This window comes from Bifidobacterium sp. ESL0728, from assembly GCF_029392015.1.
GTDB lineage: Bacteria > Actinomycetota > Actinomycetes > Actinomycetales > Bifidobacteriaceae > Bifidobacterium.
Genome location: NZ_CP113925.1, coordinates 1,092,411 through 2,015,156, shown reverse-complemented (window position 1 = coordinate 2,015,156; position 922,746 = coordinate 1,092,411). Strand labels below are relative to the sequence as shown.

Annotated in this window: 667 protein-coding genes, 16 tRNA genes, 2 other RNA genes, 16 pseudogenes and 3 riboswitches (2 of these 704 running past the window's edge); of the genes and pseudogenes, 430 read left to right on the top strand and 271 right to left on the bottom strand. The window is 55.9% G+C overall.

From position 1 onward, the window contains the following. The 7 genes from OZX67_RS07650 to OZX67_RS07620 all read left to right on the top strand — a co-directional run. Positions 1–398 carry the 3' end of a sugar ABC transporter permease gene (locus OZX67_RS07650; RefSeq protein ID WP_277145037.1) on the top strand. The gene continues 532 nt to the left of window position 1, outside the view, so 398 of the gene's 930 nt are visible here — the last part of the coding sequence; its start codon lies beyond the left edge, outside the window; the stop codon is at positions 396–398. Then, positions 395–1,417: a carbohydrate ABC transporter permease gene (locus OZX67_RS07645; RefSeq protein ID WP_277142253.1), complete on the top strand. Its 1,023-nt coding sequence runs from the start codon at positions 395–397 to the stop codon at positions 1,415–1,417. The genes OZX67_RS07650 and OZX67_RS07645 overlap by 4 nt, the downstream gene beginning before the upstream one ends. A 198-nt stretch (positions 1,418–1,615) precedes the next feature. Beyond that, positions 1,616–3,838 (top strand): beta-galactosidase, encoded by a 2,223-nt coding sequence (locus OZX67_RS07640; RefSeq protein WP_277142251.1) that lies wholly within the window; start codon positions 1,616–1,618, stop codon positions 3,836–3,838. A gap of 35 nt (positions 3,839–3,873) precedes the next feature. After that, complete coding sequence (locus OZX67_RS07635; protein WP_277142249.1) at positions 3,874–4,947, top strand: LacI family DNA-binding transcriptional regulator; 1,074 nt, start codon at positions 3,874–3,876, stop codon at positions 4,945–4,947. Between the two features lie 213 nt (positions 4,948–5,160). Next, positions 5,161–9,153, top strand: a complete 3,993-nt coding sequence (locus tag OZX67_RS07630) for an ATP-binding cassette domain-containing protein (protein ID WP_277142247.1) — start codon at positions 5,161–5,163, stop codon at positions 9,151–9,153. Positions 9,154–9,514: 361 nt separating this feature from the next. After that, positions 9,515–10,396 (top strand): aldo/keto reductase, encoded by an 882-nt coding sequence (locus tag OZX67_RS07625; protein WP_277142245.1) that lies wholly within the window; start codon positions 9,515–9,517, stop codon positions 10,394–10,396. 407 nt (positions 10,397–10,803) lie between these two features. After that, on the top strand, positions 10,804–11,919 hold the full coding sequence (locus OZX67_RS07620) for a Zn-dependent alcohol dehydrogenase (RefSeq protein WP_277142244.1): 1,116 nt from the start codon (positions 10,804–10,806) through the stop codon (positions 11,917–11,919). 114 nt (positions 11,920–12,033) lie between these two features. Here the strand turns inward: OZX67_RS07620 and OZX67_RS07615 are convergent, their stop codons facing one another. Beyond that, positions 12,034–12,510 carry a DUF4143 domain-containing protein gene (locus OZX67_RS07615; protein WP_277142242.1) on the bottom strand — a complete coding sequence of 159 codons (477 nt, stop codon included), beginning with the start codon at positions 12,508–12,510 and terminating at the stop codon, positions 12,034–12,036. 412 nt (positions 12,511–12,922) lie between these two features. Here OZX67_RS07615 and dcm point away from each other — a divergent pair, with 412 nt between their 5' ends. Together dcm and OZX67_RS07605 are read left to right on the top strand one after the other, a co-directional pair. Beyond that, a complete protein-coding gene (dcm, locus tag OZX67_RS07610; protein WP_277142240.1) occupies positions 12,923–14,206 on the top strand; it encodes a DNA (cytosine-5-)-methyltransferase in 1,284 nt (427 codons plus the stop codon). A gap of 56 nt (positions 14,207–14,262) precedes the next feature. Beyond that, the gene (locus OZX67_RS07605) at positions 14,263–15,744 is read left to right on the top strand and encodes a MutH/Sau3AI family endonuclease (RefSeq protein ID WP_277142238.1); all 1,482 of its coding nucleotides are present in this window, start codon (positions 14,263–14,265) and stop codon (positions 15,742–15,744) included. A gap of 77 nt (positions 15,745–15,821) precedes the next feature. Here OZX67_RS07605 and OZX67_RS07600 read toward each other — a convergent pair whose 3' ends face one another. Together OZX67_RS07600 and OZX67_RS07595 are read right to left on the bottom strand one after the other, a co-directional pair. Next, positions 15,822–16,163 carry an ATP-binding protein gene (locus OZX67_RS07600; protein WP_277145035.1) on the bottom strand — a complete coding sequence of 114 codons (342 nt, stop codon included), beginning with the start codon at positions 16,161–16,163 and terminating at the stop codon, positions 15,822–15,824. Positions 16,164–16,418: 255 nt separating this feature from the next. Further along, a complete protein-coding gene (locus OZX67_RS07595) occupies positions 16,419–17,474 on the bottom strand; it encodes a Gfo/Idh/MocA family oxidoreductase (protein ID WP_277142236.1) in 1,056 nt (351 codons plus the stop codon). A 334-nt stretch (positions 17,475–17,808) separates the two neighbouring features. Between OZX67_RS07595 and vsr the strand changes: the two genes are divergently transcribed. Continuing rightward, the gene (gene vsr, locus OZX67_RS07590; RefSeq protein ID WP_277145033.1) at positions 17,809–18,318 is read left to right on the top strand and encodes a DNA mismatch endonuclease Vsr; all 510 of its coding nucleotides are present in this window, start codon (positions 17,809–17,811) and stop codon (positions 18,316–18,318) included. Positions 18,319–18,570: 252 nt separating this feature from the next. Here the strand turns inward: vsr and OZX67_RS07585 are convergent, their stop codons facing one another. Further along, the gene (locus OZX67_RS07585; protein WP_277142233.1) at positions 18,571–19,335 is read right to left on the bottom strand and encodes a DUF4391 domain-containing protein; all 765 of its coding nucleotides are present in this window, start codon (positions 19,333–19,335) and stop codon (positions 18,571–18,573) included. 162 nt (positions 19,336–19,497) lie between these two features. Then, positions 19,498–20,421 carry an AraC family transcriptional regulator gene (locus OZX67_RS07580; RefSeq protein WP_277142231.1) on the bottom strand — a complete coding sequence of 308 codons (924 nt, stop codon included), beginning with the start codon at positions 20,419–20,421 and terminating at the stop codon, positions 19,498–19,500. A gap of 167 nt (positions 20,422–20,588) precedes the next feature. Between OZX67_RS07580 and OZX67_RS07575 the strand changes: the two genes are divergently transcribed. The 4 genes from OZX67_RS07575 to OZX67_RS07560 all read left to right on the top strand — a co-directional run bounded on the left by OZX67_RS07575 (position 20,589) and on the right by OZX67_RS07560 (position 25,376). After that, complete coding sequence (locus OZX67_RS07575; RefSeq protein ID WP_277142229.1) at positions 20,589–22,040, top strand: sugar porter family MFS transporter; 1,452 nt, start codon at positions 20,589–20,591, stop codon at positions 22,038–22,040. Between the two features lie 5 nt (positions 22,041–22,045). Next, a complete protein-coding gene (locus OZX67_RS07570; protein ID WP_277145030.1) occupies positions 22,046–23,068 on the top strand; it encodes an alpha/beta hydrolase in 1,023 nt (340 codons plus the stop codon). A 280-nt stretch (positions 23,069–23,348) separates the two neighbouring features. Then, a tRNA-Arg gene (locus OZX67_RS07565) sits at positions 23,349–23,421 on the top strand. Between the two features lie 299 nt (positions 23,422–23,720). After that, positions 23,721–25,376: an ABC transporter substrate-binding protein gene (locus tag OZX67_RS07560; protein WP_277142226.1), complete on the top strand. Its 1,656-nt coding sequence runs from the start codon at positions 23,721–23,723 to the stop codon at positions 25,374–25,376. Between the two features lie 327 nt (positions 25,377–25,703). On the opposite strand, the gene OZX67_RS07555 is transcribed toward OZX67_RS07560, so the two are convergent. Next, positions 25,704–26,633, bottom strand: a complete 930-nt coding sequence (locus tag OZX67_RS07555) for an isoaspartyl peptidase/L-asparaginase (RefSeq protein ID WP_277142224.1) — start codon at positions 26,631–26,633, stop codon at positions 25,704–25,706. Between the two features lie 379 nt (positions 26,634–27,012). On the opposite strand from OZX67_RS07555, the gene OZX67_RS07550 reads away from it, so the two are divergent. Together OZX67_RS07550 and OZX67_RS07545 are read left to right on the top strand one after the other, a co-directional pair. Then, entirely contained in the window at positions 27,013–28,164 is a 1,152-nt protein-coding gene (locus tag OZX67_RS07550; protein ID WP_277142222.1) for an endonuclease/exonuclease/phosphatase family protein, read from the top strand. A 181-nt stretch (positions 28,165–28,345) separates the two neighbouring features. Continuing rightward, a complete protein-coding gene (locus OZX67_RS07545; RefSeq protein ID WP_277142220.1) occupies positions 28,346–28,546 on the top strand; it encodes a hypothetical protein in 201 nt (66 codons plus the stop codon). Between the two features lie 87 nt (positions 28,547–28,633). On the opposite strand, the gene pntB is transcribed toward OZX67_RS07545, so the two are convergent. The 4 genes from pntB to xseA all read right to left on the bottom strand — a co-directional run bounded on the left by pntB (position 28,634) and on the right by xseA (position 33,707). Then, positions 28,634–30,022 carry a Re/Si-specific NAD(P)(+) transhydrogenase subunit beta gene (gene pntB / locus OZX67_RS07540; RefSeq protein WP_277142218.1) on the bottom strand — a complete coding sequence of 463 codons (1,389 nt, stop codon included), beginning with the start codon at positions 30,020–30,022 and terminating at the stop codon, positions 28,634–28,636. A gap of 4 nt (positions 30,023–30,026) precedes the next feature. After that, the gene (locus OZX67_RS07535) at positions 30,027–31,598 is read right to left on the bottom strand and encodes a Re/Si-specific NAD(P)(+) transhydrogenase subunit alpha (RefSeq protein ID WP_277142217.1); all 1,572 of its coding nucleotides are present in this window, start codon (positions 31,596–31,598) and stop codon (positions 30,027–30,029) included. A gap of 350 nt (positions 31,599–31,948) precedes the next feature. Continuing rightward, a complete protein-coding gene (locus tag OZX67_RS07530) occupies positions 31,949–32,275 on the bottom strand; it encodes an exodeoxyribonuclease VII small subunit (RefSeq protein WP_277142215.1) in 327 nt (108 codons plus the stop codon). 106 nt (positions 32,276–32,381) lie between these two features. Further along, positions 32,382–33,707, bottom strand: a complete 1,326-nt coding sequence (gene xseA / locus OZX67_RS07525; RefSeq protein ID WP_277142213.1) for an exodeoxyribonuclease VII large subunit — start codon at positions 33,705–33,707, stop codon at positions 32,382–32,384. A 325-nt stretch (positions 33,708–34,032) separates the two neighbouring features. On the opposite strand from xseA, the gene nrdD reads away from it, so the two are divergent. The 3 genes from nrdD to OZX67_RS07510 all read left to right on the top strand — a co-directional run bounded on the left by nrdD (position 34,033) and on the right by OZX67_RS07510 (position 42,680). Beyond that, positions 34,033–36,429 (top strand): anaerobic ribonucleoside-triphosphate reductase, encoded by a 2,397-nt coding sequence (gene nrdD / locus OZX67_RS07520; RefSeq protein WP_277142212.1) that lies wholly within the window; start codon positions 34,033–34,035, stop codon positions 36,427–36,429. Positions 36,430–36,626: 197 nt separating this feature from the next. After that, positions 36,627–37,355, top strand: coding sequence for an anaerobic ribonucleoside-triphosphate reductase activating protein (gene nrdG, locus OZX67_RS07515; protein WP_277142210.1), 729 nt, complete (start codon positions 36,627–36,629; stop codon positions 37,353–37,355). 303 nt (positions 37,356–37,658) lie between these two features. Beyond that, a complete protein-coding gene (locus OZX67_RS07510) occupies positions 37,659–42,680 on the top strand; it encodes an acyl-CoA dehydratase activase-related protein (RefSeq protein WP_277142208.1) in 5,022 nt (1,673 codons plus the stop codon). Between the two features lie 431 nt (positions 42,681–43,111). On the opposite strand, the gene OZX67_RS07505 is transcribed toward OZX67_RS07510, so the two are convergent. Beyond that, positions 43,112–44,239, bottom strand: a complete 1,128-nt coding sequence (locus tag OZX67_RS07505) for a tRNA-dihydrouridine synthase (protein ID WP_277142205.1) — start codon at positions 44,237–44,239, stop codon at positions 43,112–43,114. 320 nt (positions 44,240–44,559) lie between these two features. On the opposite strand from OZX67_RS07505, the gene OZX67_RS07500 reads away from it, so the two are divergent. The 4 genes from OZX67_RS07500 (at position 44,560) to OZX67_RS07485 (ending at position 49,486) form a co-directional block, all read left to right on the top strand. Beyond that, on the top strand, positions 44,560–46,920 hold the full coding sequence (locus OZX67_RS07500) for a glycoside hydrolase family 3 N-terminal domain-containing protein (RefSeq protein ID WP_277142203.1): 2,361 nt from the start codon (positions 44,560–44,562) through the stop codon (positions 46,918–46,920). 195 nt (positions 46,921–47,115) lie between these two features. After that, complete coding sequence (locus OZX67_RS07495) at positions 47,116–47,724, top strand: hypothetical protein (protein ID WP_277142201.1); 609 nt, start codon at positions 47,116–47,118, stop codon at positions 47,722–47,724. A gap of 58 nt (positions 47,725–47,782) precedes the next feature. Beyond that, the gene (locus OZX67_RS07490; RefSeq protein WP_277142199.1) at positions 47,783–48,145 is read left to right on the top strand and encodes a helix-turn-helix transcriptional regulator; all 363 of its coding nucleotides are present in this window, start codon (positions 47,783–47,785) and stop codon (positions 48,143–48,145) included. Between the two features lie 66 nt (positions 48,146–48,211). Then, positions 48,212–49,486 carry a glutamate-cysteine ligase family protein gene (locus tag OZX67_RS07485; RefSeq protein WP_277142197.1) on the top strand — a complete coding sequence of 425 codons (1,275 nt, stop codon included), beginning with the start codon at positions 48,212–48,214 and terminating at the stop codon, positions 49,484–49,486. A gap of 169 nt (positions 49,487–49,655) precedes the next feature. Here OZX67_RS07485 and OZX67_RS07480 read toward each other — a convergent pair whose 3' ends face one another. The 3 genes from OZX67_RS07480 to OZX67_RS07470 all read right to left on the bottom strand — a co-directional run bounded on the left by OZX67_RS07480 (position 49,656) and on the right by OZX67_RS07470 (position 53,289). Further along, positions 49,656–50,258 carry a TetR/AcrR family transcriptional regulator gene (locus OZX67_RS07480; protein WP_277142195.1) on the bottom strand — a complete coding sequence of 201 codons (603 nt, stop codon included), beginning with the start codon at positions 50,256–50,258 and terminating at the stop codon, positions 49,656–49,658. Between the two features lie 171 nt (positions 50,259–50,429). Next, positions 50,430–51,710, bottom strand: coding sequence for an MFS transporter (locus OZX67_RS07475; protein ID WP_277142193.1), 1,281 nt, complete (start codon positions 51,708–51,710; stop codon positions 50,430–50,432). Between the two features lie 310 nt (positions 51,711–52,020). Continuing rightward, positions 52,021–53,289, bottom strand: coding sequence for an MFS transporter (locus tag OZX67_RS07470; RefSeq protein WP_277142191.1), 1,269 nt, complete (start codon positions 53,287–53,289; stop codon positions 52,021–52,023). Between the two features lie 414 nt (positions 53,290–53,703). Here OZX67_RS07470 and OZX67_RS07465 point away from each other — a divergent pair, with 414 nt between their 5' ends. The 9 genes and pseudogenes from OZX67_RS07465 (at position 53,704) to OZX67_RS07430 (ending at position 64,771) form a co-directional block, all read left to right on the top strand. Continuing rightward, positions 53,704–55,536, top strand: a complete 1,833-nt coding sequence (locus tag OZX67_RS07465; RefSeq protein WP_277142189.1) for an ABC transporter ATP-binding protein — start codon at positions 53,704–53,706, stop codon at positions 55,534–55,536. Between the two features lie 76 nt (positions 55,537–55,612). Further along, the gene (locus tag OZX67_RS07460) at positions 55,613–57,628 is read left to right on the top strand and encodes an ABC transporter ATP-binding protein (RefSeq protein WP_277145028.1); all 2,016 of its coding nucleotides are present in this window, start codon (positions 55,613–55,615) and stop codon (positions 57,626–57,628) included. A 470-nt stretch (positions 57,629–58,098) separates the two neighbouring features. Then, positions 58,099–58,716 (top strand): annotated as a pseudogene (locus OZX67_RS09665) (ECF transporter S component); the annotation flags it as partial. A gap of 120 nt (positions 58,717–58,836) precedes the next feature. Beyond that, the gene (locus OZX67_RS09660; protein WP_348519625.1) at positions 58,837–59,667 is read left to right on the top strand and encodes an energy-coupling factor transporter transmembrane component T; all 831 of its coding nucleotides are present in this window, start codon (positions 58,837–58,839) and stop codon (positions 59,665–59,667) included. Beyond that, positions 59,664–60,515, top strand: coding sequence for an ATP-binding cassette domain-containing protein (locus tag OZX67_RS07450; protein WP_277142185.1), 852 nt, complete (start codon positions 59,664–59,666; stop codon positions 60,513–60,515). Before OZX67_RS09660 ends, OZX67_RS07450 begins: the two co-directional genes overlap by 4 nt. Next, the gene (locus OZX67_RS07445) at positions 60,512–61,336 is read left to right on the top strand and encodes an ATP-binding cassette domain-containing protein (RefSeq protein WP_277142183.1); all 825 of its coding nucleotides are present in this window, start codon (positions 60,512–60,514) and stop codon (positions 61,334–61,336) included. The genes OZX67_RS07450 and OZX67_RS07445 overlap by 4 nt, the downstream gene beginning before the upstream one ends. Before the next feature lie 96 nt (positions 61,337–61,432). After that, positions 61,433–62,347 (top strand): ribokinase, encoded by a 915-nt coding sequence (locus OZX67_RS07440; protein ID WP_277142181.1) that lies wholly within the window; start codon positions 61,433–61,435, stop codon positions 62,345–62,347. Between the two features lie 3 nt (positions 62,348–62,350). Continuing rightward, on the top strand, positions 62,351–63,292 hold the full coding sequence (locus OZX67_RS07435; RefSeq protein WP_277142178.1) for a nucleoside hydrolase: 942 nt from the start codon (positions 62,351–62,353) through the stop codon (positions 63,290–63,292). Between the two features lie 33 nt (positions 63,293–63,325). Continuing rightward, complete coding sequence (locus OZX67_RS07430; protein WP_277142175.1) at positions 63,326–64,771, top strand: MFS transporter; 1,446 nt, start codon at positions 63,326–63,328, stop codon at positions 64,769–64,771. Positions 64,772–64,911: 140 nt separating this feature from the next. Here the strand turns inward: OZX67_RS07430 and OZX67_RS07425 are convergent, their stop codons facing one another. After that, the gene (locus tag OZX67_RS07425) at positions 64,912–65,163 is read right to left on the bottom strand and encodes a metal-sensitive transcriptional regulator (protein WP_277145026.1); all 252 of its coding nucleotides are present in this window, start codon (positions 65,161–65,163) and stop codon (positions 64,912–64,914) included. A gap of 307 nt (positions 65,164–65,470) precedes the next feature. Here OZX67_RS07425 and OZX67_RS07420 point away from each other — a divergent pair, with 307 nt between their 5' ends. The 8 genes from OZX67_RS07420 to OZX67_RS07385 all read left to right on the top strand — a co-directional run bounded on the left by OZX67_RS07420 (position 65,471) and on the right by OZX67_RS07385 (position 77,623). Next, a complete protein-coding gene (locus OZX67_RS07420; RefSeq protein WP_277142173.1) occupies positions 65,471–65,863 on the top strand; it encodes a cupredoxin domain-containing protein in 393 nt (130 codons plus the stop codon). 162 nt (positions 65,864–66,025) lie between these two features. Next, entirely contained in the window at positions 66,026–68,725 is a 2,700-nt protein-coding gene (locus OZX67_RS07415; protein WP_277142171.1) for a heavy metal translocating P-type ATPase, read from the top strand. Positions 68,726–69,327: 602 nt separating this feature from the next. Beyond that, on the top strand, positions 69,328–70,269 hold the full coding sequence (locus OZX67_RS07410; RefSeq protein WP_277142168.1) for a chlorite dismutase family protein: 942 nt from the start codon (positions 69,328–69,330) through the stop codon (positions 70,267–70,269). Positions 70,270–70,273: 4 nt separating this feature from the next. Next, the gene (locus OZX67_RS07405) at positions 70,274–71,698 is read left to right on the top strand and encodes an MFS transporter (protein ID WP_277142166.1); all 1,425 of its coding nucleotides are present in this window, start codon (positions 70,274–70,276) and stop codon (positions 71,696–71,698) included. Beyond that, positions 71,688–72,635 (top strand): ferrochelatase, encoded by a 948-nt coding sequence (gene hemH, locus OZX67_RS07400; RefSeq protein WP_277142165.1) that lies wholly within the window; start codon positions 71,688–71,690, stop codon positions 72,633–72,635. The genes OZX67_RS07405 and hemH (OZX67_RS07400) overlap by 11 nt, the downstream gene beginning before the upstream one ends. Before the next feature lie 29 nt (positions 72,636–72,664). Further along, positions 72,665–73,645, top strand: coding sequence for a ferrochelatase (gene hemH, locus OZX67_RS07395; RefSeq protein WP_277142162.1), 981 nt, complete (start codon positions 72,665–72,667; stop codon positions 73,643–73,645). Positions 73,646–73,830: 185 nt separating this feature from the next. Beyond that, positions 73,831–74,742: a ferrochelatase gene (gene hemH, locus OZX67_RS07390; protein WP_277142161.1), complete on the top strand. Its 912-nt coding sequence runs from the start codon at positions 73,831–73,833 to the stop codon at positions 74,740–74,742. Between the two features lie 529 nt (positions 74,743–75,271). Next, the gene (locus OZX67_RS07385) at positions 75,272–77,623 is read left to right on the top strand and encodes a TetM/TetW/TetO/TetS family tetracycline resistance ribosomal protection protein (protein ID WP_277142159.1); all 2,352 of its coding nucleotides are present in this window, start codon (positions 75,272–75,274) and stop codon (positions 77,621–77,623) included. A 67-nt stretch (positions 77,624–77,690) separates the two neighbouring features. Here OZX67_RS07385 and OZX67_RS07380 read toward each other — a convergent pair whose 3' ends face one another. Together OZX67_RS07380 and OZX67_RS07375 are read right to left on the bottom strand one after the other, a co-directional pair. Further along, positions 77,691–77,972 carry a type II toxin-antitoxin system YafQ family toxin gene (locus OZX67_RS07380; RefSeq protein WP_277142157.1) on the bottom strand — a complete coding sequence of 94 codons (282 nt, stop codon included), beginning with the start codon at positions 77,970–77,972 and terminating at the stop codon, positions 77,691–77,693. Beyond that, positions 77,965–78,234: a type II toxin-antitoxin system RelB/DinJ family antitoxin gene (locus tag OZX67_RS07375; RefSeq protein WP_277142155.1), complete on the bottom strand. Its 270-nt coding sequence runs from the start codon at positions 78,232–78,234 to the stop codon at positions 77,965–77,967. The genes OZX67_RS07380 and OZX67_RS07375 overlap by 8 nt, the downstream gene beginning before the upstream one ends. Before the next feature lie 290 nt (positions 78,235–78,524). On the opposite strand from OZX67_RS07375, the gene OZX67_RS07370 reads away from it, so the two are divergent. Then, positions 78,525–79,226 carry an ABC transporter ATP-binding protein gene (locus OZX67_RS07370; RefSeq protein WP_277142153.1) on the top strand — a complete coding sequence of 234 codons (702 nt, stop codon included), beginning with the start codon at positions 78,525–78,527 and terminating at the stop codon, positions 79,224–79,226. 5 nt (positions 79,227–79,231) lie between these two features. After that, positions 79,232–82,813, top strand: a complete 3,582-nt coding sequence (locus OZX67_RS07365) for an FtsX-like permease family protein (protein WP_277142151.1) — start codon at positions 79,232–79,234, stop codon at positions 82,811–82,813. A 288-nt stretch (positions 82,814–83,101) separates the two neighbouring features. Here the strand turns inward: OZX67_RS07365 and OZX67_RS07360 are convergent, their stop codons facing one another. The 4 genes from OZX67_RS07360 to OZX67_RS07345 all read right to left on the bottom strand — a co-directional run bounded on the left by OZX67_RS07360 (position 83,102) and on the right by OZX67_RS07345 (position 88,332). Then, on the bottom strand, positions 83,102–85,036 hold the full coding sequence (locus tag OZX67_RS07360) for a bifunctional hydroxymethylpyrimidine kinase/phosphomethylpyrimidine kinase (protein WP_277142149.1): 1,935 nt from the start codon (positions 85,034–85,036) through the stop codon (positions 83,102–83,104). Positions 85,037–85,140: 104 nt separating this feature from the next. After that, positions 85,141–86,166, bottom strand: a complete 1,026-nt coding sequence (gene thiD, locus OZX67_RS07355; protein WP_277142147.1) for a bifunctional hydroxymethylpyrimidine kinase/phosphomethylpyrimidine kinase — start codon at positions 86,164–86,166, stop codon at positions 85,141–85,143. Between the two features lie 192 nt (positions 86,167–86,358). Beyond that, positions 86,359–87,099 (bottom strand): thiamine phosphate synthase, encoded by a 741-nt coding sequence (thiE, locus tag OZX67_RS07350; RefSeq protein WP_277142145.1) that lies wholly within the window; start codon positions 87,097–87,099, stop codon positions 86,359–86,361. Positions 87,100–87,396: 297 nt separating this feature from the next. After that, positions 87,397–88,332 carry a hydroxyethylthiazole kinase gene (locus OZX67_RS07345; RefSeq protein ID WP_277142142.1) on the bottom strand — a complete coding sequence of 312 codons (936 nt, stop codon included), beginning with the start codon at positions 88,330–88,332 and terminating at the stop codon, positions 87,397–87,399. Beyond that, positions 88,324–88,445: riboswitch (TPP riboswitch) on the bottom strand. It overlaps the preceding gene by 9 nt. Positions 88,446–88,576: 131 nt before the next feature. Here OZX67_RS07345 and OZX67_RS07340 point away from each other — a divergent pair. Then, positions 88,577–89,632, top strand: coding sequence for an acyltransferase family protein (locus OZX67_RS07340; RefSeq protein WP_277142140.1), 1,056 nt, complete (start codon positions 88,577–88,579; stop codon positions 89,630–89,632). A 142-nt stretch (positions 89,633–89,774) separates the two neighbouring features. Here OZX67_RS07340 and OZX67_RS07335 read toward each other — a convergent pair whose 3' ends face one another. Continuing rightward, positions 89,775–90,404 (bottom strand): NAD(P)H-binding protein, encoded by a 630-nt coding sequence (locus tag OZX67_RS07335; RefSeq protein ID WP_277142138.1) that lies wholly within the window; start codon positions 90,402–90,404, stop codon positions 89,775–89,777. Between the two features lie 242 nt (positions 90,405–90,646). Next, positions 90,647–91,261: an NAD(P)-binding domain-containing protein gene (locus OZX67_RS07330; RefSeq protein ID WP_277142136.1), complete on the bottom strand. Its 615-nt coding sequence runs from the start codon at positions 91,259–91,261 to the stop codon at positions 90,647–90,649. 568 nt (positions 91,262–91,829) lie between these two features. On the opposite strand from OZX67_RS07330, the gene OZX67_RS07325 reads away from it, so the two are divergent. Together OZX67_RS07325 and OZX67_RS07320 are read left to right on the top strand one after the other, a co-directional pair. Then, positions 91,830–92,192, top strand: a complete 363-nt coding sequence (locus tag OZX67_RS07325; RefSeq protein WP_348519624.1) for a helix-turn-helix domain-containing protein — start codon at positions 91,830–91,832, stop codon at positions 92,190–92,192. A 223-nt stretch (positions 92,193–92,415) separates the two neighbouring features. Beyond that, on the top strand, positions 92,416–95,298 hold the full coding sequence (locus OZX67_RS07320) for an ABC transporter ATP-binding protein/permease (protein WP_277142132.1): 2,883 nt from the start codon (positions 92,416–92,418) through the stop codon (positions 95,296–95,298). 459 nt (positions 95,299–95,757) lie between these two features. On the opposite strand, the gene OZX67_RS07315 is transcribed toward OZX67_RS07320, so the two are convergent. Then, on the bottom strand, positions 95,758–97,170 hold the full coding sequence (locus tag OZX67_RS07315) for an FAD-dependent oxidoreductase (protein ID WP_277142130.1): 1,413 nt from the start codon (positions 97,168–97,170) through the stop codon (positions 95,758–95,760). Between the two features lie 403 nt (positions 97,171–97,573). Here OZX67_RS07315 and OZX67_RS07310 point away from each other — a divergent pair, with 403 nt between their 5' ends. Both OZX67_RS07310 and OZX67_RS07305 read left to right on the top strand, forming a co-directional pair. Beyond that, positions 97,574–98,650, top strand: a complete 1,077-nt coding sequence (locus tag OZX67_RS07310; RefSeq protein WP_277142127.1) for a CrcB family protein — start codon at positions 97,574–97,576, stop codon at positions 98,648–98,650. A 285-nt stretch (positions 98,651–98,935) separates the two neighbouring features. Next, positions 98,936–99,832 (top strand): SPFH domain-containing protein, encoded by an 897-nt coding sequence (locus OZX67_RS07305; RefSeq protein WP_277142125.1) that lies wholly within the window; start codon positions 98,936–98,938, stop codon positions 99,830–99,832. Positions 99,833–100,093: 261 nt separating this feature from the next. Here the strand turns inward: OZX67_RS07305 and OZX67_RS07300 are convergent, their stop codons facing one another. Next, a complete protein-coding gene (locus OZX67_RS07300) occupies positions 100,094–100,939 on the bottom strand; it encodes a patatin family protein (protein WP_277142122.1) in 846 nt (281 codons plus the stop codon). Between the two features lie 169 nt (positions 100,940–101,108). Then, positions 101,109–101,885 (bottom strand): glutamate racemase, encoded by a 777-nt coding sequence (murI, locus tag OZX67_RS07295; protein WP_277142120.1) that lies wholly within the window; start codon positions 101,883–101,885, stop codon positions 101,109–101,111. 249 nt (positions 101,886–102,134) lie between these two features. Here murI and dapF point away from each other — a divergent pair, with 249 nt between their 5' ends. After that, the gene (dapF, locus tag OZX67_RS07290) at positions 102,135–103,034 is read left to right on the top strand and encodes a diaminopimelate epimerase (RefSeq protein WP_277142118.1); all 900 of its coding nucleotides are present in this window, start codon (positions 102,135–102,137) and stop codon (positions 103,032–103,034) included. A 185-nt stretch (positions 103,035–103,219) separates the two neighbouring features. On the opposite strand, the gene OZX67_RS07285 is transcribed toward dapF, so the two are convergent. Beyond that, the gene (locus OZX67_RS07285) at positions 103,220–103,792 is read right to left on the bottom strand and encodes a vitamin K epoxide reductase family protein (RefSeq protein WP_277145024.1); all 573 of its coding nucleotides are present in this window, start codon (positions 103,790–103,792) and stop codon (positions 103,220–103,222) included. A 205-nt stretch (positions 103,793–103,997) separates the two neighbouring features. On the opposite strand from OZX67_RS07285, the gene OZX67_RS07280 reads away from it, so the two are divergent. After that, positions 103,998–104,882 carry a PHP domain-containing protein gene (locus tag OZX67_RS07280; protein WP_277142115.1) on the top strand — a complete coding sequence of 295 codons (885 nt, stop codon included), beginning with the start codon at positions 103,998–104,000 and terminating at the stop codon, positions 104,880–104,882. 194 nt (positions 104,883–105,076) lie between these two features. On the opposite strand, the gene OZX67_RS07275 is transcribed toward OZX67_RS07280, so the two are convergent. Continuing rightward, positions 105,077–105,301, bottom strand: coding sequence for a DUF3107 domain-containing protein (locus OZX67_RS07275; protein ID WP_277142113.1), 225 nt, complete (start codon positions 105,299–105,301; stop codon positions 105,077–105,079). Positions 105,302–105,460: 159 nt separating this feature from the next. Further along, the gene (locus tag OZX67_RS07270; protein ID WP_277142111.1) at positions 105,461–107,332 is read right to left on the bottom strand and encodes a phosphotransferase; all 1,872 of its coding nucleotides are present in this window, start codon (positions 107,330–107,332) and stop codon (positions 105,461–105,463) included. 113 nt (positions 107,333–107,445) lie between these two features. Between OZX67_RS07270 and OZX67_RS07265 the strand changes: the two genes are divergently transcribed. Continuing rightward, complete coding sequence (locus OZX67_RS07265; protein WP_277142109.1) at positions 107,446–108,948, top strand: ATP-dependent helicase; 1,503 nt, start codon at positions 107,446–107,448, stop codon at positions 108,946–108,948. A gap of 163 nt (positions 108,949–109,111) precedes the next feature. Here the strand turns inward: OZX67_RS07265 and OZX67_RS07260 are convergent, their stop codons facing one another. After that, positions 109,112–110,773: a zinc-dependent metalloprotease gene (locus OZX67_RS07260; protein WP_277142107.1), complete on the bottom strand. Its 1,662-nt coding sequence runs from the start codon at positions 110,771–110,773 to the stop codon at positions 109,112–109,114. Between the two features lie 588 nt (positions 110,774–111,361). On the opposite strand from OZX67_RS07260, the gene OZX67_RS07255 reads away from it, so the two are divergent. Together OZX67_RS07255 and OZX67_RS07250 are read left to right on the top strand one after the other, a co-directional pair. Beyond that, entirely contained in the window at positions 111,362–112,204 is an 843-nt protein-coding gene (locus OZX67_RS07255) for a S16 family serine protease (RefSeq protein WP_277145022.1), read from the top strand. Between the two features lie 356 nt (positions 112,205–112,560). Next, positions 112,561–112,977 carry a DUF3052 domain-containing protein gene (locus OZX67_RS07250; protein ID WP_277142105.1) on the top strand — a complete coding sequence of 139 codons (417 nt, stop codon included), beginning with the start codon at positions 112,561–112,563 and terminating at the stop codon, positions 112,975–112,977. A gap of 230 nt (positions 112,978–113,207) precedes the next feature. On the opposite strand, the gene glyA is transcribed toward OZX67_RS07250, so the two are convergent. Together glyA and OZX67_RS07240 are read right to left on the bottom strand one after the other, a co-directional pair. Then, complete coding sequence (gene glyA / locus OZX67_RS07245; RefSeq protein WP_277142102.1) at positions 113,208–114,527, bottom strand: serine hydroxymethyltransferase; 1,320 nt, start codon at positions 114,525–114,527, stop codon at positions 113,208–113,210. Positions 114,528–114,859: 332 nt separating this feature from the next. After that, positions 114,860–114,933 (bottom strand) — tRNA-Val (locus OZX67_RS07240). 216 nt (positions 114,934–115,149) lie between these two features. On the opposite strand from OZX67_RS07240, the gene OZX67_RS07235 reads away from it, so the two are divergent. The 29 genes from OZX67_RS07235 to OZX67_RS07095 all read left to right on the top strand — a co-directional run bounded on the left by OZX67_RS07235 (position 115,150) and on the right by OZX67_RS07095 (position 150,775). Then, positions 115,150–116,922 carry a serine/threonine-protein kinase gene (locus tag OZX67_RS07235; protein ID WP_277142100.1) on the top strand — a complete coding sequence of 591 codons (1,773 nt, stop codon included), beginning with the start codon at positions 115,150–115,152 and terminating at the stop codon, positions 116,920–116,922. After that, entirely contained in the window at positions 116,919–117,692 is a 774-nt protein-coding gene (locus OZX67_RS07230) for a hypothetical protein (RefSeq protein WP_277142098.1), read from the top strand. The genes OZX67_RS07235 and OZX67_RS07230 overlap by 4 nt, the downstream gene beginning before the upstream one ends. 134 nt (positions 117,693–117,826) lie before the next feature. Beyond that, a complete protein-coding gene (locus OZX67_RS07225; protein WP_277142096.1) occupies positions 117,827–119,002 on the top strand; it encodes a hypothetical protein in 1,176 nt (391 codons plus the stop codon). Positions 119,003–120,740: 1,738 nt separating this feature from the next. Then, positions 120,741–125,093 carry a hypothetical protein gene (locus OZX67_RS07220; protein ID WP_277142094.1) on the top strand — a complete coding sequence of 1,451 codons (4,353 nt, stop codon included), beginning with the start codon at positions 120,741–120,743 and terminating at the stop codon, positions 125,091–125,093. Between the two features lie 153 nt (positions 125,094–125,246). Next, positions 125,247–125,540 carry a WXG100 family type VII secretion target gene (locus tag OZX67_RS07215; protein ID WP_277142092.1) on the top strand — a complete coding sequence of 98 codons (294 nt, stop codon included), beginning with the start codon at positions 125,247–125,249 and terminating at the stop codon, positions 125,538–125,540. A gap of 151 nt (positions 125,541–125,691) precedes the next feature. Further along, positions 125,692–130,338, top strand: coding sequence for a type VII secretion protein EssC (gene essC / locus OZX67_RS07210; protein ID WP_277142090.1), 4,647 nt, complete (start codon positions 125,692–125,694; stop codon positions 130,336–130,338). Positions 130,339–130,637: 299 nt separating this feature from the next. Continuing rightward, a complete protein-coding gene (locus OZX67_RS07205) occupies positions 130,638–131,951 on the top strand; it encodes a hypothetical protein (RefSeq protein ID WP_277142088.1) in 1,314 nt (437 codons plus the stop codon). Positions 131,952–132,042: 91 nt separating this feature from the next. Continuing rightward, positions 132,043–132,807, top strand: a complete 765-nt coding sequence (locus tag OZX67_RS07200) for a hypothetical protein (RefSeq protein WP_277142086.1) — start codon at positions 132,043–132,045, stop codon at positions 132,805–132,807. Between the two features lie 49 nt (positions 132,808–132,856). Continuing rightward, positions 132,857–133,828 carry a hypothetical protein gene (locus OZX67_RS07195; protein WP_277142083.1) on the top strand — a complete coding sequence of 324 codons (972 nt, stop codon included), beginning with the start codon at positions 132,857–132,859 and terminating at the stop codon, positions 133,826–133,828. 25 nt (positions 133,829–133,853) lie between these two features. After that, positions 133,854–134,339: a hypothetical protein gene (locus OZX67_RS07190; protein WP_277142081.1), complete on the top strand. Its 486-nt coding sequence runs from the start codon at positions 133,854–133,856 to the stop codon at positions 134,337–134,339. Between the two features lie 83 nt (positions 134,340–134,422). Continuing rightward, entirely contained in the window at positions 134,423–134,791 is a 369-nt protein-coding gene (locus tag OZX67_RS07185; RefSeq protein ID WP_277142078.1) for a DUF4176 domain-containing protein, read from the top strand. Between the two features lie 79 nt (positions 134,792–134,870). Next, positions 134,871–135,164 carry a hypothetical protein gene (locus OZX67_RS07180; RefSeq protein WP_277142076.1) on the top strand — a complete coding sequence of 98 codons (294 nt, stop codon included), beginning with the start codon at positions 134,871–134,873 and terminating at the stop codon, positions 135,162–135,164. Between the two features lie 15 nt (positions 135,165–135,179). Next, on the top strand, positions 135,180–135,674 hold the full coding sequence (locus tag OZX67_RS07175) for a hypothetical protein (protein ID WP_277142074.1): 495 nt from the start codon (positions 135,180–135,182) through the stop codon (positions 135,672–135,674). Between the two features lie 311 nt (positions 135,675–135,985). Beyond that, positions 135,986–136,495, top strand: coding sequence for a hypothetical protein (locus tag OZX67_RS07170; protein WP_277142073.1), 510 nt, complete (start codon positions 135,986–135,988; stop codon positions 136,493–136,495). Next, entirely contained in the window at positions 136,485–136,646 is a 162-nt protein-coding gene (locus OZX67_RS07165; RefSeq protein WP_277142071.1) for a hypothetical protein, read from the top strand. Before OZX67_RS07170 ends, OZX67_RS07165 begins: the two co-directional genes overlap by 11 nt. A 195-nt stretch (positions 136,647–136,841) precedes the next feature. Continuing rightward, complete coding sequence (locus tag OZX67_RS07160) at positions 136,842–137,783, top strand: hypothetical protein (RefSeq protein ID WP_277142069.1); 942 nt, start codon at positions 136,842–136,844, stop codon at positions 137,781–137,783. Further along, a complete protein-coding gene (locus OZX67_RS07155; protein ID WP_277142066.1) occupies positions 137,780–138,205 on the top strand; it encodes a hypothetical protein in 426 nt (141 codons plus the stop codon). Before OZX67_RS07160 ends, OZX67_RS07155 begins: the two co-directional genes overlap by 4 nt. 264 nt (positions 138,206–138,469) lie before the next feature. Continuing rightward, the gene (locus OZX67_RS07150) at positions 138,470–138,943 is read left to right on the top strand and encodes a hypothetical protein (protein WP_277142064.1); all 474 of its coding nucleotides are present in this window, start codon (positions 138,470–138,472) and stop codon (positions 138,941–138,943) included. A 449-nt stretch (positions 138,944–139,392) separates the two neighbouring features. Next, positions 139,393–140,151, top strand: coding sequence for a hypothetical protein (locus OZX67_RS07145; RefSeq protein WP_277142062.1), 759 nt, complete (start codon positions 139,393–139,395; stop codon positions 140,149–140,151). A gap of 236 nt (positions 140,152–140,387) precedes the next feature. After that, a complete protein-coding gene (locus tag OZX67_RS07140; RefSeq protein WP_277142060.1) occupies positions 140,388–140,918 on the top strand; it encodes a hypothetical protein in 531 nt (176 codons plus the stop codon). A 52-nt stretch (positions 140,919–140,970) separates the two neighbouring features. After that, positions 140,971–141,387, top strand: coding sequence for a DUF5082 family protein (locus OZX67_RS07135; protein ID WP_277142058.1), 417 nt, complete (start codon positions 140,971–140,973; stop codon positions 141,385–141,387). Between the two features lie 174 nt (positions 141,388–141,561). Next, a complete protein-coding gene (locus tag OZX67_RS07130; RefSeq protein ID WP_277142056.1) occupies positions 141,562–141,741 on the top strand; it encodes a hypothetical protein in 180 nt (59 codons plus the stop codon). Positions 141,742–141,964: 223 nt separating this feature from the next. Continuing rightward, a complete protein-coding gene (locus OZX67_RS07125; RefSeq protein WP_277142054.1) occupies positions 141,965–142,597 on the top strand; it encodes a hypothetical protein in 633 nt (210 codons plus the stop codon). A gap of 60 nt (positions 142,598–142,657) precedes the next feature. Continuing rightward, positions 142,658–143,248, top strand: a complete 591-nt coding sequence (locus OZX67_RS07120) for a hypothetical protein (protein ID WP_277142052.1) — start codon at positions 142,658–142,660, stop codon at positions 143,246–143,248. Positions 143,249–143,885: 637 nt separating this feature from the next. Further along, a complete protein-coding gene (locus tag OZX67_RS07115; RefSeq protein ID WP_277142050.1) occupies positions 143,886–145,430 on the top strand; it encodes an FHA domain-containing protein in 1,545 nt (514 codons plus the stop codon). 429 nt (positions 145,431–145,859) lie between these two features. Next, positions 145,860–147,098 carry a DivIVA domain-containing protein gene (locus OZX67_RS07110; RefSeq protein ID WP_277142048.1) on the top strand — a complete coding sequence of 413 codons (1,239 nt, stop codon included), beginning with the start codon at positions 145,860–145,862 and terminating at the stop codon, positions 147,096–147,098. A 273-nt stretch (positions 147,099–147,371) separates the two neighbouring features. Beyond that, the gene (locus OZX67_RS07105) at positions 147,372–149,009 is read left to right on the top strand and encodes an alpha/beta hydrolase (protein WP_277145021.1); all 1,638 of its coding nucleotides are present in this window, start codon (positions 147,372–147,374) and stop codon (positions 149,007–149,009) included. A 240-nt stretch (positions 149,010–149,249) separates the two neighbouring features. Continuing rightward, positions 149,250–149,972 (top strand): DNA repair protein RecO, encoded by a 723-nt coding sequence (gene recO / locus OZX67_RS07100; protein WP_277142046.1) that lies wholly within the window; start codon positions 149,250–149,252, stop codon positions 149,970–149,972. A 2-nt stretch (positions 149,973–149,974) separates the two neighbouring features. Then, positions 149,975–150,775 carry an isoprenyl transferase gene (locus tag OZX67_RS07095; protein WP_277142045.1) on the top strand — a complete coding sequence of 267 codons (801 nt, stop codon included), beginning with the start codon at positions 149,975–149,977 and terminating at the stop codon, positions 150,773–150,775. Positions 150,776–150,974: 199 nt separating this feature from the next. On the opposite strand, the gene OZX67_RS07090 is transcribed toward OZX67_RS07095, so the two are convergent. Both OZX67_RS07090 and OZX67_RS07085 read right to left on the bottom strand, forming a co-directional pair. Next, on the bottom strand, positions 150,975–152,024 hold the full coding sequence (locus tag OZX67_RS07090; RefSeq protein ID WP_277142042.1) for a LacI family DNA-binding transcriptional regulator: 1,050 nt from the start codon (positions 152,022–152,024) through the stop codon (positions 150,975–150,977). A gap of 85 nt (positions 152,025–152,109) precedes the next feature. Next, a complete protein-coding gene (locus tag OZX67_RS07085; RefSeq protein WP_277142040.1) occupies positions 152,110–152,487 on the bottom strand; it encodes a thiamine-binding protein in 378 nt (125 codons plus the stop codon). A gap of 153 nt (positions 152,488–152,640) precedes the next feature. On the opposite strand from OZX67_RS07085, the gene OZX67_RS07080 reads away from it, so the two are divergent. From OZX67_RS07080 to OZX67_RS06980, 21 genes are all read left to right on the top strand, one after another. Further along, positions 152,641–154,161 (top strand): glycine--tRNA ligase, encoded by a 1,521-nt coding sequence (locus OZX67_RS07080; protein ID WP_277142038.1) that lies wholly within the window; start codon positions 152,641–152,643, stop codon positions 154,159–154,161. A 602-nt stretch (positions 154,162–154,763) separates the two neighbouring features. Continuing rightward, positions 154,764–156,077 carry a tRNA dihydrouridine synthase DusB gene (gene dusB / locus OZX67_RS07075; RefSeq protein WP_277142036.1) on the top strand — a complete coding sequence of 438 codons (1,314 nt, stop codon included), beginning with the start codon at positions 154,764–154,766 and terminating at the stop codon, positions 156,075–156,077. Between the two features lie 453 nt (positions 156,078–156,530). After that, positions 156,531–157,724: a cell division protein FtsZ gene (gene ftsZ / locus OZX67_RS07070; protein WP_277145019.1), complete on the top strand. Its 1,194-nt coding sequence runs from the start codon at positions 156,531–156,533 to the stop codon at positions 157,722–157,724. A 21-nt stretch (positions 157,725–157,745) separates the two neighbouring features. Continuing rightward, the gene (locus OZX67_RS07065) at positions 157,746–158,234 is read left to right on the top strand and encodes a cell division protein SepF (RefSeq protein ID WP_277142034.1); all 489 of its coding nucleotides are present in this window, start codon (positions 157,746–157,748) and stop codon (positions 158,232–158,234) included. Positions 158,235–158,240: 6 nt separating this feature from the next. Further along, positions 158,241–158,519 (top strand): YggT family protein, encoded by a 279-nt coding sequence (locus tag OZX67_RS07060; RefSeq protein WP_277142032.1) that lies wholly within the window; start codon positions 158,241–158,243, stop codon positions 158,517–158,519. 49 nt (positions 158,520–158,568) lie between these two features. Next, a complete protein-coding gene (locus OZX67_RS07055; protein WP_277142031.1) occupies positions 158,569–158,895 on the top strand; it encodes a DivIVA domain-containing protein in 327 nt (108 codons plus the stop codon). Positions 158,896–159,015: 120 nt separating this feature from the next. After that, positions 159,016–160,284 carry a DivIVA domain-containing protein gene (locus OZX67_RS07050; RefSeq protein WP_277142029.1) on the top strand — a complete coding sequence of 423 codons (1,269 nt, stop codon included), beginning with the start codon at positions 159,016–159,018 and terminating at the stop codon, positions 160,282–160,284. A 13-nt stretch (positions 160,285–160,297) separates the two neighbouring features. Further along, positions 160,298–160,870 (top strand): signal peptidase II, encoded by a 573-nt coding sequence (locus tag OZX67_RS07045; protein WP_277142027.1) that lies wholly within the window; start codon positions 160,298–160,300, stop codon positions 160,868–160,870. After that, complete coding sequence (locus tag OZX67_RS07040; protein ID WP_277142025.1) at positions 160,867–161,787, top strand: RluA family pseudouridine synthase; 921 nt, start codon at positions 160,867–160,869, stop codon at positions 161,785–161,787. The genes OZX67_RS07045 and OZX67_RS07040 overlap by 4 nt, the downstream gene beginning before the upstream one ends. Positions 161,788–162,114: 327 nt before the next feature. Then, positions 162,115–165,690, top strand: a complete 3,576-nt coding sequence (dnaE, locus tag OZX67_RS07035) for a DNA polymerase III subunit alpha (RefSeq protein ID WP_277142023.1) — start codon at positions 162,115–162,117, stop codon at positions 165,688–165,690. Between the two features lie 309 nt (positions 165,691–165,999). Then, positions 166,000–167,397, top strand: a complete 1,398-nt coding sequence (hisD, locus tag OZX67_RS07030; protein ID WP_277142021.1) for a histidinol dehydrogenase — start codon at positions 166,000–166,002, stop codon at positions 167,395–167,397. An 81-nt stretch (positions 167,398–167,478) separates the two neighbouring features. Next, positions 167,479–167,877 (top strand): GNAT family N-acetyltransferase, encoded by a 399-nt coding sequence (locus OZX67_RS07025; RefSeq protein ID WP_277142020.1) that lies wholly within the window; start codon positions 167,479–167,481, stop codon positions 167,875–167,877. 205 nt (positions 167,878–168,082) lie between these two features. Beyond that, complete coding sequence (locus tag OZX67_RS07020) at positions 168,083–169,246, top strand: histidinol-phosphate transaminase (protein WP_277142018.1); 1,164 nt, start codon at positions 168,083–168,085, stop codon at positions 169,244–169,246. A 167-nt stretch (positions 169,247–169,413) separates the two neighbouring features. Continuing rightward, on the top strand, positions 169,414–170,016 hold the full coding sequence (gene hisB / locus OZX67_RS07015) for an imidazoleglycerol-phosphate dehydratase HisB (RefSeq protein WP_277142016.1): 603 nt from the start codon (positions 169,414–169,416) through the stop codon (positions 170,014–170,016). Between the two features lie 146 nt (positions 170,017–170,162). After that, positions 170,163–170,972 (top strand): hypothetical protein, encoded by an 810-nt coding sequence (locus tag OZX67_RS07010; RefSeq protein ID WP_277145017.1) that lies wholly within the window; start codon positions 170,163–170,165, stop codon positions 170,970–170,972. A gap of 316 nt (positions 170,973–171,288) precedes the next feature. Next, the gene (gene hisH, locus OZX67_RS07005) at positions 171,289–171,987 is read left to right on the top strand and encodes an imidazole glycerol phosphate synthase subunit HisH (RefSeq protein ID WP_277142014.1); all 699 of its coding nucleotides are present in this window, start codon (positions 171,289–171,291) and stop codon (positions 171,985–171,987) included. A gap of 144 nt (positions 171,988–172,131) precedes the next feature. After that, positions 172,132–172,860, top strand: coding sequence for a bifunctional 1-(5-phosphoribosyl)-5-((5-phosphoribosylamino)methylideneamino)imidazole-4-carboxamide isomerase/phosphoribosylanthranilate isomerase PriA (gene priA, locus OZX67_RS07000; RefSeq protein WP_277142013.1), 729 nt, complete (start codon positions 172,132–172,134; stop codon positions 172,858–172,860). Between the two features lie 240 nt (positions 172,861–173,100). Further along, complete coding sequence (gene pgmB, locus OZX67_RS06995) at positions 173,101–173,757, top strand: beta-phosphoglucomutase (RefSeq protein WP_277142011.1); 657 nt, start codon at positions 173,101–173,103, stop codon at positions 173,755–173,757. A gap of 154 nt (positions 173,758–173,911) precedes the next feature. Next, a complete protein-coding gene (locus OZX67_RS06990; protein WP_277142009.1) occupies positions 173,912–175,249 on the top strand; it encodes a glutamine synthetase family protein in 1,338 nt (445 codons plus the stop codon). A 45-nt stretch (positions 175,250–175,294) separates the two neighbouring features. Continuing rightward, entirely contained in the window at positions 175,295–175,459 is a 165-nt protein-coding gene (locus tag OZX67_RS06985; RefSeq protein WP_277142008.1) for a hypothetical protein, read from the top strand. A gap of 378 nt (positions 175,460–175,837) precedes the next feature. Further along, on the top strand, positions 175,838–176,971 hold the full coding sequence (locus OZX67_RS06980; RefSeq protein ID WP_277145015.1) for an MFS transporter: 1,134 nt from the start codon (positions 175,838–175,840) through the stop codon (positions 176,969–176,971). A 184-nt stretch (positions 176,972–177,155) separates the two neighbouring features. On the opposite strand, the gene OZX67_RS06975 is transcribed toward OZX67_RS06980, so the two are convergent. The 3 genes from OZX67_RS06975 to OZX67_RS06965 form a co-directional block, all read right to left on the bottom strand. Beyond that, positions 177,156–177,929, bottom strand: a complete 774-nt coding sequence (locus OZX67_RS06975) for a hemagglutinin (RefSeq protein WP_277145012.1) — start codon at positions 177,927–177,929, stop codon at positions 177,156–177,158. Positions 177,930–178,303: 374 nt separating this feature from the next. Next, the gene (locus OZX67_RS06970) at positions 178,304–182,584 is read right to left on the bottom strand and encodes a DUF3418 domain-containing protein (RefSeq protein WP_277142005.1); all 4,281 of its coding nucleotides are present in this window, start codon (positions 182,582–182,584) and stop codon (positions 178,304–178,306) included. Between the two features lie 211 nt (positions 182,585–182,795). Next, complete coding sequence (locus OZX67_RS06965; protein ID WP_277145010.1) at positions 182,796–183,473, bottom strand: methyltransferase; 678 nt, start codon at positions 183,471–183,473, stop codon at positions 182,796–182,798. A 217-nt stretch (positions 183,474–183,690) separates the two neighbouring features. Here OZX67_RS06965 and hflX point away from each other — a divergent pair, with 217 nt between their 5' ends. From hflX to OZX67_RS06950, 3 genes are all read left to right on the top strand, one after another. Then, the gene (gene hflX, locus OZX67_RS06960; protein ID WP_277145008.1) at positions 183,691–185,127 is read left to right on the top strand and encodes a GTPase HflX; all 1,437 of its coding nucleotides are present in this window, start codon (positions 183,691–183,693) and stop codon (positions 185,125–185,127) included. A gap of 373 nt (positions 185,128–185,500) precedes the next feature. Continuing rightward, the gene (locus tag OZX67_RS06955; protein ID WP_277142003.1) at positions 185,501–186,460 is read left to right on the top strand and encodes an L-lactate dehydrogenase; all 960 of its coding nucleotides are present in this window, start codon (positions 185,501–185,503) and stop codon (positions 186,458–186,460) included. A gap of 576 nt (positions 186,461–187,036) precedes the next feature. Then, positions 187,037–187,909: a cation diffusion facilitator family transporter gene (locus OZX67_RS06950; protein ID WP_277145007.1), complete on the top strand. Its 873-nt coding sequence runs from the start codon at positions 187,037–187,039 to the stop codon at positions 187,907–187,909. A gap of 211 nt (positions 187,910–188,120) precedes the next feature. Here the strand turns inward: OZX67_RS06950 and lexA are convergent, their stop codons facing one another. Next, on the bottom strand, positions 188,121–188,885 hold the full coding sequence (lexA, locus tag OZX67_RS06945) for a transcriptional repressor LexA (RefSeq protein WP_277142001.1): 765 nt from the start codon (positions 188,883–188,885) through the stop codon (positions 188,121–188,123). Positions 188,886–188,993: 108 nt separating this feature from the next. Here lexA and OZX67_RS06940 point away from each other — a divergent pair, with 108 nt between their 5' ends. Next, positions 188,994–189,329, top strand: a complete 336-nt coding sequence (locus OZX67_RS06940) for a LysM peptidoglycan-binding domain-containing protein (protein WP_277141999.1) — start codon at positions 188,994–188,996, stop codon at positions 189,327–189,329. Between the two features lie 235 nt (positions 189,330–189,564). Next, entirely contained in the window at positions 189,565–190,026 is a 462-nt protein-coding gene (nrdR, locus tag OZX67_RS06935; protein WP_277141997.1) for a transcriptional regulator NrdR, read from the top strand. 207 nt (positions 190,027–190,233) lie between these two features. Here the strand turns inward: nrdR and OZX67_RS06930 are convergent, their stop codons facing one another. After that, on the bottom strand, positions 190,234–192,570 hold the full coding sequence (locus OZX67_RS06930) for an AAA family ATPase (RefSeq protein WP_277141995.1): 2,337 nt from the start codon (positions 192,568–192,570) through the stop codon (positions 190,234–190,236). 543 nt (positions 192,571–193,113) lie between these two features. Between OZX67_RS06930 and mraZ the strand changes: the two genes are divergently transcribed. The 12 genes from mraZ to OZX67_RS06870 all read left to right on the top strand — a co-directional run bounded on the left by mraZ (position 193,114) and on the right by OZX67_RS06870 (position 208,605). Then, positions 193,114–193,605: a division/cell wall cluster transcriptional repressor MraZ gene (mraZ, locus tag OZX67_RS06925; protein ID WP_277145005.1), complete on the top strand. Its 492-nt coding sequence runs from the start codon at positions 193,114–193,116 to the stop codon at positions 193,603–193,605. After that, a complete protein-coding gene (gene rsmH / locus OZX67_RS06920) occupies positions 193,605–194,735 on the top strand; it encodes a 16S rRNA (cytosine(1402)-N(4))-methyltransferase RsmH (RefSeq protein ID WP_277141993.1) in 1,131 nt (376 codons plus the stop codon). The genes mraZ and rsmH overlap by 1 nt, the downstream gene beginning before the upstream one ends. Continuing rightward, entirely contained in the window at positions 194,735–195,181 is a 447-nt protein-coding gene (locus OZX67_RS06915; protein ID WP_277145002.1) for a hypothetical protein, read from the top strand. The genes rsmH and OZX67_RS06915 overlap by 1 nt, the downstream gene beginning before the upstream one ends. Before the next feature lies 1 nt (position 195,182). After that, positions 195,183–196,982: a penicillin-binding protein 2 gene (locus tag OZX67_RS06910; RefSeq protein ID WP_277141991.1), complete on the top strand. Its 1,800-nt coding sequence runs from the start codon at positions 195,183–195,185 to the stop codon at positions 196,980–196,982. Positions 196,983–197,073: 91 nt separating this feature from the next. After that, positions 197,074–197,961, top strand: coding sequence for a UDP-N-acetylmuramyl peptide synthase (locus OZX67_RS06905; RefSeq protein WP_277141989.1), 888 nt, complete (start codon positions 197,074–197,076; stop codon positions 197,959–197,961). Between the two features lie 142 nt (positions 197,962–198,103). After that, positions 198,104–199,690, top strand: coding sequence for a UDP-N-acetylmuramoyl-tripeptide--D-alanyl-D-alanine ligase (gene murF, locus OZX67_RS06900; RefSeq protein ID WP_277145000.1), 1,587 nt, complete (start codon positions 198,104–198,106; stop codon positions 199,688–199,690). After that, on the top strand, positions 199,687–200,790 hold the full coding sequence (gene mraY, locus OZX67_RS06895) for a phospho-N-acetylmuramoyl-pentapeptide-transferase (RefSeq protein ID WP_277141987.1): 1,104 nt from the start codon (positions 199,687–199,689) through the stop codon (positions 200,788–200,790). Before murF ends, mraY begins: the two co-directional genes overlap by 4 nt. Before the next feature lie 125 nt (positions 200,791–200,915). Next, a complete protein-coding gene (gene murD / locus OZX67_RS06890) occupies positions 200,916–202,349 on the top strand; it encodes a UDP-N-acetylmuramoyl-L-alanine--D-glutamate ligase (protein ID WP_277144999.1) in 1,434 nt (477 codons plus the stop codon). Then, positions 202,342–203,757, top strand: coding sequence for a putative peptidoglycan glycosyltransferase FtsW (locus OZX67_RS06885; RefSeq protein WP_277141984.1), 1,416 nt, complete (start codon positions 202,342–202,344; stop codon positions 203,755–203,757). Before murD ends, OZX67_RS06885 begins: the two co-directional genes overlap by 8 nt. 65 nt (positions 203,758–203,822) lie before the next feature. After that, positions 203,823–204,992: a UDP-N-acetylglucosamine--N-acetylmuramyl-(pentapeptide) pyrophosphoryl-undecaprenol N-acetylglucosamine transferase gene (locus tag OZX67_RS06880; protein ID WP_277141982.1), complete on the top strand. Its 1,170-nt coding sequence runs from the start codon at positions 203,823–203,825 to the stop codon at positions 204,990–204,992. A 311-nt stretch (positions 204,993–205,303) separates the two neighbouring features. After that, the gene (locus OZX67_RS06875) at positions 205,304–207,217 is read left to right on the top strand and encodes a Mur ligase domain-containing protein (protein WP_277141981.1); all 1,914 of its coding nucleotides are present in this window, start codon (positions 205,304–205,306) and stop codon (positions 207,215–207,217) included. Further along, complete coding sequence (locus OZX67_RS06870; protein ID WP_277141979.1) at positions 207,217–208,605, top strand: FtsQ-type POTRA domain-containing protein; 1,389 nt, start codon at positions 207,217–207,219, stop codon at positions 208,603–208,605. Before OZX67_RS06875 ends, OZX67_RS06870 begins: the two co-directional genes overlap by 1 nt. Positions 208,606–208,761: 156 nt before the next feature. On the opposite strand, the gene dtd is transcribed toward OZX67_RS06870, so the two are convergent. Continuing rightward, on the bottom strand, positions 208,762–209,247 hold the full coding sequence (gene dtd / locus OZX67_RS06865) for a D-aminoacyl-tRNA deacylase (RefSeq protein WP_277141977.1): 486 nt from the start codon (positions 209,245–209,247) through the stop codon (positions 208,762–208,764). Between the two features lie 150 nt (positions 209,248–209,397). On the opposite strand from dtd, the gene OZX67_RS06860 reads away from it, so the two are divergent. After that, positions 209,398–209,922, top strand: a complete 525-nt coding sequence (locus OZX67_RS06860; protein WP_277141975.1) for a type II toxin-antitoxin system antitoxin SocA domain-containing protein — start codon at positions 209,398–209,400, stop codon at positions 209,920–209,922. 18 nt (positions 209,923–209,940) lie between these two features. Continuing rightward, entirely contained in the window at positions 209,941–210,399 is a 459-nt protein-coding gene (locus OZX67_RS06855; RefSeq protein WP_277141973.1) for a Fic family protein, read from the top strand. Between the two features lie 96 nt (positions 210,400–210,495). Here OZX67_RS06855 and ssrA read toward each other — a convergent pair. Continuing rightward, positions 210,496–210,890: a transfer-messenger RNA gene (gene ssrA / locus OZX67_RS06850) on the bottom strand. 226 nt (positions 210,891–211,116) lie between these two features. On the opposite strand from ssrA, the gene OZX67_RS06845 reads away from it, so the two are divergent. The 10 genes from OZX67_RS06845 (at position 211,117) to OZX67_RS06800 (ending at position 227,446) form a co-directional block, all read left to right on the top strand. Further along, positions 211,117–211,914 carry a copper homeostasis protein CutC gene (locus tag OZX67_RS06845; protein ID WP_277141971.1) on the top strand — a complete coding sequence of 266 codons (798 nt, stop codon included), beginning with the start codon at positions 211,117–211,119 and terminating at the stop codon, positions 211,912–211,914. A 155-nt stretch (positions 211,915–212,069) separates the two neighbouring features. Then, entirely contained in the window at positions 212,070–215,249 is a 3,180-nt protein-coding gene (locus OZX67_RS06840) for an alpha-mannosidase (RefSeq protein ID WP_277141970.1), read from the top strand. A gap of 112 nt (positions 215,250–215,361) precedes the next feature. Continuing rightward, positions 215,362–218,682, top strand: a complete 3,321-nt coding sequence (locus OZX67_RS06835) for an alpha-mannosidase (protein WP_277141968.1) — start codon at positions 215,362–215,364, stop codon at positions 218,680–218,682. A gap of 250 nt (positions 218,683–218,932) precedes the next feature. After that, positions 218,933–220,225, top strand: coding sequence for a sugar ABC transporter substrate-binding protein (locus OZX67_RS06830; RefSeq protein ID WP_277141966.1), 1,293 nt, complete (start codon positions 218,933–218,935; stop codon positions 220,223–220,225). A 19-nt stretch (positions 220,226–220,244) separates the two neighbouring features. Then, complete coding sequence (locus OZX67_RS06825; protein ID WP_277141963.1) at positions 220,245–221,204, top strand: sugar ABC transporter permease; 960 nt, start codon at positions 220,245–220,247, stop codon at positions 221,202–221,204. Continuing rightward, positions 221,204–222,043 carry a carbohydrate ABC transporter permease gene (locus OZX67_RS06820; protein ID WP_277141961.1) on the top strand — a complete coding sequence of 280 codons (840 nt, stop codon included), beginning with the start codon at positions 221,204–221,206 and terminating at the stop codon, positions 222,041–222,043. The genes OZX67_RS06825 and OZX67_RS06820 overlap by 1 nt, the downstream gene beginning before the upstream one ends. A gap of 5 nt (positions 222,044–222,048) precedes the next feature. Then, complete coding sequence (locus tag OZX67_RS06815) at positions 222,049–223,347, top strand: glycosyl hydrolase (protein WP_277141959.1); 1,299 nt, start codon at positions 222,049–222,051, stop codon at positions 223,345–223,347. Positions 223,348–223,490: 143 nt separating this feature from the next. Continuing rightward, a complete protein-coding gene (locus OZX67_RS06810; protein WP_277141957.1) occupies positions 223,491–225,908 on the top strand; it encodes a glycoside hydrolase family 3 N-terminal domain-containing protein in 2,418 nt (805 codons plus the stop codon). An 8-nt stretch (positions 225,909–225,916) separates the two neighbouring features. Further along, the gene (locus tag OZX67_RS06805; RefSeq protein WP_277141955.1) at positions 225,917–226,111 is read left to right on the top strand and encodes a hypothetical protein; all 195 of its coding nucleotides are present in this window, start codon (positions 225,917–225,919) and stop codon (positions 226,109–226,111) included. Between the two features lie 225 nt (positions 226,112–226,336). Continuing rightward, positions 226,337–227,446: a LacI family DNA-binding transcriptional regulator gene (locus tag OZX67_RS06800; RefSeq protein ID WP_277144997.1), complete on the top strand. Its 1,110-nt coding sequence runs from the start codon at positions 226,337–226,339 to the stop codon at positions 227,444–227,446. A gap of 152 nt (positions 227,447–227,598) precedes the next feature. Here the strand turns inward: OZX67_RS06800 and OZX67_RS06795 are convergent, their stop codons facing one another. Both OZX67_RS06795 and OZX67_RS06790 read right to left on the bottom strand, forming a co-directional pair. Next, on the bottom strand, positions 227,599–228,831 hold the full coding sequence (locus OZX67_RS06795) for an AGE family epimerase/isomerase (RefSeq protein WP_277141954.1): 1,233 nt from the start codon (positions 228,829–228,831) through the stop codon (positions 227,599–227,601). Between the two features lie 192 nt (positions 228,832–229,023). Further along, the gene (locus tag OZX67_RS06790) at positions 229,024–230,349 is read right to left on the bottom strand and encodes a glycoside hydrolase family 125 protein (RefSeq protein ID WP_277141952.1); all 1,326 of its coding nucleotides are present in this window, start codon (positions 230,347–230,349) and stop codon (positions 229,024–229,026) included. A gap of 338 nt (positions 230,350–230,687) precedes the next feature. Between OZX67_RS06790 and OZX67_RS06785 the strand changes: the two genes are divergently transcribed. The 5 genes from OZX67_RS06785 to nagA all read left to right on the top strand — a co-directional run bounded on the left by OZX67_RS06785 (position 230,688) and on the right by nagA (position 237,471). After that, the gene (locus tag OZX67_RS06785) at positions 230,688–232,676 is read left to right on the top strand and encodes a family 20 glycosylhydrolase (protein ID WP_277141950.1); all 1,989 of its coding nucleotides are present in this window, start codon (positions 230,688–230,690) and stop codon (positions 232,674–232,676) included. A gap of 215 nt (positions 232,677–232,891) precedes the next feature. Continuing rightward, entirely contained in the window at positions 232,892–234,139 is a 1,248-nt protein-coding gene (locus tag OZX67_RS06780; protein ID WP_277141948.1) for an ROK family protein, read from the top strand. Further along, positions 234,136–235,236 carry an ROK family protein gene (locus OZX67_RS06775; protein WP_277141946.1) on the top strand — a complete coding sequence of 367 codons (1,101 nt, stop codon included), beginning with the start codon at positions 234,136–234,138 and terminating at the stop codon, positions 235,234–235,236. The genes OZX67_RS06780 and OZX67_RS06775 overlap by 4 nt, the downstream gene beginning before the upstream one ends. An 87-nt stretch (positions 235,237–235,323) precedes the next feature. After that, entirely contained in the window at positions 235,324–236,112 is a 789-nt protein-coding gene (nagB, locus tag OZX67_RS06770; protein WP_277141944.1) for a glucosamine-6-phosphate deaminase, read from the top strand. Between the two features lie 12 nt (positions 236,113–236,124). Then, on the top strand, positions 236,125–237,471 hold the full coding sequence (nagA, locus tag OZX67_RS06765) for an N-acetylglucosamine-6-phosphate deacetylase (protein WP_277141942.1): 1,347 nt from the start codon (positions 236,125–236,127) through the stop codon (positions 237,469–237,471). Between the two features lie 226 nt (positions 237,472–237,697). On the opposite strand, the gene OZX67_RS06760 is transcribed toward nagA, so the two are convergent. The 4 genes from OZX67_RS06760 to OZX67_RS06745 form a co-directional block, all read right to left on the bottom strand. Beyond that, the gene (locus OZX67_RS06760) at positions 237,698–238,594 is read right to left on the bottom strand and encodes a carbohydrate kinase (RefSeq protein ID WP_277141938.1); all 897 of its coding nucleotides are present in this window, start codon (positions 238,592–238,594) and stop codon (positions 237,698–237,700) included. Positions 238,595–238,709: 115 nt separating this feature from the next. Next, the gene (locus OZX67_RS06755) at positions 238,710–240,095 is read right to left on the bottom strand and encodes an ROK family transcriptional regulator (RefSeq protein WP_277144996.1); all 1,386 of its coding nucleotides are present in this window, start codon (positions 240,093–240,095) and stop codon (positions 238,710–238,712) included. 1,094 nt (positions 240,096–241,189) lie between these two features. After that, complete coding sequence (locus OZX67_RS06750; protein WP_277141936.1) at positions 241,190–241,711, bottom strand: NUDIX domain-containing protein; 522 nt, start codon at positions 241,709–241,711, stop codon at positions 241,190–241,192. A gap of 411 nt (positions 241,712–242,122) precedes the next feature. Then, positions 242,123–243,721 carry an aminopeptidase P family protein gene (locus tag OZX67_RS06745; RefSeq protein ID WP_277141934.1) on the bottom strand — a complete coding sequence of 533 codons (1,599 nt, stop codon included), beginning with the start codon at positions 243,719–243,721 and terminating at the stop codon, positions 242,123–242,125. Positions 243,722–244,032: 311 nt separating this feature from the next. Here OZX67_RS06745 and OZX67_RS06740 point away from each other — a divergent pair, with 311 nt between their 5' ends. The 5 genes from OZX67_RS06740 (at position 244,033) to OZX67_RS06720 (ending at position 252,204) form a co-directional block, all read left to right on the top strand. Further along, positions 244,033–245,727: a folylpolyglutamate synthase/dihydrofolate synthase family protein gene (locus OZX67_RS06740; protein WP_277141932.1), complete on the top strand. Its 1,695-nt coding sequence runs from the start codon at positions 244,033–244,035 to the stop codon at positions 245,725–245,727. Between the two features lie 406 nt (positions 245,728–246,133). Next, positions 246,134–250,072, top strand: a complete 3,939-nt coding sequence (locus OZX67_RS06735) for an AAA family ATPase (protein WP_277141930.1) — start codon at positions 246,134–246,136, stop codon at positions 250,070–250,072. A gap of 214 nt (positions 250,073–250,286) precedes the next feature. Then, positions 250,287–251,453 carry a glycerate kinase gene (locus OZX67_RS06730; RefSeq protein WP_277141928.1) on the top strand — a complete coding sequence of 389 codons (1,167 nt, stop codon included), beginning with the start codon at positions 250,287–250,289 and terminating at the stop codon, positions 251,451–251,453. A gap of 177 nt (positions 251,454–251,630) precedes the next feature. Further along, the gene (locus tag OZX67_RS06725) at positions 251,631–251,888 is read left to right on the top strand and encodes a hypothetical protein (RefSeq protein ID WP_277141926.1); all 258 of its coding nucleotides are present in this window, start codon (positions 251,631–251,633) and stop codon (positions 251,886–251,888) included. 13 nt (positions 251,889–251,901) lie between these two features. After that, positions 251,902–252,204, top strand: a complete 303-nt coding sequence (locus OZX67_RS06720; protein ID WP_277141924.1) for a hypothetical protein — start codon at positions 251,902–251,904, stop codon at positions 252,202–252,204. 19 nt (positions 252,205–252,223) lie between these two features. Here OZX67_RS06720 and OZX67_RS06715 read toward each other — a convergent pair whose 3' ends face one another. From OZX67_RS06715 to OZX67_RS06695, 5 genes are all read right to left on the bottom strand, one after another. Continuing rightward, complete coding sequence (locus OZX67_RS06715; RefSeq protein ID WP_277141923.1) at positions 252,224–252,955, bottom strand: amino acid racemase; 732 nt, start codon at positions 252,953–252,955, stop codon at positions 252,224–252,226. Positions 252,956–253,083: 128 nt separating this feature from the next. Continuing rightward, complete coding sequence (locus tag OZX67_RS06710; protein WP_277141922.1) at positions 253,084–254,367, bottom strand: ATP-grasp domain-containing protein; 1,284 nt, start codon at positions 254,365–254,367, stop codon at positions 253,084–253,086. A gap of 12 nt (positions 254,368–254,379) precedes the next feature. Next, positions 254,380–255,372 (bottom strand): GNAT family N-acetyltransferase, encoded by a 993-nt coding sequence (locus OZX67_RS06705; RefSeq protein ID WP_277141921.1) that lies wholly within the window; start codon positions 255,370–255,372, stop codon positions 254,380–254,382. Positions 255,373–255,470: 98 nt separating this feature from the next. Next, on the bottom strand, positions 255,471–257,021 hold the full coding sequence (locus OZX67_RS06700) for a UDP-N-acetylmuramoyl-L-alanyl-D-glutamate--2,6-diaminopimelate ligase (RefSeq protein WP_277141920.1): 1,551 nt from the start codon (positions 257,019–257,021) through the stop codon (positions 255,471–255,473). A gap of 231 nt (positions 257,022–257,252) precedes the next feature. Next, positions 257,253–258,017, bottom strand: coding sequence for an exonuclease domain-containing protein (locus OZX67_RS06695; protein ID WP_277141919.1), 765 nt, complete (start codon positions 258,015–258,017; stop codon positions 257,253–257,255). Positions 258,018–258,250: 233 nt separating this feature from the next. Between OZX67_RS06695 and OZX67_RS06690 the strand changes: the two genes are divergently transcribed. Further along, on the top strand, positions 258,251–259,075 hold the full coding sequence (locus tag OZX67_RS06690) for a sigma-70 family RNA polymerase sigma factor (RefSeq protein ID WP_348519601.1): 825 nt from the start codon (positions 258,251–258,253) through the stop codon (positions 259,073–259,075). 2 nt (positions 259,076–259,077) lie between these two features. After that, entirely contained in the window at positions 259,078–259,371 is a 294-nt protein-coding gene (locus tag OZX67_RS06685; RefSeq protein WP_277141918.1) for a hypothetical protein, read from the top strand. 619 nt (positions 259,372–259,990) lie between these two features. Here the strand turns inward: OZX67_RS06685 and OZX67_RS06680 are convergent. Then, entirely contained in the window at positions 259,991–260,941 is a 951-nt protein-coding gene (locus OZX67_RS06680; RefSeq protein ID WP_277141917.1) for an aldose 1-epimerase family protein, read from the bottom strand. A gap of 893 nt (positions 260,942–261,834) precedes the next feature. Between OZX67_RS06680 and OZX67_RS06675 the strand changes: the two genes are divergently transcribed. Beyond that, the gene (locus tag OZX67_RS06675; protein ID WP_277141916.1) at positions 261,835–300,177 is read left to right on the top strand and encodes an InlB B-repeat-containing protein; all 38,343 of its coding nucleotides are present in this window, start codon (positions 261,835–261,837) and stop codon (positions 300,175–300,177) included. Positions 300,178–300,345: 168 nt separating this feature from the next. Here OZX67_RS06675 and ybaK read toward each other — a convergent pair whose 3' ends face one another. The 4 genes from ybaK to OZX67_RS06655 all read right to left on the bottom strand — a co-directional run bounded on the left by ybaK (position 300,346) and on the right by OZX67_RS06655 (position 303,818). Then, on the bottom strand, positions 300,346–300,858 hold the full coding sequence (ybaK, locus tag OZX67_RS06670; RefSeq protein WP_277141915.1) for a Cys-tRNA(Pro) deacylase: 513 nt from the start codon (positions 300,856–300,858) through the stop codon (positions 300,346–300,348). A 252-nt stretch (positions 300,859–301,110) separates the two neighbouring features. Continuing rightward, positions 301,111–302,166: a type I glyceraldehyde-3-phosphate dehydrogenase gene (gene gap / locus OZX67_RS06665; RefSeq protein ID WP_277141914.1), complete on the bottom strand. Its 1,056-nt coding sequence runs from the start codon at positions 302,164–302,166 to the stop codon at positions 301,111–301,113. Between the two features lie 70 nt (positions 302,167–302,236). Beyond that, positions 302,237–302,608, bottom strand: coding sequence for an arsenate reductase family protein (locus tag OZX67_RS06660; protein ID WP_348519623.1), 372 nt, complete (start codon positions 302,606–302,608; stop codon positions 302,237–302,239). 352 nt (positions 302,609–302,960) lie between these two features. Continuing rightward, the gene (locus tag OZX67_RS06655; protein WP_277141912.1) at positions 302,961–303,818 is read right to left on the bottom strand and encodes a thiamine diphosphokinase; all 858 of its coding nucleotides are present in this window, start codon (positions 303,816–303,818) and stop codon (positions 302,961–302,963) included. Between the two features lie 335 nt (positions 303,819–304,153). Between OZX67_RS06655 and infC the strand changes: the two are divergent. From infC to OZX67_RS06575, 17 genes and pseudogenes are all read left to right on the top strand, one after another. Next, positions 304,154–304,816, top strand: a pseudogene (gene infC, locus OZX67_RS06650) (translation initiation factor IF-3); the annotation flags it as partial. A 343-nt stretch (positions 304,817–305,159) separates the two neighbouring features. After that, the gene (rpmI, locus tag OZX67_RS06645) at positions 305,160–305,354 is read left to right on the top strand and encodes a 50S ribosomal protein L35 (RefSeq protein WP_277141911.1); all 195 of its coding nucleotides are present in this window, start codon (positions 305,160–305,162) and stop codon (positions 305,352–305,354) included. A gap of 54 nt (positions 305,355–305,408) precedes the next feature. Beyond that, entirely contained in the window at positions 305,409–305,792 is a 384-nt protein-coding gene (gene rplT, locus OZX67_RS06640; protein ID WP_277141910.1) for a 50S ribosomal protein L20, read from the top strand. A 257-nt stretch (positions 305,793–306,049) separates the two neighbouring features. Beyond that, a complete protein-coding gene (locus OZX67_RS06635) occupies positions 306,050–307,096 on the top strand; it encodes a class C sortase (protein ID WP_277141909.1) in 1,047 nt (348 codons plus the stop codon). Positions 307,097–307,438: 342 nt separating this feature from the next. Next, positions 307,439–310,018 carry a hypothetical protein gene (locus tag OZX67_RS06630; protein WP_277141908.1) on the top strand — a complete coding sequence of 860 codons (2,580 nt, stop codon included), beginning with the start codon at positions 307,439–307,441 and terminating at the stop codon, positions 310,016–310,018. Positions 310,019–310,175: 157 nt separating this feature from the next. After that, complete coding sequence (locus OZX67_RS06625; protein ID WP_277141907.1) at positions 310,176–312,077, top strand: isopeptide-forming domain-containing fimbrial protein; 1,902 nt, start codon at positions 310,176–310,178, stop codon at positions 312,075–312,077. A gap of 374 nt (positions 312,078–312,451) precedes the next feature. Further along, a complete protein-coding gene (gene xerD, locus OZX67_RS06620; RefSeq protein WP_277141906.1) occupies positions 312,452–313,459 on the top strand; it encodes a site-specific tyrosine recombinase XerD in 1,008 nt (335 codons plus the stop codon). 498 nt (positions 313,460–313,957) lie between these two features. Beyond that, on the top strand, positions 313,958–314,797 hold the full coding sequence (locus OZX67_RS06615) for an AAA family ATPase (RefSeq protein ID WP_277144993.1): 840 nt from the start codon (positions 313,958–313,960) through the stop codon (positions 314,795–314,797). 231 nt (positions 314,798–315,028) lie between these two features. Beyond that, positions 315,029–315,880, top strand: a complete 852-nt coding sequence (locus OZX67_RS06610) for a ScpA family protein (protein ID WP_277144991.1) — start codon at positions 315,029–315,031, stop codon at positions 315,878–315,880. Positions 315,881–316,095: 215 nt separating this feature from the next. Then, positions 316,096–316,701, top strand: a complete 606-nt coding sequence (gene scpB, locus OZX67_RS06605) for an SMC-Scp complex subunit ScpB (RefSeq protein WP_277144989.1) — start codon at positions 316,096–316,098, stop codon at positions 316,699–316,701. Between the two features lie 160 nt (positions 316,702–316,861). Next, positions 316,862–318,232, top strand: coding sequence for an MFS transporter (locus tag OZX67_RS06600; protein WP_277141905.1), 1,371 nt, complete (start codon positions 316,862–316,864; stop codon positions 318,230–318,232). 176 nt (positions 318,233–318,408) lie between these two features. Beyond that, a complete protein-coding gene (locus tag OZX67_RS06595) occupies positions 318,409–319,227 on the top strand; it encodes an NUDIX hydrolase (RefSeq protein WP_277144987.1) in 819 nt (272 codons plus the stop codon). 197 nt (positions 319,228–319,424) lie between these two features. Beyond that, positions 319,425–321,353 (top strand): translational GTPase TypA, encoded by a 1,929-nt coding sequence (typA, locus tag OZX67_RS06590; protein WP_277141904.1) that lies wholly within the window; start codon positions 319,425–319,427, stop codon positions 321,351–321,353. Between the two features lie 261 nt (positions 321,354–321,614). Continuing rightward, the gene (locus OZX67_RS06585; protein WP_277141903.1) at positions 321,615–322,187 is read left to right on the top strand and encodes an alcohol dehydrogenase; all 573 of its coding nucleotides are present in this window, start codon (positions 321,615–321,617) and stop codon (positions 322,185–322,187) included. Beyond that, a pseudogene (locus tag OZX67_RS09655) lies at positions 322,184–322,537 on the top strand (prephenate dehydratase domain-containing protein); the annotation flags it as partial. The gene OZX67_RS06585 and the pseudogene OZX67_RS09655, both read left to right, overlap by 4 nt. Positions 322,538–322,750: 213 nt before the next feature. Beyond that, positions 322,751–323,344: pseudogene (locus tag OZX67_RS09650) on the top strand (prephenate dehydratase domain-containing protein); the annotation flags it as partial. A 197-nt stretch (positions 323,345–323,541) separates the two neighbouring features. Then, positions 323,542–324,381: pseudogene (locus OZX67_RS06575) on the top strand (prephenate dehydrogenase/arogenate dehydrogenase family protein); the annotation flags it as partial. Positions 324,382–324,854: 473 nt separating this feature from the next. Here OZX67_RS06575 and OZX67_RS06570 read toward each other — a convergent pair. Continuing rightward, entirely contained in the window at positions 324,855–325,130 is a 276-nt protein-coding gene (locus OZX67_RS06570; protein ID WP_277141902.1) for a DUF6725 family protein, read from the bottom strand. A gap of 233 nt (positions 325,131–325,363) precedes the next feature. Between OZX67_RS06570 and OZX67_RS06565 the strand changes: the two genes are divergently transcribed. The 13 genes from OZX67_RS06565 to acnA all read left to right on the top strand — a co-directional run bounded on the left by OZX67_RS06565 (position 325,364) and on the right by acnA (position 345,729). Next, positions 325,364–326,530, top strand: coding sequence for a tyrosine recombinase XerC (locus OZX67_RS06565; protein WP_277141901.1), 1,167 nt, complete (start codon positions 325,364–325,366; stop codon positions 326,528–326,530). Positions 326,531–326,724: 194 nt separating this feature from the next. Continuing rightward, entirely contained in the window at positions 326,725–328,374 is a 1,650-nt protein-coding gene (locus OZX67_RS06560; RefSeq protein WP_277141900.1) for an ABC transporter substrate-binding protein, read from the top strand. Between the two features lie 370 nt (positions 328,375–328,744). Continuing rightward, positions 328,745–330,382, top strand: a complete 1,638-nt coding sequence (locus OZX67_RS06555; RefSeq protein ID WP_277141899.1) for an ABC transporter substrate-binding protein — start codon at positions 328,745–328,747, stop codon at positions 330,380–330,382. Positions 330,383–330,583: 201 nt separating this feature from the next. Next, positions 330,584–331,510 (top strand): ABC transporter permease, encoded by a 927-nt coding sequence (locus OZX67_RS06550; protein ID WP_277141898.1) that lies wholly within the window; start codon positions 330,584–330,586, stop codon positions 331,508–331,510. A 28-nt stretch (positions 331,511–331,538) separates the two neighbouring features. Continuing rightward, positions 331,539–332,504 (top strand): ABC transporter permease, encoded by a 966-nt coding sequence (locus tag OZX67_RS06545; RefSeq protein ID WP_277144985.1) that lies wholly within the window; start codon positions 331,539–331,541, stop codon positions 332,502–332,504. A gap of 17 nt (positions 332,505–332,521) precedes the next feature. Continuing rightward, positions 332,522–334,546, top strand: a complete 2,025-nt coding sequence (locus tag OZX67_RS06540) for an ABC transporter ATP-binding protein (protein WP_277141897.1) — start codon at positions 332,522–332,524, stop codon at positions 334,544–334,546. Positions 334,547–334,682: 136 nt separating this feature from the next. After that, complete coding sequence (locus tag OZX67_RS06535) at positions 334,683–335,549, top strand: exodeoxyribonuclease III (RefSeq protein ID WP_277141896.1); 867 nt, start codon at positions 334,683–334,685, stop codon at positions 335,547–335,549. A 96-nt stretch (positions 335,550–335,645) separates the two neighbouring features. Continuing rightward, entirely contained in the window at positions 335,646–336,587 is a 942-nt protein-coding gene (locus tag OZX67_RS06530; RefSeq protein WP_277141895.1) for a DUF3710 domain-containing protein, read from the top strand. Between the two features lie 154 nt (positions 336,588–336,741). After that, the gene (locus OZX67_RS06525) at positions 336,742–337,536 is read left to right on the top strand and encodes a DUF3159 domain-containing protein (RefSeq protein ID WP_277141894.1); all 795 of its coding nucleotides are present in this window, start codon (positions 336,742–336,744) and stop codon (positions 337,534–337,536) included. A gap of 277 nt (positions 337,537–337,813) precedes the next feature. Next, entirely contained in the window at positions 337,814–339,112 is a 1,299-nt protein-coding gene (locus OZX67_RS06520) for a TRAM domain-containing protein (RefSeq protein WP_277141893.1), read from the top strand. Positions 339,113–339,125: 13 nt separating this feature from the next. Further along, on the top strand, positions 339,126–339,701 hold the full coding sequence (locus OZX67_RS06515) for a hypothetical protein (protein WP_277141892.1): 576 nt from the start codon (positions 339,126–339,128) through the stop codon (positions 339,699–339,701). 176 nt (positions 339,702–339,877) lie between these two features. Continuing rightward, positions 339,878–342,562, top strand: coding sequence for an HAD-IC family P-type ATPase (locus OZX67_RS06510; protein WP_277141891.1), 2,685 nt, complete (start codon positions 339,878–339,880; stop codon positions 342,560–342,562). 374 nt (positions 342,563–342,936) lie between these two features. Next, positions 342,937–345,729, top strand: a complete 2,793-nt coding sequence (gene acnA, locus OZX67_RS06505; RefSeq protein WP_277141890.1) for an aconitate hydratase AcnA — start codon at positions 342,937–342,939, stop codon at positions 345,727–345,729. A gap of 84 nt (positions 345,730–345,813) precedes the next feature. Here acnA and OZX67_RS06500 read toward each other — a convergent pair whose 3' ends face one another. Continuing rightward, complete coding sequence (locus tag OZX67_RS06500) at positions 345,814–346,503, bottom strand: response regulator transcription factor (RefSeq protein WP_277141889.1); 690 nt, start codon at positions 346,501–346,503, stop codon at positions 345,814–345,816. 182 nt (positions 346,504–346,685) lie between these two features. Further along, positions 346,686–348,077 (bottom strand): sensor histidine kinase, encoded by a 1,392-nt coding sequence (locus tag OZX67_RS06495; protein ID WP_277141888.1) that lies wholly within the window; start codon positions 348,075–348,077, stop codon positions 346,686–346,688. Positions 348,078–348,290: 213 nt separating this feature from the next. On the opposite strand from OZX67_RS06495, the gene OZX67_RS06490 reads away from it, so the two are divergent. Beyond that, the gene (locus OZX67_RS06490; protein ID WP_277141887.1) at positions 348,291–349,175 is read left to right on the top strand and encodes an Ltp family lipoprotein; all 885 of its coding nucleotides are present in this window, start codon (positions 348,291–348,293) and stop codon (positions 349,173–349,175) included. A 178-nt stretch (positions 349,176–349,353) separates the two neighbouring features. Here OZX67_RS06490 and OZX67_RS06485 read toward each other — a convergent pair whose 3' ends face one another. Next, a complete protein-coding gene (locus OZX67_RS06485; RefSeq protein WP_277141886.1) occupies positions 349,354–350,304 on the bottom strand; it encodes a Bax inhibitor-1 family protein in 951 nt (316 codons plus the stop codon). A gap of 174 nt (positions 350,305–350,478) precedes the next feature. Further along, on the bottom strand, positions 350,479–351,243 hold the full coding sequence (locus tag OZX67_RS06480) for a GTP pyrophosphokinase family protein (protein WP_277141885.1): 765 nt from the start codon (positions 351,241–351,243) through the stop codon (positions 350,479–350,481). Between the two features lie 131 nt (positions 351,244–351,374). On the opposite strand from OZX67_RS06480, the gene miaA reads away from it, so the two are divergent. Then, positions 351,375–352,382, top strand: coding sequence for a tRNA (adenosine(37)-N6)-dimethylallyltransferase MiaA (miaA, locus tag OZX67_RS06475; RefSeq protein WP_277144983.1), 1,008 nt, complete (start codon positions 351,375–351,377; stop codon positions 352,380–352,382). A gap of 165 nt (positions 352,383–352,547) precedes the next feature. On the opposite strand, the gene OZX67_RS06470 is transcribed toward miaA, so the two are convergent. Continuing rightward, complete coding sequence (locus OZX67_RS06470) at positions 352,548–353,543, bottom strand: Fic family protein (RefSeq protein ID WP_277141884.1); 996 nt, start codon at positions 353,541–353,543, stop codon at positions 352,548–352,550. Positions 353,544–353,821: 278 nt separating this feature from the next. On the opposite strand from OZX67_RS06470, the gene OZX67_RS06465 reads away from it, so the two are divergent. From OZX67_RS06465 to OZX67_RS06435, 7 genes are all read left to right on the top strand, one after another. Then, entirely contained in the window at positions 353,822–356,716 is a 2,895-nt protein-coding gene (locus tag OZX67_RS06465) for a DNA translocase FtsK (protein WP_277141883.1), read from the top strand. Positions 356,717–356,805: 89 nt separating this feature from the next. Next, the gene (gene pgsA, locus OZX67_RS06460) at positions 356,806–357,495 is read left to right on the top strand and encodes a CDP-diacylglycerol--glycerol-3-phosphate 3-phosphatidyltransferase (protein WP_277141882.1); all 690 of its coding nucleotides are present in this window, start codon (positions 356,806–356,808) and stop codon (positions 357,493–357,495) included. Positions 357,496–357,703: 208 nt separating this feature from the next. Continuing rightward, on the top strand, positions 357,704–358,234 hold the full coding sequence (locus tag OZX67_RS06455; protein ID WP_277144980.1) for a CinA family protein: 531 nt from the start codon (positions 357,704–357,706) through the stop codon (positions 358,232–358,234). Between the two features lie 66 nt (positions 358,235–358,300). Continuing rightward, positions 358,301–358,813, top strand: coding sequence for a helix-turn-helix transcriptional regulator (locus tag OZX67_RS06450; protein ID WP_277144977.1), 513 nt, complete (start codon positions 358,301–358,303; stop codon positions 358,811–358,813). 220 nt (positions 358,814–359,033) lie between these two features. Next, positions 359,034–359,267: a DUF3046 domain-containing protein gene (locus OZX67_RS06445; RefSeq protein WP_277141881.1), complete on the top strand. Its 234-nt coding sequence runs from the start codon at positions 359,034–359,036 to the stop codon at positions 359,265–359,267. Between the two features lie 232 nt (positions 359,268–359,499). Beyond that, positions 359,500–360,696, top strand: coding sequence for a recombinase RecA (recA, locus tag OZX67_RS06440; RefSeq protein WP_277141880.1), 1,197 nt, complete (start codon positions 359,500–359,502; stop codon positions 360,694–360,696). Positions 360,697–361,221: 525 nt separating this feature from the next. Then, positions 361,222–361,716, top strand: coding sequence for a regulatory protein RecX (locus tag OZX67_RS06435; RefSeq protein ID WP_348519622.1), 495 nt, complete (start codon positions 361,222–361,224; stop codon positions 361,714–361,716). A gap of 217 nt (positions 361,717–361,933) precedes the next feature. Here the strand turns inward: OZX67_RS06435 and rnpB are convergent. Beyond that, positions 361,934–362,318: RNase P RNA component class A (gene rnpB, locus OZX67_RS06430), an RNA gene on the bottom strand. Between the two features lie 182 nt (positions 362,319–362,500). Between rnpB and raiA the strand changes: the two genes are divergently transcribed. Both raiA and secA read left to right on the top strand, forming a co-directional pair. Continuing rightward, complete coding sequence (gene raiA / locus OZX67_RS06425; RefSeq protein ID WP_277141879.1) at positions 362,501–363,193, top strand: ribosome-associated translation inhibitor RaiA; 693 nt, start codon at positions 362,501–362,503, stop codon at positions 363,191–363,193. Between the two features lie 257 nt (positions 363,194–363,450). Further along, positions 363,451–366,420 (top strand): preprotein translocase subunit SecA, encoded by a 2,970-nt coding sequence (gene secA, locus OZX67_RS06420; RefSeq protein WP_277141878.1) that lies wholly within the window; start codon positions 363,451–363,453, stop codon positions 366,418–366,420. A gap of 237 nt (positions 366,421–366,657) precedes the next feature. Here secA and OZX67_RS06415 read toward each other — a convergent pair whose 3' ends face one another. Beyond that, positions 366,658–367,263, bottom strand: a complete 606-nt coding sequence (locus tag OZX67_RS06415) for a DUF308 domain-containing protein (RefSeq protein ID WP_277141877.1) — start codon at positions 367,261–367,263, stop codon at positions 366,658–366,660. A gap of 85 nt (positions 367,264–367,348) precedes the next feature. Here OZX67_RS06415 and OZX67_RS06410 point away from each other — a divergent pair, with 85 nt between their 5' ends. Next, positions 367,349–368,062 (top strand): lysophospholipid acyltransferase family protein, encoded by a 714-nt coding sequence (locus OZX67_RS06410; RefSeq protein WP_277144974.1) that lies wholly within the window; start codon positions 367,349–367,351, stop codon positions 368,060–368,062. Positions 368,063–368,296: 234 nt separating this feature from the next. On the opposite strand, the gene OZX67_RS06405 is transcribed toward OZX67_RS06410, so the two are convergent. Then, positions 368,297–370,807 (bottom strand): Stk1 family PASTA domain-containing Ser/Thr kinase, encoded by a 2,511-nt coding sequence (locus OZX67_RS06405; protein WP_277141876.1) that lies wholly within the window; start codon positions 370,805–370,807, stop codon positions 368,297–368,299. A 361-nt stretch (positions 370,808–371,168) separates the two neighbouring features. Further along, positions 371,169–372,338: a polyprenyl synthetase family protein gene (locus OZX67_RS06400; protein ID WP_277141875.1), complete on the bottom strand. Its 1,170-nt coding sequence runs from the start codon at positions 372,336–372,338 to the stop codon at positions 371,169–371,171. Between the two features lie 213 nt (positions 372,339–372,551). On the opposite strand from OZX67_RS06400, the gene OZX67_RS06395 reads away from it, so the two are divergent. From OZX67_RS06395 to OZX67_RS06365, 7 genes and pseudogenes are all read left to right on the top strand, one after another. Next, positions 372,552–373,484 (top strand): hypothetical protein, encoded by a 933-nt coding sequence (locus tag OZX67_RS06395; RefSeq protein ID WP_277141874.1) that lies wholly within the window; start codon positions 372,552–372,554, stop codon positions 373,482–373,484. Positions 373,485–373,707: 223 nt separating this feature from the next. Next, on the top strand, positions 373,708–375,171 hold the full coding sequence (locus OZX67_RS06390; RefSeq protein ID WP_277141873.1) for an RNA polymerase sigma factor: 1,464 nt from the start codon (positions 373,708–373,710) through the stop codon (positions 375,169–375,171). Between the two features lie 244 nt (positions 375,172–375,415). Next, the gene (locus tag OZX67_RS06385; protein ID WP_277141872.1) at positions 375,416–377,902 is read left to right on the top strand and encodes a DNA topoisomerase IV subunit B; all 2,487 of its coding nucleotides are present in this window, start codon (positions 375,416–375,418) and stop codon (positions 377,900–377,902) included. Between the two features lie 240 nt (positions 377,903–378,142). Further along, on the top strand, positions 378,143–379,420 hold the full coding sequence (locus tag OZX67_RS06380; protein WP_277141871.1) for an MFS transporter: 1,278 nt from the start codon (positions 378,143–378,145) through the stop codon (positions 379,418–379,420). 43 nt (positions 379,421–379,463) lie between these two features. After that, positions 379,464–383,033, top strand: a pseudogene (locus tag OZX67_RS06375) (DEAD/DEAH box helicase); the annotation flags it as partial. A 1,805-nt stretch (positions 383,034–384,838) separates the two neighbouring features. Next, positions 384,839–385,075 (top strand): hypothetical protein, encoded by a 237-nt coding sequence (locus OZX67_RS06370; protein ID WP_277141870.1) that lies wholly within the window; start codon positions 384,839–384,841, stop codon positions 385,073–385,075. Continuing rightward, positions 385,065–386,249 (top strand): MFS transporter, encoded by a 1,185-nt coding sequence (locus tag OZX67_RS06365; RefSeq protein WP_277141869.1) that lies wholly within the window; start codon positions 385,065–385,067, stop codon positions 386,247–386,249. The genes OZX67_RS06370 and OZX67_RS06365 overlap by 11 nt, the downstream gene beginning before the upstream one ends. Before the next feature lie 126 nt (positions 386,250–386,375). Here the strand turns inward: OZX67_RS06365 and OZX67_RS06360 are convergent, their stop codons facing one another. After that, positions 386,376–389,120, bottom strand: a complete 2,745-nt coding sequence (locus tag OZX67_RS06360; RefSeq protein WP_277141868.1) for a DNA topoisomerase IV subunit A — start codon at positions 389,118–389,120, stop codon at positions 386,376–386,378. A 270-nt stretch (positions 389,121–389,390) separates the two neighbouring features. Here OZX67_RS06360 and OZX67_RS06355 point away from each other — a divergent pair, with 270 nt between their 5' ends. Further along, the gene (locus OZX67_RS06355) at positions 389,391–390,587 is read left to right on the top strand and encodes a nucleotide pyrophosphatase/phosphodiesterase family protein (protein ID WP_277141867.1); all 1,197 of its coding nucleotides are present in this window, start codon (positions 389,391–389,393) and stop codon (positions 390,585–390,587) included. 148 nt (positions 390,588–390,735) lie between these two features. Here OZX67_RS06355 and sepH read toward each other — a convergent pair whose 3' ends face one another. Continuing rightward, a complete protein-coding gene (gene sepH, locus OZX67_RS06350) occupies positions 390,736–391,998 on the bottom strand; it encodes a septation protein SepH (protein ID WP_277141866.1) in 1,263 nt (420 codons plus the stop codon). Between the two features lie 178 nt (positions 391,999–392,176). On the opposite strand from sepH, the gene OZX67_RS06345 reads away from it, so the two are divergent. Genes OZX67_RS06345 through OZX67_RS06335 form a run of 3 tightly spaced genes read left to right on the top strand, consistent with a single transcriptional unit; the run spans position 392,177 to position 395,327 of the window. After that, entirely contained in the window at positions 392,177–392,467 is a 291-nt protein-coding gene (locus tag OZX67_RS06345; RefSeq protein WP_277141865.1) for a DUF4193 domain-containing protein, read from the top strand. Next, positions 392,467–392,946 carry a dUTP diphosphatase gene (gene dut / locus OZX67_RS06340; protein ID WP_277141864.1) on the top strand — a complete coding sequence of 160 codons (480 nt, stop codon included), beginning with the start codon at positions 392,467–392,469 and terminating at the stop codon, positions 392,944–392,946. Before OZX67_RS06345 ends, dut begins: the two co-directional genes overlap by 1 nt. 56 nt (positions 392,947–393,002) lie before the next feature. Then, positions 393,003–395,327, top strand: a complete 2,325-nt coding sequence (locus tag OZX67_RS06335) for a bifunctional (p)ppGpp synthetase/guanosine-3',5'-bis(diphosphate) 3'-pyrophosphohydrolase (RefSeq protein ID WP_277144972.1) — start codon at positions 393,003–393,005, stop codon at positions 395,325–395,327. A gap of 82 nt (positions 395,328–395,409) precedes the next feature. On the opposite strand, the gene OZX67_RS06330 is transcribed toward OZX67_RS06335, so the two are convergent. Next, positions 395,410–395,949 carry a peptidylprolyl isomerase gene (locus OZX67_RS06330; RefSeq protein WP_277141863.1) on the bottom strand — a complete coding sequence of 180 codons (540 nt, stop codon included), beginning with the start codon at positions 395,947–395,949 and terminating at the stop codon, positions 395,410–395,412. A 196-nt stretch (positions 395,950–396,145) separates the two neighbouring features. On the opposite strand from OZX67_RS06330, the gene OZX67_RS06325 reads away from it, so the two are divergent. The 10 genes from OZX67_RS06325 (at position 396,146) to ileS (ending at position 411,655) form a co-directional block, all read left to right on the top strand. Beyond that, complete coding sequence (locus tag OZX67_RS06325; RefSeq protein ID WP_277141862.1) at positions 396,146–397,162, top strand: MetQ/NlpA family ABC transporter substrate-binding protein; 1,017 nt, start codon at positions 396,146–396,148, stop codon at positions 397,160–397,162. Positions 397,163–397,275: 113 nt separating this feature from the next. Further along, on the top strand, positions 397,276–398,550 hold the full coding sequence (locus OZX67_RS06320; RefSeq protein WP_277141861.1) for a methionine ABC transporter ATP-binding protein: 1,275 nt from the start codon (positions 397,276–397,278) through the stop codon (positions 398,548–398,550). Positions 398,551–398,642: 92 nt separating this feature from the next. Further along, complete coding sequence (locus OZX67_RS06315; protein WP_277144970.1) at positions 398,643–399,281, top strand: methionine ABC transporter permease; 639 nt, start codon at positions 398,643–398,645, stop codon at positions 399,279–399,281. A gap of 258 nt (positions 399,282–399,539) precedes the next feature. Next, positions 399,540–400,553: a MetQ/NlpA family ABC transporter substrate-binding protein gene (locus tag OZX67_RS06310; RefSeq protein WP_277141860.1), complete on the top strand. Its 1,014-nt coding sequence runs from the start codon at positions 399,540–399,542 to the stop codon at positions 400,551–400,553. 184 nt (positions 400,554–400,737) lie between these two features. Next, on the top strand, positions 400,738–401,886 hold the full coding sequence (locus OZX67_RS06305) for an amidohydrolase (protein WP_277141859.1): 1,149 nt from the start codon (positions 400,738–400,740) through the stop codon (positions 401,884–401,886). A gap of 157 nt (positions 401,887–402,043) precedes the next feature. After that, positions 402,044–403,750: an NAD+ synthase gene (locus tag OZX67_RS06300; RefSeq protein WP_277141858.1), complete on the top strand. Its 1,707-nt coding sequence runs from the start codon at positions 402,044–402,046 to the stop codon at positions 403,748–403,750. A 130-nt stretch (positions 403,751–403,880) separates the two neighbouring features. Then, positions 403,881–404,117 (top strand): hypothetical protein, encoded by a 237-nt coding sequence (locus OZX67_RS06295; protein ID WP_277141857.1) that lies wholly within the window; start codon positions 403,881–403,883, stop codon positions 404,115–404,117. 345 nt (positions 404,118–404,462) lie between these two features. Then, on the top strand, positions 404,463–406,838 hold the full coding sequence (gene pflB / locus OZX67_RS06290; protein ID WP_277141856.1) for a formate C-acetyltransferase: 2,376 nt from the start codon (positions 404,463–404,465) through the stop codon (positions 406,836–406,838). A 231-nt stretch (positions 406,839–407,069) separates the two neighbouring features. Further along, entirely contained in the window at positions 407,070–407,951 is an 882-nt protein-coding gene (gene pflA, locus OZX67_RS06285) for a pyruvate formate-lyase-activating protein (protein ID WP_277141855.1), read from the top strand. 323 nt (positions 407,952–408,274) lie between these two features. Beyond that, a complete protein-coding gene (gene ileS / locus OZX67_RS06280; RefSeq protein ID WP_277141854.1) occupies positions 408,275–411,655 on the top strand; it encodes a mupirocin-resistant isoleucine--tRNA ligase in 3,381 nt (1,126 codons plus the stop codon). A 182-nt stretch (positions 411,656–411,837) separates the two neighbouring features. On the opposite strand, the gene OZX67_RS06275 is transcribed toward ileS, so the two are convergent. The 3 genes from OZX67_RS06275 to OZX67_RS06265 all read right to left on the bottom strand — a co-directional run bounded on the left by OZX67_RS06275 (position 411,838) and on the right by OZX67_RS06265 (position 415,448). Beyond that, positions 411,838–412,794 carry a thioredoxin domain-containing protein gene (locus tag OZX67_RS06275; RefSeq protein ID WP_277141853.1) on the bottom strand — a complete coding sequence of 319 codons (957 nt, stop codon included), beginning with the start codon at positions 412,792–412,794 and terminating at the stop codon, positions 411,838–411,840. 400 nt (positions 412,795–413,194) lie between these two features. Beyond that, complete coding sequence (locus OZX67_RS06270) at positions 413,195–414,157, bottom strand: thioredoxin domain-containing protein (protein WP_277141852.1); 963 nt, start codon at positions 414,155–414,157, stop codon at positions 413,195–413,197. A 310-nt stretch (positions 414,158–414,467) separates the two neighbouring features. Then, positions 414,468–415,448 (bottom strand): disulfide bond formation protein DsbA, encoded by a 981-nt coding sequence (locus tag OZX67_RS06265; RefSeq protein WP_277141851.1) that lies wholly within the window; start codon positions 415,446–415,448, stop codon positions 414,468–414,470. A 122-nt stretch (positions 415,449–415,570) separates the two neighbouring features. Between OZX67_RS06265 and OZX67_RS06260 the strand changes: the two genes are divergently transcribed. After that, positions 415,571–417,868 carry an excinuclease ABC subunit UvrA gene (locus OZX67_RS06260; RefSeq protein ID WP_277141850.1) on the top strand — a complete coding sequence of 766 codons (2,298 nt, stop codon included), beginning with the start codon at positions 415,571–415,573 and terminating at the stop codon, positions 417,866–417,868. 310 nt (positions 417,869–418,178) lie between these two features. Next, a complete protein-coding gene (locus OZX67_RS06255; protein ID WP_277141849.1) occupies positions 418,179–419,447 on the top strand; it encodes a TraX family protein in 1,269 nt (422 codons plus the stop codon). Positions 419,448–419,759: 312 nt separating this feature from the next. On the opposite strand, the gene OZX67_RS06250 is transcribed toward OZX67_RS06255, so the two are convergent. Together OZX67_RS06250 and OZX67_RS06245 are read right to left on the bottom strand one after the other, a co-directional pair. Next, positions 419,760–420,734: a thioredoxin domain-containing protein gene (locus OZX67_RS06250; protein WP_277141848.1), complete on the bottom strand. Its 975-nt coding sequence runs from the start codon at positions 420,732–420,734 to the stop codon at positions 419,760–419,762. A 328-nt stretch (positions 420,735–421,062) separates the two neighbouring features. Continuing rightward, the gene (locus OZX67_RS06245) at positions 421,063–422,121 is read right to left on the bottom strand and encodes a thioredoxin domain-containing protein (RefSeq protein WP_277141847.1); all 1,059 of its coding nucleotides are present in this window, start codon (positions 422,119–422,121) and stop codon (positions 421,063–421,065) included. A 393-nt stretch (positions 422,122–422,514) separates the two neighbouring features. Between OZX67_RS06245 and OZX67_RS06240 the strand changes: the two genes are divergently transcribed. The 3 genes from OZX67_RS06240 (at position 422,515) to OZX67_RS06230 (ending at position 429,398) form a co-directional block, all read left to right on the top strand. Continuing rightward, on the top strand, positions 422,515–427,437 hold the full coding sequence (locus tag OZX67_RS06240; RefSeq protein WP_277141846.1) for a type ISP restriction/modification enzyme: 4,923 nt from the start codon (positions 422,515–422,517) through the stop codon (positions 427,435–427,437). 84 nt (positions 427,438–427,521) lie between these two features. Continuing rightward, on the top strand, positions 427,522–428,241 hold the full coding sequence (locus OZX67_RS06235) for a hypothetical protein (RefSeq protein WP_277141845.1): 720 nt from the start codon (positions 427,522–427,524) through the stop codon (positions 428,239–428,241). A 50-nt stretch (positions 428,242–428,291) separates the two neighbouring features. After that, complete coding sequence (locus OZX67_RS06230) at positions 428,292–429,398, top strand: XRE family transcriptional regulator (RefSeq protein ID WP_277141844.1); 1,107 nt, start codon at positions 428,292–428,294, stop codon at positions 429,396–429,398. 124 nt (positions 429,399–429,522) lie between these two features. Here the strand turns inward: OZX67_RS06230 and OZX67_RS06225 are convergent, their stop codons facing one another. Beyond that, positions 429,523–430,812, bottom strand: coding sequence for an AbiH family protein (locus OZX67_RS06225; protein WP_277141843.1), 1,290 nt, complete (start codon positions 430,810–430,812; stop codon positions 429,523–429,525). A gap of 127 nt (positions 430,813–430,939) precedes the next feature. Between OZX67_RS06225 and OZX67_RS06220 the strand changes: the two genes are divergently transcribed. From OZX67_RS06220 to OZX67_RS06195, 6 genes are all read left to right on the top strand, one after another. After that, on the top strand, positions 430,940–431,428 hold the full coding sequence (locus tag OZX67_RS06220) for an S-ribosylhomocysteine lyase (protein ID WP_277141842.1): 489 nt from the start codon (positions 430,940–430,942) through the stop codon (positions 431,426–431,428). A 244-nt stretch (positions 431,429–431,672) separates the two neighbouring features. After that, a complete protein-coding gene (locus OZX67_RS06215; protein ID WP_277141841.1) occupies positions 431,673–432,209 on the top strand; it encodes an N-acetyltransferase in 537 nt (178 codons plus the stop codon). 307 nt (positions 432,210–432,516) lie between these two features. Beyond that, positions 432,517–433,875 (top strand): alanine racemase, encoded by a 1,359-nt coding sequence (gene alr, locus OZX67_RS06210; protein WP_277141840.1) that lies wholly within the window; start codon positions 432,517–432,519, stop codon positions 433,873–433,875. A gap of 214 nt (positions 433,876–434,089) precedes the next feature. Continuing rightward, positions 434,090–435,373, top strand: a complete 1,284-nt coding sequence (locus OZX67_RS06205; RefSeq protein ID WP_277141839.1) for a deoxyguanosinetriphosphate triphosphohydrolase — start codon at positions 434,090–434,092, stop codon at positions 435,371–435,373. Positions 435,374–435,541: 168 nt separating this feature from the next. Further along, positions 435,542–437,659, top strand: coding sequence for a DNA primase (dnaG, locus tag OZX67_RS06200; RefSeq protein WP_277141838.1), 2,118 nt, complete (start codon positions 435,542–435,544; stop codon positions 437,657–437,659). A 414-nt stretch (positions 437,660–438,073) separates the two neighbouring features. After that, complete coding sequence (locus OZX67_RS06195; RefSeq protein ID WP_277141837.1) at positions 438,074–439,267, top strand: SLC13 family permease; 1,194 nt, start codon at positions 438,074–438,076, stop codon at positions 439,265–439,267. A gap of 172 nt (positions 439,268–439,439) precedes the next feature. Here OZX67_RS06195 and OZX67_RS06190 read toward each other — a convergent pair whose 3' ends face one another. Beyond that, the gene (locus OZX67_RS06190; RefSeq protein WP_277141836.1) at positions 439,440–440,699 is read right to left on the bottom strand and encodes an ATP-binding protein; all 1,260 of its coding nucleotides are present in this window, start codon (positions 440,697–440,699) and stop codon (positions 439,440–439,442) included. Positions 440,700–440,936: 237 nt separating this feature from the next. Here OZX67_RS06190 and OZX67_RS06185 point away from each other — a divergent pair, with 237 nt between their 5' ends. Beyond that, on the top strand, positions 440,937–441,716 hold the full coding sequence (locus tag OZX67_RS06185) for an ABC transporter ATP-binding protein (RefSeq protein WP_277141835.1): 780 nt from the start codon (positions 440,937–440,939) through the stop codon (positions 441,714–441,716). Next, complete coding sequence (locus OZX67_RS06180; RefSeq protein ID WP_277141834.1) at positions 441,709–443,754, top strand: hypothetical protein; 2,046 nt, start codon at positions 441,709–441,711, stop codon at positions 443,752–443,754. Before OZX67_RS06185 ends, OZX67_RS06180 begins: the two co-directional genes overlap by 8 nt. A gap of 9 nt (positions 443,755–443,763) precedes the next feature. Here the strand turns inward: OZX67_RS06180 and OZX67_RS06175 are convergent, their stop codons facing one another. The 5 genes from OZX67_RS06175 to OZX67_RS06155 all read right to left on the bottom strand — a co-directional run bounded on the left by OZX67_RS06175 (position 443,764) and on the right by OZX67_RS06155 (position 447,714). Further along, complete coding sequence (locus OZX67_RS06175; RefSeq protein ID WP_277141833.1) at positions 443,764–444,654, bottom strand: response regulator transcription factor; 891 nt, start codon at positions 444,652–444,654, stop codon at positions 443,764–443,766. Beyond that, positions 444,651–445,964 (bottom strand): sensor histidine kinase, encoded by a 1,314-nt coding sequence (locus OZX67_RS06170; RefSeq protein WP_277141832.1) that lies wholly within the window; start codon positions 445,962–445,964, stop codon positions 444,651–444,653. Before OZX67_RS06170 ends, OZX67_RS06175 begins: the two co-directional genes overlap by 4 nt. Before the next feature lie 45 nt (positions 445,965–446,009). Continuing rightward, a tRNA-Arg gene (locus OZX67_RS06165) sits at positions 446,010–446,083 on the bottom strand. A 70-nt stretch (positions 446,084–446,153) separates the two neighbouring features. Then, on the bottom strand, positions 446,154–446,717 hold the full coding sequence (locus tag OZX67_RS06160; protein WP_277141831.1) for a DUF4411 family protein: 564 nt from the start codon (positions 446,715–446,717) through the stop codon (positions 446,154–446,156). Beyond that, entirely contained in the window at positions 446,692–447,714 is a 1,023-nt protein-coding gene (locus OZX67_RS06155; RefSeq protein ID WP_277141830.1) for an ImmA/IrrE family metallo-endopeptidase, read from the bottom strand. The genes OZX67_RS06160 and OZX67_RS06155 overlap by 26 nt, the downstream gene beginning before the upstream one ends. Before the next feature lie 403 nt (positions 447,715–448,117). Here OZX67_RS06155 and OZX67_RS06150 point away from each other — a divergent pair, with 403 nt between their 5' ends. The 4 genes from OZX67_RS06150 to OZX67_RS06135 all read left to right on the top strand — a co-directional run bounded on the left by OZX67_RS06150 (position 448,118) and on the right by OZX67_RS06135 (position 451,250). Continuing rightward, the gene (locus tag OZX67_RS06150; protein ID WP_277141829.1) at positions 448,118–448,426 is read left to right on the top strand and encodes a YhbY family RNA-binding protein; all 309 of its coding nucleotides are present in this window, start codon (positions 448,118–448,120) and stop codon (positions 448,424–448,426) included. Positions 448,427–448,903: 477 nt separating this feature from the next. Beyond that, on the top strand, positions 448,904–449,401 hold the full coding sequence (gene purE, locus OZX67_RS06145; protein WP_277141828.1) for a 5-(carboxyamino)imidazole ribonucleotide mutase: 498 nt from the start codon (positions 448,904–448,906) through the stop codon (positions 449,399–449,401). Further along, a complete protein-coding gene (gene purK / locus OZX67_RS06140) occupies positions 449,385–450,554 on the top strand; it encodes a 5-(carboxyamino)imidazole ribonucleotide synthase (protein WP_277141827.1) in 1,170 nt (389 codons plus the stop codon). Before purE ends, purK begins: the two co-directional genes overlap by 17 nt. Before the next feature lie 264 nt (positions 450,555–450,818). Further along, positions 450,819–451,250 (top strand): transcriptional repressor, encoded by a 432-nt coding sequence (locus tag OZX67_RS06135; protein ID WP_277144968.1) that lies wholly within the window; start codon positions 450,819–450,821, stop codon positions 451,248–451,250. A 122-nt stretch (positions 451,251–451,372) separates the two neighbouring features. Here OZX67_RS06135 and OZX67_RS06130 read toward each other — a convergent pair whose 3' ends face one another. Then, complete coding sequence (locus OZX67_RS06130) at positions 451,373–454,495, bottom strand: DUF2156 domain-containing protein (protein ID WP_277141826.1); 3,123 nt, start codon at positions 454,493–454,495, stop codon at positions 451,373–451,375. Positions 454,496–454,592: 97 nt separating this feature from the next. Continuing rightward, positions 454,593–455,987: an alpha/beta hydrolase-fold protein gene (locus tag OZX67_RS06125; protein WP_277141825.1), complete on the bottom strand. Its 1,395-nt coding sequence runs from the start codon at positions 455,985–455,987 to the stop codon at positions 454,593–454,595. 290 nt (positions 455,988–456,277) lie between these two features. On the opposite strand from OZX67_RS06125, the gene OZX67_RS06120 reads away from it, so the two are divergent. The 3 genes from OZX67_RS06120 to OZX67_RS06110 all read left to right on the top strand — a co-directional run bounded on the left by OZX67_RS06120 (position 456,278) and on the right by OZX67_RS06110 (position 461,041). Then, positions 456,278–458,521 carry an LTA synthase family protein gene (locus OZX67_RS06120; protein ID WP_277141824.1) on the top strand — a complete coding sequence of 748 codons (2,244 nt, stop codon included), beginning with the start codon at positions 456,278–456,280 and terminating at the stop codon, positions 458,519–458,521. Positions 458,522–458,708: 187 nt separating this feature from the next. Then, positions 458,709–459,374 carry a response regulator transcription factor gene (locus tag OZX67_RS06115; protein WP_277141823.1) on the top strand — a complete coding sequence of 222 codons (666 nt, stop codon included), beginning with the start codon at positions 458,709–458,711 and terminating at the stop codon, positions 459,372–459,374. A 176-nt stretch (positions 459,375–459,550) separates the two neighbouring features. Then, entirely contained in the window at positions 459,551–461,041 is a 1,491-nt protein-coding gene (locus OZX67_RS06110; protein WP_277141822.1) for a hypothetical protein, read from the top strand. A 95-nt stretch (positions 461,042–461,136) separates the two neighbouring features. Here OZX67_RS06110 and OZX67_RS06105 read toward each other — a convergent pair whose 3' ends face one another. Together OZX67_RS06105 and OZX67_RS06100 are read right to left on the bottom strand one after the other, a co-directional pair. After that, positions 461,137–461,490, bottom strand: a complete 354-nt coding sequence (locus tag OZX67_RS06105) for a toxin-antitoxin system protein (RefSeq protein WP_277141821.1) — start codon at positions 461,488–461,490, stop codon at positions 461,137–461,139. Between the two features lie 51 nt (positions 461,491–461,541). Then, a complete protein-coding gene (locus tag OZX67_RS06100; protein ID WP_277141820.1) occupies positions 461,542–461,892 on the bottom strand; it encodes a hypothetical protein in 351 nt (116 codons plus the stop codon). A 278-nt stretch (positions 461,893–462,170) separates the two neighbouring features. Between OZX67_RS06100 and OZX67_RS06095 the strand changes: the two genes are divergently transcribed. Together OZX67_RS06095 and OZX67_RS06090 are read left to right on the top strand one after the other, a co-directional pair. Next, entirely contained in the window at positions 462,171–464,615 is a 2,445-nt protein-coding gene (locus OZX67_RS06095) for an AAA family ATPase (RefSeq protein ID WP_277141819.1), read from the top strand. 2 nt (positions 464,616–464,617) lie between these two features. After that, entirely contained in the window at positions 464,618–465,670 is a 1,053-nt protein-coding gene (locus OZX67_RS06090; protein ID WP_277141818.1) for a hypothetical protein, read from the top strand. 182 nt (positions 465,671–465,852) lie between these two features. Here OZX67_RS06090 and purD read toward each other — a convergent pair whose 3' ends face one another. The 7 genes and pseudogenes from purD to purT all read right to left on the bottom strand — a co-directional run bounded on the left by purD (position 465,853) and on the right by purT (position 476,641). Continuing rightward, on the bottom strand, positions 465,853–467,193 hold the full coding sequence (gene purD / locus OZX67_RS06085) for a phosphoribosylamine--glycine ligase (protein WP_277141817.1): 1,341 nt from the start codon (positions 467,191–467,193) through the stop codon (positions 465,853–465,855). Between the two features lie 236 nt (positions 467,194–467,429). After that, positions 467,430–468,470 carry a phosphoribosylformylglycinamidine cyclo-ligase gene (gene purM / locus OZX67_RS06080; protein ID WP_277141816.1) on the bottom strand — a complete coding sequence of 347 codons (1,041 nt, stop codon included), beginning with the start codon at positions 468,468–468,470 and terminating at the stop codon, positions 467,430–467,432. Between the two features lies 1 nt (position 468,471). Beyond that, a complete protein-coding gene (gene purF, locus OZX67_RS06075; RefSeq protein WP_277141815.1) occupies positions 468,472–470,034 on the bottom strand; it encodes an amidophosphoribosyltransferase in 1,563 nt (520 codons plus the stop codon). Between the two features lie 76 nt (positions 470,035–470,110). Then, a pseudogene (locus OZX67_RS09645) lies at positions 470,111–471,445 on the bottom strand (phosphoribosylformylglycinamidine synthase subunit PurQ); the annotation flags it as partial. 159 nt (positions 471,446–471,604) lie between these two features. Continuing rightward, positions 471,605–474,085, bottom strand: a pseudogene (locus tag OZX67_RS09640) (phosphoribosylformylglycinamidine synthase); the annotation flags it as partial. Positions 474,086–474,224: 139 nt separating this feature from the next. Beyond that, positions 474,225–474,974, bottom strand: a complete 750-nt coding sequence (gene purC, locus OZX67_RS06065; RefSeq protein WP_277141814.1) for a phosphoribosylaminoimidazolesuccinocarboxamide synthase — start codon at positions 474,972–474,974, stop codon at positions 474,225–474,227. A gap of 395 nt (positions 474,975–475,369) precedes the next feature. After that, on the bottom strand, positions 475,370–476,641 hold the full coding sequence (gene purT / locus OZX67_RS06060) for a formate-dependent phosphoribosylglycinamide formyltransferase (RefSeq protein ID WP_277141813.1): 1,272 nt from the start codon (positions 476,639–476,641) through the stop codon (positions 475,370–475,372). A 232-nt stretch (positions 476,642–476,873) separates the two neighbouring features. On the opposite strand from purT, the gene OZX67_RS06055 reads away from it, so the two are divergent. Further along, a complete protein-coding gene (locus OZX67_RS06055) occupies positions 476,874–478,085 on the top strand; it encodes a glycosyltransferase (RefSeq protein ID WP_277141812.1) in 1,212 nt (403 codons plus the stop codon). Positions 478,086–478,285: 200 nt separating this feature from the next. On the opposite strand, the gene OZX67_RS06050 is transcribed toward OZX67_RS06055, so the two are convergent. Next, the gene (locus OZX67_RS06050) at positions 478,286–479,311 is read right to left on the bottom strand and encodes a beta-eliminating lyase-related protein (protein ID WP_277141811.1); all 1,026 of its coding nucleotides are present in this window, start codon (positions 479,309–479,311) and stop codon (positions 478,286–478,288) included. Between the two features lie 263 nt (positions 479,312–479,574). Next, complete coding sequence (locus tag OZX67_RS06045) at positions 479,575–480,465, bottom strand: formate/nitrite transporter family protein (protein WP_277141810.1); 891 nt, start codon at positions 480,463–480,465, stop codon at positions 479,575–479,577. A gap of 270 nt (positions 480,466–480,735) precedes the next feature. Between OZX67_RS06045 and OZX67_RS06040 the strand changes: the two genes are divergently transcribed. Continuing rightward, positions 480,736–480,811: transfer RNA gene (locus OZX67_RS06040), tRNA-His, on the top strand. Between the two features lie 150 nt (positions 480,812–480,961). Here the strand turns inward: OZX67_RS06040 and OZX67_RS06035 are convergent. Next, positions 480,962–482,353 carry an aldehyde dehydrogenase family protein gene (locus OZX67_RS06035; RefSeq protein WP_277144966.1) on the bottom strand — a complete coding sequence of 464 codons (1,392 nt, stop codon included), beginning with the start codon at positions 482,351–482,353 and terminating at the stop codon, positions 480,962–480,964. A gap of 207 nt (positions 482,354–482,560) precedes the next feature. Between OZX67_RS06035 and OZX67_RS06030 the strand changes: the two genes are divergently transcribed. From OZX67_RS06030 to gmk, 15 genes and pseudogenes are all read left to right on the top strand, one after another. Further along, positions 482,561–483,577, top strand: coding sequence for an adenosine deaminase (locus OZX67_RS06030; RefSeq protein ID WP_277141809.1), 1,017 nt, complete (start codon positions 482,561–482,563; stop codon positions 483,575–483,577). A 454-nt stretch (positions 483,578–484,031) separates the two neighbouring features. Then, positions 484,032–484,403 (top strand): 30S ribosomal protein S12, encoded by a 372-nt coding sequence (gene rpsL, locus OZX67_RS06025; protein ID WP_277141808.1) that lies wholly within the window; start codon positions 484,032–484,034, stop codon positions 484,401–484,403. A 5-nt stretch (positions 484,404–484,408) separates the two neighbouring features. Beyond that, positions 484,409–484,879 (top strand): 30S ribosomal protein S7, encoded by a 471-nt coding sequence (gene rpsG, locus OZX67_RS06020; RefSeq protein WP_277141807.1) that lies wholly within the window; start codon positions 484,409–484,411, stop codon positions 484,877–484,879. Positions 484,880–484,912: 33 nt separating this feature from the next. After that, entirely contained in the window at positions 484,913–487,042 is a 2,130-nt protein-coding gene (gene fusA, locus OZX67_RS06015; RefSeq protein WP_277141806.1) for an elongation factor G, read from the top strand. A gap of 168 nt (positions 487,043–487,210) precedes the next feature. Next, complete coding sequence (tuf, locus tag OZX67_RS06010) at positions 487,211–488,413, top strand: elongation factor Tu (protein ID WP_277141805.1); 1,203 nt, start codon at positions 487,211–487,213, stop codon at positions 488,411–488,413. A 643-nt stretch (positions 488,414–489,056) separates the two neighbouring features. Beyond that, on the top strand, positions 489,057–490,478 hold the full coding sequence (locus OZX67_RS06005; protein ID WP_277141804.1) for a sugar porter family MFS transporter: 1,422 nt from the start codon (positions 489,057–489,059) through the stop codon (positions 490,476–490,478). 134 nt (positions 490,479–490,612) lie between these two features. Next, positions 490,613–491,311: an SGNH/GDSL hydrolase family protein gene (locus OZX67_RS06000; RefSeq protein WP_277141803.1), complete on the top strand. Its 699-nt coding sequence runs from the start codon at positions 490,613–490,615 to the stop codon at positions 491,309–491,311. Between the two features lie 288 nt (positions 491,312–491,599). After that, the gene (gene efp / locus OZX67_RS05995) at positions 491,600–492,166 is read left to right on the top strand and encodes an elongation factor P (RefSeq protein ID WP_277141802.1); all 567 of its coding nucleotides are present in this window, start codon (positions 491,600–491,602) and stop codon (positions 492,164–492,166) included. A gap of 101 nt (positions 492,167–492,267) precedes the next feature. Beyond that, positions 492,268–492,669: pseudogene (gene nusB / locus OZX67_RS05990) on the top strand (transcription antitermination factor NusB); the annotation flags it as partial. 740 nt (positions 492,670–493,409) lie between these two features. Next, positions 493,410–494,711, top strand: a complete 1,302-nt coding sequence (gene carA, locus OZX67_RS05985) for a glutamine-hydrolyzing carbamoyl-phosphate synthase small subunit (RefSeq protein ID WP_277141801.1) — start codon at positions 493,410–493,412, stop codon at positions 494,709–494,711. Then, on the top strand, positions 494,711–498,082 hold the full coding sequence (gene carB, locus OZX67_RS05980; protein WP_277141800.1) for a carbamoyl-phosphate synthase large subunit: 3,372 nt from the start codon (positions 494,711–494,713) through the stop codon (positions 498,080–498,082). The genes carA and carB overlap by 1 nt, the downstream gene beginning before the upstream one ends. 412 nt (positions 498,083–498,494) lie before the next feature. Then, a complete protein-coding gene (locus tag OZX67_RS05975) occupies positions 498,495–499,235 on the top strand; it encodes a PAS domain-containing protein (protein WP_277141799.1) in 741 nt (246 codons plus the stop codon). Between the two features lie 112 nt (positions 499,236–499,347). After that, the gene (locus OZX67_RS05970) at positions 499,348–500,499 is read left to right on the top strand and encodes an aminotransferase class I/II-fold pyridoxal phosphate-dependent enzyme (protein WP_277141798.1); all 1,152 of its coding nucleotides are present in this window, start codon (positions 499,348–499,350) and stop codon (positions 500,497–500,499) included. Between the two features lie 71 nt (positions 500,500–500,570). Next, positions 500,571–502,091: a Na+/H+ antiporter NhaC gene (gene nhaC, locus OZX67_RS05965; protein WP_277141797.1), complete on the top strand. Its 1,521-nt coding sequence runs from the start codon at positions 500,571–500,573 to the stop codon at positions 502,089–502,091. A gap of 219 nt (positions 502,092–502,310) precedes the next feature. Further along, positions 502,311–502,922 carry a guanylate kinase gene (gene gmk, locus OZX67_RS05960; RefSeq protein ID WP_277141796.1) on the top strand — a complete coding sequence of 204 codons (612 nt, stop codon included), beginning with the start codon at positions 502,311–502,313 and terminating at the stop codon, positions 502,920–502,922. A 121-nt stretch (positions 502,923–503,043) separates the two neighbouring features. Here the strand turns inward: gmk and ilvD are convergent, their stop codons facing one another. After that, positions 503,044–504,906, bottom strand: coding sequence for a dihydroxy-acid dehydratase (gene ilvD / locus OZX67_RS05955; RefSeq protein ID WP_277144964.1), 1,863 nt, complete (start codon positions 504,904–504,906; stop codon positions 503,044–503,046). A gap of 163 nt (positions 504,907–505,069) precedes the next feature. Between ilvD and rpoZ the strand changes: the two genes are divergently transcribed. From rpoZ to dop, 9 genes are all read left to right on the top strand, one after another. Next, the gene (rpoZ, locus tag OZX67_RS05950) at positions 505,070–505,363 is read left to right on the top strand and encodes a DNA-directed RNA polymerase subunit omega (protein WP_277141794.1); all 294 of its coding nucleotides are present in this window, start codon (positions 505,070–505,072) and stop codon (positions 505,361–505,363) included. Positions 505,364–505,860: 497 nt separating this feature from the next. Continuing rightward, positions 505,861–507,084, top strand: coding sequence for a methionine adenosyltransferase (metK, locus tag OZX67_RS05945; protein ID WP_277144962.1), 1,224 nt, complete (start codon positions 505,861–505,863; stop codon positions 507,082–507,084). Between the two features lie 215 nt (positions 507,085–507,299). After that, positions 507,300–508,610 (top strand): class I SAM-dependent methyltransferase, encoded by a 1,311-nt coding sequence (locus OZX67_RS05940; RefSeq protein WP_277141792.1) that lies wholly within the window; start codon positions 507,300–507,302, stop codon positions 508,608–508,610. 219 nt (positions 508,611–508,829) lie between these two features. Then, on the top strand, positions 508,830–511,520 hold the full coding sequence (locus OZX67_RS05935; protein WP_277141790.1) for a primosomal protein N': 2,691 nt from the start codon (positions 508,830–508,832) through the stop codon (positions 511,518–511,520). A gap of 91 nt (positions 511,521–511,611) precedes the next feature. Then, entirely contained in the window at positions 511,612–512,319 is a 708-nt protein-coding gene (locus OZX67_RS05930) for an HAD family phosphatase (RefSeq protein WP_277141788.1), read from the top strand. An 11-nt stretch (positions 512,320–512,330) separates the two neighbouring features. Next, positions 512,331–513,365, top strand: coding sequence for a methionyl-tRNA formyltransferase (gene fmt / locus OZX67_RS05925; protein ID WP_277141786.1), 1,035 nt, complete (start codon positions 512,331–512,333; stop codon positions 513,363–513,365). 98 nt (positions 513,366–513,463) lie between these two features. Next, entirely contained in the window at positions 513,464–514,318 is an 855-nt protein-coding gene (locus tag OZX67_RS05920; RefSeq protein ID WP_277141784.1) for an aldo/keto reductase, read from the top strand. A 35-nt stretch (positions 514,319–514,353) separates the two neighbouring features. Next, on the top strand, positions 514,354–515,997 hold the full coding sequence (gene arc, locus OZX67_RS05915; protein ID WP_277141782.1) for a proteasome ATPase: 1,644 nt from the start codon (positions 514,354–514,356) through the stop codon (positions 515,995–515,997). A gap of 30 nt (positions 515,998–516,027) precedes the next feature. Continuing rightward, a complete protein-coding gene (gene dop, locus OZX67_RS05910; protein ID WP_277141780.1) occupies positions 516,028–517,707 on the top strand; it encodes a depupylase/deamidase Dop in 1,680 nt (559 codons plus the stop codon). Between the two features lie 484 nt (positions 517,708–518,191). Here dop and OZX67_RS05905 read toward each other — a convergent pair whose 3' ends face one another. From OZX67_RS05905 to OZX67_RS05845, 13 genes are all read right to left on the bottom strand, one after another. Beyond that, positions 518,192–519,706 carry a proteasome accessory factor PafA2 family protein gene (locus OZX67_RS05905; RefSeq protein ID WP_277141777.1) on the bottom strand — a complete coding sequence of 505 codons (1,515 nt, stop codon included), beginning with the start codon at positions 519,704–519,706 and terminating at the stop codon, positions 518,192–518,194. After that, positions 519,706–519,900 (bottom strand): ubiquitin-like protein Pup, encoded by a 195-nt coding sequence (locus OZX67_RS05900; protein ID WP_277141775.1) that lies wholly within the window; start codon positions 519,898–519,900, stop codon positions 519,706–519,708. The genes OZX67_RS05905 and OZX67_RS05900 overlap by 1 nt, the downstream gene beginning before the upstream one ends. A 271-nt stretch (positions 519,901–520,171) precedes the next feature. Beyond that, positions 520,172–521,029 carry an inositol monophosphatase family protein gene (locus OZX67_RS05895; RefSeq protein WP_277141773.1) on the bottom strand — a complete coding sequence of 286 codons (858 nt, stop codon included), beginning with the start codon at positions 521,027–521,029 and terminating at the stop codon, positions 520,172–520,174. Between the two features lie 132 nt (positions 521,030–521,161). Next, a complete protein-coding gene (locus OZX67_RS05890; protein ID WP_033521170.1) occupies positions 521,162–521,446 on the bottom strand; it encodes an HU family DNA-binding protein in 285 nt (94 codons plus the stop codon). A 258-nt stretch (positions 521,447–521,704) separates the two neighbouring features. Beyond that, the gene (locus tag OZX67_RS05885) at positions 521,705–524,236 is read right to left on the bottom strand and encodes a lysylphosphatidylglycerol synthase transmembrane domain-containing protein (RefSeq protein ID WP_277141764.1); all 2,532 of its coding nucleotides are present in this window, start codon (positions 524,234–524,236) and stop codon (positions 521,705–521,707) included. After that, positions 524,233–525,678: an adenylosuccinate lyase gene (purB, locus tag OZX67_RS05880; protein WP_277141762.1), complete on the bottom strand. Its 1,446-nt coding sequence runs from the start codon at positions 525,676–525,678 to the stop codon at positions 524,233–524,235. The genes OZX67_RS05885 and purB overlap by 4 nt, the downstream gene beginning before the upstream one ends. A 43-nt stretch (positions 525,679–525,721) precedes the next feature. Then, positions 525,722–526,393 carry a DUF6466 family protein gene (locus OZX67_RS05875; RefSeq protein ID WP_277141760.1) on the bottom strand — a complete coding sequence of 224 codons (672 nt, stop codon included), beginning with the start codon at positions 526,391–526,393 and terminating at the stop codon, positions 525,722–525,724. Further along, positions 526,390–527,448 (bottom strand): VWA domain-containing protein, encoded by a 1,059-nt coding sequence (locus tag OZX67_RS05870; RefSeq protein ID WP_277141758.1) that lies wholly within the window; start codon positions 527,446–527,448, stop codon positions 526,390–526,392. The genes OZX67_RS05875 and OZX67_RS05870 overlap by 4 nt, the downstream gene beginning before the upstream one ends. Continuing rightward, positions 527,445–528,503: a VWA domain-containing protein gene (locus tag OZX67_RS05865; protein WP_277141756.1), complete on the bottom strand. Its 1,059-nt coding sequence runs from the start codon at positions 528,501–528,503 to the stop codon at positions 527,445–527,447. The genes OZX67_RS05870 and OZX67_RS05865 overlap by 4 nt, the downstream gene beginning before the upstream one ends. Beyond that, positions 528,500–529,078 (bottom strand): hypothetical protein, encoded by a 579-nt coding sequence (locus OZX67_RS05860; protein WP_277141754.1) that lies wholly within the window; start codon positions 529,076–529,078, stop codon positions 528,500–528,502. Before OZX67_RS05860 ends, OZX67_RS05865 begins: the two co-directional genes overlap by 4 nt. 38 nt (positions 529,079–529,116) lie before the next feature. After that, complete coding sequence (locus OZX67_RS05855) at positions 529,117–530,079, bottom strand: DUF58 domain-containing protein (RefSeq protein WP_277141752.1); 963 nt, start codon at positions 530,077–530,079, stop codon at positions 529,117–529,119. Continuing rightward, the gene (locus OZX67_RS05850) at positions 530,076–531,155 is read right to left on the bottom strand and encodes a MoxR family ATPase (RefSeq protein ID WP_277141750.1); all 1,080 of its coding nucleotides are present in this window, start codon (positions 531,153–531,155) and stop codon (positions 530,076–530,078) included. Before OZX67_RS05850 ends, OZX67_RS05855 begins: the two co-directional genes overlap by 4 nt. A 34-nt stretch (positions 531,156–531,189) precedes the next feature. Further along, positions 531,190–531,939: a uracil-DNA glycosylase gene (locus OZX67_RS05845; protein ID WP_277141748.1), complete on the bottom strand. Its 750-nt coding sequence runs from the start codon at positions 531,937–531,939 to the stop codon at positions 531,190–531,192. Positions 531,940–532,066: 127 nt separating this feature from the next. On the opposite strand from OZX67_RS05845, the gene OZX67_RS05840 reads away from it, so the two are divergent. The 10 genes and pseudogenes from OZX67_RS05840 (at position 532,067) to OZX67_RS05795 (ending at position 544,964) form a co-directional block, all read left to right on the top strand. After that, a complete protein-coding gene (locus tag OZX67_RS05840) occupies positions 532,067–532,696 on the top strand; it encodes a LytR C-terminal domain-containing protein (RefSeq protein WP_277141746.1) in 630 nt (209 codons plus the stop codon). A gap of 209 nt (positions 532,697–532,905) precedes the next feature. Next, positions 532,906–533,109 carry a cold-shock protein gene (locus OZX67_RS05835; protein ID WP_277141744.1) on the top strand — a complete coding sequence of 68 codons (204 nt, stop codon included), beginning with the start codon at positions 532,906–532,908 and terminating at the stop codon, positions 533,107–533,109. A 234-nt stretch (positions 533,110–533,343) separates the two neighbouring features. Further along, positions 533,344–534,972, top strand: a complete 1,629-nt coding sequence (groL, locus tag OZX67_RS05830; protein WP_277141741.1) for a chaperonin GroEL — start codon at positions 533,344–533,346, stop codon at positions 534,970–534,972. A 492-nt stretch (positions 534,973–535,464) separates the two neighbouring features. Beyond that, positions 535,465–536,121: a hypothetical protein gene (locus OZX67_RS05825; RefSeq protein WP_277141739.1), complete on the top strand. Its 657-nt coding sequence runs from the start codon at positions 535,465–535,467 to the stop codon at positions 536,119–536,121. Positions 536,122–536,260: 139 nt separating this feature from the next. Further along, positions 536,261–536,995 (top strand): response regulator transcription factor, encoded by a 735-nt coding sequence (locus OZX67_RS05820; protein ID WP_277141737.1) that lies wholly within the window; start codon positions 536,261–536,263, stop codon positions 536,993–536,995. A 5-nt stretch (positions 536,996–537,000) separates the two neighbouring features. Continuing rightward, complete coding sequence (locus OZX67_RS05815) at positions 537,001–539,058, top strand: HAMP domain-containing sensor histidine kinase (protein WP_277141734.1); 2,058 nt, start codon at positions 537,001–537,003, stop codon at positions 539,056–539,058. Positions 539,059–539,159: 101 nt separating this feature from the next. Then, positions 539,160–539,549 carry a cold-shock protein gene (locus tag OZX67_RS05810; protein WP_277141732.1) on the top strand — a complete coding sequence of 130 codons (390 nt, stop codon included), beginning with the start codon at positions 539,160–539,162 and terminating at the stop codon, positions 539,547–539,549. A gap of 34 nt (positions 539,550–539,583) precedes the next feature. After that, the gene (locus OZX67_RS05805) at positions 539,584–541,287 is read left to right on the top strand and encodes a DUF3027 domain-containing protein (RefSeq protein ID WP_277141730.1); all 1,704 of its coding nucleotides are present in this window, start codon (positions 539,584–539,586) and stop codon (positions 541,285–541,287) included. A gap of 154 nt (positions 541,288–541,441) precedes the next feature. Continuing rightward, positions 541,442–544,036: pseudogene (locus tag OZX67_RS05800) on the top strand (ATP-dependent Clp protease ATP-binding subunit); the annotation flags it as partial. A 454-nt stretch (positions 544,037–544,490) separates the two neighbouring features. Then, positions 544,491–544,964, top strand: coding sequence for a hypothetical protein (locus OZX67_RS05795; protein ID WP_277141728.1), 474 nt, complete (start codon positions 544,491–544,493; stop codon positions 544,962–544,964). A 176-nt stretch (positions 544,965–545,140) separates the two neighbouring features. On the opposite strand, the gene OZX67_RS05790 is transcribed toward OZX67_RS05795, so the two are convergent. Then, positions 545,141–545,707, bottom strand: a complete 567-nt coding sequence (locus OZX67_RS05790; RefSeq protein ID WP_277141726.1) for a hypothetical protein — start codon at positions 545,705–545,707, stop codon at positions 545,141–545,143. Positions 545,708–546,007: 300 nt separating this feature from the next. On the opposite strand from OZX67_RS05790, the gene OZX67_RS05785 reads away from it, so the two are divergent. After that, positions 546,008–546,430 (top strand): hypothetical protein, encoded by a 423-nt coding sequence (locus OZX67_RS05785; RefSeq protein ID WP_277141724.1) that lies wholly within the window; start codon positions 546,008–546,010, stop codon positions 546,428–546,430. A 144-nt stretch (positions 546,431–546,574) separates the two neighbouring features. Here OZX67_RS05785 and OZX67_RS05780 read toward each other — a convergent pair whose 3' ends face one another. After that, positions 546,575–547,240 (bottom strand): response regulator transcription factor, encoded by a 666-nt coding sequence (locus OZX67_RS05780; protein WP_277141722.1) that lies wholly within the window; start codon positions 547,238–547,240, stop codon positions 546,575–546,577. A 424-nt stretch (positions 547,241–547,664) separates the two neighbouring features. Between OZX67_RS05780 and OZX67_RS05775 the strand changes: the two genes are divergently transcribed. The 3 genes from OZX67_RS05775 to OZX67_RS05765 all read left to right on the top strand — a co-directional run bounded on the left by OZX67_RS05775 (position 547,665) and on the right by OZX67_RS05765 (position 550,428). After that, entirely contained in the window at positions 547,665–548,609 is a 945-nt protein-coding gene (locus tag OZX67_RS05775; protein WP_277141720.1) for a histidine kinase, read from the top strand. 184 nt (positions 548,610–548,793) lie between these two features. Continuing rightward, entirely contained in the window at positions 548,794–549,675 is an 882-nt protein-coding gene (locus OZX67_RS05770) for an ABC transporter ATP-binding protein (protein ID WP_277141719.1), read from the top strand. A gap of 3 nt (positions 549,676–549,678) precedes the next feature. Further along, on the top strand, positions 549,679–550,428 hold the full coding sequence (locus OZX67_RS05765) for a hypothetical protein (protein ID WP_277141717.1): 750 nt from the start codon (positions 549,679–549,681) through the stop codon (positions 550,426–550,428). A 184-nt stretch (positions 550,429–550,612) separates the two neighbouring features. On the opposite strand, the gene OZX67_RS05760 is transcribed toward OZX67_RS05765, so the two are convergent. After that, positions 550,613–552,211 (bottom strand): DUF349 domain-containing protein, encoded by a 1,599-nt coding sequence (locus OZX67_RS05760; RefSeq protein ID WP_277141715.1) that lies wholly within the window; start codon positions 552,209–552,211, stop codon positions 550,613–550,615. A gap of 92 nt (positions 552,212–552,303) precedes the next feature. Between OZX67_RS05760 and hisS the strand changes: the two genes are divergently transcribed. The 9 genes from hisS (at position 552,304) to OZX67_RS05715 (ending at position 564,998) form a co-directional block, all read left to right on the top strand. After that, positions 552,304–553,704: a histidine--tRNA ligase gene (hisS, locus tag OZX67_RS05755; RefSeq protein ID WP_277141713.1), complete on the top strand. Its 1,401-nt coding sequence runs from the start codon at positions 552,304–552,306 to the stop codon at positions 553,702–553,704. A 56-nt stretch (positions 553,705–553,760) separates the two neighbouring features. Continuing rightward, the gene (gene aspS / locus OZX67_RS05750; protein ID WP_277141711.1) at positions 553,761–555,560 is read left to right on the top strand and encodes an aspartate--tRNA ligase; all 1,800 of its coding nucleotides are present in this window, start codon (positions 553,761–553,763) and stop codon (positions 555,558–555,560) included. 317 nt (positions 555,561–555,877) lie between these two features. Continuing rightward, on the top strand, positions 555,878–556,660 hold the full coding sequence (locus tag OZX67_RS05745; protein ID WP_277141709.1) for an amino acid ABC transporter ATP-binding protein: 783 nt from the start codon (positions 555,878–555,880) through the stop codon (positions 556,658–556,660). A gap of 149 nt (positions 556,661–556,809) precedes the next feature. Next, positions 556,810–557,664, top strand: coding sequence for a glutamate ABC transporter substrate-binding protein (locus OZX67_RS05740; RefSeq protein WP_277141706.1), 855 nt, complete (start codon positions 556,810–556,812; stop codon positions 557,662–557,664). Further along, positions 557,661–558,338 carry an ABC transporter permease subunit gene (locus tag OZX67_RS05735; RefSeq protein WP_277141704.1) on the top strand — a complete coding sequence of 226 codons (678 nt, stop codon included), beginning with the start codon at positions 557,661–557,663 and terminating at the stop codon, positions 558,336–558,338. The genes OZX67_RS05740 and OZX67_RS05735 overlap by 4 nt, the downstream gene beginning before the upstream one ends. Positions 558,339–558,342: 4 nt before the next feature. Next, entirely contained in the window at positions 558,343–559,482 is a 1,140-nt protein-coding gene (locus OZX67_RS05730; RefSeq protein WP_277141701.1) for an amino acid ABC transporter permease, read from the top strand. 271 nt (positions 559,483–559,753) lie between these two features. Further along, positions 559,754–562,324, top strand: coding sequence for a DEAD/DEAH box helicase (locus OZX67_RS05725; protein ID WP_277141699.1), 2,571 nt, complete (start codon positions 559,754–559,756; stop codon positions 562,322–562,324). Positions 562,325–562,530: 206 nt separating this feature from the next. Next, positions 562,531–563,931, top strand: a complete 1,401-nt coding sequence (locus OZX67_RS05720; RefSeq protein WP_277141697.1) for a replication-associated recombination protein A — start codon at positions 562,531–562,533, stop codon at positions 563,929–563,931. Between the two features lie 74 nt (positions 563,932–564,005). Further along, positions 564,006–564,998, top strand: coding sequence for a D-2-hydroxyacid dehydrogenase (locus OZX67_RS05715; RefSeq protein ID WP_277141696.1), 993 nt, complete (start codon positions 564,006–564,008; stop codon positions 564,996–564,998). Positions 564,999–565,187: 189 nt separating this feature from the next. Here the strand turns inward: OZX67_RS05715 and OZX67_RS05710 are convergent, their stop codons facing one another. From OZX67_RS05710 to OZX67_RS05700, 3 genes are all read right to left on the bottom strand, one after another. Then, positions 565,188–566,534, bottom strand: a complete 1,347-nt coding sequence (locus OZX67_RS05710; protein ID WP_277141694.1) for an amidohydrolase family protein — start codon at positions 566,532–566,534, stop codon at positions 565,188–565,190. Positions 566,535–566,670: 136 nt separating this feature from the next. After that, positions 566,671–569,550: an energy-coupling factor transporter ATPase gene (locus tag OZX67_RS05705; protein WP_277141692.1), complete on the bottom strand. Its 2,880-nt coding sequence runs from the start codon at positions 569,548–569,550 to the stop codon at positions 566,671–566,673. Between the two features lie 13 nt (positions 569,551–569,563). Next, positions 569,564–570,232, bottom strand: a complete 669-nt coding sequence (locus OZX67_RS05700; RefSeq protein WP_277141690.1) for an ECF transporter S component — start codon at positions 570,230–570,232, stop codon at positions 569,564–569,566. Positions 570,233–570,237: 5 nt separating this feature from the next. After that, positions 570,238–570,390, bottom strand: a riboswitch (FMN riboswitch). Positions 570,391–570,562: 172 nt separating this feature from the next. Between OZX67_RS05700 and OZX67_RS05695 the strand changes: the two genes are divergently transcribed. From OZX67_RS05695 to OZX67_RS05685, 3 genes are all read left to right on the top strand, one after another. Continuing rightward, positions 570,563–571,612, top strand: coding sequence for a glycosyltransferase (locus OZX67_RS05695; protein ID WP_277141688.1), 1,050 nt, complete (start codon positions 570,563–570,565; stop codon positions 571,610–571,612). 110 nt (positions 571,613–571,722) lie between these two features. Further along, positions 571,723–572,490 carry a polyphosphate--glucose phosphotransferase gene (gene ppgK, locus OZX67_RS05690; protein ID WP_277141686.1) on the top strand — a complete coding sequence of 256 codons (768 nt, stop codon included), beginning with the start codon at positions 571,723–571,725 and terminating at the stop codon, positions 572,488–572,490. Between the two features lie 211 nt (positions 572,491–572,701). Then, positions 572,702–574,012: a pyridoxal phosphate-dependent aminotransferase gene (locus tag OZX67_RS05685; RefSeq protein ID WP_277141684.1), complete on the top strand. Its 1,311-nt coding sequence runs from the start codon at positions 572,702–572,704 to the stop codon at positions 574,010–574,012. Positions 574,013–574,112: 100 nt separating this feature from the next. On the opposite strand, the gene OZX67_RS05680 is transcribed toward OZX67_RS05685, so the two are convergent. Beyond that, positions 574,113–576,575 carry a glycosyltransferase gene (locus OZX67_RS05680; RefSeq protein ID WP_277141682.1) on the bottom strand — a complete coding sequence of 821 codons (2,463 nt, stop codon included), beginning with the start codon at positions 576,573–576,575 and terminating at the stop codon, positions 574,113–574,115. A 50-nt stretch (positions 576,576–576,625) separates the two neighbouring features. Between OZX67_RS05680 and OZX67_RS05675 the strand changes: the two genes are divergently transcribed. The 4 genes from OZX67_RS05675 (at position 576,626) to OZX67_RS05660 (ending at position 585,465) form a co-directional block, all read left to right on the top strand. Next, the gene (locus OZX67_RS05675; protein WP_277141681.1) at positions 576,626–580,363 is read left to right on the top strand and encodes a tetratricopeptide repeat protein; all 3,738 of its coding nucleotides are present in this window, start codon (positions 576,626–576,628) and stop codon (positions 580,361–580,363) included. Positions 580,364–580,560: 197 nt separating this feature from the next. Next, complete coding sequence (gene ligA, locus OZX67_RS05670) at positions 580,561–583,380, top strand: NAD-dependent DNA ligase LigA (protein ID WP_277141678.1); 2,820 nt, start codon at positions 580,561–580,563, stop codon at positions 583,378–583,380. Positions 583,381–583,633: 253 nt separating this feature from the next. After that, the gene (locus OZX67_RS05665) at positions 583,634–584,767 is read left to right on the top strand and encodes a P-loop NTPase (protein WP_277141676.1); all 1,134 of its coding nucleotides are present in this window, start codon (positions 583,634–583,636) and stop codon (positions 584,765–584,767) included. Between the two features lie 23 nt (positions 584,768–584,790). After that, positions 584,791–585,465 carry a GrpB family protein gene (locus tag OZX67_RS05660; RefSeq protein WP_277141674.1) on the top strand — a complete coding sequence of 225 codons (675 nt, stop codon included), beginning with the start codon at positions 584,791–584,793 and terminating at the stop codon, positions 585,463–585,465. A gap of 11 nt (positions 585,466–585,476) precedes the next feature. On the opposite strand, the gene OZX67_RS05655 is transcribed toward OZX67_RS05660, so the two are convergent. The 5 genes from OZX67_RS05655 to OZX67_RS05635 all read right to left on the bottom strand — a co-directional run bounded on the left by OZX67_RS05655 (position 585,477) and on the right by OZX67_RS05635 (position 591,410). Further along, a complete protein-coding gene (locus tag OZX67_RS05655) occupies positions 585,477–586,424 on the bottom strand; it encodes a zinc ribbon domain-containing protein (protein WP_277141671.1) in 948 nt (315 codons plus the stop codon). 203 nt (positions 586,425–586,627) lie between these two features. Continuing rightward, the gene (gene glnA / locus OZX67_RS05650) at positions 586,628–588,064 is read right to left on the bottom strand and encodes a type I glutamate--ammonia ligase (RefSeq protein WP_277141669.1); all 1,437 of its coding nucleotides are present in this window, start codon (positions 588,062–588,064) and stop codon (positions 586,628–586,630) included. 175 nt (positions 588,065–588,239) lie between these two features. Next, positions 588,240–589,034 carry a DUF4191 domain-containing protein gene (locus tag OZX67_RS05645; RefSeq protein WP_277141667.1) on the bottom strand — a complete coding sequence of 265 codons (795 nt, stop codon included), beginning with the start codon at positions 589,032–589,034 and terminating at the stop codon, positions 588,240–588,242. Positions 589,035–589,154: 120 nt separating this feature from the next. Next, positions 589,155–590,684 carry an FAD-dependent oxidoreductase gene (locus tag OZX67_RS05640; RefSeq protein WP_277141665.1) on the bottom strand — a complete coding sequence of 510 codons (1,530 nt, stop codon included), beginning with the start codon at positions 590,682–590,684 and terminating at the stop codon, positions 589,155–589,157. Between the two features lie 105 nt (positions 590,685–590,789). Beyond that, complete coding sequence (locus tag OZX67_RS05635; protein WP_277141663.1) at positions 590,790–591,410, bottom strand: DUF3043 domain-containing protein; 621 nt, start codon at positions 591,408–591,410, stop codon at positions 590,790–590,792. A gap of 143 nt (positions 591,411–591,553) precedes the next feature. On the opposite strand from OZX67_RS05635, the gene OZX67_RS05630 reads away from it, so the two are divergent. The 22 genes and pseudogenes from OZX67_RS05630 to OZX67_RS05530 all read left to right on the top strand — a co-directional run bounded on the left by OZX67_RS05630 (position 591,554) and on the right by OZX67_RS05530 (position 620,406). After that, positions 591,554–592,921 carry a dipeptidase gene (locus OZX67_RS05630; protein WP_277141661.1) on the top strand — a complete coding sequence of 456 codons (1,368 nt, stop codon included), beginning with the start codon at positions 591,554–591,556 and terminating at the stop codon, positions 592,919–592,921. A 473-nt stretch (positions 592,922–593,394) separates the two neighbouring features. Continuing rightward, positions 593,395–593,505, top strand: a riboswitch (TPP riboswitch). Positions 593,506–593,555: 50 nt separating this feature from the next. Beyond that, positions 593,556–594,185 (top strand): ECF transporter S component, encoded by a 630-nt coding sequence (locus OZX67_RS05625; RefSeq protein WP_277141658.1) that lies wholly within the window; start codon positions 593,556–593,558, stop codon positions 594,183–594,185. 42 nt (positions 594,186–594,227) lie between these two features. Beyond that, entirely contained in the window at positions 594,228–597,056 is a 2,829-nt protein-coding gene (locus OZX67_RS05620) for an ATP-binding cassette domain-containing protein (protein WP_277141656.1), read from the top strand. A gap of 159 nt (positions 597,057–597,215) precedes the next feature. Continuing rightward, positions 597,216–597,524: pseudogene (locus tag OZX67_RS09635) on the top strand (RNA methyltransferase); the annotation flags it as partial. 213 nt (positions 597,525–597,737) lie between these two features. Further along, positions 597,738–598,340: pseudogene (locus tag OZX67_RS09630) on the top strand (RNA methyltransferase); the annotation flags it as partial. A gap of 163 nt (positions 598,341–598,503) precedes the next feature. Further along, entirely contained in the window at positions 598,504–599,571 is a 1,068-nt protein-coding gene (gene pheS / locus OZX67_RS05610) for a phenylalanine--tRNA ligase subunit alpha (RefSeq protein ID WP_277141652.1), read from the top strand. Between the two features lie 7 nt (positions 599,572–599,578). Then, on the top strand, positions 599,579–602,182 hold the full coding sequence (gene pheT / locus OZX67_RS05605) for a phenylalanine--tRNA ligase subunit beta (RefSeq protein WP_277141650.1): 2,604 nt from the start codon (positions 599,579–599,581) through the stop codon (positions 602,180–602,182). Between the two features lie 101 nt (positions 602,183–602,283). Further along, entirely contained in the window at positions 602,284–603,147 is an 864-nt protein-coding gene (locus OZX67_RS05600) for a hypothetical protein (protein ID WP_277141648.1), read from the top strand. Between the two features lie 306 nt (positions 603,148–603,453). Further along, the gene (argC, locus tag OZX67_RS05595; protein WP_277141645.1) at positions 603,454–604,587 is read left to right on the top strand and encodes an N-acetyl-gamma-glutamyl-phosphate reductase; all 1,134 of its coding nucleotides are present in this window, start codon (positions 603,454–603,456) and stop codon (positions 604,585–604,587) included. Continuing rightward, a complete protein-coding gene (gene argJ / locus OZX67_RS05590; protein ID WP_277141643.1) occupies positions 604,584–605,765 on the top strand; it encodes a bifunctional glutamate N-acetyltransferase/amino-acid acetyltransferase ArgJ in 1,182 nt (393 codons plus the stop codon). Before argC ends, argJ begins: the two co-directional genes overlap by 4 nt. A 115-nt stretch (positions 605,766–605,880) precedes the next feature. Continuing rightward, positions 605,881–606,882, top strand: coding sequence for an acetylglutamate kinase (argB, locus tag OZX67_RS05585; protein WP_348519600.1), 1,002 nt, complete (start codon positions 605,881–605,883; stop codon positions 606,880–606,882). Between the two features lie 124 nt (positions 606,883–607,006). Continuing rightward, complete coding sequence (locus tag OZX67_RS05580) at positions 607,007–608,323, top strand: acetylornithine transaminase (RefSeq protein ID WP_277144958.1); 1,317 nt, start codon at positions 607,007–607,009, stop codon at positions 608,321–608,323. A 216-nt stretch (positions 608,324–608,539) separates the two neighbouring features. Further along, positions 608,540–609,505 (top strand): ornithine carbamoyltransferase, encoded by a 966-nt coding sequence (gene argF, locus OZX67_RS05575; RefSeq protein WP_277141641.1) that lies wholly within the window; start codon positions 608,540–608,542, stop codon positions 609,503–609,505. After that, positions 609,502–610,110: an arginine repressor gene (gene argR, locus OZX67_RS05570; RefSeq protein ID WP_277141639.1), complete on the top strand. Its 609-nt coding sequence runs from the start codon at positions 609,502–609,504 to the stop codon at positions 610,108–610,110. The genes argF and argR overlap by 4 nt, the downstream gene beginning before the upstream one ends. A 364-nt stretch (positions 610,111–610,474) precedes the next feature. Then, positions 610,475–611,713 carry an argininosuccinate synthase gene (locus OZX67_RS05565; RefSeq protein WP_277141636.1) on the top strand — a complete coding sequence of 413 codons (1,239 nt, stop codon included), beginning with the start codon at positions 610,475–610,477 and terminating at the stop codon, positions 611,711–611,713. A 442-nt stretch (positions 611,714–612,155) separates the two neighbouring features. Next, positions 612,156–613,643, top strand: coding sequence for an argininosuccinate lyase (gene argH / locus OZX67_RS05560; RefSeq protein WP_277141634.1), 1,488 nt, complete (start codon positions 612,156–612,158; stop codon positions 613,641–613,643). Positions 613,644–613,716: 73 nt separating this feature from the next. Further along, the gene (locus OZX67_RS05555; protein ID WP_277141632.1) at positions 613,717–614,466 is read left to right on the top strand and encodes a GDSL-type esterase/lipase family protein; all 750 of its coding nucleotides are present in this window, start codon (positions 613,717–613,719) and stop codon (positions 614,464–614,466) included. A gap of 207 nt (positions 614,467–614,673) precedes the next feature. Then, the gene (gene tyrS, locus OZX67_RS05550; protein ID WP_277141630.1) at positions 614,674–615,996 is read left to right on the top strand and encodes a tyrosine--tRNA ligase; all 1,323 of its coding nucleotides are present in this window, start codon (positions 614,674–614,676) and stop codon (positions 615,994–615,996) included. A gap of 123 nt (positions 615,997–616,119) precedes the next feature. Continuing rightward, positions 616,120–618,045, top strand: a pseudogene (locus tag OZX67_RS05545) (helicase); the annotation flags it as partial. Between the two features lie 356 nt (positions 618,046–618,401). Next, positions 618,402–619,439: an HAD-IIA family hydrolase gene (locus OZX67_RS05540; RefSeq protein WP_277144956.1), complete on the top strand. Its 1,038-nt coding sequence runs from the start codon at positions 618,402–618,404 to the stop codon at positions 619,437–619,439. 8 nt (positions 619,440–619,447) lie between these two features. Continuing rightward, positions 619,448–619,651 carry a hypothetical protein gene (locus OZX67_RS05535; RefSeq protein ID WP_277141627.1) on the top strand — a complete coding sequence of 68 codons (204 nt, stop codon included), beginning with the start codon at positions 619,448–619,450 and terminating at the stop codon, positions 619,649–619,651. Continuing rightward, a complete protein-coding gene (locus tag OZX67_RS05530) occupies positions 619,648–620,406 on the top strand; it encodes a TlyA family RNA methyltransferase (RefSeq protein ID WP_277141625.1) in 759 nt (252 codons plus the stop codon). The genes OZX67_RS05535 and OZX67_RS05530 overlap by 4 nt, the downstream gene beginning before the upstream one ends. Here the strand turns inward: OZX67_RS05530 and OZX67_RS05525 are convergent. Further along, entirely contained in the window at positions 620,388–621,077 is a 690-nt protein-coding gene (locus OZX67_RS05525) for a hypothetical protein (protein WP_277141623.1), read from the bottom strand. The two genes, OZX67_RS05530 and OZX67_RS05525, sit on opposite strands and share 19 nt — an antisense overlap. Positions 621,078–621,408: 331 nt before the next feature. On the opposite strand from OZX67_RS05525, the gene OZX67_RS05520 reads away from it, so the two are divergent. The 4 genes from OZX67_RS05520 to OZX67_RS05505 all read left to right on the top strand — a co-directional run bounded on the left by OZX67_RS05520 (position 621,409) and on the right by OZX67_RS05505 (position 625,864). Continuing rightward, the gene (locus OZX67_RS05520; RefSeq protein WP_277141621.1) at positions 621,409–622,449 is read left to right on the top strand and encodes an NAD kinase; all 1,041 of its coding nucleotides are present in this window, start codon (positions 621,409–621,411) and stop codon (positions 622,447–622,449) included. Between the two features lie 6 nt (positions 622,450–622,455). After that, positions 622,456–624,264 (top strand): DNA repair protein RecN, encoded by a 1,809-nt coding sequence (gene recN, locus OZX67_RS05515; RefSeq protein WP_277141619.1) that lies wholly within the window; start codon positions 622,456–622,458, stop codon positions 624,262–624,264. A 353-nt stretch (positions 624,265–624,617) separates the two neighbouring features. Further along, positions 624,618–625,277 (top strand): HAD family phosphatase, encoded by a 660-nt coding sequence (locus OZX67_RS05510; protein ID WP_277141617.1) that lies wholly within the window; start codon positions 624,618–624,620, stop codon positions 625,275–625,277. 209 nt (positions 625,278–625,486) lie between these two features. After that, positions 625,487–625,864 carry a GntR family transcriptional regulator gene (locus OZX67_RS05505; protein WP_277141615.1) on the top strand — a complete coding sequence of 126 codons (378 nt, stop codon included), beginning with the start codon at positions 625,487–625,489 and terminating at the stop codon, positions 625,862–625,864. Between the two features lie 178 nt (positions 625,865–626,042). On the opposite strand, the gene thrC is transcribed toward OZX67_RS05505, so the two are convergent. Further along, positions 626,043–627,617, bottom strand: coding sequence for a threonine synthase (thrC, locus tag OZX67_RS05500; RefSeq protein ID WP_277144954.1), 1,575 nt, complete (start codon positions 627,615–627,617; stop codon positions 626,043–626,045). A gap of 232 nt (positions 627,618–627,849) precedes the next feature. On the opposite strand from thrC, the gene OZX67_RS05495 reads away from it, so the two are divergent. From OZX67_RS05495 to OZX67_RS05445, 11 genes are all read left to right on the top strand, one after another. Further along, entirely contained in the window at positions 627,850–629,166 is a 1,317-nt protein-coding gene (locus OZX67_RS05495) for a glutamate-5-semialdehyde dehydrogenase (protein ID WP_277141613.1), read from the top strand. A gap of 214 nt (positions 629,167–629,380) precedes the next feature. After that, positions 629,381–629,956 carry a phosphoribosylglycinamide synthetase gene (locus OZX67_RS05490; protein ID WP_277144951.1) on the top strand — a complete coding sequence of 192 codons (576 nt, stop codon included), beginning with the start codon at positions 629,381–629,383 and terminating at the stop codon, positions 629,954–629,956. Between the two features lie 131 nt (positions 629,957–630,087). After that, positions 630,088–630,756 (top strand): nicotinate-nucleotide adenylyltransferase, encoded by a 669-nt coding sequence (gene nadD, locus OZX67_RS05485; protein ID WP_277144949.1) that lies wholly within the window; start codon positions 630,088–630,090, stop codon positions 630,754–630,756. 63 nt (positions 630,757–630,819) lie between these two features. Further along, complete coding sequence (locus OZX67_RS05480; protein WP_277141611.1) at positions 630,820–631,074, top strand: hypothetical protein; 255 nt, start codon at positions 630,820–630,822, stop codon at positions 631,072–631,074. 46 nt (positions 631,075–631,120) lie between these two features. Beyond that, on the top strand, positions 631,121–632,143 hold the full coding sequence (locus tag OZX67_RS05475) for a ribose-phosphate diphosphokinase (RefSeq protein WP_277141609.1): 1,023 nt from the start codon (positions 631,121–631,123) through the stop codon (positions 632,141–632,143). 135 nt (positions 632,144–632,278) lie between these two features. After that, positions 632,279–632,349, top strand: a tRNA-Gln gene (locus OZX67_RS05470). A 98-nt stretch (positions 632,350–632,447) separates the two neighbouring features. Then, on the top strand, positions 632,448–633,830 hold the full coding sequence (gene glmU / locus OZX67_RS05465) for a bifunctional UDP-N-acetylglucosamine diphosphorylase/glucosamine-1-phosphate N-acetyltransferase GlmU (protein ID WP_277141607.1): 1,383 nt from the start codon (positions 632,448–632,450) through the stop codon (positions 633,828–633,830). 3 nt (positions 633,831–633,833) lie between these two features. Then, entirely contained in the window at positions 633,834–634,229 is a 396-nt protein-coding gene (gene rsfS / locus OZX67_RS05460; RefSeq protein ID WP_277141605.1) for a ribosome silencing factor, read from the top strand. Between the two features lie 97 nt (positions 634,230–634,326). Next, a complete protein-coding gene (locus OZX67_RS05455; protein WP_277141603.1) occupies positions 634,327–635,052 on the top strand; it encodes a histidine phosphatase family protein in 726 nt (241 codons plus the stop codon). Positions 635,053–635,261: 209 nt separating this feature from the next. Then, on the top strand, positions 635,262–635,516 hold the full coding sequence (locus OZX67_RS05450; protein ID WP_277141601.1) for a hypothetical protein: 255 nt from the start codon (positions 635,262–635,264) through the stop codon (positions 635,514–635,516). 330 nt (positions 635,517–635,846) lie between these two features. After that, the gene (locus OZX67_RS05445) at positions 635,847–637,142 is read left to right on the top strand and encodes an alpha-amylase family protein (RefSeq protein WP_277141599.1); all 1,296 of its coding nucleotides are present in this window, start codon (positions 635,847–635,849) and stop codon (positions 637,140–637,142) included. A gap of 224 nt (positions 637,143–637,366) precedes the next feature. On the opposite strand, the gene OZX67_RS05440 is transcribed toward OZX67_RS05445, so the two are convergent. From OZX67_RS05440 to OZX67_RS05430, 3 genes are all read right to left on the bottom strand, one after another. Further along, positions 637,367–638,326, bottom strand: a complete 960-nt coding sequence (locus OZX67_RS05440) for an aldo/keto reductase (RefSeq protein WP_277141597.1) — start codon at positions 638,324–638,326, stop codon at positions 637,367–637,369. Positions 638,327–638,654: 328 nt separating this feature from the next. After that, positions 638,655–639,371: an SOS response-associated peptidase gene (locus OZX67_RS05435; protein WP_277141595.1), complete on the bottom strand. Its 717-nt coding sequence runs from the start codon at positions 639,369–639,371 to the stop codon at positions 638,655–638,657. A gap of 109 nt (positions 639,372–639,480) precedes the next feature. Then, positions 639,481–639,885, bottom strand: a complete 405-nt coding sequence (locus OZX67_RS05430) for a pyridoxamine 5'-phosphate oxidase family protein (protein WP_277141594.1) — start codon at positions 639,883–639,885, stop codon at positions 639,481–639,483. A gap of 586 nt (positions 639,886–640,471) precedes the next feature. Here OZX67_RS05430 and OZX67_RS05425 point away from each other — a divergent pair. The 5 genes from OZX67_RS05425 to OZX67_RS05405 all read left to right on the top strand — a co-directional run bounded on the left by OZX67_RS05425 (position 640,472) and on the right by OZX67_RS05405 (position 644,828). Continuing rightward, positions 640,472–641,368, top strand: coding sequence for a DMT family transporter (locus OZX67_RS05425; RefSeq protein ID WP_348519621.1), 897 nt, complete (start codon positions 640,472–640,474; stop codon positions 641,366–641,368). 243 nt (positions 641,369–641,611) lie between these two features. Beyond that, a complete protein-coding gene (locus OZX67_RS05420; RefSeq protein WP_277141589.1) occupies positions 641,612–642,955 on the top strand; it encodes a hypothetical protein in 1,344 nt (447 codons plus the stop codon). A 268-nt stretch (positions 642,956–643,223) separates the two neighbouring features. Then, a tRNA-Ala gene (locus OZX67_RS05415) sits at positions 643,224–643,296 on the top strand. A 202-nt stretch (positions 643,297–643,498) separates the two neighbouring features. Next, on the top strand, positions 643,499–643,660 hold the full coding sequence (locus OZX67_RS05410; protein ID WP_277141587.1) for a hypothetical protein: 162 nt from the start codon (positions 643,499–643,501) through the stop codon (positions 643,658–643,660). After that, a complete protein-coding gene (locus OZX67_RS05405; protein WP_277141585.1) occupies positions 643,635–644,828 on the top strand; it encodes a site-specific integrase in 1,194 nt (397 codons plus the stop codon). The genes OZX67_RS05410 and OZX67_RS05405 overlap by 26 nt, the downstream gene beginning before the upstream one ends. A 579-nt stretch (positions 644,829–645,407) precedes the next feature. Here OZX67_RS05405 and OZX67_RS05400 read toward each other — a convergent pair. The 3 genes from OZX67_RS05400 to OZX67_RS05390 form a co-directional block, all read right to left on the bottom strand. Beyond that, on the bottom strand, positions 645,408–646,607 hold the full coding sequence (locus OZX67_RS05400) for a hypothetical protein (RefSeq protein ID WP_277141583.1): 1,200 nt from the start codon (positions 646,605–646,607) through the stop codon (positions 645,408–645,410). A gap of 986 nt (positions 646,608–647,593) precedes the next feature. Further along, positions 647,594–648,097 carry a hypothetical protein gene (locus OZX67_RS05395; protein ID WP_277141581.1) on the bottom strand — a complete coding sequence of 168 codons (504 nt, stop codon included), beginning with the start codon at positions 648,095–648,097 and terminating at the stop codon, positions 647,594–647,596. A gap of 243 nt (positions 648,098–648,340) precedes the next feature. Then, entirely contained in the window at positions 648,341–648,463 is a 123-nt protein-coding gene (locus tag OZX67_RS05390) for a hypothetical protein (protein ID WP_277141579.1), read from the bottom strand. Positions 648,464–648,613: 150 nt separating this feature from the next. Between OZX67_RS05390 and OZX67_RS05385 the strand changes: the two genes are divergently transcribed. The 15 genes from OZX67_RS05385 (at position 648,614) to OZX67_RS05315 (ending at position 668,257) form a co-directional block, all read left to right on the top strand. Continuing rightward, a complete protein-coding gene (locus OZX67_RS05385; protein WP_277141577.1) occupies positions 648,614–650,185 on the top strand; it encodes a carboxypeptidase in 1,572 nt (523 codons plus the stop codon). A 144-nt stretch (positions 650,186–650,329) separates the two neighbouring features. Further along, positions 650,330–651,475, top strand: a complete 1,146-nt coding sequence (locus OZX67_RS05380) for a YdcF family protein (protein ID WP_277141575.1) — start codon at positions 650,330–650,332, stop codon at positions 651,473–651,475. 208 nt (positions 651,476–651,683) lie between these two features. After that, entirely contained in the window at positions 651,684–652,523 is an 840-nt protein-coding gene (locus OZX67_RS05375; RefSeq protein WP_277141572.1) for a histidine phosphatase family protein, read from the top strand. A 237-nt stretch (positions 652,524–652,760) separates the two neighbouring features. Next, complete coding sequence (locus OZX67_RS05370) at positions 652,761–653,729, top strand: magnesium transporter CorA family protein (RefSeq protein WP_277141570.1); 969 nt, start codon at positions 652,761–652,763, stop codon at positions 653,727–653,729. A gap of 17 nt (positions 653,730–653,746) precedes the next feature. Then, positions 653,747–654,691: a transporter substrate-binding domain-containing protein gene (locus OZX67_RS05365; protein WP_277141568.1), complete on the top strand. Its 945-nt coding sequence runs from the start codon at positions 653,747–653,749 to the stop codon at positions 654,689–654,691. A 238-nt stretch (positions 654,692–654,929) separates the two neighbouring features. Then, positions 654,930–657,908 (top strand): leucine--tRNA ligase, encoded by a 2,979-nt coding sequence (gene leuS / locus OZX67_RS05360; RefSeq protein ID WP_277141566.1) that lies wholly within the window; start codon positions 654,930–654,932, stop codon positions 657,906–657,908. A 369-nt stretch (positions 657,909–658,277) separates the two neighbouring features. Continuing rightward, the gene (locus OZX67_RS05355; RefSeq protein WP_277141565.1) at positions 658,278–659,171 is read left to right on the top strand and encodes a helix-hairpin-helix domain-containing protein; all 894 of its coding nucleotides are present in this window, start codon (positions 658,278–658,280) and stop codon (positions 659,169–659,171) included. Further along, positions 659,171–661,231: a ComEC/Rec2 family competence protein gene (locus OZX67_RS05350; protein WP_277141563.1), complete on the top strand. Its 2,061-nt coding sequence runs from the start codon at positions 659,171–659,173 to the stop codon at positions 661,229–661,231. Before OZX67_RS05355 ends, OZX67_RS05350 begins: the two co-directional genes overlap by 1 nt. A gap of 118 nt (positions 661,232–661,349) precedes the next feature. Then, a complete protein-coding gene (gene holA, locus OZX67_RS05345) occupies positions 661,350–662,339 on the top strand; it encodes a DNA polymerase III subunit delta (protein ID WP_277141561.1) in 990 nt (329 codons plus the stop codon). Beyond that, positions 662,336–662,932 (top strand): tRNA (adenosine(37)-N6)-threonylcarbamoyltransferase complex ATPase subunit type 1 TsaE, encoded by a 597-nt coding sequence (tsaE, locus tag OZX67_RS05340; protein ID WP_277141558.1) that lies wholly within the window; start codon positions 662,336–662,338, stop codon positions 662,930–662,932. Before holA ends, tsaE begins: the two co-directional genes overlap by 4 nt. A gap of 185 nt (positions 662,933–663,117) precedes the next feature. Continuing rightward, positions 663,118–664,050: a tRNA (adenosine(37)-N6)-threonylcarbamoyltransferase complex dimerization subunit type 1 TsaB gene (gene tsaB / locus OZX67_RS05335; protein WP_277141556.1), complete on the top strand. Its 933-nt coding sequence runs from the start codon at positions 663,118–663,120 to the stop codon at positions 664,048–664,050. Continuing rightward, positions 664,028–664,687 carry a ribosomal protein S18-alanine N-acetyltransferase gene (gene rimI / locus OZX67_RS05330; protein WP_277141554.1) on the top strand — a complete coding sequence of 220 codons (660 nt, stop codon included), beginning with the start codon at positions 664,028–664,030 and terminating at the stop codon, positions 664,685–664,687. Before tsaB ends, rimI begins: the two co-directional genes overlap by 23 nt. Next, positions 664,684–665,727, top strand: a complete 1,044-nt coding sequence (gene tsaD, locus OZX67_RS05325) for a tRNA (adenosine(37)-N6)-threonylcarbamoyltransferase complex transferase subunit TsaD (protein WP_277141552.1) — start codon at positions 664,684–664,686, stop codon at positions 665,725–665,727. The genes rimI and tsaD overlap by 4 nt, the downstream gene beginning before the upstream one ends. A gap of 121 nt (positions 665,728–665,848) precedes the next feature. Further along, positions 665,849–665,921 (top strand) — tRNA-Asn (locus OZX67_RS05320). A 236-nt stretch (positions 665,922–666,157) separates the two neighbouring features. Next, positions 666,158–668,257 (top strand): acyltransferase family protein, encoded by a 2,100-nt coding sequence (locus OZX67_RS05315; protein ID WP_277141550.1) that lies wholly within the window; start codon positions 666,158–666,160, stop codon positions 668,255–668,257. Positions 668,258–668,487: 230 nt separating this feature from the next. On the opposite strand, the gene OZX67_RS05310 is transcribed toward OZX67_RS05315, so the two are convergent. Further along, positions 668,488–669,123 carry a DNA-3-methyladenine glycosylase I gene (locus tag OZX67_RS05310; RefSeq protein WP_277141548.1) on the bottom strand — a complete coding sequence of 212 codons (636 nt, stop codon included), beginning with the start codon at positions 669,121–669,123 and terminating at the stop codon, positions 668,488–668,490. A 216-nt stretch (positions 669,124–669,339) separates the two neighbouring features. Between OZX67_RS05310 and OZX67_RS05305 the strand changes: the two genes are divergently transcribed. Continuing rightward, a complete protein-coding gene (locus OZX67_RS05305; RefSeq protein WP_277141547.1) occupies positions 669,340–670,077 on the top strand; it encodes a M23 family metallopeptidase in 738 nt (245 codons plus the stop codon). Positions 670,078–670,242: 165 nt separating this feature from the next. Here OZX67_RS05305 and OZX67_RS05300 read toward each other — a convergent pair whose 3' ends face one another. Further along, the gene (locus OZX67_RS05300; protein ID WP_277141545.1) at positions 670,243–671,880 is read right to left on the bottom strand and encodes a hypothetical protein; all 1,638 of its coding nucleotides are present in this window, start codon (positions 671,878–671,880) and stop codon (positions 670,243–670,245) included. A 124-nt stretch (positions 671,881–672,004) separates the two neighbouring features. Beyond that, positions 672,005–673,228, bottom strand: a complete 1,224-nt coding sequence (locus OZX67_RS05295; RefSeq protein ID WP_277141543.1) for an NADP-dependent isocitrate dehydrogenase — start codon at positions 673,226–673,228, stop codon at positions 672,005–672,007. Between the two features lie 146 nt (positions 673,229–673,374). On the opposite strand from OZX67_RS05295, the gene OZX67_RS05290 reads away from it, so the two are divergent. From OZX67_RS05290 to OZX67_RS05180, 23 genes are all read left to right on the top strand, one after another. After that, a complete protein-coding gene (locus OZX67_RS05290; protein ID WP_277141541.1) occupies positions 673,375–674,499 on the top strand; it encodes a GuaB3 family IMP dehydrogenase-related protein in 1,125 nt (374 codons plus the stop codon). Between the two features lie 227 nt (positions 674,500–674,726). Continuing rightward, positions 674,727–675,230: an Rv3235 family protein gene (locus tag OZX67_RS05285; RefSeq protein WP_277141539.1), complete on the top strand. Its 504-nt coding sequence runs from the start codon at positions 674,727–674,729 to the stop codon at positions 675,228–675,230. 82 nt (positions 675,231–675,312) lie between these two features. Further along, on the top strand, positions 675,313–677,358 hold the full coding sequence (locus OZX67_RS05280) for an AMP-binding protein (RefSeq protein WP_277141537.1): 2,046 nt from the start codon (positions 675,313–675,315) through the stop codon (positions 677,356–677,358). Between the two features lie 34 nt (positions 677,359–677,392). Continuing rightward, positions 677,393–677,875 (top strand): peptide deformylase, encoded by a 483-nt coding sequence (gene def / locus OZX67_RS05275; protein WP_277141533.1) that lies wholly within the window; start codon positions 677,393–677,395, stop codon positions 677,873–677,875. A 377-nt stretch (positions 677,876–678,252) separates the two neighbouring features. Then, on the top strand, positions 678,253–679,113 hold the full coding sequence (gene rpsB, locus OZX67_RS05270) for a 30S ribosomal protein S2 (RefSeq protein ID WP_277141531.1): 861 nt from the start codon (positions 678,253–678,255) through the stop codon (positions 679,111–679,113). Positions 679,114–679,208: 95 nt separating this feature from the next. Beyond that, entirely contained in the window at positions 679,209–680,060 is an 852-nt protein-coding gene (gene tsf, locus OZX67_RS05265; protein ID WP_277141529.1) for a translation elongation factor Ts, read from the top strand. A 280-nt stretch (positions 680,061–680,340) separates the two neighbouring features. Further along, on the top strand, positions 680,341–681,090 hold the full coding sequence (pyrH, locus tag OZX67_RS05260) for a UMP kinase (protein ID WP_277141527.1): 750 nt from the start codon (positions 680,341–680,343) through the stop codon (positions 681,088–681,090). Between the two features lie 102 nt (positions 681,091–681,192). Then, positions 681,193–681,747, top strand: coding sequence for a ribosome recycling factor (gene frr / locus OZX67_RS05255; protein WP_277141525.1), 555 nt, complete (start codon positions 681,193–681,195; stop codon positions 681,745–681,747). An 80-nt stretch (positions 681,748–681,827) separates the two neighbouring features. Continuing rightward, positions 681,828–682,814, top strand: a complete 987-nt coding sequence (locus tag OZX67_RS05250; protein ID WP_277141523.1) for a phosphatidate cytidylyltransferase — start codon at positions 681,828–681,830, stop codon at positions 682,812–682,814. 231 nt (positions 682,815–683,045) lie between these two features. Continuing rightward, the gene (rlmN, locus tag OZX67_RS05245) at positions 683,046–684,224 is read left to right on the top strand and encodes a 23S rRNA (adenine(2503)-C(2))-methyltransferase RlmN (protein ID WP_277144947.1); all 1,179 of its coding nucleotides are present in this window, start codon (positions 683,046–683,048) and stop codon (positions 684,222–684,224) included. 186 nt (positions 684,225–684,410) lie between these two features. Next, the gene (hisF, locus tag OZX67_RS05240) at positions 684,411–685,196 is read left to right on the top strand and encodes an imidazole glycerol phosphate synthase subunit HisF (protein WP_277141521.1); all 786 of its coding nucleotides are present in this window, start codon (positions 684,411–684,413) and stop codon (positions 685,194–685,196) included. 97 nt (positions 685,197–685,293) lie between these two features. Then, entirely contained in the window at positions 685,294–685,722 is a 429-nt protein-coding gene (hisI, locus tag OZX67_RS05235; protein ID WP_277141519.1) for a phosphoribosyl-AMP cyclohydrolase, read from the top strand. 215 nt (positions 685,723–685,937) lie between these two features. Then, positions 685,938–686,936, top strand: a complete 999-nt coding sequence (lgt, locus tag OZX67_RS05230) for a prolipoprotein diacylglyceryl transferase (protein WP_277141517.1) — start codon at positions 685,938–685,940, stop codon at positions 686,934–686,936. A 134-nt stretch (positions 686,937–687,070) separates the two neighbouring features. Beyond that, positions 687,071–687,736 carry a ribulose-phosphate 3-epimerase gene (gene rpe / locus OZX67_RS05225; RefSeq protein WP_277141515.1) on the top strand — a complete coding sequence of 222 codons (666 nt, stop codon included), beginning with the start codon at positions 687,071–687,073 and terminating at the stop codon, positions 687,734–687,736. A gap of 52 nt (positions 687,737–687,788) precedes the next feature. After that, complete coding sequence (locus OZX67_RS05220) at positions 687,789–688,052, top strand: phosphoribosyl-ATP diphosphatase (RefSeq protein ID WP_277141513.1); 264 nt, start codon at positions 687,789–687,791, stop codon at positions 688,050–688,052. Between the two features lie 63 nt (positions 688,053–688,115). Continuing rightward, a complete protein-coding gene (gene hisG / locus OZX67_RS05215; protein WP_277141512.1) occupies positions 688,116–688,967 on the top strand; it encodes an ATP phosphoribosyltransferase in 852 nt (283 codons plus the stop codon). Positions 688,968–688,975: 8 nt separating this feature from the next. Further along, positions 688,976–689,584, top strand: coding sequence for a CDP-alcohol phosphatidyltransferase family protein (locus OZX67_RS05210; RefSeq protein ID WP_277141510.1), 609 nt, complete (start codon positions 688,976–688,978; stop codon positions 689,582–689,584). Continuing rightward, positions 689,585–690,562, top strand: a complete 978-nt coding sequence (locus OZX67_RS05205) for a DUF881 domain-containing protein (RefSeq protein WP_277141508.1) — start codon at positions 689,585–689,587, stop codon at positions 690,560–690,562. Then, on the top strand, positions 690,562–690,894 hold the full coding sequence (locus OZX67_RS05200) for a small basic family protein (protein ID WP_277144945.1): 333 nt from the start codon (positions 690,562–690,564) through the stop codon (positions 690,892–690,894). The genes OZX67_RS05205 and OZX67_RS05200 overlap by 1 nt, the downstream gene beginning before the upstream one ends. Positions 690,895–690,900: 6 nt before the next feature. Further along, positions 690,901–691,710, top strand: a complete 810-nt coding sequence (locus tag OZX67_RS05195; RefSeq protein WP_277141506.1) for a DUF881 domain-containing protein — start codon at positions 690,901–690,903, stop codon at positions 691,708–691,710. Between the two features lie 5 nt (positions 691,711–691,715). Continuing rightward, positions 691,716–692,156 carry an FHA domain-containing protein gene (locus OZX67_RS05190; RefSeq protein ID WP_277141504.1) on the top strand — a complete coding sequence of 147 codons (441 nt, stop codon included), beginning with the start codon at positions 691,716–691,718 and terminating at the stop codon, positions 692,154–692,156. A gap of 146 nt (positions 692,157–692,302) precedes the next feature. Further along, positions 692,303–692,881, top strand: a complete 579-nt coding sequence (locus OZX67_RS05185) for a MerR family transcriptional regulator (RefSeq protein WP_277144941.1) — start codon at positions 692,303–692,305, stop codon at positions 692,879–692,881. A 118-nt stretch (positions 692,882–692,999) separates the two neighbouring features. Then, on the top strand, positions 693,000–693,380 hold the full coding sequence (locus OZX67_RS05180; protein ID WP_277141502.1) for a hypothetical protein: 381 nt from the start codon (positions 693,000–693,002) through the stop codon (positions 693,378–693,380). Between the two features lie 809 nt (positions 693,381–694,189). Here OZX67_RS05180 and OZX67_RS05175 read toward each other — a convergent pair. The 6 genes from OZX67_RS05175 to OZX67_RS05150 all read right to left on the bottom strand — a co-directional run bounded on the left by OZX67_RS05175 (position 694,190) and on the right by OZX67_RS05150 (position 702,482). After that, positions 694,190–694,537 carry an RNA polymerase-binding protein RbpA gene (locus tag OZX67_RS05175; protein ID WP_277141500.1) on the bottom strand — a complete coding sequence of 116 codons (348 nt, stop codon included), beginning with the start codon at positions 694,535–694,537 and terminating at the stop codon, positions 694,190–694,192. Positions 694,538–694,622: 85 nt separating this feature from the next. Beyond that, complete coding sequence (locus OZX67_RS05170) at positions 694,623–697,361, bottom strand: DEAD/DEAH box helicase (protein WP_277141499.1); 2,739 nt, start codon at positions 697,359–697,361, stop codon at positions 694,623–694,625. A gap of 83 nt (positions 697,362–697,444) precedes the next feature. Continuing rightward, a complete protein-coding gene (locus OZX67_RS05165; protein WP_277141497.1) occupies positions 697,445–697,909 on the bottom strand; it encodes a hypothetical protein in 465 nt (154 codons plus the stop codon). Between the two features lie 75 nt (positions 697,910–697,984). Continuing rightward, positions 697,985–699,907, bottom strand: a complete 1,923-nt coding sequence (locus tag OZX67_RS05160) for a WYL domain-containing protein (protein WP_277141495.1) — start codon at positions 699,905–699,907, stop codon at positions 697,985–697,987. 278 nt (positions 699,908–700,185) lie between these two features. Continuing rightward, positions 700,186–701,583, bottom strand: coding sequence for a UTP--glucose-1-phosphate uridylyltransferase (locus tag OZX67_RS05155; protein ID WP_277144939.1), 1,398 nt, complete (start codon positions 701,581–701,583; stop codon positions 700,186–700,188). 683 nt (positions 701,584–702,266) lie between these two features. Beyond that, the gene (locus OZX67_RS05150) at positions 702,267–702,482 is read right to left on the bottom strand and encodes a hypothetical protein (RefSeq protein WP_277141493.1); all 216 of its coding nucleotides are present in this window, start codon (positions 702,480–702,482) and stop codon (positions 702,267–702,269) included. 62 nt (positions 702,483–702,544) lie between these two features. On the opposite strand from OZX67_RS05150, the gene OZX67_RS05145 reads away from it, so the two are divergent. From OZX67_RS05145 to OZX67_RS05125, 5 genes are all read left to right on the top strand, one after another. Continuing rightward, positions 702,545–702,964, top strand: a complete 420-nt coding sequence (locus OZX67_RS05145; RefSeq protein WP_277141491.1) for a hypothetical protein — start codon at positions 702,545–702,547, stop codon at positions 702,962–702,964. A gap of 164 nt (positions 702,965–703,128) precedes the next feature. After that, positions 703,129–703,512, top strand: a complete 384-nt coding sequence (locus OZX67_RS05140; RefSeq protein WP_277141489.1) for a hypothetical protein — start codon at positions 703,129–703,131, stop codon at positions 703,510–703,512. After that, positions 703,509–704,069, top strand: a complete 561-nt coding sequence (locus OZX67_RS05135) for a hypothetical protein (protein ID WP_277141487.1) — start codon at positions 703,509–703,511, stop codon at positions 704,067–704,069. Before OZX67_RS05140 ends, OZX67_RS05135 begins: the two co-directional genes overlap by 4 nt. A gap of 320 nt (positions 704,070–704,389) precedes the next feature. Next, complete coding sequence (locus tag OZX67_RS05130) at positions 704,390–704,980, top strand: hypothetical protein (RefSeq protein ID WP_277141485.1); 591 nt, start codon at positions 704,390–704,392, stop codon at positions 704,978–704,980. A 371-nt stretch (positions 704,981–705,351) separates the two neighbouring features. Further along, a complete protein-coding gene (locus OZX67_RS05125; protein ID WP_277141483.1) occupies positions 705,352–705,819 on the top strand; it encodes a hypothetical protein in 468 nt (155 codons plus the stop codon). Positions 705,820–706,153: 334 nt separating this feature from the next. Here the strand turns inward: OZX67_RS05125 and OZX67_RS05120 are convergent, their stop codons facing one another. Continuing rightward, positions 706,154–706,516, bottom strand: coding sequence for an SdpI family protein (locus OZX67_RS05120; protein ID WP_277141481.1), 363 nt, complete (start codon positions 706,514–706,516; stop codon positions 706,154–706,156). Between the two features lie 385 nt (positions 706,517–706,901). Here OZX67_RS05120 and OZX67_RS05115 point away from each other — a divergent pair. After that, positions 706,902–706,975 (top strand) — tRNA-Pro (locus OZX67_RS05115). Between the two features lie 190 nt (positions 706,976–707,165). Here the strand turns inward: OZX67_RS05115 and der are convergent. Both der and OZX67_RS05105 read right to left on the bottom strand, forming a co-directional pair. Beyond that, complete coding sequence (gene der, locus OZX67_RS05110; RefSeq protein WP_277141479.1) at positions 707,166–709,301, bottom strand: bifunctional cytidylate kinase/GTPase Der; 2,136 nt, start codon at positions 709,299–709,301, stop codon at positions 707,166–707,168. Then, positions 709,298–710,074: a pseudouridine synthase gene (locus tag OZX67_RS05105; protein WP_277141477.1), complete on the bottom strand. Its 777-nt coding sequence runs from the start codon at positions 710,072–710,074 to the stop codon at positions 709,298–709,300. Before OZX67_RS05105 ends, der begins: the two co-directional genes overlap by 4 nt. Before the next feature lie 180 nt (positions 710,075–710,254). Here OZX67_RS05105 and OZX67_RS05100 point away from each other — a divergent pair, with 180 nt between their 5' ends. Beyond that, entirely contained in the window at positions 710,255–711,271 is a 1,017-nt protein-coding gene (locus OZX67_RS05100) for an aquaporin (RefSeq protein ID WP_277141475.1), read from the top strand. 15 nt (positions 711,272–711,286) lie between these two features. Here the strand turns inward: OZX67_RS05100 and OZX67_RS05095 are convergent, their stop codons facing one another. From OZX67_RS05095 to OZX67_RS04990, 22 genes are all read right to left on the bottom strand, one after another. Continuing rightward, on the bottom strand, positions 711,287–711,574 hold the full coding sequence (locus tag OZX67_RS05095) for a DUF3017 domain-containing protein (protein WP_277141473.1): 288 nt from the start codon (positions 711,572–711,574) through the stop codon (positions 711,287–711,289). A 110-nt stretch (positions 711,575–711,684) separates the two neighbouring features. Further along, positions 711,685–713,355 (bottom strand): bifunctional phosphoribosylaminoimidazolecarboxamide formyltransferase/IMP cyclohydrolase, encoded by a 1,671-nt coding sequence (gene purH / locus OZX67_RS05090; RefSeq protein ID WP_277141471.1) that lies wholly within the window; start codon positions 713,353–713,355, stop codon positions 711,685–711,687. Between the two features lie 26 nt (positions 713,356–713,381). Beyond that, positions 713,382–714,662, bottom strand: coding sequence for a DUF6350 family protein (locus OZX67_RS05085; RefSeq protein WP_277141469.1), 1,281 nt, complete (start codon positions 714,660–714,662; stop codon positions 713,382–713,384). A gap of 83 nt (positions 714,663–714,745) precedes the next feature. Continuing rightward, complete coding sequence (gene sucD, locus OZX67_RS05080; RefSeq protein ID WP_277141467.1) at positions 714,746–715,681, bottom strand: succinate--CoA ligase subunit alpha; 936 nt, start codon at positions 715,679–715,681, stop codon at positions 714,746–714,748. Beyond that, the gene (gene sucC / locus OZX67_RS05075; RefSeq protein WP_277141466.1) at positions 715,678–716,874 is read right to left on the bottom strand and encodes an ADP-forming succinate--CoA ligase subunit beta; all 1,197 of its coding nucleotides are present in this window, start codon (positions 716,872–716,874) and stop codon (positions 715,678–715,680) included. Before sucC ends, sucD begins: the two co-directional genes overlap by 4 nt. A gap of 63 nt (positions 716,875–716,937) precedes the next feature. Then, positions 716,938–717,519, bottom strand: a complete 582-nt coding sequence (locus tag OZX67_RS05070) for an adenine phosphoribosyltransferase (protein ID WP_277141464.1) — start codon at positions 717,517–717,519, stop codon at positions 716,938–716,940. 87 nt (positions 717,520–717,606) lie between these two features. Then, complete coding sequence (locus tag OZX67_RS05065; protein ID WP_277144936.1) at positions 717,607–718,131, bottom strand: preprotein translocase subunit YajC; 525 nt, start codon at positions 718,129–718,131, stop codon at positions 717,607–717,609. Between the two features lie 105 nt (positions 718,132–718,236). Next, positions 718,237–719,298, bottom strand: a complete 1,062-nt coding sequence (gene ruvB / locus OZX67_RS05060) for a Holliday junction branch migration DNA helicase RuvB (RefSeq protein ID WP_277141462.1) — start codon at positions 719,296–719,298, stop codon at positions 718,237–718,239. Positions 719,299–719,304: 6 nt separating this feature from the next. Then, complete coding sequence (ruvA, locus tag OZX67_RS05055; protein ID WP_277144801.1) at positions 719,305–719,922, bottom strand: Holliday junction branch migration protein RuvA; 618 nt, start codon at positions 719,920–719,922, stop codon at positions 719,305–719,307. Between the two features lie 141 nt (positions 719,923–720,063). After that, positions 720,064–720,645, bottom strand: a complete 582-nt coding sequence (ruvC, locus tag OZX67_RS05050; protein ID WP_277144799.1) for a crossover junction endodeoxyribonuclease RuvC — start codon at positions 720,643–720,645, stop codon at positions 720,064–720,066. 6 nt (positions 720,646–720,651) lie between these two features. Then, positions 720,652–721,410 (bottom strand): YebC/PmpR family DNA-binding transcriptional regulator, encoded by a 759-nt coding sequence (locus tag OZX67_RS05045; protein WP_277144797.1) that lies wholly within the window; start codon positions 721,408–721,410, stop codon positions 720,652–720,654. Between the two features lie 53 nt (positions 721,411–721,463). Beyond that, positions 721,464–722,654 (bottom strand): glycosyltransferase family 4 protein, encoded by a 1,191-nt coding sequence (locus OZX67_RS05040; RefSeq protein WP_277144795.1) that lies wholly within the window; start codon positions 722,652–722,654, stop codon positions 721,464–721,466. Positions 722,655–722,753: 99 nt separating this feature from the next. Then, positions 722,754–723,767, bottom strand: coding sequence for a phosphatidylinositol mannoside acyltransferase (locus tag OZX67_RS05035; RefSeq protein ID WP_277144793.1), 1,014 nt, complete (start codon positions 723,765–723,767; stop codon positions 722,754–722,756). Positions 723,768–723,850: 83 nt separating this feature from the next. After that, on the bottom strand, positions 723,851–724,507 hold the full coding sequence (locus OZX67_RS05030) for a CDP-alcohol phosphatidyltransferase family protein (protein WP_277144791.1): 657 nt from the start codon (positions 724,505–724,507) through the stop codon (positions 723,851–723,853). A 31-nt stretch (positions 724,508–724,538) separates the two neighbouring features. Further along, positions 724,539–726,572, bottom strand: a complete 2,034-nt coding sequence (gene thrS, locus OZX67_RS05025; RefSeq protein WP_277144788.1) for a threonine--tRNA ligase — start codon at positions 726,570–726,572, stop codon at positions 724,539–724,541. A gap of 381 nt (positions 726,573–726,953) precedes the next feature. Then, positions 726,954–727,029 (bottom strand) — tRNA-Gly (locus OZX67_RS05020). Positions 727,030–727,250: 221 nt separating this feature from the next. Beyond that, complete coding sequence (locus OZX67_RS05015) at positions 727,251–728,057, bottom strand: class II glutamine amidotransferase (protein ID WP_277144786.1); 807 nt, start codon at positions 728,055–728,057, stop codon at positions 727,251–727,253. Positions 728,058–728,336: 279 nt separating this feature from the next. Continuing rightward, positions 728,337–729,293, bottom strand: coding sequence for a cation diffusion facilitator family transporter (locus OZX67_RS05010; protein WP_277144784.1), 957 nt, complete (start codon positions 729,291–729,293; stop codon positions 728,337–728,339). Between the two features lie 114 nt (positions 729,294–729,407). Further along, a tRNA-Val gene (locus OZX67_RS05005) sits at positions 729,408–729,480 on the bottom strand. 89 nt (positions 729,481–729,569) lie between these two features. Further along, positions 729,570–729,642 (bottom strand) — tRNA-Val (locus OZX67_RS05000). 36 nt (positions 729,643–729,678) lie between these two features. Next, positions 729,679–729,749: transfer RNA gene (locus tag OZX67_RS04995), tRNA-Cys, on the bottom strand. Between the two features lie 29 nt (positions 729,750–729,778). After that, a tRNA-Gly gene (locus OZX67_RS04990) sits at positions 729,779–729,851 on the bottom strand. Positions 729,852–730,079: 228 nt separating this feature from the next. On the opposite strand from OZX67_RS04990, the gene OZX67_RS04985 reads away from it, so the two are divergent. Further along, complete coding sequence (locus tag OZX67_RS04985) at positions 730,080–730,958, top strand: PAC2 family protein (RefSeq protein ID WP_277144782.1); 879 nt, start codon at positions 730,080–730,082, stop codon at positions 730,956–730,958. A gap of 124 nt (positions 730,959–731,082) precedes the next feature. Here the strand turns inward: OZX67_RS04985 and uppP are convergent, their stop codons facing one another. Beyond that, on the bottom strand, positions 731,083–731,997 hold the full coding sequence (gene uppP, locus OZX67_RS04980; RefSeq protein ID WP_277144780.1) for an undecaprenyl-diphosphatase UppP: 915 nt from the start codon (positions 731,995–731,997) through the stop codon (positions 731,083–731,085). Positions 731,998–732,276: 279 nt separating this feature from the next. Here uppP and OZX67_RS04975 point away from each other — a divergent pair, with 279 nt between their 5' ends. Further along, the gene (locus tag OZX67_RS04975; RefSeq protein WP_277144778.1) at positions 732,277–733,068 is read left to right on the top strand and encodes a fructosamine kinase family protein; all 792 of its coding nucleotides are present in this window, start codon (positions 732,277–732,279) and stop codon (positions 733,066–733,068) included. A gap of 200 nt (positions 733,069–733,268) precedes the next feature. Here the strand turns inward: OZX67_RS04975 and dnaJ are convergent, their stop codons facing one another. Further along, positions 733,269–734,414: a molecular chaperone DnaJ gene (gene dnaJ / locus OZX67_RS04970; RefSeq protein ID WP_277144776.1), complete on the bottom strand. Its 1,146-nt coding sequence runs from the start codon at positions 734,412–734,414 to the stop codon at positions 733,269–733,271. Positions 734,415–734,496: 82 nt separating this feature from the next. Continuing rightward, positions 734,497–735,597, bottom strand: coding sequence for a heat-inducible transcriptional repressor HrcA (gene hrcA, locus OZX67_RS04965; RefSeq protein WP_277144773.1), 1,101 nt, complete (start codon positions 735,595–735,597; stop codon positions 734,497–734,499). A 285-nt stretch (positions 735,598–735,882) separates the two neighbouring features. Between hrcA and tkt the strand changes: the two genes are divergently transcribed. Beyond that, positions 735,883–737,985: a transketolase gene (gene tkt / locus OZX67_RS04960; RefSeq protein WP_277144771.1), complete on the top strand. Its 2,103-nt coding sequence runs from the start codon at positions 735,883–735,885 to the stop codon at positions 737,983–737,985. A 115-nt stretch (positions 737,986–738,100) separates the two neighbouring features. Continuing rightward, positions 738,101–739,204, top strand: a complete 1,104-nt coding sequence (tal, locus tag OZX67_RS04955) for a transaldolase (RefSeq protein ID WP_277144769.1) — start codon at positions 738,101–738,103, stop codon at positions 739,202–739,204. 436 nt (positions 739,205–739,640) lie between these two features. Here the strand turns inward: tal and OZX67_RS04950 are convergent, their stop codons facing one another. The 10 genes and pseudogenes from OZX67_RS04950 to uvrA form a co-directional block, all read right to left on the bottom strand. Continuing rightward, positions 739,641–740,438 carry an alpha/beta hydrolase gene (locus OZX67_RS04950; RefSeq protein WP_277144767.1) on the bottom strand — a complete coding sequence of 266 codons (798 nt, stop codon included), beginning with the start codon at positions 740,436–740,438 and terminating at the stop codon, positions 739,641–739,643. A gap of 193 nt (positions 740,439–740,631) precedes the next feature. Next, positions 740,632–741,471, bottom strand: a complete 840-nt coding sequence (locus tag OZX67_RS04945; RefSeq protein ID WP_277144765.1) for an HAD hydrolase family protein — start codon at positions 741,469–741,471, stop codon at positions 740,632–740,634. 111 nt (positions 741,472–741,582) lie between these two features. After that, positions 741,583–741,834 (bottom strand): preprotein translocase subunit SecG, encoded by a 252-nt coding sequence (gene secG / locus OZX67_RS04940; RefSeq protein ID WP_277144763.1) that lies wholly within the window; start codon positions 741,832–741,834, stop codon positions 741,583–741,585. Positions 741,835–741,922: 88 nt separating this feature from the next. After that, positions 741,923–742,726: a triose-phosphate isomerase gene (tpiA, locus tag OZX67_RS04935; RefSeq protein WP_277144761.1), complete on the bottom strand. Its 804-nt coding sequence runs from the start codon at positions 742,724–742,726 to the stop codon at positions 741,923–741,925. A 200-nt stretch (positions 742,727–742,926) separates the two neighbouring features. Continuing rightward, the gene (locus OZX67_RS04930; protein WP_277144758.1) at positions 742,927–744,132 is read right to left on the bottom strand and encodes a phosphoglycerate kinase; all 1,206 of its coding nucleotides are present in this window, start codon (positions 744,130–744,132) and stop codon (positions 742,927–742,929) included. A 278-nt stretch (positions 744,133–744,410) separates the two neighbouring features. Continuing rightward, the gene (gene whiA, locus OZX67_RS04925; RefSeq protein WP_277144756.1) at positions 744,411–745,364 is read right to left on the bottom strand and encodes a DNA-binding protein WhiA; all 954 of its coding nucleotides are present in this window, start codon (positions 745,362–745,364) and stop codon (positions 744,411–744,413) included. A gap of 205 nt (positions 745,365–745,569) precedes the next feature. After that, positions 745,570–746,433: pseudogene (gene rapZ, locus OZX67_RS04920) on the bottom strand (RNase adapter RapZ); the annotation flags it as partial. 131 nt (positions 746,434–746,564) lie between these two features. Then, on the bottom strand, positions 746,565–747,557 hold the full coding sequence (locus OZX67_RS04915) for a shikimate dehydrogenase (RefSeq protein WP_277144754.1): 993 nt from the start codon (positions 747,555–747,557) through the stop codon (positions 746,565–746,567). Positions 747,558–747,645: 88 nt separating this feature from the next. Next, complete coding sequence (gene uvrC / locus OZX67_RS04910) at positions 747,646–750,342, bottom strand: excinuclease ABC subunit UvrC (protein WP_277144752.1); 2,697 nt, start codon at positions 750,340–750,342, stop codon at positions 747,646–747,648. Between the two features lie 164 nt (positions 750,343–750,506). Continuing rightward, on the bottom strand, positions 750,507–753,443 hold the full coding sequence (gene uvrA, locus OZX67_RS04905) for an excinuclease ABC subunit UvrA (RefSeq protein WP_277144932.1): 2,937 nt from the start codon (positions 753,441–753,443) through the stop codon (positions 750,507–750,509). A 372-nt stretch (positions 753,444–753,815) separates the two neighbouring features. Here uvrA and OZX67_RS04900 point away from each other — a divergent pair, with 372 nt between their 5' ends. The 4 genes from OZX67_RS04900 (at position 753,816) to OZX67_RS04885 (ending at position 759,538) form a co-directional block, all read left to right on the top strand. Further along, complete coding sequence (locus OZX67_RS04900) at positions 753,816–755,417, top strand: ABC-F family ATP-binding cassette domain-containing protein (RefSeq protein WP_277144750.1); 1,602 nt, start codon at positions 753,816–753,818, stop codon at positions 755,415–755,417. Positions 755,418–755,698: 281 nt separating this feature from the next. Beyond that, positions 755,699–757,690 carry a bifunctional ADP-dependent NAD(P)H-hydrate dehydratase/NAD(P)H-hydrate epimerase gene (locus tag OZX67_RS04895; RefSeq protein WP_277144748.1) on the top strand — a complete coding sequence of 664 codons (1,992 nt, stop codon included), beginning with the start codon at positions 755,699–755,701 and terminating at the stop codon, positions 757,688–757,690. A 56-nt stretch (positions 757,691–757,746) separates the two neighbouring features. Beyond that, positions 757,747–758,490 (top strand): HAD family phosphatase, encoded by a 744-nt coding sequence (locus OZX67_RS04890; RefSeq protein ID WP_277144746.1) that lies wholly within the window; start codon positions 757,747–757,749, stop codon positions 758,488–758,490. 124 nt (positions 758,491–758,614) lie between these two features. Next, on the top strand, positions 758,615–759,538 hold the full coding sequence (locus tag OZX67_RS04885) for a LysR family transcriptional regulator (protein WP_277144745.1): 924 nt from the start codon (positions 758,615–758,617) through the stop codon (positions 759,536–759,538). 35 nt (positions 759,539–759,573) lie between these two features. Here the strand turns inward: OZX67_RS04885 and OZX67_RS04880 are convergent, their stop codons facing one another. The 3 genes from OZX67_RS04880 to OZX67_RS04870 all read right to left on the bottom strand — a co-directional run bounded on the left by OZX67_RS04880 (position 759,574) and on the right by OZX67_RS04870 (position 761,287). Further along, complete coding sequence (locus tag OZX67_RS04880; protein WP_277144743.1) at positions 759,574–759,978, bottom strand: hypothetical protein; 405 nt, start codon at positions 759,976–759,978, stop codon at positions 759,574–759,576. 141 nt (positions 759,979–760,119) lie between these two features. Continuing rightward, positions 760,120–760,929 (bottom strand): SdpI family protein, encoded by an 810-nt coding sequence (locus OZX67_RS04875; RefSeq protein WP_277144741.1) that lies wholly within the window; start codon positions 760,927–760,929, stop codon positions 760,120–760,122. Then, positions 760,910–761,287 (bottom strand): metalloregulator ArsR/SmtB family transcription factor, encoded by a 378-nt coding sequence (locus OZX67_RS04870; RefSeq protein WP_277144739.1) that lies wholly within the window; start codon positions 761,285–761,287, stop codon positions 760,910–760,912. The genes OZX67_RS04875 and OZX67_RS04870 overlap by 20 nt, the downstream gene beginning before the upstream one ends. A gap of 215 nt (positions 761,288–761,502) precedes the next feature. Here OZX67_RS04870 and OZX67_RS04865 point away from each other — a divergent pair, with 215 nt between their 5' ends. The 3 genes from OZX67_RS04865 to OZX67_RS04855 are packed head-to-tail and all read left to right on the top strand — an operon-like array spanning position 761,503 to position 762,876. Beyond that, on the top strand, positions 761,503–762,072 hold the full coding sequence (locus OZX67_RS04865) for a hypothetical protein (RefSeq protein WP_277144737.1): 570 nt from the start codon (positions 761,503–761,505) through the stop codon (positions 762,070–762,072). Between the two features lie 46 nt (positions 762,073–762,118). Further along, complete coding sequence (locus OZX67_RS04860; RefSeq protein ID WP_277144735.1) at positions 762,119–762,679, top strand: hypothetical protein; 561 nt, start codon at positions 762,119–762,121, stop codon at positions 762,677–762,679. Next, entirely contained in the window at positions 762,676–762,876 is a 201-nt protein-coding gene (locus tag OZX67_RS04855; RefSeq protein WP_277144733.1) for a helix-turn-helix transcriptional regulator, read from the top strand. The genes OZX67_RS04860 and OZX67_RS04855 overlap by 4 nt, the downstream gene beginning before the upstream one ends. 27 nt (positions 762,877–762,903) lie before the next feature. On the opposite strand, the gene OZX67_RS04850 is transcribed toward OZX67_RS04855, so the two are convergent. The 8 genes from OZX67_RS04850 to pyrB all read right to left on the bottom strand — a co-directional run bounded on the left by OZX67_RS04850 (position 762,904) and on the right by pyrB (position 771,886). After that, positions 762,904–764,718 carry an AMP-dependent synthetase/ligase gene (locus OZX67_RS04850; protein WP_277144731.1) on the bottom strand — a complete coding sequence of 605 codons (1,815 nt, stop codon included), beginning with the start codon at positions 764,716–764,718 and terminating at the stop codon, positions 762,904–762,906. Between the two features lie 97 nt (positions 764,719–764,815). Beyond that, positions 764,816–765,508, bottom strand: coding sequence for an orotate phosphoribosyltransferase (gene pyrE / locus OZX67_RS04845; RefSeq protein WP_277144930.1), 693 nt, complete (start codon positions 765,506–765,508; stop codon positions 764,816–764,818). Positions 765,509–765,625: 117 nt separating this feature from the next. After that, complete coding sequence (locus tag OZX67_RS04840; protein ID WP_277144728.1) at positions 765,626–766,582, bottom strand: dihydroorotate dehydrogenase; 957 nt, start codon at positions 766,580–766,582, stop codon at positions 765,626–765,628. 53 nt (positions 766,583–766,635) lie between these two features. Then, positions 766,636–767,454: a dihydroorotate dehydrogenase electron transfer subunit gene (locus OZX67_RS04835; protein ID WP_277144929.1), complete on the bottom strand. Its 819-nt coding sequence runs from the start codon at positions 767,452–767,454 to the stop codon at positions 766,636–766,638. A gap of 238 nt (positions 767,455–767,692) precedes the next feature. Further along, positions 767,693–768,778 (bottom strand): orotidine-5'-phosphate decarboxylase, encoded by a 1,086-nt coding sequence (gene pyrF / locus OZX67_RS04830; RefSeq protein ID WP_277144726.1) that lies wholly within the window; start codon positions 768,776–768,778, stop codon positions 767,693–767,695. Positions 768,779–768,877: 99 nt separating this feature from the next. After that, a complete protein-coding gene (locus OZX67_RS04825) occupies positions 768,878–770,386 on the bottom strand; it encodes a dihydroorotase (protein ID WP_277144724.1) in 1,509 nt (502 codons plus the stop codon). Between the two features lie 124 nt (positions 770,387–770,510). Beyond that, the gene (locus tag OZX67_RS04820; protein WP_277144722.1) at positions 770,511–770,930 is read right to left on the bottom strand and encodes an aspartate carbamoyltransferase regulatory subunit; all 420 of its coding nucleotides are present in this window, start codon (positions 770,928–770,930) and stop codon (positions 770,511–770,513) included. Continuing rightward, the gene (pyrB, locus tag OZX67_RS04815) at positions 770,930–771,886 is read right to left on the bottom strand and encodes an aspartate carbamoyltransferase (RefSeq protein WP_277144927.1); all 957 of its coding nucleotides are present in this window, start codon (positions 771,884–771,886) and stop codon (positions 770,930–770,932) included. Before pyrB ends, OZX67_RS04820 begins: the two co-directional genes overlap by 1 nt. A gap of 369 nt (positions 771,887–772,255) precedes the next feature. On the opposite strand from pyrB, the gene OZX67_RS04810 reads away from it, so the two are divergent. From OZX67_RS04810 to menC, 4 genes are read left to right on the top strand one after another with little or no spacing between them, the layout of a single operon-like run. Continuing rightward, a complete protein-coding gene (locus tag OZX67_RS04810) occupies positions 772,256–773,539 on the top strand; it encodes an isochorismate synthase (RefSeq protein ID WP_277144720.1) in 1,284 nt (427 codons plus the stop codon). 7 nt (positions 773,540–773,546) lie between these two features. Then, positions 773,547–775,274 carry a 2-succinyl-5-enolpyruvyl-6-hydroxy-3-cyclohexene-1-carboxylic-acid synthase gene (gene menD / locus OZX67_RS04805; RefSeq protein ID WP_277144718.1) on the top strand — a complete coding sequence of 576 codons (1,728 nt, stop codon included), beginning with the start codon at positions 773,547–773,549 and terminating at the stop codon, positions 775,272–775,274. Further along, positions 775,264–776,073: a 2-succinyl-6-hydroxy-2,4-cyclohexadiene-1-carboxylate synthase gene (menH, locus tag OZX67_RS04800; protein ID WP_277144713.1), complete on the top strand. Its 810-nt coding sequence runs from the start codon at positions 775,264–775,266 to the stop codon at positions 776,071–776,073. The genes menD and menH overlap by 11 nt, the downstream gene beginning before the upstream one ends. After that, positions 776,064–777,161, top strand: coding sequence for an o-succinylbenzoate synthase (gene menC / locus OZX67_RS04795; protein ID WP_277144711.1), 1,098 nt, complete (start codon positions 776,064–776,066; stop codon positions 777,159–777,161). The genes menH and menC overlap by 10 nt, the downstream gene beginning before the upstream one ends. Positions 777,162–777,328: 167 nt before the next feature. Here the strand turns inward: menC and OZX67_RS04790 are convergent, their stop codons facing one another. The 15 genes from OZX67_RS04790 to OZX67_RS04720 all read right to left on the bottom strand — a co-directional run bounded on the left by OZX67_RS04790 (position 777,329) and on the right by OZX67_RS04720 (position 801,497). Further along, complete coding sequence (locus OZX67_RS04790) at positions 777,329–780,619, bottom strand: bifunctional [glutamine synthetase] adenylyltransferase/[glutamine synthetase]-adenylyl-L-tyrosine phosphorylase (protein ID WP_277144707.1); 3,291 nt, start codon at positions 780,617–780,619, stop codon at positions 777,329–777,331. A 56-nt stretch (positions 780,620–780,675) separates the two neighbouring features. Further along, positions 780,676–781,527 carry a methylenetetrahydrofolate reductase [NAD(P)H] gene (gene metF, locus OZX67_RS04785; RefSeq protein WP_277144705.1) on the bottom strand — a complete coding sequence of 284 codons (852 nt, stop codon included), beginning with the start codon at positions 781,525–781,527 and terminating at the stop codon, positions 780,676–780,678. A 78-nt stretch (positions 781,528–781,605) separates the two neighbouring features. Beyond that, positions 781,606–783,945, bottom strand: a complete 2,340-nt coding sequence (gene metE / locus OZX67_RS04780) for a 5-methyltetrahydropteroyltriglutamate--homocysteine S-methyltransferase (protein WP_277144703.1) — start codon at positions 783,943–783,945, stop codon at positions 781,606–781,608. 248 nt (positions 783,946–784,193) lie between these two features. After that, positions 784,194–785,411, bottom strand: a complete 1,218-nt coding sequence (locus tag OZX67_RS04775) for a tRNA (adenine-N1)-methyltransferase (protein WP_277144701.1) — start codon at positions 785,409–785,411, stop codon at positions 784,194–784,196. A gap of 235 nt (positions 785,412–785,646) precedes the next feature. After that, a complete protein-coding gene (locus tag OZX67_RS04770) occupies positions 785,647–786,651 on the bottom strand; it encodes a D-2-hydroxyacid dehydrogenase (RefSeq protein WP_277144699.1) in 1,005 nt (334 codons plus the stop codon). A 52-nt stretch (positions 786,652–786,703) separates the two neighbouring features. Beyond that, positions 786,704–787,564, bottom strand: coding sequence for an ATP-binding cassette domain-containing protein (locus tag OZX67_RS04765; protein ID WP_277144697.1), 861 nt, complete (start codon positions 787,562–787,564; stop codon positions 786,704–786,706). Between the two features lie 131 nt (positions 787,565–787,695). Continuing rightward, a complete protein-coding gene (locus OZX67_RS04760) occupies positions 787,696–787,869 on the bottom strand; it encodes a hypothetical protein (RefSeq protein ID WP_277144694.1) in 174 nt (57 codons plus the stop codon). A gap of 112 nt (positions 787,870–787,981) precedes the next feature. Continuing rightward, positions 787,982–789,205, bottom strand: a complete 1,224-nt coding sequence (gene glgA / locus OZX67_RS04755) for a glycogen synthase (RefSeq protein WP_277144692.1) — start codon at positions 789,203–789,205, stop codon at positions 787,982–787,984. 65 nt (positions 789,206–789,270) lie between these two features. Next, positions 789,271–789,723 carry a Yip1 family protein gene (locus OZX67_RS04750; protein WP_277144690.1) on the bottom strand — a complete coding sequence of 151 codons (453 nt, stop codon included), beginning with the start codon at positions 789,721–789,723 and terminating at the stop codon, positions 789,271–789,273. A gap of 146 nt (positions 789,724–789,869) precedes the next feature. Next, positions 789,870–791,411: a glutamate synthase subunit beta gene (locus OZX67_RS04745; protein WP_277144688.1), complete on the bottom strand. Its 1,542-nt coding sequence runs from the start codon at positions 791,409–791,411 to the stop codon at positions 789,870–789,872. Then, a complete protein-coding gene (gene gltB / locus OZX67_RS04740) occupies positions 791,411–795,997 on the bottom strand; it encodes a glutamate synthase large subunit (protein ID WP_277144686.1) in 4,587 nt (1,528 codons plus the stop codon). The genes OZX67_RS04745 and gltB overlap by 1 nt, the downstream gene beginning before the upstream one ends. A gap of 295 nt (positions 795,998–796,292) precedes the next feature. After that, entirely contained in the window at positions 796,293–797,789 is a 1,497-nt protein-coding gene (gene hemW, locus OZX67_RS04735) for a radical SAM family heme chaperone HemW (protein ID WP_277144684.1), read from the bottom strand. A gap of 95 nt (positions 797,790–797,884) precedes the next feature. Continuing rightward, positions 797,885–799,303 (bottom strand): ABC transporter permease, encoded by a 1,419-nt coding sequence (locus OZX67_RS04730; RefSeq protein WP_277144682.1) that lies wholly within the window; start codon positions 799,301–799,303, stop codon positions 797,885–797,887. Beyond that, a complete protein-coding gene (locus OZX67_RS04725; protein WP_277144680.1) occupies positions 799,290–800,516 on the bottom strand; it encodes an ABC transporter permease in 1,227 nt (408 codons plus the stop codon). Before OZX67_RS04725 ends, OZX67_RS04730 begins: the two co-directional genes overlap by 14 nt. Before the next feature lie 9 nt (positions 800,517–800,525). Then, the gene (locus tag OZX67_RS04720) at positions 800,526–801,497 is read right to left on the bottom strand and encodes an ABC transporter ATP-binding protein (RefSeq protein ID WP_277144678.1); all 972 of its coding nucleotides are present in this window, start codon (positions 801,495–801,497) and stop codon (positions 800,526–800,528) included. Between the two features lie 266 nt (positions 801,498–801,763). Here OZX67_RS04720 and OZX67_RS04715 point away from each other — a divergent pair, with 266 nt between their 5' ends. The 4 genes from OZX67_RS04715 to OZX67_RS04700 all read left to right on the top strand — a co-directional run bounded on the left by OZX67_RS04715 (position 801,764) and on the right by OZX67_RS04700 (position 804,652). Next, the gene (locus OZX67_RS04715; RefSeq protein WP_277144676.1) at positions 801,764–803,056 is read left to right on the top strand and encodes a histidine kinase; all 1,293 of its coding nucleotides are present in this window, start codon (positions 801,764–801,766) and stop codon (positions 803,054–803,056) included. Then, positions 803,053–803,799, top strand: a complete 747-nt coding sequence (locus tag OZX67_RS04710) for a response regulator transcription factor (RefSeq protein ID WP_277144674.1) — start codon at positions 803,053–803,055, stop codon at positions 803,797–803,799. The genes OZX67_RS04715 and OZX67_RS04710 overlap by 4 nt, the downstream gene beginning before the upstream one ends. Before the next feature lie 354 nt (positions 803,800–804,153). Further along, positions 804,154–804,387 carry a hypothetical protein gene (locus OZX67_RS04705; RefSeq protein ID WP_277144671.1) on the top strand — a complete coding sequence of 78 codons (234 nt, stop codon included), beginning with the start codon at positions 804,154–804,156 and terminating at the stop codon, positions 804,385–804,387. After that, on the top strand, positions 804,380–804,652 hold the full coding sequence (locus tag OZX67_RS04700; protein ID WP_277144670.1) for a DUF4160 domain-containing protein: 273 nt from the start codon (positions 804,380–804,382) through the stop codon (positions 804,650–804,652). Before OZX67_RS04705 ends, OZX67_RS04700 begins: the two co-directional genes overlap by 8 nt. 40 nt (positions 804,653–804,692) lie before the next feature. On the opposite strand, the gene OZX67_RS04695 is transcribed toward OZX67_RS04700, so the two are convergent. Both OZX67_RS04695 and lepA read right to left on the bottom strand, forming a co-directional pair. Then, positions 804,693–805,376 carry a nitroreductase family protein gene (locus tag OZX67_RS04695; RefSeq protein ID WP_277144668.1) on the bottom strand — a complete coding sequence of 228 codons (684 nt, stop codon included), beginning with the start codon at positions 805,374–805,376 and terminating at the stop codon, positions 804,693–804,695. A 6-nt stretch (positions 805,377–805,382) separates the two neighbouring features. Next, a complete protein-coding gene (lepA, locus tag OZX67_RS04690; RefSeq protein ID WP_277144665.1) occupies positions 805,383–807,275 on the bottom strand; it encodes a translation elongation factor 4 in 1,893 nt (630 codons plus the stop codon). 261 nt (positions 807,276–807,536) lie between these two features. Between lepA and rpsT the strand changes: the two genes are divergently transcribed. Beyond that, on the top strand, positions 807,537–807,797 hold the full coding sequence (gene rpsT, locus OZX67_RS04685) for a 30S ribosomal protein S20 (RefSeq protein WP_277144664.1): 261 nt from the start codon (positions 807,537–807,539) through the stop codon (positions 807,795–807,797). Between the two features lie 113 nt (positions 807,798–807,910). Here rpsT and OZX67_RS04680 read toward each other — a convergent pair whose 3' ends face one another. Next, positions 807,911–809,002 (bottom strand): type II CAAX endopeptidase family protein, encoded by a 1,092-nt coding sequence (locus tag OZX67_RS04680; protein WP_277144662.1) that lies wholly within the window; start codon positions 809,000–809,002, stop codon positions 807,911–807,913. 153 nt (positions 809,003–809,155) lie between these two features. Here OZX67_RS04680 and OZX67_RS04675 point away from each other — a divergent pair, with 153 nt between their 5' ends. Beyond that, the gene (locus OZX67_RS04675) at positions 809,156–809,773 is read left to right on the top strand and encodes a DUF2975 domain-containing protein (RefSeq protein WP_277144660.1); all 618 of its coding nucleotides are present in this window, start codon (positions 809,156–809,158) and stop codon (positions 809,771–809,773) included. A 290-nt stretch (positions 809,774–810,063) separates the two neighbouring features. Next, entirely contained in the window at positions 810,064–810,249 is a 186-nt protein-coding gene (locus OZX67_RS04670) for a helix-turn-helix transcriptional regulator (RefSeq protein WP_277144925.1), read from the top strand. A 159-nt stretch (positions 810,250–810,408) separates the two neighbouring features. On the opposite strand, the gene OZX67_RS04665 is transcribed toward OZX67_RS04670, so the two are convergent. The 4 genes from OZX67_RS04665 to OZX67_RS04650 all read right to left on the bottom strand — a co-directional run bounded on the left by OZX67_RS04665 (position 810,409) and on the right by OZX67_RS04650 (position 815,773). After that, on the bottom strand, positions 810,409–812,292 hold the full coding sequence (locus OZX67_RS04665) for an ABC transporter ATP-binding protein (RefSeq protein WP_277144658.1): 1,884 nt from the start codon (positions 812,290–812,292) through the stop codon (positions 810,409–810,411). A gap of 416 nt (positions 812,293–812,708) precedes the next feature. After that, on the bottom strand, positions 812,709–813,419 hold the full coding sequence (locus tag OZX67_RS04660; RefSeq protein ID WP_277144656.1) for a TRIC cation channel family protein: 711 nt from the start codon (positions 813,417–813,419) through the stop codon (positions 812,709–812,711). A gap of 265 nt (positions 813,420–813,684) precedes the next feature. Next, complete coding sequence (locus OZX67_RS04655) at positions 813,685–814,812, bottom strand: branched-chain amino acid aminotransferase (protein WP_277144654.1); 1,128 nt, start codon at positions 814,810–814,812, stop codon at positions 813,685–813,687. Positions 814,813–815,089: 277 nt separating this feature from the next. Further along, positions 815,090–815,773, bottom strand: a complete 684-nt coding sequence (locus OZX67_RS04650) for a 50S ribosomal protein L25/general stress protein Ctc (RefSeq protein ID WP_277144652.1) — start codon at positions 815,771–815,773, stop codon at positions 815,090–815,092. A 278-nt stretch (positions 815,774–816,051) separates the two neighbouring features. Between OZX67_RS04650 and OZX67_RS04645 the strand changes: the two genes are divergently transcribed. Beyond that, positions 816,052–817,089 (top strand): alpha/beta hydrolase, encoded by a 1,038-nt coding sequence (locus OZX67_RS04645; RefSeq protein WP_277144650.1) that lies wholly within the window; start codon positions 816,052–816,054, stop codon positions 817,087–817,089. Between the two features lie 256 nt (positions 817,090–817,345). Continuing rightward, on the top strand, positions 817,346–819,388 hold the full coding sequence (locus tag OZX67_RS04640) for a long-chain fatty acid--CoA ligase (RefSeq protein ID WP_277144648.1): 2,043 nt from the start codon (positions 817,346–817,348) through the stop codon (positions 819,386–819,388). Between the two features lie 273 nt (positions 819,389–819,661). On the opposite strand, the gene OZX67_RS04635 is transcribed toward OZX67_RS04640, so the two are convergent. Next, on the bottom strand, positions 819,662–820,360 hold the full coding sequence (locus OZX67_RS04635; protein WP_277144646.1) for a hypothetical protein: 699 nt from the start codon (positions 820,358–820,360) through the stop codon (positions 819,662–819,664). A gap of 407 nt (positions 820,361–820,767) precedes the next feature. On the opposite strand from OZX67_RS04635, the gene OZX67_RS04630 reads away from it, so the two are divergent. Both OZX67_RS04630 and OZX67_RS04625 read left to right on the top strand, forming a co-directional pair. Continuing rightward, positions 820,768–820,962, top strand: coding sequence for a hypothetical protein (locus OZX67_RS04630; RefSeq protein ID WP_277144644.1), 195 nt, complete (start codon positions 820,768–820,770; stop codon positions 820,960–820,962). 9 nt (positions 820,963–820,971) lie between these two features. Continuing rightward, entirely contained in the window at positions 820,972–821,577 is a 606-nt protein-coding gene (locus OZX67_RS04625) for a hypothetical protein (protein WP_277144642.1), read from the top strand. Between the two features lie 100 nt (positions 821,578–821,677). On the opposite strand, the pseudogene OZX67_RS04620 reads toward OZX67_RS04625, so the two are convergent. The 7 genes and pseudogenes from OZX67_RS04620 to OZX67_RS04590 form a co-directional block, all read right to left on the bottom strand. Then, a pseudogene (locus OZX67_RS04620) lies at positions 821,678–821,899 on the bottom strand (KH domain-containing protein); the annotation flags it as partial. A 148-nt stretch (positions 821,900–822,047) separates the two neighbouring features. Further along, positions 822,048–822,689 carry a hypothetical protein gene (locus tag OZX67_RS04615; RefSeq protein ID WP_277144640.1) on the bottom strand — a complete coding sequence of 214 codons (642 nt, stop codon included), beginning with the start codon at positions 822,687–822,689 and terminating at the stop codon, positions 822,048–822,050. Beyond that, positions 822,682–824,175, bottom strand: coding sequence for a xylulokinase (xylB, locus tag OZX67_RS04610; protein ID WP_277144638.1), 1,494 nt, complete (start codon positions 824,173–824,175; stop codon positions 822,682–822,684). The genes OZX67_RS04615 and xylB overlap by 8 nt, the downstream gene beginning before the upstream one ends. Before the next feature lie 79 nt (positions 824,176–824,254). After that, the gene (locus OZX67_RS04605) at positions 824,255–824,857 is read right to left on the bottom strand and encodes an SIS domain-containing protein (RefSeq protein WP_277144636.1); all 603 of its coding nucleotides are present in this window, start codon (positions 824,855–824,857) and stop codon (positions 824,255–824,257) included. Beyond that, positions 824,857–826,389, bottom strand: coding sequence for a sugar ABC transporter ATP-binding protein (locus OZX67_RS04600; protein WP_277144634.1), 1,533 nt, complete (start codon positions 826,387–826,389; stop codon positions 824,857–824,859). The genes OZX67_RS04605 and OZX67_RS04600 overlap by 1 nt, the downstream gene beginning before the upstream one ends. A gap of 33 nt (positions 826,390–826,422) precedes the next feature. Further along, entirely contained in the window at positions 826,423–827,427 is a 1,005-nt protein-coding gene (locus tag OZX67_RS04595; RefSeq protein WP_277144632.1) for a substrate-binding domain-containing protein, read from the bottom strand. 53 nt (positions 827,428–827,480) lie between these two features. After that, the gene (locus tag OZX67_RS04590; protein WP_277144630.1) at positions 827,481–828,500 is read right to left on the bottom strand and encodes an ABC transporter permease; all 1,020 of its coding nucleotides are present in this window, start codon (positions 828,498–828,500) and stop codon (positions 827,481–827,483) included. Between the two features lie 183 nt (positions 828,501–828,683). Between OZX67_RS04590 and OZX67_RS04585 the strand changes: the two genes are divergently transcribed. Further along, entirely contained in the window at positions 828,684–829,649 is a 966-nt protein-coding gene (locus OZX67_RS04585; RefSeq protein ID WP_277144628.1) for a sugar-binding domain-containing protein, read from the top strand. A 31-nt stretch (positions 829,650–829,680) separates the two neighbouring features. Here the strand turns inward: OZX67_RS04585 and era are convergent, their stop codons facing one another. The 7 genes from era to OZX67_RS04550 all read right to left on the bottom strand — a co-directional run bounded on the left by era (position 829,681) and on the right by OZX67_RS04550 (position 836,994). Beyond that, positions 829,681–830,718, bottom strand: a complete 1,038-nt coding sequence (gene era / locus OZX67_RS04580) for a GTPase Era (RefSeq protein ID WP_277144626.1) — start codon at positions 830,716–830,718, stop codon at positions 829,681–829,683. Beyond that, positions 830,711–832,132 (bottom strand): CBS domain-containing protein, encoded by a 1,422-nt coding sequence (locus tag OZX67_RS04575; protein ID WP_277144624.1) that lies wholly within the window; start codon positions 832,130–832,132, stop codon positions 830,711–830,713. Before OZX67_RS04575 ends, era begins: the two co-directional genes overlap by 8 nt. A gap of 183 nt (positions 832,133–832,315) precedes the next feature. Beyond that, a complete protein-coding gene (gene ybeY, locus OZX67_RS04570) occupies positions 832,316–832,861 on the bottom strand; it encodes an rRNA maturation RNase YbeY (protein ID WP_277144622.1) in 546 nt (181 codons plus the stop codon). Next, complete coding sequence (locus OZX67_RS04565; RefSeq protein ID WP_277144619.1) at positions 832,858–834,144, bottom strand: PhoH family protein; 1,287 nt, start codon at positions 834,142–834,144, stop codon at positions 832,858–832,860. The genes ybeY and OZX67_RS04565 overlap by 4 nt, the downstream gene beginning before the upstream one ends. 7 nt (positions 834,145–834,151) lie before the next feature. Then, positions 834,152–834,484, bottom strand: coding sequence for a histidine triad nucleotide-binding protein (locus tag OZX67_RS04560; protein WP_277144618.1), 333 nt, complete (start codon positions 834,482–834,484; stop codon positions 834,152–834,154). Between the two features lie 190 nt (positions 834,485–834,674). Beyond that, positions 834,675–835,472, bottom strand: coding sequence for a 16S rRNA (uracil(1498)-N(3))-methyltransferase (locus tag OZX67_RS04555; protein ID WP_277144616.1), 798 nt, complete (start codon positions 835,470–835,472; stop codon positions 834,675–834,677). 136 nt (positions 835,473–835,608) lie between these two features. Beyond that, positions 835,609–836,994 carry a polysaccharide deacetylase family protein gene (locus OZX67_RS04550; protein ID WP_277144615.1) on the bottom strand — a complete coding sequence of 462 codons (1,386 nt, stop codon included), beginning with the start codon at positions 836,992–836,994 and terminating at the stop codon, positions 835,609–835,611. 234 nt (positions 836,995–837,228) lie between these two features. Here OZX67_RS04550 and OZX67_RS04545 point away from each other — a divergent pair. The 3 genes from OZX67_RS04545 (at position 837,229) to glgC (ending at position 839,995) form a co-directional block, all read left to right on the top strand. Then, positions 837,229–837,317: transfer RNA gene (locus OZX67_RS04545), tRNA-Leu, on the top strand. A gap of 151 nt (positions 837,318–837,468) precedes the next feature. Continuing rightward, positions 837,469–838,563 (top strand): RNA methyltransferase, encoded by a 1,095-nt coding sequence (locus tag OZX67_RS09625; RefSeq protein ID WP_348519614.1) that lies wholly within the window; start codon positions 837,469–837,471, stop codon positions 838,561–838,563. A 190-nt stretch (positions 838,564–838,753) separates the two neighbouring features. After that, positions 838,754–839,995 (top strand): glucose-1-phosphate adenylyltransferase, encoded by a 1,242-nt coding sequence (glgC, locus tag OZX67_RS04530; protein WP_277144613.1) that lies wholly within the window; start codon positions 838,754–838,756, stop codon positions 839,993–839,995. A gap of 245 nt (positions 839,996–840,240) precedes the next feature. Here the strand turns inward: glgC and OZX67_RS04525 are convergent, their stop codons facing one another. From OZX67_RS04525 to aroC, 10 genes are all read right to left on the bottom strand, one after another. Next, positions 840,241–840,816, bottom strand: coding sequence for a metal-sulfur cluster assembly factor (locus tag OZX67_RS04525; RefSeq protein ID WP_277144610.1), 576 nt, complete (start codon positions 840,814–840,816; stop codon positions 840,241–840,243). 196 nt (positions 840,817–841,012) lie between these two features. Beyond that, positions 841,013–841,570 (bottom strand): Fe-S cluster assembly sulfur transfer protein SufU, encoded by a 558-nt coding sequence (gene sufU, locus OZX67_RS04520; protein WP_277144608.1) that lies wholly within the window; start codon positions 841,568–841,570, stop codon positions 841,013–841,015. Positions 841,571–841,572: 2 nt separating this feature from the next. Beyond that, on the bottom strand, positions 841,573–842,844 hold the full coding sequence (locus OZX67_RS04515; protein ID WP_277144923.1) for a SufS family cysteine desulfurase: 1,272 nt from the start codon (positions 842,842–842,844) through the stop codon (positions 841,573–841,575). A 467-nt stretch (positions 842,845–843,311) separates the two neighbouring features. Continuing rightward, positions 843,312–844,088, bottom strand: a complete 777-nt coding sequence (gene sufC / locus OZX67_RS04510; RefSeq protein WP_277144606.1) for a Fe-S cluster assembly ATPase SufC — start codon at positions 844,086–844,088, stop codon at positions 843,312–843,314. Continuing rightward, positions 844,088–845,311 carry a Fe-S cluster assembly protein SufD gene (sufD, locus tag OZX67_RS04505; RefSeq protein ID WP_277144604.1) on the bottom strand — a complete coding sequence of 408 codons (1,224 nt, stop codon included), beginning with the start codon at positions 845,309–845,311 and terminating at the stop codon, positions 844,088–844,090. Before sufD ends, sufC begins: the two co-directional genes overlap by 1 nt. 3 nt (positions 845,312–845,314) lie before the next feature. Further along, on the bottom strand, positions 845,315–846,769 hold the full coding sequence (sufB, locus tag OZX67_RS04500) for a Fe-S cluster assembly protein SufB (RefSeq protein ID WP_277144921.1): 1,455 nt from the start codon (positions 846,767–846,769) through the stop codon (positions 845,315–845,317). Positions 846,770–847,117: 348 nt separating this feature from the next. Next, the gene (locus OZX67_RS04495; protein WP_277144603.1) at positions 847,118–848,797 is read right to left on the bottom strand and encodes a CTP synthase; all 1,680 of its coding nucleotides are present in this window, start codon (positions 848,795–848,797) and stop codon (positions 847,118–847,120) included. Positions 848,798–848,905: 108 nt separating this feature from the next. Then, positions 848,906–849,352 carry a type II 3-dehydroquinate dehydratase gene (locus tag OZX67_RS04490; RefSeq protein WP_277144601.1) on the bottom strand — a complete coding sequence of 149 codons (447 nt, stop codon included), beginning with the start codon at positions 849,350–849,352 and terminating at the stop codon, positions 848,906–848,908. 119 nt (positions 849,353–849,471) lie between these two features. Further along, positions 849,472–851,097, bottom strand: a complete 1,626-nt coding sequence (locus OZX67_RS04485; protein WP_277144599.1) for a bifunctional shikimate kinase/3-dehydroquinate synthase — start codon at positions 851,095–851,097, stop codon at positions 849,472–849,474. Positions 851,098–851,198: 101 nt separating this feature from the next. Beyond that, positions 851,199–852,383, bottom strand: coding sequence for a chorismate synthase (gene aroC / locus OZX67_RS04480; RefSeq protein WP_277144595.1), 1,185 nt, complete (start codon positions 852,381–852,383; stop codon positions 851,199–851,201). A gap of 91 nt (positions 852,384–852,474) precedes the next feature. On the opposite strand from aroC, the gene OZX67_RS04475 reads away from it, so the two are divergent. Then, positions 852,475–852,957: a prepilin peptidase gene (locus OZX67_RS04475; RefSeq protein ID WP_277144593.1), complete on the top strand. Its 483-nt coding sequence runs from the start codon at positions 852,475–852,477 to the stop codon at positions 852,955–852,957. Between the two features lie 598 nt (positions 852,958–853,555). On the opposite strand, the gene mltG is transcribed toward OZX67_RS04475, so the two are convergent. The 6 genes from mltG to OZX67_RS04445 form a co-directional block, all read right to left on the bottom strand. Next, complete coding sequence (gene mltG, locus OZX67_RS04470) at positions 853,556–854,737, bottom strand: endolytic transglycosylase MltG (RefSeq protein ID WP_277144591.1); 1,182 nt, start codon at positions 854,735–854,737, stop codon at positions 853,556–853,558. Between the two features lie 24 nt (positions 854,738–854,761). Continuing rightward, positions 854,762–855,217, bottom strand: coding sequence for a Holliday junction resolvase RuvX (ruvX, locus tag OZX67_RS04465; protein WP_277144589.1), 456 nt, complete (start codon positions 855,215–855,217; stop codon positions 854,762–854,764). 9 nt (positions 855,218–855,226) lie between these two features. Continuing rightward, positions 855,227–857,908 (bottom strand): alanine--tRNA ligase, encoded by a 2,682-nt coding sequence (gene alaS, locus OZX67_RS04460; RefSeq protein WP_277144587.1) that lies wholly within the window; start codon positions 857,906–857,908, stop codon positions 855,227–855,229. Positions 857,909–858,122: 214 nt separating this feature from the next. Beyond that, positions 858,123–858,359 carry a hypothetical protein gene (locus tag OZX67_RS04455; RefSeq protein ID WP_277144585.1) on the bottom strand — a complete coding sequence of 79 codons (237 nt, stop codon included), beginning with the start codon at positions 858,357–858,359 and terminating at the stop codon, positions 858,123–858,125. Positions 858,360–858,361: 2 nt separating this feature from the next. Further along, the gene (locus OZX67_RS04450) at positions 858,362–858,787 is read right to left on the bottom strand and encodes a DUF948 domain-containing protein (protein WP_277144583.1); all 426 of its coding nucleotides are present in this window, start codon (positions 858,785–858,787) and stop codon (positions 858,362–858,364) included. 87 nt (positions 858,788–858,874) lie between these two features. After that, positions 858,875–859,549, bottom strand: a complete 675-nt coding sequence (locus tag OZX67_RS04445) for a histidine phosphatase family protein (protein WP_277144919.1) — start codon at positions 859,547–859,549, stop codon at positions 858,875–858,877. A gap of 372 nt (positions 859,550–859,921) precedes the next feature. On the opposite strand from OZX67_RS04445, the gene trpX (OZX67_RS04440) reads away from it, so the two are divergent. The 5 genes from trpX (OZX67_RS04440) to OZX67_RS04420 all read left to right on the top strand — a co-directional run bounded on the left by trpX (OZX67_RS04440) (position 859,922) and on the right by OZX67_RS04420 (position 864,666). Beyond that, on the top strand, positions 859,922–860,983 hold the full coding sequence (trpX, locus tag OZX67_RS04440; RefSeq protein ID WP_277144581.1) for a tryptophan ABC transporter substrate-binding protein: 1,062 nt from the start codon (positions 859,922–859,924) through the stop codon (positions 860,981–860,983). A gap of 94 nt (positions 860,984–861,077) precedes the next feature. Further along, complete coding sequence (trpX, locus tag OZX67_RS04435) at positions 861,078–862,142, top strand: tryptophan ABC transporter substrate-binding protein (RefSeq protein WP_277144579.1); 1,065 nt, start codon at positions 861,078–861,080, stop codon at positions 862,140–862,142. Then, on the top strand, positions 862,139–863,062 hold the full coding sequence (locus OZX67_RS04430; protein ID WP_277144577.1) for an ABC transporter permease: 924 nt from the start codon (positions 862,139–862,141) through the stop codon (positions 863,060–863,062). The genes trpX (OZX67_RS04435) and OZX67_RS04430 overlap by 4 nt, the downstream gene beginning before the upstream one ends. Next, positions 863,059–863,913, top strand: coding sequence for an ATP-binding cassette domain-containing protein (locus OZX67_RS04425; RefSeq protein ID WP_277144574.1), 855 nt, complete (start codon positions 863,059–863,061; stop codon positions 863,911–863,913). The genes OZX67_RS04430 and OZX67_RS04425 overlap by 4 nt, the downstream gene beginning before the upstream one ends. 363 nt (positions 863,914–864,276) lie before the next feature. Then, positions 864,277–864,666: a phage holin family protein gene (locus OZX67_RS04420; protein ID WP_277144572.1), complete on the top strand. Its 390-nt coding sequence runs from the start codon at positions 864,277–864,279 to the stop codon at positions 864,664–864,666. Positions 864,667–864,829: 163 nt separating this feature from the next. Here the strand turns inward: OZX67_RS04420 and rpsD are convergent, their stop codons facing one another. Both rpsD and OZX67_RS04410 read right to left on the bottom strand, forming a co-directional pair. After that, complete coding sequence (gene rpsD / locus OZX67_RS04415; RefSeq protein WP_277144570.1) at positions 864,830–865,456, bottom strand: 30S ribosomal protein S4; 627 nt, start codon at positions 865,454–865,456, stop codon at positions 864,830–864,832. A gap of 395 nt (positions 865,457–865,851) precedes the next feature. Next, positions 865,852–868,623: a UvrD-helicase domain-containing protein gene (locus OZX67_RS04410; protein ID WP_277144567.1), complete on the bottom strand. Its 2,772-nt coding sequence runs from the start codon at positions 868,621–868,623 to the stop codon at positions 865,852–865,854. Positions 868,624–869,104: 481 nt separating this feature from the next. Between OZX67_RS04410 and OZX67_RS04405 the strand changes: the two genes are divergently transcribed. Together OZX67_RS04405 and OZX67_RS04400 are read left to right on the top strand one after the other, a co-directional pair. Beyond that, the gene (locus OZX67_RS04405) at positions 869,105–869,683 is read left to right on the top strand and encodes a xanthine phosphoribosyltransferase (protein WP_277144565.1); all 579 of its coding nucleotides are present in this window, start codon (positions 869,105–869,107) and stop codon (positions 869,681–869,683) included. A 295-nt stretch (positions 869,684–869,978) separates the two neighbouring features. Beyond that, a complete protein-coding gene (locus tag OZX67_RS04400) occupies positions 869,979–871,652 on the top strand; it encodes a nucleobase:cation symporter-2 family protein (RefSeq protein WP_277144564.1) in 1,674 nt (557 codons plus the stop codon). A gap of 315 nt (positions 871,653–871,967) precedes the next feature. Here the strand turns inward: OZX67_RS04400 and OZX67_RS04395 are convergent, their stop codons facing one another. After that, positions 871,968–873,140, bottom strand: coding sequence for an ArgE/DapE family deacylase (locus OZX67_RS04395; RefSeq protein ID WP_277144561.1), 1,173 nt, complete (start codon positions 873,138–873,140; stop codon positions 871,968–871,970). Between the two features lie 191 nt (positions 873,141–873,331). On the opposite strand from OZX67_RS04395, the gene OZX67_RS04390 reads away from it, so the two are divergent. Then, positions 873,332–873,676, top strand: coding sequence for a hypothetical protein (locus tag OZX67_RS04390; RefSeq protein WP_277144559.1), 345 nt, complete (start codon positions 873,332–873,334; stop codon positions 873,674–873,676). A gap of 145 nt (positions 873,677–873,821) precedes the next feature. On the opposite strand, the gene OZX67_RS04385 is transcribed toward OZX67_RS04390, so the two are convergent. From OZX67_RS04385 to guaA, 3 genes are all read right to left on the bottom strand, one after another. Further along, entirely contained in the window at positions 873,822–874,670 is an 849-nt protein-coding gene (locus OZX67_RS04385) for an aldo/keto reductase (RefSeq protein WP_277144557.1), read from the bottom strand. Positions 874,671–874,709: 39 nt separating this feature from the next. Then, positions 874,710–875,909 (bottom strand): MFS transporter, encoded by a 1,200-nt coding sequence (locus OZX67_RS04380; protein ID WP_277144555.1) that lies wholly within the window; start codon positions 875,907–875,909, stop codon positions 874,710–874,712. Between the two features lie 317 nt (positions 875,910–876,226). After that, positions 876,227–877,789 (bottom strand): glutamine-hydrolyzing GMP synthase, encoded by a 1,563-nt coding sequence (gene guaA / locus OZX67_RS04375; protein ID WP_277144553.1) that lies wholly within the window; start codon positions 877,787–877,789, stop codon positions 876,227–876,229. Between the two features lie 446 nt (positions 877,790–878,235). Between guaA and OZX67_RS04370 the strand changes: the two genes are divergently transcribed. The 3 genes from OZX67_RS04370 (at position 878,236) to OZX67_RS04360 (ending at position 884,063) form a co-directional block, all read left to right on the top strand. Next, a complete protein-coding gene (locus OZX67_RS04370) occupies positions 878,236–880,716 on the top strand; it encodes a phosphoketolase (protein WP_277144551.1) in 2,481 nt (826 codons plus the stop codon). 200 nt (positions 880,717–880,916) lie between these two features. After that, positions 880,917–882,599: a phosphate acetyltransferase gene (pta, locus tag OZX67_RS04365; RefSeq protein ID WP_277144549.1), complete on the top strand. Its 1,683-nt coding sequence runs from the start codon at positions 880,917–880,919 to the stop codon at positions 882,597–882,599. Between the two features lie 234 nt (positions 882,600–882,833). After that, entirely contained in the window at positions 882,834–884,063 is a 1,230-nt protein-coding gene (locus OZX67_RS04360; protein WP_277144547.1) for an acetate kinase, read from the top strand. A 277-nt stretch (positions 884,064–884,340) separates the two neighbouring features. On the opposite strand, the gene OZX67_RS04355 is transcribed toward OZX67_RS04360, so the two are convergent. The 5 genes from OZX67_RS04355 to OZX67_RS04335 all read right to left on the bottom strand — a co-directional run bounded on the left by OZX67_RS04355 (position 884,341) and on the right by OZX67_RS04335 (position 890,582). Further along, positions 884,341–885,645 carry a hypothetical protein gene (locus OZX67_RS04355; protein ID WP_277144545.1) on the bottom strand — a complete coding sequence of 435 codons (1,305 nt, stop codon included), beginning with the start codon at positions 885,643–885,645 and terminating at the stop codon, positions 884,341–884,343. 265 nt (positions 885,646–885,910) lie between these two features. Beyond that, positions 885,911–887,389 carry a 3-phosphoshikimate 1-carboxyvinyltransferase gene (locus tag OZX67_RS04350; RefSeq protein WP_277144917.1) on the bottom strand — a complete coding sequence of 493 codons (1,479 nt, stop codon included), beginning with the start codon at positions 887,387–887,389 and terminating at the stop codon, positions 885,911–885,913. 244 nt (positions 887,390–887,633) lie between these two features. After that, positions 887,634–888,827, bottom strand: a complete 1,194-nt coding sequence (locus OZX67_RS04345) for a hypothetical protein (RefSeq protein WP_277144543.1) — start codon at positions 888,825–888,827, stop codon at positions 887,634–887,636. Positions 888,828–888,854: 27 nt separating this feature from the next. After that, a complete protein-coding gene (locus OZX67_RS04340) occupies positions 888,855–889,454 on the bottom strand; it encodes a hypothetical protein (RefSeq protein ID WP_277144541.1) in 600 nt (199 codons plus the stop codon). A 57-nt stretch (positions 889,455–889,511) separates the two neighbouring features. Then, positions 889,512–890,582 carry a hypothetical protein gene (locus OZX67_RS04335; protein ID WP_277144539.1) on the bottom strand — a complete coding sequence of 357 codons (1,071 nt, stop codon included), beginning with the start codon at positions 890,580–890,582 and terminating at the stop codon, positions 889,512–889,514. A gap of 241 nt (positions 890,583–890,823) precedes the next feature. Here OZX67_RS04335 and OZX67_RS04330 point away from each other — a divergent pair, with 241 nt between their 5' ends. Beyond that, positions 890,824–891,624, top strand: coding sequence for a MerR family transcriptional regulator (locus OZX67_RS04330; protein WP_277144537.1), 801 nt, complete (start codon positions 890,824–890,826; stop codon positions 891,622–891,624). Positions 891,625–891,683: 59 nt separating this feature from the next. On the opposite strand, the gene OZX67_RS04325 is transcribed toward OZX67_RS04330, so the two are convergent. After that, positions 891,684–892,361: an EcsC family protein gene (locus tag OZX67_RS04325; RefSeq protein ID WP_277144535.1), complete on the bottom strand. Its 678-nt coding sequence runs from the start codon at positions 892,359–892,361 to the stop codon at positions 891,684–891,686. 210 nt (positions 892,362–892,571) lie between these two features. Here OZX67_RS04325 and OZX67_RS04320 point away from each other — a divergent pair, with 210 nt between their 5' ends. Both OZX67_RS04320 and OZX67_RS04315 read left to right on the top strand, forming a co-directional pair. After that, positions 892,572–892,847 (top strand): BrnT family toxin, encoded by a 276-nt coding sequence (locus tag OZX67_RS04320; protein WP_277144533.1) that lies wholly within the window; start codon positions 892,572–892,574, stop codon positions 892,845–892,847. After that, positions 892,822–893,085: a hypothetical protein gene (locus tag OZX67_RS04315; protein WP_277144530.1), complete on the top strand. Its 264-nt coding sequence runs from the start codon at positions 892,822–892,824 to the stop codon at positions 893,083–893,085. Before OZX67_RS04320 ends, OZX67_RS04315 begins: the two co-directional genes overlap by 26 nt. Positions 893,086–893,140: 55 nt before the next feature. Here the strand turns inward: OZX67_RS04315 and yaaA are convergent, their stop codons facing one another. Further along, positions 893,141–893,950: a peroxide stress protein YaaA gene (gene yaaA, locus OZX67_RS04310; protein ID WP_277144528.1), complete on the bottom strand. Its 810-nt coding sequence runs from the start codon at positions 893,948–893,950 to the stop codon at positions 893,141–893,143. 143 nt (positions 893,951–894,093) lie between these two features. Here yaaA and OZX67_RS04305 point away from each other — a divergent pair, with 143 nt between their 5' ends. The 6 genes from OZX67_RS04305 to OZX67_RS04280 all read left to right on the top strand — a co-directional run bounded on the left by OZX67_RS04305 (position 894,094) and on the right by OZX67_RS04280 (position 900,081). Continuing rightward, complete coding sequence (locus OZX67_RS04305; protein WP_277144525.1) at positions 894,094–895,551, top strand: catalase; 1,458 nt, start codon at positions 894,094–894,096, stop codon at positions 895,549–895,551. 258 nt (positions 895,552–895,809) lie between these two features. Beyond that, on the top strand, positions 895,810–896,355 hold the full coding sequence (locus OZX67_RS04300) for a DUF2975 domain-containing protein (protein WP_277144523.1): 546 nt from the start codon (positions 895,810–895,812) through the stop codon (positions 896,353–896,355). 1 nt (position 896,356) lies between these two features. After that, entirely contained in the window at positions 896,357–896,569 is a 213-nt protein-coding gene (locus OZX67_RS04295) for a helix-turn-helix transcriptional regulator (protein ID WP_277144521.1), read from the top strand. An 81-nt stretch (positions 896,570–896,650) separates the two neighbouring features. Further along, entirely contained in the window at positions 896,651–898,357 is a 1,707-nt protein-coding gene (locus OZX67_RS04290) for a DUF4173 domain-containing protein (protein WP_277144519.1), read from the top strand. Positions 898,358–898,519: 162 nt separating this feature from the next. Then, complete coding sequence (locus OZX67_RS04285; protein ID WP_277144517.1) at positions 898,520–899,464, top strand: class I SAM-dependent methyltransferase; 945 nt, start codon at positions 898,520–898,522, stop codon at positions 899,462–899,464. A gap of 176 nt (positions 899,465–899,640) precedes the next feature. Next, complete coding sequence (locus OZX67_RS04280) at positions 899,641–900,081, top strand: GNAT family N-acetyltransferase (RefSeq protein WP_277144515.1); 441 nt, start codon at positions 899,641–899,643, stop codon at positions 900,079–900,081. 10 nt (positions 900,082–900,091) lie between these two features. On the opposite strand, the gene OZX67_RS04275 is transcribed toward OZX67_RS04280, so the two are convergent. The 6 genes from OZX67_RS04275 to OZX67_RS04250 form a co-directional block, all read right to left on the bottom strand. Beyond that, on the bottom strand, positions 900,092–900,502 hold the full coding sequence (locus tag OZX67_RS04275; RefSeq protein ID WP_277144512.1) for a cupin domain-containing protein: 411 nt from the start codon (positions 900,500–900,502) through the stop codon (positions 900,092–900,094). 191 nt (positions 900,503–900,693) lie between these two features. Continuing rightward, positions 900,694–901,557 carry an aldo/keto reductase gene (locus OZX67_RS04270; protein ID WP_277144510.1) on the bottom strand — a complete coding sequence of 288 codons (864 nt, stop codon included), beginning with the start codon at positions 901,555–901,557 and terminating at the stop codon, positions 900,694–900,696. A gap of 233 nt (positions 901,558–901,790) precedes the next feature. Beyond that, on the bottom strand, positions 901,791–902,714 hold the full coding sequence (locus OZX67_RS04265; protein WP_277144508.1) for an alpha/beta hydrolase-fold protein: 924 nt from the start codon (positions 902,712–902,714) through the stop codon (positions 901,791–901,793). Positions 902,715–902,921: 207 nt separating this feature from the next. Beyond that, positions 902,922–903,383, bottom strand: a complete 462-nt coding sequence (locus tag OZX67_RS04260) for a YbhB/YbcL family Raf kinase inhibitor-like protein (RefSeq protein WP_277144506.1) — start codon at positions 903,381–903,383, stop codon at positions 902,922–902,924. A gap of 105 nt (positions 903,384–903,488) precedes the next feature. Further along, positions 903,489–904,229 carry a Fic family protein gene (locus tag OZX67_RS04255; RefSeq protein ID WP_277144504.1) on the bottom strand — a complete coding sequence of 247 codons (741 nt, stop codon included), beginning with the start codon at positions 904,227–904,229 and terminating at the stop codon, positions 903,489–903,491. Beyond that, positions 904,222–904,407, bottom strand: coding sequence for a hypothetical protein (locus OZX67_RS04250; RefSeq protein ID WP_277144502.1), 186 nt, complete (start codon positions 904,405–904,407; stop codon positions 904,222–904,224). The genes OZX67_RS04255 and OZX67_RS04250 overlap by 8 nt, the downstream gene beginning before the upstream one ends. Positions 904,408–904,921: 514 nt before the next feature. Here OZX67_RS04250 and OZX67_RS04245 point away from each other — a divergent pair. From OZX67_RS04245 to OZX67_RS04225, 5 genes and pseudogenes are all read left to right on the top strand, one after another. Continuing rightward, entirely contained in the window at positions 904,922–905,812 is an 891-nt protein-coding gene (locus OZX67_RS04245) for a CPBP family intramembrane glutamic endopeptidase (RefSeq protein WP_277144500.1), read from the top strand. Positions 905,813–905,958: 146 nt separating this feature from the next. Then, positions 905,959–906,234, top strand: coding sequence for a type II toxin-antitoxin system prevent-host-death family antitoxin (locus OZX67_RS04240; RefSeq protein WP_277144499.1), 276 nt, complete (start codon positions 905,959–905,961; stop codon positions 906,232–906,234). A gap of 24 nt (positions 906,235–906,258) precedes the next feature. Beyond that, positions 906,259–906,579: pseudogene (locus tag OZX67_RS04235) on the top strand (type II toxin-antitoxin system YafQ family toxin); the annotation flags it as partial. A gap of 563 nt (positions 906,580–907,142) precedes the next feature. Beyond that, entirely contained in the window at positions 907,143–907,943 is an 801-nt protein-coding gene (locus OZX67_RS04230) for an AzlC family ABC transporter permease (RefSeq protein ID WP_277144915.1), read from the top strand. Beyond that, a complete protein-coding gene (locus tag OZX67_RS04225; RefSeq protein WP_277144913.1) occupies positions 907,943–908,278 on the top strand; it encodes a branched-chain amino acid transporter permease in 336 nt (111 codons plus the stop codon). The genes OZX67_RS04230 and OZX67_RS04225 overlap by 1 nt, the downstream gene beginning before the upstream one ends. Before the next feature lie 48 nt (positions 908,279–908,326). Here OZX67_RS04225 and OZX67_RS04220 read toward each other — a convergent pair whose 3' ends face one another. Both OZX67_RS04220 and OZX67_RS04215 read right to left on the bottom strand, forming a co-directional pair. Further along, positions 908,327–908,812: a hypothetical protein gene (locus OZX67_RS04220; RefSeq protein ID WP_277144497.1), complete on the bottom strand. Its 486-nt coding sequence runs from the start codon at positions 908,810–908,812 to the stop codon at positions 908,327–908,329. A gap of 278 nt (positions 908,813–909,090) precedes the next feature. Further along, a tRNA-Pro gene (locus OZX67_RS04215) sits at positions 909,091–909,164 on the bottom strand. 115 nt (positions 909,165–909,279) lie between these two features. Here OZX67_RS04215 and OZX67_RS04210 point away from each other — a divergent pair. Next, positions 909,280–910,473, top strand: a complete 1,194-nt coding sequence (locus tag OZX67_RS04210; protein WP_277144495.1) for an ABC transporter permease — start codon at positions 909,280–909,282, stop codon at positions 910,471–910,473. Positions 910,474–910,733: 260 nt separating this feature from the next. On the opposite strand, the gene OZX67_RS04205 is transcribed toward OZX67_RS04210, so the two are convergent. From OZX67_RS04205 to coaE, 9 genes are all read right to left on the bottom strand, one after another. After that, complete coding sequence (locus OZX67_RS04205) at positions 910,734–911,390, bottom strand: NUDIX hydrolase (RefSeq protein ID WP_277144493.1); 657 nt, start codon at positions 911,388–911,390, stop codon at positions 910,734–910,736. A 127-nt stretch (positions 911,391–911,517) separates the two neighbouring features. After that, positions 911,518–912,396 carry a Nif3-like dinuclear metal center hexameric protein gene (locus OZX67_RS04200; RefSeq protein WP_277144490.1) on the bottom strand — a complete coding sequence of 293 codons (879 nt, stop codon included), beginning with the start codon at positions 912,394–912,396 and terminating at the stop codon, positions 911,518–911,520. 338 nt (positions 912,397–912,734) lie between these two features. After that, positions 912,735–915,926: a DNA polymerase I gene (gene polA, locus OZX67_RS04195; protein ID WP_277144488.1), complete on the bottom strand. Its 3,192-nt coding sequence runs from the start codon at positions 915,924–915,926 to the stop codon at positions 912,735–912,737. A gap of 118 nt (positions 915,927–916,044) precedes the next feature. Further along, complete coding sequence (locus OZX67_RS04190) at positions 916,045–916,824, bottom strand: response regulator (RefSeq protein WP_277144486.1); 780 nt, start codon at positions 916,822–916,824, stop codon at positions 916,045–916,047. Between the two features lie 124 nt (positions 916,825–916,948). Then, positions 916,949–917,022 (bottom strand) — tRNA-Leu (locus tag OZX67_RS04185). Positions 917,023–917,265: 243 nt separating this feature from the next. Then, positions 917,266–918,714, bottom strand: a complete 1,449-nt coding sequence (pyk, locus tag OZX67_RS04180; RefSeq protein ID WP_277144484.1) for a pyruvate kinase — start codon at positions 918,712–918,714, stop codon at positions 917,266–917,268. A gap of 139 nt (positions 918,715–918,853) precedes the next feature. Then, positions 918,854–919,837, bottom strand: a complete 984-nt coding sequence (locus OZX67_RS04175) for a TerC family protein (RefSeq protein ID WP_277144482.1) — start codon at positions 919,835–919,837, stop codon at positions 918,854–918,856. Between the two features lie 267 nt (positions 919,838–920,104). Beyond that, positions 920,105–922,219, bottom strand: coding sequence for an excinuclease ABC subunit UvrB (gene uvrB, locus OZX67_RS04170; RefSeq protein WP_277144480.1), 2,115 nt, complete (start codon positions 922,217–922,219; stop codon positions 920,105–920,107). A gap of 148 nt (positions 922,220–922,367) precedes the next feature. Further along, a protein-coding gene (gene coaE / locus OZX67_RS04165) for a dephospho-CoA kinase (RefSeq protein ID WP_277144478.1) crosses the window boundary here: on the bottom strand, positions 922,368–922,746 show its 3' portion. It continues 335 nt past the right edge of the window; the window shows 379 of its 714 coding nt (coding positions 336–714); its start codon lies off the right edge, out of view; it ends in the stop codon at positions 922,368–922,370.

The window sequence follows — 922,746 nt, the reverse complement described above, 5'->3', positions numbered from 1 at the left end:
TCACCTGGGAGTTCACGGGCTACAACATGCTGATCTTCTATTCGTCGCTGTCCACGATCCCGCATTCCCTGTATGAGGCGGCGGCGATCGACGGCGCGAGCGAGTGGCAGATCGTGCGGAGGATCAAGATGCCCGAATTGAAGGGGTCGCTGGCGATCACGGTGATCTTCAGCATCATCGGCAGCTTCCAGCTGTTCAACGAGCCGAGCATCATGCAGAACATGGTGCCGGGCAACGCGATCACGACGTACTACACGCCCAACATGTACGCGTACAACCTGAGCTTCACGGGCGGCCAGTCGAACTATGCGGCCGCTTTGGCGATCGTGATGGCCGTGATCACCATGGCGGTGGCGTACGCGGTGCAGCTCAACAGCATGAAGGAGCAGATGAAATGAGCGGGACGAGCATGCAAGCCAGGACAACGTCCGGACCCGACCGTCTCTCCGCGTCCGGGCTGAAGGCGCGGGAGAGGGCGGCCCGGAGGGCGGAGAAGGCGCGCCGGCGCCGGGTGGCGAAGGATGAGGCGGCGGAGCGGAGGCGGAGCGCGCGCAGCGGGTTCGGCAACCCGGAGAACCCGCGCCGCAGCTGGCCTTTGACCCTGGTGGTGGCGGTGTTCGCGGCGTACTGCCTGTTCCCGTTCGTCTACCTTTTGGTCAACGCCACGAAGACGCAGGCGGACTTCACCTCGACGTTCGGTCTCGGCTTCGGCCGCACGTTCGCCCTGTGGGACAACCTCACGGAGGTGTTTTCCTACCAGGACGGGATCTTCGGCCGGTGGTTTTTGAACACGCTGCTCTACGTGGTCGTGGGCGCGGGCGGGGCGACGCTGCTGGCGATCATGGGCGGCTACGCGCTGGCCAAGTTCCGCTTCCCGGGAAGGAAGGCGGTGTTCGCGGTGGTGATCGGCGCGATCAGCGTGCCGGGCATCGCCCTGGCCGTCCCCCAGTTCCTCCTGTTCGCGAAACTGGGCCTGACGAACACGCCGTGGGCGATGATCCTGCCGAGCCTGATCAGCCCGTTCGGTTTGTACCTGATGTGGATCTTCAGCGAGCAGGCCGTCCCGACCGAGCTGCTGGAGGCGGCGCACGTGGACGGGGCGGGCGAGTTCCGCACCTTCTTCACCATCGCCCTCCCATTGCTCGCCCCGGGCATCGTCACCACGGCCCTGTTCACGATCGTGGCGACGTGGAACAACTACTTCCTGCCCCTGATCATGCTCAAGGACGCGGACTGGTACCCGCTCACGATCGGCCTGAACCAGTGGAAGGACCAGGCCTCGACCGCGGGCGGGCAGGCCATCCAGAACCTCGTGATCACCGGCAGCCTCGTCACCATCATCCCCCTGGTGATCGCGTTCCTGCTCCTGCAGAAGTACTGGCAGTCCGGCCTCGCCGCAGGCGCCGTCAAAGAATAAACAACGACCAATGGGTTTGGAAAAATACTTCCAGCGTTCGTTCGTCAGATTTTAGCTCTGGTCGCTTCGACTAGATGGTTTCTTGAAATCGTCTAGTCGAAGATACGAGGCATACCGGGCAAATGGCGCTGGAAGTATTTATTGTCACAATCCGCTATAGTTTTATCTGTTTTAGTTATCAATAAGGATTAATCCAACATGTCTGTCTCTAAAACGCCAACATTTGGCTGTAATGGCCAGAGCCCGCGTCGTGCATTTCGATGGCCGAACCTGTTGACGCCTGACAGACGTGGGATCGCTTACGGCGGCGACTACAATCCCGACCAATGGCCGGAAGAGATTTGGGATGACGACATCCGCCTTATGAAGAAGGCCCGGGTCAATGTTGTGGCTTTGGGCATTTTTAGCTGGGGTCGTATCCAGCCGAAAATGAAGACTTGGGATTTTGATTGGCTCGACCGCATCGTCGGCAAGCTCGGCAAGGCCGGAATCGCGGTGGACATGGCCTCCGCCACGGCGACCGCTCCGATGTGGCTTTATGAGGCGCATCCGGAGGTGCTTCCGGTGGAATCCGACGGCACGATCGTCCACCCCGGTTCGAGGCAGTCGTGGAGTCCGTCGAGCCCGGTTTTCCGTGAGTATGCGCTTTCGATGTGCCGTAAAATGGCGGAACATTATAAGGACAACCCTTATGTGGTCTCCTGGCATGTCGGCAACGAATACGGCTGGAACAATCGCCATGATTATTCGCCGGATTCCCTACGTGCCTTCCGCAAATGGTGCAAGGCGCGCTACGGCACCATCGACGCCGTCAACGACGCCTGGGGCACGTCATTCTGGTCCCAGCAGGTGCGTTCGTTCGACGAGATCGAGTTGCCGATGCATCCTGGTGACGACGCGATGATCAATCCAAGTCTCCAGTTGGATTTCGAGCGTTTCTGTTCCGATGCCCTGAAGGATTTCTACAAGGCGGAACGCGATGCCATCGCTGAAATCTGCCCCGACAAGCCGTTGACCACGAACTTCATGGTGGCTGCCGACCAATGCGTGATGGATTATGCCGATTGGGGCGGCGAGGTCGACTTCGTCTCCAATGACCAATACTTTGAAGCCGGCAGTGGGCATCTGGATAATCTGTTGTGCGGCGACGCGTTCGTGGATTCCATCTCACTGCGAAAGCCGTGGTATCTGATGGAGCATTCGACCTCGGCGGTTCAATGGAAACCGGTCAATGCCCGTAAACGAGGCGGCGAATTGGTGCGTGACGCCCTGGCACATGTGGCCATGGGCGCGGATGCCGTCAACTTCTTCCAGTGGAGAGCGTCCGAAGTCGGTTCCGAGGCGTTCCACTCCGCGATGGTTCCGCACGCCGGTGAGCACACCAAGGTTTTCCGTGAAGTGTGCGAGCTGGGCCGGGTCTTGGAAACCCTGTCGAAGGCCGGCCTTCAGGGCAGCGAGCTCGAACAATCGGATACGGCGATTCTTTTCGATGCGCCATCCGAATGGGCCACCGAATGCGAAACATTGCCGACCAGGAAGCTCAGCCATCTTGATGATGTCGCCGCTTGGTACAGCGCTTTTCTGGATGCCGGGCATCGCGCCGATGTCGTGTCGCTGCGTGCCGATTTCAGCGGATACTCCACCATTGTTCTGCCGACTGTTTTGTCGCTTTCCGACGAACAAACACAACGTATCGAACGGTTTGTCTCGCTTGGCGGAACGGTGATCGCCGATTATGCAACCGGCCTTGTCGACGAACATTTCCACGTAGGTCTCGGCGGCTATCCGGGGGCCGGCAACGGGCTGCTGCGCAAGGTCTTGGGGGTGTCTGGGGAAGAATTCAACATCCTTGGGGCGCTTGACGGCGAGCCGGATTCAGTGCGACTTTCGAACGGTGCCGTCTCAAGACTTTGGCAGACTGTTGTGGGCTCGGTCGCCGATTCCGCCACGGTACTTGCCAGTTACGAAGGGGACGAAGCCCGTGACTGGGAGCTTGAAGGCACACCGGCGATCGCTTGTAATGCGTACGGCAAGGGTAGGGCCTATTATGTCGGTTGCGATTTGGATCGCGAAGCGCTGGTGCCTCTGTTGAGGCGATGCCTGGATTCGGTTGCACCGCAAAGGGATTCTCGTAGAGTTGCGGAGGCTGTCGGGGGCGCCCGGACCTCCAACCCCGATTTGGTTCATATCCGCCGGCAGAACGGCAAACAGGCTTTCGATTTTTACTTCACGCGGAATCGTAATACAGTTAGCGTCGAACATGTCGAGGGGGAAATCCTGTTCCTCAATCGCGGGCATATTGAAGATGCTGAAGGCAATTTGCCAACGGACAACCAGGTTGCAAACGCTGGGTGTAAGGTCGATGACGTCACGTGTATTCTCGAGCGCAATGGAATATTGATAACCAGACAAACGTATTGATGCTGTATTGAAAATCAAGGCAAAGGAGGCTGAACATGATAGATGATACGCTCCATGACGTCAACGCCGATCACAGGCATGTCACGCTGAGGAATGTCGCCCAAGCCGCCGGAGTGTCGCTCAAAACGGCATCCAATGTCATCAACGGAACCGGCCGGATGACCGATGCCACCCGTCAACGCGTCAAATCCGTCATCGCCGACCTTGGCTATCGGGTCAATGTGGCCGCCCGCAACCTGAACCGCGGGCTCACCGGGTTCATCACACTTGCCGTCCCTTCGCTGACCCCGCCCTATCTTGCCGAATTGGCGAACCGGGTGATCGACGAGGCCCGCAAGCACGATTACTCGGTCTATGTCACCACCTACGCGGAGGGATCGGCGAAAGGCGCACGCGATATATTGCAATCGTTCAACCCGACGGTATCGGATGGCATTATTCTCTCGATGAGCGAGCTGGAGGACATTTCGCCTGAGGATTTCGATGTCGATTATCCTCTTGTGGTTGTGGGCTCGCGAACCACTTGGGGGCGTGCGGACCATGTGACCCCCGATGATGTGGAGGCTGCAGCGAAAGCGACCGAATATCTGATCAAACATGGCAGTTCGAGGCTTGCGGTGGTCGGGGCTCGCAAACCGTTTGATAAGCATGCACTGTTGAATGCCACGGAAGGCAATGACCAGTTGCGCATGAAAGGCGTTATTGAAGGATGCAGGCGGTATCATAAGCAACTAGATCCCGCGCTTATCGGTATTACTGCCCAGAATTGGACCATAGGCGAGGGAGCCCGTGCGACGCAGCGGCTGGTTGACGGCGGTGTCCCGTTCGATGGTCTGATCGCCCTCAACGACCAGCTTGCCATCGGCGCGCTTTCAGTGCTTGCGACGAGCGGCATCAGAGTTCCTGGCCAAGTGCAGGTGATCGGTTTCGACAATATCGAGGAGTCCGGGTACCTGCAGACTCCGCTGACCACTATGGATTCGCGCCTGGATTGGACGGCTCCTACGGCCGTGGAGCGCATTATCGGCAGAATCCACGGGACGATTACGACTCCGGAATTGCTCAAGGTCAAGTCGAAGATCATCGTGCGACAGACCACGCGGCCGTAGGGGTTTTGCTCGGCATGGTGGCTTTCGTTGACTAGGCAGCGCACTCTGTCCGGCTCGGCCATTCGCATAAATTTAGTGCTTTTGTAATGAATTTCGCTTCCCGATAGCATCGTATTCGGCCTACAGTATTGTGTAATAGGCGTTCTTATGGAATGCATCGTCCCGTTTCCTTTCGATGTATGGGCCATGGATTGCCGCTGGAAAGGTGCTTTTATGTTCGATCGTCGGCTCTTCACCCTCGTTCCGCGCAGTGGCGCGTTCGTCGCCGCAAAAGTGCTGAGCCTTTGGGTCTCTCTGCTGGCGGATATCGGATTCGCGTTCATCGCCGTAGGCCTTCTCGGTAATCTTTTTCCTGTGCTCACCTCCGCCAATGACCATGTCAAGCCGGCGATCCTCAAAAAGCTGTTGAAGGATTTCCAGGCGGTGCCGCAGGGTTATTCGGCCTTCATCTTTGCGCTGGTAGTGGTTGCGATCATCAAATACCTGGCCATACGTGCCTCGCATTTCTTCGGTACCGAAGCCTCTGAGCGGGTCAAGATAGCGCTGCGCGAACGTCTCTACGACAAAATGCTGGACTTGGGACCGACCTATTCGGAACATGTGAAAACCGCCGACGTGGTGCAATCGCTGGGTGAAGGCGTCGACCATATCCAGAGTTTCTTCGAAACCTATCTGCCGCAGCTCATTTTCGCCGTTCTTGCGCCTCTGACGCTCTTCGTCGCGATCCTGCCGCTGAACGCACCCACTGCGGGTCTGCTTCTGGTTTGTGTCCCGATTATCGTCGCGATTGTCTGGTGGGTGTCTGTGGCGACGACACGAGCATTCGGTAAATACTGGGAAACATATACTGATATGGGTGCCACGTTCCTTGACAACGTCCAAGGGTTGGAAACGTTGAAGACTTTCGACGCCGATGAAGCCGCAGCGAGTCGCATGGATCGGAAATCCGAGGGTTTCCGCAAGACATCCATGAAAGTTCTTCACCTCGAACTGCGTGCGCGTCTGGCTCTGGATTTGGTTTCGTACGGAGCCACCGCCGGTGCCATCGCCATTGTCATCTGGCAGGTGGCAAGCGGACATCTGAAGCTTCCTGCAGCATTGGTGGCCATCCTGCTTTCGGTGAGCTTCTTCGTGCCGCTGCGTAAGCTTTCCTCCTGCTCCGACACTGCGATGAATGGGCTGGCTTCGATTAAACGGATTTATGCCATGCTGGACGTCCCGGCAATCGGTGACGGGCAGTCTGCATTGCCGCAAGGTGTCGAGGATTGCTCGATTACTTTCCGAAATGTCGATTACACATACAAACCGATTGATCCGGCGGTTGATAAAGCGGTGTCTGACAATAAAGGTGTCGTTGATAACGACACTGCCGCAAAGAACACGGCCGGGCGCGGAAAGAAAAACGATTCGACCGGTCACAAAGCTTTGGAAGGTGTCAGTTTCACCGCACGGGCGAACGGTTTTACCGCCATTGTCGGGGTGAGCGGTTCGGGCAAATCCACCATCGGTGCGTTGATTGCCGGCACACGCAACGATTATCAGGGTTCCATCCGCTTGGGTTACCGGGTGCTGGGAAGCGTGGGTAGCTGCGAGCTGCACAGCCTCAAGAACAGATCACTGTGCGACGCGGTGACGATGGTCGATTCCCGAAGTCATCTATTCACCGGTTCCCTCCGAGAGAATCTGTTGATGGCGAAGCCGGACGCCACGGCCAACGAGATGTGGCTGGCCCTCGAAGGCGCCCATATCGACGATTTCGTCTATTCCCAGCCCCAGCGTCTTGATATGCGTATCGAACCGGAAGCCGACAATCTTTCCGGTGGCCAGCGCCAGCGTCTCGCCATCGCCAGGGCTCTGCTGCGTGACAGCCCGATCTACGTTTTCGACGAAGCCACGAGCAGCGTTGACGCCGAAAGCGAGCAGCTCATTGATGTGGCGATTCGCGACTTGGCCAGAACCCGTACGGTCATCGTCATCACCCATCGCCTGACCCAGGCCAGAGATGCCAGCAATATCGTGGTGCTTGACTCCGGTCGGGTCGTTGAAACCGGAACCCACGACGAGCTCATGGAAAGCCGTGGCCGTTACGCCACGATGTTCGCGACCCAGGCGTCGATCGAGCATGTCTCGCATCGAAACAGCTGGGGAAGCGCCTATGCCAGGCCGCAGTCCGCGAATCCCAAGGTGCGCAGGCCATTTGATTTCGCCTTGCTTGATTATCAGGGCCACGATGATTTTGACGATTATGGCCGTCGGTCCGGGGCCAGAGACGCCGAACAATCCAAGGTGGATACGCGGCAGGTGCGTCACCTATCGGCCTCTGATTCCACCGGAAAACCCATGAAAGGCAAACTCAAGAAAACGGAAGCGGCGCGTGCTCACACACCTTTGGCGAAGGCTATGGCAAATTCCGCTTCCGCCACTGCCGGGAGCAGACATTCCGATGGAACGCGTTCTCACGAACCGGCAAAACGTCGTGATGAAACCGATGCGATACTCGATGTCGCCAATCGTCCCCACGGTGAGAACAAAGAAATGGGGACATTCCATCTTACGTTGAGGCTGCTTGGTTGTGTCGGACGGCTGACTCCATTCATCGTCGGCGCGTGCCTGTGCGGGACCATCGCGAGACTTGCGGAAACCTTCCTGCCCGTGTTTGGGGTGCTGGCGTTGATGGCGATCCTTGGCCATCCTGTTTGGAATGTGAGCATCGCCTTCGCACTTGTTGCCGTCGTGGTGTGTGCCATTGCGAAAAGCCTGATGCATTATGCCGAGGAATACATGAACCACGAGATGAGTTTCCGTGTGGTTTCGCTCTTCCGCTCGAAGGCCTTCGAAGCACTCCGCCGTCTTGCCCCGGCAAAACTGGCCGGGCGAGGCAAAGGTGGGCTCACCACTTTGGTGACCTCCGACGTCGAGTTGCTTGAGACTTTCTTTGCCCACGCCATTTCTCCGGTGATCATCGCAGTGACCACTTCGGTGGTGTTCGCGGTGGCGCTGTTCACCCTCGATCCATGGTTCGCGCTCTTGCTGATTGTCGCCCACCTCTTCGTCGGACTCGTTCTGCCGCGTCTGTATGCCGGCAATGTGCGCGGAATCGGCGCGCGAATTCGCTCCGATTCCGGCAAACTCGGCGACAGACTCGTTGACGATATGCACGGCATGGATGAAATCATCAGGTTCAACCAAGGCCGCCGGCGTCTTGCCGACATCATCGCCGAAGACAAGAATCTATGGCTTTTCGAAAGCAGGCTGAGCCGCAAGGACGGCGTATTCGGAGGTCTCGGTGCGGTTTCGGTCGTCGTTGCCACTTTCATTGCGGTGAGGATCATGTTCGGCATCGTTCAGGCCGATTCTGTTTCGATGGCCATGTGTGTGGTCGCGGTGATGCTCGTTTTCAGTTCCTTCGGGCCCACCCTCGCGTTGAGCGATTTGCCGGGTAGCTTGAACCAGCCATTGGCGGCTGCCAGGCGCATGTTTGCGCTGTTCGACGAAACGCCGGCAGTGCAGGAGACCGGAAAGGACAAGCCGAAATTCGAAACCGTCTCGCTGAAGGATGTGACCTTTGGCTACCCGCTTTCCTCGGCAGGCTCGACTTCGGTTCCCGCTTCCGCGTTGGTGTTGAAGGACTTCGACTTCACGACGTTGCATTCCGGGATTCTTGGCGTGCAGGGCCCGTCAGGACATGGCAAATCCACGATTCTGAAGCTTATGATGCGCTATTGGGACCCCCAGGTCGGTTCGGTTGAGTTCTCAGGTGAGCCGTTGCCGAAGGTCGAAGCGCATTATCGCCGTCGGGTCGAGACGATGATGGATCAGGATACGTATCTTTTCGACGGTACGATTCGTGACAATCTCTTGGTCGCCGACCCGCATGCCAAAGATTCGGACATGCATCAGGCGCTTCAACGTGCTTCGATCGACAACGTCATCAATGCGCTGCCGGATGGTTTGGATACGCAGGTAGGCGAGCTTGGCTCCAGACTTTCCGAAGGCGAACGACAGCGCATCAGCCTCGCCAGGATTTTCCTCACCGGAGCGTCGTTGGTGCTTTTTGATGAGCCCACGAGCCGTGTCGACGCCCTGAATGAATCGGTCATCCTCCATTCGATCAATACGCTCGCCAACGAACGTCCGGTTTCCATCGTGCTGGTCTCGCATCGCGCCTCCACGATGCAGATTGCCGACCGTGTCATCACGCTCTAGGCACATAGAAGCGAGGCGGTGTTCGATTCCGCCGGTTCCGTCCGCGTCGGTTCTTTGTTTGCCGTTGGTTGATTACGCAAAACCATGAGTGGATATTCATGAGTGGATATTCATGAGTGGATATTTCTCAGTGACCGTTTTTGCTTGGGCGTTGCTGGATGCTGGAAACTGGCCGTTTAGTGCCTGTCAGCGGCCGTTTTCTTCCTTGGGTGTTCTGGATGCAAGAAATTGGTCGTTTAGCGTCCATCAGTGATTATTCTTCGGTATGGGCGTTTGCAGATGCCGGAAACCGTTCATTCCCATTGGTTGGCTGGACTGGGTCGGCTAGTAGTCTGGATATCAGTTGACAACAAAAGGAGCGATGACGGTGAACGCTGAAGAAACCGTTGGAACGGTAACGAAAATCCCAGATATTACGTTAAGCGACGGCAACCGGATTCCGCAGATTGGCCTCGGCATGCTGCGTATCGGCGATGATGAGGTGACCGGCGTCGTCAAGTCTGGGCTTGAGGTCGGATATCGCCATATCGATGCCGCTGCAGGCTACAACAACGAACCGGGCGTTGGGCGTGCGCTCGCGGAAACCGGTTTCAATACCGGCCAGCCTCGTAAAACACTGTGGGTGACCACCAAACTCAAGGATTCCGAGCAGGGCTACGACAGCGCTCTTAAAGCCTTCGATCGCCAATTAGGGGATTTACGTCTTGACTATGTCGACATGTACATGCTGCATTGGCCGACGCCGTTCAACTGGCGTTCCGGGGAAACATGGAAGGCGTTCACAAAGCTGCGCGACGAGGGACGTGTGCGTACGCTCGGCGTTTGCAATTTCCTGCCCGAACATCTCGAGCGTCTGCATCGCGAAACAGGGGAGTGGCCAACGGTTGATCAGATCGAGCTGCATCCGACCTGGCAGCAGCGTGAGGTGGTCGCTTTTTGCCGTGAACATGGAATTGCGGTGGAAGCCTATTCGCCTATGGCCCGCGGAGCCGACCTCAACGCCGGCGACGGTACCATCGCTCGCATCGCTGCAGCGCACAACGTTTCGCCCGCCCAAGTCATCCTGCGTTGGCATATCGAAAACGGTACGATTGTCATCCCCAAGTCTGTCCACGCGGCCCGCCAGCGCGAAAACCTCGACCTCTTTGGCTTTGCTCTGAGCCCAGATGAGCATGCGCAGATTGATGCGCTCGACGGCCCTACTCGTGCTGGTCACGATCCGATGACCTTCACCTATGCCTGATGACGTCCGGCAGAAGAGCGTGACAATCGTTTTGATACGCTGCAGCCTTTGTTGAGAAAGACAGCAACAATGATTGCATTGCATTACGCGTATTCTGCATATATGTTGCGTTTTTCGGTACTTTTCAATTTACCTGATGGGCATCTTTGTGTTCCTGAAATGCCAACAATAAAGCCTGAAATGCCGCTAATGGTATGGGTTTGTTGAATAAAAATTCAGGAAAAGTGATGGAGGTCACTTATTCGTGGTGCCGATAATGGCCGAAGAGGATACAATTCAGATATTGTTATTTGATTTCGTAATCGGTTGCCGGTGAACAATGACCGCTCGCGCATCCTTCGATTTCAGGAATCATGACAATAGTCAGGTTACAACCGTTTCCTGCAAATATCGCAAAGGAGCATATTATGCCACAAACAATCAAAGCGTCAGTTGCCTATGGAATTGGCAAGGGATTCGCCCAGCCGGAAGATATCGTTATCGACGATCCTATCGGGGCTGAGGTGCTGGTGGATGTTCAGGCATCCGGTCTGTGCCATTCGGATTTGCATCTGGTGGAGGACGATGACCAGTTCTTCCCGTTCCCGGCCGTGATCGGCCATGAGGTCGCCGGCATTGTGGAAGCTGTAGGTCCCGAAGTCGAAGGCATTAAGGTCGGCGATCACGTCGTCGCTTCTCTTGAGCAGGTGTGCGGCCATTGCGCCGACTGTCTGAACGGTCATCCGCAGTCCTGCTCGCAGCAGCAGGAGTGCGTGCGCAAGCCTGGCGAGAAGCCGCGTCTGTCGTTCCCTGATGGTCGTCCGATCACCCAGGCGTTTGGCACCGGCGGTTTCGCCGAGAAAGCATTGATTCACGAGAATCAATTGGCTGTGGTCAACAATGAGGTGCCGTGGGATCAGGCTGCCTGCATCGGCTGCGCCACCATTACCGGCGCTGGTGCCGCGATCAACACCGCGCACGTCCGTCCTGGCGACACGGTTGCCGTCGTCGGTACCGGCGGTATTGGCCTCAACATGATTTCCGGCGCTCGTATCTGCGGCGCCAAGAGGATCATCGCCATCGACGTGTTTGATAACAAGCTGGAGTTCGCGAAGAAGTTCGGTGCGACTGATGTCATCAATTCGAGGAACGAGGATCCGGTCGCCAAGGTACGCGAGCTGACGAACGGCGGCGTTGATGAGGCGTTCGAGGCCATCGGTATGGCTCCGACGATGAAGCAGTGCTGGGATATGCTCGGAGTGGACGGCAACGCCTACTGCATCGGCCTGGCCAAGCCCGACGCAACGATCACTCTCGAGATCAACCCGGCCGACCTCTTGGTTCACCAGCGTGGCCTGAAGGGCGTTTGGATGGGTTCGACCAACATCAAGCATGATATCCCGATGTATGCCGACCTTGCCGTCGACGGCCGTCTGAACGTTCATGACCTGATTAGCCAGCACATCAACCTGAGCCAGATCGATGATGCCTATGTCCAGCTCAAGAACGGCGAGGTCATCCGCTCGGTCATCACTGAGTTCTGATTGCTTGCTTCGGCGCTGGTGTCAGACGCAACCAGCACCGAAGCGTGATTGCAATAATCGGCATTGGCCGGCCTTGTCTATGCGGCAAGGCCGGCCATGTTGGTTAAAATTCGGTTAGCCGAGCTGATTGATGGCGTCGTCAGTGATGAACATGGTCATGTACCACGGCATGTCCGCAATGACTTTCTGTTCGGTTTCATACTCGACTGAAGTGTTGTCGCCGCAAAGTACAAGGGCTTTTGGCAGTTTCCACTCCTTTTGTGACATGAGCTTATCGAGGGAAGTGTGAGTGGTGTAATTCTTGCCTGATTTTGCTTCAAGAGGCAAGACGCCGTCGTCAAATTGTAGAAGGAAATCGATTTCGCTGATTCTGGCTTTGTCGTAATAATATAGATCGAAACCATGCGCGGTGAGTTCCTGTGCAATGAAATTCTCCAGAAAACTGCCCCAGTTGACGCTTAGATCGCCTGTGAGAATTTTTTGTTGCGCCGTGCCCATGCTTGAAGCGGCGAGCAAGCCTACGTCACATAGGAACACTTTCATCAGATTATGCTGCTCATTGATTTTCAGCGGTGTCACCGGTTGTGTCACGTTGCGGCATGGCTTTAGATTCGGTCCTGCGACGTTTTAGCACCTAAAATAAGATTTTTTGCGACGCTTTTTGTATGGCAAATCTCATTTTATGATTTTTCGATAGATGATTCGATACAGAAGCGGAGTGTGCTGACTTCGCCGCTGACTGGCGGGCTCCATCTGGTGCCAGTCATGACCCGCTGACCTTCACTTACGCGTGAGGGTGCTAATGGGAATATATCTATCGGTGTACCGCACTTTCGTCCGCACGCCCGTAAGATTTGGCATCTCCGTTGTCTGCGAGTGCTAGAGTTTTGCATTTTGCTGTCCGCAATGTCGGCTCCTATCGTGATAGGAGCTTGATCTTTTGTCGGGATTGGCATATAATTTAAAATGTAAATAGAACAAATGTTCGGATCGAAAGGGTGCCATGACCAAGGAAATTAAGGTCGCCGAGATGTTTGCAGGCGTTGGTGGTTTTAGACTTGGCCTTGATGGCTATGACAATCCGGAGCATAAGGAATTCCACCTCGATTCAGCTGGGCCTTTCAAAACCATTTGGGCTAATCAATGGGAACCTATGGGCTCACCGACAAAACAGTTTGCATGGAGATGTTATGAGAGCCGATTTGGTGCAGGAAGTTGCATCAACGAAGACATCACTAGAGTGCTGGATGAAGTGGAAGCAGGAAAGCGCGAAATTCCTGATTTTGATATGTTGGTTGGTGGTTTTCCTTGCCAGGATTATTCCGTGGCAAGAACTCTGTCTCAGGCGGATGGCATCGAGGGCAAGAAGGGTGTGCTCTGGTGGCAGATTCGGCGAATGCTGCAGCTGAAGCATCCTAAGTACGTTCTTTTGGAGAACGTCGATCGTCTGCTGAAATCGCCGGCTTCTCAACGTGGTCGCGATTTCGCGATTATTCTTTCGTGTTTATCGGCTCTTGGCTATTCGGTTGAGTGGCGAGTCATCAATGCTGCGGATTATGGCATGCCACAGAAGCGGCGTCGCACTTACATCTATGCACAGGCATCTGCCGGGAAGTGGAATCTCAAATCACGGATTTTTGACTCCGGTGTAATGCGTAGGGCATTTCCGATTGTCGCCGGCGATGAACTGTCAACCGAAGAGAAGGATATATCCTCCGATTTAGTTGAGGTTAGTGAGAACTTTGGTGTTGGGGATAAGACATCGTTCTTCCAGAATGCCGGCGCTATGCAGGATGGACATGTCGTTACCAGTAAGGTAACACCTGATTTTGAAGGACATCGAACCACACTAAGGGAAATTTTGGTTCCTGATAAAGAAGTTCCTGAAAGTTACTATATCGATTCCGGTTCCATTGCTCAATGGACATACCTCAAAGGTGCCAAGCACGAAGAACGGGTCACATCGAAAGGTTTCAAATACAATTATTCAGAAGGGGCTATGGGTTTTCCAGATGATTTGGACAAGCCTTCCAGAACGATTCTCACGAGTGAAGGTGGTTCCGGTCCAAGCCGCATGAAGCACGTAGTGATGGCACAGAATGGAAGTTTGAGGCGTCTAGTTCCTGATGAGTTGGACCAGTTGCAGATGTTCCCCAAAGGTTGGACCAATGATGGCATGAGCGACGGTCACCGTGCCTTCTGCATGGGCAACGCTTTAGTTGTCGGCATACCTCACAGAATTGGGAAGATTATTGCTGAGGATATTTCGAAAGAGACTAAACGATAAATCGTGGCATAGGTTTTTTTAAGAGAGTGCTTCCCATTTGAGCTTATAATGTTGTTATGGGAACTGTAGAAAGTCATAAATTCAGCAGGAAAGAGCTTGAAAGTCTCTTAGACGATTGTATCGAGAAGACTTTAGCTGAGGTCGATGTTAAGCACGTGTTGGCAACTGCGAAAAAGAACAAGGGATATGCCGGTGCTGTGATTGAACAATCTGTGTTAGGCTATCCCGCTGATAGTGCACAAAGGCCGGATTTGATTGTTGATGGTTCCATTCCAACAGAATTGAAGACTACTGGCATTAAATCGTCTAAGAACTCTGGCTCGGTTTATGAGGCTAAAGAGCCTGTGAGCGTTACGGCAGTAAGCCCTGAAACAATTGCGAAAGAGAATTTTGAGAATTCCAAATTCTGGGAAAAGACAGCACACATGTTGTTTGTTTTTTACCTATATTCGCACAAAGCATCATCACCTGTTGAATATGCTGATTTTCCAATTAAAGGTTATGAATTCACGGATTTTGATGGTGATGATAAGGTAAGGCTTCAAAGAGACTGGACAATTGTCCATGATTTCATTCAGATGCTGCAGGAAAGATATCCTAATGAGGTCGAATCGCATTATCCAGAAATCTCTTCAGTGATTAATTCCAGGTTGTCAGTGATTGACACTGCTCCAAAGTGGCCTAATCGACCACGATTCCGTTTAAAGCGTTCATTTGTAGATGTCATAGTGCAGGAATGGTATAAGAAGAGCCTTGGTCGCAAATCGAACTATGAAAAACTTCCTGGAAGGTACTTGGGCTATCAAGAAATTGATAGCAAATGTCATGAGCTGTCGAAGATGTATAAAGGTAAAACAGTAAGAGAGCTTTTTGATATTCTTGGAATTAAGAAGGCTAACGGGCCTACAAAACAAGATGCTGAACGTATCGTTGTTAAAATGTTCGGTGGCGAAGCATCCTCAATGAGTAAAATTGATGTTTTCAGCAAAATTGGTTTGGTAGGAAGGTCTTTTGTCCTGACTCGTTCGAGGAAAGGAACTGAGGATACTAAACTGTTCCCGATTGATTTTGATGAGCTTCAAGACGTGAATATGCCTTTTGAAGAGTCTTCATTCGCCGCGAATTTCATTGACCAGCAAATTTTGTTTGTAATTTTCTCTGAGCCTAGCCATGATGCTGCATTTTCTGAAAATGTTTTTGAAGGCTTCAAGAGATTCCATTTTGATGATGATTTTATACAGTCTCAAGTAAAGTCTGTTTGGGATACGATGAGGAATTTAATCTTTAAGCAAGAGCTGAAAAATGTACAAAAAATAGGGAAGAATGGCAAGCCTATAAAAAACAAGAATGGAATTATTCAAGAGGCTTCAAATTGGCCAAAGGCAAAAGACGGAAATGTGTTTGTCCGTGGTACGGGTGCTGATTCTTCTTCTAGGAACAAGCCAATCTGTATCAATGGAGTACGTATGTATCGACAGAATATATGGGTGAGGAGAGTTTACCTTGTCGAGGCTTTAAAGACGATTGAATATTTGTAATGTGTTATTTCCAGACATGTTGTATATCCTAAACAGTGTCGGTTTTTTAAATTTGCACGAGTTAGAAGGGATTGACTTTATTCTTTCATCAGCCAATCTAGCGCGTAGATTTGTTGAATGCCGTTGTGACTGGTGGGAAGCTCGTCATCGAGGGTGATGAGGGTTTTGGGGTAATTGTCGTCGAGATTGTGGAATGACGAGGGCTTGCGTTCCAAGGTCTTGGGGTCGCGTACCGATTCAGCGACCTGATAGTAGGCCGGGCCGCTTGCGCCGTTGGTGACGAAATCGATTTCGCCGTCTGTGCCTTTTCCGGCGTATACCGTTTCTGCTCGGCGTTTGAGTTCAAGAAACACGATGTTTTCCAGGATTCTGCCAGTGTCGCGTACGTTTCCTGAAACGAGTATGCGACGCAGGCCCATATCCACGGCGTAATACTTTCGTTCCTGCTTGAGGAGGCGCCTCAAATAAGTTTGGACAAGTGTGTCTAAAGTTTTGTGGATGCCGAAGGTGTTCAGCGGCTTGCGGATTATTGTGGCTGGAATACGTAAGTTAAAAAATACTTTTTAACTTACGTAAAAATCGGCCAAGTTAAAAAATACTTTTCAGCTTGGTAAAAAATACGGTAAGTTTAAAAGTATTTTTAAACTTACTGTGTTGTAACGAATCGGACAGATTTACTCAAACGGATACTTGAGGCCCCACTTGGCGCGAATCTGATCCATGAGTTTCATGATGCGCAGGGTGTCGGCGTGGGGCATTTCGGTGCATTCCGTCTTGCCGTCGAGGATGGCGTTGGCAGAGGCGGCGACCTCGTACTCGTAGCCGGTGAGCTCAACGGGGACGTCGACGTGGCGGGTCAGTCTGTGATCGAGGCCGTAGAGGTCGATGCCTTCGATGTTGTTGATGTTCTGGCAGACCATATAGCCCTTCGTGCCCCAGATGGCGCCGGAGCGGTCGGAAGCACACAGCATCGAGGCGGTGGCTGTGGCCATTACGCCGTCGTTGTAGTGCAGAGCGATGGAATCGGTGGCATCCACACCGGTTTTGTAAGGAACCATCGAAGTCGAAATGTCGGAAATCGTGCGCTCGCTGGTATCGGCTCCCAGCGCCATGTCAAAGAAATTCAGTGGGTAGACGCCTACATCGAGTAGCGCGCCGCCGGCCATATTCGGGTCGGTCATGCGAGGTTTGTTCGTGGTCGGGTAGCAGAGGTTCGCCGTGGCTGCCTGCACTTCGCCGATTTCGCCCGACTTGATGATTTCGGCGACGATGCCACGCGAGGGCATGTAGCGTGTCCAGATGGCCTCAGTGCACAGCAATCCGGTTTCCTTGGCGACCTTAAGCAACTCCTGTGCCTGCGCGGTATTGGCAGTGAACGACTTCTCGACCAAAATGTTCTTGCCGGCTTTGAGGCACGCGATGCCTTGTTCGGCGTGCAGCGCGTGCGGCGTGGCGATATAAATGAGATCGACTTTCGGGTCGGCCAGCAGTTCGTCATATGAACCGTAAGAAATGTCAAATCCGTACTTTTGCGCGAAATCAGCGGCGCGACCACCGTCGCGCGCGGCCACGGCGTAAGGCTCGATCAGGCTGCTATAGCGAGAATCGCCGGCCATTTCCACTAATGTATTGGCCATCGATTTGGCGATTCTGCCAGCTCCAAGAATGGCGACGTTGACCTTGAGACCTTGCTCTTTCGCTTCGGCGCGTTTGCCGTTGAGATTGCTCATGAAAGTCCTTTCTTGCATGAAAATGTATTTGATGTTTCCATTCTAGAGTCGGACACGCCATAGGAGTCAATCGAATGTTGCGTCATTTGTCGCAGACTCAAAGTGGAATGGAGACGTGACACGGCAATCGGTAACGGCAGATAACAAGTCTTCCTCAACTAGGGATGAGATGGCCATAGGAACTGCTGCGACTTCTGCTTCCGTAACTTCCGCTTCTGCGATTTCAGTTTCTGCGCCGCTCGGTTCTGAAACTTCCGTTTTTGCGACTTCAGCTTCCGTGCCATCCGCTTCTCTGGTGCCTGATTCTGCGATTTCCGAGAAACCGGCAAAGCAGCTGAAAAACGGCGGCAAAGTCAGCCACAGAAACGCGGAGAAGTCCCGAAAATCAGCCAAAACCCCCGAAAAATACGAACGTGGTACCCGCAGCTATACCATGTCGCATATTCGTGGCAAGAACACGAAAATCGAGGTTTTGGTCCGATCCTATCTTTTCCGGCGTGGCCTGCGTTTTCGCAAAAACGACAAGCGCTACCCGGGTCACCCAGATATAGTGCTGCCTAAGTGGCGCACGATGGTGTTCGTCAACGGCTGTTTTTGGCACATGCACGAAGGCTGCACGAAATTCTCGATGCCGAAATCCAACGTCGAATTCTGGACGGCCAAACTCGTCCGCAATCATGACCGCGACATCACTCAGCATGCCGAACTCGAAAAAGCCGGTTGGAAGGTTCTCGTCGTTTGGGAATGCGAGCTCACCAAGGCCCGCCGCGAGGAAACGTTGAAACGGCTGTATCGCCAGATTATTGGTGCGGATGAGTGCGGCGAATCTTCCGATGAATCATGAGTTTTCAAGTGAAGTTGGCTTGTGGGTTGCAGTACCGAAGCAGTAAATTGCGATTTCTCAAGTTCTCTGCTACTTCAGTTGTGATTGGGATTTTCTTCAGTGTTGGTGTTTCAACGATTTTGTAATGGAGCAGCCTGTGATTTCAGGTTTGATGCAGCAGGGAAGACACTTATATTGATGGTTTTCGTTCCCTGCTGTGCCGCGTTGAAGATGCCGCGCATATAAACCGCGTGAGTAAGTGAGGTCAGCCAATCAGCTTTGCAACTCCTCCAGTTGCTTCTTGGCCTTGTGGAGCTTGACGTAAATTTCGTTACGCTTGGTGCTGTCTTTGGCGCGGGCGTGGTCGCCTTCCAGCTTGGTAATTTGGGCGGTGAGTTCGGCGATCGTCGACTGCTTTGCCAGTCGTGCGTCAAGGTCGTTTCCGTCGCTGTCGCCGAAAATGACTTGGGCACACAGATTTTGCCACACTTCGTCAAGCGTCCCGCCGTTGAGTGGCAAAGATGCAGTTTTGGCATCCTGCCAAGTGCCGATGTAACTTTGCATCTGCGCCTCGCCCTGATGCCCGGCGCGAACCGGGAGGATACGTTGCACGGCTAAAGCGCATTGCAAATCCGTGTTACCGGATTGATCGCCGACGCTGGCATCCTTGGAGGCGTCGCTATTTTCGTCAAGTCTTGCATCGCGTACGCAGACAAAGAGAATGTTGGAAGCCGAACGCAACTTCGCGATATGCTCCATCACCTCGACGGGTGCGTCCCTGCAATTTTGGTTGATGCCCATCACCAGAATCTCGCGGGTCTTCTTTCCTGCGGCCACGTTGATGGTGTTCGGCCGCAGCAGGGCAAGCATGGTGATCGATTCGACGTCGCCGACGAAGCGTTGTTTGAGCCGTGCGGAAACCGGCGGCTTCAAGTAGAACATCTGCTTGGGAATCACGCTTTTCGCTTCGGGGATGGCGCAGGTTTGAGGTAATCCCAACGAAACTGCGCTTACAGTGTTGCAGTGTGCGACGGTCATTGTCGGCCTTTCTCTTTGACGTCGATGCCTCGGACATGTTGTTGCGTATGCGTTGCCGCTGGCTATGTCGGTTATATCGGCTATTCCCCGACAGGCGCTCGCTTACCTTACAGTATAGAGGTGCAGCCAAAGCGAAACGGCGCCTTATCCAGATTCATCGCATCACGCGTTGCGCCGTTGCCGCGTCGATTGCGCCGAGCCACTCACGCCCGCTGCATTTTTTGTATGATGCATGGCGCGATATTCGCGCGGGGATATCCCGTAGCGCTTCCGGAAAGCGTCGTTGAGACTTTTGGCGCTGGGGAAGCCTGTGGCCTGGCTGATTTCAGCGACGCTGCTTTTCGAATTGAGGAGTTTGGCGTGGGCGTCCTCGCAGCGCAATTCGGTCAGATATTCCTTGAAGCTGTTGCCTGTGGCGCGTTTGAAAAGCCGGCTGAAATGTTCGCGGCTGTAGCTGAATTGCTGGGCGACGAACGTTTCGGTAAGCGGCTCGGTGTAATGCTTGTTCAAGTAACCGATGATTTCCATGATGATGTTGCGGCCGCGGCGGATTTCCTCGGGTCGGCGGATACCGCAGGTGAACCGGGTGTATAGCAGACTCAGCATCTCGTAAAGCGCCGCATTGATCAGAAAGCTGCGGTCCCGGGCTTGATGATTGGACAGTTCCATGATTCTGGTCAGCAAAGCGACCAAAGATGCCCGGTCATTGTCGCTTGCGTTGGGTGCCGTCCATGAAAAACGATAACGGTCGGCAAACGGATAGAGTTTGGCGATGGTGTCACCGTTGAACGTCACTGAGATTCCCCGGTAAGGTGAGTCGATCAACGCGTGGTGCAGATCGTAGGGGCTGATGATCAGGGTGTCGCCGGATTCGATGTCGTAGACTTTATTGTCCACGGTGAAGCGCGCGGGGCCGGTGTCCGAATGGACGATTTCCAGCCCACGATGCCAATGCGGATGCACGTATTCGTGATTGCTGTCGTGGATGATCACCAATGCGGGGCTTTCCTCCGGATACACGTCTTCTTCGAGGTAATCGGAAGTGATGACGGTATTGTATGTCGGTTTGGACGATGAAAGCGTCATGTTTCCTCCTTCATTGAGCATAATGGATTGATGAGTCCAAAACAACCATGTTTTACAAAAAATAATCACAAAATATCTTTTTGATATCACAAAATACTATCATTTGTATTTTTCCGGTTGATACATTCGGTCTTGTACATCATTGTCAATAAAAACGAAGGAGTACAATGTCACAAAGCAATGATAGCTCGCCTTCTAAAGATGAAGCCGTCGAAGTCCTCGACCCCAAGATTCGCAGAAGGATTATTCTGGTATGCCTGGCAGGAGCCATGGGAGGCTTGCTGTTCGGCTACGATACTTCGGTGATCAACGGAGCCGTTGACGCCATCGCCGGCAAGGTTTCCGGCTTCAATCTGAACAGCCTGATGAGCGGTATCTCGGTTTCGGGTGCGCTGCTCGGCTGCGTGCTCGGCGCATGGTTCGCCGGCAAACTGGCCGACCGCTATGGCAGGGTCAGAATCATGCTGGTCGCCGCCATTCTCTTCCTCTTGAGCGCCATCGGCTCGGGCTTCGCTCCCGGCGTCTGGATTTTCGTCCTCTTCCGTATCGCCGGCGGCGTAGGTGTCGGCTTCGCCTCGGTGGTTGGCCCGGCCTATATCTCCGAGGTCGCGCCCACCAAGATGCGCGGCTTCCTCACCAGCTTCCAGCAGTTCGGCGTGGCCATCGGCATGTTCCTCTCCACCATCGTCAACAATTTGCTGGCCAAGGGTTCCGGCAGCGCCGATAAGCCGTTCTGGTTCGGTATCTCGACCTGGCGCTGGATGCTCTTGATGATGGTCGTTCCCGCGGTATTGATGCTGATTGCCTGCTTCAAGCTCCCCGAGTCCCCGCGTTACCTGGTGATGAAGGGCCGTGACAGCGAAGCGATGGATCTGCTTCGCCGCCTCAACGGTTCCAGCAATCCGAAGGCCAAGGTCGCGCAGATCCGCGCCTCGCTGGGCAACGACACCACCCCGCGTCTTTCCGATCTTCGAGGACACACCTTCGGTCTGAAGAAAGTGGTGTGGATTGCCATCGCCATTGCGCTCTTCCAGCAGTTCAACGGCGTGAACATCATCCTTTACTATGATTCCAGCCTCTGGCGTTCGGTCGGTTTCAGCGAACAGCAGGCACTCAACATCTCCGTGATCCGCAGTATCGTCGCCTTCATCCCGACGATTCTCGCCATGGTCCTGGTCGATCGCGTCGGCCGTCGTAAGATGCTGTCCTTCGGTTCCGCCGGCATGACCATCTTCCTGCTCATCGCCACCTTCGGCTTCTACCATGCCACCATCACTCCGAACGGCGTCTCCCTGAGCGGTTTCTGGGCTCCGTTGACGCTTGTTGCGGTCTACCTCTTCTACCTCATCTTCTGCGGCACTTGGGGTCCGGCCATGTGGGTGGTCATCAGTGAGATCTTCCCGAACAACATCCGTGCCATGGGCGTCGCCGTCGCCACCGCCTTCAACTGGATCGGCAACTTCGTGGTAAGCACCACCTTCCCGCCGATGCGTGACGGCTGGGGCATCGGCAATGCCTATCTGTTCTATGCTGTTTTCGCGGCGTTGAGCTGGATCTTCGTGGTCAAGGCTCTGCCGGAGACCAATGGCGTCGAACTTGAGGATATGAAAGCCGAGTGAACGCCATGGATGTGAAGATCGAAGACGACGAGCGCAAGCTCTTTTCGACATGGACCGAACTTGATGGCGACCTTGCCGGTTGCGACGAACATATCGCCCAGACCGTTCTGGCCTCGCGCCTGATGTTCGCCCGCGGCGACCGCTCCCGCACTCCCTATTGGCAGGTGCCGGAGGATATCGACGTCATCGCCGACATTCCTTACATCGACGATGGGACTCGTGCGCACAAGCTCGACGTGTATCTGCCGCACGATGTGGTGGTGCGCGGCGGGAAAACCGCGCCGGTCTACATCGATATCCATGGTGGTGGCTTCATGTATGGCCACAAGGAGCTGAACCGCAACTTCAATGTCCATCTGGCTCAGCTCGGTTTCGTCGTGTTCTCCCTCAACTACCGGGTGATGCCGGAAGGTGATTTCCTGGATCAGCTTGCCGACGTGGAATCGGGATTCGCTTGGATTCGCAACCATATCGGCGATTATCCGGTCGATCCGCGTTCGATCTTCCTGACCGGAGATTCCGCGGGTGGCACCTTGGCGTTGTATGCCACGGCTGTCGAACGTAGTGCGGAGATGGCGGATGCTTTGGGGCTGAAGCGTTCCGGGCTCAATCTCAAAGGTTCCGCCCTGGTTTCCGGCCTGTTCGACCTGAAGCCGTATCTTGATGCGGTGGATGGTCTGGGTGATATCGATGAAAGTTCACCGACCGGATCGATGAAGGTCATTGCGCCGTTCTTCTTCAAAACACTGAAGGAGCGAGGCGCGCAGTGGGCTGACCTTGGGTTTATGGCCGCGCACGTCGACCTGCCGCCGCTGTTCCTCAACACCAGCAACGACGATTTCCTGCAAGGTGATGCCATGCGGCTTGGTGCGGCGCTCTGCGATGCCGGTCGCGACTTCGAACTGCACGATCGCCACGCGTCCAAGGGCGTGACTCTGGGTCACGTCTATCCGGTCTGCATGAGCTGGTTGCCGGAAAGCCAGGAGACCTTGCGCCAGATACGCGATTTCTCCTACAATCTGCTCTGATTGTGTTGTCGATTGGCTGCTGGGCCAGTCGATAGATCGCAATTTACTTCAATGCCTCGTCGTTGCCGTTGCAATGGCGGGGCATTGTGTTATTACACTTCAGCGTTATTGCACTTCAGTGAGGTGTTCGCATTTTGTATTGAGCAGAACATTTGAGTTGCGGAGGTCGCTGCTTCAGGCTGTTTTACGTGCAATCGTTCGTTGGATTCAGAGTCGATTCACTTCCAGACTTCCTCACCGTGGCAGACGGGTCAGGTTTCCGTGTACAATACAATATGTTGCCCGGGTAGCTCAGGGGATAGAGCACCGCTCTCCTAAAGCGGGTGTCGTCAGTTCGAATCTGATTCCGGGCACAAATTCCTTTTGGAGGCTATGCATTACAGCATTTTCTGATGGTTGAGTCTGTCTTTCTTGGTATTCGGAATATCTCACTGGTGGCTTGGGCGTTGTGTTCGCACGGTTTTGATACGCGGTATAAGTTTTTCCTTTAACCGCTGCATGCGGGATTTGTCTCAATTTGGTCGTTGCGCGGGCTTGAACATTGCGACGGTGGCATATAATCCAAAAGTAATTGTCCATAGAATTATGCGTATTTTCAAAATATTTTGTATGCGAATAACGAATGATGATTGGTAACAAGAAAGAGAGAAGCATGGTTTCGAGAAAATGGGGTGTCCGCCTCATCGCAGGGCTCGCGGCGGCAGCGTCATTGGTGTCGGTGGCAGGTTGCGGCAATTCCGGCAACAGCGGTGACAAGAAGGATTCGGCGAAGGCGTCTGGAGATGCCATTATCAAAGTAGACAACACCGAGCCGCAAAGCCCGCTGGTGCCTGCGAACACCAATGAGATGGGTGGAGGCAAGGTCATCCGTTACCTTTTCGAAGGTCTGGTGAGCTATGACGCCAAGGGCAAGCAGCATATGGAAGTTGCCAAGTCCATCACGCCGAATGCCGATGCCACGCAATATACCATCAAACTCAATGATGGATGGAAATTCACCAACGGTGAGAAGGTGACGGCTTCTTCCTTCGCCGATGCGTGGAGCTATGCGGCGAATGTCAAGAACGCGCAGAAGCAGGGCAGCCGTATGTCCATCATCAAGGGCTACGACGAGATGCAGGACCCCAACACCCCTGCGGATGCGAAGCTTTCCGGTCTTGAGGTCATCGATCCGCTGACGCTTCAGGTCACCTTGAAGAGTCCTGATTCGGTATTTCCCATCCAGCTCGCGCATCAGTCCTTCTTCCCGTTGCCGAGTGCTGCGTTCAAGGACATGAAGGCGTTCGGCAAGGCGCCCATCGGTGATGGCCCGTACAAGTTCAAGTCATGGCAGCCCAACACGGACATCATGGTCGTGAAGAATCCCGATTATCGGGGAAGCCGCAAGGCCGCGAACGCCGGTATCGACTATCGTGTCTATACCAACGAGGATGCCGCTTACGCCGACCTGCAATCCGGCAATCTCGACGTCATGGAGGAAGTGCCGCAGTCGGCGCTGAAGACCTTCCGCACCGATTCTTCGGTGAAGGCGTTCGTGCAGCCCGGTTCATCCTATCAAGGGTTCATCATTCCCGAAAGCCTGCCGCACTTCGCGCTCGGCAAGGAAGGCAACTTGCGCCGCCAGGCCATTTCCATGGCCATCAACCGCAAGCAGATCGTCAGCAAAATTTATCAGAACACGAAGACCCCGTCCACCGATTTCACTTCGCCGCTGGTTCCCGAACATTCGGCGAAGCTGAAGAATTCCGGCAACCTGCAATACAATCCCACGAAGGCCAAGGAGCTGTGGAAGCAGGCCGACGAAATCTCGAAGTTCACCGGTTCCTTCAAGATCGCTTACAATTCCGACGCTGCTCACAAGCCTTGGGTCGACGCGGTGAGCAACAGTCTCAAGAACACCTTGGGCATCGACGCGTCCGGCGACCCGTACCCCACCTTCAGCGATATCCGCAACCGCGTGACCGACCGGTCCATCAAGACCGCGTTCCGTTCCGGCTGGATGCTTGACTATCCGACCGCCGAGGATTATATGACGCCGTTGTATGCCTCCTCTTCGGCCGACGGGCATGGCTCCAACGATGGCGACTATAAGAATCCGCAGTTCGACGCGGCTTTGGACAAAGCATTGAGCCAAACCGACGTCGCCAAGCGCACCGCCGATTTCCAAGCTGCTCAGGAGATCCTGCTCGACGATCTGCCTTCGATCCCGTTGTGGAACGAGGACGTGGCCGCTGCGGCTTCCACCAAGGTCAGCAACGTGCATTTCGATTACACGAATCTGCCTACCTACAACACCGTCACCAAGTAACGCGTGCGTTGAGGCTGATTGAGAAGTTAGCAGTTGTCTCATAAAAGTGAATACAAGTGAATAAAAGGTCGGGCGACCGTTGATAATGCGGTGCCCGACCTTTTCATATATGAGTTATTCCGCTCAGTACGAGTTACTTCTTGTATGGTTTACCGGTTTTCTTTTTTCGCAGTCGCTTTTGGCTCTTGCTGCCTGTGATACACGGCGTATTTGCACCGGTAAAAACAGACGCGGGCCCGGTGCCGTAATCTGTCAGACTGCAGATTGGTCGGCACTGGGCCCGCTTAAAAATCGCCTATGATTCAGCAGCGGAATCAGTGAGTGTAATCAGCCCTGCACGTAGCTCGCGGTAGGGGACTTGTAGCCGCAGTTCATCATCTCGCTGTTGTAGGCGATCACGCCTTCGCCCTTGGCTGGCAGCACGATCAGACCGCCGTCGCCACGATGTGCGTCGATGTCGTCAAGCGTGGCGCTCGCCGATTCGAGTGGCGTCTGGCCGGCGAACTTGACGCGGTCGGAAACCTGGTGGCATGCGACCGTGCGCATGAATGCCTCGCCGATGCCGGTGCCGGAAACGGCCACCGTCTCGTCGTTGGCATATGTTCCGCAGCCGGGAAGCGGGGTGTCGCCGACGCGACCGTGCATCTGGTTGGTGATGCCGCCGGTTGAGGTGGCCGCAGCGAGATGGCCCTTTTCATCGCGGGCGACGGCGCCGATGGTGCCGTGCTTTTCCCACTCGTCGCCGTTGGTCTGCGCTTCGATAAGCGATTGCTTGCGCTGCTCGGTGATGAAATAGCTCGGGTCGCGGGTCTCGACGCCCCAATCTTTGAGTTCCTTGTCCTGCGGGTCGGCGAAGAGGACGTGCTTGGTCTGCTCCTTGACGGCGCGTGCGGCGTCAATGGGGTTCTTGACCGTATGTACGCCGGCTACCGCCCCGACTTCGCCGTCCCCGCCCATCAGGCAGGCGTCCATCTGAGCGATGCCGTCGCTGGTCAGCGCGGCCCCGTGCCCGGCGTTGAATTCGGTGGCGTCCTCCATGACGTGGATGGCGGCGACAACGGCGTCTTCGGCGCTGGCTCCGGCTTCGAGTTTGGCATATCCCGCATCAAGCGCCCGCTGCAGATCCTTCTCGACCTGTGCCTGGCGTTCCGGGGTGCTGTGCTTGCCCCGGCTTCCGGCACCGCCGTGGACGACAAGCAGGATACCGTTTTCGGCGCCTTTGGTAACGATTGATTTGACTGGGCTACTTGATGCCATTGGTATGTTTCCTTTCGATTGAATCATGATTTGCATTGATAGCATTTGTTCCGTCATCTGTTATGGTACGCCGAAAATGGGCATACTTTTGTTGTTTCTCCAATAAACTACCGATAGCAGAATAAAACATACGACACGATACGTTATTGCCTATTGACAATGCGCTAATGTAATACTTATCTAGTATCTAGTACCGTTCCCGTACCTTCCGTTTCGTTACTTATGTCTTGATGCAATAAACCAATAATTGCCGGTTTCTCCAGCCGCGTCATCTTCAGACATCGTATATCCTGTTATCGTGATGAGCTTGTCGTAAGTTGCCGAACCCGGACTTTGGATTATAATCAAGCGGAGTTTCGCGGTCCAAGGGGTAAAGGTAATGGCAAGAACCCGACAAGACAGGTCGCGAGCAGCTTCTGTGAAGAAAGGCAATGTGAAAAGCAAAACCAAGGCGAAAACCGTACCAAAAGGCAAGTCGAAGTCAAAAGCAAAGCCGAAACCAATTCCGAAAACCAAGAAACGGGGAGGGTTTCTGCGCAAGGTTCTCGCACTGCTGGCGTGGATTTTCCTGTTGGCTGCGTTGCTCGGCACACTGAGCCGTGAGTTGCCAGAGGAGTTGCAGTCATTGCCTTATGTGCCAGCGGTTGCGGCGTTCACCCCGTGGTTCGCGTTGCTTGCTTTGGTGGCGCTGCTGCTTGCTCTTGCGTCCCGCAGGTGGTTTGCGGCATTGTTGGCATTGGCGTGCCTTGGGCTTCAGGGATGGCGGCAATACCCGTATTTTGTCTCGCAGACGCACCTTGACAATGCTGCGGTTTCGGCGGTCGGGGAAAACCATGCGGATACCCACGATTCGTATGCGCGCGTGATGACGGCCAATGTCTATAAAGGCCATGCTTCGGCCGAGGCGATTGTCGAAGCGGTGCGTGACCAGCGTGTGGAAGTGCTGGCGATGCAGGAGACGACCAAGCCCTTTATCCGCGCGCTCAAGGCGGAAGGCATCAACGATTATCTGCCATATTCCCAGATTTCCTCTTCGGACGGCAAGTATGGCAACGCGCTGTTTTCGGCAACCGCATTGGACTCGCCGGCGGACGATGATGTCGATTCCAGCGCCTCCTTCATGCCGGGCGGCACGGTCTCGTTTGGTTCAGGCAAGACGCCCATTCGCTTTGTTTCAGTGCATACCACGTCTCCCAAGCCGGGGTATTGGACCAAATGGCGGACCTCGCTTGATGAGGTGGCGGCCATGCGCTCGCATAAAAACACCAGGTACGTGCTGATGGGGGATTTCAACGCGACCACCGACCACACGCCGTTCCGTAATATTCTGGGTTCCCGGTTCCATGACGCCGCGCAAAGCTCGGGGAGCGGGTTCGTCTTCACTTGGCCGGCGAACAAGCCCGGGGTTCCGAAATTCGCGGGTATCGATCATATCGTCCTCGATCAGGGGATTGTCGCCGGGCAGGTCGGCACGGTGCCGATACCCGGGTCCGACCATGCGGCTTTGCTGGCGACCATCGCAGTGGAATAATTCTTGTATGGCAAGTTTTTTTGAAGACACCTGATCAGATAAAAATTGTGCGTCCTGATTTGTTTTCATTACATTACGATATAAATTGTGACATGGTATACATTCATCTACATGGGTGGCTAAGATAGGTGGCAGGCAGAGAATGCCGAACGTACAAGTGAGATTACAACGAGGAGTGCTCATGGACGAAAAAACATTGGTAGACAAGCTTTCGAAGGTTACTACCATCACTGATTTGCAGGCGGTTGCCAAAGAGGCCGGAAAGCCTATGACCGTCGAACAGGCCGACAAGGCGCTGAACCGTCTCTTCGGTGCGGAGAACGACACCGGCGAACTGATGGGTGATTCCGTGGCCAAGGCCGCGAAAGACATCTTCGGCTGAGTTATCGTTCCGTTTGTTTTTAAAAGGTTGGGGCCTATCCGTTGATAACAACGGATAGGCCCCAACCTTTATTTATTTGTTTTACGCTCACACCGCGTTGGAAATGGCCTCCACGCTGGCCTTCGCGTCGCCGAAGAGCATCGACGTGTTGTCGTTGAAGAACAGCGGGTTCTGTACGCCGGCGTAACCAGTGCCCATCGACCGCTTCAGCACGACGACCTGCTTGGCCTCCCAGACGCGCAGCACAGGCATGCCGGCGATGGGGGAGCCGGGGTCTTCGGCGGCGGCAGGGTTGACGGTGTCGTTGGCGCCGATGACGAGGACGACGTCGGTGTTGGCGAAGTCGTCATTGATTTCATCCATTTCCATGACGATATCGTAGGGCACCTTCGCTTCGGCCAGCAGCACGTTCATATGGCCGGGCAAACGACCGGCGACAGGATGGACGGCGAAGCGAACCTCGACGCCCTGTGCGCGCAGCTTCTCGACCAGGCCGGCCACGGCTTGCTGGGCCTTGGCCACAGCCATGCCATAACCAGGGGCGATGATGACCGAGTTGGCGTTCTTGAGCATTTCCGCCACATCCGAGGCCGTGGTCTCGTGCACCTCACCGGTGATTTCCTTGGCGTCGCTCGCCTTGGTCGGCTTCTCGCCGAAACCGCCGAGAATGACGGACATGAACTTGCGGTTCATGGCCTTGCACATCAGGTAGGAGAGGATCGCGCCGGAAGCGCCGACCAACGAGCCGGTGATAATCAGCAGGTTGTTGTCGAGCATGAAGCCGGAAGCGGCCGCAGCCCAGCCCGAGTAGGAATTGAGCATCGAGATGACCACGGGCATATCGCCGCCGCCGATGGCCGCGACCAGATGCAGACCGAGGAGCAGAGACAGAACGGTCATAATGGCCAGAGGCCAGATCGAATGCGTCGGGATGAACCAGCCGATCATCGCTAGCATCACGATCAGCACAATCAGATTGATGATGTTATGGCCGGGGATGATCAGCGGCTTCGACTTCATCTTGCCTGCCAGCTTCAAGTAGGCGATGATGGAGCCGGTGAAGGTCACGGCGCCGATCAGGACGCCGATGTAGATTTCAGCCAGATGTGCCCCGTTCGGGTTCGTCTCGGTGAGCCACGAATTGTAGCCGATCAAAACCGCCGAAATGCCCACGAAGCTGTGGAGCATGGCAATCAGTTCCGGCATCTGCGTCATCTCGACCGTGCGGGCCTTCCAGATACCGAAGGACGCGCCGACGATGAAGACCAGGGCGATCAGGAGAGCCGTCACCCATACCGGACGCTGGGAATCAACGAGCGCCAAGGCAATGGTGGCGACGATGGCGATGAACATGCCGATCATGCCGAGGATGTTGCCGCGACGGGCGGTCTCCTGCTTGGAAAGTCCGGCCAGAGAGAGGATGAAAAGCACTGCCGCCAGCAAGTAGGCGGATTGAGCAATGGATTCGAGTGTCATGATTTCACGCATCCTTCCTGAACATGCTGAGCATTCGGTAGGTCACAAGGAACCCGCCGAACACGTTGATCGAGGCGATGGCCGCTGAGACCACGGCGAGCACCGTCACCAACGTGTTCGGCGACCCGATCTGCAAGAGCGAACCGATGAGGATAATGCCTGAAATGGCGTTCGTCTGGCTCATCAGCGGTGTGTGCAGCGAGTGGGTGACGTTGAAGACCACGTAATAGCCCACGAAAATCGCCAGGATGAAGATCGAGAACGTCATCAGGAGCTTCATGTCGGCGAAGGCCAGCGCGATGGCGAGCAGAATGGCCGCAATGGCCATGAGCACGGTGTTGCGCTTGCTCTTCTGCGCCTTGATGGCCGCTTCCTTGGCCTTGGCGGCTTCCTCCTGAGCCTTCTTTTCCTCAGGTGTGAGCTTCGGCTTGTTGTCGCTCTTGGCAGCGGCAGACACCGCGACCTTTGGCGGCGGCCAAAGAATCTGGTCCTCCTTGGTCACGGTCATGCCGCGTTGCACCTGATCGTCGAGGTCGAGTGTGACGCGGCCGTCCTTCTTCGGGGTCAGGAGCTTCATCAGATTGACCACGTTGGTGCCGTAAAGCTGCGAGGTCTGCTGTGGCATGCGACTGGCGAGGTCGGTGTAGCCGATGATGGTCACGCCGTTGTCGGTGGTGATCTTCTTGCCGGGCTGGGTGAGCTCGCAATCGCCGCCGCCGCTTGCCGCGAGGTCGACGATCACCGAACCGGGCTTCATGCCCTTCACTGCGTCCTCGGTGATGGTCAGGACGCCCGCACCGCGCACCAAAGCGGTGGTGATGACGATATCGGCGTTCGCAGCCTCTTTGGTGTAAAGCGCCAGCGTCGCCTTCTCCTGGTCGTCGCTCAGTGCCTTGGCGTAACCGGTGTCGGATTTCTCCTGCTGGGCACCTTCGGCACGCACGAACGTGGCACCCAAGGATTCAATCTGCTCAGCGGCTTCGGGACGTACGTCGAAAGCGCGAACTTCGGCGCCCATCGACGCGGCCGCACCGATGGCGGCCAACCCTGCCACGCCGCCGCCGATGACGAAGACCTTGGCCGGGGCCGTCTTGCCGGCTGCGGTGACCTGTCCGGCGAACATGCCTCCGTAGGACTCCGCGGCCTCGATTACGGCGCGGTATCCGGAGACGTTCGACATGGTCGAAAGCACGTCCAGCGACTGCGCTCGCGAAATGCGCGGCACGGCGTCGAGCGCCAAAGCCGTGATATTGCGATGTGCCAGAATGTCCAGCAACTTGGCGTTGCTGTGCGGCGCGAGGCGCGAAATGAGCATGGCGCCCGACTTCATCTTTGCGATTTCATCAGGGGTCGGAGTGTCGACGGTTACTACAATGTCGGCGCTCCAGGCATCCGCAGCCTCGCAGATGGCTGCGCCCGCCTCGCGGTAATCATCGTCGGAGAAGCTTGCCTCTTCTCCGGCTGAAGTTTCGATAGAGATATCGTAACCGAGCTTTTTGAGCTGGCCGACGGTTTTTGGCGTCGCCGCAACCAGCCTTTCGCCCGGAGACATCTCCTTGGGTATTCCGATAATCACAGTCGCTCCTTTCGTTAGGGTAGTGACATCGATACATCACTTTCGTGATACAACTTCACTGTTGTCACATGTATCAACTTTGATGGCCAACAGTTTCAAGTATAGTCCGGTTATTACACAATTTTGGTCAGAAACAATATTTTATGAATGGTAAATAATGTGATTCATTGTTTGTTTCTTGTTCGATATTGTTTTATATGAAGAGTAAATTCTCATATCGTCCCATTGAATGTTGAGTCGTCAAGCGTGGAGTTCGGCAGACTTGCGGCAGTCTTGGAGGCCGAAAGTCTCGAGCGCGAAATAGCGAGTTGTCTTGAATGGATTCAGCGAAAGCTTAGTCTATCCTCGTGCTACTCAAGATTAGATTGCGTCCCAGCCGTCGCAGCCGTGGACTGCTGTTCGGCTTCAGCGTTCTCGAGTTTGGCGCGTACCTCGTTTAAGAGGCTTTGTGCGCGTTTGGCCAGAGCCTCGCCGACTTCCCACTGATGCATCGACTGGTCGAGGTTGAGGCCGCCGGCTTCGAGCGCCTGCACGGCCTTGATGAGGTTGTCGCGCGCTTCCTCATATGGCATTTGGGCGATCTGGTCGCGTTCTTTGTCGGTGAGGCTTGAAGCGGGGGCCGAGGCCTGCTGGGTCTTGGCTTTGTTGTTGGTTTCCGAATCCTTGGTTGCTGCCATGTTGAGTCCTTACATAATCTGTGTGGTTGATTTTACTGTTGCTGTTGTTGTATTCGAAGTGAAGGAAGTTCCTTTATATCGGATATCGAATGGGTGCCGCCTGCCTCTATGCCGGATTGACGGTTTTCGCCTCGGTGACCACCTCGCCCTTCTTCAAGGTCAAGGTCAGTATGTCACCGGGAGAAACCTCCGTTGCGTCGTCGAGCACGTGCCCGTTGGCCGCCTGCACCACTGCGTACCCGCGATCGAGCGTGGATTGCGGGCTCAAGGCGTTCAGGCTGGCGTGCAGCTTCTCGATAGTCAGGCTGGCATCGTCGACGAGTCTGGTGAGTCCAAGTTGCATGCGCTGCCTCGATTCGTCGAGGAAACGCTGGTGTGGTTCGAGCATCGTCTGCGGGCGGGTGAGACTCGGTCGGCTCGCGTAGCCTTCGATGACACGGATCTCGTTGTTGACCCGGGCGCGCACTCGCATGTTCATCTGCGCACGGGCATTGGCGATGAGCTGCCACTGCTCACGCACGTCCGGCACCGCTTTCTTCGCGGCGTCGGTGGGGGTGGAGGCGCGCAGGTCGGCCGCAAGGTCGATCAACGTCCAATCGTCCTCGTGGCCCACGGCCGAAATAATAGGGGTCTCGCACGCTGCAGTGGCACGCACCACGCCTTCGTCGGAGAAGCCGATCAGGTCCTCGAAACTCCCGCCGCCGCGGGCGACGATGATGACATCGACCTCGGGGTCGGCGTCAAGCTTCTGGATGGCAGCAATCACGTCAGATGGGCATTGCACGCCTTGGACGTGGGCGTGAACGACCTTGAACTTCACGGCCGGCCAGCGCAGATTGACGTTGGTGATGACATCGCCTTCCGCACGTGCCTGCGGGGCGCAGATGAGGCCTATGCATTTCGGGAATTCCGGCAGCTCGACCTTATTGTCTTGGTCGAACAGGCCTTCGCCCTTGAGCTTTTTGCGCAGTTCATCAATCTGCGCCTTGAGGTCGCCTGCACCGATGCGACGGATATCGTCGGCCACAAAACTCAGGCGCGTGGCTTTGACCCAGACGTCGGGCTTGCCGTGGATGACCACACGGTCGCCTTGGCGGAAATTCGAGGCCATCGCCACGAAATTGCGAAAGCCCATCACCGATATCGAGATATCCTCGAAATTATCGCGCAGGGTGATATAGCCGGAACTGGCGCGGCGCATGTTGATTTCGACGATCTGTCCTTCGACCCACGAACCCGGCCAGCGCTTCACGGCGTCGTGGTATTTCTGGCTGACTACGCTGACCGGCCACGGGTTCTCCGGCGTGGTGTCGCGAGCCAAACGCGGCAGCTGATCCAAAGGTTTCAGGCCTTGCCCGTTCGCCCCTGAGCCCTGCACGGGTGCGCCGGCTTGGGTTGATGCCGAATACCCGTAACTCGTATTGAATGTCATGATTCCACAATCCTCTTTGTGAAGGACAAGATACGATTTCCTTGATATCGGTATCAAGATTCCTTGATACCGCCACTGGACAAATTAATGTGGTTTTCTGTTCGACATTCCGAGACGAAGACAAATGTGAAATTTTTGTACTGTTAATTTTCGCACCATTCCGCCATTGTTACTAAATCTGGGGGCGAAACGCCGTGTGAGTCCCTACATATAGTATTTAGGTCGTGTATAGTGGTGAAAAGCACAGAAAGTTACACGCGTGTGATTTCAACCATGTGATTTGTAGATTTCTGTTTTATTTTTCATCAACAAAGGTAGGTAAGTGATGCAGGCTCAGGTTCTGGATGCGCCCACGAAGCCGACGACGGCGACGAAAACCGTGTTGGTCGAAAAGCGTGATGGACGGATTGTTGATTTTGACCCGGTGAATATCATCGCAGCTGTCAAGTCTGCTTTCAAGGACCTCAACAAGGAAGTTGGTCCCGAAGAGGAGCAGATGATCCGCGATCTTGCCAACGGCATCGAAGGCGAGGTCAAGGAACGTTACAGCGGACCGGCCAAAATCGAGGATATCCAGAACCTCGTCGAGCACGGCCTGGTGGAAAATCACCTCTATGAGGTGGCTCGCAACTACACCAACTATCGCCTGAACAAAGACATCGACCGTGCCAAGGCCACCGATATCAACGCCGCCGTCGACCGCTTGGTCAACAAGGATGAGACGCTGGTGCGCGAGAACGCCAACAAGGATTCCAACGTCTACGCCACCCAGCGCGATCTGCTTGCCGGCGCCGTCTCCAAGGCCTCGGCTTTCTCGATGCTCCCGAAGCGCGTCGCCAACGCCCACATGAAGGGCGACATTCACTTCCACGACGCCGATTATTCGCCGTTCACCGCCGAGACCAACTGCAGCCTGCCGAATTTCGCCGACATGCTCCACAACGGTTTCGAGCTGGGCAACGCGATGATGGACACCCCGAAGTCCATCGGCACCGCCGCCACGCAGATCACACAGATCATCAAGGACATCGCGGGCGACCAGTACGGCGGCCAGACCGTCAACCGCGCCGACGAGATGCTTGACGAATACGCCCGCAAGGATTACCAGAAGTTCCTCGACCAGGCCCACACCATGATTCCGGATTCCATGCCGGAAGAGGTTGCCCAGCAAATCGTCGACGGACTCAAGGCCAACGAGCCCAAGACCCTGCACTTCGACGCCGACCGCAAGCCGATTCCGCAGGACACCCCGTTCCACGCCGATGCACCGCGCATGGAGCAGATTCGCGAGATCTACGCCAAGATCATGACCCGCAAGGCCATCTACGACGCCATGCAGACCATGGAATATCAGATCAATTCCAACCGCGTCTCCAACGGCCAGACCCCGTTCGTCACCGTCGGCTTCGGTCTCGGCACCTCATGGTTCTCCCGCGAAATCACCCGCTGCATCTTCCTGGTGCGTATCCTCGGCCTCGGCCGCGACCACCACACCGCGATCTTCCCGAAGCTCACCTATGCCATCAAGCACGGCATCAACTCCGAGCCTGGCGACCCGAACTACGACTTGAAGCAGCTCGCGCTCGAGTGCTCCACCAAGCGTATGTACCCCGACATTCTCTTCTACGAGAACCTCGTCAAGATCACCGGCTCCTTCAAGGCGCCGATGGGTTGCCGTTCGTTCCTGCCCAACTGGACCAACCCGGACACCGGCAAGGACGAAGAGGAGGGCCGTATGAACCTTGGAGTCGTTACCGTCAACATTCCGCGCATCGCGCTGGAATCGCGCGGCGACAGGGACCGTTTCTGGAAGATCTTCGACGAGCGCATGGATGTCGCTCACGAAGCCATGCAGTTCCGCATCATGCGCTGCAAGCAGGCCAAGCCTATCAACGCCCCGACGCTCTATCGCTATGGTGCCTTCGGCCGCTTGGATGCCAACGACAACGTCGACCAGCTTTTCAACCGTGATCGCGCCACCGTATCTCTCGGCTATATCGGCCTGTACGAAGCGACCAGCGTCTTCTATGGCAAGGATTGGATGACCGATCACAGCTGGGATCCGGAAGGCAAGGAGTTCGCGCTTTCTATCGTCAAGAAGATGCACGATCTGTGCGCCAAGTGGGCCAAGGAAGAGGGCTATCACTATTCGCTCTATTCCACGCCCGCCGAATCGCTGACCGACCGCTTCAACCGCATGGATCGCGAGAAGTTCGGCCGCGTGCCGGGAGTCACCGACCACGACTTCTACACCAACTCCTTCCATTATCCGGTCTGGCTTTCGCCGACCCCGATGGAGAAGCTCGACTACGAGAAGGACTTCCCGTATTACGCTTCCGGCGGGTTCATCAACTACTGCGAGTTCCCGACCCTGCAGACCAATCCGAAGGCGCTCGAAGCCGTGTGGGATTACGCCCACAACATCGGCATCGGCTACCTCGGCACCAACACCCCGATCGATCACTGCTATGTCTGTGGTTTCGAAGGCGACTTCGAGCCGACCGAAGAGGGCTTCAAGTGCCCCGAGTGCGGCAATGCCGACCCCGACAAGTGCAACGTCACCAAGCGCACCTGCGGTTACCTCGGCAACCCGGTGCAGCGCCCGATGGTGCACGGCCGCCACGAGGAGATCACCCATCGCGCCAAGCACATGAGCGGCGAGACCGGCCACGTGATCCTGAAGGACGGCACCGAGCGCGAATGGTACGAAGAAGCCAAGTAGTTCGGTAGTTTTGTAACGTAAAAAGTAAGGCGGTTCATCGTTCGGTGTACCGCCTTTACTATTGCCAGGTGAGTCGGCCTGTGGCAGTATTCCAAAATGATATCGTCATAATCCGCGTAAGCAATGAATGATTTTTTGCGAGAGAGAAACCACATCCTAGGGTTGTGATGGATTGTTCTATTTGAAAGAGGAAGTAAATGGGAAAGCTGGTAGGCGGCAAGCTGCATGATTTCGCGGCGGACGAGCAGAACCGTGGGCCGTGGATTCCCACGAAGTATGCCAACAACCCGAAGGCGGGGCAGTGGACCAGCGACAAGCTGAGCCACGACATGATCGCCGACTACAAGCCGCTGGTGATGACCGACGGCGAAGGGATCCGCTGCTCCGTTTACGTTTCCGGCTGCCCGTTCCATTGCGTCGAATGCTTCAACGAATCCATCTGGGATTTTCAGGCCGGCCACCCTTATGCGCAGGATTTTGAGGACAAGGTCATCAAAGATCTGTCGCAGGGCGTCGTTCAAGGTATTACGTATCTCGGTGGCGAACCCTTGCTCAATACCGGTGTATTGCTGAAACTCTCCAAGCGTATCCGCGAGGAATTCGGAGGCGACAAAGACATCTGGTGCTGGACCGGCTATACGTGGGAAGAGCTCATGCGTACCGGCGAAAGCTCCGATAAGCTGGAACTTTTGCGTTATGTCGACGTACTGGTGGACGGCCGCTATATGAAGGACCATCACGATTCCCTGCTGCAATTTCGTGGTTCGAGCAACCAGCGCATTATCGATGTGCCGGCATCGTTGCGTGCGCACGATGAGACAGGCACGCTGGCACCCGTGATCTGGCCCAAGCTGCACGACCAGCACCGTTTCATTCCAGAGGTCTACGGTAAGGACCGCTCGGCCGGTGAAGGCGCTGCCAGCTGAAGCCGTTTCAATCGTTTTTATTTTCTGTGCGATGATTCAAATATCGTGGAGGATTCCTTGGTCTCTGAAATTATATTGTGATAACACTTATGTAAAATGAATGCGACAATATGGACATGCATGAATCATTCGTATTGTCAAGAGATGTAAGTCACAATGGTTGTTTCTTTTAGCTGAATCGTTGCAATCTATCTGGCTGATGGGTTGTGCCGCGACTAATCTTGCTATGTATATGTGTGTAAACTCACGGTGGCAGATTGCGCAAAACGCGGTGGGTTTACGGAAACGGTAAAGGATTCAGGCATGGCTGACGTGATGGAAACCAAGACGACGGAGCATGAAGTTACGCCCCTGCGAGTCGGGCTCGATATCGGTTCAACTACGGTCAAGGCCGTTGTGCTCGACAAAAGCAACGACCTGAAGGACGTGCTGTTCGCGGATTATCGGCGGCACAACGCCAATGTACGCGCCACGGTGGCAGGGCTGCTGCGTGACATCAAGAAACAGCTTGAAGAGGAAGGCCGCGGCTGCCAGCCGATCAATCTTGCCATCACCGGCTCCGGCGGACTGGGGCTGGCCGACGATATGCACGTTCCGTTCGTCCAGGAGGTCATCGCCGAGACCAAGGCCATCGACCAGGTCTATCCCGAAGCCGACGTGATCATCGAACTCGGTGGCGAGGATGCGAAGATTACGTACTTGAAGCCGACCCCCGAGCAGCGTATGAACGGCTCCTGCGCTGGCGGCACCGGTGCGTTCATCGACCAGATGGCCACATTGCTCGATACGGATGCCAGCGGCCTCAACGATATGGCCAAGGACTACAAGCTGCTTTACCCGATTGCTTCGCGTTGCGGTGTGTTCGCCAAGTCCGACTTGCAGCCGCTGATCAACGACGGCGCCGACAAGCCCGATCTGGCCGCCTCCATCTTCTCGGCCGTCGCCACACAGACCATCGCAGGCTTGGCCTCCGGTCGCCCGATTCATGGCAACGTCGTTTTCCTTGGCGGGCCGCTTTTCTTCCTTTCAGAGCTACGCGAAGCCTTTGCCAGAGCGCTGGAAGGCAAGGTCGACAAGTTCATCGTTCCCGAGAACGCCCACCTTTACGTGGCCTACGGCTCCGCGCTGATGTGCGGTGACGACAACGAGCTCGATTCCGGCCAACATTTCGAGCCGCATAGCTGCCAAGAGATCATCGACGACCTCGAAGCCCTCAAGAACAAGCCGGTCGACACCGCCACAATGCCGCCGCTCTTCCCGACCGAAGAGGACCGTCGCAAGTTCAACGAACGCCACGGCAAGGAACAAGTCAAGGTCGGCACGCTCGAAGGTGCCAAAGGCCCGCATTTCCTCGGCATCGACGCCGGTTCCACCACCATCAAGGCGACATTGATCAACGACGACCGTGAGATTGTATGGTCGTCTTATGGCACCAACGACGGCAGCCCGCTCGATGCGGCCGTCGAAATCGTGCGCAAGATCGAAAACGCGCTACCCCCCGAGGCTTGGATTGCCCGCAGCTGCGCCACCGGATACGGCGAAGGGCTGATCACCACCGGCCTGCACTTGGATGAAGGCGTGGTGGAGACCATGGCGCACTATCGCGGCGCCGAAATGGTAAGCCCCGGCGTCACCGCTGTGATCGACATCGGCGGACAGGACATGAAGTACTTGGCCATCGCCGACGGCGTCATCGATTCGATTTCCGTCAACGAAGCGTGCTCGTCAGGCTGCGGCTCGTTCCTGCAGACCTTTGCGTATTCCATGGGTCTGACCATCGAGGAATTCACTCAGGCCGCGCTCAATTCCGACCACCCGGTCGACCTGGGCTCGCGCTGCACCGTGTTCATGAACTCGTCGGTCAAGCAGGCGCAGAAGGAAGGCGCGAGCGTCGAGAACATCGCGGCCGGCCTCTGCTATTCCGTGGTGCGCAACGCGCTCTACAAGGTCATCAAGCTGCGCGATTCCGGCCAGCTCGGCGACACCATCGAGGTGCAGGGCGGCACATTCCTGAACGACGCCGTGTTGCGTGCTTTCGAGCTGTTGACCGGCAAAGAGGTCACCCGGCCGAATATCGCAGGTCTGATGGGTGCGTTTGGTGCGGCGCTGACCGCGCGTATGCATTACGAAGATGCGCACGATACCGATGAAACCGCGGAACATACCAAGTCGACCATCGTGCAGGGCGAGGAACTCGACCATCTCTCGATGACCTCCGAGCGTGACGTGTGCAAGCGTTGCCAGAACCGCTGCAAGCTCACCATCACCACGTTCCAGGACGGCTCGCGCTACGTCACCGGCAACCGCTGCGAACGCGGCGCCGACGCCAAAGCGGAGCGCAGCGACAGGCCGAACCTTTACGATTACAAGTACAAGCGCGTCTTCGCCTACCGTAGGCTTACCGACAAGAAGGCATACCGCGGCGAAATCGGCATTCCGCGAGTGCTCAACATGTACGAGAACTATCCGTTCTGGTTCACCCTTTTGACCAACCTCGGTTTCAAGGTACGGCTTTCCGGCCGAAGCAGCCATGAGCTTTTCCAGTCCGGCATCGAATCCATTGCTTCCGAGAACATCTGTTATCCGGCGAAGATGGTGCATGGACATATCAAGTGGCTGCTCGACCGCGGCGTCAAGACCATTTTCTATCCCTGCGTTTCCTATGAAGAGAACCTGGTCGAGGGCAACACCGACAACCATTACAATTGCCCGATTGTCGCCAATTATCCGGTTGTAATAGAAGCGAATATGGCCGAGCTGCGTGAACCCGGCATCCGCTACATGCGTCCTTACTTCAATCTTGCCGACCATGAGTTGATGGTCGACCGCATCGTTGAGGAATTCGCGTGGACCAACGTCACGCGCGAAGAGGCCGAGAAGGCCGTCAAGGCCGCATACGCCGAAGACAAGATCTTCAAGCACGACGTGCAGCAGGAAGGCCTGCGCGCGCTCGCCTATATGAAGGAGCACAACTGCCGCGGCATCGTGCTCGCCGGCCGTCCCTACCATATCGACCCCGAAATCAACCACGGCATCCCCGAAACCATCTGCTCGCTTGGAATGGCGGTGCTTTCCGAGGATTCCATCTGCGAGCTGCAGCCGGGCGAAAACCTGCATTTGAGCGAATACCTGAGCAAGGGCGAGAAGGACCCCAAGGCCAAGGATGAAGGCGGGTTCCGTGAGGTCGGCGACCGCAAGGTCATCAATATGCCGTTGCGCGTGGCCAATCAGTGGGCCTACCATTCCAGGCTCTATGCGGCGGCGAATTTCGTCGCATCCTACCCGGGGCTTGAGCTTGTGCAGCTCAACTCCTTCGGTTGCGGCATCGACGCCATCACCACCGACCAGGTCAGCGAAATCCTCGCCGACAAGGCCGATGTCTACACATTGCTCAAGATCGACGAGGTCAGCAACCTCGGCGCGGCGAAGATTCGTCTGCGTTCGCTCAAAGCGGCCGTCGAAGAGCGCGAGGCCAACAAGGCCAAGCTTGAAGCGAAGTCCGTTGCAAATGCCCCCAATAAAGAAGGTGCTATGGAACCTGCCCAAATGACCGCCGAAGATACGACCAAGAAGGCCGCCGAGGCGAAGGCTCGCGAAGAGGCCGCCGCCAAGCGCGAAGCCGAGCTGAAGGATGCCGAAAGCAAGCTCGAAGCAGCCAAGGCGCAATTGGCCGCTGCCCAAGCCGCCGTCGATGCTGCTCAGAACAAGGCGGAAACCGCCAAGCAAGATGCCGAAGCTTCTTCCGATACCTCTGAAGATTCCGATAACGCGGAAGTCCCCGCCGACAAGCAGGGCGAGTTCCGCAAGACCGGTTCCGCAGCCCCGACCCCGGGCCGTCAGGTGCTGCTTGACAGCGTCATGAAGGCGAACCCGAAGCTCACCGAGTCGATGAAGGAAGCCTCGCGTCGCGCCAACGGCGAGACGGTTGCGATCGGCACCGCCAAGACCGACAGGGCCAATGTCACCTCCAAGACGGGCAACAAGCCCGCCGACGGCAAGATCGGCAAGCGTAACAAGGGCACGATTACCGCCTACGCCCACAAGGTGCGTTTCCAGAAGGATATGCGCCGCGACTACACCATTGTCGCCCCGCAGATGAGCCCGGTGCACATGAGCTTGGTGGAGGCAGTGATTCGTTCCGGCGGCTACAAGTTCGACGTGCTCAAGATGGCCGACCAGCAGGACGTGGAGACCGGCCTCAAGTACGTCAACAATGACGCCTGCTACCCGGCCATCATGGTTGTCGGCCAGCTGGTCGATTCGATCATCAAGGGCAAGTACGACCCCGACAAGGTCTGTCTGGCCATCACCCAGACCGGCGGCATGTGCCGTGCGACCAACTACTACGGCCTGATCCGCAAGGCGCTGGTCGACGCGGGCTATCCGCAGGTGCCGGTCATCGCGCTTTCCACCCAAGGCATTGAGGACAACCCCGGTTTCACCGCGACTCCGACACTGCTGTGGCGTGCGATCAAGGCGCTGGTCATCGGCGATTTGCTGATGAAATGCCATTACCGCGTGCGTCCTTATGAAAAGGTCAAGGGCAGCGCCAACAGGCTTTACGAGATGTGGGACAAGATCGTGCGCGAGACCATCGAGCACCATGGCCATTCCACGACCGCAAAAAGGAAGATCGGCAAGGGCTATCTGCCGTATCAGACGTTGCTCAAGGAGATCGTCAAGAGCTTCGACTCCCTACCGTTGCGCAACATCCCGCGCAAGCCGCGCGTCGGCGTGGTCGGCGAGATTTTGGTCAAGTATCATCCCGATGCCAACAACCACTTGGTCGACGTCATCGAGTCCCAGGATTGCGAGGCCGTGGTGCCCGGCATCATGGAGTTCATGACCACCGGTCCGTACATCACGGATTGGAAGGAAAGGAACCTTGGCATGGGCGGCAACCAGAAGGCGTACGCCGTGATGCGCTGGGGGCTCGACCGGATCATGAACCCGGTGCGTCGCGCGATTGATACGGCGCATGGCAAATTCAGCCAGGACACTCCGATGCCGGAACTGGTTCAGCTCGCCTCCACCGTCACGTCGATTGGTGTGCAGGCCGGCGAAGGCTGGCTTTTGACCGGCGAGATTCTGGAACTCATCAAGTCCGGTTGCCCGAACGTCGTGTGCGCCCAGCCGTTCGCCTGCCTGCCCAACCACGTCACCGGACGCGGTATGTTCGGCAAGATCCGCAGGCTGCATCCCGAGGCCAACATCGTCTCGATCGACTACGATCCCGGCGCTTCAGCCGCCAACCAGTTGAACCGCATCAAGCTGATGATCGCCGCCGCCAAGAAGAACGAGCAAAAGCTGGAAAAGGCCGACTGAGACCGAGCTGATCCTGTCTGCATAGCGATAGGGCAAAACAAAAGTCGGGCGATACCTGTTCGTAAGGTTTCGCCCAACTTTTGATATGCGATACATCGTGCTCGTGTTGCTCGTATTGGAATTGTGCCGCCAACTGTCGCGGTTTTTGAATCCGGGAACGTCGATTCCATGTTAAGCAGGGTTGGATGGTATGCCGATGCGAATAGCGATGTCAGCTAAAATCGAGGATCTCGTATTGCTAAAGGTGTCGGCAAAACAGATATGTGGCAGAAAGCCAAAGAAAAATTCATGGTCCGCTGGACGAATCGCATCGAGTGCATGGCCAAGGTGACCAATGACACGTGCCTGTTTTTGTCTGAGACTTGGCGATAAGCGTTGCATATCGAATTGTATGAATATCTATCAATAGTAATGAATTGCAAGAACCGCTTTCACCATTCGGCACGCCAGTATTGTGGCGCGGCAGGATTGGCCTCGCGCGGAACACCGAGGCGGGCGGCGGCCATCGCGGGCCAGTGCGGGTTGCGCATGGCGGCGCGGCCGATGGAAACGGCGTCGACTTGATGGGTGCGCAGCATGGTTTCGGCCTGTTCCGGGCTGGAAATGCCGCCGACCACACTCACGACCGCATCGGTGTCGGCCAGCGCCCGCTTCATCTGCGCGCCGAGAATGGCGTGGAAGCCGGGGCCCGAAGGTTGCAGCGGGGTGTTGACCAGGCCGCCGGAAGAAACGTCGACCCAGTTGATGCCGTGGTTGACGACCAAATCGTGCATCAGTCGCGAAGTGACGTCGATATCCAGCCCGCCTTCGACCCAGTCGGTGGCGGAAATGCGGATGCCGAGCGGTTTGGAAGCCGGCCAAGCGGCGCGCACGGCGTCAACGACCTCACGGGTCAGACGGGACCGGTTCTCCTCGCTGCCGCCGTATTCGTCGGTTCGCGTGTTGGTCAGCGGCGAAAGCGATTGATGGAGCAGATAGCCGTGCGCGGCATGAATCTGGATGGCGTCGTATCCTGCGGCGTCGGCCCGGCGAGCGGCTTGCGCGAAGTCGGAGACAATCTGCGAAATTCCGCCTTTGTCCAGTTTCGTGGTGGGACGGTAGCCTTTGGCGATGGATTGGTCGGTCATTCCGACCGTTTGCCATCCGCCGTCTTCGAGCGGTGCCGAGCCACCGTGCGAGCCGGGAAGCCAGGGCTTGCCGGAAGCGCGACCCCCGGCGTGATTGAGCTGTAGGGCCACCGCAGCGCCCTGTGAATGGATAAACGAAACCAGATGCCGGTGTGCGTCTACTTGCTCGTCGCTATACATCCCGAGGTCATAGGGTGAGATCCGGCCAACCGGAGATACGCCGGTCGATTCGACGGTGAGCAGCCCGAACCCGCCGGCAGCGATGGCCCCGTAATGCTGCAGGTGCCAGTCAGTGGCCACTCCGTCCTGCCGATCCACGGCGTACTGGCACATGGGGGAGAGGATGGTCCGGTTGCGCATCTTGAGTCCCGTCCCGTCCGGTGTGGCGATGGTCAACGGCGAAAACAACGTGCTGCGATTATCCGTGGTCATAACGACGCTCCTCATCAAGTAGTGATGGTTCAATAACAGTTATTTTAGGTAAACGCGCGAATTTCGGCAGTGGTTTATTGGAATATCATATGACCAGCGGTTTTATGGATATTGCCTATCAATGTGTGTTGCTGATATCTATTATCTATCTCGAATTGGTTGGGATAGAATCAGCATGGTTCTGCTATCTATATGTTTGTGCTTTGATAGATATTGATACAAAGGAAGTGTGAATCAATTTGTGCTTTCCGGCCAGGATTGCCGTCATAGTAGTCGATGAGCAAAGTGTTCGGTAATAAGGGAATATCAAGGATAATAAAATGCAAGAAAACAAAGAATTACCGTATCGGAACCCACAACTTTCCGATGAAGAGCGTATCGCCGATCTTTTGGGGCGCATGACGCTTGAGGAGAAAGTCGGGCAGATGCTCCAGCTTGACGCCCGTGGAGGTGATCTGGAACATCTCATCGTCGAGCGGCATGTTGGCTCGATTTTGCACACCAGCCCGAGCGATTTGCCCAAGGCTGCGGAAATGGTGCGCACACGGACCAGGCTCGGCATTCCGCTGGTAGTCGGCGACGATTGCATTCACGGCTATTCGTTCTGGCCCGGTGCCACGATCTATCCGGAAGAGTTGGGCATGGCCTCCTCGTGGGACCCGGCCAAGGTGGAGAAGGCTGCGCGTGCCACGGCCGAGGAGGTTTCGACGACCGGCGTGCATTGGACGTTCTCTCCGGTACTTTGCATCGCCCGCGACACCCGTTGGGGCCGCGTTGGCGAGACCTTTGGCGAGGATCCTACGCTGATCGGTGAATTCGGTTCCGCGATGGTTCGCGGTTATCAAGGCGGCGCCAAAGCGGGGGAGCCGCTGGCCAAAGACGCCATTCTGGCCTGCGCCAAGCATTTCGCCGGGTATTCGGAGACACAGGGAGGACGCGACGCCAGCGAGGCCGACCTTTCGCACCGCAAGCTGACCTCCTGGTTCCTGCCGCCGTTCGAACGGGTCGCCCGTGAAGGTGTCGGCACGTTCATGCTCGGCTACGAATCCATCGAAGGCGTGCCCGTGACCTTCAATCACTGGCTTTTGAGCAAGAAGCTGCGCGGCGACTGGGGCTACAAGGGCATGCTGGTCACCGATTGGGACAACGTCGGCCGTTCGGTCTGGGAGCAGAAGATCAAGCCTGATTTCGTCCACGCCTCAGCCGACGCCGTCAAGGCCGGCAACGATTTGGTGATGACCACCGAGCAGTTCTACGACGGTGCCATTGAGGCCGTCAAGACCGGACTGTTGAAAGAAAGCGAACTCGACGAAGCCGTTTCGAGGATTCTTGCGGTGAAGTTCCGTCTGGGGCTTTTCGAGGATCCACGTCTGCCCGACCAGAAGCGCATCGATGCAGTCATCGGCAGTGACGCGCATCGCCAGACCAATCTTGAACTGACCCGTGAGTCGGTGGTGCTCTTGCGCAATGGTTCATTCTCCTGGAAATCCACTGATAAGACAAACAATGCGGAAGATTGTGATGATTCCGCGAAGGACGCCAAGCCGGTACTGCCTCTTGACGGCAAGGCTATACACAACCTCGCGGTCGTTGGGCCGCTCGCCGACGATGCCCAGACGCAGCTGGGTGACTGGGCCGGCAACTCCGGCCAGGTCTCGTGGATGCCGGAAGGGCAGCCCCGCGAGATGATCACGACGGTGCTCGATGGCTTGCGTGCCATCGGCGAGGACGACGGTTTTGAGGTCACCTATGCCAAAGGTTCCGAAGTGGTGGTGCTCGTCGACGATCCGTTCGGTCCGGTATTCCCGGACAATCAGCCCCGTCCGAAGGTTGCCCAATCCGCGCCGATCGATCAGGCTCAGCTCGACGAAGCCGTTGATGCGGCCAAGGCGGCCGATGCCGTGGTCGCCGTCGTAGGTGACACCATTCCTCTGATCGGCGAAGGCCGTTCCACCGCAACGCTCAAGTTGCAGGGTGGTCAGGTGGCGCTGCTCGATGCGCTCGCAGACGTTGCCAAAACCGAAAGCAAGCCGTTCGTCGTCGTGCTGATGAGCTCGAAACCGCAGGTGTTGCCGGACAGCGCGTTGAACGCCGATGCCCTGATTTGGGCACCGAGCCCAGGCATGGAAGGCGGCCGTGCCATCGCCGAAATCATCATGGGCATCACCGCCCCGAGCGGTCGCTTGCCCATCACTTTCCCTCGCGATGCTGGCCAGCTGCCAGTCTACTACAACCAGATTCGCGGCCAGCACGGCTGGCGTTATGCCGACCTGACGCAGGACCCGGCCTTCGCGTTCGGCGAGGGATTGGGCTACACCACCTTCTCTTACGGCAAGCCGCAAATCGAAGGTGGCGACACGCCGTTCGGCACCGATGATACCTTGCATGTTTCGATAGATGTCACCAACACCGGCAGCCGTTCTGGAACTGAAGTGGTGCAGGCCTATGTCGGCGATTTGGTGACGTCGGTGAGCTGGACGGACCGCGAGCTGAAGACCTTCCGCAGGGTTGATCTCGAACCAGGCGAGACCAAGGCGGTCACGCTCGATATCCCGATCGAAGCCTGCTCCATCGTCGACGCCGATGCCAACCGCATCGTCGAGCCCGGCGAGTTCGAGCTCTTGGTCGGCCATTCCTCCCGTCGTCGTGATTTGAAGCGAGTCACATTCACGGTCAAGTAGCCGTTTGAATTAGTCATCAGGGAGTGTACGCGAATCCGTCTGAGTGCCTGACGGGTTCGCGTTTTTTGTATCCGGAAGGCATCTTCCGTTTCAGAATTTGAAACCAAGAAATGGAACCTTGAAAAAATCTTGATTTTTCCGATTTTCAGGGCTTTTGGCTAGGATTTCGTTTTCAGTCGTATTACTGTGGCTGGCATGATCGATGATGAAATACAAATAAAGTCAAGTCCGGCAGAGACGGATTCGTCCCCGGGCGGCGTCACGAAAACAAAGTATGACGAAACGCGGGAACGACTGCCTGAACATTGCAATTCGGTCTGTGCGAAGCCGGGCAGCCACAATACGTTGTACTGGTACCCGCAGAGCGGGGTCCCGACAATCGAGAGCGCCTTCAAAAGGTATGTGGCTCCGAGATTCTTTCGTTGGAAACAGGCGGTAAGGGCTTTTGCGGAATTCGAGGATGTGTTGAAACGTGCCAAAAGGGGGAATCTCCGCCCCATTTATGAGGTGAGAACCATCAATCCTGCAACAACGATGCCTGAGATCATTTACGAAATTAAGACACATTGGAATAACGCCCAACGTTCAATCAAAACTTCGGGTTACATCGGTGCACGTCTGTTTTACGGAGAACCAGAGGAGAAGCCGAACACGGTGATTTGCGTTTATCTTATGTGCAAAGTCGAGCACGATGATAACGAAACGGGTTGGCTGGTTCAGACCGCAGCGGCGAAGAAAGCAGCTTTTCGCTTTGATGAGTGTAGGCGAAACAATTGGGATATGAATGAACTTTCCAAGATTTGACAGAGTATGACAAAATTGATAATATAAACTATAGTTTATATTTTGCTTGGAGGGAATAATGGTGGAAGTCGATTGGGAAAGCGAAGAAGTACAATCTTACCTGCGCTTGGCACGTTCACAAATTCAAAACGATGACGGACTTATTGAAAATCTCCAGCGTATCCGCAAGGAGTGGCACCTGAGCCAAGCGGATATTGCCTTTGACCTGGGCATCACGCAGCCGGCAATTTCGGCGCTTGAGTCAGGCAACGCCGATCCGAGGCTGGGCACGGTCGGTCGGTATGCCAACGCGATGGGTTACGTCATCGAATATCGCGTCGTGCCGTATCGCGAGGGTGACGATACGAAAGCAGATGACGCGGGGCAGGAGACTAAGAAATCTGCCAAGTCCACCGGTGAAGCCGGACGAGTTCACTCCTGAATATCCTCAATGCGCAACCCGCGTAATTGCTCGATAAAGCGGGTGTGAGCGAATACGATGGAAGCTATGAACATTACTCCACGGGTGAGTTACGCGCACGTCGGCGCGAAGGTGAACAGCAAGCATGTAGAGAGTCTGCTGCGCTTCTTTGCTTCCGGCGCCAAGGCCGAACGCGACGACGGTTATGGGGTTGAGATTGAGCATCTTCCCGTGCGCAACGGCAGCGATCGGGCCGTGAGCTACGCCGAAGCCGATGGTATCGAAACGCTGCTGGAGCGGCTTCGGCCCTACTACGACGCCGACAAGGAATTCGTGGAGGACGGTCATCTGCTGGGGCTTGCACGTCCGGGTATCAGTCTCTCGCTGGAGCCGGGCGGCCAGTTCGAAACATCCATCGGGGTGCTGCACACTCCCGAGGAACTGCTTGGTATCTACTCAAAGTTCCGCAGCGAAATCGACCCCATTCTTGATGACCTTGGGTTTCGGCTGATCAATTACGGCTATCAGCCGGTCACGAGCTTTGCCGATATCAAGATCAACCCAAAGCGCCGGTATGCGGCGATGAACGATTATCTCGGCCATGTCGGAGCGTACGGGCCTTGTATGATGCGCTGTTCCGCTTCGACCCAGGTGAGCATCGACTATAGCGACGAGGCTGATGCCGTCGCAAAAATGCGTGTTGGCAGCGCGCTTGGCCCGATCATCTCCATGTTCTTCCGCAATTCCCCATATTTCGAAGGCGCAGCGAATCCGTTCCCGCTTCTGCGTCAACGCATCTGGGACAAGGCCGATCCGCAGCGCACCGGTATCACGCCTGGACTTTTTGACCCGCGATTCGGTTGGGAGGATTATGCCCGCGACGTCTTGGCCACGCCGATGATGTTCGTCGATCTCACCCACACTCCCGAGGCTGCTGGTTTAAGCGAAGACGAGCAGGAGTTCGTCGCCTTCAAGCGCAACGCGGCCGATATCTACCCCGATCGGGAGCTCAATAACTACGAGGTCAGCCACATTCTCTCGACCCATTTCAATGACGTGCGGCTCAAAAATTTCGTGGAACTGCGGCACTGGGATTCGCTGCCCATCGAGCGTGCGGAGCTGTTGATGCAAACCGTGAAGAACGTCTTTTACGATAACGCCAATTTCGCCCGTTGGAAGTCATTCGTCGAGGGGCTTTCGATTGTCGACGTTGAATTTGCGAAAGATGATCTGCAGGCGCATGGCATGGATGCCCGGCCATACGGAACGACCATGGACGAATGGCAGGATAGGCTTGGTCTGGCCGATACGCGAGCCGACATCCCCGGCGATCCGGTTCACCCCGATGTGTTTCAGCGTTGAAAGACTTGCATTTTTAACGAGTTGGGGGAAATGCGTGGCAAATGAGCATTCCGGAAAATCGGCTGATTGACGAAAACCCTTGATACGCAACGGTTTTCAGTGACCATGTTGGCAGCGAATATTCGGTTTTGTCTCACATTTTTCATGAGTCATAAAATGTGAAACAAACTCACCGATATCCTTTCCACAATGGCATCGGCATCAGCTCTGCTTCGCATTCGGCCCACATCTCGTTGAGGTCGCGTTCCGGGGCACGCAGCCAGCGCAGCTGAATGCCGTCCATCATGCTGAAGCCGGCCTCAAGCAGAGCCCCGATATTGGTGCTTTCGGGCACATACCAAGGAATCTGCAGCATCTCTTCGAGCAGGTTCTGGTCGCGTTTCGTAAAGTATTCATGCGCCGGGTGCTTGGGGTCGATCGCCTCGGCGTCCAAGGTCGAGAACATGTGCACCTGCTCGGGCCGCTTGGCGTTGATGGCCACGACCTCGCGCCACATGCGTGCCACGTTGGGCCGGTCGGTCATCCTGAAATTGTCCATGATGCTTTCGGTGGTGGGGTCGTATATCTCGTCGAGGACGATGTCGAGCAACCCCTCTTTGTTGCCTACGTGATGGAGAACTCCGGCCTTGGTCATTCCAACCGTGTTCGCGATCTTTTGCAACGAAGTCCCGTAATATCCCTTTTCGCCGAACGAGACGACAGCGGCATTGAGGATAGCGGTGCGGCTATCGATACTGTTATCGCGTTTTTTGCCATGGGGAAGATGCAACATAATTAAAAGGCCTCTTTTATATACGACGCTTTCTTATTATTCCTTAGAAGCTAGACCGGGTGCGGTTTGGTGTCGTATATCGCGTAATCGGATAATATTCCTGATTGATATACAACGATGCCGCGCCCTGATGAAACTTAAGGACACGGCATCGTTGCAATTACTTGAGTCTTACTTGACCTTGCGGATCATCATGATGAAGATCGTGCCGACCAGCAGGAAGACGATGGCGACAGGGAAGACGCCCTTGTAGCCGCCGGTGATGCCGATGAACATGGTGGTGAAGGCGGGGGCGAGAGCCTGGCCGATGGTGTTGGCGAGGTTCAGGATGCCTAGGTCTTTGCCGGCTTCCTTCGGGTTGGGCAGCACGTCTACGTTCAGCGCCTGGTCGACAGACATGTAGCAGCCGTTGCCAAGGCCGGCGAGCGTCGCGTAGATGTAGATGCCGGTGGTGGTAGGTATGAGCCATGCCACGAGCATGCCCAAGGCGATGATGACGCAGGCGATGGCCACAATGAACTTGCGACGGTGCAGGAAGTCGGAAAGCGGGCCGGAAACCACAGAAGCGAGGATGGTGGCGATCAAGGTGATGATCGACATGATCTGCATGGCGGTGCCGGCTGCCTTGACGCTCAGGTGGATGTAACGTTCGAGAATCAGCAGCTGGTAGCCGGAGATCATGAACGTGCCGATAACAAAGGCGAGACGGCCGAACAGGGCGAGATAGAAGTCGCGGCAGTTCTTGGTCGGCGGGATGAAGGACTTGAGGACATCGGAAGCCGAAGTGGCCTTGGTGTTGTTCTCCGCGGACTTCTCACGCGGCCAGATCAGCACGGTGATGATGCCGGAGAAGAGGAAGACGCAGGTGCCGATGGTCAGACCGGTGTTGAGCTTGGTCAGGAAGAAGCTGCCGATGAAGTTGCCGGCCTGCATGCCGACGATCTGGCCGGCGCCGTAAAGGGCGGAGAAGGTGCCGCGCACATCTTCGGGGATACGGTCGGAAAGCACTGCGACGGCGGGGGCGATCAGGCAGTTGATGCCGACCTGAACGATGCACCAGCCGATGACCATCCAGACCAGTGAGGTCGAATGGGCGGTGAGGAAGTAACCTGCAGCCCCGATGATGCCGCCGGCGACGATCCAAGGGGTACGCTTGCCGATTTTGAACTTGGAGACATCGGAGAAGGTGCCGAAGACGATGTTGGAAACCAGTGCGAAGATCGAGCTGACGGCGTTCATTGTGCCGAGCGCACCCTCAGCGGAGATGCCTTTGATGCCGGAGAAGACCTGCGGCAGCAGTACGCCAGAACCCATGCTGAAGGGGATGGCCCACAGGATTGAGACCAGCGCGAAGCCCGTGGCGAAGCGGATCTTGTGTTCCAGTGGTTTTTGGGTGTCAGGCGCCAGATTCGGTGGCGTCGCAACTATTTCTGATTGTGTTTCTGCGGCCATGCAATTCCTCCTTGATTTTTGGTAACAACTTAGTTACCGTCCGGTCGGTAATTAGTCTAACATCAAGAATTTGAAAAGTAAAATATATGGCGCATCTTATTTTATCCACTTTTCAATGTCCTGAAATACGGTTTCATGGGATGGTGCGCATATTGCTTGATGATGATGGTTCTGTCCGGCATGTTTTAAAGGTCAAAGACAAAAGGCAATAAGAAGGCCCTCAGATTATGTTCTGAATATAATCTGAGGGTCTTGTACGAGATGGTGCGCAGGGTGCGACACCGCCTCATTCTTTATCGATTACCGAGCCCTACTTGACCTTGCGGATCATCATGATGAAGATCGTGCCGACCAGCAGGAAGGCGATGGCGACGGGGAAGACGCCCTTATAGCCACCGGAGAGGCTGATGAACAGGGAAGTGCACCAAGGGGCGATGGCCTGTCCGACGGTGTTGGAGAGGTTCAGGATTCCTAGGTCCTTGCCGGCTTCCTTCGGGTTGGGCAGCACGTCTACGTTGAGGGCCTGGTCGACGGACATGTAGCAGCCGTTGCCGATGCCGGCAAGCGCCGCGTAGATGTAGATGCCTGTGGTCGTTGGCATGAGCCATACCACGAACATGCCCAAGGCGATGATGATGCAGGCGATGGAGACGATGACCTTGCGTCGCTGCAGATAGTCGGAGATGGGGCCGGAGAATGCCGCTGCGATGATGGTGGTCACCACGGTGATGATGGCGATGACCTGGGTGGCGTGTCCTGCGTCGGCGGTGCTCAGATGGATGTAGCGCTCAAGGATCAGGAGCTGGAATCCGGAGATCATGAAGCAGCCGACCGTGAAGGTGAAGCGGCCGATGAGGGCCAGGTAGAAGTCGCGGCTGTTCTTGGTCGGGGGAATGAAGGAGCGTGCGATGTCGCCGGCAGAGGTGGCCTTGTCGTTGTGCTCGGCCGACTGCTCGCGAGGCCAGATGAGGACTGTAAGGATGCCGGAGAAGAGGAAGATGCAGGTGCCGACGACGAGGCCGGTGTTCAGGTGGCTCAGGAAGAAGCTGCCGACGAAATTGCCGACCTGCATGCCCACGATCTGGCCGGCGCCGTAAAGCGCCGAATAGGTGCCGCGCACATCCTCGGGGATGCGGTCGGAAAGCACTGCGACGGCGGGGGCGATCAGGCAGTTGATACCGATCTGCACGATGCACCAGCCGATGACGATCCACAGAAGGGTCTTCGATTCAGCGGTGAGCAGATAGCCGGCGGCGCCGATGACGCCACCTGCAACGATCCATGGGGTGCGCTTGCCGATCTTGAACTTGGAAATGTCGGAAAGCGTTCCGAATACGATGTTGGCGACGAGCGCGAAGATGACGCTGACCGAACTCATGGTGCTGACGGCATTTTCAGCGGAGACGCCGGAAAGGTGTTTGAACGTCTCGGGAAGCAGCACGCCGGAGCCCATGGCAAAGGGCGCTGCCCAGAGGACGGAAACCATGACGAAGCCCAATGCGAAACGTACTTTGTTCTGCAATGGCTTTTGGGTATCCGGCGCCAGGTTCGATTTGGTGACCTGTATTGTTGAGTCCATTTACACCCTCCTTGGTTGGAGGTAACTTTCGTAGTTACCGTTCGGTCGGTAAGTATTGTATCAGAGTAATTATTTACATAAAAGAATTATATGGGAATTTTCTGATTTCCTGCAATCCGCTTAATTGGAAAATCAACAAAAGCGTGAACGACGCAGTGAGGGGATACTCTCAGAGCATAAAAACACTAAATGGATAGAAAGTCTGGGAATGGCGAATTTTGGCTTGTTTGTACGCATTTTGGCAGGTCATATTGTAGCCGGTTCGTAATAGCGTTATATAGTCTGTTTGCTTCGGTAGTCCCTCGTTTCTGACCGGGTATGCGCCGCGAATTTCGCGCGTCGCGTCGGCATGAAACGGGACGAAAGTCATGGGGGAGAAGCGGCGGTTTCGTGAAAAGCAGGAAAAGAGGATGGATGAGCAAGGCACTTGATGCTCCCCAGAACACGCAGGTGACAACAACGGATCAGGAACACCCCAAACATCTGATTCGTACGTTGCTGCATAGTCTTCGCGAATACAAACGTGAAAGCCTGTTGGCTCCGGCTTTTGTGATGGTGGAGAGCGTTCTTGAGATCGTGATTCCCACCATCATGGCCCAGCTGATCGATCAGGGCGTCTCCGGCGGTTCGATGCCGGCGATCTGGAAGTTCGGCCTCATCCTGCTGGGTTGCGCCATTCTCTCCCTGTTCGCAGGGTTCATGTCCGGGCGTTACGCGGCCATCGGCTCGTCCGGTTTCGCCAAGAACCTGCGCCATGATCTGTTCGAGAAAGTGCAAGGCTTCAGCTTCACCAACATCGACCGGTTCTCCACCGGTTCCATCATCACCAGGCTCACCACCGATGTCACCAACATCCAGTTCGCGTTCCAGATGATCATCCGCGTCGCGGTTCGCGCCCCGATGATGGTCATCGTCGCATGGATCTTCTCGTTCAGGATCAGCCATTCAATTTCGATGGTATTCCTGGTCATCATCCCGATTCTGGGTGTGGCGTTGACGGGGCTGGCGCTTTCCGTCCATCCGATCTTCGAGAAGGTCTTCCATACCTACGACCACCTGAACAACATCGTCGACGAGAACCTGCAGGGCATCCGCGTCGTGAAGTCCTATGACCGCGAGGAGCATGAGGACCGCAAGTTCGGCCGCGTCTCGAAGCGAATCTTCGAGTACTTCTGCCGTGCCGAACATGTGATGGCCTTCAACTGGCCGATCCTCAACACCTGCATCTACGGCGCGATGCTCATCATCTCCTGGATGGCCACCAAGCAGATCGTCGTGGCGCACAACAACCCGGCGCTGGGCCTGACCACCGGCGACCTGACTGCGCTGGTCACCTACGCCATGCAGATCCTGATGTCGCTGAATATGGTCTCGATGATTGTGGTCATGGTCGTCATCTCCCGTGCGGACGCCGAACGTATCTGCCAGGTGCTGAACGAAGTGAGCACGGTGCGCGACAACAGCCATCCGATTACCAACGTCCCCGACGGCTCCATCAAGTTCAACGATGTCACCTTCCGGTATTCAGAAGGCTCTGAACGACCGGTGCTTGAAGACATCAACCTCGACATCAAAGCCGGCAAGACTGTCGGTATCGTCGGCGGTACAGGCTCGTCCAAGTCAAGCCTGGTACAGCTTATCCCGCGGCTTTACGACGTGTCGTCCGGCTCGCTTGAGGTCGGCGGGCACGATGTGCGCGATTACGACCTGGTCGCGTTGCGCGATGCCGTCGCCATGGTCTTGCAGAAGAACGTGCTCTTCACCGGAACCATCGCCGAGAACATTCGCTGGGGCAACCCCGAAGCCAGCGACGAGGACGTGGTGCGCGTCTGCAAGCTCGCGCAGGCCGACGGGTTCATCCGCGAATTCCCGAAGGGCTACGACACCTATATCGAGGAAGGCGGATCCAATGTTTCCGGCGGGCAGAGGCAACGTCTATGTATCGCCCGCGCGTTGCTCAAGAAGCCGAAGATCTTGATTCTCGACGATTCCACCAGCGCCGTCGATACCAAGACGGACAAGTTGATTCGCGATGCGTTTGCCACGGAAATCCCCGATACCACGAAGATCATCATCGCCCAGAGGCTCGCTTCCGTGCAGGAATCCGACGAGATTATCGTCATGGAGGAAGGCCATATCCTCGACCACGGCACGCACGACGAGCTCTTGAAGACATGCGAGGAATACCGTTCGATTTACGATTCCCAGACGAAGAACCAGGGTAAGGGGGATGATGACGATGAGTGAAGCCACGATGACTACGAAAAACAGCAACAAACAGGACGTAACCGCTCAAGACGACAAAAGCCAGACCAAGGGCGCGGTGAAGAAGAACAAGGCCGGCAAGCCCGGCGTGCCCGCGGTCCAGAAGGCGCCGAAGGGCACCACCAAGCGGCTGCTCGGCTATATCTTCCACTACCGCTGGCAATGCGTCGTCGTGATCATCGGCATTCTGGTGTGCGCCTGCACCCAGTCACTGCCCTCGTTCGTGCTGCAGCCGCTGATCGACAACTGCATCATGCCCTTCATCCACGCGCAAACCCCGGATTGGGGGCCGCTGATTCATATGACCATCATCGTCGGCTCGATCTACGCGCTGGGTATGGTCTGCTCGTTCATCTGGAACTATATGGTCGTCGGCATTGAGCAGGGCGTCCTGAAGACGGTGCGTGACGAGATGTTCGAGCACCAGCAGAAGCTGCCGATCCGCTACTTCGACACCCACGAGCACGGCGACATGATGAGCCGTTACACCAACGACACCGACACCCTGCGCCAGATGGTCTCGCAGGCCATGCCGCAGCTCTTGATTTCCGGGGCGTCCGTGGTGGCGGCGCTGCTGGCGATGCTTTGGCTTTCCGTGCCGTTCACCATTTTCACCGTCGTTTTCATCGTGCTGATGATGCTTTTGGTGCGGGTGATCGTCAGCCGTTCCGGGCGCTACTTCATGCGCCAGCAGGAGAACATCGGCGACGTCAACGCGTTCGTCGAGGAATCCGTCAACGGGCAGAAAGTCATCAAGGTCTTCAACCACGAGAACGCCACGCAGAGCGTTTTCGATCAGAAGAACGAAGCGCTTTTCGAAGCCTCCTCCAAGGCCAACATCTACGCGAACATCACCATGCCGGTGATCGGCAACATGGGCAACGTACTTTACGTGCTCTTGGCCATCGTCGGCGGCGTTGCCGGCATCAACGGCTGGTTCAACTTCGGCATCTCCGGTTCCGGCACGCTGACGTTGGGCATGATCGTTTCGTTCTTGACGCTTTCCAAGGCCCTGATCAACCCGATCAGCCAGATCTCCTCGCAGATCAACATGATCATGATGGCGCTCGCCGGCGCCGCCCGTATCTTCAACCTGATCGACGAACCGGTGGAATCCGACAACGGCACCGTACGTCTCGTGAGCGTCGAACTCGGCTCCGACGGCTGCACAATGACCGAAACCGATCACGAGACCGGCCATTGGGCCTGGAAACGCGCCGCGGACGACGACGGCACGCGCTCGCTGGAAGCCGCCAAGAAGCTCAAGGGTTCGGCCCGTGAGGTGGCCCTGAAGGCGCACGAAAAGGCGATTACCTCGCCCGACGGCCGCCTGACGCTGTTGCGCGGCGACGTGCGCTTCACCAACGTCTCGTTCGGCTACAATCCCGACAAGACCGTTTTGCATGACATTACGTGGTTCGCCAAACCGGGGCAGAAGATGGCCTTGGTCGGAGCCACCGGCGCGGGCAAGACCACCATCACCAACCTCATCAACCGCTTCTATGATGTCCAGGAAGGTCAGATTCTCTACGACGGCATCGATGTGAACAACATCAAGAAGGCCGATTTGCGCCGCTCGTTGGGTATCGTGCTGCAGGATGTGAATCTTTTCACAGGAACTGTGCTCGACAACATCCGTTATGGCAAACTCGACGCCACCGATGAGGAATGCGTCGACGCGGCCAAGCGTACCAACGCCGACGGCTTCATCCGCATGCTGCCGCAAGGCTACAACACCGTGCTTCAGGGCGATGGTTCCGGCCTTTCGCAGGGCCAGCGCCAGCTGATCTCCATCGCGCGCGCCGCCGTGGCCGATCCACCCGCCATGATCCTGGACGAGGCGACCAGCTCCATCGACACCCGCACCGAGGAGGTCGTGGAACAGGGCATGGACGCGCTGATGAACGGCCGCACCGTCTTCGTCATCGCCCATCGTCTCTCCACCGTGCGCAATTCCGACATCATCATGGTGCTCGACCATGGCCGCATCATCGAGCGCGGCACCCACGAGCAGCTCATCGCCCAGCACGGCGAATACTACCAGCTCTACACCGGCAAACTCGAGCTGGAGTAGCCGAAATAGCCGGATAGGTGGCTTTCAAGATTCTGATGCCCGTCATAGCCGAAAGGCCGTGGCGGGCATTTTTGTTGTCCGCGATACGGCAAGCATAAGCATTGCGGTTTGTGTCGGACGGTTTCAGCGCTAGGTTTGCCGTATTACGTAGCTTGTATTAGCGGTTTATTGACTGTGCTTCCCGGCTGGATTCATTGGTTAAGTCATGCCGTCGGTTTTTTTATCAGAGGATATGGATTAATCCGCAATAATTAGCTTTAAGTGATAATTATTAGACAGGTTGCGTTTCTCTGGCCACTAGTTTATTATCGAGCTCTGGCCGAATAACGGCCAACAAAAATTGGGGTGTCTAATTAACACAAGTTACGGGTTTATTGGCTAAGCAGGAAAGAATTTAGGTAAATCGTTTCTCACAGGTATAGCTGCAGGCAATGATGCTGTGCCGGTCATGAAAGATTGGTAAGGGTGGCATGAAAGTAACGTTATGGTCTAAGTTGCTACATAGTATTACTTCCCAATTCTCGACAAAATCTCTTGTACTGATTCCTATCGCAGTGGGAATCAACCTCATCGGCGGGACCTTGTGTTCGACGCTGAAACTGCCGTTGTTCATGGACATGATCGGCACCATGGTAATCGCCTGCCTGAGCGGGCCTTGGGTCGCGGCTCTTTGCGGGCTGCTGACCAACGTCTTCTTGGCCATCGTGGCGAATCCGGTCTATCTGCCTTACGCGCTGTCCAGCGTGCTGTGCGGGCTGGTTGTGGGCTTCATGGTCAAAGCTGGGCTGCTCAAGAAGCTCTGGGGCATCCTCCTGATCTGGCTGGCATGCTCCGCGGTCAACACCGTCACCGCCTCCATGATCACCGTTTTCGTCTACGGCGGTGCCACGGGCGTCAACGGCACCTCCATCCTCACCGCAGCGCTCACCGTGGCCTGGAAGAACATCATTATTTCGGTCTTTTCCTCTTCGATGCTGGAGAATCTGATCGATAAGGGCATCACGCTGATCATCGTCAGTCTCGTGGTGCGTAAGATCCCGCGCCGCTTTATGAGCCAGTACGCCTCGGGCAATATCAAAACCACCAATTTCAAGCCGATCAAGGCCGACGTGGCGACGCGCGGCTACGATCTCGAATCCATTCTCGCCGACCTGCGGCAGGGCAAAAGCGGCAATGCCAATGCCAGCGTGTTGCCGTCCGATGCCGAAATGGATGAGCGTCTGCGCCGTGCCGACGCGGTGCACGATGCGCCGGGGGCGATGGGCAAGGCCAACCCGCTGGTCAAATTCCTTGGTGTGCTGCTGCTGGGAGTGGCCGCGCTTGTCTGGCCCGATTTCACGCTGGGATTGCTGTTCGTCGTGCTGCTGTTCGTTCTTGCGTGGCGGGTCGGTTGCCTGGGGGCGTTCTCCAAGCTGATGTTCGGTTTCGGAGTGCCGATGACCATCATGTTGATGTTCATCCAAGGCTTTTACAGCCCCAAGAACATCACTGTCATCGCTGATTTCGGCTTCGCGCAGCTCGGACTTCAGGGCGTGCTTTATGCCGCGAAGATCGTGGCCACGGTGTTGGTCTTCCTCGGCAGCTTCTATATCGCCGACAAAACCACCTATATCGGCTCGCTGGTCTCCGCTTTGACGCAGATCGGCTGCCCGAGCAAGGTCGGTTATCTCATTTTCGCCTCATTGAATGTGGTGCCCCAGATGCAGCGCAAGACCACTGTGATCCGACAGGCGCAAAACGCGCGCGGGCTTGCCACGGGCGGTGGCCTGGTTTCGAGGTTCAAGGCATTCCTTCCGCTGATCGGCCCGGTGGTCATGTCATCGCTGACCGATGCGCAGGAACGCGGCATGACCCTGGAAACCCGCGGTTTCGGTATCAAGGGCGTGCGTCGCACCAACTATGTCAAGACTTCTTGGACTTCTAACGACACCGTGGCCCTCTGGTCGTTGATCGCCGTTTTCGCGCTCGTCCTGGTCCTTTCGATTCTCGGTCACACCGGAACGATTCCGCTGACCTATCCGTGGGGAGGTGTGCGATGAAACCTGTTGTTGAAGTCGAACATTTTTCATTCACTTATCAAGATGCCAAAGCTCCTGCGATCAGGGATGTGAATTTCACCGTGTATGAAGGGGAGTTCCTGTGCATCGTCGGAGCCAACGGTGCGGGCAAAACCACGCTGTGCAACGCGTTGGTCGGGCTTATCCCGCATTATTTCACCGGTAAAAGCAAGGGTGGCGTACGCATCAACGGCGTGGATACGGACGACGCCAGTGTGGCGGACCTGTCGAACTATATCGGCCTCGTCTTCCAGAATCCCTTCAATCAGCTGACCTACGCGTCGGGAACCGTCGCCGAGGAACTGGCTTATGGGTTGGGTAACCGGGGTGTCTCCCGCGAGGAAATGCGTCGCCGAGTCAAATTGGTTTCGCAGTTGATGCACATCGAAAACTTGCTCGATCGTGACCCGCTTGAGCTTTCCGGCGGGCAGGTGCAGCGCGTCGCGTTCGGTTCCACGTTCATTCTGGAGCCCAACATTCTCGTCCTTGACGAGTGCACGACGCAACTCGATCCGCTCGGCGCCTCGGAGATCTTCGATATCGTCAAGCAGCTCAACGCCTCCGGGGTCACCGTCATTATGGTCGATCACGATATGGAACGGGTCGCGAAATATGCCGATACCGTCGTGGTGATGGATCAGGGTCAGGTAAGGCTTGTCGGAAGCCCCCGGGAAATATTCTCGGTTCCCGATCTTCAGTGTTACGGCATCGATGCTCCCGATTACGTAAAGCTGTCGAAAGGCCTTGACCGATATGGTTTGGGCGACGGAAAGCTGGCGATCACCTACGACGAAAGTTTGGCGATGGCCGAGGAGGTGCTTCGGCGATGAAGATCGAATTGCGCGACGTGGGCTATAGTTACCAGTCCGGTCATCAGGCGCTGCATAGTATCAACCTGTGCTTTGAAGGCGATCAGTCGGTGGCCATCGTCGGACAGAACGGCGCAGGGAAGACGACGCTGGCCAAGCAGCTCAACGGGATTCTACGACCCACGGCCGGTTCCTTGCAGATTGATGGAACCGAGATTTCGGAGCGTACCACCGCGCAGTGGTCGAAGCGTGTGGGCTATGTGTTTCAGAATCCCGACGACCAGCTGTTTCTGGAAACCGTGCGTGAGGAGTTCGCGTTCGGCCCCCGGAACATCGGCGTGGACGAGGCCACCATCGACTATCGGATCGAAAAGGTCGCGGCATTGACCGGTCTGCAAGACAAACTGGACGTCCATCCCGCCGATCTGAGCCCGACAGAGAAGAAATTCTGCGGCATCGGGGCGGTCATCATGATGGACCCGGACGCCGTGGTTTTCGACGAACCGACCTGCGGGCAGGATTACGCGGGGGATGCCCGGTTGCACGAACTGATCGCCGAGCTCAAGCATGAGGGCAAGCTGTGCATCGCCATCAGCCACGATATGAAATTCGTCGTCTCCAACTTCGACCGCGTCGTCGTGATGTGCCAAGGCGAGGTGCTCGTCGATGGCACGCCGGCAGAGGTGTTTTCGCAGGTAGATGTATTACGTAAGTCCTACGTTACCCCGCCTCCCATCACCAGAGTGGCGCAAGGTGTCGGGCTCAAGGAAACCGTCTTCACGGTTCCGCAATTCGTCGATGCGATTGAGGGCGCACGTTCGGGTTCGGAATACAGGTCTTGAAAAACAATCAGAAATCAACAATATCCAACATGAAAGAGTCGGCCATGGCGGGCAATCAACCATGACCCAAAGAAAAAACAAGGGGAATGAATGTCAATGAAAATTCTGAATTTCGGTTCATTGAACATCGATTTTGTCTATGATGTCGTCGATTTCGTCACCAAAGGACAGACGATCACTTCAAGCGGCCTGAACCAGTACCCGGGCGGCAAGGGGCTCAACCAGTCCATTGCTGCAGGCAAGGCCGGCGCGTCGATTTGTCACGCCGGGCTGATCGGCAAGGACGGAGTGTCCCTGCGCGACCTGCTTGACGAGGCCGGTGTGGATACGACGGATGTGAAGATTTGCGACGAGGAGCGTACCGGCAACGCGATTGTCCAACGCAATCACGATGGCGACAATTGCATCGTCCTGTATAGCGGCGCCAACCGTGCCCTCACCAAGGATTTCGTCGACGAGGTGCTCCAGAAATTCGGCAAGGAGGACTGGCTGCTCGTGCAGAACGAGACCAACCTCCTGGGCTATATCGTCGAACAGGCGCATCAGCGCGGCATGAAGGTGGCCATGAATCCCTCGCCGGCCGACGAGCTCTTGGATGAGGTCGATCTGAGCCTGGTCGATTGCTTCATCCTCAACGGCGGCGAGGCCGAGGCGATCACCGGCAAGTCCGGTACGCCGGAAATCCTGCTGGACGCGATGTGCGAGAAATTCCCTGGCGCCGCCACCATTCTCACCTCAGGTTCCTGGGGCTCAGGTTACGCAAAGGGAACGCAACGCGTCCGTCAGCCTGCCTACCGCGTGCCGGTGGTCGATACCACCGCCGCAGGCGATACCTTCACCGGCTACGTCCTGGCCAATATGGTGGTCGGCAAGGACATCGCCACAAGCCTTGAAAGGGCCTCGAAAGCCGCGGCGATTGCGGTTTCGCGCCAAGGCGCGGCCCCTTCGATACCGTTGGCCGACGAGGTCGACAATTTGGAAACGTCAACGATTATTTCAACGGAGGAATAACAGATGAATACCCAAAAACCAAAACCATTGATCATCGATACCGACCCCGGTATCGACGACGCCGCCGCCATCACCCTTCTGGTGGACGAGCCCAGCGTCGACATCAAGCTCATCGCCTCGGTTTCGGGCAATGTCGGCATCGGACACACCACCAACAACGCGTTGAAACTGTTGACCTTCCTCGGCCGCAGGATTCCCGTCGCCAAGGGTGCCGTGGCGCCTTTGATGCGCGAGAACCGCTTCGCCACCGAAGCGCACGGCAAGGGCGGCATGGGCATGTTCGATTTCCCCGAACCCGACACCACGCTGCTGACCGCCAACAACGCGGTTTTGGAAGAGCGTCGCGTGCTGATGGAAAGCACAGAGCCGGTCACCATCCTCACGCTGGGCCCGCTGACCAATATCGCGCTGCTGTTCGCTACGTTCCCGGAAGTCAAGGAGCACGTCGAGCGCATTGTGATGATGGGAGGCTCGACCAGCCGAGGCAACATCGGCGTCTACGGCGAGTTCAATATTTCGGTGGATCCGGAAGCCGCGAAAATGGTCTTCCGTTCCGGCCTGCCCATCACCATGGTGGGGCTTGATATCGGGCGCAAGGCGCACCTTGTCGTCGACGATCTGGAACGCATGGAATCCACCGGCGAAGTCGGCGTGATGATCGGTGCGCTGTTCCGTTCCTATGACGGCGGCCACATCGAAAACGGCATCAAGATGTATGACCCTTCCGCCGCCCTGGCCATGGTAGAACCCGACATGTTCACCATGCGCGACGCATTCGTGGACGTGGAGATTTCCAGTCCTCTGACCCTTGGTGCCACCGTGGTCGACTTCGACGGCATCATCAGCAGCAACCGCAACGTCACCGTGTGTGTGGACGTCGACGTTCAGCGGTTCCGCAAACGTTTCGTTGGGCGGATCGCATCCGTTGAACGCGAACAAAAATAAACAAAAATACTTTTCGAAGGGAAAGGAAAGTACATGACTGAAACAGCAGTCAAAGAAGATCAGAGCAACGGGATACCGGTTCCTGAGGAGGGGACCCCGGAGTTCGAGAAAATGAATAAGATGGCCAAGGTCGCCATCCCGATTATCCTCGCCCTCTTCACTTTGGGCGTGCTGCAGCAGCAGGCGTTCGGCATGATCTATGTCAACATCGGCAAGCAGCTGGGCCAGCCGGGTCTGGCACCGCTGATCACCTCGATCCCGGGCATTGTGCTGGGCATCGTCTGCGTGATCTACGGTTCGTTGGGCGACTTCGTGTCCCTGAAGAAGATGGTCTGCGCAGGCACCATCGTCTTCATTCTGGGTTCGATTTTGGGTTGCTTCGGTACCTACAGCATCTGGATCGTCATCGCGGCCCGCGTCCTGCAGTCCATCGGCTGGCAGGTCTCCGGCTCCATCTTCCTGGTGCTGGTCTCCAAGTACGTCGAAAAGCGCAAGCGCGTGATCTGGTACGGCGTCTTCGTGGCCGTTTTCCGCATCGCCGCCGCGCTGGGCGTCTTCCTCGCCGGCTACATGACCCTTATCGATTGGCGTTGGCTCTTCGGCATCGGCATCGTCGCGGTCCTCTTCCTTCCCGCCCTGGCCAAGAACCTTCCTGACCAGCACGCGAAGGGTGCCCACATCGACGGTGTCGGCTTCACGCTCATCGGCCTCTTCGCAGGCGCGGTGACCATGTTCTTCACCGATATGAACTGGGGTTGGGGCATTGCCTGCATCTTGACGCTCGTGGCGTTCGTGATCTACATCAACAAGGCCAAGAAGCCGTTCATCACCCCCAAGATGCTCACCAACCCGGCCTTCGCCGTGACCATGACCGTCATCTTCGTCGGCTACTTCTTCAGCTACACCCTGAACGCCGGCGTCAACAACATCGGCCTCAACGTCTACGGCATCGACTCCTCCAAGGTCTCCAACCTGCTGGTCTGGTCGATCATTTTGGCCGCCATCATGGGCTTCGCCGCAGGTCCGATCATCCAGCGCATCGGCCGCAAGGCCTCGATCATTCTCGCCCTCGCCTGCATGGGCACCGGCCTGATCGCCATCGCGTTCCTGATTCCGGCCGGCAAGATCTGGGCGCTCGCCGTGGCGCCGTGCCTCTACTACTTCGGAACCTCCTTCTTCTACCAGCCGATCGTCGATACCGCGACGCTGACGGTGGAACCCGAGGAATCCGGACGTGCGCTCGGCTTCAACGATCTGATCCAGGCCATCACCGGTTCCATCGGTGTGGCGCTCTTCGGCCAGATGATGGCCAAGACCTCCATGGGCGGTGGCAGCATCGCGGGAACTCCTGCGGGCGCTGCATCCTCGTACGCCAATGTGTTCATCATCGGCGGTCTGGTCATCTTCGGCGCGCTGATTATCTTCGTCTGCTCGATGAAGATGATCTACAGCCACTCCCGCGCAGACAGCAAGAAATGAGTGTTTCCGCTGTTGCGTGAATGCAGGTTTCGTTTCGGCGGAACCGCTTGGCCGGCCGGCAGGCGCTGGCAGGTTTAAATAACAACGTGTCCTGATTCCTTTACCTGATGGAGGAATCAGGACATTTTATGTTGTTGAAACTACGACTTTACCAAACGTGTAATGGCGGCGATGGCCTCGTCCATTTTCTCGTCGGCGACCGGCCCGCCTTTCGCTGCGGCCGTCGCCACACAGCTGTTGAGATGGTCGCCGAGCAGCAGAAGTGCTACGGATTTCAAGGCGCTGTTGGACGCGGCGATCTGGGTCAGGATGTCGATGCAGTAGGTGTCGTTCTCCACCATCGCGGTGATTGCCCGTATCTGCCCCTCGATGCGACGCAGGCGGGTGACCAGTTTCTTTTTGTCGTGGACGTACCCGACGTTGCCGCAGTTTTCGCAGGTCTCACTGTTGGCCGCCGGCCTGGCGTTTTTTTCGTCGTCGCTTGCTGACTTGACAGTATTCCCGTTGTTGTGTGGTGCGTGATTTTCCATCGTCGTTTCCCTTCTGACGGGCAAGTATCGCTTTCGTGTCTTATTCGTTGCGATGCTGAGCTGAATTATTGACAGTATATACCCTAGGGGGGTATGCTGAGTTTCAGCTATAGCGAATGGATGCATCGAAGCTGTCGGAAGGGATTCCAGCGGCGGATTGCGGGGGAACATGGTTGGCAACATCGTGGTGATTCTGGTGGCACTCTTGGTGAGCGTCGCCATTATCTGGTACTTCTTCGCGCCTCGGAAGGCGGCACAAGCCAGCCGTGAAGGCGCTGTTCAGACGGCGCATATCGTAGTTAAAGGCGGCTATACGCCAGCTGAAATCGACGTGGAGGCGGGCTCTCCGGTCCGTCTGCAATTCGACCGGCAGGAGGATGGCGAATGCTCGTCGCATGTCATTTTCGGCGACCTTGGCATCGACCAGACCTTGCCGCCCTTCAAGACCACCAACGTCGAATTCACACCGCAAAAACCCGGTGATTTGCCCTACGCCTGTGGCATGAACATGCTGCACGGCATCGTGCATGTGCTGCCGAAGGGTGGAAAGAACAAGGGCTGAGTTCATTGAATCTAATAAATTATCATATATATTGATAATTCCGGTAAACACAAAACGTTGGATGGGCAAATGACTGGATCCTATTCGACGGGGTTCAAAAACGAAGTCCGAAACAAACAAGTTGAAAACGGCGAACGGCGCGGGAATGATACGGAGCAACCAATGAGTCAAGTCAGTGAGCAATCGGGGACGCAGCCTGTCGCAAGCAGTGGGCAAAGTCAGGAGGACGACCCGGACGCGGTGCGCAAAGCCGAGATCAAGGCGCTTGACCGCCGGCTTATCGTGGCTGCCGTGCTGACGATTCCGATTTTCGTATTCGCCATGTTCCGCATGTGGTTGAAGGCGTTCGTCCCCATGGGCATCATCGATTTCTTCACCAATCCTTGGGTCGAGTTCGTTTTCATCACGCCGGTCATGTTCTATTCCGGCTGGCCGATTCACCGCACCGGCTGGCTGGCGCTCGCGCACCGCGCTCCCGAAATGAACTCGTTGGTGGCGCTGGGAACCGCCGCGTCCTATACCTATAGCGTCGTGGTCACGGTCGTACCGGGAATTCTGCCACCTAGCGCCCGCGACCCGTATTACGAATCAGTCGGCACCATCATCACGCTGATGCTTCTGGGGCAGCTTCTCGAAGCCCATGCGCGCCTCGGCACCGGCGAATCGATCCGTGCGCTCATCAACCTCACGCCGAAAACCGCTCATGTCGTGCGCGATGGCAAGGAACTCGACATCAACGCCGACCAGGTCGAAGTCGGCGATATCGTCGTCATCAAGCCAGGGGAGCAGCTGCCGGTGGACGGCAAGGTGATCACCGGACAGACCTCCATCGACGAATCCATGATCACCGGCGAATCCATCCCGGTCGCCAAAGGCGTCGGCGATACGGTGACCGGCGCGACCATCAACGGCAACGGAACGTTGAGCTATCGGGCCACCAAAGTCGGGCGTGACACGGTCCTCGCGCAGATCATCAAGCTGGTGCGTACTGCCCAGACCTCGAAAGCGCCTATCCAGAAGCTGGCTGACAAGATTTCCGGCTACTTCGTGCCGGGTGTCATTTTGATTGCCATCTGGGCCTTCGTGATTTGGTGGGTGCTGGGTCCGGCGCCGCAAGGGCTTTACGGACTGGTTTCGGCTGTGGCCGTGCTGGTCATCGCCTGCCCGTGCGCGTTGGGTATCGCCACCCCGCTTTCGGTGACGATTTCCACCGGCAAGGCCGCACGCTACGGCGTGCTCATCCGTTCCGCCGAAGCCCTGCAGACCGCCCGTGACGTCGATACCGTCGTGCTCGACAAAACCGGCACGATTACGAGGGGCAAGCCTGAACTCACCGACATCGGCTGGGCGGGCGAGGCAACGCCGGAAAACGGACAGGGGGAGAAAACCGGGCATGACAAGGCTGGTCGACGTGATGACGCAAATGGCCGTAATGCGAAAGACGTGCAAGAGCAACGGGAGCATCTGCTGTCCCTCATCGCCGGAGCCGAGCAGGTTTCCGAGCATCCGCTCGCGCAGGCCATCGTCAAAGGCGCTGAGCGGCGCAAGCTGAAAGTGCCGAAGGCGGACTCGTTCGAGGCCATGCCGGGCAGCGGGGTAGTGGCCGAAGTGGATGGACACAATGTCGTTGTCGGCAATGCCGAACTGATGAAAAACCGCAATATCGCCACCACGGTATCTAAAGAAATCAAAACGACATTCGCGAACTATGCCAGAAAAGGAAAGACGCCGATTCTGGCGGCTGTCGACGGTAGGTTGGTCGCTGTGTTGGCGGTGGCGGACACCGTCAAGCCGGATTCGGCCAAGGCCATCGCCGCGCTACGTCAGCGTGGGCTGCAGGTGGTCATGCTGACCGGCGACAACAAGACGACCGCCTCCGCCATGGCCAACGAAGTGGGCGTGGACCGCGTCATCGCCGGCGTACGCCCGGAACGCAAGGCCGAGGAAATCGTGCGCTTGCAGAACGAGGGGCACATGGTCGGCATGGTCGGCGACGGCATCAACGACGCCCCGGCGCTCGCGGCCGCTGACGTCGGCTTCGCCATCGGCACCGGCACGGACGTGGCCATTGAGTCCTCGGACATCACGCTGGTCTCCGGCAGCCTCACCGGCCTGGTGACCGCCATCGACCTTTCGCGTGCGGCCATGCGCAACATCAAGCAGAACCTCGGTTTTGCCTTCGGTTACAACGGCATCGGCATCCCGATTGCCGCCGGTATCCTCTATCCGATCTGGCACATTATGCTGAACCCGATGATCGCCGGCGCCGCGATGGCGTTCTCTTCGCTTTCCGTGGTGCTGAACGCGAACCGTCTGCGCCGCTTTAACCCGGCCGCAGTCAAGCCGCGCCGCTTCGCCTTCAAGCTGCGTGAGCGTCACGTCGAACTTAAGGGCGCAACCGGTCAAGACGAAAGTGAATCCTCGAAAGCCGCGTCTTCCGTCGTTTCGGGGCCTGAAAGCGTGTCCCAAGTTTCGTCGCATCCGTCGGCTTCCGCTCATTTATCGGCTTCGGACCGCCCGTCGGTTTCAGCCGACTCGCATGCTTCGGTTGATTCATCGGCTTTGACGAGTTCAACCTCCATTCCTACCTTGTCATTCGACGGCCACAAGGTGACCACTCAATCTGTTGACGCATCTTCCGATGCGTCGCACAACAACCAACCTGCGAAAGCGAAAGAAGGAACCACCATGGATATGAATATGAGCGGCGGCGCCAGCACCGTCAAGGACCCGGTCTGCGGCATGACGATCGACCCGAAGACTGCAGCCGGCAGCCAGGAATACAACGGCAAGACCTATTACTTCTGCAGCGACAACTGCGCCAAGTCCTTCGCCGCCAACCCCGCCAAGTACGCGAAGTGACGTCGAGATAATTTGAGAAATTTCAAGGCTGTGGCCATCCCGTTATGGATGGCCACAGCCTTTTGAGTTTCGCCGCTCGCACCAACCCATGGTTAGAAAAAGAAACCTTGGAAATATGTACAGTATATTTTGGTAACCATGGGTTAGTGTGAGCCGTTTTTAATCTCTTGATTGCGACGCGATGTCGCCTATTAAGGCGCGACACGCCGGGAAATCCGCGGAATAGCTTGTTTTGAGACTAAATATTATCAAAAAGTCTCAAAAGTGATTTTCAACGTGTACCATATTTCTTGTGACTTGAGAAGTCAAACCTTCTAATAGTTATTATAACAGGCTTTTATTAATTTGTCTGTATTAATGGCTATTTGAGGAAAGCTGGCAAGAACGGCTGTTTTCGTTGTTGTTGGTGAGGTTTCTTGTGTCGATATCGATAACCGTATTGGTTGTTACATCGTAATGACTGACATGATTATATGAACGACATGCAAGGTTTGACGTAACCTGTCGGATGTATCTGACTGGTCATGTCGACAATGTCGTGCAACAACGCAGTGCCGCGGGCTGGCGGGCATATCCGCATAAAGCAAAGGAGAGATGAGGGTATGCAAGAGCTAGTACCGACACTGGATGGTTGGTATTGCATGGATCTGTGGTGGAAGATGGATTGGCCGTCATTCCAGAAGCAGAGTCCCGAGGTGCAACGTGGGGAAGTCAGCCAGTTCAAGCAGATGCTTGCCGAATTCGAGGCCAACGAGGAAGCAGGCAAAGGCAGCTGGTATCTCTTCGACGTCAGCGGCAGCAAGAGCGACCTCGGACTGATCCTTTACCGCGAGACGCTCGATGAGCTCAACGAGATCGAGAACCGCTTGGCGAAACTGCCGCTTTCGGCGTTCCTGACCAGAGCCGGTTCGTTCGTTTCCGTCGGCGAGGCCGGCACCTATTCCGGCAAGCCGAAGAGCGATCGCGGCTGGGCCTATGTCGAGCGTGCGGTCAAGCCGAAGCTGCCGAAAAAGCCGTACGTCTGCTTCTATCCGATGTCCAAAACCCGCATACCGGGCGCCAACTGGTACACGCTTCCCTTCGAGCAGCGTCAGGCCTATATGAAGGACCATGGCATGATCGGCCGGTCGTTCGGTGGGCGCGTCTTGCCGTTCATCACCGGTGCGATGGGGCTTGACGACCACGAGTGGGGCGTCCTGCTTTTGGCCGACGACCCGCTGGTCTTCAAGAAGATCATCGAAGCCATGCGTTACGCCGAAGCCAGCTCCATCTACGGCGACTTTCCGTACTTCATCACCGGAACGTATCTGCCGGTGGAGGATCTGGATCATTTCTTCCTCGATGGCTGGGAGGTGAGCCTGCCCAAGCCGGGTGCCCGGCACACGCTGGAAGGCGAGATCATCCCCGCCGGAGCCGATGAACCGGTTTCCTCACAACCGGCTCCATCCCATCCAACCGAGTCCGCGTCAAGCGCACACGGTTCGTTCGAGGTGCACGAATCAACGTCATCTCCATCAAGCGCAGAGGCCCATCATCATGAGTGACGCCATGTCTCAAGCAACTTCCAAGGCCGCCGACGCGGAGAAAACCGTCGGCCGTGCGGTGCGCAAGCCCCCGATTTGGTTCTATGCGCTGGTCGTGTTCGTCACCCAGCTCGACAGCGGTTCGGCGGGCACCCTGCTTTCCTCGATCGTCAAGACCTTCGGACTGACGACGCTGAGCTCCTCCTGGGTAGCTGGCATCTACACGTTGGGCCTGGTGGTCGGAACGCCGATCATGGCGAACCTTTCCGACACCCGCGGCACCAAGAAGGTCTTCCTTTGGGAGCTCGGCTTCTGGTTCGTCGGCTGCCTGATCACCGCCCTCGCGCCGATGTATCCGCTGATGCTCGCCGGCCGCTTCATCCAGGCCATCGGCGACAGCGGCATCATGGTGCTTGCGATGAACGAGCTGATGCAGGCCGCGCGCAAGAACCATCAGGGCCGCAGGGTCTCCTTCGTCGGTGTGGTCGCAGGACTTTCCGCCGTCGCGGGCCCGGCTCTGGCCGGCATGGCCATTGGCATGGCGAAGAACTGGCGCGTCTTCTATTACGGCATGCTCCCCGTCCTGCTCATCCTCTTCGTGATGGCCTGGTTCGTCATGGACAACCAGCTTGCGGCGACGAGCACCAAAACCGATCTGGCGGGCCTCTGCTCGTTCTCAGTGGCGCTCTTGACGCTCATGCTCGGCATCACCATGAGCCAGCACTTCAAGCAGTACTGGGTCATCGTTCTTGCGCTTTTCGTCGTCGCGGTGGTCGCGTTCCTGCTCTTCCTCTATGCCGAAAAGAAGCTCGACAAGTCCACGATGCCGTTCCTGCCGATCAGCCTGTTCCGCAACCGCTCCTACGTGCTGACCCTCGTGCTCGCGATGGTCGGCGGCAGCCTCTTCTCCCTGTTCGTCTACATTCCCACCTACGTCCACGTCGTCTTCCACCTTTCCAAGGCGCTTTCCGGCATGACCATGATGGGTACCGGCCTGGGCAGCCTGATCGGTTCGTATGTTGGCGGCATTTTCGTCGACAAACTCGGCAACAAGAAGGCGTTGATCGTTTCGAGCGCCATCAACGGCATTTCCGTGATCGGCATTCTTTTGACGGCACACAGCCTGCCGGCGTTCGTTGTGCTTTCGACCATCTTCGGCTTCGGTCTAGGCGCGTTCATGTCTTCGCCGTTGCAGGTCATCGCGGGCCGTCTGGCCGCACCCGACCAGCGTATGCAGGCCATCGGCGGCGTCTCAGCATGCAAGAAGATTGGCATGACCGTCGCCCCGCTCGTCTTCGCTTCGGCAATGCTCGTCGGCAGCGTCAACGGCAACCCGACACTGACCTCTTTCCGTGTCATGTTCCTTGTTGCGCTCATCATCGCGGTGGTGTGCATCGTACTGACCCTATTCATCCCATTCAATAAAGGAAACATCGATAATGACAAGTGAAAATTCCAATAACGCAACTTCCGCCCCGAAGAAGGCGGTACTCCTGATGGCCTACGGCACCCCGTACAAAACCGAGGACATCATGGACTACTACACCAACATCCGCCACGGCCACAAGCCCTCGGAGAAGCTCTACAACGACCTCGCCAGGCGCTACAAGATGATCGGCGGCACTTCGCCGCTGGCCAAGCTCACCGACAATCAGGTTTCAGGCCTGCAAGCCGCGCTTGACCGCGATCATCCGGGCGAATACGTGGTACGCAAGGGCTTCAAATACATTCATCCGTTTATCGGCGACAGCGTCGACGAACTGGTCGATTCGGGAGTGACCGAGATTTACGGCATTCCGATGGCTCCGCAATATTCCGTCTACACCGCCGAGAAGGACCATGTGCAGGCTCAGGAGGCGCTCAAGAAGCACCCTGGCGTTGTCTACCATCCTATCCGCAGCTGGTGGGCCGACAAGAACCTCATGAAGTTCTGGTCCGACCAGTTGATCGCGATGAAGGACCTGACCGACCGCACGGATACGAAGGTCATTCTAAGCGCCCACAGCTTGCCGAAGCACGTCATCGTGGATGGCGACCCCTATTACGACGAGGTCGTAGGCAACTCGAAGGCCGTGGCCAAGCAGGCCGGGCTGCGCGATGACCAGTTCGTCATCGCCTGGCAGAGCGCCGGGCGCACGGGCGAGGAGTGGATCGGCCCCGATTTCAAGGAGACCGCCAAGGATCTCATTGCCAACCAAGGCATCAAGACCATTATCTCCGGTTCGCTTGGCTTCATTGTCGACAACCTCGAGATCCTGGACGACGTGGATATCGAGCTGAAGGACGAAATCGAGGCGTTAGGCGGCCAACTTCGTCGCCTGCAGATGCCGAACGACGATTCGCTGCTTATCGCCGCGCTCGAAGACACCGTTCTCGCAGCCAAATAGTCAATAACAAAACAACACAAGGAACAACCATGGGCCAACAAGTCACGGCGGTGCTGCTGATGGGTTTCGGCACGCCATGTCGATCCGAAGACATGATGGATTTCTGTACTTGCATGTTCGGTGGGCACAAGCCTAGCGAGCAGATATTCGAAAGTGTGAAATCGCATTATGACGCACTGAACATGGGCGGTGTCTCGCCGTTGGCCCATGTCACTGACGACCAGGCCGGAGCGTTGCAGCGCCGTCTTGACCGCGATTATCCGGGCCAGTACAAGGTATACACCGGCTTCAAATACATCGCGCCTTTCATTAAGGACGTGGCCGATCAGATTGTCGCCGACGGAATCACCGACGTTCGCGGGATCTCTCTTGCTCCGCAATATTCGACCACGACCAATGAGGAGTATCATCGTTGTGCCGAAGCCGAATTCGCCAAGTATCCGCACGTGGTTTACACGGCCGTGCGTGGCTGGTGGGCGGAGGAGCATCTGGTTCAATTTTGGGCCGATCGGCTCGATGAAGTCCGCGAGACTATCGACAAGCCGAATACCAAGGTGCTGCTCGTTTCGCACAGTGTCAAGAATGCGGAGATCGAAGCAGGCAACCCTTATCGCAACGAGGCGGTGAACAACGCCAGGGCTGTGGCCGAGCGTGCCGGTCTTGCCGACGGAAAATGGTCGGTGGCTTGGCAGTGCGGCGGCCCGTCGCTCGACAAATGGCTGGCCCCGGACATTGAGACCGCGGTTCGCGGGTTTATGGATAAAGGAGAGACGGACACGTTCGTCGTCGCCCCGCTGAGTTTCATCGCCGACAATGTCGAGATTCTTTACGACATCGACATCGTGCTCAAGGCGAACGTTGAGAAGCTTGGTGGCAGCTTGGTTCGTCTGCGGATGCCGAACGACGATTCGCTGCTTATCGATGCGATGGAGGACTTGGTGCGCGAAGGCGAGGTCGAAACCCCGGCCAAAGCCGCTGCACCCTGCGCTCATTGCATGAAGAGTGCGTAGTTGCGGTAATGGCATAAGTTGCTATGGCGTGGGTTTGATGGTCTTTGCAAACATTCAAGAATTACAGTGACCAGAATCCTGCGAATCTTTCGATTTCCCGCATAGGGACTCACGCCATAGCAATTATCGTATTTTAATAATTTGTAGTAATAAACGTTGATTCAAGCAAAAGAAGGTTGATGATTATGGCAGAGAAGAAAACAGCAGTGTTGCTTATGGGCCTCGGTGCTCCGGACAATGCCGAGCAGGTCCGGGATTTCTATACCGGCATCCACGGCGGTAAGCCGAGCGAGGAAATGTATGAATCGGTAAAGAAACACTACGAGATTATCGGCGGCACTTCACCGCTCAGCCACATCACCGGCGAGCAGGCGAAAGCGCTGCAGGAAAAGCTCGACCGCGATCATCCCGGCGAATATCAGGTTTATCTCGCCTTCAAATATGCACAGCCTCAGCTTTCCGATACCGTCGAGCAGATTGTGTCCGATGGATATACCAAGGTGGTCGGCCTGCCGCTTTTCCCGGAACGTTCCTACACCACCGGCGACTACCATAACCAGGTCGAAACCAGACTCGCGCCATATCCGCAGGTTTCATACCGTGCGGTGCGCGGCTGGTGGCTCGAACCCAGCTTGATTGAGTATTGGGCGAATCGTCTGAAGGACGAGAAAGAAGTGATCGACCAGCCCGACACGAAGGTCATTTTGAGCTCGCACAGCCTGCAGATACGCGTCGTCAAAAGCGGCGATCCCTACACCGATCAGGCCGTCGAAGTCGCCGAAGCGGTGGCCAAAGCTGCCGGTCTGGATGAAAGCAAATACGTCATCGGCTGGCAGAACGGCGGCAGTACGCCGGAGGAATGGGTTGGACCCGACATCAATGAGGTGGCCAAGGATCTGGTTGAAAATCAGGGTGTCAAGACCATCGTTTCGGCCTCTCTGAGCTTCATCGCCGACAATCTCGAAGTGCTCTTCGGCGTGGATGTCGCCTTCAAGAAGACCGTCGAAGGCTTGGGCGCCAAGCTTGTGCGCATACCGTTGCCGAACACCGATCCGTTGCTCATTGCCGCGCTCGAAGACGCTGTCTGCGGGCAATGAAAACGGGCTGGTACTGCTATAAGGTATCTGTAAGTTCTGCTGCCCGATGAATCCGCAGTGAGGTTATTGCAATCTCTATCGGGCGGTCTATCTTTAGTGACGTAACTAAACGGTTGCGTCACCATTCTTTTCTAATAGATTTTCATATTTCGAGACAAAACTTTCTCGAAGTGTCGCAAAAGACGATAAAAGCGTGTACAATATAATCAGTGATTCGATGAAGGCCTTGTCTCTTATCTTTCGCTGGTTGTGACGGGTATCCGGTTTTACTGGAGGATCGGAAATCCGCAGGTTGTATGGTGAAGCGATGTCGCTTGTTCTTTCTTCCCAAAATCGTTTGGCTAGCTTCACCATGCCTGTTTCGGCTTGTCTGTTGGCTTCTCCTTGATTGGCAAAGACTTTGTTTGCCTATGGCATTCGCTGTTTTTTAAGAAACCTTATTTTCTGATAAGCGAGATTTGATCGCTCATGTAAGGCTAGTTTTATGATTAATCAGGAATGAATGGCCGATATGTTTAGAGGAGCGGCAATGAAACGAGCGGTGGTGGGGATTGCGGCGCATGTGGACGCGGGGAAGACCACGTTGTGCGAGGCGATGCTTTATCGCGCCGGGGAGATTCGCAAGCTTGGGCGCGTGGACCACGGCGATGCGTTCCTCGACACTGACGCGATGGAAAAGCGGCGGGGCATCACCATTTTCTCCAAGCAGGCCATTTTGCAGCAAGGCGATTTCGAATTTACTTTGCTGGACACGCCTGGGCACGTTGATTTTTCAGCCGAGATGGAACGGACGCTCACGGTATTGGATTATGCGATTCTCGTGGTTGGCGCCAACGACGGGTTGCAGGGTTATACCGAAACACTTTGGCGGCTTTTGGCTCGCTACAACGTGCCGACGTTCATTTTCATCAACAAGATGGATGCGGCAGGAGTCGACAAGGCCGGGCTTATCGCACAAATGCAACAGCGGTTTTCCGAAGGTTGCGTCGATTTCGAAGGGGACACCGGACCTGGCGAGCAGGAAGAGGTGGCGTTGCTTGACGATAGCGGCGCGGCTATGGACGAGCTTTTGGATTCCGGCGGGATTTCCGATGACACCTTGCGTTCGATGGTCGCCAAGCGCGAGCTTTTCCCTTGCTATTCCGGGTCGGCGCTGAAACTTGAAGGTGTCGATGAATTTCTTGCAGGGCTGGAACGGTTCACGAAGCAGAAGGATTATCCCAGCGATTTCGGCGCTCGCGTCTACAAGATTTCGCACGACGAACAAGGTAATCGTCTCACTTGGCTCAAGGTCACCGGAGGGACGCTCAAGGTAAAAGCGATGTTGACGAATAAACGCGAGCCGCAAAAGGGCGTGCAGGATATCGGCCACCGGTCGGATGCCATCGCTTTGGCCGCACAGAATAATGAAGAATCCGTGGCCGCGAGCGTAAGCAGCAATGATGAAAACGAGGATCCGGATGGTGGGAGAGCTTTAGGAAGGGTAAGTAGCTCAAATGCCTCTGAAAGTTTTGAAACCGAAATCTGGCAGGAGAAAGTCGACCAGGTTCGGCGGTATTCAGGGGCGAAGTTCGAGTTGACCGACGAGGTTGCCGCCGGGGACGTATGTGCGGTGACGGGATTGACCAAAACCTTCCCGGGAGAAGGGTTGGGATTCGAGACTGACGCCGGAGAATCGGTACTTCAGCCGGTGCTGACTTATACGGTTTTGCCTGGAGTGGATGATTCCGGTAGCGGTTCCGCGACGAATGTTCACAATGCCGGTAAAGGCGGCAAATCGGCGACGTTGCCGGCATCAGGTGAATCCGGAAATGTCTCCAACGCTGGGAATATGGCAGGTTCGAAAGGTCGCTCAGAAAAGACAAAGACGTCCGAGACCGGCAGCGATCCCGAGAGTTCTCAGGTAGTCCGCAACCCGACCAAACCCGCCGAAGTCACCCCAGAACTGCACAAAATTCTGGTGGCGCTGCGCACGCTCGAGGACGAAGACCCGGCCCTGCACGTGCGCTGGGTCGCGCGGCTCGGCGAGATTCACGTGCAGCTGATGGGCGCGGTGCAGGTGGAAATCATCACTCAGATGATGCACGACCGCTTCGGCATCGACGTTCATTTCGGCCCCGGTGGCATCCTTTACCGCGAGACCATCACAAGCCCGGTCGAAGGTATCGGCCATTTCGAGCCGTTGCGCCACTATGCCGAAGTCCATCTACTGCTGGAACCAGGGGAGCCGGGAAGCGGCTTGCGTTTTGAATCGCGTTGCAGCTTGGACGACCTTGACCGTAATTGGCAGCGCGCGATTTTGACCCACTTGCGCGAAAAAGAGCATTTGGGCGTCCTCACGGGTTCGCCGATCGCGGATATGAAGATATCTCTCGTTGCTGGCCGTGGTCACGAAAAGCATACGGAAGGTGGTGACTTCCGCGAGGCTACGTATCGAGCGGTTCGGCAAGGTTTGATGGAGCTGAAAACCAAGGGGGAGTGCCGTCTTCTTGAACCTTGGTACAGCTTCCGTCTGGAAGTTCCGCAGGACATGCTGGGTCGTGCGATGGCCGATATCCAGAGAATGAGTGGCACGTTCGATGCCCCGGAATCCGACGGTGATTATGCCCAGTTGGAAGGCCGGGCGCCAGTTTCGGAAATGCGGGATTATTCGATGGATGTCAACGCCTACACCCACGGCCGTGGCTCGTTGACCTGCGTTTTCGCCGGCTATAAGCCTTGTCATAATGCCGACGAAGTCATCAAACAAACCACCTATAATCCAGAAACCGACTTGGAAAACACTCCGGATTCCGTCTTCTGTGCCCACGGCGCCGGCTACACCGTCAAGTGGAACAAGGTCCCCGATTTTGCCCACGTCGATAGCGGCCTGCAACTTTAAAATCCAGTGGATCAGATTTCGTTTCAAATCAACAATGATTCAGTATTGACATTCCCTAAGTTGGCAATTATCGCAGCAGCTCGTCGTGGCTGCCAGTACGCATCATCGTGATCAGCAGAATATGGCCTTCGACGCGATAGATGAGCAGCCAATCGGCGGCGATGTGCAACTCGCGATAGTCTTTTAGGCTTCCTTTGAGCTGGTGGTCGTGGTATTTGCGGCGCAGCGTTTCCGTGTCGTTGTCGGCGAGAATGTGAAACACCTCGTAAAGTTTGCTCATTTCATAGTGTTTCATTTTGAGTTTCTTGACGTCGCGCAGAAACTCGTTCGAGAATGAGATTTCATACATGCTCAATCATCCTCTGCGCCGCTTCGGCGTCTCCCGCATAGACGAATCCGCTGTTTTCCGCCTTTCGCACGGCCTTTTCCAGCGGAGTCATGGCCATTGGTTTGAAGGGCATGCCACCTTCCTTCACCGCTTGAGAAAGGAACATATTGATCGCCGCCGTCAGGTCGATGCCCATGTCGGCAAAAACCTGCGTGGCCTGTTCTTTGAGGGTTTTGCTGGTCCTCACCTGTATACGTGTTTGGTTTGCTGCTACCTGAGCCATGATGAATCACCTTTGTTCATTTAGAGTCATTTGTCAGTATAGATGACTCTAAATAAAGTATATCAGATTTATTAAAAGATAAATCTTTGGTTTAATGTTGTATCGCTTATTTCCGTAAGTGCGCCTAGTGTGATTCCGTGAGAGGTAGGGTTTTGCCAAATATTAGGCGGAATAAATAATATGTCTAGCTTTTTAAATCGACGCGCATAATCTTCGTGTGACATGAATATCATGGGTTGAGCGTGGTTTTTGCCGCGCGACGAGACTTGGGTTACGGGAGGTGTGTTGCGATGGCCTATATCGACGTACGCAACGAGACGAAGCAGTACAAAACCGGTGATACCACCATCTACGCGAATCATGACGTGACATTTTCCATCAATCAAGGCGAGCTCGTGGTTATCCTTGGCGCTTCCGGCGCCGGTAAATCGACGCTTTTGAACATTTTGGGCGGTATGGATACCTGCGATTCCGGCCAAGTGGTCATCGACGGCAACGACATCGCCCAATACAATGCCCGCGACCTGACGACCTACCGTCGCTACGACGTCGGCTTCGTCTTCCAGTTCTACAACCTCATCTCCAACCTGACCGCACGCGAGAACGTCGAGCTTTCCGCCGAAATCGTGCCGCATGCCGCCGATCCGACCCAAACGCTTATCGACGTCGGCCTCAAAAGCCGTCTCGACAATTTCCCGGCCCAGCTTTCCGGCGGTGAGCAGCAGCGTGTCGCCATCGCCCGCGCCGTGGCCAAGAAACCGAAGATCCTTCTTTGCGACGAGCCGACGGGAGCGTTGGACTACAACACCGGCAAACAAGTGCTGCGCATTCTGCAGGACCAATCGCGCAAATTCGGCTCCACCGTCATCATCGTTACCCATAATGCCGCCATTGCCCCCATTGCCGACCGCGTCATCCACATGCGTGACGCCCGGGTGCAGGCCGTCGAAGAGCACGAGACCCCTGCGGATATCAACGATATCGAATGGTGATAGGTATGGCGGACGACAATACCATGCGTTCGAATTTTCGAGATGAAGACACCGTTCAGATACCTCCACTCACTGCGCAGGGTGCGGCAGCGCCAAGCCGTGCTGAACGAAAGCCGGAGGAACCGGAATTCCGCGGTTCCAAACGCATGCTGTGGCACGATATCTGGCAGGCGTTCTCGAAATCCAAAGGCCGGTTCTTCTCCATTGTGCTGCTTGTGGCGCTGGGTTCCTTCGCGCTGGTCGGCCTCACCGTTTCCGGGCCCGATATGCGCGATACGGGCAACGCCTACTTTGCCGAGCACCATCTGGCGGATCTGAGTGTCATCTCGAGCTACGGGCTCGACAAGGCCGACCGGCAGCAGATCGACAAGGCGCCGGGGGCCTCACGCATCGAATACGGTTACCTCAAAGATGTTGTGGTGCGTGGCAGCGACGAAAGCGTTCGCGTGCTTTCCGCGCCGAAGGATGTTTCGACCTACCATCTGGTGTCGGGAAGGATGCCGAAAACCGCACACGAAACGGTCATCGATTCCAAGCATCAAGGCAAATATCCGATCGGCTCAACGCTTAAGCTCACCGAAAAGCCGGATGCGCTGGGGCGTAAGGTGCTGCGTCACGACAGTTTCAAGGTCGTTGGCGTAGTCGATTCCACCGAAATCTTCAGCTCGGTGAATCTGGGGCCTTCGACCTCCGGTTCCGGTTCGCTGGACGGCTACGCGGTGGTGACGCCGGGTGCTTTCAAGTTCGATGATTATATGATTGCGCGGTTGACCTATACCGACCTCGACCGCATGCGCGACCATTATTCATCAAAATATAATGACGCTTTGCAGGTCCATAAGAAGGCGCTTGACAAGATACTCGCCGGACGGCCCAAAGCTCGTCGGCAGGCCATCGAAAATCAGGTCAAGCCGCAGATCGACTCCGGTCGGCAGCGGGTCGACGACGCCAAACAGCAGCTCGACAGCGCTCGTCAGCAATTGAGTGATGGCAAGACGCAACTGGACAATGGCAACCAGCAGCTTGCCGCTTCGAAACAACAGCTGGCCACACAGGTCGCAACGGCCAAGAAACAGATCGCCGCGGCGAACGCGAAGATTGCACAGGGGCAGAAGGAATACGATGCGAGCAAACAGCAGTATGACGCCGGGGCCGCGCAGATTGCCTCGGCCACGCAGCAGGTCAACGATGCCTATACGCAGTTGAAGGCCGGGCAGGCGCAGATTGACGGGAATTCGGCGAAGCTTGCGGCTGGCAAGAAACAGGCCGACGACGCGGTGGCTCAGGTCGCGGCCGCGCAGCAGTCGGTCAATCAGGGAATAACGACATTGCAGGGGCAGATTGACGCCATCAATAAACAATTGCAGAGCGGTGCTGTTCCTCCCTCTCAACAGACACAATTGACGGCTGAACGTGACCAGCTCAATACGCAATTGCAGCAGCTGCAAGCCCAAGCTCAGGTTGTTGCGCAAAAGTCGGCAGAAGCAACGCAGGGCCGTGACGCTTTCATCAACGGAACCTACAATCCCGGCATCGCCCAAATCCAAGCGGCACAGGCGCAACTCAACGCAAAACGTACCCAGGCGGATGCTGGCGATGCCCAGTTACAACAAAAGCAACAGCAGCTCGCGGCGGCCAAAACCAAACTTGATCAGGCGGCAACCCAGCTGGCGCAGGCTCGCGCGAAGGTTCAGCAGTCACAGCAGCAGCTGGCAACCAAACAGCAGCAGGCACAAGCGCAGATTGATGCCGCACAAACAGAGCTCACTGAGAAAACCAACGAATACAACACCAAAAAAACGCAATTCGACCAGGCCGAGCCTGACGCACAACGCAAAATCAACGATGCCGAACAAAAGCTCAATGATGCCACCGCCATGCTTAACGCCGTGGACGATCCTGTCTATTCCGTCGATTCCAAGCGCGAAACCCCAGGTTCCGACGGCTACAAGATCTACGATTCGATTTCGGTGATTGTCGACTCGCTTTCGCACATCTTCCCGTACTTTATGTACTTGGTCGCCGCGCTGGTCACCTTCACTACGATGACCCGTTTCGTCGACGAGGAACGCATCGACGCAGGAACGCTCAAAGGGCTGGGCTATTCCGACCGCGATGTGATGAAGAAGTTCGTGGTCTACGGCTTCATCGCCTCGATTCTGGGTGCCATCATCGGCATCGTCACCGGTCACACGCTCCTGCCGGTAATCGTCTACAACGCCTATAAGGTCGGCTTCAATGTGCCGATGATTCATCTCGGATTCCACTGGCAGGTCACGTTGCTCGCCGTGGTGCTGGCCATGCTGAGTGCCGTGGTGCCGGCGGTGTGGAGCGCCGCACGCGAGCTCAAGGAACGGCCTGCCGCGCTCATGCTGCCCAAACCGCCGAGCGCCGGCTCCAAGATCCTGCTGGAACGCATACCTTTCATCTGGAACCATCTGAACTTCACCCACAAGGTGACCGCGCGCAACATCTTCCGATACAAGCAGCGCATGTTCATGACCATTTTCGGCGTGTGCGGCTCCGTGGCGTTGCTGACCGCCGGTTTTGCGGTGCAGGGCTCGATTTCCGCCATTAACCAGCATCAGTTCGTCGACGTTATGCATTACAATCTTATCGCCGCGGAGAATGCCCACGTCACTGATTCCCAGAACAAGGCCATTGGCAAGCGGCTTGAAAAGCCCGATATCAAGCGCTCGCTGCCGGTTCATTACGAATCGATAACCAAGGTCGCCGGCCGCAATGGCGACAAGCAATCCGTGACGATGCTGGTGCCGAAGAATACTTCGACGTTCAACGACTACATCAAGCTCGACACCCGCCAAGGCCATCACCCGCTTTCGATGGAATCCAACGGGGCCATAATCTCCGAGCGCCTTGCAAACCTCGTGCACGCCAAGAAAGGTGACACCATCGACTTCCAGAACGGCGCGGGCAAGACCTACCGCGTCAAGGTCACCGGCATCTGCGAGATGTATCTGGGCCACTTCATGGTGATGAGTCCGTCGGCCTATCGTTCCGTGTTCGGGCAACGCTACCAGACCAATGCCTATATGGTCACGCTCAAAGACGGCAGCATGGCCAACACCAAACGGCAGGCGGCTTCGTTCATGCGGCTTGGCGGTATTCAGGGCGTGGTACAGAACACGACGCTCATGCATCAGATTGATGTGGTCGTCAAGGCCCTGAACCAGATCATGTGGGTGCTGATTATCGTGGCGACCATGCTCGGCGTGGTCATCCTTTACAACCTCACCAACCTCAACGTTTCCGAGCGTGTCCGCGAGCTCTCGACCATCAAGGTGCTGGGCTTCTACAACGGCGAGACCACGATGTATATCTACCGCGAAACGATTCTGCTTTCGATTCTTGGCATTTTCGTCGGCTACGGTTTCGGCGCGTGGCTGCACCGCTACATCATTACCGCCGTCCCGCCCGACGACGTCATGTTCGACCCGTCGATCACCTGGCTCGCCTTCGTGGTGCCGGTGGTCGTGGTCGGTCTCATCACCGCCGCGTTGGGTTGGTTCGTCAACTCGAAGCTCAAGCGCCTCGACATGCTTGAGGCGCTGAAATCGGTGGACTGAAGTCGGCGGGCTGAATCACTGACTTTTGGGTTCTCTTGTCTCGTGCGTGCTTCCGTTCATCGTCGCTGGCTACTGTCGGGAAAGTGCATGTTAGCTGTGTCTGGGCGCACTTTTCTGACGGTAGTGCGTGAAAAGTGTATGTTAGGTCGGCGTAGTTGCACTTTCTTGACAGTCCCGTCGGAAAAGTGCACTTTGACTGAGCTTAGATGCACTTTTTCGACGGTACTGCCGATAGCGCGCAGGCTAACGCAAGATCGGATTGCCTTTCGGGCCATGTCTGTTGCGCTTCTACCGCAACTTCCTGGTCAACGCCTGGTCGAAGAAGCGGTATTCGTGTTCGGTGGAGCCTAGGGCGGCATCCATCATCTGGTTGTAATCGGCCATGCTGGATGAGGCTGCGAGCTTGTCGCAGATACGCAACTCCTCGAGCGTGCGCGAGGTGAAACCTGGGTCGGCGTACATGCGGATCCACAGACCGTAAGGGTGGTTGTCGAGGTCGAGATTGCGCTCGCGAACCTGCTCTTTCATTTCCTGCCCGATGACGGAATAGACCCAGTAGCAGGGCATGACCACGGCGACCAGTGCGGAGTACGAGCCAGTGTCGGTGAAACGATGCTCGTGGCCGAGGTAGGCGGCGGTGGTCTCGCTCATCGCCGCGCGTTCGATGCTGAAACCGTGCTCCCGATACCACTGCCGGTGGAACGTGAGCCCTTCCTCCAAGCCGTACGAGGCGGCATCGGCGAAGAACGCGCGTTCGCGCGGGTCGGCGGCGCGGCTGCTTGCCAGCGCCAGCAGCGATGTGTAATCGGTCAAATAAATGTCATCCTGATGCAGGTAGAACGAGAAATCGTCCAGCGGCAGCGTGCCATCGAGCATGCGTTCGATGAAGGGCATCTTGGCGATGCGCTCGCGAATTTCGGCGGTACGACGCCAATAATCCTCGGTGAAACTCAGTCCGGTGGGCGAGTGCTGCCAGGTGAAATCGACGGGCCCGTGGCCATGTCCGACATGCAGACCGTCCGCTGCGGCAATGGCACCGGTCATCCAGGCTTTGGCTCGTTTCGCGGTTTCGACCCAGTCGTTGCACTGTGGACGCAAGGCCGCGAGCGTGCTTGAGAGGGTATCGCCTGTCCCATGTACGTTTTGCGTGGGAACGGCCGCGCCTTCGATGCGGGTGATAGATACCGAGGTTTCGTGTTCGAACGTGGGTTTGGATGAAGGCTGATGTGTTTGATTGGGCCCTAGTGTTGGGGCTGGAAGAGAAGATGATGCCAATGTTGATGCAGTATCGGACGGACTATCAGCGGGTGTTTCAGTTTGAGGTTTGTCTGCGGAAACGGTTGGTGTGCCTGATTGGACGGCATTACTTTCGGTAGTTTTGGCTGCAATCGTTGGTACAGCAAGGATATCGCTGCATTCCTTGTTACCGCTTAAGGCTAAAGCCCCGCCTTTTGCGTAAACGGCGACACCGAAGCGAGCAGCCACGGATTTCGCCAACCGTTCCATTTCCTCATATGAACGAGGAGCTTGTAGGGCAGCGTAACCATTGGCTGTCGAGTTATCTGACGAGGCAGAGTTGTTGAATGGTTTGTTTTCAATATTTCTGGTGGTTGAAATATCGCTGTCTAATGGTGTCTGATCGCCCATCGTATCAAGCGCAGCCAGTTCCATCACATTAGGCGTGATGATGTCGGCCAGAGGAATCAGCGTGGTCAGTGCCTGTTCGGCTTCGGCTGTGAGCAGGCGGTCGCCGGACTTGGCGTACATCACCGGGTCGAGTACGACGGTCGGTTTGGGTTTGCCGCTGGTTTTGTAATCCTTCAGCAGTTCGATCAGCCATTCCCGTACGGTGTCGACCAATTCCGGCGTGCCGAGCATGCCGATTTTCATGGCATCGATATCGGCGTCATCGCTTACGGCCTTGAGTTGGGCGAGCAAAAACGATGGTTCGACGTTGACGATATCGGTGACGCCTTGTGTGTTCTGTGCAAGTACACTGGTCATCGCGGCGTAGCCGAAGACGCCCTGTGCGGTGAACGCCTTCATATCGGCCATCGTGCCGGCCCCGCCAATCGGGTCCGAGCCTTCAATTGAGAGCACGCGCAGGCGTGATGGTTTGGTTTTATTGAGGCGCTCGTCGTAGCTTTCCTGCATGCTGAGCAGTTTGATGATGGCTTGAGCTGAATCGGCGTTCAACGCTTCTGTGATATTTTTGTTTTCCATTGCTGCTGAATTGTTGTTTAACGGTGCTGTCGTATTTTTCATATCGTTTGCATTTGCATTGTTCGGAATCTCATTGAAATCAACGGAATCGGTAGTGTCGTTCATTATCGAATTTCCTCTGTCTCATTTTCATGGCGCCATTGCCAGGCGTGATCCATTGGTCCGGAACTCGCTCCGAGGTCAAGGCCGGCGGCGATGCAACCGGTGAGATAGTCTTTGGCGCTCTGCACGGCTTCAGCCAATGATTCACCTTTGGCGAGGCCCGCGGCGATGGCGCTGGAAAGCGTGCATCCGGTGCCATGGGTGTTGGGATTGGCGATACGTTTGTGACGGAACCAAGTGGTTTCCCCGTTGTCTAATAACAGGTCGTTGGCACCATTGTGCCTGTGTCCGCCCTTGATAAGCACCGCGCAGCCGCCGCAACGTTGAGCAATGCGTCGTGCGGCTTCGATGGTGCTTGCTGCGTCATGAATGGTTAAACGCATGGGTTCATTGACGGTATTGCTTTCCTGGATTGAAGTCTCGGACTTATTGACGGTGGTTTTGCCATTGATGATTTCGGATGCGGTTCCGGTGATGGGATTTTCGGCATTCGTGGAATTGGATATGGTTTGTGTGGTGAAGTTGTCGGAATGAATGTCAAGCTCGAAATTTGCCAGTACCTCGGCCTCGGGGATGTTCGGGGTCACCAAAGTGACCAGTGGAAGGAGCTTCGTGTGCAGCGCCTGAACCGAGCTTTTGCTACTCAACCGGTCGCCGCTGGAAGCGATCATCACCGGGTCGACCACGATATTAGTGGCGTGATAATGTTCAAGGCGTTCCGCAATGACCTCGATAAGTTTGGCGTTTGGCACCATACCGATTTTGACGGCGTCTGGCCGGATGTCCTCGAACACAGCATCGATCTGGGCAGCCAGCATATCCGGGGATGTAGCGGCGGAGGTCCGTACGCCGGTGGTGTTTTGCGCAGTCAACGAGGTGATGGCACTCATGCCATAAACTCCGCAGGCCATGAACGTCTTGAGATCGGCCTGAATACCGGCCCCACCCGACGAATCGCTGCCCGCGATGGACAGCACCGCCGGCAGCCGGTAGGGGCGGACAGGGGTTGATTCCGCTGAGTCGTTCATTGATTGTGTGCTCGTCATCTGTCTGAAGTGTATCTCCTGCGATTTGCTCATCTATACGACATGGCGTGATTTGCGAAGCATGTATATCTCAACCGAATGTCTCTTATTGCTTTGTGATGATTGCTTGAGGTTGTTTCATGCGCAACCGCTGCAAAGCGATAAGACCGACGGGTGAATCACGCCGCCTACCTTTCAGCCACGCTTCGCGCGCGCGGCTTTCCACGAGTCCACCATGGCCTTGGTGGTGGCTTGCGGATCGTCGGCTCCGGCGATGGCCGAAACCACGAACCAGCCCGCGGCCTGTGTTTGCGCCAATTCCGGCAGATCCTCGAGCTTCACACCGCCGCCCACGACGATGGGGTAGTGGGATTCCCGGCACAGCGCGTTGATGGATTCGGTGTCCTGTGTATGGCGCTTGTGGTCGGCACCGATGACGATGCAATCGGGCTTGGTGGTACTTGGGTGCAGCGGCCCCGCGCCGATGTAGTCGATGGTGCTGGCGGGCAGCGCGTTGGCGGCCTTGACCTCGCCGAGCACCTTGCAACTCAGTCCGATAATCGCGTCCGGGCCGAGCAGTTTGCGAGCTTCGACCGGGTTCATGTCATCCTGCCCGATATGGATCCCGTCGACCTTGATGCCCATGTCTCTGCACTGCCAAGCCACGTCCGCGCGGTCGTCAATAACCAGCGGAACCGTTTCGGAGGCCCCAGCTTTGGCGATGACGTTGGCGGTCTGACGTGCGATTTCGGTGATATCCCTGGCGTCGCCCGGCTTTACACGGATCTGAACAAAGGTGATGCCACCGGCCAACGCCTGCCGCACAATGTCGGGAACGGGCCGTGATTTGGTGTCCGCAGGCCCGAGCACAAGGTAGGAGCTCAGGTCGAAGCGGTCGCGCATGGAGGGGAATGGTGTGTTATCGGTATTGGTCATAATTGACTCGATTCATTTCAATGGTGCGGATTGCGCAGATGAGGTTGCGCGGATTTCTTTGTGTAAAAGTGGTCGAGGTTGGTTCGCAAAGTTGCAAAACAGGCATGAATATTGCTTTTCTGTCTCCAATACTTGTGAACCGGTCTCTTGCCGTTGGGTTAGAGGCAGGAAACCGATATTCTGCCCTTAACCCAACGGGAACCCGCGTTTGCTATTGCGTTAGGGGCAGGAACGTTGCTATTGTGCCTCTAACGCGACTAAAATGGCAGGTTCCAATTGGATTAGGCATACTCTGATCTAGGCCAGAATCGGTGAAGCAGCGATTTGCTCGGGCGTGGTCGACCAAAGACCGTCAAGGAAGGCAACCTGGAAGGAACCCGGACCGTGCGAATTGGCCTCACCCGTTTCGCTGGCACGGTTGTAGAGTGCGCTCGCGGCGACGGCTGCGGTCAGCGGGTCGGCGACGGCCAGATACGTGGCGACCACGCCGCCCAGCGAGCAGCCGGCCCCGGTGATCTTGGTCATCATGGCGCTGCCACCGGGCAGACGATACGTGTGCTCGCCGTCGGTGACGAGGTCGGTTTCGCCGGAAACGGCAACGGCACTTTGTCCCTGTGCGTCGCCTTTGGCAATGAACTTCGCCAAAACGCGTGCGGATTCCTCCGCAGCCTCGACGTCATCAGCCGATTCCACGCCAACAGGCCCGCTGGATTTCTTCGATTTGCCATGCTTCTTGCCGTTTCCATCTCCGTCCAGCGGCAATTCCCACATTTCGCGCAGCTTGATGATTTCGGAGGCGTTGCCGCGGATGATGGTGGGCGGCGCCGCCTTGAACGATTTCAAGATATCGGTACGCGTGGTGCCAAGTCCCGCAGCCACAGGGTCGAGCACCCAGCGATGGTGATCGGCGTGGAAGTGCCTGGCGATTTCCTCGAGCGCGTCCTCATAGAAGGGCAGCAGCGTGCCGACGTTGATATAACTTGCGCCGCTGGCCACCTCGCCGTCGGCGATGTCGTCGGGCAGGAAACTCATGGCGGCCGCACCGCCCGCCGCCAATTGCGCGTTGGCCACGAGGTTGATGGTGACGAAATTGGTGAAGGACTGCGCCAGAGGTGTGGTGTCCCGTACGGTCTGCGCGGCCTCGCGGATGCTCGCACGCAGCGGATCGTCTGAAGCCAGATCGGCCAGATTGTTCAGATTGTTATTTGTTGATGAGTATGAGTCATTGACCATATTCGCGTCTCCCTACGATGGTATTAACCAACAGGTTCCAAGGGTCGAGCGTTGTGCTCGTCTCAACTTGCGTGCCCGCCGAAACGGCCTCGCAGGTTCCCCTGCACTTACAGTTCCTGACGCTATGCGCTTCATTGGACAAGGTGGATTTCCGGCCATCGGGTATGGCTGGCTTCCGCGATATATCATCTCGGTATATTCTGGGGTTTGTTGTTGGCAGAGACGTAGAGGCAGGGAGAGTGGGATGAGCTCAAGAGTGCGCTATTTCGATATCGCCAAGGGCATTGCCATGATCGGCGTAGTCCTTGGCCATAGCATTCTTCTGGTCTCCCCGATGGGCACCGTCTCGAACTGGCTCTACATCTTCTTTTTCTCGTTCCATATGCCGCTGTTCTTCCTGCTTTCCGGGTATTTCATGCATCCCGATCGCCGATTCGCGTGGCGCAAGGAATCAAGGGAATTGCTGCTTACCTACATCATCACGGCTGCCACGGTGGTGCTTCTTCACCTGGTTGTCGCGCTTCTGACCCATCGTGACATCGCCGGCATCGTCGGCGGTTGGACGGTGGCCGCGTTGTACGGTTCGGGCTCCGACATGACCAATGCCCTTTTCCCCATGTCGCGCTATATCGGTGCCATATGGTTTCTTCTGGCGTTGTTCTGGGCACATCTGCTGGTCCATGTCGCCTACCGTCTTCCTGGCACCCCGTTGTGGATCCTTGTTTTCTTCGCTTGCGGCTATGCGTCTTCACGTTACGTCTGGTTGCCGTTGAGCGTGCAGGCTGGTTTGACGGCATCGCTTTTCGTGTATTTGGGATGCATGGCAAAACGTTTCGATGTCGTCGGGATCTTTCGCCGCTGGCCCGTCCTGTGGGTTCCCAGTGCGATCGTCTGGGCCTTGGCAATGTGGAAATTCACTGCATTCGGTTTGGCGACGAACGCTTACGGGCAGACCCCGCTGCTTTCCATTGTTGGCTCGATTGGTGCCACGTTGTGTATCGTCGGCTTTTCTTCGGTCATTGACCGCTGGGTGCCTTACCTCAACAAAGCGTTGGCACTGATCGGCAGGTACACGCTTCCGATTTTCTGCGCGCATCTTCTGGAGGAGGATGACTTGCCTTGGGGCACCATCGTCGAAAGGCTTCAGCCGATTGTCGGCTACCAGGCAGAGCCGTTTGTCATTTTTGCAGCGCGTTCGGTCCTGATCGCGGTGATGGTTCTGCTGCTCTACCGGATTCCGAAGATCAACGTCGTTTTCTTCCCTTCGCTGGCCAAAAAGATTGCGACATCGAAATTATGAGCATTCCTCGATTTGGCGGTTTGTCTTTGCCTGGTCGTGCAGCGTTCGATTGAGATTATCCGATAATGCAAAAGTCGTCGCCTTCCGTAACCGAACTCGGTTGAAGGCGACGACTTGTGGATTCTGATGTACCCGCGGTTACTTACCAGCGCACGGAAATGCGCTCGTGGTCGTGCGGCTTGTCGGTGGCGATTTCGTCAACCATGGCCATCGCGTAATCGGCGTAGCTGATGGCGCTCTTGCCGTCCTTGTCGGTGGTGTATTCCTCACCGGCCAGAACGTACTTCCCGGTGCGCGGGCCGTCGGCCTGAAAATCGCCGGCGGGGCTCACATAGGTCCAATGCACGTCATCGCGGCCTCGTAGCGCGTCGAGCGCCTTGCCCATGGCCAGCGGCACACCCTTGATGTTGTCGGGGAACGAGTCGGAAAGCTGCTTGGTGTGGGCCTTGTCCGTGTAGAGGCTGCCCGCTCCGCCGACCACCAGGAGACGGGTGTCGCTGCCCGAAAGCGCGTCGGCGAGGTGCTTCAACGAGGTACTGTGCTCGTCGAGCTTGGCCGGGTCGAAGATGCCGAAAGCATCGACCACCGCGTCGAAACCGGTGAGATCGGCGGCGGTCAGGTCATAGAGGTCCTTGATGATGGCGTGCTGGGCTTTGGTTTTGTTCTCGTGCCGCGCGATGGCGGTGACGTCCATGCCGCGGTTCACGGCCTCTTCGACGATCAGACGTCCGGCCTTGCCGTTGGCGGCGACCACTGCGATTTTCTTGCTCATAATATCGTTCTTTCCGTAGAGATTATTGGTTGATTGGTTGTTCGGCGGATTCAAAGGCAACGCGATTCAATCCTCGTTTTGGCAGACCTGTCGTTATCCGAAGATTCTGTTTTATGCCTGTTTGAATGGCTGGTTCGTGGTTGACGTGAACGTGCTCGTTGGCGTCACTCCAGATTGTTGATGTTCTTGTAAGCGACATCAACAATCCCCGCAACGGTGATGTCGCTTAATAAGTGCCGAAACTACTTGACGACCTTGAAGCCGCTGGTCCACTGCGTCCCGCCGTTCATGGCCAGCACCATCTGCAGCGCGCCGAAGCCTTCCATATAGGAGGCGCGCTTGAGCGGGCCGGCATCCACGAAGCGCAAATCAGCAGCTTCGATGACGGCTTGCAACGCTTTCTTCGCGTCGTCGTTGTCGGAAGCGGCCATCACCGTGGTCGGAGCACCGTCGTTCGTTCCGCTGGCGAGAGTCGCAGCGAAATCGGTGTTGAACGCCTTGACGACCTTGGAATTCGGCAGTTTCGCGGCCAGTTCCTCAGCAGCTGAGTGAACACCTTGCGGCAGTGCCAGATCCATGGTGCCGAAATCGACGGGGTTGCTCGGATCCACAACGATTTTGCCGGCCAACTGTGCGCCGTAGTCGTCAACCACGCTTGCTTCGGCCGAGTAGGGGAGCGCCAGAATGACGATGTCGCCGGTGATTTCATCGCTCCATTGCGAAGCGGTGACGCCCGGAATGGCGGCGGCCTTGGCCTTGTCACGGTCGATGACCTGTACGTCGGCTCCCGCTGCGACGCCGATGCCTGCGACTGCTGCGCCGATGTGTCCTGATCCGAAAACGGTGATGCTTGTCATGATGTGCTCTTTCCTGTCTATTTGATTGGTGGTTCTTACGTTGTGCCGTGATTCCAAAATCCGGAATTTCAGCAGATGCTATAATTGTTACTGTACCGGAGAACGACCTTGAAAGTTGGTAGTTACATTTAGGAGGTATAGGTACTTTTAGGTAACTTTTGCGAATTTCCAACTGAAATACAATTTCAAGAATTTAAAAGATAAGCTATTAGATGAACAGTCATTTAATGCGATAAAGTCCAAAAGTACTGTTAGTTTCTAAAAGTAACCATAAATAATTCCTGAATTGTCTGGATTCTCATGAGGCTGCTGCGTTCCGCTACTTGCGCGTCAATCGGAATGTCACAGGAGAGTGGAGTCGGGTGTTTCGCTCCGGTGTAGATCGGAACACAGGTAAGGCGGTTTGGCGCAGACGGTGCCGTTTTGGACGATGATGGAATGAATGGTGATGAACTCGCAAGATGGGAGAGATATGAGCGAAACAAAGAATGTAGTCAAAGTGAACAATTCCAGCACTGGCCTTGCAAACGATAGTGATGTAAACGTTAATAATGCGTACAACGTCAACATGGCCGATGGCAAAGCGAACGAAGACAGTGGCGCCAAGTCCCTTCCCGCATGTCCGGTCGAGACGACGATGACCCTGATCGGCAACAAGTGGACCGTGCTCATCGTGCGTGACTTGCTGCAAGGTACCAAACGCTTCAGCGAGCTGCGCCGTTCGGTCGGCAACGTTTCGCAGAAAGTGCTCACCTCGAACCTGCGTGAGATGGAGGCCGACGGTTTGGTGAACCGCAAGGTCTACGCCGAGGTGCCGCCGCGTGTCGAGTATTCCCTGACCGAAACCGGCCGCAGCCTCAAAACGGTGATCGACGCCATGCGTACGTGGGGCACCGGCTACCAGCAGGCTATGCTTCATCCGGTCGACTAGTCTGAACCAGTGAGAAAAGCGTCAAAATCGCACACAAAAGGTGCTTTTCTCCTCAGCTAAGGTCTAAACCCGTGGGGAAAGCACTATTTTGGGCCTATTTTGGTGCTTTTCTCACTGATTAGATGGGTGCCGCTGGCGGGGTGTGCGTTGGGGTAAAGTGGCAGGACGAAGTTGTGCGGTGGCGACAACGTGGGAACGCGACGATTAGGCAGGCAGGGAATTCGTGCTACAGATCAAAGACATCAGCAAGCAGTATAAGACGGGTGATTTCGTTCAGCAGGCGCTGGACCACGTGAACCTCACCCTGCGCGACAACGAGTTCGTCGCGATTCTGGGGCCGTCCGGCTCCGGCAAGACCACGCTCTTGAACATCATCGGTGGGCTTGACCGCTACGACGACGGCGACCTCGTGATCAACGGAACGTCGACCAAGAAATACAAGGACCGCGACTGGGATTCCTACCGCAACCACACGGTCGGCTTCGTTTTCCAGAGCTACAACCTGATTCCGCATCAGACCATCCTCTCCAACGTTGAGTTGGCACTGACCATTTCCGGCGTTTCACGCACCGACCGTCGCAAGCGTGCGGAGGAGGCCTTGCAGAAGGTCGGTCTGGGCGAGCACATCAACAAAAAACCGAACCAGCTTTCCGGTGGCCAGATGCAGCGCGTGGCCATCGCCCGAGCACTGGTCAACGACCCGAGCATCGTCCTGGCCGACGAACCCACGGGCGCGCTTGATTCCGAAACGTCCGTGCAGATCATGGATTTGCTCAAGGAAGTGGCCAAAGACCGCTTGGTCGTCATGGTCACCCACAATCCCGACCTCGCCCACGAATACGCCAACCGTATCGTCGAGCTTAAAGACGGCGTGATTCGCGGCGATTCAAGGCCCGTAGAACCGGAGGAAATGGCCGACGAAAAGCCGGCGGTCCATCGCACGATGGGCAAGGCCTCGATGTCGTTCGCCACGGCGGTTGCGCTGAGCTTCAACAATCTGAAAAGCAAGAAGGCTCGAACAATTCTGACCTCATTTGCCGGCTCGATCGGCATCATCGGCATCGCGCTTATTCTTTCGGTTTCGACCGGCGTGAACCGCTATATCGCCGATATCCAGAAGGAAACCCTGACTTCGTATCCCATCGAGATCAACGAGCAGACCTTCGATATGAACAAGATTATGGACACCGCCCAGGCTGCGGCCGATTCCAAGGAGAAGGCCAAGCCGCGCAATGGCATCTACCCCGATGATTCCAGCGTCAAAGGCGCGGCGTCCATCACGAACGGCATCACCAGCAACAACCTGAGCCCGTTCAAGGAGTACCTTGACAAGCCCGGCAACGATGTGCGCAAATACGTCGGTGACGTTGGCATCCAATATACCTATTCGCCGAAATTCTCCGTGTTCACCCACGATTCCAAAGATACGCTCGTTGACGTCGATGGCGTGAAGGTTGGCGGAAGCTCGGTCGCAACACAGTCCGCAGCCAGCACGTTCGCCGGGCTCAATTCGTCCTCCAACGATTTTGGCAGCCTGCAATCCCTACAGATATCCAAGCTCACCGGCAAATCCGACAACAACAAGGCGCCTTCCGCTTTTTCCGAGATCATGCCCGGTGAGCACGCCGACAAGCAGCCGATCAGTTCGGTGATTACCGACAATTACCAGATGGTCCAGGGGCATTGGCCGAAATCGAAAGACCAAGTGGTTTTGGTACTCGATAAAAATAATCAGATTCCGCTGACCCAGGTTTACGAGCTTGGCTTGCTTCCGAGCGCGGATTACAACGATATGATGAACCGCTTGAATAGCGGTGAAAAGGTCAAGACCGATACTTCGCGCATTGATTACTCCAAGGCGATGAACCAGTCGATGACGTTGCTGCCTGCAGCCGAACAGTACGTAAAAGGTGCAGACGGCCATTTCAAATATGTGGGCAATGACGCCGACCAGGTCGGCAAGCTCATGGATTCGCAATCCGCTGTGAAACTTCAGGTTGTGGGCGTCATCCGTGCCGACGCGAATGCCAAGACCACGCCGTTGGCACCGGGTATCGGCTACACGCGCATGTTGACCAATTCGTTGATCGACTATGCCAAATCCAGTGAAATCGTCAACGCGCAGAAAGCCGACCCCGCCCACAACATCCTCAACGGGATGACCTTCGCGCCTTCCGACGATGCGACGAAGGCCGCCAACGCCAAGGCCTACGTGGCCTCGTTGCCTGTTTCGGATCAGGCGAACATGGCCAAAAGCCTCATGACCCAGGCTCCAGGCGGCATGGGTGCGGCCAGTTCCAATCAATCCGCCGACGTCACCAAGCAGCGCAATGCCGCAGCAGCCGCCGCTGGCAATGCCGCCGCCGCGAGCAATCCGCAGGAGGCTGTCTCCGGCATGAACGAGCAGCAGGTGGCCCAAGCCTTCAGCAACTACCTTGCCACGGCTCCCGAAAACGTGCTGGTCTCGATTTACAACCAGTACGTCTCCACCGGCACCTACAACGGTAATCTCGCCGATTTCGGTGTCATCGGCCGCGACGCCCCGAGTTCCATCAAGATCTACGCCGACAGTTTCCAAGCCAAGAACAACATCGAGGACGCCATCAAACGCTACAACGACGGCGTCAAGAAGAAGGACCACATCGTCTACACGGACTACGCGGGACTCATGATGAACTCAGTGACCACCATCATCAACGTCATCACCTACGTGCTAATCGCCTTCGTCGCGGTCTCGCTGGTGGTCTCGTCGATCATGATCGGCATCATCACCTACATCTCCGTGCTCGAACGCACCAAGGAGATCGGCATCCTGCGCGCGATGGGGGCTTCAAAGCACAACGTCTCCACGGTGTTCAACGCCGAGACGGGCATCATCGGCCTGTGCGCCGGTGTCATCGGCATCGTGGTCACGTTGATCCTGATCGTGCCCGGCAACGCCGTGATGCACCACTTCATGGGCACCGACCGTGTCAACGCCGCGTTGCCGCTTTCCGGAGCGATAATACTCATCGTTCTGTCGGTAGTTCTGACGTTGATTGGCGGGCTCATCCCGTCGCGTAAGGCCGCCAAGCAGGATCCGGCCACGGCGTTGCGTACGGAATAGCCGCAAGCCCGGTTCATGCAGGGAGCTACACGACCGCCTACGCTGCGGAGCTGTCCAGTGCGGAGACAATCACGAAAATATCTGGGAAGGGTGATTTTCTTTGCAGTTTTGGTGCTGGTGCAAGGATAATCACGGAATTAGGTGGTTTTGGTGATTGTCGTTGCGTCGGATGCTGTTTTGCAGAGATAATCACCAAAATGATTAGAATTCTGTGATTATCGCTGCATCGATGCTGTTCCGCCTGGCAAATCACATTGCAGGGCGAATGGAGTCACGACCGCAGTGGCTCCCGGTCGATGGTTTCGCCTCGTTGATGTCGTCTTCGACCGTGCCCTCACCAATGCATGCTGACGGACGCAACATCAACGGATAAAGGTTTCGGCCTGATAGCGAACGATATTCGCATAATCAGGCCGAACAAAGAAAAACCGAAATCCGTACACGTTCAGATAAAAATCATCATTTCGCGACTTTTGTTTCCTTGGCGCGTTTGTCTGCAGCGGCCATCGCCAGGGAACTGACGAAGTTGACAGGCTGATCGAAATTGGGCTGGAAAAGCATGTCGGTACTGGCCAGCTGCTCGACGGTGAACCCTGCCTGAATGGCCACGGAAATCAGGTTCGCCGCCATGGAGATATCGTGCTTTGCGGCGAACTGGGCTCCGAGAATGCGACCGGTCGCCCGGTCATAGACCATGGTCGCGGTCACTGGAGTGGTGGAGAGCATGAATTCCGGACGGTAATTTTCCTGGATGGTCGCTGAATCGGTCTCGATATGACGCCGATTGGCCAGGTCGAGGGTCATGCCGCTGGAGGACATCGACAGGTCGTAAAGCTGGATGGCGCTGGTCCCCTGGGTGCCCGCATATGCCTTTGTGGGTTGCTCGATGTTCTCGCCAATCAGCATCGCCTCGCGGATGGCGTTGGTGGCCAACGGGCGGTATTCCTCCGAATTTGTGGGGTTGAAGTGTACGGTTGCGCAGTCGCCCGCGGCGAATACATAGTCGAGTATGTCGTTTTCAGGGGTTGCGGCACGCATGTATTTGTCGACGATGATGGCGCCATAGCCAAACGTGCGCAGCTGAGCGGAAACCAGGCTGGTGTTCGGAACGAAGCCTGCGCCCATCACTGCGAGGTCAGCGGTATATTCGCCGAGTTCGGTGACCACGGTCACGCCGGAATCTTCGACTCCGTCACTGCCTGTCTCGGGACGGAATGCGACGACCTTCTGGTTCATGGCCAACGTCACGTCGTGCTTCTTGAACTCCGTCTCGGCCTGATCGGTGACGATTTTGTCGTAATTGTTGTCGAGCACATGCGGCAGCGCGTCGATGAGTGTGACCTTGATGCCGCGCGTGCTCAGCTGCTCGGCGAGCTCGCAGCCGATATAGCCGGCTCCGACCACAACGACCGACTTGATCTTTTTGGCCCGTTCGACGATACGCTTGCCGTCGTTGAAGTCCTTGCACAGCATTGCCTGGCCGTTTTTGAGCGCTTCCCTCAAGCCTTGGATGAAGGGTGCGGCCGGGGAGGAACCTGTGGTGATGACGAGTTTGTCGAACCGGTATTGTTTTGACTTTCCGGTTTCGAGGTCGGTGGCGTCAAGCTTCTTGCCCTTGACGTCGATATCGGTGACGTCGTGACGCATGTGCATGCTGGCCCCGGCCTTTTCAAGCTCTTCGGGGGAGGTGTAGAACATCTTCTCCGTGCTGCTGACATGGTTGCCTGCCCACAGGGCGATGCCGCAGGAAAGGAAGGAGACGGTGTCGTTTTTCTCGAAGACGTCAACCGTCCAATCGGGATGATGTTGAAGAATGGACGTGGCGGCAAACGTCCCTGCGTGCGTGCATCCGATAACAGCAACTGTAGTCATGGAAATCCCCTCTGACGATTCCGCTGTGCCGTGTTGTACTCCAAAGGGGGTAAAACTTAGGCTTTTCTAATATCATAACTAGAAGGCTCGACGAATGCCTTATAAACGTAGGTTTATTAAAACGTTTTAAGTCTTTTTTCTTTGTTGATCTTTTGTTTAAAAATCAACAACATCAAACAATTTAACAAGTTTTAAAACAGATATTTGATATTTTTACCTATAAAGTTTTTATTCAACGAAACAGCACGTTATATGCGACATTTAGATAATCGATGTATATATAAATCGATTTGTCAGATTACCGGATTACTTTATAGGATTCAAATGATGTTGTGGTCTGCCGGCGGGATGACGGATATCCGAAAAGAAACGGATACGTGTGCGGGGAATGGGGGATTCGGTCATGGCAAGAAAATCGGGCTCGATTACCGCTTCCACGTTGGTGGTCGCCGCAAGCCTGTGTATCGGCGGGGCCTGCGGGTCATTGATGCGCCTGACGTTGAGTGCGCTGCAGCCGGCCGATGCCGCCTGGCCGTTCATGACCATGGCCATCAATCTCACCGGGGCTGTGTTCCTTGGGTTCATCACCGCTTATATGGCGCAGCTCGGGCCGGATATCGGCCTGTGGAGGGTGACGAGGCTTGGGCTTGGCACCGGCCTAATCGGCGGGTACACGACGTATAGCACGTTCATGCTCGAAGTCGCCAAACACATCAAAAGCGGGCACGTGGGTGTTGCCCTGTCGTATTTGCTGGGCAGCATCATTTTCGGCCTGTTGTGTGCGTTGCTGGGTTTGGCGATTGGCAAGGCGGCCGGGAAGAGACGTATCCAGCGCAATGCTTTGGTGTCTGGTAATGTTGCGAGACATGAAAATCTTAGCGGTGGTGCCGATGGACGCGGTGGTGTGAGTGCTTCCTCTGTTTCTGCTGCTCCCGAGGATTTAGCAGAAGAGGTTGGTGGCGTCAAGAATGGTGAATCTACTGCGCCTGCTGGATCTGCTGGACAAGAACCTGTCGAACCCAAACGTGGCCCGTTGGTAAGCGTTGCTTTCATTCTCTTCCTCTGTGTGGTCCTTGTCGCTCTGCTGGTCAACCATCGTCATTGGCAAAACGTCGCCACTTTCGGCCTGCTTATTGCGGCCTCGCTTATCGGTGGCTTGGGGGCTTTTACCCGCTACAGCGTTGATGCCTGGGTTAACAACCGTGTCCATCTTCCCTTCCCCTGCGGCACCATCGTCGTCAATCTTTCCGCAAGCCTAGCCATGGGTCTGGTGGCTGGCTGGTGTGCCACACACGCCGGCCTGACGGTGTTGCAATACCTGCTCGCCTCCGGTTTCCTGGGAGGTTATTCGACTTTCAGCACCGCCAGCGTGGAGGGTGCGAAACTGGTGAGTGGCGGCAAGCCGTTGTGGGCTTTCGTCCACACAGCGGGCATGATGGCCGCGTCCCTTGCGTTGCTGCTGCTCGGCATGCTTGTCTGAGGGCTTTTCCTGCTTTGCGGACGCCGAGCCGCTTAGATGGTTCTGAACCCTGGTTATTCGGCTGGTCTGGCAGATGGATCAGCGAAATTCTCGTTTGATTTCGACGACCTTCCGTTTGTCTTTCTTTAACGATTTTCAATATAGTTAATCAACTTTATGAAAGAGCCGCCAGAGGTTCTGATACGATTTGACTAAAGCATGCATCTGCAAGTGGTTGAAGTACCGCGCGTTGAGAGGCATCGCTTTTGTTGTCATCGTGACACTTAAGAGTTGGAAGGGAAAATCATGGTAGGGCTTATTCTTCTGATTATCGTCCTGGTGATCATCATCGGGCTGATTGTCGCCGGTATCTTCGTGGTGCCGCAGCAGCAGGCGTACGTCATCGAACGTTTCGGCAAGTTCCTCAAAGTCGAGCTTGCGGGCATTCACCTGAAGATTCCGTTCGTCGACCGCATCGCCACCAAAACGAATATGCGTGTCAACCAGCTCAACGTGAAGCTCGAGACCAAGACGCTCGACAACGTCTTCGTCACCGTCGTCGCCTCTACCCAGTTCCGCGTGGACCCGCGCAACGTGGCCACTGCCTACTATGAGCTCCGCGATCCGGCCGGCCAGCTGCGCAGCTACGTCGAGGACGCGCTGCGTTCCGCCATTCCTGCGCTCTCGCTTGACGATGCCTTCGCCAAGAAGGACGACGTGGCCGCCGACGTGCAGAAGACGGTGGGTGGAGAAATGGCGAAGTTCGGCTTCACTGTCGTCAAGACCCTGATCACCGCCATCGACCCGAGCCCGGCCGTCAAGACGGCCATGGACTCCATCAACGCCGCCCAGCGTGAGAAGGAAGCCACCCGTCAGCGCGCCGACGCCCAGCGCATCCAGATCGAGACGCAGGCCACCGCCGACGCCGAGAAGACCCGTCTACAGGGCGAAGGCCAGGCCAACTACCGCCGCGAGATCGCCAACGGCATCGTTGACCAGATCAAGAGCCTGCAGGGCGTGGGCATGGATATCGCCGACGTCAACAACGTGGTCCTCTTCAACCAGTACCTTGACGTGATGCGTTCCCTGAGTGAATCCGGCAATGCCAAGACCGTCGTGCTCCCGGCTTCCACGCCTGGCGGCTACCAGCAGCTTTTCGACGAGGTCACCAAGGCGATGGTCACCTCCAACGAAGCGAAATAAAACGGGACTGTCCGCCGATAGGGCGTTTTTGGGTGAGTGGTGAACGGTTATCTACTATAATGAGCAGTACCGGTCAAGATGCCCAACAAATCCGGCAACTTGACCAGACACAAGGTCGTGTCAATACGTTGGGCGGCTCCTCACTCACCCGAGGAGCCGCCCAACACTTATGTTTCAAGCTTTGGCTTAGCAATGCCGGCAGAAAATATATCGGTCGCTTTAATGGTTGATGGCATTAAGGCAAGACCTCGCTTTGCCCGATCAGCTTGCGAGGAAGTCCGGCACGGATTCAGCCGCGTCAAGACCCTTCTGATACATCGCTTCCAGCCCTTCCGAGTTCTTGCTCAGGGTGTCTAGCCCGCACAAATCGTCAGGGGCCAGAATCAGCACCTTGCCTTCGCTCGCGAGCTTTTCGGCCACTTTCATCTCTTCGTTGTAGGTGCGGTAACGGTTCTTGAGGCGTTCCGCCGCTGCGGGGTAGGAACGCCTCAGCAGAGCGGCTGGAGCGACGTCTTTCTTGGCCTCACGCACGAAATCACGCTGGTGGGTCAAGATGAGCACGATGCGGTCGTAGCCCTCGTCCGCCGCCAACTGCACCGGAATCGGGTCGGCGATGCCGCCGTCGAAATAAGGCACGCCGTCGATGACGTAGGGTTCACAGGCCACCGGCACCGCGCTGGAAGCCTTCATCACGTCGTAATTGTCCTGGTGCACGTCGGACTTGTCGAAATAGCGTGCGTAGCCGTTGCGTGCGTCGCAGGCCACCACGGTGAATTCGGTGGGCGAGGCGGCGAAGGCGGGGTAGTCGACGGGGTATTCGCCGTCGGAATTCGACAAAGTGCCATAGATGTAATCCAGGTTGGCGTAATTATGCAGCTTGAAGAAGTTGTTGGCGCTCGCATATTCTGGTCGGAAGGCATATTCCGTATAGAATTTGTACGTGCGTCCGCGTTGTCCGGAGATATAGGAGACCATGTTGGCGCTGCCTGCGGAGACGCCGTAGCATTTGTCGAAGGTGATATCTTTATCGGTAAGCCGGTCCATCACGCCCGCCCCGTAGATGGAGCGGAAACCTCCACCAACGTCAATCAAAGCAGTTTTCGTCATCGTCTCGCCTTTCCTTTAGGGCCGAAGTCACTATCTTTAGTTAATCGAGCATACGTCTGCCTTACGGACATTATTTCAACGGTGCCCTGCGGGGGTACAAACGATGATTTAGTGATGGATTATCGTTAGGGAAACCACTGAGTTTTTGAAAACTCGACGCAGACTGGAGTCAGGAATTAAGGCGTTTGGCGGCCAAGGCGGTCATGCGTTCGCTGGTGTCCGAGTTTTTCAGGGTCACGCTGCCCTCGGAGTCGGAGCTGGCAAGTTTGCCCGCCGAGGCAAGCAGATCGTGCAAGTGCCGTGCCGTGCCCTCATTGCCGTCGATGATGGCGGTGGTGGCGGGGAGCAGCTCGCGGAAATAGTCGCGGTAGAAGACGAAATGTGTGCAGCCAAGCACCACCGAGTCGATGGCATTGAGATCGTAGCCGTCGAAATAGCCATGTAGCGTGCGCATCACCAGGTCGTGGTCCTCAAGCTGGTCGTGCTCCACGATTTCCACGAGATCTGGGCAGGGCTGGCGGTAGATGGTATTGGTGGCGCTGAAACGGTTCATCAACGCGGTGAATTTCTTTTCGCGAAGCGTCAGCGGGGTGGCGGCGACGATGACGTGTTGCGGCTCGCCGTGCCCACGGTCGCAGGCTACTTTGAGCGCCGGTTCCATGCTGATGATCGGTAAATCGTAAGTGGCGCGCAGATCGTTGACGGCTGCGGAAGTGGCGGTATTGCAGGCGATGACGATGGCTTTGACACCCATGTTGATGAACCGCTCGACGATGGCGAAGGAAAGCCTGCGCACCTCTTCCGGGGTTTTGGTGCCGTAAGGCGCGTTGGCGGAGTCGCCGAAATAGACGATATGTTCGTTCGGCATTTCCCTGCGGATTTCCTGAACGACGGAGATGCCGCCCAGCCCCGAATCGAACACACCAATGGGCGCGTTTAATGCCATGCCGTCCTCTTTCACCGCGATTGAACCAGTCTGATTGTAAGTCTAGCGATTTTGCTTGTTATGATAGCGGATCGAGACGAACATACACACGATAGGCCAGTTCGGCAATTGAACGAACCCTACGCAGTGAGTAAACCGGCGAACCAACCGCGGCTGAGATGCTTGGCCGGTAAGGTCTGGAGGTGCTCGCTCACGGTTCTTGATTCTTGGCTTTCGGCATGAGGCACGCAAACAGGTAGACTGTCGGTTATGAGTCTTCCGCAATTCGTCTATAAAGGGCATGGCACCGGCAACGATTTCGTCATCTATATCGACCGCGAGGGCAAGTATGAACCCACTGCCGACGAGGTCCGCCATATCTGCGACCGTCATTTCGGCATTGGCGCCGATGGCCTGATCCGTCTGACAAGACCCGAATATGTCAGCGACCTTTCCGACGAGCAAATTTCGCAATGCCGCGATGGCGGGGCGCAATGGTTTATGGACTACCGCAATGCCGACGGAACGTTGGCGGAAATGTGCGGCAACGGGACCAGAGTGACCACGTTGCTTGCCCAACGTGCCGGCATTGCCGAACGTCCCGGCGGCGCGCCTTTTAGTCTCGGTACCCGTGCCGGGGTCAAGAGGCTGCGCTCGCTGGGGGCGCTTGAGCCTTATGGCCAAGACGTATTCCAGGTCAGCCTCGGTCCCGGCAAAATCGGAGATTTAGATACCTATAAGGTCACTATTCCCGGCACTCCAGGCGACGCCGCCGGAACGTTCGTCGATATGGGCAACCCTCATGTCGTCTCCGTTTTGGAAGACGGCAAGGCCACGTTGCCGGCCGTTGAAAAGCTGAGCCTCATCGTCAAGCCAGCGGTAAGCCCGGCCATCGAGACCGACCAGAACGCCGAATTCGTACGTATCGACGTCTGCGACAAGGCCGCCGGTACGGGCCGTGCCACGATGCGTGTCAACGAACGCGGCTGCGGGGAAACGCTTTCCTGTGGTACAGGTCTGGGTGCCACGGCGGTGACATTGCGGGCGAAGACCGGCATAAGCCATTGGGATATCTCGGTACGTGGTGGATTGCTGAGGGTCGATGTCAGTGATGACGATGTGAGGCTTACCGGTGCCGCTGTCATCGTGGCGAAAGTGGAGCTGCTCTGAAAGACAAGGTGATTGGACGCGTAAGCATTTGCATAGCTTGATTTATGAGTAAGTGGTGCCGGTGCGCTGAAGCGAACAAGGACAATCGCAAGATAAATAAACGAGGTATCCGTGCACCTAACAAGAAACCCGCGCGTCTGCCGAAATGACAAACGCGCGGGTTTCTGATAAAGGCTTGAAACCGTTCAGGCGAAGATCGCAGCACCTTCCTTGACGAAGATCAGCGCGATGATGGCGAAGATCCAGACGATGTTGACCATCCAGTCATAGCGCATACGATAGTAAGTGTTGAGGGCCTTGCGCCAATGTTTCCGAGGTATCTTCTGCACCGTTACCGTTGCGTGTGTCAGCGCCATGAACATGATCGTCGTGGCGAACATCATGGTCATGCACCAAGGGCATAGCGCCTTGATGACGAACATCGACTGGCTCATCAGCCAGTAAGCATATGCAATGCACGTAACTCCACCGATCCAAGCTGCTGCGGAGAACCAGTAGGGAAGCTTGACGTTGCAGGCACCGACGACGGCGACGGTGACGAAAACGGAATAGAAGCAGATGCCGAAGAACGCGTTCGGGAAGCTCAAGCCGCCGAACTTGATGATTTCCGCCTGCCATGATTCGGCGACGGTGGAGCAGGAAAGCACGGAGTTGACGTCGCAACCCAAAGCCTTGTTCGGGTTCCTAGCCAATTTCAGCGTATCCGCAGCGAGCATCAGCGAAGCGAAGAGGCCGATGCCAGCGCCCAGGCACATCATGCCGTAGTTCCAGATGGGCCCGTGGAAGAAACCTGTGGGCTCGCGATTGTCTACCAAAGTAGGGGGCTGCTGATCGTTGAGGTCTCCTGATACTTTCTCCATATTCTTCACGGCTGCAGCGCTGTGTTTAGTCGACATGCATATCCCTGCTTTCTGTTCCCCTAGCATTCATCGGCTGTCAGGCTCTTGGGCCTACGATGGACCTATGTCTAGTGACGAATACAACGATTGTGGCCCGACTTCCGGGTGGGACCTTCACTGTCATACGGTCTTTTCCGATGGTACCAAGACCCCTGCCGAACTTGTCGACCTTGCATGCACAATCGGCCTGCATGGCGCCGCAATCACAGACCATGATACCACCGCAGGGTGGAAGGATGCCCAAAAAGCGGCTGAGGATTGCGGTTTTCCGTTGCTTCGTGGCAGTGAGATCACCGCGCAGGACCGCCGCGTTTCGGTGCATATGCTGGCTTACCAGTACGACCCGGAAAACGAGGGCATTGTGAACCTGTTCCGTTCCACGCGACAGTCGCGCCTCAAGCGGGCCAAACGGATGGTTTCGCGCCTGTCGAAGGATTTCCCCATCACTTGGAATGACGTCATGAGTCAAACCAAAAAAGGTGACGAGACGACGGTGGGCAGGCCGCATATGGCCGATGCCCTGGTGGCCGCCGGGTTCTATCGCACACGTTCCGATGCCTTTGCGGGAGCCATTTCGTCTTCAAGCAAGTATTACATACCGACGCCTTCGCCGAGTGCCCTCAAGGTTGTTCAAGTGGTGCGCCAGGCGGGTGGGGTGAGTGTCGTCGCCCACCCTGCTGATTACAGCCGCAACAGGATTCTGCTTTCCGATGCGCAGATCAGGGAACTCGCCGATGCGGGGTTGGACGGCCTTGAAGTCTGGCACCGCGGGAACGGAAGGGAAGAACGCGAACGGCTGTTGGGGCTTGCTCGCGAGCTTAGGTTGCTTGTTACCGGAGGGTCGGATTGGCATGGCGCCGGCAAGCCGAACAAACTGGGGGAGAACCTGACCCCCGATAGCGTCGTCATGCAGATTGTGGAGCGTGGGGCCATTCCGCTGGTTTCTTGAGGTCGCCGAAAATGTTTTGCGACGGTTCCTTTGGCCGGAGAGTTGCTGTTTTCCGGTGATCAATACCGGTAATCAATATTGTTGCAAAATGTCTAAAAAGAAAATGCCCAGTTTGTGATATGTATCACGAAACAATGGGCATTACCGAAGAATATTATTCCGCAAGCATAACTATACACTTGCGGTTATTGCGTCTAAAGGGCCCCGAAACCGACGGCGTGCTTCGTTTCCGATCCGATGATGGCGTAACCCAGAGCGCCGGCCGGCACCACGATATGACGGTCCTTGTCGTCGACCAGGTCGATTGGTTCGTGAGTGGCTACGGCCTGCGCGATTTTCTTGCTGATCTTATCGGCGCTCTCATCAGTGGTGAAATTGATCGGCCGCGCCACGTTCTGAATTCCGAGTTCGACATCCATGTGTTGCCTCTTTCTGTTGAAAATGTTCTTAGGTTTTATTGTGCCCGAAGACTGGTCATTACGCTTCTGGCTAGGATTTCTTGGCTTGTCCACTGGCGAGCGAACAGGCCGCACTGGTTCCGTCGGGTTTTGACTTCTGCCGGACGAACGGATTTCGGCTCAGTCCGAAGAGCTTCTTGGTTCGTCGCTTTTGTTCGTGCTCTTGGCATCGCCGAGATCTTTGGGATGGGCGGAACTGTCGGAATCGTGGGAATCATCCGGATCGTCTGTATCGTCCGAATCGTCCGAATCGTCCGAATCGGTGGAAATTTCATCGGACGACGATATGGCTTCGGCCACCGCGTCATCGGATTTGTCGGCATCATCTTGTGCGGCCGCGTCATCAAGCTCTTTGACGATTTCGGATTCCGACGCGTCCTCATCACCCTGATCGTCCTGGGCCTTCATATCGGTTCTCGAGGCAGAACGTTCCTTTTCCGCCTTTTCCTCGGCCTCTTCAAGCCCCATCTGAGCGTCATGCAAAGCCCGCTGCTCCTGTTCGAGCAGGGGAATCAAAGCCGTGGGCGCGTCATGGTCGATCTTGTCCTTCTTTGCGGCTCCGCTGTAGGTCTCGTCTTCCCTCGAATACTGGACATGCCACGAGACCTTGGCTTTCCCGGTTTCGTCCTGATTGTCTTGAGCTTGGGCTTCGGGAAGGTTCTCGGCTTCGTTGCGTTTGGCAATGTCATCAGCGTCGGTATCGTCATCGTCAGGGCCAAAGTTCTTTTTGGCTTCGGCCAATATCATCGTCGCGGAAGACGAAGGGTTGGGCATATTGGGGTAGAGCGGTTTGGCCTCCATGGCGGGTTTCTGCGTGTCGTCGGTGCGGTCGTCGTCCTCTTCGTCTAAGGCGTACGCACCAGAGGGCTTGAAATGTACCGGACGGTCGGCGGTGCTGTCGCTGGCCTCGACCAGTTTGGTGACTTCGGCGGAACCCGTCTTGTCGCTTTCCTCGTCTTCTTGTTCGTCCGTTCTCCGAGAGCTGCTGCGTGTCGGCCTTGAAGACGTCTTATCGTCTTTCGGCGGTACGACGGCCGAAGCTGCCGTAGCGGCGCCCGCGGCCTTGTTGGCCACGACGGTCAGCTGGTGGGCCAGATGCTCAACCTGCGCCTTGAACTGAAGAATCTTGGTATTGTCCGCGCGTCCCAACGCTTCGATGAAATCGCCCACCTGCTCCATCTGCAGCCAAAGGTTGGCGCGAAGGAGAATGAGATCGTCGATTCGTGAGCCCATCATCCCGCCGTATGCGTTCATCAGCGCATTGCGATGATCTTCATCCATTTTGGCGAACATCCAGGCCAGATCACGTGCAGGATCGTTGACCTGCATGTCCTGCCAGTTGCCCACTTTGGTGATGGTGGAGCCGGCGAAGAGGAAATCGCCGTCCTCGAACCCTCCGTGGGTCAGGGTTGTGGAGAACGACCACAGGCCGTCGGTCTCGATGATCTTCGCCCAGCTGGAAGTGATGGCGGGCGGCACGTGGCCGGCCTGCTGCAGGCGCTTGATCCAGCCGGTCAGCTGGGCGCGAATCTGCCCGGTGGTGAACGCCGGATATTTCGCGACGGTCAAAAAATCGGTGCGCTGACGGTGGATAGCGCCGATGGCGGTGCCTACGCTTGCGGCGTCCTGAAGGGTCAGCAAATCGAGTTGGCGCGGCTCTCCTTCGATGTGCGGGGAGACCAGGACCGAGTTCTTACCGGTCTTGCTGCCGGTCCCCGCCGAACTGAACGCCAGCGCGCGGTCCACGGCGAAGCCCAAACCGCTCATTTCGTGGGATTTGGCGAGAACTTTCGCCGCTTTGGCACGTCCGGCGAGAAGCTTCTTGCCTTTCGGTTCGCTGGATACGAACACGTCGTACTGCCGTCCCGCGGTGTCTTGCACCACCGCGTAATCGATGCCGGCATCATTGTCGGCCTTGTCGCTGCGGTTGTGTTCGCATACCCCGGCCATGGAGGTATCAGGCATGGCGGCTGAGGCGAGGGCCGCCAGCATAAACTTGCTTCGTAAAGTCACATCTACCAGATTAATACACCCCTATGTCCTAGAGTTTGCGCGCTTTCAAGGCGTTGGCCGGCTATCGGGTGCGGCTGGCACAATGAGTAGACATGACCACCATTGATGCCGATAAGATGCTTGAAGGACTTGACGACGCCCAACGTGCCGCTGCCAGCGCCCTTGACGGTCCGGTTCGCATCATCGCCGGAGCCGGTGCGGGCAAGACGCGAACCGTCACCCGTCGCATCGCCTACGGTTGCGCCAAAGGTGAGTGGGACGCAAGCCGTGCCCTCGCAGTGACGTTTTCGGTGAAGGCCGCCGACGAGATGAAGCAGCGTCTGGCCGCTCTCGGTGTGGGCGGCAAGGTCACCGCGGCCACCTTCCATTCCGCCGCGTTGCACCAGTTGCGCAAGGTCTGGTACGACGTGAGCGACGCCCCGTTTCCGCATGTCATTGAGGATGCGCAGGAAATCATGGCACGGGCGCTCAAACGGGCCACGGGGACCGATCAATACGATGGCATCGCCATGCGTAATCTCTTGGCCGAAATCAACTGGGCGAAGGTTTCGCTTATAGCCCCTGAGGATTACGGACGCGTGTGCGCGGCGACCCATCGTCTGCCTCCCGCAGAGCTCGATCCGCAACGTTTCACGGACGTCTACACGGCCTACGAGCAAGAAAAGACCTCGCGCGGCGAGATGGATTTCAACGACATTCTGCTGCTGGACTGCCATGTGCTTGAGGCCTTCGACGAGCAGGCCGCGCAGATCCGGCAATCGGTCGGCTGGCTCACCGTCGACGAGTACCAGGACGTCTCGCCCTTGCAGCACCGCCTGATGGATCTGTGGTTGGGAAGCAACCGCAACGTATGCGTGGTGGGCGACCCGGCTCAGACGATCTATTCGTTTGCAGGGGCTTCCAGCTATGACCTCAACAATTTTGCAGAGGAGTTCGGCAGACTTTCCGCCGACATCAACCTCAATATCGATTACCGTTCCACTCCCCAGGTCGTTTCGATGGCCAACCGTGTGCTTGCCGCGGCTCCCGACCGCGACCAATACCTGCGCCTGGTTTCCGCAAGAAATAAAAGCGAGGGCATGCGCGTGGTCAAAAACGCCTACGAAAGCGATGAGGAGGAGGCGCAGGGCGTGGCCAAGCGTATCGCCCAATTCGTCGCTTCAGGGTCGAAACCTTCGCAATGCGCGGTTTTGACACGGCTCAACGCCCAGCAGCAGGTGGTCTGCAAGGCCTTGAAATCACTGGGAATCCCGTACCGTACCCGTCGTGACGCGAGCGGAGCGGACACGGTGCTTGAAGATGATAACGAGAGCCGACGTGAAGCCATGGAAATCTTGGCCAGCAGGCGCGAACCCGGGGTCATGATTTCTTCGATTCATGCAGCGAAGGGTTTGGAATTCAAGCATGTCTTCATCATCGGCTGCTCGGAAGGCCTGCTGCCATATGGTTCGCCCGCGCCGGGGGAGGCTTTGGAAGAGGAGCGCCGGCTTTTCTATGTGGCCGTGACCCGTGCCGAGGATTCCTTGCATCTTTCCTACGCGCGCAGCAAGGATGGTGCCTCGACCTTCTCGCGCAACCCGAGCCGTTTCTGGTAAGTTCTGATGATTCGACAGGTGCATTGTATTCAACACCGATCGATAATAGTGAGCGAGGGTAAGGCAATAAGAAAGGTCGTTATCGACTTGTAACAAGTCGATAACGACCTTTCTGCCGTTTCAGCGTTCAATTTCGTCTTTAAACGGTTTGGCAGTTGTGCTTTCAGCCTTGTGGGTTGTCGCTTTCATCGGATTCACTGCCATCGGCATTCCCGGTTGTTCCGTTTGTGTTATCGGGTTTCTGCGAATCGTCAGGCTTCGACGAACCGTTGTTCTTGTCCTTCCCGTCGCCGTCTTTATCGATTCCGTCGGCATCATCAGCGCTCTCATCGTCATCGCCCTGCGCGTCGAGCAGTTTCTCGAGTTCGGCGTCCCAGTCGATGCCGGGCTTGCTTGCTGAGGTATTGGTGCCATCGGCGGCAAACGTGGTGATGTTCGCGTCCGGATTCGTATTGTTACGGGATTCCGAGGTTCCCGTTTCGGCGATTTCCGTTTTCTCGCCGCTGGCATCCGGCAACTTCGGCAGCAGGTCTGGGTGAGACCACTTCTCGTCGCGGGCCTTGTCGCCCTCTTCGGCGCCGATCTTCTCCCAGATGTCTGCAGCCTCGCGCATGCGCTTGGGGCGCAATTCCATGCCGAGCAGGTTTTCGAAGGTGCGTTCCGCCGGTCCGCCGACGGCGCGCTCGCGGCGCAGCATCTCGCGTAGCTGCTCGATATGCGGAATATGGGCTACTCCGGCCTTCCATGTCACCGCATCGACCCAGCCTTCGACCAGGGCCAGAAGCGTTTCAAGGCTTTCGAGCGCCTCTTTCTGCTCCGGGGTGTCGGCAATGCCGACCTTGGTGAGGTCCACGGCTCCGGAAATCGAATCAGGGTCCATCGAGGTTGCGTCGCGCAATTGCTCTTCCATGGCGTCCAGATCGATATTGATGCCGCGCGCGTACTTGCCGATCAGGGCCTCGAAACGGGGCATGAGCCACGGCACGTGGGCGAAGAGGCGGGCGTGGGCCACTTCCTCAAGCGCCAGGAAAGCGAGCACCTCGGACTGGTCGATTTCCAGCGTCTTGGCATATTCGATGGAGTTCTGGGCGATCAGCGCGCCGGCAGGATTTTTCTGCAAGGCGATGCCTTGGTCGAAACTGCCGCGCACCTCGTGCGAAAGCTGGCCGGCTGCATGCCCGAGCTGCGTGGAGAAAGCCGTGTTGCCGAGAATCTTGATGAGGTTGGCCGGATCTTTCATGTTGTCCGGAATCGGCACAGGAACGGGGCCGGCGAAGATTCCGGCGATTTCGCCATCTCCAAAGGCATCTCCGAAACGCTCCGAAACGACGCTGGAAAGTGCATCGCTCATGGATTGCTCGACCGGGCTGGCGAATTTCGCCCAGGAATCGACTGTCGCGTTCACCCAATCGGCGCGGGTGAAGACCTGCGGCTCGCCCGGTGCCGGGTCGATGCTGCTGGCGGTGTCGAGCCAAAGATTCGCCTCGCTCATCGCCTGCCGCACGGCTTCGCCTTCACTTGCGCTGACGGTCTGCTCGCTGCCTTCGTCGTTGGCGATGGCCAGGGCCAGGGAGGTTGCCAGCTTCACGTTGACCGGCCCCTGGTCCGCGCTCTGCTGCATGTCACCTACCGTGTTGAGACCGCTGGTAGTGAATGCGTTCATCAGCGCTTTCACTTCCGCGGGTTTGGGCAGCTTGGTCGGATCCTGACCGAGGAGCTGGTCTTTGACCGCGTCGGGCAGAGCGTTCAGCTGTTGGAAGGCCATGTCGCCCTGTATCTGACCGAAGCAATCGATCAGCCATTGATGTATCGCGTTTTCGTCCATCGGTATTGTCCTTTATCTTGAAGCCCTATTAAGCAATATAGCGTGCGTATGTTGATTCCATATTATGGTCTTCTATGGTCTTATCGGCCAAATCTTCCGCTGTCTGAGGAGAATCGCGTACCGGCATTGCGGCAGGTTGCCTCGCCCGTCGTTTCTTGATTGTTTGGCGGCTGCACAATGTTCGTTTTCGCCGTTTTCGCTATTCCGTGCAAGTGGATGATTTGCTGCGTTGGGTGGTGTTTGAGTGTCGCGATTGTTCCGGTTCGTGGTTGGTGTGGACGATTTGGCGTGGTTGCTTGACGAAGCTGTGGCATTGTTGCCGGTCCGCCGCCCAAGAGTCTGGACGAGGCAGCATACTGGTGAGTTATGGCAGGCAGCAATCAGGACCAAGGGCATTCCAGCGATCAGACGCCGATAGCGCAGGCGACAGAAGGCGTCGCGGATTCGCCTTCCGTGGCAGGCGACGATTTCAACAGTATTATCAATGCGTCCGATACGAGCAGCGGCGCCGAGGGGAGTGCTGGGAATCCAAACGATATCGACGGCGATGTTCTTTTCGATACCGGCGACGAGGGCGGCGAAACTGCCATGTCGGCTCGCAGCCACCTCGGGCTCTGGCATCGCTTCACCCGCTACTGCTCGCGTCATTCCTTGCGCTATTTTGCAGGGCTTATCTGTGCGGTGCTGTGTTTTCTGGTATTGCTGCTCCCCAGCCCCTACGTCATCGAAACGCCCGGCCCTACCCAGGACGTGCTGGGCAAGGCGGACGGTAAAGAGGTTATCGCCATCACCGACGCAACCACCCACAAAAGCCGTGGCAAACTGCTGCTGCTCACCGTCAACGCGCAGGGCGTGCCCGGTTCTCCGGCGCTCGGCATCCAGACCCTGATCGCATGGATCGACCCCCAGCAGCAGGTCATGCCCAGTGAGGCCGTCTTCCCCGTCGGCCAGAGCTCCCAGGAATATAAAAAGACCGCCACCAAGCAGATGACCGGTTCCCAGGATTCCGCCAGTACAGCGGCGCTCGCTTTCGCGCGCAAACACAAGATTGCTGGAGCATCCAGTGCCAAGGTGGAAATGCACGTCGAAGATATCGGCGGCCCGTCTGCCGGCATGATGTATGCGCTGGGTGTCATCAACAAGCTCACCCCGGTCGACGAGACCGGTGGCAAGACGATAGCAGGCACCGGCACCATCGACGGCAAAGGCAAGGTCGGCAAAATCGGCGGTATTCAGTTGAAAATGCTCGCGGCCAAGCGCGACGGCGCCACCTACTTCCTTGCCCCTGCCGCCAATTGCGACGAAGTCGTGGGCCATGTGCCCAACGGCTTGCGCGATGTCAAGGTTTCGACGCTGGATGAGGCTTACCGTTCTCTGGTCGCCATCGGCCAAGGCAAGGCCGACAGTCTGCCTCATTGCACAGCAAACTAGTGCCGCAATCGTAATCGGACATTGCAATCGTGACGCTGATGGGTTCCTTTGCGTCGTGTTTGCAATGTTCTATTGTGATTGTGTCGCGTCTGGGCGGGTTGGGGTCGTGTTTGCAATGCTGTGTTGCGTTTGTGACGCTGATGGGTTCCTTTGCGTCGTGTTTGCAATGCCATATCAAGGTTGCAGCCGGTGCGAACCCACGGTTATCATCTCGAACCCGTTCGGGGACAATATTCTTTTGATTAGGGATGTAACCGGCGAATGTAGACCGATGCAAACCTCTGGTATTGCCCGCAATGTGGATACCTCGCAACGACGTTGCGTGCGCTGTTCCGTATCTTTGCTATATTAGAAGTGTGAATGAAACGGCATCAAAAAACGCTGAAGAGTTCGGTTTCCACAAAGGCGACATCGTGCAGGAATGGCTGTGGGATGACGACGTGAGTGAATCCACTCGAGAGAAGATTATGGATTTGACCGGTCAGGATCTGGTCGATGAGGATTATGATTCTGCCGTGGATGGCGTCATCATTTGGTGGCGCGATGGAGACGATGAAGACGCCTTGGCCGATACCATCATGGACGCACACGGTGTGATTGGCGAGGATGGTCCGCTTTGGATCCTCACCCCTAAGCCCGGTCGTCCGGGTGCGACTGCGTCCAACACGGTGCAGTCCGCCGCCAAGACCGCTGGTATGAATGCGGCCACGCCGCTGACGGTTTCCGATGATTGGAACGGCATCCGTCTACGTGCCTTCGGCAAAGGACGCTGAACAGGGGTTTAGCATATATCGCCTTTTATCAAATAAAATTTGAGTATATTCGAAAGTCTTCACCGACATCTCGTTGGCGAAGACTTTCATTTTCTGTGTACGTAGTTGATTTCGAGCTATCGCATGTATTGCATATTGATAGACGATGACTAACTAAGGTGATGGCTAACGTAAAATCCCCACCAGTGACGAACCGGTGGGGATTTTGATTATCGAGTTTCAGCTGTGATTTACAGTCCCGGGTAAAGCGGGAAGTCCTCGGTCAGCTTGGTGACACGGGCGTGCAGCGCTTCAACGTCCGCATCGTTGCCTGCCGCCAGTGCGGTGCCGATGATGTCGGCGACCTCTTCATACTGCGGGGCGGCGAAGCCACGAGTGGCCAGAGCCGAAGTGCCGATGCGCAGGCCGGAAGCCACGGAAGCCGGGCGCGGATCGAAGGGCACGGTGTTGCGGTTGACGGTGATGCCACATTGAGCCAGCAGATTCTCACCCTGCTGCCCGTCCATCTCGCTGTTGCGCAGATCGACCATGACCAGATGCACGTCGGTGCCGCCGGTCAGAACGGTGATGCCCTGGGCCTTGACGTCATCGGCGTTGAGTCGGTCGGCGAGAATCTTTGCGCCTTCCAGCGTGCGCTCCATACGATGCTTGAATGCCTCGGTGCCAGCGACCTTGAAAGCCACGGCCTTCGCGGCGATGATGTGCATCAGCGGCCCGCCCTGCTGGCCGGGGAAGACGGCGGAATTGATCTTCTTGCCGTATTCCTTCTTGGCCAGAATGAAGCCGGAACGCGGCCCGCCCAGCGTCTTGTGCGCGGTTGAGGAGACGACGTCGGCGTAGGGGACGGGGCTCGGATGCAGCTTGGCGGCGACCATACCGGCGAAGTGGGCCATGTCGACCCAGAATTTCGCACCGACCTCATCGGCGATCTCCTTCATCGCCTTGAAGTCCTCGATGCGCGGGTAGGCGCTCCAGCCTCCGATGATGAGCTGTGGGTGCACCTCAAGTGCGCGCTGGCGGATGATTTCGGGATCGATAAGGAAGGTGTCGGGGTTCACGCCGTAGGATTCGGCGTGGTAGAACTTGCCCGAGAAGTTCATCTTGGTGCCGTGGGTCAGGTGGCCGCCATGGTCCAGCGCCAGGCCGAGAACGGTGTCGCCGGGCTTGATGAGCGCTTGATAGACGGCGGCGTTGGCCTGCGCGCCAGAATGAGGCTGCACGTTGGCGAATTCCGCTCCGAAGAGTTCCTTGGCTCGGTTGCGCGCGAGCGTCTCGATGCCGTCGACGAACTCGCAGCCGCCGTAGTAGCGGCGCCCGGGATAGCCTTCCGCATATTTGTTGGTCAGTACGGAACCCTGCGCGTCGAGGACTGCGCGGGGCACGAAGTTTTCGGAAGCGATCATCTCAAGGCCGTTCTGTTGGCGCTTGAGTTCATCGTCGATCAGCGACGAGATTTCAGGGTCCGCTTCGGCGATGGGTGCATTGAACAGATCCGACGAACTCTGCACGATTGCAGGGTTGGATGTGTCGGCTTTAAATGGTTCAGCCATTTCGAACTCCTTTTAATACTCGTTGACTGCCTGGAATGTGGCAGGTTGCTTCCGCTCCGCCCGCCTTTGTAAAAAGTGGGATTTCGCGGATTGCGCAGTCAGGGGGATTTTGCCTCATTGCTGCACAAATTTCATTATGCCAGAAAAGTCCGGAAACATGCCTTATCTGTTCTATTTTTGGACAAACTGCTATTGCAAGAATCGATAATCCGTTAAAGGCAATGTTCACTAATGCGTAATTTTGGCGTTATTCTGGGCCAAAACCGGCCAGAATGGCAATGTATCTGCTTGTCTGTCTGAGAAAACATTGGAAGCGAAAGAACTCGGGAACGTGGGCGATGAGGGGCTCGAACCCCCGACATCCACCGTGTAAAGGTGGCGCTCTAGCCAGCTGAGCTAATCGCCCGTAAACCTTATTAAGCTTAGCGCAACCGTTGCCCAGCGGGGTGTCGGGGAATCTACGTGCCGATTGGCGGTGTGACAGGTTGTTTAGTTGCGCAGAAAGCTATATATACTAATAATGGTCATCATAATGTGATAATTTATATTTCAGCTGTAATCGATTGATATCGGATACTTCGTTTCGGCCAGGGTAGGCGAAACCTTGTAGGGGGAGAAACAGGTGGCGGATAGCGGTAATAGACTGGTCGGCAAACGTTACGAGTTGCTGACGGAAATTGGGCACGGCGGGATGTCCACCGTGTATCTGGCACTTGATGCCACGCTGCACAAGCAGTGGGCCGTCAAGGAGATTCGCCATATCCCGGACAAGGAACAGCGCAAGTTCATCATCGACGGCCTGATCAGCGAGGCCAACCTCATCAAGACCTTCGACCATCCGGCCATACCCCGTATCGTCGATCTGATCGAGGAAAACGGCAGTCTCTATATCGTCATGGACTATATCGAAGGCGAGACGCTTTCCGCGCTGATTGCCAAGGAAGGCGCGCAAAACGAGGAGCGGGTGGCCGCGTGGGGCATCCAGCTGTGCGACGCCCTCGACTACCTGCACCAGCGCATCCCGCCCATCGTCTACCGCGATATGAAACCCTCGAACGTCATGGTGACGCCGGAAGGCGCCGTCCGCATCATCGATTTCGGCATCGCCTGCGAAATGCCGCCGAAACGCGGAGAGCTGCCCAAAGATTATGAGGCGCGAATGGGAACGCCGGGTTATGCCGCTCCCGAGCAGTACGACGAGTTCGGCCGCTGCGATGCGCGTACTGATGTCTATGGTCTGGGTGCGTTGCTCTATGTCTTGCTTACCGGCAAGCCGATCGAAGGCGAGCCTTACAAGGCGGCTCCGTTGCGTCAGGTTCTGCCGTCGGCCTCCGTGGGTCTGGAACGTGTGTTGAGCAAGGCCATGCAGCGCGACCCGGACCAGCGCTATCAGGATTGCGCGCAATTCGCCTACGACCTTGAGCATTACTCCGACAGGGACGCGAAACGACGCAAGACCATGCAGTTCAAATGGCGTGCGTTCTGCGTGTTGTGCGTGGCGAGCGTCGTCGCTTTGGTTGCAGGCGGTGCCACGCTGGCGGCCGGAGCGGTCAACGCGAATTCGAATTACGACCTACAGATGAGTCTGGCGGCACAGGCGACCGATAACAATGCCGCCGACGCACATTACGTCACCGCTGCGAACATCAGGCCAAGTGCCATCGATCCTTATGAGGGGTTGATCAAACGTTATGAATCCGACGGGGTGTTCAGTGCTTCCGAGGAACATCAGTTGCAGCAATCGCTCGATGACCATTCCTCGGTCCTGCAGAAGCAGGGCGAGAATTGGGGACGTCTTTGCTTCGATGTGGGCAAACTTTATTGGTACTACTATTCGGTTGACCCCTCGAAGAGTCCGGACATGGGAAGCGATCCCACCGCGCAGGCGCAGTATTTGCGTATCACCGCCGCTTCACATTGGATGAACGAAGCCGGCAGAACGAGTTTCAAGGACCAGAAACTGGCCCGGTTGTACGCAACCATCGCCGATTTCAATACCTCGATAGTCCCGTTGATCAACGAGGGGTCGGACGCCGGAAAATATGCGCCGTATTTCAAGAATCTGGACTCGCTGATGCATATGATGCAGCCGAGCAACAACGACGTAATGAAACTTTCCACCGTCAACACCGTGCTCGGGGCTTTGCGTACTTACCCGCGCAAGTTCCGTGCTGACGGCGTCACCCAAGAGCAATTGAACAAGGCCATCGACTTGGCGCAGGACCTATCGCAAAGTGTCGACCCGACCACGGCCAAGTTGCGGCAGGCGAAGCAGCAGGCTATTGATGCCGTCGCTCCGGCGCGGCAGGCGGTGGCTGAGGCATTCGTGGATATCGCAGGGACCAATGGTGCCGGCGGTGCCGCCAATAACGGCGGAAAGGAGACCAGACTATGAGTTCAGGATTCAAGATTACCGCGGTCGTGCTGTTCTCGCTTGCCGTGGTCTGCGCCATTCTGGCCGTCATTCTGTATTTCGCTTGGAACATCAGGGCCATTCGTGACACATTGACCGGCAAGACCGCAGAGCGCCGCATCGCCGAGCTTCGACGCGAAAGCGGTCGCTGGAAGGTGGATTCCAGGCGCTCCGAAGCGCAGGAGAAAGAGACGCCTTGGCGCGCCAGCCAGATACGCGGCGGCTCTGATTCGGAGCCGTTGGACAGCAGTTCTCTCTCCGTTGAGGATTCGATATCTGCTGAGCCCTCTGCTGCTTCAGAGGATGAGGAAAACGTGGGAACCACGTTGCTCAATCAAAGTCCGCAAGCCGAGGGTGGCGAGGCGGATGAAGAGGAAGGGCTTTCAACCACTCTGCTTGGGCGGGACGAGCAAGCAGACGTTGACGACGACGAAGAGGGCGCGGCCAGCCTGCTTGAGGGTCCGAAGAAGGGCAAGCCTGTTTCGCCTCATAAGGCATCGGATGGCGATGATGGAGAGTCTGCGACGACTTTGCTTGGTGGTGCTTCCGCCCGTTCGGAGGGCGACGGCGACGAAGAGCCTTCAACGACTTTGCTTGGTGGTGCTTCCGCTCGTTCGGCAGATACCGGCGACGAAGAGTCTGCGACGACGTTGCTTGGTGGTGCTTCCGCTCGTTCGACAGATGACAGCGATGAAGAGTCCGCGACGACATTGCTGCATGGCAGCGAGCCGAAAGGTGGTGGCCGACGATGACGGGATTGTGCAGGTAGCGCTTCCGTTTGATTGTGCTGGTGGTTGGCTACTTGTTTTTTGAGATTTGCAGTTTGTTGGTTTCGGGCGGGTCTGAGTGGTTTTTGGTCTGGCCGGTTGATTGAAAGGAAAAGAAGATGGGGTTTTCGAGGAAAGGCGTGCGCAGGTCGTTGGCGGCCTGTGCCGCGGGCGTGGCTGCCGTGGCGATGCTGGTGCCGGGTACGGCGAATGCCGTGGAGACGAGGGGCAACTGCGTGGTGGGCACGAGCACCATCGCCCAGTGCTTCCCGGACGCACAGCTCGCAAAAGATGTGGCGGCCAAGGGTGGGGTCGCTGTCGGCGATGTGTTTTCGCAGCATATCGTTGACAAGGTCACTGAGATAGGTGGTTTTTATCGCTCTTTGGAAGGTGCCCAGTATCTTACTAATCTGGCCACTATTGATTCTGGTAGTAGCGGTGTTACTGATTTGTCTCCTTTGTCGGGACTCAGGCATTTGACAAAAATTACTTTTGAGCATTCTCCGATTACTGACTTATCTCCGCTGGCCGGCATGACGCAATTGGTTAGGCTGGACTTTGACTATAGTGGAATCTCTGATCTCACTCCGCTTAGCGGGCTTACCAATCTTGAGGCGCTGCGTCTGGACCGTTCTAACGTCACCGATATCACGCCGTTGTCCGGTTTGACGAAGCTTCGGTTTATACATGCTTGGGAGAATCATATCAGTGATCTTCGGCCTTTGAAGGGGGTTGCGGCGCAACTGAGTTGGGATGACCCCGATACTGGTATTGGCTCGAATCCTCTTGCCGGCCAGTTCGCATCCTCCGCTCCATCGGCGACGTGGCTTCAGGCCCCTCGGGGGTTTGACGGCGAGTACATCAAACCTCGTGAAATTACGCCTAGTTCCGGCACGTTCGATCCGGTTACCGGTGTGGTGAGCTGGTCCGGGCTTAAGGAAGGCGATGAAATCAGCATCGAAGCTGCTTATCATTTCCCCAGTGATTCTAACTGGGATCCCGATGATTATGCTTACTATTATCATGCCGCGGGGACGTATTCTACTTCAGGCCCTGCCGTTCCGCAGGCTCCGGTGAATCCTGCTCCTGTGGCTCCTTCTCCTGTTGCGAAGCCAGTTGATGGTGTGAAGCCTGTTGGTAAGCCTGCTGCGAAGCCTGCCATGAAATCGGGTGCCAAGGCGAAGGCTCCGGGGAGTCTTGCGCAGACGGGTGCCGGTGTCTTGGGCGTGTCCGGTGCGGCGTTGCTTCTGTTGTCGGCCGGTATTGGCCTCTTGCTGGTTCGTCGTCGGGTGTGAGTCGGCTTTCATTTCTGATGGTGTGAACTGATTGCGTCTTTTGACAATAAGGCGCAATCAGAGCTCTTGGGAATTTGTATCTGTTTAAAACCAATAAAACTGGGGATTGATGATGAAAAGAAAATACACGCGTACAAAAAGTAAGCGTCGTCTGCTGCTCGTTGCTGTCGTCTTTGCCGCTTTAGGCATGGCAATGCCAGCTGTTGCGTCAGCTGTTGGGAACGCCGACCAAGCGAGTAGTGACACTCAGAATCAATCAGGAACTGCCAATATTCAGCATGAAACCAAGAGCGCACAACAAGCAACAAGTAATGACAATCAGGGTGGTTCTTCCATATCGAATAGAGACCAACCGATCGATCTTGGAACATACAAACTGGCTCCATATAATACGGGTCTGAATGATCAGCCTGATTTGAGGAAGTGCATCAGCATCCAGACACATAACGGGCAGGGCGATGATGCCAAGGATGCCTATGTGTCAGGTGATTGGAAGGTAAACGAGCAGAATTCGAGCCACTTGCGGGTCTGGCGGGCTCAAAATGACACACTGAAGGTTCAGGTGAAAAAAGGAGATGTACCGGAATACTGTACTGCAAGTTCTCTTAAGGTGTCCAATAGTCCATCTGATTTTCAACCAAGCAGTTCATCGCAACCAGCGCAATCCGCTGATTTAAGCGAAACCTCGATAAGTCCTGAGAATTCTGCGGTTTTCATTCAACTTGGTGCTCCTATATCCATCAAGGTGAATGAGTCGTTATCCTTTGAATTCAATGCAGGCGAGATTGTCGTGATTCCGGTTGAGCAGGATACGGCAAAGCCTCAGTCTCCTTCTATTCTTCAGCAGAATGGTTTGGTGTATGCAGGTGACAATGACACTACGGTTAATTTATCTCATCCGAATGATGATGTACCGTCATCGAGCAATTTCGGTATAGTGATTAGGCTTCATGCCCCTGATAATGCTACCAGTTCTGATTCTGGCTCTGCAAATATTTCAGTGACCTATCCTTCCAATTCCAATGATGTTTCTGGCGTCATCCCAGCTGTCTCATGCCAAATCAAAGAAGACCCTGACTGCTATCAGTTTGAATTGAATGGGGCTGAGTTCGTGAAGATGGGATATAATTTTTCTTCACTCCCAAATGATAAAAGGCTAGCCCTTGTCATTGATCTTTCCAAATTGAAAATTTCATCGGTTGACCGTGTGGGCAATAAAAGCGATTCGGTTTCTTTAAGTCAGCTCGCGCCTTTTTCCACAATGAATATAACGCACTGGAAACTGTACCAAATTCCCAATGAAAAAGAATTATCGCAGAAAATTTCTATTTCTGTAGGTGACGGGTCCTCTTCAGGTCAACAGCCATATTGTGAGTTGAATGGGGGAGAAAAATGTTCCAATGGGAAAGATAAGGATAACCTCATTGCCAAAACACAGAAAGTGATAGTCACTGTACAATTCGCTAAACAGTTTGATATACAGACTTTTGATGATCTTCAACCTACTTTGTCGTATGAATACACTTCTAGTGATGGCCAAGTTGTTAAGTCTCCAGAAAGTAAGTTATGTGCTGATTCCGAATGTAAAACCATGTCAACTCCTCAACCACTTTTTTTGGAAGAGGGAAGATATACGTCTGTCTATCCTGTTTTTGGGGTTACATTAGGTAGTGATCATCATTCGTTTGGCCTAACGTCGGTCAATGTCTTGGTTGATGGCAGTGCTCCGACAATCAGCATGTCGAGAATAATCAACAATCCGGCTCAATCCAAGAATGATTTTACGCTTAATGGAGTCGAGGGTCTGGCGACAAACCCGAAGGATAATCAAGGCAATCCGGTAATGGCGCAGCTGCAGATTCATGTCTGCGATTTGCTTGGAACGTCATCTGGAGAGTGCCCCGCTTCTTCTTCACAGACGCCGAATCATTCTGATGCAGCCGGAACTTCCGGCATTGATTGGAGTGCGGCAACGGGGTCGGAATCACCTAAAATAGGCTTCAAGTTCAAGCGTTATAAGACTTACGCCGCTCTGAAGAACAGGCTGGAAGGCGGGCCGGTGAATAGCGGTGACGTTGAGACCGTGAGTTTGGATATTGCCAAGTTGCTGCCAGACTCGTCAAGCATCATAGTTCCCGTCGCCAAAGACGGAGTGGATGTTAGTTCTATCCCGGGCGGTTTTTCAGTCTCATTTAGCAGTGACGGCGCGTATTTGCTTTCAGAGATGGAAGTGACTGCTACCGATAAGGCGGGGAATGTTGCCGATATAAAATTAGCGAAAAAGCCTGCTGGCTCAAGCACTACTACCGGAAGCGTGGCAGATGATCAGACGCCTCTGGGCGTTTACCACTTTGATTTGCTCGTGGCGGATGTGCCCAAAGATAATGTAAAGAAAACTGCTCGTGTCACGTTCGCGAAGGTTGCGGACACTGGTGGCAGCTGCGAGCAATCCGATTTCGAAGGTAACGGTCCCGCTACGGGCTGGTTCCGTTGCTCTGTGGCTCCGAGCGTGACTGTTCAAGATCATTGGTTCGGTGTCGCTAGGAAGCTGGGAAAGAATAATGATCCGAGCAATCCCCTTTGGGTAGCATCGGGGCCTACTTCTGACAAACATCCACAGCTTGATGAGACGCATACTGTTTATGAAGACACGACAACGATTCCGGTTTTGATTCCCAAAACCGGCAACGGGAAATCGGTTGAGGGTAGTTATGAATTGAATTTCTCTTATGAGCCGATAGCAGGCAGCTTGAGTTCGGTCAATGATAATGCCGGATCGAAAATCTACCTGACCGATACACATGTGACGTTCGGCATCGACTACACCGCTCCCAAAGTGACGCTGAAAGAGACACAGCTGGAATCGAAGTGGCTTCAACGCAACTCATTCACGATGACGAAAGGCTCAAAGGTCATAGTAACGTATCCGACGGCTGATGCAAATCATCCGACGCAGATTTCCTATAACCTTTCCGAGCAGGATCTGCCAAGTGACACGAGCTCGATTGCAGCCAATACTGACTTGTCCGTCTCGGGCGCCGACCAAAATAAATTCAAGTTCACGGCCCTGCGTTATGGCAATTATGATGACGCTGCGAATGCCCTTTCCGGTTCTCCTGAGGCGAAGCCAGGGAAGACGACCTCTGTGAGTGCAGTCGCTGGAGCGGACGGCACAATCGATGTCGAATTCAATCAGGATGGAGTCTACCTCGTCAAGGATATGCAGGTGCAGGTCTGCGATGAGGCAGGAAACCATTCCGAGATCAAGCTCGACGAGGGCGGCGACGGGATCGCAAAATCCAACTACGGGATGATTGTGTTTGTCGGGCCGAACAATAAGCCGACGCAATCGATGAAAATTCATGATGTCAAGGACCAATCACGAGGTGCCGGCAACTTGGAACCGGCTTCGCACCTGCAGTGGCACCGTGGCTCGGTTTCGGCGACACTGTCGGTAACCGACAAATGGTTCGATGTGGTGCAGCAACTCAAGAGCCTCAACAAACCCGGTGACCCTGATAATCCAGCAAGTGTGCAGAAACTTGAATTGTTCACGCATGGGATTGCCGGTGGGGCAGAAAACGACGCTTCATTCGGCACGCCTCTGACGACGAATTCCTTCTCCCGGTCCACGACGGATCCAGATACTTGGACCGCCGAGGTGGCCATGCCCGCTGCCCAGAAAGGGAGCCATGCAGGCTGGTCTGTAGAAGGCACGTATGCTCTCGGGCTCAACTATCGTTCGGTCGGCGGAACGCCGGCCACCGATTCGGATCCGCAGGCCAGCGCGCACCAGACGTTCGGCATCGACTACACCGATCCACAGTTCAAGGATCTCAGGTTCAGCCAGACAGGCCCGGCCCAATGGGGATGGGTATTTGCTGCCGGCCCCGGACCGGAAAGCTTCACGGCTACGACGGAGGACGAGGTTTCCGGGGTATGCAACGTCAATGACCCGAAGTGCTCGGGCGAGTCGCAGTTCGCGTTCAACGGCAATTTCCAGCAAGCCGGCGTGGAACATCCTGCCTATCAGAAGACCAGCAGCGACAGAGATGGCCACCAGACAGATGTGTCGGTGAGTTTCGGCGACGATTCCGAGCGGCTGACGCTCAAGGGCTCGACGCTGCACATCAGCGACAGGGCCGGCAACGTAAGCTCGCTGGACTTGGGCGACACAGTGATGCCTTCCGGCTATGTGTCGGACAAGGACAAGCCCAAGCTGCTTTCCAACTTGCCGAAGGGTACCACGGGTATCGCCATCGACACCAAGACGCCGACGATCGGTGTGGTCTACGACAACAACAACGTGCGCAACGGCAAGTATTATAAAGCCAATCGCACGGCGACGGTGACCATCAACGAATCGAACTTCGACTTCATCAAGGCCAACGACAAATACCGCGATATCGTCGTTACCCAGGCCGACGGCTCGAAGATGACGGTCGATGCCGACAAGTTCGCCAACCCGAGCAAGGACGGTTCGACGTGGGTGGCGCAGGTACCTTGCGACCATGACGCCGACTGGGCCTTCGACGTTTCGCTGACCGATCCCGCCGGCCATGTGGCCGTCCCGTTCCACGACGAATTCACCATTGACACGCAAAAGCCGGTGCTCGAGATGAAATTCGACAACAACTCCGCCGAGAACGGCAACTACTACAAGGCCGTGCGCACCGCAAGCATCAAACAGACGGAACGCAACTTCAGCCCTGCCGACACCGCAGTGACCGTAATCGCGAAGGACGCCAACGGGGTTTCCGTCGCCCCTCCGGCGGCGGCCCCCTGGTCGGAGGCAAGCAAGGATTACGAACGCACCACTTCGGTTCCGTTCACCGGTGAGCTGCACTACTCGATCAAGGTGACGGCCACCGACCTGGCGGGAAACACCGCCGAGGCCGTCGAGGAGCCCGAATTCATCATCGATATGACCAAACCGAAACTGGCGATCAGTCAGGTTTCTGACAAGACCGCCTACGCGGGCAAGGTGACGCCGCAGATCGATTTCAGCGACACCAATTTCGACCCGATGGACGCCGATTACACCCTGACGCGCACCAGAGACCCTGACCCGGGCAAGAAGGACCAGAACGCGAAGCGCGGCAAGTCGAACACCAACGACGTCTTCCTTCAAAGCAAGGAGCAGGACAGCAACACGTCAAAGTCCGTCGCTCTGCCGGACGTGGAGCACACCGTCGACAACGACGACGTCTACACGCTCGACGCGAAGGTCAAGGACAAGGCCGGCAACGAGAGCGAGCAGAAGGTAGTGTTCAGCCTGAACCGCTTCGGCTCCAACTACATCCTCGACGGAGCCACTCAGAACATTCTGGGTCGCTATATCAAGGCCCCGCAGGAGGTGCATGTCACCGAAATCAACGTCAGCGGCCTGAACTTCGACAAGTCGCATACGGAACTGGTGCACAACCAGGACGTTTCGCAGATCTCGTTGGGCAAGGACTACCGGATGGTCAGCGACCAGACCAGCGGCTGGCAGGAAGACACCTATGATTTCCCGGCCAGTCTCTTCAACGCCGACGGCTATTACCGGCTGCGTCTGACCTCGGTCGACGCCGCAGGCAACCTTTCGCAGAACACGATGAACAAGAAGAACGAGACGCGCAACGGTGACGCCCAGGTCAACTTCGCGGTGGACCAGCATAACCCGACGGCTTCTGTGGACGAGCTCAAGAGCAACGCCGTGGTCTATGCGCCTTCGCGCGACCTCGTGGTCGACGCTAAGGATGACGTGGCGCTCAAATCGGCCGAGCTCAAGGTCGACGGGCAAACCGTGGGGCAGTGGAAGGGCAAGGGCACGCTGTCTCCGATGAGTTGGCGCCTCGATGCCGACCAGCACGAGCACGTCGTGGAGGTCGTATCCACCGATATGGCCGGCAATCGCAGCAAGACCGTCTACTCAGGAATCGTGGTGGCCACAAGCTGGTGGGCCTACATGATGGCACGCGGGCTGCTGCTGCCACTGGTCTTCGCCGGCATCATCGTGGTGGCGCTTGGCGTCATCGGCGTGGTCGCAGCGGTGCGCCGTCGCAGGTCCGTCGCCTACCGGAGGAACGTCTTCCGGCACGCCAAATAGGCGCGTCACTCTTCGCCGGCTGCCGTCACTGTGTGCCTTCATTGGCAATTGGGGTGATGGCGGCCGACGAAAGGCCACAATCAAAGATTTTGCGTCGAAATCCGGCGCAAGCTCCTTCGGGCCAACCGGGGGAGGCAAAGAAAGGAAATAAAGATGGCAGGACAGATTCGAATTACGCCGGACGAGATGCATACTCAGGCCGGCAATTACCGTCAACAAGCCGAAAAAGTTAATGAAGTGATTACTGCGATGAACGGGTTGCTGGAGACGTTGAAGGGTGAGTGGGAAGGTGCTGCAAGCCAGTCATACGCTGCACGCTATGAGCAATTGAAGCCCGGCTTCATTCAGGCCCGTGAACTCATTAATGAAATTGCTACGGCGCTCGACAATACGGCCACCAGCCTTGATGAAACGGATCAGCAGATTGCTGCTCAGTTCCGCGGCTGACATGGTGTGTCGTATCCGGTGAGGAAACAACTATGAATCTTGTTTCCTCACCAGATTATGTGTCGTGTTCATTCGGCTTATATTTGCCGTTGATATCGGTAAAAGTGCCGGCGATTAAACCAATCTCGTAATTTGTGTTTCGGAGGGAACTATGCCCAGCAATGCATATGCGGTGACATTGATCGATGCCCGACAACTTGAAAATTTTGCCGTTGAAAGCGGGTCGTTCGGTGTCTGCCATATAGGCTTCAGTCGGCATGGTCAGAACACTCCGAGCGCCACGGTCCGTACCGATAGAAACGGGATGACACTGTCTGCGGATTCCGGTTGTCGCTTGTTCGGCGACGACGGCAAAACGGTTGAACATTACGATGTGATGCGTAACCCACAAGGCAGTGTGGTTACATTGCGACAGGTCGTCTACGACACCGTCGCGTTGCTTTTCATCCATCCGATATCGCAAGGAACCAAAAGATTCCATAAGGTCGCATTCGCGAGGCCTGCCGATTTGCCCATCGGGCGAGGGGCTGACAATGCGCTCGTCTATGCGATTCCTTTTGTTTCGGAACATCATGCCACATTGCGATATCGCGAGGACGGTTTTTCCGTCGTCGACAATGGCAGCGTCAACGGCACTTTCGTCAACGGCGAGAGATTGGCGGGCGGACAGGCGATGCGCCTGAATCCCGGCGATTTGGTGCAGATCATGGATTTGGTGTTTACCGTCGGTCTGCGGTTTATCTCGGTCAACACCCCTCAGGGCGTACTCTTGAGGACTTCGCAGAATTGGCAGGAAGTCTCGCATGAGAATATCGAGGCATCTTCCCCCAAGCCGGACGATGACGTCGAAGAACCGGAACTTTTTTACCCGGCTCCCAGGCTGATGCATACCGTACATGTCAAGTCCTTCCATGTCGACGAACCCCCGCAATCCCCGAAGCAGAAGGACCAGCCGGCGTTGATGCAGTTAGGACCTTCCTTCCTGATGGGCATTGGCTCGGTGTTCATGGCCATTTCCGCGTTGTCCAATCTTTCGCATGGTGGCAACATCATGACCGCGTTGCCTTCCGTAGCGATGGCTGTGGCCATGATCGGAGGAACCGTAATCTGGCCGATGATCAGCAAGCGCTATACCAAAAAGGTGGAAGGTCGGGAGGAACGCCGTCGCCAAAGCAAGTACACCGACTATCTCAATTCGATTACTGCAAAGCTTTTGCAGGAACGTGACCGTCAAATCGCGATTTTGAACGAAAACCGTCCTCCGCTGGCGCAGGTGCTGCAGCGGGCTTATGACCTTTCACCGCATCTGATGGATCGTAATGCGACGCATGACGACTTCTTGCAGCTGCGGGTCGGAATGGGACGACAACACGTGCAGGCCAAGGTCGAAGCTCCCAACCATGGATTCAGCATGGAAGACGATGCCCTGCTCGATCAGGCGGAGGCGCTTGCCGACAAGCCGACGATGATGGAAGCGCCCGTGGCTGTCGATTTGGCGGCGACCAAGACCTTGGGCGTGGTGGGGTCGCGTCCGGTCACTTGGGATTTCGTCAGAGGGCTTTTGGCTCAGGTATGCGGGTTTTATAGCTATAACGAGGTGAAGATAGCCGCTATCGTCAACCCGCAGGAAGAGCGGGAATGGGGGTTTCTCAAGGACGCTCCGCATGCGCGCAGCGACGATGGAAAAGTGCGATATCTTGCCGGGGATTCCACCGAATTGATGGCATTGGACTCGATGCTGGGTAAGATTTTGGCTGAGCGGGCGGATGATCGCGAAGCGAATGCGCGCACCAGTATGCCGTTCTATGTGGTGCTCTGTGCCAACAAAGATTTGGCCTCGGGCTCGTCAAGCGTCGCGAAGCTTTCACAGGTTGGGGAGAACAAGGGCTTCTGCGTCATATTCCTGGCCGATGAACTGAAGGATTTGCCGAGAGAATGCTCTCAGGTTGTCAAATTCGGCAATCCCGACGATGCTCAATTGGCACGTGGCGATTATGCCTTGGGCACCCCGGGTGTGCTTGCCGGAGTTTCGAAGATGTTTGACCGTAGCGATGTCGGGGGTACGGAACGTGATTTCCGCCCCGATATCCTGTTGTCCGAAAACCGTGCAGAGGGGTTTGTTCTGGCGCTTTCGCGCGCGCATCTGAGCGCTTCGCAAGCTGAGGGGTCGATGCCGGAGTCGTTGGGCTTTATGGAGATGTTCAAGGCCGGGAGCGTCCTACAACTCAATGTGGCCGACCGTTGGAAGAAACACGATTCGTCGCGTTCATTGGCGGCTCCGGTGGGCGTGGGGGCCAAAGGGGAGCTGGTCGACCTCGACTTGCACGAAGATGCCCATGGCCCGCACGGTCTGATTGCAGGCACCACCGGTTCCGGTAAATCAGAATTCATTATTACCTGGATTCTTTCGATGTGCTTGAATTTCTCACCGGATGAGGCCTCGTTCGTACTTATCGATTACAAGGGCGGTGGCCTGGCCGGGGCGTTCGACAACGACAGGTACCGTCTGCCACATCTTGCCGGCACGATCACCAATCTCGACGGTGCCGCGGTGACGCGCAGTATGGTCTCCATCCAAAGCGAACTCAAGCGACGTCAGGCGCTGTTCAACAAGGCCTGCGATATCACAGGCGAAGCGACGATGGATATCGGCAAGTACATCTCGTACTGGCGTCAAGGGGTGTTGAAGGAGCCGTGCCCGCATCTGTTCGTGGTGGCGGATGAGTTCGCGGAGTTGAAGCAGCAGGAGCCGGATTTCATGGACGAGCTGGTTTCGGCGGCGCGTATCGGGCGCTCGCTGGGGTTGCACCTTGTGTTGGCGACGCAGAAGCCGACGGGTGTGGTTTCGGACCAGATCGCGAGCAACGCGAGGTTCCGCGTTTCGTTGAAGGTGGCGGATGCGGCGGACAGCCGCGAGATGATCCGTCGCCCTGACGCGGCCGAGCTCGACCGTCCCGGCGAGTTCTATCTGTTGGTGGGTTATGACGAGCTGTTCGTTGGCGGGCAGGCGGCGTATGCGGGCGGTTCGTATGTGGAGCGTGACGTCTATGAGCCCAAGCGTGACGTATCGGTGGAGCTGGTGGGGCTGGCCGGCGAACCGTTGGCGCGGCTTCGTCCCGCGTCGGGTGGGTCTTCGGTCTCGAAGGTCTCGGAGCTGAACGCAGTGCTGGCGCAGATATGCGAGGTCGCGGCCGCGTCGGGTCTGTCGGCGCACCCGTTGTGGTTGGATCCGTTGCCGGCGCGTGTCACCTTGGACGGGTTGCGGGAGAAGTATGCGGATGCTTGGCCTGGGGATTCGGATCTGGTGCTGGTCGGCGGTGAGCTGGATGATCCGGAACAGCAGCGGCAGGCGTTGATGACGATGGATATCGGGCACGACGGCAACCTGTGCGTCTACGGCGATCCGTCGACCGATCCGGAGGGATGGCTGGCTGCGATGCTGATGGAGCTCGCCGGTCGGATGGATCCCGCGCATCTGCGTTTCTATGTCCTTGATTTCGGTGCTGGTGTGTTTTCGGCGTTTGCGCATGATCCGCATTGCGGTGGTGTGGTGCTTTCCGGAGACGTCGAGCGGGTGGAGAGCATGTTCCGTCTGTTGGGCCGTGAGATTGAACGTCGCCGTGAGCTGTTCGCCCCTTATGGCGGTTCCATCGGCGGATACAACGATCATGCCGACGCCGGGGCCGCGGAGCCTGAGATTCTGGTGCTGCTGGTGGGTGTGCCGGCGTTCTATGAGGCGTTCCCGGACATGGAGGACCATCTGAACTCGATGACGCGTGATTGCGTGCGCTACGGTGTGCGTTTCGTTGTCACGGCGGCCACGGCGAATGGTCTGCGCATGCGTTTGAGGTCGAATATGGGCTTCAGCGTGGTCACCGCGTTCAATGACGAGAACGATTACGGCATGATTCTGGGCAGCGGGGCGCGCAAGATGGTTCCGCCGCACGCTTTGCGTCGTGGACTGGTTGCCTCGGACAAGAAGGTGTACGAGTTCCAGGGGGTGTCGCTCGGTGAGGATCCGTCCGGCGAGGGTGACGTGATACGCGGCTTCGCCGGCCGTGACGCGCAGCAGTGGACGGGGCAGCCGGCCCCGGCGATTCCGGTGCTGCCGAAGGTCGTTACCCCGGAGGCGTTCGCCGGTCTTTCCTTGGGCCGTGCGTGTGTGCCTGCGGGTATATCGGTCGAGGGTATCGAACCGGTGTGCTTCGATGCGCGGCGTACGCCGGTGATGCTGGTTGGCGGCAACGATGCGGACCTGATTGGCTCCTACTTCCGTGGGTTGGCCCGTTCGCTCTCCGAGGCGGGGGTGCGTGCCGTGGTGCTGGACATCGACGGGGCCGTTCCTGATGGTTGCGGCGACGTGCGTTCGAAGGATGCCGAAGTGCTTGACGCTTTGCATGCTGTCGAGCAGGGTGGTTTCGATTTGGTGCTGGTGCCTTCGGTGATGACGTTGGTCTCCGGTCTGTCACCGGATACCGGGGCGCTGTTCACGCGTCTCGTCTCGTCGGACGAGATTAGGCGACATACCGGCTTCGTGGTCGGCACCGAAGCATGGAGGGCCAAGGGCGTCTATGAGACGTGGTTCACGGCCATGACCGCATACAAGGACGGGATATGGCTGGGGGCCGGGTTCAACAGCGGACAGGGGCTGGTCAACACGTATGGCATATCAATGTCCGCTTTGAAAGGGCTCGGTGCCAAGGACGCCGTGTTCGCTTCCCACGGCGGCGTAGTGAAGATACGTCCGCTGCAGCACCGAGAAGATGAAGGCAAATCCGAAAAGGAGGAGAAACGATGAGTGGTAAGGAAATCAAGTCGAACGAGGACGCCTGACAGCAGGTTTCCGACAACTTCAAATCAATGAGTGACACGATAGTCTTTTCTGCCCATTATATTTTCACTGCCTCGCAGGCGCTGGACTCATGGAAGGGCCCATCTGGCAACATGGCACGACAGATGTGTCAGGAAGCGCGTCCTCTTATGGATGTTCTGGCAGAGGGACTTGCCAGTTTTTCGGATCAGACAACCTCTGCGTCAGCTGCCTTGAAAGAGGCTGACGCCCGGGCTGCTGGACAATGCAATGCGGTGAGGTGAAAGATGCTGAAGATAGATACTGATGATTTGGCCGCTGCGAAGAAGGACATGGATGACCTACATGAAAAGGTGTCTTCGGTCGCCAGCATGCAGTCTTCCGTTGATGTGTCCGGTACCAATAGCGGAGAAGCGGCGAATTCGGAAGCCTATATGGCTTCGGCATGGATAGCGGTTGCTAGCGCTCTTGCAGATGGTCTTGAAAAATATGCGAATAACTTGGGTCAGGCCCACAACGAGCTGACCGGTGATCTTTCCACCAAAAGATCGGATGTGGCCACCAAGCTCGGCGGCTCGGTGACTAATTCGGTTTGTGTCACGTACGATGATTCAGCAGGTGTCGGCCAGGATGTGATTAATCTTGATCAGGCGTTTGCTTCTCTGGGGGCTTCGGTCAACAGTGCGTGGTCGCAGGCCGGAAGGCTGGATGGCAATGAGGCGGTGAACATTGTCAATGCGCTGACAGGTTTGGGGACGGCGCTGTCGAACCAGCAATCAGCCGTCGACAATGCGAAAAAGGCCTGGGATAACTATGGCAACGCCATGAAGGATTTCGACAACAGGTACAATGATTTGTTCAGCCGTTCGATTGTGGGCGACATCCCGAATTGGACCAAATCCCTTCCCGGTAAAGTTACGGATAAACTGTCGAAATTCCTTTCAGATTTTATTAAATATACGCATTCGTCGAAGGCTCTGCATAATCTGCGCGATCCTGACGAAATATTGAAATCTTTCAAAAGTACGTTCAAGGATTTTCTTCCCTACCATACTTATATGAGCAAGCATCAGCATGTGAAAGGGTACGTACGGGACGACGGAACGAAGGTGAGAGGGTATTCGAAGGCGCGTGAGCGTCCGGTTCTCAAGGATTTGCGTGAGGCTCGTGATTGCTTGGAGCAAGGCAAGTGGAAGGTCAATGGAGCCAAAGGAATCAATAAGTATCTTAAGAGCAACAAATTCAAGGCTATTGGCAAATACGCGGGGATAGCAAATAAAGGGCTCGGTGTTGCGGGAAAGGCCATCGATGTCTACACGGTTGGGTCTAAAGGTGTCGGTGCGTTTTTGGGCACCAATGGATCATTTGGCCAGAAGCTGGGCGCAGGTCTTAAGGCATCTGGCAAGGAAGGTGTCAAAGTTGGCGTATCGACTGCGGTGACAGCTGCGGCCACAATAGGCGTAGGTGCGCTTCTTGCAGGCTTGACTGGCTCATTTGCTCCACTGGTGGTTGCCGGTGCCCAAGTTGGCGCAAGCATACTTATAAATCATGCTGCCAATGCGGCTGGAGGTGCAGCTAGTGGTTTTATCTTCGGTAGGTAGACATTCAAGCGGGAGGACGCCTCCTGCTCGCGAGCTTTCGCCGGTGGAAGGCACGCCAGCGGCTCCTTCGCGTTCGGAGCAGGGGAAACCGTTGGATGAATCCCCTTCCGGCACTTGGTCGTTTGATTTCACGTTGACCGGTTCGATGTGGTGCCGGTTCGCGCAGGCGTCGAACGCGTACGGCAGGGGGATACGCCTCATTGGTGTATTTCTGGCTTTTGTCGGTTTCGCGGCCTTGTGGGTGGGGTTCTCTGAGTATACGCCGTTCGATGCTTGTCTTTTGGCGGCTATCGGTTTGATCGGTTTGCTGGTGTGTACGAGGTCGTATTCGTGCTGGTTGTTGATGCGTACGGTGTTGTGGTCGGCGTGTGACTGGTTCGATGTGCCGGCGTTGAATACGCGACGGGCACAGGAGACGGTTTCAGCGTGGCGGAGCGGCAATTTCGACGAGCATTGGTTGACGCCGTGCCGCCTGCTGGCGGACAGGAACGGCGTGGTGCTGCTGCGCCGTGTGCGGGGCAGGGAGCGTAAGGTGCGTGCCTCCTGGTCTCAGTTGTCTTGTGTGCGGCTGACGGAGGAGGCGGTGGTGCTCTCGCCGTCAGCCGGCGGCCTGTCGGGTATGGACATCATCCCGGCGATTGCGGATGTGAAGTTCGCGGATTTGTCCGGTTGTGTGTTGGTGGACCGGAGTGTCGTGCCTGATGTGGACGGGTTCGTCTCCTGGTGCCGGGGGCGTATTTCGGCCGCGTCGCCGCGGTTGCGTGGCCCGCGTCGTTGGTGGCGCCGGTTGTGGTCGTGGTTGTATGCGGACGGGAAGTATCTGGACGGCCCGCCCGCATGGGCGGCGGACAAGTGAGGTATGCCGTGTTGTTGTCAATCGTGGTTTTAAGCGGAAGGAGTCGGTGATGGCTGAGGGTTTGGCCGGTAGCTTCCGTCCCGGGTGGACGGTGGAGTCGTTGGGTTCTGTGGCGTTCAATCCGGAGCAGTTGTATGTGCTGATTGGTGGCCCGGATTATCTGCGTTTCCTGGTGTCGGAGAGTCTGGTACCGTTCTCGTATGTGGGCGAGCCGGACACGCTGGAGAGGATGCGCAGTCGCTTGGAGTTCTCGTTCCAGGGTCTGGGGCTGGTCGACTCTGACGGCATCCCGTGTCCGGCGCTGGCGTCGTTGGTGGAACCGGTGCGCGGTTGTGCGTTCGCGGTGGCGGACGGGCTGATGCCGGACGTTGACGAGGGCGAGGAGGAGTACCGTTCCTTCGCTGCGTATTTCGGTGTAGGTTCCGCTACGTTCACACGTTTCGCGCCGGGGCAGCCCAGCAAGGACGAGTTCAATCTGCTTGGTCTTGGCGATCCAGACGGTTGGGAGGAGTCGTTCAATCGGAATTCCGGTCTGTCTTCCGTGTTCAGGTTCGCGCGCACGCCGCTGTATGTGCGCTGCAAAGACAAGGAGGAGAAGGAGATGTTGGCCGGGCTGCGGGGCGGCAGCGTGGACGCGGCCAGGGCGCTGGCGTCCGCTCATGGGGTGGATGCCGGCCTGTTGTCGGATCTGGCGGATGGCATCGCCTCGGGCCGGTACCGGGTGTATCCGGTGCAGGGTGTGGATTACCGGCGCACCAGGCTCGAGGCCATCCCGCAGGCACGTGACCTGCGTGTGGGGCCCCAGCCTTGGGTGTTCTCGTTCGTGGTACCTGATGCCGGGGTGGTGATGCGTTTGGTGTATGTGCCCAACCCGGATCCGGACCTATCGGTGTGGGACGAGCACCGGACGTTGTATTCGTACATGGACATCGAGTTCGTGGCAGGCGGGAGCTTGTTGGAGCGCCTATCGGGCGTGCCGCGCATCGAATGGGGTGCTGCTCCTCCTGCCGTCGGCCGGTGAAGTCCCCGAAAGGGAAGGAAAACGGATGAGGAAAACAAAACAGCAGCTGCGGGACGAGATCGACTCGGACAATCAATCGGCGCAGAGGTGCAGCCAGGCTGCCCAGGACGCACAGAACACGGTCGACACGCTTACCGGGTGGATCAACGGGGCGAACGAGTCCATCAACTACGCGAGGAATTTCAAGAACGGCGCTCTTAAGAATCTCAAGGACCAGAACAAGGGCATCATGACGTTGCTCAAGTCCCTGGGTGATGACGCTGTTAAGGGCATTGGCGATGTGGACGCGTGTTCGGGCGCGACCAATATCAGCAACGGCAACAAAGGTACATTGGATTACGTGAGTTCGCAGTGCGACTCGATCATCACCCGTTTGCAGAGACAGGTCGATGCGTGGTCAAGTGCATGTACCGACGCGCAAAACACGGTCGATTCGAATAATAACGCTGCAAGGGCATACTCACAGGCGGCTTCAAGCGCTCAGAAGCAATGGTCGCGGATGAAAGACTGAACCGGTGTTTCGATTCCCGTTGTCTTGGGATGCATGTGATTACAAGTAGAAAAAAGATAAGCAAACAGAAAAGGTGAATAGCTATGTTCAGGACTGATGAGTGGCTTCCGATCGGCTCGGTGGTACATGTGGAGGATACGAACCGCCTGCTGATGATCGCTGGTGCGATGCAGCGTGACGAGGAGACGGGAAGGCTGTGGGACTACATGGGTTACCCGTATCCGGAGGGGAGCACGGACCCGTTGAAGGGTGTGCTGTTCAACAGGTCGGGCGTCGATGGCGTCTATTCCATCGGCTATCTGCCTGCCGAAGGGCTTAACTATCTGCAGATGCTCAAGGAGAATGAGCCCGAGTATCTCAAGGCCAAGGAGCAGGGGAATTCCGGAGTTGCCCATGATTTGGTGGATGCGGGGAGCAAATCTGCGGATGACGGTTCGCGGGACGAAGCGTAGCTTTTCTGCATGATTGGTATAGGCCGTTGTTCTGCGCGCATGCTCATGATGTGGGTTACAGGTTGAAGGAGGAATACCGATGGCTGAGTCTGGTGTGTTGGGTGGCAAGGTGTTGGTGGAGGTGTTGCTGCCGGCTGACGGGCGGGTGTATTCGTTGCGTTTGCCGTGCGCGTTGCGTGTGGGTGCGGCGGCGGATCTGGCGGCGCGTCTGGTGGCGTCTCGTGCCTCGGGGGTGTTCTCGTATTCTGGTGGTGCGGATCTGGCCCGTCGTGACGGAACGCCTGCGGGGCAGTTGTTGCCGCCCGGCGAGCTGGTGGGCTCGCTGGTGGCGCGTGGCGTGCTGGTCGACGGCAGCCCGCTGGTGCTGGTGTAGGCGGTGTGTGGATTGATGAGGATTGGTGTTGATTCTGAAAGCGTGCAGCGTTGGGCTGATGAGGACGCGTCGGGCGCTTCCCTGTATCACGGGCAGATGAGCTATGTGCCGTACCGGAGGCGGACCGGGCAGTTTGCTTACATGTGTTTTGGGTTTGCAGTGTTCCTCGCGGGCATGGGCGCGATGTTCCTGACGCCTGCGGAGAATCCAGGGCCTGACCCTTACATCGGTGTGTCGTGTCTTGTGCAGGCAGTTTGCATGGTTCCTGTCGGTGTCATGTTTCGGCGGTTGTCGCGTGTCCTTTCGGCGGACAGGGCCAATGCGGCGCTGGCGGCTTCGTGTGTGTCGGCGTTCGTGTCGGTGGTGTGCATGGTGGTCCTGTTCGTGGTGTTGTCCGATGACGAGAAGGTGATGTGCCTGTTCGGGGTGTTCGGCCTTTTCTTTCCGGTGGCTTCCTGGATGTGTGTCCGGAAGTGGATTGTGGATGATCCCGTGGATTTGTCGGAATGAGAGAAGAATCGGACGATGATGAGGTTCGTTGATGAGGACAGGGATGGAAGGAACGTCTATGAGGGAGGTGGCAAGATATACGCCCTGCCGCCTTGCTTTGCGCCATCTGGGATATACCGGTCTGGGGGTGTGCGGTGTTCGCGGCTCATGGCGATGAGAAGGCGATGTGCATCGGCGGGCTGTTCGGTTTCGTGCCCTGTCTTTTTGATTGTGGCGAGGCCGTGGGCGGTGGACGACTGACCGGCGCCGCTTTCAGGGCAGCATATGGCTGCGCCGCGCGAGCATGAGCCACAGCATGCCAAGGGGAAGTCATGAAGGAAAATGAGGGACGCGGGGAACGTCGGAGTATCTGGGAGGGTACCGATGACGAGGCGTTGATTGCGCAAAGGGCCAAGGGCCGAGTGTTCGGGATCGGTGTGTTGCTGCTGTTGTACACGGTGTTCATTGCGTTGGTGATATGGTTCACCGACATAGTAGGCAGTGTGGGTGATTCTTTTTCGGCGGTGGTGGCTCAGGTTGCCAGCATGGTGGGTGCCTGTGTGTGTGGCGTGCTTGCCGTGGTATTCTCCCATTGGCCGACGACGGTGTGGTACAGACGTCTGCGCGTGTGGTCTGAAATGGCGGTCGCCGTGATGGTGATGCTGTGTGTGGCCGTTGCGGTCGTGGCCCATGGGGAGCGGTATGTAGGTGACTATATCGGTCTTTTTGTCGCCCCCGTTTTTTGTGTTTTGGGCATTTTGAAGGAGGCTTCTTTGGTGGGTCTCAGGAATGTGGGGAGGCCTAGGAACAAGCGGGTGAAAGGCGGAAAGCGTGGAAGGTGACACATGTGCTTGCGGCGGTCTGGCGTACGGTCTGCCGATTCGGAAGACCCGGTTGCGTGGCCCGCGTCGTTGGTGGCGTGGGTTGTGTTCGTGGCTGTATGCGGACAGGAAGTATCTGAACGGCCCGCCGGCGTGGGCGGCGAACAAGTGAACGGGTTGTTCCGTGTTGTTGTCGATCGTGGTTTTTAGTGGAAGGAGTCGGTGATGGCTGAGGGTTGGCCGGGAGTTTCTGCCCGGAATAGCTGTACGCGTTGATTGGTGGTCCGGTCGGTGCAGTAGTGAGTGTCACGGCTGTCATTGCGATTGGCAAGGGAGTTGATTGGTTGCATAAGCAGTATTGGTGTATATGGTGGCAAGAAGTGAATCGGCTCGTAGGCCGATGAGCTGTTCGAGGGGAGCAAAAATGGTGGCGAATGAAGGCCGTTCCGATGCTGCGGCAGCTGATAAGCGGCCGTGGCTTGGCCCGTTTTGTTTCGGGGTGGGTTACGACGATTTCGTGGAGCTGTACCATGCGGAGAACGACCGGTACATGCGCACGCTGGGATTGCTTTTATCGGTGATGGGTATCGCCTATGGAGGTATTTCCCTTTGCGTGCTTTTCGACTATGCCGTCGGAAAAGAGGTCCCGAACGGCTTCGGGGATATCCTCGCCCCGTTGATCATGATATGCCTGTGGTTATTTGGTTTGTGGTATTTGGTGTGCCCGCCGTTGCCGTTTTTGTCGCGTGGGGTTATGTGTGGCCGGTTTTTCGCAGCGCATGGTGCGGTGGTGCCGGATGGTGGTGTGCCGGATGGCTGGTCGGTGTCGCTTTCGGTGTCGTTGGGTGAGTTGGGTGCCGAGGAGGTGGCGGCGGACGGGTCGCTGGTGCGTACGCCGTATGCGTTCATGCGGCGTCGTCCGGAGCTGACGCGGCGGTTTGTGTTCATGGGGTTGCGTGATGTGTCGCGTGAGTCGGCGTTGTGGAACACGGTGGGTGTGAACTGGGCGTTCCGCAAGGATTGGAACGGCGAGGGGGCGTTCGTGCCGAGGAAGGCGCTGGGTGGCGCGTTGGGCGGTGCGCGTCGGGTGCGTCGCGGGGTGCGGCGTCGTGTGCGTGCGGGGTCGCGGCGGTATCGGCGTGCGGTGTGGTTGGCGCGTCTGGGTCGTGTGCGTCCGGGGTGCGGGCGTCGGGCGTTGGCGTTGATGCGTCCGGAGCTGGACTGGCTGGAAGAGGCCGAACGCCTCAACAAGGAACACAAACGGCAGGGAGCTGACGATGCCGCGCGTTCGATCGGAGATGAATTGTGAGCCGGCGGAAAGAGGGTACATGGGCACACCGTCATCAGGGCTATCTCCGTTTCTACGTGGGCTTTTACGGTGTGGTGACGCTGGGGGTCGATGTTTTTGAATGGTGGCTGTTGGGTGTTCTGGCATCGTCAGAGAGCTCTCTTCTTACGTTTCCTCAGGTCGTGTGCTTTGCTGTTGGGCCGGTCATGTTGCCGCTGTTAGCGGTCAGCATCCTGTTGCTGGCTTGGCGCATGAGCGTGGGTGCGAAGAAGAATGTGTTGTCGGTTTCGAAGATGTCATTTGTGGTATGTCTGGCCGCCGGAGTGGCTCTTTTGGCGCTTGGTGGTGATTTTCCGAAGATTTTATTGGGTTGGGGAATGCTTGCTGGTGGCATGTTGAGTCCTGCAGTGATGGCCAACATTAATGATTTGGAAGTGAGATAATGGGATTTACTGAGATTGGCTTGGTGGATATTGAGAATTCATTGAATGCTGTCGTGGTGAAGCTTCCTGATAAGTTCAGTCCTTTCGAGGGAGAAGTTCAGCCGATGGCTATAACGAATTCAAACGCCAGCTCAAGGACGTTAATGACGTTTGCAAAAAGTATGGGTCCTTGCTGGCGGCTGACGTCAAGGTTTTGAAGTCTGCGGTAAAGCAGCTGCAGGATAGCGATGAAGCCGTGAGCGCTTCCTTCGGAGGGAGATAGAAATGGTCAATCAGAATCATGAAGAGCAAGGCGAAGAGCGTCGTGATGGTCGGCGTCCGATGTATCGGAAACGGAATGTGGTGCCGGTGGTGCCGTCACGCGCCAAGGGTTGCCTGATAGCGATGGGTGTGCTGAATGTATGCATGGCTATTTTCTTGGGGATTATATCGGTGCTTGCTGGTCCGTCTATGCTCAAGATGGTGGAGTTGGTGTCGTTGGGCGTGGTGGCTCTGGTATGTCTAGTGGCGGGTGCAGTGACTTTGACGTTCGTGGGTGTGCGTTCGCGTGCTTGGCGCGAGGTCGTTCGCTGGTCATGCCGTGTGGGGCTTGTGCTGTTGGTTCTCGTTGCGGTGATGGACGTGGTGCTGCGTTCGGGCAGCGAGTATATCGCGGTGTGCTTTGTGATGCTGTTTGTGGGTGCGATGTGCATCGATTCCGTGTTGCATTTTCTTGATTTCGTGGAGGTTAGGTCATGAGCTTCAGTGTAAGTGCAAAAAGATGTCGATTCCTTGGTGAAAAGCGCCGCGAAGTATGAAACTTCGGACAACAGGAAACCGGAAGGCAAAGTTCTTCGCGATAAAGCACAAATGGCGGCAAACTGACCGCCAAAGATATCGAAGTTAATGAAAATGCCGGGAAGTATGATTTTGGGATTGCCGTGACGGCGAGTTTGATCGCTTGGTTGCTTGGTTTGTAACAAGGTAATGTGGCAATAAAGGTAAACACGGGATACCAATGAGGAATTGTTCCAGGAGGTAATGATGCGTCAGAGTGGAAGACAGTTGGAATGGCAACGGGAGAATGCGCAGTCATGCATTGCTTCCGCTCAAAGTTCGAATCGTGATATTGAAGAGAAACAGTCGCGTCTTAGGGTGGCGCATGACCAGGTCGATAGTATTTATCGGTCGTGCAAAAGGCTATCGCAGTGAATGCGAAGAGAGTGGCTGCGGCGTTGGATCCCGTGGCGCGGCGGTATGGGTGGAAGGCGAATATGGATGTGCTGAATGGGGGTGTCGCCGGTGTCGCGTTGAGCCCGTTGGGGTTCCAGGTGGAGAATATGTTCTGTGTGTATCTCACCGATGACGGGTTCGATGCCAGGTACCGCGGTCGTTATCATGATTCGTTCCTCAAAGTGGATACTTTGGACGGTTTGCTCCTGTTGTTCGACCTGATGTTGGCGAAGCATGGTGATCCTGATGAGACTCATGACCCATCGATACTTGCGGCTTGCCGCCAAGTGTGGCCGGAGTTGCCTCTGGAACTTTACAAACTGGAACAAGGGGGAATGACACCTTGGAAGGTTCCTGAGGCAGTCGGGAAGCTCATAGACTCGCGATGGTGGTCGTCCGGTTCGCTAAGACGGCATGCGGTGTGTCTGGTCGGCGGTGGTGCGGGCCGTGATGGTTTGCCGGTGTATCGTCTGGTGTATGTGGATGGCGGGGATGGCTATTACGAGTATGGCAATGTCCCTGGCAGGCATGAGGTGCTGGTTCCGGACAGTGCCGCTTACGGCTATTCCGTGTACCGCCACGCGGTATCTGCGATGGCGGAGGCTGCGTGGACCCTGCGGTGTGCGTGGAATCGTGTGTGCGCTTTTGGGTCTGAAGACAATCCTGATGCGGAGAGGATTGTGGCCTTTTTCGTGCGGGAAAAATTTAGCAGCCTTTGGAGTGTAGACCTATAAGACTTATCCCGGTTGTCTTTGGTCCAATTGTACTTTTTGGAGGTGTTTTGATGGATTTTGATACTGTGGTCGGTGCTCTGAGCCCGGTGGCTCGCCGACGGTGGTGGTTGTTGTATCGTTCCGGCGTTGGCGTGGATTGTTTCGAGCAGACGGGTGAGGAGACGGTGGATCGGGAGGATTTCTACCGGTTCGTGCCTTCGTCGGAGGGTTGCGAGGTGTATGGAGTGCATCGCAACGTGACATCGCCCGTGATGACGGTCAAGGGAGAGGGGAACCTCAGGCTGTTGGCTGACTTGCTGATGCATGATCCTTATATGGACTGGCCTGAGGAGATTCGCACGTTCCATTCGTATGATGGTCGTCCGTGGGATCTGCCTGACCTGTTTTCCAAATATCTGGACGGGCGATGGTATTCGGCGGGGAAGCCCAAGCCTGGTGCGGTGTGCCTGATGGATGCACAGGAGAATAGTGGCGGGTTCGTGTTGATGTACGCGGGTCGGGACGGTGGCTTGTTCATGCAGCCGGGGGAGGTCGGATCGTATTCGAATCGTGTGCCTCTGTTGGCCTACCGAGCTTGGGATTTGCAGGAGATTGATCGTCGTGCCCATGAGTTTGGCGTGCGGCCAGATGATGAGACCGATGTGATTCGGCGGAAGTATGCGTTGGATGTGGTTGAGCAGGGGGCGGCATTGTCGAGCGTGAAGCATCTGATTCGTGAGGGGTATATACAAGAGGTGGATGATCCGGACGAAGCTGGTCGGGCCTAATTCCTGGGCTGCGCTTTCATTTGGGCTGGTGAACATTAAGGAGTTGATTGGGATGGCGCAGAGTAGGAGACAGCTGGAGAATCAGCGGTCGAACGCGCAGTCGTGCATCGCGTCCGCGAAAGCTTCGAATGCGGAGATCGACAGACAGCTGGCCCGCCTGAAGACGGCCCTCGGCCAGGTCGACGGCATCTACCAGTCATGCAAGGGGCTGTCGCGTTCGATTAAGGGGTATGACGTGGGTGGTACCTGGCAGGGTGATCGGCGTGAGGATTTCGAGCATAGGAAGAGCGGTGCGCATGGTGATGCGGATTTGTATACGAACGCGGTCGACAACGTGTACGATCAGATTCATGACAAGATAAATGAGCTGAACAACCAGAAGATCGACAACAACGGCATCATCGGCGATGCGCAGAGGACGTTGAACGATGTCGTCAACGCGTTGCAGAAGTGGGTCCATGACTGGTGACCTTTGGCGCGTCGGGTTTTTCCGGCCCGGGTTTTGTGTGGTGCCTGCCTTTGCGGGTGGGATGTGTCGTGTTCTTTGAAAGGATGGGTTGATGGCGGATCAGGGCGATAGGGTGTTGTTGCATGTGTGGTTGCCGGCGACGCGGCGGTCGTATGATGTGGGGTGCCGTCGGGGATGTCGGTGCACGAGGCCGTGGTGTTGGCCGGATCGATTTTGGCTGGCCGTGAGCCGGGCCGGTACGTGGACCGTGGCGATGTGGCGTTCATGGATTCGGGGACGGGCCGTCTGCTCAATCCCGCGGCGAGCGTGTCTGGTGCGGGGCTGGTCGACGGCAGCCGGGTCACGCTGGTGTGATGGCGTGCGCGGCCGTTGTGCTGTCTTCTTCCCGCGGTGGTTGTGTTTGCCTCGCGTGACCGTTATTGGGTGGTCTTCGGCATGTGTCTGTTGGCGATTGGTTTGCTTCCCGGTGTGGTATTGAACCGGTATGTCAGATGGGTGGAGGGAAAATGAGTTTCACGGTGGTCAGGTTTGAGGCGGCGGACAAGGCCGCTGGCGGCGCGTTTGACGGAGGGCGGTCATGATGGATGAGCACGAAACGAACGGTGTTGTTGCCGGTTGTGGCACTGCTCCGGTTGACGGTCAGGCGGCCGGCCAGGGCGATGCCGTTGGTCATGGCGTCGATGATGGTTGGGATTCGGTTGTCGGTTCGGTGCCGGCGGGTGACCGGTGGGACAGACTGATCGGCCCTCTCGACCGTGTGGACGAGCCGGAGAAGGATGATGATGGCCGTCCCGTGAAGGTGCCGTGGTATGCGCCGCACAATCCTCGAAAGTCCCATATGCTCACGTATGTTTTGGGAATCACGGAGTGCCTTGGCTCGCTTTTTCTGTTTCATGAAATCATCTTTTCGATCCGTGAGAAACTTGATCCATGGATTATTGACATGGCGTTGGTCGTGGCTGTTGCTGCGATGTTTATTCAGGGGATGTTGGCGTGCGTTTTCGCGTTCCGTCGTACGGGCGGAACGCGGCGGGTGTTGGGGATTGGTTGCAAAGCGTTGAATCTGGTATGTCTGCTATGCCTTGTCTTCATGTTGGTGATGGAGCGTGATTTTGCTTATCTTTCTGTTTGCATCACAGCTTTGTTGTTTGTGGGGTTTGTCTCGCCGCTTTATATGAATATGGCTGATGATTTGGAGTTGAGGTCATGAGTTTTGACATCAGTTTTCATGTTTAGGGTTGCATAGTGGAGGTGTGAGATGGAGGAGCTCTTGAAGCAGTTGAGGCTGGTCGCCAGGCAATACCGATTTGTAGTGGTGCAAGGGCGCGGGCGTGTGGATTGTTTGCCTGAGCTGTTCCCCGGCCATGGTGATTCCGAGAATTTCTACAGGATTGTCCGGAAAGACGTTGGTTTCCGGGTATCGGGTATCCACAGGGGGGCGGAGCAGGCTCTCATCATGCTGTATTCGGTTGAGGACGTTGTGTTGTGTGTGAGCCTGTTGGTGGACCATCCTGTCATGGGCAGACCGAAGGGGTTGAAGCGTATGGATTTGTTTCGCGGTGGGCCTTGGGAGGTTCCTGATTCCGTTCCAGGTTCGATTGATGGACGTTATTATTCCTGTGGGTCGTTGAAGAATGGGGCTTCGTGCCTGTTGCGGGATGGCGGTGACTTCGTCGTCGTGTATGTCGATGCCGGGGGTGTCGGTCATGAATGGCAGAGACGGAGGGAATATCGTTTCGCCCTGCAGCTGATGGTCAACTGCGCGTGGTCGTTGGAGGTGATTGACGAGCGTGCCCGTGATCTCGGGGTTGCCCGTGACCGTGGGTTCGGCCGCTTGGTTGCTTGGTTTGTGACGAAGTAATGTGGCAATAAGGGTAAACACGGGATACCAATGAGGGATTGTTCCAGGAGGTAATGATGCGTCAGAGTGGAAGACAGTTGGAATGGCAACGGGAGAATGTGCAGTCATGTATTGCTTCCGCTCAAAGTCCGAATCTTGATATTGAGGAGAAGCTCTCGCGTCTTAGGGTGGCACGAGACCACGTCGATAGTATTTATCGGTCGTGCAAAGGGGCTGTCACGGTGAATGCGAAGAGAGTGGCCGCGGCGTCGTCCGGTGCTGACGCGGCGGTTTGTGTTCATGGAGCTGCGTGATGTGTCGCGCCAGTCGGCGTTGTGGAACATGGTGGGTGTCAACTGGGCGTTCCGTAAGGATTGTAACGGCGAGAGGTGTTCGTGCCGAGGGACGCGTTGGGTGTGTACGGGGGCATGAGTTCCTGGACGGCCTGCCCGAGACCCGAGAAGGATGTCCCGCGAATGGTGACCGGCAGGTTGCCATGGCGGTTGGAGAACCGGAGTCGGCTGCGGGTTTGCGGCGATTTATTGTCAAAATTATTTTTAATGGATTATAATAATTATATTTAGATAATTTTGCCAAGTTGTATCCGTAGGATTCGCACGTTGGGTGTGTCCATAGCCCGAGCGTTGAAGGGGATAGCGTGAAAGAGAAGAAACTGAAGGACCGCCGCACCAAAGCGAGAACGCTGAGCATCCATACCACACGCGGGGAGAAACTGGATTATGAACGTGCCGAATGGCTGGCGACCTGGCCTTCCCCGGTGTTGCTCAAGTTCAAATACGAGGTCAAGGGCCACAGCAATCTTTTTTATTACGACATCACCGGTTTGCCGACGCTCAAGGAATATCTCGGCATGGGCATCTCGCGTTCGCAGTATGTTTCGCTGTTGCGCTCGCTGGGCAGGTTGGGCGATCTGTGCTCGAAGGCGAACCTGCCGATGGAAGCGTTGCGTTTTGAACCGGAAAACGTGTATGTCTCCAAAGACGCAATGAGATTTTGCTGCCTGCCGATGGCCCCCGTTGTTCAGCAGATGTCGGTGCTCGCCCTGCTGGCGCTTCTTGCCGATCCGAGCAAGGTGAAATTCGTGCTGGCGGACGATCGGGAACTCACCGAGCGCACGATGGATTTTGTGCGGCGCTCGCGTGTGTTTTCGGCGTTCGACTTCAACGAATTTCTGGCAAACAACTTCGGCGGCGGTTCGGGTATGGCGGACGGGCAGTCGTCGGCAGCGCAGGATTATTCGTCTAAGGGGCATGCGCAGGAGGCCGTGTTCGATCCCTTTGCTGCCAATGCGCAACATCCTGCCGCCGGCGGAAGGGATGCCCAGGACGATGGCGATGCGCGTCGGCAGACCCCTGCCCCACAGCCTCCAAGCGTGCAGGCTCATCTCAATCCTCCAGAGGCGCCCGCTGCACCTGCCGGTCCTCCCCTCCCGTCTGATGCCCAAGCTGCCGTTGGTGGCGGCGCGCAGACACGCAGACATTCGAGCGATGCAGATGCAGTTGCCGATTCCGATTGCGACTTGGACGAGGACACCTTGCCAAGCCTCAAATTCCCCACTTCGGCACGAGCTCAATCTCCGAAGCCAGCGGGCCGATCCAAAGTCGAAAACCATGGAGCAAACGACATTCACTCCAATCAGGCAAAAGCTAGGAAAACCGCCCTTGATTCCGGCACCCGAGCGTTGTCAGGGGCCTTGAGATCTTCGAATCCACCCATTGCCGGTACCGCTTCGCCGCATAACGCAAAATCCGTCAACCATAACGCAAAATCCGTCAACCATGATGCAAAATCCGTCAACCATGGTGCAAAATCTGGCGGGCGCAAGCCCAAGGGAATGGGCAATCAAACAGCTCCCGCAGATCCCGGCTTTTCCCGGCAATCTCCGGCGTCGCTCTCTTTTGTGGTGGTACGCGACAGCGACGGTTCCAGGCTGTGCTCGGCTACGGCTTCGGTGGTGATCGGCCGTTCCAAACGTTGCGGTGCAAGGGTTGCGGGCAATACCAATGTCAGCAGGGTGCACGCGTCGGTGACCGGTCTCGGCGGCGGGCGGTTCATTGTCTCGGACCTGGGATCGGCAAACGGCACCACCGTGGCCGGCAGGATCCTTCATCAGGGCGATCAGGCGGAAATCGGGCTTGGCGAGCATTTCAGCGTCGCTGACGAATCGCTTCATCTTGAATAGCCTGGTTGGCTGATTTCGCGTCCCGACCTTGCTTTATGGGTATCCTATTGATCAAGGGCAAGGGCGTCTTTGCTTGCATCATACAAACCTTTTATACAAACCTTTTAAAGAATGCAGCGTGTATCGTAAGAATGTTTTTACTACCGGGCTCCGAGCTTTTCGACGCTTCGTCCGGCTTGATTTCAGGTAGGCATTCAGCGCGTTCTTTGCCGTCTCCGATACTTTGCAGGCATAACAGTTGTCATGCGAACGGATTGTGTGAAGCGGTCCTTTTGAATTTTTTCGGAAGTTGTATTGTCTAAATTCGTCAAGTAGTATTAGTGTATGCTTAGGCACTGTTTGCGATTTTTACGTGAAGGCAATCGTATTGCGTCGTAACGACCACGTATACTGGCACAGATGCATAGATCACCTCAGGAGGCAGAACTGATGGCTGAAGAGTCGGAGAACAACCAAAGCTCGACGGGAATAGAATATGCGGGGAAGCGTAAGTGGGGTTATGACGTTGATCAGGTGGATGATTTCCTTCAGCGGGCCCATGAAATGTATGACAGGAATGATGGCGAGCTGACGCAGCAGGATATTCAGAGCGCTGCATTCACCTTCACCAAAGGCGGCTATGTCATAGCCGAGGTCGACGCCGCGCTGGCACGCCTTGAGCACGCCGTGGTGGACAAGGAGACGGCCCGTCAGATTGCCGGCAACGGCAACGTCGCATGGCAGGCTCGTACCCAACAGCTTTATAGCATGATAAGCGCTCATGCCAAGCGCAGCCACAAGGATCGTTTCATCCGTGGTGAGAAGAAGCGTCCTTCCTATGATGTCAAGCAGGTCGATCGCTTGATCGATCAGATCATCACCAAGTCCGCCGATGATTTGGGCGTGAGGTCAATGAGCAGTGATGAGGCCAAGGATTTGGCCGATCTTAACTCAAGCACCGTGGCCAATGTCATCTTCACCCAGCGCAAGGGCAGCCGTGGCTATGACGAGCGTCAGGTCGACTACTATCTTGATGCGTGCGTCCAGCTTCTGAGCCGTGTCGAGTCTTATGCGCGTATCAGCGACTACAACCAAAAGAATGCCGTTGCCGCAGCCGCACAGTCGGCGGGTATGTCTGCTGCGCCAGTGGCCGTTCCGGTCGTTGCCCAATCGCAGCCTGATTCCGGCGTCAACAACGCGTCTGTCAACCCGCTCATCGGAGACAACACCACGGCCCCGTTCGTTGATCCGACGATTCCATCTCAATCGCCTGCTCCGGTCTATCAGCCAGAGCCTGCGCAGACTTCGCAGACCGCCGCTTCTTCCTCGACGTTTGACTTCAACGCCGCTGTTCCCGATACCTCCTCTCCGGTAATCCCGAATTTGCCTAATGGTGTAGGGGCGCAAAATAATACGCCGAATACCGCTGCGCCTTCGCAGGATAACGCGGCCGGCTCCGATGCCAGTTCCTCGTTGGCCGCTTTGGCAAACATGGCGAATGCCTCCGGGAGCGCTTCAAACACTGCCGAGACGGCGGCTTTCAATCCTGCGGTGCCGACGATCAACACTCCGGTGCAGAATAACGCAGGCAGCGGCGCCACCGGTGCCGGTTCTGAAGACGGAATTCCCAATATCGCATTCCCGGATTTCGGTACTCCTAAAAGCGACGATCAGAAGACCGGTGAGTGACGCTTCCACCAGAAGCGTACGCTGTGCCATGGTTCGTTTAATATAAGCACTGTGTCAAAACAACTGTCCAACCAAGCCAAGGCATCCGGAGCTCAAAGCCAGAACGCCGACAATGAGGTTGCTCAGTCCCATATGTCTCAAGGGTTTCCCGGTGGCAGCACCCATGGCAGCGGTGATAGCAATCTCAATGGTTCTTCCGTAGATATTCGGGATTCTGCCGATAAATCTGCGGGCGGCAAACCCAACACTTCGTGGGGGCTTGGCCGCCGTCTTCTGGTGACCATCCCGATTTTCATTGTGCTTTTGGGCATTCTGGTCACGGTTTCCAACCTCACCAGCGTGCCTTGGAAGAGGGAGCCGACAGGCCAATCCGTCTCCACACTTTCGCCGAACACCGCCGTTACGTTTGACAATCCGCAAGGCGTGCCGTTGGCGCACCGTGACAGTTTCAAGGTTTCCTCGCGTACGGTCAAGCTGGACATCAAACGGCCTGCCACCGGCGAAATACAGCATATCGACGTTTTGATTCGAGCGCCCAAAGACCCCGCAGGTGCGAATGCAAAGCACCCCGGTGTGGTCTTCATGCATGGCGCCGGTTATGGCACCGCGGAAAACAGCTTCGGCGACGCAGCCGAAGACCTTTCGTCCGCAGGCTTTGTGACGGCCGTTTTGGATAAACCGGTCTGGTCGACCAACGACATGACCCGTGACTATCCGGGAAGCGCGAAGGCTTACGATCAAGTCGTCCAATACCTACGCACGCAACGCAACGTCGACCCGGACAAGGTCGGCCTTTACGCGACTTCCGAAAGCACCTGGATTTCGCCCTACGTCATCAAATACGACAAGCGCATCGCCTTCCAGCTCCTCCTGAGCCCGATGGTCTACGGCCCGCGCCAGTCCCTGGGATTCTTCGTCGGGCAGGACTTCTCGCTGGTCGGGGCGAACAACGGCTACCAGTCCATCGTCCGCAGGCTTTTCCATGCCGATACCGACATGATGGGACTTCACAATCTTGATTTTCCGATGGATCTGCCGCAGGCTTACGCCGTGCCGACCATGGTGGTCTATGGTTCCAAGGACGTCCTGACCGCGCAGGTCGAAGGGCTTGAGCATATCCTCTATTCCGCCCACCGTGCAGGCAATCAGGATGTGACGGTGCGCAGCTATTCCGTGGCGAACCACGTTCTGCGGCTCGGCGACGAGGCTGACACCGGCACGCCGTTCGCCGACGATTACATCAATGACGTCATCTCCTGGGCCGTCGGCACCACTTCCGGCCTCAAACAGACCAGCGAGCTGGTCGCCGGAACGACCATTCGTCAATCCATTGCGGTGCCGCTGGAACTCAAGGCGAGTCGAAACCTCACCATCTACGGAACCATCGTCAACGTCGGCATGGTGGTACTGCTTCTTGCGGCGCTGCTGATGGCATTGATCGGCTGCGCGCTCAAGGCGTTCCGTCTGATTCGCGGCAATCACAACAAAGTGTTCGGCTTCATGCGCGGATTCGGCGGTGAGCTTTTGGCTGTTACGATTACGACGCTTGCTACGTTCGTGCTTTTCGGCGCCGGCCTGGGGCAGGTCATCATGGCCGTGGTCAAGCTCGGCTGGGGCGGGGCTCCCACGGAGAACCCCGGTATGATGTATTGGAGCTGGCCGGTCATTCAGGTGGTTTCGATTCTTGTGGTGTGGGCGTGGGCCCGCATTCTTGCCCGTTGCATCGAGGTCGCACAGGTGCGTGGACTGGCGCAGATTCCACCGCGAAAAGGCGCGATTTGGGACGTGGTCAGCGGTCGCGAGCCGGTTTTCGCTTCGAAGCGTTTCGGCCGTGTCTTCTTCTGGCTGGTTGCCGCCGCGATGTTCAGCGTCCTGCTTTTCTTCGCCTTCTGGGGCCTGTTCATTTTCTGAAACACGGTTTGTCACGCCGCTTGTACCATGTTATTGCTGATTATCCTGCGAGTAACCGGTCAATATTGCGAGAAAACGTTTGTTTTGAAGTACGAAAACATACGAAAACTAGCGGGATTGACCGGTTAGTGGCGCTACGATCGGATTGTGTGGCCTGTCAGGCGATGCTCTAGCTTAAGGCATAGCGACGAGTGGTGACCGTAGTATATATCTGTTATCACATTGAGGGAGGTGATTTCGGTGGCGTTGTATCGTGACGAAGGCGTGGTCTTGAAAACCGTCAAACTCGGCGAGGCCGACCGGATCATCACCCTCATGACCAAGCAACATGGCAAGGTGCGTGCCGTGGCCAAAGGCGTGCGGCGCACCAAATCGCGCTTCGGAGGCAGGCTGGAACCGTTCATGCGCGACGACCTGCTCATCGCCGAGGGCCGCTCACTCGACGTCGTCTCGCAGGCCGCTTCCATTTCTTCCTATGCCGCCCGGATCTGCGTGGATTACGACGCCTACACCGCCGCCAACGTCATCGCCGAAACCACCGACAAGCTCGTCTCCACCGAACACGAGCCAGCAAGGAGCCAATATATGTTGCTGATCTCCGCATTGGCTGCCCTTGCTCGTGCTCAACATCCGTCCGAGGCCATCAGCGACTCCTACGTCATGCGTGCGCTTTCTCAAGCCGGTTGGACCCCGCGGCTTTCCTCGTGCGCGGTGTGCGGTAAACGTGACGACCTCGATTACTTTTCCGTGGCTTCCGGCGGCATCCTCTGCTCCACCGACCATACCCCGGACTCCCGGCGCATCGACCTCGATGGCCGCGAGCAGATGGAGGCGCTTGTCGAGGGTGACTGGAATGTACTCGACCATGCGCCGTTGAAGGCCGAGATACGACGATTTGTTGAAGAATGGGGTGAATATTACCTCGAACGTCCCATTCGTTCGCTGAAGTTGCTAGATTCGTAAGTATGGCATTTGAACATGTGGACTACACTTCGCTTGACGTCCCGGCGGCGCCGTTCTCCGACCCCTCGATCATCCCGGCGTTCCCGAAAAACAAGGTTCCTCGTCACGTCGGCGTGATTATGGACGGCAACGGGCGCTGGGCCCAGCAGCGCGGCCTGACACGCACCCACGGCCACCAGGCGGCCGAACCGGTCGTCTTCGACACGATCGCCGGTGCCATCGAAGCCGGGGTGCGCTACCTGAGCCTATATACCTTCTCCACGGAAAACTGGAAGCGCAGCCCGCAGGAGGTCCGTTTTCTGATGGGCTTTTCGCGCGATATCATCCATCGCCGCGTCGCCCAGATGGACGAGTGGGGCGTGCGCGTGCGTTGGTCCGGCCGTCGCCCGAAGCTGTGGAAGTCCGTCATCGACGAGCTTGAGGTCGCCATGGAGCGCACCAAGCACAATTCCACAATCGACGTGGTCTTCTGCATCAACTACGGCGGTCGTTCCGAAATCGCCGATGCGGCTGCGGCCATCGCCCAGGAAGTTCGCGACGGCAAGATCAGCGGCGATCGCGTCACCGAAAAAATGATTTCCGAGCACCTCTATAATCCCGACATCCCCGATTGCGATCTGGTCATCCGCACTTCAGGCGAGCAGCGCACCTCGAACTTCCTGCCGTGGGAAGCGGCCTACGCGGAGCTCGATTTCGCGCCGGAGCTGTTCCCGGACTACGGGCGTGAGGCCCTGTGGCGCTCCATCGACCACTACGTCCACCGCGACCGTCGTTTCGGTGGGGTAAAGACCACGGCGAAGTGACGCTTTGGGCAGGTAGACAAGACTAAAACCGCTGTGTAATACTTTAGGCAAGTGACGAAAAAGAATAACGGCTCTTCCGCAATATTTCGGAAGAGCCGTTACTTGTTTGCCGCTTATCGATTATCCGTTAATGATTATCGACTTGACCGGCTATAAACGTCAGTCGCATAAACCAACGTGAGCTAACGATATTGATGTATTAATTCTCGCCGACGACCGATTGGTTCTCGATGATCTGGCAATGAATGCAAGCCGGAATGGCCGAATTGATCGGCGGCAGGTCGATGAGATTCTTGGGGAACGGATTCTCGCCCAACGAACGTTTCTCGATCAGGGAGACCAGCTTGCAGACCGCCCAATAGCCCATTTCGTAATATGGCATGGCGACCGTGGTCAACTTGGGGGAGAAGGTGTCGGCAATGTTGCTGTCGTTGCCCACGCCGATAACCGAGAGGTCCTTGCCGACCGTCAGACCACGGCGTGCCGCGCATTCGTAGATGTACCAGGCGCGCGCGTCGTCGTAGCAGAAGAAGGCGTCGGGCTTCACTTCGTCGAAAAGCGAGGAGACCATGCCCAGTGCATCCCCATCTTGGGAGACGTTGACGACCAGATTCTTGTCGAACGGCATTTTCGCTTCCTTGAACGCCTTGCGATAGCCCTCAAGCCTCGTGGCCTGCGCGATGGTGGGTGCGGAATTGCCGATATAGGCGATTTTCTTGGCGCCGGAATCAATCAGCCTCTTGGTGGCGTCATAGCCGATGGCGAATTCGTCGGGCTCGACGATGGGGAAGCGGTTGTCGACGGTGTTGGTGGAAATCAGCACCAGCGGCGAATGGACGAGGTCTTCGGGAACCTCAGTGACCTGGCTGGAAGGCTTGGAATAAAGGAAACCGTCCATGCCGTAACGTTGCAAGACGGAAATCTGGTCCGCCTGGCTGGCCGAACCATCCGTGTCGACGAACAGGATGATGTAGCCGTAATGACTGGCCGCATCCTGCGCGCCCTGCAAGGTCTGCGCGGTGTAAGGAATGTCGTAGATTTCGTCGGCGATGAATCCCAAGATCCCGGTTTTGCTGGTACGCAGGCTGCGTGCCATCGGGTTGGGCTTGTAGCCAAGCTCGTCGGCAATCTCCCGCACCTTTGCGGCTATCTGTGTTTTTACGCGTCCGGCATCTCGATTGTTAAGAACCAAGGAGACAGTGGAGATTGATACTCCGGCCTTTTCCGCGACGTCTTTCATTGTCATCATGTTTTTAATCTATACCCATTTACGGACTAAATAAATACATTTCCTACTATTTAAACTATCTGTCTATTTCGTTGGAAATCGGCGTTTATTTCGTTTGACCCAGAATCTCGTCAACAAGTTGTTGCTTTTCTTTGATTTGACCGGAAAAACCGGGACGTATGTCAAGTTTAAGTGTGACTTCGGTTCGAAATCCTTGACTTGCCAGCACCATCGTCGCGTCACTTACGGTTTTAAGTACGTCGTCAAGATTTCCCTCAATATTGGTGAACATCGCGTTGGTCTCGTTGGGTAGGCCGGATTCGCGGATGACATTGACGGATTGCGCGACGTATTCGCTCAGCTCCGAGCCCGTGCCGCTCGGCGCGATGGCTACGGCGGCGACGGTGTTGATATAGGGCTTGCCGGTTTTCGGGTCGGTCGGTACGGTTTGCTTGACTGCGTTGCGGTCGATGTTTTCGTTCATATTGGTCTCCTTGATTGTCGTCTGTATGCTACCTTCCAGGCTTGGCATTGCCCGCCGCCGTGTTTGCGCCGTGTGTCAGGCTGTGTCGATAAAGTGGGCACACAAGTAAATGTCGTGAAATGGCTGATTAAAGCCGAAAACGGAAGGTGTGTCGTGGCTCAATCCAAACTAGATGAAGTCGTATCGCTGGCCAAGCGTCGTGGTTTCGTGTTTCCTGCGGGGGAGATTTACGGCGGCACACGTTCCGCGTGGGATTACGGCCCGCTCGGCGTCGCGCTCAAAGACAATATCAAGCACGAATGGTGGCGCTCGATGGTGGTCACCCGCGGCGACGTGGTCGGCGTCGACACCTCCATCATTCTTCCTTCCGCAGTCTGGGAGGCCTCCGGGCACGTCAAGGTCTTCAATGACCCGCTGATCGAATGCCTCAACTGCCACAAGCGCCAGCGCGCCGACAAGCTTGAGGAGTCCTACGCCGAAAAGCACGGCGACAAGATGCCGGAAGACGGCCTCAAGTCGATTGTCTGCCCCGACTGCGGCACCCGCGGCCAGTGGACGGAACCGCGCGATTTCAACATGATGCTGCGTACGCACTTGGGACCTGTGGACGACGAGAATTCGCTGCATTATCTGCGCCCGGAGACCGCACAGGGCATCTTCGTGGACTTCAAGAACGTCATGACCTCTTCACGAAGCAAGCCGCCGTTCGGCATCGCCAACATGGGCAAGTCCTTCCGCAACGAGATCACCCCCGGCAACTTCATCTTCCGCACCCGCGAGTTCGAACAGATGGAGATGGAGTTCTTCGTTGAGCCCGGCACCGATGAGGAATGGCACCAGTACTGGATTGACACCCGCACCCGCTGGTACACCGACTTGGGGATCAACCCGGAGAACCTGCGCCATTACGAGCATCCCAAGGAGAAGCTCGCGCATTATTCCAAGCGCACCGTAGACATCGAATACAAGTTCGGTTTCAAGGGCTCCGACTGGGGCGAGCTCGAAGGCGTGGCCAACCGCACCGATTTCGATCTCTCCGCGCATCAGGAGCATTCCGGCGAGGACCTGGCCTTCTTCGACCAGGCCAGTGGCAAGAAGTACATCCCCTACGTCATCGAGCCGGCCGCGGGCCTGACCCGTTCGCTCATGGCCTTCCTGGTGGATGCCTACGCCGTCGATGAGGCGCCGAACACCAAGGGCGGCGTCGACCGCCGTACCGTGCTGCGTCTCGACCCGCGTCTCTCCCCGGTCAAGGCCGCCGTCTTCCCGCTGAGCAAGAAGGCGCCGCTGCAGGGCATCGCCCACGATCTGGCCGCCGAACTGCGTCAGCACGATTGGATGATCGACTATGACGAGGCCGGAGCCATCGGCCGCCGCTACCGTCGCCAGGACGAAATCGGCACGCCGCTTTGCATCACGGTCGACTTCGACACCGCCGACGACCACGCCGTCACCATTCGCGAACGCGACTCGATGAAGCAGGAACGCGTCGACCTCGACAACGTGGTCCGCTATGTCGCCGACCGCATCGGCGAGAAGCGTGTGCGCTATCCCGAAGGACCGGCCTCCATCGTCGGCACCACCGCAGCCGATGGCGCCGTAGACTTCGCCAAGGAGTCCGGAATTGATGAGTCCGCTCCAGTCAAGGTAGCCGAAGCCGGAGGACTTTACTGAGTCGCTCTGAAAACTAGTTAATAAAAAACTCTGCACAAGCTTTAACTGGCGTTGCTGGGTGTCGGGATATACAATGTCTAGACACCCTCCAGGCCGGTAGGCCAAGCTTTATGTCTAGCCATCGCATATCCCGACGCCCAGCACTCAACGGAATCCAATTGTTTTTGCTTCGACTCAAATAACCCATGTAGGTTATTAAGGGCCGATTCTCCAGAGATTCAGAACTTGTTGAGTGCTTGGGCTGGGATATGCGATGTCAGACCGTAAAGACTTGGCCGCGGAATCGTAGATTTCGCTTTTGCGCTCGAGAATCGCGCTCATTTCGCCTACAGAAAGTCCACAGGACTTTCTGCTTAACGGCTCAGCCCGGAGCGTGTCATACATTGCATATCCGACCCTAGACGCGTCGACCCAAGTATTATTGCCTTGACGACTTTGGAGTTAGATAAATAATAAGGTTGAGTGGTGGGGCGGGGATATGCGATGCTTGACCGTAAAGACTTGGCCTGAGCGGCCCGGAGCGTGTCAAGCATTGTATATCCCCGCCCCACCGCGTCAGTTAGATGCCGCTTTGATAAGCAGTGATTGAGAATAGGTGATACGTGAAAGACTTTAAGGAATGGCTGAAGCGAGTCGATTATTCGGAGGCTCGGCAGCGGTTTGATGATGGCTGGGACGAAGTGCTTAAGGGGTTGCCCGGGCTCAACCCAAGCGAAACCAGTGCACAGGACGGCGAATATGAGGCGGCAGACGACGGCAAGCCGTTGCCGAAGATCGCTCCGGTCGATCTCGGGCCGCTGCATATCGAGACCCCGGTCGTGCTCTCTCCGATGGCGGGCGTCACCAACTGGCCGTTCCGTTCGATCTGCCGCGCCTACGGCCCCGACGGGCTTTATGTCGCAGAGATGATCACCGCGCGTGCGCTCGTTGCCCGCAATCCCAAGGCATTCAGGCTTTGCCGCTTCGCACCCACGGAGACGATTCGCTCGCTGCAGCTCTATGGCGTCGACCCCAACATCACCGCGCAGGCCGCGCAGATGGTGGTCGCCGGCAAGATGGCCGATCACGTCGATCTCAACTTCGGCTGCCCGGTTCCCAAGGTCACCCGTCGCGGCGGCGGTTCCGCGCTGCCATGGAAAACCGACCTGTTCCGCGAACTCATCCATCGCGTGGTCGAGGTGTGCAGCGACGCCAATATCCCCGTAACCGCGAAAATCCGCGTCGGCATCGACACCGACCACACCACGTTCCTTGATGCCGCTCGCATCGCCGAGGACGAGGGGTGCGCGGCGGTCACGCTCCACGCTCGCACCACCGCCGAATACTATGGCGGCCATTCCGACTGGAGCCGCATCGCCGAGCTGGTTCAGGCTGTCGATATCCCGGTGTTCGGCAACGGCGACATCTGGGGTGCCGAGGACGCGCTGGAAATGGTGCGTGAGACCGGTTGCGCCGGCGTAGCTATTGGCCGTGGTTGCCAGGGCAGGCCGTGGATTTTCTCCGACATCAAGCACGCCTTCGCCGGTTCCAGCGAACGTTTCAGCCCGACTTTGGGCGGCGTCTTCCAGATCATTATGGCTCACGGTCAGCTGTTGCTGCGTTTCTACGACGGCGACGAAACGATGGCCGTGCACGATCTGCGCAAGCACATCGCTTGGTATCTCAAGGGCTTCCCTGTAGGAGGTAATACACGTCGTGAGTTCATGGAATCCGAAACGTTGGATGATGTCAGAAAAGTAATGGACAAACTCGACCCGACCGTCACTTATCCGCAGCGCGTCGCCGACAAGCCCCGCGGCCGTGTTCGCTACGCGAAAAAGGTTCACGTCCCTTACGGCTGGTTCGATTCGCGTACTACGACCCACGAAGAACGCGAGCAGCTTTTCGGCGACGACCCGATGGATGCCAGCTACTGATTCGCTCTTTTCTTTCCTGAATTCGTTCTGATTGCCGTCTGCTTTCCGACTTTTTGCGTGGTTGGCCTTCACCTTTTACGGAGTGCTGTTGATTATTCCTCATAAAAATGGGTAATAAGGAATGATTAGGCATGTTGAGTGGTGAGATCGGGATATGCGATGATCGACCGTAAAGACTTGGCCTTTGCAAAATCAAAGATTTTGCCTTCGCTCTCAATACATCGCGCTCACTTCGCCTACAGAAAGTCCATTGGACTTTCTGCCTCACGGCTCAGCCCGGAGTGTGTCGAGCATTGTATATTCCGACCCCACCACGTCAGTTAGATATATTCTGATGTCTATAAAAATTATAAAATTTCAAAAAATATGCGGTACACCCCGGGAAATAGTCTTAATTTAGGCGTGTCCTGCGATAGAGTAATAGGCATAACCGTGAAGTGACAGGAGACTATGGTGAGCGAGATTGCCCAGAATGACAATTTCAACGATAAAACGAGCATCAAGGTGGTCGGTGTCGGTGGTGCCGGTGGTAACGCCGTCAATCGCATGATTGCCGAAGGCTTGCAGAACGTTGAATTTGTAGCGATTAATACCGATGCGAAAGATCTGCTCCGCAGCGACGCGGACGTGAAGATTTCCCTGAGTGATCATTCCAGCCGCGGGCTGGGAGCCGGGGCCGACCCTGAAAAGGGCGCCAAGGCCGCGCAGGATCACCAGTCGGATATCGAAGAGGCGCTTAAGGGCGCCGATATGGTTTTCGTCACCTGTGGCGAGGGTGGTGGCACCGGCACCGGTGCGAGCCCCATCGTCGCGCGTGCGGCGCACCAGCAGGGTGCGCTGACCATCGCGGTGGTCACCCGTCCGTTCGCCTTCGAAGGCCCGCAGCGTGCCGCTTCGGCGAAACTGGGTATCGAGAACCTGCGCAAGGAAGTCGATGCGCTCATCGTCATCCCCAACGACCGTCTCCTTGAGCTTTCCGACAAGACCATCGGCATCGTCGACGCTTTCAAGACCGCGGATACCGCACTTCTCGCCGGCGTGCAGGGCATCACCGACCTGATCACGATGAACTCCTACATCCATGTCGACTTCTCGGACGTCACCGCCATCCTGCGCGGTGCGGGCACGGCCCTCTTCGGAATCGGTTCGGCACGTGGCGAGGACCGCGCCACCCAGGCCGCCGAAATCGCCATCAGCTCGCCGTTGCTCGAAGAGAGCATCGAGGGCGCCCACGGTGCGCTCATCAACATCGCCGGCCCCACCGACCTGAAGCTGCAGGAAGCCAGCGACGCCACCGAGTTGGTGCGCAAGGCGATTCACCCCGAAGCGCAGATCATCTGGGGTCTTGCTCTGGACGACGCTTACGGCGACGAGGTTCGCGTCACCGTCATCGCGGCGGGCTTCGATGCCGAAGGCAAGAAGGATGCCGAGAACCTCGACGATGTTTCAAAGTCCACATCGCGCAACTTGGATGAGCCTGCAGTGCAGACCTATGCTGAACCCGAGACCCCTCTGGTGCGTCACGTGCCCGATCTGGACACCCCTACCGTCTCGCACACCCCGGAGACCGAGTCCTACGATGATCCCGACGAATCGTCTTCGCCCGATGATCCCGGCGATCTCGATATCCCCGATTTCCTGCGCTAAAGAGAAGACGAAAGGATTTTTATGGCTGGATACATGAAAAAGGCGATGTCTTATCTGGGTATGTCTGATGTCGTCGATGATGATGACGAGGACATGCAGGAAACTGAAGATGCTACGTCCACGGATTTCGATTCGGACAGCACGGTGACCCCGATTACCCCGCAAACGTCTTCGGCTGCCCAAACCCAGGACACCCCTTCAACCTCACGCGCCGCCAAGCCCTTCCCGGCAGGTCGCATCAATCGCATCACCACCATTCATCCCAAGACCTACGACGAGGCGCAGAAGGTCGGCCGTGCCATCCGCGACGGTATCCCGGTAGTCTTGAACCTGACCGGTGTCTCCGAAGCCGTCGCCTATCGCATCGTCGATTTTTCCGCCGGGGTGGTCTTTGGTGTCCGCGGTTCGCTCGAACGCGTCACGCCCAGGGTCTTCCTGCTGAGCCCTGCCCAGGTCAACATCAAGGTGGACCAGTCCGCGTCCGATGAATCCGAAGATGGCCTGTTCTGAGGTTTTATGCTCTTCACCATCCTTTACCTGATCAAATGGCTTATCGGCATTTATTCCACGGTGCTCTTTATCAGGGTGCTGATCGACTGGGCCTTCGTGTTGATCCCTCGTTGGCGCCCAGGCCGTGTGATTGGCTCGATCATCAATGTCTTCTATGTGCTCACCGATCCTCCGCTGCGTTGGTTGCGCCGGTTCATTCCGGTTATCCGAATGGGCAATGGGGGATTGGACGTCACGCCGATGGTGCTGTGGTTCATTCTGGCAGTCGTGGATTTCATCATTTAGGTTTTGGATTTTTCAGAGTTCCTGCTCTCGTATGAAGAAAGGCCGTATCATGGCGTTACTGACTGCACAACAAGTAAGCGATAAGGCGTTCCAAACCGTACGCTTCAAAGAAGGTTATGACGTCGAAGAGGTTGATGATTTCCTCGATCAGGTTGCCCAGACCCTGACCGCGCAGCAACAGCGGATTGCGTATCTTGAGGGCCAGCTTGGTGCAGGTTCCTCTTTCGGTGTCGCGAACCCAGGCATGCCAGCCGGCAATCAGGGCTTCGTGCCGGATAGTTCATCGTCATCATCTTATTCTTCGTCGGAGGATATGGGGGACGCAGCGGGCGATGACCGGTTCTCGTCTTCGCAACAGGTTTCGTGGGAACAATAAACGTATAGTAAGCATCCTGTACAGGATTCCCGAGAACTTCGGGTACACTGCTTGGTGTAAGGTTTGTTTAAGAGTCAAAAAATTCAGAGGCATTATGCCCAAAGTGAGGTGTAAAAGTTTATGGCACTGTTAACGCCGAAAGATATCAGGGAACATGCCTTCCAAACCGTACGTTTTAAAGAAGGGTACGATGTCGAAGAGGTCGATGACTTCCTCGATCAGGTCACCGAGACCGTTGAAGCTCTCGGCAAGCAGGCTATGGCAAACGGCAACGGCCAGTCGACGCAGTCGCTGGGTCCGGATGTCAGCAAGCTCAATTCGAAGATTTCCGACCTGACCAGCCAGGTTCAGACGCTGAGCCGCGAAAACCAGACACTGAAGACGGCGGCAAGCCAGCAGCAGAGCACCACCGATCAGTCCGCAAGCGTGGATGCCTCCAAGCTCGCCGAGGCCGAGGAAAGCAACAGGGCACTGGCCGAGCAGAACAAGCAGCTCAAAGATCAGGTCGACCGTCTGAATGCCCAGATTGATCAGCTCACCGCCCAGGCCGCTCAGGCCGCAGGCAAGAAAGACATCGACAACCAGCTTGTCGCCGTCCAGCACGAGCGTGACGAATTCCGCAGCGGCAACGAGAAGCTTTCCCGTGAGCTTGAGCAGGCCAAGAAGCAGCTTTCCGGTGCCAGCCAGCAAGCCAAGCAGCTGCAGGATCTTTCACGCCAGCTTGAGGAATCCAAGCAGCGTGAGAACCAGTTGCGTGCTCAGGTCTCGAAGATCGAGCCGAACACCGAGACCGGCAGCCTGCAGAAGATCGCGGGAGCCGCTGCTGAAGCCAACAGCGAGCCCGAGCGCGCGACCGCCATGTTGACGCTCGCCATGCAGTTGCACGATCAGTACGTGGACAAGGGCAAGGCGAAGGCGAAGGAAATTACCGACGCCAGCCAGACCAAGTATCAGGAACTGGTCAACAAGGCCAACGACTATTCCACCCGCACCCGCAGCGAATCCGACGAGTATGCCAAGCAGACTCGTAGCAAGGCGGAGGATTATTCGAAGCAGACACGCTCGGAAGCCGATGCGTACGCGCAGAAGACCCGTACCGATGCCGATAACTACTCCTCGCAGAAGCACACTTCGGCCGATACCTACGAATCCGAGGTTCAGCGTCGCGCCGCCGAGTACGATCAGAAGACCCGTTCCGCGGCCGAGACCTATGCCCAGCAGGTGCGCGACAACCTTGCATCGCAGTCCAAGGTCATCGAGGCCAATATCCAGAGCCTCAAGCAGTTCGAGACCGAATACCGTACCCGCCTGACCGAGTTCCTGGGTCAGCTTGTCTCCCAGGTCAGCGATACGAACACGTACAACAAGATGGAAGAATCCAAGAACTGATTCGGTCATCGATATGAAGAATGTATCACCTAAACGGCCGCGCCATCGTGTGGCCGTTTTCGTTATCGTGGCGCTGGTGGCGCTGCTGCTCGACCGGCTTACCAAGGTGTGGGCGCAGGCCGCGCTGGGCGACGGCAAGACCGTCATCGTCATCCCGAAGCTGCTTGGTTTGACGTTGGTGCACAATCCCGGAGCGTCGCTGGGGATGGGTTCATCCGTCACCTGGCTGATTTCCTGCCTGGCATTCGTGGCCTGCGTGGCGTTGATTTATCTGGCCTTTACCACGGCTTCGCTTTGGTGGACGGGGGCGCTGACGTTGGCGTTCGCTGGAGCTTTCGGCAACCTTATCGACCGTGTCATTTTCGCCCACGGGTTCCTCAATGGCTCTGTGGTGGATTTTCTGAACTATGGCTGGTCCGTCGGCAACGTGGCCGATATCGAACTGGGGATAGCCGCGGTACTTGTTATCATTCTGCTGTTGGCCAGTGTGCCGTTCAGCGCAAAAGATGCCAAAGACAGCAAAGACATTCAAGATACTAAAGAACCTGTAGGCAGTGTCGAGAATAGGGGAGCAGACGGCCGATGAGTCGACTGGTACCTGCCCCCGATGCCTTGATCGGCAAGCGATTCGACGTCGCCGTAGCGAAGATGCTCGGTGTCTCGCGTTCCAAGGCCGTTGAACTTATCGAAGCCGGAGAAGTATCTGTATTACAGCACCATATTTCGAAATCCGGGACACTCGCCAGCGGCGATACCGTTCAATTCGATATCGTCGAACCTGACCCCGAACCGGAACCGTTGGCGGAAGACATGGCCGTTGTCTACGAGGATGACGATATCGTCGTGGTCGACAAGCCGGTCGGTGTCGCCGCGCACGCCTCAGCCGGGTGGACGGGTCCGACGGTTTTGGGCAGCCTTTTGGCTCGGGGAGTCCATATCACGTCCATGGGCGCCCCCGGCAGGCAGGGCATCGTCAGCAGACTTGACGTCGGCACCAGCGGGCTTATGCTGGTATGCAAATCCGACCTGGCCTACCGCGAAATGCGCCGCCAATTCGCAAATCACGAAGTGACCAAGATTTATCACGCTTTGGTGCAAGGCAATCTGACACACGACAAAGCGACCATCGAGGCGCCGATCGGACGAGCAAAAGTCTCCGATTTCCGTTTCACCGTCACCCCTCTTGGCAAAAAGGCGATCACTCACTGGGATGTGCTGGAACGTTTCAGCGAGGCGACGCTCGTCAGTGTCAATCTTGAAACCGGCCGTACCCACCAGATCCGTGTTCATTTTTCGTCCATCGGCCACCCGTTGGTAGGCGATCCCATGTATGGTGCTAACCCGGTGTTTGCGCAACACCTGGGGCTGACCCGCCAATGGTTGCACGCGATGCGCTTGGAATTCAAGCATCCCCGCACCCACGTCCACACTGTAGTAGAGTCCCGCTATCCCGCCGATTTGCAGCATGCGCTCGACACGGTAAGGGCATCTCACAGCGAGTAAATAGCCTTGATAACCAGATGGCGGCCGGTGGGTCGGACATACCTTATTTGGGACGCTCCTTGGCCGCTCGGCCGTGTCTTACGCCCGAACAAGGCATGTCCGACCCGCCAGCCTCAACCAAATTAATCTTATTAAACTGTTGAAAAGTGATTTTTAAACGTAACGTAGCTGTCGGGGGAGATATGCGTTGTTCGGGCGTAGGCTTGGCCGAACGGCCTTGAGTGTCCCGAACAATGTATATCTCCCCCGACAGCGGTACCAAAGATTTCGGAAATTTCAGCGTGCAGAAAAGTACTTGGGTCTGACCGGCTCGGTATCGTGGAGAGCATGGCTTATTCGGGAAATTTTGTTCAGTTGCACAACCATACGCATTATTCGTTGCTTGACGGCGCGTCCAAGATTCCCGATCTGATCAATCGCGCCAAAGAGCTCGAAATGCCGGCTGTCGGTATTACCGACCACGGCAATATGCACGGTGCCTACGAGATGTGGAGCAACGCCGTAAGTGCCGGTATCAAGCCGATTATCGGCATCGAAGCTTACGTTACCCCCGAAACGTCGCGAACCGACAAAACCCGCGTGCACTGGGGCACTGAAGCCCAACGCAGCGACGATGTTTCCGGCGGCGGCTTCATCACTCACATGACCCTTTGGGCCGAAAACGACGAAGGCCTGGTCAATCTGATGAAGGCTTCGTCCGTGGCCAATCTGGAAGGCCGCGTGGGCAAATGGCCGCGTATGGATTACGAAGTCCTCGAAAAATACCATAAAGGTGTCATCGGAACCTCCGGCTGCCCGTCCGGCATCATCCAGACCCGCCTGCGTTTGGGACAGTACAAAGAGGCTTTGCGCGCGGCGCACCAGCTGCAGGATATCTTCGGTAAGGATAATTTCTATATCGAACTGATGGACCACAATCTCGAGATCGAAAAGCGCGTCTCCAAAGACCTGCTCAAGATCGCCAAAGACCTCGGTGCCCCCATCATCGCCACCAACGATTCCCATTACGTCCATGAAGCTGACCGTGGCTCGCAGGACGCCATGCTCTGCATCAATTCCGGTTCGCATCTGGACGACCCGAACCGTTTCAAATTCGACGGTTCCGGCTACTACATCAAGTCGGCCGAAGAGATGCGCGAACTCTTCAAAGACCTGCCCGAGGCCTGCGACAACACACTGGAAGTGGCCGAACGCTGCAACGTGATGTTCGACGACCACGAGGACGGCGCCTTCATGCCGCTCTTCGACTGCCCGGAGGGCTGGGACGAGACCTCGTTGTTCCTGCACGATGTGCAGAAGGGCCTTGAGAAACGTTATGACGGCAATGTGCCGGACAAAGTGCGCAAACAGGCCGACTACGAATGCGGCGTGATCTGCCAGATGCAGTTCTGCGGCTACTTCCTCGTGGTCGCCGACTACATCAATTGGGCCAAGACCCACGGTGTGATGGTCGGCCCCGGCCGTGGTTCCGCGGCAGGCTCCATGGTGGCCTACGCCATGGGCATCACCGAACTCGATCCGCTGGAACACGGTCTGATCTTCGAACGATTCCTCAACCCGGAACGCGTCTCCCTGCCTGATATCGATATCGATTTCGACCCCGAAGGCCGCCAGAAGGTGCTCGACTACGTGGCCGACAAATACGGGCACGACAAGGTGGCGCAGTGCGTCATCTACGGCACCATCAAAACCAAGCAGGCCCTGAAGGATTCCGCCCGCATCATGGGCTACGAGTTCTCCGTGGGCGACCGCATCGTCAAGGCCTTGCCGCCGAGCAAGAACGGCAAGGACGCGAGCTTGAAGGAGATGTTCGATCCGACCTCCAAGAAATACGCCGAGGCGCGCGAGTTCCGCGAGCTCTACGAATCCGACCCCGACGCGCGTCGCATCACCGACGAGGCCAAGGGCATCGAGGGGCTGATCCGCCAGACCGGTGTGCATGCCTGCGCCACCATCATGTCGGCCACGCCGATCACCGACACCTCGCCGCTTTTGGAACGTACCGACGGCACGGTGACCACGACCTTCGAATATCACACCTGCGAAACGCTGGGGCTGGTCAAGAACGACTTCCTTGGCCTCTCCAACCTGACGGTCATCCGTGACACCCTGAAAAACATCGAACTCAACGGCAAAAAGCCGATTGATTACACGAAGATTCCGCTGGATGACAAGGAAACCTACGCGCTTTTGACCCGGGGCGACACCCTCGGCGTCTTCCAGCTCGATGGCGACGGGATGCGGGCGCTGCTCAAAAGCCTTAAGCCCGATAACTTCAACGATATTTCCGCGTTGATCGCCCTCTATCGCCCGGGCCCCATGGATGTGGACTCGCATAACAACTATGCCAAGCGCAAGAACGGCTTGCAGCCCATCACCCCGATCAACGACGAGGTGGCCGAGGCGCTCGCACCGGTGCTTGACGAAACCTACGGTCTCATCGTCTATCAGGAACAGGTGCAGTCCGCTGCACGAATCCTGGCCGGCTACTCGCTGGGGCGCGCAGATGTGCTGCGGCGCGCGATGGGCAAGAAGAAGCCCGAGGTGCTGGCCAAGGAACAGGGCCCGTTCTTCGAAGGTATGAAGGAGCATGGATACTCGCGGAAGGCCGCGCAGGACGTCTGGGACATCTTCGTGCCGTTCGCCGGCTATGCGTTCAACAAGGCGCATTCAGCGGCCTATGGGCTGATTTCCTACTGGACTGCTTACCTCAAAACCCATTATCCGGTGGAATTCATGGCTGCGCTGCTGCAGAACGAACGCAGCAACAAGGACAAGACCGCGCTCTACCTGGGCGAGGCCCGGCGCATGGGCATCAAGGTGCTGCCGCCGGACGTCAACGAGTCCCGGCTCGAATACGCGCCTGTCGGCGACATCATCCGCTTTGGTCTGGGGGCCATTCGCAACGTCGGCGACAAGGCCGTGCAGGACATCATAGCTGAGCGCGAAAGCAAGCGCGGCAAGTTCGTCAACTTCATGGACTTCATTCGTCGCGTGCCGTTGAGCGCCCTCAACAAGCGTTTGGTAGAATCGTTGATCAAGGCAGGTGCCTTCGATTCGATCGATCCCAACCGTCGCGCGCTTTTCCAGATTCACGAACCCGCCATCGACTCGGTGGTGAGCCTGAAGCGCAAGCAGGCCGAGGGACAGTTCGATCTGTTCAGCGACCTGGGCTCCGATGGCGACGGCGACGGGGCAGGCGCGGGCACTGACGCTATGGGTGACGCTCAGGTCAGTGTTCCTGATATCCCGGAATGGGACAAGAAGACCAAACTGAACTTCGAGCGCGAAATGCTCGGTCTCTACGTCTCCGACCATCCGCTTTCCGGCATGGCTTCGGTTTTGAACAGCCTGCGCGACATGTCCATCGCCCAGCTGATTAACGGCGCCGCGAATATGGACGACCGGCAGCAGGTCACTATCGCCGGGCTCATCACTTCAGTTGATCGTCGTGTCTCCAAAAAGGGCAACCCCTGGGCCATTGTCACCGTCGAAGACATGGAAAGCTCCATCCAGTGCATGTTCTTCGGGCGTGCTTACACCGGCGCCGCCGAATCGATGGCCGTCGACGAGGTGGTGCAGATCCGCGGGCAGATCGAGCTGCGTGACGAGACGGTGAGTTTGCGGGCCAACGAGATGAACGTGCCGAATCTGGTGGCCGAGGATGAACGGCCGCTGGTGCTCACGTTGCCGCAGACCGCCCTGAACCGGCCGCATGTCATGCAGTTGGGGCAGATAATTACCAAGCATCCCGGAGTCTGCGAGGTGAAGCTGGCCATTCTTGATTCCAATGGCAACGCCAAGGTGCTGACGTTCGGTGACCGTTTCCGCGTGAAACGCGACACGTCGCTGTTCGCGGAGATCAAGATTCTCTTTGGTCCCAAGTGTCTGCCCGCGTCGTAGGCCGGGCTTGTTTGCGTCGCAGGTGCAATGGTTGGTTGCAAATGCGACGGTGAGGAATGCAATTGCGTCGCAGATGCAGTGAATGATTGCAAATGCGATGTTCTTGACCTGGTTTGCGTCTCATTTGCAATCGGTGGTTGCGTTTGTGACGGTTTTTGGTTTAGATCCGTCGTATTTGCAATGATTGGTTGTGTTTGCGACGGTGGGGGATTCCATTGCGTCGCAGACGCAATATGGCAAATGGGCAATTGGTCTCAGAATGTGAGTTGTATCTCATACCGATGCATCGTGCCGAATACGATAGAAAACATGGAAAATAACACCATGCGAATTATCGATCTGCGCGGAAAGCGCCTCACCCGTGCGCAAATGCTTGAGGCCATGCCTCGTGCCGAAATGGGCACGAACGAAGCCAGCAGCGCTGTGCGCCCCATTCTCGATGACGTCAAGGCCCGTGGAGCAGCGGCCTTGCGTGATTTCGAGGAGAAATTCGATCATATTCGCCCGCACCATCTGCGTGTGCCTGCTGAGGCCATGCAAAGTGCGCTCGAAGAGCTTGACCCTGAGGTCCGCGCCGCCATCGAGGAATCGGTGCGTCGTATCCGCAAGGTCTGCGCCTCGCAGGTGCCGAAGGACTTCTATACCGACCTGGCAGAAGGCGCACGTGTCGCCGAACGCTGGGTGCCGATTGAGCGCGTCGGCCTGTATGTGCCCGGCGGCAAGGCCGTCTACCCGACTTCCGTGATTATGAACGCCGTACCGGCGCAGGTCGCCGGCGTTTCGTCTCTAGCCATCGCCACGCCTCCGAGCGCCGACAACGACGGCTTGCCTAACAAGACCATCCTCGCCACCTGCGCCATTTTGGGCGTCGACGAGGTCTATGCGGTCGGCGGGGCACAGGCCGTCGCCATGTTCGCTTACGGCGCCAACGGTTCGGAGCCGCAGGACGGCGAAGTGCTGTGCGAACCGGTCGATAAGATCACCGGCCCTGGCAACATCTTCGTGGCCACGGCCAAGAGCATGGTCTCCGGTATCGTCGGCATCGACGCGGTCGCAGGGCCCACCGAAATCGCGATTCTGGCTGACAAGACCGCCAACCCGAGCTGGGTGGCCGCCGATCTGATCGGCCAGGCCGAGCACGACGAGCTCGCCGGTTCCGTCCTGATCACCGACAGCGAGGAGCTGGCCAAGAAGGTGCAGGAAAGCCTCGATTACCGAGTTCCGAAGACGATGTCCCATACGCGCGTCGCCACGTCGCTCACCGGCCGCCAGTCCGGCATCATTTTGACCGACGGCTTGGATCAGTCGGTCGATGCCGCCAACGCCTATGCTGCCGAGCACTTGGAGATTCAGACCGAGAACCCGGACGAGGTCGTGCCGCGCATCAAGAACGCCGGCGCCATCTTCCGCGGTCCGTATTCGCCGGTTCCGCTGGGCGATTACATGTCCGGTTCCAACCACGTGCTGCCCACCGGCGGCACCGCCCGCTTCGCCTGCGGTCTCGGCGTGCACACCTTCATGAAGCCGGTCGAGGTCATCGAATACGACGAGCAGGGCTTGAAGCCTCTGGCATCGCTGATCAATGCCTTCGCCGTCTCCGAGGATCTGCCGGCCCACGGCGAGTGCGTGCTGAGCCGCTTCGTCGACGACCCGTACGACAAGGCCACGTTGAAGGAGCAGGAGCGCAAGGCCGGCCTGCGCAAGTAGCCTGGTTCGTTTCGGCTTCGGTCTCGGCGGTCTGAAACCGCTGACCCCGAGGCTATTGAAATTATCGGGAGGAAACCGGATATGATCGCCTACGCACATGAACGGAGCATCACTGCCGAGCAACTTGCTTCTGTGTTCGATCGATCCGGAATCCATCGCCCGACCAAGGATTTGGCCAGGTTGCAGGAAATACTCGACAATGTCGATGTCTTATGGACGGCGTGGGATGGCGGACGTCTTGTTGGCGTGGCACGTGCCCTGACCGATTTCAGCTATGCCTGTTATCTTTCGGATTTGGCAGTCGACAGGGATTGCCAACGTCAGGGTATCGGCCGAAAACTGGTTGACGGCGTTCGCAGTACGATTGGGCCGGATGTGTCGTTGGTGCTGCTGGCGGCAGAAAAGCAATGCAATGTTTATCCCCGCATAGGTTTCCGCCATGCCGACAACGCATTCATGATTGCCGGACGGCCGTTCTAGGAATGAGGTTGGTGGCCGTTTTTCCAACATGAAGTGCGATGAGATGCAGAAAAGTGTTCATTTCAGCTGCTCAGTGAGCACTTTTTGCCATGAAGTCGGTAAGATGCTAGAAAATGGTCATTTAGAGTGGTTCAGTGCCGTTTTCTTGCATGGCTGGTACCGGATGCTGGAAACAGAACATTGTCGAAATGAAGGGAAGAGCAAGATGACCAATTCGATTCCACAGGATCTGCCGCTGCGCAACGACCTCATCGGGGAGGTTCCTTATGGGGCGCCGCAGCTTGACGTGCCGGTGTGCCTGAACGTCAACGAAAATCCGTATCAGCCCGCGCCGGATGTCGTTGATCAGATCGCCGAAGATGTGCGTAAGATCGCCCCGACGCTCAACCGTTACCCTGACCGTGAGCACACCAAGCTGCGTCAGGCGTTTTCGGACTATCTTGCACGCGAATCCGGCGTGAAACTCGGCGTCGAGCAGTTGTGGGGCGCCAACGGCAGCAACGAGATCATGCTTCAGCTGTTCCAGGCGTTTGGTGGACCGGGACGCAAGGCGTTGGGCGCCGATCCGACCTATTCCATGTATCCCGAATATGCACGTGACACGTTTACCAAGTGGATCACGGTGAAGCGTAACGCTGATTTCTCGCTGAATCTTGAGGCTTTGCTGGACGCCATCGACCGCGAACAGCCGTCGATTATCCTCTTGACCAGTCCGAACAACCCGACCGGCACCATCTTGCCGATGGATCAGCTGGAAGCGGTGCTGAAAGCCGCGCAAAACGCCAAGGTTGATGGGGCGGCAGAAGGCGTACACCCCGTGGTCGTGGTGGACGAGGCCTATATCGAATTCCGTACTCCCGGCACGCCAACAGCGCTGGAACTGTTGGCTGGTTACCCGAACCTCGCCGTAAGCCGCACGATGAGCAAGGCGTTCGCCTTCGCAGGTGCGCGCGTGGGCTATTTGGCCGCCGACCAAGGCATCATCGACTGCGTGCGTATCGTGCGCATGCCTTACCATCTTTCCGCCGTCACGCAGGCCACGGCGCTCGCAGCGTTCAAGCACACCGATGAGCAGCTGAGTCAGGTGAAACATCTGCGCGAAACCCGTGAGGCCACCGCTGCGTGGCTCAAAACGCAGGCCTGGCACGGCAAGCCGCTACAAGTCGCCGATTCGCAGTCCAACTTCGTGCTCTTCGGCGGTTCCTTCGAAGACCGCGACCGCATTTTCGACGAGCTTCTGAAACGCGGCGTGCTGATTCGCGTGGTCGGCCCAGACGGCTGGTTGCGTGTGTGCATGGGCACCGACGAGGAGATGGCCCGTTTCCGCGAAGCGTTGACGGAGGTCTTGGCGCAGCTCGAAAACGAATAGTGGTTATTAGGTTTCCTGACAATACGCACGAACCCTGATTCATGTCATAAAGAATTCATTTCCCATATGAAATCTGTGATACATATGGGAAATTTTCGCTTGACTTCGCGATGAATTATGATGGTAGAAGTCTTGAAATGTATATGAACAGGGATAAAGGAGCGGGTATGGCAAGAACGGCGACAATAGTGCGCGAGACCAGCGAGTCCAAGGTCGAGCTGAGCCTGAATCTCGACGGCACCGGCAAAACCGACATCGAGACGACGGTGCCCTTCTACAACCACATGATGACCGCGCTCGGCAAGCATTCGCTGATCGACCTCAAAATTCGCGCGAGCGGTGACACCGACATTGACGTGCACCACACCGTGGAAGACACCGCCATTGTCTTCGGCGAGGCGCTGAAGCAGGCGCTGGGCGACAAGCGCGGCATCCGCCGGTTCGCCGACGCCACCGTGCCGCTTGACGAGGCGCTTGCCCGTGCCGTGGTCGACATTTCCGGCCGGCCGTATGCCGTATGCACCGGCGAGCCGGCAGGCTTCGAATACGCCATGATCGGCGGGCATTTCACCGGTTCGCTGGTCCGTCACGTCATGGAATCCATCGCCTTCCACGCTGACCTCTGCCTGCATATGACGGTGCTCGCCGGCCGCGACCCGCATCATATCGCCGAAGCCGAGTTCAAGGCATTGGCACGTGCCTTGCGTTTCGCCGTCGAACCCGACCCACGTATCGCCGGCATCATTCCCAGCACGAAGGGAGCGCTGTGATGAGTGAACGTCGCGATGATGATGAACAAAACGACGATTTCAAAAATTTTAGTGGTGGTGACAACACCAATGGGTTCGACAATGCCAATAATGCCAATAATGCCAACAATCTCAATGGTTTCGGTAAAGGCAACGGCTCAGGTAATATGAGTGGGTCCAATGGTTCCGACGATTCAAGTAGCGAGAACGGCGGACTGTTCAGCGACGAAGAGCTTGAGGAAGCGCTGGCAGATTTCGAAAAGGAATTCGCGGACGATACGGACGGCAAGAATTCGGACGATAAGGCCTCCGATGGTTCCAACGATTCCGGCGTAGGTGGCAAGGCTTTTGGTGAGGGCACAGCCGGCAATATCTCAGGCGGCGATGTCAGCCAGCAGCCGAACGCAAATTCCGGTATAAACGGCGCGGGCGACGCCTCCGAACTCTCCGATCGCAAAATTACCGATGAACTTGATCAGATGGACTTCGACGAGGAACTCGAAGGGCTTATCGGCAACCGTGCCAAGGTGGCTATGCTGATCACCAGGCTGATTTCGGCGGATTTGCTTGCAGCTTTCTGCCAGATCGCGGATATTTCGGCCGATTGCTTGGCCGATGAAAACGGGGCCGTGGCGATTCTGCACAATCTCGATGGCGACGCTCCGGAAGGTGCCGCAAAAGATCTCACGAGCGTGGTCAATGGCATGCCGGCCGTGCTTTCGGTCAATCGTGCCGACAAGCTCGTTTCCACGCTCTACATGGCCGGTGAGCCGGGCCAGCAGTTCGCTCCGCCCGTGCTTTTCACCACCACACCTCGCTGCGTTGAAGACCTGATGCTTGGCATTACCGATGTCGCCGAGCTCAAGGAGCAAGGCATGCATGTGGTGGCAACCGCTGATTTCGACCGCAAGAAGGCCTTCGGCGTGATTGCGGACCATACGCGCTCGCGCGGGCGTGGCAAACCCAGCATTCAGTAAGCGGCGGTTCGTTCAAAAGCGGTTTGGTGATTTCGGCGTGAAGGCGGCAAGACGAAACGCAAGTTTGTGTTTGCCGTATTCCCCTGAATTATTCCTTTGGGATATCGTATGCATTTTCTTGAAGAAAATTTTGCGAGCGGAATTGTGCCAGTAAAGCACTTTTTGGATGATTCCATATCGTATGGTGAATGATTTCGATAGGTTGCGCGAATCCAGACGATACTTAGATTATCCAGACAAACGTAGGGAACAGGTTCACACAACAAACCTACGAAACAAACGAAGAGGCAAAATCGAGGGAAATGGGGAACAGGCAATGACCGCAGTGGTGGTGTTCGATTATGGTTTCGGCAACGTGCGCTCGATGATGCGTGCGCTCGCCCATATCGGGCTTGAGCCGACGCTGACCAGTAACCGCCGTCAAGCACTTGAAGCCGATGGGCTGGTGGTGCCCGGCGTCGGAGCGTTCGCGGCATGTATGGACGGCCTCAAGGCCGTGGGCGGCGATCAGATCATTCTCGAACGTCTGAAGGCGGGACGGCCGGTGCTCGGCGTGTGTGTTGGCCTGCAGATCATGTTTTCGCAGGGCACGGAAGGCGGCGAGGCGGCAAAGGGTCTCGGCGTGATCGACGGAAGCGTGGATCTTCTTGACGCCGACGTGGTGCCGCACATGGGCTGGGACACGATCAGCGCTCCCGACGGTTCCGTGATTTTGCATGGGCTTGAAGACCAACGATTCTATTTCGTGCATTCGTATGCCGCAATGACCGCTTCCATTCCCGAAAACCCTGTAATGACGGCGAATAATGCAGCTCCCGGAACAGGCGGGTATCAGGGCCATGCGCAGTCCTCCATCGATGAGGTGAAAACGCAAAAGGTGGGATTCTGCGATTACGGACGCAGCCATTTCGTGGCGTCCTACGAGCGCGGCCCGCTTTCGGCCACCCAGTTCCATCCCGAGAAATCCGGGGAGGCTGGCGCGCAGCTGCTCAAGAACTGGGCGGCGACGCTGTAGGCTTAAGACATTGCGGAATCCTGATTTTCCGACATGGCAGCGTTGCGGATAAGCGCGGCAGTTGGTTTTAACAGAGTTTTGACAATATGTATTACGTATTGATTGATGATTCAGAAATTAGCGTTTCAATTCAAAGGAGAAGACATGCTGACATTGCTTCCGGCTGTTGACGTCCGAGGCGGCAAGGCAGTGCGTTTGCGTCAAGGCAAATCCGGGTCCGAAACCGATTACGGCAGTCCGTACGAGGCGGCGCAGACATGGTTCGACGAGGGTGCGACTTGGATTCATTTGGTGGATCTCGACGCCGCGTTCGGCACCGGCGACAACCGCGCGAAGCTGCGCGAGATCGGCGAAAAACTTGGTGACAAGGTCCAAATCGAAATGAGCGGAGGCATTCGCGACGATGCCAGTCTCGAAGCGGTGTTCGAGGCCGGTGCCGCGCGTGTCAACATCGGCACCGCAGCGTTGGAAAACCCGGAGTGGACCGCCAAAATCATCAAAAAGTACGGCGACAAAGTGGCCATCAGCCTGGACGTCAAAGGCCACACCTTGGCCGGCCGTGGCTGGACCAGCAAGGGCGGCGACCTCTTCGAAACCATGGCCGCGCTCGATAAGGCCGGCTGCCGGCGTTACGTGGTCACCGACGTCGCCCACGACGGCATGATGGACGGGCCGAACCTTACGTTGCTGCGCGAGGTCGCCGAACGCACCCCGGCCCACGTCACCGCTTCCGGCGGTATTTCCAGCCTCGATGATATCCGCGCCGTTGCGAAGCTCGAAAGCGTCGGCGTCGATGCGGCGATTCTCGGCAAGTCGCTTTACGCCCATGCCTTCACGCTTAAGGAAGCGCTCGCGGTTGTTGGACGGGAGTAGTCTTGGCTTCGCCAGACAGCGCAGCTTTGCAGATTCGATTTACAAAGTGGATTTCTAGGTAAGGGGTTTAATCCAGTCGGCAAGCCATTACGTAATATAGATTTTCAAGACGGGTTAGTTGTACTTGGAAATCCTCTTATCGCAATACAATAGCAATAGGCAATGCAAATATTTTCGGGATGGATATGATGCTTTAATGAACGTAAGCATTGCAGGAGCGAAGAGAAATGAGGAAAGCCGATGAAAGGTGCACTTTTTGATTTGGACGGCGTGATCGCCGATACCGCTGTTTACCATTTTCAGGCCTGGCACAAGCTGGTCAAGGACCATTTCGACCGCGAGCTTCCCGACGAGCTGGAGGAAAAGACCAAGGGCGTCAGCCGCGTCGACTCTCTCAAGGTGATCCTGAACTATCTCGATGTCACCGTTCCGCAGGGCGAGTTCGACGCGCTCGCCGCGGAAAAGAACGAGGCTTATCGCGGGCTGCTTTCTGGGCTGACTTCGGCCGATATCCTGCCGGGAATTCCTGAATTGATTGCGCAGATGAAACGGCATGGCGTGAAGCTTTCGCTGGCCTCGGCGAGCATGAACGGCCCGTTTATCCTTGAGAAGCTTGGACTTTCTGATACGTTTGACGCGATTGCCGATCCGAGCAAGGTGGCCGCCGGCAAGCCAGCTCCCGATATTTTTCTGGAAGCGGCTGCTGAAATCGGCGTCGATCCCAACGATTGCGTGGGCTTGGAGGATTCCGTCGCGGGCATCACCGCCATCAACGCCGCCGGAGCGTTTTCGGTAGGCGTCGGCAGTCCGCAGGAGCTTGGCCATGCCAAGCTGCTGGTAGCCAATACCACGGCCTTGCGTTTCGACGAGATTGAACAGGCTTGGGAACGTCGCTGAGTTCGCAGGGAAATCACAAGTCGGCAAATAGCAAATCGAGAACGACGTAATTCCGCCAATTCGAAAAACCTATTTGCCGACTTGTAATTTACATCAGCTTGGCGCAATCCCAATTTTTAACTGGAATGTAATAATGCCGTGAGACCATAGGGTTATGGATAAACAGCAAGAATTCGCCTTGCGTACCGTCGAGGAACGCGATGTGCGATTTATTCGTTTGTGGTTCACCGACGTGCTGGGAACGTTGAAGTCCGTAGCCATCGCGCCTGCAGAACTTGAGGATGCCTTTGAGGAAGGTCTCGGCTTCGATGGTTCGGCGATCGAGGGCATGACCCGCGTCTCCGAAGACGACATGATCGTCAGGCCGGATCCTTCCACTTTCCAGCTGTTGCCTTGGCGTGACGGCCCGCAAGGCACCGCCCGCATGTTTTGCAACATCCTGACCCCTGACGGCGAACCGTCGCTCGGCGACCCGCGCCACGTTTTGGAGCAGGAGCTTCAAAAGGCCAAGGAGAAGGGTTTCACCTTCTACGTCCACCCCGAGATTGAGTTCTATCTCTTCGAGCAGCAGGACGATTGGGGCGAGCCGCCTACGCCTGTCGATTACGGCACCTACTTCGACCACGTGCCGCGCAGCCCGGGAATGGATTTCCGCCGCGCCGCCGTCAACATGCTTGAGCAGATGGGCATTTCCGTCGAATACTCGCACCATGAGGTCGGCCCAGGCCAGAACGAGATCGATCTGCGTTACGCCGACGCGATGGCGACCAGCGACAACATCATGACCTTCCGTACCGTGGTCAAGGAGATTTCGCTGGAACGCGGCATCCACGCCAGCTTCATGCCCAAGCCTCTGACCGACCAGCCCGGCAGCGGCATGCACACCCACCTGAGCCTTTTCGAAGGGGATTCGAATGCCTTCTATGAGGCCGGGCAGGAATTCAACATGTCGTTGATCGCCCGCCAGTTCGCCGCCGGTATTCTTTATCATGCCCGCGAAATCAGCGCGATCACCAACCAGTACGTCAACTCCTACAAGCGCTTGTGGGGCGGCAACGAGGCCCCGAGCTACGTCTGCTGGGGCCACAACAACCGTTCCGCGCTGCTGCGCATCCCGCAGTACAAGCCGGGCAAGGGCAATTCGGCACGTATGGAATACCGTGCGCTCGACCCGGTCGCGAACCCGTATCTTGCGTTTTCGGTGCTTTTGGCCAGCGGCCTCGATGGCATCGAGCAGAAGATGACGTTGTGCGAGCCGACCAGCGACGCGGTCTGGGATCTGACCGATGCGGAGCGCAAGGCCATGGGCATCGAACCGTTGCCGGAAAACCTCGACGAGGCGCTGAAGGTGATGGAGAAATCCGACTTCGTCGCCGGCGTTTTGGGTGAGCATGTCTTCGAATACTTCCTGCGCAACAAGCGTCAGGAGTGGGACGATTACCGTCGCCAGGTCACCCGCTACGAGCTGGAGAAGTTCCTGCCGAAGCTCTGACATGGGTTTCCGGCATTTTCTGGCCACTGGGTGTGGGTGAATGGCATGGATGTGGCGGTAAATGATGAATTCGTCATGAATACGCCGCTGAGTGCTGCTGAGTGGCGTGAAAATGGCGGTATTGGTGGTTTTCTCCATTTTGGACCGCTGGGTGTTGTCCAACGGCTTGTTTATGGAGGTTTCATTTGCTTGGTGTGCGGATTCGATTGATGTGCGGCAGCAATTCCATACTGCCGGCTTCGACTGGGATCCATCGGATTGATGCGCTTTTCATCAGATGCACTTGTTGACTTGGCCCGTGCAATTCGGGCGTGTTGGCTCTGCTTTTGACACCTCCTGTCCGTATTATTTCATGATGAACGTGCTGAAACGGGGTAGTCGAAAAGCACGATCGAATAAGGTCAGAAGAACAGCAAAGGCAAAATGATGGGACAGGCAGCGCAGCGTCACAATGGCAAAGCGATAAACGGAAATGCTCAGTCCGGTGACTCGCAACCCGTTGATTCCCAGTCCAAGGGCGCTCAATTCGCGGCGGATCAACCTGCGAAACATTGCTTTTGGAACCTGCCCGTTTTCACGTTGGTGGCCATGAGTTTCATGCTCGGGATGAGCGAATTCATCGTCGTCGGCATTTTGCCTGATATCGCGAAAGGGCTTTCCGTCTCGGAAGTCGCCGTCGGCAATCTGGTTTCGATATTCGCCTTCGTCTACGCGCCGGCCACTCCCATCGGTTCGGCCCTAAGCGGCCGTTTCCCGCGCTTTCCCACTCATATGGCGCTTGTGGTCGTCTTTATTCTTGGCAACGTCCTGTGCGCAATCGCCCCGAATTTCGCGTTTCTGGTGGTGGCCCGCATGGTCATTGCAGTGGTTTCGGGCACGTTGGTGGCGATGTCGATGACCTATTCCGGCGAAGTCACCGACCCGCAGCATCGCACGAAATTCATCGCTTGGGTGTTCTCCGGATTTTCGCTGGCTTCCGTGGCAGGCGTGCCGGTGGGAACGTGGCTTGCTGGCGTGTGCGGCTGGCGTTGGACGTTCTGGCTGATTGTCACCCTGAGCGTGGTGCTGATGATTTTGATGATTGCGGTGCTGCCTCATAGTGGTGGCCAAGTTCACCGCATCGGTTTCCTCGCCCAGTTCAAGCTTTTCTTCGACCCGCGTATCGATCTGGGCATCGCTGCCGTTCTTTGCGGTGCCGCCGCCAGTTATGTTTTTTATACCTATCTGACGCCTATCATGCGTGACGAAATCCATCTGCCGCAACAGTATCTGAGCGCCGGCCTGGTCGTCTTCGGCTTGGCCAGTCTCTGGAGCAACCTTTACGGCGGCAAGTTGGCGGATCGTGGCCGGGGTGTCGAACCGTTGGCGCGTATCCGGCCCATTTACCTTACCCAGCTGGTCTGCCTTTGCGCGTTGCCGCTCGTGCATTTCCTACCCTGGCTTGGCGTGCCGCTGCTCATCGCCCTCGGCATGCTGATGTACCTGCAAAACGCATCCTCGCAGGTGCTTTATATGGACGTGGCGGAATCCTCGCACCCCGGCTGCCTCAATCTGGCTTCGTCGCTGGAATCGATGTCGTTCAACATCGGCATTGCCTTGGGGTCAGCTGTCGGCGGCTTGGCCAACAGCGCGCTCGGCCTGACCTGGCTCGGCCCGTTCGGTGCCGTTTTCGCGCTCCTGGCAGTGGTCGTCACCAGTCTGCTGCGTCGCTATATCAAGTAGTTCCATCGTGTGGACTGGTTCCTGCAGAAGTTCGGAATGACAGAATCCTCCATAAATAGCCTACTTAGGCACTCATAGACGGTTTGGTTCGGTAGGGTGCCAGTATGACATTTTGAAACCGCTGAGTAGTGCTCAGCTGCTTATTGATGCTTGAAATGGCGGCAGCGGATTTCGGCAGACTGTCTTACTTGCGCGGGTCGCCGAACCAGTTGTTGTAGATCAGGGCAAAGTTGCGGTTGCCGTAGCTCGAGCAGGAATCGCCCTCATTGAAGCCCGCGGCCAGCGCAGCCGTGTTGGGCTGGTAGGGCGTGTAGACGTAGAGTAAGGCCGTGGCTTGGTTGCGGATGTAGACTTGGGTGCCGCCGCAGCTTTTGTTCGGGTGGTACTGCACGTAGTTGAGTGTGCCGACGTGGTAGCCGTACTTGTCTTCGTGGGCCTGATAGTACTTGAACCGTTTTGCCGAACCATAGACCTGATTGAAGAAGCCTGCATATTGCGGGTCGCAGTCGGCATCGTCCGGACAGCTCAGGCCCATGGCGGCCTTGTACTGGAAGTCGGTGGGGTTGGCGGAGCCTATGAGATGCTGCTCTTTTTGCATTACGGTCAGGAGCACTTTTTCGCTGACGCCGCAGGCCTGTGAGGACTTATAGATGATGGCACTCGCGGACTCGCCCTTGGCGCCTTTGTAAGCCTTGCAGAGGCTGTTGGCGGCGATGTCTGTTGTATCGAAAGTCTTAACGGGCAGGCAGTTGGCGGAGGTGCAGTTCGGTCCGTGCTTGATGATGAAGGCCTGCACTTCGGCCTGGCTCATGGCATCGGCGTTGAAGAACTGCGCGTCGGAGATGATGTTGCCAGGGTCGAAATCGTATTTCTGGACGAGTTCTTCCTGATGTTTCTGCGCATTGGTGACCTCGATATGCCACTGGACCGTGCGAACGAGCCCCATCACCAGCGCCATCACGCAGATCACCGCGACGATACCGCCGAGCACCGCACCCACCTTTGCGGGCACGCCGGCCTTGTGCCATTTGCGTTTGCTGGTCGCGATGAATTTGCTGACAGGGTGGGAGCCACTGCGGGACTTGGAAGATAACGTCACGTAAGCCATGGTATCGTCCACCCATGAAAGTTTACCGGCAGAAAAGTCAAGTTGTGCAAATTGTTGCATCATGCAATGGTGATTTGCCATCTACGAAATCGTCGTGATTGGACGGGAAGAGGTGAATTAAGACAATCGAGAAAAACCTTGAATTTCCGGTGGCTTGTGTGTCCAAGAAGCACGAGCCACCGGAAACATCGTTGGGACAATTCGGCAACGATGAGTCGAGGCGATTATGAGAGCAGTTTGCGAATGCGCTTGAGGCTGGCGGGGGATTTGGTGCCCAGCTCCTGCGCCCAGAGCGAGACGTAGAACTCTTCGAGCATCCAGCGGGCCTGTTCCACTTGCTTGCCGAATGCTTCGCGGCGGGGACCGGCGGGTTCGGCTTTGAGCTTTTCTTGGGCTCTCGTTACCAAGTCCTTGGCCTCGTCGGCTTCCCAGGCCCAGCGCACGTCGCGATTCTTGTCGGCCTTGGCCTTTTCCAAGCGCATCAAATCGGCGTGCAGGTAGCGTTCGATATTCGGCAACGCTTTGGGCGGGGTCTTGCCGATGAAGCCTGGGTAGACAAGGGTCGCGATATGCTCGCGCACCGATTGCAGCACCGCCAGCATGGTGAGGTCAGCTTTGCCTCCTACCGCGGAATCGACGGCGGCGTAGCGTTTGAGCATGGCGATGACGTCGTGGGTCACGGCATAGACCGTGTCCTCGAAAGTTTCGGTCACTCCACTTACGGCCTCCGCCAGCGCGGTATCGTCGGTGAGCTTGTCGATATGGGGGAGCAGGCGCTTGACGGCCGCAAGCTCAAGGTCATCGACAAGCAGTTTCGTGGACTTGTAAGGTGCGCTGGCCAGCATCAGCGCCTCACTGCCCAGCCACCGCGACGAGATACGGTCTTCGGGAAGTTTGAGCTTCTCGTAGGCGGCTTGCCAGAGCATTTCGGCGCGGGAAGCCGTAGTGGCGCCAGCCTTGTTCAGAAGGTTCGCCTGCGCAACCACCAAGCCCCGCGACTTGGCCTTGCTGGCCTGCCGTTCGACGGTTTTGCGGGCACTGGCCTGCGCCTGACGGGCGAACTTGCGTTGCAACTCCACGAGCGACTTGCCGGTACCGATTACTCGGTACCGTTGCGCTTTGCCATGCCGTTGGGCGCGGAATGTTGCGTCGTCGATAATCGTCGGAGTGCCGGCGGTATTGCCTGAATTGTCGACATTCTTATTCTCGGAAGTCGTTGCCTCATTGATATTAGCAGCATTGATATGGTTATGGCCGCCTTTGCCGTTACGTTTGCCGCCATGCCGGCCCTTGCCAGGTGCTGGCGGTAATGGTTCCTCGACGCTGAATGTGACGCGCAGATACGGCGAAAGCTTGTCGAGCTGGTTGCTGTTGAAGTCCTCAGGGTGGATGGTGGCGTTGACGCTGGTGATGGCCGCGTAGGTGAAGGCGTGCGCAAAGTCGGGCCAATGGGAGGTTCCGGTTGCTTCGTCGGCCGGTGGCAGGTTCGGTTTGTCCTCCGTTCCCGAACCGGGCAGATCGGGGTAGCGCTCGTCGATGGCGGCACGGATGGTGCGGGCCGTGTCGGGTGCGGGCACGAATTGGACGCGCAGCGATTTCGGCAGCGACTTGATATAGCCCAGAATGAGCTCGTCCAGAAGCCCCGGTACGTTCCAGGTAAACTGCTCGGGCGTCAGGCGAGACAACGCTTTGATAGGTATGTGTACTGTCACGCCGTCGGCCGGGTCGCTGGGATTGTAGATATAGCTCAGGCGCAGGTCGATGGGGGTGCCGTCGGTTCCGAGCGTGTGCCATTGGTCGGGGTAGTCGCGCAAATCCACGGATTCGTGCGACTGGAGACGCTCGACCTTGTCCGGGTCGAAATCGAGCAGATGTGGCTGGGCATCGTGGATGGACTTGACCCACTTGCCAAGGTCGGCGACGCTGGTGACGTCCTGGGGAATGACGGCGTTGTAGAAGTCGAACAGGTCTTCGTCACTGACCGAATCGGAGATCTGGCGGGTACGGTTGGTGTCATCTACCGCGTCCTGCAGGATGTCGCGGTTGGCCTCGACGAAATCGTCGTAGGAGAAGCGCTGCTGTATATCACCTTCGACCAATCCTTGACGAATCAGAAAATCGCGGGCTTCGGGAGGGTTGATACGGCCCCATTGCACCGGCCGGTCTTGCACGATTGGTAGGCCATAGAGCAGTACCTTCGAGCTGGCGATGGCGCTGCCTCGCGAACCCGACCAATGCGGCTCGGCATAGGTGACGCGGGTCAGGCTTCCGGCCAGCGGTTCGGCCCAGGCCGGGTCGATGGCGGCGGAATAGCGTGCCCAGAGGCGCGAGGTTTCAGTCAGGTCGGTCGACATCACCCACGGCGGGGTCGACTTGGCCACCGACGAAGCGGGGAAGAGGGCGAAACGAGTCCCGCGAGCCCCCTGATACTCGTTCTTGGACTGCTTGGCCGCACGTTTCATGGCACGTGCCTTGGCGGCGCCCTTGAGGCCGGAGAAGTCCGAGGCCTTGGGTTCGCGCACCACCTGCATGCCCATCATCGAAAGCAGGCCGGCGAGCATGGAGGAGTGGATGCCCTGCGCATCCCACGAGCAGCAGAGGGAATGCGCCGCCTGCTGGTTGATGGGCAGCATGAGGATTTCCGGTGCCGGACGCGAAATCGGGGCGGGCTTACCCACCTTGAAATGCATCTGCCGGCACATCTGCCGCAGCTGGGAGACCAAGTCTCGCCATTGTCGCAGGCGAATGAAACTGAAATATTCGGACTTGCAGATCTTGCGCAGCTTGGCGTTGCCGGTGTGGTTGCCGTCGCTGCCTTCTTCTGGGCCGAAGATATGGTCCCACATATTGAGCGCGGTCAGAAAATCGCTGGTCTCATCGGCGTAACGGTTGTGGACACGGTCGGCTTCGGCACGGATTTCGTCGGGCCGTTCGCGCGGGTCCTGCAGGCTGAGGAAGGCGACGATTACCAGCACTGCGGCGAGTGTATTGGGTGTGGCTTTTTGTGCGGCCTCGAGGATCATGCGGCCCAGCCTGATATCGATGGGAATGCGCGAAAGCTGTCGGCCGGTGTGGGTCAGGCGTACTTCGCCGTGTTTGCGTGCGATGGCCTTGAGCTCGGTCAGTTCGTTGAAGCCGTCGGAAACGGAACGGGTGTCGGGCGGGTCGATGAAGCCGAAATGGGTGACGTCATCGGCTGTGCGGGCCACGCCAACCGAAAGCATATGTAATACAACAGCGCCCAGCGAGGTGCGCAGGATTTCCGGTTCAGTGAAGCGCGGACGGGACTCGTAGTCGTCCTTGGAATAAAGGCGGATAGCGATGCCGTCGGCGATACGCCCGCAACGGCCGCTTCGCTGGTCGGCGCTCGCCTGGCTGATGGCCTCAATGGGCAGGCGCTGAACTTTGGCGGATTTGGAATAGCGCGAAATACGGGCCTCACCGGGGTCGACCACGTAGCGGATGCCTGGCACGGTCAGCGAGGTTTCGGCCACGTTGGTGGCGATGACGATGCGCTGGCGGGAATGATGTTCGAAGACGCGGTGCTGCTCTTTGGAGGAGAGACGGGCGTAGAGCGGCACGATTTCCAGCGCGTCCGGGCGGCGCATATCGGCGGTACGGGGGCCGAAGTGATGGCGGATGGCATCTTCGTATTCGTGGATGTCGCGCTCGCCGGAAGCGAAGACGAGGATATCGCGTGGCTCGCGGTCGTGCGATGAATGGATGACCAGCTCGGCGCAGGCGCGCGCCACCGCGCGTGGCATATCCTCGCTGCCGGTGTTGCCATAACTGTTACCCCCGTTGCTGTTGCTATCGCCAGCTCCCGGAATCTCGCCGTTCTCGTCGGGCAGTGACCCGTCGGCAAAGCCCGGCACATGCCGCATCAGCGCGGGCATTCCTCCCAGTGGCTCGTAGACGATCTGCACCGGATACGTGCGTCCGGAAACCTCGATGACGGGCACCTTGGTATGCAGGGCGTCCTCGAAATGCTCCTTGAACTTCACCGAGTCGATGGTGGCCGAGGTGATGATGAGCTTCAGATCGCGGCGTTTCGGTAACAGCGCGGTCAGGTAGCCGAGCAAAAAGTCGATGTTGAGGCTGCGTTCGTGTGCCTCGTCGATGATGATCGTGTCATAGCGCGAAAGTCGCGGGTCGTGCTGGATCTGGGCAAGCAGAATACCGTCGGTGACAATACGCAATCTGGTTTTCGGTGAGCTTTCGTCGGTGAAACGCACCTGATAGCCGATTTCCTCGCCAAGTTTGACGCCCATTTCGTCGCAGATACGTTCGGCCACGGTGCGTGCCGCCAAGCGGCGTGGCTGGGTGTGCACGATCTGATGGCCGTGGGTGCCGCGTCCCATTTCCAGAAGCATTTTCGGAATCTGGGTGGTCTTGCCCGAACCGGTCTGTCCGGAGACGATGACGACCTGCGAATCCCGCACAGCGCGCTGGATCTCGTCGTGCGCCGCACTGACAGGCAAGTCAGAAGGATAATGGTATTTCATAAGCTCTCTAATAGTACGCACAACCCCGGCAAACCGTGAAAATCTTGGCTATCTCGGTAATTGTGCGGTAAATTATCAGACGTGTTGATTACGTAAATTTTATCGAACGTCATACATATTTTTGTTGATTTTACGTCCGATCCTACGCCCGACGCTTTATCGATCGCAGTTATTGGTTGAGGCTTCTTGATTCTTTGTTATATTGCGCGATTTACCTTGCGTTTTCTTCGCTTAACCGGTGTACCTCGATGACGCGGTAGCCTTTGGAACTTGCGTATTTGGTCACGGAAAAATCATTTCCGAGCTCGGCTGATAGCCACTTGATCAGGGAGTCGCTGCCGAGGTTTTTCTGCACGACGAGATAGGCGTATCCGTTCGTGTTAAGTCGGGGAAGCCAGGCCATAAGCAACGCGTGCAACTCGTCTTTGCCCACGCGGATCGGCGGGTTCGACCAAATCAAGTCAAAGGTCAAATCTGTTGGTATCTCTGTTGCCTTTACTGCATGTATCCGCTCGCCAAGCCCAAGTTTTTCGGCGTTGGTTTTCGTCAGTTCCAGTGCACGTTCATTGACGTCAAGCGCCCAGATATCAGCTTTGGGCGACTCCATTCCAAGTGCCAGCGCAATCGGACCCCATCCGCAGCCGATGTCGAGAAACGTCCCGCTTTCCGGCGCTTGTGGCGCGTGCCGCAGCAAAACGGAGGTCCCCAAATCCAGCCGATGCGCCGAAAACACCCCGTTGGAAACCTCGACGTCCACATCGTGCCCGCGCAGTGAAACGTGCAGATTCCGCCGTACGTCCCGGGAAGTAGGTTCAGCGGAAAAATACTGTTCGTTCTTATCGTGATTGGTGTCGGTCTTTTTTTGATTTTGTTCCGTTTTTTCGTTCATTTCGCCCCGCAATGTCCCCGAGTGTTCCGGCTTTGGCCGTGTTCCGATAACAGGTTTTCAATAATAGTTGTATATCGGAACAGTGAAACGAGTTCACCTCACCGAATATGCTTGAGAAAAGATGAATAATCGAACTTGAAAGGTTGGCTTATTGGTTACTGACGACGGGCGTAAGGGCGCTCAAGCAGAGCGTGGCGAACAGGAGCGGCAGAACGAGGTGCTGGGGCGCAAGTCCGACATCTTGCAGGAGAACAGCGATGGGCGCGTCCCGGGGGCCGAGGAATGGAGCGAGCGCGAGTCGCGCAATGAGCTCAAGCATGTCACCGGTTTGGGCGAGATGCAGGATGAGACGGACGTCGAATACCGCAAGGTCCGGCTTGAGCGCGTCGTGTTGGTGGGGGTGTGGTCGAACGTCGACACCACCATCGAGCAGGCCGAGGAATCGCTGCGAGAACTGGCGGCGCTCGCGCACACCGCTGGTGCCGTGGTCTGCGACGGCGTCTTGCAGCATCGTTTGAAGCCTGACGCAGCCACTTACGTCGGCCGGGGCAAGGCCAAGGAAATCGCCGGAATCGTGGCGCAGTGCGAGGCCGACACCATCATCGTCGACGGCGACCTGGCTCCTAGCCAACGTCGTGCGCTTGAGGACGCCACCAAGGTCAAGGTGGTCGACCGCACCGCCGTCATTCTTGACATTTTCGCCCAGCACGCCACCAGCCGCGAAGGCAAGGCACAGGTGGAGCTCGCGCAGCTGGAATACATGCTCCCGAGGCTACGTGGTTGGGGTGGTTCGCTTTCCCGTCAGGCTGGCGGCCAGGCGGCAGGCGTCAACGGCGGCATCGGTTCCCGTGGTCCCGGCGAGACACAGATCGAAATGGACCGTCGAGTCATCCGCACCCGCATCGCCCGCCTCAAGAAGCAAATCCGTGCCATGGCTCCGGCCCGTGCGGTCAAGCGCGGCTCGCGACATCGCTATGGCCTGCCCACCGTTGCCGTAGTCGGCTATACCAACGCAGGCAAGTCATCGCTGGTCAACCGTCTGACCAATTCCGGCGAGTTGGTCGGCAATGCGCTTTTCGCAACTCTCGATACTGCGGTGCGTCGCGCCAAAGCCTCCGACGGACGTCTTTATGCTTACGTCGATACGGTCGGTTTCGTGCGCCGCTTGCCCACACAGCTGGTCGAGGCCTTCAAGTCCACACTTGAGGAAATCGGCGAGGCCGACGTCATCCTGCATGTCGTCGATGCTTCCACCACCGACCCGTTCGCGCAGATCGAGGCGGTCAACGATGTGCTTGCCGGCATCGACGGCGCAACCGATATCCCGCATATCCTCGCCTTCAACAAGGCCGACCAGGTCGATCAGGGCACGCTCGACCGTCTGCACAACATCCGTCCCGACGCGCTGATCGTCTCCGCCGCCGACGAAAGCGGTTTGGATGACTTGCGCAAGACTGTTGAAAAGGCCTTGCCCGTGCCGCAGGTCCATGTCGAGGCGTTGCTGCCGTACACCGACGAGGCAGGCTCCCTGCTTTCCCGCGTGCGCGAGTATGGCAAGGTGGAGAAGGAGGAATATCAGGCCGACGGCGTGGCGTTGCAGGCCGATGTCGATTCTCGTTTGGCCGCACAAGTCATGGATCAGGCAATCGACTAGCGCTTTGGCCGGTTTGCAAGCGAACGAAGCCCGTCGTTAATGCATCAAATTGGTTAAATCAAGTAGTGTGACGCATTTCAAATTTTATGTATGCCGTCTGTTAAAATAAAGCAAGCCACAGATTCCGTTTTGATGCCGAACAAACTTCGGCAGGGCGGTGACTTCCGGTACCGGGAGCGTTCGATTGGTTCGTTCTCAAGCTGTGCCGGTCAAGGTTTGCGGCAATTACAATGACGAGATGCAGGGCGCTGCTGTATGGCTGCGTTCCGGCATGTTCGCATGGTTGTGTGAAAGAGGTTCGAACGAATGGACGCCAATACCCAGTCGATTTTCCCTCCTCTTGAAAGCACTCATTTTGAAAGGGTTCAATCATATGTCCAATTCGATTAAACCAACTAAGCTTGCCATCATCGGAGCCGGGGCCGTCGGCTCCACACTCGCCTTCGCCGCCGCCCAGCGCGGCGTCGCCCGCGACATCGTGCTCGAAGACATCAACAAGGAGCGTGTCGAGGCCGAAGTGCTCGATATGCAGCACGGCTCCAGCTTCTATCCTTCCGTTTCGATCGCCGGCAGCGATGACGTGGAGATCTGCCGTGACGCCGATATGGTGGTCATCACCGCAGGTGCGCGCCAGAAGCCGGGCCAGTCGAGGCTTGACCTCGCCAATGCGACCGTCAACATGATGAAGTCCATCGTTCCCGGGGTCATCAAGGTCGCCCCGAACGCCATCTACATGCTCATCACCAACCCGGTCGACATCGTCACCTACGTGATGCTGAAGCTCTCCGGCCTGCCCGCCAATCAGATCTTCGGTTCCGGCACCAACCTCGACACGGCCCGCCTGCGTTTCCTCATCGGCCAGCAGACCGGCGTCAACGTCAAGAATGTGCACGCCTACATCGCCGGCGAGCACGGCGATTCCGAAGTGCCGCTGTGGGCTTCGGCCACCATCGGCGGGGTCACCATGTGCAACTGGAAGGCACTGCCCGGCCACGAGCCGCTCGATGACGCCAAGCGCGAGGAGATTCATCAGGAAGTTAAGAACGCCGCCTACCGCATCATCAACGGCAAAGGGGCCACGAACTTCGCCATCGCCATGTCCGGCGTCGACATCATCGATGCCGTCCTGAACGATTCCAACCGCGTGCTGCCGGTCTCCTCGCTTTTGCAGGACTTCCATGGCATCTCCGACATCTGCATGTCCGTGCCTACCCTGGTCAACCGTTCCGGCGTCAACTCCCACATCAACACTCCGCTTTCCGACCATGAGCTCGCCCAGCTGCGCCGCTCGGCCGAAACGCTCAAGGAGAACGTCGCCAAGTTCGGTTTCTGATTATTGGTTGGCGTTTTATCGGTCATTGTTTGTCATCGTCCGTCCGCTCACTCGGTCTGTCTGATGCCTTCGGATTTTGGAGATTGAATCCTTGGTTATCTGTTGGCAAAGAATGATGATTGACTGATGCATGGTGCGTGCATGCCGTCGCTGCTTTCCTCGAAGCAGTGGCGGCATCGTCGTTTTAGTATGACAATTTATCGGGATGTCAACTATCTTTCTGACAATGAAAAAGATTGTCGGTTTTAGTGTCAAAGAAAAGTGAAATGCACAATATTGTGCGACCTGCTTGTTCTTCGGCTCTGAGCCGTAAAACCCAACTGAAGCTTAGATTTTGACGCGTATAGTGTCACCAGTAACGAGATGTATTTGGCATTCGAAAAGCAGATTTACGCCAAACCGGCGAGGACCGAAGGGAATGTAGGTTTCCGGCTTCGTTGACACCGACGGTTTGGACAGGGAGAAAATATGGCATCGCTGGGGCAGGACGCGGAAACGCGGAAGGATACGCAAACGGCGAAGGAAACGCGATCCGCAAACGGGCAAGGCAAAGCGAAGGAACATCAGAGCAGGCTGATGGTGACGCTGGCGCTCACCCTGACGATTTTCGTGGTCGAGGTTGTCGGCGCTATTATCACAGGCTCTCTGGCGCTTCTGGTCGATTGTGCTCACATGCTTACGGATGTCGCGGTTTTGACCGCCTCCACCATTACGGCTGTGCTGATGCGCAGAAAGCCTGATAAAGAGCGGACTTGGGGCTGGGCCAGACTTGAGCCGATCACCGCAGGTCTTGGCGCGCTGATTCTGATGGCCGTCGGCGTCTACGCGTTGGTTGAGGCGGTTTTGCGTCTGGCCGGCGTTTCCGGTGACGAGGTGCAAAGCGTCGGCATGCTGCTGGGCTTTGGTATTCTCGGCTTGGTATTCAACATCATTTCCGTCTTCGTGCTTTCCGGCCAGCACAAGGACAACATGAATATGCGCGCGGCCTTCCTGGAGACCATGAACGACGCGCTTGGTTCGTTTACCGTCGTGGTTTCCGCCATCGTCATCATGACCACCGGTTGGCACGGTTTCGATGCCGTAGCCGGTGCGGTGATTGCGTTGCTGATCGTGCCCCGTGCCTTCGTATTGATGAAAAACGCCGTCAAGGTGCTGCTTGAGGAAACACCGGAAGGTCTGGACTTGGACGAAGTGCGCAAGCATATGAAAAGCGTCGACCACGTCATCGACGTCCACGATGTGCATGCCTCCACGGTGGCCACCGGCATGCCGATTCTCACCGCTCACGTCGTGGTGGAACCGGGGCTGACAATGGCCCAGGGCGCCGATATTCTCCACCAACTGCACACCTGTTTGACCGACCATTTCTCGGTTTCGATTCCCCACACCACTTTCCAGCTGGAGCCACAGGGCTTCAGCCAGTCCCAGAGCGAGAAGATTCATCGCTGAAATCGCGTTGATGATGTTTGGGCACAGTGCTTGGCAAACCGGTTTGTTCGTGACGGCACTCCGCGGTTTTCTGTGTTTTGTGAATGCAAAACCTATATCTGTGTCGATTATTGCATTGACGTTCGCGTGTCTCTGGAAACAGGATTGCTGGAATAAAAATGCCGGTATGCAGCTCAACTGCGATATCGGCATTTTTATGAAGAATATTGGTTCAGATCTTGCGCAGGACGGTGACCACCTTGCCCATCACCTTGGCATAAGTGCCGTCGATGGGGGAATAGGCCGGGTTGTGCGGCATCAGCCAGACGTGGCCGTGGTCTTTTTGGAAGGTTTTGACCGTTGCCTCACCGTCGAGCAGAGCTGCGACGATATCGCCGTTTTCCGCCGTCTCCTGTTCGCGCACCACCACGAAATCGCCGTCGCAGATCGCCGCGTCGATCATCGAATCGCCATGGACCTCAAGCATGAACAGGTTGCCGTTGCCGGTCAAGCGTTCGGGAAGTCTCATCACATCGTCGACATGCTGCTCTGCCGTAATGGGTGTGCCGGCTGCGATACGGCCGACCAAGGGAATATCGTGCGACTGGGCGATGGCCTCGTCTGTTTCGTCGTCGGAGCTGAACGGAAGTACGGTGGAGGTACGATTTTTCTCGGCGATATTGGACTCGGTTTCCACCAACTCAATGGCCCGGCCTTTATTGGCGTTCATTCTGATATAGCCTTTGTCTTCAAGGACCTCAAGTTGATGCTTGACCGAAGACGGGCTTTTGAGCCCCGCTTCCTCGCCTATCTCGCGGAATGAAGGCGCGAAACCGTAACGTGAAACGTGGCTGCGCACGGCTTCCAATACCTTGCGCTGGCGGTCCGTCAACTGCTGGTTCGGCGTGGCCTGGCTGAAGTTGCCATGCGGATTGTGGATAGGTGGAAGGCTGCTCACGATAGTTCCTTTCGGCGTTTGACTTACAGCATAACCCATTTTCTTGAGGATTTCAAACAGATGTTCGATTTCGCCTTGCTTTTTTCGAACATGTGTGCCAATATAGAACAAACGTTCGTTAGTACAGATGTTCGAAGGAGTGCAGAGATGAGTGAAAAAACAAGTAGTTCCAAAGTTCGCAGTAGCGCTGCCTATCGTCGTCGTATCGCGCGCAACAGGGTTGTTGCGGCGTTTGCGTTGGCCGCTGTCGTGTTCTTCGGCTGGCAAGCGATTGCCCCGCATGTCGCCAATTCGGCCACCGGCGAGGCCAATGTCGTCAGCTATACGGTTCGTCCGGGCGACACGTTGTGGTCGTATGCCCAGCAGATCACACCGGAAAACAAGAATGTGGGGGACACGGTCGCCGAAATCATGGACCTGAACCAATTGGATTCGGCTCAGTTGCAGCCGGGCCAGAGGATCGTGGTGCCGGAAGAGTTGTGAGTACACGCGCGGCCGATGTCGATCAACGCAAAATTATCGTTTTCAAAATATCAACCATGAGCCTGCAGAAGATCGGCCTATCTTTTTGGCAGGTGTCGATGGGCAGGGTTGAGTGAGGAATTATGCGTGTCTGATTCGAATAAAGCACTGGACGTGCTCATCGGCTCATAATGAAGTTGAAACGCGCTGAAATCTCGACACACCGGTTCTCCCTGCCTCTGGATATGGTGACAGTATGCATTGTCCTTTTTGCCAGAATAATGACACTAAAGTAGTCGATACGCGTATTAGTGAAGATGGCCATTCCATCCGTCGCAGACGCGAGTGCCCTGAGTGCGGTCGCAGGTTCACCACGGTGGAGACGACGATGCTTCTGGTCACCAAGCGTTCCGGCAATTTGGAGCCGTTCGATCGGCAGAAGGTCATCGATGGGGTACGCAAGGCATGCCAGGGCAGACCGATTGATGAGGACGCATTGAAGCAGCTGGGGCAGCAGGTCGAAGAGGATTTGCGCAGCCAAGGCTTGGCGCAGGTGAAGTCCGAGGATATCGGCAAAGCCATCCTGAAGCCTTTACGCGAGCTCGATGAAGTCGCCTACCTGCGTTTTGCCAGTGTCTATCAGAATTTCAACGGATTGGCCGATTTCCAGAAAGCCATTGACGAGCTCAAGCGGGACAAGGCCGCTTCCGGCAAATAGGGCATGTTCGGGTAACGAGGTTTTGAAGCAACAAGGTTTTTTAGGTAGAGCCGCTGAAATGCAGTGATTTCAGCGGCTCTATCATTTCTGCAGAAATGTATTGCCGTAAGCCGATGTTTTAGGATGTGGCCCGCGGCGTTTGTCTGATTCTTAGCCGGTGATTTGCATGAACTGCCCGAGAATGTGCCAAGCACATCTTTGACGTTTTCAGATGTTGAGCAAGCGCTTGTCGTTTTCGGTTTCAACGATCACCAGACGTTGCGTCGGACGGGTCAACGCCACATAGAGATCGGCGGCACCGGAAAGGCGTGAAGGCGCATCCTGTGCGATTTCTCCGGGTTCTACGAGAATCACCGCGTCGTATTCCAGACCTTTGATCATCTGCGTGTCGCAGACACTCAAAGGGGCGTCGCTCAATGATTCCTCGAAATCGGGATTCGCGTCGGTTTCATTGTTCTGGTTGTCGATTCCCATCAGTTTCGAGGCGATCGCTTCCCCTTTAACAGCGGTCAGACGTCGGTAAAGATCTTTACGGATTCGAACGTTCAGGCAATCCGGTGCGATGACCGCAACTCGTCCTGTGCCGTCATCGGAAATGAACTGCCGCACCAAGTCCAGTGCTTCATCGCCGATGGTCTGCAAAAGGTCGCTCTCGGAACCCTTTTCGCTCCCAGCGCTCACACGTTTGACCGAATCGGCCATCGTGCGCACGCCTTTGGTGGTCGATACATAGAGGCCCTCGTCTTGCGCGAATCGGGTGGCCAGCTGCGAGACTTCCTGCGGATTGCGATAGTTGATCGTCAACTCTTTCAGATCCCAGCCGTTCTGCCCGAAGAGACGATCCATCGTCTTCTCCCAGCGGCGGGTGCCGCCCAAAGCGGAGGTCTGTGCCACGTCGCCTACGATGGTGAACGAGCGTGACGGGCAGCGGCGCATCAGCATCCGCCAGTCCATCGCCGTGAGTTCCTGGGCTTCGTCGATGACGATATGCCCGTAGGTCCATTCACGGTCGGCACCGGCCTTCTGCGCCACGGCTTCGGCGTCAAGTCCGTTGATGTTGTCGACCAGCATCGAAGAGGTGACGATGCCTGAACCGATTCCGGCCTGGGCCAAGGTGTCCTTCGCAAACTGTTCCTCTTCGTCACGTTTGGCTTTGGCGGCGGCTTCACGCGCGGAGACCTTCGGGTCGGGCCCGAGCAGTTCCATGGCTTCGTCAAGCAGCGGAATGTCTGAGACGGTGAGTGGTGAGTGTTTCGGCCGAGTCAGTGCCTTGATGTCGGTCTCGGTTAGCCATGGGGCGAAACGACGCAGCTGCGCCGGCTTGGCAAAGAGCTGGTCGATCAGCCACGGAGCGTTCATAGGCAGCCAGGCCAGGTTCAGGGTCTTTCGAATCTCATCATGCATTTTCAGCTGCATCGCCGCATCGGAGATTTCCGACTGCTCTGGCGTGTAATCAAGGTTCTCGACGTACCGGTTGCGCATGGCGCTCAAAACGCTGCGGACAAAGGTTTCCCGCGCCTTGTTGTGCGGGGAGTGGGTGCGCTTGGCGTCTTCCAGTGCTTGCATAACGTCGCTTTTGCGCATGGGCACGTCCATGCCATTGATGCGAACCGTCGGCAGGTTCTTGGGAACGCGTTCACGGGCGGCGACGGCGTTGGCAATGGCATTGGCCATACGCGCCTCGCCTTTCAGCTGTGCGGCGCGAGGAGAATCCAGTTTTTGGGCGGCGAAGCCCGGCACAAGGTCGCCGATGGTGCGCGAGACCACGCCGGTCTCGCCCAACGAAGGCAGCACCTGATTGATATAACGCAGAAAAGCGGAACTCGGCCCTACCACCAGTACCCCGGAACGTTCGAGCCGGCGACGATGTGTGTAGAGGAGATATGCTGCGCGATGTAGCGCCACAGCCGTTTTTCCGGTTCCGGGCCCTCCTTGCACCACGATGGCACGATCCATCGGCGCGCGGATGATGCGGTCCTGCTCGCCTTGGATGGTGGCGACGATATCGGTCATCTTGCCGGTGCGTTTGGAATTGAGCGAGGCGATCAGCGCGCCTTCCCCGGTCAGCGTTCCCGCCTGTTGGGCCTCGCCCACCTGCCCGGAGTTGACGTCGAGCACTTCGTCCTCAATGCCGACCACCTTGCGGAAGTTCAAAGTGATATGCCGGCGCATCACGATGTCGCCATGATGGGAAGGTGTCGCCTCGTAGAACGGCCGTGCCGCCTCGGCGCGCCAATCAGTCAGGATCGGCTCGTGGTGCTCATTGGAAAGCCCCATGCGCCCGATGTATCGTTTTTCACCCTTGTCGCTGTCGATGCGTCCGAAGACGAGTCTGTCTTCAACGCCGCGAAGCTGCGTCAACCTGTCCTCGTACATCGTGGCGAAGGAATCGCGTTCGGTGCGCATGGTGGGGGAGCCGTGCGCTCCGGCAGCACGAACCGTATTGAGACGCGAGCGGGTTTGGGAACGCAACGAGTCCAGCCGGTCGTAGGCGCGATTCACCGCGTGCTGTTCTTCGTCGATTTGCGAGGAGTAGCTCGACATGTATAGGTTCCCCTTTATCTGGGCAGTTCCAGTTGCGTTTGTTGCTTGAAAAACTCGGATTAATAATCCTAATCCGAGCTCCCTATTTTTTTGAGCGTGATTGTGCTCTTGGAAAATGCCGTTTCGGGGAACGGAAATCTTCAAGTATTTGGACATTTTTGAATATGCGGCCAAGCAATCGTTCAATGACTCTTCAATTTCCTGAAAAGCGATCAGTGAAGGGTGTTTCTCGTATTGCAAAATACTGAAATCGGATGGTTGTCGGATCGCAAAAAACGGAAAAATTGACGCAATGCAAAAAATTTTGAAGAAAAATTGAGATTTTTGCGTTTTTGTGGGGAAGAATGGTGATAAGTGGGGTAAAGTGGTGAACTAGTTGTAAGACTGTGCAAAATGTTGGCGAATATTAAAAAAGGAGGCGGAATGGCGGGACGCAATAAAAACCCCATCAACGGCGAACCGTTCCCCGATTCCTCCGAACCCGCCTTTTCTCCTATGAACGCCAACGCGCCTTCCAATCCTTCCAATTCCGCCATTTCGCCGATGCAAACGCCCCCAATGGCCAACGATCCGATGGCAGCCGCGTCGCAGCCGGAGCCTCTTCTGCTCGGCACCTACACCCCGAAAATCGACCAGAAGGGACGTATGGCGCTCCCGGCCAAGATGCGTGCTCAGCTCGGTGAGGGCATGGTGATGGCCCGCGGGCAGGAAAAATGCGTGTATCTTCTGCCGCAGACCGAATTCCGGCGTATAGCCGCGCGTATCCAGCGTGCCTCCATGGGCAACAAGGCCACCAGAAGCTACCTGCGTGTCTTCCTTTCCGGCGCCGTCGAGGGCGAACCGGACAAGCAGGGACGCGTTTTGGTGCCGCAAAATTTGCGTACCTACGCCGGTTTGGGCAGCGACATCGTGGTGATCGGCGTCGGCACCCGAGCTGAGATCTGGAACAAGGAATCCTGGGATGCCTATCTTGCCGACCAGGAGGAAGGCTATTCCGACATAGCCGATGACGTGTTGCCGGCGGTGGAGTGGTGATGAGCGATTTCAACAACATCCATACCCCGGTCCTGCTTCACGAGTGCGTCCGGCTGGTCACGCCCGCACTTGAGCATCAAGACGCCGTGGTGGTCGATTGCACGCTCGGCCTGGCTGGTCACGCGACGGCATTTTTGAAGGCCGCCCCGCAGGCTCGGCTGATTGGCATCGACCGTGACGAGGAAGCGCTTTCCATGGCCACGCAGCGCATGGAGGAAGAAGGGCTCGAGTCTCGCTTCACTCCGGTTCATGCGGCGTTCGACGAATTCGGCGACGTTCTTGAGAATCTTGGATTGAAGCGCGTCGATGCCGCTTTTATGGACTTGGGGCTTTCCAGCCTGCAGATCGACGAGACCGACCGTGGGTTCTCCTATTCCCACGATGCTCCGCTCGACATGCGTATGGACACCACGCAAAGCCTTGATGCCGCGCAGATTCTCGCAGAATACAGCGAAGACGAGCTGACACATATTTTCCGCGAGTACGGTCAGGAACGCTTCTCCAAGCCCATTGCGCGTGCCATCGTGCGTCAGCGCGAAAAAGAACCACTGAAGACCTCGCGACAGCTCGACGAGTTGGTCGACCGCGTGGTGCCCAAAGCTCATCGCGCCAAAGGCAATCCTGCCAAGCGCGTTTTCCAGGCCCTGCGCATCGAAGTCAACGGCGAGCTCGACAAGCTCAAGCGCACGCTGCCGCAGATCGCCAACCGGCTCGCCGTCGGCGGTCGCTTGGTCGTCGAATCCTATCATTCGTTGGAAGACCGCACGGTCAAGACATTCATGGCCCAAGGGCTCAGCGTCGACGCGCCCGCCGATCTGCCGGTCGTCCCCGCCGACGCACAGCCGTTCTTCAAGGAACTCACGCGTGGCGCGATCAAGGCCGATGAAGCCGAAATCGAACATAATCCGCGTTCGGCTCCGGTCCGTTTGCGTGGCGTGGAGCTGACCCGCGAAATCCCGGAGCGTTGGCGCAACAGGTTCGCACAAGATGCGAGGGAAAACCCGGGACATGGCTCGGGCGGACCAGACGAGTTTTCGCGCGACAAACGACGCGGTCAGGGCAAACGCAAACAAGATAAAAGTAACCAAGACAAACATGGCCAAGACAATCAAAGCAAAAGGAGGGGATGATGAGCTCAGCGACAGCAAGATCGGTACGTTCCCGAGTCGCCCCTGCCGGGCGTGACGACGATACCCGCGCGGCATCGTCCCGTCCCCGCCTTCAGGTCGTCGCCGGCGGCAAGGATAAAAAGAAAAACGAAAGCGTGGCTTCCGGATTTTTCAGCCGTATCAGAACCGTTTCGGTGGTCCATGTCATCATCGCCGTGGTGTTTCTTTTCGCGGCATTGCTCGGTTCCCTGGCGCTGCGTACCCAGATGGTGCAGAATTCCTTCGAACAGGCCCAGGTGCAGTCCAACATCAGCAAGCTCAACCAGGATGTCGAAGACGATCAGGCGCAGCTTGACAGCCTGCAGGCGAGTCTTCCGGACCGTGCGCAGAAAATGGGCATGGTGCCTCAGTCCGGTCCTTTGTCGATAGATCTTCAGGGTTACCAGCCTACGGATAAGGGTCAGTGATATGCGCTACTCCGCCAAGAAAACCAAAGGCAAACAATTCGTGTCGCGTTGCACCGTCATTGCCACGGTGATCGCGCTCGTATTCATTGTCTGCTTCGGCCAATTGGCCAATCTTCAGCTGCTCAACGGCCGCGAGATGGCCGAAGCGGCCACGGCAGGGCGCACGCTGAAAGTGCCCGTGCACGGTATGCGCGGCAAAATACTCGATACCAACGGGGCCGTTCTGGCACAGAGCGTGGAGCGCTATACCATCATCGGCGATCCGAAGGCTGCGCAGGAATATGAGCCGATCTGCAGCACCCGGATCACCAATAATTGCACGCAGCCCAAGAAAGAGGGCGGCAAGACCATAGGTGTGGTCGGCGCCGCTCGCGTGGCGAGGATGGCCGCGCCGATACTGGGCATGGACCCTATGGAACTCGGCGGCAAACTTGCCGGGTCCGGTCGTTACGTGGTCTTGAAAAAGGATGTGGAACCTGCGGCCAAACGCAAGCTTGACAAACTCGGTCTCGGCGGCATCGTCTACGGCGAACTTTCGCAGAACCGCGTGTATTCCGACGGCACACTGATGGGTGCGTTCCTCGGCGGTGTTGACGACAAAGCCAACGGTGCCTCAGGTATAGAGCAGGTCCAGAACACGGCGCTCGCCGGCGCTGACGGCTATAAGATCTACCAGCAAGGCAACAACGGCGTCGAGATTCCAGGCACGTTGACCGATTCCAAGGCCGCCCGCAACGGCAGCGATGTCAAACTGACCATTGACTCCGATGTCGATTGGTTCGTCAAGAAAGTGCTGAGTGAAGGCAAGGCGCAGTATCATGCGGATTGGGCGGTGGCCTGCGTCGAGGATATACGCACGCATCAGATCATTGCCCTTGACGATTCCGACGAGATTCAGGCCGGCAGCGATCAGGCCAAGTTGAACGTCTCCCGCGCGGTTTCCGAAACCTTCGAACCCGGCTCCATCGGCAAGACCTTCTCGATGGCGGGCCTTATGCAGCACGGCGTCCATCAGATGACCGATCAGTTCCAGGTTCCCGACCGACTCAACAAAAACAATCAGATCTTCACCGATTCCGAGACCCATGCGCTTTCCAACTGGACGCTGGCGGGCATTCTCCAGCAGTCCTCCAACGTCGGCATGGTGATGGCCTCCGACAACTACAAGGATCAGGACCGCTACGACATGCTCACCAAATTCGGTATCGGGCAGCCCACCGGTCTCAACCTTCCCGGAGAATCGCGCGGAACGCTCAACAACCCCAACGCCTGGGACAAGCGCACCCGCGACACCATCCTCTTCGGCCAGGGCTACGCCACCAATATCCTGCAGATCACCAACGCCATCGCCTCGATAGCCGACGGCGGCATCTACCGCAAGCCTTCCATCGTCGCCTCGACGCAGGACGCCGACGGCCATGTCACCACAACGCCGCAGGACGAAGGCATGCGCATCCTCGACCCGAACGTCGACTCCCAGCTGATGAACGCCATGGAGTCGGCCGCCGAGGAATACCACAGGACCGCCGGCATCGACGGCTACCGCATCGCCGGCAAGTCCGGCACCGCGCAGGTGGCGGGTCCCAGCGGTGCGCTCGATGGCATCGTCGGTGATTTCACCGGCATTCTTCCCGCCGACAACCCGCGTTTCGTGGTCACGGTGGCGATGAAGAACCCGCAGGGCATGTTCGGCGGCCTCACCAGCGGCACGCTGTTCAAGCAAATCGGTGAATTCCTTATGCAGAAGTATGAGGTCCCGGCCTCGACTCCGCGCAATAATGCTATTCCTGTGTCGTGGTGAAAATGTCGGCAGACGGTGACAAGGCTATGAGACCGTACAGGGCAGCGGTGGCTGCCGAGTACCCAGCGTTTCCGACGGGAGGGGTCACAGCATGAGCGTGGTAAGCGAATCGATTTCGCGGCGTGTGACTTTGGGCTATATCGCCAGTCACTATGGCTTTGAACTTGAACCCAGCTTCTCCGATGGGGTCACGGTCACCTCGATCGCCGACAGTACGGATTCGGTGCGTCCCGGGGCCCTTTATGTGCTCAGGAGCGGTGCCGACCCTTCAACCCTTTCGGTGGCCGTAGCCCGTGGCGCCTATGCGGTCTTGGTTCCGCCATCGCTTGTCTCAGAGGCGCAATCGGCCGGGGTTCCGGCTCTGCTCGCCACTGCCGACCCGGAAACCATGGGTGCCTTGGCTTCCGATATCGCCGGAACGCCGGCCAATACCATGGCGGTATTCGTGGTGTGCGGCGACGATGACGAAGAGGTTCAGGCCGACGTGGTGCGTCTGGCCGATTTCCTCCATATGCTGGGCAATCCGGTGGGCATTATTAGCTGCGCGGGTTCCAGCTCTTTGGAACGCGAGCTTGAAATGACCTATCCGTTGGGAATCCTCGACGTCCAGCACACACTGGCCGTCTGCTCGGAGGACGGGGCGGCGGCGATGGTGATTTCCGCTGACAATGAGACTTTGCGCTCCGGAGCCATGGAAGGCGTGAGCGTCGATGTGCTCGGATCCATCGAAACGCTGAACACGGCACAATCCGCTGCCATGCTCGAATCGACCCGGAGCCGTTACGGTTTCACGATCGACGAGCGCAAGCGTCTGGTGACCTGCGACGAGGAATCCAGTTGGCTGGTCGGCCAGACTGCGGCGGCGGGTGGCATACAAGGCCAACGCAGACTTTCGCTGGCCATCGCCATGGCGTTGGATGCCGGGGTGCGGCGCAGCAATATCCGCAACGCCCTGCGCGTTTCGAAGGAAATGCAATGAAAACCCTACCCTGTGACAGTTCGTTTGATGCTTCGTGCATGAGTTGATTGCAGTTGTATCGCAACAATATTGAGAGATATGAAACAAAAGGTGGCATACGTTGAGTGCTAAGATGACGGGGATTTCGGATGGTCAGCCCGGCATGATGCCGATGACGATCGAAGAGATCGCGCAGGCGGTTAATGGGCGTATCGTTACTGGTCAGGATTTTCAAATGCCCGATGGGCCCGTGGCGACTTCAACATTCAGCGATTCCCGGCAAATCAAGGCCGGGTCGGTTTTCGTGGCCATTGACGGCGAGCGGGTGGACGGGCATGATTTCGTCGCCGGCGTCGGCGCGAAAGGCGCGGTGGCGGCGTTGGTCGACCATGCCGTGGACGGTGTCAGCGACATCGCGCAGATTGTGGTTGCCGACACGGTAAAGGCGTTGGGGCTTTTGGCACACCATAATATTGTGCGTCGGCGGCAGCTTGATTCCGCTTTTTCCGTCATCGGCATCACCGGGTCGGTCGGCAAGACCACCACCAAGGACCTGTTGCATTCGTTGCTTGCCGGGCTTGACGAGACGGTGGCACCGGTCGGTTCGTTCAACAACGACATCGGCCTGCCGCTGACGGCCTTGAAAGTAGGGGAGCACACCCGCTTTTTCATTGCCGAAATGGGAGCCAACCATGTCGGCGAAATCGCCAATCTGACGAAAATCGTCCCTCCCGACCTCGCTGTGGTCTTGAAAGTCGGCGTCGCCCATCTGGGAGAATTCGGCTCCGTCGAGCGTATCGCCCAGGCCAAAAGCGAGATCGTGCAGGGGCTGGTGCCCGACGGCATCGCCGTGCTCAACGCTGATGACAAGCATGTGGTGGCCATGACGAAATTCGCGCCTGGCAAGGTGCTTTGGTTCGGGCTTGACGGCAATGCAAAGCCTGACGTTGCGCGGATGACCGCCATCGACGTCACCGTCGATGCCTTGGATCGTCCGAGCTTCACTCTGGTGGCTCCCGACGGTTCCAGCACACCGGTGCATCTTGGAATTGGCGGGGCTCACAATGTCATGAACGCGCTTGCTGCGGCCAGTGTCGCCGACTATTTCGGTATGCCATTGGCCGATATCGCTTCGGGTCTTGGCGAGGTGAACCATATCAGCCCACATCGCATGGCTGTGTCGAGCGTGAAGCTTGATGATGCCGATTTCACGCTGATTGATGATTCCTTCAATGCGAACCCCGACTCCACCCGTGCGGGCCTTGACGGGCTTGCCCGTTGGGAGGCTGCGGGCAAAGCGTCGGAGCAGGAGCCGCAAACCGTTGCAGAACAGAAAGCGGAACCCTACCGTATCGCCGTGTTGGGAGCCATGCTCGAACTTGGCGAGGACGAGCTCAAATTGCATCGGCAGGTCGGCGAATATGCCGCCGGGCTTGGTATCGACGAAATCATTGCCGTGGGCAACGAGACTGACAAGCATTTCGATCAATTGGCCGAAGCCCTGGCACAAGGTGCCCAAGCGAAGGAAAAGGACACGGACGCGGCGAAAAACCAAACGCGTACCCCCGTCGTGGTGCAATGGGTACATAGTTCAGTTCAGGCCGAGCGGTTGGTCGTCAAGGCTGCCCGCCGACATGGCAATACCGTCGTGCTGCTCAAGGGATCGCATATTTCAGGGCTTTCCACCTTGGCCGAGCGTTGGGCGCACGCGCAACAGCAGGAACGTACAGAAGTGGAGCCGAAACATTGATTTCCCTCATCATCGGCATCGTGGTCTCCCTGGTGGTCACGATGGTCGGCACGCCCGCCATGATCAAACTGGTGCACCGGCTGCACTATGGCCAGTACATCCGTCAGGACGGCCCGCAGTCGCATCTTCTGAAGCGAGGAACCGCGACGATGGGCGGCGTGGTCATCATTCTCGCGGTCCTGCTCGGTTGGGGTGCTTCAGCGCTGTACCGTGGGCTCACCGGCGGCCAGGCTGTTTCGTGGTCGGCGGTTCTGGTCCTTTTCGCGATGGTTTCGATGGGCAGCCTGGGATTCATCGATGATTTCGCCAAGGTGCGCAAAAAGCAGAACACCGGCCTTTCCGTCGGCGGCAAATTCTTCGGTCAATTCGTCTTCGCCACCATTTACGCCGTTCTCGCGCTTCTGATTCCCACCAAGTCTGGTTTCCCCTCCGCTCAGGCCGGCATGAGTTTCATCGAACACCCGTTCTTCAGTTTCGAGTTCGCAGGCAAGGCCGTCGCCATCATCATTTTCGTCATCTGGGTCAATTTCCTGATGATCGCGTGGACCAACGCCGTGAACCTCACCGATGGGCTTGACGGGCTTGCCACCGGCTCCTCGATGATCTCCTTGGCCGGCTATACCATCATCGCCTTCTGGGAGAGCTATCACGTCAAGGGCGGCCCGAAGGTGGGCTACTCCTATGCGGTTTCGGACCCGCTGGATCTGACGATCATCGCGGCCTGCGCCGCCGTGGCCTGCTTTGGCTTCCTCTGGTACAACTCCAACCCCGCCACCATCTTCATGGGCGACACCGGCTCGCTGGCCTTGGGTGGCCTTTTCGCAGCGCTTTCCATCGCCACGCACACCGAATTCCTCGCCGTGATCATCGGTGGTCTCTATGTCATCGAAGCGATGAGCGACGTCATCCAGGTCGGCTGCTTCAAACTCACCCACAAGCGTGTCTTCAAAATGGCGCCGATCCACCATCATTTCGAGCTGATGGGCTGGAGCGAGCAGAAGGTCGTCGTACGTTTCTGGATGATCGAATTCATGTTCGTGCTGATCGGACTGGTGATTTTCTATACGGATTGGGCATCCCGTACCGGCCTGTTGGTCTAGACGGGGATATCGGATACAGCGTGAGCGGCAAGGCTTGAAGGAAAGGAAGACTTTAGATGGGCAGTGCAGGGGATTCGGGTTTTTCATCGGTGCATCGTGGCGGTGAGGCAAACGGGTCATCGTCTTTGGATGTAAACGGCAAAACCGTGTTGGTGGCCGGTCTCGGCGTTTCCGGACGCGGTGCCGTAGAAGCCTTGCAAGGGCGCGCCGGTCGCGTGGTGAGCGTCGACGAGAAGAAGCCTGAAGCCGATCTGCATTCCTTCGACGATATTGATTGGGACAATGTCGATATCGTCGTCGCCTCACCGGTTTTCAACCCACGCACGCCTTTTATCCTCGAAGCCCAGCGCCGCAACATTCCGGTGATCAGCGAGGTAGAACTGGCCTGGGCTCTGCGGGTTCCCGCCGAGCATTCGGCCTCGCACGATCCTGCACCTTGGATCGGCATCACCGGCACCAACGGCAAGACCTCCACCACGCAGATGGTTTCGGCAATGCTCACCCATTGCGGTATGGACGCCCCGGCCGTCGGCAATATCGGCAAATCCGTGAGCCTGGCCGCCGTCGATCCGAAGCATGACGCGCTGTGCGTGGAGCTGAGCAGTTTCCAGATGCATTTCACCGACTCGCTGGCCCTTGATTGCGCCGCGATCACCAACATCGCCGCCGACCATCTCGACTGGCATGGCGGCATGGCCAACTATGCGGCCGACAAATCCAAGGTCTTCCACAACGCCAAGCGTGTACTGGTGTTCAACGCCGATGACAAACGCGTTTCTGCGTTGGCCGATGAAGCACAGACCGGCCCGGAATGCCGCAAGATCGGTTTCACGCTCAATGCCCCGAAACCTGGCCAGATCGGCGTTGCCGGCGGCTGGATTGTCGATGCCAGCGGCTTGGCAGGAGCTCCTGAAGGCGACATGAACACCCTGGCCAAGGTGACCGAATTCTCGCATCTGTGCGAGCCCGACGGCACCGTATACCCGCACCTGCTTGCTGACGCCATCACCGCTCTTGCCCTTGCCATTGGCTTGGGCGCTGATCCTGGCCGCTGCCTCGATGCGCTGCGTGCCTTCGCACCCGGCGGCCATCGCATCCAGACCGTTGCCACCGCGCATTTCAAGGACGGCGGTGTCGTTCGTTTCGTTGATGATTCCAAGGCCACCAACGCCCACGCGGCCCACGCCTCGCTTTCCAGCTACAAGCCGAAGTCTGTGGTCTGGATTGCCGGAGGGCTGGCGAAAGGCGGCCATTTCGAGGATCTCGTGGCCAATCAGGCCAAAACCATCAAGGCCGCCGTCATCATCGGCGTCGACCAGAAGCCCATGCTTGACGCCTTCAAGGCCAGTGCCCCCGATATTCCGCTGACGGTTATCGATCCGAAAGACAAGGCGAGCGTGATGGCTCGCGTCGTGGAAGCCGCGGGCAACTATGCGCAAAGCGGGGACGTGGTGCTGATGGCGCCGGCCTGTGCCTCGATGGACCAGTTTGTCTCCTACGCCGACCGCGGTTCGCAATTCGCCGATGCCGCCCATGACTGGGTGCGTAAGCATGGCTAGGCGCGTATATGATCGGGACGAAAAAAAGCCGGGCAGGCAAGCCACGCAAAAGGCTCGCACCCGAGGCAACGTCGTATCCGGAACCGGACGAAACAAAGCCGAAGGGTCACGGAGTGGGAAGGGTGCAAACAGCGATAACGATAAAAAGAAATCGGGCTCGCGTCTCACTCTGCTCTATCGCCAAGCCAAAGACAGGAGTGCTTCCGTCGAGCCTGTAGACACCGATACCACGGATGTGCTCAAAGTCGACGATTATACCGGCATCCATGCGTTGCTGAACCCCTTGTGGTGCTATCACGGTTTCCGCATCGCGGTGATCGCCTTGACCTGCTTTGGTGTGGTCATGGTCTTTTCCGCTTCGTCGGTCACCATGATCACCGCGGGTCTTTCGCCTTGGAAACAGGCGATGATGCAGGGAATCTACTGCCTGCTCGGCTTGTTGTTCTGCCTTTTGGCCATGCACCCGCATGCTGACAACTACCGGAAGTTTTCGTTGGCGTTTGTCATTTTCTCGATTTTTCTCCAGCTTTTGACGATGACGCCGCTCGGTGTCGAAGTCAACGGCAACAAAGGTTGGATCGGCATTCCCAACAAGTTCACCATGCAGCCGGCTGAGGTCATGAAACTCGCGTTGTGCATCTGGATGCCTTGGGCGGTGGCCTTGGCCGCTAAGCACCACAAAACCGAAGGGTTGAAAGCCTATCTGCCCATGGCGTTCATCTTTCTGGCATGTTTGGGAGCGGTCATGCTTGGCGGAGATCTCGGCACGGCGATGATTCTGGTAGCGATTGGCGTCACCGCGATGTTGGTTGGCGGTTTCCCGACGAAATGGTTGGTCGCCTCAGGCCTCGTTCTGGTGGCCTTGGTCGTTCTGTTTGTGGTGACGAGCCCGAACCGTATGCTCCGTATTACAGCCGCCTACCGTCCGTGCCCCGCCTCCTCGTTGCAGGGAGAGTGCTACCAGTCGATGCATGCCAAATACGCCATGGCTTCCGGCGGCTTTTTCGGCGTTGGCATCGGCAATTCTCGTGAGAAATGGAATTACCTGCCCGAAGCCCACAACGACTTCATCTTCGCCATCATCGGTGAGGAGACGGGGTTCGTAGGCGCCGCCGCCGTGGTCATTCTTTTCGCCATTCTTGGCTGGTGCATGTTCGTCATCGCGTTGCAGACCCCCGACAAATACGCCTCGCGCGTGCTGATCTGCATCGCCATCTGGATTGTGGGCCAGGCGCTGGTCAATATCATGGTCGTCATCGGCCTGCTGCCGGTGATGGGCGTGCCGTTGCCGTTTGTCTCGGCAGGCGGGTCGAGCCTGGTGATGTGTCTCTTCGCGGCAGGAGTGGCCACCAGTATGATGAGAATGCAACCCCAGATACAGGCAAACGTCGCCGCATCGCGTGTCTAGGGGTTCTGAACATTTTGAAGGATTTCAACGATATGGATGTCAGGGCAAACCAAGGGAAAGAGAATATGAAGCATATCGTATTGGCCGGAGGCGGTACGGCAGGGCACGTCAACCCGCTGTTGAGCGTCGCCGCCGCCATCAAGCATCAGGACTCGCAGGCCGCCATCAGCGTGATCGGCACCGACGTCGGCCTTGAAAAGGATCTGGTGCCGCAGGCCGGTTTCGAGCTCGACACCATCGCCAAGGTGCCGTTCCCGCGGCGGCCAAATATGCAGGTGCTGCGTTTCCCCGGCCGCTGGCGTCAGGAGCAAAAGAAGGTTCGCGCCATTCTCGAACGCCGCCAGGCCGACGTGGTGGTCGGTTTCGGCGGTTACGTTTCCGCTCCTGTCTATACGGTCGCGCATTCCATGGGGCTTCCCATCGTCATTCATGAGCAGAACGCCCGTGCAGGCATGGCCAACAAGCTGGGCGCCCGGTGGGCCGATTTCATCGGTACCGCTTACGAAAACACTGGTCTCAAGGCGCACGGGGACGCGCAAATCCGGCGTGTCGGGCTTCCGCTGCGGCCGGTGATGGCCGAGCTCTGCCGAAAACTGGAAGATGATAAAGGGGCCGCCCGCAAGCTTGCCGCCGCGCAGCTTGGCGTTGATCCCGAACGTCCGCTGGTGGTCGTTACCGGCGGATCACTGGGGGCGGTGAGCCTCAACGAGGCCGTCAGCGGTGCCGCCGCCGATCTGCTCAAAGTCACGCAGGTCATTCACCTGACCGGGCGCAAAAAAGGCGCTGAAGTGAGCCAGCGCGTACGCAAGAGCGCAGGGGAGCAGGTACTTACCGATTTGGATCCGGCGCATGCCGGACACGGCGACTATCATCTCGCTGAATATCTGGAACGCATTGACCTGGCATTCGCCGCAGCCGATTTGGTGATTTGCCGCTCCGGTGCCGGTACCGTGAGCGAACTGGCCGCCATCGGCATGCCTGCGGTCTACGTCCCATTGCCCATCGGCAACGGTGAGCAGCGTTTCAATGCACAGCCGGTGGTCGACGCCGGAGGCGGGCTGATGGTCGCCGACAATGATTTCTCGTCATCTTGGGTGCGTGAGCACATGCCTTCGCTGATTGCCGATACCGATCGTCTGCAGGCTATGGGTCGCAAGGCCTACGGTTACGGCATTCGCGATGCCGCACAAACCATGGCCGGCATCGTACTCGACTATGCTGGTTCTCGTCGCTGAACTGAAATGAGGCAGCGCTAAATCGCGTGCGTGTTCCAACGCACTCTCATTCAGGTTTTTTCCCAGATTCGTCTGGACGAACATATCGCTGCCGGGAACGGCATCTTGCAAACGTTTGGGTGCGGTTTACCGGCACTGATGGTTTTGATGCCGGGGAGCGGCTTCTTGCCGTAAGGTCCTGCCGATTTGCGGTTTCAATTGCAAGCAGTCTGCGTGGGTTTGCGGCCCGGGGTTCGGCTGGACGGGAAAATCGTGTATAACGGCATCAGTGATGTTTTCCATCGTCAAATGTAGCGTCCAAGGAGCGTATCGTGCAGTCAAATAACGGCTCTGAACCCATCGTGCTCGACCCGACGAAGGCCGCGTTCGGCCCGTCAGATACCTTGGTGACGTTGGGACACACCCATTTCATCGGCATCGGCGGAGCCGGTATGAGCGTGCTTGCCGAAATGATCCACGAAGAGGGCGTCGAGGTCTCAGGCTCCGACCGTGAGGCGAATGCGAAAACCGACCGGCTGACCGCACTCGGTATCAAGATTTCCTTCGGCCAACGTGCCGAGAACGTTGCCGGCGCGCAGACCGTTGTCTATTCCAGCGCCATCAAACCCGATAACCCGGAAATTATCGCGGCCGCGCAGGCCGGGGCGCGTATCGTTCACCGCAGCGATATTCTTGCCCTGCTGATGGCCAGCAAATGTGCGGTCAGCGTCGCCGGTGCACACGGCAAGACCACCACCAGCTCGCTGATTTCCCATATCCTCGTCAATGCCGGAGTTGAAGCTGATGCGCAGAACGAGGCGAGCGCCGATGCACGAAGCGATGCGCGGAACATCGAACACCGCAGCAGCGGCGAAGTGCATGCCGCAATCGGTGCAGACGAGTCATTGAATGCGGCTGTCAGACTTGCCGACCCGAGCTATGCCATCGGCGGTTCCATTCAAGGCCCCGACGGTGTCGCCATCGACGGCGGGCATGCCGGCAGCGGCGATGTTTTGGTGGCCGAGGCCGACGAATCCGACGGCAGCTTCGAAAAATACCGTCCGCAGTTCGCGCTGATCACCAACGCCGAGGCCGATCATCTCGACCATTACGGCGATGCCGAGCACTACCAGCAGGCGTTTGTCGAGTATGCCGGCCACGCCAAGGGCTATGTGGTCATGTCCATCGATGACAAGGGCGCGCAGGCCATCGTGCGTGCGCTGCCGGCCGAAGTGGCAGCCAAAACCATCTGCTATACCACAGATCCGTCTCGCGATATCTCGCAAATCGTGAGCGTGGATGGCACGCATGGCAGCAATGTAATGCATAATGGGACCGCCGAAGCGACAGGTATCCAGAACACAGCCGCCGTACCTGCGGCAAATTCCGTAACGTCACCAGCAGGCGCCGCCGCATCTGCGATTTCGGGTGCAACCGCATCTGTAGCTTCAAACCCATCTTCGTCTTCGGCTTCGTGCGCAACTTCAGCCGCAAATCCGGCTCCGCTCGCTGCAGGCACGGCTCGTCCCCAACTCGTCCGCATTCTTTCGGAACAGGAAAGCGTGGGTGACGGTACGGAGCGGTTCACCATCGAACTTCCATCCGGTTTCGCGGGATTCGGCGAAGCGCGCCGCATACCTGTCACCTTGCGGATCCCCGGCATCCACAACGCGCGCAACGCGACCGCTGCGATTATCGTCACGACTCTGCTGGGTATGGATCCGGAGCTTGCGGCCCGCACGGCAGCAACGTTCAGGGGAGCCTCGCGTCGTTTCGAGGTCAACGGCGTCGAAGACGGGGTGACGGTGGTCGACGACTATGCCCACCATCCTACGGAAATCGCTGCGTTGCTTGACGCTGCGCGCCGCCGCTACCCGGATTCGACCATCCGCGTGCTTTTCCAGCCACATTTGTTCAGCCGCACCAAGTTCTTCATCAAGCGTTTTGCCGCTGCTCTGGCCAAGGCCGACGATGTTGTCATCGCGCCGATTTACCCGGCCAGAGAGCGTCAGGAGGATTTCCCGGATATTACCTCGCAGGTCGTCGTCGACGCTGCGGCCAGCCTGCCGCATGCCCCCTCGGAAGGGTGGATTGCCGCTTCGCAGAATCTTCAGAGCGGTGCCGAAACGTTGGTGCGGCACTCAAAACCCGGCGATGTGCTGATCACCGTAGGTGCGGGGGACGTCACCACGATGGATGATGTCATGCTCGATTTGCTCAAAGCACGTGCGGGGGCGTCCCGCTGATGGCCGGCCGTCGTGTAACCAGCGCAAGCGGAGACAAAGGCGATTCATCCCGTCGCAGGCGAAGCGCAGCCTCTTCGTCTCGGGGTTCAGCGACTGCCGGCGATGAACCGATGGTCAACGATTTCGGTGTACGGACCAGCAAGCGCAGGAAAACCGAACATTCGGATTTCCGTATCGGCTCCGATTCGCAAGGCAAATCAGGCGCGTCGCCCAAGGACAGCAAAAGGGATTCGCCTCGCCGCGCACGTTCCGTGGCATCCGGCACGCCGGTTGGCGATGACTCGACGGTTGATGCGCGGCGCAGAAAGCGTAGGGCCGCAGCCACGAAAGCGGTGTCTGACCCGAGCAGATCCACCCAATCGGCGGATATACGGACACCGCGCAACAAAAAATCCGTCGGTTTTTTCCATCGTCGCCAGTCAGCCAAACCGAAATACGGAATCGACGAGCCATTGACCGCAGCCGATGAAGCTTCCAAGGCTGCCCGCTCACCACGTTCGGCTTCGTCCGCCAATCTCGTCACCAAAAGCGCACCCGGTAGCTTCGTCGATGCCCGGGCACTGAAAAACGAGGATCTGGTCGGTGAAACCTTGAATCAGACCTCCGGCGCTCTGGGTGTTGCCGCGCGTCCCAAGGTCATCGATTTCAACGCACGGCTGAAAGAGCGTCGGCGGATCAGTGCGTTCAAAACCGTCAAAAAAGTCGTGATAACCCTTGTTGTTCTGGCGCTTTTGGTGGCTCTTGGATGGGTGCTCTTCTTCTCGCCGGTCTTTTTGCTTGATTCGCACCAGATTTCCGTATCCGGGGAAAACCAGTGGGTCGGCAAAGCCCGGATTGTTTCCATCGCCGACAAGCAGGTCGGAAAATCGCTGCTTCTGGTCTCAAGCGGGGACGTCGAGCAGGAGCTAAAAAGCATTCCCGGCGTTTCCATGGCCAAGGTCGAGAAGATCTATCCGCAGGCGATGAAAGTCACGATAACGGCGCAGGAACCTGCGGCGATGCTCAAGACACCGGACGGCAGCGAGACCGCCGTCGACGGTTACGGACGTGTGCTCAACAAGGTCGGCAACGTTTCGACCAAGGGCATTCCCGTCATCGAGGTGAACGATGTCAAGACGAGTCTTCGCGACCGTTCCGTTCAACAGGCATTGAAAGTGCTGGGTTTCCTTGACGGCAACATGCGCGGCGCCATCACGAAGGTAACCGCCAAAACGCAGGATTCCATCACCACCGAGTTGAATGGCGGCCAGCGTGTCATCGTTTGGGGCGACGCCTCGGATATGAAGCTCAAAAAGGCCGTGGTCGACAAGATCATCAACGATCCGACCAAGATCGGCGACAAGCATCAGGTCGACGTCTCGGCCCCGCTGCGTCCGATCATCAAGTAGATCGCCATGTTGCTGCGTTTGGTGTGCTGGCTTTGCCCGCATTTCCGGGTGCTTGGGTGTGTGTAGCACTTCACAGTGCGCCAATCCCGTGATTTGAAAGTAAAGTAATGTCAATATTACAGCAACGAATCGAACCGACGGGCAACGCGGGTGTGATTAGTGTTTGGCCATGAGCTCATCGGTGTCGAAGAGGATGGTCACCGGCCCGTCGTTGGTCAGGCTCACGCGCATGTGCGAGCCGAAGCGACCGACCTTCACATTGACGCCTTGCGCCTTCAGCGCGTCGTTGAAATCAAGCCAGATTTGCTTGGCATGCTCCGGTTTGCCGGCTTTGATGAAGCTCGGCCGGTTGCCTTTTCGCACGTCGCCGAACAGCGTGAACTGCGAGACCGACAGGATTTCGCCGCCGACTTGTGCCAGCGAAAGGTTCATCTTCCCGTTTTCGTCTTCGAACACCCGCAGCTTGCTGATTTTCTGCGCGAGCCAATCGATCTGTTCCTGCCCGTCCTCGTCGCTGACCCCGACGAGCAAAACATAACCAATCCCGATATGCTGTGGTACGAACGTTTCATCGACCTCGCCGCTGATTTCGTCAACGACGTCGATATCGGCCTTACTTACTTTCTGCAACACGATTCTCATGGTTGCCAAGTCTAGCGGGGTATGCGAAAGAATCCGCCAAGGAATCTTCGGAGAATGTGAAATCAGAAAAGTCAGCTGGCGGGGCAAGGGTTGGAATAGAATCGAGTAACCATTGATTGAAATACACAGTATGAAAAGAGGTGGATTGCCATGAAAGCCATTGATATTGCGAACCTGTTTATTGTCAGGCACGGTGAAGACGAGTATCTTACCAACCTCAAGCTCAACAAGCTTGTCTATTATGCGCAGGTAGAGTCGCTGAGATCCACCGGGAAGGTTCTATTCGATGAGCCGGTAGAGGCTTGGGAATATGGCCCTGTCGAACGTAGTGTGTACAACGTGTTCCGCCGTTACGGTAAAAAACAACGTGTCACGAATCCGGCAGGAACCGTGAATGGGGAAGCCGTGGATGGCATGGTGTCAAAGATTGTAGACGAAGTTGCGAAATATTATGGGCCGCTGTCGGCGTTCGATTTGGTGCGTTTTTCGCATAGGCCAGGATCGGCTTGGGAGAAAGCTTTCTCTCCTGATGCTGATAATGAAATCACCCCTGACATGATTTTGAGCTCGACTGATGGCAAGGAACGCCCGAATATTGAGCGTTCCTTGGCTTGGGGCATTGCTACGGCGGAGCGTGAATACCCGAATGCACTTCGCATGCTTGAGGATTCCTGACAAGTGCGTGGTGGACTAGTGCAATGTCAGCCAATACGTTTTCAAAATGAAGCGGAGGTAGAGACTTTCATTGAAGTTGTGGTGAACGTTCATGATATGACCGTTTCAGCCACTGGATTCCGTGCAGGAAAGGATGGTGATGCTGAACAATCAGTATCACCATCTGTGTATGCCGCGTTTGTCAGCGCTCGTGTCTCGGCATTTCGTGACGTTTTCGAGCAGGTGTCATTCTTTGCCGAGCATCTGTCGAAAGACCATCCTTTTGGTGACGGCAACAAACGCACAACAGTGAAAATGCTTATCGCTTGTATACGGGCGTGTGGGATCCAGCTTGACATACCAGATCCCCCGGATCCACAAAACAATGAGCTTTATCAGTGGATACAGAAGCTTGTGACTGGCGAAGTAAGTTATTCCCAGCTCGCCGATTTTCTGCGTTCTCGGGCCTCCGCCAGCCCGCTGGAGGATTTGCTCTGACGAGGATTAGGGCCCCTAGATTTAGCTCAAAATAAGCAGACCAGGGTGGTATAGCAACGAAAAACGCCGCCAAAGATAACCGTGACGGCGTTTGGATAGTGGAGATGCGGGGAATTGAACCCCGGTCCGATGGCCGAACCCTCAGTCTTCTACGTGCGTAGTCCGCTGGCCTTTTGGCAGTTTTTCTGCCCCCATCCGTGTCGCGGACAATGGATGGCGAGCATATCTACAGTTAAAGTCCCTGAGTCACCCTGTGGTTCGATGGCTCAAGCAAGTCCTCTAATGACGCCCAACATCCTCCCGAAGACGAGAAGGAGTGGACGGAGCAGCTGCTCACTGGTTAATCCTGGCGCGAAGCTCAGGCAGCGAGAGCGAACTCAGTGCGATTAGATTTAGCACTTGTTGTTTCGTGGAGGTCATCTCGAGTGGACTCCACATTCTCGGCACGCTTCCCTGCGACGAACAGGTCACCGTCGAAACCGATCATCCCCATTTTTGAATTATCAAGCCCCGGTTTGCGCCGGAACATCTAATCATACCGTGTTGCTGCGACGCTTTCCTTCTTCGCCCCTCAGGGCATAATTATTTCAGAAGAACAATAGGCTATCGCTCTCGCAGTGTAAGCACGGCACTGTAGAATGTCTTCAAAAGCTTGGAATTTCAACGTGGAGATGTTCGTAGCCTTCATAAGCATTGTTTACTAAGAAGAATTGGGTCATGATGAGTGGGCAAAGTAAGGATGAAATAGCGGTTAAGGATGGGCAGGGCAAGCGGCGTCCGGTTCTGGAGATTGCGGTGCAGGACATCGCCGGGGCACGTATCGCCGCGCTGGCCGGAGCCGACCGCATGGAGCTATGTACCGCCTTGGGCGCTACCGGTGGCATCACGCCAAGTTACGGGGTGATTCGCCTTTGCTCCGAGGTTGGTGTGCCCTTGGGCGCCGAGGTGCTCATCCGGTCCCGTGGCGGTGATTTTGTCTATAACAGGGACGACAAGGCGACGCAATTGGCCGAAATCGGTCCGGCGCTCGAGGCGGGAGCCAACGGTGTGGTCGTCGGCGGTCTCGATAATCAAGGTGACATCGATCTTGAATTCGCGCGTGACCTGATCGACGAAGCCCGTGCGCAGGCCCGCAGGCTGGATCGTAAGATCGATGTGGTGTTCCACCGAGCCTTTGATATGGCAAGAAATCAGGAAGATGCCTTGGAAACCTTGATCGAGCTTGGTTATACGCGTGTGCTGACTTCCGGTGGTGCCCGGAATGCCATGGAGGGGATGCCGTCCCTCGCCCGGCTGGTGCGTCAGGCCAACGGGCGTATCCAGATTATGGCTGGCGGGGGAGTGCAGCCGCAGTTCATGGCACAGCTTGCAGGAACCGGTGCCGATGCGCTGCACCTTTCCGCTCGCAGGCGGCTTCATTCGCTTGGTGGCCCCGGAGGCGGCGGTGATGACGTCTTGGTGGAAAGAACCGATGCTGATATCGTTCGTGCTGCTGTCGCTGCCTGTAAAGCTTAGGCTCTCTGGGATGATGAATATTTTTCAGCATGAATATGACACGCCGAAATTAACTAAAGCGTTTTAGTCCTCTCGTTCTTGTAAAAAGGAAGCACAAACAGGCAGCGATGCTAGATGCTGCCGAGTCGTTGGAACGAGTTGAGGATTGGACGAAGATGTTTCTGAAACCACAGCAGCAATTAGATCGATGCGCACGGGTTATGCGTCAACGTGTTCTGCCACATACTCATCCCGTTCTTGAGTCTTGCGGCGTGCGCGCTTTCGATATCCCCGGCGAACCGATGCCTTCAGGGGAGTTCTTCGCAAAAGTTGAAGCCGGCGCCATCGATTTCAAGCCTTTCAAGATGGGTTCTCCTTGGGGCACGACGTGGGGAACGGTCTGGTTCGAGCTGACCGGACATGTGCCGATGCGAGATGGTCATGTCGATGAAGGAGCTGATGGTTTGGACGGACGCCCCGTCGAGCTCATGCTTGACTTGGGCTGGTACGATCATTCGCCCGGCGGCCATATCGAAGGCATGGTTTACGGCCCCGACGGCACCGTGGTCAAGGCTGTGCACCCCAAGAACTTCTGGGTGCGGCTTGTCGAGGCTGATGGTACGGCGAATATTCCTTTGGCCGACGACGGTTCGTTCACGCTGTATCTGGAGGCGGCCTGCAATCCGCTTCTGCTCGGGGTTCCGCCGTTCGTCGAGACGAATCTGGGGGAGAAGGCCACCGGCAAACCCGAAGAACAGTATGTGTTCCGCAGTGCCGATGTCTGCACCTTCGACCGGCAGATGGAGGATTACTGGCTCGACCTCGACGTGGTGAGCATGTTGATGGGGCAGGCTGACAAGGATTCACCGCGTTACTGGCAGCTTGCCAAGGCACTGCAGCGCTCGCTCAACGTCTACGACGAGCAGGTGGCCGGGTCCGTGGTTCCGGCACGCCAGGCGCTTCAAGGTGTGCTGGGCAAACGGGCCAATGCCTCGGCGATGGATGTAAGCGCCGTGGGTCATGCCCATATCGATTCCGCCTGGCTCTGGCCGGCGCGTGAGACCAGACGCAAGGTGGCGCGCACCGTCAGCAACACGTTGGCCTTGATGAACGAGGAACCCGACTATATCTATGCGATGAGTTCCGCACAGCAATACGCCTGGCTTGAAGAGGACCATCCCGATCTGTTCGAACAGGTCAAGGCGCGCGTGGCACAAGGCCGGTTCGTTCCGGTCGGCGGCATGTGGGTGGAAGCCGACGGCATGGTGCCCACCGGCGAATCGCTGATCCGTCAGATTTCCTATGGCCAGCGCTATTTCGGCTCCCGTTTCGGTGTCCATCCTGACGGCGTATGGCTGCCGGACAGCTTCGGCTACAACGGCTCCTGGCCGCAGATCGCACGACGCGCGGGCTACAAATGGTTCCTGACCCAGAAGATCTCCTGGAGCGACACCACCAAGTTCCCGCACCACAGCTTCATGTGGGAGGGCATCGATGGTACTCGCATCTTCACGCATTTCCCGCCTTCCGACACCTATGCGGCCTGGACCACGGTCGAAGAGCTTGTCCACGCCGAAAAGAACTTCCAGGACAAGGATTTTGCAGACAAGTCGATTCTGCTCTATGGCTGGGGCGACGGCGGCGGCGGACCGACCCGCGAAATGCTCGGGCACCTGCACCGCTATGAGGATTTGGAAGGGGTTTCGCGTGTCACGCTCGAAGCGCCGGACACTTTCTTCGAGGCCGCGCACACCCAGCTGGAAGAGAACGCCGGGTCTGAGATGCCGGTATGGCATGGGGAGCTTTATCTGGAGTTGCACCGCGCCACGCTGACCAGCCAGCAGGATATGAAGCGTTACTGCCGGCAGGAGGAATCCCTGCTGCGCGTTACGGAATATCTCTGTGCTGCGGCGACGTTGGAGGCTGCCTCGACCGGTTACGTCTATCCGCAGAAGGAGCTGGACTCGATCTGGAAGACGCTGCTCCTGAACCAGTTCCACGACATTCTTCCCGGTTCCGGCATCGCTTGGGTGCACCGCGAGGCACGCGAACAATACAAGCGTGATATGCTGCGATTGAAGGATTTGATTTCCAAGGCGGCAGAAGCTTTAAAGACCGCTCGACCGGAATTGCCGGTAGTCAAGGAAGCTACTATAACGCAATACGAATCGGACGGGAGTTCATGGCAGGTTCGTCCTTCAATCGATGACGACGAGCAGGCCGGCCGTGAGGGCATACAGCCGGTTACGTTGCAGCAAAAGGAAGATGGCAGTGTCGTTTTGGACAATGGTCTGTTGAAGGTTCGTGTCGAACCCGATGGATCGGTGTCTTCTCTGATTGATATAAAGTCCAAACGTGAATTGGTGCCTCGTGGTACCAGCATGGGGGCCTATGAGCTGTTGAAGGACGAGCCTTCCGTCTATGACGCCTGGGAGATTGAGCGCGACGCACTGCTCTGTGCCAATCGCATTGAAGGCGGAAGTATTACAAATGTGATGGTTGATGGTCACGGCGCAGTCAAGGTACAGGTAAGGCTTGAGTTTTCACATAGTGTCATTGACACAGATATCGTCTTGAAGCCGCGTGCCGCTCGACTCGACTTTCACGCCAACGTCGATTGGCATGAGCGTGAACGATTCCTCAAAGTCGATATGCCGGTGGCTCTTGCCGTGCCCAACGCCCAGTATGAATGCCAGTATGGCTGGGTCGAACGTCCGGTGATCAAGAACGATGCCAGTGACGAGGCCAAATACGAAAGCTGCACCCACCGTTACGTGCGTCTGCACGAAGGTGATTACGGTGTCGCCGTTGTCAACGCTTCCACTTACGGGTGCGATGCCTCACCAATTCACGGAAACCCTGCGCAAAACACGGCAAGTGGCACCATGCTGAGGCTTTCACTCTTGGAATCCCCGGTATTCCCCGATCCTCATGAGGATATGGGGAAGCACGAATTCGATTGGGCCGTTCTTGCCGACGCCACTATGGCTCGGACGCTGGAAGTTGCGGCCTCAATCAATGCGCCGAAATTGCAGAATATGCCTGCCATTGATCCGCTGGTCAGTCTTGGTAATGTCAAAGGCACCCCGGTCATCGATTGGGTCAAGCTGGCCGATGACGGTTCCGGTGACCTGATTGTCAGGCTTTATGAGGCTTCCGGCGCGTCCGCTAGTGCAACGCTTCATGTCGCGGCACCCTTGGCAGATGCGACGGTATGTGAAACCGACGTCCTTGAAACCAACGACGTTGCTGACGATTTGTCGGTGTGCCTTTCCGGCGAGCATCCTGCGCAGGGTGCGGCGATCAGTCTCAACCCCTTCGAGATGGCGACGTTGCGTTTCCGTAGACAAGGATAATCGATCATTTCCTCAAGATTAACTTGACAGATTCGTAATTTTCCATCTCATTCTTCAAACCGGCATCTCCTTTTCATAGTTGATGCCATACAAATCCAAGAAAGGACCATCCATGTTCCTTGTTCCCGACCAGGAGCTTTCTCGCTGCGACCGTGTGCTCCAGCAGCGTCTTGACCCCCATATTCATTCCGTTCTTTGTCATTGCACATTGCGAAGTGCCGCCAATCCCGGCGAGCCCGAGCCGTACCGGCAATTTCTCGACCGTGCCCGCAACGGTGAAGTTGATTTCGAGCCTTTTGCGGTTCCGGGGCTTTGGGGGACGACGTGGGGAACGACGTGGTTCGAGGTGAAAGGGCATATCGATCTCGCCGCCGTTCAAGGCCGGAAAGTCGAGTTGGTCGCCGATTTGGGATGGCTCAGCAATCGCGGGCCAGGCTTCCAATCCGAAGGTCTTGCCTATACCGCCGACGGCAGGGCCATCAAGGCCGTCAACCCGCGCAACAGCTGGGTTCCGTTGGTCGATGCCGACGGTACGCGGCATGTCGATATCGATGGGAATGGTGATTTTGTCGTTTATATCGAGGCCGCGGCGAATCCGTTTGTGGAAGGACCGACGCCCTATTCGCCTACGTCGCTTGGTGAGGGGCCGACCGGCAAGCCTGACGAACCGTATACCCTACGTCGTATGGATGTCTGTGTGCTCAACGCAGACCTATATGCCTACCATATGGATCTTGAAGTCGTCTCGTCGCTGATTCGTGAGCTGAGCGATGATGACCCGCGCTACTGGCAGCTTTCCAAGGCACTTCAGCGCTCGCTCAATGTCTACGACGAACGTGACATAGAAGGCACCGTGGCCCCCGCACGTGCCGAATTGGGAACAGTTCTTTCCAAGCACGCCACGCCTTCCAGCGTCAAGCACACCGCCGTCGCCCATGCCCACATCGATTCCGCCTGGCTCTGGCCGGTGCGTGAGACCAAGCGCAAGGTGGCCCGCACGGTCTCCAACGTGCTGGCGATGATGGACGAGGATCCCGATTTCATCTATGCGATGAGTTCGGCGCAGCAATACGCGTGGCTTGAGGACGAGCATCCTGACCTCTTCAAACGCATGCAGTCACGCATTGCAGAAGGCCGGTTCATTCCGGTCGGCGGCATGTGGGTCGAATCCGACGGCATGGTGCCCGCCGGAGAATCACTGATCCGCCAGATCACCTTCGGCCAACGTTATTTCAAGGACCATCTTGGGGCCAAGGCCGATGGTGTATGGCTGCCCGACAGCTTCGGCTACACCGGTTCCTGGCCGCAGATCGCGCGCCGAGCCGGTTTTGAATGGTTCCTGACCCAGAAGATCTCGTGGAACGACACCACGAAATTTCCCCATCATTCCTTCATCTGGCAGGGCATCGACGGCACGGGAATTCTTACGCATTTCCCGCCCTCAGACACCTACGATTCGCCGGTCGAGGTCAAGGATGTCATCTATTCGCAGAAGAACTATCTCGACAAGGACCTTTCCGACCACGCCATCATGCTCTACGGTTTCGGCGACGGCGGCGGTGGCCCCACCCGCGAGATGAACAGCCGTATCCGGCGTATGCGCGATCTCGAAGGCGTGCCGCAGATCGATTTTGGCACTCCGGATGACTTGTACGGCAAGGTGCGCCACGATATCGTCGACAACGCCCGGGGTGAGACACCGATCTATCGCGGTGAGCTTTATCTGGAGCTGCACCGCGCCACACTGACCGCCCAGCAGGATATGAAGCGCGGCTGCAGGCAGGAGGAATCGATGCTGCGTGTGGCCGAATACCTGTGCGCTGCGGCGAGCCTGAAGAACCCAGGCTATGTCTATCCGCGTGAACAGCTCGAGACCATCTGGAAGACGCTGCTCTTGAACCAGTTCCACGACATTCTGCCTGGTTCTGCGCTTGCTTGGGCGGAACGTGAGGCCCGCGAGGAATACCAACGCGATATCCGTGCGCTCTATAGCATCGCCGACCAAGCCGCGGTAGCCATTCACAAGGCATGCCCGCAATCGCCGGTAGTACGCGATGCGGTGGTGTTGCCGGTGGCTACCAGTTCCGATGGCTTTGATGATTCCATGAGGACTTCTGTTGTCGGCAATGACAATAAGACAGTGGATGATGCCTCTGATACGTCTTGGCAGGTGCAGCCGGCTCGCCCTGCTGCGGTTGCCGAAAATGTCTGGCTTGACCGTAAAGGGCTTACTGTTTCGCGGTTCGATTCGGATGCGCCGCTTACCGTGCCGGATGTTCAACTGCACAGCGAGATGAAGGCAGAACGTAACGACGATGGAACCGCAGCGCTTTCCAACGGCTTGCTCACGGTCAAGGTGGAGGCCGACGGCACCGTTTCGTCGTTGTTCGATGAGGAGGAAAAGCGTGAGTTGGTGCCTACCGGAACCCGTCTGGGGCGATACGAACTGTTGCGCGACGAGCCGTATCAGTGGGATGCCTGGGACATTCATCGCGACGCATTCCTCATGGCAAACGGCTTGGATACCTCTGTGCTTGCCAATGTAGAGAAGCGCAATGACGGCGCTGCAGTGGCAACGGTCAAAGCCCACGCCGCTGGCGTCGATATCGAAACCAGAATCATTCTTCACCCCGGTTCCCGTTCCCTCGATTTCGAATCCGGCGTCGATTGGCATACGCAGGAGCATTTCCTCAAGGTCGATCTGCCGCTGGCTGTGGACGCGGGCAACGCCCAGTATGAGGCACAATACGGCATGGTGGAACGCCCGATTCAGAAAAACTCGCGTGGTGACGAGGCGAAATTCGAAAGCTGCACCCATCGTTTCGTTCGTCTTGCCGAGGCCGGTTATGCCGCCGCTGTGGTCAATGCGACGACTTACGGCTCGGATGTAAGCCCCATCGGCAATGTCATAGGTTGTAATACCGTACAGGATGTCGAGGGAGTCACAGCGCCGTCGGCAGGCACGATGATTCGCCTTTCCCTGCTTTCCGCGCCCCTTTATCCCGATCCCCACACCGACCAGGGCCATCACGAATTCGCGTGGTCGGTGGTGATGGATGCCTCTGTCGATCGTGTTCTGGCCGAAGCCTCGCGTCTCAATGCTCCGGCATTCGCCGCAATACCCGCCTTCGATCCATTGGCGACAGTCAAGGCCGACAAGGGCGATATCGTTTTGGATTGGGTGAAGACGGCCGACGACGGTTCGCAGGATCTCATCCTGAGGCTTTACGAACCGGCCGGGGGACAGGCGCAAGGTACTCTGCGTGTCTGTGATGAGCTTGCCAAGTCCAATGTTCGAGAAGTCAGCGAACTGGAAGACGACGAATCCTTGCCAGCGGATTTGCCGAAAGTGATCGATGGTTCCCAACCTGCGCAAGGTGCGCGTCTTTCGTTCCGCCCGTTCGAGCAGGCTACATTGCGTATCAGCAGGTGATGGATCAGCGGAGGCTGTCAAGGCATAAATCGGGGCATCAAAATTCCGAATTGATGTCCCGATTACGCTGAAAACAAAAGCGCTTTAGATGTGAAAATATTGATTTTCCAACGCGACACGGCCAAATCCGGGATGAAATTGACAAATGCTGATACTGATAATTATAATTGTTACTAAAGCGTTTTAGTTATATTGATTGAACGCTTGGTTCTTTCCAAAGTTGGAGAGAGCGAAAAGAAAGGAAAAGCAGATGATTTCTCTGAAGAAGACCATCGCCATCACCGCTGCCGCAGCCACGCTGTTCTCCGTTGCAGCCTGTGGCGGACAATCCAATAGCAAGGATGCGAACGGAAAGACCGAAGTCTCTTTCCAGACATGGAACCTTAAAAACGACAAATACACCCCGTATTTCAAGTCGTTGATTGCCGCTTACGAAAAAGCCAATCCTGATGTCACGATCAAGTGGATCGACCAGCCCTCGGACAACTATGAGCAGAAGCTTTCCGCGGATGCCGCGGCAAATTCGTTGCCGGACATCATCGATGCAGGCCCTTCGCTGATGTACGGACTGGCGAAGGCCGGTGCCCTGCTCAATATCAGCAAGGAAGACCCCGGCGCTCAGAAGAACTTCTATCCCGGCGCTTGGGATGCCGTCACCTTCAAGGGCAATGGTGTCAAGGAAGGTGCCTACGGCTATCCTTGGTATGTCAATGACGGTCCTATGTATTACAATACTCAGCTTATGCAGCAGTGTGGCCTCGATCCGAACAAGCTGCCGGTGACCTGGGACGACTACTTCACCGACGCCAACACCATGGTCAAGAGCGGCTGTGGTGCCTACATGTCCACCATGCTCGGCGGTGCGGTTGACGATTATGCGTCCCACGGCGTCAAGATCATGAACGCGGACCACACCAAGTACACCTTCAACACCGACAAGGCCGTTGAACATTTGCAGAAGTTCGTCGATCTTTACAAGAACAAGGGCATTCCGTCCGAAGCGCTCAGCGCACAGTGGTCGCAGCAGGGCGAGTTCTTCCAGAAGGGCTCCATCATCGCCATGGGCGGCAGCGCCTACCAGGTGGCCGACTTCCAGCAGAACTCCCCGGATCTGGTCAAGCATCTTGCCGTCGGACCCAAGATCACCGACGAAGGCCGTTCCGCCACGGTCTCCTATGAGATGCTGGCCGTCAGCTCCCAGACCAAGCACAAGGAAGCTGCCATGAAGTTCGCCCAGTACGTCACCAACAAGAAGAACCAGCTTGAGTTCGCGAAGAAGTCCAGCACGTTCCCGTCCAGCAAGGGTGGTCTTGAAGATCCTTACTACACCAAGCTTGATACCAGCACGCTGCAGGGCAAGGCTCTGGCCATCACGTTGAAGGAAGTCAAGGATGGCTATTCCTGCCGTCCTGCCGAGTTCACCGATGCCAACGGCAAGGTCTATCTCCAGCAGCAGGCTGCCCTTGCTCTGCAAGGCAAGCAGACCGCCAAGCAGGCGCTCGACAAGTCCGTGGACTTCGCCAACTCCAAGCTCAAGAAGTAGTAAAGAGACGGTATAGCTCATGTCCAAAAGCACCAGATTCGGGTCGAAGGCTTTGTCCTCCGACCCGGCTGGGGCTCAGAAAGCGGCTCCCAGAAAGCGTCAGCAATCAGTGTTGACGACTTTGGCACCATATCTTTTTGTGTTCCCGGCCTTTCTCATAGTCTTCGTTTTTGTCATCGTCGCGGCTCTCAACACATTCAGACTGGCGTTCACTGATTCGACCTTGCTGGTTCCCGGCAAGTTCATCGGCTGGCAGAACTTCATCGACATCTTCCACGATGAATATTTCTGGACCGCGTTGCTCAATTCCACGCTCTACGTTATCTGCGTGGTTCCGTTCATGATTATTCTGCCGCTGATACTGGCGAACCTTGTCCGCGGCAATTCCAAGATCATGGGCTTCTTCCGCACCTCCTACTACATGCCTGTAGTCATGAGCGCGGTGGTCGTCGGCATGATCTGGACCAATCTTCTCGATTCCAAAGGCCTCGTCAATTCGTTGCTGGAGACCTTCCATCTGATCAAGACCCCGATCCCGTTCCTGACGGACCGTTGGCTGATCCTGTTCTCCTCGATGTTCGTCACGATCTGGCTGGGCCTCGGCTACTACATGGTCATCTACATGACGGCGCTCGCCAATATCGATGATTCGCTGTACGAAGCGGCTTCGCTCGATGGGGCGGGTCCGGTACGCCAGTTCGTTTCCATCACGATGCCGGGAGTGCGCTCCACCATCGTGTTGATCATGATGCTTTCCACCATCGCCGCGTTCCGCGTGTTCAACGAAATCTACGTGTTGACCAACGGTACGGCAGGCCCGGGCGGGCAGGACATCACCATGTCGATGCTCATTCAGCAGGAAGGCACGGGCATACAGGCGCATACCGGTTATGCCAGCGCGTTGTCGCTGATCGTGCTGGTTGTCGTAGGCTTCATGCTCGTCATCCAGCAGATCATTCAGAAGAGGGGTCAGGACTGATGAAAAGCAACCATAAGAAAGTAACGGTCGGCAAAGTCGTCCAATACGGGATCCTGATCCTGGTTTTCATCCTTCTGGTCGGTCCCTTTATCTGGGAGCTTTCCCTTTCGCTCAAAGGCCCGGGAGACAACGTCTACGCCGTTCCGCCTTATATCATTCCCAAGACCCCGACGCTGCAGAACTACGTCCACGTCTTCCAGCAGGTGCCGGTTTTCCATTACATGTGGAACACCATCATCGTCGCAGCCCTTTCGATTGCCGGCAACGTCATCTTCTCGACCATGGCCGGCTATTCGCTGGGCAGGCTCAAGTGGCATGGCCGCAAACTGGTGTTCCTGATTTTCATGGGCACCATGGTCATCCCCGTCGAAGGCGTCATCATCTCTCAGTTCCTTATCATGCGGGCCATCAACCTGCAGAACACGTTGCTGGCGGTTGCGCTGCCGGGCATGTGCGGAGCCATCAATATTCTCCTGATGACCAACGCCTTCCAGGCCATTCCCAAGGAATTGGAAGAGGCCGCACAAGTCGACGGTGCCAATCTTTGGCAGCAGTTCATTCACGTCTGCGTCCCGCAGGTCAAGGGCACCATGACCGTCGTGGGCATCTTCGCCTTCGTCGGCGCATGGAACGACTTCCTCTGGCCATTGATCGTCATCTCCGATGAAAAGAACTACACCCTGACACTGGGGATGAACAGGCTTAAGGGCATGTTCGTCTCCGATCCGAGACTGATCGCTGCGGGTGCTCTGGTGTCGTTGATCCCGATTCTGATATTCTTCGCCTGCTTCCAGCGCTACTTCTTCCAAGGCTTGGAACAGGGCGGCATCAAGGAGTGAAGACGATGAGATTCGGTGTCAATTACACGCCCTCACACGGTTGGTTCCATTCCTGGCTTCACCCGGATTGGGATTCGACTAAGCGGGATTTGGATGCCATAGCTGAGTTGGGAATGGATCACGTGCGTCTGTTCCCGCTCTGGCCGGTATTGCAACCCAACCGTACGTGGATCAATCAGGACGGTATCGAAGACGTCCGGCACATGGCCTCTTTGGCCAGTGAACGCGGGCTCGATGTCTATTCGGACGTCCTTCAGGGGCATTTGTCGAGTTTCGATTTCGTGCCCTCGTGGCTGGTCTCGTGGCATGAAAACAGTATGTTTTCCGACCCGCAAGCTGTTGAGGCGCAAAGCGAGCTTGTTTCCGCGCTATACGATGCGTTGTCGACGGTCCCGCGGTTCAAGGGGCTCAATATAGGCAATGAATGCAACCAATTCGCCGACAGGATTCATCCCCGCCGGATGAACGCCACCAGCGAGGATGCGCAAGCTTGGCTGCATGCGCTGCTCGACCCGATTGAAAAGAAGGCACACGCCAACGGGCATGTGCTGCTGCACAGTGAAAATGATGCTGTCTGGTACGAGGATGGGCATCCCTTCGAGCCCCGGCAGGCTTCAGGCATCGGCGACATCACCGCCATCCATTCCTGGATTTTCAATGGCACTGCGCAGAAGTACGGTGCCATGAGCGAGACGGGGACCCGGCATGCCGAGTACCTGGCCGAACTTTCCAAGGCCTTTGCCGATGATCCGCACCATCCAGTCTGGCTGCAGGAGATCGGTGCACCCCAGAATGTCATCGACGTGCAAGACACACCGCGATTCTGCGCGAAGACCGTCGAACATGCGATGGATTGCACGGACCTGTATGGGGTGACCTGGTGGTGCTCCCATGATGTGACGAGCGCCATGTCGGATTTCCCTCCATTCGAGCATGATCTCGGTCTGTTCGATGAGAACGGGAAACTTAAGCCCATCGGGGAAGAATATGCCCGACTGGCTCGGCAGTATCACTCACGTCGGGAACCTCCGGTACGCTCGACGGCAGTCGTGGTGCAATGCAATGATGCCGGCAATCCGACGTTGCGTGCCGCGTGCGCTCCCGGTGGTTCCGTCTTCGAGAAGTGGATGTCTCTGAGTTCTCAAGGCAAGCGTCCGGCTTTGGTCACGTCGCAAACGGCAAACGATGCCGGCATGCTCGAGGAACTTGGCATCAACGAATGTGTGAAGGTTCCGATGACCGCAGGCGACGCCTATAGCGCGGTCTCGGACCCATCGCTGGAAGATGCTGTGGCTGCTCAATAGCCATTGCCGCTCAATAGCCATTATGGAAGGAGCTGATTGGGAGACTGGGGTTATTGGTTTTCTGTCAGCTCTTTTCTTATCGCTATATGTATCAAAAAGTGATTAATAATATTATTTTCGGTTGATTCGCAAGGTGGGGAACAATGGATTCGGCACAAGATTCGTGCGATATCGACGACCTGATGTCATCGATGACTCTCACACAAAAGGTCGGACAGCTCAACCAAAGGCTGTTCGGCTGGAAATGCCTGAAACGGGTCAATGGAAAGCTTACGGCCTCCGATTATCTCAAGGAAGAGATCGATCGCTGGGGAGGGCTTGGGCTTTTGTATGGGCTGTTCCGTGCCGATCCTTGGTCTCAGATGGATTGGGGCAACGGCATTCGTCCCGAAGAGCGCATGGAGGCATCCGCGCTCGTTCAGCAGACGGTCGTCGAGCGCGGGGCGCATGGTATCGGAGTATTGCTGAGCGAAGAGGCTCCTCACGGGCATCAGGCCCTCGGCGGAACCATCTTGCCAGTCAATCTTGCTCTGGGAGCGACGTTCGACCCCGAACTGGTTGAGCAGGCTCAGCGCAGTGTCGGCAGTGAGCTTTATGAGAGCGGTGTACATATTGCGTTGGTTTCGGGGCTTGATATCGCCCGTGACCCGCGGTGGGGAAGGTGCGAGGAATGTTTCGGCGAGGATCCGTGTCTTGCCGTGCGGATGTGCGAAGCAACCGTCAAGGGGATGCAAGGGGAAGGCAGGTCATTGGTGGGCCATGGCGGTGTCGCAGTGGTCATGAAGCATCTCGCGGCCCAAGGTGAGGCCATCGGCGGGCGCAACGGCCAGTCTGCAATCATCGGTTCCAATGACCTGTGTGAGATTCATCTGCCACCCGTGGTCGCGTCTGTGAAGGCCGGAGCCTATGGATTCATGGCAGCGTATAACGACATCGACGGCGTGCCATGCTGTGCCAACCCGAAACTACTGAAAACATATCTTCGCGACGAACTGGGCTTCGACGGCATTGTGATGGCCGATGGCCTTGCCGTCGACCGGCTGTCTGCCATGACGGGATCAAATCAGGCAGCTGGGTTGGCCGCCTTGCTCGGTGGGGTGGACGTCTCGCTTTGGGATGAGGGTTTCGCCTCGCTTGACACCAGTGTGGCCGAAATTCGTTCAGTGGACGAAACTTCCGGTCTTGAGCCTTTAGGTCGGCATTACGATATCGATGCGATTGAGGCGGCAATCGATCGATCGGTGCGTAGGGTGCTGCTTTTGAAACAGCGGTTCTCGCTGTTGCCACACAGTGCTGAACAATCGAAGCCTGCCAATATCGATAAGCCAGAATCCCTGAATCTGACCTCAACCGAAAAGGGGTCGCAGCATCCTTCGCTTTGTCAAACCGCCGACAACACGAAATTGCGTCAGGCCCTCGCGCAAGGTGAACGCTGTTCCCGCGCATGCGCGCAGGCTTGCCTGGTCGAACTGAAGAATGATGGTCGCGCCGATTGGAGCGGCCTTGGACCGGGACCCATCGTGATCACGGGTGCGCTGGCCGACGATGCGGCTTGTTTTTATGGCGACTATACCGCGCCTTTGTCGCTGGAAAAGCGGACCACGCTCTATCGGCAGATGCATATGCTCTTACCTGACAGCGATGTGCGTCTATTGCCGATGGGCGAGAAAGACGACGCTTTGCTACGTGAAGCGGCATTGATCGTCAACGTCGCCGGCGGCACAAGCGAGCGGCTCTACAAAGAGGATTTTGCCGACAACGGTGCTGCGGGAGATGCGGGCGAGAGCCGAGCGACCGGAGGGGAGGGCGTGGATCTGGCTTCGATTCGCCTGCCTTGGCATCAGGATGAATGGCTGGAATATGTGCATGGCACCTCTTCGTCACCCGTGGTCTCGGTAGTCGTTTCAGGCAGACCGCAGGTGCTGACACAGCTCAACTCGTATTCCGACAAGGTGATTTGGGCGGGGTACGCCGGACCTTACGGTGCCGAAGCCGTGGCTTCCGCTATCCTCGGCAGAAACGTATGCACCGGTATGTTGTCGGTAACTTTGCCTTCCACAGATGGCGTGGAACCGGTGCATTACAACGACAGGCAGCCGGCATCCAACGTCTATAAGGATGCAAAGGCCCCTGTGCTCTATCCATTCGGATTCTCGGATATTTCACCCGTTAGGGCCGAGAAAATAGTGATTGAAAGTGCTCAGGTGCTGCGCGTGGTTTCCTGCGAAAACAATGCGATAGAGGTGCGTCGCAATGAGGACCTTGTCGGCAAAATAAGGATCTCCATGCAACTGGGAACGCCCTCGCCGTCACAATCGCAAAGTGAGTGGAAGGGCAGGGCAGTCAATCTGTTTATCCGTACCAGCGGAGGAAGTCTGATTCCCCGCCAACGCCGGCTTGTCGCCATTTTCAGCGCTCGTCAGCGCAGGGCTTCAGAAGATTCAGTTATATCTCGTGTTCTGCCCTATGAGGCGGTATTCGACGTCAAAGAAGGGAGCAGGGTGGAGCTGCTTGACGATATGCAAGCTCCTTACGGTGTCATAGCGCCGACAAATTTGTAGTTGTTTCCATGGTTGATGATGTTTCATTCGATGTTGCTGAAACGACACATGTTGATACCGCTTTGTGTTGGAAAACAAGAGCGTCGATTGTTGTCAAGAAAAGAGCAGTGATGAAGTCATATAAAGAGTTCATTGAGAAAAGTTGCGTTGGTAGCCGCAAGCTATTGCCTATGGCGGTGGCAGGAATTCAGCATCGCCCATAAATTATAATTTTGTAATAATAATGCACTGTATGTTAATTAATTATAATAATAATGGTCAATTAGTGAGATAACAAGAGGCAACTAAATCGGTTTTGCCGAGAGAGCCTAGTAGCCTGTAGAATCAGGTTGCAATTGCATGGCGTTTTCGTGCTGGGTAATGCCACTGAACAATTGTCGTCAAAGGCGAGAGGCAGATTACACGTGAGTTCGAAGAAACTTGGGTCGATGCATCAAAGTGGTGCAAATGCGTCCAAACGCGTAAGTCTCAAGGACGTGGCCGACGAACTGGGAATCTCTCAGACGGCTGTTTCTTTTGCCGTGAACGACAAACCCGGGGTGTCCGAGAAGACCAAGCGCAAGGTCAAGGCGGCAGCCGAACGCTTGGGCTGGAGTCCGGTCTATGCCGCGCAGGCATTGAGTTCGTCACGCACGATGACGGTAGGCTTCGTGCCATCGCGTTCCGGCGGCAATCTGCAGACCGAGTCGTTCATGCTGCATTTTATGGCCGGGCTTCATGATTCATTGAGCCGCAAGGGGTACGGCATCTTGTACAGGCCCGCGCAATCGTTGCAGGAAGAGCTTTCCATCTATCGTGATTGGAGCAAGCGCAAGCGCGTGGACGGTGTGGTGTTGGTCGATCTGCGCTCGCAAGATCCCCGGCCGGAGTTGCTTAACGAGCTTGATATTCCGGCGGTGCTTGCCGGCGGCCCTGATCCGGGCGATCTGGTTCCTTCGTTGTCGATTGACGATTCGGGGACGATGGACAAGATTCTTTGTCATCTGGTTGACGTCGGACGGACCCGAATCGCCTATTTTTCCGGTGACCGGGATCTCGATTACAGCAAGATGCGTGCGGCGGCGTTCAACGAGCTTTCCACCAAATACGCCTTGGAATTTTCTGCGGTGAGTTACACCAATTTTGATTCTGAGGCGGCCGCGGCCCAGACCTGTTCGATGATGAGCGGCAAGTTCGCGCCCAATGCGTTCATTTACGAGAACGAGACGATGGCTGCGGCAAGCCTGCGGGCTTTGGAACGCTTATCGCTTTGTGATGACGTTCCTGCCGGTCTGCAGAATGATGATGGCAGGACTTTCCCCGACAATCTGCCTGCCATCGTGAGTTTCGAAGACAGCTTCATCTGCACGGCCACGTATCCCTCGATCACCGCCGTACACCGCGATCCCGGCGAATACGGCAAACGCGTCGCCAAGTTGTTGATGAAACGTCTGGCGGGGGAGTCGGTATCGGGCAACCGCCGGATTCTTCAGCCGAAACTCGTCGTGCGCGAGAGCACGACGAATGGGAAAGGCGAGGTTGCGGCCGATAAATCCTGACGCTGTTGAGTGGCAGGATAACGGTGTTTTTATACCGCGTATTGAATGAGGCTTGAACAAAATCGGAGCAGGGCGTTGCCGGAATGTAAAAATCCGGCAACGCCCTGCTCCAATGTTCTGGTGATTATCGTGATTTCTGAATCGAATCCTGATTATTCAGCGTTTTTTACCGCTGTGGCAATGGAGACCGCCGGGTCGAGGAACGGGACCAGCGTGGACTGGAAGGCGTGGTAGACGTCCGACTTGCCCGGCCACACCGTGCCGATGACGCGGTTGTCCTGGTCGAGCTGATGGAACCAGCTGCCCTTTTCGTGGTCGATCAAGTGCTCGTCGACGTACTGGGCGAAGGTTGCGTACCAGTCGAGGTACTCTTCTTTGTCGGAGACCTTGTAAAGCGTCGAGGACGTGTTGAGAGCCTCGGCCAACGTCCAGTGCATGCGGTCGGTGACCACCGGGTTGCCGTTCCAGTCGACGGTGTAGGCCATGCCCACCGTGCCGTTGCGGTTCCAGCCGTCGGCGACCGCCTGGCGGAACAAGTGTTCGGCGGCGTCGATATAAGGCCGTGCGCCCGCGCGGTTGGCGAAGGAACTCAACGCCCACTGCGTGATGAGGCGGGCCCACTCGATGCCGTGGCCCGGGGTGGCGCCGTATGGCTTGAACTGGTCGTCCTTCTTGTCCGCGTTGTATTCGAGGTCGATCGACCAGTCCGGCCCGAAATGCTCCGGGATGCGCCAGTTATTGTTCCTTGCCCAGCCGACGACATGATCGATGATGCGGCCGGCGCGCACGCGGTACTTGTTGTCGCCGGTGGCGTCGGCGACGGCGAGGAACGCCTCGGTGGTGTGCATGTTGGCGTTGATGCCGCGGTAGTCGTCGAGTGTGGAGAATGTGGAATCCCAGGTGTCGACGGCCAGCCCCGCCTTATCGTCCCAGAAATACTCGTCATAGGTTTTGAGGATCTCGTCCAGCAATTCCTTCGCGCCCGGACGTCCGATAAGCAGGGCCGAGGATGCGGAGAGCATCACGAAAGCGTGCGGATAGCAGGTCTTGCCAGGTTCGGGGGTGCCGTCGGCCTGGATCGAAGGATACCAGCCGCCGTTCCTGTCGTCGTGCAGGATACCGGTGAGTCCCTTCAGGCCCGCATCCACGAGCTTTTCGGCGCCCGGATAGCCCAGCATCGCACCGATCGAGTAGACATGCGTCATCCGCCCCGTAATCCAAGTCTGGATGCCATGCGAGGGATCGATGTGGCCTTCGTCGTCAAGCCATCCCGAACCGCCCTGCGGCACGGCGAAGCCCTTGCCGAAGTTCAGCAGTTCGTAGGTCTCGTTTGCCATGAACGTGCGGTTGGCGAGCGTACCCAGCTCGTATTTCGGATTCGTCATTGTATTCCTTTCATTTGCGTTTCAGGCGCTTCGTCCGATCGGCGACGTAGCGGCCTGAAGCTGATAAAGATTGCCATCGAATTGCCGATAGGAACTTAACCGTTTTAGTTGTATCGTTACCAGTATAGATTCGAATTCCTGATCTGTCAGCAGACAGGTAATTTTTATTGTGTGTATACAGGATATGGTTTTTCATCGCAGCACGTTGATGTCGAAGTAATTCATGGTCAGTTCGCAGAACATCATGTTGGCCCAGCTGAACCAAGGCCTGGTGTATTTGCTCGGGTCATTGACGTCGAAGCCTTCGTGCATCAGATGTGTGCCGTCGGTTGTTGCGGCCAACGTGTCGAGCAGATGCTCCTTTTCGGCTTTGTCGTCGCAGGTGAGCCCTTGCACCGACAGGGCGATGGGCCAGACGCGGCCCGGATCGGTATGGGAGGAACCGATGCCGGCGGCGTAACGGCCGGAATAGTAATAGGGGTTTTCGTCACTCAACAGTGTCCGTCTGGTCGCCAGATAGGTTGGGTCGTCTGTAGCACAGAAACCGAGGTATGGCGCCGCCAGCAAATTCGGGATGTTGGCATCGTCCATCAGTGTGGCGTTCCCAAGGCCATCGGTTTCGTAGGCGTAGACGGTTTCGCCGTCACGGTTTTCGGTGATGCCGTGGGCGCGGATGCCTTCGTTGATTGCTCCTTGCAGAGCCTTCGCGCGTTTGACGATGTCGGGCCTGTTCAGTGCCTTGGGAAGTTTCGGATCACGGCCGTCGAAAAGACGCACCATATAGCCCAGAATGACGCAAACGAACATATTGGCCGGCACCAGATAGTGGTAGGTGCAGCTGTCGTCGCTGGGTCGGAAGCCGGACCATGTCATTCCGGTTGCGGCCACAGGCGTGCCCCTTCCATCGTGCGAAAGGGTATTGGTGGGAAGCGTCGTGTCGCGGATGAAGAAGTACGGTGATTGTTCGTGATACTGTTCGAGCGAAAAAACGTCAAGAATCAGGCCGGCCGCCTTGACGAAATCGTCGTTGAAATGCGCGGTGTAACCGGTGTTGCGGTAGAGCAACCACGCCAGTTGCACGGGGTAGCACAGTGAATCCAGTTCGTATTTGCGCTCCCAAAGCCATGGGCTTGTACGGTCGGTTTTGTCGCCTTTGTCCCAAGAAGCGCCGCTCGGTGTTTCGTTGAAGGCGTTGGCGTAAGGATCGATGGTGATGTAGAAGGACTGGCGTCTCGACAGGCCTCCGATCAGTTCGGCAAGTTCCGGGTCGTTTTTGGCGATCGGCAGGTACGGCCGCATTTGGGCCGTCGAGTCCCGTAGCCACATGGCAGGAATGTCGCCGGTCAACAGGAAGGTGCTGCCGTCGTTTTCGCGCCGAACGGTGGTGGTCAGCGTGTCGGTGAAGGTCATGTCGAAGGTCTGCGCCCAATCGGCGTGTGTCTCGCCGCAAAGCGAGCGGATATGCTGCATGAAATCTTTTACGGATTCGGGAACTGTGTATTTGTCTGCGGCGGTCATTGGCGTTTCCTGTTTCCTCTTGCAAGCGGTTTACGACAAGGCTGCGGGCAAATCCGAGCTTGACGTGTTGTTCATATCATCCTTAGATGTGCCGACATGTTCCGAAAGGGGAATCGGCATTTTGTATGCTTATTGTATGGTAAACATACAAATAATATCATAGTTAAGCTGTGCCGTTTTCCTTCATAGTTTTGTTGATATCATAGTAAAATATAAGGGGATTGGTTACGCTATACTCTGAAGAATACGTGATTTTAGAAATGAATAAGTAAGAGAGCCAAACAATTTATATATCACGCAGCCGTACACCATGAGCCGCAAAGTGGGGGAGTGTCTCTATGCGATATCAAACCGTCTCATCGTCTCAGCTGTCGGTGCTCGGCAGGCCGGTGGCGTTGGTGCCCTGGCCCAAGGGTGTGTCGGTGGTGCCGGGAGAGACCGTCTCGTTTTTCGATGGTACGGTTGTCGAAAGCGAAGCGCTCGGCGGGCAGTCCGGATTCCTTACGCGGCAACTGGTCGACGAATTGGGGAAGGCGACCGGAGGCACGTGGCAGGTAGCGCGCGGAGATTGGAAAGGTGAGGTAAGGCTTGATATCAGGCCGTCGCTGGGTGAGCAGGCTTCCCTTATCGATGTCGGCGACGGCTTGATCGTGATTGCCGGCGGTGACTTTGCGGGTCTGCGCTACGCCGTGCAGACGGTGCGTCAGCTGGTTCGCCAGTGCGGCACCGTACTGCCCGTCATCCATATCGAGGATTCGCCCAGTTTCAAGGTTCGCGGCTACTATCTCGACGTGACCCGAGGGCGCGTGCCCAGGTTGGCTTGGCTTAAACGTTGGGCTGACATGCTTGAAGAAGGCAAATACAATCAGCTGCAACTCTATATCGAACATTCCTTTGCTTTTCTCGGTTTGAGTGAGGCTTGGCGCGGCCTGGACCCGCTGACTCCCTCGGAAATCATGGAATTCGACCGGTATTGCCTCTCCCGTGGCATCGAGCTGGTGCCTTCAATTTCGACGTTCGGTCACCTTTATGCTGTGCTGCGCACCCAAGGTTTCCGTGATTTGGGGGAGTTCCCGGAAGATGCCGATCGGCCCTTCAGCTTCATCGAACGTCAGGAACACCATACGCTGAACGTCGCACTTGACAAGGCGTTCAAGCTTTCCTGCTCGCTGATCGACCGGTATATGCCGTTGTTTGCCTCGAAGAAATTCAATATCTGTGCCGACGAGACCTTCGATCTCGGGCGAGGCCGTTCGCGAGCTTTGATGGGCGATATTACGGAAAGTGAAATGTACTCGGATTATGTCAATAGGCTCAGCGCGCATATTGCTGGCAAGGGTCATGAGCCGATGATGTGGGCGGATATCGCTTTGCAACACCCGGACATGCTTTCTAGGCTTGATAAAACGACCACTTTGCTCAACTGGCAGTATTCGCCACAAGTCACCGATGAAACCATGCGAACGCTTGGCGATGCGGGCGTGCGGCAGTATGTCTGCCCTGCGGTGCACGGGTGGAATCAGATGCTGCCTTCTCTGCATGATGCCTGGGAGAATATCAGCAAAGTGGGCCGCTACGGCTTGCAATGCGGCGCAGACGGCTATCTGGTGACTGATTGGGGCGATTACGGGCATGTCAACGACCCGCGGCTGAGCGTGCCGGGCATGCTTTACGGAGCAGAATCCGGATGGAACGGAGGCGATGCCGGCTTTGATGAACTCAATTGGCGGGTTGAACGTCTGATTTTCGGCGATACGCAGCTCGCGGTGTTGGGCGCGTGGAATGAGAGCCGGCTTGCGGCCGACTTCACTTGGGCCGACGCCGTCGATTTCCTTGAGCTCGACTATGGCGACGGCACGCTGAACAAGGACGTGCAGCGCATATTCGACGACGTTGCCGACCCGAAGCGTCAGGCTGTGGCCGATGCGGGTGATCTCGCTGCCGCCCGCAAATGTTTCCTGATTACTCTTGAGGCTCGTCTGCTTCAGGTGCCGGGAAAGCAGCGTGCGCTCGACCGCGTGCAGAAGACGCTTGCGGCGGGTGGTATCAACGTTGCGGATCATCCTCTTGCGCGAGTTGTGCTGCGCATGGCGCAGGGGCAGGATCTTTTTGATGCCTGTGGCTGGTGGCTTGCGGTCGGTTGTGGGTTGCTTGACGACGATAAGCGCATGGAGCGCCCTGAAGCCTTGGCCGCCGACCTGGAACGTTGGTTCGAAGCCTATCTGTCACTATGGCGTGAAACCAGCAAGGAATCCGAGGTCAAGAGAATCGGCGGCGTGGTTTGGCGTTTGGCCGATTTGCTTCGTGCTGGTGCAGACCAGCAGTGAGGGTGGCATCGTTGTTGTCACGGCAGTTTTTGTCTCCTTTGATACGGTGATTAAGTAATATGTTATAAGTGTTGACATAAGGAGTAAAAAGTATCTTATGAGATTTTACTGTCGATAAAATAATATAAAAATACAAACAATATGGGTACTCCATACAATACAATGAAAAGTAAATATAGTTTACATAAAATTTGTTTTCATACGAAAGGCACGGTATGAGTCGGAAGTCTCTGAAATCGGATCCCTCGGATATCCGTGCTGTCAATATCCGTACGGCGTTCAGGCTCGTTACCGACGCCGAGACGATATCCCGTGCCGAGCTGGGGCGCCGCATGGGGCTTTCCAGAATGGCGATCAGCGATCTGACCGGTGAGATGATTGATAACCGTCTGCTGCGTGAGGTAGGACTTGACCATCGCTCCGGGCGTGGCAAGCGTTCGGTGATGCTTGCCGTTGACGCCGACGGCTGGTGCGTGGCTTCCGTCGATCTGACCCAGCGGTTTGTGCTGAGGGCGGTGTTGACCGATTTGCTTGGTCGCATCCTCGAACGTGTGGAAATCTCCTATGAAAGCTCCGGACGGCTCAGAATCGAAGATGTGGATGCCGTGTGCGCCAAGGTGCTTGGTCTCACCAATCGGCCGGTGTTGGGGTTGGGGGTTGCGGTACCCGGCGTTGTCAATGCCGAAGGCGTAGTGGTTCGTTCGGTCAATCTTGGATGGGCCGGTGTCGCTTTGAAAGCCCGCCTTGAAGGGAAGCTTCATCTGCCGGTTCTGGTCTGTAATGACGTCAATATGGGGCTTTTGGGGGAATGCGCTTTTGGCGACGGTTCTGCGGATTCGCTGTTCGTCCATATAGGACAGGGCGTGGGCGCGGCCGTGTGCGTTGACGGAAAGATCGTCGACGGCAGCGGATATTCGGCCGGTGAGATCGGGCACGTCGTGGTTGCCCCCGATGGTCCGCAGTGCGTCTGTGGCAAGCGGGGATGCCTGGAAATGATGGTGAGCGTCCCGAAACTCCGCGAACGCATCGAGGCTGAACCACAAGCACGGGAAACAATTCTCGCCAATGCGGGAACCATGCTGGGCGGCGCACTGGCCATGTCGGTGAGTCTTCTTGATTTGGCGGATGTCTCGGTGGCGGGTCCGGCCGATATCGTCGGAACGGCGTTTTTAGAGGCCATGCGTGAGGAGCTGAAGGGCAAAACCTTCGTTGACTATCATGGCCAGCCGTCGGTTCGTCGTTGTCAGCAAGGCGACGACCTCGTGTTGCGCGGCCAGGCCGAAGCGGTTATTCGCCGTCTGGTCGACAGTATCCATACACGTCACGAAAGCGTTCAAAGCGGGCTTGAAGGTGCAGGTTCCGGCGAAAAAGCAGTGCGCGAAACAAACAAAGCTGACGTAATGCAAAATATAGCTCAGAGCAATGGAGCTCAGCCAGTGAAGAAAAGGGGCGAAACGATATGACGAACGCTATTGAAGACAGTGCCATGAGGCCGGCGCATATGTCTTTTAATGATGCCAGTTCTCATAGTACCCAGGCTTTGCGTTGCCCGGGACGATATATCGGCGTCGATATCGGCGGCACGAAAATCGCAGGTGCATTGCTGGATTTCGACAAACAGGGCGGGTGCCGTGTGCTCGATACGGCACGCGTTCCGGCGCGACCGGGATGCCGAGAGGTTGTAGAGGATGTGAACCGAGTCGTCGGTTTGCTGTGTAGCGATGAATCGCGCAATCAGACGGAGTTGGATTCGTCGCATGAATCAGGACGGATCGATGATTCGGCGTTAATCGGTATCGGTCTGTGCATCCCCGGTCGGGTCTACCCGAAAACCGGCGTGGTGGAAAATGTGGCCAACCTCGGTATCCCGCGTCTTGCGCTGGCCGACGAAATCAGCGAAGCCAACGGTTTGCCGGCCCATCTCGAAAACGATGTCAACGCCGCTACGCTGGGGGCTTACGTCACGCTTGGCGATCGCAACGAAACGCAATCGGAAAGCCAATCGGCAAGTGACGTATTCGCGTTCCTCAATCTCGGAACCGGCCTCGCCGCAGGCGTTCTGCGCGACGGCGTGCTCGACAGCGGTTTCAGCGGAGTGGTCGGCGAAATCGGCCATATCCCTGTCGAACGGCACCGTTGGCTCTGCGGATGCGGTCAGAAAGGTTGCCTTGAAAGCGCTGCCGGAGGCAACGCCATCAAGCGCCAATGGCCGCAAGCCGACCCGCCGATGCCCGACATCATCGCCAAGGCAAATGATGCCGGAAATCCTCAGCATAAGGCAGCTTGCGAGGTTTTAGGCACCGTTATCGGGGCCATCGCCGATGCCATCGACGTCCTCGCGCTCGCCGTTGACTCTAGAATCATCATGATCGGCGGGGGAACGGCCAAAACGGGTGCTCCGCTGCTTGACGCGATACGCGCCGAGCTTCGCACCCGCGCCTCAGACAGTCCGTTCATCGCCTCGTTGCATCTGGACGGCCGGGTTGCCTTGGTGGACTCAAACAAGCCAATCGGCTGCATCGGTGCGGGTTATGCGATGGCCAGAACCGTCAACGGATAAAGCCGTCGACAGATAAAACAAAAGAAGACTTGGACATGTTGCCCAACGCAACATGCAAAGGTTCAGAAAAAACAAAGGAGAAATAATATGGCAGAAATCATCATTACCAAAGATGAAGATGAGGCCGGCGAGATTTACGCCAAGTGCGTCGCCGATCTGATCGAAAGCAAGCCGAACGCCGTACTCGGCCTGGCCACGGGTTCCAGCCCGCTGGCGGCCTACAAGCATCTGGCTGCGGCAGTGAAGGCGCGCAAGCTCGATGTCAGCCAAGTGCGCGGTTTCGCGCTCGACGAGTACGCCGGCCTCGACCCGGCCCACCCGCAGTCCTACCGCAGCACGATCACCCGCACGGTGGTCGAGCCTTTGGGCCTCGATCCGGCCAAGGTGCGCGTGCCCAACGGCAACCTTGAGACAATCCAGAACGCCGGGCGCGAGTATGATGCGGCGATCGAGACCGCGGGCGGCGTGGACGTGCAGATTCTCGGCATCGGCACTGACGGCCATATCGGCTTCAACGAGCCTGGGTCCTCGCTCGCCAGCGGCACCCGCATCAAGACGCTCGCGGAGCAGACCCGCGTCGACAACGCCCGCTTCTTCGAAGGCGACGTCAACAAAGTACCCACCCACTGCATCACGCAAGGCATCGGCACGATTATGAAAGCCCGCCACTTGGTCCTGCTCGCGTTCGGCGAGGGCAAGGCCGAGGCCATCAAGGAGACCTGCGAGGGCGGCATCAGCGCCTTCTGCCCGGCTTCCGCGCTGCAGCTGCACCCGCACGCCACCATCATCGTCGACGAGGCCGCCGCCTCCAAGCTCGCGCATAAGGATTACTACCGTTATGCCTACGAGCACAAGCCGGCGTGGCAGGAGATCTGAGAGACGGTGCCGATGATATCGCAAGATAGGCAGCAGACGGTTGAACGCGTCACGAAGGCCGTAGAAGGCACGGCGCTTCCTTGGCTGGTTGTACACGGTGCCCGCAAAGTGGACGCTCGTGGCATGCAGGATGATTTTTGGCTGATTGCCCGCGATGGTGTGATTACGGCCACCGGGAGCGGAGAAATGTCGTTGGCTTCGGCGGCTCGAGGTTTTGGCATCACCGCGGAAGAAGTTCGCAATGATGCTCGCGACAAAGGTTACGATGATGCCGCCGGCAACGGGCGAGATGCGGTTTCGACTCTCTCGTTCAAATCCGGCGTGGTTGTCTTCGACGCCCAAGGCAAAAACCTCACGCCCGGCTATATCGACATCCACGCGCACGGCTCGTGGGATCGGTCATTCGACGACGGCCTTGAAGGCATTGATATCGCGCGTGCCGGTCATCTGGTGCACGGTACCACGCGTCAGGTGCTTTCGCTGATTACCAACCCGATGGACGTGATGTGCGCGAATCTCAAAAACGTCAAAGCGGCCATGGGCAAGCGCACGGACGTTCTTGGCGCTCACCTGGAAGGTCCGTTCCTGGCGCTTTCCCGCAAGGGCGCACACGACCCGAAATGTCTGAAAGACCCGACCGACGATTTGGTCGACCGTCTTCTCGATGCCGCCGACGGTTCGATTCGGCAAATCACCATCGCCCCCGAACTGCCGCACGGAATAAGCGCCATCAAGCGATTCGCGGCAGCAGGTGTCGTGCCGGCTGTGGGCCATTGCGACGCCGACTATGAGACCGCCAAGCGTGGTTTCGAGGCCGGCTCCAGGATCATGACCCATATCTTCAACGCGATGAACGGCTTGAAGCACCGCGAACCTGGCCCGATTCCGGCGGCGGTGGAAGATCCTCGCGTCACCATCGAGCTCATCAACGACGGCTTCCACGTGCAGAACCCGGTATTGAAGATGGCGGTGAAATTCGCGCCTCATCGCATTGCCTTCGTCACCGACGCGATGTCGGCCACGGATTGCCCTGACGGAGCCTACAAGCTGGGTGCGTTGGATGTTGCGGTCAAAGACGGTCACGCTCGTCTGGTCTCTAACGGTTCCATCGCCGGTTCCACGTTGCTGCTTGAGCGTTCCGTCGAGCGTGCGGTCAACGTGTTGGGCATGGCACCGAGCGATGCCGTCGAGGCGGCCACGCTCACACCGGCCCGCGCATTCGGTTTCGACCGCGTGAACGCCGTCACCGGTGCGCCGCTTGGTCTGCTTTCGCCTGGGTATGCCGCCGATGTGCTGATCAGCGACCCCGAGACCTGGCAAGTCGAACACGTCTGGTGCGGCGGCCGTCAGGTTCGTTGAAATCATTGCGTCCTGATATTGGGAAAGTGCGTGGCATCGACCAAATTCCAGGCACAAACAGCGCATTTGGACGGCAGCATAAGAAAATATCGAAACGCAATGTATGACATTTTGAATATCTGATTGTCGTAACGATACGAAAAGCCGGCACCGCAGGAATTGCTTCTCGCGGTGCCGGCTTTTTATATATCTATCGATATGCCGATTTATATTTCGATATGATGGCTCACTTCTCGGACTCACCCAGATAATTCGGAATGTTCTCCGGATACTTGGGCCAGGCGCCGTTCTGCGTGCAGACGAAGGCGGCGGTATTGACGGCGGCACGGTGCGCTTCCTGCAACGAGGCACCCGTTAGCACCTTGGCGGTGAACGTGCCGGAGAAGGAATCGCCGGCGCCGACGGTGTCGACGACATCGACGCGCGGGGTGTCAAGCGTGGAGGATTCCCCGTCCTTGGCGATGATCGTGCTGAAGGTCGAGCCGCCGGTCAGGATGACATAGTTGAGGTCGTACTTTTCCATGAACCAGTTGCATGCCTCCTCGTCGGAGGTGCCGCGGATGTCGAACATGTCGCGCAGCAGCAGTAGCTCGGCGTCGTTGATCTTGAAGACGGTCGCGTAGCCGAGTAGTTCGTTGATCAGATCCTTGGAATAGTGGTCGCCGCGGATGTTGATGTCGAAGAACTTCATGGCGGTGGGCTTGGCGTGCTTCAAAAGCTCGACGATGGTGTCGTGGGACTCCTGGCTGCGCAGGGCGAGCGTGCCGTAACAGATTGCGTCGGCCTTCTGCACCATGTTGATCAGCTCGCGGGTGTAGAGGATGTGGTCCCAGGCAACACCCTTGATGATGGTGTATTCCGGGATGCCGTTTTTCAGCGCGACCTCGACGGTGGAGGTCGGCCAGGCGTTGCGTTGGATGATGGATTCGACGCCGGACTTTTCGATGGCTGCGACGAGCTCATCGCCCAGCGGGTCTTCGCCCACGGCGCTGATGGCGTGGCCTTCCGCACCGTTCATCGCGGCGTGATAGGCGAAATTGACGGGAGCGCCGCCAGCGCGCTTGCCGGTCGGGAGCATGTCCCAGAGTAGTTCTCCTAGGGAAACGACGATTGGCTTGGTCATGATGTGATCCTTTCTGACATCTGTATATAAGTCTTAAGTTATGAGTCTGTTGATTTGTTGACGGTGTTATCCGTTTTGACCAGGAAGTCGATGCGGAGTCGGTCTTGCTTTCAGATCATTCTGCATTTCCAGGCGGATGGGCGGCACGGAAATAGGAAGGACGATCCAAAAACTGGGTGATGGCCGTGGCTGCGGCGCCGAGGACCGCCGCGTCGGTGGGCAGGCCGGAGAAGGTGATTTCGGTGGATTGAGCGATTTCGGGGATGACGCGTTGGTCGACCACCGCCTGCGCGGCATCGATCAGCTGCTGACCTCCGAGCGCGCCGATATCGCCCAAGACGATGCGCTTCGGGTTGAAGGCGTTGCAGATGATGACGCATCCGTAGCCCACGTAACGGCCGATTTCAGCGACGAGTTGACGCGCTTTGGCGATTCTTTCAGCGTCCGCTGCACTCGTGCCGGAGTTTGTTCCGGCATTATCGCTTTCGGTGTCAATGTTGCAGGTAGTGTTGTTGCTGCCCTTATTCGTGTGATCGCTGCCGGTACTGGCCTTGGCCGATACGTCGGAAGCTCCGTTGCTGTCTTGTGATTGGGCAAACAATGCCTGGCACGCTTCGATATGTGTCATCGCCTCGGAGCCTTCAACGATGCCGAGTTTGTCGATTTGCTCGTGGATCGCGCCGGCGGAGCAATAGCATTCAAGGCATCCGACGTTCCCGCATTCGCACTTTTTGCCATTGACCGCATCGATGGAAACGTGGCCGAGTTCGGTGGAGGCACCGAGGTTGCCGTAGACGAGTCTGCCGTTTTCGATGACCCCGAGGCCGACACCTTCGCCGAGCAGGAAATAGGCGAGGCTGCCGGCGTCGTCGAATCCGCCGAAAAGCCGTTGTGCCAGAGCTCCGGCCCGTGCGTCCTGCTCGATGAAGACGGGGACAGGGCAGTCTTGCCCGAATTCCTTCTGGAAGTTGATGTTGCGCCAGTGCGGCATGCTGGAAACAAGTGCCGCGTAACCGGTGCCGTGCAGGTACGGGCCGGGCACGGCCATGCCGATGGCGACGATATCGTGGTCGGTTTTGAGCAGGGAATCGATGGCTTTGTGTGTGGCGGCAATGGCTGCGTCAATCGTATCATCGCTGACGCGGGGCATGTCGGCGAGGCTCAGGCGTGTGCCTTTCAGGTCGAAGACACCGATTTGCACGAGGCTGCGTGCGAATTTGACCCCGATGAAGTGGAAACGCTCGGTGTCGATTTTCAGCCCGATGGATCGACGGCGTTTGCTGCCTTTCATATCGCCGGTTTCGGTGACGATTCCGGCGTCGATCAGACGTGCGGTGATTTTTGTGATGGCGGCGGGAGTCAGACCGAGCGCTTTGGCGATTTGCGCTCGCGATGAGATGCCGTAGTGATAAAGGTGCCACAGGGTTCTTGAACGGTTGCGTTCCGAAACCACCGATTGCGGGGCGGGGACACGGGTCGAATCGTCGGGAAAGTCCGGCATTGAGGGGGCGAGATGATCGATGGACAACGGTTGGGTTGCGTGCAGAGGCGTTGATGATTCACTGGGTTCGTGCATCTGACACCTCCTCGGGTCAATCCTGCATCCGTAACCGCCGTCAATGACGATCACACATTGATGAACTGACTTCATATATTAACTGAGTTAATGTAAAACTGCAAATCAGATTGTGAAGGTGCTATTCAATAATGGTTTTTAGTACACGGATTGGTGATGTTTCGGAAAGTCGTAGATTCGGGGAATTGACATCCTGTTTTCGTAGACTGCTGGGAATGTATTCTCCATCATTTATCAACTTTTCAAGCAGTCCTAGTGCGAACCCTGTATTGCCTATATATAAAGTCACGTTTGCTTTGTTTGCAGGGGCTTTGATTGTGAGCAAATTGGTTCGCGAGTCAAGTTGAAGCGCAGGCAAGATAACTTGACATTTGCTTTTGAGTATTCCTGTGTTCGTGTGCGTGAAGCCAATGTTTTTAATTGAGAGTTTGTGGGAGAGCAGATCATCGTAGAATACTTCGGCTTGCACAATGTGATGGTGCCCACTGGGCTTTTGATATCGAAGTCCGCACAGATGCATGAAATTTTGTTTTTCCCAATTTATGCGATAAGTCTCGTTGTTTTCGCAGATTATCTTTGTATTCCGGCCGATAAGATATTCATTAAAATATTTTGCAGCAGGCATGATAAGTTTCAACAGAGACCGTTTGTCTCTGTATCGCTTGGTAATTGCCTGTGAAGTGGACATTTGTCCAGTTTATCGGAAATCTGTGAAATCCTGAAGCTCTATCAAGAAAATCAAGGTAAAACGGAAGGGAACTGTTGTTTCTGTCTCCTGCTTGACAACCTGAACATCGTCATTACTGGCTATGTTCGAAGTTTGCTATGTGGTCTCGGCTTTTGCCGTTTTGCCCGACCATCTGGGCTAGGCATCCTGTAACGTCCATGGCTTTCGCCATCAGATGTCTGCGGCAGTCAATTCCCTTTTCCGTTTTTCGAGCGCATCAAAACGCTCGCAAGTAAGTATATCTGAAAGCCCATAGGAAAGTCAATTTTCTCGCCCACTATTTCCAATCAGATTAATGAATTTCCTTGCCGACCATGAACAAGGCGTGAGCGTCGCCGGCGGCCTTGTTGCGTTGGTATTCGTCGAAGATTTTCAGGCGTTCGACGGTGCTTTTGGCCAGCGGTTGGGGGAGTGAGTCGCGCGAGAACCAGCCGACCTTGAGGCTTTCGTCGTCGCCGACGAACGGATCGGCGTTCCCGCCCGGCTTGAGACGGCAGAGGAACGAATGGTCCATATACTGCGTGCGGTCGCCGTTGGCGTAGGTGATGATTTCCGAAGAGGAAGTTACCGCAACCAAATCGGTGACTTCGGCATCGATGCCGGTCTCTTCCTTGATTTCGCGCACGACGGTGTCGGCAGGTTGCTCGCCGGGTTCGTTGATGCCGTACACCATAGCCCATTCGCCGGTATCGGCCCGCTGGCCAAGCAGGATCCGGCCGGAAGTGTCTTCGACGAGCCCGGTGACTCCGTTGAGCCACAGTAGCTCGTGCCCGATTTTCTTGCGCAGCTTGATGATGAACGATGGTGTAGTCATAAATGGTCCTCACTCACTAGATTCCGACTGATGTGTTGGAGGCGGAGATATACATTGTCCGACACGCTCCGGGACACTCAGGCCGAGTCTTTACGGTCGGCCAACGCATATCTCTGCCTCCAACACTTTGTGTTGAAAAAACTTTTATTCACTCCCCAAACCTCGCAGCGCGCTGCTCGAGTAAGTCTCCTGAAACATCAGTATGTAGTGTGTGGGGGCTGGGGATATGCGATGTTTAGGCGTAAAGAATCGGCCTGCAAAATCAATAGATTTTGCCTTCGCGCTCGTACATCGCGTTCACTTCGCCTACGTGAAGCCCACTGGGCTTCACGCTTAACGGCTCAGCCCAGAGCGTGTCGAGCATTATATATCCCAGCCTTCCGCATGATGAGCATCCAGTCTGAGGAAGAGTTACTTCCTGGCCGCCGCGCGCTGCGCCATCCACTTTTCTACGTCGTCGATCTGCTTCGGGATGTCCTTGGAGATCCATTCCGGGCCGTTTTCGGTCATCAGTACGTCATCCTCGATACGTACGCCGATGCCGCGCATCTCCGGCGGGATCAGCAGGTCGTTCTTGGCGAAGTAGAGACCCGGCTCGATGGTGAAGACCATGCCCGGCGTGATCTTCGCGCCCTGATAGGACTCGTAGCGGGCCTGCGCGCAATCGTGCACATCGAGGCCAAGGTGGTGCGCCACGCCGCAGGCGAGCCAACGGCGATGCTGCTGGCCTTGCGGGGAGAGCGATTCCTCCACGTCGACCTTCAAAATGCCCCAGTCGTGCAGTTTCTGCGCGATGACGCGCATGCAGGCGTGGTGGATGTCGGAATAGGTGGCACCTGGCTTGGCGGCCTCGAAACCGGCCTGCTGGCTATCGAGCACCGCTTGATAGATCTTCTTCTGCAACGGCGTGAACTTGCCGTCCACGGGGAAGGTGCGGGTGATGTCGGCGGTGTAAAGACTGTCGACCTCGATGCCAGCGTCGATCAGCAGCATCTCGCCGTGGCCGACCACGCCGGTGTTGCGCATCCAGTGCAGGATCGGCGCATGCTCACCGGAGGCGATGATGGTGTCGTAGCCGACGGTATTGCCCTCTTCGCGGGAAACGGCGTTGAATTCGCCTTCGAGCATGCGCTCGCTGCGCGGCTTGCCGACGGCTTCGGGCAGGCGGGTCAGGATGCGGTCGAAGCCGTCCTTCGTGGCGGCGACGGCCTTGCGAATCTCGCCGACCTCATAGGAATCCTTGACCATACGCGCGGTCGAGGCGAATTCCTGCAGCTCGTCGTCGGCCTTTTCGTTGGTGGCGGGATCGGGGAAGCCATTGGCTTCGCGGACATTCTCGACTTCGGCGGTCATCTCCGGGTCGGCCAAGCGAACCACGCGCATACGCACAGCACCGGCTTCGGCACCGACGTCCTTGCCCAAAGCGTCGGGCAGTTGGGCGATATCGTGGGTGGCGATGCCGGTCATCGCGTTGAGTTCCTTCAAGCCTGCGCGCGGGCCGACCCAGTACTCGCCGTAATGGGCGTCGACGTAGTAGGCTTCGGTGCTGTTGTCGGCGCGAGGGGCCACGAAAAGCTCCGGAGTATGTGTCTTGCCGGCCTTCGCTTCAGGGCTTTCGGGGTCGACGGGGTTCAGCACAAGCACCGCTCCGGCCTCGTAATCCTGCCCAAGTCCGGTGTAATACGAGAACTCGGTATTGGGGCGGAAGGCGTAGTCGTCGTCGTTGTTGCGCACTTTCGGGGTGCCGGCGGGAATGACGATGCGCTCGCCAGGGAAGCGCTTGCCGAGGGCTTCGAGACGCGCGGGAATGAACTTGCTGGATTCCAACGGCTCGATTTCCGGTTCCTGATTGTCCCAGCCGGTCTTCATGAATTCCGCGAACTTCTTGGACGTGGTCGGCCGCAGTGTGCGGTTGTTGGTCCTGTCTTCCATCGGTTGGTCTGCTCCCGGTGCCTGTGCCATTTCCTGTGCCTCGTATTCCTTGTCGTTTGCCGTAATGACTTCGCTCATGCGTGTTCTCCTCATTGGCGGGTTTCGATTGCCATTCTAATAAACCGTGCGGTCCGAATGAAGAAGAATGTCGGAGACGGAACGCATTGACTGTCTTGGTCAATAATTATCGCGATATGAAATGCAGAAAGTTTTGCATAATTTGTATCGATATGACATCTTCCCGTCCATGGTTTTACGTTTTCTCCGGTTTCGCCGTTTTACAGCATTTCAACGGTAGGTCATTCGCCGTTCGGCTTAGCGCTTTCGAGGCCGTTTCATAGAATGGTAATGTCTATTTTTCAAGGGTTTTTACACCAAAACGAGGTCTTATGTCATTCGAGCATCCGAAAACCAACGGGGTCACCATTCGCGAGGTCGAGCGCGAGATCATGAGCCGGCGCACCACGCACGAAGAGCTGGGCCACGACCTTGAGGTCATGAACCTGATGCTTGACCTTTTGGGGCACCCGGAAGACACGTTCCGTATCATCCACATCACCGGTACCAACGGCAAGGGCTCAACCGCCCGTATGGCCGAGGCCATCTGCCGTGCCTACGGCATGCGTACTGGCCTTTACACCTCGCCGCATCTTCAGAAGATTAACGAGCGCATCGCCGTGGACGGCCAGCAGCTTTCCGACGACGATTTCATTGACACGTGGATGCAGATCAAGGATTTCGTCGCGTTGGTCGACCACAAGATGGAGGTCGACGGCAAGGCGCCAATGAGCTATTTCGAGATTTTGACGGCTATGGCCGTTTGGAAGTTCGCCGACGCGCCCGTCGACGTGGCGATTTTTGAGGTCGGTATGGGCGGCAAGTGGGATGCCACCAATGCACTCAACGGTGACGCCGCGGTCATCGGGCCGGTCGACATGGACCACATGCAATGGCTGGGGGACACGGTCGAGAAAATCGCCACCGAGAAGGCCGGCATCATCAAACACGAAGCCACCGCCATCATCGGCGCGCAGCCGCACGAGGCCGAAGTCATGCCCATCTTGGAGCAAGCCGCTGTCAAGGAACATGCCACGCTGATTCGCGACGGCGAAGAGATGGAGGTCGTCTCACGTCAGCCCGCGGTCGGCGGTCAACTGGTCACCTTGCGCACACCCAACGGCACGTACGAGGACATTCCGGTCGCCAAGTTCGGCGAGCATCAGGCACACAACGCGTTGGCGGCGCTCGCGGCGGCAGAGACGGTGATCCCCGTTGCCGGACAGCTCACGCAGGATGTGGTGGCCGAGGCGCTGGGCGGGGTCAAGATTCCCGGCCGCATCGAGCAGGTGCGCACCTCGCCGACCATCATCGTCGACGGCGGGCACAACGTCAACGCCGCCGAGTCCTTGCGTGCGGCCCTTGAGGAGAACTACAGCTTCGAACAGCTGGTCGGCGTGGTCGCCATGATGGCCGACAAGCAGGTCGAGGAATATCTCGGCACGCTGGAGCCGATTCTGAGCCATATCATCGTCACCGAAAACTCGTGGCGCGACCGTGTGATGCCCGCCGAGGAGTTGGAGAAAATCGCCGTCGGCGTCTTCGGCCGGGACCGTGTCACCCGCATCGACAACCTCCCCGACGCCATTCAGGAGGCTGTCAACATGGTCGACGCCGATGACGAGCTGGGTGTCGGCTACGGCCACGGCGTGCTCATCTGCGGCAGCTTCGTCACCGCCGGTGACGCCCGTACGTTGCTCGCGGAAAAGAAGAACCCGGAACTGGCGCTGCCGAAGGCCCAGCGTGTGTCTGGTAATGCCTCGGAAGGCAAGAACAAGGCCAATATCGGAACCGACGACACCGGGGATAAGGTCGAAACCGGAGCTGAGAGCGCCAAGAACGAAGACGAGGACATCGTCTCCGAGGTCTTCGGCGATGCGTTCGGTGATTTCGGGGTCAAGCAGGTCCCGTTCGAAGGCGAGCCCGAGCCCGGCAACACCGCCGAGCAGCTTCGCCATCATGCCAACCGCACCAGCAACGGCAATGCCAACGGTAGTAACAAAGGCACCAGCAATGGCGGCAAGTAATCCCAACCAGTGAGAAAAGCACCTTTTTAAGCCCCCAATGGTGCTTTTCTCCTCAGTGGAATCCTGAACCAGTGCGAAAAGCGCCAAAATGGGGCTGAAAAGGTGCTTTTCCCACGGATTCATGACCTAGCTAAGGTGAAAAGCACTATTTCGGGCCTGATTTGGTGCTTTTCTCCTCAGTGGGGTTGTAAATCAGTGGCAAAAGCACTATTCCGAGCTCATTTTGGTGCTTTTCGCACTGGTTTTGTGTTGGCTGCGCTGAGACGTCATACTTTGGCACATACCGCAGATTGACGGTGTTGTACAAAACCGTTAGGCGTGCTGGCCGGTATGATAGCAAGTGATAACAGGACGTGCCCAATCGTGCAGGGCGGTAAGCGGGAAAAGCAGAGGAAGTCAACAATCCATGTATCTGAAGGAACTGACGCTCAGGGGATTCAAGTCCTTCGCCTCCGCGACCACTTTGCGCTTTGAGCCGGGTATCACGGCCGTGGTAGGTCCGAACGGTTCCGGCAAATCCAATATCGTCGACGCGCTGACATGGGTGATGGGCGAGCAGGGCGCTAAGAACCTGCGCGGCACTTCCATGGAAGACGTGATTTTCGCCGGCACCTCCTCGCGCCCGCCGCTGGGACGCGCGCAGGTGAGCCTGACGATCGACAACACCGACGGCACGCTTGACATCGATTATACGGAAGTCACCATCAGCCGTACCATCTACCGCAACGGTGGCTCCGAATACGCCATCAACGGCTCGCCCTGCCGTCTGCTCGACATTCAGGAGCTTTTAAGCGACACCGGCCTGGGCCAGCAGATGCACGTCATCGTCGGTCAGGGCAGGCTTGACGAGATTTTGAAAGCAGACCCCGCCGGCCACCGCGCCTTCATCGAAGAGGCCGCGGGCATCTTGAAGCACCGCAAACGCAAGGAACGCGCGATACGCAAGCTCAAGAACACTGAGGCGAACCTTGCCCGCACCGATGATTTGCTTCATGAGATTCGTCGGCAGCTGGGGCCGCTCGGCCGTCAGGCCAAGATTTCGAGGCGTGCGGCGAGCATCCAGATTTCCTTGCGTGACGCGCAGTCGAGGATTTTCGCCGAGGACGCCCAGAAGTCCATGGAAAGCCGCGCCAAGCTGCGCAATGAGCTTGGCGACGTGCGACGGGAGCTGGAAGGTGCGCAGCGCGAACTGGCGAAAGTCAAAGTGCATATCGAGCAGGTCGAGGCGCTGAGTTCCGAGTCCAGTCCGGCCATGGAGAAAATCAACGAGACTTGGCATGAGCTTTCCAACATCGAGGAACGGTTCCGCTCGTTGGCTTCGTTGGCCGATGAACGTGCGCATTCGCTTGCCGGTCAGATGATTACGAATTTCGGTGAGGATCCCGACATCCTCGAATCCCGTGCCAAGGAACTGGACGGGCAGGCCGAAGCGCAGAAAAAGGCTGTTTCCGATATGCGCATCGCGTATGACAAGGCGACGGAATCTCGTGCAGGCAACGAAAAGCAGCTTGCCGCGGCCCGTCAGACCTTGACGGAACTACGCAAGGCCGCGCAGGAACACACCTCGAAGGTTGCCAATCTGCGGGAGCTCAAGACCCGCGAGGAATCGGCCATCGAACTGGCGCAAAGCCGTGCCAAGGACTTCAACGGACAACGCGAGTCCATCGCCAAGCAGCGTGACGATGCCGCTACTCAGCGCGATGCTCTTGAAGCCGAAACACAAAATGCCGGCGAGGAAGACAGTGCCGCCGAGCTCGAAGCGGCGAAAACCGCGATGCAGCAGCGTCGGGAGGAACTTGACGCTTTGCAGGAGCAGCTGCGGGCCGCGACCGCCAAGGTGACGGCGCTCAAGGCCAAGGCAGATGCGTTGAACGAGACGTTGGAAAGCCGCAACGCTTCCGGCGAGCTGGAGCAGGACGATGCGGTCGCCGCGCTGGGCAGGCTTGCCGACTTCATTCACGTCGAAGAGGGCTGGGAAGAGGCCATTGCCCATGCGCTCGACCAGTTTGCCAGTGCCATCGTGGTGCCGGGCAAGTCCAACATGGTTGAGGCTTTGCGCAGGGCCAGCGAAGGCAAGCTCGGGCAGGCTGTTGTATTGCATCCGCTTGAAGGTGGAGCTGGAAATAACGACTCTGAAATCGAAAAGGCCGATAGAAAAGACGGTCAATATCCGGTTCGTTGCGCCTCGTCTTTGGTAAGTGTCAATAATTCCGCCAAAGACGCCGATTTCGCGGCCAGTGTTGTTCGTGCCGTGTGGCTTTTGCTGGATGATGTTGCCGCCGTGCCTGATATGGATACTGCGCTGGAAGCCGTGGAGGGGGAGCGGTTCAGCCAGGCTGTCACCAAGTCCGGCGAAGTGGTCAACGCTGTGGGTGCCATCGGCGGTTCCTCGCGCTCGCAGAGTGATTTGTCATTGGCTGCGCGCCGTGACAAAGCCGCGGCAGAGGCCAAAAAGCTTCAAGGCGAGGCAGACGCTATACAGCCGAAGATTAAAGCCGCACAAGAAGCTCGTGACGAGGCTCGTCTTGACGTCGATAAGCAATCACAGCAGCGTATCCAAGCCAAAGTCAAGGCTGATCAGGCTCGCAAGAACCTCAAAAACGTCGAGGAACGTGTCAAGCAACTGACACGGCAGTTGAACGGACTTGACGAGAAAATCAAGCAGACCGACGATGACCGGCAGACCCATCAGCTCAAGCTCGAAGACTTGAGCCAGGCGCTGGAAACCGCCGAACATTCAGACACCGACAACGAAGACTTCGACGATCTGGACAAGCGCGTCCACGAGCTCGAAACCACGCTCGATAAGGCGCGTGAGCAGGAAGTCTCGGCCAAGATCGTCTGGAACGACGCCAATCGCAAGGCCGATTCGCTGGTTCGGCAGGCGGGTCTGCTTCATGATCAGGCGAACGAGGCCGTGGCAAGGCGAGCAAAGATGAAGGCGCTCAATGAAAAGCGCGAACGCCAGCAGGCTCATGACCAGCAGATCGCCGCCGATGCCCGAGGCATGGCCACGTTGGTTGCCGCTGAATTGAAGACTGTGGTCGCCAAACGCGATGAGCTCTCCAAGGCCGCTTCCAGCCAAGATGCCGAATTGAAGCAGTTGCGTGCGCAGCGCGACGAAGCCGAGCCCAAGGTCGCGGCGTTGCAGCAGCACGAGCACGAGCTGGATGTGAATCGTGAGCGCCTGGCCGCGCAATATGGCCAGATCGAACAGAAGGTTTCGGACACGCTGGGCATGGGTCTCGAAGCACTGGTCAGCGAATACGGCCCCGACAAGCTGGTTCCGGTGCTGGACGATGAAGGCCGTCCGATTCCGCTCGAAAACGGCGACGACGAAGATAACTCTGTTTCCAATAACGATAAAAGTAATACGTTTGGCAATCATCTCGCTTCCGTCTCTGTGTCTGCGGATTCGGTCGTCCAGAAAGCCCAAACCACAACGGCTGCACCTGATGGTGTCGATAGCGGAGACGTTCTGAACGATGCACAGCATTCATCAGAGTCTGATAGCCAGCTCAATTCAAGAGAGGATACATCTCAAACTGTTGGTGGCAAGAATTCAGACGAAGATGTATCCAACGTTGACAACCAAGGCGATTCGAGTGAAAAATCATCTGACGTTGACGGCCATCAAGATGTTGATGAGGACGCGCCGATTGATGCCAACCACTATCAGATGGTGCCTTACGTCCGCGCCGAGCAGGAAAAGCGCTTGCAGAAGGCCGAGCGTGACTTGAAGGCGCTGGGCAAGGTCAACCCGTTGGCGGCCGAGGAGTTCGACGCGCTCGAAACCCGCAACCAGTACCTGAACGATCAGCGCAACGACGTCGCCAAGAGCCGTGACGATCTGCTGAAGCTTATCAAGGACCTTGACCACACGATGATCGAGGTGTTCAAGAACGCTTTCGATGATACGGCTGCAGCGTTCGAGAAGGTCTTCGCCACGCTCTTCCCAGGTGGTAAAGGCCGGCTGCGTTTGGAAAATCCTGACGATTTGCTGACTACTGGTGTCATCGTGGAGGCGAGCCCGGCAGGCAAGCGGGTCAAGCAGCTGAGTCTGCTTTCCGGCGGTGAACGCAGCCTCACCGCTCTTGCATTGCTTTTCGCCATCTTCACCGCCCGTCCCAGCCCGTTCTATGTGATGGACGAGGTCGAGGCTGCGCTCGACGACATCAACCTGACACGTCTGATCAACGCGTTCAACGATTTGCGCAAGCACGCCCAGCTCATCATCATCACCCACCAGCAGCGCACGATGGCCATCGCCGACGCCCTCTACGGCGTGACAATGCGCTCCGACGGTGTCACCGCAGTGGTAAGTCAGAAACTTCAGCACGAGTAAAACCGACGCATCTGCCGTGATGCTCGCTTAGCCGGCCTGCAGCACCGGATTCTAATGGGTTTATCCGAACTTTCCGAGATAAAATCTGGATAATCGTTACTTTCGCGAGTGACCATCTTGGTCATCCCGTTTTATGGCGTCACAAAAGCTTGAAACGATTGGATTATCGATTGTGTCGCTATTGTCCCACACCGAAGTGGGGTAGACTGTCCACATGACAGCTGGAGATAGTGCAGGCAAAAAGCCAAGGGTGCTGATAGCGCCGGATTCGTTCAAAGGCAGTCTCACCGCAAAGCAGGCCGCAGATGCCATCGAAGCAGGTGTGTTGAAAGCCGTTCCCGATGCCAGATGTGTGAAAGTGCCCATGGCCGACGGCGGCGAAGGCACGGTGCAATCGTTGGTCGATGCTACAAACGGCATATTTATCAAGGTAGAGGTCACCGGTCCGCTCGGTACGCCTGTGGACGCGGCTTATGGTTTGCTCGGTGACGGGAAAACCGCCGTCATCGAAATGGCCGCAGCCAGCGGCATCCAATTCATCGACGAACACACCAGGAATCCTTATATCACCACCACGCGCGGGACGGGGGAGCTGATTGTCGACGCGCTCAATCACGGGGTCGGCGACATCATTGTCGGTCTGGGTGGCAGCGCCACCAATGACGGAGGCTCCGGCATGGCCCGTGCCCTTGGCGTTCGCTTCCTCGATGGTCAGGGCGATCCTCTGCCGGAGGGAGGCTTTGCGCTTAAGGATCTGGCCGCAATCAATGTTTCCGACCTTGACCCCAGACTTGGCGGGGTGTCCATCACCCTTGCTTCGGATGTCACCAATCCGTTGACGGGAGCCACTGGCGCTTCGGCGGTATTCGGCCCGCAGAAAGGGGCCACGCCTGAAATGGTCAGGCAGCTCGATGCCGGTCTGAAGCATTATGCCGAGCTCATCGACCGTCAGCTGGGCCGTGATGTGGCCGATATTCCCGGAGCGGGTGCTGCCGGCGGTTTGGGCGCGGGGTTTCTTGCCTTCACCGATGCGCGTATGCGTTCCGGAGTTGAGACCGTTGTCGAGGCTTCGGGGCTTAAAGCCAAAGCGTGTGATGTCGACTACTGTTTTACTGGTGAAGGCGGTATTGATTTCCAGACGCAATACGGCAAGACGCCGATGGGCGTTGCGCAGGCGGTGAAAGAGGTCGCGCCGAATTCCAAGGTCATTGCTTTGGCCGGTAACGTGGGAGACAGGGTGGAAGTGCTCTATGGATTGGGGATTGATGCCATTTTCGGTGTGCTGCCCGGCGTCTGCACCCTTTCCGAGGCTCTTCGCGAGGAGACCGCCAAAAGGAATATCAGTCGTACGTCGGAAAATGTAATGCGCCTGCTATGTTGATTAGCTTGTCGCAAACCGCGATTGCAGCGCTATAGTCGATTATTCCGATTCTGCTTCGGTTGTGTTTTGATGCACAGTATCGCTTGATTCCTCGGCTGTGTCTTTTTGCTAATTTTATTGTGTAGGCGACAGCTTTACTGTTTTATTTATAGTATACTTTTAGAGTATAATTAAATCATGAGTTCAGATAGGGTGATTTTCGCGGAGTCGGCCGAGCGGCACGGCTACACGGTGGAGGATGTGCTGTATGCATTCCTCCATGAGACACATAGGCGAACCTTCATCTCGCACGGTGAAACGTATTTCAAGTTCACCGGTGAATATCACGGTGACCCGTTGGTGCCGACGATTGAGGTGATGATGAAGCAGTCCGGAAGCAGGCTGGTGATTTTCCATGTGAATGCCGAACAAGACAACTTCTGGGACAAAGATTGAAAGGTAACGTATTATGAGTGATCTTGAGCATTGGGAATGGGACGATTCCAAGGCTGTCGAATCGACCGGAGAACAGGCGAGCCGGGAAGCCGCGGCCTTGCTGATGGAAATGACCGGGACGGACAACGTCGACGACGCGCAGGCTGTCATGCTCGGCCGTCCACGCGCGGGTCAGAAGAAGGAGCGCACGGTAAGGCTTCAGGTGTTGGTGCCCGAGTCGTGGAGCAAAAATGCAGACAAGCAGGCCAAGAAACACGGTACTAATCGTTCTGAATGGTTACGCCATCTGCTTCAAGGCCCGTTGCAGACCGCATGAGTACGAATAGCTATAAAAATTAGTTTCTCAGTGCCTTTGCGCGGGCGACAGTATCCTCAGCAAGAATCGTCTGGGCGTCGATGATTGGCAAGTCGGGGAGCGGGAAGGCCTCGTTCAAGACCGAGAGTTCGGTGCAGCCCAGAACCACGATATCGCAACGATAGCGGGCAGACGAGGACTTGTTGAGGAACGTATCGATGACGAAACGATAGCGGTCGAGGCTCAGTGGGCCACCACTTTTCACGTCGTCGTAGATGAGCGAATCGATGCGCTTTTGCAGGTCGTCGTCGGGCTCGATGAATGTGTAGCCGGCGGCTTCAATCTCGCGCTGGTAGAGACCGGAATGGCGGGAGCCTTCGGTGCCCATGAAGCCTACGCGCGGATGCGTGGAGACCGGCAGTGTCGCTTTCATGCGTTCCACGGCACCGGTGAGCATGTTGAGGATCGGCACGTCGGTAAGTTTCTGGAAGCGCGGCAGCATGAAATGCGCGGTGTTGCAGGGAATCGTGATGAAGCTGGCGCCGATGGACGTGGCCTTTTCGATGTCGTCGGCGATGACGGGGAAGGGGTCGTCGGTGCTGTCGCCCAGCATGAAATCGGTGCGGTCGGGCACGGAGGCGTCGTTGAAGACCACGTAGTCGAGGAAGTCCTGGTCGGTGGTGGCGTCGCTCATCTTGTCAATGAGCCGGATATACGATTCGGTCGCCAAGGTTCCCATGCCGCCGATAACGGCGAAAAACGGTCGTCTCATAACTCTCCCAAACAACAGATACGGTATCCGCTCGAAACTGAATGTAACGATGCTCCCGACTTATAGTACCAGCGTAAGGTGTCTTATGTGTTTGAATATGTCTGCGTGTTTGAGCAGACGTTGCTAACCTAATTTCGTTTCGGCGCGTACTGCTTGAAATCACGCGAAACGTGCAGCTGCCAGCGCCACAGTTCCAGTGTGCGCTTGAGGTTGCGGTCGGCTGGGTTATAACAGGAGCGGCTCCACTTGCCTTCGCTGATGAGCCTCAGCGCGTCGTCCTTGAGCTGGCCGGCGGGCGCGTACTTCTTGAGCACCCGCTTGGGAATTTCCATCCAGAGATGTTCGCTGAAGCACAGCGACGGCTCGCCATGATGGTTCATCACGAGGTCTTCGGCGATCCAGCTGGCCAGGTTGAAGCCGGCTTGGGTGACGTAGTCGCTGCTGCCGCCCGGCCTCGGGTTGATTTCGAAGAAGCGGTAGCTGCCGTCGCGCGGGTCGCGTTTGATGTCGAAATTCACGTAGCCGGTGTAGCCGAGTTCGTCGATGAGGCGCTTGCATTGCTCGTACACGGTTTTGTCGCCCTCGGAGATGATGGCGGCGTAGTTGCCGATGCGGTTGGGTGCATATTCCTCCATGACCGGCCGCCCCATGCACATCATGGCCACGCTGCCATCGCTGTTGACGTACGCGTTGAGCGTACGCATACCGGTGTCATCGCCGGGAATGAACTCCTGGATGATGAGGTCGCCGCGGTATCCGTTGGTATAGATGTCGTGTGCCACTTGGTTGAGCTCGGCGGCATCGCCGATGGTGTAGGCCTTCTTGCGTCCCGGAAAATCGATGCTCAGGTACGAGACGCTGTCCGCAGCCTTGAGCTCCAGCGGGAATGCGGCAGGCTGTGGGACTTTTTGACCCGCCTGAAAATCGGCGAACGAATACACCGCTGTCAGGGGAGTGTTGACGTTTGTGGTCTCGCAAAGCTTCCAGAACGAGACCTTGTCGACGGCGCGTTCCAGCGTCGGCCCGTCGATGGTCGAGGTGAGGTAGTCCTTGCGGATTTCGTCGTGATGCTCGGCCAGCAGCGCCGCGGAAGTGTCGCCGCAGGCGATGATGAGCAGTTGACGGGCAGGATTCTGGGCTTTGAGTTCCGTGGCCAGTTTGTGCAGTTCGGGGACGAAACGATCGTCTTCGGTCAGATCGGCGATGACGCGAATGTCAACGATGGAGGAGTTGCGGCATTGGATCAGTGCGGCAGGGCCGACGGCCAGCGATTTGACGCCGTAGGCATTGTGGAACCCGCAGGCCAGTCCGTAGGCATTGGCTCCGGTACCAATCAAAACCGGCAGGAACATAGGCCGGTTTGCATCGCTTGTGGCGTCATTGCTATTGGTATTTCTGCTATCTACCATCATTCCTCTTCAGTTTTATAGTTTGGTTTTGAGCTTTTTGGCGACCGTAAGCGCCTTGTAGAAGCTTTTCTTGATCGGCACGTCACGCGCCGGAGCCACCGGGGTGATGTCCTCGGTGAACTTGCACTTGAACTCGTTCAAGCCCATGAGGCTCGGCGCAAAATCGCTGCCGATGCCCATCAGATCGTAGTCGGTGATGCCTTGCGAACCTAGGATGCAGCATTCCTGATAGAGCAGCTTGTCGGTGACATGCAGACGCATTACATCATTGCGCATCGCGGCGTAGTAGCGCACGGCGCGCGTTCCGTTGACGGTGACAATCGACCAAGCCACCACACGCTCGTCGATACGCGCGGCGAACACACGGCAATGCTCGGCTCCCAGCGCCTCTATCATATCCGAATAATCCGTGATGGGGGCCGGGGCGAATCCGTCGCGTTTGGCGGTTTCAACCATCACATCGTAATATTCGCGGAAGTCGGCGATGGCCTCTTTCGTCTCGTCGGCCACTCCGGCCGGGCATTCGCGCAGCGCCTTGCGCACGTCGCGACGGCCGCGCTTTTTCATGCGAGTGATAATGGCATCGTCGCCGCCGGTGACGTCGATGATGACGGTCTGGTTGTATGGAATGGTGGAAAGCACCGGGGTGGTGCCGGCGGTAAACCACGTATCGATGCGCAGGAAAACGACCTTCTTATCGACGCGTTGCACCTCGGCGACGATGGCATCGATGGTCTCTCGTTCCAGCGCTTCGTCCGGCTTGGCAATCCAGACCGGCCCGTGAACGGCGCGCAGGTAGTGATAGCCGTGCGTTTCCATATCGATGAACCCGATGAACGCGATGGTTTTGCCGTCCTGCAGAATCCGGTACGAGCCCCACGGCGTGCGTCCGGGAATGTCCGCCTGGAACTTGGCCCAGATACCGGTCTGTTCGATGGGCAGCGTGACCCCGGCCGCGATTGCGGCCTCTTCCATCTGTGGGTATTCGGTTTTTTCTAAGCTGATCATGCTTTCCTTTGTCGTTTCGCTTCCACCATACTAATGTTCAAGTGTACGTCGGCGCACGTCATCGAATATGGCGTACGCAGTTTTCTCTGTTTCGCCACCTATGAGAACAATCTGGTGACGATATGCGTGTCGCCTTCGTAGGGTGCGTGCTTGCCGTCCACCTTGAGCCATTGCTCCTCGCCTTTGCCGGCAATCAGGATGACGTCGAAGCCATCGTGCGCCTTAGCCTCGCCGATGGCGGTTTCGACGGCTTTCTGCCGGTCGACGATGATGGTGGAGTTCACATTGGGATCGTTGACGGCAGCCTGCATTGTCTCGCAGATATCCTCCGCGCGCTCCCTGTCAGGGTCGTCGGTGGTGATGATGATACGGTCGACGCGGTGTTGCGCGGCGTCGATGATCTCCTGCCTGCGATCCACGGCCTTGCCGCCCGCAGAACCACTGACCAGTGTAATACGAGGTTTCTTCGAGCCATAGCGTTCCATCGTGAAGTCGATCAGCGCGGAGACGCTGGCGAAATTATGCGCGAAATCAACGATGGCGACGTTTGGCCCGTGCGAGTCCCTGAATTGCTCCATACGCCCGGAGATTCGCACATTCTCGGGCGCGTGCGAAATCTTTGTGTCCGACAAATCAATGCCGGCAAGACTTGCGATGGTCAGCGCCGCAGCCGCGTTGGCATAGTTGAAATCGCCGTCCATGCGCAGTTTGTAGGTATCGGTAGCGCCTGCAACCTCGATATGAAAGGCTGTATGGTCCTTATCGGCCGGCCATGCGATGGTATCGGCCGCAGTTCCGCTGTTGCGTGCGTCGCCGGTGTGCAGCGCAAAAGTCGTCACAGGGACGTTTGCGGCCGCGGCATCCTCTTCAATAAGGTCGGCGTGGTCGCAGTCGGCGCCGAGCACCAACGCCTTGCTGTTGGCCGTAATCTGGCGTTTGCAATACAGATAATCCTCGAAGGTGGGGTGCTCGATAGGGCTGATATGGTCGGGGGAAATGTTCAAAAACGCACCGACGTCGAAGGTAAGTCCGTAGACGCGGTTGACCTTGTATGCCTGCGAGGAGACTTCCATCACCAGGTAGCACATCCCGTTATCAAGAGCTTCGCGCATCATCCTGAACGCGTCCATCGATTCCGGCGTGGTCAGCGCGGAAGCCTTGTAGGAGTGCCCGTCAAGGCAATTGTCGACCGACGAGAAGAGCGCGGCCTTGCCGTCGCTGGCGGCGTTCAGGATCGCCTGAACAAAATAGGCGGTGGTTGTCTTTCCCTTGGTTCCGGTGATGCCGATCACCGTGAGCTCGTCCTGCGGCCGCCCGTAGAATTCGGCGGAAAGCAGGCTCATCGCCTTGCGTATGTCGTCCACGATAATGCCGACGGCGCCGCATTCGGCGCTGAAATCCGTTTCCGCGACGTAGGCCTTGAGCCCGCGTTCGTCGCAGCCGGAAAGATAGTCGGCCTTGAAATGGCCTTTGCAGCACAGCAGCGTTCCGGCGTGCACCTCTCGCGTATCATACGTAATTGAAGTGAAGGCATCCCCGGATCCGGCGAAACGAGCGGGATTGCGCGACCACGTTTTGCCTTGGATAATCTCGCGCAGGAGATGATGCTTGTCAAGCAATTCGACCGCAGTTGCCAGAGTCAGAGCCATATCAGAACCTTTCTTGCCGTCCATAAGGTTAACGCATCGTGCCGGCCAAAATAAGAGGTATCTGCCACAATCGAATGGAACTTACACATCGCGGTGAATGTGTGCCCCGTTTGTGCAAAACCGGATATGTGTGATTCCGCATTTGTGTCATCAAGATAAATTTGCCGGTAGCTGTTGCAGAGGCTTTTTATCGTGACTTTTTTATTGAAACACCGCGACTGTTACATGCCCTTAGAGCCAGTTGTCGGTGATGGGTCTGCGTCCGCGCGATTCCATCCACTGATTGAACGAGTCCTTCCACTTCTTGTGGGCCTTGCGTTGCCAATCCATGAGCTCGTCGAGCTTCAGGTTGCCGACCTGCGGATAGAGCGTCGACATCGGCTTGATCAGATCGACGGCCGCGGTGGTGTCGGCGGTGGCGTCGTGAAAATCGCCGTGCGGCTCGATGCCGTAGTATTCGGTGGTGTAGGTCAGCGTGCGCTTGCCATGGCGGTGCGAGATTTCGCGGTCGATGACCAGCGGGTCGACCACCAGAAGCTCGTCCGGCAGCGCGTTGAGATTCCAACGTTTGAGATCACCCGCCAACATGCGCACGTCGAAAGGCGCGTTGTAGGCCAGCAGCGGGATGTGCTTGGCTTGGGCGGCGGTGACGATACCGCCGATGGCGGCGACGGCGTCTGTGGGTTCCGCTCCGTTGGCTTCGAGGAATTCGTCGGTGAACCCGTTGACGCGGCTCGCGCCCTCGCAGATATGCCGGTGCGGGTTGACGACCCATTCCGCCACCACGTCACCTCGGTAATCTTTGCTCGGGTCGCGCAAAACCAGCGAAGCGGAAACGATGGCGTCGCTTGAGCTGGTGCCGGTGGTTTCGGTGTCGAAACCGAGCAGCCAAGCCTCGCCGAGCGTTGTGTCGTCGTCTTGCTGCGGGGCTTGCGCTATCGCGTCGAGCATGAGTGCCGCAGTATCCGTGTCGGGATTATTTTCCATTGTTGTCATAACAGTATTGTGCGTTCCGATTCCGACATTGTATTACTTATGTATGAGGTGTCCGTATGAATTCAGGTCGGTTTCCTTGCCTGGAAGAAGCTGTAAGCATATCGAGACGAACGCAATCGGGTTTTCGGGCTGGAAAGCGCTGGCAAAATCATATGTATATATCGGAAATGTCGTAATAAATCGGAGCAAAAGCGCGTGTCGGCCGGTATGCAGCGAACGTTTAGAATGGTAGCGTGACAGAAACCGACCAGGCACAGCCCAAGCAGTTAGAGCACGAGACGACCGCTCAGAAGCGCGCGCGTTTCGAGGCTCTCGCGATGCCTGCCGTCGACGCGCTCTACCGTCAGGCGATGAAGCTGACGAACAATCCCGAGGACGCGCAGGATCTGGTACAGGACGCCTACGAGCGTGCGTTCAAGGCGTTCGACAGTTTCCGCCCCGGCAGCAATTTCGAGGCTTGGATGACCACCATCGAGCGCAACGCCTACTTCAACCAGTACGCCAAGGCCAAACGCCGCCCCCAGCGTGCCAACGATTCGACGGGGGAGTACGACGACTGGGATATTTATTCCGCTTCCGACCATTCCTCGGAAGGGCTCAAATCCGCCGAACAGGAGTACTTGGACGGTTTCGCGCCGGCCGAGATCATGCAGGCGCTGGATTCGCTTTCGCCGGAACGTCGGCAGGTATTCATCGACACCGCCATCGACGGCAAATCCTACAAGCAGGTCGCCAAGGAGCAGGGCATCAAGATCGGCACCGTGATGAGCCGGCTCAACCGCGCGCGCTCGCAGTTGAAGGATGAGCTGACCGAATATGCCCACCAGCGCGGATATGGCAAGGAAACGGTGATGGAAACGGCAAAAAGCGGGGAGTCTGCGAAGCCGTCTGAAAAGGCTGAAAAGCCGGAACCGGGCGAAAAGCAGCCTGTCACGCAAAAGCCGGGACCGGCGGGAAAGCCTGAAAATAGCAGGAAGCCCGCGTCTTCACTATCCGCGAACCCCAAAACAGCCAAAATGAGCAATAATAGTCAATTAGAAGTCACGAAAGGAGAATGACGATGGACGGACGAATCGAACGCACCAGCCGTGTAGTGGTGAGAAGCCAACATTCCGACGGCCTCACGCGTACCGACATCGAAATCTCCCGTTACGATTCCAGCAGCCGCGTCTCCGATGATGAGTGTTTCAACCCTGAATCCTGCTGTGACGCGCGTGAAAAAGCGTTGATTGCCGAGTTGCGTGATTTGCTGCGTCCGGCCTCCGCTCCGCAATGCCTGATTACCAAACTTGAGGCGACGCTCGATCGTTGCTGCCTTGAAGAGTCCTGCGGCGGCGAAGTCGCGTCCGCATAGTCTGTTCGGTTTATCGGAATTCGTTTCTAGCCACGCCTTGGTGCGTGGCTTTTTGATATCTGGTGATTGACATGGTTCGTTTTCGTCGGTTAGGGCGTTGGCCGTTATATCGGCATTGGTGATTAGTGCTGGAACTTGCTGATTGTTGCCGGCAGAGTTGCCGTTGTCGCCAATAGCACACCGCAGTCCTGTATACGAAAAATGTCCCGCTGATTGCGAGACATTCTTTCGTTTACTGCGTACCTAACGGAACTCAGGCATTTGGCCTTTTGCCGTGGTTGGCCGCCTTTTTGCGGCGTGCCTTACGTTTGCGTCCGCGCATTCCCATGATGGACTCCTTTACTTTCAATGAATAAGCCTTAGGTATTATCGCACGTTGTTGCGACTTCGCGTAGGGTTTAGCGCTAGATTCAGGTCAATTCTGCTAGTTTTCGTATGTTTTAGGCATCCAAAGTATACGAAAACTAGCGGAATTGACCGGTTACTAGCGGGATTGACCGGTTACTCGCGGAATTGGCGGTGTTACTAACAGAGATTGGCGGGGCTGCTGACGGTTGACGCATACAGAAAGGCTGCGGGACGTATCAGTTGTCCCGCAGCCTATTCGTCGTATTGCGATTCAGCGCTGCTCGGCCTTGAAATAGAGGTTGGTGGAGCTGGTTTCGCCGGGCTTGATGACGATGAGGTCGCGGCCGGTGTTGAACGCGTTGGCATATGCGGTCTGCGGCTCGATGGCGACGCCGGCCGGATGCGATTCGGGTGCGAAACCGGTGCCGGTGCACATCTGGAACGAGGTGATGGTCTTGTCTCCTCCGACGCTCACCTTGAGGCCGTCCGGACGTGTCAGCGTGGCGAAGGTGTTGCCCTCGGCATCGCGCTCGACGTTGGTCCACGCGTCGTCATACGGCTGCTCCGTCAGTGCCGTCGGCTGGCGCAGGTCGTATTTGCCACTGACCGGTTCGGTGCCGCAGGGCAGCGTACGCTCGTTGGCGATGACGTGGGTGCGTGCGGGAATGGTGACCGAGCATTGCGCGTTCTGCCCGTCGATCTCGTCGCCGTAGCCTTCGAACCCGTTGGCGATCCACGGATGAATAGCGAGGGCCCACGGTGCGTCAACGCTGTCGTTGTTGGTTGCGGACAGGGTGAGCTGCAACCCGTCGTCGTTGACGCTATACGTGGCGCGAACCAGAAGATCGAAGGGATAGCCTTTCATGTTGCCGGTGCGCCAGGTGAGCGCGACGCGGTCTTCCTCAAGGGTTTCGAGGTTCCAGAAAGCGCGGTAGCCGTAGCCGTGAATGGCATTGTGTTTCTCATGCTCGTCGATTGGCAGTTCGTAGGTCTTGCCTTCGAAGGTGTAGACGCCGTCGGCGATGCGGTTGGGGAATGGAACGAGCAGTTCGCCGTTGGTGCAGGGTACCGGCTTGTCCGGGTCCCACGAGGCGATCATATCCTTGCCGCGGTAGGTGAGTTTGCGCAGCGTGGCGCCGAGTTCGGTGATTACCGCCGTGTAATCGCCGTGCGAAATGGTGAATTGCTGGCCCGAGCGTGGGGGCAGGTTGGATGAAGTCATGTCAACTCCTGAAAAGCTTGAAACGTAATTGTTGTCATTCATTATTCTAAGTCAGGGGAGGGGAAGTCTGGTATGAAATACACGGATTATTGTATTGAAAGACATGCGATGCTTCATGTTTTCGGTTTTTGGCATGACAATAATATGGTATGGATTCGGTTACGATGAATGTTGCGGCAGCCGGATATCCCGTCACCGGGAATCTTGCCGTCAGCCTCTTGCCGCATAATGTCGGAGACCAACCGAAACGAACACTTTTGAATATATCCAGTCTGAATTTTTGTTTATTTTCGATAAATGTAACGGTAAAATATAATAAATAAGGTAAAAACAGTGGAGATGTTCTATAAGCGCTTAATTTGAGGCGTGTCGTACTTTTGGTGTTGTAAATGCCAATAATGTAATTTGATACATTTACATAAATATACGGCAAACATTTTAATCTCAATATTCTCAATAGGTAGAACGCTTTTATTAAAACCTTTGACATTTTGAAATTCGAATCTGAAAATGCTGAAATATCAAGGATTTGAGTGCGTTAAATTACGTCAAATAGTTTGATGTCTAGATTTTATTGTCCCTTGTGATGGATTAAATGAATATTACGAGTGTAGTGTCATATCCATTTTCGCGTGATGTGACACGAAGCAATTGCGTCGAGCCGATGCAGTGGTGGTCCGACCAGCGGTGCCGAAGCCGCAGAGCAGTGGAGCAGTGCGCAGTTTCGGCGTCGTAGCAGTTGAGCAGTTAGCAGTTTTGCAGTTGAGCAGTACAAGTAGTTGAGCAGTGGAGCAGTAAGCGGAGCGTGCAGTTGGCTCCGTGGCGGTTTGTAGTTGCAGTTTGCAGTAAAGAAGTTGTGGTTAGCGGTGAAGAAGATTATTGGGAGGCAGCCCATGTCTGGCGTCGATGGTGTATCGCGCGACAAACAGGAAGTGGGTGGCGAAGGCAATCTTGACCAGAACCGAGGCAACGCTGCCTCTATGCCTGAATCGATGAAGTCCCTGAACGGTGACCAATCTGCCACTGATGACTTCTCCTATGAAAATAAGTCTGAGGCCGCGCCGAAACCAAGCTTGGCATATAGGCTCGCGGCTTTCTTCCATAAGACTTCTGCAGAGCAGTCTGCGCAGTCGGCTCAGCCCGGCTCACCCAGGCGCGTGCGCAAGTCCAAGCGCCACATGCTCGCATATTGGTGTAATCTCGCCGACAAAGACGGCGATGACGTGGAGTCGATCAAGTTGAGGAACCGCGTGCGCGGGGCAAAGGCCGCCGACGGTGACGTGCAGAAGAAGGGTCTCGGAGACCGTCTTTACGCCATGATTTTGGGCCCTCCGGCAATTGCAGCCGAGATTACCAAAACGAACCAGGAAACTATCACCACGCCAGATGTCGATGCTGGCCTTATCGGCGACGATGCCGAAAACGCGTTCACGAAAGCAGCTGCAACGAAGCAGCGAAAGAGAACGAAGATCCCCAAAGCGGAATCGGAACAAAAGCTGGAACCACAACCAGTATCGCAAAACGGAACGAATCATTCTTTGTACCAAGTCGTTTCGGATTTAAACAGCAGTGAAGGTGACAGGATCATGAACGCCACGGATATGAACAACATCGATAAGGGCTTCGCGCATGCCTCGGGTGCGTCGGGTTCGCAGTCGGGTATGGCACGTCTGGGAAAGGCGGCACCTGGCTGGTTCGGGCGCGTCGGCGCCACGGTGATGGGGTGGTTCGGCCGAGGCTCGAAGTCCGATTCGCACTCGAAGTATGCCCGCAGATTGGGTCTTTTCGGCAATCTGGTGTGCATTGTGGCCGCCGCGTCGATGGCGTTGCCCGGCATGGCCTCGGCCACCGAGGTGGAGCAGAACGGCGGGCCGGACAAGGTGCAGGCGCAGGCCGATGCCGCGCGTAAACAGATGAAGCAGCAGCAGGAGCAGGCGCAGAAGAACGCCAACGGCCAGAACTCGCAGATGTCGAAGATCATGGTCGACAAGGATGGCAAGGTCACGCAGTTGCCGATGGACGGCAAGACGGCTCCTCAGACCGATAAGGCGGCCGCGGCAGTGAAAACCGCGAAGAAGCCGGCTAAGTCCACTAAATCCGTGAAGCCTGGGAAGAAGCCTTCGGCGCAATCCAGCAGTGCTCCGGCGTTGAAGCAGATGCTTGGCTATTCCAACAGGCTTGAGGGCGGAAAAGGCCAGACCGCGTACTTCAGCTATGACTTCATTATGACGATGCCAAAAGACGGAGTTACTGCACAGGACCTTTCACAAAAGCCGACGGTAGGTCTTAAGCTGAGATTCCTGGTGCAAACCCACGTCACGGCTACCCCTTGGTGGTCTTTGCCGTATGTGAGTTTGATTCCGAATGGAGCTGGTTCCGAGCAGACAGGCTCAATGAACTATGCCAATGCCAAGAACGGCTGGACCATTCAGAAAACTATCGACGATCCGGATGATCCCTCGCTTTCCGATATCTATGTCAGCTTGAAATACACGATTGCTGCTGCTGACGCCAACACTGCTGCGTTGACCGATGTCACGGCGAACAACGATGAGGGTGGTACGCGGATTTCCAACGAAGTGCTTGCATATACAGGTGTGGGCGACAATTTGACCGCTCCTTCTGACAATGGGCTTTTTGCTGGTACGCAAGATGGGGATCCCTCGGATCCTACTGATGCGCCGGTTCCTGCAGCAACGTTAAATGGTGACACTATCAAGTCCAGCCATCCCGACCAAGTTGGGGATATAGGTGAAGGCAATCCAGTCAATGTGTACTTTAACACACAGAATGGGCCTGTTATGACCCATCAGTCTGGTGAGATTAATCCATATCTTGATCAGAAAAAAACGGAGATGTTGAATAAGCCATTTACAGAGATAGGCTATCACGGTTGCATAAATGGATATGGCGGGCAATGCATGAAAACCGTGTTAGGATACCAATTAAATCTTGCACCGAATCAGGAAAGTCTCGGCTTAGGCCTAGGGGTAACTGGTGGTACAGCGCCTAGAAGCGGTGGAGCGAATGTTTGGCAGCTCGATGGATGTTATCAAGCTTCAGGCGACTGTACGCAAAATGGGTATTTCTATACTAATAACACGTGGTCTTCAGGTGCAAGAAAGCCTGGTATTGCTTCGCAAGCCTCCTTCAGCTATGGCTGGGTACCTGCTGCGAGTGGGAGTACACTCAAAGGGGCTTATTCGCAATGGTTCGGTTTAAAGAACGGGCAATGGGTTCCTGTAAAATCATTATCTCCGAAGCCGCAATTGCTACCGTTATTCAATGGGGTCAATGGTATTTGGGTGTCCAATACGACTTTGCCATTGATGGAAACCGCTAACCATTACTTCGAAAATGGTAGGTGGTGGCTCCATGGGAATTTTAATTCGTATTCTTGGAGCAACGATGGAATAATGCCTGGCTCGGCACAAAACGCAGATGGCTCCATCGACTTTGGCAAGGCTATGGCCGATCAGGGGTTGGATGGCTACTTCAAGTTGGTCACTTGGCCGGTCACTGGCCGTGCTAGTGATCCTGTCACCGAGTCGACGACGGCTGGTGATCCCAGCAAAGGTTGGTTGGCCGCTTCCGTGTTTTATGATCAGGATCGTACGCTTGACAAGCCGACCATTACCTCGCCTGTTGATAGCACGCCTTCTGCCAAATCGAATGTTGTGTATAACACAACGGTTACTGGGCCAAGCCCTCAAGCGGGCAATTGGGAGCTGTGGGCCGAAGATCCGAAGCATCCTTGGGGAGCCGCAGGTTCAGAAACTGACCCTGAAAAGATCATTGAGGCCTGCAACGACGATGATGACAATCAATCTGATGGCGAGATGCCGGTGAATGCCGATGGTACACCGAAGACCTCGGGTATCAAGGGTAAAGAAGGTTGTAAGGCCTATCGCTCAGCTACGACTACGACAACAGGTTCCGACGCTACCTATACCTTCCATGACAATGGTGCGAACTCGCAATTTACCACCCGTCGTGATGGCACACGTCGTTATATTGTTCGTGTAGAACACAACGGCAAGAAGTGGGTCTATTCCGCTCCGATTACCGTGCATGTAACTGATGCGGTGCCTACTATTGATACCCCTGTTAACGGTGCAAAAATCAACACTTATGATACCCCGTTAGCCGGTAAAGGCGTTCCGGGATCGACAATCACCATTTTGCGTACAACTGATGAGCGGTCGAGTGACAGCGATAGCGACGGCACCGATGACACCGATCAGCTCATCAATAATGCCGGACGTGACCCCAACAAGAGCGATCTCAACAATATGTGGAATGTTGAAGGTGTAGACCCCGAAGGCGAAGATGAAGGCAATAAGGGACCAGCTGAGGAAGAAAGCTCTGAGCCGTCTGTAGAGAGCCAGAAGCTTGCGAGCCGTTCTGCAGCTCCGCTAGGCAAGTCTGCTCCACTTGCCGCAGACGATACAGCCGTTTCCTGGGGGAACTCTAACCAAAAACAGGCTGCTCGAAAGGCGACCAAGCAGCAGAAGGCTGGCTTCTTCGACGGTGTAAAGACGAAGGCCAAATCACTGTTCGGCGCAAAGTCTGCTATGACACGTGGCGGACCCACCTTCCATACCGAAGTCGTCGGTACCGCGCAAGTCACAGGTGACCCGGCGAGTGCCGGCACCACTGGCGCATGGAGTTTTACTGACAAAACCGGCAAGCTTCGTTATCAGGATGGTCAGCGTTGGTACTGGGTTCGCCAGACTTATCCTAATGGCTGGGTGGATACCGAAGCGCGCCACGCCAATTCCCGTTCTGGTTACTCATTGATGAGTTCCATTATTCCTGACACGTACATTCCCACTATCACCACTGCTGATGGCACGAATTATCCTTGGGGCCCGTCCGATACCGTGCATTTGGAAGGCAAGGGTGTACCCGGACAGACGGTGAACGTCTATGAATCTTCGGATGCCAGCCACAAGATTGCCCCAGAGGGTGAAACCGACCCGACCAAATATACGGATCCGAACACACTCACCAATGAAGATGACGATCTTGACGATAACTATGCCTCTTGGGTTGGCAGTGCGCAAGTTGCCCCTGACGGCAAATGGCAGTTAGACGAAGAGACGCAGGACCCTACCTATACGGATGATGGCAACGAAGGCGGAAACACCCGTGCGTCCGATGGCACGCGTTGGTATTTCGCTCGGCATGAATTCACCAGCATCAAGCATGATAACGTCCACGACAAGTCGCCGTATTCCAAGGCGATGCATACCAAGTTCAATGATTTTGTGCCTACGATTACGAATATGCTCGCCACTGAAGGGCAGACTAATTACGTTCCTTTGACCAATGGTATGAAAGTCAATGGTTGGCAGCATACCATTAAGGGGCGTGGTATTCCGGGCCAGACGGTGACGCTTTCGGCTCTTGATCCTGCTCACGCGTTCAATACTGCTATGACACCGAGTGATCCAGGCGTGCAGCTGATTAAAATCGGTAAAGGTGTGGTAGGCCAGGACAGCACTTGGACGATAGTCGATACGGGCTTGAATGCGGATACGCGAATCTCTGACGGCATGCGAGTGTATTTCGTCCAGCAAACATTGCCAGATGAAACCACCTCTCATTACTCTGCAGCGTCTTATTACACCATCAACGATATGAATGCGAGCATCACCTCTCCTGCCCCGAATACAGCAACCCTCGATTGGTCCAAAGTCATTGGCGGTAAGGGTGTGCCTGGAGGTTATGTAGCCCTGTACACTGCAGATGTACTCAGCGATCATAAGGCCGATGAGACCCTTGATGCCACTGCTGATGGAGTACACCTTCAGTTGGTGGGCGGATCCACCGTGGACGGAAACGGCAACTGGACCGTTACCGACCCAGGCACGCATAACAATACGGCCAAATCCGGCAAGCGTGTGTATTATGCTCGCGAGACGTTGCCTGACAAGCCCAATATCAGTGACGGTACGATAACCGATTACACCAAGGGCTTTGCGCTCTTTGTCAGCGGCCTGACTCCTGCGATTACGGCACCGGCCAACGGCACGCACGACATCAACTGGACCAAGACGATTTCCGGCACGGGCATTCCCGGCGTGGAGCTGAAGCTCTATCAGGAAGACCCCGACCACACCATCAGCATGGATGCCAACGATGAAGGCGTGAGGGGCATCTTGATTGGTACAGTTACCGTCGGTCAAGACGGCAAATGGTCCGTCACCGACGACGGCCTTACTGCGGGCAACCACACCCCAAGCAGTGGCCAATACAAGGGCCAGCGCTACTACTATGCCCAGCAAAAGCTGCAGGATGGAAGGCCGTCCTTCCTCTCCAAGGTGGAGTGGCAGAGCATAGACAACATGGAACCTGCCATCACCACACCCAGCGGCCAGACCACGCAGACCTGGGACTACACCTTCGGCGGCACCGGCATCAACGGGGCCACCATTAATGTGTACACTGCGGAGCCCACCGGTAGGGTCAAGGATGGCATGGCATGGAATGAACATCGTGTGACGCTGCATAACATCGGTACGGCCACTGTGGGTACCAATGGAGCGTGGACCTTCAAGGATGATGGTTCCCATAACAACACGGTGTTGCGCAATGGCCGTCGTTTCTACTACGTGACGCAGACCCGTCCTGATGGCAGCGTTTCGGACTACACCAGAAACATCATGGTGACGGTGGCTGGGTATACTCCCACCATCGATACCCCTGCTCAAGGTTCCGCGCTTACGGGCTGGCAGCAGACCATAGGCGGCACCGGCATGGGCGGAGCCACCATCACGCTTTACACGGCGCGTGCTGATTCCAATTGCCTGGCCGATACCAACACTTCGGCCATCGACCCCAGAGTTTGCTTGCACACGGTCGGTACTGCGACGGTGGATCCCGGCACGCACCGTTGGTCAATAGATGACCCCGGAGTCTACCAGGATGGAAGCAGCAAGCAGTACAACACCACGAACGACGGCAAGCGCATTTACTACATCACGCAGACCATGCCGGGTGCCACCAATGAGACGCATGATGCTCAGACTACTGGATATTCGAATCCATATTGGATCCGAATCAACGGCGTTAAGCCTACCATCGACACTCCTGCTGAAAATCAGGCCGTTAACCAATGGGCCCAGACGATCACCGGTTCCGGTGCTCCTGGCTCCACGATTCAGCTCTACGCAGCCAATCCTCAATACAAGTTCCTTCAAGGCAATCAGGGTGGTCCCGACCTGCAGGCTGCGGACCCCGCGGTTCACCTGCTTACCATCGGTAATCCGGTAACGGTGGGCAGCGATCCCACCGACGCATCGACATACTGCAAGTGGACGGCTGTTTCCGATGACGTTCAGCACGAAGTCGACAAGAAGACGATGAAGCGCGTGCTCTACGTCAAGGAGACCTTGCCCGACGGCCGTGTCACCGACTACTCCACTGGTCGTATGACCCGCGTCAGCAGCATGGATCCTGTCATCACGTCACCTACTGGTGGTATGAAGACGACAGCCTGGACATACAAGGTGACCGGTACAGGTGTGGCCGGAGCCAAGGTGTTCATTTACGAGACGCCTGACGATGCGAACAACAATCCCAGCAACCCGAACTCCTTTGCCGATGCGCAGAAGAAAAACGAAGCCGGAGATATTGACGATGCCGCCATCGATGCCGAAGCGAAGGCCAAGTTGGACGCCAATATGATTGGCTCGGTAACCGTCAAGACCGACGGTACCTGGGAATTCGATGATACCGGAATGGGATCTCATCGTACCTGCATGAGTGAGGGTACGCGTTGGTACTTTGCCCGTCAGACGCTTCCCAATGGCGTGCATTCCAACTTCTCCGGAGGACAATGGTTCGACTACAATTACTGGGCTCCGAGTATCACTTGGGTTGATGACGGAACCTACAACCGTCCTTGGGAACGTACCCTGAGTGGCAATGGTGTTCCTGGTTCCCAACTTACGCTTTATGTAGAGTTGCCGACGGACAAGACTGACGGCAGCGGCCGCGTCTTTGACGCCAGCAGTGAGGCGAAGATCACCGATAGCATCAATCATGCTCATAAGATCGGTACCGTCGCCGTTTCCGACACCGGCACATGGAGCATGGTTGATCCAGGCGACCACGACGGCACCTACAAGATCAGTGATCTGAACGGTCGACGTATGTACTTCGTGCGTCAGCAGTACCCGAACAATGACCAGTCCACGATTACGGAAAATCATGTCGACTTCGCCTACGTCCGTCCTGTTCCAGACACTACTTGGGATAGTCGTGTGCAAGGCCCATGGGGCAACGTCATCGGCTTCCGTTCGTCGATGGACACTGCGAACACCAAGATTGGCATTGAGCTTTACGAGACCCCGGATAATAACCATGTTATCGATACCCCGAACTTCAATATCAGAACCTGTATGGCTGACACTTCTGAAGGTGGCTGCAAGGAGAAGCTAGGTGCCCAGAAGATGACGGTGGGCACCACCGACGATGATGACATCAAGGTCGTTGATTACGCTGCTGGTGGAGCTTATGCGGGCAAGCAGTTCTGGGACAAGGCCAAGGACGGGCGCACGCGCCAGTCCGACGGTGCGCGATACTACTTCGTGCGTGAAGTGCTGCCCAAGGTCAAGGACAGCCATGACGATCCACAACCGCGGTACTCTGAATTCTCGGATGTACAGAGCGATGGCCGTTTCAACAAGTCGATTCCGACCATTACTTCCCTTGGAACCAATGCGTGGGCCAATAATTACAAGCAGACGATTCAGGGCGAAGGCACCTGGGGGCAGAAGGTAACGCTGTATGCCGCCGACCCGAAGAGCCCCGCCTTTAAGGTCGACTCCGCCACGGATCCTGGATTCTCAGCTACGAATCCTAAAGCCACGTTCCACAACGCTGCCGAGGCCGAAGCCAATGGCATCCGCCTCATCAAAGTGGGCGAGTCCGATGTGACCCGTAGCGAAACCCCGAAAACCGGGTGGCCTTACGATTCCAACTGGTTCGGCTCTTGGAAGATTGACGACGATGGCAAGTACAAGGCCAATGGCGACGTCGACACCACCAAGGGCGACGCCTCGGGCAGTGGCACAACCATAGCCGCTGGCGACCCGAATGCCGACGGTAGCAAGAACACCGTTGACAGGGTGACCTATAGCCACCAGGCCGGTGATTCCTACTATGACACGGCTACCAATGGCAAGCGTATGTATTACGTTCAGGAGACCTGGCCCGACGGCACCACGTCCGGCTTCTCCGGTCCTTCTGAAACGACTATCGATCGTGCGATACCTACCATCACCTCTCCCGATCCCAACGCGACCAGCGTGCCGTGGGGCTCGCAGCTTAAGGGCGACGGCATCCCCGGTTCTAAGATCACCATCTACGAGACCGCCGATGAAGAGGACACCAATACCCATAAGGGCACGTACGACACGAACCCGAACCCGAATATGTTCAACCTCCCCGATGAAGCGAAGGGCGTTCCTGTCAACCGCGAAAAGGTTCACAACCCGGTAACTAATAAGGATGAACTGAGGGAAGTGGAAGTCAAGGTCGGCGACGACCCGAGCAAACCGGCCACTTACGGCCACTGGACCTTCACCGACAATTCTTCTGATAAGCGCACACGTCCTGATGGCACCCGCTGGTACTATGTCGGCGCGAAGCTGCCTGACGGTCAGATTGCGCAGTATTCTGCGGCTCGTGCGGTTCGCTACAGCAACATCAAGCCGACGATCAACCCACAAACCAACGACCAGCGCAGCGGTTGGGCCCAGACCATCACCGGTACCGGCGTCCCCGGCGAGACGGTGACCGTCTATGCCTGTAACCCCGCCAAGGTGGAGAACGGCGACAAGGCCAATTGCGCCCCCGACCCGTACCCTGCCTCCGACACCGCCAACTACGGCAAAGACAAGAGTCTTATCACGGTGGGCTCGGCGACCATTGGCGCCAAGGGCACGCCTGCCGAAGGCAAGTGGACCCTTGACGACACCGGCACCTTGAAGGACACCTTCAAGGCCGACGGCACGCGCGTCTATTACGCCCGCCAGACCCTGCCGAACGAAAACAAGTTCTCGCAGTATTCCGATAGCCAGAACTTCATCGTCAACAACGTGATGCCGACCATCGACACGCCTGACGACGCGCATCTCGGCTCCGCCGCCTGGAGCATCCAGCTCGGCGGCACCGGCATGCCCGGTCAGAAGGTCACCGTCTGGGAGTCCGGCGACGACGACGGCAAGTTCACCAACGCCACCAGCGCGGCCGATAGGAATCCTTGGGATCCCACCAAGGACGGCGGCACAGGCGGTGTAAAGATCGAAGGCACCAAGCTTGCCGAAAACATCCTCGTGAATGCGGCCGGCCGCTGGTCGTTCGTCGATCCGGCTGTCACCAATAGCGTCACCGGCTCGGTTGCCGGTTCCACACGTATCAAGGACGGCAACCGTACCTACTGGGTGGAGCAGACGCTGCCAGCCAACGACAACACATCGTGGTATTCGCAGATTCGTTCCACTCACTTCACCCAGATCACCCCGACGATCCTCACCCCTGTCGACGGCACCTTCCAGGACGCCTGGAAGCAGCAACTCACCGGTACTGGTCTCCCCGGTCAAACGGTGACGTTGTACGCAGTCCAGCCGAACAACAATCCGTTCGACACCACTGTCGATCCGACCAAACTCGATCTGATCGAGGTTGCAAGCGCCACCATCGATTCCCATGATGCTGGCGGCAACTGGACCTTGCTCGACCAAGGTGACAAGAACGACACCAAGATGCTCGACGGCACCCGTGTCTACTTCGTGCGTCAGACCCTGCCCATCGGAGGCAACTCTGGCTATTCCAAGGGCATCAAGCTCGGTGTCAATTCCGCCGTGCCGACCGTCAACGCTTCCGTCGACAACGTCGCCCACTGGGGTGTGAATCTCTCCGGCGTCGGCGTGCCCGGCGCGAAGATGTATATCTATGAGACTGCCGATAAAGACAAGCTTTTCGAGAATGCCGATGGCAATTTCAACCCCAACAAGACCGACCCCAACGGCGAGTGGGACGAGGTCGAGGCGAACGACCATACCAAGAGCAAGCTGATGCACACGGTCGACGTCGATTCCGTCACGGGTCAGTGGTCTTGGCGCGATCCCGCGCTCGACCAGCGCACCCGTATGGACGGCACCCGTCGCTACTTCGTGCGTCAGGAGATCCAGGGCTCCAGCAGCAGCGTCAACACCTCGCGCTTCTCCAAGCCCGCCTCCATCCGCTTCGCGGACACGAACCCGACCATCACCAAGCCGACTGCTGGCTTCCACAGCTCCAAGTGGAGCTTGGACCTGGCCGGCAAGGGCGTACCAGGTCAGCTGGTTACGGTTTATGCGGCCCATATCCCTACCAGCAACACCGATACCACGCACAAATTCGACGAGTCCATCGCCGCTGGCACCGGTTCAGGCGTAGTGCTGAAGACCATCGCCACCGCCCGTGTGGACGCTGGTGGCAACTGGAACGCCACCGACGACGGCTCAATCAGCGACATCACGCGTCTGGCAGACGGTAAGCGCATCTACTATGCCCACCAGACCCTGCCCAGCGACCCGTCTGAAGTGCCCAATCCTCCGGCAGACAATTACTCTCCCGGTGTCCCCGTGTTCATGGATTCCATGGTTCCAGCTATCGACACCCCGGCCAGCAGTTCGGCCGTTAACGGCTGGGCCCAGAACATCTCCGGTTCCGGCGTGCCCGGAGCCACGGTGCACCTTTACGCCGTGGATCCGAAGGCCGCCAACTTCAGCGAGACGATGAGCGGCGATTCCTATGCAACGACCAACGATCTGATCGATCTCGGCTCCGCTGCCGTAGACGACGGCGGCCGTTGGACGGTTTCCGACTCCGGCAAGGAGAAGGACACCCTGCTCTCCACAGGCAAGACCGCCGCCGGCAAGCTCTACACCCAGGGCAAGCGTATCTACTACGTCCAGCAGACCTTCAAGGACGGCGTGAAATCCCAGTATTCCAAGAGCTCGTACCTCCTGATCAACGATGCTGTGCCTTCCTTCACATCACCGGCCGATGGCACTTCCGACGTTTCATGGACCAAGTCCGTTGCAGGGCGTGGCGTTCCCGGCCAGACCATCTCCCTCTATGGAGCGCAGAAGGATTCCGACAACTTCGGTTCCGACATCGACGCCAACGTGGCGTCCAACGGCGTGCATCTGAGCTTGATTCGTTCTGGCATCCCAATCGATGCCAACGGCAATTGGGCTGCGGTCGACCCCGGCACCATTCCTGGGCTCACCAAGGAATACTCTACGGGTGGTCGTCGTGTCTACTATGTCCAGCAGACCCTGCCCAACAAGGAAGATGTGGCTGAAGAGGACCAGCAGATTTCAAAGATATCGAACGGCCTGAGCCTCAACATCTCCAGCATGGTTCCTGCGATCACCTCACCGACCAACAACGCGGTCGATGCGGGCAGCGGCCTGCTCGATGGGATGCATATCAACCTGACCGGCACCGGCATCGCGGATGCAACGGTCGACGTCTATGAGACCGCCGACCCCGAACACATCCTCGATCAGAACAACGAGCCGAGCCAGCTGAGCGAAAACGACTTCAAGAAGCTCAAGGCGACGCTTGTCAGCTCCGGCAATAAGGTGACCGGCGGCGCAGGCACTTGGAGTGCATCCGACGATGCTGATCAGAAGGGCCACACCCGTTCCGACGGCGCTCGCTGGTATTTCGTGCGGCAGTTGCTGCCCAACGGTGACAAGTCGACCTTCTCCAAGGCCATCCGCACGAAGTTCCGTCTCTCCGCTCCCGTCATCGACAGGCCTACCGCATATACACCCAACGACTTCAACCATTGGGCGCCCACCAGCGACCCCAAGGACAACGGCAAGTGGTGGACCGGCCAGATCAACAAGTGGGATACGACGCTCAACGGACGTGGTGTACCTGGAATGAAGGTGCAGCTCTACGTCGCCGATCCCACCGGTACATACGGCGTGCAGTATGACCCGCTGACCCAGACCACCGTGAAGCTCATCAAGATCGGCAACCCGGTCACTGTGGGCGAAGACGGCACATGGGTCATCTCCGATGACGGCGGCCTTTATAACCCGCCTGCCGACAAGCCGACCAACTATACCCGTCTTTCCGATGGTGCTCGTATCTACTATGTGCGCCAGACGGCCCCAGATCCTGGTGATCCGAACGACCAGACCAATAATCCGGGCGACCCGAACGGCACCGATCTGCCGTACTCGGACGCTAAGGGCGCACGGCTCAGCTATACCCGCCCGCAGATCGACACCCCGACCGGTGGCAGTGCCATCGACTGGAAGAACATCGTCAGCGGCCACGGCGTGCCCGGCTCCAAGATTCGGCTCTACGCGGCCGACCCGAAGGGCGATACCTTCGATCCGACGGCGGACGCCTTCAACTCCAAGGTCAAGCTGCTCCCGATCAACCCGACCCCCGAAGACGGCGGCAACTCCGATTACACGATGACCGTGTCTGCTTCCGGCGTCTGGGCAATCACCGACAATGGCGATGACGTCGCCGACACCAGTTCCGACGGACGTCGTATCTACTATGCCCAGCAGACCCTACCCAACGGGGCCGGCGTGCCCGGCGGCACCGCGGAGAACCCGGATTACACCAAGGCCGACTTCTCGGCTTCCGCATGGGGCACGGTCAACACCGTCGTGCCGATCATCACCACCCCCAACAATTCCAGCCAAAAGGAATGGGGCGTGAAGGTTTCCGGCAAGGGCGTGGCCAACGCCACGATCGACATTTTCGAGACCCCTGACAAAAACAAGGCCTTCGACCGCAACACCGATCCGAACTCCCAGCCCGACACCGTTCCGCCGGCTGTGAAGGTCAAGTCCGGCGTGACGGTTGACAACACCGGCTCCTGGAGCTGGACCGACCCCGCGGACGACTCCGTTGGCGACGGCTCCACCCGTGACGACGGCGTACGTTGGTACTATGTGCGCCAGACGTTGCCCGGCGGCAAGGTTTCCAGCTTCACCCATGCTGTTTCCTCGACGTTCAGCAACATCACCCCGACCATCAACCCGACTCCCGGCGGCGGCGCAGGCGAATGGGCCCAAACCATCACCGGTACGGGTGTGCCCGGCCAGCAGGTGACGCTTTGGTACGCCGATCCGAAGAACGGCACGTTCAACGAGACCGTTGACGCCAATGATGCGGCCAGCGGCATCGTCAAGCACAAGCTCAACTCCGTGGCCGTCGACGTCTCGTCCGATGGCACGTGGAGCGTGATGGATCCGGGCACCTCGCCCGACACCGATTCCGGCGATGCCAATGGCACCGGCCATCGTATTTACTATGCCCAGCAGACCCTGCCGAGGGTGACGGAGGCCGGCAAGAACTCCAGGTACTCCGCAGGTGTGAAGATGAACGTCAACAACGTCATCCCCACCATCACCGGCCCCGGCTCGGATGGCCCCAACCACTTCTACAACGGCCCCGAAAACAAGGGCGGCTGGAAGGTGCCGCTCACCGGCAAGGCGATCGCCAACCAAACAGTCACCATCTATGCGGTTGACCCTGACTCCACCACGTTCGACCCGACTGTAAGCCCCAACGGAGACCACAACTACGATCTCATCACCCTTGGCGATGTCGTCGCCGACAGCACCGGCTCCTGGAGCTATGTCGATGAGGATAACGGCGACACCACACTCACCCATCGCGACACCAGGCTCAAGGACGGCATGCGCATCTACTATGCCACCCAGAAGATGCCCGGCTCCACGATCACCAATCCCTCGCAGTCGCGCTATTCCGATGCTGCGTGGTACACGTTGCCCGGCTCGACCCCGGCGATTACCAGCCCCGGTGCCGAAAACACCGGCCTCGATGAATGGAAGGTGCAGCTCAACGGTACGGGTGTGCCCGGCGCAAAGGTTCAAATCTGCGAGATGGCGGACATCAACCATATCCTTGATGGCAACACCGACCCGAACAATCGTCCGAGCGTCACCTGCAACGACATCTCCAAGGGCAATGTCGTCGTCGGCGATGACGGCATCTGGACCTTCAGCGATGACGCCCACGACAATGGCACCCGTTCCGACGGCACCCGTTGGTATTGGGTGAGCCAGAGCACAACTGATAAGAACAAGTCACGGTATTCGTCTGCATTGCAGGTCCACTTCAAATGGTCGACCCCGACCATCGATTCCGTGACGCCCGCAGTCCCGGCTCCCGGCACCAAGAAGAACGGCTGGTCCGTCTATATTTCCGGTACTGGCTTGGTCGGACAGACACTGACGCTCTATGCTGCCGATCCCGACAACTGGATCGAAGCCGGAGCCGACCCGACCCCGATGGCCAACAAGCTCATCAAAGTGGGCACCGCCAAGGTCGGCGAGAACACCGATCCGGGTGCCCCCGACCAGACTCACTCCTGGCGCATCTCCGATGACGGCCACACCGGCGACACCAGGCTCACCGACGGTAAGCGCGTCTACTTTGCCCAGCAGAGCACCCCGGCCAAGGGCATAGGGGAGAACCAGGGGCTCTCGATCTTCACCAAGGGCGTGGGAACCACCATCAACGGCATCACCCCGGTCATCGATACCCCGACGGCCATGGGCTCCGATTGGCAGCAGGTTATCGGTGGCACCGGCGTTCCGTCATCCACCGTCACGCTTTATGCGGCCGATCCGACGGCTCCTCAATTCAGCTGGGTCACCCCCGGCTCGCAGGCCACGAAGAAGAAGATCGGCACCGGTCTTGTCGGCGACGACGGCCGTTGGCAGGTCACCGACGACGGCTCCAAGAAAGACACCGAACTCGGCAGTGGCGCACGTATCTACTATGCGCAGCAGACCAGCCCGAAGCTCAAGGCTGACGCACCTACCACTCCTCCGTATACTGCAGACAACTATGTGCAGTCGCCGTTCTCGGTCGGCAAGCAGCTCGGCGTGTATTACGTCACTCCGACCATCGACAGAGCCGACAAGGGCGAAAGTGACGGCACCGCCCGTCTTTCCGGACACGGCGTGCCTGGCATGCATCTGGAACTCTGGGCCGCCAAGCCATCCGGCATTTTCGACCCGAACAAGCCGGCAGAGACCGAAGGCGTCGACAAGATTAAGGTCGGTGCCAATATCGTCGTAGGCAATGACGGCACCTGGACCGCTTCCGATTCCGATGCTTCGGGCGTCGCCACCAGCTCCGACAACCTGCGTATCTACTATGTGCGTCAGAGCCTCACCGCAGGCGACCACACCGGTCCTGAAATCGACCATACCTGGTCTAAGGGCAAGACCTACTCGGTAGGCAATACCACCCCGGTCATCACCGCCCCGGTCTCCGGCTCCACCGTGGCGTTCGGCAACATCACGCTGAGCGGCACCGGCTATACCAACTCCACCATCAAGGTCTTCGAGACGGCCGATCCCGACAAGAAATTCGATGCCGACACCAATCCTGCCAGCAGCGTCAACAACGCCGACAACGGCGTCACCAAGACCGCTCACGAGGTGAGCGCAGGCAAGGACCCGATCATCGTCGATGGCAATGGCAAGTGGACGTTCACCGATGAGATATCCACCCTTGACTCCGGCACCCGTGCAGACGGCACTCGTTGGTACTTCGTCCAGCAGACTCAGCAGGGCAATGAGGCGAAGAAGTATTCCTCCGCCATCTCTACCCGCTTCGAGGGCGCCATTCCTACCATCACTTCGCCTACCTCCGGTACACAAAGCGATGACTGGAAGTTCGACGTCACCGGTCGCGGCGTGCCCCACCTCGAACTCAACCTCTACGCGGCCGACCCGGCCAAGGCCGGCTTCGACGGCACTGTTTCCGGCGCCGACAAACTCGGCGACGGCAGCCTCATCAAGGTCGGCAGCGCCACTGTCGACGCCGACGGCAACTGGAGGGTCACCGATCAGGGCAACAAACCCACCACCCGTCTTGCCGACGGCCAACGTATCTACTATGCGCAGCAGAAGCGGGCTTCGGGCAACGACTATCAGTTCTCCGCTGCCACGAACGTCACGATCAAGGGCGTAACCCCGTCCATCACCAAGCCGTTGCAGAACGCTCAGGTTTCGGGCGGCAGCCTCGATCTCGAGGGTACCTACCTGCCCGGTTCCACGGTCACGGTCTATGCCGCCGACCCCGCGAACCAGACCATTGGGGCCAGTGTGCCCGGCGAAAGCATCAACCTGGTGCAGGCAAGCTCCGAGACCAACCCGGTGACGACCAATGCCGTCGCCCACACCTGGAGCTTCACCGACAACGACTTCGGTGCCCATGTCAACGGGCAGGGCCAAGGCGTCTACTATGTGCGCCAGAAGCTGCCCGATACGCGTGATTCCAAGTATTCCGGCGGCGTCATGGTCACCACGCAGAGCAGCAAGCCGGTCATCACGACCCCTGTCTCCGCCTCCGCCACCGAACTGACGGCCCACCAGATCGACAAGTGGAAGTTCGACGTTTCCGGCACCGGCATGCCTGGCAAGGCCGTCGACCTCTATGCGGCCGACCCGACCTCCGGCACCTTCGACCCGACCGCAACCGCGGCCAGCCCGAGCGTCAAGCTCGTCAAGATCGGTTCCGACACCGTCGCCACTTCCGGCGACAAGGCCGGCACCTGGACGGTCACCGACGACGGGTCCGCCAAGCTCGAGAGCGCCCCTGAGGGCACGGGCCACACCCGTACCGACACCATCGACGGCCTCGGCAGACGTATCTACTATGCCCGCCAGCATATGGGCTCCGCCCTCATCGATTCCGTCGGCGTGTATGTCGATATCGTCAACAAGGCTCCGAACATGGATATCACGGCCTCCAACAACGGAGTGCCGCACACCACCATCGCCAACCATGGTGCACTTGCCGAAAACGCCAAGGTCACCGTCCACGGTGTCGCGACGACGAACATCGACGGCGCGACACTCAAGGTCTACATGGCTGCGGATACGCAGAGCCAAGGCCAGGCGTTGAGCCTTCAAGAGCCGAAGGCAAGCGCGCCTCAAGGTCTCACTCGTGCCTCCGGCCCCGACATCCCGTTGGCTTCTTCGCCGGTTCGTGGCCTCACCAGAGGTTTCACCACATTCGGTGCCCCCGGTGTGCCCAGCGAGGGCAGCGAGGTCAGCGAATGCACCCAGACGTTGGGTGCCGCCGGCACGCAGACCTGGACCTGCGATATCCCCGCCAGCAAGTTCACCGTTCCCGGCGACTACTACTTCATGGGTCGTCTCACCAACGGCGGAGGCAGGGTTTCCCCGGCCACTTCGTCCAACTGGCAGAAGGTCCATGTCGATATGGTCCCGCCTGCCGTTGCCATCACGTCAACCCCCGACAAGCTGGGCAACCGTGAAGTCAAGGGCACGGCCGATCCCGGCGCCAAGGTTACCGTCCAGTTCGACTGGACCGATGGCGTTTCCGGCACCAGCTTCGACAACATCGACTCCTCCAACGAATCCACGCCGGTGACCGCCGACGAGAACGGCAAGTGGTCGGTCGAGCTGCCGGAGGACGCACACAACGGCAGGGTTCGCGCCTTCGCCGCCGATGCCGACAGCAACCAGTCCAATTACACCGAGCCCCAGCCGTTCACCGGCGAGCTTTGGAACGTCAAGTTCGACGCCGGTGCCGGCAAGTTCGCCGAGGACGGTTCGCCTTCGGTGCACACCGAGCATGTCTATGACGCCGACAAGGCCACTAAGCCGAGCGATCCCACCCGCGAGGGCTTCAGGTTCGTCGGCTGGTTCACCGACAAGAACGAAGACGGCAACGGCAAGGGCAACGAGGTCTTCCCGGATTCCGCCACCCAGACCGGACCGATTCTCAAGGACACCACGTATTACGCCAAGTGGGCCAAGACCCACAAGGTCATCTTCGAGCTGCAAGGGGGGAGTGCGCCTGCAGACCAGCCGCACCTCTTCGATGACCAGGTGCTCGATGACAATGCGCCACTTTCCAGGCCTTTGGTCGAACCGGTCAGAGACGGTTATACGTTCGCCGGCTGGTTCCTCACCGCCGATACCAATTCCGACGCCTTCCCGTTCGGCCAGCCCGTCACCGCCGAAACACACGTCTGGGCGCATTGGAACGAGCAGAAGTACACGCTGACCCTGCACAACCAGAACGGTGATCCCGATACGACCATCTCCGCCGGTTCCGACGGCAAGCTGGCTTCTTTGCCTACAGCTCCGGCCACCACGCCTGCGCACAAGAAGTTCGTGGGCTGGTTCACTGCAGCCGATGGCGGCACACAAGTCACCTTCGACGAGTCCACCACCGTCTTCGCCAACACCGAAGTCTGGGCCCACTGGACCGACAACAACCACAAGGTGACGCTCGACCCCAACAACGGCGAGGACCCGAGTGACCATGACGTGCTTGACGACACCGCCATGGATAATCCCGGCACTCCGTCCACCGTGCCCGAAGGCAAGGTGTTCAGAGGTTGGTACCTCAAGGACGACCTGGATGAAAACGGTCAGCCGAAGCCTGGCAAGACGGCCTTCGACTTCAACACGCACATCATGCAGGACACGGTCCTGAAGGCTCGCTGGAACGACGCCCAACACCATGTGACGTTCGACTTCAACGACGGCACCCACGATCCGACGACGGTCGATGTCGACGACAACAAGGCCATCAAGAATTCGCAGATACCTGCCGCCACGAGGGACAACTATCACTTCGACGGCTGGTTCGCTCCCGACGCCTTGACCTCGTTCGACTTCAGCACGAAGATCGGCGCCGACCTGACGTTGACGGCCAGGTGGACCGTGCTGCGCGACGTGACATTCAAGACCGACGGCGGCAGCGAGATTCCTGTGCAGAAGGTTCCCGCCGGCGGCCATGCCACCAAGCCTCAGAACAATCCCGAGAAGGAAGGTTATGAGTTCCTTGGCTGGTTCGTCTCGTCCGCCGATGGCTCCGATCCGTTCGACTTCGAGCACACCACGATCGACAACAACACCAATGTGTTCGCGCACTGGAAGATCAAGAGCTTCAAGATCAAGTACGTCACCGGTGAAGGCGGTGCCACGCAAATCGAAGACAAGAGCGTCGACTACGGCCAGCCCACGCCGAACGTTGACGACCCGACCAAGCCCAACAGCCACTTCCTCGGCTGGTTCAAGAACGACGACCAGAACAACAACAGCGAAGCCAACAAGTATGACTTCACCGCTCCCGTGAAGGAAAACAAGACGGTTTACGCCCACTGGAAGTCCATCGTCACCGTCGGCTTCGACGCAGGCAAGGGCAGCGTGGTGATAGGCAAGGAACCTCAGCTCGCCTCCCAGACGATCGACAAGGGCAGCAAGGCCAGCAAGCCTGCCGACGACTCGGTCAAGCGCGATAACTACACCTTTGCAGGCTGGTTCGCCAAGGACGACCTCGGCGACGACGGCGTGCCGAAGAACGGCAAGGATCCGTTCGACTTCGACACCCCGGTCAATGCCAACACCACGTTCTATGCAGGCTGGAAGGCCGATGTCTACCGCGTCAACTTCACCGACACCGAAGGCGGCACCACCACCCCGACCAAGGATGTGACCTATCCGGGCAGCGCCACCGAGCCTGATACGCCGGTACGCGACGGCTATCGCTTCGATGGCTGGTACACCGCGGCCAGCGGCGGCGCCAAGGTCAGCTTCCCGTATGCGCCCACCGAGAACGTCGAGTTCTTCGCCCACTGGGTGCGCCACTACTCAGTCAAGTACGACCTGAACGGCGGCGCCGCTGCCGATAGCAACAAGGTCAAGGACGCCTTCGCCGACGTCAACTCGACGCTGGACAACCCGGGCGACCCGGTGCGCAACGGCTACGACTTCGGCGGATGGTATCGCACCACCGACCTCGACAACGACGATGCGCCTGTCGCGAACAGCAACCCTTGGAAGTTCAGCGGCCAGGCCGATCCCGACCAGGTGATCACTGACGTCACGCTCAAGGCCGTATGGACCCGCCATAAGTACACGGTCTCCTTCAATGCCGCCACCGGCAACCCGGCCGACAATCCGGACAGCGAGGACATCGCGTACCAGAAGACGATTCCTACTGCACCCGATGAGCCGAGCAGGTCCGGTTACCGCTTCGCGGGCTGGTACAAGCTGAGCGACCTCAACTCTGACGGTTCTCCGAAGCCGAACGCCACCGCCTGGAAGTTCGGCACTGATTCCGACTCCGACAAGGTGACGGGCACCATGACGCTCACCGCCGGCTGGGTGGAGCAGGTCACCGTGGACTTCAACTTGAACGGCGGCAACGACGGCGGCAACCCAGATGCCTTCAAGGGCCAGACGTTCGACAAGGGCGACAAGGCCAGCAAGCCGACTGCCACGCCGAGCCGCGTCGGTTACCACTTCGAGGGTTGGTATGTCTCGGCTGACGATAATGCGGCGAAGTTCGACTTCGACGATTCCGTCAACTCCAGCACCACCGCCTACGCCCATTGGACCGTTCAGGTCTACACGGCCACGGTCCATCCGAACAACGATGACCCCGACTACGAGCTGCCCATCGGTTCCGACGGCAGGGTCTCCGAGCCTCCCGCTCCGACCACGGTTCCGCATCACAAGAAGTTCGCCGGCTGGTACACGACCGCCGAAGGCAGCACGAAGTTCAACTTCAACACTGCTGTCAGCAGCAACGTGGATCTGTGGGCGCACTGGGTCGATGACACCTTCAAGGTGACCTTCGATCCGAAGAGCTCCGCGGCTGACCCGATTAAAGACCAAACCGTGTTCAACGGCGAGAAGGCCAATGATCCCGGCAATCCGACGGCTCCTGCCAACAAGGTCTTCAAGGGCTGGTACCTGAAGAATGACCTCGACGGCAACGGAGTGCCGAAGCCCGGCAAGACGGCCTTCGACTTCAACACGCCGATCACCGAGGACACCGATCTGGTGGCCCGCTACAACGACGCCACGCACACCGTGACCTTCGATCCGGCCAATGGTGACGAGTCCACGACGGCCACCGTCGATGACGACACCGCCATCCAGGAAAGCCAGAAGCCCGCCGATCCCTCCAAGAGCGGCTACCGCTTCGACGCTTGGTACATGGCCGGCGATCTCGATGAATCCGGCGCTGTGCTTCCCGGCAAGACGGCCTTCGACTTCAACACCCAGATCGGTTCCAACATCACGTTGAAGGCGCACTGGGTAAAGCAGTACAAGGTGAAGTTCGATCTCAACGGCTCCAGTGAGGATCCCGCCACGGCAGCCGACACGAGCAAGGTGGAAGACCGCACGGTCGACACCGGCTCGACGCTCGACGACCCCGGCGACCCGACCCGTGACCCGCACTATACGTTCGCCGGCTGGTTCAATCCCGCCGACCTCAACGCCGACGGTTCGCCGAAGCCCGACAAGAGGGCCTGGAAGTTCAACGGTGTTTCTTCGCCGACCCAGGTCACCGATGCCATCACCCTGACGGCCGGCTGGAACGCCAAGTCCTTCACGGTGCAGTACGACGCCGGCACCGGCGACCCCACCGACAACCCGGCCAGCAAGAGCATCAAGTACAAGGGCACGGTTCCTTCCGCTCCTGACGCTCCGACGTATGCAAGCCACAGGTTCCTCGGCTGGTTCAAGACAAACAACCAGAACGACAACAGTGAGGACAACAAGTTCAAGTTCGGCGAGAATGGCACGCCCATCACCGGCGAGACCACGATTTATGGCCACTGGGTGCAGCAGTACACCGTCTCCTTCGACGGCAACGGCGGCACCCTCGATCCCACGACCCAGGCCAAGACCGTTGACACCGGCAAGACGATTGACAAGCCTCAAGACCCGACGCGCGAGGGCTACAAGTTCACTGGCTGGTCCGAGTCCCAGAGCGGCGGCAACGCGGTTACATGGCCATACACGGTGAACGGCGACAAGACGCTCTACGCACAGTGGAGTCAGAAGTTCACGGTGAAATACGTTTTGAACGGCTCCAGCGATTCGCCTGTCACGCCTGCCTCCATCGATGACGAGACGGTGTTGGCCGGCGGCAAGATCGCATCCAAGCCCGAAGCCCCGACTCGTACCCATTACACGTTCAACAACTGGTATGCAAACCAGAGCGCGCTGAACGCCGACGGCACGGTCAAGGAAGGCCAGACCCCGTTCGACTTCAACTCCGATATCAACAAGGACACCACGCTCTACGCCGGCTGGGACGCCAGGTCCTACACGGTGCACTTCAACGCGGCCACCGGCAATGCTTCGGACAACCCGACCGACCAGAGCATCAAGTACAAGGGCACGGTTCCCACCGAGCCCGAGGCACCGACCCGTACCGGCTACCGCTTCCTCGGTTGGTTCAAGACCGACGACCAGACTGAAAACACTGATGCCAACAAGTTCAAGTTTGGCGAGGGCGGTACGTCCATTACCGGCGAAACCACGGCTTATGGCCACTGGGTGCAGCAGTTTACGGTGAAGTTCGACGTGAACGGCGGCACGGCTGCCGACCCGAGCAAGGTCACGGACCGCACCGTCGACAAGGGCGCGAAGCTTGATGATCCCGGCAATCCGTCGAAGGAGAACTTCGACTTCCAGGGTTGGTACAAACCGAGCGATCTTGATGACAACGGCGCGCCGAAGCCCAGCACGACTGCCTGGAACTTCAACGACGACACCGTCAGCGCCGGCATGACCCTGAAGGCCGGCTGGAAGGCCGCCGTGACTTATCAGGTCACCTTCGAAACCGGTGAGGGTGGTTCGCACGTCGAACCGCAGTCGGTAGTGACCGGCAAGTTCGCCAAGCGTCCGACCGCCGACCCGACCCGCGACCACTACGACTTCGACGACTGGTATGTCTCCGCCGATCAGGGTGCCGCGAAGTTCAACTTCGCCACCACCGCGATCACGAAGCCCACCACGGTCTACGCGCACTGGAACGCCAAGTCCTATACGGTGAAGTTCACCGACAACGCGCAGCACACCAGCACCGACTCGAAGACGGTCAAGTACAACAAGACCGTCGACGAGCCCACGCCTCCAAGTGCGGCCGGCTACCACTTCGATGGCTGGCACACCTCCGAAACCGGCGGCACCAAGGTCACGTTCCCGTACACGGTCACCGACGACGTCGAGTTCTTCGCCCACTGGACGCAGGAATTCACGGTCTCCTTCGACCTGAACGGCGACAGTGAGGATCCGGCGCTCGCAGGCGACGGTTCCAATAGTGAGGCTTCGCAGACCGTCTTGGACGGCGCGAAGGCCACCAAGCCCACGAAGGATCCGACGCGTACCCACTACGACTTCGCCGGCTGGCAGGTTGACGGCTCCGACTACGACTTCACCGAAACGGTGTCCCACAACATCACGGTGAAGGCCAAGTGGACGGCCAAGAAGTACGATGTCAACTTCAAGACGGACGGCGGCTCCACTGTCAAGCAGCAGCATGTCAACTATAAGGAGCACGCTTCCAGGCCGACGGACAAGCCGACCAAGGACGGATACCGCTTCGACGATTGGTACACCACGGCCGAGGGCAGCACGAAGTTCGACTTCGCCAACACCCCGATCACCGGTGACACGGATGTCTTCGCCCATTGGGTCCAGCAGTACAAGGTGACGTTCGATACGCAGGGCGGTTCGTCTGTCGACCCGACAACAGTTGATACCGGCAAGACGGTTGACAAGCCCGCCAACGATCCGACCCGTGAAGGCTACACGTTCGCTGGCTGGTATGATGCCAAGTCCGGCGGCTCCCGGTTCGGCTTCGGCACCACGACCATCACCGCGCCGACCACGGTCTACGCGCACTGGATCAAGAACGAGACGCCCGCCCCTGGCGAGTACTCGATTACCTTCGATGCCAACGGTGGCTCCGGCGCTCCGGCTGCGATGGCGACTGTCAACGGCAAGCTGCCGGTCGTCCCGAACGGCCCGAGCGGCGTGCCTGACGGCAAGGTGTTCGACGGCTGGTACACGGATGCCGAGAATGGTAACAAGGTCACCACGGATACTGCATTCACGGCTGCCACTACGGTCTACGCGCACTGGAAGGATGCTTCGAGCTCGGTTCCCGAGGGCAAGTTCCGTGTGAGCTTCAATACCCATGGCGGTTCCTCGATCGCGCCGCAGGAAATTACGTCCGGCCAGAAGGCCAAGCGTCCTGCCGCCGATCCGACCAAGACGGGTTATTCGTTCGCTGGCTGGTTCAAGGCCGCTGACGGTTCCACCAAGTTCGATTTCGACGCTGAGACGATTACCGCGGCTACCACGGTGCATGCGCACTGGACGAAGAACGGGACCCCGTCCGCCAACGAGTTTACGGTGTCGTTCGACGCGAACGGCGGTGCTGACGCGCCTGCCGCGATGACGACGACCAATGGCAAGCTGACTACGGTGCCGAACGGCCCGGCGACTGCTCCTGCCCATATGGAGTTCGACCACTGGGCTACCCAGCGTTCCGGCGGTCAGACGGTCGACGAGAACACGGTGTTCACCGAGGATTCCACGGTCTATGCCATCTGGAAGCTGATCAAGTACACGGTTTCCTTCAACACCGGTACCGGTGGTTCTGCGGTCGAACCGCAGCGGGTCGAGTACAACAAGACCGCTAGCGATCCTGGCACTCCGACGCGCGACGGTTATACATTCGTTGATTGGTATGATTCCGCTGCCGACGATGCCGATGTCTTCAAGTTTGGCGAGGGTGGCACGAAGATTACTGGTGCGACCACGGTCTATGCCCACTGGATCAAGAACGAGACGCCTGCCCCGAGCGAGTACCTGATTACGTTCGATGCCAATGGCGGTACTGGTGCTCCTGCCGCGATGGCTACGGTCGGCAAGAAGTTGCCGGTCGTTCCGAATGGCCCGAGCGGCGTGCCCGCCAACAAGGTGTTCGACGGCTGGTACTCCGAGAAGGACACCGGCTACAAGGTGACCACGGCCACCAAGTTCAGCGCTGCCGCTACGGTCTACGCTCATTGGAAAGCTACGGAGCCTGCTCCTGCTGGCCAGTTCACGGTGAACTTCGATACGCAGGGTGGCTCGTCTGTTGAGCCAGAGCTCGTTGCTGAAAATGGCAAGGCCACGCGTCCTGCCACGGATCCGAGCAAGCCTGGTTATTCGTTCGTCGGCTGGTTCAAGGCCGAGGGTGGCAACGACAAGTTCGACTTCGACACCGAGACGATCACCACGGATACCACGGTGTTCGCCCACTGGACGAAGAACCAGATTCCGTCCGCCAACGAGTTCACTGTTTCGTTCGATGCGAACGGCGGTGCTGATGCGCCTGCCGCGAAGACCACGACCAGCCACAAGCTGACCTCGATTCCTGACGGGCCGGCGGTTGCGCCTACGCGCATGGAGTTCGATCACTGGGCCACGCAGCGTTCCGGTGGCAGCGAAGTGACCACCAGCACTGAGTTCACCGAGGATTCCACGGTTTACGCGATCTGGAAGGCCAAGCCTCAGTACACGGTGTCGTTCAACCTCCACGGTTCGCCCGATTCGCCGGTCACGCCTTCTTCGATTGACGACCAGAAGGTTGTCAAGGGGGAGAAGGCCAACAAGCCTGAAGACCCGACTCGTACGCATTACACGTTCGCCGGCTGGTTCAAGGCCGCGGGTGGTTCGGATGTCTTCGACTTCAACGACCCGATTATGGCCGGTGCCACGGTGCACGCGCACTGGACCGCCAAGCCGTACACGGTGACGTTCGATTCCGAGGGCGGTTCCGCTGTCGGCCCGAAGACTGTCGACTATAACAAGACAATTGATGCCCCCACCAAGCCTGTGTTCAGCGGTCATCACTTCGATGGCTGGTACACGGCTGCCGACGGTGGCACGCAGATCACCTTCCCGTACACAGTGACCGACAACGTCACGCTGCACGCTCACTGGACGGTTCAGCCCGACAATGAATATGTCGTGAAGTTCCAGCCCGCCAACGGCATCGAGCCCGACTTCACCGAGACCACGGAGAACAAGAAGCTGACGGCGCCAACTGATCCGACGATTCCGTTGGGTTACAACAAGTTCGATGGCTGGTTCAACAGCGGCACGAAGTTCAACTTCGCCAACGAGTTCGCTGACAACACGACGCTGACGGCTCACTACTCCAAGGTGACCACGCCTTCCGAGGGCGAGCATACGGTGACGTTCGACCTGCAGGGCGGCCAGACGCACGACGGTGGCACCACATTCACCGCGCCGACGTCGAGCCAGAAGGCGGTTGAGCCGAGCAAGGCCCAGATCGCCGGACTGACTGCCCCCGAGGGCAAGACGTTCTATCACTGGTCCGATAAGGCCGACGGCGATGCGTTCGACTTCAGCACCGAGCTGAGCGCCAACAAGACGCTCTACGCGGTGTGGATGGCCACGCCTCCGGCACCTGTTTCTGGCGAGTTCACGGTGACTTATGACCCGCAGAACGGCCATGAGTCTGAGGCGTTCGGCAAGTCCACAGTCGATAAGAAGGCTCAGAAGCCTTCCGACGACGAGGTTGCCGCGCTCACGGCTCCCGATCACAAGCAGTTCGATTATTGGTCCGCGAGCAAGAATGGCGAAGCCTACGACTTCGACACCGCTTCGGCGCTCACCAGCGACACCACGCTCTACGCAGTCTGGAAGACCGCGCAGTACACGGTTTCCTTCGATACCGGCACCGGTGGTTCTACGGTCAAACCGCAGCAGATCGAGTACAACAAGACCGCTTCCGATCCCGGCACTCCGACGCGTAACGGTTACACGTTCGTTGATTGGTATGATTCCGCTGCCGACGATGCCGATGTCTTCAAGTTCGGCGAGGGCGGTACGAAGATTACTGGTGCGACCACGGTCTATGCGCACTGGCTGAAGAACGAGACGCCTGCTCCGAGCGAGTTCCAGGTGACGTTCGATGCCAACGGTGGTTCCGGTGCTCCGGCTGCGATGGCGACTATCGACGGCAAGCTGCCGGTCGTTCCGAACGGCCCGAGCGGCGTGCCCGCCAACAAAGTGTTCGACGGCTGGCACACCGGTAAGACCGATGGTGAAAAGATCACCACCGAGACGGCGTTCTCCGCCAACACCACTGTGTATGCGCACTGGAAGACTGCTGCGCCTGCTCCGGCTGGCCAGTTCACGGTGAGCTTCGACACGCACGGCGGTTCTTCGGTCGAGTCCCAGAACGTTGCAAGCGGCGGCAAGGCGAAGCGTCCTGCCACCGATCCGGTCAAGACCGGTTACACGTTCGCCGGCTGGTTCAAGGCTGCTGAAGGCAACGATGCGTTCGACTTCGGCGCTGAGGCCATCACCCAAGACACGACGATCCATGCGCACTGGACGAAGAACGCGACCCCGTCTGCCGACGAGTTCACGATCACGTTCGATGCGAACGGCGGTGCTGATGCGCCTGTCGCTCAGCAGACCACCGACCATAAGCTCGTAACGGTTCCTGGCGCTCCTGCGGTTGCTCCTGCCGGCATGGAGTTCGATCACTGGGCTACCCAGCGCAAGGGTGGCCAGAGGGTCGACCTCAACACCGAGTTCAGCGAGAACACGACGGTCTACGCCATCTGGAAGCTCACGACTAGCGAGTACTCCATCACCTTCGACGCGAACGGCGGCTCTGATGCGCCTGCCGCGCAGACGACGGTTGGCCACAAGCTGGCAAGCGTTCCGGGTGCTCCGACGCCCCCTGAAGGCAAGACTTTCGTCGGTTGGTTCACAGCGTCGGAAGGCGGCGACGCCGTCACGACTTCGACGCTGTTCACCGCTGCCACCACCGTTTACGCCCACTGGACGAAGAACGAGACACCCGCTTCGAGCGAGTACCTCATCACCTTTGATGCCAATGGCGGTTCCGGTGCTCCGGCTGCGATGGCTACGGTCGGCAAGAAGTTGCCGATGGTGCCGAACGGCCCGAGCGGTGTGCCTGACGGCAGAGTGTTCGACGGCTGGTACACGGCTGCCAAGGGCGGCGACAAGGTGACCACGGCCACCGAGTTCTCCGACAACGCCACGGTGTTCGCTCATTGGAAGTCTGTTGCGCCTGCTCCGGCTGGTCAGTTCACGGTGAGCTTCGACACGCAGGGTGGTTCTTCGGTCGAGCCTCAGAACGTTGCAAGCGGCCAGAAGGCCACGCGTCCTGTCACCGACCCGACGAAGTCCGGTTACACGTTCGCCGGCTGGTTCAAGGCCGCCGGTGTCTCGGATGCCTTCGACTTCGATACCGCCATCACTGCGGCGACCACGGTCTACGCCCACTGGACGAAGAACGAGACGCCTGCTGCCAATGAGTTCATGGTGACCTTCGATGCCAACGGCGGTGCTGATGCGCCTGCCGCCCAGCAGACCAACGGCCACAAGCTCGTAACGGTTCCTGGTGCTCCGCTCACGGCTCCTGCTGGTATGGAGTTCGATCACTGGGCTACCCAGCGCAAGGGTGGCGCTCAGGTGACTACGGCCACCGAGTTCACTCAGGACTCCACGGTCTATGCCATCTGGAAGCTGACGAGTGACGAATACACAATCACCTTCGACGCGAACGGTGGCAGCTATGCTCCTAATTCGCAGCAGACCACTGATCACAAGCTGGAAAGCATTCCGGCTGGTCCGACGGCTCCGGCTGGTAAGACGTTCGTCGGCTGGTTCACTGCCTCCGAAGGCGGCGACGAGGTCACGACGTCCACGGTGTTCACGCAGGCTTCGACGGTCTACGCGCACTGGACAGCTGCCGAGGCTCCTGCCCCGAGCGAATACCTGGTCACGTTCGATGCGAACGGTGGTTCCGGCGCTCCTGAGCCGCAGGCTACGGTCGGCAAGAAGCTTGCCACCGTTCCGAACGGTCCGCGCGTTGCACCTGAAGGCAAGGTGTTCGAGGGCTGGTACACCACCAAGACCGCTGGCGACAAGGTGACCACGGCCACCGAGTTCTCCAAGGCGACCACGGTGTACGCGCACTGGAAGACTACGGAGCCTGCTCCGTCTGGTAAGTTCACGGTGAGCTTCGATACTCACGGCGGTTCTTTGGTCGAGTCTCAGCTCGTTGACGAGAACGGCAAAGCCAAGCGTCCTGCCGCCGACCCGACCAAGCCCGGCTATACGTTCGCCGGCTGGTTCAAGAGTGCTACCGGCGCCGAGAAGTTCGACTTCGATAGCGAGACCATCACCGGCAATGTGACGGTGCATGCACACTGGACGAAGAACGAGGTCCCGTCTGCCGATGAGTTCACGGTGTCGTTCGATGCGAACGGCGGTGCTGATGCGCCTGCTGCGCAGCAGACCAGCGGCCATAAGCTCGCGTCGGTGCCTGGTGCTCCGGCGACTGCTCCGACCGGTAAGGAATTCGATTACTGGGCTACCCAGCGTTCCGGTGGCACCAAGGTGACTACCAGCACCGAGTTCAGTGAGGATTCCACGGTCTACGCCATTTGGAAGACAATCCAGTTCACGGTGACGTTCGACACGCAGGGCGGCACTCCTATCGACAGCAAGGATGTCGACTACGGCAAGACCGTCGACAAGCCTGTCCCCGACCCGACTCGCGAGGGTTATACGTTCGCTGGCTGGTTCAAGGCAGCGGACGGTACCGACGCGTTCGACTTCACCAAGCCGATCATGGCCGCGACCAGGGTCTATGCGCACTGGATCAAGAACGAGGTTCCCGATACCAGCGAGTATCTGATCATGTTCGACGCGAACGGCGGTTCCGGCGCTCCGTTGCCGCAGGCGACTGTCGGCAAGAAGCTTGTCGCTGTTCCGAACGGCCCGAGTGGCGTTCCTGACGGCAAGGTATTCGATGGCTGGTACACGGATGCCACTGCTGGCGAGAAGATCACCACCGACACGGTGTTCACTGCGGCGACCACGGTGTTCGCACACTGGGACACCAAGCCCACCACGGCTCCTGAGGGCAAGCACCTCGTGACCTTCGATACCCACGGCGGTTCCTCCATCGAACCAGAGCTCGTTGAGAACAACAAGAAGGCCAAGCGTCCTGCAACGGATCCGTTGAAGTCCGGTTATTCGTTCGCCGGTTGGTTCAAGGCCGCTGGCGGCAATGACAAGTTCGACTTCGACACTGCCATCACTGACGACACAACGGTGCATGCGCACTGGACCGAAAACCAGACCCCGACTTCCGGCGAGTTCACGGTGAGCTTCGATGCCAACGGCGGCGCTGATGCGCCTGCCGCCCAGCAGACGACCGATCACAAGCTGACGTCGGTTCCTGGCGCCCCGGCCACTGCTCCGTACGGCCAGAAGTTCGATCACTGGGCTACCCAGCGTTCCGGCGGAACTGAAGTGACGACGGACACTGAGTTCAGTGAGGATTCCACGGTCTACGCCATCTGGAAGAACAAGGACCAGTACACGGTTTCCTTCGACCTCCAGGGTTCCGAGGATGCGCCTACCGATCCCGCAACCATCGGCGATCAGACGGTGATGGAAGGCGAGAAGGCCAGCAAGCCGACGACCAACCCGACGCGTACGCATTACACGTTCGCCGGCTGGTTCAAGGCTGCGGATGGTTCGGATACCTTCGACTTCAACGACCCAATCACGCAGGCTACTACGGTCTACGCGCACTGGACCGGTGAAAACTACACGGTCCACTACGATGCGAACGGCGGCACCAGTGCCCCTGACGATAAGACAGTCACATACCCGAACACGATTACCGAGCCTGAGGCTCCGACGTTTGCCGACCATCACTTCGATGGCTGGTACACCAAGGCCGATGGCGGCGACGAAATCGCGTTCCCGTACAAGCCCGGCAAGAGCATTACGCTGCACGCTCACTGGACGGTCAACCCGCCTGCCAGCGAATATGTGGTCAAGTTCAAGCCCGCGAACGGCATTCAGTCCGACTTCACCAAGGCCACGCGTCATCAGAAGATCACTGATCCTCCGACTCCGACGATTCCGTTGGGTTACGACACCTTCGACGGCTGGTTCGCCGACGGTGCGCAGAGTGCCTATGACTTTGGCACTGCCTTCACAACGGACACGACCTTGACGGCCCATTACTCCAAGGCCGCCGGACGGCCCGCCGCAGGTGAGCACACGGTGACGTTCGACTTGCAGGGCGGACAGACGCGCGACGGTGATACTACGTTCACCGAACGCACGTCCGGCCAGAAGGTGGCCGAGCCTACTGCGGCTCAGGTCGCAGGGCTCACGGCTCCGGCTGACAAGACGTTCCTGCACTGGTCCGCCTCGCCTGACGGCGATGACTTCGACTTCAACACCACACTGAGCGACAACACGACGCTCTATGCGGTGTGGATGGCGAAGCCTACTGCTCCGACGAGCGGCGAGTACATGGTGACGTATGACCCGCAGAACGGCCACGAGTCCCAGGCCTTCGGCAAGGCGACCTCTGGTAAGAAGGCGGTTGCCCCGACGCAGTCCGAGATGGATAAGCTGACCAAGCCCGACCATCAGCAGTTCGATCACTGGTCCAGGACGAGGAACGGTGCGAAGTTCGACTTCGCCACCGAGCCCGAGCTTGACGGCGATACCACGCTCTATGCAGTGTGGAAGAACATCACGCACAAAGTGACGTTCGATCTGAACGATTCCGAGTCCGACCCGGTGACTTCGGCGGCCATTCCTGCCCAGCAGGTGGTCGATGGTCAGAAGGTCAGCAAGCCTGAAAATCCGACTCGTGCCCACTACGACTTCGCTGGTTGGTTCGATGCCGCCGACGGTGGCAGTGAGTTCGACTTCAATGCCGAGATCACCTCCGCCAAGACGGTCTATGCCCACTGGAACGCCAAGCCGTACACGGTGACATTCGATGCGCATGACGGTTCTGCTGTAGCTCCTCAGACCGTTCACTATGGCGAAAAGATCAACACCGAGCCCACGACGACCCGCGCCGGCTATCACTTCGATGGCTGGTTCACCGAGCTGACCGGCGGCACCGCTGTTGCCTTCCCGTACACGGTGACCGGCAACGTCACGCTGTACGCCCACTGGACGCAGAACGCTCCTGAGAACGAGTACCTGGTCACGTTCAAGCCCGCCAACGGCGGACTCGATGCCGACAAGACGCTCACCACGACGCACAAGAAGTTGACAGCTCCTGCAGATCCTCAGATTCCGCTGGGTTACGATACCTTCGATGGCTGGTTCAAGGAAGGTGCGCCTGCGGCGTTCAACTTCGCCAACGAGTTTGCCGGCAACACGACGCTGACTGCGAAGTACTCGCAGAGCACCACGTCCGCGCCTGTCAGCGAGCACAAGGTGACCTTCGATCTCGAAGGCGGCAAGACCGTCGGCGGCGAGACTTCGTTCATCGGCTTCACGCAAGATCAGAAGATCGCCGAGCCTACCGCGGCTCAGGTCGCGGGATTGACGGCTCCGGCCGGCAAGACGTTCCTGCACTGGTCCGAGAACGCCGATGGCGATGCGTTCGATTTCAACACCACGTTGACGTCCGACAAGACGTTGCACGCGGTGTGGATGGCCACGCCTCCGGCCCCTGCCCCCGGCGAGTACATGGTGACCTACGATCCACAGAACGGCCACGAGTCCGAAGCCTTCGGCAAGCCGACCATGAGCTGGAAGGCGCAAGAGCCTTCACAGCTTGAGGTCAGCAGGTTGACCGCTCCCGCCCACAAGACCTTCGATCACTGGTCGAAGAGCAGGGGCGGCGCGAAGTTCGACTTCGCCACCGAGCCTCGACTCACCGGCGACACGACGCTCTACGCGGTGTGGAAGACCATCGACCACAAGGTGACGTTCGACCTGAACGGCTCCGCCGACTCGCCGATTACTTCCGCCTCGGTTCCTGACCAGACGGTGGTCGACGGTAGCAAGGCCGACAAGCCTGATGATCCGACACGTACTCACTACGAGTTCCTGAACTGGTACGACGCAGCTGACGGTGGTTCGGTATTCGACTTCGCCAATACGCCAATCACGGCCGCAACCACGGTATATGCCCGCTGGACCGCCAAGACCTACACGGTCACGTTCGACAGCAAGGGTGGTTCTACGGTTGGTAGCAAGTCCGCCAAGTACCACAAGACGGTTACCAAGCCGGATGATCCGACGCGCGCCAACTATCACTTCGATGGCTGGTACACCGAGGCGAACGGCGGCACTGAAGTTGCCTTCCCGTACACGGTGACTGGCGACGTCACGTTGTTCGCTCACTGGACGGCTAACCCGCCTGCCAATGAGTACAACGTGAAGTTCAAGCCCGCGAACGGCATCGACAGCGACTTCACCGAGACAACGACCGATCAGAAGCTCACCGAGCCCTCGGCTCCGACGCTCCCGCTTGGTTACGACACCTTCGATGGCTGGTTCGCCGACGGCGCATCCGCGAGGTACAACTTCGCCACTGCGTTCACCGACGACACGACGTTGACGGCTCATTATTCCAAGTCGTCTGCGCCGGTGCCTCCGACCGAGTTCACGGTGACGTTCGACCTGCAGGGCGGCAAGACCTCTGGCAACCAGAGCACGTTCACTGCTTCGACGATTGGCAAGAAGGCCGTCAAGCCCACTGCGGCTCAGGTCGCAGGGCTCACGGCCCCCGAGGGCAAGACGTTCCTGCACTGGTCCGCCTCGCCTGACGGTGACGACTTCGACTTCAACACCGAGTTGGGCGGCAACACGACGCTCTACGCGGTGTGGATGACGAAGCCCGCCGCTCCGACGAGCGGCGAGTACATGGTCACTTATGACCCGCAGAACAGTCATGAGTCTGAGGCCTTCGGCAAGTCGACCTCCGACAAGAAGGCCGTCGAGCCGACACCGGCCGAGATGAGTCACCTGACCGCTCCCGCCCACAAGACCTTCGATCACTGGTCGAAGACCAAGGGCGGCGAGGCCTACGACTTCGGTACGGCTCCTGCCTTGACCGGTGACACCACGCTCTATGCGGTGTGGAAGCTGACCCAGTACAAGGTCACGTTCAACACCGGCACCGGTGGTTCATCCATCGACGACCAGATGATCGCCTACGGCAAGACTGCGGACGATCCGGGCACCCCGACACGCAGCGGCTATAGGTTCCTTGGCTGGTACGATTCGGACGCCAACAACGCCAACGTCTTCAAGTTCGGCGCCGGCGGCACCCCGGTTTTGGGCGCGACCACGGTCTACGCTCACTGGGCGCAGCAGTTCACGGTGAAGTTCGACGTGAACGGCGGCGTGGCCTCCGACCCGTCGAAGACCGCCGACCGCAATGTCGATGACCAGTCGACGCTCGACGATCCCGGTGCTGTGACCAAGGCCGGCTATGACTTCGAGGGCTGGTTCAAGCCTGGCGATCTCAACGCTGACGGCACGGTGAAGGACGGCAAGACGGCATGGAAGTTCGGCGCGACCGGTGACAGGGTCACCGCGAACACCACGCTCAAGGCCGGCTGGAAGGCCAAGCCCGTCACGCCGACCCCTGCCGGCAAGGTCAGGGTCAAGTTCGACGTCAACGGCGGCGCGGTCTCCAACCCGTCGCAGGTCGCCGATCAGGTCTTCGACAGGAACGGCAAGGCCACCAAGCCTGCTGACGGTTCGGTGTCGCGTGCGCATTACACGCTGACCGGCTGGTACAAGCTCAATGGCTCCACTCCGTCGTCCACTGCCTGGAACTTCGGTGACACGGTCAGCGACAGCATGACGTTGCAGGCCGGCTGGAAGGCCGACGAGTATACGGTCACGTTCGAGGATCCGGATGGTCATACCACCACCGCTTCCGAGCACGCGACGTATCCCGGCACGGTCAGCAAGCCCACCAACCCGGTGCGCGCTGGTTATCACTTCGATGGCTGGTACACGAAGGCGAACGGCGGTACTGAGGTAGCGTTCCCGTACGCTCCGACTGCCAACGCGACATTCTATGCTCACTGGACTGCGAACCCGGCTTCCAACGAGTACCTGATCACTTTGAAGCCTGCCAACGGTGGACTTGACGCTGATCAGACGCTCACCACGACGAACAAGAAGCTGACTGCTCCTAATGATCCGCAGATTCCGCTGGGTTACGACAGGTTCGATGGTTGGTTCGAGGACGGTGCAACTGTGGCCTACGACTTCAATAATGAGTTCAGCGCCAACACGACGTTGACGGCCCATTATTCCAAGTCCTCTGCTCCGGCACCTTCGAGCGAGTTCACGGTGACGTTCGACCTGCAGGGTGGCAAGACCGCCGGCAACGCCTCGTCCTTCACCGCGGGCACGACCAACCACAAGGTCGCTCAGCCGTCCGGAGCCCAGGTGGCAAGCCTGACGCCTCCGGCTGGCAAGACGTTCCTGCACTGGTCCTCCGCTCCGGAAGGTAGCGCGTTCGACTTCAACACGGAGCTGATCGGCAACACGACGCTCTATGCGGTCTGGATTGCCACGCCTCCGGTTCCCGGTCCCACCGAGTTCACGGTGACCTATGACCCGCAGAACGGCCATGCTTCCCAGGCGTTCGCCAAGACCACCTCGAACAAGAAGGCTCAGCAGCCGACCGATGCCGAAATGAACGGTCTCACCGTTCCCGCCGGTATGGAGTTCAGCCACTGGTCCGCGAGCAAGGGTGGAGACGCCTTCGACTTCGACACCGAACTGAGCGGCAACACGACGCTCTATGCGGTGTGGAAGATGGTCGAGTACACGGTTCATTTCAACGCGAACGGCGGTACGGGTGCTCCTGCCGACATGACGACGGTTGGTCACAAGCTGGCTTCGATGCCTGCTGCTCCGACCGGTGCTCCCGATGGCAAGACGTTCGAGGATTGGTACGACGCGGCGAATGGTGGCGACAAGGTCACCACGGCCACCGAGTTCTCCAAGAACACGACGGTCTACGCCCAGTGGAAGAACCAGTCTCATGTTGACTCCACCGAGTACACAGTGACGTTCGATCTGCAGGGTGGCAAGACCTCAGACAACCAAGGTTCGTTCACCAAACAGACCTCGGGCAAGAAGGCCGCAAGGCCTTCCGAAGCACTGACTGCTCCCAATGGCAAGGAGTTCGCTCATTGGTCACTGTCGAAGAACGGTGGTGAGTTCGACTTCAACACTGAGCTGAGTGGCAACACCACGCTCTACGCGGTGTGGAAGACCAAGTCTGCCCCTGTGGCCCCGGTTCCGTCCGGCGAATACACCGTCACCTTCGATGCGAACGGCGGTGTGAATGCCCCTGCTCCGCAGACTACGGTCAACAAGAAGCTGGCCTCCCTGCCTGGCGGCCCGACTGCTCCGAACGGCAAGATGTTCGACGGCTGGTTCACGGCGGCGAATGGTGGCAGCAATGTCACCACGGACACCGAATTCAGTGCCAACTCCACGGTCTACGCGCACTGGCGTGACGCCGAAGCCAATATCCAATTGGCCATCGACGCAGGCAACGGCGTCGTGGTGCCTCACGCTCATCAGGGCGCACTTGCCGTCAACTCCAAGCTCACGGTCAACGGTATGGCCAACGGTGTGAAGTCCGGCGACAAGGTCAGGGTGATTGCGCATCGCGAAGACGGTGTTTCGCCCGACCAGACCGCCGAGGTTGCGGTCTCGGCTGACGGCAATTGGAGTGTTGACTTCAACGACCCGACCAACCAGTTCCCGAACGAGCTTGGTGTCGGCAGCTATTGGACGTTCACGGCCGAGGTCGTGCGTGGCAATCTTGTCAGGGCTGTCTCCACAGATAGCGACGTCCTGATCGATATGGTCGCCCCGTACATCCCGATGGCCAGCCTCAGCGCCGACTGGAACAACGGCATCTCCGGCTGGATCTACTCCAACAGCACGAGCAATCGTGTTGAGCCGAACGACACCGTTTCCGATTCGCTGACGCTGAGCTACGGCAACACCGCCGCCAGCGACGGCACCGGCCAGTGGCTCCTTGACAGGCCCGCCGGCATGACGGCCAGTGGCACGGTAATGGTCACTGCTGTCGACGCCCAGGGCAACGAGTCCGAGATCACGTTCCCGCTGAGCAACCCAGGCTCGGAGCCTGCGAAGTACGAAGTTCGCTTCGCACTCAACGGTGGCACGGCCGATGACCTCTCCAAGGTCAAGGTCCAGCACGTCGAAAACGGCGCGAAGATTACCGATCCCGGTGTTGGTGCGGTCCATCGTGATGGTTACGACTTCACCGGTTGGTACCCGCTCGACGGCAATGGCAACCCGTTGCCGACGGCTTGGGACTTCGCTACCGGCACGGTCTCCGGGCCTATGATCCTGCAGGCCGGTTGGAACCAGAAGGCGAACACTGCGAAGGCCACATTCGATCTGAACGGCGGCGCGATCGCGGACAGCTCGAAGCTGGTCCAGGTCGTAGACAAGGGCAGCAAACTCGCCAACCCCGGCACTCCGGTGCTCGCTGGTCACAGCTTCGCCGGCTGGTTCAAGCCTGAGGATCTGAACTCCGACGGTTCGCCGAAGTCCGGTGCACGCGCTTGGAAGTTCGACGATCCGAATGCCGACAAGCTCTTCAACGACACCACGTTGAAGGCCGGCTGGAACGTTGTTGCTGGTCCGGGAGTGGTCGTCGACCACACGGTGATCTTCGACCCGGCCAACGGCCAGGCCACGTTCACCCAGGTCAGCAACAACGGCAAGCTCTCCAAGCCCAATGATCCGACCAATGGCAACCGCAGGTTCCTCGGCTGGTTCAACGGCGAGTCGCAGTTCGACTTCGTCAACGGCACCATCAATGCCGACGGGGTTGTGCTCACCGCACACTGGAGCGATGAGATGCCGAGCAAGTCCGACAATGACAAGCTCAACACCGTCATCGACGAGGGCAACAAGCTGAATGGAGATGACTACACGCCTGAATCGTGGCAGCAGTTCCAGGATGCGTTGCACCACGCCCAGCAGGTCGCCAACGATCCGAACGCCTCCAAGGCTGATGTTGATAAGGCCATCGCCGATCTCAACAACGCCAAGGGCAAGCTGGTGCATAAGCAGAGCGACAGCAACACCGGCAACAATGGAGACTCCAGTAATGGCAACGGCAACGGTAGCTCCGGTAGCGGTAATGGCAATGGTAACGGTAACTCCAGTAACGTTAGCGGTAATGGCAATGGCAACGGTCAGAATGGCCAAAGCGGCCAAAGCGGCCAAAATGGTCAGAAGGGCCAGAACGGACAGAACGGCCAAAATGGCCGAAACGGATTCAATTCCGGCGACCGCGGTTCCAAGAAGACCAAGCAGACCGTCACCAAGGACGAGACGATTGCCGAAACCGGTGCGTCCATCGACCTGCCCGCTATCATCGCCACGGTATCCACTTTGCTGGCTGCGATTGGTCTTGAGCTTCGTCGCAGGTTCCGAACAAAGGAGGGCTAAAGAGCCTTAAATAAAAATGTGCACCGGGTCGGCTGGTGCTGCCTCATCAGCCGACCCGGTGTCCAACACAAGGTGTGATGCGATGTAATGTCGTATCACACCATTTCTTTTATACTACGAAACTTATCAGGATACATAATTCCCAGGTCTCGATTTTTTAAGCTTCTATCACTCGCAAGTGCCGATTTCGGCGACGGTCGCGCCGAGCACGTTCACCAGGTCGTTCGGGTTCACGCCGACGCTGAAGCCGCGTTTGCCCCCGGAAATGATGATCTCATCGAATTGCATCGCGCTTTCGTCAAGCACCGTCTTGTGCTTCGTACGCTGGCCGAGAGGGGAGATGCCGCCGACCACATAGCCGCTTTCGCGCTGTGCCACCTTGGGGTCGGCCATGGCCGCCTTCTTGGCTCCGACGGCAGCTGCAAGATATTTCATATCCATGTGTCCACTGACGGGCACCACTCCGATGACCCGTTCCTTGCCGGTATCGGCCATAAGCGTCTTGAAGGATCGATGTGGGTCGATGCCCAGCTTTTCCGCGCCCTCGAGCCCGTAGCCTTCGTCCATGTGGTCGGAGGAATGCTCGTACTCGTAGATTTTAAAGGGGATTCCCGCTTCACTCAGTTCCCGCGTGGCCGGGGTAGAGGCTGTCCCCGCCGCTTTCCTGTGTTTCTTGCTCATAGCCCCAAGTCTAATCGTCCTTGATTATCTTTATGTTGGATTCTCGTTCTGGCGACCCATGAGCTTCGATGCTGCTAATCGTTGGATCAGTTGAGTTCCAGCCAAAATCGGGAATCGGGGAACGGTGAGGATGGCCAAAACACATACGAAAGAATCCCCGACCCATGGGGTAGGGGATTCTTTCGTTACGAATCACGTTTCTTTAAATGAAACGGAAACGGACTTGCATCGTTATCGCCGCAGCGCGCGTGCTCACTTGCTGAGTTCGGCGAAGTAGAGCAGGGTGCGGATCATGTTGCAGGTGAAGCCGTACTCGTTGTCGTAGAAGGCGACGGTGCGGGCCAGTGTGGTGCCGTCAACCGTGTTGACGTCGGTCTGCGTCGGATCGAAGACGCCGCCATGGGTGTCGTCGATGATGTCGGAGGTCACGATGCTGTCGGCGTTGTAGCCGAAGGTCTCGTTGTTCTCGAAAGCCTTCTTGGCGGCGGCGTTGATGTCGTCGGCGGTGACGTCCTTGTCGAGCACGGTGAAGAGCTCGGTGATGGACCCGTCCGGGACCTGTACGCGCTGGGCATGGCCCTGCAGCTTGCCGTTGACGGAAGGAACAACCTTGCCGATGGCCTTGGCGGCACCGGTGGAGTGTTCGATGGTGTTCACAGCAGCGGCGCGGTTGTTGCGCGGCTTGGAGCCACGAGGGCCGTCGAGGATCATCTGGGTGCCGGTGTAGGCATGGATGGTGGTCATGAAGCCGACCTTGATGCCGAAGTTGTCGTCGAGCAGCTTGACAAGCGCCGCGAAGGAGTTCGTGGTGCAGGATCCGGCGGAGACGATGTTATCGCTGGCCTTGAGGATGTCCTGGTTGACGCCGTAGACGACGGTCGGGGTGGTGTCATCCTTCGCCGGAGCGGAGATGAGGACCTTCTTGGCGCCGGCGTCCAGGTGAGCCTGGCTCTTGGCGGCGGAGGTGTAGAAGCCGGTGCACTCGAGCACGAACTCAACGCCATCGTTCTTCACCCACGGAATGTTGCGGGCGTCCTTCTCGGCATAGACCTTGTATTCCTTGCCGTCGACGACGATCGCGTCATCAGTGGCCTTCACGTCGACCGGGGTGCCGTCATCGTGACGGAAAGTGCCGTGGGTGCTGTCATACTTCAAGAGGTAGGCGAGCATGGAAGGCGTCGTCAGATCGTTGATTGCTGCGACTTCGATGTCACCGGCCTCGCCACCGCGGGCCTGAAGTTCGAAAATGCGACGGAACGCAAGGCGGCCGATGCGGCCAAAACCGTTAATACCAATCTTTACTGTCATGTAATTCTCCCTAAAGGAAACAGTTCGGGAACGCGGGCTCGCGTCCCTTGCTGTATATTTACCAACGCTTTTACTTTAACTTGTCTGCTGTACTAGAAAAGGCGTTTTTCCACGTTTCTGGCGTAAAACCGACTAAAATTTTGTTAGCGTTCACAACTATCGGACGCTTGACAAGCATCCCATTGGTTGCAAGGAGTTTCAGCTGTTCGTCCTCGCTCATTTCGGGCAGTTTGGTCTTAAGTTTCATCTCGCGGTAGGGCATGCCTGAGGTGTTGAAGAAGCGCTTGAGAGGCAGACCGCTCGCCTTCCACCAGCGCTTGAGTTCCGTGGCGGTGGGATTGTCGCCTTTGATGTCGCGTTCGGTGAAGTCGACGCCGTTTTCATTGAGCCATCTGCGGGCCTTGGCGCAGGTGGTGCAGTGGTTGTAGCAGACGAAGAGCACCTTGCCGTCCTGCTGTGCTGGATCTGGTTTCGAAGTTATACTTTTTGTGTTGGCCATCGTGGGTCCTTTCGGTAAGTCTCGTTGCATTGTTTATTCGATTCTAAGGTTTTCAGCCGTGTCGTAAAAGCGGGAAATGCGGGACGCGTGACCAAATAGTGTTCGATAGCCCACAACCGTGTGAGGCATGGTTGTCGCCCAAAGATTTGCGAATGCCGGTTTCGGATTTCAGGCAGATTATTTCCCTGATTTTGCCAAAGCTGTGAGTGCCGGCGACCATTTTGCGACGATTGGACCCGGGCCATAGAGTGGTAGCGACCGTCCATCTGCCGTTAGCTGCTACGTCGCAGGCGGTTCAGCGCGACTTGTTGAGCAATGCCGAGACGTGCGAAGCCAACGGGCCTAACGTTTGTGAGGCTTTTACATTCGTCTTGAATGCCGGCAATGCCGCCTCGATGGGGAAGCTGACGATGAGCGTGCCGTCGGCGACGCTGATGGAAGCCGGGCGCCCGTCGAGCAGTTCGTTGCTCACCCCGAGCACGGTGTCGCTGTGCATCGTGCCGTTCTTCAGTTCGTATTTGAGTCCTGTTTCGTTGACTCCATGGGAGACGTCGGCGTGCGAAAAGACGGAGACCATGCGGTTTACGGCGTTGGCGCTCGTGCCGTCAACTGTGCCTGAACCGTGACTGCCGTGACTTATCGTATTTTTCGTACTTTGGTTGTTGAGATCCGTTTTCATAACTTTGGTTTTTGCTTCGTCCGCATCGGCTTGCATGGTGCTGGCGGGAAAGTGAAGCGAACCGTTGCAAATCGCGGTGACTACGCTGTGTGCGCCGTATAGCAGCCCATGGCCGCCGTTGTGAGCCAGCAGCGCGAGCATCTGGATATTGGCGATGGTGTGGTCGATTCGACCGCCCAGTCCGCCGTAAATGCGGAAGTCTCGATAGCCCCTTGACCAGCCGGTTTTCAGTGCCGAAAGCATGTCCGGATCGTCGTGTTCCGGCGGCAGCGCAATGGTCTCCACACCCTGTGGAACGTCAACGTTCGTGGAATCGAAGTCCCCGATAGCCAGATTCGGCCGAATTCCCAACCCGCGTACATGATCCAGCCCGCCGTCCGCTGCGATAACAAAGGCGTTTGCCGGCAGTTTGTTGGCGGACGGCTCATTGCCATAGTAAGCCCCGGCCGCAAATACGACACAAATTTCAGACATACGGCAATTGTAGATGGATGGGTGCGCGAAAATGAAGCCATAGGATGATGGGGTTTGCATTGAGCCGGACTTGCCGCGTTGTCGTGGCGGATGGTATACTTGTTTGTTGGCTTGAGAAATCAAGAAAGTGGGTGCGCCCCACCTGGAAGCTTTTCGTAGCTTCGGGTTCAGAACATTCCTTGCATTGAGTGGGGAATCGAAAGTTCGGTATTTGCCGTTGCTTTCTACTGCGTCGATTGTTTTCGGCGTCTGTGTTTTGAATCTTTGTTGCGATTATTGCCGAAACGATTTGGCATTTGTATTTCCGTTGGCGTGCGTCCAAAGAGCAGCAAGGATTGGAGTTCATCATCAGCGCAGAACCACGCATTAACGACGAGATACGCGTTTCCAAGGTACGCCTGATCGGCCCGAACAGCGAGCAGGTCGGGGTCATCGCGACCTCTGTCGCATTGAATCTGGCCAAGGAAGCGAATCTCGATTTGGTTGAGGTGGCGCCGAATGCGGATCCTCCGGTGGCCAAGCTTATCGACTATGGCAAGTACAAGTACAACGAGAAGATCAAGCAGCGTGAGGCGCGTCGCAACCAGAGTGCGGCCGAGATCAAGGAAATCCGTTTCCGTTTGAAGATCGACGAGCATGACTTCGAGGTCAAGAAGAGCCATGTCATCCGCTTCCTCCAGGGCGGCGACAAGGTCAAGGTCACCATCATGCTGCGCGGCCGCGAGCAGTCCCGCCCGATCGGTGGCGTGGAGCTCTTGCAGCGTCTGGCTGACGAGGTCTCCGAATACAGCACCATCGAGTTCTACCCGAAGCACGAAGGACGCAACATCTTCATGACCTTGGCCCCCAAGGGCAAGAAGGTTCATGCCAAGTCCGAGCAGCGCCGTCGCGGTGCCGACACCCGTGCCGACCGTCAGGCCCGCCAGAAGGCGAGGCTCGCGGCCAAGGAGAAGGAAAAGGCTCAGGAAGCCGGCCAGGCCAAGGCCGCGGTCAATGAGATCAAAGCCGCTGAATCCTCCGCTCCTGCAAAGCCTGCGAAAGCTGCTGGAAAGCCCGCTGCCAAGGCAGCGCCGAAGGCCACCAAGTCTGTGGCATCCGCCAAGTCGGATAAGCCGGCAAAAGCCGCCAAATCTGCCAAACCGGCTGCAAGTGCCGCAAAGCCTGCCGCCAAGCCGAAACCTGCGGCTTCGGCCAAACCTGCAAAGCCCGCGAAACCGGCCAAGCCGGCACCAAAGGCAAAGAAGTAACAACAAAAATTTTTGTGCCGGTCGATGGCAACGTCGGCAGGCACAGGGCATCGGAGTATGAATTCGATATCCGCAAATAAATAGGAGGGCAGCAATGCCGAAGATGAAAACCAATTCCGCCGCGAAAAAGCGCGTCCGCGTCACCGGTACGGGCAAGCTCATGCAGGCTGGCAGCGCCATGCGCCACAACCTTGAGCACAAGTCCGCGCGCAAGCGCCGCAACCTCTCCCGCGACCAGGTGCTGGCCACGTCGCAGAGCAAGAACATGCGTAAGCTGCTCGGCCGCTGAAATCGGCTTGGTATACAAGGGTTAATAGGTTTATAGAAAGCTAGAGGAAACAATATGGCACGTGTCAAGCGCGCAGTGAACGCTCATAAGAAGCGTCGCGTCGTTTTAAAGAGGGCTTCGGGTTACCGTGGCCAGCGCTCCCGTTCGTATCGTCGTGCGAAAGAGCAGCTGCTCCATTCATTTAACTACAACTTCCGCGACCGCAAGGCGCGTAAGGGTGACTTCCGCAAGCTGTGGATCCAGCGTATCAACGCCGCCGTCCGCGCTCAGGGCATCACCTACAACCGCTTCATGCAGGGCCTGAAGCTCGCGGGCATCGAACTCGACCGCCGCGCGCTTGCCGAGCTCGCCGTTTCCGATCCGGACACCTTCAAGACCATCGTCGACAAGGCGAAGGCCGCGCTGCCCAAGGACGTCAACGCCCCGGTGGCCGCCTGAGCATTCGCTTCATTGGTGTTTCGCCGTTCGCGCCGGTTTGCGCGAATGGGCGTCAGTCTTCAAAAGTCCCGCTTTTGCGGGGCTTTTTGCTTATCCGGGTCGGGGTCTGTGAAGTCGAGATCGGCTCTTGATGTATTGTATGATCGTATTTCGTTTTGGGCATATTGCCGTTTCGCAGCCCATGGAATTCAATGGCTGAATGCCGATTTTATGCTGCAATTGCACAATTCAGCGGTGAATGATGCTATGTTAGCGGTATGACATACGACGGTTGGCCGAACGACGGAGGCGGGATTCAACGTGACGAATTGCGCAATCCGTTGATTGACCATGCCGTCAACCGGCAATGGGAAGGGCCTTCCTTTGCCGAAGCGATGACCGACGGCAAACGTCGTTCCATGGTGATTCGCCGCAAACGCCGTATGATTTCCGCGCTGAAAGCCCTGGTGGTCCTGCTTGTTCTCGCCGCGGTCGGATTGGCCTTGTGGCTGCCGGCCAACCAGTATGTCAACGCACGCCGGCAGGAGGCGCAGGCCGTCGCCGCCCTGAACCGCGTGCAGAAATGGCCCCGCGGGCAAATCGCCAGGGAGCTCGAACAAGCCCGGCGGTACAATGCGAAAATCGCGGCAAGCGGCCAGAACTCTTTGGGGGAGTTTCCCGATCCTTTCATAACCGGTTCTGGGAAGAACGACGAGAAGAAGAACGTCACCCAGTCCGAGCGTGATAGCAGCTATCAATCGTTGCTCAATGAGGGCGGCGGCGTGATGGGGGTCATCCAGATTCCCAAGATTTCCCTGAAGCTGCCGATTTATCACGGTACTTCCGACGCGGTGCTCGACAAGGGCGTCGGTCATCTCTACGGCACCAGTCTGCCAGTGGGGGGCTCTTCCACCAATGCGGTGCTCACTGGGCATCGCGGCAGGCCCAATACGCTGTTGTTCACCAGGCTCGATCAATTGCACACCGGCGACGTCGTTTACTTGAATACGCTCAACCATGTCATCGGTTATCAGATCACGTCGATTCATGTCGTCGACCCGCACGACACGCATCTTTATACCGTCGTGCCGGGCAAAGACCTGCTCACGCTCATGACCTGCACGCCTTACGGGGTCAACACCCAGCGGCTCGTTCTCACCGCCGAGCGACGTCCGATTCCCAAAGCCATCCCATATCCCGATGACGCCCAGGGCGACGCTTTGCTTGCGGGAGGGGTCGTCATTCTTGTCTTGTCGGCCTTTGGCATCGTCCTGCTGGCAATCCGGCAACGCCGTCATTGGCCGGTCCGGCATGGCAGGCGCTAGCCGGAAGCGTTTTTCGGTGTCAGGTTTCGACCTTTCATGACTTCCATGGGCGGTTGGAGCGAGTCGCTTATTGCCTTGAGAATAATTTTTGTTTCAATGGATTATCGCCCTGTTCCGGGACGAACGTCAACAACCCGAAACCTTATATATGGCCTTTTGGGGCAGCAAAACAGAATTGCATATATCGTTCGATACCCGCTTTTAGTTTATGCAAAATATCATTCATATTGTGCAATATGGTCATTTTGATACACCGGAATACTACCGGATGCCTTACGCTTGGTAATGCAAGCCGGTGGCAATGGAGAGCCGGTACACATCACACTGAGACGGGCGGTCATTATGGTCACCAAGGCGAAGCAAACCAGACAGGGGAAGGCGGTATGGTGCGCGCTGTGCGCGATAGCCATCACGCTGGCCCCGCTGCTTGGCGCCGTGTTCACCTCGCCGCTCGCCGCGGTGACGGCCCAAGCCGACGAACCCGGAACCCAAGCCGTGGAACCCATCGATTACAAGCCCAAGCTTTATAAGATGCTGGGCTACAACAAGCAGATCGACACCTCGGAAGACGAAATACGCATGGACTTCGTGCTGCGTGTGGCCCATGGTCAGATCAACACCAACGCCGCCGACAACACCAAGGGCGAGATCGCCAGCTGTGCGACGGGTGTCTCGCCGACCGGCCGCAGCTGTGGTCTGAAGCTTATGTATGACAAGCATGGCACTTCTTCCGGCGGTCTTGACGAACTGAAGTACATCAGCACCATGGCCGGAGGCCTCGCCACAGCCGTCGGAGCCGCGAAATGGGCGAAGAACGTCGCCGACAGTTATACCATCCATTCGCTGATTCAGAACGGTGCATACGACTACCTGAGCATCTCCATCGAAGGCGATGCCGTCTACGACAATGGTCCCGACAAGACGGTCCTCGGCGGTGTGACCATACAGCAGTATATCTACGCGGAGGTCAAGGCTCCCGGTGCCACGTCGTTTACCGGCAGTCGCGTCGACTCACCCTACGTCACCAACATCGCCGCCAACTATCCCGCCAAACTCTATAACGGTTCCTGCGACTCCAGCGGATGCAACGGCCCGCGTGCCTTTGTCGGCTACGATGGCATTCCGGCCATGACCGGCGGCGGCCAGCCGAACTGGGGCATGGTCACCGACAACGGCCTGGCGATCGGCAGCTTCTCGTTGGGTGACGGCTGGGCCCCGCCCAAAACCTTCTTCACCTATTGGTACAATCCCTCCGGCTCTTACCCCTGTTCGAGGGTCAGCGACTACTACTTCCAGTGGCTTGCGCTCAAGAACGGCAAGGATTGGGTGCCTGTCAGCGATCTGACGCCCAAAGCGCAGCCGGTGTGGCAGGTCTCCCGCAACGGGGATCCGACGAGTGGCCTGTACGGGGTCAACGTAAACGGCGCCTTCAATTCCCCTGCACTGCTTGACCAGCACATCATCTCTTTACAGGGTCCGCTTGGTACGCCAAGTCCCGCGCAGTTGGCCGATGGTTCAATCAACTTCAAGAAAGCCAAGGATACCCAGGGTCTCGACGGCTACTTCAAGCTGGTCACCTGGCCGGTCACTACCAACGCTGACGGCTCCACCACCGGTTGCGCCACGCCCGCCAACAAAAGCGTCTACAACCCGCTGACCGATTACCCCAACGGCGTCACCGAAGGCATGACCTCCAGCGAGATCGATTCCATCATCAGCACCGGCTGGACCATCGACACCGCCTACTACAAGTACACGCTGCCCGTGGTCGACCCGCCTGTGATCACCACGCCCGCAGATAACGCCTATTCTCCGACCACGCACCCGACCATCGAGGGCACCGGCATCCCCGGCCACATCGTCTATCTCTACGCCGAGGACCCGAGCAAGCCGATCGTTTCCGGAAACCCCGACGACCCCGATACCCGCGGGCGTTATGTCGGGCAGGCCACCGTCGACGGCAATGGGCACTGGTCCATCGTCGACAACGACAACGCCGTGAGCAACGGGCAGGTGAGGTATCACGCCTGGCAGACCGAGCAGGACAGCGGCTCCGAAATCGCCTCGATCTTCTCCATCATCCAGACGGTGAAGTTCGGCGTCGACCCGGCTCCGGTGGTGAACCCGGCGATAACTGTACCGCACACGAAACGCGCGGAGAACGGCCAGCTTCAAGCGGGTGCCAAGGTGCATATCTCCGGCACGGCGGTGCCGTACGTCGCCGGTGACACGCTTAAGGTCTACGCCAGCCACGCCACTGCAGGCAACGTTGCCGCCATCGCCTCGACGCCGCCGTCCGAAAGCGATCTGATAGGCGAGTGCACGCAGACGCTGAGCGCGGCCGGTTCGCAGAACTGGGCCTGCGATGTGAGCCCCTCATACTTCCTTGACCAGGCCGCGAGCGGCGAGACCTATCTCTTCCGCGCCAAACTCGTCAACACAGCCGGCGTGGAATCCGGGTTCTCCACCGATACCACGGTGGTGACGGTCGATATGACCTCCACGCAACTTGCCATCTTGGATACTTCTGATTTTGAGACCCTGCGGGGAACGGGTTATCGACTGCCGACAGGCAGTGCCGGTGATACCGCCGCGACCATCACCGTCAAGTGGCCGGACAACTCGCAGAGCACCACAACGGTCGACGGCGATGGAACATGGTCGGTGGCCGTGCCTTCGGGCATGACGACTTCCGGCACGGTCTATGTCACCGCCGACGACACGCAGACCAACGAGGCCGGATGGGTCAGCCGTTATCTGGATGTCTCGCCGCCGGTGAAGTCCCTTCCGTTCACCGGCGATCACAGCTCGACGGTACCGATCGTTGCGGGAATCGTGGCGGCGCTGCTCACCATCGGATTCGGCATCTATCTCTATATCGGATACGCAATGAAACAAGGAAAGGCGGGCAACGATCCCTAAACCGATGGCGAGGACGTCACCGACGGGATGGCGGGTTCTCAAGACCTGCTGCCCGTTGGCCTTCGGGCTGGTGGCCCGGCGTCCGTTAATCTTGCAATACGTAATACAATAACCAAAACCGATAATAACAATGATGTAAAAACAGTAAGGAACAATCATGAGAGTCCCTCAAACAATCAAGCGAATCGTCGGCGGTGCCGTCGGCGTCGCCGCCCTGGTGGCCCTGGCCATCCCGGGTACGGCGAACGCGACACCCACGCAAATCACCGTCAATACCGGCGCGACTGCCGACCTGACCATCAAGGCCAGCAGCAACGCGCAGATAAACGGCCATACTTTCAAGGCCATTCGTCTTGCCGCGTATACCAATGCCACCGCCGACGGAACCAAGCTGGGCTCGGTTTCCGTGGCTTCCAACAACGCTCCTACCGGTGTCAAAACAGCTTTGAACGCCGCTTATACGGCAGTCGGCGGGGCGCTTCCGGTCGCATACACAAACAATGTGATGGGTGCCGTGGCTTCTCAATGGCTGGGCTTCCCGGTAACGACCGCGCCGAATTCGGATCCGACCTCAAACGATCCCGATCATGCCTATGCCGGCAAGTTGCGCGACTTTGCCACCAAGCTTGTCGCCCAGCAAGGTATCAAGGATGCGCTGGCGGACATCCCGACCAACCATTCCGAACGTATGGTCACTGTCACCTCGACGACTGCCACCACTGCCAAGTTCACCGCAGTGGGCACCGGCATGTATCTGATCGTCGATACGACCGCGAGCAACGGCGGCACGGTGTCGAGCCTCGATACGCCGGCCTCCATCCCCATGATTGTAGGCACCGAGCTGGTTGACAATTCCGCCAATCACTATACTGAATTTACCGGGGACGCCACCGACATCAAGCTGGGCGAGGTCAATGTCAAGAACAACACGCCCACCATCGCCAAGCAGCTGGTGAGCCCTACCGCGGCCGGTGAGGTTTCGATTGGTTCCATTGTTACCTACAGAATTGTCGGCAGCGTGCCGTTGACCACCGGTTTCGATCATTACAAGTACGTGGTCACCGATTTTCCCGGCGCGGGTCTGACCTTCAACCCCGCTTCCGTAAGCATCGATCTGGGCCTGACCCATGACGGGGCGGTCACCCACACCATGACTTCCGGCGTGGATTACACGGTTGCCGGACCCACCGCTCCCGACGGCCATATCACCTTCAACCTTTCCCCGGGCATCCGCGGGTTGAGCCCCGATTATTACGGGCAGGTCATCCGTATCCATTACACGATGACGGTCAACAACGACGCGACCAGTGGCGCGACCAGCAACGTGTCCAACGGCATCAAGCTCAACTATTCCAACGATCCGTCCGCCCAACCCGGCGACGACAATGGCAATGGCAATCTTGACCCGAACAATCCCGCCACCGAGAACGAGATCGACGACAACGACCCCGGCACCCAGGTGCACGTCTACTTCTACGGCTTCACCCTTGAGGACGTCTCCAAGAACAATCCGAACGACAAGCTGGCCGGCGCCAAGTTCAACGTCATCGATCCGAACACCGGCAGCCCCATCCTGTTCCTCAAGCTTGGCGAAGGCAACTACAAGCGGGCCATGAGCCCGAGCGATTCGGGAGCGACCCCCGACCTGTTTTCCTCCGACGGTACCGCCGGCGGCTTGAATGCCCCCAAGGGGCAGGTGAAGATCGACGGTCTGGGGGCGGACACCTATCAGGTCAATGAGGTCGGCGTGCCTCCCAGCTACTCCGACCTCTTCAAGTCCGAATTTGAAGTCACGATCGATGCCACGACCCCGACCGACGAGACCTACAGCAACACCGGGTCCACTTGGGGGCTCGTCACCGCCGGAACCTGGGGCCACGCCGACGCGACGAGCCATGTGATCACCGTCAGGGAAGTCACCTCCTTCACCCAGCTGCCGATGACCGGCGGCGCGGGGGCCATCCTGATCGGCCTCGTCGTCATCGTTCTGCTCGGCACTGCGGGTGCGATCTACATTTACACCCGTCGCGGCGAGAAGTCTCTGAGCCAGGAGGTCTGAGATTAGCTGATTTCTTAGCTTTCTGATTTGACGAAAACCTGCGCAGCTCACATGCGTCGTGACAAACGGCGTGTGAACTGCACAGGTTTTGCTTTAGGATCCAAATTGCGTCTCTGAGATGGGTTCCAAAATGGTTGGACGCACACTATAAAAGTGTTTTAAAATCAATGCGGTAAGATTCCATTTTTCATTCCGTTGCCATGTCAAAGGCGCAGAGCCAATTTTTGAGACATAATTTGGCCGAAGTGCGGTTTCCTTTTACCGTTATGTAATACATAGATTATGTAATAAATGAGCAGCATATTCAGGTCGTGTTTGTTATGATGCTTTTGGCAACCAATCGCAAAGTCGCCTAATGAAGCGAAAATGGAACCATGAACGGATCGGGCGCGAAATCGAAAATGCAATCCGACATTTCCTCACAGGCGGAAACAGGTACGAAATCCGCTACGGATGGCGCTGCTGGCGATTCGGACGCGCTGCTTGGCCAGTTTCTGGCGCATATCGACGTGGAGCGTGGGCTGGCGAAATCCACGGTGAAGGCGTATGCGGCCGATATTCGCAAGTACCTCGGGTGGCTTGATGCGCGGAATATCAAGGATTTGGCTGACGTTACCAGCCACGACGTCGAGGCGTATGTCGCCGCGCTCGACGAGGCGGGGGAGAGCGGGCGCAGCAAGGCCCGACGGCTCGCCAGCGTCCACGAGTTTCACAAGTTTGCGCTGCGGCAGGGCGCGGTGGCCGACGACGTTTCCGCTCGGGTTAAGGCGCCGAAGGCGAGCGGGCACTTGCCGGACGTGCTGAGCGTCGACGAGGTCGCGCAGTTGCTGGACGCGGCTTCGATGGGTGGCTCCGACGACCCGGTGGTGTTGCGCGACAAGGCGCTGCTGGAGTTCATGTATGCCACCGGCTGCCGCGTCTCCGAGGCCGTCGGCGCCGATCTGAACGATGTCGACACCGACGAGCGGGTGGTGGTTTTGACCGGCAAAGGCTCGAAGCAGCGGCTGGTGCCGTTGGGGGAGTATGCCATCAAAGCCCTACAACGCTACGTTTCGTTGGGACGCCTGCAACTTGAGGCCAAGGCGAAAGGCGGCAAGGAGCGTCGCGCGATTTTCCTCAACAAACGCGGCAGGCGCATTTCACGGCAATCGGTCTGGGAAGTCGTCAAGGCGGCAGGTGAACGTGCGCATATCGACAAGCCTCTGCATCCGCACACGCTCCGCCATTCCTTCGCCACCCATCTGATCCAGGGCGGTGCCGACGTGCGCACGGTGCAGGAGCTTCTGGGCCACGCCTCGGTGACCACCACGCAGATCTATACCCACGTCAGCCCCGAAACCCTTATCGAAACCTACCTGACCGCCCATCCTCGTGCGCGGTGATGCGATCGTGAAGGCAGCCTGCTCTCTCGGTTCGCTCCCCGACTCCGCGTGCGGCGGCTTGTGACGATGTGATGAAACTCAGGATTTCAGCGTCAAAAGCCTGATTTCCCTCGCGTGTCCGACGCGGTTGTGTTGGTAGGAATAGTCCGTTGTATTGGTATGCGGATGGATTAGGATAATTATCGGTATTGCGTAGCGAAGAGGCGGGAGAGTGTGATGGCGAAGAAAAATACGAAGTCTCGCGGGGTCAAAAACGAAAACCGGGCCAGAAACGGAAGCAGCGAAACTGGTCAAAAGCCCAAAAACCGGTATCGCGACGGCGGATTCAGCAAGGAGCGGTGGCTCGGCGAGGAACAGCCGAAACGTGTGGTGCAGGGAAAGTTGCCACTGCCGGGTACCGTGCATGTGCCGCCGGTCAACGATGACGGTGCCGGACATCCAGACGGTTCAAAATCTGTTGTCCAAAGCGTGAACAGGCCTGTTGATAGCATGAAAGACATGCCTACCGATCTTCTTGGACGAAAATATGAGACTTTTCCTGCGCCGAAACCGCTTGACCACCATGGCCCGGCGCGCATCATCGCGATGTGCAACCAGAAGGGCGGTGTCGGCAAAACCACCAGTTCCATCAACATCGGCGGCGCACTGAGCCAATACGGCAGGCGCGTGCTCATCGTCGACTTCGATCCGCAGGGTGCCGCCAGCGTCGGCCTCGGCATCAACGCGAACACCGTGGATGCCACCATTTACAACGCGTTGTTCGACCCGTCACTCGACGTTCACGACGTGGTGCAGCATACCGATTTCGAAAACCTTGACATCATTCCCGCCAATATCGACCTTTCCGCCGCCGAAGTGCAGCTGGTGACCGAAGTCGGCCGTGAGCGCATTCTCTCCAGTGTTTTGGAAGGCGTGCGCGACGAATACGACGTCATCATCATCGACTGCCAGCCTTCGCTGGGTTTGTTGACCGTCAACGCGCTTGCCGCAGCAGATGGCGTGATCATCCCCGTTGCCGCGGAGTTCTTTGCGTTGCGAGGCGTGGCGCTGCTCATGCAATCCATCGAAAAGGTGCGCTCGCGCATCAACCCGCAACTCGAGGTCTACGGCGTGCTCGTGACGATGTATACCGCCACCCTGCACTGCGAGGAAGTCCTGCAGCGCATCTACGAGGCTTTCCAGGACAAGGTCTTCCATTCCGTGATTTCCCGTTCCATCAAACTGCCTGATTCCAACGTCGCCGCCGCGCCGATCACGATTTACGCGCCGAACCACAAGACGGCCAAGGAATACCGCGAGACCGCGCGTGAGCTCATCGCCCGTGGCATCGTGGAGTAGGATTTCTTGGCCCGTTTTGATATGAAGATATCGGATCCAGCAAGATTATTATATGTATTACGTAAGTGAGGCGTCATGAACGCAGATGAGCCAAGTGCTCCCGTTGATGACGTGAAAGCAAACCGGGAGACGGCCGGTGGTCCGCGTGTTGAAAACACGGTCGGGCTGAGAGCGGATATGGGTTCGGCTGCTCAGGGCGATGCGAGCGGTGCCGTGCGCGATACGGACGGTATGCGCGCGCTCGCCAAGACGGATTCCGATGATGAAATTTCGCAAAGACCTGAAACTACAGGTTTTTCGGTCAATCTTGCCGTCTATTCCGGACCGTTCGACGCCCTGCTGACGATGATCGCCAACCGCAAGCTCGAGCTTACTGAAGTCTCGCTTTCTGCCATCACCGAGGAGTTCATCGAATACGTACGCGGCCTGAACATGGCCCGTGACATGGAGCAGGTCAGCGCCTTCCTCGACGTCGCCTCCGTTCTGGTGGAGGCCAAAAGCGCGGCGATTCTGCCCGGCGACGAAAACGGCGAGCGCGACGAGCAGAGCATGGAGGCCCTGCGGGAAAGGGATTTGCTTTTCGCTAGGCTCGTGCAATACCGCGCGTTCAAAAGCGCCGCCAACGATTTCCGTGAACTGTTCGCAGCCAATTCCGGCCGTTTCCCGCACCCTGCCTTCACCGACCCTGCCATCGCCGCGATGCTCCCGGAGCTGGCGTGGACGCTTGGCCCCGACGACCTGGCGAAGATCGCCGTGAATGTATTCCTGAACGCTCCGGCCGATCAGGTGCGGCTCGATCAGCTGCACGTCCCGCAGGTCGATCTGAAACAGCAATCGCAGGTGGTTCGCGACCGCTTGCGTGCGCTGGACGATGGGGGTTCGATGACGTTTGCCGAACTGACGGCAGACGCCAAGAGCACGTTGGTGGTCGTCGCGAGATTTTTGGCGATTCTGCTCTTTTTCAAGCAAGGAGTATTACAATATAAGCAGGCCGGTCCGTTTGAGGATTTGCATTTACGATGGATACCAGGTGCCGATGGTGGGGACGACGCCGTGGAAGTGAACGAAGGTGATTTCGCATGAGCGAGACCAATGTTATGGCTGAAAACGGCGTGGAATCGACGAGTGGGGAAGTCCGCCACGCCATCGGTGCCGATACTGATATGAACGAAATAAAAATCTCCGATACTGATAACTCCTCATTGAATGAAGCCTCCAGCGAAACCAATGATACGGATCAACAAAGGCAATCCGCTTCCGCTCAAGGTCCTGATGCTGCCCCGACGCGGCCGGAATATGTGGACTTTTCCGTTGAGGATTTTCCCGGCGGTTTGGAATCCTGCCTTGAGGCGATTCTGATGGTCGCCGACCAGCCGCAGCAGGCCTCCGATCTGGCGCGTGTGTTGGCGGTGGATGAAGACGAGGTCACCTCGGCGTTGAAATCGATGCAATGCGAATACGACGGCGACGAATCGCGTAACCTTGCCCCTCGTGGCTTCGAGCTGCGTCACACCGCTCGTGGCTGGCAATACGGCAATCGGGCGATCTTTGAGCCGGTCGTCTCCGCTTTCGTCACCGACGGCCAGATGGCCCGGCTTTCCCAGGCGGCGCTTGAGGCGCTCGCCATCGTCGCCTACAAGCAGCCGATCACCCGTGCCCAGATCGCGGCCATTCGCGGTGTCAATTCCGACGGGGTGGTGCGTGCGTTGAGTGTGCGTGGGCTCGTTCGCGAGGAAGGTGCCGATCCCGATTCCCGTGCGGCGCTTTTGGTCACCACCGGGCTGTTCCTTGAGAAAATGGGCCTTGAATCCTTGGATCAGCTTCCGGAACTGGCTCCGTTCATGCCGGCTGCCAGCGATGTGGTCAATCAGGCCGAAAAGGGTTCTGTACCAGTAGCTGAATAAGCAAAGATCAAAGTGTGAGGGAAGTCATAGTATTTTAATTATAGTCAAATTGACTATAAGTGATATGTTGAGGTTGTCGATGTCGACACCGGCATCGTTGTTGTCTCGATGAGTCGTTGCGTTTCTTGTAACAAGGGCTCAGGAAAAGAAGAAGGACATAATGACAGCTCAACAATCCACACAGGGGAAGGCACAGGCTGGGAAGTCTAAGACCCTGACCCGCAACGAGCGGCTTGACAGATTGCCGTTCAACAAGGCGCACCGCAAACTGTTGATCGCCTCCGGCATCGGCTGGGCGTTCGATTCGATGGACGTCGGCCTCGTCTCGTTCGTGGTCACCGCCATTGCCAAGGACCCGCATTTCGCGCTCAATCCCTCGCAGAAATCGTGGGTGCTTTCCATCGGCTTCGTCGGTATGGCCATCGGTGCGGCGCTCGGCGGCTATCTCGCCGACCGTATCGGACGCAAGAAGGTCTTCACCTACACCCTTATTATTTACGGCCTGGCCGATGCGCTGATGGCCGTGTCCTGGTCGCTGCCGGTGTTGCTGATAGCCCGCCTGATCATCGGCCTCGGTCTTGGCGCCGAGCTGCCCGTCGCCTCCACGCTCGTCAGCGAGTTCTCGCCGGTCAAGCAGCGTGGGCGTATGACCGTCCTGCTCGAATCCTTCTGGGCCGTCGGCTGGATCGTCGCCGCACTCATCGGCTTCTTCGTCATCCCGAACACCGGCGACTGGGGCTGGCGCTGGGCGCTCCTGATTGGGGCAATTCCGCTCTTCTATGCCATCGTCACCCGCACGCAGATCCCCGAATCCGTGCGGTTCCTCGAGTCCAAGGGGCGTGAGGACGAGGCCGAGCAGGCCGTCCGTTACTTCGAAAAGGCCAGCGGTGTCGCGCCTGTGCCGTCCCCGAACGGCGAACCGTTGCCCAAGGTCCCCACCAGCGCCCTGTTCGGCCACAAGTATCTCGGACGCACCATCGCCATCTGGCTGACCTGGTTCTTCGTCAACTTCTCGTATTACGGTGCGTTCACTTGGATGCCGTCGCTCCTGGCCGACCAGTTCGGCTCGCTCACCAAATCGCTGGGCTATATGCTCGCCATCACCATCGCCCAGCTGCCCGGCTACTTCCTCGCCGCATGGTTGGTCGAGATCTGGGGCCGCCGCAAGACGCTGAGCATCTTCCTCGCCGTCTCCGCCGTTGCCGCCTTCCTCTTCTCGCAAGCCTCCAGCGTGGCCATGGTGCTAATCTTCGGCATGCTGCTTTCCGCCGCGAACCTCGGCGCTTGGGGCGTGCTCTACGCCGTCACCCCGGAGATCTATCCGACCCGCCTGCGTGGTGCCGCCGCCGGTGCCTCCGCCGCGGTCGGTCGTATTGCCGCCATCGTAGCGCCGCTTTTGATGCCGTGGTTCCTCACCATGTCCGGCGGCAACAAGGCCGTCGCCTTCGTGGTCTTCGCCGTCGCATTCATCCTGGCCTGCGTCTCGGCCCTCGCGCTGCCGGAACTGACCGGCAAGGAGCTTGAAGACTGATTTCTCGCCGCACAAGTCGGCATATAGGTTTTGTGAAACCCTGAAATTCCGGGGATGTCAAAAACCTATATGCCGACTTGTGTGTATTTATCGCCGTCTTGGTAGTCTCAAGGCAGAAGTTTTGTTTGGCGATCGTCTTTTTTGGCGATCGTCTTTGATGACGGAGGTGCGTGGAAATGTGGCAGGGCAATGTGACGGAACGCAAGGCAGGGCCGCCCGAGGTCGGGGTCTCCGTCATCATTTTCGCACTTGCCCATACTCACGCCGAAAACGCCGGAAAAAAGAAGCGTGACGAGCTGTGGATACCGCTGGTACGCCGTGTGCGCGAGCCGTTCAAAGGGATGTGGGCACTTCCCGGCGGGGATCTGCTCGCCGGCAGATCGTTGGAATGGTCGGCGTTCGTCGCATTGGAATCGACCACGAACCTGCGCCCCCGCTATCTCGAACAGCTCTATACGTTCGGCGATCCCCATCGCTCGGGTTCCGCCCTTCCGATGGTTTCCATCGTCTACTGGGCGTTGATCGGCAGCGCCCAGGTCGACGAGCTGCGTGACGGCGACAACGTGCAATGGTTCGCCGAATCCGCTTTGCCGCCGCTGGCCTTCGACCATACCGACATCATCAAATACGCCTTGGATCGTCTGCGTTCGAGAATGTCGTACCCAGACGTGGCTTCGAGGCTTGTCGGCCCGCGCTTTACCTTGCGTCGTCTTCACGACGTCTATGAGGCCATTGCCGGACGTAGCTTCGATCTGGGTAATTTCCGCCGTAAGATGCTCGCTTCCGGCCAGCTTGAAGAGACGGGGGAAAAGCTTGCGGAAGGTCGGCACAGGCCTGCAGCCGTCTATCGTTACAAGCCCGGGGTCGTCTCGAAAGACAATGAGGTATGGAAGTCTTGGGACAAGCACATCAACGCCAAACCCAATCGTTCCGGTAAAAAATTCAGTGGTTTCGGGGCCGGCGACGACGTGCTTTCACCTTTGACCACGGATTGAACGCTTTTAGCGGCAAACGGGTCCAACGTTTTGCAAACATACGGCAAGGCCGCTGGAAGCCCGGATTTCAGGGCTTTGCAAATAGCGTATCCGTGTCGGGATACGTGGATACTATTGTGAAGGTTTGTGTGTAAGTAGAAGGTTAGAGTAGTTCTATCTGATAGACACCCAAGAAAAGGTAATTAGGAGAGGCTTTTATGGCGGTACGTGGTGATATTCGAAATGTGGCGATCGTGGCTCACGTCGATCACGGCAAGACCACGCTGGTCAATGCGATGCTTCAGCAGTCGCATGTGTTCAGCGAACGCGAGGAAGTGCCGGACCGTGTGATGGATTCCAACGATCTCGAGCGTGAGAAGGGCATCACCATCCTCGCCAAGAACACCGCAGTGCAATACACCGGTCCGTTGGCCGCCAAATACGGTGAGCCTCAAGGCATCACCATCAACGTCATCGACACCCCCGGCCACGCCGATTTCGGCGGCGAGGTCGAGCGCGGCATCTCCATGGTCGACGGCGTCGTGCTGCTGGTCGACGCCTCCGAAGGCCCGCTGCCGCAGACCCGTTTCGTGCTGCGCAAGGCACTTGAGGCCAAGCTGCCGGTGATTCTGTGCATCAACAAGGTCGATCGTCCCGACGCGCGAATCAGCGAAGTGGTCAGCGAGACCACCGATCTGCTGCTCGGCCTGGCTCAGGACGTCACCGAGGAAGGCGTCGACCTCGACCTCGACTCCCTGCTCGACCTGCCGGTCATCTATTGCGCCGCGAAGGCCGGCTACGCCTCGCGCAACCAGCCCAAAGACGGAGGCCTGCCGGACAACAAGGACCTTGAACCGCTCTTCGACACCATCATTTCCAACATTCCCGCTCCTGAATATACGGAAGGCGCGCCGCTTCAGGCCCACGTCACCAACATCGACGCCTCCGACTATCTCGGACGTTTGGGCCTGGTCCGCATTTACAACGGCACCCTGCAGAAGGGCAAGCAGTACGGTCTTTCCCGTGTTGACGGCTCGCTCGAAAACTTCAAGCTCACCGAGATCCTACGCACGCAGGGGCTCGACCGCACGCCGGTCGAAGAAGCCGGCCCCGGCGATATCGTCGCCGTTGCAGGTGTCAACGACATCATGATCGGCGAGACCATCGTCGACCCCAACGACCCCAAGCCGCTGCCGTTGATCCACGTCGATGATCCCGCGATCTCCATGACCTTCGGCGTCAACGATTCCCCGTTGGCCGGCCGCGAAGGCAAGGACCACAAGCTCACTGCCCGCATGATCAAGGACAGGCTCGACAAGGAACTCATCGGCAACGTCTCCATCAAGGTGCTGCCCACCGACCGTCCTGACGCTTGGGAGGTGCAGGGCCGTGGCGAACTTGCGCTCGCGATTCTCGCCGAGCAGATGCGCCGCGAAGGCTACGAGCTCACGGTCGGTCGTCCGCAGGTGGTCACCAAGACCATCGACGGCAAGCTCAACGAGCCTATGGAAAACGACACCATCGACGTTCCCGAGGAATACATGGGTGCCGTCACGCAGCTCATGGCCGACCGCAAGGGCCGCATGGATTCCATGTCCAACCACGGTTCCGGCTGGGTCCGCCTGCAGTTCACGGTTCCTTCCCGTGGTCTGATCGGTTTCCGCACCGCGTTGCTGACCGCCACCCGCGGCACCGGCATTTCCAGCTCGATTTCGGCCGGATACGCCCCGTGGGCCGGTGAGATTGTAACCCGCCAGAACGGCTCCATGATCTCCGACCGTGCAGGCACCGCCACTCCTTACGCCATGCAGCGTCTGCAGGCCCGTGGCAACTTCTTCATCGAGCCGCAGAGCAATGTCTATGAGGGCCAGGTCGTCGGCATCAACAACAAGCCCGACGAGCTTGACGTCAACGTCACGCTGGCCAAGCACATGACCAACATGCGTTCCTCCACCGCCGACGTGCTTGAGACGCTCACCCCGCCGATCAAGATGAGCCTCGAAGAATCGCTTGATTTCGCCAACGAGGACGAGTGCGTCGAGGTCACCCCCGAGGCCATCCGCGTGCGCAAGGTCATTCTCGACCGCGACGAATGGTACAAGTGGCACGCCCGTCAGCGTCGCCAGAACGCCAGCAAGAACAAGTAATAGTCGCTGCCGTTTATCTTCTTTCACCTCCTGAATCTTCGGGTTCAGGAAGTGTTTGCGTATTCGCTCGTTGCGTTTGCGACAGTTTTGGTACTATCCTCGTCGTATTTGTAATGGCCTGTTGCGTTTGTGACGTAATCGGGATATTCCGCGTCGTGTATGCAATCAGTAGTTGCGTTTGCGACGTAGATGGGATGTTCCGCGTCGTAAGTGCAATGGTTTGTTGCGTTTGCGACGCAAATGATTTTGGTAGCGTCGCATATGCAACGGATTGACAGGCTTGACCGCCCGATGGGGCATACTGGCATTATGACTTCTCCTGCTCAATCCGCTAAAACCGCCGCACAGAAGGCGGACCTGCCGTTCTCGTATCAATATAACGCGTGGATCCGTGCGCTGATATGCGTGGTTGCGGGCATTGCGGCCGGGGTATGTGGTACGCTCGTCCATCGGCTCGGAGCGCAATACAACCTGCCGATCGGTCTGGTTCTGGCCCTGTTGATCATCGGCGTTTCCACCTGGAGTGCCCGGGCGCGCAGCGGAGTCGTAGGGGTGGGGCTGCATCTGATCGCCTCTTCAGGTGTCATTGCTGTTGCGTCAGTCACTGCCACGTCAGGCGATATCCTGCTGCCGATGGGCTTCTACAGTTCGAGTATTCCTTTTTTGAGCCAAAATGCGTTCTGGTTCTTCTTCATCGGCATGATCGTCATCCAGTTGGCGATGGTGTTTCTTCCGCGAAGCTGGTTTGTCATTCCCGCGCCTAAGAAGGTTCCCGCCAGCCGTCGCAATGCCGTGCCTGCCGACAGCACTCCCCAAGAGGTGACGCAACCATGAGCAGCGTCAGCCGAATCACAAACGTTGATAAAACGGGGCAACCCAACCCGCCCGTCCCGCACAAACTTTTTTTCTTGGGCCCGCGGGGTTCGTTCACCCATCAAGCGGCGGCAAGTGCAGCGGAAGCGCTGGCCGGGTCGCGGGGCGATGTTGCGCTTGAGGCGCGTGAAAACGTTCCGGCCATCATCTGCGACGTCGAGGCTGGAGAGGGCTGGGGCGTCATCGCTTGGGAAAACAGCGTTGAGGGCTATGTCGTCCCGAATCTTGACGCGGTGATCGACGCGAAGGACCTGGCCGGCCTGAGCCGTTTGAGCATGGACATCGCGTTCGATGCTTTCGTGCGGGCGGATGAAAATGTCGAGATTGCGACGGCCGTTGCCGACGAAAGTGTTGCGACGCCAGGGGCTTGCACGGAAAACATTGCGGTCGCAAGGGATGGCGAGGCAAATGGTACAAATGCCGGTTCCGTTCGAAACGGGGATTCCGGCAATAGTGCCCGGGCCTCAGTCGGCGAACGCGACGGGCAAAGCAGCGAATCAATCAAACGAACGTCATATATCTCTTCGTTGCGCGAGATCACGGCGCATCCCCACGGTCTGGCGCAATGCACAAAATTTGCCAGAGCGCACGACCTGACGCCGGTGCCTGCGTCCTCCAATGCCGCGGCCTGCCGCGATATCAAACCGGGACAGGTGGCTTTGGGCCCCTCCTTATGCGGCAAATTGTATGGTCTCAAAACCCTCGAACACAACGTTCAGGATTTCGGCGGCGCCAATACCGATTTTCTTGTGGTCGCGCCCAGGGACGACGTGCGTGCTGTTTTGCAGGAATATCGACAGAATAAAGTCGTCGATTTCGAGACGATTATCGCGGTGATTCCGTTGAGCACAGGCCCCGGTGTCATCGCCAAGCTGCTCGACTCGGTGCGTGACGAGGGCCTCAACATGACCAGTCTCATGTCCCGGCCCATCAAAGGCCACGCTGGTACCTACAGCTTCATCATCACGCTCGACGCCGCGCCTTGGCAAGCCAATTTCAGCCATTTGCTCCACCAGATCGTCGCCGAGGGGGATTGGGCCAAAACATTGGCCGTTTACCCGCGAGGCGAACACCCGAACCCGCCGGTCGACACGTGGATGCTGCCGCAGGGCGGGATATGCCGCAAACGGGCGCAGTCCGACGGGAACGAACAAAGAAGCGTTCCGGGCAATACTGCGGAAAACGGGACCGCTCAGGATGGCAGCGAATCCGCACTGACACAAGATGATGAAATACCGGACGCGATAAAATCCACGCCGCTTGGTGTGGTTGATGATGCCAATGACAGGGTTGAGGCTGAGGAAAGGGAACTGCTGTGGTGAAATCGGTCGGGATTGTCGGTCTCGGACTTATCGGCGGTTCGCTGGCGAGGCGTTTGGCCCAGCGCGACGTTGAGGTCGTTGCTTGGAACCACAACGAAAAACCGTATGCCGCCGCGCGCGAAGACGGGATTACCTGCGTGGATTCGTTGGAGGAACTTGCCGAGGCCAAGCCCGAGGTGCTTTTCCTGTGCAATCCGCTTAAAGCAATGCCTGAGATGTTGCGTAGGCTTGCCCCGGTACTTGACCGTAATGCAATCACGTTAAGCGATGTCGGCAGCGTCAAGGGATTGGTGAGGCAGCAGGTGGAAGAGGCCGGTCTCGCCGATTGTTTCGTCGGAGCACATCCGATGGCAGGCACCGAGTTTTCCGGGTTCGCGGCCAGTGATCCCGCCATCTATGACGATGCGTTGTGGGCGATTACCGTAGACGAAACCACGGATTACGAGCGTTTCCTCAAAGTGGCGACATTGATTACCGGACCGGTCGGTAACCGCGTCATCGTTCTCGACGACCAGACGCACGACCGCGCCGCAGCGATGATCTCCCACACCCCGCACGTCGTTTCGACCGCCTTCATCAACGAATTGAGCGCCAGTCCCGACCGCAATATCGCCGCCGCTCTCGCCGCCGGTTCCTGGCGCGACATGACCCGCGTGGCGCTGACCGACCCGGACCGAACCCGCGCGATGATTGAGGAGGATGCCGACAACGTCGAAGTACTGCTGCGGGACTTGGCAGGCAGACTCATTTCATTCGCCGACGATCTGCATGCTCATGACGATGAGGCGTTGACCCGTTTCTTCGAGGCAGGTCAGCCGTTCCGCGACTACAAGCTGCGCGAACGCGAGTCCGTCAAATCCAGTAATTCCGGCGAATTCAGTAAATCTAGCAAATCTGGCGAGTCCAGTAATCCCGTCAAATCCAGTAATCCCGGCGGACCCAGTAAGTCCGGTGAATCCGGTGCGTTCGGTGGGGCCATCCGACCTCGTACAACGGATGCCGCCGACACCGAATCCAGAAATATGGAATCCGTTGTTTTCAACCGTGAGTCCGAAGTCGGTAGGGGGAAGCGCATCGTCATTGATATTCCGAAGTTCGCCTGGCAACGCACATTCCTCGATTCCGCCCGTCGCGGCGAACACATCATCCGCTTCATCCAGCCTTGGAAGGTCGAGGTTGAGACGCGTTCCGCCATCTGATCGATGTGTATTACCGTTTTGGCTTTGTTCTGATAGGTAATCTGATGGGTAAACCGTGATGTATAGCGGGTTCTGAACCCGATTCTTTCGGCAAAGCCCCGATTACCTCATCTGCCAGTTGATTCAGGGTTCCTGCGATGAGGCTGTTTGCGTTCGGGGATCGGCTTCAACGCCACGATTCGCTCACGCGCAATATCGACGTCCTGCGCCGGGCGCGAGCCGTTGGCGGCAGGGTCGCGGGTGATGGAAAGCGTTCTGCCGTCCCATGAGCGGACGTGTCCGATGAAATCCCGGTATTGCTGGCGGTCGGTTTGTGCGTCGCGTCCGTCAAGCGTGCGGACCATAAGCCGTGCCCCGGTAGGAATAGATTTCGGTAACGGCATTTCTTTCCTTTGTTTGTTCTGTGCCCGCGAGAGTGTTGAATGCTGTTGTTATCATAAGTCGTCTCCGTGGAATAAAGAATTCTGTGCGCTGATACGTTCTTTAAAGCGAGGCAGCGGTTGAAGGTGAAATATAATAAAGAAATAAAGAATTCTTTATTGAAATATGGAAATCATGAAGTGAAGTTCCTGATTTCGGCAATGTCGGCATATAGGCCACAGGGGAGGCGGGAGACGTGGAATATGAACCACAGGTAAACCAGTTTCTCGACTTTCTCAAGGCCAACCGCGGGCTTTCCGACAACACGGTGAAGGCTTACCGCACCGATTTGCTGGAATGCATGGGTTTTCTTGCCGATAGTGGCGTCACCAGTCTGGGTAAGGTCAAGCTCGAGGATCTGCGAGGCTGGATGGCGCATGAATCGGGTGACCACGCCCGCAGCTCCATGGCACGTAAGACCGTGGCCGTCCGCAACTTTTTCGCATGGGCCGACGAGCACGATGTCATCGCCACCAATCCCGCCGCCACCCTGATGACGCCGAAAATCCCGCAGACATTGCCCACCGTCCTGAACGAAACCCAGGCCGAACGTCTGATGGAGACCGTCGATGCCGATTGCATAGAGGCCAAGGAGTCTGAGAATAAAGCCGGCAGGCAAAGCCTGTCGCAAAAAGATGAGGAGCCTGGTGGTGACGGCACTGGTCAAAACGATGATATAAAGGACGATTTCTCGAAAACCAGCGTAAAGGAGGAAGCGCTTGCCCTGCGCGACGCCGCGATGGTCGAGCTGCTCTACGCCACCGGCATCCGCGTGGCTGAGCTGACGGGGCTCGATATCAATGATGTCTCCTTTGATACCAGAACCATCCGGGTGACCGGCAAGGGCGACAAACAACGCGTCGTGCCGTTCGGCGCTCCCGCCTCCCGAGCGCTTGAAGCCTGGCTGTCTGGCTCGGGACGGCCGATACTTGCCAGGGCGCGGAAGCCGGTTACACAATTGGCAAGAATGACACAGCAGGAAAGCAAGTCCGTTAAACCTGCGGGAATCGTTCGCGAGAACAGGGAATCCGTTGAACCTGCGGGAACCGGTGAAAGGCAAAAACAATCCGCCAAATCCGATGATGGTGCGCACGCACTGTTCCTTGGCGCCCGCGGCGGACGCATCGACCAGCGTGTGGTGCGTGAGGTGGTCCATGAAAAAGCGGAGGAGGCCGGCGTGCCCGACATCGGCCCGCATGCCTTGCGACACAGCGCGGCGACCCATCTGCTCGACGGTGGCGCCGACCTGCGCGAAGTGCAGGAGATGCTGGGCCATTCCTCCCTGAAAACCACGCAACGCTATACGCATGTTTCCATCGAACAATTGAAATCACGGTATAAACAGGCTTTTCCGCGAGCATAAATAAAAAATGCGTTTTATGTCGTGTTTCTCCCTGTAATCCTGATTTTTGGCCGTTTATTTTATGAATGTTGACTTGCATAATCCATAAGCTAGCGTATAAATTAAAGAGTAAAGCAATGAGGTTGGCATTTGTGCCGGCCTTTTTTGTTTGATGCGCAGATTTCTGCACAAAACACAAAGATAGGAGAAATCTTATGAAGAAGAAAGGTCTGGCCCTCGCAGCTGTTGTCTGCTCAGCGGCCATGCTCCTTAGCGCCTGTGGTGGCTCCGGCTCCGGCTCTTCGTCGAGTTCATCGTCCAATGGTGGCAAAGACGTCATTTCGATTTTCAATACAGAACCCCAAAACACCCTGATCCCGGGCAACACCAACGAAACCGGCGGCGGCATGGTCTTAAGAGGCCTCTTCTCGCAGCTGGTCCGCTTCGATGCCAAGGGCAACCCCGTCAACGACGAAGCGCAGTCCATCAAGCCGAACGCCGATGGCACGCAATATACCATCACGATCAAGAGCGGCCACAAGTTCAGCGACGGCACCCCGCTCAAGGCCGAGAACTTCACCAAGGCATGGAGCTACGTGGCCAACGCGAAGAACGCGCAGAAGTGCTCGTCCTTCTTCTCCACGATCAAGGGCTACAAGGACCTGCAGAAGGCTGATTCGCTCAAGGGCGACGAGCAGCTTTCCGGTCTGAAAGTCGTCAACGACACCACCTTCACCGTCGATCTGGAGTCCCCGGACGCCACCTTCCCGATCAAGGTCGGCTATTCCGGTTTCGCGCCGCTTCCCGATTCCTTCTTCAAGGATCCGAAGGCCTTCGGCAACAAGCCCGTCGGCAACGGTCCGTACAAGTTCGATTCCTGGAACCACAACACCGACATCAAGATTTTGAAGAACCCTTATTACAAGGGTGACGACAAGCCGCAGAACGACGGCGTTGACTTCAGGATCTACACCAAGTCGAGCGCTGCCTATGCCGATATTCAGGCCGGGCACCTTGACGGCATGAACGCCATCCCGCCGGAGGACACCAAGAGCTTCCAGACGGATTCGAACCTTCAGGCCTACAACAAGCCTGGTTCCTCGATCCAGCAGTTCACCATTCCTTCCGACCTCCCTCATTTCCAGACCGGCACCGAGGAAGGCACGCTGCGTCGTCAGGCCATCTCCATGTCCATCGACCGCAACACCATCGTCAAGAAGGTGCTCAACGGCACCGGCGAGCCCGCACACGAGTTCACCGCTCCGGTGATCCCGGGCTATTCCGCAACGCTCAAGGGCAACGAGAACCTCAAATACAACCCCAACAAGGCCAAGGAACTCTGGGCCAAGGCCAATGCAATCTCGAAGGACACCGATACGCTGAAGCTCGCCTACAACTCCGACGGCACCTCCAAGCCGGTTTTCGACGCGATGGTCAACTCCATCAACAACACCCTTGGTTCAAGTGTGGCCGCCACGGATCCTCTGCCCACCTTCCAGGAATTCCGTGACGCCATCTCCAACCGCAAGGTCAAGGGCGGCTTCCGTTCCGGCTGGATGCCTGATTATCCGTCCGCCGAGAACTATCTGGTCCAGAACTTCGCGACCTCCGCAGGCCACGGCAATGGCTCCAACGACGGCGATTACAGTAACCCGAAGTTCGATGATCTGCTCAACAAGGCCTATGCGGCCAAGTCCGTCGATGAGGCGAACCAGTACTATCAGCAGGCTCAGGAAGTCCTGCTGAACGACCTGCCGGCCATCCCGCTGTATTACATGGCGAATGACGGCGTGGCAGCCAAGGGCGTCAAGGGCTTCGCCATTGATTGGCAGTCCTACCCGACCTTCATCCAGATGCACAAGTGATGCATCGCCGAACATCCGTCCGGCTTAGGTTGTTGAATGCCGGACGGAAAATCGGCTGATCATAAAGGGAACGTATGTTTTTGCATGCGTTCCCTTTATGTTTTTCCATATCGTTCTATTCGCTTTTGTTCTGTATCGTTTTCTTTTTGAGTTTTGCTGCATTCGATGCGGTCTGAAGGGCGACTTATTGGTTGTTGCGCTTCCCGTTGTCGGCTTTTATTGTCCGCATAGTGTTCGTTTTTGCATTTTCGTAACATGAATGCGCTTCAATGACGATTTACGGCCGAATTTATCGCGGCTGTAACAATCTATGTCCGGATTGTGGTTGATATCCGGGCCTAACGACAACAGATTGCAGAAGGATAGAGGGATGAAGAAAAGACTATTGGCGGTTTCTGCCGCGCTATGTTCCATGGCCATGCTACTTGCCGGTTGCGGCTCCAACGGTGGCAGCGATTCCGGGCAGAAGGGCTCGAAAACCGTCATCACGGCATTTGACACCGAGCCGCAGAATCCGCTGATTCCGGGCAACACCAACGAATCCGGCGGCAACCGCCCGGATTCCCTGATTTTCGCGGGGCTGGTCTCGTTTGATGCCAAAGGCAAGGCGTCCAACGAGGTGGCCCAATCGATTGATGGCAACGCGAATTCGACGCAATATACCGTCAAGCTCAAGCCGGGCTGGAAATTCAGCGACGGCACGCCGGTGACCTCGAAGTCCTTCACGAAGGCGTGGAGTTATGTGGCCAACGTCAAGAACGCGCAGAAGTGCTCGTCCTTCTTCTCCACCATCCAGGGCTATGACGACCTGCAGAAGGCCGGCGGCCTCAAGGGCGACGAACAGCTTTCCGGCCTGAAGGACGTCGACGATACGACCTTCACCGTCACGATGTCCAAGCCGGACGCGACGTTCCCCATCAAGGTCGGCTATCTCGCCTTCGCGCCGCTGCCGGAGAGCTTCTACAAGAACCCCAAGGCCTTCGGCAACGCCCCTGTGGGCAACGGCCCGTACAAGCTGGAAAGCTGGAACCATAACACCGATATCACTTTGGTGCGCAACAAGCTGTACAAGGGCAATGTCAAGCCCAAGAACGACGGCGTCACCTTCAAGATCTACACCAAGGTGGACTCGGCCTACGCCGACGTGCAGGCAGGCAACCTCGACGTGCTCGACACCGTGCCGACTGCCGATGCCAAGAACTTCCAGACCGATACGAACGTGCAGGCCTACAACCAGCCCGGTTCGGTGATCCAGATGTTCACCATCCCTTCGAACCTGCCGCATTTCGTCTCTGGCACGCAGGAAGGCACCTTGCGCCGTCAGGCCATCTCCAAGGCCATCGACAGGCAGGGGATCATCAAGAAGGTGCTCAATGGCACGGGCACCCAGCCAGTCGATTTCACCTCGCCCAAGACCCCGGGATTCTCCAAGGATCTCAAAGGCAAGGACAATCTGGTCTACAACGCCGCCCAGGCCAAGGAACTGTGGGCAAAAGCCGATGCCATCTCCAAGGACAACGACAAATTCACCATCTCCTACAACACCGACGGCGGTTACAAGGCCATTTACGACGCCATGATCAATTCGATCAAGAACACGCTGGGCATCGACGCCGCCGCCGACCCGATGCCGACCTTCCAGGAGTTCCGCAACGCCGTCGACAAACGCAGCATCAAGGGCGGCTTCCGTTCCGGCTGGCAGCCCGACTATCCGTCCGCCGAGAACTACCTGTTCCAGGAATATGATTCCGCCGCCGCCCACGGCAACGGTTCCAACGACGGCGATTACAGCAACCAGAAATTCGACGCCTTGATGGACCAGGCATATGCGGCGCCCTCCACCGACGCTGCCAACGCCATCTACAGCCAGTCGCAGGAAATCCTGCTGAACGACATGCCGGCGATTCCTATGTATTACGACAATGCGCATGGCGTGGCTTCCAAGGGTCTGAAAGGCCTGGTGGCGGATTGGGAAAATATGCCGGTATACAGTCAATTGCATAAATAATCATCGCTTCGTTTCGCCTTGAAATAAAGCGGAAATCCATGTGAAGGTGACGGTCTTGATGACATCACCTTCACATTTTTTAAACATCCTTGACTTGTGTTTGCGCTACACTTACAGGCATATGTCTAAAAGCCAAGGGGATTATCAGTGCTTTCAAGTTATTTGGCAGATCCTGGGCTTAGGAAAATAAGGAGTTAACCGATGGGCAAGTATCTTCTGCGCCGTATTCTGCAGATGATCCCCGTGGTTCTCGGCACAACGTTGTTGGTCTACGCCCTTGTTTTCGCACTTCCCGGTGATCCGGTGAAGGCGATGTTCGGGGACAAGCCAGTCAATGCTGCGGTTGCGGCCCAGATTCGCGCGGAATATAACCTTGACAAGCCATTCATCATCCAGTATCTGCTGTTTCTGAAGAACGCGCTGACACTCAATTTCGGCAACACGTTCGCCGGTCAGCCCGTCATCGACGAGATAGGGCGCGCCTTCCCGGTGACCATCAAGCTGGCGTTGATGGCGTTCGTCTTCGAAGCCGTCTTCGGTGTCATCTTCGGCATCATCTCGGGCCTCAAGAAGGGCAAGTGGTACGATTCCGTCATTCTTATCGTCTCCCTTCTGCTTATCTCCGTGCCGACCTTCGTCACCGGCTTCCTGGCCCAGTACTTCCTCGGCGTCAAATGGCGTCTGCTACCGGTCACCGCGGGCAGCGACCCCGGTTTCCTCGATTTGCTGATGCCGGCCATGGTGCTTGGTTCCGTTTCGATGGCCTACATCATCAGGCTTACACGTTCCGAGGTCTCCTCGAACATCGCCGAGGACTATGTGCGCACCGCACGCGCCAAGGGCATGAGCAATCGCTCAGTCATCGTTCGTCATGTGCTGCGTAACTCCTTGATCCCAGTGGTCACCTACCTCGGGCAGGATCTGGGAGCGCTCATGGGCGGCGCGATGATCTCCGAGACCATCTTCAACGTGCACGGCATCGGGTTCCTGACTTATCAGAGCATTCTCAAAGGCGAAAGCAATATGGTCGTCTCCATCGTCACGCTTCTGACCCTGATCTTTGTGGTATGCAATCTGGCCGTCGATATGCTTTACGCGGCTCTTGATCCGCGCATCAGGTACGCGTGAGTAGGGAGGAGACCAAATGAGCGACAAAATGACAAATACAACCATGGCCGAATCCCGTGTACTTCCAGGGCAGGAACGTTATGTGGCACCCCCGGATGCGGTAAAGCTGCAGAAAGTCGATTCGGTCGACGAATCGGCACCGGCCACCAGCATGTGGGCCGACGCGTGGAGGACCCTGCGCAAGAACCCGCTCTTCATTGTTTCGGCGATGCTGATTCTTTGCGTCATCTTCGTGGCGCTGTTCCCGGGTGTCTTCACCCGTCAGGACCCCAACTTCTGCCAGCTGGAGCATTCGCTCGACAAAAGCAGCCCGGGCCATCCCTTCGGCTACGACACCCAGGGGTGCGACGTCTTCACCCGTACCGTCTACGGCACCCGCACCTCGCTGAGCGTCGGCATCCTGACCACGCTGCTGGTCATGGTCGTGGGCTCCTTGATCGGTGCCCTTGCCGGCTTCTTCGGCGGCTGGATCGACGCGGTCTTGAGCCGTTTCACCGATATCTTCATGGCCATCCCGCTGCTGCTTGGCGCCATCGTCGTGCTGCAGATGTTCCGTACTTCCGGATCCGTTTGGAAGATCGTACTGGTGCTGACGTTGTTCGGCTGGACGCAGACCGCGCGTATATCGCGAGGCGCGGTGATGGAGACCAAGAACCTTGAGTTCAACACCGCTTCCACCGCGCTCGGTTCGACGCCGTGGCGCAACCTGATGCGGCATATTTTGCCCAATTCCATGGCTTCGATCATCGTGGTGACCACTACCTCGCTCGGGACCTACATCGTCTCCGAGGCGACCCTGAGCTTCCTTGGTATCGGTTTGCCGACGACCACTGTGAGCTGGGGCGGCGATATCTCCAACGCGCAGACCATCCTGCGCACCGATCCCTCGGTCCTCTTCTATCCGTCGGCCGCGCTGGCCATTACGGTGCTCGCCTTCATCATGATGGGCGACGCCGTCAAGGACGCGCTTGACCCCAAGAGCCGTACGGCGTGAGTACGGAGGAAAACACGATGAGTGAAATGAACAGCAACAACGAAAAGAACGAAAAACTCTTCGAAATGCAGAAGGAGCAGGGGCCGATTCTTGAGGTCAAGGACCTCAAGGTCGACTTCACCACCGGCGACAAGCGTGCGGTACACGCCGTGCGGGATGCCTCGTTCAACGTCTACCCAGGTCAATGGGTGGCTATCGTGGGCGAATCCGGCTCCGGCAAATCCACTTCGGCCATGGCCGTTCTGGGCCTCCTTCCCGGCACCGGTCACGTTGTGGGCGGCTCCATCAAGCTGGAAGGCGAGGAGATTTCCGGTTATACGCGCAAGCAGTATGAGCAGATTCTCGGCGACAAGATGGGCTTGGTCCCGCAGGACCCGATGAGCAACCTGAATCCGGTCTGGCGCATCGGCACCCAGGTGGAAGAGGCTTTGAAAGCCAATCACATGGATATCTCTCACGAGAAACGCTCCAAGCTGGCCAAGGCGTTGGCCGGCGGCGAAGTGGATGTGAAAAGCGAGGACGATGAGACCTTCATCGGTTCCAAGGAGCTTCCCGACCTGCTCAAGGCAGCTCAAACCGCACTGAGCGAGGCCGGCGTCACCGGTGACAAAGCCAAGAAGAAAATGGGGCATTTCACCGCCGAATGGGTTCCGGGTTCGGAAACCCGTTGGCGCGTGGCCGATGACCTGATCAAGGCCGGTGTCTCCGACGGCAAGGCGTGGGAGATCGCCAAGCAGTATGTCATCGGCAGCACCATGACCGACCGTATCGCGGGGCTTTTGGAGGAGGCCGGCCTGCCCGATGCGGCGACCCGTGCCCGTCAGTACCCGCATGAGTTCTCCGGCGGTATGCTGCAGCGTGCGCTCATTGCCATCGGTCTGGCCTGCCGTCCCGACCTGCTGATCGCCGACGAGCCCACCAGCGCCCTCGACGTCACCGTGCAGAAGAGGATCCTCGACCACCTGCACACCCTGACCGATGAGCTCGGCACCGCAGTGCTCTTTATCACCCATGATCTGGGTCTGGCCGCCGAGCGCGCCCAGCAGATCGTCGTGATGTACAAGGGGCAGGTCGTCGAATCCGGCCCGTCACTTGAAGTGCTGCAGCATCCGCAGCATCCCTACACGAAGCGCCTGGTGGCCGCGGCCCCGTCACTGGCCTCGCAGCGCATCATCTCCGCCAAGGAGCACGGCGAAAACGCCGAGGCCCTGATGGAGCATCATGTCAAGGGCGAGGAAACGCTCGAGAAAAGCGAACACATCATCACGGTGAGCCACCTGACCAAGGAGTTCAAACTCCCTCGCAAGAAGGAAATGTTCAAGGCCGTCGACGACGTGTCGTTCTCGGTCAAGCGTGGCACCACGCTTGCCATCGTGGGCGAGTCCGGTTCCGGCAAATCCACCGTGGCCAATATGGTTCTGAAGCTTCTGAAACCCACGAGCGGCACCGTGACCTATGAAGGCAAGGACATCAGCGAGTTCGAGGGCAAGTCGCTTCTGGACTTCCGCAGGCACGTCCAGCCCGTCTTCCAGAACCCGTACGGTTCGCTCGACCCGATGTATTCGATCTACCGCTCCATCGAGGAGCCGCTGCGCATCCACAAGATCGGCGACAAGAAGAGCCGCGAGAAACGCGTGCGCGAGCTGCTCGACTTGGTTGAGATGCCGCAATCGGTGATGCAGCGCTACCCAAACGAGCTTTCCGGCGGCCAGCGCCAGCGTATCGCCGTCGCCCGCGCCATGGCGCTGAACCCCGACGTCATCGTCTGCGATGAGGCCGTTTCCGCCCTCGACGTTCTGGTGCAGGATCAGGTGTTGAGGCTGCTCAACGATTTGCAGGCCGAGCGCGGACTGAGCTATCTTTTCATCACCCATGATCTGGCTGTGGTCCGTCAGATCGCCGACGAGGTCGTGGTGATGCAGAAGGGCAGACTCGTCGAGCATGCCACCACCGACGAGGTTTTCGACCATCCTCAGCAGCAGTACACCAAGGATCTGCTTGACGCGATTCCCGGCGGCCATTTGCAGCTCGGTTTGGACTGAGCCTTAGCAACTACCGATAAAAACCCGCTTGAGGGTTCAGTCAATCCCGTCACCAAACGTGACGGGATTTTCATATTCCGCAACGAACGCATGTTGTACTCTGCCGCGACCACGCAAGCGTGTATCGTCGGGAATCATGAGCATAACTGTGACTACTTCGAATCTGAACGGTATCCGCGCGGCCAAACGCAAGGGTGTGCTTGACTGGGCCGAGGCCAATACCCCCGACATCTGGTGCATGCAGGAGGTGCGTGCCCCGCAGGAGGAGATCGACCCGATTTTCTCCGCCATGGCCGACGGGTATGAAAAGGCCGGCAAAGTGCCGGAAGCCGACGAACTGGGTCGTATGGACGAGGTCTGCCGCATCAAAGGACGTGCGGGCGTCGGCCTGTTAAGCGACCTCAAGATCGAAGAACAGCGCTACGGGCTGATGGATTTGAGCGACGACGTCGATTCCGGCCGGTGGATCGAAGCCGACGTCACCACGCCGAGCGGCATGAAACTGACCGTGGCCAGCGTCTACGTACACGCGGGCAACACCGATGACCCCAACAAGATGACCCAGAAATTCCGCTTCCTCGACCGTATGCTCGAGCGCATGGGTGAGCTTCGCGACGAGGCCGAGAAAGGCGGGCGGCAGGCGCTGCTGTGCGGCGATATGAACATCGCCCACACCCCGCTGGACATCAAGAACGCTAAGGCCAACGAGAAGCACTCCGGCTTCCTTCCCGAAGAACGCGCCTACGTCGACAAGTGGCTCGACCCCGCGCAATGCGGTTTCGTTGATGTAATGCGAAACTTGGCCGGCGACGTGCAGGGCCCGTATACCTGGTGGAGCCAGCGTGGTCGTGCCTTCGACAACAACGTCGGCTGGAGAATCGACTACCAGCTGGCCACCCCGGGACTGGCCCAGAAAGCCAAGTCCTTCGATATCGACCGTGCACCTTCCTATGACACCCGCTGGTCGGACCATGCGCCGTTGAGCGTGGTATACGAGGTCTGACCGGTAATTTCATCCGGTATTAAAAGTTCCCGGTCTTTCAGACTTTGCCGGGTGATAGGCTTGACCAAGGTTAATGACGTTTTTGAATGGAGAACTATGGGATTGTTCGGATTCGGCAAAAAGAAGCATAACGACGACGATGACGAGGCCGAAGCCAAGGCGAAAGATGCCGAGGCGAAAGACGAGGCTGCCGATTCTGGCGCCCAAGACAACAGCGTCGATAACGATGAGGCTGTAGCCGAGGATAGTGAAGGCGCCACAAGCGAGGATGGACAGGCGGATTCCGACGAGGAAGAGGCGGAGACCATCAAGGACCACAAGGTTCCCGATGAGCCCAGCGAAGCCTATCCCGAGCGTGGCGAGCTTTACGGGCCGTGGGACATCGACGAGGAGGAAGCGCCGGATTACGATGAATACCTTGACATGGGCGCCTACTATCTGCCGTTCATGCCGGGCATCGAACTTCGTGTGAAGGCCAACCGTGCCAGTGGCCAGGTGCTCGGCTGCACCATTTCCTACAAGACCTCCAGCCTCGAAATCGAAGCGCTCGCCGCCCCCAAGACCTTGGGCCTCTGGGACGGGGTGAGCGAGGACCTGCTGGCCGCCAATCCCAAGGCCAGCCAGGAGCCCGGCATTTTCGGCACCGAGATCAAGCTGCCGGTCGTTGTCAAAGGCGGCAAAAAGCTGATTACCCGCATCGTCGGCGTCGATGGCCCTCGTTGGATGCTCCGCGGCATCTTCTCCGGTCGCGCCGCCACCCATCCGGAAAGCCCCGAGACCAAGGCATTGAATCAGTTCTTCTCCGATATCGTGGTCGACCGTGGAGAGGAGCCGTTGGCACCGCGTGATCTGATTCCGATGCATGCCCCGGTTTCTCCTGAGGAACGTCGTAAGGCCGATGAGGCCGCGGCCGCAGCCGACAAGGATGGCAAGGACCACAAGATTCCCAAGCGCATCAAGGGCCCGTTCGTCGCCGACCAGCAGACCGAGGTCCAGACCACGATTTCGCGTGGCCCGATGTTCTCGGAACTGCGCTGATTCGTTTGTCTTTTATTTCGCCGGTTTGCCTTCTCGGGCGGACCGGCGAATTATGTAACAGCCTGGATTGTTTGGAACAATAAGGCTTATCGGAAAATAATTACAACAATATTTACAACAAACGCTCTAAACTTGCGAAACGGAACAGGAAAACATGGCCGACACCAAGAAACGTCAGGGATTCGCCGCACTGGCCGCGGCCGGCAACGGCGAGGACTTCTCCGTCATCGACGCCATCGGCGGGATTCGTGGCGTCGTCGAATCGATGCTGCCGGGCTTCGTTTTCGTGGTCATGTTCGTGGTCACCTCCGACCTGAAGATGACCATCATCGTCTCCGCGGTTTTGGCCGTGCTGTTGGTGTTGGTGCGTCTGTTGCAACGTCAGACCATACTCGGCGCGTTGGCCGGGCTCATTTCCGTGGCGATCTGCCTGATCTGGGCATGGAACACGCACGAGGCTCGCAACTATTACATGTACGGGTTCCTTACCAACAGCATCTATATCGTTGTGTTGGCCATCACCATGGCCATCCGCGTGCCTGGCGTCGGCTTTCTGGTCGAGTTCATCCGTTCCCTGCCCACCGAGCATTTCCGCGCGTGGCTTGCCGATTGGCGAGGTGATAGAAAGCTTATGCGCGCCTACGACATCGTCACGGTGATGTGGATCGGCGTCTTCGCGCTCCGGCTGGTGGTGCAGGTGCCGCTGTATCTGACCAATCACGTCACTTGGCTCGGCACGACGCGGCTTTTGATGGGCCTGCCGTTCTGGGCGCTGGCGATTTGGATTTCCTATCTTCTCATTGCCGACCCGATGAGGCATCACCCAAAGTTCAAACCGCAAGATGACGAGGACGGCGATAGGGATGCAGGCAATGGCGTCGAGGACAAGACGGAACCGGACGCTGTTGCCGCAACCAATGCCAATATGGATAGCGGAGCAGAGGCATAGGCCGGAAACGCTGACCTTGCCGACGATATGGTGATGGCGCCAAGGCTGGCGCAACATTCGCGGGTGTCGGGGCGGCCACGGATATCGCCAAAATCACGACGACGCGAAAACACGGACGAGGGTCAACGATAGACTGATATTCCAGTCATGGGGACATGCCGGTTGTATCTGATACGTATGAATATCGTCGGCAGTCCGTCAAATGAAAAACAACTTCCGGCGTGGCGAATGGATAGACGGCCGCGCTCCTATTGATTCTTAGAAGCCGAGGTCAAGTATGCAAGCCACAGTACGTATCGAACGTTACGCCGATCAGGGGCGCTGCGTCGCCCATATCGACGGACGGGTGGTGTTCGTGCGTTTCGCGCTGCCCGGCGAACTGGACACCATCGAACTGGACGAGCCGCACAATCGTGACGACCGCTTCTGGACCGGCGAAGTCGTCGACGTGGTGGAGGCTTCGGATGACCGCGTCGAACCGCTTTGGCCGCTGGCCGGACCGTTGGCCCAAGGCGGGGGAGTCGGCGGTGCCGATCTCATCCACGTCTCGCTGCCGGGACAATTGAAATGGAAGTCCGCCGTCATCACCGACCAGATGCGGCGCATGGGTCATCTCGATATCGACGACGTGCCGGTGGCACGTATGGACGGCGATGTGGATGAAAAAGGCCTGCATTGGCGCACCCGCATCGAGCTGATCGCTGACGAGGAAGGCCGTGCCTCGATGCGTCGCCGCGCCTCGCACACCCGCGTGCGTATCGACACGATGCCGTTGGCCACCCGCGCGCTGCTGGCCGTCGCCCGCGACCAGAAACTGTGGGACGAGCGGTTCGAGCCCGGTGCCAAAATCCGTGTCGCCGTGCCTGAACCCCGTGATATCCATACCGCCCGCGCGTCGAACAAGGCGTTGCTTGAAGCAGTAGGAGACAACTTTGCCATCACGGTTGACGGCCATCTGCGTGGCGGTTCGAAGCGCTTGAAGGAAGTCGTGGACGTGGACGGCAAACGCTACAAGTACGGTGTTGAGGCCGACGGGTTCTGGCAGGTGCATCGCATGGCCCCGCCCACGCTCGTCAAATATGTGATGCGTCTGGTCAGCCAGGAGCTTTCCGGCGTGCAGTCCGCCACGCTCTGGGATCTCTTCTCCGGCTCCGGCCTCTTTACGGTGCCGCTTGCCAAGACTTTTGCCCATACGCAGATGCTGTCGGTGGAAGGCGGTCGTATGGCCGTGCGCAACGCCGAACGCAACCTGCATATCGCCAAGGATGCCAACGTCACCCTGATGCAGGGCGACGTCTCGCACTGCCTACGCAGGGTTCCCGAAGAATTGGCCAATCCCAACGTCGTCGTGCTCGACCCGCCACGTGCCGGCGCGAAGGCGCAGGTCTGTCGTCAGCTCGCCGAAGCCGGAACGCATTCCATCATCTACATCGCCTGCGACCCGACCAGCCTCGCCCGCGACACCGCCACGCTCACCAAGCTTGGCTATGGTTTGAAATCGATTCAGGCGTTCGATATCTACCCGATGACCCACCACGTCGAGACCGTCGCGCTGTTCGTGTGCAACGGCGAGTGAAGTAGGCACTTCGATGCGTCGCGGATTGGGAATCGTTCTGAGCGCTTGCCTGATGTTGTCCACTTTGCCGGCACTGGTTTCCTGCGCCCCGAAGAACGCGGCGGTGGGGGATACCACTTCCGAGGCCCGGCACATCAATCACGACAGCGTCGACAAATCCGACATCTTGATCGGCGTTGTTACCACCGGGGACGAAGAACTCGACCGGACGGTGCTGGACGCCTTTAAAAAAGCCGAAATCAAGGCTGTTTATGCTCCCATGCCCGACGGCAGTACGACGCTCAATCCTCTCCAATCGTTCAAGGATATGGCCAGTAGGCCTGTCACCGCTTTCGTGGTCGACAGTCTCAATATGCAAGGCAGGCAGGCGGACGGTTGGATTGAGGCCTTACGCTGCGCGCGGGACGCCGGTATTCCGGTGATATTGGTCAATGCCGGTAAAGTCCCGAACGATACGAATCTCTATGCCGAATCGTTGCGGATAGTGCCAACGGCACAGGGCAAGGGCACGGTTGCGTTCGACCAGGCCGTCCAATCCGCGATCAATGACAATCCGCATGGCAAAACAATCAGCGTGACATTACCGTAAATATGCGGCAAGAGCCGAACGCGAACGCATACGACACGATAGAGTGGCACAGCATATACTTTAACAAGGAATAGGCCGCCTAAGGCTTTTAGATGGCGGCGGGTGAGTACAGGAATCGCATCAGTAACCGTGGAACCCATGTTTGAGATGAACAGGGCACGGGTGAGGGGCAATCAATGAGCGCAACCGGAATGTTCGGGCACGATGACGGCAAGGCCGCAGCCGAGGTACCCGCAAACGGCAATACCGCGAATAACGGCAAAGGCAACGGCGGGCAGCAAAGCACGTCCACAGTTCGGCTTCCCCAGATTTCCGAAGTGGGTCTGACTTCCGCAGAGGTCGCGGAACAGGTCGCGCAGGGCAACGTCAACAAAATCGACACCGAAAGCTCGCGCTCGCTAGGGCAGATTATCCGCGAGAACGTCTTTACGCTCTTCAACGCCATCATTTTCGTGGCCATGGTTCTGGTGCTTCTGACCGGACAGTGGAAGGACGCCGTTTTCGGGCTGGTCATCATCATCAATTCCGGCATTGGCGTCTTCACTGAAATGCGCGCGAAGCACACGCTCGACAAGCTTTCCATTCTGGTCGCCTCGAAATCGTTGGTACGCCGGGACGGTCAGGACGTCGAAATCGAGCACGAGGACATCGTGCTTGGTGATTTGCTTTGGCTCCGAAGCGGCGAACAGGTGCCCGCCGACGCCACCATCGTGCATACGTGGGGCTTGGAACTTGACGAATCGATGCTTACCGGCGAATCCCGCACAGTGAAAAAAGGCGAGGGGGCCGAGGTCTATTCCGGTTCCAACGCGACTTCCGGCATGGCGCTGGTCCGCGTCGACGCGGTGGGCGAGCAGGGCTACGCCGCAAAATTGACGGCCAAGGCCAAAGTCTACAAGAAGACCGTTTCCGATTTGAGCAAGGGCATCAACACCATTCTCAAGGTGATGACCGTCATCGTCATTCCGCTTTGCATTCTTCTGGTCGCCTCCCAGATTCGTACCGTCGGCGGCTGGCAGGTCGCCTTCACCACGGGAGCTTGGCGTTCGGCCATCGTCTCGGCCGTGGCTGGCGTGGTCGGCATGATTCCTGAAGGCCTGGTGTTGCTGACCTCGCTCAACTTCGCCATCGCCGCGATGCGTCTGGCACGTCAGCATACGCTGGTTCAGGAGCTGGAAAGCGTCGAGACGCTGGCCCGCGTCGACGCGCTGAACCTCGACAAGACCGGCACGATCACCGACGGCGGCATCGTCTTCAACCAGGTCGTGATGCTCGGCGAGGCCGATAGCGCAAGTCCGGCGGCCGATGCCGATATCGTGGTCGACGCGCCGTCCGGCAAAAACGCCGAGCACGCCAGTGTGACCGTCGGCACCACCGACGACGAAAAATCCGCTGCGGTGCAGGCGCTTTACGATCTTTCCAACGAGGAGAACCCCAACGGTACCGGTCAGGCAGTGCTCAAGGCATTGAACGCCAAGGGTGTGCGCGCTCAGGCCATCGACGCGCGTGTGCCCTTCTCGTCGGCCCGCAAGTGGAGCGCCATTGTGCGCGGCGGCGACGTCTGGTACATGGGTGCCCCGGAAATGCTCTTCAGTGGCTTCGAAGGGGACAGCACAGCGGCCAAGAACATGGTGGCCAAGTACGCCGACCAAGGTATGCGCGTATTACTGATTGCCCGGGCGGCCGGTGCCTGTGCCGGCCCCGAAGCGGCGACCAATTTTGAGAACGACCCGCGTTTGATTTCCTCCTCCGTTCCGGTTGCTTTGGTGCTGTGCCAGGAGCACATCCGCGACGACGCCGAGGAGACGCTGGTCTGGTTCCGCGAGCAGGGGGTGCGTTGCCGCATCATCTCCGGCGACAGCCCGGCCACCGTCGGCGCCATCGCGAGGACGGTTCGCTTGACTGGCGACCGCGAACCGGTGGCGATGGACGCCCGCGAGCTGCCCAGCGATGTCAAGAAACTTTCCACCGTTATGGAGAACGTCGATGTGCTCGGCCGCGTTTTGCCCGAGCAGAAGAAGGCGATCGTCGACGCGTTGCATGAAAGCAAGCATGTCGTGGCGATGACCGGTGATGGTGTCAACGATGCGTTGGCCTTGAAAGAGGCCGATTTGGGCATCGCGATGGGCAATGCTGCGCCTGCCACCAAGGCCGTGGCGCAGGTCGTGCTGGTCGATTCCAAGTTCTCCCATCTGCCCAGCGTCGTGGCCCGAGGCCGTCAGGTCATGGCCAATATGGAACGTGTCTCGTCGCTCTTCCTGGTCAAAACCGTCTACTCCGCGCTGATTTCGCTCGGTGTGGTCTGCACGTTCATCCCCTTCCCGTACCTGCCGCGCCACATCACCTACATCGGTGCGCTGACCATCGGTATTCCGGCGTTTATCCTTGCGCTCGCACCGAACAACCGCCGCTATATTCCGGGCTTCCTGGGGCGTGTGGTGCGCTTCGCCTTGCCTGGCGGCATAGCCGTGGCGCTTTCCGTGTTGCTGACAGCTTGGACGCTGCCGGGCTTCATGAACTGGAATGTCTCCAAACCGGGCGATCTGTTGAAGTTGCGCGATATCTGCGCCATCGTCGTCTTCGTATTGGGCATTTTGGTGATGGCTCGCGTGGCCCAGCCTTTGAAGTCGTGGCGTGGCGTTCTCGTCGCAGCGTTTGCGGCGGCGGGCCTGATCGGCATGTTCATTCCGATCGTCTCGAACTTCTTCGAGCTTGAGTTCCCGACCGGCTGGACGTTGGTGGCCACCATCATCGTGCTCGTGCTTTCCATCGTCATCTTCGCCGGTATCCAGACCATCGCCGACCTCTTCGGTCGGGTTTACTCGAACATCGTCAATCGCAAGAAGAACAAGAACAAGTAGATTCGCGTCTGTCGCCGGCATTTTCATCAATCATGCTGGTCTGGCGTCTTTGCAATCCAAAGGAAGCCAGACTTGCGTTTTTGTGGTTGCTTTGTGCCGGTGCGCCGGTTCGATTTCGTCAAGAACCAAGGAATATCGAATTGGCAAACTTTATTTTTGTGTTGATAATCAACCGATTTTGATAACGTTCATACAGTTCCGCGTTGGCCGGCCTCTGGGTCTCACATAGTGAATCGGTTGCTTTCGTTGATTTCCCAACGGTTTTATCTTGTAATTATCACGGAATCAACGAAGAAACGATGTTATTAACGTTTCCGACTTTCGTTTGACCGATAATGAAAACGAAATGTTATTACAACGTTCGGAGGGTTTCAATGTCATTGCGGGACAAGCAGCTGGGTACATTGCAGGTCGGGGACAAGGTTGTCGATTATTACCGGATCGCTGACTTGCCGGGCATCGAGCACCTGCCGTATTCGCTGAAGGTCTTGGTCGAAAACCTGCTGCGCCGCATTGACGGCGTCAACGTCACCGAAGACCAGGTCAACGAGCTGCTCAAGTGGGACCCGAATGCCGAACCCAGCCACGAGATTGAATTTGGCCCTTCGCGCGTCCTGATGCAGGACTTCACCGGTGTTCCGTGCATCGTTGACCTGGCCACCATGCGTGACGCGGTGGCGGAGTTGGGTGGCGACCCCGAGGTCATCAACCCACAGGTCGAGGCCGACATGGTCATCGACCACTCCGTGCAGATCGACAACTACGGTGTGGCCGACGCGGTCGCGCGCAACATGGACCGCGAATACCAGCGCAACGGCGAACGGTATCGTTTCCTGCGTTGGGGCCAGCAGGCGTTCAAGAACTTCCGCGTGGTGCCGCCGGGAACCGGCATCATCCATCAGGTCAACATTGAATATCTTGCCAAAGTCGTCATGAGCAAGCCGGGGGAGCGCGGGCGTGACCTCGCCTATCTCGATTCCTGCGTCGGCACCGATTCGCACACCACCATGGTCGGCGGTTTGGGCGTGCTCGGTTGGGGTGTCGGCGGTATCGAAGCCGAGGCGGCCATGTTGGGCCAGCCCATCTCCATGCTCGTCCCGCGTGTGGTCGGTTTTAAACTGACTGGTTCCATCCCCGAAGGCGTCACCGCCACCGACGTGGTGCTCACCATCACCCAGATGCTGCGCGAACACGGCGTAGTCGGCAAGTTCGTCGAGTTCTACGGCGACGGTGTCGCCTCCGTGCCGCTGGCCAACCGTGCCACCATCGGCAATATGAGCCCCGAGTTCGGCTCGACCTGCGGCATCTTCCCAATCGATCAGGTAACGTTGGATTATCTGCGCTTGACTGGTCGCAGCGACGAGCAGATTGCGCTGGTCGAAGCCTATGCCAAGGCCAATCGTCTCTGGGGTGACACCAGTGACCCCGATTACGTCGAGCCTGAATATTCCGAATACATGGAACTGGATTTGGGCACCGTCGTCCCGTCCATCGCTGGCCCGAAGCGTCCGCAGGATCGCATCCGTCTCGATCAGGCCAAAGAAATGTTCGAAAGAACTCTGTCAGACTACGAAACGCCGAAAACCAACCGGAATCCGGTGCCGGTACATACTGATTTCCGCGGTGATTTCGAGATCACGAACGGCGACGTCGCCATCGCCTCCATCACCAGCTGCACCAACACCTCCAACCCCTCGGTGATGATCGCCGCCGGACTGCTTGCCCGCGCCGCCCGCAAGCACGGTCTGAAGCCCAAGCCGTGGGTGAAGACCTCGCTGGCCCCAGGCTCGCAGGTCGTGGCCGACTATTTGAAGAAGGCCGGCCTGCAGGAGGACTTGGACTCATTGGGCTACGAACTGGTCGGTTTCGGCTGCACCACCTGCATCGGCAATTCCGGCCCGCTGTTGCCTGAGATTTCGAAAGCGGTCAACGACAACGATCTGACGGTGGTCTCGGTGCTCTCCGGCAACCGCAACTTCGAAGGGCGCATCAGCCCCGATGTCAAGATGAACTATCTGGCCTCGCCGCCGCTCGTGATCGCCTACGCCATCGCAGGCACGCTCGATTTCGACTTCGAAACCCAGCCGCTTGGCACGGACGCTAAAACCGGTCGCAAGATTTTCCTGCGCGATATCTGGCCTTCCAACGAGGAAGTCGCCAAAGTCGTCTCGGCCTCCGTCAACCGTGAGATGTTCGTGCGTGACTACGCCGACGTCTTCGAAGGCGACGAACGCTGGAAGTCCCTCGACGTGCCGAAGGGCGAGCGTTTCGCATGGGATCCGGATTCGACCTACGTGCGCAAGCAGATCTTCTTCGACGGCATGAGTGCCAATCCGCAGTCGGTGAGCGATGTCCGCGGTGCTCGCGTGCTGGCGTTGCTGGGTGACTCGGTGACCACCGACCACATCTCGCCGGCCGGCGCATTCCCCGCCTCGAGTCCTGCGGGCAAATACCTCTTGGAACACGGCATTCAGCCCAAGGACTTCAATTCCTATGGTTCGCGTCGCGGCAATCACGAAGTGATGGTTCGTGGCACCTTCGGCAACATCCGTCTGCGCAACCAACTGCTCGCCTCTGTGGGTGAAGAGGTACGTCCCGGCGGGTTCACCTACGATTTTGTCACTGGCAAGCCCTCCACGATTTTCGACGCCTCGCTCGATTACCACAAGGCCGGCACCCCGTTGGTCGTGCTCGCAGGTTCGGAATACGGCACCGGTTCGTCGCGCGACTGGGCGGCCAAAGGCACGCTGATGCTCGGCGTCAAGGTCGTCATCGCCCGCAGTTTCGAGCGCATCCACCGCTCCAACCTCATCGGCATGGGCGTGCTGCCCCTGCAGTTCCCCGAAGGCCAGTCGGCAGAGTCGTTGGGTCTCGACGGTACCGAAACCTACGATTTCCAAGGCATCGAGGCACTCAACAACGGCAAGATTCCCGAGACCGTCCACGTCGTCGCCACCAAGCCTGCGACTGATGATGGTGCGACCATCGCCACCAAGCCTGCGACCGAGGGCAAGTCCGCGACCGCTACCGGAACCTCAACCGGCGGCAAGTCCGCGACCAAGCCGATCGAATTCGACGCCACCGTCCGCATCGATACTCCAGGCGAGGCCGAATACTATCGCAACGGCGGCATTCTCCAGTACGTCCTGCGCCGGTTGATGAAATAGGCTCCAACACAAGTCGGCAGATAGGTTTTAAGAAATGGCGGAATAGAGCCAATCTCAAAAACCTATCTACCGACTTGTGCTTTGCTAAAGATCCGCCCGCTCCACAATCCTGCTCAGCAAAACGCGATTGACATCGAGTTTGGCGCATGCGGCCGAGAGCTCTGCCTTCACCGTGCGCTCGGAGATAAACATTTCCTTGGCGATTTCGGCATTGGAAAGTCCCTCTGCCGCCAGCATCGCGGCTTTGCGCTCGCGTTCGCCGAGTCCGGAAAGCAGCCTTCTCGCCTCGTCGCGTCGTGAACGGAAACGATCCTTCTCCAAATCATTCATGAGCTGGCGTTGGCTGTCGGTGTTGAATTGCGGGCTTCCCAGGCATACCGCCAAGATGTGCTTGACGATGTTTTCGGCGGGATCGGTTTTGGAGACGAATCCTTCGGCTCCGGCCTCGATGGCGCGTTCCACTGTGCTTGAAGGGCTGAGCGCCGTCAGAATCAGTACATGTGGCCGCGGTGCGAGTTGAAGCATCCGACGAGTCGCTTCGATGCCGTCCATGCCAGGCATATCGATGTCCATCAGCACCACGTCGGGATGTTCGCTTTTGGCGTGCTCCAGAGCCTGAGCCCCGTCGGTCGCCGTGGACAGCACCTCGATAGCACCGTCCGAAGATTCGGTGAGGATCATGGCCAGGGTCTGGCAAATCAGCGGGTCGTCATCGATGACGCTGACGGTGATTGGTTTGCTGGTGCCTTGCTCGGTGACGGTTTGCTCGCTCATGCTTGCAATTCTAGCGAATCACGGGCTACAAAAGCCTTCGGTCATTGAATTTCCGGTCTGTGGTAAACCGCGGAATGAATATGCTATGCAGCGTAAGTATTTTTGACCGATAATTTACAATTCCGTATCCGAATATCCTAAGATAAAGATCGCCCACGAAATAACGGTTTACCGATCAAGCATCACTTCGCGATCCATGGCAGCGAGACTTCGAGATTGAATTGCCCGCGTTGATCAAGTCCGTAGGAACAGTTGCCTCCGGCCGTATGCACACGCTCGGTGAGACCGGGAAGTCCTGCGCCGCCATTGCCTTGTGCAGGGCCGTTTGGAACGTTATGCACAACGGGGTTGATCAGATGCACGTGGATTCCCGCTTCCGGCCGGGCAGTGACCTCCAAGGAGACCGGTGCTCCCGGCGCGTGTTTGCGTGCGTTGGTCAGCCCCTCCTGAATGGCACGATAGGCCACTTTGCCGATGTTTTCGTTCAGCTCACTGAGCTGGTTGATGTCGATCCACGTCGAAAGTCTTGTCCCGTTATCGGTGGAAGAAGCCAGAAGCTCCTGTAAGGTGGCCCGGCTCAATGAGGTCTCGTCGCTTGCGGCAAGTGCATTCACCGCCGCCTGCGGGTCGCGTAGCATGTCGATGACGGTGTGTGCCTCGTTGACTGCCTGTGCCGCCTGGCTGCGTATCTGCTCGGATTCCCGTTTCGTTTGGTCTACCAATGCCGTCAGCGTGTCGTCGCTGCCAGTTTGATGATTCGAGCGCACTAGTTTTGCCAGTTTTCCGGTTTGTATGGTCAGTGCATTCGCGTTGAGCGCGACCAGTGACAAAGTATGAGCCAGGGTATCATGCGCTTCGGCGGCGATGGCATCGGAAAGCTGTTGGTTGCTCAAGCTTGTTTGCAGATTATTGGCTTGGGTCTGCGCCGCATTTGCCTTGAGTGTTTCGGCTTTGAGATTGGCGCGTGAACGGATGTGCAGGCCGATCAGCGTGGCAATGAGCACGCTGACGAGCGCCGCGATGATGGCCGTGACACGCATGGTGGTGATGCTGGATGCCAGAACAATGGGGTCGTGCGCGGTGTCTGCCCGTGGTTTGGCGAAGAAAACCGCCCATACCGAGCGCTTCAATGGTTGCAACGTGTCGCGTACCTGGGCGAATACCGCGATGGCGGTGGCTATGACAATCGCCACAATCGAGCGTCGCTGCCCTGAACGACGTGCCAACAGCGCGCTCAGGGCCATGGTGGAGAGGATGGAATCAAACGGGAATACCAATACCAGCAGGCAAGCGAAAAGAAAAACGTATTCCGGATATGTAGATCTTTTCAGGAAGATGAATCCCACGGCCAGCGAGAGCAACAGCGACAAGATGCTCCAGATTGCGCCCAGCCCGCCTTGCTTGACGGCATCGGACATGAGAAATACCGTCTCCACAAAGCACATCAGATCGGCGAAAACAATCATGGCGACGGTGCACCACCATTTGGTGTCCACCTCCACGAACTGCGAATCATCCGAAAGTATGCCCAAATGTGATAGCAGATGCTGCGAACCGGGCGTTAAAGAGGTCATGAAACTATTCTATGGGATGGATATACGGGAAGGCCATTGGGCGTTTGGGCTAAAACGATTACGGAAGTTTGCCCTTTCGGGCGGTCAGTTTGGTCCTTTGGTCCAATGGAAAACCGTTTCATATGAAGAAATAATGTGCTTAAGGACGTTGCCGAGAATCGTTGAGGTTTTCCTGACGTCTTTCATTATCGGTCTCAAAGACAAGGGAACAACATGCCAGATTCACCTCAATCCAGCAACGGACAAAAGAAAATCGAAGACAATATACAAGGTTCGCCGTCGAACAATCCGATCAATGCTTCGCGGGGCAACGGTTTTGCGCAGGCCGAAGGTGCAACGGGCGGCACGCCAGATTCGCCCGCAGACAATGCAAATATGTCAATGGCGCGGAATCCGTTTCCTGTGGTCAACGGGGGTGTGCACTCGCCGAATGCCCAATATAACGGGCGTCCGGGCCGCAACAAGCCGGAGCATCTGTCGGCCGGTGGCGTCACCGCACTGGTTCTGGGCATTGTGGGCACGGTGCTGAGTTTCATTCCCATCGTCAACAATGTCGCAGCCGTCCTGGGCGTCATCGGCGTGGTGTTCGGTGTCATCGGCTTGTTCGGGGTATTCAGAGGCAAGAAGCGCGGCAAAGCGCTCACCATCGCCGGTGTCGTGCTGAGTATTGTCGCCATCGTCATCACGCTGGGTATGCAATCGTCTGCAAGCAAGGCGTTCGATTCGGCCTCCAAAAGCGTGCCTTCATCCACCTCGCAACAGCAGTCGCCCCAGCAAAAGAAAGCAAATGTGCCTATGGAATATACTAATGCGCTGGCTTCGGCCAAGACATATAGCGACACCATGCATATGAGCAAACAGGGTATTTACGATCAACTAACCAGCGAAGCGGGTGACAAGTTCAGTGCACAAGCGGCACAATATGCTGTCGACAATCTCAAAGCGGATTACAATGCGAATGCCCTCGCAGCGGCCAAATCGTATGAGAAAAACATGCATATGAGCCCAGAAGCCATACGAGAGCAGCTTACTGCGTCTGCCGGTGATAAATTCACTCCTCAGGAAGCTGACTATGCAATCCAGCATCTTAACGATTAGTTTCGCCATCACTGAGCCCGACTTGATGAGTGTCTCTATGCGAGGAATCGCAATTCGACGTAGTGATCATGCCGAGTGATTGGTTCCGGAGAAATAAAAAAGTCGGTCGACAGCAAATCAGAAATGGCTTCATTACGCCATTTTGATATTGCTGTCGGCCGACCTTTTTATTTGAATGTCAGTTGTCGCTGTTGCCGAAGATCTGCAGCAGGTAGAGGAACATGTTGATGAAGTCGAGGTAAAGGTTCAGGGCGCAGATGATGGAGATGCGGTTGAACATCACGGTGTCGCCGGAACGCTCGGCCACGTCGAACATGGCGCGCGTCTGCTGGGCATCGTACATCGTCAATCCTGCGAAGATGACGAGGCCGATGGCGCCGGTGATCATCAGCGTGGTGTGCGAGGGCGCGAGGAACATCATGATGACTTCGCCGACCAGCAGAACCAAAAGCGCCACGAAGAGAATCGGGCCGGCCTTGAGCATGTCCTTCTTGGTGGTCAGGGAAAGCATGGTGAGCACGAAGAAGAACGCGACGCACATGCCCAGCGCGATGCCGATGGACGGCAGGCTGTAGGTCGCGAAAATCGTCGCGAGCGTAAAGCCGGTCAGCGCCGCGTAAAGGTAGAACAGCACGTGTGCGGTGCCGACGCTCATCTTGTCGATGCGCCAGCCCAAAACGATGGCGATGGCCACCTGCACCACGGCCAGGCCGATCCAGCCGACCATGCCCGTCGCCATCAGGAAACCATCAAGAGCGCCGGTCATCTGTGTGAGAACGGCGACCACGGCCGTGAGCAGCAGGCCAAGCGTCATCTCGCCGTATGCCTTGGTGGTGGAGACGTGGCGTGCGTGCTCGAAGGAATAGGCGGTCTGCCCGTTCATCGTCATCGTCGGCGCGGCTGTTCCGACGCCCGCGCCTGCGTATGCCGGCTGCCCATACTGAGGCTGGGCATAGGGCTGGCCATATTGCATGTTCTGACCTTGGCCGTACGACGGTTGGCCGTAGGGCTGTCCCTGCGGCTGTCCGTACTGGTTGTATTGCGGCTGTCCGTAGTTCTGCTCATACGGTGCCGGCTGCCCGTAAGGCTGCTGCGCGTTGTTGTTTTCAGGCTTGTTCCCGAAAGCCATGCCTGCTCCTTTTATCGATTTTCGATTGAAATTTTCTTTATGACTAAATACTACCGGCACAGTCTGGCAATTGGCTGAGTGTGAACAACAAAAAATACGGGAATAAAATTTGCCGGTTCCTGGGTACACCAGAAACCGGCAAAACGATATGGGAAAACGAAATCTTGGCGGCTTTTACTTCTTCGGGTCGAAGGTCTGCGAGGTCGGCGCTTCCTCCTGCTGGGGAGCGCCGTTGATGTCGCGGTGGATGTTCTGCATCTGCGTTTCGATGTTCTGCAGGCTGCGCGCGCAATCGAGCAACGTCTGCGAATGTTCGGTCAACTTGGCGTCAGGCAGGTTGGACTTGTAACGCAGGGCGTGCTCGAGGCTGGCCCAGTAATCCATGGCGATGGTGCGGAACTGCACCTCGACGGGTGTGTAGTGCTCGCCATTGGAAAGGAAAACCGGCACGGCATAGATGACGTGAAGGCTGCGGTAGCCGTTCTGTTTCGGGCTTTTGATGTAGTCCTTGACGCGCAGCACCTGGATGTCGGATTGGCTGGAAAGGTAGTTGGCCACGGAATAGACGTCATCGCGGTAGTTGCAGATCACGCGGATCCCGGCCACGTCGAAAAGGTTGTCGCGGATGGATTTCGTGCACATCGGCAGGTTGCGGCGTTGCAGTTTGCCGAGAATCGAGTTGACGGATTTGAGCCTGCGTTCCATATGGTGGATGGGGTCGTGCGCGAAATGGACATGGAACTCGCTGTCGAGCACTTCAAGCTTGGTGCTGATTTCGTACATCGCGCCTTCGTAGACCTGCATCATGTCGATGAATTCGGTGATTTCGCCGGAAGGGAAAACAGACTTTTCCGGCTCTACGCTGCCGGTTTCGGCCACTTTTTCGAGCCTTGCCTGGATTTCTGCGGTGTTAATGCGTTCGTGTCGATCAAGTATCACGTCTTACCATCATAACGAGTCCCGTCTATCTAAACTGGACGTTTCCTTAAAAACCAACGAAAAAGCGTAGGTTATGCCCGCCGTTAGAATCACGAATGATACAGCAAACGGCGATTTCGGGAGGTGGGCACATGGCCGCCAATGGCAGCAACGCCCGTGTCGTTTCCATTATCGGGCCCACCGCTTCGGGCAAAACCGGTCTGGGTATCGCGTTGGCGCGACGGCTTGGTGAGCGTGGCCGGAAAGCGGAGATTGTCAACGCCGACGCCTACCAGATGTACCGTTCCATGGATATCGGCACCGCCAAGGCGAGTGCACAGGAACAGGCGGCGGTGCCGCATCATCTGCTCGACATCATCGATCCCGGCGAAACCATGACCGTCGCGAGGTTCCAGAAACTGGCGCGTCGGAAAATTGCGGAGTTGCAGGGCAGGGGAGTCCGCCCGATTCTGGTCGGCGGTTCAGGTCTCTATGCGCGTGCGGCCATCGATGACATTTCGTTTCCCGGCACCGATCCGAAGGTACGTTCGCGGCTTGAGCAACGTGAGCAGACCGAGGGAGCCGGGGCGTTGTATGACGAACTGCAGCGCAAGGATCCTGAGGCCGCCGAGCGTATGGATCCGCACAACGCCCGTCGCACCATCCGCGCGCTTGAGGTCATCGAAATCACTGGCAGGCCTTATTCCGCAAGTCTTCCGCGTTACCGTTACGTCATTCCGTCGGTGCAGATCGGCCTTGACCTGCCACGTGAGGAACTTGACCGGCGCATCGACATCCGCACCGAGCAAATGCGTGAGCAGGGGTTCGTCGACGAGGTGCGTCGCATTCGCCCGCTTCTTGGCATCACCGCCTCGCGCGCCTTGGGCTACGCCCAAATCGAAGCGTATCTTGACGGGAAAATGAGCGAGGACGAGGCGTTCGCCGACATCGCACAGAAAACGAAGCGCTTGGCCCGCAAACAGATGGGATGGTTCGGCCGCGATCCGCGGATTCATTGGCTTGACGCGCTTGACGATGAGTTGACCGATAAAACGCTGGATATTGTGGCGAGGGCCAATGCCGGCGAATACGACGAGGCCGACGCCCATGCCGACGAGCGTCACGTCACCCACCATTTGGGTGACATCGCCGACCAGTGAGAAAAGCGCCAAAACTGCTTGCACATGGTGCTTTTTGCACGCCGTCAGTGACAAAAGCACCAAAAACGAGCTTAAATGGTGCTTTTCCCCGCAGTAATGCGCGAATCAGTGAGAAAAGCACCAAAATAGGCCTTAAAAGGTGCTTTTTTCACTGGTTGCGCGCGTTCAGTGCGCGGGGCCTTGCTCCCAACCGGAGATGAGGAAGATTCTGGTCGGGTTGGCAAGCCGGATGATCGAGGCGAACATACGCTCAAGACCGGAGATGTCATGTTCGAAAAGCGCAAGATCAGTCGCGTCCCGATAGCCTTCAAATGTGACCGTGCCCCAGTTCAAATCCCAACCTAGGGCATGCGTGAGTTCGGAAATGAAGATGCGCAGCACCATGCCGTTGCCGTAATTGAAGGGGTGCAGTGCGTTCAATTCGTCGTAGATGCCCGCCAGAGCGTGGATGAATCCTGCTCGGTCGAGTCTGGAAAGATGATCCTTTTCATTAAGTTGTGAGAATATGTTGGCCGCTCCGGTTTCGATAAGCGAGGCGGGGAAATACGGGCTTGGGGGTTGATGATTTTGAGGAGAATCCGAACGGTCGGTTCTGTTCGGTTGATTCGCTTTATTCTTCATGTCGTGATTTGTAGCGGTACCGCCTTCGCTGCGCAACGTTCCTGCCCTGTTCATCGCCCCGACGAAAAGCCCACGATGAATGATTTTGAGCTCGTCAAGCCCGCCATAAGCCGGCCATCCGCAATCGATGATCCGTACACAACGTGCGAAAATCCGGTCGTCACGAAGCTGTGTCTCGTCGGGCTTTCGGACTTGATCCTGCTTCTTATTACCCAGCTGTGTTTGATTAGATTTTTTAGTTCCATTTTGTTGGTCGTCTTGATTGTCGTTATCGGTCCCTGCAAATTTGATCGACGTTTTTTCGCTGGCCTCGTTTTCATCGGCGTCGAAGATTTCGGAGTTCCGGGATTTCGACTTTTCTTGGCGTAAACGTTGTGCCTGCTTCTCGGGTGTGCCGACGAAATCCGAAAGATCAATCGTGCCGCGCTGGTAGCTGTTTGCGGCCGCAACCATCGCGTCGCTCGGCACGATTGAGGAAAGCTCGCAGTTCTTATATGAGAACGCGACGGCGCTCGCACGTTCGGCAGGGGTCATGACCATGCCTCCATCGTAAGGCCATGGGCGAAATTGTCTTCGTTCGGCACCGTTGCGGGACGGTGATATCAATGACACTTTTATGCGCGGGGTGCCTTGGCTTTTGTGCTGTTAAGAGGTTTGCAGAAAAAGCGAGGGCCATGAAGCCATTTGGAAACTGTTCTTTTAACTATTACGACTTTCTTTGCGAAAGGCGTGAAATTTCCTCTGCATTTGAAAGGGTTGGGCAGGTTGGCCGTCCAACGCGTCCAACGGGGCGGGCTTGAAGTAGAATCACTGTTGTTATGGCACGTAAGACACAGACGAATGGCAAGAGCACCAAGACCCGTCGCAGTAAGGCGAACGGGTCTTCTTCTGATAAGAATATCGAGGCGACGAAGGTCATGCCACCCGCCGATGCCTCGTTCTTCGAGCGTCACTCCACGTTGTGCCGCATAGCCGGTTTCTTCGCGTTGGTGATTATCGCCATCATGTTCTGCGCCTCGGAATGGTTCCATGTCGACGGGTTCCTCGGCCATTGGCTGCACATGCTCGCCGCAGGCCTGTTCGGCATGATGAGCGTGGTGCTGCCGCTCTTTTTGCTCGTTCTGGCCTATCAGGTTTTGCTTGACCCCACCAAACACAAGCGCAACTGGCGGCTGATTGTCGGCTGTGCGCTGCTGTTCTGGTCGATCTGCTCGATTATCGATGCCATCGTCGCCTCCCCGTCACGCGATTTCAATATGGACGTGCTGCGTGGGGCCGGCGGCCTGCTTGGTTTCGCGTTGGGCTCTCCGTTGGCATGGGGCCTTTCCAGCATTTTCGCCGTCATTATTTTCGTGGTGGTGGTGATATTCTCGCTGCTGCTCATCATCAAGCTCGACATCACCAAGATTCCCGAGCAGCTGCAGGAGTGGTCGCAGCGCCGCAAAAGTGGGGACGGCAATGAAGGTGACACATCTGAAAATGCAGTCGTGAACACGCAAAGCGAGCAGTTCCCGAACGAAGTGCGTGTAGGCGACGAAACGCTGCAACTCGCTGAAGGCGTGCCGACCCACGATGGCAATGACGAAGAAAACGTAACCGACGCGACGGCACAGCCACGCAAGCGCGGTATCGGCGCATTCTTCTCCCGTATTTTCGGCCATGGGGATTCCGACGGCGACGACGACGGGAAACTGGAACGTTATGCTGGCGACGAGGCCTTCGACAGGGCCGCCGACCTCAATGGGCAGACCGATGAAACGCAGATTATCGAAGAGCACCGGCAGCCGCTGGTCGACCCGGTCACCGGCGAACTCCAGAGTGTCGCCGATGGGGTAGCACCGTCTTCTGCCATTCCGGCGAGCACAGGCGGATCAGGCAGCCTCACAGCCGGCAACATGGCAAATTCGGGTGCTGCGGCGAATGTCCGGTCTGGGATTTCCGGAGCCCCAACTGCAACCGGTCTTTCCGGCCCCTACGGAACCGCCATGGATTCCGAGGCTCCTGCCGCTGACCATACCAGCGATCCTTGGGCTGTGGTGGGCAAGGATGGCAGTGTCGCCGGAGCGGTGTTGCCGCAAGTCAAAGGCATTGGCGGGGGAGCCGCAAATCTGCCCGCTTCCGTCGCCAATCACGACGGAGATGACTCGGTGGCCAGGCACGAAGCCGAAAACGCCGCGGACGAGGAAGACAACCGGCCCTACCATCTTCCCAGCCTCGATATCCTGGTGAAAGGCAAGCCGCATCTGGCTCGCACCCAGGCCAACGACAACGTCATCAAGGCGCTGACCGCCACCTTCCACCAGTTCCACGTCGACGCCAAGGTCGTCGGCTTCCTGCGCGGCCCGTCGGTCACGCAGTATGAGGTCGAGCTGGGCCCGGGCGTGAAGGTCGAAAAGGTCACCAACCTGCAGCGCAACATCGCCTACGCCGTGGCCTCCACCGATGTGCGCATCCTCTCGCCGATTCCCGGCAAATCCGCCATCGGCATCGAGATTCCCAATATCGACCGTGAAATCGTCCACTTGGGAGACGTGCTGCGCAGCGACAAGGCCATGAACGACCCGAACCCGATGCTTGCCGGCGTCGGCAAGGACGTCGAAGGCCATTTCGTCACCGCCGACCTCACCAAGATGCCGCATCTTCTGGTCGCGGGTGCCACCGGATCCGGCAAGTCCAGCTTCATCAACTCCATGCTCACCTCGTTGATCATGCGTGCCACCCCTGAGCAGGTGCGCCTGATCATGGTCGACCCCAAGCGCGTCGAGCTTTCCGCCTACGCCGGCATACCGCACCTCTTGACCCCGATCATCACTGACCCGAAGAAGGCTGCGCAGGCGTTGGAATGGGTCGTCAAGGAGATGGACGCCCGCTACGACGACCTCCAGTATTTCGGCTTCCGTCACATCAAGGACTTCAACAAGGCCGTGCTCGCCGGCAAGGTCCATGCCCCGCTCGGCTCCAAACGCAAGGTTGCCCCGTATCCGTATATCGTCGTGGTCGTCGACGAGATGGCCGATCTGATGATGCTGGCCAAGAACGACGTCGAAAGCTCGATCCAACGTATTACGCAGTTGGCGCGTGCTGCCGGCGTCCACCTTGTGCTCGCCACGCAGCGCCCGTCCGTCGATGTCATCACCGGCCTGATCAAGGCCAACATTCCCTCACGTCTGGCTTTCGCCACCTCGTCGGCCACCGATTCCCGAGTCATCCTCGACACCACCGGTGCCGAATCGCTGATCGGTCAGGGTGACGCCCTCTTTCTGCCGATGGGTTCGGCCAAGCCGATCCGCGTGCAAGGCTCGTGGGTCGGGGAGTCCGAGATTCGTAAGGCCGTCGAATTCGCTCGAACCCAACGCAAGCCGCACTATCGCGAGGATATTGAGGAGATGGCCAAGAAGGCCGAAGAAAACGAGACGCATCCCGACGAGGAAATCGGCGACGATATGGACACGCTCTTGGAAGCGGCGAAGCTTGTGGTCACCACTCAGTTCGGTTCCACCTCGATGCTCCAGCGCAAGCTGCGCATCGGTTTCGCCAAGGCCGGTCGCATGATGGATCTGCTCGAATCGCGTGGTGTCGTAGGTCCGTCCGAGGGCTCGAAGGCCCGTGAGGTTCTGGTTCAGCCGCAAGACCTGACCCAGGTCCTCGACTTCATCCAAGGCAAGAGCGGTGCTGTCGCGCCTTCCGCTTCCGCCGGCCCCGCTGAGCAATAGCTGGTTAGGCATTTCCGTCGGTGGCCATTGCCTTCGCTGCTCCGTCACTCGCCACGCCACGGTATCGTAGCCGCGCTATGGTATTGGGTATGCAACAACGAGATGGGAAACAATCGCTTCTGGACGGGTGGAACAGCCCCCCGAATCTGGTGACCTACACGCGCATCGTGCTGGTCCTTATATTTCTGTGGGCCGATATCGCCGCAGGTTCATGGGGGCAACGCAATCCGTGGATGCGTTTCGCCGCTGCAATGCTGTTCATTGTGGCTGCTTCGACCGACAAGCTCGACGGCTGGATGGCCCGAACGTACAACCAGGTCACCGAACTCGGCAAGCTGATGGATCCCATCGCCGACAAGCTCCTGATTTGCTCGGCGCTGGTCGTCGCCTCGGTTTTCGGCGAGGTGCCGTGGTGGGTGACGGTCCTCTTCCTTATCCGTGAGATCGGCATCACTGTAATGCGTTTCTTCGTCATCGATACCGGTGGTAAGGTCATCGCGGCGCAAAAGGCCGGCAAATACAAGACGCTGACCCAGTGCATCGGCTTGGGCATGTTGCTGATGCCAGTCTGGGCGTTGTCCTCGAAGATCACCAATCCTGGATTGGTCGCTTTCGCAGGCGGAATTCCAACGTTTTCGCATGTCGGCGCGGGCATTCCCGTTTGGTGGTCGTGCTATTACACCGTCACCGGTCTGCTTATTTTCGTTGCGCTGATACTGTGTCTTTATTCCGGTTATGTTTATGTCCGCAATGTGGTGAGGGCGCGAAAAACCAAGTAAGAGCTTGTAGAATCTGCCCCAAACCGACCGCCGACCGAACGGCAAGCGGGTTTGGGGCGTTTTTATAGGTTTGGATATCGGATATCCTTAAGACCTATAAAACGCTTGTTCAGGAGGAAATATGCGGGAATATGTGCAAACGCCCGATGGCGACTCGCAAGCCATACAGGATTTTGAAGGCATGGTCTCAAGCGGCGCGGTTTCCGAAATCCAACCACGTTGCGACGAACTGGCGTCTCGGATTCTCGACGGGGCCAAGTCTCGCAATTGGAAGATCGCAGCGGCCGAATCCTTGACCGGAGGGTTGTTGGCGGATGCTTTCGTACGCATCCCCGGGGCCTCCGACGTCTTTCTCGGTTCCGCGGTAACCTACGACATCAAGGCCAAGGCGAGTGTGCTGGGCGTGGACGGCGATTTGTTGGATAAAGAAGGTGCCGTGCACCCTGAGGTGGCCCGACAAATGGCTTTTCGCACCTCCCGGCTTTACCGTCAGAGACAATATGGTGATAGAGTTCTAGGACTATCGACCACAGGTGTGGCCGGTCCGGGCCCCGATGGCGACAAACCAGCGGGTCTTGTCTATATCGGTATCAGTGTTCCCGCTAACACCGGTGCCGATGCCCGTCGGATCGTCGCGGCCAAATTGCGGCTTTCCGGCTCGAGAGAAGAGGTTCGGAGACTTACGGTATTTAATGTATTGCAGCTTGTGACGCAGCTCACAACGCTCACAGAGGAATAAATGCTCCCCTCAGCTGTTGATGAAAGTGACAACATGAACAGTACAACGGATAAGAGGGGTGGCGTAATGGAAACGATGACTCGACCACAGGAGCAGATGGGAATGAACACGCTTGCATCAGGGGCGACGCGCCCAAGCAATGCGCGCAACAGGGATTTGACCCCTGCTCAGCGACGCGCGGTGGCTTTCGCACAACAACAGGTTTTGAAGGCACGTGCGGCCAAGAAGGCGAAGGATGAACGCCAGGCGGTACTCAACAGGATGTGGCAGGAAGAGGATGCCGAGCAGTCCAAGCCCAGGGCTGCCGCGCGCAAGCACGAGAGCGACGGCGAAAGCCGCGACATCTCGTTGCGTGAGGCCATCGGCCATGTGCTGCGCGACCTGCGTACCCGCGACCACAAGACCTTGCGTGAGGTCAGTGAGAAGGCCGGTGTCTCGCTCGGATATCTTTCCGAAGTCGAACGCGGGCAGAAGGAGGCCAGCTCCGAACTGCTTGCGTCCATCGCCGAATCGCTTGGGCTGAGCACCGCGCAGATGCTGCGTATGGTGGCGGATTACCTCGATTACAACGAGTCGTGACCTGCGGTTTCATAACCATTTGAATAGTTGAAGGGTCCATCGGCATTGAGCCGGTGGGCCCTTTGCTTTTGTCGGATTCGATTTCATGTTTCACGAGATTTGAATTTGTGATATCGGATATTGCGCATAGGTTGTTGCTTGCGATTCCGGCATTGTCGGCGGTGGCCTCCAGAATTTCGCGGACAGATTCGTATTCATCTGCGCTGATAGACTAAGCGTCGTGAAAGAACGTGAATTTTGGCAGTTGCTGGAGGAAGTGCTGGGGCGCTCATACGGGCGTTCGCTGGCACGCGATCAGGTGCTGACGGCGCTTGACGACATGACGGTGGTCGAAGCGCTCGCCGCTGGTGTCGAGCCGCGCGTGGTGTGGAACGTCTTGTGTGACCAGTTGCAGGTTCCGGATTCGAAGCGTTGGGGCAAGGACCACAACGCGCCGCCGCTTCCGGCGAAATAAATTTTTATCATCACATGTCCCTTCCGGCGCGTCCATTCGAACAAATGTTCGCATGTTGTTCTATGATTATTTTTGACAGCAGGAACGAATAAACGGGGTTAGAGGCTCAAAAGCCCGGAAAACCACGGCGTGTCGAAAAGGCAAGCATTCGACCACATAACCCCGTTGAGCTTGCATAAGTGACGGTTGGCTCCGTATTCTGGTAGTGCAGGAGCGGACGTAAAGGAGAACGATGGCACAGCAATCAAAGACCGCGAAAGGCGGCAAAGCCAAGAACGCCGAGCCCAAGGCCAACGGTGAGCACGGCATCGATCCGCGCAAGCAAGCCGCGCTTGATACCGCGTTGAAGCAGGTTGAAAAGGACTTCGGCAAAGGTTCCGCGATGCGGCTTGGCGACAAGCCCGTACAGAACGTCGAAGTCATTCCCACGGGTTCGCTGGCACTTGATATGGCGCTGGGAATCGGGGGGCTGCCGCGTGGCAGGATCGTTGAGATCTACGGCCCCGAGTCTTCCGGCAAGACCACGTTGGCGCTGCATGCGGTGGCCAACGCTCAGAAGGCCGGGGGAGTGGCCGCCTACATCGATGCGGAACACGCGCTCGACCCGGTCTATGCCAAGAAGCTTGGCGTCGATACGGATCAGTTGATCATCTCCCAGCCGGACAACGGCGAGCAGGCGCTTGAGATCGCGGACATGCTGGTGCGCAGCGGCGCTCTGGATGTCGTGGTCATCGATTCGGTGGCGGCTTTGGTCCCGAAGGCCGAAATCGAAGGCGAGATGGGCGACAGCCACGTCGGCCTGCAGGCCAGGCTCATGAGCCAGGCGCTGCGCAAGATGACCGGTGCGCTGGCCCAGTCCAACACTACCGCCATCTTCATCAACCAGCTGCGTGAGAAGATCGGTGTCTTCTTCGGCAGCCCGGAGACCACCACCGGCGGCAAGGCGTTGAAGTTCTATGCCTCCGTGCGTCTTGACATCCGTCGTATCCAGACCTTGAAGAACGGTGACGAGGCCATCGGCAACCGCACCAAGGTCAAGGTCGTCAAGAACAAGATGGCTCCGCCCTTCAAGTTCGCCGAGTTCGACATTCTTTACGGGGAGGGCATCTCCAAAGAGGGTTCCGTGCTCGATATGGCCTTGCAGTGCGATGTCGTCAAGAAGTCCGGTTCTTGGTTCACCTACGAGGGCGACCAGCTGGGGCAGGGGCGTGAGAACGTCCGCCAGTTCCTCAAAGACAATCCGGCGCTGACCGACGAGATCGAACGCAAGGTCAAGATCAAGTACGGCCTTATTCCTGATGATTCCAAGCCGGCTGACGGTGGCGATGGCGAAGCTGCCGACCCGGCTCCGGCCGATGCCAAGGGCGGGGCCGGTGCTTCTGATGGCGAAGGCAACGCCTCGTCATCAGATTCGGGCTCGAAAGTCTGATTAGCCGGAGTCGGTTCCATGATCAGCGTCGAGGAATTTTTGCAAGGTCGTCATTTGCCGGATGCTTCATCCGGCGATGGCGATCACGCTCGAACTGATGCGGATGATTCCGTCCGTTTGCAGGATGCCCAATACGCTGCCGCATCCGATTCATCAGGTATCGGGACAATGGGCGGAGCTTCTTTGACGTCGGGTGCCCGCCAGTCGGCGGCTGTCCGGGAAAGTCGAGACGGTTTTGACAAGGGTGAGGATGCCCCTTCTGCTGATTGTCATGGTGCCGGTGTTTTCTTGGCCAGCAGTGCCGGTAAGTCCGCCGACGCCTCCAAGCCTGCACGATTCAAGCGCCCCAATCGGGCCCATACCCATGCGGTTGCGGTGACCAGCAATTACACCAGCGGTTTTGGTGGCAGCCTCGATGCCGAAGACACGTTCAATGGGTCACATGGACGCAAAAAATACGGCAAATACGGTCGCGGGCGCGGACGCCGAAATACTCGTTACCGCAAATACCGCAGCGGAGCGCCCATGAAACGTGTGCCGGACGATCCGGCTGACGTTGATGCCTGCCGAGAGGCGGCGCTGACTCTGCTTGATGCCGCTGCGCGTTCTTCCAGTGCGCTTATCAAACGGTTGGTCGACAAGGGCTATGACCCGGTGGTTGCTGAGGATGTGGTGATGCGCCTGGTCGATGTCCATCTCATCGATGATGAGGAATACGCCCGTAGTGTGGTACGCAGCTGTGCCGGGCGGATGCTTGGTTTTCGGGGCACCACCATGGAACTCAAGCGCAAAGGCGTTGACGATAAATTGGCGCAGAACGTGGCGGCCGAAGCTCGCGAGCAGGGCGTATTCGAGGATGCCGCCTGGCAGTTGGGACGCAAAGTGGCGGCGAAGACGGAAGGCTTGGAACGTGAGGTCCGTCGCCGTCGTTTCTGGAGTGCCGGAGGGCGAAAAGGCCACGATCCGGAAACCTTGCGCCGTGTGGCCCACGAGTTGTTCGATAATCAGGGAATCGCCTGATTCTTTTCCGGCGTATGCACAATTCGGTATAAGTCTTCCGACGGGCGTTGTTTGATGTTGGGCAACGGGCATCGGTTTCCATGTAGTTCGTGAGTCTGCAATTTATCCGATGCGTCATACGTGGGTAAGATTTTAAGCAAGATGATGTTTCGCTTGCATTGAATTGGTGTAGGGAATGTCATTGTGGAATACTGCTTTGTATCCAAAACTGAAAAGTGAAGTGAGACCTCGTATACCCCGGGTTCTGTCATGTGTTGCCACACGGATGATCATCCATCTCGACCTGACGTCGCCGCCAGGCTCCAGCAGCCTACCCGAAGGCCGGGCGAGCAGCCCGTGCCGAAGCCTATGGCTCCGACGTGCCTTCTGCTTGGCCTTGCTCCCGATGAGGCTTGCCAGCGGCCATCTGTTGCCAGTGGCCCGGTGGTCTCTTACACCGCCGTTTCACCCTTACCCGACCGAAGTCGGGCGGTCTGCTTTCTGTTGCGCTTGCTCTCAGGTCACCCCGGGCGGACGTTATCCGCCATCGTGCTCTATGGAGCCCGGAAGTTCCTCAGCCGGCTCGGAAAACCGAACGCGGCCGCGACCATCATGAGGTCTCACAAATACTCGATTATAGCAAATGAGAACGCTCGGCGTTGCGGAAAAGCGAACGGCGTATTTTTCGGGCAACACCCAGCTTGCCTCAAGGTAAGACGCTAGACTGGAACTAGCAGCATAGCAGTAACGTGGCTGCTGGCACATCAGGCGGGGCAGACCCGCCGAACCTAACAGGAGGTCGACCATGGATATTGTCGTCACCGGACGTCACATGCAAGTCAATCAAAAGTTCCGTGATGTAGTGGACACGAAGATGAAGCGTGTCACGTCGATTGCCCCGGACGCCGCCCGCGCCCAGATCGTCGTGTCGCGCGAAGGCAACCCACGCCAGGCCGACACCGCCAAGCGCGTCGAGATCACCATCGAGGCCGGTACCACTGTGGTACGCGCCGAAGCTTCAAGTTCCGACGAATACAGCGCCCTCGATATCGCCTTGGATAAGCTGACGCTGCGTCTGCGTCGCGTACGTGACCGTCGCAAGAGCCATCGTCCGACCCGCAAGGAACAGAAGACCGTCGATATGGGTGTCGTTCCCATCGACGAGCCGATCAACCCCGAGCCCACCGCATTGCAGGAACCCGAAGAAGTGGAGCATCCGCTTTCCACCGACCTTGGTCCCGGCGAGAGCGTCGAGGTGCAGGTCGGGGACACCCCGATCGTCATCCGCCGCAAGCTGCATATCGCCGAGCCGATGACCATCGACGAGGCGCTCTATGAGATGGAGCTCATCGGTCACGACTTCTTCCTGTTCGTCAACAGCGAGACGAACCGTCCTTCCGTCGTCTATCGCCGTCACGGCTGGAGCTATGGCGTCTTCGAAATCGACACCGCCGAAAACGTCAAGAAGGCGCACAAGGCCGCCAAAAACAAGAAGTAGGGACGGTCGGATTCCAGACTGTCTGGCTTAGCCAATAAGACACACAGGACTGGACTCCATTGATCAGCCTTTGTCGGCCCGCCGGAAAATCAACCGGTGGGCCGATTTATATATAGTTGAAAATCACTATATTTTACAGGTGTCGATCGTCGATAACGCAAAAAATCTGCGCCGTCGCGTAAGATGAACAATAGTCTGTGCCAAGCCTCGGTTGGCTTGGTCTTGCTCGTTTATGGGAAACGAACTAGGGAGCGAAATTGGTAGATATCGTCGATAAGGCCCTGCGTATGGGTGAAGGCCACCAAATCAAGAAGCTTGAGAACGTGGCCAAGGCGACTAATGCACACGAGGACGAGATCGCGGCGCTGAGCGACGAAGAGCTTTCCGGGCAAACCGCCAAGTTCAAGCAGCGTCTCGACAATGGCGAGGATTTGGACAAACTCATGCCCGAGGCTTTCGCGACGGTTCGCGAAGTCTCCAAGCGTACGCTTGGCCAGCGGCACTTCGACGTGCAGCTGATGGGCGGCGCCGCCCTGCACTGGGGCAACATCGCCGAGATGAAAACCGGTGAAGGCAAGACCCTGGTCGCCACCCTTCCTTCATACCTGAACGCGCTTGAGGGCAAAGGCGTCCACATTGTCACCGTCAACGACTACCTCGCCAGCTACCAGAGCGAGCTGATGGGCCGTATCTTCCGCTTCCTCAAAATGAACGTCGGCTGCATCATCACCGACCAGAAGCCGGCCGAACGTCGCAAGCAGTATGAGGCGGATATCACCTATGGCACCAACAACGAGTTCGGTTTCGATTACCTGCGTGACAACATGGCATGGGAGAAGAACGAGCTGGTGCAGCGCGGCCATCATTACGCCATCGTCGATGAGGTCGACTCCATCTTGATTGATGAGGCACGTACGCCTCTGATCATTTCCGGTCCCGCCGAAGGCGGTGTGACCCGTTGGTACCGCCAGTTCGCAAAGCTCGTCACCAAGCTCACCCGCGACGAGGATTACGAGGTCGACGAGAAGAAGAAGGTCGTCGGCATTCTCGACCCGGGCATCACCAAGGTCGAGGATTTCCTTGGCATCGACAATCTTTACGAGCCCAGCAACACCGCGCTGATCGGTTACCTCAACAACGCCATCAAGGCCAAGGAACTCTTCCTGCGCGATAAGGACTACGTCGTCACCGGCGGCGAAGTGCTCATCGTCGACGAACACACCGGCCGTGTGCTTCCCGGCCGTCGTTACAACGAAGGCCTCCATCAGGCCATCGAAGCCAAGGAAGGCGTCGAGGTCAAGGCTGAGAACCAGACGTTCGCAACGATCACCTTGCAGAACTACTTCCGTATGTACGACAAACTTGCGGGCATGACCGGTACGGCAGAGACCGAAGCCGCCGAGTTCAATAAGACCTACAAGCTGGGCGTGCTGCCGATTCCGACCAACAAGCCGATGATCCGCGTCGATCAGGACGATTTGATCTATCGTACCAAGAAGGAAAAGCTCACCGCCATCATCAAGGATGTGGCCAAGAGATACAAGAAGGGCCAGCCGGTCCTCCTGGGCACCGCTTCCGTCGAATCCTCCGAGGTCGTCTCCTCGCTGCTTGACGTGGCGGGCATTCCTCACCAGGTATTGAACGCGAAGCACCATGAGCAGGAAGCGGCGGTCGTCGCCATCGCAGGTCGCAAGGGCGCCATCACCGTGGCCACCAACATGGCAGGCCGTGGTACCGACATCATGCTCGGCGGCAACGTCGAGTTCCTCGCCGACCAGAAGCTCAAAAGCGAAGGCTATTCCGCCGACGATACTCCGGAGGAATACGAAAAGCGCTGGCCCGGCACCTTGGCCGAGATGAAGGAACAGGCCAAGGATGAGCACGAAGAGGTCACCAAGCTTGGCGGTCTTTACGTGCTTGGCACCGAACGCCACGAATCCCGCCGTATCGACAACCAGCTGCGTGGCCGTTCCGGCCGTCAGGGCGACCCGGGCGAGTCCCGCTTCTACCTGAGCCTCGAAGACGACCTGATGCGCCTGTTCAACACCCAGCTTGTGGCGCGAGTCATGGCCAAGGGTCTGCCGGAGGGCGAGCCCATCGAGTCCAAGAGCGTTTCCAAGGGCGTGCGCACCGCGCAGAAGTCCGTAGAATCCCGCAACTACGAAATGCGTAAGAACGTCCTCAAGTATGACGACGTGATGAACAAACAGCGCAAGGTCATCTATTCCGAGCGTCAGGCCGTGCTGCGCGGCGTCGACATCCACGAGGATATCCTCCGCTTCATAGACGAAACCGTCGAAAGCTACATCAAAGGTGCCAACAACAGCAGCGACAAGCCCGACGAGTGGGATTGGGACGGTCTGTTCAGCGCGTTGAAGACGGTCTATCCGATTAACGTTGAAGAGGACGACGCCAAGAAGAAGGCGGAAGGCCTCAAGGGCGAAAAGGCCATCGACGCGGTCAAGGAATTCATTGTCGATGACGCCAAAGAGCAGTACGCAGGCTTCGAAGACAAGATCGGTGCCGACGGACTGCGTCAGCTCGAACGTCGCGTCGTGCTCGCCGTGCTCGATAAGAAGTGGCGTGAACACCTCTATGAGATGGATTATCTCAAGGACGGCATAGGTCTGCGTGGCATGGGCCAGCGTGACCCGCTGGTCGAGTACCAGCGCGAAGGCTTCCAGATGTACAACAAGATGATCGACGCCATCAAGGAGGAGAGCATTCAGCTGCTCTTCCATGTTGACATCGAGCAGGTCGCCAAGACCGAGGATGCAGAGGCCGAAACCGCGGAAGCCGAGTCCTCCGCCGAGGATGAGGCCGTCGACGCAGCGGCACAGGCCGCCGGAGTCGGGTCTGTCGATGACGGTGAAATTGCGGAATCCCAAACCACGGTCGCCTCTGCTCCGGCCGACCCGGATGCCGCCGATGAGGATGCCGACGAGGCAGATATCGCCGAAGAGACCGAGGCCGGCACCATCAAGGAATCCGATGATGATGCCGAGGAAACCGAGGCGAACACGATTGTCGAGCCTGGTATCGTCGGTCCGGAACCGCTGAGCCACGCCGAGGGCAAAGTCCCCGCCAACAAGCGTCCAAAGGCCGAAGAGCTCAAGAGCCCTTGGGCTGACGGCAGAACATTCCCCGGCACCAAGAAGAACGCCCCGTGCCCCTGCGGTTCTGGTCGCAAATACAAGATGTGCCATGGGCAGAACGAAAAGAAGTGAAGTTCTCGATGACTATTCGTTAGCGCCCCGTTAGTGAATAGGAGAAAATGGCGGTTGACAGTTCAATATGTCAGCCGTCATTTTATTTGTATGTTCAAGATAATCGGCATCCACCTATATCCGTCAGAAAAATAATGAAAATACCGGTATAACACAGGATCTCAGGCTAATTGGGATTAATTGGCATTGTGCTTTGTGCCGGTTTTGGCAGAATCTGATTAATGGATTCCCAGTCGGTCAGACCCTTGAACCGTCATCGAAATAATCGGTCTGTGTCTGTCGAAATCCCTTGTGCTTGGTGAGCAACCCCGCCCCGCCGATCAAGGCGCACAATCCGAAGACAAGGCCCATGATGGCGGCGAATCTCGGGAAGAAGACCGCGGCAATCAGCCCGGCGATGCCGATAATCAACAATCCCCAGAACACGACCTTTACCGGGTCGAGGTGTCCGAGGTCGGGATTCGGCGGCGTGAAATCGTCGAAGCTGTCCATGACGTCATCGGTATCCAGCCAGCTGGAACCTTCGAAATCGCGGGGCCCGTGTGGTTTCGATGACGTTGACGATGACCCGCGTGCAAAGGAATCCGGCGTGATGTCGTCAATGGAAAGCAGGGCTTTCTTCTCCTCGCGTTTTACGTGTTTCTCGAAACGTTTGGCGTTACGGGAGCTGCTGATGTCGCCAAGATCGTTGGCGTGTTCAGCTTCGAACTGCTTCCAGTCTTCCTCAAGTGCCGCAGCATCATAACGGGTGTTTTGTTTGCTTCCGGCCGTACCTGAAGCGGCGTCGGAATCGGCGTTTTCTCGTTTGTCGTCACTGTTGTTGCTATCCTTGAGGCTAGTCATATCGACCACTCTAACTCAGCGGTCGGCCAATTGTGTGAACTCGTGCATGCCGTGAGATGTGTACGAATCAGGGAGGGAAGAGCTCGTGCTCTATTGGTTCTTTGTGAAGGGACTTGGCCCGCTTGCCCGTTGGCGCATGCATCCGAAAGGCGTCGGCGTTGAGAACATTCCGAAAACCGGTGGTGGCATCATTGCGTCGAACCATCTGGCCGTCATCGACGACGCGCTGATTCCGTTGACCAGTCCGCGCATGATTCATTTCATGGGCAAGGCCGAATATTTCGAAGGCAAGGGCATCAAAGGCAAGTTCATCAAATGGTGGTTCACTTCCGTCGGCGTATTCCCGGTGGACCGTTCCGGCGGCTCGAAATCGCTCGGAGCGCTGGCCCACGCCCGTGAGATCATCGAAGACGGACATCTTTTCGGCATTCATGTGGAGGGCACGCGTAGCCCCGATGGCAGGCTTTATCGTGGCCATACCGGCGTGGCTAAGCTTGCCTTGGAAACCGGTTGCTGCATTATTCCCACCGCCGTTGTCGGCAGCAGGAAGGTGCAGATGCCTGGCCAGGTCATCCCGAGTTCTGGGCATACCAAGGTGATTTATGGCAAGCCGATAACAGTCAAGAAAGTCGATCCCGGCACCATCACCCACGAGGAACTCCGCGAGCTGACCGACCATGTCATGGCCGAAATCGACAAGCTCAGCGGGCAGGAATACGTCGATGAATACGCCCAAACGGTCAAAGCTCGAATGGCAAAGAAGCAACAGGCCAAACAGGTTACCGCTAAAAAGCGGTGATCAAAAAAGCAGTGATCAAAAAGCAATGATGTCAGTGATTATGCCATTGAGGACTTGAGCGGTGCGAATCTGCAATGAGAGAGGTGGGCGCGTCGCTTAAAGCCTGAGGAGCCTCAAATCAGTAATGATGAAAGCAATCACGTTGTCTCGTCAGTGAGGGTCCTTAAGTCTTGTAATAATTGCAGTGATGGCATAGTTCAGTAATTGAAAATTATCAAGTTCAGACGATAATCCCTAAACCACGGTAAGCGTGACAATGGTGGGATTGCCGTCATCGCCGCGCACACGGACTTGTTGGCCCGGGTCCGGGGACTGGAAACGAACCTGATGGGTGAGGTCGCCCAACGGTGCGGAAATTTTGACCTTCAACCCCAAAGCCTCCAACGTCTTCTGCGCATCATTCTCGTTTTTCCCGCGTACGTCGGGAACGGTCACCGTTTCGGGGCCCTTGGAGACCACGACATCGACCTTATCGCCCCAATGCAGTTGTGTGCCGGCCTTGACGGATGTGGAGACGATGGAGCCGGACGGCACCGAATCGCTGAACGCCTCGCTGTAGTTCGGCTTGAGTTTCGCGTCATCGAACGCCGCCTGCGCGTCATCCTTCGTGCGCCCCGTCACGTCGGGCATGCTCACCGGCATCGGCCCCTTGGAAAGCACGAGTGTCACCTTGCTGTTGTGTGCAATGGTCGTTCCGGGTTTGGGGGACACGGATTTCGCTGCGCCTTCGGGCAAGTCTTCGGAGTATTCGTCCTTGCTTGTCTCGTGGACGATATTGGTGAAACCGGCCTGGGAGAGCGTTTCCATCGGTTTCTTGCCGGCGGCGCTCGACGGGTCGAGGATATCCTTGGGTATGGTGATGTGGCGGACACCCTTGGAGACGACCACTTTGAGTTTCGCGTTGGTGCGCTTGCTCACGTGGCCTCCCACGTTGCCCGGGTCGGTGGAGATGACCTCGCCCTTGCTCACCTTGTCGCTGAATTGCTCGGAGACATCATAAGGCACTCCGGCCACTTTGAGCGTGCTCTCGTAGGGTTTCCATTTCACGTCGGTGATGCGGCAAGCTGAGTTTTTCGCGCAGCTCAGATCTTCGGGCTTGGGCAAGCTGTAGTAGCTGCCGGGCCCGAGGAAATACCACCATGCCACTCCGCAGGCGGCGAGCACGGCAAGAAGCGCCAGAATAATGGTCGTGATGACCACCGGCTTGCGCAGTCTTGAACGCTTTTGAGGCTTGGTCTTGGCAGCTGGGTTATTGCCGGCCATATCTTTGCCCTGTTCGGTTTGAGGTGCATCCATCAAGCCGATGGTTATGGTCGGATTGTTCGCGGCCGCCGTTCCGTCATTGGCCAAGGTGCGTCCGTCAATGCTCTGCGTGGCGGCATTGGGTGAGGATTGGCGCTCGTAGGTGCCTGCAGGCACCGTCTGAGTCGCGGCGAATGTCGAAGGGCCGGTCGAAGCCGCCCTGCCCGTTGAAGATTCCGGGGTTGCGAAAGCGTTGGAAGGCTTGGAGGTGTCGGATGTTTCATATGCCGGGGATGACGTCGAAGCAGGGATGGGTTGTCGGGCAGTCGAACGTATGACGTTTGTGTCAGGGGCGGGAGCGGAAACCGGTGGCGCAGGCACTTCCGCCTGGTATGCTGCGGGTTCGCCGGCGTAGTTCGGAGTGGATGCTGCGGCATCGGTATCGTTGCGATTCCAAGCGTTTGTGGGGTCACTGGTAGATGAAGTGGACGAGGTCGAGGAACCATCGTGGGAGATGCGCGAAGGTGCAGTGTTTTGAGCCCCGGCTGCCATAGGTGCCGCAGCGGTGCCGGCCAACGGGGACGTGGTTCCTTTCGCTGCCGCTCTGCTATCCCCGCTTTGGGGAATATAGCGGTATTGCCAGCCATCGACGCCGATACGCGAACTCAGGGTCTTAAGCTCCTGCAAAGCCGCCGCCGCATCAACGGGACGGCCTTCCACCGCTCGGGCCGTCAGATGGCTCACAAAGGCCGAAATTGAAGGGTCTATGCCAAGGCAGACGGTCTCAAGCGCCGGCACGTCTTCGTGGACGTGCTTGAAGACCATGGTCACTGGGTTGTCCGAAGTGAAAGGAACCTGCCCGGCAAGCATCTCCCAGGCCATGATGCCCACGGAATACAGGTCGCCCTGCGGCGTGGCGAGGTTGTTCTCGATCATCTCGGGAGCCAGATACGCCGCGGTGCCCAGCAGCATGCCGGTAGTCGAAAGCGTTGCCTCGCTCATTGCCTTGGCCAGTCCGAAATCGGTGATCTGCACGCGACCGCGGTCGTTCAACAAAATGTTCTCGGGTTTGATATCGCGATGGACCACGCCGGCACGATGGGCGCTCGCTAATCCATCCAAAGTTTGGGAAATGATGCGTACCGTCTCGTGGACGCTGAAGGTACCGCGCTCGCTCATTTCGTGGCGCAGGTTGACGCCGTGGACGTACTCCATCACCAAGTAGTCGCGTCCGCCGGCGGTTCCCGAATCATAGACCTGAACGATATGCGGGTTGCTGATGGCCGCCGCGCTGCGGGCCTCGCGGTGGAAACGGGCGACGAACTGGTCGCGGTGCGGGCCCTGCGCCAGCTGCGTGTGCATCACCTTGATGGCCACCACGCGTTCGAGCCGTTCGTCTTTGGCCTTGTAGACCGTAGCCATGCCGCCGTCCGCAATCGGCCCCAGGACGCGGTAACGCCCGTCGATCAGCTGGGTCTGCGGCTCGTTTTCGACTTCGCTCATGGCTTGGTTGTGTTCCTTGGCTACTAATGGGTACGAATGCCTCAATGTTACATGCCGCAAGGTACCAGAAGGATTATGGCAAGTCAGGCGGCAAGAAGATTTTCTCTTTGACTGTTCTCCGCCGGTGCCGGGTGATTTTCCATCGGTGCGTTACGGCATGGTTCTGTGGAAAGGAATAGACGTGGATCGCCTGAGATTATAGGGGATGAAGAGGATGTGGCTATCTGAGATCATGTGCGAATGAGGCGAATGCCGATGAACAGGGATTATGAGGAAATGAAGCGAATGTGAATCATCTGGAAGTACAGGCAATGAAACTGGCTCGAATCGTCTGAACCCACTGAGAGGAAGCGGGAATAGATCATCTGAGGTTGTCAGGGATGAAGCGCTCGCAGGCTTGAGCCAGGATCTCGTGGCTTTCCGGCGTTTTTATGGTCCTGTCTATTGCGGATTCCGTCTTATGGCAAAGATCCTGAATACGGCGACGAGAGGCATCGATCGCCCCGGTGGAGACGAAGAGGTCGAGCACGTTGCGCACGTCGGTATCACTTCTGGTCGGTTTGTGATATGTATTGATAAGTGTGTCGCGACCCGTTTTGTCCGCAGCTTGCAAGGCATCGGCAAGCAGAACGGTGCGCTTACCTTCGCGTACGTCTCCGCCGACCGGCTTGCCGCTGTTTTTGCCGGTCACGTCGATCAGATCGTCGGCCAGCTGGAACGCCACGCCCAACGGCAGACCGATGCCTCGTGCGGCCTGGTGGGCCTCTTTCGGAGCCATTCCCGCCGCACATAGCCCGAGTCCGAGAGGAGCGATGGTGGTGTAGCTTGCCGTTTTCCATGCGAAGACGTTGAGCGAGGCGTCGATCAGCTTGTCAGGTTCGTCAAGGCTGATGTTCTCCGCGCCCAGATCCAACGTCTGGCCGATCTCGACTGCCCGCTGCATCTGAAGGAATGTATGCAGATTTTCGTCGGCATATTGCAATGCAGGGTTTTCAAGAGCGGTCGCGGCGATGTCGGCCGAGGCCGTGGCAAGCATATTGCCAAGCATCAGTGCCAGCCCGGTTCCGAAATTGTCCGGTCCGTTTCCTTCGTTTTTGCCTGCCAGAGCCACATGGGCGCTGGGCCGGCCGCGGCGCAATGGCGAATCGTCGATGATGTCGTCGTGGATCAGGGCGCTGGTCTGGTAGATTTCGATGGCGCAGGCCAGATCGAGCATGGCCGGGGGAATGCCGTCGGCTTGAGTGTCATGGTTGGCGGTTGAAGTATTTGCATTCCCGTTTTGCGTTGTTGTTTCTTTTGAAATTTTTCCTGTGGATACGTTGTCAACGCCATACGCATCGAAGGCAGCCAGAGCAAGCAATGCACGGAGCCGTTTGCCGCCGCGATTCGCGGTCAAACCCTCGTCGAAGACGGCCTGCAAGGTCGCTTGCAGATTCGTCGCCACGTCATTGCGGCCATTGACGTGCATCCATTCCTTGCAAAGTTCGCCTATACGTCGGTCGATGACACGGTTATCCACACTTGCTTGCATAAGTCCCAAGATTATCCACATCAGCCTACTTGACTATTCACATCACCCATTTGCCTCAAGGTACGGCGGATTTCCAACGCTAAGAGGCATTCGACCACAGTAGTCGAAATCGACACGGAAAACAGGCAAAGTGTGCCATAGTGAATCGGACAAGATGCTTTTACCTTGTTTCCGGTAGATGCCGGGAAAAGGGAAATCGATAAAGGAGTAAACATGGCAAAGAAAACATCAACGCAATCAGGCAAAGAAACGTCGCAACGCCATTTGTCAACAAAGCCTTCGGATTCGCGGTCTCATCACGAGGCGAATCTGAGCGGGAATCGGCGTGCAGGCAACGGCCCCGCTTCCATGAATAGACGAGGGGCCAAGTCTCACAGAAGGTCGATTCCCGTCATGCCGATGAATATGTCGGAATCAAGCCAGAGCGGGAATCAAGCCCGGTGCGGTCATGGTGACCGGTTCGAGCAGCCAATCCATCTTGATGCCGTGGATGAGGATATGATCGACGCGGCGATATCGCAATGTGCCCCGGAGGTGCTAAAGGATTTGGAGGAAGAGCCTCAAGACGAAGAATTGGAAGCCATGGCGCGGCAGTTGCAACAGTGCAAAATGGAGAAAGGCATCGCCAAAGCGAACCGTGATTGGCTCGACGCTCCTTTTGAAGAATGGAACGACAATCTGTGCAACCATGTACACAACATGTCAAAGCCTCATGCGGTGGCGATCTGTGTGGCCATGGCGGATATGCTTTCCTCTCGCGATGCCCTGATCATGTCATTGGTAGGTGCCACGCATGCGAAAATCGGGGTCAAGGCGATGCTTGATTTGGCGGCCGAACCGCATGATCCGGCCAATGTCATTCGGCTTTACCGGCTGCTTGACGCTGCTTTCAATGACGCCGAGGCGTCGCCCGATCTTGAACGTTGTTCCTGCGGAATCGACATGCTTGCCGATATGTCAGGAATGGTCTGTGGCCGTTTCGAGGTGCAGCCGTTGACCGTGGCGGCATACGGGTCATGGTGGGTGGGCAGCGATGACGCGCTCGACTATGCCCGTGAGGCGCTTTGCCTGGATGAGCAATGTACGCTTGCGCGTATTATCTGCTCTGCGATAAATCAGGGTTTGCGTCCCGCTTGGCAAATGTGAAAACCGAAGAAAGACGTTGTGGGGCCTAGGCTACGTAAGGAGCCACATTTAAAGGAAAAACGAATGGGCATTTTCCTGCTTTTTGATGAAGTCATTTGTTGTCAATGGGAATAATCGTCCTTGTTTGATGGTTGACTTTTATAGTCACAAAAATTGTAATGTGGTGGATTCGCGTCGCTTTATAGGCGTGGAAATATTTTTCATACACTTGAGGAGGGTTCGTTTGGCCAAGAAGGAACAGGCAACAACCGTAGAGTCTGAGCAAAGCGAGGATACCAAGGTTACTCGTAAGTCGAAGGCCACCCGTTCGTCTTCTTCAACTGCGACGCGTAAGGCGAGTGCCAAAACGAAGAAAGCCAAGAAAACCACTGCTTCGAAAAAAACGTCAAAAACGTCAAAAAAGACGAAGAAGGACGAGGAAGTAACCAAGGAAAAGCCGAAGAATCCTGATATCGAAAAGAATTCCGAGGATATTTCGGACGACGACGAACTTCAGGACGCGGATCTCGAGAATGTCGAGGAAGTCGACGAGGACGAGGATTTCGACGATTTGGCCGATGACTCGTCTACCTTGCCAGACAGCGACGAAGACGACGATGACAATTCCGAGGACGACGATGAGGATGAAGGCGACGATGACAGCGCCGCTTCGCACCGCAAGGCCGCCGAGCTGCCGAAGGCCAAGGGCGCGTTCGTGGTCAGCAACAATGACGACGATGATGACAACCTGACCCCTTCCGGCAATCCCAAGCGTCGAGTGGTAGCCGCCGGAGCCACCGCAGATCCCGTCAAGGATTACTTGAAGCAGATCGGCCGTGTGAGCCTTCTGAACGCCGAGCAGGAAGTCGACCTTTCCGAACGTATCGAGGCCGGGCTTTATGCCCAGCACCTGCTCGATACCCAGTCCGAGGGCATGGACTTCAAGCGTAAGCGCGAGCTCAAATGGGCCGCGAACGACGGCAAGAAGGCCAAGGACCATCTGCTGGAGGCCAACCTTCGTCTGGTTGTCTCCCTGGCCAAGCGCTACACCGGTCGTGGCATGCTCTTCCTCGATCTGATTCAGGAAGGCAATCTGGGCCTGATTCGTGCCGTCGAGAAGTTCGACTGGAAGAAGGGCTTCAAGTTCTCCACCTACGCCACTTGGTGGATTCGTCAGGCCATCACCCGTGCCATGGCCGACCAGGCCCGCACCATTCGCGTGCCCGTCCACATGGTCGAGGTCATCAACAAGCTTTCCCGCGTCCAGCGCCAGATGCTGCAGGATTTGGGCCGTGAGCCCACGCCCGACGAACTGGCCCGTGAACTCGACATGCCGGTCGAGAAGGTGCAGGAAGTGCAGAAGTACGGCCGTGAGCCTATTTCGCTGCACACCCCGCTTGGTGAGGATGGTGACTCCGAGTTCGGCGATCTAATCGAAGACACAGATGCCATCGCGCCTAGTGAGGCCGTTGCGTTCTCGCTCTTGCAGGAACAGTTCAAACAGGTGCTTGAGACGCTTTCGCCTCGTGAAGCCGGCGTCATCAAGATGCGTTACGGCCTTGAAGACGGTCAGCCGAAGACCTTGGACGACATCGGTCGCGTCTACGGGGTCACCCGTGAGCGCATCCGTCAGATCGAGTCCAAGACCATGTCGAAGCTGCGCCACCCGTCTCGCTCGCAGACGCTGCGCGACTTCCTTGATCAGTGATTTTCGATGCCCGTCGCTTTTGCGCGGCGGGTTTCCCATATCTGATAGATTCGACGATAAAAGACTTGACGGATTTTGATACCCCGCTTTGTCTATCGTTTCGGCGCATCAATAAGCGGGGTGGCAGCGGTCCTTGCCCTATCTTTTAGAGGGTTATCAGGGCAAGGTTGGCGAGGCTGTTGGGTATGGTGATAACTCGTGGCTAAAAGCTTGAATCTCGTTTGTAAGGTAGGTAGGGAAGCCAATGGTTGAGGAATACAGTGCCAAGAACCTGTCCGTGCTGGAAGGGCTCGACGCCGTGCGCAAGCGGCCTGGCATGTACATCGGCACCACCGACAGCCAGGGGCTCATGCACTGCCTGTGGGAGATCATCGACAACTCCGTCGACGAGGCGCTTGCGGGCGCCTGCGACAAGATCGTGGTCACCCTGCATACCGACGGTTCCATTTCAGTGGCCGACAACGGCCGCGGTATCCCGGTGGACGTCGAGAAGAAAACCAAACTTACCGGCGTCGAGGTCGTGTTGACCAAGCTGCACGCGGGCGCGAAATTCGGCAATTCCTCATACGGTGCCTCCGGTGGTCTGCACGGTGTGGGGTCTTCCGTCGTCAACGCGCTGAGTTCGCGTCTTGACGTCGAGGTCGACCGCAACGGCAAGACCTATCACATGGCCTTTCATCAGGGTCATCCCGGTACCTACGACGACCCGGACGCCGAGCATCGTTCGCCGGACAACAAATTCAAGAAGACCCGTAAGGGCAAGCCCACCGAACTCGAAGTCATCGGCAAGGTGACGCCGAAGACCACCGGTACCCGCATCCGCTATTGGGCAGACCCCGAGATTTTCAACGACACCGCGCGTTTCAGCTACGAGCAGCTCATCGACCGTGTGCGCCAGACCAGCTTCCTGGTGCCGGGATTGAAGATTGTGGTCATCGACGAGAACATTCCCGAAACCGGGGATGTCGCTGTGGACGATATGTTCGAAGTGGACGCCCCGCAACCTGAGGAATCTTCCGCTGGTAACGGTTCGGGTGTGGATGCCGCTAAGACATCTGAAGCGCCTACCTTGGCTTCTGCCTTCGATGATGACGATGATTCTGAGGTTCCATTCGATAATTCCGCGGTTTCGTTCGATGATTCCGAAAATGATGAAGCCAAGGGTGATACGGAATTATCGGAAGATGATGGCGAGACCAACGCGGCTGATGACAACTCCGAGACTCCACAAGTCGATGACAATCATCCATCCGATAAGACTCAAGACGACCATAATGACGGCAATGTTGCGGAAACCAACGCTTCACTGAACGTCGAGACGGACGGCGCGCCGGCACGCCCGCACAAGCGCGTCGAGGAATTCCTGCACACCGGCGGCGTCAAGGACTTCGTCGATTTTCTCTCCCACGGGGAGCCCGTTTCGACGGTCTGGAACATCGCCGGCGACGCCACATACACAGAAGAGACGCAGGCGGTCGATGCCGATGGCGACCTGCACGCCGAGAAGATTAAACGAGACTGCTCGGTCAATATAGCCCTGCGCTGGGTCAACGGCTACGACACGACCATCCGCAGCTTCGTCAACGTGGTGGAGACCCCCGGCGGCGGCATGCACGTCGACGGGTTCCTGCAAAGTATTACGCGTCAGGTGCGCAAGGCCGTCGAAGCCAATGCCCGCAAGCTCAAGGTCAACCTCAAGGATTCCAAAAACAAGGTCGAGCGCGACGACATCCTCGCCGGCCTCGTCGCCGTGGTCACCGTGCGCATCGCCGAACCGCAGTTTCAAGGCCAGACCAAGGACGTGCTCGGCACCGCTCCGGTTCGCCCCATCGTCGCCAGAATGACCGACAAGCAGTTCGGTGAGATGATCAACGGGTCGCGACGCGGCTTCAAGGAACAGTCCGGACGAGTGCTTGAGAAGATTGTGGGCGAGATGCACGCCCGCATCCAGGCACGCAAGACCAAAGAGGTCACCCGCCGCAAGAACGCGCTCGAATCCGCCTCCATGCCCGCCAAGCTTTCCGACTGCCAGCCGGGCAACGACGACGTGGCCGAACTGTTCATCGTCGAGGGTGATTCCGCACTCGGCACTGCGAAGGCTGCCCGCAACTCTGGTTTCCAGGCGCTCCTGCCGATTCGCGGCAAGATCCTGAACGTGCAGAAGGCCAGCATGACCCAGATTCTCGCCAACAAGGAATGCTCCGCGATCATCCAGGTCATCGGTGCTGGCTCCGGCGCAAACTTCGACGTCACGCAGACCCGCTACGACAAGGTCATCATGATGACCGATGCCGACGTCGATGGCGCGCATATCCGCATCCTCCTGCTGACGCTGTTCTACCGCTTCATGCGCCCGCTTATCTCGCACGGCCATGTCTACGCCGCCGTGCCGCCGCTGCACCGCATCGCGCTGACTGGCAAACACAAGGGCGAGTTCATCTACACCTATTCCGACGACGAGCTGGCCGGCAAACTCGCCGACCTCGACAAAAAGGGCATCGCCTACAACCCCGACGTGCAGCGCTACAAGGGCCTGGGCGAGATGGACGCCGACCAGCTGGCCGACACCACCATGGACCCGCGCACCAGAATGCTGCGCCGCATCTCGATGGAGGAGGCCGAGGACGCCAGCGGCATCTTCACCTTGCTCATGGGCGACGAGGTGCCGCCACGTCGCCAGTTCATTGTTGACAACGCCGATGATTTCGACCGCACCAAGATCGACACCTGATAGCGATTGCAACAGTCCCTTGCCCTTATCGTAACAATTGCGGTATGGGCAGGTTTTATATAACCAAGATTCGTTGTGTTTATTGCCTTTCTTGGCTATCGAATATCCCATATCGTGAGAAAAGCTTACTTGGTGATTTCCCATTCGTCCCCACCCGTGTGAGAGAATGAAAACGTTGTCTTTGATCCGGTTCACCATCTACCAGGTCTGGAATCGCAGTCATGACCCAAAGGAGTTATCGTGACCAATCTGCTGCTGGCCGTCATCTATCTGGCGTTCATTTCACTGGGACTGCCAGATTCCCTGCTCGGTGCCGCGTGGCCGAGCATGCGCCCGCAGATGGGTGTGCCGCTTTCCTGGGTCGGCGGCATTTCGATGATCATTTCCGGCGGAACCATCGTCTCGGCCCTGCTTTCCGACCGCATGACTCTGCGGTTCGGCACCGGCAAACTGACTGCCGCCTCGGTCGGCTTGACCGCAGTGGCGCTTTTTGGTTTCTCCGTGGCACCCAACTACTGGGTGCTTGCGCTGATCGCGATTCCTTACGGCCTCGGTGCCGGAGGCGTGGATGCGGCCCTCAACAACTACGTGGCCATCCATTACGCGAGCCGACACATGAGCTGGCTGCACTGCATGTGGGGCATCGGAGCCTCGGTAGGCCCCTACATCATGGGATTCGCGCTTTCCAACGGTCAGGGCTGGCCATGGGGCTATCGTTACATTTCAATTATTCAGATTGTGCTCACCATCATCATCGTCTTCTCCCTGCCGTTGTGGAAAAACCGCAACGATGTGCCGGCGACAGGTTCCGAGCAGAACGAGGATAAAGCCCCGGTGGACGCGGTCGAGGCTGTTTCCGAGGCTGAGACTGAAGCTGCGGCCGACACCAAGGCCGAAAACAAAGCAGAGGCTGAGCCTAAGCCCGTCAAGCCGCTGGGCGTGCGCGGGGTGCTTGCCATCCGCGGCGCCAAAGAGATTCTGGTAATGTTCTTCTGCTATTGCGCCATCGAGACTACTTCGGGGCTCTGGGCGTCAAGCTACATGGTCGGTCACGACAGCATCAGCAAGGTCACCGCGGCAAGCCTCGCGAGCTTGTTCTATCTGGGCATTACCGCAGGTCGCGCGCTGAGCGGATTCATGACCATGAAGTTCGACGACCCGACAATGATTCGCATCGGTCAGGCCGTTCTGGGCCTGGGCATCATCGTCATGCTCATCCCATTGCCGGGGCATGCGGCCACTGTTGTCGGCTTGGTGCTGATCGGGCTGGGATGCGCACCGATCTATCCCTGCGTCATTCATTCCACCCCGGCCTATTTCGGTGTGGAGCGTTCGCAAGCGATTGTCGGGGTGCAGATGGCTTGCGCCTATGCCGGTTCCATGATCATGCCTCCCGTGTTCGGACTGATTGCGCAACATATCTCTATCGCCTTGTATCCGTGGTATCTGTTGGTGTTGCTGGTGCTTATGGTTGTCATGCACGAGATGCTGCGACGCAAGGTAGGTCATCAGGCCTGATGCTTGGTCGGCAACGTCTTGAGGCGTTGCGATAATCGAACATATGTACGAATGTCTGAATCTGTTTTCGACGCCTACCATGGCGTGGTTCAGGCATGCGTTTCCCGCGCCCACCGATGCCCAGCAAGAGGCTTGGCCGCATATCAAAGCCAAGGAAAATGTCTTGGTGGTCGCGCCCACCGGTTCCGGCAAGACATTGGCCGCGTTCCTTTCCGCCATCGACGGATTGATTGGGGAGTCGGGCAATCCAGACAAATCCAATAAGCCTGGTGTCAAGGTGCTTTATATTTCGCCGTTGAAGGCGCTGGGAGCCGATGTTGAACGCAACCTGAGGGTTCCGCTGGAAGGTATAGCAGCCGAGTGCGTTACGCAAGGTTTGAAGCCACCTGATATCGACGTGGCGATTCGTTCGGGGGACACTACTGCCAAGGAACGCCGTCGCATTGCCGCTCATCCGCCGGATATTTTGATTACCACTCCGGAATCGCTGTATCTGCTCCTGACGTCGAAAGCCCGACGCATCCTCAAAGGCGTCGAAACCGTAATCGTCGATGAGGTTCATGCGCTCGCCGCCACCAAACGCGGGGCGCATCTGGCATTGAGTCTGGAACGCCTTGATTTGCTGGCCGGCCGAAAAGTGCAGCGTATCGGGCTTTCGGCCACGGTCAATCCGCCGAAGGAAGCCGCGTTCTTTCTGGGCGGCGACCAGCCGGTTGCAATCGTTGATGCCGCTGACCCGGTGCACATGGATCTGAAAATAGTCGAACCTGTTGCGGACATGGGCGCGTTGGGCACATCGTCCGACGACGAAGGCGGGTTTCATGTTGGCGGCGCCAATAAGAATAATACAAATACTGCTGGGAGTGCTCAAGGTCATGAAGGCTCTGGCCACATCAGTGGCGTAAGTCCCGCCATGCGTGCCTTGGCTGAAGCCCGCAAAAATTCGTCAAGTAGCGAATCTGATACACAGCAAGACCGATATCACAATACGGGAACGTATGGTGGCGTTTCCGGCAATTTCGGCGGATCCGACCAGAGTGTGAATCCGATGCCTGTTTTGGCTTCGGGTTTCGATGCATCGAATACCGATAGTTCGGAAGGATTCAGGCAATCCGGGACACCGAAATCCATTTCAAAGTCAGGATTTACTTCTGCAGGCAGCGGCACCAAGTCCGATAATACCGATGTGCTATCGACCAGACATGGCGACTATTCCTCGCCGACTGCCTCCGCCTCGCACTCCATCTGGCCGGCGGTCGAGCGCAGTATCCTCGACGAAATTCTGAGCCATCACAGCACGCTTGTTTTCGTCAATTCACGGGGGTTGGCCGAACGGCTCACAGCGCGTATCAACGATTTGTACGCTGAAACCGTGTGTGGCGTAGAAGTCGACAATCGTTCCTACGGCGACGGCAAGCATTACGATTCCGTCGTCGGTTCCTCCACGTCGCTTGTTGGTTCGCACCCGAAAAGCGAGACCATCGCCATGGCCCACCACGGATCCGTTTCCAAGGAACGGCGCAAAGTCATCGAGGAAGATCTGAAGCACGGCCGTCTGCGTTGTGTGGTTGCCACCAGCAGCCTTGAACTCGGCATCGATATGGGTTCGGTCGATATGGTCATCCAAGTCGCCCCGCCCTTGTCCGTTTCGTCCGGCTTGCAGCGCGTCGGAAGGGCCGACCACCGCGTTGGCGGGGTTTCGCACGCGCTGTTCTATCCGTTGACCCGTCAGGAATTGATTACTTCCACGGCGACTGTGGAAAGCATGAGGCGCAGTGAGATCGAGCCATTGGCCGTACGCCATAATCCGCTCGATATTTTGGCTCAGCAGACGGTTGCTTCAGCAGCGATGGATGACCTCAAAACCGACGATTGGTATGCCGCTGTGCGTCGCACTGCGCCGTTTGCCAAGCTTTCGCGCGATATGTTCGATAACGTCATCGGTATGCTCACCGGTGCTTACAATTCCGAGGAATTTTCGGCGTTCCGGCCACCGCTGCAACTCAATGCCGAACAAGGTATCATCTCCGCACGCCCCGGAGCCCAGCGTCTGGCCGTCACCAGTGGTGGCACCATTCCCGACCGTGGAACCTATACCGTCGTCCTACCCGAAGCCGATGCCGGATCGGGCCGCAAGAAGGTGGGAGAGCTCGACGAGGAGATGGTCTACGAATCCCGCGTCGGCGACGTCATCACGCTTGGCACCTCGACCTGGCAGATCGACGAGATCACCAACGACCGTGTGGTGGTCACCCCGGCTCCCGGACGAACCGCGCGTCTGCCGTTCTGGCACGGGGAGGGGCCCGGACGCGACGCAGGTTTCGGTGCGTTGCTGGGTGCGTTCGTCCGTGAGGTCGGCAATGGTTTGATATCGGCATCGTCATCGACTTCGGATATATCACAATCTAATAGCGACAATGCCGAGCCACATTTCGATGCTGTCACCGAAAACCGCTTATGTGACAACGGTTTGGACGACAATGGCAGAGCCAATCTTGCCCGCTTACTCTCTGAGCAGAAAGCCGCCACGGGAGCGCTGCCCACCGACAAAACCATCGTCATCGAACGTTGCCAGGACGAGGAAGGGGACTGGCGTATCATCCTGCATTCCCCGTTTGGCCGGCGTGTGCACGAACCGTGGGCGCTGGCCATCACCAACCGACTCAAGCGTAAGTATGGCTTCGACGGGCAGACCTATGCCACCGACGACGGTATCGTGGTGCGGTTGCCTGAGCAGGACAGCCATGTCAGCGCCGCCGAGCTCTTCCAGTTCGACGCCGACGAGCTGCTGCGGGATGTGGAAGAAGAGATCGGCGACTCGGTGCTTTTCGCGACCAGGTTCCGTGAATGTGCCGCGCGCTCGCTTTACATGCCGAGGATGAATCCCGGCAAGCGCGTGCCGTTGTGGCAGCAGCGTCTGCGTGCTTCGGAACTGTTGGCCGCGGCCAAGACCCAGCACAATTTCCCGCTGGTCTTGGAAACAGCCCGCGAGTGCTTGCAGGATGTCTACGATTTGCCCGCGTTGAAGCGGCTGATGACCGACATCGACGACGGCAAAATCGAAGTCAAGGACGTCGAGACGCAAAGTCCCTCGCCGTTCGCGCAGAACCTGCTATTCGGTTTCGTAGGTTCGGTGATGTACGAATATGATTCGCCGCAGGCCGAACGCCGTGCCTCGCTTCTGGCGATGGATCCGGAAGTCTTGGAAGAGCTTCTTGGCAGCGGGCATATCGCCGATGTCCTCGATCCGAAGGCCATCAAGCAGGTCGAGGAAGAGCTGAGCCATCGGCAGTTCTGGAATGAGCTGGAGCCTGATGACGTCAGCGGCAGAATGGTGCGGTTCGCCAAAACGCATGGGCCGTTCACGGCGGATCAGGCCGTGAAGGAACTTGGCTTGGACGCCGCCACGGTGGTTCATGAGCTCGATGATCTGAAGGCCCGAGGCGTGCTTATGACTGGCGAGTTTGTCAAAGACCTGTCAAATCCGCAATATCTGCACCGCGAGGTGTTCCGTCGCATCCGCTCGCGCTCGCAGACGCTGACACGCAAATCCTTGAAACCTGCCAATCCTGAGATCTATCAGTCGTGGCTGCTGGTTCGGCAGGGGATTGGCACGAAAGCCAGCGAAAGTACTTTTGCGCATGGTTTTGGCGATAAACGGCATCTGACTGGTGATGAGCGGACAGCTAATGGTGAGGCAATCGAAGATATGCCGTCGGAGATTCAGACTGCCTGGCCGCGCTTTACCGGAACAGATGGCCTGTTGCGTGTCATCGAGCAGCTGGAAGGCATGCCGTTGCCGGCCGTGATGTGGGAGTCATCAGTATTTCCCGCTAGAGTGCCGGATTTTACCTCATCGTTGCTTGACGAGCTGCTTTCGTCCGGTGAGATTATTTGGGTGGGCTCTAAGGATGAAAACTTATCCACTAGTCCGGAATCGGCCACAAAGCCTGGCAAAATCGCGTTCTATCTTGCTGATTCGCCCTTACTTGGCAACGTTGGTGCCGATGTCGATGATGATGATAGCGATTCGGCCGGTAACGGCATCATGGCTGCATTGGGACTTGGAGGCTCCTATCGTGCAGAGCAGCTGGAACATCAATGGCAGCTTCAGGGTGGAGACAAACCGGAGGAGGTCGTGAACCCTCTGACCGGAGAGGTGAGAATGTCATCTGTCGGCGACTCCGGTTTCGAACGTGCAGTGTGGTCATTGGTGTGGCGAGGGCAGGTCACCAATTCGTCGTTCGCCCCGGTTCGCGCATTGCTGCAAAATGGTAGCGGTTCTCAAGCTTCGCGTCGTTTATATGCAAGAGCATCAATGAGCCGTCATCGGCTATACGGCCGCGCGCGGGTTGAACGGCGCCCGCAATTGCCGGGAACATTGGCCGGTCTCTGGTCGGCTGTGCCGCAATCGCAAGATGTAAGTCCGGAACAACGTGCCGTCACGCAGGTCGAAACGCTGCTTGACCGTTATGGCATCATCGCACCGCCTCTGATGGATATGGATCCGGAAGACTTGAGTTTTTCGGATATCTATCCGGTTTTGAAACAGATGGAAGCCACCGGCACGTTGGTGCGGGGCATGTTCGTTCGAGGTCTTTCTGCGGTTCAATTTGCAGAACGTACCACAATCGACCAATTGCGTCAGTGGCGCGTGCAAGATGCCCCGCTTGCGGTGGCGTTGGATGCCGCCGACTCAGCCAGTCTCGCTGGTGGCACCGTGGCATGGCCGTCGTTAAACACGCCCGACGGTTTAGCTGGTATCGCCCATAACGGCAGCGCCGAAATCAATCAGGAGAACGATTCGACTGCTGTCAAATCTGCCAGCATTGACACTGCTCAAGCGATAAGAGATTCGCAAGAAGGTGAAGGGAAACACGTGCCAAGCAAGCCGTCGGTTCAGTCGAACGATAGCCAGCCTGCCAGTACCAGCGTCGGGGCCAAGCATAAGCGTGCGAAGCCAGTTCAACCAATGCGCAAGGTTGGTTCCATGGTCATCTTCATTGAAGGTAAACCGATACTTTACGCCGTCCCGTCCAGCCATCATCTGCTGTGTTTCAAGGCCACTGATTTCGAGCTGCAACGCGCTATCACCCAGTTGGCCGATACCTTGCGCTCACAATATGAATCAGGCCGGCGAACCGGCAACAAACGCGGCAGCGTCACCTTCCGCGATGTCAACGGCGAACAGTTAACCGCTTTGAATCACTACACGCAGCTATTGCGCACCGCTGGTTTCACGCCCTCCCCGCAAGGCATGAAACTCTATCGGTAATCATAAATGGATAATTGGCAGGCAACCGAAAATGGCCGGAATTGAGTATCCATTGAGTTTGTGATATCGTTACGAACATCATTCTGGTACATGCAACTGGTGGTGTGTGTACTGTAAACGGCACCGTAATACTATTGAAGAAGATGGTTAAGGTGTCGGTAATTCTGCCTTCTATCAAAAATATGTTCTGTATGGGCAAGATGGCTGAAGCTGCTGCGGTATGCAATTCTCATTTGGAAGTATTGGCAAAAAATTGCGATGTTGGAACTTGCCGGTCGCGAATGGAAAATGCAATTGCGAGCGGCCACAATGCCGGTCTGGCGCAGGATAAGGCAATTTCGGTTGTCAAAACGGTCGGGGTCGGTAGCGATGACGAGTGAGGATCGTGGTTATTCGCTGCTGCTTGTCGTCGTGGTCACCGGAATGACGACCTATATGCTCTATCCGTTGATGACTGTCCAGTTGCTGAAACAGGGGTTTGATGCCGCTAACGCCGGCCTCATTCTCGGTGTACTGTCCGGGGTCGGCCCGTTGTGTTCGTCGGTCTGCGGGCAGGTCATGTCGAGAACCGGGGCGAAGCCCATCGCGGTCGCTGGTCTTGCCTTGCGTGCCGGCGGGTTGGCCGTGTTCGCCACCAATGCCACGTTGCCTGTTTACTTGGTGTGTTCCGCTGCGGCGTCGCTGGGAAGCAGCAGTGCCAGCCTGGCGGTCAAAACGGAACTGATGCGCCGCGCCACATCGCGTAGGATGGTGACCTTGCGATCGATGGCCGTGAACTCGGGCGCATTGGTGGGCCCAGCGGTCGGCGCTGGCCTGTTTGCGCTGTTGGGGTTCAGGCGTCTGGTATTCGTATCGATTGCGCTGTATGCCGTTCTTGCGCTGCTGATGACCTTGCTGAGATTCAGTCCGCCAGAGGAGGAATCGCGCAAAGCATCCAAGAATTCATCGATTGCGCAAGACCGGCGTGAGCAGGGCCGGAAGCTGTTCGGCCGTGACAGCGCCTTCCCGATTCTGCTGGTGTTGACTTTTATCTACTGGACCGTCTATGCGCAGTGGTCGTTGGTCGTGCCCATCGGTTCCTACGCGGGGTTCCATACGCAGACTGCGTCCAATGCGGTGTATATGGGCAATGCGGTCTTCATCCTTCTTTTGCAATATCCCTTGCTGGTGCATGCGCTCGGCAAAGTGAGGGACACGACGATTCTGCTTTTGGGATTCGCGTGCTTTGTGTGCGCGTTCGGTGTCTTGCTGGCTCCGACCAATGCGCTGCAGGTCGTGGTTTTCGCCCTGTCTTTCAGCCTTTCGGAGCTGTTGATCAGTCCGACACTTGACCTGTTGACGGGGAAGATCCGTGCTGCGGGTTCTATGTTGGCGCGTGCGTACGGATGGACCAGCACATTCTCCGGCATTGCGTCATTGTTGGGTTCGTGGGTTGGTGGATGGCTCATCAAGGTGTGCAACGGAATTTCCGGAGTGTCGCTTCTCTGTCTGCCTCTTGCGGCTTGCTCACTGCTGCTGATTGTGTCGTTCAAAAAGAAAGAGCCTTCATTATGACAATTTGTGCTTTCATATAAAACCCTAACGGGATAGGAGTGTTGCATAGGTGGTCATCGAAAAATAATGTGGTCGCAATCTGGATGGAAAATTCAGATTGCGACCACATGGATGATTAATCCACTTTTATGCCACGTATTCGATAGGTGCGGGGAGATCCACACCTGAAGCGTCGCGGCGCATGTCCGGCTTGGGCAGTTCGACGGGTGTTCCGCCGGAGGTGCTGGCGTATAGCGGATAGGTGCCGATGGCGGCGCAGGTCAGAATGTTCTGGCCCTTGAGGAAGCGCTGCGAACGTACGCCGCCGGTGCCGCGTCCCTTGGTCGGGTACATCTCCAGCGGGGTCACCTTGGCCGCTCCGGTTTCGGTTCCGGGCAGGGCCGCGTCATCGCCGGCCACGGTGAGTACGACGGCTCCGGAGGCCGAATACAGGCCGTTTTCGCCTTCATCATAAGTCCAGGCGATCTTGCCGGCCGGAACGACGTTGAAGGCCACGACATGCTGTCCGTCGGCCAACCTGATGCCGTTCATGCCACCTGCGGTACGTCCCTGTGGGCGCACGACATTGGCTTCGAAGGTCAACAGCGAGGAATCGGAAGAGATGAAGACGATACGGTCGTCATCGGCTGCGGGCGCCGCGAATACGACGGTGTCTCCGTCCTTCAAGTCGATAACGGGCCAGGAGTCCATGGTGCTGGGAGATTCGCGGTTCCAGCGCTTGACGATGCCCTTGCGGGTACCGATGGCCAGCGGGGTGGTGGCGGCATTGGAGCTGCTAGCATTGCCGTCGCGCGAATCCGCGGATTCGGCCTTGCCGGAAACATCGCTCATGGCGATGGCTGCTACGACATGTTCGCCCGAAACAGGCTCGGTGCTGGTGGTCATACCGAGCAATTCGTCGGCGTTCACGCCGCCGGAAACATTGAGATTTTCGTTTGCGGGCAGTGACGGCAGATCGGCAACATGGGCCAGAACCAGACGACCTGCAGAGGTAATGAGCCCGTAGCTGGAAAGCGTTGTGCTGGCGAAAATGGAGACGATTTGGTCATCGTGTGCACGCTTCCCGTTGGCCTCACGTGTCTGCCAAAGGTCAACGGCGCTCGGCGAGGTGCGGGCGATGAGCCCGGTGGCGCTGAGCATCACGGTGCAAGGTTCGTCATCCAGCCGCAGTGCTGCGGTTGCTTCCTCGACCTTGCCGGCCTTCTTGGCTTTCTTTGCGGCTTCAACGTCCTGTGCCGCTTGGGAAATAGTGTTCTCCACGCGGATGGCGGCCAAGGCGGAGGAATCCGGATTGGCGCTGGCGCTATCGGCAGCAGTTCCGGATGAAGCCAGCGAACGCACCGGCGTCAGGCTACCGTCCTCGTGACGTTCGAGCAGTACCGTGCGGCGCGGGTCGCCCCACTTTTCCACGGCTTCGTCCATTTCGGAAACGATGACCTCATCAAGCCGTTCGCCCGAGGCAAGGATGGCATTGAGCTCGTCGATCTGCTTTTTCAAGTCGTCCTGCTCTGCCTCAAGCTCGATACGGCTCATCTTGGTAAGTCTGCGCAGACGAAGGTCGAGAATATATTGTGCTTGGATCTCGTCCAGGTCGAAGACGGCCATGAGTCGAGTCTTGGCGGCGTCGGCGTTGTCGGAGGTGCGAATGACCTGGATGACCTCGTCGATGTCGACCATCGCCAGCAGCATGCCTTCGACCAAGTGCAGCCGTTCCTGCGCCTTGCGCAGCCGGTATTCGCTGCGCCGGTGAATGACGTTGCGCCGGTGCTCCACCCAGACTTCGAGCATCTCCTTCAAGCCCATGGTGTGCGGCCGGCCGTGCACCAGCGCCACGTTGTTCATGGTGAAGTTGTCTTCCAGCGGCGTGTTCTTGAAGAGCTGGGCGAGCACGGCATTGGGGTCGAAACCGGTTTTGATTTCGATGACGATGCGAGTGCCGTTGTGCCGATCGGTCAAGTCGATGGCACCGGAAACACCTTCGATATGGTGGTTCTTCACGCCTTCCGAAATGCGTTCGAGCACACGTTCCGGGCCGACCATGAACGGCAGTTCGGTCACCACGATGGCCTTCTTGCGTGCGGTCACGTTTTCGATGTGGGTGGCTGAGCGTGTGGTCAGCGTTCCGCGTCCGGTTTCGTAGGCTTCACGGATGCCGTCACGTCCGATGATGATGCCGCCGCCCGGCCAGTCCGGCCCGGGCACATAGTCCATCAGTTCGTCAAGCGTGGCGTCGGGGTGCTTCATCAGGTATTTCGCGGCGGCGACCACTTCGCCGAGATTGTGCGTGGCCATATTGGTGGCCATGCCCACCGCAATGCCGGAAGCGCCGTTGACAAGCAAATTCGGGATGGCGGCCGGCAGCACGTCCGGTTCCTTCAACTTGTTGTCGTAGTTGGGGGAGAAATCAACGGTATCTTCATCGATATCCGCATTCATTCCCAATGCAGCAGGAGCAAGCCGTGCTTCGGTGTAACGCGAGGCCGCCGGTCCGTCGTCAAGCGAGCCGAAATTGCCGTGCCCGTCCACCAGCGGCAGACGCATGGCGAACGGCTGCGCCAAACGCACCATGGCCTCGTAAATGGAGGAGTCGCCGTGCGGGTGCAGCTTGCCCATCACCTCGCCGACGGCGCGGGCGGATTTCATATAAGGCTTGTCGGGGGTCAGGTTCATCTGGCCCATCTGGTAGATGATGCGTCGCTGCACCGGTTTGAGGCCGTCGCGCGCGTCGGGGAGTGCTCGCGCGTAAATCACCGAATAGGCGTACTCAAGGAATGATTTGCTCATTTCCTCGTCGAGCGGCGTTTCGACGATGTTCTCCTTGACCGTGTGCGGGTCATAGGCTGGTTTGGCCGTTTTGCGACGTTGAGCCATACTGAAAAGCACCTCTATCTGCTAAAAGACAATCCGCTTTATCATACCGGTTGCCCTTGTCGAGGTTTTGGATTGCTGGGCAGCCTCACGTTTTTTAATGAGATAAAAATTTTGTCAGCTTAAACGTGTTGTATTAATCCATGAATCGTTGAAATCATTGAAGTTGCAGGTTATAGGGGATGTGCGGTTTTGTTCGCTTGACTCATAGAATTTCGATGGGACACATTTTTGTGAACCTCGCTTTTCGGCGCGCGGTGATTCAATGGAGTCATGAGTGTTGAAGTCGAGCCAATGGATGAACTGCTGAAATTCCGCCGAATCGATGCGTATGGCAGCTCTCGTCATATTTCGGCGGTTCTGCCGGCTTTGAGCGCCGTCATCGGGCACCCGATGTCGACTTCCATTCATCCCGACCCGGAGGCCGCGAGGGTGGCTTTGGGCTTTCCCAAAGCCGAGTCAGCGGTCATCGTCTTGGTGGATGGTTTGGGTTTCTGGAACCTCGCCATGCGTGCCGGGCACGCCCCGTATCTGCGCGGTCTGATGAACCAGAAATGTAATGCAAATCCGATAGCGACCTGTATCCCGAGCACCACGCCGATTGTCATGGGCGCTTTCGGCACTGGTACTTGCCCGGGTATGACCGGCATGACCGGCTTCACCCAACGCAATCAGGAAACGGGGGAGGTATGCCAGCTTATCAGCTTTGCCGGCGCTCCCGATCCGCAGGATTTGCAACAACAGCCCACGATTTTCGAACGTCTTGTCGCGGATGGTGTGCGCGTCACCAGCGTGGGTTTGCCGAAATTCGCCCATTCGGCTCTCACTCGTGCTGCCTTGCGAGGCCCGGAATATCAGGGATCGCGACATGAGGAGCTTCGTGTGCGTGCCGCTGCCAAAGCCGCCGCCAAACCCGGAATTACGTATTACTATATTGACGATGTCGACAAGGCCGGTCATCACTATGGTCCGTTCAGCGAGGAATGGGCCAGCGCCTTGGAAAATACGGATGAACAGCTGCAGGCGTTGAGACGTGGGTTGAAACCCGGCACCCTGATGGTGGTTGTCGCCGATCATGGCATGGTCGAGGTCGATTTCGAGCACCAGATCGATATCGCGAATCGGGAGAATCTGACGCGTGACGTCGCCTTGGTCGCCGGTGAACCTCGTATGACAATGTTGTATGCCGAGCCCAATACGGATATCGATGCCATGGCCGGGCGTTGGCGGCAAGAACTGGGCGATCGTGCGGAGGTCCTCACCCGCGACGTTGCCGTTGAACAAGGTCTTTACGGCAACGTGGAGGCTCGAGTGCGGCCATTGATCGGCGATGTGCTCGTTTGCGCGAAAGGCAACGCCACTATCGTGGATTCACGCACTCAGAGCGAGGGGGCAATGGGGCTCAAAGGCGTTCATGGCTCGCTGACCCATCTTGAGCGCGAGATTCCGTCCCTGATTGATGTCGCATAATTTTTGATTGACCTCGCTTGATTGCCATGGTCGTCTTGGCTGTGGCAATCGTTGCGTCTTGGCTGGATTGGCCTGATACCTCTTTGTAATTGATCGGATGATCTGCTTTGATCGCTGGTAATCGCCTTTTATCAGCGGCTTGGGGAAATTATTCGCCGAAGAGGATCTCGTCCCAGCTGGGTACGGCGGAACGACCGGACTTGCGCTTGCCGTGTTTGCGATCGTCCTGATTCTTGCCGCCGTTCGTCTCTTGCATACTTTGCTGAGCATTGGCAACGGGGGAGATGGCTGAGTTGCCGTTCTCCGTCTGTCGCATGGAATCGTTGTTGAACGGGGTAAACATCTGAGGTTGTGCCGTTGGGGTTCGATCGGGTAGCGGCAACGACAGGGCATCGACCGGCACTGTTGCGTTTGTGGCGGAATCGGGCGCTGAAGCGGTAGGCAAAGACGGTTGCGGATTGGCGGTCGGTGCAGGGTATGGCAACGATACCGGATCAGGGCCGGCGGAGTTTTCTCGTTTCTGCCCCGTATGGCCATAATCGGTTGCAATTCGTGAACCAGCCGTTTGAGGCGTATCATTTTCCGTCGTTTCCTGCATCGATGCCACGGTGCTGGCAATTCGCGCGGAACGTACGGAGTCGCCGGGCAGGGACTGGCTTGTTGCAAATTCGGCAGTGGTCATCGCCTCATCACTGTTTCCGCTCATGGATGTTTGAGGTGTTGCCGCAGCGGATTCCCCGGAATTTTCGCCTGATTGTTCCGAACCGCTGTTTTGCGCCGTTGCCTCCTGCGCTGCGTCATTGGACTCATCGGCGCTCCGAGCCGTTTCCCCCTCACCAAGCAATATCTGCGCCGCCGCATTCTGGCATTCCACGGTGTTGTCGTGCATGTTCCATGTCCACTCGGCCCGTATGCGATTGCGCTGGGTGCTGAATGTTGCCGTAATCAGCCAGGGTTCGCGTCCTCGGCGTGTCGCGCCCCACTTGACGGATTCCATGCCGATGCGAGCGGCCGCGAGTGTGCGGGCGATGAGCTCTTCGACGGAATGGACCTTGCTTCCTTTCGGCGCGGAAACCGCGAGGAACTGCTCGATGGCGTATTGTTTTTCCGTCTCGACCGCGGCCGAAAAACGCCGTACCAGCGCCTGGCTGAGTCCGTATTTCTCAGCGACTTTGTCGGGTTGCGCACCGGCACGGATAAGTGCCTGAATGCTTGAAATTGGTAGGGTTTGCGCCATTCCGGGGTTACTCGCTTCGTCGGTCTCGCTTAAGATCTGACGGGCCTCCAAAATGGCGTGTTCCAGTGTGTCATCCACCGGTATCCGGAACTTCAATCCTTTCGATACGAATACGAGCTCGCCGTCTTCGTCGACATGGTCGAACCGAGCATCCGCAACTGAACTGATTGACATGCGAGCACCACTTTCCTGCAGGAAATAAAACTACGAGAATTTTACTTTATTCCATTATGTCCCTCGTGTCGTACTTTACGAATTTGTTAAATCGTGTATCCTTTTGCCCGTAAAACACATTTGTGACGTGGATGCCATCGGTATAAGATACCGTGAACCAACAAGAAAGGACCGCGAGATGGCTCAGGATTATGATTCTCCTCGCAACAAGGACGAGGACGAGGAATCCCTTCAGGCGTTGAGCAAGAGCAACCGGGATTCAGCCGAGGACATCGACGACGACGAGAACGCCATCGCCGAGGACTATGAGCTGCCCGGTGCGGACCTGAGCAATGAGGATTCTTCGGTGACCGTCATCCCCATGCAGGGTGACGAATTCATCTGCTCGGAGTGTTTCCTCGTCAAACACCGCAGCCAGCTTGACCACATGGGCGCCAACGGCCCGGTGTGCAAGGAGTGCGCCGCCTGATGGCCTACGCCGAAAGCTACAACGAACCGGAAAACGTCGAGGTGCTGCTGAAGGCCGATGCCGATGGGAACGTGCCTGCCCTGCGTTACGCACATGCGGGCGACGCCGGTGCCGATTTGACCTGCACGCAGGACGTTGAGCTCAAGCCGTTTCAGCGTGCCTTGGTGCCCACGGGCGTTTCCATTGCGCTCCCCAACGGTTACGTCGGCCTTGTACACCCGCGTTCGGGTCTGGCGGTGAAGATGGGGTTGACGGTTTTGAACGCGCCGGGCACCATCGATGCCGGATACCGTGGCGAAATCAAGGTTCCTCTGATTAACCTCGACCCTGAGCACACGGCGGTTTTGCACGCCGGGGACCGCATCGCGCAGCTGGTTATCCAACGTTACGTCGAGGCGAGGTTCGTCCCCGCCGCAACGTTGCCGGGCAGCGATCGGGCCGAGCGGGGCTTCGGTTCCACCGGGATGGCCAGTATTTAGTGTGGGCCGTCCTCCAATCAGATAGAATGAACGCAGATACGGTGATGGGAGCGGGCATGGGCGATACGGTTTCGGACAACAATTCGGCGAGGATACTGGGCTGCGAGATCAGCACGGACCCGCTTGACCCGCTGCAGCCCATCGTGCGCGCCTGCCGTGCGCATCATCCCGACGCCGACCTTTCAATCCTCGAACGCGCCTACCGCAGGGCCGTCTGGCAGCACCGCAACCAGCGTCGCCGTTCTGGTGAGCCTTACATCATTCATCCTCTGGCTGTCGCCCAGATTCTTGCTGATCTTGGCATGGGCTCGTTGGTTGTTGCCGCAGGATTATTGCACGACACCGTCGAAGATACGGATTACACGCTTGACGATTGTCGTGCCGAATTCGGCGATACCGTCACCGGCTTGGTCGACGGGGTCACGAAACTGACCAACATGGAGGTCGGCGATTCGGCGCAGGCCGAGACCATCCGCAAGATGGTGGTGGCCATGAGCCGCGATGTGCGTGTGCTCGTCGTCAAACTGGCAGACCGTCTTCATAACGCCCGCACCTGGCGTTATGTCAAGCCTTCCAACGCACAGCGCAAGGCCCGCGAGACCCTCGATGTCTATGCGCCTCTGGCCAACAGGCTCGGCATGAACGCCATCAAGACGGAACTTGAGGAACTGAGCTTCAAGGTCCTTTATCCGAAGATCTACAACGAGATCGTCGTGCTTGTCAACCGTCGTGCCGGCCAGCGCGACGTCTACCTCAAGCAGATCATCAGCGAGATCAACGAGGACCTTGCCGATCAGCACATCAAGGCCACCGTCACCGGCCGGCCGAAGGACTATTTCTCGATCTATCAGAAGATGATCGTGCGCGGCCACGATTTCTCCAACATCTACGACCTGGTCGGCGTGCGCATCATCGTCGACACCATTCAGGACTGCTATGCGGTGCTTGGCGCCGTCCACGCCCGCTGGAGCCCGATTCCCGGCAGGTTCAAGGACTACATCGCCATGCCGAAGATGAACATGTATCAGAGCCTGCACACCACGGTTGTCGGCCCCGGCGGCAAGCCCGTCGAGATTCAGATCCGTACCTGGGACATGCACCGGCGCAGTGAATTCGGCATCGCCGCCCACTGGAAGTACAAGGAAAACGGGCAGGCCGGACGAAAGCTCAGCGAACCGGACAAGGGCGACCGCAAACGTGAAAGCGAAGAAAACCAGGACTTAAGCGAGGCCGACAACCTCAAGTGGATCCAACAGCTGGCCGATTGGACCAGCGAGACACCGGATTCCAACGAATTCCTCGGTTCCTTGAAAGAGGATCTGGGCAGCGCCGAAGTCTACGTCTTCACGCCGAAAGGCAAGATCATCTCCTTGCCGGCCAACGCCACACCTGTCGATTTCGCCTACGCTGTGCATACCGAAGTGGGCCATCGCACCATGGGCGCGCGCGTCAACGGCCGCCTCGTCCCGCTCGACACCGTGCTCGAAAGCGGCGATACCGTTGAGGTGCTTACCTCCAAGTCGGAGACCGCCGGACCTTCGCGTGACTGGCTGAGCTTCGTCAAGAGCCCGAAGGCGCGCAATAAGATTCGTCAGTGGTTCAGCAAGGAACGCCGCAGCGAGGCCATCGACGAAGGCCGCGACGAGCTCACCCGTGCGATGCGCAAGCGCAGCCTGCCGGTCTCGAACCTTTTGACCCCGCAGGCGCTGGTCGGTGTGGCCGACGAGCTCAACTTCGACAACGCCGATGCCGTGTTCGCCGCCATCGGTGACGGTCAGGTCTCCACGCAGAACGTCATCTCGCGCCTGGTCAAGGACGCCGGGCAGGACGAGGTCGAAGAGGACGTTGAGCAGGAGGCGCTGCCCCTGAAGCACGCCGAACGCCGCCGCGACACCAACAAGCTCGGCATTTCGGTCAAGGGCGTGGAAGGCGTGTGGGTCAAGCTGGCCCGCTGCTGCACTCCTGTTCCCGGTGACAAGATTCTCGGCTTCATCACCAAGAACGAGGGCGTTTCGGTGCATCGTGCCGACTGCCAGAATATGCTCAACCTGAAGAAGCAGCAGCCGGACCGTGTGGTCGAGGTCGCCTGGACCAGCGCCAAGGGCCTCTTTATGGTCAAGATCCAGGTGGAGGCGCTTGACCGCCCGCATCTCTTGAGTGACGTCACCCAGGTGCTTTCCGACCATGGCGTCAACATCATCAATGCCACCGTCGCCACCGGTTCTGATCGCGTGGCCACCAGCCAGTTCTCCTTCGAAATGGCCGATCCGCAGCACATGAACACGCTGTTGAGTGCGGTGCGTAAGATCGACGGCGTCTTCGACGTCTATCGCCTCACCGGTGCCAAGGATTCCGCCGTCCCGCACATGCGCAAGATGTAGCATCATTTATCGCTACGTAGCGAAAGTCCCTCGCCATCAGATTAGTGAATGGTGAGGGACTTATTGTTATTGAATCAAGAACCTACTTTACGACTTCAACGGAGACGATGCCCGCCGGTTCCAGCGGCATGTCGTTGCCGTCGGTAGGCAGGTTCTGCAGGCGGTCGACCACGGACTTGCCGGCGTCATCCGCCACCTCGCCGAAGATGGTGTGGTGGCCGTTGAGCCACGGGGTCGGCACGGTGGTTATGAAGAACTGCGAACCGTTGGTTCCATGTGGCTGGCCGTCGCGCCCGCGGCGCAGTCCTGCGTTGGCCATCGCCAGCTTGTAAGGCTGGTCGAAGTTGAGGCCGTCGGCGAACTCGTCGTCGAATTCGTAGCCCGGGCCGCCGGTGCCGTTGCCCAGCGGGCAGCCGCCCTGAATCATGAAATCCTTGATGATGCGGTGGAAGGTGAGTCCGTCGTAGAAGGGCTCGTGCGACTTCTCGCCGGTTTCGGGGTTGGTCCATTCCTTTTCACCGGTGGCCAGACCGATGAAGTTCTTGACGGTTTTCGGCGCTTTGTCGTCGAAGAGGTTCAGGACGATATCGCCCTCTGTGGTATGCATGATTACATTGGTCATGAGGTTTATTTTCCCACCGTGTTAGGACGAGCGCGTCATTGCAGTGCTATACAAGATGTCCGGAAACACTGAATTTCTAACCGTTATTGTACTGGTTATAACGAATGTCAATAGGTCTTTCTGGCCTTTGCGTTGTGTCGAAAGCGTAAGTGCAGGTATGGTTGCCACAGCACAACCATCGAAATGAGGGAACAACATGACATCATCCAACGATCACAACAACGCTGGCAATGCGAGCGAAAAATCACCTTTATCGACCGACGGTTTCCAAGGCCCGCAGGAACCGGTGCGGGTGAACCATACCGTGCGTAACGTCATCATCGCGGCCGTGGTCGTCGTGCTGGTTGTCGTGCTCGCCTTCTTCGGTTACCGGGGATTCGCCGGCAAGAAAGCGGCTGCGACCAAAGGCAGCGAATCCAATCCGATCAAGATCGGCGTGGTCGGCGTCACCAGTCCTGAATGGCCGATTTTCAAGGCCGAAGCGCAAAAGCAGGGTATCTACGTCAAATTGGTGGATTTCCAGGATTACACTTCCGAGAACCCTGCGCTCGATTCCGGCGATCTCGACTTGAACGAGTTCCAGCACATTCTTTACCTTGCCGATTACAACGTCAAGAATCACAAGAATCTGCAGCCTATCGGCGGCGTCGCCGTCTACCCGCTGGGTATCTATTCCAGCAAATACAAGGATGTCAAAGACATTCCGGCCGGCACCACGGTTCCCGTGCCCAATGACGAGACCAACCAGGCCCGCGCTCTCGGTGTGCTCAAATCCGCCGGGCTGATCAAACTCAAGCACGCATGGACCGCGTTCACCACTCCGGCTGACATCGACACCGCCGCCTCGAAGGTGAAAGTTCTTCCGCTCAAGGCCGAGCAGGTCGCCAATTCGTTGAAGGACCCGCAGGTTTCGGCCGGTGTCATCAACAACGATTACGTCAAGGACGCCGGTCTCAAGGCCAATGACGCCATCTATCGTGACAGCGCCGAGACCAAAGAGGCAAGGCCCTACATCAACATTTTCGTGGCACGAAAAGCCGAAGCCAACAATCCCACGTACCTGAAGCTGGTGAAGATCTTCCATTCCAAGCAGGTGTCCGCAGGTATTATGAAGAAATCGGATAACAGCGCGTCTCTGGCCAGCAAATACAGTGCCGAGCAGCTGCAGGGCTTCCTACGGGATGTCGAGAAGGACGCCAAGGCCAAAGACTGATGTTGTTTTCAGTCGATCCAGCCGATTGGCAGCTTGTTTCGCTGCCGATCGGCTCGGTAGATACTCAGACAGGAATTTAAACAGGAACGCAGCAACATGAAGAAGCGAGGAATATGAGCGAAGCAATCATCGAGCTCGACCATGTGGTCAAGGAATTCAAGTCCAAAGACAAAAAGCAGCCGATGCGTGCCGTCGATGACGTAACCCTGCGCATCAACAAAGGCGACGTTTTCGGCATCATCGGCTATTCCGGCGCCGGCAAATCGACGTTGGTGCGCATGATCAATGCCTTGGAGCGTCCGACTTCCGGCTCGGTTCGTGTTTTGGGCCAGGATCTCACCGGGCTGAACGAATCCGGGCTGCGTCCGCTCCGTCGCAAAATCGGCATGATTTTCCAACAGTTCAATCTGTTCTCCACCAAGACGGTGGCCCAGAACATCGCCTACCCGCTTGTTCTCGACCATTGGCGCAAGGATTATCAGGAACGCCGGGTGGGGCAGCTCCTGAAATTCGTTGGTCTTGAGGAACATGCGAACAAATATCCCTCGCAGCTTTCCGGCGGGCAGAAGCAGCGTGTCGGCATCGCCCGTGCCCTGGCCACGAACCCTGAAATCCTTCTGGCAGACGAAGCGACGAGCGCCCTCGACCCCGAAACCACCGGGGAGGTGCTCGACCTGTTGCAGCAGATCAACCAGCAGCTCGGCGTCACCATCGTGCTCATCACCCATCAGATGAATGTAGTACAGAAAATCGCCAATCGGATCGCCGTCATGAGCGATGGCCGTGTGGTCGAGCGTGGCGATGCCTATAGCGTTTTCGCCGCTCCGAAGCAGGAGATCACCAAGCGTTTCATAGCCACCGCCATTTCGGGTATTCCGGATTCGGAACGTGTCGCTGACATGCACCGCCAGTGGGCAGGTCGCATCGTCACAGTGCTCATCCGGCAAAAAGACGCGCAAAACGAGCTGGACAATTCGGTCGTGCCCTCCTCCGGTCAGAACATTTCCGGGCTGATCGCCAAATACGGTGTCTCCACCAGTTTGATCTACGGGGGCATCGATACGGTCACCGGTTACGCGATCGGCGCCATGACTTACGAGTTGGTGGGGGAACCTTCGGTAATCGATGGATTCCTCGATGAGTTGTCGCGCGACAGCGATGTGTTTGATTTCGGTACCGCGCAAGGGCCCGTGGACTACGATACGGCTGTTTCGACGCCGTTGGGCGGGTCCAAGGTGAAGCTGGCAGAAAGTGGTGACGTCACTACGGCTGGCGGCTCTGGAAACGCTGATAGTGCGGATAAGGCTGATGTGCTCGGCGGTGGTAGGGATGACACCGCCGGGGTCAGCGATACGGATGGCGACAGGAAAGAGGAACAGGTCAGATGAGCGCTTTTCATGTTATAACCGGTTCATTGGCGGCAAAACCGACGGGAACCATCACCTTGGCGGCGAACCAGGATTGGTCGATTTTGAAGCCGATGCTCTTCCAATCCATCGCCCAAACACTGGAAATGGTGTTCATCACCCTCGTTGTCGGCGGTATTCTGGGCTTGGTCCTAGGTGTGATTCTTTATGGAACCAGACCGGGCAATCTTTTCCAGAATTCCGTGATCTATCGCATTCTTGACGTCATCGTCAACATTGTGCGACCGATTCCGTTCATCATCTTCCTCGCGGCGATCCAGCCCCTGACCATGAAGGTCGTCGGTACGTCGATCGGCACGGCGGCGGCGATCTTCCCGATGATCATCATGGCCACGTTCGCCACGTCGAGGCTTGTCGAGCAGAATCTGGTGCCGGTGGACAGGGGAGTGATCGAGGCGGCGCGTTCCATGGGTGCCTCCACGTTCACCATCGTGCGTACCGTCCTCATTCCCGAGGCGCTCGGACCGCTGATCCTGGCCTATGCGTTCCTCTTCATTTCAATCCTCGACATGTCGGCCATGGCCGGCTATATCGGCGGTGGCGGTCTCGGTAATTTCGCGATTTCCTATGGTTACCAGAAGTTCGATCCCACCGTCACTTGGACGGCCGTCATCATCATGATCGTCTTGGTCCAGGTCGTACAGGCCATCGCCAACATGCTGGCCAAGCGCATCCTCAAGCGTCAGAAGTAGATTCGCGGTTTTATTTCTGATGTAATGCATTTATGCGATACGAAGAAATCCTATCAGCGGTGCCTGCTTTCAACGGCAGGAAGCGGCGCCGCTTTTATTTTCGACTCTTTCAATCAAACGATGCCGCCGAATAACGAGGTTCTTATACGCGTCATAACGAATACGGATAATTGTTTTTGATATTTTGATATTTTCCGCCGCTTCCGCCGTGTATTCTTGCCTCAAGACACAACCCACAATCATCAATAAGGCAAGCACATGTCATCAGCAAATCCCAATACACGATCCCAGCCCGATTTGAGCCCGCTGTCCGCCGGCGGACTCGGCCCGGAGGAACCGGTACGCGTCAACCACACGAAGCGAAACGTCATCATCGCGGCCATCGTCATCGTGCTGCTTGCGGCGCTGGCGTTCTTCGGTTACCGCGGTTACGCGGCCAAGCAGGCGAGCGCGGCGAAAGGAACGCCCTCCAATCCGGTCAAAATCGGCGTGGTCGGCGTGACCAATCCCGACTGGGTCGTTTTCAAACAACAGGCGCAAAAGCTCGGCATTTCTGTCCAGCTCGTCGATTTCCAGGATTACACATCCGAGGATCCCGCGGTGGATTCCGGCAGCCTCGACATGAACGAATCGCAGCATATCCTTCTGCTCGCCAACTATAACGTCAAGAACCACAAGGATCTGCAGCCCATCGGCGCCACCGGCGTCTTCCCGCTCGGAATGTATTCCACCAAATATAAGGATGTCTCCCAGATTCCCGCGGGAGCCAGCATCCCCGTACCCAATGACGAGACGAATCTTTCCCGGGCTCTCGGCGTGCTCGACCAGGCCAAACTCATCAAGCTGAAGCATCCGTGGACGCCGTTCATCTCGCAGGCCGATCTCGATGAGTCCGCCTCCAAGGTCAAGGTCGTGCCGGTCAAAGGTGCCCAGGTCCCCAAATCGCTCAATGACCCGGATGTCGCCGCAGGCATCATGAACAACGATTTTGTCGCCGATGCCGGGCTCAAGCCCTCGGAGTCGATTTTCCGTGACGACCCGCACAGCAGCCATGCACGCCCGTATATCAATGTCTTCATCGTCAAGAAGGCCGATATCAACAACCCGCTCTATCTGAAGCTCGCCGGAATCTCCCATACCAAGGAGTTCAAGGCGGCATTGCAGCAGAAATCCAAGGGTACCTGCGTTTTCGCCGACCAATACAGTGGTTCGCAGCTCCGCGGGTTCCTGAGCGATGTCGAAAATGACCTGCGCAAGTCGCAGGGAGCGTAAGGTTTCCCAGGCGTCAAAAAGTTCAAAAAGAGGAAAGCGCAGGACTCCTGTCATTGGCAGGTCTTCCCGGGCCGTTGTCGCCGGTTTCTCCGCTTTCTGATTTTCGGCGAACCGGTTTGACGCTTTAAATCAATAACCGTTTGATATCCTTGAATAGGAACAGACAAGAAAAGAGAGTTGCATTATGACAGAGAAAGTCAAAATTTCCGACGATTTGATTGCGATCAGGCACCATCTTCATCAATATCCGGAACTTGGCTTCAAGGAATACGAGACGACCAAATTCCTGCGCGACCAACTGACCTCGCATGGCATTGAAGTGCTGGACACCAAGCTTGAGACCGGATTGGTGGCCGAGATCAAAGGCGAGCAGCCCGGCCCGAGAGTCGTGCTTCGCGCGGATATCGATGGGCTGCCCATCCACGAACAATCCGGCCTGCCTTTTACCTCCAAGAACCCCGGCGTGATGCATGGATGCGGCCACGACATCCACATGACCGGCCTGCTCGCTGCCGCTTTCTGGCTGGCCGAGCACCGCGAGTCTATCCATGGCACCGCCGTCATCCTCTTCCAACCCGCCGAGGAGACCGGCCATGGCGCGCGCCACGTCATCGAGACCGGTGCTCTGGGCAAGGTCGATGCCCTTATCGGCACCCACAACACCCCCGATTACAAACCAGGTGAAATCGCGGTGAGCAAGGACCCGATGATGGCCGGTTGCATCAGCTTCGCCGTCACGTTCCACGCCGATGGCACCCACGCCGGCAAGCCGCACCGTGGTACCGGCCCCATCGAGGCGTTGGCTTCCACGATTCTTTCGTTGCAGACCATCGTCAGCCGCAACATCGACCCGTTCCGCCCCGTCGTTCTTTCGATTACCGAGGTGCATGGCGGCGACGTGTGGAACGTGATTCCCGATACCGCCGGATTCCTCGGTACGGTCCGCTATTTCTACAACGATGACCATGATTTGGTCACCCGCCGATTCCGTCAGGTTGTCGAGTCCACCGCAGCGGCTTATGGCATCACGGTTGATATCAAGTGGGACGAGCTTGCGGTTCCGCTTGTCAGCGATGAAACGCTGATAGGTCCCGTGGCCGAAGATGTGCCGAGCTATGCCACCGCTGTGCCGGTCATCACGTCGATGGGTGGCGAGGATTTTGCGGACTTCCAGAAATTGGGTCCGCTGGTGTTCGCTTCCATTGGCTCCAATGGCCAGCCGGGGCATCACGGCATCCACAGCCCTGAATTTGTGGCTTTGGATGAAGCAATCGAACCTACTGCGGAATTCCTGGTCAATGCCTTGTTGCAGGTCGAAAGCGAACTCGCCTGATATTCGCTTTCTAGGGATTGATCTGTAGAGATGTCGTTTTGCTTTTCAAGGTAAAACGGCATCTTTCTGCACCGTGTGTGGTTGAAAAGACATTTCAAAAGCGGTATCGCTTGTAGCGTTTGTTCAAAAGCGACATGGAAACGGATATGATAAAGACATGACTCAACTACGTTTCGCTTTGGCCCAGATCGACACCTGTGTCGGTGACCTCAACGGCAATGCCGCCACCGTTCTGCAATTCAGCCGCATGGCCGCGCTCAAAAAAGCCCAGATCGTCGTTTTCCCGGAGATGACCTTGACCGGCTATCCGATCGAGGACCTCGCCTTCCGGGCCACCTTCCGCAAGGCCGCCGCAGATAAGGCGGACCAGCTGGCGCAAACGCTCGAAAAAGAGGGCTTGGGCAACCTTTACGTCGTCGTGGGAACCGTGGGAACTTCTTCAGCCGTCGATGTCGACGGCAAACCGACGAACCGCTTGGTGGTGCTACATGGAGGCTCCGTCTGGTCGACCTATGACAAGCATTTCCTGCCAAATTACGGTGTGTTCGACGAGTTCCGAATCTTCGAATCCGGTCAGCATTCGGTTATTCTTGACATCGAAGGCGTGAAGGTCGGCGTCGCCATCTGCGAGGACATCTGGCAGGACGGCGGCCCGGTGGCGGAACTTGCTTCGCAAGGCATCGATGTGCTGCTCACCATCAACGGTTCGCCCTATGAGGAGGGCAAGACCCATACGCGGCAGGATTTGGCTGTTCGCCGCGCTCGCGAGGTCGGCGCACCGTTGATTTACCTGAACCAGGTCGGTGGCCAGGACGATCTGATCTTCGACGGCGGCAGCTTCGTGGTCGACGCCGACGGCACGCTTCTTGAGCGTTCGCCCATGTTCGTGGAGGACTTGAGCTACTTCGATTTCGATTCGGCGTCTGCGCATCAGCAGGTCGGCACGCTTGCCGCGCTGCGCGATCCGGACGAGGAAGTCTACACGGCCTGCGTCCTGGGGCTCAAGGACTACATGGCCAAGAACCATTTCACCGGCGTTGTGCTCGGCCTTTCCGGCGGCATCGATTCGGCGTTGGTGGCGGCCATGGCGGCTGACGCGGTCGGCGGTGAGAACGTTCAGGGCGTCTCCATGCCCAGCATGTATTCCTCCGACGGTTCCAAGGATGACGCTGCCGATTTGGCGCACAATATCGGTGCCCACTACGACGTTCAACCCATCGAGCCGCTGTTCAAGGCATTCCAATCCCAACTTGACTTGGACGGCATCGCCGCCGAGAACCTGCAGGCGCGTATCCGTGGCGTCATCGTCATGGCCTATTCCAACTCCAAGAACCTGCTGGCGCTCGCTACAGGCAACAAATCCGAGCTGGCCTGTGGATATTCGACTATTTATGGCGATGCGGTGGGCGGTTACGCGCCGATCAAGGATTTGCTCAAAACCCGCGTCTGGGAACTTTCCCGTTGGCGCAACCGGGCAGCGGCCGCTGGTGTCGGTGTCGGAGGACTGAAAATTGTCGGCAATGAGAACGGGGGAGCGGGAGTATCGCTCAAAGACGGTGTGATGATCCCGGTCGCCAGTATTGAAAAGGCACCGAGTGCCGAGCTGCGTCCCGGTCAGAAAGACTCCGATTCGCTGCCTGAGTACGCCTTGCTCGACAAGGTCCTTGAGGCCTATATCGAGAAGGCCCATGGCCGTGCCTATCTGTTGAAAGACGGCTTCGACGTCAAGACGGTGGACACGGTGATGCGTCTGGTCGATCGTGCCGAATGGAAGCGCCGCCAGTATCCGCTGGGCCCCAAGGTCACTTCGTTGGCTTTTGGTCGTGACCGTCGCCTGCCGGTGACCAGCGCCTTCCGCGAATAAACACGCTTCGCGCCGACTGCGACAAGCGTGGCTGAGCCTGTGTACTACGCCTTCGGGCAAGTGGAGCATATCCGGCAACCGATCTGGGTTAAAGTTGGAAGGCTTACGTTGATAATAAAAGGGAATTGTGATGGCAGATAATACTCAAAACACGAACGACAACGGCAAACAATGGTATTTCAATACCGCCACCGGTAAGCCCGAGCTGGGCAAGCTTTCGCCCGTCGGCCAGCGTAGCGGCCCGTACAAGTCCCGTAAGGACGCGGAGGACGCTTGGAAAATCGTTCAGGAACGCAATCTGATCTGGGACGAGCAGAACCGCAAGTGGAACGCATGGAACAACGGTTCCGGCTCCGACGGCAAGTAGGGAGGCCAAGAGTCGTGATTGGGACTCTCTAGCAGGCAAGCGGGTCAATAGGCAAATAAAGGTCTGTTGGCCCGTTTATTTTGCCTAAAAATAAAAATGTGACGTACATCACATAATTTTTAGCCATTTTCCGTTCGTCGCCAGAAAACGGCATAGTCGATAAAACCGTTCTCGCGATTAAGTTTGTGAGATTTTCGACAATTTCAGGGAAAGAGACGAAGACGGAAAATAGTAAAAAAGTGATGTAGGTCACACCAATTTGGCCATACTTGTGACATAGACCACTCTACAATGGTAAATGAACGCAACGTGAAGATGCGTTGCTCCACTAATAAGGAGTGCTATATGACCGCAGTAGATCAAACTGCTCTCTCTCAGGAAGAGCTCCAAGCAAAGGCTTGGGATGGCTTCGTCGGAGGGAATTGGCAGAAGGAAATCGATGTTCGCGATTTCATTCAGAAGAACTATACGCCATACGATGGCGATGAGTCCTTCCTCGCCAAGGCGACCCCGAAGACGAAGGAAATGTGGGAGTATCTCGACAACAACCAGCTTGCTGTAGAGCGTAAGCAGCGTGTGTATGACGTTGATACCCATACCCCGGCAGGCATCGACAACTTCGGCCCCGGCTACATCATGGACAAGGAACACGATAACGTGATCGTCGGCCTGCAGACCGATGAGCCCTGCAAGCGCGCCATGATGCCGAACGGCGGCTGGCGTATGGTCGAGCAGGCCATTCAAGAGGCCGGCAAAGAGGTCGATCCCAATATCAAGACCATCTTTACCAAGTATCGCAAGACCCATAACGACGGCGTCTTCGGCGTTTACACCAAGCAGATCAAGCTTGCCCGTCACAACAAGATCCTCACCGGCCTGCCCGATGCCTACGGCCGTGGCCGCATCATCGGCGACTATCGTCGTGTCGCCCTCTATGGCGTCAACTATCTGATTGCCCAGAAGAAGATCGACAAGGATTCGATTCCTTATCGCAACGACTTCACCGAAGCTGAGATCGAGCATTGGATTCGCTTCCGCGAAGAGCATGCCGACCAGATCAAGGCCCTGAAGGAACTCATCGCCCTCGGCAACGAGTATGGCCTCGACCTCTCCCGTCCGGCTCAGACCGCTCAGGAAGCCGTGCAGTGGACCTACATGGGCTACCTCGCCTCCGTCAAGAGCCAGGATGGCGCGGCCATGAGCTTCGGCCGTAACTCCGCCTTCTTCGATTGCTACTTCGAGCGCGATCTGAAGAGCGGCAAGATCACTGAGACCGATGCTCAGGAGATCATCGACCAGATTGTCATGAAGCTGCGTATCGTCCGCTTCCTTCGTACGAAGGACTATGACAACATCTTCTCCGGCGATCCGTACTGGGCCACCTGGTCCGATGCAGGCTTCGGCGACGATGGGCGCCACATGGTCACCAAGACCTCGTTCCGTCTGCTCGCCACCCTGACCCTCGATCACCTTGGACCTGGCCCTGAGCCGAACATCACGATCTTCTGGGATTCCAAGCTGCCTGAAGGCTACAAGCGCTTCTGCGCCCGTATCTCCATCGACACCTCGGCCATCCAGTATGAGTCCGATCGCGACATCCGCAACCACTGGGGCGACGATGCAGCCATCGCTTGCTGCGTCTCCCCGATGCGCGTTGGCAAGCAGATGCAGTTCTTCGGCGCCCGTGTGAACTCCGCGAAGGCTCTGCTTTACGCGATCAACGGTGGCCGCGACGAGATGACCGGTATGCAGGTCATCGACAAGGGCATCATCGATCCGATCAAGCCCGAAGCCGACGGCACCCTTGACTATCAGAAGGTCAAGGACAACTACGAGAAGGCCCTTGAGTGGCTCTCGGAGACCTACGTCGAAGCGCTGAACATCATTCATTACATGCATGACAAGTATGCGTATGAGTCCATCGAGATGGCTCTGCACGACAAGGAAGTCTACCGCACCCTCGGCTGCGGCATGTCCGGCCTGTCGATCGCTGCCGATTCGCTCTCCGCCCTGAAGTATGCGAAGGTCTATCCTATCTACAACAAGGATGCGAAGAACCTCGAAGGCCATGAGAAGGAATATGTCGAAGGCGCCGATGACGACCTGGTGGTCGGCTATCGCACGGTCGGCGACTTCCCGATCTACGGCAACGACGATGATCGCGCCGATGACCTCGCCAAGTGGACCGTCTCCACGGTTATGGATCAGATCAAGGCTCTGCCGGTCTACCGCAACGCGGTTCCGACGCAGTCCATCCTGACCATCACCTCCAACGTGGTCTACGGCAAGGCGACCGGTTCCTTCCCGAGCGGACACAAGAAGGGCGAGCCTTACGCCCCCGGTGCCAACCCGGAGAACGGCATGGATTCGCACGGCATGCTGCCGTCCATGTTCTCGGTCGGCAAGATCAACTACAACGACGCGTTGGACGGCATTAGCCTCACCAACACGATTACCCCTGACGGCCTCGGCCGTGACGAGGAAGAGCGCATCACCAACCTGGTCGGCATCCTGGATTCCGGCAATGGCCATGGCCTCTACCACGCCAACATCAACGTGCTGCGCAAGGAGCAGCTTGAGGACGCCGTCGCGCATCCTGAGAAGTATCCGCACCTCACCGTGCGCGTCTCGGGCTATGCAGTGAACTTCGTCAAGCTCACCCGCGAGCAGCAGCTCGATGTCATTTCGCGTACGTTCCACCAGGGTGCTGTCACCGAGTGACAGTTTGCCTTTAGGTAACGTGGTGAATAATTGATTTGAAGGGGCGGAGCGTCAGTTTCGTCCCTTCAATCATGTTTCATGGGCCTTGGAAACCGTTGAAAGTATAGGGATAATAGGTTTTCACCTATGGAATATTCAGTGCATCACATTGCGCCAGAGGCACACCGAACGGCTGGGATTTTAGTCTGAAATCCGTTAGTATGGAAACAGAATTTGACAAGGAGGGCGACGATGTCCGAAACCACTCAATTTAGAACCACGACGCAGCATATGCTGAAGGTTTCGAAAGTATATGCCAAGCACACGTTGATGGGGGGACTTTCGGGCTTTCAGTCTCCTATAGGTCTCGACCGTCATGACCGTATCGCTGCGCTGCGTACCGGAGACATCGGCTTCGTCCATTCCTGGGATATCAACACGTCCGTCGACGGACCGGGCACCAGAATGACCGTGTTCATGAGCGGATGCCCGTTGCGCTGCCAGTTCTGTCAGAACCCTGACACTTGGAAGATGCGCGACGGCCAGCCGGTCTATCTCGACGACATGATCGAGCGCGTCACCCGTTACAAGGACGTCTTCCAGAGCACAGGCGGGGGAGTCACCTTCTCCGGAGGCGAATCGATGATGCAAGGCAAATTCGTCTCTCGCGTCTTCCATGCGGTGCGTAAGGAAGGCATCCACACCTGCCTCGACACCTCCGGATTCCTCAGTAAGGACTGGACCGACGAGATGATCGACGACATCGATTTGTGCCTGCTCGACGTCAAGTCCGGCGACGAGGAGACTTACCACAAGGTGACCGGCAGCCAGCTGGCGCCGACCATCGAATTCGGCCAGCGCTTGAACAAAGCCGGCAAGAAGATCTGGGTGCGTTTCGTTCTCGTCCCAGGGTTGACCGACAGCGTTGAAAACGTCGAGAACGTGGCCAAGATCTGTGAATCGTTCGGCGATGCCGTCGAACATATCGACGTACTCCCGTTCCACCAGCTCGGCCGTCCGAAGTGGCACGAGCTCGGCATTCCCTACCCGCTGGAAACCAAGGAAGGCCCGTCCAAGGAGATGAAGAAGCGCGTCCACGACCAGTTCAAGGCCCATGGCTTCGAAGTCTACTAAAGAGATCTAAACCAAGAAAAATTCATTGTTCACGCACCGGACAGGGGACTTATACAATCCTCGTCCGGTGTTATAGTATGCAGCATAAGCGCTGATCCGTTATCGGCGGGGAGCTTTTGGAAGAACGGTTGTTCATTAGGTTGGGCGGCTTATTAGAACCGACGGGTGGGCCCGAAATAGCCTGTACTTCAAGCGGTTGCGTTGTACGGTACGTTTTAGTATTCACAATGTAACAAGCGAGGTGGTACCGCGGTAACGGCGCGTGTTAGCGTCCGTCATCGTCCTCGTGGTAGTAATGATATCTGCCAAGCGAGGAGACAACGGTGAGCGAAACCACCAATTCCCATGTGTATCCCAAGGCGTCCGTAGGCCAGCAAAGCGCGCACGTCGCGCCGAACCCGAGCTTCCCCAAAATGGAAGAATCGGTACTCGACTATTGGGACAAGGACAACACCTTTGAAAAGTCCGTCGAACGCAACCCCAGCGGCGACCATAGCGACAACGAATTCGTCTTCTTCGATGGTCCGCCGTTCGCCAACGGCTTACCGCACTATGGCCATCTGCTGACCGGCTACGCCAAGGACGTCATCCCGCGCTACCAGACCATGAAGGGCCGCAAGGTCAACCGCGTCTTCGGCTGGGACACCCACGGTCTGCCCGCCGAACTCGAGGCGCAGAAGGAACTCGGCATCGAATCGGTCGACCAGATCGAGGAAATGGGCATCGAGAAGTTCAACGACGCCTGCCGCAAGTCCGTCCTCAAGTACACGAACGAGTGGAAGGACTACGTTCACCGTCAGGCCCGCTGGGTCGATTTCGAACACGGCTACAAGACCTTGAACACAACCTACATGGAATCGGTGATGTGGGCGTTCAAGACGCTCTACGACAAAGGCTTGGCCTACAAGGGCTACCGTGTGCTGCCGTACTGCCCGAAGGACCGCACCCCGCTTTCCGCGCACGAGCTGCGTATGGATGCAGACGTCTATCAGGATCGTCAGGACATCACCCTCTCCGTCGCCGTCAAGATGCGTGATGAGGACGACGCCTACGCCGTCTTTTGGACGACTACGCCTTGGACCGTGCCGACCAACTTCCTTATTGTCGTTGGTGAGGATATCGATTATGTCGAGGTCAAGCCTACTGAAGGCAAGTTCGCTGGCAAGAAGTTCTATCTTGGCAAGCCGCTGCTCGGCTCGTATGCCAAGGAACTTGGCGAGAACTACGAGGTCGTCCGCGAGCTCAAGGGCAAGGAATTGGTCGGCCGCCGCTACTGGCCGGTCTTCCCGTACTTTGCCGGTGTTGAGGCTGAGTCCGAAGGGCACATCCCCGGGCCGAACGCCTACCAGATTCTCGCCGCCGACTACGTCGACACCGTCGAAGGCACCGGCCTGGTCCATCAGGCTGTCTATGGCGAAGACGATATGAACACGCTGAACGCAGCCGGCGTCAATTGCATCGACGTGCTCGACGCTAGCTGCACCTTCACCGCCGATTGCCCGGATTACGAAGGCATGTATGTCTTCGATGCCAATATGCCGATTCTGCGCAACCTGCGCAACGGTGACGGCCCGCTGGCCCGCATCCCCGAGGACCATCGCGCCCTGCTCTTCCAAGAGAAGAGCTACGTGCACTCCTACCCGCATTGCTGGCGTTGCGGCACCCCGCTCATCTACAAGCCTGTCTCCTCCTGGTTCGTCTCCGTGACCAAGATTAAGGACCGCCTGCTTAAAAACAACCAACTGATCAACTGGATTCCCGAGAACGTCAAGGACGGCCAGTTCGGCAAGTGGCTGCAGAACGCCCGCGACTGGTCGATCTCCCGCAACCGCTTCTGGGGCTCGCCGATTCCCGTGTGGGTTTCGGACGACCCGAAGTACCCGCGCGTCGACGTCTACGGCTCGCTTGACCAGCTCAAGGCGGACTTCGGCGACTATCCGCGCGACGGCGAGGGCAACGTCAACATGCACCGGCCCTATATCGACAACCTCACGCGTGTCAACCCCGACGACCCCACCGGCAAGTCGCACATGCACCGCATCTCCGACGTGCTCGACTGCTGGTTCGAGTCCGGCTCCATGCCGTTCGCCCAGTTCCATTACCCCTTCGAAAATAAGGAGTATTTCGAACAGCATTTCCCGGCCGATTACGTGGTCGAATACATCGGCCAGACCCGCGGCTGGTTCTACGTGCTGCACGTCATGGCCACAGCGTTGTTCGATAAGCCCGCCTTCAAGAACGTCATCTGCCACGGCATCGTGCTCGGCGACGACGGCCAGAAGATGAGCAAGCACCTGCACAACTACCCGGACGTCAACGGCGTGTTCAATGACTACGGCTCCGACGCGATGCGCTGGTTCCTCATGTCTTCGCCGATTCTGCGCGGCGGCAATTTGATTGTCACAGCCGACGGTATTCGTGATACCGTTCGTCAGGTATTGCTTCCGGTCTGGAGTTCATATTACTTCTTCACGCTTTACGCCAACGCGGCCAACGGAGGTAAGGGTTACGATGCTCGTGCGTTGAAGCCTGAAGAGGTTGCAGGTTTGCCGCAGATGGACCGCTACCTGCTGGCCCGCACACGCAGACTCGTGGTTTCGGTCGAGCATGCGCTCGACACCTTCGCCATCTCCGAGGCGTGCGCTGCGGTGCAGGACTTCATCGACATGCTCACCAACTGGTACATCCGCAACAACCGTGAACGCTTCTGGGACGAGGATGAGAACGCCTTCAACACGCTTTATACCGTGCTTGAGGTGCTGATGCGCGTCATGGCGCCGCTGGCCCCGATGGAGTCCGAGTCGATCTGGCGCGGGCTTACCGGTGGGGAATCGGTGCATCTGGCCGAATGGCCGTTCGTCACCGTGGAGGACGAAAAGTCCCACGATGTCGGCGCGACCGCCGAATCGACCGGCGAGCTCAACCAAGGCAAGGAGACCGAGCTAGGTCGCGTATTGGTTGACGAACCCAAGCTGGTTGAGGCCATGGAACAGGTGCGTGAGGTCGTATCCTCCACGCTTTCCCTGCGCAAGTCCTGCCAGATCCGCGTTCGCCAGCCGCTTTCCAAGCTCACGGTTTTGGTCGATAATCCCGATGCCGTCGCGGCCTACGACGATATTCTGAAGACGGAGCTCAACGTCAAGGACGTGGAATTCTCGACGCTCGCCGACGCGGGCAAGCACGGCCTGAAGATCGTGCACGATTTGAAGGTCAACGCACGTGCCGCCGGCCCAAGGCTCGGACGTCAGGTGCAGTTCGCCATCAAGGGCTCCAAGTCCGGAAACTGGCACATCGACGAATCCGGTGCGCCGGTGGTCGAGACGCCGAACGGCGACCTGAAGCTGGAGGACGGCGAATATACGCTGATCAACCAGGTCGAGGAAGTCGGTGCAGAAGATCGCGCCAACGACGTTTCAGCAGCGCTTCCCGGCGGCGGTTTCGTCATTCTCGATACAGCTCTCAACGACGATCTCGTCGCCGAAGGCTATGCTCGCGACGTCATCCGCGCCGTGCAGGATGCCCGCAAGGACGCCGACCTCGACATCGCCGACCGCATCAGCTTGAAGCTCGATGTGCCGGCTGTCGACGCACCGAAGGCCGAGCAGTTCCGTGACCTCATCGCCCACGAGACGCTTGCCACGACGCTCGACATCAACGCCGACGCTTCCGCCGACGAGCTGAAGGTCACGGTCGCCAAGCAGTAGTGCTAACGCCGTTGTCGTTGCTGATTCAACGGTAAAACGGTAATAACCAAGAAGAGAGTTGGAGCCAACCGGTGCAATCATCGGTTGGCTCCAACTCTCTTTGAGATCGTTCAATACCGGGAGAGGACTCGGCTCGAGAGATTTCGGTTACGCGGAAAGTGGCAAAGTGCTATCGAACGTCATTATTTGATGGCGCTAAGCACTCCGTCCGAGCCGATAGCCGGCAGGACGCTTGGGTCGCCGACCTTGGTGGGGTCCAAGCCGATACTGCCGCAGAACTGCTTCGCGCTACGCGAAAGGTCGCCGAACACATCTACCGGCCAGATGTGTCCGTCGACCCGGATGGTGGGGGTGAAGAAGCTGTGGGTGCCCTGCACGGTGGTATAGAGTTCCTTGCGCTTCGAGCTGTAGTCGGTGACTTTGGTGATATAGTCCGCATAGGTTCCGTCTACCGCCGCTTTGGCGACTTCCTGGTTCACACCGGCCTTGATGGCTTGCGCCGCGATCTGGTCGTTGCTGACATCCTTGTAATGATTCTCATCCGGCTGGAAATCACGTTCGAACAGGGCTGAGACGAAGGCTGCCGTGTGCTCGGTGTCGTGAGCGGAAACGTAGGCCACGGCGCTGGCGGTACGTGTGGAGTATTTGTTGCTTTGCGGGGTGTCGAGGAAATTGACCACGTGGAATTCAAGGTTGATCTGTCGGGCGTTTTGCATACGAATCAGGGTGGGTTCGAGCTCGCGTGCCAGCTTGCCGCAATAGGGGCAGAGGAAGTCCTCATAGACCTCCACCGTTGGGGCCTTTGGGTTGTATTGCGCTTTGGTGTACGAGCGCAATCCGCCTTGCTTGGTGGCGTTCTCAGGGGTATTCGCATGTTGCAATTGTTCATACGATTTTGAAAGGGCCTCGGGAGAACTTTCGGCAACCGCAGCCTTATGGCTGTTCCAGACTTTGACGCCAGTTACTACGACAATGGCCACCACGATGATCACTGTAATGGTCAGGATGACGTTACGTAGTTTGCGTTCTTTTTTGCTATGAGTATCCGGCCTTATTTCGCCAGCCTCGGTCGTTCCGGCCTCTTGGATCGTTTCCGGGACGTCCTGCTCTGGCTCCTCGACGTTATTGTTGGTAACCACTGGAATTCTCCTCATTGAATTAAACGATGGAGACGTGATTATTGGATAATCACTATTGTCATCAAATTGAAAAACATACAAAGCATATATCGTATTTTGTCTTACGTCAAATGAATATGATTTATGCAATCAATATGAAAGTGCCGTTGTATATGTTTAAAATGGTTATATTGCACGAATAAATAAACTTCTATAAAAGGAATTACCCTTAATTAAATAGTGATATCCAGATCATATGGCCAACGACAATTTATCGTTTAATGTGCAAATTAGAGGCTGGAAAATATAGAATGCCAATAGATATTACAATTCAAAAAGGCTCTGTTTTGTTTGCATTCGTGTCCGCTAGCATCCAATGCGGTTGTGGTTACCTTGCGACCAACCACTATCAATCCGCCCCCTAGTCTGAAGTGTCAGAACCGACCGACGGCAATATTTCGGGGTTGCCGACGTCCATTATCTTCAGCCCCAGATTGGTGGTGAACCGCTGAACGATTTTGCCGTCATTGTCGGTGGTGTTCAGTTCCGATATCTTTCCGTTGATGCGGATTGTCGGAGGGAAGAACCCCTTGGTGCCGTGCATGGAGGTAAAAAGATCTTTCCTCTTGGTGGTGTAGACGGTCGCCTTGCTGATGAACGACGAATACGGTGCTTTCACCGCCGCTTCGGCCACATCGTGGCTCACCCCGGCCTTGATTGCCTGTGCGGCGATCTGCTCGTTGGTGACGTCTTTGTAGTGGATGGCGTCGGGCTGGAAGTCTTTTTCGAACAGTGCACCCACGAATGCCGTCACGTGTTTGGGGTCGTGCTCGGAGACGTAGGCCACGGCGTTCGCGGCCCTGGTGGAATATTTATCGGTCGAAGGAGTGTCATACAGGTTGACGATATGGAATTCCAGGTTGACTTGCTGGGCGGCCTGCAGCTTTTCGAGTGTCGGCGTAAGCGCGCGGGTCAGGTCTCCGCAGTAGGGGCAGAGGAAGTCCTCATAGATTTCCACGGTCGGTGCGTCGGGATTGCGTTCGCTTTGCCGATAAGCAGGCAGTCCGCCCTCTTCGGTGGAGTTGGTCGGTTTGTTGTTGACCCTTTGCAGGTCGTCATATGCCTGGGCCTGGGTTTCGGGAAGTCCCTGCTTTGACTTCTTGCCTTGATTGATGCCGATGGAAAAACCGATGACCAGAACCAGCACCATCACAATGAGTACTGCGATGCCCCCGATGATCAACTGGTTGCGTCCGACGACGCCGTTGTGCTCTACCGGCGGCTCGTTGTTGTCTGGAATGCTATCGGGAGGCGTCGAAGTCAGAAGTGGTTGTTTTCGCCTTTTCGGAGTGTGTGAAAGGGAATGTCTGCCAATCTTATTCATTTCCTGATCACCCGATTCCCTTTCCCGTGTCCTTCCAGACGTTGCCGAATTGTTAATTACATCACTACGGTGAATTTTATCGCTTTGTTCAGATAATGGGGCGTTCGCTTAAAATAAACATACCGACGAATCTGCCGTATATTAAGGTTGTGAGCGTATAACAGGACAAAGACGGCAATGGATACCATAAAAATCGACTCACGGGGTTCCATTGATTTTGGTGAACGGAACCCCGCCAAGATGCCGCATAAGGTATCAGTTGGCATCCCGATTTGTCATATCGGCCAATTTGCGGAACTTCGTCAACAAGCTAGATGCTTTTCGGTTTTTCGTTCGCACCGATGGAAGGCAGGACCGTGTGGTTGCCCACGTCCTTTGATTTGATGCCCATGCTGCTTTCGAAATCGGAAACGAGGTCGGCGTAATTGATTCCGTTCAACGACCATATGTGCCTATTGACGCGAATCAGGGGAGTGCCGAAGCCGCCCTGCGGATGCAACGCATAGTCGCACAGTTCCGGGCGATGAAGAGTGGTGTAAGTGCTTGCTTTGTCCATGTATTCGGCGTATGTGCCTTGCACGGCCTTAGTCGCTATGGCCTTGTCGACGCCGGCTTTGACGGCCTGGCAGATGATCTGGTCGTCGCTGACCGGCTTATAGGCGGTCTCGCTGGGCTGGAAGTCCTTGGCGAACAGTTCCGAGACGAAATTCATCAGGTGGTCGGGGTCGTTGTCCGCGATATACGCCGTGGCGCTCGCGGTGCGTAATGAATAATGATCAGACGACTGTCCGTCGAGGAATGTGACCGGATGCACCTCAATATTGATCTGGCGGGCCTTGTTCATCTTCTCCAGTGTGGAATCCAACGTGCGGTTGAGCTCTCCGCAAGAGGGGCACAAGAAGTCGAGATAGACTTCGACGGTGGGCGCCTTGGCATTGAGCTCGGCTTTCTTGCAGGCGTAAAGGCCGGCCTTGCTTGTTGCGTTGCTCGGCTTTTGCGCCACGGCCTGCAAATCGCGGTAGGCTGCGGAAGTGGGTTGGCTCTTGATTCGCACGGATTCGTTGTGCCGGGTCCATCCGGTCACGCCGATTACGGCCACCAGCGCCACGACAATCAGCATGACGAGAGCGCCAACCAACGTCTGCTGACGACGTTCCTTTGCGGCGATTGCCGCGGCTTTGGCTTCTGCTGCCGCCCTGGCTTCATACCGTTGTTTGGCTTGCAATGAAGTAGTCGACTTTTCAGACGTCTGTACCGGCCTGGTGTGTGTCTTATGATGTCTGCGTGTCATCGTCGCCTTGCCTTTCGCGTTGCTTCATTGCGGACTTCACTCCTCGCGTATCGTGATAAGCGCAATCTTGATTGTCTATTATATGAGCAAGAACAGAAAACGAACGCTGGTAGGTAGGGTATATGGATAACAATGGTGATCTCGATGGATTGGAAGGAAACGACAGGAATACCATCATCGTGCACGACGCGAACACCAACAATCTCAAGCACGTCGATCTTAAGCTGCCCAAACACGCCATCACCGTCTTCGTCGGTCTTTCGGGGTCGGGCAAATCGTCGCTTGTCTTCGACACCATCGCGGCACTTTCCCGTCGCGAATTGAACGAGACATTCCCGAGCTTCACCCAGCAATACCTGCCGAAATTCGGACGTCCGGACGTCGAGCGGATCGACAACCTGCCGGTGGCCATCGTCATCGAACAATGCAGGCTTGGGTCCAACGCGCGCTCGACGCTCGCCACGTATACTGGCGTCTATTCCCTGCTGCGCCTGCTGTTTTCGCGTGTCGGCGATCCGTTCATCGGCTATTCCGACACCTATTCGTTTAACCTGCCGCAGGGGATGTGCCCGAATTGCCAAGGGCTCGGCTATATCGACGACATCGATGAAAGCAAGATCATCGATCCCAACAAATCGCTTAACCAAGGGGCCATCACCTTCGTCAGTTTCGGGCCGGACACCTGGCGCTGGCACCGGTACGTCAACAGCGGCCTGTTCGACAACGACAAGCCCATCAAGGATTACACGCCTGAAGAATACGACCTTTTGATGCACGCCCCACAGCGCAAGCTCGAATATCCACCGGACAATTGGTTCAAAACCGCGCTTTACGAAGGGGTGGTGCCGCGCATCCGCCGTTCCATCCTGCACAAGAAGGAGGCAAGCAAGCATCGCGACGCCATTGCGGCCGTGGTCACGCGCAAGCCTTGCCCGGCCTGCCACGGCACCAGGCTCAAGCCGGAAGTGCTCAAAGTGCGCATCAACGGGTTCAACATCGCCGAGGTCAGTGCCATGGATTTGATACACGTCATCGCCTTCTTGGACGGCATCACCGACCCGCTCGCCCAGGAAGTCGTGCGCGAACTGCGTGGCAAAGTGCAGTCGCTGGTCGATATCGGCTTGGGTTATTTGACGCTCGACCGCAGCACGGGCACGCTTTCCGGCGGGGAGGCGCAACGTATCAAAATCGCCAAATACCTCACGAGCTCGCTTTCTGACATGCTTTACGTGCTCGACGAGCCGAGCGTCGGTCTGCACCCGCACGATATTCAGCTCATCACGGCGGCTCTGCGCAAGCTCAAAGATAAAGGTAATACGATTTTCATTGTCGAGCACAACCCGGAGGTCATTGCCATCGCCGACCACGTTGTGGAAATCGGCCCGAAAGCCGGTGCGAATGGGGGAGAGGTCACGTTCACCGGAAACTATCAGGAATTGCTGGATTCCGATACCGTGACCGCCAAATATCTGCAGCAGCGGCCGTGCAAAACCAACGTACGCAAACCGAGCGGATATTTCAAGCTCGCACATGTCACCACCAACAACCTGCAGGATGTCAGCGTGAATATCCCGAAGGGCGTGATGACGGTCGTCTCGGGCGTTGCCGGCAGCGGCAAAAGCTCACTGGTCACAGCGTTCCGGCAGCAGCTCAACAAGGACGGCACCGATTATGTCGACCTTTCGCAAGGCGAGATCGGCGCGAACATCCGCTCCACGCCGGCCACCTACCTTGGCATTCTCGACCCGATCCGCAAGTTTTTCGGCTCGGCCAACCATGTCTCCACCCAACTTTTCAGCTACAACGGCAAAGGGGCGTGCCCCCGTTGCAAGGGCAAGGGCGTGACCATCACCAACATGGCGTTCATGGATCCGGTGGTGCAGACCTGCGAAGTCTGCCACGGGCAGCGCTATAACCCCGACGTGCTGGAATACCGGTATCACGGCAAGAACATCGCCGAAGTGCTGGCCATGTCCGTCGCCGATGCCGCTGATTTCTTTCATTCCGTCGCGGACGTAGCGCCGAAACTCAACAACCTGCGCAAGGTCGGGCTTGACTATCTTTCCCTCGACCAGCCGTTGACCACGTTATCGGGCGGAGAACTGCAACGGCTCAAGCTGGCCTTTGAATTGAACAACCACGGCACGGTCTATCTTTTTGACGAGCCTACCGCCGGTCTGCATCTGAAGGACACGCAAAAACTTCTGGCGCTGTTCGACGAGTTGGTCGGGCAAGGCAATACGCTCGTGGTCATCGAGCACAATCTCGAAGTCATCAGCCAGGCCGATTGGCTTATCGACGTCGGCCCCGATGCCGGGCGATACGGTGGCAAGATCATGTTCAGCGGCACGACACAGGATTCGATGAAAGTGGATCAATCCAAGACGGGACAGGCGTTGCGACAGTGGTTCTCAGAGTAAATATTTTGGCTTGGTGTCGGGATCATATCTGGCTGTCTTCATGCTTGATTGGAGCTGAAGGATGACTTTCATACCCCAAAACTAGACAAACGCCGATAATATTTCATTCTCCAGAACGATGACGGCACGGCTGAAAACCCGTATTCTTGGGTAATCGTAAGGGGTGTCAAAGTGAGTATGTCATCGGCCTTCCGGGGTTTGGCAGGGCTCGCAGCCTTTGAAGCAAGACAAGAACCATTAGACAAGAAGATTGATATCTACAACTAGCAACCATGAGGGGAATGGCTGATTGAAAGAGAATATCAACGTTATGAATAAAAGCAGCAACAGCTTGGCCGCGCTTGTGGCTAGCGTACCGAGTTTGCCGCCAAGACCGGTATCCGCGCGGTCTTCGGCTCCGGCCGGTTCCAGACGGCATGTCATCACGGGGCACGGCATGTACGACGGGGAGACGATGGCGAACAATACTACGGCAGCGGATCGCAGCGTTACGATGGCTCCGATGGGAAACGCTGCCAAAGCAATGGCAGGGACGCCGAATATGGCTGGTGCCAACAACAACATTCAACGACCAACCACAACGAAGCCTTCCGGCTTCTGGGGCAGGATTCGTTCCAGCCGTCTTGGGCTGACGACTTTCGACATCAAGATGATCGGCGTGGTGCTGATGGTGGTCGACCACATCCACCAGATGTTCGCCTCGCAAGGCGCACCGAATTGGCTGGACTGGTTCGGCAGGCCTGTGGCCACGCTGTTCTTCTTCGTCAGCGTTATCGGCTTCTCACACACGCACAGCAAAAAGGCCTATATGGTGCGCCTTTACGTGTGCATGGTGCTGATGGCCGTGCTCGACGTCGTTCTGCAGCAGGTGGTCAACTACGACGGCGCGCAACTGGTCAACAACATCTTCCGCGACCTCTTCATCGGCACGATTTTCATGGCCGCCGTCGATTGCTTTGAGGCTGCATTCAAGAAACGCGCCAACAAGGCCGCCTCGGGATTCGGAGCAGGTGTGCGTGGTGGTGACGAGCGCACCGGTTCGGCACATGGGGTCATGGGGCGCAATGTTGTTGCTTCAGCTGGTATGAGCGCTTCCGCTGCCGATCAGAACATAATGCACGCCAACAGGCATGCCAGCAGCGTCACCCGTGGCTTCCGCGTGAAAAAGACGATGGAAGGAGTGCTGCTGCTTGCCCTACCGTTCCTGCTTTCCCTGGTGCTTCTGCCTTTCATGGCACAGGGCGAAGGGGCGCAAAGCCCGGTGATGATATGGGTGCTGCGTGTACTGACCGCTGTCGATCCTGCGATCCTGCTGGCTGAAAACACCGTCATGGTACTGCTCATCCCGGTGATGTATGCGTTGCGCAACGTCAAACACAGCCTGATTTGGCAGAGTGCGGCCATTGCCGTGGTGGCGGTGTGCTACGCGTTTGCGGGGCAGACGCAGTGGATGATGGTCTTCGCGATTATCCCTATCCTGCTTTACAACGGTGCAAAGGGACGCGGCGACAAGTACTTCTTCTATATCTTCTATCCCACGCATATCGCGGCGCTGTATGTGCTCGCAAGCCTCGTCTGAGAAAGTGTTGCTCCGCCCGTTTCGGTTTGTCTTGTTTGGTGTAATCAAGAAAAGCCAGGTCGACTGTTACTTGATCGGCAATGATCATTCCGTTTTGGGCGCGTCGAATCTGATCGAATCTAATTGAATTGAAAAATAAAAATACCGGGGCTTCGCCGTGGCTTCATTGTTCCGGCGAAGCCCCGGTATGTCTGCCGTTTCATCGTGAGCTTACGCGACAAATCGTATATTGCGTAAGCTCACGATTCCGTAATGGCTGATGCCTCTGCGCTATATCGATTGCCGGTGATTGCCGGTGATTGCCGGTCTGGATTAGAATCCGGCCGAAGGGTCGCCGCCGATGGACGGCATGATGCTCGGGTTGCCGGCGTCCGTTGGCTTGAGGCCAAGCCTTGCGGTAAATCGCACGACCATTTTCGCGTCGCTGTCTGACGTGTCGAGAGGAGCGATCTTCCCGTTGATGCGAATCGTCGGCGGGAAGAGACCCTTGGTGCCGTTCATGTTGATAAAAAGCTCTTTGCGCATTGTGTCATACAGTGTTGCTTTACTGATGTATTTTGCGTAAGGTGCCTTCACCGCCTCGTCGGCGATCTTCTCGCTTACGCCGGCTTTGATGGCCTGCTGCGCGATGTCGTCATCGCTGACATCTTTGAAATGGACGGCATCCGGTTGGAAATCCTTCTCGAAAAGCATTCCGACAAACGCCGTGACGTGGTTTGGGTCGTGCTCCGAGACGTAGGCGACGGCGTTGGCTGCCCTGACGGAATAACGGTCTGTGGATGGCGTGTCGTAAAGATTGAGAGGATGGATCTCAAGATTGATCTGCCGCGCTGCCTGCAATTTTTCGAGAGTCGGAGTTAGGGCTCTGGTGACGTCGCCGCAGTACGGGCATAGGAAGTCTGTATAGAGTTCGACCGTGGGCGCGTCGGGATTGTGGTGGTCTTTGCTAAAAGCGGGGAACCCGGCGTTGTCCGTCGCGTTGGACGGTTTGTCGGGGACCTTTTCCATCTCCGAATATGCCTGGCTCCGTGTTGTGGGCAGTGCGGCAGGAGCGGCTTTCGGGGCATGTTTGGTGCCGATACCGATGCCGATGTTGATACCGATCACCAGAACCAACGCTACGATGATCACTGCCGCAACGATGGCGATGATGATTTGCCTGCGAGGGATGAGGCTGGATTTATATCGCGATTGGGGTTTGTCGTTCGAAACGCTTTCGAGCGAAGGGGGTATCGACGGTTCTTGATTTTCTGAATTGTCTGGCAGATACTTCCCAATCTTGCCCATGTCCGGTCACCGGAATCCTCTCTCGCATGTCTTTAAAAACTCGGCAATATTGTTTATTTTATCGTATTATTACGATAACTCACCGATTTTTTGGTGTAAGTCTGACAAAAACCATAAAGGAATAAAGCTTATCTTTGTTGAACCCCGGCAATGTTGATCGGCCATAGTGAACGTCTGTCTTTGCCGTCTTCGGCAGTGATTCAATGCTACAGTGATGCAAAATATTCAGGGAATTAAGCAAGGCAACAAAGAATACCGGCGATTGCACGGTTACGCATAATCATGCAATCGCATAATCACGCAATCACGCAATCGCCGGTACCTTCAATCACAGATATTTCTGTTGTATTGGAATCGCTTCGCCGTGTGCACCTATGGCCGGCATGACCTTGGGGTCGCCGACCTGCTCGCGATGCAGTCCTAAAGAATGAATGAACGTCGGTTTGACGTCATCGAGTGTGTGAAGCTGGCGGTATTGCCACATCTTGCCGTTGATGCAGATGGTGGGTGTGGAGAAGCGGAACTGATCTTGCATGGTGACATATAGTTCCCTGCGCCGGGACGTGTATTTCGTCGCTTTCTCCACGTAATCGGTATAAGTGCCTTTCGTCGATTTTTTGGCGACATCTTTCTTCACTCCGGCCTTGATTGCCTGATTGATGATTTCCTGATCGCTGACCTCTCTGTTGTCTTTTTTGCTTGGTTGGTAGGTTTTATCGTACAGGGCCGTAGAAAAATCGAACAGTCTTTCAGGCTGGTGCGATGCGACATAGGCGACGGCGCTCGCCGCACGGGTGGAATAATGGTTTTTCGTCTTTGAATCGAGGAAATTAATGGGATGGATATACAGATTGATCTGTTTGGCATCCATCATGTCCTTTATTGGCCTGAAAAGGTCTTGTTCGACAACCGCGCAGCCAGGGCAGAAGTAATCGACATAAAGGTCGACGCTCGGCGCTCCCGGATTGTAATCACTGGCCTTGAACGCAGGCAGACCGCCGTTTTTGGTCATGCCCACTGGCTTCTGTGCCAAGCTCTGGAGTTGCTGGTAATTACGTTGCTCGCCATATTTGCTGTCCCAAAAGGCGTAGCAACCGGTAACGACGATGACGATTGCCAGAATCGCGGCGAGGGTTGACGTTATGACGAGGACGTGGCGCCGTTGTATCTTCTCATGGATATTCAGGGCTTTCTCCTTTAGCTGGACTGCGGAAGCCTTGATGTTATCGTTCATCTGCGCGAAATTGCCATTTGCCTTGGCGTTTGGAGAGTTGGAGACATTATCGCTCTCTTTTGACTTCTGTTGATTTTCATCAGAATCTGTCATATTCGCGTCCATCGCTTCAGGCTTTCGACCGTCACTGCCTTGACCATTGCCCATTGCCATGGCATCTCTCCTCTTGACCCACTTCGCGTTGTGACAAAAATCTCAATTCTTATCCCCTTGACACCTTACTAGCAATTCTAACTAAACACCAATAGTAACAGTGTCCGAGTTGTTATTTGGACATGTCTGCCATTGAGCCGATGAGTGCAATCAAACGATTGATGCAATAAGACTTGTTGAGAAGAAGTGAATGCAACCAACTTAGTATATCTTTTGAGATTCTATTAGTGATTTATGTGCAGGATTCTCTTCAACGTTTAACAATGCATGACATATAATTAAGCGCGATAACAACGGTGTGGTCGGCTTGAATTGGGAGTTCTTGCGTTTCTTTAAAGAAAACACCCTTCGCTGTAAAATAATAGTTATTGTTGTCGAGAGCTAGGGATTGCTATGACCACCGTAGATGAGATTTTCGAGCACATCGTTGCTGATTCTGCTGATAAGCGCGAACAGGGGACTCGGTTTGAATACGCGGTCAAGTATTTCCTTGAGCACGACCCGGCTTGGTCTGAGGAGATAAAGCAAGTATGGATGTGGGATGAAGCCCCGACAAACATGCCTCGACGTCAGGATACGGGCATTGACTTGGTCGCTCTGGACAAGGATGGTTCTTATTGGGCGATTCAGGCGAAATGCTATTCCAATAAAGCCAAGCTTTCGAATGCTGATGTTTCTACCTTTTTCATGGCAGCTCAGGCGGATGAGCGATACAGCCATTACATGATTGCGGATACCGCTCAGGCCTATACATCTAATTTGGAGAATTTCTTAACACTCAATCCTCGGCTTGGTGCAGTGAGAATTGGTTTGGACGATATGCGCCAGTCAAATGTGGACTGGGATGCATTCGAAAACGGGACTTCAGCAAAAGAACGTACGATTTTCGAGCTGCGGCCGCACCAGCGCGAAGCAGTAGATGCAGTGAAGAAAGAACTGAGCAAGGCCGACCGCTGCTCGATGATTATGGCTTGCGGAACCGGCAAAACTCTGACCTCTTTGAGACTAAGCGAGGAGCTGCTTGGAAATGGTCATACAGTTTTGTTCCTGGCTCCTTCGATTTCGCTGGTTTCCCAGTCAATGCGCGATTGGGTGAATCAGGTTCGTGAGAGAATCAATGTTTATGTTGTTTGCTCGGATGGCAAGGCTAGTAAGCTCAAGGATGAGTCGTATGGCCAGATAACCGATATCCCATTCCCGGCGACAACCAATGCCCATACCATCGCTGAACGTTTTACGAAGAAAGATGATGCTCTCAATGTCATCTTTTCGACATATCAAAGCATTCAAGTCATTCATGACGCCCAAGAAGAAGGTCTGCCTGACTTTGATTTGACGATTTGCGATGAGGCTCATCGAACGACCGGTGTAGTCGATGGCGAAGGAGCCTTCCAAAAGGTGCATGACAATAACTTCATTCATTCTTCCAAGCGTCTGTATATGACGGCGACTCCGCGAATCTTCAGTGAGGGAGCCAAAAACAAGGCAAATCAGGGTGCCATTGAAATCGCCAGTATGGATGATGAAAGCAAGTACGGCAAAGTTGCTTATCGTTTAAGCTTTGGCAAAGCTGTCGATGAAGGACTGTTGACTGATTACAAGATCGTGATTATGCAAGTCACCGAGGATATGATGGGCAAACCTATCCAGGATGCATACAGTGATGAGAACTCGGAGGTCCAGCTTCCCGATGCTATGAAATTCGTAGGCTGCTGGAAAGCGTTGTTTGATAGACGGCATGCAAGAGCTATCGATCAGCCTTCTAACGGTGGCAGGCATTCGGTATCATTCGAAACGGATGACACTAAGCGTGTTCTTCATCATGCCATTGCGTTTGCACCATCAATCAAAGCTTCCAAGGCATTGACCAACAACTTCCGAGCGGTTATCGACAAGTATACTTCTTCTTTGCCTGATACAGAGGGGAATGAATCCACACTCGAAGCTGGTCATGATGTGCATGTGCAGTTTGACCACGTTGACGGAACGATGGATGCCGCAACACGCCATACAAAGCTTGATTGGTTGGCTGCGGATACCGAGCCTAACGAATGCCATGTCTTGTCCAATGCAAGATGCCTCGCAGAAGGTGTCGATGTTCCTGATTTGGATGCCGTGATGTACCTTTCGGCTCGCAGCAGCAAAATCGACATTATCCAATCCGTCGGCCGTGTCATGCGCAAATCTCCCGGCAAAGAATATGGATACATCATCATTCCTGTGGCCGTGAAACCGGGTACTGACCCGTCGATGGCACTTTCCTCCGATTCCTACAAGATTGTCTGGGATGTGGTTCGTGCTTTGCGAAGCCATGATGAGCGGCTAGATGCCATCATCAATGCAGCAGCACTTGGTGATGCCGATTCGCTGAGCAAGATTGTTGAGGTTGAAGTTCTTGACGAGTCGAAGCTGAAAAAGCGCAAACCGAAAAAGCCTGAAGGTACTCATATTGGTGATCCTGACCCAGATGAACATACTGATGGTGGCAGCGATGATGGTGAATATGGAACCGGTGAGGATTATGGCAGCGGTTCCGCAACCCAGCCTGAACTTGATTTGGAAATGACTGAACTCGCCAAAGGCATCAATGCGCAGATAGTCCGTAAGTGCGGAACCAAGATTTATTGGGGCGAATGGACTGATGATATTGCCGATATCACCCGTCACCGTGCTGCTCAGATTGCTGAGCTTGTTGATAGCGATAAAGCCCATGGCCCATTCATGGAGTTCGTGCAGGGTCTTCGTGATTCGTTGAATTCCGGGTATTCTGAGACTGATGCCATTGCGGTTTTGGCACAGCATGAGGTTACCAAGCCCATTTTCGAAACATTGTTTACCAATCGTGAAGTGCTTGAAGGTAATCCTATCGTTCAAGGTCTCGATCGCGCGTTGGATTCGCTCTATGAGGCAGGACTTCCGCAGGATATCGACAATCCTACGTTGCGGGATTTGTACGCGTCGGTACAACTTTCGGCCAGTCAACTCGAAAGCGATGACGCCAAGCAGAACCTCATCAAAGAAATCTACAATGAGTTCTTCACCAAGGCGTTCCGAGAAACGGCCGACAGCCTTGGCATTGTATATACTCCGGTAGAAGTCGTTGATGCTCAGTTGCACATGGTTCAGCGTGCCTTGGAGCAGGAGTTCCATCAATCGCTGGGAACTCGGGGAGTCCATATTCTTGACGGTTTCGCTGGCACGGGTACTTATCTTTGCCGGCTCATCGAGGACAAGAGTCTTATCAAAGATGAGGACTTGCCATACAAATATGAGCACGATTTGCATTCCAATGAGATTGTCCCGCTGGCCGCGACGATTATGGACATCAACATCGAGCAGTCGTATCACAAGCGTATGGGTGGCGACTACAAGCCGTTCCCGGGTGCATTGCTTACCGATACATTCCAAATGTACGAGCAGGATGACCCGCTCGATTTGGGCGTGTTTAAGGAAAATACAGAGCGTGTAAAAGCTCAGAAGGAATTACCCATCAAGGTCATTATTGGCAATCCTCCTTATCGGGCTGGCGATTCGCAAAACACCGGCAATCAGAACACTAAGTATCCAGGTTTGGATAAACGTGTTGAAGAGACCTATGTAGCGAATTCTGATGCGACTCTTAATAATTCTTTGTATGACCACTATATTCGTGCTTTCCGTTGGGCGAGTGACCGTATCGGTGATTCGGGAATAGTTTGCTTTGTCTCAAACGGTGGCTGGTTGAACAGCACTTCTGGAGCAGGGATAAGACGTTGTTTCAGCAAAGAATTCAGTGATATTTATGTCTATAACCTGCGGGGGAATCAGCGCACACAAGGGGAAGAATCACGAAAAGAAGGTGGCAAGATTTTCGATTCCGGGTCCCGAGCGACCATAGCTATTACTTTGCTCGTGAAAAATTCGAGGTCTGCGAATAGCGGGAAAATCCATTATCGCGATATTGGTGATTATTTGTCACGTGATCAAAAACTGTCGATTCTTAAAGAAGTGGTAAGGGAATCACCGGATTGGGATGAAAGCTTATATCAAGACTGTTTTGGAGATTGGCTTAATCACCGAGACACAAGTTATGGAAGATTCATTCCATTGGGGATTCAAGAAGGTACCAAAAAATTACCTAGCGGTTTGTTTTCAATTTGGTCGGCGGGAATCCAAACTCAGCGTGATGCATGGGCTTATAATTTTTCAGGTACGCAACTTACTGACAATATGGCTAAAACCATTCAATTCTTTAATCAAGAATTGGGACGTTATAACGATTCAGATTTTTCTGGTAATTCTCGAGATTTTGTAGTCACTGATAATCGCAAAATCTCATGGTCGGATTTTCTTTATTCAAGAATTAATCGGAATAAACCTATTATGGTGAATGATGAGGCTAAAAGAGTTATTCAGTATCGACCTTTTTGTAAGGAAATGGGATGGTTTGATTCTCAAATAAATGATCGACCTGGAAACCAAAAAATGTTGTTCCCTACTGAATTAAATAAAAATATCGTAATTGATGTTGGAGAAAGAGGCGTCTCTATTTCTTCAGTAGTTCCCGATCGTGAGTTTGAACATCATGGCCAGTGTTTTCCGATGTATTGGTATGAGCAACCTAAAAATGAAAACATGCTAGATCTGAGTGAAAATAAACATGTAGATAAACAAGGATACGTAAAGCATAGTGCCATTACGAATGTTTCTCTTCAAATATTTCAAGAGGCATATCCTCATTTGCATATAGATAAAGAAGATGTCTTTTATTATGTTTATGGGATTTTGAATAGCCCTGAGTATGGTCAACGTTTTGGTAATAATCTAAATCGTGAACTGCCTCGTGTGCCTCTGGCCAAAGATTTCAAGGCATTCATGAAAGCTGGACGTGAGCTTGCTCAGCTTCATTTGAACTATGAGACTGTGGATAAATGGGCAGTAAAGGAAACCGGTAATTCTTCGAATCCCGGCCGCACAATAAAAATGTCCTATCCCAACAAGGTGAAAGATCCTGAAACCGGCAAGAAAGTCAAGGATTTGACTGTCTTAAAGGTTGCCGAAAATCTCATGATCGAGGGGATACCTCTTCGCGCCTACGATTATGTTGTCAACGGCAAGAGTGCGATAGGTTGGCTCATCGACCGTTACCAGATTACCACTGATAAAAAGAGCGGAATCATCAATGATCCCAACGACTACAGTGACGACCCGCGCTACATCGTCGACCTAGTAGAACGAGTCGTCACCGTAAGCATGAAAACTCTAGACATCATGGACTCCCTCCCCCCACTAAACGAGCTTCCCCAGCCCGCCAATTGGCCTCAAGCCTGGAAATGATGTTTGCCGATTTGTAATTCCTGATATAAAGAGATACACTTTTCTTACCAAAATATTGGTAAGAAAAGTGCAGAAGGTGAAATAATGGTATTGCAAATTCGAGTTAATAATGAAGCACCAAAACCCGGGCCGGAGCTGCTTGAAGAGCACGGTTTATCTTGGTCTCTCGTAAAACGAGCTTTGATAAGTGGCAGAGCTGGCTTCTTTGAGTATACAGAGAGTGATATACCAGGTGCTCGTGGTATGGGAACGCTTACTCGGGTAGTGTCTTTGCTCTCTGAGTCAACTAAAACAGGCGGTCTTTCTGAATACATACGGATAGACGATCATGGACAAGTGGTCTTTTTGCGTGGTCAAAACGTAAAAGAACGTTTTGTCGTGATGACAGGGGATTCTGCAACGGGTACCGCAGTGCAGCCTTGCACGATGAGTCCAAAAGGTTCTATGACTAGTAAGAAGATCGATATCAATATCGATCTTCTTGGAGGGCAACCATCAGATATGCTTTTGCCAGCATCAACTGGAGCGTTCACGTCGTCTGTGATACCGGATGACGATTATGTATATACATGGTTTTTGCTTTTTTATATTGACGGTATGACTGGTACGGTTCGTTCAGAGTTCAGTTTGGCTGATGAATATGAGACTATGAGTGATGGTAAGTGTCAAATTAGGCATTATGAGAAACGGATTATCTTGCCTGATATTTCTCGTGAAGATGGACTTGAAAAACTAATAAAGCCTGTTGACCCCACCGCTTATGATAATGGGTTTGAAGTTTCTAGAAGGAATGGAAGTAAATAGTTCAGTTCCTTGTAAGAGCTTATGAGCCAATAAGTGATTGTGAGGGTAGTATGAACTCTTTCGACGGTAAGAGATTAAAAAATCGTCGGGAACGTAGGGGATTGACAAAGAAGTCTCTCGCCCAAGAAGCAGGGGTGAATCAGCGGTATATTACTGAATGGGAAGAGTCTGAAGGTCAGGTGGTTCCGAATGAAAAACAACTTGTGAAACTTGCTAAGGCGCTTGATACTGATGTGAGATATTTTTCGATGCCATGGGTTGGCGGTGTTGGAGAGAAGAATATTTCTTTTAGGGCGCCGACGAAAATGTCTCGTCGCAATATTAATGCTGCGGTTGCTTTCGCTCAAGATGGCAAAGAAATAGGTGACTGGATATCCAGTAATTATGACTGTCCTAAACCTGATTTGCCTGAAATTAATGCTATTGATACTTCACCTGAACATGCAGCTTTATTAGTTCGAGAGGCTTGGGGATTAGGTCAGGCACCAATTGCTAATATGGTGAGGTTATTGGAGCTCCATGGAGTATTTGTTTTTTCTGCCAATGGAACTGCTGGTATAGATTTTGATGCTTTTTCTTTCTTTTCAGATTATCGTCCTTATGTTTTTTTAAGCACAAATAAAAGTCCTGAAAGAGATCGTTTTGATGCAGCTCATGAATTAGGTCATTTATTGCTTCATCAGCATAATGATGAGTTAAGTTCCAAGGAGCGCGAACAAGAAGCTAATGATTTTGCTTCAGCGTTTCTTATGCCTAGAAGTGGTTTATTGGCGCAGATTCCTTATTCCTTATCTTTTGAGAAGATTAAAGTTCTGAAAAAGGGTTGGGGGGTAGCTGCTTCAGCGTTATGTGTCCGTTTGCATAAGCTCGATGTTCTTACGGACTGGACTTATCATGCTCTGTTTGTTCGCCTTTCTAAAGAAGGTTATCGTGCGGGTGAACCTGATGGAATGCGCTACCGAGAACAATCTAAGATAATGGATTTTGTTATGCATGATTTATATGCTAATCACGATGCAGAAACGTTGTCTCGAGAAACCGGTGAAACAATGCGTGATATTTCTGATTTCGCATTCGGCCTAAAAATGGTTATAAAAAACAAACGTAAACCGGGAATTGGCACGGGAACAAGGGAATTGGACGAAAAACAGTTCTAATTTTTTGTAGGATTACTTCTTCTAATGATAGGATATGTATCTAAATTAATGTGATTCCAAAAATTCAGTAACTGCAGTTTCTCTTTTCTGAAGCGCTATAAGTTAAGATTATATTGGGTGATTTCTATTCGTGGCTTTTCACGAAATTAGGTAACTCGATGGGTTGGACTTTGATGCGTTGTTCAAGAATAAGTTTGTGCAACAGATTCATGCCGTGATCCTTGTTGTCCAGGGTCTCTCCGTATCTGTTGATCAGTTTTGCGATGTTTTTATACAGGCTGTATGGCTTATAGGGGTAAATGCCGTCAGGGTGGTCTTTTGTTTTCTCGCCCTTGTTTTCGGTCGAGTACACGAATATCAGCTTCACCTTCTGATTGTACAGGTCGACATGATCGAAAAGCGACTGGAAATAGGAATAGTCGGCTTCGCCCAGAGAGTGCCCGAAGAATTTGATATAGGCCGGTTCGGTGCTTTCCTCGAACACCTTGAGGACATCGACAGGCTGCTCGGTTTTATCAAGCTGCAAGGTTCTGGCGGCTTTTGTGAATTGGAATGCTGCTGGATTATCGATGAGTTTCCTTTTCCCCTTCGCGTCCCGCTCGACTTCATCTATGCCGAATATAATGTCCGACTTCAGTGGCTTGGCCGGGGCAGACCTACCGGAACTGGGTCGTACGAGGCCGTGGACATGTCGCATTCTTTTGCATGCGGCAAGTTCGTTGGTGAAGTTAAAATTGAGGACGGAATCCGGCGATATCGTGTCCGGGGCGATTCTGATGTTCTTGATGGCTGTGTACAGCTCATTGGCGTCGTTGGGGTAGTAGTAGTCATTCAGACATGCGTCGGCAAGGTAACTTGCGAAGGCGTTTTCGAATTTGATCAACTCGTTGTGCAAGATGTTCAAAATCCGGAAATTCTCGCCGAATAGCTCTTCTCCGGGCAGCCCGTCTATGAGACCATCAATGGCTCGATCGTTATATAATTTTTGAGCATATCCAATTCCCGCTTCGGCGATGCGCCGTATCTCGATGTGAATCTTGGGAGCATACTTTGAAAGTGGTTTTGAAAAGAGATTGGACGAAACGCTGTTCGAGGAAATCAGCTTTTGCAGGTCGTCGGTGGTGACCCATTTGCGGATCACCGATTCCACGTCCGACCAGGTTCCTATGCGTGTTCCGTTTGCGCATTCAAACAAGAATATATAATCCCAAAGCGTGATGTCTTTTTGTTTGGGCAGATTGCTGCCGATTAATCCTTTGTGCCCTTCCAAGTTCGAACTTATGGAACGTTTGCCGTCAGGACGCACTTGGAAATGCTCGCAAAAACGCCAATTGAAAAAATCCGAATATCGGGATTTCAGGCCGAGGCAGGTGTCGAAGCCGTTACCGAGTATGATGAGTTGTCCGATTGACATGAAAGCGCTCCCTAACGATTAAAGGTAATTGTAATTATCGTATTGGAAAATCCGTTTTCCGATTCGTTCGAACATATATGCTTAGCTTACTAGACTGAAGGTAACGTTTCAAACGAAAGGACTGAATATGGCTGACGAGAACAAGCCACAGCCGGAGAGCTTCCAGCTCGATCACACCAAGGTGAAGGCACCGTATGTGCGTTTTATCGACACCGAGACGGGCGAGAAAGGCGACGTGATCTCCAATTACGACCTGCGCCTGGTGCAGCCCAACGAGAACGCCATCCCGACCGGCGGTCTGCACACCATCGAGCACACCATCGCGGTACTGCTGCGCGAACGCATCCCGGGCTACATCGACTGCTCGCCGTTCGGCTGCCGCACCGGCTTCCACCTGCTGACCTGGGGCGAGCACAGCACCGAGGACGTGGCGAAAGCGCTCAAGGAATCGCTCGAGTTTATCGCCTACAAGGCGACTTGGGACGACGTGCCTGCCACGGACATCAAGAGCTGCGGCAACTACCGCGACCACAGCCTCTTCACCGCCAAGGAATGGTGCAAGAAGATCCTCGACGAGGGCATCAGTTCTGACCCCTACGTTCGCAAGGTGGTCTGATCCCGGGGACATTGCGACTTCCATGAGAGTCGTGGTTATCTGAATACGATAAGGGACGTCGGCAATGTGTTTGCCGGCGTCTCTTTGTTTTCGGGGTATAGGCCAAACTCAGGTTAAAAACCAAATATTCTGGCCTATAACCTTGTTTTCGTATCTGTAATAGCTGAATATCGATACGCTGGAAAGCCCCCATGTTAGGCTTTCGTTCAGTATTTGTAATAGATGTATGTGAGGTTGGTATTCCATGAGCGGGCAGCAGTCGAGCGAACATATCCGCAAGGCGACACAGGAAGATTTCGAGGCTATCCAGCGCAACTTCGAACGGGCCAGAAAGCTCATGGCGGCAAACGGCAACCCGACGCAGTGGGGCACGACCTGGCCACCGGCAGAGCTTGTTCGGCAAGACATCGATGGCGGCAACGCGTTTCTTTTGGTGGACAACGAGGGCGAGAACGGTTCGGAACGCATTCTTGCGCAGTTCGCCATGTTCACCGGGCTGGAACCCACGTACGCCGAAATCGAGGGCAAGTGGCTTGACGACGACGATTACGCCACGATGCATCGTCTCGCTTCTTCTGGTCTCAAGCACCACAGCGCCAAGACCTGCCTGGATTGGGCGGTCAAGACATACGGCAACGTGCGTTGCGACACCCATCCGGACAACTTGGCCATGCAGCACGTTTTCGAGGGCGATGGGTTCCAGCGCTGCGGGCTGATCCATGTCATGAACATCACCGACAAACCCGACGTGCGCGTCGCCTACCAGCGACACGAGCGCTGAGGACGTTGCCTGAGTATTGGAATGACAAGATTTCTGCGTTAACTGAAAACTGACTAAACGCACGATACGAATGGATGGCCTCACTTTAGTTAGGTGCCTATCGGTTCCAGCAGGGGCGGGAATGTCTAATTGTGTCAATTCTTTTATGGATATGCAAACCGCCTGTAAACGAAATGACGTAAGAAAAAGCGATGTCGTAAATTCTTTAGCGGGCTGATTTATTCTATATAACGATAAATTTGTCGCTTATGTAGCTGTTTGGCCCAGACGTTTGCGTTCGTCACCTGTGCGCGACACAATATTGGTTATGACATTGAACGCACTCGAACCATGGCCTTTCTCGTCTACTCTCGGAAAGGCGAACTACGCTGCAGCGCTGCGACGCTACCCAGGGCAGGCCATCGTCGACCTCAAGGCGCTGCGTGACAACATGCGGCACCTGGTAGAGGTCGTCGGCGGGCCGAAGTCCGGCACGGCCGTGATGGGCGTGGTGAAGGCCGACGGTTACGGGCATGGGCTCATTCCCTCCGCGCTGGCGGCGCTCGCGGGTGGTGCGACGTGGCTGGGAACCGCCCAACCGCGTGAGGCGTTGCTGCTGCGTATGGCCGGCATCGATTCGAGCCGTTGCCATATTCTCACGTGGATGTACAACGGGCGCAACGCCCCGCTCATCGAGCTCATCGCCAGCGATATCGATATTTCGGTGGGCTCGCTCGACGGCATTGACGCCGTGGCCGCCGCCGCACGCAAACTTGGCATGCCGGCGCGGGTGCATATCAAGGTCGATACTGGTTTCGGCCGCAATGGCTTCACCGCAGAGGGATTCCAAGCTGCGCTTGACAAGCTTGTGCCGCTCGCCAAGGAAGACGTGTTCGACATTGTGGGGCAGTGGAGCCATTTCTCAGTGGCCGACGCGCCCGACGTTCCCGAATTCGTGGAGGCGACCGATCAGCAGCTCGAAAGCTTCAAGCAGTTCACCGCACGCATGGAGAAGGCCGGTATTCCGCCGCGTATCCGCCATATCGCGAACACCGCGGCCACGCTTTCGCGTCCGGAAACACGCTTCGAACTGACACGACCGGGTATCGGACTTTATGGTTACGAGGCCGATCCGGCTATGGGCACGCCCTCGAAATACGGTTTAACGCCGGCGATGACGTTGCAGGCGCAGCTGGCCACGGTCAAGCGAGTCGAGGCTGGACATGGGATTTCCTACGGACGCACCTATATCACCGACGAGGAGACCAGCACAGCCATCGTGCCGCTGGGCTACGCCGACGGCATCCACCGCTCCGCCTCCGGCTTCGATGAGGCCGGCGCGAAGCATACGAAGAAGCCAGGCGGGCCGGTGCGTGTGATGACCAATGAAGGGCCGAAGCTGATGCGCGTTTCCGGGCGCGTGTGCATGGACCAGTTCATCCTCGACCTGCATGGCGATTCCGAGAAACTCGACGTGCATGAAGGCGATACCGTCGAACTCTTCGGGCCAGGACGCGGCGAGCAGTTCGTCGAGCCGACAGCCGACGATTGGGCGCGTGCCGCCGATACCATCAGCTATGAGATTTTCACTTGTCTTCGTACTCGCATCCCGCGTCTCTACCTGCATGCGGCCGAAGTACTCGATCCGCAGGATATGAGCAAGCTCAGCCCCAAGACGTTGCTGTGATGTTTGTGCTTTTCTAGGCAAATCTAGCGAACTTGATTTTGGATGGTCGCTGCGATTATGGTGACCACCCAGTTCTGTGATACCTGGCATGATCTCAAGATTCCTATTGGGTGCGCAGATGATGTGGGCTATCATCGGGAATATATAGTGCCGGCCTCGATAGGTGATGTCCGCGGACTGGCGCAATGGCTTGGTTTATGGAGCGAGGTACGTGATGGAAACAGCTGATGGCGAGGAAGTGCTGGCCGACGAAGGCTATGATGCCTTTGACGAAGAACGCTGGGCTCCCGAGCCACCGAAATCCCAATCCCGCACCGCTTTCCAACGCGATCGTGCCCGTCTCATCCATTCCTCGGCCTTGCGTAGGCTTGGCGCGAAAAGTCAGATTCTGGTGGCCGGAACCGATGATTTTGCTCGAACAAGATTGACGCATACGCTTGAGGTCGCACAAATTGGCCGTCAAATAGGCTCGATGCTCGGTTGCGACCCGGACGTGGTCGATTGTGCCTGCTTGGCCCACGACCTCGGCCATCCGCCCTTCGGACACAACGGTGAGCGGGTGTTGGCGGACATCGCTTCCGGAATCGGCGGTTTCGAAGGCAATGCACAGACCTTGCGATTGCTGACGCGGCTTGAACCGAAAATCTTCCATCCTGATGGACGCTCCGCAGGTGTCAACCTCACTCGCGCCTCGCTCGATGCGGCGGTCAAATATCCTTGGACGCTCGCCGAGGCTCCACAGCACCCGAAGGGGGAGCGCAGTCTGAAATTCTGCGTCTATCCCGATGATGTCGACGTATTCAATTGGCTTAAAACCGGGGCGCCGAAAGACGCCAAGCCGATGGAATGCCAGGTCATGGACCTTTCCGACGACATCGCCTACAGCGTGCACGACGTTGAGGATGCCATCGCCACGGGCGCTTTCAACCCGCTTGCCTTGGCCGATTCGCGGGTGCTCGACGGCATTGTGGAAATCACCCGTGAATGGTATGGGCAGCAATGGGATCCTGATGAGCTGCTGGAAGCGTTGCATCGTCTGAAGAAGCGGCACATGTTCCCCTCGCATTTCAACGGATCGCGACAGGCGCTGGCACAGTTGAAAAACATCACCAGCTCGCTGATCGGCCGGTTCGCCGGTTCCGTGGAACAGGCGACACGCGAACAATACGGGCAGGGCCCGCTGACACGTTACAGTGCCAACGTCGTCATCCCCGACGAGACCAATTACGAGATCGTCGCGCTCAAGGGCATTGCGGTTTACTTCGTCATGGCGCCGCGGGAGCGCGAGCCGTTGTACGATCAGGAGCGGCAGATTGTCGCCGATTTGGTCGACGTGCTGATGGCCAATTCGCCGCGTCCTTCCGATGCGTTGGAAACCGTCTTCCTTGAAGACTGGAACGAGTCCACCAACGATGACGAGCGTCTGCGTGTGGCCATCGACCAGGTGGCCAGCTTGACCGACGGTTCCGCGATGACCCTGCATTCCCTGATTTGCTGAATTTCAGAAAAATCTTGGGGTAGACGTTTCAAGCGAACCGCTTGTTGAGCGTTTTAGGAACCGTTGAATCGTTTCCTTATTTTTGCGGAAATCAAGAAGCCTTGATTTTTATCTCTGTAGCTTCATCCCGATTGCCCTCATGCATGGCGCGCGGTAAGGTGAACAGTTATGGCTGGAATGATTCTCAAACAGGACGTGGAAAAGGTTCGTGCCACGGCGGACCTCTATGACATCGTCTCCTCGACGGTGACGCTCAAAGCCGCGGGTACCGGTACTTTCATGGGCCTTTGCCCCTTCCATGACGAGAAGACGCCCAGCTTCAGCGTCCGTCCTTCGCTGGGTGTTTGGCACTGTTTCGGTTGCGGTCTCGGCGGGGACGTCTTCGCTTACGTCGAGCATCGGGAGAACATCGACTTCCGCGAGGCCGTGGAACTTCTGGCCGACAAATACCATATCGAACTGCATTACGAAAAAAGCGATGGCGGCAGGGAGGAGCATCACGGTTCCAAACGTGCACGCTTGCTCGAAGCGAATGAGGAAGCGCAGCGTTTCTTCGTCTCCCAAATCATGACGCCGGAGGCGCTCGCGGCACGAAAGCTTTTGGGCGGACGTAATTTCAGCCAGGCCGATTGCCAGCGTTTCGGCTGTGGCTATGCCCCTCAAGGTTGGGATAACCTTGTCCGTCACTTGGCCGGCAAAGGCTTCACCCAGCAGGAGATGCTCGACGCCGGGCTCGCACGTCAGGGCCAGCGCGGCATTTACGACTATTTCCGCGGCCGCGCCACATGGCCAATCCGTGATTCCACGGGGCGTACGCTCGGCTTCGGCGCTCGCAAGCTTTACGATGATGACAATATCAATGCCAAATACATCAACACTCCCGACACCCAGCTTTACCGCAAAACTCAGGTGCTTTACGGCATCGATCTGGCCAAATCCAGCATCGTCAAAAAGCGACAGGCCGTCATCGTCGAAGGCTATACCGACGTGATGGCTTGTCATCTGGCCGGAATCGACACCGCCGTGGCCACCTGCGGCACTGCGTTCGGCGAAGACCACGCCAAAATCATCCGTCGCCTGATTTCCGACGATTCTTTGGGTGCCGTCCAACTGGTCGGACCATTGAAGGTGGAAGGGCAATCACTGAGCTCGCGTATCGTCTTCACCTTCGACGGCGACGCGGCGGGGCAGAAGGCGGCAATCCATGCTTTCGGTCTCGATTCGGCGTTCCTCTCACAGACGTTCGTGGCCGTCGCCGACAACAATCTCGACCCCTGTGACCTGCGCATCCAGCAGGGCAACGAGGCCGTGCGCTCGCTGATCGATCACGCGAGACCGCTTTATGATTTCGTTATCGACACTGCCATCGCTCGTTTCGACACGTCCTATACCACGGGCCAGATGGGTGCGGTAAAAGCCGTTGCTCCATTGATTGCGCAAATCAGGGACCGTTCCTTGCTTGATATCTACACCCGCAAAGCCACCCGCCGTATCGGCGTGGATCTTGACATCATGCGCCGTGAGGTCAACAGTGCACGTCGTCAGCTGCACGTGCGTGACGACGATGCCTATGCGCCCAAACGTCGGGGCGGAAACGCTTTCGAAGCACGTAATCGCAACAATGAAAACACGTACGCGAACCCTGCCGCGCGCAAGGCCCTGCAGCACCGCGATGCCTCCGATCAGGCCTACTTCCGCGTGGACGACGCGGTATTCATCTGCGAGCAGCAGTTCATGGCCGTGCTCATTCAGGTGCCGCGCGCCATCGATGTCAATTCATTCGCGCAACTCACGCTCGCCGATTTCATGACTCCGGTTTTCCGCACGTTGTTCCAGGCGATTGCTGCGGCAGGTGGTCTGCCAAGCAACAGCACGCCACAGGGACTTTGGATGCACAATCTCACCAAGGCAGGCGGGCCGATGCTCGAGCAGGTCATCAACGAGCTGGCGGTCATGCCACTGCCGTTGCCGGGTGGCGATGACCAGAACGGCAACGCCAACGAAGCGAATGTTGGGGGAGCAGGCGCAGGTGCCAACGGTGCCGATACGCCCAACCCGGCAGCCGCCCAGCTTCGTGCGCCGACTCCGGAAGAGCAGCGCTATGCCGCGGAACTGACCGCGCGTCTCCTCGATGTCGGCTATATGCGTCGAATCGGTGCCGCGAAGCGAAAAATGGCGCAGATGCCTGACGGCGAGGGAAAAATCAGGATTTTGGGAGAGATCACCAATATGGAGGCGGCCAGAAAGGATTTGCAGGCCCAGGTTTACGGCAATGCCGTAGCCTGAGTGGTTCTTTGTCCACAACACGGCAAGCTGTAGGAAATTTCCACAACTTTTTTTGCAATTTTGGTCGCTTTTACCCACCCCAAAAACACCAATAAAGTCTAGGAATTTTCCTGCCATTTTCTGTACTACAAACGAAAATGGTCGCTGAAAGCCCGTTTTTTCGTACTTTTGCGCTCTCAAATACCCATACAATAAGAAGTAAGAGAACGAATGCGCGCATTGTTGTGAGGTGAGATTCTTGCCAAAGTGTGTCTTCGTTGACCGTTGCATCGGCCTTTTGTGATGGATGGGGAAATTGGATGATCGAGACGTTTGGGAGTGCCGCGCGAGAATGTCGCCTTCCGATTGGACTGCATCAATGAGACGCGGTCATGATGTCGAACATTCCCGATTGACGGTCTGGCTGGTGTATTGATGCGCAAGTGGATCGTCAAGGAACTGAAAAACGACACCATTTTGGTGGTGGCGACGATACTCGCCATCATTTCGTGTTTCATCGTTCCCCCGGATCGCCAGTACCTTGGCTATATCCACCTCAACACCATCGCCCAGCTGGTCTGCCTCATGCTTGTGGTCTGCGGCTTCCAGCGCATCGGCGTTTTCCATATCATCGGCACCAAACTGCTCGAACACGTGCACACCGAAAGTGCGTTGGTGATTGCGCTGGTTTCCCTGACGTTCTTCTCCGCGATTTTCATCACCAATGACGTTGCTCTGGTCACGTTCATTCCTTTCGCCATTTCGGTGCTAGTAATGGCGAAAATGGAGGACAAGGCCATTCTTGTGGCCACATTGATGACCATCGGTGCCAACACCGGCAGTATGCTGACACCCGTTGGCAACGCCCATAATCTTTATCTCAAGTCCGTCTCCAAGATGCCGACTTCGGAGTTCCTTACAGTAATGGGGCCGTTCTCCTTGGCTTCGGCAATCCTGTTGCTTATCGTTATTTTGATTGTGTTCCGTCGTCGCGATAGCCAGGCGGATTTTGCTGGGCTCGGGCGCAAGGGCATCGAGCAATCCCTGTTTGCGCCGCAAAGCGACCAGCAGCCCGACGAGGTCCGCGTGCTCAACTACGGGGCAGGCTACGGCGGCTGGCGTTCAATCGTTTATGTCGCCCTGTTCCTTATCTGCATTTTCACTGTCAGCGGGTCGATTCCGCTGTGGCTCATGTGCGTGCTGGTGTTCGGTGCGTTCCTGATCTGCGACCGTCGCGCGTTCCTCAAGGTCGACTGGAGCCTGCCGCTCACCTTCGTCATGTTCTTCATCTTCATCGGCAACATGCGCCGCGTGCCGGAATTCTCGAATTTCGTGGCGTCAATCGTCAACCAGCATCCGATGGAAGTCGCTGTCGCCTCCAGCCAGCTGATCAGCAACGTGCCCACCTCCATCCTGCTTTCCGGCTTCTGCAGCCAGTGGCGCGAGCTGATCATCGGCACAAATCTTGGCGGCTTGGGCACGTTGATTGCCTCGATGGCCTCGCTGATTTCCTACCAGCAGATCGCGCGTAAATACCCGGACAAGAAGGGCCGTTATCTGCTTGTGTATACTGCGGTCAATGTCCTGTTTTTGGCGGTATTGCTGGGATTGGCGCTCATTATCAACTGAGACAATAGATTGATATCCGTATTGCAATACATTCTTTCTTGTATGTTCGCTGAATGTATGAAATATGTTGCACTGTCTGTCTCCGTCGAATTAGAGAAAACAGGCAAGACGAATCGAACGGTGACGACGAACGGTTATTGAAGAAACGTTCTCGAGCCACACCAGATAGCGCTTAACGCGGCAGCGAGTATTTTGTTGTTTCGCCGCAAGTGACGCTCTTCAACTCGCCTTTTTCTGTGAGCCCCTCAAGTGCGTTGGTGAGTTCTCCGGAATCGGTGCCGAGCTCGGTTTGGATTTCACGCAGGCTCATGGCCTCTTTCCGCTCCGACAGCAGATGCTTGGTGATTTGCTCGAGCGCATCAATCTCGAGTTGATTCGTTTCCCTGCCGACCATCCATTGCTGCAATTGCGCTTTGACGCTATCCGGGAGTTCGGCCAGTTCCTTCGGGTCGGGGTTGCCGTTCAGGAGCTGCCAGATCTTGCTGCCCGCGAAAACCACGGACGAGAATGGGGTCGCGGCAAGCACTGTGCTTCCGACAAGCGCTTCGGCGGGGTTGGTGGTGAAGAGGTGCGGACCGCCCAGCGGGAATGTATAGCGCTTGGCTTTGCCGGAACCTTCGCCCGGATTATCGTTATCGGGATTATCCGTTCCGTTTCCTGGTTCTTCGTCGTTTTCGTCGGTGATATGTGGCTCTGGCCATGCGGAATCGAGTACCGGCTTGGGCAGGATCATCGCCACCGAGCCCGGGCCGACGCGAAGTTGCGGGCTGGCAAGGCTTTGTGAATAGGCATCGAGGATACGCTGCACGCCGGTTCCGTAGTTTTCGCTCAAGTGCAGAGCCTCGAACACCTCGGCCAGCCACGGGTTGCGCGATTCGCTGACCCCGTTCAAGAGGTCGTTGACCTCGAAGCCGTCCACCAGGCCACCGGGCGAGACGATTTCGATGCTCGAATCGAAGATGCTGATAAGAATCGGGCCGCTTTTGTCGTAATCCCGATGCAGAACGGCGTTGACCAGCGACTCGCGCAACGCGGCCTCTGGCCATGCATTTTCAGAGTTGTGCTGGTTCAGGAACATCATCGTGGCATCGATTTGGTTTAAAACAGAGCCTGAAACATTCTGACGTTCGGTCAGATTCGTCTTGGTGTCGCCTTCGAAGACCGCACATTTGACGAGGTACGGACATTGGTCGCCAAGCAATAGAGCTACATTGGTGGCTTGCTTTTCAGGGTCAAAGAGGTGCAAGCGAACAAGGTTGTCGTCGGACCACTCAAGTCCAGCCGAAGCGAACGCCGGTTTTGCATATTCGAAGCTCAGATTTTGGTTTGCGCTTGCACGATGGTCAAAAGGCAGCGCGGTGGGAAACGCGTCAGCGGCTTGCCGAGCGTCGTTATTATCAGCGGTCTGGGGCGTTTCCTTGTCCGAATCCATGACTTGAGTTTATCGTCACTTTGCGACACGAATATCATATTTTTATTGCAATTCCGCCATATTCCGGCACTTACGCAATTGTTGCTTCGTTCATTCGTATTCTTCCGGCCATTGCGAATTTTCCTAAATCCTGAATGGAGTCCCGATGATTTTCGATTTGCCATTCCGCGACATTTAAGGGAAAACAGTGACTTTCGGCACCGGGCACAGTCTCTTGGAATATGTGACGATGAAAATATGGAAAACGAAAACATCACAAGCTATGCAACACCGACGTATCCCATGCAACAACAGAAAAGAACCAGAGAGGTTTTACGTGCCGCAGGTTTGTTCCGCGACTTCGGGTTCAGACTGGGACCGATCGACCTGACTGTTCGCGAAGGCGAGACGGTGGCGGTTATCGGTCCTTCAGGTTGCGGCAAGTCGTCACTGCTGCGGGCGATGGCCGGAATGGACAAACCCACCCGAGGCGCGGTGACGTTCGATGGCAAGGTGTTGGCCAAGCTTGGTGAGAAAAAACTGGCCCAACTGCGCGCCTCGCGCTTCGCATTCATTTTCCAGGACTACATGCTGCTCGAGAACCTGACTATCGGGGAGAACGTGGCATTGCCCGCTTCTATTCGCGGCGAGCGGATGGGTGACGACGAGATGCTGCGGGCTCTGGCATGCGTGGGGCTTGCCGATAAACCGCTGGACACGCCCGTCACCAGTCTTTCCGGCGGTCAGCAGCAACGTGTCGCCATCGCCAGGGCGCTCGCCATCGGTGCGGATGTGCTGTTCGCTGATGAGCCGACCGGCAACCTCGATCCGAAGGCACGAGATGAGGTCATCGAAACCATTCATGCCTCCATGCGGGCCGGGCTCAAGGCGGCGCTGATCGTCACGCACGATCCGGTGGTCGCCTCGTCGGCCGACCGTGTGGTGCTGATGGCTGATGGTCGGATCGTGCGCGAATATGGCAACGGGCTTTCCGCCCCGCAAATCGAGGATTTGTTGTTGGGAGGCCGTCATGAGTAAGCCCGGAACCGAGAGAGTCAAGAGCATGAACGTGACGGATGCCGAAGTCGGTATACGTAATACAGTTGGCGTGGGCGGTGCTGCCAGTAGGGGAAATGGGCCACGAAACAGCGTCAGGATGAGCGGCTCGCATATCGTCTCTTCGCTTTGGAGAGGCAATAGACGCTTGCAATTGCTTAACGGTGCGGCGAACATGGCGGCGATGACACTGATATTCGTGCTCGCGTGGGCTGTGAACTCGGTTCCGAGCGTTGCCGGTGACTTGGGGACGTTTCTGGTCTTCATGGTTGTCGCCGCAGTCCTGATTGACAAGACGACCACTGACCATGCTTTCATCACCAAGTGGGACGACCTGATGCGCTTAAGGATAATGGGTGCCACTCCTCGTTGGCTGATTCGGGCGATGATCGGCGTGCAGTTGCCTATTGCCCTTATCTCGGCGCTTGGCGCGTGTGTACTTGGTGTGCCGGGCAACGCATTGTTCTACTTCCTCTTCAGGCTCCTCGGCACAGATGCGGTCAAGCGCACCGGTTTTGGGTTCTTTAACGCGGTTTGGCAGACCGTCCTGATTTCCTTGGTTTGTGCGATGGTTTCCGCTTATTTTTCCGGCAGGAAGGTCGGCAAATCGCGACTGGTGCTTTCCTCTGCCCCGGAGCGCAAGACAAGACGGAGCGCATATACTTGGTTCTCCGCCGTCATTCGCAACCTCATCACTGCGGTCATGTTCGTCGTCGGCATCGGTTGGGGTATCGCCTCTTCACGCTCCAACAGCGATGCGGCGCAGATGGGTAACGGTGTGATGCCGCTTTTGGTCTGTTGGGGTATCGCCCGGCTGGCCAAGCCGTTGCTGCGCGTCATCGGTAGTGGCATCAGCAAGCGGCTGCGTGGCCGTTCGTGGGCGGACATCGCCCTGCGCGATGTAGCGGCGCTCAAATCGATGTCGATTTTCAGCATCACGGTGGTGGCCGTGGCCGTATTTGTGTTCTTCTATGGGCTGCAGACCTTCCAAGACCATGCCGCCAGCACTTCGTTGCACGCGATTTTCGATGGCACGTCGGTGATGGAGACCGGACGGGCAGGGAAAGCTGGCACCGAATATCTGCGTATGTTGGCGAGAAAAGCCGATCCTCGTGCCTTGGTGCTGTCGCCGACCACGCAAGTGAGGTATCTGTACTCCGATTCTGGTGGTTGCGACAAACAGATGAAGGAGGATCTGGCCGAAGGCTATCCGTCGGGTGAAGGCCTTTCTTCGGTCATCGATAGCGGTTCGCTTTCGGATTTCATACCGGTCGGCGCGAGACAAGGCGACGTGGATGCCCGCAATGGTGTGGTGTCGGCGGGGGAAAACAAAATCGGCCAACCGGTCTGCATAGCGGGAGCGGACGGTCACTGGCATCGCAGCAAAGTCACTTCCGTCATACGAATGGGCGGCGGAATGACCGGCAATCTCTATGTACCGCGTTCACTTAACCCAATGGAAAATCATCATGGCCGTCGTATGGCGATCATTCACCAAGACCGTACGGACAGGGCCCGTGGGTTGGTGTCAGATACAGGCGGTCGTTCTGTAAGCGTTTCGAATACCGCGGATGTTATCGACCAACTGCCGTTTGGTGCGGTATCTCAGCGCGAGTTCGCGGGCGGCAACCGAGTCGGTGTATATTTCTTCGTCTATCCGATTCTGCTCATTTCGGTGGTGGGTTTGGTCTCCGTGGTCGCCAACGATGCGGAATCGCGCCGCCGCGAGGCCAGGGCCGCTTGGATGATTGGCATGAGCGAACGGCAGTGGGCTATGACCGGCTGCATCCGCACCGGTATCGAGGTCGGCACGGCGGGTCTGCTCTCGATGGTGACCGTCGTCATTTCCGCCAACCTCACCGAGCAGCCGAGGCTTGTCGGCTACTGGCATGCGGCGCGGGTGTATGTGCCGTGGCCTCAGCTGGGCATGATGGCGCTCGCGTTGCTGATTGTCATCGGCTGCGGCGGCCTGTTATACCGTTCGGTTTATCGCAGCGTTGTCCGCAACGGCGGTCGATGAGTGCCGGTTTCAGTTCAACGTGCCGCCGAGCAGGGCGGTCAGTTCGGTGCGGTTGCGGACGTTGAGGCTGGCGAAGATGTGGCTGGCGTGGTTTTTCACCGTTCCTGGGGAGAGAAACAGCTTGTCTGCAATCTCTGAATTGGTGTGGCCTTGGGCGATGAGCAGGGCGATCTGCTGGTTTCGTGGTGTAAGCCCGGCAAGCAATGTGCGGGTCTCCGAACTGGCGTGGGCGATGTCGGAAACGTCACTTGCTACGACATAGGAGTCTCCATCGGCTTCCATATTTCCATCGGTGCGCTTATCGGATACAAATTCGTGGGAAGCTGCGGTAGAGAATATATCAAATCTTCTTGCGGCTCTTTTGCTTGTGGCTTGTTCATCGGAGTCGGCCGAGAAAGCCGCATTATCGCAGTTTCTATCGTCCTGCTTGCCGGATTGCGAGATGAGACGCATGGCGTGAGCAGTGGCGCTGGCGCCGATGATCCGGCCTCCCTCGGCTGCGCGGTGGATGGCGTCGGCGAGATCGGCTGTGGAGATGTCTTTGAGCAGATAGCCGACAGCACCGGCTTTCAAGGAATTGATCAGGTTGTCATCCTCATCGAACGCGGTGAGCAGAATGCATTTGATGTCAGGATATTTGTCATGCAATTGCGCGATTAGCTCCGGTCCGTCCATCTGCGGCATGCGCGCGTCGACCAGAGCAACATCGATTGAGTTGAGTGTGCTCTCTGGCAATTGAAGCACCGCCTGACCGCTTTGTGATTGCGCGGTCACCTCCACACCGGGCATATAGGTGACGAGTTCAGCGAGCCCCGTGAGGATAAGCTCCTGATCATCCACGATGAGCAGATGGATGGGCCGGTTGGTCGTGGTCGCTTCGGATTCGACGGCATCGCTCATGACTTGTCCGTTCCTTTCGTGGGCGTCGTTGCGTTGTTTTCTCCACTTTCCTTGGAAATGTGTTTTGCAGTATCCGAATTTGACGATTGTGATGGCTTCGTTGACTTCCTCTTGTTCGGTTTTGCAATGGTCACCGTGATGCTGGCTCCGCCAAGCGATTGCGATTCTCCCAAGGTCAGACTTCCGCCGATTTGTTCCATACGCTGACGCAACGCCGCAAGGCCGAAGCCGTGATCGATATCGTCCACACCAATGCCCGGACCATCGTCCTCGACGCGCAGAGTTGTCTCGTGGCCGCCGACGGCGATAGCAAGTCGTACCTTGGTGGCGTGGGCGTGGCGTACGGCATTGGTCAGCGTTTCCTGCAAAGCGCGAAACAACAATGTTTGTTCGTCTGGGCCTAACAGACTGACCTCTCCGGTGATGTCGGTCTGCATCTCAAGTCCGGTCTGACGGAACGAGCGTGCCATCGCGCCGATTGATTCGTTGGTGAGCGTTTGACCAAACGCCGCCGGGTCCAGGGCGCGTGCCATCTGACGGACTTCGGACAAGGCGCCTTCGGCGATTTCATCGGATTTGGCGATTGATTTGTTGATCGTTGCCCGTTCTGTTTCTGTCAGGCCTGTTGCGAGTGCTGTGGCGTTTGCCGCGGATTCATGGGCATAGTGTATCGCAGTGAGCTGTTGTCCTATGGAATCGTGCATTTCGCTGGCCATCCTTGCCCGTTCGCGCGAAAGGGTCAGCGACTCAATCTGCTGTATATTGTCTTGGAGTTGTTCGTTCGCCCGTTGCAGTTTCTCCGATTGCACGGTGTAGACCATGAAGAGGACTCCGGCGAACAATATGTAGATTGACGTGGCGATGGAATCGGGGAGACGCGAGCTCGATAAGGGATTGAGCATCGGCGAGAGCAGCCACATGGCTACTGCGGAAAGCATGATGGCGACGTACCCGAATGTGGCATTGAACAGGATCGACGCTTCCGCTATGACGATATAGGTAAGCAGTTGCCCGCCGTGGCGCAGATACGGTGCCGACCATATGCAGACCGCAATCAGAATCAGCGCCGCTGCACGTTGCCAGAACAGTTTTGGCGCTTTGACCATCGCGGTATACAGCAACAGAATCAGTACCGGTTGCAGAACCATAAGTACGAAATGACCCACATACGCCGAATCAGGAATGATAAAGGCAAATGCCAAAGCGAATATCAGCGCTGAATACTTGGGAAATCGGCGGCGCGGCGCTTTCCGATTGATACTGAACCTCGACGGATTTTCTGTCGATTTGTCTTTGCCGCGATCAGACATCTGACTCCTTCGGCACGTCCGGCGAAAACCGGCCAACAAAACAAGTGATCCCGGCGAGATTCGAACTCGCGACCTACAGATTAGAAGTCAGTTGCTCTATCCAACTGAGCTACGGGACCGTGCTGCTTCATTCTAGCAGTACCGTTGACTCGTATAACGTCAATGCGCTTACTCCAAGGTGTAGAAAAATTAAAAAGAAGGTTGCAACGGGTAAGGTTTTCTTTTGAGAAAACCGTTGGCATCAAAAAATTCTCGGAGTGTCATGGTCTTAACGTGGAATTCCTCGGCTATATCCGGAATTTTAGGTTCTCGCTTAAGTTTCTGGTTTTTGGTCGGATGAACCGCTCGTTCATTGGTGACAATAATGGCATTGTTGGTCTTTGCGGCAGCAATCAGCCAAGGGTCGGCTTTATCCAAGGGCTCCCATTGCGCATAGGATTCAGGAGTATAAAGTTGACAATCTTGCAGGTAATCCTGTATCTGTACATACAATGCGCCGATTTCATCGGTGTGATGAGACAAAGGCGGAGTGAAAGTCGCTTCGACCCATGTGCCTAGTTCGTCGAGGTTCTTTTCGCTGTCCCTTTTCGTCAATTCGGCGTAAACGGAATCGAGCATAATTATCCGCTTCGCCTTATTCAAGCGTTCCAGCCATTTCCAGAAAGGATGGAATTCAGCGAAACCGAAAGGGTGATGGAGGCGATGGGATTCAATGAAAATATTTGAATCAAGCAGGAATTGTGATGTCATCATCCAGCCCTTTCTTTGTTAGAAGTCCGTCGTACGCTCGTTCAGATTTAATTCCGAGAAGAGAAAAACCATCAGTATAGGAAATGGAATTGGAATCTATTCCTTGTTTTACCAAACTGACGAATCTGCTATCCAAGTGGAAGGAATTCGTGACGTTCGCATCTCCGCCTTCTTTCTTTTTTGTTTGTTTTAAAGAAGGTTGTGCGAGTTGGTTGTATTCCTCTTTGATGTCTCTTTCGCTTGCCAATCCGTCTTGCTTCGCTTTGATGAGGAAAGACAACGTGCTTAAACCATAGTGACTCGAAAACGTTTCAGCGACTTCAACTCTGGAAGATTTCGTTTCCGATTCTTTGAGCCATTCCTTTCTGAAATCAGAATTACCCAAAATGATTTCCATGACAGTTTGGTTGATGAGACGTTCCTGATCGGAGATGTCAAATTCGGCTTCGGACGCGTTGAACAGCTCTTCGGCCCCAATGAAGATGTGGGTGAGTTCGTGCAAAAGAGAAAACAGCATGGCTTTGTCCGAGTCATTGCGATTGATGAAAATGAGGGGAGCGATATCGTCTAAAAGAGTGAAAGCTCGGAATTCTTGGATGTCAAGTTTTTCGTTCGTTGCCGCTTTGGAATCGACCATGGTCATGATACCAATTTTGGAAAGGGTGTCTCTTAAGAAATTGAAACGCTTACGATCGCTTTTATCGAACGTCCAATGTTCAGGTAATTGGAGCGCCTGAATAATGGATTGGGCGATTTCCTTGGCGTTTTTTGTATTGTCAACAGAACCCACGAATGTATTACCGCTAAAACCAAGACTCATCAATTCGTCATGTGCCCAAGTCTGACGGACTCGCATTTTGGCGATGATGTCTTCGAGGCTCTTGCTCAATGGCACTGCGGCGTTGTTGACCGTTCTGAACTTGACGAGCTCATCTTCGTGTACTTTGGGCACAGAAGTGCGTACCAGACGTCCAAAAGGAATCTGCAAAGCCTTACTCAAATCAGAGATTTTAGTGAAGGAAAGGCTGATGGGATGTTTCGCTTGCAGCCATTCGGGAAGTTGTTTGAGCTCCGGGCGAGAAGCAATCGCCCCTACGTCATGTCCGCTCTAGGAAACGGCCCAGCGCAGTGTTGCTGGTTGAACAGTAATCTGAGCCATGAAGCCTTCCTGATTTGCTGGTGTAATCGTATTTTTTATTATACGGTTAAACGATGTGGAATTCGAGCCTTTTCAAGATTGCTTTATACAGGTTTCAAGGTCAATGTACTTTTCGGTATCTAAGCAATGGTAATGGCAAAGCGTGAAGACGCGTTGGTATAGTGGGTGCAGTAACAAATCATAAGACGGAATCGGGCAATACCGAGAAATATTGTTACCCCTTGATGAAAGTAAGGATTTATTGATGGCGACGAAACTCAACAAACGACAGGTCAAGCAGCTCAAGGCTTTGGCGAGCAAGATTTCGCCGATGCTGTGGATCGGCAAGAACGGGGTCACCGATGCTGCCGTGAAGCAGGCTTCGGAGACGCTCGAATCGCACGAGTTGCTCAAGGGCGTGGTGCAGGACGGTTGCCCGGTCGACGAGCAGGAGGTCGGGGAGACCCTCGCCGGTCAGATCGGCGCGCAGCTGGTGCAGGTCATCGGCCATCGTTTCGTACTTTACCGGCCCTCCAAGAAGCCGGGAATCACCAAGATTGAGCTCGTCCACTGACACAATGCACATCAGTGCTGGTAAACGGCATTTGAGTGAAAGCAAAAGTCCGTTTCCCAGCAGTAAATATGTGTGTGACTGTATTGGTGCTGGTAAACGGCATTTTCCGGATTCTTAGAGTCCATTTTCCAGCACTAAAGTGTAGTTGTCACTAAATCTGGTTGCGCTGGTGCTGGCAAACAGTATTTGAGTAGGAATAGGAATCCGTTTTCCAGCAGTAAAGTGTCCCTCCCCCTATTCTGATTGCGTCGGTGCTGGTAAACGGCATTTTAAAGATTTTTATAGTCTGTATCCCAGCATTAAAGACATGAAGAACGAAAAATATCGTAAGTATGATAATCGTTTGGCTGAGTTGTGAACGGTGTAATATTCCTGATAATCGGTCATATTAAGCGACTTTGAACAGACGTATTTTCTCGTTCCCGCCGCGTAAAGTGGGAACCGGCTCTGGTTTCCAATCGATACTTCGGAGGTATCATGGCAGCTCACGCACCAAAAGTAGCAGTGATTATGGGTTCGGCAAGCGATTGGGAGACGATGCGTCACGCTTGCGACACCCTCGACCAGTTCAATGTCTCCTATTCAAAACAAGTCATTTCCGCCCATCGGACACCCGAATTGATGGCGGATTTCGCGAATAATGCCCGCCGGAACGGCATCAAAGTGATTATCGCGGGAGCTGGGGGAGCCGCTCACCTTCCTGGTATGGTCGCTGCGCAGACCACGCTGCCGGTCATTGGCGTGCCGGTCAAATCGCATGCGCTTTCCGGCGTCGATTCCCTGCTTTCCATCGTCCAGATGCCTGGCGGCATCCCCGTGGCGACGACGGCCATCGGCAATTCCGGTGCGCAGAACGCCGGCTTGCTGGCGGTCAGTATTTTGAGCATTTCCGACGATTCCTTGGCTGATGCGCTCGCAGGCTATCGCGAAAGCCTCAAGAAGAAGGTGGAGGAATCCAATGCCCAGCTTGTCTGAAGAGACCAACGGAAAGATTGAAACGCTGATGCCGGGCGCAACCATCGGCATCATCGGCGGCGGGCAGCTCGGGCGCATGATGGCGCTTTCCGCACGCTATCATGGTTTCCGTATCGGCGTGCTCGACCCGACGCCGGATTGCCCGGTCGCCCAGGTCGCCGATTTCCAGGTCACGGCCGATTACGATGACAAGGCCGCGATTCGCGAGTTGGCCGAGCGTAGCGACGTACTCACCTACGAATTCGAAAACGTTGATGCCGATGCCATTGACGAGGTTCGTGGCAGCGTCGCCGTCCCGCAGGGAACGGATTTGTTGCGCGTGACGCAGGATCGCGTGTTCGAGAAACAGTTCATCAACGACCATGGCACGCAGACCGCGCCTTGGCGACAAGTTGATGACTTGGCAGGGCTTGACAAGGCCGTGGAAGAAATCGGGTATCCAGCGGTGCTGAAGACCCGTCGCGGCGGATATGATGGCCACGGTCAGGTCGTTTTGCACGGGCCGGAAGATCTGGCGAAAGTCCACAAACGCGACAAGCAGGGCACGTTCCCGCCATCCGTCTTGGAAGGTTTCGTCGATTTCGCTTTTGAGGCCTCGATCCTCATTTCCGGCAACGGCAAGGATTTCGTCACATTCCCCATCGTGCGCAACGAACATCGCCACAACATCCTGCACCTGACCATCGCGCCTGCACAGGTCAGCGACGAGATCGCCGAGGAAGCCAAGGCTCTGGCCTTGCGTCTGGCCAAAGGCTTTGAGCTGGCCGGAACGTTGGCCATCGAACTGTTCATCACCAAGGACGGCCGCGTGGTGGTCAACGAGCTTGCCCCGCGTCCGCACAATTCCGGCCATTACACCATCGAAGCCTGTTCCATCGACCAATTTGACGCCCATATCCGTGGCATCGCCGGGTGGCCGTTGCCGCAGCCGAAGCTCCTGAGTCCGGCCGTGATGGCCAACGTCTTGGGCCAGCACGTGGCTCCGACGCGCAAGCTGATCGCCAAGCACCCGGAATGGTACGTCCACGACTATGGCAAGGCGGAAGTCCGTCAGGACCGCAAAATGGGACATATCACGGTGCTCACCGACGACACGCAACGTACGGTCGACGAGCTTGAGGCCACCGGCTGTTGGGATGATTTGCGGCAATAGTCAACCGGTTTTCGTGTGCGGTCAGCTAGCCATATCATTGATGGCTACTGTATTGCGTAGCTTGATTTTGTCCGTGATGGTTTCCAGCGGCCTAATCGCCCTTTTCAAGTCAGAGAAATGCGAGTAAAATGCATGTTGCGTTTGATGAGGCAGCCCGCTATTCCCGGCGGTGGCGACCTTGTAGCCAACAAGCGGCGATTACGAAAGAGGTCTTGAACAGTGTTAGCCAACGAGCAGCATGATGGAGAACGTTCCGTACGTAGAATGCTTTCCCACGGTGGCAGGCGCGGCAGCCAGCATACCTGGCAGAAAGACGCCGTGCTGAAGGCCCTTTCCGCTTGCGACGATTTCGTTTCCGCGCAGGATCTTTATCGGATCCTGAGCGAGGAGGGTCAGGGAATCGGTCTTTCCACGGTCTATCGGCAGCTCAACGCGCTGGCTGATGACGGCAGGGCTGACACCATTCATTTGAACGACCAGCAGATGTTCCGTATCTGCAAGGACGGCGAGCACCATCACCATCTGGTGTGCGAAAACTGCGGCAAGACCGTGGAGATCGAGCCTCCTGAGCAATGGGTGCGCAAGGTCGCAGACGAGCATGGTTTTACGGTCAGCTCGCACACGCTTGAAGTATTTGGATTGTGCCCGGACTGCCAGCGTTTGGAGAATTCGGATGCTGCCCAAGAACGCGTTTGAGTTCTGGGATTTTATTTCGCTTCGTGATTATCGAAAATACATTCTTTGAATACAAAAGGATAGCAACCAGCCGATTGTGACTGACCGCTATCCTTTTTGTTTCGTCTAGGTTTCCCGGCGGTCTACTTGTCGCTTTTATCCGTTGAGGTCATGGTTTTCACAATATCGACGACCTGCTTCGGCTTGAGTTCGGGTACATAGGCGTTGACCACGGCGATGCCGATCTGGGCGAGCTTGGCCGAATCCGGATAGCAGATATAGATCGGGGCAGGGATAGGCTGGAACTTCTTCTTGAAGAAGAACAACGATTTGAAACCGTAGGCGGGTTCAAGCACGTCGGCCGCAATCTGCAGGGCGTGTTCGATGATTTCCGTGCCGCTCGGGGAAGCGGATTTCGTCTTCTCGCCGTCGGCTGGTGCGGGTTTTCCGCTATCGCTGTTCTTCGCAGAGGATACATCCGTCTTGGCCTTTTCGGAGCCGTTGCCTGAAACGTTGTTTGCGCTTTCGGTTTGGGGCGAAGATATGGTTGGGTCTTGGGCCGCATTTCTATCGCCGTTCCTGGCTTTATCGCTCTTTTCGGTTTGGTCGGCCTTTGCCCTTGTGCCTGTCTTTTTGACCTTTTCGCCTTCAACCGCCTTGTCAGCGGCGGCGGGGGCCTTCTCGCCCATGCCTGCCAGTGGGGCCGCCGAAAGGCTCATGAATTCCACGGCGTTGGCCGGGTCGGTTTGGCCCTGATCGCGCAGACGCTCGGCCATGCGGGCGATGAGGAATTCCATGATGCCGTTGGGGCTGTCGGTGCGATGCCGCATGAAATCAAGGGTCCAACCGATGACCCGGCCATCACGGTAGGTGGGCAGCCAACTGGTGACGCCGAGCACCGTGCCTTCACCGTCCACGGCATACAGCAATGCCACGCGGTCGTCACGCAATTCCTCGATGCCACCGAGCGTGAATTTCATTTCCGGCAGCGCTTTGAGCTGGGCCCATTGCTCGGAGATGTCCACGATCTGCTGGTCGATATTGAAACCGGCATCGTCATAGGTGGTGAGCACATCGGTGATGCCGTCGCGCTTGGCCTTGTTGATGGCGGTGCGGATGTCCTGCCATTTCTTGCCGCGCGTCTGCCACTGGCTCGGGTCGAGCACCATTTCCGTGCCGACCTGGATGGAGGACCAGCCCATGTTTTCGAGCTCCGCACGCTGGTCGTCGTGGACGGCATAGAAGGAAGGTGACCAGCCCTTTGCGTCGCAGAACTTGGTGAATTCGCGCAGGTCGTCGATATATTCGTTCGGGTCGCCGAACGGGCCGGTGACGGTCAGGGCGATGCCGTGCAGCACGCGGTAGGCGATGGCGGAACGGCCGGTGGAGGAGAACCAGTAGTGGTTGCCTTCCCAAGTGGTCATGAAGCTCATGGATTCACCGCCAAGGGTGACCAGTGCCTCAGCCTTCTTCCGGTCGCGTTCGTCGGGGGTGACGTTGTCGCGGAACCAGAGAATGAAGACGATAAGCACCGTCAGCCAGAAGACGACGGTGAGACCTTCGCTCACCAATGTCGCCATTGCGGTCTGGGGAACGATGAGGGCGGTGGACTTGCGTCCGCCGAAGCCGGTGGGCAAAAGCCTACGGAGCATATCCATGATCAAAAGCCTGACGGTGGGGCGGGGCCTGAAATCCTGAGGCGCGGCCACGGCGAAGCCGATATAGACGCAACTGGTGATCAGCAGCATGCCCACCATGGCGACAATGCCATTGCGGACCCGGAAAGTTCCAGTGGAAACGCTGAAATGTGGCAGTTCGCGAATCATCAGAATAATCAGTACCAAGGGTGGTAGGGCGGTGGTGATGAAAGCAGGCATGAAGTTGTAGCGGCTGGCCATACTCGGGCTCATTGGGGTGATGGTAAAGGGGAATACGACATAGTAAAGCACGGCAAACACTACGGCTGCACCATTGAGCACGATGCTCACCCATGCCGCAAGCCGACGTCCGTGGTAAAGGCCCCAGGCCACCAAAGCCAAGGCCGCGATAGGCAGGAGCATATGCAGCCAAAGGCCGGCTATGGCCAGATGCTTACTGGTCGCCACCAAGCGCAGGCAACTGGTGACCGACTGGTTCACGCTGCAGGAAGTGAGCAGCGAGGAATCGCCCCAGATGGAAGAGGTGAAGAGGCCGAAAGTCGTCAGCGGGCCCAGGTGCGAGGTGGAAGTCAGCGCCAGCAGGGGACCGATGGCGAGCACCAGCTGGGCGAAGGCGAACAGGCGACGGATCTCGTAGTCGGTGCTGTTGGCCCACTGAATGTGGTCCTTGATCGGGCCGTGCATCAGCAGGCCGGTGAGTTGGCCGACAATCGCGGCGCCGAGTGTGCAGTAGTCTCCAGGATTGCCACTGAAAAGCAGCAATGTGCCGATAACCGTATAGCCGAGGAGCAGAATGCGCCGCCGCCATAGTGCTGATTCGTAGGCGCTTTCCGCCATCAGTGCTCCGATGATGATGGTCAGGGGTGAGAGCAACACGGGCAGACGCTCCATGCTCTGCCAGTCGTGCATGGCCATATCGACCAGAACGCAGACCAGAAGGCCCAGAGTCGAACCGATGATGGCGCTGAACAATGCCGCGAACGTCGTTTTCAAAGCGCCGAGTCGAGATTGCGCCACAGCAAGGATGATAACGATGAGCAGCGTGTAGATGATGAGCATCAAGGGACTGCGCACGAATACCGCAGAACGCAGGATCTTCGTCAGCCATGGAATGATGTCCTGGCTGTGAAGCGGTTGCTGGAAGGGATCGTGCGGCCTTCTGCCGTTTTGCATGCGCCCAAGAAGGATTTCGGTGAGGCTTAAGGTACGTGCAGAGGCAGGAGCATGCAGATGCCGTATGGCCGTGGAGACCATATCGAAGATGTTGACGACGAGGAACAATGCAGCGACGATGATGGCGAAGAGGTGGCTGTATATCCAGCTGAGGATGTCATGACCGAGCACGTTCCAGCTGGAGGGGCCACGCTTCTTGCCTTTCGACCCATTTCCTGCGTTCTTCCCGGAGTGAGAGGACTTTTGGGTTTGACCAGTTGAATTGGTCTGGCCTTTATTCGCAGTGTTGTTTTGTGCGGCTTGCCCTGAGTTCTGGGTGGTTCCGGCTCCTGGCGTTTCTGAAACGTTCGAGACTGCAGCCGGCGGCACGCTATTCGTCGTGGGAGGTGCCGATGGCCGCCCCGTCGGTTTGTTGTTGTCTGCGTCTGTTTGCATCTTCACGGCTTTCGTTCTTCAATCGTAATATTTATTATCCCTTAATGCAACACAACTATTTGGCAACAATTGTGCAGTTGCGTCGGGTCGGTGGACGCTAGTCGCTTTCGCGATTGGTGTTTGCAGCTACTACTTGAAGATTCGGATACGACGATATTTGTCTGCCGGTTTCACCCAGGCCGGTTTCGGTGCCGAAGAGGTCGATTTGTGCGGTCATTCCGGCGTTGACGGTATGCCAGTCATGGGCGGTGCCTTTGACGACTACCGTGGTCACGGACATTCCGGCTTTCATGGCCTCTGTGGATATGGCCTTCTGGTTTTTCTGCGACTTGGGGTCGAGCTGTCCGGCTGCGGAGAACCATGTCTGCTTGGAAGGGGCATGGCTGCGGATGATGTTGATGGGGACGTGCTTGTCGAATTCCTTTTCATCACCGTTGAAGAAGCGTTTCACTGTCGATTTATGCGAGCCGTCAGTAGGCTCGATTTCGCCGCCCGCACTGTAGATGTGCCCATAGATATTGGGATGTGCCGCGCCCAGTTGCGTGGCGCATGTGCCGCCTTGCGAATAGCCGCCGATAAGCCACTTGTCGGCTGAGGTCTCAACGGGCAAGGTCTTTTTTATCCAAGTGGTCACGTCGCGGGTCAGGTAGGTTTCGGCGTTGCCGAAAACCGGGGTATCGGAGCAGAGCGAATTGTGCGTGATGGTTCCGTTCTGGTCGGGGGAGACGGCGATGGGGGCCAGACCGTAATGTTTGGCGGCGTAGCTGTCCAGTTTATCGCCGAGTACTCCTGCACTGAAGAAACGGTCCGGGGTGCCCGGCTGGCCGGCCATCACGACCATGACCGGCAGTTTCGGCGGATTCTTGGTCAAAGCGGCCGGCGGAAGATAGACGTTCGCTGTGCGAGCCTTGAAATTGGACGTGGTGGCGGGAATGTCGACCGAGCGGACGATGCCTTTCTTCGGCATATCTGCTGGCAGCTTGCCCTCTTTACCGAGCTTCTTCCATTCGTCTACGGTATTGGCGGCTGTTGCGGAGGCCTTGTGCACGTTCTTTGCTTCCAACGCAGAGAATTGGTTACGGCCGAAAAGCGAGCCGACCGTAGCATATTCGCCGTAGATGATATCGACGCGAAGCGCGAATGTAGCGAGGGTCAGAATGGCTGTGATGATGGCGAGGACCTTGCGCAACGTTCCCGAATCGAAGCACATGGCCACCAGCACCGAAATAAAGCCGATGCCGAAAGCGATATTGAATTCGATGACCCGTCCGAGGCTGACCCCGAAGACCAGGAAGACGTCCGAAAGCAGCCAAACGACGACATAGCCGACGACAGTGCCGATGAAACCCCAACCGAACTGTTTGAGCAGGGAATCGAACCAACCGTCTTTTGATTTAAGCACAATCACGGCGATGAAGCCGAGTAGCGTAAGTGTTTTTAAAGTGGTTGGCAGCCATCCTTCAAGCAGGTTGATATTGTAAAACCAATCCATCGTTTCCCCTCGCCGTATCAAGCGCAATATTACTAAATGATGATTCTAGACGCACAAGTGCAATCGCGTCCATCAGTCAGAAGAATGATTCCGTTTTCGACGCAATTGTCTGCCGTCGATATAATAGCCTTTCGCTATGATTATGACCGTAGAAAATGAGGATATGGGAAGAACGCACGGTTTTCATACAGAATAACGTGATAAAAGGTTTATAACATTGACATTCGTCGTGTAAGCAGAAAATGACAATACACGGTACCCGAAATTTGAGGACTAAGGAACGTAACGGTATGGATGAGGTCGAAAAACACGACTTTAGTGAGGGAAAACCTCGGGATGCAGTTGGGCAACTGGGCTCCGGGAATACGCAAAAGCCCCAGGATGCGGCTAGGGAAAAGGGAAGCAAGGCGGATTCCGGCCAGCGGCGTATGCATGTTCGTGGCTGGGTTTATACCTTGCTGTTCTTCGTGTTCGACATCATCATGGCCCTCATCTTGCAGCAAGGTGTCTCCCAAAGCGATACCCGTGTGAAACTTGCCAGCCCGCTTACCGGCGTGTGGGGCATGATTTCCAAGATGTGGGAGCAGCGCAATTTCGTCTTTGTGCTGAATCTGCTCCTGCTGGGGCTCATTTACCTCGCGGTGATCATGGTGTTCAACCGGTTCTGGATCGCCACTCCCGTGATGTTTGTCTTGATAATTCTCATTGCGATTGTGGAGCATTTCAAGGTCAGTGTTCGCTATGAGACAATTCTGCCTTCGGACTTAAGCTTCGTCTCCAACGGCGACGCCGGGTCGTTGATGAGTTTCATTCCGTCCGGTTCCGGCGGGCTGATTGCCGGCGTTGTGATTGCGATGGTTTTGGTCATTGTCTTGTTTGTGGTGCTGAACCATTTCGACGTACGCCACGGCAAGGTGTTCGGCTTTGAAAACCAGCAAGTTGACAGTGCCGTTGGCGGTGAACGCGGCGAAAATGCCGATCAATCGGGTAAAAGCGGGAACAAGTCTGGTAATGAGGTAAACGACAGTAATACAAAAAGCGACAATAAGGTCAAAAGCAAAAGCCTTGGTGCTGCGTTGCGTATCCTATTTATCGTCGTGCCCCTGCTTCTGGTGACCGGCTTCAGCTATCAGGTCGGGCAGATCAATACCTTCACTAACTCTTTTGCCAAGACGATGGGTTATATTCCCTCGATGTGGGATTCCGTCTATGACGCGCAGCGCAACGGCCCGCTGGTTTCGTTCCTGGGCCAAGCCCACCCGAAGGTGATGGATCAGCCGAGCGACTACAGCGAGGCGACGATGAAACAGGTTGCCAAGCGATACTCCGCCGAAGCCGCCAAGATCAACAAGACCCGCAGCGCCAAGATAGACGACGGCAGCGTGGTCTTCATCCTTTCAGAATCATATTCCGATCCATCTCGCGTGCCTGGGCTCAAGATTAACCATGATCCGATTCCCAATACCCGCGAAATCAAGCAGCACACGACCGGCGGCTATATGCTTTCCTCCGGTTACGGCGGTGGCACCGCGAACCTCGAATACATGAGCCTTACCGGTATGTCGATGGCCAATTTCGATCCGTCGCTCACCAGCCCGTACCAGCAGCTTATTCCCGGCGAGAAATGGACGCCGACGGTTAACCAGCTGTGGGGGAGCAAGGAGCATTCCGTGGCCTTCCATCCTTACGAGCCGTCGATGTACCTGCGCGCCAACAACTACAAGAAGTTCGGATTCTCGCACTTCTACTCGCTGGAACCGCCCGAGGTGATCGCGCATCGGCAGAAGATCGATTCCTCGCCGTATGTTTCCGACGCCTCGGCCTACCAGAGCGTCTATGAATCGATGAAGAAGAACCCGCAGAACGAATTCGTCCAGCTCGCCACGATGCAGAACCACATGCCGTATCACAATTGGTATAAGGGCAATGACTTCAAGGCCGAGTCCACGGATCCATCGCAGCCGCTCGGCGCCGATGAGAACGAGTCGATCAACACCTACGCCAAGGGGGCGAACATCACCGATAAGGCCACTGCCAAGTTCTTGGAACAGATGGATTCGCTCAATAAGCCCGTCACCGTCGTCTTCTACGGCGACCACCTGCCGGGCATTTACAAGACTGCTTCGGCCGACCAGAAGAATTCTCTCGCGCTGCACACCACCGACTACTTCATCTGGTCCAACAAGGCCAGTGGACGGCAGGGCTACAAGAGCCCGGACGGTGAATACTCCTCGCCGAACTTCTTCATGGCACAGGCCGCCGAGCAGACCAATTCGAAGGTCACGCCGTTCCTTGCCTTCCTGACCCAGCTGCATCGCAATGTCTCCGCGATGGAGCCGCCTGTAGTCAACCAGATCCAGGGATGGTCGCGCATCCCTGAAGGCCAGCCGATCTATCTGGACCCCAAGGGACAGCCGATGGCCGCTAGCGATTTCGACAAGGAGACCAAGCAGCTAATGCACGACTACAAGCTCATCCAATATGATGTCACCGCCGGCAAAGGATATCTCAAGGACGCCGGGTTCATGGGCTAGGTTGTCAGTCTCCGTCATCAAAAAGGTCGGTCGACACCAATCATAAATGGCTATTTTCTGCTGTTTCTGATTCGGTATCGACCGATTTTCTGTTTTTAGGAGTTGTTTCCGGCGTTGGTGAAGTGCTGTAAAGTGATGAGACAGACTGTCGATTGATGTCGGTTCGTTTTTTCAAGGAGGAGAAGCGATGGCGCAACAGAACGTGGGAATTCTTGACAATGACGAACTAACGGTGATGATGCTTTCACATTTTCTTGAAAGTGCCGGACTGAAGATTGCATGGTGCGCGACCACGGGGAAGACTGCAATTGAGCGGTGTTGCTCGGAGCGTGAAGCGCCTGATTTGTTGCTTGCGGATATGTCGTTGAACGACATGACCGGGGTGGAAGTCATTGGAAAGCTGCGGGCTGAGGGCAATTTCGTACCGGCGCTCGCGTTGACCTCGTTTCCGTTGGAACGTTACGCGGGGCTAGTCGCCGATGCCGGAGGGCAGGGCATCGTGGCGAAACGAAGTTTGAAAGGGATAGCGCAGGCCGTGCTCTCGGTGCTTGCGGGCGGAATATGGAACAAAGATGCTGAAGAAGTAACCTTTCCAACGATTGCTCAATGCCGTCGTAGAGATTGGAACTCGCAAGCGTCCTTGAAGCAATTATCACAATCCGATAAAAGCGTGTCGCTTACTCCTCGTGAACAGACCATGATGGGCCTGTTCTCCAACGGCCTCACCAGTGGTGAAACGGCTGAACGCATGGGTATTAGCGTCAATACCGTCAAGACCTTGGCTTCGAGAGTATACGTCAAGCTGGGTGCCGCGAACCGCAGCGAGGCCGTCTCGATTTGGCTGAAGCAGTGAATTTCGAAAACGGAATGCACCCGTTTGGGTGACAACAGGATTGTTCGATAGCAGAAAATGACAAGATAAGAAACACGGCAAGACCGCTTGGAACCGAGAATTTTTACTTGAGAGTGCGCACAGCGGTTTTGTCGGTTATTGCAAAGGATTCTGGATGACTGTGAAGCGAGGAAACGATGGAAACGAAACAAACGGATGAGACAACGTTGGTAGACGAATTAGAACCGTTGCACGGCGAATTCACCAGCCAACGACGTTTTTTGGTGGTGGTTTCGCCGCTCTGCGTAGTGTATGCGGTTTCGGCGCTGCTGTATCGACATTCCCGTTCCCTGATTGCGATGTGGTGCAACGTTGCTGCTCTGCTGTTGCTTATTGTTGTCTTGGTATGGTTCATGTTCCGCAAGCCGGCCAAGAACGGTTCACGAGAATCCGGAACTTCGCTTCGTGCGCCGCGATGGATCAACTGGCTCCTGCGCCTGGCCGGCAGCGATGTGTGGTTCTTTGGCATGACCGTCGTGCTGCCGCTCGTATTGATTGTCGTTTCTGTACTGGCCGATCAGCTGCATGTAGGGGGTACGTGGCTATGGTGGGTTGATTCGGTGCTGGGTGCCGTTTACCTGATGTATCTGTTGGCACTGATATTCGCCGCAGGTTATCGTGCGATTGCCGTGTTGTTGACTGCGAACCAGCGCGAATTGCAGCACGTCCAACGTGAAGCTACCATCTTGCGGCGGCAGAATGAATTGGCCAGCAAGACGCACGACACCGTCGCAAACGGGCTTTCCGACATTGCGATGTTGGCCGAGCAATTCTGCGATGAAGATGGCGGTGCCGATGATTCTGGCATTAATAGGGTTGCCGATAATGAAATAAACAATGGCGAAAGCGCAGAGAGATCGATTAAAGGTTTCGGGAAAATTAGGCAGGGCGGAAGCAACTCTGGTGAGTTGGTTTTGCCCTTTTCAGGCAGTAGGGCCAATGCTAGCGCAAGTGACGCTGATGATGCCGAGGAAAAGGCTTGGCGGCTGGTGCACGATGTCGCCTTGCATTCATTGGATAATCTTCACGCTGTCATTGATTTGCTCGGAGTTCCTGAAAACGGAAAATCTGAAACGGAGACCGCTGCATCTTCGGCGGATGAAAAGGTAAAAGAAGCCCGAGCAAAGGTAGCTGAATCTTCCGAGATGACAGAAATGAGAGAAAACAAAACAACAAAAAATGGTGCTCATCTAGGAATAGCAGTGTCATTTGCCGATGAGCTAGGCCAAATAATTGATCGTTCCGAAGCATCGTTGCAACAGCAAGGATTCAGTGGTCATACCGAAGCGAAAAACCTTACTGCGTTGCCATTAAGAAGTTCTGAAAATGCGGAACAATACGACGAATTACTGAGCCTAATCGGCGAAATCTACGCAAACATCGCTTATCACGCCGACAAATCCCAGCTGTGGAAAATGAACATTACCTATCGTGATGGCACAATCGCGATCAAACAAAGCAATGCCATCGCGTCATCTTCCGACCAATCCACCCGCAAGCGCATCCCCTCAGGTCGAGGTCTTCACCTTCACCTGCAGACCATCCAAGAACTGGGTGGCTCGATGGAAACGCAAGTAGATGGTACATCGTGGAAGCTGCAAGTGCACTTGCCAATTGCTCAGTATTGATGTACGTATGATTTGTGCATGACCGTTGTCGTCAAAACGACAATGTTGGAGTCGCTACTCATCGTGATTCAATGATCTGATTCCAGATGAAACCTCTAAAGGGCAGAGAGCTTTACGTCATGCGCCTCCGCGTCCTTTTCGACCAAACTACGGAGATATTCGCTCATATTGGAAAGCTTTTCTCTTTTTGTGGCTTCTTTAGCGTATTCTTTCATCGTTGCGGGAAAAGACAGATGAATCTGAACCGATTGTTTTCTTCCGCGTAACTGTTCTTCAAGCGTTGGCCGTCCCATAACGGTTTTGACTAGCTCTTGTTTGTCGGTATTGGGGTCGGCCAAAGCTGCACCGAATTGCTTAGCATCTTCGCCGGAGCCGTCGGCCAAAGGAGCGTTTTCCAAATCGTTCTGCGGATGAGCCAGATATCCTTTGTATTCTTCAAATGTAGCCATGTTTTCTCCTTACAGGTTTAAACCAATTTATTGAATAGGTTGTAGTTTTTTTTATTGCAATGCTCTGAGCTTTTCTCCTGCCTCCGGATCGTGAGCCCTCCAATATCGTTCCCAAATCTGCGTCAGCTGTTCGACATGGAATACTGTCGTATGGTTCCCGTCCAGATATAGCAGAATTTCAGCAATACCACGTCCGAGCGAATCCGGCGGCATCCGGCATGTCAAAAATATGACAGGCAAAGGCCTATTAACCTTCGGTGTCGATGGGTCTTTTGGATCCAGAAATGCATAATAGATCATCTCTTTCGCTATCATCTCCATGACGATTGAGTCGTTGAGTGACAATTCATCATAATGGTGCCGTCCTGATTCTTCGAATCGTATTGGATTTTCAGTTTTCATAATGAGTGTACATCCTTTTATGTACATACTTTTAGAGTTGATTTAATTGGCTTTTAACGTATATTTGGTACATTCTCCCATCTCTTGTAATCCATTTGATGGCTTTACGGTAACACTGATTGGAACAAATGCTGGTATCGAAAGACGGGAATATGCAAAAATTCAAGATTTCTTGATATCAGAGATTATTGATATGTGTTGTATTCGAATGTACTGAGTAGCATAAATCGAAGAAGTCAAAGTATTGAATGGGATAATGGTGTGCAAAGGGGCAAAAGATGACAGAGATGTCAGATGAGGCGGGACAGCAGGGAAAGTTCACATGGGTTCAGGTTTATGAAGCTATTGCCACCAAGCTTTTGGACTATCGTGACAATCACGGTGTGCTGGTGGATATCGCTGAGCAGGTTTTGGGAGAGCGGTTTGACGACATGGATCCGTTCACGTTCTTTTCGATGTTCAACGGCAAGTTGCAGCGAGAAGATAAGCGTATCGAAGCCATTAAAATAATTCTCGCTCGTTTTGATTTGAATATGCCCTTGCCCGAGGATTTTGACGGAATTCCGGTGACGAGTCCACAACATTGGAAATTCGCGGATGGCAAAAGCGATATCGTAGATCAAAACTGGGAAATGTTCGAGGCGGCCTTACGCTGTGTCGATATTGATAAAGATGATGACGTAGAAGATGATCAGGATACTGCAGATCTTCAGGATTTTATCGCTGCGTTCGATCGCATGCTTGCGCATGATAATGTCAGCGTCTCAAAGCTGACTACGGGTCTGTTTTGGATGAGGCCCGAAGAATATCTTCCGATTGATAATGACCTTGAAAAGTATCTGAGGGTTGAATTGCAGATTGAATTGGTTCAATCCGTGGATGGCGAGGGCTACCTTGAGTTTTTGGGTGAACTCGGCGACTTGACTTCCAAAACGCCTTATCGTCTGTCGCTAGAAGCCCAGCAATCTGATTATTGGTATCCTCCACGAAGTAAGCGTAATACTGGCATTGGCGCGGAGAAATGGAAACAGCTTCTTAGCGATTCGACGATTACCACCACCAATAACCTTATTGCTCTGAAATGTTTGGCGGAAAACCCGCAGGGAATGACTTGCGCTGAGCTGGGCGACCGATATGGCAGAGGGATGCACTTCTATTTGAGCAACATTCCGACTTTAGGAGAGAAAGTCGCCAAGAAAGTCGGTCTGGTGTCTATCCATCAGCCAAGCAATTCGTATGAATATTGGACGGTGATATGTCTAGGTCGAGATGTGGCGAAATATCGACACGGCGTCTATGAATGGACATTGCGTCCGGAAGTGGTGGAAGCTCTTAATGACATGGACCTTTCATCATATCCAACTTATTCCGACAAACAGGAGGCCATGAAAATGGACGATTCGGATACTGTGAGACCAGCGAACTATTGGTGGCTGGTGGCCAGTCCGAAACAATGGCGTATCTCAACGCTGAAAGTTGGAGAAGAACAGAATTACACCGTCAATAATGAGGCCGGACATCCCAGAAGAATTGCCAAAAACTTCAGGGATGCGAAGAAGGGCGACCTTATTGTCGGTTACGAGGCCAGTCCGACGAAAAAGGCGCTCGCGTTGCTTGAAGTGAGTCGTGAACCTGACGAGAAATTGTTGTACTTTAAAAAAGTCAAGGATTTTGAAGAACCGGTTGCTTTTGAAGACATCAGTTCCAATCCGGATTTGAGCGGTATGCAGTTCCTGCAGAACATGAACGGAAGCCTCTTTGCGCTCAGCAAGGACGAATTCGACACCATTATGGAGATGGCGAACGAATCAGAGTCTTCGCCGATAAGTCAAGTCGAGGCCGAGCCGTACACCGACGACGATCTCCTGGGTGATGTCTTCCTGTCCTCTTCTAATTTGGATGAGCTGAAGGAACTGCTTCATCGTAAGAAAAACGTCATTTTGCAAGGGGCTCCCGGCACTGGCAAGACGTTCACCGCCAAACGGCTTGCGTGGGACATATTGGGGCATAAAGATAATGGGCATATCGAGTTCGTCCAATTCCATCAGAATACAAGCTACGACGAATTCGTCTATGGTTATCGGCCGACCGAGGATGGTCAGGGATTTGAAAAAGTGCCGGGTGTTTTCGTTCAGTTTGTGCGTAAGGCGATTGCCCATCCCGACCAACCCTATTTCTTCATTATCGATGAAATCAATCGTGCCAATATTTCCAAGGTTTTCGGCGAACTGTTGATGACGATCGAGGCGGACCATCGTGGCACTGACGAGAGCGTGACCCTCACGGTCTCACAGGAGCCTTTTTATGTGCCAGAAAACCTGTATATTATCGGCATGATGAACACGGCCGACCGAGGCCTGGCACTTATTGACTATGCGTTGAGGCGGCGGTTTGCGTTCTTTACGATGAAACCCGCACTTGATAATGAGAGATTCAAGAAACAGCTAGCGAAACGTAACGACTCCCGGTTGTCGGCAGTAGTGGAAGCGGTTAGGAGTCTCAACCGAGATATCGCCAAAGACGATGCTTTGGGTGAAGGTTTCTGTATTGGCCATAGCTATTTCTGCGTGAACGACAACAAGATGGATGATGATGATACGACTTCAAACGTCGCTGAGTCAATCGTGAAGTATGAGCTCATTCCTCTGATTCAAGAATATTGGTTTGACGACACCGATAAAGTCGAAAAGGAGTGTAACACACTTCTGAAGTGTGTGGAATAACCATGCGTGCGGAGGATCATGTCGTCATCAAAAACATCTATTACATGATGACTTATGCCTTTAAAGCCTTGAAATTCAAGCAATATTCCAAATTGCAGACCGAGGATTTCGAGACTATTGACGATTTGATGGCGGCGATTCTTGCCATCGGATTGTCTACACAGCGTAAACGTGGTTTTGAACGTGAATATCAGCCAAGGTGCGAGTGGTTGCATGACATCCGTGGACGAATCGATATGGCCGACACCGCACGGTTGAAGATGGGCGGAAGCAACGAGATCTCATGCGTTTACGACGATTTGTCTGCCGACACCTATAAGAACCGCATACTCAAAACCACGGCGAGGCTGCTGATTGACAAACCGGGTGTAGATACTGCGAGAAGGCATGATTTGAAACGGTGTCTCATCGGTATGGGCGACGTGCAATTCGCTGATGTGCGTCGAGTGGATTGGGCGAGATTGAGGTTTGATCGCAACAATGCCAGTTATCAGTTGCTTATGAATGTGTGCCGTATGGTGCTTGAGCGTCAATTGCTGACTCAATCTCAGGGAACACGAAAAATGTCTGAGTACGACTCCCAGCGTCAGCTGAGTAACTTATATGAGAAGTTCGTACTCAAGTACTATCAGCAGCGTTTTGCCGGAGAACAGGGAATGACGATAAGAGCAAAGGAGATCAATCGTAGGATCGAGTCGGATGAACCTACGTTTTTGCCAACGTTACAGACTGATGTCACCCTTCATCAAGGTGACAAGACGCTCATCATCGACACCAAATGTTACGGACAGATTCTACAGGCACACTTTAACGGGAAGATTTATCGGCCCAAACACATCAATCAGATCCAAAGTTATGTGTTGCATGAGGCTTACGGCAACGATGACGAAGTTAGCGGCATGCTGCTTTATGCGCTGACTGATAATGACAACGAACATGACGAGACATGGCGAGAGTTGGGTCATCGTTTTTCGGTGCGTACGCTTGATCTCGGTCAGAATTTTCGTGATATTACGGCGGAGCTTAATGACATTGTTGAACGGTGGATGAGGTAAACCTTCCTCGGCCCGATTCTGGAGCGGGAGCCGAATGATTGAACCATCGGATATGCAGTTTCGGCAAAAGACAAAAATCCGGTTTATAGTTCAAATCCTGATAAAAGGCTGTTCATATTTTTGATCAGGGTTTTGGGCTTTTTAGAAAGAGGCAAACAAAAAAAGATTGTTGCTTTCTACGCTTACTGATTTTTTGTTTTAGGAGTATCCGGAACGACGGCTTCCAACGCTTTGGCGCCGATGTCGTGGCGGTAGAAGAAACCGCTGGTGTCTAGGGCATCGAGAGTGTCGTAGATCTTGGATTGTGCGGCCTGAAGCGTGGGGGCGACGGTTTCGTAGACCAAAACGCGGCCGGAGGAGGAGACCAAACCGTTTGAGGCGGCCAAGTCGGCGGGATTCTGGTTTTCGGGATGCTTCGGCTTTTTCACACCGGCGTAATAAATATGGGAATCAGAGTCGGTGGGAATGGCGGGAACCAAAGTGCCTTTCTTTGGCTTGCCGGGGTAACCGTCGGCGGCAAGCACCACACCTAATGCTGTGGTATCCGTGCGCCAAGTGAACGTTGGTTGTTCATTGTTCAAGATTGCGTTGATGCCTTCGCCAAGGTCGCTCGTGAGCAGTGGAAGCACGGCTTCAGTTTCCGGATCGCCGAAACGGGCGTTGAATTCGATGACTTTGGGGCCGTCGTCGGTGGCGATGAGACCGGCGTACAGAATACCGGTGAATGGCGTCCCTTCGTCGGCCAATGCTTCGACGGTGGGGCGGACGATGGTATTGATGGCCTGTTCAACGGTGTCATCGCTGATTTGCGGGACTGGGCTGTAGGCTCCCATACCGCCGGTGTTCGGGCCTTTGTCTCCGTCGTAGGCGCGTTTGTGGTCCTGCGAAATGGGCATGGGCCAGAATTCGGAGCCGTTGACGAAGCTCATCAGCGAGAATTCCTGGCCTTCGAGGAAGTCCTCGATGACGACCTTGAGGTCGTCGTTGCCGAAACGGCGTTCGATGAAGATGTCTTCAAGAGCACCTAGGGCAGTCTGTGTATCGAGTGCCACGGTCACGCCCTTGCCGGCAGCCAGACCATCGGCCTTGATGACGATGGGTGCACCGTGCTCCACAACGTACGCCGCGGCCGGTTCGTAGTCGGTGAAGGTGCGGTAGGCGGCGGTTGGAATGGCGTGGCGGGCCATGAGTTGTTTCGCGAAATCCTTGGAACCTTCGACTTGAGCGGCGGCGCGGGTGGGGCCGAACGCCTTGAGCCCGACTTCGCGGAAATCGTCGATGATGCCGTGCATGAGCGGCACTTCGGGGCCGACCAGCGCCCAGTCGTAGTCGCTTGATTGCATGAATTCAATCAGGGCCGCGTGGTTCGATGGGTCGATGTGGGTGGTGCGAATTCCGTCGAGCTCCATGCCGGGGTTGCCTGGGGCGACGGTGACTTCGTCTATGCTCGCGCCTTCGAGCAGTGTCGCGGCGATGACGTGCTCGCGCGCACCCGATCCGATGACCAGAACCTTCATGCCCATTTTGTGTCCTTTCCTTGAACTTCCGCCGGTGGAAGTGTTTTGCTTATTTCGTCTTGATTGGTTTGTTGGAAGATTTTCTGATACCAGTGCCAAGTATAGATGAACGGTTCCAGACGTTAATCACGCAATGTGACGGAAATCGTTTGTTTTTATGTCCGAGTAAACGGTTTCCGGCATCATTTTTGACCCGTGCCGAAAACCGCTCGCTGACAGATGCCGAACGAACGGTTTCATAGCTAGGCGGCGAACAGGACCCGTCCGTTGCCGTTGTCTTGAACAACTGAGCCGATGATATGTCCGGTTTCGCCGACGGTCTCAAGTGTTTCAAGTGTTTGTTTCGCATTCGCCGGATCTACGGCCAAAACCATGCCGATGCCCATGTTGAAGACGTTGAACATCTCCTGGTGGTCGATGCTTCCGGCGCGTTCGATGATGTCGAAAATCGGCGGGACGCTCCACGTGCCGACCTTGATCGAGGCGGCAAGACCCGCAGGAATCATTCGGGGAATATTTTCGATGAAACCGCCGCCGGTGATGTGCGCGACGCCTTTGACGAGTCCCGCAGCGAACAACGGTTTGAGCGCCTTGACGTAGATTTTCGTCGGGGTCAAGAGGACGTCGCCCAACGTTGCGTCGCCGAGTTCGTCCAGTTTCGTGTCGACGGTATAACCGGCTTCGTTAAAGAGCGCCTCGCGTACCAGCGAGAATCCGTTGGAATGGACTCCGGAGGATTCCAAGCCGATCAGCGCATCGCCTTCGCGGATGCCAGAGCCATCCACAATGGCGGATTTTTCGGCGACTCCGACGGCAAAGCCTGCCAAGTCGTATTCGTCTTCGTCGTACATTCCTGGCATCTCCGCCGTCTCACCGCCGATGAGCGCCGACTCGGCCTGAACGCAACCGTCGGCCACGCCGGAAACGACCTGCTCCAGAAGTGCCGGGTCGTTCTTGCCGCAGGCGATGTAATCAAGGAAGAACAGCGGCTGCGCACCTTGGGCGGCGATGTCGTTGACGCACATGGCCACGCAGTCGATGCCGATGGTGTCATGTTTGTTGGCCATGTTCGCGACCATGAGCTTCGTGCCCACGCCGTCAGTGCCGGAAACCAGCATCGGCTCCTTGTATCCGAGGCTTGCCAAGTCAAAAAGCCCGCCGAACCCACCGATTCCGCCGACCACGCCGGGCCGGTTGGTCCGCGCGACGTGCGATTTGATACGGCGGACGACCTCGTAGCCGGCCTCGACGCTGACTCCTGCTTGTTCGTATGCTTGAGGCATGCTATGCCCTCCTTGTGATGCTGGCGTGTTCTGTATTACTTATACTGCTAGGGTTGCGCTTGAATGATTCAGTATTGCTGTATTCGTTGTCCACATATTGGCTTTCGTACTTGGCGAAATGCGGCAGGCGCTCGCGTTCCTCTGGCTTCAGCGATGCCAGGAATTCGTCTTCGTAATCGTCCAGAGCGGTGGGGTAGTCGCCATTGAAATAGGCGACGCAAAGGCCGCCGTAAGGGGCGTCGGCGTTGAGGCCGATTGACTCGATGAGTCCGTCCAAACTCAAGAATTGCAGAGAATCCGCGCCGATGTACTTGCGGATTCCCTCGACACTCATGCGCGCGGCGATCAATTCTCGAGTGGTGGAGATGTCGATGCCGTAGAAGCACGGGTATTTCAGCGGCGGCGAGCTGATGCGCATGTGCACTTCCGCCGCGCCCGCTTCGCGCAGAAGCTGGACGATGCGCTTGGAAGTGGTGCCGCGCACGATGGAATCGTCGATGACGATGATTCGCTTGCCTTTGACCACACCGCGCACCGCCGAAAGCTTCATCCTAACGCCTTGCTCGCGCAATTCCTGCGTCGGTTGGATGAACGTGCGGGCGATATATTGATTCTTAATAAGACCCATTTCGTTGGGTAGACCGCTGGCCTCTGCGTAACCGGAAGCTGCGGAAAGCGAGGAATTTGGCACTCCGATGACCATATCCGCGTCGACCGGCGCTTCTTTGGCGAGACGTGCACCCATGCGTTTGCGCGCGGAATGCACGTTGACGCCGTAGATATTGGAATCCGGACGGGCGAAATAGATGAATTCCATCGAGCAAATCGCCAGCTGGGTTTTGTCGGTATAGGACAGAATCTGATAACCGTCATCGTTCACGACTACGATTTCGCCAGGCCGAATGTCGCGAACCAGTTCCGCGCCTACCGTGTCCAAGGCGCAGGTCTCGCTGGCCAGCACATAAGCCCCGTTGCTCATTCGTCCTAGTGAAAGCGGACGGAAGCCGTTCGGGTCGAGTGCGCCGATCATCGCGTTTTCGGTCATCAGCAGATAGGCGAAACCACCGTGGACGATGTTCAGGGCTTCCTTGAGTTTTTCGACGAACGTCGGTTTGTTCGAGCGGCGAATCAGGTGCATCAGCACTTCGGTGTCGGAGTTCGAGTGGAAGATGGCTCCTTCGTTCTCCAATTTGGCGCGCAGAGCGATGCAATTGGTGAGGTTGCCGTTGTGGGCGAGTGCGAAATCGCCATCGTGGAAGCGGAAGATGAACGGCTGGATGTTGTCGATGCCGCCGGAACCACTGGTGGCGTATCGGACGTGACCAATCGCACGGTCACCGGTAAGCCGTTCGATTTCGTGCTCGTCGTGGAATACCTCGGTCAGCAAACCGAGCCCGCGATGGCCGATAAGTCTGCCGTGGTCGTTGGAGACCATGCCGGCCCCCTCCTGCCCGCGGTGCTGCAGCGCGTGCAGGCCGAAGTAGGTCAGTCGCGCGGCATCGGGATGGCCCCAGACGCCGAACAGGCCGCATTCTTCGTGGATGTTTTCCAATTCAAATGACATATCAGGCCTTCCTTTCGCCTGTCTCGTCGTTCAGATTGTTTGCGTTCATCGGTTCGTCGGCTTTTGCCGTAGCTCCGGTGAAATAGCGCACGCCTGCCTCGAAAATAGGCTGGAACTCGCGGCCCGGAACGTTCAGGTAAAGCCCGTCACCACGGCGTTCGGAATGACCCATCTTGCCGAGCACGCGGCCGTCAGGGCTGGTCAGCGCTTCGACGGCGGCCATGGAGCCGTTGGGGTTGTCGGCCAGATCCATGCTCGCGTTGCCGTTTTCGTCCACGTATTGTGCGGCGATCTGTCCGTCGTCGGCGAGTTGCCTGATTTGTTCCGACGCGGCCACGAAGCGGCCTTCGCCGTGCGAAATTGGGATGGTGTAGATATCGCCGACTTCACTACCGGCCATCCACGGTGAAAGATTACTGGAAACCCGCGTGCGCGCCAGGCGGCTTTGATGCCGGCCAATGGTGTTGAAGGTTAGCGTTGGTTGGTGCTGACTAGGTTCGACGATGTCACCGTACGGTACAAGACCGAGCTTGATCAGCGCCTGGAACCCGTTACAGATACCGAGTATCAAACCGTCGCGGTTGCCCAGCAGGTCGCGTACGGCGTCGGCCACGGCGGGGGCGCGGAAGAACGCGGTGATAAATTTTGCCGACCCGTCCGGTTCATCGCCGCCGGAGAAGCCGCCGGGAATCATGACGATTTGGCTGGCCTTGATTCCTTCCGCCAGCTGACGGGACGATTCCGCCACCGCTTCGGGGGAGAGGTTATTGACGATCAAGGTGTGCGGGTCGGCTCCTGCCGCCGCGAACGCAGCTGCGGCGTCGTACTCGCAGTTGTTGCCAGGGAATACCGGAATGAGCACGCGTGGCTTGGCTTTGAGCAGACTGCCGACGTAGAAAGCCTGCTGGCCCTTGCGGTAGCTGATGGTCTCCGTGTGCATTCCATTTTTGGAGGGAGGCCTTGAGGAAGAGCCGCCTGAAGGCATTTGGAGGCTTCCTGTTGTGATGTCTTCGCCATTGCCGTCATGGCTGCGATAGGGGAAGATCTCCTCCATCGCTGATTCCCAGACATCCTGCATCTCGCCAAGGTCGACGGTTTCGCCTGCCGCGGCGAATTCGTAGGTAGTGGTGGTCGTACCGATGACTTCGACATCGACTTGCCCATCACTTTCCGGCGCTTCGGCGCCTTCGGCCAGTTCCACGATAAAGGAACCGTACGCAGGTTCGAACAAGGCATCAAGGTTGATGTCGTTGTTCAGCCTGACACCGATTTGATTGCCCAGCGTCATCTTGAACAAGACTTCGGCAGTGGCACCATATCCCGGCGTGGAAATCGCGAGAGCTTGTTTGGTGGTGGTCAGTTGTTCAATAATCGCTATCGTTTCAAGCAAATTGTCGGGATTCGGGATAAGCCGGTAAGCATTTGCGGAATCCATATCGTTGCCCGGGATGGAAGCGTTCCTGTTCCTGCTTGCGGAGTCGTTTTCGTTCCGGCTCGCGGAATCTCGCTCATTCCAACTCTCGAAGACCTGTCCGCTCTGACATTCGGAAGTTGTGCCATATCCGTACCGTTTCGGCGCTATACGCACGATGCGATGCCCGGAACCCTTGAATTCCGGCGATACCGTACGTGCCATATCTCCGGTCGAAACGGCGAAGGAAATCAGCGTCGTTGGAACGTCCAATTCCTTGCCGTCCTGCTCGAAGCTACCGCTCATCGAGTCCTTGCCGCCGATGGCTCCGACTTTCAAATCAAGTTGTGCGCTAAGTGCGCCGAGCAATGCCGCAGCGGGCTTGCCCCAACGTTCGGGGTCTTGATGCAGCTTGCCGAAATACTCTTGGAAGCTCAAGTAGGCGTTTTCTCTGGTGAAACCGGTCGCGACGAGCTTGGACACGGATTCGACCACGGCCAGGTAGGCTCCAGCGAACTGGTTGCGTTCGGTGATATACGGGTTGAAACCCCAAGCCATGGCGCTCGCCGTATGGGTCAGTTCGCCGGGCACCGGCAGCTTGGCGACCATAGCTTGGCTTGGCGTGAGCTGTTTGCGTCCGCCGAAAGGCATGAGCACGGTGCCTGCTCCTATGGTGGAATCGAAACGTTCGGTAAGACCTTTATTGCTGGTGATGTTGATATCGCTAACGAGTGATGTCAGGCGCTCGTGAAGATCGCCGGTTTCCCAGGATTGTGGAACCGTATAATCTTCAGCAGGCAGCACATGGACATTCTGATGTTTTGCGGCACCATTAGAGGCGAGAAACTCGCGTGACAGGTCAACGATGCGCTTGCCCCGCCAATCCATGACCATGCGTGGTTCGGCGGTGACGGTGGCGATGACCGTGGCTTCAAGGTTTTCCTCGCGTGCGTAGCGCAGAAACTCGTCCACGTCTTCGGCCGCCACGTCGACAGCCATGCGTTCCTGCGATTCGGAAATCGCCAGTTCCGTGCCGTCCAGGCCCTCGTATTTCTTGGGGACTTTGTCAAGGTCTATTTTGAGACCATCGGCAATCTCGCCGGTGGCAACGGAGACTCCGCCCGCACCGAAATCATTGCAGCGTTTGATAAGCACACTGGCATCATGGCGGCGGAAGAGCCGTTGCAGCTTGCGCTCGACGGTCGCGTTGCCTTTCTGCACCTCGGCTCCCGATTCCACAAGACTTTCGGTATCCTGTGCCTTGGAAGCGCCGGTCGCTCCGCCGATGCCGTCACGTCCTGTGCGTCCTCCAAGCAGGATAATTTTGTCGCCTGGCGTCGGAGTCTCGCGGCGTACGTTGGCGGCAGGTGCCGCGCCGACGACGGCCCCGACTTCCATGCGCTTGGCGACATATCCGGGATGATAGATTTCATCGACTTGTCCAGTGGCCAACCCGATTTGGTTACCGTATGAGGAATAGCCCTGTGCTGCGGTGGTAACGAGTTTGCGTTGCGGCAGTTTGCCTTCCAACGTTTCCGTAACAGGGACGCGTGGGTCTCCGGCTCCCGTGACGCGCATGGCCTGATAGACGTAGGCACGCCCGCTCAGCGGGTCGCGGATGCAGCCACCGATGCAGGTGGCCGCCCCGCCGAACGGCTCGATTTCCGTGGGATGGTTGTGCGTCTCGTTTTTGAAAAGGAAGAGCCAGTCTTCGGCTTTGCCGTCGACGTCGACCTTGATCTTGACCGTGCAGGCGTTGATTTCCTCGGACTTGTCGAGTCCGGTCAGCTCGCCTTCGGCCTCGAGCTCCTTGGCGCCGATGGTGCCCATATCCATCAAGGTCACCGGTTTGTTGGTGCGTCCCAAATCCTGCCGGACCTTGAGATAGCGTTCGAACGCGGCCTTGACTACACTGTCGTCGATATCGACCTGTGTCAGCTCGGTGCCGAAGGTGGTGTGACGGCAGTGATCTGACCAATAGGTATCGATGACCTTGATTTCGGTGATGGTCGGTTCACGGTGTTCACCGCGGAAATAGGTTTGGCAGCACTTGGCATCGCCCAAATCCATAGCCAGCCCGCGGTCAGCAATGAAGCGCTGCAATCCGGCGTCGTCAAGCTCATTGAAACCTTCAATCACTTCGACGTCCGCCGGAACCTTGACCTCGGTTTCCAAAGTCTCACGCGTCTCAAGTCCGGTTTCATGCGCATCGACCGGATTGATGACATAACGTTTGATGTCGGCGACATCGGTAGACGAAAGGTCGCCATAGAGCGCGTAGATTTTCGCTGTGCGCACGTCGGGCCGTGTCCCTTGGCTCAGCAACTGAATGCACTGGCTGGCCGATTCCGCTCGCTGATCAAACTGACCGGGCAAATATTCCACCGCGAAAACCTGAGCTCCGCCTAAATCAGGCAGTTTCCGCGTTGCCGTATCAACCGGGGGTTCACTGAAAACCGTAGGTATGGCGGCTTCAAAAAGCTCGGAATCCAAGCCCTGGGCGTCGTAGCGGTTGATGATGCGAACACGTTCGAGCCCCTTGAGTCCGAGCACGTCCCGCAACTCGCCCACGAGATTGGCGGCCTCGACGTCAAAGCCGGGCTTCTTTTCTACATACACGCGAAAAACTGTTGAAAGCACTGATGTTCCTTAGCACTGTTGGATCAAGAAGTTGAAAATAAATAAGTCGGTAAATAGAGAATCGTGTCGGTTGCAAAGAAATGCAAAACAACCAAAAATCGCTCGCATGCCAACGTTCATGGTATGCGAGCGATTACGGTTATTCGACCTTGACGCCTCGGCGGTCGGCCAAGGCAAGCAGTCGTTTGTAGATTTCCTCGTAGGCGGGAATGATGTCGCCCAAATCTCTGCGGAAGAGGTCTTTGTCGAGATGTTCGACTTTGCCGGAACCGTCCTTCAAATCCCAGAGCCTGCAGGTGTCGGGTGTGATCTCGTCGGCCAAGACGATTTCACCGTCCTTGTTCTTACCTTCCTCGATTTTGAAATCGACCAGTTTCACGTCGATGTCGTGGAAGATCTTGGTGAGCTTTTCGCTGATATCGCGCGTCTGTCGCGAGACTTCAGCCATCTCTTCGTCGGTTGCCAGCCCAAGAGCCACGATGCCGTCAACGTTGATGAACGGATCGTGCAGATCGTCGGATTTGTAGCAGAATTCGAGGATCGGACGCTTGAGTTGAGTGCCTTCCTTGATGCCGTAACGCTTGGCGAAGGAGCCTGCAGCCGTGTTGCGCATGATGATTTCAAGCGGGAACATGGAGATTTTCTCGTTGAGCTGCTCGGTGTCGGAGACGCGGCGGATGAAATCCGTCTTGACGCCCTCAGCCTCCAAAAGCCGGAAAAGAACCGTGGTGATGCGGTTGTTGAGGCTTCCTTTTCCTTGAATCTGGGCCTTTTTCGCGCCGTCCCCGGCGGTAGCCTGATTCATATATTCGACCCAGAGTACATTCGGGTCATCCGTTGAATAGAGTTTCTTGGCCTTGCCCTTGTAGAGCATATCCAGTTTCTCCATGATTCGCCCTTCCCGTAGAGTAACGAGATTGATTGAATGAGGTGAACTTACGTCAAAAATATACCAACCGAAGCCAACAAGTTCGCCGCTCAGAGCGCACAAAAATTCGACAGTTGATATTTTATTTTCAGCGAAAGCGTTTTATCATTAACGCTATTTCCCGACGAATCCTGGCATTGTAAATTTTCTGTTACATCTCTGAATGGCGACCAAAAGACTTTCTTCGAGGAATCGTCTGAGTCGGTCGATGGGAATGAATGATCATTCTTCGGATTCATTTACAAGTCATGTGTAGGGTGGTTGAAGTACATATGCATTACGATTGTCGCACGGTACCTACTCGGTATCTTTTTCTTTAGCGCTTGTCCAAAAGCAAGAATTGTGATTCAAAAGGCTTAGCCGATGGTTGCATGGAGTTCTTCGGCCGTTTTTGTGGCTTTGGCTCTTGCCTCGGCTTCATCTTTTCCGGTGGCAAGCGTTACCGCCATACGACGATGACCGTTCACAACCGGTTTGCCGAAGATGCGAAGGTCGGTATCGGGTTGCGATAGCGCTTGGGGGACGTTGGTGAAGGTGACTTGGCTGTTTCCTGTCACTACCACGGCGTGGCTGGCTGCGACCTCGCCGGTTTGAAGCGTTAGCGCAACGCTTTCTTCGGTGACGGGAATGCCCAGCACCGCTCGAGCATGCAGCGCGAACTCGCTTAAATGCTGCGAAATCATCGTCACCATGCCCGTGTCATGTGGACGCGGGGAGACCTCGTTGAAGAGGACCTCGCCGTTTTCCAGGACGAACAGCTCGACGCCGAAAACACCCCAGCCGTGTTCGCCATTATTGTGTGCGATATTCACCAAACCGCCAACGGCCTTGTAAGCAATATCTTGCGCTTTTTCGAGAACGGTCGGATTGACCTGTGCCGGCTGCCACGACTCGCGGTAATCCCCGTCTTCCTGCCGCTGGCCGATGGGGGAGCAGACCACGATACCGGCGCTGGAAGAGACGGTAAGCATGGTCAGCTCGTAATCGAGCGGCGCGAATCCTTCGACGATAACCCTTGAGATTCCGCCGTCTTTGACGTCTCTTCGTCCGATTTGCGCTTCCCGCCAAGCCGGTTTGAGATTGGCGTCGCTACGAAGCACGGATTGCCCGTGTCCCGAGGAACTCATGATTGGTTTGACGACGCACGGGTATCCGACGGCGTTTGCTCCGGCTTTGAGTTCGTCAAACGAACCGGCGAAACGGTATGGGGTGGTTGGCAAGCCGAGCTTTTCGTGCATCAGCGTTCGCAAAGCCTCGCGATTCATACAGATTGCAGCGATGCGCGAACTTGGCACAACCTGAATACCGTTTGAAGCCGCTTTGGCCAGTTCGGAAGTCGCAATCGCTTCGATTTCCGGGATGATGATGAAAGGTTTGGTCGTGGCAATCAATTCTTCCAGCGCAGTTGCGTCGGTCATATCCAAGACATGGCTTTTCTGCGCAATCTGCATGGCCGGCGCGTGTTCGTAGCTGTCGGCCGCGATGACGAACGCTCCCAGCCTCGTCAGCTCTATGGCGATTTCGCGCCCCAACTCGCCGGAGCCTAGCAGCAGCACGCGAGTCTGGTGTGATTCGGCCGGGTTGCCGAGCGAGTAATTGGCGCAAGACGATGCGGTTTCAGCGGTCATGGTTTCATTGTCGCACGGGATGACCCCGAGCAAGGTTACTGCCTGATGATTATTGATGAATTATGCGATTTCTGGTATTTCGTCGGTAGTTTTGTTGAGAGCTTTGCCAATTCTTAAATATGCTGGAAAAGACAATCTGTGAATTAAAAAAGAAATATCGTATAACCCAAACAAAGTTCGTTTGTTGTATTTCGATAGCCGCGAACTGTAACAACGGCGCTAGGATTGAATTATGTCAGATTCCCGAAACGCCGCAGATGACGCCGACAAGCCGCTGACCATCGCGTTGGTCGTCGATTCGGTGGGTAACCGTGGCAACGGCACTTCGAATTCAGCCTTGCAGTACGCTCAGGAACTTGAACGTCAAGGTCACCGCGTTCGACTGATCGGGGTAGGTGCGCCTGATTATCCCGTTGAAGTTCATCATTTACCATTCATCTCGTGGCTGGCGGCCAAGCAGCAAATGCAGTTTGCACAACCCGATGATGCCGTTTTTCGCAAAGCATTTATAGACGTGGATGTAGTGCATATTTATATGCCGTTCAAGTTCGGCAGGCACGCGCTGACCGTCGCTCGTTCGATGGACATTCCCGTGACCGCAGGTTTCCATCTCCAGCCCGAAAACGTCACGTATTCGGCAGGCCCGTTACGCTATATCCCGGGTATTCCGTCGCTGATTTATTATCTTTTTGATTTCTGGCTATACCGTCATATCGGCCATATCCATACTCCGAGCGAAATGATCGCCCGTCAGCTGCGTGCACACGGTTATCGGGCGAGGCTACATGTCATTTCCAACGGATATTCAAGTCGCTTTCATCCTCCAGAAACCCAATCTGGCAATGACCGTGTCAACAATAAGCCTGATGAAGGTGACGAAAACGTCTTTCGGATCATCGCTTCCGGCAGGCTTACCCACGAGAAAGACCACGAAACGCTGATTCGCGCCGTTGCCATGAGCAAGTACGCCTCGCAAATCGATCTGACCGTTTGCGGAACCGGCCCGTTGCAGCGCCATCTTCGTCGGCTGGCCAGGCGCTTGCTGCCGAGGCCAGCGCATATTGGGTTTCATGCCAACGAAGACATGCCGAACTTATTGCGCGAAGCCGATTTGCTCGTGCACCCTTCCATCGTCGACATCGAATCGCTGAGTGTGCTTGAAGGCATCGCTTCCGGCCTGGTGCCGGTCATCGCCGATTCGCCGCTTTCGGCCGCCAGCCAGTTCGCGCTGACCGATTCTTCCGTGTTCCCTGCACGCAATGCCAAAGCTTTGGCTCGTCGCATTGACTGGTGGGTCGAGCATCCGCAAGAGCGTGAGGAGTGGGGGCCGAAATATGCGCAGGAAGCTCGTGAGAAATATGCCTTGCCGCAATGTGTCCGACAATTCGTCGCCATGGAACGTGAAGCAATAGCAGATACATCATCACGGCGAAAAGACACTTGATGGTGCATAGCGAGTTTTGGTGCTTTTCGCCTCTAGTTGCGGCAGAACCAGTGGGAAAAGCGCCAAAACTGGCTCAAAATGGTGCTTTTCCCTGTAGTTGTAATGGAATCAGTGGGAAAAGCACCAAAAACGGGCGAAAATGGTGCTTTTCGCCTCTAGTTGTGATTAAACCAGTGGGAAAAGCATCGGGTAGACAGATGTTACAGGAGCGCGATGAGCTGGTCGGTGTGCTCCTGCGTGGTGGCCCAGCTGGTGCAGATGCGCATCACCGTGTGGGTGTCGTCGTATTTTTCGAGGAAGCCCATGGCGACCTGTGGCGAAAGCCGGTCGATGGTCTGCTGATCCATCGCCACAAAGACCTGGTTGGTCGTGTTCGGGTAGACAAGCTGGTAGCCCTTGGCCTTGAGCGCGGCGCGAATCTGATCGGCCATGACGTTGGCGTTCTTGGCAATCTTTGTGTAAAGCCCGTCGGTGAACAGCGTGTCGAATTGCAGCCCGAGCAACCAGCCCTTGGCCAGCAACGCGCCGTGCTGCTTGATCTGCGTGAGGAAATGCTTGGGTGTGTTGTGCTTTGTGAAAACGACCGCTTCGCCGAACAACGCGCCGACTTTGGTGCCGCCGATGTAGAAGACGTCGGCGATGCGTGCGATGTCCTCCAACGACAGGTCGTTGCCGGCGGCCGTCAGCCCGTAGCCGAGACGCGCGCCGTCAAGGAAAAGCGGCATATCGTATTTGTGGGCGGCTTCGGCGATGGCCGTCAGTTCCGCCTTGGTATACATCGTGCCGTATTCGGTAGGGTGCGAGACGTAGACGCATCCCGGGAATACCATGTGCGTGTAGTTGCCGTCGGCGTAGAAGTCCTTGCAGTATTGGTCGAGTTCGCCGGCATCGATCTTGCCTTCATGGCTGGGAAGTGTGAGTACCTTGTGTCCGGTGGATTCCACAGCACCGGCCTCGTGGACGTTGATATGCCCGTTGGTCGCGGCCACTGCGCCTGCATAAGCTGGGGTAATGGTGTCGATGACTGTCTGATTGGTCTGCGTGCCTCCGACCAAGAACCACACGTCCGCATCCGGGCAGCTGCATGCCTCGCGGATCTTGGCCTTGGCTGAATCACAGTACTTGTCGGAGCCATAGCCTGGCAGCTGTTCCATATTGGTCTCCGCCATCCGCTTGAGAATTGTGGGATGGGCGCCTTCCGTATAATCACTGGTGAAATCCAGCATGTCGCTCCTTGCCTTATATCTAATTTAGATATGTCTTAACCATAATCCTACGGGTGACTACGGCAAGTAAGCGGAAGCGGATTTTTTTATTTCTCGGAGCTGAGGGTCTGATAGGCGCAAGCACGTAACCGGACGCGATGTCTTTTCCCTGTCCAGATTGCATGGGAACTAATAAAAAAAGGACGTTCTCACTTCTGTAAGAACGTCCTTTCCCAACCTTGTTGGCGTCTCGTTGCTGGAAAAATTAGAGACTCAATATGGAGCTATTCTTTTGCTGTGTCCGAGGTGATGCCGCGTTCGTCGTTCATCGTCGCGAAGTTGAGGCCGATGAGAATACCACCGCCGACGAGATTGCCGAGGATGGCCACCACGATGACCAGAATCGCCTTCCACGCGTTGATGGCGCCGTGCATGCCGAGGATGAGGAACATTGCCGAATCGGCCACGGAATGTTCGAAACCGCAGAAGGTGAAGACGAGCACCGCGACCACCATGATGATGCACTTGGTGAAATCATTGGAAAGCTTGCCGTTATAGACCATGAGCATGGCGATGTTGATGCAGAAGTTGCAGAAGATCGCGCGCACGAAGAGGTCTCCGACACCGCCGATCGAGTTCAAATAGTTGAGTTTCGTATTGGCCGCAGTGAGCATGACGTCATAGCTCGCGCCGGAGATGATGGTGGAGAAACGCAGGATGACGGCGACGATGAGCGCGCCCAGCAGGTTGCCGACCAGGCACAGGCCCAGCAGCTTCAGCGATTGCAGCCAGCCGATGCGCTTGTGGTAGGCACCGACGCTCACAACCATCATGTTGGAGGTCAGCAGTTCGGAATTGGTGTAATAAATCAATACGAGTGCCCAGCCGAAGGTGGTGCCGGCCAGCACTTTGCCTGCAAGCAGCAGTCCGGGCCCGCCGGCCGAACTCGCGCCCATGATGACCCAGAATGCGGTGAAGAAGACGCCGACGAGAATACCGGCCATCGTTGCGCGCTGAATGTAGCGGCCGGTCATTTTGCCGGTCATGGTCTCTTTGTTGTCAAGCGCGTCCAGCACGGTTGAGATGAAGGCGCGTCCTGGGAAAAGCGGCTTGGTTTCGTCCTCGGTTCCTTCGACTTCAGAAATGGTTGTTTTCAATTCGGATAATTTACCCATGGTTCTTTCTTGTATTTTCTGTCTGTTGATTTGGTTTCAAGATAAAAGCACGTCAATTTCATTATGGGCCGTGAGTGTTTCTTATTTCGTGAAAAGTCCCCACTTTGTAATCAAGAACACAATGTATTTGTGACGTACTTCACAGTAAGCTTGTTATCGGTATCTTTACGACGCGCCGGAGCCTCAAGGTCAAGAGAATCATGTATAGTTCTTATCTGTTGTGCGGATGCTGATTCGGTTCGTTGAACCAGTCGGTTTTCCACTTCGATGGTGGCCATAGCTCAGCAGGTAGAGCATCTGATTGTGGTTCAGAAGGTCGCGCGTTCGAACCGCGTTGGCCACCCCATCAAATCCTCGAAATCGTAAGGTTTCGAGGATTTTGCATTTTCGCAATCAAGCCGTTTCAGGGGTTAAGTAACGATTAGTAACGATTGCAGACGTAGGTACTTGATTCCAAGGCAGGTCGGCTTTACCAGCCATCCTTTTTCAGAGCTGATTATTTGTCATGTATTACTGGTTCAGAAGGTCTAGAGCGTTTCTTATTTGCCACAATCCTCTTATATGGTGGATAGGCAATACGCAACGTGTCGGGAAACGTGGGCTTGCTGGTTACGGTTTTGACATGGCTGAATTCCAGGAAGCCGGCCTTGCCGTGATAGGAACCTATGCCGGAGGCGCCGATGCCGCCGAAGGGGAGACGGCTGGAGAGCAGATGGCCGAGCGGCAGGTTGAAGCCGAGCGCGCCCGAGCTGGTGTGGCGCTCGAAAAGCAGCCGGGTTGTCTTGGAACGTGTAAATACGTACAAAGCCAACGGCTTCTCCCGTTCGTTGATGAACGCCACTGCTTCGGCAGCATTGCGTACCGCCAGAATCGGCAAAATAGGCCCGAAGATTTCCTCTTGCATCACCGGGTCATCTGGCCGAACGTTGATCAAGACAGTGGGAGCAATATACAGGTGTTCACGATCCGTTTCTCCGCCACTGAACGTTTCCCCATCGGCTGGCAGTAACCTGGCAAGTCTGTCAAATTGTTTGGTATTGATTATTCGTGCGTAGCTGGCGGATTTTGCCGGGTTGTCGCCGAAGAACTTTCGTGTGAACGCTGCGATTTTACGAGCCAACGGTTCGACAAGCTCCGGGGTGGTCAGGACATAATCAGGTGCCACACAGGTCTGTCCGGCGTTGGTGAATCGGCCCCAGGCGATGCGTCCGGCCGCAACGTCGAGATTGGCGCTCGCATCCACGAATACCGGTGATTTGCCGCCCAGCTCGAGGGTGACCGGCGTGAGCTGCTTGGCTGCTGCTTCCATCACAATCGAGCCGACCTTGCCATTTCCGGTATAGAAGATATGGTCGAATGGTTGCCTCAAGAGCTTGGTGGTTTCTGGTACGGCGCCTTGCAGCACGGCAAACCCCCGCGGGTCGAGGTATTCGCCGATAAGCCGTTCGAGCAGCCCACTGGTATTGGGGGAGAGCTCGGAAGGTTTGAGGCATACGCAGTTGCCGGCCGCGATGGCGTCGACCATCGGCTCGAGGCTCAGCATCAGCGGATAGTTCCACGGCGAAATCACGAGCACTACGCCCTTGGGCTCGGCCACTGTCCAGCCTCTTGAAGGTTGCATCAACAGTGGCATCATTACCGGGTGCCGCCGGGTCCATCGCTGAAGACGCTCACCCACGAATCGGATTTCGTTGGTGACCAATTTAATCTCCATCAGCGCGGTTTCAGGAGCGGGTTTGCCAAGGTCGCGATATACCGCCTGTTCGAGTGCTTTACGATTTTCATTGAGCATGCGCTCCATGGAGTCAAGTTGCTTGCGCCGCCAGGCCAAAGGCAAGGTCACACCGGTATTGAAAGTACGGTGAAGCCTGGCCACGGTATCGTTCATTTCCATCATTGCTGCCTCTTATCGTACGTTCGGCCATATGACCTCACTCTATATGTTCGCTTCGAACGCCGAATGGAACAACCTTGTTGGCAATCCGAGGTTTTTGGGCTGTCAGAGTGATAGATTCGTGCTGTCAGTGCTGTTCAACCAAGTGCTGTTTAACTAGATGCTGTTCAATGTTTCAATGCTATTGGAAAGGCATGTTCAATGACGACCGAAGTTACACGTGAATTCATCCAAAATCTGCCAAAGGCAGAGCTTCATCTTCATATCGAGGGAACGCTGGAACCTGAACTGAAGCTGCAACTGGCCGAACGCAACCATGTCGACATTGGCCAGTCGACAATCGAAGAGGTTCGCAAGACCTATCAATACGATGACCTTGCGTCGTTCCTCGCTGTCTACTATCCGGCCATGAATGTGCTGCAGCACGAACAGGATTTCTATGATCTTGCGTTCGCTTATTTGAAGCGCGCTGCCGAAAACCACGTCCGTCACGTTGAGATATTCTTCGACCCGCAGGCACATACTTCTCGTGGCATTGCCTTCGAAACCGTGATCCAAGGGTTGCATCGCGCCATCGTTGATGCCCGTGCGCTCAACGTCGATGCTGACCTGATTATGTGTTTCTTACGTGATTTTTCCAAGGAATCGGCCCGTAAGACCTTGCTTGAGGCATTGCCGTTTAAGGATTGGATTCTGGGTATCGGTCTTGATTCGGATGAACACAACAACCCTCCGCTCAAGTTCGCGCGTCAGTACGAGGACGCCGCTGCCGCTGGGTTGCATTTGACGGCTCATTGCGATATCGATCAGGTCGGTTCCATCGACCACATCCGCCAGGCGTTGGAAATTATGGGCGTCGAACGCATCGATCACGGCACCAATATTATCGAGGATTCGGATCTGGTCAATTTCGTCGTGAGCCACCATATCGGCATGACCTCCTGCCCGCTTTCGAACTCCTTCGTACGGCCAGAAATGAAGGGTAATGAAATCGTTGAGCTGCTGGGTAAGGGCGTCAAAATCTGCATCAATTCGGATGACCCAGCTTATTTCGGCGGCTACATCAGCGACAACTATTATGCGCTGGCCGACCAGTTCGGGCTGAACCGCGAACAGGTCGTTCAGCTGGCACATAATTCCTTCGAGGCGTCTTGGATCAGTGATGAAAAGAAGGCGCTTTATCTGGCTCAACTAGATGATTATGTCGCCAGGAATTGAGCAAGGAACCATCGCTAGGTAGTAAGTGAAGACGTTTGTCCGGGTGATCTTGGATAAGTGCTAATAATACGGTTCGAAGGCCCCGTTTAAAACGTGGCTTTAGAAAAGTAATCGTTCGATTCTTTTCTGGAGTCACGTTTTCGTTTTTTGACCAGAATGTCAGAAGTTTTTCCTACTGCCGAAGTAATTGTAGATTCACTATCTGCCATGACACGCTTTGTCTGTGGGAGTGTGGTATTCTACTTACTTGTGTGTGCCAGTGGCATGCCTTATGTAACAGGCGTGGGCACTGGGATATCCCGGAACTTGCTAGATTGCGCGCAGCAATGCGGCGGCAGAAGAGTGATGGGCCATCGGGCCGGTGGACTGTGGCTGTCTCATTTCGATTCGTCGATTGGGGCTGCAGCGAGGCGGCTCCGCAAGAAATAAAGATCTACGAATCGGAGAACTGAAGTTGCCTACTATAGAACAACTTGTCCGCAAAGGACGTAAGGCAAAGTCAAAGAAATCCAAGACTTTGGCCTTGAAGGGTAGCCCGCTGCGTCGTGGCGTGTGCACCCGTGTGTATACCACTACACCGAAGAAGCCGAATTCCGCGTTGCGTAAGGTCGCCCGTGTGCGCCTGAGCTCCGGCATCGAAGTAACCGCCTACATTCCGGGCGAGGGCCACAACCTGCAGGAGCACTCCATCGTGCTCGTTCGCGGTGGCCGTGTGAAGGATCTTCCTGGTGTGCGTTACCACATCGTGCGCGGCGCGCTCGATACCCAGGGTGTCAAGGACCGCAAGCAGGGACGCTCCCTGTACGGCGCAAAGAAGGCGAAGTAAGAGATATGTCACGTAAAGGACCATCTAAGAAGCATCAGCTGCTCCCTGATCCGATCTACGGCTCGACCGTGGTCGCTCAGCTCATCAACAAGATCCTGCTCGACGGCAAGAAGTCGATTGCCGAGGACATCGTCTACTCCGCACTTGACATGGTCAAGGAGAAGACCGATCAGGAACCCGTCGCCGTGCTGAAGCGCGCGCTCGACAATATCCGTCCGTCCCTCGAGGTCCGTTCCCGCCGTGTCGGCGGCGCGACCTACCAGGTCCCGGTCGAGGTCAAGCCCAACCGTGCGAACGCCCTGAGCCTTCGCTGGCTCACCGACTTCTCCCGCAAGCGTCGTGAGAAGACCATGGCCGAGCGTCTCGCCAACGAGATCCTCGACGCCTCCAACGGCCTCGGTGCTTCCGTGAAGCGCCGCGAGGACACGCACAAGATGGCCGAGGCCAACAAGGCCTTCGCCCACTATCGCTGGTAATTTCGATAGACGAGTTAGGGTAAGGATAGATTTATGGCACTTGATGTGCTCAGTGACCTCAATGAGGTCCGCAACATCGGCATCATGGCTCACATCGATGCCGGTAAGACAACGTGTACGGAACGTATTCTGTACTACACCGGTAAGAACTACAAGATCGGCGAGACGCACGAAGGCGCTTCGACCATGGACTTCATGGCCCAGGAAAAGGAACGCGGCATCACCATTCAGTCTGCTGCGACCACCTGCTTCTGGAACCGTCAGACCCATGATCCCGACAAGAAGTTCCAGATCAACATCATCGACACCCCCGGCCACGTGGACTTCACGGCCGAGGTGGAGCGTTCGCTTCGCGTGCTCGATGGCGCCGTTGCCGTCTTCGACGGCAAGGAAGGCGTGGAGCCCCAGAGCGAGACCGTGTGGCGTCAGGCCGACAAGTACGGCGTGCCGCGCATCTGCTTCATCAACAAGATGGATAAGCTCGGAGCCGATTTCTACTACTCCGTCGACACCATCAAGAAGAAGCTCGGAGCCACCCCGCTGGTTGTCCAGCTGCCGATCGGCGCTGAGAACGACTTCGTCGGCATGGTCGATCTGATTCGTATGAAGGCTTACGTCTGGAAGGACGTCACCAGCGATCTCGGCGCTCACTACGACACCGTCGACATTCCTGATGACCTCAAGGACAAGGCCGAGCAGTATCGTTCGGAGCTTCTCGACCAGGTGGCCGAGTCCGACGACGACCTGATGGAGAAGTACCTCGACTCCGGCGAAATGAGCGATGAGGAGATTCGCGCAGGCATCCGCAAGCTCACCATCGAGCGTAAGGCCTATCCGGTCCTCTGCGGTTCTGCTTTCAAGGACAAGGGCATTCAGCCGCTGCTTGACGCAGTGGTCGATTATCTCCCGAGCCCTGAGGACGTTCCCGCCATCGTTGGCTTCGAGCCCGGTGATGAGTCCAAGGAAATCGATCGTAAGCCTACGATGGACGATCCGTTCGCCGCGTTGGTCTTCAAGATCTCGACCCACCCCTTCTATGGCAAGCTCGTGTTCGTGCGCGTTTACTCCGGCTCCATCAAGCCGGGCGACACCGTGCTCGATTCCACGAAGGACAAGAAGGAACGCGTCGGCAAGATCTTCCAGATGCACGCCGACAAGGAGAACCCTGTTGACGCTGCTGAAGCCGGCAACATCTACACGCTCGTTGGTCTGAAGAACGTTTCCACCGGCGACACCCTGTGCGCCGACAACGCTCCGATTTCGCTTGAGTCCATGACCTTCCCGGACCCAGTGATCGAGGTCGCCGTGGAGCCGAAGACCAAGGCCGATCAGGAGAAGATGTCGATCGCGTTGGCCAAGCTCGCCGACGAGGATCCGACCTTCCAGGTCAAGACCGATGAGGAAAGCGGCCAGACGCTGATTTCCGGCATGGGCGAGCTCCAGCTCGACATCATCGTTGACCGTATGCGTCGCGAGTTCAAAGTGGAGTGCAACGTGGGCAACCCGCAGGTCGCCTACCGCGAGACCATCCGCAAGGCCGTCATGAATCAGGAATACACCCACAAGAAGCAGACGGGTGGTTCCGGCCAGTTCGCAAAGGTTTTGATGAACTTCGAGCCGATCGACCCCGCCGAGGGCAAGGACTACGAGTTCGTCAACGAGGTCACCGGCGGCCACATCACCAAGGAATTCATTCCTTCGATCGATGCTGGTGTGCAGGAAGCCATGGAGTCCGGCGTACTCGCCGGGTTCCCGGTGGTCGGCGTCAAGGCGACCGTCACCGACGGCCAGATCCACGATGTCGATTCCTCCGAGCTCGCGTTCAAGATCGCCGGTTCCATGGCGTTCAAGACCGCGGCCCCGAAGGCCAAGCCCGTCATCCTCGAGCCGATTATGGCCGTCGAGGTGCGTACGCCTGAGGAGTACATGGGTGACGTCATGGGCGACATCAACTCCCGTCGTGGCAACATCAACGAAATGAAGGATGCTACCGGCGTCAAGGTCATCGAGGCGAAGGTCCCGTTGAGCGAGATGTTCGGCTACATCGGCGACTTGCGTTCCAAGACGCAGGGCCGCGCGATGTTCACCATGCAAATGGATTCGTATGCGGAGGTGCCGAAGGCGGTCTCCGAGGAGATCATCAAGGCCCAGCGCGGCGAATAAAATACTTCGCCCAAGGCGTGTCTGTCTCCAGTCGGCGCTAAAATTTTCTAGCGCTGACTGGGTTCGGGCACTTTGTGGCAGGTAACCCAGAAACCCAGTAAACTGTAGCGAGTATCTCGAGGCCGAAAAGCTCGGGAATAACTACGAAACGTCCAGGAGGACAAAGTAATGGCAGAAAAGGAAAAGTACGAGCGGACCAAGCCGCACGTTAACATTGGCACCATTGGCCACGTTGATCACGGTAAGACGACCCTGACCGCGGCCATCTCGAAGGTGCTGCACGAAGAGTACCCCGACCTCAACCCGGAGTATGACTTCGATCAGATCGACGCCGCTCCTGAAGAGAAGCAGCGTGGTATCACCATCAACATCGCCCACATCGAGTATCAGACGGCCAAGCGCCACTATGCTCACGTGGATTGCCCCGGCCACGCCGATTTCGTGAAGAACATGATCACCGGCGCCGCTCAGATGGATGGCGCGATCCTCGTCGTCGCCGCCACTGATGGCCCGATGGCTCAGACCCGCGAGCACGTTCTGCTCGCCCGCCAGGTAGGCGTGCCGAAGATTCTCGTCGCGCTCAACAAGTGCGATATGGTCGATGACGAAGAGCTCATCGAGCTCGTCGAAGAAGAGGTCCGCGACCTCCTCGAAGAAAACGGCTTCGATCGTGACTGCCCGGTCATCCGCACCTCCGCCTACGGCGCTCTGCACGATGACGCTCCGGATCACGACAAGTGGGTCCAGACCATCAAGGAACTCATGGATGCCGTCGACGATTACATCCCGACCCCTGTCCACGACCTTGACAAGCCGTTCCTGATGCCTATCGAAGATGTCTTCACCATCTCCGGCCGTGGCACCGTGGTTACCGGTCGTGTCGAGCGTGGCCGTATCCCGGTCAACTCTCCGGCAGAGGTAGTTGGCCTTCGTCCGACCCAGACCACCACCGTCACCTCGATTGAGACCTTCCACAAGCAGATGGACGAGGCCGAGGCTGGCGACAACACCGGTCTGTTGCTTCGTGGCCTTAACCGCGACGACGTTGAGCGTGGCCAGGTTGTGGCCAAGCCCGGCACCGTGACCCCGCACCACAAGTTCGAGGGCGAAGTCTACGTCTTGACGAAGGATGAGGGCGGCCGTCATTCGCCGTTCTTCTCCAACTACCGTCCGCAGTTCTACTTCCGCACCACCGACGTCACTGGCGTCATCACTCTGCCGGAAGGCGTCGAGATGGTTCAGCCTGGCGATCACGCCACCTTCTCCGTCGAGCTGATTCAGCCCGTCGCCATGGAGGAAGGCCTGACTTTCGCAGTTCGTGAAGGCGGCCACACCGTCGGCTCAGGCCGTGTCACCAAGGTGATCGAGTAGTTCTAGAACGTAAGTTGTAGATTACTACTTAATATATGGTCCCTGCGTTCAAAACGCAGGGACCATATTTTTGTTTAAAATTTTTGCCATATGTGTTGCCGCCAGAATCCGGTCATGGCTTGGAAAATGGCACTTTATACAATGACGCATGAAGTGAGTGAATTCGGTTTTAGGGTAGATTTTTTCTTTATTTTGTTTTATTGGTCGATAAATTGTTTTTCTTACGAATTTGTTTTTGCAACAATTGGCATCAAAAAGTGTATTTAAAGTCACAAAAAATATGCTGTAAAGAAGAAGTTGCCGTGACAGGGTCAAGCTTCGATAGCGATTATCTGTATATGCAGAGGAAGAGAGAGCTTATGGCATAGACGTATAGTCACAGGGTAAAGCGGATTGGAATTCACTTCAACGGTGAAACAGATATTTGGATTTCAAAAAGTTTTGCTTTTTGTCCTTTTATTACATGTGCTTGGTCGAAAGGCTTATAAGTGTAAGTCTTGGTTCGTCAATTATCGCATGCGGCTAACTGGAAAACGCAGTTGGGTGACATGGCTGAGAGCCAGTAGTGCTCGCAGAAGAGCATATACCGCAATCAAGCAATGACTTTAAAAGTTGCCGTTACATATTTATCAAAGGAAAATTGATGTCAGCTGAAAGTAACAACAGTAATATTCCAATTAATCAGAGAAAACATACCTCAACAGGATATGTCATCGCTGTCTGCATCGCAGCTGCGCTCGGTGGCACATTGTTTGGATATGATCAGGGCGTTATTTCCGGTGCTCTGAACTTCTTTAAGATTCATTTCTCGATGTCCAGTGCCGAAGTCGGCCTGGTTTCCGGCATTCTCGCCATTGGTGCCATGGTAGGCTGCCTTGTGGCAGGTTTTGCCAGTGACGCCATTGGTCGTAAGGCCGTGATGGTTATCGCAGGCGGGATGTTTACGATTTCCTCTCTTATTCTGGCGATTTCGCCGACGGTTCCGATTCTTATCCTAGGACGTATCCTTTCCGGCTTTGCCATCGGCATGGCTGCGACCGTTGTACCGCTCTATATTTCGGAAGTCGCCCCAGCAAGGATTCGTGGAACGCTGGTCACCTTCAATCAGTTCGCCTTCGCAATTGGCATGACAACGGTGTACATTGTCAATGCTCTTATCGCTAACCTGAACAGCCAGACCTTCAATATCAATTTCGGTTGGCGCTGGATGTTCGCTTCCGGTATGGTACCTGCCGTTATCTTCTTCGTTCTCGGGTATTTCGTTCCTGAAAGTCCTCGATTCCTGTATCAGCACGGCAAGGATAGCAAGGCTTTGTCCATCCTCATCCGTCTGAATGGCGAAGAAGAGGCGAAGAAGCAGCAAGAGGCCATTACGACGTCGCTCGAGACTGCTAAGAAGGAAGGCCATACTGGTCTTCGTCAGCTCTTCGCTCCTGGTGTGCGTTACGCTTTGGTAATCGCCTTGGTGGCTGCTGCATGCCAGCAGCTCACCGGCACCATCGCCGTTGGCTATTATGCTCCGATCATCTTCCAGAAGACCGGTGTGAGCACTAATGCCTCCTTGGTCGAAACAATCGGCATCGGCTTTGTCAAGATCATCTTCGTCGGTATCTTCATGATTTTCGTGGATCGTTTCGCTAGAAAGCAGCTTCTGAAGTGGGGCGGCTATGCTATGGCCATTTCCTTGGTGTTCCTGGCGGTGCTCTTCTCCACCGGAAAGTCGGACATGCTGATCAATATCCTCATTCTCGTCGGCGTGTTGCTCCATACCGCATTCTATGAACTCTCTTGGGGTGGCGGCACCTGGGTTGTTGTCTCCGAGATTTTCCCGACCGAGATCAGGGGTCGTGCAATGTCGCTGTCTTCCATGACGGTGTTCCTCACCTCCTATTTCGTCTCCCAGCTTTTCCCGATGATGCTCAACGGTCTCGGAGGCGTCTGGACTTTCCTCATCTTTGCGGTGTTCTGCGTCGGCATGGCCATCTTTGCCCAGTATGCACTGCCTGACACCACAGGAAAGTCCCTCGAACAGATTGAGGCGGAAATCACTCATCAAAAGAAGTGATGTTGGGATTTTCGGTTTAAAGGTTCAATAATTGGGAAGAGACTCTACCATGATGGACTCGCTTGAACATATGAAGCGTTTTCAAAGATAGTGTCTCTTTCCTTTTGATAGACGAGAAAGAAATGGTGATTATAATGTCTGTCTACGATGATTGGCCGAAGCGTTACAGCGAACGTCCGTTCAAGGATTACACGCTCAATTGCTTTGGGGATTCCACCACATGGGGTGATAACGGTGTGGACGGGGGCTCCATGGAATCTTCTTGGCCGGCCTTCCTGAAACGCAATGGATTGTTCAAGGATGTCCGCAACTTCGGTGTCTGTGGTGCAAGGATTGCACTGACCGATGATCGCGACGATAGCTTTATCGAACGTTACCAGAAAATGAGCAATGATGCCAATATCATCACCGTAATGGGTGGTGTCAATGACTTCCAGCATGATGTGCCGCTTGGCACTTTTGGTCAGCGGAATGAAAGGACATTCCTCGGAGCGTTCGATATCGTGTTGTCCGGTGTCATCGCTGCGAATCCGGAGGCTTCGATTGTAGTGTTCACACCGATGCCCAACCTGTTCCATAATCCTCAAAAGAACTATCCCACTTCGTTGCAACCCAACGCTTTGGGGCTTCACCAGCAGGACTATGTTGACGCAATCAAGCGTGTGGCCCAGCATTATGTGGTTCCGGTGGTTGATTTGTATGCTTCCAGCGGCATGTGCCCGTATATTCCGGAGCAACAGAAACAATATCAGCCGGATGGTTTGCACTATAGTGTAAAAGGCTATGCGAGACTTGCGCGGCGTATATATGAAGAGCTGTTGCACCTTGCATAGATGAGGATTCCATGTCTTTGCAAATGGTGAACTAAAGCTCTGAAACCGGTTCCACTTTCTAGTTATGTAGGTAGAAAATGGGACCGGTTTTTAGGTTCGGATTCATTCGAATTGGCCGGTGTTTTAGTATGCGTGGTGTCAGAGTGATCGAGGTATCTTCAACGATGGCGGATTTCCCGTTGCCGATGGTGTCATGCGCATTGTGCTGTACACCCGCCGTGGCATAATTGCTGAGGCATTTTATGGAATGCAAATCGTTTGAAAAGTAAATGACTAAGGTGACGAGACGTGGCACAAACTAGCAATGACATCAAAAACGGGTCGGTATTGAACCTCGACGGACAGCTCTGGACCGTCACGAAATTCCAGCACGTCAAGCCCGGCAAGGGACCAGCTTTCGTGCGCACCACCATCAAGAACGTGCTTTCGGGTAAGATCGTCGACAGGACGTTCAACGCTGGCATGAAGATGGAGTTCGAGACCGTCGATAACCGTACGCTGCAGTATTCATACGAGGAAGGCGACACCTTCGTCTTCATGGACATGACCACTTACGATCAGGTCAGCATCCCCAAGGAGCTCGTCGGCGATCAGGCCAAATTCCTGCTCGAAGGCACAGACTGCATCGTAAGCTTCCACGACGGCACCCCGCTGAGCGTTGAGCTGCCGGCCTCTGTCGTGCTCAAGGTGACCGAAACCGAGCCTGGCGTGCAGGGCAACCGCTCCAACGCCGGTACCAAGCCCGCCACCGTCGAAACAGGTGCCGAGATTCAGGTGCCGCTTTTCGTGGGCGAAGGCGAAATGGTCAAGGTCGATACCCGCGATGGTTCCTACCTCGGCCGCGAAAACAACTGATTTCTTCTTTCCGGCTTGGTGCGGCAATTTGCCCAAGTCGGGAATATTATATTCGCTAGCGTAAATTCGCAAAATTTTCTGACTGAGAGGCAATTGGCTACATGGCACGTTCGACAGCTCGTAAACGGGCGCTAAATACGCTCTACGAAGCGGATGAGAAGGGGCAGGACATCCCGTCATTGCTCGCCGAACGCATTGCCGAACCTGGGGCCCAGACCCCGTTGCCGGATTACGCCATTCAAATCGTTCGTGGCGTGGCCGATGAGCAGGCCGGCATCGACCGGGCGCTTGAAGACCATTCCACCAAGTGGCCTTTGCGGAGGATGGCTGTAGTCGACAGGAACATCCTGCGGATTGCCGCCTGGGAGATTCTTTTCAACGACGATGTGCCAGACCGCGTAGCTATCGACGAGGGTTTGGGATTGGCGAAAACCCTTTCCGACGATGATTCGCCTTCATTCATCCATGGTCTGCTGAGTGCGATTTGCGATGACAAGGACAGCGTTCTTGCCGATATCAAGGCCGCGCATGAGGCCGAGGCCAAGGAAAAGGCGGAACGAGAGGCGGCCGAACGCCGGCTCAATTCGCCTACTGCTCCCGGGTTCCTTCAATCCCACGGTATTTCTGGCGAGGGTGATGGTGTGCCGTTCGAAACCATGCCTCAAGCCGACCAGGAAGCCGATAATGTGGCATCTTCCGATGGAGATAATTCCGATTCAAGCCTGACCGAAAAATCCGTTGATCCTGCTAGCGCTATTGGTTCTGTAGGCGACGATGATAGCTCAGTTGAAGCCTCGACTTCCGGCGATGGCTATGCAGATGCTGATGCCAATGCCAATATCGACACCCAGACGGTTTCTGCTACAGACGCTGTCAGCGTTTCCAACACCAACACCGACGCTGTTCCTGATATTGTTGATACCGCGACAGTTTCCGTTACTGATGACGATGCCGCTTCTGAAACACTTACCGATTCATCCGGCAAGGTTGATGAAGTTGGGAATACTGACACTAAAACGCCCAAAGTTTCTGGTGATGACGCTACCGATTCGTCATCTCCCAATGAAGTACCGAACCAGCCGGATTCGACTGGTAAGGGACAACCGTTGCCACCCGATGGCGACAATAATTCAATTATTGTGTAATTAGTTCTGACCGCGGTACGGTGGCCGGGCCGCGAATCTGTTTTCCGGTCCAGTTATTTCCGAGTCCGCGCACGGGCCCGGAGCAAGGGGGACTCGTGGTGAGTCAGCAAGAAGCTTCGGCGGCACAGTACTCTAAGGATGATGCCGTGCTGTTGTTGGAAGACGGCCAGCTTTATGTAGGCGAGCCTTACGGCAAGCTTGGTTCGACGTTCGGTGAGATCGTCTTCGCGACGGCCATGACCGGTTATCAGGAAACGATAACCGACCCGAGCTACGACCAGCAAATCGTCGTACAGACCTTCCCGCATATCGGCGACACCGGCGTCAACGACGAGGACCCCGAATCCAAGCGAGTCTGGGTGGCCGGTTACGTCGTGCGCCAACCCAGCCCGAATGCGAGCAACTGGCGGGCGAACGACAGTCTTGATGACGAGCTCAAAGGTGATGGCATCGTCGGCATCAGCAATATCGACACCCGCAAGCTGGTGCGTCATTTGCGCAGCGCAGGCGTGATGCGGGCCGGCATCTTCTCGGGCGATGCCTTGGTTGACAAAGCAACAGGCTCGTTGCGTTCCGTCGACGCGCTGTTGCAGGAAATCTTGGCCTCACCGAAGATGCAGGGTGCCCGGCTTTACGACCAGGTGAGCACTGATGAGACCTATACTGTCGAACCCAGCGGCGAGTTCGAAGGCAAGGAACCGCTGTTTACCGTAGCCGCCGTCGATCTTGGCATCAAAGGCATGACTCCGCACCGTCTCTCCGAGCGCGGCTGCCGCGTCCATGTCGTTCCGTCCACCGTCACTTTCGACGAAATCAAAGCGCTGAATCCCGATGGAGTCTTCTTCTCGAACGGCCCGGGCGATCCGGAAGAAGCCGCTCCCGAGGTCGATCTGCTGCGCCAAGTACTTGATGCCGGGTATCCCTTCTTTGGCATCTGCTTCGGCAACCAGCTTTTCGGACGTGCGCTCGGTTTCGATACCTATAAGCTCAAATTCGGCCATCACGGCGTCAACCAGCCGGTCAAGGATATGACCACCGGCAAGGTGGAGATCACCGCACACAACCACGGGTTTGCGGTGGATGCTCCGATTGGCAAGATTGTCGAATCACCGTATGATAACGGCAAATTCGGCAAGGTGTTCGTTTCCCATATCGATTTGAACGACGATGTGGTCGAAGGCCTGCAATGCGTTGATATCCCGGCATTTTCGGTGCAATATCATCCTGAGGCTGCGGCAGGCCCGCACGATGCCGCTTATCTCTTCGATCGATTCGTCGCACTCATGCGGGCGCATAAGGCGGGGGAGCCGGTCTCGTCCGTGCTTGCGACGCCGACATCATTATCAAACCCGAATAACACTGCAACCGGCCAAACCGCCGCTGACAAGGAGAACAAGTAATGCCGAAACGTCAGGACATCAAATCCGTCATGGTTATTGGCTCTGGCCCCATTGTCATTGGCCAGGCCGCGGAATTCGACTACTCCGGAACCCAGGCCTGCCGAGTGTTGCGCGAGGAGGGCATTCGCGTCATCCTCGTCAATTCCAACCCGGCCACCATCATGACGGATCCGGAAATGGCGGATGCGACCTATATCGAACCCATCGACGTGCCGATTCTCGAACGCATCATCGCCAAAGAACGTCCGGACGCATTGCTGCCGACGCTCGGCGGCCAGACAGCTTTGAACGCCGCCGAAGCCCTCGGTAAGGCCGGCGTCCTTGACAAATACCATGTTGAACTCATCGGTGCCTCTCTTGAGGCCATCGACCGCGGCGAGGACCGTGAGCAGTTCAAGAAAGTCGTGGATTCAGTCGGGGGAGAATCCGCTAAAAGTGACGTCGCCCACACGCTCGAGGAAGTGGACGCCATCGTTGCAAAGCTTGGATTCCCTGTGGTCGTCCGCCCGAGTTTCACCATGGGCGGCTTGGGTTCCGGCATCGCGCATAACGAAGAAGAGCTGCACCGCATCGCCGGCGCTGGTCTCCACGATTCTCCGACCAACGAGGTCCTGATTGAAGAGGGCATCGAAGGCTGGAAGGAATACGAGCTCGAACTCATGCGCGACCGCAACGACAACGTCGTGGTCGTCTGCCCGATTGAGAACGTCGACCCCGTAGGCGTGCACACCGGCGATTCCATCACCGTCGCCCCGACCTTCACGCTGACCGACCGTGAATACCAGAAGATGCGCGATCTCGGCATCGCCATCATCCGCGGCGTCGGCGTCGACACCGGTGGCTGCAACATCCAGTTCGCCGTCAATCCGAAGAACGGCCGCATCATCATCATCGAAATGAACCCGCGCGTCTCCCGTTCCTCCGCGCTCGCCTCGAAAGCCACCGGCTTCCCGATCGCCAAGATCGCCACGAAACTCGCGCTCGGCTATACGCTTGACGAGATCCGCAACGACATCACACAGTCCACGCCGGCCTGCTTCGAGCCGACCATCGACTACGTGGTCACCAAGGTTCCGCGCTTCACGTTCGAGAAGTTCCCGAACGCCGATCCGGCGCTTACCACCTCAATGAAATCCGTGGGCGAGGCGATGGCGCTCGGCGCCAACTTCCAGGAGTCTCTCGGCAAGGCCATGCGTTCCATTGACAAGCGACATATGGGCTTCAACTGGGACGGTACCAAGCCTGACCAGGCCGAAGTTGACCAGCTGCTTGAAGACATGCGCACGCCGACCGAAAACCGCTACCTGCAGGTGCAACGCGCGCTCTGGGGCGGGGCTACACTCGAGCAGCTTTACGACGCCACGAAGATCGACTCGTGGTTCTTGAAGCAGTTCGCGCTCATCAACCAGACCGCGATGGAAGTGCGGTTCACGGAAATCCTTTCGCCGAAGCTCTTGAAGAAGGCCAAGCTGGCCGGACTTTCCGACCTGCAGATCGCCCACCTGCGCCACCTTGGCGACGAGGGCGAGAACACGATCCGCGAGCTGCGCCACAGCTACGGTCTGCGTCCGGTCTACAAGACCGTCGACACCTGTGCCGCTGAATTCGACGCGGTCACGCCGTATTACTATTCCTGCTATGCCGACGAATCCGAACTCAAGCCACGAGACCGCGAGGCCGTGATCATCTTGGGGTCCGGCCCCAACCGTATCGGTCAGGGCATCGAATTCGACTACACCTGCGTGCACGCCGTGCAGGAACTCGGCAAAGACTATGACACCATCATGGTCAACTGCAACCCCGAGACCGTCTCCACCGACTACGACATGTCCGACAGACTCTATTTCGAGCCGCTGACCTTCGAAGACGTCATGGAGATCTACGACGCCGAAAAGAAGCTCGGCCCGATCAAAGGCGTCATCGTCCAGCTCGGCGGCCAGACCCCGCTTTCGCTGGCCGCACGTCTTAAAGCCGCCGGCGTGCCGATTTTGGGAACTTCGCCGGAATCCATTGACTTGGCCGAAAACCGTGAACTCTTTGGCGAGGTGCTGCGTCGCGAGAAACTCAACGCCCCGCGTTACGGCACCGCACTCAACATGGACGAGGCCCGCGAGGCCGCACATTCCATCGGTTATCCGGTGCTGGTGCGCCCGAGCTACGTGCTTGGCGGCCGCGGCATGGAAATCGTCTACGACGACGAGCAACTTGAGAAATATGTCGACCGTGCACTCGACCAAGCCAAGGCCGACACGGTTGTTTCCGGCCGTCTGCCCTCACCGCTGCTGATCGACAAGTTCCTCCAGGACGCCATCGAAATCGACGTCGATGCGCTCTACGACGGCAAGGAACTTTATATTGGAGGCATCATGGAGCACGTCGAGGAAGCCGGCGTTCATTCCGGCGACGCGGCCTGCACCCTTCCGCCCTCCACGCTTTCCGACGACCAGATTCAACGCCTACGCAAGGCGACGCTCGCCATCGCCGAAGGCTGCGGTGTGCGCGGCGTGATGAACGTGCAGTTCGCCTATATGGCCAATACCCTCTACGTCATCGAAGCCAATCCTCGCGCCTCCCGCACCATTCCCTTCGCCTCCAAGGCGACCGGTGTGGCGCTGGCCAAGGCCGCGGCCCGCATCATGGTGGGGGAGACCATCGCTGACCAGCGTCGTCGCGGGCTGCTTCTGCCCAAGGGCGACGGCGGCACCATTCGCCCCGGACAGCAGGTCGCAGTCAAGGAATCAGTGCTGCCGTTCAAGCGCTTCCGCACCGTCGCCGGCAAGTCCGTCGACACGCTGCTCGGGCCGGAAATGCATTCGACCGGCGAGGTCATGGGCTTTGACCGCGACTTCCCGCATGCCTTTGCCAAGTCCCAGCTTGCCGCCTACAAGGGCGGTCTGCCGACGCACGGCAACGTCTTCCTCTCGGTTTCCGATACTGACAAGCGCCAATTGCCGCTGATTGCGACGCGCTTGAAGGAGCTGGGCTTCACGGTCTGCGCCACCGAGGGCACTGCTTCCGTTCTGCGCCGCTACGGCATCGATTCAAAGGTCGTCAGCAAGATCTCGGAGACGCCGGAACATGAGCAGGAACTCAAGGCCGAATACGGAGATGACTATATCGGCAAGAATCCGGTGCAGATGATTGAGGATGGTGAAATCGACATCGTGCTCAACACCCCGTCTTCGCGCGGCGCCCGCAGCGACGGCTACGCCATCCGCGCCGCAGCCATCATCGCCGATTTGCCGGAATTCACCACCATCACCGAGTTCTACGCGGTGCTTTTGGCCATCGAGGCCGTGCAGGCCAACGATTACCAGGTGATGAGCATCCAGGAGCACGCCAAGCAGCTCTTCGCCTCCGAAATGGAGTAGAGCATAAATCACCGACTTCGCCCGGCCTCATAGCCTGCAAGCAGGCAGAATAATTCAGCAGTCAATTTTCTTCAATCTATTGTGGATTGAGGATTTTGGCTGCTGATTTGTTTATTCGGGTTCCTCTATAATGCCTGTTTCATCTGCGTTTTTTGTCTTGCATTCTTGTCTGTTCGGCCAGCTCTGTTACGTTTTGTCTGTTCAGTTTGCGTTACCCGTCTTGAATTGCGGCAATAAAGCTGATGTAAATTTTCTGTAAGACCTCGAGTGTTGAATCTGGGGCATTGAATGCTGACTAAAATATTCATATTTTAAAATTTACACAAAAAGTTGAATGTCATGACAAAAAATGTGTTATATTAGTTAAGTCATTAAATCATCGATGAAGCTTGATGTGACGTAAAGAGGGGCTATGCGGCTTAAGAGAGACCAAACAAAAGCAGGCAAGATGGATGAATCGTCGCTGGAAAAAGAGCACGCTGGGATTTTTAGAGTGCTTAGCCAGTTGGTTGAGCCTCTGGCCGCAAGTTTGCCGGATTCTGAAGTGGTAGTCCATGACCTGACAAAAATTCCCAATTCAATCGTTGCCATAGCGAATTCGCTGACCGGTAGGAAACCCGGCGATCCCGCCACCGATATGCTTCTCGGCGAGGCTGCCAAAGGTACCGTATCCACGAAAATCAACTATGGAACCTCGCTTTCCGACGGCAGGAGGCTTCGCTCGACTACCATCGCGATTACTGACAGTCAAGGTAATAATTTTGCCGCATTGTGCATCAACAGTGATGTCAGCGGTTGGAGACAGGTTGCCCGGATATCGAATTCGATGCTCGGTACACAAGATGATCAGAACGATCAGGAAGAGAATTTCGCACGGAATGTCAATGATTTGGGGGATTTGATCCTAGACAAAGCCATAGCCGAGCAAGGTATTCCGGTTGACTTGATGCGCAAGGAGCACAAGCTCAACGTCTTGCGAGACGCGCGCGATGGCGGTGTGTTCCTGTTACGTGACGCGGCCGGTACCGTAGCCAAAAAGCTGGGAATCTCGAGATTCACTGTATACAACTATTTGAAAGAGCTCGATTCCACTTCCGACGAAGAGCACGGAGGTGATGCGAGCACGTCGGACGATACCGACAAAAAGGTTTGAGTATTATCGACAACATTTCAATGCTGTCCTGTTAAAGGGCTGATATTTTGATATTTTCGTCGTATCCTGCGGCCTAGAGCAAGGGACGGCGATAAAAGCAAAGGAGCAGAATATGTCATTATTACAACCAGCAGAAACAAAGGGCATACTGAGCATTCGCTGGGATGACGCGAGAAAGGAAATGGGGCCTGACGCCATTTCGTTGTCTGTAGCGGATATGGATTACCGCGCGCCGCAGCCGATAGTCGATGCGGTGACCGAACGTGCCGCCATTGGCAATTACTGCTATACGTATTGGGATGACGAGTACTACGATTCTGTTATCTCGTGGTTCAAGCAGAGGCATGACTGGATCATTTCGAAGGAAGAGATTGTTCCTGTCGGCAGGATGGTCGAATCCCTACCTGCCATCCTGCGTGAATGCGTAGGCACCGGAGCCAATGTCGTGGTCCCGTATCCTGCTTATTCTCCAACGCCTGTCGGCGTGAGGGCTGCGGGCTGCAACGTCATTCCTTGGGGGCTGAAGTTTGACGAGGTTTCGGGCCGTTACGAGTTTGATTTCGAGTCCCTGCCGTTCCTGCTTGCGGACGCGAAGGCGCTGGTCATCACCAACCCGCACAATCCTTCTGGAAGGGTTTGGACCAGAGAAGAGCTCACGCGTATCGCACAAATCGCCAAGAGTGCCGGCACCTTGGTAATTTCGGACGAATTCCATATGGATCTGACCTATCCCGGCCATGATTTCTGCCCATATCTGACCTGCGTCGACAAAGGGGATCCCGCGATTTCGTTCACGGCGCCGGGCAAGACGTTCAATGTGGCCGGGTTGGAGACCGCGAACATCATCGTTCGCAATCCTCAATTACGCGAGCACGTCCGCAAGGCGATTGACGATGCTGGATGCCATAATCCTCGCTATTTCGCCAGAGCGGTCACTGTCGCCGGATACGGGCAGTGCGGGCCTTGGCTTGACGAACTGCTCAGCCAAGTCGCACAGCGCCTTTCCACTCTGGAATCTACCGTCGCTTCGATACCCGGAGTCCGTGTGGTCAAGCCGGAAGGAACCTATCTGGCATGGATCGATTTCAGGGCCACCGGTCTCGACGACGAGGAAATTGACCAAGCGTTGAAACGTCAGAAGCTCTCACTCGACCCTGGCATTGAATTCGGCAATGGCGGCAGCGGATTCATGCGAATCAATCTGGCAGTGCCTGCTTCGATCTTCGATGAGGCAATGCGAAGGCTTGCCAAGGCATTTGAATAGTTCCAGCGGTTAGCAAGTAAACAATGAAGTGTTTCGGCATTTTACCGATGCCGGGAATCAAAGGAGAAACAATGAAGAAAACGAAGGAAAAAGAGAAGAAAGAGAAAAAGCAGCGTCCGGTAAAACAACCTTCGCTGTTGGTTGCTCTGCTCCCGATCCTGTTCATGTGCGTGTTCATGGGCGTGGGCTATGTGGCCATGGGCCTGCCGAGCGAACCGATGATGATTCTCACGGCGGTGTTCGCAGGCATCATCGCATGGTGGCTCGGACATAGCTTCAATGACATGATGAGCACCATCGCCGAGAAAATCGCCAGCGTCATGCCCGCCATGCTGATTCTCGTCACCGTCGGTGCGTTGATCGGTTCCTGGATGATCGGCGGCACCATACCGATGCTCGTCTATTTCGGCCTTAAAATTGTCTCTCCGAAATTCCTGTACATCACGGCGTTGCTGGTGACAGCTATCGTTTCGGTATGTACCGGTACCTCTTGGGGCTCCATGGGCACGGTAGGCGTCGCGTTCATGGGCGTGGCCATGGGCATGGATGGTGTGAACCCGGCCATTGTGGCCGGTGCCGTGGTCAGCGGCGCCTATTTCGGCGACAAACTCTCCCCGCTTTCCGGCGATACTAACCTTGCGGCGGCAATTACGCGTGTTGACCTGTTCAAGCATATGGGCCACTTGCTGTGGACGACGCTGCCGTCACTGATCGTCGCGTTTATCGTCATGCTCGTTGTCGGTCTCAAGGTCAATAGCCCTTCCGGTGCCATCACCAAGGTTGTGCAGATCAATAACGCCCTTTCCTCCGCATTCCATTGGAACGTAGTGATGTTGCTTATCCCGGTGTTGATCATTCTCATCGGTTCGATGTGGCGTAAGCCGACCATTCCGGTCATGCTTCTCTCCACGGCTTTCGCAATGTTCAATGCCGTCGTCATCCAGAAGTTCTCCGTTCTCAACGCCTTCAATGCTGTTGTCTCCGGCTTCAGCACCGACATGCTCGGCAAGGGATTCCACCCGGGCAAGGCTGCGGCCGATGTGTCCAACCTCCTGAACCGCGGCGGTATGAACTCGATGATGAGCACGTTGCTGATTGCTTTCTGCGCGCTGTCCTTCGCAGGTGTGCTTTCCTGCTCTGGCGCTCTCAATGCCATCGTCAACTCCTTGTTGAAGATCGCCAACAGCACGGGTTCGCTGATCGTGGTTACTTTGATTACCGGTATTCTTACCATCGCGACCACCTGCAATGGCCAGGTTTCCTTGGTTCTCCCTGGTGAGCTGCTCCGTCCCGCGTATATTAAACGAGGCCTTCATCCCGATAACCTCTCTCGAAGCATTGAGGATTCCGGAACCATCTTCGAACCGATCCTGCCGTGGACCGCTGCAGGTGCCTATGTCACCGCCACGCTTGGAATTCCGACACTTCAATATGCCCCTTGGGCCACGCTGTGCTGGACCGGCGTTATCTTCGCCACCATTTGGGGCTTCACCGGCATCGGCATCGATAAGCTCAGTGACGAAGAGCAGAAGAAGCTTCTCGCCGAGCTGGATGAGGAGGATGCAAGGGCAGCAGCTTCCGCTGAGGACTGATTGCTCAACCATCTAGAGAATTATTAAAAATTAAAAATTAAAAATAAGGCGCAGCTTGGGTTACCGGGTTGTGCCTTATTTTTGCTTTTATCTGTGTAACTAGGGTCAGAACTCAAGTTATCGGCAATTATCCGACTTCGATATAGTGATGGTGTTTCTGTTTCGCAGTATTCGGTAAACTAGAAGTATTGTCAGAAAACTTAGCCAAGGAGCAATGCGATGGTCGTCAGTGGTGATGGTGCGGGAAATCATAAGGGTCGCTTGATTGTTTTGACCGGACCTACAGCTGTTGGCAAGGGGACTGTCGAAGCGAATCTGCTTGCCAAGCATCCGCAGGTTTGGGTCTCCGTTTCCGCCACCACGCGTGAACCGCGGCCGGGGGAGGTCAACGGGAAGAACTACTGGTTTATGAGCGAGGACGAGTTCGTTGCCAAGGAGAAGCAGAACTGGTTCCTCGAGACCGCCGTCGTGCACGGCATGGCCCATTACGGCACGCCGTTGCAGCCGGTTCTTGACCATTTGGCCAAGAACATTCCCACGATTCTGGAGATTGATTTGCAGGGCGCCCGCCGAGTGAAGCAGCGCGCCGCTGAATTGAACCTTGAGATCGTCTCGGTTTTCATAGCTCCGCCGAGCTACGACGAGCTGGTGAAGCGGCTGATCGGACGCGGCACGGAAAACGAGGAACAACGCAAAAAGCGCCTCGAAACCGCGAAAGTCGAGTTGGCCGCTGAGCCTGAATTCGATGTCAAAATCGTCAACGACACCGTGGACCGCGCCGCCGATGAGCTTTGGACCGTCATCGCCAAGGAATACGGCATCAAAAACTAATGAACAACTGATAACTGACAGTATATTGACGATTATTTTATTTCAGGTTATCAGATAATAGAAGCGGCTGGTTCAATTTGCTGAATCAGCCGCTTCTCATAATTACTAATTTAGTAGAGCGTCACGCAAGCCCTGAGAGCTTGTTGATGAGATCAGGATCTCTCGTCGCACCCTTGTCGGCGGAACGGGCGAACGCGGCGTATGCCTTGAGAGCCAGCGAGACCTTGCGGTCGCGGTGGGCGACGTAGCCGTCACCGGCCTCGAGCTCTTTGCGGCGCTCTTCGAACTGCTCGGGCGTGAGTTCCACGTCAATCTTGCGGTTGGGGATGTCGATGTCAATCATGTCGCCGTCTTTGATCAATGCAATCGGGCCCTTGTTGGCCGCTTCGGGGGCGACGTGGCCGATGGCAAGGCCTGACGAACCGCCGGAATAGCGGCCGTCGGTGATCAGCGCGACATCCTTGCCGATGCCCTTGCCCTTGACGAATGAGGTGGGGTAGAGCATTTCCTGCATGCCCGGGCCGCCCTTCGGTCCCTCGTAACGAATGACCAGAGCCTCGCCCTTCTTGAGCTTGTCGCCCAGAATGACCTCCACGGCCTGCTCCTGCGACTCGACGATGTGGGCCGGCCCGCGGAACTTCCAAATGTTCTCCGGCACGCCTGCGGTCTTGACCACGCAGCCGTCGGGGGCGAGGTTGCCGCGCAGAATCGCGAGGCCGCCTTCCTTGACCGCAGGATGGTCGATGTCGTGGATGGCGCCGTTGACGCGGTCGGTGTCGAGCGTGTCCGAAAGCGTTTCCTGGACGAACGGTTCGGGGGACTTGATATGACCCGGAGCCGCACGGTAAAGTTCCTTCGCCTTGGCAAGGCAGGTCGGGCGCATGATGTCCCAATCGTCGAGCTTGGATTCAAGGTCGGGGTAATCCACCGAGTGCACGTCCTTGTGGAGCTTACCGGCGCGGTCGAGCTCTCCCAAAATGCCGCAGATACCGCCGGCGCGGTGCACGTCGGAGATCTCCCAGTCGCCTGAGGGACTGGCCTTGCAGATGCAGGGCACGGTGTGGCTGATGCGCTCGATGTCGTCAAGCGTGAAATCGACGTCGGCGCTCTGCGCAGCGGCGAGGATGTGCAGCACGGTGTTGGTGGATCCGCCCATGGCCACGTCCATGGTCATGGCGTTCTCGAAGGCCTTTTTGGTGGCGATGGCGCGCGGCAGCACGCTTTCGTCGTCTTCGTCGTAATAACGGTGCGCGAGGTCGACGATCTTATGACCGGCGTCGACGAAGAGCTGCTTGCGATAGCCGTGCGAGGCCAGCGTGGTGCCGTTGCCGGGCAGGGCTAGTCCGAGCGCTTCGGTCAGGCAGTTCATCGAGTTGGCGGTGAACATGCCGGCGCAGGAGCCGCATGTGGGGCAGACGGTCTTCTCGTAGGCGAGCAGGTCCTCGTCGGAGACGTTGTCGTCGGCGGAGGCGTACATCACGTCGATGAGGTCGGTGGTGTCGGTCTTGCCGTTGGAAAGCGTGGTTTCGCCGGCTTCCATGGGGCCGCCGGAAACGAAAATCGTAGGAATGTTGAGGCGCAGCGCGGCCATCAGCATGCCGGGGGTGATCTTGTCGCAGTTGGAGATGCAGATCAGGGCGTCGGCGCAGTGCGCATTGACGGAGTATTCCACGGCATCTGCGATCAAGTCACGGCTCGGCAGCGAGTAGAGCATGCCGGTATGGCCCATGGCGATGCCGTCATCGACGGCGATGGTGTTGAACTCGCGGGGGATGCCGCCGGCTTCTTCGACGGCCTTTGAGACGAGACGTCCGACCTTGTTGAGGTGGACATGGCCAGGCACGAACTCGGAGAACGAGTTGGCGATGGCGACGATGGGTTTCTTACCCAAGTCGTCTCCGGCCACGCCTGCGGCGCGATAGAGTGCTCGGGCACCGGCGAACATACGGCCGGTCATGATATTATGTGAGCGCATTTGCATAATTCCATATAAGTTCATCCGTCTCATATTTGCCGAAAAGCGACCAAATGATGAACGCATTTTTATATATTTTCTTGGCCAATCACATAAAGCTATGGTGAAATCGGCGTATCGGCGTATACTATATTGTTTGAGTAGCTTTATTCTTCTTTAGGGAGCAAACAATATGGCATTTGGCACCGAGCCTACACCGAGCGGTCTTGCCGATCCGACGATCGACCAGTTGATGGAGCATTCCGAGCACAACAAGTATTCGCTGTCTATTTTCGCCGCGAAGCGTGCCCGCCAGATCAATTCCTATTTCACCCAGCTCAACGAAGGCCTTCTGCAGAACGTCGGTCCGCTGGTGGAGTACCAGAACAACGAGAAGCCGCTTTCCATCGCCTTCCGCGAGATCAATGAAGGCCTCTTGGAAGAGACTCTCGGCGAGGACGACCTGAGCGAAGGCAGCCTCGACTAGTTCGTTTTCCAAGCGTTTTCTTTAACCCGATTCCATTCAAGGAGTCGGGTTTTGCATTTAGACGAGTTCCGATGGTTCGTTTACGATGCAAGAATCATCTTGCTGCTGGGAAACGGACTCTTATTCATGGTCAGATGCGGTTTACCGGCAGTAACATGTTGGTTGTGGATGTAGGTGCTGGTAAACGGTACATGAAAGTTGATTAGGTGCAGTTCTCCAGCATCAATGTGGTAATCCTAGTGTTAGTGCTGGTAAACCGGCTTTGACTCATGTTTTGGGTGCGGTTTACCTGCATTAGTGTGTTGGTTGCTGATGCTGGTGTTGGTAAACGGCGCATAAATGTTGGTGAGATGCGGTTTACCAGCAGGAAAGTATGTGCCCTTGAGAATGAAGGATTGGAAATAGGGACATGCGCGTAGAGTGACGTTTCGTATGTATACACGTCGGCCGTTATGCGGCTCTGGCATGGAAGAAAGAAGTTCACTGTGTCTACAGAAGTGACAAAAGAGCGTCGCCTGATTTCAGCGGAATCGGTTACCGAAGGGCATCCCGACAAGGTCTGCGATCAGATTTCGGACGCAATCCTCGACGATATGCTTCGTCAGGACCCCCATTCCCACGTGGCCGTCGAAACGTCGGCCGCCATAGGGCAATTCCTTGTTTTCGGCGAGGTGACCAGCTCCGGCTATTCCGATATCCAGCATATTGTGCGCAATGTCGTCAAGAACATCGGTTACACCTCTTCCGAAGTCGGCCTTGACGCCGATTCCTGCGGTGTGCTGGTCTCGCTGACCGAACAGAGCGCGGAAATCAACCAGGGTGTCGACCGGCTCAACCCCGAGCAGGAATCCGCGGTTTCGCGCGAAGAGCGCTATGAAGCGCAGGGTGCCGGCGATCAGGGCATCATGTTCGGCTACGCCTGCGACGAGACGGACGTGCTGATGCCGCTTCCTATCTATCTCTCGCACCGTTTGGCCTATCGTTTGGCCCAGGTGCGCAAGGAAGGCATTGTTCCGCATCTTCGCCCAGACGGCAAGACGCAGGTCACCATCGAATACGATGACGACGACCGCCCGGTTCGCGTCGATACCGTTCTGATTTCAACGCAGCACGATCCCGAGGTCGGCCATGATTGGCTGATGGAACAGCTGCAGGAGCATGTCATCAAGCCGGTGCTCGAAGAGGTGTGCGGCACCAGGATTCGTCACGACGATTACCGCGTGCTAGTCAATCCGACCGGTTCCTTTATTCTCGGCGGCCCGGCTGCCGATGCGGGACTCACCGGCCGCAAGATTATTGTCGACACCTACGGCGGGGCCGCCCATCACGGCGGCGGCGCCTTCTCCGGCAAGGACCCGAGCAAGGTCGACCGTTCCGCGGCCTACGCCACGCGCTGGGTGGCCAAGAACATCGTCGCCGCGGGACTTGCGCACAAGGTCGAGGTGCAGGTGGCTTACGCCATCGGCGTCGCCGACCCGGTGAGCGTCAACGTCAACACCTTCGGCACCGAAATCGGCGGCGTGACCCGCGAGCAGATCCAGGCCGCGGTGCGCAAGGTCTTCGACCTGCGTCCGGCAGCGATCATCGACGAGCTCGATCTGCTGCGCCCGATCTATCTGAAGACGGCGGCATACGGCCACTTCGGCCGCACCGACCCCGACTTCACGTGGGAGGCCACCGACAAGGTCGACGAGCTCAAGGCGGCCATCGCCGAAGGCTGAGCCTCAAGTCGTTAGGTTTTATAGGTTTTATATGAAAAGAGCCGTATCCAAAGGATTTCCAAGGGTGCGGCTCTTTTGTATTTTGTGAAATGGCAACGCAATTTTCGGGAATTTCACGGCCAGCTAAACCGTTACGGTGTCGTAACTGGGCAATAGGCTGAGTATGATTTTGCATAAAGAAAATGCATAGAATGTACCTATTTTGGAGGTTGCGCATGGCCGCTATGACCGTAGCCGATATGGTCTCAATGTTCTTGAAGGACAATGGAAAAATCAACATCACCGCGTTCGACGGTTCTTCGTTCGGGCCGCAGGACGCACCGCTGCACATCACGGTGAACAATTCGCGCGCCGTATATTATCTGGTCGATCATCCCAACGATCTCGGCCTTGCACGCGCCTATCTTCAGGGCGACATCGCCTCCCCGGAACTCATCCCCGGCAATCCGTATGAGGTCTTCAAGGAACTGATGGCCCTGAAACCGGATATGAAGAAGCCGAGTCCGGCCGACCTGGCCCGCATCGTCGCTTCCGTCTATTCGCACGGCATCCGCCACCCCGAAGCCCCGTCGATTGAGGGCCCGAGCCGCTGGAAGCGCCGCACCGAAGGACTGCTGCCGCACTCCAAGGCCGGCGACGAGGCCACGGTGAGCTATCACTATGACCAGTCCAACGAGTTCTACCGTCTCTTCCTCGGCTCCTCGATGACCTACACCTGCGGCGTGTTCACCTCTCCCGAGGATTCTCTCGAAGACGCCGAATGGCGCAAGCTTGACCTCGTGCTCGACAAGCTCAACCTGAAGCCCGGCGACCGCCTGCTCGACATCGGCTGCGGCTGGGGCTCCATGGAAATCCGCGCCGCACAGCGTGGCATCAAGGTCCTGGGCGTCACCCTTGCCGGCGAACAGGTCAAATGGGCGCAGGAATGGATCAAGCGCGAAGGCCTTGAAGACCTCGCAGAGGTCCGTCAGATGGATTACCGCGACGTGCCTGAAGGCGATTTCGATGGCATCTGCTCGATCGGCATGATGGAGCATGTCGGCTTCAAACACTATCCCTCCTACTTCAAGGAGATTTTCGACAAGCTCAAGCCCAACGGCCGCCTGCTGAACCACCAGATCACCCGCGTCAACTCGATGACGGGCAAGTCGGCCGGCGAGTTCATCGACCGCTACATCTTCCCGGACGGCCAGCTGGCCTCCCCGGGCGAGATTGAGACGGTCATCCAGGACACCGGCTTCGAAGTCGTCAATCAGGAGAACCTGCGTCAGCACTATGCGCTGACCCTGCATAACTGGAACAAGAACCTCGTTGCCGGCTGGGACCGTGCCGTCGAACTGATGGGCGAGCCCAAGGCACGTCTGTGGGGCCTTTACATGGCCGGTTGCGCCCTGAACTTCGAGCTCAACAACATCCAGATCCACCAGTTCCTCTGCGTGCGTCCGGACGACGAGAAGATGACCGACACCTACCCGCTGCGTCCGTGGTGGGTCGAGGATTCGACCGTCAAGCCGACCGAGATCTGAGTCTAAAGCCAAATAAAAACGCCACGGTTTCGGCCGTGGCATTTTTTATGCTTATGAAGCTCACATTTTGAGGCGGCAAATATCCGAGGCACAAATGAACATTGCGCTTGGGGTGGGTTCTTAGGGTTCAAATAAAACTTTTCTGGTCAGAGCTGATGTTCGTTCGGCTCACAAAATTTCAAGGTGTCGAAAATTTGTGAGCCACGTTATCATGGAACCATGAGTGAACCGCAGGCCGAACAACCGGCGCTCGCCGGGCTGGCCCCGCGCAAGCGCCGTAAGACGGTCACCCATACCCCGGCCACACAAAACCCGATCGCACAGGTCGTTCTGGACGTGCAGGCCACACATCTAGGGCAAACGTTCGATTATCTCATCGATGAGAAATTCTCCGAGGCCGCGCAACCGGGAGTGATGGTACGCGTGCGTTTCGGCGGCAGGCGGGTCAACGGCATCATCTGGAATCGCGCCGAGAAAAGCCATACCGCGGCTTCCGCATTGCGCTATATCGAACGGGTCGTGACTCCCGGTATCTTGGTATCAGCCTCAATGCGCCGAGATATCACCGCGATTGCTGAAGCGTACGGCGGAACCCCTGCCAATATCCTGCGTCTGGCCGTCCCGCCAAGAGTCGCCAAAGTAGACAAGGAACAGCACCTTGCGATGGCAGGGACATGGGCCGGGAGCCGGGGCCGCGTGAAACTTGACGAAGACCAGCTTGAGCAGAGTTCGCAACGGTTGCGGGCAAGTTACGACCAGGCCGTGGCATTGCAGGATGCGTTAAGCGGTGGCGGATTCGCCTCGTTCGTGGTCGATGCGTTGCCGGGGGCCAATCGATGGGCTGATGACCTTTCTTATATGGCTAGTCAGTCGCTCAAGTCCGGACGAACGGCCGTTCTGGTGCTGCCGACCATGCGTGAAGTCAATGATATCGCCGCTGCGTTGCGTCGATTTGGAATGAAGGCATTCCGTCAGACCGATGGCACTAACGGTGGCTTTGACGGGGATTTCGCATTGCTCGCGGCGGCCATGGCTCCCTCCGAACGGTATCGTTCGTATCTGGCGGCTGCAAGCGGGCAGGTGCGTTGCGTCATCGGCACCAGGGCCGCGATGTATGCGCCAGTGGAAGGGCCCGGGTTGTTCGCCGTCCTTGAGGATGCCGCCTATCAGAATGCTGATGGAATGATGCCGTATGCCGCCGCCCGTGGTGTCCTGCGTCTGCGTGCCAAGTTGCACGGCGGTACCTTCGTCGCGATGGCCAACGCCCGCAGCGCCACCAGCGAGTGGGAAGTCAGCGGGAGTTCCGGTAGGGCAAGTGAAATTTCGTTTGATGGCAACCTTTCGTCTGATTTTTCCGAAAATATCGACATTTCGGATTCTGGATTATCGGTTTCTGACGATTTTTGTCTAGCAAAAAACGTAACAGACAATGGAATAGACAGTATTACAAATGTTGTCAATTCCGATAAAAACAAGATTGCGACAGCTGCAGGTACGGTCGAGAATACATCGGTTTCGGCAATTGACACAGCAAAAAACGCGGTTGCTGGCAGAGTTGTCGGAAATGAAAATCGAGAAACATTTGCCGCCAACCCAGCAGCCGATTTGGTTGGTTCTGAGCATGAACCGATATTGGAAACCGGCGAAACCTATCCGTTGAATGCCAACGAGAATCCGGGAAACATACAAGAGTCTGAAAAATCAGCGAGAAAGCAAAAGTCGCAAGCTGACGATGCGATATTCTCCATCGAGCCGACCTGTCATGTAAAGGTCCGCGAAACGCCCGTGAGCGGGTTCAGCACCCCGGTACATCCGTTGCCGGCAGTGGTCGAGGACGTGTCGCCGTGGGTTCGTTGGCTCAACCGCGACGAACTGGCACGCCTGGCCGATCCCTCCATCGGCGCACGCGTGCCACACACAGCGGTTCGAGCTCTTTCGCAGGCATTGGAGAACGGGCCGGTTCTCTTTTCCATTCCGCACGACGGCATTGCCGAGGTGTTGAGTTGCGCTCGCTGCCATCGTCAGGCCCGTTGCCCGCGTTGCACAGGTCCGTTGCAGCAGATTCGCGGGGGAGCACCGCGCTGCCGCTGGTGCGGGGCTCCGGCCAGCGATTGGACTTGCCCCCATTGCAAAGGCAAACGCATGAGCGTCGTGCGTGTGGGTGCCGCAGGCACGGCCGCGCAGCTGCAGCATCTCTTCCATGATATCCCGATGGTGCTTTCCAGCCCGAACCAGCGAAATGGTATCGTCGAATGGGTGCCGGATCGTCCGTTGATCGTCATCGCGACGCCGGAAGCTGAACCTCGCGTGCGCACGGAAAAAGGTGACATCGGCCATTATCAGGCCGCGGCCATCCTCGATGCGTGGACCAGCCTCTACGCTCCGGGCGTGGACGCGCGTATCGATGCCCTCACCGCTTGGATGCGCGTCGCCTCGATGTGCGTCTGCCGAGAAAAAGGTGGTCAGGTTCTCCTGATTGGAGAGACCGACCCGGTAATCGCCGAATCCTTGATCCAATGGGATTCCCGCATTCTTGCCGCCCGAGAGCTCGACGAACGTGCTGAAACCGGACTTTCCCCGGTTTTCGCGGTGGCATGTGTGTGGGGGCGTAGGGATGCGGTGATCGGAACGCTCAATAATATCGGGGCGCTCAACGGTGACTGGAGTCAGGTCAGTACCGAGATCGGCGAGCTTCCGGCAGTTCTCGGACCGGTGCCCATCGCCCAGCCCAAAACCGTGGACGCCCGTGAGTTGGAAGCTACGCAGGATCGTGTCAAAGCCGTGGTGCGGGTACCTCAACCGCTGCGTGCCGAGTTGGCCAAGCGTCTGCATACCGAAGTGGCCCGGCATGTGGCCACGCGCACGCCTGGCGAGTTGCGTTTCCAACTTGATCCCAAGGATCTTATTTAGCTGTTGGCAACGATATGTCTGGCTTTCGTCGTTGTGCCATGGAACCATGGAAACAGTCTTATTATCGAGTGTTTTCTTGCAAGGAGGAGCCATGAAAGGCTGGCCGGGTGAACCGGAAATGGACTACAACGTAATCAAGTCGGAAGATGCGGCGAAAAGTGCCGAGGGCAAGCCGATTGAGAACGTGGTCTTCGATTTCGGCAACGTTCTTGTCAAGTGGGATCCACAGGCCGTGATGTTGCCTCGGTACTCACAAGAACTGACCGACAAATTCCTCGACAACGACGTTTCCGGCTTTTACGACGCCAGTGACGCGATGGATATCGGTGGAACCTCGGCTGAGGCCGTTGCTGCCGTGCGCAAGCAGTACGGCGAGCCATGGGCCGATATGCTCGACTATTATTTCAAGAATTTCGTTGATTCGCTAGTCGGCCCGGTTGAGGGCATGCGTGTGCTGGTCAACGACCTGAAGGCCGCAGGAATCGGCGTGTGGGGTCTGTCGAATTGGGCGACGGAACTGTTCCCGCCAGCCAAGAAAATGTATCCGATTTTAAGCGATTTGGACGATGCCGTGGTCTCGGGGTATGTCAAGCTGCGCAAGCCGCATCGCGATATCTTCGAATTTTCATTGAAACGGTTCGGCATTCCGGCTGATACCGCCTTGTTCGTCGATGACAAGGCGATGAACATTGTCGGCGCGAACAGCGCCGGTATGCGTGGCGTGAGATTCAACGATTCCTACAAATTGAGGGAAATGCTCAGAAAGTCCGGTATCGATATCCCCGGGATCCAGCGCTGAAAGGAACGGATATGTTGAAGGTTTTGTTTGCCGGAACGCCGGATGTTGCGGTTCCGGCGTTGCGCCAATTGGCCGAAGACAAGGAGCATTTCGAAGTTGTTGCGGTGCTCACCAGGCCGGATGCACCGCAAGGCCGAGGACGCAAGCTTACACCGAGTCCGGTGAAAGAAGCCGCGCTTGAGCTGGATATTCCCGTGCTGGAATGCGACCCGAAGGAACCGGCCTTCATCGCCGAGCTCAAGGCCACTGGGGCCGAAGCCGGGGCGGTGGTCGCCTATGGCAAAATCCTCAAGGAAGACGTGCTTGGTGCCCTGCCGATGGGCTGGTACAACCTGCATTTCTCGTTGCTGCCGCAATGGCGTGGTGCGGCTCCGGTGCAACGTTCCGTCTGGAGCGGCGACACCATTACCGGCGCCACGGTTTTCAAACTCACCAAGGGCATGGATACTGGTCCGATTCTGGCGCAGTCCACCTGTGAAATCGGTGCGCACGACACTTCCGGCGATATCCTTTCCCGACTTGCGCAGGATGGCTCCTATCTGCTCGCTTCCGCGTTGACGGCGATGGCCGAAGGCCGGATCGTTCTTCAGGAACAGCCGCAAGGTGCCTATGAAGTGGCCAGGAAAATCAGCCACGAGGATGCGCGCATCCGTTTCGACGTCCCGGTTTTCGCCATCGACCGTCAGATCCGAGCCTGCACTCCCGATCCGGGTGCTTGGTGCATGCTGCATCCGCAGGGTGCAAGTGATAGTGCCAATGGGTCTGAACAGAGCGATAAAACCAGGATTTCTTCTAACGCTGAACGTGATATGGGCGACGCCGAACCCTTCCATGTCCTTCAGGCACGTCCCGCCGATGGCAACGATCCGCAGGTTCCTGCCGATCTCAAACCAGGTATGCTGTCAACCACTAAAAAACACGTCTGGATAGGCACCGCCACGGCTCCGCTCGAGCTTGAAGAGGTCAAGGCGCAGGGCAAGAAGGCCATGCGAGCCGCAGATTGGGCCCGTGGTGCGCGCTTGTCCTCAGAAGCATACGTTGACTGAAACTGAGGGCTTATACCGTTTACTTCATACGGCTAGACTGGCAAAGTAAAGGCAAAGAAAACACACTTGAAGTGTGAAATGCACAAGGGAGGCATGTTATGCGGAAACTGAGCATTGCGGGGCAGGAAGTGCCCGCGGTCGGCATCGGTACGTGGCACATGGGCAACGAGCCGCAAAACCATGATGAAGAGGTCGCCGCGATTCGAGCCGGCATCGAAGCCGGGGCGCGGGCGGTCGATACCGCCGAGGTCTACGGCGACGGCAAGTCCGAAACGCTGGTAGGCGAGGCGCTCGAGCCGTTCAATCGCGACAATATCTTCCTTATCTCCAAAGTAAAGCCGGACAATGCCTCCAAGGCGGCGATGGGGCAGCATCTTGACGCCAGCCTCAAACGGCTCCGGACCGATCATCTTGACCTGTATCTCTATCATTGGCGCGGCGGCTCGATTCCGCTTGAGGAAACGGTCGCCGAACTCGACCGGCTTCGTGAAACAGGCAAGATCGGAGCTTGGGGGGTTTCGAACTTCGACATTCCCGACATGCAGGAACTGGTGGCGCTTCCCGCCGGTGGCAACGTCGCTGCGAACGAGGACCTCTACAATATTGAATCCCGTGGCATTGAATACGATTTGCTGCCGTGGCAGCGCGAGCGTCATATTCCGCTGATTGCCTACAGTCCTGTCGGCGGGCTCTCCAACAACCTCAAGACCAGCATGTTGAGCGACTCCATAGTTCGTGAAGTGGCCGCGCGGCACGGCGTGTCGACCTATGAACTGCTGATTGCATGGAGCGTGCGCGACGGCAACACCCTGTCCATTCCGCAGACTTCCAATCCCGAGCACATGCGCGCCAATATCGCCGCATCCGAAATCGAACTGACCCAAGAGGATCTGGCGGAACTCGACAAGCGTTACCCTGCCCCCACCCATCGCATTCCGCTCGACGTGGATTGATTGGACGAGGGTTTCATCAAAGAAGTGGATTTGCGATGAGTGATGGCGAGCAAGACAACGGTTTGATATCTGATGAAAACCGTTCTGCTGACGGAATTTCGGCAGGAGACGGAGAAAAACAGGGCTCCAAGGCCCATAACCGTGGGTTTGCCGATGCCGACGACGAGTTGGCGCGCGAGAACGACAACCTGAGGGCCAAGAACCATGCCTTGGCGGTGGCGCTTACACGGGCTGGCAAGGAACTGCAGAAGGCGAAGTCCCAGCTTGGACTGATGGCCGCGCCGCCGTTGAACTTCGCCACGATGGTGCGTGTGGACTCGTGCAGCACCGACGAGCAGGGTGTGCAGCATGCGAAGGCCGAAGTGCTTTCCGGCAATCGCAGACTTGTCGTGCCGGTGGCTTCGAATGTGCCCGCCTCGCGTCTGGTTGGTGGCAGAACCGTACTTTTAAACGAGAATATGGTATTGGTCGAGCAGCGCGGGCTGGAGATTTCCGGTACCGTTCGTGTTGTCAAGCAAGTCTTGGATGACGGGCGCTTGATGGTGGCCGACGAATCCGGCAACGTTACGCTCATTGAGCGGGCGAGTGCGCTCGCGGATGTCACTATCGAGCCTTCGGCTCGCATATTGGTGGATAGCATGGCGCGGATGGCCCTGGAAGTGTTGCCTGTGGAGAACGCGACCGATCTTGTGCTGGAGCAGACCCCAGACGCCACTTTTGAGGATATCGGCGGGCTTGATTCCCAAATCGAACGTATCAAGGATGCCGTCGAACTGCCCTTCCTGCACCGCAAGCTTTTCGAACGCTACGATTTGCGCCCGCCCAAGGGTGTGCTGCTTTACGGCCCTCCGGGCAATGGCAAGACGCTTATCGCCAAAGCCGTTGCCAACGCACTTTCCGGAGGTGACGCCGAGAATGGTGTATTCCTTTCGGTCAAGGGCCCAGAGCTTTTGAACAAATACGTGGGGGAGTCGGAGCGTCTCATTCGTCTGATTTTCAAGAGGGCGAGGACCCGTGCGGCGGAAGGCAAACCGGTCATCGTCTTCATCGACGAGATGGATTCGCTGCTGCGCACGCGTGGTTCCGGGGTTTCCAGTGATGTGGAGACCACCATCGTTCCCCAATTCCTCGCCGAACTTGACGGCGTGGAAAGCCTCGACAACGTCATGGTCATCGGTGCCTCGAACCGAGTCGACATGATCGACCCGGCCGTGCTGCGTCCCGGGCGTCTCGATGTGAAGATTCGCATCGATCGGCCCGACAAAGAGGCGGCGGCACAGATTGTATCGCATTATCTCACGGACAATCTGCCGTATGAATCCGACCAAGACGCGGAGACACTGACGAAAGTCTTGGTGGATAGCGTTTACGCCGATGGTCCACAACGGCATATCTGCGACGTGTGCGACGATCAGGGCCGCTGGTCGCGGGTCACCTTGGCCGATGTGATGTGCGGCGCGATGCTCAAGAACATCGTCGACCGCGTCAAGACCCATGCCGTCAAGGATTCCATTACGCTGGGTCGTCCGATGGAAATAGGTGCGGACGCGGTGCTTGACGCTGTGGACGACGAGTTTGAGGAGACCAGCGATTCGGTGATGGATTCCGACCCGGCGCAGTGGTCGAAGATCAACGGCATTGCCGGCGGCCACGCGGTTCGCATCCGTCCCGCAGAGTAGTTTTTAATACAAAAGAAGAGGATGGGAACAATGAGTGTTCGCAGAATGATGGGGACCGAAACGGAATATGCGGTTTCGGATATGGGAGCCGAACATTACAATCCCGTTCAGCTTTCCTTCGATGTGGTCAGCGGGGCCGCAAATACCGAGACACAGCATATCCGTTGGGATTACCGGCAAGAAGACCCGTTGAACGACGCCCGCGGCACCCGTTTGCCGCGCGCCGCCGCACGTCCGGACATGCTCACCGACGAACCGCAACGGCAGATCGTCAACGTCATCGCGCCCAATGGCGGCCGGGTGTACGTCGACCACGCCCATCCCGAATATTCAGCACCCGAAACCATGGACCCCTTTGAAGCGGTCTGCTATGACCATGCCGGTGACCGGATCATGTTCGACGCGGTGCAGAAGATCAATGGACGCAATCATTCCCATATCGTCCTGCACCGCAATAACGTAGACGGCAAAGGCGCCAGCTGGGGCACGCATGAGAACTATATGATGCTTCGTAGCGTTCCGTTCGGTAAAGTCGCGTCGTTGATGACTTTGCATTTTGTCTCTCGTCAGATTTACACCGGCTCCGGGCGTGTCGGCATCGGCGAGAAATGTGAGCAAGCCGGTTACCAGTTGAGTCAGCGGGCAGATTATGTTCATTCCATTGTTGGCCTGCAGACCACCTTCGACCGGCCGATTGTCAACGCCCGCGACGAATCCCATGTCACCGGCGACTACCGGCGTCTGCACGTCATCGTCGGCGACGCCAACCGAATGGATGTGCCCCAGGCCCTGAAACTCGGCACGACGAGTATGGTGCTGTGGCTGCTTGAACACGCGGATACCGGTGATTCGGTATTCGGCCTTGATGATCTGCTTGTCGAATTGAACTTGGCCGATCCGGTCGAGGCGATGCATACCGTTTCCCACGATCTGAGTCTTGCCGCCCCATTGCCGCTTGAAGCGGGCGGCGCTACCACCGCCTGGCAGATTCAGGTGCGCTTGCTTTCCGCCGTATCCGCTCAGGGTGCGGCAACATACGGCAGCGATAATCGGGGTGAGCCGCTCTGGCCGGACGAGCCGACCAAACGGATTATGGCGATGTGGCGTCAAGCGTTGATGGACGTGGCCGCAGTGCGTCATGCCAGCGATGAGAAGAGACTCAGGATGGCCGACGAGGGTTCGCGCTTGGAATGGCTGCTGAAATGGCAGCTCATGGAGCGTTTGCGGCGCAAAACCGATGCCGTTTGGTCCGATCCGAAGTTGGCTGCTCTCGACCTGAGCTGGGCCGCGCTGGACCCTTCTTATTCGGTGTTCGTACGTTTGCAGCCGCAGACTGAGCGCACGACGCTAAACCAGAACGAAAGCCCAAGCCAGGCCGACGTCCAAGTCAAACGTGCCATGTCCAATCCTCCAGAAGACACCCGTGCCTGGCTTCGTGCCGAAATCATCCAGTGTTTCCCGAACGATGTGGTCGCCGCTTCCTGGTCCCACATCACCGTCTCGCAAGGCGATAAGAACGATTCCAACGACCAAGCCAAGTACACCACCGATGCCGAAGGCAACCGCATGGTCCAATTGTCCCCACAACTGTTCTCGCTGGACATCTCCGACCCAACTCGCTGGACCAAGGCCAACTGTGAACAGTCGCTCGCATATTCAGAATCTCATCACGAATCCGCTGCCCAAACCCTCAAGCGACTCAGCCGGTAAGGGTGCCTCAGCCACATAATTTTCAAAGGGCAAAGTCGTAAGTTATAAAATGCAAAGTGAGTGGAGGGGCTGGGATATGCGATGTTCGGGCGTAGGCTTGGCCTATGCAAAATCGTAGATTTTGCCTTCGTGCTCGATATGTCGCGCTCACTTCGCCTACAGGCAGTCCACTGGACTGTCTGCTTCACGGCTCAGCCGGTAAGGGTGTCTCAACCTAACTAATGTAAACGAAAATGTAAGTTATCTATACAAAGTGAGTGAAGGGCTGGGATATGCGATGGCTAGACATAAAGCTTGGCCTATGCAAAATCGTAGATTTTGTCTTCGCGCTCGATAGATCGCGCTCACTTCGCCTACAGACAGTCCACTGGACTGTCTGCTTAACGGCTCAGCCGGTAAGGGTGTCTAGACATTGTATATCCCGGCCCTTCACGGCAAGGCTGGAGAGTAAGGTAACAGTGTTAAATGACCGGCAAGAAAAAACTTATAAACTGTCGATTAGCTGCCGATAATCCGAATTAGGCGTAAATGCGAACGGATCAATCAATTCGGCTTCGTGACGAGTCGGGGCAGTCGTCTTGAGGTGCGTCCAATCGCAGCTGAACGTTGCTCCTGCATTCAGAGTCCGATGGACAAACCCTCCGCGCAAAGCGGCCCGAGTGTCTTGGGGCGGGTTTTCGACGGCATGTTCGATGGCTTCATCAGGCACTAGCGTTTTCAGCAGTCCATGACCAACCAACGACGGGTAAATCGATCCGTTGACGATATCGTGGTAGTTCATGTCGATTTGCCGAGCCTGTGCCGGCGAAAGCTCAGGATTGCGTTCCTTCATTTTGCCGAGCAGCTGGTATTTTGCAACCCAGTCGACGCGATTGGAAAGTGTACTGAAATCCTTGGCAGATAAGGCATCAAGTGCTGTTTTCCATTCGCACAAAATGTCCGTGCAGTCGGTGTTGGGCAGAGAGCGCTCAATCTGTTCATGATGAGATTCGACAAACCGTGAAACGATATCGAGGTACAGATATTGGATTTCCAAGGCTGTGACGGCTTTAGCGTCAGAACTTGAAGATTGCAGCCCGAGCTTTTTTTGGTTGTTGCGGAACGCACCGATATTCTCCAGCTGCATCACCGGTTGGGCACAGCTCAGATCGGTGCTCATGGCCTTGTTCGACACACTTGGATCGGCAGTCAACGCGCAGCATTCGAATCCTGAAGCAACGCTTCGTTTCGCCGCGTCTTCGATGACGCAGAGCACCAGATGGGTGGTGGCCAGCTTCATTTTGGTCGCCCATTGCGAGCGGTTGGAGTCGCCGATGATGACGTGCAATCTGCGGAATTCGTCCGGGTCGGCATGCGGTTCATCGCGTGTGTTGACCATCGGCCGGAAGCGGGTGGTGGAAGAGGATACGCCTTCGTCCAGGAATGCGGCGCGCTGCGTGATTTCGAATCCTTTTTCTGTTACTCTTCCGGCTCCGGTGAAGAGCTGGCGAGTCACCAGAAACGGCAGCAATTGCGCCTTGATGATAGGCAGTGAGACATAGCGCCTCACCAGATAGTTCTCGTGGCAGCCAAAAGCGTGGCCCGCCGAGTCGACGTTGTCCTTGAACAGGTGAATAGTGGCATGCTCGCCATGGGTTTTCCGCAGCCGAGCCTGTGCGCCAAGGGCGAGACGCCGCATGATTTCCTCGCCGGCCAGGTCCTGCGTGAGTGCCGTTGCTGGATCGCGTGCCTCGGCGGTGGCATACTCCGGGTGCGAGCCGACGTCAAGATACAGCCGTGAGCCGTTTTCCAGGTAGGTGTTGGTGGAACGCGCACGCGAAAGAATCGGCGCGAACATCGTCATCGCGACTTGTCCGGGGTCGCAGGGCTTGCTCGCACCGGTCACCGAAACCCCGTATTCGGTTTCGATGCCGAAAATGCGGTGGAACGAGTCATATTCGGGGGAGCGCGACGTTCTATTGCCGGGACCCTGATTGCTGCTATCGCGCAGCTGCGGCATCACTCGCCGCCTTTCTGCACGAAACTTGAAACGTACTGTTCCGCATCGGTTTCCAAGGTCGAGGAGATATCGTCAAGCACGGCGTCCAAGGCATCCTCTTGGTCTTGTGTTTTGTCGTTCTTTTGCATTTTCTGCTGTTCCTGTGGTTGAGGTTCTTCGCTGTGATGCTGCTGTTGCGCGAACTGCTGTGCCATGTCACTCCTTAAGCCAGGCAACAAAAGCAACGCCATGCCGCTGAAAGTTGCCGTCGATATGCATGTTTTCTTTCTTCACTTTAGCGCAAGCGATATCGAGCAACTCGACATGTTCGTTGACTGATATTCAACCTGCGTCCACCGGTATCCGGGCTTGACGACATTCGATATTTTCCTGCTTTGGAAAGCCACCTTTGCAATACGTGCGAAAAAGACGTATCGCGGAAAATCGGTATCGCTGAAAAGCGGAAGCCCGTAATCAGGCCGTCATTTATTGGAACGGATAGGCCAGATCGACCAGATACGGCTTGAGATCGTCGGTAATCGGACCGTTGGTGGCCACGATGTCGTTTTCGCTACGCCAATGGATGGGGTTGCCGTTCCAGCGGCTCACCCTGCCCTGGGCCTGGCGTACCACGACGGTGCCGGCGGACACCGCGGGGATGTCCCAGCGGTGTAGATGCGGCTCGAAATAGGCGTCATAGGTGCCGTCTGCCACCTTGCACAGGTCGAGCGAGACGGGCCCGATACGTTTGACGTCGGCGGGCTTGCCGGCTATCTCGCTTAAAACGTGGAACGCGCGTTCGGATTCCGCAGGGACATGGGACATGCCGAAACTCACCACCGAACCGGTCAGCGTGCTGATGGTGGAGGGGAGTACCTTGCCGCGTTTCTCGCCGATGGGAGTGCGACGGATGCGGATAGCTCCCTGGCCCTCAGCGGCCAGATAGGTGAGCCCAAGCGCCGGGGCGTGGACGACGCCCAGAATCGGCTGTGCCGAATTCTCTTCGTTGAATTCGAACAGTGAGACGGTGATGGTCCATTCGCTCATGTTGCGCCGGAAATTGATGGCTCCGTCAATCGGCCCCACGCACCAGAAACGGTCGCCGGGTTTCGCGTTTTCCGGCCTGTCTCGCCACATACCGTCGAAGGGTTCAAGATAGTTGAGACGATTTTCAACGAAGGCGATGAGCTTCTTGTCGATGGTGCTCCCCAGTTGCCTCGAGGTCGAAGGAATTTCAAGTTCGGCAAAATCCTGCGGATTGATCTGGTCCTGAAGCGCGTGCTTGCCGGCGTCCTGCGTCACCTGAGCCACTTTGAGCGCCAATGCCCTTGGATTAGTCGTCATATCTACCTGCCTGTTTTCTTTTTTGCCGTCTATATACTATCCCGTAGGCTTTATAACCCCAAAACCGCATGAAAAAACCTCCGGTCGAATTGCAATCGGAGGTTTTGAAGATCAGATGATCCTATGAATGTCTCACTTGGAGGCAACGGCCTTCTTGAGGAGGCTGCCGGCAGAGATGCGGACACCGTAGGATGCAGGAATCTTGATCGTTTCGCCGGTGCGCGGGTTGCGGCCGGTGCGAGCAGCGCGACGAACGCGCTCGGCGGAGAAGAGACCGGTGAGCTTCAGGCCTTCGCCGGACTGCATTGCCTCGACGAACACATCCTGGAAGGCGTTGACGGCCGCTTCGGCCTGGGCCTTGGTCAGGTTGGACTTCTGTGCAATCTTCGAAACGAGATCAGACTTGTTGTATGCCATGAAGAATCCTTCTTGATTAGGGGCTTTCTGTTTGGTGAAAGCCACGTTTCAGTTGTATATTCTAGCCCAAAGTCTCGCCAAATACCGCCGATTACAATAGTTTTTTCGCGGATTTGTAAAGATTTAGGCCATACAGGGGGTATTTTTAAGTGTATTTCGATGAAAAATCAAACTGAATTCGTTTTGAACTTCGATTTTCAGCTTTATCGCACGCATCCGCTTATCTTTCCAACATGATGAGGAATATCATTCGAACGATCAAAGCAGATTGCGGTGGTCAAGCCGTTTCATCGCCAGAGCGCCGATCGGGATACGCAACCAGTAGAAGCCGACTCGATAGAGCAGCGTGGCGCTCAAAGCGACTGCTGCTGGCACGCCGACAGAGGTGAAGGCGAAGGTGAGTGCGGCCTCGACGGCTCCCAGACCACCTGGTGTGGGAGCGGCGCTGCCGAGCGTATTGGCCAAAAGGAAGACGAAAATGGTTTCCAGCGGATTGAAGTATGTGCCGAATGCCATCAAGGCCGCCCAGAAGCCAAGACCGGTGGCGATGTTCAGGATCAACGCGCCGACGATACCGGCGGCAAGTTTCTGCGGCTGGGCCAGAACTTCGACCAATTGGTGGGCGTAGGAACGAAGAATCGGCAGATATTTGTCGACAATCATGCGCCGGATCGGGGTGATGGCCATGCATAGGCAGAGCACCAGCACGATGGCGCCGATGACCACGACCAACGTGTTGGTCGGCACCATGCCGGAAAGCATGTTGCGGCCCGTGAACAGTCCCATGATCAGCAGCAGAACAATGGTCGTCAGGCCCTGTACCGCCCACGTCACCGACATGATGGCGGTGGCGGCGGTATTTTTGTACCCGTTCTTGCGCAGGAACTGGAGATTGACGAACGCAGGCCCCACACCGGCCGGCATCGAGACCGCGGTGAAGCCGGATGATGCCTGAGAGCAGAACAGGTCGAAGGGGTGCCGCTTGCCGTGGTCCATAAACGAGCCGAGGGTGATCGCCGAGCCGACCCATGCAAGCATCGAAAGCAGCAGACAGACCAAGGCCCAGCCCAGATTGGCGTGACGCACCGCAGCGATGACCTCGTTGGGCCTCAGCTGTGTGAAGATGACAGCCACCGCGATGATGAGCAAGGTGATGGACACAAAGGATTTGACGTTGAAACGGGCCAGCGTCACGGGTTCCGCCGCCACGACCTCATCGTGAGGGTCGAGCGCGTTGAGGCCGTCGCGCACTTCGCCAAGCAGTTGTTTGTTCCACCCGGGCAGGTTTCTGGTGGCCGATGGAATGGCGACTTTCTGTATAAAAGGTGCCAGGGAAATCAACGTCTGACGGTCCCAGACCTTGAGCGCCGCCTTGATGGCAAGCCGGGGGTCGCTCAACGCAGCGAGCAATACCAGAAGCTGTACCTTGTCCATGGCGATATTGGTGCTGCCACTGGCATAGTCGCCGTTCTGCCAGCCGACGATGACGTGTTCGCCGTGGATTTGGGCAAGCGTATCGGGGGTGATGCGACGGTGTGTGTAGCCTCGGCTGTTCGCTTTGGCAAGATAATCCATATAATCGACCATCGCGTCTTCGCTGAGGTTGTCGAGGTCGACCGGGCTCGGCGTGTTGGTGACATCCAGTACGAGTACCGAGGATTCCTCGCTGTCCATGACGCCGTAGGGGCTGGGTGTCGTCAGTCCGCAGGATTGAAGACCCAGGAGCATCGAAAAATGGTGGTGAATGGCATCGCTGGCCGAACGGTCGCGGCGGATGGCGACGCCGGTGAACCGCAGGCCCTGCCACAGCTGGTTCAGATAACCGGCGGCATGGGGCAGTGAGTCCAACACGGAGATGATATAGTGTTTGCCTTGTTCGTCCTTGGCGTCATAGATCCGCGAGTTTTCGATAAGGTCGTCGTCGAGCCTCGACTTGAGGGCTCCTGTTTCGTTGTCGTCTTTGCGCCGGTGCAGTTGCGTAAGATTAAGTCCTATGCTGTCCACCGCCTGAATGATACCAGAACCCCAAAGCCCCTGGGTCCGGGTTCCCATCGCAAAGCGCAACACCAGACCGATAATGCGGCCGAGAGCAAAGGAGACGATGGTCCCGGCTACGGAATGCCAAGAGACGATGACGAACACCGCGGCCGCGATGAACAGGGTGTTCCATCCCCATTTGACCGAGGAGCGGGAACGTTTCGGTCCCGCAACGGTCAGAAACGCGCCGATGCCTGCGTAGAAGTCCGGCAGCATCGCCGGCCCGGCGCCCTCACTGGATTGCAAGGCGTCCAGCAACGACGGCACACCTAGATGGGCCAGTACGAAAGAGAGTCCCAGAATAAAGGCGTATCCGCAGAAGAGCGCCACCACCGAAACCGCGGACTGGAACCATTCCCTGTTGATGAGCAGGTGGATCAGCACGCTGATGATGATGGCGAAACTCAGGAATTGCTGAAGGATGGAAAATGGCAGATCCATAAGCCAGGTGAATGCCTGGCCGGCGGTTTTGGCGTCGTGTTCGACGCCGGTGGTGATGCCGTGCATGTAAGTGACGAAAACGATGACGGCAACGGCAAGTATCAGTGCAGCGACGGCATGGAGCAGATCGTTGGCGTTGTGGGCTCGCTGCGGAGCGACGTCGTCGATATCGACCGGCCGATGCTGCTTTTGCGGTTGCAATACTTGTTGATCAGCAGGTTTGATGGGGTTCGTCGCCGGAGTTGACGGCGAACCTGAAGCTGCTGAAGATGATCCCTCAGTAAATGGCGTAGAGGGCGTTTTGTCGCTCATTGCCCGTCAAAACCCACCAGTTGCGAGGCCAGACCAGTATAGGTCTGCGGGGTAAGCTCCTTGAGACGGGCTGCGGTGGCCTGGTCAAAGTCCATGGAATCGATGAACGATTCGATGTCGGCCTTGGATATGCTTTTGCCGCGCATGAGTTCCTTGACCTTCTCATACGGGCGTTCCATGCCCTGGCGTCCGGCGAATTCCTGGGCGCGCATGGCCGTCTGGATGGGTTCACCCAGCACCTCCCAGTTTTCGTCGAGCTCACGGTTAATGACCTCGAAATTGGGATGGATGGACTTGAGGCCGCTGAGCAGATTGTTCAGGGCAAGCAACGAATAGCCGAGCGCCGCGCCGATATTGCGCTGCGTGGTGGAATCGGTCAAATCGCGCTGCCAGCGGCTTTCGACCAGCGTGCTGGAAAGTGTGTCGAGGAACGAGCAGGAAAGTTCGAGGTTCGCCTCGGCGTTCTCGAAACGAATCGGATTGACCTTGTGCGGCATGGTCGACGAGCCGGTTGCGCCTTTGACGGGGATCTGCGCGAAAACGCCGCGGGAGATATACATCCAGATATCCACCGCCAGGTTGTGCAGGATGCGGTTGGTATGGCTGATGGTGCCGTAAAGCTCCGCCTGCCAGTCGTGGCTTTCGATCTGGGTGGTCAGCGGGTTCCAAGTCAGTCCCATACGGTTGGTGACGAATTCGCGTGAGATCGCCAGCCAGTCCGCATCCGGGCAGGCGATGGTATGGGCACCGAACGTGCCGGTTGCGCCGTTGATCTTGCCGAGGTATTCCTGATGCTCGATGTGCTTCAATTGACGACGAAGACGGTGGACGAAGACGGCCAGTTCCTTGCCAAGCGTCGTGGGGGTTGCGGGCTGTCCGTGCGTCAAAGCGAGCATTGGCAGGTCTCTGAATTCCTCGGCTTTTGAGGCCAGGAAATCCGTCAGTTCCTGGCCTTTGGGCAGCCAGACCAAGGTTACGGCCTTCTTGATGCAACGGGCGTTGGCCAGGTTGTTGATGTCTTCGGAAGTGCAGGCGAAATGCACCAGGGTCTTGAGGTTCGGCAGTTGCGTGTCGTCTCCGAGAACGCTTGAAGCGCGATCCAGTTCGTCGTCGATGTAGTATTCGACGGCCTTGACGTCGTGATGCGTCTTTGCCTCATAAGCGGCGTGACGGGCGATGCCTTCGGCCCCGAAGTTCTCCGGAATGTCACGAAGGTACTTGATTTCAGTGTCTGTAAGCGGCTTGATGCCATCGAGCACCGGCACATTGCCGTTGCCCTCGTAGCCGTTGGCCAGAAGAATCATCCATTCGATTTCGACGGTGATCCGTTCGCGGTTCAGTGCGGGCTCGCTTAAGTATTCGACAAGCGGAGCTGTCTGTTTGTGATAACGTCCATCGAGTGAAGTCAACGCGATTGCCGGTGAAATTTGGGTCAGCTGCATAAGCCTTTACCTTAGCGCAACCCGTTGTCTGAACCCACTGTCTTCACCAAGGCTTGACGTTGGTGCCATCGTCGGTTTTCGTCGGGGTTTTCTGGTCACCGTTAACCGGACCATTAGGTTGATTGGCTTTGAGCGTTTCCTCGACCTGTTTGCGCTGTTCATCGGTAAGCCCTTGGTTGTCTCCATTGCCGGAATTGGAAGAGCTTGAGCCTTTGCCGTTGCCTTTGCCGGCAGTCCCGTTTCCGTTAGCGTCGGTGCTGGCTATCTTGTGCTTGACCGAAGTGGTGAGTTTGCCGGAAATGCCACTGTTGACGTTGATGAGTTCCTTCGTGTTCGGGGTCAGCAGGACTCCCAGACGGCGGGCGTTGTTGAACTGGGTGTTGGCCTGGTCGAGTTGTGCCTTGAGCCGTTGCGGGTCGGCATTCGGCTTCTTGGCGTATTCGAGGCCAGCGTTGAGCGATGCCGTGGCCTGGTTATAATTGTCGATGGCGGTCATGTTCGCCAGCAGTACGCCGGCAATTGCCAGAAAGATAACCGCCATTATCCCCATAACGATCCGTACGGGCAATGACGCCATTGCCTGCCGTTTTCCACCGTTGGCTTTCAAGCTAACGGAAGGGCTCGCCTTGGGTCGGCCTTTGCGTTCTTTGGGCTCTTTGGCCGGGGCGGAAGGAGGCAGAGGGGCGGCGAGGTCTTTGTTTCTGTTCTTCTTCATAGCAGCCTCCTTGAATTCGTCAGCCAGCTGGCCATTTCCATGGCCAGCAGCGCTGCCAATGCTATGGAGAAAGGCCAGATGAGGGGCATGACGCGTTCGCGTCGTTTGGGGGTGTCCACGGTTCTGAAGTGTTTGGAAATCGAGGTCACGGAGGACTTGTCGAGCTTGTGCGTGCTATCGAGCACGATGCATTTTCCGCTCATTTCGTCGGCGATTTCGGTAAGGTTTTTCTTATCCATTTTCGATATTCCAGGCTGGCCGGTGGCGGGGTCTTTCACCCATCCTTGATCACTGGTGTCGGGTTGATTGTTTTCGGAGTCGCTGGGGCCGGCTTTGACTTCCGGGATCTGCCCGCCTTGCTCGCTGCCGACACCAAGCGTGAAGGCGTCGTCGAGATACTGGCGAAGGGAAGAGAAGGTGCGGCGTGGTTTCGAAGACGTCTGCTCGCCGTCAGATATGTAGTACAGTACGATTTTGTCCTGCGGATGGGCGGCGCGCATTTGTTTGAGGGCTACCAGCAGCGGGTCGATCGGAGCATCCAGGTTCGATCCGGCGGAGACGGCTGTCGGTTCCGTGTTGAGGCCCGAGGCCCAGTTGTGGATGGCACCGACATCAGGAGTCAGCGGGACATCCAAGGTTGCGCTGGCGCCGAAGTGCACGGCCGCGAAGCTCGAATTGTCATAGATGCTGGTCAAATCGTCTATGGCTTTTTTGGCCGCATCCAGTCTTGTCATCGTCGTCGGCGAGCCATATTGCGCGTCGTCCACGGCCATGGAACCGGTCACATCGGTGGCAATCACCACATCGGTGGTATTGACCGCCCTGCTCGTCGTGCTGGCGATGGTGGAAGGGGTCAATGCCAGAATCGCGATGATGACGCAGATGGCGCAACGACGCACGCATGCCCCTACCGTCTCGTCGCTTTCGCCTTTTCGGCGTCGGTGGATGACGACTACGGCGATCGCAAAGCCGATCATGACTGCCGCGATGGCGATACCGGCCGGCCATCCCAGTGCCGGGTTGAAACGCAGGGTCTTCAAATTATCGAGGTTCATCGTTTGAGCCTCCAAGCAAGGCCTATCCAAAGCGCCACCAAAAGCGCCAATGTCAATGTCCACCAACCGGGAGCATCCACCAGAGCCGCCTTACGGACCCTCTCTTCGTCTCGGTTTTTCCGCTTTTCTATGGTCTGCACGAGGTTTTCTATCGGCTTGCCGGAATGAACGGAGAAATATGAACCGCCGTGGGAGGTGATGTCGCGTTGCATTTCAATGGTCGAGTCGTCGTTCTCGCTACTCTTGGGCCCTGCATACAGCCCGTCCACCACGATGCCCGCCTTACGCGTCAGGTCCAAGGCCGAGCCCAGCGTATAGGTCGATTTGCCGGAGAAATTGTCCGTCGCCAGCACGATCGATGCCTTGTCGGCCTCGTCTTGGGAACGATTCGTCTTGCCATAAGTGAAACCGGGCAGCATTGCCGCACAGCTGATTAGGCCGTCGCCAATCAGGCTGGTCTGGTCCTTGCGGTTTTGGGTGCCCTCGATGAGGTCGGAGAACTTCTGCAAGGTGCGCGGATCGGTTTTGTCGATCTTGTCTTGTGAAGAGATGCTTTCCAGAATGTCGCTGGCGTTTTTGAGCTGGCCGGAAGCCAACTGGTAATCGTCGGTCAATGGGAAGAGTGTGCGTGAAGTGGAATTGAACAAGCTCAAACCGATGCGCTCGCCCTTGAAATTGGAAATGAGGCGTTGATAAGAGGCAAGAACCTCATGATCATATGACAGCATTGAAGGGGAGACGTCCAGACACAATACAATATCGCGGTTGGAGGCCCTTTCGTCTGCCTCGTCGACTGTGGAAGGCCGTGAGACGGTGGCCAATGAGACCAGCAGCGAAGCAGCCAAAACCAACACAGCGACACGTCCCAAAACACGCCACTGCCGGAACAGCTCGCTCACGTGTTCGGTGTTGAGGTCTTCGCCAAGGTCGAAGACCGGAATCTGGGCCGACTTGCTCGGCCGATGAGTACAGATCAAAAGCCAGACGACGATCAGGACGATCGCGGCGACGAGCCCGATTGGGCCGGCCCAGGGCCAATGCCATTCGAGGTTCATTTCCGCCACCTTTCAATCAGGTTGGAAACCCATTCGGCAGCTTGCTCCACGCTGGTGGAACGGGCTTGCGCATGGCGTTCGACGTCGGCGAATTCGGGAGGATAGAGGGCGGTGATGGTCTGACGCAAGAGCTTCATCCCTGGGTCTGACGAAGCGGGGACGGGAAGATGGTTGATATCGGCAAGGGTGTAGGAACTCATGTCCTTATTGGTTTTTGCACCAGCGAAATCACGTGCAACCTGAGCCAGTTCCTGTAGTGCCGTATCTCGCGATAATTCGCCTTTTGCATGGCGCTCCACAATGTCATTGATCCGCGCACGCCAAACCGTTTTGTCGTTTTGTGTGCTATGGGCACCGTGGACTTTCGCGGGGGCCTGTTTTTGGGGCCTTGAAAGCACCAATATCGCAATGACCAGAATAACCGCGGCCGCAAGAAAGACGATGAAGGCGACGATAAGCGCCGTCGGCATCGTAATCAGGCCTTCCGGCTTGTAATCGGCCATGTCGGCGTTGTTCGCCTGCAGCATATTTTGGAAGGCTGAGAAATGGATGGGCTTTTGGATTTTCGCCGCCATCGTGTAATTGCATAAAGTCAGGGAATGCATCGAAAAAATCATGCCATTCCTCCTGCGACGGCGGAGGAAGGCTCGAATGATGCGTACGAGGTCTGTTTCAGGGTCACGCTTACCAGATGGATGAATTGGGAGAACATGTCTTCGCTGGAAGTCGCGCGTATCAACGTGGCGCCACAGGCTTTGAGGTGCTCCTGCAATTGGGCGGTCAGATATCGGCGATGGGCGTCGACGGAATCCGCGGATTGCCGGCCTATCAGGAATGCGGGAATGCGGCGTCCGTCGATTCCGTCAGTGATCTGGCCGAACGGGACCTTTCGAAACGGATTCAACGTCGCGACATCGATGAGCATCAGCGGGTGCATCGCCGCGATAAGCCTCAAAGAGCGCATATGGTCGCCGCTCAGGGCATGTTCGTCGGTGGCGATGACCACCAGCGAACCTTTGTCGGTCAATGTACGGGCATAGGTAAGCAGCGCCTCGAAATTGCGAGGATGACGCTTTTCTGCCCCCACTGCGTTGTCGATGGCCTGCTCGAATTGTGCCAGACCGCCCTTGAACGGTTTGCGGATGATGTTGAGACTGTCGCCGAACACCAGTGAGATCCTGTCGTGGCGTCGTGCGCTCAGGGCCGCGAACATGCACATGGCGTTGCCGGCCACTTCTCTCGCGGTTTCCCCCGAAATTGTGCGGCCCTCCATTTCCAGACCGTTGTCGATGAGCAAATGGACGCGTGAGGTGACCAGGCGCTCGCGGTCGATGACCATGGGATGCCCGAGTTTCGCGCTGGCTTTCCAATCGATGAGCCGCGCCTCGTCCTCGAAGGTGTAGTCCCTGGTGGACATGGGGTCGTTGTTTCCGCCGAGTCGTGAGGACGAATGTTCGCCTTCGAGCACCCCTAAGGCACGGCGTACCGTAGGCAGGTTCAGCGTTGAGGAAAGCGTTTCGATTTTCCTGCGCACGTTTTTCGCTTCCGGCGAGACGTGACGTGGGTCGGGTCTCATGGAACGGGCACCGTTTCGACGATGGAATCGATGATCTGGTCGGTGCTGGTGCCTTCGGCCTGGGCTTCGAAGGTCAGAAGGATACGATGTCGCATGATTTCATGGACAAACTTTTTGATGTCCTCGGGAATCACATAGTCACGCCCGTTCAACAGGGCCTGCGCCTGTCCGATGCGAACCAACGAAATGGAGGCGCGGGGACTTGCGCCCAAGCGTACTTTGGCAGCAAGGTTCTTGATGGGGTGGCTGCCGGCGCCACGAGAAGTGGCGACCAGATCAACCGCATAATTCATGATGGCTTCCGAAACGTGGACGCGTCGGGCGGCAGAGCGTAGGAAATCGACGTCGGCGATGCTCAGGGCGTCCTGTGCCGGAGCGGTGGGATCGACCACGTCCGTTCCACGAAGCGTGAGCATCGAGAGCATACGCGTTTCGTCGGCGGCGCTGGGGTAGGTCATGACGGCTTTCATCATGAAACGGTCCATCTGTGCTTCGGGGAGGGTGAAGGTGCCTTCTTCTTCAATGGGGTTCTCCGTGGCGATGACCATGAACGGTTTGGGCAGCGCGATGCGCTTGCCGCCGATGGTCGTCGCTCCTTCCGCCATCGCCTCGAGCATGGCTGACTGCGTTTTCGCGTTGGAACGGTTGATTTCATCAAGCAGCACGAAATTGGCGTGAATCGGGCCGATTTGCGTTGAAAACTGCTGGGTGGAGAAATCGAAGATCTGGGTGCCCACCAAATCCGAAGGCATCAGGTCCGGTGTGCACTGCACGCGTCGGAATGTGCCGGAAACCGAAGTCGCCAAAGTCTGGGCCGCCGTGGTCTTGGCAAGGCCGGGAACCGATTCGATGAGGATATGGCCACCGGCGATCATCGTGGTGATGAGAGCTTCACGAAGATTCTCCTGGCCGATGAGTGTCTGCGCGAAACGCATGCGGATGCGGTCGGCGAGCTGTTTGGCGCGGGTGCCTTCACTTACTCCCGTGTTCGAGGCGGCGGGGGCTGGAATGGATGTGGCGGGCTGTTGCTGCTCGGCAGGCTGCGATGAGCGTGGATGTGGAGGGAAAATGGCCATAACGCTTCAATTCTAAATTTCTAGATTCGGATGTTTATTGCTCTGTGTGAGGCATTGTAGCCGAAGGTAGAGTCGAGCCCGACGTAAGATCCCAATTGATCGGTGCGGCCCCCATCTGTTGCAATGCCGCGTTGGCACGTGAAAACGGACGAGAACCGAAGAATCCCCTTGAAGCGGAAAGCGGACTGGGGTGAGGGGATTTGATGATGAATGCGTGGGTCAGCAGCGGTTCGAGGCTTTGTGCGTTGCGGCCCCAGAGAATGGCGACCAACGGTTTCGGGTTTCCCTGTGCGTCTTGGCGGGCGTTCAAAGCCGTGATGGCGGCGTCCGTGATTTTCTCCCAGCCCTTTCCCTGATGGCTGTTGGGACGGCCGACACCCACCGTCAGGCAACGGTTGAGGAGCATGACCCCTTGGCTGCACCACGGCGTGAGGTCGCCGTTTTGCGGAATCGGCAGGCCGAGGTCGTCGTGCATCTCCTTATAAATATTCTGCAGGCTTTTGGGTACGGGTCTCACGTCGGGGGCCACGCAGAAGCTCAGTCCTACAGGATGACCGGGAGTGGGGTAGGGGTCCTGCCCGACGATCAGTACCTTGATGGAATCAAACGGTATTGTGAAGGCCCGCAGGATGTTGCGGCTCGCCGGCAGATAACGGCGTCCGGCCCTGTGTTCGGCGCGCAGGAAGTCTCCCATACGGTGGATGTCCGGTTCCACATCGGCCAGCGCCTGCGCCCAACCGGCCTCGACAAGTTCTGAAAGTGGTTTGATATGGGTTTCGCTCATGGAATTTACTTTAGATTCGGGTCGGTATGTTTATTTTTTGAGGATTTTCAGCAAGGATGGAGTTTTGGCGGTGGAGGACGCTATAGTTAGTATGAATTGTTTGTAGTTGTACACACGGAGGAGAATTATGGCGCGCGATGACCGGGGTAACTATGAGTCTTATCAGAAGGACGCGTTCGACAACCCCCCCAAAGGTCCTATAGGTGTTCACCGTGGCAATACCTCGTTGCTTTCCCGCTCGGTCCCTTATATTATTGTCGTGATTGTGGCTATCTTGGCGGGTCTTTTGGTCTGGGGCTTCTATTCAGGTGAGCTGCAGAAAACCTTTAGTGGGCATAGCCAGAGCCAATCCCAGACGGTAGCTGCTCCGAAGACCGAGAAGAAAAAGGTCGTCAAAGAGGACACGGACACGAAGAGCAAGTCCGATACCGACACATCCACCAATCAGCAGCAGCAACAACAACAAGCTGCGCCCCAGCCTGCCCAGCAGGTCAATAAGCAGACCGCGGTTCAGGTCATCAATGCCACCCACACCACAGGCTATGCCGCCAAGAAGAAGGCCGTGCTTGACCAGGCCGGGTATTCCAGCGTTACCGCCGGCAACGCGTCTGGCGCACTTCCTGCCTCCACCGTTGTCTGGTATCAGAACGATAACGACAAGGCGACGGCACAGGATGTGGCGAATACCTTGGGTATTCAGGCTGTTGAACAGCACAGTGGCATTCCTCAGGCCATTGTTGTGATGCTTCTCAATTGATTCTCAGCACGTGGGGTTCTTTTGTGATGGGGTCTAATTAGAGGCTCTCTTCCATTTTTTATGTGTTTATTGTTCATTTTCTCGGCGTGTTGCGTGTTTTTGACTGGGGTTCTGTCTATAGTAAAAACATGTTACGTGATGTGGTATTCGGAATCAGCCGGGTGCCTCATATTGTTTTCGCGTGACACTCGGATGAGAGAATGGTTATTATGGCACAAGGTACCGTGAAGTTCTTCAATGCTGGCAAGGGTTACGGATTCATCAGCCCCGATGACGGGAGCGAAGATGTATTCGTCCACTATTCCGCTATTCAAAGTGATGGCTTCAAGAAGCTTGACGACGGCGATAAGGTGGAATATGAGTTTGAGCAGGGCCCGAAGGGTCTGCAGGCGACAAGCGTCACCAAGCTCTGATTACTAGCCAGTAGCTACATTTAACGTAGGGTCCGGTTCATTAAGAATCGGCCCTACGTTTTTTCATGCCAACAGCGCAATTTCATCAATTTTGGCACTCGACGGGTGGGAGTGCTAATCTTGCAATTAGCACTCGAAGCCTGAGAGTGATAATCGGCAGCTGACGGTTGGTTATCGTGCTTGTTGGTTTTGGGTGAGTCAATATAAGCTGTGTAGCCACTTGTGGAGGAAACAATGGCAAAGATGATTGCATACGACGAGGAAGCTCGCCAAGGAATGCTTGCGGGTCTCGATGAACTCGCCAATACCGTCAAGGTCACGCTGGGCCCGAAGGGCCGCAACGTCGTGCTTGACAAGAGCTATGGCGCTCCGACCATTACCAACGATGGTGTTTCCATCGCCAAGGAAATCGATCTCGAAGATCCTTACGCACGTATCGGTGCGGAACTGGTCAAGGAAGTCGCCAAGAAGACCGATGACGTCGCAGGCGACGGCACCACTACCGCGACCGTGCTCGCCCAGTCGCTCGTACACGAAGGCCTGAAGAACGTGGTCGCCGGATCCAACCCGGTGGCTTTGCGCCGTGGCATTGAGAAGGCTTCGGACGCCGTGGTCAAGGAACTCGTTTCCGTGGCCAAGGATGTGGAGACCAAGGAGCAGATCGCTGCTACCGCTACGATTTCCGCCGGCGATCCCGAAATCGGCGAGAAAATCGCCGAGGCCCTCGACAAGGTCGGCCAGGATGGCGTAGTGACCGTCGAAGACAACAACCGTTTCGGCCTTGACCTCGAGTTCACCGAGGGCATGCGCTTCGACAAGGGCTATATCTCCCCGTACTTCGTCACCAATAATGACGACCAGACCGCGGTGCTCGACAACCCGTACATCCTGCTGACGAGCGGCAAGCTCTCCAGCCAGGAGGATGTCGTCCACATCGCCGAGCTCGTCATGAAGAGCGGCAAGCCGCTGCTCATCATCGCCGAGGACGTCGACGGCGAAGCGCTGCCGACCCTGATTCTGAACAAGATTCGTGGCACCTTCAACTCCTGCGCCGTCAAGGCTCCTGGCTTCGGCGACCGCCGCAAGGCCATGCTGCAGGATATCGCCATCCTGACCGGCGCACAGGTCGTCTCCGACGATCTGGGTCTGAAGCTCAACTCCGTGGATATGTCCGTGCTTGGCCAGGCCAAGAAGGTCATCGTCTCCAAGGATGAGACCACCATCGTTTCCGGTGCCGGCTCCAAGGAAGACGTCGAGGCTCGCGTCTCGCAGATTCGCGCCGAGATCGACAACACTGATTCCGACTATGACCGCGAGAAGCTGCAGGAGCGTCTTGCCAAGCTCGCCGGTGGCGTGGCCGTCATCAAGGTTGGCGCCGCCACTGAGGTCGAGGCCAAGGAACGCAAGCACCGCATCGAAGACGCTGTGCGCAACGCCAAGGCCGCCATCGAAGAGGGCCTGCTGCCCGGCGGTGGCGTCGCGCTCGTCCAGGCTGCCAAGAAGGCCGAGGAATCCGCTGATGTCAAGGCGCTGACCGATGAAGAGGCCACCGGTGCTGCCATCGTCTTCCGCGCCATCGAAGCCCCGATCAAGCAGATCGCCGAGAACTCCGGTGTCTCCGGTGATGTCGTCCTGAACAAGGTTCGTGAGCTCCCTGAAGGCCAAGGCTTCAACGCCGCGACCAACCAGTACGAGGATCTGCTCGAGGCCGGCGTGGCCGACCCGCTGAAGGTCACCCGTTCCGCACTCCAGAACGCCGCTTCCATCGCCGGTCTGTTCCTGACCACCGAAGCCGTGGTCGCCAACAAGCCGGAACCGAAGCCGGCTGCTCCAGCCGCTCAGGGCGCCGACATGGGCTACTGATCCGAAGCCTGATTCCGCAAGCTTAAAAGCTGTAGGAAATCGTTAGGATTTTAAGGCGCTGGCATCTTTTTGAGGTGTCAGCGCTTTCTTGTCTTCTGGCCCGATAGGTCGTCGACTGCTAGTTGTTGGTTGACAGGTGATAATCAATCACACGAATACATGATCGAGAAAACAGCCTATTCCATTTATTTTTTTAAAAAATGTCTTTCCACCGGTATGTTCCTCGTTCGGGCTTCTTTGTGTCGTTAGCGGACTCGTGCTTTGTTGGTGAACCTCTTCGCTACAGTGGTTCATATGTCAGCCAGTATTTTGCGTCCTACCGATGGAACCGAAAGCTCAAACGGATTCCCCTGTAACCTTTTGGCGCGTAAACGACCAGTGAGACGTGGTTCTCAACAGATTTTGGAATTTCTCGTTTTTTGCATGGTCTGCGTGCTCTGTTCCTCGCTTCTTCTCGGTTTCGCACAACCGGCTCAGGCGGCAGGCTCATCGATGGGCGAGCTCAGCAGTGATGTGACCGATCCGCAGAACCTTCTCGGTGGTAATGTCTCCAAAGTCAACGATGAGATCGCTTCGACCAAACAGGAAACCGGTGTGACGGTACGGCTTTTGTATTTGGCCAATTTCACGGGAACCAAAGACCCCGACAAGTGGGCGGGGGATAGCCTGCAATCCACCAATCCTCCCGCCAACACGGTTTTGCTCGCGGTGGCTTCCAATGACGGCAGATTGGTGGTTGCCGTCTCCCACAATTCCGACAACTGGCTCAAAGACAAAGGTCACGTCTCCCAACTTTCCCAAGCGGCGCTTGGCCCGATACAAAAAGGCGACAATCCCGATTGGTCAGGTTCGGCATGCGCCATGATGGATGAAATCAAGGTGCTGCACAAGCAAGAGGCTTCAAAAAAGCCGAAGCTCATCATCGGCGTCTTCATCGGGATAGTGGTGGTTCTCGTCGCTATAGGCGTGGGTCTTGTGTTGCATAAGCGTAACGGAACAAAAAAGAAAACCGGCAATTCCGACAAAGGCAAGACCGAAGCCGATGAAGCGAGCGATGGAAAAACTGAAGTAGAGCAAGCCAATACCGAAGGCTCGACACAAAGCGAAAAACACAAGTCCCAAGGTCCACGTCACCGAAAGAAGAAATAAAGTATCATCGGCGGCACGGTGTGCTTGTTTGCTCTAGTTAAAGCGGATACTTTTTATACTTTTAGCTGATTGGTGAATCCCTCAATTTGTGCAGGAAGCATTCAGGAAACATACAGACGGGGGAGTAATCCTTATCCTTATGAGCAAACAAATAGAAGCGTCAATCGTGGTGGTGGATGACGAACCGTCAATCCGTGATTTGCTGGTCGCATCCCTACATTTTTCCGGCTTTGAAGTGGCTACGGCCGCTTCCGGGACCGAGGCCATCGAAGTCATCGAAAAGACCCAGCCCGACCTGATCGTCCTCGATGTGATGCTGCCTGACATCGACGGCTTCACCGTGACCCGCCGCATTCGTCAGGAAGGCATCGACGCGCCGGTTCTTTTCCTCACGGCCCGCGACGATACACAGGATAAGATTATGGGGCTTACGGTTGGCGGCGACGATTACGTCACCAAGCCGTTCAGCCTTGAAGAGGTGGTCGCCCGTATCCGCGCCATCCTGCGCCGTACGCACGAGCAGGTCGAGGATGACCCGGTCATCCGCGTCGGCGACCTCGAAATCAACGAGGACTCCCACGACGTCTCCCGCGCCGGGCAGACCATCGACCTGAGCCCTACCGAATACAAGCTGCTGCGTTACCTGATGGACAACGAAGGACGTGTGCTTTCCAAAGCCCAGATCCTGGATCACGTCTGGCAATACGACTGGGGCGGGGACGCGGCGATTGTCGAATCCTACATCTCCTACCTGCGCAAGAAGGTCGATGGCGTTGTCGTCACCGATCCCGACGGCACAAAGCACAAAGTGGCTCCCCTGATCGAGACCAAGCGCGGCATTGGCTACATGATCCGTGAGCCGAAGGACCAGTAAGGCCGATGATGAGAGCACAGGCATCGGCCGACCCGCAGACGTCCGGCAAATCGCAGGAGAGCGGAAATGCCGAGGTGGATCAATCCGTAGAAAAGGATGAATCCGCGCAGCAGACCAACGTCAAGGGCAAAGAGGGGAAACCAGCCAAAGGCAGCAAACCCAGCAGGTTTCCGGCACTGGCCAGAATACGCAAACGCTGGCTTTCTCGCCTCGACGGTGTGCCGCTTTCCACCAAACTCGTCGCCTGCACGCTCATTTTGCTGATGGTCGGCACATTCGGCATCTCGCTGACCATCCGCCAATTGGTCAGCAGTTATCTGGTGCAGAAGACGGACACCCAGCTGCGCGATCAGGCTCAGCTGGTATACAGCAACGTCGATTTGTTGAGCAGAAAAGACGAGAACGAAAACGTCGGGCCCAACGAATATTTCATGCAATGGCGTGATAGCAAAAGCAATATCATCATCAGAACGCCTTTGGTTCCCGTATTACGCAATAGTGTCGTTTCCGAACCCGTGCTGCCAGCCAACGGTTCCATGGGCGACGTCCAATACGACAAACCTTTCACCGCCCCGGCCAAAGTACGGGAGTTGAACCCGTCGGTCAAAGCGGACAAACGCACCATGCAGGTGGCCCAGGCCCCGTGGCGTGTGCTGGCGCTGGAAGGCCGGGAACGCGGGCCTGATGGTACCAGCACGGTGAAGATGACGGTGTACATCGGCGTGTCGATGGCCGATCAGATCGACATCATCTCGACGTTGACCCAATACTCGATTTTCGTCAGTATCATCATCGTGCTGCTCGGCGCGGTGGTGGCTACGTTGATTATCCAGCGTACATTGCTGCCGTTGAAGCGCATCGAGAAAACCGCCGCCAAAATCGCTGCCGGCGACCTGAGCCAGCGTGTTCCCACGGCTCCGGAAAACACCGAGGTCGGTTCCCTTGCCGCTTCGCTGAACGCCATGCTGGCACGCATCGAATCAAGCTTCCGTGAGCAGCAGGAAACCACGGAGAAGATGAAGCAGTTCGTCTCCGACGCCAGCCATGAGCTGCGCACCCCGTTGGCCACGATTCACGGTTATTCCGAGCTTTACCACATGCAGCGCGATCTGCCCGGTGCCCTCGAGCGAGCCGATGAGTCCATCGACCATATTGAGGCCTCAAGCCAACGGATGACCGTGCTTGTCGAGGATCTGCTTTCGCTCGCGCGCCTCGACGAAGGCCGTGGCATCGACATGACCCAGCAGGTCAATCTGAGCCAGCAGCTCAAAGACGCCGTCGACGATTTGCACGCTTTGGATACCGACCGGGTGATTCGTCGGGGAAGGTTGGAGCTCAACGCCAAAGACGGCAGCAAACCGTCTCATCTCTCATTCCGTGAAGGTGAATTCCCGTCGGTGACGTTGACCGGCGACGGATCGAGGCTCCGTCAGGTCATCACCAACATCGTCGGCAATATCCATCGTTACACGCCGTCGGATTCTCCGGTCGAAGTTGCTCTGGCCATCATGCCCGCCTCCATAAGTCCTGAATCGTTGCAACGTATGCCCTCAAATCCCCAATCATTGCGTTACTTCCTTGAGGCGGTTGAAGTCGGGCAATCCATGCAGATGGGTATGAACTATGCCGTGTTCAGCTTCATGGATCATGGCCCCGGCGTTCCGGCCGACCGGCAATCCCAGATTTTCGAACGTTTCTACACCGCCGACCCGTCTCGTGCCCGTCAGAAGGGCGGCACCGGGCTTGGTATGTCCATTGCTCAATCGGTGGTGCGCGCCCATCATGGATTCATTGACGCGACCACCACCAACGGAGGCGGCCTTACTTTGACTGTGATTCTTCCTATGGGCCCCGTAGAGCCGCAAACGCCCGTTGACTCTGCAAAATCCCGGGGCGGGAAAAACGATAAATCCGGTAAAAAGCAGGGTAGACAGGGAAACTACCAAAGCAAATGGTCACGTCGCGATAAGAATAAGTCAAATCAAAACAAGGCGAATCAAAACAAGGCGAATCAAAACAAGGCGAATCAAAACAAGGAAGGCCAAAACGAAGCAAGCCAATAGTTTCGCGGTTTGCGTAGCCGTTACGCTAGACTGGTAATAGACCAAGAAAACGGAACCGGAACGGTATTCCGTTAGAAATTACAGGATGAACGAGGTGTGTCATGCCCAGCGGGAAAGTACGTTGGTTCGATGCCAAGAGAGGTTACGGTTTTATCACCGACGAGGAAGGCAACGATGTGTTTTTGCCTGCGGCGGCATTGCCGGCAGGTACGTCGACCTTGCGCAAGGGGGCCAAAGTCGAGTTCTCTTTGGTTGACGGCCGTAAAGGTCCTCAGGCTATGGATTTGCATGTCATGGGCCCGGCGCCTTCCGTGGTGCGTGCCACCAGGCCCAAGCCCGACGACATGGCCGCCATCGTAGAGGATCTCATCAAATTGCTCGACCAAGCTGGCAATTCCTTGAGGCGCCATCGTTATCCGAACAGCGGTGAAAGCCGTAAATTGGCGACGTTGCTGCGTGCCGTTGCCGACGATTTCGATGTTGAGGACTGAACAGGAGACGGAAAGCGAAATGGCGGAAGACGGTATGGCAGAAACAACAGCGGATACAACGGTGGATAGAGCTGGACATTCTGAGGAAGAGGCGAAACTCGATCCACGCGCTTTGGCGAAGTCGGTGGTGCTTTCCGTGGCCGACGAACCCGAAGAGGTGGGGGACTTTGCCCAGAGCATCGACTTGGGCGACAATGTCACCGATTTTCGTTTCGTGTGCCTGAGAAAGGGCTACGAAGGCTGGCAATGGGCGGTGACGCTCTACCACGATGTTGAAGTCGATTCATGGAGCGTCAACGAATCCACGCTGGTTCCTACCAAGGATTCACTGCTGGCACCCGCTTGGATACCGTGGAAAGACAGGCTTGAGGCCGCCGATCTTTCGGTGACTGACTCCTTGGGGACCGATCCGGACGACCCGCGTATGGAAGATGGGTTCCGTAAGACCGAAGTAGTGAAAAAGGATTTGGAAGAAGTCGCTGAAACAGGTCAGACTGATGCTGTTGTTTCGCAACAGAAGATTACAGACACCAAGGTTGAGGCCAATGGTGCTGTGGGTGTGGATTCTCTCAGCGTTACTGAACAAAGTGGAGATAAAGCATCCGGGAATACCGAAACAGGAGTATCTGTTGCAACACAAACCAGTGAGGAAAACGCAACTGACGGCGAAGTAAATGTTGGACACGAAGCAAAAACGGACAGCGAAGCGAAAGCTGACGGCGATATCGACCCCGAGACTGGGCTGAGCCGTGAACTCGAGGACACAGTCGAACGATTCGGCCTTTCACGCCGACACGTGATGAGCGAGCTCGGACGTTCGCAGACCGCAAAACGTTGGTATGACGGTCAGCACGGGCCGAAGTCGCTTTCCACAAAGACGGCCGAAGGCAATCTCTGCTCGACCTGTGCGTTCTTTATCGGTCTTAAAGGTGATTTGGACACCATGTTCGGGGTATGCGCGAACCGCTGGAGCCCGGATGACGGACGCGTGGTTTCCTTGGATCACGGTTGCGGGGAACATTCCGAAATCGAGCAGCCTGAGCCATCGCATCTGTGGGTGCAGTCCAAGCCGGCCTTCGACGATCTGCATATCGACATCATCGCCCAGGCGCCACGTGAGGAACGTGGTCAGGTGGAACTTATCGAATCGATAGACGAAGATGAAGATGTTGCCGACACGGAATCCGAAGAATCCGATGAGACGGATGATGAGACCGCTACCGAAAACGATATCGCCGAGCACGCCGTTCCTGGTTCGTTGGATGATGACGACGACGAGAGCGACGAAGACGAAGACGATGAGGTGATCGGCAAGGGCACGGTAGGCAGTGAGGTGACTGCCGATGTGGCCATTGAATCCACCATCGATTTGAGCGATGCTGACGATTCGGAAGATGATGCTGACGATTCCGACAGTGATTCAACAGACGGTGACTCGGATGACGATGCGACGGACGATGCTTCGAATGATTCCGATGACTCCGATGACTCCGACGACTCAGAAGTTGACGATTCCGAAGATGACTCTGCTGAAAGCAACTCAGATGACGATGCCTCTGGCAACGATTCCGATGACAGCGATGATACCGATTCAAACGTTGCAGACAACTGCGAAACCCAAAATCCCGGTGAAGTTGATAGTGGGGAAACAAACGAATCAGCTGACGATACCGAAGCTGGTGCTGTAACGGAATCCGAAGCGGATTCTAATGACGAGAACGTTTCCGGCAACGACTGATAGCAAGGGATTGACCTGAATTGCTAATAATGGGTGGATTTTAGCCGTTTTTGTCACCTTTGTTGCGTTCTCAGCGCAATAGGCGCGCGACGTGAAATAAACGTCACCATAAATCGGTAGAGTTAAATGGATTATCAACAGTGGAAGGACAAGTATGTTCGAACGGTTTACTGACCGTGCCAGACGTGTGATCGTGCTGGCGCAGGAAGAAGCCAAAGCCCTCCAGCACAACTATATCGGCACCGAACATCTGCTGCTCGGCCTGATTCGTGAAGGCGAAGGCATCGCGGCCAAGGCGTTAGCTGCCAAGGGCGTTACTTTGGAAGATACCCGCAAGCAAGTGGAGGAAATGATCGGCAAGGGCAATGCCGCGCCGAATGGTCATATTCCGTTCACTCCGCATGCCAAGCAGGTCTTGGAATTGAGCCTGCGCGAGGCGCTTCAATTGGGGCATAGCTATATCGGTACCGAGCATATCCTGCTCGGCCTCATCCGTGAGGGTGAAGGTGTGGGCACTCAGGTGCTCATCAAGATGGATGTCGACCTGGGTGAGCTCCGCAGCTCCACCATCGACCTCATCCGTGGCAACTCCGGTGGTGCCGAAGGCGAAGGCAAGGGTGACCTGGCCAATGCAGGCAGCGTGGAGAACAAGGGTCGTCAGACCGGTTCCGCCATTCTCGACCAGTTCGGCCGCAACCTTACCGCGGAAGCCGCAGAAGGCAAGCTGGATCCGGTTATCGGGCGTGCCAAGGAAATCGAGCGCGTCATGGTCGTGCTCTCCCGGCGCACCAAGAACAACCCGGTTTTGATCGGCGAACCCGGTGTAGGCAAGACAGCCGTGGTCGAAGGCTTGGCTCAAAAGATTCATGCCGGCGATGTGCCGGAGACCTTAAAGGGTAAGCAGGTCTATTCTCTTGATTTGGCCTCTATGGTGGCAGGTTCACGTTACCGCGGCGATTTCGAGGAACGCTTGAAGAAGGTTCTGAAGGAAATCAAGACCCGTGGCGACATCGTGCTCTTCATCGACGAGATTCATACCATCGTCGGTGCAGGTTCGGCTGACGGTGCATTGGGTGCTTCCGACATTTTGAAGCCGATGCTGGCCCGTGGCGAGCTTCAGACCATTGGTGCCACGACCACCGATGAATATCGTAAGTACATCGAGAAGGATGCGGCGCTCGAACGTCGTTTCCAGCCCATTCAGGTTGACGAGCCCTCCATCGCAGACACCATTGAGATTTTGAAGGGCTTGCGCAGCCGTTACGAGAACCACCACAAGGTGACCATCACCGACGGTGCGCTCCAGGCCGCTGCCGAACTTTCGTCCCGTTACATCCAGGACCGTAATCTGCCCGACAAGGCCATCGACCTTATCGACGAGGCAGGTGCGCGCCTGCGTATCAAGCGTCTCACCGCGCCGCCAGAGCTGAAGGAACTTGACGGCAAGATCGCCAAGATCTCCGACGAGAAGGACAAGGCCATCAAGGGCCAGGACTTCGAGAAGGCCGCGGAACTGCGCGATCAGGAAGACAAGTTGCAGGCCGAGCGCAAGGAAAAGGAAAAGACCTGGCGCGAGGGCGGCAGCGATGTCAAGATGGTCGTGGACGAAGAAGTGATAGCCGAGGTCGTTTCCTCGACCACCGGCATTCCGGTCTTCAAACTCACGCAGGCCGAATCCAAGAAGCTTCTCAATATGGAGTCCGAGCTGCACAAGCGCATCATCGGTCAGGACGAGGCGGTTTCCGCACTGGCCCGTTCGATTCGTCGTACGCGTGTCGGTTTGAAGGATCCGAAGCGTCCCGCAGGCTCGTTCATCTTCGCAGGCCCAACCGGCGTTGGCAAGACCGAACTGGCCAAGGCGTTGGCGCAGTTCCTCTTCGACGATGAGGACGCGCTCATTCGCGTCGACATGTCCGAGTTCTCCGAGAAGTACGCCGCATCGCGCCTCTTTGGTGCGCCTCCGGGGTACGTCGGCTACGAAGAGGGCGGCGAGCTCACCGAAAAGGTGCGCCGCAAGCCGTTCTCCGTCGTACTCTTTGATGAGATTGAGAAGGCTCATCCCGACATCTTCAACACGCTGTTGCAGGTGCTGGACGATGGCCATCTGACCGACGGTCAGGGTCGCAAGGTGGACTTCAAGAACACCATCATCATTCTGACCACGAACCTCGGCACCAAGGACATCGTCAAGGCCGCGAACACCGGCTTCAGCTCCGGCAACGACCAGGAGTCGAGCTACGAGCGAATGAAGAGCCAGGTGACCAGCGAGCTCAAGCAGCAGTTCCGTCCCGAGTTCCTCAACCGCTTGGACGACATCATTGTCTTCCGCCAGTTGACCGAGCCGCAGGTGCGTCAGATCGTCGATCTGGACCTGAACCAGTTGAACGATCGTCTCTTCGAGCGTCACATGACGATCGAACTGACGGATGCCGCCAAGGATCTGCTCGCGCAGAAGGGCTTCGACCCGCTGCTTGGCGCCCGTCCGCTGCGTCGTGTCATCACGCGCGATATCGAGGACGCCGTCTCCGAGAAGATTCTGATGGGTGACCTCAAGAACGGCGAAAAGGTCGAAGTCGACGCCGAAGGCGAAGGTATCCTGGGCGAGTTCACCTTCAAGGGTGTGCCCTTCGAGGATCCGAATGCCAAGCCGGCTGAGGCTGACGCTGACGGCAAACAGCCCGAGCTGGTAGGTGTTGGTGCGTCTGCTGATACCGCTACCGCCGCATCTACTGATTCAGGTGATTCGCCAGCTGCTCAGTCCTCAACGCCAACATCTGACCCGTCTCCGGTCACGTCGTCAAGTTCTTCGGATGATTTCTCGGCTGACTCCAGTTCCGATACACAAGGCACGGATACTCCATCCACTCCGAACGAGTGATGTTGTTTAGGTAAGCGCTAATGCAACGCGCCACTGTACGAAGGCCTGGCTTCTCGTTCAAGAAGCCGGGCCTTCGCGTATTCAAACGTCAAAAGGTGCTTTTCTCCTCAGTAAAACCGCTCATCAGTGAGAAAAGCACCATTTCGGCTCCATTTTGGTGCTTTTTCACTGGTTTCGCGTGATACTGCGAAAAAAGCACGAAATAGGGCTTAAAAACGTGCTTTTGGTCGCAGTTCTGAAGAATATGAGTAGGGGAAGGCTGATAATCTGGCAACTAGCACGAAATAATCATTACTGTGTATGTGTCCAAGGAAGGGTACGAATAATGCGGAAGAACATGCGAGGTGTTGCTGCCTTAGTAGCTTGCCTTATCCTGCCAGTGGTAGTAAGCGCATGTGGGAATGATGGCTCTCTACCGCATGGTAATGAAAGTGTTGCTTCCTCGGAAGCATCTAAGGTCAAGGATACGGCCAAAAACTTTTTCAAAGAAATGTATCAGGGCGATTCAAAATCAATTATGAGTTATGCAAGCCAGCGTTGCTCGGATGACGCATCGTTAGCCAAGAAATATGATTTAACTGGCTCGCTGAGGCTTGATAAAAATTGGCATAAGAACCTTCAGCACATCACTCAAGGCATCGATAAGGGCAAGGTGCTGAAAGGAGATTCGGATTCTTCAGCGGTCCTGACCAGTGATGCGGTGATGGATCTAGGTTTTGTACAGGAAGATGGTCAGTGGAAAATCGACTATCAGACCTGCAAATCGGTCAGCGAAGGCGGATTCATCAAAGACGACTGATTCTGCTTTTCTTTCACTGCTACTGGGTAACGCACCTACACAGGTTCGTGTAAGTAACGCGAAAGCCGGCCCCTATGAGAGACACAGGCACTCCGACTTTCACTTCCCTTTCCTCCTTGGAGGTGGGCTTAGTGTCTAAGATACCTTGTGGGAGCAGAAATTTCAAATTTTGTATGTTAAACGCATAATTCTGTGTCTATTATGTCTATTTTCATCGGTTCTGTAAATGAAGTTGATTCTAGCTTAATTTCATTCAGTAATCCCAACATTTGGTCTGGGAGCCATAATCTTGCATCCTCAGCTCCAGGTTTGAAAGTTACACGAAGCTGATTGATAAATTGACGAGAATGCAAACCGCTGATAATCAGTTTGTCGTGAGCGTTCTGATGTTTTTCTCTCGATTCCATAATCAGTGAGTTGATATGATAGTGGAATTCCAAAAGTGGTAGCAATGTCTCAAAACATTTTCCCCGTGCTCGTTCAGCACGAGATAGGTCACCCATTGATGTTGTTACGACAACGTATTGGAATGGGAAATCCGTTAAGGCTTGTATGGAAGCTTGGTGCTGGATTTTCGTCATTTCACGCCAATGTAGCTTTGAAGAGTGTAACGGTTTGATTTCTTGTAGTTTGGCTCGTGTCGTTTCTTCTTCAAAATCGCAAAGACAAACTCCGAGCATGTAACGAGGTCGTGGAACGGCATGAGTGAGTATGCTTTCGTCTCCCCATGCTTTTAGTTCCAATAGATTGCTCCGTCTTTGCCTATTATTCGTGGCATGTTTAAAATATAAATCCGCAGATTGCTTCTTATTTTTAAAATAGCCTAATGATGGTGATTTATCCAAAGGAAACTAAAGAACTGTAGAAATTCAAGATTCTTGATAATACATAATGATAAAAGTAATGACTTAAGACAGAAGCGAAATACTTTTCAGAATATATCTAAAGTCATAATGGGAAAACGTGAGTAGGGGGGCTGATATTGTGACGCATAAGAAAAAATAAAACATCTAAAACGATGTGTCCAAAGAAGGGTACAGGCAATGGGAAAGAATATAAGGGGAATTATCGGTGCAGTGGCGGCGCTGCTTTGCGTCGGTAGTCTTGCGGGGTGTGGAGCCAAGAGTACAGAGCCGAGCGTGAGCGAGGTGGCAGACAGATTCTCGAAAATGGAAAAGTATAATGTCAACTCCGACGGAAGTGCAACCACTATCACTGCTTCCAAAGGCGGTACGCTTTATGTTCTTACCTATCGTGATGATTTGAAAAGCATGAAGGCCGAAGGCTGCACTGTCGACGGCAATCCCATGAAGGCAAGTACTGAAGATCTCAACTACCCAGATTCCAAGGGCAAGAATCTTTTCGCCTTCGCTCAGGCAAAGGTCGGGCAAAGCGGCGACCACAAACTCAGTTGCACCCAGACAGGAACTACCGAGCTAAAAGCATTGTTCGATACGAGCAAATAGAATTTGTTGGATTTTTTATAGCCAGTAAGTAACGCGAAAGCCGGCTCCTATGAGAGACACAGGCACTCCGGCTTTCACTTCCCTTTCCCCAGCGGGGTGGGCTACAGCTTTGAGTATACATGAATTGAATAATTGTTTTCGTTTTCAACCGGCAATATTGTGCGTCAGCCAGAGGGCTACGGCGTGGCTTAGGGTTTTGGCGCCAAGTTTGTTGCGAATGGTGCGTGTATGGGAGCGTATCGTGGCTGGGGTGACATTGAGTGACTCGGCGATTTCCTCATTGGTGAATCCTTCCGAGGTCTGCTGAAGGATCTGTATCTCTAGGTCGCTCAGGGAATCGAAGATATCGTTCTCTCCAGAGGAATCCGTTACGGTTCGGCAGGCGTCTTCGGGACGAAGAAACGATATGTCCGGTTCCGGCGAAAATGTGTCTCCGGCGGCGACATTACTGAGAGCCATGGCCATCTGTTGCATGTTTCCTTTGACCATGAACCCTTGTGCGCCCGCCTCTGAGAGCTGTTTGGCATACTTCTTCGGGCTGAACGAACTCATCGCCAGAATAGGTATCGCGCAACCTTCGTGACGGATATGGCGGCAGACCTCCATGCCGGTAGTACCGTCGAGTTCGACATCGGTGATGAAAAGCCGGGGACGCCATTGCTCATCAAGGCAACGGCGAATGGCTTCATCGGCACTGGTGGTGCTCCAAGCGATGACAAGACCCGGCAGCAGTCTGGGCAACACCGACGTGATTCGGTCCAGCGAAAGCTGATCGTTGTCCAAAACCCCTGTTTCCAACGTGCGATTCATGCCGTTCCTACCTTGCGCTTGCTGACGTAATCATTTTACAGTTTGCAGCGACGCGCCGTTTGCTGTACGGCAAGTTAGGGGATTCAGACAAACGAGTTACGGCGATGTTATAGAATCCGAAAGGAGGCAACAGAATCGTTGTTGCGTACCAGACAGGTTTTGGAGGGGGCGCATGTCGAAGATACTGAAGTGCATGAAGACTTCTCTGAAGCGGAGCCTCTCCATCTGGGCCGCGATATGTTGTCTTGTCATTTGTGCGGAAGCGCCCTTTTGGCATCCCCACGGTTTGTGGTCGTGGGCTTCGCTGACGGTCCAATTCCTGTTGAGCGCGGGCATCGCGTTTTTCCCAGTGCCAGCATGTATTATTCACATTCTGTTTTATGCCGTGATCGAAGCCTTGGGGTTGCCGGTTGCGCAATCCGCTATGGTCATGTTTCCAGTGGTTGGCCTGTTGGCATATTATGCGGTGCCGTTGTACGCAATTGGAGCGGTGTGTCTGCTTTCGGTTTCCAATATGCTTTTCAATTTCCACGAGCGTTATGAGGGCGCGGTCACCAGTGGTTTGGCGGTAGGCATGTTCTATCTTGCCGTAGCCGTTGTCGGCATCGTTCTCGCCAACAGAAGAGACACGATAGCCACGAAGGAGAAACTGTTCGAAGCGCAACGTGCGCAGCGAGAACTGGAAGAAATCAAAGGAAACCAGCGGCTTGCCAAGCAGATTCACGATTCGATAACGCAGGAAATCTCGGCTATCGCCATACAATCATGGCAATGGAAGGACGACGACGCGATTCCCGAAAAGCCGAAGAAAGCCATGGGCTCTATCTATGAGGCCTCGCAGGCAGCTCTCAATAATATGCATGACGTCATTGACGTTCTCAAATTGGAAGATCAATCCGATTCTCCTTTGCGAACCGAAGCAAAAAGCGATGATGGTTCTCGTTGCGTTGACGTGGAAGAGCGCATACGTGATCTGGTAGGCAAGGAACAGCAATCAATGAACAGGCTTGGTTACCATGGTCAATCTTTGGTGAATCATGCTGGGCAAAGAATTTCCATAGCGGAAGACAGGCTGAACGTCATCACTGATTGCATCCGTGAGCTTTACGCCAATATCATCCGGCATACCGTTCCTGGTAAAGACACGTTTGCCGTATCGGTAACGGTTGACGCTGGAAAGATCTCATTGACGGAGACGAACACCATTTCCGGCAAGGATATCGAAGACATTCCGCTCGCGCATGTGCGGCATGGCTTGGGTTTGAAAGCTCATCGGCGTGCGATCGAGAATATCGGGGGAGTGATGCGCTCGCGTGCGGATGACGACGGCTGGTTCATCCATATCGAGATACCGTTGGAAGAACAATAAGATTTCTGGTATCTGTTTATTTCGGCTTGCTTTACCCCCATTCATCCTGCATATTTGTGCATTCTTTTTTATCCGAACTGCACAAATGTGCAGGGTTTTGTTATTTTGTCTGTAAACAATTTTCCTGCGATATATCGTCATTCCAGTTCCCGCGAAAAGGCGGGGAGCAAGGAAAGGAAAGACGATGACGGGTTTGTCGGTCAGTCATCTGACGAAACGGTATCAAGGCAATGATTTTGATTCGTTGCATGATGTCAGTTTTGATGTCGGTAAAGGTGAGATTGTAGGTCTTGTCGGCAAAAACGGGGCAGGCAAGACGACGCTGATGAAAATGATCGCGAAAGCCCAGAAGCCTTCGGCGGGTACGGTGAGCTATAACGGTGTGGATGTGTTCAGTCGGGATCGCGTTCTGGAACCGTTCGGCATCATGATAGGAGCCATATTCCTGCCATATCTGAGTGTGGAGGACAATCTGTCCTTCTATCTCAAATTGCACAACAAGCCCAAATATGAATCGAATATCCGACCCACTCTCGAACTGGTCGATTTGTGGGGCAAGCGGAACAAGAAGCCAAGTGGGTTTTCATTCGGCATGAAACAACGGCTCGCGCTGGCGATGTGCATGGTCGATGAGCCGGAGTTCATGATTTTGGATGAGCCGTTCATCGGACTGGATCCTGATGGCGTGCACGAGCTCATCGGTGTACTCAAGCGTTGGGCCGCCGACCGTGATACCGCGATTCTCATTTCCAGCCATCAATTGGCGGAACTCGAAGCCATCTGCAAACGCTATCTGTTCCTTGAAAACGGCAAACTCACTCGTCAATTTGCCGGAACCGGCAACGAGCTCACCGTCATTCGTCTGCTGCGACCGCTGGATGATCCGCAGGATTTCAAAGATATGCATCCGCAGGTCGTCGCTGTTTCCGACGACGGCGTATCGCTGAACATCGACACCACCAAGGGTTCGTTGAACGATGTGCTCTCGGAATTGACCATTACCTGCGGAATTGTCGGTATCGATGTTCGGCATGACGGTCTCGGCACGCTTTTCGGAAAGGAATAACTTTTGACACGTCTTATCTTCAGAAACCTGATGCGAACCAAGGAAACCATCATCTTCCTCTGCTTCAGTCTGTTTCCAGTGCTGCTACCCATCGCCGCGCAATTCAATACGAAGTTCATGCAGTTTCGCGGGGAGAAAGGCTCGACCGACTGCCTTTCCTTCTTCGGTGCTGTCCTCAGCGTCAATTACCAGACCATCCTGCCCATGATCGTGCTGATTTACCTTGTCGTTTCCGTCTTTTATGTCGAGGCCCGCAACGGCACGTTGTTCCTTTATAAAGACATCAGCCGACGCAAAATTTTCATGGCGAAAGTGGCCGCTTTGGCTGGGGTTGTTACGGCGTACGTCGTTCTGATATTTATGGTCAGCACAGCTGTCTATTACCTTTACATGATTCATCAGCCGTATGCTTCGGGCACGTTCCTGCCGATCGACGCCGAAGCCGCCCAGAGCGCTGCCTTCGACATCGTTGGAACCATATTCGCCATGCTGCTGTGTGTGCTGGTGGCGTCCGTGGCTTCCCAACGTTTCGGTGTGGGTATCACGATGCTGATTGCCATCCTGTACATTCTTGTTTCGCAGATTGCTCCATTGCTCGATACCCTGCGTTATTTCCTGCCCAATGCATACAGCGCGCTCGTCGGCACCCTCGGATTTGCGCCGGCTATGGGTGCGGCGACAATTCTGTTCATTGTCTACAGTGCGGTGTTGCTGGCATGGGGCAACCACGCCTACAAGACGCTCGAGTACTGAGATTGCGCAAGTCCGACAGGACGATTGAGCGAACGGGACTCGAGACGCACATGCGATGAAAATCAAGAAAATGGCATCATAATCCTGATTTTCATCGCATAATCAAAGGGGTTACACCGGATTGAACGGTGTAACCCCTTTTGTATCGGTTGAGATGCTAAGCGTCGTCTCCGTTAGAAGCCTCTTACTTCACGGCGTTGAGCCACTGTTCCTTGGTGGCCTTTTCGGCCTCGAGCTTGGATTTCTTGGCCGGGTCGGACTCGGCGGCGATCTGGGAGTCGAGCTCATCGAGCTGGGCCTTCAACTGGGTCTCGAAGCTGGAGACACGGGCGTCGGCCTCGGGGTCGCTCTTCTTCCAAGCTGCTTCCTCGACGGCCTTGATTTTGTTGTCGACGGCGTCAAGGCGGCTTTCGATGCGATGCATGTCCTCACGGGGCACGTAACCGATCTGATCCCACTCGTCCTGGATGTCGGCCAGAGCCTGACGGGCCTTCTTGGCGGCCTTTTCGTCGGCGACCGGCACCAAAGCCTCGGCCTTCTTCAGGAGTTCTTCCTTCTTGGCGAGGTTGTCCTTCTCGTTGGAGCTCATCTGGTCACGGTCGGCCTGACGCGCGTTGAAGAAGACGTCGCAGGCTTCGCGGAACTTGGCCCACAGCTCGTCATCTTCTTTGCGTCCGGCGCGGCCGGCGGCCTTCCAACGGTCCATGAGCTCATTGAACTGGTGCGAGGTGGCGCCCCAGTCGGTGGAGTCCTTGATTTCGTTGGCTTCCTTGATGATTTCTTCCTTGACGCGCTTGGTCTCCTCGCGGGAGGCGTCGCGGGCCTGTGCCCACTTGCGGCGGTGCTGGTTGAAGGTGGTGCGGGCGGCGGAGAAACGCTTCCACAGCGCGTCGGCGGTCGGCTTGTCGATGCGGATGCTGGTGCGCTGGTGCTCCTGCCACTGTTTAAAGAGCGAACGGAACTTGTCGGCTGTGGAACGCCAATTCGTGTTCTCTCCCAGCGAATTTGCAAGTGCCTCGGCCTTCTCGACGATGGCGGTGCGCTCCTTGATGGCCTTCTCGAGCGCGGCCTTGCGAGCCTCAGCGAATTCGACTTTCTTGGCTTCTCCGGCCTTTTTCAGCTCTTCGTACTGTGCCTTGAGTGCGGCGATGTCGCCGACAATGGCCGGGCTGGCGGTTTCCTCGCCGAGCGATTTGATGGACTCGTCAATCTCGTGAGGCTTGATGTTCGCGGCCTTCAGGCGGGTGGCGAACAGGTCGAGCTTGGCCTTGAGGTCGAGATAGCGACGTGCGTAAAGTGTCAGTGCTTCTTCGTTGGTGGCACCCGGGAATTCGCCGACCTCGCGTTCGGTCTCGCCTTCCTTGACATAGACGGTGCCCTTCTCATCGACACGGCCAAAGGCTTCAGCGGCCTTGACATCGGCTTCGGAGTAAGTATGAGCAGGTGCTGCCACCGGGTGCTTCGCCGGTTTCTTGGCAAAAGCTAAGGGGGAGGGGATATGCGGTTTCGGTGCAGGCTTGGCAGGTGCGGCAGGTGCTGCCGGGGCAGGCGTTGCAGCTGCCGGTGCGGGAGCAGTCGGCGTGTCGTTGGCCTTCGGCGCTTGCGTTTGCGCGGTCACAGCCGTTTCTTCAGCCTTTGGCGCTTGAGGCTCTGCCGGTGCGACCGGAGCTGCCGTCTCGGCCGGTTTGGACGTGGCGCTGGCCTGTGCGTCCGCGGCAGGCTGCGCTGCCTGTGCGTTGGATTCATTGGTGTTTTGGGGTTCAGTGACTTGTTCGTCGGCCATGGCCAGCTCCTTGAGAGTCTTCGTGTAACAGGTGTTGCAGAGGACGAGACGAACGCCTCATTTTTCCACAACACCACTTATTATAGGGAGTTATGGCAAAAGGCGCATCAATATCAGGATTTCCGGAATGGCTACCCCAGGAAAGGGTGGTCGAACAACGTGTCATCGACACGGTCCGCAGGGTTTTCGAACTCAACGGATTCATCGGCATCGAGACCAGAGCGGTGGAGGAAGGTTCGAGTCTTCTGAAGAAAGGCGAGACCAGCAAAGAGATTTATCTCCTGTCGCGTCTGCAGGAGGTCGGCCACGAATCCGACACGCCCATCGAGCATCGTCTTGGCCTGCACTTTGATTTGACGGTTCCGCTGAGCCGTTACGTGGTTGAGCATTCCGGCCAGCTTGTCTTTCCGTTCAAGCGCTGGCAGATCCAGAAGGTCTGGCGCGGCGAGCGTCCGCAGGAAGGCCGTTTCCGCGAATTCGTCCAGGCCGATATCGACGTGATTGGCAATGGCGAGCTGGAGGATCATTACGAGGTCGAGTTGCCGTTGGTCATGGTGCAGGCGCTCGAGGAATTGCGTCAATTTGGCCTTCCGAAGGCCACCGTGCACGCCAACAACCGCAAGCTTTCCGAAGGGTTCTATCGTGGACTTGGTCTGACCGACATCGAAGGTGTATTGCGCGAGATCGACAAACTCGATAAAATCGGTGCCGACGAAGTGGTCAAGCTTCTGGTCAGTGAATGCGGAGCGAACGAGGCTCAGGCACGCGCCTGCCTCGAACTTGCGGAACTCACTGCAAAAGACGGCAAGGAACTGCTTGAGAAGTTCAACGAACTGTGTGCCAAGCACGATATTTCGCAGGATAGTGACTCTTACAAACTTGCCCGCGAAGGCCTTGACACGCTGGCAATGATTGTCGACGAAGCGGCCATTACACGCCCCGGTTCCGTCATTGCGGATCTGAAGATCGCTCGTGGTCTTGATTACTACACGGGTTCCGTCTACGAAACGTTCCTCGATGGTGCCGATCAGCTTGGTTCCATCTGCTCCGGCGGACGATACGACAATCTCGCTTCGCAAGGCAATCGCAAGTACCCGGGTGTCGGTCTGTCCATTGGTCTTTCCCGTTTGGTTTCTTATATGCTGCACACCGCCGGTGCACACGCTTCCCGTGTTTCGCCTGCGGCCGTGATGGTGGCTGTCTGGAACGAAGATGATCGTTTGGATTGCAACCACATCGCCGCTGCCCTGCGCAAGCGCGGCATCGCTGCCGACGTGGCCCCGAAGGCCGCGAAGCTCGGCAAACAGATCAAATACGCCGACAAACTGGGCATCCCGTATGTCTGGTTCCCAGCCGACGCATCCGGCGACGGCGAGGGAAGCGACCATGACGAGGTGAAGAACATCATCACCGGCGAGCAGGTTCCCGCCGATGTCAAGTCATGGCAACCCGATACTGTGTATGCTCAGCAAACCGTCTCTTTGGACAAGTAAAAGAGCGCGGATTTTCGCGGTTTTCGAGCGGTTAGTAGATAAGGAATAGAGGGAGCATGAGCCAGACGGCTTATAGAACACACCATGCCACTGAAGTGACCGAGGAACTGATCGGCCAGAAGGTAACCCTTGCGGGCTGGGTCGACCGCAGGCGCGATCACGGCGGCGTCGCCTTCATCGACTTGCGCGACAGCACCGGACTGGTACAGATCGTCATCTACGATGAGGAGATCGCCCGCCCGCTGCGCAGCGAGTTCGTGGTACAGGTCGTCGGCGAGGTGCGTGAGCGCCCGGACGGCAATGAGAACGAGCACCTCTCCACCGGCAAGGTCGAGGTCGTGGTCGAAAGCCTCAAGGTGCTGGCCAAGTCCGACGCGCTGCCCTTCCAGGTCTCGACGGCCCTCGAGAACGAGGCTGAGAACAAGCTGCCGGGCGAGGATGTGCGTTTGAAGTACCGTTACCTCGACCTGCGCCGCCCTTCCATGCAGAAGAACCTGAAGCTGCGCAGCGACATGACCCGTGCGGCGCGCCATGCGCTGGAGGATATGGATTTCACCGAAGTGGAGACCCCGACGTTCATCAAGTCCACGCCTGAAGGCGCGCGCGACTTCGTGGTGCCGGCCCGCTTGGTGCCCGGTTCCTGGTATGCACTGCCGCAGTCACCGCAGCTTTTGAAGCAGCTGTTGATGGTGGGCGGTGTCGAGCGCTACTTCCAGCTTGCACGTTGCTATCGCGACGAGGATTTCCGCGCCGACCGCCAGCCCGAATTCACCCAGCTCGATATGGAAATGAGCTACGTGGACCAGGAAGATGTCATGGCCATGGCCGAGAAGGTCATCGCCGCCATCTGGAAGACCCAGGGCTACGACGTCAAGCTGCCGATTGACCGCATCACCTGGCAGGACGCCATGGACAAGTATGGTTCCGACAAGCCTGACCTGCGCTTCGGCAACCCGATCGTCGAGCTTACCGATTACTTCAAGAACACGCCGTTCCGCGTCTTCCAGGCGCCGTACGTTGGTGCCGTTGTCTTCGAAGGTGGAGCCGATACGCCACGTCGTCAGTTCGACGCATGGCAGGAATGGGCGCGCCAGCGCGGGGCTAAGGGCCTTGCCTATGTGCAGTTCACCGGCGACGGAACCCTTAAGGGTCCTGTGGCCAAGAATCTTTCCGATGAGGAACGCAACGGACTCAAAGAGGCCGTGGGCGCCAAGGACGGGGACGCGGTGTTCTTCGCTGCCGGTAGCCGTGAGTCCTCGCAGCTGCTGCTCGGCGCCGCTCGCGTTGAGATCGCGCGTCGCGCAGGCCTGCTCGACCCGAAGAAGTTCGCCTTCACATGGGTGGTCGACTTCCCGCTCTTCAAGCGCACCGACGACCCGGATGACGACGATGTGGCCGTGGGCCATTCCAAGTGGACCTCCATGCATCACCCGTTCACGATGCCGAGCGCTGACTGGATTGACAAGTTCGACAAGGACCCGGAGCACGCCATGAGCGACTCCTACGACATCGTCTGCAACGGCGAGGAAATGGGCGGCGGCTCGGTGCGTATCCACCGCAACGATATCCAGGAGCGTGTGCTCGACGTGCTCGGCATCGGCGAGGAGGAAGCTCAGGAGAAGTTCGGCTTCCTGCTCGAAGCGTTCAAGTACGGCGCACCACCTCACGCGGGCATCGCGCTCGGCTGGGACCGTACGGTCTCCATCCTCGCAGGTGCGGATACGATTCGCGACGTCATCGCCTTCCCGAAGGCCGGCGGCGGCCGCGATCCGCTTACCGGCGCCCCGGCTCCGATTTCGGATGCCCAGCGTGCCGAAACCGGTGTCGACTACGACCCGGAAGAGGATAAGGACTAGCTTGGTTTCTTGGATTTTCTGAGAGACTGAATAAACGTCTGAAATGTGTCCAGTTCATTTTCGAGCTGGACACATTTGTATGTCGGGTAACTGATAGTTTTGAATGATCCAGCGTATTGTGAGATAACCAATGCCGCTTTCGCAAAGATCAAGAAATTTGTGTTGAAAATATTCTGATATAACGAATAATCTTAGATAATCCCAAATAATGCATGTACAGCATTGATTGCTGATATTCCTCAATAATTTCGCTGGTAACTATGTGGTAACAGTGTGCAGTTATACTGCTTTCCATGTCTGATACCAAAGAAACTACTATGAAAACGCGCGAAAACAGCGCGTCGGACCTGACGATGGACGAGAGCCATCCGTTGGTCGAGCTCTCGCACGTCGAGAAACATTATGGCAAGCTCCATGTCCTGAAAGACATCAATCTCAAGGTCAACAAGGGCGAAGTCCTCGTCGTTGTAGGGCCTTCCGGCTCCGGCAAATCCACGATGTGCCGCACCATCAATCGCCTCGAAACCATCGATTCCGGCACCATCCGCATCGACGGCCAGCCTCTGCCGCAGGAAGGCAAGGATCTGGCCAATCTTCGTGCCGAGGTTGGTATGGTCTTCCAGCAGTTCAATCTTTTCGCCAACAAGACCATTCTGCAAAACGTCACGCTCGCGCCGATCAAGGTGCGCCATATGGACAAGAAGGACGCCGACGACCTTGGCATGGATCTTCTCGCCCGGGTCGGTGTGGAGAGCCAGGCCAACAAGATGCCATCCCAGCTTTCCGGCGGCCAGCAGCAACGCGTAGCCATCGCCCGTGCACTGGCGATGCAGCCCAAGATCATGCTCTTCGACGAGCCCACCAGCGCCCTCGATCCGGAAATGGTCAACGAGGTGCTCGACGTCATGATCAAGCTCGCCAGTGAGGGCATGACGATGATCTGCGTGACCCACGAGATGGGCTTCGCGCGCAAGGCGGCCGACCACATCGTCTTCATGGCCGACGGCCGGATTCTGGAAAAGGGAACGCCCGACGAGTTCTTCGACCACCCGAAGACCGAACGTGCCAAGGACTTCCTCTCCAAGATTCTTACGCACTGACTTCCTAGGCGTGCGCGCTCGGTAATATCGGATTTTCATACGAATTTGCCGATGAATAATCGCGGCGCACGTTTTAACAGCAACAAGAGAACATCGATCGTTAATCCGCTCAACAGCGAATGGGGAAGTATCGGGAAAGCAAAAAGTCTATGAAACCATCATTCAACCATCTTTCGCGCATCTGGCGCAGGGTCCTTGCGGCTTTCTGTGCTTTGGCCTGCGTGTTCACCGTGGCCGCGTGTGGCTCGGGCAATGAGGCGGGCAAGATCCGCATCGGCATCAAATTCGACCAGCCGGGCGTCGGCTTCAAAAAATCCGGCACCTACGTCGGTTTCGACGTGGACGTGGCGCGTTACATCGCCCGCAAACTCGGCTACTCCGACGACGAGATCGTCTGGAAGGAAGCGCCGAGCAAACAGCGTGAGGCCATGCTGCAGAACGGCGATGTCGACATGATCGTCGCCAGTTATTCCATCACCGACGAGCGCAAGAAGGCCGTCACGTTCGCCGGGCCGTATTTCGTGGCCGGGCAGGACCTGATGGTTCGCAAGGACGACCATGAGATTACCGGGCCCGACAGCCTCAACGGCAAGCGCCTCTGCTCGGTGACCGGTTCGACATCGGCAGAAGTGGTCAAGCAGAAATTCTCGTCCAAAGTGCAGCTGATGGAGCAGCCCGGGTATGCGGAATGTGCAACGGCGCTGTTCAGCGGCATTGTCGACGCGGTGACCACCGACGATATCATTCTGGCCGGCCTCGCCTCCAACGCCCACGGCAAGCTGCGTTTGATCGGCAAACCGTTCACCCAGGAATATTACGGTGTCGGCGTCAAGAAGGGCAATGTGAAATTCGCCAAGAAGATCGACAAAGCCATCGCCCAGATGGAAAAGGACGGTTCATGGCAGCGTTATATCAATGACAATACGCGTGGAGTGAAATATAAGCCGAATATGAAATACAATCCGCCGAAGCCGGACCTCGGAGAGACGGGAGCCGCGAAATGAATGAATTCCTGCAATTGTTCAGCCAATACAACGTGCCGGGAGCGTTCCTCGTCAACATCGAGCTGACACTCTGGTCCGCGCTGTTTTCACTGATATTGGGCGTCATCCTGCTGATGATGCGCATCTCGCCGATTTCTTCGCTGCGTACTGTGGCGGGTGCCTACGTCGAGTTTTTCAAGAACATGCCGTTGACCATCATCATGGTCTTTATGGTGCTCGGCGCCTTCGCTCAGTTGAAACTCACGTTTTCAAATTCGTTCGCCACGAACTTCTTCTGGCTTGCGGTAACCGGCCTGTCGCTTTATACGGCGGCCTTCGTCTGCGAATCCCTGCGTTCCGGTATCAACACCGTCCCGCTCGGGCAGGCCGAAGCCGCACGCGCGCTGGGGCTCAATTTCATGCAGTCTGCCACACAGATCATTCTGCCGCAGGCATTCCGTGGTTCCGTCGCGCCTCTGGGCAACACATTGATTGCGCTTTTGAAAAACTCGACTGTTGCGGCCGCGGCATCGGTGGCCACCGAAACATCCAGCCTGATGAGCGAGATGATCGAGTTCCATGCGAACTCGATCATCGCCATCTTCCTGATTTTCGCGTTCGGCTACGTGATCCTGATCATTCCCATCGGGGCGCTGACGACGTTCCTTTCCAACAAGCTTGCAGTACAGAGGTGAACGCATGAGCAAGAACAACAATGAATCGTCCGTGCTCTTCGATGAGCCGGGGCCGAAAGGCAAACGCAACATTCGTATCGCCAACTGGATTGGCGGCATCCTGGTCGCCGTTCTCGTAGTGCTTATTCTCATGCGTCTGCACAACCCGCCGGACGGCGAGAACCAGCTCGACTGGGAGCTTTGGAAGCCTGCGCTTGACGGCGAGGCTTGGACGGACTTCTATCTGCCGGGGCTTTGGATGACCCTCAAAGCGGCCGTGTTGGCGGTAATCGGCTCGGTTGTTTTCGGTCTGATCTTCGGTGTCGGCAGGTTGCTGCCCAGCAGGATCGTACGAGGGGTTTCCGGCGTCATCGTCGAATTCTGCCGCGCGGTACCGGTGCTGATGTTCATGATTTTCTTCTGGAGGCTGTTCTCCTTCATGGGCATCCAAAGTGCCTCGTATTGGGCTGTCGTCCTTGGTCTGATTCTCTACAACGGCTCCGTTGTCGCGGAACTCGTACGAAGCGGCGTGGGCAACCTGCCGGGCGGCCAGCGTGAGGCCTCGTTGGCCCTAGGTTTGACCACCACGCAGTCGCTGATGCAGATCGAAGTACCACAGGCCATCTACGCCATGCTGCCCGCAGCGGTGACCCAGCTGGTCGTGGTCCTGAAGGACACGGCGCTCGGTTCAATCATCATGTACACCGACCTGTTGCAGGAATCACGCCGTTTGGGCTCGATGTACTTCAACATCCTACAGACGTTGGTGGTTGCCGGTGTGGTCTACTTCATCGTCTGCGCGCTGCTCTCTAAGCTTGCCGAATGGCTGCCGAGCCGTATGCAGGCCCGTACTGCCGCCCCGGCTGAGCCGGAGCCGGTGGCACCGATCGCCATCATGGATGCCTCGAATGTCAACCAGATCGCTGTCGCCAAGGAGCTGGGCGAGGACCGCTACGGCGGTGCTCCCGGCCAGTACCACATCCATCATCGTGGCACCAACGCTTCCGTGCATCACTGGCGGGAAACCCGCTACATGCAGGGTTACGATGCTACGCACCCTGACAGCGCCGGGAAGCGTGACCATGTCGAGTTTCCCGACATCCCGCATCCACATCGCAAGGCTCATCCGCATGGAGATAAGCCTGAAAATCGTGAGGATAAGTAGTTTGTCGATATGAGTGCTGGAATGGTGACTATTGATTTTTCAGTGGTCACCATTTTTTATATCTTACTTTTCGTAGTTGGCCGTGGAGCGGGGAGATATACAATGTTCAGACATCCTCCAGGCCGGTAGGCCGAGCTTTATGTCTGAACATCGCATATCTCCCCACTCCACTCGTTTCGTAAAATTGGTTTGTTGCATGAATTGTTTAGAAGTTAGCTCTTCGGTGTTGAAATAAAATGAAGAGTAGCGAGCGGACGATAGAGTTGGGGTTATGACACAGAGTTTAGGGGAGTTGGCGCCTAGCTGGGATGGCAGCGGGGACGAGAAACGCAATATCGATGCCGACGAGATTTATGACAGGTTCTTTGAGTGGGTGAAAGATGTCAAGGGCATCGATCCCTGGCCGCACCAGGAAGAGGCGGTCATGGACCTTTTGGCCGGCGACCATGTCATTCTGAGCACGCCGACCGGTTCCGGCAAGTCGCTGGTGGCTCTGGGCATGCATTTCGCGGCGTTGTGCACCGGGCGACGTTCGTATTACACAGCGCCCATCAAGGCGTTGGTTTCCGAGAAATTCTTCGATCTGGTCGAAGCTTTTGGCCGCGATAATGTTGGCATGATTACTGGCGATACCAGCATCAATTCCGATGCGCCGATCATCTGCTGCACCGCTGAGATTCTGGCCAACCAAGCGTTGCGCGAGGGAATAAACGCTGATATTGGCTGCGTGGCGATGGACGAGTTCCATTATTACGGGGACGCCGATCGCGGGTGGGCCTGGCAGGTGCCACTGCTGACGTTGCCGAAAACTCAATTTCTTCTGATGAGTGCGACGCTCGGCAATGTCAATGCCATCGCAGACAAACTCGAGGATATGACCCGACGTGATGTGGACGTTATCGACGATGCGCCGAGGCCGGTTCCATTGAGCTACGAATATACCGATAAACAGCTTGCCGGCACTGTCGAACTGCTCTTCAATCGTGGCGATACCCCTATCTATGTCGTTCATTTTTCGCAGGATGCGGCGCTGGAAACCGCGCAGGCGCTCGCCAGCACCGGCGTTTCCAGCAAGGAACAGCGCAAGGCCATCACCGAAGCCATCAAGGGTACGCGCTTCAGCACGGCGTTCGGCAAGATCCTACAACGGCTGTTGCGTACCGGCGTCGGCATTCATCACGCAGGTATGCTGCCGCGCTACCGGCGCCTGGTCGAACAACTGGCCCAGCAAGGGCTGTTGCCGGTCATCTGTGGAACCGATACGCTTGGCGTGGGTATCAACGTGCCGATTCATTCCGTTGTCTTGACCCAGCTCACCAAATTCGATGGGTTCAAGATGCGAAGGCTGCGTGCCCGTGAATTCCATCAGATCGCCGGACGTGCCGGACGCATGGGCTTCGACACCGAAGGGTTGGTGGTGGCCGAGGCCCCCGAATTCGAGATTGAAAACGCGCGGGCCATTGCCAAGGCCAACGGCGACCCGAAGAAGCTCAAGAAAATCAAGCGCAAGAAGCCACAGGAGGGCTTCGTCACCTGGAACGAAGGTACGTTCGACAAACTCATCGAAGCCGCGCCGGAGACGCTGATGCCGCATATGAAAATCAGCCATTCCATGGTCTTGAACGAAGTGGCGCAGGGCGGCGACGCACGAGCCCGTATCGACAAGCTTATCGACGATTCCTCGCAGACCCCGGAACAGAAAGAGTATCTGCACGAGCGGGCCGACGAGATCTTCCAGACCATGTTCGACTCGTCTTTCATCGAGGCCGAGGACAATGGTCGCGGTGGCAAGGATTACTTCCTGGCCGTCGATGTACCGGACAATTTCGCGCTCGACCAGCCGCTTTCGCCGTTTCTTTTGGCAGCGCTGGAACTGCTCGACCCGGAATCCGACACCTACGCGCTCGACGTCATTTCGATGGTCGAAGCGACGCTCGAAGATCCGAAGCAGGTTTTGAAAGCCCAACAACGGCAGGCGCGCGACAAAGCGATGGCCGAGATGAAGGCCGATGGACTTGACTACGACGAACGAATCGACAAGCTGCAGGAGGTCACTTGGCCGAAGCCGCTCGAGGAAATGCTTGACGCCGCTTTCGATGAATACCGCCACGACGTGCCGTGGGCCAATGACTACGAGTTGAGCCCCAAATCCGTGGTGCGCGACATGGTGGAGACGGCCAGTGATTTCACCGGCTACATCGCCCGTTACAACATCGCGCGGAGCGAAGGCACGCTTCTGCGCTACCTTTCCGACGCCTACCGATCGCTCGCCCGTACCGTTCCTGTCGAGAAACGCAACGACGAACTGGAAGACATCATCTCATGGCTGCGTGTGGTCGTGCGTTCCGTCGATTCCAGCCTCGTAGACGAATGGGAAAACGCTGGTAGTGAGACGGCAGCTGACGCCGAAAGCGCTGGGCTTACTGCTGCTGCACCTGGTGGCAAGGCTGCCGTGGTAGAGGATAGGCGAGGCCTGATCGTGCTCATCCGCAACGCCATGTTCCGCCGCATCCAGCTTATGGATCAGGACAGGCCGGAGGAGCTTGGCGCGCTCGATAAGGACTGGGGCTACGGCGTGCACGAATGGGAGGACGCGCTCGACGATTACTACGACGAGCACGAGTATGTAGGCATCGACCAGAAGGCCCGTAGCGGCGATCTTTTCATCTTGGATGATCGAAACGAGGCCAAGGAGCATACGTGGAAGGTGCGGCAGATCATCGACGATTCCGACGGTGACTATGATTGGGCCATCACCGGCACCGTCGATCTCGACGCCACGCAGGAAAGCGGCGAGGTGGTCTTCGTGGATTACCGCGTCAGCAACGACGGACTTGACTGAATTTTAGCTACCTTTGTTTCTGGATTCTTGCGTTTGGCGGCTCGGCTCAATTCCATGATGAAAACAATTTGACGGCAGGCCGACGTATGGTCCGGCCTGTGCTGGTTCATGAGTTGATTTGGATTCGGAATAGGTAAACTTGAACGATATCAACTGTTCGAACGGATATACGAACAAATGTTCGAATGATGGGGTAAGGTGAAGGTATGACCGAAGATCTGTTCAGCGCCGCCGATGCGCCCGAAGACGTGACCCGCCCGCTTGCCGTGCGGATGCGGCCGACGACGCTCGATGAGGTCGTGGGGCAGCACCAGGTGTTGGGTGAAGGTTCCCCTTTGCGCAGACTTGCCAGCCCTGCGTCGAAAGGATCATTGACCGCGCCGAGCTCGATTATCCTGTTCGGTCCTCCGGGGGTCGGTAAGACCACGCTGGCCTATATCGTCGCGCAGCAATCCGGACGTGATTTCGAGGAGCTTTCCGCCGTCACCTCCGGCGTCAAGGATGTGCGTGCCGTGCTGGAACGTGCCCACGAACGGTTGGTGACACAAGGGCGCGAGACGGTGCTGTTCATCGACGAGGTGCACCGCTTCTCCAAATCCCAGCAGGACGCGTTGCTTCCGAGCGTCGAGAACCGCGATGTCACCTTCATCGGGGCGACCACGGAGAACCCGAGTTTCTCCATCAACAAGCCGTTGCTGAGCCGGTCGGTGGTCGTGAAGCTCGAATCACTGGAACCCGACGACCTGAAAACGTTGATTACCCGTGCGCTGGAAAGTGAACACGGTCTCAAGGGCGAAGTCAAGGCAACCGATGAAGCGGTCAATGAGATCATCCGTATGGCCGGAGGAGACGGACGCAAGACTCTGACCATTCTCGAGGCTGCGGCGGGTGCCGTCACCGGCGACAAAGAACGCAAGAAGGGCGCTCGCAAGCCAATCATCACCCCCGATATTGTCTCGAAGGTCATGGATTCGGCCACCGTGCGTTACGACAAGGACGGTGACGACCATTACGATGTCGCCTCCGCCTTCATCAAATCGATGAGGGGCTCGGACCCGGACGCCGCGTTGCACTATCTGGCGCGGATGTTGCGGGCGGGGGAGGATCCGCGTTTCATCGCTCGCCGTATCATGATTGCCTCGGCCGAGGAAGTCGGCATGGCCGCTCCTCAGATTTTGCAACTCACCGTCGCTGCGGCACAGGCGGTGGCCATGGTCGGCATGCCCGAGGCGCGGATCATCCTTTCCGAGGCGGTCATCGCCGTGGCCACGGCTCCCAAGTCGAATGCCAGCTACAATGCCATCAATCAGGCGCTTGCCGATGTGGATGCCGGCATGATCGGCCAGGTGCCGTTGTGGCTGAGAAACGCGCCGACCAAGCTGATGAAGGACTGGGGCAACAAGGACGGCTATATCTACGCGCACGACGTACCGGGAGCCATTGCCACACAGCAATACATGCCAGACGAGCTGGTAGGGCATGAATATTATCATCCCAACGACCGTGGCTACGAGCGTGAGGTCGGGCCGAGGCTGGAGAGGATTCGCGAGATTCTTCATGGGGATGCTGCCAAAAGACGAAAAGAACCAGGTGACAATTCCGGCTGAAGTCGAGACAAATAATCAAAAAACGATTAAGATTATTGAAGAATAATTCATATCGTCATTGATAAGGAGTGGCCATGACAGGGGAAACAAGCAAGGTTAAGAAACTTATCGTCAACTGCATACCCGTTGACGGACAGGACAGGCAGCGGTTCATCGAGGCTGCGGGCGATGTGCCCATTGAATTCTGCGGTGATCCTGAACATTATGGCGACATGAAGGTGAAAGCGCAGATTCCTGAGGAGCTGCGCGGAAAAGCAACGGCGGTGCTGGGCAATTTCGACCCGGCCATCGCCGACCAATTCACCAGTCTCGAGTGGTTGCAGACCTGGAGTGCGGGTGTCGATGCCTATATCAAGCCGGGTTTGTTGCCGGAAGGCGTGAAGATTACCAGCGCCACAGGCGCCTATGGCCAATCCGTAGGCGAACACATGATTGCCATGATGTGGGCGCTGATGAAGAACTTTACACTTTATGTTCGCGATCAGTCGGCGCATCAATGGAAGGACGAGGGGACGGTACTCAGCCCGAACGGTGCGACTGCCTTGGTCATCGGCACCGGCGACATCGGATCGCATTTCGCGGGCCTTGCCAAGGGCGCGGGGATGCATACTGTCGGCGTGCGTCGCAGTGCCGACAAGCCCGTCGATGGTATCGATGAGATGCATGGATTCGATGAGTTGGATGCACTGTTGCCGCAGGCCGATGTAGCCGCGCTTTCATTGCCGAGGGCCGCCGATACCCACCACCTTATGGACGCGCGCAGGCTTGCCCTGCTCAAGAAAGATGCCATCGTCATCAACGGCGGGCGTGGCGATGCGGTAGATGACGATGCTCTGGCCGATGCCTTGAATCGCCATATCATTCGAGGCGCAGGACTTGATGTTTTCGAAACGGAGCCGTTGCCCGAGTCTCATCCGCTTTGGGACGCACCGCGTTGCATCATGACCCCGCATGTCGCCGGCGGCAGCCATCTGGCCAGCAACGATGCCCATATCGTCGATATCGCTGTAGCCAACGTGCGCCGTTACGTCAACGGCGAGCCTCTCAAGGACAATGCGCATCGCTGAGTCCCTCTTGGATTTTCCTTTTCCTTGTAACGTTTGGATGTGGATTCCATTTGTCGCTATGATTTGATGATTGTGATACATCGGATTTGGCGATCGATATGGATCCCATATTAGTCAACTACAGAAAATCCGCCCCCAACAAATGTATCGGGGGCGGATTTCCTGGTTTTGCTCTAAACGAATCGGATTTTACTTGTAAGCCTCATCCAGCTGGGCTTCCATCTCTTCGAAGCGATCGACCCGGGGATGGAAGATCGGGTGGCCAGCTGCGACCACAAGCAGTGGCTTTTCGAGGGTGCGCAGATTGTCGACCGGGTTTTCTTCAAGTACCAGCAGATCGGCGGACTTGCCCACTTCCAACGAACCGGTGACTTCGCTTAAGCCAAGGATTTCGGCGGTGACCTGCGTGCCGGCGTGGAATGCTTCGGCAGGGGTGAATCCGGCGAAACGAACCAGCAACGCCATCTCGCGCCAGGTGCCGTACTGCGGCACGAAGGGCATTGCGGAGTCAGTGCCGACGCCGACCTTGATGCCGGCTTCGTGCGCCTGCTTCGCGCCGTTGACCATGCCCTCGATCACGGGCACTGAATTCTCCATCTGGATGTCGGTCATATTGAGTGTTTCCTGCGAAAGGTATTTCATCGGCAGACCCGCGGAAAGTGTGGGTTCCAATGCGCTGAAACCGCGCAGCGAGTTCGGGTTGTTCAGGAAGAGTTCGGTCAGCTCGTCGTCCAGCGTGCAACCGTGCTCGATGGTGTCGACGCCGGCTTTCAGGGCACGGCGAACTCCTTCCTCGCTTTGCGCATGGGCGGCGACGATGATGTCGTTGGCATGCGCGGCCTCACAGATGGCGCGCATCTGTTCGACCGTCATTTGCGGGGCGCCGGCCTCGCCAAGCACCTGAGAATCGGTGACGCCACCGGTGGCCGCGATTTTCAACGCATTGACGCCATGGTCGATGCTGTATTCGGCTTCGCTGCGGGCTTCCTCGGGAGTCGAGCTTTCCATGGCGACCAGCGGTGCGCCGTGGCCGTCGGGAATCGCGAGCATCGGGCCGGAGGCCATGATGCGCGGGCCGACCATCTTTCCTGAGTTGATTCGGTCACGAATGGCGATGACTTCATAGCCGACGTCGCCGACGGTGCGGATCGTGGTGACTCCAGAGTTCAGCAGCGTCATGATGTTGGACTTGCTGGTCTCGTACATGAAGAGCTTGCCTGGGGCGGAATGCATGATTTTCGCGGTTTTGCGCTGGCCTTCGGGAGTGCTGCCCTTGGGGTCGAGCGGCTTGCCTTGCGAGAAGGTATGGGTATGGCCGTTGATCATGCCGGGGGAGACGAATTTGCCGGTGCCGTCGAGGCGGTGGTAGCCAGGAGGTACTATGACCGCGTTTGAGGGCCCGAGTTTGCGAATCTTGCCCAGGCCGTCGACCACGACGGTAGTGTCGTTTAAGACGCGACCATCCTCGTCGCCGGTGGCTACACTGGCGTGTTCGATGGCGAATGGTTCTATCGCGGTGTTACGTGGTGCGTGCATATCGTCTCCTTGATAGGCAAAACAGTTTGAGATGAAGCTCAATCCCACTCTATCAGGATTTGGTAAATAACGTCGCGAAAGAGATGAATTTGTCCCTCGTTTTGTTGCTGTCGCACGAAGATTTTATGGAATTTGTCTATAACCTCACCACCGAAAGAATCCCGGTTTTAAGACTCAGCAGCACCGCAAGATAGAGTGCGCACAGGATGACGAAGACCACATCCTTGCCCCTGATGCGCATGGCATGCCAGTGGGTGCGATGAATGCCTTCCTCATAGCTGCGAGCGTCAAGCGCGAGCGAAAGGTTGTCCGAATGGCGCAGCGCGCCGGCGAAGATCGGGACGATGATGGCGACTATCGCCTTGATTCGTTTGGTGGGGGAGCCGGTTTCGATGCTGCCGCCACGTGCCGCCTGCGCGTCCATGATGTTGTGCGCCTCGTCGGCCAGTGTCGGCAGGAAACGGAGTGCGAGGCTCATCACCAAAGCCAGTTCCTGGGTATGCAAGCCCAGTCGGCGCAGCGGGGAAAGCAGGGAGCCGAATCCGTCGGTCAGTGCCGTGGGTGTGGTGGTCTGCAGCAGGATGATACCCAGCAGAATGACCAGTCCGAAACGGCAGGTATAGAGTACCGCGGCCATCACGCCTTCGTCGGTGATCGGGAAATTCCAGAAAGTCACCAGAGGTTTGCCGGTACGCACGAAGAGCATGTTGATGATACCCATCACCAAAAGCAATACCAAAAATCCGCGCATCGAACGGAACAGACGTTTCGGGCCAAGTTTCGCAGCGGCCGCAAGAACGATGACCATCAGCGCGGTCAGGCCGAGTTGTGGCAGGGAACTGACCATGAACGACGTGAACATCAGCACAAGGAACACGACCAGTTTCACTCTCGGGTCAAGACGTTCGATGATGCTCGTTTGCTGGGTGGTTTTGGAGATGTTGGCATTATCTGCGGATTGCCTGCTGCGCTCGGATTGGCGGACGCCGGTTGATCGGTTACCGTTGTCGGCTGCTGCTTCGTGCGTGCCGGTTGATCGAGGCTTGTCGGTGGATTGCTTGTTTAGGTTGGCTTTAGAGGTGCCTTTGGATGATTCCTGATGTTCATTGATCGAAGAATGTTCCACGGCATCTTCGCGTTGTCCGTCTTCGTTTGATTCCGACGTTTGTTGTGCGGTTTCGTTCCGATTGGAATTATCGGTTACGTTGTTTCCGTCATTACCATCATCGAATGGTTTGCCGAGAGTGATGACACGGTCGGCCAGCTGACGTGCCTGACGTCGGGAATGGGTGATGAGGACTATCGTCACGCCGTGCGCGTTGAGGGTACGGACGAGTGCGTAGATGCGCTCGCTGGCCGTCGCGTCGAGTCCGGCGGTCGGTTCGTCCAAAATAAGAATACGTGGGTCGCAGGCGATGATGCCGGCGATGGCGGCGAGTCGCTGCTGCCCGCCCGAAAGCGAGAAGGGGGAACGTTCGGCGAGTTCGCTGATACCGAGCAAAGCCAATGCCCGGTCTACTCGCTGGTCGACCACCTGCTGTGGCAGGCCTTGGTTGCCTGGCCCGTAGGCCACGTCCTGCCGTACGGTTTCGGCGAACAGCTGGTGCTCCGGCTGCTGCATCACTAGCCCCACACTGGAACGCAACGCTTTCTTGTCGCGTCTTGACATGGAATTCAAATCAATGCCAGCTACTTTGATGGTGCCACTATCGGGTTTCGATAACGCAGTCATCAGCCGGGTCAGTGTAGATTTGCCGGTTCCGTTGCGGCCCATGATAGCGACCACTTCGCCCTGCTCGATACTCATCGAAAAATCATGAAGTGTGTCGATGTCGGCCTTGGGGTAGCGGAATGATACGTGCTCGAAACTGATGGCGGGTTCACCTGAGGGAAATGCAGAATCGGAAGGTTCTCTTTCCTTGCCGGCATCGTTGTCGCGCCAGGCTTTTCGGGTTGAAGAATGATCGGATTGCTCCGAAGGGTTTGTTGCGGTTTTTGCCGAACTGTTTTCGGCATGCACAGGTTTGTTGCTTGCATTGTCATTCGGATTTGCCGGATTTGCCTCGATGATAAGGCCGTCGGGTTTCAGCATGCCGGTGTCGTCGGCGTTGGTCACTGAAAGCTTCAACGCGGCCTGCGTCTGCGAAAGTTCGACAAGCCTCCCGTTTTCGAGACTCAGAATGCGATCGGCAGCCTTGAGTTCCTCGGGTCGGTGAGTGACGTGAACGATGGTGGTGCCGGAGCACTGGAGGTTGTCAAGAACGCGTAATACATCGTGTTGGGCTTCGATGTCGAGCATCGCCGTCGGCTCGTCAAGTACGATCATCTTGGGATGCATCGCCAGAATTCCGGCGATGGCAATGCGCTGCTGCTGGCCACCGCTCATACGCGAGGGGTCGTCAAACAGGAAGTCGTGCATATCGACCGCGTCGAGGGATTCTGTAACCCGCGAGGTAATGTTGTCGGGTTCAAGGGCAAGGTTTTCCGGGCCGAACGCCACATCGTCGCCCACCACGGTGGTAATGATCTGGTCCGCGGGATTCTGGAAAACCGCGCCGATATCCCTTCGCGCTTTGCGATAAAGGTCGCTGTGCGGTGTTCCCGAAGAGAATACGTCGTAACCCAGCAAAGTCACGGAGCCGTCATCGGGCGCGGCAAGACCTGCAATCAAACGCGCCAGCGTCGATTTGCCTGATCCGTTCGGACCGACCAAGCAGACTCGTTCGCCATTATGGATAGTAAGATCGATGCCATTCAAAGCCCACGTTTTGCCGCCGTCATAGCTGAATCGGACATTATCGAGCTGGGCTGCAAAACCATTGAGGCTGTTTGCTCCATCTTTCTTGTTCGTCGCGTCAACATCCCCTTTACCATTTTGCTTGATGGAATTTGCATTAGGGGAATGTTTGCGGGCTTTTCCGAGATTTTCGCCGGGAAGGTAGGCCGAAGCCGAACCTTCGTCGCTGTGAGGCTCAGAAGGCTCGACATCGGTGTGTGTACGGGAAACCGTAGTCATGTTCTGCTAATTCCTAGCGGTTCAAGAGGTTGGAAATCGGCTTGTAGATGATGAAGGTGACCACGCCGTGGATGGCAAACTTGATGAGATTGAACGGCAGGAGAATCGGCACGACCATCTTCAGAACCTGAGCCGTGGTCATGTGGGCGTAGATCGGGGTGATCAGAATATTGCCACCGATGGCCGCGATCAGGCCGAAGACCACGCCGACGAGAATACCGACCAATGCGCCGACGCGGGTGCGCATGTGCTTGTAGACCATGGCCGCCGGAACGCTCAGGAACACCGAGACTGCGATGGACATGATGGCGCCCCACGGGTTCATGAACAGGTGGGGAATCCAGCTCAGAACGCTGACGATGAACGCCGCCATCGGGCCGAACGCGAAACCTGCGACCAGGCAGATGATGCCGGAAAGGTCATATTTGAGCCACGGAACACCCGGCATGATGGGGAACTCGATGAACGAGGCGGCCATCGCCAGCGCTACGAAGAGTGCATAAATCGCGATGCGCTGCGTCGACCAACGTCCCTTGTCGGCCACACCGGTGGAGTGTGAGGATTGCGTCTTGTCGTGTGGAGCGGTTGTTTCCGCTCCGTTTCCGGCAGCGGCGGATTCCGTGACTTTTGTGGAACCATCGTCGTCAATCGACGAATTTTGGGTATCAGAAATATCGCTCATGATGAGCCCCGTTTCTTTCATCCGGACTATAACCGTTGGCCTCGGATTCTCACCGGATCGACCGCTTCCGCGGCTCGCGGGCTTCGGCAATGCTGTCGTTATGAAACCGACAGTGTCGTTACCGCCAATAAGGAATTTCACCTTCCCTGAAACTTACGTCCCTATCTATACCCGTACGCCTAGCCAAAAGTCAAACGATTTTGCACACTACGATAAATATCGATATGGGATACACATATTGGGGTGCATCCGAAGATTGCTCTTATCGCCCTTCTTGCCGCCATCGTGTGGGGGTGCAAGAATAGGGGTATGTGCGAAAACGAGAAAAGTATGGAAACTGATACCGTCGAAGGCAAGGATGTCGCTAGTTCGGCGCAATCGCCGATTGAGAAGCTCGCCATCGTCGTGGTGACCTACAAGCGGCAGAAGCTTCTGGCAAGGCTATTCGATTCGATCAAGGGGCTCAAGGCCGCCCCCTGGCGCGTGGTTGTGGTCGACAACGAGCACAGTGACGACACCAAAGTGATGGTGGGTCAATTTTCCGATGCGATCAATGCCCAGTGGGGCAAGACCGGACCGGACGAAAGCGGCAACACCGAGCGTGTGGTCTATGCGCCGCAAGAGGGCAATATCGGAGGTTCCGGCGGATTCTCGAACGGGGTCAAGAAAGCCTATGAGCTTGGCGCCGAATGGTTCTGGGTGATGGACGACGACGTGGCTGTGCTCCCCAACGCCATCGGGCAGTTGGCCAAATGGACGCTGCGTCACGACGTGATTCAGGGGTCGCGTCTTGACTATGACGGCGGTGACTTTTATTGGCAGTACGATTTTATCGTTCCTCTCGGCATCCCGAATCCCATCGCTCCCGCCGCGTTCGGGCCTTCCGGTTACCGTACGATGGACACGATGTGCTTCGAAGGCGGCCTCTTCCGCCGCAACATCGTCGAGCAGATTGGCCTGCCCGACCCGCGTTTCTTCATTTATTGGGACGATACGATCTACGGCTATCTTGCCAGCAAGGTGACCGACCCCATCGTGGTCAACGACAAGATCATCCAGCGCACCCGTGATATCGGCAACTGGGACATCGCTGGCCTGCGCCAGCTCAACTCGACCTCCGACATGAACCGGTATCACATCATGCGCAACCGCGGCTATATGGCCCGCTACTTCATGACACACGGTGACTATCGACCGGCCCTCTTCGGGTTGGGGACCCTTCTTACGGCCGTCAAAGAGGTTATCCGCCTCTTCGCCGTCGACCGGGAGCACGTCAAGCCGGGACTCAAGGCTATTGCCAAAGGATGGGTCGATTCGCGCAAGCTTCTGCACGACCCGAACTGGCAGCCCATGCCGCCGCTGAAAAAAGAGTCAAAGTAGAAGATTATGCGCTTGCAGGTTTAATTCAACCATTGATGCAAGCGTGTTGGCTATCGAGTGCGGTACAATGTCAACGATTATTTTTGTTCCGTTACCAAGAGAGGTTAGCGATGATTGAGACAGCACAGGCCTTTGGCGTTGATATTGGTGGCTCGGGCATCAAAGCGGCCCCAGTGGATCTGGAAAAGGGCGAGTTTGCCCTGCCGCGCTTGAAGATCCTTACGCCTGAAGTCTCCACGCCTGATGCCGTCGCGGCCATTGTGCGCCAAGAGCTGGAGCATTTCGAGGTGCCTGCGGGCGCCCCGGTGGGCATCGCCTTCCCCGCTCCCATCAAGCCTGGCAAGTCGCTCGATTTCATGGCGAATCTCGACAAGTCTTGGATTGGTCTTGACGTCACCGAGGTCTTCTCCAAGGCGTGCGGCCGTCCGGTCACCGTCGTCAACGATGCGGATGCCGCTGGTCTTGCGGAGCAGCAGTATGGTGCCGCCAAGGGCGAGGATGGTTTGGTCATCGCCACCACGCTCGGCACCGGCATCGGCACGGCGCTGATTTATCATGGCGTGCTGCTTCCGAATACGGAACTCGGCCATATCCAGCTTGAAAAGGGCAAGGGTGACGCCGAAAAGTACGCGGCATCTTCAGTGCGCGACAAGAAGAGCCTTGGTTATAAGAAGTGGGCCAAGCGCCTGACCAAGTATTACGGTCTGCTCGAAAAGTATTTCAGCCCTGACCTTTTCGTTGTCGGTGGCGGCGTCAGCCGTATGGCCGACAAGTTCCTGCCGTACATCGATATCAAAACCCCGATTGTGCAGGCCAAGCTGCGCAACGAGGCGGGCATCGTGGGCGCGGCATATTACGCGACTACCAAGCTCGTCTGATTATCTGATATTTTTTGGTTCCGTCCGGTTGGAAAGCCGGGCGGAATTTTTTGTATCGGTTGGAGGTCTTGAAGTAGAATCGTCTTTGGTAATCGCGCATCGATTGACGTCGATGGTTTGCGGGGATGACAGCGGTCGATGATAAGTTGACGGCGTCCCTTGTGTTGCGGTGCCCGAAGTCTTGAAATCACTATCCGGAAACAGGAAGATCATGCGTTTTTCGTCCAGGGTTGGTTCGACCAAACTCAATCCCATCGCCAAAGCCGAAGCAGAAGTTCGCAGCCAAGGGATTAAGCTTGAAACCGTCAACGATTCCAACCCGACGAAGCATGGTCTCGCCCCAAAGGAAGTGCCGGGCGTCTATACTGCGCAGCCGCGTGGGCCGTTGGCGGCACGAACACAGTTGGCCCGGTTTCTGATGAAGAGAAATGCCGAAGAACTGGCAGCGGAACATCCGTATCGCAATCATGGTGTGCAGCAGAACGATGACGGTTCAACTGCGGCATCGATTTCAAGTGATGATGACAGCAATCTCTGCGAGACGGCAGAACGTCGATTGCAGGATCGGTCTGCGCCCGTCGACCCGGATCGGCTTTACCTGCTGAGCTCCACATCCGAGGCCTACACATGGCTGTTCAAGCTGATGTGTGACCCGGGCGATATCGTGTTGGGCCCTAAGCCCGGCTATCCGCTGATAGAATCCATCGGCGGGCTGGAGAATGTGGACACGCTGGAATATCAGCTGCGCTTCGACGGTTCTTGGTTTATCGACGTCGCGTGGCTTCGCGAGCTCTTGGAAAGTCCGAAAGGCCGGAAGGTGCAGGCGATCGTCCTGATTAATCCCAATAATCCGACCGGCTCGTACATCAAACCCGACGAGCGTGAGGCGTTGGTGGCGTTGTGCCGCGAGCATGAGATCGCCATTATCGCCGACGAGGTGTTTTTCGATTATTCGCTGGAACCTTTCGAAGGTAACCGTCGGCTGGCAGGGGAGCAGGGTGCGTTGACCTTTGCACTTGACGGCTTTTCGAAGCTGCTGGCTGCCCCTCACGCGAAAGTCGGCTGGATTCAGGTCAGCGGGCCGAAGGATTTGGTGGCCGAAGCGCAACGTCGGCTCGACATCATCGCCGACGATTACCTGCCGTTCAGCGACATCATTGCCGAGCAAATGCCGGAATTGCTTGAAGCTGTTCCGGGGCAGCTAAAGCGTGTGCAGCAACGCACCAGCGCCAATCTTAAACGGTTGCATATCATGCTGGACGAGGACGAGTCCGGTCTGGTGTCGGTATTGCGTGCCGAAGGTGGCTGGAACGTGCTTCTGAGATTCCCTTCGGTTATCGACGAAAACGCGCTGGTGCTGCGCCTGATCCATGACTTCAACCTGACCGGCCAACCCGGCTATTACTTTGATATGACCGAAAACGGCTATCTTGCCGTCTCCCTGCTGCCGGAACCAGCTGTTTTCGAGCGCAATATCAAGGCCGTTCTGGCAGCAGTATCGTGCGAGCTTGAATGTGTTTGAGATTTGGGTGGCAGCGCTTTCCCACCAGGCGTCTTTGAAAATTGATACTCCTGAATGGCAATATTGTTAAAAGGCGGCGTTTCCGGCTTCTGCTGATTTTCTAAACGACAAACCAGGAGGCGACCGCCTGGAACAATGCCGGATTCGTTCGCGTCAGGGCGTCTTCGCGGCCGGGAACAAAAATGATCAGGAACGCCACGGTAATACTCAGTAAGAGCAGTATCGACATGAAAAGACGCACGGCGACACAACCCCAATCGATGCGAGGCTGCAAAGTCGGGGATGCAGCTTGACGATGGATCCTCAGTCTTCCAAACTGATTACGCGGGTTCGGCTGCGATGATGATTTCCCGTGGTCGGTTACGACGGAAGTCTCATTCAATATCGTTTTATTCCGGCATGGCCGCGCGTCACCCAGAATGGCGCCGGCCACCACAACAGCCGCCAGAGCTACCAACCACCCGAAATCGACCATATAGCGCCAACCGATGCCGCCTTTGAAAATATCGACAAGCAAGAGCAGCAAGGCCAACGGCAACATCGTAAGAACGATTCGCAGCAGGCCGGAACGACGGATACGCCGTCTTATGCCGGGTACCAGCAGGAGAACGACAAGCAAAAGTACCGGGCACAACACGAAAAGCCCGCCGACCAATGGTTCCGTATAGCTCCAGGACGCCAACGGTGTGGGGTTGATTGCCAGAAACGGAAACTCGCGTGAGAAACGTAGCGGCAGGAACAGGTAATAGCCGAGTGTCGGCAAAAGATTGGCAGGGGAGTTGCGGTAATGTGTCATGTCGGCGACGGTGATTTGGTAGCGTTCGCCGAAATCGATGGGGGAGCCGAAACGGACGTAGTTGTAGATGCACAACGGCACTACAACCACCAATGCGGGTAGCAGAACCGCGATCAGCGTGTTGATTATCGCCCTGCGTTTGACAGGTTTTTCCGCTGATGAGGACTTGGTGAATATTGAACGGATTTGTGGCCAGAATATCGGGAACGCCAGCAAAGCGACCAAAGTGAACGTAGGACGGCAGCCGAAATTCGCCGCCAGACACAGCGAGCCTGCGGCGAGATGGGGCCAGGAAAGCGGAGAGGCGTCGCCTATGGCAACCAAATGACGACGCGATGATTTTTCTGTTTTTGGAGTGTCATGCAATGAGGATATTGGCTTGGACTCGTTGCGAATTTTGATTTTTCCCTTGTCATAAGTGCGGTCAGGGTATCCCTTTGAACCCAGCCAGAACCACAGCCCCATGACGCTTAAAGCCAACGAAGCGGCAAATGGAACCGAATAGAAATTCATACGAAATGCCAAATAGCCGACTTGTGAGCCCAACAGGAAAAGTGTGATGGCCATCGAAACCGTTGCCAATGAGGTCTTGGGGTTCAGCGTTTTCAGCAAACGGATGACCAGCAGGGAGCCGAACAGCACGAAGACGAAGAGCAGAAGCGACACGGCAACTCCTGCGGGAAGCGCCAATCCACCTGGAATGAACAGCGAGGTCACCAGACGATACGGAGCGAAAATCAACAGGGCCGGCAACACGCCGAAATATGAATACCAATGCCCTTGGTAGTAGGAATAATCCCAATAAATCGGCGTGACACCCTTGTTAAGCAACATTTCGCGGGTTTGCGGATCATAAGGATTTTGAGCGGTTTTGAGCGCTTGCGGCACTGGCAGGTCAATCGATGTTTTACCATGAAGCAGGGAATCGGACAAGTGGTCGTATTGATTGAAATCATAGGTGTAATTGCCGGGTTCATGGAATGCGGACGAGTTGGCCGCCCATATCGATTGCACGATGGAGAGCGCTGCAAACGCGCCGACGATAAGCATGAATCCTGCAAAAACGAGCCTCTGTCGGATACTGGCCGTGTCCAAACGCATTCGCCATAACGCAGAAGATGGCATCCACAATGCAATTAACAAGACGATGGTGGCCATGGCCGCCACACGCCCCCAGCTGGCATGGAATGGTACGCGCACGTTGGCGTGGACGGCTGCGATATCGACGTGGGTTCCTGCAGGCTCGTCAACCCAAACTTTGATATCGGTGGTCTGTTGCGCTGAATTGAGGTGGGGAATGCGCAGGTAGCGGGAATTGGATATGACGGTCGAAACCGAACGGACAGGGGAGGCGTACCCGGCAGCGTCCACTCGGATATGGAAGGCAGTCAGAGGTGATTCCGCTTTGCCTTTCGCCGTGCTTCCCATATTTTGACTGGCATCGGCAAAGCCCAAAACCTCAGAAGGGGAAGTGAAACGGAACGTCGATTCGGCGGGATCAATACGTATGTACGGTGAACTTCCATCACTTTTTGTGGTAAGGAACGCCGAGCTCGGATCCGTGACCAGAAGCGTGCCGTCTTTTTGACGGGACAAACCCGGGCCAAGCGTGTTCAACGCCGAAACGGAATCGCGACTGGCCCCCAAGGTGCTCCAGAACTGCAGGTTGAATGCGAAACACTCCAACAGGAGTATGACCGCAGCCGCCAGAAGAGCGAAAATGGCGGTCTTGTGGCGGGCTGGAAAGCTACGAGAAGAAGTGTTCACATGTTTATTCTATAAGCTTTATGTCTGGCTGAATTGAAACAATTATTCACATGTCCAATTTCACACAGCATTTGCATGATTTCGCCTCTTCTTCGCGTTTTGGAAGGTTTGTTGAGTCGGCTCGCGGTATCGCGCATCGTGTGAATACGTTGGTGGGCAGCGGTGTTTCGAGGCATGATGTCAATGATGCCGGTTCGGCTTCGTCGTCGCGGTCACAGGGCAAAACCAAAACAAGCGCCATGATGCAGGAGCTTTTCGAACGTGCCATCCAGCTGGGGCCGATGGTCAAACGTCGTATTTTTGAAGATTTTCCCGATGTGCCGGGCGGAATTTCGCTGGGATGGGCGCAACTTCCGCAGCTCGATGGACGATTTTTCGCTCTCGGAGTGTTTCTTGCCCCGAATGAATTCTGCCAGGTCGCTTTGGTCGACGGCAAGGGACGCGTGTTTTTGGGCGGTGATCCGCAGATGGACACCCACGATGTCGATCCCGCATTGGTCTTTGGCAAAGAAGGCGATTTTTCGCTTTCGAACGACAGCAGGATGCGGGGAGGCAAGACAGGCGAATCCGCAACATCTCCCGAGACCGTTCAAAATTCCCGCGTTAAGGCGGCATCTTCCGAGGGGAACGGTGATGTTGGTGAGGGCCGTGGCATCGATGTGGTGCAGGGCGGCATCGTCGGCCGTGACATGTTCGGCCAGATGACCTGGCTCGCCTCCTGGCTCAAGCGCGGCAACTGCTATACCTTGGAGCAGATGCGTTACCGCCTGCCCGAGAATCTGAGACTCAATCTGGAGTACCGGGATGCGATGGCCATCGCTTTCTTCGCCACCTACATGCTTCCGCAGATCGGCGGACAGCTTATCGGTTTCGGCGCCGGCAATATCTTTCGCAGGCTCAACCGTGAGGCGCCGCTCGGTGCGATTCGCCGCAGCGTGCGCGACAGCCTGGAAGCCAGGACACATGGTCTGCGCGTCTCTGGGCTTGAGGATTATTTTGCCGATCTGATGCGCGAATCGGGGGCTTTGAAACCGTCGGCCGGACTCGAGGCCGTTCATGGGGCGGAACCTTTGCACCTCTATACTTCCAGCTATTCCGGTGCCTATTTCTTTACCTGGGACGACTCCCTCAATCTCGCCCCGGCTCTTGAAGCTTTGAACATCGAAGGCAATCTGAACCGTTTCGCCTCGGTCAGCGTTTGGCTTGAGCATAACGCGCACACCGGCGCGCTGCCGATCGAGGATACCGTCACCCGTGCTCAGGCGGCACAGATCGACCATGCGCTGCTCGAAAATCCGGCATTAATGGCATTGAAACCTTTGCCGAAAGAGGGCACGGACCTGGGTGAGTCCAGTTCCGTTTCATTATCACGAATGATCGGGATAGCAGGACAGGCCGCAGACCGTATCGCCGCAAATGCTCCCGGCGAAGACGATGGTGATGACGGTGTTTCTTCTGCACGAGTTTCTGGCCCAGCTTCTCGTGGCGAATGGGTCTATCGCCAGGCTCTCTCAACCCTATTGCGGCAGATACGGGTGCCGTACCGTTTCGATACCGAATTCCGTTCCAATCTGGAACTTGGCAATGTCGCAGTGGCTTTCACCACCGCCGGGCGCACCATGATGCCCACCAGCAGATACGACTCGCAACGTCATACATGGGTGGCTCTAAGCGACAACGAACGTACGGCCATGAGTGAACGATACAATCTGCGTGTCGGCCTGATGATCGCCGCACTGTGCTTCGGCGCCGATGAAAGTATCCAAAACGTCTCCATCCGCATCGATTCCATGGGGCTGGAAGAGGCGGTAGAACAGCAGGATTCCGCGATTTCCAAACTGATGGCACAGGCTCTGGGCGCTTTCGAACGCATGCCCGGCGGGGATATGAGAAGGGGAAGTTCGAAAGCCGATCCCAAGGACGGCGATATCCACGGTGATCCGTCGCAGGCCGGTGCCGTGGCGGCTGGTCACGATTCCATGCCTTTTGCTTCGCCTTCGGTTCAAAATCCCGAGGGGGCGGCGACAGACAATTCTTCCGAACCTCAAAATGACGATAGCCCGCAGAACCATGCCGATCCGAGCACTGAAGGACGGGGAACGAACCCGACCAGTGCGGCGCAAGTCCCGCCATCTTCTCAATCACCTCGCAATCCAGAAGGCAACGTTGCCTCGGATAATGGGGACGGCACGAATATGGCCGATGCTGACGGTGTGGATGGGCACAATGATGGCAAACTCAAAAATCCGAATCCGTCTCAAATTCAAAGTTCCGACGATGAAGCCACGAGCGACGATTCTCACGTCGACGAGGCACAGATCGATGCCCAATTCGCCGATCTGATGAAAGGCGTCGACCTCGATAGCATCGCCATGTCGGTGCCGCAGGGTGACCAACAAACCGATATTGAAGACGATACTGAAAACGGTGACGGAACCGACGGCAACGACCCTCTAGCGGTGTTGCGAAGCGGGCCTACTGCGTACAATATGGCGACCGTCACCTTCACCCGCGAAGAGTTCATGCGCGCCATCGCCTCCGATGGGTTGGATCATCCCATCGAGACCTACCGTAAGTTCGGCGCCTCGCTCAACATCGTTGGTGTTATGCCTCGCAACGCCAATCCGCAGTTCACCTTACGCGACAAGCGTTTCTCCCCTCTGGGGAGCCAGGAGGAACCGGAGCTCGCAGACGCGTCAATCGATGGCGACGCCAGGCGTGTGCTTGGCACCGACAACATCACTGGGCTTTCCATCCAACGGGCCGACCTGTTGCAGCGTGCGGTGAGTGATTTCCACCGGATCGCCGAAGACAGCACTCTGCCCAGCGTCACCAAGGCCCAGCAGGCCATGGCGATTGTCGACGCCAATGGTGACCCCGAATTGAAGAAGCTTGCACCAAGCGTGAGCAGCGCCTTGATTGACGGAGTGGATACCCCGGATCTCAATTTCACCATTGCCAAAGATCTGGATGCCGAGCGCGTCAAAGCGCGTGATCTGCTGTTTTCAGGCCAAGTCGATCAGGCCATTACAAGCCTCGAAGAGGCCGTCGAGAAAGTGGACGCGCTCTATGCGCCGACCGGCGCCCCGCGTTATTTCAACTCGTATGCTGAACGTGTGGTCTATAACCGTCTTTTCGCCACCAGCGATGAGAACACCGTGCTTATCCCAGACAATCTTTTCTATGCCCATATGGAACTGGCCGATGTGCTCGCCCAATTGCAGGGCGCGAAGGCCGCGCTGCCGCATTTGAACCAGATGGTTTCTTACGCTCCGGCCTACCCGCTTTCTCATATGAGGCTTGCCGTTCAGCTGGCGCGCGAAGAGGATTGGAATTCCGCCCGTGCCGCCTGCCTGAACGCTTTGCGTGTCTCGCTTGACCGTGATGATGCGGCGTATGCCTATTACCGTCTGGCCTATGCGGAATGGATGCTTGGCGATTTCGATGTGGCTGCCGCCAGTTACATCATGAGCGAACATATCTCACCGGGAAAGATTGGCTCGCTTGACGGCGAACTTCAGGAATTGCTGGCACGCGCGCAATCCCAGTGCATTCTCGTGCCGGTATCCTTCGAGGCAGCCCAGCAGGTGCTCGTCTCCCATGATCTGCCGGTCTGGCCGCATACCGAGGTCGGCGACATCGTGCGTGACGCGGCCCGTATATGCGTGGATAAGGCGCTTTTCGTGCCGGCGCGTACTCTTTCGGTGGCGGCGGCAAGAATGGATGACAGTGCCGACGACGGCATGGATATGGCACAGGCGCAGTTCCTGCGTTCGCTCAATGCATAAACCATGACTTCTTATGTCTCTTGATTGGTTTGGTACCTGACTTTTGGACGTGCCATATTCGAGCGTGGTGTTTCGTAAGCCGGTTCTGAGCAGTCCGAACGTTGCTTGCTTTCCCGACATGACCGTACAATCGGAGTGAACAGTGCGTGACCCATATTGTAATAGATTGTGGCTCGTGTGTGGATTGGATAGATAACATGGTCAAGTCGACGAAACCGAAAACCGGGAAAAACGATACACAGGCAACGTCGAAAGGCGACCAGCTGGCCTGGGATTTCGAAAGCGGCAATGCCGAAGCCGGCGAGAACAAGGGAGCCGCGCAATATGAGCCCGGTTCCCTTCAATGGATAGCTGCGTTGCAACATACCGATGCCGATGCCACAAGACTCGAGAAGCTTGATGTTTCCAAACTTTCCAGCGAGGCTGCGGCCCGGCTTTGGGCACGAGTGGCCGCATGGGTGGAAAGCGACCAGATAGCCTATTATATTGATTCCGATCCGGTTTCCTCTGACGCCGCCTACGACATATTCCTGCGTTGCCTGCAGGCGCTTGAGGCTGATTTTCCTGCTTTGGACAACCCGCAATCGCCCACCCATCGTGTTGGCGGCACGTTCTCCAATGAATTTCCCGATGTCACGCTTCCTTCCAAGATGCTGAGCTTGGACGATGTCTTTTCCATCGCTGAGCTCAAGGATTGGTATGAAGGCGTTTTGAAAGCGCTCGACTGGCCGGAAGGCAAGCCCTTGCCGATGACCTGCGAAGTCAAAATCGACGGTTTGGCGCTCGATTTGCTTTACCGTGACGGAGTTCTGGAACAAGGGCTGACGCGTGGGGATGGCACGACCGGCGAGGATATCACCACCAATGTGCGCACCATTGCGTCGATTCCCCAGAATCTTCAAGGTGTTTCCGAAGATATTCCGCGATTCGTCGAAATCCGCGGCGAAGTGTTCATGCGCTGGGACGATTTTCACGAGCTCAACAAGATCAACGAAAACGAAGGTAAGGCCCCGTTCGCCAATCCGCGCAACGCCGCTGCAGGCTCGTTACGTCAGAAAGATCCGCGGATTACCGCATCGCGTCACCTGAGTTTCTACGCGCACGGCCTGGGACTTTTGCAGTGGGCGCCCGGGAGCGTGAACGAGGGGCACGACGCCGTCAACGATCAGTCCGAAGCCTACGACCTCTATAAGAAGTGGGGAATTCCGGTTTCTCCCCACAACCGCGAAATCACGAGCTTCGACCAGATTCTCGACATGATCGACTATTACGGCGAGCATCGCGGTGATATCGAGCACGCGCTCGACGGCATCGTGGTGAAGGTCGACGATCTGGCGCTGCAGCGCCGGCTTGGTGCCACGTCCCGTGCCCCTCGCTGGGCAATCGCTTACAAGTACCCGCCTGAGGAAGTCAACACCAAACTGCTCAATATCATCGTCCAGGTTGGGCGTACTGGGCGCGTGACGCCTGTGGCGGTGCTGCAGCCTGTGTACGTCGCCGGTTCCACCGTGGCCGCCGCAACCTTGCACAATCCCTCCGAGGTCAAGCACAAGAACGTGATGATCGGCGACACTGTGGTGGTGCGCAAGGCCGGTGATGTCATCCCCGAAATCGTCGGACCAGTGCTGGAACGGCGCAAAGGCCACGAAAACGAGCTGCGTGAGTTCGTCATGCCCGAATATTGCCCGTCCTGCGGTGCCAAATTGGCTCCGGCAAAGGAAGGCGACAAGGACATCCGCTGCCCGAACGTGGAAAGCTGTCCGGCGCAGTTCACTCAGCGCGTCATGAACCTGGCCAGCCGTAAGGCGCTTGATATCGAACATCTGGGGGAGCAAAGCGCCATTGCTCTGACCAACCCGGAGGAGAATAGGCCGGATACCGTGGCCACCTACGCGCCCGATCTGCGCGATATCGAAGTCGGCCCCGGCGAGGAACCGGAGCCCTACGAACCGCCGACCGGACTTGAACTGCCGACAGAGCAAAAGCCGGTGCTTACCAGCGAAGCCGGCGTATTCAGTCTGAACGCCGATGATTTGAAGGATGTCGAAGTGTGGCGAGAATCCGCCATCATCGAGGTCAGCGAGCATGTCGATGAACAGGGGCGCAAGCGCAAACACCGCAAGAGCCGCGGAGGTTCGGGCTTGTGGCACCGCGTTCCGGCGTTCTGGACGGCTCCGATCGAGGCGAAGAAGGAGAAGGGTTCAAGCTCGGAAGCTGTTGCCGAAAGCCAGTCGATGATTAATGGTGGTGAAACTAGGCATGAACGGGCGCAAGGCGGAACCTCGGCACCAGCGCAGGCGCAATCACCATTGCAATCGCGGCAAGACGGTTACCCTGGATATAACGTTCCGGCCGATGCTGTGGTGGTCAGTACTCATCGGCGCAAGACACGTGATGGCATGAGCGTTGTGCCGGTCTATGTACGTCCCGGTGAGAACACCAAGAAGATGCTTGAGGAGATCGATAAGGCCAAACAGGCTGATCTCTGGCGGGTGCTGGTCGCGCTTTCCATCCGTCGTCTTGGACCGCCGACCGCGCGCCTTATCGCCAATCGTTTCGGCTCGTTGGATGCCATCGCAGATGCGAGCGTCGATGACCTTGTGGCCATTGACGGTATCGGCCAGGAAATCGCGGAATCCGTCGTCTCTTGGTTCTCTGATGCCAGAAAGCCGGGGGATTGGCGAGGCAAGATTCTTGAGGCTTGGAAAGCGGCCGGGGTTGGTCAAAGTGTTGAGGAAAATACCTTGCCGCAGACGCTTGCCGGCAAAACCGTGGTCGTCACCGGTTCACTGGAAGGTTACAGCCGTGAATCCGCGAAAGAAGCCATCGTCGAGCGCGGCGGCAAAGCGGCCGGTTCCGTCAGCAAGAAAACGGACTATGTAGTCGTCGGCGCGAACGCAGGATCCAAGGAAGCCAAGGCGGAGGAACTTGGCGTGCCCATGCTTGACGAAGCCCAGTTCAAGGCATTGCTTGAAACCGGCGAGCCAGGCGATAAAACCGAGTCTCAGAAAGGCTGAATCCGTAGTTTTCGCTGTTGAAGTTGAAGATATGGTTCCAAAGTGACCTTTAGAAGTTCTTTGATTTCGAATATTCGTCGGTGTCAATGACACAGGAGGTTGCGGATTTCGGAAGACTGCTTGCGAGTAGGGTTTGGCCTACCGAAGACGGCTTTGCAATAGACTTCGCGCTTTCTGTTGTGTGATACAAAAAGGTACTGGCGAGCCGTCTGAGGAAACGATACAGTGGAAGGCGAGTGGAAAGGAAGGTACGATGACGGATAACGGCACGATTGAACATCGGATTGAACAACAGGTTTATGAACGTCTGAGCCATGTCATCGACCCTGAACTTGGTCGTTCCGTCACCGATTTGGGCATGATTCCAGCTGTCAAAGCGGTCAAATCAGGCACGGACGACAACGTCTACGACGTCACCGTCCATGTCGAACTTACGGTGCCGGGTTGTCCGCTTTCCAAGACCATCAGCGAACGCATCACGCAGGCCGTGCTCACCTATCCCGGCGCGAAGCTCACGCCCAAAATCGAAATCAGCTCGATGAGCCGTGAGAAGCTTGAGAAGCTGGTCGGCGAACTCAAAGCGGAACGTCGGCAGAACCCCTTCAACAAGCCCGGCACGAAAACCCGTATCTTCGCCATAGCCTCCGGCAAAGGCGGCGTGGGCAAGTCATCGGTCACCGCGAACCTTGCAGCCACCTTCTCGGCGCTTGGCTACGACACGGCGGCGATCGATGCCGATATTTACGGTTTTTCGCTGCCGTCGCTCTTTGGCGTGAAGACACGCCCGACCGACCTTAACGGCATGTTGATGCCGGTGGTCGCCTGGGGTGTCAAAATGATTTCCATCGGGATGTTCGCCGGGGCCGACCGAGCGATTCTCTGGCGTGGGCCGCGTCTGCAACGCTCGCTCGAGCAGTTCCTCGCCGATGTATGGTGGGGAAGCCCTGATGTGCTGCTGCTCGACTTGGCTCCTGGCACGGGCGATATGGCCATCTCGGTTGCTCAGGCATTGCCCAATGCCGAGCTGATAGTCGTCACGACCCCGCAGCCCAGCGCCTCCGATGTGGCCGTACGCTCCGGTTTGGTCGCCTTGCAGGTGCCGATGAAGGTACGCGGTGTGGTGGAGAACATGAGCTATTTCGATCACAAAGGCGAGCGTCTGTGCATCTTTGGCGAAGGTGGTGGCCAGCGTGTTTCCGATCAATTGACCGAGGCTCTCGGCTATGATGTTCCACTTCTGACTCAGCTTCCGTTCCAGCCTGAAATCCGTGAAGTCGACGATTCAGGTCGGCCAGCCGTCCTCAATCCTGATGGTTCTCTCGCATCAACACCGGTTGCAGGTGTATTCAAGGACTTGGCGACCCAATTAATGGGGGAGACTTCCTGATGGCAGATACAAGGAAGAGTCATGTGGAAACCAATCAAAATGGGCGCTGGAATTCGGCAGCGTTGCGAAAGGCTATAGTAACGTTTGATGATGCTCCTGACCCTGAAGGGCAATCGCCCTTTGTCGATGGAGTGGAACATCGACGTGACATTGCCGTCGTACCCTACGATCCATCATGGCCCGCACTTTTCGAACAATTGCGGAAGACAATCGTTGAAGCTCTTGGTTTTCGTGTGTTGACCATCGAACATATCGGTTCCACCTCGGTGCCGAGTCTGGCCGCCAAGCCGATAATCGACATCGATCTCATCGTCGCTGATTCCAATGATGAAAGTATGTACATTCCTGCACTTGAAAATGCCGGATTCCGGCTGGTTATCCGAGAGCCGTGGTGGTATGGGCATCGTATGCTTCGCGGTGACGCGCCATCCTGCAACCTGCATGTATGGTCGCTCGGATCGCCTGAGGCCATACGACATCTCATATTCCGTAACTGGCTTCGGAACAATGCCGATGATAGAAATTTGTATCGTGCCGTTAAAAGCGAGGCGGCGAGTCATACCACCGCTGTAGGAGGTTTGGTATCGGATTATAATCGGTGCAAGCAGGAAACCGTCCGAGCGATTTATGCGCGGGCGTTTATTGCAGCTGGACTTGTCAAGTCGGAATCAGTGACAGTTTGCAGGGATACAGATTGATATCCGCGTGATTAGCGATCGGGGATTTCGAAGGCCAGCGAACCATAAAGAGTGGGAAGATCAGGGTCGATTGGCATGATCTGCGTCGGCAGCGTGGCGGAATATGTTTTCTTCCCGTTTTTGGCGCCGGTCTGTTGCCATCTGCCGTTGGTGGAACCTGACTGCAGAGGGTTCTTCCATGTGTACAGGATGGTGTTGTTCTTGCGGACATTCATGGCGTATTCGAGGGGAACGGTACCCTTCAACTGCATTTGAACTTTCCATGTGCCTTCGATTCCTCTTCTGGGAATGGTGATCGAAGCGGAGGTGTTCTGTGACGATGCAGCCAATCTGGTGTCGACAATTACAAGATCATTGACGTTATAGGTGATTGCTGTTGCATCATAGTTCTGCAACACCAATCTTCCTGTGGCCATCGGCTGGTTGAGGACATCCAATTGTGCGTTGCCGTCTTGTTTCACTTTGAGGTTTATCGCCCTGATTGAGGCTCCACGTGCCTTGATGTTCATTGTCCATACACCAGCCGGCGCCCCGGGTTTGCCTTCAAGCTTGGGCTGATTGTCGGAAGGCTTTGGAATGAGGAAGGTGGCAAGCAGAATAACTAGTGCCACCAGGCCTGCCGCAATAATGGTTATGATGATGGGATGTCTGTTTTTCTTTTTATCCTTGCCGGTTGATTCGTAATGTTTGTTTGGCTGGACTTTGTTTGATTTTGTCTGTTTGGATTTCGTCTGTTTGTTAGATGTATGCTGGGTTTCACTCGATTGGGTTGGAGGTTCGCAGGGTTGATCTTGCAAGTCGTCGTCATTGCTGTGTTTCGACTCAAGAGGGGTTGGAATGGGTACCGGCGGCAGCGGTGGCAACGGTGGAAGCGGTGTATCGGGCTGTCGGACCCCGCAGTTTTGACAGAATTCTGTGCCACTTGGCAATGGCTTTCCGCAATTGTTGCAGAATCTCAAGATTGGCCCTTCCTCCGATATGAAGTAGCGTTATTTGATAATAATTATCAAATTATAAATATTATGGACCAATCTATCAAATCCCGCATACTAAACTTGGAATCGAATTTGTCCATGTCAAAAGGCTGTCACATCACAATCCTTGATGCGGCAGCCCTTAAAACATGAACCTTCAGTCCTGAAACCTTAAGGACCGGAGAATCTCAGCAGTTGAAGTAGAGCTCGTATTCAAGCGGGGTCGGGGCCAGACGCTGCTGGTCGATTTCGTCGCGTTTCAGGGAGACCCAGGTGTCAATGAGGTCGGTGGTGAAGACGTCGCCGGCGGTCAGGAAGTCGTTGTCTTCTTCGAGCGCGTCCATCGCTTCGCCCAGCGAGGCCGGAACGTGCTTCATGTTGTCCAGCTCCTCTGGCGGCAGTTCGTAGACGTCCTTGTCGACAGGGGCAGGGGGCTCGATGTGGTTCAAGACGCCGTCCATGCCGGCCATCAGCTGGGCCGAGAAGGCGAGGAACGGGTTGCAGGAAGGATCGGGGACGCGGAACTCGATGCGCTTGGCCGCAGGAGCGGTGCCGGCGAATGGGATGCGGATGGCGGCCGAACGGTTGCGAGCCGAGTAGACGAGGTTCGTCGGGGCTTCATAGCCGGGCACCAGGCGCTTGTAAGAGTTGAGCGACGGGTTGGTGAAGGCGAGCACCGAGGAGGCGTGCTTGATCAGGCCGCCGATGTACCAGCGGGCGATGTCGGAAAGGCCGCCGTAGCCATTCTCGTCGTAGAAGAGCGGCTTGCCGTCCTTCCACAGCGACTGGTGGCAGTGCATGCCGGTGCCGTTGTCGCCGGCGATGGGCTTGGGCATGAAGGTCACGGCCTTGCCTGCCTCGAAAGCGGTTTCGTGCACGACGTACTTGTATTTCTGCAGGTCATCACCGGCGTGCTGCAGGGTGTTGAAACGATAGTTGATCTCCTGTTGGCCTGCGCCGCCGACCTCGTGGTGGCTGCGTTCGAGAATCAGGCCGACCTTCTGAAGGTTGGCGACCATGTCGTCGCGCAGGTCCTGGTTGTGGTCCTGCGGGGCCGGAGGGAAGTAGCCGCCCTTGACGCGGTTCTTGAAACCGACATTGGCCGAGCCGTCGGCCTCGACTTCGGCGCCGGTGTTCCATGGTGCCTCGACGGAATCGACTTCATAGAAGGAACGCTGCATCGTGTTCTCGTAACGGACGGAATCGAAGAGGAAGAATTCGGCCTCGGGGGCGAAGCAGGCAGTGTCGGCCACGCCGGTCGCCTTGATGTAGGCTTCGGCCTTGGCGGCCACCTGACGCGGGTCGCGCGAATAGGGTTCCATGGTGATCGGGTCGACCACCGAATGGGCTACAACGAGTGTCTTGTGCTTGCGGAACGGATCGAGGAAAGCGGTGGACACATCCGGAACCAGCTTCATATCAGAGTTCTCGATGGCTTGGAAGCCACGGATGGATGATCCGTCGAACGGCTCTCCGTCGGTGAACGCGTCCTTGAGGAATTCACTTGCCGGCACCGTGAAGTGCTGCTGACCGCCTAAGAGGTCGGTGAAGCGCACGGAGATGTATTCCACGCCTTCCGTGTTGATGAGGGCTTCGAGGTCTTCCTTCGTTTCGAGTGCAGTCAATGGACCGCTCCTTTCGTTGTGCTAACAATGTCCAAGTGTAAGGTAATGAGTTTCCAGAGGTCGCGCATTGAGTTACGAATATGTTTCGGACGATGATTTTTAATTGGAATTCGTTGAATTATCAGGGAAATTGAAATGAAAAAACCTCTCGCGATTTGGTCACGAGAGGATTGAATCACCGGCCGCGCATGGCTCTGCGGCTGATATGTTGCGGGCGCATCGGGTCCATGCCCTTGGGAATGCCTAGGCCGCGCTTCTCCTGAAGGGTGTGCAGGCGACCGTTCAGTGTTTCAAGCTGCTCCTTGGTAAGTACGAAGCGACGACGAGGATGAATCTTGTTCATGAAAGCGAATCTGTGTTCAATGGTCTCATAACTTTTGCACTTGAGCACCGTCTTGCGCAGGTCCTTGAGCCGTACCTGTCCTTCTTCGGTTCCTACTGATATCGAAAAGACGGGGATGTCGCTTCCTGCGGTTACACCTTTGATGGCTTGTTTTTGACGTTCCAACGGGCGTTTCGTATGGCTTACGCTCCCCTCGGCCAGCAGGTAGACGCCGTTGTATCCGGTTCCTCGCCATATGGCCTCTTTGGTCTTCGGATCGATCCATACCGGGGTCTGAGGGAAGCTGTAGCCAGCCTTGTTGATATTGCTGAGCACGCTGATGGCGGCACCCGGCCGGCCCTCGAGCTTGGCATAGCCGACCTTGTCCGAACGATTGGTCAGCGTCATGGTGAAGAGCAGCACGCCGACCATCACCAGCAGGATCATCATGAAGATCCAGGTAAGCCAGCCCCAATGCATGAGTAGACCGACGATGACACCGATCACGACCGGCAGCAGGAACGCACCTGCCAAAAGCCAGGGGAGTGACTTGTCTTCCGCATGGGTGTACTTATAGATCTGGCGAATCTGAGTAATGACTTTCGGGCCTTTTTTCTTGTCTTTCTTCGCCTTTTTCTCTTTGGCCATCGACTTCCTCACTTGTATTTTCTGGCACGAACAAACTAAATCACGATTTTAGGGAGTGGTTGCGACGCAAAACATGCACTTACGCCGTATTTCGGGAAACTTTGCAATGGATTTAATGAGTTATCGGGTGTGCAACGGCCGTCCGTCCGCTTTGAGCAGAGCCTCGCCGAACGCTTCGCTGAAAGTAGGGTGGGGGTGAATAAGGCGTGCGGCATCGCTGAGCGGCACGCGATTGCCGATCAGTTCTTCGGCCTCCGCTATCAGGTCGCCGGCATCCGGGGCGAGCATATGGACGCCCAGAATTACCGGTGTATCGGGTTTGCTGGCGTATGCTCCGCTTACCACCGACATCGACCCTGCTTCGCCGCTCATGAGGATTCGTGCGTTGCCCATCATCGGGTAGACGGTCTCTTTGGGCTCGATGATGGCCGGATTTGCTTTGGCTGCATCGATTGTCAATCCCACGCTGGCGAATTCCGGAGTGGAGAAGACGACTTCGGGGACGGTGTTGTTGTCGACCGGTCGGGGATTTCGGCCGGCGATGGTTTCGGCGATGACGATGCCCTGTTCGAATGCTCGGTAGGCCAGTGCCGGCCCGACGGTGATGTCCCCCAACGCCCAGATTCCGGGTTGGCTGGTACGTCCGAGATCATCGGTTTTCACCAGACCGTGTTCGTCCAGTTCGATGCCTGCGTTGTCGAACCAATCGGCGTCGGTGTTGGGGTCGCGTCCAATCGCTGTCAGCACGAAGTCGGCTTGGACCTCACGTACGGTTTCATCTTTGTCGGTGGAATAACAGACGGTTGCGCCTGCGATGCCTGCAACGCTTTTGATATCGCCGACATGGCTGTGGGTGACGATATGGACTCCGTTTTTGGCCAATGCACGGGTCAGCGCCATCGAAGTGCGACGGTGCGTGTGGGAAAGCACACGTTCGTGGCGGATCAGCAGAGTCACGTCAACGCCTGCCGCATTCCACATCGAGGCGAATTCCACCGCTACGGCGCCGGCCCCGACAATGACCGCAGACTTCGGGAATGGCAGCAGGCCGAGCGCCTGGGTCGAATCGATCACTGCGCCTTCGAAAGGATGATCCGGCAGAGGCCTGGGGCGCGAGCCAGTGGCTACCACGATATTGTCGGCTGTGATCTCGATGGAGGAGTTACACGCGCTTTTGGATTGTCTGACAGATTGCAAATCGGCTTTGGAATGGTGTTCCTTGGTCGTTGAACCGTTGGAAAGAGCGTTTGTGTTCTTCGTTTCGCTGATATTTACTTTGACGCGATGATTCTCTGCAATTGAGGCTTCACCGTTAATCACTGCCACTTTTCTCGTCGAAAGCAGGGTTGCCAGGCCATCGGTCATCGCCCTGACCATCTCGTTCTTGAAAGCGTTCAGTTTCACAAAATCGATGTCTTCGATGCTTGCGTTGATGCCTATACGTTTCGCATCACCGACATCGGCAATCGCACGGGAAGCGGTGATGAGGGCTTTCGACGGGATACATCCGCGGTTGAGGCAGGTACCGCCGAGTCTCTCTTCGCGATTGATCAGTACGACCGAAAGTCCCAGTTCGCTGGCGCGCAAAGCCGTGGCATACCCGCCGGGCCCGCCGCCGATGATGGCGATGTCGACATGTGTGGTCTGCATCTTTACTCCGAATCTATAAGTCTTAATAAATAAAAATACCTTTGCGTATATTCGATGAACGGACGCAAAGGTAATTTCTTATGAAAACAGGACGTACGAACGGCTTTACTTCGGCCAGTTGCCGCGTTTCTTCGACGTCGGCCTAGGTACGCGCCAACGGCGAAGCTGAAGGGCGCGACTCCAAGCATACGAGCACATGCGGGTACCTTTCGCCACCGATTTTTCTCCGAACTTTTCGATGAGTTTCTTCTTGAGCTTCTGCCACATGACGACGATGTCGATAATTGCGAGAATCAGATAGATATACATCGCCGCAAGCAGCGGACCGTAAAGTGCAGGCCATTCGAAGGCAATGACCATGGTGACGATCATGATGATGAAAAACACCGGAAGGAAGTATTCGGCGAGGTTGAAGCGGGCATCGACGTAATCGCGGACGTAAATATGGGCAGGATCGCGCTCGACACGCGGCATATGGGCCACGTCGCCGGTACGCATCGCCTCGTACTGCTCGTCTTCTTTCTTCTTGATTCGTTCCTTGGCGGCTTTCTTGTCGGCCTTGGAGTCTTTTGGAACGAGAGGATGAAGGTTGCGTTGCTCGGCGACCTTACGCTTGGGTGTCGGGTGGCCTTTGCCTTCCTGCTCATCAGGTTTATTTGCTGCGGAATCGGCGGATTTCTGCGCCGCTTCCTTCTTCTTGTCCTTGCTGAAGGGATTCCATGTCATAGTTTGAGATTAGGGGAGAGTATCGACGCGCAAACCTCGGTGAATATGTAGCGATTCAAACGATTCCGGACGGGTTTCTTCTGTTTTTTCTCGGGCCTGTGTGATTATCGAGATGAATGGACAAGTCTGATAAGGAGCATGACATGGCTGCATTGAGCAAGGAAGAACTGCATTCGCGGGTCGACGCCGATTTTGATCGCATTGTCGATCTGTTGAGCAGGAAGGTTGCACTGAAATCGGTTTCCGCACAAGGCATCACCGGTGAGCACATGCGTCGTTCGGCGCAATTCGTGGCTGACGAACTTAAAAAACGCGGGGTGGACGCCAAAGTGGTGCAGTCCAAGAATCCTGACGGCACCCCCGGAGCTTTTGAAGTGGTCGGTTCGAAGATTGTCAATCCTGACGCTCCCACCGTGCTGCTATACGCTCATCACGACGTTCAGCCGGTGCCGGACGCCTCGGCATGGGATACCGACCCGTTTGTGGCCACCGAGGTCGATGGCCGTCTTTACGGACGCGGCGCGACCGACGACGGTGGCGGCATTGCCATCCATTCCGGCGCGTTGCATGCATTGGGTGACGATTTGAAGGTCAATATCAAGGTCTTCATCGAAGGCGAGGAGGAGATGGGCTCGCCGAGCTTCATTCCTTTCATCGAGGCGCATCGCGACGAGTTCGATTCCGATGTCATCATCGTGGCCGACTCCGGCAACTGGAGCGCCGAAATCCCCAGCCTCACCACTAGTCTGCGCGGCAATACCGACTTGGATGTCACCGTGAAGGCGCTGGAACATCCCGTGCACTCCGGCCAGTTCGGCGGCCCGATTCTCGATGCCAATACTCTGTCATCCATGCTTATCGCTTCGATGTATGACGAAAATGGATCGCTGAATATCCCTGGTCTTGTCGGAGGAGACCCGGTCGGTGGGCTTCAGCGTGACTTGGATGAGGCCAGCGTACGTGCCGATTCCTCCGTGGTCGATTCCTACCGGTTCGCCGGCACAGGTTCTCTCGCCTCGCGCCTGTGGACCAAGCCGAGCATCTCGGTCATCGGATTCGATGCCCATCCGGTCGAGGGTTCGTTCAACGTCATCGCCAACGAAACGCGTTTCCGTCTTTCCATCCGCACCGCGCCAAACCAGCGTCCTGAAGATGCTGCCAAGGCCGTTACGGACTTCCTCACTTCCCACGCGCCGTTCGGTGCTGAAGTCTCGGTTTCGATGGTCGACGCCGGCATGGGCTGGAGCATGGACCCCAATGCCGAAGCCACCCAGGATGCATTGGAATCGATGCGCGAGGCGTTCGGCGTCGACCCGATCAACAAGGGCGAAGGCGGCTCGATCCCGTTCATTCCCGAGCTGCAGCGCATCTTCCCCAAGGCTCAGGTCTTGGTTACCGGACCAGAAGACCCCAAGGGCAACGCCCACAGCCCCAACGAGTCGATTGACCTTCAAAGCCTAAAAAACAACGTCCTCACCGAGGCCCTGATCCTAACCAAACTCGCGAAGTAATCCACTAACTCGCCTTCTCGTCGTCTGACGTTAGTCGTGGCGGTGGCAGATATACAACGTTCGACACGCTCCGGGCCGCTCAGGCCAAGTCTTTACGGTCGAACATTGCATATCTGCCGCCGCCACTAATCCTTAGGGAAGCGAACTCGCTGTAATCTCCAAATAGTAAAGAATCAGGGTCGGTGGTACTCCAAGCGAATAGCTGCCGCATGCTCAATTTTTCTAAATGCATACGTGCGAATTGCAAGCTCACTGTCATAAGGTTCCTTATTCATGCGGTAGCTATTCGCTGGTGAACCACCTCCCGCAACCCCTGTCAATCAGATTCCTCTGTGCATAAGTGTGGGGGTTGGGGCATGCGATGCTCGACCGTAAAGACTCGGCCTGAGCGGCCCGGAGCGTGTCGAGCATTGTATGCCCCAACCCCCACACGACTACCCGTAGGCCGATTGACAGGGGATTGCTCTAGGATGGCGAACTGACACGGGGGCTGGTCTTTACGGCTGGCTGAGATGAGGATTTCCTCGACCGAATGAACGTGAGTCCGGACAATGCCGGCGCACGGACGTCTCTCTTTTCCCGTGCCTTGAAATGCGCGCCGATAAGCGGTGTGCACAGCGGAAAGGCACAAATCATGTCATCGTCAAATCGAACAACCATCGTCTCCAGGCCGAACCTTCGGTGGCGCGTCGTCGATATCGCCGTCGCTTCGGTCATCGGAGTGGCCAGCACGTTCGTCTATTGGGCCGCGGCCCTGCTATACGGCCCGATAGGTTCTCCTCTGGATGCTCTAATCCCCGGCCTTGGCGGTTTGATGAACGGGCTTTGGCTTTTCGCCGGTCCACTTGCCGCGGTTATCGTGCGTAAACCTGGCGCGGCCACCTATGCCGAAGTCGTCGCCGGCGTGCTCGAATCGTTGCTCGGCAACAGCTGGGGCGGCATGGAGACGTTTCTGATTGCACTGGTGCAGGGGCTTTGCGCCGAAGTCGTTTTTCTTTGCGTGGCCTACAAGGTGTGGAATCTAGTCACGATGACACTTTCCGGCGTGGTCTCGGCCGTAGGTTGTTGGGCCTATACGTTCTTCACCCATCTGCAGGGCTTTAAGATGACCGGCGCTTATGGAGTATGGTACTTGGTCGCCACGGTGATTTCCGGCGCGTTGGTGGCCGGCGTATTGATGTGGTATCTCTACATCGCCATTGCCAAAACCGGCGCCATCGACAAATTCGCTTCCGGCCGTCAGATCCGCGCCGCCGCCAAGTGAGCGGCATCGGGTAGAGTTTTGAGGCGTCGAAAAGGGGAACGTATGCAAGGCGAGCAATCCAAGGCAGCCGATAACCGGAACGGTGACGGCTCGCAACAGGGTGCCTTGGACGACCATGCCGGTACGGATGGCAGGGTTTTGCAAGATGCGGGACCTTCTTTGGGCAAGGTCTCCCCCAAGGTTGCGCCTGCTTCGATAAGTTTCAAAAATTGGGGCTATCGTCATGCTTCGCGCCGTCATTTCGCCGTCCGTGGGTTGAACCTTGACATCCGTCCCGGTGAGCATGTGCTCCTCCTTGGTGCTTCGGGCATCGGAAAATCGACGATCCTCGAAGGCGCCTCGGGTTTGCTTGGCGGGGATGCAGTGGAAGCCGCGAACGATGCCAGAGAGAACGAGACGGGAAAAGTCGTCGCTGTCGAGGATTCAGAAGGCGGGGTGACCGAAGGTGGCGTTTTCGTCGACGGTGTGCCGGCGGTCGCCGCGCACGGCCGCGTTGGACTGGTACTGCAGGACCCGGACTCGCAGACGATTTTCGAGCGCTTGGGCGACAACGTCGCTTTCGGCCCTGAAAACATGGGTGTGCCGCGTCCGCAGATTTGGCAACGTGTGAAACAAAGCCTTGCCGCGGTAGGTCTCGAAGGGCTTCAGCTGCACCGTTCCACCATGCATTTGAGTGGTGGGCAGATGCAGCGTCTGGCCTTGGCCGGGGCACTGGCCATGCAGCCTGGGGCGTTGCTTCTGGACGAACCGACCGCGAACCTTGATCCTGAGGGGGTCTCGCAAGTCATTGACGCCGTTTCTGATGTATTAGGTGACACCGAAGCGACCATGTTGCTCGTCGAGCATCGCGCCGGCCCATGGATAGACCTTATTGATAGGGTCATCGTTCTGGGGTTGGAATCGGACGACCAGGTCAAGGCTCGAATCACGCAGGTCGGTGATGATGCTGAGATTGACCACAGCGGGTTCCGGCGCACCATCGTCGTGGCCGACGGCACTCCGGACGAAGTGTTCGAAAACCGTGATTTGGATTTTGCCGCCCTCGGTATCTGGATGCCGGATAAATACCGACGACCGGAAGATGAAATCCATCGTATTTACACCGATGACGAGCCAGACAGCGACCCTGCTCTCGGTGACGGCAAGGTGCTGCTCTCGACCAAAAACCTGGCTATCGGCCGTAACGGCAAAGCGATAGCCGAACATATCAATGTTTCCTTCGCCGCCGAGCAGATCACGGCATTGGTCGGACGTAACGGAGTCGGCAAGTCCACGCTTTCCTTGACATTGGCCGGGTTGTTGGAACCTGTGGCGGGCAGCGTCGAAGCTTCTCCTGAATTGGCAAAAGGGGCAACCGGCAATTCTCCAATGGATTGGAAATCGACGGAACTGGCAGCGCGCATCTCCTACGTTTTCCAGAATCCCGAACACCAGTTTGCGCGTGGCAGCGTGCTTGAAGAGGTGATGCTCGGGCTGTTGCGTACAGGGACGCCCGAGGAGAAGGCCAAGAAGAAAGCCATGAAGTTGCTCCGCCGGTTCAGGCTTTCACAATATGCCTCGGTAAATCCGTATACGCTTTCCGGCGGCGAAAAGCGTCGTTTGACTGTTGCAGCCTCGCTTGCCGCCGCACCTCGCGTCATCATCTTAGACGAGCCGACGTTCGGTCAGGACAGACGCACCTGGATGCAGATCGTCTCGTTGATTCATTCGTTGCGAGGTGATGGGGTAAGCGTCATTGTGGTGACACATGATCGTGATTTGGTGACGGCTCTGGGCGCTCGTGTCATCGAGTTGCAGGCGCAAGGTGACACCGAAGGCGTGCGTTCGATGCATGTAGTCAGTGTGGCGGAAACCGTTCGAGGTGTCGCTGCTGACAGTGCTGATAAACAGCAACATGACGGTGCGCAAGCAGCAGAAGATGGTGCGATAAGCGATTCTCCAGAAGGCATTGGTAAGGCAAGCGGCAACGATGTGGAAACGGAAGCAACACAGTCCGACCAATCTGTCGATAACGATGCCGCGATGTCCAAACAGACCGATTCCGCGCCCATCGATGGCACCATCACCGTCAGCCCGGTCAACGAGCGCGACGAGAAAGAGCGTCAGTCCAGCCGTTCACCGTTCCTCGCCTCGCTCAACCCGACGTTCAGAATGCTGGGTGGGTTCATCGCCGCATTGCCGTTGATTTTCAGTCTTGACTGGGTTTCGGCCAGCGTCGCGCTGCTGATCGAGTTCATTTTGCTGGCATGCATCGGCCTCAAGCCGTGGCGCGTGGTCAAATCGACATGGCCGGTGTTCATCGGGGCTCCGGGCTCGGCGCTCGCCGTCCTGCTCTATGGCAAGGAGGGCGGCAGAATCTGGTGGCATTGGGCGATGATCACCGTCACCGACCGTTCGGCGATGCTCGCGCTCGCCACCGGTATCCGTATCCTGGCCGTTGGCATACCGGCCATTATCGCCGTTCTAGGCGTAGAGACCACGGACCTGGCCGATTCCTTCAGCCAGATCCTTCATCTGCCCGACCGATTCGTCTATGGTGGCCTCGCCGGAATGCGGCTTTTCTCGGTTCTTCGCGACGATTGGGCTGCGCTCACCGCCTCCCGTCGCTCTCGTGGTCTCGGCGACGAAAACAAGGTCAAGGCCTTCTTCCCGCAGACTTTCGCCTTGCTGGTCCTTTCCATCCGTCGTTCCACCACGTTGGCGACGGCGATGGAAGCGCGCGGATTCGGCGGCGACATTCCCCGGACCCATGCCCGTGTCAGCCATGTTCATCCCCGCGATTGGATCTTCGTCATCGTCTGCGCCTTGGTCCCTACTGTTTCCCTTATTTCTGCGGCTTTCGCCGGTACCTTCGCCTTCTTTGGCGGATGAGTTTTTACTGGCGAATGCTCATACGTTTGATTTGATATTTATTGTAGGTTATTGAATATGATCAAGTTTTTATTGTCTGTCTTAAGTCAGTTGTCTTAAGTAAGTTGGGGAAATTATTCGATACAGGTCGATGGCAATATCTTCGCGTAACATGTAGCCATGCCTTTTAATCAGCACATTATTGAAAATCCCAAATCCGAGCGTGTCAAGCGCGTGGCGGAGCTGGAAAAGACCAAGGCTCGCAGGAAGACCGGAAAGTTCCTTGTCGAAGGGCCGCAATCCGTGCGTGAACTTGTCCGATGGATGCCCGAGGTGGTCGAGGATTGCTATGTGCAAATGAACGATAGGCAGTCCGGGTTGCTTTCGTCAGTAGTCGAGGAAATCGCGCGTGAAGCTGACGAGCAGGGGCTGTACATTCATCAGGTCACCGGTGATGTGATGCATCGTATGAGCACGGACGCGCAGGGCATTGTTGCGGTCGGCAATCTTGACGCCGCACAAAACCGTATGATTAATGGCTTTGAGCACGGGGAATCCAGCGATGTAAAGGATACGAAAGTAGTCCATAATCTTGTCACCCGTGGGACCGATGTAAAAAGCAACGCCAGAAAAGATGACAATAGGACTGAGACTTCTCAAACGTCTGAGGGCAAGTCGGATTCTGTTCCGTCCGACGACACGGTCGCCGCGTTCTGGCAGATACGTGACCCCGGCAACGCAGGAACCGTGATTCGTTCGGCCGATGCCGCAGGGTGTCGTGCGGTGATTTTCGTGGACGATTGCGTCGACCGGTTCAATCCGAAGGTCATCCGTTCCACGGCAGGTTCCCTGTTCCATCTGCCGGTGGTCACCATGGGTACAGAAGAATTCTTTGCGTGGGCTAGCGAACAGCACCGCGAGGTGATGGCGGCTGATGTCTACGGCACACAAAAGGTCAGGCCGGAATCGTTGATTGACGTGGCGACCGGACTCAGGCATTCGCAAGACGGCAATGCCGCCAATCGGGAAGACCACGATTCTTCGTTGTTCCCGGTTGATAAGAATGAACGAAGCGTTGGAAGCGTTGAAAGCGATGGGAACAAAGCGGGTTCAAACGCTCAACGTTCTTACGTCATCCTGTTTGGCAACGAGGCTCGTGGGTTGCCTGCCGATGTGCTGGAGCGTGTACAGCGCATCGTGTCAATTCCGCTGTATGGCAAGGCCGAATCGCTGAATCTCGCCACCAGCACGTCAGTGATGCTCTTTACCTTGGCGATGGCTCGCGACGCCGGACACCGTCAGTAGAACCGATTTTTTTATCGACTGATAACAAGCGCAACCGGATAGCGTGCTATGTCTAGTCATATTGAAACAATGAAAAGGCTGTAAACGCTTGGAATTCATGACTTTTGCGCATGTCATTCCGCGACGTTTCAACGTTTGAAAAAACTTAAAGGAAAGGGTACTCGTGGCACAGAGTGCGTCATTCGATGCAGGAGCGGTGACCGATGCGGTCGCCGAGGGCATCTCGAAAATCAAGAGTGCCTCCACTATGGAGGAGCTCAAAGCCATCAAGACGGAGTACGCCGGGGCTGAGTCAGCGATGACGCAGGCCAGCCGTGCCATCGGTGGGTTGCCAAAGGACGAGAAGAAAGGTGCCGGCCAGCTCATGGGCAAGCTGCGCGCCGATTTCGGACGTGCCTTTGGACTTAAGGAAGCACAGGTCAAGGCCGAAGAAGAGACCCGTCAACTCGCTTCCGAGACGGTCGACATGACTTTGCCGGTCAACCGCAAGCCGCTGGGTGCACGTCATCCCCTGCCCAAGCTGATGGAGGACGTCGAAGACCTCTTCATCTCCATGGGCTGGCAGATCTCCGCAGGTCCCGAAGTGGAAACCGAATGGTACGACTTCGACGCGTTGAATTTCGGCCCCGACCATCCTGCCCGCCAGATGCAGGACACCTTCTACGTCAAGGGCAATCAGGCCAAGGATGCCGCAGGATTCGTCGGAAGCAACATGGTGTTGCGTACGCAGACCTCTTCCGACCAGGTGCGCGCGCTGCTGACGCGCGGTGTGCCGCTCTATATCGCGTCTCCCGGCCGCGTGTTCCGCACCGACGAACTCGATGCGACGCATACTCCTGTCTTCCACCAGTGTGAGGCGCTGGCCGTCGACAAGGGACTGACGATGGGCGATCTCAAGGGTGTGCTCGACAAGCTCGCCGTTTCGATGTTCGGCCCGGAGGCCAAGAGCCGCCTGCGTCCGAGCTACTTCCCGTTCACCGAGCCCAGTGCAGAGCTGGACCTCTGGTTCCCCGACAAGAAGGGTGGCCCCGGCTGGATCGAATGGGGCGGCTGCGGCATGGTCAACCCGAACGTATTACGTTCGGCGGGTCTCGACCCGGACGTTTACACCGGCTTTGCGTTCGGCGTGGGCATGGAGCGTACGCTCTTGCTGCGCCACGATATCAACGACATGCACGACCTCGTGGAAGGCGACGTGCGTTTCAGCAAACAGTTTGTGATGGGGGAGTGAACCAACAATGCCAATGGTAGATATTGACTGGCTCAAGGAACATGTCGAGGTTCCGGCCGGTCTCACGTATGAACAGCTTGCCAAGGACCTGGTTCACGTCGGCCTTGAGGAAGAGGAGATCCATTCCTCGCAGGTCACCGGCCCGATCGTGGTCGGCTACGTGGTCGACTGCACGCCGGAACCGCAGAAGAACGGCAAGATCATCAACTGGTGCCATGTCGACGTCGGCGAGAAATACAACGACACCGACGAAAACGGCAACAAGGTGCCACGCGGCATCATCTGCGGCGCGCCGAACATGGCGGCCGGAGAGAAGGTCGTCGTGACTCTTCCGGGCGCTGTATTGCCTGGCGATTTCAAGATCGAACCCCGCAAGACCTATGGCCACATCTCCAACGGTATGTGCGCCTCGGAGCGTGAACTTGGTTTGGGCAGCGACCACAGCGGCATCATCCTGCTGAACCATTACGGATTCAGCAAGGAAGAGGCCGACGCCCTGAAGCCCGGCGACGACGTGATGCACCTGCTGCATCTCGACGAGCCGGTGCTGGAGATCAACATCACCCCAGACCGCGGCTACACGTTGTCCTATCGCGGCGTGGCACGCGAATACCACCATTCCACGGGTGCAGCCTATACCGATCCGGTCGACGCGCTCAACGCAGAAACCCCAAAGGTCGCCGAAAACGGCAAGGGCGACATCGAAGTCGAGATCGAAGACAACAACCCGATTCACGGCGTGCCCGGCTGCGACCGCTACTATGCGCGTATCGTACGCAACTTCGACCCTGCAAGCGAGACGCCGAGCTGGATGCGCCGCCGCCTGATCCGTGCTGGCATGCGTTCGATTTCGTTGGCCGTGGACGTCACCAACTACGTGATGATGGATCTGGGTCAGCCGATGCACGCCTATGACCTCGACAAGATCTGCGGGCCGATTGTCGTCCGTCGCGCCAACAAGGGCGAGACACTGACGACGCTTGACGGCAAGAAGCACGACCTGAGCGTCGAAGATCTGCTCATCACCGATTCGCCCGACGGCAAGCGCAGCTCCCGAATTCTCGGACTCGCCGGTGTCATGGGTGGCCTTTACGGCGAAGTCACGGCCGACACCAAGAACATCCTTCTGGAATCCGCGCACTTCGACCAGGTGACTATCGCCCGTTCCGCACGCCGCCACAAGACCCCGTCCGAGGCTTCCAAGCGTTACGAGCGCGGTGTGGATTACGCGCTGCAGCCCGCTGCCGCCCAGATGGCCGCCGATCTGATGGCCAAGTACGGCCACGGCGAGCCTTCCGATACACCTATCGATGTCAACAATACGCAGCCCCGTGAGGCCATCGATTTCAAGTTCACCGAGACGAAGCGCCTCACCGGTCTTGATACCTCCGACAAGCGTATCCGCGAGATTCTCGAAGACATCGGTTGCAAGGTGAGCGACGGTAAGGAAGACGGCCACATTTCCGTGGTGCCTCCGACGTGGCGTCCCGATCTGACCATGCCCTGCGACTTGGTCGAGGAGATCGCGCGTCTCGTCGGTTATGACGAGATTCCCGTGACCATGCCGCCGGCCCCCGTCGAAGGCGAAGTCGGACTGACCCCCGACCAGCAGCGCCAGCGCGACGTGGCCAATGAGCTTGCTGAATATGGCTTGGTGGAGACACTGAGCTATCCGTTCGTCGGCGATGCCGACTTCAAGGCGTTCGGTTACGATGCCGACAAGATCAAGCCGGTGAGCGTTGAAGTCGCCAACCCTCTCGCCGGCGATCGTCCGTATCTGCGTCGTGAAGTTCTGCCGACACTGGCCCAGACCGTGCAGCGCAACCTGCGTCGTGGGCTTCAGGACATCTCTCTCTATGAAATCGGCCACGTCTATCTCTGGAATCCGAACGCCCCGGCCATTCCGGCTCTGCCCGGTGGCCAGCGTCCGACCGATGAGCAGTTGAAGGCGCTCGATGCCGGTCTGCCCGAGCAGCCGTTGCATGTCGCCGCGATTCTGACCGGCAAGGCTGTGGAAACCGGCTGGCTCGGGGAACGCCGTGATGTCGATTACAGCGATGCCGTCGAAGCGATGAACCGCGTGGTCGATCGTCTCGGAGCCAATGTCTCCATTGTGCAGCCCGAACCGCAGGAAGTGCCGATGCAATGGCATCCGGGCCGTGCCGCCAAGGTCATGGCAGGCGATACGTTCGTTGGTATGGTTGGCGAGCTACACCCGCACGTCAATACGGCGCTCGGTTTCCCCGAGCATTCCGCAGCGTTCGAGCTGAACCTGACTGCCCTCTTCGCCACGTTGAGCGGCAAGCCGGTGCAGGCCAAGCCGATTTCGACCTTCCCGCCTGTCAAGCAGGACCTCGCTTTCACAGTTCCCGATACGGTCACCGCCGCGCAATTGCAGCAGGTCATCGAAGAGGCCGCAGGCGATAACCTCGAGTCCATCGAACTCTTCGATGTGTTCTCCGGCGACCAACTCGGCGACCATCAGAAGTCGCTTGCCTACTCGGTCACTTTCCGCTCTCCGGATAAGACGCTTACCGGCGACGACACGGAGGCCATCCGCAAGGCTATTGTCGATAACGCGGAAACGATTGGTGCACAGTTGCGTGCCTGACAATCATTCCTGAGAAATCTTGGGAATGGAAATGATACGGAGTCTGTGCGCCAAAAGGTTCGCAGACTCCGTCAAATATCTACCTGATTTTGGAGTGCTTGATGAATGAATCTCAAAACCCGTTCGATGTGAACGGCAGGCAACGTGAGGATCCCTCGTCCAATACGGCTCCGATGGGTCAGGTTCCGGAGCATCCGTCATCCGAGGATTCGCAAGGCACGCGAGGTACCGAGGCGCGGAATACAGCTTCTGCTTCCAGCGGTGCGAATCCATCACAGCCCCAATACGGTCAGATGAAAGTCCCGGAATATGGGGCCATGGCCAGCCAATTCCCTTCGCAATACAATCCCTACGTCTATGGCAAGCCTGAAGAGAAACCAAAAAATCAGAACACGCCAATGAATGCTCAGAACAGGCAATATGACCCGCAAATGGGCGGGGGATACGGCAATGCCGTGGGCCCCTATCAAGGCAATCAGCGCAATGCCCCTTACGGCGGCCCTAACCAGATACCTGGAGGTTATGGCAACAATCCCAACAGCCCATATGGGCAGCCGTACAACAACGGACAGCCGTACAACAACGGCCCGGTCATGCCAGGGGAGCCGGGATCACCCGGATATCAGCCGGATATGCGCAACGGCGTTGATATGAACGATCCCGTCCAGAACCCACTTAAAGGACATTGGGATCCGATGGCGATTCTTTCGATTATCCTTCTGTTTCTGCCGATTACGTTCCTGCCTGCCATTACCGGTGCGGTTTCCATGTGGCGCACCAAGAAATACCATATGAAAGGGTTCGCGGTGGCCACCGTGTGCATGGTACTCGGCGTCATCGCGACAGTCTTCGAGCTATGGCTGTTTTCCAAAGGTATCAATCTTAACGATTTCTCACAGCAGTTGATGAATCAATATGGTTCCGGATCCGGTGGTTCCGGCAGTGACGGTTCAGTGAGTGCCTAGGTTCTTACGCCATGTTATTGACGGTTTAGCTAACCATTCATAGTTGAGAAAGTCCTTGTTCACGGCAGTGACCGAGGACTTTTGTATACCGGTTCGATGTATCGATCAAATCCGGGGATACCGGCCAAATTGTGTGCCCGGCGGTTCCGGTTTTCCCGGTCAAGAAGTTTTTGACAGATACTCGTTGAACTATGGTTTGTCGAAAGTGATGAATTGTATTTTATTGTGTCCACTATTTGGATGTATAAGTATACATAATAGTGAATATATGTAGTCTTAGCATCATCTTCAAGAAAGGTGATGCCGATGAGCAAATACACGGTGGCGGTAGCTGGTGCCAGCGGATATGCGGGAGGGGAGATGCTGCGTATACTCGCGGCACATCCTGCGTTCGAAGTAACCACTGTGACCGGCGAGACTTCTGCCGGAAGCAAACTTGGTGAGCACATGCCGCATATTCCAACGCTAAAGGATATGATCATCGAGCCAACGAAGCCTGAAGCGCTCAGCAATCATGATGTCATCGTTCTTGCTCTGCCGCATGGGGTATCGGGAGCTTTGGCCGAAAAGCTTCATGCCGATTGTGCGATAGTCGATTTGGGAGCCGACCACAGGCTCGAATCCGGCGAGGCTTGGGCGCAATACTATGGCGGCGATTTTCATCAACCGTGGGTCTATGGCATGCCGGAACTGATTGTCGGCAAAGACGCCAACGGGGAATACCGGCGTCAACGTGAAAAATTGCCTGACGCATCGTTGATAGCAGGCCCCGGATGCAACGTCACGGCGGTCACCTTGGCTTTCCAGCCTGCAGTGGCCGAGGGGCTCGTGAAATTCGACGACATCGTAGCCGATCTTGCCGTCGGGTATTCCGGAGCAGGCAAAAATCTCAAACGTCCGAATCTGCTGGCTGCTGAGGCATTCGGTTGTGCGACGCCGTATTCGGTAGGTGGAGTTCACCGACACATTCCGGAGATTGTGCAGAATCTTAGGCATGCTGCGGCGGCGATTTCCGGTGAATGTGATGAGCATACCGGTTTGGGTTTCAAAAACAAACCTGAAGCGGACATCCAAGTCGGTTTCACCCCGGTATTGGTGCCGATGGCCCGTGGAATCCTCGCAGTGGTTTCGGCCAAGCTGAGCGACAAAGGCGAGGCGATGAGTGATGAAAGCATTCGCGAGGTTTTTGCTCAGGCCTATGAAGGTCAGCGATTCATTGAGCTCTTGGGCGTCGGCGACATGCCGGCGACGGCGAACGTGCTGGGGTCCAACGCGGCTCAGGTTCAGGTAGCCGTTGACAGGAACGCCAAGCGCCTCTATGGTTTTGCCGCTATCGATAATCTCAACCGCGGCACGGCAGGGCAGACGGTGCAATCCCTGAATATCGCACTCGGACTTCCCGAAGACCAAGGACTGACAACGATTGGAGTGGCGCCATGAGCGTGACATTTGCAAAAGGGTTTTCCGCCGCCGGCGTCAATGCCGGAATTTCAGCGAACAAGGATAAAAGTGATTTGGCGCTGGTCGTCAACAACGGGCCGCTCGATGCCGCGGCGGGCGTGTTTACTGCCAACCGTTTCTGCGCCGCGCCGGTGCAATGGTCTCGCAAGGCCGTCGCTGACGGACATATCAAAGCGGTTGTGCTCAATTCCGGCGGCGCCAACGCCTGCACCGGTGAGGCCGGGCTTAGGCAGAGCGAGGCCACGGCGATCAAGGTCGCCGAAGTGCTTGGCGGCGAACATCCGGTTGATACCGGAGACATCGCGGTATGCTCGACTGGGCTGATCGGGGAATTATTACCTTTGGATAATGTGTTGGCCGGCGTCGACAAAGCGGCTTCGGCTCTAAGCGACAACATCGAAGCCGGCATCGACGCGGCCACAGCCATCATGACCACCGACACCAAAGCCAAAACCGTGAAGCTGGAAGGTAATGGTTATCGCGTGGGCGGCATGGTCAAGGGCTCGGGAATGATCGCACCACAACTGGCTACGATGCTTTGTGTCATCACCACTGACGCCGTGGTTGACGCCGCTCAATTGCAGGCCGTTCTGGCCGCTGCCACCGACAAGTCGTTCAATCGCATCGACGTGGACGGATGCATGTCCACCAACGACACGGTGCTGCTGCTGGCATCTGGGGCTTCCGGCGTCACCCCGGATCCCGAGGAATTCGCCGGCTTGGTTCATGATGCCTGTGCCAGTTTGGCTCGTCAGATTATCGGCGACGGTGAAGGTTCCACCCACGATATCAAGGTGACAATAAGCGGAGCGGAAAGCGAGGAAGCGGCTTTGGCATGTGCCCGTGCGGTTGCCGGCTCGAACCTTCTGAAATGCGCGATCTATGGCAACGATCCGAACTGGGGACGTATCGTCAGTTCCTTGGGTACTGTTCCGGTGGGCGTGGCAGCTTACGATTCGCAAGATGTCACCGTCGATATCAACGGTGTGCGTGTCTGCGAACACGGCGGTGCAGGGGTTGACCGTTCCGAAGTCAAGATGGAGGGTCGAGAAGTCGATATCGATATCAACCTCAACAAAGGCGCCGAAACCGCAACGGTATGGACCGATGACCTCACCCATGAATACGTGCATATCAACGCCGACTACGAATCCTGAGATTTCCAGAGAAATCAAAGAAAGGTTCAACAGATTTTCAAATAGATGAATAATCATCAATTAAAGATATGCGACAAACGGAACGTAGAAATTACCAAGCGACCGAGGGATGAAAATGGCGACAGATGAAGTCGAACAATCGCAGCCATTGGTGAAGCCAATCGATGGAGGAACGACGAAAGCTGACGAATATACATTTGACGTGCACAACGACTTAAAGGACGAGCAGAAAGCCGAGGTTCTGATCGAGGCGTTGCCGTGGCTGGAGGAATTCGCCGGTCAGCGCATCGTCGTCAAATACGGCGGCAACGCCATGGTCGACGAACATCTGAAACGATGCTTTGCCGAGGATATGGTCTTTCTGAGGCAGGTCGGCATGCACCCGATCGTCGTGCACGGTGGCGGCCCGCAAATATCCAGTATGCTCAAAGATCTTGGCATCCATTCGCAATTCAAGGCGGGACTGCGCGTTACGACGCCGGAAATCATGAAGGTCGTGCGAATGATTTTGACGGGTTCCGTTTCGCGTGAGCTGATCGGGCTGATCAATGCCCACGGCCCGCACGCGGTCGGTCTTTCGGGCGAGGATGGGTCGCTGTTCGGAGCGAAACGCTATCGTCCCGTTATCGACGGAGTGGAAACGGACATAGGCTTGGTCGGCGAAGTCACCGAAGTCAATCCCTCGGCGGTTGAAAGCCTTATCGCGCAGAACCGAATTCCCGTCGTTTCTTCGATAGCGCCGAATGCTGATGATCCCACCGAAGTCTTCAATGTCAATGCGGATTCGGCGGCTGCGGCCCTCGCTGTCGCACTGCATGCCCGTAAGCTGGTCATTGTGACCGATGTGGATGGCCTTTACGACGATTGGCCCGACAAAAATTCGCTTATCAGCTCCATCGGCGTCGACAAGCTGCGTGAGGTTCTGCCAACGCTGCAAAGCGGTATGGTACCGAAGATGCGTGCCTGTGTACGTGCGCTGGATGGAGGGGTCCCGCGAGCGCATATCATCGACGGCCGGCAGCCGCATTCCATATTGAACGAGGTGTTCACCAGCGCCGGCATCGGCACCATGGTCGTGCCCGGTGACGGCATGAAGCTACGACGAAACGGAAGATAGCTTGCGACAGGGCAATGTAGTAGCGAAAGCTATTGGTTATGTAGTGAAATCAATGAAGTCTCCATACTATCATAATACAAAATGAACTTGAAGGTGCGACACAATGAACAACGACAATCACAATATGACTGATTCCAAAAATGTAAGCCAAGGTCGCGTTGCCGCAACGACGTCGATCGGGCCGGAAAGCGAGCAATGGATCGCGGAATACGAAAAGGTGCATACCCACGCTTTCGGTACGCCGCTGCGCGTCATGGACCATGGCGAAGGCATGTATGTCTGGGACGTGGACGGCAACGAATACCTCGATTTCCTCGCGGGCATCGCGGTCAATTCGCTGGGCTACGCGCATCCCAAATGGGTCAAAGCGGTTGGCGAGCAGGCTGCGAAAGTCGCGCATGTCAGCAATTATTTCGCCTCGGTTCCGCAGATCAAACTTGCGCAAAAGCTGTTGGAGATTTCCGGGGCTCCGGAAGGTTCCCGTGTCTACTTCGGAAATTCCGGGGCCGAAGGCAACGAAGCCGCGATGAAAATGGCCAAGCTCTATGGCGCAACATTGCCAGGCGGCGACCCCGAACGTGGAGGCGCCCCGGCCCGAATCCTAGCGCTGACCAATGGATTTCACGGCCGGACCATGGGAGCTTTGAGCGCCACTTGGAAGCTGTCGATTCGTGAACCCTATAACCCGTTGCTGCCAGCGGTTGAGTTTGTCGAAGCCGGAGACTTGAAAGCCATGCAGGCAGCATTCGACGAGACCGGAAAGAATGGTGTCGGCCCAGTGGCAGCGGTGATGCTCGAACTCATCCAGGGTGAGGCCGGCGTGCGTCCGCTTGACCCGGCATACGTCAAGGGTGTCCGCGAACTTTGTGACAGCAATCATGCGCTGATGATCATCGATGAAGTACAGACCGGCATCGGTCGAACCGGCAAATGGTTCGCCTTCCAGCGCGAGGACCTTTCCGGTGGCATCACTCCCGATATCATCACCTTTGCCAAAGGCGTGGCCGGAGGCTTTCCGATGGGTGGCATGATCGCCTTCGGCAAGCCTCTTGCCTCGCTCTTCTCGCCGGGGCTGCACGGTTCCACGTTCGCCGGTGGCCCGCTTGCGACCACGGCCGGGTTGACCACGTTGCAGGTCATCGAGGATGACGGATTAGTGGCCAATGCCGAAGCCCGTGGCAACCAACTTCGTAAAGCGATCATGGCTTGCGGCAACCCGCTGTTCGCGTCTGTGCGAGGTCGTGGGTTGCTCAATGCCATTTCGTTGACACATCCATGCTCGCATGCCGCCATGAACTGGGCCCTCGACCATGGGCTGATTGTCAATGCCGTTGCTCCGGACGCCTTGCGTCTTGCACCGCCTCTGATTGTCGGCAGCGATGACGTGGACCAAGCCGTATCGATTCTTGCCAAAATCCCGTTCGATTTGCCGAATGACTGAGTTCGATTCGTTCTTACCTGTGAACTTTCGAAGTATTTTGTTTCATACGGCATTGCTTGATACGTTACAGACAGGATCTACGATGCCAAAGGGATGCGGCAAAATTATTAGATTTAGATAATTATTGTAGTATATATACCAATATACGGATAGAATCTTAATATTTCAGTTTTATGCGGTATATTTTAATGGTCAAATCAGTAAAAGGAGATGGTTATGGCAGGTCAGCTTCGGCATATGCTCCGGGATGATGATGTCAATCACGATGAGCAGAAGGAAATCCTGGAACTTGGCATGAAGTTCTGGAAAGACCGCTATTATCATCGTCCATTCGAAGGCCCGCAGGGTGTCGCGGTGATTTTCGACAAACCCAGCACCCGGACGCGTTCCAGTTTCTCCGTCGGTGTCGCCGAGCTTGGCGGTTATCCTTTGGTCATCGACAAGTCCGGCTCCCAGCTTGGCCGTGGCGAACCCGTGGCCGATACGGCACGCGTGCTCACTCGCATGACCAGCGCCATCGTCTGGCGTACCTTCGGCCAGAATCGTGTGGAAACGATGGCGGAATATGCCACCGTCCCTGTTGTCAACGCCTTGACCGACCAGTTCCATCCCTGCCAGATTCTCGCCGATTTCCTCACCATCGCGCAACATCGCGGGGGAGTCGACGCCCTCACAGGCCAGACCATCGCCTACCTCGGAGACGCGGCCAACAATATGTCCAACTCCTACCTGCTAGGCGGGGCGACCGCAGGTATGAACGTACGCGTGGCCGGCCCGCAGGGCTTCCTTCCCGACCCGCAGATCGTCGAGGACGCCAAGCGTATAGCAGCGCAGAACGGTGGTTCGATTCTGGTGACCACTGATCCGCGAGAAGCCGTGGCGGACGCCGATTGCATCTTCACCGACACCTGGGTGTCGATGGGCGAGGAAAACGAATATGGTGTACGCTCCAAGCCGTTCTGGAATTATCAGGTCAACGACGAATTGATGAAACTCGCTAAACCTGATGCGTTGTTCCAGCACTGTCTGCCAGCTTACCGTGGCAAGGAGGTCACCGCCTCGGTGATCGACGGCCCGCAATCGGTGGTGTGGGACGAGGCAGAAAACAGGTTGCACGCCCAAAAGGCTTTGTTGACTTGGCTGATCGGGAAACTTCGAAATGACAAGGAATTGCTCAAATGAACGATACTGAGGAAAGCGATATTACCGCCGATATCAATTATGATTCGTCTGATGTTGCCGGAACTGTGCCAAACGGTGGAGAGCAAGGCTCGGAGACCAAGTTGCAGCATCCGACGAACAGGACTGCCCGTCTGAGCGTTATTCAGGAGATCCTTTCCAACTCGGTGGTCTCCTCACAAGGGCAGCTGCTTGAACTGCTTGCCGATCGTGGCATCGAAGTCACCCAGGCTACGCTGAGCCGTGACCTTGATGAGATGAAGGCGGTGAAGACACGGCTTAAAACCGGGGAAATGGCTTATACGCTGGGTGTCGAGCCCGAATTCGACGACGCCACGGCTGAAAAAATCGACCAGCAGCTTTCGCGAGGGCTTTCGGGGTTGATCACCTCTGCGGCCGCGGCGCGAAATCTGGTCATCGTGCACACCCCGTCCGGCGCTGCGCAATACATGGCAAGCGTTATTGACAAGCAGCCCATCGAGGGAATCCTGGGCACGGTCGCCGGCGACGATACGGTGTTGTTGGTTTGCGATGATGACGATGCCGCCGTGACGCGCATGCAATGGCTGCTTGACATTGTTTCGCGTGGGCAGCACCAAGGTGCCTGATACAAAAGCCATTGCATGGCAAAAGTTTTCGTGAGGGGATAGCTGATTTGCTCAAGGAGTGATTTTTTCTGTACGGGATGGGCGCGTGCAGAGAAAATCAGAAAAAATGGCCATGAAGGGTGATTGTCTCTGTATACAGGCGTTTGGTGCAGAGTTAATCACGGGATACGGCCGGAAAGTGTGATTATCTCTGCATTCTGATTCGAAGTGCAGGGAAAATCACGGAATTGAGTGTGGGTGTCCGTTCGGATAGGCTGTGCGTGTGTGGCTTGTATCCCGCATTGTGGACGTTTCCGTCCATAAATTGAATATGTATACATAAAGGCGTATATATATTGTATAAAGTTTTGAAGAAAGGGCTGTCATGAGCGATAAGAACCGCATCGTACTCGCATATTCCGGAGGTCTTGACACTTCCGTGGCGATTCCGTACTTGAAGGAGCGCACAGGCAAAGACGTCGTCGCTGTTTCCTTGGACGTTGGTCAGGGTGGCGAAAGCCTTGAAACCATTCGTCAGCGCGCGCTGGCCTGTGGTGCGGTGGAAGCGTATGTCGTCGATGCACGTGAGGAATTCGCCAAGGAATACTGCATGCTGGCGTTGAAGGCCAACGCCAAGTACGAAGGTGTCTATCCTCTGGTTTCCGCCATTTCCAGGCCTTTGATCTCCAAGCATCTCGTGCGTGCCGCCCACCAGTTCGGCGCCGACACGATTTCGCACGGCTGCACCGGCAAGGGTAACGACCAGGTGCGTTTCGAGGTCTCCATCGCCTCCATCGACCCGAATCTTAAGGCCATCAGCCCGATTCGCGATCTTTCTCTGACCCGCGACGTCGAGATCCAGTTCGCCAAGGATCACAAGCTGCCCATCACCCAGACCGAAAAGAGCCCGTATTCCATCGATCAGAACGTCTGGGGCCGCGCCATTGAAACCGGCTTCCTCGAAGACCCGTGGAACGGACCGACCAAGGACTGCTATACCTACACCGACGATCCGGCCTTCCCACCTGTCGAAGATGAGGTCGTCATCGAATTCAAGCAGGGCGTGCCGGTGAAGATCGACGGCAAGGATGTCACCCCGCTGCAGGCCATCGAAGAGATGAACCGCCGCGCCGGAGCCCAGGGCATCGGCCGCATCGACCTGATTGAAGACCGTCTGGTCGGCATCAAATCCCGTGAACTCTATGAAGCACCTGGTGCGGTGGCGCTCATTGCCGCGCACGAAGAGCTTGAGAACTGCTGCCTCGAACGCGAACAGCACCGCATCAAACGCGACATCGACAAGCGTTGGGCCGAGCTGGTCTACGACGCCCAATGGTTCTCGCCTGCGGTCCGCTCCTTGAACGCCTTCATCGAAGACACGCAGCGCTATGTTTCCGGCGAAATCCGTATGGTCATGCACGGAGGCCGCGCCGTGGTCACCGGCCGCCGCAGCGATTCTTCGCTCTACGACTACAAGCTCGCCACCTACGATTCCGGCGACACCTACGACCAGAACGCTTCCAACGGATTCATCTCGATCTACGGTCTGCCCGACAAGGTGGCCGCCGCTCGCGACGTCAAATTCGGCAATGGTATCGAAGTCCCGGACAACTCCGTCGAATAATTATTCATTCAGTTGCTAGACAGTTCGTAGGAGCTGCCTAGCAATCCTTATATTTGAGGTCACTTACTGTGGCGGGAGGGGCTGGGATATACAATGCTCGACACGCTCCGGGCTGAGCCGTTAAGAACGAAGCCCAGTGGGCTTCGTTTAGGCGAAGTGAGCGCGATGTATCGAGCACGAAGGCAAAATCTCTGATTTTGCACAGGCCAAGTCTTTACGGTCGAGCATCGCATATCCCAACCCCTCCTTTGACTTATGATGATAAATATTTGTTTTTGAAGATTATTAAACAGTCGTGATTGAGGTCTGGGGATATGCGTTGTTACGGCGTAAGACATGGCCGAGCGGCCAAGGAGCGTCCGGAATAACGTATATCCCCAGGCCTCCGCACAGTTAGCTTTACTCAAAGACTAGTTTGTTACAGAATGAAGGGAAAATAAGGATGACGGAGCAGGATAATAAAGGGAATGAGCATTTGGCGCTGTGGGGAGGGCGGTTTAAGTCCGGGCCTTCGCCTGAGCTGGCGCGGCTCTCAAAGTCGACGCAGTTTGATTGGCGGCTGGCTGATGACGATATCGCCGGGTCTCGGGCGCACGCGCGGGCGCTGGGCAAGGCCGGATTGCTCAGTGATGACGAGTTGAGGCGGATGGAGGATGCGCTCAACAAACTGCAGAAGCTCGTGGATTCGGGGGAGTTTGCTCCCGTTGAAGATGATGAGGACGAGGCCACGGCTCTGGAGCGCGGACTTCTTGAGATCGCGGGGGATGAGCTGGGTGGCAAGCTGCGTGCCGGGCGTTCGCGCAACGATCAGATCGCCTGCCTTATCCGCATGTGGCTGCGTCGCCATGCGCGTATGGTCGCCGGTTTGGTGCTTGGCGTGGTCGATGCGCTCATCGAGCAGGCTGAGAAAGCGGGGGAAGCAGTGATGCCGGGGCGCACGCACATGCAGCACGCCCAGCCGGTTTTGCTCGCTCACCAGCTGATGGCCCATGTCTGGCCGCTGCTGAGGGATGTCGATAGGCTGGTCGATTGGGATAAGCGCATGGACGAAAGCCCTTACGGTTCAGGCGCTTTGGCCGGCAACACGCTTGGTCTCGATCCCGAAGCCGTAGCTCACGAACTCGGTTTCTCGCGTGTAACCGCCAATTCGATTGACGGTACCGCAAGCCGCGATTTGGTGGCCGAGTTCTCGTTCATCGCGGCTATGATTGGCGTCGACCTCAGCCGTTTGAGTGAGGAAATCATCATCTGGAACACGCAGGAATTCGCCTTCGTCCGTCTCGATGACGCCTATTCCACCGGTTCCTCGATCATGCCGCAGAAGAAGAATCCGGATATCGCCGAGCTTACCCGTGGCAAGTCCGGCCGTCTGATTGGTGATTTGACTGGCCTGATGGCCACGCTCAAAGGTCTGCCGACGGCCTACGCCCGCGATTTGCAGGAAGACAAGGAAGCCGTGTTCGACCAGGTCGACACACTCGAAACCTTACTGCCCGCTTTCGCCGGCATGGTCCGTACCATGGTCTTCGACCTTGACCGTCTCAAGGCTCAGGCGCCCACCGGTTTTGCTTTGGCCACGGATATCGCCGAATGGCTGGTCAAGCAGGGTGTCCCGTTCCGTCACGCCCACGAGCTTTCGGGCGCTTGCGTCCAGATGGCGGAAGGCCGTGGCGTTGAGCTTTGGGATTTGAGCGATGATGATTTCGTCACTGTGTTCAAGGATTTCCTACCCGCAGATGTCGCGCCGCAAGTCCGTAAAGTCCTTTCCGTCGAGGGTTCCGTAGACCAGCGAGACGGCAAGGGGGGCACAGCACCTGTTCGCGTCCGCGAACAAATTGCCGAAGCCAAGCGGATCGCTGCAAAAGCTAAAACATTCGCTGATTCGGTTAGTGACGGTCCGGCTTACGTAAAACCAGACGCATTGCAATGATTTGACATTTTTTTACTTCACCTTGAGTACGATGGCATGCTGAAAGCAAGCTAGGCAGAAAGGCGTGAAAGGCATGACGTTGGGTATCGGAACTCCGATAGCGACTATCGAGGCGATGTGGGCGAAGCATACGATTCATCTGTCTGAGGCTCCCGGCGGAGACCCATTTGGTGTCCGGAAATTCGACCAGTCAACACCCAGCAATGCCGAGCCTTTGACCTTGTGCGCCATAGGTGATTCTATGGTGGCTGCCTGTGGTACGCAAAACCAGCAGGAGGGTCTTATACCCGACCTTGCGCAAGGGTTTGCGGACAAGTTCAAGCGTGATGTCAGCTGGGAAGCCCATGGAAAGCTGGGCGCCACGATGCGGCGCGTCCGCTACCGTCTGCTTCCCGAAGTGCTGAAGTCAGGCAAGAAGTTCGATATCCTGGCATTTTGTGCCGGTTCCAATGACATCATGGCCAATCGAACGCTCGATGAATGGCGTGCTGATCTTTCCGCCGTCCTCGACGAGGCCAAACCGCTGAGCGGCCATGTCATCGTCTTGAGTCCTGGACAGATGCAGCATGAGCCGTCGTTGGGCAAGGCGCTGCGCCGAGCACTCGAGCATGAGATGGATGAGCAGGCAGCCGTGAGCAAGGAAGTCTGTGCCGAGCGCCACGCCACGTATGTCGATATGATTCACGAAAACGTGCATGCCGACGCTCCCGATTTCTTCTCTCCAGATCACTTCCACCCCAGTGCCAAAGGCTACAGCTATATGGTCGAAGGCGTGGTCGCCAAGCTTGGTTCTTCATTCGTTCAGGATTTTGTTGCGGAATAAAGGTCTGTTCGTTTTTCAGGGAATCAAATAATAATATAAGTGATTGTAAAATACTAATAACTTCGTGATAACAAATAAATCATTGGTCAAGACTCAATTCAGCATTGAGTCTGATATTGCTGTGTCGCCGTCATCTGCGAAAATAGATTGGTTCGGGAGCTGTTCGGCTCCGATTGTTTTGATACAAAAGAATAGGGGAATACGGTTATGGCTCACGTCACCAATTTCAAGGAAGCGGGATTCGACTCCGTCTTCGATGAATTGAACTGGCGCGGGCTGATTTCGCAGTCCACGGACCGCGATCAGCTCGCCAAAGCGTTGAACGGCGGGCCGATTACCTACTATTGCGGTTTCGACCCCACCGCAGCCTCGCTGCATATCGGCAATCTCGTGCAGCTCATCAACATGCGCCATCTGCAGGAAGCCGGTCACCATCCCATCGCTGTGGTCGGCGGCGCCACCGGTCTCATCGGCGACCCTCGTCAAAGCGGCGAACGTACCTTGAATCCCAAGGATGTCGTCGAAGGCTGGGCCCGCAGGTTGAAGAAGCAAATCGGCACGATTCTCGTCACCGACGGCGACAATCCTGTGCGTTTCGTCTCCAATTACGATTGGACGGCCAATATGTCGGTCATCGATTTTCTGCGCGACGTCGGCAAGAACTTCCGCATGGGAACCATGCTCGCCAAGGACACGGTGGCACGCAGGCTCAAAAGCGAGGAAGGCATTTCCTTCACCGAGTTCAGCTATCAGGTTCTGCAAGGCAACGATTTCCTGCACCTCTTTGACGAATACAACTGCACGCTGCAACTTGGCGGTTCCGACCAGTGGGGCAACCTCACCAGCGGCCTCGACCTGATCCGCAAGGTGCGCGGTGAGAACGTCAACGTGTTCACGAGCCCCATCATCACCGACAGCCAGGGCAAGAAATTCGGCAAGTCCGAAGGGAACGCCATGTGGCTTGACCCGACGATGTTGAGCCCCTACAAGTTCTACCAGTTCTGGTACAACCAGCCTGACGGCGAGATGCTGAAGCTTCTGAAGGCCTTCACGTTCCTTCCCAAGGCCGAGATCGAGCGACTCGCCCATGAGGCCGAGGTCAACCCCGGCGCCCGCGAGGCGCAGAAAGCATTGGCTTGGGAGGTCACCAGCTTCGTTCACGGAGAAAAGACCACTCAAGAGGCGATTGACGCGGCTTCGGCGTTATTCGGCCGTGGCGGCGATCTGCAGTCCATCGGCTCCGACATGCTGGAATCCTCCATCGAGGGTCTGAAGATCGAGAACGAGGAAGGCGAGAAGGTTTTCGCCAAGGCCGTTGTCGGCGAACGTGTGGCGCAGGCCGCGGTTACCGCAGGGCTCTTCAAATCGATTTCCGAGGCGCGCAAGACCATCAAATCCGGCGGCGTCTACGTCAACAACGTGCGTGTCGAGGACCAGGACCAGGAACTGACCGGTGAGGACTTCTTGGCGGATCATTTCGCGCTGATTCGGCGTGGAAAAAAGGCGGTCGGTGCCGTCGAACTCGGCTGACAGCAAGCTTTCATCAAGCTTCAATCAAGTGGATTAGAATTTATTACAAAAATAATATTTAGGATTGTCCCGTTCAATTTCAGATAGCGGGATGACCGAACCCAAGCAAAAAGGCATAAGCATATGGCAGAAGAACAGCGCGGCAACCGCGACGGCAATTCATACGGTCACGGTTCGTCCCGTTCAGGTGGCGGCTATCGAGGTCACGGCGGGTATCGCGGCAACAACCACGGTGGATTCCACAAGGGTGGACACGGCGGATATCGCGGGCATGATGACGACAGGCGTGGCGGCGGATACCGCGGCAACGGTGGACACCGCGACTTCCATCGTGATGATCGCCGTGACGGCGAACGTGGCGGTTACCGCGGACACGGCGACGGGGATCGTCGCGATTTCCACCGCGACGGCGAACGCGGCGGCTACCGCGGAAGCGACGATCGCAGGGACTTCCATCGCAGCGACGACCGTCGTGGTGGTTACCGTTCCGGCGGATATCGTGGGCATGACGACGATCGACGTGGCGGCGGCTACCGCGGCAACGGTGGCGGGCATCGTGATTTCCACCGTGACGGCGAACGCGGCGGCTATCGCGGCGGCAGTGATCGCCGCGACTTCCATCGTGACGGGGACCGCAGGGATTTCCATCGTGATGACAGGCGTGATTTCCACAAGGATGGCGACCGTCGTGACTTCCACAAAGGCGGATACCGGCACGATGACGATCGTCGTGGCGGTTATCGCGGGGAAGACGATCGCAGGGACTTCCATCGCAATGATGATCGTCGCGGCGGCTATCGTTCTGGCGGCTATCGTGGGCATGACGACGATCGACGCGGGGGATACCGTGGCAATGATCGTCGTGACGGCGACAGCCGTGATTTCCGTCGCAACAATGACCGTAGGGGCGGCTACAACTCCCATGGCAATGATCGTCGTGACTTCCACCGTGACGACCGCCGAGACGGCGAACGCGGTGGATACAGAAGCTACAACAATCACCGCGATGACCGACGTGATGACCGCCGTGGCGGTTTTCATAATGATGGTCGCGAAGAATACATGCACAACGGCCCGCGCCGCAATTCCGATGGCACGGTCTCGTTCCCCTCGCAGAACCCGTATACCGACCGTCGCCCCGGCGAGCCGCGCATGCCCAAAGGCATGGAATGGTCGATGCTCTCCAAGGACGAGAAGGAACGCCTGAGGGGACTTTCCAAGGAGCACGCCGAGAACATCGGCCTGCACATTCTCGCCGCTTATTCGCTTGAGGAAAGCGACCCGAAGGCCGCCCGTGACCACGCCGAGTGGGTGGCGCACCAGGCCTCCCGCATTGATTTCTCACGTGAGACTCTGGCGTTCATCGCCTACCGTCAGGGCGATTACAAGACTGCGCTGAAGGAATTCCGCACAGCACACCGTATGAACGGCTACAACGATTATCTGCCGTTCATCGCCGACTGCGAACGCGGCTTGGGCAACCCGAAACGTGCCATCGAGATGGCGATGTCCGACGACGCCAAGCAACTTACCGGCGAATCCAAGGCCGAGATGTTCCTGGTCTATGCCGGAGCGCTGGGAGATCTGGGTCTTTGGGACAAGGCCGTTGACGTGGTCAGCAAGCTGGCAGGTACCAAGGGACTTCCCGGAGCCTACCGTATGCGTGCGCTGCAGGCCGAGCAGTACTTCCTCGAAGAAGGCGGACGCGGAGACGAGGCAGCCGACCTCGACACCACCATCGAGCAGCTTGAAAACAAGTATGCTGACGAAGACGAGGACGATGAAGATGCCGACGAAGTGGTCATCGACTACGACCTCGAGCGTCTGCCCGACGACATGATGGAAGAACTGGGGATTACGGAGGATGATGCGCAGTATGCGCCCGATCCCTATGAGGATGACGAGGATTACGACGGTGATTCGGATTCTCAAGATTCTGAGGATTCGGATGATTCCGGGTCTGAATACTCTGATAAAGACGGTTCAGATGATGCGGGCAGGAATGCGGACGAAGACGACACCGACAAAGCGGATGCCGAATCCGATGAGGAAGTAGGCGAAGAGTTGGATACCGATGCCGATCTCGACGATCAGTCCCAGTCCGCTCTCGACCCAGAGACACCGGAAGCGCAGGAAAGCGCCGAAGCTACGGCCAAGGAAAACGCCGACAGCACCGAAATCGTCAACGAATCCGGCGAACCAGATGATTCTGCGAACTCCGTTGCCGATCAGGATGCGCAAGGCGAGGTCGGCGAGGATGACGAAGCGGAAACCGAAGGAGATGCCGACGGCGACGAGAACGAGTTGCCTGCCGAGGAAACCGCTGAGGGTGCCGAAGATTCCGCTGATCCCGCTGTCAAACAGGAAGTCGCCGACGAAAAAGACGAGTCCGGCGAAGAGGAGTAATACAGACAGTGCTCAAGGCAACCGAAGAACCGATTGAACAGGCTTATGGCCTCGCATTGCTGGATCTCGACGGCGTGGTTTACCGGGGCAAGAACCCGGTGGATTACGCCAGCGAGTCGATTACCAAAGCCCAACAGCATGGTATGACAATCGAGTACACCACCAACAATTCTTCGCGCTATCAGCAGACCGTCGTGGATCAGTTGCGTGGTTTCGGCCTGAAGGTCGAGCCGTGGCAGATCATCACTTCGTCGGTTGTCGCGGCCCGAATGGTGGCTCGTGCCGTGCCGAAAGACGCCAAGGTATTCATGGTCGGTGCGGGACATCTGCGTGAGGAATTGGAAAAGCAAGGTCTGAACGTTGTCGAGCGTGTCGAGGACGATCCGGCTGCGGTCGTGCAAGGTTGGTACCCCGAGGTCACATGGAACGAACTTGCCAATGCGGCCTTTGCCGTGGAACGTGGCGCACGGTATTTCGTGACCAATCGCGATCTGACGATTCCGCGGGAACTGGGCATCGCTCCGGGCTGTGGTTCGATGGTTCAAGCCGTCATCAACGCAACCGGTGTCGAACCGGTTGCGTCGGCAGGTAAGCCGGAAGCCGCCATGTATGACGAAGCGCGATTGCTTGCCTCGCATGACGGAACCACTTTGGTGCCGAAGAACCATTGCCTGGCCATCGGCGATAGGCTCGATACGGATATCGAGGCCGGCAACCGTGGCGGTTATGATTCCTTGGTCGTGCTTACGGGCGTCGCCGATCCCAAGCAGCTGATGCTGGCCGTTCCCCATCTGCGTCCGACTTTTATCTCCCGCGACTTGCGTGAGCTGCACGAAGCGATGCCGGCACCGGTTCAGATTTCGAAAAGCCAATGGAAGTGTGTAGGCGCCTCTGCACAACTGGTTGGTGACGAAGTCCGTGTGAGCGATCTCACCGATACCAACGCGTTGCGTGCCGCGTGCAGCCTTCTATGGAACCTGGCTGACGACGAGAACGTCGATACCGCAGCATTGCGGCTTCCCGATTTCAGACTTTAGGAGGGTTCATGGCTTCTCAATATGATGAAATTGCTCATTCAGGAAATTCTGACGGTCCTGAGGCCAAAGGCGAAACCTCATCTGACAATCTTCGCGCACGTTACCCTAAACTCGAAAATTTGCCCGATATGGATGATGAGCAGAAAATCGAAGCGTTCCGGGATGTTTTGGGAACACTGAATGAGGATTTGAACAGCCAGCAGCGAGTATGACCAACGAGGGACGTCGAATAATGCGTTTGGACGCATACATGGCTTCGGCAGGTCTGGCACACAGCCGCACGCGGGCCCAGCGTCTCATCCGTTCCGGCAAAGTGACAGTCGACGGCCAACCTGCGGACAAGCCTTCCATGCAGGTGGAAGGCAACGAGACCGTTTTGGTTGATACCGGTGACGACTACGTTTCGAGAGGGGCCTACAAGCTCCTTGGCGCATTCGAACGGTTCGCCGATGTTGGCCTGCCGTCACCCAAAGGCCAGCATTGCTTGGACATCGGCGCTTCCACGGGTGGGTTCTGTGACGTGCTGCTGCGTCATGGAGCCTCTGAAATTATCGCACTGGACGTTGGACATGGCCAACTTGACCCACGGATTGCCGATAACCCGCGCATCATCGAGATGAGCGGGCTCAACATTCGTGATGTTGAGCCCGAAGACCTGCCATATCGTCCGTCTTTCATCGTTTCCGACGTATCGTTCATCTCATTGACCTATGTGATTCCGGTCATTGCGAAAGTAGCTGCGGGCCATGCCGATATCTTGCTCTTGGTCAAGCCGCAGTTCGAGGTGGGCAAAGGCCATTTGGGCAAAAACGGCGTGGTGGAAGATCCAAGGCTGCGCCAAAAAGCGTTGAAAACGGTTTGTGATTGTGCCGAAGCCAGTGGGCTTAAGGTGGTTGCCACGTGCCCCTCACCGATACAGGGGACTCATGGAAATGAAGAATACCTGCTTTATGCCACTTTGCGCTGAATCATATCGTCCTCGTCCTCATCCCAGCGATGCTCGATGAGCCTTACGCTGGAAGTCTTGTCGAGCCGCAAATCACCTTCATACACTACTTTTTCGACATGCGTATGACCTGACAACGCAACATAGCTGGCGTCGATGTTCTTACAGATGGTGTTGCACAGCACCACGTTCGTGGCAACGATGCGTTGAAGGTTGTTGGGTTCCAAATATTCGTTCATCCCGAATCTTTCGAACATCGTTGTTTGCATCGGTTTGATTTCGAGTTTGCCGCTTTCAGTGTATTCCTCAATGTGGGTATGGCCGATTATCTTAGCGTTTGGCGCCACCAATGATTTGGCTTTGATTGAGCCGTTTACTTGGAGGGATTCTTTGACGACAATCCGGGAATCCGTTTTCATTTCACCGATAAAAGAAATCTTGCGTGAATCAATATGTTTATGGGCGACGATGTGACCATGTCCAGAAAGCGAGTCGGCGATGATTTCGCCCGAAGCGTTCAACATTCCTCCGTCCATGATGATTCTGCGACCATGGCAGCTCGGTGCCTGCAAAATCCCTTTGACCACGAGTGTGTCGAACGTAACGCCTTGCTGCATAACGGCATTGCCGTGGGTGATGAGGGCATCGTAATCGTTGCCCTCAATGGTTCCGCCGAATGTATTGAGGTTCATTTCGCCTTCTTTCCGGCAATTGTGAAAGGCATTTTCTGGTGCCTTTTTCTTTCTGTATTACCGGAAATGAGAGCAAAAACGAAATCAGAAGACGAAAATCCGTCAAAATTCAAGATTTCTTGATATCAGAAGATATTGAATATTGTTTTTAAATACCAGTCTTTTGTTTGAAATGTTATTGTCGTATCTGTCGTTTCAAAGCTTTCATGTCATTGCGTCACTTGTTGTCGGTGTGTTCCGGGGTAAGCTCGTTTGTAGACACTGTCCGGTTAGGATATGGGTAGAACGGATTTTGTTTTCGTAGTCTTAAAACAGGAAAAGAGGCAGGACGATGGTGGGTAAGCGCCATGCGGTCGTGGTCACACATGCTCGGCTTGCCGAGACCAGTCTTGTCGTGCGCGAGGCGGTCGAACAACTGCAGCATGCTGGATTCAGTGTTCGGATCGTCGACAGCCTCGACCCGCCGAGATTCGGAGAGACTTCACCCATCGTCAGCAGTGATACGGAAATCGTCGTCGTGCTCGGCGGCGACGGCACGATTCTGGGCGCGGCCGAGCTGGTGCACAACACCGAAATCCCTATCCTCGGCGTCAATCTGGGCCATGTCGGCTTCCTTGCGGAATTCGAAAGCTTCCAATTAAGCGAGGCCATCGCGCGTGTCGCCGACCGGGACTATTCGATCGACGAACGCAACCTTGCCGGGGTTTCCGTGACCTCCCGAGACGGCAAAAAGACGGTAAGTGATTGGGCGTTGAACGATATCACGATTCAGCAGGCCGACCGCGACCATATGATCGAACTTTCCGTCGGTGTCGACGGCGTGGAAGCCAGTTCGTTCAGTTGCGACGGCGTGATTATCTCGACCCCGACCGGTTCGACGGCCTATGCCTTCTCTGCCGGAGGGCCGATTATCTGGCCGGATGTCAAAGCATTGCAGTTGATACCGCTTGCTGCACATGCCTTGTTCACCCGTCCGATGGTGATTGGGGAGCATTCGCGTTTTACCGTTGATGTGATTGACGATTCGCTGACCGAAGGCTGGATCTGCTGCGACGGCAGAAGGAAGATGAAACTCGGATACGGCACGCGCACCACCGTTCATCTTTCCTCGCTGACGGTAAAGTTGGCCAGTCTTTCCGGTGTTCCGTTCACCAATCGCTTGGTCACGAAATTCAACCTCCCAAGCGTCAGCCTTCGCCAACGTTCGCGGCTTGAGGAACGCAAGCGCGAGAACATTATTGCGGACGAAAACAAGGTTCGGGCTTTCCACTCTAACGATAACGGCGATGCAGGTGAGAACAATCGGAAGAGCACGGCTAAAGGTTTCGATGGACGAAACCAGCCCGGAAAACAAGGTTCATCCGAAAGGTGAGATCCTATGCTTGAAGAACTGGAAGTGCGCAATCTCGGGCCCATTCGTTCTGCGGTATTGACTCCGGGCAAGGGGATGACGGCCATTACCGGCGAAACCGGCGCAGGCAAATCCATGTTGCTCAGTGCGATTAGGCTCATTTCCGGCGCGACAGCCAATGTTGGAAGGGTCGCTGCCGGCGCGGATTCGGCCTGGGCGCAAGGTATTTTTGATGTCGACGAGAGCGGCAAGGCGGCAGGTCTTGCGCTAGATGCCGGTGTGCTGGATTCTGATAGTTCAGAAACCGACTCCGACCCCGACGAAACCGGCCGGCTGGAGCTTTTTCTTTCACGTACCGTTCCGGCTTCCGGGCGTTCTCGCGCTGTGCTGTGCGGACATAGCGTTCCCAGAAACGTTCTTGGCAATGTCGCGTCAGAACTGGTGACCATTCATGGGCAGGCCGATCAATTGCGTCTTGCCTCGCCTGCCAGGCAACGGGAATTTCTTGATATGGCTGCCGATGACAAGGCCGAGCGCGAAGTGTATCGTGTGGCTTGGGAGAATCTGCAAGCGATGGACGAGCGGCTTCACAATCTCACCAATCAGGAGGCTTCGGCCCGTCAACGTGCCGATTACCTGCGCGAATCCATCGAACAGATCAACAAGGTGGATCCTAAAACAGGTGAGGATGAAGAACTTAAAGATAAACGTTCGCGCGTTGAGAATGCGGCGGAAATCGCGCAGGGTGTAGGATCGGCACTTTCTGCGTTGGATGCCTCGCAAGTCGATTCGGACAGTGACGCTCAGAGTGCATCAGATGCTATCAATCATGCCATCCAAGCGCTGCGCACCATTCATGTCGGCGGTGTTTTCAGCGAGGCGGCCGATCGCTTGGAATCATTGAACGCCGACCTTTCCGATATTGTATTTTCGCTTTCAAACGAAATGGATACTGACGAAGATGCTGAAGGATTGGACGCCATCAACTCTCGTATTCACGAGCTCGACGAGTTGACCCGTCGCTGGGGGCCGGCACTTGAGGATGTCATTTCCTGGCGAGACAAAGCAGCGTTCGAAGTCGAGGATTTGGATGCCTCGCCGGAGAAGGTGGAGGAGATCAAAGCTCAACGCAAGCAGGCATTTGATGATGCGTTGAAAGCGGCTCAGGTATTGAGCAAAAAACGGAAAGTTGCGGCCACTGGTCTAGCCAATACTGTCACCAAAGAGCTTTCGGCTTTGGCCATGGCCGGAGCAGGGCTTGAGATTCGGGTTGTGCAGCGCAAATCGTCGCCGAAGGATAAACCAGCTTCGAAAAACGACGAAGCAGACGCTGCTTCTTCTACTTGGCCTTTGGATGTCAATGGCATTGACGACATCGAATTCCTATTCACACCGTTCCCCGGCTCACCGAAATTGCCGATGGGCAAAAGCGCATCTGGCGGCGAACTCAGCCGACTCATGCTGGCGCTCGAACTGTCCGTGGCTGAAAAGCGGACATTCGAGTCTAACGATATGACGTTCATCTTCGATGAGGTGGATGCCGGAGTTGGCGGCAAGGCCGCGGTCGAGCTTGGCAAACGCTTGGCCAAGCTTTCCCAGACGTCACAGGTCATCGTGGTCACCCACTTGGCGCAGGTCGCTTCATGGGCCGATTCCCAATTCGTGGTCAGCAAGGGCAGCGCTGAAAACGCCAGCTCAAAGGCTCCAATCGAGACGAGAGTCAACGAAGTCACCGGCGACGCCCGCATCCACGAAATCGCGAGAATGCTCTCCGGCAGCGAATCCGCCACGTCTCTCAGCCACGCCCAAGAACTCCTCGACTCCAGCAAGTTGTGAGCAAATAAGTGTTCAACGGTCAGTCGCTGCCGGCTGGGATATACGATGTTCGACACGCTCCGGGCCGCTCAGGCCAAGTCTTTACGGTCTAACATCGCATATCCCAGCCGGCAGCTAATCAACAACGAGAAACAAATGCATTCAGATATCTTGTAAATTCCAAGTGTTAAGAGATTTATTTTTTATTCGCTTCAGGCTGTTTCTTTGCGCAAGTGAGTAGAGTTAGTTTTCTGTAGCATGAGCTGTTGGGGCGGGATATGCGATGATCAGGCGTAAAGCTTGCCTACCGGCCTGGAGGGTGCCTGAGCATTGTATATTCCGACCCAACAGCGTCGGTAGTTTGGAGAGAGTACATGAAAACGAACGAAGGCAAAGCAGCCATCTTTGATTTGGATGGGACGTTGCTTGACTCGATGGACGTGTGGCATCAGGTTGATATTGACTTCTTTCATAGCCGTAATATCCCGCTGACCGACGATTATATGGGTGTTGTCAATGCAATGAGGCCTGAGGAAGTGGCGCGTTACACGATTGAACGTTATGGGCTGAATGACACTCCTGGCGAGCTCGCGAAGCTGTGGGATTCGATGGTGCTTGAGGCGTATGGAACTACCGTCGAAGCCAAACCGCATGCGGTTGAATATCTGGATTATCTGAAGTCGAGCGGCGCACGGCTGGCTGTGGCGACATCGCTTTCACCGCAGGTGCGTGAGGTCGGCATGGAGCACGTGGGCATCCGGAAGTTCTTCGATGTGGTAGTAAGCGTGGAGGATACCGAGGCAAAAAGCAAACATAGCCCTGAGGTGTATCTTGCCGCAGCGTCGCGTTTGGGAATAGCCGCCAAGGATTGCACCGTGTTCGAGGATCTGTTGGTGGCCGTAAAAGCTGCAAAATCAGCTGGCATGCATGTTTGGGCGATGAAAGATGACTATTCACTTGAGGACAGACCAGCTATTATACAGATTGCCGATGGAGTGATTAGCGACTTCGCGGATGCGCCTAAAGTGCTTTGATATGGCAACTGGCCATAAAATTTTGTAAGTTCAATATCTGTTTTATTGGGATAAACGCTCATTCTGCAGGTAATTTCCAAATAAACGAAACTGTTATAGTACCGATTTGCACAGTGGAATTAACTGTTATATAGTTATATGTAACAGTAGAACTGTTGATGTGCATCAGGGGTTCTGCTGGACACTGATCAGAAAAGAAAGAGGCATAGATGAAACTGATCATCTCATCCGTGTCCGGGGAACCGATCTACGAACAAATCAAACGTCAGATTCGCGAGGCCGTGTTGAACGGCGAGCTCAAGAGTGGGGAAGCGCTACCGAGCCTGCGCAAGCTGGCCCGTGAGCTGCGTATCTCCGTTCTCACTGTCACCCGGGCCTACAACGAACTGGCGGATGAAGGCATCATCGTCAATGTGCAGGGCAAGGGTTCGTTCGTCGCCGAAAAAGGCGATGAGCGGATGAGGAAGAAGCTCGCCGGTCAGGTACGCAACGCCTTGCGACAGGTGGGAGTAGTAGCGAAAGCGGCCGACATCCCGCTTATTGACCTGATGGATATGCTCGAGACTGAGTACAAGAAAGCCAAGTAAAGCATTTGGCAAGGGTGAAAGAGCGTTGATGCAATCGTGATCGCAGTGGTGTTCGTGTTATTTGGCAGGCTTTGATACAGATCTACGAGCGCAAGAAACTGTGAACAATCAAAGAAAAGAGCTTACGAGACGCAATTAGTCGCCCGTAAGCCCTTTCAATTTCAGTCCGACGGCTTCTTTAAAGCTTCTGAGAAGCATTTCTAACGTAATTGCTCATCTCTTCGATGGAGATGACATCGGTGAAACGTTCGGTGGTGTGCTCCAAGCCGCGCAAGTTCGCAGGTGCGGTGGTGCCGGTGACTTCGGAGAGCCTGTCCATGCAATCGAAGTCGGTACCGGTGGTGTCGAGGCCAAGCGCCTTGCCGACCACGCGCGGGAACTTGTAGGGGCTGGCGGTGCTTAGCAGCACGCGCGGCATGGTGGCTTCACGAGGCATCTGGGAGAGCACATGATAACCACAGGCGGTGTGTGGGTCAATGACGTAATGGTTGGCGTTCCAGCAGTCGGTGATGGCAAGGCTCACCTGATTTTCGTCGGCCCAGCCGCAAGAGAACAGTCCGCGGATTCGTGCGAGCAAGGAATCGGAAATCGTAAATGAACCCTTGTTTTGCAAATCGTCCATCAGTCCGCGAATAAGTTTGGTGTCGCCATCCGACATGTAGTAGAGCATACGTTCGAGGTTCGAGGAGACGAGGATATCCATGGACGGTGAGGTGGTTTCGTAGAACGGGCGCTTGCGGTTGTAGGTGCCGGTGGTCAGGAAATCGAAGAGCACGTTGTTGCGGTCGCTGGCCACGGTCAGCCTGCCGACCGGCAGCCCGAGTTTTTTGGCGTAGTAGCCGGCGAGAATGTCGCCAAAATTGCCGGTGGGCACCACGAATTCGACCTGGTCACCGACCTTGATGGCACCGAGTTCGACCAGTTGCGCATAAGCCGAGAAGTAATAGACGACTTGTGGCACAAGCCTGCCGACATTGATGGAATTGGCTGAGGAAAGCGAGACGTGGTTGCTTTTCTCAAGTTTCGCGGCCAAGTCCCTATCGCCGAAAATGCGTTTGACCGCGGTTTGCGCGTCATCGAAATTGCCTTTGACTGCGCACACGTTGACGTTCGAGCCGGTCTGGGTGGTCATCTGCAGACGTTGGATCTCGCTGACCTTGCCTTCGGGATAGAAAACGGTGATGCCGGTGCCGGGGGTACCTGCGAATCCTGCGAGCGCCGCTTTGCCGGTATCGCCGGAAGTGGCCGTCAGTACCATCACTTTTCCGTCTGCAGGTGTTGTGGCGTGTCTGACATTCTTGTCATCAGCGTCTGCCGTGGCAGGTTTGTCGCCCAAAACAGACTTGCTCGATTCGCAAGAAGCGATAGTCGAAGTCGTCCGTGCCATGAACTGCGGGAGAATCTGCAACGCCACGTCCTTGAACGCGCTGGTCGGCCCGTTGAAGAGCTCGAGAATGTAATCGTCGCCCAGCGGTTTCAGCGGGGTGATGGCGCTGTCGAGCCACTGGGAACCGTAGGCCGCGCGTACGCATTCATCGAGTTCGGAAGTCGAGAAGTCGGGCAGTAGTACGCCCAACACGGTTCGAGCCATGTCTTGATAGGATTTGCCGACCAAAGCGGCGACATCGATCTGTTGTTTGCCCAAATCGTCGGTGACGAACAACCCGCCGTCACCCGCAAGCCCTTGACGGATGGCCTGACGGCTCGTCCATTTCTCAGAAGAGCTTCTGGTGCTATGGAAGGTGGTATTCATCACAAATGCCTCGTTTTTCTTGTGGCTGGTTTCCTTGAATTCGCTGATAAACAGTCTAATGGAACGCAAGCCCTAATATTGAAGGTGTCCAAATCAATGAATTCGAATCATTTTGGACGCGGCAAGGCATACAATCAGTGGCAATGGATACGGTGTTCGCCAGTCCCTTAAGGGTCTGGCAGACGCTGAAAAATTTTAGGAAAATGTGTTTGCAGCGTTAGGGGAGAGTTTTATGGTCGCACGTGGTCATCAGGATTCGGCGATACTTGATCCGGAGGTGTTCGGGCAAGTTTGCGCCATGGGTGACGCCGCGGCAAAGGCTCAACGGGTACTCGCCGAAGCCAATACCGAACAGAAAAATACCCTGCTCAACGCTATCGCGGATGAGCTTGAGGCGGGCAGCATGAGGATTGCCGAGGCGAACAGCCTCGATATGAGCGAGGCCAGGCAGGCCGGTATGAGCGAAGGGAAGCTCGACCGTCTGCTCTTTGACGAGGCGCGCGTGAAGGCAGCAGCCGACGGCGTCCGTCACGTCGCCACGCTTCCCGATCCGATCGGCCAGATCGTGCGTGGTTCGACGTTGCCCAATGGCCTGAGGCTTAACGAAGTGCGGGTTCCGATCGGCGTGTTCGGCATGATTTATGAAGCCCGTCCCAATGTGACCGTCGATGTCGCTTCGCTGTGCCTCAAATCCGGGAACGCCGTCTTGCTTCGCGGTGGCCACGAAGCGCAACATACCAACGAGGCGACGCTTGCCGTTATCCAGAAAACGTTGCAGGAACAGGGTTTCGACCCAGCGTTGGTCGCTTCCGTCGACAAGTTCGGGCGTATGGGGGCCACGGCGATGATGGAAGCGCGCGGCCATATCGACGTGCTGGTGCCGCGTGGGGGAGCAGGGCTTATCCAGGCCGTCGTCCGCAATTCCAAGGTACCGGTCATTGAGACCGGTGCCGGCAACGTCCATATCTACGTCGACAAGGCTGCGGATTTCGCCAAGGCCATCCCGATCATCCTGAACGCCAAAACGCAACGTGTCGGTGTGTGCAATGCGGCTGAAAAGCTGATCGTTCATCGCGACGTGGCCAAGGACTTCCTGCCGCTTGCCGCGAGGGCGCTCGCAGATGCAGGTGTGGAGCTTCATGCTGATGACGAGGCTTACGGAATTATCGGTGGAAGCGATATTGATGACGTGAAGCTGCTTCATGCCACGCCCGAGGATTGGGACACCGAATACCTCGCGCTGAAAATGGGTGTCAAGGTCGTCGGTTCCCTCGATCAGGCAATCGAGCATATCAACGCCCATTCCACCGGCCACACCGAGTGCATCATTTCCGAGGATTACAGCGCCATCGAGCGTTTCACCAAACGTATCGATTCGGCAGTGGTTATGGCCAACGCCTCCTCAAGATTCACGGATGGCGGTATGTTCGGTTTTGGAGCCGAATTGGGCATCTCGACGCAGAAGCTGCATGCCCGTGGCCCCATGGGTTTGACCGAAATGACAACAACCAAATGGATTGGCTACGGCACCGGCCAGGTGCGGGCTTGACGGGAGTGAAGGACACGACATGAACGACGCTGAACAGAGCAATGATGAAGCCAAGACCGGCGGCGAAAGCAGAAGCCTTGAGGGCGGCATTTCCGTCGATCAGAATCCCGAAAACCGACCCATCACCACGGCAACGGACAGCCAAAAGCGGCCGCAAGACAATGCAGTGGCTCGGCAGGCAGAGGAACAGTTCGGAGTCAAGGCCGACTATCAGCTGGCCCAAGACCGCGGCACCGACATCAGCAATCCTCGTATCGCATTGAAGGTTGCCTCGGAACGCCTTGCCATCGTCCGTTACGTCTTCTTGGTGCAGGTCGAGGATGGCATCGCCACCGCCGATCAGCGCGCCTCCCTTGAATATGCCGATGCCGCGCTCGTCGGTTGGCCGGAAATGGACGCGGACGACGTCGTCGATCTCGACGAAGACGGCAAAAAGACCGTGGCCGAACGTCTTGCGGCGATGGAACGTTACATCGCCGAATTCAGCAAGCAGGAAGCCAAAGGTGGCATTGACGCCATGAACGACCTGCTGGTGCGTGCCACCGAGTGCGTCGCTTCCGTGCGCCGCCTTTACCAGCCCGATTTCCCGATCCCGACATTTGCCGAGATTCGTCGCGTCGTTCAGGACGAATACGACGAGGACATGGGCAAGATCGACCCAAGCGAGCATGCCACCGTCGAAGACATCGAGGAACAGACGGAACAGGCCGACGAGAAGCGCGAAGAGAGCGAGGCCGACAAATCGCAGAAAGACAATAAGGGTAAGCACAAAGGTGATGGCAAAGCATGAGCAACGCCCCGACTTCCAACGGCTCGCTGCCGGCAAACAACGATAACGGGTCTGTGAAGTATACCCCAAAGGCCGACGCTCTTCCCGCCGGCGACATCAACATTTCTCGCTATCCTGGCCAGGCGCGAAAAATGTCCGGTCTGTCTTCACATCACGATCCCAATTCGATTGATGCGTCAAAAACCAAGCCGAGAGACAGACACGACAAAAGCGGTCGTCGCCGCATCGGCATCATGGGCGGCACCTTCGATCCCATCCACAACGGCCATTTGGTGGCTGCAAGCGAGGTGGCCTGGGTTTACGACCTTGACGAAGTGATTTTCGTCCCCACTGGCCGTCCGGCCTTCAAGCTTGACAAAGATGTTACCAATGCCGAAGACCGCTATCTGATGACCGTCATCGCCACGGCATCGAACCCCAAATTCACTGTTTCCCGTGTCGATATCGACCGTCCGGGCGTCACCTACACCATCGATACATTGCGTGACATCCACACGTTGAATCCTGATGCAGAGCTGTTCTTCATCACCGGTGCCGACGCCGTCGCCGAAATCCTCAAGTGGAAGGAAGCGCGCAATATGTTCGGGCTGGCGCGTTTCGTAGCTGTCACGCGCCCCGGATACACCAGCCCTGAGCATATGCGCACGCAAGTCGAGGTCGACACGCTTGAGATTCCCGCGTTGGCGATTTCATCGACCGATGTCCGCCATCGCGTCTCGTTGAACGAACCGGTGTGGTATCTCGTCCCTGACGGCGTGGTGCAATACATTGCCAAGCATGGGCTTTATGCTCAGCTCTGATTTTTGATCTGTCATGTTACTCTTGGTATCAGTGATGAATCTCACCGATAAACCAATGGAGGAATGACGATGAAAAAGACCCGGCTCCGTATCGTTCAGGTGTGTCTGGCAGTGATTATCCTTTTGCAGGCAATATTGGTAACTAACGGGGAATGGTTGCTGGGCTACGGATATGTAGGTTCGGTGTTTATGGCGCTGAATATAACCTGTGCCTTTATCGTGCTTCACGAGTTCTTGTCGGTTTCCGACCATTCGGAGACCTCGCGCGATCGGGACGAATCCGATGTGAACGAACCGAGTGTGTCCCCGTCGCGTTGAGAAGCTACTATGGCTGTGGTTCATACAGACGATAACGTTTGGAGATATGGTGAGCGCAATCCTAGAAGGAAAGCCCAGTAAGAATCTCATACTCGTCACCGGCAGGGCGCATCCCCAGCTGGCGGCGGACGTCGCCAACCAGCTTGGTATCGACGTTTTGAAGACTACAGCATACGATTTCGCGAACGGCGAGATGTATGTGCGCTACACCGAATCGGTGCGTGGCGCGGATGTCTTTGTATTGCAAAGCCATGCCGGTGATGTCAACAAGGCCATCATGGAACAGCTCATTATGATCGACGCATTGAAGCGCGCGTCGGCGCGTTCCATCACCGCTGTCTGCCCGCTTCTGGGCTATTCCCGTCAGGACAAGAAGCATCTTGGCCGCGAGCCCATTTCCTGCCGTCTCGTCTTTGATTTGCTTCGCACTGCCGGGGCTGACCGCGTGATGAGCGTGGACCTGCACGCCGCGCAGTCCCAGGGCTTCTTCGACGGCCCGGTCGATCATCTGATCGCCATGCCTGTCCTTGTCGATTACATCCGTGATCGTTTCGAAGGCAATCTCGACAATGTCGCTGTGGTCTCCCCGGACGCCGGCCGTATCCGCGTGGCCGAGCAGTGGGCACAGCGTCTGGGAGGCGGCCCGCTCGCCTTCGTCCACAAGACCCGCGACATCAACCGCCCGAACCACGCCACCTCCAACCGCGTGGTCGGCGATGTTCTCGGTAAGGATTGCGTTCTGGTCGATGACCTTATCGATACCGGCGGCACTATCGTCGGCGCCTGCGACGTTTTGAAGCAGGCCGGTGCAAAATCCGTGACCGTCGTCGCCACACATGGCGTGCTTTCCGACCCTGCCGTCGATCGCCTCAAGAACTGTGGCGCACGCGAGGTCGTGTTGACCGACACGGTGCCAATCGACGAATCCAAGCGTTGGGACGGGCTTACCGTGCTTTCCATCGCACCGTTGCTCGCCAGCGCCATCAAGGCCGTCTTCGAGGACGGCTCGGTCGCCAAGCTCTTCGACAACTACCCCGAGCACCACGGGCAAGGCTTCCTCTTCGCCTGATTCGATGGTGTCGGGATGTCCATGTTTTACTGGTTGCCGGAGTCTGAAAGCTCAATGATTCGCCGTCAAGCGTGTCGGGTTGTCAGAGGTGACCAGCATAATAGAAAAACGGTTCGGTCTTCAAGGCCGCGCTATTCCTCCATGGTGTAAAGGCAGCACACGGGTCTTTGGAACCCTTAGTCTTGGTTCGAATCCAGGTGGAGGAACTGAAGTTCAAGTCGGCTGACTTTCCGTGTATCGGATGCCAGCCGATTTGCATATTGAATTAGTGTTTCGCTTTTGAAGCACCGGAATTGGAGTAGATATGGCATTGAGTGCTGCAATCATTCTCGCGGCCGGTGAAGGCACGCGTATGCGTTCGTCGAAACCCAAAGTCCTTCACGAACTTGCCGGGAAAACCTTCCTTGAGCGCGTGATGGCTTCCGTTTCCGCACTTGATCCCGAGACACTTGCTGTCGTCGTGCATTATCAGGCCGAGCGTGTGGCCAAAGCCGCGCAAAGCTATAACGAACACGTCGAGATCGTTCAGCAGGACGATATCCCCGGCACCGGTCGCGCCGTGCAGTGCGCCATGAAACAGCTCGATTCAGACGGCCAGCTCACTGGCCCGGTGCTTATCGCCGCCAGCGATATGCCGTTACTCGACACCGCAACGCTCGACGCTCTACTTGCCTTCCATAAGGCCAGCGGCAATGACGCCACCGTGCTTACCGCCAACCTTGAAGACCCGACCGGTTACGGACGCATCATCCGCGATAGCGACGGCAGCGTGCTGCGCATTGTTGAGCAGAAGGACGCCAACAGCAGCGAGCTCGCCGTCCACGAAATCAATACCTCCGTTTACGTGTTCGATGCCGCCGTGCTCGCTCGTTCGGTGCAAGGGCTTGATTCACAGAATGCGCAAGGGGAGTTCTACCTGACCGACGCACTCGAAAGCGCTCGAAAAACCGGCAAAGTCGGTGCTCTTGCCGCTTCCGATGCCCTGAGCGTCGAAGGCGTCAACGATCGTGTACAGCTGGCCAATCTTTCCCGCAAGCACAACCTGCGTATCTGCGAGCGCTGGATGCGTGAAGGCGTCACGATTCTCGACCCCGAGACCACGTGGATCGAAGACGATGTCGAGCTGGCACAGGATGTCACTGTGCTTCCGGGCTCCTTCCTGCAGGGTCACAGCACCGTTGCCGAAAACGCCGTCATCGGGCCGTATACCACGCTGATTGACGCGCAGGTCGAAGCCGGCGCAACGGTGGAACGCAGCCGCGTGCAGGAATCGCATATCGGCACCGACGCCAATATCGGCCCGTGGACCTATCTGCGTCCTGGCAACAGGCTGGAGGAGGGCACGAAGGCCGGCGCGTTCGTCGAAATGAAGAAGGCGCATATCGGCGCGGGCACCAAGGTGCCGCACTTAAGCTACATGGGCGACGCCGAATTGGGCGAGCACACCAACATCGGCGGCGGCACCATTTCCGCCAACTATGACGGCGTGCACAAGAACCGCACCCACATCGGCTCGAACGTCCACGTCGGTGCCGGCAACCTTTTCGTCGCGCCCGTCGAGGTCGGCGACAATGTCACCACAGGGGCCGGTTCGGTCATCCGTCATGCGGTGCCTGACGATTCGATGGTATATTCGGAGAACACACAACACGTTGTAGAGGGCTGGAAGCCCGAATGGGAGCGTTGATTTATGGCAGCATTGCAATCCACCATTGAGGCCCTGCGTCTGGCAGCGGTTGCGGCCGACCGGGTGAAGGCCACGGATATCGTCGCCTTCGACGTCACCGGTCCCATCGCCATCACCGATGCCATGCTCATCGCTACGGCTTCGAGTGAACGCCAGGTTCTGGCCGTGGCCGAGGAAATCGAAAAGGAACTTTACACCAAGGGTGGAAAGCTTGAACCTCGCAGCCGTGAAGGTCTTGACGAGGCTCGTTGGGTGCTGCTCGACTACGGTGATTTCGTCATCCACATCATGCACGAGGAAGAACGTCAATACTACGATCTCGAACGGCTTTGGCAGGACTGCCCGGCCATCGACCTTCAGCTGCCCAAAACGTCTGAAGACAAATCCGCCGACGAGTGAACAATCGTCGAAAGGCCATGAATGATATCCGTCGGCGTGAGCACTGCGTCCCAGGATTGAACACTATGACCATTCCATCAGTATCTAGGAGTTAACGATGGATTTCAATACGCTATTCGATCCCAATGTCCACGTCCGGTCGCTGACGCTGGTGCGTCACGGACGTACCGCCTACAACGCTTCCGGCCGTATTCAAGGCGTCACCGATATTCCTCTTGACGAAGTCGGCAATTGGCAGGTCCATCAGACCGGCCGGGCCCTGAAGGAGCTTTATGTTGACGGCCAGAAGGACCAGCAACGGCATCGCTTGATCGTCGCTTCCGATCTGGGACGAGCCATGGCCACCGCCCATGCCTTCGCCGACCTGATCGGCGAGGAAGTCCATCCGGACCCGCGAGTTCGCGAACGGCACTATGGCGATTGGGAAGGTCAGGCGACCCGGGATATCATGGAAAAGTATCCTGAGGATTTCACCTCCTGGCTTCACGGCGAGGGCGGCGAACTCAAACATAACGTCGAACCGGACAAGCATGTCGGTCAACGGGGGACGCAGGCCATCGCAGAATGGGCTGGCAAAGCCGAGCCGGACACCGACCTTTACGTCTTCTCGCACGGTGCCTGCATCGCCGATACCGTACGTACCCTTTTGAACGCGGACGAAGACGCCGACGCCAATTCTGCTGTCTTCTCGATGCGCAACGCGCACTGGGCCAGGCTCATTCCCATTGCCATTGTCGGCAAACCGCTGCGGTGGGCTCTTTCCGACTACAATCACGGGCCTGCCATCGCCGATACGCCCGAATGGGAGAATCCTAAGCTCTGATTTGGTTTTTCACCGAAATTGTCCTGTTTTCCAGGTTTTCAAGCCATTTAGTCCGGTCATACAATGCGTAGGTGTTTAGTCTTACATATGGATTTATAGGCTAAGATAATAAGTGTATGGCAACGATATGTTTTCGTACCTCGACCATCACATACGATCATTCGGTGAGGGTCGGGTGGATTGAATCTCTTAAAACAAGGGGAATTATTATGGGTATTTTCGATGACGCCAAGGATGCAGCCAAGCAAGCCGGCGAGAAGCTTGGCAAAGCCGCTGCCGACGTGAAGGACAAGGCTGCAGATGTGGTCGATGACACCAAAAAGAAGGCTGATGATGTCAAAGACAAGTGCTCTGATAAGGCCGATGAGGCCAAGGCCAAGGGCGAAAGCGCGGTAGCACAGGGCAAGGAGCAGGCCACCGAGGCCAAGAACGCGGTCAAGCAGCAGGTTCGCGACAACAAGTGAAAACGAAGTTTCTGCTGATGGGTAGGGCTTCAAACATGATGTGATATCGGTTTGAGGCTCCTGCAGCAAGATGAAAGCCGCCATCGCGCAAGAAGCGTTTCGGCGGCTTTCGTTATGTTTCGGATACATTTATCACTATTACATTTTCAAAAGAAAAATCTCTGCTACCAGGCCATGGAACATGTGGTTTTGTTATTCGGGTCGCATGTCGCAAACGCAATCGGCTACATGGTAAATCCGGATGAAGCAGCCGTTTACGTGGCTTTCTGCTGGTAAAGTTGAATGCTGGAAACTAGAATGACGCGGGCCTGGCAGGAAACGAGGCATAAGATGAACGAAATGAGCCGTAGGATCTGGTGGCAGGTGTATCCTTTGGGCTTCTGCGGGGCTCCGGTGCGCCCGCAATCCGATGCGCAACGTCTGAAGACCCCCAGGCTTGATCGTCTGATCAACTGGCTGGATTACATGAAAGGCATGGGCTGCGACGGACTTTTACTTGGCCCGATTTTCGATTCCGACACCCATGGTTACGACACCATCGATTTTTACAAGATCGACCCCAGACTCGGTGACGACGAGGCATTCGACCGTTTGGTGGCGGCTTGCCATCAACGCGGAATCGCGTTGATGCTGGACGGCGTTTTCAATCACGTCGGCAGGGATTTCCCGGAGTTCCAGCGTGAACTCAAACGGGCGGAAGGCGAGGTTGAAGCCGGAAAGTCCGTCGGGCATAATAGCGATGACATGTTCAGCTTCTTTTCGGCCGAAGACGGAACGCTCGATTATAAGAATTTCGAAGGCCATGCGATTCTTCCCGCCTTCAACCATGAGGCGTCTCGGGTCGCCGATCTGGTGACCGATGTAATGACTCATTGGATGCGCCGTGGCGTGGATGCCTGGCGTCTGGACGCGGCCACGACGGTGCCGTCTGCTTTCTGGGCCAAGGTGTTGCCTCGTGTGCGCCGTGAAATTCCGGATGCGTGGTTCATAGGCGAAGCCATTCATGGTGATTATCCGCAGTTTGTACGTGATTCGACCATTGACACCGTCACCCAGTATGAGCTGTGGAAAGCGATCTGGAGCAGTCTCAAGGAAGCGAATTTCTTCGAACTTGATTGGTGTCTGAAGCGTCACGACACGTTCCTGGAGACCTTTACGCCACAGACGTTCATTGGCAACCACGACGTCACCAGGATTGCCAGCCAAATCCAGGACGAGGAAAAGCTTGCGCTGGCTGCTGTGATCCTCTTCACGGTCGGCGGCACGCCCTCGGTCTATTACGGCGATGAGCGAGCCATGTTGGGTGACAAAACCGATGGGGTCGGCGGCGACGACATCGTTCGTCCCGAATACCCGGAAACGCCGGAAAACCTGTCGCTTGACGGCGAATGGATGTACCGGCTCACCGGTCAATTGGCCGCAATCAGAAGTGCGCGTCCGTGGATGGTTGACGCCACCACGGAGCCGACCTTGCTCGAAAACCGCCATTATGCCTATGACCTCAAAGCTCGTGACGGCAGTGCCAAGCTCCATATCGACATGAATCTAGACTCGACTCCGCACTCTGACATCTACGAAGACGAATCCTCCGTACCCCTGCTCCATGTCGAGCATCATGCGGTGTGATTGGTCGAGGAGAGTCTGCGTCGCGTTGCGGATTGTGGCTAACTTTGCATATCGTCAAAGTTGCGGAGTCAATCACGAAATTTGCCCTCAAAGTGTGATTAGCTTTGCGAAAGGATTCTGGATACAGAGCTAATAACGGAAAAGACGTGAAAAATGTGATTATCTCTGCATTTCGTAAAAAGTACAGAGATAATCACATTTAACCTTTGACATGTTGTCTTGTATTACTTGGCGAAAGGCTCGGAGGCCTTGTTGAGCGCTTCGACCTCGGCATCGCTCAGTGTGAGTGTGCTGGAAGCCAGCAGGTCCGGCAGTTGCTCCGGGATACGGGCAGAGACGATTGGTGCGGCGACCTGCGGACGATGGCGCAGCCAAGCCAGCGAGACCGTGGCGATGGCGACGTTGTGGGCTTTGGCCACTTTGTCGAGCGCATCGATCAGCGCGAAGCCGTCGGGCGTGAGGTAATCAGCGACCATGCCTTGACGTGCCTTACCCTCGGCGTCCGCGGCCGAACGGTACTTGCCGGTCAGGAATCCCGCAGCCAGAGCGAAGTAGGGAAATACGGAAAGCTGCTCGCGCTTGGCGACGGGGGCCAGCGTCTTCTCGTAGTTGCCTCGGGAGACGAGATTGTATTGCGGTTCGAGGGCGACGGGCAGCGTGTAACCGTTCTCGCGGGCGATTTTGAGCCATTCCTCGATGCGGTCGGCCGAAAAGTTGGAAATGCCGATGGCGCGGACCTTGCCGGATTTGACCAGCTTGTCGAAGGCGGCGACGGTCTCTTCCAGCGGGGTATCCTTATGGTCGAAATGCGCGTAATAAAGGTCGATGTAATCGGTTCCGACCCTCAGCAGCGACTCATCGACGGCCGCAGCGATGTTCTTGGCGGAGAGTCCGGGATATTGAGGATGTTCGCTCACCTTGGTGGCGATGACCATGTCATTGCGGTTTTTGCGGGTTGCCAGCCAACGGCCGAGCACGATTTCGGATTCGCCGCCCGAATGGCCGGGAACCCAAGCCGAATAGACGTCGGCCGTATCCACGAAATTGCCGCCGGCGTCGACGTACTTGTCGAGCACGGCGTCGCTGGTCTTGTCGTCGCTGGTCCAGCCGAAGGTGTTGCCGCCGAGCACCAGTGGGAAGACCTTGAGGTCGCTTTGCCCGACGTTGATGCGATTTTCTGCCATAACTGTTGATTCCTTTCGTTATGCAAAGGATTTGCCGCCGATTGGCAGCTTCCCCCATTCCCATTGTCTCGCAGAGCAAGGGATTGGTATCTTCTTTTGGCTTGTCGAGAAGCGGATACGCCGACAGCTGATAAGTTCCCTTGCTGCGAAACGCCAATGGAGTGTTCGTCGTCGAACGCTTTGTGTGCAGCCGAAACATAATCGGATTATTCAATGTTTAGAGACGGATCCCGGGATTCAAAAAATACATCATTGATGATATCAGCGTTGCGGATCCGAGAAGAAAGACGATGTTCGGATAGTGGGTATCGAGTCGTTGACAGTTGCCTTAAAAGAGGCTAATCGGGTCATCTTTCTGGATCGGACGAATACACCCCGGGTCGTCCTCTCCTGATTTTGGTTCAGCCACCTCATAATAGGAAAGGTTTTCTGATATACCAAGTCCTACATCGTGAATTTGCGAGATGATGTCGTTGCCTTCGACCTCAGGATCAAGCCATTTTTCAATCATGCTTGCTGCAATGAGCAGTGGCATACGGTTGTGGATTTCAGCCAGACCGTCGATTGCCTCGCAAGTCACGACGGTAGCCGTCAGACGCCATTCAGAAGCGGCATTTGCCCGCCACCACGAATACAAACCTGCCATAGCAAGCGTCACGTTCTCAGGAGCATGGAAATAGAACGGCCGTTTGCCTTTAAATTCGAAATATCCAGCGGCAGGAATGATTGCTCGGCAGCTACGCATCGCGTCCCTGAACGTGGGTTTCCGCGCAGCGGATTCCATACGCGCGTTATAGGTGGGGTAGGCGAGCTGCGGGGTTTCGCTCCAAGACGGTATCAATGACCAGTTTCCGCCGCGCAAGTGTCGTTTGCCTTTGTTATCTGCTGCGATGACTCCGATTGTCTGTTTTGGTTCGACGCGAAAAGTGCGCGCAGGCAGCGTCTGGGTTTTGATGTCTTCATCGGCTACCTCGAATTGGCGACCGACGGCGTTCCAGTCAAGATCAAGTGAGAACCTACGACACATTTTCGTTCCTTTAACCAATCAACGACACATGACATAGCAAGCATACAAAATGAGGGCCTCCAAAAGGGGAGACCCTCATTTAATCAATGGCTTAAATCATTGGGTTCAAGCCATCGCCAGCAATCATTCAGTCCTTGCTGATGGTGGTGCCGGCCTTGGGGCCAGCGGAGAGGTCCTGGATCTCGGTGATCTCGAGGACCGGGATGGTGGCGGGCTTCTTGGTGCCGTTCTTCTCGGCGACCTTGACCTGCTCGTCGTAGATGGCGTCATCGGAGTGGAGGGTGACGTTGCCGCGGAAGCGGTAGCCCTTCTTCTGCTCCAGGTTGGCGAAGCAGATCACCAGCGGGCTGCCGTCCTCAAGATTGCGATAATGCTGGCCGGCAGTGCGCTCGTGATAGGCGAGGTGGTTGTCGTCGAGCACGAACATCGACATCTTCGGGCCGAGATCGAGCTGGCCCTCCTTGCTGACGGTCGCGATCCAGGCAAGATTGTTGTTGATGAATTCCTTCATTTCCGGGGTAAGAGTAGCCATATTGCTGTCCTTTCAATCGAACTGCTTTCTATACGCTTCTATCTTACGTCGTTGAGCCCGAGTTCACTGATAAAAGCGTGTGACATTGCTCACCGCATACCGCCAAACCGAAACAGCGGCCAAACGGTTATGAAAGGACTATTGCACTCTCCTTTTTAAATGCAGTATTTACCTGAATTCACAAATCTGCGATACAAAAATGTGACCAATGCGTGAAATGTTGGAATGAGCAAAATTTCATTGTGTTTCTAGGCGTGTCGCAGCGAGAAAATGACCTAATTTAGATAACAATACGTGGTTTAAATGTCTGTTGACGCGAAGTGGCTCACGTTTGCTGCAGGCGACGATACGAAGAGAAACGTAGTCGGCGCAGGCTTGTCGGGTCCCTCGCCGAAACGGAAGTTGAAAGAGAAAGCCCGACATGGCTGACGATACGGATTCGGACATGCAGGAGATGCACAAGAGGGAGAGGGCCATGGCCCATACGCTTGCCTCCTATCTTTCGTCAAAAGGCACCGGACGGCGTGGTTTCCAAGGTTTGCGTAGCCGGCTTTCCCGCAATTTCCCGCCCAATTTGGCCCGTCTTATGCTGCTGTGCTGCGCCATGCTTTGGGGCGGCAGCTACCTGGTCGCCAAGATTGCGATGGCCGCGATCACACCGCAATGGTTGATGGCGTTGCGCACCGGCGGGGCGTGCCTCATCATGTTCCTGCTTTTTCATAAAACCATCATTCGCTCGCTCAACAAATCGATGCTTGTGCCTGCCCTCGTCGTCGGTGTCACCTACTGGGGCACCATGGTCCTGCAGACCAAGGGCCTTCTGACGATCGACCCCGGACGAAGCGCGTTCCTGACGGCTTCCTATTGCGTGCTTACACCTTTCGCCGCTTGGTTCGCCACGAAAAACAGGCCGCATAACATCAACATCATCGCCGGCGTGATCTGTCTAATCGGTGTCGGCTTCGTTTCACTGAAACCCGGTGGTCTTTCGCTTTCCCCTTCACTGGGCGACTGGTTGACCATCGGTTGCGCCGTCGTGTTCTCATTCAACCTGACCTATCTCGGCGTCTATTCCAAGAAATTCAATGCCATCGCGGTCACTTTCGTCCAATTCGCCGTGGCCTGCGTGCTGTTCCTGATTGGTGCGATCCTCACCGAGCCCATGCCGAACGCCTCGTGGCTCGAACCGAAAATCATCATAAGCTTCCTTTATCTGTTCATCGGAGCCACCACCTTGGCGCAGCTTATGCAGAACATCGGTCTGGCGCACGTCTCGGCATCGTCGGCCTCGGTGGTGATGTGTACCGAAAGCCTGTTCTCCGAACTGTTCTCCATACTCTTCTGGGGATCGACGTTGACCTTTGCGACCCTGGTCGGTTTCGCGTTGATTTTCCTGGCAGTGCTGATGTCCATTGTGCACCGTTCCATAATCGTCAACCTGTTCCGTCGGGTGGAAGACTGGGTGCACGACCGGCGCAAGTAGTAGTAGTTCTCTGCCTTTTTCGGAGTTCCTGAATGGTTATCATTCTTCCTTGGTTTCCATTCTTGAAGTGGTGAAACAGCGGTGCAGACATCTTTTTCGATAGTGACAATTATTTGTATAATTCGACATTCGTGTTCGCCGTCACCGGGGTTTTGTAATATTTAGCTTCCTACCTGTAAGCGTTCGGCAAGGTTTTGCTCGGTTTTCAGGTTTTTCCAATTTCGTTCGTTAGTCTTATGTATCGTGAAGAATTTTTTCAAGGGGATTTCCGTCTCGCAGATCATAGCCGGTGCGCTAGCTGCGGTCACTTCGTTCCTGTTGGCAGCAAAAATCGGCATTGCGGGTTCGGTAATCGGTGTCGCCGTCGGTTCCATCGTTTCGGCGGTCGCCTCACAGATCTATCAGAATGTGCTCAAGGAATCCGGCAAGAAGTTCCAGGAGAACGCGCCGCAGAATGACGATACCGCACAGCAGGCCGCCATTGGCGCCGGTTCGGATGATGAAACACGGGTCATCGGCTCCGACGCCGAGCATCATGGGCAATTGACGAATCCGGTCGCGGTGCAAAGCGTCCATGGCACTCCTGTTTTGCGTATGGACGGGACTTCGCCGAGTTTGGCCGCGTTGGCACGTACCGAGAAGATGGGAACCGGCTCGGAGCAAAATGACGCGACCAAAACGTTGTCCGTAAATGGACAGGATGGCAAGAATATTGCCGGGAACGATAGGGACGGAAGCGATACAAGCGTCGCCGGAGCCACAAAGGATAAGGGCGATAAAAACGTTGTCCAAAACAGCAGCGACAAGACCAAGAACGATTCCACCCAGGTTTTGACACCTGTGGCTTCAGGCAAGACCACGGTGATGCCGCCGGTCGGTCAGAAACAGCAGGGTAAAGCTGTTTCCCGTACCGGCAAAAAGCTCAAGGGCGGCCCGGGGCAGAGCGACGGCCATATCCGTGTGTTCGATTCTTCCAAGCAGAAGCGCTACAAGCGGCTGGCAATCGTTGTCGCCGTTGTCAGTGCTTTGGTTGCAGTGGGCATCACTGCTGGCGTGATTTCGCTCGTGACCAAGGGTGAAGGCACCGATCACGTGGTGCGTAATATCGTCACGAATTCGACCACCAAGAACCCGAAACAACAGAAGGATGATTCCGGCAATACGCCGACTGACAGCAACCGGAAAACCGATAACGACACGCAAAAGAACAGCGATACGACCAATCAAAACAATTCCGGCACGACTTCCGATTCCGGCTCCCAGAGCGGTTCGGCCTCCAACGGCACAGGAACCGGCAACAGTTCTGGAAATTCTGGAAATTCAAGCAGCGGCAATTCGGGCAGCAGCAATTCCGGAACAACCGGCGGCACCACTTCGGATTCGAACGGTTCCTCCAGCGGTTCCACCGATTCATCGAGCAGCGGCACGAGCGGCGGTAGTAACAGTAACGGCTCTACAGATTCCGGTTCCACGAGTGGCTCGACTTCCGGCAGCACGGGTACGAGCGGCAACGAATCCGGATCGACTTCTTCAGGCTCTCAGTCGGGAACAGGCACGCCTGGCGCGACTTCCGGAGCCAAGAAGTGAGCATGGTGAGTTGACATCAGGAAGGCCGGATCGGGAGCGGAACGAGGCTTCCAATCCGGCCTTTCTATGCTTGTGCCGTTCCTGGTTGTTTCGTTATTTTCAATTAGCGTAGTGGTTTTCTTGAAGGAAGATAATCGAACGAAAAGTCTTGTGCCGTCTTGTCTTAGCCGTAGTTAGAGGCTTTCCAACGACACGCCGGTTTGGTCATTTGGGGAGTTTGTTGTAAAGTATCTAAGGCTTCGCAAGGAGCAATAATTAAATCAAGACCGGGGCTATGGCGCAGCTGGTAGCGCATCTCCATGGCATGGAGGGGGTCGGGAGTTCGAATCTCCCTAGCTCCACCGGTAAGGCTTTCGAGGGTTTCCTCGGAAGCCTTTTTTCATGCCGTTTTCGGCGTGTTTCCAAGGCTTTCCGCCTGTTTTCTTGGTTTTCAAGATGATGTCAGTATGACCCATAAATGGTCGGGATAACGTATATTTAGGTTACGATTTAGGTTACGCACCTGACCGGAAGGGTCGGTGCGGTATGCCGAGGAGAAAAGCAATGCGTTCTGAGTTCGGGACGATTACCTACAGGAAGAACAGGAAGGGTGAGGCGGTGTCGCTGCTCGCCCGCTACACCAATCCTTTCGGTTCCGGCCAGCAGATTAAGCAAGTCGTTCCCGTTGGGGTCGAAGGCGTTGGCTCAGGCTTGGCTCGACGGTGAACAGGACTATCTTGAGCATTGCCAGCGTGACCATGAGCAGTGGTTGCCTCCCAAGGAACGCGAACGGCTTCTAGAACGCGACGAGGTGCTGTTTTCCGATTATGCCGCCCAATTCCTTGAAAGCTATCGTGCCGCCGATGGCTCTCAACTGACCGAGGCGTCCATGCGCAAGAAGCGTGAGGCCGTTGCTCATTTGACCGGTTTCTTCGACGGCATGAAACTCTCCGATATCACTGAGGGTGATGTAAACGTGTGGCTGGACGGCTATAACGATGGCGTCCATTCGCAACGTCATGCCTACCAAACCTTGAAGGAGATATTCGCCAAGGCCGTGCGTGAGGGCATCGTGGAAAAATCGCCCTGCACGAGGCCGAACCCGAAACTGCCGAAGTCCAAGCAGTCGGATATTCCTGCCGCTACTCAGGAAGAGCTGGAGCTTATCTACCGTGCCATGCCTGATTACTGTCGTATCGTGGTGTATCTGGGGGCGGTGTTCGGCCTGCGTATCTCGGAGGTATGTGCGTTGCAGAGGCGCGACTTCGATTTCAAGCGGGGTGTGTTGCATGTGCGCCATTCCTTGTCGCGTGGCAAGGGAGACGTGGGAGAGTTGCGTTTGAAGGGAACCAAAACGGAGAGCAGCAACGCCGACCTGCCCATACCTGACGGTTTCGTGCCGATGCTCAGACAGCACATGACTGAGCTTCGCGACAAAGCTCCTGAAGCCATGGTGGTGCCCTCGCGCGGCGGGGGCATCATGAATCCGAATACGCTTCGTGGTATCTTCGACGGGGCGCGTAAGGCCGCCGGACGTCCCGACCTGCATTTCCATACGCTTCGCGCCACGGCCATCACCACGGCTGCCGTGGTCGGCGGGACTCCCAAGAAAGTGCAGCAGTATGGTCGCCATGCAGATGCCGAAATCAGTCTACAGCTCTACCAGCGTGCCGCCGATCGTGGTGAGAAGCGTTTGGCCGATAAGGTGTTCGATTCGTTGGTCGCACCCGAGCGCACGCCGAAGTTTGTCAGGACTGAGCTTGCTACGGCGAGGAAACGGCTTCAGGATGCCCGGGACAGGGTACAGAGGCTTGAGGATGAGTTGGAGGCTCTGGAGTCGGAGAAATGGCGTCGCAAGCCCGTGAAGGCCACGGGCACAGCGCCCCGCGCGTAGCCTGAGGCCGTAGCGGGCGCGGCAGAGCCGTCGAAACGGCTCCGGTCTGACGGTCTCGCGTTCTGCCGCTTACGGGGTAAAAGGGATAGTGTTACCCTTTTACCCCGCTTCTGTATCTGTGTCTTGATATCTGCGCTTCGCAGCGTTTGCAGCGCCTTTGCCGTTTTCAAATCCGCAGTCGTCGGTGTGTCGCACTTCTGTGTCTTTTTTCTGAAGTGTTGGGTCTGTTATTGCGGCGTTTCGCGCCGCTACTACGACCTGAATGGAGAGACGACTGAACAATGAAAATCCTGAGGGACACACGTTATTCATCGAAGGCAGATTATCCAAAAACGACATCATTGACTCCAACCACGATACGAACGATACAATTTCAAAAGCCCTAATCAAGACGAAAATATCATTCGATAACAGGCACACATTCGGCCGTGTGACACGAGGAACACCCTAGGCCACAGGGAAACTACCTGGGAGAGGATATCCATGGTCTGTGCCCCCATATTTGAAAAGATTCGGGCGGATATAAGGGCATAATAAAGCCTCCTCACTATATGTAAGGAGGCTTTATTAGTTATTCAATCAACCCATATTGATTGGAATCCAAGTGTTCATAGGCTGACCCGGAGCTGCAGGTGTATTCCAATTTCCTAAACTACCTGAACCATCCCAAGTGGAGCCGGAGCCGTTGTTGGACGGAGCTGGAGAAGAATGAGAAGGAGCACTCGGGGCACTGTAGTGAGGGGCGCCTGAAGACTGGCTTGGGGCTGGGGCGTTATAGTGGTGCGGGGCTGAGGAACCATTGCCACGGCTCGGGGCACTGTAACGGCTGCTGCCACCTCGTGAGGAACTACCATTACGGGACGGAGCCGAATACCCTCCGTTGGAACCCTGCATGGAACCACCCGACTGAGCAGCTTGCTGCTGGGCTTGCGCGTCCTGAGCGGACTGGGCAGCGGCTTGCGCGGCTGCGTCGGCCTGCTGCTTTGCGGCTTGGGAAGCGGTGACCGACTTCTGGGCGGCGTCAAGCTTCGAAAGCATATCCGTCAAGGGCTTAATACCCTTGGCCTTCATGCCGGTCGCCTCGTCGATGACCTTCTTCAGGGCGTCACGGGTCGCATTGTCCGCCACCTGCCCGTTCGACGAATTGTACAGGTCGTTAGCCGCCTTAAGTGACGCCTTCAAATCAGCCTTCGCCTTGTCAACCCGCGAACCCGTCACCTTGCCCTCGAGGTCGGCAAGCTTCTTGGTCTCCGTGTTGACCTTTTCCGTGTAGTTCTTCTGAATGCCCTTCGCCCTCGAAGTCTCCCACACCAACATGCCGTTCGGGCTAACCGTCGGGGTCTCGGTGGTGTTCCTCTCGGATGCCTTTAGCTCGCCTTGCAAAGCGGTGAGCGTCTTCGCATCCGCCACTTGCTCCAGCTTCACATCTTTCACGAGCTTCTGTGCCTTGTTGTATTCGCTGATGAAAGCCTCTGAAGCCTGTTTCGAGGAACAGATGCTCGAATTGTATTGGTTATTGGAAGCATATGCAACGCCGCCGTAACCGCCTACGATCACGATGGCCGCTATCGCCGCAATCATGATATAAAACTTCCGGCCATGTTTCCTCTTCGGTTCGGCTTCATCCTCGGTGTTCTCGGAATCATCGACGGTTTCCACGCTGTCACTGGTTTTGTCCGGTTCGATGTCCTTCGGATTCTCGACGGTTTCCTTGTCTTCCGCAGCCTCGACGCCTTCTTCGTCTTTCGGCCCCGTCTTGTTCTCTTCGTTGTCGCTCACGTCGAATCTCCCTTGTGTTCTTCCTGCGTCCATTCTCGCAATACGACAAGACCGGCTGTCATGCGATATTGTCCACCCGCACTTTTGCCATGCACGTATGATCACGTATACATGATATAGCGGTTGCATGGGTGTTATGAAAGCCTATGAGGATGCATGAGCGGGCTACGCGAGGGAGCTAGGGCTGAGCATCGAGCGGGTACGCGAATCCAATGGCTTTGCTCAAGACAGAGTGGCTGATGATTAGGGACTGTCCCACATCAACTACTGGAAGTTCGAACGCGGTGAGCAGAACCTAATACGCCTGCCAATCCCATCCTGAGGAACATGCTCACCGTCTTACAGGCACTCGGTCTGGAACTGGCTGACCTGCTGCCCGGGCGCACGCCGAATCTATGAACTCTGTAGGCATATGGCAGAATATGCCATTACATCTCAGGGTATTTCAACAATGAGCTACGCAAGAAATTACACCGGATCGGCTCACTGATAATAATCGATGGGAATAAAGGAATATTTTTAAAAATAGGGGATCTCTATGGCTTTCAATCAGGACTTTCAAGCGTTTTCTAGGAGTTTTTTTATTCCATTTTCAACGAGTTTATAAGGTTTTCGGAGTGTTCCTTTGATTTCTGTAATCGTGTCAGGTTGACCAATGAATTGTTGGGATATCGTATACATTACGTCCCTGCCCGGAGGGGTCGGTGCGAAAGTCGGGAAAGTCACGCGTTCTGTATCCGTTACAGTGGCTGTAGAAGAAGCAGAAAAGCGGAGGGTGTCATTCCTTGTTGGCGCATTAAGCTTTTCGGTTCCAGTTTTGAATGAACAAGTCGTTCTTTAGTAAATTCAAAAAGAATTGTACACAAATACTGAAGAAATTCAAAAACTAATGCTTTGCAAAGAAGAATGAATTCTGAGGCAAGTCAAAAGCAAATAAATTGTTAATTTTAAAAACTCACTAGACTTGCCTTAATATATCGCACGATTTAAATGGTGTAAAAGTAGCCATGCCGGAATCCTGTATGCAAGACGTCGCTTAGTTTCTTTAATTTTTCAGGATTTTCATCGTTAATATAACCAGTGGCATCGAAATTAGCTACCAGTGTCACATTGTCTAAAGCTATCCAACCAGCTGCCTCCTCGGTTTTGAAATTTTCAGCAGGCGGGAACTCTTTCTGATGTTGTATGACAATCGGATTAGTGTGCGAATAATTCTTGTCCGCAAGTGGTTCTCCGTTTTCAAAGTGCACATCTCCTATAAGTGCTGCATGACTTCCGTCGTTCTTTCGAACGGTTAATATCACCTGTTTGGTTTTATATTTTTTAAACTTGACTAAGCCGAATTGGACATTTGTCTTAAAAGTGACTTTACCTCCATTTTCGAAAGCAGTGTTAAATAGATACTTTATAGTTTCATTCGGTTTCGCATTATTAGAATCGTCTTTTTGTTGATGTCCTGCTTGGATTACAAGAACAAATTTCTCGTTCATTTTTGCTCCTTGAAGTTTATCTACATTGATTCGCAATTTAATTATACAGTCACGTGGCAAGACTCTTTGTCTAAGATGCATTCAACGCGTCTGAAGCAAGCGTTGCTATAGAATTGTCGTTGCTATATTCCAAATTGAGGCCTTATTAAAACCTGATTATCGTAAATGGTAATTTTCAGTTAGCGATAACGAAAGTATGATAACAGATAGATTTAATATCGAGTGGGTGATTTCAAAAAAATATCAGGAGAAATAAATCGACTCTGTCCAGTTTGGGGTTTGAAATTCTCTGTCGGCTTCCATGGCATCAATACCTGTTTGGTTGTATTCCGTTGCTTTTGAATTCAGCCTTTCCGCATAAGTCATAATGAATCCTCTTCGTCCATTTTCCCCAAAATTTTGCAAAACAACTGGACGAACTGATTTTGGTGTTGAATATTCCCATACGGTGTCTTAAAGAGACGGCTCTGCGTTAGGCTGGAAACAGGACGAACAATTATTCTAAGGAGTCGCAATATGAGCGAGGACGCGATGTCACAGGAAAACGCAGCCAAACAAGGTAACGGAAGCGCGAAACCGACGGAGCCGAAACTTCGCCCGACCGGCGAACACACCACGAGCCACGCGATGGAGCTCAATAGCGAGACCATTCATTATCAGGCGACCGTCGGCACCATCACCATCGATACCAAGGACGTGAAACCCGCGGCCAGCGATTTCTATGTGGCCTTCGAACTGATTGACGAAACCGGCAAAGCCGACACCACGCGTCCGGTCACCTTCATCTTCAACGGCGGCCCCGGCTCGTCCTCAACGTTCCTGATGATGGGGTCGCTTGGCCCCAAGCGTATCGACATCCCTGATGCAGCCCCGGTTCCTGCCGCTCCCTACGGTCTCAAAGACAATCCATACACCATGTTGCCGTATTCGGACATCGTTTTCATCGACGCGCCGGGAGCCGGATTCTCACAGATCGCCGAAAAGGCAAGGAAAGAGCTGTTCTCCGTCGATGGCGATGTCAAAGGATTCAGCGCGTTCATCCGCGCCTACCTGACCCGCTTCCACCGCTGGAACTCGCCGAAATACGTGCTGGGCGAATCCTACGGCACCACGCGCGGGGCGGCGCTGTCGTATCGACTTCAGCAGGACGGCGTGGCGCTTAACGGCTTGGTCCTGATTTCCAATATCCTTGATTATGCGTTTACCTTCGACACTTCCGACCAGTTCTATGTCGGTTATTTCCCGACATACGCCACCGTTGCGCACTACCACGGCAAGGCCGGCCAGGATGTAGATATCGAAACGCATTTGAACGCGGCCCGCGAATTCGCCAACGGCCCGCTTCGTACCGCCTTGGCGCAGGGCGATGCCATCGACGAGACCACCAAACGCAGCGTCGCCAAGCGCTACGCCGAGCTGACCGGATTGAGTGAACAATACGTTTACGATTCCGACCTGCGTGTGCTCGACATGCGATTCCGCAAGGAACTGCTGCGCCACAACGGCGGCGAGGACACTGGCATGATCGTCGGACGCTACGACGGACGCAGCAAAGGCTACGACCTTGACCGCACCGCCCAGGAAGAGACGTTCGTCGTTGACGACAGCTTCCTCGACCCAGCCTATTCCAGCGTCGCCAACGCCTATTTGCGCGACGAACTCGGCTGGGACGGCACCGAGGAACGACGCGGTTTCGCCGATTTCGATTGGGAGTCGACAGAACCGGGCAAAGGCTGGACTTGGTGGCACTCGCTGCCTGAAGGCGCCAAGACCTCATGGGGCGCACACATCCCGTTCCCGACGGTCACGCCCGACCTCGCTGCCGCGATCGCACACGAACCGACGCTGAAGGTTATGATCGGCAACGGCATCTACGACCTGTGCACGCCGTTCAACCAGACCGAATACGACATCGACCACATGGCGCTGCCCAAGCCGTTGCGTGGCAACGTGGCGTTCACCTACTATCCTGCCGGTCACATGCTTTACACTGCACCGGAAAGCATCAGGAAATTCTCCGGCGACCTTTCGCGCTTCTACGCGAGCGATGTCGCGGGACTTGCCGACATCAACGAGCGCAAGGCATGAAAGCGCCAAACCGGATCCCGCCCGTGCTTGCGTTGTCTGAAAAGCAGGGTAAGCGCGGCCAGGTTGAAGTCTGAATAAGCCGGAAACGCAGTGGACGGAAAACGCAGAAACACAGGAAACGCATAAACGTAAGGAAGGGGACCAATGACTGATTGGTGGCAGCTGGCGTTGTTGTATGGGCCTGCCGTATTCTTCGGCCTTCTGCTCGTTTTCTCTGTAGTCCAGGAACCGCGGCGCTTCCGCAACGCCGTGTGGCTCGCCCTGTTTGTGCTGTGCCTTTCGAGTGCGCTGATGCTTGATTTCTGGCGGGATTGGGCGTTCATCCCGATTGTGCTGGTGGCCGTATTCACGCCAATCGTCGTCGTCGGGTTTTTGTTGATTAATACCGTGATCGTCGTGCGTCATGAGGGGTTTTCGCTTTCCACCATTCTGCCCGCCCTGTTTGCGCTTGTCATGATGGTGTGCGTGGCCGTTTATCCGCTGACCTTTTATTTCAACGCGGCGCGATGGGGCAAGGGCATTGGCTTGCTGATCGCCTTGGAAGGTCTCTGGTTCTTCTTCACGTTCGCGGCATTGCTGCTCTATTTCACCATTTACCGAATACTGCCGAGACGCCGCAAATACGATTACATCATTATTTTGGGTGCCGGCCTGCAGGGAACGAAGCCTACCCCGTTGCTGCGTGGGCGCATCGACAAAGCCGTTGATTTGTGGAATCGGCAGCACAGTCACGGCCTGTTCATCGTTTCAGGCGGGCAGGGAGCCGACGAGGAAATCAGCGAAGCCGAGGCGATGAAACGCTACCTTATCGAGGAACGGGGCGTGCCGGCCGACAAGATTATTAAAGAAGACCGGTCCACTACAACCTTGGAGAACCTGCGCAATTCCAAAGTGATTATGGATAGGCGTTGCGGTTTGAACGATCCGGTTATGCTGCAGAACCAAGCTTCAGTCGACAATTCTGCAGCTTCCGACAATGATGAAAATAATCGAGGTATATCAGTTTCTTCTTCATCTCCGCAGGCCAAGCCCGGGCGTGTCAAACGGATGAAAAACCGTATGGCCTGCCCCTATCGTGTCGCTGTGGTCACCAGCGATTACCACGTGTTCCGCGCCAGCGAATATGCCCGCAAGATGGGGCTCAAATCCGACGGCGTCGGAAGCCATACCAAAAGCTACTACTGGCCGACAGCCTTCATCCGCGAATTCATCGCCATCAGCAAGGCCCATTTCTGGCCGTATGCGGTCATCGCCGTGTTGTGGGTGACGGGAATGGTCTTTGTACGCTAAAATGTATTGCGAACACAATGTGTCTTGGAGGTCCTTACGTTTGCACGTTCAAACGCGTTCAGACACGTTCAAACGTACTGATGGACCGTCACCGGAACCATTCGCCGGAGTTTCTTTCATCGGCAGGGTGCGGCACAATGAAAACCAATGAGACATCGCACTTAATGGTGACGAGACGATAGATATGGATAACGATAAAGGAGAGGGCATGATTGACGAAGTCATTTTGTTGCGTCACGGAAGGACGTCCTACAACGTCGTTCATCGTTTGCAGGGGCAGGTTGATGTTCCGCTTGACATCATTGGCCAGTGGCAGGTGGACCAGACCGGCTTGGAGCTGGCCAAGCGCTACTACTGGGCCAAAGTCAACAACATTGCCGGCAATCCCGACATTCTGCCACAGCCCGGCCCGCAGGCGGCGAAACAAAGCGATACCAGCGAATATCAGAAGGTTCCCGCAGCCAGACGCAAGATGAAAGTGGTTTCCAGCGATCTCTTCCGTGCCGCTCAGACGGCCCACGCTTTTGCTGATATGCTCGGTCTTCCGGTCACGCTCGACAAGCGTCTGCGAGAGCGCAGTTTCGGACAATGGGAGGGTAAGACACGCCCGGAAATCAAGGCGATGGACGCCGAAGCCTACCGTTCCTGGCGTGCGCATCAGGGAGGCGAGGCCAAGTACGGCGTCGAATCCCGTACCCAAGTCGGTGCCAGGGGAGCCGAGGCCGTGCTGGAACTGCTCAATGAGAATGCGCAGGACGATACGCCGACCACGCTGATGCTGGTCAGTCATGGCTCGTTCATCGCCGCGACCGTCGAGACCCTGCTGGGTATGGACCCTGAGATCGACGAACTTGGCAACATTCCCAACGCCTATTGGTCGACGCTCAATCCTCAGGCCCGGGGCGACGGAAACTATAACTGGACACTTGCCGAGTTCAACTGCGGTCCGGCGATATCGACGATAGCCGATTGGTCCAACGGGCCGGCGGAGCTGCGCTACCCGGGAATGAAATTGATGGAACCGCTGCCCGTCACCGATACGGTCTGAAAGCGAAAAGCCGGCAGACGCCGTTTTACGCGTTGTGCAACGCTATGCGCGTAGTACGGCGAAAAGTTCCACCTCAAGGGTTATTGTTGAATTTTGGGTTAACAGCAGGAATCCGGTATTTTCGTTTGTGCTTTTTCTTGTAAAGGCAAACGTTCCGGTGGCCAGGACGCGCGGCGCGCAAGCCGGCGTCTCCTGCGAAGACCGTACAGCGGATGGCGCGAAAGGCGGGTGGCAGACATGTTGAGAATGTTCAATACGATCAACGGACAGGTCGAACAGATAAACAAGCTGGAAAACGGCTCCTGGATCTGTTTGTCGAACCCCACCGACGTCGAGCTTGCCACCGTTTCCTCACAGACAGGTGTGGATCTGGCCGATCTGCGTGCCCCGTTGGATGACGAGGAACGTTCGCGCGTCGACTCCGAAGATGATTACACCATGATCATCGTCGACATTCCCACCGTCGAGCAGCGAGACGGGCGCGACCACTACGAGACCATTCCTCTGGCGATTATCGTCGCGGCGCACACGATCATCACCGTCTGCATGCAGGACACGCCGGTGTTGCATCCTTTCATGGAAGGCACCATCCGCGGGTTCAACACGTATATGAAGACGCGTTTTGTATTGCAGATTCTTTATCGCAACGCCACCATGTACCTGCGTTACCTGCGCATCATCGACCGCAGTTCCGATAATTTGGAGCTCAAACTTCAGCACTCGATGCAGAACCGCGAAATCCTGCAATTGCTGGAACTTTCCAAAACCTTGGTCTATTTCACCACCAGCCTCAAATCCAACGAAATCGTGATGGAGAAACTGCGCGTAACAGAGAAACTCAACTCGTTGACCCACATCAAGCAGTACCCTGAGGACGAGGACCTGCTCGACGACGTCATCACCGAAAACAAACAGGCAATCGAGATGGCGAACATCTACAGCGGCGTTCTTGCGAACATGACCGACGCCTCCGCCTCGATTGTTTCCAACAACCTCAACAACGTGATGAGGATCTTCACCATCATCTCCATCATCATCTCGATCCCGACCCTGATTTTCTCGATGTATGGCATGAACTTCCAGGACGGCATGTTCGGCATGCCGTTCACCAACTCGCACTGGGGCTTCTTCATCGTTGTGGGCATCTCCATTGTCCTCACTGCGCTCGTGGCCTGGTGGCTGACCCGTTCCAAGCTCTTCAAGTAGGTTTAAGTAGGTTTTGAATGCGGTTGACCAGGCTGAAGACGAAAAAGATGAATCTATCGTCAGGTAAAGGAAACGTTCGCAGATACCTCAAATCGGCGCTTGCGCTGGTCTGCGGCACCGGGCTGCTGTTCTCGGCTGCGGCGTGCGGGCCTACCCAGACCCCGCCTTCCGCCAACGTTCCCGAAGGCCCGACCATCGCGATTGCCGTGGCGAACGACGAACCCGGTCTCAGCCTCGATCACGAAGGAAAATACTCCGGTTTCGATATCGAGGTGGCCCATTACGTGGCCCAGAAACTCGGATACGCGCACAAGCAGATCGTTTTCAAACCGGTGAACGTTTCCTCCGCTGTGAACATGTTGGAAGAATCCAAAGCCGATATGGTCGTTTCGGCGTTGCCTGCCGTCACAGCGTCCAACACCGGTCGGCGATTCGGAACGTCCAAGCCGTATCTCACCAATCCGTTGGGACTGATGGTGCCGACACGGTTGCAGCATGATTTCACCGATACGTCGTCATTGAAGGATCGGAACGTCTGTACTGTGAAAGGAACGGCCGACGGTGGTGAGCTTGCCGCCGCGATTCCGGCCGTGAAAATCCAGGAACGCGACACCTATCCGCAGTGCCTCACCGCGTTGCTTGTAGGTGAAGCGAACGCCGTCGCGGCCGATACGGCCATTCTGCACGGGCTTGCTTCCAGCGTTGTCGAACACGATGTCACCGTTTTGGGGGATAAGGATTCTGCTTCGGCTTCGGCTTCAAAGCTGAGCAATGCAATTGCGAAGATTTCCCCGGTTCGTCATGCTGTGATGATTCGTCCGTCCAACGGCGAGCTCACCAACAAGATCAACACCATCCTCGCTGATATGGTCAAGGACGGCACGTGGCAGAAGGCCGCAAAAGCCATGCACAAGGACATCGGCTATACTCCCGATTCGTCGTTGAACCATCAAGTCGAATAGCGACGTGTGTTACGTTTGCTTCAATCAGTGAGAAAAGCGTTTTTTCGGAACGGTTTTCATGCTTTTCTCACTGGTTCGGCTTTTAAATGAGGTGAAAAGCACCTTTTCGGGCATGCTTTCATGCTTTTTTACTGGTTTGGTCTTTTACTAAGGTGAAAAGCACTATTTTGATGACGATATGACCAACTTGCGGAAAGCGACTTGCCCGTGTCCAGTTGAGCCACGATAATTCCTTATTATGAGCGACAATGATCAAGGCGCGGATTCGAGCGCCAATATTACTAGTGTTCCGGCATACCGTTACAACGCCAAGATGGCGCAGGGTATCGAGGAAAAATGGCAGAAAACCTGGGATGAGAAGGGTACTTTCTGGGCCGCGAACGTCAAGGGCGACCTGACCGACGGCAAGGGCAAGCACGCCGACGGCCGCACCCCGTACTTCGCAATGGACATGTTCCCGTACCCTTCCGGCAAGGGGCTGCATGTCGGCCATCCGCTGGGTTATCTGGCCACTGACGTTGTGAGCCGTTACCACCGTATGAAGGGTGAGAACGTGCTGCATGCCATGGGCTATGACGCCTTCGGTCTTCCCGCCGAGCAGTACGCCGTGCAGACCGGCCAGCACCCGCGCGTCACGACCGAAGCCAACATCGCCAACATGCGCCGTCAGCTGCACCGCATGGGCCTGAGCTTCGACAACCGCCGTACCTTCGCCACCATCGACCCCGGCTACATGCGTTGGACGCAATGGATCTTCTCGCGTATTTACGACGCCTGGTACGACCCCGATTTCGTACGTCCCGACGGCGGCAAAGGCTCCGCACGTCATATCAATACGCTTATCGACCAGTTCAAGAGCGGCAAACGCGCGATTCCCGGCTTTGAAGATACAGGCAAATCGTGGGATCAACTCACTGAAGCTGAACAGGCCGACGTACTCAACGACTTCCGTCTCGCCTATATCTCCAAGTCCCCGGTCAACTGGTGCCCGGGCCTCGGCACGGTGCTCGCCAACGAGGAGGTCACCGCCGAAGGCAAGTCCGAGCGCGGCAACTTCCCGGTCTTCCAGCGTGAGCTGCGCCAGTGGTCCATGCGCATCACCGCCTATGGCCACCGCCTGATCGAAGACCTCGACATCATCGATTGGCCGCAGAAGGTCAAGCTGATGCAGCGCAACTGGATCGGCGAATCCCACGGCGCTTCCGTGCACTTCAAGGTCGAAACCCCTAACGGCGAGCGGGATATGGAAGTCTACACGACCCGTCCCGATACACTGTTCGGCACCACGTTCGCCGTGGTCTCGCCCGAGCACGATCTGCTGGCCGATGCTCCCGCCGCTTGGCCGGAGAATACGCCCGAAAGCTGGAAGGGTGGCTATGCCACGCCTGCCGAGGGTATCAAGGCCTATCGGCTCGCGGCCGAATCCAAGACCGCGCAGGACCGCGTCGATGAGGGCGGCGAGAAAACGGGCCTCTTCACCGGCCTCTATGCCACCAACCCCATCACCGGCGACAAGCTACCGCTCTTCACCGCAGACTATGTGTTGATGGACTACGGTACCGGCGCCATCATGGCCGTGCCTGGCGGTGATCAGCGCGATTACGACTTCGCCATGAAGTTCGGTCTGCCCGTCATCTACACCGTCAAGCCTTTGCCCAAGTCAGGCGAGGATTTGAGTGACTACGAAGGCAAGGCACCATTCGTCTCGCACGATGGTATTGTCATCAACTCTTCGACCGAACATACGCAAGCCAAGAGCGACGCGCTGGATCTGAACGGCCTGCGCGTCAACGACGCCATCGAAAAGGTCACCAAGTGGCTCGAATCCGCTGGTGCGGGCGAGGGCACCGTCAGCTACCGTCTACGCGACTGGCTCTTCTCCCGCCAGCGCTACTGGGGCGAACCCTTCCCGATCGTCTACGGCGAGGACGGCGTGCCGCACCTGCTGCCGGACTCCATGCTGCCGATCAACCTGCCCGACGTGCCGGACTACAGCCCGAAGACCTTCGACCCAGAGGACGCCGAAAGCAACCCCGAGGCGCCGCTGAGCCGTAATCCCGACTGGGTGAAGGTCACGCTCGATTTGGGCGACGGCCCCAAGACCTATTACCGCGACACCAACACCATGCCCAACTGGGCCGGTTCCTGCTGGTATTACATGCGTTATATCGATCCGAGCGACACCAAGCACATGGTCGATCCGGAGGAATACGAATACTGGATGGGCCCGAACCACAACAAGGAATCGGGCAAGACCGGCGGCGTCGACCTCTACGTCGGTGGTGTCGAACACGCGGTGCTGCACCTGCTCTACTCGCGTTTCTGGCACAAGATCCTCTTCGACTTGGGCTACGTCGATACTCCGGAACCGTTCTACAAGCTCTTTAACCAGGGCATGATCCAAGCCTATGCCTACACCGATGACCGCGGCCAGTACGTGCCTGCCGCCGAAGTTGAGGAGGGTCCGGCAGACAAGTCCGGCGAACCGACCTTCACGTGGCATGGCCAGCACGCCAACCGCGAGTTCGGCAAGATGGGCAAGAGCCTCAAGAACATCATCACCCCCGACGACATGTACGCGCGCTACGGCGCCGACACGTTCCGTCTTTATGAGATGAGCATGGGCCCGCTCGACGAGTCCCGCCCGTGGAACGACCGCAACGTCGTGGGCGGCATGCGCTTCCTGCAGCGCCTCTGGCGCAACGTCGTCGACGAGAATACCGGCGAGGTCACCGTTTCCGACGCCGAGCCCGACGCCAAGACGCTGAAGCTTCTGAACAACACCATCGCAGCGGTCACCGAGGAAATGGAGCATATGCGCCCCAACACCTCCATCGCCAAGCTCATCGTGCTGAACAACCACCTTACCGGTCTCAAGGCCGTGCCGCGCGCAGCCGTCGAACCGCTGATCCTCATGCTTTCGCCGATTGCTCCGCATATCTGTGAGGAACTCTGGTGCAAGCTCGGTCATGCCGATTCTCTGGCTCATGAGCCGTGGCCGAAGGCCGACGAACGTTACGTTGGCGAGGACACCGTCACCGCCGTCGTGCAGATCAAGGGCAAGGTTCGCGCCAAGCTCGAGGTCAGCCCTTCGATTGACCCCGACGAGCTCAAAGACATGGCGTTGAAGTCCGTCGCCGACCGCTTGGGCGGCAAGGAGCCTCGCAAGGTCATCGTCAAGGCCCCGAAGATCGTCTCCATCGTTCCGGCGGAGTGAAAATAGCCAAATATCCGTCATAGGCGATTTGAGTTGAAATCGAATGGCCGTTTGACGGTGTGAACGAATAAAGGGCATCGGATTATATTCCGGTGTCCTTTTGCTTATTTGATACATTTCTGAATAGATAACCTTTACCGATATATAGAGACGTCGAAGTATAGGAATCGGAACATGAAAAGGCTTTGGATGGCTTATGCGCTCAGCTGCAGCGGAATTTAGCCCTTGTATGTCCCAGCCCTCAACCGAGCGCTGTGGATGAATGTGGACGATTCGGCGCTTGAGGGCGCGACACGCCTCAAATGTGGATAACCCCTATCATTCGACCACAGTAGTCGTTTTGGCTCGACTTTTGTGCTCGGTTCAGTCATGCTTGAAGGTATGCGCATTCATTTTGATCACGGAACACACGACGAGAGCCAGGCTTTGACGACCAGGCTATATTCCTCAGCCGTGCCACAGACTGAATCGCCTGAAATTAAATTGCGTGGGAACGGCGAAAGTCTTGACGAAGACCTCCTGCGTGTCGGCCTCCCGCCGTTGCCGCCCATCGAACGTTGGCTGGTCGAGCCAGAAGATAAATTGGAAAATACGCTCCAAAAACCCTCTGAAAACGTCGGCCACACTTTGCAAATCGACGATTTCGATTCTGTCATAGAAAGCACTTCAGAAGAGGATTCCAAAGAAGATTCGGGTGCCAAACCGGCTTCCAGACAACGAACCATCCCGAGATTGGTGTTCAAACCCGCACAAGCGGTTGTGGTGATTCTGTTGCTGGCGGTGGCGTTGTGCGCGAGTCTGACGATGCTGGTGACGCAGGCGATCAATTACAACAAGCAGCAAGCCGAAGCCTCATCGCTCAGTTCGGAGGTGGTGGGTGGTTCGAAAGTGAAAGGTTTCGGAAAGGCGCAAGGAAATCCTTCGAAAAAAGGCGGTGCTGACGCTTCCGCTTCGGCATCTGCTTCAGGTGCAGGGCAAAATAGCGATACGAGTGGTGCATTGACATCGGCAAACCCCTCTGCACAATCCGGAGTTACCGGGGCGTCAACAGGTGTTTCAGGCAGTAACAGCAATCTCATCAACCTCAATAACGCCGACAGCACGCAGCTTCAGCAAATCAAGGGTGTCGGGCCGGTGATGGCACAGAAAATCATCGAATATCGCGCGTCAATCGGTCGTTTTACCAGCGTCGACCAGCTGCTCAATGTTTCGGGAATCGGGCAGAAGACGCTGGAGAAGATACGCGGGCAGGTGACGGTCTGATGGAAAGTGCTGATATCTATCAAGACGGAGACTCTTGTGGCAAGCAAGGCGACGAGCAAGGCAGCCACGACTGGCGGATGCTGCCGGTGGCGCTGTGCGTGTGGGCTGCCGCCCTTGGTTCGCACACCGTGTTTGCGCTGTTTACCGGGCAGCAGGGCAGCGCATCCGCAGGTGGTCATGATGCAGTTGGATCCTACAGCGCTTCTTCACCGATTGCTTTGTTGGGCGGGGTTATGGGCCGATTGCGAGGTTCGTTGAATGATGAGGGCATCTTTTCGATAATCGTATTACTTTTACTGTTGGCCGGTATGGTCGTCCTGCTGGTCCTATCTCGTCGATGGTTCGATCGCAGTGAGGCGCTTTCGGGGGATTCGGCGCCTCGATATCCTGCGATCAAGTCCGAGCCTTGTGAATCCACGAAAAACAACAGCCGTCGCAAATCCGTCAATGGAATTGCGGTCGAGGTTCCGAAGGTATCGGCAGCGGCTTGGCACTCTGTAGCGTGCGGGAGAAACACCGAAGACGAAACACATTCACGTAGAAACGGAATCTCAATGATTCTGTGTCAATCACGTGGAAACAGAACGATATGGGTGGTTGTTCTCGTGTGTTCGGCCCTGGCCGCGTTCATCGCTTCGATGGGTGCTGATGCCATGGCGTATCGTGACCCGGCCATGGCGCTTGCGCGAGACGGTGAAAGCACGGTTGAGGCGACGGTGCGTCTTGACTCGCCGGTAACCGCCGCGAGTTCATGGCAGGCCGATTGCCAGGCTAATGCGCACCTGGTCGGCATCGTTCACGACGGTATATCGCAGGCCAGCAGATCGCATATCATCCTATATGCCAACAAGCCGATTTGCGTACGACTTTCGGATGGGCAGACCATAGCAGCAGCTGGCACTTTGCAGGTCGCCCGCTATGGCATGCGGCCGATTTGGCTGACGATTGACGACAACACAGAAACCCGTGTGGTCGAACGAGCGCCGCCCGCAAAACGGCTGGTGGATTCCATGCAACGTTCATTTTTCTCGGTGACCGAAGGGCTTTCCGACCAAGGACGGGTGCTGGTTCCGGGGCTGACTATAGGGCTTTTGGGGCAGGATTTCATGGGTGCGAGCACAAGCAGGCGTGAGCCTGTCAATGCGACGTTCGCCATGCTGCTTGAAATGCATTTCAAGGATTCCGGCATCATGCATCTGATGGCGGTCTCCGGCGGGCATTTCGCGCTTATCGGCAGTCTGATTCGATCCGGGTGCGCCCGTTTCCTGTTGCCTCGCCAGGTTGTAGCGATACTGACGGTGATGGCTTACGCAGCGCTCGCGAGCGCCATGTACCCCTCGGACTCGGTGATGCGGGCATTGATTATGGGCGTCTTCGCCGCTTCGGCCATGTTTGCTGGCCGCAGGCCGCAGGCGATCAGTGCGTTGAGCTGGACGACGATTCTCGTGCTGCTAATCAACCCAGCGATGTCGAGAAGTTATGGATTCGCGCTCTCCTGCGCTTCGGTGCTGGGCATTGTGCTGTGTGCAAAGCCCATAGCACAACGGCTTTCGGCAATAATCCCGAAATTTCTTGCCGAGGGCATGTCTGTGACGATTGCGGCTCAGCTGTTCACCTTGCCGATACAGGTGCTGATGACCCCGACATTGCCGTTGCTTTCGGTCCCGGCAAATCTGGTGGTGGCGCCGTTTGTCGATTTCTCGACGCTCACCGGCTTGGCGGGTCTGATACTCTCGCCATCAGCGCCGCATCTCGCCTTTGCCTTTGTGTGGCTGTCAAGTTGTGGAACGTCGGTGATGCAGTGGTGTGCGGATACCATCGGCGGCTCGCAAACCGCTACGATCCCATGGGCCGGCGGCATGGTTGGGGCCTTGACGGTAGTGGTTTGCGAAGTCGGTATAGCAATGCTTTTCAAAGCGTTGTCCGGAATACTGAAAAGGCGTGATACCGAAGGCTCTTTGATGGGCAGCGATAGCGGCCTTATGGATCTAAGAAGCAAAGGAACGATATGGCTCAAGGAAACCGAACAAATGTTCGAACGTCTTTGGAAGGCCGGCTAACGCAGGTGACACGGCGTATGTCCACTTCTGAGAGCACATTGAATATCATGGATACAGGTGGCAGGGGATCTGCACACGTTATGGATATTGTCGGCGAAACCGCGAATCGAGGAATGTGATGGCTGGAAAACGAAGCAAACCGCAGACCCGATTCGTGCTGGTCATCGGCGGCGACGAATTCCTCAACGAGCAACAGGTCCGCGATTGCCGGGATGAAGCTGCGAGGAACGATCCGGAAGCGGAGATCATCGAACTCGATGCGAGTGAAACAAGCCAATACGACTTCGATGAAGCCGTGAGCCCGTCCCTGCTGAGCCCCAGCTCAATTGTCATCATTCGGCATATCCAGAACGCCGACGACGCACTGGTCGATACCATGGTCAGTTACTGCGCTTTGACAGCAAAGAACTCTCCCGACGCGTCCGCAACGGTCATCGCCCAGCACGATGGCGGTCAGAAAGGCAAGAGGATCATCGACCGGCTTGTCAAAGCGGGAGCCGAGAAAAAGGCCATTCCCGATCTCAAGCGTGCCGATGCCAAGCTGAACTTCGTCATCCAGTGCTTCGAACGACGCAACCGGCGGGTCGACCCTGCTGCCGCGCAGCAGTTGGTGGCTGTCTTGGGGGAGAAGACCGGGGAACTCGCAGCCATGTGCGAGCAGCTCTGCTTCGATTTCGACGACGATCCAATCGGCCTCGATCTCGTCAACCAATACCTGACAGGCAACGCCGAGGTCACCGGATTTGCGGTGGCCGATGCGGCGCTCGCAGGAAACGACGCGAAAGCCATCATCGATATGCGAGCCGCCGTTGCCCAGGGCACAGATCCAATAGCACTGGTAGGCGCACTCGCTATGAAACTTCGAACACTGGCCAAAGCTTCAGCAGTGCGCTCCGGCAGTATTTCCCAGGCCGAGGCGAAGACCAATCCTTGGGTGCTGCGAAACGCCACAAGACAACTGAGCGGATGGACATCCGACGGTCTTTCCAGATGTATCCAGATGCTGGCCTGGGCCGACGAGCAGAACAAGACCAATGGGGGAGACCCGATGTATGCGCTGGAACGCTCCATCGAATTGATCAGTCGTAAAGGACGAATGTCAGTATGAAAGATGAATCATCATATTCGGTTAATGTGCCAACTGGTGAGGATATGCAAAACCTCGGCAGGAAAGTGGCCGTTCGCGTACATGGCGGTGATGTGTTGTTGCTCTCCGGGCCGTTGGGAGCGGGTAAGACCACGTTCGCGCAGGGTTTTGGAGCCGGGCTTCATATAACCGAACCTATTGTTTCCCCAACATTCACCATCGCCCGCGAACTTGACGGCAGATTCTCCGACGGCACCCCGGCGCATCTGGTGCATGTCGATGCATACCGGCTTGGCGGCAACGATTTCGCTCCCGGTCAGGACACGGTCGACAGGCTCCTTGACGAGCTGGAATCGCTGGGACTTGATGAGGAACTTGAAGATCCCGGCGAGCACACCGTGATTCTGATGGAATGGGGCGAGCAGATGGCCTCCGCGTTCGCACCGGTTCGTCTTGAGGTGCACATTGACCGCCCGATCGACGAGGCCACGATTTCCGCAGAAATCAACAACCCCGATGCCGAACTGACGGGTGACGGCATGCGTACGGTAACGTTCGTCCCCGTTGGCGAGCGTTGGAAGGATTTTGGCCGGCGGTTGGACTCTGGAAGATAAACCAAACCGGCAGATTCGTCCGGCGGATTTGGTCGAGTAAATATCGATGTTCTGCAAATTGCCAATGAAACGTGCTGAGTTTTGTCGGTTATGTCGGCGATGTACAGTAACAACGGCATGAATCTTGGTCTGGCGATTGGAACATTGCCGACTGGGTAGCGTGGAATAGTAGGAGAAAAACAAAAATGACGAACACGTTGGTCATCGATACCTCATTCGGTTCGACGGTCGGTGTCTTGGGCCATGAGCCCATCGTGGAGACCGATTCACGTACCCACGTCGAAAAGCTGCAGGTCAATATCGGCAAGGCTGTAGGTCAGGCCGGGCTTACTCCGCAGGATCTCGATCGCATCGTTGTCGGTGTTGGTCCAGCGCCGTTTACGGGCCTTCGTGCCGGCGTCGTGGCAGCCAAAGCCATCGCCTACGCAACCGGCGCACAGCTGCTCGGTCAGGACATCCTTGAGCCGCAGGCATGGATGATGAAGCTGAATCGTCAAGGTGATTCGCGACCTGAAGCTTGTAATTTTCTTAATGCGATAGAAAAAGCTTCAGACGAACAAAACACCCGTCACCTCACCTTGGCCGTCAATGACGCCCGTCGACGCCAGCTTTATTTCGCGCTTTACTGCGATGAAAATACCTGCACGGGAGAATACGCTGGAAATCAAGGATCTGCGACCGCAAAACCTCAGTCTTTCGTTTCCACGTTAGTCAACATGGATATCGATTATCCTCAGCATATCGTCGAACGAATCAACCAGGCTGTTCAGGAACTTGCTAAAACAGCCGCTTCTCAGGGTCAATACCGTATCGATATCGTCGGTCACGGCGTTTCGAAATATTCCGAAGTTTGGCAGAATTTCGGCGATATGCTGGGTTGCGTTATCGACAATTCTGTATTGGACACCGGGGCAACAGGTCTGCAGATTTTTGCGGACTGCGCCAAGGCCAGTAACGGTATCGATCTTAGTAATCCAAGTGATAGCGGCAACGAGCTTGGCAACGACAGCGAAGGCGCGGTAAAGCCGGTCGAACCGTTATATCTGCGCCGTCCCGACGTTTCCGTACCCAACCCGCTAAAGCATGTTTTGAATCATGCCGGGGCCACGAAGGCCTGAGTACCCGATGATCGTAGAATTCGGTGAGCTTGACCAGCAGTGGGCATTGGAGGCTGCTTGCAAGCTTGAGACAGAGCTTTTCGGTGCGCAGGCTTGGGATTTGCAGACACTGCGTCACGAGGCGGCCGACACTTCCAGAATCTATCTGGCGGATGTTGTCGATGTTAATGATGTCGGCGACGATGCTGAGAGCAGTGATGTCATCGATACTACAGATTCAGCCGATGCTACTGAAGGTAATGTGCGGCTTGTCCAAAAGTCAATAAAACCGACTCAACCGGTTATGGACGATGAAATTATGCGCGGATACGTGGGCATGTGGCATGCTGATGGTGAAGCCGAAATCCTCACCATCGGTGTCGCCAAACGCTTCCAGAGAAAAGGCATTGCCAAGAACCTTCTCGACAGGCTGATTCAATACGCACGTCTTTACGATGTCCGTCGTATCAAGCTGGAAGTCCGCGTCGACAATGAGCCGGCAAAACGTCTCTATCGAAGCCGTGGATTCACGGATATCGGTCTCTTACGACATTACTATCAGCCCGGAGGCGTTGACGCCACGCAAATGGTGTTGGACCTTGAAACGCATATCATGGGATTTGGCAGCGAGAAACAGAACATGGAGCACAATCAATGAGCGAACTTACAGTACTTGGCATCGAATCCACCTGCGATGAGACCGCGGCGGCCATTGTGCGTGGACGTACGCTGGTTTCCAACGTCGTGGCTTCCTCGATGGAGGAACATGCGCGTTACGGTGGGGTCATTCCGGAGATTGCTTCGCGCGCCCACGCGGAGGCCTTCGTGCCCGTCGTCAGCAAGGCGTTGACGGATGCGAATATGGAACTCTCCGATGTGGACGCCATCGCGGTTTCGGCAGGCCCGGGTCTCGCCGGATGTTTGGCGGTCGGCGTTTCCGGAGCCAAAGCGCTGGCATGGGCTGCTAACAAGCCGATTTATGGCATCAACCACGTCATCGGCCATATCGCCGTCACTCAGTTGCAGTTCGGTCCATTCCCGAAAGATACATTGGCATTGATCGTTTCCGGCGGTCACACGTCATTGCTGCACGTCGAGGACGTGGCACGTCACGTCGATGTGGTCGGCACGACGCTTGATGACGCCGCAGGGGAGTGCTTTGACAAGGTCGCCCGTCTGCTAGGGTTCCCCTACCCTGGTGGCCCTCATATCGACAGACACGGTCAACTGGGTGATCCGCACGCCATCAAGGTGCCGCAGGGCCTCACCAGGGGCAAGGCGGGCAAGGATCATCCTTACGATTTCAGCTTCTCCGGTGTCAAGACTGCCGTGGCTCGCTGGGTTGAAGCCCAGCAGGCGGCGGGCAAGGAGATTCCGGTTGATGATGTCTGTGCCTCGTTGGCGGATTCCGTGGCCACGGTACTTTCCAACAAAGCCATGCACGGTTGCGAGGAATACGATTCCAAGACGTTGATCGTCGGCGGCGGTTTCTCTGCGAATTCTCAACTGCGCGCCAAACTGCTCGAGGTCGGCAAGGAGCATGGCGTCGAGGTTCGCATCCCGCAAATCAAGCTCTGCACCGACAACGGCGCGATGGTCGCCATGCTCGGCGTCAATTTGGTCGAGGCCGGCGTCAAGCCTTCCTCACCTGATTTCCCCATCGACTCTGCAATGCCCATGAACGTCATCAGCGTGTGAGTTTGTTGCCGCAATCGTGACACCCCGCAAAATCCAAGCGACACGCCATTGGGGTTGCGTGATGGTGATTCTTGTATAGAATATATTTCTTGTGCGGTGCTTCGAGTTCCGTACGGGACATTCCCGCATAGCTCAGTTGGCAGAGCGTCTGACTGTTAATCAGAATGTCGCTGGTTCAAGCCCAGCTGCGGGAGCGGAATGAAATTCCTGGGATCTTAAAGGTTCTGGGAATTTTTCGTTTTTGATTACGTTCCATCAACTTTACGCGTGCGCACCAAGTGCGCACCAAACTGTACCGAAAACATTCAGGCAGGCCCAGACGCTTGGCGGCGTGTCAACCGCATTAAAGCATCTATGCCCTTTGTTAATGTACTGCCTTGTGACCGTAGCTCGACTGGCCACGGAATGATAAGAAACGAAAAAGAGGTTGATGTTGGGACGCACCGGGAATAGCCCAAAACCCGCTGAAATCAACGCGTCTTCTTCCAATCCTGCTGAATCCTCGCATCGTGTACAATCGCCTCTTACTTCCATCTCTTCCCATGCCTCTGATTCTTCCGGTACTTCCGAGCTTTCTGGTCCTTCGGAATCCTCCCAGTCCACCAATCCTTCCCGTCCTTCTGTCTTTTCCCGGAACGACGCCATCGACGGTCTGCGTGCTTTGGCGATTATCGGGGTGGTCGCTTACCACGTCCGCCCCTCGCTGCTCAGCGGCGGGTTTCTCGGCGTCACCATTTTCTTCGTCATCTCCGGTTTCCTGATTACCGGCAGCGTGGAACGACGGATGGCCAGCCCGCAAGGGTTCCATTACGCAAGTTATCTTTGGCGCAAAATCAAGCGTCTGACTTTCCCGTTGCTCTCGCTGATCGCATTGGTCGTACCGACCGCCTATTTGCTGTCTCCGGGAATGCTGCCGAAGCTGCACCTTGATGCGCTGCCGAGTGCGCTGTACGCCAGCAACTGGGTCTACATCTTCCGTAAGGTCTCGTATTTCACCGCGGCCGGGCTCCCGTCACCACTCACACACTTGTGGTTTCTTGCCGTCACCATGCAGTTCTATCTGGTCTGGGTTTCCGTGCTGTGGCTGATGCACCGGCTTAACCTGAAATTGCGAACCAGGTTCCTTGCCACCTTCCTACTTGCCGCTATTTCCACCGCTCTAATGGTGATTCTTTACGTGCCGGGAGCGGATGTGTCCCGTGTCTATTACGGACTTGACACGCGTTTTTCGGAACTGATGATCGGCGCTTTGCTCTCGTTCATGGTCGAACGGGCGGAAATCAAACACGGCGAAAAGGAAGAAAAAGAAAAAACGGCGAATACCGGAAGTTGGTCCAGTCCGGTGAATCTGTTGTTTGCCGGTGCCGGATTTTGTCTTTTGGCCGCTCTGATCGTTCTGTATTGCGTTTCCGGCGGCAATGACACTATGCTTTACCGTGGTGGCCTGCAAGCTGTTGCCATTATCGTTGCCCTGCTCTTGGCCATCGTTCTGATTCCCGGGAATCTCTGTAGTTCTGTGTTGGGCTCAAGAGTATTGCGCTATATCGGGTCGCGTTCCTTCTCGATTTATCTGGTTCATTACCCGTTGCTCGAATTCATGAACCCGGCGATTCGTACCCAGCCACTGCGTTGGTGGGAATGGATCGTCCAGTTCCTCATACTTTGGGCGGTATGTGAAGGTTTCTACCAGGTGGCCGAGGCGTTGCGCAAGGTTGTGCCTCCTGAAGGGAAAGCTCCGTTCCGGGAAATGCGTCTGGTCACCAAAATCCTGGCTTTCTGCGGTGTGGTGGCGGTGCTGGTGTGCACGGCTCTTCCCGTCGATTTCAATCAGATTGCCGCTCGGCGTTCGGCTTCCCTGCGCCGCGAATACCTTTCGGTCGAACATAGCCTTGGCATAGCCACTCCGATCAGGCGCGACCTGTTGACGTTGCGCCGGTCGGCGGTACCCAAGCCGTCGGTTAATCTGCCCCCTCGTCTGGTGCCGGTAGCCGCCAAAGTCCCGAAGAACCTTGACACCAAAGGTTGGACGTATGATGCCGCAACCGGCTCATGCAGCGCGAATCCTCTGATCATCAGCGATTCAGTGGAAATGGGCGCGCACGATTTCGTCCAGCAGCACATTCCGGCCAGCGTTCAGGACAATATGGTCGGGCGCCATTTTGCAACGGGCTCTGACCTCTATCAGCAGCATCAGGCCCAAGGCGAGGCTGGAAGCGTTGTCGTCATGGCGTTGGGAACCAATGACCGCATCGCCGACGAACAGCAGGTTGAGGATCTGATAGCGGCCGTGGGCGATGAGCCGTTGTATCTCACCACGGTCCGTTCGCCGGATTCCTGGCAGGATTCGAACAATCAGATTCTTCGTTCGGTGGTCGCCAAACACAAGAATGTCGGTCTGCTGGATTGGTATTCCGTCAGCAACATGCATCCTGAATATTTCTATGACGATGGCACCCATTTGACTCCCGGCGAGAACGGCGGACGTGCGGCTTACGGTATCATGCTGCGCCAAGGGTTGTGCGGGCAATGATCCATAGCAGCAATGGCTTATTGAACAGGCATCAATAGCTATCCTGCGAACGATGGTTATTATTCGATTTGAAACATATCAGCTCGTATTTCTAAAAGTCGCTGGAAATTAGTCGATATCACAAACGTTCGCGAAGCCGGACATTGGGGCACCTATACAATCATTTATCCGTTTCGGATGCTAGAGACACATTTGGTGGCGTCTTTGATATATATGCGGCGCGTGTTCAATCATTTATCCGTTTCGGGGCATCTGAAGCAGCCCTGCAAGTGGTCGTTGACCATGCCTGTCGATTGCATATAGGCGTACATGGTGGTCGGGCCGACGAACTTGAACCCTGCCTTTTTCATGGCCTTGCTCATCTCGATTGATTTCCGGGTCACTGCGGGAACCTCTTCCCGGCTTTTCGGCCTGTTCACGCGCGGCCCGTCAGGTGCGAAGCCCCAAATATAATCGGCGAATGGCCTACCCAATTCCAGCGCGACCTGGGCGTTATGGATAGTGGCCTCGATTTTCCGCCTGTTGCGGATGATGGCTTTGTCTTCCATCAGCTCAGGTATTTCGTCACTCATCTGCGCAACGCGTTCGATATCGAAATCATGGAACGCCGCATCGATCGCCTTGCGCTTGTTGATGATGGTGTTCCACGAAAGCCCAGCCTGCATGGCCTCAAGCGCGAGCCGTTCGAAAAGGGCTTGGGAGTCATAGCAGGGCGTGCCCCACTCGGTGTCGTGGTAGACCAGCATGTCGTGGCTCAACCCCAGATACGATTGCGGCCAGCAACGTTGCAGGCCGTCGCCGTCAATTGTTGGGTTGCCGGCCGTGTTTTTCGGATTCGTCTCTGTCGGTTTTCTTTCCGTGTTCATACGTCGAGCGTTCCTTTCTTTAAAACGCTATGTCTTTTATACTCGTGAGCCCCGGCATTTGTGCATATCCGGTGCATAACTTTTGCGACACGCCCGGACGTTGTGGATAACCGGGGTCATTCGACCACACCACTCGTTTTTGCTCCGCTATTTGGAGGATATGGGGGATAGTGGAAGGGCGGGACGGTTAATGCCAATGTTGCAATGAAAGGAGGCATGGCAACGATGATGGACGATAGAGAGAAACAACAGCTCAAACGGGAACGATTGAGACTCGCAAGGCAACAACTCAGGAAGAAGCTCGTTGGCTTTCTTTGGGGACTGGTGACGATTCTTGCGGTATTTGCTGTGTTGTTCATAGGCTTTGCGACGGGTGGGCATGAAGCCTCCGCTGCGACTGACACCACGTTGGACGAAACATTGGATTCGTCCAAAGACATTGGTGAGGCCCATGAATCCACGACGGCTTTGCCCCAACGTTCGCTGGGATTCATTGAACCGATCGGATCTGTGGATCCTCCGGTTCACAACGAAAAAGGGTGCAAAGCCAATATGAGATGGCCGGTACTGCCACATGTGGTGACGAGGCGGTTCAAGGCTCCCAAACAGGTTTGGGGACCGGGTCATCGTGGCGTCGATATCGCGGCGATAGAGGACACTCCATTGTTCGCACCGGCAAGCGGCTTCATCAGTTTCGCCGGGAACGTGGCGGGAAAATCGGTGGTAAGCATCCGTCATAAAAGTCTCACTTTGACTCTGGAACCGGCCCAGACGCTTCTGCCGATGGGAACGCCGGTGGTCAAGGGAATGCCGATTGGTGTGGTCAAAGGCGTTTCGGACCATTGCACCGGAATCTGCGTGCATTGGGGAGTTCGCAAAAGCAGAAAGGAATACCGGGACCCTCAGCAACTGGCATCGAAGAGAAAGATAGTGCTCAAACCTGTTTCCCAGTAATGGGTTGACTCGGCCTGTTCGGTAGAACAAAGGCTTGCTTCCCCATAATCCAGAAGTCCTTGTTTAAGTGAGGGACGGCGATGAGACAATCATTTCAACGGATAATGTCTTACAATCTATCTTACGGGACAAGGCGTTAAGGGCAGTCTGGCAATAATTCTGTTTTTATAGTCCTGCATCCGCCAGTGAGATGTATCCGGGTTCAATAAGCAAATGCTTGAGATTGCCGGCGCTGATGGCCATCGGCTTTTCATGGATGGCGTTCATCTTTGCGCCGTTGATCGTTGCCGTCTTGACATAGGGAAGTTCGGTCACGTTTTTCCCGGCTTCGATGATGGCAGTCGCTCCGGCGATGTCTTGTGACAGTTTTTGGATATTTTCCATTCCTGTCATCCATTGCTTTCCATTGACCACATCGGGCATCATATCGACATACGCACCGTAACCGGTGATGATCGGCCAAGCCATGTCGCCTTCACTGTCGGATTGCGACTGTGCTTCTCCCTTGGTGTTGCTTTCTTTGCTGTCCTTCGGCTTCGGAGGCGCAATCTTATCGAGATTGTGTTTGCCGGTGAGCGTGCCGACAATGCCGGATACTTCGATTTCTGGATTGATGTCGGCTGCGGTGCCGGTATATTTGAGGCTGGTCAGCTCATCAACCACCGCCGACGAAACGAAATCGTTCATGGCAAGAATGCCGTCGACGTGAAGCGTCTTGCCGTCTTTGGTTGAGTCGGTGAGCCTCGTGTCCAGCTCGTTTTTCACCTCTGCGGTTTTGGTTGCTTTGAATGAAACGGATTCCCAATCTTTGTCGGTCGTGGTTGCGGTGAGCTTCTTTGACGGGCTTACGGCTCGTCCGTCCTTGAAATAAGGCTGGAGGACGTCCCATATCCCTGCAAAGGCTTCTTCGGCAAATGCGTCGGTGTTGCCGGCGGTCGAATCGCCGTCTTCACCGATGGGAATCATGACCTCAACGGATTTGGGATGCATATTGGTCGTTTTCTCCAACGCAAGTTTCGATACGAGTTGTTCCGCCTGCAAGGCGCCGATCTGACGCGGGGTCGACATGCTCACGAAAATATCCGGAGTAAAGCCGGCCAGGGGATTGGCGAGAATGACGGTGCGTGCCCCTGCCTTTTTCGCCAGTTTCAAGGTTTTTACCAACCGCTTGCCTGCTGTGGCCTCGTCGTTCTCCTCGGTATCGCCTTTTGTGTTTCCGTTTTGTGTCTGCGCTGATTTGTCAGAAGACGAGGATGAAGTTTTGGAATCCGTATCGCTGTTGGCATTTGTATTGGCTGTGGTCATCGGTTTTTCTGTGTCATACGTCGGTGCGTCACTCGGATTGGTGACGTAGTCGCCATATTGTTCGTTGCCTTTGTTCTCGGAGATTGCGGGTGCGACGATCAGTGTCGTGTGGTGGTTGATGTCATCGGATGCGGCGGAAAGCTGGTTGACCACATAGTCCTGCACATCATCACTCTGCTTGGTGAGGTTGCCGTCAGTCTTCACTTTGATGTTCTTGGATTGGAAACCTGCATCGGTAAGCGATTTCGTGACTGCCGGCGCGAACTTGGCCCATTTGCTCAGCGGAGTGTGCGATGATATGGAAATCCCATCGGATGGGGTGAAAATCATGACATTGCTTTTGGCTGCTGCCGAACTCACCGATACCTTATCGGTGTCGATCGAGGTGGTTCCCGCATCCTGATGCCCGCTGCCGCAAGCTGCCGAAGTCATCGTCAGGATTGCAGCCGTGGCGAAAGCCAGGAAACGTGCCAAGGAATGCTTGCCGCGCGTCGTCATGAGTCATCCTTCTTTAATATGCTTCGAATCAACCAAGATTGATAGTAGTCTGGGGGCGATATGAAAGCACCGCCGCATATGAATACTTGCAATGTTATGCGACGGCGCCAAATTAAACCATGGACTAACGCGATTGGTTCAGTTCCTTTTTCAGCTCCTCATCCAATGCGTCCATGAAGCCCTCTGTGTCAAGCCAAGGCTGATCCGGGCCGATGAGCATCGCCAGATCCTTGGTCATCTTTCCGCTTTCCACCGTCTTGATGATGACCTGTTCCAGGGTTTCGGCGAAATACCCGACTTCAGGAGTCTCGTCAAGCTTGGCGCGCTGCTTGAGCCCGCCGGTCCATGCGTAAATCGAAGCGATGGGATTGGTCGAGGTCTTCTCACCTTTGAGCCAACGACGATAATGACGCGTCACGGTGCCGTGCGCCGCCTCGGCTTCTACCGTCTTGCCATCGGGGGTCATCAGCACTGAAGTCATCAGTCCCAGCGAACCGAAGCCCTGCGCCACTGAGTCGGATTGCACATCGCCGTCGTAGTTCTTGCACGCCCAGATATAGCCGCCATGCCACTTCATCGTGCTGGCCACCATGTCATCGATAAGCCGGTGCTCGTAAGTCAACCCTTCCGCCTCAAAGCGAACCTTGTATTCGTTTTCGTAGACTTCGGCGAAAATGTCCTTGAACTCACCGTCGTAGGCCTTGAGAATCGTGTTCTTGGTGGAAAGGTAGACCGGGTAGTGCCGCATGAGCCCGTAGTTGAAGCAGGCTCGCGCGAATCCACGGATGGAATCATCAAGGTTGTATTGCACCTGTGCAACGCCGGCGCCCGGATAGTCATAGACCACGTGTTCGATGGGTTCACTGCCGTCTTCCGGAGTGAACGTCACCGTCAGGCGTCCAGGCTTGCCCACTTTGAAATCAGTTGCTTTGTACTGGTCGCCGAACGCATGCCTTGCCACGACAATCGGCTTCTTCCAGCCGGGGACCAAACGAGGAATATTCGAGATCACGATGGGTTCGCGGAAAATCGTGCCGCCGAGAATGTTGCGGATCGTCCCATTCGGCGACTTCCACATCTTTTTCAGGTTGAATTCCTTGACACGCGCTTCGTCGGGCGTGATGGTGGCGCATTTGACGCCGACATGGTGCTTCTTGATGGCATTGGCCGCGTCGATGGTTACCTGGTCGTTTGTTGCGTCGCGGTTTTCGATGCCGAGGTCATAGTAATCAAGATTGACGTCGAGGTAAGGCAGGATAAGGCGGTTTTTAATATCCTTCCATATCACTCTCGTCATTTCGTCGCCGTCGAGTTCGGCTATCGTCCCTTTGACCTTGATTTTTTCCATGCTTGCTCTTTCTTGTAATAAGGAATATGAAATAATTATCACTCCAAAATATGTCATCGGTGTTGCTTTGACTGACTGACGAGACGCTGTTTTCCTGATTTTCCAATCGGTGGTCCTCGTCACGTATGGGAAGTAACCTTGAAGCCATGACTCAGGAAATTGAAATCGGTTTGGGCAAAAAGGGCCGTCTGGCCTATTCGTTGGATGATATCGCTATCGTCCCTTCACGCAGGACCCGCGACCCGAAGGACGTGTCGACGGCATGGCAGATTGATGCCTATCAGTTCGACGTCCCGGTGCTTTCCGCTCCGATGGATTCGGTGACTAGCCCCGCCACGGCGATTGCCATGGGCAAGCTCGGGGCACTCGGCGTACTCGATCTTGAAGGATTGTGGACACGTTACGATGATCCGCAGCCTCTCCTCGACGAAATAAGCCAGCTCGATGAAGCCGATGCCACCGCCCGTCTGCAGCAAATCTATGAGGAGCCGATCAAGCCGGAACTGATCACACGTCGTCTGCACGAGATTCGTGACGCCGGTGTGACGGTGGCTGGCGCTCTTTCGCCCCAGCGTACCCAGGAATTCTATTCGACCGTGATTGACGCGGGAGTCGATCTTTTCGTCATCCGTGGCACTGCGGTTTCTGCCGAGCACGTCTCGGAAAGCCACGAACCATTGAACTTGAAGAAATTCATCTACGACCTTGACGTTCCGGTCATTGTCGGGGGAGCAGCCAGCTATACCGCCGCCCTGCATCTTATGCGTACAGGTGCGGCCGGTGTGCTCGTCGGTTTCGGCGGCGGAGCGGTTTCCGCAACCCGCGCCACCATCGGAGTCCATGCACCGCTCGCGACCGCGATTGCAGATGTGGCCGAGGCCCGCCGCGATTACATGGATGAATCCGGCGGCCGTTATGTGCAGATCATCGCCGACGGTGGGATGGGTACTTCCGGCTCGTTCGTAAAGGCTTTGGCGATGGGCGCTGACGCGGTAATGCTCGGAGCGCCTCTGGCACGCGCCGAAGAGGCTCCCGGGAAGGGCACTCATTGGGGCGCTGAAGCTCGTCATCCCTCGCTTCCTCGCGGAAAGCGCACGAAGGTCGGTACGGTCGCTCCGTTGCAGCAGATTCTCTTCGGGCCCAGCCACAACGCCGATGGAACGGTGAACTTCATCGGTGCCCTGCGCCGTGCCATGGCTTCCACCGGATATGTTGACCTCAAGAACTTCCAGCATTGCGACGTCGCGGTCACGCTTTCTCATCTGGGTTGATCGACGCGATCATTTATTGTTAGTGGGCTGTTCGAGCAATCAGACAGCCCATTTTTTTATTGGCTAATCATCGGATCATGATCATTGTCATCGTATAAAATTCAAGGTTTTCTGCGAAAATCACTGAAAATCTTGAATTTTTGCCAAAAAAGCTCTTTCGCCTTGACTTTGTAGCACAAATCTGTTGCTCTGGATTTAAGCGAGAACGATGAAAGAGAGGCTCGATAATGAACGTACAGGCACAGACGCACCCGCAACAGATGACGATTACGCAGCGTTCGGGATTGCCCACTTACGACGGATCGATTCGAATCGAGTTGTCGAATCGGCCCGTTCCCTACCATATCTCACGTTGTTATCCGGGCGAGTTGAGCGAGGCGGAATGCAGAAGGTTCAGCCTGTCTTCCTGCAGATTGGCATGTATGAGTTTGGATGTGGTTCGTGGACGGACGCCCCCGCAGAGCCTTCAACATGCCCTGAGCGGCCCTTGCATCCAACGTCTTGAAACGCTGTCGTATCTGCTGGAAAACCATTTGCGTACGCATCAGGAGCTCAAGGCCAAGTTGTGTTATCTCCCCGCAGTGCCGATGCTGGTATACACCACGTTGGTCAGCCCCGACACAACGGAGACCGTCGTAAGCCTGTCCGTGGGCAAGTCCACTTATTGGGTCACATTGGTGTTCAGGCGCAGCGGTTCACGTTGGATTTGCACCACTGCAGACCTTGGCTAAGCACGATATCAAGCACTGCTCGAATCTAATAGAAGTTACGCTAACGTAGCATTTGGGGTTACGGTTGCGTATAGTTAGACCTATGTTGCGAGAATTCTATTTGGATCCTGTCACCAAAACCACCGATAAGGACACCATTTATTCCCTGTTGTCCAAAAGAGCCGAGAAGGACCCTGATGGGCCGATAGCGGAATGGCTCGATGAAGACACCCAGCAATGGCACACGGTTACAGCCGGCCAGATGCTTGACCGCGTGCGTAAGGTCTCTAAGGGACTTATCGGACTGGGTGCCAAGGCCGGAAGCATGGTCGTCATCTATGCCGCGACCAGTTACGAATGGGGAGTAGTCGATTTCGCCTGTGCCGCCATCGGAGCCGTGAGCGTGCCGATTTACGAAACGGACTCGCCCAAGCAGGCCAAGGGTATCGTCGAAGACGTCGATCCGATTGTCGCTTTCGGCGGGGACGCCGAACATACCCAGACACTCGAGGAATTCCGTCGCGACCGTGACAATCTCAAATACGTGTTCAACCTTCAGGAGGATGGCCTCGAAGCCGTCTCCGATTTCGGGACTTCGGTGAGCGACGAAGAGCTTGATGAAGCCATTTCCCGTGTGCGTGCCGACGATATGCTCACTATTGTCTACACTTCCGGGTCCACAGGAAAGCCGAAAGGCGTCATGTTGTCCCATAGGAACTTCGTTTCCACGACATTCATCGGCTGGGCCGTGCTCGACGACATGCTCTACCAGCCAAGCAGACTGCTGCTCTTCCTGCCTCTGGCTCACTGCTTCGCCCGTTACATCCAGTACGTGGCCATTGGAGCGCAGGGCGTGGTGGGCTATACGCCAAGCGCCAAGCATTTGCTCACCGACCTTCGCACGTTCAAGCCGACCTATCTGCTCGGCGTCCCGCGCGTTTTCGAGAAGGTCTACAATGCTGCCTCGCAGAAGGCCGGAGCCGGATTGCAGGGGCGCGTGTTCAACATGGCGTTCGATCATTTTGTCAAGTGGTCCAAAGACCAGCAGGAAGGTCGCGGCCACAGCTTGGCCGAACGGCTGAAGCACAAGTTCTATATGAAGACCGTCGGCGCTTCGGTGCGCAGCGCCTTGGGCCCGAACCTGAAGTATGTCGCTTGCGGCGGCGCGCCGATGAATGCCGATCTGGCGCACTTCTTCAACGGCATGGACGGCATCACCTTCATTCAGGGATACGGCATGACCGAAACCGCCGCCCCCTGCATCGTCGCTTTCCAGGACTTCAACAAGGTCGGAGCCGTCGGTCGCCCCGGCACCGGCATCGCCGTGAAGCTGGCCGATGACGACGAGCTGCTGATCAACGGCGAAGACGTCTTCCTCGGCTATTACAAGCAGCCCGAATTGACCGCCGAAGCCAAGGAACCGGGCGGTTGGGTGCATTCCGGCGACATCGCGCAGATCGATGATGACGGCTTCGTCTATATCACCGGCCGCAAGAAAGACATCATCATCACCGCCGGCGGCAAGAACGTCAGCCCCGCACCGATGGAAGACACCATTGGCACCTGCCCGATCGTCTCCCACGCTGTCGTCATCGGTGACGGACGGCCCTTCATCGCCGCCCTGATTGAACTCGACCCTGAAATGGTGCGTTCCTGGCTGGCCAACAATGGCATGGACGAAAACATGCCGATGGACGAAATCTGCAAGAACGACGCCGTCCGTTCCTACGTTCAGCAATATATCGACCAGGCCAACAGCTCGGTCTCGCGTGCGGAATCAGTGCGTAAATTCGTTATCGTTCCAGACCAGTTCACACAGGAAAACGACATGTTGACCCCGAGTATGAAGGTTGTGCGTGGCGAGGTCCTGAAGCACTATGCCGATCTCATCAATACGAAGATCTATACTCCTAAGACGCGAGTCAAGCCGGCACCCTCGGCTGCCACGGGCTTCATCGACAAGACCGCTGAGAAGGCGCGGCAGGCCACGGATGCGATGACCCCGAAGGTTCGTGAGGCTTACGAACAGGCCAAGCAGAATGTAGGGGTTCGTCTTGCCGAGCATGAAGCGGAGCGCGAGGTTGAAGACCCTTGGAAGGAATCTCCCAAGGCTGACGATCAAGGAAACGACTCGCCGGCTGAAAAGTAAGCAGCCATTTGAAAGCATCAAGAGGAGCAGTGCATTGGCGATACGAGAAATAAGGGTTGTGCCCGATCCGGTGCTGAGGACCCCGTGTGAACCGATCCGGGAAATAACCCCAGCCGTGCGCAACATGGTGCAGGATTTGCTCGACACGGTCGACGATCCCGGCCGCGCGGGCCTTTCAGCCAATCAGATCGGCATCAGCCTGCGTGCCTTCTCCTACAACATCGACGGCAAGCTCGGCTACGTCCTGAACCCTGTCATCGAAGAGACCAGGGGAGAGCAGTACGGCGACGAAGGCTGCCTCTCGGTTCCAAAGCTTTGGTACAAGACCAGGCGAGCCGATTATGCGCGCGTTCGCGGCATCGACCTTGACGGCAAAACCATCGTGGTGGAAGGCACCGGCATCATGGGCCGTATGCTCCAGCATGAGACCGACCATCTCGATGGACATATCTATCTCGACCGCCTTGAAAAAGAGGAGCGCCGCGAGGCCATGCGTCGCATGCGTGAGGCTCGCTGACCGTATTATCGCAGCATTTAAACACGTATAACTCGTTCGGATACAATGAAGCCCGTATCCGAACGAATTTTTTTATTCAGACGTGAACCGCAAAAAAGACGTAGCCTGTCTGTTCTTGAAACAGCGGCAGTTATGGTTACGCGCATACCGAATAGCCGTCTTTTATACCATGTTTGTGCTATTTTAAAGAACAGTGTGTTAATGGCTTCCAAAGCGGTCACGTTGCCGAGGAAGCAAAAGAATATTGTCAATCAAACACACGAATTCGCGCTATGCACGTGACGGACTGTGTCGGTCGATGGATTCGCTTTTCAAGCGGAACCGTCGCACTCAGACCCGCATGGCCAGGCAATAACCGACTGAAAGGTAGCAGTATCATGGCTCAGATCACTATGAGCGAAATGCTGAAGGCAGGTTTGCACTTCGGCCATCAGACCCGTCGCTGGAACCCCAAGATGAAGCAGTACATCTTGATGGAGCGCAACGGCATCCACATTATCAATCTCTTCAAGTCGCTCGACCTGATCGACAAGGCTTACGATTTCATCAAGCAGACCGTGGCTCACAATGGCACCGTCCTCTTCGTCGGTACGAAGAAGCAGGCCCAGGAAGCCATCGCCACACAGGCCACCCGCGTCAACATGCCTTATGTTTCCGAGCGCTGGCTTGGCGGCATGCTCACCAACTTCCAGACCGTCTCCAAGCGCGTCGCGCGCCTGAAGGAACTGGAAGAGATGGACTTCACCGACGTCCACGGCTCCGGGCTTACCAAGAAGGAGCTCCTGCTCCTGCAGCGCGAGAAGAACAAGCTGGAGAAGCAGCTTGGCGGCATCCGCAACATGACCCGTACGCCTTCGGCCATGTTCGTCGTCGATATCAACAAGGAAGCGCTGGCCGTTGAGGAAGCCCACAAGCTGAGCATCCCGGTCGTCGCCATCGTCGACACCAACACCGATCCCGATCTCGTGGATTATCCGATTCCGGCCAACGATGACGCCATTCGCGGCATCGAGCTCTTGACCTCGCTCATGGCCGACGCCGTGGCCGACGGTCTGCTTGAGCGCAGCGGCAAGGCCGAGAAGACCGAAGACAAGTCCGAGCAGCCGATGGCCGCTTGGGAGAAGGACTTGTTGAAGGACAAGGATGAGAAGCCCGCCGAGGACGCAACCGCCACCGCCGAAACCAGCCCTGCAGAGGCCAAGGTCGAGGAAACCAAGGTCGAAGAGGCCAATGCCTGAGAGCATTACGTGCAAAAGGCGGTGTCGGAAACTTCTGGCTTCCGCGCCGCCTTTGACGCATTGAGTACGAATTACAACATTTCAAGGAGATATACATGGCAGCAATTACAGCAGCTTTGATCAAGCAGGTGCGTGAAGACACCGGCGCCGGCATGATGGACGTCAAGAAGGCGCTCACCGAGGCCGAAGGCGACGTGGCACGCGCCAAGGAAATCATCCGCGCCAAAGGCATCCAGGCCGCAGGCAAGCGCGAGGGCCGCACCGCCCAGGAAGGCACCATCGCCTCCCGTGTGGTCGACACCGCCAATGGCCAGGCCGGTTACGCCGTCGAGCTCAATTCCGAGACCGATTTCGTGGCCAAGACCCCGAAGTTCGTCGCCTTCACTGACGGCGTGCTTGATGACGCCATCAAGGCAGGTGCCTCGACCGCGGAGGAAGTTCTTGCAGCTCCATCCGCCGATGGCACCGTCAAGGAAACCGTGGAAGAAGCCGCGGCCCTGTTCGGCGAGCACGTCAAGGTCGGCCAGGTGGCCAAGGTCGAAGGCCCGAAGGTCGAGATTTACGCGCACAAGAAGTCCGCCGAGATGCCGCCGAGCATCGTCGCCATCGTCGCCACCGACGAGAAGGGCGCAGCGGTTGCTCACGAGGCCGCTCTGCAGATTTCCGCCATGGGCGCCAAGTGGCTCAAGCGCGAGGACGTTCCGGCTGATGTCGTTGCCTCCGAGCGCCGCGTGGCCACCGAGAAGTCCCAGGCCGAAGGCAAGCCCGAGAAGATCATCCCCAAGATCGTGGAAGGCCGCATGAACGCCTTCTACAAGGAGAACGTGCTGCTTGAGCAGGAATACGTCAAGGACACCTCCAAGTCCGTCGGCGACCTCTTCAAGCAGGCCGGTGGCGAACTGCTCGCCTTCGCCCGCATCGAGGTAGGCAAGGGCGAAGAGAAGTGATTTTCGCTTTTCGAAGCTTTTGATTTGATATAAATGTTGGTCGGTATCTTCTGATATCGACCAACATTTTTTATTCTGTTACTTGTGGTTCTTTATCGTGATTTCACAAGGATTCTAAATTCTTCATATTATTTATCGATATATAACCAAATATATTAATGAAGAAAAATTCTGATCCGAAGCATCTGATAACCAGATACACGCACACAGTTGCTGTCGTTGTGAACAGATAATCTATTACTCAGTAATATGCCGCCAGACAAGGATAGAGAGGCCGCTGATGACTAAAGATGGCAAGGACGATACAGGTCGACGAGTATTGTTGAAGCTTTCCGGAGAGGCTTTCGGAGGCGGTCATATCGGTATCGATACCAAAGTGATTCGCCGCATTGCCCAGGAAATCCACAAGGCCGTTGAACAGGGCGTTGAGGTTGCCATCGTCGTCGGCGGCGGTAACTTCTTCCGTGGGGCCGAACTTCAGCAGGCCGGCATCGAGCGCAGCCGTGGTGATTATATGGGCATGCTCGGCACCGTCATGAACTGCCTCGCGTTGCAGGACTTCCTTGAGCAGGAAGGTCAGGCCACCCGTGTACAGACCGCCATCACCATGGGCCAGGTCGCCGAACCCTATATTCCGTTGAAGGCCATTCGTCACCTTGAAAAGGGACGGGTGGTCATTTTCGGTGCGGGTGCCGGCATGCCGTACTTCTCAACCGATACCGTCTCCATCCAGCGTTCCCTGGAGATTCATTGCGATGCCGTGCTGATGGGCAAGAACGGCGTCGATGGCATCTATACTGCCGATCCACGTAAAGATTCGAATGCCAAGCGTTTTAAGACCCTGAGCTATCAGCGTGCGTTGATCGACAACCTCGCCGTCATGGATGCCGCAGCACTTTCCATGGCCCGCGAAAACGACCAGCATATTCGCGTGTTCGGCTTGGAAGAGGCCGGCAACGTCACCAAAGCCTTGGTGGGCGAACCCATCGGCACGCTGGTGTCGAACCTTGAATCGGAAATCATTCAATAACTTGTCGGCATCATTTTTACGATGCTATTAATCGGTAAGCAAGCAGTCCAACCGGAAACGTAAAACATCGGCTCGTATCGCGAGTCATAAAAGGAGATAACAATGGCAAATCCCGTAGAACAAGCCAAGCAACAGATGAAGAAGTCCGTGGAGGCCACCAAGGAGAACTTCTCCGGCATCCGTACCGGCCGCGCCAACCCGGCGCTTCTGAACGGTCTTGTCGTCGACTATTACGGCGCCCCGACGCCGATCAAGGCCGTGGCTTCCATCGGCGTGCCCGAACCACGCACCCTTTCCATCACTCCGTTCGACGGCTCCCAGGCCAACGCCGTCGAAAAAGCCATCCGTGATTCCGATCTCGGTGGCAGCACCCGTCGCGACGGCAACGTGATCCACCTGACCATGCCGGAACTGACCGAGGACCGCCGCAAGGAATACGTCAAACTTGCCAAAGGCAAGGCCGAAGACGGCAAGGTCGCGGTGCGCAACATCCGCCGCAAGGCCAAGGAAGCCATCGACAAGGCCGTCAAAGACGGCGACATGGGCGAGGATCAGGGCGATCGTATGCAGAAGGATCTCGACAAGGCCACCAAAGAGACCAGTGAGACCATCGACCAGCTTCTTGATGCCAAGGAAAAGGAGATCATGGAGGTCTGATTTGGTTTTTGCGCGTCTTTTAAACCTCTGTTCCGCAAGACGCGTGAAAAATCCATCAGGAGATATGAAAGAAAAGGGCAATGACCAACAAGCAACGACATGAGGCGGGCGGCGAAGTCAACTCGGCGCTCAACGACATCAATAAGAAAACAGGGCGTAATATGCCTCAGGCCGTTGCCACAGCTGTCTTCCTCATTGCGCTTATCGTGGCATGCCTGCTTATCAAGATTGATCTCTATATTCTGCTCATAGCCGTCTTCCTGGTTCTGGCCATGCGTGAGCTTCACGTTTCTTTCGCCACAGTCCATCTTTATATTCCCCTTGTGGTGCTTTGGCTGTGTTGCGCAGGGACTTTGCTTTCCGTCTATTACTCTCCGAATCATGTGCTCGCCGCCGGCGTGGGCATAGCCACCTCGACGGTAGCGGTCGCCATCGCGGCCAATGTACGGCATAATGTGGGCAAACGGCTTGCTGGAGCCATCGAAGGCAAGCTTGCTGCCGCGCAAGGTGTGGGAAAAACCTCTGCTTCTTCGGCGGCGAATACCAAAAACGGTGAAAGCAGCATTGACAATGTTGCGGTTTCGGTGTTCCTTGTTTTGTATATCCTGGTATTGGCCTCATGCATCATCCTTCCCGAAACCTTCAACGGCCATCCGGTGGCTCACGCCATCATGTTGATTTTCCTGCCTGCGCTTTCGGATACGGGCGGTCTTTTCTTCGGCGCGTTCTTTGGGCGTCACAAGCTTTCGCCGCGTATATCGCCCAAGAAATCGTTCGAAGGTCTTTGCGGTTCCATTCTGTTCGCGATGGTCGGTGCCTTCGTTATTTTCGCGATTACCTATCCGAGCCTGTGGGCCACCCGTTGGTGGGTACCGATTCTTACCGGTGTGATGGTCGGCGTTGTCGGCACGTTCGGCGATCTGTGCGCCTCCATGCTCAAGCGTGACATGGGTTTGAAAGACATGGGGCATCTGCTCAAAGGCCACGGCGGGGTCATCGACCGCGTCGATTCGATTCTGCTATGTGCGCCGTTCTTCACCTTGTTGCTCTGGTCGACCGGCATGTGATTGTCTTGGCATGACTCGTCTTCTGACCTGTGGCATTTGGGCCGGATTCGAGAAGAATACAAAATAAACGTTTCCTGCCTGTATGGATTGAATTGGTGATAAAATCCATCACTTTGTACCAAGTCGGATAAAAGCGACTTCGGTTTTGCGTGGCAACGCATGAGTCGAACATAGAGAACCGTAATAATGAATCTGAATCGTAATGAGGGCACAATGAACCACTCGGATGCAATGACAGCACAATCGTCTCGTGACACAGTTGAATCCGGGGTGACCGCAGGAGGGGAGACGGGCGCATTCCGTGATGTGCTCGCGAAAAACCATGCACGTCGCGGAAAGCCTCCGGTGCACTTTGCCGATATGACCGAAGAACAGCGTATCGAAACTGCCAAGCAGCTCGGTATGCCGAAATTCAGGGTCAAACAACTGGGCAACCACTACTTCGAGCATTTCAATAACGACGTTTCCACCTTTACCGATTTTCCCGCCGCCAAGCGCGAGCAGGCGCAACAGGCGTTCTTCCCGACCTTGATCACCGAAGTGACGCATCAGGTCGCCGACAACGGCACCACCATCAAGACGCTCTGGGAGCTTTTCGACGGCTCCCATATCGAATCGGTGCTCATGCGCTATCCCAACCGGGCGACCCTCTGCATTTCCAGCCAAGTCGGCTGCGGCATGGGCTGCCCTTTCTGTGCCACCGGCCAGCTCGGCTTGACCCGCAACCTTTCCACCTCGGAAATTCTTGAGCAGGTTCGCGTCGCCGCCAAGGCGATGGCTGACGGAAAAGTCGCCGGCGGACCAGGACGGCTCAGCAACGTCGTCTTTATGGGCGAAGGCGAACCAATGGGCAACTACAAGTCCGTACTCTCAGCCGTGCGCCAGATCAGCGCCATGCCACCTGAAGGCTTCGGCATTTCCGCCCGAAACATCACAGTCTCCACTGTCGGTGTAGTCCCCGGCATCAAGAAACTTACGCAAGAAGGCATTCCCGTTCGACTGGCTGTCTCCCTGCACGCCCCGAACGACACGCTTCGCGACGAACTGGTGCCAATGAACCGACGCTTCAACTCCGAACAGGTGCTCGATGCAGCCCATGATTACTATTTGGCCAGCCATCGCCGTGTCAGCATCGAATACGCGCTCATGCGCGGCATCAACGACCAGGCCGAACATGCCCGTCAGCTGGCCCATCGCCTCAACCATTATGGTGACAACTGGGTGCATGTCAACCCGATTCCGCTGAACCCAATCGAAGGCTCCAAATGGACCGCCTCGAAACCCGAGGACGAAGAACGCTTCCTTGATATCCTTCACAGCGCCGGTATAACGGCGACTTTGCGCGACACCCGTGGCTCCGATATCGACGGTGCCTGTGGCCAGTTGGCGGCGAAGAACATCCGGGCATAGGCCGTTTACCGACTTATCTGTTGATCAGGTTTCGTAGTTCGCGTATGCATATCAATGCGTCGGCTGCGCTGATCCACTCAATCGGTTTGAACCAATTTTCGCGATGTTTTGAGATGTTGCGTTCTCAATTCCGGTTGATGAATTAGTCTTGAATGATGTATTTGACGGTTGAGTAGGAGTTGGCTTATGTCATTGGCGGTACGAGTGATTCCATGCTTGGATGTGGACGACGGACGTGTGGTCAAAGGCGTCCATTTCGAGAACCTGCGCGATGCCGGCGACCCTGTCGAACTCGCTGCCCGCTATTACGACGAGGGTGCCGACGAACTGACGTTCCTCGACGTCACCGCTTCCAGCAACCATCGTCAAACCATGATGGACGTCGTTACGCGCACGGCAGGCCAGATTTTCATTCCGTTGACCGTCGGCGGGGGAGTACGCACAGTCGGTGATGTCGACGCTCTGCTGCGCAGCGGAGCAGACAAGGTCAGCGTCAACACGGCCGCCATCAACAATCCCGAGCTGATCAGCCAGGTCGCCCAGCGTTTCGGCAACCAGGTGCTGGTACTTTCCGTTGACGCCCGACGTGAAAAAGGCGAACAGCACACCAAATCCGGTTTCGAGGTCACCACGATGGGTGGCCGACATTCCACCGGAATCGATGCCCTCTGGTGGGCGCAGCGGGCACAGGAACTCGGCGTCGGCGAGATTCTGCTCAATTCCATGGACGCGGACGGTACCGAAAACGGTTTCGACATCGAAATGCTCAGAGCCATGCGCAAGGTGGTCAATATCCCGCTGATCGCCAGCGGCGGCGCCGGCAAGCTCGAGGATTTCCCGCCGGCAGTCGAAGCCGGTGCCGATGCAGTCCTTGCGGCTTCGGTGTTCCATTACGGCAAAATGACCATCGCACAGGTCAAACAGACGATGAAAGAACACTGCATCACGGTGCGTGAGCCTGCAAACGTCTAGCACAGCCAACGCTCAAATGAAATTTTGAATGCAAACAGACGTAATGCGCTGATTGATAATGCCGGAACATACCTGTAATCAAGGAAAACAAGAGAGAATGAAGATGGAAAAGAACGAAATCATCTATGACAACAGCAAAACTCTGGATCCCCGACTTGCAGCGCGCCTGAAACGTGATGACAAAGGCTTGGTGGCTGCGGTCATTCAACAGTATGACTCCAAACGGGTGCTGATGGTCGGCTATATGAACGACGAGGCTCTGCGTCGCACCTTGACCACCGGTCGTGTCACTTTCTGGTCCCGTTCACGTCAGGAATACTGGCGCAAAGGCGACACCTCTGGCCATGTGCAATACGTCAAAAGCCTGTCGTTCGACTGCGACGGCGATGCTCTGCTGGTCGAGGTCGATCAGGTCGGCGCAGCCTGCCACACCGGCGCCCGTTCCTGCTTCGACGAAGGCGGACATGTCCCTGTCGTAATCGGCGAACGAAAGCCCGAAGACGCTGCCAACGACATTTGCCGTTGAGTCAGCTGAATCCTCTCGTCGCGTTGCAAAGCCGAACTTCTCATTGACATTGAGATGACAGGAGTCCGGTTTCATATCCCAGATTTCCTTTCAGAAACGTTGTCATGCTTCCATTTCAAGCAGTTTCACTACTCCTGTGTCCCTCGAGTGAAGCGGTTATGGCCTCGGGTATGATGGCCGGCAGAGACAATATCGGCACAATGCTTTGAGGGATCATGACACAAGGATTGACATTGAATCTGTTTGCAGGTCGGAACCTGGCTTATATTCCATCTCCGACCATATCGAAAATCGTCATTCCCCGGATTTCCATCGGCAACTGGTCGATTGGCCCGATTCCAATCCGATTTTATGCGCTGTGCATTCTTCTCGGGATTGTACTTGCCGTATGGATCTGCGAAAAACGATGGAAGAAACTCGGCGGCAACTTCGACCAGATTCTCGATATCGCTTTATGCGCGGTGCCGGCGGGCATCATCGGTGCGCGCCTTTACCATGTCGTGACCACGCCGGAACGGTTCTTCGGACCAAACGGTGACCCAATGGAGATACTGCGCATTTGGAACGGTGGCCTCGGTATCTGGGGCGGTGTCCTGTTCGGCGCACTGGCCGCCTGGGCATGGTGCCGTCACAAGCATTACCCGATGGCATTACTTGCGGACGCAGTCGCCCCGGGGCTTTTGGTGGCGCAAGCCGTCGGAAGATTGGGCAACTGGTTCAATCAAGAGCTTTACGGCGCCCCGACGACCCTTCCATGGGGCTTGAAACTCAACATGGCCGGCTCGGCCATCGGCCACGGAGAACAGTGTTACGATGGTGAGACCTGCCCGACCGGAACCCTGTTCCAGCCCACATTCCTCTACGAAATGATCTGGAACCTCATCGGTGCAGCGCTCATCATCTGGATCGGCCATAAAGCGATGCACAGACTCAAAGCCGGAAGCCTCTTCACCATATACGTGATGTGGTATACCGCCGGGCGCACCTGGATTGAGGCGTTACGCATCGATTTTGCACACGAAATTCTGGGTGTGCGTGTCAATGTCTGGGTTTCCATGGTTGTTTTCGTACTGGGTGTGGTGGCATTCATCGTCGTGCAAAAGGTTGGAAGTTCCACCATAAGTCTGTCCGAACGCCTGCGCACTTTGACGGAAGTTGAGGAACGCACGGAAGCCGAAGCCCAGAAAGCAAAAGACAAGGCTGAAAAGAAGTAGTCGGGAAACCATTTAGCCGCAAAACAAATAATACGACATCGAAGGTTTCGATATCTAAAAAAGCGGTGAAGATTCTCCTGAGGCTTTGTTATCAGCCATTTTCAAGTCGTTCGCACAGCATAGGATATACAGTTATGACCATTCAAATCGCACCAAGCATTCTTTCCGCCGATTTCTGCAATCTTGAACGAGATCTCAAAGCCATCGACCACGCCGATCTGGTTCACGTCGATGTGATGGACCATCATTTCGTTCCGAATCTCACTATTGGCGAACCCGTCGTCAAGCGCATCTGCGAGGTGACCGACCTGCCGGTCGATGTCCATCTGATGATCGAGGACCCGGATCGCTGGGCCCCTGAATACGCCAAGCTCGGTGCAGCCTCGGTCAGTTTCCATATGGGTGCGGTGCATGCCCCGGTGCGTCTTGCCCGTCAGCTGCACGAGATGGGATGCAAGGCTTGCTTCGCTGTGCGCCCCGCGGAACCAGTGGAGCCGATTTTCGATATCCTGGACGAATTCGACATGATTCTGATCATGACGGTCGAACCCGGTTTCGGAGGCCAGAAGTTCCTCGACAACCAAATGGCCAAGGTCCGTCGCCTGCGTGACGAAATCACCAGACGTGGCCTCAATACCCACATTCAGGTTGATGGCGGCGTGAGCCCCCAAACGGCGGACGTCGTGGCCAAGGCCGGAGCCGATGTGCTCGTCGCGGGTTCCGCAGTCTACGGGGCCGAGGACCGTGCCAAGGCAATCGACGATATCCGCGCCAAAGCGGAAGCCGCATATCAAGCCTGAATACGTATACGACACGCGCTTAGCGGTGTGAGCAACAACGGAGAGCAAAACGATGAAGACATTTGAATCATTGTTCAAAGAACTCAGTGAAAAAGCCGAAACCCGACCTATGGGTTCCAAGACGGTCGACGAGCTGGACAAAGGCACGCATTTCATTGGCAAGAAGATCAATGAAGAGGCGGGGGAGACCTGGATCGCCGCAGAATACGAAGGCGCCGACCGCACTGCCGAGGAAATGAGCCAGCTCATCTACCATATCCAAGTCATGATGATCAAGCATGGCATCAGTCTCGACGACCTGTATAAAAACCTTTAGGAACCGATGGCGGTTCATATCGGTCAAGGTCAATGAAAGAAGAGAAGTAAGGGAGGAAGGAAAATGCTGAGGATTGCCGTACCCAACAAGGGCATGCTTTCTGAGCCTGCGTGGAGTCTGTTGCAGGAAGCCGGATACCAACTGCGCACACAGCCACGTCAATTGGTGGTCGAGGACCACGACAATCAGGTCGAGCTTTTCTACCTTCGCCCTCTGGATATCGCCATTTACGTAGGTCAGGGCGCCATTGATATCGGTATTACCGGCCGTGATATGCTGCTCAACACCGATACCAAGGCCACCGAGGATCTTCCGCTTGGCTTCGGCGCGTCAACGTTCCGTTTTGCGGCTCCAAAGGATTCTCCCATCAACAAACTTGAGGACGTCAACGGCAAACGCATCGCAAGTTCGTTTGATAAGCTGGTCCGAGATTACCTTTCAGCCCATGGCTTGCATGCCGACATCACCCATCTTGACGGTGCCGTCGAATCCTCCGTCCAGCTCGGTGTCGCCGACCTCATCGCCGATGTGGTCTCCACCGGCACCACGCTGCGCAACGCCGGATTGCGTATATTCGCCGACCCGATCCTGCATTCCGAAGCCATCCTCATTCGTTCCCCCCATCTTTCCGAGAGCGATAAACAGCTTCAGATCTTCAAACGACGTCTCGAAGGCGTGCTCACCGCCCGACGGTATGTCATGATGGACTATGACGTACCGGTCAGCAAGGTCGGCGCGGCCGTAGCGCTCACCCCAGGGTTGGAAAGCCCGACCATCTCACCGCTTCACGATCAGCAATGGTGCGCTGTCCGCGCCATGGTGGAACGCGAGAAGGTGAATCAGACGATGGACCAACTTTATGACGTCGGCGCACGAGCCATCATCGTCACCGCTCTGCAAGCTTCAAGAATCTGAACCTGTTTATGAAACTTCCAATCAATTCCAACAACCGTTACAGTCCGGACGCGCGGGATATCTATTTCACGGTGCCGAATCTCATCAGTATTCTGCGCATCGTCTCGATACCGTTCATTTCGTGGCTGATTGCGCAGCACAAGATGATTGTGGCACTTATCGTGTTGGCGGTTTCGGCAGCAAGTGACGGTTTGGATGGGATTATTGCCCGGAAATGGAATCAGGTCAGCAAGATCGGCCAGATCCTCGACCCGTTGGCAGACAGGCTCCTGATATTCTGCAGCATTCTGGCACTCGGATTGGCAGGCATCATTCCGTGGTGGATGCTGTTCATCGTGGGGCTTCGCGACCTCATATTGTTGGTGTTGATCATTATTCTGGCTCAGCACGACTATGGGCCGTTGCCGGTCCATTTTGTGGGGAAAGCGGGAACCGCGTTATTGATGATATCCATCACCGCGCTGATTTTCGCGGATTTGTGGAGCAATACGTTTACCCAGATTCTTCATCTTGCTGCTTTGGCCGCCGGAATTTGGGGCATCATTCTTTATTGGTTGGCTGGATATATCTATATCCGTCAGGGTGTCAAACTGATCCGTCACGACTCGGACGAATAAATGACGAAACCGGAACGAGCACCTGCATCCTTTTCTGTGGAAATCGACGAACAACCGAGCAAACGACGCGCGGTGTTCTCGCAGGACGTTCAAAATCTGGGATCCTGGCATGTCTTGAGCGCCGATGATGCAGCGGCTCTCTCCTCCCATCATCGGCGCAAAGTCGATGACGACAGCCTTAGACTGATTGACGATCTGACCAACCGTCCGCTTGACCCTCTTTTCTCCGATGCGAGACTGACCCAGCAGAAACCGCACTCGAAATTCTCCATCTGGTTCACCCGCATCATCGTGTTCATCATCTGCATCGCTGTGGGTTTCGTCGGCAGTGTTTTCGTCCGTCAGCTCAATACCGATCCTCGCAAACAGGTGCGTGCAAGCCTCATCTCGGAATTGCAACAGCAAAATACAAGCCTTAAGAAAATCACCACCGAGGTCACCGACCTGCACGCCAAAGTCGTCAAACAATCAGATTCCATGCCTGACGCCAGACCCGATTCGACGCTTACCCAAGATGAAATGACCAATGGTGCGCTGGCTGTCAAAGGGCCCGGCATCGTCTTCACTCTGGCCGATCCTGTGGCCTCCAGCGCTGCCAACGGAGCCGGCCCGCGGGAAAACAGCACGAATCATATCCGTGTGGTCACCGATTCCGATTTACAGGGGATTGTCAACCTGCTTTGGAAGGCCGGAGCCGAGGCGATTGCCATCAACGGCTACCGTATCGGCGTCTCGACTTCCGTACGTACCGCAGGGCAGACGATTCTCATAGGGGTGAATCAGGTGGCGAGTCCTTATAAGATAGAAGCGATAGGTAATTCGAAAGACCTGTCGCAAGCAATGAACAGCAAAGCGCAACCTGATCTGTATCGGACGCTTAACGCCGCGGGTATCAATCCGCAGGTGTCGAGATCCTACTCATTGAGGTTGGCAGCGGCGGAAGCTACGAATGTAACCTACGCAAAAAGGAGCAAATGATGGCAGCAGTGCTCGGTCTGATCATCGGGGTCATCATCGGCATCTTCGTGAAGCCGGATATCCCCATAGTCCTGCAGCCGTATCTGCCGATTATGGTGGTGGCGGCCCTCGACGCCTTGCTGGGTGCGGCAAGGGCCTATTTCGAACGTTCCTTCTCCGACAAGGTGTTCGTCATATCCTTCATTTCCAACGTTCTGACAGCCACGTTGCTCGTCCTGCTCGGCAACCAGCTCGGCGTTGGCTCCCAGTTGCAGACCGCCGTCATCGTCGTGCTCGGCATACGAATCTTCTCCAACGTCTCCGCCATCCGTCGGTTCATCTTCAAGGGCTGATCGACGATGGCAGTCAGAAAGCATAACATTCTCAACAGCATGCACATCCAGCATGCCCAGGACCGGGAAAACGATCGTACCGATACCGGTTCCTTCCCTTTGGTGCGCAAAAAACCAAGAAAAATGGGCGGTGGGCTCGTCACCAGACTGATGACCAGCCTCTTGATCGTTCTTCTGTGCGCTCTGCTTGGCTTCGGCTATGCCATCCAGCTCAATAACAAGACTTCAAGCTACGAAACCATGAGCGAGGAAGAGCTCACTAGGCTCATCAGCGAGACCAGTACGCAGGTGCAGAACCTGCAGCAGCGCAAAACCGAATTGACCGGCCAGCTCAACTCGCTGAAAGCCGCGGCGAACAAGCAGCAGGAGGCGCAGCGCATCGCCAAAGAGAACGAGGACACCAGCGGTATCCTTTCCGGCCGTCTGCCGGCCGAGGGCAAAGGCGTCATCATCACGATCTCGCAGGGAAGCAAGGAACGCATCGATGCCGCCACCATGTTCCAGCTTCTTGAGGAGCTGCGCAACGCCGGCGTTGAGGTCATGGCCTTGGACAACGTTCGTGTGGTGACTTCAACCTATGTTTCGGACACCAAAAAAGGCTTGGAATGTGATGGACAGGCACTGAAGACCCCATACAAGGTCAAGGCCATCGGTGACCCGCAGAATCTGGCGAACGCCGTCAATATCGCCGGTGGCGTTGGTTCTCGCTTCAAGGTCAAATTCGGTGCCGATGTGACGGTGACGCAGAGCGAAAGTGTAGATATCAGCGAGACACGCGACGTCGGGCAATATCAGTACGCGAAAACAGTAGAATGAGTGATATGACTAATCCGATTCCAAGCGCGGGCGAAACAACCATCATTGGCCTGCCCGCTGTCAATATTCCTGCCACCTCTGCAGGTGACCGTCCACTGACCCAAGACGATCTGGACACCATCACCAAGCTGTCGCCGGGTTCGGCGTTGCTGATTTCGACCAGGGGAGCGGTGTCCGGTTCCCGCTACCTTCTCGACGAGGACGAAGTGAGCGTCGGCCGCGATCCGCATGCCGACATCCTTCTGGATGACTCCACCGTTTCACGTGCGCACGCAGTGTTTCGCCGTGTCGGAAACACTTTCGAAGTCGCGGACGCAGGAAGCCTCAATGGAACATACGTCAATCGCCAGCGCGTGGATTGTGCGACATTGCACAATGGGGACGAGATCATGATAGGGAAGTTCCGTCTGGTCTTCTTTTCGCCGTCGGCTGTGGTTTCAAAGTGAGAATTTTCCGCTGATTTCGGAATTTGCAAGGAAGAAAGGAGAAGGCCGTGGGTGCCAGTAGCAAAGTAACAACGATAGCCAGGGCTCCGTCTCGTTCTTCCTCTCTCAGGAAAACTTCCAAGGCCAAAGGTGGAAGCTCTTCCGACTTGGTGCAGGGGGAGTTGTTCTCCGAATCCACGGATGAAGCCGCAACTCGAGGTTATAGAGGAACGGTGGCTTCCAAAGTTGCCGGCATCACATACCGCCAACTTGATTACTGGGCCAGTAAGCGAATCGTGGTTCCCTCCATTGCTACTTCACACGGCTCGGGTTCCAGAAGGCTGTATTCGTTCAAAGATGTCCTGATTCTGGCTGTCTCCAAGAAGCTGCTGGATATCGGCGTCAATCTGCAGAACGTCACCGCTGCCATCGGTTTTCTTTCTCGTCATCACACCTCTCAGCTTGAACACATGACCATCATCTGCGACGGTCAGGATGTCAAGGAATGCGAGGATGGCGACGAAGTGCTGAAGTTGATTGACGAAGGCACAGCTGTTTTCGGAGTTTCGGTGGGGAAGTTGTGGAACCAGGTGGACTCGCAGCTTGAGCAGGAGAAGCACATTGACATTACGCCTGGTGATTCTTCGGTATCGGCTTTGCCGATTTCACCCGTCGACGACATCGCTGCCGAACGGATGCGTCAAAAGCTCGAGAATCAGCGTCTGGAGCGGGCCGCACAGCACTGATTCGGTATTTTGGTTATGCGATTGAATAAATATTAATATCAAATATTTATTTGCTTACACTTATTCGACTTTTTAAAATTTAGGGTTACCGACAAACACCGACACGAGGTTTCGAACAATGGCAGCCATACTTCCAGGATTCCTATGGATTTTCGCCCTGCTCTGGGCATTGGGAATCTGCGCGATCTGCGTCATCAACGGAGCTCTGCGCAAAAAAGACGACCATCGAAAAGTCGAGACCGTTCAGTGGTCGGTCATCATCATGCAGATCGTCTCGATGTTCCTGTGTTGCGCTCCATACGGCGTCTACAAGCTTCTTCGCGCTCAGATTAACGGTACAATCCGTCATGTCTACGCCATTCTAGGCATCCCATCTGCCGTCGTGCTGGGAGCCTTTTTCGTGGCTGAACTAGTTCTTATGTATCTTCAGGCCAAACAAGCTCAGAGAAGCATCATCGACGATGTCCTCTCAAAGCGTCATCACACAACAGTGAATTAAGAAATCAACATTCCAAGGCTTGTACAATCTTGCGCAGACAACCGAGCCATAATGCAGGATTTGGTGTTAGATTCCTTGTGCAGCTGTGCGAGAGACCAAGTTTATGTAAGCAATAGAGCTTGGTTATAGATAACGTGTCTGGCAACCGTGAGCGCGGCGTTATCTAAGCCAGGCTTTCTTTGAGTATATAACGAGTAAGAATATGTGTCAGGATTTTCTCAAACTAGTAATGGCGGCGACCGTGAGTAATTATGTAAGCCAAGCGCAGCTTGAGTATATAATCACGAAACGTTATGTCAAGATTCTCTTAGTGCAGTAATGGGGGCGCTACGTTATGTAAGTCAAGCATAGCTTGGGTATATAACGTAGCGACGTTATGTCAGATTTTTCTTAGTGCCGTAAGTGGGGCACCTCGTTATGTAAGCAAGCGCAGCTTGGTATATAACGAGGTGACGTTATGTCAGATTTCAAAGAAATCTGACATAACGTACATTATCGGATAAACACTTATTCTTGGTTACCAGTCATATGCAAATCATGAGGTATAGAGTGATATTTTCCCTAAAATTCTCTCAGATCGATTCTAAGAGATCAACGTTGAGAATCACGCAACTAAAAAATTGCAGCTACATTAATAATCCATTGCCGGTCAAGTATTTCTCATAGTCTTCGTATTTACCAACTTTTCTCAGCACGATCCTAAGAAACACAACCAAAAAATTTCCCATACGAAAAACGGTGACCACTCGAAGAAAATCGAGCAACCACCGTTTTGTATAACTCGTTATGGCGAACCGAACCGGATTCAATTACTCGTAATCCGGGAACCAACCTTCGCGATGCATCTTGAGCCTCTTGTCAAGCAGTTCCTTGAGCTCATCTTCGGTACGACGCTCCATGAGCATGTCCCAATGCGTACGCGTTGGTTTCTTGATTTCGTCGATTTCGTCGGGATCGGCGTCTTCGCGTTTGGCGATCTCACCGCAACGGCATTCCCATTCATCCGGAACCTCAGCGCCTTCAGCGAACGGCAAAATTGTACGGTGACCCTTCGGGCATACATATGCCACATCAGTTCTCGCTGCAAAATCAACATTTTCATCGGATTCGAGTGACTTGGCTCCGATGCTCATACCGCGCAGGCTGCGTTCCGCCATACATTCTCCTTGTTAATAGTCTATTTCTAAAGTACAGAACAGTTCGGACGAGTCGATTATTCCCTTACCTATACCGTTTAATCGCTCAGTCAACCCCTGAATAGGCAACAATACCACGATTGACCAGTTTGTTGGCTTTCCTAGCGTTCTCAGCCAGATGCGGATTGTCGTTCTTATAGTAAGCATCAGCGGTCGAAATCTGCTGAAGGACATCGGACAGACGTTTGGCGTTGCGTACGAAATCGCCGCCGGTCAGCTCTGTGCCGTGTAGGATCTGAGCGAGATTTTCTCCCCTGGCCCAGTCATACATGACGTCGACAAGCCCAAAATCAAGAGGCTCCAATTCGTCCAGATCGGCGTCCTCGCGCATCATCTCGACATCGGAGAAGACATCGCGCAGGTTTCGGCAACTCACAGCCACCGGACCGCCTGGACCACCGGGGTAACGCCGAGGCTCGTTGTCTCCTCCCCTGCGTGCCTGATACACAAGCGCAGACAAAGTCGCCGCAAGCTCTTCCGGTTCGAGTTCATCGAGGAATCCGTCGGTGATGGCTTCGGAAAGCACCAGATCGTATTCGCTATACAAATGGCGAAGCAGCTGCCCGCGCATGGTGAGTTGATAATCCTTGGCTTCCTGCTTCGGCTGAGAATCAGTTTTCCGATTTGAAGCTGAGTTTTCATTATTAGACATCATCGCAAATGAATCTCGATTATCTTCATATGAAGAATTCTTGTCAATATTTTCACGGGTGTCCTTGAGATATCCAAGCGAGGAAAGCACGCCACAGATCTGGTCGAACTGACGTGCCACGGATCCGGTACGTGATTCGTAGCGTCCTCGTGCGTGTCGCAGCTCCTTGGATTCCCGCAGCCAACGATGTCCCCATTTCAGATGGTTCTGGAAGTCCGGGCAGGACTTGCAAGCGTGTTCGCTTTCCTCGGTTTTGAGTGTTTCGATACGTTTGTCGAGATCGCGGAACGCTTCGGTTCGAGCCTTGTCGGTGTTAAAGCTTCTGCGTTTGAGATGTCTGCGTTCGTCTTTCTGCAGGTAGGAAAGTTTCTGACGAATCGTCATGAATTCCTTGAAATCGCCGTGTGAACAAGCGAAAGCTTTTTCGTAGCCTTCTACGGCCTTTTGAAGGGTCTGTATCCGTGATTCCAGGTCTTCGGCGGACTCGTTGGCCTCCCATTGCGCGAACGAGTGGTCGAGCGTGTCGCGAGAGGTTTCATAACTGCTGGAATTGAGCAGATTCACAGCCATATTGAAGGTGGGTTTGAAACTCGAATGGAGCGGATATACACGTTTGCTGGAAAGCGAGGCCGCAGTGGCCGGTACAAAGCCCCGATGGTCGACGATGACTGCGTGGCCGATGGTATCGATGCCGCGTCTGCCAGCACGACCGGTGAGCTGGGTATATTCGCCAGGTGTCAAGGTCACATGGTCGACGCCGTTGAATTTCTCAAGCTTTTCAATCACCACGCAACGGGCCGGCATATTGATGCCGAGAGCCAACGTCTCCGTGGCGAAGACCATTTTGACCAATCCCTCTTCGAAAAGCCGTTCGACAATTTGTCGGAAGAGCGCCACCATGCCGGCGTGATGCGGCGCAAAACCTTCCTCCAAGGCGTAACGGAAACGAGCGAAACCAAGCGCTTTGAGATCGGCATGGTCGAGTTCGCCTTCGACCATCTCGTCGACGATGGCGCGGATACGCATCACCTCATCCTTGGTGGTCAGCTCAAGCCCGGCTCGCAGGCACTGCTCTACGGCCTCATCGCAGCCGTTACGAGAGAAAATGAAATAGATGCCCGGCAGAAGCCCCATGAAGTTCAGTTCGTCGACCACCGCCCATCTGCGAGGTGTATAGCGGCGTACCTGTCCAGGCCTACGGCGCTTCTCCATTCCCCTACGATGCCGGTTTTTGCCCCCGCGCCATTCTTCATGGGCCCGGGAGGCGGCTTTTCTGTCGAGCTGGTCGATGCGGTCAACGAGTTTGGCATTGAGTTTGTCGGTCTGCACACCGTTTTTGTTGTGCCTATACAGGTCGATGAGCTCTGGCTCGTGCTGGTCATCCGATTGCACCATCACATGCTGTTCAAGCGGTACCGGACGTTTCTCTGAAACAACAAGCTTTGTGGCGCCACGAACCGATTCGATCCATGCACAGAAATCCTCAACGTTGGAAACGGTGGCCGAAAGACCGACGATTTTGACGGATTCTGGAAGATGGATGATGACCTCTTCCCAGACCGGACCACGGAATTTGTCGGCGAGATAATGCACCTCGTCAAGAATGACATAACGCAGCGTCCGCAGGGTTTCCGAGTTCTCGTAAAGCATGTTGCGCAGCACTTCGGTGGTCATCACCACGATGTTGGCTTCGGAATTGATGGAGGTGTCGCCGGTCAGAAGGCCTACGTGGTCGCTGCCGTAAATCTCGACCAGATCATGGTATTTCTGGTTGCTCAAAGCTTTGATGGGTGTGGTGTAGAACGCCTTGACGTTCTTCTCCTGTGCCAGATGCATGGCGAAATCAGCCACGATGGTCTTCCCAGCGCCCGTAGGGGCGGCGACCAAAACGTTCTTGCCGGCTTCAAGCGCCTCGTCCGCCTCTATCTGGAAGGAATCAAGCTCGAAGGGCAAGTTTCTGGCGAATTGCGCCGCCTCTGACCTTTCATAAGCGCTGTGTTTTTTGAACGCCGCGTAACGTTGCGACGGCGACAATGCCTGCTCTTCATCCAAATCCCGGTCAGTCGACGGATTGAAATCCTCGGAATTGAAATCAGGATGTTTTTTGTGACGATAATGATGTGAATGACTCATAAGATCGAAACTGTCGATTCGTGAAAGACGGATATGCTGTGAGACTCTGGCAAGAGAAGCGAAAGCGGCAGCAAAACCATCATTTAATTCGCCTTCGGGCTATGCTGATTGACGTTTTCGCGACGTTCATCATCCGACAAAGGTCGAGATTCCCGGACTATTCCATCGAACGCATGGTTCGAAGATTTGGAAATCGCCTGGTTGCCGTCGGCGGGTGTATCCCCAGTGAACGGCACCCTGTTACGTTTCCAGATGATCCAACGCTCTGCGTGACGGTTATGGCGGGTGATCCGCCGGCGCTCCACTTCGGTCTGTGCAAGGCTATAACGGTGTGCGGCTGTGGAAAGAGGTTGCGTAAACAGCGGCTTTTCATGCGTCCCGTTTGCCGGAGCGGATTGCTGCATGGCATCAAGATAATTCTGAATCTCCTTGCCAGTATCCGTTACGCTATGAGCCGCACGAACCCCATGAATACCGGCATAGACGAGACCGACCGCAAGAGCCGCAAGCATGACTACCGTGACGATGATCCAACCCCACCAAGGCATGTGACTCCCCTTTCCGGTTCCAATTAATTATGATTTATTCTATCGAAATAGCAATCTGCGGTTTCCCCTATCACCCTACTTGTCTTGCTGGTTGTTGTTCTCAAGACTCAATTCACGATGCGCACGGGCTACAATCATCGTCAGCAGCGGTTCAGGGGCGACAGAGATGATGTGACGGGCATGAGCGATGGCAAAAGCGACAAACCACGAATCCGAGGAAACCGTGAGATGGACCTTCTCCCCCTCGCCGCAGCGCTCGACTGTGGCACCGGGCAGGGTCTTGATGAACGCAAGATCAGGCTTGTCGGTGATGAAGACGGTCGGGGTTCCATTGTCGAAGCTCCATTTGCGTAGCTCGGCCACCGGAACGTCGGGAATATCAAGTTGCGTTGTCGGCTCGACCAAATCGGCCTTTTCGATGCGGGAAAGGCGCAGCACCTGCCAAATGCGGGGCTGGCCGGTCGCTTTGTTGATGGTCGTGTCCTTGGAAACGAATTTCTTCTCGCTCTTCGGAGCGGCCTTGGCGACGTCGGTCCACACGGCAACGTAATAGACGCCTTCATCCACAAAGATCTTGGAAGGTGCGACGAGCTTGCGGCGGGTACGGCCTGTGCCATCGGTGTATTCCATGTCCAACAACGAATCAGTGGAAATCGCACGCTTGACCACGCTGAAGCTGCGCGGTTCAACCTCGTAGCCGGTCAAGGAAAGCCATGGGGTCTCCCCCGGCTTGACGTGCTGGCGCAGACGAACGTATAGCGATTCCGCCTGTTCACGTTGTTCCATCGGAAGCAGTGAAGAATGTGCAAGATAGCTCACGGAGGCGGTCAGCATACTCAGGTATTGCTGCGAGATGCCGGCCAGTCGTTCAAGGCCCAGCGAATTGGTGGCCGAAACGATGCCATCGGCGTCCAGAAGCGACCAATCGATGTCGAAGAACTGGCTACCGGCCATTTCACCATCGTCGGAAACGGTGGTCAGGGTGTTGATGTCCTTGCGGATGACGGCAACGCCCTTTTTCTTCTCGTCCTCGGTTTTCGGCTCACCGATGAAACGCTCTGCAAGCTCTTCCAAGGAATATTCCTCACCGAGGTGGGCCGAAAGGAAAAGCATCAGACGAAGTCTGCGGTCAACTTCACTGCCGGTCTGGAAAGAGGAGTTCCGCTTGGAATGCGACTTGCCGTTTTCCGACTCGACCTCGCCGTTCACCGTGGTCTTGTTGATCGAAGGAGTGACGATAGTCTCCCTCATCTCGCCCTGGCTCTCATCGGCAAGCTTGAAGTTTGTGGCGGCATTAAGCCTTCGGTTCCAAGCATCCACGGCTTCCTGAGGCGAGACCACCGAAGAACCTGGATGCTCGAGCATGAACATTGCCAGATCGTCAGAATCTGTGTAGGCGACATTCATGTGCCCGCCGTCCACGTCAATGGTGGCGGCGAAACGCCGCTGGTCGACCACCTTCATCAGGTTGTCGGGAATCGGCTGAGTGCCGAGACCGGGAGCTATCGAATCAAGTCCAAGACCCGGTGTCGGGGTCTGCGGTACGCGGGGCGCGGTTCGGGACGTGTGCTGTTCCTCATGTTTCGCTGAGGACGAAGAAATCGACATCGAACGTGCCAAATAGTTCGCGGCGGCGAGCACAGGAAGATCCTCCTGCTTGAAACGCAGACGCACTCTGGGCTCATCGCCCAACTGCAGACGGTACGATGCGAAATCCTGTCCTTCGGACTTCGAAGAATATTCAGGCTGACGGGATTCGATGGCAATGCCCATCGCCGCCAACTTGGCGCGATCGCGCTGGAATTGCTTGGCGAATGCCGCTTTGGCGGCCTGGTCGGCCAGTTCCCCATAGGAGTCTGCATAAGCCTTGACGCGCTGTGCTATCTGCCGAGAAGTCAACCATTGTGGGAACGCAGATGATAGGACAGCGAGCACATCCAGTTCGTGCTTGCCCCACTTGTCGGAAAAACGTCGCCTTCCGTTGCTTCCTTCTGCCATTAGTCCTCACGTATCGTTAATGTTCAAGTACTAGTGCGTGCCTTGTGACACGCATCTTTATCTATATTAGATGCTTTTTCCGGTAAATTCCGGAATTTCGCAAATTTAATTCTTTTTCTCACGTTTTCGGCGTGTTATAAACGTTTTTAGGGCCGCTTAATTGGTTACTGGACATAATGTATTTCGATTTTTGCTGTATTCATGAAATTTTTATGTCATCGAATTGAAAATCACAACGCCTTGCGTCTTTTGTTGTGATTTTCAATTCGCTCGGCCAATCACCAAAGCCATTCGTCAGGCTCAATTCCCTGCGGACCCACGAATTCGCCGTTAGGTACGTAGCTTGGCTTGCCCTGATCTTTCAAGACAGCATCACCGTAAAAGACGACATCGTGGCCGAAAGTCCAGTCGCCGGTAATGGTCACCGAGTTGGCGGCTGCCAGGGACGGGATCGCGTAGGGGAAGCGATCGTTGAAATCCTCGATATTGCGGTAATAACGTGGGTCGAGTGTAACGTCAGGGAAAAGATAATTGCCATCCTCCATTTCATAGGAATCCGTTAGATGGAATCGGTCGGAACGCATGATGAAGAGGTCGTCGGTGGTCTTGACCGGGAGGAAGCGCATACGATCGACTTGCACGCAGATGGCGCCATCGAAAAGACCAATCGCCGCACCCATGGCAGTTTCCAGCTGCACCACCTTCGTGGTATCGGGATCGGTGGGATCGACGGTCTTGTAATTGCGGATGATCGGCAGCGGCAGGACACCGTCATATTGCTCCAGCTTGGCTTTGAGATCTTCGATACGCACCCAGATGCTGTTGGTGTTGAAATAAGGGTGACGTCCGATATCTTCCGCGGCTGCCTTGTCATCGGGATTGACCTGCGTCATTTCACGCAGCACGAGACGACCGGACTTCTTGTCGCGTACGAAATGGCCGCCCTTGCGATCCGCATATGTGCGGTTCGCGACCTCGACCATGAACGGCGCACCCGTGTTTTCAAAATATTGGGCAAGCGTACGTGAAGGACGGGCGCCAAGATTGTCGGAATTCGAGATGAACAGATACTTGAAGCCCTTTTCCTCGAGAATATCCAAAAGTCCTGATTCCCAGATGGTCGAGAACAGGTCGCCATGCCCCGGCGGGCACCATTCCAACTCCGGGTTTTTCGGAAACTCGACAGGTTTGCCGGTTTCCAAATCGATCTTGGGTTCCTGATGCTGCACAATCTGAAGCGGAACGTCTTCCTGATGGAAAGTCTTGCTCTCGTTAAGCGCCGCGATGGTGTCTTTTGAGGTACGGAAAGAATTCATCATGGTCAGCGGCAGCGGGACGTTCAGGCGTTCGCGGGCCGTGGTCACCTGGCCCATGATGATGTCGATGAAACGCATCGGACGCGCCTTGTGGCGACGGACCGGAAGCAGCGACTTCGCCATATCAAGCCCCATAGAGGTGCCGAGTCCTCCGTTGAGCTTAAGGAACGCGGTCTTGGCGAAAGCGTGGACTGCCTGGTCATGGTCGATGGTCTTGTACACATCATGGAAACTTGGCACATTCTGCAGAGGTTCCACGGCATCCTCGCGAATCCAGCTGCTGGCATCGTTGTGCTGCCACTCCTCGTACAGTCGTTTGAATTGTGCAATGGCCACATCGCTCATATGCGCTTCACGCATCTTTTGCGCCGAAGCCTCGAAGGCGTCTTCCAAGCCGCACCTCTTTCGTAGACGAGTTTTCTTCCGTTTTCATCGGCCGTGTCCAAAGCGACAACCGATAAACATAATTTTTAACTGTACTAGCTTTTCTGAAAGCTTGCTGGACGCAATACCGATGAAACGTAAACGAACAGTAAAAATGTTCGGTTTGAGGAGTGGCGAATTGGTTTGAAACGGATTTTAGGACTTGGTTGCTTCGATAAGATTATGAGAATCCAGTTCGAATTTATCAATGTTAACGACATTTTAGCTCAGCTTGTCAGTGCGTTTGGCCACCTGTGACATGAGTGTACCGGCCAAACGTGTTGGATTGACCACTGGAGTGGTATCAAGGCTGCTGCTGGGCACATTCCATTGATTGAAACTCCATTCATGGCCTGGCCCATCTTTGCCTATCGGCGCATCACGATCGGTTAGGACTGCGGACTTGCCTACTCTGACAAGTTGTTGCATTCCCGGCCTTCGCCGTGAACCTCAAACTCATTCACCAGCTTATGCCCAATTTCCAAAATCTCCTGCTCAACTATGCACAAAGTAAATGACGCCCAAAACCAGGTATTCCAGCCTACAAGGTTTCAGGTTCATCTTCTGTACTGTCTGTCTCGATATAACGTATCTCCATAATAAACATATTGTGATTGATGCTATTGTTTTGTGTTATGAATGAGATCAGGAGCGGCGAGGCGGCGGCGGCCGGCCGCGCGCATGATATGGAAGCGGCGGCCGACGGCGTCACGGGTATCTTGGGGTTCGGTTTTTCGGTGTCGAGATTGCCGGCCGCCGGGGCGGCGAGGGTCGCCTGCTCGGCGCTCGGGGCCGAGTTCCGGTCCGCTGCGGAATCCGCCCGCGATACCGGCCACGGGGCCGCGATGGCCCACGAGCGGCTGTCGGAGGCGGACCGGTCGAGCGCGGGGACAATGCGATGAACGACGATTACCGGACGCGCATGGACCGCTTGGACGGTCGAATCGCGGATTGCGAGCGACGCATCGGCCAGGCGCAGGAGTCGGCCCGAGAATCCGAAAAACAGGCGAGGGCCTACGACGAGGCCGGAGGGATCCTCGCAAGCTGTAGCCAGCAGACCGAAGGCATCTGGCAGGACCTTCGCCAACACGTCAAAGGCGACGCCGAGTGGCGGCGGCTCGAACAGGATGACGAGGAACGGACGGCCATGTGCGCCCAGGCTCGGAACGCTTGCCTGGAAGCCTACGACGACCTCGTTCGCCAGGCCAGGCGCGAGCACGAGGACGCGCTCGACATCCGCGAGGAACAGAAGAACCTGCAGCGCGCGAAGCGCGAATATGAAAACGACGAAAACCGGAGGAGGGCCCCACGGGCCTGATCGTCGACAAATCCGAACTGCTGACCGCTCTAAGCCAATCCGACCGCGACATACGATCCCAACAGGCGGAGGCGAGACGCGCCATAAACGCCCTCGACGGCCTGGCCGGCGACGCGTCGCTGACCGGCCAGGGATGGCAGGCCGCCAAACGCCACGCCGCAGACGTGTCCAAACCACGGCTGGAAGCGGCCGTCCGACATGGCGACCAGGTCATGGCCTACAACGCCGACATGGACGCCGTCAACATCCACCGCGCCATGAAAGCCAACCCTAAGGAAAGCCCGCGTAAAGCCGCCGACGACTACTACACGTTCATCGGCAAGGGCGACACCGAACGCAACAGGGCACGACGATTCTGTGCAGGCTACGACCCCACCGAATCGAACGACCCGCGGAAAGGCCTCGAATGGCTCGAGGACAATGCCGCATACCTCTCCACCGCCTCACCCGGAGCGCACCTGCTGAAAGACCGTTTCCAAGCCACCACAGACCAACAGAACAAAGCCCGCGAGGACTTTCTCTCCACTCTGCGTCAGGAGATCAAATGATGGTAACCGGACAATTACAGCGCAAGACGCTAAGGAACCGGGCCATCACAGTGACGGCCGTCCTGCTCGCCATCTGTCTGCTGGCCTTGGTCGTTTGGTGGCATCTCGCTCCGCTGCCCGTCAAACACCGAGCGCACGCCGACATCATCACCCAAGCCCAAGCACTCTTCGCCACCGACCCCGACCACGCCCAGCAATCCATCACACGCAGCGGCAAGACCAACATCACCCTCGACATCGATCGTGACCTATCCGGTCCCGGCTTTGACACTACCGTAAAAAAACAAGGACTCTATTTCAACTTCGAAAAGCCCGACGACAACGATGCATCACTCGACCCCCACGGTAAAACCATCTTGGTATGGATCGGGGAAAAACCGATATCCGACCCCTTCAACCCCGACTCAGTGGTTACGGTTAGCCGCAAGACATCCACACTTGACATCAAAAGCTACCCCGAATCAACCGACAAACTGCATATGAGCAGGCATCGGCTGGAGGATCTCGCCACACAAGCCGTGTGGGAGACCATCGACACCGTCGCCGACAACTGGTGATGGACGTATGCGTACCCACCGGGGCGGGTGCGGAGGGGCAGCCGAGGTTCAGGGTTCTGGCCCATATTCGACTGGTTCCCATGGCTGAACAGCGAGACCGACGACCGTTCCGACGAGATAGCCGCTTGGGCCGGCGGCCTGGGACGCCGACATGAACGCCATCAACCTGAACCGCCACATCCAGACCCATCCCAGAGATGACCGTCAGGAAGCCGTTAGAAACTACTATAAGGAGCTCTCCAAAGGCGATTTGGAACGCAACCGCATACGCCAGTTCTGCCGCAACCGCGCCCCTCAAAAAACAAAGGAAGTGAACGCCCATGAACGACACCGAGACCAGGCGCATACCGTTCTGGCAGCGCGCCTTCATCACCACCGTGGCCGTCATCGCCGCACTGGCGCTCCTGTTCGTCGGGCTCATGACATGGGTGTCGCACGACTTCGAAAAGGGCATGGAACCTCCCGAGCATGAGTCCTTCATCTCCACCTACCGGCGGCATGCCGACATCGTCACCCAGACCGACAGCCTGTTCCTCGACCATAGGTGGGACGTGCAGAAGGCCCTGCAAGGCCACGGACACGACATCAAAGCCGACACCGTCGCCGGACAGATGAGCAACACGACCGGCATCATCACTGCCAAAGCCAACGGCTATAAGATTTCATTCGCGAGACCGATCAGCTATCCAGACGGGCAACACAACATCAGAGTCAGCATGAGCAGGAACGCCGAAACTGCATCCAACATGTCGGTACATATCAGTGTTTCCGCGCATGGCGCCGCCGTTGACATCAACGAGAAGTCCGACGTTGAGGGGAGACTCGGCCTGACCGATCAGCAGGCCGAGGATATGGCCACACAGATGATCCATCTGGTGCTGGACACCGCCGCCGCAAATTGGCCCCAATAATCTCTCGATCATTGACCAGTCTTGAAGCTTGCGACAGCCGCCACCTAACTCCCAAGGCAAAGAACATACAGCCCAAACTCTGCTATACCCAAAACTCATCAACTGACAACGAAGTGCCAATTCTCGGTAAAGGCCACACACAAACGGAGGAAGATGCTCAACAGCGTGTATCGTCACCACCTCACTCGTAGGAGATACACTCGACCACGACGCCAGTGAGAGCTAGCAACAGAAAACGTTCGACGACTTCATCCTCATATTCCCAAAGGACATCAAATGAGCTGACAAAGAATGAACGGACAACACCAGTCTAAAATCATCGGAATCATTTCGACCATTCTGATAATTATCTTGTTTATGCTATCTGCCTGGTGGCAATTCTTTGCTCCCTGCCCATCAAACACCGAGCGCACGCCGACATCATTACCCAAACGCAAGCCCTTTTCAATAGTGACCCCGACCATGTCCAACAGGCCATCACACGTAGCGGAAATACCAACATCAAACTTAGCTCATTTGATGATCCTGGAAACCATCGAATATTCAAGATTACCGTCAAAGCACACGGCTTTTTAGCTGAATTCAACGAGCCTACAAATTGTGAAGGATACTCCTCTGGTGTACGTGGTACCTGCACATCCGTCTTGATTAGCAGAAAACCATTTCAAGATCCAACAGCGGCCGACACCTCAGTGGATATCAGCAATAAATCGGCGATACTTGATCCCACTGACGCTGAAACAGTGCAGCACACACTACATATGAACCAACATCAGTTGGAAGACTTTGCCATCCGGGTCGTTTGGGATGTAATCGATACAGTGTCAGACAACTGGTGATATATTGCCTCTTGTCTTCAGGTTCGACGTAGGCAGTATTTTTCTCTACCCCACCAATTCAAATCGTTATTGCGATTCTTGTATGAAGGGCGAAGGCATCATTATGGATTTCCTGGGGCGCGAAATCCATGCTCCAATCGAGATTGGCGCAATAAGGCCAATATAAGAAAACTCGGAAGCAACACTGGCATCACGAAACACATATCTCATTGATCGGAAGGTTACCGTTTTAGGCGTCAAAGACGATGGGAAGCCTGCGGTCATCCTGGCTGGTCGAGTCCGATTTCGGAATCTGGACAATCAACCACAAACAGCAAATAGGCTATAAATGATCCTATTTCAAATTTCGAGCATCTTTATCGGCGCAAATGGCCACTATAACGGTCAATAGTATTATTGCAACGATTGCGATTATTTCGATAATAATAGAAAGAGATTTGACTTGTTGGCTCGTCACAAATGCACTACCAATTAAAAACAAGGCGATACCGACGATTACAAACAGAAAGGCGTCAACGAGGAACAGCCATGCATATTTCTTGTGTATCAGCTGCCAAATCTTGTCTGAAGCCATTATCGCCTTGGTTCTGATACCAACCTGACCGTTCCTCGGCAGTCTTCCTTGTTTAGCTTTGTAATATAAAATCACAAAATAGATAGCAACCGCCATCAATATAACAATGCCAACATATTCCATGCCATGTCCTTAGAAAATATTATTTCAAGCAATTTCTTTAAAGAATCAATTCAATGTATTCTGAGTTTTGATCGTCATGATTTAATGCTCTTAATTCCTTCTTCTTTCGGTGACTGCCACTGTCAGCGGCCTCGTTGACGGGATACGGATTCTCTTCCCAAGCATACCCGCCGCCAAGACCCTGTAGTCCGCTACTGGAGTCTTCAACCTCATCCCATATACACTCTCAACCTCGAATAGCGAAACATGCGACGGATACCATTCATGATTATTCCAGCACCCGCAATAGTCGGAATAGCCGCTACTTACATTCTTCTACGCCACGCCGATAATAGTGCGCATGCGCTTTTTGTGCTAAACTTCTTTTTCGGTGCTTTGCACTGTTCGGGTCGTAGCGCAGTTTGGTAGCGCACTTGACTGGGGGTCAAGGGGTCGCGGGTTCAAATCCCGCCGACCCGACGAGAAAAGCTCGGAATTCTAAGATTTAAATAATACTAAGAATTCCGAGCATTGTTATTTTGCAATATGATCAGCCAGCATGTTCATAAATTCCATGAGTAGGTTCGATCAAGTCTTTTTTAAAAAATAAGAATGCGGGCCGCAAGTTCAAAATGAACTCACGACCCACATCTCCTAACCTGAGTAATCCTTACTTCTTCTTCGACCTGCGCTCGCGGATGTGCACCGAGATCTGAATCGGGGTACCCTCGAAACCGAATTCCTCACGCAGCTGACGCTCGATGTAACGGCGATAGCCGTGCTCGAGGAAGCCGGTGGCGAAGATGACAAAGCGCGGAGGACGCGTTGAAGCCTGGGTCGCGAACAAAATCCTGGGCTGTTTGCCGCCACGCAGCGGGTGCGGATGGGCGGACTGGATGCGGCCAAGGAACGAGTTGAGCTTGCCTGTCGGTATGCGCTTGTCCCACGATTCCAGCGCTGTGTTCATCGCCGCGAGCAGACGGTTGGTGTGCCAGCCGGTCTTGGCGGAAAGGTTGACACGCTGAGCCCATGTGACCTGGTCGAATTCGGTCTGCCACAAACGTTCGAGGCGCTGACGGTCGAAGTCGTTCATCAGATCCCATTTGTTGAACACCAGCACAATGGCTCGTCCGGCGTCCACGGCCTGGCTCATCACCTTGAGGTCCTGGTCGGAAATCGGCTGCGCGGCGTCGAACAGGACCAACGCAAGCTCGGAACGTTCGATGGCCGCCTGCGTACGCAACGACGAATAGTATTCCGCACCGGAAAGCTTGTGCAGACGACGCTTGATACCAGCAGTGTCGATGAATAGCCAATCCTCGTCTCCGATACGAATGATTTCGTCGACTGGGTCCCTCGTGGTTCCCGCCAAATCATTGACCACGCTGCGTTCCTCGTGTGCAAGCTCGTTGAGCAGCGAGGACTTACCTACATTCGGTTTGCCAATCAAAGCGACACGACGCAGATTGGTCGGTGTGAGGAAACCGGAGGTCTTCTTGGCCTTTTTCAGCGTATCCACGGCCACGTCGAGCAAATCTCCCACTCCCCTGCCGTGCATCGCGGAAATGCCATAAGGCTCACCAAGACCAAGCTTCCAGAAATCGGCGGTGAGATATTCGTTGGAACCGTCGTCAATTTTGTTGACAGCCAGCACGACCGGTTTGCCACTTTCACGGAGCATCTTGACGATGCGTTCATCAGTAGACGTAATACCTACTTGTCCGTCAACCACCAGAAGCACTGCGTCGGAAAGCCCTACGGCCACCTGAGCCTGCGAGGCGATAGCGGATTCGATGCCTTCGACGTCGGTTTCCCAACCACCGGTGTCGACCAGTTTGAAGTCGGTTCCGGCCCATTCCGCGTCATAGCTCACGCGGTCACGCGTCACACCGGGAGTGTCCTCGACAACGGCTGCGCGGCGTCCGAGAATACGATTGACCAACGTCGATTTGCCGACGTTCGGCCGCCCGACCACGGCGAGCACACCCACGGCCTTCTGCTTTGCAGCAGTGTCGTTATCAACTGTTTCACCGGCAAGCAGTGCTTCGTCTTCCTCGTCAAGGTCGTAGCCTTCGAGATTCGCGGCATATTGCTTGTATGACTGCTCCTCGATGGCGTTATCCACCAGTTCAATGAGCTTGTCCAGCGTCTCTTCAAACGTGAGGTCGGAATTGTCGACGGTCGTCACGCCATCGGCAGCCTTCAGGAAGCTGGTGGCCTTGGAATCGGCCTTGTCGCGGGCGATGACGTTATCGGCGCCTACACCGGCTCCGGCAGCGGACTGTCCGGTACGCCGGGCTTGACGCACTTCTGGACGTGCGGTCAGAAGTACACGCACTTCCGCGTTAGGGGCGACAACAGTAGTGATGTCACGCCCTTCGGCAACGATTCCGGCGCCTTTCGAGAAGGAATCAACAGACGCCTCACGATTGATATACGCCCTTTGTGCGGCAATCAGCAGATGCCGCACAGGCACGATATTCGAGACCTTCGAGACGTGAGACGAGACACGCGAATCACGAATCGCTTCACTGATGTCCTCGCCGTCGACCAGAACTTTGGGATCGTCCGGGTCAACGCCGATATCGAAATGATCACCGGTGAACAAGTCCCCCACCATTTCGGTGACGTTCTGCTCGTCAACAACGTCCGCATCCAGATCGGCACCCTGCTTGAGGCACCACCAGGCGGCGGCACGGTACATGGCACCAGTGTCAAGGTAGGCGTAACCGAAATACTTGGCCAACGCCTTGGAAGTCGAGGATTTGCCGACTCCTGCGGGCCCGTCAATGGCTACTCGGATCACAGACCCACCTCCTTGGCAAGCGAACGGACTTCCGTCTGCGAAAGCACGCGGTACGAACCCGGCTTCAAATCACCTAGTTTGATAGGACCGATCTGGGTACGCACAAGTCTGCGCACCGGGAAACCGACAGCGCCGAAGATGCGGCGGACGATGCGGTTCTTGCCCGAATGCAGCACGACCTTGACGATGGTCTGGTCGCGTGAGGAATCGATGATGGCACAATGATCGAGACGGATAAGCCCGTCATCGAGATTGACACCCTGAGTGACCAGGCGACGGCAGATGTTGCCGCTGATGCGTCCATCGAGCGTGGCGACGTAAGTCTTCTTGACCTCGTACCGCGGGTGCATGACGTGCTGGCTGAGCTCGCCGTCATTGGTCATCAAAATGAGACCTTCGGTTTCGTAATCGAGACGTCCCATGTGGAAAATGCGCTCGTATTTGTCGCCCACGATGTCGCGAAGCGTATAGCGCCCTTTCGGGTCATCCATCGTCGAAAGCACCTTCTTGGGTTTGTTGAGCGCCAATGTAATGTGCTTGTTGTTGAGCCGAATCCTCGACCCGTCAACCCGAATCTGCTGGCTGGAGGGATCGACTCGGGTGCCGAGTTCGGTCACCAGCTCCCCGTCGACCTCAACCCGGCCTTCCGTAATGATTTCCTCACACTTGCGCCTCGAGCCGAAACCGGCCTGCGCCAACAGTTTTTGAAGGCGAATTCCTTCATCGTAATTTTCCTGATGTGCCTTTTCGGCATGTGAATATGCGTGTGGCATCGTTCTCCCAACGTGGCCTTGCGAAGCGGTTTAAGCCGATTCGTCGCGTACTTTATCAGTTGCATCCCGCGTGATACAATACTGCAAGAACGCAACCCAACCAATTATAACAGTACTTACCACCCTCTTGCTATTATATTACGTGGTATGCGTCAGTTCATAAATAAAAAAGGATAATAGATGACGGAACAAAAAACACAACATACGAAGAGCGCAAAAGCTATTTCGATTTCAGGAATTTGCGGCGAGCTCGTCGGCAGCTTCCTGATTTTCGTGGCTATCTATCTCGTTTCTGCACTGAGTCCATCACTGTATGGCCCAAGCGCGATTCTGATCGCTGCAGCCACAGGCCTCGCATACGCGGCCATGACCTACATCTTCGGCAGGTTTTCGGGCGGCCAGTTCAACCCGGCAGTGACGTTGGCGTCAATGCTGGTGAGCAAGACCGGTATCTTAAACGGTATCTGCTATATCATCGCCCAGTTCGTCGGCGGCATCGCAGCCGGCGGCGTGGTCAAGCTTGTATTGCCGACATCAAAGGCCGCTCCGGCCAAGATGTGGTTTGCCAATGCCGTCAATGGTTATGACCAGGGATCCATTTCCTCCGCCCAGCTGCAGCAGGCCGGCGTGAGTTTCGGTATTCTTTTCGCAGTCATCGTTGAAGTCGTCGCCACAATCATCGTTGTAGCGGCTTCGCTGCAGGCTAGCGACGAGGATGGCAAGCCTACCAAGAACGCGCCGGCTATCATGGGCATCGCCTATGCGCTCGGCGTCACTTTCACTTATCCCATCACCGGTGCTTCACTGAACCCTGCACGTTCCCTTGGTATCGCCATCTTTGCTAACAACGTCGGCCTTACCGCAAGTCCGCTGAAACAGTATTTGGTGTTCCTGATCTGCCCGATTCTCGCTGCAGCCGTCGTGGCTATTGTCGTAATCATCGCGCAGATGCTTTCCAGCAAGAACGCGGAAAACGTTGAAGCACTTGACGTCACCGCCGATTGGGAAAAGGAAGACGCTGAATCCAAGGATGAGGACGAAGACGATTCTTCCGAGAAGTCCGATGATTTTCAGATGCCATCTCTCAGCGATTCAGACCAAACCTCCGATTCCGCGGATGCGGACGAAGGCAACAATGATGAAATCGTTGAAAGTTCAGATATCGAGGAAACCGAAACCAAGACCGATAAGGATTGATTGGGCTGGCGTCGTTTACATCAGCAGTTGAATGCTGAAGTAAACGACCAGCAATCCGATTCCCAAGGCGATACCGATAAAGGCATCAAAACCGACTGAACGGATTTTCCAAGGGCTCCGGTCTTTCAAGATCAATCTGATAAGTCCCGTAATGATGGCCGTCGCAGCGAATATTGCTGTGGCGGCCATCGTATATCCGATGCCCGCCAAGACGACCGAAACGATGACCAGAACAAGCACTCCCCATTCGAAAATAGGTTTGCCTTCGTTTTTCTCGGAGACATATGGATGCTTGTGGGACATGGCCATTCCTTTTGCAATAAAAAAATACCGGTACTTGAGCTAGTTTAGCTTCGTATCGGTATTTTAGTTTATCGAGTTGTCGTAAACCCTATACACAACCGCTTTTCAACTCAGTGGAAGAAGTGGCGCGTTTCAGTCAGATACATCGTAATGCCGCGCTTTTGCGCCGCCTCGATGACTTCCTTATCGCGGATCGACCCGCCAGGTTGCACAATAGCTTTTATTCCGGCATCGATCAAAGTCTCGGCACCGTCGGCGAAGGGGAAGAACGCGTCAGAAGCGGCCACCGAGCCTTGCGCGCGGTTCGCGCCATCGGCAAGCGTGTTTGCGCGTTCGACGGCCAAATGACAGGAATCCACACGGTTAACCTGTCCCATACCGATACCTACCGTCGCTTGGTCATGCGCCAGAAGGACGGCGTTGGACTTCACACAGCGAATCGCACGCCACGCAAATTCCAGATCCTTGAGCGTATTCTCATCGGCGGCTTCACCTGAAACAAGTTTCCACTGATCGGGATTGTCTCCGGGAGCATCGATCCTGTCGATGGACTGCACCAGAATTCCGCCGTCGATCTGACGGAACTGCATATCCGTGTGCGGCCGTTGCGCCACCTTCAAGATGCGCAGGTTCTTCTTGTGAGCTTTGAGCAGTTCCAGCGCTTCCGGCTCATAATCAGGAGCAACGATAACCTCGGTGAAAATCGGGCGGACGTTCTGCGCCATCTCAAGAGTGACGGTTGAATTAGCCGCAATGACTCCGCCATAAGCACTCATAGGATCACAGGCATGAGCTTTAAGATGGGCTTCAGCAACCGTCTTGCCGATGGCAAGCCCACAAGGATTGTTGTGCTTGCAGACGGCAACTGCAATCTGGGGTGCGAAATCCCAAACAGCTCGCCATGCGGCATCAGCGTCGACGTAGTTGTTGTAGCTCATCGGCTTGCCACCCAGCTGCTCGGCGTGGGCGAAACCGGTCTGGTCGAGTGCGTCGACGTAAAGACTGGACTGCTGGTGCGGGTTTTCACCGTAACGAAGGGTGTGCGCATAATCCCAAGTGCGAGTCATATGAGCTGGGAACAGCCCGGTTCCATCACTTTCTTGAGTTTCCTTGACCTTTTCCTGTACTTTGGCTTCGTCCTGTGGATCGGAAACGACAGCCTCATCAATACTTGCAGGTTTTGCCCAATGGCTGCCAGTCCACTCGGCAATGGTTGCGTCATAGGCCGCTGTGGTCGCAAACGCCTTGGCAGCAAGCCAACGACGCTCTTCCGCTGAGAATCCGCTGCCATCAGCCACATGCTGTGCCGCGAGGGCATAATCGGCCGGGTCGGTGATGACGGCCACGCTGGAGCTGTTCTTCGCCGCTCCACGAATCATAGACGGTCCGCCGATATCAATCTTTTCGATGATGTCAGCAACGTTAGCTCCCGACCGTACCGTATCGGCGAAAGGATAGAGGTTGACGATGACCATATCAAAGGGCTTGATACCAAGCGATTTGAGCTCTTCAGCCTGTTTGAGATTGGTCATATCGGCCAGAATGCCCGCATGAATGTGTGGATCAAGTGTTTTGACACGCCCTCCGAGACTTTCGGGGAAACCGGTGACTTGTTGCACCTCGGTGACATCGACACCAAGTTGGCAAAGTCGTTTTGCCGTCGAACCCGTGGAAACGACTTCGGTTCCAGCCTTTATAAAGGCACTGGCAAGGCCCTCAATGCCGGTTTTGTCGTAAACCGACACCAAGACGCGCCGAATCTTGCGATTGGTATCTGTCATCTGTTTCTCCCTTTGTTGCGGCGGTTTTATGGGATTTCCGTCTCATCTTCCGGCGTTGAGCCGGATTCTGGTGATGGGACGGAAGAAATTGAGCTTTCGGAAACGGAATCGCCGGTCTCAGCCTCGTCATCGACGGCATCGTTTCCGTTTGTCTTTCCTTGGGCTCTGAGATATCCGAAGAACAATCGCATAGCGAAGACCATCGCAACGACCACTACAGAGAGAAGCCACGCCAAAGAAAAACCGAGGGCGCTGGGCATACATACCACTCGTGAGGAGGCGACGGAATCCACGCCTACGTCGGCGAGACGGTACTGTCCCAAAGCCCCCGAAGAAAGACCGAAAAGAATATTCATGAGCAAAGCCATCAAGGCGCTGGTCAAGAAGAAGGAGAGGATCGGATACAAAAACTGACCGATGATCTTGCCGATTTTCACCGGCTCGTCAGGTTTGCCTGCACCGATTGCGAAGCAGCGTGGCAGGAACAATTCGATGATTCCGATGAGCAAACCACAGAGAAGAGGAATCGATATGAAGCAGATTCGCAGAAGGTCGCTGGAAACCGCCTGCGGGAAAATCGCGAAAACCGGCACTGCAGGAAGTCCGGCGGCGTGGTCATTCCACAAGGTGAACGAGGCCAAGTCACCGATCTTGAACCCTGAACCGAAGAGCCATGAAATCGCCCATAAGCAAAGGTTCGGCAGCCATGCCAGGGTGCAGATTGTGGTCATGATCCGTGAACCGGTCTGCATATTGGTCATGTGGAAGACACGCACCATCGCACTTTGGTTGGTGATGACCCAGACGAGCACGGTGATGAGGCCGATGACCAGATAGCCCAGCAACAATAGAAGTGTATTGGCGAATCCAAGTTTCAGGGACACGGCCAGACGGTCCGAAATATTACCACGGATGAACTTCACGCAGCGTTTCATCAATGGCGACTGCGGCAGAGCCCCACACAAAAACCCAATAGTAAAGACTATGGCCGTCTTCACAATGACCAGCCAGACAGGATCCTGCAGAATCACTGAGATGTTCTGTGTGAACACCCACATGATGGCGATCCAAAGCAAAAGTCCGGTTACGTAAGCTTTGGGACTCCCTGAAAGCACTTTGGTCAGCCATGCTATCAGCCAGATGAGCAGAAACATCAGAAGCAGCGGCACGATGCTCAGTGTGATGGCTCCGGCACGGAAACTTGCGCCTTGGCTTAAGAGCACTATCGCCAATGTCAATGGGACCGATTGGCCGGAAAGGGTGCCGCCGCCTTCCTCCATGGAGACAATCAGCAATGTCAAGGCCATAAAAAGCCCTAGGCATACCGTGAAAATCACGGATGCACCGAGGGCTATCAGAACACCTTTTATCCATGGCCGCTGGTTTTTGCTCATGCCTTGGGAGTACCGCCGTTCACCATCTTGCGTATCAGCTGGGCCGCCTGCCCTGGGGTCTTCCCTACAGGGATACCTGCGGCTTCGAGCGCTTCCTTCTTGTCCTTGGCAGTTCCTTTGCCTCCCGAGACGATGGCACCGGCATGGCCCATCTGCTTGCCTTCGGGAGCCGTGAACCCGGCGATGTAAGCCACAACCGGCTTGGTCATGTGTTCCTTGGCCCAAGCAGCTGCATCCTGTTCGGCGTTGCCACCGATTTCACCGATCATGATGACGGCTTTGGTGGCCTCGTCAGCCTCGAATTGTTGCAGTGCCTCAACAAGTGTCGTACCTACTATCGGATCTCCGCCGACACCAACGCAAGCGGTGAAGCCGATTTCCGAAAGCTCACCCATTAGCTGATAGGTCAGCGTACCGGATTTGGAAACCAGACCCAATGGACCGGAGGAAACAATGCCGTCAGGAATGATGCCGAGGTTGATACCTTTATCCTTGGAATCGTCGGTTTCAGGAAGTTTCAGAAGGCCAGGGCAATTAGGCCCGATGATTCTGATGCCCTTGCGCAACGCAAGTTCTACGCAATAGGCGGTGTCGGCCACGGGAATGCCTTCGGTGATGACGACGATCAAGCCGATGCCAGCTTCGATGGCTTCCAGCATCGCATCCTTCGCAAAACGAGGAGGAACAAAAATCACACTTGCCTTGGCTCCCGTGGCTGTTTTGGCTTCGCCACAAGTTGCATAGACAGGGATGTCAACATCCTTATCAGACCCATCGATATGGAAGGTCACGCTCTTTCCGGCTTTGCGAGGATTGACACCTCCGACAATATTAGTGCCTGCGTTGAGCATACGGGCGGTATGGGTCATCCCCTGATGTCCGGTCATACCCTGGACGATGACCGGGGCATTGTTTTCGATGAACAGTGTCATTTCGTGACCTCCTTAGCGGGCTTGGCGAGCCTTGCGGCCTCTTGTGCCGCCTCTTCCATGGTGCCACTGACGTGAATATTGGGATTATGCGCATCCGCAAGTATCTTGAGACCCTCTTGCGCCGCATTGCCATCGAAACGAACGACAATCGGCCTCGAGACATTCAGATTTTCAAGCGCTTCAAGGATTCCGTGCGCCACCTCATCGCATGCCGTAATGCCACCGTAAACGTTGACGAAAACCGACTCGACCTGTGGGTCGGAAAGAACGATGGAAAGGCTGTTGCTCATGACTTCTGCGGACGCGCCTCCGCCTATATCGAGGAAATTGGCCGGCTTCGCACCGGTCCCCTGTTCCTCGCCAGCACCGGAAACGGCATCCAACGAACTCATCACAAGTCCCGCACCATTGCCGATGACCCCGACCTGGCCTTTCAGATGGACGTAATGCAGACCGTGCTCTTTGGCACGTTCCTCGAACATATCGGTATGTGTGGTATCGGCAAAACGCTTCCACCCATCGTGGCGGAACGCGGCATTATCGTCCAAGGAAATCTTGGCATCGAGTGCACAGAGCTTCTTTGAGGATTCATCATCGGGGTCGCCGATTTTGGCCAGCGGATTGATTTCCACCAATGTGGCATCGTTGTCTTTGAAGCATTTCCACATCTTCAAAAGCACATCCGCGGCCTGATCGACATCTGCATGGTAAAACCCGATGGATTCCGCCATTTTACGGGCAGCATCCATATCGAAATTCTCCAAAGCACTGATATGCAGGCGCTTGACCGATTCGGGATGTTCCTTGGCGATTTCCTCGACCTCAGTGCCGCCGTTGGCCGTCGCCAATACGTCGAAATCACGGGAGGAACGATCAAGGGAAATCGAAACATAGTATTCATGGAGCACGTTCTTGGCTTCGGCTACCAAAACGCCGTTGACCTTATGACCGCGAATCGTCATCGGCAAGATCTGCTCCGAGGAAAGAATGGCCTCATCCTGCGTTTTCGCAAGCTTCACTCCGCCTGACTGGCCACGATGCCCGGTGCGGACCTGTGCTTTGATAACGCATGGGTAGCCGATTTCGTCAGCTGCCTCGGCTACCTCATGGGAATTCTGCGCGAAGATTCCTTTTGGCGTGTCTATGCCCTGCTCCGCAAGCAGCTGTCGTGCCTGATATTCATAAAGATCCATTAAATTCCCTCTTACTGATAGATGCTCATTCAACCTGTGCCCATGTGCGACCTAAAGCCGTTGTCAGGCGGGCATGGTGACCAGAGAGCTGATAGGAATATCGCCCAAATCGCTTCGTCCGGTCAATCCGATGAGCTCCATCACAAAGCTGAAACCGACGACCTTGCCACCGGCCTTGTTGATGAGGTCCGCAGCGGCCTTTGCCGTACCACCTGTAGCCATCAGATCGTCGACAATCAGCACGCGATCACCCGGCTTGATTGCGTCTTTTTCAATCTCGACCCTTGCTTCGCCATACTCGAGCGAATAGCTTTCACCGATGGTTTCCGGCGGCAGTTTGCCGGCTTTACGCACCGACAGGAAGCCTTTGCCCAGTTGTGCTGCCAACGGCGGACCGATAAGGAAGCCTCTAGCTTCCAGACCTGCGACATAATCAAAGGAATCGGCGGGAACCGGCAAAGCCAATTCAAGTGCCTTCATCATGATGGAGAATCCACGCGCATCCGCAAGCACTGGAATGAAATCACGGAACAGCACACCGGCTTTGGGGAAACCTGGAATGGTGCGAATGAGCGAAGTCACGTATTGTGCATCCTCTGCACCGACTTTGCCGAGCTCTGTGATGGTGATATCCGATTGTGTCATGAGCAAGCCTTACTGCCTATCTGCCATTGATTACTAAATCTTGGATTCATGTTTGATGCATAAACCCCACAAACTATGAATGAGGAATTACCTGTCTTTTCCGTTGTCCTCTTTTGCCTCGGCACCATCCTCAGAAGTGTCTTCGGCGTTTTTCTCATCCTCAGCTGGTTTTTGTTCATTATCGTCGCTTCCGGCGTCTTCGGCGCCGCTGTCACTGTCGAAAGGCTTCTGAGCCTGATCATCGGATTGTGATGCCTGAGCTGCCGCATCATCGGCATTTTCAGCTTCGCTTGTTGAATCCTCGTCTTCGTTCACGATTGGATTTCCATCCTCGTCCACTTCATCGTCATCGATGAAAGCCGGACGCTCGTATTTCTTGCTGATGGCACGGAACGTGAAACGAAGCTTCGAGCCTTCGGAATCGATGACAATCTCTTCGAACTTGGTATCGACGGAAACAACCTCACCGATAATGCCACCGATGGTCTGTACCAACTCTCCGGGCTGCAGCGAGGTTCGGAAATCCTGAACCTTCTGCTGCTGTTGCTTCGATTTGCGCGACTGCCACCACATCAAGGCGACCATGGCAATCAGAAGGACAAAAATAAAAATTGTATTGCTGTTAGTCACAGATAACTCCCATCGGACGAAACGTCAATTGCAGACTTGCTGAAGATGCCAAACTCTCTGATATCTACATACCTACCGTACCGGATTTTAGAATAACTTGTTGACATCATCTCTAGGGACGAGACCCAGATGATGCCAAGCTTTTTCGGTCGCAACCCTTCCTTTCGGGGTACGCACCAGGAACCCTTCCCGCACAAGATACGGTTCGCAGACGGTTTCCACGGTTTCCGATTCCTCGCCGACCATCGCGGAAAGATTGTTGAGTCCGACCGGACCACCATCGAAATTCCTGACGATGGCGTTTAAAACCGCCAGATCGAGCCTGTCGAGTCCTTCGGAGTCGATCTGATAGAGTTCAAGTGCGGCCTGAACGTCATCGGGCCCGATCTCATCGAGATCGTGGACGATCGCCCAGTCGCGAACACGACGCAACAGCCGGTTGGCGATACGCGGTGTGCCGCGGCTACGCATCGAAAGCTGTTTGGCACTGCCATCGGCCAAATTGATGCCGAGTACGCCGGCACTGCGCTCGATAAGCCGTTCCAACTCCTCATGCGGATAGAAATCCAAATGGGCGGTGAAACCGAAACGGGCACGCAATGGTGAAGGCAGCATACCTTCACGCGTGGTGGCGCCGATGACCGTAAATCGAGGCAAAGTCAACGGAATGGATGAGGCTCCTGGCCCTTTACCCACCATTACGTCGACGCGAAAGTCCTCCATCGCAATGTAGAGCAGCTCTTCCGCAGGACGAGGCAAGCGGTGAATCTCATCGATGAAAAGTACTTCGCCTTCATCGAGAGAACTCAGAATCGAAGCCAAATCACCTGCATGCTGAATTGCCGGACCTGAGGTGACACGAATAGGCACCTGCAACTCGTTGGCCACGATCATGGCCAGTGTCGTCTTACCCAGTCCCGGAGGACCGGCAAGCAGGATATGGTCAGGCGGCACGTCACGTTTTCTCGCGGCATCGAGAAAAAGCTGCAACTGCGCCTTCAAAAGGGGCTGTCCAATAAAGCCTTCGAGCGCGCGAGGACGCAGTTCCTCGTCGCTGACAGGCTCGTTGCCAATTGGCTCAGAGGAAATCATACGCAACGATTGCTCGTCTGCTCCCATGTTGGATTGTGGTCCGTTGGTCTCTGCCATGATGGTTTAGCGCCCCCGATCCAAGGATGTCAATGCCAGTTTCAGGACTTTGGGGATGTCCGAATTACCCAGTGGTGTTTCGATGTCGTTGTCTTTGCAGACTTTCGTGACGGCATGCGCAGCATCGTTTTCACGCCAGCCCAAGGAAACCAGACCTTCGATGACTTCCGTAGTCCCAGTGTCATATTCAGGTTCTGCTGAAGCGCGACCGCTTTCGATCTCATCCAAGTTGATGGACCCACGCAATTCGAGGATGATCTTCTGCGCACCTTTTTTGCCGAGCCCCGGAGCCTTGGCCAAAGCCGCCGCATCACCGTCCATGACGGTTTTTGCGAGCTTGTCTGGAGAAAGCGTCGAAAGCAGCGACAACGCTACGCGCGGACCAATGCCGCTAACCTTTTGCAACTGCAAGAACATACGTTTAGAGGATTGCGATAGGAATCCATACAATGCAATGGCATCCTGCGAGACATTGAGTGATGTGAACACCTTGGCTTCCTGGCCTGAATGCAAGGCGGAAAGCTCGGCCGCCGGCATGCGCACTTCGAAACCGATGCCGTTGACATCAATCAGGGCGTCGGCGTCTCCGACGCTTTCCACCCTGCCGTTGAGCATTCCTATCATCCGTCACTCCTGCCGCGAAGATGCATTAATCCGGCTTAAACAAAGCTTGCATTTAGCGATGATTCGAAATGAAGTAGACCAAGCTGCCCGTTTTAGCCAGACATCTCGCTAACCCAAACATTCGAACATCTGTTCGATAGCTTACATGCCCCTATCGACGCTATGGCGTTTCTTGGCATGCTGCTGGGCCTGCGCCCATTGACGCTGCGCCAGGGTGAGGTGCTGTTCCCTTTCCCCGCCTTCCAACGCGCCGGAAGGACGCAGAGCATGACATATCGCCTGTGCCAAGGCATCGGCCGCGTCAGCCGGCTCCGGAATCTTGTTGAGGTTCAGGATGCGTGCGACCATGCGCTCCACCTGAATCTTTTCGGCGCGCCCATTGCCGGTCACGGCCATTTTGGCTTCGGTCGGCGTGTGCAGGGCCACAGGAATGCCACGTTGGGCTGCGGCGAGCATGGCCAGTCCGGCGGCTTGAGCGGTACCCAGTACTGTATTCCGGTTTTCCTGCGCGAACACGCGCTCGATGGAAACGGTATCGGGCGAGAATCTGTCGATTTTGGCTGCAAGTCCGTTGTATATGGCCAACAGTCGCAGATCCTGCGAGATATGCGGGTCGCTTCGCACAACATCGACGTGAACAAAAGAAAGCCGGCGCGATGCGTCGGCTTCAATCACACCGACCCCGCAGCGTGTGAGCCCGGGGTCGACGCCAAGAATGATCACAGCGGATTACTCCTCTTGATCCAGCTGTTCCATGACCTCGTCGGAGGCGGTCCAGTTGCTGTAGATGTTCTGCACATCATCAAGGTCATCGAGATTGTCGATGAGCTTGGAGACCTTCTGCGCGTCTTCGAGGCCCAGATCCACCTCGGTCTTGGGAATCATCACTAAGTCAGCCGAATCATAGTCCACGTTGGCCTTCTGCAAGGCCTCACGCACAGTGACCATGTCTTCGGGACCGGTGATGACGGTATAGACATCGCCCTCGTCCTTGACGTCTTCGGCACCGGCTTCGGCAGCGATCTCGAAAAGCTTGTCATAGTCAAGCCCTTCCGAAGGAACCACGATCTGGCCTTTGCGCTCGAAGTTGAAGCTCACGGAGCCGGAGGTGGCCAGCGAACCGTTGCCTTTGGTGAGCGTGGAACGCACTTCTGCAGCCGCACGGTTGCGGTTGTCAGTGAGGCACTCGATGATGAGGCCCACGCCTGCCGGCGCATAGCCTTCGTAGGTGATGCTCTCGTAATTGGCGGCACCGGCTTCGGCACCAGATCCGCGCTTGATGGCGCGCTTGATGTTGTCAGACGGCATCGAAGACTTTTTGGCCTTGACAATGGCGTCATACAAAGTCGGATTGCCGTCGGGGTCGCCGCCGCCCAGACGTGCTGCGATTTCGATGTTCTTGATGAGTTTGGCGAACAGCTTGCCGCGCTTCGAATCGATGGCGGCCTTCTTGTTTTTAGTGGTCGCCCACTTGGAATGCCCTGACATATTGCTCCTAGCAGGTATACGAATACGTTAAACGTAACAATTTTAAAGCGGTTTCACGACAATACGCGCGCGTAGACTTGTAAAACCCGGTTGGCCACTACAGGCCAGTCATATCGTTTCGAACGTTCAAAGCCGGCTCGTCGAAGACGTTGCCTACGCTCCGGATTGTCCAAAAGCGAAATTATCTGACGTGCGCAATCGTGTCCATCGCCATTGGCGAATAACGCTGCATCGTCGCCATCCTGCGCGACGGCCGCAAAGGCGTCAAGGTCGCTGGAGACCACCGCGCACGAAGCGGCCATGGCTTCCACCAGAACGATACCGAAGCTCTCCCCTCCGGTCTGTGGAGCGACGTAGACATCAAGCGATTTGTAGAAACGTGCTTTGTCTTTGTCACTGATTCGCCCGAGAAATTCGAAGCGTTTGGTCAATGCTCCGCTGGGGTCGATCTTGCCGATAATCTTTATGGCATCCTGCTCCCCCGTGCCTGCGCAGAGGAATCGGGCGGATGGATAGCGCTTGATGACCTCGTTTGCAGCGCGGGCAAAAACGGAGAAGCCTTTGCGTGTCTCACCCATACGTCCCAGAAAGCCGATTGTCGGACGTTGCGTCGTACCCTGCCACGACGCATTGGACTCGGCGTTTGCAAAGAACCTGCAATTGATGCCGTTGGGAATGACGTCATATTCGATGTCACGGGGGCCGTAATGGTTGACCACGTCTTTGGCGGCCTGTGAAACGCAGATTCCCGCCGAAAGCGGCGAGAGATACTGCCGAAGATAACCTTGGAAGAAGCGCAACGCCAGCGGGTAGGGGTCGAAGGCTGCATGGAACGTGCCGACAAACGGGGGGTGATGAATCATCGTCAGTGGTTTGTGACTCAGCGACGGCGTTTCCGGTTCATGCAAGTGGACGATGTCGAAATGACCCTGCTTGACCCAGCGACGGGTGCGGGGCCCGACAAAGCCGAAATAGCTCAGGCGGGCAACGGAGCCGTTGTAGGGAATGGAAAACGAGGAATCGTTCGTGGTCACCCAAAGAGGCATGTCTCGCGTCCTGCGGCCCGGAGCCAGCACCTCCACATGATGCCCGCGTTTCATCAGCTCTTCGGCGAAATCGCGGATATGGAACTGTACGCCGCCGGGCGTCTCGAACGAATACGGCGAGATGATGCCGACATTCAGCTTTCTGCCGTGAAGCGGATCTGGGCGTTCGATGGCTCCATCGTTTTCTATATAAGACATGATTCTTTATTCTGCCATAGATTCGGTATTTCGGTTTTAATTTCTGGCGCAATCACCATAGAGACAATAATCACGTTGTGGTTTTATCGGTTAATCGATTTATCCGTTTGAGGTTTTATCGGTTTTGTTGATTTGCCTGAGCTCTGCCATCACTTCGTCGGGAACGTCCTTCAAACGTGACATATCCAGATCTTCGATAAAGATCGGCTGCAACATGTGCCAGTCCTCAGGATGTGCGGAAATGTCTCGGCTCCACACATCGACCCAAGCTTGGCTGATGGCGTGGATGGCCTCTTCGCGAGGCAGGCTGCGGAAGCGGTCGATGTCCACCGGCGCGCTGATGTCGACGACATACCCATATCTGATGCCTGCCTTGCGTCGGGCCTCGCCGGAAAGTTTCTCCCGGAACATGTTGACCACGAACAACGGCTTGCCGGTGTCCAGTGCCAACGTCGCCGGCCCGCGCGCCACACGGATGGTGGAGCCGAAGGCATGTACGAATTCGCCGTGCCGGCTCAGGTCACGGTCGGCGAGCAGCGGCACAAGAACGTGCGGCTTGGCCAACACATCTTCGAGTTTTTCGATAAGATGCGGCTGGCCGGTGAGAAACACAGTGATATTCACGCGTTTCCGGATTTCGATGAAGGTGTCGAGCAGCTTCTTGTTTTTGAGCCGTTCCGCGGTCACGGTTACCGGAGCAAGGACGTTGGCCGCAAGGAAGCCTTCATAATCCCAGTTGCCCTGATGGCTGATGGCCATGGGCGCACTGCCCGGATTGTCATGCACAAGTTCCTTGCAAATCGGCAGACCAGGACCAATCGGCCGGGTACGTGCGAGGAGCGTTTCATCGGACTGGCCGCCTACGGTCATCGCCTCGGCAAAGTAGGTGAAATAGGAACGCATGCCGCGGTGGCTGGTTTGGCGAAGAGTCTTTTCCGAAACAGTTCCATCCCGCGATTCGAGGACATGACGCAAATTTCGTTCGAGCTGCCTGACTCCCCCGATACGGAACAGCCAGCAAACATCTGCGGCGAACAGGAAAAGGCCACGCAGCAATGGTTCGGGGATAATTCTAGGGTGCTTTGCCAGGAATACAAGGAAATTATCGAGCATGTTGGTAATTGGTCTTTCAGATATTATACGAAAGCCTGTCTTGCATGGTCGAACGAAAATGCAAGACAGGCTTTCGTATGATATCAGATCGCGCCGTCGGCCTTCATCTGCCGACGAACCTCGAAGATACGCTGGAAAACGGTAATCGTACCCAGCACCGCCAGAATCACGATGAAAGCCATGAGCCAGCGAGGATCACGGAAAATGCCGCTCAGGAGCATGCCGACAAGGATGATGACCAGACGGTCACTTCTTGTGGCAATGCCGTTTTTGGCCTCGTAACCGACAGATTCGGCGCGGGCACGGGCGTATGAGGTGACGAAGGAAGTCATCATCGCGTACATCGATGCGCCGATGCCGACCCAACCGATCACATCATCCATATCGATGGTTCCCGAGGCAATCGACATGCCGCCGTGCAGCAGGAAATAGAGCACCACGGCAAAGAGCACGGCCCAATCGGCAATACGATCGAGCGTGGAGTCTAGGAAAGCGCCGAATTTGGTGCCGCCCGTGGTCAGTGCGGCCACCGAGCCGTCCAACGAATCGAAAGCCGCAAGAATGGCCATCAGTATGGAGCCTGGTATGAGCCAGCCGGTGATTCCCGTGGCAATGGCCACGAGAATCGTACCGACGGCCCCGACGATGGTCACTGCGTTCGCCGTGAAACCCATCGCAACCAACAGCTTGGCTATTGGCGCGATAAGGCGCTTGAACGGTGGTCGTAGTTTTTCGAGCATGCTTATGCTTTCCTCAGCAACTTTCTCTTACTTACTTGGTCGCTTGAGCGAAATCGTCGGCGTTGTTGACCTGGGCGCGGGACTTGATGACCTTGAGAATGTCGGCCTTGGCCGTATCGACCGGAACGCCATTGAGCTGGCTGCCGTCGCGGAAACGGAAGCTGACCGCGTTCTTGTTGACGTCGTCCTCTCCGACAATCAAGGTGAAAGGCACCTTGGATTTGGAGGCGTTGCGGATCTTCTTGCCGAAACGGTCATCAGAGGTATCCATCTCGCAGCGCACCGTCTCCTGAGTCAGTGAATCGATGAACTTCTGCAGATGGGGCGCGAACTCGTCGGCCACAGGGATGCCAGTGACCTGAACGGGGGCGAGCCAGACCGGGAAGGCACCGGCATAGTGCTCAAGCAGAATGGCGAAGAAGCGCTCGATGGAGCCGAACAGGGCGCGGTGAATCATCACCGGACGCTGATGGGTGCCATCTTTGGCGATGTATTCGAGCTTGAAGCGCTCAGGCAGGTTGAAATCGAGCTGGATGGTCGAGATCTGCCAGGTGCGGCCGATGGCGTCACGTGCCTGCACGGAGATCTTCGGGCCATAGAACGCGGCCCCGCCCGGATCGGCCACAAGGTCGAGCCCGGATTCCTCACCGACCTCGCGCAGCGTCTCCGTGGCTTCCGTCCAAATCTCGTCGGATCCGACGAACTTGTCCTCATCCTTGGTGGAAAGCTCAAGATAAAAGTCACTCAGACCGAAGTCGCGCAGCACTTTCAGCACGAAGTTCAGGATGGACTTCAACTCATCCTTCATCTGGTCGCGGGTGCAGTAGATATGGGAATCGTCCTGCGTCAAGCCGCGTACGCGGGTCAGTCCGTGAACCTCTCCGCTCTTCTCGTAGCGATAGACGGTGCCGAACTCGAAGAGACGCAGCGGCAGCTCCTTGTAGGAGCGCTGGCGGGACTTGAAAATCAGGTTGTGCATCGGGCAGTTCATCGGCTTCAGGTAGTAGTCGAAGCCCTTCTTGGTGACATTGCCGTCCTCGTCCACCTCTTCGTCCAAGTGCATCGGCGGGAACATGCCGTCCTTGTACCACTGCAGGTGGCCGCTGGTCTCGTAGAGGCCTCCCTTGGTGATGTGCGGGGTCTGCACGAAGCTGTAACCGGCTTTGCGGTGCATTTCACGGGAGTAGTCTTCCATGGCGTTGATGATGGCGCCGCCCTTCGGGTGGAAAACGGGCAGACCGGGTCCGATCTCCTCCGGGAAGGAGAAGAGGTCCATTTCGGCGCCGAGCTTACGGTGATCGCGCTTGGCGGCCTCTTCCATGCGAGCCTGATAGGCCTTCAGATCTTCCTTGGAAGCCCACGCGGTGCCATAAATGCGCTGCATGGATGGATTGTGCTCGTCACCGAGCCAGTAGGCGGCGGCGGTACGTTCCAGCTTGAATGCCTTGATATAACGGGTATTGGGCAGGTGCGGCCCTTGGCAGAGATCCTTCCAGACAATGTTGCCATCACGGTCAACATTGTCATACATCGTGATTTCACCCTGATTCGGTACCTCGGTGCCGACGGTCTCGTCGATATCTTCCTTCTTCTTACCGATGAGCTCGAGCTTGTAAGGCTGATCGGCCTCTTCTTTTCTGGCCTCGTCCTCACTGACCACGCGACGACGGAATGCCTGGGAGGACTTGATGATGCGCTTCATGCGCTTGTCGATTTCCTTCAAATCCTCAGGCGTGAAGGGCTTATCGACGTCGAAATCATAGTAGAAGCCATTATCGATGGCCGGGCCTATGCCGAGCTTGGCATCCGGGCGAATCTCCTGAACGGCCTGCGCCATGACGTGGGTGGCGGAGTGGCGCATGATGGCCAGACCGTCCTCGCTGTCCAAAGCGATGGGTTCAACGGTGTCGCCGTCATGAAGCGGGGTGTAAAGGTCACGGGGTTTGCCGTTCAAACGGACGGCAATGATGTTCTTGTCTTCTGCAAAAAGATCGGTGCCCGTCTGCGTGGCTCCCACCTCCTTTGCTTCGCCGTTGAGTTTGATGGAGATGGTTTGTTCAGCCATGGTATGGTGTCCTTTGCTTTCAGGGCCCGCGTTACTAGGGGCAGGCCTGGACGGTAAATCAACAGTGCCAACGATATTGGTTATGGGCGACATAGGATCATAACTATGCATCTTCAAGATTACTTACTGTGCGGGGGTTCTGGGATATACCTTATTCGGGACGCTCCTGGCCAAACCGTTAATTGGAAAGCCTTGTGGGCTTTACATAGGTTCGGTGAGCGCGAAGTATCGAGCGCGAAGGCAAAATCTTTGATTTTGCTCGGCCGTGTCTTACGTCCGAACAAGGCATATCCCAGAACCCCAATCAAGACTGATAAATAACGACAATATACTTCTAAAAATATGATTGAGATTCGTTGGCACTGAGGCGATGAAAGGGAATGGAGCGGACAACGGGACTCGGACCCGCGCTCTCGACCTTGGCAAGGTCGCGCTTTACCAACTAAGCTATGTCCGCAAAAGACAACAGTCAAAAAATATACAGGTACCCGGTTCATCTCGCAAATCATCGGCGCGTTTTCCTGAAAAGACACCCGATCTAAACGGAAATCGACCGACGCACATCTTACGAAAGATAATACCAAAAATCCGAGAATCTCATCAATCTAGTTAATTCAGTAGCGATAAGACTTCGGCGGGATTTTAGTTATCAAACTATGATCGTATGCCGCAGGTTTATCACAGTGAACGAAGGAAATATCTTCCGGTTCGACGAGATGCGATCAACATGGTGTTGTTGCCCATCTCACGCCAACCGCCATCCGCATCCTGACGGAACCCGGAACTTGCGACCAACAACCCCAATCCATGGTCTTTATCGTCTCTGATATCGCGGAAGCGCATGGTTGCGTAGTCGTCACCCTGACCGGTCCAACCATAATCATTATAGAACTCTGTAATCTCCGGCACAGTCTTTCCTCCACAGCCAGCCTGTACAGCAACCATTTCCTCGTCATCACGCACAATGCAGTTGTAACTTGACATAGGATATGTTTCTCGCATCTTTCCGACCGCATGCAAAATCGCATCACTGAGCTTCATCCCCTGACGGGTATACCCTACTATGACAGCGAAAAAGATCGCAGAATCGCTGTGGATACTGATGGATCCGACAATGTCACGATCTACTTCAAAATCAGGATTATCAAGAATATTGACATCGTCTGCACCGGCGATATGGCCATTGTGTATGAACTCGATCCCGTCACACGCGAACGGCTGTTGATTCTCGATTATCCCTGCGATTCCCGGGCTACCCCACCGCAAATGCCACAGTGCCGACTGCGCGGGTGCCTCGGCTAAGGAGGAAAACACCGGATCAACATAGGCGGCGACCGTAGTGTGGTAGGTTCGGTCCCCCGAAGCATGGGATGCGTCGTCACCTATGAACCCTTTCAAGGAGACGCCCCAACCGTCCTTATGAATCTCACTGAGTCTGCGAAAATCGGCAGTATCGTTCTCCCCAAGAATATCTTTCAAACTCAATTGAGCTGCATTGACACAGTATCCAAGCAATCTGCACATGGGTGCTCACTATAATTGCGTTGTTTGAAAATAGACCCGCTCAGAGCATAACTCGTCAGGCTTTCCTGCCAAAAAGTGTCGACAAGCCTAACAAAGCTCGAATGCGTACAAAAGGTCGCTGAACGGGTATATCTCATAAGGGCTATGCAGGTTTGTCATCGACTAGCTAAAAGTCAATTTTACTTAGTATCGTGTTGATCCCTGATATCGTAAAACAAACCAATCATGACACTCTTTTTTTCAGAGTTGTTCCGCTTCCTTGGGTTTCCGATACAAATCGGGTTCCACATAGATTTCGAAACGATAGAACGGCAGTGCCTTGCGCACGGACGATTCGATTTTGTTGATGGTCTCGACGTCGTAGTCACGGTCGAGCTCGGAGGTCTGCACTTTCAGGCACAGCAGGATGTCGTCTTCGGCCATATGCACGGCCTGCATGTTGATCAGTCTGTCGACGCCGGGAGTCTCTTCGACGGCCGCACGGATACGGGAAACCATCTCGGGCTCCACCGCCTCACCGATCAGTAGCGAACCTGATTTGAACCCGAGCGCAACGGCTCCCACAATAAGGATGACGCCGACGCACATGCCGCCCACTGCATCCCAGATCTCATCGCCGGTGACCAGCGCCATGGCAATTCCCAACCCTGCGAAGACAAGACCGACCAAGGCAAGGGTGTCTTCCATCATCACCGAGGCAAGTTCAGCGCTTTTGGTCTTGCGCCAGAAAGCAAACAGATTGAGATGCCCGATCTTGAGCGTTTCCATGCGTTCGTGAGCCTCACGGATCGATGTATGCAGGCCGTAACCCTCCAGGCAGGCCGATACGACGATAACAGCCAACGAAGCCAGCAGCTCAATGGATTCGACGCCTCTTGGTGCCGATCCGTTGGCGAGTTTGACGAGTTTTTCGAAACTTTGCGAAGACGAGAACCAGCCACCAACGAAGAAGAGCAGGGTAGCCACGAGGAAAGACGCAAGGTATTTGGCACGGTAGAGGCCGAAGGGATGGTCCTTATCCGATTTCGCGGCGGCCTTGCCACCGACCATAAGCACCAGTTCGTTGGCGCAATCGGCCACGGAATGCACTGCCTCGCTCAGCATCGCCGACGAACCGGTGAACACCGCCGCAAGCCCCTTGGCGACTGCCACTCCAACATTCGCCAACAGCGCCGTCTTTACCGAATCGCTTGCCATACCTTGTCCCCCAGCTAAACCTAAGAATCAATACATCAGAATATAATCTTTAAAAAATAATAACTCATGACAAGATGTATAAGTAAAAGAAAAACCGAAAAACAAAGAAAAACGTGGGTGATGCTGGAATCGAACCAGCGACCCCTTCCGTGTGAGGGAAGTGCGCTAACCGCTGCGCTAATCACCCGATATTCAATTAGTGGCAAGCCTTGCCCCGACAACTAAGTCGCCGGAACACAGCCTATATATTAAAACCGGAGTCTCCTCCGGCTTTCGTGGGCGATACAAGATTCGAACTTGTGACCCCTTCCGTGTCAGGGAAGTGCGCTAGCCTCTGCGCCAACCGCCCAGGTTGTTTGGATTCAGGATTCTCATCCATCTTCCGAGGTGGGTACGAGAGTCGAACTCGTCTATACGGCTTTGCAGGCCGCTGCCTAACCGATTGGCTAACCCACCGTAAGGTCGTTACAACTCTTCGGACCTAGAGCGGACAACGGGACTCGGACCCGCGCTCTCGACCTTGGCAAGGTCGCGCTTTACCAACTAAGCTATGTCCGCAAAGCTTTCAATGAATTCCTTCACCGAAGCACGAGAGATAACTATATATGTTCTTGCGCCTTTTTACAAATGGCTGCGTGTCGCCCCGAAATATCAATATTTTCTTCACGTTATGGGTCATAACCATGCATTTTCTATAATGTTATTTTCTACTCCAGTAGAAGAAAGTCATTCACCGATGGCATAAGCCCTCAAATTTCAAGGTTTCCAGCAGCTAGATTAGGACTCATGACATCTGATGCGAAAACAACGAATCCCATCATGATTTGTGCCTTCGAAGGCTGGAACGATGCCAGTCAGGCAGCCACAAACGTGATCCGCCATCTCGTGGCAAGCTACGAGTCACGGGAAATCCGGCACATTCGCACCGACAGCTACTATGACCTGCAATCCGCACGTCCCATGATTTGTCACGTCACCGGTCAGGCGCGCATCATCTGGCCGCAGACCACGTTCTATGAAATCACGGTTGCGCCTAGACTTCACATCTACGCGCAGATAGCACCAGAACCCAATTACCGATGGATTGATTATTGCCGCAACTCGCTGCGTATCGCCGACGAACTGGACGTCGGCGAAATCGTGACGTTGGGGTCGATGTTCGCCGATTGCCCGCACACCCGTCCGCTACCTGTCGAAGAATCGGCTCTGCGACGCGGCGAATCAAGCATTCGCGGAGGTGCAGTCAAGGACTCGGAGAAACACGGCAAAGACGAAAACCCCTACGACGGACCGGTCGGCATCCCTACGGTGCTTGACATGCTGGCCGAGCAGGAAGGTTTCTACACCAATTCAATGTGGGTTTCCGTGCCCGAATATCTCGCCGGTGATGAATGCCCACAAGGTACCTTGCAGATTTTGCAAAGACTTTCGCAGATGCTCGGCGTTCAGCTCAACGTAGGAACGTTGCCGAAGCAATCTCTGACTTGGAAGGCACAGGCCGACGTCCTCGCCAATTGCAACGATGACCTGAAACATTACATTGAGCACCTGGAATCAAAATATGATCTTGACCAGCAGCTTGACAGACTGGGCAACGGGACAGTTCCTCGAGGCGACGAGATAGCGCAGGAAGCCGAAGAATTCCTCTCGCATATTGAAGACTGAAAATCAGTCTTAACGGATACATCGACCTCAATGACTTTAAATAAAAAAGGTGCCTGCCGACTACATGTTCGACAGACACCTTTTGATTTGTTTATATTCGATCAGTCAAGCAACATGAGACGAATCAGACTATGGCTGCAATCGGCGCCATCACGGACGAAACCGCTTCGGCGGCTGCAGGAGAAGCCTGAAGAACGCCGGCAATCAGGAGAATCGCGACCACAACAGCAATGATGATGCGATAAATCGCAAACGCCTTGTAGGAGAACGTCGAAACGAATTTCAGGAACGCGATGATAACGAAATAGCCGACAATAAAACTGACGACCATCGCGGCCAACGTCGCTCCCCAGCCCGGGAAATTCGGCTCGCTTTTGTAATCACCGACGGCTTTGACGGCCTCAAGTATTCCCGAGCCGAAAACTGCGGGAATGGCCATGATGAAGCTCACACGAACCGCGTCCTCACGTGTGTAGCCCATTGCACGGCCGAAGGTGATGGTGCCGCCTGAACGCGATACGCCTGGGATAAGTGCAAGCATCTGTCCGACGCCAAAGAGCAGTGCGTCCTTCCAGTTCATTTCCTTGACGGTCTTGCGTTCGGGGAACTTCGCGTCGACGACCCACAGAAGGATGCCGAAAAGCAGGAGGACAGTCACGGTGATCCAAAGGTTGCGCAGCGTGGTTTCGATGGTCTTCTGGAAGAGAATCCCCGCAATCAGTATTGGCATCGTGCCGATGATGATGTACCAGCCGAAGGTGGCGTCGCGGTCGCCTTTGCCGAGACGCGACTTCCAACCCTTGCCGTGATGGCCGAAGAGGCAACCGAACCAGTGGGAAAGGATATTGACGATATCATGGCGGAAATAGAGGATGACCGCAAGCTCGGTGCCGAGCTGGATGATGGCTGTAAAGGCAGCACCCGGGTCCGAATGCAGCATCAGCTCGCCTACGATGCGAATATGTGCGCTCGAAGAAACCGGAAGATATTCGGTAAGCGCTTGAACCAGCCCCAAAACGATGGCTTGGAAGAAATTCATGATCCCTCTTTGTGCGTATCTCTGCCAGAAAATTGTCTTGTTTTCGTAGGCCCACGAAGCCAGATAATCAGCAAAGGCTCGTGTCTAACTTGTTTAGGTTACCTAATATGCCGGAACTTCGCGTGTCAAAGCCTTTGATTGTCGCACATCGCTCACACAATTGAATCACAACATCGAAACGGTAGGCCGATGACCGCCGCACAGCCAACCGGTAAAATCCGCAGCGCAATTACTTGCAGGATTCTGTAGAGTTGCTGAATGCAAACGAAGGGTAACATCATGGCAAAATATCGTAAAAGCAGGGCATTCGCGCCTCAGGGATTCTTCGAGTGCGAGGGCAAAGGGCTCAAATGGCTTGGCGAGGCTCGATCCCAGGGAGGACCTCGCGTCGTCGATGTCTATGGTTGGGGTGACGGCTGGCTCGATATCGAACGGGTGAACTCCTGCTCCCCCACTCCCAAGGCCGCGCACGACTTCGGCGTCGCACTGGCACATATGCATGACGCAGGAGCGGAGTATTTCGGTTCGGCTCCGGCCGGTTACGACGGGACATGCTACTTCGGGCCCTTGCAGGACCCGGTTCCCATGGACACCGGTAAATGGACGAATCCCGTGGATTACCTGGGCGATGGACGGCTGCTTCCCATGGTGAGGCTCGGCATCAAACGCGGCGAACTGAACGACAATGATCTTCAGATGACGCAGGAAGTCATCGACGCCCTTCCGGATCTGCTTGGGCCTGCGGCGCAGGACAAGCCGGCTCGCGTTCACGGCGACCTTTGGAGCGGCAACGTGATGTGGACCGACGATTCCGGGCAGGCCGAAGCCGTGCTTATAGACCCGGCCGCGCATGGCGGGCACCGTGAGGAAGACCTGGCCATGCTCAATCTTTTCGGTATGCCGTATCTTGACGAGATCATCGACGGCTACGAGTCGGCACGCCCACTCAAGAAGGGCTTCCCGGACCGGATCACCATCTGGCAGCTCTATCCGATTGCCGGCCATTGCGTGTTCTTCGGCGGCGGCTACGTCAGCGAATACCGCGCCATGTGCCGTTCGCTGCTGTCATAAAGAACTTTGTTTAGGTCTTAAAAACCTAAGAACCTTCGACCGGGCCTCTGCCTCTGGTCGAAGGTTCTTTTCCATGCCAACCGTATTGCAGTTTTGCTTTGAAGTCGCAACGTATTGTCGGGAAGCCACCAAACGACTTGTCGCGAAGTTCCGCAATCCGTTACATCGAGCTGCTTTCTTGAGGGTTCGTCCTGCCGCTTTTAATGCAGTGCGTCTTTGATCTTGTCGAAGAAGCCTTTCCTGTTTGTCGTAGGCCTTGCGCTCTGATTAACCTTACCTGAATCAGCGTCGTGGCTTTGCGCGAACTGTTCCATGAGCTTGCGTTCCCCGTCGCTGAGCTTGGTGGGAATATGCACGCTGAAATGGGCGATAAGGTCGCCACGCTCCTCGGGCTTGCGTATCTTGGCCACGCCGATGCCCTTGATCGACACCGTCTCCTCCGGCTGGCAGCCTTGCGGAACGCTGATGGTCTGCTTGCCATCGAACGTGTCGATCTGCATATCATGGCCGAGCACAGCCCAGCTCATCGGAATCTGAATCCAGCAGTGCAGGTCGTCGCCTTCCCGGGTGAACTGTTTGTCCGGCTTGATACGGATATCGATATACAGGTCGCCCGCGGCGCCGCCGCCTTCGCCGACTTCCCCCTGGTTGGCCAGACGCAGACGGGTATTGTCCTCGATTCCGGCAGGTATGGTGACCCCCACATCTCGTGAAGTGCGGATACGGCCGTGACCCTGGCAGGTCGGGCACGGATGCTCGATGATGGTGCCATGCCCTTCGCAGCGCTCGCATTGCACTGTGGTCATCATCTGGCCGAGCATGGTGCGACGGACCTGCTGCCTCGAACCCTGACCATTGCAATCCGGGCATGTTACCGGCTTTTCGCCGTTTGCCGTGCCCTGCCCACCACACTTCGGGCACAGGCCGAACGTGTTGATCTTGACGTGCGCGGTTCCGCCGAATACCGCTGTCTTGAGATTGATCGACGTGCTGGAAAGCGCATCGCGTCCCGGTTGGGTGCGAGGAATCGGGCCTTGGCTGCCACCACCGAACGCGTTGCCGAAGAACTGGCCGAAGATGTCGCCCATATCGCCAAAACCTGCGGAAGCGAATCCGGAACCCGCATTCGGATCGTTCGGGTCGACGCCGGAATCATACATACGGCGTTTGTCGGGGTCGGAAAGCACCTCGTAGGCGTTGTTGACTTCCTTGAACTTGTCCTCGAACTGAGGGCCGGCGATGTCCGGATGATATTTACGGCTCATTTTGCGATAGGCTTTTTTTATTTCCTCGTCACTTGCCGTACGCTCGACACCCAAAACTTCGTAATAATCTGTTTCTGCCACTGAAATTCCTCGAATGTATTACTGTTACCGAATAACGTTTATGTTGCGTTCTGCCAGTTATTGTTTCATAAGCCTTGGAATACTAGGCCGCCTCATCCCTTGTTATCAAATCCGTCAGATATCTGGCGACGGCGCGCACTGCGGTGATCGTCGTCTCATAATCCATATGGGTTGGGCCGATGGAACCGACGAAGGCGACGGGATGCGAACCGGATTCCGCAGGTCCACCATTATCCTGCCCGCCTTTCGTACCATCGTCATCGGTTTCCCCGTTGGTCTCGCTGCGACCGTAACCGGAAGAGACCACGGAGGCGTGGATAAGCCCCGGTGTCCTCGTCTCTGAACCGATGGCCACGCCGACATCCTCGTTTTCCTCGCTCAGATCGCTCATCAGACGCATGATGACGACCTGCTCCTCCAACGCGTCGAACAACGGAGCAAGATCGGCATGGGACTGCTTGTGTGCGAGCTGCGAGGTTCCGGCCATATACATCTGACCGGTGCCTTCGTCATGTGCCATTGATTCCACGGTTCTGGCCAAGCTCTCTCCCAGAGGACGCACCGAACTGTATTCAGGAGCCTTGATGATGGTGCGGATGCGCCGGGCCGCCTGCACAAGGGGCATATCCATGCACTGGGCATTGACAAGCTCGGAGAACCTGTTCAACGCGACCGCATCGGGAAGTTCCCTCAACGTAAAGGTATGCTGGGCCACTGAACCCGAATCGGTGATGATGACCGTCAGCATGGTGGCCGCGTTCAACGGAACGATTTCGATATGACGCAGTTTTGATTTCGAAAGCGCGGGAGAGGAGACCACGGCGACCTGACCGGTGATATTGGCCAAAAGGCGCGCGGCCCGCTGCAAGGTGTCCGGCAGGCTTACCGAACCGGAAAGGAACGTGGTGATGCCGCGGCGTTGCGCTTCGGAGAGCGGAACGACCGAAGCGAGACGGTCGACGAAATAACGGTAACCCCGTTCCGTGGGGATGCGCCCGGCCGAGGTATGCGGCTGAATCAGATAGCCCTCTTCCTCCAATGCCGACATATCGTTGCGAATGGTCGCCGAACTTACCCCCAGGTTGTGAGCCCGTGTCAGAGCCGTCGATCCGACGGGCTCCTGCGAACGGATGTAATCCTCGACCACGGCCCTCAGCACCAGCATGCGTCTTGACTGTGTCATCGGCTCTCCTTCCATGGTCATTTGAAACTCAACTATTATTGAGTATATCAAAGTATTAGCACTCTTGGTCTGAGAGTGCTAATTGTTCCACTCTCAGAAAATTCCGTCATTTACCGAGACTTTGTTTACGTGAACGTTAACATAACAAAACATACCAAACGTGTTCAAAATCGCACTTTTCGTCGGCTCTTAAAGTTAGCATGAAAGGGCAATGTGAGGGTGCTCTGCGGCGCGGAATAAGCCGCGTTTGCGGCATCCGGAATATTGGAAGGAAAGTATAAACCTATGACCGATTTCACTTGGTCGGATTTGGACGAGCGTGCCGTCAAAATGGCGAAGGTGCTCTCCGCGGACGCGGTTGAACGGGCTGGCAGCGGCCACCCGGGCTCTCCAATTTCCCTGGCTCCAATCGCCTATACGCTTTACCAGCATTACATCAAGCACGATCCCAACGACCCCCACTGGGACGGTCGCGATCGTTTCATCCTTTCTGGCGGACATGCCTCGTTGACGCAGTACGTCCAGCTCTACTTCTCCGGTTACGGCTTGACCATCGACGATCTCAAGTACTTCCGCGGCGGCGCTGACACCCGTACCCCGGGTCATCCCGAAGTCGGCCTGACCCCGGGCCTGGAAATGACTACCGGCCCGCTCGGCCAGGGTCTTGCCTCCGCTGTCGGCTTCGCCTACGGCCAGCGCTTCCAGCGTGGTCTGCTCGACCCGAACGCCCCCGCCGGCACCTCACCCTTCGATCACAAGATCTGGGTCATCTGCGGCGAAGGCGACGTCGAGGAAGGCGTCTCTTCTGAGGCATCCTCACTCGCCGGAAACGAACATCTCGGCAATCTGACCGTAATCTTCGACGCCAACCACATCCAGATCGAAGGCGACACTAAGCTCACCTTCTCCGAGGATATCCTCAAGCGTTATGAGGCTTACGGCTGGTACACCGACGAAGTCAGCTTCGTCCAGCCCGACGGTTCCTACAAGGAAGACACCGCAGCTCTGGCCGCTGCGCTCGACAAGGCCGAACAGGTCACCGACCGTCCGAAGTTCATCAAGGTCGACACCCTGATGGCCTGGCCGACCCCCGGCAAGACCAACGACGAATCCGCCCACGGCTCCAAGCTGGGTCCGGAAGCCGTTGCCGGCCTGAAGAAGGTCCTCGGTTTCGATCCAGATGTCGACTTCCCTGTCGACGAAGAGGCTTTGGCCCACGCCCGCAAGGTCGCCGACCGTGGTCTTGAGGCTCACAAGGAATGGGATGAGAAGCTCGCGGCCTGGCGCAAGGCCAACCCCGAGCAGTCCAAGCTTTACGATCGCATTAAGGCCCACAAGCTTCCCGAAGGCTTCGACGAGGCCATCGACGAGCTTGAGAAGGGCTTTGCCGCCGGCGACCAGGCCGCGACCCGTAAGTCCTCCGGCCAGGTCCTCAACGCCATCGCCAAGGTCATGCCTGAACTCTGGGGCGGCTCAGCCGATCTCGGTGGTTCCAACAAGACCGACATCAGCGGTGCTGAGACCTTCGGCCCCAAGGCCGACGAGACCCGCACCTGGCCCGAAGCCAGCAAATACGGTCGTCAGCTGCACTTCGGCGTCCGTGAATTCGCCATGGGTGCCATCACCAACGGCATCCTGCTGGACGGCTACACCCGTCCGTTCGGCGGTACGTTCTTCCAGTTCTCTGATTACGAGCGTCCGGCCGTGCGTCTTGCCGCACTCATGAAGATTCCGAACCTTTACGTGTGGACCCACGATTCCGTGGCCCTCGGCGAAGACGGCCCGACCCATCAGCCGATCGAGCATCTCGCCGCCTTCCGTGCCATGCCTGATATGGAAGTCGTTCGTCCTGCCGACGAGTACGAGACCGCCGAGGCCTACCGCTACTTCTTCGAGAAGAAGAACACGCTGCCGACCGCGATGATTCTCACCCGTCAGGGTGTCCCGACGCTTGCCGAAACCGCCGAGAAAGCGCGTGACGGCGTCCGCAAGGGCGCTTACATTCTCGTCGACACCGACGGCGAACCCGATGTCATCATCATGGCCACCGGTTCCGAGGTCCAGTGGGCCGTCGAGGGCGCCAAGACCCTCGCCGCCAAGGGTGTGAAGGCCCGCGTGGTCTCCATGCCGTCCATGGAATGGTTCGAGGAACAGGACGACGACTACAAGGAGGCCGTGCTTCCGAAGTCCGTTAAGGCCCGCGTCTCCATCGAAGCCGGCGTCGCCCAGCCCTGGTACAAGTACCTCGGCAGCTACGGCAAGCCGATTTCGATCGAACGCTTCGGCCTGCAAGGCAACGGCGCTCAGAACATGATTGACCTTGGCATCACCGCCGAGCATGTGGTCGAAGCAGCGGAAGCCTCCATCGAAGAGGCTCGCGAGGCCTGACCTCAACAATGTAAAAGTGGTGCGGTTGTTCGCGATATTTCGCAAGAACCGCGAAACCGCACCGCTTTTAAAATAAAAGACTTTCCAATACCAACGTTGGAATAAGGAGATAAATATGACAGAAGCAACACAGCGTACCAGTGATTCCGGTGTTTCGATCTGGCTTGATGACCTTGATCGCACCCGCATCACCTCCGGCAATCTGCAGGAGCTCATCAAGACCAAGAATGTCGTCGGCGTGACCACCAACCCGTCCATCTTCCAGAAGGCTCTGGCCCAGGTCGGACCTTACGACGAACAGCTCAAGGAACTCGGCAAGATCAACGTCGAGGACGCCGTTCGTGAACTGACCACCACCGATGTGCGCAACGCCACCGACATCTTCCGTGAAGTCGCCGAGAAGACCGATTACGTTGACGGCCGCGTCTCCATCGAGGTTGACCCTCGTCTGGCTCACGACACCGAGAACACCGAGAAGCAGGCCGAACTGCTTTGGAAGATGGTCGATCGTCCGAACGCTCTGATCAAGATCCCAGCAACACTTGAAGGTCTGCCGGCCATCACCGCCACGCTCGCCAAGGGTATCTCCGTCAATGTAACGCTGATTTTCTCGCTCGAACGCTATGAGCAGGTCATGGACGCCTACATCGCCGGCATGGAACAGGCCGCCAAGAACGGTCACGACCTGAGCAAGATGGCTTCGGTCGCCTCGTTCTTCGTCTCCCGCGTCGACACCGCCGTGGACAAGCTGCTCGAAGCCAACGGCTCCGACGAAGCGAAGGCCCTGGAAGGCAAGGCCGCTGTGGCCAACGCCCGCCTCGCCTACAAGCTCTGGCAGGAGAAGTTCGCGTCCGATCCTCGCTGGCCCGCGCTTGAGGCCAAGGGTGCCAAGAAGCAGCGTCCGCTGTGGGCCTCCACCGGCACCAAGAACGCCGCCTACTCCGACTGCAAGTACGTCGACGAGCTCGTCGCCCCCGACGTCGTCAACACCATGCCGGAAAAGACGCTCAACGCCCTCGCCGACCACGGTGACGGCAAGCCGAGCATCGAAGGCACCTATGAGGAGAGCCAGGCCGTCATGGACAAGCTCGCCGCCCTCGGCATCAACATCAAGGATGTCACCGATCAGCTCGAAGCCGACGGCGTTGCCAAGTTCATCGCTTCTTGGGATTCGGTCCTTTCCGACACTCAGGCCGGTATTGACCGCGTCAATGGCTGATTCCCTTTAAGGGTTGTCGTAGAACCCCGGGGATATACATTGTTGTGGACGCTCCTTGGCCGCTCAGCCATGTCTTACGCCACAACAACGCATATCCCCGGGGTTCTACTTATGCGAAAGGAAACTCTTTCTGCCAGCGAATAAAAGACAAAGCTTTACGTCTGAACAACACATATCCGAGGGGCACACTCATGCCAAAGGAGACTCTTTCTGCCAGCGAATATAAAAACTAACGTTGTGGAAGTCGGGAGATGAACTTTCTCGGGCGTAGGCTTGACCGACTGAAATCAAAATTTCAGTTTTGCGCTCGTAAATCGTGCTCACTTCGCCTATGGATAATCCACAGGATTGTCCATTTCACGGCTCAGCCAAAGTGTCCCGTGAAAGTTTATCTGTCGACCTCCACGGTTGTAACTATAAACGGAACCAATTAAAACTAACTATTCAACAGCTTAGTAGACCACTCGGTGAGGAGGGGTTTCAGGGTTTCGGGGTTGTCGATGTGGATGTTGTGGCCAGCTGGATCGACAACCTTGTAAACGGCATTTGGATAGTGCGGGAGCAGGGCCTTTTGGTCTTCGTAGCCGACCACCTGATCCTCTTTGCCGGTGACGATGAGCGTCGGACCGGTGTAGGTTCCCAGACGCTGCTCGGGGTCACCGTCAAGCCAATAACGCTGACCTAGTTTGGCGTTGGCATCGCGGTCACAGAGCTTGGTTCCGGGGAGGATATAGCGCTGGTAACGCCTCCATGCATCGAAGGACTGGTTGACGCCCATCGTGACGAAATCAATAACCTTGTCCTGTGGCAAATTATGGGTTAAATCAGGATTCGCATTGCTGATAACGTGCTCGGCCAGATGACGATGTGACAATACCGGATCAACAACCGGCGCAATCAAGGCAACGCCAGCGATTCGCTTTGGTTCGCGTGAAAGTGTGTCTCTGACCAACGCTCCACCCATGGAATTGCCGAGCAACGCAAAGCGTTTGTTGCCGACCAACTCGTTTACTTCGTTCATGAACCACTCGGCGAGTTCTGGCAATCCTCCGACACCCGGCAAGGCAGGAGTCTGACCATAGCCCGGCAAATCCATATAAACGCGTTGTGTGCCTTCAGAGAAAGCATTGTCAAGCATCATCAGCGAGCGATGATCCACGCCCATGCCGTGAGCTATAACAATGGGCATCCCCTCCCCTTTGACAACCGTATACGCTTCAGGCTGCACAGCCATATAACTACTCCCCTTACTTACATCCATATTCAGCAACACAATAATCAAGCCAATATAGGTATACCGAATCACTTGGATACCGTTACCTGTTTCCCGTTTCATTCGTTTGCAGAACTAGTACATTCTATTACCGATTTTATCTGTTTCCGATATTTTGCGTAGAAGAGGTTATCATCGAAACCTGCCAAGACATTTACCAATGTTGCTCAATCCATTGAGCTACACCTTCATCGTTGTTTGACGGGCAAATATCATCAGCAATGGCTTTGACCTCGGGTTTGGCGTTGGCAACAGCCACACCGCAACCTGCGTGTTGTAGCAAGTCCATATCAATCAGGTCATCGCCGAAAGCGATGGTATCCGAAATCGGGATGTCGAAATGTTGGCAGGCCAGATTCATGGCGTTGCGTTTTGTGGCTTTGGGATTCATCAGCAGCCAGAGATCATCTTCGGAAATCAGTAAGGACATGTCATCTGGGACTAAAGACCTTACCAGCTCTCGTTGCTCGTTGGTAGGAAACATCATGATCTTTTGCGCCATGCCTGACGGCATATCGCTGAAGTCTGTCAACTGATATTCTTGGGCCGGCCAGACATCGGTCAAATCAAAATTCGTATAGCGGGTGTCGTTAAATTCGATGCCGATTCTCAAGTCTGGAATCTGTTCAAGCAACTGGCGACAAACTTCAACGCACCGCTCAACCGGAACCCCGAACCGCAGAATATTGCTATTCTCAATACTCTGATCATTACTCAACTCCTGTAAAGAGGAATGTTCAGAATCCAAGTCAACGATGCCACCGTTATGGTAGGCACACGCCGAAGCGCCGATACGATGAACCAAATCGAAAGAAGTCATTGGCGGCCTGGCCGTTGCCACCATCACTATGTTACCGGCCTCATGTGCGGTCTCAAAAGCCTTCTCGCTATATTCCGAGAGCCACCGCTGCGCGTATTCGTCACCGCACAACGCAGTCAGATCCAAATCGACAACCAGCAGCTTGCCGCCTGCCGATAAATCAGTACTTGCCATATATTCCTCATAGCTTTCGGTTGCGGCTTTTAAGATACAAAAATATCATAAGATACAAAAATGCGTTTCATGAAACCAATCATGAAACGCATCTCGTGAATGTCTAAAAAATCACTTAATCAGGTTAAACTTGGTCATGAGACCTAGCGCAATGATAATCGCTACCCAAAGCAAAGCGATGATGATCGTCCAACGGTTCAGGTTCTTTTCTGCAACGCCGGAAGTGCCTGCGTTCTGGGTCAGACCGCCGCCGAACATGTCGGAGAGGCCACCGCCCTTGCCTTTGTGCATGAGAATCAGCAGCGTCAACAAAACACTGAAGATAACAAGGATGATTTGCAGAACCAGCTTGACGATTGCCATTGTCGACACAGTTGAACCTCCAGTTCAAAAACACTAATTATTTACTATACCGCAAAGTACGGAAAATGTCCCATTAATCCGCAATTAATCAGCGGGAAGAAGTCACGGTTTTCAACGTAAGGCGGCAGATCTTCGCAAGTTCGTCCGCATTGAGCGAGGCACCACCGATGAGGAATCCGTCGACGTCTGGTTGACTGATGAGTTCAACCGCATTCTTCGAATTGACCGAACCGCCGTAAAGGATGCGAACAGCTTCCGATACCTTGGAACCGAATGTCTCATAGAGATTGCTGCGGATGGCCCTAGCTGCATCCTGAGCTGTGGCCGGGGTCGCCACCAATCCGGTGCCGATGGCCCAGACCGGTTCATAGGCGATGATCAGCTTGGCCGCTTCTTCGTCGGAAAGATCGCGGGTGACGTCGTGGACCTGGCCGACCGCGAAATCAAGCTCAATACCCTTGCGTCGTTCCTCCATGCTCTCGCCTACACAAAGTATCGGCTGCATGCCGGCTGTGAGCACTGCACGAACCTGATCGACGATGTTGGCATCGTCCTCGGGATGGTATTTACGCCGTTCGGAATGGCCCACAATGACGTATTTGCAACCGAGCTGGGCCAGCATATCGGCGTTGACGTCACCGGTGAATGCGCCCTGATTGGTCACTGAAACGGTCTGTGCACCATAATTGATTTTGAGCTTGTCCGCCTCGACCAAAACCTGGACACTGCGAATCGAAGTGAACGTCGGCATCAATGCGACCTCGACCCGTTTATAGTCGAAATGGGCGTCACGCAAAAGCCATGCAAGTTTTTGCACGAAATACGTGGCTTCAAGATGATCGAAATTCATCTTCCAATTGCCTGCCACCAACGGAATACGTGCAGAGGACATTGCTTTCCTTCCCAACCACGGAATTACGGTTTATCTGCGTCTAATTGCTGAAAAGACTCCCCTAGTGAGCCTTACAACAACCCTTTGCAAAAAGAATGCGGGCATACCAAACGGCATGTCCGCAAACATTCCTGTTATCAGTGTAGCGTACCTCGGCTACTCACCGATGAGGCGATGCACTGTCAACATTTTCGAATCGATTACTCAAGCACCTTAAGGCCTGGCAAAGTCTTGCCTTCGAGGAACTCGAGGGAGGCGCCGCCACCGGTGGAGATGTGCGAGAAGCCATCCTCCGGGAAGCCGAGGTTGCGCACCGCGGAAGCGGAATCGCCGCCGCCGACGATGGTGAAGGCACCCTTGGCCGTCGCGTCGACCATGCCCTGGGCGACGGCCCTAGTACCGGCCTGGAACTGCTCGACCTCGAATACGCCTGCAGGGCCATTCCACACGACCGTCTTGGAATCGACGATCTTGTCGTGGAAGAGCTTCTGGGTCTTCGGGCCAATGTCAAGGCCCATCATGTCAGAAGGAATCTTGTCGGCATCGACGATTTGCGGGTTCACGGGGGTGTTGCCATCCGGGAAGCCCTTGTTGACCACGACATCGACGGGGAGAATGAGCTCAACGCCGTTCTTCTTGGCCTCTTCCATGTAGCCCTTGACTGTCTCGATCTGGTCCTTCTCAAGCAGGGAGGTGCCGACTTCGTAGCCCTTGGCCGCGAGGAACGTATAGGCCATGCCGCCGCCGATCAAGAGGCGATCGGCCTTCTTCAGCAAGTTCTCGATGACACCGAGCTTGTCGGAGACCTTCGAGCCGCCGAGCACGACAGTGAACGGACGCTCCGGGTTCTCGGTGGCGCGGGAGAGGGCCTTGACTTCCTTCTCGATGAGCTTGCCGGCTGCACTCGGCAGATCGGCGGCCACATCGTAGTCTGAGCCCTGAGCGCGGTGCACGACGCCAAAGCCGTCGGAAACGAAGACATCACCCAAAGCGGCAATCTTCTTGGCATAGGCGGCGCGCTCGGCGTCATCCTTGCTGGTCTCTTCAGGGTTGTAACGAACGTTCTGCAGCAGTACGACGTCACCGTCCTTCATGGCGGCGACCTTGGCCTGGGCATCCGGGCCGTAGGTATCGTTGGCCAGCGTCACATCGACGCCGAGCAGCTCGCCCAAGCGCTTGGCAACTGGTGCCAGCGAAAGCTCGGGGACGACCTTGCCCTTCGGACGGCCGAGATGAGCCATCAGGATGACCTTCGCACCATCGGCACGCAGTTCCTTGATAGTCGGCAGAGCGGCGCGGATACGACCGTCGTCAGTGATGGTGGTGCCCTTCAGCGGCACATTGAAATCAGCGCGGACAAGAACTTTCTTGCCCTTGAGATCTCCTAAATCCTTGAGTGTCCTCATTAGTATCCTTTCCTTGAAAAATCGTCACGGCCGGAAAACAGTTTTCCCCGACCCAGATAAGAGTCAAAGTTGTGACCTATGTCACTTGCAATGGTAGCGTCCTCGCCCAACAAGAACACTGATTTTTGCTGGGATTTTCCTGAAAATGCAGCTTAATTTGTGAGCGCTAACGACAACTATTTTATCAATATTTATACGTTATTATCCGACAGTGAAAGAGGTCTGTTTCGTAATTGTTATCTGTCGCAAAGAGGCCATCCCGCTTGATGGCAGTCCTTCTATTCGTTTTGTTGTTGTTCCTGCGCCTTTTTCGTCTTGGTGGCAAGTTGCAGCAAGCGACGGATACGACCTGCAATGGCATCCTTCGTGATCGGCGGGTTTGAAAGACGACCAAGCTCTTCCAGGCTGGCATCCGTATGTTGGAGTCGCAGATCGCCGGCGGCCTTGAGGTTTTCAGGAATATCATCGCCAAGAATCTCAAAGGCTTGTTTGACCTTCTGAGTGGCCTCGGCAGCTGCCTTGGCACTGCGACGCATGTTCGCATCGTCGAAATTGGCGAGGCGATTGGCCTTGCCGCGTGCTTCGCCATCGGTACGTTTGCCGGTCCACTCACGAGCCGAGCGTGGTGCCCCCATGAGCATCAACATGCGTTCGATGGAATCCGAATCACGTAGCGTAATGCGTTCGGAGCTGCGAACCTTACGAGCCTGAGCCGAGATACCAAGCCTACGGGCCGCGCCTTGCAGCGCTGTAACGGTTTCATGCGAAGGACAGATGATTTCAAGGTAGCTCGATTTGCCTGGATCGGAAATCATGCCACGAGCAAGAAAGGCACCACGCCAAGCGGCCTTGACCTGTGCGATATTGCCGCTGATCACCTCTGCCGGAAGCCCCTCGACCAAATGCATACGACGATCGAGCAATCCCGTTTGAAGGGCAAGCGCAGTAGCGCCACGCTCGACGAGCAAATCGTAACGTTGCACAATCCCGTTGGGGGTCTGCCTGCTGATTTTGGTGACTTTAGCTTCACGCTGAAAATAATGCGCGATGGTCTTGCGAAGCCATTCGGTCGCTTCGAGCGAATCAAATTGTGCACGGATGACAGCCTTGTTGCCGACAGGACGCAGTCCTCCCCCGAACCGCATCATCGTCGCGGCTTGCGCCATTTTCGCGGCCGGCAGGTCCGTCTCCACGCTTGCCAACTCGCTTTTGACCTCGTTCAGAAGAGCCAAAGCCCAACCTCCTACTTCCCGTTCTTCATGTAAGTGTAATTGGAACATTAAACGGAGTCATCTCACGCAATGCCACGGCTATCTGTGATAGCGAATGACTTGGACAAGAATCTATCGTTTTACTTCCACTTGCCTATTTTCACGTTTATCGTCAGATACGTACGTCAATCATCTGTCCGAAAATGACTGACAACCATCCTCAATCCTATCGTCGTTCATGGCGGTGCAACTCTCTTGCGGATACCGTCACACTAAGCCCATGAGCGCGGAACCGTTGCGCCAGCTCATTGCTGATCGCAACGGAACGATGCTGCCCGCCGGTGCATCCAACAGCTATTGTGACATAATGCTTATCTTCCTGAGCGTAACCCTTGATGGCCACCATGATGGCCTTCTCGTACGCATCAAGAAATTCCTTCGCGCTTTCGTTTGAAAGCACATAGTCGCTGACCGGCTGATCGTTGCCATTCAATTCACGCAGGCTGGGTACCCAATAAGGGTTGGGCAGGAACCTCACGTCAGCGACGAAATCCGCATCAAGCGGAATCCCGTATTTGAAGCCGAAACTGAAAATATGGACGGAAACGGTTTTTGCACCGCTGCCGAGCAATGCCTCATACAGTTTCGTCGAAAGCTGATGAATGCTGAGGCTGGAGGTATCGATGACGGTATCCGCATGTTCCTTGAGATTCGAAAGCAGCTCACGCTCCTCGCGAATGCCATCGATGAGACGGTTGCCGTGCTGGAGCGGGTGTGGACGGCGAACGGACTCGTAACGTTGCACGAGCACCTTGTCACTGGCATCGAGGAAAAGAATATGAGTGCGCACGCCCAGATCGTCCAGATGGCTCAAAACGGCGGAAAGATCATCAAAATAGCTACGCGAACGCACATCGATGACCGCTGCCAGCTTATGAACTTTCGAACCGGAAGAGGTCATCATATCGACCAACGGAATCAGCAGTTTCGGAGGAAGGTTGTCGACAACATACCAACCCATGTCTTCAACGCAATCGGCGGCGTGGGAACGGCCAGCCCCACTCATGCCGGTAATAAGCATGACTTCGAATTCCTTGGCGGGTTTGGGCTCGTCTTTGGCCTTCTGCGGCGACGCGTTGCTTCCTGACTCTCTTGTTGCGGTTGCAGGGGCCTTCTTTTCGACCTTGGTTCCGGTTTCGTCCGGTCCTTGCGTTTCCGAAATCACAGTGCCTCCTGTAAGGCGCTTCTCATCGCCTGCTCAAAATCCATCGTCTCCATGATATGCGCCCCTGCCGTCATCAACCGTACCTGAGCTATCGCTTGGTAAAGCAACATTTCCTCGCCGCCGATGGCCGTTCCCCCACCATTTCGCCAGACCTGCATAAGTTTGGTCGGACGAGGATCATAAACCACGTCAAGAAGAGTTCCACAGCGGAAGACGCTGGCTGGACCGGCAAGGACTTCGGCCAATTTCTCGGCTGTTTCGTCTGCACCGTTCGCAGGTATGGTGTTGATGACGATATCCGCTTCCTGCAGATATTCGTAGGCTTCGGAAAGCGGGACCTGTTGATAGCGAAGGCCGGTTTGCGAGTCCGCCAGTTGCTCCATCGGATCGTTTTCGTGTTGATGCCTAGCACATACCGTTACGTGGGTTACTTCACCTGACTCTGGAACTTTGATTTCTGTACAGGCAGCCAAAGCCGAAAGCGCGGTGTTGCCATTGCCAAGGATGACAGCTTTTGCACCTTGAGATTTCGAGTTTTCAGTAATGGTTTTATTGGCTGTATCAGTAGGCTTACCAGACTGACTAATTGCGGTAAGCGGTTGGGGTTGAGAAGACTTCCAGCAATGGGAAAAAGCCTTTACGATACCTTCGACGTCGGTGTTATACAGTTTGATATTCGGTTTGGGCACGCCATCAACCCATGAAAAAACGGCGGTGTTGGCCACTAAAAGCCTGCGAGACCAGGTATCGCTGGGTGTTCCATACGGCTGGATCGTCCGTTTCAACGGCATAGTGAGGCTCAGGCCAGCCCAGGAAGGATCCACTGTTCTGAGGAAACCATCCAATTCGTCTTCGCCGACTTCAGCGCGGGAATAACGCCAATCATCGAGCCCGAGAGCCTTGTAGGCCGCATTGTGCAGCACCGGCGAAAGCGAGTGGGCTATCGGCTTGCCCAAAACCGCACAACGATGACGTATCTCATTGCCCATCGATTGATGCTCCTTTCGTCGATTTCATTCGGCTTTCCTGACTTGTCTGTTCTGGTTTGTTTATAAGGTATTTTGTCGTTTTTGGCACTCAATCTGTCCGAGATTTGGTCGCCGATGGTGTTTTCTCCTCATCGGAACCCTTGTGGAGGGCGGTATAAACAGCTTCCGCCTTGGCCTTGCCGACACCTTTGACGCTTTCCAAATCCTCGAGGCTGGCCTTGCGTATGCCCTTTACCGAGCCGAAAGCACGCAGCAGCTTCTTCTGGTAGCTTTGGCCGATACCAGGAATGTCGTCAAGGGCCGAACGAAGGGCGCCTTTGCGGCGGGACTTTCGGTGGTAGGTAATGGCAAAGCGATGCGATTCGTCACGGACGCGCTGCAAAAGGTACATGCCTTCGGACTGGCGTTTGAGGATGAGCGGGTAGTCCTCCCCCGGTATCCAGACCTCTTCGAGCCGCTTTGCCAAGCCGCAGACCGCTACATCATCAACACCACAGTCTTTCAACGCTTTAGCTGCGATTTCCACCTGCGGTTTGCCGCCGTCGACCACGATCAAGTTCGGTTTGTAAGCGAAATGGCGCGGGTGGGTGTCTTGTTGCACGACGGTATCTGCGCTGGTCAGACCTGCGACTCCGGAGTTTGTTTCACGTTCTATCGAATCCTGATGAACATTATTGTCGTTATGACCATTTTCTTGGGATTCACCTGATTGATTCGATAGCATCGTCAGAGATGATGGCATCCCATCGTTTTCGTTAGAAACGGACACGTCAATTTTGGTTTCTGCAGCATTTCTGGATTGTATTGTTGTGCTCTGTGCCATTGCCTGAGCCTCTTCAATACGCTTCTCGTTATCAATGCTTTCACCGGTGTCACCGGCGATATTGCCGTGACGGAACCTGCGGGTGAGCGTCTCATACATGGCGCTCAAATCGTCTAGCGCGCCCTTGCCGTCCTTGCCACGAATGGCAAACCTACGGTATTCGGATTTCTTCGCTATCGCGTCCTCGAAAACCACCATGGAGGCGACCTGATAGATGCCGCCGATGGTGTTGGAAATATCGTAGCCTTCGATGCGAAGCGGAGATTCTGCGAGACCCAACGCCTTGGCCACGTCGTTCATGGCCTGCGTTCGTGCGCCGATGTCGCTGATACGGCTCATTTTGCTACGCTGCAACGCCTGTTTCGCATTGCTGTTGGCACGGTCCATGAGCGTCTTTTTCTCGCCACGGTTGGGCACACGAATGGTGACGGCCGCACCGCGTAGGCCGCTAAGCCACTCTTCCAACTCATCACGACGTGCGGGCTCGATCGGCACCAGCACCTCACGGGGTACAGGGGCGATAGGGGCCAGCAAATCGCTACGGCCGGTCTGCATCTGGCGTTCGCGTCGAATATGGGTCGCTTGGGCGCGAGAAAGGCTGTCGGTTGCGGTGATGCTTTGGGTCGCCCCCAGCGCATCTCGGCGTTCAACGATATGGATGGCATTACTGGCCGATTCAGGAACGGGAGTTGAAACTGAATCATCGATGGCTGTCCGATCATTTGAATCCGGCACATTTCCAGTAACGGAAGAATCGGCCTGACCGACGTGAGATCCCGAATCCGAATTAGACCACTTTCCCTCATCATCCGAATGGTTCAATGTGTTTTCGGTGGCGGATTCGTTATCGGTTGTATCAACATTCTTCGATCCGTCGCCATTCTGTTCCAACAATTCCTCGCCATTGCTCGGCAGGTTCAGCGGAGTGCTGGCCTGGCTGTCCGTCTCCCCCATCAGGTCGGAATAAACCTGCGTAATGAGGTCGGATATCAAATCAGCATCGTCGATATCCTCCACACGTTTGACACTCCAGTTACGTTCGCCGCGGATGGAACCGGAACGGACAAAGAACGCATGGACCGAGGCTTCAAGCTCGTCGGATTCCATGCCGAACACATCAGCATCAACATTCTGATCGAAGACAACCGCATTTTGCTCGGAAACGGTTTTCAGCATGGAAATCTGATCGCGCAGGCGGGCGGCCTTCTCGAATTCCATGTCATCGCTGGCCTGTTTCATTTCCTTAGTGAGGCCGGCAATAAAGGAAGTACCATAACGACCAGTAAGTACGCCGACCAGCCGTTCGCACATACGCCGGTGGTCTTCCGCACTGATACGACCGACGCATGGTGCCGAACACTTGCCTATGGAGGCAAGCAGACAAGGCCGGTCGGTCATGTGCGCGCGATTGAATACGGCCTTGGTGCAGGTGCGCACCGGAAAGGCCTTGAGCAATTTATCAAGGCTCTGCCGCAGATCCCACGCCTTCGCGTAGGGGCCGAAATATCGGGTGTCGCGACGCTTACGGTTACGAGTCACCCATACTCTCGGGTACTCTTCACCGAGGGAAACCGCCAGATACGGATAAGTCTTATCGTCGCGGAAAACGACGTTGAACCGGGGATCGAATTCCTTGATCCATGTGTATTCGAGGGTAAGTGCTTCGAGCTCAGTGCCGACAACGGTCCATTCGAGACTGCGAGCGGTCAGCACCATGTTCTGTGTACGTGGGTGCAGTTCGCTCAGGGGTTGAAAATAGAAAGTGAGGCGGTTACGTAGGTTCTTGGCTTTGCCGACATAGATGACCCTGCCGTCACCGTCACGCCATTTGTAGACGCCTGGATCGGTGGGGATGTCGCCGGTGGCAGGACGGAACAGGTCTCGGGTGTCCCCAAGCTTGCGCGTCGTCTTGCGCCAGCCGATGCTTCCACCGTCTTTCTGACCCTCAGTCGTTACCGCCATTGCCTACCTTTCAGAACTATCATTCGATAGTATTTATCACTATCGCTCGCACCGCTCTCGTCAAATGCCCGTCATGCCGGAAACTCTGAAATGGACACACCTTGATAAAGCCGATAGCACATCGACATATCTGACCTTACCCGCTGAGCTTCGCTACAACGAATTCACTTGAGCATAGGACCGAGATACTTGCCCGTCCAGCTCTTTTCGCATTTGGCGACATGTTCCGGCGTGCCTTGGGTGACGATGGTACCACCGCCGTCGCCGCCTTCGGGGCCGAGGTCGATGATCCAGTCCGCTGACTTGACCACGTCAAGGTTGTGCTCGATGACGATGACCGTATTGCCCTTGTCGACCAGTCCTTGCAGCACCTGCAGCAGTTTGCGGACATCCTCGAAGTGCAGACCGGTGGTCGGCTCGTCCAGGATATAGACCGTACGGCCGGTGGAACGACGCTGCAACTCGGTGGCGAGTTTCACACGCTGGGATTCGCCGCCGGAAAGCGTGGTGGCTGGCTGGCCAAGACGGATATAGCCGAGGCCGACATCGACCAAGGTGTCGAGATAACGGGAGATGCCCGTATATGCCTTGAAGAAGTCAGCGGCTTCGGAAATCGGCATGTTAAGCACATCGGCGACCGACTTGCCGTTGTATTTCACTTCTAGCGTCTCGCGGTTGTAGCGTTTGCCGTGGCATTCCTCGCATTCCACGTAGACATCAGGCAGGAAGTTCATCTCGATCTTGATGGTACCGTCGCCGTGGCATGCCTCGCAACGACCGCCCTTCACATTGAACGAGAAACGACCGGGACCGTAGCCGCGCACCTGTGCCTCAGGCGTCTTGGCGAAAAGCTGACGAATCTTGTCCCACACACCCGTATAGGTGGCGGGGTTGCTTCGCGGAGTGCGTCCGATCGGGTTCTGGTCGACGTGAATGACCTTGTCGCACTGCTCGATGCCTTCGACGCGCGTGTGCTTGCCAGGAACGATGCGCGCGCCGTTGAGTTTATCGGCCAACGACGGATAAAGAATCGAATTGATAAGTGTCGACTTGCCAGAACCGGAAACACCGGTGATGCAGGTCATGACGCCCAGAGGAATCGAAACATTGATGTTCTTAAGGTTGTTTTCTCGCGCCCCGACAACCTTGAGCTGCCGGTTCTTATCGGTTTTGCGACGCTTCTTCGGCACTTCGATTGTTTTACGACCGGCGATGTAGTCGCCGGTGATGGAACGCGGTGCGTCGACGACATGTGCAGCCGGACCTGAATAGACGACCTCGCCACCCTTTTCGCCGGCACCGGGGCCGATGTCGACCAGCCAGTCGGCCTTTTCAATGGTTTCCTGATCGTGTTCGACCACAATCAGCGTGTTGCCGAGGTCACGCAGATGATGCAAGGTCTTGATAAGCCGTTCGTTGTCGCGCTGGTGCAGGCCGATAGAAGGCTCGTCAAGCACGTACATGACGCCGACCAGGCCGCTGCCAATCTGGGTCGCCAGACGAATGCGCTGCGCCTCGCCACCGGAAAGCGTCTTGGCGGCACGGGACAGCGTCAAATAATTCAGCCCGACATCGTTCATGAAGCCGAGACGCGAACGGATTTCCTTCAACACTTCCCCGGCAATGAGTGCCGCCGAACCCTCAAGTTTCAACGAACGTACCCATTTGAGGCTGCGTTCGACCGGCATATCGCAGACATCGGCGATGGATTTGCCATCGACTGTGACCGCCAAAACCTCAGGTCGTAAACGCTTGCCCTGGCAGGTCTGGCAGGGAACCTCACGCATATACGACTCGTAATACAGCTTCATCTGATCGGAATCGGTTTCATCATGGCGACGCATGAGCGTGCGCACCACGCCTTCGAAACCGGTGCTGTATTCGCGCAAACGTCCCCAACGGTTGCGGTACGAGACCTTGACCTTGAAATCATGGCCGTACATGATGGCATGCTGAATCTTTTGAGGCAGGTCTTTCCAAGGAGTATCGAGGCTGAAGCCCATCTCCTCCCCTAGGCCTTCGAGAACGTGCCGATAATATTCGCCGGTCCCCTTGGTCATACCCCAAGGCTCGATGGCGTTCTCGTTCAAGGATTTGCTCGGGTCGGGAATGACCAGCTCAGGGTCGATCTCCAGCTTGTAGCCGATGCCGTCGCAATCGGGGCAGGCACCATACGGGGCGTTGAAGGAGAACGTACGGGGTTCGATCTCGTCGAGTTCGAGTTGATGGCCGTTCGGGCAGGAGCGTTTCTCGCTGAATGGTTCGCGACGGTTCGGATCCTTCTCGTCCAAATCAACGTAATCTATGACCACGATACCTTTAGCCAGTTTCAACGCTGTCTCGATGGAATCGGTGAGGCGCTGGCGAATGCCGTCCTTGATGACCAAGCGGTCGACCACGACCTCGATGGTGTGCTTCTTCTGCTTGGTCAGCTTGATGTCGTCGGAAAGCTGGCACATCTTGCCATCAATGAGCGCTCGCGAATATCCGTCGCCACGCAACAGCTCAAGCAGATCCTCAAACTCGCCTTTTCGCCCGCGAACGACCGGCGCCAGAATCTGGAAACGAGTCTTTTCCGGCTTCTTCATCAGAATGTCGACCATCTGCTGCGGTGTCTGGGCACTGACGACTTCGCCGCAAATCGGGCAATGCGGGATACCGGTACGGGAGAACAGCAGACGCAGATAATCGTAGATCTCGGTGATGGTGCCGACCGTGGAACGCGGATTGCGGTTGGTGGTCTTCTGGTCGATGGAAACGGCCGGACTCAAGCCCTCGATGAAATCGACGTCAGGCTTGTCCATCTGCCCCAAGAACTGGCGGGCGTAGGCACTCAACGATTCGACGTAACGGCGCTGCCCTTCGGCGAACAACGTATCGAACGCCAACGAGGACTTGCCGGAACCGGAAAGCCCGGTGAATACCACCATGCGATTACGCGGAATGGCAAGGTCGACGTTCTTGAGATTATGCTCGCGAGCGCCTTGAATCGTGATCTTCAGATCGCTGGGAATATGCGAGATGTCCGCCACCAGCGAATTGCCTGTCTTGCGCAGCGGTGCTTTCGCAATCTCCTGGGACAGGAATGAATCGCTGTCCATCAACTTCTGCGCCACGACACTTGCCGACGAATCGTCGGCTTTCCTTGATTTATGCGCCGTCGATGCTGTTGCCAATGCTTACCTCCGCTTGATACCAAATGCTCCACTGTAGGATAACCCATCATAGTGGACGGTTCGAACAATTGTTCGACTCGCAATCATATTGGCCGAATCTGTATCTATCCTCAAATATCAATCAATAAAGTAGCCGCATAATTCTCCAACTTTGTTATTGGCGGAAATCAAAGTCCTGCACGAACTGAAATTACGCCATATACCCTATTGCTTCTCTAAAAGCAGACGTGTCGCTATGATGGCATGTTGGTATATTTTGCCGCAATTTCGTAAAGCAAACAGGATGGGTAATAAGGTATGGCAATCGAGGCGCAAGGGCTGGAAATTCAGATCGGGGCACGGACGCTGCTCAATCCCACTGATTTTCACGTGAGCAAAGGCGACAAGATCGGCCTCGTGGGGCGCAACGGCGCCGGCAAGACCACCCTCACTCGAGTCATTACCGGCGACCTGCTTCCCACGGCCGGCAAGGTGCGTGTCTCCGGCAAGCTCGGCTACCTGCCGCAGGACACCCACGCCGACGATCCCGAGCAAAGTGCGCTCGATCGCATGATGAGTGCCCGCGACATCGCCAGCATCATCAAACGTATGCGCAAGGCTGAGAAGGAAATGACCAACGAAAATCCGAAGGTCATGGAAAAGGCGATGGACAAGTATGACAAGGCCATGCAGGCCTTCGACAAGGCAGGCGGCTACGCGGCTCAGTCCGAAGCGATTTCGATGGCAGCAAGCCTCGGCCTCCCCAACGACGTAATGCAGCAACAGATCGGAACGCTTTCCGGCGGACAGAAACGACGCATAGAACTGGCACGAATCCTTTTCTCCGACGCCGATACCTTGATTCTCGACGAACCGACCAACCATTTGGACGCGGATTCCATCGAATGGCTGCGTGGCTATCTCAAGCGCTTCGAGGGCGGTTTCCTCGTCATCTCCCACTCCACGGAACTGCTGGACGAAGTGGTGAACAAGGTCTGGCATCTGGACGCGCAGACCGCCCAGATCGACATGTATTCGCTGGGTTGGAAGGCCTATTTGAAGCAGCGCGTGGTGGACGAGGAACGTCGCCGGCGCGAACGCGAGGTGGCCGAGAAGAAGGCCGCACGACTGATGAAGCAGGGCATCCGCCTGCACGCCAAGGCGACCAAGGCCGTCGCCGCGCAGAACATGATGCGTCGCGCGGAACGACTGTTGAGCGAAACCAGCGAGGCCGAACGACAGGAGAAGGTGGCCGACATCCGCTTCCCCGAGCCCGCGCCTTGCGGCAAGACGCCGATCATGGCCAAGGAAATCTCCAAGGCCTTCGGCTCCAATATCGTCTTCACCGGCATCAATCTGGCCATCGACAAGGGCTCGCGCGTGGTTATTTTGGGCTACAACGGCGCCGGCAAGACGACAACGCTGCGCATTCTGGCCGGAGAAGACAAGCCCGATACCGGCGAGGTCGTTTATGGCCACGGCTGCAAAATCGGCTATTTCGCACAGGAACATGACACATTGGAGATGGATGCGACCGTGCTTGAGAACCTGCAGCACGTCGCCCCCGACCTTGACGACACCCACGCCCGTTCGATTTTGGGCAGCTTCCTGTTCTCCGGCGACGACGCGTTCAAGCCGGCCAAGGTGCTTTCCGGCGGCGAACAGACCAGGCTTGCACTGGCGACATTGGTCACCTCGCGTGCGAACGTGTTGCTGCTCGACGAGCCAACCAACAACCTCGACCCGGTCTCACGCGACGAGATCCTCAAGGCCATCGCCAAGTACGAGGGCGCCATCATTCTGGTTACCCACGACGAAGGCGCGGTCAAGGCGCTCAGCCCCGAACGAGTGCTGCTGATGCCGGACGGCGACGAGGATTTGTGGAGCGACGATTATCTGGATCTGGTGGCCGAAGAGTAGCCGTACGCCAAGCTTGATTCCTGATCGCCTTGATTCCGCGATGAATCGGCCGCCGACGAATACCAGTCGACTTATTCATTGCGGAATTGTTGCATTTCAGGATAATCGGGACGGCGATGAACGCAATCAGCCCAGTTATGTAGCCATTATTCCAATGCGATATAAATAAGCCGCCGACCAAAAGTTAGTGACTTAATTACAGCGGGTTACAGTCATCACGACTCCATGTGGCCGCGCTAAGGTAACATCGAGTTAGACATTGAGGGTTACAGGAGGTCGACATGGACGAAGTGACGATGACGGAACTGATGCGTAAATCGTTGCTGCAGCGACGGGCCTACAGCGTCGAAACCGTAAGGGGCATGGAACGTCCGCTCCTCGATCAGGGTGTTCCGCTGATGCGCATGGCCGCATCGGCGGCTGCAAGGATTACCGCCGAGCTGCTTGACGAACACGATGTCGATATAGCCGAAGCTAAAGTCGTGTTGCTTGCGGGTGCCGGAGACAACGGCGGGGATGGTCTCTTTGCCGCAGCGCAATTGGCTCGGACCGGAGCTCAGGTCACAGCCATCGCCGTCGGTAAATCACTGCACTTGCAAGGTCTGCTTGCCTTCACCCGCAGCGGCGGTAGGCTGCTGATTGTCAATCCGGATGCTGACATTCCTGGCGTATCCTCTGGCTTCAGTGCAGGCGAAGCGGGAGAACGGCTACAAGCTGCCATCGAACTGACGCAACAGGCCGATGTGATTCTCGACGCGATGACCGGCATCGGCGTGAAAGGCGCCTTGCGAGGACCTGCCGCGACGATGGCGAATATCCTCCACCCGACCAACGATGATGGGACAGAGCCTGACAAGCCACAGTTTGTTGCCAATGCCGAACAGGAACAAAAGCCGCTTGTGGTCGCCATCGATACGCCTTCCGGTGTCGGAGTGGACGACGGGACCCTGCCGGGCAGCTACATTCCGGCCGATGTCACGGTGATGTTCGGGGCGATGAAACCCTGCGCTATGCTGCCTCCTGCAAGTTTTGCCTGCGGCCGGACTGTTTTGGTCGATTTCGGTTTCGATATCACTCGCGCTTATCCCGTCGTTTTCTCTATCGATGACACTGCCGGCAGCATGATACGACTGCCAAAACCAACCGATTCCAAGTATTCAAGAGGCGTTGTCGGGCTGATTACCGGATCGGCAAAATATCCGGGTGCTGCCGTACTGAGCTCCGGTGCTGCTGTCCGTTCCAATATCGGCATGGTACGTTACTTGGGACCTGTGAACGCATCCGATATGGTGTTGCGGAAGAATCCCGAAATCGTGATTGGCAAAGGCCGCGTTGAGGCTTGGGCCGTCGGCTCCGGCGTTCCTACGGCTGAAGCTACGAACAATGCCGAGAATGAAAATACAGGCAGGCACAGCGTGAACGGCCCTGACGGCCAACGAGAAGCCATTGCCGCACTGCTCAAACATTATGCATTGCCGGATGAGAATGTTTCCAAGACCACGGATGAGACTGAAATTCCAGTTCATGATCTGAATAAAGGAGAAACGTCATACAAGTCTAAACGAGCCGGAATCGTCTGGAGTAATGCCGATCCAAATATCGATTACGACAGTGAACCTTGGACCATGCCGCCGATCTGCGTTGATGCCGGCGCTCTCGACCTGTTGCCAAAACGTGTACCGGCGCATGTTATCATCACTCCGCACGCCGCCGAACTTGCGGCATTGCTGCGCCTTCGAGGTGAAGATGTGGATACCGCGTCCGTTATTGGGGAACCTTGGCGCTGGGCCAAACGGGCTCATGAACTGACCGGCGCGACCGTGCTGCTCAAGGGCGCGGTGACCATCGTTGTCGGCGATGCCAACCTGACTGGTCTGCCTGCCGGAATTGAAGCGGGCCCGGAAAACGCGGATGGCACGAGCAAGATGACCACAACCTACATCTCCGGCAGCGGGCCAGCATGGCTGGCGACCGCAGGAGCCGGCGACGTGCTTGCGGGCGTCATGGCCGGAATGCTGGCACAACAAGGCGAAGAGCAATTGCAACACGATCCGAACATGGATATCATGACCGCCGCCAGCGCCAGCTACATCCACGGTTACGCTGCCAGTTTGGCCTCGGAAAGTGACCAGCATGGTTGGGAACCGCCTGAGATTTTCGATGCGGACGGCACCATTGCGCCAGAAGGTAGGCCGGGCCATCCGATTGTGGCAACCGATATCATCGCGGCATTGCCAAATGCTATTAGTAAACTGATGAGAAATATCCAATGATTAAAAGCATGGATAACCATTAGCAAAAAGGAAACCATCGAAAAGGGTTTGCGGGCATGAACAAAATCTTTGCAAATATGAAAATGAAGGCATCGCCAAAACCGTTCAGAGTAATTGCCGATGCTCCAGGCGGCTCAAAAGGCCAGGCAAATGTTCCGCAAAGTCCCATATCCGATGTTATTTTCGATTACGGTGACGTGCTCCTTCGTCTTGATTATCGTCCCTGTCTTGAAGGTCATTTCCCCGAATCCCTGGTGAGCGAACTTTGCAACGCACGTAATACGAATGGCGCTGATGACTCACTAGGTTTCTTCGAAGCCGAATCCCGTATGGATTGCGGCGAACCTTCCGTCTCGGTCATCAAAGAGTACAAAAAGAACTATGGCAGTAATCTTGCGCAAGCGTTCCGTTACTATATCGACCATTATGAGGATTCGATATCAGGAATCATCGATGGTATGGAAGCGCTGCTTGTCGATCTGAACAACGCCGGATACGGTGTATGGGGGTTGACGAATTGGTCTCAAGAGACATTCCATGTGGTCTTTGAAAAGTTTCCGCAACTCGAACCTCTGCTGCAAGGCACCGTTGTTTCCGGCATCGAGAAAATGCACAAGCCGAATGCCGATATTTTCAATCTTGCCCTGAACCGTTTTAATCTCAATGCGGCCCAGACCGTGTTCTTCGACGACACGCAGGCCAATGTAGATGGCGCAAAAGCCATTGGCATCAATGGGATTCGATTCAATAATGCAACGCAAGCCCGAGACGAGTTACAAAGGCTGGGCGTAAAAATCTGAGCTTAATCTGAACTTAGCCGCGACCGTTACAGCCATCTTCGCATCAAGTCTTCATGTGGATTGCCATGTCAAAAATCGTTATAAGTTAACTTGCCCGATACACACTTTGTTATAAACTTTGGATATGACACTGCTGCAGCTGAAATATATCGTCAAGATCGTGGAGTGCGGCTCGATGAACGAGGCCTCTCACGAGCTGTATGTCTCCCAGCCCGCGCTGAGCTCGTCGGTCAAGGAACTCGAACACGAGATGGGCATCGAAATTTTCACCCGCTCGTCGCAAGGCATTGCGCTGACGGTAGATGGCGCGGAATTCCTCACTTACGCACGTCAGGTGCTCGACCAGGCCGAACTCATGGAGGAACGCTACAAGCACGCCAAGCCGCGCAAGCAGCTGTGCAGCGTCTCCACCCAGCACTACATGTTCGCCGTCGAAGCGTTCGTGGAAATGATCAACTCCATCGAATCTGATGAATACGAATTCACCATCCGCGAGACACGTACGCGCGACATCATCGACCAGGTCGCGAATATGCTTTCCGAAATCGGTATTCTTTATCTTTCCGATTTCAACAAAGACGTCATCGGCAAACTGCTACGCGGCAAGCACCTTGAGTTTCATCCGCTCTTCCGCGCACCACTGCACGTCTTCATCTCACGGAACAACCCTCTGGCTACCAAAAAAATAGTGACGATGGACGATCTCAAGCCTTACCCGTTCATCCAGTACGAGCAGGGCGAGGAAGGCAGCTTCTACTTCGCGGAGGAGGCCGTCTGGCCCAAGGACTCCCCCAAACTCATCACGGTAACCGACCGTGCCACGATTTTGAACTTTATCATCGGGCTCAATGGCTATACGGTGTGCACCGGCATCGACAACGGCGATCTCAACAACGAGAAGATCGTCACCGTTCCGCTCGATACCGATGAGACGATGTTGCTCGGTTGGATCACCAACGAGCGCGCCAACCTCTCCAACGCCGCCGAAAGCTATCTCGCCAAACTCAAGTCCGTCATTGCCAGCCACGGCTACAAGCTGATCGAATAAGCTGATTGACTTGTTCGCCGCTTCAGACAGGAAACTCAGTTAAAGCGAAAATCGTCGTTGATGACGATGCCGAATTCGTTCTTCAGGAAATTGCGACCTGATTCCCGATCGATGTCGTGGCCCGACTGAAAAGATTTTAGAACCACAAGCAATTGAGCGGTTCTGCTGAGTTTGCGGAACTGCGGTTGAGCATCCCAGCCGTCAGCCGCAACCGCCATCGTGGGTTCATACACATAGCCATACCCCGCAGCATTCGCGTATCCGTTGAAGCACAGCCCCCATGCATGGTGCTTGTCGAGCAACTGGCAATATTCATCGGCAGCCTGACGCGAGGCATCGTCGACCTTGACGTTACGCGCAATCGTATCAATTTCATCCATGGTCTTGGTGTCCTGCGTGATATTAAGGTTGTCGTACGCCAAACTTTCCTTACGCGTCATGGCTATTCCCATGGTGAGGCCCCCTCTCAAGCATTTTGGGTTCCAAACCGGAAACCCATACGTTTCAGTACTTTAGAGCAAGGGGTTGGCAATAAAGCCATTGAGGATACCAATAATTCCGAGTAGCTGCTTCGCCGAAAGTTACTTACGGTTTATCTTTCCTCCTACATCACCGTATTTCTTTCCGGCGTAGACGCTGTAGATTGCGAATGTCACCACTATCGCCAAACCGACAACAAGGACAGCATACATGTCGACAAAACGGGACGAATACAGGAAAAGACCTGCGGAAATCAGGACAATGCCGCCGATGATGAACGCAAACCCGCCGAAACGCTGGCAACGACGCCAAGACTCGCGGCTTTTGAAAGCTCCAGGCAGGCGCATACCGGACCATCCATTCGGTTTTACGCTCGGCATGATGTTGCCGAAAATGATGAACGCCAGACCTGTGACCACGTTCATAATCGGCTCCAACGGTATGCCGGAGTCAACCCCTCCTTTGCTGAAGGCATCAGCGATAATCCAAATGTTCATGATATTGGACATTAGGCATACACAGCACCCACCCATGATCCACGCACGCACCGTTGTTTTCGAACTCATATCCGAATTCGCCTGTTTGCGCACGGAACGTTCAAGAGGAATCTCGCACACTAGCCAGATCGCGCAAAAAATCAACGCAATCAAAGAGATAAAGAGTCCCTCGTATTTACTTCCCCAACGGTCGAGCTGGTTCTTACTGTCGTAATGCATTGGTATGTTGTCCGGCATATACGGCAAAGCCAAAAGATAGACAATGAGCGGCAACAGGCCAAGGAGCACCATTGCGATGTTCCAGTTTTTCGCACTTATAATCACCGCTTTCCAGCTGGTAGGTTGCCCCATATCCGTGGATTTATCCTCACTCGATTTTTGAGCTTTGGTTTTCTTATTCCTTTGCTTTCTCATCTCTCACCGTTTCAGTTGCCACTTCTTGTGAAGCATGAATGACGTTTCCCTTTTCCGCTGGCTTTGCCTTGTATCGGGAAGCCTTGGAAACGGCATTGTTGCGCTGCAGCTCCTTCATCCAGACGATGGTGTCGTCGAGAACGGTCAAGTTCGGCTCGTACCAGATTGTCGTGCCGTCGCGGCTATCCGTCACCAGCTCAGCTTCACGCAACTTACGCAGATGATACGAAAGCCTCGATGCCGAAAGTCCGGTAGCTTCCGCAAGCTCGCCAGCGTTCATCACTCGTTGCCTCAGCAACTGAAGAATCTCGCGCCTCGCCGGATCAGCGAGCGCCGACAACGTGGTCTGCACTCCCATATCCCCTCTTTTCTTCAATTCCACAACTCAAATATTTCAAATTCTGTTGAAACATAGAAATAGATTACATCACGAATATTTTTATTTCAACTTATTTTGAAATATATTTCATCAGGATTGACAGTCTTCGACTAACAATGTACAGTTTCTTTTACATAGTAAAGTTTACTTTACTATAGAAACAAGCAAATCAGTCAAAGGATGACAAGGGAGGCATGATGAATATCAAGAATCGCACTTCATTCGACGCAACGAATAAGAAATCTACAGAAAATGCTGACAACAACGTAGAGATGGCAAAACCAAATCATCCGCAGACCAGCAAATTCGGAAACCGCACCGTTTTCGGAGGTGACAAAGCAGCACTTTGGGGAACCTCCATCGCCATCGGGTGCGTCCTTGGACTAATCATAGGCATAGCCATGTTCCTATTCAACACCAACCTTGGAAAAGACAGATTAGTGGCAGGCATCATCAGCGGAGTCGGAATTGCAATCCTTGCCAGCATGTTTGCTTTGGATACTCTGGCCGACAAACGTACTGTGAAGGACGCCGGCCCCGAAGTCTCCAGCGGAGAGAACATCGAACATTCATGGTTTGAAAGCGCAAAAAGCTGGGGTTTCGATGCGATGATCATCAGCAATTTTGTGGTCCTTTTCCTTCTCAAGTTCGCAGCCAACCCCATTGACGTGAAGATAGCCTATCTCGCTGTAGCGGTAAGTCTGATCATCGGATTCCTCACAGCCGCAGGCCGATATGCCTACTTAGGCTTCAAAAATGCTTAATGAAAAATATTTCTAAAAAACAATTGATACAGCGAAAGAGGATTTTATGAACAACCAAAATCAAAAGCCGGCGGACGCACTGCATAAAGAATCAACGGAAATTCACGGCACAATGTCGAATCCTGCTCGGACTTCACCGAAAACTAGTGTTTTCGGCACCAGAACCGTTTTCGGCGGAGGGAAAGTCGTACTTTGGAGCATATCGTTCTTTGTTGGTATCACCATCGGTCTCTTGACGGGAGCCGTGGCTTTTCTAATGAGAAAACCAACACAGTTCAACGATTGGACTTTTGTCATATTGATGGCCATATTGGTAGGTGGCTGCAGCGTTTGCTTCTGTTGGATAGCACTCGTAGACAGAACAACCATTACCGATGCAATCCCTCATCCCGAAGAGAACGTGGAAGACACCTGGCGTACAAAAGCTATGGCCGCAGCCCTTATCGGAATACTGTTTGCCAACGTAATATTGGTCATGCTGGTAGCGTTCTACGATAAACCTATTCCTGCAACCACGGCTGCAGGAGCGCTGTTGATACTTGAAATCGTCGGAATCGTTACAGGCACTTGTTCTTATTTCATATTCCGCAAAAAGGACGCGGAATGAAGAACGATCTTCCACAACTTCGCGAACAACTCCATCTTTCACAGGAAGCATTGGCAGAGGCCGTCGGTGTAAGCCGTCAGACCATCATCTCAATCGAAAAAGGCCGCTTCGACCCTTCCTTGCCCCTAGCGTTTCGCTTGGCTCAGCTCTTCGACTGTACCATCGAGGATATTTTTGATCCAGGTTCAGAAGAATAACGGGTGTTTCATCTATCAGAAACTCACTTAGCTTTTCTTCGGCGCGTAAATCACGTTGTCGATGAGGTCCTTGTAGTAGTCAGTGATGACCTGGCGCTTGGCCTTGAGGCTTGGGGTGAGCATGCCGTTGGCCTCGGTGAATTCGTCGGAGACGATTTCGAACTTGCGAATGGACTCGGCTCGAGAAACCAGTTCGTTGGCCTTGTTGACGGCACGTTCGACTTCGGCGCGGACAATCGGGTTCTTACAGGCCTCTTTCAAGTCCTTGACCGGTTCGGCGCCTTCGGACTTGAGCCATGCATTGGTCTCCTGCAAATCCAGAGAGATGATAGCGGCGATGAACGGCTTTCGATCGCCGACCATGACGCACTGGCTGACCACAGGCGAAGTCATAACGGAGGTCTCCACTTCGGCAGGCGAGACGTTCTTGCCGCCGGCGGTGATGATGATGTCCTTTTTGCGGCCGGTCAACGTCACGAAACCGTCGGAATCGATGGAGCCAAGATCGCCGGTATGCAGCCAGCCATTGACAATCTGTTCCTTGGTAATCTCAGGATGATTGTGATAGCCGACGCACACCGCGCGGCTTTTGATGCACAGCTCCCCCGTATCGCTCACACCGACGGACACACCTTGCAGCGGAATGCCCACAGTTCCGATCTTGTAGCCTTTGGTGGGATTGACCATGGCAGGCGCGCAGGTTTCGGTCATACCGTACCCCTCAAGTAGAGGCAGACCAACACCATTGAAGAAGTGCGCAATGGTCGCGTTGAGCGGGGCGCCGCCGGAAACGGCGTATTCGACCTTGCCGCCGAAAATCTGCATGATGGTGGAATAGACCAGCTTGTTGTAGACGGCGTGACGAATCTGCAGTGCTCGCGGAATCGGCTTGCCGGATTGCTGGGCCTTCGACCAAGCGATGGCCGTGTCGGTCGCATGCGAGAAAATGCGTCCGGCAACACCCGAACCGGCCTTCTGCGAGGCGGCGTTGTAGATCTTCTCGAAGATACGCGGGACGGCAAGAATAAACGTCGGCTTGAATGTACGGAAATCTGCCAGAATGGTCTTGAGATTGCTTGACAGACCAAGCGTGACCGTTCCCGCAAAGCAAACAAGCTGCATGAAACGGGCGAACACGTGCGCCAAAGGCAGGAACAGCAGCAGTCTGCGACCGGGTTTGTTCAGGATGTCGCCCATGGATTGCACGCCGGAGATAGTGATGAACACGAAATTCGAATGAGTCAGCTCGATGCCCTTCGGTGTTCCCGTAGACCCAGACGTGTAGACGATAGTGGCCAGATCGCTGCCTTTGACCGCCTTCTCACGCTGCCAGAATTCATCGTCGGTGATACCTTGCCCGAACTTCTCGATTGTTTCAATGGCACCGGCGGCAATGACGTAGACATCTTTGAGGTCGGCACATGAATCGCTTACGGCATCAATCTTGTCGCGTTGCGCATCGTCTTCAGCGAAGGCCATTTTGACATTGGAATCGTTGAAAATCATCTGCACTTGGGCGGGCGAATTAGTCTCGTAGACAGGAACCGTGAGCGCACCGATCGACATGATAGCCACGTCCAGCGCCGTCCACTGCCAGGATGTGTGCGCGATGATTGCCACAGAATCTCCAGGTTTGATGCCACGGGCAATCAAGCCTTTGGCAAGTCCGATGACCTTGTCGCGGAACTGTGTCGCCGTAAACGATTGCCACTTGCCGTCGCCGCCGACATATTCAACCAGCGACTCATTCGGCGTACGCTTGGCACGATCGTCAAGCAATGTGAAAATGTTCCGGTCGCTTTCGATCGGCTTTACCAGCGGCTGTGTGTATTCCTGTTGCATACGGCTCCCTTGTTGACGTAATGCTGGTTAAACCTTACTCCACGCATAAGAAATAGACATCAAATATAAAAACTGCCTAATACATCAAACTTTTATGTCAGGCACCATACTTGGCCAAATATTTATCGGCTCGCTCCTTGAGATCATCATCGAGCAGCGGCTTGCCATCTACGGTGACCATGCGTGAGGCGGAGGCGAAAATCTCACGGACGTTGGCGATGGAGAGGACGGGGAAGCCGAATTCCTGCTCTACCGACTTGACGGCAGAGATGTCGGAATCCTTGGTCTTTTCCATGCGATCGACCGAAAGGACAAGGCCCACGATATCGACGTTTGCGGCGGACTTGAGTTTCGGAACAACCTCACGCACGGCGGTGCCGGCGGTCATCACGTCATCGACCAATAGAACCTTCATGCCATCCTTAAGCGGCGTGCCGACGAGGATGCCACCGTCACCGTGGTCTTTCTTTTCCTTGCGATCGAAGGTATACCCGATCTCCATGCGGTGCATGCTGGTCAGCGCGATGGCCGTGGAAACCGCCAGCGGAATGCCCTTATACGCCGGTCCGAAAATCGTGGCGATATCCTTGGGAAGTGTGCCGTCTGCAATGGATGACGTGATTTTTTCGGCGTAAAACGCACCCAACGTGGCGATTTTACGGCCGTCATTGAATGCACCCGCATTGATGAAGTAAGGCGACTGTCGGCCAGACTTCAGCGTGAAGTCACCGAATTTCAGCGCACCGGATTCGAGCAGGAATTCGGTGAATCGCTCGTCAATCGGTGTCATGACGGGCTTTGCAGGCTTTCGCGAATTTTTTGTTGGTTTCTTGGTTTTATTTTCGGTCATATTCATTTAACCTTTCACGTCAATAAACATCATAAAATATTTACTGTCTGAATGGGCTCACCAAGTCTGCCCTTTGGCAAGTTTCGCGGCAAGCTCGGGGCGGGAATCAAGCAAATCATCCAGCTCACGTGCAACGCGCATAGGAGCGGTCGGGTCGAACAGCGCGGCGGCTCCGACCTCGACGGCGTTCGCACCGGCGTAGAGATATTCCAACGCCTTCTCCCCCGAATCAATACCACCGATGCCGATAATCGGGATGTCGGGGATGGCCTGGCGCACGCGCCAGACGAAGCTCAGGGCTATGGGGAAGATAGCGGGGCCGGAGACGCCGCCGGTACGGTTGGCGATGATCGGCTTGCCGGTGTTGATGTCAATGCGCATGCCGACCAGCGTGTTGATGAGGCTCAGCGCGTCCGCTCCGGCATCCACTGCTGCGTGTGCGATTTGCACGATGTCGGTGACGTTTGGGGAAAGCTTGACAATCATCGGCTTGTCGGTCAGCGTCCGCAAGTGCTTGATCAGCCGGCTGAGTACCACGGGGTCGGTGCCGACGCTCATGCCACCGTGGCTGACGTTCGGGCAGCTGACGTTGATTTCCAACATGTCAGCTTCGGAATCGGCAAGTTTCTCGACAACCTGGGTATAGTCCTCGTCGCTGTGGCCGGCGACGTTGGTGATGACCATCGCACCGAGCTTCTTGAGTCGTGGCAATTCGTCTATCAAATAGTGGTCGACGCCGGGATTCTGCAAGCCGACGGCGTTGACCATGCCGGACGGGGATTCGGCGGTTCTAGGCGAAGGATTGCCTTCCCAAGGTACCGGAGAGACGCCTTTGGTACAGATGGCGCCCATCTGACTGACGTCATAGTAGTCTCCGCAGGCGTCGAGCTGGAACGTGCCCGAGGCTGTGCCGACCAGATTCTTCCATTCCGTCCCTGCGACGATGGTCTTGTGACGCCATTCGTGGGGTTCGAAGACATTCATTTGTTCGGCCTGTTCCGTCTGTTCACTCATTGCAGCAGTTCTTTCGTTGCTAGTATTCGCATTGCTAGTAATCGTCATCGTGCTCACGCCTCCCAGCCAAGTTCTTCAGTGGTGAAAACAGGGCCATCCTTGCAGACCTTCAGCCTTCCGCTCGGCGTATCGACCACGCAAGCCACACACGCTCCATAGCCGCAGCCCATGCGGGCTTCGAGGCTGAATTGGGCGGGAATGTTGCGCTTGCTGGCCCATGCTGCGACTGCTTTCATCATCGGCGTCGGTCCGCAGGAAAGGATTATCGGCTGCTTACCAGCATTGTTGAGCTCGTCTTCGATGTCGTTGAGCAAATCGACGACGTTGCCTTCGGCATTGACAATGCTATGAGTTCTATCCGCAAAAGGCGCAACCAAATCGTCGGCAAAACACTCGTCTCGATAACCGAAAACGGAAGTAACCTCGCTGCCATCGTTGCGTTGGTTGAGTATTTGTGCGGCATACAGTAGCGGCGGCACACCAAGGCCTCCACCAACAAGTACATAATTAGCGGGCTTGGAGACATCGAACGGCTTGCCCAACGGCCCGAGGACATCGACAACATCTCCAGCTTGAAGCTGTGAAAACTCTTGCGTTCCAGCCCCGACGATCTGGTAGATCAACGTTACGTCATCGCCCTCGATCTTGGCGACCCCAAACGGGCGAGGCAGCACCATTCTGGCATCAGAAGGATAGAGGTTCACGAACTGTGCCGGTTCTGCGGTTCTGGCCACATACGGATCGCGGATGACCAGCTCGTATATGCCATCTGAAAGCACCGAAGCGGCAATCACCTCATCGGTGCGCCTGCCGGGCTTCCGTCCGGCCTTGATCGCCTGCTGTTCGACAGTTCTGGTGGTGACAGTAGGCATAAAAGCGGTTGCGCTCATGTCTCTCCTTCTGCGATTTTCTTGGTAAATAAATTATGAAATTACATGTGGCATTTGGCTGATCATCGAGACATTTGCATTGCATACCTCACCAGCCCAAAGAGACATTGAGGTTTACAGGCAATCGTTGGATTCCCTGAGTCACCGAGTACGACATTCTTCATTGGACAATCCTTCCTCAAGTCATCTATCACGGCAGTCATCGGTTCGGCAATCATATTCAAGCCCGTTTACTCAAGGCTTTTCTCAAGTCGTCTCGCATGGCGATAGCTGCGGCTCGGGCACTGCGACCGACCAAGTCGAGAGCCTCTTCTTTAGTCATGTCTTCGCTGTACTCCCCTGACTTCTTCCACGAGCCGATGATGCCACGCGATGAGTTGACGATGGCGCCACGTCCGTTCTTATCGAACATCTGTGCGGCGTCGGCGGCGGTGCCACCCTGTGCGCCGTAACCGGGGACAAGGAAGAAGGTGTGAGGCATACGCTCTCGAAGCTCTCTGCCCTGCTCAGGATGAGTAGCCCCTACAACAGCACCAAGTCGTGAATATCCATACTTGCCGATGGAGTCCGCACCCCAGCCTTCCACGAGGTCGGCCACATGCTCATATAATTTGTCGCCGTCAGCAAGTTCGAGTTCCTGAATCTCCTTGCTGGAAGGATTTGAGGTGCGAACCAGCGCGAACACGTCCTTGTCGGTTTGCTTGGCGGCGTCGGTGAACGGGGTGATACCGTCGGTGCCGAAGTACGGATTGACTGTGACGGCATCCTCATACCATGGGCGACCATTGTAGTCGTCTTCGCGTGTGTTGATGCGGGTCAGATGCTTGGCATAGGCAGCAGCCGTAGAACCGATATCGCCTCGCTTGATGTCTCCAAGCACATACAGCCCCTGCTCCTGTGCATATTCACATGTCAAGCGGTAGATATCAAAACCGATGGAACCGTATGCCTCGTACATGGCGATCTGCGGTTTGACGGCCGGCACGATATCCTTCACCGCGTCGATAATCGCACGATTGAATTCATAAAAACCCATAACAATCTGGGCACCCGAATCACCTTCCAAAACGTCCTTGGCGACCTTCATTTTGGCATCCATACCGTCGGCGTTGTTTATTGAAGCCAGAACTCGCTGGTCGTCGGGATTGCTGCTTCTCCCCAATCCCTCAGTGAACGATTCGAGATCCTTTTCGTTGAATTCAATCTCCATGGTGCACGCCTGCACAGGCACCAACGCCTGCGTCGGATCCAGCCCGACGATGCTGGGATTGTCTTTGGCTTCGATAGCCTCAATCAGTCGATCCATTGTTCTACCTCGTTTTCTGCATTCCCGATACTGTTCTGTTATTGATTATTACAGTTGTTTTAACTGTTATGTTCCCTTATATATCAGCTTGAATTCCGTTTAAACCGTCATCGAACTGTCGCGCACGTCCCCCAGACTATGCGGCAACCGGCTGAATACCAGCTTTGAACCGATGATTGTCGCCATCGGCCTGCCAGTAAGCTTCCAGCCGTCGAACGGGGTGTTGCGTCCCTTGGAATGGAATTTAGCCGAGTCAACAGTCCACTGGTTGTGGGTATCAATCAAGGTCAGATCGACGTTTTCGGGATGTTCGACGTTGCTCAAATCCAGCATCCGTTTCGTCGCGCACTTCGACGAAGTATTGAGCAGCATTGCCACATCGGTCGGCGTGTGGCCCATCAAGCGTTCGGGAGCCAAGGCCATGAGCTCGATCAGCCGTTCGTCGCTGATGGCTCCACCTTCAACCAAAACCTTTCGGCAGACGCCGTATGCACATTCCAATCCGATGATGCCGTTGGGAGCATCGGCCAGACCAGCCGCTTTTTCAGCGGCCGTATGCGGTGCATGATCGGTGGCAATCATATCGACGGTTCCATCAGCAATCGCGGCGACCGTCGCGCGTCTGTCCGCTTCACTACGAAGCGGCGGATTCATCTTTGCCATTGCGCCGTATTTGAGAATGTCTTCATCATACAGCGCTAAGTAGTGCGGCGCGGTCTCGCAAGTAATCGGCAATCCTTCGGCCTTGGCCTTCCGGACAGCATCGAATGCTCCGGCCGTCGAGACGTGTTGGAAATGGATGTGAGCACCCGTGCGTCGTGCCGCTTCGATGTCACGATTGACGATAGCCAACTCGGTCTCAGCGGGAATTCCTGCTATGCCAAGCTTTCTGCTGACTTCTCCATCATTGATGGCGCCGTAATCATGGTGCTCGCAATGTTCCAGCACCGGAAGTCCCGTAACTTTGGAATCGACAAGCACCGCGTCAAGAATCTCGTTAGTAATCGCTGAACCATCATCAGTAATCGCACGCAACGGATGTTCCGCAACAAGACCATCCGGGCTCCGGCTCGTCTTCGCATCTGTATTATCACTTCGCGATGTTGTTATGGATGAATCCATGAATCTCACATAATCGGCCGGTCGGGTCGGCACTTTCCCTGCACGTCCCAGCGAGGCACAGACGGAAAGATCGTAGCGAATCGGCAACTTCACATCGTGCAACTGCTCGTATCGTTGCAGATAATCAAGCGTGTTGTGGACGCCGACTTCTTTGAGTTCCTTGCCGCCGTCCACAGCGTCCTGGACATTGATGTCACGTCCATCGGCCGCCGGCAATGTGTTCGGCATGATGAGTACGCGCGTATAGCCGCCCGCGGCAGCGGCTTGTGAACCGCTGACCATGGTTTCCTTGTCCAACTGACCAGGATCACGGAAATGCACATGTGGGTCGGTAAGACCCGGTGCCACCGTGAGCGAGGAGCCGTCGATGTCACCGGAAACGATGGCACCCGGCTCGGCAAGCAAGCGTTGCTTGTCGATTTCCGGCACGACAAGATCGATACGCTCGCCGGTGTCCCACACAGCGATGTCATGAATGGTCAGCATGTGCATTCCGTTCTTTCGATTTACCTGTTGTTCATTAGATTCAAGCCTAATTTATGTCAGCAACCAAGCTTTGTTTAGCATGTAGCAAATCCCAATCAATGGAACTTTGACACAGGCAGCATTCCTACCGTTCCGCTTCCTCATCGCAGTAATCGCAACGATATTCACGGCGTTTGGCGTTGGCCAGATGGAACCGCTGTTCCAAACCGGTCTCAGCAGTAGTCACGCAACGCGGGTTCTTGCAGGTAATCACGCCGACCAGATGCTCCGGCAGCTCGGGCTTGGCCTTTTCAACAATCTTGCCGCCGCGCACGATATTGACCGTGGCCCGTGGCGCGATGAAGCCGAGCGCATCGAGATTCAGATCTTCGACGTCCTCAAGCTTGATGATGTCCTTGGCACCCAGCGCGTGGCTGGTGGCGTTCATGATGAGCGCCAGCTTCGTGGCGGTCGGGTCGACTTTCAGATAGTGCAGCACGGTGAGCGCCGTACCCGCGTCCACATGGTCGATGATGATGCCGTTGGTGATGCTTGTGACTTCCATCAGGCCAGCACCTCCTTGTTCTCTTCGTAACCGGGCAATTTATCGCCGAGCACCGAGCTTTCCAGCGCCATGCGCATGAGCATGCCGCGGCGCACCTGCTCGAAGTAGGCGGCGCGCGGGTCGTCGTCGACTTCCTTGGCGATCTCGTTGACGCGTGGAAGCGGGTGCAGCACGGCCATCGTGGGCTTGGCAAGTTTCATCTTGCCTGCGTCCAAAATGTAAGTATCACGCAAACGCAGATAATCGTCCTCGTTGAAGAAGCGTTCCTGCTGGACGCGGGTCATATAAAGGACATCGAGATCGCCGATGACGGCCGACAGGTCCTTGGCTTCTACATATGAGCAGGTCGGGCTTTGGTCGATGCAGTCGAGCACATATTGCGGGGTCTTGAGCTCGTCGGGGCTGATGAGTACAAAACGCACGTTGCCGAACCGGCACAACGTGGTAATCAACGAGTGGACGGTGCGGCCGAACGTCAAATCGCCGCAAAGCCCCACGGTCAGATTGGTGACTCGTCCGAACCTCGCCTGAATGGTGGAAAGGTCGGCCAAAGTCTGCGTGGGATGCATGTGGCCGCCGTCACCGGCATTGATGACCGGTACGTCTGAGGAGTGGGCGGCTACCAGCGCAGCGCCTTCCTTGGGATGACGCATAGCGATGATATCGGCATATTGGGAAACGACCTTGACGGTGTCGTGAATGGTCTCGCCTTTGGTGGCTGAAGACAACTGAGCTCCGGCGAAACCGATGACCTTGCCACCGAGTCGCAACATTGCGGTCTCGAAGCTCAGGCGCGTGCGCGTGCTGGGCTCATAAAACAAAGTGGCCAACACCCGGCCATTACAGGTGTTCGCCACTTCTTTACGGTGAGAATCAATATATTGCGCTTTGTCGAGCAATGACTGAATCTCGGAAATCGGTATGCTGTCCAACGTCACCACGCTGGAACCGACCAATGATGATCGCCCGCCCCCATCAGCGGAATTCTTCGTAGGTTTTTGTGTTATCGACATCGGCTCACCTTTCTTCAACCAAGGTGGCCACTTCGTGTGACCATTGACAAGATACCCGCACACGACGACACGAGCAGGACGTATTCTCGTGTCTGTGCATGTTCGACAGATGTGACCAAGCCGTAGTCGGGGAAAGGAACTTCTGTCATTTCTTACGTAATGCATTATGAATGGATGTGTCAACACCAACATCACACTTGTAATCTAAGGTCCGGTTGGCATTGACGGCAGATAATAGGTAATAGTATAATTCCGACACAGGTAGCTGAGTCAACGTTTTGTCATTTAGGCATAGGAAAGAGGTTTGTTTCCTTGGCGACGATTTTAAAAGTTAAGACAATCAAGCTAAAGGAAACTTTACAAACGACACAGGTTATGCATTGGTTGCAACAACAAACCGGTCCGGTTTTTGCTTGGGAGGACCCCGCACGCACGCAACGCCTATTCGCGAGCGGGGTGGCTTTACAACCACCGGTGAGCAAGCTAACTTTTGCGGCTGCACGGCAGTGGTTCCAGAATCTGTCCCAACAATTAATTTTGACACCATCAAGTAGTTGGCACGATGTTAAAGCAGTGGGGAGTTTCCTATTTGACGAAGCCGATGGTCGTACGCAGAATTGGGGTCCGTTAAGTGGCGGCTTACTGTTTGTGCCACACATTTTGGTGCATTACCAAAAGCAGCAATGGCGTTTGACTTTGATTGACGCCGATTCCAGCGCAATTGATCAACTGGGCCAAGAACTGAAAAACCAGCCAGCTTTGCCGGCACAGCAAGGTTGCATTGATGCCTATCATGAAATCAATCCGCAAGCTTGGACGCATAGTGTCCAACAAGCGCTGGATTGTATCCATCAACACCAATTGGCAAAAGTCGTTCTGGCGAGGACTGCCCAGGCGCACGTCCAACAAAGCGTGCCCGAAAGCCTGTGGTTGCAATTGCGTCAACAACACCCTCACATTTACCATATTCTATTACGCGATCATGATACTAGTTTCATTAGCGCAACACCGGAAAGACTGGTAAGAATGCAGCCGCAACGGCTTTTAACGGGTGCACTGGCTGGGACAACGCAGCGGACTGGGAATTTGTCAACTGATCAGGCTTTAGCACAGCAATTATTGCATGACGACAAAAATCTGGCAGAACACAAATTGGTGGTGGATTGGCTTGATCAAAGGTTACGTGCCTTAGGTTTAAGGGTCAGTCATGAAGCGCAGCCGCGAATTTTAGCTACAGCTAATTTGCAGCATCTATATACACCGATTGTGGCGCGCGGCTTGTATGACCCGCTGAAAGTGTTGGCCGCCTTACACCCCACACCGGCTTTGGCAGGTACGCCGCAACGATTGGCCCAAAAAATCATTCGGCAATTAGAGCCCCAAAGTCGCGGCTTATATGGGGCACCTGTGGGTTATTTGAGTTTAGACCAAGAAGGTGAGTGGGCGGTTGGTATTCGCAGTGGTTTGTTAACCGATCAGGAATTAACGTTATGGGGCGGTGCCGGAATCGTAAAGGCATCACAACCAGCGTCCGAATTACAGGAAACGACACACAAACTGCAGTCTTTACTGTCGATTTTTCAAATAAAAGATTGAAGAAATCATGAGTGATGGATACGCTTACTTGACACGACAATTGCGCCCTTTATTACAGGCCTTTTTGGTCGCTGGTGTGCAAAAAGTGGTGCTTTCGCCGGGTTCGCGCTCGACTCCGTTGGCTATTCTATTAGGGCAATTGGAAGATCAAGCCAAACTGCAATTGTATGTCGATGTCGATGAGCGTTCAGCGGCCTTTTTTGCTCTTGGCCTGGCGAAAACGAGCGGCCAACCGGTATTGCTGGTATGTACTTCCGGGACAGCGGCGGCTAATTATTATCCGGCTATTTGTGAGGCGAAAGCCAGCAATGTGCCGTTAATTGTTTTGACAACTGACCGTCCACCCGAGTTACAGCAAGTCGGTGCGCCTCAAACATTGACGCAGGATTATATGTACGCGCAGCAGGTGAAAGCTTTCTATCGGTTGGTCATGCCCCAAGCTGCAACGACACTCCATGAGATTAAATACAATGTTTATAGCGCGCAAAAGGCAGTGTATCAAGCGCTTGCTTATCCACAAGGACCAGTGCATTTGAATCTGCCACTGCAAAAGCCGTTATTACCTGATCTGGATGTTAGCGATGATTCATTGCAAGTGCGGCCGATTTTTACGAAGCCTCAGACTTTGCCTGAACCGGCATTATTACAACTGATTGAGCAATATTTATCAGGTAAAAAGGGCCTACTGGTAGTTGGCCCAGCAATCAACTCATCTACCGCCAGTCAAGTTATTTGCCAATTTGCGCAACGCTATCACTGGCCCATTTTGGCCGATCCTTTGAGCGGCTTACGTGGACAAAGCCCCGAAGTTCTGGCTACTGGGGACTGGATTTGTAAAAATATGACATCCCTACCTGCGAGCTATCGCCCCGAAGTGGTGCTGCGCTTGGGAGCCACCCCTGTTTCAGCGGCGTTGAGTTCGTGGCTGACGCAAGCGCAAATTACGACAGTTTATCTAGATGCCCAGCACAGTTTTTTGGATCACACCTTGCAGACCGATTTAGTTGTTCCTTTTGCGCCAACCACCGTTCTGCCCAAGTTGCATTTGCAAAAAGCATCTCAGCACTGGCTTTTACAGTGGCAGCAATTGGATCAGACAATTCAAAAAAGGTTACGATCTCATCTATGCAAGACGCATACTTTAACGGAACCCGAAGTAGCTTTTGGTCTCGGACAAGCTTTACCGTCAGATGCCGCTTTATTCGTCAGCAATTCAATGCCGATTCGTGAAATTGACGATTATTTTTGGCCTGCTGCGCCGGTCAAGCTTTGGGCGAATCGGGGCGCCAATGGGATAGATGGGATTAATTCGACGGCGTTGGCCATGGCCACACAACATCAGCCAGCATATTTATACATCGGCGACCTGGCCTTCTTCCATGATCTAACGGGTTTGATGATGGGGCGTCAATATCAATTGGATTTGACGATTATCGTCCAGAACAACAATGGCGGCGGCATTTTCTCGTTCCTACCCCAAGCCAGTGAACCATCCCAATTTGAAAAAGTCTTTGGTACTCCTTTGGATTTAGATATTGCTGCCATTGCGCGTTTGTATCAAGCTAAATACTGTCAAGTAATGACTTTTGACCAATTGACTAGCGCTTTGAAGGTTCCCGTCAAGGGTTTGACCATCTTGGAAGTGGTTACGCAACGGGCAACACTGGTTTCCTTTGAACAGCAATTGGCGCAACAAGTTACGCACGCCGTCAAGGACTTGCCACATGCAAATTAACGTACGTGAAAATTCATATCATGTGTCCGTCTACGGAGCAGGGCAACCGTATTGGTTGTTCTTACATGGCTTTATGGGTAGCGGCCAAGATTTTGCGTCTATCGCCCAGCATATCAAGGGGACGGCGTTATTACCTGATTTGTTAGGTCATGGACAAAGCGGCAAACCTACACAGCCCAAACGTTACGCAATGGCTCGTCAAGCCGCGGATTTAAAAAATATTTTGCAACAGTTACAAATTGACCAGCCGCTGCGGCTTGTGGGCTACTCGATGGGCGGCCGTCTGGGGTTATATTTTTCCTGGCGATATCCACAGTTAGTCCAACAGCTGATACTAGAAAGCAGTACAGCGGGATTGGCGACCCCAGAACAGCGGGGAAAACGACAACAACAAGATCAGGCAAAAGCACATTTCTTGCAAACCAAACCGTTGGCTGAATTTGTGGCACATTGGGAGCAGCTGCCTTTATTCGCCTCGCAAAAAACCTTGCCGCCCGAGCTAAAAGAACAAGTACGGCAACAACGCTTAAGTCAGGAACCGCAAGCTTTGGCTGCTAGTTTATTAGGTATGGGAACCGGAGTGATGCCCAATTTGTGGCTGTATCTGGCACAAATATCTTTGCCGGTCATGTTGATAACGGGACAACAGGATCGCAAATTCCAAGGCATTATGCGACAAATGGCTGCCCAACTACCCCAAGCTCAATTACATGTCATTGCCCAAGCAGGGCATAATGTACATCTGGAACAGCCGCAGTCGTATTGTCGACTATTGAAGGAGTTTTTGCCATGCGTCTAACGGGCTTGAAATTATTACCGATTCGTCTCCATCTCAAGCATCCTTTTGTATCCGCCCACGAAACATTAAGCGAACGCCTGGTGACTTTGGTCGTTGTACGTGATGAAGACGGCAATTGGGGTTATGGTGAGCTGGAAGCATTCACCACATTGTTTTACACGAATGAAACGCAAGCTATCGAGCAAATGGTGCTGCAACAGTATTTGTGGCCTGTGGTCCGCAATCGACAATTTACGACACCACCAGACCTATATGCGCATTTACAAGTTTTAAAGGGACACCATTTTGCCAAGGCCGCTTTGGATATGGCGATTTGGGATCTCTATGCCAAGCAACAACAGCTACCACTGGCCGCGGTTTTGGCCCAGCAAGTTCATGCTCAGTGGCAGGATCATGTGGCGGTGGGTGTCAGTTTGGGTCTGCAAGACGATGAACGGCTGCTAGCGGCTGTCCAAAAAGCGCAGCAACAAGGCTATCAGCGTATCAAATTAAAGGTTAAAGGTAATGCCGATTTGCAAAGGATCGCTCGCTTGCGCCAACGAACGTCGATAAAATCTTTGACGGTAGACGCCAATCAAAGCTTGCAGTGGACCAAAGATTTAGCGGCAACCATTGATCGCCTGCAGCTGACTTTTATCGAAGATCCGGTGTCGCAACCTAGCGCCAAATGGGCGCAGCAGATGCACACTCCGATTTGCTTAGACGAACCGATTACCAGTGTGGACCAAGCCAAATATGCTTGGCAATTACAATTAGGTCAAATCATCAGTGTCAAACAGTCGGTAATCGGTGGGTTAACACCAGCTTTAGAACTGGTCAAGGCACACCGCCAGTTGGGTTTTGATATTTGGTGCGGCGGAATGCTGGAGGGAGGCATTGGGCGCGCGGCCAATTTGGCCTTAGCCAGCTTAACTGATTTTGCTTATCCAGGTGACTTATCGGCAACGGAACGTTATTATCAAAAAGACTATACGACACCTTTACATGTAACCCAGGGTCTGATGCCGGTATCGCATGACGCGGGAGTCGGTGTCGATTTGCTGCCCGCGTACCAGGAATTATTGGACCAACAAAAAACAATATGCTAATTGAATGTTAACGGGGTACGGTGGAAGAGATATCCAAATCCCACCTCGCCCCGTTTCAGTGTTACTCGGCTTGGCAACCATGACGTACCTCAAGCTGATGGTTGACGAAATAACCTATTCCAAAGAAGAATGTCGTGAAGCCTGCCAGCACAGATAAAGTCGAGAACCTAAAGGCCATAGAAAAGACGCTCGGTGACCTCCCTGCAACGGCGCATCACAGCCTGCAAATCGTTGCCGAAGTATTGGCCTCGGTTCGCATCATATCCAAGGAACGTCGCTACTCCCCCAAGCCCGTAGAAATCGGACGGGAGCACGTCGGCCTGCGAGAGCCTCGCTCCCCACAGATAATTGCCGTTGCGTGCGGCGGTGAGCATTTTCCAAGCTTTGCGTAGCGCGTCGGCATCGTTTGCATTGATATATTCCAAACGTTCGAGCTCATCAAGCGCTGTCAGCGTCGAGTTGACACGCAGGCTCTCATGCTCCCCGGCATGTTCAAGCTGCAACAGCTGCACTGTCCATTCGACGTCTGAAAGCCCACCGGCACCCAGTTTCAAGTGCTGATTGCGTTTCACTCCGTGCGGTAGACGCTCCGCCTCCATCCGAGCTTTGAGTTTCCGGATTTCTCCGATTTCCTCGTCAGTCAACGGCCTGTCCATATAACGCAGCGGATCGGCAAGCTGGGTGAGGAAGTCTCTGGCCAATTGAGCGTCGCCTGCGGCATACCGGGCCCGCAGCAACGCCTGGCGCTCCCAGGTGCTGTACCACTTGGTGTAGTAGTCGCGACAGGATTCGTAGGAACGGATCAACGGGCCGTTCTTGCCTTCCGGACGCAAACCGAAATCGAGGTCGATTTTCGGCTCAAGGCTTGCTGGCCCCTGCAGGATGTTGCGCAGGTCGTTGACCACGTTTCGCGCGAAATCGGCGGCAGCTTTTGCACAATCGTCGCCGTCTTCGCCTTCCGCGGCTTGCTTCGGACGATACATCATGATGATGTCGGCGTCGGAGCAGAAATTGACTTCGCACCCGCCGTAACGACCCATGGCGATGACACTGATGGCCACCGGGGCGCTCTCGAGCTTCATCTCGGCGCACTGATGGCTGATGGACCATAGCAACGCCGACTCGATGCCGGCATCGTACACATCGGTCATACCGGACAAGCCGGCACTGTCATCAAAGACCTTTGAAGTCCATCCCAGTCCGATACGTTCGATTTCGTGACGTCGCATCGAACGAATGGAAGTGGCGAAATCGTTCATATTATCGGCATAGCGAGAGACCGCCGCCTGGGCGCGTACGTCAAGGCTTTCGCGAGTTCGCGGCATCAGCATATCGTCATCTCCGAGCCAAGTCACCGATTCGATGGACTGGTTGAGCGAGTCTCCCAGCAGCCTCGAATTGGATAGAATATGACAGAGTCTGATCAGTGCCTGCGGTGAATCACGCAGGAAGCCGAGATACTGGCTGCCGCCCCCGAAACGCTCCTCAAGTTTGCGCCATTGCAAAAGACCCATATCGGGGTTCTGGCCTTGCGCAAGCCATTGGAGAATCGAGGGAAGAAGAATACGGTTGATTTTGGCGGCACGGGAAACACCTTCCGTCAAAGCCCGGACGTGGCGCATGGCGGCATCGGGGTCGGCGAAGCCAATGGATTCAAAGCGCTCCCGGGTGGCCTTGTCGCTCAAGGTCACCTGATCGTCGTCGAGCCGAGCGTTGATCGGCAGCATCGGACGATAATAGATGTCGGTATGAAGGCGACGAACCTCAAGACGTATTTTGTCATACTTATCGACCAATTGGTCGGGCAACAAACCGAACGCACGGCCCATACGACGCAATTCCGGATTGTCGTCGATAGCCCGCGTGTCGGTATTGCGCACGATATCAGGACTGTCGTCATTGTCTTTACCGACTTCGGGGAATAGATGCGTACGCTTGAGTTGCCACATCTGAGCCCGATGTTCGAGCACCCTTTCAAAGCGATAATCCTCATCAAGCCTTGCGGCTTGCGGGCGTGCGACATACCCGCCCAACGCAAGCGCCTGCAACGCCCCCAATGTAGAACGGCCACGAAGAGATTCGTCGGAACGGCCGTGAACAAGCTGCAGCATCTGTACAGTGAACTCGACATCGCGAAGCCCACCTTTGCCGAGTTTGATCTCGCGGTCACGAAGATCCGGAGCAATGTTGTCTTCGACCCTCTTCCGCATTTTCTGGCAATCGTAGACGAAATTGTCCCGTTTCGACGCCGACCATACCAACGGACGCGTCAAGTCGAGATAGGCCTTGCCCAATTCCTCGTCTCCGGCGACAACGCGTGCCTTGAGCAGCGCTTGGAACTCCCAATTGTTGGCCCACTTCTCGTAATAGACACGGCAGGAGTCGACCGTGCGCACCAGCGGGCCGTCCTTGCCTTCGGGGCGCAACGCCGTGTCAATCTGCCAAAGCGGCGGCATGTCGACGCCAGGAATGACCGACTGGCAAATCTTCTGCAATAATGTTCCGATTCTCGTACCAATACGAGTCAACGTTACACCGTCGATTTTCTCGCCGCTGTCTTCGCCTGCAAGCGGTTCGACCACATACACCAGATCGCAATCGGAGACATAGTTCAGCTCCTGCGCACCGAGCTTACCCATACCGATAACCGTGAATCCGCAGCGTTCGCTGCCCTCGACCTGCGTTCTGGCGATATCGAGCGCCGAACCGATGGCGGCATCGGCAAGATCGGAAAGTTTCGCACTGATCTGAGGCTGTATTTTCACCGGATCGTCAGCCGAAGTGTCCTCGGCCATGATGGCCGCCAGCTGGAGATAATAGTTCCGGCGGAGCACTTCCACTGCCTTAGGCATGACCCTTGCTGGAGTGTCAGCTTGTTTCGATTCCGCCGTTTTGACGGCATCGCTCATATGCGCAATGCGTTCATCTCGGCTGAAATCAAGGCTTCCACAGGGGTCGCAGGCTGCAGCCGAAACCAAATCCGGATATGCCCGCATCAACGAGCCCAAAGCGTCGGAAGCGCCCAACACGCCAATCAGCCGCGAAAGCGAGGCTGAATCTTGGACAAGATTATCGAGATTATGCGGGTCACGTGAACATATTCCTGAACCGGCAGGCCCCTGACCGGTTGCGATCTGCCCGGCTGAAACCGCCTGTTTATCCAAAATGCCAGATACAGAACCATCTAATGCAGAAATATCCGACACCAAACCATTTTTGTCATCGGCAACACAACCATCCGTTCGGTCTTCATACGCCGCGAAAATTTCGACCAGATGCTTCAACGCGGTATCTGGGTCACATGCCCGTTGCAAGGAAATCAGTACGGCCTGGAGCATGTCACCGCTGAAACCCAACTCCGCCAAACACGCAAACCGGTCGCGCGCCTCACCCAGATTCTGCACCCCTGCATGAATCAGGTCATGGGTCGTGATTTCGAATTCCTTGGAAGCTTCCATAACCCCAATCTACAACCGGGCCACGCTTTTGTTTGCAGACTCGGCGGCCGCACGAACTATTCGACTACCTTAAACAGCGACTCCACATTGGACCATATCCGACGGGCAAGTGCCGGACGGTTCATGGTATAAAGATGGATGCCGTCGACTCCGTGCGCCACAAGGTCCGCGATCTGTTCGGAAGCGTAGATGATGCCGGCCTGTTGAAGACTTGGCAGATCGTCTCCCCACTTGTCGACGATGCGTTGCACTGCAGGCGGAATCTTGGAACCGTTGCGCTTGGTCATGTTGTTAATCGATTTGACACTGCGTACAGGCATGATGCCAGCCTCAATCGGCACGTCGATGCCCTTGGCGCGCACCAGGTCAACGAAACGATAGAAATCCTCGTTGTCGTAGAACAGTTGAGTGATCAGATGAGTGACGCCGGCGTCGACCTTCTTTTTGAGGTTGTCGACATCATCTTCCAGACACGGGGACTCAAGATGACATTCCGGATAACAGGCACCCATGATCTGCATATCGGGGTCATGTTCGCGAATATAAGCTGCCAGATCGCTGGCATGTTCGAAATCCCCGCATGGTTCGTTGCCTTCGACGTAATCACCTCTCAACGCCAGCACACCGAAGACCCCCGCTTTGCGGAAGAGATTCAAGGCATCATCTACCGAAGCCCGACTGCTGTAGAGTGCGGTCAGATGGGCCACGACTGGGATGCGATAATCATAATTGATGGCATGCGCTATTCTCGCGGTCTTGACTCGATCGGCATGAGTGCCATGACGGTAGGTGACGGAGATGAAATCAGGATTCAAGCCCTGAAGCCCGTCAAGCGCATCATAAATGGTGCCTACCGGCGCGTGTGGCTTGGGAGGGAACACCTCAAGCGAGAAAATCGGCGAATGCATGACATCTCCTGTGACAAATCGTGTGGCCGGCATCGGTTTTGCTTGATGCTGGCCACACGGCTGTAATACTGATCTTACTTAGTTACGCGAGGCCTGTGAATCATTGGCCAGTTCGGTGCGAACCGTCTTCGCGGCCTCAACCATGTGCTCGAGGCTCGGCCAGGTCTCCTCGTTACCGCGAGTCTTGAGCCCGCAGTCGGGGTTGATCCAGACGCGACTCGCATCGGCCTTCTTCAGGATGGCATGGATGCGATTGACCAGTTCTTTGGTGGACGGGATGCGCGGCGAATGGATGTCGTAGACACCCGGGCCGACTTCGGTCTCAAAATGAGCGTCATGAATGGCATCGAGCACGACCAGATCACCACGGGAGGCTTCGAACGAAATCACGTCGGCATCCATATTGTCGATGTCCTTGATGATGTCGTTGAACTCGGAGTAGCACATATGGGTATGGATCTGCGTGGTCGGCTTCACCGCGGAATGCACCAGACGGAAGGCTGGAATGGCCCAGTCGAGGTACTTCTTGTGCCAGTCAGAGCGGCGCAGCGGCAGCTTCTCACGCAACGCGGCCTCATCGATCTGGATGACCTTGATGCCTGCGGCCTCGAGGTCGAGCACCTCATCGCGGATGGCCAGCGCCAGCTGCTGGGTCTGCAGTTCATTGCTGATGTCCTCGCGTGGCCAGGACCAGTTGAGAATCGTAACCGGGCCGGTGAGCATGCCTTTGACGACGTGCTTGGTGCGGCTCTGCGCGTATTTGCTCCAGCGAACCGTAATCGGCTCAGCACGGGAGACATCGCCCCAGACGATGGGGGGCTTGACGCAGCGTGTGCCGTAGGACTGCACCCAAGCGTTCTTGGTGAAGAGGTAGCCGTTCAGGTGCTGGCCGAAGTATTCGACCATATCGTTGCGCTCGAATTCGCCGTGGACCAAGACGTCGAGGCCAATCTGCTCCTGATGGGCGATGACTTGATCAATCTGGCCGGCGATGAAATCGTCGTAGGTCTTCTGGTCGATTTCACCCTTACGCGCCCTGGCTCGCATGGAGCGGATCTCGCGGGTCTGCGGGAAGGAACCAATGGTGGTGGTCGGCAGTTCTGGAAGGTTCAGTTCCTCATGCTGCAGTTTCCTGCGCTCGGCACGCGCGGGCTGGCGTACGAAGTCCTTGTCGGTAAGCGATGCGAGGCGCTTGGCCACGGCCGGATCTTTTGCGACACGACTGCCATCGAACAGGGCCTGATTATCGGCCAACGTCTGCGATTCCTTACGCAACGTATCGTCGGCGTCAGCAAGCTTGGCCACGTCGACCAGTTCGCCGAGCTTTTCGACGGCGAAGGCGAAGTGCTTCAAGACTTCCGGCTTCAGTCCAGTCTCACCTTCGGTGCTGAATGGCACGTGCAAAAGCGAGGATGCCGTCGAAACAGCGACGTTGTTGGTCTTGGTCTTCAGCGCGTCGAGCAGGCCGAGGCTCTGCGCGTAGTTATTGCGCCAGATGTTGCGGCCGTTGATGACGCCGGCGAAAATCGTGGTGTTGTTGGCGACGCCGTACTTTTCGATGGCGGAAAGATTCTCGTCTCGGCCTTCGATCAGATCGAGCCCGACGCCGTCGAATTCGAAGAGATTCACCGTCTCGTAGATATCGGCGATGTTGCCGAAGTAGGTATTGAGCAGGACTTTGACGCTCTTGCCAGCGACTGCGGAACGTGCCGGCAGAATGGCGGAATAGAGCGCCTTGAAAAGCTCAGTGTCGCCATCTTCCTTGTCAAGCACCAAGTATGGCTCATCGAACTGCACCCATTGCGCACCGAGTTCGGCGAACTTGCGGACGATTTGCGCATAGACTCCGGAAACCGCATCGACCAGGCCGCGGTCGAGTTCCAGCTCTTCGGCCTGAGGATTGCGGGCCAGCTTGAGGAAGGTGTAGGGGCCGATCAGCACCGGCTTGGTCACGATGCCTTGAGCCTTGGCCTCGTTGAATTCGTCGAACGGCTTGGTGGAGTTGAGCTTGATTTCAGTGGAGGCGTCGATTTCGGGAACCAAGTAGTGATAGTTGGTGGTGAACCACTTCTTCATCGGCAGCGCGGTAACATCGCCTTCCGGGCCCTGATAGCCACGGCCCATCGCGAATAGCGTGTCTTCAGCATTTTCGAAGGAAAGACGGCGGTAACGTTCCGGAATGACGTTAAGGAGGATAGCGGTATCGAGCATCTGGTCGTAATAACTGAAATCGTTGCTGGGAATAAGGTCGATTCCTGCGTCTTCCTGCAGCTTCCAGTGATCGGCACGCAGCTGCTTGCCAGTCGCGCGTACGTCATCGAGGCCGGACTTGCCTTTCCAATAACCTTCGATGACCTTCTTCAATTCTCGGTCGCGCCCGATGCGCGGGAAACCGGAAACCGATGTGAGAGCAGACATAATTCCTCCAGAGATTGACAAACGACTAACGAAAGTTTACCAAAAATCCGCGTTCAAAGGGCATCAAGCCACTTAAGGTGTCGTTATAGATTGGAGTTATAGACAAATTTTCGATATTCCTGTCCGTAAACAGCACACAAACTTGGAAACGCTAGTGGCCGGCACATCGATACCGCTGTCTTATTGATACCTTATTACGTTAAGGCGCTGCATGATCGCATTCAGATATTTCGCTTATTCGTTATTGATTACAAATTACAACTCGCTGCTTTTTGTTCAATCTCTTGCAATTGATCACCGAGATCTCGCAGCACCTTGCGCAGCTTGCGGTCGCTGATGTCTCGGAGTTCGAGGTCTGCCAGGCGGTCGGCCTGCTGTTCAGGAGTCAAGGAATCAATGTCTGTGACGGTGTCTTTGGTGGCGCGGTCGCGCTTACGCAGGGCCTCGAAACCGGGAGCCATGGCACGGGTGACGATCAGGAAACCGGTGTGGCCGATCATCTGATGGTCTGGACGCACGGCAAGGCCCTGCGCCTTCCACGTGCGCTCGAAGGTCTCCTGCACTTCCGGCTCCGTCCAGCAACCGGCCTCGCGCAACGCCTCGCAGAAGCGGGACATCTGCGTGGTCGTTGTGATGTAGGCGATGAGCACACCGCCAGGTGCGATGACGCGGTAGGCCTGTTCAAGCCGGTTCCACGGGTCGAGCATGTCGAGGACGATACGGTCGAATGGCGAAGTTGACCACTTATTGGAATTAACAGCAGAATCATTAATCGATTCTAATAACGCACTCTTAACGTCACTGGCATCTTTCGATGGAGCTGAAGATAGTACAGCAGCTTTTTCTGCGACGTTATCCTGAGATTCAATGTTGTCCGCAAGTTTTGCGGCAACCGTATCGAAATCACCGGTCAGCAAATCCCACCATTGCGGGCGCTTGCCGTAATAAAGCGTCGCATTTGCCTCGGCTATCTTGGCGAATTCGGGACGCATCTCGATGGTGGTCAAATGGCCGGACTCCCCTACGGCGTCGAGCAGGTTGAGGCTCATCGCACCACTGCCGGCACCGGATTCCAGCACATTGAGCCCGCTGCGGATATCACCAAGCTGAATGACTTGGGCGATATCCTTCGGATACATGATCTGCGCGCCGCGAGGCATCGAAAGCACGTAATCGGCTAGCCTCGGACGCATGACCGCATAATCCCAACCACCGATGGCCCGAGCCGCCTTCCAAGGCTTTGGCTTATCGTGGCCAGGGGTGCCTCCGCTTATCTGTGCCTCGCGCTTGGAAGTAACGGTAGTGACGACGATGCCTTCGCTGGAGCCAATGGCATCATCGTGCAAAATGATGCCGTGGTCGGTCTGCGTGGAGCCGCCGGCGACAAGTTGGTCGGTAATCTTCTTGCCCTTTCGATCCGTGAACTGGACCTTCTCCCCCGCTTGCAGCGCCCCGCGTCCCGGCATACCGACTCCCTATCTTAACGTAATACAAACTATGACCGGCTACATCCAGCCAACGTCATCTTGCCTTATATTCTCACGTCGCCTCGATGGAGCCGTAACGAATAAAAAATCCAAGCACACAAATCTTTCGATAATGTACTTGGATTCCTTATTCGTTTTTAACATCTATCTGATGCCTATAAACCAGGCTGCACAACAACGCCTGCAAACCGTTCGAGCAAAGCAGACAAAGGTTTCAGCAGTCAACCTTGTAAACCGGCTCCTTGCCTTCGGTCACGCGCTTGACGTCGGTCATGCTGTGCATCACCATGTTGCGCACGGAAGTCTTGGTGTAGAACGCGGAATGCGGGGTGATGATGACGTTGTCCATCGCAGAAAGCTCGCGGTAGAACTGCGGCAGCTGCGACTCATTGTCGAACCGTTTCATGAACAGACCGGTTTCTTCGGCGAAGACGTCGATGGCTGCACCGGCAATCTCGTGGTTCTTCAGCGCCGCGATCAGAGCCTGCGTGTCAATCAATGGGCCGCGCGCCTGGTTGACGATGAACGCGGTATCCTTCATCATCTTGAACTGCTCTGCACCGATCATGCCGACCATGTATGGCTCAAGCGGCGTGTGCAGCGTCAGGATATCGGCCTCGCGCACCACGGTGTCGAAATCGGTGTATTCAAGGAACGCGTCGTTGGCGGCGTTGGTGATCAGATCGTTGCCGATGACGGTGGCACCCAACGCGTGGAAGAGCTCGGCCACGGCGGAACCGATGCGGCCGACACCGATGATGCCGACGGTCTTGTGATAGATCTCGTCGCTCATTTCCTCGGAGACACGCACGAAATCGCATTTCCGCTCGTTGCCCAGAATCTTGCCGTAATGGCGCAGCAGATACATGGTGGAGGCAAGGGTGTTCTCGGCCACCGCGCGCGGCGAATACGCCGGGGTGTGGGTGACGAGAAAATGATACTTTTTGATGTAATCCATATTGAGGATATCGAAACCGACCGTACGCAGCGCGATGTGGTGGATGCCGTAGTCGACCAGTTTCCGGTAAATCTCCTCTTCGACGACATTGGGAACCTGCTGCATGCTGACGGCATCGTAACCTTGGCCTTTGGCCATATCGACCGTATCAAGCGTCAGATCGTCCGGCGTCGTGACCAGTTCGTCCTCTGGATGGTTCTTCATCCATTCGTCGGCATAATCCTGCCCCTCGGGACGGATGTTGTATAGGAGAACCTTCATTGTTTTCTCTTTCTTCTCGTGGTTTTCTTTTATTGATAAATATTATTTGAAATTATTTATTTTCGATGGCATAGGCCGACCAGCGGCCCTGGTCATGGGTCACTTTGAGTGGCAGACCGAAGATATGGCTCAGACGTTCGGCGGTGAAGCCGTGCTCGAGATCGCCCGTATAGATAATCGTGCCCGGCTGCGGGTCGGCACCGGCCACGTTGTCGGCATGCGCGTCGGTTTCATTGCCGGCCATACGTCCCATGATGGCGACATGGTCGAAGCCTTGCGGGATCTCCTCAAGACGGTGCGTAACCAACAGCACCGTACGATCAGTATCGTGCCGGCCGATATCGCTCAGCGCGCGCAGCGCAAGCTCGCGACCACCCAAATCAAGCCCGGTGGTCGGCTCATCGAGAATGAGCAGATCAGGGTCGCCCATCAACGCGCGGCAAATCAAAACGCGGGTGCGTTCGCCTTCCGAAAGCTTGAACATCTGCTTTCCTTCAAGATATTCAATGCCGAACATGGCCATGAACCCGCGGGCCTTGTCATAATCGGCCTTCGTGAACTGTTCGCGCCAACGACCGGTGGTGGCGGTCAACGCCGTCAAAATGACATCGAGTGGGTCTTCTTGGTTAGGGAACGAACGCGACAGCTCCGCGGAACTCAGACCGATGCGATTGCGATAGGAAAAAACGTTGACCTTGCCGAGCCGGTTACCGAGAATGTCAACGGTACCGACCGAAGGAAAGCCGCGGGTCGCCATCATGGCCACGAGGCTGGATTTGCCGATGCCGTTCGGGCCGAAAAGCACCCATTTCTCGCCCTGTTTGATGTCAAGGTTCACATCGGTCAGAATGACGCGACGGTTCCTACGAAATTCCACATTGCTCAGTTTCAGCGCTGAAACGGCCTCACTCATTCTTTTCCCTTCATCGTGGTCATGCGCCTATTGCGCGATTTTTCTTGTTCTCACAGAATAATCCGGAAAAGTCGCCCAAAATGGCTTCATTCCATATTGTGACGAAGAAACATGACCCTTTGGGTGGCCAATCAGGTGAGGAAACTCGCCACGAGAAGAATGACGGCGAAGAAATACAGACAGCAGCCAACGACGATTTTGAAGGTGTGCAACGTTCGTTTCCTGCCGAAAGCCGCAGAAAGGCACAGCGCCGTCGCCACGATGAAGATGACGGCGATCAATACGTACAGCACATATTGGAACATGTCGTGCCTTCCTTATTTCTGCGAGTCTGTCGGTTTTGGCAAATGCGGTAAACCAATGGCCTTTGCAATATCAAATTTAACATTTCCGCGACAAATGGCCAAAATACGTCTGTCAACGCAGAACTCCACGATAGACGTCCATCGTTTCGTCGGCAATACGTTCCCAGCTGAACTCGTCTCGCGCACGTTTGAAGCCTGCCTCGCCCATTGCCTTGGCACGCTCGGGATCGGACATGAGCTTGTCGATGGCTTTCGCCATGTCGTGGATGAAATCATCAGGATGGATCGGCGTGCCGCTGCCGTCACGTTTCTGCTCTATCGGTACCAGATAACCGGTCACCCCGTCGACCACAACCTCGGGAATCCCGCCGGTCGCGCTAGCGACCACCGGAAGGCCGCATGCCATCGCCTCAAGATTGACGATGCCGAGAGGCTCGTAGATGCTCGGGCAAACGAACGCGTCGCAACCGTGTTCGAGAGCATTGAGCTCAGGGCGTGGCAGCATCGCTTCAATCCAGATGACATTGCCGCGTTCGGCTTTCAGTTCCGCAAAGGCGGAACGTACCTCCGCTCCGAGCTCCTCGGTATCCGGGGCACCGGCACACAGAACGACCTGAATGTCCTTGTCGATCAGATGAAGGGCCCGCAAAAGATACGGCAAGCCTTTCTGCCTTGTTACCCGGCCGACAAACAGTAAGGTGGGCTTGCTGCGGTCGATATGGTAACGTTCGAAGACCTTCCAACCCGGGTCATCGGGGCTTGGAGTGGCAAAGTCGGAGACGGTAATGCCGTTGTGAACCACGGAGATTTTCGCAGGGTCGATGGACGGATAGGCGGTGTGAATATCCTGTTTCATGCCTTCGGAAACGGCGATGACGCGGTCGGCATGAGTGAAGGCGTCGCGCTCGGCCCAAGAACTCAGATTATAGCCGCCGCCAAGCTGGTCGCGTTTCCATGGGCGGAACGGTTCGAGGCTGTGGGCGGTGACAACGAGCGGGATTTCGTGCATTTGCTGGGCTAGGCGGCCGGCAAGACAGGCATACCACGTATGGGCGTGAGCGATGTCGCCATCAACATCGTTGGCCATTTGAAGATCGACTCCGAAGGTCTGCAAAGCCATATTGTCCTGCGATAACTCGGCGGGCACATCATAGCCGACCACCCGCAAATTTCCGCCCGGAACCTGTGGAATCTCGTCAGGCTTCCTCGATCCGTCAAAAGCCCGTACCGTAACCTTTGCACGTTCCGCAAGCACTTTCGACAATTCCTCGACATGTACTCCGGCACCGCCGTAGATATGCGGCGGATATTCACGGGTCAGCAAATCAATTTTCATACGGGTCAGTCAACCTTATTCGACTATTATTTTTGGATAATGATTTGCATGCCCAATAATTTCCATTAAATGGCAGTGCCGTTGGCGTCAAGGTTCGGATTGTGATGGTAATTGCCGGCTGTAACAAGCAGGCTCAGCACGCCGACCACAAAAATGACGGAAACGGTGACGATCAGCCACAACGGATGCTTGGGAACCCACATCAGGATCGCGAACGCAATACCGGAAAGGATAATCAGTGTCCAACTGATAATCCGGAACCACTGATGCAACGAATGCGGGGCTTTCATGACCTTCGGATCGCTGTAGTTCGGGTCAAGGTTCTCCGCAGGCACCGCAAGTTTCTCGGCCTTGGGCTTCCACTCGGTGCCACCGTTCTCTTCAAGGCGACGGCTGCGCTCCTGCAGAGAATATTCGTCGATCATACCCCCACGGCCACGATTCTGTGGCTGATTGGGTTGTGGCACACCTTGACGGTTACGCTTGGCTTGGGCACGGCGTTCGGCGCGATTCGGCATCTCGATTCCTTTCGGCTTTTGAATTTCGTCCTATGTCTAGATTTTAGCCCGAACCCTGCCAAGCTGTTCGTACTGAGACTTCTGAGCCCACCTGTAGTTCTTAAGAGCTCATAGGTATCCCAGACCTCACATGCCTCTCAGACATCTCAGACCCGAGGCAGCGCCATCGGCTTCTGGGTGGAGACGATCGGGGCGGGAAGTTCGGTGGTCCCGTTGAGGAAGCGATCGACAGCGGAGGCGCAGCTGCGACCTTCTGCAATCGCCCAGACCACAAGGCTCTGGCCACGCCCGGCATCGCCGCACACGAACACACCATCCTGGCTGGTCTCGAATTGCTTGTTTCTTGCCACATTGCCGCGTTGATCGAGCTCGACCGGCAGCTGGTCAAGGAGCGTTGTGGTATTGGGATGCTGGAAACCGGTTGAAATCAGTACCAAATCAGCGTCAATGATCCGCTCGGTTCCGGGGACATGCTCGCGCCTGCCGTCCTCGGTACGTTTGACGTCAATGACCTTCACCCCGGTAATATGACCGGATTCATCGGCCACGAACCCACTCGCCAGACCCGTGTCATCCAACGTTACACATTCGGTTTCATCGACTTCCGCAATGCCGCTGAAGCTGACGGTATCGGTGCTGTATTCGTAGGTGCCGCCCTCCTCCATCGAGGTGGTTGGCTGGTAGAGGCGCGCGTAAGTGGGCCACGGCTGATTATCAGGGCGAACGCTCGGCTCTTTGGGGTTGATCTGCAGGACGGTGATGCTCGTGGCACCCTGACGGATGGCAGTACCCAAGCAATCCGAGCCGGTGTCGCCGCCGCCGATGATGACGACTTTCTTGCCGTTGGCATCGATGTCGTTAACCGGTTCCTTGCCTTCGCAACGACGGTTGGCATCGGGCAGGAAGTCCATGGCGAAGTGGATGCCGTCAAGTTCGCGACCGGGCACGTTCACGTCGCGGGGCACCCCGGAACCGATGGCGACAACCACGGCGTCGTAACGCGACCGCAGCTCGTCCCAGCTCACATCCTTGCCGATTTCCATATTCGTTCGGAATACAGTGCCTTCGGCTTCCATCTGCTCGATGCGGCGATCAATCAGGTGCTTGTCCAGTTTGAAGGAAGGGATGCCATAGCGCATGAGGCCGCCGATTTCGTCGTCGCGTTCATAGACGACGACGGTATGACCAGCGCGGGTCAATTGTTGGGCGCACGCGAGGCCTGCGGGGCCGGAACCGACGATGGCGATGGTCATGTCGGTCAGGCGCTGCGGAGGCATCGGCTTGACGTAGTCGAGCTTCCAAGCCTGGTCGATGATGGTCTGCTCGTCGGCCTTGATCATGGTCGCGGGCTGGTGAATGCCCAAAACGCAGGCCTGTTCACAAGGTGCCGGGCAGATCAGACCGGTGACTTCCGGGAAATTATTGGTCGACGAAAGCCGCTGGTAGGCTTCCTCCCATTGGCCCTGACGAACCAGATCGTTGAAGTCTGGAATGATGTTGCCCAACGGGCAACCAGTCATACAGAACGGTGTGCCACAGTCCATGCAACGCGCGGCTTGTTCCTTGGTCCAAGGCTGGAAGCCGGACTGGGCGTGCACGTCCTTCCAATCGTGGATGCGCTCGGCGACCGGACGGTCCTGCGCCTCGTGGCGGGTACGTACTTTCAGAAATCCTTTGGGGTCGCTCATCAGTCCACTTCCTCCATCACATGCTCGTAGACATCGTCCCATGCTCCTGGGGCGTTGAAATCGACGTTGTTGGCTTTCGCCTCGTCCATGGCCGCACTCATCGCGACGAACTGTTTGGGCACGACGTGCGTGAAGCGGGAACGTGCCTCTTCCCAATCGTCGAGCAGACTTTGGGCGAAGGCGGAGCCGGTTTCTTCGGCGTGCTTCTTGACCATCTGATGGACTCGTTGGGCTTCGGGGTCATCCAAGGCCTCGAAGAGCAGCGAACCCGACTTGACGGCACCCGGATTGACCTTGTTCATATCCAGATCGAGCACATAGGCATGGCCTCCGGAGAAGCCGGCGCCGAAGTTGCGGCCGGTCGGGCCGAGCACCACGACGGTGCCACCGGTCATGTATTCGCAGCCGTGGTCACCCACGCCTTCCACGACGAACGTCGCTCCCCCGTTGCGCACGGCGAAACGCTCGCCGGCCCGTCCGGCGACGTACATCTCTCCTGAGGTCGCACCGAAACCGGTGACGTTGCCCGCGATGACGTTGGTGTGCGGGTCGAACTCCAGTTGACCATCTTCTGGACGCACGATGATGCGTCCGCCGGAAAGCCCCTTGGCCGCGTAATCATTGACTTCGCCATAGATACGCAAAGTCTCGCCTCGCGGGATGAACGCGCCGATGGACTGGCCGCCGGAACCGCGCAGGGTCATGTCGATGGTGTCGTCGGGCAGGCCCTTGGCGCCATAGCGCTTGGTGATTTCGTAGCCGACCATCGTACCGACGGTGCGGTTGACGTTGCGAATCGGCAGGTCGAGACGTACCGGCTCGCGATTGTCTAGTGCAGACTTGACCAAGTCGATGAGCCTGTTGTCAAGGGCCTTGTCGAGTTCATGGTTCTGCTCAATGGTCTGGTGCAGAATCGTTCCGGGGGTCGGGCCGGACTGGGCAAGGACGTTGGAAAGGTCGATACCGTTGGACTTCCAACGTTCCACGGCTTCGTCCTGATTGAGGCATTCGACATGACCGACGGCTTCTTCAAGACTGTGGAAACCAAGCTGTGCCAACAGTTCACGCACCTCGCGGGCGATGAACATGAAGAAGTTGACCACATACTCGGGCTTTCCCGTGTAGCGGGCACGAAGTTCAGGGTCTTGGGTGGCGATGCCTTGCGGGCAAGTGTTCAGGTTGCAGGCGCGCATCATGACGCAGCCTTCGGCCATAAGCGCCGTAGTGGCGAAGCCGAATTCCTCGGCGCCAAGCAATGCGGCGATGACCACGTCACGGCCGGTTTTAAGCTCACCGTCGCACTGCACGACGATACGGGAACGCAGGCCGTTCAGAATCAGCGTCTGCTGGGTTTCGGAAAGTCCGATCTCCCAGGGAGTGCCGGCGTGCTTGATGGCGTTCAACGGAGCAGCACCCGTGCCGCCGTCGGAACCGGAGATGAGCACGACATCGGCATGGCATTTGGCCACACCGGCTGCAACTGTGCCGACACCGAATTCGGAGACAAGCTTGACATGGATACGAGCCTTGGGGTTGGCCATCTTCGCATCATAAATCAGTTGTTTCAGATCCTCGATGGAGTAGATGTCGTGGTGAGGCGGCGGAGAGATGAGTTCAACACCAGGCGTGGCGTGGCGTACGGTGGCGATCCACGGCGGAACCTTGGCCCCGGGCAAATGGCCTCCTTCGCCGGGCTTGGCACCCTGCGCGAGCTTAATCTGCAGGTCAGTGGCATGGACGAGGTAATCGCTGGTCACGCCGAAACGAGCCGAGGCGATCTGCTTGATGCGGCTGGAACGCATCGGATCTTCGATGCGGTCGTCAGATTCGCCGCCTTCGCCGGAGTTGGAGCGTGCGCCGATGGAATTCATTGCGATGGCCAGCGTCTCATGCGCTTCCTGCGAGATGGAACCGTAGCTCATCGCTCCGGTGGAGAACCGTTTGACGATTTCGCTTTCCGGTTCGACCTCCTCGATTGGAATAGGCTTGCGGTTGCCGGTGAACTTCATCAATCCGCGCAAGGTCATCAGCCTGTTAGAGGTGTCATTGACGTGTTGCGAATACTTCTTGAACAGACCGTAGTCTCCACGCTGGGTGGCCTGCTGCAGAAGGAACACGGATTCGGGATCGTTCAGATGGTCCTCGCCGGTTCTCCTCCATTTGTATTGTCCGCCAATACGAAGTCTGCGGTGCGGGGTCGCCGTCCACTGGTTCGGATAGGCGACGCGGTGCCGTATGGCGACTTCCTCGGCGATTTCGTCGAGCCCGATGCCGCCGACGCGCGAGGTGGTGCCGGTGAAGTATTTGTCGATGACGTCCTGATTGAGACCAATAGCTTCAAAAAGCTGGGCACCACGGTAACTCATAATCGTCGAGACGCCCATCTTGCTCATAATCTTCAGAACTCCGACAGAAAGTGCCTTGCGCAGATTTTCGACACCGGTTTTGGCATCGACGTCAAGGAAGCCGCCTCGGGCCAGATCCTCAACGGATTCGAAGGCGAGGTACGGGTTGACGCAGGCCGCGCCGTAGGCAATCAGCAGCGCAACATGGTGGATCTCGCGCACATCGCCGGCCTCGACGGCCATCGAGACCTGGGTACGAGTGTGTGTGCGGAGCAAATGATGCTGTACAGCACTGGTCAGGAGCAACGAAGGAATCGGTCCCCAAGTATGGTTGGAATCACGATCGGAAAGCACAATGAAGTTCTTGCCGTCCGCAATGGCCTGGTCGACTTCGTCGAAGATCTCATCAAGGCGTGCTTCAAGGGCTTCACCGCCGCCTGCGACCTGGTAAAGTCCATGGACAACAAACGGTTTGTAATATCCACCGAGCACTTTGGCACGGTCAAGACGCTTGAGCTGGGCCATCTCGTCGGAATCGATAACCGGATTGGGAATGACGATCTTCTTGGCGGAAAGCTCCAAATCCTCAAGTAGATTCGGTTCCGGGCCGATGGCAGAGGCCAACGACGTAACAATCTCCTCACGTTCCCAGTCGAGCGGCGGATTGGTGACCTGGGCGAATTTCTGGGTGAAATAATCGAAGAGCATGCGACTGTTCTTGGAAAGCACGGGCTGTGGGGTGTCATTGCCCATCGCTCCGATAGGCTCCTTGCCTGTGTTGGCCATAGGACGCAGCAGGATTTTCAAATCTTCCTGCGTATAGCCGAAAGCGCGTTGGCGGCGGACGACGGAAACGTTGGAATGACGGACGTGCTCACGTGCCGGCAGGTCGCTCAGGCTTACGGCATTCCCTTCGATCCACTGACGGTACGGATGCTGGGTGGCGAGCTTGTTCTTGATTTCCGTATCAGGCACAACGCGTCCCTCAGCGGTATCAATGAGGAACATCTTTCCCGGTTCGAGCCTGCCTTTGGCGACGATATGTTCCTGCTCGGTTTCGGGAAGCACCCCGGCCTCACTGGCGAGCACGACATAGCCATCGTCGGTCATCTGCCAACGCCCGGGACGGAAGCCGTTGCGGTCAAGTTGCGCGCCGACCAACGTGCCATCGGTGAAGATGATGTCGGCCGGGCCGTCCCATGGCTCAATCAACGAATTGTTGTATTCGTAGAACGCGCGAACGTCCGCATCCAGCGTATCGTCCTTTTCCCAAGCAGGAGGCAGCATCATCAGCACGGCGTGCGGCAGGCTGCGGCCGGCGAGATGTAATAGTTCCAAGCATTCGTCAAAGGTGCCGGAATCGGAATAGCCCGGCGTGGTTATCGGCAGCAACGGTTCGAACTCCCCCAGCAGCTTACTGCTGAGTTTGCCTTCGCGCGCGGAAAGCCAGTTGCGATTGCCCTGAATGGTGTTGATTTCGCCGTTGTGGGCGATAAGGCGGAACGGCTGGGCCAACGGCCAGCTCGGGAACGTGTTTGTCGAGAAACGCGAGTGAACGATGGCGATGGTCGTCTTCATTTTCGCAGCGAGAAGATCAGGGAAGAAGCTGGTGAGTTGCATCGTGGTGAGCATGCCCTTGTAAGTGATGGTGCGCGCCGAAAGCGAGGCGAAATAGACGCCGGCCTCATGCTCGACCCGCTTGCGCACGCGGAAGGCTTTACGATCAAGTTCGAGGTCACCCAACGATTCCTGTCCGTCACCTTTCGGAGAAGCCATGACCAGCATTTCGAAGGCGGGCATGGAGGCCAGCGCTTGCAATCCCAGCCCGTCTGGGTTGGTCGGAACCGTACGCCACGCGAGGACTTCCAGCCCTTCCTGCGCCACAATATCGGCGATCTGACGCTTTTGCTCGCTTGCCGCAGCCAAATCGCGGTCGAGAAAAGCAATACCCGCGACATAATGACCGGCTTCCGGCAAATCCGCCTCAATAACCGAACGCATGAATTCGTCGGGCATAGCCATAAGGATTCCGGCACCATCACCGGTATTCTCCTCTGCTCCGACCGCTCCACGATGGTTCAAATTGACCAGCACTTCGATGGCATCGTCGACAATTTTGCGTTCCGGTCGCTTGTTCAAAGTGGTGACCATACCGACACCGCACGCGTCGTGCTCCGCCGCCGGGTCGTACATATCTTGCGGGCGATGAATCGTCAAATCGAGTGGGGTTTTAGCCGTCACCACAATCACCTCTAGCTTCCAAAAACTGATGCTCCGTAACGAGCGCTCTCATAGATTAGCGGTACGTGATGTCAGAAATGTATCGATGTCCATTTTCACGCAAAATCTTCCACATCGTGGACATCTGCCTATCGTCGGATACACTTCAATGTGATTATTTCTGCAAATCAGTAGCTATACCGACGAAAATCACACTTCAAAGGCAAATTCCGTGATTATCTCTGCAACCTTGCCGCAATCAAGTCGAATGCCATATACGCGGACTCGAATTAGTAATTTTTCGCGGTTTATACCGTCACCAGCCACAAATGTCGAGCACTTGTTCGATGACCGTATCGTTGAGCAGTCGGCCCCGCAACGTCGGCACGATGCGATTGTCGTCTTGAATCTCAATCAAACCAGACTGTTCTATTCCGCGAAGTTTTGCACGATTGACCGCATGTCCGGAAGCCTGTTCGATTCTCGAGATATCGATCCCTTCACGCAAGCGCAAGCCGAGCATCACCGTTTCCTCAAGGTTCTCCTCGTGAGTGATGGCCTCACTACCCTGCCACGGCACATTTCCGGTGTGCATCGCCTCGGCCCATTTGCGGGGATGCGCGATGCCCCACGCGCGTATGCCGAACTGGTTGGCATCGGAGTGGATATCGTCTTCGGCTTCAAAACGAGCATTGTCCCGTTGATCCAGAGTCTCGCCCAAGACCGCGGACTTCGGCAAAGCTAGATTCATCCCAGACTTAGGCGTATCAGCCATATTTTGGTTGCTCTGATTGTTTGACGAAACTGTCTGAGAGTCCTCCTGATCGCATGATGTGTCGTGGCCAGTCTGAAAGTCGCTCCGATCGCCTGATGCGTTATGTTCAGTCTGAGTGGCGGTGTCTGTCTTTCTGAATCCGTCCTCATCGATATCGCGAGCGCCGGAAACCGCATGTTCCTGCCACGCGCCAACATTCGACGTGCGGTAGTGCGAGTGTGCTCCGGGGCCAATGCCAGCCCAATCGACGTTGCGCCAATAACCCAGATTGTGACGACTCTCATAACCGGGACGCGCCCAATTCGAGATTTCGTACCATTGCAGACCAGCCTGTTTGAACAGATTGTCGGCAATTTCGTATTTCGCCGCCTCATCGTCATCATCCGGTTTGGCAATGGTTCCGGCCTTGATCTGCCGACCCATTTTCGTAGTGGGTTCGACGGTCAGCGCGTATGCCGAAATATGATTCACCCCAAGTTCTATGGCCGTCTCTACAGACTTGCGCCAGTCATCCATACTTTCGCCGGGAGCCCCATAGATAAGGTCGACGCTGGAACGCAATCCCACCTTGTTCGCCGCCTTTACTCCGGCGGTCACATTGGCTGGCGTATGCGTGCGGTCAAGCGTTTTCAACACATGCGGCACAGCCGACTGCATACCAAAGGAGATACGGGTGAATCCTGCTTCCGCCAACGTTTCCAGATATCGTTCGTCAACCGTGTCAGGGTTGGCTTCAGTGGTGATTTCCGCACCGTCCTCGATACCCCACGTCTCCTTGACCGCGTGCAGCATTCGTCCAAGGTCTCGCGCCGGCAGCAACGTGGGTGTCCCTCCTCCGAAGAACACCGTAGACAACGTCGGTTCATTGATTCCGTGACGTTCCTGCCACTCCTTGACCAGTCGTATCTCGTCGATAGCAAGGTTCGCATAATTGCCGCGCGACGCACCTGATCCCATATCGATGGCCGTATAGGTGTTGAAATCGCAGTACCCGCATCTCCGGTAGCAGAACGGCACATGAATATAAACCTCGAACATAGCCTTCTACCCTAGCGGCAACCCCTTCCAGACGTTTGCCGGGAAGGGGCTTATCGAGTCGCTGCCGGATTTATCGGCGTTTAACCAACCTTATTTCAAGTTCGGTTTCTTTCCTTATGCCGTCTTGGAGACCCAAGGGCAAGACCGACGCATACCAAAGCAATCGCGAAGAGCGCGACCATTCCGGTAGAGGTTGCCCAGCCGCCAAGACTTGACGTGCCGCCCGCGTAAGTTCCCAAACCCATGGCCCGATCGATGGCATCAAGGTACCAGCGGCCGCACAACAGCTTGCCAATCAATGCCACAGGACCGGTCATCACAGAGGAACCAAATGACCAAGCGCCGGAAGTGAACGCGATGGCGAGCCCCACCACGTTGGCCATTCCGTTGGCGGCGCTTGCGGAGATAGCGAGACGGCCAAGCGCGAAGCCAATCGAAATGCCGAAGAACACGAAGATGGCCATCGAACACGTTGCCAATAGCACCGGGCGTAGCGCCAATCCCGCAAGCGAGCCGGTCATGATGGCGGTCACACCCAGCGAGAGCAGCAAATAATAGATAGTTACCAGCACTCCGATGCCCGCGCAAGCCGCTAACAGGCCGAGACCTGTGCCGCGTGGACGTTCCGGAGACACCTCCATACGACGACGGGTCGATTCGATGGAGAAGGCACCAATCACCATGGCGATGACGACAATCATGGACGTGACGATGGGATATGAACCCAGTGACAGCGATCGGCCGAATACCAACGTTGCCGAAGCGTTGCCTGAGGTGCGGTGAGTGGCGACCACGGCGACATGAGCCTGTGACTTCGCAGCATCGCCGGCGCGTACGACTTCACGGACAGCACTGTGCATAACGGCGGATTCATCAGCCTGAGAGATCTTGGCTGCGGATCTAGCCATCGTCGCAACCGTTGGATTCGCCGGAGCCACAGGCACATTGGCCGACTGCGAAGTTGTTGGAGACATCCCGACAGCTGTACCAGTGACACTCTTTTCAGCTGCAGAACCTTTCTGAGCTCCAGCCTGCGAAACATTTCCCGCTAGATATGCGGTACGCAGGTTCGAAAGGAACGTCGAAACCTTTGTTTCCGAAAGATCTTGGGTGTCCTGGCCTTTGAGAATCACACTGAGCTGCTTCGGAGCACGGCCTGCAGAAACAGCATCCGCAAAGTCACGCATATAGCCTTTCGGCACGATATAGATGGCATCCGCAGCATCGGTGGCCATGGTGTCCTGCATCGCACGGCGGTTGTCATCGACGTGCACGACGGAGTTGGTCTGGCCGAGATAGTCTCGCAGCCCGGTCGCAATGCCGCCCGCGTCACCGTCCCGGTCGATGACCGCCACACGCGAGGTATACGGCGAATAAGACGGTGACGAGCCATGCGTGTCTGAGACGGTTTGGAATAGTATGGCCGTCATAATCAGGCTGAACGCCACCAAGTAAAAGAGGATATAGGTCAGATGCCGTTTGGCTACGGTGAGCGCGGCTTTACAGATGTTCATAACGTTGCCTCCTCAACATCGCCACGACAATCAGGACGAAGACGACCGTGGTGGCTACCATGACGGCCAGGCCGATAAAGAATGGATGATAATTGCCGTAATACAGTAGGTCGTAGAACAAATCGCTGACCTGACGGGCGGGGTTAATCCGTGCGATAACAGGCGCCTTTCGCTGCAACGCATCTCCCAGCGCCATCGCACCGGTTCCGTAGAGTCCGGTGAACATCGACAGGAAACAGGTGAGGATAACGTTGATCGAAAGTTTGGCACGCGTGGAGAGCTTCGGCAAGGCGCCGATGACAAGACCAAGGGCACTGGCCATCAGGGTCGAAGCCCCTACTGCAAGCACTGCTGCCGGCTCCCGGCCAGCGACGCCAACACCGATGGCATAACGCATCGCAAAGAAGGCAACCAGCATGCAGGCGAAGGAAATGACCCAGGAAGCCAAAAGCGTGGCGATGGTCTGCCGGATCTTCGGCAGCGGCGAGACGCTTGCGCGTATCCCCAAAGCGGTGAGATTGGCTTGGGTAAGCGTGATGAGGTAGATGGATATCGTCGCGCCCAACAGGCAGGCCATGCCAAGCATTGAGAAATAGTAGCGCGCGAAACGATGTGGTTTGACGTTCGTGACGCTGGCTTGCCGGAAGAACCCATCGGAAGCGCCGATACTCGACCTGACTTGCGGATCGGCCATCACGGCATGGTTTTTCGCCGCCACCGCACTGACCACCCGCCCCGTCTCATTGTATTGTTGCAAAGCGTAATCCAATGCGGTCACCGACATCGAAACGGCCTGGTCGCCGGAATTCACCGTCGTATCCGCGAGCGCCATGCGCAACGCACCCGAATCGTCCACGTAAAGATAGCCTTTGGCTTTACCATCAGCCACCATGTGTTTGGCCTGCGTGACACCGGAGGTCTGCTTAATCGTGATGAGCTTTTCGCCATCGCTCGAAGTCTTGCCCGTGGCTTCGTTTTTGCCGTTCGACTCGCCCGCGAGCGCCTTGACCACTTGCGCAGCCCCGGTCGCTTTGCTCCAGTTGGAGTCCTCGGCCACGGCCATGGGCTGCGGATCGACATGAATCATATCGTTGATATCGCTGAACATGAGATGAAGCATCGCCAGCATGATCAACGGGAAAGCGAATACCCAGAAAACGATACTGGGATTGCGCACCCCCGCCTTGAGGAATGTCTTGAACGTTGTGAACATGCCGCGCCCCTAATCCCTCAGCGCCTTGCCGGTCATCTCGAGGAACACGTCGTTCAGGGTCGGCGGGTTCGATGAGACGTGGCCGATGTTGGCACCGGAACGTTCCAGAAGGTCGAGGATGTCTACCAGATTGCGCTCGCCCGACTTGCAACGTACCGTTAGCGTCTTTCCGTCATAATCCACGTCAACGGTGGTCGGCAGCCCACGCAAATCGGCAAGCGCCGAGTCGGCGAGATCGAGCGTTTCGATAAGTATGCGGTCGCCGGTGGAGACCATCGCCTTGAGCTCTGCCACCGTGCCTTCCGCTACGTGACGGCCGTGGTCCATGATGAGTATCTGGTCGCAGATCTGCTCGACCTCTTCCATGTAATGGCTCGTGTAGACCACGGTCGCTCCGGCACGGTTCAGCCTCTGGATTCCTTCCAAGATGGCGTTGCGGCTTTGCGGGTCAACGGCCACGGTCGGCTCATCGAAGAAGATGAGGTCGGGTTTATGCGCGATGCCGCAGGCGATGTTCAAGCGGCGCTTCAAGCCACCGGAAAGCTTCTTCGGCCGGTATTTGCGAAAATCCTCAAGCCCGACCAACGCGATGGTCTCATCCACGAGTGGTTTGCGCTCGTCCTGCTTCGGTACGTAGAGCGAGCAGAAATAGTCGATATTCTCCTCTACCGTCAGTTCCTCAAGTACCGCGACGTCCTGGGGCACCAAGCCGATGCGGGCTTTCAGAGCGTAGGCACTTGGCGTCATCGGTTCACCGAAGATTCTGATATCGCCCGAGTCGTACGTCAAAAGCGAAAGAATGCAATTGATCAACGTGGTCTTGCCGCTGCCGTTGGGACCGAGAAGTCCGAATATCCTGCCTTGCGGCACGTCGAGGTCGAAATCGTCAAGCACCAGATGGTCGCCGTAACGTTTGACCAGATGGCTGATCTTGACCGCGGAAACGTTGCCGGTTCCGCTCGGGTCTTGTTTCGCGTTCATAGATGAACCTTCCTATCTATTGCGAACATTGTGTACGTTGGTGATTCCATTTTGACGTAGAAAAGCCCGAAAGTTATGGTGAGTGTCGTCATTTTCTTGCCATTTCACTAATTACATTTGTCACAATTTTTTCCTTTGACGTTTTGCAGCGCACCATACATGACATTAAAAATCATTGAAAGAATACGGATAACAATGCCAAAACACGATTGACTTCGACACATGACTCAGTTTTCTGCACGGAGACTGGGTGATACTCTCGAATCGTGAACAGACGCTATCTTGAGGACGCAGCCAGAGCGGGCCTGTTGCTTTGCTGCGCCCTGCTTGAGGCGGCGAGACAACATGGCTCGTTCAACGTCATTGCCATCGCGGGCACACTTGCCGCCATCTGCTGTTCGGCACTAAGCCAATGGCTCGACACCGATGAGCGGCACTTTAGCGGTAATACAGCCGATTTCGCCCCGCTTCCTCTGCTGTTGTTCTGCATACCAGCGTTACTGTTTCCTGAATTTCTTGCGTTCATGCCATTGGTCGCGTTCGAAACCATGGTCATTCCGTCCGCTAAATCCGAAAAGTTCTGGCACAGGTTGATGCGATGGTGCTGGATTCTTCCGCTGATATGTTCATATTGGGTATACCGTTCCGGCGGATTCCCACCAATCGGCAACAGCCATCACTTGACTACCAATCCAGTATTGGATGCTGCTATAGCAATCCTCCTTTCGTGTCTTACGGCACTGTTGGGACATGCCCTTGCCGTTTCGGATTCCGAGCATCATGCTTTGCTTACCCTCAAAGACACCATTCGAACAACCCGTCGCCGCAACGCGACACAAATCGATTCATTGCGCGAGCAACAGGAGGAATCGACCCGCGTGGCGACCCTTCGCGAACGGACACGCATCGCCCGCGAGATTCACGACAATGTCGGCCACCTGCTCACCCGTGCCCTGATGCAGACGCAGGCGGCCAGCGCTGTGGCCAGCGCAACCGGCGATGACACCGCGACCAAACAACTGGCCGGCATCAATGCAAGCCTCAATGAAGCGATGACTATGGTGCGGCGCTCCGTGCACGACCTTGAAGACGACGGCACCGATTTCGAGGCACAAATCGCGGAAGCCGTTCATATGATGGACAGCGTAAGACCTGATTTTTCGGTTACGTTGGATTGCGATATCGAAGACACCCCGGCTCCGGTGGCTCGCTGCCTGACCTCCGTCATCCGAGAAGCGCTGACGAACGTCATCCGCCACTCGGATTCGAGCAGTGCCAGCGTCTCATTGCACGATTACCCAGCATTCTGGCAACTCGCGGTGTTTAACAAAACAGAGACAAAACCGCTCAACCATGCCACGAAGGGAATCAGCCCAGACCTTCGCGGCATGGGTCTGGCAGATATCGAGCAACGCGTTCAGGCTCTCGGCGGCACCTCGCTTTGCGGCCCGCACCGCGGCGGCTGGCGCGTGTTCGTCTCGCTGCCAAAAGCCCCATGGGTGAAAGCGGACACAAGTTCGAAAATGAATACCAACACGAAGGAAGAGGAAACGGCATGAAAACGGCAATTGTCGACGACGATCCCATCGTCTGTTCGTCGCTTACCACGATTCTTGAGACTACTAACGCAGCAGAGGTGCTATGGACGGCAAACGACGGTGAAACAGCAATAACAAACTATTTCGCCGATCCTGCGAAACGACCGGATGTGCTGCTCATCGACATCCAAATGCCCGGCGTCGATGGCTTGGAAGCCGCACGGCGAATCCTTTCCAAAGACATGGCCGCCCGTGTCCTGTTCCTCACCACCTTCGACGACAAGGAATACATCGATCAGGCCATTGCTCTGGGAGCCAAGGGCTACCTCATCAAGCAGGATGCCACCTCCGTAGGCCCAGCGCTTCAAGCCGTGATGGCGGGTCAGGTCGTCCTTGGCGCTCAGGTGCTCGGCAAACTTTCCTCCTCAACCTCTTCCGCAACCATTAGAAAAGACATCGGTTGCAACGCCAAGATGAACGCATCAGCCACAGCTGGCGAACGAGACACCCATATGGCCACCTCATCGTACGCATCTTTGGAAGGCGCCATCAAAGTATCCGATTCCGCATTTTCAACGTTAAGTGCCCGCGAGCGTGATATCGCCGTTTTAGTCGCCCAAGGCCTCGATAACCACGACATCGCCGCCCAGCTCTACCTAAGCGAAGGCACCGTCCGCAACCGCATTACCGACATCCTAGACAAGCTGTCTCTGTCCAACCGTACCCAGCTAGCCATCGCCTGGCTCCGAGCCCATCAATATTGATATTTGAGCATACAACGTTAAAAGTGATGTAATAACACAGCTTCATGCCAAAACTAATCCCAAACTAGAACAACCCTTGGTACGAGGTCACTTTCGTCAATACGCTAAACCTAAAACCGGTTGGATTAGTGTACAAATATCAGACAAATTAGGTTGGAAAAGTGTACTATCACCAGAAAAATCTGGTTGTATCCATCCCGGTTTCAATATAAAATCCGGTTGTATTTATCCTCTTTTTCAAGAAAAATCTGGTTGTATTCGTCTACAGAGAACAGAATTGGCAAGTTAGACAAGCTACTCTGCTATACGTTAAAATAGTATGAGTCAACAGTTAAAACACCCGAAGGAGGAGACATGAGCGAAGAAAATGTGTTTATCATCGACGGCATCAAAACGCAATGGGACGATAACTCGCTGCGTATCTCCGAGCAGGGTTTTGACCGCACCGCCGTCATGGACAACCAAGGCAATATCGTTTCCTCCACCTTCGGCAAAGAAGGAATCCCGTTCCTGAAACATTGGTTCGCACGCGTCAAACCCATGATTGATGACTTCCGCGCCATCGACCGAGAATATGCCTATGCCTGAGGTATTCTTCCTTGCCGGCTATAGCGTCTACTTCAGCACTCTTGATAAAGAACATGGCATCCATGTGCATGTTGCACGTGGATCGAAGCGGGATCTTGCACGCTTTGTTCTGCAAAGTGATGGAACGGTAGTTCTAGCTCATAACCATGGCCATCTTCCGCCAAAACACGTCAAGCTTATCGAAGCTGCCATCAAGCAAAACTTTGATGAAATTGTTGATGATTGGAGTCGGCTTTTCGGCAATGACATTCATTTCGATAAGTGATTCAACACTTAAAAAGCTTAATACAAATCAGTATCGATATTTACCCCCACACAAAGTCGGCATCGGGACCAGCACCGATTTCGAAATGGTATTTGGCGATTCCTAGGTCGGTGCGGGTGCAGAGGCCAAGACCGGCTTTAGCTTCGACGGTTCGGCCGTCGGGCTGCAGCGTAAAGACGAATTTTTGCTGGTTCAAGGACGTTGGGGCGAGCAATGCGGCTTCTATGCCATTACGGAACCATTGCGGGGTTTCCGTGCCTTCCGGGACACGCGCGATCTGATCGTAACGCTTGGAACGATGCTGATGGCCGTGATTGGTACCGTAGCCCATAACGATGGCGAACCTTGGCCGCTCACCGCGTTCCAACGCGACGTGCTTGGAGAGATGCCGGCCGAACTGACGTACCCAACCTGTGTCAAGTCCAAGTTGAGTTGCCCGCAGCAGGACGTGCGCGCCGTAGTAGCCACAACGTTCCTCCCAATCAGGCGTTTTGTCCGCAACGATGGCCACAAGATTGCGTGCACCTTTGTAAATGCCATAATCGGTGAGGAAACCTTCGAATGCCGCCGGGTCATTGAGTTTCAACTGCATATTCAAGTTGCCTTCGCAGTTGCACCAGTCGATGATCCGTTGAAGCTCGTCGGCGATATTCTGCGGAATCGGCTTGTCGGTATAATGTCGAACCGCATGCCGCACCCGAATCGCTTCGCTCAGTTCCATCATGGAGCCTTACTTCACGGCTTTTTCGGCGGCACGAATCTTGTTCTTGGTGTCGATGTCCATGGACTGGTTGGGGCCGGCCTCTCCTGTGGACAGGGCGGCGACGAACGCCTCCTGCGGCACTTCGACGTGACCGAGCATCTTCATGCGCTTCTTGCCGGCTTTCTGCTTCTCCAAGAGCTTGCGCTTACGGGTGATGTCGCCGCCGTAGCACTTGGCGAGCACGTCCTTGCGCAGGGCACGAATGGTCTCGCGGGCGATGACGCGGGAACCGATGGCGGCCTGAATCGGAATCTCGAACTGCTGTCGCGGAATGAGCTTCTGCAGCTTCTTCGTCATCATCACGCCGTAGCTATACGACTTGTCGCGGTGGACGATGGCGCTGAACGCGTCGACCTTCTCCCCCTGAATCAGGATGTCGACCTTCACCAAGTCCGCGCTCTGCTCGCCATCCTCGTGGTAGTCGAGCGAGGCATAGCCCTTGGTGCGGCTCTTGAGCTGGTCGAAGAAGTCAAAGACGATTTCGGCAAGCGGGATGCGATAGTGCATCTCGACGCGCTCAGGGCTCAGGTATTCCATCGTGCCCATTTCGCCGCGATGGTCCTGGCACAAATCCATCACCGCACCGATGAATTCCTTGGGCGTGATGATATCGGCGGCGACCATAGGCTCAACAATCTGCTTGATCTTGCCGTCAGGGAATTCACTCGGGTTCTTGACCTCGTGCACGGTACCGTCTTCGGTGGTGACCTTGTAGGTCACGTTCGGGGCGGTGGAAATGAGATCAAGTCCGAACTCGCGGCTCAGACGCTCGACGACGATTTCCATGTGCAAAAGACCGAGGAAGCCGCAACGGAAGCCGAAGCCCAAGGCAACCGATGTTTCCGGCTCGTAGGTCAACGCCGCATCGTTCAATTTAAGTTTGTCAAGCGCATCGCGCAGTTCAGGGAACTGAGCATTATCAATCGGGAAGATGCCGGCGTAGACCATCGGATGCGGGTCGCGGTAACCGGGCAACGGCTCGCTGGCTGGGCGCACTGCCGAAGTGACAGTGTCGCCGACCTTGGACTGGCTGACATCCTTCGCACCGGTGATGATGTAACCGACCTCTCCGGCGCCAAGCGCTTTGGTCGGGGTCATATCGGGGCTGATTACGCCGATTTCAATGGGTTCGTGCGTCATGCCGATGCCCATCATGTGCACTTTTTCACGGCTTTTGAGCTCGCCATCGACCATACGGATGTAGGTGACGATGCCACGGTAGGTGTCATAGACGGAATCGAAAATCAACGCACGAGCAGGAGCCTTGGGGTCACCATGTGGTGCGGGGATTTCTAACACGATCTGGTCGAGCAAGTCCTTGATGCCCTCGCCGGTCTTGCCGGAAACACGCAGGACATCCGAGGGCTTACATCCCAAGAGATTCGCAATCTCTTCGGCGTGTTTGTCCGGCTCGGCGCTGGGCAGGTCGATCTTGTTCAAGACCGGAATGATGGTCAGATCATCTTCGATGGCCATATACAGATTGGAAAGCGTCTGCGCCTCGATGCCTTGCGTGGCATCGACCAGCAGCACCGCGCCTTCGCACGCAGCCAGTGCACGCGAGACCTCGTAAGTAAAATCGACGTGGCCGGGGGTGTCGATCATGCCGAGCGTGTATTCCTGCCCGTCGAAGATCCACGGCACACGCACGGCCTGCGATTTGATGGTGATACCGCGTTCCTGTTCGATATCCATGCGGTCGAGGAACCGGTCGTGCATCTCGCGTTGCGGGACGATGCCGGAAAGCTGAAGAATGCGGTCGGCCACCGTGGACTTGCCATGGTCGATATGCGCGATGATGCAGAAATTACGAATCAGCGATTGATCGGTGAATCCCGGTTTGTTCTTCGCCTCAGTCACTGATGCCACTCCTAACATATACAAATATTCCGTAGCCGAATCTCTCCGATTCCGCTTTTCTTATACTAAGTCTTATTCTATCGGCCGCGGTGGGCAATGGTTTCCCAGCGAAATTGTCAGTGAAGTGGGAATAGCGACATAAAACGATTGAGAAACAATACGACACGTAACCTTATTTCCCAGAATAAACGCAAAATATCGGCATGAAGTGTTATTCTTAACTTTTGTATGTCCTTATAGAAAACGTTGTTTGGAGAAATTGTGGCAAACATTAAGTCGCAGAAGAAGCGCGTGCTGACCAATGAAAAGGCGCACAAGCGCAACGTGTCCGTGAAGTCCAGCCTGAAGACTGCGATTCGCAAGACCCGTGAAGCCATCGAGTCCGGAGACAAGGCAGCAGCTCAGGCCGCTTACCAGATTGCCGGCCAGAAGCTCGACAAGGCCGCCAGCGCGGGCGTGGTTCACAAGAACCAGGCCGCCAACCGCAAGTCGAATCTCGCAGTCGCCATCAACAAGATGTGAGATAAGCACCGAAGGTTCAAACTTTTAAACGCTTGGCACTGGAAATCCCCGTGAATCGTATTTTTATGATTCACGGGGATTTCAGTATCCAAGCCAGGTCGAAGCAAACCGTGTCAAATCAGGTTGACCACTGCCGGAATCGCGAACAGAACAAGCGTGGCGACGAAAAGCGGCGATCTCCAACCCAAGTATGCATGCGGCGCCGTGCGGTGAGCCTCACGCCATTCAACAATATGCTGGCGTTGCGAAATGGCGAGTACGACCAGAACCACCACTGAAAACACCGCCATGATGATATCCAATATATTCTGCTGGCTGCCAGACAACATATCGGTCAGTTTGCCAAGTCCCGTTGAGAAAACGAGATTGTTGACAATATGGAATACCGCCGACCAGACCACTGAATATTCGCTGGCGACATAGCCCAACAAAAGTCCTCCCAGAAATGCCGAAAACCCTTGTGGAATGTCACCGTGGAAGAATCCGAACAACGTCGCCGAAGTGACGATGGCAAACCAACGACCGTAATGCTCGAGGTTATCCATGACGATTCCGCGAAAGAGTATTTCCTCCACAATCGGGCCAGTGACACCGACAAACAACAGTCCGCCCAAAGAACCATTCGTAATGCTGTCGATGGCGGTCAGCGTCGTCGAAGGCTGAAGTCCCATAGCTTTGACGCCCGAGAGAATGCCGTCGCCTACTACTTCGCCAACCTCGCTTATTGCAAAAAACAGCACAAAACACAGCAGAAAACCGAATACCGTCATCGGCTTTCTGGACTGGAATCTCACGGCGCACGAAAGCTTGCGGTGATGGGCGCCCGTGACGATCATGAGCCGTTTCGTCCAGAGCATAACCACGATGACTGCCAATATCTCGCTGAAGAGCATGACCCATCCTGATTTTCCGAGTTTGTCCAGCGTGTTCAAGGAAAACCCAAAGAAACACAGTCCAATAACCAATTGAAAGAGACTGGTAAACACTTCAAAGAACCAAAGGATGCCAGCCTGATGGCCAACATCCTGCCTCATTTTCTGGGCCACGCTCAACGTTTCTTCGGGTTGCCGGGCTTCCGGAGAGATATTTTCAGCGTGAGAATCGACTTCCTGATTGCTTGCAGCAGTGTCAGGCTCCGTCACAGCAGTGTCAGGCTCTGGCATCGCAGTATCAGTCTGATCCGGTGTCGCGTTTGGGTTTTGCATATTGTTCCCTCCTTGGATTCATAAGTGATGAAAAGCATCATAATACTAAATTAACGAAATTCATAATTTTTTTAATGATTATCGTTAATTTCTTATTGATTAGTGATATGCTTTTAGTATCAGAAAATTTTAACTTGGCAAAGGAGGAGTTCCATGTACAAAACCACCAAGGTCGACGCTTTCATCATGTGGGCCGCGAAAATACTTGAATGGTTCAACATCGCGGCATCGGTGGTTCTGCTGGCCGGTGCGATTTATCTGGGGGCCGGGCAACCCTATCCAGATGCCATCAAAGACAAAAAACTGCCGAACATCTACGGTTTTTCTATCGATACGACCTTCCAAAAGGCGTCAGAGCATGAGGGAGTGATCGTATGGTATGCCATCGAGGGAATTGCTATTCTGCTCATCATCGCCTTTGCGGCCAAAAACCTCAGTGCGGCGTTCAAAACCATCCACCAGCCTGAAATTGGGGAAGAACCTTCCCCCTTCCAGGATTCCATCATCAAAAATGTGCATACCATCGGTTGGTGCTTCATTGCAGCGCCTTTGGTCGCAGGAATCATGCCATTCTGCTTGGGCTTCATGAGCGGTTTTACGCAAGCTATGGCTGAAGAGGAAGGAATAGCGACACCGACTTCATTTTACGATACCCTCGATGGCTCCAGTATCGGTCTGTCGTGGCTTATCATCGGGATTTTCATGCTGTGCATCACACGAATCCTCAGATACGGCGAGCAATTGCAACGCGAACATGACGAGCTGATATAAGGAAGCGAATCATGATGTTCAAACAACACTCTGACCGCTCGATACCTCGCGATGCCACGTCATCCCCGAACGATGAAAACCAATCCACGAATACCACAAAAGAGGCGGGCCGAAATGATACCGGTACTTTCCTATCAGGAAACCGGAGCTCTTCATCACTGACGTATGAGGAAAAGGTACGGCTCGCCCAACAACAGCACACCACGACCGACGCCGTCACTCCACCCGTTCCGACAGCCGACACACACCACCAGCCAAAAGGCACCATCGTGCTGGAGCTCGACAAGGTGATGGTCGACCGGCACATGTCGCTCAAGGAGCTCGCGGACGAGGTGGGCATCTCCAACGTCAACCTCTCGAAAATCAAGAACAACCGCGTGGCAGCCATCCGTTTTACGACACTGGCCGGCATCTGCGAGGCGCTGGAATGTCAGCCCGGCGACATCCTCAAGTACGAACCAAAACAGCCGGCATGATAAACGCTCGTCCACACGACGAAAAGCACGTTTTCGGGCCGTTTTTCGTGACTTTCGTCGTATTACAGGAATTCGAATACCTAGAATTCCAACGATATGCGATGACAGAATCTGCGGACAATCAATGGTTGCAATGAGAAGTACATACACTGGCGAATCTTATTCTCCTTCGATATTCTCCGGACGCAGCATCGATGCGGGATCCTCATGCCGCTGACTGACCACTTGGGCCTCATATAAACCGCGGTAATACGGGCAATCGGACAATAATGTCCCGTGATCGCCCTCTCCGACTATATCGCCGTCACGCAGGACGACTATATGACTGGCGTGAGTGATGGTGGTGAAACGATGGGCGATGAGGATGGTGGTACGCCGCGACCCTTCCTCCGTACTATCCGCCCGATCCAGTGAGTCAAAAAAGTGCTTCTCGGAAAGGGCATCCACGGATGCGGTCGGCTCATCCATAATAAGCAATGACGGCCGCCTGAACAAAGCGCGGGCGAGGGCAACGCGCTGCCATTGCCCGATGGAAAGTTGGTAACCGCCCTCGAAGTGCCTCCCCAATACAGTATCCAGGCCCTCGGGCAGTGACTGCTCCAGACCCTTCATCCCTACCAGATCAAGCGCATGTTCAATGGCATCATCATCGTTGATTCCATCCAGATCGCCAAATCCCACATTCTCACGTAAGGGCCGCTCATATCGTATATAATCCTGGAAAATCGCAGAACACCTCTCGTACAACGACGCGCGGGAATACTCACTGATATCCCTGCCGTTAATGAGAATCGACCCGGAAGTGGGCTCGTAGACACGTAAAATCAGTTTCGCGATAGTTGATTTACCTGCACCATTGAGTCCAACAAGAGCCGAACATTGACCGGCGGGAAGATCAAAAGAGACACCATGAAGAATTTCCTTGCCATCGGTGGAACCAGGATAGGCAAATCTTACGTTTCGGAAAGAAACGGTCACCGGCGTTCCATCCTCGAGTTTCTCGCCGCCAGAGCGGATCACAGCCGGCTCAGTGTCCATGAGATGAACCCAATTGCCGGCGTAAAGCAGACTCTGATAAATGCTGGAGGCCGAAACCAAAATAAGTAATACCGATTGCCCGAATGACCCTGTCGCACTGATATAACCGGCCAGCTGCCCGACATCACCTGTATGCATAGCCTGAATCGCACCCACGGCGACCGCCCCGATATTGGCCAGAGTCGTAAGAATCCCCAAGCCAAGCGCAATCCACAGATAGATACGTGACATAGCGAGATCCTGTTTGAGAAAACCACCGATAAGCGTCTTATAACGCCCTGACAACAAACCACCCAGACCAAACAGATGGACTTCCTTGGCTGCATTATCCGATGTCAGAATCGAACGATAATAGTCCGACAAGCGTTGTTCCCCTGCCCGCTGGTAATCGATATTGTACTGTTTGGAACTGGCCATCAATGTGCCGATGGTACCTGGAATAGGCGCCAGCAGAAGGAAAAAGGCCACCCATTTGTTCCATGAAACCAGTAAAGAGAATACGGATACAATAGTGAGGAACGACTGTAGAAAATCACGTGCACTATCAAATATAGTGAAGATATGTCCGCCCGTATCTCCTCCGGCCCGCTGTATACGATCGAAGGTCTCCGCATCCTCGAACTGCTGCGTTTCGAGCGTAGTGAGCTTATCGACGATACTGCAATTAGCGCAGTATGATAGTTTTTCTCGAATTGAGTCGGATAGATATTTAATGATGTTCTCGGCAACGAACATTCCCAGTAGGACCACAGCGAAAAGTACCGTTGAATCGACAACCTTCGGCAGCAAACCTGTACCCACGGAATTCACGATCTGTGTTGTGGCCAAAATCTGTAGGGGCGACAGCAGGGACCGCACCACAGTAAGAACGAGAAGGACAATGACGGATATCGGTGCCACTGCCATCAATAGCCGTGATGACTTCCGCAATGTCGTCAGAGACGAGATGCGAGAACGACCCTTTGCCGAAGGCTTATCATTCCTCGTATTATCATCAATCGACATGCTGCTCCTCTTCGAGTCGGTTCAATAGATGCGATATGGCCAATTCTACGAATCAGCCAATAACCATCTTTTTCGAATTGTCCACCTGACCCATATATGCGATTGACGTGCAACAGTCACGTGCTTGAGCTGAAGGTTTGGTGTCAGGTATATCGATTTTCCCAACCTGCTCGGACAACAAATGCCTGTAATAAGCTATGCCTGATTTTACCCGTTGCAAATAGTGATCATTACTCTGATCATTCTTGCTACCGGTACTCAATAATATATATGCGGAAAGCCATTCACGATTCACCCGTTCAAGTATGAAGTCGAAGGAGAACAGCAATAAATAATTAATCGGCTGAATGGCGGATGGAGGCATAAAAACAGAAACAATCAACCGATTAATCAGTCAACAATGACCAAAACGAATCTCACTTGCTGCTGTCGACCTCTTCATCGTCTTTTGCAGGCAACGGCAGATAGGTGTGATGCCGTCTGATGGCACCAGGCACTTTCCAATCGAAACGTACCGAAAGCACACGTAAAATGACCACAAAGGCAACGATGGCGATATCGAACGTCACTTCAAGACTGAATGGAATGTGCCCGCCTTGATAGGCACGGGTGACGAATACCGTGAGCACGCTGCCGATCAACGCCGGGACCGCATACCAATGGCTGTCGCGGATGACCGACGGCACATCGTTGATCAGGATGTCTCGAATGAGGCCTCCCCCGATGGCCGTAATCAGTCCCATGAAAACGGCCGTCATACCGGACGTATGGTAAATCAACGCCTTTTGCGTGCCGTTGACCGCGTAGAGACCAAGCGCCAGCGCGTCAAGAGCGACCATAATCCATTTGAGTCGGTCGACTTCCGGGTAAATGATGGCGACCGTGACACTGGCAATCAGGCAAGTGACGACAAGCCCTTTGTCAGAGACACCGACCGGCGGAAATATACCCAGCAATACGTCACGGATAATGCCGCCTCCAAGACCCGTGAGCCAGACCGTCATGAGGATGGCGATGAAATCGTATTTTTTCTTTACGGCGCAGAGCCCGCCCAACAAGCCGCAGCAGAAGGTCGCGATATATTCGATGGCCCAGAAAAAGACGTTACTTTCCAGCGCCAATTGCATACCGCACATCCTTCATATATTCGTATGGATAGTTGAAACAATATACCAAGCAACGCACAAACTATCGTCAAAAACATATTCTATTTCGTAATACAGAAATTATACGAGACAATTCTTGTTTAACGCGATTAACAAATCGATTAACAAATTAAAACCGCTCAACTTTTGCAGAATATAAATAAACGGCCTGCGACATCTCCCAAAACTTTAGGAAATGCTACAGGCCGTCTGAAAACTAAACGTCAGTTAAGCGAAAAGCTTTCGTTCAGCAGACCTTCCACATCCAGTCATGAGGATCGGCGATCTCACCCATCTGGATGCCAAGCAGTTCGTCGCGAAGCTTCAGCGTCAAGTCGCCGGACTTGCCGCCGTTGACCGGAACGTCGAACTTCTCGGACTTGAAGCGACCGATAGGCGTGATGATTGCAGCGGTGCCGCAGGCGAAGACCTCGGTGACCTCGCCGGACTTGATGTCCTCGAGCAGGTCGTCGAGCTTGATCATGGTCTCGACCACATCGTGGCCCTTGTCCTGTGCAAGCTGGATGAGCGAGCGACGGGTGACGCCAGGCAGAATGTTGCCGGTCAGCGACGGGGTCTCCAAGTGGCCGTCCTTGTGGACGGTGAACATGTTCATGCCGCCGAGTTCCTCAAGGTAGGTCTTGGTGGCCGCGTCGACGAAGCAGACCTGCTCGCAGCCGTGGTCGGCGCCGCGGTACTCGCCCAGAAGCGAAGCGGCATAGTTGCCGCCGCACTTGGCGAAGCCGGTGCCGCCGGGGCCGGTACGGAACCACTTGTCCTCCACCCAGATGCTCACCGGCTTGACGCCGCCCGGGAAGTACGGGCCGGAAGGCGAGGCAATGACGCAATAGTCGACGGTCTGAGGTGCACGCACACCGAGGAACGCCTCGGAGGCGAACATGAACGGACGCATGTAAAGCGTGTATTCGCGACGGGTCGGGACCCAGTTGACATCGCGCTTGACCAGAGCGGCGACGGAACCCAGGAAATCATCCTTGGAAAGTTCAGGCAGATACAGACGCTTGGCGGAATTGGCGAAACGCTCGGCGTTCGCGTCCGGACGGAACAGCCAGGTGCTACCGTCGGCGTGACGATAGGCCTTGAGACCCTCGAAGCACTCCTGTGCATAATGCAGGACGGAGGCACCGGGGCTCATGGCAAGCGGGCCATAAGGCTCGACTCGGCGATCGCCCCAGCCGCTGTCCTTATGCCAGACCATGTGGGTCATATTGTCGCTGAAGAGCTGGCCGAATGCCGGCTTGTCAATCAGCTTTGCGCGCTCGGCGTCGGAAGCTGGATTCGGGTTGTCGAGAACCTTGAACGGTTCCGTAAGTTTCGACAACGCCGCTGGATCATGATGGGATTGCTCAGTCATATATGCACTTCTTCTTTACTTCAGTCGCCGTAGCGGCCAGAATTGTGGTTTGCCTTGCGCTTGTGGCGCCGGGTTATGTTGCTACTCTCGCACATAGACGGTTATATATGGTGAAATCGTTCACATTATGAAAAAATTTCGGTGTGAGGGTTCACAATGCAATGCTCGATATCGAAAAAATCCGTACCAGCCGCAAAATACGGCCAGTACGGATTTGAACAATCAACGTCACCTTATCGGAGACGCCAATACGTCAGATGCGTCGATCGAAGTGAACTCACTTCTTGTCGGCATCGGCATCCGCATCATCGGAGGCTGCGGCATCAGCATCGCCTTCGGCGGCTGCGCCTTCCTCACCTTCGACACCGGCGGCGGCAGCAGCGGCATCCTCAGCGGAGACCGCAGTGGTGGCGGTGGCGTCCTCAGGAATCTCGACGGAGACGACGGACTCTTCAGGATCGGTGTTGACGAACTCGACGCCCTTCGGCAGGTCGAGATCCTTGGCGAAGACCTTCTCACCATCCTGCAGGCCATCGACGTTGACATCGATACGCTCGGGCAGCTGGTCGACGCTGGCGCGCACGCGGAGCTGCTGGATATCGACGAACGCGACAGCCGCGCCCTTCGGGGTGCCAACGGCGAAGACCGGGACCTCGACCTCGATCTTCTCGCCGGCCTTGACCTCGTAGAAGTCGATATGCTCGACGATACGCTTGACGGGATTACGCTGGACGTCCTTGACGACGGCCATCTTGGACTTGTCGCCGCACTTGATGGTAAACAGCGCGTTCGTACGACGCAGGGCCAGCGTGGTCTCACGCATGGGAAGCTTGACGAAAACGGGATCGTTGCCGCCGGCATAGATGGTGGCCGGAATCTGCTTGGCCACGCGCATGCGGCGGGCAGCGCCCTTGCCGAACTCGTTGCGGATTTCGCCCTCGATGGAAATGGTGTTTGCCATAGTCTAATCTCCTTGAGATTGTTGATATTATGCACTGCGTTGTCTCGGTGCACCGACGCGCCGAAATTGCAGTCTCAAAGAGACCCAAAAGATTCAGCCCAGTCGATAACGGGAATCGCTTCCCCTCGCCAAAGCGCGACAGATATAAAACCTGCCGAAACAACGTTTTTATTATACCGTTGAAGCAGACATCCGCTGAATGCAATGAAAAATAAATTTGTGAACCTATCCTTTTATAATCTGTATCATCACCATGCCGAGAAAGATTGGAGCCCGTTATGGTTCAGCGAAGTAAAGCCAGAACGTTGGCCGTCGGTCTTTTTTGCGGTGGCTTGGCAGTAGCAGGAAGTCTTTATGCCGCCGCCGATTATCTGTTCCGTTTTGTGCTCGAGCCCGGATCAAAACGTTCGCTGTTCAAAAGCAACCGTCCGAACACCACTCTTGCCGCCCGCCAGCCCCATCACGACGCCAAGGAAGAGGCCGAGGCCGCACGCTGGTTCGACAACGCCAAGCGCCCGGTGGCATTGAAGGCATCCGACGGCACGCAACTGCACGGCTGGATGCTCGACCCGGACTGTGCCAATCCTCCACACCATCTCTACGCCATCTGCTGTCACGGATTCTCAGGAGAACCCAAGGAAATGGCGAAATACGCACATCGTTTCGCAGGCCTCGGCTTTACTGTGCTTACGCCTGCCAACCGTTGCCACGAACTGAGCAACGGCAAATATATCGGCATGGGCGCGTTGGAACACCGCGACCTCTTGCAATGGATCGAAACCATCGTGGCCAATGACCCGAAAGCGCAGATCCTGCTGGACGGCAATTCCATGGGAGCGGCGACGGTGATGCTCACCGCAGGCGACCCGAATCTGCCGAAAAATGTCAAAGCCGCCATAGCCGATTGTGGCTATACCAGCCTTGAAGACCAGTTTTTGTATAGCGCCAGACATTTGTACCATGCCCCGGCATTCCTGGCCCACCCGGCGATTGACATCATGAGTTCCATCGCGCGACGCCGTGCCGGTTATGATTTCAATGAGGCTTCGTGCGTCGAAGCGCTACGTCATACAACGATTCCCATGCTTTTCATCCACGGCTCCGCCGACGACTTCGTCAATCCAGCAAGTCTCGACCGCAATTTCCGCGCCTGTGCCAGTCCGATAAAGCAGAAACTGATGATTCCCGGAGCCGCACACGCGATGTCCGCCTCCACAGACCCCAAACGCTATTGGAAAACCGTAACGGCGTTCGTGAGTGAAATATTTCATCTGACCAGGCCAAAAGGTGTATCAGGATATATCGTTTTTAACTGATAGCACAATCACGAATTGGCCTATTCGCAAAATCAGAAAGGAACAGTATTCATCGATTTATAGTGCGATTCCGCAACATGGCTATCTACGGCTTGCTGTTTTCGGGACGTAATTTGCAGACATAACGATGGCTCTTGTTCCCTGCGACACTTGACCTCCCTTACGCTACCGTAAGGTGACGAAACGTGGCAAACCCTATAGAATTGGCTTTATTGCTTGAATACAACACCGCTACAGAAGGTCGAGGAGTGTACACGTGTCAGTCATCAACTCACTGAAAAAGGAAACGCTGAAGCTGAGTCAGAAGGCCTTCCATCTGGGAAGTGGTTTTGAGCACCCTGTCAATAACGAAGACCCGGAAACCCCGGATTTCAACGACGACCGCCATCTCGCCACCGTCAAGCCAGTTGATTATTCGACATTGCCGCACAGCCACGAATGGGGCCCCGGCTACCCCACCAAACTCTTCGTCGACGACAAGACCGGTCTTTTGACCGTCACCACTCCCGGCAACCCACCTATTGATGATGACATGTCAATCTACGACCTTTATGTCGAGCGCGCGGAACGCATGGGTGACGATCCGCTCTATACCTTCAAGGTCGACAACCAGTGGGTCACCAAAACCGCGAACGAATTCCTCGCCGACGTTCGTAGCGTGGCGAAAGGTTTGATGCATTACGGGTTGGACAAGGGCGACGGCGTCTCCTTCATGTCCCACACCTCCTACGAATGGGACGTTGTGGACGCCGCCGTCATGGCAGTGGGCGGCGTGCTCGCAACCATTTACGACACCGATTCCGCCGAACAGATTCGCAATATCGTCAACAACTCCGATTCCCGCCTGCTCATCGTCGAGACCAACGACATGCGCGAGAAGGCCGACGGTGCCGTCGAGGACTGCCCGACCCTTGAGAAGATTTATACACTCGAAGCCGGTGCACTCGAAGAACTGCGCGACTACGGCAAGTCAGTGACCGATGAAACGTTGGACGCGCGCATTGATTCCATCAAAAAGACCGACCTTTGCTCCATCGTCTACACCTCCGGGTCAACGGCAGCTCCAAAGGGTGTCGAGATGACACATGAGCACTACTGCACCACGGCTTTGAACCTGCGCGACTACATGCCCGGTCTGCTCCATCAAAAAGACAAGTCCGTCCTGCTCTTCCTGCCTCAGGCACACACCTTCGCCCGCGCCGTCAACTACATCGTGGTCGCCAGCGACCTGCGTATCTATATCGCCGGCGGCATCAAGACGCTGATCAGCGATCTGCAGGTCGCCAAACCCGTCGTCACCATCCTCGTGCCCCGCGTGTGGGAGAAGGTCTACAACGCCGCCTCACAGAAAGCCGGAAACGGCGCCAAGGGCGTGGCATTCGCCGCAGCCGTGGTCGCCGCCCAGGAATACGAAAAGGAAATGAGCGAGAACGGCAAGGCCAGCCTAGCCACCCGTGCCCGCCGTGCCGCCTTCGATCCGATTGTTTACAAGTCCCTGCGCGAGGTGCTCGGCGGACGGGCCGAATGGTTCGTCGCCGGTGGAGCGCCCCTCGATCCGGAGCTGCTCGCTTTCTTCCGCGGTGCCGATATTCCGGCTTATGAAGGCTACGGTCTGACCGAAACCACCGCGCCCTGCGCGTTCAACCCGAAGGGAACACCGTTCCACGAAGGCTCCGTTGGCGTGCCCTACCCCGGCTTCTCGATCCGTCTTGCCGAAGATGGCGAGATTCAGGTCAAAGGCACCTGCGTTTTCCACCGCTACCACAAGAACGACGAGGCCACCGAGCTCGCCTTCACTCCAGACGGCTGGTACGCCACCGGCGATCTCGGCCGCATCAGCGACGACGGATTCCTTTATATCACCGGTCGCAAGAAGGATCTCATCATCACCGCCGGCGGCAAAAACGTCGCCCCAGGCCCGATCGAAGAAATCATCCAGCGCTGTCCGTTCGTCTCGCAGGCTTTGGTGCTCGGCGACAAGCGTCCGTTCATCTCCGCGCTTATCACTTTGGACGAGCCCTCGCTGCGCCAGTGGCTTGACGCCGCCGGCCTCGACCAAGACATGCCTATAGAAGATGCCTGTAAGAACGCCGTGGTCCGTGCCGAGGTGCAGAAGTGGGTCGACAAGGCCAACGAAGGCGTCTCTAGGGCGGAGTCCGTGCGCAAGTTCATCTTGCTTCCCGAGGAATTCAGCCAGGAAAACGGCATGCTGACCGCGTCGATGAAGGTGAAGCGTCCAGTGGTCATCAGACACTATGCCAACCTGCTCAACACGCAGATGTACACGAAGAAGAAGTAGTTTCCTGCTTTCTTGTTTCAGCGCTGCTTTCTTTGGCGCTGGTAAAGCACAGATACGTTATCGTAATATGCGCTTTACCAGCGCCAAACTGTTATGTAACCAATCGATAGCCCGCTTTCCCACTTTAATGTCGGGAAACGGCATCTAAACACTCGTAAAAGTCCGTTTACCAACAACAAAATGTAGATTTTTAGATACAGATGAGACTTAGTGCCGGGAAACAGCACCTAGTACGTTCTCACAGTCCGTTGACCAGCACAAAAATACGTAGTATCAATTCTTGCGATGCCAGTTGAACTTGTTGATACCATGCTTCTTGTTGTAGCGGTCTATCATTTCACGCTGACTTGCTTCGGGGCCGAAGTTCTCATCGGTATATTTCTTCAGCTCGGCTTCGCGGTAGAGTTCACTGTCTTTTTCGCTCATACCAGGTTCCGGCTTTGCCATATTCGACCACACACCCATGAAAGCGTCAAAAAGCGTTGCGACGATGACGATGGCATACCAATAGCCTTGATGATTGACCAGATAAGCGGTAACCAACAAAACAACACAATATATCAGGATATTGGCTATTACCTTACCCCAATTATGAGAAGCCCAAGTACGTTCACGTTTGCTGACCGCTGTCTGGACGGCAGCTTCTGGAATAGCAGCGATAAGACCACCGACGATGGTGACTTCCAGCATGTCGGAAACAGGCGCATCAAGACGCAACAACAGACATAACAGCCATGTCAATACGACAGCCATCACCATTTCAATCATATTGATGATAGCCACGCCGGTCAGCTGATCTTTAAACGGGATATAGTCCCAAGTGCTTCTGTCATTGGAATCGTAGGCAGGCTTATTTTCTGCACTTTCATTGTTGAAATCGGAACCATAAGTCTGATATTCCTGATTCACATCGTCACTTGCAGGGACTTCCTCATCCCCTGTGGAATCAACCTTCTCCTCCTCTTGTGCCATGTCGTAAGCCTTCCCCTAGCGATGACATTCAACAGCCCTGTCTATTCACAATCGAATAGCTCAAACACTACCATAAAAAAACTTTGCTCAACAGACATTCCCACACTTGTTGAGTTCGATTACCGCGACTGTTCGTTTTTGACACCGCCTTTGGCAAGTTATGTTGAATGTATGCCTTTCCCTCGTTAACGGTCTGGAAGTGAAACCCGGATGTCCTCAAGTTCTATTGGGCCCGGCTTCCGCGCTTTTCAACCTACCAGCAAATCTTGGAGAATCATAAAACCTTGAAATCTTGAAATCTTGAAAATCTTGATATCAAGGTTTTCGGTTTGCTTGCGATTGATGTTATATTGGACGTTACAGGTTGAAATACATATTTTGCAGGAACATGGAAGGGAGGCAATGATATGAGTTATTTATCCGAGGGAGGGCATCTGGTCATTGACGACAGCAATATCGATGCCTTCATCGCCATGGACCAGTCCGACGAGAAATTCCCCATCGGAGACGATTTCCATTCGCATCTGGTTACAAATTTTGACGACTGGGTGGAGAAAATGCGCAAGATGGGTTGGAAACCGGATGGCGAGAATAAGAAGTGAGGCGTGACAATGATTCAATACGAATTGCTTCCATTTTCAGACTTAATTGAAGCAGATGGCCAAGTAAAACAAGGCTGGAAATATCAACTTGTATACGAAGCTCTGCAACGATTCGAATGCAAGAAATCCTCGTCGGTGCAGACCTTTATTTCGCAAAAGGTACAGGCAATTGAAGAATCGAATGAGGGCCGTACCTATCTGTTGACATGCACTGGAGAAAACGGAACCGTCGAAGTAGCGGGATTCTTCGAGTTGTGCCTGACCAGCATCGATTTCGGCAAGATGTCTGGCAAGAAGCAGAAACAGTTCAAGGGACCGTACACGCATTTGCGCGACAACCATGCCGGCGGCTACTGCATCGGCGAACTAGGAAGATCAGACAAATACAGCAACAACGAATTGCCAGGCAAAGTCATTCTCAAAGAAGCACGCTCGTTGATCGGCCGTTCGCAGAACGTGGTCGGCGGACGCTACGCCTTGATTGACGCCAGGCGTGAAGTCTTCGAGAATCTCTATCGTCCGGCAGGCTTCAAGGAAGTCGCCACCACCAACGTCCCTACCGAAGGTAACATGGACATCGTCGTCGGCGTTGCCAAGGTATCAGCCTGGGAATAGGCAGATACCTTAAATTATAAAAATTGAGATATCAAAATCCTCGTCAACTTCTCATAGAGCTGACGAGGATTCAGTGTTAATCACAAACTTCAAAGCAAATTCAGAACCCTAATCGTTCCAGCTGCTTGGGGTCGGACTGCCAGCCTTTGGCGACCTTGACGTGGAGGTCGAGTTTGGACTTTTGGCCGACGATGCGGTTGACCGCCGTGCGCAGGCGCTTCTTGACCTGCACCAGATGTTCGGCACGGTGACCGATGATGATGGGCTTTGGGGAGTCGCGTTCGACGTAGATGGAGACCATGACGTGCGCCTTTCCGTCCTCGGTTTAAGAGTGACAAGTTTTGAACATCTATTTTCTAACCGAGAACCCCAATTGCTAAAAGTACCTGCTATTTATTCTCTCAACTAACGTATAGGAGACACATTTATAAGATGAAACATTGATAATTGAAAAACGTGGACAGTCTTGTTTATTTATTTTCAAGATTTAAATATTCTTTCCACAAATTGCGGCCTGCCACAGCATTATGAATCCCGGCGCTAGAGATATCATGTAACGAAGAAAGCAACACCCCTCCGTCAACCGTCATCGGTTTATGGATTTCCTTCAATCTTGGCAATATGTCAAAATCAGCAATCGTATTAGGTGTTCCAGGACTGCTCAACATCTGCAACATACCATCTGACTGTGTAATAAATTCAGAAATCTGTTCTGGATAGTCAGATGGATTGGCTCCAATCCACATCTCGATGTTATTGCGATTCAAAAGTTGCTTCATACTTATCAAATTCCCGATATTGAGGGTTTCACTATGTTGCACAATGATTCGTCGAGGATGGAATGGGACCAGCTTTCTGACCCATTGCAACATATCAGAAACCATGAGGTGCACCTCAAGTCTGTCTGCAAACACCTTTAATTCTTTGAGAACCCCCGGGTCGACACCAACAGACAGAGGATAACTTTCATCAATAAAATCAATATGAATCCATGCTCCAGAATCGTATAAATCCTTGGCATAGGAAATTCGCTTTTTGCTCGGCGCAGCAAGTATGCTTCCTGATATGGTAAGTGGGGCTTGAGATATGATGCGAGACAGCACTTCACTCATTCCGATCTAATCCTCTCCATTTCGAAGCAATACGATATCTTTCGATTACTTCATCAGAATGACTCACAGCCACTGAACGAGGCGAAGCCAGAACCGTCCTTTTCGGCTTCCATTGATTACGCACTTCCGTAACCTTTTCCTCGCGGAGCACTGCCGCTGCCTGTATAGCAGCTCCTCGGGCCACAGCCTGCTCAACGTCAGTTCCACAAATATCCTGTCCCATGAAATCCGCAAGCGCCTGCAAAAAAGCAGGCGAATGCATGGCTCCGCCCGTTGCAATTATTGTGCCGTCAAGTTGGGCACCTGCATCAATCATGGCACGCCTACCAGAATCCATTCCCATTGCAATGCCTTCGACAAGAGACAACGCCAGAGACTCCCGAGTGGTATCGCTGGTCAGTCCACTGATAGAAGCCGTTGCCAGTGGAAGATTGGGAGTACGTTCCCCATTTAGATAAGCGACAAAAATCGGACGCTCGGCATTGGTAGGTGCATTTGAAGCAAGGACGTTAAGCTCTTCTAAGCCAACTCCTAGCCATGAAGCTACAATACTGAACACCTGCGCACAATTGAGTACACATGTCAGCGGCAACCATCCTCCCGCAGCATCCGCAACACCATTTACCAAACCTGTATCATCGTAAATAGGCTTCTGAGAAACAGTAAAGGTTACACCCGAAGTACCCAATGAGAGTGCCAAATCACCGGGCAGGATACCCAATCCCAACGAAGAAACCTCTTGATCTCCACCACCGGGCCCAATTTTGATACCCGAACGTAGCCCAAGCTCTTTGGCAGGTTGATCCAACAAGACTCCCGCAGACTCTTCTGGCCCTAGCACTTCAGGAAGGTTTATATCTTCAAGTTGAGGCCCGTCCCCATCCACCGCCATATTGAAGACTTCGGGAAGATAACGGCTATTGAAAGAATCATAATAGCCAGTATTTGAGGCATCGGAACGATCTGTGGTGTAACGTCCTGTCAACCTGAACGTCAGATAGTCGTGTGGCAACATGACGGTCTTGACACGTTTCCAGATTTCAGGTTCTTCTCGAGCCATATACGCGACTTTTGAGGCCGTAAAAGCCGCCGTCGGCAACGAACCGACAAGATGGATCCATTCTTCTTTTCCGATAGAACGAATAAGATCGTCATTCTGTGGCGAAGTCGTGGTATCGTTCCACAACTTCACCTTCCTGATAACCGTATCGTTCTCATCCAACATCACCAATCCGTGACATTGAGCCGAAATCGAAATCGCGAATACATCATTTGCACAATATCCTTCTTGCAATCCGTCAATTGCCTGGTGGGTTGCCTTGACGAGCGCATCCCACCAATCAGAAGCATATTGTTCGCTTTTCGGAGGTTTGGTCGAAGGATGAGGCGATTTTCCATGGCCCACAAGTTTGCCATCAAAGGCATCACGCAATTCAACCTTGCATGATTGTGTGGAGGAATCGACCCCCATGACCAGTGTTGCCATATTATCCTCCTTTCGTTGTTCCACCGACTCATCTTCGATGGAACAACGAAACTCTCCAATTAACCTTCTCTGACATGAATCAGACAGAACGCGATAACTTACCGACCAAACCAGCCGGATGCCGGGAAGCGATGTCCTTGGCGTTTTCACCACGTCTCAGATGAATAGCCAAGGCCAAGGCATCACCCCAAGCGGCTTGCGCCAACGAGGTTCCCATACCGATATAACCCTCAGGGTCAGCATCCGTATGGGGCAATGCCTGGACCATAGTCGCCATATTGGCCAACGGTGATTCAGGTGATTGCGTTACAGCGACGACTTTGGCACCGGCGTCAAGCGACAGTTTCACAAAATCATTCACTTCATCGGTCACACCGCCTTTGCTCACCGCAATAATCACGTCACCGCTTTTTACCGCCCCGACAGACCCATGAAGAGCCAAATCGGAGTTGAGATAAAAAGCAGGCGCACCACACAGCGCAAGAACATGAGCCATTCGAGAAGCGATCGCACCGGAATTACCTACAGCAGTGGTAAGCACGGTCTGAGCGGAAGAGACCATATCCACCACCTTCTCAAAGCTGTCATCAAAGACACCTTCAAGATCGGCGACGGCCTTCGACTCTCCTCGAATGAGATTCTTGATTTCTGCTATATCGTTATCGTGATTATTTTCAGCCATCACGCGCCTTCCTTGTCTTCGGTCCAAGCGAGTTTCCTCAATGACGACTCTGAAACCGAACCAACTGGAAGAGGACCTGCAAGGACCTTACCCTCACCCAGAACGATGACTTCATCAGAAACATCGAGGATTTCCTCTTCCTCGGAAGAAACCATGACAACAGTCATGCCTTTCTCATGGGCCAAGGAACGCAAAATGGTATGAATCTCCTCCTTGGCGCCGATATCGACGCCTTTGCTCGGTTCATCAAGCAAGAGGATGTTAGGCCGTTGAGCCAAGGTTCTGGCCAACAGTACCTTTTGCTGATTGCCACCGGAAAGCGACTCAACAGGATTTTCGGGACTTCCCTTGAGCCCAAGCTCATCGAGAATGCTCCCTGTATCCTTTTTCATTTTGTCCTTGTTGAGGAAGCCGCTTTTTTCGTATCGCTTCAAGACGGGAAGACCAACATTCTGATAGCTGTTCATCAGTGGAACAATGCCGTCTTTTTTCCGTTCTTCCGTCAGGAATGCGACGCCACGCTTCATGGCATCTTTGGGAACCTTGGGAGCGTAGTTATCACCGTTTACGGTAATCTTCCCCGCCTCCGCCGGTGCCACACCTGCTATGGCTCTGAGGGTCTCACTCTTGCCGGCCCCTCCGAGGCCATAGATTCCGAGGATCCTTCCCGATTTTGCCTTGAAACTGATATCGCGAAGCACTCCTCCCCTGATGTGATCGACTTCCAGAGTGACTTTCCCGGAATCTTTAGCAGTGGTGCTTTCCCTGCTTTGGGTCCCTTTGGAATTGGAATAATCCGCGCCGGCGATTGCGGTGACAACAGCATCACGATCAACCGTGGCAGTAGAGGCATCGATGACCACACGACCATTCATCAAAGCCACAATCCTGTCGGCAACCTGATAGAGCTCATCAAGCTTGTGATTGACGATGAGGATACCGATATTCTGCTTTTTCGCCAGTTGCTTCAGATAATCCATCAACGCAGTCACCTGATCGCCTTCAAGCGAAGTCGTCGGCTCATCAAGCAGCAAGTACTTGGTGTTCTTGCTGCAGGCGATGGCGATCTCCAACAATTGTCGGGTAGCCACCGAGTACGAACCGACCAGATGCTCCACGTCGACATCAAGCCCGAAGCCCTGGATGATCTTCTTCGCCTGATCACTCATGGCTTTCTTGCGCAGCATACCAGCCCGACTACGCTGCTCCCTGCCAAGCCACATGTTTTGAGCGACAGTCAGATTCGGCATCAGCGACAACTCTTGATAGACGGTGGAAATTCCGTTTTCAATCGCTTCCGAAGGACTGGCAAACGAAATTTCCTTACCATCAAGTTTGAGTGTGCCACCACTTTGCTTATGGGCACCGGAAAGGACTCTTAGGAATGTGGATTTCCCGGCACCGTTGTGCCCGACGAGACCGATGATCTCACCAGGGTGCAGTGTCAGAGACACGCCTCGGAGGACCGGGACACCCACGAAATCCTTTTCGATTCCAATTGCTTGATAGCATTGAGTTTCTTTGGAATCCATGGAAGACTCCCTTCCACTATTTTCCGACATACCTCAGCCTACCTGTCCTGGCTGTGGCTTCTGGCCTGCAGTGAATTCCTTAAGAGGACGAAGAATCTGAGGAGGAACCTTGCCAGACTTCTTATAGTTAACAATCTGGTTGACCACACGGCGGGCATAATCCTCAGGTTCCTGAGCGACACAACCTTGATACTTGCCGGTGAGGGCGATATCAGCAGCGCAGAAGCCATAAACCTTGATGTCCTTGCCAGATGCGTTGACCGCTTCGAGAGCACCTTGAAGGTTGGGGCCGGAAGAAGCGAAGATGACATTGAGATCAGGATTGCCCTGCAGCATATCGGTGGTGACGTCCAAAGCATCGGTAATCTTCACGTTGCCATCGACCTTGGCGACGACCTTGGCGTTCTTGTCCGCATCGATCTTCTCCTTGAAGCCTCCGTCACGTTCCACGGAGACCGCCTCATCAGGTTCGGTGACGAAGCCGATGTTGAGCTTGGCGTCCTTGCCCATATCCTTCAGGACCATGTTGGCGCTGACCTCGCCGCCTTCTTTGTTATCGGCTCCAAGATACTGCTGTACGAAAGCGCCCTGGGCCTTCATAGCCTTCTGATCGACCGAGATGTTAACGGTGAACACGGGGATCTTGGCATCGTTGAATGCCTTGACGGTGGCCGCAGCAGGCTCCGACTTCACAGGATTGAGAGCCACAGCGCAGGGCTTCTTCTGGATTACGGCCTCAGCTTGGGAAAGCTGCTTGGCATCGTCGTCTTCCGCAATCAATACTTCCGTCTTCATGCCCTTTGCCTTGGCTTCTTCTTCAAAGCCCTGCTTCATAGCGACGTAATACGGGTTTGTCTGGTTTGGCATCAATACCGCAATCAGCGGGTCAGAAACATTGCATGAAGCCGGTGCCTTGAGTTCAGCACTCTCTTTTTTGGCATCCGTCACTCCGGAGTTCACTCCCGAGCACGCGACGAGCGGCATCACGAAAATCGGCGCGAGGCACAGTGTCAATAGTTTTTTGAAATTTCTGGTCATGATTTTCTTCCTTCTTATATTTACTTTCTTGTTTTACTTTCTAATGAATATTCTTACTTGTTGTCTTTTTCGGCATCAACCTTTGAGGCTTCCTCAACCAACGCCGAGGTGGCTTCAAGATGCTTCTTCCTGCCGAACGAGATACGGGACTTGTTGGTGTCGAACAACACGCCGACAAGAATGATGACACCAATAACGAGGGGCTGCCAGTAGCTGTCTACGCCGATAACGTTCATGCCATTGGAAACCTCGGCAATCAGCAAGGAACCGATGAAAGCACCGAGAATCGTTCCGACTCCACCAAAGAGGCTCACGCCTCCAACCACTGCCGAAGCGATGGAATAGAACTGTTCGTTGCCGGAACCTGCAGTAGGATAGCCGACCATCAGACGCGAAGCGGTGATGATACCGGCGAATGCAGCGCAAATACCGGAGACAACGTAGACGAAAATCGTCGTCCGAGCGATATTGATTCCCGAAAGTCTGGCGGTATCGGCGTTGCCACCGACCGCATAGACATGGACACCCGTTGCGGTGTTACTAAGCACCACACCGATTATCACAGCCGCGATGACGACCATGATGATAGGCATCGGAATGCCAAAGAGGCTGCCCCTGCCGAAGAAGGCAAACATCGGGTCGGAAACCGTCACCGATTTCGCCTGGGTCAGAATCTTAGGAATGGAGGCGGAAATACCGAACGTTGCGAACGTTACAATGAACGGAGGCATATGACCATAATGAATAACTGCACCATTGAAGAGACCGACGACGATTCCAGTGACGATTGCCAACAAAGCGGCAACCCACCAAGAAAGGCCGGAACGCATCGCCAGAGCCGCAATCATACCGGTCAAGGCGATGTTGGAACCGACAGACAGATCAATGCCACCGGTCAACAGAACGCAGGCCTGCCCCAAGGCCAGGAACGTGACGACCGATCCGTTAAGCAACAGCACCTGAAGATTGCTTGCGGTGCGGAACTCCGGAGACAGAACCCCCATAAGGACCGCGACCAGAAGCACCACGATGAGTACACCTAACTCCTGTGGCATTTTAAAACGAGATTTCATATAAGCTCCTTCGCTCGTTCTCTTAAACCGACTGTTCGAACAAAATATAATATAGATGCACTCGAATGTGAGTTCAACTAGTATTTTATGCTCATTTGAGCAAATTGTTATATCATAAATCTCAAAAGGTTGTATATAAATAAAACAACATAGATATAATCAACAGATATCTGGAGCATAATCATGGATGACAGACAACAGGAAGACAACGCATTACTTGGTGAAATCGCGAGACGTTTTTATATTTGCGACGAGACCAAATCAGAAATCGCGTCATCTTTGGAATTATCACGTTTTAAAGTAGCAAGACTCATCGCAGAAGCACGTAATAAAGGCGTTGTCAGCATCCAAATCCACGACGATTCTCCGACTTCACCTGAACTTTCCCAACATCTACGACAACATTTAGGCCTCAAACAAGTCATCATTGTGCCAAGCTCACATGATATTTCAGTGGAACGCGACCTACTCGGAGAAGCTGGAGCAAAATACCTTATGGAACATATCCACGAAGGCGAATCCATTGGCTTTTCATGGGGTAGAACCTTGCTACCAATCGCCCGACATATCTCCAATCTGCCGAGGGCCACTTTTGTGCAATTGACAGGAGTGGTCGGCAACGACCCCTCACAATCTCCGATAGCGATTCTTAATCAAATGACAATTGGTTCAGGTTCCTCTGCCAAAGCACTTTTCGCTCCACTATTTTCGCCCACCTCAACATCAGCCATGGTAACAAAGATGGAACCAGCTGTCGCAGAAACCCTTTCTTATTATTCAAAGCTTGACATGGCTTTTTTGTCAATAGGATCTTGGAACCCCAGAGTGACACAACTTGAGCAACATATTTCTCCGGAAGATGCAGAGAAACTCAACAAAATGGGAGCTATCGCGGAATGTGGGGGAATGTTCTTTGACGAGTTTGGTAATTATCTAAATCTGCCAATCAACGAACGCAGAATATCAATAAATGTTGAGGAATTACGCAATACACCAATCGTTGTTTTTTTGGCGGGCGGCAAAGAGAAATCAAATGCAATCAGGGCAATTTGCCTTTCCGGCCTGGCAACATGTCTCATTACCACCGACACCGTCGCCCAGATATTGCTCAAAGAGCCGCCAATCCACAAAAATCCACAAACTGATTAAGTAATCTACCTCAATATAATGCCACTTACTCTTAGAACCCCAAACGCTCCAGCTGCTTGGGGTCGGACTGCCAGCCTTTGGCGACCTTGACGTGGAGGTCGAGCTTGGACTTTTGGCCTACGATGCGGTTGACGGCGGTGCGCAGGCGCTTCTTGACCTGGACCAGGTGCTCGGCGCGGTGGCCGATGATGATGGGCTTCTGGGAGTCGCGTTCGACATAGATGGAGACCATGACGTGCGCCTTGCCGTCCTCGGTTTCGGGATTGTCGGATTCACCAGGCCGGTCGATGGAGTCCACAACCACGGCCAGCGAATGCGGCAGCTCGTCATCCAATTCTTCAAGGAACGCGCCACGTACCAATTCGGCGATGGTGTCCTCCGGCTTTTCCTCGGTGATCTGGTCATCGGGATACATCTGCGGGCCCTCGGGCATGTTCTCGATGAGCACACGCTTGACCTCGGCGACATTATCGCGCTCCAGCGCACTGACCGGAACCACATCGGTGAAGTCGGCGAATTGGCTGATCTCGATGAGCTTGGCCATCAGCTCCTGACGGTTGAGCTCGTCGATTTTAGTGACAATGGCGATCAGCGGCACTTTCCAGACGAACTTGCCCTGCTCGTGGTCACTTTTCTGCTTGTTGTTTTGTGAACCATTGCCGTTTTTGCCGCTATCAACTTTGCGAGCGAACTCGCTGCGCAGACGGCTCAAGATACGCTTGTCCCCCGGCCCGATCTCCTGATCGGCAGGCAGCAGGAATGCGATCTCGTCCACGTCACTCAGCGATTCGTCCACCACGTCGTTGAGACGCTGGCCAAGCAGCGTGCGAGGACGATGGATACCAGGGGTATCGACCAGTACTAGCTGGGCATTGTCGGTGGTCAGGATGCCACGAATGGCCTTACGCGTGGTCTCTGGACGCGAGGAGGCGATGGCGACCTGAGTGCCAATCAGCGAATTGATCAGCGTGGACTTCCCGACGTTCGGTCGACCGACCACGGCCACGAAGCCGGAACGGTACGGTTCTTTGCTTCCGCTCTGTTGTTCGTTGTTGTTGCTATCAGTCATGCTTTTCGTTTTCCTTTACGTCCTGATTCTTATCTCGATTAATTTCTTCGTCATCGTCTTCATCCTGCTTTTCAGCCATGTCAAGCGTTGCAGGCTCAACCACGATAGTGGAGACCTTTTTACGGCGACCAGCGGAATCGACAGCGGTCAAGCGTAGGCCTCGTGTTACCGCGCTCATACCAACAATCGGCACACGGCCAAGCAACTTGGTCAAAAGGCCATAAACGGTGTCCACATCGTCTTCGTCGATATCGACTTCAAACAATTCCTCAAGATCGGCGATAGGCGTGCGGGCGGGCATCTGCCACTTGTGGTCGCCGATCTTCTTGGGCTCGGCGTGCTGGATACGGTCGTGCTCGTCTTCCAGCTCACCTACGATCTGCTCGATGGCGTCCTCAATGGTGACCAGACCCGCGATGCCGCCGTATTCATCGACCACCACGGCCACATGCTGGCGCGTGCGCTGCATCTCGTGGAAAAGATCATCAACCGGCTTGGATTCCGGCACCAGCATTGGCTGACGGCAAATGGACTTGACCTCACGGGTTCGGGCTTCCGGATTGAAGGCTGTTGCGCGTACAGCATCCTTCAGATAGGCCATGCCGACCAAGTCATCGACATCCTCACCGATAATCGGGATACGCGAGAAGCCGGAACGCGAACAAAGTTGCAGGAAATGTTCGAGCGAGGAATCGGATTCGACGCAGATCATGTCTGTTCTGGGCACCATGATCTCGCGGGTCAACGTGTCGGAAAGCATCAAGACATTGCGCAGCATTTCTGCCACTTCCGGGTCAAAATCATCGGTTTCGACCAACCGGTCGATGGTCGCACGCCCCTGCTCTCGTTGGATTTTCTCAAGCTCCTCGTCGTCGGAAAGCTCGTCTTCCTTGTCTCTACGACGCTGTTCCTTGCCTTCTCCCGCTTTGGCGAACGGTGTCAGGACAACGGCCAGCGAAATGATGCTGGAGAATCTCATCATCACGTCGAGCGGTTTGGAGGCACCGGCGGAACGCGGACGCAGCAAAACCGACACCACCGCGACAATCAGCGCAAAAATCACACCAGTAACCAATGCGACCCAAACCGGCTCGGAAAGCAACATGACGATAATCGCGACCAAAACCCCGTCAAACACATTGCAGAAAATCCGAAAGAACGCGCAGGAACCGGCCGTGGCGTAACGGTCTACAATGAGCCGCTGCACCTTGTGGACCTTGCGGATCTGCTTGGCCTGTACGAATTTGCCAAGATCCTCATCATCGGTCTGGATCTCGATAATCCGGTTGTTGAGGCTGGCCTTGGTAACACGCGAAACGGCGGATTCGCTCGAAGCCATCATGAGCGACAGCCACACCAGCAGTGCCGCCACGATAACGAGCACAACCACGGTGGCGACGGTCAGGGTATCCATATTCTGCGTGCTTTCCTAGTCCTCAATACGATTTGCCGATTCATTACGATAGTTATTCGTCTATCAAATACTGGTATCTTCGAGCTTATTCGCAAGGCACGATAGTGCTCAAGTATTGTCAGCAAATAGAACAAAAGACAAATCCAATTCATAATTCTTGCGACAACAAACTCGCAAGTACCGTCACGATTCTTTGTTATTTCCTGAAATATGGTTTGCATCCCATTGCGCCAGCAAATCGGTGGAACCTGCCGGCAGCACAGCTTGCGGAACCGGCTCGTCACGGACTGCAAAAAACGTGAGCAAAAGCTGCCGTTGCAGAGCGAACATCTGTCGTTCCTGCTCAGGGTCGACGTGGTCATAACCCAGCAAGTGCAAGGTTCCATGAATGGCCAAAAGCATCATCTCGTCCATCGTGGAATGGCCGGCGGCCGCGGCCTGCTGCTGCGCGACCCACGGGCAGATGACGATATCGCCCAAAACACCTTCCATGATCTTGCCGTCCTCCCCGGGGCGCAGCTCATCCATCGGGAAGCTCATCACGTCGGTCGGGCCTTCGAGCTGCATCCAGCGCATGTGCAGCTGAGCGATCGGATCAGGGTCGACGAAAAGGATGGTCAGGTCGGACTGCGTGCTCACCTGCATGCGTTCCATCACCCACAAACCCAAGTCGGAAAAGAGTTTCGGGTCGATCTGCCAGACCGTCTCATTGGTGACTTCGACGCTCAACGGCGTTCCTTTCCGCTTTGGCCTGCTTCGTCTTTAAGGGATTCAGATACCGAATTAACGGTTTCGTCCAGCTTTGCTTGAGATTTTACGACACTGTCAGCATCCGTTTGCTGTTTCACTGCATTAGCGGACTTGGACATTGCACGTCCAGCCTTGCGTCCGGCTTCACCGGCAGCATGCTCAGCGTGCGCATCGTAAGCCTGCACGATCTTGCCGACCAGTTCGTGACGCACCACGTCTTTCGCGCCGAGATGAGCGAAACTAATGCCGTCGATATCGCCGAGAATCGATTCGATGGACTTGAGTCCTGAATGCGGCACAGCCAGATCAATCTGCGTGACATCACCGGTGATGACCATCTTGGTATTGAAACCAAGACGCGTCAGAAACATCTTCATCTGTTGTTCGGTGGTGTTTTGCGCCTCATCGAGGATGACGAAGGCATCGTTCAGCGTACGGCCGCGCATGTAGGCCAGCGGTGCGACCTCAATGGTGCCGTCGGTCATGTAGCGGTGCATCTGGCCGGCACCCAGCATGTCTGAAAGCGCATCATAGAGCGGCCGCAGATACGGATCGACTTTATCGTTCAACGTGCCCGGCAGATAGCCGAGGCTTTCGCCGGCTTCGACGGCCGGACGCGTGAGGATGATGCGGCTCACCCGTCCGTCTTCGAACGCACGCACGGCCTTGGCGACGGCGAGATAGGTCTTGCCAGTTCCAGCGGGGCCGATGGCAAAAGTGATGGTATTGGCATCGATGGCGCGAACGTAGAAGACTTGACCGGCGGTTTTCGCACGAACCGGCTCGCCGTTGGCGAATGCTATGACACCCGGAACATGGCGGTTTGCAGCGGAACGCTTGGCTTCATCAGCGTAGGCATCGTCATCCTGGAACAAACGAGATTGCGTCCGTGAGCCAGCGCCGGCAGCAGCGAACCCGCGCGTATACGAATGCCCGGCATAACCATGCCCGCGACCGCCATCGCCCATCAGCCCGGCCTTCTTGCCGACCTGCCGGGCCTCAAGCATCCGCCGCACGTTCATCGCGTCGGCCGGAGCCTTGTACGCCGCGTCGATGATGTTGTTCAACACGTCCGAAACCTTGTCAGCCTCGACATCATCACGCTTGTTGTAGGCGGAAATCTCGATGCGATTGCCCCGCACGAACACGTTGACCTCAGGGAAGGCATGCTGCACCTCGGCAAGAACCTTGTCGCCCGAACCCAGTACGGTCACCGGGTCGAGTTCGGTGGGAATGGTGATGACTCGTTTTGCGCTGGCCACCGCTCTCCTACTCTTCCATCGTCTCGCCGGTCAGCACATGCGCGTGCACGTGGAAGACCGACTGGCCGGCATCCTTGCCGGTGTTGAAGATGAGACGATAGGCGCCGTGAAATTCCTTATCGGCGATGGACTGGGCTGTCTCGACGATGTGGGCGAGTTCGGCAGGGTCGGCTTTGGCCAGTTCGGCTACATTCGCGTAATGCTTCTTCGGCACGATCAATACGTGCACCTTCGCTTTGGGATTGACATCCTTGAATGCGTAAGTGGTGTCGTCTTCGTACACCTTGGTGCTGGGGATCTCGCCCGCGATGATCTTGCAGAACAGGCAATCGTCGGCCATATATGCTCCTTGTGTAAGCTTTCGGGACGCGGTTGCGCCCTACTCCCCCATGCTATTAGCCCGCACGGATAATTACGCTGGTGTCACAAGGATATTTATAAATTTTCGTATTACCTTACCGGATTCAGCAGAAAAGGCCACACACGAACCTGCAAAATCACCACAAAATACAGTGATATCAAACCAAGTTTCAGGCAAACCGTCCCAGCGCCCGAGCCAGCAATGTCAAAGCCACCGGGCCGGCAGTCGAGGCACGCATGATGTTGCTGCCAAGCACGCAAACTTCCGCGCCTGCACCGGTGAACTGTTCCACTTCATCGTCGCTGATGCCGCCTTCAGGCCCTACCACAACATAAACTCTACGAGGTTTGCCATCGTCAAGACAACGCTGCTCAAGCGCGGCGACTTTCCGCTCGATGCCGTCCCAGGTCGATGTCGCGTCTTGATGCAGCACGATCACCAACTCGTGATGTACGCAGGCTCGCCGACAAATTGCCACGACCCCCTTGCTGGAAACGCAATCATCAAGAGTTGGCTTCCAAGCTCGCCGCGATTGTTCGGTTGCAGCAACCAGCGTCTGTTCCCATTTGCGGTCAGTACGTCCGGCCTTCCATTTCGAAATCGAACGGTTGGCCTGCCAAGGTACCACTTCGTCCACGCCAATCTGTGTGGCCATGTCGATGGCTTGTTCGTCGTGCCCGGTTTTCGCGAGCGCCTGCACCAGCGCAAGCCGGGTAATTGGCTGTTCTTCTGTCGTAAATTCGGATACTTTTACCAATCCGTTCTGGGTATCGGCCACTTCACAATCGATACGCAACCCGCGCCCGTCGGAAAGCTGGAGCTTCTCACCGTTCTGCAGACGCATGGCCCCCATCGCGTGCCGTTTGATGGCGGGCGGCAAGGTTATCGTCCAGCCAGCTCGCAGCTCGTCGCGGTTGACCGGCACGTCGTCGCGCTCGGCGTCAAATACGAAAAGTGGACTTGTCATAGTTCAAGGCTACCGGAAGCTCGGACGAACGGTTTCCACAGTTGCTTGAATAATTACTTTCTGCTATTTTTCCATATTTAATAAAACAAGAAATTCTCGGCAAATCTTGCGGCGACACATTGCCCATGGAGACAGGTTACATCCGCAGAATATCGTCGCGCGAATAATAAACGGCACCCGCGCGCGGATACTCGCCGGTCAGTTCCGGAATGGTGACGAAATGATAGCCCTTCTTTCTCAGTTGGGCGATGACATCCGGAACTGCGGCCACGGTATGCGGATGGATATCGTGCATCAAAACAATCGATCCGGGATCGACCTGCGACATAATTTTTCGCGTCAGGGACGATGAGGTGGCACCATTTGACCAATCGTAGGAATCCACACCGTAAACGGCAATCGCGGCACCGGTCTGCTGGCCGATATACGTGCGGCTGGCTTCGTCGGCGGCACCATGCGGCGGACGCACGAAGTTGACGGAAAATCCCGTAGCCGAACCGATGGCATTGCCGGTGTCGTCAATCTGCTGCTGCTCATGATGGTTCTGCATGATGGCCGGCAGATCCTCATGACTCCAAGTATGACTTTCCACCGGGAAGCCGGCTTGCGAGACCTGACGTGCGAGCGCCCCGCCGTCGGCCTGCACCTTCTGACCCATCTCGAAGAACGTGGCCTTCGCATTGCCAGATTTGAGGTCAAGCAATAGTTCCGGCGTCAACTTCGGGTCAGGCCCGTCGTCGAAGGTCAGAGCGACACATCGTTGCGCGTCGCAATCGACGTCCCGGGCCTTATTATGTTCGGCCACGGCTTTGTCTGCGGCAGCATAAAGCCTGTTTTCGTCTTGTTTGCAAACCGAATACGGAGCGGCTTTCGCCGCATCCTCGTTCGCCTGATCGACCGCCTTGGTCAGTTCCGCCAGCGTCGCGCTTTGGATACTGTCTTTCTCGGACTTGGCGAAACCCGCCACCCCGTCGGAAACGGCCTTGAGCTCGGTCCGTGCGACGTTGGAAGCTTCGACATCAGCGTCACGCAAGACAAGCATCGGTCTGAATGCCTTGTTCAATGCCCCAATCTGACGTTGCGACATCGCCGTCCATCCACGTTCGCGCTTGGTTTCGGCGTTGAGCTTCGGCGTCAACTGTCTGGTGGTGCACGCCATCACAGGATTGGCGGATTCCTGAGCTGCGATCTGCCTGCGTTGGTTTTGCGCGGTTTTCAAAGCGCTTTGCGCCTGTTCAAGTGTGTGGCCAGATATGGTTTCGTGGTGCGATCCGTCGTTCGTTCCCGTTTGCTTAATCAATGCGGAATCTTGCGAAATCAGCGTATCCAAATGAGAAGCGGCAAGCTTATACGAATTCCCCCATTGCACACACTGCCCCATGCCTTTGCGATAATAGGAATACGCAGGATTGAAGAAGGCCATACCCAAAACGATGACCAAAGCGACCACCAGCAATATGGCCAAGGCGACACGCATGACACGTTTCTTTCCACTGTTCCGTGACTTCCCTGCTTGCGCCATAACGTCCCCAATTTCCGGTATATCCAACGAACAAGGCCCTATTCTATCGTGTGTCCCTTAAGAATATTCGGTCAATGATGTGGACTCATCATTCGAACTTTGGTAACCGTATTCGCGGCCAAGCAGCGGGAACGGAAAATGGATTTTACCAATCAAATAAAGCCTTTCGACACACCGGCCTGCCAAACGGCGGCGGAATGGTGTATAGTTCTATCTGTTGCTTGAACGACACCTGCCCAGGTGGCGGAATGGTAGACGCGCTAGCTTGAGGTGCTAGTTCCTATAATTTTACAGGAGTACGGGTTCAACTCCCGTCCTGGGCACGAAAACTAAAAACCAGAGACCCCTTGGAAATCAAGGGGTTTCAGTGTATCTGGCCACTTTTGGCTTCTGGCTTTAGCCCAATTTGAGCACGGAAAGCACAAGAGGGACACGGTTTTTATAGCGGTTTCGTTATCAAAAGGACTATAGAGCATGCGGATCATCAATATTGAGTCGGTCGACGACGAACGGGTGGCCGCGTATGTAAGCCTTACCGAAGCGCAACTGCGCAACCGACTCGAACCCGAAAAGGGCATTTTCATCGCCGAATCTCCCAAAGTCATCGATCGGGCGCTGGCTGCAGGGCGAGAACCTGTCTCATTGCTCGTCGAGGAACCTTGGCTTGCCGGGATGGCGGATATGTTCGAACGCATTGACAGGCGCTGGGGCAAAGATATTCCGGTTTATGTAGCATCGCCTGAACAGCTCAAGAAACTGACCGGTTATCGACTGCATCGCGGGGCTTTGGCCGCGATGCGTCGCTGGAAACTGCCGACCGTGAGAGAACTTTGCAAGGATGCACGGCGGATTGCCGTCATGGAAAATATCGTCGACCACACCAACGTCGGTGCAATTATGCGTTCGGCGGCCGCACTTGATGTGGATGCCGTGTTGGTCACGCCTTCCTGTGGCGATCCGCTTTACCGTCGTGCGGCACGAGTTTCAATGGGCACCGTTTTTCAAGTACCGTGGACGCGTATCGACGCCGAAACATTGGAAAGCGATGACGAAAATAGCGACACGAAGAATTACAAGGCTTTGCAAAATCGCGCGATAACCACGTCTGATTATGTTGAAACCAATGATGTTGACGTAGCCGCTGACGGCGAAAATGGTTCGTTGAAAAACAATGTAGAAATAGACAATCGGAATGTTAAAAGCAAGCTCCGGCCAAACTTTAATTCCACTTCTCGTAACCGTCACACCAAAGAGGAAGACCGGAAATACTGGCCGGTTCAGGGGCTCAGAGAACTGAACGATCTCGGCTTCACCACCGTGGCCATGGCCTTGACCGACGATTCCATCAGTCTGGATGAACTGACGAGAAGACTCGACAATTCCCCGAATGAAACCGACCATATCGATAAGCTCGCACTGGTCTTCGGTACGGAAGGCGACGGGCTATCACATCGTACCATCGCCAACACCGATCTCACCGTCAAAATCCCCATGAGCAACGGCGTTGACAGCCTTAACGTGGCAGCTTCCAGTGCTGTCGCCTTCTATGAAACCCGCGTCAAGAATTAATTAGACGCCCAGCGGTCTCTCGGGCGTTTCGCGTCGCCTCAATCCGATACAGTATTGAACAGAAATGGTCGTGTGCAAAGATGAACTTCTCGCGGCTTTGCAGGTATCGTGAGAACGATTCATATTGCATCTGTAACTTGGGTCGGAAATCGGAAATGGCCGGCAGGAAGCGGCAATCAGGGGGTATGAAATGGCGAAGAGTCCTAAAGTACTGGCTATCGTACTGGCCGGCGGCGAAGGTACACGTCTGATGCCGTTGACGCGAGACCGTGCCAAGCCTGCGGTTCCCTTCGGGGGCGTCTATCGTCTCATCGATTTTCCGCTGAGCAATCTGGTCAATTCCGGTTATTCGCAAATTGTCGTATTGACGCAATACAAATCGCATTCGCTGGACCGTCATATCTCCAAGGTCTGGCGCTTCTCCCCACTGCTCGACGCGTACGTCTCCCCCGTCCCGGCGCAGCAACGGCTAGGCAAGCATTGGTATCTGGGTTCTGCAGACGCTGTTTACCAGACCATCAACATTATTGAAGACGAGCAGCCGGATTATGTGGTCATCGTCGGGGCGGATCACGTCTATCGCATGGACTTTGGCCAGATGCTGAAACAACATATCGAATCCGGAGCGGAATTCACCGTCGCCGGCATCCGACAACCAATCGAGGCATCCAACCAGTTCGGTGTCATCGACGTCGACCCCGATCATCCTCATATGATTCGTGGGTTCAAGGAAAAGCCGGAAACCACCGAAGGCATGCCCGGCCATCCTGACCAGATTCTCGCTTCCATGGGCAACTATATCGCCAACACCGACGCGCTCTTCGATGCCTTGGCCCGTGACGAAAAGGCCGAGGACACCAAGCACGATATGGGCGGCGACATCGCTCCCTACTTCTCAGAACGTCACGAGGCCGGTGTCTACGATTTCAGCGAGAACGAGATTCCCGGAGCCACCGATTACGACCGCGCCTATTGGCGCGACGTAGGTACGATCAAGCAGTTCTATGAGGCCCACATGGATCTAATCGAGTACAATCCCCCGTTCAATCTGTACAACCAGGATTGGCCGATTTATACTCTTTCCGGCAACCTGCCTCCGGCCAAGTTCGTACGTTCCGAGACCAACCGCATCGGACGGGCAACCGAATCCATCATCTCCCCGAGCGTCATCGTATCTGGCGGCGACGTGCAGCATTCGGTGCTTTCACCGAATGTCCGCGTCAATTCATGGTCGCAGGTTGTCGATTCCATCCTCTTCGACGGGGTCATCGTCGGGCGTCGCGCACGAGTCTGCAAGGCCATTCTCGATAAAAACGTCATTCTGGAGGAGAACGCAACCGTCGGCATCGACCTTGAACATGATCGAGCCCGCGGATTCACCGTCAAAGACGGCATCACTATCGTGCCGAAACGAACAGTTATCAAGGATTGACTGTTTAATAGCGCACACTTCACAGTTGTTTTAATGGCCCCTTTCTCGCACGGCACCCAGCATAAGCAAGAAAACGACCACTGACGACATCTCAGAGGTCAGTTTCTTGCACTACCGCTAAAAGATGCAAGAAAAAGCCCATTAAAAATGACTCAGTGACCGGTCTCTTACATTTGCAACCATAAAAGCAAGAAAACGGCCACTGGGGTCAACGTCCTGACTGCTATGAACCAGCAGGATTCCTGTCAGTATTTCGGCATGTTGTCGAAGTTGAAGCCGATGGCTTCCAGCTGTTCGCGGCCTTCCGGACGGATCATATCGAGCGTCCAGCGCGGCTGCCACGTCCAATCAATGCGGAATTCCTCGACCAATCCGGCCAAAGTCGAGGCGCATTCGTCCTCAAGCAAGTCGGTCAACGGGCACGCAGGTGTGGTCAAGGTCATCGTGATGATGGCGCGGCCTTTTTCATCGATTTCAATGCCATAAACCAAGCCGAGGTCGATGACGTCGATGCCGAGTTCAGGGTCGATGACCTGATGCAGCGCCTCACGCACGTCGGCGGCCGTGGCACGGCCAATATCGTTGAACGAAGTCAGCGGAATGCCGGTTTCCTCGTCCTTGACGGTGTTGCCGGCGGTCTCGCCAGAAGCAGCAGTTTTTGCGGTATCTGTTTTATCCGGCTTATCAAACTTATCAAGCGAACTCACCGCATGCGGATTGGCAACGGCCGCCTCGGCCTTCTCTTCGCTGCCAAGCGCCTTGGTTGCCGAATCGAGAATCGAGGATTGCGGTGTCGGGACGAGATTGTCTTGGCTTTCCATATTGCCTCCTGCTGTGGTGAAACCACCAACTATTATGTCATGTACTAAATGCATTGACACAAGCGTATAGCGTAATCACGTTACATTGCGCTCGTGTTTACACACGGATATGTATGTCGTTTGACTTTGCGTTGTCTTTCAATGCCGCTTATCATCACGTTACGTTGTCAGATAAATTATCGACAACGATATTCTGTTACTTATCCGCCGCCAACGCCTTGGCCAGCGAATCCTTAAGTCCGGCCCAGCCGAGCAGCGCGCATTTGATACGCATCGGGTATTTCGAGACGCCTTGGAACACCACGGCATCGCCCAACGCCTCTTCGTCAGCGTCGCTGTCGAGCCCGGCTCCACGCGACTTCATGAGCTTCTGAAACACGCCTTCAAGCTGCATGGCCTCGTCCACCGTCTTGCCGTCGACCAGATCGACCATCATCGACAGGCTGGCCGTGGAGATGGAACAACCACTGCCGTCCCACACAAGGCGTTCGATCTTGTGCGGTTCCGACTCCGAAACCTCGACGTGTACAGTCACCTGATCACCGCAGGTCGGGTTGAACTGGTGCGACTCCCCCGGCGTGCAGTATTCGTGGCTGGCACGCACCGTCGTTTCGCCGGTCTCGTTCGCGCCGTTTGGTTCCTTCGTCACGTCTGCGGCGAAATGCTCCTTGCCGTGCGGATGTTTCGATGCGTCCAGGATGACTTCCTGATACATCTGCTCAAGATCGTCATCGCTCATAGAAAAATCACTCATGCTCACACCTCAAAGAACGGACGGACCTTGCCGGCCGTTTCGACTACCTGTTTGGCTTCCTCGACGGTATTGTACACGCCGGTCGAAGCACGGGACGAGGCGAACAGGCCAAAATGCCGATGAACAGGCTGGGCGCAATGATGGCCTACACGCACGGCGATGCCCTGGGCATCGAAGAACTGGCCGACATCGTGCGGGTGGACTCCTTCGACGTCAAACGACACCGTGCCGATGCGATCCTTATTTTCCACCGGCCCAAGCACACGGAAACCGGGAACATCATTCAGCTTCAGCAGTTCTGCCGTGATGGCTTTTTCATGGGCTTCGACGTTCTCCATGCCGATCTCCCGCATCCAGTCGGCGGCCACACCTGCGGCCACGACCTGGGCAACAGGCTGGGTTCCAGCCTCAAAACGGGCCGGCGGCTCCATATATTGTGCCGGCTTGTCCATCCACGCAAGTTCAACCATCGACCCGCCGAAGCTGGCCGGCGGCAGGGCTTCCAGCAGCTCACGCTTGCCATACAGGAATCCGACACCGGTGGGCCCATACATCTTGTGGGCGCTCCACGCAGCGAAATCGACGTCCATCTTGTGGAAATCGAGTTTGAGATGCGGCACGGACTGGCAGGCATCAAGAATAAAGATGGCACCCACTTCGTGCGCACGTTTGACGATAGGGGCAATATCAGTGATGGCCCCAGTGACGTTGCTGATATGTGTAATGGCGACGATCTTCGTGCGATTGGTGATGACTTCGTCGGCGGTATCCGAACGAATCCGTCCGTCATCGGTCAAGTCGAACCACTTCAAGGTGGCACCAGTACGATAGGCCAACTCCTGGAACGGCAGCAGCACCGAATGATGCTCAGCCTTGGAAACGACGATCTCATCCCCCGGCTTAAGCGCAAATCGCTTCGCTGCATCCCCACCGCGCCCGAGCGAGGCGTTGCCAAAAGCAGTGGCCAGCAGGTTCAGCCCAGCAGTTGCGCCAGCCGTGACGACAATCTCTTCCTGACCCTCCTCAGCATTGGCTCCAACCAACTTGGCGACCTTCGCCCGAGCCTCTTCAAAGGCAACAGTGCTACGCGCCGCGAGTTCATGCGCCCCCCGATGTACTCCGGCATTGATGGTCTCGTAGAATTTGCTCTCGGCATCAATCACACGCTGCGGCTTCTGCGCGGTCGCCGCCGAGTCGAAGTACACCAGCGGATGCCCATGGATCTCCTGCCCCAAAATAGGAAACTGTTCCCGCAACTCCAAAAAATCCACCATCATTGCCTCTCATCCTCATTCAAATTTTAAAGCGCCAACTCCCGTGTGGGAGTGGGATATACAATGCTCAGGCACCCTCCAGGCCGGTAGGCCAAGCTTTATGCCAGAGCATCGCATATCCCGCTCCCCCACTCATTACGTATCCAACTCAACATTAGTCAATAAAGGCTAACTAAGCAGAAGTATTCCGTAACTAAAAAAGTTACAAAACTAAGCTGGAACTAATCCAGGCGAAGCCTGCTGATTTTGACACTCGATGTGTCAAAATCATCCAAAGCCCTAAAAAATAACCTGTCAAACTAACGCAACATAAACGGATTGGGAAAGGATATCTTGTTGAGGAGTAAAGCTTGGCCTACCGGCCTTGAGGGTTCCGAAACAAGATATTCTTTCCCAATCCGCGACCAACCGCTAAAAGTAAGCTAAACCAAAAACTGCTAAAAGCGATTAATCAAAAAGAAACTAAATCAGGCTAAAGCCGATTCCGTAGACCCTTCAGGCAGATACTGATCATATCCAGTCTCTTCGAGTTCATCGGCAAGCTCGGGCCCGCCAGTCTTGACGAACTTGCCGCCCGCAAACACATGCACAATATCCGGTTTAATATACTTAAGAATTCGAGTGTAATGCGTAATGAGCATAATCCCGAGTCCGGTGTTCTCCTTGGCGCGGTTAACGCCTTCGGAGACGATGCGCAGCGCATCGACGTCAAGTCCGGAATCTGTCTCGTCCATGATGGCGAACTTGGGCTTCAAGAGTTCGAGCTGGAGCACTTCGGCACGCTTCTTCTCGCCGCCGGAGAAACCTTCGTTGACGGAACGGGAAGCGAACTTCTTGTCCATGCGAAGGTTCTTCATCGCGTCCTGCAGTTCCTTGGTCCAGGTGCGAATGGCCGGAGCCTTGCCATCGACCTCGGTCTTGGCGGTGCGAAGGAAGTTGGTCATCGAGACGCCCGGCACCTCAACCGGATACTGCATGGCGAGGAACAGACCAGCCTTCGCGCGCTCGTCCGCAGTCATTTTCAGTAGGTCCTTGCCGTCGAGCAGGGCCTCGCCGGAGTCGACGAAGTACTTCGGGTGGCCGGCCAGCGTATAGGCCAGCGTGGATTTGCCGGAGCCGTTGGGGCCCATGATGGCGTGCGTCTCGCCGGAATTGACTGTCAGGGTCGCGCCTTTGAGAATCTGCTTGCGGCCTTCCTTGGTCTCCACCGATGCGTAGAGATCCTTGATTTCCAATGTTGACATTACTTATCCTCCAATACCGCTTGCATGTCGGCGCTTTCGCCGCGAGCGAGCCTTCGGTCAATGACATTCATAAGGTGTTCGGCGATGCTGGGCACACCGATTTGTTCGATCAGGTCGGCGAAGAAACCACGAACCACGAGCTTGCGCGCTTCGGATTCCGTGATACCGCGCGACTGCAGGTAGAAGAGCTCTTCGTCGTCAAAATGGCCGACTGAGCTGGCGTGGCCGGCGCCGATGATGTTACCGTTCTCGATTTCGAGGTTCGGCTCGGAATCGGCCACAGGGCCGGGAGTCAGCACGAGGTTGCGGTTGAGCTCGTAGGAGTCGGTGTTTGGCGCCTGCGGCTGAATCAGCGCGTTGCCGACCCATGTCGAATGTGCGTTCTTGCCGTCAAGCGCTCCCTTGTAGACCACGCGGGACTTGCACTCAGGATAGTTGTGAACCACCATCGTACGATGTTCCAAGTGCTGGCCTGCCTCGGCGAAATAGATGCCGAGCATGTTGAGGTCACCTTGAGGACCACCGAATTCCTGATCCATGCGCAGACGAACGACGTCGCCGCCGAGGGTGACCACAGCATGGCGCAGTGAAGCATTGTCACCAACGTGGATGCGCTGGTTGCCCACATGTTTGGAGCCCTTGTCCCATTCCTGCACGAAGGTCGTGGAAACGTGCGAGTCCTTGCCGGTGATGATTTCGACACCTTCGGCGAGACGTGCCAAGCCCTGATGACGCACGACAATGTCGCCATGCGTGCGGTCAGCGACCTTGAGCACGAGATGCAGGGAATCGAGATCGGTGCCATGTCCTTCGACATCAACCAGTACCGGCTGGTCAAGTTCGCCGGAAATGGAGACGACGACGGTTTTGCTGCCGCTGTTCCATTCGACGGCCGAAACGCGGTCATTCGGCTTCATGATGCTGCCAGAAGGCGCTTCATCCCGGTTGATAACCGATTTGGTAACTTTCGTTTCGTCAATCGGCGTTCCGTCGATATTGCTTACGCTCACCTTGGTCTCGCCGCTGGGGGTGAAGACGTTGAAGAACTCCTCGATACGCTCAAGCGGCGTATAACGCCAATCTTCCTGCTTACGCGTCGGCATCTTGAAGTCCTCGACCTCAAACGAGCGACGCTCGTTGTCGGCGCTGGACGGCATAGCTGCCGGCATCGCATAGGGATCATTGGGATCCGCTACTGGAATATTCACTTCTTTTTCGGCCATCGATCAGCCCACCGATCCTTCCATTTGCAACTCGACCAGCCTGTTGAGCTCCAACGCGTATTCCATAGGCAGCTCGCGGCTGATCGGCTCGACGAAACCGCGCACGATCATGCCCATGGCCTCCTTCTCTTCAAGTCCACGGCTCATCAGGTAGAAGAGCTGATCCTCAGAGACCTTGGAAACGGTCGCCTCGTGCGCCATCGTCACGTCATCCTCTCGGATGTCAACGTGCGGGTAGGTGTCGGAACGCGAGTAATCGTCGACCAGCAACGTGTCGCAGACCACCGAAGAGCTGGAACCCTTGGCACCATCAATGACCTTGACCAGGCCGCGGTATGCGCAACGTCCGCCGCCGCGCGAAATCGACTTGGCGACGATGGTGGAGCTGGTGTGCGGTGCCAGATGGATCATCTTGGCGCCGGTGTCCTGATACTGTCCCTTGCCGGCGAAACTCAGCGACATGGTGGAGGCCTTGGCGTACGGCTCGGCCAGGATGCAGGACGGGTACTTCATGCTCGCCTTGGAGCCGATGTTGCCGTCGACCCATTCCATGGTGCCGCCTTCTTTGACGTAGGCACGCTGGGTGACCAGGTTGTAGACGTTGTTCGACCAGTTCTGCACCGTCGTGTAACGCACGCGGGCGTTCTTGCCGACGATGATCTCGACGTTGGCCGCATGCAGCGAGTCCGTCGCGTAGATCGGGGCCGTGCAGCCTTCGACGTAATGGACGTAGGAGCCTTCCTCGGCGATGATCAGCGTGCGTTCGAACTGGCCCATGTTCGGCGTGTTGATGCGGAAGTAGGCCTGCAGCGGGATGTCGACGTGAACGCCTTTGGGAACGTAGACGAACGAGCCGCCGGACCACGCCGCCGTGTTGAGCGCCGCGAATTTGTTGTCATCGTAAGGAATGACGGTGGCGAAATATTTCTTGACCAGATCCGGGTACTCGCGCAACGCGGTGTCCGTATCGGTGAAGATCACGCCTTCCTTCTTCAAGTCCTCCTGGATGGAGTTGTAGATGACCTCGGACTCGTACTGCGCGGCGACGCCGGAGACCAGACGCTTCTTTTCGGCGTCCGGAATGCCCAGCTTGTCGTATGTGGTGCGGATATCCGTAGGCAGGTCTTCCCAGCTCTTGGCCGGCTTGTCGATTGGCTTCACATAATACTTGAAATCATCAGCGTCGAAATCGGAGAGATCCACGCCCCACTTGGGCATGGGCTTTTCGATAAATGCGCGATAACCTTTGAGACGCATGTCGAGCATCCACTGCGGTTCACCCTTGTCGGCGGAAATGGCGCGGACGACGTTCTCGTCGATGCCCTTCTTCGCGGCCTCACCGGCCGCATCGGAATCGTGCCAGCCGTAGTTGTACTCGCCGAATTCCTGGATGATTTCGTCATCCTTTTTGATTTTATCCTCGTTGACACGTTCGCGATCAGCCACATACTGGCTCATCTCCGTATCAGACGCGGCGTTTGGTGTTTGCTTTTCTGCCACCGTACGCTGCCTCCCATCATTGACTACACTCAATATAAACCTAACAGAATCGGACTTTTATTACTAGGGTTGCAAGGAAAACAACGCTGACAATGAAAGTGATTTAATTCACAAGTTTGCATATATCGCATCGATTTGTATAATTACCTGCTTTTATCCGTGTTTCCTAGGTTTTCCTCTTCCCACATATAGCAGAAGACCCCGCCGAAGCAGGGTCTTCTTACACTCGATTATTAGCAACAGCGATAACCGGTATCATCAGTCGATAGTGAGATGAAATCGGTTACGCTGCCGGTAACCTGAAATTCAGTCCTCTTCAGGCTGGTTTTTGCGGGCTTCCTGATGATCGAGCGCGGCCTTCACCAGACCCTTGAAGAGCGGATGCGGCTTGGTCGGGCGTGACTTGAACTCCGGGTGGGCCTGCGTGCCGACATAGAACGGATGAACGTCCTCGGGCAGTTCGACGAACTCGGTGAGCTCACCGTCGGGACTTTCACCGGAAATCTCAAGTCCTGCCTCCTGCAAAGGCTTCTTGTAGGCCACGTTGACCTCGTAGCGATGGCGATGGCGTTCGCTGACGTTGGTGGTGCCGTAAAGCTTTTCGACCAACGAACCTTCCTTCAGGACTGCCGGATAGGCACCGAGACGCATGGTGTGGCCCATATCGGAATTGGCGAGGATATCCTTCTGTTCTTCCATCGTGGCGATGACCGGGTTCTTGCAGCCGGGCTCGAACTCTGAGGAATCGGCGTCCTCAAGCTCCAGCACGTCGCGCGCATACTCGATGACCATGCACTGCAAGCCAAGGCACAGGCCCAATGCGGGCAGCTTGTGCTCGCGGGCGTAACGCAGCGCGCCGATCTTGCCTTCGATACCACGGATGCCGAAACCGCCGGGAACGATGATGCCGTCCATGTCACGCAGCTCGGCGTCGGCACCGGCTTCACTCTCGCAAAGGTCGGCCGCGACAAGCTTGACGTTGGCCTTGACATAATTGCCGAAACCGCCGGCCTTGACGGCCTCGATGACGGAAAGGTAGGCGTCGGGCAGGTCGATGTACTTGCCGACGATGGCGATGTTGACTTCTTCCTTGGGGTGGTGCACGCGCTCCAGCAGATCGTCCCACTCGGCCCAATCGACATCATGTGCCGACATCTCAAGATAACGGACAACATAGGAGTCGAGACCCTCGTTGTGCAGGATCTTCGGCACGTCGTAGATGCTCGGGGCGTCCACGCAGTTGACCACGCCTTCCTCGTCGACGTCGCACATCAGGGAGATCTTGTCCTTGATGCCCTGGTTCAGCGGACGATCGCTGCGCAGCACCAGCGCATCAGGGGTGATGCCGAGCTGGCGCAGGGTCATCACGGAGTGCTGGGTCGGCTTGGTCTTGAGCTCGTGAGCGGCCGGAAGATACGGAACCAACGAAACATGAACAAACATGCAGTTGTGCGGGCCAAGTTCACGCTTGACCTCGCGTGCAGCTTCAAGGAACGGCTGGGATTCGATGTCGCCGACGGTACCGCCGATTTCGGTGATGATCACGTCAACGTCATCCGCGGCCTGGGCGCGCATGCGGCTCTTGATCTCGTTGGTGATATGCGGGATGACCTGGACGCACTGGCCCAAATACTTGCCGGCACGTTCCTTTTCGAGGACGGACTGGTAGATCTGACCGGTGGTGACGTTCGCCTTCTGGGAAAGGAAGACGTCGAGGAAGCGCTCATAGTGACCGATGTCCAAATCGGTTTCGGCGCCATCTTCGGTGACGTAGACCTCACCGTGCTGGAACGGGTTCATGGTACCCGGGTCAACGTTGATATAGGGATCGAGCTTCTGCTGCAAAACGCGGAGACCACGGCTGCGGAGAAGGCGACCGAGAGAGGATGCTGTCAGGCCCTTACCAAGGGAAGAAACAACGCCACCGGTAACGAAAATATGCTTGGTGACATGTCCATGGGAATTATCATTATTTTCTCTTGCCATGGAACTTCAGTCTATCAGCCTCTATTGACTCGGCGTGTTCGTAGGCAAGAGCGAAAATCGGATATCAGTTCGCCTATCTCACTGCATCATTTTTATAATTTATTGTGCTTATTCCGCTAACAAATGGGCCACAGCGTCGAGGGCGAGCTTGTAGCCGTAGAAGCCCATTCCGGTGATGGTGCCGGTGGCGACCGGGCTGATGACGCTGTATTTGCGGAAGGAATCGCGGGCCGACGGGTTGGAGATGTGCACTTCCATCAGCGGCAGGCCGGCGTCAGTGACCATTTTGGCGGCGTCGGAAAGCCCGTAGCTGTAATGGGTGAAGGCGGCAGGGTTCATCACAACTGGGGTCTGCTCATCGACGGCCTGGTGCATCCAGCCGATGACTTCGGCTTCGTCGTCGGACTGGCGCACTTCCACCTCCAGGCCGAGCACCTTGCCCCATTCGGCGCAGTCCTTGCGCAGGGTTTGAAGGTCCTGATAGCCGTACACGTCGGGTTCACGCACTCCCAAACGCCCGAGATTGGGTCCGTTGACGACGATTACCTTGGTCATTTGTTGTTTCCTTTGGTTGAGTTTGTTTGAATCTTCGCTGCACAAGTCGGTAAATGGCTTTTCAAGAACCTTGGTATTCCGCCAATGTTCAAAAACTATCTATCGACTTGTACAATCGCTCAATGACGAATCCGTTGGAACGCCTCGACGAGCGCATCCATCGGCGGATCCTCGAGGTGCATCGGATGGCCGACACTGTCGAGAATGACGAAACGCAACGTGTTGCCGCGCGCCTTCTTGTCCTTGTGCATCAACGCAAGAACGGAATCCCAATCGCCGCCGTCCCACGAAATCGGCAGACCAAGCGAGGAGAAAATCGAACGATGTAGGTCGACGGTTTCCTGATCAATGTGGCCGAGAATATGCGAAAGCTCGGCGGCATAGACGCAACCGACGGCAACAGCGTTGCCATGACGCCAGCGGAAGTTTTCAAGTTTTTCGATGGCGTGGGCCAGTGTGTGCCCGTAGTTGAGGAATTCTCGTAGTCCGGCTTCCTTCAAGTCGTTGGAAACATGGTAGGCCTTGACGCGAACCGTACACTCAATGAGTTCGGCGACCACATCCTCGAGCGGCGAACCAAGGAAATCATCACCATTGAAGTTCCGAAGTTCCTCGGCATGATCCTGCAAAATATCAAGAATCTTGGTGTCACGGATGAACCCGGACTTGGTGACTTCCCCGAGTCCTTCGGTGAAAATATCTTGTGGCAAGGTCTTCAGCGCACGCAGATCGGCAAGCACGCCTGCCGGCGTGTAGAACGAGCCGACCAGATTCTTGCCCTCATCGGTGTTGATGCCGGTTTTGCCGCCGGTAGAGGCGTCAACCATCGCCAACAGCGAAGTCGGGCAGTTGACGTAACGGATGCCGCGCATCCACGTGGCCGCGATGAAACCGGCGAGATCGGTCGCAGCTCCCCCGCCCAAGCCCACGATGGCGTCGGAACGGGTGAAACCTATTTCTCCAAGACGCTTCCAGATGGTTTTGGCCACGTCGATGGTCTTGCCTTTTTCCGCGTCGGGAATAACCATGTCGTAGACGTCATAACCCGCCTGACGCAGCAAGGCTCGGGCCTGATCGGAGTGGCGCTGCACCGGTTGCGTGTGAATCAGCGCGACGCGCAACACGTCCGGGCCCACCACTTCCGGCAAACGGTTCAGCGTGCCTTCGCCGATGCAGACGTCATAAGGTTCGATGCCCGAACCGGTGACATGGACGATGCGTTCCTGAATCATATTGCTCAGCTTCCTTGCCGCAACGCGCGGCGTCGAACCATGGGTGTGCACATGCAGATTGGAGATTTCACGGAAAACGGGGTCGCGTTCCTCATAGAGTTTCATCCAACGTTTGTTGGCGTCGCCGTTGAGCATCGGCCGGTTGCCGCTGCGCCCTGCCCGTTCCATGGCCTCATGTTTATCGGCTTCCAGATAGACCAGTTTGCCGCCTTCGGCGATGTAATCGGCCAGCGCCTCACGCGTCGATTCCGTCATCGGAGCGCCACCGCCGAGAGCCAGCAACCCATCAAATGACTCGAGCAAATCAGCTATGACATCGGCTTCCAACTTGCGGAAGGCAGGCTCCCCGTATTTTTCGAAATACCGGGGAATCTTCATACCCGCTTCCTGCTCGATCTCGATATCCGCATCGGCGAAATCGACATCGAGCATCTGCGCCGCCTCGCGTCCCACGCGCGTCTTGCCGGCACCGGGCATGCCGATGACCACGGCAAGCGGACGATGACCACTCATGATTGCTGCACCTAGTCTCTCTGTATCCTACGTTTTCTCTTTATTCCGATAAGTTTTATTCCTGTCAAAACCAAACACGACACCTCATAATGAAGCGCCAATCAGCGCATATGCTCAGGCCACGAATCAAGATAATTCTGAGCATTACGACGCGTCTCCTCAACGCTGTCGCCGCCAAATTTCTCAAGGACTAACTTGGCAAGCGTCAGGCGCACCATGGCCTCGGCGACCACGGAAGCCGCCGGCACCGCGGTGGTGTCCGAACGCTGGTTGATGGCCTTGGCCTCCTCACCGGTGGCCACATCCACCGTACGCAACGCACGCGGAATGGAAGGTATTGGCTTCATCGCAGCGCGTACGCGAATCGGCTGCCCGTCGGACATGCCGCCTTCGGTGCCGCCGGAACGGTTGGAATAGCGCTGGATATGACCGTTATCGTCGACGAACATCTCATCGTGAGCCTCGGAGCCGAATCGGTCGGCCTCGAGGAATCCGTCACCGACCTCGACGCCTTTCATGGCCTGGATTCCCATCAGTGCGCCAGCCAACGCCGCATCAAGCCTGCGGTCGCTTTCCACGTACGTGCCCAATCCGGCAGGCACACCATAGGCGATGACCTCCACCACGCCACCGAGTGTATCAGCGCGGGACTTGGCCTCATCAACCTTGGCCATCATGCGTTTCTCGGCATCCTTGTCAAGCGTGCGCACCGGCGAAGCATCAAGCGCCTCAACGTCCGCCGGCGTTGGAAGCGTACTGATATCGGCCTTTTCACCACCTAAAGAAACAACGTGGGCAACGGTGCGAATACCTACCGACTGCTCCAGGAATTTCGCGGCCACCTCACCCAAAGCCACACGTGAAGCCGTTTCGCGAGCACTGGAACGTTCAAGCGCGTTGCGGGCATCGTCAAAACCGTACTTGCGCATACCGGTCAGATCGGCATGGCCCGGGCGAGGACGGGTCAACGGCTCGTTGCGTCCGGTCGGTGGCAGTTCGTGGTCAAGCGGATCGGCGCTCATGACCTCGGTCCATTTCGGCCATTCGGTGTTGGCGATTTCAATGGTCACCGGCGACCCCAACGTCTTACCGTGACGAACACCGGTCAAAAGACGCACCTTATCCTCTTCGAACTTCATGCGTGCGCCACGTCCATATCCCAGACGCCGCCGAGCCAGCGCGTCCACGACATCCTGCGAGCACACTTCTACGCCGGCCGGAAGGCCCTCAATCATCGCGACCAACGCCTCACCGTGCGACTCCCCTGCCGTCTGCCAACGCAACATGCTTAACTCCTTGCCGAATCTTGACGAATACCTTGAAAAAACCTTGATTTTTCCGCTTTTTCGCGCTTTCCATTCGTCAATTAATGGGTTTATGAACTATCTTACCGATATGGCCTACATTGCTGCACTCCCGAGTCTGATCTGCGGACTGGCGCTTGTCGTCGAAGACATCCGCCGTTTTCGCGTGCCCCGAACCTGGGTGACACTCGGAGTGTTGGCCCAGTTTGCAGTCTTTCTTGCGTTTTCCATCATCGAACGCAATCCCGCCAAAGTCCTGTTCCCCCTCGGATATGCAGCACTGTCAGCCGCCATCCAGTTTCTGCTCTCGCGCCTAAAGCCGGGAGCCCTAGGCTTCGGCGACGTCACCGCATCGTTCCTGGCAGGTCTCGCCGTAGGCTCGTTCGGCCTGATGTCCTACCTCTATTGGTGGCTGCTCATGAGCACTATAGGCCTACTCTGGATCCACCTCTACCCAAAGTTCGTCGAAACCTCATCCACCAACCCTCACAAAGCCCCGTTCGTCCCCGTAATTGTAACTTCCGCCATCATTGCAACTTTTCTAGGTGCTTTATAGTTGAGTTCGTTCCATTTTTATCTGTTCAGTTACGTTACGTAGCTGGTCGCGGATTGGCGGAATATGTAATGCTTCGGAACCCTTACTGGCTGAGCCGTTAAGCGTGAAGCCCAGTGGGCTTCACGTAGGCGAAGTGAGCGCGATACGCGAGCGCGAAGGCAAAATCTTTGATTTTGCATAGGCCAAGCTTTACTCCTCAGCATCACATATCCCGCCAATCCGCTTATGTTGGTTTGTTATCTTACGAAATGTAGCAAAAACGCTTGCTTTTAAATGTTACATAAGCAGGTTTGGCGGGATATACAATGTTCTGAACACTCAAGACCGTTCGGCCAAGTTTACGCCAGGATATCGCATATCCCGCCAAACCCGCTTATGTTGCGTATAAAAATATTCTTAGATTTCGTAGGATTCCCAGCTTGCATGAGTGGATTTGGGGGAATATACAATGCTTCGGCACCCTCAAGGCCGGTAGGCCAAGCTTTACGCCTCAGCATCGCATATTCCCCCAAATCCGCGACCAACCACGTAAAGTGACCTAACAAGGCAACTAAACCACAAAAATAACCAATAAATAATATTAAATAATAAATAAAACTCAGTTGGCGCCGGGGTTTTGGGACTTGTATTCCTGGCGGATTTGGTTGAATTCGTCTTGCGTGGCGACGAACTTGGTTTCGCCGGTCTGCAGGTTCGTGGTGACGAAATAAAGCCAATTGCCGGGCGTCGGGTCCATGGCGGCCTTGATGGCCTCGTCTCCGGGCGAACTGATAGGCGTTGGCGGCAGACCCTTGTTGATACGGGTGTTGTACGGATCAGCGGCGTTGTTGAGCATCGCATTGGTGAGCTGGCTCGGCTTGGCGTTGGCTCCATAAGCGACGGTGGAATCCATGCCCAGCGCCATGCCCTGATTGAGCCGGTTGACGATGACGCGCACGACCTTGCCATAGTATTCGGGGCGATTCACTTCGGATTCGGCGATGGAAGCCATGTTGAGGATGGTTTCCCGCTGCGCTCCTGCTGGCACCTTCAAATCGTTGAGTTTGGCCACACGCTTATCAACGATTGATTTCAGGATTGAAGTCGCAGTGCTGCCCTTTTTCTTGACGTCGTAGATGCCCGGTTCAAGCCAGCCTTCGAATTTGCCGCCGGCTTCGGCAGGGAGAATGCCTTGCCCACCACCGTTGACGATTGCATCAAACTGGGATTTATCGATTCCGGAAAGCTGCGCTGCCTGCGCTATGACGTCCGAGCTGCGCTCTCCGGCTTTGACTTCCAGGAAACCGGTGGCCTTAGTCCTATCGGAGAGGATTTTCACAGCATTCATAGAAGACATGTGCTTTTTGAGCTGGTACATTCCCGGATACAAGGTGCTATTGTTGGCAGCCACCGTACTTGCGAATGTATCCGCGTTCTTGACCACGCCGGCCTTGACCAAATGTGTGGCAATGGAGGCGACACCTTCTCCGGTTTCGACGGTAAACCAGACCTTGCCGGTCCCCGGCCCTTGATAATCGGTTGACACCTCTTGCGAATGATTGGCATTGGACATGTGGGTGAGCGCTCTTACACCGAAGTATCCACCACAACCCACAATCAGCACGATAACCGCGACAATGGCCGCAATGGTCATTTGACGACGGCGCTGTTGCTGCTTGCGCAGACGCATTTCATGGCGAGACTTCGGAGGCTTCTGTGGCTGGGCATCAGAAGAAGAGCCGGTGGAGTCATCCACCCATTCGGCTTTCGTGTCGAAAAGCTCGTTGAAGTCTTCTGGCATGAATTCCCCTCTGCTTTCGCATTGTCAGTGATGTGTATCCAAAGCCGACTGGAGGATAACAACCGCCGACTGCTGATCGACCACCGGCCTGTGATTTCTGCTCTGAACGCTGGCTTGACTCAGCTGGTGGTGCGCGCTCACGGTGGTGAGACGCTCGTCCTGGAGTACTATTTGCGGAACCTTGTCTATTTTATAATCCTCGCTCTGGACGGCTGTTGCAAGACGTTTGGCGAGATTTGCAGCCCAGCGTTTGGCTTTTTTGGCGCTTTTCCCCGCTTCCCCACTCAGCAATAAAGGTAGGCCGATGACGACCTTATCGATATCGGTATGGTCATCGATAAAATCCACCACTTCATCCAAGGCGCGGAAGGAATCACCGTTGGCCTGGATATTGCCTTCCGGGTGCGCGAAAGAGAGCTCAGGGTCGCTTAACGCCAAACCGACCCTGGCATCTCCCAAATCAACACCCAGCCATGTCATGTGAAGATTTCAGTCTTTGCGTACGGCCTGGCGCAAGGCTTTCAGCGCTTCGTCGATCTTGGAGGCCTCGGCTCCGCCGCCCTGGGCAAAGTCCGGCTTGCCGCCGCCACCGCCGCCGAGTACCTTGGAGGCGACGCGGACGAGATCACCGGCCTTGAAACCGGCCTTGCGTGCATCGTCGTTCGTGGCCACAGCGACCATCGGCTTGCCTTGTTCGTTGACACCGGAAAGCGCGATGACTGCGGATTTCTTGTCGCCGATCTTGGCGCGGATGTCCATCACGGTCTTGCGCAACGCATCGAATGACCCGAAATGGCCGACGTTGGAGGCCACCAGCTCCACCGGGACATCGCCGTCGGCTTCAGCCTGTGCGATCAACGCTGGCACCGCGGCCTCAAGCTGGGATTCGTAAAGCGAATTGAGACGCTGGTCTGCTTCCTTGACCTTGTTTTCGAGGGCGAGCACGCGGTCGCGCAGCTCTTCGGGACGGACCTTGAGCTCATCGGCCAGGCCGGAGACGGTCTTGTGCTGTTTGTCGTTGAATTCGTAGGCCTTCTTGCCCATGAACGCCTCGATACGGCGAACACCGGAACCAACGGAAGACTCGGAAGTAATGACGAATTCGCCGATCTTGCCGGTGGCATCGAGGTGGGTGCCGCCACAAAGCTCACGGCTCCACGCGTCCTCGCCAATGGTCACCACTCGCACGCGGTCGCCGTACTTTTCACCGAAGAGATGCATGGATCCGAGCTCAAGCGCCTTCTTGTAATCCATTTCCACCATGGTGACCGGTAGGTCGTCGCAAGCGCGTTGCACCACACGGGCCTCGACCTTGTCGATTTCCTCGCGGGTCATGGCGGTGGGCCACTGGAAGTCGAAGTGGAGATAATCCGGGGCTACGAGCGAACCACGCTGGGTGGCCTGCTCGCCGAGCACCTCGCGCAGGGCCTTGTGCAGCATGTGGGTGGCTGTGTGGGAACGGGCCAAGCCACGGCGGCGCTCCTCATCAATGGTCGCATTGACCTTTTCGCCGACGCTCAGCTTGCCTTCGGTAAGGCGGCAGCTTTGCACAATCAAATCCTTGATGGGCTTCTGCACGTCATCGACCTCGAGCACGGCACCGTCATCGGAGATCATTTCGCCTTCGTCGGCCAGCTGGCCACCCTGCTCCGCATAGAACGGGGTGCGGTCGAGTACAATCTCGACGTTGGCCGGGCCTTCGACGCTCTCAACGCTTCCCTTGCCTTCAACGAAAATGCCGAGAATGGTGGAACGGCTGGAATGGTCTTTGTAACCGAGGAATTCGATGGGTTTCTTGAGCGTCTTCTTGAAGTCGTCGTAGACGCTGACGTCCACGTTGTGGCGCTTCTTCAATGCGTCGGCGCGGGCGCGGGACTTCTGCTCGTCCATCAGGGCTTCAAAGCCTTTATCGTCGACCTTGACGCCTTGTTCACCGGCCATTTCACGTGTTAACTCGATTGGGAAGCCGTATGTGTCGTGCAATGTGAAGGCGTCCTTGCCGGAGACCTCATCGTTGCCTGACTTCTTGGCCTTCTTGACGGCCGTATCAAGAATGGTCGTGCCGTTCTCGAGGGTGCGACGGAACGCATCCTCTTCGCCGTAGGCGGCTTCGGAAACATCGTGGAACGTCTCGTTGAGCTCCGGATAGCTGGGCACCATCGCGTCCTTGGAAACAGGGAAAAGCGTGGGCAGCACGGGCTCGTTGACACCGAGCATCTTCATCGAGCGGACGGTGCGGCGCAGCAGACGGCGCAGCACGTAGCCGCGGCCGACGTTGCTCGGGCGCACCCCGTCGCTCATGATCATCAAAGCACTACGCACGTGGTCGGCCACGACGCGGAAGCGAACGTCGGATTCCTGATCCTCGCCGTACTTGTGGCCGGAAATCTTCTCGGCGGCTTCGATGACGGGATAGATTTCATCGGTTTCATAAATGTTCTGCTTGCCTTGCAGCAGGTAGGCCACGCGCTCGAGGCCGGCACCGGTATCGATGTTCTTGTGCTCGAGCTCCCCGACGATGTGCAGGTCGGTCTTGGACTTGACGTTGTCGACGGCGTAGTTTTCGAAGACCAGATCCCAGATCTCGATGTAGCGGTTGTCGTCGGCGCTGGGGCCGCCTTCCTTGCCGTACTTCGGGCCGCGGTCGACGTAGATCTCGGAGCAAGGGCCGCCGGGGCCGGGGCCACCGGTGGTCCAGAAGTTGTCTTCCATGCCGAGGATTTCCATGTGTTCGGGGTCCATACCCTCGTTGATCCACAGGGAGCGCGCCTCGTCGTCATCGGTGTATGTGGTGACCCACAGGGTCTCGGGGTCAAAGCCCAGACCACCCTTGCTCTGCGGCGTGGTCAGCAGATCCCATGCGTAGTGGATGGCTTCGGCTTTGAAATAGTCGCCAAAGGAGAAGTTGCCGAGCATTTGGAAGAAGGTGCCGTGACGGGTGGTCTTGCCGACTTCGTCGATGTCGAGGGTGCGCACGCACTTCTGGTTGGAGGTCACACGCTTGCTCGGCGGCGTCTGCTCGCCCAAAAGATAGGGAATGAACGGCACCATGCCGGCGATGGTGAACAGAGTCGTCGGGTTCGGCGAAATCAACGATGCTGAGGGAAGGACCAAATGACCCTGCTTCTCGAAATAGGTTTGGAACCGGCTGGCGATTTCAGAGGTGCGCATACTTGCTGCTGCTCCTTGCTTCATTCGCAACGAAACTGTTGCGATTCTACTTATCACATTAAATTAAAAAACTTGACGATAAGGAATCATGATTCGATTCCCTATTATCCTGAAGTTTATTTCTGGCGAATATTATGTATCATCCTAAACCTGCAAAATCCTGACACCTACTGGCGATTGGCAGGTCCGCGATCAACTTCACCAAGCCACGCAACTAAGCGAGCTTGTCGGCATATTGCGCATTCAGTTCCTGCTCGCGTGCAAGGCGCGTGGTATTGAACTCGTCGAAGAGCCCTCGCAGGGAACGTTGCATGACGTGGTCCTGATCGGGACCAAGGACGAACTGACGGGCCTTGTCCGGGGTGTTGGCACGTACGTAGGCTTCAGCCTTCGAGACGGCGACCACACCGACGACCACACCAAGCGATACCCAAAAAATCCGTTTGACCATCGTTACTTTTTGCCGCCTTTCGCCTTGGCTGTCGGAACCTTGGCCTTATCCATGTCGCCTGAAGAGGCCGCACCTTTCTGGTGCATGAAACTTTGGGCGGTGGATTTCAGGGCATAGAAGGACGATGCCAGCTTGATGACCGGCTTGCCCAGGAACGAGCCGTAAAGATCGGTCAAAGCGCCGATGTTGCCTGCCGTGGTCGAAGCGGCAGAGGAGATCTTATTGACGTCCTCAAGCGATTTGTTGACCTGGCGGACCGTGGTCACGCCTTCATCCAGCGCCGGGATGGCGTGGTCGCCGGAATCCTTGACGGTCTGCGCGAGCTGGTCGAACAGCTTGCCCAGCCTGATGAGCGGATAGATCAGGAATCCCGCCAGCACAGCGAAGGCTATGGCGGCGATAAGCCCTGCGATGTCCCCAATACTCATGTAAGCCTCTTTCCAATAAAGTCCCTCGACGGTTCAGCCATAATAAAACACAAGATTACCCAACGCCAACGACGCTGAAAAGAGAAATCACTGATTATATGCGACAACGGTCACCGCGGATTCGATCGGCTTGCTGGTGTCGAAATCCAGCGTGGTGACGCTGCCGTTCGCCGGTCGTTCGGAAAGGTCATATCCAGGCCCGGCGAAGCGGTGCATCAGGCTTAGGAGCGTGTTGCCGTGCGAAATCTGAAGTACGTCGTCACCGTCCTTGAGCGCTGGGTTTGCGGCAATCAAGGCAAACCCGCCTTCGATGCGTTTCCAGTATTCTTCATCGCTTTCGGCGTCATGGAACGGATCGGCTTCTTTCAGGAAGTCCCTGGTTCCTTTGAGACCATATTGCTCGACAATCTGGTTGTATGTCTTGGCACCGTGCGGCGCACCGGCCGCCCACCATGCCATATTCATATCCTGACCCTCGAAATAGCCATAAAATTGCTCACGAAAATGCATGTCGGCGACCAGCTTGGGGCGCGCGTGGCCATTCTCTTCGTTGATGTCGAGGATTCGCGCGGCGGTCTGTTCGGCACGCGTGGTGTCGGAGCAATAGGCAGCTGCGAAGTCGAAATCCTTGAGTTTCGCCCCGGCCTTGTCGGCGTCGGCGATGCCGGAATCGGTCAACGGTGAATTCGACCAGCCCTGCAAGCGATTGTAACGATTGAAATAGGTCTGCCCATGGCGGACCAGATGAAGATGCAACAACATGGCTCCATTATCGCACAGCGTCATGTCTCATTATATGAACGACGGTTTTGCCGTTTTCCATGTATCCCTCTATCTTTGAAAGCAGTTTTGAAAATGCATTGAAAGGAGCGGTCGCTATGATTTCGACATCACGACTCCCGTTGCATTTCGTTTGGCGTGGCTGGCGTAGCTAACACAAGTAGTTAGCAACCCAGAATTTAATATTGTGCCTTCGCCAGGGCATCATTTGTTTTTCGCGATTCGTATCATCTTGCGTATCGGAAATTTGAATCATTGTTGCATTGTATTCGGTGATTTTTCGGTATTTTGGATATCGCGGCAATCTCACTTGGCGTGGGCTTAAAAACCAATCGAAAGAGCAATAGGAACGCTATGAGCAACGAAAACCACCAAGCCTCACACGGGCGGGCGTTGACGGCGACCATCATCGTCATCGTCCTTATCCTCGTCGGCGGCTTCACCTACCAACTCGGCAGACGGCATGCGCTGGGAAGCAACAATGCCGCCACGACCTCACAGCACGCATTGAAGCGTGTCGGTATCCTCCAATATGTCAGCCACCCGGCACTGAACCAGATTCATAAAGGCGTGGTCGACGAGCTGGAAAAAGAGGGCTTCATCGACGGCAAGAACATCCAAATCATCGACCAGAACGGGCAGGCCGACCAAAGCAAGCTCGCCACGATGAGCGAACAGCTGGTCAACAAGAAGGCCGACGTGCTGGTCGGCATCGCTACCCCGGCCGCGCAGGCGCTGGCCAACTCCACGAGCACCACGCCAATCGTGCTCGGCGCGGTCACCGATCCGGTCGCCGCAGGGTTGGTTAAGGATATGAAGGCTCCCGGAAAGAACATCACCGGCGTCTCCGACCAGCCACCCGTCGCCTCTGAAATCAAACTTGGCAAGGAATTGATGCCTCAGGCCAAAACCGTAGGCATGCTCTACTCCTCCACTGAAGACAATTCCAAGTCGCAGATCGACACGGCCACCAAGGCCGCCACGAAACTTGGGCTCAAGGTCAAGAAATTCGCGGTACCTTCCAGCAACGAAATCGCCCAGACCGTGCAAGTGATGAGCGGACAGGTCGATTTCATCTACATTCCGCTCGACAACACCATCGCCAACGCCATGCCCACTGTCACCGAAGAGGCCAACAAGCAGAACAAGCCGGTCATCACCTCGGTGGACACCATGGTCACACAGGGCGGGCTCGCCACCATCGGCGTGAACCAATACCAGCTCGGGATCCAGACCGGCAAGATGGCCGCAAATATCCTCAAAGGCAAAAGCAAACCGGCCACCACACCCGTTTACACCTTCTCCACCGGCGACACCATCATCAACAAGGATCAGGTACAACGGCTCGGCATCAATGTGCCTGAGAAACTGATGAAGAACGCCAAGCTCGTCACCACCGATGTCGGAAAGAAGTAGATGAGAAGCGCATAGCTGACATAAATCGATAACAATCATTATTATCGCTACCTCTTAGATACAACCAAACCTTAAAAGATCAGAGAAAAATACCATGTCCGAAAAAGAACATCGTTCACCAAGCACACTGGTAACCGCAGCGGTTACGGCGGTGGCCGTGGTCGTCGTCGGTGTCGCCATGTATTTCGTAGGCGAACACAGCGTGAAAAGCGCCGCGACCAACACGGCCTCGACCGCCCAAACGCAGAAAGTCAAGAAGGTCGGCATCCTGCAGACCATGAGCCATCCCGCGCTCGACCAGATCCATCAAGGCGTGATCGACGGCCTCAAAAAGGGCGGCTACGTCGAAGGCAAGAACCTCGAAGTCACCAGCATGAACGGCGAAGGCGACCAGAGCAAACTTGCCACGATGAGCCAGCAGCTGGTCAACAAGAAGCCCGATGCCCTGTGCGGCATCGCCACCGGCGCCACGCAGGCGCTGGCCAACACCACCAAGGACATCCCGATCATGCTCGGCGCGGTCACCGACCCGGTCGCCGCGGGCGTGGTCAAGGACCTCAAGCACCCCGGCGGCAACATCACGGGCGTCTCCAACGTTCCGCCGCTCAAAGCGCAGCTTGAACTGGCCAAAAAGCTCCTGCCGAAGGCGAAGTCAGTCGGCTTCCTCTATAACTCCGACGAGATCAACGCGAAATCGCAGGTCGAACACGCCGACGCCATCGCCAAGAAGATGGGATTGCAGACCAAGCGTTTCGCCGTACCGACCAGCAACGAAATCGCGCAGACCGTGCAGATCATGAGCGACCAGGTCGACTTCATCTTCATTCCCAACGACAACGCCATCGCCAACGCCATGCCCACCGTGACCCAAGAGGCCAACAAGAAGCACGAACCGGTCATCGTGGCCGCCGACACCATGGTCAAGCAGGGCGCCGTCGCCACCATCGCACCGAGCCAGTACGACTTCGGGTTGAAAACCGGGGAGATGATGGCCGACGTGCTGAGCGGCAAAACCAAGACCGCGACCACGCCCGTCTACGTCTTCAACGGCGGCGACGTCTATATCAACAAGAAGGAAGCGGACCTCAACGGCATCACCGTACCTGACTCGGTGATGAAGAACGCGAAGGTCATCGGAGAGGAAGGCAGCAACAAATGATTATCTCATCAATCGGCCAGGGCATGCTCTGGAGCATGCTCGGCCTCGGCATCTTCATGACCTACCGTATCCTGGGCTTCCCCGATATGACCACGGAAGGTTCGTTCCCGCTGGGAGGCGCGGTGTGCGTCGCGGCGATCACCATGGGCGTCAACCCGTTCCTCGCCACTCTGCTCGGCGTCTTGGCCGGCATGTGCGCGGGACTGGTGACCGGACTGCTCTATACGAAAGGCAAGATCCCCGTGGTTCTCGCCGGCATTCTGGTGATGTCCGCGCTGAATTCCGTGATGCTCTTCGTGATGAAATCACCGAACCTCTCCCTGCTGAACCTGCCGAAGATCCAGGACGTTTTCCGCCCGCTGAACCTGCCGGAAAACTATGACACCGTCTTTATCGGTCTGTTGGCCGTCACCATCGTCATCGGCCTGATGTCGCTGTTCTTCAACACTGAATTCGGCCAGGCCTACATCGCCACCGGCGACAACGAATCGATGGCGAAATCGCTCGGCATCCACACCGAACGCATGACCAACGTCGGTCTCATGCTTTCCAACGGGCTGATCGCTCTTTCCGGCGCGCTCATCTCCCAGCACGACGGCTACGCCGACGTGAGCAAAGGCGTAGGCACCATCGTCATCGGCCTCTCCTCCATCATCATCGGCGAGGTCCTCTTCGGCGAGCTTTCCTTCTTCCAGCGTATGCTCGCCACCGTGGTCGGCAGCATCATCTACCAGCTCCTGATTCTCTTGGTCATCCGCTTGGGCTTCGACACCACGTATCTGAAGTTCTTCTCGGCCGTCGTACTCTCGCTGTGCATGCTCATTCCGCAATTCAAGCGGGCATTGCACCTGACCACAGGATTCGAGAAATATTTCAAGAAGGATGACGTTGCGGTATCCAATGGAAAGGCGAACGCATGAAAGACGAGACCTTGACAAAACCAAATGAAAACGATGCCACGTTGACCGCCAGCGAAGCTGAGGAACAAAGCGTTACCAATCCCGCCGATATCCGTCTCGCGGTCGAGCACTGCTCGGTGCGGGTCGACAACGGAATGGACGACACCAAGGAAATCCTGACTGATGCCAACCTTGCGGTGAAACCCGGAGACTTCATCACCGTACTCGGTGGCAACGGCGCAGGCAAAAGCACCCTGTTCAACGTCATCGCCGGCGGCATCCACCCCACCATGGGGCGTGTGCTGATGAACGGCGAAGACGTCACCTCGACCTCGCAGGTGACCCGTGCCAAATATATCGCCCGCGTCTTCCAGGATCCGAAGATGGGTACCGCACCGCGTATGACCGTCGCCGAAAACCTGCTGCTTGCCACCCGTCGCGGCCAGCACCGTCGCTTCAAGATGCGCGAAATGGCCGCAAACCATGACCGATTCTATGAGCTTTGCAAGGGCATCGGCAACGGGCTTGAGGAACATTTGAACACCCCCGCCGGCAACCTTTCCGGTGGCCAGCGCCAAGCGTTGAGCCTGATCATGGCCACCATCACCAAGCCGGACCTGCTGCTGCTCGACGAGCACACCGCAGCCCTCGACCCGAAGACATCCAAACAGCTCATGGCCATCACCGCAAGCACCATCAACGAGCAAAACCTGACGTGCCTGATGATCACGCATCGCCTCGATGACGCCCTCAAATACGGCAACCGCCTCATCGTGCTGCAAAAGGGCCAGATCGTCCGCGACCTGAACGCCGAGGAGAAGAAGAAACTGACGATGAGCGATCTGCTCGAATTCTTCGAGGACGGGTTCTAAAGAGTCAAAACCATCACTATCGAAATCGGCCTGTTGAATAATCGTTCATAACCGATAACAAGCATCTGAACGTCAATTCATAGGCCGATTTTATATCTGGTTCATCCTATTGTTCGTTATTTCGATTCACTTCGCAATGCATACAAACACGAAGTCTGACAGGTGATTGATGCACCCTCACGCGGCTCTATGACTTCATTACAGAGAGGGAAAACCTTACGAAACGCTTACTCCCGTAAAGCATGACAGCCAATAAAAAGTCTGCTCCCTGACATTTAGCTGCGATTCAACCTACGGCGAACCCCTTGAAAATATTCTGAAAACAGTAGTCTTCCGACGCTCCTTCTTTGCCATACTGGTTACATGACACGATTTTTGACGCGCTGGATCATCCTCACCATCGCCGCAGCCGCCATGGTGCTGCTCATCCCCAGCATGCAGCCAATCGGCACTCCCCCGATTCTCGGCATCGCCGTGTTCGCGCTGTTTCTGGCGCTGGTCAACGCCGTCATCAAACCAATCCTCAACTGGGTGACGCAGATTTTCGCGTTGCCGTTTTCCATCATGTCGCTGGGCTTGATTTCCATCATTCTGCTGTTGGTGGTCAACTGGCTATGCATGCGCCTGGCCTCATGGCTTGCAGTATCGCTTTTCGGCGTAGGCGTTTATATTTCCGGCTTCTTCGCCTCGATCATCGGCACCATCATCATGTCAATCGTCTCCGCCATCGTCGATGCCATTATCGGCGAGTGAGTAACCGAAAGGTATACGACTCTCATTCAGAAAATGTTTGAGTTACGGTCCTTCCGATAACCGAATCGCTGCAATTATTCAAATAAGACAACGCCAAGGGCCCTGTGAGCTTGAAACTCACAGGGCCCTTGCGGTATGTCCTAAAAGGAATGGGATTCAGAAATCAGCGAGCGTAGAACTCGACGACATACTGAATGTTGACCTCGACCGGAATCTCTTTGGTTTCCGGCTTGCGGGTGAGAGTCGCCTTGAGCGAGGCGAGGTTGACGTCCAGGTATCCGGGGACGGCGGGCAGCACATCGCGGTGCACGCCTTCAGCGGCGATCTGGAAGGGAACCATGGTCTGGCTCTTCGGCTTGACCTGAATGGTCTGGCCGGGCTTGACGCGGTAGGACGGACGGTCCACCACGTTGCCGTCGACCATGATGTGACGGTGCACGACATACTGGCGTGCCTGGGCGGTCGTGCGGGCGAAGCCTGCGCGAAGCACCAGGGCGTCGAGACGGGTCTCGAGATCGACGAGCATTGCATCGCCGGTCTGGCCCTTGGTGTGGGTGCCCTTTTCATAAGCTGCACGAAGCTGCTTCTCGGAGACGCCGTACTGGGCGCGCAGACGCTGCTTCTCACGCAGACGAACCGCGTAATCGGATTCGGTGCGGCGACGCGTGCGGCCATGCTCACCAGGAGCGTACGGACGCTTCTCGAAGATGCGCTGAGCCTTAGGGGTCAGTGCGATGCCGAGGGCACGCGAAAGGCGCACCTGACGGCGAGAACGCTGAATGTTGGTCATTCTGTTGTTCCTTTGTATTCTGTCGTTATCTGAACGGAACGCGGAATCATACGAAACCGCGCTGAGCCGGGCCTCTCCAGTGCTTCAAGGCGCCAAGCGCCAACGACATCATCACCTTCGTGAGGAAACCGCCGACCCACTGATGGGCTAAGACTCCAGATAATGCCCGCCTTATGGCAGACACAAGCTTTTATTTTACTCTCAGACTGTGGACGAGGCTCACATTTTCCCGGACCTGACAGAAAATGTGAGCCTCAATCGAACATTCGTCGATAGTGGAATTGCCATAACCGTTGGAACATCAACGTTTCATGACCCTCTGTATATCGGCAATATTCATTTGGCTCATATTTTTTATTTGCGTTGAAAAATGCGAGTCTCACTATTATCGATATCTACAGCTTCTCAATCGGAGCCACGCGGAGCATCAGGCGCTTGACTCCGTCGGAGCCGAAATCGACCGTGATGATCGAGTTGCGGCCTTTATCTTGAGTGTCGACGACCGTACCCAAGCCGTACTGGTCGTGGGTAATCTTGTCGCCGATGCTGAAATCGGAGATGTCGAGCTTATTGTCTTTTTTAAGACTTGAAGCCGGCACCGAACGTGAAGCCGATTTTGGAGCAGTACGGCGCGTAGTCACTTTGCCGCCACGAGTGCGAGAGCCAGAACCATACGAGGTCGAACCATAGCCGGAATGCGAGCCGTACGAGGAACTGCCGGAAGAATGGGAACTATAACCCGAACGTGATGAAGAACTGCGGTAGCTGGAACCCGAACCATATAAGGAGTGAGAACCGGAGCGCGAACCGGTAGAAGAACCGGAACGAGAACCATACGAAGAACCAGAACCATACGAGGATGAGCCATAGCCCGAATGCGAGCCATATCCTGAACGTCTCGAACCGTAACCGGAACGGCCGGAGCCACGTGAACCGCCGTAAGAAGATGAACCCGAACCGCCGAAGGTGGAACCGGACGAGAAACCATCGTCATCTTCCCAGCCGCCGAATTCGTCATCGAAATCGCTATCGCCACCGCCCGAACTCCAGCCGGAACGCATGCGTTCGACGCCGGCCTCGCGGCGTTTCCATTCAATCAGTTCGTCGGGAATCTCGTCGAGGAACTGGCTGGGCATCATGTCGTTGGCCTGCCCCCACTGCGAGCGCACTGCTGCGCGAGTGACGTAAAGCCGTTGCTTGGCACGTGTGATACCCACATAGGCGAGACGTCGTTCCTCCGAAAGCTCCTGCTCGTCCTCAAGCGAACGCGAATGCGGGAACGTGCCCTGCTCCATGCCGGTGAGGAACACGACGGGATATTCCAATCCCTTGGCCGTGTGCAGCGTCATCAGTGTGACCTTGCCCGAGTCCTCCCCCTCGCCGGGCAGCTGGTCGGAATCGGCCACCAACGCCGTGGTCTCCAGAAATCCGGAAAGCGTGGCGTCCGGTGTCTTCTGCTCGAATTCGGCGGCCACGGACTGCAACTGCGAAAGGTTCTCGACGCGCGATTCGTCTTGCGGATCGGTGGAACGCTGGAGTTCTTCGAGCAGCTTGGATTCGCTGAGCACTTGCGCGACAATCTCAGAAGGCTTGGAATCGTGATCGGCGGCGAATTGCATCAGACCACGCATCAGGTCACGGAACTCGCCGAGCTTGGTTCGTGTGCGTGTGGGCAGGTCGGGAATCTCGTCCATATGGTCGATGCCACCCCAGAACGGCACATCGTGCGCCTCGGCATAAGCCGCGACCATGGATTCAGCCCGTGCGCCGAGCCCACGCTTTGGTGTGTTCATGATGCGGCGCATGTTGACGCTGTCGGCCGGATTGGTGATGGCCTGCAGGTAGGCGATGGCGTCCTTGACCTCGCGGCGTTCGTAGAATTTCGTGCCGCCGACGAGCTGGTAAGGAATACCGGCGTTAATCAGCGCTTCCTCAAGCGCGCGGGACTGCGCGTTGGCGCGGTACATGATGGCGATATCGGAATAGCGGTACCCGTTTTCGCTTTTGAGGTTGGCGATCTCGTTGGCGATCCAGCCGCCTTCCTGCTGCGCGTTATCAGCGGCATAGCCGATGATCGGGTCGCCCTTGCCAAGCGACGTCCAAAGTTTCTTGGGCTTGCGTCCGGTGTTCTTGGAAATCACGGCATTAGCGGCATCGAGAATGGTCTGTGTCGAACGGTAGTTCTGCTCCAGCATGATGGTCAGCGCACCCGGAAAGTCCTTCTCGAAATCCTGGATATTGCTGATATCCGCACCACGGAATGCATAGATGGACTGGTCGGAATCACCCACGACGGTGACCCACGCCGGACCTTCGCGCCCCGCTGTCGGCTGGTTCGGAACCGCCGAGCCCATAGCCGGACGATTGGGGTCGTCGATACCGGAAAGTTCTCGTACCAGCTGATACTGGGCGTGGTTGGTGTCCTGGTATTCGTCGACCAGGATGTAACGGAACTTGTGGTGGTAGTAATCCGCGACTTCGGGATGGTCGTGCAACAGCTCTACCGTTCGCACGATCAGATCGTCGAAATCGACGGCGTTGGCGGCTGCGAGACGATGCTGATATTCGGCGTAGACCACGGCATACAATGCCTCGGCATTATCATAACGACCCAGCTGATAGCCCTGCTGACCAGGCGTGTAATCTGGTGCGTAGGTCCTGAGCAGTTCCTTCCAGCCGACCAGCTTGTTCTTGTAATCGGAAATCTGACCAAGGATTGCTCGCGGCGTATAGCGCTTCAAATCGACGTTGAGGCTGGTACCGATAAGCTTGATCAGTCGCTGGCTGTCGGCGGTGTCATAGATGGAAAAACCGGAGTTGAGACCGATGACTTTACCGTCACGCCGCAAAATGCGCACGCAGGCGGAGTGGAACGTTGAAATCCACATATGCTCCGCGACCGGACCGATCAGTGCCTCCAGACGTTCGCGCATCTCGGCGGCGGCCTTGTTGGTGAAGGTGATGGCCAGAATCTGGCTGGGCCAAGCCCCGAACTGCGAAAGAATCCACGCCACGCGGCGGGTTAGCACACGAGTCTTGCCTGATCCGGCTCCTGCACCGATGAGCAGTGCCGGACCGCGATATTGCACCGCCTTCGCCTGTTGCTCGTTCAGGTCACCGACCAGTTCCTCGGCGCTTCGTGCAATCAAATCCGGATCCTGTGCCACACCTGTTCCCTTCGAAAAGCCGTTTCGCGAGCGCCTTCAATATCGGCTCGCCCTCCTGCCATAGGACTTCATTTCTATCACACTCGCTGGTCTTGGAAACATGAATCATGAATGAGCAGCAACTAATAATTATCGATAAAAACAACTCAATAATTACCTTGTCTGCCAGTTTTATCCCACCAAAACTTTCCGCTTCTGCCAGTTTTACCATAGCAAAGCACTAATTTGCGGCGATTTTCCATCTGATGACAGTCACCGGCGAAATCAGAAACCGCGCATCAACTGAAACCAATCAGGTCCGTCTTACTCCGGCTTTCCGAACAGGCCTTCAACACCATCTTCCAAAGCAATATCGGCTATCAACAACAGCACATTCGAATTCGACCGTCGTTAGTCACCTCCAGTGATTATGCTCATAGACCATATATGCGTTGCGAGGGGCATCGCTTGAACGACCTACCGACGGAAACGAGAGGATGATATGAAGGAACTTGAAGACAGGATTCGTCGGGACGGAACCGTCAAGCCGGGAGATGTGCTCAAAGTCGATGCCTTCTTGAACCACCAGTGCGACGTGACGCTTTTCGACCACATGGGCGCCGAATGGGCCCGTATTTTTGCCGGCAAGAAAATCGACAAGATCCTGACCATCGAGGCCAGCGGCATCGGCATCGCCTGTATCGCCGCCCAGCATTTCGGCAATGTACCGGTCGTTTTCGCAAAAAAGACCCAGTCCATCAACCTCGACGGCGACCAATACACCGCACGCGTCTATTCCTACACCAAGCAGAAGGAGTTCCCGGTAATCGTTTCCAAGCGCTTCCTGACCAAAGGCGAGCACGTTCTTTTGATTGATGATTTCCTCGCCAACGGCAAGGCGATGCACGGACTCATCGATATCTGCAACGAAGCGGGCGTGGTCATCGAAGGTATCGGCATCGCGATTGAAAAAGGTTTCCAGCGTGGCGGCAAGGAGCTGCGAGACGCTGGCTACAACGTCGCTTCACTTGCCATCGTCAAGTCGATGGACGGCGACAAAGGCACCATCGAATTCGCCTAGGTTTTGCGATTTGTAGTCTCAACCAGTATTTTCTTACAGCGGCCTGTTCGGAATATAAGTTTCCGACGGTCGCTTTTCGTTTCCGATCACACGTTTCGCACCATTTTTCTTGTCCGTTTCGAAACTGGATTGTTTATTAATATTTTTTGGTATTGGGCACGCCATGCCGTGCCGGACCACACTGTGCCACATCACACCGATTTCGGGAAACGCTCTGAAAACCAGACTGCCCACTGGCGGGCGTACACTTTTGAACTGTCAGCACTATCTCAATTTCATCAGGAAAAGAGACCCTTTGAGCACTGATCAGCACGGCAACCATAATGAAGCCGAATCATCGAATATCAATCCAGCAAAAGACGAAAGCGAAGCTGCGCCCAAAACGTCAACGGCTTCATCAGCTGCACAAGCCGCATCACCCATGCAGAACTCTCAGGTTCCATCTGCTTCATCCAACACGCAGACTGCATCGGCAACACAGGCTTCGTCGTCTTCTTCGACCGAGAAGCTCGCAGCGGCCACACGAGCTGATTCCAATCAAAAATCGGCTTCAAGCCTGGCCCCTCATCTGCCATGGCGCAAACGTAATGCAACAGCAACCGACGATTCTGCAACGTCCAGGCCCAGCACACAAGAGGCGCTGACCAGCCTCGACGGCAAGATCTCGTTCTGGCGCGGCGTCCCCTTCGGCCTGCAGCATGTCATGGCCATGTTCGTCGCCAACCTCGCCCCGATCTTCCTGGTGACGGCCGCCGCGCATTTGACACCGGCACAATCCGCGATGATCATCCAGAACGGCCTACTGGTAGCCGGTCTCGGCACCTGCCTGCAGCTCTATCCGCTTTGGCGCGTCGGCAGCCGACTGCCCATGGTCACCGGCATCTCGTTCACCTACGTCGCAGCGGCCACCGCCATCGTGGGCAAACAAGGCTATGGGGCGCTTGTCGGAGCCGTCATCGTAGGCGGCCTACTTGAGCTGATACTCGGCTTGACCGCACAATTCTGGAAAAAATACGTGCCGCCGATCGTTTCCGCGATTGTAGTGACTTCGATTGGCTTCTCGCTGCTTTCCACTGGTGCTTCCTCGTTCGGCGGGGGCGCGGGGGCAAAGGACTTCGGCAGTTGGCAGAACCTCACGCTGGGCCTCATCTCGTTGGTCGCCTGCCTTGCCTTCCAGCTTTTGATGAAAGGCACCGTCAAGCAACTTTCTATTCTCTTCGGCCTGGTCGTGGGTTATATCGTCGCCATCTTCTTCGGCAAGGTCGATTTCTCCGGCTTCCAGCATCTGCAGGTCGTCAGCGTTCCCCATTTCATGCCGTTTACCCCGACGTTCGACGCCGGTTCCATCATCTCATTCGCCTTGCTGTATATGGTTTCCTCCGTTGAGGTTTTGGGCGACACAGCGGCGCTTTCGAAGGTCGGGCTGAACCGCCTGCCCACCGACAAGGAGACTTCGGGAGCCATCGCCGGAGACGGCCTAATCTCTACGATTTCCGGACTGTTCGGCTGCCTGCCGTTGACCTCGTTCGCCCAGAACATCGGCTTGGTCGCGGTCACCAAGGTCGTCAACCGCAAAGTCATTCTTTCCGGCGGACTGATTCTTATCCTTGCCAGCTTTGTGCCGGTTGTGGCACAGCTGTTCAATTCCATGCCGCAGGCGGTGCTCGGCGGCTGCACGATCATGATGTTCGGCAACATCATCCTCTCCGGCTTCCAGATGATCGCCGAAGCGGGCTTCAGCCAACGCAACACCACCATCGCAGCGCTTTCGCTCACGATCGGCATCGGCTTCACGCAGGTCGGCGGCATCTTCGCCCAGTTCCCGCAGCTTTTCCAGTCGATTTTCGCCACCAACTGCATCGCGGTCTCGTTCGTGGTCGCGGTGATCTTGAACGCCGTGCTCCCCAGCGAAGAACATTTCCTGGTCAATACACACGCAAATTCCGAAGACGAAAACACGTCCGAATGAACGATGCGTCTTGTCCGGCAATACCAACAACTTGACTGCCGGATGAGACTTCAATAGCCGACGTAATTGCGTCTTTTCCAGCAGTAACCATGGTATATCTGCTGGAAAAGACGTAAATAGAACGTTTAAATGCGCTTTTCCCAGCATACGTACCCCAGTTAGTGCTGGAAAAACGCATTGATTCAATGATGACAAACAAAACCGCACAAATAAGGCCGGCAGCCTTACGCATTACGCAAGACTGCCGGCCTTATCCATGTTATTGTGCCACAGACCCACACAAAACATTAAAATTTTGGCGAAAATGCAGCTACATCACTTTTTGATGCCCATGTATTCGTCGATGATGTCTTTATAAATGCCGATGAAGTCGAAATACATCGCCTTCGGAAGGCTCTCGTTGACGCAGTGCATGGTGTCGTTGCCCGGCCCGAACATCACGTAGGCGGTGTCCTTGGGGCTATCAAGCAGCAGAACGCTGCCGTCGGTGCCGCCAGAAGCCCCGAACATCGGAATCTCGGCGGGCTTGCCCTGCTCCTTCAAATGGCGCTCCCCCACGGACTTGACGATGTCGACGAGCTTGGCGTCCTTCGGCCCGATCACCGGGATGATATCCATGCCAACCGTGTAGGAGACGGTCGCCTTGTGGCTCTTGTTGAACTTGGCCACCTCATCGTCCAAAATCGCCAGAATCTCCTTGTTACTGAACTCCGGGATGATTCGGATGTTGATTTCGGCGCTGGCCGATTCGGGGATGGCATTGACCTGCTGGCCGCCGCGGATGACGTCGATGTTGTAGACGGTGTCGCCGAGCTCGGGGTTGCTCTTGCCCGCGGCCGCGGCCTTGATACGCTTGGAAATAACGTCGATGAACTCGAGCAGGTTTTCAACCGCGTTGATGCCAAGGGCAGGAGTCGAGCTGTGTGCAGCCTTGCCCTTCATATCGATGTTGATGTTGAGTTCGCCCTTGGTGGCGTAGACGATGTTGTAGCCGGAAGGTTCGCCGACCAGCAGCGCCTCGACGCCCTTCATGTAGCCCTGGGCCTGCATGGCCGTGGCGCCCGGCATACCGACTTCCTCGCCGGCAGTGACCAGGAAACGCACGGTGCCGTGCATCTGATCTTCGTGCTTCTTCAGGTCAAGCATGGCGAAGACCATGGCGGCAAGTCCGGCTTTCATATCGGTCACGCCGCGCCCGTAAATCAGGTCACCGTCTTCGGTGACCTTGAACGGGTCGGTTTTCCAGCCTTCCTGCTGGGCCGAAACCGTATCCATATGGCCGGTGATGCCGAGAATCGGCTCGCCGTGTCCAAGCTCTGCGACCAGATTGGCGCGGGTCGGGTCCTCTTCAAGCGGAATCACCTTGCAGGGCACGCCAGCCTTATCGAAAATCGCCTTGATTTCATCGGCGACCACCTTCTCATTGCCGTTCTCGGTATGGAATCCGACGAACTTTTTGAGCAGATCCATGGCTTCGTTTTCGTTCATATTGTTTCCTTTCAAAGGTGTCCGATAATTCCGTCTCCATTAAATCACGCTTGCGCGATTGTCATATCAGCAAATGAAAATATCGTTGATAACAGACTAATTTAACATTCATCATAGAAACATCTGTTTTTGGATAAGGGTGTACACTTCATGAGTTGTTGCTTGCCCGAAAAGAAAAGTTGGTGATATTTATGGAAATCGGATCGCTTGCCGAATGGGCCACCGCCGTCGCCGAGACAGCGGCAGTATTGGTCGCGCTGTTCCTTCCTTATTTCGAACGTCGCCGGGAGCATCGCAAAAGCACAAGAAACCTCAAAATCATGTTGCGGGGAATCGTCAAACGCGCGATAGACGACAACGACCCAAAATCCTTGGAGACATTCATCAGCGTCTCGGCGTTCACCGATGCCGGGGAGCGGGATAAAGAGACCATGAACGTCGCTCGTCAGATGCTCGACCTCTTCCACTCCGACAGCAGTGACATCGAGCGACGCAACCGTGAGATCGAGGCGTTGCTTGAAGATATCCGCCCCTAGGTTTTCTTCCAGAGATTCCATGCGGCAGTAAAATGCGGAACGATCGGCGTAGTCGTGACGCCAACCAGAAAGCTGTGATTGCGACAATTAGGATCGCAATCACAGCTTCTTTTAAATTTTCCGAAAGCTTTTCTATCGGAAACGCTCAACGTTGGCTGGGATTGTGGTTGTCCGGATTCGGGTCGGCGAAAGCATTCAACGTAGCCATATCCGCGTCGCTAATGGTGAAATCGACATCTGCGTTGGCTTCGATATGGTCACGATGCGTGGCCTTGGGAAGCGGCAGCACACCGTTTTGCAGACAGAAACGAATCGCCAGTTGGGCGGTGGAGACCCCGTATTTTTCGGCCATCGACCTGAGTTCAGGAGAACCGAGCAACCCGCCGGTGGCAAGCGGCGAATAGGCCTCGATCAGCAGGCCGTGGGATTGTGCGAACGTCCTGTTCCGAGGCTCTGTGGCACCGACGTAATACTGAATCTGGTTGACGGCCGGCGTCACTTTACAGTGATCCAGAATATTTTTGAGGTCGTGGTCGTCAAAGTTCGACACCCCGATGGCGCGGACGAGACCGGAACGATAGATTTTCTCCATTTCGCCCCATACGGCCAGATTCTCCTCATCCATACGCATCGTGCCAGCATGGCTCCATGGCCAAGGCGCATGAATCAGATAAAGGTCGAGCGTGTCGAGCCCGAGATTTTCCATCGTCTCCTCGAAATGAGGCAGGACCCCATCGGCCTCTTTCACTTCGGCCGGCAGCTTCGAGGTCACGAAAATCTCGTCGCGGTTGATTCCGGATTCCCGGATGGCACGTCCTACGCTGCGTTCGTTGCCATACACGTAGGCGGTATCGACGTGGCGATAGCCCGCGTCCAGCGCCATGCGCACCGAATCGTAGGCAACCTGACCGTCAGGAATCTGCCAGGTCCCGAACCCGATCTTCGGGATTTCCACACCGTTGTTGAGTATATAGGTATCAGTAAGAATCGTCATCGTTTCAAGCCTTTCAGGTCGTTTTGAAAGCGTCGGTATTCAGTCTAGCCCCTCATAGATATCACGATGAGCGATGATGACCAGACCGGCCGCGAACATCGTGACGATGACCACAAGGACGATCAGGATAATAGGGATCCAGGTATGCAGCAGACCGTTCAGGGCTCCCAGCGCAACCGGACCGATGGCTGCGAACAAGTAGCCGCCGGACTGTGCCATGCCGGACAGGCGCGCGGTGTCGGCAGCCGAAGTCGTGCGCTTCTGGAAGAAGACGATGCAGATGCTGAACGAAGCCGCCGTCGCAAGGCCCATGCAAACCGCCGAAATCACGTTGAGCGGCAGGTTCGCACCGGGCACGAGAATCCCCAATATCCCTAGTGCGAAGCCTCCCCCGGCAATGCCGTTGACAATGGCCAGGCCATGCTTGCGTTCGGCAATCAGCGGCACCGTCATCGTCAACGGCATACCGCTGAGCTGGAAGAGCGTGGCAAGGTTGCCTGCGGCCACGGCGCTGAAGCCGGCCGCCTGCCATATCGACGGCAGCCAGGTCAGCAAAGAGTAATACAACATCGATTGCATGCCAAAATAAGCCAGAATCACCCAAGCCAGGCGTGAACGCCATGGTGTCCTATCGACAAGCGGACGAGAATCGTTTTCGGCTGTGACGTTCTTGCCGCGATTCGGCCCGGAAAGCCAGATAATCAGCCATACTGCCAAGGCGATCGGCCCCAACACGGCGAACAATCCCATGCTGCTTTTGATACCGATACGAGAAGCGATGATGCCGGAAGTGGCGGTGCCCAAGGACGCGACCAGCACCTGGGCCGTGGTGTACAGCGTGGTTTTGCCGGCGATGCTTTCGGGGAACCGTTCCTTGATGACCGCGGGCAGAAGCACGTTGCCTCCGGCAATGCCAATTCCCAGCGCGGCTGTGCCGATCAGCAGCGCCCAGACCGAAGGAATGATACGCAAATAGCTGCCAATACTCAGAACGGCAAGCGCCATCACCAGGACTTTTTCGCTACCTTGCCTTGCGCCTGCCTTGCCCATCAACGGAGAGGCAAGCGCAAAGGCGAGAAGCGGAATGGTGGTCAAAAGCCCGGCAAGCGAGGTCGGCAAACCGATTTCGGCTTTGAGGTCCGGCAGCAGCGGCGGCATCATGGTAATCGGCATACGCAGGTTCGCCCCGGCCAATATGAGACCCATAATAACCAACCACGTGCGTTTGCGCTTGCTCACCAAAGCTCCTTCCAATATCAAGAAATACGAACACCGCATCCGTAGGCACGGCGAAAAGTGGGTTTGAAACCCGAAAACCCCAGTCTATCAGCGTTTTTCTAATACTGCTATATGATATCCGTCGCATAACGATGACCGAAAGCCTCGATGCCCATTGCGAAACGTACCATGTGGACGTAAACAAATCACATGGCTACCACGAAACACCAACCACACATATCGTAGACGACAAACAAAACGGCGGTGCCTTTCAAATCATATGAAGGGCACCGCCGTCTGTCTGCTGTTGAGGCACATCCTCGATTAATGTTCCGCGCTCACTCCCACTCGATGGTGGCCGGCGGCTTGGAGGTGCAGTCGAGGACCACGCGGTTGATGCCGCGGCATTCGTTGGTGATGCGCGTGGAGATCGTGGCAAGCACGTCATAAGGTAAGCGGTACCAGTCGGCGGTCATCGCGTCGTCGGAGGAAATCGGACGCAGCACAATCGGCGAGCCGTAGGTACGTTCGTCACCCTGCACGCCCACGGAATGGACGTTGGCCAAGAGCACCACCGGGCACTGCCAGATGTCGCGGTCGAGGCCGGCCCTGGTCATCTCTTCGCGGGCGATGGCGTCTGCCTCGCGCAACAAATCGAGACGTTCGCGGGTGACCTCGCCAATGATGCGGATACCGAGACCAGGGCCTGGGAAGGGCTGACGCCATACGATGTTGTCGGGCAGTCCGAGCTTGGTGCCGATGGCGCGTACCTCGTCCTTGAAGAGGCTGCGCAGCGGCTCGATGAGCTTGAACTTGACGTCCTTAGGCAAGCCGCCGACGTTGTGGTGTGACTTGATATTGGCCGCACCGTCGCCGCCGCCGGATTCGACGACGTCCGGGTAGAGCGTGCCCTGCACGAGGAACTTGACTTCCTTGCCACGGGCGCCGGCTTCTTCAAGCACCTGTTTCTGGGCCTTCTCGAAGGTTCGGATGAACTTCTCACCGATGATCTTGCGCTTGCGTTCCGGCTCGGTAACACCCTTCAGCGCGGTCAGGAAATCTTCGGAGGCGTCGACCTCGATAAGGCGAATACCGGTGGCGTCGACGAAATCGTGACGAACCTGTTCGGCCTCGCCCTTGCGCAGCATGCCGTGGTCGACGAAGACGCAGGTGAGCTGGTCGCCGATGGCCTTGTGCACCAAGGTCGCCGCGACGGCGGAATCAACGCCGCCGGAAAGTCCGCAGATGACCTCGACATCGCCGACTTCCTCGCGGATTTTACGAACCTGCGTGTCAATGATATTGTCGGCATCCCAATCGCTGGGCAGGCCCGCGCACTTGTGCAGGAAAGTAGAGAAGAGTTCGTCACCGAGCGGGGTGTGCTTGACCTCGGGGTGCCACTGCACGCCATAGAGCTTGCGGGATTCGTCCTCCATCGCGGCCACCGGAGCACCCTCGGTGTGCGCGAGCACCTTGAAACCTTCCGGCGCTTCCTCGACGGCGACCCCGTGGCTCATCCACGTGGTCTGCTCGTCCGGCGAACCAGCGAGCACGCCCTCGGCGTCGTCAATCACCGCTTCGGTCTTGCCGTATTCGCCGAGCGCGGCCTTGTCAACCTTGCCCCCGAGTTCGTTGGCCATGACCTGGAAGCCGTAGCAGATGCCGAGCACCGGCACTCCGGCGTCGAAGATCTTCTTGTCGATGTCCGGCGCACCCGGCTCATAGACCGAAGCGGGGCCACCGGAAAGGATGATGGCCTTCGGATCCTTGGCCAGCATCTCATCGACCGGCATGGAATGCGGCACCAATTCGGAATAGACATGCGCCTCGCGCACGCGCCGCGCGATCAGCTGGGCGTATTGTGCACCGAAGTCAACGACAAGCACTGGACCTTTTGCCATGGATTCTCCCTATTTGTATCGGCATGGAACTTCATATAAAGTAGTGTCCATTCTCGTGGTTCAAGGCGACAAAATCAAGCCTCCGAACGCCGGGTGCGGAACAAACAAAAAACAACATCACAAAAGACAACACGCCGCGTGAACTTTCTGTGAATCGAACATCGCTAAGCGTTGATATAACGGAGTTTACGGCTCAAAATCAACGTTTGTAAGTCATTTTTTTACGTTCGAAAATCTAACAATTTTTTTGTGGAATACAACAATAATTTACAAAAATATCCCAAGAGCGCACATAGATGCAAAAAAACGTCCAAAAAGTCTGAGACGCCACGTAAACTGAACAGCGATTGGGCACGAACCCTGAACATCAATTCTAACAAAGGTTTGGGCCCGAAGAAAATAATCAATTGCACACAATATGTGTATACAGGAGTACAGGAGCATATATGACTAGTCCTGTTATTGGCACCCCGTGGAAGAAGCTCGGCAAGCCGGTTTCTGAAGAGGCTCTTGAAGGAGTCGACAAGTATTGGCGCACCGCCAACTATCTTTCCATCGGTCAGATTTATCTGCGTAGCAACCCTCTGATGAAGGAACCCTTCACCCGCAAGGACGTCAAGTATCGTCTCGTGGGCCACTGGGGCACCACCCCTGGCCTGAACTTCCTGTTCGGCCACATCAACCGCCTTATCGCCGACCACCAGCAGAACACCGTGTTCATCATGGGTCCTGGCCACGGCGGCCCTGCAGGCACCTCGCAGTCCTATCTCGACGGCACCTACACCGAGTATTATCCGAAGATCACCAAGGATGAGGCGGGCCTGCAGAAGTTCTTCCGTCAGTTCTCCTATCCTGGTGGCATTCCTTCCCACTATGCCCCGGAAACCCCGGGCTCCATTCATGAGGGCGGCGAGCTCGGTTACGCCTTGAGCCACGCTTACGGCGCAATCCTCAACAACCCGAGCCTGTTCGTGCCGGCTGTGGTCGGCGACGGCGAGGCCGAGACCGGCCCGCTGGCGACCAGCTGGCAGTCCAACAAGCTCGTCAACCCGCGCACTGACGGCATCGTGCTGCCGATCCTGCACTTGAACGGCTACAAGATCGCCAACCCGTCCATTCTTTCCCGTATCCCCGATGAGGAGCTCCACGAGTTCTTCGAGGGCATGGGCTACGAGCCTTACGAGTTCGTCGCGGGCTTCGACGATGAGGACCACATGTCCATCCACCGTCGTTTCGCCGACATGCTCGAAGAGGTCTTCGACAAAATCTGCGACATCAAGGCCAAGGCACAGACCGATGATATGGATCGTCCGACCTACCCGATGATCATCTTCCGCACGCCGAAGGGCTGGACCTGCCCGAAGTACATCGACGGCAAGAAGACCGAAGGTTCCTGGCGTGCTCACCAGGTGCCGCTGGCCAGCGCCCGCGACACCGAGGCCCACTTCCAGGTTCTCAAGGGCTGGCTCGAATCCTACAAGCCGGAAGAGCTCTTCGATGAGAAGGGCGCCATCCGTCACGAAGTCACCGATTTCATGCCCAAGGGCGAACTGCGCATCGGCCAGAACCCGAACGCCAACGGCGGCCGCATCCGCGAGGACCTGCGCCTTCCGGAGCTCGACGCTTACGAAGTCAAGGGCGTCAAGGAGTTCGGCCACGGCTGGGGCCAGCTCGAAGCCACCCGTCAGCTGGGCAACTACACCCGCGACATCATCAAGATGAACCCGGATTCGTTCCGTATCTTCGGACCTGACGAGACCGCGTCCAACCGTCTGCAGGCCGCTTATGAGGTCACCGACAAGCAGTGGGACAACGGCTATCTCTCCGAGCAGACCGATGAGCACATGGCCGTCACCGGCCAGGTCATCGAGCAGCTTTCCGAGCACCAAATGGAAGGCTTCCTCGAAGGATACGTCTTGACCGGCCGTCACGGCATCTGGAGCACTTACGAGTCCTTCGCCCACGTGATCGACTCCATGTTGAACCAGCACGCCAAGTGGCTCGAGGCCACGGTTCGCCACATTCCGTGGCGCAAGCCCGTCGCTTCGATTAACATGCTGATCTCCTCGCATGTGTGGCGTCAGGATCACAACGGATTCTCCCATCAGGATCCGGGCGTGAGCTCCGTGTTGCTCAACAAGACCTTCAACAACGATCACGTTGTGGCCGAGTACTTCCCCGCCGACGCCAACATGTTGCTGGCCGTCGCCGAGAAGGCCTTCAAGTCCACCAACAAGATCAACGCCATCTTCGCCGGCAAGCAGCCTGCCGCCACCTGGCAGACCCTCGATGAGGCTCGTGAAGAGCTGAAGAAGGGTGCAGCCGAATGGAAGTGGGCCTCCACAGCCAAGAACAACGACGAAGCCCAGATCGTGCTCGCCTGCACCGGCGACGTCCCCACCCTGGAGACCATGGCCGCCAGCGAGAAGCTCAAGGAGTTCGGCATCAAGTTCAAGGTCGTCAACGTCGTTGACATCCTGAAGCTGCAGAGCCCCAAGGACAACGACGAGGCTTTGACCGACGACGAGTTCACCGAACTCTTCACCGCCGACAAGCCGGTTCTCTTCGCATATCACTCCTATGCCCACGACATCCAGTCCATCATCTTCAACCGTCCGAACCACGACAACTTCAACGTTCACGGCTACAAGGAGGAGGGCTCCACCACCACACCTTACGACATGGTGCGCGTCAACGACATGGATCGCTACGAGCTGACCGCCGAGGTGCTTCGCACCCTCGACGCCGACAAGTACGGCCACGAGATCGACAAGCTGGAACAGTTCCGCAAGGATGCCTTCCAGTTCGCCGTCGACGAGGGTTATGATCACCCGGATTACACCGGCTTCGTGTATTCCGACGTGAAGAACCAGGACACCAAGGCGACCGCCAAGGCCGCCATGAGCACCGGCAGCGACAACGAGTGAGCTGATTGCCATTCGACTACGCTTCACGTAGCCGAACAATAAAAGGGACATTGGGCTTCGGCTCGATGTCCCTTTTATTGTTCGACTCTCGTTTATGGCCACAAACGTCGTCTACGTCACACCTGTGCATAAAATGGAAGCGATCGATATGGTAGTTGATCGAAAAAGATCGTGCGCAAAATGCACAAAGGAGTTATATCGTGACAAACGAAGTCATTTATATCACCAGCCCTGAAGGCAAGAACGGCCGTAACGTAGTGGCCTACGGCGTGGTAAAAGCGCTTGCTGCGCAGGGCAAGACCGCAGTGTTCCGTCCGGTGGCCTGCAAGAAGGAAACGTTCACTGCCGAACTGCTCAAGGCCGCCAATGCCGGCCAATCCGTCGACCAGGTCCGTGGCGTGTGCCCCAAGTGCGCACGTAAGGACAAGAGCGGCGCCCGCGGTGATATCGTCGCAGCCTATAGCAGTGAGCTTGAGCGCACGAATCCGGACTCGATGGTCATCGTCGGCAGCGACGGTTCCCCTGTCTTCGACCCGGAAGCATTCACTCTCAACGCCGAAATCGCCTCTGATCTCAAAGCCAAGACGTTCCTGGCCATCTGCACCATTCCCCGCAACGGAGAACAGGTCAAGGCTACGGTTGAAACCTGCACCGCCGAAGTGGAAGAGGCCGGCGGAAAAGTCGCAGGAATCTTCGTCACCGGCTGCACCGACGAAAAAGCGGCCGACGCCAAGAAAGCCTTGAAGGACTCCCCCGTTCCGGTCTGGACCATTCCGGCTGTCGACTTCCCCAGCGAAGACGATCCTGATGCCGCGCAAAAAGCCGCCAAGGCCTTCGCGGACAACGCTCCGGCCGATGAAGTAGTCGCTGCCGCTCGCACGCCGTTCGACGCCCCGACCACGCCATACGCTTTCCAGAACGAGCTTTTGGTCAAGGCCAAGGCCGGCAAGAAGACCATCGTGCTGCCGGAAGGCTCGGAAGACCGCATCATCAAGGCTGCGGATTACTTGCTCCAGCGCGACATCGTCAAACTCATCATCGTCGGCGACAAGGATGCCATCCTCGCACGCGGCAAGGAACTCGGCCTCAACTCGCTTTCCAAGGCCGCCTATCAGCCGATGGACGATGAGGAAGTCCTCAAGCCCATGGTCGCCAAACTCTGCGAGCTGCGCGCCAAGAAGGGCATGACCGAGGAACAGGCCCGCAAGCAGCTCACCGACCCGAGCTACTTCGGCACCATGCTGGTCGTGCAGGGCTTGGCCGATGGCCTCGTCTCCGGTTCGATCAACTCCACTGCGAACACGGTGCGTCCGGCGCTGCAGGTCATCAAGACCAAGCCCGGCGCCTCACTGGTCTCCGGCGCGTTCCTGATGTGCTTCAAGGACCATGTCGCCGTCTTCGCGGACTGCGCCATCAACCTCAACCCGAACGCCGAACAACTGGCCGACATCGCCATCCAGTCCGCGCAAACCGCCCGTGCCTTCGGCGTGGATCCCAAGGTGGGTATGCTCTGCTACTCCACTCTCGGCAGTGGTAAGGGCCCGGACGTCGATCTGGTCGAAGAGGCCACCAAGCTCGTCCACGAGAAGGCCCCAGATCTGCCGGCAGTCGGCTCCATTCAGTTCGACGCCGCCTGGTCTCCCACCGTGGCCGCCACGAAGGCTAAAGGCAATGACGTGGCAGGACATGTCAACGTGTTTGTCTTCCCGAGCCTTGCCGCGGGCAACATCGCCTACAAGGCCGTGCAGCGCACCTCCGGCGCCATCGCCATCGGCCCGGTGCTCCAAGGGCTCAACAAGCCGGTCAATGACCTCTCACGTGGTGCCCTGGTAGAGGACATCATCAACACCGTCGCCCTCACCGCCGTAGAGGCCCAGCAGTAACACATATTCATATTCGAATACGAATCCCGGCACTTTTTCATACATGAAGGTGCCGGGATTTCTCGTATCGAAATAAGGTTTCAAATTGTGAAAAAACAAGATGCGCCAAAATCACATTATAGAAAACCCATCCCTTCATTCCCTTTACTCTTGTAACAGCTCGTGAGTAAAGTAGAAACTTGGTAGCCGTGGTACAAACCACGGGTCAGTTAATCTATATGGAGGATGCAAACAATGGCGAAAACCGTCCTTGTCATCAATGCCGGTTCCAGCTCGATCAAGTATCAGCTGGTGGATCTGGGAAGCGGGGAGGCTCTTGCAAGCGGCCTCGTAGAGAAGATCGGCGAACCCATCGATGGCCATTACAAGCACGAATACAAGGGTGAAAAGCACGAGCTCGAAGAGCCGATCAAGACCCATGCCGACGGTTTGAAGCGCGTCCTTGGCTTCTTCAAGGAATACGGCCCCGACCTTCAGGAATCCGGCATCGTCGCAGTCGGCCACCGCGTGGTGCAGGGTGGCTCCGTCTTCCCGCAGCCTGCGCTAGTCAACGCCAAGACCATTCAGCAGGTCAAAGACCTAGCTGTGCTCGCACCTCTGCACAATGGCCCCGAGGCCACCGGCGCCGAAGTCATGGAGCAGCTCCTGCCCGACGTTCCGCAGATCTTCGTCTTCGATTCCTCCTTCTTCTTCCAGCTTCCCAAGGAAGCCAGCACCTATGCGCTCAACAAGGAAGTCGCCGAGAAGTACAAGATTCGCCGCTATGGCGCCCACGGCACCAGCCACGAATATATCGGCAGCGTCGTTCCCGGCGTGGTCGGCAAGCCTGCCGAAGGACTCAAGCAGATCGTGCTGCATATCGGCAACGGCGCTTCCGCCTCCGCGCAGATCTCCGGACGCCCGATCGACACCTCCATGGGCCTCACGCCGCTCGAAGGCCTGGTGATGGGCGGACGCACCGGTGACATCGACCCCGCCGCCGTCTTCCATCTCATTCGTAACGCCCACATGAACGTGGACGAAATCGACGAGCTCTTCAACAAGAAGTCCGGCATGACCGGCATGACCGGCTACGGCGACATGCGCGAGGTCGATCGCCTCATCAGCGAAGGCAACGAAGACGCCATTCTCGCCATGGACATCTACATCCACCGCATCGTCGGCTACATCGGCAACTACACCGCTCAAATGGGCGGCGTCGACGTCATCACCTTCACCGCCGGCGTCGGCGAGAACGATAACAACGTGCGTGCCCGTGTCTGCGAGCGTCTCGCACCGTTCGGCGTGAAGCTCGACAAGGCGAAGAACGACGCCCGTTCCAAGGAACCGCGCATCATTTCCACGCCGGACAGCTCCGTGATCATCGCCGTCATCCCCACCAACGAGGAGCTGGCGATCGCCCACAAGGCCGACAAGATCGCGACCGAGGGCAAGGACAGCTACGGCAACGTCTTCAAGAAGTGAGACGTTTCGTTCCTGTTAGGTCCTAAGACCTAAAACGGAAAAGTTTGGGCCGTGCGCATCATATCGATGCTGCACGGCCCAAATGATATCGGCCTTTTGGTTTCTAAACCAAATATTTTGGCTTAGAAACCTCTTCTTTGCTCTGAGACAGAGCGCAAAAGATTAAACCGAAATCGCAAACAAATCACCAACCGCAAAACGCCGTGACTTGACGTGATGCAACAAAGCATCATTCACAATTCAAATCACAGCGCTTCGCGATACGTTTTGCTATCTGTCACTCGTCTTTGGCCAAATCGATGACCACGCGATCGAGATCCTGCAACGGGCTCTCGATATCGACCGTCTTCTCGGCATCATAGAAGTTCGTGCTATATGAATTCGGGATAAGGTCGTTCAACTGGCTGGTGAGTTTCTCATGCTGGTCATTGAGCGAGGGGTTCTCGAAAATATTCATCTCAGTGCCCATGGACTGGAGCTGCTGGGTCAAAGAGCTGATCTGGCCCATCTTTTGATTCGCGTCATTTGCATATTTCTTTATGGAATCGTTTTTGGATGTCAGCAGAGGATGCAGGTCGTTCTGGCAGGTGGTGATATACGGCTTATAGACATCGGCATAATTGTTCTGCTCGAAATCAACCGTCGGCTTTGCAGAGCAATCCTGATTGGCTTTTTGGAAATCAGAAGCGGAGTCCGCGAACGAATTCATGTATTGAATATATTTCTTCGACTGCTTGGCATAGACGTCAAAGCTCTTCTTGAGCTTGTCGCTGCTCTTATAGGCGGGGCTTGCGGCAAAAGCGGTATTCGCCTTGCTCAGTTTCGCGACATCGGCCTTAAGGGATTTGACATTCTCTTCAGGAACAGGAATGCTCTTGGTCGCATCCTGGGAAAGATTGAGATAATCCGTGCTGATCGAAGATTGCGCGTCGGTCAGTCCTTTCATGTTTTGATTGGCATTATCGTACAAAGCCGAACCCGTAAGTGTCTGGTCTCCGCCATCCTTCTTGGAACCCGCACCAATCGAACCCACGATGATCAATGCAACGACCACGATGACGACAACAACGGCGACGACGGCGATAATGATCTTCGAATTCTTCGACATCGACTTTTTCGGGCTGCCCGACTGCCCAGGAGTACCATTGCCCATAGGCTGACCATACTGGCCGTTTTGATACGCCGGCTGCCCTGGCATCGCCTGATTCGGCATTCTTCCCTGCTGCTGAGGATAACCAGCCGCCGGTCGACCTTGCTGTTGCCCGTAGCCTGACGCCGGTTGATTCTGCTGTTGTGAGTAATTCTGAGAAGAATAGGGGTTACCTGGCTGGCCGGTTTGCTGCGTCCCTTGCGGCATTGGTTGAGGAGCTCCATTGCCAGTGAAAGATTGGGGTTGACCAGCAGGCTGTTGCCCGGCACCTTGCGGCGGCATACCTTGAGGAGCCGCAGGCACCGTCTGCCCTCCTACCTGCGGACGAGGTTCCTGCGGCATCGACGCCGCAACACCATCTGCACTGTTATCGGGATTTAATGCACCGTCCGAATCGAATTGCTTTTGAGAGGAATTATCCTTCTGAGCCATAACTACACCTTCTGTCAACCGTTTAATATTCAAATATAATAATAATCATAATTCTAGATAAATTACCCCTGAAGTCCACAATCTTTTGCAATTTCCCAATTTCAACAGCCAATCGGCAAACAAGCCTCACTGAAAATCAAGCTCTGAAACAGAGCGCCAATACGGCTGGAAGGTTATACGGTTGGAAGGCTAATGTTACGCGGATTTGCAATACCGGAAGATGCCGTCTTAACGCAACATGTTGAAAACAATCGACGGATACCGTTTATTCGCCCGCAAGCATCTTGTGCCACATACCCGGGAAATCGGGAATGGTCTTGCGGGTAGTGGCGATGTTGCGGATGCGAGTACCAGGGACGGCAAGACCGATCATTGCCGCGAACGTCGCCATGCGGTGGTCGGCGTAGGTTTCCATGATCTCACCGTGTAACTGATCATGCGGCACCGGCACAATTGATAAGCCGTCAGGCAACTCGTTGGCTCCTGCGCCGATACGGGTGATTTCCGTGACAAGAGCGGCCAAGCGATTGGTTTCATGACCTCGCAAATGGCCGATGCCGACAAGCTCGCTCGGACTTTCCGCAAGCGCAGCCAATGCGGCGATACTTGGAGCTATCTCCCCTGCCGCCGACATATCGAACGCCTTACCCAACCCACGAATCGGACCGGCCATGGAAACCGTCAATGTTCCGTTTCGAGGTACTAAAATCGATTTCTGAAGATCATGTACTTCTGCCATGACATCGTCAAATGGCCGGCCATCCAAAGTAACCTTGGCACCCATCTTCTGCAGAATATCAGGAAGCAGACCACCTGGCTGGGTGGTCGAAGTCGGCCAGTTCGGCACGCTTGCCCGGCCGCCGGCAATCATCGCGGCACCGAGGAATGGGGCAGCATTCGACAGATCGGGTTCCACCACTACCCCGTCAGGCAATTGCAAAGAGCTATGGGCCACCAGCCAATGGCCGATTTCAGGCATTTCGACATGGCCGCCAGCACTGTTGACATCAGCCATTGTCATACGAATGTGTGGCATACTGGGAAGTTTGCTCCCAGTGTGTTTCAGATCCAAACCATGCGGCAAACGAGATCCTACCAATAGCAGACTGGAAATGAACTGCGACGATGATGACGAATCAATTTCCACCTTTGCCGACTGAGAAGCCGAGGATCCGATGGACCCATTCGAAGGACTTGAATTTCCGTAATCTTTCTGCGACCCTTCGGATTCCGGCGCTTTCGGCGGCGTAATGGTAAACGGCAGGAAGCCGGGCTCACCTTCGTAATCGATACGAGCTCCCAACTGTTGAAGCCCATCAAGCAGCGGATGCATCGGCCGGGCGTAAGCCTGCTTGTCACCATCGAAATGTACAGGACCATCGGCAAACAATGCAAGCCCCGGTACGAAACGCATTACCGTACCGGCAAGCCCACAAAAAACAGTGACGCCACCCTTAAAACGGCCATTTGCCGGCGGAGTCACCGTCACACGAATATCTTCGCTTTCATCGAATTCGACCCCAACGCCAAGTGTCCGCAAGGCATCGACCATCAGTTCGGTGTCCCGCGAGCGCAACATGCCCGCGATTGTGACAGGCTGATGCCCCAGCGCCGCCAGAATCAGATAACGATTGGAAAGCGACTTGCTGCCGGGAATCACGACTGTTGCGTTCAACGGCCGTTCGGCTACAGGCGCAGGCCATGGATCGGGAAAATCCGGGGAAGTGGATTGAGCAGAGGGCATACCTGCTTTCCCGTTCACTCGTTTTCCATTTAGTTGATTTTTATCAGAACAAGTAGATTCAGGAAGTCTGTCGTTCTGCTTATCGCTGGTACTATCCATGGCTTCAACGCTTGTCATAGTAAAAATTTTAGAGGAACTCCCCTACAGTGCCTTGCGATATTCGAACGTACGGATCGACCAGGCAGACCGTGAAGACCAGATAAACCATGCAGACCAAACACAGACCAACCCGGCAAAGCAACACTCAGACATCCCCGGACTGTCCGGACAACTTATTCAGCACATCGACCATAGCCAAAGCCGAACGCGTATGCTGGAAATCACTGTTATAGTCTTCAAACATCTCGCTGATTTTGTAGCCCGCATTCTTGTCGAGCTGAGCGCGAAGCTGCTGATACTTCTTGCCGTGCGGCCCATTAGCGCCCTCGCTTGGAGAACCCAAAGCCTTCAGCTGGGTAAGTATTTCGGAGCTTTTGCCGACATTCGCAGACATTTTTGAGTACAAGGCAAGGGTTTTCTTGGCTTTGGCATTGGCCAAAGGCTTCAAGGCGGCCGAACAGGTGTTCACATAACCGGAATATGCGGTGTAGTTGCTATCCGAAGACACTTGTTCAGGCAGGTAGGAGCAAGCCGATTGTGAATTCGAAACCGCAAGTATGGTGGTGGCGTATTGGGTAATCAATGCCTTGTCTGTGGCGTAACTTGACTGATAATCATTGAACGCCCGATTGTCGTTATCGCCGTTGGTCTCCATCTGTTTGGAAAGCGCTTGGTTTGCCGAATCGACGGTTTGAAGGACTGCGCTCAAATCGTCAAGGTCTACGGTTTCCAGGCTTCCCATCCCCTCGATATTGAGGGCATCCACGGTGGCGTCCAACAGATACCATTGCTGCACGACGTTGCCGACGGCTTGTGCTGTGGCCTCCGGGTTCTTGGCATTATCGGCTTTGCCGGGCCCTTTCAGATACGCTTTGCGGGCTTTCGCTCCGTCCTCGGCGGAATCCTTCTGTGCGTCCTCGGTCTTGTAGGCGCGTTTGATGCACCAATCCAGATGGAGCGCCTTGCGTTCGGCTCGAAGGTCGCGCCCATATTGTTCGATGCTATCTTTGACATGGAACCCGGGATCGGCCTTCACACTGAGATCATCCCGTCGTTCTTCCTGTGCCTGAACATCATCTTTGTCGTAATCGAGCGGAACAATCTGTTTCGCGGCTTTGTCGCTGGCGTCCAAAGCGGTGTTGACCGAGGCGACCATCGTCTTCATCGCCGTGTCGTTGGAATCCGTGAGAGGCATCACGGTGCTTCGACACGTTGCCATCATATTGTCGAACTTGGCCAAATCCTCGGAACTGCCCGAAACGCTTCCCCAAATTCCGCCGCAGGCTTTATACATCGCCGAAATGGCGGGTGCGTGGTTGATGTAATCGCCGAGTATCACTTTGTCGGCGGCGTGGGCTTTGGAATATCAGTCAAGCTGCATTTTCACTTCCGTGGTATCCATACCGTCAAGTCCCGAAAACGTCGCGTTGTCGGCATCGATCTTGGAAATAGACGAATTGAGCTTCGCCGTGTCTGCTTCACCTACGCTTTTGCTTTCAAGCATATCCCTGATTTTGTCGTTGATGTCTGAACTCTCGAGACTAAGTTTGTTTGATAGGTCATACACCTTGTCTTTGGGCAACGGTCCGTGAGATCTTGCGTCCTTTATGGCCGTTTCAACCATTTGCTCCAGGCGATAGACCTTTTGCTTCTGCACAAAACCAATGCCGGAAATCAAAACCAGAACGATGATCACTACAACCACGATAAGAATCTGAAGCTTGTCGGCGTTTTTATCCATCTCACTGTTTGCAGTAGAAGGCCTTTTGACAGGCGTACTGACGGGTGGGTTTTCGGACTCCATTATCCAGCCATCAGAAGATAGGGCGTTTAAGGCATCGTTTTCTGAATTCTTATCGTTTGATGCAGAATCGCCTGTAGTGGTTTGGCTGTATTGGTCAGGTCCGAAAGGAAGCTGCGAAGGCGCTTCATCGATAGGCTGTTGCCGATCATCATTGCGTTTCATTCGATACCAACCCTATCGTCAATCCATTACCACTTGTCTAAAATCTTACTCACGACTTCAGTGCTGCGAAACCATGTCCCATATCGCGGTGTCGAGATCGTTGAGTTCGTGGCCGGATTCGACGTCCTGCTGCGCTCGGGTCAGTTTTTTGGCGGCGTCGCCGATACCGTTGGAACTGTCGACTTCCTGATCGGATAATTGACGATCCAACTTATAGGATGTATCCAGTTGGTTTGACGAGAACTGATCTGCCGGACCCAGCTGTTTGATGGCGTCAACCGTCCCGGCCACTTTGGCCCAATATGCCCCTACGATCTTTTTATATGAGGCGACGCTTTCGTCCTGAACATCCGGAATCGCATTGATGCTTGCCTGGCAAGTCGCGAGGAAAGAGGTCTGCTTGTCCAACGAATTTGGTTCCCAACTCATGTACGTAGGCGGGTTGCCGCAGTCCTTGTTGGATTTCGAAGCGGCCGGTGCAACCGTCATGATGTTCTGGGCAAAGGCGATATGTTTGGCCTCCTGCTTCTGATAGGCGTTGAACGCCTTCTTCACCCCGGCATTTTTCATAGCCGGAAGCTTGGAGAACTTTTCTTCGTCCTTTTGCACTTTCGTGATGTATTCCTGCACCACGTCGACGTCGCTTTGTTTGACGCTTTCCCTGTCCTCTGTGGTCATGTCGTCGATCAGATCCGATAGTTTCAAATCAAGATCAGCCGTATGACGCGACAGAGCCTCTTTCTTGTTTTCCGCGTCGCACTCGACCTTGCCTTTGCATATCTGAACGGGATGACGCGATTCCTGGACCTTTGAATAAATGATCGTTGCCGCAAAGAGAATAACAACTACCAGAAGAAAAACTCCGACGGACTCCAACCAGCGTTTCAGTACAGGGTGGCTGGACGTTTCACGCTTCAGCTGCCTCCTTCTTCTGCGTGCTTCCCTTTTGGCCTCACGTTGCCTGTTTTTCGCGGACTGCTTGGCATCCTTGGCATCGTCATCGGTTGCTGCCGACCACGATTCCTCGTCATTGACGAATATCTGCGGATCCGAAGAAGATGAGTTGGCGGAGGTAGCATCCGAAAAGTCCACCTGATCCGACGAGTCTTCGTTATCTCTGCCAAACATAAATCACCGATCTCTCCGACTTTTGGCTATCACCGTTTACCAAATCTCTATATCCAAGCATAATACCGAGTGATTCCAGAGATCGAATAAAGAGCGGCCATTACTTAAGGCAAAGCAAGTTCCTGAATGTCGCGGGTCGAGCGACACGCCGATGGTTGTTGACCCTGACATATTGTCAGGGCATAGCTTTTCTCTTGCGACCACAAACCGGCCGCAGACGACAGAACGAAGGAGATGTGGAATGAGCGAGATAAATGCAAACGATATCTCGTGGACACCATCCGAAACACTTGGCCTGACCATTGGCGAAGTGTCGAAGATGTTTCACGTCAGCGTGCGTATGCTCCGGCACTGGGAAGACCTCGGTCTGCTCTCACCGAAGCGTGACGCCAGCGGGTACCGAGCCTACGAACCCGTCGATCTGAACCGCCTTCGTCGTCTGCTCGTCTACAAGGAGCTGGGCGTACCGGCTACGCGCATCAGGCGTCTGCTCGACGCGCCCGCGCCGGTTGTCGTCGAGGAACTCAAAAAAGGACGAAACGACCTCGCCAAGAGGCTGCAGCGTCTTCAGAAAACCCTTGACGAAACGGATCGGCTCATCGACATTGCAGAGAAAGGAACAACCATGGCAAATGCAGAAACCGGCGACCTAAGGCAAAGTGAAGCCAAAGATCGCTGGGGAGACACCAAGCAGTGGATGGAATTCGCCGAAAGGCAGACCACCGCAGACGAAAAGGCCAAAACGCAAGAAGAACAACACATGCGGGATGTCGAGGCGAAGCTGGCCGAGGCCAAGCGTCGCGGCGTCAAGCCCGGCAGCGACGAGGCCAATAATCTCGCCGAGGAACATCGGGCATCGCTTTATTACTACGAGGTAAGCCCGTCCATGCAGGTTTGCCTTGGCCGTATGTACGTCGCCGATAAACGCTTCAAGAAGCACTACGACGACATCGAGCCCGGCTTGGCCCAATGGCTTCGCGACATCATCGAAGCCAACGCCGCCTCCCAAGACATTGACCTAAGCAACGTGCAATGGGAGTAATTAATAAATGGTGGTGTGTGTAAAACATAAACACACACCACCATTTTTAGGAATTAGTTTCAGTCTTTGGAACTATCCGAATCAGGCCACGTTTCAGGAACTGGCCCAAGGAACTTTTCTATAGCTTTAATCGACAATTCACCGAATGCTTCATTACTCACAGCTCCAACACCGGCCCCAATCATAAATGGCAATTGCTTACCTAAAGTAGCTATGCCCTGCTTGGTCCCATATTTCGTCAAAAATCTCGGGCCAAGCACTTTATTTACAGCTTGTATAGAAGACATCGGAATCTTCTCGATTACTTTTTTGCTCCAATAATGCACCGTTCTCCCTCCTAATGCTTTGGTAACAGTAGAAGAACCGCTATCCCCAATCAATACGATAAGTGCCAAAAAACGTCGCAGGTCTTCGCTGCTTAGATCCATCCCATATACCGTTGCCACAGAGAACACATATAAAACGGACGACTCAAGAAAATTACATATATCGCTTACAGCAACGGTCACTTGCCCTGCCCCATTCGGTACAGCTGCAGCAGCACCTGCTGCGAAACCTGAAACACCGATTGATCCTCGATAAAGCTTCTTAAGATATGCAATTGCCTCAGCAGGACTCTCGTTTTGCTTCTTCGCATGCCGAGATTCAACCATATGATGAGCCACCGGATATTGGCTTTCCAACGTTTTATCGAACGCACGGCCAATTAGCTTTTTGATATCGACTTCCTTATCCATATATCCAGTATGCCTTGTAATTTAGACACTTTTAACTTCCTGACAATGTAGACACTCTACAAACAACTCATACCCCAACTTGTCGGTTTTGTAATTTCTCAGCAACAGTGTTAAATATCGCAAATATGAAATTTGAAATTCAATAAAATCTCATTAAGATGGTGCTAACATATCTATTTGATACACAGAAGATATCTAAGGAGGTGGCTTGTGGAATTTGAATTTGACCCGAACAAAAGTGCCTCTAACTTGAAAAAACATGGCATCGATTTTGATGAAGCGCAGCGACTCTGGTATGGGCCGACGTTCACCTTTGATACGAAACCAGGAAATGATGAATCGAGACAGCTGGTGCTCGGCATCATTAATGAGAAACACTGGACAGCAATAACCACAAACCGAAATGGAAAAACAAGAATCATTTCCGTGCGTCGTTCACGCGACTATGAGGAGGAAACTTATGACAAGCTCATACAAAACCACTGACATCGACCGCAAATTCGACAATGGTGAAGATGTTCGCGAATACTTTGATATGGAACATCCCACCTATAATCCCGGAGAACAGGCCAACCGCAAGGTAAACCTGACTTTGCCGAGCTGGATGGTGGAACGCTTGGACAGCGAAGCCGGCAACATCGCGATAAGTCGCAATGCCCTTATCAACGTCTGGCTGGCGGAACGCATCGATGACGAGGACAAACAGCGTCGGCTCGTTCATTAAAGCAACGGTTCAGAGACTCCCGATCTCAACTCATCATAAACTTAAGCTAGCAGTATCAGAGACCAGTAGGCACTAATGTCAGATGGTAAATATTGTCCTTTGCCTCGACGCTCACAGTGCCGAGCGTGCGAGCGACATCATCTATGGGCTGGTTTGGCGAGTCCAGCAAGGCTCTCGTTAGTAGACCTCGGTAGTGCTTGGCCATGTGGGAGATTGTTTTGTTTTCGGAATTAGCGATACGGATGTCCCACCATTGATCCCGGCTACTTGCTGAGTTCGGCTTAGTGACACGATAGAGCCCCGAACGCAGGTCAACCGTAACGTTTTTACTATCAGTGGCGTTCATTGCCGGTTTGTTTCCTGCTTCATTCTCCGTTACATTCATACCCTTCGTTTGACTGAATGGTTCACAATCACCTGCAAAGCCATCGTCCGGAGTCCAGCCGGCAAGCTGCTTGCGCCAGAACGATTTCAATGGGCCAATGCCAGGAAGTGAGACGTTCATCGAAAGACGGTAGGTCGGTATCAAATCCTCGCCTGTGGTCACACCGAACAGACCGGAGAAAATCAATACATCATCGTCTTGATGCAACTTTGCAGCTTCATATAGCACGCCTGTATACACTTCTCTGGCAGGGGCGCAAGCAGCATTCAGAATATCGCGCTGGGCAAGAATTTCCTGAGTCCCCTTGGCTCCGACCTTCAGAATTTTCGCCGCGTCCTCACGATTCGATACCTCAATCAACGCGGATAGAACCGTTTTTCTGACGTCGTTGAGTTCCGGAAATGAAAGCCTGTTCAAATCAAACATCGGACCTTCACTCGGTGCGGCCTTGCCTTCGGAAGGCGGTAGGAGAAGATGCATATACCCAGTCTAACCAAGCCGCAAAATCGACATAACGGCGCTATGCGTGGAGAAAAACACAGCGTTAGAAACATCACATACCCTTGTGCAGCCAAGACCGCATTGTTATCTTCTTTTTACACAATTCAACAGAAGGAGTTTCATTGACTGCCAATCTCAATACCGCTTCCGGCCAGCCTTGGGCGGACAACACCCATTCGCAGACTGCCGGCGTGCGCGGCCCGGTGCTGCTGCAGGACTACCAGCTGGTCGAAAAGCTCGCCCACTTCAACCGCGAGCGCATCCCGGAGCGCGTAGTGCACGCCAAGGGCGCTGGCGCCTACGGTACCTTCAAGCTCACCCGCGACATGAGCGAATACACCAAAGCCGACGTTTTCAACGGCGAGGGCAAGGAGACCCCGATCTTCCTGCGCTTCTCCCAGGTGGCCGGCGAGCTCGGCTACCCCGACACCCTACGCGATGTGCGCGGCTTCGCCCTGCGCTTCTACACCCAAGAGGGCAACTACGACATCGTGGGCAACAACACGCCGACCTTCTTCATCCAGGATCCACTGAAGTTCCCCGACTTCATCCACTCACAGAAGCGTGACCCGCGCACCCATCTGCGCAACACGACCCGCCAGTGGGACTTCTGGGCGCACTCCCCCGAGTCCGTGCACCAGGTCACCTACCTGATGGGCGACCGCGGCAACCCGGCCAGCTACCGCACCATGAACGGCTACGGCAGCCACACCTTCAAGTGGGTTACCGCCGACGGCACCGCCTTCTGGGTCAAGTACCACTTCATGAGCGAACAGGGCGTGGTCAACATGAGTAACGAGACCGCCGCCAAGGCCGCCAGCGAAGACACCGACTATCTGCTGCACGAGCTGTTCGACGCCATCGAGTCCAAGAACTACCCGTCCTGGAAGGTCTGCGTGCAGATCCTGCCTTACGAAGAAGGCCTGAACTACAAGCACGATATCTTCGACATCACCAAGGTCGTCTCCCACAAGGACTACCCGCTCATCGAGATCGGCGAGTTCACGCTGAACCGCAACCCCGACAACTACTTCGAGGACGTCGAGGAATCCGCGTTCGCACCCGCCAACTTCGTGCCGGGCATCGAGCCTTCGCCGGATAAGATGCTGCAGGGCCGCCTGTTTGCTTACAAGGACGCCGCACGCTACCGCCTCGGCGCCAACTACGAACAGCTCAAGGTCAACCGACCCGTCAACGAGGTGCACAACTACGAGCGTGACGGTTTCATGTCCGATAACATGCAGGACGGTGCGGTCGACTACGAGCCGAACAGCTTCGACGGACCGACCGAGGACACCTCCGCCTGCAACCACGGCGACCTGCTGGAAGGTAAGACCGGCAACTATGCCGCCTATGAGCCCGACAACTTCTCCGCCGCCGGCGCTCTCTACAACGTGCTGAGCGAAGAGGAAAAGCAACGCTTGGTCGCCACCATCGTCTCCAACCTAGTCCAGGTCGAAGGCGAGCACGCCGAGGAAATCAAGATCCTCGAGACCAAGCAGTTCTATCAGGCCGACCCAGACTACGGAACCCGCGTCGCCGAGGCGCTCGGGCTGAATCTCGACGATATCAAGCAGTGATTGCCGATTAACCATTAGACAGTGCTCCTGGAAAAGGGAACCTACCTTCTCACCTAACGGGAAATGGTAGGTTCCCTTTTCTGTATCCTTATTCCCTCTCTCCGCATTATTTCGCAATTCAACCCTCCTTCCCGGCAATTTCATGGCTTCGTACTCAAATGTGTCTTTATTGAAAAACGATATGCTTTTTATCGAAAAACAATATGAAGTGATTATGATATGAAGCAGAGAGGCACCAAGCCAACGAAGGAGACTTCAATGAGACCTCAAGAAAACGCGAGCGCCGCCAATAGCCAAAGCCTACAAGAGACGTCCGGAATCGAAACAACCAAACGCAAAGCACATATGTCACACCGCACGTTAGCCGTTCTGCTTGAGGCCACCGATGCCTTCGCGGTTGTGATGTGCCTCGTCATCGTGCTGCTTGTACTTCCAGCAGCCGAACGAGTCGGGGACCTTAAGCATGGTTCGGCCTTGTTCGCCGCCATCGGCATGTTGCCTTTGGCCGTGGTGGCGGTATGTGCTTGGCGACTTTTCGCAGCGATAGGACACGAAGAAACGTTTATCACCGGCAACGTGCACCGGCTACGAACCATCGGCGCGGCTTTCGCGGTTTCCGCCGTAATATGGCTAATCGAATTGGCGATAGCCGCTTTCACAATCGCCAAAACCCGCGGACGCACCATGTTGGGGACAGGCGTCGCCTTCGTTTTCTGTGCGGTACTCGCAGTGGTATCCGCCGCGCTCGCCTCACTGACCGCCGCCGCGACGGAACTCAAAAACGAAAACGACCTGGTGATCTGACATGGGACATATTACAGTAACGCTTGACGACATCCTCGCCGACCGACGTATGACACTCACCGAACTCTCCCAACGCGTAGGGGTGACGGTGGCGAACCTCTCCATCCTCAAAACCGGCAAGGCTCGCGCGGTACGATTCACGACTTTGGCCGCCATCTGCCACGAACTGGACTGTCAACCGGCCGATCTTTTGCATTACGAAGCGGAGGAATAGCCCGATTTTCTCACAACTTTTCATCATAAAGCAGTGATTTCACAACAACCATAACCACACGATTTCAAAAGGAAGTCAGTCATGGATAAGGACAACTATACCCAAAATCAGCCTAAATCCACCAAAAACGAACAGAACAAAAGCAATAAACCATCCGTGCCCGCAACCGGCCCCAACGCGAATCCCTATGTACAAACCTCTACCTCGGAACCCAAATCCGCTGCCGAAAACAACACAGCCAAGACGACCAACACAGCCAACACCACAAATGCAGAACCCGCGAAGGCAATCGCCAAAATTCCGCCTGCACCGCTGACCCGAGCCGACAAGATTTCGCTAATCTGCGCATTGGCGCTGTCGCTGCTTTGGTGCGTCTGCGTCTCGCCGGTAAAGATTTCGGGATATTTCGCCATCGCCGGCGGTTTGGCACTGAGTGTCTGCCTGCTTGCTTTCCTCGGCTGCGCCTGGTTTTTGAGGCGACAGAAAGAAGCCAAGGAAATAGATAAGACAAACGTACTCAAAGGGGCGAAACGACTGAAACTTCAAATGCCGAAATCGTCATATGTCCTGCTGTTCTGCACGGTTGCGCTTATGCTCGTGCCCGCGTTTTCCCAGGCGGTTTGGATCAGGGCCATCAACGCCTGCGGGCTGGTCATCGCGTTGCCGCTCACGTTCCTATCACTGAGCGGCGAAAACGATGACGAACTGTTCCGTCTTCGGGAGGTTGTGCGCGGCGTAGGGACTTTCATCTCCGAGCAATTCCGTCACTGGTCGGTCCTCGGACGTGTCGCCACTTCATGGGTACACGGGCGTGGCCGCAAGGCCGGCGGCATCGCCATCGGCGCGGTGTGCGCAGCCGCGGTATTGCTCATCGTGATTCCCGCGCTCTCCTCCGCCGACGAAAACTTCGAGCTGATCGTCAGCAGCTTGCTCCAAGGGCTGACCCACTTCGACCTGGGCCCTCGCGTTCTCGACATCATCCGTTTCGTGGCGGTCATCCCGCTTGCCTTCTCGCTGCTTTTCGGACTTCGTCATCCGCGTCGTAAAGCCGATTCTGACACGAATGTAACCCATTATCAGGCCTCCACGGCAACGCTCAACACGATGCTCGCCATGCTCGACGTGGTGTATCTGGTATTCGTGGCCATCCAATCCTCCTACCTGTTCGGCGGAGTGGACACGCTGAAGCGTTTCGGCGGCTACGCTACTTACGCCCGAGAGGGATTCTTCCAGCTCGTTGGCGTCACTGCCATCAATCTTGTCATCGTGATGGTCTGCACCTATCTGCATAAACATCAAAAACGGACGATATCGTTGCTGCTGCTTGAACTTGTGCTGGTCGCCTCCACCTTGGTGATGCTGGTTTCCGCAGCCTGGCGCATGAGCCTGTACGTCGAAAAATACGGCCTGACCCGCCTGCGCCTGCTCACGTACTGGGGTATGGTCGCCATCGCCTTCTTGCTTATAGCAACCGTGATAAAACTGGTGCGTCCTACTTTCGCACTGTTCCGTGCGGCATTTTTCGGAACGCTTGTGCTTTGGCTGGTTTTCGCGTTCGTCCAGCCGGATGCCATCATCGCCAACGTCGATGTGGACGGCTACCTGAACGGCAGTATCGAAGTGGTCGATACCGACTATCTTGGCCAGCTCCCCTCGTCAGCCGTCGACCCACTCACCCGTCTTGAGCAGCAAGCTCCAACCAAATCAGTGAGAGACGCTGCCGCAAATGCACTCCGTGAAGTCTACAGCAACACCAATGAGACCACATGGTCGCTATGGGGAATCTAAAAAGTATTCTTATCGACTGTTTGCTGCTTATTGGTTTTCGTTTTCTTGGTTATGTGTCCTCGCAAAACGGCATTCTTCGCCCATTCCTCCGGAAGAATTATTTATGTGGAATTTGATATTGTGTCTTTACTGAGGAAGACGACGAGAGAAAGCAGATTATTCATGAACGCCAACGCTGACGTTGCACAGACACGAAACTTCGGCAGGTCCGATTCACAGGAAATCGAGGATAATCGGGAGAATTGGGATGACCGTGCCGAAGTCCATTTCAACGGCGGGTACGGGGATATCGAGGCGCTGATCAACAGTTCGCCGCTCTCGAATCCGATTGTCCGACGAGATTACGAAGTACTGAAACCATACTTGCCAAACCATTCGGTGAAAGACCAGCGATTGCTGCATTTGCAATGCCATATCGGTACCGACACCGTATGCTGGGCCAGACTAGGCGCGAAAGACGTATGCGGCCTGGACTTCTCCCCCGCCTCACTGCGTTATGCGCGTCAGATAGCGCAACGCGCAAAAGAAAACATCACCTATGTCGAAGCCGACGCGCGTAAAGCGGCCGAAGCGCTTCCTGGAAAACAGTTCGACGTCATCGTCACCAGCGTCGGAACGGTGACGTGGTTGCCATCTTTGGAGGAATGGGCGCAGTCCATCTCGACACTTCTGGCCCCCAACGGCGTCTTTATGATTCGTGACAACCATCCATTGCTGTTTGCACTCGGCGATGACGGCTTGAGCATCACCAACAGCTATTTTCCGGGTACCGAGGATTCGTACGATACCGAAAATACCTATACCATGGCGCCTCAAACGGGAGAATTCGATGACACAGATTCGGAACAACCTGAAAACGGAAAGACAGCAACGCCGAAAATCACCCATACCCACAACCACAACTGGGCCCACGATTTCGATGAGATGACCACAGTGCTGATTGACGCTGGCCTACGCATTGAGAAGATCGGCGAATACGACATCTCCGACTGGCAGTCAACGCCGCTGCTCGAATTCGATAAACAAGACGCGTCATGGCACATGTCAAAAGGCTATCCGCGCATTCCGCTTACCTTCTCGATTGTGGCGCGAAAAGCCGAGAACTAGCCCAATGCCACAGGCAGCAACCAGACAATAGACGAGTCTAGAGCAATCGGCTATTCCTGAAAATGCAGTTGAAAAGACACAAAACACTGAGTAACCGACACAACCAAGCCGAAGAGGTGGGTCTATATGACAACTCGTCCTCAGTTTTTTAGTACAAACATCTTAAGATTGAGGATATGAACGAAATTATCATTCGGCAGGCTATCGATAACGACGCCTCGGCATTGCAGGAACTCAACAAGGCCTGCCTGGGGTACGACTATCCCCTTGACCGCACATGCGAACGACTCGCAGAACTGTTGTCCGACCAGAGCTGCCGTATTTTCGTAGCTCTTCGGAACGGGAACGTTGTCGGTTACGTGCAGGCCAACACCTACAAAGCGACCTACGGCGACCCAGCCGTAAACGTCATGGGGCTTGCAGTTTCAGAGGACGCTCGCGGCAAGGGTGCGGGACGCAAGTTGATGGAGGCCGTCGAGGCTTGGGCACGGAGCCTCAATACCAAGGAAGTACGGCTCAATTCCGCCGAATTCCGCAAGGAAGCCCACAAGTTCTACCAAGCCATCGGCTATACGCTAGACAAGATGCAGGCCAGATTCGGTAAACGGTTGAGGTAAGCAGTAGTAGTCAGTTCAGTTTGGCGTATTCTTCCGGATCCACCGGGTCGAGCCACTCGTTCGAGGCGCCCTCTCCAGGCACCATCACAGCCACATGCGCGAACGGCTCATTCGGGCTGGCGCCATGCCAGTGCTTGGTTTCCGGAGGTACGACCACCACGTCGCCCGGACGCATCTCGCGCGCCGGCTCGCCCTCGAACTGGCAGTATCCACGCCCGCCGACGGCGATGAGAATCTGCGTGGTCTTGTGATGAATATGCCAATGGTTCCTGCAGCCGGCCTCAAAAGTCACGTTGGCGACCTTGGCCTGGTCTGTGCCACCTAGTGGGGCATTGTAACTCTGGCCGTCAAAATACTGGGCGTAGGCATCGTTCGGGTGTCCCATCGGGAATGGGCCTGGATTCGTAAATGTTGTAGACATTTTCTTTATCTCTTTCTATTAAAATTATTCGTAAGTGACATACGATTCGGCTTATTGGATTCCGACAAGATGAGACGCATGTCATCGACACAGCGCCGATTGCCAATGAAACCAATCAGAGTACTCAGCGCCCGCTAGACACAGGAAAATAGTTACGAACAGGATTCTCGAAACGAGTTACGACGGAATACTCAGCGCCCACTGAACACGGGGAAATCGCTGGCCTCGCCGTAATCCTTGACCTTCGGCATATTTCGCAGCGTCTGCATGTCTTCGGCGCTAATGTTGAAATCGACTTCGGCGTTGGCTCTGATATGCGCTTCAGAAGAGGCCTTGGGCAGCGGCAACGTGCCGAGTTCAAGGCAATAACGAATCATCAGCTGCGGCACGGAAACGCCATAGCGCTCTGCAATCGAAGTGAGCGTCGGATTGCCCGCCATCTCGCCATGGGCAATCGGCGAGTATGCCTCAACCAAGATGTTGTCTTTCTTGGCTGTGTTGAGCAAATCGAAACGCGTGTTGCCCACATGCGTAAGCAGCTGGTTGACCACCGGCTTGATCTCGCAGTGTTGGAGGATGTTGTCAAGGTCGACGTCTTCGAAGTTCGAAACACCGATGGCATGGACGTTGCCGGCCTTCACGGCCTCTTCCATCGCTCGCCACGCCTCAAGATTACCTTCGAGGCAATGGTCGCCCTCGTGGAAATGGGCCCAAGGTTCAGGCGCATGAATGAGCAGCAGGTCGATGTAATCGAGGTCGAGGGCCTTAAGCGAAGCTTCAATGGAATCCTTGGCGGATTGGTAATCCTTGTGTTCGGCTCTTACCTTCGTACTGACAAACACATCCCCGCGTTTGACACCCGAGGCCCGCACACCTTCGCCCACACCGCGTTCGTTTTCGTAAGCCTGAGCCGTGTCAACGTAGCGATACCCGCACGCGAGCGCCGTCTGTACTGCCGCTCCGGCCTTGTCGTCGTCAATCAACCATGTGCCGAAACCCAGCTTGGGAATCTTCACCCCGTTGTTCAATGTGTAGTCTTCGTCAAGTATCGTCATATTCAACTTCCTTATCGCTTCATGAAATGTCGCTTGTATGCTTGCTGGTTACGTATCGGCAAGCACACAGACCAACGGATGTTGTTCGACCATGCCTCAAATCTCAAGATACGGCAACTTTCAATTGCCAGCCTAAAGACTTCAAGCACTTGAAGTCAAAACCGGTTCTTGTCACACTTAGTTATCGTCATTAGAGCGCAAATATTTGGATGCTGCTCGGCCACACGTCCGCGCTACTGCGCAAAGAGATACGGCACTCCGTGGCTGACCTCAACCTTCAACGAAGGAAGACCGTGTTTGCCGCCAGGATTCTCCCAGTAGATGAGATTCTGCGTGGTCATTAGGTCTCCCTGCGTTTTACGCAACGCATCAATCTGAGGAATCATGCCTGACTTACTTTCGTCCTTCTCCCCCGTCATGGCAATGACCGTCACATCATTAGCGCCGTAATTTCTAGCCCGTAAGCCGGCCACCAGACTCGCAGCGGTGTCTTCGTCTGTGGTACCCCCGGTAGTTTTATTGATCCAACTGCACTCAGCCATCGGCATGAAATCATGGAAATACTGTGGTTTGGCCGCAAGCATCTCCCATGCGGTGATGCCTCCCATCGAATAGCCGCCGAAAGCCCTATGCGTCCGACTGGCAACGAAATCTGCCTCCGAAACGCCCGAAGAATATGTCGTGAACCGGCTTTCAACGGCCCGCATAAGAGGCTCAATCTCATCGGTGGCGAAGAAACGATTCAGCGCATAATCCTTGTGGTAATCGCGAACCTCAAATGTGTCATCAGGATAATACGTCGGGAAAACCACGAGCAGCGGTTTGTTTAAGAGAGACTCATCCAATGAGCCCTGCATCTGCTTGGCAAGCTTCGGGCCAGTCGTCCACGAGCCATGCATCAGATACAGGATGTTCATTGGAGTACCCTTGCGATATTTAGCAGGGACATAGACGCTCGCGGTTTTCGCGTAACGTTTCCCCTGATAAGCGATGTCATAACTCACCGTCTCAAGATGGCTGGCAGCATTAGCCGGTTTTACTGAAACGTTATTCTGCTGTTTTCGGAGCGGACCACTCACTGCCCAGCAGACACCGATCACAATTGCCACGACGACGAGTATTGCGCACGCAACAATCGCCAGTTTGTGCCGCTTCATAACCCACTCTTTCCTGCCAATAGGTCATTCGCCGGTCAACATCGCACGCGGTTTTACTGCTCCTGCACAGCTTCGAGCAAAGCAACCCAATTTACATGCAACCAGCATGACCGGTCTATCTGTCTGGACAACTCACTAATACCAGACTACCGCTGTTGCTTGGCAGGTTCAATTGACGGCCGGTTCAGAGAATACGACATACGAAATCTATTCAAACGTTCCTTCGGCACTACCCGCGCCAAGCACTTTACCCTCCAGCTCGGCTCTGAGTTTGCGATAAAACGTCATCGGCCCGAGTCCAAGCTTCCGATCAACGGCATAGACAGTGAACTTGTAGCGATGGCTGGTTCCTTTTGGAGGCTTCGGACCACGATAACGGTGCCAGCCATACGCTATACCCTGAACCGCATCGCCGATTCCAGGTCGCGTTCCCCTGGCAATGCCTGCTGGCAAAGTCTCCATAACCGGCAAATCCCAGATAATCCAATGCGTCATTTCGCCGAACAACGGATGACCCAGATCTCGCAACATAATAGCCAACGACTCGGCACTGCTCGGAATAGCGGAAAATGTAAATTCGGGCGATATATCGCTGCCTCTCCCCGTGTATTCCGTCTTAAACCGACCATTCTCATCAATCCCGCCGCAAGCAACTTCAATCCGCTTCATCGCGATTTCTCCCTTTGCTTTTAAAAACTCAATTACTTTATAGGCAACAGATTATCATTTGTCTAAACGGTTAGAGAAATCTTCAGTACACGGAACACGCTTCGATTATTCCTCTTCTCTTGCCTTACCGATATAGCGTTCATAAAGTTCAGCGGATTTTGCCGAATCAATTAAGGTACTACTGGTTTGAGATGGCACATATTCCCCATGACTCAACGCCTGCAAGTCAGGACCGGCGACAAGAGGCTCATCCAGAGGCTTAACAATCGTGTCGAACATTCGTTCAAGCAATGACAGGTCATCATCGTGCATAGCAGCGATAGATGCCTGATCATTGAAGCTCTTGGTTACCAAGCCCCAGTCGAAATGCCATCCGGCGTCACAAGCCACCAACTCCCAGAAAATCCGTTGTGCACGTCCGTTGCCCTCACGAAAAGGATGCAGATTATTGAGATTGTCATAATTGACGCTCAACCGCTGTATGAATGTCTTGCGGCCCATTCCTTTCAACAAGCCATCTTCTTGCAAGACGGACTCTACATACTGCGACCCAGTCTCCGGAAAAGCCACTGGCAGGAACGTCGAACCTCCCTTGGAGATATCGACTCTACGAAATTCGCCAGCCCACGGATAAACTTCGGCGAACAACGAACGATGGATAAAACACAGTTGACTGATTGTGCCTTTAGCATGCAGCTGCTTGCTACGCAGAATGGCGCTGGAATAAGTAACGAGCATGCTTTCGGCGTGCAGCAAATCATTCTGAGTCTTCGCGCCAACCAGATTTTTCAGGACATCAGTGCCACCAATAAGATATGGATCAACAAATCCGTCGCGCTCAGGCATGGGCTAAATCCCGCCGGACACGGTCTCTAACTCGTTGACCCCATTCATCGACACCTATTTTGCCAAAGATGTATTCTTTTGCGTCAGCCATGAATTGCTCATCAACGTGTTGCCCCTCCATCTCGGTGGAATGAACGGCTTGGTACACGTCCTGCGCACGCTTCTCGACAACAGTCATGGTCGGTACCTTCCTTTCACAACAAGAAACATCTCAGATACATTCAGAATAACGCATCCGCGGTATACTTTGAATTGCGGAACCTGTGCCGTTTAAATTGCCGTTTGTTCTCAATTTTTAGAATCGAATTCCTCTACACACGCAGAGAAAAGAATGCCGAGGGAATGCCCCGGCGACTTGGAGCCTCTTCCATTCGGAGCGAAGCAACATTCATTTTGACAGAAAACATTGTAAGACGCAAGTCATGCGAAATTGAAATATAGTAGCGACATCACTGCTCACTATCAAAACCCTGCTGTTATCTCAAAGGCGAAGAACTTCCTATAACTCTTACGAAACTTGAAATTAAATCGGGGGTCGCATAGCCAGATACCGATAAGTCAGCAAGTGACACCTAAATCGACTATACGACAGACTTCCCCAAGATTTCTCAATTCCAGCATTCTCGTTAATATTATTCAGAAGTAGCATTTCTGTTGAGAGGAGCATGATGCTGACGCCAGATCATGAGGACGTGAAAACTGGAAAGAGGCAGGCTGCCGTCCGGACGCTGGTGCATCTTCTCGCTTTTATCCTGATATTCCTTGTGCTCTATGTTCCTGCCTTCTTGCTGATCAAGCATGTTCTGCATTTCCAGCGCCACGCCAGTGGAGAGAATCGCTGGATTACGTCTATGTCGGTATCGGCACCGCTGGAGGTCGCGGCGGTCGTCATCGCCTACCTCGTAGTGGTAATGCTGCTCGAAAAGCGCAGGAACCCTTACGAACTACGGCTCTCCCGGCTTCTTGGCCTACTGGTTGGAATGCTCACGGGCTTCGGCGTCATCGCCCTGTGCATCGGCATCCTCTTTCTTACGGGCAACTATCGCGTAATCGGCTTCAATCCGAACTACTCGCCATGGATGGATATCTTCGTCATGGGTGTCTGCGGCGGCATCGGCGAGGAGATCGCGTGCCGCGGCATCATCTTCAGGCTGCTCGAGGAATGGATCGGAACCTGGGGCAGCGTTCTGGTTTCCGCCCTACTGTTCGGGCTCATGCACTTGGGCAATCCCGGGGCGACGCTGTGGGGAGCACTCGCCCTCGCGATAGAGTCCGGCGTACTGTTCGCTGCCATCTACGCGTGGACCAGATCACTGTGGTGGGTCATCGGCTTCCACGCCATGTGGAACGTCGCCGAAGGCCCGATATTCGGTTCCGTCGTCTCTGGAACCGGCAACCAATCGTCATGGTTCATCGCAAGTTGGCAAGGCCCCGAAATCCTAACCGGCGGCCCCTTCGGCTTCGAAGCGAGCATTGTTCCAGTGCTGGTGTGCGGTGCGATTGCGGTATTTATATTGGTGTTTCTGCAGAAGCAAGGAAAAGTGGCGAAACCTTTGTGGAAACGAAGCATAAGCAGCCTATAAGCGAACAGCAAAGATTATCTAAACTCACTCCTCGCTAATGATTTTAGAACCAAGTTTTATACAAAGACGCAAGAGTGAAAGCGAAATCACCTCTTACATATATAATGATGATATACATGTAAATTTTCATGAATTAAGGGGTTAAAATGAGCATTGAAGTACCTTTGGACACGATGGTTCCTATCAGCACGTTTAGCCGCGGAGGTGCAAGCAAAGCTTTCGCGAGGGTCAAGGACGGCAAACCTGTTACTGTGCTGCGCAACAACGAGCCCACTTACGTTATTGTCGATCGACATGACTACGAAAAGCTTCGCCAAGCGCAAATCGAGCAGGAAAATGCCGAAGCACGACGCCAAGTGGAAGCCGGGGAAGGACATACTTTCTCCAGCGTCCAAGAGATGAGGAATTTCCTCGATGCTTAAGAACATCCACTCCATACCAGCTTTCGAAAAGACTATCGAGCCCTGAAAAAGAAGCACCGCGATATGGACAAGTTGTGGGTTGCAGTCGATGCAGTCATGGCGGAAGATCGAGCGAGACTTGATACGCAATACCGCGATCATGCACTCAAAGGGAACTGGCTGGGCTACCGAGAGCTACACATCGAAGACGATTGGCTTCTCATCTACTGTATCGAGGAAAACGGCATCTCCCTGGTTTTGACCAGGACAGACACTCATGACAACTTGTTCTCAGCCAAAATCTCGAAAAAGATTATAAAACAATATGGGAAATCACCACGTCATTCGGGCAAAATTGGCAGTTAATCTAACAATGCAAGAAACAGAAACCCTAAATAAATTGTCATATTGAGAGCTAAGACATATCTAGCAATTTGAAAGAACGAATTTCAAAACCAAAAGACAATCTGACGGGATTTGAACCTGCGACATCCTGTTAGACCGATGGTTAAAACGGCTGGTAACGGGTAATACCGAAATCCATCAATAATGTTCGTATTTCAAGAAAAATAGCTATCGTCCAAAAACGATAGAGAAGACCGGAAACGGAAAATACTTGAGGCTATTGTCTCTGAATCGTGGCTGAACCACCTAGCTGGTTCAGTCTTACCCGGACTTTGACCCGAAGCTCAACAGAATAACATTCAGATCAACAGGAAATAGCAGCATTCCGCTTCTGTTGAGGACTCAGGCCGGCATGCTGTATACGATATCAAAAAATGAATCCTTCTTTTGCGATTACAGCGGGGGCTGTTAGAGTGCGACGTGTGGAAGATACCGTCAAATAGTACAGATATCTTCGAATAGCATGGTGTCTGAAAAGAAAAGGGGACAAAGTGGGTAGAAGATTCCATGCCTTTCGAGTCGCTTTGCCATATACATTGCCGACCTGGGCCGGGCTCTTCTTCCCGGCACTTTCCTATGGTCTCTTGATGTTTTCCAAAGGGTTCCCGATTATTTATCCAATATGCATGAGTGCGCTTATCTTTGCGGGATCGATGGAATTCGTCACGATTGACCTGTTGCTCAGTGCCTTTAACCCATTAGTGGCATTCATCATGACGCTTATGGTCAATGGCCGTCACATCTTCTACGGGCTTTCGATGCTCGACACCTACCGCGGCACAGGCTGGAAGAAGCCGTTTCTCATTTTTGGCATGTGCGACGAGACCTTTGCCGTCAATTCATCCGTCAAAGTGCCGGAAGATACGGACCGCGGATGGTTCATGCTATGGATCACATTGATCAACTGGAGTTCCTGGGTGGCAGGCGCCACACTTGGCTGGCTTATAGGAGGAGTTCTGCCATTCAGCACCAAGGGCGTCGAATTTGCAATGACGGCGATGTTCCTTGCCATCGTTCTCGACGAATGGGACGAATCGCATAGTCTGAAGGGACATACCCCGGCCATGGTCGGTGTGCTGGTGTCGCTGATCTGTCTCATCATCTTCGGCCCCAAAAACTTCATGCTGCCCACATTGCTGGTGATGCTCTTGGCGTTCGTCTTGTTGCGTCCGTATCTGACAGAACTTAAAGAGGATGGCGAGAACCTTTCGGGAGATATCGATGCCGCGCTGGAAAGCAGCGACGAGGGTGCGAATCTCCAATCGGAAACGAATCACAGCGATGGCATTGGCCAAGACGCCTACAGGAAGTCGGTGAAACGATGATGACCATGGATGTTTTACAAAGTGTTATCACCGTTGCTGTCGTAGTTTTGGGAACGGTTCTGACCCGGTTCGGCGCTTTTATTCTCTTCCCCGAGTCGAAAACGCCACCGAAGTTCGTTCGCTATCTGGGTCGGGTATTGCCACCAGCCATCATGGGCATGCTGGTGATCTATTCGATGAAGAACGTGTCGGTGACTTCGGGGAGTCATGGCATTCCGGAGGCGTTGGCGCTGCTTGCCGTAATCATCCTGCACTATTGGAAACATAATATGCTGCTTTCGATTTTTGGCGGTACCGCTTTGTATATGGTATTGGTGCAGCTGGTTTTCGTGTAAGCACACGATCCGGGTTGGAATTCTAACGCTCTGAGTCGAGGTTGGGTCTTATTGTCCTGCTCCCGTCACTTTGATGAGTGGTTTGCGGTTGCCTTTGACCGCGAATGGAAGACTGTTGGCCTGCGCGTAGATGTTTTGGACGAGCTTCTCGATTTCATTTGTGTGGCCGGTCTTGGACAGAAACTGTGAAACGGCTTGGTCGTAGTGGTTTTTGTTGTCGGTATTCAGTCGCTTCCAATTGATGTTCCGGAAATGCTTCAACAGCGGTTGGGAATCTAGTGGAAGACTAATCTTTCCCTGCTCGATGAGCACTGCGATGATGGGATATCCGGCATAATGCTGCCAGTATGTCGCGTTGTCATTGGAGGTATACAGTCCCTCGGAAATCATGACTGTATAACGTTTCGTGCGAGCTGATGACGTCACGATGGCCTTCGACTCCGAGCTGCACATTTTCACACGATCATCCGCAACCGCGCTTAACGCCTCGTATATTTTCGCGATCGGAGTTGGTTTTCTGAGAATATCGGTCATATGGCGGTCTCCTTTCAATATGTCGTCGGCACAGGCCAGGTTTCCTGAACCGGCCATAGTCGGATTACGGTTGCATCCAGACCCTCACGTAGACATCTCTGAATCTGCAGCCATCATCCCACTGGCCATGACTAAGTATGAGTTAATGCTAAGGAGCATAAAGAAATATCCACGATTCTATAAGCGACAGAAATGCTGAAGATGAAGGCCATCGTGTCTAGACACTAAAACGAATGAAATCACAACACTCAGAAACGTTGAAATTTCAACGATTTCAGTCGGGATGACAGGATTTGAACCTGCGACATCCTGCTCCCAAAGCAGGCGCGCTACCAAACTGCGCTACATCCCGATGTGCCAACAAAACAAAGCACAAATAACAAGTATAGCGCAACCCCGGCCATGCGACTCGCTAAGATGGGCAACGGCACATACGGCAAACTAGCCAGCGAACACGAAAGGTAACCATGGGACTGCATCAGCGCACGGAGACCTCCGGGCTCGTCTCCTTTATCATCTGCGCCATCGCGGGAGCGAGCGTCATGGAGCTGTGCGTCTCGCTGCTGCCGGCCGCGTGGATGATCAGCCGCCGCCAGTTCGTCATCGCCTCCATCATCATCGCCGCATGCGGCACCATTTCCTTCATTTTCGGCTATGCTCACCGTTCCAGCTCGCTGAATACCCACAACCGTTGGATAGAAATCCTGCGCCGCCTTGTTGAAATCCTGGCACTCGCGACGGTCTACGCCTCCACGCTGTTCCTCACCTCGTTCGCCCTCCTAAGCATGGCCAGCAACCTCATGGGCACGATGTTCCTTGATTACATCGTCGCAGTTTGCGCCGGTTTCTCGGGAGTCGCCGGCTACATCACCTTCGTGCAGGCCGAACTGATGGACGCCAAGACGTTGGCCGGCTTGTTGCCGCTTTTCGTGGTCGCCGGTGTGAGCGTCGCAGGACTGACCACCGACGACCCGAACTGGTACACCAACAATTTCTCCCAACTCGGCGACCGCACCACCTTCGCCGCGCACATGTTCAACTCGACGCTGATCCTCGCCGGCGTCTGCATCATCATCGTCAGCTACTTCGCCATCTCCGAACTCGTAACATCGTACCGTCAGCGCCGCGAATGGCATCAGGATCAAGGCCCGTTGCGTTCCAGCCATATCAAGCATTACAAAGCTCGCTTGATTTGTCTTTCGATTATGCTCGCCTCTTCCGGCATCGCCTTCATTGGCATCGGCACGTTCCGCTATACGCCGCATCCCATCCTGCACAACGTCTTCGCCCGTGGCATCGTCGTCGTCATGGGCCTGCTCCTGCTCGCGCTTCCATGGCTCGCCCCGCAGCTTTCGCTCGCCATCTATTTGGCCGGTTACCTCGCCATCGCCGTGTGCGGAGTCGTGCTGGTGCAATGGCTGATGGGTGCCAACACGATGACCAACGTCGAGGCATTGGCCGGACTTGTTTTCCTCGGCTGGTTCATCATGTTCTCGCGCCAGATAGCGGCCATCGAGGCCGACCGTATCTCCGAGCAGGTCATGCATATCGACCAGGAAGAGACCTCAGCAGCCGTGACCACGGCCAACGTCGCCGACACTATTCCGTCTTCGGTCGACAAGAATCATCGCATGCATTCGCGCATTGCGGCCACACAATAATAAGTTTCGTGCCATTAAAATTTTTGAAGAAGCGCCAAAATCAGTTCATTTATCCGAATACTTCTAGCTATATCAGATAAAGTTTCACTCGAAACAAATCATTCTAAGACGGTGTAATTTTTTCGACAACGCTAAAGGACAGTAGAAGGCAAACCCTGTTCATCCAGCTTTCGTAACGTGCACTTAAATTTAAACCAAACTTTTATTGATTTATAGCTAAATATGAGACCCGCAACCAAGCTCCCCGGCTACTAAAAGGATTATTTATCAGCTGCCAACTGCTCACGCAACCGGCGAATCTCCTCGTGCTGGATGGCGATGGTGGAATCCGCAGCCTGAATGCCGATGCCTGTCAGTTCCTTCCACGTCACCCACGTCGATTGCACATGCTCGTCCTTGTCGAAATGGCGCAGTTCCTGCTTCCAAGCCGAGAGATGAACAACGAAAATATGCGCCAGCTCATTGGTCATGCCACCAGAGGAATAGAAATCACCGACGTGCTCGATTCTCACGGATTGCTCGTCTTTCGGCGTGACACCCGTTTCCTCTTGCAGCTCTCGCAAGGCCGAAATTTCAGGCCTCTCGCCATCCTCCATCAATCCTGCCGGGAAACCGTACGTAAATTTATTCGGCCCGACACGATACTCCCGTTCCAACAAATATTTATCCTGGACCTCGTCATGAACCAACATCACCACTGCCTGCGGATGAACCAGAATCTGTCGCCGTACAGGCACTTCCCCACCATCGGTTTTCGCGAGCGCCAGCCTGCGGTCATCGATATGGAAAATGGCTCCACGATAGACGGTTTCGCTAGAAACCAACCGTATCGGCGCCTCCATATTCACGCCATCAGTGGATTCCTGCAGACGCCTGTTGACCTCTTTGCGAATACGCTCTGTCGTTTCCACGCTCATTACCCCAAACTTCCTTTATCACGACTTTTGACGGTGCCGAACTATCACATTCCGATATATCAATATAGGCTATTCCGTTTCAGATAGAACGGCCACAATGGCATACATGAAACCGTAAAACCAACGACTATTCCCGACCCAGCACAAGTTGCCAAGGATCAGTAACGATACCAACACGTTTCGTTTCCGGGCGGAAACCGGTGGCCTTCTCAATTCCGTCGGCAATGTCGTCAAGCGCGTATCTGAACCACATCGACTCGATGGCCGAATGCGGGGTATTGATCAGCGCCGGTTTCATGGTCGTGTGATTGAGCGTCGCCTCGTACCAAGCCTGTTGCAAGGCATCCGTCGCCGGGTGATGGCGCAAGTCACTGGTCACGTAAACATCGGCACCACTCTCGCGAACCTCATCAAAATCAGAATCACCGGAACCCGGCAAAACGGCGATCTTCCGAACATCTGCGTCCAAATCGCCCGCAACCTGAATCCCATAGTTCGTTTTCGGCACCTCCGCGGCAACGCGCTCGGCAAACGCACGCAACGTCATCGGTTTCACCAACGTACCGACGCGCCCAAGTCCGACGGCATGCCCGTTCTCTTCGCCGGCAGGTACCAACGGCGTCTGGTTCTGCAATCCAAACGCGTCGGCCGCAGCCTGGGCGACGCCGCGATAGGCGACATCAGCGTTGGTGTGCCCGACCCACAGACCACAATGCGCCCGATACAGCTTCCCGGCAATGGCACCGTGGACGCCAAGCCCGGAAACCTCGTGCACCGCCCGGAAGAACAAGGGATGATGGCAGATGAGCAAGTCAGCACCCATCGCAATCGCTTTGTCTACCACAGCCATGGTCGGGTCGGCGGCGAAGACGATCTTGCCGACGGCATCGTTCAAATCACCGACTATCAGCCCCGGAAAGTCCCAATCCTCGGCATACTTGAGGGGATACAATTGTTCCAATACTTTGACAACTTCGGCAAGCCTTGGCTTCTTCTTTTCTGACATGTTTCCTCCGAACTATTCGCGTCCATTTAAAACGTTACCGGTAACCACATCGCATTGCTGGACATACGCCTGACACACAATTAAGCAGCCTGACACATAATTAGATAGCCGAAACCGACATCACCTGCGCAACAGCATCGCCGCGCTTGCGCCCAGCATATACAAAATGGCTCTACTTCTTACCAACAATAGAGCCATAGTCAAACACTTTTACCGGCTAACCGACAGGCCAGCCGGTTGGGAAGCCAAGAGCCGGAAAACACCAATCACAGCCGATTCACTCGAAGCGTCAGTACAAAACGGACCGTATACGCCGTATCAGCATTCCCTACCAGCCATCAGTGCGCAGCAGCCTGCCAATCGGAGCCAATGCCGATGGAGACGTCCAGCGGCACGGCCAGGTCGACGGCGTGTTCCATAGCGTTGCGTATCAAGTCGCTGACCTGCTCGCTCTCCCCCGGCGCGACCTCCAGCACGAGTTCGTCGTGGATCTGCAGGATGACGCGGCTCTTGACCCCAGCCTTGCGCAGCGCATAGTCGGCGCGAATCATGGCGATTTTCATGATGTCGGCGGCCGAACCCTGAATCGGCGCGTTGAGCGCCCCACGCTCGGCGGCATCTCGCACCTGACGGCGCGAGGACTTGAGCCCCGGGAAGTAACGGCGGCGACCGAACATCGTCTCCGTATACCCCTTTTGTCGGGCGGTGGCGACGAGCGATTCCAGATAGTCGTGGACCTTGCCGAACGTGGCAAAATACTTGGCTTTCAGCACATCGGCCTCGGCAGGACTGATCTTGAGCTGTTGCGAAAGCCCGTAGGTGCTCAGCCCGTAGGCTAGCCCGTAACTCATCGCTTTGACGTGGCTGCGTTGATCGGAAGTGATTTCATCCATCGGAATGTCATACACAAGGCTGGCCACATAGCGGTGGAAGTCCGCGCCCGACTTGAAGGCCTCGATGAGCGATTCGTCGCCGGAAAGGTCGGCCATGATGCGCAGCTCGACCTGCGAGTAATCGCAACTCAGCAACGATTCGAAGCCTTCGCCCGGCACGAACGCGGAACGGATCTCACGGCCTGTGGCGTTCCGGTTGGGAATGTTCTGCAGGTTCGGATCGACCGAGCTCAGGCGCCCGGTGGCCGCGACGGTCTGCTCGAAAGTGGTGTGAATCCTGCCATCCTTGGGATTGACGGCTTCCAGCAGCGTCTGCGCAATCTGCTTCAGCTTGTTGGTCTCGCGGTGACGAAGCAACGCGCCGAGAAAATCACTCGCCTTCTCGTCGTTGGCATACTTGACATACAGATTCTGCAATGTGGCCGCGTTGGTAGTATACGAGCCGGATTTGGTCTTCCTGGAAGGGGTGAGTCCCATTTCGTCAAACAAGACCGTCTGCAGCTGCTTCGGGCTCTGTAGGTTGAGTTCGTGGCCGGCGGCTTCGAAGGCAATCTGCTGGGCCTGATCGGCATCGGCCGTAAATCCGTCAAGCAGCTCGTGCAAGCGCCCCAAGTCAACCTTCGCGCCGGCATCTTCGATGCCGTATAGCACCTGGGAAACCGGGAGTTCGATGGAACGCAACAGACCATATTGCTTGCGCTGGTCGATTGGCGTCTTCAGGAAGTCGGCGAGCGCCCGCACAATGGCACTATCTTTTACAGCCTCCTGCTGGGCTTCCTTGGAAGCGTCATCATTACCTGCAGCACCATCGTCGTCTCCTCCCAAATCAAGCTCGCCTTGAGCCTGTTTGGGCTTGCTATCCTCGATTTCCAATCCGAGGAAATGTTCGGCGGCCTTCCCGAGCGTTTCGGCATGGAAATCAGGCTGAACCAGATACCCGGCAAGTTTGGTGTCGAAAAGCGGCCTGCGCATGGTCACTCCCGCCGAAGCCAGCATGTGCAGGTGTTCCTTATAGCCGTGTACCACCATCGAGGTGTGGAAAACATCCAGCAGGAACTGCAGCGCGGAACGCATGTCGTCATCAATGATTTCGGCACCGAATACCGCCGCCTCGTCATCGGCCAACAGCACGACGGCTTCCAGTTTCGCGTTTCCCGGTTTCGACCGGCCAGAAGCGTAAAGCACCCATGAATGATTGACCTTTTCAGAGCAGCACATATCACGATCGACCAGTTCCGGCCCCTTGGCGCCGTCGATGATCGCCTGCTCGTCCGCCTTTTCGGCAGCGCGAACTTCGGCATCGTAGCTGTTTTGCTTATCGGCAGACGTCTGGTCCGAATCATCATTCGGTTTGGTCTCCGCTTGACTGTCACTTTCCGAGCCATCATCGGGTGAACCGTCATTCGGTTTGGACTCCGCTTGGCCGACAGTTTCCGTGCCATCATCTTTTTCGCCAAAAGTCTGAATAATCAGATCGGGGTTGATCTTGCCTGCGGGGAACACCGGCGCGATGTGCGCGTCTATCCAGTCCCCCAGCTCTCTGGCATTGTGGATTTCTGTGACATGAGGTTCTTTGACGATGGGCTCGTCATCATCGGCATCGGTCGCGGCCGTCGCAGAAGTTGAATCCGCGTCCCCCGGCATGACCCCGCCGTTGAAGGACTTGACCAGCCGGTTCTTGGAACGGTTGCTGAACTGGAGCTTGGAGAAGACCTCGTTGACCTTGTCCATATCCATGCCTCCGAGCGTGAAGTCATCGATGGTGGCCCCGAGGTCAAGGTCGCGCAGCACGGCATTGACACGGCGGTTGAGCTTGACCTGGTCGATGTTGTCTCGCAGCGCCTGCCCTTTCTTGCCGGGCAGCTCGTCGGCGTGCTCGATGATGCCTTCAAGTCCGCCGTACTGGTTGATCCATTTGGCCGCATATCCGTCGCCGACACCCGGTACTCCAGGGATATTGTCGGCAGTCTCACCGCGCATGGCCGCCAAATCGGGATATTGCTGGGGGGTGACATGGTATTTTTCGACGATAGCGTCCGGGGTCATGTGCTTCAAATCCTTGAAGTGATGGCCCGGATAGAGCACGGTGATGTCGTCGTCAATCAGTTGGAACGCGTCGCGGTCGCCGGAAAGCACCAGCGTCTTGTACCCGGCATCCTCACCCATCGAGGCCATGGTGCCGATGATGTCGTCACCTTCGTAACCTTTCTTCTCGACGTATTTGACACCGAGTGCCTTGAGCAAATCCTGGATGATCGGCAGCTGGCTTAGCAGTTCCTCGGGAGCCGCATCCCGCGTCCCTTTGTATTGCGGAAGCATCTTGTTGCGGAACGTACCACCGGCCATATCGAAAGCAACGGCGAGATGGTCGGGTTTCTCGTTATCGAGCACCTGCGCGAGCATGGTCGAAAATCCCCAGACGGCATTGGTCGGCTGGCCGGTGGAAGTGGAAAAACTTTCGACGGGCAAGGCGAAATACGCGCGGAAAGCAAGGGAATGGCCATCCACCACCAGAAGCGTGCCTTTGGTTTTCGAGGTACCAGTGGCACCGTTCGTCGTCGCGCTATTGCTCGTTTTCGAGGTATCGTTCGATTCTGCGGTGTCGTTGGCTTTCTTGGTACTTTCGTTGCTGCTCATAAGATCGTCATTCCTTGCAATTTCGTTTCGTACGCTCTGTTGGTTCCACTATACAAATATCGCCTGCCGATTCATAGGCGAATCGACAGGCGACTTCATAAAATTTTTGTGGCTCAGCTCAGTGCTGCTGAGGTTCCGGCTTCGGATCGCCATACTTGGCGATGATGGCCATGGCCAGACGCTTCTTGGGGATGCGCTGATCCATGGAGGTCTTCTGAATCCAGCGGAAGGCTCCCTGCTCGGAGAAGTCCGCCTTGTCCATCAACAGACCCTTGGCGCGGTCAACGAGCTTACGCTCCTCCAGCGTGTCCTCAGCCTTCTTGAGCTTTTCTTCGGCTTCCTTGAGCTGGGACTCGGTCTCCTTGAGCTTGCCTTCGTTCGCTTCGACGGTATCGAGCAGATCGTTGATTTCAGCGAAGCGGCCCATGGCCACTTCCAGCGCCGGCAACAGCTTGGATTCCTCATACGGCTTGGTGACGTAGGCCATGGCACCGGCACCGGTGGCCTGCTTGACCAGATCGGGCTGGGAATATGCGGTCAGCATGACGACAGGAGCGATGTTCTCGTCGCAAATGGTTCCTGCTGCGGCAATGCCGTCCATACGGGGCATCTTGACGTCCATGCAAACGACATCAGGGCGGAACTTGCGGGTAAGCTCGACGGCTTCCTCACCATTGGCAGCCTCACCGACGACCTTATAACCATTGTCTTCAAGCATGGCGACCAAATCCATGCGGTTCACAGATTCGTCTTCGGCAACTACGACGGTACGCTGACGCGGTTTGCCTTCCTTTTCGGCTTTTTCATTCTTGGCTTCGTCGCCGACGGATTCGATGTCATCGGTGGCGGCGGCCTTTAATTCCTCATCGGTCAGTATCTGATCCATATCATTATCCATTTCTGTATACACTCCTGCACCCGTTGTCTTCGTGCCTTCTCAGTCTCTTGTGACAAATGTCGAGTACAAAGGACATTGATACTATGATATATCAATCATTCAAAAGTAATAAACCCACTCAACGTGCCCTTGGTGGGACTCGAACCCACACTGCACAGATTTTGAGGCTGTTTCCTCTACCAATTGGGATACAAGGGCTTGTATCGGGCCGCAATCCAAGATTGCAACCATTTAAAAATAGCATAATCAAGCGACGTCAGAGTGTCGATTTCGTCTTCTGCGTGTCTTCTCGCGCGTTCTGGGCATTGACCTCAAGCAAAAACATGAAACAATCTTTGGCTCCAGAAACATATCGGTTTTAAGAGCCAAAGATTGCCTTCAAAAACAGTCGAACTTTCAGCTAACGGCTATACCATCTGGCCGAAATCCATCTGCGTGATTTCAGTCAGCGTCGCACGCGCCCACGGTGTGGACGTAAAGCGAATCGGTGCGGCCGGACTGGTGCGAGCCCTGGGCGGAGCTCAGCACAACGATCTTGTCGCCGTTGACGACCTTGCCGGCGTCGCGAAGCAGCTTGTCGGTGAAGATCATCAGCTGATGACGGTTCATATCATGGTAATCGTCCTTGACGCAGAACGCTTCGGTGCCCCAGCTCAGAGCCAGCCAGTGATAGGTGTGCTCGTTGTTGGTGATGCCGTAGATCGGGGCGGCCGGACGTTCGCGGGAAACGCGGTGCACGGTGGAACCGGTCTGCGTGTAAGCGACGATGGCCTTGGCATTGATCTTGTCGGCCAGATCGACGGCGGCGGAGGAAACGGCGCCGGTGCTCGACATGTCGAGGTTGGCGATGGAAGGAATGCGGTCGAAGCCGTGCTCGGTGGCGTAGCCGGAGATACGGGCCATCGTGTTGACGGTCTGTGCCGGGTACTTGCCGACGGCGGTCTCGTTGGAGGTCATGGTCGCATCGGCACCGTCGAGAACGGCGTTGGCGCAATCGGAAGCCTCTGCACGCGACGGAATCGGGGAATTGACCATGGATCCCAAAACCTCGGTCGCCACGATGACGGGCTTTGCGTATTCACGGGCGAGCTCGATGCAGCGCTTGGTGACCAGCGGAACCTCTTCGAACGGCATTTCGACGGCCATATCGCCACGGGCGACCATGATGCCGTCGAAGGCCTTGACGATGTCTTCGAGGTTCTCGACAGCCTGCGGCTTCTCGATCTTGGCGACGATCGGGATGCGACGGCCTTCCTCGTCCATGATCTCGTGGGCGCGGTCGATGTCGGTGGCGAAACGTACGAAGGACATGGCGATGATGTCGGCGCCGGTCTGGATGGCCCAACGCAGGTCGGCCTCATCCTTCTCGGTCAGTGCGGGGAGGCTGACGGCGACGCCCGGCAGGTTGATGCCCTTGTGGCTGGAAACCGGTCCGGCCACGACGACCTTGGTGTGCACGTTGTTGCCTTCGACCTTGGTGACCTCAAGACGGACCTTGCCGTCGTCGATCAGGATCGGATCGCCGGGATGGCAATCGCCGGGCAGCCCCTTGAACGTGGTGGAAGTGATGTGCTCGTCGCCCTCGATGTCGTCGGTGGTGATGACGAATTCCTGGCCGGCCTTGAGCTGGACCTTGTCTTCGCCTTCGGCGTTCTTCTTGAACCAACCGCAACGAATCTTCGGGCCCTGCAGATCAACCAGAGCTGCGACGTTGCGGCCCGTGGTCTTGGAAGCCTCACGGATGTTGTTGTAGACCTTCAAATGGTCTTCGGTGGTGCCGTGCGAACGATTGAGACGTGCGACATCCATACCGTTCTTGACCAGCTCGGTCAGGTTCTCCAACGATTCGCTCGCCGGTCCGATGGTGTCTACGATTTTTGCTTTCCTCATGAATACCTGCCTATTCTTTCTGACATTTGTTTGGCGGGAACCAACCCGCAACATATATCCAGTCTACTAGCATTCGCAGGCATCGGTAGCCGTTACGCCGACTTTTGTGTGAGCGTTCACATACGGCATTAGTCGTCGTCTACTTCGACTTGGCAGCATTCTTTTTCATCTTGATGACACTGGCCAAAGCCGCCGTTCCGATGGCTACGATGATGACGACGAGCGATACCCAGGTCGGAATTTCCGGCACTTGCGTAATCGGATGACCACCGTTGATGAACGGCAGGGAATTGCCATGAAGCGCTTCCATCACCAGCTTGACGCCGATGAACCCGAGCACTACTGCCAATCCGTATGGCAGGTACTCCAGCTTGTCGAGCAACGCACCGAGCAGGAAGTAAAGCTGCTGAAGGCCAAGAAGGGCGAAGATGTTGGAGGTGAAGACGATGAACGGGTCTTTGGTAAGGCCGAAAATGGCGGGAATCGAATCAAAGGCGAACATCACGTCGGTGGTTCCGATGGTCAGGAAAACAATCAGCATCGGGGTGAAGAACTTCTTGCCGTCGATGGTCGTACGAATCTTTTCGCCGTCATAGTGTTCCGTGATTTTCACCACTTTGCGCAGTGCACGGATGATCGCATTTTCGTGGTATTCCTCGTCGTCATCGTCTCCCGCCACCAGTTTCACAGCGGTATAGATCAGGAATGCGCCAAAGATAAAGAAGACCCACGTGAAGCGTTGGATGACTGCGGCACCAACCAAGATAAAGAGGCCGCGCAAAATGAGGGCGATGGTGATGCCGACGCTCAGTACGTACTTCTGCAGTTTCCTGGGCACGGCGAAATTCGTCATGATGATGACGAAAACGAACAGGTTGTCGATGCTCAGCGAATATTCGGTGAGCCAGCCGGAATAGAACTCGAGCGCCGGCTGCGAGCCGGACACCCACCAGACCAGACCGCCGAAAATAAGCGCCGCGACCACGAAAAACGCGATATGCTGCACACACTCCTTGGTGCTGGGTACATGAGGCCTGCGCCCGATCACAAACAAGTCGACGACGAAGAAGATTGCAAGCACCACGTATGTGGCAATCATGAACGCTAGGGGTGTTTCGGCCATAAAACTAGCCTACGAGGTGCGGGTGACCTGAAACAATCAAAGTTTGTTATAAAACAAGCTTTTGTGGTTGGTCGTTGGGGCTGGAATAAACTTTCACGGGACACTTTGTCTGAGCCGTCAGACGGACGGACCGGTGAACCGGCCTGGGCGAAGTGAGCGCGATTCTCGGGCGCGAAGGCAAAATCATCGGATTTTGCTCGGCCAAGTCTACGCCCGAGAAAGTTTATCCCAACCCCCAACTCATGTTGCGTAAATATTAAGATTTTTTTACTTCTGCGCCTCGGTAATCTGGCGGAGCTCCTTTTTGAGGTCACGGATCTCGTCACGCAGACGGGCGGCGAGCTCGAACTGGAGCTGTTCGGCGGCAGTATGCATCTGGTCGCTCATCTGACGAATGAGGTCGGCCAGGTCCTGCGCGGGTAGACCGGCATTGACGATGGCGTCATGGTTCTTCTTAAGATCCGCATCATCCAAACTGGTCAGGGCGATGCGCTTGTCGCTACCGGCGCGCTTCTCGTCGCGGTAGCCGCCGGCCAGAAGCGTTTCAGTGTCCACATCCTCACGAGCGAGCATGTCGGTGACGTCGCTGATCTTCTTGACCAAAGGCTTGGGGTCGATGCCGTGTTCCTTGTTGTAGGCAATCTGCTTCTCACGGCGTCGGTTGGTCTCGCTGATGGCGGTCTCCATCGCGTCGGTGACCTCATCGGCGTACATGATGACGGTGCCCGATACATTACGCGCGGCGCGGCCGATGGTCTGGATAAGCGAACGATGCGAGCGCAGGAAGCCTTCCTTGTCGGCATCCAGAATCGCCACCAACGAGACTTCGGGCAAATCAAGGCCCTCGCGCAAGAGGTTGATGCCGACGATGACGTCGATCTTGCCTTCGCGCAGCTCACGCAGCAGCTCGACACGACGCAAAGTATCCACATCCGAGTGAAGGTACTCGACCTTGATATCGCGTTCCAGCAGATAATCGGTGAGATCCTCGGCCATTTTCTTGGTCAGTGTCGTCACGAGCACACGTTCATGCTTGGCCACGCGGTCCTTGATCTCTCCGAGCAGGTCGTCGATCTGCCCCTTGACCGGACGGACGATGACCTTCGGGTCCAAGAGGCCGGTAGGCCTGATGACCTGCTCGACCACGCCATCGGAAAGCCCAAGCTCATAGTCGCCTGGGGTTGCGGAAAGGTAGACGGTCTGACCGACTCGCTCAAGGAACTCCGGCCATTTGAGCGGCCGGTTGTCCATCGCGGAGGGCAGACGGAACCCATTCTCCACCAACGTACGCTTCCGGCTGGCATCGCCTTCGTACATGCCGCCGATCTGCGGGACGGTGACATGTGACTCGTCGATGACCAACAGGAAATCGTCGGGGAAGAAATCGAGTAGGGTATGCGGCGGGCTGCCCGGCTCACGTTCGTCGAAGTGACGGGAATAGTTCTCGATGCCTGAGCAGAAACCGACCTGCTGAATCATTTCCAAGTCGTAGTTGGTACGCATTTCGAGACGCTGAGCCTCCAGCTCCTTGCCCTGTTTGCGCAGCTCGACGGTACGGTCGACCAGTTCCTCTTTGATGGTTTTCAGCGCGTGTTCGGTGCGTTCTGGGCCGGCGATATAGTGCGAGGCCGGGAAGATATGAACCTGTGGCTCGTGGGCGATGACGTCACCGGTCAGCGGGTGCAATGTGGAAATACGGTCGATTTCGTCGCCGAAGAACTCGATGCGGATGGCCAGTTCCTCGTATACAGGAATGATCTCGACGGTGTCGCCGCGCACGCGGAAAGTGCCCCTGGTGAAAGCGATGTCGTTACGCTTGTATTGCATCGCGACGAACTTGCGTAGAAGCGCATCGCGGTTGATCTCCTCCCCCTCATGCAGGAAGAGCATACGACCGGCGTATTCCTCAGGCGTACCCAAACCGTAGATGCAGGAGACGGTGGCCACCACCACGCAGTCGTCTCGGGTCAGGAGGTTCGCGGTGGCAGCGTGGCGCAGACGTTCCACATCATCGTTGACATTGGAATCCTTTTCGATATAGGTATCGGTCTGCGGAATGTAGGCTTCCGGCTGGTAGTAATCGTAATACGAAACGAAATAGCTCACGGCATTGTCGGGCATCAGCTCGCGGAACTCGGCACATAGCTGCGCCGCCAAGGTCTTGTTGGGCTCCAGAATGAGCGTCGGGCGTTGCAGTTTCTCGATCAGCCAAGCAGTGGTCGCGGTTTTGCCGGTGCCGGTGGCACCCATCAGCACCACGTCGTTCTCGCCGTTCTCGATGCGTCGTGCGATCTCGTCAATGGCCTCCGGCTGGTCGCCGGACGGCTTATATGGCGCCTTCACCACAAACGGATGATGCGTACGCTCGATATTGAACCCCATGCCTGTTTCGATTCCTTTCCCACTCGGCGTTTCAACGACGGCCAAAAATACATGAAGCCGTTTGCTCGGTTTCGTTTCGAAAGCCCGGTTTGCTGACGGCTTTACGGCCATATTCCCACGTTTTACTTTATGGCGGATTCGGCCTCGCTCACTGCCATTGTGCGAACAGCATATCAAGACGGTCGAACATTTGTTCGATTGATTGCGTGGAGTCGATGACCACGTCAGCGATGGCCTCACGCTGCTCGCGACTCGACTGGTGGCGTATCCTGCCCTCGGCCTGTTCGCGGCTCATTCCCCGCGTATCCATCATCCGCTGGATACGAGTTTCCTCAGGCGCCTCAACGGTAAGAATATGGTCGAATGTGAACGGAATGGTGTCGATGACTTCGGCCAGCAAAGGCACGTCGTGGACAATCACAGGATTCGAAGAGGGTTTTCCGGTAGGCAATAAACGGTTATTATCCGAAAAATCCGTGTTATCGAAATTATCGGCCCCACCAACATCATCGCCATTGCGTTTACTG

What these genes read in the sequence shown, in the direction of transcription:
- tal (WP_277144769.1), top strand. Translation starts at nt 738,101, where the DNA reads ATGACAGAAGCAACACAGCGTACCAGTGATTCCGGTGTTTCGATCTGG.
- OZX67_RS05370 (WP_277141570.1), top strand. Translation starts at nt 652,761, where the DNA reads ATGTTGAGAATGTTCAATACGATCAACGGACAGGTCGAACAGATAAAC.
- OZX67_RS04875 (WP_277144741.1), bottom strand. Translation starts at nt 760,929, where the DNA reads ATGAGAAAGCAAAGGAATAAGAAAACCAAAGCTCAAAAATCGAGTGAG.
- OZX67_RS06195 (WP_277141837.1), top strand. Translation starts at nt 438,074, where the DNA reads ATGCGCAAGTGGATCGTCAAGGAACTGAAAAACGACACCATTTTGGTG.
- OZX67_RS06395 (WP_277141874.1), top strand. Translation starts at nt 372,552, where the DNA reads ATGGCAAAGAAAACATCAACGCAATCAGGCAAAGAAACGTCGCAACGC.
- aroC (WP_277144595.1), bottom strand. Translation starts at nt 852,383, where the DNA reads ATGTTGCGTTGGCAGACGGCAGGGGAGTCGCACGGTGAGGCGTTGGTC.
- OZX67_RS07370 (WP_277142153.1), top strand. Translation starts at nt 78,525, where the DNA reads ATGGCCTATATCGACGTACGCAACGAGACGAAGCAGTACAAAACCGGT.
- OZX67_RS04295 (WP_277144521.1), top strand. Translation starts at nt 896,357, where the DNA reads ATGGGACATATTACAGTAACGCTTGACGACATCCTCGCCGACCGACGT.
- OZX67_RS07475 (WP_277142193.1), bottom strand. Translation starts at nt 51,710, where the DNA reads ATGGCCGCAGAAACACAATCAGAAATAGTTGCGACGCCACCGAATCTG.
- tpiA (WP_277144761.1), bottom strand. Translation starts at nt 742,726, where the DNA reads ATGTCCTCTGCACGTATTCCGTTGGTGGCAGGCAATTGGAAGATGAAT.
- sucD (WP_277141467.1), bottom strand. Translation starts at nt 715,681, where the DNA reads ATGACACTGTTCATCGAAAACAATGCCCCGGTCATCGTCCAGGGTATG.
- OZX67_RS04710 (WP_277144674.1), top strand. Translation starts at nt 803,053, where the DNA reads ATGAAAACGGCAATTGTCGACGACGATCCCATCGTCTGTTCGTCGCTT.
- OZX67_RS07110 (WP_277142048.1), top strand. Translation starts at nt 145,860, where the DNA reads ATGGCTGAAGAGTCGGAGAACAACCAAAGCTCGACGGGAATAGAATAT.
- OZX67_RS04750 (WP_277144690.1), bottom strand. Translation starts at nt 789,723, where the DNA reads ATGCCGAATCGCGCCGAACGCCGTGCCCAAGCCAAGCGTAACCGTCAA.
- OZX67_RS07450 (WP_277142185.1), top strand. Translation starts at nt 59,664, where the DNA reads ATGAAACCTGTTGTTGAAGTCGAACATTTTTCATTCACTTATCAAGAT.
- OZX67_RS06870 (WP_277141979.1), top strand. Translation starts at nt 207,217, where the DNA reads ATGGCCGGCCGTCGTGTAACCAGCGCAAGCGGAGACAAAGGCGATTCA.
- OZX67_RS06835 (WP_277141968.1), top strand. Translation starts at nt 215,362, where the DNA reads ATGTTCCTTGTTCCCGACCAGGAGCTTTCTCGCTGCGACCGTGTGCTC.
- OZX67_RS06720 (WP_277141924.1), top strand. Translation starts at nt 251,902, where the DNA reads ATGAGTGATCTTGAGCATTGGGAATGGGACGATTCCAAGGCTGTCGAA.
- OZX67_RS04260 (WP_277144506.1), bottom strand. Translation starts at nt 903,383, where the DNA reads ATGAAGCGGATTGAAGTTGCTTGCGGCGGGATTGATGAGAATGGTCGG.
- OZX67_RS06305 (WP_277141859.1), top strand. Translation starts at nt 400,738, where the DNA reads ATGACAGAGAAAGTCAAAATTTCCGACGATTTGATTGCGATCAGGCAC.
- OZX67_RS07285 (WP_277145024.1), bottom strand. Translation starts at nt 103,792, where the DNA reads ATGATGTGCCTGGGCGCTGGCATCGGCCTCTTCGCTTCGCTGATGCTC.
- OZX67_RS07470 (WP_277142191.1), bottom strand. Translation starts at nt 53,289, where the DNA reads ATGGACTCAACAATACAGGTCACCAAATCGAACCTGGCGCCGGATACC.
- OZX67_RS04880 (WP_277144743.1), bottom strand. Translation starts at nt 759,978, where the DNA reads ATGACGCGTAAGGAAAGTTTGGCGTACGACAACCTTAATATCACGCAG.
- OZX67_RS04900 (WP_277144750.1), top strand. Translation starts at nt 753,816, where the DNA reads ATGGCAATCGAGGCGCAAGGGCTGGAAATTCAGATCGGGGCACGGACG.
- OZX67_RS06510 (WP_277141891.1), top strand. Translation starts at nt 339,878, where the DNA reads ATGAGCGCAACCGGAATGTTCGGGCACGATGACGGCAAGGCCGCAGCC.
- OZX67_RS07065 (WP_277142034.1), top strand. Translation starts at nt 157,746, where the DNA reads ATGGCTGGATACATGAAAAAGGCGATGTCTTATCTGGGTATGTCTGAT.
- guaA (WP_277144553.1), bottom strand. Translation starts at nt 877,789, where the DNA reads ATGGCAAAAGGTCCAGTGCTTGTCGTTGACTTCGGTGCACAATACGCC.
- OZX67_RS07625 (WP_277142245.1), top strand. Translation starts at nt 9,515, where the DNA reads ATGACGGTGAACGCTGAAGAAACCGTTGGAACGGTAACGAAAATCCCA.
- OZX67_RS04425 (WP_277144574.1), top strand. Translation starts at nt 863,059, where the DNA reads ATGAAAGACGAGACCTTGACAAAACCAAATGAAAACGATGCCACGTTG.
- OZX67_RS06800 (WP_277144997.1), top strand. Translation starts at nt 226,337, where the DNA reads ATGCATCAAAGTGGTGCAAATGCGTCCAAACGCGTAAGTCTCAAGGAC.
- OZX67_RS07560 (WP_277142226.1), top strand. Translation starts at nt 23,721, where the DNA reads ATGGTTTCGAGAAAATGGGGTGTCCGCCTCATCGCAGGGCTCGCGGCG.
- OZX67_RS04705 (WP_277144671.1), top strand. Translation starts at nt 804,154, where the DNA reads ATGAGCGAAGAAAATGTGTTTATCATCGACGGCATCAAAACGCAATGG.
- OZX67_RS05510 (WP_277141617.1), top strand. Translation starts at nt 624,618, where the DNA reads ATGAAAACGAACGAAGGCAAAGCAGCCATCTTTGATTTGGATGGGACG.
- OZX67_RS06655 (WP_277141912.1), bottom strand. Translation starts at nt 303,818, where the DNA reads ATGTCTGAAATTTGTGTCGTATTTGCGGCCGGGGCTTACTATGGCAAT.
- OZX67_RS04600 (WP_277144634.1), bottom strand. Translation starts at nt 826,389, where the DNA reads ATGGATTCCAAAGAAACTCAATGCTATCAAGCAATTGGAATCGAAAAG.
- OZX67_RS04200 (WP_277144490.1), bottom strand. Translation starts at nt 912,396, where the DNA reads ATGTCAGAAAAGAAGAAGCCAAGGCTTGCCGAAGTTGTCAAAGTATTG.
- OZX67_RS06950 (WP_277145007.1), top strand. Translation starts at nt 187,037, where the DNA reads ATGGTGACGCTGGCGCTCACCCTGACGATTTTCGTGGTCGAGGTTGTC.
- OZX67_RS06090 (WP_277141818.1), top strand. Translation starts at nt 464,618, where the DNA reads ATGCGTGCGGAGGATCATGTCGTCATCAAAAACATCTATTACATGATG.
- OZX67_RS05745 (WP_277141709.1), top strand. Translation starts at nt 555,878, where the DNA reads ATGAAAACGCGCGAAAACAGCGCGTCGGACCTGACGATGGACGAGAGC.
- OZX67_RS05675 (WP_277141681.1), top strand. Translation starts at nt 576,626, where the DNA reads ATGTCCAATTTCACACAGCATTTGCATGATTTCGCCTCTTCTTCGCGT.
- OZX67_RS07480 (WP_277142195.1), bottom strand. Translation starts at nt 50,258, where the DNA reads ATGTTGCATCTTCCCCATGGCAAAAAACGCGATAACAGTATCGATAGC.
- OZX67_RS06400 (WP_277141875.1), bottom strand. Translation starts at nt 372,338, where the DNA reads ATGCAAGCAAGTGTGGATAACCGTGTCATCGACCGACGTATAGGCGAA.
- tsaD (WP_277141552.1), top strand. Translation starts at nt 664,684, where the DNA reads ATGAGCGAACTTACAGTACTTGGCATCGAATCCACCTGCGATGAGACC.
- OZX67_RS04355 (WP_277144545.1), bottom strand. Translation starts at nt 885,645, where the DNA reads ATGGCTCAGAAGGATAATTCCTCTCAAAAGCAATTCGATTCGGACGGT.
- OZX67_RS04385 (WP_277144557.1), bottom strand. Translation starts at nt 874,670, where the DNA reads ATGACGATTCTTACTGATACCTATATACTCAACAACGGTGTGGAAATC.
- uvrA (WP_277144932.1), bottom strand. Translation starts at nt 753,443, where the DNA reads ATGGACAGCGATTCATTCCTGTCCCAGGAGATTGCGAAAGCACCGCTG.
- OZX67_RS04175 (WP_277144482.1), bottom strand. Translation starts at nt 919,837, where the DNA reads ATGGCCGAAACACCCCTAGCGTTCATGATTGCCACATACGTGGTGCTT.
- alaS (WP_277144587.1), bottom strand. Translation starts at nt 857,908, where the DNA reads ATGCGCACCTCTGAAATCGCCAGCCGGTTCCAAACCTATTTCGAGAAG.
- OZX67_RS04240 (WP_277144499.1), top strand. Translation starts at nt 905,959, where the DNA reads ATGAGCATTGAAGTACCTTTGGACACGATGGTTCCTATCAGCACGTTT.
- hisD (WP_277142021.1), top strand. Translation starts at nt 166,000, where the DNA reads ATGGAAAATAACACCATGCGAATTATCGATCTGCGCGGAAAGCGCCTC.
- OZX67_RS05870 (WP_277141758.1), bottom strand. Translation starts at nt 527,448, where the DNA reads ATGAACCTCGATAATTTGAAGACCCTGCGTTTCAACCCGGCACTGGGA.
- OZX67_RS06740 (WP_277141932.1), top strand. Translation starts at nt 244,033, where the DNA reads ATGTCATTCGAGCATCCGAAAACCAACGGGGTCACCATTCGCGAGGTC.
- OZX67_RS07190 (WP_277142081.1), top strand. Translation starts at nt 133,854, where the DNA reads ATGAGGAAAACAAAACAGCAGCTGCGGGACGAGATCGACTCGGACAAT.
- argR (WP_277141639.1), top strand. Translation starts at nt 609,502, where the DNA reads ATGAACGATACTGAGGAAAGCGATATTACCGCCGATATCAATTATGAT.
- lgt (WP_277141517.1), top strand. Translation starts at nt 685,938, where the DNA reads ATGACACAAGGATTGACATTGAATCTGTTTGCAGGTCGGAACCTGGCT.
- OZX67_RS07170 (WP_277142073.1), top strand. Translation starts at nt 135,986, where the DNA reads ATGAAGGAAAATGAGGGACGCGGGGAACGTCGGAGTATCTGGGAGGGT.
- OZX67_RS07020 (WP_277142018.1), top strand. Translation starts at nt 168,083, where the DNA reads ATGACCAATTCGATTCCACAGGATCTGCCGCTGCGCAACGACCTCATC.
- OZX67_RS04790 (WP_277144707.1), bottom strand. Translation starts at nt 780,619, where the DNA reads ATGGAAGCTTCCAAGGAATTCGAAATCACGACCCATGACCTGATTCAT.
- dnaE (WP_277142023.1), top strand. Translation starts at nt 162,115, where the DNA reads ATGGCTTATTCGGGAAATTTTGTTCAGTTGCACAACCATACGCATTAT.
- OZX67_RS07645 (WP_277142253.1), top strand. Translation starts at nt 395, where the DNA reads ATGAGCGGGACGAGCATGCAAGCCAGGACAACGTCCGGACCCGACCGT.
- menH (WP_277144713.1), top strand. Translation starts at nt 775,264, where the DNA reads ATGCAAATTAACGTACGTGAAAATTCATATCATGTGTCCGTCTACGGA.
- OZX67_RS06745 (WP_277141934.1), bottom strand. Translation starts at nt 243,721, where the DNA reads ATGAGCGAAGTCATTACGGCAAACGACAAGGAATACGAGGCACAGGAA.
- rpmI (WP_277141911.1), top strand. Translation starts at nt 305,160, where the DNA reads ATGCCGAAGATGAAAACCAATTCCGCCGCGAAAAAGCGCGTCCGCGTC.
- OZX67_RS06035 (WP_277144966.1), bottom strand. Translation starts at nt 482,353, where the DNA reads ATGAACGATACCGTGGCCAGGCTTCACCGTACTTTCAATACCGGTGTG.
- glyA (WP_277142102.1), bottom strand. Translation starts at nt 114,527, where the DNA reads ATGGCTGAACCATTTAAAGCCGACACATCCAACCCTGCAATCGTGCAG.
- OZX67_RS04270 (WP_277144510.1), bottom strand. Translation starts at nt 901,557, where the DNA reads ATGACGATACTTGACGAAGACTACACATTGAACAACGGGGTGAAGATT.
- OZX67_RS06840 (WP_277141970.1), top strand. Translation starts at nt 212,070, where the DNA reads ATGTTTCTGAAACCACAGCAGCAATTAGATCGATGCGCACGGGTTATG.
- OZX67_RS07580 (WP_277142231.1), bottom strand. Translation starts at nt 20,421, where the DNA reads ATGACGCTTTCATCGTCCAAACCGACATACAATACCGTCATCACTTCC.
- OZX67_RS05430 (WP_277141594.1), bottom strand. Translation starts at nt 639,885, where the DNA reads ATGGCTACTCTTACCCCGGAAATGAAGGAATTCATCAACAACAATCTT.
- OZX67_RS07085 (WP_277142040.1), bottom strand. Translation starts at nt 152,487, where the DNA reads ATGAACGAAAACATCGACCGCAACGCAGTCAAGCAAACCGTACCGACC.
- OZX67_RS06160 (WP_277141831.1), bottom strand. Translation starts at nt 446,717, where the DNA reads ATGATGACATCACAATTCCTGCTTGATTCAAATATTTTCATTGAATCC.
- OZX67_RS05555 (WP_277141632.1), top strand. Translation starts at nt 613,717, where the DNA reads ATGACGTTGGGTATCGGAACTCCGATAGCGACTATCGAGGCGATGTGG.
- mltG (WP_277144591.1), bottom strand. Translation starts at nt 854,737, where the DNA reads ATGCCAGAAGACTTCAACGAGCTTTTCGACACGAAAGCCGAATGGGTG.
- nagB (WP_277141944.1), top strand. Translation starts at nt 235,324, where the DNA reads ATGGCAGAAATCATCATTACCAAAGATGAAGATGAGGCCGGCGAGATT.
- OZX67_RS04525 (WP_277144610.1), bottom strand. Translation starts at nt 840,816, where the DNA reads ATGGAAAGCCAAGACAATCTCGTCCCGACACCGCAATCCTCGATTCTC.
- OZX67_RS06120 (WP_277141824.1), top strand. Translation starts at nt 456,278, where the DNA reads ATGGATGAGGTCGAAAAACACGACTTTAGTGAGGGAAAACCTCGGGAT.
- OZX67_RS06170 (WP_277141832.1), bottom strand. Translation starts at nt 445,964, where the DNA reads ATGTCTGATCGCGGCAAAGACAAATCGACAGAAAATCCGTCGAGGTTC.
- OZX67_RS06185 (WP_277141835.1), top strand. Translation starts at nt 440,937, where the DNA reads ATGGAAAACGAAAACATCACAAGCTATGCAACACCGACGTATCCCATG.
- OZX67_RS06265 (WP_277141851.1), bottom strand. Translation starts at nt 415,448, where the DNA reads ATGACACGCAGACATCATAAGACACACACCAGGCCGGTACAGACGTCT.
- sepH (WP_277141866.1), bottom strand. Translation starts at nt 391,998, where the DNA reads ATGTCAATCAGTTCAGTTGCGGATGCTCGGTTCGACCATGTCGACGAA.
- OZX67_RS05030 (WP_277144791.1), bottom strand. Translation starts at nt 724,507, where the DNA reads ATGCTCGAAAAACTACGACCACCGTTCAAGCGCCTTATCGCGCCAATA.
- OZX67_RS04550 (WP_277144615.1), bottom strand. Translation starts at nt 836,994, where the DNA reads ATGGCGCAAGCAGGGAAGTCACGGAACAGTGGAAAGAAACGTGTCATG.
- OZX67_RS07380 (WP_277142157.1), bottom strand. Translation starts at nt 77,972, where the DNA reads ATGTATGAAATCTCATTCTCGAACGAGTTTCTGCGCGACGTCAAGAAA.
- OZX67_RS07220 (WP_277142094.1), top strand. Translation starts at nt 120,741, where the DNA reads ATGTCGAGAATAATCAACAATCCGGCTCAATCCAAGAATGATTTTACG.
- glgA (WP_277144692.1), bottom strand. Translation starts at nt 789,205, where the DNA reads ATGAAAATTGATTTGCTGACCCGTGAATATCCGCCGCATATCTACGGC.
- tyrS (WP_277141630.1), top strand. Translation starts at nt 614,674, where the DNA reads ATGGCTCACGTCACCAATTTCAAGGAAGCGGGATTCGACTCCGTCTTC.
- purM (WP_277141816.1), bottom strand. Translation starts at nt 468,470, where the DNA reads ATGCCTCAAGCATACGAACAAGCAGGAGTCAGCGTCGAGGCCGGCTAC.
- OZX67_RS06470 (WP_277141884.1), bottom strand. Translation starts at nt 353,543, where the DNA reads ATGGTCATGACCCCTGCCGAACGTGCGAGCGCCGTCGCGTTCTCATAT.
- hisH (WP_277142014.1), top strand. Translation starts at nt 171,289, where the DNA reads ATGACCGCAGTGGTGGTGTTCGATTATGGTTTCGGCAACGTGCGCTCG.
- OZX67_RS07505 (WP_277142205.1), bottom strand. Translation starts at nt 44,239, where the DNA reads ATGACCACGGATAATCGCAGCACGTTGTTTTCGCCGTTGACCATCGCC.
- OZX67_RS04700 (WP_277144670.1), top strand. Translation starts at nt 804,380, where the DNA reads ATGCCTGAGGTATTCTTCCTTGCCGGCTATAGCGTCTACTTCAGCACT.
- sufB (WP_277144921.1), bottom strand. Translation starts at nt 846,769, where the DNA reads ATGAGCCAGTATGTGGCTGATCGCGAACGTGTCAACGAGGATAAAATC.
- OZX67_RS06055 (WP_277141812.1), top strand. Translation starts at nt 476,874, where the DNA reads ATGTCAGATTCCCGAAACGCCGCAGATGACGCCGACAAGCCGCTGACC.
- OZX67_RS05280 (WP_277141537.1), top strand. Translation starts at nt 675,313, where the DNA reads ATGTTGCGAGAATTCTATTTGGATCCTGTCACCAAAACCACCGATAAG.
- purH (WP_277141471.1), bottom strand. Translation starts at nt 713,355, where the DNA reads ATGACAGATACCAATCGCAAGATTCGGCGCGTCTTGGTGTCGGTTTAC.
- OZX67_RS05940 (WP_277141792.1), top strand. Translation starts at nt 507,300, where the DNA reads ATGGCCGCTATGACCGTAGCCGATATGGTCTCAATGTTCTTGAAGGAC.
- rpoZ (WP_277141794.1), top strand. Translation starts at nt 505,070, where the DNA reads ATGGCATTTGGCACCGAGCCTACACCGAGCGGTCTTGCCGATCCGACG.
- OZX67_RS06680 (WP_277141917.1), bottom strand. Translation starts at nt 260,941, where the DNA reads ATGACTTCATCCAACCTGCCCCCACGCTCGGGCCAGCAATTCACCATT.
- sufC (WP_277144606.1), bottom strand. Translation starts at nt 844,088, where the DNA reads ATGTCAACATTGGAAATCAAGGATCTCTACGCATCGGTGGAGACCAAG.
- OZX67_RS04280 (WP_277144515.1), top strand. Translation starts at nt 899,641, where the DNA reads ATGAACGAAATTATCATTCGGCAGGCTATCGATAACGACGCCTCGGCA.
- OZX67_RS05170 (WP_277141499.1), bottom strand. Translation starts at nt 697,361, where the DNA reads ATGAGTCATTCACATCATTATCGTCACAAAAAACATCCTGATTTCAAT.
- OZX67_RS05410 (WP_277141587.1), top strand. Translation starts at nt 643,499, where the DNA reads ATGCGTTCTGAGTTCGGGACGATTACCTACAGGAAGAACAGGAAGGGT.
- OZX67_RS04885 (WP_277144745.1), top strand. Translation starts at nt 758,615, where the DNA reads ATGACACTGCTGCAGCTGAAATATATCGTCAAGATCGTGGAGTGCGGC.
- OZX67_RS06300 (WP_277141858.1), top strand. Translation starts at nt 402,044, where the DNA reads ATGACTCAACTACGTTTCGCTTTGGCCCAGATCGACACCTGTGTCGGT.
- OZX67_RS05640 (WP_277141665.1), bottom strand. Translation starts at nt 590,684, where the DNA reads ATGCAGACCACACATGTCGACATCGCCATCATCGGCGGCGGGCCCGGC.
- thiE (WP_277142145.1), bottom strand. Translation starts at nt 87,099, where the DNA reads ATGACCAATACCGATAACACACCATTCCCCTCCATGCGCGACCGCTTC.
- OZX67_RS06100 (WP_277141820.1), bottom strand. Translation starts at nt 461,892, where the DNA reads ATGAAAACTGAAAATCCAATACGATTCGAAGAATCAGGACGGCACCAT.
- pyrF (WP_277144726.1), bottom strand. Translation starts at nt 768,778, where the DNA reads ATGGATCGACTGATTGAGGCTATCGAAGCCAAAGACAATCCCAGCATC.
- OZX67_RS05130 (WP_277141485.1), top strand. Translation starts at nt 704,390, where the DNA reads ATGAACGACACCGAGACCAGGCGCATACCGTTCTGGCAGCGCGCCTTC.
- ruvB (WP_277141462.1), bottom strand. Translation starts at nt 719,298, where the DNA reads ATGGCAGAGACCAACGGACCACAATCCAACATGGGAGCAGACGAGCAA.
- OZX67_RS04650 (WP_277144652.1), bottom strand. Translation starts at nt 815,773, where the DNA reads ATGGCAAACACCATTTCCATCGAGGGCGAAATCCGCAACGAGTTCGGC.
- OZX67_RS06255 (WP_277141849.1), top strand. Translation starts at nt 418,179, where the DNA reads ATGAATAAAAGCAGCAACAGCTTGGCCGCGCTTGTGGCTAGCGTACCG.
- OZX67_RS04395 (WP_277144561.1), bottom strand. Translation starts at nt 873,140, where the DNA reads ATGAACGAAAACGAAGCCATGGATCTGCTCAAAAAGTTCGTCGGATTC.
- OZX67_RS04255 (WP_277144504.1), bottom strand. Translation starts at nt 904,229, where the DNA reads ATGCCTGAGCGCGACGGATTTGTTGATCCATATCTTATTGGTGGCACT.
- OZX67_RS06815 (WP_277141959.1), top strand. Translation starts at nt 222,049, where the DNA reads ATGAGATTCGGTGTCAATTACACGCCCTCACACGGTTGGTTCCATTCC.
- pntB (WP_277142218.1), bottom strand. Translation starts at nt 30,022, where the DNA reads ATGACACTCGAATCCATTGCTCAATCCGCCTACTTGCTGGCGGCAGTG.
- OZX67_RS04615 (WP_277144640.1), bottom strand. Translation starts at nt 822,689, where the DNA reads ATGAGTGAAGTGCTGTCTCGCATCATATCTCAAGCCCCACTTACCATA.
- OZX67_RS05480 (WP_277141611.1), top strand. Translation starts at nt 630,820, where the DNA reads ATGACGATGAAAAAGACCCGGCTCCGTATCGTTCAGGTGTGTCTGGCA.
- OZX67_RS04250 (WP_277144502.1), bottom strand. Translation starts at nt 904,407, where the DNA reads ATGACTGTTGTCGAGAAGCGTGCGCAGGACGTGTACCAAGCCGTTCAT.
- OZX67_RS05355 (WP_277141565.1), top strand. Translation starts at nt 658,278, where the DNA reads ATGCTTGAAGGTATGCGCATTCATTTTGATCACGGAACACACGACGAG.
- OZX67_RS06295 (WP_277141857.1), top strand. Translation starts at nt 403,881, where the DNA reads ATGGCAGATAATACTCAAAACACGAACGACAACGGCAAACAATGGTAT.
- OZX67_RS04915 (WP_277144754.1), bottom strand. Translation starts at nt 747,557, where the DNA reads ATGGGCAATGAGATACGTCATCGTTGTGCGGTTTTGGGCAAGCCGATA.
- OZX67_RS06730 (WP_277141928.1), top strand. Translation starts at nt 250,287, where the DNA reads ATGACAGCTGGAGATAGTGCAGGCAAAAAGCCAAGGGTGCTGATAGCG.
- OZX67_RS04475 (WP_277144593.1), top strand. Translation starts at nt 852,475, where the DNA reads ATGAACTATCTTACCGATATGGCCTACATTGCTGCACTCCCGAGTCTG.
- OZX67_RS07275 (WP_277142113.1), bottom strand. Translation starts at nt 105,301, where the DNA reads ATGGATGTCGAACTCGGAATTCAGAACGTGGCGCGGCCGATCAATTTC.
- OZX67_RS04490 (WP_277144601.1), bottom strand. Translation starts at nt 849,352, where the DNA reads ATGACCAAGGTAATCGTCGTCAACGGACCCAATCTCGGGCGTTTGGGA.
- pflA (WP_277141855.1), top strand. Translation starts at nt 407,070, where the DNA reads ATGTCCGAAACCACTCAATTTAGAACCACGACGCAGCATATGCTGAAG.
- OZX67_RS05180 (WP_277141502.1), top strand. Translation starts at nt 693,000, where the DNA reads ATGGCAGCCATACTTCCAGGATTCCTATGGATTTTCGCCCTGCTCTGG.
- OZX67_RS06715 (WP_277141923.1), bottom strand. Translation starts at nt 252,955, where the DNA reads ATGAGACGACCGTTTTTCGCCGTTATCGGCGGCATGGGAACCTTGGCG.
- OZX67_RS05450 (WP_277141601.1), top strand. Translation starts at nt 635,262, where the DNA reads ATGGGTATTTTCGATGACGCCAAGGATGCAGCCAAGCAAGCCGGCGAG.
- OZX67_RS05105 (WP_277141477.1), bottom strand. Translation starts at nt 710,074, where the DNA reads ATGCCACACGCATATTCACATGCCGAAAAGGCACATCAGGAAAATTAC.
- nagA (WP_277141942.1), top strand. Translation starts at nt 236,125, where the DNA reads ATGATATCGCAAGATAGGCAGCAGACGGTTGAACGCGTCACGAAGGCC.
- OZX67_RS04835 (WP_277144929.1), bottom strand. Translation starts at nt 767,454, where the DNA reads ATGCCTACTGTCACCACCAGAACTGTCGAACAGCAGGCGATCAAGGCC.
- OZX67_RS05715 (WP_277141696.1), top strand. Translation starts at nt 564,006, where the DNA reads ATGACAGGGGAAACAAGCAAGGTTAAGAAACTTATCGTCAACTGCATA.
- OZX67_RS04340 (WP_277144541.1), bottom strand. Translation starts at nt 889,454, where the DNA reads ATGAAACGCAATGATGATCGGCAACAGCCTATCGATGAAGCGCCTTCG.
- rlmN (WP_277144947.1), top strand. Translation starts at nt 683,046, where the DNA reads ATGACAGCACAATCGTCTCGTGACACAGTTGAATCCGGGGTGACCGCA.
- OZX67_RS04945 (WP_277144765.1), bottom strand. Translation starts at nt 741,471, where the DNA reads ATGGCAAGTACTGATTTATCGGCAGGCGGCAAGCTGCTGGTTGTCGAT.
- OZX67_RS04645 (WP_277144650.1), top strand. Translation starts at nt 816,052, where the DNA reads ATGGTTCAGCGAAGTAAAGCCAGAACGTTGGCCGTCGGTCTTTTTTGC.
- OZX67_RS06790 (WP_277141952.1), bottom strand. Translation starts at nt 230,349, where the DNA reads ATGACCGCCGCAGACAAATACACAGTTCCCGAATCCGTAAAAGATTTC.
- OZX67_RS06435 (WP_348519622.1), top strand. Translation starts at nt 361,222, where the DNA reads ATGAAACGTGTGCCGGACGATCCGGCTGACGTTGATGCCTGCCGAGAG.
- OZX67_RS04765 (WP_277144697.1), bottom strand. Translation starts at nt 787,564, where the DNA reads ATGAGTGAGGCCGTTTCAGCGCTGAAACTGAGCAATGTGGAATTTCGT.
- OZX67_RS07445 (WP_277142183.1), top strand. Translation starts at nt 60,512, where the DNA reads ATGAAGATCGAATTGCGCGACGTGGGCTATAGTTACCAGTCCGGTCAT.
- nrdR (WP_277141997.1), top strand. Translation starts at nt 189,565, where the DNA reads ATGCATTGTCCTTTTTGCCAGAATAATGACACTAAAGTAGTCGATACG.
- OZX67_RS07215 (WP_277142092.1), top strand. Translation starts at nt 125,247, where the DNA reads ATGGCAGGACAGATTCGAATTACGCCGGACGAGATGCATACTCAGGCC.
- OZX67_RS07605 (WP_277142238.1), top strand. Translation starts at nt 14,263, where the DNA reads ATGGGAACTGTAGAAAGTCATAAATTCAGCAGGAAAGAGCTTGAAAGT.
- OZX67_RS06315 (WP_277144970.1), top strand. Translation starts at nt 398,643, where the DNA reads ATGCTCTTCCAATCCATCGCCCAAACACTGGAAATGGTGTTCATCACC.
- OZX67_RS05700 (WP_277141690.1), bottom strand. Translation starts at nt 570,232, where the DNA reads ATGAGCGATATTTCTGATACCCAAAATTCGTCGATTGACGACGATGGT.
- pgsA (WP_277141882.1), top strand. Translation starts at nt 356,806, where the DNA reads ATGCAACAACGAGATGGGAAACAATCGCTTCTGGACGGGTGGAACAGC.
- OZX67_RS09625 (WP_348519614.1), top strand. Translation starts at nt 837,469, where the DNA reads ATGCGGATCATCAATATTGAGTCGGTCGACGACGAACGGGTGGCCGCG.
- pyrE (WP_277144930.1), bottom strand. Translation starts at nt 765,508, where the DNA reads ATGACACCGATTGACGAGCGATTCACCGAATTCCTGCTCGAATCCGGT.
- thiD (WP_277142147.1), bottom strand. Translation starts at nt 86,166, where the DNA reads ATGAACGACTCAGCGGAATCAACCCCTGTCCGCCCCTACCGGCTGCCG.
- purD (WP_277141817.1), bottom strand. Translation starts at nt 467,193, where the DNA reads ATGGGCATGAAGGTTCTGGTCATCGGATCGGGTGCGCGCGAGCACGTC.
- OZX67_RS07055 (WP_277142031.1), top strand. Translation starts at nt 158,569, where the DNA reads ATGGCGTTACTGACTGCACAACAAGTAAGCGATAAGGCGTTCCAAACC.
- OZX67_RS05920 (WP_277141784.1), top strand. Translation starts at nt 513,464, where the DNA reads ATGCGGAAACTGAGCATTGCGGGGCAGGAAGTGCCCGCGGTCGGCATC.
- pgmB (WP_277142011.1), top strand. Translation starts at nt 173,101, where the DNA reads ATGAAAGGTGCACTTTTTGATTTGGACGGCGTGATCGCCGATACCGCT.
- OZX67_RS04585 (WP_277144628.1), top strand. Translation starts at nt 828,684, where the DNA reads ATGGATGACAGACAACAGGAAGACAACGCATTACTTGGTGAAATCGCG.
- recN (WP_277141619.1), top strand. Translation starts at nt 622,456, where the DNA reads ATGCTTGAAGAACTGGAAGTGCGCAATCTCGGGCCCATTCGTTCTGCG.
- OZX67_RS06930 (WP_277141995.1), bottom strand. Translation starts at nt 192,570, where the DNA reads ATGTCGAGCTACTCCTCGCAAATCGACGAAGAACAGCACGCGGTGAAT.
- OZX67_RS07435 (WP_277142178.1), top strand. Translation starts at nt 62,351, where the DNA reads ATGAATACCCAAAAACCAAAACCATTGATCATCGATACCGACCCCGGT.
- OZX67_RS06550 (WP_277141898.1), top strand. Translation starts at nt 330,584, where the DNA reads ATGGGCAAGTATCTTCTGCGCCGTATTCTGCAGATGATCCCCGTGGTT.
- OZX67_RS04725 (WP_277144680.1), bottom strand. Translation starts at nt 800,516, where the DNA reads ATGTTCACAACGTTCAAGACATTCCTCAAGGCGGGGGTGCGCAATCCC.
- OZX67_RS04210 (WP_277144495.1), top strand. Translation starts at nt 909,280, where the DNA reads ATGGGACTGCATCAGCGCACGGAGACCTCCGGGCTCGTCTCCTTTATC.
- alr (WP_277141840.1), top strand. Translation starts at nt 432,517, where the DNA reads ATGACATTGAACGCACTCGAACCATGGCCTTTCTCGTCTACTCTCGGA.
- OZX67_RS06235 (WP_277141845.1), top strand. Translation starts at nt 427,522, where the DNA reads ATGGTATTGCAAATTCGAGTTAATAATGAAGCACCAAAACCCGGGCCG.
- OZX67_RS06825 (WP_277141963.1), top strand. Translation starts at nt 220,245, where the DNA reads ATGTCCAAAAGCACCAGATTCGGGTCGAAGGCTTTGTCCTCCGACCCG.
- OZX67_RS05310 (WP_277141548.1), bottom strand. Translation starts at nt 669,123, where the DNA reads ATGAACACGGAAAGAAAACCGACAGAGACGAATCCGAAAAACACGGCC.
- OZX67_RS05685 (WP_277141684.1), top strand. Translation starts at nt 572,702, where the DNA reads ATGCGTTTTTCGTCCAGGGTTGGTTCGACCAAACTCAATCCCATCGCC.
- OZX67_RS06760 (WP_277141938.1), bottom strand. Translation starts at nt 238,594, where the DNA reads ATGACCAAGCCAATCGTCGTTTCCCTAGGAGAACTACTCTGGGACATG.
- OZX67_RS07620 (WP_277142244.1), top strand. Translation starts at nt 10,804, where the DNA reads ATGCCACAAACAATCAAAGCGTCAGTTGCCTATGGAATTGGCAAGGGA.
- OZX67_RS06785 (WP_277141950.1), top strand. Translation starts at nt 230,688, where the DNA reads ATGCGATATCAAACCGTCTCATCGTCTCAGCTGTCGGTGCTCGGCAGG.
- OZX67_RS05635 (WP_277141663.1), bottom strand. Translation starts at nt 591,410, where the DNA reads ATGACATGGAATCCCTTCAGCAAGGACAAGAAGAAGGAAGCGGCGCAG.
- OZX67_RS05810 (WP_277141732.1), top strand. Translation starts at nt 539,160, where the DNA reads ATGCCCAGCGGGAAAGTACGTTGGTTCGATGCCAAGAGAGGTTACGGT.
- OZX67_RS07185 (WP_277142078.1), top strand. Translation starts at nt 134,423, where the DNA reads ATGTTCAGGACTGATGAGTGGCTTCCGATCGGCTCGGTGGTACATGTG.
- dapF (WP_277142118.1), top strand. Translation starts at nt 102,135, where the DNA reads ATGAGTCTTCCGCAATTCGTCTATAAAGGGCATGGCACCGGCAACGAT.
- OZX67_RS05840 (WP_277141746.1), top strand. Translation starts at nt 532,067, where the DNA reads ATGGCGCGCGATGACCGGGGTAACTATGAGTCTTATCAGAAGGACGCG.
- ybaK (WP_277141915.1), bottom strand. Translation starts at nt 300,858, where the DNA reads ATGAGCAAGAAACACAGGAAAGCGGCGGGGACAGCCTCTACCCCGGCC.
- hisI (WP_277141519.1), top strand. Translation starts at nt 685,294, where the DNA reads ATGAAGATGGAAAAGAACGAAATCATCTATGACAACAGCAAAACTCTG.
- OZX67_RS07440 (WP_277142181.1), top strand. Translation starts at nt 61,433, where the DNA reads ATGAAAATTCTGAATTTCGGTTCATTGAACATCGATTTTGTCTATGAT.
- OZX67_RS05875 (WP_277141760.1), bottom strand. Translation starts at nt 526,393, where the DNA reads ATGAAGAAGAACAGAAACAAAGACCTCGCCGCCCCTCTGCCTCCTTCC.
- OZX67_RS07365 (WP_277142151.1), top strand. Translation starts at nt 79,232, where the DNA reads ATGGCGGACGACAATACCATGCGTTCGAATTTTCGAGATGAAGACACC.
- OZX67_RS05395 (WP_277141581.1), bottom strand. Translation starts at nt 648,097, where the DNA reads ATGAACGAGAAATTTGTTCTTGTAATCCAAGCAGGACATCAACAAAAA.
- OZX67_RS04760 (WP_277144694.1), bottom strand. Translation starts at nt 787,869, where the DNA reads ATGTTCCAATATGTGCTGTACGTATTGATCGCCGTCATCTTCATCGTG.
- acnA (WP_277141890.1), top strand. Translation starts at nt 342,937, where the DNA reads ATGTCATTGCGGGACAAGCAGCTGGGTACATTGCAGGTCGGGGACAAG.
- OZX67_RS07630 (WP_277142247.1), top strand. Translation starts at nt 5,161, where the DNA reads ATGTTCGATCGTCGGCTCTTCACCCTCGTTCCGCGCAGTGGCGCGTTC.
- OZX67_RS05845 (WP_277141748.1), bottom strand. Translation starts at nt 531,939, where the DNA reads ATGAGCGAAACCCATATCAAACCACTTTCAGAACTTGTCGAGGCCGGT.
- fusA (WP_277141806.1), top strand. Translation starts at nt 484,913, where the DNA reads ATGGCACTTGATGTGCTCAGTGACCTCAATGAGGTCCGCAACATCGGC.
- OZX67_RS07095 (WP_277142045.1), top strand. Translation starts at nt 149,975, where the DNA reads ATGGCATTTGAACATGTGGACTACACTTCGCTTGACGTCCCGGCGGCG.
- OZX67_RS06245 (WP_277141847.1), bottom strand. Translation starts at nt 422,121, where the DNA reads ATGGCAATGGGCAATGGTCAAGGCAGTGACGGTCGAAAGCCTGAAGCG.
- OZX67_RS04720 (WP_277144678.1), bottom strand. Translation starts at nt 801,497, where the DNA reads ATGAACGCGAAACAAGACCCGAGCGGAACCGGCAACGTTTCCGCGGTC.
- OZX67_RS06190 (WP_277141836.1), bottom strand. Translation starts at nt 440,699, where the DNA reads ATGGATTCGGACAAGGAAACGCCCCAGACCGCTGATAATAACGACGCT.
- OZX67_RS04495 (WP_277144603.1), bottom strand. Translation starts at nt 848,797, where the DNA reads ATGGCAAGAGAAAATAATGATAATTCCCATGGACATGTCACCAAGCAT.
- OZX67_RS05825 (WP_277141739.1), top strand. Translation starts at nt 535,465, where the DNA reads ATGGGCGAGCTCAGCAGTGATGTGACCGATCCGCAGAACCTTCTCGGT.
- nhaC (WP_277141797.1), top strand. Translation starts at nt 500,571, where the DNA reads ATGAAGAAAACGAAGGAAAAAGAGAAGAAAGAGAAAAAGCAGCGTCCG.
- OZX67_RS06820 (WP_277141961.1), top strand. Translation starts at nt 221,204, where the DNA reads ATGAAAAGCAACCATAAGAAAGTAACGGTCGGCAAAGTCGTCCAATAC.
- OZX67_RS06545 (WP_277144985.1), top strand. Translation starts at nt 331,539, where the DNA reads ATGACAAATACAACCATGGCCGAATCCCGTGTACTTCCAGGGCAGGAA.
- OZX67_RS06885 (WP_277141984.1), top strand. Translation starts at nt 202,342, where the DNA reads ATGGCTAGGCGCGTATATGATCGGGACGAAAAAAAGCCGGGCAGGCAA.
- holA (WP_277141561.1), top strand. Translation starts at nt 661,350, where the DNA reads ATGGCTGGAAAACGAAGCAAACCGCAGACCCGATTCGTGCTGGTCATC.
- OZX67_RS06485 (WP_277141886.1), bottom strand. Translation starts at nt 350,304, where the DNA reads ATGGCTTTCGGGAACAAGCCTGAAAACAACAACGCGCAGCAGCCTTAC.
- miaA (WP_277144983.1), top strand. Translation starts at nt 351,375, where the DNA reads ATGGCCGCCAATGGCAGCAACGCCCGTGTCGTTTCCATTATCGGGCCC.
- OZX67_RS06270 (WP_277141852.1), bottom strand. Translation starts at nt 414,157, where the DNA reads ATGAATAAGATTGGCAGACATTCCCTTTCACACACTCCGAAAAGGCGA.
- OZX67_RS07195 (WP_277142083.1), top strand. Translation starts at nt 132,857, where the DNA reads ATGGCTGAGGGTTTGGCCGGTAGCTTCCGTCCCGGGTGGACGGTGGAG.
- OZX67_RS06130 (WP_277141826.1), bottom strand. Translation starts at nt 454,495, where the DNA reads ATGCAAACAGACGCAGACAACAACAAACCGACGGGGCGGCCATCGGCA.
- OZX67_RS06230 (WP_277141844.1), top strand. Translation starts at nt 428,292, where the DNA reads ATGAACTCTTTCGACGGTAAGAGATTAAAAAATCGTCGGGAACGTAGG.
- dcm (WP_277142240.1), top strand. Translation starts at nt 12,923, where the DNA reads ATGACCAAGGAAATTAAGGTCGCCGAGATGTTTGCAGGCGTTGGTGGT.
- uppP (WP_277144780.1), bottom strand. Translation starts at nt 731,997, where the DNA reads ATGAATTTCTTCCAAGCCATCGTTTTGGGGCTGGTTCAAGCGCTTACC.
- OZX67_RS05390 (WP_277141579.1), bottom strand. Translation starts at nt 648,463, where the DNA reads ATGACTTATGCGGAAAGGCTGAATTCAAAAGCAACGGAATACAACCAA.
- OZX67_RS07025 (WP_277142020.1), top strand. Translation starts at nt 167,479, where the DNA reads ATGATCGCCTACGCACATGAACGGAGCATCACTGCCGAGCAACTTGCT.
- OZX67_RS05770 (WP_277141719.1), top strand. Translation starts at nt 548,794, where the DNA reads ATGACGGGTTTGTCGGTCAGTCATCTGACGAAACGGTATCAAGGCAAT.
- thrC (WP_277144954.1), bottom strand. Translation starts at nt 627,617, where the DNA reads ATGAATACCACCTTCCATAGCACCAGAAGCTCTTCTGAGAAATGGACG.
- OZX67_RS04325 (WP_277144535.1), bottom strand. Translation starts at nt 892,361, where the DNA reads ATGGATAAGGAAGTCGATATCAAAAAGCTAATTGGCCGTGCGTTCGAT.
- OZX67_RS06115 (WP_277141823.1), top strand. Translation starts at nt 458,709, where the DNA reads ATGGCGCAACAGAACGTGGGAATTCTTGACAATGACGAACTAACGGTG.
- OZX67_RS07050 (WP_277142029.1), top strand. Translation starts at nt 159,016, where the DNA reads ATGGCACTGTTAACGCCGAAAGATATCAGGGAACATGCCTTCCAAACC.
- OZX67_RS04675 (WP_277144660.1), top strand. Translation starts at nt 809,156, where the DNA reads ATGTACAAAACCACCAAGGTCGACGCTTTCATCATGTGGGCCGCGAAA.
- OZX67_RS04560 (WP_277144618.1), bottom strand. Translation starts at nt 834,484, where the DNA reads ATGGCCGACGATTGCCTGTTCTGCAAGATCATCGCGGGCGAGATCCCC.
- OZX67_RS07180 (WP_277142076.1), top strand. Translation starts at nt 134,871, where the DNA reads ATGGCTGAGTCTGGTGTGTTGGGTGGCAAGGTGTTGGTGGAGGTGTTG.
- OZX67_RS04300 (WP_277144523.1), top strand. Translation starts at nt 895,810, where the DNA reads ATGAGACCTCAAGAAAACGCGAGCGCCGCCAATAGCCAAAGCCTACAA.
- hemH (WP_277142161.1), top strand. Translation starts at nt 73,831, where the DNA reads ATGGCAGAGAAGAAAACAGCAGTGTTGCTTATGGGCCTCGGTGCTCCG.
- OZX67_RS06970 (WP_277142005.1), bottom strand. Translation starts at nt 182,584, where the DNA reads ATGAAATACCATTATCCTTCTGACTTGCCTGTCAGTGCGGCGCACGAC.
- OZX67_RS05035 (WP_277144793.1), bottom strand. Translation starts at nt 723,767, where the DNA reads ATGCTCGATAATTTCCTTGTATTCCTGGCAAAGCACCCTAGAATTATC.
- rsfS (WP_277141605.1), top strand. Translation starts at nt 633,834, where the DNA reads ATGGCAGCATTGCAATCCACCATTGAGGCCCTGCGTCTGGCAGCGGTT.
- OZX67_RS05885 (WP_277141764.1), bottom strand. Translation starts at nt 524,236, where the DNA reads ATGAGCGACAAAACGCCCTCTACGCCATTTACTGAGGGATCATCTTCA.
- groL (WP_277141741.1), top strand. Translation starts at nt 533,344, where the DNA reads ATGGCAAAGATGATTGCATACGACGAGGAAGCTCGCCAAGGAATGCTT.
- OZX67_RS05535 (WP_277141627.1), top strand. Translation starts at nt 619,448, where the DNA reads ATGGCTTCTCAATATGATGAAATTGCTCATTCAGGAAATTCTGACGGT.
- OZX67_RS06615 (WP_277144993.1), top strand. Translation starts at nt 313,958, where the DNA reads ATGCCTACCGATCTTCTTGGACGAAAATATGAGACTTTTCCTGCGCCG.
- OZX67_RS04975 (WP_277144778.1), top strand. Translation starts at nt 732,277, where the DNA reads ATGGCAAAATATCGTAAAAGCAGGGCATTCGCGCCTCAGGGATTCTTC.
- priA (WP_277142013.1), top strand. Translation starts at nt 172,132, where the DNA reads ATGCTGACATTGCTTCCGGCTGTTGACGTCCGAGGCGGCAAGGCAGTG.
- OZX67_RS05285 (WP_277141539.1), top strand. Translation starts at nt 674,727, where the DNA reads ATGAACGTACAGGCACAGACGCACCCGCAACAGATGACGATTACGCAG.
- OZX67_RS06725 (WP_277141926.1), top strand. Translation starts at nt 251,631, where the DNA reads ATGAGTTCAGATAGGGTGATTTTCGCGGAGTCGGCCGAGCGGCACGGC.
- menD (WP_277144718.1), top strand. Translation starts at nt 773,547, where the DNA reads ATGAGTGATGGATACGCTTACTTGACACGACAATTGCGCCCTTTATTA.
- xseA (WP_277142213.1), bottom strand. Translation starts at nt 33,707, where the DNA reads ATGACATTCAATACGAGTTACGGGTATTCGGCATCAACCCAAGCCGGC.
- OZX67_RS05890 (WP_033521170.1), bottom strand. Translation starts at nt 521,446, where the DNA reads ATGGCATACAACAAGTCTGATCTCGTTTCGAAGATTGCACAGAAGTCC.
- leuS (WP_277141566.1), top strand. Translation starts at nt 654,930, where the DNA reads ATGAGCGACAATGATCAAGGCGCGGATTCGAGCGCCAATATTACTAGT.
- OZX67_RS07045 (WP_277142027.1), top strand. Translation starts at nt 160,298, where the DNA reads ATGAAGAATGTATCACCTAAACGGCCGCGCCATCGTGTGGCCGTTTTC.
- OZX67_RS06985 (WP_277142008.1), top strand. Translation starts at nt 175,295, where the DNA reads ATGGATGTGGCGGTAAATGATGAATTCGTCATGAATACGCCGCTGAGT.
- OZX67_RS06600 (WP_277141905.1), top strand. Translation starts at nt 316,862, where the DNA reads ATGACAGCTCAACAATCCACACAGGGGAAGGCACAGGCTGGGAAGTCT.
- OZX67_RS06695 (WP_277141919.1), bottom strand. Translation starts at nt 258,017, where the DNA reads ATGACAACAATGGAAAATAATCCCGACACGGATACTGCGGCACTCATG.
- OZX67_RS06515 (WP_277141892.1), top strand. Translation starts at nt 339,126, where the DNA reads ATGCGTCGCGGATTGGGAATCGTTCTGAGCGCTTGCCTGATGTTGTCC.
- sufU (WP_277144608.1), bottom strand. Translation starts at nt 841,570, where the DNA reads ATGAGTGATTTTTCTATGAGCGATGACGATCTTGAGCAGATGTATCAG.
- OZX67_RS05895 (WP_277141773.1), bottom strand. Translation starts at nt 521,029, where the DNA reads ATGACGACTAATCCAAGGGCATTGGCGCTCAAAGTGGCTCAGGTGACG.
- OZX67_RS06335 (WP_277144972.1), top strand. Translation starts at nt 393,003, where the DNA reads ATGGGCGATACGGTTTCGGACAACAATTCGGCGAGGATACTGGGCTGC.
- purE (WP_277141828.1), top strand. Translation starts at nt 448,904, where the DNA reads ATGGCAGCTCACGCACCAAAAGTAGCAGTGATTATGGGTTCGGCAAGC.
- OZX67_RS07570 (WP_277145030.1), top strand. Translation starts at nt 22,046, where the DNA reads ATGGATGTGAAGATCGAAGACGACGAGCGCAAGCTCTTTTCGACATGG.
- rimI (WP_277141554.1), top strand. Translation starts at nt 664,028, where the DNA reads ATGCCGGGGCCACGAAGGCCTGAGTACCCGATGATCGTAGAATTCGGT.
- OZX67_RS05580 (WP_277144958.1), top strand. Translation starts at nt 607,007, where the DNA reads ATGACTGATTCCAAAAATGTAAGCCAAGGTCGCGTTGCCGCAACGACG.
- OZX67_RS04335 (WP_277144539.1), bottom strand. Translation starts at nt 890,582, where the DNA reads ATGTTTGGCAGAGATAACGAAGACTCGTCGGATCAGGTGGACTTTTCG.
- OZX67_RS04770 (WP_277144699.1), bottom strand. Translation starts at nt 786,651, where the DNA reads ATGAAGGTTCTCCTATACAACATCCGTCCCGAGGGGCAGGATTATGCC.
- purF (WP_277141815.1), bottom strand. Translation starts at nt 470,034, where the DNA reads ATGTCATTTGAATTGGAAAACATCCACGAAGAATGCGGCCTGTTCGGC.
- OZX67_RS05475 (WP_277141609.1), top strand. Translation starts at nt 631,121, where the DNA reads ATGGTGAGCGCAATCCTAGAAGGAAAGCCCAGTAAGAATCTCATACTC.
- OZX67_RS07530 (WP_277142215.1), bottom strand. Translation starts at nt 32,275, where the DNA reads ATGGCAGCAACCAAGGATTCGGAAACCAACAACAAAGCCAAGACCCAG.
- OZX67_RS04655 (WP_277144654.1), bottom strand. Translation starts at nt 814,812, where the DNA reads ATGACTGAGCAATCCCATCATGATCCAGCGGCGTTGTCGAAACTTACG.
- argJ (WP_277141643.1), top strand. Translation starts at nt 604,584, where the DNA reads ATGAGCGTGACATTTGCAAAAGGGTTTTCCGCCGCCGGCGTCAATGCC.
- OZX67_RS05455 (WP_277141603.1), top strand. Translation starts at nt 634,327, where the DNA reads ATGGATTTCAATACGCTATTCGATCCCAATGTCCACGTCCGGTCGCTG.
- OZX67_RS06215 (WP_277141841.1), top strand. Translation starts at nt 431,673, where the DNA reads ATGAGCGGGCAGCAGTCGAGCGAACATATCCGCAAGGCGACACAGGAA.
- OZX67_RS04265 (WP_277144508.1), bottom strand. Translation starts at nt 902,714, where the DNA reads ATGAAGCGGCACAAACTGGCGATTGTTGCGTGCGCAATACTCGTCGTC.
- OZX67_RS06355 (WP_277141867.1), top strand. Translation starts at nt 389,391, where the DNA reads ATGAGTGTTGAAGTCGAGCCAATGGATGAACTGCTGAAATTCCGCCGA.
- OZX67_RS05645 (WP_277141667.1), bottom strand. Translation starts at nt 589,034, where the DNA reads ATGGCCAAAGAGAAAAAGGCGAAGAAAGACAAGAAAAAAGGCCCGAAA.
- OZX67_RS07640 (WP_277142251.1), top strand. Translation starts at nt 1,616, where the DNA reads ATGTCTGTCTCTAAAACGCCAACATTTGGCTGTAATGGCCAGAGCCCG.
- OZX67_RS06005 (WP_277141804.1), top strand. Translation starts at nt 489,057, where the DNA reads ATGTCAGCTGAAAGTAACAACAGTAATATTCCAATTAATCAGAGAAAA.
- rpsD (WP_277144570.1), bottom strand. Translation starts at nt 865,456, where the DNA reads ATGACCAACATTCAGCGTTCTCGCCGTCAGGTGCGCCTTTCGCGTGCC.
- uvrC (WP_277144752.1), bottom strand. Translation starts at nt 750,342, where the DNA reads ATGGCGGTAACGACTGAGGGTCAGAAAGACGGTGGAAGCATCGGCTGG.
- OZX67_RS06240 (WP_277141846.1), top strand. Translation starts at nt 422,515, where the DNA reads ATGACCACCGTAGATGAGATTTTCGAGCACATCGTTGCTGATTCTGCT.
- OZX67_RS06905 (WP_277141989.1), top strand. Translation starts at nt 197,074, where the DNA reads ATGAGCGTGGTAAGCGAATCGATTTCGCGGCGTGTGACTTTGGGCTAT.
- OZX67_RS05300 (WP_277141545.1), bottom strand. Translation starts at nt 671,880, where the DNA reads ATGACGACGCGCGGCAAGCATTCCTTGGCACGTTTCCTGGCTTTCGCC.
- OZX67_RS07300 (WP_277142122.1), bottom strand. Translation starts at nt 100,939, where the DNA reads ATGACGAAAACTGCTTTGATTGACGTTGGTGGAGGTTTCCGCTCCATC.
- tkt (WP_277144771.1), top strand. Translation starts at nt 735,883, where the DNA reads ATGACCGATTTCACTTGGTCGGATTTGGACGAGCGTGCCGTCAAAATG.
- OZX67_RS06780 (WP_277141948.1), top strand. Translation starts at nt 232,892, where the DNA reads ATGAGTCGGAAGTCTCTGAAATCGGATCCCTCGGATATCCGTGCTGTC.
- ruvA (WP_277144801.1), bottom strand. Translation starts at nt 719,922, where the DNA reads ATGATAGGAATGCTCAACGGCAGGGTGGAAAGCGTCGGAGACGCCGAC.
- OZX67_RS07265 (WP_277142109.1), top strand. Translation starts at nt 107,446, where the DNA reads ATGACCACCATTGATGCCGATAAGATGCTTGAAGGACTTGACGACGCC.
- OZX67_RS04595 (WP_277144632.1), bottom strand. Translation starts at nt 827,427, where the DNA reads ATGACCAGAAATTTCAAAAAACTATTGACACTGTGCCTCGCGCCGATT.
- OZX67_RS05440 (WP_277141597.1), bottom strand. Translation starts at nt 638,326, where the DNA reads ATGGCAGAAAATCGCATCAACGTCGGGCAAAGCGACCTCAAGGTCTTC.
- pflB (WP_277141856.1), top strand. Translation starts at nt 404,463, where the DNA reads ATGACCGCAGTAGATCAAACTGCTCTCTCTCAGGAAGAGCTCCAAGCA.
- OZX67_RS07310 (WP_277142127.1), top strand. Translation starts at nt 97,574, where the DNA reads ATGGCAAGAAAATCGGGCTCGATTACCGCTTCCACGTTGGTGGTCGCC.
- OZX67_RS06105 (WP_277141821.1), bottom strand. Translation starts at nt 461,490, where the DNA reads ATGGCTACATTTGAAGAATACAAAGGATATCTGGCTCATCCGCAGAAC.
- OZX67_RS05290 (WP_277141541.1), top strand. Translation starts at nt 673,375, where the DNA reads ATGACTCAGGAAATTGAAATCGGTTTGGGCAAAAAGGGCCGTCTGGCC.
- OZX67_RS06700 (WP_277141920.1), bottom strand. Translation starts at nt 257,021, where the DNA reads ATGGCTCTGACTCTGGCAACTGCGGTCGAATTGCTTGACAAGCATCAT.
- OZX67_RS07360 (WP_277142149.1), bottom strand. Translation starts at nt 85,036, where the DNA reads ATGGAAAACAAAAATATCACAGAAGCGTTGAACGCCGATTCAGCTCAA.
- OZX67_RS06585 (WP_277141903.1), top strand. Translation starts at nt 321,615, where the DNA reads ATGCAACGGATTGACAGGCTTGACCGCCCGATGGGGCATACTGGCATT.
- OZX67_RS07430 (WP_277142175.1), top strand. Translation starts at nt 63,326, where the DNA reads ATGACTGAAACAGCAGTCAAAGAAGATCAGAGCAACGGGATACCGGTT.
- OZX67_RS06325 (WP_277141862.1), top strand. Translation starts at nt 396,146, where the DNA reads ATGACATCATCCAACGATCACAACAACGCTGGCAATGCGAGCGAAAAA.
- OZX67_RS07510 (WP_277142208.1), top strand. Translation starts at nt 37,659, where the DNA reads ATGGCTGACGTGATGGAAACCAAGACGACGGAGCATGAAGTTACGCCC.
- yaaA (WP_277144528.1), bottom strand. Translation starts at nt 893,950, where the DNA reads ATGCATCTTCTCCTACCGCCTTCCGAAGGCAAGGCCGCACCGAGTGAA.
- OZX67_RS04220 (WP_277144497.1), bottom strand. Translation starts at nt 908,812, where the DNA reads ATGACCGATATTCTCAGAAAACCAACTCCGATCGCGAAAATATACGAG.
- OZX67_RS05445 (WP_277141599.1), top strand. Translation starts at nt 635,847, where the DNA reads ATGAACGAAATGAGCCGTAGGATCTGGTGGCAGGTGTATCCTTTGGGC.
- OZX67_RS05305 (WP_277141547.1), top strand. Translation starts at nt 669,340, where the DNA reads ATGGCAACGATGATGGACGATAGAGAGAAACAACAGCTCAAACGGGAA.
- tsaB (WP_277141556.1), top strand. Translation starts at nt 663,118, where the DNA reads ATGACGAACACGTTGGTCATCGATACCTCATTCGGTTCGACGGTCGGT.
- rsmH (WP_277141993.1), top strand. Translation starts at nt 193,605, where the DNA reads ATGAGCGATTTCAACAACATCCATACCCCGGTCCTGCTTCACGAGTGC.
- OZX67_RS04865 (WP_277144737.1), top strand. Translation starts at nt 761,503, where the DNA reads ATGATGAATATCAAGAATCGCACTTCATTCGACGCAACGAATAAGAAA.
- OZX67_RS06370 (WP_277141870.1), top strand. Translation starts at nt 384,839, where the DNA reads ATGGTTAAGGTGTCGGTAATTCTGCCTTCTATCAAAAATATGTTCTGT.
- glgC (WP_277144613.1), top strand. Translation starts at nt 838,754, where the DNA reads ATGGCGAAGAGTCCTAAAGTACTGGCTATCGTACTGGCCGGCGGCGAA.
- OZX67_RS05425 (WP_348519621.1), top strand. Translation starts at nt 640,472, where the DNA reads ATGCTGCTGTGCTGCGCCATGCTTTGGGGCGGCAGCTACCTGGTCGCC.
- rpe (WP_277141515.1), top strand. Translation starts at nt 687,071, where the DNA reads ATGACCATTCAAATCGCACCAAGCATTCTTTCCGCCGATTTCTGCAAT.
- OZX67_RS05250 (WP_277141523.1), top strand. Translation starts at nt 681,828, where the DNA reads ATGACCAACAAGCAACGACATGAGGCGGGCGGCGAAGTCAACTCGGCG.
- OZX67_RS04840 (WP_277144728.1), bottom strand. Translation starts at nt 766,582, where the DNA reads ATGAGTGAACAGACGGAACAGGCCGAACAAATGAATGTCTTCGAACCC.
- OZX67_RS05565 (WP_277141636.1), top strand. Translation starts at nt 610,475, where the DNA reads ATGAGCGATAAGAACCGCATCGTACTCGCATATTCCGGAGGTCTTGAC.
- hisG (WP_277141512.1), top strand. Translation starts at nt 688,116, where the DNA reads ATGCTGAGGATTGCCGTACCCAACAAGGGCATGCTTTCTGAGCCTGCG.
- murF (WP_277145000.1), top strand. Translation starts at nt 198,104, where the DNA reads ATGATGCCGATGACGATCGAAGAGATCGCGCAGGCGGTTAATGGGCGT.
- OZX67_RS04450 (WP_277144583.1), bottom strand. Translation starts at nt 858,787, where the DNA reads ATGAGTATTGGGGACATCGCAGGGCTTATCGCCGCCATAGCCTTCGCT.
- OZX67_RS05210 (WP_277141510.1), top strand. Translation starts at nt 688,976, where the DNA reads ATGAAACTTCCAATCAATTCCAACAACCGTTACAGTCCGGACGCGCGG.
- OZX67_RS06795 (WP_277141954.1), bottom strand. Translation starts at nt 228,831, where the DNA reads ATGACGAATCCGAAATACGAGCTGGGTACGCTCGCCAACCGCACGTTC.
- OZX67_RS04695 (WP_277144668.1), bottom strand. Translation starts at nt 805,376, where the DNA reads ATGATGGAACTGAGCGAAGCGATTCGGGTGCGGCATGCGGTTCGACAT.
- OZX67_RS06260 (WP_277141850.1), top strand. Translation starts at nt 415,571, where the DNA reads ATGGATAACAATGGTGATCTCGATGGATTGGAAGGAAACGACAGGAAT.
- OZX67_RS07550 (WP_277142222.1), top strand. Translation starts at nt 27,013, where the DNA reads ATGGCAAGAACCCGACAAGACAGGTCGCGAGCAGCTTCTGTGAAGAAA.
- OZX67_RS06675 (WP_277141916.1), top strand. Translation starts at nt 261,835, where the DNA reads ATGTCTGGCGTCGATGGTGTATCGCGCGACAAACAGGAAGTGGGTGGC.
- OZX67_RS07420 (WP_277142173.1), top strand. Translation starts at nt 65,471, where the DNA reads ATGGTTGGCAACATCGTGGTGATTCTGGTGGCACTCTTGGTGAGCGTC.
- OZX67_RS05525 (WP_277141623.1), bottom strand. Translation starts at nt 621,077, where the DNA reads ATGAACCTCAATACATTCGGCGGAACCATTGAGGGCAACGATTACGAT.
- OZX67_RS04660 (WP_277144656.1), bottom strand. Translation starts at nt 813,419, where the DNA reads ATGCAATTGGCGCTGGAAAGTAACGTCTTTTTCTGGGCCATCGAATAT.
- OZX67_RS07330 (WP_277142136.1), bottom strand. Translation starts at nt 91,261, where the DNA reads ATGACAAGCATCACCGTTTTCGGATCAGGACACATCGGCGCAGCAGTC.
- hisS (WP_277141713.1), top strand. Translation starts at nt 552,304, where the DNA reads ATGGCAAAAGGCGCATCAATATCAGGATTTCCGGAATGGCTACCCCAG.
- OZX67_RS06405 (WP_277141876.1), bottom strand. Translation starts at nt 370,807, where the DNA reads ATGAGCGAAGTCGAAAACGAGCCGCAGACCCAGCTGATCGACGGGCGT.
- OZX67_RS04285 (WP_277144517.1), top strand. Translation starts at nt 898,520, where the DNA reads ATGAACGCCAACGCTGACGTTGCACAGACACGAAACTTCGGCAGGTCC.
- OZX67_RS05975 (WP_277141799.1), top strand. Translation starts at nt 498,495, where the DNA reads ATGCGGCTTAAGAGAGACCAAACAAAAGCAGGCAAGATGGATGAATCG.
- OZX67_RS04485 (WP_277144599.1), bottom strand. Translation starts at nt 851,097, where the DNA reads ATGAGTGGTCATCGTCCGCTTGCCGTGGTCATCGGCATGCCCGGTGCC.
- nrdD (WP_277142212.1), top strand. Translation starts at nt 34,033, where the DNA reads ATGCAGGCTCAGGTTCTGGATGCGCCCACGAAGCCGACGACGGCGACG.
- OZX67_RS04775 (WP_277144701.1), bottom strand. Translation starts at nt 785,411, where the DNA reads ATGCCGGGACGCGGGGCGCTGCAAGCGGGGGAGAAGGTCCAGTTCACG.
- OZX67_RS05505 (WP_277141615.1), top strand. Translation starts at nt 625,487, where the DNA reads ATGAAACTGATCATCTCATCCGTGTCCGGGGAACCGATCTACGAACAA.
- raiA (WP_277141879.1), top strand. Translation starts at nt 362,501, where the DNA reads ATGGATATTGTCGTCACCGGACGTCACATGCAAGTCAATCAAAAGTTC.
- OZX67_RS07490 (WP_277142199.1), top strand. Translation starts at nt 47,783, where the DNA reads ATGGTGGAAGTCGATTGGGAAAGCGAAGAAGTACAATCTTACCTGCGC.
- OZX67_RS06860 (WP_277141975.1), top strand. Translation starts at nt 209,398, where the DNA reads ATGAAAGCCATTGATATTGCGAACCTGTTTATTGTCAGGCACGGTGAA.
- OZX67_RS04670 (WP_277144925.1), top strand. Translation starts at nt 810,064, where the DNA reads ATGGTCGACCGGCACATGTCGCTCAAGGAGCTCGCGGACGAGGTGGGC.
- tsf (WP_277141529.1), top strand. Translation starts at nt 679,209, where the DNA reads ATGGCAGCAATTACAGCAGCTTTGATCAAGCAGGTGCGTGAAGACACC.
- OZX67_RS06110 (WP_277141822.1), top strand. Translation starts at nt 459,551, where the DNA reads ATGGAAACGAAACAAACGGATGAGACAACGTTGGTAGACGAATTAGAA.
- OZX67_RS05760 (WP_277141715.1), bottom strand. Translation starts at nt 552,211, where the DNA reads ATGGCCGACGAACAAGTCACTGAACCCCAAAACACCAATGAATCCAAC.
- xerD (WP_277141906.1), top strand. Translation starts at nt 312,452, where the DNA reads ATGAACGGATCGGGCGCGAAATCGAAAATGCAATCCGACATTTCCTCA.
- OZX67_RS06735 (WP_277141930.1), top strand. Translation starts at nt 246,134, where the DNA reads ATGTATCTGAAGGAACTGACGCTCAGGGGATTCAAGTCCTTCGCCTCC.
- OZX67_RS07595 (WP_277142236.1), bottom strand. Translation starts at nt 17,474, where the DNA reads ATGAGCAATCTCAACGGCAAACGCGCCGAAGCGAAAGAGCAAGGTCTC.
- carB (WP_277141800.1), top strand. Translation starts at nt 494,711, where the DNA reads ATGCCGAAACGTCAGGACATCAAATCCGTCATGGTTATTGGCTCTGGC.
- OZX67_RS04190 (WP_277144486.1), bottom strand. Translation starts at nt 916,824, where the DNA reads ATGGATAATGATATGGATCAGATACTGACCGATGAGGAATTAAAGGCC.
- OZX67_RS05520 (WP_277141621.1), top strand. Translation starts at nt 621,409, where the DNA reads ATGGTGGGTAAGCGCCATGCGGTCGTGGTCACACATGCTCGGCTTGCC.
- OZX67_RS06500 (WP_277141889.1), bottom strand. Translation starts at nt 346,503, where the DNA reads ATGAGCGAGCAAACCGTCACCGAGCAAGGCACCAGCAAACCAATCACC.
- OZX67_RS04825 (WP_277144724.1), bottom strand. Translation starts at nt 770,386, where the DNA reads ATGCTGACCATTCATGACATCGCTGTGTGGGACACCGGCGAGCGTATC.
- OZX67_RS05220 (WP_277141513.1), top strand. Translation starts at nt 687,789, where the DNA reads ATGAAGACATTTGAATCATTGTTCAAAGAACTCAGTGAAAAAGCCGAA.
- OZX67_RS05775 (WP_277141720.1), top strand. Translation starts at nt 547,665, where the DNA reads ATGGTCATGTTTCCAGTGGTTGGCCTGTTGGCATATTATGCGGTGCCG.
- trpX (WP_277144581.1), top strand. Translation starts at nt 859,922, where the DNA reads ATGAGCAACGAAAACCACCAAGCCTCACACGGGCGGGCGTTGACGGCG.
- OZX67_RS07205 (WP_277142088.1), top strand. Translation starts at nt 130,638, where the DNA reads ATGCTGAAGATAGATACTGATGATTTGGCCGCTGCGAAGAAGGACATG.
- dop (WP_277141780.1), top strand. Translation starts at nt 516,028, where the DNA reads ATGAGTGTTCGCAGAATGATGGGGACCGAAACGGAATATGCGGTTTCG.
- OZX67_RS06320 (WP_277141861.1), top strand. Translation starts at nt 397,276, where the DNA reads ATGAGCGAAGCAATCATCGAGCTCGACCATGTGGTCAAGGAATTCAAG.
- OZX67_RS05665 (WP_277141676.1), top strand. Translation starts at nt 583,634, where the DNA reads ATGACGGATAACGGCACGATTGAACATCGGATTGAACAACAGGTTTAT.
- OZX67_RS05375 (WP_277141572.1), top strand. Translation starts at nt 651,684, where the DNA reads ATGATTGACGAAGTCATTTTGTTGCGTCACGGAAGGACGTCCTACAAC.
- OZX67_RS05190 (WP_277141504.1), top strand. Translation starts at nt 691,716, where the DNA reads ATGACTAATCCGATTCCAAGCGCGGGCGAAACAACCATCATTGGCCTG.
- OZX67_RS07345 (WP_277142142.1), bottom strand. Translation starts at nt 88,332, where the DNA reads ATGGTCAATGACTCATACTCATCAACAAATAACAATCTGAACAATCTG.
- OZX67_RS06980 (WP_277145015.1), top strand. Translation starts at nt 175,838, where the DNA reads ATGAGTTTCATGCTCGGGATGAGCGAATTCATCGTCGTCGGCATTTTG.
- pheT (WP_277141650.1), top strand. Translation starts at nt 599,579, where the DNA reads ATGCCAATGGTAGATATTGACTGGCTCAAGGAACATGTCGAGGTTCCG.
- OZX67_RS04350 (WP_277144917.1), bottom strand. Translation starts at nt 887,389, where the DNA reads ATGCCCTCTGCTCAATCCACTTCCCCGGATTTTCCCGATCCATGGCCT.
- OZX67_RS04680 (WP_277144662.1), bottom strand. Translation starts at nt 809,002, where the DNA reads ATGCAAAACCCAAACGCGACACCGGATCAGACTGATACTGCGATGCCA.
- OZX67_RS06465 (WP_277141883.1), top strand. Translation starts at nt 353,822, where the DNA reads ATGGCACGTAAGACACAGACGAATGGCAAGAGCACCAAGACCCGTCGC.
- OZX67_RS06965 (WP_277145010.1), bottom strand. Translation starts at nt 183,473, where the DNA reads ATGAACGAAAAAACGGAACAAAATCAAAAAAAGACCGACACCAATCAC.
- OZX67_RS04890 (WP_277144746.1), top strand. Translation starts at nt 757,747, where the DNA reads ATGAACAAAATCTTTGCAAATATGAAAATGAAGGCATCGCCAAAACCG.
- OZX67_RS07335 (WP_277142138.1), bottom strand. Translation starts at nt 90,404, where the DNA reads ATGAGCAAGAAAATCGCAGTGGTCGCCGCCAACGGCAAGGCCGGACGT.
- OZX67_RS06030 (WP_277141809.1), top strand. Translation starts at nt 482,561, where the DNA reads ATGACGACCGAAGTTACACGTGAATTCATCCAAAATCTGCCAAAGGCA.
- OZX67_RS05710 (WP_277141694.1), bottom strand. Translation starts at nt 566,534, where the DNA reads ATGCACGCACCACGTAACACCGCGATAGAACCATTCGCCATCGAACAC.
- OZX67_RS04360 (WP_277144547.1), top strand. Translation starts at nt 882,834, where the DNA reads ATGGCGAAAACCGTCCTTGTCATCAATGCCGGTTCCAGCTCGATCAAG.
- OZX67_RS06125 (WP_277141825.1), bottom strand. Translation starts at nt 455,987, where the DNA reads ATGGATTGGTTTTACAATATCAACCTGCTTGAAGGATGGCTGCCAACC.
- OZX67_RS04745 (WP_277144688.1), bottom strand. Translation starts at nt 791,411, where the DNA reads ATGAGCGACCCCAAAGGATTTCTGAAAGTACGTACCCGCCACGAGGCG.
- OZX67_RS06975 (WP_277145012.1), bottom strand. Translation starts at nt 177,929, where the DNA reads ATGGCGCTGGTGATGGGGCTCGTTCGCACGGTCCAGTGGCATATCGAG.
- OZX67_RS05795 (WP_277141728.1), top strand. Translation starts at nt 544,491, where the DNA reads ATGCGGAAGAACATGCGAGGTGTTGCTGCCTTAGTAGCTTGCCTTATC.
- OZX67_RS05155 (WP_277144939.1), bottom strand. Translation starts at nt 701,583, where the DNA reads ATGCGTGAAGCGCATATGAGCGATGTGGCCATTGCACAATTCAAACGA.
- nrdG (WP_277142210.1), top strand. Translation starts at nt 36,627, where the DNA reads ATGGGAAAGCTGGTAGGCGGCAAGCTGCATGATTTCGCGGCGGACGAG.
- OZX67_RS04590 (WP_277144630.1), bottom strand. Translation starts at nt 828,500, where the DNA reads ATGAAATCTCGTTTTAAAATGCCACAGGAGTTAGGTGTACTCATCGTG.
- OZX67_RS05935 (WP_277141790.1), top strand. Translation starts at nt 508,830, where the DNA reads ATGAGTGAACCGCAGGCCGAACAACCGGCGCTCGCCGGGCTGGCCCCG.
- recA (WP_277141880.1), top strand. Translation starts at nt 359,500, where the DNA reads ATGGCACAGCAATCAAAGACCGCGAAAGGCGGCAAAGCCAAGAACGCC.
- OZX67_RS06810 (WP_277141957.1), top strand. Translation starts at nt 223,491, where the DNA reads ATGGATTCGGCACAAGATTCGTGCGATATCGACGACCTGATGTCATCG.
- OZX67_RS04555 (WP_277144616.1), bottom strand. Translation starts at nt 835,472, where the DNA reads ATGACAAGTCCACTTTTCGTATTTGACGCCGAGCGCGACGACGTGCCG.
- OZX67_RS05160 (WP_277141495.1), bottom strand. Translation starts at nt 699,907, where the DNA reads ATGGCAGAAGGAAGCAACGGAAGGCGACGTTTTTCCGACAAGTGGGGC.
- OZX67_RS06180 (WP_277141834.1), top strand. Translation starts at nt 441,709, where the DNA reads ATGAGTAAGCCCGGAACCGAGAGAGTCAAGAGCATGAACGTGACGGAT.
- argC (WP_277141645.1), top strand. Translation starts at nt 603,454, where the DNA reads ATGAGCAAATACACGGTGGCGGTAGCTGGTGCCAGCGGATATGCGGGA.
- OZX67_RS07255 (WP_277145022.1), top strand. Translation starts at nt 111,362, where the DNA reads ATGTCGGCTCGCAGCCACCTCGGGCTCTGGCATCGCTTCACCCGCTAC.
- OZX67_RS06050 (WP_277141811.1), bottom strand. Translation starts at nt 479,311, where the DNA reads ATGCTGGATTTCACCAGTGATTATACGGAAGGCGCCCATCCCACAATT.
- OZX67_RS04625 (WP_277144642.1), top strand. Translation starts at nt 820,972, where the DNA reads ATGATTCAATACGAATTGCTTCCATTTTCAGACTTAATTGAAGCAGAT.
- OZX67_RS07485 (WP_277142197.1), top strand. Translation starts at nt 48,212, where the DNA reads ATGAACATTACTCCACGGGTGAGTTACGCGCACGTCGGCGCGAAGGTG.
- OZX67_RS06805 (WP_277141955.1), top strand. Translation starts at nt 225,917, where the DNA reads ATGGTTGATGATGTTTCATTCGATGTTGCTGAAACGACACATGTTGAT.
- OZX67_RS07040 (WP_277142025.1), top strand. Translation starts at nt 160,867, where the DNA reads ATGAGTCGACTGGTACCTGCCCCCGATGCCTTGATCGGCAAGCGATTC.
- OZX67_RS05100 (WP_277141475.1), top strand. Translation starts at nt 710,255, where the DNA reads ATGACGGAACAAAAAACACAACATACGAAGAGCGCAAAAGCTATTTCG.
- OZX67_RS04275 (WP_277144512.1), bottom strand. Translation starts at nt 900,502, where the DNA reads ATGTCTACAACATTTACGAATCCAGGCCCATTCCCGATGGGACACCCG.
- OZX67_RS06220 (WP_277141842.1), top strand. Translation starts at nt 430,940, where the DNA reads ATGGCTGACGAGAACAAGCCACAGCCGGAGAGCTTCCAGCTCGATCAC.
- OZX67_RS04575 (WP_277144624.1), bottom strand. Translation starts at nt 832,132, where the DNA reads ATGGATACCCTGACCGTCGCCACCGTGGTTGTGCTCGTTATCGTGGCG.
- OZX67_RS05315 (WP_277141550.1), top strand. Translation starts at nt 666,158, where the DNA reads ATGTTGGGACGCACCGGGAATAGCCCAAAACCCGCTGAAATCAACGCG.
- OZX67_RS07225 (WP_277142096.1), top strand. Translation starts at nt 117,827, where the DNA reads ATGGGGTTTTCGAGGAAAGGCGTGCGCAGGTCGTTGGCGGCCTGTGCC.
- ppgK (WP_277141686.1), top strand. Translation starts at nt 571,723, where the DNA reads ATGATTGAGACAGCACAGGCCTTTGGCGTTGATATTGGTGGCTCGGGC.
- OZX67_RS05380 (WP_277141575.1), top strand. Translation starts at nt 650,330, where the DNA reads ATGACTGATTGGTGGCAGCTGGCGTTGTTGTATGGGCCTGCCGTATTC.
- OZX67_RS04820 (WP_277144722.1), bottom strand. Translation starts at nt 770,930, where the DNA reads ATGGAAGTCACAAGCATCACCAACGGCATCATCATCGACCATGTGGAC.
- OZX67_RS05045 (WP_277144797.1), bottom strand. Translation starts at nt 721,410, where the DNA reads ATGTCAGGGCATTCCAAGTGGGCGACCACTAAAAACAAGAAGGCCGCC.
- OZX67_RS05780 (WP_277141722.1), bottom strand. Translation starts at nt 547,240, where the DNA reads ATGAATCGCACGTTGGAAACAGGGGTTTTGGACAACGATCAGCTTTCG.
- OZX67_RS05970 (WP_277141798.1), top strand. Translation starts at nt 499,348, where the DNA reads ATGTCATTATTACAACCAGCAGAAACAAAGGGCATACTGAGCATTCGC.
- sufD (WP_277144604.1), bottom strand. Translation starts at nt 845,311, where the DNA reads ATGGCCGAAAAAGAAGTGAATATTCCAGTAGCGGATCCCAATGATCCC.
- OZX67_RS07150 (WP_277142064.1), top strand. Translation starts at nt 138,470, where the DNA reads ATGGTCAATCAGAATCATGAAGAGCAAGGCGAAGAGCGTCGTGATGGT.
- OZX67_RS05175 (WP_277141500.1), bottom strand. Translation starts at nt 694,537, where the DNA reads ATGGCGGAACGCAGCCTGCGCGGTATGAGCATCGGAGCCAAGTCACTC.
- purK (WP_277141827.1), top strand. Translation starts at nt 449,385, where the DNA reads ATGCCCAGCTTGTCTGAAGAGACCAACGGAAAGATTGAAACGCTGATG.
- OZX67_RS05705 (WP_277141692.1), bottom strand. Translation starts at nt 569,550, where the DNA reads ATGACTACGGTTTCCCGTACACACACCGATGTCGAGCCTTCTGAGCCT.
- purB (WP_277141762.1), bottom strand. Translation starts at nt 525,678, where the DNA reads ATGCAGCTGACCCAAATTTCACCGGCAATCGCGTTGACTTCACTCGAT.
- OZX67_RS04315 (WP_277144530.1), top strand. Translation starts at nt 892,822, where the DNA reads ATGACAAGCTCATACAAAACCACTGACATCGACCGCAAATTCGACAAT.
- OZX67_RS07125 (WP_277142054.1), top strand. Translation starts at nt 141,965, where the DNA reads ATGATGGATGAGCACGAAACGAACGGTGTTGTTGCCGGTTGTGGCACT.
- OZX67_RS06940 (WP_277141999.1), top strand. Translation starts at nt 188,994, where the DNA reads ATGAGTGAAAAAACAAGTAGTTCCAAAGTTCGCAGTAGCGCTGCCTAT.
- OZX67_RS05385 (WP_277141577.1), top strand. Translation starts at nt 648,614, where the DNA reads ATGAGCGAGGACGCGATGTCACAGGAAAACGCAGCCAAACAAGGTAAC.
- uvrB (WP_277144480.1), bottom strand. Translation starts at nt 922,219, where the DNA reads ATGGGGTTCAATATCGAGCGTACGCATCATCCGTTTGTGGTGAAGGCG.
- hemH (WP_277142162.1), top strand. Translation starts at nt 72,665, where the DNA reads ATGGGCCAACAAGTCACGGCGGTGCTGCTGATGGGTTTCGGCACGCCA.
- hemH (WP_277142165.1), top strand. Translation starts at nt 71,688, where the DNA reads ATGACAAGTGAAAATTCCAATAACGCAACTTCCGCCCCGAAGAAGGCG.
- OZX67_RS06490 (WP_277141887.1), top strand. Translation starts at nt 348,291, where the DNA reads ATGCCAGATTCACCTCAATCCAGCAACGGACAAAAGAAAATCGAAGAC.
- OZX67_RS05730 (WP_277141701.1), top strand. Translation starts at nt 558,343, where the DNA reads ATGAGCAAGAACAACAATGAATCGTCCGTGCTCTTCGATGAGCCGGGG.
- OZX67_RS06710 (WP_277141922.1), bottom strand. Translation starts at nt 254,367, where the DNA reads ATGATGGTAGATAGCAGAAATACCAATAGCAATGACGCCACAAGCGAT.
- OZX67_RS07405 (WP_277142166.1), top strand. Translation starts at nt 70,274, where the DNA reads ATGTCTCAAGCAACTTCCAAGGCCGCCGACGCGGAGAAAACCGTCGGC.
- OZX67_RS09660 (WP_348519625.1), top strand. Translation starts at nt 58,837, where the DNA reads ATGGATGAGCGTCTGCGCCGTGCCGACGCGGTGCACGATGCGCCGGGG.
- OZX67_RS06250 (WP_277141848.1), bottom strand. Translation starts at nt 420,734, where the DNA reads ATGGGCAAGATTGGGAAGTATCTGCCAGACAATTCAGAAAATCAAGAA.
- OZX67_RS06530 (WP_277141895.1), top strand. Translation starts at nt 335,646, where the DNA reads ATGGGATTGTTCGGATTCGGCAAAAAGAAGCATAACGACGACGATGAC.
- OZX67_RS07270 (WP_277142111.1), bottom strand. Translation starts at nt 107,332, where the DNA reads ATGCTGGCGGCCCTCGCCTCAGCCGCCATGCCTGATACCTCCATGGCC.
- arc (WP_277141782.1), top strand. Translation starts at nt 514,354, where the DNA reads ATGAGTGATGGCGAGCAAGACAACGGTTTGATATCTGATGAAAACCGT.
- lexA (WP_277142001.1), bottom strand. Translation starts at nt 188,885, where the DNA reads ATGGGTTATGCTGTAAGTCAAACGCCGAAAGGAACTATCGTGAGCAGC.
- OZX67_RS05850 (WP_277141750.1), bottom strand. Translation starts at nt 531,155, where the DNA reads ATGGCCATTTTCCCTCCACATCCACGCTCATCGCAGCCTGCCGAGCAG.
- tsaE (WP_277141558.1), top strand. Translation starts at nt 662,336, where the DNA reads ATGAAAGATGAATCATCATATTCGGTTAATGTGCCAACTGGTGAGGAT.
- OZX67_RS04895 (WP_277144748.1), top strand. Translation starts at nt 755,699, where the DNA reads ATGGACGAAGTGACGATGACGGAACTGATGCGTAAATCGTTGCTGCAG.
- OZX67_RS06880 (WP_277141982.1), top strand. Translation starts at nt 203,823, where the DNA reads ATGAAGCATATCGTATTGGCCGGAGGCGGTACGGCAGGGCACGTCAAC.
- OZX67_RS04420 (WP_277144572.1), top strand. Translation starts at nt 864,277, where the DNA reads ATGACACGATTTTTGACGCGCTGGATCATCCTCACCATCGCCGCAGCC.
- OZX67_RS05145 (WP_277141491.1), top strand. Translation starts at nt 702,545, where the DNA reads ATGAACGACGATTACCGGACGCGCATGGACCGCTTGGACGGTCGAATC.
- OZX67_RS06095 (WP_277141819.1), top strand. Translation starts at nt 462,171, where the DNA reads ATGACAGAGATGTCAGATGAGGCGGGACAGCAGGGAAAGTTCACATGG.
- OZX67_RS07175 (WP_277142074.1), top strand. Translation starts at nt 135,180, where the DNA reads ATGAGGATTGGTGTTGATTCTGAAAGCGTGCAGCGTTGGGCTGATGAG.
- OZX67_RS04430 (WP_277144577.1), top strand. Translation starts at nt 862,139, where the DNA reads ATGATTATCTCATCAATCGGCCAGGGCATGCTCTGGAGCATGCTCGGC.
- OZX67_RS05835 (WP_277141744.1), top strand. Translation starts at nt 532,906, where the DNA reads ATGGCACAAGGTACCGTGAAGTTCTTCAATGCTGGCAAGGGTTACGGA.
- OZX67_RS06625 (WP_277141907.1), top strand. Translation starts at nt 310,176, where the DNA reads ATGAGAGTCCCTCAAACAATCAAGCGAATCGTCGGCGGTGCCGTCGGC.
- OZX67_RS07090 (WP_277142042.1), bottom strand. Translation starts at nt 152,024, where the DNA reads ATGATGACAATGAAAGACGTCGCGGAAAAGGCCGGAGTATCAATCTCC.
- OZX67_RS06560 (WP_277141900.1), top strand. Translation starts at nt 326,725, where the DNA reads ATGAAGAAGAAAGGTCTGGCCCTCGCAGCTGTTGTCTGCTCAGCGGCC.
- OZX67_RS06775 (WP_277141946.1), top strand. Translation starts at nt 234,136, where the DNA reads ATGACGAACGCTATTGAAGACAGTGCCATGAGGCCGGCGCATATGTCT.
- OZX67_RS07130 (WP_277142056.1), top strand. Translation starts at nt 141,562, where the DNA reads ATGTCGGTGCACGAGGCCGTGGTGTTGGCCGGATCGATTTTGGCTGGC.
- hrcA (WP_277144773.1), bottom strand. Translation starts at nt 735,597, where the DNA reads ATGACACAGTCAAGACGCATGCTGGTGCTGAGGGCCGTGGTCGAGGAT.
- OZX67_RS05865 (WP_277141756.1), bottom strand. Translation starts at nt 528,503, where the DNA reads ATGAACCTCGAATGGCATTGGCCCTGGGCCGGCCCAATCGGGCTCGTC.
- frr (WP_277141525.1), top strand. Translation starts at nt 681,193, where the DNA reads ATGGCAAATCCCGTAGAACAAGCCAAGCAACAGATGAAGAAGTCCGTG.
- purC (WP_277141814.1), bottom strand. Translation starts at nt 474,974, where the DNA reads ATGGAGAAACTGGATATGCTCTACAAGGGCAAGGCCAAGAAACTCTAT.
- OZX67_RS04405 (WP_277144565.1), top strand. Translation starts at nt 869,105, where the DNA reads ATGAAGGAACTTGAAGACAGGATTCGTCGGGACGGAACCGTCAAGCCG.
- essC (WP_277142090.1), top strand. Translation starts at nt 125,692, where the DNA reads ATGCCCAGCAATGCATATGCGGTGACATTGATCGATGCCCGACAACTT.
- secG (WP_277144763.1), bottom strand. Translation starts at nt 741,834, where the DNA reads ATGGCAATCGTCAAGCTGGTTCTGCAAATCATCCTTGTTATCTTCAGT.
- hisB (WP_277142016.1), top strand. Translation starts at nt 169,414, where the DNA reads ATGGCAAGAACGGCGACAATAGTGCGCGAGACCAGCGAGTCCAAGGTC.
- purT (WP_277141813.1), bottom strand. Translation starts at nt 476,641, where the DNA reads ATGACCGCTGAAACCGCATCGTCTTGCGCCAATTACTCGCTCGGCAAC.
- OZX67_RS07230 (WP_277142098.1), top strand. Translation starts at nt 116,919, where the DNA reads ATGAGTTCAGGATTCAAGATTACCGCGGTCGTGCTGTTCTCGCTTGCC.
- OZX67_RS04730 (WP_277144682.1), bottom strand. Translation starts at nt 799,303, where the DNA reads ATGAACATCTGTAAAGCCGCGCTCACCGTAGCCAAACGGCATCTGACC.
- OZX67_RS05095 (WP_277141473.1), bottom strand. Translation starts at nt 711,574, where the DNA reads ATGTCCCACAAGCATCCATATGTCTCCGAGAAAAACGAAGGCAAACCT.
- OZX67_RS05195 (WP_277141506.1), top strand. Translation starts at nt 690,901, where the DNA reads ATGGCAGTCAGAAAGCATAACATTCTCAACAGCATGCACATCCAGCAT.
- OZX67_RS07635 (WP_277142249.1), top strand. Translation starts at nt 3,874, where the DNA reads ATGATAGATGATACGCTCCATGACGTCAACGCCGATCACAGGCATGTC.
- OZX67_RS05085 (WP_277141469.1), bottom strand. Translation starts at nt 714,662, where the DNA reads ATGGCCTTGACATTGCTGATTGTCTCCATGGAGGAAGGCGGCGGCACC.
- polA (WP_277144488.1), bottom strand. Translation starts at nt 915,926, where the DNA reads ATGAGCAGCAACGAAAGTACCAAGAAAGCCAACGACACCGCAGAATCG.
- OZX67_RS04860 (WP_277144735.1), top strand. Translation starts at nt 762,119, where the DNA reads ATGAACAACCAAAATCAAAAGCCGGCGGACGCACTGCATAAAGAATCA.
- OZX67_RS06570 (WP_277141902.1), bottom strand. Translation starts at nt 325,130, where the DNA reads ATGCCGTTACCGAAATCTATTCCTACCGGGGCACGGCTTATGGTCCGC.
- OZX67_RS06915 (WP_277145002.1), top strand. Translation starts at nt 194,735, where the DNA reads ATGAGCTCAGCGACAGCAAGATCGGTACGTTCCCGAGTCGCCCCTGCC.
- OZX67_RS06330 (WP_277141863.1), bottom strand. Translation starts at nt 395,949, where the DNA reads ATGACCAATGTAATCATGCATACCACAGAGGGCGATATCGTCCTGAAC.
- pyk (WP_277144484.1), bottom strand. Translation starts at nt 918,714, where the DNA reads ATGAGGAAAGCAAAAATCGTAGACACCATCGGACCGGCGAGCGAATCG.
- OZX67_RS04390 (WP_277144559.1), top strand. Translation starts at nt 873,332, where the DNA reads ATGGAAATCGGATCGCTTGCCGAATGGGCCACCGCCGTCGCCGAGACA.
- OZX67_RS05295 (WP_277141543.1), bottom strand. Translation starts at nt 673,228, where the DNA reads ATGGAAAAAATCAAGGTCAAAGGGACGATAGCCGAACTCGACGGCGAC.
- OZX67_RS05365 (WP_277141568.1), top strand. Translation starts at nt 653,747, where the DNA reads ATGCGGTTGACCAGGCTGAAGACGAAAAAGATGAATCTATCGTCAGGT.
- OZX67_RS05600 (WP_277141648.1), top strand. Translation starts at nt 602,284, where the DNA reads ATGAATGAATCTCAAAACCCGTTCGATGTGAACGGCAGGCAACGTGAG.
- OZX67_RS05625 (WP_277141658.1), top strand. Translation starts at nt 593,556, where the DNA reads ATGTCATCGTCAAATCGAACAACCATCGTCTCCAGGCCGAACCTTCGG.
- OZX67_RS04290 (WP_277144519.1), top strand. Translation starts at nt 896,651, where the DNA reads ATGGATAAGGACAACTATACCCAAAATCAGCCTAAATCCACCAAAAAC.
- OZX67_RS06755 (WP_277144996.1), bottom strand. Translation starts at nt 240,095, where the DNA reads ATGCCGGACTTTCCCGACGATTCGACCCGTGTCCCCGCCCCGCAATCG.
- OZX67_RS06540 (WP_277141897.1), top strand. Translation starts at nt 332,522, where the DNA reads ATGAGTGAAATGAACAGCAACAACGAAAAGAACGAAAAACTCTTCGAA.
- nadD (WP_277144949.1), top strand. Translation starts at nt 630,088, where the DNA reads ATGTCCGGTCTGTCTTCACATCACGATCCCAATTCGATTGATGCGTCA.
- sucC (WP_277141466.1), bottom strand. Translation starts at nt 716,874, where the DNA reads ATGGATCTTTATGAATATCAGGCACGACAGCTGCTTGCGGAGCAGGGC.
- OZX67_RS04445 (WP_277144919.1), bottom strand. Translation starts at nt 859,549, where the DNA reads ATGTTGTTGCATCTTCATCTGGTCCGCCATGGGCAGACCTATTTCAAT.
- OZX67_RS05010 (WP_277144784.1), bottom strand. Translation starts at nt 729,293, where the DNA reads ATGGCAAGCGATTCGGTAAAGACGGCGCTGTTGGCGAATGTTGGAGTG.
- OZX67_RS06150 (WP_277141829.1), top strand. Translation starts at nt 448,118, where the DNA reads ATGGCGACGAAACTCAACAAACGACAGGTCAAGCAGCTCAAGGCTTTG.
- OZX67_RS05040 (WP_277144795.1), bottom strand. Translation starts at nt 722,654, where the DNA reads ATGTCTTATATAGAAAACGATGGAGCCATCGAACGCCCAGATCCGCTT.
- OZX67_RS06750 (WP_277141936.1), bottom strand. Translation starts at nt 241,711, where the DNA reads ATGACTACACCATCGTTCATCATCAAGCTGCGCAAGAAAATCGGGCAC.
- OZX67_RS05530 (WP_277141625.1), top strand. Translation starts at nt 619,648, where the DNA reads ATGACCAACGAGGGACGTCGAATAATGCGTTTGGACGCATACATGGCT.
- OZX67_RS05630 (WP_277141661.1), top strand. Translation starts at nt 591,554, where the DNA reads ATGGCTGCATTGAGCAAGGAAGAACTGCATTCGCGGGTCGACGCCGAT.
- OZX67_RS07500 (WP_277142203.1), top strand. Translation starts at nt 44,560, where the DNA reads ATGCAAGAAAACAAAGAATTACCGTATCGGAACCCACAACTTTCCGAT.
- typA (WP_277141904.1), top strand. Translation starts at nt 319,425, where the DNA reads ATGGCGGTACGTGGTGATATTCGAAATGTGGCGATCGTGGCTCACGTC.
- OZX67_RS06345 (WP_277141865.1), top strand. Translation starts at nt 392,177, where the DNA reads ATGGCTCAGGATTATGATTCTCCTCGCAACAAGGACGAGGACGAGGAA.
- aspS (WP_277141711.1), top strand. Translation starts at nt 553,761, where the DNA reads ATGAGCCAGACGGCTTATAGAACACACCATGCCACTGAAGTGACCGAG.
- OZX67_RS06000 (WP_277141803.1), top strand. Translation starts at nt 490,613, where the DNA reads ATGTCTGTCTACGATGATTGGCCGAAGCGTTACAGCGAACGTCCGTTC.
- OZX67_RS06365 (WP_277141869.1), top strand. Translation starts at nt 385,065, where the DNA reads ATGACGAGTGAGGATCGTGGTTATTCGCTGCTGCTTGTCGTCGTGGTC.
- glmU (WP_277141607.1), top strand. Translation starts at nt 632,448, where the DNA reads ATGGCATTGAGTGCTGCAATCATTCTCGCGGCCGGTGAAGGCACGCGT.
- OZX67_RS06175 (WP_277141833.1), bottom strand. Translation starts at nt 444,654, where the DNA reads ATGAGCGATGCCGTCGAATCCGAAGCGACCACGACCAACCGGCCCATC.
- OZX67_RS05855 (WP_277141752.1), bottom strand. Translation starts at nt 530,079, where the DNA reads ATGAGACCCGACCCACGTCACGTCTCGCCGGAAGCGAAAAACGTGCGC.
- OZX67_RS06830 (WP_277141966.1), top strand. Translation starts at nt 218,933, where the DNA reads ATGATTTCTCTGAAGAAGACCATCGCCATCACCGCTGCCGCAGCCACG.
- OZX67_RS07160 (WP_277142069.1), top strand. Translation starts at nt 136,842, where the DNA reads ATGGTGGCAAGAAGTGAATCGGCTCGTAGGCCGATGAGCTGTTCGAGG.
- OZX67_RS07410 (WP_277142168.1), top strand. Translation starts at nt 69,328, where the DNA reads ATGCAAGAGCTAGTACCGACACTGGATGGTTGGTATTGCATGGATCTG.
- OZX67_RS05165 (WP_277141497.1), bottom strand. Translation starts at nt 697,909, where the DNA reads ATGCCTTGGTGGGGTTGGATCATCGTCACGGTAGTCATGCTTGCGGCT.
- OZX67_RS04605 (WP_277144636.1), bottom strand. Translation starts at nt 824,857, where the DNA reads ATGGCTGAAAATAATCACGATAACGATATAGCAGAAATCAAGAATCTC.
- mraZ (WP_277145005.1), top strand. Translation starts at nt 193,114, where the DNA reads ATGCAAACGCCCCCAATGGCCAACGATCCGATGGCAGCCGCGTCGCAG.
- OZX67_RS07465 (WP_277142189.1), top strand. Translation starts at nt 53,704, where the DNA reads ATGAGCAAGGCACTTGATGCTCCCCAGAACACGCAGGTGACAACAACG.
- OZX67_RS07575 (WP_277142229.1), top strand. Translation starts at nt 20,589, where the DNA reads ATGTCACAAAGCAATGATAGCTCGCCTTCTAAAGATGAAGCCGTCGAA.
- thrS (WP_277144788.1), bottom strand. Translation starts at nt 726,572, where the DNA reads ATGGCTGAACAAACCATCTCCATCAAACTCAACGGCGAAGCAAAGGAG.
- OZX67_RS04630 (WP_277144644.1), top strand. Translation starts at nt 820,768, where the DNA reads ATGAGTTATTTATCCGAGGGAGGGCATCTGGTCATTGACGACAGCAAT.
- OZX67_RS04855 (WP_277144733.1), top strand. Translation starts at nt 762,676, where the DNA reads ATGAAGAACGATCTTCCACAACTTCGCGAACAACTCCATCTTTCACAG.
- OZX67_RS07060 (WP_277142032.1), top strand. Translation starts at nt 158,241, where the DNA reads ATGCTCTTCACCATCCTTTACCTGATCAAATGGCTTATCGGCATTTAT.
- OZX67_RS06045 (WP_277141810.1), bottom strand. Translation starts at nt 480,465, where the DNA reads ATGGGTAAATTATCCGAATTGAAAACAACCATTTCTGAAGTCGAAGGA.
- OZX67_RS07585 (WP_277142233.1), bottom strand. Translation starts at nt 19,335, where the DNA reads ATGACCGTCGCACACTGCAACACTGTAAGCGCAGTTTCGTTGGGATTA.
- gap (WP_277141914.1), bottom strand. Translation starts at nt 302,166, where the DNA reads ATGACAGTAAAGATTGGTATTAACGGTTTTGGCCGCATCGGCCGCCTT.
- OZX67_RS04950 (WP_277144767.1), bottom strand. Translation starts at nt 740,438, where the DNA reads ATGGCTGTGCAGCCTGAAGCGTATACGGTTGTCAAAGGGGAGGGGATG.
- tuf (WP_277141805.1), top strand. Translation starts at nt 487,211, where the DNA reads ATGGCAGAAAAGGAAAAGTACGAGCGGACCAAGCCGCACGTTAACATT.
- OZX67_RS05900 (WP_277141775.1), bottom strand. Translation starts at nt 519,900, where the DNA reads ATGGCACAGCAGTTCGCGCAACAGCAGCATCACAGCGAAGAACCTCAA.
- OZX67_RS06525 (WP_277141894.1), top strand. Translation starts at nt 336,742, where the DNA reads ATGGCCGACACCAAGAAACGTCAGGGATTCGCCGCACTGGCCGCGGCC.
- OZX67_RS05820 (WP_277141737.1), top strand. Translation starts at nt 536,261, where the DNA reads ATGAGCAAACAAATAGAAGCGTCAATCGTGGTGGTGGATGACGAACCG.
- dtd (WP_277141977.1), bottom strand. Translation starts at nt 209,247, where the DNA reads ATGAGAATCGTGTTGCAGAAAGTAAGTAAGGCCGATATCGACGTCGTT.
- OZX67_RS05725 (WP_277141699.1), top strand. Translation starts at nt 559,754, where the DNA reads ATGACACAGAGTTTAGGGGAGTTGGCGCCTAGCTGGGATGGCAGCGGG.
- OZX67_RS04205 (WP_277144493.1), bottom strand. Translation starts at nt 911,390, where the DNA reads ATGAGCGTGGAAACGACAGAGCGTATTCGCAAAGAGGTCAACAGGCGT.
- OZX67_RS04985 (WP_277144782.1), top strand. Translation starts at nt 730,080, where the DNA reads ATGACATCTGATGCGAAAACAACGAATCCCATCATGATTTGTGCCTTC.
- OZX67_RS04870 (WP_277144739.1), bottom strand. Translation starts at nt 761,287, where the DNA reads ATGGGAGTGCAGACCACGTTGTCGGCGCTCGCTGATCCGGCGAGGCGC.
- OZX67_RS06310 (WP_277141860.1), top strand. Translation starts at nt 399,540, where the DNA reads ATGTCATCAGCAAATCCCAATACACGATCCCAGCCCGATTTGAGCCCG.
- OZX67_RS07340 (WP_277142140.1), top strand. Translation starts at nt 88,577, where the DNA reads ATGAGCTCAAGAGTGCGCTATTTCGATATCGCCAAGGGCATTGCCATG.
- trpX (WP_277144579.1), top strand. Translation starts at nt 861,078, where the DNA reads ATGTCCGAAAAAGAACATCGTTCACCAAGCACACTGGTAACCGCAGCG.
- OZX67_RS07375 (WP_277142155.1), bottom strand. Translation starts at nt 78,234, where the DNA reads ATGGCTCAGGTAGCAGCAAACCAAACACGTATACAGGTGAGGACCAGC.
- metE (WP_277144703.1), bottom strand. Translation starts at nt 783,945, where the DNA reads ATGTCTGCTCTCACATCGGTTTCCGGTTTCCCGCGCATCGGGCGCGAC.
- OZX67_RS05200 (WP_277144945.1), top strand. Translation starts at nt 690,562, where the DNA reads ATGGCAGCAGTGCTCGGTCTGATCATCGGGGTCATCATCGGCATCTTC.
- OZX67_RS05735 (WP_277141704.1), top strand. Translation starts at nt 557,661, where the DNA reads ATGAATGAATTCCTGCAATTGTTCAGCCAATACAACGTGCCGGGAGCG.
- OZX67_RS07495 (WP_277142201.1), top strand. Translation starts at nt 47,116, where the DNA reads ATGATCGATGATGAAATACAAATAAAGTCAAGTCCGGCAGAGACGGAT.
- argB (WP_348519600.1), top strand. Translation starts at nt 605,881, where the DNA reads ATGGCGACAGATGAAGTCGAACAATCGCAGCCATTGGTGAAGCCAATC.
- hemW (WP_277144684.1), bottom strand. Translation starts at nt 797,789, where the DNA reads ATGTTCGAGGTTTATATTCATGTGCCGTTCTGCTACCGGAGATGCGGG.
- dnaG (WP_277141838.1), top strand. Translation starts at nt 435,542, where the DNA reads ATGGCTGGAATGATTCTCAAACAGGACGTGGAAAAGGTTCGTGCCACG.
- OZX67_RS06450 (WP_277144977.1), top strand. Translation starts at nt 358,301, where the DNA reads ATGGAAACGATGACTCGACCACAGGAGCAGATGGGAATGAACACGCTT.
- dut (WP_277141864.1), top strand. Translation starts at nt 392,467, where the DNA reads ATGGCCTACGCCGAAAGCTACAACGAACCGGAAAACGTCGAGGTGCTG.
- OZX67_RS07415 (WP_277142171.1), top strand. Translation starts at nt 66,026, where the DNA reads ATGAGTCAAGTCAGTGAGCAATCGGGGACGCAGCCTGTCGCAAGCAGT.
- OZX67_RS06990 (WP_277142009.1), top strand. Translation starts at nt 173,912, where the DNA reads ATGGATAAACAGCAAGAATTCGCCTTGCGTACCGTCGAGGAACGCGAT.
- hisF (WP_277141521.1), top strand. Translation starts at nt 684,411, where the DNA reads ATGTCATTGGCGGTACGAGTGATTCCATGCTTGGATGTGGACGACGGA.
- OZX67_RS05720 (WP_277141697.1), top strand. Translation starts at nt 562,531, where the DNA reads ATGACCGAAGATCTGTTCAGCGCCGCCGATGCGCCCGAAGACGTGACC.
- OZX67_RS07600 (WP_277145035.1), bottom strand. Translation starts at nt 16,163, where the DNA reads ATGGGCCTGCGTCGCATACTCGTTTCAGGAAACGTACGCGACACTGGC.
- rpsB (WP_277141531.1), top strand. Translation starts at nt 678,253, where the DNA reads ATGGCTCAGATCACTATGAGCGAAATGCTGAAGGCAGGTTTGCACTTC.
- OZX67_RS07325 (WP_348519624.1), top strand. Translation starts at nt 91,830, where the DNA reads ATGGCCGATGGCAAAGCGAACGAAGACAGTGGCGCCAAGTCCCTTCCC.
- OZX67_RS04455 (WP_277144585.1), bottom strand. Translation starts at nt 858,359, where the DNA reads ATGGTCAAACGGATTTTTTGGGTATCGCTTGGTGTGGTCGTCGGTGTG.
- OZX67_RS06205 (WP_277141839.1), top strand. Translation starts at nt 434,090, where the DNA reads ATGGAAACAGCTGATGGCGAGGAAGTGCTGGCCGACGAAGGCTATGAT.
- OZX67_RS05695 (WP_277141688.1), top strand. Translation starts at nt 570,563, where the DNA reads ATGGAAACTGATACCGTCGAAGGCAAGGATGTCGCTAGTTCGGCGCAA.
- OZX67_RS05070 (WP_277141464.1), bottom strand. Translation starts at nt 717,519, where the DNA reads ATGACACAATCGGATATCACCATCACAGAGCTCGGCAAAGTCGGTGCA.
- metF (WP_277144705.1), bottom strand. Translation starts at nt 781,527, where the DNA reads ATGCATTCGCCGATTTTCTCGCTTGAGGTGTTCCCTCCCAAGCCACAC.
- OZX67_RS05205 (WP_277141508.1), top strand. Translation starts at nt 689,585, where the DNA reads ATGACGAAACCGGAACGAGCACCTGCATCCTTTTCTGTGGAAATCGAC.
- OZX67_RS06555 (WP_277141899.1), top strand. Translation starts at nt 328,745, where the DNA reads ATGAAGAAAAGACTATTGGCGGTTTCTGCCGCGCTATGTTCCATGGCC.
- OZX67_RS07555 (WP_277142224.1), bottom strand. Translation starts at nt 26,633, where the DNA reads ATGGCATCAAGTAGCCCAGTCAAATCAATCGTTACCAAAGGCGCCGAA.
- OZX67_RS05135 (WP_277141487.1), top strand. Translation starts at nt 703,509, where the DNA reads ATGATGGTAACCGGACAATTACAGCGCAAGACGCTAAGGAACCGGGCC.
- OZX67_RS06845 (WP_277141971.1), top strand. Translation starts at nt 211,117, where the DNA reads ATGATGAGTGGGCAAAGTAAGGATGAAATAGCGGTTAAGGATGGGCAG.
- ligA (WP_277141678.1), top strand. Translation starts at nt 580,561, where the DNA reads ATGGTCAAGTCGACGAAACCGAAAACCGGGAAAAACGATACACAGGCA.
- OZX67_RS06535 (WP_277141896.1), top strand. Translation starts at nt 334,683, where the DNA reads ATGAGCATAACTGTGACTACTTCGAATCTGAACGGTATCCGCGCGGCC.
- OZX67_RS07010 (WP_277145017.1), top strand. Translation starts at nt 170,163, where the DNA reads ATGAGTGGGTCCAATGGTTCCGACGATTCAAGTAGCGAGAACGGCGGA.
- OZX67_RS04370 (WP_277144551.1), top strand. Translation starts at nt 878,236, where the DNA reads ATGACTAGTCCTGTTATTGGCACCCCGTGGAAGAAGCTCGGCAAGCCG.
- OZX67_RS07260 (WP_277142107.1), bottom strand. Translation starts at nt 110,773, where the DNA reads ATGGACGAAAACGCGATACATCAATGGCTGATCGATTGCTTCGGTCAG.
- menC (WP_277144711.1), top strand. Translation starts at nt 776,064, where the DNA reads ATGCGTCTAACGGGCTTGAAATTATTACCGATTCGTCTCCATCTCAAG.
- ruvX (WP_277144589.1), bottom strand. Translation starts at nt 855,217, where the DNA reads ATGACATGGCTGGGTGTTGATTTGGGAGATGCCAGGGTCGGTTTGGCG.
- OZX67_RS04665 (WP_277144658.1), bottom strand. Translation starts at nt 812,292, where the DNA reads ATGTCGATTGATGATAATACGAGGAATGATAAGCCTTCGGCAAAGGGT.
- OZX67_RS05620 (WP_277141656.1), top strand. Translation starts at nt 594,228, where the DNA reads ATGCAAGGCGAGCAATCCAAGGCAGCCGATAACCGGAACGGTGACGGC.
- OZX67_RS06910 (WP_277141991.1), top strand. Translation starts at nt 195,183, where the DNA reads ATGCGCTACTCCGCCAAGAAAACCAAAGGCAAACAATTCGTGTCGCGT.
- OZX67_RS04330 (WP_277144537.1), top strand. Translation starts at nt 890,824, where the DNA reads ATGAGCGAGATAAATGCAAACGATATCTCGTGGACACCATCCGAAACA.
- OZX67_RS05930 (WP_277141788.1), top strand. Translation starts at nt 511,612, where the DNA reads ATGAAAGGCTGGCCGGGTGAACCGGAAATGGACTACAACGTAATCAAG.
- OZX67_RS07385 (WP_277142159.1), top strand. Translation starts at nt 75,272, where the DNA reads ATGAAACGAGCGGTGGTGGGGATTGCGGCGCATGTGGACGCGGGGAAG.
- OZX67_RS05740 (WP_277141706.1), top strand. Translation starts at nt 556,810, where the DNA reads ATGAAACCATCATTCAACCATCTTTCGCGCATCTGGCGCAGGGTCCTT.
- OZX67_RS06360 (WP_277141868.1), bottom strand. Translation starts at nt 389,120, where the DNA reads ATGGCTCAACGTCGCAAAACGGCCAAACCAGCCTATGACCCGCACACG.
- era (WP_277144626.1), bottom strand. Translation starts at nt 830,718, where the DNA reads ATGACTGATAGCAACAACAACGAACAACAGAGCGGAAGCAAAGAACCG.
- pyrH (WP_277141527.1), top strand. Translation starts at nt 680,341, where the DNA reads ATGACTAAAGATGGCAAGGACGATACAGGTCGACGAGTATTGTTGAAG.
- OZX67_RS06705 (WP_277141921.1), bottom strand. Translation starts at nt 255,372, where the DNA reads ATGATCAGCTTAGAAAAAACCGAATACCCACAGATGGAAGAGGCCGCA.
- OZX67_RS07135 (WP_277142058.1), top strand. Translation starts at nt 140,971, where the DNA reads ATGGCGCAGAGTAGGAGACAGCTGGAGAATCAGCGGTCGAACGCGCAG.
- OZX67_RS06135 (WP_277144968.1), top strand. Translation starts at nt 450,819, where the DNA reads ATGCTTTCCCACGGTGGCAGGCGCGGCAGCCAGCATACCTGGCAGAAA.
- OZX67_RS06595 (WP_277144987.1), top strand. Translation starts at nt 318,409, where the DNA reads ATGTGGCAGGGCAATGTGACGGAACGCAAGGCAGGGCCGCCCGAGGTC.
- OZX67_RS07545 (WP_277142220.1), top strand. Translation starts at nt 28,346, where the DNA reads ATGGACGAAAAAACATTGGTAGACAAGCTTTCGAAGGTTACTACCATC.
- OZX67_RS05495 (WP_277141613.1), top strand. Translation starts at nt 627,850, where the DNA reads ATGGTCGCACGTGGTCATCAGGATTCGGCGATACTTGATCCGGAGGTG.
- OZX67_RS05805 (WP_277141730.1), top strand. Translation starts at nt 539,584, where the DNA reads ATGGCAGAAACAACAGCGGATACAACGGTGGATAGAGCTGGACATTCT.
- OZX67_RS06520 (WP_277141893.1), top strand. Translation starts at nt 337,814, where the DNA reads ATGCAAGCCACAGTACGTATCGAACGTTACGCCGATCAGGGGCGCTGC.
- OZX67_RS06955 (WP_277142003.1), top strand. Translation starts at nt 185,501, where the DNA reads ATGTCCAATTCGATTAAACCAACTAAGCTTGCCATCATCGGAGCCGGG.
- OZX67_RS06630 (WP_277141908.1), top strand. Translation starts at nt 307,439, where the DNA reads ATGGTCACCAAGGCGAAGCAAACCAGACAGGGGAAGGCGGTATGGTGC.
- OZX67_RS06415 (WP_277141877.1), bottom strand. Translation starts at nt 367,263, where the DNA reads ATGACTAGCCTCAAGGATAGCAACAACAGTGACGACAAACGAGAAAAC.
- OZX67_RS07280 (WP_277142115.1), top strand. Translation starts at nt 103,998, where the DNA reads ATGTCTAGTGACGAATACAACGATTGTGGCCCGACTTCCGGGTGGGAC.
- OZX67_RS04635 (WP_277144646.1), bottom strand. Translation starts at nt 820,360, where the DNA reads ATGGCACAAGAGGAGGAGAAGGTTGATTCCACAGGGGATGAGGAAGTC.
- OZX67_RS05815 (WP_277141734.1), top strand. Translation starts at nt 537,001, where the DNA reads ATGATGAGAGCACAGGCATCGGCCGACCCGCAGACGTCCGGCAAATCG.
- OZX67_RS04515 (WP_277144923.1), bottom strand. Translation starts at nt 842,844, where the DNA reads ATGGTGGATTTTTTGGAGTTGCGGGAACAGTTTCCTATTTTGGGGCAG.
- OZX67_RS06385 (WP_277141872.1), top strand. Translation starts at nt 375,416, where the DNA reads ATGGTTGAGGAATACAGTGCCAAGAACCTGTCCGTGCTGGAAGGGCTC.
- OZX67_RS04850 (WP_277144731.1), bottom strand. Translation starts at nt 764,718, where the DNA reads ATGCAACAGGAATACACACAGCCGCTGGTAAAGCCGATCGAAAGCGAC.
- OZX67_RS05120 (WP_277141481.1), bottom strand. Translation starts at nt 706,516, where the DNA reads ATGGAATATGTTGGCATTGTTATATTGATGGCGGTTGCTATCTATTTT.
- murI (WP_277142120.1), bottom strand. Translation starts at nt 101,885, where the DNA reads ATGGCATTAAACGCGCCCATTGGTGTGTTCGATTCGGGGCTGGGCGGC.
- OZX67_RS05905 (WP_277141777.1), bottom strand. Translation starts at nt 519,706, where the DNA reads ATGCCGCAGCTGCGCGATAGCAGCAATCAGGGTCCCGGCAATAGAACG.
- xylB (WP_277144638.1), bottom strand. Translation starts at nt 824,175, where the DNA reads ATGGCAACACTGGTCATGGGGGTCGATTCCTCCACACAATCATGCAAG.
- OZX67_RS04930 (WP_277144758.1), bottom strand. Translation starts at nt 744,132, where the DNA reads ATGAGGACACTCAAGGATTTAGGAGATCTCAAGGGCAAGAAAGTTCTT.
- OZX67_RS06635 (WP_277141909.1), top strand. Translation starts at nt 306,050, where the DNA reads ATGACATACGACGGTTGGCCGAACGACGGAGGCGGGATTCAACGTGAC.
- rplT (WP_277141910.1), top strand. Translation starts at nt 305,409, where the DNA reads ATGGCACGTGTCAAGCGCGCAGTGAACGCTCATAAGAAGCGTCGCGTC.
- rpsG (WP_277141807.1), top strand. Translation starts at nt 484,409, where the DNA reads ATGTCACGTAAAGGACCATCTAAGAAGCATCAGCTGCTCCCTGATCCG.
- OZX67_RS07315 (WP_277142130.1), bottom strand. Translation starts at nt 97,170, where the DNA reads ATGACTACAGTTGCTGTTATCGGATGCACGCACGCAGGGACGTTTGCC.
- OZX67_RS06495 (WP_277141888.1), bottom strand. Translation starts at nt 348,077, where the DNA reads ATGACCTCTTTAACGCCCGGTTCGCAGCATCTGCTATCACATTTGGGC.
- OZX67_RS06685 (WP_277141918.1), top strand. Translation starts at nt 259,078, where the DNA reads ATGGACGGACGAATCGAACGCACCAGCCGTGTAGTGGTGAGAAGCCAA.
- gmk (WP_277141796.1), top strand. Translation starts at nt 502,311, where the DNA reads ATGGTCGTCAGTGGTGATGGTGCGGGAAATCATAAGGGTCGCTTGATT.
- OZX67_RS06610 (WP_277144991.1), top strand. Translation starts at nt 315,029, where the DNA reads ATGCGCGCGCTCGCCAAGACGGATTCCGATGATGAAATTTCGCAAAGA.
- OZX67_RS05785 (WP_277141724.1), top strand. Translation starts at nt 546,008, where the DNA reads ATGGGAAAGAATATAAGGGGAATTATCGGTGCAGTGGCGGCGCTGCTT.
- OZX67_RS05860 (WP_277141754.1), bottom strand. Translation starts at nt 529,078, where the DNA reads ATGGCGGCGAAAATCCAAAAGCCCATCCATTTCTCAGCCTTCCAAAAT.
- OZX67_RS06225 (WP_277141843.1), bottom strand. Translation starts at nt 430,812, where the DNA reads ATGTCAATCGGACAACTCATCATACTCGGTAACGGCTTCGACACCTGC.
- OZX67_RS04225 (WP_277144913.1), top strand. Translation starts at nt 907,943, where the DNA reads ATGACCATGGATGTTTTACAAAGTGTTATCACCGTTGCTGTCGTAGTT.
- argF (WP_277141641.1), top strand. Translation starts at nt 608,540, where the DNA reads ATGGCAGGTCAGCTTCGGCATATGCTCCGGGATGATGATGTCAATCAC.
- argH (WP_277141634.1), top strand. Translation starts at nt 612,156, where the DNA reads ATGACGGAGCAGGATAATAAAGGGAATGAGCATTTGGCGCTGTGGGGA.
- OZX67_RS07305 (WP_277142125.1), top strand. Translation starts at nt 98,936, where the DNA reads ATGGTAGGGCTTATTCTTCTGATTATCGTCCTGGTGATCATCATCGGG.
- OZX67_RS05350 (WP_277141563.1), top strand. Translation starts at nt 659,171, where the DNA reads ATGGAAAGTGCTGATATCTATCAAGACGGAGACTCTTGTGGCAAGCAA.
- fmt (WP_277141786.1), top strand. Translation starts at nt 512,331, where the DNA reads ATGTTGAAGGTTTTGTTTGCCGGAACGCCGGATGTTGCGGTTCCGGCG.